Here is a 922,746-nt window from a genome sequence, read left to right on the forward strand (position 1 = left end):
TTTTAAAATATATTTATTGCTAAAACATAAATAATACTTTTTTTATGATGGCGTTGCATTATCCCAAAACCATTGGTTCTGTGTAATATCAAACTCTTTATTATTGAAATCCATCCTAGTTTTTACAAATTGCAGCCATTCTTCAGTCGCATGAGAAATATACCTCTCTTTTTTCCATGCCATGGCCAACTGCAAATATACTTGAGGATTGGCCATAGGAATAGAAATTAACGCCTTACAATCCAGGTGCTGGCAAACTGTACTCGGTAAAAGAGCTATGCCAAAATGATCTGCTACAAGTTGTGTCATAAGTTCAAGCTGCAACGTTTCGAAAATAACTTTAGGACGAAACCCTGCCTGCATGCACCGCTCAATAATTACATCATTTAGACTAAAATCACTGCTATAAAGCACAAAGGATTCATTAATAAGACTAGCATAATCAATAACTTCGCATTTAGCAAAAGGGTGTCCAGGATACACTACAAGTCGTAGTGGATCTTGGATACTGCAAATCATTTCATAAAGTTCCTTCTCTCTAGGGGGAATACATATTATACCTACATCGAGTGTCCCATCTAGAATACCAATTTCAATTTTTTTAGATCCAAACTCGAACAAATCCAAATGGATGTTTGGGTATGCCTTTCTAAAAGGTCCAAATAAACGAGCAAAGGTTGTAAGGCCAGTAATCGGTGGAATACCGATCCTTATTTTTCCTGACTTTAATTTTGATCCACCAATCAGATTAACGTTTATATTTTGAAAAGATGAAACGATTTTAACTGCTTGTTCTAAAATGATTCCACCTGCATCAGTCAATTCAACATACTTTGTGCTACGGTAAAAAAGAGTAACTCCAAACTGATTTTCAATATCTTTGATTACTTTACTGATAGATGGTTGAGAAATATGCATTTCTTCAGCCGCCTTACTAAAACTCTTTTGTCGTGCTACTTCTATGAAATATTCCAAATGCCGTATCTCCATGTCGACCTCCTTTCAGATAAAGGTAAATACTTTTATCTGCCACTTTCTCACTATATCAACATAGATCCCTCTATTTTAAAATAACTCTGCAAGGCAATTATAATGAAAATTCAATTTAATTACAACTATAGAAATTTTTAACTTATAGGTTGAAATTTTGCACAAAAAAGCTTAACTAAGTAACTAACTGCAAGGCAACTCTAAACAGACTTCCCATTTATAAATTCAAAAGGAAAAACAATCTTTTTGTAGAAGATACAAGAAAATGAGCAAAACGATAAGGAGTACTAAATCTATGAGAAAATCGATTCTGTTAATTATACTATTTTGCTTATTCACTTTAGTAACATCTTTAGCTAGCGCTGGGCCTGCACCAAATTTATCAAACGTCCAGATTACACATGTTGGTGCTGACAATACTGGTTGGATAGACGTTAAACAAATTCCGATGACGACTTTGTATGGACAAAATTTTTATGTAGCTGTTCGTTTTACTGGATATCCTAATCCAAATCGTATTTTCTTATATCAAAATGGAGCACAAATTCCAGTTGAGCAAGTAACGGAACCTTTTGGTAGAGAAGGTATTGGTAATCCTTTTACTGGCTGGGTTTACCAATTTAAAGTTCCTATTTCCTATGGAACAGGAATTATTGCGGTACAAGCTGACGGTATACGCACGGGTACATATTATAGTACTGTATATGGAGTTAAAGCAAAACCTCAGCCTTAACTGAAAAAAGATAAAAAGAAGTAGGAGTGTATATCTCCTACTTTTTTTATCTCTACGCTTATCTCTTTTTCTTACTGTAATTCGAATACATTAACATGATATCGTTTATTTCTTATTTAGCATGATTTGCAAAATCTGGCCATCCGTCTGAACCATTCCTTGGCAAGCCAATTCTCCCAAATTGGCAATTGATTGATCCACATCCTCAGCAACGATACCTTCATTTTCAGTAACACGAATCCCTTCTAGGGCCATTAGTACTGCCTTATATCCAGACATAACTGAGGTAGAAACCTTCATTGCACAGCTATTCGATGCCCCATCACAGATAAGCCCTGCCACATCACCAATCATATTAGAAATAGCCATGCTGACCGCCTTAAAGTCTCCTTTCAGCAGCCAAGCCATTCCTGCTGCTGATCCCATAGAAGCAGTCGTAACGGCACAGAGGGCTGATAACTTAGGAAGCTTATCATGGATATAGATCGCCATCATGTGCGATAGTATCAAAGCCCTTGTTAGGGTCTCTTCATTGGCTTTTACATGCTCGGCTACCACAAGGACAGGCATTGTTGCCGATATACCTTGATTACCAGAACCAGAATTGGTCATAGCAGGCAGAGCGGCCCCGCCCATGCGCGCATCTGAAGCCGCAGTAGTACGCATCAAGATCTGAGTCAAGAGACCTTCCGGCAAAAGTCCTTGGTTCATCTGAAAATCCATTGTTGCGCCAATACGCAATCCATAGCGTCCGCTCATTCCTTCTTGAGATAGTGAGTTATTCAATATAGCAGCTTCACGGATAAAACCAATCAAATCTAATGGTGCATTGATGGCAAAATCATATACTTCCTGAGCTTTTAGACCAACCAAAGAAATTTCTTCTTCCTTCGTATCCTTTGCAGGATTCTCTGACTCCACTTGGAATACTATCTTGCCATTTTCCTCAATTTGTATCACATTTGTATGGCTATCAGCAATAGAGACTGTCACCCACTTGTCTTGACATATAACCTTTGCTTCTGAATATAAAATATGGGGTACATCCGCAATCGTTATTTGGACCCGCCCCTCTGCAATCATGCGCTTGCCTGTATCAACCTGTTCTGGCGTCAGGTTTTTAAGCACCTCTAGTTTTCCTTCGGGATCGCCGCCGATAGCACCTACAGCAGCTGCAATAAAGAGCCCTGTTGTACCAGTCCCCGGTACAGTAACCCCCATGCCATTTTTCATTAAATTTGCCGAGACCTTGGCTTCAATTTTTTCAACTGGTTTTCCTAACCTCTGAGCAGCGATAGCGGCAGCCAATGCTAAAGAAATTGGCTCCGTGCATCCTAAAGCAGGCACTACCTCCTTTTTTAAAACTTTGATGAATTTTAACCATAAGGGATTGATCTCTTTAGAAGCTATATTTTCCATGCTATTTAACATCCTTTCAAACTCTATTTAATTTTCAAATACGTAGTAAACAAAAATACACAGGGAGTGAGTAACATCTATATTGTTGGGATTCCTACAATATCTAAAAGCTCTCTTGGATGACTTAACTTTATCTTCGCATTGAGATTCGGATCTTTCGCTCCCCATAATGCAAGAGCAAAATCAACACTTGCATTATGGGCACTTTGCATGTCATAGCTAGTATCACCGATGTAAATCGCTTCAGCTGGAGATAATTTAGCCATTTTTAAACACTTTAATATCGGTTCTGGATCAGGCTTATGTTTCGTAGTGTCATCAGCACAAACTATATAATCAAAATAGTCATGTAAGCCAAAAGGGTAAAAATCGTCAATTAGCTCTTGCTTTGTTTTTGATGTTACAATACCTGTTTTAATCTTTAGATGATGCAAGTGTTTTATGATTTCTTCTAAATCGGGAAAAACCCGTATAGAGTTATAAAATTCCTTTAAATACTCATTCCACTTATCACATGCTTTTTCAGTATCTGCAATGTTTAACTGTTTTAATGCATCAAGTCCTGGAATGCCTAATACGAAAGACAATTCATTCGATGGGTAATCAATACCGGTCTCTACTTTTAATAATCTTTGTAATGAACCGATAACCGCTTTTTCTGTATCAATAATTGTTCCATCGATATCAAATATCAGATATTTGTACATGATTCATCCTCCATCCAAATTCTTAGTCTGACCAGTTTCAGACTAACTCTCGTGAACATGCCTAATACTATATTTACCAATAAAAAACAAACTCCTGCAAGCTTCTTTATGTTTACAGGAATTTGTTTTTTCCTTCTAGTTATAGAGCTGTCAATTTTAGTTTTGTTACCTAAAAGAACGCAATCCACACTCTTTAATACAATCTTGATATGCATCATATGCAGCTTGCTTTTGTGCAGGAGTATTGGCAGTTTGCAGAGCTCGATCGTATAGCATTTTACATCTGTCTAGACATATATTTACCTGTACATATATAGCTTGACTATACGGGAATGACAATAATCGTTTTAATGTATCGTAGTGGTAATAAAATTCATCCATAGTTAATGCAAATTGATGGTCATACAATCGATTTATACTGTCTGTCTTATCATAATTCCGCATTAAAAAACACTCCTTTTATCACTTTGTAACATCTTATGAAAAATAGCAGTATGATGTTCTAGGTTACTATAACGGTATTTGCCAAAAGCGCCATAGGAGGTGTATTTAGCTGATGACAATATTACAAGAAAAAGAAGCATTTGCCTTAAACAAATACTTCTTTTTACTATATTAGTCTGCCCTAGTATTTGATTTTTTTGTGCCTTACTAAAAACTATTCCAATTCAACAGTTACTTGAACGGTAGCTCCGATGGTTACTTTACCGGCTTGAATATTCGGTGCAGCCCCATCCATACTTGCTGCTTTTAGCATTCTGCTTTCCATCATAACTGGGTGATAAAACACACCAGACTCATTCACAAGGGTTACTCTAGCAACTCTTTTATTCAGCGTATTGGCAATTATTTCGGCTTTTTTCATCGCATCTGCAACAGCATCTTTTAATGCTTCGTTTTTGCTGTCTGTTTCATTTGCTGTTTCAAAACGAATCGAATTTATCTCATTGGCACCTGCGTTAGTAACTTCATTAACTAAAATTCCTACTTTATCAATAGAAGTACGGATTTCTAGGCCATTAGTTACACGGTACCCTTCCAGCTTAGGTAACTTATCTTTTTCATAGTTGTAAATTGGATCCACCTGGTATGTATTTGTTTTGATTTGTTCGTTTGTTACTCCCTGATCATTTAGACTAGCAAATACACGATTTACGATTTGAGTATTTTCATTCTTTGCTTTGTCTAGACTGGCATTAACCGAGTTCACGGAAAGCGTAATTTTGGCTACATCAGGAATAACTTCCTTTTGACTATTTCCAGTTACCTGTACCACTGTTTTGGAAGCCTCACTCGCAAAGGCTGGAACAGCTAACAGCAAGCTCATGGCCACCAATAGAATTGTTTTCTTAAACATTTTATATACCTCCAAATAATTTGATTTTGAACTAACAACATTGTTTGTTGTACCCTTCTACTCCTTTAAACGTTTGCTTTTGAAAAAGGTAACGGCAATATTAACCTTTTTTATCTAGCAAATTTTTAGGGAAGGACAGGAAGTAACCTGCCCTTCTACTCTTCTATTCTAAATCAAGTAGTAATTACCCCTTAATTGTTAGCTTATTTTTACTTAACACCTTACCCTTTTGATCAACAAAAGTAATATTCATAGTGCCACGTTCCCGCAGGATACTGGAATCAATCGTAACATAGTCATCAGGATAAATGATATTCATTGTAATGATTTCATCCGGGCGTGGACTTTTGGTATGAACATATACTGTCATATCATTTCCATGTAAAGTTACTTTTTCAATACCAATATCAGATTGAGCAGAAGAAGCTCCCATATTTGCAAACAGAACTATTTTATTATTAAACTCTGGTCTTTTGAACTTATTTATTATATTTTCTGAAACACGATTGTCATAGGCTAATTGTCCATCAGAATTGACGATAGTAGCAAAAAACATATCTTGAGGATACTCAGATTTATAGAATTTCCAATCTTCATACTTACTTGTCTCAAACAATATTTTCGTTTTCGATGGTTGTTCAGGTACATTATCGATTAATTGTGCTTTATAGGTTGTCCAAATTGCATCTGGACCGCCAAAAGGTTTAACTAAGATCATTGAATATTTTTTTCCCTGATGAATTACCTCAAAATCGATTTCCCCATGACGAGAAATTGCGCTACTACTTTGCTTTTTGACGATCGTAAAAGTATCTAGCTCGGTAAAGCCATAATTTTTCCCTTCGATTTTCGCAACTTGCATAGGGTCAAGACGCCAAAGTTCTCTGCCTTCATCTACGTTTTGTTGCCACCTGATTACTTTATCATAGTTAAGGCCTTCCACTCCTAGTCCTACGTCTGGCTTATGATGGTTATGAGTAGCCGTTGCCTTAACTTCCTTAATGGATATGATTTGCCAAATTTTGTTGCCAGATGATCCTGCTGGTTGCATTAATTCTACTACATAATATTTTGTACCGTGGCTTACAAGTACCTTTTTTCTGCCTTCAGTTTGTTCTAAAGGTGATACTAGGGTAATGGAATCATTCTGCCCATCAAAGCCGTATTTTTCTGCATCATTGCGTACTACTTCTACTGGATCCAATAACCAAGTTTGCTCCCCAGCATCCACAGCTTGCTGCCTTTTTGCCGCTAATTCTTTATCAACGGCAACAGCTACTGCCTTTTCATTTCCGTTCTCTTCTATAATGATTCTTTTGGCTTCTCCATCTTTGTTAAGAACTACGACTCCACCAACTACTTCCTCCTCTATAGGAGTAGCTATCTCTACATCATTAGAACTATCGTTTGTTTCTACCTTTGTTTCTGTAGAAACGGATGGCCTTAAATTAACCCATTTTGCTGCTGCAGCAACGCGCTCTGGCATGAATACTGGCATTGTAGCTGCAGTCAATATCGCTGCACCTGCTGCGAAGGATGCGATTTTTTTCATCTTACTGTTCATCTTATCTTTCTTCCTTTCACTGACTGATTAGTCATTCATAGTGATAAACGTAATACAATCCAAAAAGTAACGGATTGTATTACTATTTTTTTTACTTACTGTTCCATCTCTTTTTCAACCAGCGATTCTGTTATATTTTTCAGATCTTCCGATGTTTTTGCACCTTCGATTGTAATATCATACTTGTCAACCTTCGTAGTTAACCTGTTCATTGTCTCTTTTGTCTTTTCTGTCTCTTTTGCATTTTTAGCGAGAGGTTCTATTACTGTGCTTTTAACTCCCCTCTGCTCTTTCTCTTGTTTAGAAACTTGCCTACTCTTCACGTTACTCTCATCTTGTAGTTTTTGAGTAATAATTATTTCATCGTGATTACCCAAACTGTAAACCTGCTTGATTATCCCGGTAGTATTATCAATGGTTGTCGACGTTGCTGTTTGGTTAGGCATTGCCATGATCTTAGTAGATTTTCTTTCGGGTTGAATTGTTCTTTCTTCTTGCTCGGAATTAGTGAATGCTTTCGCCATAGAAACATTCTTTCGCATGGTTATATCCTTAGGCGTTTCTTCTTGAAGTAAAGCTACTGATTTTTGCTCTATTTCTGGCGATTGAGCCACATTTACGATTTCAGCAAGTGCCTTGGAAGCAGATGTAGTAGCTTTTTCTTCAACTGGTACAACCACAGGTGGTGCTTCTGTTTTCTCCTTAGATGGAGCCTGCCGAGTAACTACAGTGTCCATTGGTTTTGTACTCTTTGTTTCTTCGGATTGTTTTGCATTAGCTACCACTTTGGGTGCTTCTATACTACCATCCATTTGCTGGGCAATATTTTGATCAACTGACTGGGGCAATACAAACTGGACAAATGCCGCAATTACTACAGCGGCTGCTGTTCCTAGGAAGCCGCTATACAACCAATGTGTACGACGTTTCTGTTTTTTTGCCTGCAATTCAGCTGCGATATTATCAACAACTTCATCAATCAAAACACGTGGTAGTTCCTCCTGGTTATAAGACTGATTGATGAAAACAGCTAGGTCAGTTAATTGTTTTAGTTCTTCATCCTCCACACTAGGATGCCTACCTGCATTTATGCTATCCAAATATTGATTCAGTTCTTCTGCCTCGTTACATTCTTTTTGGCTCATCTCCCCACCTCCTTATCTCAATATGCCTACATCAAGACACATTTTACGTAAATTTTTTAATGCTCGCTGCTGAAGCATCTTGATTGCAGACTCCGTTTTATTCATCTGCAGGGCAACATCGCGAATCGATAAGCCTAAAATAACTCTTAATTTTACCGTTTCACGCTGCTCCTCAGGTAAACTTTCTACTAAATTAGCTATTTGTTCTTGCCCTTCAAGGCGAAGAGTATGTTCTTCTGGGTTTTCCCTTTTATCAAGAATTGATTCCTGATATTCGGTAATATTGACACTCTGTGGTGTACGGCCTTTCTTCCGCCAAAAATCTGTCACTGAATTTATGGCGATCCGTCCTAAATAACTTTTAAATGATACATCTTGAATTTTATATTGTGGTAGTGAACGAAATGCCTTCATAAAAGTGTCCTGAGTAATTTCCTTCGCATCATCTTCATTACCAAGTTTGCTATAAATAAACCGATAAATTGGTTGCCAATAGCTGGAAACCAAGGTATCCAGTGCTTCCCTATCTCCCTCTTGCGCTTTTGTAATAAGTATTTTTTCATCAGTCACCGCCCTGGTCACCCACCTTCTATCAGAAAACATCTGACATCTATTATAAACGCTACACATTGAAAAAAGTAACGCAATCTTCTACTTTATTTATCAATATTACTTTTTTAATAAAAAAACTCGTTTTCCCCGCAATAGGCAGGTGTAATATACCTTTAGCTAATGTAATCAAGATACATTTAAATAACATTTACGGTTCTTTCCAATTTGACAAAAGTATTAATAAAATAGTACAATCATTTTTATGGTAATATTTTGGTTAAAAAAAATCAGAATATCCTAATGAAGAAGCAAAATATGTACTAGAAGTTACACTATTAAGGAGGGTCTATATTGAGTATTTTAAAAGATTGGAAAATTCATGTTGCTGCTTTCATCATTGTTGTTATCTGCGAGTTAATTGGAGCACATAAAGTGCAAATGGGTCCTGGTGTATTGTTGTTTTTACCTATGTTATACGCCATGGTATTAGGGGGCATCGTAAGCTGGCCACGGCTTAAGATTATTAATCTGCAAGAAATGAATGCTGCTTCCACTGTCTTGAGTTTGACTACCTTTATTTTAGTTGCCAAATTAGGATTAATTATCGGTCCATCCCTAGTTAAAGTGGTTCAATCTGGCCTAGCCCTATCACTGCAAGAGTTAGGACATTTCTTGGGTACCGTAATTTTAGGCTTACCTTTAGCAATCTTCTTAGGACTGGGTCGTGAGGCGATCGGAGCAACTTTCTCCATTGACCGTGAACCGAACATTGCTATTATTGCTGAAAAGTACGGAATGGATTCACCAGAAGGACGAGGTGTTATGTCCGTATATATTTGTGGCACCTTGTTTGGTGCCGTGTGGCTTGGATTATTAGCAGGATATTTAGCAGCTCTCAATCTGTTTCATCCTTACGCATTAGCCATGGGGGCAGGGGTTGGCTCGGGCAGTATGATGGCAGCTGCATCAGGTGCTATTATAGCAGTATTCCCTGAGAATAAAAATGAAATCTTAATGTATGCTGGGGCAAGTAATTTGTTAACAACAATTATCGGAATTTATTTCTGCTTATTTGTTTCATTACCTTTAACCGAACGGTTATATAAAATTCTTACACCAATCATCGGTAAAAATCAAGCCAACCCGAAAACTCATGGAGGTGTGGCAAAATGAAAACAGGTGAAACAGTTTTAGTATTACTACTTATGGGAGTTATGATTGTTGTGGGCAATACGATTGGCTATCATTACCCGATCACAGATGCTATGATCGGGTATTTAATGATTATGGCCGTTACACTTATAGGAATGGGCCTTGCTAAAATTATGCCAATTAAATTACCAATGGTATTTTGGATTTCCCTTATTGCTTTGTTAGCAACATCACCTATATCGCCCTATGCTGGATTGATTACCGCTTATACCAATAAGGTCGATTTTCTGGCATTGATTACACCTATTTTGGCTTATGCCGGTCTATCAGTTGGTAAAGATTTAGTTATGTTTAAGAAAATGTCATGGCGTATTGTCATCGTAGCATTGACCGTATATACAGGAACATTTGTATGCGCAACTGCCGTCGCTCAACTTATGCTAAAATTAGAAGGTATCATATAACACTACCTACATAATATAAGAAAAGACTTGGTTTGTGCCAAGTCCTCGGACGCAGGCAGAAGCCTTAGTCGTTCTTACTTGGAATCAAGAAAGTGTTATACTTTCTGATTCCGCTAAAAAGCAAGCAAGGAGTTTTAATACTCTTTGCTTGCTTTAATTCTATATATATATCACAGTCATTTTTCTATCAATTAATTTTTTTCATCTCTTTCTCTAATTATTGCTATAGTTTCAGGTTAAACTAACAGTAAATATCGGAGGTGTTTTACTTGGAAAATTCCACTACTAATGACATTCTCAATGCCTATAATAAAGAGCAGTCGGAAAATGAGCCTCAATATATGACAGCGCAAAATGGAGTTCAGGAAAATCCCGATGCGCCACCTCAGCAGAAAGAAATGCATACTATAGAACCGCCTAAAGTTACTACGCAACATTACTAGAATGCTAGACCTAAGTAATATTTTCATAGAATGTCTCTTAATTGGAAATTGCATAAGAAAAGACTTGGCTTGTGCCAAGTCCTCGGACGCAGGCAGAAGCCTTAGTCGTTCTTACTTGGAATCAAGAAAGTGTTATACTTTCTGATTCCGTAAAAAAGTATTTGCATCAGGCAAATACTTTTTTATTTTCTGTAAAAAAAATAAAGCACATTGATAAAGCTGTTGGATCATTAAAAAGACCTAAATTTTAAGATAACGAAGTGGGTATTATTACCATTTATCATAATTCTAAGACAGTTCTACTAACACTTTTTCAAACATAAAAATCCCTATAAGAGGTGCTTATCTTTAAAATCTAGTACAAAAGTTATTTTTCATTTCATTAACCAGCTATCTTTTTACGCAAATCATCTAAGCACATTTACTGAAAACTGGATACATAATTACTTCATCAATAAGGAGCTCACCATGAAATTATACAAGGGACTGTTATGCGCATTTGTTTTTTCTTTAATAATTTCCATGAAGATTGAAGACCATTTAGTCGATATATCACCAGTTATCTCGCAAGTTCCTACCTCTCAGAAAGTAGTCGCCTTAACTTTTGATGATGGGCCCCTAGGCGAAAGTACAGCTGAAATTCTAGGCATTTTAAGAGAAAAAAATGCGAAGGCCACCTTTTTTGTAGTCGGCGAGCAAGTTGAAAGGTATCCAAAGCTTGTAGAGCAAGAAATTGCAGAAGGGCATGAAGTTGGTAACCACAGCTATAGCCATCCAGAATTAACTAAACTACGCAAAGGTAAAATTAAAGAAGAACTGGCTAAAACAGAAAAAGCGATTTTGAAAGTAGCCCCCAAACCTACTCTTTTTCGTCCACCGGGCGGTTTCTATAATGACACAATCTTACAGCTGAATAGAGACAATGAATACATCACAATTTTATGGTCAATTGATCCCTTTGATTGGCGATCTCCTTCCGTCGGAGAAATCGTTGATACAATCTTAAAAGATATTAAACCAGGAAGTATTATTCTTTTGCATGATGGAAAATATCCCTCGGCGACACCTGAGGCAGTTGAGTTCATTATTGATAGTCTTCAATCTCGCGGTTATCAATTCGTTACAATTAGTGAACTACTACAATATTATGAAAAAAAACCTTGATTCCCAATCCGATCCCAGCATCTAGCTATAAAAAAACGCGCAACCCTTTTAAAGGGATAAGCGCGTAATTGCTTACTACAATATGTAATTGTATAAAGAGCCCGTAATGATCTACGCTACAGCCAATACCGATCATTACATACCTATACGCAATCTTTCGACTACCCACAAGCATTACACAACCGATACTGACCTTTGCTCGACTGCCACAGATACCTACCGAACCGGTCGCAATCTCCCGACAACGGCCGACCCCTATATCTTCAGCACCCATGACAGTCTTAGCTCGACCGTTATACATCCCTTTTGACCACACGACAACAGTTGGGCTGCCGTACAGCCTTACAAGACATATAACGATCTGCCCGCCGACTACTGCCGAACCTTTCGACCCGACAATAATCTTTGGCCGACCAATACCGAACCCTATTAAGATCCGGCACCAGTCTTGGCTCAACCATTACGAACCCTCTACAATAAATAGTATGGCTTTTAAACAGAACTCAATACCTGGTAAATTTTTTTTATTTGTTCCTATACAATGGAATAGGAACAACAAACTTGCTAGAGAAAGAACTGGAAAATTATATAAAGGATTTTTCTTTATTTCATGGAAGTTATATCCTAAATGATGAAAAATAGAAGAAGGTGTCGCAATATGCAAATAGGGCAACAAGCTGGACAACCTATACAAGCTATTTCCCCACTTGCTCGGAGTAGATGGGGCATCTGGTGGAAGCTACTTCGACCACACACTCTAACAGCATCCTTTATCCCAGTAGCAATCGGTACAGTTTTAGCATTCCCTTCTCAGCATTTTCGTCTAGATTTATTTATTATTATGCTTATAGCTAGTATTTTGATTCAAGTTGCTACGAATATATTCAATGAATATTATGACTACAAACGCGGTTTGGATCATGAACATTCCGTTGGGATTGGGGGTGCCATTGTTCGGTACGGGGTTTCCCCCAGGAAGATATTATCAGTTGCCCAATATACCACGGCTACCGCTATCCTGTTAGGTCTATACCTTTGCTATGAGAGTAGTTGGTATCTGTTACCGATTGGTCTTTGCTGCGCTGCTGTAGGCTATCTCTATTCTGGTGGTCCTTTTCCCATTTCTGCAACACCTTTTGGTGAGTTAGTTTCAGGAGTTTGTATGGGCCTCGTAATTATTGTTATTTCCTTCTTTCTTCAAACTGGTACTGTTACGAATATCGCCATTATGGGTTCTATATCTACCTCTGTTCTTATTGGTGCCATATTAATGTCTAACAATTTGCGTGATTTAGAAGACGATAAAAACCATGGTCGACAAACGCTAGCGATTCTCTTAAAACGCTCTAAAGCAACATACTGCTTAATGGGAATGTTTATTTTTTCCTACCTATGGATTATCTTCTTGGCAGCAATCGAAATATTACCTTATTGGTCTCTTTTAACTTTTATTAGTATACCTAAAGCAATCCAAGCATCTCGAGGGTTTCAAAAGAATATAACTCCAGAATCCCTAGCGCCTGCCATGGTGGCTACAGCGCAAACCAACACTCTTTTTGGCTTCTCCTTGATTCTCGGTTTACTTTTTCATTATTGGTGAATACAATACAAAATATCAAAATAGGCCTATATCAAGAAATAGTAGGCTTCATTGCTATTTTTTTGCTATGTTACTCCCTTAATCACTAATGTGTGCATATTATGTATTAATATTGGAAAAAGGGGGTAAGCCAATATGATCAAAAAATCCGATTGGGACGAATCTTTCATCTGTGAAGATGACTGTGACGATTTGATGGATTCTTATCAAGAGTGCTTTACTAAAGCGGAGGTTGATTTAAGAGATTGTATGCGTCTGCTTTGGCAACAACATGTGTATTGGACAAGAATGACAATCATAAGCATTGTGAATGAATTACCTGACGAAGAAGCAACAACCAAGCGGCTCCTACGTAATGCCAAGGATTTTGAAATGGTTTTTAAGCACTTTTATGGCCATAGAGCAGCCCATGAATTTGGTTGTTTAATTACGGACCATCTAGTTATCGCGGCTGAACTCGTCAAAGCTGCTAAAGCTGGTCAAAGCCAAGCAGCAGCAGATGCCGAGAAACGATGGTATGCCAATGCTGATGATATTGTTTGCTTTCTAGCTCACATCAATCCCTATTGGACTAAGAAATGTATGAGACAAATGTGGTATAAACATTTGTCATTAACGAAAGCAGAAGCCGTTGCAATCATTGCCAAAGATTATACAAAGAGTATCGCAATCTTTGAGCAAATTGAAGAAGAGGCTTTAATTATGGCAGACATCTTCGCCAATGGCATTGTAAAACAATTCCCGGAAAGATTTGTATAAAGAAAACTAAGATTTAGGTGGAGCTAAATTCTACCCAAATCTTAGTTTTTATTTTACGGAATCAGAAAGTATAACACTTTCTTGATTCCAAGTAAGAACGACTAAGGCTTCTGCCTGCGTCCGAGGACTTGGCACAAGCCAAGTCTTTTCTTATCTTTTTTTAAAAGAGCCGAAGGCTCTCACAATTTTTTTATTTATTACGTACAAAATGTAGTATGGAGCATTTTGTAGTACTTATCTTTTCGGATGGATCATTAGAACCAACTACTACAAGACCACATTTAGAGCATCGGGTAAAACATCTTTTTTCCATCATGCCAACTGGCGTAATATCTACCGTCTCAAAAAGAGTACTGCCGCAACGGCACTTTCTTTTACTCATAGTAATACCTTCCTTATATTTAAGCGCTAGCCCACAAAGAAACTAGCGTAAATCCATTATTTTTACATCTTTAATCTGGGAGCCAAGATCCAGCGACGTTTCGATAATCAATTGTAAATTACCATTTTGTGTGTTAATCGTTAGCTCAGGATATGCCGCCAGTAATGCCTTATGCACTGATTCTTTGCTTGGTTTACCTTCAACTGTAATCGTCATTGTATCGCCAAGCCCTTCTTTAGCTACTGTCAATTTTATCCGACCAGTAGCATTAGAGACCTTACTTATCGCATCAGCAATTACACGACCATAAAGGTTCATGTCGCCTGCAACGATCATGTCATCAGTACGTCCTTTAATCTTAATAGCCCTAAGTGGCAGCCAGCATTTACATTCCGCCCAGCTTGCCTTATCTCCAGATCGATAACGAAGTAATGGCATACCTTCCCTACGGATGGTGGTAAATACTAATTCCCCTTCCTCCGCTGGTTGACCAGTGATCGGATCAATAATTTCTGTGATAAGATGCAGATCATTCAGGTGAAAAGCACTGCATTCTGGCAGAGCAATCGTTTGAGCACTGCCAATTTCCGTTGAACCGTAACTATCAAAAACAGCTGCACCCCAATATCCAGTAAATAATTCTTTATGCGCTGAAGTCAATAATTCACCAACGAGTATAATTTTATCAAGGTGGTATTGATAACCTATTTCTTGTGCCTCACGGGTCAAGGCTGTCATATAGGACGGAGAAGAAAAAATAAAGTTAGGTGAAAAGCGCTGCATCCATTTAATGGTTTCCTTCGGGTTGTCAGCACCAACATTTAACGGTAACCCGCCTGCACGTTCCACCGCACGCTGTACACTGGCGCCGCCAATCCACAGACCATGCCCGATGGGCAGGGCAACCAAAGCAACAAGTCTTCCTGTATGCACAACACGAATTGCCGCGCCATAAAGATTGGACAGTGTCTGCATTTCACGATAGGTATAATACATTCTTTTGGGTTCACCGGTTGTACCTGAAGTAGTGAACACAGCAGACATTTTTTCTTCTGGCACACAAAGAAAATCCTGCCATTTTCTTATATCATTTGCAGTAGTAAAGGCAAGCTTATGTAAATCACCAGCCTTCCTTATATCTTCAGGACGTACTTTACATTGTTCAAACATACGCTGATAAAAAGGTGAATGTGCATACACATACTCTATAACATTGCGCAGTCGCCGTTCTTGAATGGCAACAATTAACTCCGGCTTTAGTCCGTGTTCCATCATGTTACGCAAAAAATTACCGGCCTTTTTGACTACTGCCGGCTGATAGTTACGTTCTTCAAAACGCCGCAGTGTTTTGTCAATAACTTCTGCAATCATAAATCTTCTCCTATATAATCTGGTTATAATCTCATTTTTATCGTCTTTTTCTAATTATGTCCGAACCGTTAGCCCTTATGCATTCTAAAAGTATATCTGCAAGGCTTTTTGCCGACACTGTTAGTAGATTATTTTATAGGAGAAGGCATATGAATTCTGTTCTTCTTATTAAATGTATCATTAGTGGTTTTCTTCTCGCCGCTCCGATTGGACCGGTCAATTTAATCTGCATCCGCTACACCTTAAGTGAAGGGCGTATATCTGGACTTGCTATCGGCATGGGAGCTGCATTAGCCGATGTAGTATATGGTTCTTCAGCGGCAGCAGGACTCAGTGTTCTAACTGCCTTTATTCATCAGTACGATGTAGCCTTTCGCTGGGGAGGCGGACTATTCATTATGTACCTTGGATTTCTAACATTTCGCGCTACCCCCACACCCAACGACAAGAATAAGAAATGCAACCGTAACCTTTATAACCAATTTGCAGGGATTTTTCTCCTTACACTAACCAATCCTGTTACTATGTTTACTTTTATCGCTGTTTTTTCATCCTTTGGCATTGCAGTTCTTGTGACAGATCTATTTACAACATTTCTAGCTGCTTTAGGGGTTTTTATTGGCTCAGCCCTTTGGTGGATTGCTCTCACTAGTATTGTATGTCATTTTCGCAGCAGAGTGACCCCATCCATCATAGTCCTCATTAACAAATCAGCAGGTATTATTATAGCCTTACTAGGCATCGCTTCTATTATAGGATTATAATTTTATAATAGAAGCAGTGCCTACTCTTTAAGTGGCAAACATTGAATCTTTTCTTTGTAGATGGAATGGTACACCCAGAAAGCATTGATCAATAATAATGCTCCTGTAAAGAAAAATACATACCGAATACCAAAAGCAGCAGCTATTTGACCACCGAGAATGGAACCTAAAAACATACCTAAAAACTGGGCAGACTGGTTATAGCCAAAAGCGCGGCCAGCAATTGCATCCGATGTACTTTGTTTAATAAGACTATTAATGGAAGGCAACAGCCCTGCTGTAGCGATTCCTAGCAAAAACCGCAGTATCCCCAGCTGCCAAGAGTACTGTACAAACGCTTGCGGGATAAAAAGTATTCCTGCCATAATTAATGCTGCTAGTAGCACCTTTTGCGGTCCAATTTTATCTGAAAGTTTTCCCAACCTGGAAGCCGCTAGTATACTCGCAAGTCCTGAAGCAGCAAAGACTGCGCCTGAAATAAGAGCAATATGAGACATATCTGAAGTTAACTGGGTAATATAAACGGTTATAATCGGCTGTATTGACATAAGGCCTAACTGCAACACAAGGGTGGTTATGAATAAACATATCATTACTTTCGGATTAGGAAGGCAGTTCCAAACTTGATGGAAATTGAGGACTTCTTGCTTTTCAATAGATTTTTGTTCTTTAACCAAGAAGAAAGATGCAATAAATGCAATAAAGCACATTACCCCTATGAATATAAATTCTTCTCGAAACCCAATTACCTCTGCTAAGTATCCTCCGAATAATGGTCCTAGCAAAGTACCACCCACTTGTCCACTGAAAATAACTCCCAAAGCCCATCCAACTCGTTCTTTTGGCGTTTGCGTAGCAACTAGAGTAACAACTGCCGATTGAAAGCCTGAAAGGGCTCCTTGCAGCATACGCAATCCTGTCAGTTGATATACATTTTCCGCAAATCCCATACATGTCATGATAATTGATAACCAAAGGCTGGCTCGTAGAATCATAGATTTTCGTCCATACTTATCTGCGAATTTCCCCCAAATAGGAGAAAATATAGCTAAACTAATAAAATTACTGCCATAAACAATTCCGGACCACTTGGCAATTGACGCTGCATCATGGATACCAAGGTGATCGATATAAAGAGGCAATATGGGGGCCATCTGGCTCATTCCCGATGACACAATAAAGACGGCAAACCAACAAGCCCATAAATTTTTTCTCCAGATTTCCATGTAACACCTGCATATCTTTAATTTTCTTCTATCCTAACTCACAACAAAATTAATTACCTTATGCCCATTTCATTATAGTACCACCATTCGGAGAGTGTGACAAATAGAAAACATGTTTCTAATAGAGTGTTCTTAAAAATAAAAAACGCTCAACCATGTAAGGTGTGAGCGTGACGAGTACATTTTTTAATATATAAAGAGCCCGTAATGATCTACGCTACAGCCAATACCGATCATTACATACCTATACGCAATCTTTCGACTACCCACAAGCATTACACAACCGATACTGACCTTTGCTCGACTGCCACAGATACCTACCGAACCGGTCGCAATCTCCCGACAACGGCCGACCCCTATAGCTTCAGCACCCATGACAGTCTTAGCTCGACCGTTATACATCCCTTTTGACCATACGACAACAGTTGGGCTGCCGCACAGCCTTACAAGACATATAACGATCTGCCCGCCGACTACTGCCGAACCTTTCGACCCGACAATAATCTTTGGCCGACCAATACCGAACCCTTTTAAGATCCGGCACCAGTCTTGGCTCAACCATTACGAACCCTCTACAATAAATAGTATGGCCTAAATGCAAAATGCAATGCGTGGTAAATTTTAGATAGTTCTAATCTATCATTTCCTTAACTTTTGCCTTTAATCCTGCCTCACCTTGAGTGACAAGCACTTGATAAGACCGCATAGCCGAAAATTGAGAAAACACATAATTACGAAAGTAATTAAATTTTTTACCGTTTAACTCCTGGTCGCTCATTTTATATTCCTGTTTCGCAATATTTTTTAAAGCTGGCAATGTCCATTTTACGGCTGGTCCACTTAAAACCCAGTCATGGTCACCTAGATGAGTAACGAAATTCTCTTGGCGGCGAGGAATCGGTAAAGTACTACCATCTGCTGACAAAAGACCTTCCCGTATAGGATCTTTATCGGCGATTATGCTAGCCGCTTTAATCCACTCAACTACTTCTGCCTCATCTTTATCTGAACCAGGATGATTGTGAGCGCAAGCTTGGGCCACAACGACTTCTGGCGAAAAACCGCGATAAATCGACTCAGCAATACCTAATACGTGGTGAGCCCCCTGCCCAGCAAGGGTAATCTCTTTTAGACTAGTTCCATCCTCCTGCCATTGAAAGACCCAGGGCTTATGCAAATCATGCAGAGCTTGGGCCGCAATAACAATATCTCGGTCGAGTTTATAGTCAAAAGTTTCAAAATATGCTTGATACACATTAAGGGACGATCGTATGTTGAATGCAGTGTGTGTTGCCAAACCACCTGGATAGGCATGATGACTCATATATCCACTCCCAGGAGCAGCGAAAAAAGGTTGCGAAGCCTTTTGGATATTTTCATTGGGTGGTAAAAAATCCATTACCCCAATCGCATCACTTACATAATTAGCAGCAACTAATTTTTGCCATAACATCCTTTTTGCATCACTAGTAGTGTATCTTTCCATAAATGTAGGGGCAGGATTATGAATGACTTGTAATACTTGATCGCGTAATGCCTGATTTTTTATTTCACCACAAATTCCAGTAATATAACTATAAGCAGATTGAACCAAATTCGATCTTTTAGCCATGTCTAACGGAGTTAGATTCAAACATTGATCAAGACCAACTTTTTCCGTTTTTAAAACTTGGGCCCAGGAAAGATTAGGTAGTGTAGCAACCATCATCGCGGTTGCTGTGCCCGCAGAAACTTGCAAAAATCTGCGCCTTGAAAGACCATCCTTGTCATTAAACTCTAGTCCCATAACATGCACCTCCCATTATTTTCTATCCTGATTGTAATATTTTCCTTTCCTCCTATTGTTACTTATAGGTAAATATTTTGTTAACTCTCAACTTGTAATAAGAAAAACGCTACGCGTCCTTTTTGAACCACAAAGACACAAAGGTCACAAAGAAAACATTGGATACGGAGGGCGTAAAGGATTTGAACCACAGAGGCGCAGAGGACACAGAGAATGGGAGGTGTTCGTATGGCAAACCATATTATAAATGCTACTCTGCGCCCTCTGTGGTGCTCTGTGTTCTCTGTGGTTCAACGTTTACCAAAGCAGCAAACGCTACGCGTCCCTTGTTGAACCACAAAGATACAAAGGAGTTCTATCCATTTCATTCCCATCTTCTTTGTGTGCCGCGATAGCGGCATTGTGCCTTTGTGGTTCAATCCTTTTAACTAGAAACTTATAAATTCTGATACCATAAAAAAAGTCCTACAAGATAACACCCTGCAGGACTTTATCCTTTTTTTACTTTAAAACTGAATTCTTGGCCCTAATCTTACCTACCAGCAATACTAAAGCTGTAATTGCAAGAGGAATCATGAAGTCTGTTAACTCAGAAAGATGTCGTAAATAAGTCCCGACAATCTGATCATTCATGATCATCCCTCCAGCTGTCCAAGCTAGAATAGCGGCTCCAGCGTAGACAAGTATAGGGTAGGTCACCATCCAGGCCGAAATCCATTTACTACCCCAAATTACAATGGGAACACTAATTAATAATCCGAGTATGACCAAGAGCATGTTGCCATGAGATGCACCGGCAACAGCAATCACATTATCAATCCCCATAATTGCATCTGCTACAATAATTGTCTGAATCGCCCCTGCAAGGCTGGAAGAAGCACTGATATTTTCATGGGAATCATCTTGCTTAACTAGTTTAATTGCTACAGGAATCAATAAAATACCACCAAGAACTTGTAAATAAGGAATACGAAGCAACCATAAGGCAATTATCGTCATCAGTGCACGAATGATAATGGCACCGAAAGTCCCCCAGTAAATTGCTTTGGTACGTTGCTCCTCTGGCAATTTCCGCGATGCTAGGGCAATTACGACTGCATTATCACCGGCTAAAACAATATCGATAGCTATAATTGATAAAAGAGCAGTTAAAAACTCCGCCTCAAACATACTAGTAAACATGATAAAGACCTCCTCTATTTTTATATACAAAATAGACCTTGCCTCCTAAGAGACAAGGTCTTGCATCAATAGTAATATTGACAGTACAGCCGGAGAAAATACTCGTAATGACGACATGTACCATAAAGCTACTCCCCTTGCAGGAAATAAGAAATATTTTGTTATAGTTCATTATAGCACAAAAGATTAACTTGGCAATTATTATTCCTCTATACCTCCAAAGAAAGAATTTCTTATTCTTTAAATTTTCCAATACTAATCTTATCTGCTACGCTATACTATTCGCAAATCTAAAGGAAGTCTACTCTTTTCTGAAAAAATTTTATAGACCTATAACTAACAATCTACAAGAATGCATCAAGTTTTACAAAATGTTTACGCAAAATTTCCTCTGCCTAGGTCCATCAAACTCACAGAAATAGATGCCTTGCCAAGTTCCCAAGTACAAAGTTCCATTCACAATGGGGACACTGACTGATGATCCAACTAGAGAAGCTTTCACATGGGCTGGTGAATTTCCTTCACCATGCTGATAGGCTAAATCTGGTACCATATGATTTAGAGCAAGCAACATATCCTTTACTACGTCCGGATCCGCATTTTCATTTATCGTTACCCCGGCTGTCGTATGAGGCACAAACACATGACATAGACGTTTCTCTCCATGACACTGCTCTACAATCTGGGCCACCTGCTTAGTAATAGTAACAAAACCTTCAGAAGGAGTTTGGATGGTAAACTCTTTCAACATAATTAGCCTCCTATAAATAAGAATTCCCTACTAGCCTGCTCAGTTCTTTATTATTACAACTCAATCGTAGTTTGAAAAAGAATGACTGCTCTGCCACCAATTTTAACCTCTACTGGTTCGCCTTCTTCCATCTTTACCTGGACTTCTACGATTCCACTACGACCAATTGCCTTGCCTTGTTCTCCTTTAAACGAAAAAGAATGATTATTATGCTTTACCAAATCATGCTTTATTAGGTATGCCCCAAGAGGTCCGTTAGCATTACCCGTCACAGGATCTTCAACAATACCAATTGCTGGAGCAAACATTCTTCCATGAGTTAAAACACCTGGCATTTCAGCATCTAAGGTAAAAACAAAATATCCATTGCAGCCAATTAATGCACTTAGCTTGCCTAATGAAACCATATCTGGTACTAAGGAATCTAATTTTTTTCTTGAGTTAATCCCAATCATAACTTTAGAGTGCCCCGTTGATACAATTTGGATGGGGCAGCGCTGGTCAAGATCTTCTTGCGTTAATCCTAATGCTGCCACTATGTCCTTCTTCTCTTGTCCTACTATAGGCTCGGCAAATTCAATCTTGCCTTGCGTCATTACGATTAAATAACCCTGTTCTTCCTTAATAATTTCAACTGGCAATATACCGATACCAATTTTGTGTGATATCGTTGAAGAAGCCATCTGATTTACAGTAGCCCGAACAAAATGAGCAGCTATCGTAGCATGCCCACAAACTGGCACCTCCGTCGTGGGGGTAAAGTATCGAATTTTAAGATCATGGTCTGAAGCGTCTGGCGAGAAAACAAATGCAGTCTCTGAATTGTTCAGCTCCCGGGCAATTGCTAACATTTGTTTTTCAGAAAGCCCATCTGCATTTAATACAACTCCAGCAGGATTTCCTGTAAATTTTTCCCTAGTGAATGAGTCAACCTGATATACTTGATATGTTTTCATACTATATCCCTTCCCTCCATGAACACATAATAGTTATGTATTCTATTCATGCACCAATTCTTCTTAATCAAACAAGTATTTTATTATTATTTATTTACCATTACATTACAAACTCCTGCAAATCTCTTTATTGTATATATACGAACTCCAGCAAGTAATTCTTGCTGGAGTTTGTGCGTTCTCTTTGTAGTAATAGTAAAATAATTTTTACCAATAAAGGTATTGACATTTTCTCAACAAGTTAGTATTATAAATAAGGAGTTAGGAATAATAATTATTAACAAGGAGAGATTATTAATGAAAAGATTTATCTGTGCAATCTGTGGTTATGCTCACGAAGGAGAGAATGCTCCAGCATCCTGTCCTCAGTGTAAGGCTCCTGCTGAAAAATTTATTGAAAAATCAACTGCTGGTTTAAACTGGGCAGATGAACATAGAATTGGCGTTGCTGTTGGGATTGATCCTGAAATCGTTGAAGGTCTGAGAATGAACTTCGTAGGTGAATGTACAGAAATTGGTATGTATTTAGCAATGAGCCGTCAAGCTGACAGAGAAGGCTTTCCTGAAGTAGCGGAAGCTTATAAAAGAATTGCCTTTGAAGAAGCCGAACATGCTGCAAAATTTGCTGAACTGCTAGGTGAAGTCGTACATCCTTCCACTAAGAAAAATCTTGAACTTCGCGTTGAAGCTGAATATGGTGCTTGCGAAGGAAAATTAGGCTTAGCAAAAAAAGCGAAACAATTGAACCTAGATGCAATCCATGACACTGTACATGAAATGTGTAAGGATGAAGCTCGTCATGGTGCTGCTTTTAAAGGTCTTTTAGACAGATACTTCAGTAAATAAGAAAAGACTTGGCTTGTGCCAATTCCTCGGATGCAGACAGAAGCCTTAGTCGTTCTTACTTGGAATCAAGAAAGTGTTATACTTTCTGATTCCGTAAAATAAACAAGCAAAAGCATTGGATTTTTTCCAGTGCTTTTTTTTATTGAAAACTAGTGTCCCCAAAATAAATAGTGTACTATTATCAGATATATATTCTTACATTTATTGGTACTTGCATATACTATATCATCACACTCCCCAGTCACTAGTAATAGGAGGTAAGCAAAAATGTTCGATTTAAGAAACGTATTTTCCTTAGGCATGAATCATACCGTACAAAAATTGGTTAATGAATCAGACACCGCTACGCATTATGGCAGAGGTTCATTGGGAACATTAATTGCGACTCCCGCATTTGTATCCTTAATGATCGACGCATCAATCGCGACAGTGGAAAATCGTCTACCAGAAGGTTATGTGACAGTAGGAACCTCCTTTGAATTTACTCATGATGCTCCTACGTGCATGGGTATGACATTACGATTAAAATCGACTCTCGTTGAAGTCAATGGTGAAAATCTCATTTTTGACATTGTCGCCTCTGATGATTATGGTGATGTTGGTCGCGGACGGCACCAACGTGCCGTTGTCAATCGTCGGCGTCTATTTGAAAAAGCAGATCAGCGGATTAGCAACTCTTAACCGCGCTATTGACACAGCTCGCAAAAAAATCCGTCTCTGAGCAATAAGCTTGGAGGCGGATTTTCTCTTGCGTTATTATGGCGGCCTTGCTTCATATTATTTAATAGAGAGTATTGGTTGTCCGGTTTGAACTGATTCATTTACTTTAACAAATAATTTACTGATCACACCATCAGAGGCTGCAAGAATCGGATTATGCATTTTCATAGCTTCCATAATAAGTAGTTCCTGTCCTTTCTTAACGCTGTCACCCTCTCGCACCCTAATTTCAATAATTTTGCCGGGCATCGGCGCTGCCACGTTCTCACCCCCGCCCCCTGCTTTCGAAACGGATTTAATTATAGGCATAGGTGCAGGTGCAGATACTGGAGCTGCATTGATAATGTTTGCTGTATTTACCTTCTTTTTTTCTACAAGAACATCGTAAGATTTCCCATTTACAATAACAGTATAGTTTGTCATAGTAGACCTCCTTATCTATGTGCTTCTTCTATCTGAGTAAATTTTGTCGCCCAATGAGTGTCCAATTTTGGGCATACTGTTTAATTTGAACTACTTCAAAATCTCCACTTCCCGTAAACTCCTGAATAGCGGCAGTAATCACCGCAATTAGATATTCTTCTTCGGAACCATCTATTAGTTGCGGTGCCAACGGAGCGCATTCGGATTCATCACTTTCTTCTATACTTAGTTCCTCACTGGATCTTTTTTTTATCACTACAAGTAAGCAGATGATACCAAGGAGCAAAAATAGCCACATCATACCTATCGCCTCTTCCCCTATTTATCATTTTTAGCTTTCCACTTACGGGTGGAAAAGAAATAGTATCCTAGAGTTACTACCAATGCACAAACGAATGCTGTCGTATTCATTGTTTTCACCTACCTTCATCAATCAACCTATAACAAATTCCACTTTATTTAACTCCGATAAGCGCTAACATGATACCACCTGATATGGCAGTACCAAAAACACCTGCAAGATTAGGTCCCATCGCATGCATAATCAAAAAATTATACGGATTTTCTTTCAGACCTACCACGTGAGAAACGCGTGCTGCAATCGGCACAGATGCAATCCCAGCTGAGCCAATTAATGGATTAATTTTGCCACCGCTAATCCAGTTCATCACCTTAGCACCAATCACGCCTGAAGCTGTCCCGCCAATAAAGGCGATTAATCCAAGGAGGATGATTTGTAATGTTTTTATGTTGAGAAATTGATCGGCTCCCATGGTTGAGCCAACGGCTACCGTCAATGTTATGGTAATTACGTTCATCAAGTCATTCGCTGCCGTACTTGCCAAACGGTCAACCATTAACACTTCTCTTAGCATATTGCCAAGCATCAGCATAGTAATCAAAGGAGCAACTGGGGGCAGCAAAAGATTTACAATGATGGCAATTACGAAAGGAAAACAAATTTTTTCTAGACGGCTAACTGTTCGACCTTGTTTCATAACTATTTTTCGTTCTGCAGGAGAGGTTAAAAGCCTCATGATTGGCGGCTGGATCAGGGGCATCAAAGCCATGTAAGAGTACGCCGCCACCGCAATCTGCGGCAATAAATGAGGGGCAAGTTTCATCGTAACAAAGATAGCCATTGGACCATCAGCGCCGCCAATAATACCAATTGCACCAGCCTCAGCCAATGTAAACCCCAATGCTTTTGCCCCAATAAGTGCAATAAATATACCCAAATGAGCTGCCGCACCAAGGATCATCAAACTAGGATTGGCTATCATCGGACCAAAATCTGTCATAGCACCTACTCCCAAGAAGATGAGAGGTGGAATAATAACCATCTCAACTCCTTTATAGGCGTAGTAGAAGAGTCCACCTGGCTGGGTAAGATCAGATCCAGGTACATTGGCAACAATACAAGAAAATCCAATACCAAGCAGCAAAAAGGGCTCATATCTGCGGGATAGTGCAAGATAAACAAGTACTGCCCCTACGAGTATCATAAAAATATTGCCCCACCATATTTGAGCCAGTCCAGTTTGTTCTGCAAGGCTTATCATAAGAGATGATATTTGCTCGAACATTTGCTTTCCTCCTAAAGTTACAATTATAAAGAAGACTTGATTTAGATGAGTGTTAACTCCATCTGAATCTTAGTTGCACTTATCCAGGGACTTAGCCGCTCTTAACTCCCACTTATATAAGTGAGCCTTGGATTCGAAAATCCTTAGAGCGAACTTACTTCGAGTTTACAGACTGTTATCCGGACCAGAGGGCAGGATATTACAGGCTGTTAACGAGATAAGTGAGCCTTGGATTCGAAAATCCTTAGAGCGAACTTACTTCGAGTTTACAGACTGTTATCCGGACCAGAGGGCAGGATATTACAGGCTGTTAACGAGATGAAGATGGGAGTCTTAGAGCGGTTTAGTCATCGGATAATTTCCTTTTAGTGTCCACCTCTTAACTGACTGTCGTCAAGATGTCCAAGTTTGTTCAAGTAAGGAAAGATGTATAACACAAGACTAATACCCCAGATAATAACAAAACTCAAGAAAAAATCAATTACACTAAGAACATAAGCACCTTCCATAGTATCTGGTATTGTCATGAACATTCACTCCTTTCTATAAGTAATAATTGCTGACATACAACGGTATTTGTTCACTTAATAATACTACTGCCAAATACAGGAAAATATGATTAGTAAATTACTATTTTTAAACCTAATTTATTTCTTTCTGTAAACAAAAAAACTATCCACGATAAACGTGAATAGTTTTTATTTGTGCTGTCTTTAACCGACTCTTTTAATTTATTGTACCAATCTAAACTTATGAGATTGTGGATGCCATCCACTATCACTAATATAGATTTCTCTACGAGGGATAGGACGACCATCTATAAACAGATCAAAATCAATAAAACTAGCATTTTCAACGCGGAAGTTTATCCCATCTGATCCACCAGTAGTAGCAAATCTAAATTGAATCTTATCATTCTCGGAATTTATTTCACGTCCGCCAAAAGAAAAATGTCTTCTGTTATCCTCTGAGGATCTAAGCCAAGGTTTTCCGTCCTCATCTGATACTCTAAAAGCGTCTCCTCTTTCTAAGCTCTGCGGCCTAATGTGATGAAAATTTCCATTTGTTCGAATGACTCCAGTAAAAGTATGCTCTTCACTGCGAGTTGTTGTCCAAATATGAAAACCATATTCGTCTTGCCAAATATAGTATCCTTTTGCTCCACTCATTTGAAATTGATCTGGTTTACCTTCTATGTTTGCAGATCCTGACCATGCAAAAACACTTCCTGTAAAGGACATCATAAGCACCAATGTCATTACCAACCATTTCTTCATATCAATCTACCTCCTTTATGAACGGTGAAACCAGGAAAAGTAAAAGGAATCATGATTTTCATAGCTTTCATGATTTTCCCGGAAACTAATAAATACACCATCAGCCATATAACCAACACTCACTATTTCATCATTTGTATTAAAGAAGAATACTGCATCTTTTACGTAATGCCCATGATGCCAGAATCCTTCATGACCTGACCATCTATAGGCACGTAATCCAGGGAATCTATCGTCCATGTCTCGATCATAAACCCGTTCAAGATGATAATTTCCTCTCATAGAATCGTAACGTTCATGCCATGCAAAAGGTAGACCTCTCTCAGCTTCCACGTCATTATGGTGGGTACGATGCCATCCATTATCATGATTTCCCCGATCCTTATGCCCATGAGCAGCACTTGCCGTAACAGACATCATCATAAGAACGGATATGGTTAAAATAAGCATTACTATTCTTTTCATTTTAATAGCCCCCTCTTGTTTTGTATAATCTCATAGAAAACAATCTTTTAGCTTAACAATGTTCCTATCACACCCTTTCTAGACTAATCAGTCATAAGTGATTAAAAAAAACTACAACGAGCTCAACCTCTACTGCTATAAGCAACGTACCCACTAGACAATATTTTCATCTAATCTCTCATATTGGAGTTATTTCTATTATGAGGAAAATGTATGACAAACTTGTGACAACTTCACCTCTTCAAACATGGAAATTGTAACCAATTTCTCTCACGATTCCCCCATCTTTTCGCGGGGACGGTTCTTTCGAGTGGTTTCCATTTCTTCATCCGATATTCTATTGTTTCAAAACAAGGATCCTGCAATGTTTGCTTACATGCAGGATCTTATTGCTATAGCTTATTAACGACTCTCATCGATTATTATTAAAAAATACAATCTTTAAATAACTCTAACCTTACTACAGTATTATTCGGGACTACGATCTGCTAACAGCAATGGCAGTTCTCCTCGCATTGCCAGTATAAGTCGGTTTTCAACCTCGCACCAATTAATTAAATGTAACCATTTTTTAACATATTGCTCACGATCGTATTGATAATCAAGATAGTAGGCATGTTCCCAAACATCGATTACCAATATGGGAATTGTTCCCCACTGGGTAAGGTTTTGGTGTTTCTCTGCCGTAAGAATCTCCAAATGCATAAAAGCTGGATTCCAGACGAGTATCCCCCAGCCAGATGCTTCTACTTTTATAGTTGCCGACACAAGCTGGTCAAGAAATGCATCAAAACTTCCAAAGTATTTATTAATTTCTCTCATTGTACATCGACCAGGCTCACTGTCAAATTCTACAGGTGCCATAATTGTCCAATAAATGCTATGCAGAATATGCCCTGACCCATTAAACGCCAATTCATTTTCCCAATATTTTATGAAGGTAAGATTATTTTGCCGCCTAGCTTCTACTAGCGCTAACTCAGCCTTATTTAGCCCATCTACATAAGACTTGTGGTGATGATCGTGATGAAACCTAAGGGTGTCAGAGCTAATAATTGGCTCAAGTGCATCATAAGGATAAGGCAATGGCGGTAATTTATGTCTACCTGGTGGAATATAATCATTGATTACGTTGTTAGCCAATATTATTAACCTCCTTTCTTAATTTAAACGCTTCTATTTTTTATTATATTTCGCTAACATATGAGTGGTTACAAAATAAGAAAAGACTTGGCTTAGGCCAAGTCCTCAGACGCAGGCAGAAGCCTTAGTCGTTCTTACTTGGAATCAAGAAAGTGTTATACTTTCTGATTCCGTAAAAAAACGTTACGCGTCCTTTCTGAACCACAAAGACACAAAGGTCACAAAAGGGTTCTATCCATTTCATTCCCATCTTCTTTGTGTGCCGCGATAGCGGCATTGTGTCTTTGTGGTTCAATCTTTTAATTAGAAACTTATAAATTCTGATACCATAAGAAAAGACATAAATGAAGGCCTCTACTTAACGGAATTTCATTTGTACCACTTCATAATACTGGAAGCCCAGGTTAATCCTCCTCCAAAACCGACTAATGCAATAATATCACCTGGCTTAATTACCCCCGATTTTACAGCTTCATCAAGAGCAATGGGAACAGAAGCCGCCGATGTATTTCCATATTTATCAACGTTTACCACAACTTTTTCCATTGGTAAACCCAGCCTTTTCGCTGCTGATTTAATAATCCGAATATTAGCTTGATGTGGCACAAGATAGGTTACGTCAACAGGAGTAAGATTTGCATTCTGCAAAGCTTTGCTTGTAGTTTCTCCCATTATCTTAACTGCAAATTTAAATACCTCGTTGCCATCCATCTGAATATAATGTTGTCTTTGTAATACAGTTTCAGCCGTCGCAGGGTTACGCGAACCGCCAGCCGGCACCTTCAGAAGCTCTGCACCACTGCCATTTGAACCCAAATCCACTCCTAAAATCCCATAACCCTCCGGCGTTTCACCTAAAACAGCAGCCCCAGCGCCATCACCAAATAACATTCCAGTCTTACGATCACTCCAATCTGTAATTCTGGAAAGGGTCTCTGCTCCGATTACTAATACTTTACGATAAACACCTGCTTTGATAAATTGACTACCGGTTACCAGGGCGTAGATAAATCCAGAGCAAGCTGCAGAAACATCAAAAGCAGCTGCATTTATTGCTTTTAAATTATCTTGCACCAAACATGCTGTTGCAGGGAACGCCATATCGGCGGTACCTGTTGCAACAATAATCAAATCTATTTCTGCAGCAGTAATATTAGCATCTTCTAATGCCTTTTGAGCCGCTTTCGTGGCTAAGTCTGACGTAGCTTCATTCTCTGCTGCGACATGCCGTTTGCGAATACCCGTACGCTCAACGATCCATTCATCAGAGGTATCCATTACTTGTTCTAGGTCCTTATTCGTCATAATCTTCTCAGGCACATAAGACCCTAACCCAATAATACCAACGTATTTATTATTCACGCGATAGCCCTCCCTTGTTTATGTCCGTTAGTTATTTCAACATTACTAGTATTTTTATTATATCACCTGGTACTAATACCAGGCAATAAAACTTTAGTACAATCCAAACATTTCCGCAAACTAGTGTAACTCTTCTAAAAAAAAATGGAAGAAATCGTTTTACGACTTCTCCGCTTTTTTTATTTCAGATTCTTTCTTTTTCTTGTCATTCAGAAGCGCTATGTCAACGATCATCTAAAGACCTAATAATTCGAGATTCTTTTGATCCACTATACCAGTTATCTTGATCCCCTTATCATATTGGAATCGCTTCACGGCCTCTTCTGTATCTCTGTTAAAAAAACCATCCGCTCTGCCTTCCAAGTAACCTAATTTTTTCAATTTAGCTTGTAGTAGAACTACATCTGCACCAATCGTCTCACTCTTAAGCACACGTTGTATAGGAAATTTCTTGCCCTCAATACGTACAGGTGTACCTACTGGTACCCATTCAAAAAGTTCTTCAATGTCTTGGTTGCGTAGGCGAATACAACCCTGACTGATAAAATGGCCGACACTCCACGGCCGGTTAGTGCCATGAATGCCATAGCCCCCCCATGGGACGTCAATGCCTAGAAAACGTGTCCCTAAGATATCAGCTGACCGATAGGCTTTCCAAATTACTATCCACTCACCAATCGGGGTTGGTGTACTACTTTTACCAACCGCTATACGGTATTTTTTATGTAATTGTCCATCGCTATATAGTTCTAGAATGCGTTCTGAAATTTTTACAACAATAGTTACTTTTCCTGTAGGTGCTGTCGATGTTTGATTAGAAATAGATGCTAATTCCTGTTCATCCCAGTATTCAATTCCTACTATACCCACAAACAAACTAAATAGCAGCAACGAAGCAATTGCGAAATAGGTGCGGCGCCAATTTACTTTTATAGAATATAAATTAACCATATCATTCCTCCTGACAGCTATCATTACAATGTATATGCAGAAGGCAGGAATATAATCATTTAAATTAATGAGATAAATCTCTACCATAATTTACATGCCTGTAAAATCTTTCTATTAAGATAACTCTATCAGCATTATTTCCTATAATTTTTCTAACAACCATCCCTTTTCAAGAACATATGTTCTGTATTATAATAAAGATAAATAAGGAGCTGATTTTACGTGGATGTTTTTGAGAAGCTGAAGATTTTGACCGATGCAGCTAAATATGATGTGGCCTGCACTTCCAGCGGCGTGAATAAAAAAACTGCACCCGGAGGAATTGGCAGTGCAGCCGCAGCCGGCATCTGTCACAGCTTTGCAGGGGACGGACGGTGTATTTCACTACTAAAAGTGTTGATGACGAATGTTTGCGCCTATGACTGTAAGTACTGCGTTAATCGTAAGTCAAATGATACGCCCCGGGCTTCCTTCACGCCACGTGAACTAGCAGAGTTGACGATTAATTTTTATCGACGCAATTACATTGAGGGCCTTTTCTTGAGCTCCGGCGTACTGAAAAACCCGGACTATACAACAGAGCAAATGATTGAGGCTCTGCGTATCTTACGAGAAGAATATCGCTTCTCCGGATACATCCATGCCAAAGCCATTCCTGGAACAGACAGTACTCTCATTTCCCACCTTGGCATGCTGGCAGACCGTATGAGTGTAAATATTGAGCTGCCCTCTCAGAGCAGTTTGCAAATATTAGCACCAGATAAGTCAAAACATTCTATTTTGGCACCTATGGGATACATTAAAAACCGGATACAAGAAAACTCTACAGATATCATTAAGTATCGGCATGCCCCTAAGTTTGTACCTGCGGGACAAAGCACGCAGATGATTATCGGTGCTACGCCAGATACTGATTTTCAAATTTTAAATTTAACGGAAGGCCTTTATAAAAAATATAAGCTAAAACGCGTCTTTTTTTCTGCCTATATGCCTGTAGCCGAAAATACCATGCTTCCTACTATAGATACAAAACCGCCACTCTGGCGTGAGCATAGGCTTTACCAAGCGGATTGGTTACTTAGGTTTTACGGCTTCGCAGCAAACGAGCTACTCGATCAAAATCACCAAAGTTTTAATCCTTATGTAGACCCAAAATGCAATTGGGCTCTCAATCACATGGAGTTTTTTCCGATGAATGTAAACCGTGCGCCCTATAGCGATTTACTACGGGTGCCAGGCATCGGTGTAAATAGCGCAATGCGAATTGTAAAGGCTCGGCGCACGGCTACACTCAATTTTGATGGTCTTAAGAAACTGGGAGTTGTACTTAAAAGGGCTCAATATTTCATCACTTGCGGCGGCAAAGCCCTCGAAGGTTTAAAAATCACACAAGATGCGGTATTACGCTCTTTAATGTCGGAAAAAACGTATCTTGAAAATTTTCCTCACCAGCCTAAGTCAGAGCAGTTATCTCTTTTTGAACAGCTACCGATGATCCAGTCTTCATTAACACAGGAGGACATACTAAAATGTTTGACCAGTCCAACTTAATATATCGCTATGATGGAAGCTTTGACGGGCTGCTATGCTGCGTGTTTGAAAGCTATGATCAAAATGAAATCCCTGTAGATATTGTTCTGCCCGTCTCGCCCGAAACGATGCTCTTTTCTATGAAAGAAATAAGGACTGATTCCCCAAAAGCAAATCGCGTGCTAGCTTCCATTCCGAAGAAAATGGGCGTCGATGCCCTTGATTTCGTACGGCGGGCCTTTTTAACCTGCCTTCCTAAAAAGGAGCTATACATCCTTTTATTCCTGCGTTTGGGCTATCGACATGGCCCATCCGTGATGAATATGCTAACTGACGACGTAGTAGATAAGCTGGTTAAAGCCGTTAAACATTTAGATAAAGAAAGTCACCTATTAAAAGGCTTCCTCCGCTTTTCTATTTTTAGCAATATCCTCGTGGGTGAAATCGAACCAAAAAATTACGTACTCCCTCTAATGTCACAGCATTTTTGCGAACGATATCCTGAAGAGCGCTTTTTAATCTACGATAAAACCCATGGTATGGCACTGGTATATCAACCTTACCAATCTGCTGTTATTCCCATTGAAGATCTTGAGCTGCCGGAGCCAGATGAGACGGAGCAATCTTATCGCGAACTGTGGCGCCTTTTCTATGATACTATCGAAGTAGAGGGTCGCCATAATCCGAAATGCCGAATGAGTCAAATGCCAAAGCGTTATTGGAAATATATGACAGAGTTCGGCAGTTCGCAAAAAACTTCTCCATTAAAACTAGAAAATACCACCAAACTCCTTATACCATGACTTTGGCCTTCCAGGCACCGCTTTTCCAACGCCATAGCATACATAACCCGCGAAGCCACTCATCTACCAGCATAAGAGCCCAAATAGCTGGCAGACCAAATCCTAAAACTACCCCTAGATAATATCCTAGCCCAATGGTAACAGACCACATGGAAAGTATAGCAACGATAACAGGAAAATTGACATCTCCTGCTCCCCTTAAACCATAAATAAAGACAATGTTAAAGGTTCTCCCTGGTTCTAACAAAGCATCAATTGCAAAAATCATCGTGCCAAGGGTAATAATCGCAGTATCTTTCGTAAAGATCCCGATAAATTGATACCTAAATAAAAACAACAGTAAACCAATTACCCAGGCAGAGCCAAAAGCAATCAAGAAATTATGCATCCCAGCTTTTTCGGCCTCTGCAAACTTTTTGGCACCTACTAATTGTCCGATCATGATAACATTAGCCTGTCCTATAGCTAAGGAAAATAAAAAAGCCATTTTAATAATAGACCATGCATAAGTCCGCGTTATATAAGCATCTGCACCCAAATGAACAATAATAATTGTCATTAGCACCGTTTGACTCATATTGTAAGACATGTTCTCCATGGCAGAAGGGAAACCGATCTTTAACAGTTGTTTCAATTGTGCCTTAGGAAATTGAAGTAAATGACGCAGAATATCAAATTTGAGGAGCTTGGTAAACAAGTATACCAATGCAGAACATACTGCAATCCCCTTACTTATTACAGCTGCAATAGCAACGCCTTGAACTCCCATCGCCGGAAGCCCTGCCACTCCGAGGCCCAATACCACAGATACAATCAAGTTTAAAACATTCATAAACGACGTAACGGCAAGGCATTGCCTCGTTTTGCCAAAACCCTTGAGAATTGCATCAACCGACGATAACAATGCATCAAAAAAAATAAAACCACCTGCCAAGCGCAGATAGGTATGAGCGTAAGATAATAAATTATCAGCAATCCCCATAAACATCAAGATCTTTTTCCCACCAAATAATAGGGTCATACTGGCCACCATACCCAAGATAGCAGTAAAAAATAGGGATACAGCTGCTACCTTATCAATTTCTTCTGGCCTTTTAGCGCCTACATTCTGTGCCACTAACACCGAGGTTCCTATAGAAATAATTGCAAATACCAAAAGAAAATTCCATAAAATTTGAATGGTCGCTTCCACAGCGGCCGCCGCAACGCTGTCATACTTGCTTAATATAAATACATTGACAAACCCCACCAATGTAATCAGAAACAATTCTAAAAATATTGGCCAGGCTAGTTTAAATAACGATAATTGGTTCAAAGTCATCTCCCCCAAATTCCCATAAACACGATGTAAAGTATAATTTATTTATCCTATCAAGAAACGGTGATATTGTCAAAGTTAATTAAATTGTTTAATCAAGCCCATCCAACGTTTGTAGTTCTGTTATTAGTACTTTTCATTGAAAATTTCATGTGATTATGTGATATTGTTTTATGCGATCGGTAACTATAATCGTTAAAGACCCAGTAAGAATATAAGGGGTGCTACAATGATTACCGAAAATGATAAAATTGCAGACGTGTTAACTAAGTATCCTCACTTGAAAGAAAAGCTGATACAACGATCACCTAAATTCTCCAACCTAAGCAATCCCATTGTCTTTAAAGTAGTAGGTAAATTTGCTCAGATTAAAGATGTAGCCAAAAATACAGGCGAAGATTTAGAGGAACTATTATCTTTCTTGAATCAGCATCGAAGTGAATAATGGTCAAGTAGCAAATTACAAAGTCCTGCAAGGCCTCTTGCAGGACTTTTCCTATTGAGCCCACCATAATCATTGTATGTTAACCAATTTGTTTTATATAGTTGACTACACGATCAGATTAATTTATACTTTTTCTTAGATATTGTGAATTTTAACACGAAAAATATGATTTACTGTAGTATGGAGGAAAAGAATGACTAAAAGAAATCAAGTAACTGACTATGTTTATGCAGCACTTTTCGCAGCATTAATCGCTGTGCTTGGACTGGTTGCCATCCCACTACCAATCAGCCCTGTTCCCATAACAGGCCAATCTTTGGCAATTATGCTGACAGGCAGCATCTTAAACGCTAGACAAGCCGCCTTTAGTGTCCTGACCTTTCTACTAATAGGTGCCGTAGGAGTGCCTGTTTTTGCAGGTATGACAGGAGGCATTGGAATCCTTGTTGGCCCTAGAGGTGGTTATTTGCTTGGATATTTGGTAGGTGCGGTTGTCATTGCCCTACTAAAAAAAGAAAATAGCAAATGGCGGCTGGCTTTAGCTAATGTAGTCGGCGGCATTCTTGTTGTTTATGCTTTCGGTGTCCCCTGGCTACATTTTGTTACAGGCATGGGATTAGAAAAAGCATTTATGGTCGGTGCCCTTCCTTTTATACCAGGAGATTTATTCAAAGCATTTGCAGCTACCCTCATCGCGGTTGCCGTAAATAGACAATTACAGAAAACCAGGCTACGCTAATGAGGCAAGTATATATGATCGGCGGTCTGAGAACACCAATCGGAAAAACTGGTGGATTTTTGAAGGATTTGCTGCCTGAGCAACTAGCTGCGTCAGTATTAAATGAAGTACTCGACAAATACAAATTATTACCTAATCATATCGACCAAGTCATACTGGGAAATGCGGTAGGCCCGGGTGGCAATATTGCCCGAGTTTCTGTACTGGAGGCCGGTTGGCCTTACAGCACCCCGGCATTAACCGTAGATACACAATGTGGCTCAGGATTAAGTGCTGTCAACTTAGCCTACGGCCAAATTTTGTCAGGTCAGGCAGAATTGATTCTTGCAGGAGGCGTGGAAAGTACCAGCATGTCTCCTAGGCGCCAGTTCAATCCTGCGGACCCTCGCTTTCAAGGGGAAAATGTATATTACGAAAGGGCCCCTTTTTCTACCCCTGCAGTGGGAGACCCTGATATCGGTGAAACAGCAGAGTATCTCGCTAAAAATATGGCTATCACTAGAGAAGCAATGGATTTATTAGCCCTTGAAAGTCATAGGCGAGCAACCCTCACCCAAGAACAAGGGCTTTTTAACGATATCATTATCCCTGTCAAAGCAGCAGGGATAATAATCAGCTCCGATGAATGTATTAGAAGCCGTATAACCCTTAAACTACTAGAAAGAATGAAACCAGTTTTTGTAGATGGAGGCAAAATCACAGCAGGAAATACCTGTTTGAAACATGATGGGGCTGCAGTCGTTTTACTTGCCTCTCCTACTGCTGTAAAAAAATATAATTTGCAACCACAAGCCATGATTACAGGAGCATCCACCTGCGGTTGTGACCCCAATGTCTTTCCTTTAGGGCCTGTTCCTTCCATTCAAAAATTATTGTTAAAAGGCAATCTGCAAGTGGATGATGTGGATGCTCTTGAAATAAACGAGGCCTTTGCCGTTAAGATATTGGCTTGTTGTCAACAGCTAGAATTTAGCCTGCAGAAGACAAATATTCTAGGAGGCGCATTAGCCTATGGACATCCTTATGGCGCCTCGGGAGCCATCATCTTATTGCATTTATTGAAAGCATTGCAACAAGTGAATGGCCGGCGAGGCATCGCTGCCATCGGAGCAGTAGGAGGCCAGGGAATTGCAACGCTAATCGAAAGGTGTTGAACAATGTGCTGATTCAAAATTGTATCAATGAAAGCTTAGGAAATAAAATTTGCCTTATACAAGGCAATGTACAGCTTACCTACCACGAATTCACACAACAAATAAATGACCTAGCTTATCGTCTGGCAACTGAGTTAAAAAAAGGTGACAAGGTATTACTCAAGCTTTCAAACCCTCTCGACCAGCTGCTCTATTTCTTTGGAATCTTAAAAGCAGGAGCTTCCTGCGTCTTCGTAGATTTAGCGACTCCAGAGGAAATATGTAAGAATCTAATGGCTACCCATAACATCAACATATATATGGATAAGAACTTTCCACTTCCCAGTAACAAAGTGTCTTCTCTGCCAGAGAGCAACGAACAGGACCTCTTTTTAGGAGCGTTAAGTTCAGGAAGCACTGGCACTCCTAAGTTAATATGGCGCAATCACGAAAGCTGGTTTCGGGCCTTTCCTAGCCAAAGTATTATTTTTCATCTATCAAATGCAGATACTCTGTATTTAGTAAGTTCCCTTTCTTACACAGCGAATCTAAATGCTTGCCTGCATATTCTTTATGAGGGCGGTACCGTGATCTTCTCGGGAAATAGCATGCCCCGCACCTGGGTACAAGAGATCATCGACCACCAGGTAACTGCGATCTTTATGGTTCCCGCTAACTACAAGATTTTGCTTAAGAATATAAAAACACCTCTTCCCCAGGTAACATCACTTGTAACTTGCGGCGCAAAAATGGATTTACCTACCGTTAAGGCTCTAGCAGAGTACTTTCCTGTTGCAGAAATCTGTGAGTATTATGGAGCCAGTGAACTTGGACACGTGAGTTACTCCACGAAGGAAGACCTTTTAGAGCGGCCTAATTCTGTAGGCAGAGCCTTCCCCCATGTAACCATCTCGATTGAGGATGAAACAATATGGGTAGAGAGCCCCTATGTAGCTCCAAGTTATAGACCCAAAGCAACAGTCGGAGATTTGGGGAAATTAGATACTAAGGGTTATTTATATTTATTGGGACGAAAACATGGTATGATTAACACAAGCGGTGTGAAAGTGATCCCTGAACAGGTAGAGACAGTCCTACTTCAGTGTCCTGGAATCAGCGAAGCCGTTGTGGGCGGCATTGATGACCCCATCAGGGGACAAAAAGTATGTGCATGGATTGTGAAGAGCAGAGCTGCTTTAACTGCAGCAGACATCTACGATTTTTGCAAAGCAAAAATGCGTTCTCACCATTGTCCCCAAAGAATCATTTTTCTTGACGAAATTCCAATGAATCAAAATGGAAAGATTGATAGAATCCGATTAAAAGATTCCATAATCAAGAAGACTTGATTTAAGAAAAGACTTGGCTTGTGCCAAGTCTTCAGACGCAGGCAGAAGCCTTAGTCGTTCTTACTTGGGATCAAGAAAGTGTTATACTTTCTGATTCCGCAAAAAAAAGGCCAGACTCTCTAGTGCTTGAGAATCTGGCCTTTTGCTCCTTTGGAGCCCATTCGCGTTACAATCCATTATGATGATCGGAGGTTTCTTAAGTGACAGATATTGAAACACTACTTCCCCAACGATACCCCTTTTTATTTGTTGATAAAATTATTTCAGCTGACCTGGACGAAATAATCGGGACAAAAACGTATGAAACATCCTTTTTATATTTCCAAGAGCATGCAGAGCATCAAAAAATCGTCCCCAGTACAATACTGATTGAATCCATCGTACAATGCGGCGGTGCAGGAATCAACAAAATAGGTCTCTGCAGAAAGTCTTTATGGGGATTAGCTTCTATCGAAAATGTACGTATTTTGGGTTTTGTCCAGCCTAACACAATGGTTAAAATGATTGTGAAAAACTGTAAAGTATCCGACAAAATACTAAAGCAAACGGGAACAGCTTACTGTAAAGGCAAGGCCGTTCTAGAAGCAACTTGGATGTGTCTAAGGCTATAAGTTTAATGGGCCATTTTCCAGCAGCCTATATATCATATGTGCCACGCCCATTTCATCATTCGAAAGGGACACATATTTAGATACTTTCTTTACTTCTTCTTCCGCATTCCCTACTGCTACACTCACGCCGACCTTCTTAAGCATAGAAATGTCATTATAGTTATCACCAAATGCCATTACCTCTTGCATGGCAACGTCCAAATGTGCCACCAATTGTTCCAATGCGTTGCCTTTTGAAACGGAGGGATGAATCATTTCAAAAATATTATTACCTGCTATAGTCATGGACATCCCCTCATAACTACTGAAATACTCCCGCCCCAAACTTAATTTATCGTGATCAAGAGTAATCGCTGAAATATTGCCAAAAGTGAGGTCTTGCTCCAGAATTTCATTAAAGTCGTTGATAAACACTGCACTATCTAATTTCAGAAATATGTCAATGCCTTCTTTAAGCTCCTCTGGCGTCATTTTCCTAACATGGTTTGTCGCATTATCATAATCACTGGTAAGGATTTCATTTGCATTATCCGGCATGTAAACAACATGATCCGTGCACAAGGTGTAGAAATAGTTACGATGTGCCAGCCAATCAAGGGCACCCTTTATATAGCTTTTTTCTAAACCAATCCCTTTGATCAGATTACCATCTTTATTATAAACAAAGGCACCATTGTTTGATATTACATGAGGTTTTAATCCTGCACGCAAACACAAGGCCAAAACGTTACCATAATTTCGCCCTGTCGCAATTGCAATTTCCATTCCTTTATCCTGAGCTGCTTTAAGAGCTCTTACATTTTCTTCAATGACTTCGTGCTTCGAATTCAAAAAGGTACCATCCAAATCAGATATGATAAGTTTCATAATACTTTACCTCACAAAAATAAATCATTAACTAGCTGATATCCCCTTCTGAAGCTTCTTCCATTACTGTACTTTCTAAACTATCAATTTGCCGACGCCAGAAATGCAATGAAGCTTGCATAATAGGGCCCACTAAAAATACAGCGACGAATGTTCCCATAGAAATGGGCCCGCCAGCAATCCAACCACAAAATAATGCAGTAACTTCCAGAAACGTACGTACTAAACGCACAGATTTCCCCGACATAGTAGCTAACACTAAAGTCAAGCCATCCCTTGGTCCGGCACCAAGTTCAGTAGCCACATACATACCTGATCCCCAGCCCATCAAAGAGACACCGCCTATCAACAGTAAAATGCTCTTCCATAACGCATTTGCCGCAGGCAGTATATGACTGCCTAATATCCAATTGAGAGAAAAACCGATCAAAAGAATATTGACCGCACTACCAACTTGAGGTTGCTTACGTTCTAAAAGTGCTGTTAATAAAACCATGCCTATACCAATGATTTGCACCCAGGTCCCAATCGATAGCACACCCTGTTTTGCTAAACCAATATGCAGAACGTCCCAAGATGCCACGCCTAAATTCGCCGTAATTAACGAGGCCGCTCCCAATGTCAGAAAAAATATACCTAAAATAAATATAACTACCTTTGCAGTCAATACGATAATATTTGACCGTAGGGAGGTTTTTTCAGTGTTATCCTCTTGTTTCATTTTCTTCCTTCTTTACCTTTACTATTCATTTATTCTTGAAGATTGTCCTTCATGTGCTGTAACACCCGAGTAAACACTTCTAAATCTGCCTTATCGATAGAAGTAAGAGCTTTTATTTCCAATTGATCTGAGATTTGATCCCAATGGGAAAACTGCTCATAAGCACGAGGTGACAAACGTACTTTGCGTTCTCGCCGATCGCTGCCTTCCTCCTTGATAACCCAACCAGCCTCTTCCATACGGGCTAAGGTTCTTGTGACAGTCGGCGGCTCAATGCTTAGATATTCACTTAATTCCTTCTGTGTACTGGAACCTTTTTCATACAAATATAAAATAAAGCCCCATTGGGAACTAAAAAGCCCAGTGTTCACCAAATCCTCATTAAATCGCTTCATGAACAACCGGGCTAACTGATTGACTCTATGACCATATAAAAACATAGATTACCTTCCACCCTCAGCAATTAATTACCTAGGTAATTATACGGTAGGAATAGCATTACGTCAACCTTCCCCAAAAACACCAATGACGTAATCACGTGGACGGTTCCATTGAGTCAAGGCAAACGCCTGCAAAATCTCATTTGATTTTTGCAGGCGTTTCCTTTTTGAATCGTGTTATTTTTTTATATTGTTAAGCACTTATAAACATTTCTTCTGTACTTACTTCAATCCCATTTTCCTTGAGAAGCTTCGAAAAAACGCCTTCTCCTTGCACTAATTTCCCGGAAAATGTTCCATCATAAATTCGGCCGCAGCCACAGGTAGGTGAATTTGATTTCAAGATAGCCTTCTTGCAGTGACTTAATAATGCTATCTCTAGTCCTATTTTTGCTCCTGTTATATAATCTTCCGTCTGATCCTGGCCAGTTGCCGAAACAATTTTCCCTTTGACTTGTTCCACTGGTGGACGTGGTGTTGGTAAGCCAGCAAGTATTTCTGGACAAATTGGGATAGCTTCTCCCTTTATCACCAGATCTACCACTTTAGGAATGGTCGCGGAAGATCCATTATATCTGCACTCTACTCCAGCTAAACAAGCACTTACTATGATCATAACATTCAGCCCTTCCCTTTCATTATTACTGCTTTCTCTCTTATTCATCTACTTAGCAAATAGAAATCTCATTACAACACTATTTACTCATAAAAATCCCAAACTCCTGCAAAAGCTTGTGTAGGAACTTAGTTATTCGGTTCTTACTTCCAGGTATTTGTCTTTTCATTTTTCTTTTTTTAAATGAGATTAAATTCACGTATTCATAATACATGGTTTTCTAACCCCAAAACCTATTGCCTAAGACTAACATATTCTCATATAATGAAAAAAACTGGAAGGAGCGATACATAGAATGGATTTTAAAAGTATGAATGATACAACCTTGCAAGAATACTATTCCTCATTGTCCAATCAATACGAGGACTTCCGAGCTCAAAAATTAAATTTAGATATGTCACGAGGCAAACCCTGTACAGAGCAACTAGACCTTTCTAGTGATCTTTTGGAGAGTCTTAGCAAAACTGACTACAAAACTGTAGCAGGCGTTGACTGTAGAAACTATGGCGGCGTGGATGGCATTCCTGAAGCAAAAGAACTTTTTTCCTGGATGTTAGATGCTAACCCCCAAGAAATTATGATTGGGGGAAATTCGAGTTTAACCATGATGCATGATCTTCTTTCTCGTGCTATGCTGCACGGTTTTTTAGAAAGCGAAACACCTTGGGCCAAATTACCAACCGTTAAGTTTCTCTGCCCAAGTCCAGGATATGATCGGCACTTTGCCATTTGCGAGCACCTAGGAATTGAAATGATACCTGTTGATTATCAAGAAGATGGACCAGATATGGAACAAGTGGAGAAACTAGTTGCTGCGGATCTAGCTATTAAAGGAATTTGGTGCGTGCCCAAATATAGTAATCCTACTGGCATTACCTACTCTGATTCAGTCGTAAAGCGATTGGCAGCAATGCCGACGAAAGCGCCTGATTTTCGGATTTTCTGGGATAATGCCTATTCGGTGCATCATCTTACAAATACCCCCGATCAATTACTAGATATTTTAAAGACTTGTACACAAGCGGGTCACCCAGATCGGGTTTTCGAATTTGCCTCCACCTCCAAAATTAGCTTTCCTGGTGCCGGTATTGCGATGCTCGTTAGCAGTGCCAATAATATCAATTGGCTTAAAAAGCATCTCAATATTCAAACCATTGGACCAGATAAACTAAATCAGCTGCGCCATGTCCGCTTCTTTAAAGATCAAGCAGGCATAGAAACACATATGCACAAGCATGCAGCAATTATTAAACCTAAATTTGATATCGTACTGGAGATTTTAGAATCTGAGCTAGGCGATAAAAATCTTGCTTCTTGGAGTAAACCACAAGGTGGATACTTTATCAGTTTAGACACATTGCCAGGCTGCGCTCAGAAGATAGTTGCAACGGCCGCTGCTGCCGGAGTCCTGCTCACACCTGCGGGAGCTACCTTTCCCTATGGCAATGACCCTGAAGATAAAAACATTCGCCTCTCTCCTACCTTTCCCCCAATATCAGAGCTAAAACAAGCGATGGAGCTAGTCGTTCTTTGTGTTCAATTAGTAAGTGCAGAGCAAGAATTGGTAAAAAGAAAATTACTCTCCTAGAAATCATTTATTATACTTAAAATTATTAAAAAATAACTATTATTTACTAGGGAAAGTGGTATAATATAGGTAATAAATTAAAACTATGGATGAGGTGTTGATAATGTCCAAGGATTTTTACACAGCTTTACAAGGAAGACGTTCGGTATATGGTCTTAGCAAAGAATCAGTGATCTCCGATGAAAAAATACAGGAAGTAATTGAAGCTGCTGTTAAACATACCCCCTCTGCCTTTAACTCACAAAGTGGGAGAGTGCTTCTTTTATTAGGAGGACAGCATGATAAATTGTGGGATATTACGAAAGAAGCCCTCCGAAAGATCGTCCCCGCAGATGCTTTTGCCCCTACTGAAGAAAAAATAAATTCCTTTAAGAGCGGTTATGGAACAGTATTATTCTTTGAGGATGAAACTGTTATAAAAGAACTACAGAGCAAATTCGCTCTCTATAAAGATAATTTCCCCATTTGGTCACATCACGCTTCTGGAATGTTACAGTTTGTCGTTTGGACAGGATTAGAAGCAGAAGGATTGGGTGCCTCCTTACAACATTATGGGGCTCTTATCGAGGATCAAGTCAGTCAGCAGTGGAATGTTCCATCTACATGGAAATTGATTGCTCAAATGCCTTTTGGCAAAACTACCGCTCAGCCTGGCGATAAAGAATTTAAGCCACTAGAAGAACGAATTAAAGTTTTTAAATAAGTAACGTAAAAAGCAGCTCTAAACCAAGTTGGTTTGGAACTGCTTTTCGCTATTTGAATACACTAAGGATGTAATCCCCCATTGAACATCTATTCAATTAAATGCAAAAACATGGCATTGGAGTAAAACCAGTTAGAGAAGTTATTCTCGATAAAGAACTATAGTTAGCTTAGATCAACTGATAAATGCCCAAAAGGCCGCAAAATCTTGCGTCCTTTTGGGCATTTATTATTACTTCATTTTTAAATTTTAAAAATAATTTCTTAGAAGCTATGAGTAAATGTTGCTTCCAGTTTCGTATTATGCTGTCCACTACTGATTTGTTTTTGGTCTTTGTAGACAAGCTCTAGTTCTTGGTTTTCACTTAACTTATGGATTACACCATAGTAAAAACCTCGGTTGTCATTATCAAAATCACTCTGTCCGCCCATATCACCATTGGTTTCTACCCTAAAGTTAGTGATATAAGCTGCCGTTTTATCATTGAAGCCATAGTTGAAGCTTGCTGCGTAGGCTTTGTTATCTACATTACTGCTTGATTTTGCAAACTCTGCCGTTACACTGTTTTTCCCAAATTTATAGGTTCCATCAGTGGCCCAATGATTGGTGCTTTCGCCACCATTATATTGGTATCGTCCTAATGTAACTCCCCAGCTTAGATCTTCATTTGCCTTAAAGCCAGTCCGAATTGCATATATTTTATTGTCCTCTGACCCTATGTTATCTTCCTTGGCAAAAAGGGCTGATACATCAACAACACCCACTGTACCAGAAGCACTCAAGCCATCAACAAAAACATTTTTTCCAATATTAGAATCCGCTCTACTATATAAAAGCGCGGTTGCTCCTACTGTTGCATCTTGGCGTCCAAGCTTGTAGACAACTTGGTCTTTCTTGTAATTCACTCCAAATTGATCTAAGGCAATCACTGCCTTCTTTCCTGCTCCATATGTATCTCCATTAAAATCTCCAAGGGAAGGATTCGATGCATATTGGCCGCCAAGACGTCCATACAATGACCAACCAGCCCCTAGATCTGTTTCTCCTTTCAGCTTGAAGGTATAGATACCACCAGAAACATTAGGATTGCCTTCCGCTGTCTCCCTTGCTAGCTTGACTGATACATCACCAGATAAATCAACTGGCGCAGCAAAAGCCACTGAAGTTAAAGATACACTTAAACTAGCTAACGTCATTGCTATAACTTTTTTCATTTCATCCACCCTTTTTGATATTTTATTATAATAGCGATATTGATAATCATTATCATTTTATATAATAAAACAATCCTCTTAGATTGTCAACCTAAGAGGATGAATTCTAGTACTGTAAAGTTTTTCTACTACAATAAGGACTCTTTTTGAAAACGATCTAGCATGCTAATCGTATTAATTAGGTGATTATTAAAAATTTGACGTGCTATCTTTAATAATTCCTCTATCATTGGATCTTGCAGGGAATAAAGTACTCTTGTTCCTTCTTTCCGAGTTGTAACAATATTTTTATTGCGTAGAATCGCCAATTGCTGGGAAACTGCTGCCCCCTCGACTCCGCATAATGACTGTAGTTCATTGACATTCTTATCTCCATCACACAAAAACTCTAAGATTCTAACGCGCAAAGGATGGGATAAGGCTTTAAAAAAGTCAGCTTTAAACTGTTGAACTTCTCTGTTCATATACTTCTCCTTTGTTATCAATGCATAGCGATATATATTCAAATATAGGGATATAACATTATTTGAATATATATTACTATGTATTAATGAAAATATCAATATATTATTATTGCACATTTTTTTTATATGGGTGTATAATAATGATCTATCAGTTGTTGTTTAAAGAGAAAGGGGACTTTTCCATGACACGCGCTATTAGAGTACCACTAAAGCGTTATTTTACTAGTTTTTTCAAAAAAGATCTACTAGCAGGTCTTACAGTTGGCGTCATTTCACTACCACTTGCCATGGCCTTTGCCATTGCCTCTGGCGCAAATCCCGAAAACGGAATCTACACTACCATTATTGCAGCTTGCATTGTCGCTCTTTTTGGTGGCAGCAAATATCAAGTAGCTGGCCCTACTGGTGCCTTTATTCCTATCCTACTATCTATCGTATTGACATACGGGTATGAAAACCTGCTCATCGCTGGATTTTTGTCTGGAATACTCCTTATTATTATGGGACTCTTCGATATGGGTTCACTGATTAAATTTATCCCTCGTTCGGTAACGATAGGCTTTACAGCGGGGATTGCTGTCAACATCTTTACAGGGCAAATCGCTAATTTTCTTGGTCTTACAGGGCTAGAACGTCATGAGAGCTTTCTTGCTACTATGGAGGATATTATTAACCACCTTACTACAATAAATCCTTATAGCACGCTAACGGCTGTAATCTGTTTGGCAATCATTTTAATTACACCCCGATTTTTACCTAAGGTCCCCGGTTCTCTTCTTGGACTTATCACTTCAACAGTCATCTCTTCCGTATTTTTCCCCAATGATGTCACTACCATAGCTTCTGCGTTCGGTGGAATTCCTGGGAATTTGCCCCACATGAAATTTCCTGATTTTACTCTAGATAAATTACAGTTACTTCTGCAACCAGCCCTTACCATTGCACTATTAGGAGCCATTGAATCCTTACTGTCCGCTGTTGTTGCAGATGGTATGACAGGCACCAGGCATAATAGTAATAAAGAATTAATGGGACAAGGTCTGGCGAATATGATTATTCCATTGTTCGGAGGCATTCCTGCTACTGGTGCCATCGCCCGCACTGCGACCAATATCAAATCAGGAGCCGCCACACGTTATTCCATCGTCATTTCCGCCCTATTTGTCTTAGTGGCCATGTTAGTTCTTGCGCCCTATGCCGGTCTGATCCCCCTTGCGAGTATGGCTCCAGTACTTATGATTGTTGCTTACAACATGAGTCAACACCAAGCTTTTGTTGGTATCTTAAAAGTCCGAACTTTTAGTGCTGGTGTATTACTGATTACATTTTTTCTCACCGTCCTGACTAATTTAACAATTGCTGTTGAAATCGGCTTGCTACTAGCCATGGTGCTTTTTGTTAAACGAATGAGTCAGGCTATGGTAGTAACCCAAGTCATCCCTGACCAGGAACACAACCTAGTCGAAGTCTTGGATCAAGACATGCCCAACTCCCAGGATTGTTCACAAATTAGTATTTACAGTATTGAAGGTCCATTATTTTTCGGAGCTGCGCAAATGTTTTCGGAAAGCATTATGAATACGATTCACTATGATCCTAAAATTGTTATCTTACGTATGAGCAAAGTTCCTTTGATTGATATTACAGGTGAAAACCATTTACGCACCATTGTTGAAACTCTGCAAAAAAAAGGAACTATGGTATTAGTGTGCGGCTTAAATCAACAACCAGAGAAAAAGTTGAAAAGCACAGGACTTTATAAAAAAATCGGCGCGCACCATTTCTTCCCTCATACAAATCATGCATTAACTTACGCACTAGAAAATGTCAATCAAAGTTACTGCCGAAACTGCCAAGGGGATGTTTTCAAACAATGTGCACTGATTCGAGAACAGACTTCCTAATAAAACTCTGGCAAAGTTCTGGAACAGAACCATCTTTGCAGGATTTTGCCGTTGTTTTATGACAGTGTTAATCAAAGAACGACTAAGGCTTGTGCCAAGTCCTCGGACGCAGGCAGAAGCCTTAGTCGTTCTTACTTGGAATCAAGAAAGTGTTAACCTTTCTGATTCCGCAAAAAAGAGACTTGATACAATTGTATCAAGTCTCTTTTGCCTTTTTATCGATTAGACAAGGTAATAACGCCTGCCTGCACGTTAAGTTTTACAGTGCTGCCTTCCATAACTTCTCCCCGGACAATTTTTTTACTCAATTCCGTTTCAATTGCCCTGCTAATTTGCCTACGAAGTGGTCTAGCACCAAATGCTGGATCATAACCATCTTTCGCCAAGAGTGCCAATACGGACTGGTCCCAATCTAAGGTAATATTCATCTGTTTTTGTAAACGTTTGTTTAGCCCCTTCAATAAGATGTCAGCTATGCTGCCTACTTGTTCTTTTGTCAGAGCACTAAAGACAATGACATCATCGATACGGTTTAAAAATTCCGGTCTAAAGTGTGTTTTCAGCATACTAAGTACTCTTTCTTTTGCCACTTCAAACTCATGCTGCAAGATTTCACTTGATCCAAGATTAGATGTCATGATAACAACCGTATTTTTAAAGTTTACGGTCCGCCCCTTCCCATCTGTCAGACGGCCATCATCTAACACCTGTAACAAAATATTAAATACATCACTATGGGCCTTTTCAATTTCATCTAACAAGATCACACTGTAAGGACGACGGCGTACTGCTTCCGTCAACTGCCCACCTTCATCATGACCAATATACCCAGGAGGTGCACCAACCAAACGCGCTACAGTATGTTTTTCCATATATTCGCTCATGTCCAAGCGAATCATGCTGCGTTCATCATCAAACAATACTTCCGCCAATGTTTTCGCTAATTCTGTTTTACCAACCCCTGTCGGACCTAGAAAAATGAAGGAACCAATCGGACGATTTGGATCTTTAATCCCTGCTCTTGCCCTAATGATAGCCTCACTTACGGCCTGCACAGCATCATCTTGTCCAATTACCCGCTCATGAAGAATGGTTTCCAAATTCGCCAATTTTTCTCGTTCGCCAGCTAACATACGACTGACAGGTATCCCCGTCCAACGGCTAACAATCTTGGCAATATCATCTTCGCCTACTTCTTCTTTTAACATAACCTTATGATCATGTTTTTGATTCAAAAGCTCGTCTTCCTTCTTCAGACGCCCTTCCAATGCTGGTAACTTACCGTACTTTAGCTCCGCTAAATGATTGAGATCATAAGCTCGTTCTGCCATCTCCATTTCTTTCTTGACGGCTTCAATTTCCTTCTTAAGACTACGCAAACGTAAAATCGCTTGTTTTTCCCCTTCCCACTGGGCTTTTAAGACATCAGTTTCCTGACGATGTTTTTTCAATTCTTCCTCAATACCAGCCAGTTTTTCAACGGAAGAAACATCACTTTCCTTTTTAAGGGCTTGTTCTTCAATTTCCAGCTGCATTACTCGACGCAAAATTTCATCCAATTCGCTAGGCATAGAATCAATTTCAGTACGCAGCTTAGCGGCTGCTTCATCCATCAAGTCGATTGCCTTATCAGGCAAAAATCGGTCAGAGATATAACGATCAGACAATACAGCTGCCGCAACAAGTGCCGAATCTTTAATGCGAACGCCATGATGAATCTCATAACGTTCTTTCAAACCGCGTAAAATAGAAATCGTATCTTCAACTGTCGGCTGATCAACAAGTACTGGCTGAAAGCGCCGTTCTAAGGCAGCATCTTTTTCAATGTATTTGCGATATTCATTCAAGGTCGTAGCACCGATGCAGCGCAGTTCCCCTCTAGCCAGCATAGGTTTTAGAATATTGCCAGCATCCATCGAACCCTCAGAAGCTCCAGCACCTACTACTGTATGAAGTTCATCAATAAACAGCAGGATTTTCCCTTCGGATTTAACAATTTCATTTAAGACATTTTTTAGACGTTCTTCAAATTCCCCTCTGTATTTGGCGCCAGCTACCAAGGAACTAAGATCCAAGGAATATAAGCTTTTATTCTTCAGAGTTTCTGGTACATCTCCAGCTACAATACGACGAGCTAATCCTTCGGCAATCGCTGTTTTTCCCACACCAGGCTCACCAATAAGCACTGGATTGTTCTTTGTACGGCGAGACAAAATTTCTACCGTCCTTCGAATTTCCTCATCCCGCCCAATGACCGGATCTAGTTTTCCCTGTTTAGCCATCTCTGTCAAATCCCGTCCATATTTGGACAAGGCTTGGTAACCCTCTTCTGGATTGTCACTCGTTATCCGTTGCCCCTTACGATAATTTGCTACAATCTGCTGAATGCGGCTGCGGTGCAGCCCAAATTCCCGGCAAACCTCCACTACATCACTATCACCATCATCCACAACAGCCAGTAATAAATGTTCAGTGCTGACATATTCGTCCTTCATGCTAGCAGCTATTTTTTCAGCTAACCCTAATACCCGAATCATGGCTGTATTCATCCGCAGACCACCTTCTTGTCCACGGACAGAAGGCTGATTGCTGATGATTTTTTCTAATTTAGCTTTGAGAAGTTTCTCATCAATTTTGCACTCGGCGAGAATCTGCCCAATCATTCCGTCCTCTTCTTTTACTAATGCCAGCAATAAATGACGTGTAGTCATCTCTTGGTGATAATGTAAAGCAGTTAACTGCTGTGCCTCTGAAACAGCAGCCATTGCCCTTTGTGTATATTTTTCTTGCCCCATAATAAATCCCCTCCAATAATCTTTCTATCTAAGTTACAAATATGTTTAAGGCCAATCGTCAGAAATGGATGCCCTATATCTCATTTCTGGCAGACCAACAATATAAAGTGAATTCATTCTATATAAGCCCTACTTGATCTTATTTATGCCTTAATGCAGAGATCTTTTTATAAAGTTCAATTTCCTCAGGAGTTTGATTACCCGGTATATCGATATAAACCTTTATATACAAATCACCCAAGGTACCATCCTGCCCTTTAAACCCTCTGCCTTTAAGGCGCAGTTTTTGACCGGAACGAATTCCTGGTTGTATCTTTATTTCTAGGGTGCCATCAGGTGTAGGTATAGATGCAGTGTCCCCTAAAACAGCTTGTTCAGGATAGATAAGCAACTCGCCTTCCATATTGATCTGATCTACGATTTGCCATTTTGGATGAGACTTAGCCTGCACATGAAGATACAAGTCACCTGCCAGTCCTCCTCTGAGTCCCTTACCCCCTAGGCCTTTTAAGCGTAATACAGTACCGGGATAGGTCTTGTTCGGAATCTTGACCTTTAATTTTTTAGTTTCTTCCATCACTCCCATGCCGCCGCAAGCAGGGCATATGCCATTTCCAGCAAAACGACGGCCTTCGCAGGTACTACAGACAGTTGGTAAACTAACCTGAATCTCTTTCTCAATTCCCGCAATCAACTCTTCTATCGTTAGGCTGATTTCGACTTCCACATCTTCCCCTTGCTGTGTTCCTGGCTGCCTTGTCTGGTATCTGCCAGCATTTCCTGCCCGCTGCTGGGAAAACCCTTGCCCAAAAATAGAAGAGAAGAAGTCGCTAAAGCCAAAATCATCCATTCCATCCATATGATACGTCTGATAGCTAGTTCCGCCAGGTGGTGGTTGAAACTCCTGACCACCCCGCCAATTCTGCCCTAACATATCATATTTTTTTCGGTTTTCACTATCGCCTAATACCTCATAAGCTTCGTTTATCTTTTTAAACTTCTCTTCCGCCTCTTTCCGATCGCCTCCTTGATGCAAATCAGGATGATGCTGCCGAGCTAATTTACGATATGCATTTTTTATTTCTTTATCTGTGGCACTCTTGGTTACACCTAGCACCTCATAATAATCAATAAACTTCATGTCCTTCACCCACTTTCAGAGTAGTCATAATGAAAGAAAGTATCTTTGATCTCATTTCAATGAACCCCTACATCTAGTTTACCAAAATTTCGCATTAATAGTCAATGTTTTTAATTCGACTATTTGACCTTTGTTTTTAAGAAAAAAGAACCATCTGGTTCTTTGAAGCTTCTATTTTCCCCAAACATGATAGTACCTAGCAATAAAAGTACACAACTCTCAGAATTGACTTATTAGATTTCCTCCAGTATTAATATATTATCGAGTATTAAAATGGTCACACCCCCAGCGAAAAAAGGCAATAAAAGTCCTAGATAATAAAAATGTAATATTAAGGGTGTAAAAGGTAGTGAGCCAAGTCCAATCTATATATCGAATTAGATCGGTATATAATTCAAGAGGATATTCGATGGCCGTAATACCCGCACTAAATAGCAGGGAGTAACCAATGATTGGCCAAAAACCCCGTTCCCTAGTCACCTGGTTATATAATACACACAACGTAGGAAATACCCATAGTTCAAATAATATGCTGGTTTCGTAGTAATGAGGTAATAATCTAATCGGATATTCTATTAACTTCAGGTTTTGAACAGGACTTCCCCAAAGAAAGTCAAGACAAGATTTAAATAAAAACACAACAATCCAATCGCGAAAATACCGCCAATCCACCGCAAAGATCAATAATAATAACGTAATCACAATGGATACTATCGTAATAATAGTTTCTAGACTCAAATTCATTTTCTCCTCCTGCGAGGTTTCATTTCATAGCTATTATTTTGTACTAAAATGGCTGATTTATTCTTTGTTTTGTAGGCTAGCAAGAGTTTGTTCAGCTAGCTATATAATCTAAAAAACAAAAAAATTACCTCCGATTGTAGAGTCTATCGACAATCGGAGGTAATTTTTATTCAAGGAATTTCGTTAATATTTCCGAGGTAATGTCTGCGGAAAACCAAGGCAAGAGAACTATATTTCCTTGGGCTATATCATACACCTTATTGATCCAAACCTTTTCAGATTTAGCTTTTGCTTGTAACAACTTATTTTCTGTATTCACAATGCTGAAACTAGAGTTAATAATCCACCAGTTTGTGTAGATACCAGCTCTTGTAAGATCTTCTTCTAACCTTTTGGCTTCAAAGACCGGAGTAGCTTCCGGTAATGTGATGATTACTACTTCAGTTTCTTCTGCATTTCTAAGCCTAGGCAGCAGTTTTATGACTGATTCTGGCATAATACCTTGTACTCTTTCAATTTCTTTATGATAATTTTCCGTAGCATCTAACAGTAAAAGTGTATGACCTGTTGGCGCTGTATCAATGACTACTACCTCTTCGTCACACTTATCTACGATGCTCGCAAACACATGAAAAATAGCAATCTCTTGGGTGCAAGGAGACCGCAAATCTTCTTCAATATAAGCCAAATCTTCTTCACTCATTGTTTTTTTTGCTTTACTTAGGATTTCTTCTTTGTATTTTTCTAAAGCTTCTTCCGGGTTAATACTACTCAAGGTATATCCGTCCATGGAATTTGCTAACAAACTTAAGTGATTAGCTGGATCCGTTGTTGTAAGATGCACCTTTTTCCCTTTCTTCACTAAACCTAATGCAATGCTGGCAGCTAATGTCGTTTTTCCTACGCCCCCCTTTCCCATGGTGAATATAACCCTTTTATTGTTATCTGCTAGGTATGCTACTAATTCACTCAGCTTATGATACCCTTTAATCTGGGCAGCTTCTTCGCTAGGAAGGGCAGCTTTTGAAGTAAGCATTCGCCTGATACTTTCTATACCCGTAACGTTATAATCACGCAGAGGAATCTTATAGATTGGCAGCTTGCCAATTCCCTTTGGGATATTTTCAAGAGCCTTTGTTTGCTTTGCTAGGAGACTGCTCGATATATCACAGGAATTAACATCGCCTTCAAAGATGCCATTGACAACCAGTAGCTGGTTATCAATTCCCAGCTCTCTTAGTTCAAGGGAGGTTTTATCGGCTTCGATAAGCGGAGAGTACTCTGGTCTAGCAACGAGCACTAAGGTCGTTAGCTGGGCATCTGCCAGGGTGCTCACCGCATTTTTGTACATATCCTTCTTATCTTCAAGTCCTGCCAGTTGTCCTAAACAGCTAGCACCATGCTCATTTTTGTTAATAAAATTTGACCAAGCCGATGGCAGCTGCAACATTCTTAGTGTATGCCCTGTAGGTGCCGTATCAAAGATAATATAGTCGAACTTTCCTTCCAATTCTTTATTCGTAAGGAAATTAGAAAACTCATTAAATGCAGCAATCTCTACAGTACAGGCCCCTGATAATTGTTCTTCCATATTTTTAATGACTGATTCAGGTAATTTCCCTTTGTAAGGGCCTACTACCGATTCTTTGTATTCCTGGGCAGCCTCTATGGGATCTAAGTTTAAAACCATCAAATTAGGGACATCTTTAATGAGTACCCCTTTATTATCGAGCTTCGTTTCAAAAACATCCTGCAAATTAGATGCTGGATCCGTACTAATCAGAAGCACTTTACTGCCAAGATCCGCAAGTGTTACCGCAGTGGCACAGGCGGCAGAAGTCTTGCCAACTCCGCCTTTACCGGTAAAGAACAGGTATTTTTTCAAGTCCAGTGCGGTAGGGTCATATAGTGGTAACATGATTCCTTCACCTCTTATCATTCTTTGGAGCAGCACTCATCTTCATCAGAGCAGTTCCCGTCTATCGGGCAGCTCTGATCAATGGGGCAACATTCTGAGGAATCACAGCAACAACAACTACTACCTGCTGCTGTTTCATAAGCTAAATCAATTCCACTCCACTCTGCTAATTCACTAGTAGAAGGATAGCTTTTTGTCTTGACAACTTCTCCATCTACTAATGTAATCGGAAGAATACTTTCCCCTTCTTTCATTAGTAGTTCATTAATAACTCTATTTTTAATATACATCTCAGGATCACTGCTCAAATTATATCGTACAGCCTTTCCTCCATCGGCATTTATTTTATTAACCACAGCCGTTATTCTGAGTAAATCCTCATTGACAACTGGACCACAAACACCAGTAGAGCAGCATAGTGCTACCTCAAACACTTCAATTTTTTTCATTATAAAAAATCCTCTCCCTTTCTTTGATTATATAACTATATACTCATGTAATCATATTCCACATTACAATATATTATCCATACTTCTTATTTGTGATGATTTGGGCATTTTTTTAGAGCCCTTCCCTCGTGGATGAAGTTATCAAGAATATAAATTCAAGATAAATGCATACTAATAAAATCAGCATACCCAAGAGAAGTTGGCAAAACGATGTCAGGTTACCCGCAACCCCTGAAACAATGGTTATTTAACCATCTGGCAATTCGGGATTGGCAGAAAGGCATAGGTACGTGTACGATGCAGAATTATCCAACCAATGAGCAACTTGCAGAAATGGGGAGGATATTAACCCAAGCGCGAATTGAAAACTGGTTTGAGAATACTTTTGGATCCTGGCGCTGGTGGGTTCTTGTCGTACTGCTCATCTTCCCGTGGTTTATCTGGGCTAAAATAGTTGACAAGAAGAAACTCCATGAGTTGGCTTTATTTGGGTTACTTATAATGGTATCTTCAATTACTTTGGATGAGGTGGGCTTTGTATTATCCCTGTGGAATTATCCAATAAATGTAATCCCCATATTTCCCCGGTTAACCTCAGCAGACTATACAGCGATACCGATTATTTATATGCTAATTTATCAATACTTTGCGATATGGAAGAGTTTTTTATGGGCGTTAATTGTGATATCCGTCTTTTTTTCCTTCGTAATTGAACCAAGTATCATGAAGCTAGGGTTTTACGTACTTATAAACTGGTCATTCCTCTACTCATTTATCCTCTATCTTGTTGTAGGACTAAGCGCGAGATGGCTGACGAAATTGCTTGTGAATACAACACATAAATACAACACAGAGTAAACTCTACTATAACTCTACCAATTCATGGACGTTGGATGTCTATTTGAAAATAAATAACATCCTCAAGGTCATATTTCCTATAAGCAATCGTAACTCTTTGCGCGGGCGTTTCTTTACGCCTGTTTTTTTACTTTTATGTTAGACTTTTCTCACTAAGCTTAGTATTATATAAAAATAGGTTTCTCTAAGGACTGCGTTCTTTATGTTCTGATCAAATTAGTTAGGATGTGACATTATGAATTGGGATAATCTTCCCTTATTAGTCATTTTAGCTTTATCGGTTATTGGCAATAACCATTCCGTATCCATAGCCGCCCTAGTACTTCTGCTGATAAAAATGTTAGGTTTCGAAACTTGGTTTCCTTACATAGAAAATCATGGCATAACTGTGGGTATTACCATTCTAACCTTAGCTGTGCTAACCCCCATAGCCCAAGGTCGTATATCTATGGGAGGAATCTTTGAATCCTTCAAGACACCGATTGGCCTAGTCGCCGTTTTTATCGGTATCTTCGTCGCTTGGGTTGCGGCCCAAGGTGTGTTCTTTATGAAAGGATCACCGGAAGCAGTAACGTCTTTGGTCGTTGGTACGATAATTGGCGTTTGTTTCTTCCACGGGTTAGCTGTCGGCCCCCTCATTGCGGGTGGTATGGTATCTTTGATCGTAAGCGCAATGGGAATATTTAAAAGTTAACACGAAGAGGATTTTTAACCACAGAGAACACAGAGGACGCAGAGAGGATCATTTCCCCCCTCTGCGTCCTCTGTGTTCTTTTTTGTATTCTCTGCGTACTCTGTGTCTCTGTGGTTAAGGTCACTAAATCCCCACAACCTGAACCTACATTTCCTTTGCGGGAACTGGCCCACGAGAAACGGCAATTCGTCCTGTACGAACAATCTCAATAATCCCAAAGTCTACTAATACCTCGCATAGAGCATCAATCTTAGCTTCTTCACCCGTAAGTTCAATGACTAGTGTTTCTCGATTTACATCAACAATCTTGGCGCGAAAAATCTCTACAATATCAACAAGATCGGATCGATTTGCTTTATTGGCTCGAACCTTAATCAATGCCAACTCTCGTTGAATTGAATCTACGTAAGTAAGGTTAATAATTTTTATCACGTTAATTAGTTTTGACAGCTGATTTACCACCTGATCTAATTCGAATTCATCCTCAACCTCTACACCAATCGTAATTCTTGTTGTATCCGCTTCCTCGGTAGACCCAGCTGCAATACTTTCAATATTAAAAGCCCGACGGCTAATCAATCCCGATATATGCGTGAGTACACCTGGTCGATTCTCTACTAAAACAGCTAATGTATATTTCATTAGAAGACCCCTCCCAATACCATTTGATCTAGACGGCCACCTGGAGGAACCATAGGCAATACATCCTCTGTTGCCGGCAAGAGTACCTCAACGAGAACCGGCCCTTCCATTTTCAATGCTTTTTCTAATATGGCATCCAACTCTTCTGGCTCTGTCACACATAGACCTGTAACTCCCATAGCCTCAGCAAGTTTTACAAAATCCGTACAGCCCTTAGTACTGGAATGAGAGTAACGCTTACCATAGAACATTCTTTGCCACTGATTGACCATACCTAGAACCTGATTATTCATAACAATAATCTTTACTGGCAGCCCATTATCAGCCATGGTCGCAAGCTCTTGACAGTTCATCATAATACTACCGTCACCAGTAAATAATACGACGGGTTTTTCTGGCAAGGTGATCTGTGCGCCAATTGCCGCTGGCAAACCATAACCCATCGTTCCTAAACCACCAGAAGTTAAGAAAGATCGTTGCTTTTTAAAAGTGTAAGATTGTGCCGTCCACATTTGATGCTGTCCAACATCTGTTACAATAATGGCATCACCCTTGGTAAGTTCACTAACCTTTTCAATAACGGCTTGTGGTTTAATTCCTGCGGTTTCTAATTCAGAGACTGGAGGTTTTTCCTTTTTCCATTCCTGCACCAATTTGTTCCATTCCCCAGTTTCCTGCTGCCATTTCTGAAGTCCTTGCAACGCAACTTTCTCAGCTAGAAGAGGCAATGACCATCTTAAATCTCCAATCACTCTAAAATCGGAGCGGACATTTTTATTGACCTCTGCTGGATCAATGTCAAAGTGGACTATTTTTGCTTTTGGGGCAAAGTTTTTCACTAAACTGGTTACACGATCATCAAATCGGACTCCTACTCCTAGTAAAAGATCACATTCCATAGTTGCCATATTCGCAGCGTAGGTGCCGTGCATACCAACCATTCCTAAATGCTGGGGTGCATCACAGGGGATACAGCCTAGCCCCATTAAACTAGTAATGATTGGGATTCCTGTACTCTCTACGAACTTTCTTAGCTCCTGTGATGTTCCTGAAATATTAACCCCGCCACCGATAAATAGTAATGGTTTTTTAGCCTTTTCTAACTCAGTAACAACCAAATCGATCTTGGATGCGTCACCAGAAAATATCGGTTTATAGCCCCGAAGTTCCACAGCATCAGGATACTCAAAATCCAATGTATCATTAAAAACATCTTTTGAAATATCAATAACTACAGGTCCTGGTCTTCCCGTACGTGCAATATAAAAAGCTTCTTTTATTACTCGGGGCAAATCTTGCACTTTTTTTACTAAATAATTGTGTTTGGTAATGGGGGTCGTAATACCACAGATGTCTGCTTCTTGAAAAGAATCCTTGCCGATCAAGGAGACTCCTACCTGACCTGTAATGGCTACCAAGGGGATTGAATCCATATAAGCAGTAGCAATTCCCGTAACTAGATTTGTTCCTCCTGGACCTGATGTAGCAAAACAAACACCTGTTTTTCCTGTTGCCCGTGCATAGCCGTCGGCGGCATGAACGGCACCTTGTTCATGTCGAGTTAACACATGAGGGAAATTTGTTTTAAACAAGGCATCATAAAGGGTTAACACCGCACCTCCTGGATAGCCAAAAACAATTTCAACCTCTTCCGCCTTTAAACATTCAATTACCGCCTCAGCTCCCAGCATTCTCAAGTAAATCGCCTCCTCTTCCTTTTCCCAACATTCTAACAAACAGTTGTGTGACGTAAAAATAACCATCATTAATAAGAAAAACGCCACGCGTCCTTTTTGAACCACAAAGACACAAAGGTCACAAAGGGGTTCTATCCATCTCATTCCCATCTTCTTTGTGTGCCGCGATAGCGGCATTGTGTCTTTGTGGTTCAAACTTTTTAACTAGTAACTTATAAATTCTGATACCAAAATAAAGACCTCCGTCCCTTGTATTAAGGGACGGAGGTTAATCCGCGATACCACCCAACTTACTATGGTTACAGGCCATAGCATCTCATAGGTACGAAGCAAAATGCTCTATACCTCACCGCAATAACGGGCGGCATTTCCTCAAAGAGGCCCGGCGCAGCTTACTAAAACTTCAGCCCGCAACTCGTGGATGATTTTCATTATGCTCCCTATTACTGGCTTACACCATACCCAGCTCGCTGTGAATAGTAGGAAAATAATTACTCTTCCATTCATCGTCTTTATAGTATTCCTTTTGCTTATAATACTGAAAATTCCACCCTCTGTCAACAACATTCTTTATGAAATAGACAGACATTACAACATAAGCAAGGTATTTCACCTTGCTTATGTTGTTTCTTATGAAATTGGAAACAAATTTTATCCGATGACTAAACCGCTCTAAGACTCCCAACTTCATCTCGTTAACAGCCTGTAATATCCTGCCCTCTGGTCCGGATAACAGTCTGTAAACTCGAAGTAAGTTCGCTCTAAGGATTTTCGAATCCAAGGCTCACTTATCTCGTTAACAGCCTGTAATATCCTGCCCTCTGGTCCGGATAACAGTCTGTAAACTCGAAGTAAGTTCGCTCTAAGGATTTTCGAATCCAAGGCTCACTTATATAAGTGGGAGTTAAGAGCGGCTAAGTCCCTGGATAGAAGGGCTAAGATTCAGATGGAGTTAAAACTCCATCTGAATCAAGTCTTCTTTATAACATTTTTTCGTGCTCATATACCTTACGCAAGAAAGTGAGAGGCATATTTCCGGATTTTAGATACAGTTCGTGAAATACTTTATCTAAGGCCAGCCCCTCTAGTTTGCCTTTTTGAGCCTTCATCATATCTTCTTTTAATTCCCAGACCAACTTATTGCCTGTTAAATAGCAGAGAGGATAGGATCGTTCCTGGGAATACCAATTAAGCTCTGCTTGCACCCTGCCAGATACAAAACCTGTGACCTTTTGTAGTAATTTACCTGCATTGACAAAAGGATCTTCCGATGTTAACTCAACATCAATACCTACATCTAAGTATTTGATATCTCCCGTCATAAAATATAAATCGATGGCTACCCGGGCACCAATTCTTGAAATATCTCGTTTGGCACAAAACCGTGCTTCCTCAGCTAAATCTCCCATATAACCAATATCTAGCATATAATCTTCTAACATGGTCGTCCAACCTTCTGCATGTTCCATAGCGTCAAAATGCCGTCGGACAACAGAAGGATGAGTACAAGCAGTAGCCAATTGCAAATGATGCCCTGGAATCCCCTCATGAATCATCATAGAAGGAATGGAAAGTTCTGTATGTTCATCCAATAATTCTTCACTTAACGTAAGATAAACCATACTTGTTTTTACTCCTGCCCTAAAGGGTGGTGGTGAGACCATAGCGCCAGCAGGGATGGAAGGAGCCATAAAAGCAGGAGTTTGGATAATCTGCATATCTTGTTCTTTGAAGATAGGAAATAGGTCATTTTCGAGTAAATATTGGGTAATTTTATCTCTTTCCTTTTTATAGCGAACAATAACACTAGGCAGCGAATTAGCGGGATCAAGTTTGACTTTATATTTTTGATTTAAGAAGTCGTGTAATTCTTCCAATGTCATAGCAGATGATAGCTTATACTTATCTACTAACTTAACCCGTAACGTTTCAAGTTCTTCTGCTGTTTCCTGCAAAAAGTCAGTAGCCATCTTATGTAGTTCTTCTATAGATTTATCAATCCCACGTAATTTTATGAACTCACTAGCCTGCTCCTTACCGATAAAAAAATGTTCCGTAGTAGGCATGACTTTGATTTGTTCTATATATTTATCTAGAGCTGCTTCTGCTTCTTTTTTCGCCTTTTCTAATCTTTCTAACTGGGGATATTTCTCATCCCTTGCCCAACTATAGAGATTGGCAAAAAAGTCAGGTAAACCTTCTACCTTTTCTATATCCATACTCACCCACCGTTTAACAGGTGTGTCCAAGCGTTTAATCAATTGTTCTAAATACTGAGGTACTTTTTCCAGTCGCGCCGTAATATTATCCAATCGCTCTTTCGCTGGACGAGGATCATTAACAAACATCAAAAATAACCCATTACTGATATCATCACCAGCAGTCGGTTTTTGTTCTAACTCTGTCTTATCATTAAAGGTATAGCTATGTTTAAATACTGCAAATTCTACAGCCAAAGCAGCTAAGTCCAAATCTAGAATATGTTCAAAATCTAAAACTCCCCGAGGAAAACTAGCAATATCTGCCAATAATTTTTGTCCTGCATCCACTACTGACTTACTACTCTCCAAACTAGGGTCAGGTAAATTATCTAAGTTTTTATCGACCCCCAAACTTACACAAGCATTCCCATCTTGCGTAAAATAGTCATGAAATTTTTCGATTAAGATATCATATTCTTTCATTATAAATCGCTCCCTACTTATCAAATCTAACTTTCTCCCTAACTTACAACCTGAGTATCTTTACCTTATGCAAAAATTAGGAACAATATCCACCTAATATTAAAAACTATTACTATATCACTTTCCCCAGTAAAGAAAAGAATCCTTCATACGGTCTTAAAAAGAAAAACACGTACCTCACTAGTAAGTGACGTACGTGTTTTGAGATTAATACCTCGTTAGCAGCAATTATTTTCTAGTTGCTACTGTTTCCAAATATTCATCATATGTCATGCGTTTATCAATAATACCGTCTTCTGTAATCTCGATAATACGATTCGCAATGGTTTGTACGAATTCATGATCGTGAGCAACAAATAACATAGTACCTTCAAAGCTAATCAACCCATTATTCAATGAAGTGATTGACTCCAAATCCAAATGATTGGTAGGCTCATCAAAAATGAGTACATTGGCGCCGCTGAGCATCATCTTGGATAGCATACAACGTACTTTTTCACCACCGGATAGTACATTGGCTTCCTTCTGACTTTCCTCACCGGAGAACAGCATGCGACCTAAGAATCCGCGAACAAAAGTTTCATCAGGATCTTTTGAGAACTGTCTAAGCCAATCGACAAGATTAAGATTCGTGTCAAAATACTCTGCATTGTCTCTAGGGAAATAGGCTTGTGAAGTGGTTACACCCCATTTGAATTCCCCACTATCCGCTTCCATTTCACCCATTAAAATTTTAAAGAGTGTAGTTTTAGCCAAGCTGCTCGCACCAACAAAAGCAATTTTGTCTGCTTTTGTCACTACAAAACTAACATTGTTTAATACCACTTCACCATCAATTGTTTTACAAAGGTTTTCAACAGTCAACAGTTGATCCCCAGCTTCTCTATCTGGTTTAAAAGCAATGTAAGGATATTTACGGGAAGATGGTTTAATATCTTCTAATGTTAACTTATCCAACTGTTTTCTACGAGATGTTGCTTGCTTCGATTTGGAAGCATTGGCACTAAATCGTTGAATAAAAGTTTGTAAGTCTTTCATTTTTTCTTCTGTCTTCTTATTGGCTTCTTTAGCCATTTTCAATGCCAATTCACTAGACTGCTGCCAAAAATCATAGTTGCCGACAAACAGTTTAATTTGACTAAAGTCAATGTCTGCTATATGAGTACAAACTTTATTCAAGAAGTGACGGTCATGGGATACAACAATAACTGTGTTATCAAAATTATATAAGAACTCTTCCAACCAACGAATGGATTCAACATCAAGATGATTTGTTGGTTCATCCAAAAGCAAGATATCAGGGGTACCAAACAAAGCTTGTGCTAAGAGTACTCTGACCTTCTCATTACCGCTTAAATCTTTCATTAATTTGTAATGAAATTCTTCACCAATCCCTAAACCAGTTAACATTCTAGCGGCTTCAGTTTCCGCATCCCAACCATTTAATTCAGCAAACTCGCCTTCTAGTTCACCGACTTTAATACCATCTTCATCGGTAAAATCAGCTTTTGCATACAATTCTTCTTTTGCTTCCATAATCTCAAACAATCTTGCATGTCCCATGATAACTGTCTTTAAAACATCAAATTCATCAAATTCATAATGATTTTGCTTTAATACAGCTAAGCGTTCACCTGCTGAAATAATAACTTCACCAGAATTTGGCTCAATTTCACCGGATAAGATTTTTAAGAAAGTCGATTTCCCTGTACCATTCGCACCAATTAGGCCATAACAATTACCTGGTGTGAATTTTATATTGACATCCTCAAATAATGCCCTTTTTCCATACCGCAACGTTAAACCACTTGTACTAATCATGTTTTTATCAGCCTTCCTTTTTTAAAATGGCACATAGAATTTGCTTGATCCTTAAATTAACAGAAATAAAGAGCCCAAAAGGCTCTTTATTTACTTACTATATGCAAGTGAAAAGTTATGTGCTAACTTTTCATAGTCTTCTAAGACATTAACTAGCTTAAGCTTGTCAGCATTGTTTGCTGCGTCTATATTACTGCTTCCAATGGCGAATTGTATAATACTTTTCACCTGGAAAGGATAATAGCCTAAGTTCAGCAACTTCTTGCAAAGTTGTTGAATACGTTGTTCCATTTTCATCTTTAAACCCTCCTGTAACCTATAATTGATAGCGGTAATTAATATACAACACACCTTGTAAATTTCACACACTATGTACTTAATCAACATTACCACCAACTCTATAGGATATGCAGAGACAGGATTTATGATTACTCTTTTTTCTCAAGAACAACTCTAACCTACCAGTCATTCACTTACAATTGACTCTTTGTATTGTTCAGCCACCAACATGCTGAGTAACTATTGTAATTCTACCATATAAATATAGGCCGTCAAATATGACGGCCTTTAGCTTTCGATATTGATCTCTGTCATTATAGCACTATATTAGGGATGTGTCAACGCTTTGTTAAGAAATTATTTTCTAACTACTTAATATTATACTTTTGCAACTTTTGATAAAAACCAGATCGATGAATACCTAAGATTTTAGCTGCCTTACTCTTATTGCCGCCAGCTTCCTCTAATGCCTTTAGAATGGCTTGTTTTTCTGTATCACCTAGCATGTCTGCTAAATTATCAGCACTCTCCATTTGTTCTTTCACTTTACCAATCTTCTTGACAATAGGCGGCAAATGTTCTGGATTAATCAAAGTCTCATCTTCATCTATTAAATTTACTGCTCGCTCTAGAATGTTTTCCAATTCCCGAACATTACCCGGCCATCTATAATCCATTAACAATCCTAAAGCTGCCTCAGATACACCTTCAACGCAATGCGGCACTTGCTTATTGATTTTTTTGAGCAGCAAATCACATAACGCCGGTATATCTCCCACTCTTTCCCTTAGAGGAGGAATGGCTAAGGATATAATATCTAAGCGATAGTACAAATCTTGACGGAAATCACCTTGCTCAATCATCTTCGTCAAATCCCGATTGGTGGCGGCGATCACTCGTAGGTCTAATGAGATTGTTTTCGTCCCCCCGACCCGTTCGAATTCTCTTTCTTGCAATACCCTAAGCAGCTTAACCTGCATAGAAATCGGCATATCACCAATCTCATCAAGAAAAATAGTGCCTCCATTTGCTAACTCGAATTTCCCAGGTTTCCCGCCCTTCTTAGCTCCCGTAAAGGCACCTTCATCATACCCAAACAATTCTGTTTCTAGAAGGTTTTCTGGTAAAGCAGCACAATTCACCTTAATAAAAGCACCTTTATTTCTTCTGCTTTCATTGTGAATGGCCTGAGCAAATACTTCTTTACCAGTGCCGCTCTCCCCTAAAATGAGTACTGTGGAATTCCCTTTTGCAGCTTTTACTGCGATGGATTTAAGCCACTGCATCTTTTCGTTTTCACCAATGATACTTTCAAAAGTATATTTCCCACCGTATACTTTTCGTAATTCTTCCTTATAATACTCTACCTCAAGTTCTAACTTATTTAGTTTATTCGATAATATTTTAAGATCCTTAACATCTTTAAAAACAACTTTCCCTACAGCCCCAACTGTTTCACCATCTTTTACAATAGGAATACGAGTAACAACACAATTATGCTGGTTGATTCGTTGAATGTCCGTAATTTCAGCCTTACCATCTTGGGCAACAACGTGCATACGAGTATTAGGGATAATATCGACAACTGGTTTTCCAATTACTTTTGCCCGGTCAACGCCTAAAAAGTCGCAATAGGCTTGATTAATCATTGTGATTTTACCAGTTCGATTGACGATTACAATTCCCTCAAAAATACTTTCAATGGCAGATTCTAATGTACTTTTTAAACTTTTTACATTTTCTAGTTCCGCAGCTACGTTTTGCAGCTCCGTTATATCTTGAAACACGGCTACAGATCCAATCACCTTGTTATGACTGAGAATCGGAGACCGGTTGGTAATTATTTTACAGTTACCGATATTTTGCTGTTGATTGATTTCCGCTAATCGAGTCTCTAAAACCCGGCTAAGACCTGTATTGGGTAATACATCGTCAACATGATGTCCAATGACAACTTCCGCATTTAACCCTGTAATCGTTTCCGCAGCAGAATTAAATAAGGTGACAATTCCTTCCGAATTAACAGCCGTTACGCCATTATAAAGAGAGTCGACAATGGCATGCAGCTCTTCTGCTAAAAATTGTGACTGCTCAGATAAATAGGCAACTACATCCGTCCGCCATAAGATTCCTAATGGACGATTCTCTACATCAACGACAGGAAAAGAGTTGCACTGATGCACTGAAAACTGTTCTTCCAAATCATTATTTATACGCCTAGCAGGGGACAAAGAAACAACATTACTCGTTATAATATCTTGTACAGACTTCTTCATTGTATCCCTATTCGCTAACGCCTTGATAAATCCCATCTGGTTAATTAAACCGACGAATTGCCCTTCATTATTCACAACAAAAGCCTGGTCTGCACCAGCAGCACTAAGAACAACTGCAGCTTGGTGTAATGTCATCGTAGGTAACACCGTTACTATATGTTTTTTCATTAATTCTTTTACGCGCATACCCACCTCCAGAAATCCTCTTTAATAAGCTCATTAGACATTTGTTCTATTATTCCTGCTATTTTATGTACGCATTCATAGACATAATTAATAAAACAGCTCTATTTTACGATACAATCTATACTAGAGTATCAGCCATACTGCAAATTTCAACGGTTTCAAAGAATAATTCATTTTTTAAAGTTTGTCTATTCCAAATGTATGTCTCTTTTCTTATACATATTGTCTATCTTTATGTACATTTATATATTTTCGACTCTTCTTATTATTAGCAATTCAGAGTAATTTTCGCCATAATTTGAATTGGCATAAAATTTGCATATATCTAATGATAACGAAAGGAGGCTTTCCAATATAGCTAACTTTTAAAAATTAGAGCAAAATAAGTGAGGAGGTCATTGTTGTGGAAGTAGTAGGTATTATCTTAAGTTTATTTCTATTAATGTTTTTTGCGTATAGAGGTTTTTCCGTTATCCTTTTTGCTCCTGTATTTGCTTTATTAGCAGCGTCGCTATCTGGACTACCACTAATGCCAGCTTATACAGAACTATTTATGGCGAAAGCAGTCACGTATATTAAATCCTTTTTCCCTGTTTTCTTATTAGGTGCCGTTTTCGGTAAAATTATGGAAGACACGGGCCTTGCAAAAGGGATTGCTCACTCAATTATGAAAACCTTAGGTAAAGAACGCGCTATCTTAGCCGTTGTTCTTGCTGGAGCAGCACTTACTTACGGTGGTGTAAGCTTATTCGTAGTCGTATTCGCAGTGTATCCTTTTGCTTCTGCATTATTCAAAGAAGCTGATATTCCAAAAAGATTATTACCAGCTACCATTGCCCTAGGAGCATTTACGGCAACTATGGACTGCATACCTGGTACCCCACAAATTCAAAATCTGATCCCAACTAACTTCTTTGGTACTAACATTTATGCAGCACCAATCTTAGGTCTTATCGGCGGTTCCTTGATCTTTGCTTTGGGCGTTACTTGGCTAGAGCGTCGTCGCAAACAAGCTGCAGACCGTGGTGAAGGATATGGCGCCCATACTTTAAACGAGCCTGAAGTATCAGCTTCGTCTAAATTACCATCCTTACAAATTGCGATTCTTCCTTTGTTAACAGTACTCGTTGTCAACTATGTTATGACACAAATCTTCACATGGGATCCTAATATGCTTGCTCCGTTCCAAGCAATGAAGCTTCCTTTAACTGCACCAGCGATTAAAAATGTAATTAGTATCTGGTCACTCATTATTGCCCTAGTATCTGGTATCTTGTTAGCAATTGCTCTTGGGTGGAACAACCTCGGTAAAGGCATTTTAGCAAAATCCTTAAATGCTGGAGCAATCGGTTCCTTATTAGCAATTATGAACACTGCATCTGAAGTTGGTTATGGCAACGTAATTTCTTCCCTTTCCGGTTTCAAAAACATTTCCAGCGCTTTAATGAGTATTAAAGTAGGCGGCTCACCTCTAGTATCAGAAGCAGTAACGGTAAATATTTTGGCAGGTGTTACTGGTTCCGCCTCAGGTGGTATGTCCATCGCTTTAGACTTAATGGCTAAAGACTGGTTAGCTTGGGCAAACTCCATTGGTATGTCTCCTGAAATTCTGCACAGAGTGGCTTCCATGGCATCTGGTGGTATGGACACATTACCTCATAATGGTGCCGTAATCACATTGCTGGCTGTTTGCGGAATGACTCATAAAGACTCCTATGGCGATATTTTTGTACTGACTATGTTAAAAACTCTTATGGTATTTGTGATCATCTTACTTCACACTACCACGGGAATTCTATAAAAAAAATAAGAGAGGGTGTTTTCCATGATACAAGATGTAAAGTTTGTAGATATTCAAGTTGGCGACAAAGCCAGTATGTCTAAAACCGTATCGGAGTATGATGTATATACTTTCGCTGGTCTTACTGGAGATTTCAATCCTGTGCACGTGAATGCAGAATTTGCTAAAACTAGCATGTTTAAAGAGCGTATTGCCCATGGTATGTTATCTGCAGGCTTTATATCCGCTGTACTTGGCACTACCCTACCTGGCGCAAATACAATTTACATGGGACAAGAACTCGCTTTCAAAGCTCCTGTAAAAATCGGTGATACAGTCACTGCTACCGTTGAAGTCATTGAAAAAATCGAAGCAAAAAATCGTTTGATTCTTAGAACCTTCGTTACAAATCAAGATGGAACCATCGTGATTGACGGTAAAGCCACTGTCATGAAGAAATAAAGACTATAAAACTCAAAAGGACCTCTTACTATCCTAGGATGGTAAGAGGTCTTTTATTACGGAATCAGAAAGTATAACACTTTCTTGATTCCAAGTAAGAATGACTAAGGCTTCTGCCTGCGTCCGAGGACTTGGCACAAGCCAAGTCTTTTCTTATTCTATCTAGATTTTAAACTTATATGCTGCCGCTTGGAGTTCTTCAGCCATAGTAGTAAGACTACAGCTAGTCGCCGCAATCTCTTCCATAGAAGCCGTCTGCTCTTCAGTGGCTGCAGAAACTGTTTGAGTTTGAGCCCCAGTATCCTGTGTTACTTCATGGATACCCCGGACGGCTCCAACAATATTCTGACTATCCGCTAACACTTGTTCCCCAGCCTGTGATATTTCCGTCACCTGTACCGAAACATCTTTTACCAGTTTAATAATATTTTGAAAGGCAACTCCCGCATCACCTACTACTCTAGCACCTAATTTTACTTCCTCTGTACCGTTCTGCATCGATATCACTGCTTGCTTTGTTTCTGACTGAATTTCACCAATTAGTAATGCAATTTGTTTTGCTGCCTCTTCCGATTGCTCAGCCAACTTTCGTACCTCTTCGGCAACTACCGCAAACCCTCTCCCTTGGTCTCCGGCACGAGCCGCTTCAATCGCCGCATTCAAGGCAAGAAGATTTGTCTGACCAGCGATTCCTGTTATCGTATCGACAATCTGACCGATATACTTAGAGCGTTCACCTAACTTACTTACGACGTTCGCCGAACTACCTACCGTGTTTTCAATACTACGCATTTGCTGCTGAGCAGAGTTAATCAGTTTTTCCCCTTCAACTGCTGCTAGTGTGGCGCTATTCGATGTATCCAAAGCATGTTTAGCATTCCTGGCTACAAATCGAACATCATTCGATGTTTTCTCAACTACAGATAAGGTTATCTCCACTGATTTTGCCTGTTTCTCTGTACCTGAAACCACATTCATAATCGAATCAGCAACCTGTACCGACGCTTGCGCTGATTGTTCGGCACTAGTATGTAGTTCCTCCGAATAATTTGAAAGTGACCGAGTTTTCTCTTGTACATTAAAAATAAGGCCTTTCAAATTTCCTTTCATTGTGGAAATCGCCTTTGCAACATGTCCAAATTCATCCGTCTTTCCATTGAAAACTGGATCTTCTTTCCCTGTAAAATCACCTTCTGCCATTTTATCTATCTCTAAGGTAATCTTACGAACGGGTGTAGTCACTTGCCGAGTTAAGTAAATACTAAGAATTACGCCAAAAACAAGGGCAACTATACTCAATAGTATTGCTGTCGATACAGTACTAGCGACTTTATTATTAACCTTGTTCACTTCCATAATGGCTATCTCTGAATTCTCATCTACACTTGTATGCAGCGTTTTTTGTATTGACTGGGCAAAAGGAGTGAGTTCACGAGTAATCGCACCACTTGTTTGGGCATATTGATTGGCTTTTTCTTGATTACCCGTTGTCTTTTCCTTATATTGTTCACGCAGTACAGGGATTAGCCTAGAAACTACACCATTTTTATATTTTTCCGTATCATCCAGAAGCTTTTCCACGTCTTTTCGTTTATCCTGTGGGGTTATGGCAATCAGTTGTTTTTCCAGTTCAATGACTGAATCTAGTTTGTCAGCGAAATTTTTACTATATTTTTCATCCCCATCGGCTATATAACGCCTAATCTCTAGCACAGCACCTGTGTATTCATTTTCGGCCTTAGCGGAAAGAATCGCTTTGGCATTACTGGACTGAATCTCATCCACACCATTTTGAATCGTATGAGCAGACCAAAAAGAATAGACACCCATAATGAGTATGAAAGTCAACATTACGGACAATGATAAAGAAATCTTTTTCCCTATTTTCATAGTTACCCTCCTACCCTTAATACAAATACCTCTCTAAGTAAAACTACATGAAATTTCCCATGTAACGAACTTAAAGAGGTCTTTTTTGCTTTTTTTAAAAAAGGACTAAGGCTTATACTGCACTTTTAAAAGCGTAGTATAAGCCTACTTTCATTTTATTTTAAGCTAAGCTGTAGTCATAAAAACCTTTACCAGATTTACGTCCCAAATAACCTGCTTGCACCATTTTTTTCAGTAAAGGACATGGACGATATTTAGGATCACCATACCCCTCATGCAAGACTTCCATGATATAAAGTACCGTATCATTGCCGATTAAGTCGGAAAGCGCTAATGGTCCCATCGGATGATTAAAGCCCATTTTCGCTACATTATCAATATCCTCGGCACTCGCTACCCCTTCCATTAAAGCAAATACAGCTTCATTAATCATTGGAATCATGATACGGTTGCCAATGAAACCAGGGAAATCGGAAACTTTTACTGGGGTTTTTCCTAATTGTTCGGCAAGAGCCTTAACAGCAGCAAATGTTGCTTCACTCGTCGCCAAACCATTAATCACTTCTACTAATTTCATGACAGGCGCTGGATTAAAGAAATGCATACCAATTACTTTATCCGCTCGTTTCGTGGTGGCACCGACAGCGGTAACAGGTAATGAGGAAGTATTCGTTCCTAAAATAGTGTGAGCTGGACACAAACGATCTAATGTCTGAAATATATCCCGCTTAATATCCATATTTTCTACTGCCGCTTCAATGACAAGATCTACATTACAAGACGCTTCGTCTAGATCTACAACTGGACAAATACGCTTTAAGATTGCATCTTTATCTTCAACCGTCAGTTTGTTTTTCTCAACGGCTCTAGTTAGGTTTTTTTCGATGCCCTTAATGCCTTTTTGTACAAATTCTTCTTTAATGTCCCGTAATATAACGTCCAAACCACCTTGCGCCATAACTTGCGCAATGCCGCTTCCCATTTGCCCGGCGCCAATGACTAATACACGTTTAATCTCCATCAGAAAAACCTCCTTTGATTAAATACAATAAATACTACTCTTATAATAAAAATACCCTACCTGCTCCTTGGGATATACAATTTTGAACCGCAGAGACGCAGAGGACGCTAAGAGGCAATTAAAATCCCCTCTGTACTCTCTGCGCCTCTGCGGTTCAATCACTTTTTAAACCAAGTTTCGTTGATAATCTAACCAGCCGCTTTGATTTTTTTGATTTCATCAATTAAGGCAGGAATGACTTCCATTACGTCACCAACAATACCGTAATTCGCTATTTTGAAAATCGGTGCTTCTGGATCTTTATTAATCGCAATGACAATATCAGAAGATGACATACCAGCTACATGCTGGATGGCACCAGAAATACCACAGGCAAAATACACTTTAGGACCTACTGTTTTCCCAGTTTGCCCAACCTGGTGCAGTGCAGGCTTCCAACCAGCGTCAACGACTGCCCGCGAAGCACCAACCGCGCCGCCTAATACATGAGCTAATTCTTCAATCAAAGCAAAGCTTTCAGGTTTCGTCATGCCTCGGCCACCTGAAACGATAATTTCAGCTTCTTCCAGATTGGCTGACTCTGTTCCCACACGGATGATATCAAGTAACTTCGTACGGATATCTGTATCTTTTACCTTACTGGCTACCTTGATGATCTCACCGGAACGAGAGTAATCTGGCTCTGCCCGTTTAAAGACGTTAGGACGTATCGTACCCATCTGTGGACGATGATCAGGACATAAAATCGTTGCCATAATATTACCGCCAAAAGCAGGACGAGTCCAAGCTACCAAACCGCTGGCTTCGTCAATCCCAAGATTTGTACAGTCAGCAGTCAAACCAGTACCTACCCTGCAAGCTACTCTTGGACCTAAATCTCTCCCATCATTGGTTGCCCCCATGAGGATAACAGCAGGCTTATAGGTGTGAATGAGATCCGTAAGGGTAATCGTATAAGCATCTGTACTATAATGGGCAAATTCTTTGCCTTCTACCAAATAAACCTTGTCAGCGCCGCGGGCAAATACTTCTTTCGTAAGTCCCTCTACATTGCCGCCAATAAGAACTGCCGCTACTTCTTGCCCCATAGCATCCGCAAGCTTACGCCCCTCATTTAATAACTCATAGCCTACATTACGCGCCTGTCCGTCAACTTGCTCAATATAAACCCAAACACCCTTAAATTCATCCTTATTCATCACAACATTTTTCTCTTCTACTTCACGATGAATGGCCCCAACTGGACAAACATCAAGACAAGCTCCGCAGGCAGTACAAGCATCCGTAATCAAGGCTTTACCGTCTTCCATTACAATGGCCCCGAATGGGCAGGTACTTACACAAACACTACAACCAATACATTCTTCTTGCGTTACTTTTACAGCCATTTCTTCACCCCCTGCCTATATAATTTTTATCCCGACGAGTCGTTTAACAAGAGTAGCAGCTGCTTCTCTCGCTGTATCTGCCTGAATGATCTCACCCTGTACACGACGCTCAGGAGTAAAAATACGACGTACTTGTGTCGGCGAACCCTTAAGCCCAAGAGCATTGTGATCCACTTCTACATCCTGTACCGTCCATATAGGTATCTCTTTACGATTGGCTTTCATCGTACCTTTTACCGTAGGATAGCGTGGTTCATTAATCGACTTAACAACGGTTAGTAATACTGGCATTTGTGCCTCGATGACTTCATAACCCTCTTCATGTTCCCGCTCTACGTTTATCTTTTGGTCATCTAGGTCATTGATCTTTGATACGTAGGTCACTTGGTTGATACCTAAGTGTTCCGCAATTTCGGGCCCTACCTGAGCAGTATCGCCATCAATGGCTTGTTTACCACAGAGAATAATATCCACCTTACCCATTTTTCGAATGCCAGATGCCAAAGCATGGCTGGTAGCTAAGGTATCAGAACCGCCAAAGGCGCGATCACTCATGAGAATAGCTTCATCAGCTCCCATGGCCAAACACTCTTTTAGCGCTTCCTTTGCCTGTGGAGGGCCCATGGAAAGAACAGTAACCTTACCCCCATGTTTTTCTTTCAGCTGCAACGCTGCTTCTAATGCATTTTTATCAAATGGATTTACAATACTTGGTACACCTTGGCGAATCAGTGTATTTGTCTCTGGGTCAATCCTTACTTCCGTAGTATCAGGCACTTGCTTGACACAAACTACTATTTCCATAATGTAAGTCCCCCTGTTTTATCCACTTATTAGCGTAAAATAGCTCCAGAAATAACCATGCGCTGTACTTGGTTTGTACCTTCATAGATTTGTGTAATCTTTGCATTACGCATTAAACGCTCTACTGGATATTCCCGGCTGTAACCATACCCACCAAAAACCTGTACTGCATCAGTAGTCACTTCCATAGCGATATCCGATGCATATAATTTTGCCATGGCAGCTTCCTTGGAATAAGGTAACCCTTGGTCTTTTAGATAAGCTGCGCGATAGACCAATAAACGAGCCGCATCAATTTTAGTAGCCATATCAGCCATCATAAATGCCAATGCTTGATTTTGAGCAATGGGTTTGCCAAACTGCACTCTTTCTTTGGAATATTTAATAGCGTGATCAAGAGCGCCTTGGGCAATGCCTAAAGCCTGAGCAGCAACGCCGATACGACCGCCATCTAGAGTACTCATTGCAATCTTAAAACCTTCCCCTATTTTGCCTAGCATATTTTCTTTTGGTAAACGTACATTTTGAAATACCAATTCATTCGTTAAAGAAGTATGAATCCCCATTTTGTGTTCTTTTTTACCGAAACTAAAACCTGGCATTCCCTTCTCTACGATAAATGCAGTAATTCCTTTTGTACCTTTGGATTTATCCGTCATGGCGAATACTACATAGGTTTCTGCTTCGCCGCCATTGGTTATAAATATTTTGCTACCATTTAAGATATAGTCATCCCCATCAGCCACTGCCACTGTCTGCTGAGCAGCGGCGTCAGTTCCAGCATTGGGCTCCGTTAAGCCAAAGGCTCCTAGCTTTTCACCCTCTACTAATGGCACCAAATATTTTTGTTTTTGCTCTTCCGTACCATAGGCATAGATAGGCCATGCGCACAAGGATACTGTAGCAGACAGGGTAATACCGACACCATCATCAACCTTTGATAACTCTTCCACTGCTAATATATAACTTAAAACATCGCCTTCGGCTCCGCCGTAGCTTTCTGGAAAACAAATGCTAGTTAAGCCCATTGCTCCCATTTCATCAAACAATTCACGAGAAAATTCTTCCTTAGCATCACGTTCTGCTACACTTGGTGCTAGTTTTTTTTCGGCAAAATCCCGGGCCAATTTTTGTACCATTTTCTGATCTTCTGTAAGTTGAAATTGCATAATAATAAGCCTCCCTTATTTTTGTGAAAAACATCACTTATATCATCAAATATAGGTCAGTAGCTTATCTACTGACTCTATATTGGGACACAATTTTAAAGGGTATTAAATACGTTCAACAATCGTTGCTACACCTTGTCCGCCGCCGATACACAAGGTAGCTAGGCCAACCTTAGCATCTCTTGCTTCCATCGCATGCAGCAAGGTAACTAGAATTCTTGCTCCGCTTGCACCGATTGGGTGACCGATGGCAATGGCGCCACCATTCACATTCACTTTTTCTTGATCAAAACCAAGTTCTTTGCCTACTGCCAAAAATTGTGATGCAAATGCTTCATTGGCTTCAATGAGATCAAGGTCAGCAACTGTCAATCCAGCTTTAGCCAATGCCTTTTGCGCCGCCGCTACTGGACCAATACCCATGATACTTGGATCAACACCTGCTGCAGCATAACTGCGAATACGAGCCATCGGTTTGAGCCCTAATTCTTTTGCTTTGTCAGCAGACATTAATACGAGAGCAGCTGCCCCGTCATTAATACCAGAAGCATTACCTGCAGTAACCGTACCATCCTTTTTGAAGGCAGTGCGAAGCCCTTGTAATTTTTCAAGCATAGCATCGCTCTTTGGATATTCATCTGTCGCGAAAACAGTATCCCCTTTTCTGCCTTTGATGGTAACTGGTAATATTTCTTTCTTAAATGCGCCGCTTTCAATGGCTGCGATTGCTTTTTGCTGAGAAGAGAAAGCAAGTCTATCTTGTTCATCACGAGTAATTCCGAATTGATCTGCAACATTTTCTGCTGTAATACCCATATGGTAATCATTAAATGCACACCACAAGCCATCTTGGATCATAACGTCTTTTACTTCAGAATGTCCCATGCGTAACCCTTGGCGTACTTTGCTGTCAAGGACGTAAGGAGCATTTGTCATGCTTTCCATACCACCAGCAACTACGATCTCAGCATCCCCAGCCATAATTGCTTGGGCTGCTAAGTTCACTGTCTTTAAGCCTGAACCACATACTTTATTAACCGTATAAGAAGGTACTTCCTGAGGAACCCCCGCTTTCACTGCCGCTTGGCGAGCTGGATTTTGTCCTAAGCCTGCTTGCAGTACGTTACCAAAAATAACTTCATCAATATTTTCTTTTTCTACGCCCGCTCTAGCGATCGCTTCTTTAATTACCATGCTGCCTAATTCTACTGCAGAAAAAGGGGATAAAGATCCATTAAAGCTACCTACTGCGGTTCTTACTGCACTTACTATTACTACTTCTTTCATTAAAAAACACCATCCTCATTTTTAAATAAACTATTTTAGACCCATCAATTCTTTATGAAAAATACGCTCATCCATCATTCTAAGATTTGGCGAAATAATTGGCGCGAAATCCATTAAAGCCAAAATATCTTTTTCTAAATCAACGCCTGGTGCGATTTCGGTCAACATCATACCTTCATTCGTCAATTCGAATACAGCGCGTTCCGTAATATACATAACGGGTTGATTTACCTCTTGGGCATACTTGCCGCTAAACGTGATTTGCTCTACGTGATCAATGAATTTTTTAGCTCTTCCTTCATTGACAATCGTCAATTTTCCATCGGCAACCGCTACTTTTAAACCGCCAGCTGTAAATGCACCGCAAAAAATTACTTGCTTCGCATTTTGTGTAATGTTAATAAAACCACCACAGCCAGCTACCCGACCTTTGAATTTACTGACATTAATATTACCGTGTTTATCTGTTTCTGCCAGACCAAGGTACGCTAAATCCAAGCCACCACCGTCGTAAAAATCAAACTGATAAGGTTGATCTAAAATAGCCTCGGCATTTGTCGCGGCACCAAAACTTAAACCGCCAGCAGGTACACCACCAATTGGGCCCGCCTCAACGGTTAAGGTCATTTTATCGCCAATTCCCTCTTCGTTCGCTACAAGAGCTACTCCCTCAGGAACGCCAATACCAAGATTCACCTTAGAATCCGCTGTCAATTCCATAACTGCCCGGCGAGCAATAATTTTGCGTTCATCAAGGGGCATCGGTGCAAGGGCTGACAAGGATACGCGAATTTCACCGGAATAAGCAGGATTATATTGTTCACCAAAGGTCTGTTTATGTTGTTTCATATCTTCAGCTACGACAATGTAATCCACAACAATGCCTGGAATTTTCACACTCATCGGAGGCATGCTGCCATTGGCTACTAGTCTTTCCACCTGTACGATAACAATACCGCCAGACGCCTTCGCAGCCTGAGCTAAGGATAATATTTCTAAAGAAACTGCCTCATGCTCAATTGTGATATTGCCTCTCTCATCAGCGCTAGTACCACGTAATAGAGCTACAGTAATAGGAAAAGGCTTATACCATAACCACTCTTCACCACCAAGTTGAATGACTTCCACTAATTCTTCCTTAGTAACATCATTAATTTTGCCACCTTCAACCCGTGGATCTACAAAGGTGTGCAAGCCAACTTTTGTAATTACACCAGGTTTTCTGCCAGCTATATTACGAGCTAACTGGGCTAACGTACCTTGAGGGAAATTATAGGCTTCTATTTTATTTTCTACAGCTAACTTACCTAGCTTAGGTGCTAAATTCCAATGACCGCCAACAGCTCGTTTCACCATGCCTTCATTACCAAAGTGATTAAGACCAAGATCTTTACCATCTCCCTGGCCAGCACAGTAAAACAAGGTTAAATCCCGGGGAGCACTCTCTGCTAAAAAACGTTCTTCCATCGCAGCACTTAAGGCTTCGGGATGCCCGTTACCAACAAATCCACTAACGCCAATCGTATCACCATTTTTTATTAGCTTTGCAGCTTCTAATGCACTTATTACCTTGGCCATAAAATCCCACTCTCCTCAGCAAGCTATCTTTACTTACTAATAATGCAATTACTATGCCAAGAGATAAGAAGACAGCATTCTTTTCAAAAGAGTCCCGTAAACACTGCATTTTCAATTTTCAGATAGACAGTTTATTAAGAAAAATCCGTCTATGTACCTATACATAGTTGTCTAAAAACATATACACATTTTCATAGACCCGAATTTTCTAGGAAAAACATTGTAAAATCCTCACTTAGACATAGAAAAAGCAGCCTTCCCTACTGGGAAGGCTGCTTACGTGGAACGGCCTTTTTAACTTTTCACTTCTATCTCGATAATAGCACCGTTTAGATCGTCCAACTTTTTCTCTAAACTCTTTACTTTCTGATCCATATTCGTAATGACAACAGGTGTAATCAGGTCTTTGCCTTGCTTACTAATATACTCTCGATCAAAAGTAATTAGTTTGTCTCCCTTAGTTACCGAATCCCCTACTGCAACATGAGCAGTAAATCCTTCTCCCCCTAAGGTTACCGTGTCCATACCAATATGAATTAGGATTTCTACCCCTTGGGCCTCAATCGCTACAGCATGTAAGGTCTTGGCTACCAAGATCACTTTGCCATCACATGGTGCGGTGATCACATTGTCTGCCGGTTCAATCCCGACGCCATCGCCCATCATCTTACCTGCAAAAACACTATCAGGAACGGCAGTAATGTCAATTACTTTTCCCTTTACTGGTGCATAAATAGTGAGCTTTTCTTTTTTACGACCCCAAAAATTAAACATGTTCTTACCACCCTACATTATATTCCACGTTTTTTGTCACTCTTGCAGTTTCGGTTTTAACAGCTTCGCTGCGCTTTCTTCCACAATCACCGTAACATCCTGATGAAGCTGCAGGATAGAAGCTGGTATCTCTGGTGTAATGCCGTTAAAGAGAGCCTGATGAATGACTTCTGCTTTGTTCTCACCACTTGCCAGTAATAAGATTTTTTTCGCATGCATAATGGTCTTGATCCCCATGCTAATGGCAAATCTCGGTACTTCCTCCATGGTGGGGAAAAAGCGGGAATTCGCCTGAATGGTCTCTTCATCTAGCTTTACCTTATGAGTTGTAGCTTCAAATTTAATATCCGGTTCATTAAAGCCAATATGTCCATTGTTGCCAATTCCTAAGACCTGCAGGTCAATGCCACCCTTTTTCTGAATCTCTCGGTCATAGGATTTGCATTCTAATTCAATATCCTTGGTCATGCCATCTGGGATATAGATATTTTCTTTTTTAATATTAATCTGATTAAAAAAATGATGAAACATATAGTAGTTATAGCTTTGTTCATCTTCTTTTGGTAATCCTAAATACTCATCTAAATTAAAGGTCGTTATTTCCGTAAAGTCCAAACCGACTTCCTGATGTACCCTGATTAGCTCTTTATACAGCATGAGCGGAGTACTGCCTGTCGCCATTCCTAGTACACTATTCGGTTTCAAATAGATTTGACCAGCTACAATTCTAGCTGCCCTTGCACTCATATCTTCATAATCTTTTGCAATTACGATACGCACATCATTACCCCCTGTATAATAGGCTACCTCCCACAAAGGTAGCAAAAATATTTAATTCCTCATCAAATACCACTAAATCAGCGTCTTTTCCGACTTCAATACTGCCCTTACGATCTAGGACACCCAACTCTCTGGCAGGATTAAGGGTGACCAATGAAATAGCACTCACCAAATCAATGCCTTTATTTTCCATAAAATTTCGAACCCCGCGATTGAGCGTTAATACACTTCCCGCTATCACACCATCCGCTAACCGGGCTTCCCCTTGTTTCACAATCACATTCTGACCGCCCAAATCGTATTGCCCTTCACCTAAAAGACTCGCCCGCATGGCATCAGTAATTAAGATGATGTTCTCCAGGCCTTTCACTTTTAATAAGATGCGCTGCATGGCTGGATGTACATGGAGATTATCAACAATCAATTCACATACAATATCACTATCCATTGCCGCTCCTATAGCACCGGGAAAACGATGATGCAGCGGTGGTAATGCATTGAAGATATGAGTCATGTGTGATACTCCTGCATCAATGGCTTTCATAGTTTGTTCATAAGTAGCACTACTATGCCCGATTGACACAACCAGCCCCCGCTTCGTACAAGCTTCGATAAAATCATGACTCTCTCCGATTTCTGGAGCAATCGTAATAATCTTAATACAATCCAAATAGGGTTCGATTTTCTCAATGTCAGGTGCCATGATAAACCGTTTATCTTGGGCTCCCTTATAATTCTCATTAATGAAAGGACCTTCCATATGGCAGCCTAGCACCTCGGCGCCCGAGCTTTCTTTCATCGCCTGCCGGATACGCTCCATCGACTGCTCGATTCTTGCAAAGGGCATCGTCATCGTTGTTGGCATAAAGGAGGTAACTCCGGTTTGCAAAACTCCCTTACTAATGGCAGCTAGGGCTTTCTCCTCCTCATCCATAGTATCAAAACCATTACAGCCATGTACATGAACATCGATAAACCCAGGGGATACGTACCTGCCATCTGCATCTAACAGTTCATCAATTGTATATTGACTTAACTGCTCTTCGGGAACAATGCCAAGTATTTTCTCTTCAAAGATGACTGCCTGATTATGCAAAATTCCTTGCAGCGTGATGATTTTCCCATTTCTAATTGCTTTCAAAATGAATCATCCTTTACTGCTTTTTTTAAATATCCATTATGCTTTTTGAGTAATGCATAGGCGACTGTCGCATTTAGATTCATCACCAACATAAGAATCGCAACTTTCACATTGCCTTTTGCCTTCTCGAGTGCCTGGGTGGCAAACTTCTCACCTTTGCCCGTTGCAAGGGTAATGATATCGATTACCCGTTTTTTTAGTTTCGCATTAATTGGCCTTACATCTACCATCAAATTATTATAGGTCTTGCCCATCTTAATCATGGAACATGATGATAGCATATTGAGAACCATTTTTTGGGCAGTGCCTGCTTTAAGACGGGTAGAGCCCATGATGACCTCTGGTCCAACATCAATCACAATACATAAATCGGTGATACTTTCCAGGTTTCCTGACAAAGAACAACAGAGCCCGATTGTCTTACTGCTTAGAGTTTTGGCGTAACGTACGGCTGATAAGACATACGGAGTGTTGCCGCTGGCACTAATGGCGACTAGCACATCACGAGAGCCAAATTCTCTCTTCTTTAAATCCTGTAACGCCAATGCCTCATCATCTTCTGTATCTTCCCGCCAGCCTGATATAGCTTCATCGCCTCCAGATATCAGGCCAATCACGGTATTATCATCCGTACCAAAAGTAGGTGGACATTCTGTAGCATCCAGTACCCCTAGCTTGCCACCTGTACCGCTGCCGATATAAAAAAGCCGCCCCCCGGCTTGTAAACCTTCCACAATCATCTCAATGGCTGCGCTGATTTCTCCCTGACATCTTCCCACAGCAACCGCTACTTTTTGATCTTCTCGGTTAAACATTTGTACCATTTCAAGGGTAGATACCTCATCAATCAGAATGGTATCTTTATTCCATTGCTCCATCAGAAACCTCCTAAAAAAGGAATTGAAAACCGGAGACAGGGAACCCTCCACCATCTCCAACTTTCAATTCCACCTTCAAATTAATTTTTTAAACGTGAGGCGCCGACGTATTATTGTTATCTGTTCTAGCTGTTGTTCCCTGTAATAGGATTTTCTTCATTTCATCGGCAATTATTTCAGCCTTTGTACCAACAATGACTTGCACACTATTCCCCTTCTGGATAACACCAGCTGCGCCCAATGCCTTGATTTCATTTTCTTTAACCAGGGCAGTATTACGAATTGTTAAACGCAAGCGAGTAATACAAGAGTCTACTGCTTCAATATTTTGGTTTCCGCCAAGTTTTTCTACCATACTGAGAGAAAATACACTAATATCGGCAGTATCTAACCTTGCATTATCCCCTTCATCATCAAAACGGCCAGGAGTAGGAATGTCGAATTTTTTGATAGCCCAGACAAATACTACATAATACAAAGCAGCAAATCCTAAGCCTAGTGGAATCAACATACCTGGTTTCGTTGCTAATCCCCAGTTTAATAAGTAATCGATTAGACCAGCGGAGAAACCAAAACCGTGTAAAATTCCCATCGAACTTGCAAGGGCCAATGCGAGCCCAGTCATAATTGCATGTAAGAAATATAACATAGGAGCTAAGAACATAAACATGAACTCAAGTGGCTCTGTAATACCTGTTAAGAAAGCTGTAAATGCTACTGATAACAAGGCACCGCCAATTTTCTTACGATTTTCTGGTTTGGCACAAGTGTAAATCGCCAGTGCCGCACCTGGTAAAGCAAACATAAAGATCAAGTAGAATCCAGCCATGAACCCACCTGCGGTAGGATCTCCAGCAAAGAAGCGGTTCAAATCACCAGTTACCACTTTACCCGTTGCATCAGTATAATTCCCAAAGACAAACCAAACAAAGCTATTCAAAATATGATGAAGACCAAAAGGAATTAAGAGTCGATTGAATATCCCAAAGATAAATAAACCAAATGCGCCTGCCCCAATAATCCACTCACCAATCATATGAATAACGCCTTGGATTGGCCCCCAAATTACTCCAAAGACCCCTGCCATCACAATAGCGGATGCTGCCGTTGCAATAGGGACAAAACGTCTCCCGGCAAAGAATCCTAAAAAGTCGGGAAGTTTAACATTATAAAATTTATTATACATATACCCAGCGACTAGTCCACTTAAGATACCGCCTAATACACTCATGTTCAAATCTGGATTAATAGTTTTGAGACCATTCGTTAACACTAAGTACCCAACAGCTCCTGATAATCCAGATGCACCGCCATTATCGTGAGATATACCAATGGCGATACCCATCGCAAATAATAATGCCAAGTTGTCAAAAATCGCCGCACCAGCCTTCATAACAAAAGGAATGTTAAGAACATCTGGAGCACCAAACCGCAGCAACAAAGCCGCCGCTGGTAATACTGCCACTGGCAGCATGAGTGCCTTGCCTATCTTTTGTAATTTTCCAAACCAATTTCCCATAGTTAGAACCTCCTATTCGTTTTTTTATATCTTACAAACTAGAAAATGACCTGATATAACGTCCCGCCTCGCTGCAATAAATAAAAGAATGCTTTCTAATAGAAATAAATCAAATCTGTCATTTTAAAATTTGTACCATATACATATGCTGATTCGTAACAATTATCGATTCAAAGTAATTTCAAATTTATATCGATCGCTCCGATAAATGGACTTGGTCACTTCAATAGGAATGTTCTTTTTGGCATAGGTCAACCGTGAAAACATTAATGCCAAGGTTTTCTGTTTCACCTGTAACATTTGGCTCTCATAATCATTCACCAATACAGGCTCAATGGTTTGATTGGCATATTCCACTTGTAAACCAAATTCCTTCTCCAAGATCGTATACAAAGAGTTATTTTCCAGTAATTCAGCCGTCAAGCCTTCGCAAAGCATGGTTGGCAAATGAGCAGTTTCAATGGCATAGGGTTCCTCATTGACAGATCTTAACCTCGTGATTTCAAACACTTCCTGCTGTTCACCGATTTGCAAATCGTGCTGCAGCTTTTTTGTCGCTGGCTTACGTTGAAAGGAAATGATCTTAGTACTGATGCTCATACCACGCCGCTGCATATCTTCCGTAAAGCCTAACAAATTGTGCAAAGGATGTTTCTCCTTGTTCTTGACAACAAAGGTCCCTTTACCTCGTTCTCGATACAACAGTCCTTCATTGACCAAACTTGCGATTGCCTTATTGGCCGTCATGCGACTAATGCCGTGGGTTTAACATAATTCCCTTTCCGTTGGCACCACTTCATCTGCTTTTAATTCTTCATTTTCTATCATCTCAGAAATTATATTTTTCAATTGATAATATAATGGTATTGGTGAATCTTTATCAACTTTCTTCATAGTTTCCCACCTTTTACTGCTGCTATTTGAAACGTCACCTAGTTGACATGTTGTATATACATCTATACCTGTATTATACCATCCTCTTGAAATGTTGCAAGACATTTTGTATTTTCCCTGTGATTAACTTGTGATAATGTCACTATGTAAATAAGAAAAACGCTACGCGTCCTTTTAAAAGATAGACGTTTTGAAACACAAAGACACAAAGCCGCTTACGCGGACACGGAGAACACAGAGGGGTAGAATAAAAATGTCTTTGTGTTCTTTGTGCATCTTTGTGTTCTCTGTGTTTAACGTACTCTTTTGTGTGCTGCACCGCAGCATTGCGTCTTTGTGGTTCAATGGTTTTACCCCAAAAAACTTATACTTTCTGATTCCGAGAAAAAGACGAACCTTTGTCAGGTTCGTCCAAAAACTCTATGCAAATAATACAACGGAGCCTTGCCGTAAGCTGGCTGGCACATCGATAACACGCTGATTGGCTGATCCCTTGAACACCAAATCATAACTCTTCAATGCCAAATCAAACTTTCCATCAATCAATACATCAATGTACTGCAAAAATTGTAAACAGTCTGGTTTCTTGATGAGTTCCTCAAAGGTAAAGCCAGTGTAACACCAGATATTCACACCTCTTGCTTTTAACTGCTCTGCCACTGCGGCGCAGCTAACTGGCTGCATCATAGGCTCGCCACCAGAAAAGGTGACCCCTGACTGCAACTGTACCTTAACAATAGACTCAACCAATTCATCAACCTCTTGTTCAAAACCAGCAATAAAATTCTGGGTATCAGGATTATGGCAGCCTTCGCAGTTATGAGGACACCCCTGACACCAAATGACCGTTCTCAAACCCTTGCCATCCACAACCGAATCTATGGTTATGGGCGACGCCAAACGAATTTTCATTGTTATTACCTCGATTCAACCCTATAAATTACGAATGATATAAGTATAAAACCTTCTTCTTACTATTCATTTTACAATAGTTCTTTCAACTTCGCCATTTCTTCTTTGGACAAGGTAATACCCTTCCCCATTTTCTCATGATCTGGTGACCATTCCCGAATATCATACTTGGGTGGTTTCTCATTCCAACTTACGAGATTCAGTTCCTTCGTCCAGCCCTTGGCTGATTCCGATAACACTCCGATGTGTTCCGTGATTTCAAACTTAATTTCCGCCATGTAAATTCCTCCTACCGATTACAATTTCTCAATTAGATCTCCATTCTCTTTTTGATCTGTTCTTTCAACTCATTAAATTCACACACATATTCTGTGATAATTTTACTACATATTTCGATTGCCGCTTGTTCATTATATATATGGGCAGTGGTGTTTCTATCATTTAACATAACCAGCCATACTTCATCTTTTTCTATCAGCCCTGCAGAAAACGCTTCACGAAGTACTGTTTTGGGAGAATTAAGACCTGTAAGTCCTTCCTCATCAAAGATAGTTTTCAGTGTTTTCCAAGCAAGCTCAAAAATAAATTCAAAACGTTGAATTAAGCCATCCCGCACCAAATCATTTGTCTGGTCAAATTTCATAATACCATCATTTAATCTGTTGAGTGCATTCTTATAGTTCTCAAATTTTTGCTTATAATCGCTCATAGATAACCACACCTTCTTTTTCTATATTCTCTACTAATTTAATGTCGGTATGATCGTTTATAAAAACTACATCTATTTTAAAAAGCGTTGCAAGATCATCAATGTCACTGGAAAAATATCCTTTGCTCATAAATTCCGGCAAAGGGTACACTGCAAGATCAATATCACTAGTTGATTTGTTATCACCTCTTGCCCGTGAGCCAAAAAGAACAATTCGACTAATTGCATATTTTTCACCAATAGCCTGTATTGAATGAATAAGTGTCTCATTCAATGCACAAATCATTTAGATCATTCTTCCTTTCGGCAAAGCCCTATTCTTACTTTTTTATAGTTCACTGTTATTATTGAAATATCCCCTTTAACTAGGAGCTTATTTATCAGTATATCCGTAAATAGGTCTATTGTACCCCTATTTACGTTTCTTCCTATACTCGCATGACCCTATCGTAATTCCAATTGAAATGATCCAAAATAATATGCTCCACGGCGAATTCATTAACTCCGTAGTTTCTCTTGGCATCCACATGTTAGGACCTCCAAAAAGCTTCCTTTTATTTTATTTAGTTCCCTTACAACGCAAAAAGTCCTGCTACATTCATACAGAATGTAACAGGACTTTTACTAGTATTACCTGAGTTTGCGCATCAAGCGCATGCCGTTTAAGGTTACCAGTATGGAAGAACCCATATCGGCAAATACGGCAAGCCATAGGTTGACATACCCGGCAAAAGTGAGGATGACGAAGACAATTTTGATTAAGATGGCAAAGCCAATGTTTTGCTTAATAATCGCTACTGTCTTGCGGCTCAGTTTGATAAGATAAGCAAGTTTTCCAAGATCATCGGACATGAGGGCAATATCTGCTGTCTCAAGAGCAGTATCCGAACCTGCTACCCCCATGGCAATCCCAATATTGGCTACTGCTAAGGCGGGAGCGTCGTTTACACCATCACCGACCATGGCTACACTGCCATATTCCTTAATGATCTTTTTGACTGCGTTTACTTTATCTTCTGGCAGCAACTCACTGTAGAAGGAGTCAAGCTTTAACTTCTCAGCGATAGAACCAGCTACGTTCTGGTTATCGCCTGTCAGCATGGCCACGTGTTTAATTCCGGCTTTGCGCAATGCCTCAATGGCATTGGCACTGTTATGACGAAGGGTATCCGCAACAGCGATCATACCTAGAATCCTTTCTTTGGTTCCCATCAGCATTACTGTTTTACCTTCTTGCTGGAGCGCCATGACAGCTTGTTCATACTGAGATTGTTCTAAACCTAATTCTTCAAACAAACGCTGGTTCCCAATATATACTGTTTTTCCATCAACATCCGCTTGTGCGCCAAGACCAACTAATGCCGTGAAATTCGCGATTGGCTTTAAGGTAAGACCCTTTGCCTTTTCTACGATAGCGGCTGCCAAAGGATGTTCCGACAATTTTTCAATCGAAGCAGCGGTAGCTAAGAAGTCTTCCTCGGTAATACCATCTGCTGGCATAATGTCAGTGACAACCGGACGTCCATAGGTTAACGTACCCGTCTTATCAAAAGCGATAGACTGAATCGCACCCATCTCCTCAAGATAGGCCCCCCCTTTGATCAATACACCGTTTCTGGATGAATTCCCAATAGCGGATACGATAGAAACAGGGGTTGAAATGACCAGAGCGCAAGGGCAAGAGATGACGAGAAGTACAAGCCCTTTATAAAACCAGGGAGCAAACGCCTGACTAAAGAACAGCCAAGGAATCACCATAATACCGACAGCAGCAATCAAAACGATAGGCGTGTAATATTTGGAGAAAACATCAATGAATTGCTGGGATGGAGCCTTCTGGGCCTGTGCCTCCTCCACCAAGTGCATGATTTTGGCAAGGGTAGAATCGGAGGCTATTTTCGTAACTTCAATTTCTAGCGCTCCATGCTCATTCACAGTACCTGCATATACGGTGTCGCCAGCCGTTTTCTCAACAGGTATGGATTCCCCTGTAATGGTAGCTTGGTTTACTGCCGAAATCCCTTCTCTTACAACACCATCCATCGGGATTCTTTCACCAGGTTTTACAATAACAAGATCACCGACCACAATCTCCTCAATGGGTAACCTTAGCTCTTCATTGTCCCTAAGAACGATCGCTTCCGGTGGAGCCAGTTCCATCAAAGCCCGTATGGATTGCCGAGTTTTATCCATTGTATAGGTTTGCAGAGTATTACCAAAGGAGAACAGAAAGGCTACTGTAGCACCTTCGGCCCATTCACCAATCACGGATGCACCGATGATCGCTACCGTCATAAGAAAATTCATATCAAAAGTCAACGAGCGCAGGCCATAAAAACCACTTTTCGCTGTATGATAACCACCAATGATCGCTGTCACAATATACAAAGGAATGATTACACTATCACTGACACCAAACCATTCCATTATTGTCGCTGCTACAAGGAGTATACCAGATACAACTGTTGTTTGGGTTCGTCGATTGGTCCACCAGGTAGCCTTATTGTCTAGGGATTGATTCCCCTTACCTTCCCGCTTTGCATTATACCCAGCTTGCTCAACTGTCTTAATAATCTCTGCTTCACTTATCGTATGTTCTATGATAAGTTTGCTTGTGGCGAAATTAACCTGTGCAGAATGAACCCCTGACAGGGAAAGAAGTCTTTTTTCTAACGTTGCGGCACAGTCGGCGCAATCAAGACCCGATACGATAAAGACTGTCTTACGAAGACCTGATCCTACTGTCGCAAGTGTTGCCGAATAGCCAAAGCCACTAACGGCTTTCGTGATATGATCTGTATCCACCATACTACCATCATAGGTAACTTTCATTTTGGCGGATGCAAAAATCACTTGGGCAGTAACTACACCCTTGATTTTCTTAATGCCCTTTTCCAGTTTGGCAGCGCAATCTCCGCAATCTAGCCCCTCAATGGCATAATTGTTTGTTACCATATTCCCGCCCTCTACAGAGGCGCAACAATTACAGCCTTCGTCAGACTGGGGTTTTGCTTGCGGTAAGCTCTCACTATCAGTACAGCAGCCACAACTAGCTGCCGCAACCTGTTCAACCGTTTCCGCCTGTTCAGTACAGCAACCGCAACTGGAAGCTGCAACGGATTCTATCACTTCGCCAGAGCAACAGCCACTCTGACAACTACTCTCTTTCTTCGTCATCCCACGGCCTCCTATCTATGTTGAATATGTTCAATACATTGGGAGAGTAATAGGCCAATATGCCCATCATCTAGGGAATACCAAGCCATCTTGCCCTCCTTACGGTACTTGACTAGACGGGCACTTCTTAATAAGCGCAGTTGATGAGAAACAGCAGACTGGCCCATTTCAACAACTGCTGCTAAATCACAAACACAAAGTTCTCTTTTGGATAATGCATGCAGCATCTTCACTCTCGTTGTATCCCCCAATAATTTAAAGGATTCAGCGACCTGTTGGGCTTCTATATCTGGAATGGCTTCCTTCTTCGCTACACATATTACTTGCGGATGTTCACACAATTGCTCACACGTATCAATTGTACAATTAGCATCAGACATTACGTTATACCTCCAACATATGAATACCTGTTCATATGTTATTATATGTCATGTTTCTTAAAAAGTACATAGTAATATTTAGATTTTTAGAGATAAAAGAAAAAATCACCACAGAGCTACTACTCCATAGTGATTTAGAACTTCCATTCACCTAGTTTTCCCTTATCTATTGTTCAAAATATCCTGGACAAAATCATACAAGTTACCACCTGAAAACAGATATCCGGGGATCCCAGCTCCCTTGGCTGCGTCAAGATCCCGCTGCATATCACCAATTAGAAAAGAAGCACTTAGATCAACGGGCCATTCCTGGCAAGCTTGCCCAATGAGTCCTGGTAAAGGCTTACGGCAATTGCAAACTGTAGAATACGGTTCTATGATCCCTTCTGGATGATGAGGGCAGAAGTAAAAAGAATGAATGACAGCTTCCTGCTTTTCCACCTCGTCTGCCATATAGCTATGGAATTCATACACATCTTCTTCTTGAAAATAGCCTCTGGCAATACCGCTTTGGTTGGTAACAACAAAGACAAAATAGCCCTTATCATTCAACAGCTTGATAGCATCTATCGCCCCAGGCATCCATACCATTTCTTCCCGCTTGGAAATATAGCCTTTGTCTACATTCAGTACCCCATCACGATCAAAAAATACAGCTGGCTGTTTCTTCACACCCTCACCCTCCCACTCTTAAAGCTCATAGTTTTAGCAACATATCAATTCTAATTTAGCAGCTTGCTAGTTAAACCCTGCAAATTGAAACATTGCACATAGCGATCAATGGAGTTTTTGATCTTATCTAAAACATAACGATTGCCATCAATTCCTAAAACTCCCATGTTCGCATATAGTATTGTTATTTCTCTTTTGACATCTTTATGCCCATAAGTGTAATGACCACAGATTTCACATACTTTATTTCTCAGCCCAGCGTCCTCTAGAATGTCTTCTACCGATAGGTGTACCTTCTCGCCAACCAGCCATTTTTTCCACCGACCACTATTAGCCGCTTCTCGGGACATAACGGCCTTCAGGTTAGACTTGTCCTTCAATCTGCCATTGTCATATTCCTTTTCTTCTAAGCGAACCAGTTCTAAATAGGCTTTTGTCTCAATATAGCCAAACTCTGGTGCCACGTTCATGGCGGTAATGCTTAAGGATGGATGATCAAGGATAATATAGTCCTCTAAATAATCCCCGTTATGCTCTTTCAAACCAACGCCATATTTCTTGGCAGTATCCGCTAGCATCTTTGAACTATGATAGCTAAACTCTCCTACATTTTCCGTTAATCTGGTTAAAGTTCCTGTCTGCCCCACGATGAATACGGGTATAGGAAGTCCTTTTACTAGCAGTTCCTTGGTCAATTGCCGAATGAAGATTTCATAACTCTCTTGGCTGGTTAGCCCTCCATTGGTTTCTTCCGTACCCACTTCATAACCAATCTCCGGTAAGTTGCGCCACTTTCTTTCCATTTCCACATATTCAATCAGCTGGATGGTTCTCTGAATGACGACCTCCATGTCAATGGATTTTCCCATGACATAAGGATCTTTGGTGGGATCAATGTGCAGTAGGTCAAAGTGATTGAGCAAATCTTCAATATACGACCGTTTCGCCAATTCCATGGCAACGGCTTCGGGTAAATGACTACTCCGCTCGTTATCTCGCTGCCAAGGTCCGCCATGATCCCGGCAGAGATAATATAGACCTGTAAAATCGACCTCTTTGGCAATCTGAGCAATATCCTCTTGAAAACCTCGTTGATCCCAGTTGCATACATAACCGCCACCCAATTCTTTGGCATCCACTTGGTTTCGGCTGGCGATAAACAGGATGGGAAAATCTTTTTCCTTCGCCAATTCTAAGGAAGCGATAATCAGATTTTTAGACATAGGCCCGATACCAAGCAAGGTTGTCTGGAAACCAGTCTTTTCTAAGATAAACATTTTATCAATGACTTCCCGCAGATTCATTTTTTGCATGGTGATACTCTCCTCCTATTTTTCGAACCACAAAGGCACAATGTCGCTAGCGCAGCACACAAAGAAGATTCGTTCTATAGTGTCCTTTGTGTCTTTGTGGTTCAAAACTATTTAGTGTACAAATTCATACCTAGCAATGTTGTCTGGAAACCAGACTCTTCCAAGATAAACATCTTATCAATGACTTTCCGCAGATTCATTTTTTGCATCGTGTACTCTCCTCTTATTTTCCGAACCACAAAGGCACAATGCCGCTAGCGCAGCACACAAAGAAGATTCGTTCTATAGTGTCCGTTGTATCTTTGTGGTTCAAAACTATTTAGTGTATAACTACATAATATGTTTCTAAGGGAAAAGAAGTTCTCTTCCCGCTACTGGGCAATCTCTATCCGTTTCTCTGATTCCTTAACAATATCTGCCTTTAATAAATTGACTAGGAGTGCTGTGACGACAGTACCAACAACAATCCCCAATATATAAGAGACAGGATTATCAACCACTGGCAATACAATCGGGCCACCATGAGGGGCATGATCTCCTACTCGACCTAGAGCACCGACAACCGCACCAACAGCAGATCCCGTCATGATGGAAGGTAATACCCGCAAGGGATCGGCAGCGGCAAAAGGAATCGCGCCTTCCGTAATGCCAATCATCCCCATGGCTAAGGCAGCTTTCCCTGCTTCAATTTCTTCCTCACTGTATTTTCGCCTTGCCAGCAAAGTCGCCAACCCCATTCCCAAGGGAGGCGTACATATGGCTATGCCGATAGGTCCCATGACCGTATATACCCCTTCCGCCATGAGACCAAAGGCAAACATGCAGGCGGTTTTGTTGACAGGGCCCCCCATATCAAAAGCAATCATCAGACCAGTAATAATGGCGATGACGACAGCCCCTTGCTGACTGATGCTTTTCAAACCATCGGCAATCCCGCCCATGACAGAGGCAATGGGTTGTCCCAGTAAATAAATATAAGTAAGACCAACAACTAAGGAACTTAATATAGGAATAACAAAGATAGGCATTACAGGACGTAAGTAACTAGGAACCTTCCAGCCTTTGATCCATTTCACAATATAACCAGCAAAAAGCCCCATAACCAACGCACCTAGAAAACCTGCTTTATAGGGACTGTCGGCAATGGGCTGATTTGCCAGATAACCACCAATCATGCCAGGAACAACCCCTGGCTTACCTGCAAGACTATAGGCAATATAACCAGCCAAGATAGGAATCATTAACGTAAAACCTGCAACACCAATGTTCAAGATATGATTGGCTAAGGCACTATGTATCTCCATTCCTTTGGCTCCCGGTGTCCCCGTTGCCAAAGCGCCCGCAATGCAAATACCACCCACGACTACGGAGGGAATCATATAGGAAACCCCTGTCATCAGATGATTTTTCACCTTTTTAAATTCTTCCATCAACATTTCACTCATAATACCGCCCCCTTACTTTCTGCCTTTTCAATGACACCAAAGGGATTCTCAATGGCTTTGCCCACTTCCACCGTGATACATGGTTTCCCAATAAACCGTTCTTCCCCCTCCACATTCACGCCCACGGCAAAGATGACAACAACAGCATCTTCAATCTCCTTAGCAGATAGCTCATTCTCAATTCCCATAGCTCCTTGGGTTTCAATCTTGATCTCATGTCCCATAGCTTTTGCAGCTTTCTCCAAAGCAGCCTGGGCCATATACGTATGAGCGATCCCCGTCGGACATGCACATACAGCAATGATTTTCAAAATACTCCCTCCTTCTTATTGCAAAACATTACGATCTTTTGAACCACAAAGGCGCAATTGCGTTACCACGCAACACAAAGGAAACACGAGGAAAATATACTCATTAATTACTTTGTGTTCTTTGTGTATTTGTGGTTCGTTAAAATCCCTTTATTCACAACCCCATTTCGCTGAATATTGCGACTATTTTAACTACACTTGTAGCTTGTAACAACCTTTCCCGATAAGAGTCATTCATCAACCCTCTACTAATATTGGCTAAGATCTTTAGATGTAGATCGTTGGCTTGCTCCTCTGGTACGCCAATGAGAAAGATCAGTCTAACCCTATGCTCCGATCTACTATCCCAGAGAAATTCTTCTTGGCTTCTAGCGAAAGCAATAAAGGGAACCTCCACAAAACTACTTTTACCATGAGGAATGGCGATACCATAGCCGATGGCAGTCGAAAATAACTCTTCTCGGGCAAACACGGCCTGCATATACCCTTTCACATTACGAATCCGACCAAGCTTTCTCGCTTTTCGTGCTAAGGTTTCAATGATTTCAACTTTGTTTTTTGACTGCAAGTTTAATGCGATAAGTGACTCATGAATGATCATGTTTTTCCTATCCCCAGTCATCTTATTTTTACTAATACAATGATATAAGAAGATCTTTAAAGATTGTCTACAAAAATGGATTTCGTGTTTTCTTTTCGATATACTATAGGTAGACGAGATAAATTAACTATTTTCTTATACCTCCTTCCGTTACCAAATAAAAACCATACCTTAATTTTCTCACAGCCTCATGTATTGAGTTGAAAGATTGTCTATTGGAGAACAATTAATCACCTCCTTAGTTAGCTTTAAGTTTTGGGAAATTGAAGTCTCCATCTAACAAATCTGCTAGAGTTACTCCTAAAACTCTAGCAAGTATTAATCCCTCCATAACATCGGGAAGATATTTATCATTTTCCCAATCACTAATTGTCGTTTGGGGAAATCCTGTTTTCTTGCTCAGCTCTGTCTGCGATATTTTTTTAGCAGCTCTTATCTTTTTTAGAATCTGTCCAAATTTTATTTTTTGCCTCTCGCCCATTTAATTTCCACCTCCCATATAAAATATAACGTAAATACGTTTATTTGTCAACGTATTTACGTTATAAGTTTTAAATAATTTCATGTTATACTTTTAACGAAATATCGTTAAAAAGAAGGGTGTGCTTTTGTTGAAAATTGCTGATAGAATTGTGCAATTATGTGATCAAAAAGGTATAAGTATAAACAAATTAGCTGCTTTATCTGATATGACACAATCAACTTTAGCAGATATTATTAAAGGCAAGAACGTAAGTCCTAAAGTCTCAACTATCGAAAAGATATGTAAAGGTTTGGACATTTCTCTTCCCGATTTTTTCACTTACGAATCTGATTTAAGAACAGCTACTCACGATGATAATGGAATGGACAATTTACCAGAACATATCAGAAAAGAAATAGATATGGCAAAAGAATTTATTCTTTACAAACATGGCATTAAAAAACCTGCTACTGATAAGTAGCAGGTTTCTCGTATATCTTGGTTTTAGAATGAATATTGATGATATTGGATTTTTAATATCTCCATTTTGTACGCAACCAAAGAAGTGGAAATAGAATACTTTACTCCAGACCTCTTCGATGTCAACTGCCCTTGAGCTCGATAGAGAATATTTAAGCAACTACAAACCAATGCAAATGTTGATTTTATAATACTTCTCTGCATTTATTAAAAAGTCATTTTGATGTCAAATTTCAACTCCGTGGCATCAAAATAATTGGCTGAAAATGTGTAATAAGCTGTATAGAAGTAGCCTATTCGTCAAGACAATTAAATAGAGTAATTGTCTTTGACCTCTACCACCCCAATCATCCGAAATGGTGTCACTGAATTTACACATATCATAATTAATAATGTTTCACATTACGCACCAGCCCCTCAAGCTGGTGCGTCTGCCGTTCCGCCACTACCGCAAATAAATTATAGAGTTAGCCCTTGTAAAACGGGCTTTTATAGCCATGTTCTTTTTACCTGTAAATAAATTCCTTAAAAAAAAGCTGGTACTGCAACTCTGATTATAACTATACATGACATAATATTTTATAAGTTTTTGTATTTTTATCTATACCAAACAGAGTACGTAAAAACTATAAGCCACTCAATATCATAATGAGCAATCACGACAACTAATTAGCCTTTTTCTTAACTACTTTCTTCGTGCCTTCACTTTCTGGATTCAAGGCACAGTATTGCAAAAACTCATATCCTAATTTTGAAGTATGTATCTTCTCCCAAAAAACTCTTTGAGGAACCTTTGCTTTCTCTACTAACCCAAATTTCATCAAGTGAGGAGCAACTTGGGAAAACAAAAAAAATGAAATCTTTGAAGTGCCAGATTGATTATCAACACCAATGGCAAACTGATCGTGAAATACTGCAAAAATATGTTCTACACTCACTTTTTCTTTTTTTTCCGACAATTCTTCCGGTAGTTGTACCAAGATCTTTCCTAATGCTTCTTTTATTTTAGAAAATTGCTCTTCATCTTGTTTTTTATTTGTATTATTCATATGTTTCTTTAACTGGGTTTGTAAAGCTTTATTTTCTTTTAACAGCTCTCTATTTTCTTTCTCTAAGTTATCGTAATTTTCTACTTCACGTCCAGATACCCAACCCGCAAATTTGTATTGCCTTTGAAACTCTACTAAGGTTTTATGAATAGCAAGCTTAATATCTTTAGTATCATCAAAAAACTCACATATTTTACTTAAAACTAGTTCTTTAAACTCTTTATATTTAGTTTGATTGTTCATTTCGATTACAGAAGGGCCATCCCTCTTCACTTTCGCTTCCAATGCACCATCCTTTATTACCACTGCAAAAACAGGAATACCTTTCTCTATTGCATATTCATATTCTAGTTGGGTGTAACTTTTTTGCGTATTTGACTCAATTGCTCCGTAACGTCCTCCCAGTATTAATAAATAAACATCCGAGCTTTCTATCCATCTCTTAATAGTTTCAATTTGAGAGCTATTTCCAGCAGAGAACAATTCCATGCCAGCAGGAATATGTCCTGCTTCTAATATGGCCTCGACTGCCGCCTGCCGTTCTTCTAGCATGTCCGTATACGTAGAAGATATAAATATCTGCAATTTTTTCAAATTCGTCCACCCCTCATTTTAGAAAATCAATTCATATCTGTAAGGTTCAACAATAACCAATAAATTCCTACTTAAAATATCAGCAATATTGTCATATTAAAAATTACAAAAAGAGCCGTTTATTACTATACCGCCCTTGCCAATAAAACAGTTCCCTTTTGGAATAATGAAAATTGCCTGCCCCATAAAATAAAACGGGAGCTATTTGCTCCCTGTTAGGTTACTTTTTTAGCAAAAATTGCCCCACCTTAACAAAAAGAGCAATTATGCGCGGCTTTCTAATTTCATTTTCTCAAGCAATTTCGTAGAGTTGGAACATAAAGATACAAGTATTCCATTATTTCCCGATGGCTCCATTATATATAAGGCATACTTGGGTATTGAAAGCCAAGATGGAATGTCCTCTACACCATGCAAACTTCTTGTTTCGTAAGTGCATTTTCCATCTGCAACTTTAACCAATGCTATACCGTGCGCTTTAGCATATTCTAATGCCCCTTTTTGAAAGTTGCTAGAAGAAAATATAATTCCTTTATGAGCCCCTATTGAACGTATTTTATCATGTAGAGCCTGTACAATTTCACGTTTAATTGAGTTTTTTTGATGCTTACATTCAACAAGAACAAGTAATTCTGCCCCTCCAAAAAGTTCTAACCTAGCTGTAACATCAATTTGATAATTACCATCGAATACTCTTATTTTTTCATTGTGGCGCACAACACAATTAGTAATCTTCATTCCATTCTCTTGTAAACATCGTGCAGTTTCTTTTTCAAACTCCTCCGGAGTAATATCTATACTTCTAAACGGGCCAAATTGATTAAGCATTACTCCACCTCTATATGCCATTATAGTATTATATAAACGACTTTCATCCAGACTACACGTTCTCGTTGCATTTAACAAACTGGCTTTGGAACAATAAAAAAATTGGCCCGCCAGTATGAGAATATCTTAAGTTAAACTTTCCTTTGATGCTGGTAGATGTAATGTATCACTCTCCCAGTACATCCTTGTCCACCCCCTAATTAAAGCAACGCGGTTCCTCCATATTTCGTAAAGTTCAGCCTTTATTTCCTTATCAAAAAAATGTTCCCATCCCTTAAATTGGTCAAATATTGGGGTCGGAACTTCGGCAAGAACTAATTCGTCGGCAATCTTTCCAATTGTTTGAGATAGGCAAATTGCATTCTCATGAAGGTCTTGCAGGTAGCCAAGAGATAGCAATGGCGGCTCTATTTCTGCAGGTTTTCGATTACTCATATCAGAAGCGTGGGCAATATACTTATTTGAATAATACTTAAGACGTTGGAGTAAATCACTAATTTCCTTTTCACATAACTGAATTATACTTGTATTAAGTTCATCTTCACGATTTCGTTCACCTGAAAAAGGCTGACATAGAGTATCAAATACTCTATGACGATGTGAACATTGACTTTCTATTCGCCAATCATGTTTACAGTTTTCAACTTCATAAGGTGTTCCATCGTAGCAGACGTAGGTTTCCCTTACAATTAAATTACTGTGCTTCTTCATTTCTTCCAGGACAGTACAAAGAGAATATACTTCATCCTTTGGCTTTGTAGCTTTCCTCTCAAATAGCCTCCTAAACAAAAGAACTTGGCTTTGAAAATAGCGGTCATGTATCAATTCTACTAGCGAAGCAGGCAAAGGAAGAGGCTTCGTCCGTCTTTCATTAATCCCTAATCCTTCATTAAGCGACCAGTAGATTGCATCATCCCATGCAATTTGTGTTAGCTGCTCTCGTACTGAATGAGGGTCGTTTCCTGCCAATATGGTTTTCCAACGGGATAATATAAGCCGAAATTCTCTAAGTCTGGCTATATTTTTAACATCGCATTCTTCGGGGTTAATCCACTGTGATTGTATCAACATAGTTCGCCTCCGGCTTAACATTTGCAAGAAATTACGGGGACGGTTTTGAGTTATTTCCCATTTTCTCATCTCTACGTCTTCAATATATAATCACCTCAAGACAGGGGACGGTGGTTCTATCTTGCAACTTCTTTCAATAATTCCCTTATTGCCAGATGCCATCTACTTCCCCTTGTCTTTTTATGTTATCTATACAAGAGCATTATAGTAACTACTTACGTAAAACTCACAGGGACGGTTCTTTCGATTCATCCCTATCTTATATCCCATATTTCTATCCTATTTACCATTAAAATACAAAACTCCTGCAAAGCTAGGCTGTTTTTGCAGGAGTTTTTCGTATATCTTGTTTTTTGATTAGCTCTAACTATTGTCACTACTCATTACATGGACGGGGGTTCGGCATGGCGAGCCGAGCCAGCCCAAATCCACTACTTCTCATACACATTAGTCTTTCAACAGATAGCGCCCTTTAAGTGTTCCCAACAAGCCAAGTTTTAATTATGATTCGTCATAGTATCAAAAAATCTATAATTTCACTCTATAATCTTTCAGCTATTTCAACACCTATTTCTCTAGTTTCCAGGTTAACATACTGAACAAGTAACCGATATCGGTTATTTCTAAAGTTAAAATCAACGGCATACCCGTTTTTAACCTTTTCTTCAACAGGCTCTCCATCGGGTAAAGTGTAATTAATTGTAGCTTTTCCAAAAATATCGATGTCGTTGAGTCCTATAATCATATCCGTGACTGGATCTCTCTCACTATAATACTTTTTTAGTGAAAATCTATTTTGGTAGCGATTACTTTTACCAACAGGATTAATAATATCACTTGCTAGTATAGAGGTACGTTCCTCTCTTACTTTGCTGGATTGATCGCTATTTCCATATGGCTCCACGTTAGTAATGGGTAGACATTCAATCTCCTTAGGCAAAAATTCGAAGGAATGGGGATTGCTAAATACAGCATGACATAGGGACAATGCCGCATCTGCCGCCAGCGGTTGATATTCTTTAGTTTTGGTTCCGTCACCCCAATCACAGATTCCTTTTACTAAAATCCACTCCGATACTTTAGCTCTTGTAGCGGCAGCATATATACCAGCACCTTCCATTTCACCACCTATTGCATTTGGAAACAAGGTCAGTAATTGATTTTTAAAATCCAGATTATCAACAAGTTTTTCACCAGAAAGTATCTCTCCAATTCGCTTTTCTGAAAGCTTTGCAGAAGATATCGGGTATTCCCAATCTATCATATTTCTGAAATGATTAAGTAGAATTGATCCAGCTAATGAGCTAGGTCCTCTAGGTATTATAGTTTCTCCTACTCTTGCTGGTTCATAAGGGGATATCATTTCCGAAACAAGGACGTCCCCCAATTGCATTTTATGGGGATTGCCTCCAAAAGCTATTCCTACCATAAGAACAATTGTCGGTTCCCAAAATTTAATTGCAATATAAGTTGACAGTAATGAAGAGTCACGTCCTACCGTGCCCATAGCACATTGGAAATGTACAGCGTTATACTCTCCAAACTTACCAAGCCGATAGGTTATATCATCTATTGTTCCTTCCAGTATTGCATCATGCCCTTGCAGAGGATTTAGGTATGTCCGCAAAGTTTTAGTTTCGATTTCCGTAGCAGTTACTAGTAATAATTTTATTTTTCCCACAAAAGAACTAACGTTTTCACTAGAAATATATGTAGTTTTCACATGGTAATCTTTACCTAAGCTTGGTTCGATCACTTTTTTTGATTTGGTTACTTCTTTTGATTCTATTACTTCTGTAGCTTCATATGCTAAAATACTATTAATTAAGGACTTAAGGGCTTCTTTTGAAGTCGGGGGAGAAAGTAACCAAGCAATCTTATCATTGACTTTTAATTCGCAACCTAAGCAGTATCCTTCAGGTGTAGATACGAAACACGTCTCATCTACATTAGGCGATTCCCAGCTAACTTTCCAGCCCGACTCACTTAGCACTTTATAATAGTTGGTAAAAATATTTACCTTACGAACTTCATACTGTGTGCCTTGCTTTTGGTAAATCCAACTGTGATCAAGTATATTCTTAACCTCTCCATTTAAATAGGCTCTATAAAGAGAGCGTTGTCCATAAAATGACTGTTTTTTATCGTTTACCGCCAACCATAAAACTCGTGGGGACGGTTCTTTTGAGTCACTCTAACATTTGCTTGATTACTCAATATAGTTTATTTCATTATCTTTCTTATAACCGAACTGTGTCAAGGGGACGGGGTTATCGACACCCTTTTCATGCTTTTAAAACAATACCTCTATTAATGCCGATGAGTCTTTCGATTTGCCGAATCGATAAGTTATATTTCTGCTTAAGCATTCTTAAGGGAGCAATCACAAGGGACGGCAGACCGTGTGAAAAATAACCTCATTTTTCACACGGCCTGACGGTTCTTTATCTCATGAAAGAAGACAGGGATGGGATGGTTTTATAACTGGTGAATGCCTTTAAGTTTATTTGCATACTCAATTGCATAAGGAAAAAAACTTTTAAAATCAAGTTCTAAACTTTCATAATTCCTAATCAACTCATCTACTGGGTTCAATAGAGGATGCTTTGATTTAGAAAATCTCCATGAAATTCGCTCTAATGATTTTTTTATACCATTTATCTCCCTATACGAAACAAGCCAGTTTTCCTCTATCATTAAAGGCATCCTTGTTGTTAACTTATCTGGTAAACAATAAGAAAATCTTTTAAGTATACTATAAAAATTATCAGCATATTCTTCTAAGGATATTGAAGAATACTCAGACCAGTTCTTAGCTAAGAAGTGATCATAGAACATATCAATTAATACCCCTGCAAATCTCCTATTCAAGCTTGAAATTCTTTTTTTGCTCTCTAGAAAAACCGGATTTGAGTCAGTAAAACTATCAAGTTTTCTATGCATAAAAATACCACTTTTTATAGAATACTCAAAGTTATTTTCCAAAGATTTATTTACAAAATCACCAAGAAAATTACCAAGCATACTTTCATTATTGTTGTCTGAGAGATATATATGCGCTAAATAATTCATTTTTTCTCCTCACTAGAAAACTCAAGGGGACGGTTCTTTTGAGTCATTCCCTCTTTTTATCTCATGTCATAAATTTACGATCATAAAATTTTCTTTGAAAAACATATCCCATATTTCTATCCTATTTCCCATTGAAATACAAAACTCCTGCAAGGCTAGGCTGCTTTGCAGAAGTTTGTCGTATAAGGTGTCAAGTAGAAGCTTCTTTGACACTTGCACCCTTCTTACCATTTCACGGTTTAGTTCTAATGTCTTACCATCTTATTATTTTAGTGCCAATGTACCTGTCCCCTTGACATTATAGGTATCGCAGCTTGATATTTTGGTGAAATGTTGCAATCTTTAGCTTTCTGAAATTTTGACACCAGAACCGCCGGGCGGGCAGCGGGTGCAGCCTGACTGACTATAGGACTAAAGATTAGAACTGTTTTAGTCCTTATGGGACACAGGGACAGGGACTATGTTTCTTTCATTATTGAAAACAGCATCCCAGTCCCCGTGTTTCTGTATGCTTTTGAATAGCTTCAATGACTTTTTGAAATAAACCTATTAACGCGGTAGTTATATGGTTTTTATGCTTTTAGTAAATAATTAGCTTCATAATCCATAGCCACGCCATATTCGTTCAATACCTTGCCTTGGTGATGCTTTCCATTAGTTAAAAGGTCAACAATGATCTTGCCACCTTGCGGAAGAGTCTTCATGAATGGTCCTGTCGTATTTCCGTTCAAGTCAGTAGTAATCCCGCCCGGCATCACACCAAATATTTCAACTGAGATATTATTTTTTGTATAGTACGCGCCAAAAGCCGCAATCATTGAGTTTAATGACGCTTTACTAGTCATATAAGCGAAAGGTGCAAAGAAATCATTGGCAACTGTTGGGATGCTCAAATTCAAGATACGCCCATTATTAGCCGCTAATATGGGTGTAAAGGCTTTAATCATTTCAAAGTTTCCAAAGAAATTCACATCAAAAACTTCCCGTAATTCAACGGAAGTGAAATCTAAAGCACCCTTATGCATGTCACCGGGGATACCGGCATTGTTAATCAAAACATTCAAGTCAGCATGATTGGCTTTAATATATTTCGCAGCAGCATGAATAGTTGACACATCATTCAAATCTACTTTGATCCATTCCGCATTGACACCACCTGCTTTGAGCTCCTCCACGGCTGCTAAGCCACGTTCTTCACTACGTGCTCCCAATAAGATTGACCAACCTTGTTGACCTAATTGGCGGGCAGTTTCAAAACCAATCCCTTTATTCGCACCGGAAATTAATACTTTATTTGTCATAATAACTCTCCTTTAAGCATTTATTAATCACTTGAATATAACTATATTGTTATTTATACTGATGATAACACTTCGAGTTATCTCTAAGTCAAGCTAATTTTTAATAACATGTAAAGGAGAGTTCAAATTTGAGTTATACCATTAATCAAATAGCAACTATGTTCGATATTTCAGCGTATACCATTCGCTTTTATGACAAAGAGGGCCTTTTACCATTTGTCTCACGGAATAAATCCGGAAACAGAGAATTCACTGAATCAGACTTAAATTTGTTTAAGATCATTTATTGTCTGAAGAATACAGGAATGCAAATTAAAGATATTAAAAAATATATAGATTTATGTATGGAAGGTACTGATACAATAGATGTCCGACAGAAATTACTTACAGAACATCGCAGCGAGATTATAAAACAAATGGATGGGCTCAAGGAAAACCTTAGCTTAATTGATGCAAAAATTGAAATCTATAAATCTCCTGATGCAGTGAAAATTGTAAATGAGCAATTAAAAAAAGCATATGATGAAAAACGTAAAAATAACTTACAACAAGCCTTATAAGCGGGATTTTTAAAAAGTAAATTGATAAGCCTTCACTAGAACTTTTTTCATCAAGTTATTTTATTTTTTATTCTCTACTTCAATCTCATATAAAGACCGCAGGGTCAGGTTTGAGTTATGCATTGACTTATTTAGGTGCTTTTTTTATTACTTTGTTACGTAAGTAATGACATTAGAAAAACTCAAGGGGACGGTTCTTTCGAGTACTTGTTTTCTTCTCTTATTTACATGGTTAGAATTTCCTTAAAATTCCATATTTTTATCCTATTTACCATTAAAATACAAAACTCCTGCAAGGCTAGGCTGCTTTGCAGGAGTTTGTCGTTATATTTATTTTGTGAATTGAATGTTATATGTTGTTAGATTCTGCGCCAAAGGAAAGAATGTCATGGGGACAGGGGACAGGTTTCTAACCTGTCCCTTGTTCCATGAAGAGCAATATCGGCTTAGGTTTCCGCGGAGCTTAACATTTTGCAAATATAATACTTTTCATCCTCAGTCAATGATATGTTGACTGATTTCTTAAAAATTTCACATGTGCTATCTACCGAACGAGCAAGTTCTGTACTGATAGGTTCTTTATCCGCCTCACACTTTAACCCATCATTAGCTACTATTCTCTCAAGTGCATAACCTACATGAAGAATGATTCTAATTTTCATTGAATTATCAAAGGCTATATGTAGTTCTTTTTCTAATTCATCTACAAAGTTTAATAATATCCCAATGATTTTGTGAGGATTTAGATAGGTAAGGAATTGTTTTAAATTATCTTCACATAAATCTTTAATGACAACACTTTCTTTTTCTGGTAACACCATAAACTGATTGCCCACAATGATTTCTCTTAGTATCTTTTCACCATTACCATCAATGAGCTTTTCTAGGGGGATAAAAGGAATATTGTCTTTTGGTTTTTTCACACCAACCACTGCTAAAATATCATATTTTTTTTGCAACGTTTTAATTTTTTTATCCAATTCTCTGACTTCTACAGGTATAACATCAATATTTTCTTGTGTTAAATTAAATAATACATTTTCCACAATTTCTTTTAGCTTAACAGCTGTCCCTTTTCCAGAAGTACATACCGTGATAATCACTTTGTCGCTAAAACTTTTTTCTCCATTTAACTCATTATTGTAGCCTCTAAATTCCCTAAGTGAATTAAATATATCCTCAAGTTCCATACCAAGAATACTTGATTTTCTTACTGCCTCAAGCAGTAACGGCGTAGAAACCATATCAATGGTCTTGACTTTAACTCCTGTCTTTTCTACAATAGTTGCTTCAAAATTAAACAAAGATCCCATATCAACAAGTAGTAGCACACCTTTTCCTTTATTTATGCTTTTTACCTTTTCAATCATAACTTCTAATATTTCTTTAGGACTTACATCTAATGGCATATCAACTGCACCTACGGAGGAAACATCACCCAATAAACCTCGCACAGCACTAAGCATACTACTAGCTGTGTTACTCCCATGGGCTGCAACAATAATACCAACCTGCTCTTGTGATTCTTCTTCGACTGATTTTAATAAAATCGCGATATAGGTAATTTCCACCTCTGGCACTTCAACTTGGAAGGTTTGGCTCATGATAGCCGTTATTTTCAAGGCAACCTTATATTCTTCATCATTATCCTGGATCGAATGATAGGTATATTTATTCGTATCATATTTTTTTTCTTTCATTCGTTTGAAAAAGGCACTTAAATGAAAGCTTAACGCATAAACAAATCGATCACTATATTTTCTTGTTAAATCAGTTTCAGCTAAATCCTTCATTTGTTCTGCGAATTCCAAAATTTCTTTATCTATTATCTTTGAAATTCGCTCTTTATGTTCCTTATTTTTATTAAATTTATTATAAAATATTTTGAATTTGATATTTAAATCAGTAATGATAAATTTATTAATATCATTATCATCCATTCCTTCTTCTTTTAATAAGCTTATTTTGTCTTCTATAAGCTTATATAAATTAAAAGGTAGTTCCTCTGCATCTTCTATCATTACTTTATAGCCATCAGGACTTATTAACAATGGAGCTTCTAAAATATTACTAACTTCTTTAAAATCCTTATAATCTCTGCCAAATTCAAACAATCCACTTTTTATATTCGAAGAAAGCATTTTAAAATCTAACTCTATGCATTCTTTGCCATTATTTATATTATTTAAAAAACCTTTGGCACACGTAAGCTGAATATTGGATTTTAGTTGACCAATATTTCCGTAAGAAACACTGCCAATCAACGCCTTCACTACTTCAGTCGATATTTTTATACTTTTATTTACTCGATGTGCTTCATTAACAAATAAGTACTTAATGATATCTATTTTTTCCTCAACTGTTCGCTCTTGCAATGGTGGAATACTGATGATAATCGGTATCCGTCGCATAAAAGTTTTAAGCATATGTGAACTAGGATCCTCAGTAGTGGCTCCTATAATTAATATACTAGCTTTGCGTTTTCGTTCTGTTTCCCCCAGTTTATTATATGTGCCTGTATCCATGAAATAAAATATCATCTCTTGCCCTTCTGGAGGCAACCTATGTATTTCATCTAAAAATAATATTCCTCCATGAGCCTTCTCAACCAGCCCTTCTTTTTCATGATCAGCACCTGTAAAAGCACCTTTTATATAGCCAAAGATATGGGCTAATAATAATTGAGGGTTATTATAATAGTCCGCACAGTTAAAAATTATAAATGGCGATTTGTCGGTAAATTTTTTTATATATTTACCATAGTTATACATCATTTTTGCAAATAGAGTTTTTCCTACCCCTGTCTGTCCAAAAATTAATGTATGTAATCCTACGGGTGGATATATAATAGCAGCTTTTGCCTGTTCGACTTGATTCTTTAAACTCTTTTCTGCCCCTATCAAATTTTGGAAAGGATCTTCGCTTTCCCTTTTAACAAGAAGCTCTTTGATACTTCCTACTTCTATCGATTTCTCTTTGATTTCAATATTTAATATTTTTTCAACACAAGTCTTATGTAGAAATTTTACGGGTCTGCCCTTTATTTTTATAATTTTATCCAATCTTAATAATTCATGAAGTTCTTTGCTGACATTATTTCTTAAGATATTGAGTTGTTCAGATATCTCACCTGTTTCAAATCCATTATCTTGTAACAGTTCTTCCATTGAAAATTTTTGTGTGTTTTCATCTAAATAGCAATAAATTTTTTCAATTCTCTTCATTTTAAACTCAACTTTCATAAATTTTCAAGGCAAGACCTTATTCTTTAAAGGGCAAGTCAAGAGTCATTAAATCAATCTTACTATCACTTGCTACCTTTCTAATTTCTAATTCTATACCTCTGTCATGTAGCTTTCTGAAAGATTCTACGTCTTGTTTATCAACAGATATAGCACCTGTAATGAGAACTTTCCCATGTTTGTAACACATTCCACCAACATTTACAGATTTGATATCTACGCCCTCTTCTACCATTCTTAAAACATCTGTTGGATTGGTCAATAAAAATAATGTTTTAAAATCACTATTTTTTGGATTCTTATATACCTCTATGGCTTTTTCAACAGGCAAAACATAGGATTTTATCCCTGGAGGTGTCACCTGCAATAATAAGGCTTTCCTTAATGGATCAGCAGCCGCTTCATCGCTACAAGCAATAATTCTATTACATCCTACAGCCTTTACCCAAACAGTGGCCACTTGACCATGGATTAATCGATCATCAATCCTAACTAAGCAAATCTTCATGGCATACCTCTTCTCTCAATATTATAAACAACTTATCCTAACATGTATTTATAAATTGCACATGCCACACCTTCTTCGTCATTAGATGTGGTAATACTATCAGCACAAGATTTCACTGCATCTGGAGCATTTCCCATTGCAATTCCAAGTCCTGCGTATTCAATCATATTAATATCATTATAATTGTCACCTATCGCTATCAGCTCAGTCTTATTTACGTTATATTTTTCTAATAAAACTGCAATTGCTGCTATTTTAGACGAATTTTTCGGCATTATTTCTAGATAGGTAGGTTTCGAGAGGTAAATAGTTAAATCCTCTTGGAACATAGCCAGTAGTTCTTTTTTTAAAGAGAGGATTTCTTCTTCATCACCCATACACAGAATCTTATTACATCCTTCATTTCCCCAATCAGTGAGCAACGCCCGATAATCACGAATAGTAGAAGTAAGATTCGTAATACCTTCTTCTTGTTCAACCCACTCATCTTTCTCCTCATTATACCATCCATCGTCTTTATATAAACTTATACATATACTATACTTTTTCACAATGGAATACACTTTTTTTATATAAGGTACTTCAATATAGTTATTAAGTACAATATTGTTGTTATAGTCTATTATCAAAGCACCGTTATAACAAATAATAGGTGCACAGATTTCTAATTCTTTTGCCAGAAAATAAATTCCCTGAGGCATTCTTGCGGAAACCAATATGACTGGTATCTTCTGTTCTTTTGCCACTTTACGAATAGCTATCTTTGTTCGTTCGGTAATTTGATGTTTGGAATTTAAAAGCGTTCCATCTATATCTAAACATAGCATTTTATACCTATTGATATAAATCCTCCTCCTCTTAATTCCGTCCTAATCCACATCAACGACGCCTTCCATTTGTCTAATCCTTCATTACATAAAACATGCTAAAGAATTCATTATATGCCTAATTATTAATAAAGCGCATCGTTATCATTTAACCTCAGCTCTTAAAAATAACCTAACATAAAATTCTTTAGCATGTTACGTAATACAGATAATACCACTACTAGGAGCATAAGGAGAAAATCATCTATACCTCTTTAATTATTTAAGTAGACCACATGCATAACCTATAATTCCTAATGCAAAGAGTCCAAAGATTATCCCTATTGCATTGACCTTCTTTTTCAATAGGTACATACATAAGAACGTTAAGCCTAATGGCAGCATCCCTGGCATTAACTGATCTAAGATAGTTTGCACGGTGGTAACTACTACTTTTCCATCTGCCCCAGTAACCGTAGAAACTACTAATGGTACATTCATACTGGTCCACCTTGAAACTAAGCAACCCATTACGAACAATCCTAATATGGATGCTCCCTCAGTTAACTTCTGTAATCTATTTCCTGACATGTCAGAGACAATACCAGTTCCTGTTGTATATCCATACTGTAAACCATAGTATTTTGTCGCTAATCGTATTACATTAAATGATAAGAAAAACAAGATTGGTCCTAATATACTGCCACTCAATGCCAATGATGCACCCAAAGCTGCAGTAACAGGTCTGATCGTTCCCCAAAATATAGGGTCTCCCACACCAGCAAGTGGTCCCATAAGGCCTACTTTTACACCACTAATTGATGCATCATCAATAGGAGCTCCATTGGCGCGTTGTTCTTCCATAGCTGCTGTGATTCCCATAATAGGGGCAGAAATAAATGGTTGTGTATTGAAAAACTCCAAATGCCGTTTTAATGCTTTTTTAAGTTCTTCCCCTTGATACAATCTTTTTAATGCAGGAATCATTGTGACACAAAAACCCATTGATTGCATTCTTTCAAAGTTAAAGGATGCTAAGAGAAAGTTAGAGCGAATAAACATACTAAAGAGATCACCTTGGGTTAATTTCTTTTCATTCATTTTTACATCCCCCTTTATAGATCTAGTTCATCAACGATTGCCGTTGACTCATTATATTTGGGATTGAGTTGGATATAAAGAATAGCTAATACGGTGCCAACCACACCAAATGCAACAAGATTTAAGCTAGTGAACGCAGCAACTACGAAACCTAAGAAGAAAAATGGCATTAAATATTTGGCTTCCATCATGTTAATAACCATTGCATAACCAACAACTACGATAAATCCACCAGCGATCTGCAAGCCTCTTGTGATTACATCTGGAATGGATGCAAGTAAAACAGTAACGGTATCTGTTCCAGCGATGGCAGCAACTAATGCAGTTGGAACGGCAACACGCAATGCTTGTAATGTCCAAGCAAGAAAATGGCACATTTCAATTCCTCTGCAGCTACCTTCTTCTGCATACTTATCAGCAAGATGTTGGAAAAACGTTGTCGCTGATCGAACAAAAATAGTAAGTACTTGACCCGCCGCTGCAATTGGTATTGCTACAGCGATACCCGCCCCTATTGATTGTTTACCGACAATTATCAATATGGCAGCGATTACACTAGCCAGAGCCGAATCTGGAGCCATAGATGCCCCAACGTTCATCCAACCTAAGGCCATGAGTTCTAACGTACCACCTAGAATAATACCTGTTGTAACATCTCCTAGAACAAGCCCTACTAGGGTACATGCAATTAGTGGTCTATGACCTTGTCCCTCATCAACTACACTTTCCATACCTGCAATAGCCGCAACAATTATTAGTAAAACCATTTGCAATTCACTCATTGTTATCCCCCATTTTTTTTAATAACCTATTTTTAAATACATTTCTGTATTTAAAACGGTAAGTTGAGACTCATTAAGTCAACTTTACTATCACGGGCTACTTTTCTTATTTCTAATTCAATTCCTTTTTCATTTAGCTTTCTGAAAGCATCTACATCTGTTTTGTCAACTGCAACTGCTCCCGTAATTAAAACTTTTCCCTCTTTATAACACATTCCACCAACGTTTACAGATTTAATATCTACGCCACCTTCTACCAATCGCACAACATCTGTTGGATTGGTACATAGAAACAGTGTTTTAAAATCACTATATTTGGGGTTCTTGTATGCTTCAATAACCCTATCAATTGGTAACACATAGGCTTTTATCCCTGGTGGTGTTACTTGTAATAATAAAGTTTTTCTTAATTGGTCAGCGGCGACTTCATCACTACAGGCAATGATTTTATCGCATCCGGATTCCTTTACCCAAACCGTTGCCACCTGCCCATGGATTAAGCGATCATCAATTCTAGTTAAACAAATTTTCATATCATAATTCCTCCTCAACCACAGTCGCAAAATTATCTCTAAAGGATTTTACAGCATCACGTCCTGCATGTATTGCAACATCAACTAATTCAGGTAAACTTGAATTAGTTCTTTGCATATAAATTTCTAACAGCATTGGTAAATTTACCCCTGCTATAATATCCATGTTTTCATGATCTGCAACAATTCTGCTGGCAGCATTGTATGGACTTCCACCAAATAGGTCAACAATGAAAAGAATTTCATCTTTTTCACCCAACTGTTCTATGGCTCTCTCATATTTTCCGACTAGTTCATCTGCACTTTCACCTGGTTCAAATGTTATAGTTCTTACATCCTCTTGTTTTCCAAATATCATTTCTGATGCTTTTACTAATTCATCTGAAAACTTTCCATGTGTGCATATTACTAAACCTACCACATTTATCACCTTCTTCTCTAACTTTATTGCTTATTTATAGTGCAAATTTCATGCCAAGCTATGTATCAACAAAATTTTTTTTAGCTTTTTTCTTTCAAAATGTTCTACGGTTAACTTGGCTAATGTGTAAGCAACTATTAGAACAACTATTTTCCAAATTATCATTTCCCCTCCCTCAACATTGTGCTCTAATTAGGATTTTGATACTTATCATACTTTTTTTGATACACTAGTTAAGTAATTACTACTATATTGATACATCAAAGCTAGAATTTTGCAAATTCGATGCTTTTCATCTGTAGTCAGTGATATGTTTGAGGATGTATACTTTACAACATGAAAAAAGAACGTTAAAACATACTCCAGTGTTTTAACGTTCTTTGCTTTGTTTTATAATCTTTGGGCATATACGACTTCTCCATGGGAATAATAATTGAATAAATTCCTTGTATTTTGAACATCTCGCCTATGCAAGCACCATAAATAAACTGGGGGCTATAAGCATGACAGACTCTACGTTGATTGGATTTTGGGCAAGTACAATCTTAACATGCCTTGTAGGTGTTGTACTGTTAATTGGGAAGCATGTGCAAGCTGGTAGTAGCTTTATTTTTTTAGGATTTGCCGTTGGTTCTTTCTCAAGTTTAGTTTTATGGAAGGTGAAAGGAATAGATATAGTTAGCCCTGTAACATCAATAATAGCATTATTATCGTCAATGCTACTCCTAGCCTATTTTATTATGAACCCGCTCAGCTAAAGCTGAACATCCCCCTCCACATTCACGCCTACGACAAAGATCATAACAGCAGCACCTCCAATCTCCTGGACAGTAGCTCATTCTCAATTCCCATGGCTCCTTGGGTTTCAATCTTGATATCATTCCCCTTGTTTTTGCAGCTTTCTCCAAAGCAACCTGGGGCAAACAACTCAGAGGGACGGTTCTTCCGAGTCAGGAATTGATTAATTTCAAATTATAAAATGTAATATAAGTAAATTTATTGATAAGTCGCTAAAATCCCTATCCAAGAGATTGCATTAGTTTATAAAAGTACTGAGGATCTTGTACTTTATGAAGCTGATACCAACAATCTAAGGTCTCATCTGAGAATACATCAAGTCGCTTAAAAACTTGATAAGCTAGCTCTATCGGTGCTATACCACTGGCAGTAATGAGATCACCATCGGTAACTGCACTTTGAAATTGAAAGTTTTCTTCCCCATGATAATTGGGGCATTCCTTCTTGAGATATGCAAAATCATTACTAGTGTGCCGATATGCATCTAAAATTCCGACTGACGCAAGTGCCATAGTAGCACCACAAATGGCGGCAACAGGAATACCACTATCTAAACAATCTTTTGCCTTTTTCAATATCAAAGCATGCTGTGAATCCATCCACGTTTCACCGCCAGGCAATAGCAGAAGAGCACAATCCTGATTATTAATTTCATCTATACTCAAATCAGGTATGATTCGCAGCCCACCCATGGTTGTAATCGGCTCCTTATTTAAACTAACTGTTTTAATCGTAAATGCTGGTATTCCTTTTTTAAAAAAACGTCCGGTTTTCAATTCAGCGGTTATATAGCCCCATTCCCAATCCGCCATTGTATTGAGAACATACATAAATATAGTATTTTTACTCATTGTATTACCTCCCATAACTACCACCCCACTCTAAAAATTCAAAAGGACGATATTTCTATCCTATTTACCATTAAAATACAAAACTCCTGCAAGGCTAGGCCGCTTTGCAGGAGTTTATCGTTATATTTATTTTGTGAATTGATTGTTATGTTGCTAAATTCTGCGCCAAAGGAAGATATTTCATAAAACTATCAATGATTCTACCATTTCTACTTATTGCTAAAACAAGCGAACTATCCCAAGGCACGATTTCAATATCTGCTAAAGGATGCTGAATACTTATTGTAGATTTCCAAAATCCACCGTACCCATCTGCATATGGGAAATTATACTTTAGAACGTCTTCCAATGTACAAGACGCGGGGACGGTGGTTCTGTCTTAAAGTTTCTTTCAACAATTCCCCTTTTCGTCAGACACTACCTCCGTCCCCTTATCCTTTATGAGTTTGCTGGCCCAGAATCAATTGCAGCTATTATCTCAACTGGTCAGATCATTGTATTCCAAATATATCTTGCAGATAGGTATCAAGAATACGAAGGGTATCGTGTAAAGCCTGGTTGAGAAATTTGGAGTTACCTTATAGCATATCCTTGGAGGTACCGGTGCCGATAATTTCTGAAGAACAAAATCGCCAATCCGCATCATATGTGCGCCAATAGAGGCGGGAACTATAGTCCATTGTCTTGCGTCCTTCAAAAAAGTAGTGATGAGTCCCGCCGTGTCCAGATGAACACGGGAAGGACAAAGAGGATCCCACCACTGGTCATGTCTGAATTGAAACTCTCTGTTCCAATTTATGAAGACTTCGTGCTCTGCCGCCAATTCTCCCATTTCAACAGTATCTCCAGCTTGCCGCCCCGGCACAGCCAGGCGCAACAACACCATTTTTTCAGAAAAAAACGGTTTAATCGTGACACTAGGCGACATTATTTCTCGCACCACAAATGCCACATCCATCTCGCGCCTTTCTATACTATCAAATGCTTCCTGAGTATGTTGAGTACGAATTTGCAGTCGGATCGGCGGGGTATGCTGATTTAGCATTCTATATACAGAAAACTCAAAGGGACGGTTCTTTTGAGTCACTCCCATCTTCTTGTCTCATATATGTTATACGTAAATAGAAGCTTTTCTTTGAAAAGCAGCATCCCCTATTTCTACTCTATTTACCATTAAAATACAAAACTCCTGCAAGGCTAAGCTGCTTTGCAGGAGTTTGTCATATATATTGTTTTTTGATCAGCTCTAATTATTGTCTATTCCTCTATTCTCATTGCATGACAGGGGTTCGGCACAGCGAGCCCTACCAGTCCAAATCCTGATTTTTAATCAATATAATAAGGCAACAGAATCGTCTACGCGTTTTCTAGAAATGAGGGATCAACATAAATTCGAGTAATTCTACGAAATCCGTAAATAATAGAACATTATCGATGATATGGAGAGGTAATTTGTATGGGAAAAGAACAACTAGAAGAACTAAACCGACTTAATGAACTACAAAAAGAATTAACAACTGGGTGGATAAAATATTGGAATCAATATTCATCATATAATGACTGGCATTTCTGGCTATTGGTTATATTGTCCGTGTTGCCATTAGTTTCATTGTATTTTTTTATCGATAGGAGAAGAATGTTTCATCTTGGTTTTTTTGGATTTAGCGTCCATATTTGGCATTCATATGTAGATGTTGCGGCAGTACAATTTGGAAAGTGGACTTATCCATACAAGTTAATCCCTATTTTTCCGATTAGTTTTGCATTTGACGCTTCTTTTATTCCGGTAACTTTCATGCTTGTTTACCAGTGGACATTAAACCATAAGAAAAATTTTTACTTGTATGCAACAATACCTGCCTTTTTCTTTGGCTTTATTGCAAAACCTCTTTTGGTTGCTATTAACATTACCAAGCCAGGAGCAGGTGGAGGAGGTTTGAAAGCCTATTTTATCTTATTTATTAGTCATTTAGCTATATCCTATGTATCAAAATGGCTAACAGATTTTTTCAGAAGCCTACTGGTAAAGGAAAATCCTCCAAATATGCCATCAACATCTTTGAACTGGTTTAGGGTTAGGAAGAAATAACTAAGTTCAATACTCTAACTCATTCTTTTTATCGTTCGGAAGAATCAAAGGGACGGTTCTTTTGAGTACCTATCTTCTCCTCTCATATACGCGATCATAATGAGAGGCCTATCTTTGAAAAACATATCCCATATTTCTATCCTATTTACCATTAAAATACAAAACTCTGAATGGTGTCAAGGGGACGGGGTTATCGACACTCTTTTCATGCTTTTAATGACAGAAGGGACGTCAGGCTGTGCGAAAACGCCTAGCTTTCAGCTTCAATATTGTCCCCAATACCGATTTGACATAAAAATAACGGCTATAATCAAATAGTAGTTCTTGAACCTACTTGATTGCCGCTATCAATTGCTTGGTTCCCATAATATTAAGCACACGTTTTAGGTTATACATTAAACAATGCATAACCGCTTCACCTTTCACTTTTTCAATACCACGCAACAATGGAAGCATCGGGGACGGTTCTCTTGCTTCCAAAATTGAATTATACCTTCTTACAAATAAAAGAAGCAGCGGAACCGTCCCACTGCTTCCATTTGCCCATTTCCTGCTCTGGCAAAACGTTTGTCAATGTTAGCGTATTAGCCAAGCAACGCAAGCACAAACTAACTATAGTCAAACATACAGGAGGGCTTGCAATGAGCAATCAGACAATATTATGGGGTACGTTAATTATACCTTGGTTAACACTATTCTTTATGCCAAGAGAAGATATTAGACGTTTTATGCCTGCTGGATTATTAGCTATATTCATGACTTTTATCGCAAGCGAATTAGGAGTTGCAAATGGGTGGTGGTACTTCCGGGAAACGATCTATCCACTAGCTATTTTACCTGCCTTCTACTACGGGCTTTACCCAACAGTGCCGATGTGGATTTTAAAATATACATATGGACGTTTTTGGCTGTTTTTATTAGTCGAAACCTTAAATAATGCGCTGTTTGTTTTCATTATTTTGCCATGGGTTGCTAGTAGAGGAATTATGGATTTCCCTTCTAGATTATTGGGATTTATTTTTACGATGATCATGGCTTTCTCAATTTACGGTTTTCAAATGTGGCAGGAAGGCGTATTTTCCCATTCTGAAAAAACTAACACCTCTATGAGCTTACAACCAGCAGCAGCAAAGCCACTAACAAAAAATCAAGAAAACAAAGAAGATTAATGAATAGATTAAACAATATTTCTAACCCCGGTCATCGTGCCGGTTTTCTTTTTGCCCATTTACAAGTCTACTGCCAACAATGAATATTAAATTCCTTTAAATAATTACCTTGAATTGATATGGGAAACTCACAGGGACGGTTCTTTTGAGTCACTCCTATTTTCTCATCTCACGTCAACAATATATATTCATAAGCTTTTCTTTGAAAAGCAGTATCCCATATTTCTATCCTATTTACCATTAAAATACAAAACTCCTGCAAGGCTAGGCTGCTTTTGCAGGAGTTTATCTTTATATTTATCGAGAAGCAAAGGGACGGTTTGGAGTGGACCCCAAGACTCGTACACTGTCCCTACCCAGAACTCCGGCTAACTTTATCCAAAGTTCTATGGGGTCTCACCAGCAAAACGCGCATTTCGTACGTTAAAAGACTGTCCGATAATAAAGACTTATGTAAATAATTCGATTAATTCAAGAAGCTTGATATAAAATCACTAAAAGAATTATAAGGGGTTACCTTATAATTCTTTATTACTAAGAGCATACTAACTTCGTCAAATGGATTTTTAAACGTTCTCAATAAAGCCAAAATTCTAGAATATAACTTTCTGGGAATTCCTAGCAATTACTGACCACCTACTTATAAAAGGAAGTGCATATATTGATTACTATTGAAATGATTAATCAGGCAAATTACACGCTTCATAATCTTATGGTGACGAAATGGAGCACACAAGACTTATTCTCTATTAAATGGTGGGGAGAAATAGGATTCGTAATTATCTCTTATATTCTTTGTTTTTCGCTATTGGATAAGACGAGACTAACCAAAACAATTTTATACGGGTCCCTCATATCTGTATTTTCCGTTGTAATTGAGATAGTCGGTTGTAACTCCAATCTATGGGCATATCCTTTGCCTATTCTCCCCATGGTTCCCAATATTTTCCTTTTAGACATTACCGTAATACCCCTTTATTATATGCTTATATATCAACGGGCTTACTCATGGAAAAGTTATGCAGTGTGGAATATAGGGGCATCTGCATTTTTAGGATTTGTTTTTTCACCATTAGTGGTATCACTGGGGCTTGTTCAGCTAATTCAGTGGAATTATGTAAATACCTTTTTGATTATTGCCTTTGTTGGTTTTTTGGCTAAAGCTGTAATATCCCTCATCATATCATTTGAAGAACAATATCAAGCAAAACAACAAGTTTGGCAAACTTCAGTTCTATTTCAACCAGCCGTTAAACCGCTTGATGAGGAATCCGATAAAAAAAATGAAAATTAGTTTACCTCAAAACAAGCAACTACGTCCGATAATTTTCCATTCCGGAACTCAAGGGGACGGTTCTTTTGAGTCATGCATTACAGGAGTTCGACACGGCGAGGCGTGGCCCTACAAATCCCCCTTTTTGAGTTACTATTGATGCTTATCCGTATCATGTATCATGACTAGTTTGCCTCCGGCATGATATAGGTTTCGGATTAGAATGGGGTCTCCATATCAGATCAAAATAGTGCAGAAAAAAATCAAACAATGATTAACGTCCTCATTGCCCTCAAAACTATAAATATCCAAATTTGTTGTTCTTACGCACCATACTTAAAGAGAGTAACGCTTCTGTGTATCAAATATAATGGCAAAATATTTATTTCGACAATTATTGCTGCCTAATATAACTGAAAAAGGTGCGGCCACTCAATTGGCCCGCACCTGGTACCCCTATTTATCGCTGTATTAAAAAACCCAAAATGGCCTAATCAACCTAAAGAGCTAAATGATTAGTAGGGCCTAGCTCCTATTTCCAAACCCACTTTTTATAATTCACTAAGTTTTGAAAGATGGATGTTTTCTCTTCCACACTGGCCAATGGATTCATGACTGAAATATACGCACCAACAGCTAGGGGAGATAGTACCAATGGCTTTAATTCGAGGGAATTCTGGAAGACTTGATCTGGAGCCAGGGTTTCATTACTTAACAGATACGTCCAGTAATTATTTCGGGCAAACCCCAATTTACAGTACAAATCAATACAGTCGCGATCATTGGTTGTTGTATTGGCTACATTCATAAATGCAGCGGGTTGAGCGGAGGATTTTGCGTGAACGATAAGGGAACGGGCTAGGTGAGCTACAGCCAACGAAAGATGATTCCAGGGATCCTCTGGATTAACGGCTAGTAAGTCACCGGGGCTTTTCTGAACCTGCCTATGCTCTAAATAACAAGCAGCCACCTTGCTAAATCCTTTTTTGATCTGCTCCAATTTTGGGTGGCAAATTTCAAAAGCCACCAGGTCTAGGTTCAGAACGTTGACCAGGTCAATAATCAGATGCTTTACGTCACCTTCCGGGTGTTTTTGTACTCTTTGGATCACCTGGTGATAGGGTAATCCGTAAATGGGGCCGCTTAGAATGTAGGTCAAGGCGTAACGAACGGATGGAGATTGATATTGGCCCAGTTCATAAATGGCCTCTATGAAATTAAAATAACAGGTGTCCATCACTAGTAAATCGATGAAGTAGCCCCCTTCTTGGCAGGCCAGGTGGATGGCCTGGCTCATTTCTGGCAGCCCCATCAGATAAGGTACCTCCTGGCTATAATCGGTCATAGAGCCCGCAAACTGACAGCCATGCCCGCCAAGTGCCAGCATGGTTTTCTGGGCAGGGTAATGTTGCCTGGCCCATTTGATAAAATCATAGAGGTTCAGGGGATCCGCCATATTTTGATTACCCAAATCCGCGAGTAATATCGATTGACCATTCGTTAAAAAGTAACGTCTTACACCAACCCAATTCTCATCAGTGCCAGGTAATGGAATAAAGGGTCTTATGATTTTGACAAGGCTTCTTTCTGCTCTTCCAATCTGAATCACAACATTGATATCATCATTGGAGCCGATACTTTGGGCCTCTAAAAAGGTTTGCCACATTTCGGGTTCCAGGTCATTGTTACCATTGGCGTAAATTAGAATCGTCCACTTTTTATGTACGTTCCCTTGCATCTCTTTCACCTGCCACGAACCATTAAATTTGTTACTAGATATTTTTCATACAAAGCGTTGAACTTCGCAGGAAGCTTTAGTCTAAGTGACTTTCGTCCCTACAACAACTATCCTACCATAGGGGGATCCCGCGCTGGGGTATGGGTGGAAACGGTGACACAGGAATGGTAAACGTAAATTGATTGGTGCCGCTCAATTCTCCGATACCGGCATCCACATTTGTGATCACATCACCTAGCACTGGAGCGGCCAAGATCGTAAAAGTCACAGTCAACACTCTTGTTGAAAGAGCGGGTATGGTCAATCCGGTCCAGGTAATCAGTATGTTGGCATTAGAGTATGGTCCCGTAGGCGGGCTGATTGTTGCCGACGGACTAGTTGTTAAACTGCCGATCTGCACATCCGCAGGTATGTGAATCAGATCCACTACCGTAACGCCGGTGGCATTGGTAGAGTCGCTGTTGGTAACAATAAGAGTAATGGTTACCGTGTCTCCGACAGTAAAGTGGGTGCTTGGAGGAGGGGGAATGGGGCCTACCGTGGTAAGGCTCAGGAAAACCCCAGTTGACACTGGAATGGTACACGTAAATAGATTGGTGCCGCTCAATCCTCCGATGCCAGCGTCCACATTTGTGATCACGTCACCTAGCGATGGGGCTGCCAAGATCGTAAAGGTCACAGTCAACACTTGTGATGAAAGAGCGGGTATGGTCAATCCGGTCCAGGTAATCAGTATGTTGGTATTAGAGTATGGCCCCGTAGGCGGGCTGATTAGGGTTGCCGATGGACTAGTTGTTAAACTGCTGATCTGCACATCCGCAGGTATGTGAATCTGATCCACTACCGTAACGCCGGTGGCATTGGTAGTGTCGCTGTTGGTAACCGTAAGAGTAATGGTTACTGTGTCTCCGACAGTAAAGTGGGTATTCGGAGGAACGGGAGTGGGGCATACCTTGGTAAGGCTCAGGAAAACTGCAGTTGACACAGGAATGGTGCACGTAAATTGATTGGTGCCGCTTAATACTCCGATACCGGCGTCCACATTTGTGATCACGTCACCTAGCGGTGGGGCGACCAAGATAGTAAAGGTCACAGTTAACACTTGTGATGAAAGAGCGGGTACGGTCAATCCGGTCCAGGTAGTAAGTATGTTGGTATTAGAGTATGGTCCCGTAGGCGGACTGATTGAGGTTGCCGACGGAGTAGTTGTTAAACTGCTGATCTGTACATCCGCTGGTATGTGAATCTGATCTACTACCGTAACACCGGTGGCATTGGTAGTGCCGCTGTTGGTAACCGTAAGAGTAATGGTTACCGTGTCTCCGACAGTAAAGTGGGTGCTCGGAGGAGTGGGAGTGGGGCATACTTTGGTAAGGCTCAGGGAAACCGCACATGTCGCTATTGTAATGGTGTTAGTGTCTAATGTAACCGCGCCATTTCTAGCCAGCAATCGGCCATTCACCTTTGCGCCGGTCTTCGCTGTGATTGATGTCAAAGCCAGGATGTTTCCCGTGAAGGTAGAGTTCGTTCCGAGGGTCGCAGAACTGCCGACTTGCCAAAATACGTTGCAAGCCTGAGCCCCATTGATGAGATTTACGTTGCTACCCGATCCCGTAACGAGTGTGGACCCTATCTGGAAGATGAAGACAGCATTGGGGTCGCCCTGGGCATTGAGGGTGAGAGTGCCTGTTAACCCAAGTGAAGACGTGGATTTGTAGACTCCAGGGACGAGGGTTAGCCCTACAAGGTCCCCAGCCACGGCGGTAGCAGGTAATCGTCCGGCAGCATCGTTATATGCGGTGATCAAGTCGGTTTTTGCCTGTTGAGTGACAGCATCGCCTCCATGGTTCGTCCCGATCAATGTGACAGAACCAAAGCCAGTTTCTGATGTAGTTGGAAACGTCCCAACATCCCCGGTAATCGTGGTCGGACCGGTGTTGGTAATCCCGGCGCCGGCCAGAACTGCGAAACTGTTGGCCGTTCCAAGGTTTACTGATGGTTGAGCCATAAGAGAGAAAAACACCTCCTTTCATTTGCTACATTATTATATGCAAGCGGCATATGATTGCTACTGAGATATAATGGTAGGAAGAATTGAGGGGTCGTTTCGAAAATGATAACCTTTTACCATTTTGTTGGACGGCTAATTTATAAATTACCCATAACGCACTAAAGGGACAGGTTCTCTGTCCCACTAGATCCTATTAATCACACTTTTAGATATTCCTGTTATCCTTGCTAATTGCCTTCACTTGGGATAATTATCCTGTCCCCTGTAAGATGTAGTACAGAAGGATTATCCATTATGGGCTAGAAAAACTCCGAACAATTCGCTTTGAAGTGACAGAGGGGACGTTCCTTTTTGTCAACAAAAAATCAAAGGAACGGTTTTACTAAGCAAATTTTGTGTCCCAAAAACTCAAGGGGACGGCTCTTTCGAGTCACTCCCCTCTTTTTGTCGTATGTCATAAATATATGATCAAAACTTTTTTTTGAAAATCAGTATCCCATATTTCTATCCTATTTGCCATTTTTTTGATCAGCTCTTCTTATTTGGAGTCTACAACGGCTCTTTATCAAGACAAAGGAACCGTCAGATCCTTTATTATCGAGCTTTATATTAACAATTGCGCTTATCCATTCTCTAAACAAATATTTAGTTCCATGACATGCCAATCTCATAAATAGAATCAGATTAAGTTACTTTATTTTTCTAGCAATTATGCTATGCACCGCGTGCTTATGGGGTATACCTGCCGAATTGCAGTCTACAATTCGCTCTTCACATTGAAGTATCTCCCAGTCATGATAATGCCTAGCCAAGTCCCCTGATAGATAGAAAAACTCATTTTTTTCCCAGTCAGTAAAACTCAAGGGGACGGTTCTTTTGAGTCACTCCCATCCTCTTGCCTCATGTCATCAAAATATAAACATAAGCTTTTCTTCAAAAACATTCTCCCATATTTCTATCCTATTTACCATTAAAATACAAAACTCCTGCAAGACTAAGCTGCTTTGCAGGAGTTTGTCGTATATATTGCTTTTTTAAAGAAGCAAAGGGACGGTTCTTTTGCTTCTTGCAAAGATGTTATCCTTAGAAATATGAGAGCCACCAGAACCGTCCCACTGCTTTTTCCGACGGATAGTACTGATTTACATCTGAAGTAACAACATTTGTATTTACAAGGTTAATTTATACATCTGCAGATAATGCTTTCTATAAAATCTTCCCTAAAGACCAAATAAGTAATCCAAGGGTAGTGATGATGATAAGTACTCCACCAATTACTATTACATAAGGGGACATCCATACGACCCCAGCCCTCCAGATGGAAAGATTAGTTGTTTCTCTAATACCGGCTATTGTAACTACTGACCCCCATATAACCCCTACGTTATTCGCAAGAAATACTACCATATTTTCCTTTCCTAATAGTAGTGTAAAGATTGCATCTATTGAGCCAAAAAAAACACAGGGAATAATAGTAGTCCATGCAAAAACAATTCTCATTTGGGATTTTTCACATTGCCCTCCGAGCCACAAGCTAGTCTTCCAGAAGAAATAACTCCCAAAATAAAACATTAATAAATTAATAATGACGAGAGCTGCTGTTCCGAACAACCATTCCTTAAGTTTGAGATTCGGTTCTCCCCATATGGCAGCTTGTAAGTACCCGATCATCGGAGCTACGACAGCTAACAGAATCGTAAAAGATACCCATAAATTCCAAACACTTTTATCTGTTTCCCTCTCTAATAATTCACGTATCGTTAGACGTGGACGAAACAAAAAAGATATCCATGGGTTTGTTTTCTCGGAAGTCTCCTTGGATATTGGGGCTTGATCATTGTTATCTAAAAGAATATCTTAACCCTCCTTCGAATGCAGTTATTATTTCAAAAGAATCAAGGGGACGGTTCTTTTGAGTCACTCTCCTCTTTTTGTCTCATGTCATAAATATATTATCATAAACTTCTCTTCGACCGTTTTGTGGCGCTCATAGCTCAAAACTACAGTATCTAATTAACTCAAAGCCTGCAGAATCACAGGGACGGTTCTTTTGAGTCACTTCAATCTATTAAAATATTTATTTGTGATGTTTATTTGAAAAGTATTCTGCTACTTTATATGGCGTGAAGATAACCACAACACTGCCTCTAAAATATTCTCCGCTATATAATTAGGTTCTACATCTGCCCATTTATCCCTATATATTTCTAACGCTTCTTTTCCTGCACCGGTCATGACTAGTATTTTTTTTGTTCCAGCATTATTACCTGCTAACATATCACTCCACCTATCTCCAATCACAGCGCATTTTGTGAGGTCAAGGTTGTATTCATTTGAGGCTTTAACTAATAGTTCATGACTAGGTTTTCTACAGGAACATTTTTCTTCGTGGCTATGTGGACATATGTATGCTTTTTCAAAACCAAATCCTACTAACTCTTTTTCAAACTCATAAACGGTACTCTTCCCTTTTGAAATACCAGGTTGATTAGTAAACGCAAAAATCATTATATTTAGGCTTTTCAAAAGTTTTATTGCCTCTTCTGCAAATTCAAAAAGTTTAAATTCACCTGGGTAAGTTATTGAACAATCTCCTCCAATAGTTCCATCCCTATCAATAAATACCGCATTTATAATGTCTTGCATCTTGTTTCTCCTTCTCTATGTGAGGGACAAGGAGACAGGTTCTCTGTCCCACTATATGATTGAAAACAACTCCAAACCACGAATAGCAACGACACATTTCCCCTGTCATTTCGGCTAACGTGTCCGGAATTCGCATGCACGTTTCCTCCTCATCATAAGATCTTCCGCAACTTCTGTCCGCAATTGTGGCAATACGTATGCATCAGACTGCTGGTGATCGAATGACAGTATCTGCAACTCTTGGTTAGCAGCCGATTCCCTACATAGGCCATCCCGCCCATAAATACCGCAATCATAGCGTTGCCAAAAAACTGAAAAAAGCCGCTGGTCCCGACTATCCATGCCGTAAAACCCAGCTCCAGCCCCCACCAATGCACCCATCCAGAGTGTCAAGGGGACAGGTCCTTTGACACTCGCACCTTTAGACGCGGGGACGATGGTTCTGTCTTGCAACTTCTTTCGAAAGGGACACGGGGAAACTGCAGATTAACAAGAGACCTAAACAGAGACTTACTGGTAAATAATAATTATAATGTAAAATTATTTCAGGGTTTAGTGTTTGTGAAAGAGAAGCTACCCATAATTCGAATTTCACAAATAATTTCATTAGTAGTCTATTTCCATTTTATAAATTATCAGTTATCGTGGCCTAATCATCACCATCACATTAATTTCATTTGTACTTAATTGATTTAAATCATTTTCAATGCCCGCCGGATTTCCAATTCTCCCTTCTGGATCATACACAAAACAGATGTCAAGGGGACAGGTCCTTTGACACTTGCACCTTTCTTACCATTTCACGCTTTAGTTCCACTGTCTCCGCAATCCCTCTTAAAGACAAGTTGGAAATCACGGAGACGGTTCTTTTGAGTCACTCCCCTCTTTTTGATTTGGGACAAAGGGACGGTGGTCCTGTCTTGCAACTTCTTTCAATAATTCCCTTATTGACAACTGCCACTACTTCCCCTTGCCTTTTTATGTTATCTACTCAAGAGCATCGTAGTAACTACTTACGGAAACTCAAGGGGACGGTTCTTTTGAGTCACTCCCCTCTTTTGTCTCATGTCATAAGTATATGATCATAAACTTTTCTTTGAAAACGACATCCCATATTTCTATCCTATTTACCATTAAAATACAAAACTCCTGCAAGACTAAGATACTTACAGGAGTTTGATTTGTTATAGAACGTTTAAGCTTATACGTACATATTTACCATTTAAAATTTAGCCTATTAACATTTTAATTCCATGTGCAAGATAGGATAAGGTTTCCCTGCCCCATCAAATTCAGAACGATTTACGACATGAAATCCCAGATGAGACGCGGGGACGGTGGTTCTGTCCTGCAATTTCTTTCAACAATTCCCCTTATTAGCAGACACTACCTCCGTCCCCTTGTCCTTTTCTTTGCCCCTCTTTTGTTCGTTCCTCTATGCAACTAATCAGGTAGTAAGTTTAGCCAAACAAAGAAAACCGCACTTTTTTAAGTGCGGTTGCGCTGACTACGCGCCATCTCTTTCGTCATTGTCGGGACGGTACTGACTCTTATCTTCGTCGGTGAGTTTTGCAGCGGGATGAGCTAAGAGTTCTAGGGGGCTACGATGCTGCATGATTGCTTGGTCCAGAACTTTGAAGCTATATCCCATGACGACACCGAATATCGATGACGTAATGTAATTCGAAAGCGCCGTGTTAAATGGAGCTGGCACCGTTCCTGGGGTTTGAAATAGTGCAGTTAGTAAATAGATTACAAAGTAAGGCGTGGTTCCCAGCATCCAACCCTTGAAAAGAATCTTACGGCTAGTGACCCATACAAGGAAATAAGCGAACACGGAGCCAACAGCACCGCAAAAGCCAATGTGAATGAAGACAGCAAATATGTGTTCTCCTAAGCTGAACGGAGGCACATGCCCAAAGATAAGGATTGCAGCCCAATCTGATAACCGTAGCGTAGTGATTCCCAAAAAGTATGAAAGATGGCTTAATGCACTTGACACAACCCCACCAACAACTCCAGCCACAAAGCCTCGATACAACCTGTCCTCCATCATTTGCCGCCCCCGTAATTGTAGTAGTCTTAGTATGTTCGTGGAACGACCGCGCTATACAGCATATCAATATTGGCGGCGCAAGCTGAGGTGCTGGTGCATAGCAGGAATAGCATATCTATTTTATACATTAGATATTAAGTATTATGCCCTACCTTCAATCTCTTTAACACGTGCATAGAAGGTCACTTTCTTTAGTCCTGAAAGTTCCATTGCCTTTACTGCTGTTATCTTGCCATTTCTCCAGTTAGTGAGTATGTCAGGGGGACGTGTCAGGGGGACGGGGTTGTCGACACCCTTTTCATGCTTTTAAAACAATAAGTGACAGAGGGGACGTTCCTTTTTGTCAACAAAAAATCAAAGGAACGGTTTTACAATGTCAAGGGGACAGGTCCTTTGACACTTGCACCTTTGGTAGACGCGGGGACGATGGTTCTGTCTTGCAACTTCTTTCGAAAGGGACACGGGACAGGTTCCTTGTCCCAAATAAAAACACTAGCTTTAAATTGTCTTTATTTTATTGCTATGTCAAATTTGAGAGAAGCTACCCATATGAGTCAGGGGACGGTTCTATGACTCACTTAGTTCTTTAACCATATTTTATCTATTTTTTAGAAGCATCGGGGACGGTTCTCTTGCTTCCAAAATTGAATTATACCTTCTTAAAAATAAAAGAAGCAGCGGAACCGTCCCACTGCTTCCATTTGCCCATTTCCTGCTCTGGCAAAACGTTTGCCAATGTTAGCGTATTAGCCAAGCAACGCAAGCACAAACTAACTATAGTCAAACATACAGGAGGGCTTGCAATGAGCAATCAGACAATATTATGGGGTACGTTAATTATACCTTGGTTAACACTATTCTTTATGCCAAGAGAAGATATTAGACGTTTTATGCCTGCTGGATTATTAGCTATATTCATGACTTTTATCGCAAGCGAATTAGGAGTTGCAAATGGGTGGTGGTACTTCCGGGAAACGATCTATCCACTAGCTATTTTACCTGCCTTCTACTACGGGCTTTACCCAACAGTGCCGATGTGGATTTTAAAATATACATATGGACGTTTTTGGCTGTTTTTATTAGTCGAAACCTTAAATAATGCGCTGTTTGTTTTCATTATTTTGCCATGGGTTGCTAGTAGAGGAATTATGGATTTCCCTTCTAGATTATTGGGATTTATTTTTACGATGATCATGGCTTTCTCAATTTACGGTTTTCAAATGTGGCAGGAAGGCGTATTTTCCCATTCTGAAAAAACTAACACCTCTATGAGCTTACAACCAGCAGCAGCAAAGCCACTAACAAAAAATCAAGAAAACAAAGAAGATTAATGAATAGATTAAACAATATTTCTAACCCCGGTCATCGTGCCGGTTTTCTTTTTGCCCATTTACAAGTCTACTGCCAACAATGAATATTAAAATCGCGGGGACGGTTCTTTTGAGTCACTCCCCTCTTTTTGTCTCATGTCATAAATTTACGATCATAAAATTTTCTTTTAACGGTATCCCATATTTCTATCCTATTTATAATTTCATGGGGACGGGGTTATTGACACCAACCTTGGGTGAATTGTCGACAACCCCGTCCCTGCGCCCCCCCCCTAACCATTGCGGCTATTACCAGTGTTATTACCATGTGGACTGTGCTTGTCATCGCCTAGCTGATCTGACATTTCTGCTTCGAGAATTTGTTGCATGGAATCTTTAAAAAAATCTTTTAACTTATTGTGGATGTCCTCAACTGTTCGGCACTCTTTTGCCAATTTCTTTGCAAGTTGCATTTGTATGCTTTGCATAAATGGCCATCTCCTTTATGGATATAATTACCATTTACACAAAACTTGAGACACTCTCGTATAGCATGAACTAAAAGTTATTTTAACGAAGGTAATCTATCAAATATTTCATCGTATAATTCTTTATCCTCTTTATAATCTTCCATTATAGCGTCTCTCAATTCATTTGAATAAAAAGAAATTTTTGATTTATTATTAGTACTTTCAACTACTTCAAATAATTTAAGTGAGTCTAACAACATAACAACAGATGCAAAATAGCCTTGATATAGTGATTTAGCGTCCTTATTTTTAGGACAAGACGCGGGGACGGTGGTTCTGTCTTAAAGATTCTTTCAACAATTCCCCTTTTCGCCAGACACTACCTCCGTCCCCTTGTCCTTTATGAGTTTGCAGGCCCAGAATCAATTGCAGCTATTATCTCGACTGGTCAGATCATTGTATTCCAAATATATCTTGCAGATAGTTATCAAGAATACGAAGGGTATCGTGTAAAGCCTGGTTGGGAAACTTGTGAGTTACCTTATAGCATATCCTTGGAGGCACCGATGCCGATAATTTCTGAAGAACAAAATCTCCAATCCGCATCATATGCGCGCCAATAGAGGCGGGAACTATAGTCCATTGTCTTGCGTCCTTCAAAAAAGTAGCGATGAGTCCCGCCGTGTCCAGATGAACACGGGAAGGGCAAAGAGGATCCCACCACTGGTCATGCCTGAATTGAAACTCTCTGTTCCAATTTATGAAGACTTCGTGCTCTGCCGCCAATTCTCCCATTTCAACAGTATCTCCAGCTTGCCGCCCCGGCACAGCCAGACGCAACAGCACCATTTCTTCAGCAAAAAACGGTTTAACCGTGACACTAGGCGACACTATCTCTCGCACCACAAACGCCACATCCATCTCGCGCCTTTCTATACTATCAAATGCTTCCTGAGTATGTTGAGTACGAATTTGCAGTCGGATCGGCGGGGTATGCTGATTTAGCATGCCATATACAGGAGGCAAAACAAATTGACTTATACTTTCGGCAGCACTAATTGCCAGACTCAGCTGCGAACCGCTGGCTTGTAAGATTTGTGTTTCCCTCCAGAGAGCATCCCATCTTTCTGCAATGCTAAAAAAGTTCTCCCCTTTTGGTGTCAGACGGATTTTGGATGCCCCTTTTCTTCTCTCAACCAAAAGGCCACCCATTTCCTGCTCTAAGGTCTTTAACCGATAGCTTACAGTAGCTTGTGACAAGTGCAACGATTCGGCCGCCTTACTTATACTCTCGGTCCGTACGATAGCTAAAAACGCCTCAATCCCAGGAAAATACATAGAACACCTCTCGATATATAGAAATATTTAATATAGTTAACAAAATATTTGAGTTTTACAACATTATTCTTTATGTTTAAAATTATCATTATTAGAGATGATGGTCAAACGTTTTTTCACTGGATGGATCATCTGATCGGATTGTCTAAATAAAATCCAATACGTAAAATATGGAGGTACATAACATGTTTGAAAGTATGATCGAAAACTTAAAAACCAAACAGCAAAAGTTAGTATTTACCGAAGGCTCCGATCCAAGAATTCTGGAGGCGGCAAGCCGTTTAAAAAAAGAGAAGATCCTTGAACCGATACTGCTAGGTAATCCAGAAGAAATACATAGGGTATCGCAAAAGTATGGTTTTCTTACAAATGAAATTGAAATTATAGATCCTAGAACATATCCAGCTATCGAATCCATGGCTCAGCTGATGGTTGAACTTAGAAAAGGAAAAATGGATGAGGCCACCTGCCGCGAGTCTTTGCTGAAAACGAATTATTTCGGTACGATGCTTGTAAAAATGGGATATGCAGACGGCCTTTTAGGTGGCGCAACTTATTCTACTGCCGATACCGTTCGTCCGGCACTTCAACTTATTAAAACATCACCTGGAAATAGAATTGTTTCAAGCAGCTTTATTCTCTATCGCAAAATAGAGAATGTTGAGGAAAAATACGCGATGGCTGATTGTGCTATCAACTTGAATCCCAGTGAGGATGAACTTGTCGAGATTGCTATTGAAACGGCAAGAACAGCAAAAGTCTTTTCCATTGATCCAAAAGTTGCATTATTATCTTATAGTACGTTAGGCTCAGGCACAGGAGAATCAGTTGATAAAATGCGAAATACAGCCACAAAATTAAAGAGTATGAATCTTGATTTTCCAATTGACGGTGAACTACAGTTTGATGCCGCATTTTCCAAAGATGTTGCAAAAATAAAAGCGTCACACTCTCCAGTCGCCGGGGACGCAAACACATTCATATTCCCAGATATTAATGCCGGTAATATTGGTTATAAGATAGCTCAGCGTTTGGGAAACTTTGAGGCATATGGTCCGATCCTCCAGGGGCTAAATGCACCGATCAATGACCTTTCAAGAGGTTGTAATGCCGATGAAGTTTATCATATGGCAATTATTACTGCTTCTTTAAAAAGATAAAAGGGCAAACATCAACCAGGTTTTCTTCGAAGCATAGTATAAAGCACGAAAGGTGGTTTAACAATGAAAATTCTCATCGTTGGCTATTTTAACGAGACCGCAAAATCAAATATTACAAGGCATTTTCCAGAAGAGTGGGACATTGTAATTGTCCCGCCCGGAAAAGAAATGCTGCATCATATGGAAGATTGCCAGGTAATCATACCTGAACATATTAAAGTGGACCGCAGACTGCTTGCTACCGCCCAAAAATTAAAATTGGTCCAGACGGGTGCAGGATTTGATAATGTAGATATCGATGCTTGTACGCAACGCGGCATTTGGGTGGCCAATGCGGCAGGCGTCAATGCACAGGCAGTGGCCGAGCACGTAATGGCACTGATATTGTCTTATTATAAAAACATACCGTTTCTTGATGCTTTCATGAAAAACAAGCTTGATGAAAATCAATTGGACTATACAGGGAGTGAATTAACGGGCAAAACGATTGGGATTATTGGCCTAGGCGCCATCGGTAAAAAAGTAGCTGCTTTTTGCAGGGTTTTTGATATGAATGTGCTGGCTTATGCCAGGAATGCCGTCGTACAATCTGACGGTTTTGTGAAAATAACGGATTTTGATACTCTTGTAAGCACCTCGGACATCGTAAGTATACATTTACCGCTGAATCAGCAAACCAAACAGCTGATCAACAAAGCGGTATTCAAGAAAATGAAGAAGACCACCCTTTTTATCAATACAGCCCGCGGCGGGATTGTCAATCAAAGCGATTTGATCGATGCCTTAAAAAATAGGGACATATTAGGCGCATGCCTGGATGTATTTGAATCTGAACCGCTGCCAATTGACAGTGAGCTCCGGGATCTGGATAATGTGATCCTTACTCCCCATACAGCAGGCATGCCGGACGGTCGCAAATTCCATAAAAAAAGATATGATTTCTTTGTGAATAATATAAAACGTGTAGCGAATGGCGAAGAGCCTGAGAGCAAGCTCAATCAGTTATTATAGTTTTGCTACAAGTCAAATGACGATTAGCTTTGGAGGGATTATATGACAGAATCGGCTATTGTTCTTATCTTGATTGCCGCCTTCGGTCATGCTACCTGGAATTATTTAGCCAAAAAAGCATGCGGTGGTACAGCCTTTATTTGGCTATTCGCCACGCTTTCTACATTGCTTTATTTCCCGTTAGCGTTATGGATCATCGTCGTCCAAAAGCCGCTGATTGGCTGGCATCAATTAGGGTTTATGCTAGGCAGCGCCATATTGCACTCTTTATATTATATCCTGTTGGACAAAGGCTATCGGATTGGTGATCTTTCGGTCATCTATCCTCTGGCGCGCGGTACGGGTCCTATGCTTTCGACGATTGCAGCCATTGTCGTTTTAGGCGAACATCCTTCCGCAGTAGCGCTTGTCGGAACAGTATTGATTGGCTTAGGGATTGTTATAATCACAGGGAATCCCTTTAAGTTGGCGGAACCTACCGCCCGTAAACCAATGATATTTGCGATTCTCTGCGGCACGATGATTGCTGGATATACGCTCTCAGACAAATTGGCTGTCAGCACTTTCCTGATACCGCCTTTACTTCTTGATTGGTCGGCAAACTTAGGACGAGTATTTCTCTTAACTCCATATGCGTTTAAAAATTGGGACAAAGTAAAAGACCAATGGACCAGTCACAAAATCGAAGCTATTAGTGTGGCTGTTTTATGCCCATTGGCGTACATTTTGGTTTTAACGGCTATGGTATTCAATCCTGTAAGTTATATCGCACCAGCGAGAGAAATCAGCATTCTAATCGGCACTGCAATGGGAGCCCGACTGCTATCAGAAGGAAATATAAAGATTCGTGTCATCGGCGCAAGCGCGATGGTCATTGGATTGGGAGCGTTGTCCATCGGATAGCTATGCAATAATAACAACTTCAGAAAACTCAAGGGGACGGTTCTTTTGAGTCACTCCCTTCTTTTTGTCTCATGTCATAAATATATGATCATAAACGTCTCTCGAAAAACGGTATTCCATATTTCTATCCTATTTACCATTAAAATACAAAATTCCTGCAAGGCTAAGCTGCTTTGCAGGAGTTTGTCGTTATATATTGATTGTTGGTCATTCTTCTATTCTATCGCATAGACAGGAGTTCGACACGGCGAGGCGTGACCTTGCAAGTCCACCCTTTTCCGTTGATATTTATGAGTCGACGAACCGTCACCTGACTCATCACTAAAATCATCTAAATAAAGGTAACCATAAATATCCGATAAAGGTAACAAGCAGCGTAAGAGGAAAACCTATGCGAAAATAATCCCGTGCAGTAACATAGACATGATTTCGTTTGGCAATCTCTACTACAATCAAGTTAGCAATAGATCCAGCAATTGTCAGATTTCCGGCAAGAGTTGAAAATAAAGCTAAAGCCTTCCACCATATTTCTATCTCGGTATCTGGAATAAGAAAACGAATTAACAACACTGCAGGGACATTGCTTACCAAATTAGACAAACCAACGGTTATTATAGCAAAAACCTCTAAGTCGTTCACTTTTGAAAAAGAGAATTGGTCAAAAATATAAGAAACTAATCCACTTTCTTCGACTCCAGCAACAATAATAAAAAGGCCAATAAAGATAACCAGCAGGTTGAAATCCACACTTGCATACACTTTATTCGGTTCTACTCGTCGAGTCATTAAGGATACTGCCGCACCCAAGCTGGCTACCAATGCCAAATCATAACCAGATAAATACATAATTAAGATAACTGCCAATATCAATAAACTTTTGATAATCAAATACATATGGGCATTTTCGGGAATTTGCTGACTCTTTTCCCAACCACCATGAAGATCCTTACGATAATAAAATGAAATCACGATAAAAGTACAAAACAGCCCTAAGATTGCTACAGGAGCTGCAGTCATAAAATAAGACAAAAATGACATCCCTGACAAACTGCCCACCAGTATATTTTGTGGATTCCCTAGTAAAGTCGCAGCACTGCCTATATTGGAGGCCATGGCAACCCCCAAGAGATGTGGTACTGGATTGCAATCAATTTTCTGGCAAAGAAGTAGTACAATGGGCGTAAACAACAGGCAGACAATATCATTAATCACAAAAGCAGAGAGAACTCCACTTACCAAAATAATAGCAAACAACAAGCTGTTCTTACTGGATACCATCCGTAGCAGATTGTTTCCCACAAACTCAAAAAATCCAGCTAATTTCAAATTCGCTACTAGAATCATCATTGAAAATAAAATGATGATTGTCTTATAATCTACCGCTGCAGTGGCTTTATCGGATGATAAAACACCCGTTCCTACCATCGCTACCGCTCCAATGATAGCAGCTCCCGCACGATCCACTCTAAAAAATGGGCTTTTTCCCAATGTAAAAACCACTAATACAACTCCTAGAATTAGCCCCGCCAATATCATATGTAAGGAATGTTCCATAACTACCTCGCTTTGTACTATATAAGTTCTTATCCCACATTTTCTTGCCAAATCAATTACCTGACAAAGGTAACATTGTATATTCTTACTTACATTGTTCTGCCAAGTAGCCTCTAAAATAATTATTATTTTGCGCTTCGGTTGCGCATTTTTCTACATCTTTATAATTGTAATCATAACTGTCTACTTTAGACGCTGCTACTTTTTGCATATAAGCCCCTCGAATAAATTATAGCAACTAGATACACACGTAATATTTAACACACTCCCAATATTATATCATAGAAACGAACCACACACTGTCCCCAAGTCTACCATAAAGAAGATGACAGAAGGGACGTTCCTTTCTGTCATCTTACAAGATACTCTTTGGCGCAAATGGGCATCTTTTAATAGCAATTGCTATAAAGAGTCCTATTAATACAAGAAATCCCCCAATTATATGGTGCATGGCAAATGATTCATTTAAAATTATCACGGCAAATATTGCTGTAAGTATTGGTTGAACCAGTGTGAATATCGAAACTTTTGACGAGTCGATATAGCCAAGAGAAAAATTAATTAAAAAGTATCCTCCAACTTGGGTAATTAAACCTAGACATAATAGGTAAACCCAGGATATAGACGAAAATCCATACAATTCACTTTCTGTAATAATACAGCAAATGAATAATGTTACGACAGAACCTAAAAAAGTAAAAAATACAACCTGCAGAGTACTATTTTTAAGTCGTACTTGTTTCACTGATAAAACATATAAAGCTAAAAATATACTTGCAATAATGGAAAATATAAAACCTCTGTCGACTTTCATTTCAACAATATTACTAATTCCAATTAACACGGCTATTCCAAACATAGCTATACCATTGCCGATCCAGTGGAAATGATTTAGTTTTTCCTTGAATAAGATCATAGCCCCTATACTTACCCATATAGAGGAAAGATTTACAATCAATGTAGGAAATGTAGCATTAGAAATTATAACTGCTATGTTCCAAAAGACCAGTTCAAAAGCAAAAAACATTCCGCCTAATAAACAAATACAAATTCCTTTATAACTCATATTCTTATTCTTTGATCTAATATAAAAAGGCAGTATAAATAGTATGGCAAAAAATATTCTATAAAAAGCTGAAGAGATTCCATTGATATGAGCTTCTTTTACGAAAATTGCAGATACTGATATACATACTATTCCCAAGAATAATATTATCCAAGGGGCTTTCCTAACCGGTTCAACGTTCATATTCACCCAACCATTTTCTATAAATTTCCTGTACAGAATAATAGCGAGTCAGGGGACGGTTCTTCGACTCATTAAAGACGATATCCCATATTTCTATCCTATTTACCATTAAAATCCAAAACTCCAGCAAGGCTAGGCTGCTTTTCAGGAGTTTATCGTATATATTGTTTTTTGATCAGCTCTAACTATTGTCTATTCCTCTATTTTCATTGCATGGCAGTGACAGAGGGGACGTTCCTTTTTGTCAACAAAAAATCAAAGGAACGGTTTTACTAAGCAAATTTTGTTTCCCATATAATTAAAAGCTTCTCTTCGAAAAACAGTATCCCATATTAGATAAATGTTCATTAAAGTTTAAAGCATCTTTCATCCTTTGTCTTTATGAATTCGTTTCCCTCCAAAAGCATGAATTGTTCTCGTTCCCGCAATACACTTTCCCCCTTGTACTGTTCCTTTCGGAATAAAGAGTTCATCACCTGCATTTAGAACAAATTCTTGTCCGTTCATAGTAACAGTATATTGTCCACAAACACAAACCATATACTCATCAAATTCATGTTTATGTTCTTTAGAGATTTTATCAGAATAGCATGTCCAGAAAGCCATTTGACTACCATCTTCACCTTCAAAAAAATACCCGTCAATATCCTTTGTATTTTGTTGATTACTACTAATATGATTTTTCTCATTTTTCATAAACTCTGGGAAATCTTTCATTGCTACTACCTCCTATCTCTTTCTATGAAAATTTATCTACGGATCTCTCCGTTAATCACAGGAGCGGTGTCAAGGGGACAGGGTTGTTGACACCCTTTTTATGCTTTTAAAACAACACCTCTATTAATGCCGGTGAGTCTTTCGATTTGCCGAATTGATAAGTTATGTTTCTGCTTAAGCATTCTTAAGTACGTATTTCTTGTTTGACAATCAAGTTGCTGTAAATCTATCGCATTTTTTAAGTTACATACCTTCTTGATTATAACTCTTGCTTCTTCGTCTCTAGTGCGCTGCTTGGCTTGATCATCAATATCTAAGCATTCATGCTCACTCATATCATTGGTATATTTGATAAACTTTTGTATTGCCTTTTCTGTTTCGTCGCTCATCATTTCAAGTAGAAAATCTACATCTATTAAATCTGCTTGGTTTATATATTCTTGAAAACTGCTCCATTTATATTCTTCAACGCATTTTACAAGTCCCGCTTTGACTGGATTCTGATGAATATATCTTTGCACTATTTGAAAATATTGATCGTCTTCTACTGGTTCACTTTTAAATCGGTCTTGAAACAGATTACCTACTCTCTGATATTTAGTATTATACCAGTACACATAGCTTCCACATAGCCGGCGCATTACTTGTTCTAAGGTCTCTATACCTATCTTCATCAACAGGTGCGTGAGTCAAGTGACGGTTCTTTGGCTCACCTTTACAAATTTTTATTATTACTTATTTCCCATAAACATACAAAACTCCTGCCAAATTCATACAGAAGTTGGCAGGAGTTTTCCGCCGTTTGACCTGATACGATTCTGCATATCAGGTCAAACGGTAAATATTTTAAGAATATACTACACTGAACAGGGGTTTGGCACGGCGATCCGTGACCTTGCAAATCCACCCTATTTTTCGTGGGATATTTATTCAAATATTGGGTTTGACATGATATTTCTCAACTTACTGACCGCTTCTTTCAACCTTTGCTATACACTTAAAATTATTACCAATTAAGACTGTTGACTTCTTCTTTTTAAAAGTCCTGACAACAGTCACAATTCAAAACTAAACTTGCTGATACACCAGCGTGATCGGAAGGCCACAGTCCTGTACTAGTCCGACTATCCTGCTTATCTCCTACCAAATCTGCCTCTATCGGCTCCCAACCATTTTTAAACAAAATAAAGTCTATTCTGCTGTTTAAACCTGACATTGCATTTAACAGATCAGGAGCCTGACAACAGGTAAATCCCGGTCCTATTCCGACCTCTTTCCATACATCATGAAAACCTGCATTGATAAATATCCCGTATGTTGGTGTTCCGCTACCGTCGGCGTTTGAGTTTAAATCACCCGTAATAATAACGGGCAGCTCTGTATTGGCAGGTCCCGCCAATAGTTCCTCCGCTTGTTCAACCTGAATGTTGGGAGCGTTGGGTTCCAGATGAGTGTTTATCATCCTGAAAATATTTTCGTCCAACTCAACGTCAACGGAGGACCATCCTCGAAGTATTACAAATGGCTGTCCCGCGATCTGGACCGTCAGATTGGCTTTGTAATTGGCTTCTTGCTTATCGACAATCTTATGCTCATATCTCTTGCGGACCAATATTGCGTCCCGGTCCAAGAACCGAACCAAATTTCCGTTGCTGTCTGGAAGCTCCGCCGAAAAGTTCCGGTTTTCGACAGCGATCATGTACTCTAAACCTATTTCTTCCAGCTCAGTCAGCAATAACTGTACAAAGTCATAGGTAACTATTCGAAAATTCGGGATTACCAGTTGCCACAACTCCGCTTCTTGCAGTCCAATAAAATCAGGTTTCTTCGCAGCGATTTCACAAGCAATTTTCTTCACTCGGACAGGAAAATTGGTCGCAAGAAATTGCCGAAACACTTCGGTTACTCTTTCGGGGAGTTGAGCTGGCGTAGCGGTTACTATCGGCGTAAAATCCGCACCATCATACAGATTCCACGTGAGAAACGAACGACAAAAGTCATCTTTATGTCTTATCTATCTGTCAGCTCCTATTATGTCAATCTACTAATATTCTATGAAGTATGAAAATGAATTGTGACATCGTTGTTAATCCTCCTTGGTGCTCATGCCACCCGCCGCCCCGCCAGCTTCCTCCGGGACGCCGTCACGGTCAGGCGCACCCGGTGGCGGAGACGGTGGTTGTGTCTTATTAACTTTAAACATTCTTTTACTTACCCCAGCCGACATGGATTCTATAGATAAGTATTGATCTTTTAGAATTATAGATTTATCTTGCTCTACTCCAATATCCATTTTTATAGCAAAACGTTTTTGGAGTCATTACGCCTAGCAAAAGGTATAGATTTCAAAATAGGTATGTCATGGCGACGGGGTTATTGACACCAACCTTGGTTGAATTTGTCGACAATCCCGTCCCTGCGACACCCTCCGCATAAAATAACATCGGGCCAAGTTGGCCCGATGTGTTTGGTATATAAAACGGTTTGCCAGAGTAGATTTATTAATCAAATTTTATTATAATACAATTGAATAATTTTTACAGATAGTCAATTCTGATTATTTATAATCTGTGCAGTAATTAAAGGCATTCGTAAACTCCTGCTGCAGTCAAATTACGGAGGCTATCGGCAAGCACCTTATCTCATATGTGCAACTCAAATCAAGTAATTTACTGTAGCGACTGATATACTGGAGAAAGGAGTGAAGCAAATGTCTGTACAAACAATAGAAGCAATGGCAAAGTGGGTAGAAAATAACATAACGGAAAACCCAAGCCTGCAAGATATGTCATCATATGTTGGTTATTCACCGTATTACTGCTCTACAAAGTTTCGAGAGCACATGGGTATGACATATAAACAATTTCTTGCCCAATGTAAATTAAAAGCTGCCGCTTATGATCTTTGCATAACCAATGACAGAATAACCGATATTGCTTTTCGATATGGGTACTCGTCATCTGAAGCGTTTGCAAGAGCCTTTTCACAAGCGTTTCAATGTTCGCCAAGGCAATATCGGAAAGCTTGCGGTATTTCTCTTGGCTCAATTAGTCAATAGGGCATATTGCTCCCTCCGAATTTGTAAATGCGAGGAGATAAAATGTCTGACCAGTTTGGAAGAAATGATCTCTGCTGGTGTGGCAGCGGTCGAAAATATAAGAAATGTCATGCCCCTATTAAGGAACGAATTGAAAACTACCGCTTAAAGGGATATGAAGTACCTCATCGAAAATTGCTTAAAACAAAACAACAGATTGAAGGTATTCGGGAAAGCAGCAAACGAAATATTGCCTTACTGGATTTCATCGAGGATTACGTAGTTGAGGGAGTAACCACGGAAGAACTTGACCGACTCATCTTTGAAAAAACAAAAGAACTCGGAGGCACTCCGGCAACGCTTAATTACAACGGATACCCTAAAAGTGTGTGTATCTCAATCAATGATGTTGCATGTCATGGTATCCCCTCTGATCGTGTATTCCTGCGAAACGGCGATATTGCAAATATTGATGTGTCTACAATTTACAACGGCTTTTTTTCAGATTCTTCACGCATGTTTTGCGTCGGTGCTGTTTCCACTGAGAAACAAAAACTGGTTGATGTTGCGAAAGAGTGTATGGAGCTGGGCATTGAACAAGTAAAGCCGTGGGGATTTCTTGGAGATGTTGGGCAAGCTGTTCATGACCATGCAAGGAAAAATGGATATTCTGTTGTTCGAGAAATCGGTGGCCACGGTATTGGTCTGCAATTTCACGAAGATCCCTGGGTCAGTTATGTGTCAAACCAAGGGACGGGAATGCTCTTAGTTCCAGGACTTGTTTTTACTGTAGAGCCTATGATAAATATGGGAAAATCCAAAATAGTAACAGATAAATGCGATAATTGGACTGTTCGCACTGCTGATGGGAAGCCTTCTGCACAATGGGAAAAAACAGTGTTCGTAACCGAAACGGGTTATGAGGTATTGACATATTAATGAACAGTTAGAAATTACGGGGAGCGGCGGCATTGTGCCAACTCTCCCCGCTCTCCTTATAGCTAGGGGTTGCATTAATCTGATAAAGTCAGCCTATTCATGCATAGGCATTTTGTTAAATCTCCGCCAAAAACAATTTATGTTATCCACAAATTCCATCTGTCAAGGGAACAGGTCCTTTGACACTTGCACCTTACTTACCATTTCACGGTTTAGTTCCAATGTCTTACCATCTTATTATTTTAGTGCCAATGTACCTGTCCCCTTGACATTACTGCGGTTTTAACAAAAAAATGTCATATAGCCTCCCTATATGACAAAATACCATATTATATATTTTTAATAATGCTTACCATTCTCGTAATACTTACTTTCCTCTAGAACTAGAAAAAACACATCAATTTGTGGATATCCTACCCGGCGAATGCATTCATCAATAGCCATTGCCGCCTTATCCTGCACCTCCTGCCCCCTGTCAAACCAATTCACCTGCACAAAAGGCGTACCCGCTACTTCTTCCCCATCCAAAATAAAAGCGGACTCAACAGCCTCAATGGTAAAATAATCCCGCGGACAGCCAATAATTTGCTGCAACTCATCAACCAAACCTTTACTTATCGTTTTAATATCTTGCTTCTTCATCCCTTTAATTATAATCTGCGGCATAATAACCCTCCATCATATTCAATATTTCCCTCTGAAAATCTTCACAACTCAACCACCAATCAAGAAACTCAAGGGGACGGTTCTTTTGAGTCACTCCCGTCCTCTTGCCTCATGTCATCAAAATATAAACATAAGCTTTTCTTCAAAAACAGTCTCCCATATTTCTATCCTATTTACCATTAAAATACAAAACTCCTGCAAGGATTGGCTGCTTTGCAGGAGTTTGTCGTATATATTGTTTTTTGATCAGCTCGATGAGACGCGGGGACGGTGGTTGTGTCTTATTAACTAAATCCCTTTATTTGCTCCAGTTACCCTAATTATCGTATAGACTAACCTTCTTATCATACGGCAAGACACTACCACCGTCCCCATGTCTTACCCCAAGATTGGAACCCAATATTCAATATCACTATTCTTTTCACTTATTTATCGCTCTTTTTGTATAGACAGTAGCGTTTGGCTCAATTATTTTTTTCGCAGGGCGAAAGCGATAAAGTTCAGATATTTCCCGCCGCCTGCGCCCATTGTTTTGCGGTCATTGACTGCAACCTCGTTTTTTTGTTTCAGCCAATCCGTCCAAACTTGGCGATTAAGGTTAGATTACTTTAGCAATCAACTGAATGAGATTATAATACTTTCCGTTTTCAGCTTCCATCATCTTTGTACTTTCCGCGACAACGGTTGCAAACGGTAAGCCGGGATGATACCCGGTAAGCCATTCATCCCACGCCTGTTTACAGCAGAGCATTTCACGAATGTCAATCATTTCAATGCCCTTTTCCCTGCTCCATAGCTCCTTCCACCAGTCAAGAGAGTGTATAGTCCTTGCCACCTCATCATTCCAAAACGGCTTCATTTCATCAGGGACATTTTCCCCAAATTCATATTTTATGCCGGGAACAGCCACGGCGATATAGCCGCCCTTTTTCACAAAAGGAATAAGCGACGGGAGCATTTCCGCCGTATCACCGAAATAATGGTAAGCGTCCACGGTAAACAACAAGTCAAAATATCCATTTGCGAAAGGCAGCCCTTTGGTCGCGTCTACGGAAATCGGAACAGCTTTATCATCAATCCCGATAGATTGAAAACGCTCATAGTTTTCAGTTGGCGAAATCCAAAGGTCGGCGGCGAATACGGACACACCATATTTTTGCGTTAATAAAATCGTGGAAAGACCGCAACCGCAACCGAGATCAAGTACCCTCATATTCTCTTTGATGTTAAGGTGTGAAGCCAATTCCTCTGCTACCCGCATGGCGTTTGGCCCCATCATAGTGGCTTCCGCGAACTCAAGATTTTTATCGTTAGAAATAAACTGGTTCGTAAATGTATACATGATATTGCTCCTCTCTGATTTTCGTCTTAGTCCCCATCATTTTTGCCTGTAATTCGGGGGTATTGTACTTTTGGCTTATTGGATACTCCATTGTAATTGCTCATTATCGTATCTTTTATTTGCTTTATTGCTTTTGCGTAGTTAAATTATACCCCGTTTCTTTTATAAAAGCTCCCTACTAAACGATACAGAAGCAAAAAGGCGACATGACAAATCTGCCATGCCGCCTTTAAGGTATATTTATCATTTCTTCATTTCGGATAATATCTTATATACAGTCTTGGGCGACAAATAGAACTTATTTGCCAGTTGCGGGACAGGTGTACCACGTTGGTATTCTGCAAAAATGGTTGCATTGCGTTCATCGAGCAAACGTCTGCTATTACTTAATTCGCCCCAGCCTTTTTTATTTTCTTCTTTACGAGGAATATAAAGATATTCACCGTCTATATGTTGTTGTATTGCCATAATCAAATCGTCTGGCAATATACAAATTACATTTTTATAGCCCATTGTGCGCCTCCTAAATAATCGAAAGATAGGATTACGCAAGGACTATCCTCATATTTGAATTATGCGACAGCCCTTGCTACGCACAATACCGACTCCAATGCACCTGTAGTGATAAGACAATCCTCCTTTCTAATATGAATCAAGGGACGGTTCTTTTGATTCACTCCCCTCTTTTTGTCTCATGTCATAAATAAATGATCATAAACTTCTCTTCGAAAAATGGTGTCCCATATTTCTATCCTATTTTACCATTAAAATACAAAACTCCTGCAAGGCTAGGCTGCTTTGCAGGAGTTTGTCGTATATATTGCTTTTTTGATCAGCTCTAACTATTGCTTATTCTCTATGCTCATTACATGGACAGGAGTTCGGCACGGTGAACCGCGACCTTGCAAATCCACCCTATTCTATTGCCAATCATATCATGTAGGATTAAATGGTGATCTACGCATCAAGTATAACGGTGATTTTCTTATTATGTTCCCACAGACATACTGTGCTGTGATAGACAAACGATACTGATACACGAAAGAGGAATTTCATGTAAAGGTTCGACCCCTTAAAAGCAAGGGGTTGTCGTATTTATTATGGGATTAAACCTTTACGCAATAATCATTATGCACTCGATGTGCACCAGAAAGATGTATTATATAGAAAGAAAACATAGCATCAGGAACTTCTAGCGTGTTTCTAGAATTTCTGGCGGAAAGTTACTCATTAACGTCAGCTCCTATTGTATATGTACTGAAACGGTTAATTTCATCAGGAGGCAATGATATCAAAACATAAATGCCTTCATCCCGATATTCAGTAGAATGTACAGTAGATACATCATATAATTGGGCGATAATACTACTATCACTGTAAGGTATTAATAAAGAGATCTCTATTGTCTGTTCTTTCAGGAAGGTGGAAATTAATCCCAGCAATTTCTCAGTACCTACCCCTGACAATGCCGATATTGCAATACTGTTATCCTGCTGTAATAATTGATCTAACAAACCTTGGTTGCCTATTCTATCAACTTTATTAAATACAGTAATTAGATTTCTTGTATCTACATTCAGTTCACCAAGTACCTGATACACTGTTTTACTTTGTTCTTGGTATTGTGGATGGCTCACATCAATGATGTGTAGGAGCAAATCTGCTTGTATGACTTCTTCCAGGGTGGCGCGAAAAGCTGCAATTAGATGATGAGGAAGCTTTTGGATGAAACCTACTGTGTCAGTTAAGAGTGTGGTTTGTCCATCTGGTAAAGTCATGTGCCGTGTTGTAGGGTCAAGTGTAGCAAATAATTTGTCTTCTGCGAATACATCTGAGTCAGTGAGAGTATTTAGCAGAGTTGATTTCCCCGCATTTGTATAGCCCACTAAAGCAACTGTTGGAATTCGTGTACTTTGGCGGCGTTTACGATGTAAATTCCGTTGTTTTTCTATGTTTTCAATTTGCCTTGCGATATCGCCAATACGGTCTCGTATTCGTCGTCTATCGACTTCGATTTTGCTTTCGCCAGGACCTCTTGTGCCAATACCTCCGCCGAGTCTTGACAAAACCAGCCCTTGCCCCCCCAGTCTTGGCAAAGTATAACGTAATTGGGCTAATTCGACTTGCAATTTTGCTTCATGAGAATGAGCACGTTGGGCACAAATATCTAAAATAAGGGCTGCACGGTCGAGCACCTTAGTATTGAGTTGCTTTTCGAGATTACGTTGTTGTGCTGGAGACAACTCATCATCAAAAATAATAAGGTTAGCACCTTTTTCTTGCTTTAATAAATTAAGTTCTTGTACCTTACCCTTACCAATAAATAATGCAGGGTCAGGTCGTTCTCTTTTCTGCCAGGTCATACCCAGCACTTCAGCACCAGCTGTTTCCGCTAGTTGTTCTAATTCCTTTAAAGAGTCCTGTATCTCCCACTTGCCTTGTCGTTCAAGGCCCACTAATATCGATTTTTCTGGTTCGGAGATAGCACTGGTTCTAGTATTCAGTTCCAATTGACGTTCAATTTGTGATGCTAAGTACGTCAAATCTAATTCAATAAATTCCTCTAGAGATAATGGTCCAATTGTTTGTGTATGAAAAGTATCATTCTTGACATCTGTAATAATACCAAAACTAACTTGAATCATACCATCAAGTTGTCCAATCGCAGCCATTAAATCAAAACGCACTTGTTTCAAGGACGCAATATCCACACCGCTAAGCTCAGTATCCCCGCTCGGATGAGTATGAATACACCGTGTACCGCTTAAACGATTTGCAGAGCGGCGACCGTCGATTTCAGGCAAGACGACTGCAATGCTATTCCCTACTGCAACAGCTGTAATCTGCCCCCGTCTATTTATATATACAGCGATTTCACGTTTAAGGTCTTCTGTAATTTCAATCATTTTTTTTGCCAGTTCAGAGGTTATAACTTGTCCAAAAGGCACTGTAAACTCATAGAGTTGTTCTAGTCTTGTCAGAAAACTTTTACGTATACCATCAAATTCCCCATGTATTGTTGACATTAGATCACGCTCCTTTATGTTATTTTCTGAAAAAATAGAACAGTTTTCATGCAGAATAATAACTGGAATAACCCTTTTACTTTAGTATATTCCAGTTTCGGGGACGGTTCTCTTGCTTCCAAAATTGAATTATACCTTCTTAAAAATAAAAGAAGCAGCGGAACCGTCCCACTGCTTCCAAAAGGGCATTATAGAACGCCCTTCAGACATCTCCGAAGTAATCCATCCATAAATTCTGACATATCATAACTACCTTCATTAGCACTCCAATCGAAAAAAACACCTTTTGTAATTACACATAAATCCATTGATACTTCATATGGAGTTCTTCCATTAGAAATGACAAGGCCATTTTTAATAGCATTTTCTAAATATAAATTGGTGGTTTCTATTACCTTATTATGAAATGTAGCGTTCACTTCTTTGTTTTTTGGATTGAAAAAATTCCTACAAAAATCTAACCCTAAATCAGTAGTAAATTTACATAGACTTATATAAAAAGTAATCAACTGTTCTTCGATATCCATACCTTCTAAATTTTCTTTTACGATATCGCCAATTGATTCTTGAGTTTTTACATAATAAAAATCTAATAAATCTTCTTTTGATTTAAAATGACTATAAAACTTACCTGTTGAAATGTCAGCAACTTCACAAATTTTACGAATAGTTAAATTTTCATACCCAATCTCTTTCATTATGGTCAGTGCAACTTCAAATATATGATTTTTGATTTTTAAGTCTCTAGAATGCTTTGTTTCATATTGTGGATGATTCATTAGAAAAACCTCCTTGGCAATGAAAATGCTTTACCTTATAAGCTTATACATCTATGGAATATAAGTATTATATTCCATAGATGTATATAAATAAACAAGCAAATCAGTTTTCTAAATAGATTACAGTTTGTTGAAGGTGTTTTACTTGGTGATAGCCCTTTTTATAGGAATTGGAATTTACAAAAAATTTGGAACACATCCATTAATTATTCTATAATGTTTTTGTCCTATTCCTATGGTGTTCATGCTTGGTTTCATCAAAATTATCAATTGCATACTGTAGTTTATCTAACATTTTTTGTTTATTTTCTGGAAACTTTCCTTCAATATACACTGTAGATGTATGATGAGAAAGTATAAATGTATCTGTATTTAAATGCTCTATGAAGGTCTTTAATTCAATTAATCTTTCTAATTCAGTTGAGTCATTAAATTCACCTCTTTGAGCTGCTTTATATAAATCAGTATCAGGAAATAGTGTTAATCCACCACTACCTGTAAATGTAGGCTTAAGCTGATTATATGTTTTTGCACTTTCTATTGCATGCTCTTTACTACGTTTAGAACCAGCAAGTCCATTAAGAAATGAAACAACATATTTAATTCCTGCTGCTTCTAATTTCTTACATTGTTCTACTATATCTGCGGATGTCTGATTTTTATTTACCATTAATAATGTTTCATCATCACCACTTTCTGGTCCAGTATATAAGTCAGTAACACCTAAACTACGTAATTCTCTTAATTGATCAATTGTTTTATTCTTTATGTTAGAAATACGGGCAAACATTGAAATTGATTCACATTTAGGCAAATATTCTTTTATTTTCAAAATGATAGGTTTTAATTTTTCAAAATTCAATACAAATGGATCTGCATTTAACAAATAAATTCTTTCTATATTTGGATTGGCTTCTCTTAGTTCAGCTAAATCTTCTTCAATTTCTTCCATAGGTGATACTTTGAATTGAACTTCTTTATACATACTACAAAATTTGCATTTATTATGTGAACATCCAACCGTTACTTGTAATAATGGCGTATTTGCCTCGAAGGGTGGTCTGAATATTGGTCCTGTATAATGCATGATTTTCTCTCCTAACTATATTTTATATCTGCTTTATAATGATGATAAAAATTTAAATCTTAATATTAGACATTCCTAATCCAGCATTAAGCTTTAATATTACGTTTATACTAATTGTTAATATCTACTAAATACTCTTTCCGATAGCATATCCATCACGAACTGCATACTGAATATTAGTTGGAATTTTTGAATCACCAATATTCCAAATTTTTACTGGCAATTCTTCATTTATAGCGTTATACAAAGTATCATTAGAACTAAATCCTGCTGAAATAATAACTGTATCAGCTTCAATGGTCTCAATTCCATCCGCAGTTATAAGTTTCACAGCTTTATCTTCAATGCTTTCAACTCTTGAATTTAGCTTAACCTGAACATTATTATATGCTACCATATCTATCATCATCAGCCTATTTGGAATTGGTATTTGTTCAACTCCACCAGCCATAAGTTCACCTAACATTTCAACCACTGTAACATTTTTATCTTTTTCTTTTAGCCAAACAGCAACTTCACAACCAACTTGTCCGCCACCTATAATAACACAATTTTTACCTACTTCTTTTTTGCCAAGAAGTACGTCGATTGCAGTTACTGCCTTTTCTCTATCTAATCCTTTAATTGGTGGTATTCTTGGAGTAGCACCTGCTGCAACCACTATTTCGTCAGCTTGTAATAAATTAATCTTTTCAAGATCCATATTACTATTTAGATGAACATTAACACCTAATTTTTCAAGACTTCTTTTATACCATTCTAATAAACGTCTATCTGCATCTTTAAAATCAGGAACCGCAGCTGCAACAATTGCTCCGCCTAATTTATCAGTTTTCTCATATAAAGCTACATTATGGCCTCTCATTTTTGCCACTCTAGCTGCTTCCATTCCTGCTACCCCACCACCAATAATAGCCACAGATTTTTTTATTAAAGCAGGTGTAATAGGCTCTGATTTTTCATGAAATAGGCCAGGATTTACTGCACAGGTAAGCGGTTGCCCTACAAATATACGGCCGATACATCCTGTTTCACATCCGATACATGGACGAATTTCATCATCATTTCCTTCTTTTGCTTTATTAGCCCATTCTGCATCAGAAAGCATTGCTCTTCCTAGGGCAACTGCATCAATCATACCGGATTTAATTGCATTGTTTGCCAAATCTGGAGTTACTATTTTTCCTGGACAAATAACTGGAATATCGACAGCATCATGAATTTTCTTTGCATCTTCAAGCCATAATCCATCCTTTTGATACATTGGTGGATATAGCCAATAGAATGAATCATAAGATCCATTTCCTATTAATATTGCATCTGCTCCAGACTCTGCAATTCGCTTGGTTAATTCAATGGTTTCGTTAATATCACGTCCCACTTCCTCAAAATCTTCACCAGGTAATGCACCTTGACCAATTGCCTTCATATAGTGTTTTGGTGTAACACGAACAGAAATCGGAAAGTTTTCTCCACAAACAGCTTTTATACCTTTTATTGTATCTATTAGCATTTTAATTTGCCCATTTTGCTCAAAGCCATATTCGTCTTTTCTTAAGTTAAATACTTTTGTTGCATACTGATCTGTAAAATATCCACCATAAATTCCCGCAAGATCAATACCATCTGCACCTGATTGTTTAATTAATGCTGCTGCTTTAATTAATGCTTCAACTGCACGTTGATGTTCCTCTACTGTAGTTTCACGACACACTAAGGAAGGATTCCATCGGTTTGGAATGGCAGAAGGCGCAACTGGAGTATTATTCATGCTTTTATCCATAGCCTCAGGGAACATGACACGTCCAGATCCCATACCAATTTGAACAAATAGCTTAGTATCATAAGCATGTACTTTATCAGCTAATTTTTTTGTTTGACTTAAAAATGCGTCTGGATGTTTAAATGCAGTATGGATAAGTGGACTTAACTCTATGTCACAATCAGGTACATTTCCACCTGTAATAATAAGTCCAGCTCCACCTTTTGCTCTCTCTTCGTAATAGTCAATAGCCTCATCACTTAATGTGCCATTGTCATTCATTCTTCCTGCAAGATGCATAGGAGACATAACAATACGATTTTTAATTTTACATTTACCAATATTAAATGGTTTAAATAATTCAGGATACTTTAATGACATGATAAACCCTCCAATTTTTAAATATGCATAATTAGAACACGTTCTGAACTTGTTTTGATTATACATATTTGTTATTACAGTGTCAATATTTATTATTATTTTTGTGTGTCTCTAACCACTAGGCAAGTATTAATCATTCAATCGGGCTTATTGTTAAAATAAAACCATTTTTATAGGAAAAAACCGGTCAAGGTGATTTATCTCACCCCAACCGGCTTATTTTCTACCTCTATTTCATTTCACACTCAATCTCGGTGCCATCAAGCAAACTTACAATCAATCTACCGCCATCAAAGACCGTCATCTTCTCAACCAGTACAAAATATAACTCGACTGTCAAGGGGACAGGTCCTTTGACACGTGAGATAAGATGAAGGGAGCGACTCAAAAGAAACGTTCCCTTGATTTCTTGGGAAACAAAGCTCCACACTTGTGGGCTTGAGTTATTTGTGGATGTTTGGGATGATTTAATATCCACTCCCATTATTATCTCCTATTATCGTGATAAATGGTAACTCCAAAGAATTGGTAGTCTCGTTCATATTCTTTAGAAGGGACACTGAAAGCCGGAGCATGAATTGATCGGCTGCAATTCCTGGCTGACCGTGAAAGAAACAAAACCGTTTGCAATATCGTTTGGACTTAAATCATATGGGCGCAAACCGACGATCCAGAGATTTTCATGTTTCCACAGTTTTTCGATTACTTTACCGGCGATAGTAATGAAGGTACTTGTTGGGTCTACGGTTGCGTTAAGCTGAACTACAGTGCAGGAGCCGTCAATATTTTCAATTTCATCGATAAATTGCGATTGGTTCAGCGGGCCTGCTGTACAATCCGGGAAGGGAACAAAAACATTAAACGGGAAATCGACCGTAATAGTTGTAACAAAGGGAATTGTAAGGCCGGGAGTGGTTGTTTGGGCGATAATTAACAAACCGATCTGGACGGTAATATGGGTACAATTATTGGTGAGTGTTTCATCAGCGCAAATAATGAATACGTCCGGATGCGTGTTTGCTGCAAGTGTCGGTAAAGTTACGCCACTCAACCGGCATGGGGAGATAGGCGGAAAAGCAATGCAGGCTGTTGGTGGAGTGAGCGGAACGCCAATCAAACGCACTTCTTTAACGCGAATATCATGACAGACGCTATCAGGGATGGGATTGTTAGGACCGTTAGGCACGTCAAGCCCGAAACTCAGCCGGCTGGCCGGATTGCTAACTATCAAGTCGCATGTTGCTTCAGGGGGCGGACAGGATACAATCTGAAGCGGTCTCATCATTTCGTTGTCTTCATGTTCTATAATATGACAATGCCATACATATCCCGGACCAAAGGAAGGGTCATACGGAAATAAGTTAATTCCTGGCTTAGCCAATTGGGGGTCCGCGTTCTGTGGGGCAAATCGAAGTAAAAATCTCGTAATTTGACCAGGGGGTACTAATACAGTATCTTTCCATCCACGCTCATTTAAAGCAGGAGGAATGGGATTACCTTTCAGGTAAGGTTCTGTAGGCAGTGGTATCGTTGGATGCTGAAGGGGAAGAGTACCGTTAAGGTTAAGCCAGTCTTGATTATAGGTTACATTGTCAAAAGCCTGGCGATTGGCAATTTGAAACTGTATTGAGTGTACATGGATGGGATGTGCGCCGTTTGTAAGGTTGACAATTTCCCATTCTACCGTTGAGCCGACGATCGGCAATTCCGAAGTTGGCGCTTCCCACATCTGCCCATCCAACAGTAATTCAGTAGGCATAGTAGCGTCACCTACTACATTAAGGGTTAAGATTTTTTTTGGCACATTTGGAGTTAGTACAGGTATTTTATTCAATTCTGCCGGAAGCTGAGCTGATGGTACTACGGGTGTATCAAGTACAGTAAACTGCATAATTTGCCCAACCGTCTTGGGGTCTGGTGCGGGGCCATTTGGGAAAGGAGATTTAGCATCATTGGTGACAATAACTTTTATCCCAGGGCTTAACTTGGAAAAATCAATCAATATCTCGGCCCGCTCTGCCGGTGAAAGCAGCAATTGCGTTAACGTTACCGGGAAAGGAAGAAAGCCTCCGTCAGAACCAATCTGAATAAATTCCTGGCCATTTGAAAGTTTCAGGTTATAGGTTCGGGTATTTGACCCGTTAAGAATTCTAAAGCGGTACTGTCTTCGTTCAACATCCAAATTGGGCCATACCCTTCCATTGACCATAATCGTATTGCCGGAAAACATCGACGTCCAATAAGGATGAACATTAGGAACGACGCCATTGCTAGGATAAAATAATGAACCATCGTCATTGAATGATCGGTCTTGAATAGCTAGTGGAATATCAAAGGGACCGCTTGGCAGAAGGGGAGCTATTTTATTATTGGGGTCTTCTATTAAATAGAATCCGGCAAGACCTGCATAAACATCAAGACGTGTGGTCCCTAAGGCGTGATCGTGATACCAAAGGGTGGTTGCTTCCTGTCCATTGGGGTAGGTATAAAGAGACGTTATAAAAGCAGGCCCCTTTTTCACCTCTCCAGCTGTAAACCAAGCATCCGGATTGCCATCGGAATCAGATCGAACCTCGCCGCCATGCAAGTGGACAACAAGAGGAACCGGGCTTTGGGCTAAAGAATATCCTGGCGGAAAAGGATTAAACGGCGGTGTTGGCGCCGGTATATTGTTAGGATTCGCCCAATGCAAGGTAGGGTCTACTGCAAACAGATTTGGTCCAGTAATATTGTTTACATACTGAACAATACTTGGGATTCCGCGAACAGCTTTAAAGGTAGCACCTGGAGTGCTGCGGAAATTAGGAATTTCACCTGTACTTGGGTCTTCAACAGTACTTTCAAATCCCCAGACAGATGTCATAGGAAAGGGAGGAGGAAGAATCTGTTGCATAAATTGGGTCATGCTGACAGTATAATTATGACTTATCTCTTCGCCTGTAACCGGATCTTTTTCAATGATAGGTTTATATACAGGTGGAATAAACAATTGATTTACATATTTAGGGATGATATTGGGATTTAATGGGTTTGCCATCTCTAAAGTCCCCTTTTTGATTGCAGAATATCTTTACAATATTCTATTTACTTTCCTTATGAAAGGTTACGTAAGAACATAAGGAAAGAAACCGGCAACTCATCTTTAAAAGTAGCTGCTGGCTTCTTTCCTTACTGTAACAACACATTGGAACTGAGGGGACAGATATTGTTTCTATTGCAGCGCGGAAGACTCAAGGGGACGGTTCTACTGAGTCACTCCCCTCTTTTTCTCTCATGTCATAAATATATGATCATAATCTTCTCTTCGAAAAGCAGTATCCCATATTTCTATCCTATTTACCATTAAAATACAAAACTCCTGCAAGGCTAGGCTGCTTTGCAGGAGTTTGCCGTTGTATATTGATTGTTTACTACCTACCCGAAATGTCAAGGGGACAGGTCCTTTGACACTTGCAACTTTCTTACCATTTCACGGTTTAGTTCCAATGTCTCCGCAATCCCTCTTAGGGACAAGTTGGATTTTTCCATCACAGGGACAAGGGGACAGGTTCTTTTCATATTTCAGAACGGGACAATCAACCTGTCCCCTCGTCCTTGTAGGGGTGGAACAAGCCTCCCGCTAAGGGGGCGGTCTTGACTACTGAAAAAGGACCGCCACACTAATTTCTTAGTGCAACAGCCCCTTTTTATTAGCCCTATGAAACTAAATGACAAGCCACATGACGAGAGCCTATCTGACGAAACTCAGGCTCTTCTCTTTTGCATCGGTCAATACATTCTGGACAACGGGTATGAAACCGACAGCCAGAGGGAGGATTTGCTGGGCTGGGCACATCCCCTTGTAAAATAATACGATTTTTCTTAACTCCAGGATGGGGTTGAGGAATAGCCGAGATAAGTGTCTTCGTATAAGGGTGAAGAGGATTAAGAATAAGTTCATCCCCTTCGGCAAGCTCTACCATTTTCCCTAAATACATAACCCCTATCCGATCAGAAATATGTTTAACCGCGTTCAAACCATGAGCGATAAACAAATAGGTCAATCCCATTTCCTGCTGTAATTCAACTAATAAATTCAATATCTGAGATTGAATCGATACATCCAGGGCCGACACAGGCTCATCGCATACTATTAATTTAGGTTGAACCGCCAACGCTCTGGCAATACCAATTCTCTGCCGTTGTCCACCAGAAAACTCATGAGGATATCGTCTCGCATGATGAGGACCAAGCCCTACTACTTTCAGCAATTCTTCTACTCTCTTAGTACGTTCTACCCCACTTGCGATGCCATGTAACATCATGGGTTCAGCAATGGTATCCCCTACCGACATGCGTGGATTCAATGAAGCATATGGGTCTTGGAAAATAATTTGAGCATGACGACGAAAATCTCTTAGTTCCTGTTTATTCATCTTACCTACATCCTGCCCTTCGAACAATACCTGTCCAGCAGTCGTTTCCAGTAGGCGTAATACTAACATACCTGTCGTTGATTTACCACAACCCGATTCCCCTACAAGTCCCAGTGTTTCTCCCCGTTTAATATCAAAAGAAATCCCATCTACTGCCTGGACGGCACCAAATGGCCGCCCAAATAGCCCACCGCGGATAGGAAAATGTTTTTTAAGTTCACGCACTGTAAGCAAAGATTCTTCCATACTCACACTCCCCCTCCCAATGGATAATGGCAGGCCACCTGGCGCCCATCAGCTAGTGTCTGTACTGCTGGGGACTCTAAATGACACTTTTCTTGATCATGTTCACAACGATCTGCAAAAGCGCATCCCAAGGGGAGCGCCGACAAATCAGGAACAACTCCTTCAATGGTATGCAAGCGTTGCTTCTTACTACCATCAAGCCGTGGAATCGAGTCCATCAAACCCACCGTATACGGATGATGAGGGTTAGCAAATACATCAGCTACCAATCCCTGCTCCACAACACGACCCGCGTACATAACTGCCATGTTTTGAGCGATCTCAGCCACAACACCTAAATCGTGAGTTATCATAATTAAAGCCGTATTAAATTCTTTGGCTAGTTTACTAATTAAATCCAAAATTTGAGCTTGAATCGTTACATCCAAAGCAGTCGTTGGTTCATCGGCTAAGAGTAGACGAGGATTACATACCAAAGAAATAGCAATCATTACCCTTTGCCGCATGCCACCACTCATCTGATGAGGATATTCCTTAGCCCGCTGGGCAGCTGCTGGAATCCCTACAAGTTCTAACATTTCCACAGCCCTTGCCCAAGCGGTTTTTTTATCCACATTTCCATGGACCATTACTGCCTCAGAAATTTGCTCCCCTATGGTATAAGCAGGATTTAAAGACGTCATCGGTTCCTGAAAAATCATAGAAATTTGTTTGCCGCGAATATCTCTAATCTCTTCCATTGACATTTTTAACATATCGCGGCCTTCAAACAAGATTTCCCCCTGCATTTTGGTAATATTATCAGGCAATAAGCGCATAATAGACATCGCTGTAACACTCTTGCCACATCCTGATTCACCAACCAATGCCATGGTTTCTCCTGGTTGAACGCTGATCGTTACCCCATTCACTGCCTTAACGACACGTTTACCCATATGAAAATGTGTTTGTAAATTATTAATTTGTAATAAAGGTTTCTGCATAGTAATACTGTTCCTCCTATTTCAGCCGTGGGTCCAGCACATCACGTAATCCGTCCCCCAACAAATTGAAGGCCATAACGGTAAGAGTAATGGCAAGTCCCGGAAAAGTTACGATATGAGGGGCATTGAAAATAGTTTGTCGCCCTGCTCCTAGCATAGTACCCCACTCAGCAGTAGGAGGCATAACCCCTAGCCCTAGGAATCCCAGCGCAGCAGCCTCTAATATAGCTTCCGAAATACCAATTGTTGACCGAACAATAATCGGTGCTAATACATTAGGCAATATGTGTACAAAAATAAGTCGTCTATCATTATTGCCAATCGCCCGTGCGGCGGTAACATAAACGTTTTCTCGTACAGATAATACACTCCCCCGCACAATACGTGCATACTGAGGAATGGATACAATACCGATAGCAATAATAGCCTTATCAATTCCCCGCCCCAGTACAGTCATAAAGGCAATCGCCAGCAAAATACTAGGGAAAGACAGCATAACATCCATAACTCCCATGATGGCAGTGTCCACTTTGCCACCGTAAAATCCAGCCGATGCCCCTAGAACAATGCCAAATAACAAAGCCAAGGTTACAGCTTCAACACCCACAACTAAAGAAACGCGCGCTCCGTATATAATTCGAGAAAAAATATCCCGTCCCAGTTCATCCACACCCAAAATATGTTCTCCACTAGGCGCTTGCAAGGCAATCGGCATATTACTTTCATAAGGATTATAAGGCGCCAATGCAGGAGCGAAAACAGCACAGAAAATCAATACAATTAATATACCCAATCCAATCATTGCCGATCTAGACTGCATGAAGCGAGCTACAAATTCAGCTAATGGTCCTTTTACCTTATTTACATTTCCATCTGTTTCTAGATTGTTTTTTACTTCTACTTGTACTTCCATCGCTTTAAATCACCACCTACATATGTTGAATCCGCGGATCAAGATAACTATACAAAACATCTACAATTAAATTGACTAATACAAAAATAGTGCCTACCAACAATACGGCTCCCTGTACCCGAGGATAATCAGAAACCATAATACCTTCCACTAAGTATGAGCCAATCCCCGGCCAAGAAAACACCGTCTCTGTCAATACCGCTCCACCCAGTAAAGCTCCCATTTGCAAACCAATAACCGTTACTACAGGAATAAGCGCATTACGTAGAGCATGCTTAATAATAACTACTCTTTCTGATAAACCTTTGGCTCTAGCAGTTCTAATATAATCCTGACGAATGGTTTCCAGCATAGTAGCCCTAGTCATTCTAGCGATAATCGCTGTCGAATACGACCCTAAAGCTATCGCTGGCATAATTAAATGCTGAAAAGCATCCATGAAAGATCCCATCTCACCTGTTAGCAATGCATCCAAAAGATATAAACCGGTAATATTATCCGGCTGCATACCAATTGCGATACGCCCAGAAGCTGGTAACCATCCTAAAATAACGGAAAATAGAATAATCATCATTAGCCCCAACCAAAATATGGGCATACTAACTCCCATTAACGCCGCTACCATCGTACCGTAATCATAGATAGAGTTTTGTTTAACAGCTGAAACAACACCAAATAAGACTCCCATGACAGTGGCAACGAAAATAGCCGATAGTGCCAGTTCCACCGTTGCCGGGAATCGCTTCATCAGCTCTTCCGTAATCGAAGTTTTCGTAATCACAGACCTTCCTAAATCACCATGCAACGTGCTAGTCAGATAATCTCCAAATTGTACATAAATCGGCTTATTGAGTCCCAACTCCTGCCTCAATGCCTCTACCCTTTGGGTTGTAGCATGCTGCCCTAGAATTATTTCCGTCGGATCGGTAGTAAACAAATGCATAACCACAAAAGTCGCCAGAGATACTCCAAACAATACAGGAACTAATAATAACAATCTACGAAATATATATTTAATCATTACTTACACCTCCTGGGGGTAAAAAAACTATAACTTCTAATTCCGCAAAAAAGGTGATTTCACCGGGAAACCACCTTTTTGCCTGTTTCTTATTTGCTTACAATATTCAACCAGTGAACACCTGTAGGATGCATAGCGAAACCTTTCACATTAGGACGCTGTGCCGCCATATCTATACTGTGACTGATTAATACCCAAGGAGCATCTTCAGCAGCAATTTTCTGTGCTTCTACATAAATAGCAGTACGTTTTGCCGGATCAAGAGTAGCACGCCCCTGAGCTAGCAACTCATCCATCTTAGGATTGGAGTATTTTGATGCATTTAGACTTCCCTTGATATTCGCTGTTTCTAGTAGCATCAAGAAGTTGTCAGGGTCACCATTATCACCAATCCAACCATAGAAGTAAGCATCTCCTTCACCATCTTTAAGAACTTGCTTATATTCCTTCCATGGATAAGACTTAATGTTCATTTTTACACCAATCTTAGCTAAATCCGCTTGTATAGCCGCAGCTAGCTTCTCGCCATTTACTGGATTGTAGGGACGAGGATTAGAATAAGTAATCGCAGTGAATTCAAAACCATTTGGATAGCCAGCCTCTGCTAAGACTTTTTTAGCTTCCTCAATATTATAGTCATATGGTTTTACATCCTTAGAATAGCCAGGAACAAAATCTGGCAACATAGTATTTGGCAATTGGGCATTTCCTTGATATAAATAATCGACTAGGTTCTGACGATTAATCGCCATACTGATAGCTTTTCTGAGTTTTAGATTATCAAACGGTTTTTTAAATGTATAGAAACCCATGTAGTTAATATTCATGCCTGGAGTCTTAATTACTGTCATACCTTTGGCTTCCAACGCTTTAATATCATTGATATCCACGCCGTCCATAATATCAGTGGAACCTGTCATCAAATCAGCAGCACGAACGGAGTTTTCCTTCGTAAATTTGTAAACGGCTTTTGCTACTTTAGGTTTTTCACCCCAGTAGCCATCAAACTGTGTTAGTTCAATTTGTTGACCTTTATCCCATTTCACAAATTTATAAGGACCAGTACCAACTGGGTTCTCAATAAATTTATCCCCGAACTTTTTCACAGCATCTGGACTGACAATCTGTGATGCTATTGGCATAGCCAAATTAGCTAAGAAAGTAGCTGATGGTTTTTCCAATGTGATTTTAACTGTATAATCATCCACTACTTCCACTTTTTGTACACCATCAAATGTAAATTCCGCATAAGGCATATCTTCTGTACGGTTAGGAGGCAATTGACGCTCAAAACTGAACTTTACAGCTTGCGCATTAAAGGGCGTACCATCATGGAATTTTACATCCTTACGCAATTTAAACGTCCACTCTTTGCCATCAGCACTTGTTGACCATTCTGTAGCCAACAATGGCTGAATTTCCGTATTACCTGGTTTGTAACGCACTAAACCTTCAAAAATCTGAGTCATAATTTTCGCAGATTCACCATCATCTACGAAAGCAGGATCAAGTCCCCGAGGATCTGACCCCTGAGCAAACACTAACACATTGTTAGGACCACTTGTACTTTTAGTACCACCACAACCAGCAAGAACCATGCTAGCCGTAAATACTAATATCATGAATAATGCCAAAGTCTTTTTACTCAAAATAAGTCTCCTCCCAAAATACCATATTTTACTTTACTCTATATTATCCATAAAGAACAATATTCCTGCCACAGTACTCATGTATACATTAGCAAAGCACAATTTTTATTATCGTGTGCATCTCAAGCGTACTTTGTTGTGAAATTCAATGAATGATTACATTTTTATAGTACACATAGATATATTCATACTATATTTTTACCATCCAATTATAGCAAGTTACCTCCTTTTAAATAATAGAAAACGCCCTCGCAACATTTGCGAAGGCGTCATTGCCTCTTCGATATAAATTTATATTCAGCATTATAGCAATAACTCACAACACTGTCAATAGGAACTCTTAAAACTCACAGGGACGGTTCTTTTGAGTACCTATCTTCTGTCTCATATATGGAAAAACTCAATGTAGGAAAAGGGGACAGGTCCTTTGACACTTGCACCTTTCTTACCATTTCACGGTTTAGTTCCAATGTCTCCGCAATCCCCCTTAGGGACAAGTTGGATTTTTCCATCAGAAGCTTTATCAGTTCCTCTCTTAGCGATTTATTGCCTATGAAGAAGCGAGGGGACGGTTCCATGACTCACTTAGTTCTTTAACCATATTTTATCTATTTTTTATAAAGTAGCAATTTACGGATGTAGAGTCAAAGAACCGTCCCCTGACTCTTACACTGTCTGGAATTCAGCGCAGAATATCGGAAATAATGGGTATTAACGCCACTTTGCTGCAAACGTTTAATTAATATATTTACCATGATCGCCATACAGGGAATCAGAACAGCTTGGGCTACGACTCTACCAGGCATAGTCACTATCACAGGGATACCAAAATGTAACTGTAATAAGAATGGGGTTAGTATTAAACTGGTAATTATATTGTTAATCCCAATCACTATGACTAATTTTTTCAAAGATATCATCCCATTGCAAAACCATCCTATCATAAAGGGAGCGATCATTCCGTTCAAACCCGCTACTAGGGTAAATGTAGGGAGGTAAAATCCACTTGGATTAAGTTGAAATCCAATAAGATCTCCTATAACCCCTGTAATAAATCCTTGCTTACCCCCAAGTAACACTCCAGCCAAAATTACAGGAAGAGTACCAAAGCCAATTCTGATTCCTTCAATTCCCTCAAAAGAGATTCTTATACTAAATATCCTAGTTAAAATAATGTTAAGAGCAACTAACATGGCAATACAACATATATTCTGTACAGTTAATTTCATTATCCTATAATCCGCCTCCCTTCATTGACGTAATTCAGCCTTCCATCTAACAATTACACTATTGTTACTATATATTATAATATATCTGAAGAGATGAACTTAAATATAATGTAGGTCCATCTCTTCAGATTGTCAATTTTTTCAATTACAGCCTCTTTTGAGTGTCAAGGGGACAGGTCCCTTGACACTTGCACCTTTCTTACCATTTCACGGTTTAGTTCCAATATCTCCGCTTATCTCCTGTGGGCAACCTAAGGTATTACCAATACCAATAAAGCTGGAATCACATTTAGAACGGTTCCTTGCAGTGGCGCCACACATTCTTTTGAAAGCTACTTACTGATACGGAATGTAAAAGAACTTCAAGTTACTGAAAGTTCCTTTTTTACAGCATCCAACATATTGGATTTGATCAAAACTTTATCATTGGGCTTAATGAATTGAGATATTCCTCCTAATTCATCAAGTAATTCTTGCATAGCTAATTTTACCACCTGCTCATCATAGGTATCTGCTTTGGTAACTACTACTTTAACCATCTGAATGTCCCCTCACTTAATTATAATGAACCCCTAAATATACACTCTTATCTATGAGGTTATAATTTATTTTTTATTTTTTAGTCTAATTATTTTTTCCCCAATTCTAGGAATTCTAAGAATATCTTTTTCATGTAATCCTCTAAATAAAATCAAACATAAAAAATATATGATACAACCAGATAAAATTGAAATTATAGTAGATAATGTATTACTTAAAGATTCAATCATTACAAGTCTGTACGCTATTGTGACTATGACTCCCATCACTATAGTAGAAATAACAGTTTTCATAATGTCTTTATAAGAGATATCTAACCCAACAAAACGATATACAAAATAGATATTTAAAGAAACAGCTACTCCAAGGTCAACATTAGTTGCCCAAGCTGCTCCGTTGACACCAAATTCAGGCATAGCAGTAAGTACCCAACTTAGACCGATCTTAATTAGAGCTGCTATCAGCATATTTAACATGGGTATACTAGTACGACCTAAACCATGTAAGATTGCTGTCGTCACTTGATGAAGTCCAAGTAAAAGAATCGCGATCGATAAAATAGCAATTACATTCCCTGCATTGGGCGTATTATATAATAATTGCGAAATTGGAGTAGCTAATAAAAGTAATCCTGCAAAACTAGGTAATAAAATAATGACAGAAAGACGTATTACTTCGCTAATACGATAGTGAATGCTATTTAGATTACCTAAAGCCAGTGCATTTGAGATTGCTGGAACTAGACTCACTGCTAATGAAGCGGTTAAAACAGTAGGAAAATTAATCAGTGCACTTGACATTCCAGTCAAATATCCAAATAATTCAGTCGCTTCCTGTACAGAATATCCAGCAACTTCTAGCCGTGCTGGGACAATCAATATATCGATATTAGCTATAATTGGTGCCATAACATTTGCTAATAATACTGGTAGAGAGAGTCGCATTATACGGGAATTAATAGAAATCCATGGTTCTTTGGTTTCTATTAAACAATTCGCTTTTGCCACATAAAAATAAGACCTATATTTCCAATAATAATAAATTAGCACGCTCAGTGCAGCCACTGCTCCAGCAAAGGCTCCAAAACTTGCGCCTGCCGCTGCATATTGTAAGCCATATGGAAGCAGTATATATGCCAAACATAACATAGTTATAACTCTAAACAATTGTTCTACAATCTGAGAAACTGCCGTAGGCTTCATGATTTGAAATCCTTGAAAATAGCCACGAAAACTAGCAATAATGGTAACAAAAATAACCGATGGTGTTAAGGCAATAATAGAATAATAGGCCCGAGAATCACGAATTATATTATTTTCGATCAACCAACCTGCTCCATAGTATAAAATAACTGTCGCCAATACCCCAATTATAATCATTTGAGACAATGCAACTTTAAAGATTCTCTTTGCACCATAAAAATCTGAAATCGCTGCTTTTTCAGCAACTAATATAGAAAGAGCCACAGGAATACCAGCAGATGAAACACTAATTGCTAATAAGTACATAGGAAAAGCGATATTATATAGTCCTAACCCTTCGCCTCCTAATAATCTTGATAAAAAAATAAGCTGCGCTGCTCCAATAAATTTAACAACAAAATTAGCGAGAGTTAGCATTAAAGTTCCTTTTATAAAAGAATTACTCGGCAAAAGTTCATCCCCCTATTTAAAAATAATCAGTAACGTTATTTTCAAAAAGGTATAATATGGTATATTGTACCTTTTTATGCTACATTTTACTATTGCAAACAATATCTTTCAACATAATATAAATAATGAGGAGCGAAATCACTCCTCATAGTAGTTTTAGTATTTAATATCTTTTCTAATCTCGATAAAGATTATCAGAAGCCCTCATTCTAATAAGAGCATCATCACTTAACATACCATCAAAAGCTTCCACAACAAGACTTTCATCATTTAAAAGATCTGAGACTACTTCCCCGCCATTACCAATTGATCGTAAATCTCCACCTTTTAACTTTTCAAGAATCTCATTCCTATTCATAAATTCCTCCTAAATTGGAGCTACCCCCCATTAAGAAATCATAGGGACGGTTCTTCTGAGTCACTCCCATCTTTTTGTCTCATGCCATAAATATATGATCATAAGATTTTCTTTGAAAAACAATATCCCATATTTCTATCCTAGCTTACCATTAAAATACAAAACTCCTGCAAGACTAGGCTGTTTTGCAGGAGTTTGTCGTATATATTGCTTTTTTGATCAGCTCTAACTATTGTCTATTGTCTCTGCTCATTGCATGGACAGGGGTTTGGCATGGTGACTTGCATTCACCTACTTCTATCACTAGTAAATGACAGAGAGGACGTCAGGCTTTGGCGGAACAGCTTCTTAGTTTGTTGTAAGACCTCCGTCAACAGGAAAAATCCCTCCCGTAACCCATTTTGCCTGATCTGATGCTAGAAAAACAGCCATATTGGCTATATCTTTCGGTTCCCCGATTGTTTGCAACGGATAAATTGATTTAATCATTGAGTTGAAACGGTCTTTTTCTTTCCTATCAAGGCGCTCCATGTTGCTCTCAACTTGAGGTGTAGCGACAGTACCGGGTGCAATAGCATTAACCCGAACGCCATGTGGCCCTAATTCAAATGCAAGGGCTTTGGTGAAAGATTCTATAGCCCCTTTTGTCATAGAATATGCTGTCGAGGGTCTATCCGGCAGCATTCTTCTGGAAAAATAAGACGAAATATTAATCACATTTCCCCGGGATTGAATTAGATCATCCAGGAAAGCTTGCGTCAACAAATAAGGAGCTTTCACATTTAAATTCAGATGATAATCCAATGTCGGGATATCCGTATTCAAAAAAGGTATAAAGCGTGCGATGCCTGCATTATTTACTATAATGTCGATTTTTATGTTTTTTGTACGAACCTGTTCGACTATTTCAGAGAGTGAATCTTTGTTACTAATATCGGCTGGAATAGAGAGAACAGTTATATCATATTGTTTTAATAATTTTTCCCTATAACCCAATTTTTCCCTGTCTCTTCCAATAAGAATTAGATTTGCTCCTTGCTCGGCAAAAGCTGTGGCAATTGCAAAACCAATTCCATCACTTCCTCCTGTAATAAGAGCTGTTTTATTAATTAACAAATTCATTTACTATCTACCTCCTAAAATCATCAAAAAAATTTCTTCTTTAGTAGGTAGTATAATATACGGATGAAAAACGCTCATTAACATAGGTTAAAATTAATAGATTTTTTTATTCTTGATAGGGTAACATTGGTAATACCAAGATACGAAGCCAGATGGTAATCAGGTATTCTTCTGACAAGATCAGGATATTCAGTGCAGAAATGTCTAAACCTCTCTGTTGCCGAATTTATAAGAAATTCATATTCTCTACGGAACTTATCCTCTACAAATAATTCAGCATAGGACAAAGCAAACTTTTCCCAATAACCATGACGAGTTAACCAGGAATGAAAAGATGAAAAATCGCAAACGGAGACTGTAACATTTTCTAAAGCAGATATGTTGAAGAGACTGTCATTTTTACGGGCCGAAGGAGCAATCGGCCATAGTAATTGGTTTTCCCAAAAAAATCCCTTATTATACTCCTGCCCTTCTAAATTCATATAAAAAAGTCGAATAATGCCTTTATGGATAAAGAAAACCTTATCCCATTTTTCTCCGGCTTTGACAAGCATTTCGTTGTGAATATATTTCCTTGTAATAAATAAATCCGAAAGTTCAATTAAATCTTTTTCATCTATATTGATAATATTATAAAAAATGTTTTCTTTTAATAATTCTCCCAAAGTTTTTTTCCCATGCTCTATCAAAATATTTTCTCCATTCTTAAAAAATAATAACATGTCAAGGGGACAGGTCCTTTGACACTTCACCTTTGGGAGACGCGGGGACGATGGTTCTGTCTTGCAACTTCTTTCGAAAGGGACACGGGACAGGTTCCTTGTCCCAAATAAAAACACTAGCTTTAAAGATTCGAGGGGACGGTTCTCTTGAGTCACTCCTATCTTCTTGCCTCATGTCATCAATGTATAAACATAAGCTTTTCTTCGAAAACAGTCTCCCATATTTCTATCCTATTTACCATTAAAATACAAAACTCCTGCAAGGCTAGCTACTTTGCAGGAGTTTATCGCTATATATTGTTTTTTGATCATCTCTTCTTATGCGGAGTCTACAATGGTTCTTTTTAAAAGACAAGACTTATGATACTGGAGAATTTATTATGTAATTAAAGATATACCGTTCTGTCACATTATTGTCATATATTTAGATGTATAATTTAGATAAAAGGAAGGTGTAAATTATGATATCTACCATTGCAACTATAGCTATTTTTGTATTTGTTCTAGGATTGTTGGACTTTAGATATTAAACCGACAGTCAAGGTACCTCACAATCATCATTATAGTAACACTTATATAGATTCAAGAGGACGGGTCTTTTGAGTCACTCTAGCATTTGCTTGTCTGCTTGTCGCATGGCTACCCGTCCGCCACAAAGTTTTTTTATATTCTTAGATTTATGATAGCCAATTCGTTTCTTGTTACTGGAATGAACAATCATACAGGAGTGGTATCCTGCAAATTGTTCATATCCTATGTGCTACATCCCGATGTATTTCACATAATCAAGTATCGGCATGAGCTGCATTTCAAGTTCTGATTTTGTTTCTTCCGATACGTAATTTTGCGTTGCCATTTCATATCCTGCCTGCTCGACAACTTGCAAATAATCATTTACGGTTGCTTTGATTTTCTCGTCCTTGCTTTTTAAGAGTTTACCGCAGTTGCGATAAATCTCAAGGACAGGATTGCAGGAAGCAAACACCACTTTCATGGTTTCAAAATTGTTATTGCCCGGAAAGCCGCAGTTGGAAATCACCACAAATTGCTGCGTTTTAGGTTTGGAATCCGTAAGGTCAAAATTTTCGTCCGAATTTACAATCAGAGGACTTTTCAGCGGCGCGAGCCTGTCGACAAAGTTCTTGAGAGCTGCTGTCATGTTCCATGTATAAACAGGCGAAGCGAAGCAAACCACATCAGCAGCATTATATTTGTCCAAAAGCTCTGTCATATCATCCTGCATCACGCATTTTCCTGGTGTTTTAAACCAGCAGGTAAAGCATCCTTTGCAGTGTCCAATGTTCTTATCAATTAAAAACACATTTTCGGTGTCGGCATCGGCTCTTTTTGCACCGCTCAAAAACGCTTCTGCAATCACATTTGTGCTGCTGTTTGCCCCGGCAGGGCTGCCGTTAAATACTATAAATTTCATTTTGTTTTATTCTCCTCTTTTCATCGCAAGTGTCGCTTACCTCTTTTAAATAACAGAGCGTCGCAACTCTGAATTTTCGCCATTTCGTTTTTCAATCCAAAGTTCTAACAAAGTATTTACATCATCTGAAAACTCACGTGTTGTTTGCGTTTCTTTCTTTTCTATTTTTTCCAGTATTTCAAAAGAAAATGTGGTTGCTCCGAACTGTTTCCATGACTCACTCATACACATTTCAGGGCAAGAATTAGTCGATACTGAAAATGCAAAACGATTTTTCGAACCTTGTATATCTGTTGTTGCTCGAAGCCAAAGATTATCAGCGCCACTGCATCTCACGCAGTATACCCCGCCAATTATCACTCTATTTTTATACTGCTCTTTCAAATCTTTTTTTGATGGTTTGTCCATTGATTGATCACCATCCTTTTTAGAATTTATTTGTCGTTTTTCATAACCCGCTAACAGCTCTTGACATCAAGGCCAAGAACGCTTGAAAGTTCTAAAATTAAAGAAACGTCAGGACCCTGATGATAATATTTCCAACTCTGTTATTCTGCATCATTTACCCCCATAGAATAACTATAGCGAACCTTCAGCTATGGTTCAATAAACGCTCCGTAGAGTTACAAATCTAGACGAAGCGAGGGGACGGCTCGTTATTGCCTCCCCTAAAGGCATAGACTTCGACATCTTTCACTTAAAACAAAAATGACTACGCTTTTATCAGTCGGACAAAAGCGTAGTCATTTACAAGAAGCAAGCGGACATTTCCCCCTAAATTGTGCTATGCCTTAAAAATTGATTGATACCAGTAACCCTTGCTATTTACCGTTGTGTTGCCTCTTTTTATGATAATTCTATATAAAAAAAAGAGAAGCATAGGAACCGTCCCCTCGCTTCCCTTATATGAAGATAAACATGTTATTTGTGCGATGGATTCTGATAATGTCACGGATATATTGCAAATAGTTTGGCGACTAGAATAATACCGAGGGTGTCTATTTTTTTTTTATTGGGACATAGTTCCTGTCCCTTGTCCCATTATATTTTGGGATGCGAAGCAAGAAAAGAACGTATATTTTTAGATGATTAAGAAGGCTTTGACCTCTTCGATGTCAACGCTATTATCAGACCAACTGAGTTATATCTACGTATTCTCTAAACCCTAGGCGTCCATCTTTTTCAACAATAAGGCCATATTCTCCCCTAAAGTTCGCATACTCTGCAGGCCTTCGATATCTTTCTCAACATCGCCGATTTTGTTGGCGATAACGTTGTTAGATCCTCCGACAATAAACATTTGCATATTCAAGAAAAAATGAAACATGGTGTCTAGTGCATGTACCGCGCCATTGCGTCGCACAGCCACAACAGCTGCTCCGACCTTGTGTTTGTACATGCGATCATTTGCTCGGGCCACATATCCGGCCCTGTCAATCAATGATTTCATTTCGCTCGTCACATCGTTAAAATAAACTGGTGAGCCAAAAATAATGCCATCGGCAGCCATAATTTTTTCTATCCAATCGTTAAGTGGATCTCCAGTAACCGCACAAGTCTTTGTTTTGTTTTTGTAGCATAAATTACATGCGGTGCATCCCTGCTTTAAAACACCGCCAACTTGAACCAGTTTAGTCTCAATACCATTCTTTTCCAACTCAGCAAACACAACTTTGATAATGGCGGCAGTATTCCCACTCCTCCTTGGACTCCCGTTAAACGCTACTACTTTCATTATAATTCCTCCTCAGCCATTATACCTTTTCATTACTCTAGTGTCACAGTAGCTCATGTGCTGTAAATCCTTAAGTTTTAATAAGTTTATAAGTTCTGCAATCTGAAAGACATTCGTGACCCCATAACTCGCGCATGCATTATATAATCCCCCAGCTCCTTTATCCAGCACTTTCACGTGCGCATCCGTGCAGTCTGCTTTTTTTACTATATCTAGAATCAAAGCCTCTAAATAATCGCCATATTGTCGTTGTACGGTTGAAATCAGTTCTACAGTAATACCCATCCAGCCTGGGGACTGACAGTAACTAAGGCGTCATTTGTTTCTTCAAATTCGACTATTTTATTGATATCCAAATTATACTATAGGGAAAAGTATAAAACTAATATTATAATAAGTATAATAGTTATACTTATTTACATATAATCCAAGGAGGAATTCTCTATGAATTGCGCCAGTAAGAGGTGCTTACATATTGCCGATCATACTACCACCTTTGAATAAAACTCGCGGGGACGGTTCTTTTGAGTCATTCTTTTCGATTGTTTCCCATACACAATGTAAAAATCCTTTGCCATCTGAAGTCAAGCGCGAAAATGGTCAGTCAGGAAATATTGACAAGAATATCAAAATAAATTATAATCATTTTGACGATTATCGAAGTATAATATTTTGAAATAGAGACTATCTGCAACGTAAATAATCTGCAGATAGTCTCTATTCGCCAAAACAATTCGATGATTATAAAAATGTAGAATTATCGAAACAGCTATTTTGCCCACAAAATTAACATATAGGAGTGAAGATTAGATGAAAACATTATTTGACAAGACCAGTATTGGAAACATACCCTTAAAGAACAGGTTAATCCGGTCGGCGACGGGGGAAACCCTGGCCAAGGAAGGGCACCTGTCAGCAGACCTATTGAAGGTTTATGAGGATTTGGCCAAGGGCGGCGTAGGAACAATTATTACCAGTTTTGCCTATGTTGTTGAAGCGGAGCAACCTTTTCCAGGAATGTTAGGGATTTATGACGATTCTTTCATTGAAGAGTACAAACAACTGACTGAGCTGGTCCATAGTTATGACGCCAATATTATTCTTCAGCTGGTATATTGCGGGTCGTACCGAATGGCAGAGCTGGGCGGACAGGAAATCTGGGGGCCAAGCGCCGTAGAGAATCTGCAGACTCATATTCAGCCTAAGGAGATGACAGCAGAGGATATAGTTAACTTGCAGAAGGCGTTTGCCAATGCGACAGCCAGGGCAAAGCAGGCAGGCTTTGACGGCGTTCAGCTTCATGCTGCTCATGGATTTCTGTTGAGCCAATTTCTGTCACCTTATTATAACCGCAGAGCGGATGAATATGGTGGCCCGATTGAAAATAGGGCCAGAATGGTGCTGGAAACATATTCAGCTGTTCGCGAGAAAGTAGGCACTGAGTACCCTGTTCTTATTAAGATCAACAACTCGGATGGCATGGAGCAAGGGATGACCTTTGAGGATTGTAAGTATGTATGCAAGAAACTGACCGAAGTAGGAATTGACTCCATTGAAATCAGCGGCGCGTGGCATCATTTTACCGGTCGCCAGAATTCCTATTTTAAAGATGACGCCGCAGAAATCGCCGCGGAAAATAACGTTCCGGTTATCTTAGTAGGAGGCAATCGCGATTATCATTCGCTGACAGAAATCCTTAATCAGACAGCTATTAAATATTTATCGTTTTCCCGTCCTTTTATCGCTGAACCAGATCTGGCAAATCGCTGGAAAAACGGCGACGTCAGCAAAGCAAAATGTACCTCCTGCAATGGTTGCGCCACTTTGCATGGCCTAAAATGCGTCCTCCACCGGTAAGGTGATCAGGCTATGAAAAGAAGAGTTTAGGGGGTTATGCCATGAAAGCAATTATTTTCGGTGCTACAGGAATGATCGGCAGAGGCGTCTTGCGGGAGTGTCTGCTCGATTCTGAAATTGAAGCGGTTCTTACGGTCGGGCGCAGTGCCACCGGGCTTCAGCATAAAAAGTTGAATGAGATTATCCACAAAAATTTACTTGACTTGTCTGCCATCGAAAGTGCACTTTCGGGCTATGACGTGTGCTTTTTCTGTCTCGGGGTAAGTTCAGCAGGCATGAAAGAAGAGGAGTATCGGCGAGTAACCTATGACATTACGCTGGCGGTGGCGCAGACCCTTGTCAAACTTAACCCCAAGATGACATTCATCTATGTATCGGGCTCAGGCACCGACAGCAGCGAGCAAGGACGTGTCATGTGGGCCAGAGTCAAGGGCAAAACGGAAAACGCGCTGCTGCGCCTGCCGTTCAAAGCTACGTATATGTTCCGCCCGGCCTACATTCAACCCCGTCATGGAATCGTGTCAAAGACCAAGCTATACCGGGCAGTGTATGCAGGGCTGAGCCTTCTCGAACCTGTTTTGAAGATACTGTTTACGAAGTATTTTACAACGACGGAAATATTGGGACGCGCCATGATCAGAGTTGCTAAACAAGGTGCTCCTACATCTATTCTTGAGAGCGGCAGCTTCCAGGTATAAGGTTCGCATTTTACAGGCATTCAATAGTTATCAAGATAAATCCATCATAAAAAGCAGCGGGACAGGTTTGCCGTTTTAAAAATGGCGAACCTGTCCCCTGCTTTTTATAGGCTAGAGTAAACTAGTATTTATCTCCACCAAGTAGAATTAGGATACACTTCAGAACCTATTACAACAGACTCTCCAATCTTAGGCGTCGAAATAAGGATTTGCCGTTCCTGGCCCGCGCTTATTACCCGCTCAATCGGTTCTGTCCAATCATGCAAGGCTAACGTAAATGCAGCCCAATGTATAGGTACCATGATCCTGCCATTAACATCAATATGAGCTTGTACGGTTTCTTCCGGCATCATATGAATAGCAGACCAACGTTCATCATACTGACCGCATTCCATTAGTGTCAAATCAAAGGGGCCATACGTTTTACCTATTTGCGCAAAGTGAGGTCCATAGCCGCTATCGCCGCTAAAATAGATTCTTGCGCTCTTGCCGATGATCACCCATGAGCTCCACAGCGTTGCATCACGATCAAACAGGCTTCTTCCTGAAAAATGCCTGGCTGGCGTCGAAACTAGTTGTAATCCTTCAAACTCTGCTTCAGTCCACCAGTCTTGTTCTTTTATCCTGGTTTTCTCAATGCCCCATCTTTCTAAGTGACTCCCTATGCCTAACGGCACATAGAACTGACGTACTTTATCTTTAAGTTTCATAATAGATTCATAATCCAAGTGATCATAATGATCGTGAGACAAAATAACAACATCTATGCTCGGCAATTCCTCAATCTCGATAGGTAAGGTTTCACTATAGCGCTTAGGTCCAAGGAATGGAAAAGGAGAGGGGCTTTGCGAAAATACAGGATCTAACAATATTCTTTTCCCGTCTATTTGCAGTAATATGGTAGAATGACCAAGCCAGGTGACTTTCGTTTCTTTTGTATCTTGCAAGCTGGCAGGATCTACAGCAACGATAGGAAGAGATTTATCTGGATTTCGCTGCGGACTGTCTTTCAAGTAATCCCGCAGCGTGGTATATAAGCTGTTTGCATCTGTATTGATTGACGTAGGAATTTGATTGACAAACTTATTTTCTTTAAAATTGGGAGATTGGTTAAAGGAACGTATTTTATCTTCCGAAATCTTACCTCCCAAATTTGGGTAAAAAGATAAAAGGAAAAAGCCCATTAGGCTAATTCCTACCAGGCCAATAATAACAAAATTCATATGCTATTACCTCAATTACAGATGGACTTTAAAGAATTTTGTGAATTTTTCTATTGCCTGGCTAAAATGACGTTCTTGATCGTACAAGCTAAAATGGGTTCCACCATCGATAATCACTAATTCTTTAGGCTCTTTTGCGTGTTCATAAGCTAGTTTGGACTGTTCAAGAGTTGCTGCCTGTGAGCCTGCAATAATCAGCATCGGAGTTGGCGAAACCATATGGATGACATCCAATGCAGAGTACTGTACCATTTTATCGTAAGACCATAAGAGAGTTTTGTTCTGCCAGTTTGGGTGTTCTCCACGAGAGGTACAGTAGTAATCTAAACCTTCTCGCGCCCCTGGAAAGGTTGGATCTTCAGGAAGCATAGGAATATATTGTGGTTCTCCACCAGAGGCATACGCTATTCTTGCCTTTCCTGCTTCTTTTAGTAAAGAAACCCAATCTCCAGCGAAACCACTCGTTACCATCCCGCGTAGATCAAAGTAAGCACTGACCGTGCCGACAGCTTTTATTCTTTTATCTGTTGCTGCCGTATATGCAACATAGCCACCACCTGCGCAGATACCGATCGCCCCAATTCTTTGTGGATCAACTTCATCCAGTCCTGACAAGAAAGTTACCGCACTCTTAATGTCTTCTGATTTGGCAAACGGATTTTCATCAAACCGAGGTTGGCCTTCACTTTCACCATATGAGGTATTGTCAAAAGCCAGGGCAACATACCCCTTCTCACTCATCTTTTGGGCATAAAGTCCGGAAGTCTGTTCTTTAATACCGCTCACGGGTGTCACCGTCACAATAGCAGGATATTTTTCTCCTTTCTTCATATCCTCGGGTAAGTAAAGATGACCTGCAATATTTAGTCCATTGCTTTTAAAACTTACATTTTTTCTCATACTATTTCTCCTTTTTATATGATTAAGTTTTGATTAAAACTTAAATAAAAATAATCGAATGATCGTTTATTTTTATTTAAAAATTTTTATATCTTTATAGCATCCCAACTCATTTCAATAATCCTTTCTACAGCAGCTTCATTTAGTTCGGTATTACCATTGAGATGTTCCTTACCATATTGCATCATAGGGCTATAAGAATGGATAGCTAACAAATTGGTATCTACTTGTTTTAAAATCTTTTGTTGTTTTCCTCGTTCAAACAAATTAAACATCGGTTTAAACAAACCAAATCCTTCATCTCGGGATATTTTATGAATCAAAGGTGAGTTTTCAAATTGTTCGATAAATAGAAAATAATCCCTATTCTCTTGCGTAAAAGTCACAAGATTTCTTAATATTGATTCAAGGCCGCTTTTTACAGGAGTGGACTCATCAATATTACGCAATATTCTCTCACTCATCTCCTTTTTAACTGTCACGTACAGTTTATTAAGCATATCCTCCTTATTCTCAAAATACACATAAATCGTTGATGGCGATATATTCGCTCTTTTGGCAATCTTTGACATAGAGGTTTGGGCAAAGCCGCTTTCATTTATAAGCTGTATCGCTGCATGAAAGATATTTTCACTTTTATTATCATCTTTATATCTCATATTTTAATAATAAACGATCATTCGATTAATGTCAAGTTTGCATTTTACAAACACCTTCAACTTTTACTTAAAAACCTTCAAAGCCTTTGATATTTTCCTATTCACTGGAATTATTTCTTTTTATACTCACTTATTGTCATACCAGTCCATATATGAAATGCTCTTACAAAAGAATTTAAATCTTGATACCCTAAGAGGTAAGCTATATCATCACTTGTCATATCCGAATTTTTTAAATAATGCCTTGCAAGTAATTCTCTAGTATGGTTTAGCTGCTTTTGGAATGTAGTATCTTCTTCCTTTAATTTTCTTTGAAGAGTTCTTTTACTACATCCTAACTTTGATGACACATCATCTATACTTCCTTCTCCTGCTGGTAAAAGTTCTATAAGTGCGCTTCTAACTCTAGCTGCATAAGTGTCTTCTATATCTAATTCACTGAGTCGTCTTTTTAGTTCTGGTTCAAAATACTCCCACATAGCATCATTTTGACTTATAAAAGGACGTAGTGCATCTTCCTTTGATATAGTCAATATGTTTCTTGGCCCTATTTTAGGTCTTACTCCAAAAAACTTTTCATAATTATTATTATCTATCCTATGCTTTGTCATCACTTCTTTAGGTACAATATGAGTTTTAGTAGCATTTCTCATAAGTTGTACTAAAAATACCATTTCTGCTGCAACTAAAAATTCTGGTAATTCATTTTCTTCATTTTCAAAAGTCATCTCTAATGTTATGTTGTCTTTATTTTCATTAACTAGGAATACTAGTGGTCCTATAAGTTTTTTATATGTTGATATTCTTTTCATACAAGTTAATACATTCCTACTGCAATAAGCTGCAAATACAGGTGGATAAAATGTTTCTAAACTTTCTATTGTACCAATCTTTATTGGAGTGCACTCATCAATTGATAATTCTTTTAGTGTTTCCATAAATCTAATACATTGAATAGTTGTCAAAGAAGGACTTTTATGGCTAAATAAGTCTTCAGGTAAATCAGATTTTTTTAGTGCTTCTGTAGTTGATATTCCAAGACTTCCGATTAAATCAGCAAATTTTCTCTCTAGTATAAACCTCTTATTAGACATTTAAGCTCCTTCCTTTTGTATTTATCATTTTTATTTTTCTTGCTGCATTTGATATATTTGTTTTAGCATTACTTTTTTAGGTATAAAGCTTAACATAGAAAGCATAACACTTTGGGAAGCTGTAACCCCTGCGATAACATCCAATTTACCTTTTAACATGGCATCATATCCTTCTCTTGCTACAACATATGGACTTACTGTCTTAGCAAACAAAGGTGTATTACTCAAATCAGCTGTTTTGGCAAATTCTGTTTCTGTTCCACCAGGTAATAGTGCTGTAACTGTTATGTTTGTATCATGTAATTCTTGTGCTATTGCATTGCTAAAAGATGTAACATAAGCTTTTGATGCATAGTAAACAGCTTGCAATGGACCGGCCATAAGTGATGCTGTTGACGATACATTTAGTATTTTCCCACTATTTCTTTTTACAAAGTCAGGCAAAAACAATCTTGTTAAAGCAGTTAGCGTTACTATATTAACTTGAATCATTTGTAAATCTAATTCCATTGGACGCTCATGGAAATAACCACGTCCTCCAAATCCAGCATTGTTTATAAGGTAATCTACTTGGATTCCTGCTTCTTTTACTTCATTATAAATCTCAATAGGTGCCTTTGGTAGTGTTAAGTCCTTTGCAATAACTTTTACCTTAATATTATGTTTCTTTTCTAATTCTTGTTTTAGTTCATTTAATTTATCTTTTCTTCTTGCAATTATAACAAGGTCTCCACCTTTTGCTGCGTGAATACGAGCAAATTCTCTTCCTATTCCACTAGATGCTCCTGTAACTAGTGCTACTTTTTTACTCATGTATATCCCTCCCATATTTCATAGATGTAATAGCCATCTGTTGCATCAACAAATTTAACTTCATTTTATGTTAAGATTATATCCTTTATCTCATCACATTTTAATATCATTACACGCCATCATTTTATCAATTCACGCCACAGGATTTCTTATTAATATTTCATCTGTAAAATTCCACCCCTTCTCTCCATCTCAAACTGTATTGCTTCCCACATTTCTTTATCTGTAATTGCTGGATGGCTTTCTTCAACATAGTATTAAAGCATACAGAATCTAAAAGAAAAATAAAAAAATACAAATTCTCAAAATAGAATTTGCCTTTTGTAAAACTTTATTTTAATTTTATCAAAACTCGCTTTCATACTTTTGAAAAATTCATAACATGTTGTCGCCGCTGGGCTGCTAAAGCAGGCGTGTACATTCCTATAAAGAACAGAATATGGATTGATTCGGAACCCAGTCCATATCCCAATATTCTTTTAGGCTTCGGTGAAATAGCACTTGAGGATATACCTCCGGCTATTCGGCTTTTGCGGAAAGTATGGCTTGATCATGTATAGTAATTACCTTCTATAACACAAAAAGCAGCTACACATTTACAATTATTATGTGTAGCTGCTTTTATATTATTTATTATTTTCTCTAAAATACTGCATACTAATTTTTTTCCATTCCCGGGTACTAAATAACATCGTATATTCTTCTAATCCAGACTTCTCAGCCAAAGTCTGAGCAATCACCCTACATTGTTCACGAGTATGGGCATGTAACATTGTATAAAAATTATAAGGCCAGTCAGGGTGGGAGCTTCTTGAATAGCAATGGCTTACAAGAGCATCCTTGGACAATAGTTGACCAACCTCTTGAATACGTCCTTCTGGTACAATCCAGGCACATAAGGCATTAGCGGCATAACCAACTTTTCGGTGCCTAAGAACAGCTCCCATTTTACGTATTTTCCCAAGTTGCCGATATTGCTGCAGCTTATCAAGAAGTTCGTCCTCACTAATCCCAAGCTTATCGGCGAATTCGCGGTAAGGTTCAGCTACCAACGGAAACTCATCCTGCATAATAGCAATAATTTTCTGGTCTAAATCATCCAGCATAGGTTACCTCCTATCATCTTATTTAAACAGCCTCTTACTTAATAAGAGCTACATATACAGAGCACGTTCAACCAGCTTCTTAAGATAATGAAAATTGCACATTGACTTTAAATTTTTGAGCAGACGGCAAATTGATGAACCGCACTACACCATCAAGTTTTCGGATGATATCTAGGATCTCATCCTGAGCAGCCAAATTGGGACTTAACAACGTGAACCATAGATTCAATTCTCCTTCACGCTCGTAATTATGAGTTACACCGTAATAAGAATTAATCTTTTTAGCTACTTGAGAAACCTGTTTTTCCGTTACTTCCAGTGCAACTAATGTACCAACATAGCCTAACTTAGCCGAATCAAAGAAAGGACCCATACGACGAATAAAACCTTGCTCTTTCAAAAATCTGAGCCTTTCGATTACAATCGCCTCTTCTGCATCCAGCTTTTCCGCTAGTATGGCAAAAGGACGCTTGACTAAAGGCAAATCTATCTGAACAATGTTTAACAATCTCTTATCAAAGGCTGTAATCATGTAAAACCCCTTTATTATATGACTTTATCCAAAAGCCAGAATGCGATACAAACTTTAAGAGCATTCTATTATTTACAAAAAAGGTATAGACACCTATTCCTGCCTATACCTTCCGTCCATTAGAACGCTGATTCAATTGCTCCTACCGGGCAAAGACCGGCACAGGGACCTATGCCTACACAGGTTTCAGAATTAATCTTATATTGAGTTTCGTCTTCCAAAACTGCATTGTAAGGACAAACTTTAGCGCATTTACCGCATTTAATACATTTATTATTAATTTTACGGGCAACAGGCAGCCCAGCCAATCTTCTTTGTACGCTTTTCCAGCCATCTCCATATTCCATGATTTCGCAAGCCTTAAAAAAGGCATCTTTTCCTGATATCTTATAGACAATGTATAGCGCAGCATCAATCCCAGCTGATACTCCCGCAGCTGTAATTATACTACCGTTGTCAATAAACCGTTCAGTCTTATTCAGAATGATAGTAGGATCGATTTCAAGCAATTTGTCAAAACACATATGATGAGTAGTCGCAGACATTCCTGCCAGTAACCCAGCTTTCGCAGCGAGTAAGGCGCCACTACATACGGAAAAAGTTATTTCTGCGTTCTTATTCTGTGTCTGTATCCAGCTGATTATCGTAGAGTTGCCCAAAAGTTCCGGTGTCAGATTGCCGCCGGGGATGACTATAATATCTGCCTGAGGACAATCTGTGAAATCATAATCTGCTTTGACAATTAAGCCCGAAGAAGATTTCACATCACCTTTATTTTCACTAACTGTAAACACATCATACCTAGCATACGATTCACCAAAATTCACAGCAGAAAATACCTCATATGGTCCGACGAAATCCAATGGTTCCACAGCATGATATAACAAGATTCCTACTTTTTTGGGTAATTCCGTTTTATTCATTTATCAAAGCCTCCATCACTACTATTCATCCGTGCACGTGATGGTTATATTACACCACACAAACTGCTATAAAAAAAGTGCCAGATTCCATTGAATGAAAGAGGCCAGTTTCGGAAAGAATCACAATAACCGTCCCACTGCTTTTATCTAATTGCCCACCACTACTGCCAATGTAATAAATTCCCTTTACTCCAGAACGCATCAGCACCAAAATTCTACATAGCCATCATATATGTCATAAATGGCTCCGATGATTTTAAGACAATCAGTTAACATGGCTGTCCGGATAAGACGGGATGCTTTGAGCCTACATATATTCAAATCAACGTTCTCTTTGATGGCATTATCCAGTAAATCGCCTTGTTGCGTTTTCGCTTTTTCCACGGCAGGTTTTATTGCCTCGATAATCAATGCGATGTGACCGGGCTCATCGGAATCTTCCACTGCTGCTTTAACCGCTCCGCAGTCCTCATGTCCCAACACCACGATCAAATTTACGCCAAGATGTTCAATAGCATACTCTACACTCCCGAGAGCAATATCGTCAACCACTTCGCCTGCCGTCCTCACAACAAACAAATCACCAAGTCCTTGGTCAAACACAATCTCTGGAGGTACGCGTGAGTCAGAGCAGCAAACGACCACGGCAAAGGGGTACTGCCCTTCTTCCGCCAGTTCCTCTCTTCTCTCTACTCCCACATCAATTACCGCGAAATTCTCTGTTACATACCGTTCGTTCCCGCCAATCAGTCTTCTCAGGGCGTATTCTGCATTCATCACTCACATACCCATGGAGCTGCAAAGCAGCTGTCTTAGCAAAAAAGACACACCGGACATTACATGACTCCTCCTCTCCACATTAGACGACGAATACCAGCACCCGACAGTGTTTACATATATCGTTTACTACATAATATGACACTGTTTTAAGACGGGTTACCTCGAAGTCTAAAAAAATCCCTACTATTAAGCTGAATAGTAAGGCATTCTCATTTCAATGGAATCGAAATTAAGTAGATAAAGGAAGAAACAAGCATTCCGCGAAGAAATTAGTAAAATTTCAAAAAACTTTAATCATTAATTGATAATGAGGACTAATATGAGAGTTACGTGACAACAAATAAAGAGCTTCTCATGCCATACGGCTATGAGAAGCTCCTTAAAATGTCAAGGGGACAGGTCCTTTGACACTTGCACCTTTCTTACCATTTCACGGTTTAGTTCCAATGTCTCCGCAATCCCTCTTAGGGACAAGTTGGATTTTTCCATCAGAAGCTTTATCAGTATGGTAATTTTTATAGTATATCATAAAATATTATTTGAAATTTCCTCAAATCTTTCATCAGTTATACCAAGTTTTTTCTTAAATCTTTCATCTTCCATTCTTGCCATAATTATCTTGCTGGGAGATATTTCCTTGATAATATTTTTTATCTTCTGAATTGATTCGTCATCATCGTTATAGCCCTTAATGATAGTAACTTCAAATATAAACTTCCCTTTATATTGTTTATTAAAGGAAACCATATTTGAAATGTATTCTACTAACGTATACCCTTTAATCGGTCTTTGGAATTTTTGAAAATCTTCTTCTGTTATTACTTTTATCTCTCCAACAACCTCATCACATTTATTAGCAATTTTTATATATTCATCTCTTCCTAGTAAATATCCATTAGAAAGCAGCCTTACAGGTAAGCCTTTGCCTTTGATAAAGTCAACAATATCACCAATTTTATCATTTATTAAGGCTTCTCCTTTTGAGTTAATAAAGATTAATTCTGCTTTTGTATTTTCTATCATGCGTTCTAGTTCAATCAATGAACTATCCATTTTACCAAATGACTTTTGGGTATCTACCTTATTTTGCGACCTTCCAATAGGACAAAATATGCAGTCAAAGTTACAATACTTTTCTAGAAGTATATTAACTTCCAGTACCCTTCTTCCATCTTCAATATAAATATCTTTATAACTGAAACCACCCATCACCTTATCCTCCTCAAGAATAAAATAAAAAAAAGCCCAAAAGATATTATTAAATATCTCCCAGGCTTTTATCCTTCCGTGTACACAGTTAACTGTGTGTTTTCTCTCGGACCTGCCAGTTACAAACTGCGGAACCCTAGAAAACTTAAATATATAATTAAATTACGATTTACAAATCTAAAATCGCAACTCAATTCTAGCATAACGTTAAGATTAAATCAACCAGAATCAAGGGGGCGGTTCCTTTGAGTCATGCATGACAGGAGTTCGACAATCATGAGCAAGGCGGTATTTTTTTTGTGGATAAAATTGTGAATAACTTGTGGATTGGTGTGGATAAGTCCATTTTATAATAGTTGAGAAGCATATAAAACGAAAAAACTCCCTAAGCAATTAAGCTAGGGAGTTTTTATTTACCAGCATTTACACGCCATAACTTTCTTCCTTCGCGGCAAGCTAGAATAAACGCGAAGGAGAATAAAAATGTCTGATTTAACTAGCTTGCAGGAAATGATTGAGAAGCTACGCACTGAACTATACAAGATATCGCAAGAGAAACTATTAACCGATCCGGAGGTTGTCAGGGCAAGTCAGATGCTTGATGTGTTGTTAGTGGAATATCAGAAGTTGTTGAGAGATAAAAGTGATAAATAAAAAGTCCTCCCCTTTCAGTAAAGGACTTTAACTATTCCTTTAATAATTCGTTTATTTTGTATAAATATAATAGTAACCCTATAGCCAGTATTATATGAAACATGTTAGATAGCCAATGTCCAAAAAACATAGTATCATCTCCTTGCTAAATACGATAACGTACGGGAATCTATATAAAATATCGACATAGTCGTGAAGCTGTGTATAGGCGGAATTATTAACCGCTATATCGATCTGTTATTTCATATTATAGACAAAACATATGACAAGGATATGACAAAATAAAAAACCGCCTCACCCGAAGGCAAGACGGCTAAACATAAATTTATTGTGGCAACCGATTAAACATGCTTACCAAAAAAATCATGTCAAGGGGACAGGTCCTTTGACACTTGGACGGAGACGCAGGGACGGTGGTTGTGTCTTATTAACTAAATCCTTTTATTTGCTCCAGTTACCCTAATTATCGTATAAACTAACCTTCTTAGCATACGGCAAGACACTACCACCGTCCCCGTGTCTTATCATTTGGGTAGTTACACAAAAGCGCTTCGTTAACGCCTTTTTCTACGTCTTCATAATTATAGTCATAACTATCTACTTTGACTGCTGCTACTTTTTCCATATTTAGTACCTCGCAATTATTACTTATAAGTTATTTGGATATTAGAAATAAGTTGCTGTCATTTTAAAGAGAACCACTATTAGCATTCACGATATACAAAATAACCATTACACTTCAATATGGTTCGTTACTTGTTTATTTATTAACTCATTAATCTCGCTAAGATGTAATTTTAAATGTCTTAGATAGTCTATAATCATTACTTTTAACGACACACGTTCGTTGAGTGCAGTAATCCACTCATTGTCTAATTTATCCATATTAACATTATTAATCACATGAACAATATGGAGATTAAAATATTTCCATAATTGAACTAAATCATACCAATTTTCTGTTTGATAATTCTGAATCTCAACCCATCTATCATTATTGCCAAGATTTGCGTAATCCGGATAAATCAAAGGACTAGGTTGATATTGTAAATGAATTATCCGATGTATATTGTTAGAAGCTGAGTCAACCATATGTCCAACAGTCTCCTTGATTGTCCAGCATTCATTATTTAGTCTAAACATTATTACATCTGCGGAAAGAGCCAAAAATTTTGGTTCCCATTCTTCAATCAAACTTAAGATTTCTTGGTTATTATTCGTAAATTCACTCATGCTCTAATCTCCTTTATCAGCTTTTCTAAAGATCGTCCCACCGTTCAAGATTTACTTTTTATTTAATAGTCACACCATTACACGTAGTGTTTAATATACGAAATTCAATCGTTTTGCGATAATTAATGTCTATCAATTATATTGCATTCCCAGATACACATTATTGGCTTCCCTATTATAAGTTATTTTGACAATACAGCGAATAGAACCTCTATGATGTCATGATGTCAAGGGGGCAGGTCCCTTGATACTTGCACCTTTCTTACCATTTCACGGTTTAGTTCCAATGTCTCCGCAATCCCTCTTAAGGACAAGTTGTAAAATTCGCGGGGACGGTTCTTTTGATTCACTCCCCTCTTTTTGTCTCATGTCATAAGTAAATGATCATAAACTTCTCTTCGAAAAATGGTGTCCCATATTTCTATCCTATTTTCCATTAAAATACAAAACTCCTGCAAGGCTAAGCCGTTTTGCAGGAGTTCGTCGTATATATTGTTTTTTGATCAGCTCTAATTATTGTCTATTCCTCGATTCTCATTGCATGACAGGGGTTCGGCACCCCCACGACACCCTGCGACACCCCTATTTTTAAGAGTCAGCAAGAGCGGTATTAGAAGTTGTCAAAAAAGCAACATCCCCATGAGTTCCCCTAGTCCGATCCCGAATGCCATAGTAATGAAAATCTATAAAGTTAAATATCTGTTTTAATGGCTTCTTCAAACACTTTACGTACAATATCTTTAGTAGTGCCACCTTCAAAAATTTTACGCTTTTCTACATAATAAGTTGGAACATAATAATAATCGTATTGCTTTGCAATTGCAGGAGTCTTCTCTTCATCAATGATTTCCACTTTAATATCTTTATATTTCGGATTCTCTTGCTTTACTTCATCAATCCAATCAATTGCTCTTTTACAATGTGGGCACCAATCTGTTATAAGCACAATAATATTTTTCATAAGTCTACCACCTTTCTTCTAATTGCATTATTAATATGTCAAGGGGACAGGTCCTTTGACACTTGGACGGAGACGCAGGGACGGTGGTTGTGTCTTATTAACTAAATCCCTTTATTTGCTCCAGTTACCCTAATTATCGTATAGACTAACCTTCTTAGCATACGGCAAGACACTACCACCGTCCCCATGTCTTATCATTGGCAATGGATTCGAACTGGTAGATACTTATATTATAGCCTAAAACCGGACCGATCATGAAAAGATGTGGGCCGATTTACATCTTGTTTTTTATATTTTTCGTGAACAACCAACGGAGGGTGTTTACACATTTACCCTTTTCCACCCCCTCCGAGCATATTCTACATACATCTTTGACTTTTCTCTAAATATAAAATTACAAAGTTTATTATATACTTCTATTAGGATATATTTCTAATTGTGTTTCTTCGATAATATATTCCCCATCATTATTATCAAATGATCTTAAGAATATGTAATGCTTTAAAAGTTGCACCTGATTACTTATATCAGGATGAGTTATCTTTTAACCCATTAATATTAAGGATCTTGTTCATTTACTCGAGAAAGCTGGAAGTATGATATAATTTACCATTATGGTTATAATACGAAATACAGACTACGCGCTGGTAATGAGTATTATTTATAAATTATGCAGGAGGAGCAGAATGATTGATAAATTTGGAAAAGTAATGATTTACGTTAAAGACCCCAGAGCTGCCGCAGATTTTTGGATAGATAAGATAGGTTTTACCAAGATTAAGGTTAATACGCATGAAACAGGTATTCTTTCAGTTGAGCTTACCCCAAACAGCACGTCCGACGCAAGCATTGTTTTGTTTGATAGAAGTATTGTTGAAAAAATGTCGCCAGAGCTTAATTTGGGTACGCCATCTATTTTATTTTCTAGTTATGATATAAGGGATATGCGAAACAGGCTTATTAATAATGGTGTAAATGTGGGTGAAGTTATGGATATGGGGGATTCATTAACTTTCAATTTTTCAGACATTGAAGGTAACTACTTTGCAGTACAAGAAATAAGAAGAAGTTAGGTAGCTTGATTGCATATGGCACAGGAAATCGCGGGGACGGTTCTTTTGAGTCACTCACGTTTTCTCATCTCACATCATCAATATATAATCATAAACTTTTCTTTGAAACGCAGTATCCCACACTTCTATTCTATTTACCATTAAAATACAAAACCCCTGCAAGGCTAAGCTGCTTTACAGGAGTTTGTCGTATCTATTGATTTTTTGATTAGCTCTTTTTCTTCGAAGTCTACAATGGCTAAATTATGCAGTTTGAGATTAATCGGGGACCTCTGTAACAGGTATAACTGCGAAACTTTTGATAGGTCATGAGTCAATGAACCGTCACCTGACTCACTATCGTTTCTTCTCATCTCTTTAAACACAATTGGTCATTTCCTCCTCCTTTAGCATGGGAAAAGCAACTCCAACAAATGGATGCCCTGTTTTCCTCCCATCGTAATTGCTTCTCTACAGAATTTACAATAACATGCAACTTTTTCTGTCTGGAATTGTGTACAGTGCTTTTGAAAATATGTTATCTGCTCCTCTGGGGGGCAGGGGGTAAACATATGCGCCCCTTCCTCTACATAGCGTTTGGGGGCCAGTTTGGCATTGCTCGGTGTACAGGAAGCTAATAGATTCACACCACAGAATTTGGTCTTTTCAAAGTTTTCATCCAGTTCTACATACTTAATATTCATTTTTTTTAAAAGAGAACGTACAGTATCTTGAAGCTGTCGTTTCTCAAAAGCAACCCAGCAATCCTGAATCGTTATTATCTCGCTATGATAATCGGGAAATGGAAAATCAGCATCATTGTCGATCAAATCCCAGACAAACTCAATATTTCCAGCCTGTGAGCTTTCTTCCATTATAGCGGCACAATTATTACAGACAACAATCGCGCTATCCTGAACAGTTAGCTTTTGATACTCCGTACGACAACACCCGATTGAATCAATATTATATCTATCCCTCATGTAAATACGCAATTTTTCACTTGCGTGTGTATAAGTAGCTTTTGCCTTACAGCTTGGAAAAAAGAATTTTGTCATTTAAATCACCTCTTATATTCTACAATATTATTACAACATTCTTAACAACTCAATTTGTTCTCCAGATGGCCCTATAAAAAATCAAATTTCACAGCCGCAAAAATAAATGGGACAAGGGGACAGGTTCTCTGTCCCACTAAATCCTATCAATCACACTTTTAGATATCTTGTTATCCTTGCCAGTTGCCTTATTGTAACACCTTGCATGTCTTTTATTTTTTATCACATCAATAACCTGTCGTAAGTAATTCTTGGTATATAAAAAGCAAAGGAACCGTCCCAACGCTTCTCTAAAAAATCATCTCTCCTGGTTTATAGCCGTCAGGCAATTCTTCTTCACTTAAAAATTTGAAATTATCATCACGCAGTATTGGTAAAAATACTTCGTATGGAATCCTGGAAAACTCACCGGCATAATTACTGGCTCCGAACCATTTTCCCTCTTTGCTGCTCAAATTTAAATCTCTAGCAAATTTTGTATAGTTTGAGCAATCATGTACTACTAAATCCCACTTATCTTCATCGGCTATTTTCATGAATTTCAGAGTTAATTCCCTACTCCAACTTGGAGATATATAGCCATGTCTGGAAATATACATGTTTTCCCCATAATAATTGTCTATGTTATTTTCATTTAAATGTAATTCTGCACAATTGATAAAATCGAGTTTTGTCTCTAAGATTGCTTGCTTTTTCTTAAAAAAAGCTTCGAAAAACTCAGGAGTCATTGGAGTTTCAATACCTACATTTTTAATATATTTTTTCGCTATTCCAATATTTTCAATAACTTTGTCTGAACACTTAGAAGCACCCAGGTTGAAACGTATCTCGTTAAGACCGGCTTCACCTAATGCTTTCAATGTCTCTTCCGTAGCTAAAGTACCATTTGTATATAGATGTTGATAAATTTGAGCATCACTAAATTTCTTTATTACCGAATAGTATTTTTCAATTTCCATGAATGGCTCCAAATAAACGTAGGAAATGCCAGTGGGTTTCTGGTGGATGGAAAGAAGTAAATCAATATCCTTCTCATAAAATTTTGTTCCTCCAATTTCCCACATGCCTTCGCCAACTGGAGGAATATCTTCTAGTTCTCCATAATTATAACAGAACTTACACTCTATGTTACATTTGTTCGTTTTCCTAACTGCACTCAAACCAGTGCCTAACAAACAAGAACGACAGCCTTTTGGGTATTTACTTTCATTTCCCACAAAAAAAGTTCTATTCTCCAAAGTTTTTAAACTTCTAATTTCCGACATTAACGTATCATTTCTATGATCGATCGCTGCCTCAATTTGCGCAAAGGTAGCGTAAATGATTTCTTGTTGTTTTATCATAAGTTCCTCTTCCTCAGGCAATAGCGAAAAAAATTCAAACCATATCAACGCATCTTTCTTTGAAATTTTCATAATGTATCCTCCTCTAATTAACCGTTAGTATAAAATTTTTTACACTTTTTTTAGATTTTCTCTTTATATATCAAAGGGTGTAGAGTTTTTTATACAAAAAAAAATAATGATCCCCTTTTTTGGTATAATTGAGTTCACTTACAACACAAAACTATCTAAAAGGAGAGTGTCATTGTTGAACGCAATTATATCATTTTTATTCTTATATAATCAATATTTATTAAAACAGATAGATCAGCTACTTTTAGAACTCTTCAATGAAACCAATATATATAGGAAGCAAGGGGACGGTTCTCTTGCTCCAAAATTGAATTATACCTCTTAAAAATAAAAGCAGCAGCGGAACCGTCCCACTGCTTCTTCTGTATTATCGGCGTAGTATTTCTAATCATTGATCAGTTTTATAGCGGACTTAGCTTGGATTGCGAACGCTGGCTGCGCTTAAAAGTAAGAAAGGCAACAAGCCACGGCATCTTTCCTAATGATTGAATTTGTTCAGATCCCGCAAACAACATCCCTGTCTCCGTGTTATCTTAAAGCTTTATTGACTCTTAAAATACAAACTTCCTGCAAGTTCTCTGTCGAGCTCTTGCAGGAAGCTATTATTCTTCGGTAACCACTATGCAGCGATTCACTATATTTGTTTTTGGGTCAATGCTCTTTTTTCGTATTTACTTTTCAAAATTCATGGAGCATAGAGCATTTGTTTAATAAGCAGTCCAGCCTGCATCTGCTATAACGACTGTACCGTTAACAAAACTAGAATCATCTGAAGCAAGGAATAAAGCAACTCTAGCAATTTCTTCTGATTCACCCATTCTTGGACTTAAACTTATCCCCGCCATTGCTCTTCCCCTACCAAATTCATGTGGTTTACTTATTGTAGTACTAATATTTGTATTTACACTACCAGGAGCAATTGCATTACAACGGACCCCTAATGTTGCATATTGGAATCCTACGTTCTTAGTTAATCCAATAACTGCATGTTTTGCGGCTGTATATGCTGCACCTGCTCTTGAACCCATTAAACCTCCTGCCGAAGCAATATTGACTATAACTCCACTTCCTTGTCCTGTAAATATAGGAAGTGCCTTTCTTATGGCACGCATTGGTCCAGTTGTATTGATTGCAAAAACTCGTTCCCATAACTCATCAGTTACATCTGCAGCTGGAACAAAATTATCCATAATACCGGCATTGTTAACTAAAATATCTAATGTTCCATAAGTATTAACAGCTGTATCAATTAAATTCTGAATATCTTCTTCTTTTGTAACGTTTACTAGTACAGCAGTAGCAATCCCTCCGTTTGATTCAATTTCAGCTACAGTTGCTTTTGCTGCATCTAAATTTATATCAGACACAACCACTTTAGCTCCTTCTTTAGCATATAGAATTGCTATTGCCTTACCCATTCCAGAGGAAGCCCCTGTTACTACTGCATTTTTACCTTTAAGTCTCATTATAATACCCTCCGTTTTAAAGGTTCATCAATTGGTTGGAATCGTTTTACATCTGGTACTCCAGCTACCCAACCATGTATAAATAAAACAGTCTTTTTACTTTTTTGGCTAAAGCTGAGATAACCTCTAATTTCATACTACTATCTTTCCTATTACTCTTTGTGACTATTCTTATTAACGTAACTTAAAACACAAGCTTCCTGCAAGTTCTCTGTCGAGATCTTGCAGGAAGCTTGTGTTGTCCGGTGACTGCTATGCAGCGAATACCTTATCTAATGGATTGCCAGTCTACTTCTTTAAACCCAAATGTCAAGGGGACAGGTCCTTTGACACTTGCACCTTTCTTACCACAGAAGCTTTATCAGTTCCTCTCTTAGCGATTTATTGCCTACACTTCTCATTATTTAGTGAAATAAATTATGTTACCTCTTCTGTACCATAGGAGACAGTCATAAAAAGTGACCTAGATTTCCGCCTTCAGAAATCTAGGTCACTTCAAGTCTCCATATATAAACACGATCGGTAAAGCAAGAAAAAACTACTTACGTTATTTTTTTAAAAAATGGGTAGTTTTTTCTCATTTAAAATTACGGACCGTCTAGAATCTTCGGGGTAATGAATATCATTAACTCTGTCTCCCGTTTCTCAATACTCGTTGATTTGAACAAATTTCCAATAATCGGTATATCACCTAACAAAGGAACCTTTGTTACATTTTTCCGATCTTCCCTCTGGATTAATCCACCGATCACAATTGTTTCGCCATTTTTGACGCGTAGCGTAGTTTCAGCTTGCCTAGTGCGGATACTCGGGTTATTGCCAGCAGTAGCAATATTAGTACTAACCTCTGGTAGTAGCTTCGTTGTGATGATTCCGTCTTCATTCACCCACGGTGTTACTTCCAATTTGATACCTACATCAATATAGTTGACAGCTATCTGCTGTACTCCATTTTCTAGATATTTTGTCTCGACAGGCAGGCGATCTCCAATCAGAATGCGGGCTGTTTGTCCATCCAAAGTCGCCACCCGAGGATTCGCTAAGATTTTTGCATTTTCGGTATTCACCATTGCATCAATGCTGGCCCGGTAGTTGGTGCTGGAGCCTTGTGGTCCTACAGGAATAACACCCACCATTTCATTGCCCAAAGAGGTCGGAAAATTGCCCCATTCCCACCGAACCCCTAAATGCTTCAAGTCGCTCTTGCTTATTTCAACGACTTCCGCTTCAAACATTACTTGCTTCTGCGGTATGTCAAGCTCGCTAAGTACGTCTTTAACCATGCTATACTCATCTTCATTACCCATTAGTACCAAAGAATTGTGAGCTGAATCAATCCGTATCCTGTTTTCCGGTAGAATCGTGCCAAGTGTGGATTTCATTTGGTCTGCTTTTAAATATTTCAATTTAATAATGAGAGGCTTGAAGGATCCGGAACTGTCTTGGCTTACAGACTCTAAAGTCGGTAATGCGTCTTGAGTGCCTGTGCTTTGGAGGCTGGATGCAGCAGTATAACCGATCGATCCGCTGCTAAGGTAGAATAAGACTAGCGATACGGCAACACAAAATCTGATTTTTTTATAATGCATGATTAACCCCTTTACTTCCCGATTAAGTACTAACTAGATATAGCGAGTCGAGACCTAAAATCTAATTATGATTTTTTCATTTTATTTTATTTTATTTTATGTTAACTTAAACTCGCTTTTATTTTAGCATAATTGTTATGATTTTGCGCTAAAATTTCATTAAATAATCTTTGTTGTTTTTTACCAACGAAGTATTATGTGCAGAGAATAACCCCTTATATTTACAACATTTCATCATATTTCCATGTATCTAAACACATAAAATCAAAGCATTAATAGTGGTATCATTTTCCTATATAAAAATCACATTTCACTGCTCAGCCACCCTATAGTTATGTTAAGTTATTGAGAAAATTTCAATAAAACCTAATGTAAAAATCCCTGTACCAGTTCAAAATTGGTACAGGGATCTTCATAACTTGCAAGATGAAAGACATATTTACTTATTGATTTTGATTAACCCCTTCAGACCACTTTATAGTAAATCTTCTGAGGTTTGGCAGAAGCCACGAGGACGGTGGTTCTGTCTTGAATACTGTTTTTATCTATTTGTTTTTTATTGCGAATTGGTTCTACAATTTCCATATAGCACCTCTACCGTTAAATGTAATATATTGTAATACATTCGACGTAAATGGTCTGTATGGAAATAAGTTGAATTTTTATACAAAGCCTTATACAGTCTATATCGTGGACATCTCCCCAAAGTAACACAAGTACATTCTGTTACTTTGGGAAAGTTCTAAAATATTGATTTTATAAGCTCCTGTTCTTCATTTTACTTTTTATGGTATTATAGGATTGTTATTGAAAAGGGGGATTGCGCGCTATGCAAAATGTATTACATGCTGTTGGTTATAAACAAAAAAAAGAAACTTTAAGCCTAGCAATGTATATTATTGCGTTCTTCACAGTTTGGTCATTATATGTCCTTGTTGCCCAAAATTTCTTGGGACAAAATTATCCATTGTTATTTAAAATTTTGAGCTTAGGTCCTGCAAAATTAATAATTTGGACGTTACCTGTTTTATTGTATTTAAAACATTATGATAATGTTAACCCTCTAATTTTTCTAAGATTAACAGATAATATGAAAATGGGTGTAAAGTACATAATAATCGTAAGCTGTTTCTATTTACTCATAGGATTAGTTCAACAATATCTTCTTTCAAAGCACCTAGGCTTCCATCCAAATTTAAATATAAATGATTGGGTTAATGGAATAATACTGGCTGGTTTTACCGAGGAAATACTATTTAGAGGGTTTATTCTACAAAAATTAGGCGCATTATTATCATTCTGGAAAGCAAACTTTATTACTGCTTTGCTGTTCTTATTCATACACTTCCCTGGGTGGATTCATCACGGAAAGTTTACTTTTCTAAATATCGATATTGTCGGCATTTTTGTTTTGGGACTAATAGTAGGCTACGTTTTTAGAAAATCTAATTCATTAGGAGCTTGTATACTCATTCATTCAATTAATAATTTTTTGTCGTTTTCTTTATAGATGAAACATTCTTGATTGATAAGTTAGTTTTTTTGCCTGAAGAGTTGTTAAAACTAAGCAGGAAAAATCCTTTTACCATAGTATTTAAATATCACTAATAAGTTACTACAGTAAGGAGGAATTATAATGCCACAAATGATAATATACGACTTACATGAGAAGTCCGAAGCAAACCATAGTAAAATAACTCACGAGATTGAAATACTCCCTAAAGCTTGTAAATTAGCAGACTCATGTTGGATAGTCTCATCATTAGACACTTGCGAAACTCTATGTGATAACCTACTGAAATCGTTACAACCTAATGATAGAATAGTTGTTAGTGATATAGGTTCAACCTATTGGTATAACGTAGTTTGTGGTGATGAAAAACTTATAGATGTTTTATGACCTGGTTATAGTTACTACTTATGTTGGGACAAGGGGACAGGTTCTCTGTCCCAATAAATCTATCAATCACAATACTCACGGGGACGGTTCTATTGAGTACCTATTTTCTGTATCATGTACGCGATACATAATGAAAGGCCTATCTTTGAAAAGCAAATCCCATATTTCTATCCTATTTACCATTAAAATACAAAACTCCTGCAAGGCTAGGCTGCTTTGCAGGAGTTTTCGTATATATTGTTTTTTCTTATTCGGAGTCTATAATGGCCATATTTAGTGAGACAAAGGAACCGCGTCAGATCCTTTATTATCGAGCTTTATCAAAATATTAGTAATTACACTTATCTATTTTCTAAGTAAATATTAGTTCTATGACATGCCATCAGTGGCATGTAAATCAAAGTAACATCCTTACATTATTTTAAGCATAGCTAGGAATAGCCTATGGACAAAAAGACAGGTCGATTCTCACATTGTGCTTTCTGAAAAGCTTCTGCTCCCCATGGATACCAGTCTACTGGATTATTGGCATGCTGGAGTAACTATGGACTCTTCTCATGGATCAAACGATTAGGTTTATTGGTATTACGACTAGTAACATAATTTCCCTCCCCCCTTTACTACACACTCTATGTGTATCGAGGGGTGTTAAAGAGTGAAAAGAAAACATATGAAATCCCCCTGATTTGTTTCTGAATTGTACAAATTACAACTCCCCTTGCCAAATCACATTTTTGTCTAGATTTACATATTATGATATTGAATATGCCAATTTGAATAGGAGAGAGGTTTTATATATATGGCTATCTCAGGCATAGAGAATATTTTTAATAGTAAAGATGCGATATTGCTTGCAGCTATGAGCTATCAGACATATCCATTCTTTCTAGTGGGAGAGCTTGTCTTACCAAAAGGTTTTGAACTTCGATATACTATTCGTGCTTTTGCCAATGTAGAGAATCCTAAGGAAGAAGTATTTGGTTTCATTGCAGAGTCAAAACATAATATCTTTATAGCGTTTAGGGGATACGCCTCATATCCTGCAGACCTTATTGCAGCGTATGACATACTTCAAGTACCATATCCTTTCGTTAGAAATGGGGGAAAAACCTCACGTGGATTTACATGTATTTATCAATCAACAAGAAACAAATTAATCAGAGAATTAAATAAACTATCTACAACAAAAAGACTATTTATTACTGGTCATAACTACGGAGGAGCTTTGGCAATTTTGGCTGCCTTAGATATTGCATTGAACACCGGGTTTGAGAATCCTATCTTGTATACCTATGGTAGTGCGCGTGTTGGAGACCCTGACTTTGCTTTCCGGTTCAACCAAGTGGTAAAAAACAGCATACGAATTGTTAATATTCATGACTCTTATCCTACTTTCCCAGCTCAAGAGTATCCGCCTCCTTTTACAGCGGAAGGATTATATTATCGCCATGTCAAAACAAAGTATCCGATCTCTTTTCAACTGAACGATACGCCACGTAATGATGGGATTGGCTGCTATTTTAAAAACCTCAGCAAAATGAATCCTGATTTTGCTAAAGCCTTATGCCATGAAAATCCGGGTTTTTGTCCCGATACAGGAACGTGTTTTCCGTTTCAAGGAACATGCAAATGTCCGATGCCTTGTAAATAAGAGAGGAGCTGCATTTATGGATATCTCATGCGTAGAGGATATTTTTAATAGTGAAGATGCGATATTACTTGCGGCAATGTGCCATCAGGCAAATCTACTTTTTGAAGAAGAAGAGCTTATCTTACCAAAGGGCTTTAAACTTCGATATATCATTCGTGCCCTTGCTGGCGTTGAGGATCCGGTAGTAGAAGTATTTGGTTTTATTGCAGAGTCACGCGATGAAATAGTTATAGCTTTTAGAGGAACCGATTCATTTAGGGACAATGAGTCAGATCAGGACCTATATCAAGTACCATATCCTTTTGTCAGAAATATGGGAAAAACGCATCGTGGATTTACATGCATTTATCAATCAACAAGAGATGAATTAATCAGAAAATTAATCAAACTATCTATAACAAAAAGACTATTAATTGCCGGTTACAGTTTAGGAGGACCTTTGGCAGTGTTAGCGGCTCTAGATATTGCAGTGAACACCGGGTTTAAAAATCCTATCGTGTATACTTATGGATCCCCGCGTACCGGAGACCCCGACTTTGCTTCCCAGTTCAACCAAGTAGTAAAAAATAGTATTCGCATTTTCAATGTCCATGACGTTATTCCTACTTTGCCGGCTCAAGCGTATCCACCTCCGTTTACAGAGGAAGGATTATGCTATCGACATGTAAACATTAAGTATCCACTCTCTTTTCAACTCAATAGTTTAGCCCGTAATCATTATATTAGCTGCTATTTTAATACTCTTAGCCAAAAGAATCCTGATTTTTCCAGAGTATTATGCTGTGAAAACCCAAGGTTTTGTCCCGATACGGGGTTATGTATTCCGTTTAAAGGAATATGCAGTGAGAATAGCTCAATTTAAAATGAGGGGACATGCTTGTATACATCATGACAAAGAACTTGATTGGTTACCATTTATAACGATAATAGGATATGACAATGGGGATGGATAAATCGAGAATACCATCACACACATCCACAAATAATGCAAGCCCACAAGTGTGGAGCTTCGTTTCTGCCCCCGCCTTGCATCCTATGAAGGTTACAGTAAATGTGAATAAACCAGGAACAGCTTCCGGCTTACTATTCGTTGCACCATATACTTCGTATGAGTCAACTATGATTGGGCAAACAGGCGCACTGATCATGGATCAGGCTGGTAACCCAGTCTGGTTTAGACCGCTCGATAGTATATATAAACAAAATACGGACTTTAGAGTACAATCCTACAAAGGAAAACCAGTTCTTACCATGTGGCAAGGAACGATATCAGGAACTCAGTCTGCAAATCCTAATCTTCCAGCAGGGGATCCTGAGCCTGGTTCTTATTTCCAAATCATAAATCAGAATTATAAAGTTATTAAGAAACTTACTGCCCAAAAGGGGTTCACTGCTGATGTTCACGAGTTTACTATTACAAAACAAAATACTGCTTTATTTACTGCTGTGAAACAAGTGCCGGCAGATCTAACACCGTATGGGGGTCCAGAAGATGGATATTTTGATAATTACTCCATTCAAGAAGTCGATCTCAAAACAGGCCAGCTTCTTTTCTTTTGGAATGTACTTGCTCATGTTGATCCGGCCGACTCGATGTTACCCGCGTCATCTGCAACAAGTTCGAATAATATTTGGGACTGTTTCCACGTGAATTCAGTTGAAGAGGGGCCAAACAATACACTCCTAATTAGCATGCGTAACATGTGGGCCATTTATAATATTGACAAAGAAACGGGAAATATAAATTGGCAACTTGGTGGAAAGCAAAGTGATTTTACTTTTGGTCCAAAAGCTACATTTTCTTGGCAACATAATGCGCGTTATAGACCTGGAACTAGGATAAGTATGTTTGATGATGCTTGTTGTGCTTCTTCAAGCTCTCCGCCTGAGGGCCAAGCACATGGTTTAATCCTTCAGCTCAATTTCCAAAACATGACTGCAAATGTAGATCGAACATATTATCATGATCCAACGCTATATGTTGCAAGTCAAGGAAATGTTCAAAAACTATCTAATGGAAATCAATTCGTTGGATGGGGACAGGAACCATATCTTTCTGAATTTGCAAATGCCGGTAATACCGCAGAAGATCCTTCATTGAATTTTTTATATGATATGCAGTTTCCTAATCAAAATATTTCTTATAGGGCGTTTAAGAATAAATGGGTAGGTTTGCCGTGTTATCCACCCAGTATTGCTGTAGATCTATCATGTGAAGATACGGCGATTGTTTATGCGTCATGGAACGGTTCAACTGAAACTGTCGCTTGGCAGGTACTAGCTGGTCCAACACCTAATAGATTGTCAGTGGTGGTAAATAGCACCCCTCGCATCGGATTTGAGACAGATATTTGTGTTAATTCAGATGGGCCATATTTTCAGGTCAATGCATTGAATTATTGTGGTGAAGTTATTGGTACGTCAGGGATTGCTTACTTGTGTGAACGGCAGTGTTAAAATCCTCAATAACGGCACTAAAAAATTCCCCACTTTCGGCATAAAATCTCTCCTTGAAGGAAAGATTTTCTCAGTAGTTTGGCTATCTCCTGCACCTTGCCAATTGTTCCCGCCGCACAATTTCTGCCTGCTTAACAATCGACCGCAATAAAAACAAAACCGAAGCCATTTATTTAAGCTTCGGATATTTTGATTATTAGCATTTTGATGGGCTGCTTCCTTAGCTTTTATTTCTTCTTCTATTGCTTGTTCTCCACTCCTAATAGCTCCCCCTTACCATAGAACCAACTTCACCCATAATCACGTCACTCCAATGTCCTATTTAAGAACTATTTACAAAATTGATTTACATGAACATGGCACGACATGTTCATTACAGAGTGTCAAAATCAAGGTTTTCATTGAAGAACCGCCTCTCGGGCAACGAGTTTTTCTGCTAGTGAAGCAGCTACCTCGGCACCGCCATATTTTTCCCCTAGGGACTTTAGTTTTTGGGCTTGTTCTCGATAGCTAGGATCAGTTACTATGGCATGGACTGCATCAGCCAACATTTGCGGGGTTAGCGTCTTCTTGTCCAGAACAATTCCCGCACCGCTTTGTGCCAGCACGGCTGCGTTATCCTCCTGCTCACCTATGGAAGGTATTACCACCGCTGGTGTACCACAAGCCAAGCAAGTCATCAGTGTAGACGATCCACCGTGAAAAACAGTTACATCACTGGCCTTAATCATCTCAGTCCCCGGCACGAATCCTCGAATGGCAACATTGTTAGGTGGGTTGAATGATTTTATCTTGTCCGGCGATATAGCTATGCCCGTAGCGACAACTCCCGTCAACCATGGCAACATCTTTAGACTCTCTAGGACAAGCTGCAGGAACTGTTCACCAATAAGCGACGAACCACCTCCTATGGTCACATACACCATTGTTTTATTGCCAGCGCCGATATGTTTTTCCTTAAGTGTCTCCCGTGACGGCATCTCGTTAGGGCTTTCGTTTAACAGTGGTCCTGTAAAATATATCTTATCTTGCAAGGCCTCATAATTCTCCCATTGATCCCCGAAGCTAACTCCGCCGCTTATTTCTGGCATCCCCTCAAGAATGATAAGATCCGCTGCCTCCTGCGAACTGTAAAGCTCGTCCTTTATGCCTTTCAGTCGCTGTGCAAACATAGCCAACGTCTTGGGACCGTGCGCTTGTAAAGCTACCAATAGGGAAGGAATGCCCAAACACTTTCCTATCTTTGAGCCGCTGATTGTGCCGCAAAGCAGAAGATCGGGCTGTTCGCGGGTAGCAGCCTTCGTTTCAATCTCACCAATTCTTGCTATCAACTGCTCCATCTTGTTGAACTGTTCTTCCTTGTGTCGCGAGTCGTTTGCTTGGTTGCCAAACGTATCGAATTGGGGCATATCGACGATTTCAATAACGTCAATACCAAAATCCTTAATAATGGGGATTAGTTGGTCACTAGCTAGAAATTTCACCTCATGCCCACGGCGTTGGAGAGCCTTAGCTATCGCTACCACGCGCATGGTCTGCCCCATGACCGTGCCCGTGCCCATCTGTGCTGTACAGAGAACTTTCATATATATGATCCTCCTTTATTTCGTGGACGACTAAATGCTCTTGGGTGAGAAACTCGTCAAGCATCGTATGGAGATAATCGCGATAGTGCTGGTTAACCACACCACGCACTTCAGTCTTTGATGGAAATTCGTTAATGCCGGAAAGTGACGCCTTTATTGAGCCGAAAGTATTGCCTAGTACTACGGCTAATAACGGATTATGCAGCTTTGCATAAGAATATATGAATCCTGCTGAAGCTGAGTCACCACACCCTACGGTATCTACTATCTTTCCAATATCCATCACCGGGACGTTTGCCCAAAATATCCGATCCTTTCGTCGCCAAGCAATTAAGGAGGATTGATCACCGAAAGTGATCCAACATGCGGATAATCCCATACTTACCATGGCAGCTGAGTAATGTGCATAATCTTCATGTTTTTCCAACAAACGTCCCGCAGCCCACTGCGCCTCCTTGTCATTCATCTTCAAAAAGTCAATGTTTTCCAGCCACTCTTCAGCGTGTTCCCAGTCTTTCTTGTAGCGGTTACCGTTTTTATCAAGACCAGTTATCAGCCCGTGAACATCCAGAAAGATCTTTGCCCGAGAAGTTTCGCGAAATTTTCTTATACAATCAAGGGGTATATCAGTTTCGTTCAGCGGCATCAATATAAGATAATCACAATCCGCCAGCAAATTCAGTTCTGCTGGCGAAACTGGTGTCATCGTGCGCATCTGATGGCTAATTCGTTCATGATCGTTAATAAGGCTTAGTTCGATTTTCGTCCCCTTTTTACTTAATGCATCAAAAATAGGCATTCTGATATTTGGATGCTCAAGCAACTCGCGGGCTTCATCTATATCCTCCGGGGATAAATGGGATAGACATACGACACAGTCGGTCGTTCCCTCCAATAACTTTGCAAGTGCTGATACAGTATAAGCAACAGCCCCTAATTTACTTACCACCTTACCATCTGGTGATACCATCCGGTCTCTCGATATCGGCCCTACAATGCCAACCTTCATCTTATTCCCTGCCTAAATAGATATAATCGTATTATTTCCCAAAAATCAATAATCAAACATTAATTATCGTGTCCTTCCTGAGGTTGAGTTCTTTAATAAAATTATGGGAATCTCAGCTTAATATTCTAGTAAAGATAGGGGTATCTTTGACTGTGTACGATTTTCGCACCAGAACGTTTTTTTTTAATATAGACTTTTTCAGTGGTTTCGAACCATCCCACTGTGTCTTCTTTTATTAAAATGAAAACTATTCAGCATACTATTGACCCATCTTACCCATAATATTCTTAATGATAACGGAAGCCAGCATAAGTTCGATCTTTTCTTCATTAGTAAAGGAATCAATACTTTTAGTTAGCTGTTGCTTAGAAGCCACTAGTTCGGCCGAAAGTTGCATTATACCGATATATATCCAACTTTTACCATTAAAAGGGATGGACTCTTATGAAATTATTTTTACGCTATATAAAACCTTATAGAATTTCAGTAATCATTCTATTGATATTTCTGGGGGGGCAGTCCGCCTGTGAAATCATGATTCCAACCTTGCTGGCCACCATGATCAATGATGGTGTTTCCTCTGGCAATCAATACCTTATTATGACGATAGGACTGCAAATGGTATTGGCGGCCGTTGTAGCTATATTATGTGCTATTGCGGCTAGCTATTTGGCTGCCAGAACATCTACAAAACTCAGCGCAGGCCTGAGGGAACAGGTCTTTTTTAAGGTGGAAGACTTTTCCCTGCATGAGGTAGACCAAATTGGAACTTCCTCACTGATTACAAGAACCACCAATGATATTATGCAAATACAAACCTTTATGACCTTTTTAATGAGAATTGGCGTATTTGCTCCGCTCATGACAATCAGCGGAATTGTAATGGCGGTTATTACCGGACGCAACCTTGCGCTTACTTTGCTAGTAGTCGTTCCTGTCATGAGTATAGCTATTGTTTTAATTATTGCAAAGTCATCGAAATATTTTAAAAGTATGCAGAAAAAAATTGATGCCATTAATCGAGTATTACGCGAAAACCTGATTGGCATAAAGGTTATCCGTGCTTTTAAACGCAGTGGGTACGAAATCAAACGTTTTGACGCGGTGAATGAAGATTACACGCAGACCTCCATCACTGCACTGCAGCTGATGAGCACCCTGGTCCCTACGGTTACAATCATCATGAATCTAACCACCATTGCAATCATTTATCTTGGTGGGAAAATGGTGTATGGAGGAACCATGAATGTTGGAAATCTTGTCGCATATGTGCAGTATATTACCCAGATTCTGATGTCCATTATGATGATTTCCATGATTTTTATCATGTATCCCAGGGCTGCCACCTCCTCTGAAAGAATAGCGGAGGTGCTGGACATGAAACTTGCAGTCACAAATCCGGGTAAACTTGTCAAAGAATCCAGAGTTACAGGCACGGTCGAATTTAGAAATGTTTCCTTCAATTATCCAAATGCGGATGATCCTGTGCTAAAAAACATTTCCTTTCAGGCGAATCCCAATGAAACCGTTGCGATTATCGGCAGCACCGGTAGCGGAAAATCCACCATCGCCAATTTGATTCTCCGTTTTTACGATGTAACAGAAGGCGAAATATTGGTGGATGGTATTAATATTAAGGAATTTGATTTGCATACGCTTCGGAATAAAATCGGTTATGTTCCACAAAAGGGTGTTTTGTTTACCGGAACCATTGCGGAAAATCTTCGGTTCGGCAGACAGGATGCCAGTATAGAGGAAGTACGACACGCGGCTGAGGTAGCACAGGCCATGGAATTTGTGCAGGACAAGGAAAATCAATTCGATTCCATGATCTCCCAGGGTGGCGCAAATGTGTCAGGTGGGCAGAAGCAGCGTCTGGCCATTGCGCGGGCGTTAATTAAAAAGCCCGAAATCTATGTTTTTGATGACAGTTTTTCTGCACTGGATTATAAAACAGATGTTACGCTTCGCAAAGCGTTGAAAAAAGAAACGGTGGATGCCACGGTGATTATTGTGGCACAGCGTGTCAGTACCATCATGGATGCGAATAAGATTATTGTTCTGGATAACGGGATGATTTCGGATATTGGTACTCATAAAGAACTATTAAATAGGTGCCGCGTATATCAGGAGATTGTTGAATCACAATTTAAAAAGGGAGAGCTTGGAGCATGAGTAAGCATAATGACAGCAATTCAACACATTGCGGCCCTTCCTTTGGTTCGGAAAAGGCTAAAAATTTCAGTTCTTCCGCCAAGCGCTTAATTGGCTATTTATCCAAATTCAAAAGGCAATTTATTATGGTTTTGATTATGGTGATTTTAAGTACTGCATTCACAGTGACAGCACCGGAAATTCTTGGTAAAGTAACGACAGCACTTTATCATGGAGTATCCACAGGGGTGTTTGACTGGTCTTACATCCTCCGTATTTTAAAACTGCTTGCTCTGATTTATGTCTTATCACAGGTGTTCCAGTTTGTGCAGAACTTCTTTATGGCAGAGATTACAGCGCGCACAATATATAATCTTAGAAATGATATTGACCAAAAGATCAATAAGCTACCTCTGAAATATCTGGACAGTAAAAGCCACGGTGAGATTTTAAGCCGCGTCACAAACGACATCGAAACCATCAACTCAACCATGCAGCATAGTTTAAACCAAATTCTTACCTCCCTTGCAACTGTATTGGGCATTTTGATGATGATGTTCAGTATTAACATATGGATGTCGCTCATTGCGATTGTTGTGATTCCTTTATCTCTTTTGACATCAGCAGGTGTCATCAAAGGTTCACAGAAGTATTTCGGCAGACAGCAAGCCGCCATCGGTGAAATCAACGGCCATATCGAAGAGATGTACACAGGTCACAACATTATCAAAACCTTTAACTATGAGGAAAAATCAAAGGAGCGGTTTTCAGACATTAACAATAAAATCTATGAAAACGCGTGGCGCGCGGAGTTCTTCTCTGGAACAATGATGCCAATGGTTTCGTTTTTCGGGAATGTTGGCTATGCCCTAATTGCCGTCGTCGGCTGTATTCTTGTAATACAGGGAAAAATACAGGTCGGGCAAATTCAGTCGTTCACCCAGTACACGAAGCAGTTTATGCAGCCTTTAAGCACCATATCCAATCTAGCCGGCACACTGCAGTCCACTATTGCTGCTGCCGAAAGGGTTTTTGCAATTTTGGATGAGGAAGAAGAGCTTCCGGACAACCTGAATGCTACGCTGAATAATAACATTCAAGGCAATGTTTCTATAGAAAATATCAGCTTTGGTTACTCAAAAGACCAGACTCTGATCAGAAATCTTACTATCGACGTAAAGAGCGGACAGACGGTTGCCGTGGTCGGTCCCACAGGCGCTGGCAAAACAACGCTGATTAATTTGCTAATGAGGTTCTACGATGTGGACAGCGGTAGTATCAAGGTGGACGGAGTTGATATAAGGGATATGAGGCGGGATGATTTGTATACGATTTTTGGAATGGTCCTACAGGATACTTGGCTGTTTCACGGTACAGTTGAAGAAAATCTGGTCTACGGCAAAGAGGGTGCGACTCATGAAGAAGTGGTCGATGCTGTCAAAACTGCTTATGCCCACCACTTTATTAAAACCCTTCCCGGCGGTTACAACATGATGCTAAACGAAGAGGCAAATAATATATCACAAGGTCAAAAGCAGCTATTAACCATTGCACGGGCTATTATTGCCGATCCCCAAATTTTGATTTTAGATGAAGCTACAAGCTCTGTCGATACCCGGACGGAGGTACTCATTCAAAAAGCTATGAACAAGCTTATGAAGGGAAGAACCAGCTTTGTAATTGCGCACCGCCTATCTACCATTCGCGATGCGGACATCATTTTGGTTATGAACCACGGCGATGTAATCGAGCAGGGAAGTCACGAAGAATTAATGGCAAAAGGAGGATTTTACCAAAACCTTTACAACAGCCAATTTGAAAATGATGAGGTCGTTGCATAAAGAGAAATGTCCTTGCAGAGTGCCAAATCATAAATATGAAAAACACGAGATCAGCTAACTAAACACTGAATATTTCTACAAAAGACAAGATGTTCGATTCCAATCATGTTTTAGGCAGCCTTTTTCCTGATAAGCTCAACCTACTCATCAGATGTAATCAAGATTTTACCATTAAAATACAAAACTCCTGCAAGGCTAGTTGCTTTGCAGGAGTTTGTCATTATATATTGGTTATTGGTCAGCTATTCTTATTCGGAGTCTACAATGTTTTTTTGTCTTTTATTTAACGGCGAGCCGAACCAGTCCAAATCCACCCATTTTATCTTTATATCTGCATATCACCACTTACGCAAATTACAAATCAATCCAATGACGTTTAAGATTTACTCTACGAATTATTATTTCGCTAATAATTGAGCAACTAATGCTTTATTGCTTTCTACACAATTACCGCAACCAGTGCCAACTTTCGTAACAACTTGTACCTCTTCGAATGACTTTGCACCATTTTTGATAGCATTCACTAAATCTTGTGCAGTAACTTTAAAACATCCACATACTACTTGATTTTCATCGATTTTTTTTCTTAATAATAGTTCATCAACTAATGTTTTATTGTTTTCTACACAATTACCACAACCAGTACCAACTTTAGTAGCAGCTTGCACATCTTCAAATGACTTAGCACCATTTTTGATAGCATTATTTAAATCTTGTACAGTAACATTAAAACATCCACATACTACTTTGTTATTATCCATTCTATTTTCTCCCTTAAGTTTTTTTATTTTTGAAATTATTGTTTTTATCATCTTTTCTATTTCCTTCATTATGTGTAATTTATTTAGAATTTTGTATGCTAATTAAACTTCAACTTTATTAAATATTATTTAAACTTTGCAGCAAATTCTCTACATTAATTCCATGAACTCTAGCAGCTTCTTCTATACTCTCTTTTTGAGATGCAGGACATCCAATACAGCCCATACCAAAACTCATTAATATTTCTATTGCTTTAGGCCCCATATCTACGATATCCTTTATCATTGTTTTTCCATCAACTTTCATACGTACACTCCTTTATTAATTATAATCCCTGTTTAGCTCAAACCAATTTTCCCAAGGTCCAATTAATTTTTCATGGGGTTCAATACACCCCCTCCTGTATGGAAAACTATCCTTTTTATAAAGACCTCTTTCCTTTAATCCTGCTAGTATGCTATTCATTCTCATATTTCTTTCTTCAATGGATTGACTATAAATTAGTATAACCCTGTCACAATCTATTTCGCCTCTTAAATATCGGTCTGGTTTTGCATCTTCTGGTATCGTATGACTAATTCCAGTACCTAATCTTTCGCCTCTTTCAGAATAATACAAGGATTTATTTCTCATCATCTTTCCACTTAGAGTATGATCTTTATCTGCTTCTTCCAATAAGAATATTAGAGTTTCATCTAAGTCTGTCAAGTTATCTTCCCATATTTCGAATTTCCAACAATTTATGCATTCATTGTTTGGTGTCTCTTCTGTTTTAAGCTTGTGATAACATCTAGAGCACTTATTACCCCAATCTTCTCCATATCCAAAGTAAACCCAATGGTTATCTTTTGAGAAAGGTACTCTTTTTTTAAGCTTATTAAACTTATCCATTGTATCTTTTCCCATTATTATCTCCTTCAAGTAATTCAACTACTAATTTATATTTCTCTTGATAGTTGAGTTGATTTTTTTCGTTAATCTCTCCCAAAATTGGGACACGATGTTCTTTTTCATATTGTTTCTAAAACAATATTACTAATTAGTGATATTTGTGTTAATAAAAAGGCTGCTTGCCAACCTTTCCATTAAGTTCTATTCATTTTTTTGAAAAGGTAACTTAAATGTTCCTTTTCCTGCGTATCTAAATTATCTAGCAATCCATCCAAATCATTTAAATGCTCAGGAAAAATCGTTTCAATTAATTCTTCTCCTCTTTTAGTTAATTGCACCAAATAAGCTCTTTTATCGGCAGGATCGGTATGGCGGGTAATCCACCCCTCTTGCTCTAAATTTTTAATAACTACAGTCATATTTCCACTTGTGGACAGCGTTCTATCAATTATTTCTCCAATATTCATATCACCTAAATGATATAATGCTTCCATAACACCAAATTGCGGCATGGTAATATTATAACTGGCTATTAATTTTTGTGTACTCCTGTGTATTCTAAAGTAAGAACGATAGAGTCCAATGACGACATTTAAGTTCAATCGATTCTTCATTCCATAATCTTTACTATTGTTGTTCATGGCTATAATTTATCACTAATTAGTAATATTGTCAAGTATTAAAATTGTATTGTCTGTTGCATAATCAAATCTCATTGTCGTCACTCCCAATTTTTCATCCTCAATCCCCAAAATGTCAAGGGGACAGGTCCTTTGACACTTGCACCTTTCTTACCATTTCACGGTTTAGTTCCAATGTCTCCGCAATCCCTCTAAAAGACAAGTTGGATTTTTCCATCAGAAGCTTTATCAGTTCTCAAATCATTGATTCCTATTCCTTTTTCAGCCAAATACCTATTTATATATTCAGTCACATTTAACTGATCTATTTCCTTCTCTTCACGGACATCCAGAAAAGTTCCCTCACTAAACTCACTATTGAACCTTACAAACTCTATTAAGGCTTTTTCATTAAAGTTCGAAACCCAATACTTCCCTTGTATCCGTCAAATTTCTTCCCATGCCTATACAGAATCAAGGGGACGGTTCTTTTGAGTCATGCATGACAGGAGTTCGACACGGCGAGGCGTGACCTTGCAAATCCACCATACTATTTAATACACTCATTCATTAATTCATTTAGCACCATCTGAAAGAACTATCTACAAATAAGTCAAATCTGGCCCCATTGCTTCTTCTGGAACCATTAACAATTATGAACGCCACCATTTCTCTGACTGAATGATATATATGGCCATCCAAACTATAAACAAGCATTACAACCATTACACTTTTTGGTAATAAAATAACGAGATGTCTCGCTCACTCTTTCGTCCTCCTAATCACAAGTTGTCGGCACCAATATATTGCGCCAAACCGTCAGTGGATATTCGTAAGGGTGCATTGTTTAGCTTGAAGTTAGGCATGCGAAGCGCTTCACCATGTTCGCACATGTTTACTTCAAGCGGGTGTAATATACCTCGTTGAACAATGGAGACCTTACCGGTTTCCTCAGAAACAACAATAGCGAGGGCGTCGGTGCGTTCACTAATACCAAGAGCTGCCCGATGACGAGTTCCAATTTTTCTGCCTTCTTTGGTGTGTCTTTTAGCAGATAGTGGAAGCACACAGCCAGCTGAAACTATTTGCCCATCTTTTATGATTACCGCACCATCGTGCAAAGGATTGCCAGGATAGAAGATTGTTTCAAGGAGCGGTGCTGACACGCGCGCCCCAATAAGGGAGCCTGTGGTAATGCAGGCATCAACATATTCGCTTAAACTATCACTTTGCTCTATGATAATCAGTGCTCCATGACCGCTAATAGACAAGGCTGTGAGCGCCGTTGATATATCTTCTATTCCTTCCACTGTAGGGAAGAGCGAGGACTGAAAGTGATAGAGGGAGGCCATAGCATCTAACTCTAAAGCAAGATCTTTGATGCTTGTTATCTCACAAAGCAGACATTTTTCTCCGTCATCAAGCGATTTTACTATCTGTTCGCTTTTATGCCAGACTTCTTCCAGTTTGCCACGAATGACCCGCTTCATCTGGTTGTCTAGCTGGCAAAGTGTCATATGAACCACCTCATGATTATTCTCCCAAGATAAATTCAAACTATACTTGCTAAAATCTTTCTAGGGAATTTGCTAGAACCGAATAAAAATCATAAGAATCGAGGGGACGTTTCTTTTGAGTCATACCCTTTTCTCATTTCATATCATCAATATATTGGGACAGGGGACAGGTTCTCTGTCCCACTAGATCCGATCATTAGACAATAACCATATAGCCTGTAGTTAATTATCCGTTTATAAATTCCCAACATTTAATCTTGCAAATAGAAAAGCCAGCATGTAACTGCTGGCATATCACCGAAATTTATCAGTCTCATCTTACCATTTACATTTTACAACGCCAAATCTTTTAACCTCGTAAACTGATTTAATAGATGCTTCTTCCCATTTAACCTTCACCTGACTCGTTGTTTTATCTTTCCACTGTCTCAATTTTTTCTCTTATCTCATTTGGAATAATGAGTTTGGCATTATTATTGAAATCAAAAAAAACTATAATGTCTTGAGCCTCTGCGGAAATTTCATTTTGTTCATTATAAATTATATGCTTAATTCCAAAACTTGTATTTTTAATAAACTCAACTTTTGAATAGATCGATACTTGTCCAGGATAAAATAGCGGTTTACGAAATTGACAAGTTGTAGAAACTAATATTGGACCCTTTTTAGTTTCTGACTGTAATTGCATTAAGCCAATAGTCTCCAGATAATTAACTCTTGCAGATTGGATATATTTTGAGATCGCTACATTGTTTACATGTTCAAAAAGATCGATTTCACTCCAGTCAATACGAAGTTCTAGTTTTGTTGAAAAATCATTCATTTAATTACTCCTATCTTTCTTGTTTTAAATCTCTTTGATTTGTGGAAATCTTGTGACTGATCTATAGAATTAAATTGTGCCAATTGACCGAGGGATATACTTTTTCTGCGAATTTTATCAAAATATAAGATTCTATATCGAAATATTTAAATCCTTCTGAAGTATTTAAATAACCGGAATGTCAAAAATGTCAAGGGGACAGGTCCTTTGACACTTGCACCTTTCTTACCATTTCACGGTTTAGTTCCAATGTCTCCGCAATCCCTCTTAGGGACGAGTTGGATTTTTCCATCAGAAGCTTTATCAGTTCCTCTCTTAGCGATTTATTGGATTGAACCTTACAAACTCTATTAAGGCTTTTTCATTAAAGTTCGAAAGAATACCCAATACTTCCCTTGTATCCGTCAGGTTTCTTCCCATGCCTATATAATCCCTATAGCTACTCCACTTATATCCATCAACTGTTCCAATACCAGGTTTTACAGGATTCTGATGTACGCATCATTTTCACCTTTAGTATGTAAAAAAAAGTATCAGCATTACGCTAATACTTATCATATTTTATCTTTTGGAATTACTTAATTTTAAATTATAAAATGTAAAATAAGTAAATTTATTGATAAGTCGCTAAAATCCCTATCCAAGAGATTGCATTAGTTTATAAAAGTACTGAGGATCTTGTATTTTATGAAGCTGATACCAACAATCTAAGGTCTCATCTGAAAATACATCAAGTCGCTTAAAAACTTGATACGCTAGCTCTATCGGTGCTATACCACTGGCAGTAATGAGATCACCATCGGTAACTGCACTTTGAAATTGAAAGTTCTCTTCCCCATGATAATTGGGGCATTCCTTCTTGAGATATGCAAAATCATTACTAGTGTGCCGATATGTATCTAAAATTCCGACTGACGCAAGTGCCATAGTAGCACCACAGATGGCGGCAACAGGAATACCTTTATCTAAACAATCTTTTGCCTTTTCCAATATCGAAGCATGCCGTGAATCCATCCACGTTTCACCGCCAGGTAGTAGTAGAAGAGCACAATCCTGAGTATTAATTTCTTCTATACTTAAATCAGGTATGATTCGCAGCCCTCCCATGGTTGTAATCGGTTCCTTACTTAAACTAACGGTTTTAATCGTAAATGCTGGTATCCCTTTTTTAAAAAACCGTCCGGTTTTCAATTCAGCGGTTATATAGCCCCATTCCCAATCCGCCATTGTATTTAGAACATACATAAATATAGTATTTTTACTCATTGTATTACCTCCCATAACTACCACCCCACTCTTATTGTATTTTTTCGTAAATTCATTAGGTACATATTATCAATTATCATACTGCTCCCCATGATAATATTCTCTGACTGCTCTACGCTCAGCTACATATATATAATCCCGACACGGCTTGGAGTCAACATATTTCCACATAGTAATCTTTACTGGTTGCACCTTCATAAACACTTGTTCCTCTAACCCCTGCCAGCGTTCATATGATTTTTTGTGATGTACACAATAAATTTTACGAATTTTTTCATTTTCCCGGCTTGCCACTTGTCCTTTTGATTCAGCTTTACCCTCAATTTGTACGTTATGGTAACACATCGCTATATTGGGATTTATAAGGATCTGTTTATACTTATCCAACAACGTTTCCGTCTGAAAATAAATGTTTAATCCATCATTCACTATACTCATAGAACGCGCTGTTACCCGGTTATCTGCTGAGGTTGCCAATACCCAGTACTTATTGCTCCCTAATACATCCAATATTTCCTGTTCCAACTGCTCATAATTAAGATCCATAAGCTTCCTCCTTCTAGCATGGCTTTACATACATATAAGAACATTTGTTCTGAATACTGTATCAAAAATATAAATTATAGTCAACACTTACAAAAAAGTGTTACTTTTACGGACGTGCCACCAGGGTCACTTAAAAAATACAAAACTCCTGCAAGACTAAAATAATTACAACCTACCGCTCACATTGTCCTAAATGGATAATTATGCTAAAATAGAGAAAAAGTTATTTGGAGGGTTATACATTATGGGCCACATAATTAAATTTTGTTTAGCCTCATTCGTATTCGTCTTCTTCTCAATAACCGCGTTGACCTCAGTTCAAGCTGCATCTCAGGCTACACTGCAAGTAAAAACTGAAATTAGCAACTCTAATTTTTGGGATTGCACTTTTATCAAAGAAACTATCCCTAGCAAGCCATCAACTGTTAATGTTGAATGGAGTCTTGGTAATAATGGTAGTAATCCAAAAGATGCGACCATTATCTCAGCAGGAAAGACTTCAGGTCAAGTAGCTATCGTATCTGCAAAAGGAGAATTAGTAAACCTTAGTATTTGTGTAAGAAACGCTAAGAATCAGATTTTAGGTAAATGGGGTATGCAAGTTACTAATAAGGGACAAACTGAAAGCGTTACGATTTCACTTCCTGAAACGATAGAACCATTGTTTAACAACAACTAATATTTAATAAATCTTAGGGATGCGCCACTGTTTTATCATCTTTTATATCATTTAAATCTACCGTAATAATGGGAAACTCCATTAAAAATTCTTATTAGAATTCTTAACGGAGTTTTTTCACACCCTGCAGAAAGTGGCCCCTTCGCGGGTCAGCAGCGCTATTTGTCGTCGCGGTAAACCACGCCGTCCTTCATAACGAAGTTAACTTTCTCGGTAACGGAAATGTCTTCAAACGGGTTTCCAGGCATAGCGACCAAATCAGCCCGCTTGCCGACAATGATACTGCCGGTATTCAGCTCAAGCATCTCCGCCGCCACCGACGTCCCCGCTTTCAGCACCCGTAGTGGCGTAATCCCGTTACGAACCATTTCGGAAAACTCCGTCGCCCCGTTTACGAAGTATGTCATGGGGACGGGGTTATTGACACCAACCTTCAAACTGGTTGAATTGTCGACACCCCCTATTGTCCATTAATTCTTTTACTCTTCCACTTTTGGGGGAGATTATCCAATTACTATATCGCTATTCATTCCAGTATTTTTTCTTATCATCCTCAGTTATTTTACGAATCACCTTACAAGGATTTCCCGCTGCGATTACTCCAGAAGGAATATCTTTATTTACTACACTGCCAGCTCCAATTACAACATTATCACCAATAGTAACTCCTGGCAAAACTGCTACATGTGCACCAATCCATACATTACTTCCTATGATGATTGGATATGCATATTCTAATCCTTGATTTCTCTGTTCACTATCAAGTGGATGCCCTGCTGTATAAAAACCACAATTAGGAGCTATAAATACGTTATCTCCAAAAGTTACTTTTGCTCCATCTAAGATTATACAGTTATGATTAGCATAAAAATTTTCACCAATTTCAACATTATATCCGTAATCACACCAGAAAGGTTGTTCAATTAAGAACCTTCCTTTTGTCTTTCTTATTATTTTTTTTATTAGTGCTATACGTGTTTCTATCATAGAAGGGTGTAACCCATTATATTGAAAACACAAGTCTTGGCATAATGTTCTTTCTTCAATCAAAGATGTATCATTGTTTGCATCATACAAGTAACCTTTTTGTGCCTTTTCTTTCTCTGTCATAACTATCTCCTTTAACTATTAAATACGGGGACAAGGGGACAGGTTCTCTGTCCCACTAGATCCTATCAATCACACTTTTAGATATTCCTGTTATCCTGGCTTTATTTATTGTAGAATTCATGAAATGGAGTTTCAGGACGATTACCGCAAAATGGGCAGCCTGCATCTCCACAACTATGACCTGCCCATTCATTACAGTTGGGACAGAAATTATAGTCGTATTTATCAAAAAATACTAGAGAATAATTGCCTGAGTCACTCTCCTCTTTTCGTCTCATAAACCCTCCCATGTTTTATACTATTTACCATTAAAATACAAAACTCCTGTAAGGCTAGGTTGGCAGGGAATGTCACAGACCAGCTAATCAAAGTCAAGTCCTAAATGCGAATAAAGAACGAAATAAAAAAGTGTATAGCAAATAAGCCTTTCTCACAAGCAAACATTATCTGACGAGGAACGCTATGTTAGCAGGCATCAGGCACCTTCTTTTCCAAAAAGCGTAAGTGAGGGTATACGCAAATAAGCGCGATAATTGTAATTAACCCCACTATCATCATAAATAGACCAATTCCCCTTCCTTGCCCAATTCCGATAACCGTTCCCACATTATTTGCTAGAAGTCCTCCTGGAAGAAGTAATGGCTTAAAAACATAATCAGCCAACGGTCCAGAAATAAAATATGCAACCCCTGATGCGGCCCAATTAAACATACGACGAACAGCGAAGATTCTTCCCTGAAAACTCGGTAAAGTCTTTTTCTGAAAAATCGTTCGACTTCCACTGATTATAAATGGCAAGGAAAAGAAGGCCAAGAAAGCCATCATTGTTATCGTTGGCACTGACGTGCTTGAGCCCCCAATCAAGATAGACACTCCAAAAATCATACTAGCAATAAATGCGTTACGAAAGTCTTGCTTTAAACCACCCCAAGTGCTAATTAACAAGCTACTAATCAGCATCCCACTACCGCCAATGGACATCACCATACCAAGCGTTTCCACCGGTGCCATTGACAATATTAATGGAGTAATCAAGACACTGAGAGATGCTATCGCAAAATAAATAATTGCGACGAAAAAGATGAGCCAGAGTAACCCTGGTCGTTCAGTGAGATAGTTCCATCCATTAGCTACATCGTTGAGCAACGAAGACTGGTCCGACCCTGGAGGACGTTCCGTCAGTTTAGGAATTCGCACAAAGAGCAACATAGCAAGTGCGAAAATGTATGTACAAAAGTCAATTAAAATTACTGGTTCTATCCCTACGCTTCCAACTAAAACACCAGCTACGACTGGTGGCAAAATTTGTGATATAGCTACTGAAATCTGATCCATTCCGTTGGCTCGGCCCAATTGTTCTTTTGGTATCAGCATAGTAAAAGAAGCCTGATATGCCGACAATCGGAAGGTACTGAAAATCGATATAATCATCATAATGATGTAAATATGCCATATTTTTAGCACGTTGTTATGTAACAACAGGATAATAGCCAGTGTACCCAGACAAGCGCCAAAATCACTCACAATTATTAATAAGCGCCTATCCCAACGATCACTTAATGCGCCTACAATAGGAGAAAAAACAATCCCCGGTAACGCCGCAGACAATGCAATTAAAGAAAACTCTGTTACAGACCCGGTATTTTGATATACCCACACCCCTAATGCAAAGCCAGTTAAGCCCGATCCCATAAATGAAATCATTTCTCCAAACCACAGGAGAGTAAAATGCAAGAAACCGCCTTTTGGTAAAACTTGTTCCATTCTAACAACCACTCCTTTCACTATGCACCTCAAACAGACAAATCTCAATTCTAAAATGCATCAAAATATTTTAACAAACATAAATACGCCTTAGAGCTGTTCCTTTTCGATAAGATATTGGGGTATTTAAACTCAACAGAATTCCCTTTTTTTCTATTCCACAGCTTTCCAAAATTCTTATGGCAAATTTATCTTGCCACAAAAAAATTCACGGGGACGGTTCTTTTGAGTACCTATCTTCTGTCTCATGTATGTTTATACGTAATGAGAAGCTTTTCTTTGAAAAACAATATCCCATATCCTATCCCATTTACCATTAAAATACAAAACTCCTGCAAGGCTGATTTGCAGGAGTTGTCGTATATATTGTTTTTTCTTATTCGGAGTCTATAATGGCCATATTTAGTGAGACAAAGGAACCGCGTCAGATCCTTTATTATCGAGCTTTATCAAAATATTAGTAATTACACTTATCTATTCTCTAAGTAAATATTAGTTCTATGACATGCCATCAATGAGATGTTCGCATATAACCTTTTCCAACGCGTCTCCTTCATATCGCAGCTCAAAAGAAATATGCCTTCTTTTTTAGCTTATTTTATATACTCAGTACTAACCAGAATATCTGATATGATATCGGTTGGTATAACGAATTGTACAATTCCCATATATCCTGGGGAAACCTCGTATTTGTCAAATGAAATTACCAGCTTACCTTCTGAGTTAATATAGAAGCTTTGCTCCTTTGAAATTTTTTCAAATAACTTCATATTCCCTTTCTGCTCGATCCCTGCAACCCAATAAAACTTATTGTTATCCGCTTTATTCTGTTCTATCATTTGCTTTTTAATATTTTCACTTATAACTTCAACATACCTATCGTCTTTAAATAAGCTTGGTAAAGTAATCAGGATTCCGTTTTTCTTATCTACGGTATCATACTTCATTTTTGTTGATGAAGATCCCACAGTATTCACTACATAACGCCCTATAGAAAGAATTCTGTCAGTATCGGTCTTCACCTCATAACCGCTATTTACGCCTAAATGACCGCCACCGTTTTTCTTCAAATTTTCCATATCAACCGTAAACTGTTCATATAACTTTTTGTTTTCAGCAAGATATTTTTCATTCAAGCTGTTTTCCAGGTTTTTGTTTTCTAAACCCTGTACGGCAGGTACTTTTATATTCGTATTATAGGTATCTTCGTTTACAGTAAATTCTCTAAAAGTTATAACTTTTACAATGCTACCTACAACTGGTACTTTTGTTATTGCTGCTGCAAAAGCCGGGCTAGTATTAACCCCTACAGTAAGTACGACAAATGCTGCGGCTATTGAAGCGACTGCTCTTTTTATTCTTTTAAAGTTATTATTTCTCATACTGCTATTAATTTCGTTATTTTTTAAGGCTTTTCTTACAACAAAGTCCAATTCCGAAGGAATAGGTGCGTTCATGTATTCCTTTTTCAGCATTTCCAATTTTTTATCCATCACAAATGGCTCCTCCTTACTCTAATCATTCATTTCAATACGTAACATTTTTAGTGATTTGTATAAGCGTGTTTTTATTGTATTAACATTTTCATCTAAAACAACCGCAATTTCTTCTATTTTTAAATCCTCAAAAAACCTAAGTACTACTACACTACGGTATTGAACGGGTAAATTATCTAATGCTTTTTGAAGATCTATGTCCTCACAATTATCAAATGTACCTGAATCAAAACCTAATAAAACTTCATCGTCTACTACAACTAGCTTCTTCCGTTTTCGAAGTAAATCCAATGAAGTGTTTACTAAAATTTTATAAAACCAAGTTTTAAAATAGCCAGGATTTTTGAGAGTATCAACAGTTGAAATGGCTTTATAAATAGATTCCTGGACAACATCCAAAGCATCGTCAACATTTTTAACGTAACTTAAAGCAAGCCGATAGTGGTTCTCCTTATTTTCCATAACGTAATCTACGAATTGTTTTTCTATATTGCATTTCCCCATTAGCACGAATAGCTCCTTTCTTTGCTTTACACTATATAGACGCTGACGATACACAAAAAGTTTGCACCATATATGGATTTTGTAATAAAATCTTTCCAACCTATTCTGAGAACATTGCTGTTCTTTTAAAGGGCATCTAGGCGAATCTGCAAGTAATCTGATGTGTAATTATAATCGACTACTTTTGACACGGTCTGCCGTCACCATGCTTTAGGACAAACACCAGTTTATATTATAGCTATATCGTTTATACTATAGCCATAAAAATCTTGGGAGGTTCCAGCTATGTATTACTCAAATGGTAATTATGAAGCATTTGCCCGCCCGGAAAAGCCTAAGGGAGTTGATAACAAATCAGCTTATCTTGTGGGCAGCGGTCTTGCTTCACTAGCAGCAGCATGTTTTCTCGTTCGAGACGGACAAATGAAAGGCGAGCACATCCATATTCTTGAGGAAACGGGCATTGTCGGAGGCGCCTGTGACGGTATTAAAGATATACAAAAAGGCTTTATCATCCGTGGTGGCCGTGAAATGGAAAACCATTTTGAATGCCTCTGGGATTTATTCCGCTCCATCCCTTCAATTGAAACCGAGGGCATCTCAGTGCTTGATGAATTTTACTGGCTTAACAAGCGTGACCCTAATTATTCCCTAATGCGAGCCTCTATAAATCGAGGAGAGGATGCACATACCGACGGAAAATTTGCACTATCCGAAAAAGCATCAATGGACATTCTCAAACTGTTTATAACAAGAGATGAACTTCTATACGACAAGACCATTGATGATTTTTTTGACGATGAGTTTTATTCTTCAAACTTCTGGCTCTACTGGCAGACTATGTTTGCCTTTCAAAAATGGCACAGCGCGCTCGAAATGAAACTCTACCTCCAACGCTTTATCCATCACATTGGTGGTCTTCCTGATTTCTCCGCACTAAAATTCACCAAATACAATCAGTATGAATCACTGATTCTGCCATTGGTAAAATATCTGGAAGCTCATAATGTGAACTTTCAGTATGATACACAGGTTACTAACGTTATCTTTGACATAACGGGTAGAGAAAAGGTTGCAAGACAACTTGTCTACCGGCATGCAGGTAAGGAAGAAATCATTGACCTAACGGAAGATGATCTAGTATTTGTTACAAATGGCAGTTGTACGGAAAATTCTACGCTCAGCGATGACGATCATGCACCCATACTGGATACCAATCCTGGCGAGGGCGGCTGCTGGCATCTCTGGAAGAACATCGCCAACCAGGATCCGTCCTTTGGTCGCCCAGAAAAATTCTGTACCAATATAAAAGCGACCAACTGGGAATCAGCTACCGTCACTACTCTTGATGAAAGGATTCCACAGTATATTAAAAAAATGTCTAAGCGTGATCCCTTCTCAGGAAGAGTTGTTACCGGCGGCATTATTACTGTCAAGGATTCTAAGTGGCTCATGAGTTATACGGTTAATCGCCAGCCTCATTTCAAGGAACAGCCAAAAGACCAACTGGTGGTATGGATTTATGGGCTTTATACAAATGCTCCCGGCAACTTTGTTAAAAAGCCCATGAAGGAATGCACGGGTAGGGAAATTGTAGAGGAATGGCTCTACCACATGGGCGTACCAGAAACAGAAATTCACGAAATGGCAGGAACTGGCGCGCACTGCATTCCTTGTATGATGCCATATATCACCGCATTCTTTATGCCAAGAACGGAAGGTGATCGTCCCAAAGTCGTTCCCGATGGCTGCGTTAACTTTGCATTTATCGGCCAGTTTGCCGATACTGTCCGGGACACGGTCTTCACAACAGAGTATTCGGTCAGAACGGCAATGGAGGCAGTTTATACCCTGCTTGATGTTGACCGCGGAGTTCCAGAAGTGTTCGCCTCCTGCTACGATATTAGAGTATTGCTTGATTCTACAGCAAAAATGCTAGATGGGAAAAAACTTACCGATATCAAACTGCCTTTTATTGCAAGTTTAGTGGAAAAGAAAGCGCTCAAAATGATTTCTGGAACGGTTATGGAGGAATTACTGGAAAAATATAAGCTTATTTAAGATAAAGTGAGAGCAACGAGTAGCTCACTCGTTGCTCTCACTTTTCTTCTTTTTTACGTCTAAACATATACGTACATGTTTACCATTTAAAATTTAGCCTGTTAACATTTTAATTCCATGTGCAAAATTGGATAAGGTTTCCCTGTCCCATCAAATTCAGACCGATTTACGATATGAAAGCCCATGTGCTTATAAAAGCCAACCGCCTGAGCATTCTGCTCATTAACATCTACCCGTTTCACTTTTTGCTGCTCTATCCCATACATAAGCAACTCTTTGCCTATACCCTTGCCCCGCGATTCAGGATTAATAAACAGCATTTCAAGGTTATTATCCGCTATGCCCATAAATCCAGTAATTTCAAGGTTACTATCTTTGTGACAAAATAAATTCACCTGATGAAAATATTCGGTCAAGATTAATGGTTTATAAAATTGAATATCTTCTTCCTTGAGGAAATCATGTGTTGCCCGAACCGAATATTACAGATTACCTGACCGAATAATAGCATAAAGCAACCAAAAAAATATTACCATTGCAATTCCAAAGCCAATTTCTAGAATCGGAATTGGCCACAGCAACGAAGATTGTCCGGCAATACTTAAACTGACAATGATACTAGCCATAAAAATACTAAGTGCCAGCAAAATAATACTGAAAGACACTCGATTACTAATACGATCTTGTGTTTTCAAAATATGTTCCATCTCTGGAATAGCAATATCTAAACGCAATCGCCCATGCCTGACAACAGCACTGAATTCTTTAAACTGCTGAGGAAAACTAACGAAAAGTTCACTGAAGTCGTTAATATTTCGCCAGAATTTTTTGGTCATAGTTTTGGGATGTAGGCGTTCCATTACTATTTTTTTCCCGAATGGCTCGGCAATATCGAAAATACTCAAATGGGGATCTAGTTTTTCAACGATACCCTCCATCGTAAGTAATGCCTTTCCTACTAATACCATATCGGCAGGAATTTTTATTTTGTGTTTCAGAGCCACTGCAAAAATATTATTCACGGCTTCACCAATACTAACTTGACTTAACGGGACTCCGTAGTATTTTTCGACTAGTAGTTCTATATCGTCCCTGAGCTTAAGTTTGTTGGCATACTCGGAGACAATTCCCATGCGATAAATCGTTTTGGCTATCTCGTCTGAGTCTTGGTGCATTAAGCCGATTACTAATGAAGATAGATTATATTTCATTTCAGAGTTGAGATGCCCAACCATTCCAAAATCCAGAAAAGCAATGGTTTCTCCTGGCAACACCAGCACATTCCCAGGATGAGGATCACCATGAAAGAATCCTTCCATAAAAATTTGCTGAAAAATCTCTTTGGCAAAGCGCTCCGCTAACAGAGAAATGTTATATCCCTGCTGTTCTAACTTTTCTTTATTACTTATTTTTATCCCCTCGATATATTCTGCCGTTAACACCTTTGAACTCGAATAATCGCGATAGACTTTGGGAACGCAAATCACAGGATTATTTATACACTGTTTTGAGATTTTCTCGGCATTACGGGATTCATTCGTATAGTCAAGTTCACTACTGAGAGCTTTCGAAAACTCATCGATCATATCTACTAGTTGATACGTTTTTGCCCAATGAAAGCGACGTTCGGCCAAGTTAGCCAGTTCGTAAAGAATTTCCAAATCGGTTTTGATAACAGTAGCGATATCAGGACGCTGAATTTTCACCGCAACTTTTTCTCCTGTTTTTAAAACTGCCTGGTGAACTTGTCCAATAGAAGCTGCCGCCAGCGGCCCTGGCTCAAAATGCTGAAAGATTTCTTCCAGCGTTCTCCCTAACTCTTCTTGAATCACAGAATGTACTTCGATAAAAGAGAAGCTGGGCACTTTATCCTGCAATTTTTCTAATTCGCCAATAATCCCTGGCGGAAGAAGATCTGGGCGCGTACTGGCAATCTGGCCTAGTTTCACATAGGTTGGCCCTAATTGTTGAAGAACCAACCTGATTCGTTCACCTATGCCACCTGATTTTTTTACCGTTCTTACACGCTGGTAATAGGGAACCTTCTGGATTAAACCCATCTCTTCCACAATATAGTCAAATCCTTGACTTAGTAGCGCAACAGCAATTTCACGATACCGATTAATATGGCGCACTCTTCTTGCAAACATGAATACCCTCCTCAACAGTGTCCCCTGTTGCACACCACTCTAAATTCAAAATTCTTATTTTGTAGAATATTCCCTCTTATAACCATGGATATGCTTTTTTTCGCATATCCATGGTTATTTCAGTATAAAGATCTACTTCCAGGCAGGCATATTAAAACAGTAAAAAATATCTTTTTTACAATTGCAAAAATAGCAATACCAATCCATTTTAGCTCTGGCTGATAAAGTACAGAATGGATTTTCCCGTTAGTAACATAGAATCGATGATACGGTTTGGAGTGGACCCCAAACCGTATCATGATTCTACAAAGGAATTTTTCAGAATAGTTATTAATGAAGTAGAACCCGAGAATCTTGGAATTTCTGGTGATACATTATTAATGTTATACCACCGCTGCTTCTGATTGAGACACTTGGGGACGTTCCTATTTTGTCACTCGCTGATTTCTTCCATGTTTCCCTTGATTATTTAGTTGGACGGTCTAATGATACTAATAAAACATGAACCTGAAAGATTGAGACAAAATCTCGTTCTTTCAGGTTCATCTTTTATTAAATGTTAAATTTTCTGTTTCTATGTATTATGAGAAACAGGATCTCAGCTGGTCATTTGTATCAAGCTAAATCGTTTAGAACCGTTCCAATGTTTTTGCCAGATATAATCGTAATACTTTCACTACTAACTCATGATCGTCTTTTTGCGGCAAGCCTGATACCGATATTGTGCCGACTGCGCCTACACCTTTAATGATAAGCGGAAAAGCGCCTCCGTGGGACGCAAATTCCCTCGCCGATATGAAATATTTTTCTTCAATTGTTTGTCCCAAACTGCGCAGATAACTCCCCATATAATAGGAACTATGGCCAAACCGATTAACAACATTGTTTTTGCGGCGAAGCCACTCGGCATTATCAATTGAAGTCCTCGTCATTGCGTGATGAAAGAGGCATTGCTGATTGCGGGTAATATCAATAGTTACAGCCCACCCTGACTGTTTTGCAGCCTCAACCAGCATTTGGCCGATTTCCAATGCTGTATCATTAGAAAAAGCAGAAAATTGCAGTTCTTCTTCTTCCCGCAGCAAGCGGGCTAGTTGTTCGGTGCTCTCCATTTATTTCATCATCCTCTATTTCTCAAGGTATAGTTATGGTACGTTGTTCCTGGTGGCTTTGCATTGCATATTCAATCATGCGGATGGTATCTCTGGCTTGTTCAGGCAAAACCGGCACAGGTTTTGCAGATTGAATGGCGGCTACCAATTCTTCATAAAAAACCTCATACCCTCCGGGCAAAGTTTCAATCGTCCCTGTCAACGCTAATCCGCCAAGTGCCGTTCTCAATTGTCCAAAGTTTTCCCGCTGATCAAGACCCCATGTTGGATCACCGGGCCTTACGCCCCGGCAAAGCTGCTCTTCCTGCGGATCCAAACCGTCTTTAACAAAACTTCCTTTATCGCCATGCAAAGTAAAGCGAGCTCCAGCTTTACATGCCAGCGAACCGGAATGAAGGATAACTCTTAACTCCGGATACCCCAGTACTAAGTGAAAGTAATCGGTAGCCTGAGCGCCTTCCCGCTCATTTCGTAAATCGGCATATACGGTTTTAGGTTTACCAAACAAAGCCAGCACCTGATCAATAAGATGTGCACCAAGATCATACAGAATTCCAGAGCCGGGCAGGTCTTTTTCCCGCCAGCGCTGCCGGACTTCGGGCCGGAACCGGTCAAAATGAGCTTCATAGGTGGACACTTTACCCAGCACATTAGTTGCCAGCAATTTTTTTACAGTAAGAAAATCGCCATCCCAGCGGCGGTTTTGGTAAACCGTCAATAACACCTTTTTTTCATGGGCTAGCGCAATAAGCTCGTCTGCCTCCCAGGCGGCAACCGTAAATGGTTTTTCCACCACAACATGCTTGCCAGCCGTTAAAGCCTGTTTCGTAAAATCATAGTGAGTTGTATTAGGAGTGCTGATTACGACAAGATCAATTTCTTTGCACGCCAAAAGGCTGCCAATATCCGGCAAGACCTTCACACAAGGGTAATCCCGCTTCACCTTGCCCTCATCGGATGAAACGACAGCCGTTAACTGTAATCCATCTATTTTGATAATGATAGGCGCGTGAAATACCGAACCAGACATACCATAACCTACTAAGCCAACATTAATTGTCATGATTATCTCCTCCTTATATGTTATACCTTACTGCCGTAAACAAAGTCGATGGGGCACAGGCTATTTAATTCAGATGCTCATACATTGTCCGTGTTTTTGCTTAGTATGCGCAGCTCATTCGGTACAACTCAATATAATTCTCTCAGCGAAGAATAGACTAGTTCACAACGTAAGCAGCCGTAAACCAGCCTATTCAAAAAAGATCGAAGTATTTGTAAGTTACAGCCACCTTTGTTCCCGTGCAGACTTCACGATTTTCTCACACAGCATAAGTTCTCGTTGACCGGACTCAAAAGTAGCAAACTCCGGTTTTATTGCATGCCCCTGGATTTTTGCCTGAATACACTCATATACCTTTTTAAACATTTGTTTGGAGGTATCAGGATATCCTTCATTATGACCGCCCGGAAAACTTACAACATCTCTTGCGTATTGATGCAGCAGCGAAGGGTCTTTCAGCAAAATTTCATTATTACCGTCACGTCGGCCCTGCCAAAGTTCATTTGGCCGTTCTGAATCCCAGGCAACAGCTTTCTTTGCACCATAAATCTCAAAGAACAGGCGATTTTTTCGCCCTGCGGCAACCTGATTGATTGTTACAGAACCGTGTGCGCCATTATTAAAGTGCAGCAAAACGCTCGCATAATCTTCTGTATCAATGGGAACATCCTCATAATCAGAAGACGCTAGCACCTTGCTGCCATAAGTCTCCACAGCCTTTAGCGGCTTCTTGCGGATGGGGTGAAAAATGGCAAAGTCGGCACAAACTTGTTCTACTTGAATACCTGTAACAAACTCCACCAAATCCAGCCAATGCGAGCCAATATCGGCAACTGCGCGCGAATCGCCGCTGAATTTCGGGTCTAACCTCCAGTTATAATCGGTATCATAAAACAGCCAGTCCTGCTGATAAGACCCGTTTACCGCCAAAATCTCTCCCAGTTCTCCGTTTTCTATCATTTGTTTTACTTGATGCATGAGCGGGTAAAAACGCAAATTATAGTGTACCGCATGCACCAAATTGCTCTTTTGGGCAAGCTCAGTCAGCTCCTCCGCCTCAGCGCTGTTTAGCGCCAGCGGTTTTTCACAAATGACGTGTTTTCCTGCCAGCAGCGCCTCTTTAGCAATGGGAAAATGCAGATGATTTGGCGTACAAATATGGACGACCTCTATATCCTTATCTGCTAATAACTCTTTGTAATCTCCATAATATCTTGGCACATAGAGTTCTTCGGCTTTTTTTTGGGCTACTTCCGCGCAGTAATCAGCAATTGCCAAAACGTCAACACACCCCAGCCTTCTTAGTGCCTCAATGTGCGCTGGCCCAATAAACCCTGTTCCAATAATGCCAGAACGTATTTTTTCCATTTTTTATGCCTCCTGTAGAGTGTCTCCTAAACAATAAATGGACTAATATGTCTTTTACTAAGAATAATGGCTTGTTCTTTCAAGGCAAAAGTCTCTTCAAAGGCTTTATCTTCCACCTCAATGCAAGCCGCCCCCTGATAGCCGATATCTGTTAAGGCCGAGATAAATTCACTCCAATTGATTTGTCCAAGTCCAGGGATTTTGGGCGATATATATTCCAGCGGTCTTGCCATACTGCCCACTTCATTTAGCTTGTCTTTATACACTTTCATGTCTTTGATATGAACATGATAAATTCTATCTTTAAATTCATAAATAGGTTTAATATAGTCCATATTCTGCCACAGGAAATGGGAGGGATCATAATTCAATCCAAAGTTTTTGCTGGGAATAATCTCAAATAACTTGCGCCAGATAACCGGAGTTGTCGCTAAATTCTTACCGCCTGGCCATTCATCATTGGTAAAATACATGGGGCAGTTTTCTATTATGACATTTACGTTTTGCTGCTCAGCATATTCGATGAGCGGTGTCCATACCGCTTTAAATAATTTAAGATTTTCTTCAACATTTTTAAACTGGTCACGGCCGATAAACGTACTGTAATTTTTTATTTGCAGCTTACCTGCAGCCTTTATTCCGGCTTTGATATGCTGAATATAAAACGCACGTTTTTCCAAATCAGGATCAAGGGGATTGGGATAATACCCCAGAGCAGATATTTCTATACCCTGGCTCTTGCAATAGTCCAATATATATTCTGCCCTTTTGTCATCAACAGCTGCCACATCAACATGCGTAACCCCAGCATATCTTCTCTCAGCCTGGCCAGGCGGCCAGCATGCCAATTCGATACAGGAAAACCCCTTTTGCGCAGCAAAAGCGATTACTTCTTCAAAATTTAAATCACTTAGTATCGCACTCACTAAGCCAAGCTTCATATTAACAGCTCCTTCTTTCGGAAATTTTGATTTAGTCCTTCTTTTGCATTAAAACGGCAACTAGAATTATAAGCCCCTTGCACATCCCCTGCAGATACGGCGAAACATTCATGAGATTGAGCATATTGTTAATAATGCCTAATATTAATACTCCCAAAAAGGTTCCCACAATAGTTCCTTTTCCGCCAGACATCCGCGTACCGCCGATAATTACCGCGGCAATAGCATCCATCTCATAACCATATCCGGAAGCAGCTGAGGAAATCGAATTTAACCGGGATGACTCAACAATCGACGCAAGACCCACCGTCAAACCGCATATTATATACGTAAAACATTTTACAACATTTACATTAATTGCCGATAACCTAGCCGCATTTTCATTACTGCCGATTGCGTAGATATATCTGCCATAACGTGTTTTCTGCGTAAATAGATACATTAAAATGGTAATTGCCAGAAAAAAATACGCCGGATAAGAAATACCCATGAGTTCATCATTCGCAATGCTTATATACCCGACTACTTTTCCGCTAATATTGCCGCCGTTATTTATATACAACGCCAAAGACCGTGCAGAAGCATACACACCCAAAGTGGCAATAAACGGTGGTACTTTGCCTTTGGTAATTAAAACTCCGTTAATGAGTCCGCTAAAAGCGGCAAAGGCTAAGCCAACAAGAACCGCCACTATAACACTGCCTGTTGAGTTTAATACTTTAATTGTCACAATCCCGGTTAAGGCCAAAACGGAACCGACAGAAAGATCGATCCCGCTTGATAATATAACCAGTGTCATGCCCATGGAGATTATGCCAATTACCGAAACCTGCCTGGCAATATTCATTAAATTGGTCGATGTAAAAAACAAATCATTAGCAAAAATAGCCATAATGGTAATAACAAGAAAAGCAAAAAAAACACTAAAGTCTGTCCAAATAGTCGTTATCTTTTGATGAATGGTGTTTTCACTTATCGTTTTCTCCAGCATATGCCCCACCCTTATCTATAAAATAACTAAATTGTACCATTTGCTCATTTTACTCCGGTTGAAAGCATCATGATTTGTTCCTCACCCATCTCGTTTCTGTCTAATTCACCTCTTATTTCACCATGATACATAACAAAGACCCTGTCACATACTTTCATAATCTCAGGCAGCTCGGCAGAAAGAACGATAATGCCTTTTCCAGCTCTTGCAAGTTTAACAATCATTTGATATATTTCGCTTTTTGCGCCAATATCGACACCTTGGGTTGGGTTATCCAAAATAATAATATCAGCGCCGACTTCTATCCACTTGCCGAGAATTACCTTCTGCTGATTGCCTCCGCTCAAACTGGTTATTGGCGCATTAATATCACTGACTTTAATATTGAGCTGCTTTACATATTCCTTACACTTTTCTTTCTCCCGCTTTTCATTAATAAGGCCGTGTTCTATCACTTTACCAAGACTAGAAATGGTCAGATTTTGCATAACACTTAAATCTTTAATAATTGCATTTTCTTTGCGATTTCTTGGTACTAACCCTATCCCGGCTGCCAGCGCCTCTCCCGGTGACTTGATATGCTTTTCCTGTCCCTTGACAAATACCTGCCCTGAATCAGGCACGCTGCAGCCAAAAATACATTCAAAAAGCTCACTTCGCCCATCGCCCAGCAGTCCAGTAAAGCCGATAATTTCGCCTTTTTGTAGCATAAAATTGATATTTCTAAAAGACCGCTCCCGAGTTAGATTTTTTACCGCCAAAAGCGGCTCGCCAAGCTCGGCGGGAATATAATACTCCAAGTGCAAAACATCTTTGCCAACCATCAATCTGGCGAGGTCTTCTTCACCGGCCATACATATAGCGCCATTGCCGGTAACAACCCCATCCCGCAGCACAGTGTAGGTATCACAAATCGTTAATACTTCCTTGAGCTTGTGGGAAATAAAAATGATGCCAACGCCCGCTTTCTTCAGGGAACGCATAACGGAAAACAGTCTGTCAATTTCCTGTTCACTTAAAGAGGTAGTAGGCTCATCCATAATAATGATTTTCGCGTCGGCTAGCAAAGCTCTGGCAATTTCAACGGTTTGTTTGCGTGAATTATCCATGTCCTGAATATATTCATGCGCCGAAATACTAGGATCTATTTTTTGTAAAACAGCTTTGGTTGCTTTAACCATGAACTTTTTATCCAATAAACCAAAACTAGTTTGTTTTTCCGTACCTAGAAACAGATTTTCATATACTTTTAAATCATTGATTAGATTAAGTTCTTGATGAATAAAGCTAATTCCTAAACGTTTTGCATCGGATGGCGATGTAATTTCGGCTTTTTCTCCACCAATCGAAATATGCCCTTCATCTTTCTTTATAACGCCGCCTAATATGTTCATGAGCGTAGATTTCCCCGCACCATTTTCGCCTAGCAGCGCATGTATTTCCCCTTTTTTTAATTCAAGTGTAACCCCTTTTAGTACAGTTACCGTATTAAAAGCCTTTTTGATATTTCCCATTTGCAAAACTAAGCTATCATCCATATACAATCCTCCTGCAATTGCTAAACTAAGAGCAGCCGCCGCTGGCCGCTCTTAGTGCAGAGACAATAACTAGTAATTGGCATTCTCATTATAGAATTTAGCAACATTATCCTTGGTAACCGTATCGGCAGGTATGATTATATCTTTTTGTTTTGGCATATTGCCTTTTAATATTTCAGCAGCTGCCTTTACACAATCTTTCACCATCAACGGCGAATATAAGAACGTGGCCACCTCAATACCTTTTTGTCCCTTAATAACCTCATAGTATTCCTTATTTCCACCTGTGCCTGTCAAGACTTTAATGTCGGTCCGTTTGGCTTCTTGTATTGCTTTCAGCACGCCCAAAGCCATTTCATCGTCCTGCGTATAAATTGCGTCAATCTTGGGCTGAGCCTGCAAAATATTTTGCGCTACAGAATACGCTTTTTCTTTCTGAAAATCTCCCGGCTGGCTGGCTACAATATTAATTCCGCTATAGGAGGCTTTTATGGTTTCCTCAAAACCCTCTGTTCTAAGGGTAGTAACAGAACAGGGAACGCCTTGGATATCTACGACATTGCCCTTGCCGCCTAATTTTTCCGCGATATATTTAGCTGCATTTATCCCAACGCCTTTATTGTCGCCTTTAATCAATAAAGTGTAATCGCCGCTTTCAATTTCTCTATCAAAAATAATCAGCGGAATGTTAGCTTCTTTAACCTTTTTGGCTATCGGCGTTAATGCTGCCGAGTCGACAGGATTCATAATAATGACAGAAACCTTTTGTGCAATAAGACTTTCAATGTCACTAACTTGCTTATTGGGATTATCCGCGGCCAAAATCTTGTATTTGACCCCTAATGCCTTGGCCTCATCTTCCGCGTTTTTTGCAATCGCGCCTGTCCAGCCATGGTCAGCCGCCGGCAGCGACATGCCGATTACTTGTTCCCTTTTCTCAGATGATGCCTGTTTTTGATTACCCTGACCACTGTTACCGCATCCGACAGTCAGAAGCACAGCTAAGCATATTGCCAATACCATCATAATCTGATTGCCTTTTTTCATTTTTACCCTCCTAATTCTAATAAATTGCTATATACTATTGAATTTCTCAATATTATAGCCACTATTTTGGTCTACCTGCACACTTCTGTAATCGATTACATTTTGTAGAATAAAATTAACTCTCAGTTAGAACCCGGCCTATTTCATAGTAGATTCTCGTATAATTAATTCATGCTCAAGATAGATAGCCGTTGTGTCTACCGTTTGTCCTTGCATTTGTTTGATGAGTAAATTCATTGCCACACAGCCAATATCATACTGCGGCTGAAAAATAGTGGTCAGAGAAGGATTGGACATCGCGGCAAAGCTAATATCATCAAATCCCACAACTGCGATATCTTCGGGAATACTGAGTCCGCTTTCCTTTATCCTGCGCATGGCGCCTATGGCAACAACATCTGACAAGGCAAATATCGCAGTGGGACGATCTTTCCTTTCTAAAAAAGGCTGCATAATCCGATAACCACTTTTAAAGTCATAATCATCCACATATTGAATTAAACTAGCATCAAAAGTTATGTCTGCTGCTTTGAGAGCCTCTTTATATCCTTCAATTCGCTGCGTCGTAGAAATAAATCGATTCTTACAGCTAATTAGGCCAATTCTTTTATGACCCATTCGAATTAGATGATTGACCGCCTTCACCGCCGCAACAAAGTTATCAATAGAAACATGTACGCCTTTGACTCCTTCAATATATTCACAGCACTGAATAACAGGGAATTTTTCCACTAAATCGGTGAGTTCTTCTACACTAAGCTCAGGCCCCATCATGATGACGCCATCCGATAAGCGGTTTTTTAATATCTCCAGATAATCCTTTTCCCTGTTCACGTCAGAATCAGTATTGCACAACATAACATTAAATCCATTTTTCCTGGCTATGTCCTCAATCCCGCGAACGATATTTGTGTAAAACGGATTTGATATTGTCGGCAATAACACTAAAATCCGCCTGGCCTCCAACCGCCGCAAATTTCGTCCCAATAAGTTGGGCTGATAATTTAGTGTATTGATAACCTGTAATACCTTTTCCCGTGTTTTTGGCGCCACCGCTGAACTATTATTTATTACTCGTGAAACGCTAGCTACCGAGACCCCTGCCGTCTTCGCCACATCCTGAATTGTAATCACAATAATCCTCCCAAAACCTGTATAAAAATTGCTGCTTTTATTATTATAGCAAGTAAACGGCAAAGTAATAGTATCATTTGTTGTATTACTTGACTTATTGATGTAACGTATTAATAAAATTAAGATGTATTTCAGCAATAACCCTTTATGTAACCGATTACATTTTTGATTATATCACTTTTTTCAGAAAATTCAATAGATTTTCTATATACTTTTAAAAAAAACATGGCAATTCACCACTATTTACATATTTTATTCATCTCTTTTGCACAGGTTGACGTCCCCAATGTTTCTAAGGCAACTAATTCCATCGTGTCTCGGTCTGCATAGCGAGCAAAAGAGTCAATCTACGTGGAAGAATCACAGGGACGGTTCTTTTGAGTCATTCCCATCTTCTTATCTCATGTATGGTTATACGTAATGAGAAGCTTTTCTTTGAAAACATATCCTATATTTCTATCCTATTTACCATTAAAATACAAAACTCCTGCAAGGCTAAGCTGCTTTGCAGGAGTTTGTCGTATATATTGTTTTTTGAGCAGCTCTAACTATTGTCTATTAAGACACTTGGGGACGTTCCTTTTTTGTCAGCTTTTTGCTATCACACCACGAGATATTCTGGTGCTAACAGATGTAATAAATAGGTTAACAAATAGGTCAATACGCTGGCCTAATAAACCCTTAAGTAAACCAAATTAACAAATTCTACTAATTTATTTTTAATTAAAAGGCTATTTGAAAAATATAAACATAAAATTTTTTGTATAGAACATCAGATAATAAGGGGTTTGTTTATTAAAAATATAAAACAAATCAACCCATCAGATCAATCGGCATAGAATTTGCATATATTACCAATTAGAGATTGTATTTACATTTTAAGCAAAATATAGGATTATCGGGGAGGAATAAAAATGAGTACAAAAAAAATAAGTTTTCCTACAGCTTTTACTGTTCTATTTATCGTTTTACTGTTTGCCGCTCTACTTACTTATGTGATACCAGCAGGTTCCTATTCAAAGCTAAAATACAATAGTAGTCAAAGTGTTTTTGTTGTGACGAAGCCTGATGCTTCAAAAATAGAATTACCAGGAACTCAAGATACCTTGAATCAGCTTACGATTAAAGTTAATTTAGAAAAATTCAAAGAAGGAAGCATTAGTAAAGCCGTCGCAATTCCAGGAACCTATGAAAGGGTGGAGCAAAATCCCCAAGGCATCGTTGATATTATCCAAGCACCGATAAAAGGCGTATATGGGACCATTGAAATTATTATGTTTTTATTTATAATTGGTGGCTGTATTGGTGTGCTAAATAGTAGTGGTGCTTTTGATGCAGGTATTGCCAGTCTGTCACGTATTACTAAGGGAAAAGAGTTTTTGTTAATTATTATCGTTACCGTATTGATATCCATAGGCGGAACTACTTTTGGCTTGGCAGAAGAAACAATTGCCTTATACCCGATACTGGTTCCTGTTTTTGTGGCAGCAGGTTATGATGCTATCGTATGCATTGCTACACTTTATATGGGATCTTGTATTGGCACCATGTTTTCCACGGTAAATCCTTTTTCATCTGTTATTGGTTCAAATGCAGCAGGAATAGCTTTCACCCAAGGTTTGCCAATGAGAACGGCAGGTTTAGTAATTGCTACAATCATTACGATTATGTATATTCTAAGTTATGGTAAAAAGATAAAAGAAGATCCAACCAAATCCTTAATCTATAGTCAAAAGGAAGAAATTGAAGAGCGCTTTTTAAAGAATTATAAAAATAAAGTAATTCCTGAATTTACTGTTAGACGTAAATTAATGTTAATTATCTTCACTTCTGCTTTTGTGATCATGACCTGGGGAGTTTCCACTCAGGAATGGTGGTTTACTGAAATGAGCACATTGTTTTTAGTGATTGGCATATTGCTGGGCGTAGTTTCGGGATCAGGAGAAAAAGAATTTGTTGGTAAATTTATTGCCGGTGCTGCTGATTTAGTCAGTGTTGCATTAGTTGTTGGCGTGGCCAGGTCAATCAATTTGATTATGGAAAGTGGCATGATCTCTGATTCAATTCTTAATTATGCATCCAATGCCGTTCAAGGTATGAGTGCAGGTGTATTTATCATTGTAATGTATTTATTATTTATAATTCTTGGCTTTTTTATTCCATCCTCTTCCGGACTTGCAGTCTTATCCATACCTATTATAGCCCCACTTGCTGATACTGTAGGCTTAGAAAGAGACACAATCATCAGTGCCTATCAATATGGGCAGGGATTAATATCATTTATCACTCCGACGGGACTTGTTTTAGCAACCTTAGCAATGGTGAATGTAACCTATGATAAATGGTTAAAATTTATTATGCCGTTAATGTGTTATATTACAATTTTTGCAGGAATTATGTTACTAATTCAAGCAGCATTTTAGCAAGAATAATCCTATATAAGTAACAAAAGACCACGTTCATCTGATTTGATGATGTGGTCTTTTGTTAATCGAATATTGAATTCAACAATTAATTTTTAAAGTTTTTCCCTAAGAGGTATAGTTAGTGGAATAGTAAAAAGCACTACTATCGCAACCATTATTACGACAGTTTTTATACCGATTATGTCGCTTGCCATCCCATAAATTGAAGGAGATAATGCCCCTGCACCAATTGTTGCTGTATAGAATATTGCAAAAGCCTGTTTCCTACGTTCCTCAGAAACCAATTCAGGAACGCTCCCATACAGTACCGATGAGGTGCCATTTAAAGCCACCCCGAGAATCGGGGAAAGTAATATTGCATTATTTATGGAAAGACTAATCATTCCCCATATACAAACAGCTGTAATGATTTCCGTAGTGATTACCGATCGTAGTATTCCGAATTTTGTAGCCAGCATACCACATACAAATTTCCCAACAGCCCCCCCTGCAAATACAAGAGAAAGTGCTATACCAATCGTCGAAACTTCTGCTCCTTTTTCCTGCAGTAAAAACGGAAAGAAGGTTAAAAAACCCATCCGTGTTGCACTATCAATAACTCCTATCATTGACAATGACCAAAAGGCTTTATATTCCTTCCATATTAAAGAACTCATTGTGGGTTTTACGTGTTTACTTTCGGTCTTAATTTGCTCTTGCTGAAGGTTTTTGCTATTTAGAAAAATAATAATCACTATTCCCATACCGACAATACCGAGTACACGACTTGCAACCGGCCAACTATATTGGCTAATTAAGAAAGCAGCTGCACTTGGCAAAACTAGTTTGCCCATGTCACCTGCGACATTAAAAGTACTCAGCGCTATTCTTCGTGCATTGGTATCTGTGTAGGCTTTGGAAATTAAGGAAGACGATAAAGGGTGCTGTACGCTAGAACCTAGTCCCCCAACTACAAGTAAACCGCCTAACAAAATTGGGGTTGCCGACCACCCAAACAACCAAACGGAAATACTTGTAAGAACAGTTCCAAGTAACAACAATCTAATTTCGCCGATTCGGTAAGCAAGATTACTTGATGGCACTTGAAAACCTGCCATAGTCCCGGAAAAAATTGTTTTTAAAAAGCCAATTTCAGCAAAAGTTAACGAAAACTGAGCTTGCCAAATTGGAAAAAGAATGTACAACATATCAGTAAATCCATCATGTATAAAATGTGCTAAACTTCCAGTGAATAAGGCTTTTTTCTGTACTTTAAGCTGTTCGCTATCATATAATTTATCCATTTACTCTCCCCTACAAAGATAGTACCTACATGGATTGCAAGTATCCTGATAATTCACTATATATATTTGCATGTTCTGCAATCATGGCTAGTAAAGAACGCATTGCAATAGTAAATGTTTTTTCTCTATGGAATATCACAGAAAATACAATTTCCAATTTAGGTACATTATTAAACTCGATAAGTGTTCCATCATCCAAACTGTTCCTAACCAATACTTCTGGCAATACACCTACTCCCAATCCATTTAGCACAGCCTGCCGAATTGCTTCAGAGTCACTGTACTCTAACACAGGATTTATTCCATTTTCCCGTAACACCCTATCATATTTTGCCCGATAAATACTCCCTTGTTTTAGTGCGATAAAAGGCTGCTGCCAAATGTTATTGCCATACTTCTTGATAAGGAGAGGGTGTGCGATCCATACTAGTCTTTCTACCGCAACATTAAATTGCAAAATTTGATTATCTGAAATTTTGTCGTGAACAAGTGCAAAATCAAAACTGTTATCTAATATCCCCCTAACTGTAATCGGTAGATTGAAACAATGTTCAATATGTACCGCTACATTAGGAACCTGCACTTGGAATTCCTGTAAAATAGGCGAAAGAGTATGCGCTGCAACTGCAGTGCCAAGACCTATTTTAATCGTTTTATCATATGAGAATTCTTGTAACACAGCCTGTGCTTCCCCATGTATTAACAATAGTTTCTCAGCATAGCCAATCAAACGTTTGCCCGCTTCTGTTATATATAATTTTTTTCCTACCCTCTCAAACAGCAAGACCCCAAAGTGTTCTTCCAGTGTTCTGATTTGGACCGTGACTGTAGGTTGACTAAAATTTAGTTTTTCCGCAGCTTGAGTTACATTGCCTAGCTTTGCAACTGAAAGAAACGTTTGTAGTAATCGTAAATCCATTTAATTAACACATCCCACAATTTTACTCTTTTTATATTGTAGGACATTATTATATGACTGACAATTAAATAAACTCCCACTTTTCGATTTTTCCTCCTCTTTAACAATAACTGTTCCATGGGAAAAAGGGAAATTGAATATATTGATTGAATCAATAGGATTTTCTAATTTACGTTTTAATTATCCCAGACTCACCAAAAATACGGATTGTAAATGCGTATAATAACAACTCTAAAAATAAATCGAGGGGACGGTTCTTTTGAGTCATTCCCTTTTTCTCATCTCACGTCATCAATATATATAATTAGAAGTTTCCTTTTTGAAAAGAATCCCTATTTCTACTCTGTTTACATTAAAATATAAAAGTCCTGCAAAACTACGCTGTTTTGCAGGACTTTCCGTTATTGTATTTACCACTAAAATACAATACACCTGTAAGGTATTTCTACTCTTCATGGTTACTTACGAATACTATTTATATTCAACTATATCTTTTAGGAATATTTCATATTAATATTATTCATTTTACACATGAAAAGCGAAAGGTATATACTAACCCTATGGCACGGAGGCGAAATAAGATGTATATTTCAAAAATTGTTTTTCAAGTATTTATATTATTAGGTAGTTCCATATTGGGTAATAAGATAACCCAATTATTTCAATTACATGTACCCGGTAGCATGGTGGGGATTCTCCTTATCTTTCTTTTATTGGAGACTAAGATTATCCGTCTGGAATGGCTAGAAGCAGGCGCTAATATTTTAATCACAGAATTAATCTTATTTTTTATACCATCAGCTGTTGGTGTGATCCAGTATCGGCAAATCATGCTGGACAATGGGATACGCTTTGGGTTTGTTATTTTTCTTAGCACTGTAACGGTGATGATATGTACAGGATTCTTAGTTGAATTTGTAAATAAAATAGGAAGGGGACGATAAGAATGTTAGCGATTATTAGTTTCATGATTACTATTTTTAGTTACTTAGGAGCAAAGTTCTTATATAAAAAAAATAAGTCAGTATTTTTATCACCATTAGTCACATGCCCCTTAGTTTTAATTATTTTAATACTGTCCTTTCATGTTTCCTATGATGCCTATTATGCGGGTACTCAATGGATTACTCAAATGTTACAGCCAGCTATGGTTGCTTTTGCAGTCCCATTATATAAATATCGAGGATTGTTAAAAAAATATGGCTTAGAAATTAGTATTGGAGTTTTGGGTGGTTCTGTTACTGCCGTTTTATCTTCTATTATATATGGTAAGTGGTTTCATTTGACCCCTCAGCTTCTTGATAGTTTGGCACCGCGTTCCGTTACCACCCCAATTGCCATGGATATATCGCAAACGATTGGTGGTTTGCCGACTATGACAGCTAGTTTCGTAATCATAACAGGTATTGTCGGACTTGTTGCTGGACCTTTTATTTTAAAATGGTGCCCGATACACCACCAGGTCAGTAAGGGTATGTTATTAGGTATGGGCGCACATGGCGCCGGCACGGCACAAGCATATGAAATTGGTTCTATCGAAGGGGCAATAGCCAGTTTGACGATGATTTTTGCCGGACTTATTACAATTATGCTAGCACCTATGTTAGTACCTATGATAATATAAGATGCAATTTTCAGTGGAGACAAGGGACAAGTTCTCTGTCCCCACTAGATCCTATCAATCACACGTCTAGAATCACAAGGGGACGGTTCTTTTGAGTCACTCCCATCTTCTTCTCTCATGTACGCTATACGTAATTAGAAGCTTTCCTTTGAAAAACAATATCCCATATCCTATTTACCGTTAGAATACAAACTCCTGCAAGTCTAAGCTGCCTTGCAGGAGTTTGTCGTTATATATTGTTTTTTCTGGGACAAGGGGGCAATTTCTCTATCTCACTAGATCCTATCAATCACACTTTTAGATACTCCTATTTTCCTTGCTTATTGTCATGATATGAATGTATCTTGTGCATCTATATTCTACAAAACAGGCTTAAAACCCTTGATCTTATTACCTTTTTCAGTTGTTCAGTAACCCCTACTTAATTACTTTTTCTGTGATTTAATTTTATCTAAGACACCAGTTTCTTGTACTGTCTTAGTTAATTTTTCGCCATCATCCAACCATCTTTCTGCTGATTCCTTGGGATCTAAATATTTAACTTCAAGTCCTAAACTTTCAATATTTTTTTTGAAATCAGGGTCATTAATCATAGCTTTAAATCCATTGCTCAATTTGTTTTTTACCTCAATAGGTAGATCTTTAGGTGCAGCAATTCCAAACCAACCTCTATCAACAATATTCACTCCTTGCTCTTTAAAGGTAGGAACATTTGCAAAAACTGGATCAGTTGACCGCTGTCCACTTCCTATGGCTATTAATCTTACTATTCCACTTTTCATCTGTTCTTTTCCTAATGCTGCAGTAGTAACAGCAATTTGAGTATGACCACCAAGCAAACTAGCCATTACTTCTGCTGCACTCTGGTAAGGAACTTGTTCAATCTGAATATTAGCATTTTCAGCAAAAGATTCTCCTACCACATGATTCATACTGCCAATGCCAGCGTGACCAAATTTAAGCTGCCCGGGATGCTGCTTGGCATATGCAATTAAGTCATTGAGGTTTTGCCAAGGTTGACTAGACAGAACTGCTATCATCTGTGGTGATTCAGTAATTTGTGCAATAGGCTCTAGCGCAGTCGGATAATGGTATTTCGTCTGTCCGTATAATGGTTGTAATAATATTTCTGCTCCCGTAATACCAAGGGTATAGCCATCTGGAGCAGCACCAGCCAATTCATTCCAACCAAGAGCGCCCGCTGCACCGGGTTTATTAACAATAACCAAAGGTTGCCCTAAATATATCGGTGCTGACTTTTCCAGTAAGCGGGCTACTAGATCCGTGCCGCCTCCGACGCCAAAGGGGACAATGAGAGTGATAGGTTTGTCGGGGTATTTTTTAGTTGTAGTTACCGTCTTCTCTTGCATATTGTTACAACCTCCTAATATCAACATAGATAGTAAACATATGATAAGGAAAACCAAAGATTTTTTTTGCATTCTATTCTCCTACCTTTCCTACTCAGGTTAAACGAATAACTTTTATGCTCATCCATTGTTAGGGAAGTAATTTATCGTTAGGCAATTAATAAAGCTAATAAGTTGAGATCACTTCTTTTGACCCTTAATTTTGTCTAGAATTCCAGTTTCTTGAACTACCTTAGTTAATTGTTCGCTATCGTCTAACCATTTTTCTTTTAATTCCTTAGGACCTAAATAACTAATCTGAAGTCCTAATTGTTCTATACTTTTTTTGAATTCAGGATTATTTATCATAACTTGCAACCCGTCGACTAATTTGCCTTTTACCTCAGGTGGTAAGCCCTTAGGTGCAGCAATTGTATACCAATTATCGTATACAACATCGAAACCCTGCTCTTTAAACGTTGGTACAGTTGTATAAACAGGGTCGGTTAGTCGCTGTTTGCCCGATACTGCCAATGCCTTTAGCATGCCGCTTTTTGTATGTTCTTTAATGGATGCTGGATTAAGGAAAACGACTTGAACATGTCCGCCCAGTAGACTTGCTGTTGCTTCTGCGCCACTTTGGAAAGGAACTTGTTCAAGATGAATATTGGCAATTTTAGCGAATGCTTCTCCAGCAACATGGCCTAAACCCCCTACACCTGTATGGCCAAACTTAATTTCTCCTGGATGCTCTCTAGCATACGCAATCAAATCATCAACATTTTGCCATGGCTGTTCCTTCTTCACAGCCATTACCATTGATAGACTGACAATTTGCGCAAGAGGTTCTAAGGCGGTTGGATAATGATATTTTGATGGGCCATACAGGGGTTGTAATAGTAGTTCAGTTCCCGCAATACCAATAGTATAGCCATCAGGTTTAGCACCAGACAATTCGTTCCATCCAAGGGTTCCTGATGCTCCAGGTTTATTGACAATAACCAAGGATTGTCCTAAATAGGTAGGAGCTGATTTTTCCAGTAAACGTGCCACTAAATCTGTGCCACCCCCGATACCAAAGGGGACAATAAAAGTAATGGGTTTATTGGGGTATTTGTTGGCTGTAGTACCTGCTGATTTATCTTGCATAGTAGAACAACCTCCTAGCATGATCGATAGGATGAATAAACAGGCCGTCAGTGAAATCAATGTTTTTTTTTGCATTTGATTTGCCTCCCTTTATTCAATAAATCCTGCTAACAATTTACCTTCTCTTCAGCACAATTGATCTTAGTAAACCACCTAACAATGTTATAAAATAGAGCAATCACCCCCAATGACAGTATAGTGGCTGAAATAGGGCGGGTAATCATTGCCCAGATGCTGCCGTTGCAAATAATCAATCCTTGCGTTAAACCCCGCTCCAGTCCCGAGCCTAGTACTAAACCGATAAGCAGAGGACTTGGTTCAAATCCTGTCCGACGCAGTAAGAAGCCTAGGATACCGAAGATAACAACCCAGATCAAATCAAATATGCTATTATTGATGGAATAGGCGCCAGTCAGGGTGAGTGCGGCTACCATTGGCATGAGGATATGGAGTGGGGTTTTGAGTAATTGTACGAAAACACCAATCAAAGGCAAATTAATAATCAACAGCAGCACATTACCAATGTACATACTGGCAATAAGACCCCAAAATAACGCAGGCTGCTCCGTTATGAGTCCTGGACCAGGGGTGATACCATGGATCATAAAACCACTGAGTAAAATAGCTGTTGCCCCGCAAAAGGGAAGTCCCAAGGATAATAGCGGAATCATTGTAGCTGAAATGGCCGAGTTATTGGCTGATTCAGGCCCAGCTACGCCTTCAATAGCGCCGCAGCCAAATTCATCAGGGTTTTTGCTGCATTTTTTTTCCAGGGCATAGGAAAGATAGCTGGATATGGTTGCAGCAGGACCGGGGAGTAAACCGACTAAAAATCCTACGCCCCCGCCGCGGAACATGGGAACAATAGAACGCCGCCATTCTTCTCTGGTAGGATATAAGTCTTTAAATTTTACTAATGGTATATCAGTGGCAGTATTTATTTGCGTCATCGTAGTTAAAATTTCTCCGATACCGAACATTCCCATTGCCAAAATAGATAACTCAAACCCTCTGTCTAGTTCATCGATACCAAAGCTAAAGCGGCTGATGCCTGACAGGCTGTCTAGTCCGACGGTACTCAGCATCACACCAACAGCTGCCATTAAGGCGGATTTTAGTGTGGATGTACCAGTTAGCTTAGACAGAAAGATCAATCCTACTAAGGAGATTGCAAAGTACTCTGGTGGTCCAAAAGCCAGCGCGGCTTGCGCTAAAGGAGGAGCTAGGAGAGTTAGCCCGACGATGCCGATAGTACCTGCAACAAAAGAACCAATAGCCGAAACCGATAAGGCCGCTCCTGCCCGGCCTTTTTGTGCCATTGGGTAACCGTCCAGGCAGGTAACCACGGAGGCCGCTTCTCCTGGGACATTTATTAAGATTGAAGTGGTGGAGCCGCCATACTTCGAGCCATAATAGATTCCTGCAAACATAATCAGCGCTGCAGTGCTGTCCATACCATAACTGAAAGGCAGCAGCAGGGCAATGGCACTGACAGTATCAATCCCTGGAAGGACTCCTACCAGCGTACCGATAATAACGCCAATTGTGCACGCCAATAAATTACCTGGAATGACACTGACCAAAAAGCCTTGCAGCAGCAGATTCAAGATGTCCAATGTTTCACCCCCTTTAATTTTATGGCAATGGAATACTTAAATAGTTGGCAAATATAAGATAAAAAATGGCAGAGCTGCTAAAGGAAACCAAAAGAGGCATAAGCCACCCCTCTGTATCGGCTACCTTAAATAAATAAAATAAGAATATAAAAGTAGCTGCAAAGTACCCGATAATATTTAAAAATGAGACATAAAATAGCAGACCAATAATGATAAAAATAAACTTTGTCCAATTAACCTTATCTAGTACTACCTTTTTGTTTGACCTCAATTGGTTGTAAAGCAGGATTAATGACAATAGCAAGGCTAAGATTCCAGATAAAGTTGGTAAAAAGCCAGATTTAGGCGAGTTTAAGGTACCAAAGGCAAATTGCTGTGCGAAAAATAAATAGCTACTGCTGCCAAGTAAAAAGAAGAAAGTTATTATTTTTTCAGCCATATCAATCACCTCAATTATAAAATTGTTTTTTGAATATCTTCGGAAGAAGGCACTGTTGTTAAGATCGTTGCATGAAAGCCTATAGTAAAGGTAGTACCTTTCCCCAATTCACTTTCTACTATAATGGTTGCTGCATGACGCTGCACAATTCGATAACACACAGCTAATCCTAAGCCAGTGCCATTATCTTTCGTGGTAAAAAAGGGCGTACCAAGCTTTTCCTTATCTTCTAAAGGAATCCCAATTCCATGATCTTTTATGGCTAACAGTACTCTTTGTTCATCTTTTTCTGTGGTAATATGGATGAGACCACCTGTAGGCATAGCATCTATAGCATTTCGTATCATGTTTAAAATAAGTTGACGGATGCTATTCTGATCCATGAATATAGTAGGAATATCACCTAAGGACATTTCAATGTCACAATTATTGCGTAACGCATCGGCTTGCAGTAAGGGATGAATGTCCCGAATAAGATCATTTAAATTACCGTCGGTAAAGTTCATCACCTTGTTTTTAGCTAATGATAAGAATTCTGTAATAATGCTGTTGGCACGGTCTAATTCATCGATCATAAGAGAAATTTTTTCTTTGTGGCTAGTGAATTCTTGTTTAGCATTCATAAGTTGTAGCAACCCTCTTACCGTTGTCATGGGATTTCGTACCTCATGAGCAATGCCAGCTGCCATTTCACCAATGATATTCAATCTGTCCAGGCGGGTCATCTTTTCCGTTTGTTCACTAATATATTTAAGAATAGGGGTAAATTCAGTGATCTCACTATTAAAATCATAGGTTTGTCCGTCAAGTATTCTTTCAGCAAATAATTGAAGGTCTTTTTTTAATTGCACAAATAACTCGCGAAATACAATGATGCATATCAATAACATAGAAAAGACAGCTAAAAGGGTATTTACCATGCGCTTCCTAATGCCTGCATAAACGGCATCCTGGTTTATAGAGGCGAAAGCATGACCGATAATAAGGCCATTCTCTATAATGGGTCTAACGTAGATGACCTCATTTGCGCCATGCCACAAAATGGAGTTTTTCCTTTCAATTAACTGTTCTGTATTGACTTCACAATTTGGTTTAAACCTGCTGGGATCAACGCCAACCAGTAATGAGATATCAGCATTTGCACCAAGCGCGACAATACTTTCCTGCTGACTGGAATAATAACCAAATTTAATGATATCTGTCGGCACGAGTATGTCATTTACAATGGGTTGGAGTTCTTGATTGATAGACAGAATTTGCCCCCGAAGACATTTATTGGCTGCGCCATGTCGATCAGCAATGTCAAGAAAAGAGCCAGGCGGCTTTTTTTTTACAAGAAAATCGGTAATAGACATGAGCCAATGGATATTCTTAGCATTTTCTTCTTGTAATAACAGCCACTGGTTATGGGCAGTAACAGTAATCAGTAGTAATAGAACAACACCAATGATCTTAAAATTTAATTTTGTTGTTAAATTAAAATTTTTCACTGTTTCTACCTCCTCGTAGTAGTTTTACAACTATAATTTATTGTAAAATCATGTTATAATCATTTCCACGTTTTTCTAAAAATGTACAATATTTCTTATCCCTTATTTTTACTTCGCCAATAAATGGCAAAAATCCTTTCCGGCATCAGGTATATTAACATTGACAATAAATAAGAAGAAAAAGCCTCAACTTTTACATCAAGGCATATCTCTATTTCAAAAACTCAAGGGGATGGTTCTCTTACGATATTCTTTCTCCTATCCATTTCAAATACCTCATAAAATAAAAATACTATTTGTTAAAATCAACAAATAGTATTTATGAGATATAGCCCGATTCTAGCATTTTGAATATTTTCAGTTTTTACAACGAAGTCATAGCAACATCTTTTTCACTTTTTTTAGGAGTTGCCTTCCCTGCCGGTTTGAATTCTAATGCATTGTCTCGCACATCTTGAGGAATCTCTATAGGATCTACTTGATTATATTTTGAATACGTTATCTGCATATTCAATGTCGATTTTGTTAAAAAATCTTCGATTTTAGTCCTGTCCTTTGGATTACCTATGTCCAAAAACAATCCTGCCCCTTTTCGAATCGGTTCTGTCAAATCAATCTCTATTTCTTTTACCATCTTAGTCGCTTTATCAACTTTAACATTATATTTTATATCGCCAGCAGCTAACAACCCAAGTCGTCCTACCGCAGCCGCACTCAACATGTCCTTATCCTGCACATTATTTAGTTTGACAGCTGAACCTATAGCATCACTTATTTGCATACTATCCAAAGTTATTTCCATATATTTATAGGATGGTGTTTCCTTTTTCAGCTTCACCGATTTCATTAACTGCAACATATTCATTCGAGCAGAGACCTTTTCATCCGCTGAAAGTTCTTTGTTCAAAGAAAGACCGATCGGCACAATCTGTTTGATCCATTTTTCGTTACTTAACGAATAAAGCACTAGATTGCCTTGGTTTTGTTCTATATACTGCTTTAGCATCACTGTATTTTCTGTATTCTTTACATCACGATAGCAAATGTTTATATCTTGTTTGTAGCTCAGCGGTTTTTCCTGAACTTCCCCATCGATTGCAACTTTCACTTCTCCCATCGGGGTTTCAGCATTGATCGCCATGTCATAATGCAAGTTGTTTACATCCATCATATTTTTATATACATCGTTCAAATACGCCTTTTCCGGTGGCAGCTTTTCATCGGCAAAAGCAAACGAACTACTCATCGCCACAAACAACAATCCCCATACTAAAGTAACTCCCCAATTGATCTTTCGCAAAAATCCCATCATCTAAATCAATCTCCCTTTTATAAATTCCGTGCATCCATGCATTTCCAGTATATATCTATCATTTAAACATCATTTTTTCACCCTCATCAACTTTAAAAAGCCCAAGTCGCTCCACCTTGCAGATCCTCGTTGCAAAACTTTCATACCACAAGTCCAGACCAAGTTTTTGAGCTATTTTGTGCCGAGCATCATTCTTCCAGTTTTCAATAGCTTCTAATGATTCCCAATATGATACAGTTATACCTACGTCAGCAGCATCTCTGACACTTTCCGCCCCTAAAAAACCAGGCTGACTAAATCCCCGTTCAACCATTTCATTAGCCATTTTATCGTACCCATTATCACCTTCAGTTCTTACCGAAGTAAATATTACCGCATAATAAGGCGGCTGAGGGGTTTTAGCTATTGCACTCATAGAATCGCTCCTGTCATTGTAATATTTTCAGTCTGTCTAGAAACTCAAGAGGACGGTTCTTTCGAGTCACTCCCCTCTTTTTGTTTCATGTCATAATATACGTTCATAGACTTATCTTTGAAAAACCACTATTCCATATTTCTACTCTATTTACCATTAAAATACAAAACTCCTGCAAGGCTGGGCTGCTTTGCAGGAGTTCGTCGTATATATTTTTTTGGCAAAATAATTGTTGCCAATCCCAAGCAAGAAAGCGCATATTATCTTAAAGCAAAAGCATTAATGGACCTTAAACGCACCCAAGAAGCCATTGCTGCTTTTCGCCAATACATCCAAATCGGAACAGACATAGAACGGATTAATGATGCTAAAGCCCAGCTCCTCAAACTTGGCGTCGAGCCTTGATTATCAAAGCGGAACACACGGACAGGAACTCGTTTTCAAGAAATACATACATCTCCAATAAAAAGATATATACCCAATTCTAAAAATAAAAATCTCCGTAGGCATTATGTCTACGGAGTCTTATTTAGGGACAAGAGGACAGGTTCTCTGTCCCACTAGATCCTATCAATCACACTTTTAGATATTCCTGTTATCCTTGTTAATTGCCTTATTGTAACACCTTACATGTCTTTCATTTTTCTTATCACACCATCTCGTTGTTCTCTTTGAAGTCTTTGCAATCCACTAATTGTAGCAATTCCCAATTCTTTCAAAGAATCCAAACCTGCATCACTTATTACAAGTAATACAGGATTTTACGCTATTTTCCTCAGATTATCGCAAGCAAAAATGTTGTTTTATGGACATACCACGATACTTAACAAAACTCAAACATGAAAACTGTGCGCCAAATGAAACAAGAGTAAGACTAATTAAATTAAGTAATTATTCCTCCCACGGATTAAAGACTAGTCAGATCCACATTGCTGACTACTTAACTCATGTGTTGTTCTCCCCATTGAAACATGAGTTCCAATATTGGGATTAGTGTTTTTCCTTCCTCAGTCAGCCAATATTCAACTTTGGGAGGAATTTGATTGTATTGTTCTCTATGAATTATTTTGTTGTTTTCCAATTCTTTTAGTTGGTGGCTTAATGTTTTATGTGCAATCGGTTGTAATGTATCTTTCAATTTATTATATCGTATTACCTTAGCTTCATATATTTCCCATAATATAATCCATTTCCATTTCCCTTCAAGAATAGACATTGTATGGTACATTGGGCACTTTTCGTATTTCTGGTTAAATTTTTCCACGACATACTCCTTTTACTCACCTTTGGGTTAGTATATAACAAATTTGTGCATACTTACCCTATTTCCCATAATGATATATAATGCAGTACATAAAGTCAATTTCAAATATATTAACGGAGGGGTATGTATGAAAATTTTAGCAATTAACGGCAGTCCACGAGAAAACTGGAATACTGCAACCTTACTGAATAAAGCACTGGAGGGAGCAGCCTCACAAGGCGCTGAAACCGAACTTATTCATCTTTATGATCTTAACTATAAAGGGTGTATTAGTTGTTTTGCCTGTAAACTAAAAGACGGAAAAAGTTACGGAAAATGCGCTTTTAAAGACGGCCTTACTCCTGTTCTGGAAAAAATTGAAAACGCTGATGCTATTATCCTGGGATCGCCTATTTACTTTGGTAATGTTACTGGTGCGATGAGATCGTTCATAGAACGGATGGCATTTCCATACGTAGTCTATGATGCAAACTATTCATCTCTTTTTAAGAAAAAGATACCGCTAGGTTTTATTTATACCATGAATTTGGACGAGAAAACGATGAAAGAGTGGGGCTACGTTCCCGTACTCAAGGGAACTGAAAATCAGCTGGGAAGGATTTTCGGAGCTTCTGAAGCGCTATATGTTACAGATACTTATCAGTTTAACGATTATTCCAAGTATATTGTAACGGCGTTTGATGAAGCTCATAAAGCCAAAAGACGGGAAGACGAGTTCCCCAATGACTGTAAAAAGGCTTTCGAAATGGGCGTAAGATTCACAAATTAAAATACAAGCTCCTGCAAGGCTAGGCTGCTTTGCAGGAGTTTGTCGATTTGAAGAATCAAGGCGACGGTTCTTTTTAGTCACTCCCCTCTTTTTTCCATAGATAAACCTCCAAAAAACCATGTAAACACTATTAAAATTCATCTGCAAAAATCTCAAAAACTGCTAGAAAATGATAAACTCATAATCTTATTAAATAACCGTTGCATAAACTATCCTTTCAATTTCTGACACGTTTAACTGCCGCCCGAGCGGTTTTAAATATTCTTTCTGAAAGTACGCAGCCCCAACATCTTCGATTAGCTTAAGGTTAAATTTCTTGAGAAAACCGAATACATCAGACGGGTCAAGTCCAAAATGCCAAGTAATGCCGTATTTTTCGAGATATTTCACCAGATCGTCCGCGCCTTCAATGTCGGAGTTTTTTTCTATCACGCTTTTTAGAATATACGTAAATACCACGATACTCCCTGGCGAACTTTTTGAAATAAAACGCAGAGTATTGCCTACGGCTTCTTCAGTAATATACGGTGTAACCCCTTCCCAGATAAAAACTACAGGCTTAGAAAAGTCCAACCCTTTTCCGGCAATAACCTCATCCAGAGTTTGAATATTGAAGTCAATAGGAATGAAAACGACATTTCCCGGCAATGAACCGAGGTAGCTATTAACTTTTTTCTTTTTATAGTCCTGGATCGAAGGCATGTCTATTTCGAAAAACTTAATATGGTCGCGACCTGGTATCCTATACGGACGTGTATCCAGACCGGCACCCAATATTACAACTTGTTCGATCCCATTTTCGATAGCTGATTGAAGCGAATCGTCAATATATTTAGTTCGACAAATTTGTGAACCATGAATACCCTTGGTTTTATTGTCACTTAATCTTATTATCCAATCTCTAATTATTTTGAACTGTATCAGGAACTGGATAGGCCAATTAAAAAGATTTTTAATTACAGGATCGGTGAAAAGTCTGATTTCTTTGGGTTGATACTGTTCAATCAACCGTCCTGCCGCTACGTTAAAGGCGGTTTGCCCACTTTTTTTATTCGCCATAGTATAATATATCCTTTCTATTCGTTATTCAGGTTGCTCTAATTGCAATTCCGCTTTTAATTATTGTCATGCCGTTGTTAATCCTTTTTAAAAATAGATCCTTGTCGAGCCCAACTAGGGAAAACTGCTTCCAAATGAGTCCGCATTCTTCTTGGTATGCCGTACATATTCTTTTGCTCTGACGTTCACTTGTCTTTTTATAACGCACGAGCCTCGTTTACGCCTTTTTCTACGTCTTCATATGCATATATCATAACTATCAACTTTAATCGCTGCTACTTTTTGCATATAGAGCACCTAGCAATTATTACTACGTCTAATTTTGCCCAATTTTCGATAAAAACCTTTATATATTAAATTTTGTCCCCTACTATTAATTTGGGGCTCGGGCAATTTAATAATCACCCGAACCCCAAAGCAAAGAATTTTCCCGTTAAAAATTGAATTTACTTATTTTCAGTAACTACTTCTTGCAACCTTCTTAAATCTGCACTACGAATAGCTTGCAGATTTTCACGTATCTTGTCTATATCCCAATCCCACCATTTCACCTCTTGTAATATATCAATTACTGAATCGTCAAATCGCTTTCGTATCTTCTTTGCAGGCACTCCACCAACAATTGCATATGGCGGAACATCTTTTGTTACAACGGCTTGAGTTCCAATGATAACACCATCGCCAATATGCACTCCAGCCATGATTACTGCCTCATACCCTATCCAAACATCGTTCCCGATCACTATATCCCCTTTATTATCCCAAGCTTCAGCTACCAGCACATTTTCATCCCACTCTGGGAATATTGGAAACGGATAGGTAGATAGGGAACTCATCGTGTGATTTGAAGCATTAAAAAGAAATTTGGCACCGCAAGCAATTGAGCAAAACTTGCCGATTATAAGACGATCATGATTAACAGGATAATGATATAAAACATTTCTTTTTTCAAACCCCTTAGGATCTACAAAATCATGATAAAAGGTAAAATCACCTATGATGATATTTGGATTTTTAATTATATTTTTAAGATAACAAATGGTGTTATCATTCATTCTTGGATAAATCTTACTGACATCTGGTTTCATTATTTAAGTCCTTCTTTCTATTCAAATTTATGTTACACCATCATAATCTTTTTTGGCACAAATTATCATGGTCATTATATCACCCCATCACTACATACTTAATTTACATTATATTCCACCTTAGCCAAAGTTGCAAATTCTAACAAAAATTTAATTGGACTAGTAAAGAAGCATCAGGACGGTTCTCTTGCTTCCAAAATTGAATTATGCCTTCTTAAAAATAAAAGAAGCAGCGGAGCCGCCCCACTGCTTCTTCAACATCTAATAAAAAACTATTTTCTTCATATTAAGTTCGCTTTATATCATTGAAAATACACTAATATCCTATTTATTACGCCATAATTGATCCGCAAAACCAGACAAAGAAGCTTTTGTATCTAAAGTTAGCGCAGTCAATGGTGCTTTGCAGTTTTCCTGCATACCTGTGCCTAACTCCGCCATAGCCCACTTCATCACAGGATTAAATGGTGTATAGACTTCGTAAAAACGCATTCTTTCATCAATCAATCGTTGTGCTTTTACAATTTGACTCAAATCTTCCTTGCGAAGAGATTCTATAGCCTCAGCACATAGAGACGGATATACATTAGATAACGCACCAATACAACCGTCGCCACCGGAGATAACCGTTGGAATGCAGTTATTGTCATATCCAGTATAAACAATAAAATTCGGATACTTAGATTTTACGAGTTGAATATACTTTTGAGTATGTCGAAGCACAGCATGCGTATCTTTCATGCCCTCTAGATGATCATGCTTAGCTAGTAAGCGCAAAAAGGTGTCCACTGTTACATCATAACCAGTACGGTCTTCGTAATTATAAATATAAAGTGGTCCTTTTACATCTGTTAAAAGATTATCATAATAGTTAAATACATCTTCCTGGTTGCAAGCACTATAATATGGACCTACTACAAGTACTGACGTTGCACCTGCTTTTAAAGCCAAATTTGACAAATCCACAGTTTCCTTGTATACCATCCGTCCTGTACCTGCCATCACAATGGCTCGATTACCAATATATGATATTGCATCCAAGATAAATTCCTTAATCTCTTCATACGTAAAAGCATAGAATTCTCCCGAACTACCTCCAACCAATATTCCATCAATTCCTGCATCAATCAATGTGTCATACAGCTTATGCATCGTTTCATAATCTACCGTACCATCGTCATTGATCGATGTCAAAATCGGACTAATATATTTACAATTCATTTCAATTCCTCCTATATCCTACAATTAAAAATCTACTTTCTTGGTTACCCTTAAAATATCTATTCGGATCATCACTATTTAATTATTGCATCTAACGCCAAAATAAATATCAGCCCTACAACAGAAGTAATTGTCGATAACAATGTCCAGGTAGCAAAGGTTTCTTTTAAAGTTAAGCCGAAATATTCCTTAACCATCCAAAATCCAGCATCATTAACATGCGATGCAATGGCACTGCCGCAACCTGTTGCGAGGGTGACCAATGCCAAATTAGCATCATATTGAGCTAACATCGGAATAACTAAACCAGCCGTAGATATCGCCGCAACAGTTGCTGAACCTAAAGAAATACGCAATATCGCTGCAACAATCCATGCTAAAAGAATTGGAGACATCGATGTCCCAGCAAATATAACTGCTATATACTTACCGACTCCACCATTAATAAGCACTTGCTTAAAAGCTCCACCACCACCAATAATCAATAACATCATACCGATAGAGGCTGCTGCAGACGAACAGGATCTGGTAATTTCTTTTATAGAAATATTTCTATTAATTCCCATAGTATACACTGCAATCACTAAAGAAATTAGCATTGCTACGGATGGATCGCCAACAAATGCAATCACTTTAAACACAACATTTGTGCCAGTGTTGCCAATTACCATTTTTACACCAGTAGCAATCAGCATTAGAATCACCGGAAACATGGCTGTTAATAAACTAATATTAAAACTTGGCGTATCATCGAGATTAAATTCTTTTTGCTCGCCCAAAGAATCAATACTTCCTCTCTTCTCAAATGCCGAAGGAACTATCTTTTTTGCGAGTCGAGTAAAGATTGGACCGGCGATAAAAACGGAGGGGATAGCCACAATAATACCATATAGCAAGACTTTCCCAATATCAGCTCCATACTCCCCAGCGATTACCGTAGGGCCTGGATGTGGCGGAAGAAAACTATGTGTAGCCAATAATGCTGCCAGCATTGGGATACCCAAAGATAATAGTGACACCTTCATTTCTCTTGCAATCGAAAAAACAATTGGGATCAACAATACTAACCCGACTTCAAAAAACATTGCGATTCCAACAATAAATGAGGAAACTACAACGGCCCACTCTATTTTAGTCTCTCCAAATTTATTAATTAAGGTCATTGCAATTCGTTGCGCACCACCAGCATCAGCCACTAGTCGGCCTAACATTGCACCCAAACCAAATATGAGCGCAATATGCCCTAACGTTCCGCCAATCCCAGCTTCTATCGTGGAAACAACTTTTTCCATAGGAATACCCAGTGTAAGTGCTACACAAAATGATACTATCAGGAGTGCAACAAATGTATTTAATTTAAATTTAGAAATTAAAGCAATTAATAGAATTACGCCTATTGCTACAATTAATAATGGCATAGATCAACCTCCTAAATTATACCATAGTTGCTATTTACTCGGAATCAGAAAATATAATATTTTCTTGATTCCAAGTAATAACAATTAAGGTTTCTGTCGGCGTCTGAGTACTTATCAGAAACCAAGTTTTTTCTTATCTGCTAGAACTTCTTTTCCAGCTTCAATAACCTCGATGATTTTATCCACATCATAGACACAGCCTTTCCATATTCCACCACTAATGGACTGAAGTTCTGCCCACAATTTAGTATCATCAGGCAAATCTAGATCTGGCTGCACTCCTGGATGTATCTCTCGTTTTTTCAATACTTCAGCGGCCTCATTATAAGAAAGCCGATTTTCTTCTGTTCCGATGAAATTAAGTGAGCCTTCAAACTGATTTCCATCAACAATAATCTCTATTAAATCCCCATCTTGCAATTTACCCAGTGGCCCGCCAACCAATGCTTCAGGTCCTACATGTCCAAAGCAAGCTCCTGTAGAAACACCAGAAAATCTAGCATCCGTAATCAGAGAAACATGTTTCCCAAAAGGTAATTTTTTCAATGCGGAAGTCAACTGGTAAGTTTCCTCCATACCGGTTCCTTTCGGACCTCCACCCATAACAATCATAATATCGCCAGCTTGTATTTTTTTATCTTTTATTGCTTTAATTGCTGACTTTTCGGATGTAAATACTTTCGCCTTGCCAGTGTGTCTGAATACGCCATCTTCATCAATCACCGTTGGATCAATGGCTGCAGATTTAACAACGGATCCCTCGGTTGCAATGTTTCCAACTGGAAACGTTACGGTAGATCTTAATCCTCTCTCCCTAGCTTTGCCAGGATTCATAATTACATCGTCAGGATTTACCCCATCTAATGCTTCTAAACGCTCTCTACATTTTTTACGTCTGTCCGATTTTTCCCACCAATCCAAGTTAGCTCCTAACGTATCACCTGTAACTGTCATAACATCTTCATGCAGCAAACCAAGTTCTCTTAAGCGAAGCATAACCTCTGGAACTCCACCAGCTAAAAAGACGCTTACCGTTGGGTAGTTAACCGGACCAATTGGCATAACACTTACTAAACGAGGAACCTTTTTATTAACGGCTGCCCAATCATTTACTGTAGGCACTTTACAATTTGCTGCAAAAGCAATCGCTGGCAAATGAAGAAGTAAATTTGTCGATCCACCAAATGCCGCATGTAGAACCATTGCATTTTCAATTGCCTTATCAGTAATAATATCGCTTGTTTTAATCCCTTTTTCCTTTAATTCCATCACAGCTCTAGCAGACTGTCTTGCAACTTCTTCCCAAATAGGCTGCCCGGAAGGCGCTAAAGCAGAATGTGTAATTGCGAGTCCCAGTGATTCCGCTATTACTTGAGAAGTCCCTGCCGTTCCAAAAAATTGACACCCACCACCGGCTGATGCACAGGCTCTGCAACCCACTTGTGCCGCTTCATCAAAAGAAATTTCATCACTAGCGAATCGAACACCTATTGTCTGAACCGTCCCGGCATCTTCACCTTTTACGGGTTGAAGCGTTGCACCTCCTGGAACAAGAACAGTCGGCAAATCGTGCATCGATGCCAACGCCATCATCATCGCCGGCAACCCCTTATCACAAGTAGCAATACCCATTACCGCTTTTCTTGTTGGAAGAGACCGCGCCAATCGTCTAAACACGATTGCAGCATCATTACGATAAGGCAATGAGTCAAACATACCGGTAGTTCCTTGGCTTCTCCCGTCACACGGATCCGTAACATATGCCGCATACGGTATGGCACCATGGTGTGCCAATTCATCTGCGGCCGCACGCATCTGCAAGCCTAATTCGTAGTGGCCTGTATGTAACCCTACAGCTACAGTGCTGCCGTCTTCACCACGAATTCCCCCTTGCGTACTTAAAATAAGTACATCATCATCATTAAGTCTTTCTGGATTCCAACCCATGCCAGCATTTAGAGTCATTCCAAAAATATGTCCACTTGGCGATTCTCTTAAGAACTCTTCACTAAAAGGCAACTTTCCCTTTGGCCCCTCAGCATGAGTGTAAATGTTATATAAAGATACATCTTTTACATCATAAATTGATTTCATTGACATAAACAGTTCCCTCCTTACAATTTCATTACATTCAAAGACTATGACCTACATGATGAGATTTTTTTCTCTGTTAACCACTCCTTTATACATAAATTTCAAATTGAATCACAGTAATCATGCGTATGCTATTAATTCTTATATACGAACTAAATTTGTTTATAAGAACTATTAACTAGATAATAGCACATTTATGCAATTATTCGCAATAGTATTTTAACTTTTCATTCCACCTGATTATGCTTAGCGAGTAATTACAATTCATATTTAAGTAGACATTTTTTTTAAAAATCAATAAAATGGTAGTGATACAAATTTTATTGATCTAAGGAGTATTTATGTCTCATAAGCCTACAGAACGAGTATTAAATATATTAAATCTTTTATCTGTTAATGCAGATGGATTAACTCTTACAGAAATATCTAAAGCTATCTCGGTTCCCAAGAGCACGCTTTACCCTATTTTGCAAACTATGACTGATATGAATTACATCCAACTCGGTAAGGATTCGTTTCGTTATAAACTAGGTATCTCCACTTTTTGTATTGGATCTTCTTATTCTCAAGATGAATACATGCTTGAATTCGCCAAGTCTATAATGAAAAATGTCGTTACTGAAATTAAAGAAATCTGCCAAATGGGAGTTTTAGAAGGAAACAATGTTTTATACGTCTTAAAAGAGGAACCCGAAGTAGGCTTGGATATTCGCATTATCTCTCGTGTCGGAAAACGACTTCCCGCATATTGCACCGCATTAGGAAAAGCTTTATTAAGCAACTATGACATTGAAGAAGTAAAAAAATTATATCCAAAGGGCTTAATTCCCTATACAGAGAATACAATTACAGATTTCGATATTTTAAATAATCAATTATTAACAATTAGAAAAGAGCATATTGCTAAAGAATACGAAGAAATTACCAAGGGGCTATGTTGTTATGCTGTGCCTTTGGAGTCCAACGGTAATGTAATTGCCGCCCTAAGCGTTAGCGTTCCTAATTTTCGAGCGACTAAAGAAAAATTAAATTTAATAACCGAATTGTTACTAAATGCCCGCAGACAGTTCGGTAATGTTAATTTCAAGTAAAAAAAGAATCTATAAAACGAATTTTCGTATTATTATATGGTTCACCGCAGATAGATTGGTGGACCTTATTTCGGAAGTGGTGCTGGCCTAGAAGTAGGAACTTGAGTATGGTGTATGAGTGTAGTAATATAATAAGAAAATCCCCTTTTTACAGGTTACTGCGGTAGGCAGTTAACATGTAAAAAGGGGATTTTGTGCTATTTATTATTTTGAAAACTCAGCGAACGCACAACATTAATATAGGAAAAATTAAAAGTCTACCGGAAAATTTGCTGAATCAATTTTTCTGTCCCGGCTTTCTTTACAGCATCAATTGATGTCGGTATATTTCTTTCAGCAATGGATTTATTTAACCCATTCATGATATCCTGATTCAACTGTTCTGGATAAAAAGTTCCTAATGCAGTCTTTATCGCCAGATTGCTTATTTCAGTTTCCGCAGAACCATGTTTTAAGAAACTGCCGGTCAAGGTCTGGAATGAGAGACCATACGCCTTACCATTATTAATGCTAAAACTCCCCTGAGTCAGTGCTGAGCCCGAATCGCCGACAGTCCTTCCAACGAAGGAAAGGGGTCCTGAAACATCTTTTGTGGTCATCTGTGAGCTCTGTAGTCCACTGCCTGAAATCGATAAATTATATTTTTCCGAATCGGGATAAATAACGCCATTGGCCGAAACAGAACCACCGTTGGTTGTACCAGCAGACGTCAGCAACTCCATCACCTTATTCACATAATTAAAAGAACCGCTGATACCACTTACAACCATGTCACCGAATTCAAGACTATCCAACGTGAAACTGCCGGCAACGACCGGCGAAAGCACAGGTCCTGTAATAGCCGCATTGGCCGCCAAGTTACCTGAAGCTTTCAGATTCGGCATTATTGCCGCAGGGCTGGCCGAAGGCATCTTAACAGCAAAGTCCAACGTCTGGTTTCCATCAGCATTACTTATCACACGCCCAGTACCTGTAATCGACTGTCCCTTATACAAAGCACTTACATCAGTAAAGCCAATACTGTTGTCCTGCTTCGTGAAACTGCCTCCAGCTTGAGTAACCTCTAATGCGCCTACAGTATGTAAACCGGAAAATCGCCCATCCACCGACTGTAATGCTATACTACCATTCGCTCCTTCACCTGCTTTTACAGTCAATTCATCAAGAATTCCAGCCGTAACCTGAATAGGATCATTTGCCGTCGTCAAACCTAATTTTGCAAGATCAACGCCTTTTACTATTAGGGAAACTGCAGAACTGCCACCAGAACCCCACTGTCCGTCAATGTTTATACTGCTTTCTTCCACTTTACCGCTGATAGCTGTTTTACATGAATTTTCCTGGGAAAAATCTATGGTTCCATTTACTTCTTCCATCTTATTCTTAAATGGTGACAATTCAAAATTAATTGTCCCATTCTGAACCTTTACCAACCCAAAGAAATTTGCCTTCTCATCTTTTTTAGTTTTAAGCAAATCATCTACGTTAAATTTTCCATCCCGGTATACCAGCCAAACTTCCGGCTTTTCTATTGTAATACCGGTGACCAGCTGCAGCCCAAGCTGTCCTTTAAACAAGTCGCTCCAATTATAGCTTATCTTTATTCGGTCAAATGCTGCTACCTCCTGACCTGATTTATCAAATGCCTGGACTTTATTGGCCACAACCGCGCCCAACATTGATAGATCAATACTTTCAACCACGACTTTGCCATTAATCTTCTCATTAGCCATTGCCAAAAGATTCTGCTCAGCAGCCTGCCGAACTTTGCCTGCGACAAATTGAAATAACCCTGCACCAATCACTAGCAGTATAACTAAGCTAATTGCCAACAATTTCTTCTTGTCTATTTTTCCAAATTTCGTTTCAGCTAATGTTTTTTCTTCCTGCATGACTTCACCCCTGATTTAATTATAAATTTACTTGAATCATCTAAAGAGATTTCGCCAATATCGAATTTTTCTATTCCCCTCAAGGGGATATTTGAAGAAACTCAAGGGGACGGTTCTTTTGAGTCCTCCATTTTCTCATCTCACGTCATCAATATATAATCATAAGCTTTTCTTTGAAAAACATATTCCGTATTTCTATCCTATTTACCATTAAAATACAAAACTCCTGCAAGGCTAAGTTGATTTGCAGGAGTTTGTCGTTAGAAGAACACATTGACACAAATTATCTTTTATAATACAATTTGAACTTTAATTATTGACATGATATACTTCTTTTAGAAACGAAGTCCTGTTAATCTTTTATGAGACTATACGAGGTGGAATGAATATGCAACATTATTACATTAACAACAACTCCCATCCGCAAGCTATTAACGCTGGTTTAACCTGGCTGACAAATCAAAGTATTTATCATATCCCGCATCATGGCATCTTAGCCGGCGTCCAAAAAAGTACACTGGAAGCCGCCTTGCAAGATACGGAACTAAATCAATTTCAGATTCGGGAATCCATCCTTGCCGCTCAATTTAAAATCGGCACCGTCACATTTAAAATTATGACCACCAAGAATAACTTCCCGGTAGATCATACCGGCAGCTTGCTGGCCATTCATCCCAACCCGGTTCTTCTCAATCAAATCGACCGAATGCCTAACCTCACCAATATCCTAATCATTCCCGCTGCACCCGCCGAATGCCAAAGCTGGATCACCGCGCACCAGGCTCAGGAAATTTCCGTATAAAAATATAGGGACAGGTACATTTTACACTGCACCTGTCCCCCTGTTTTAGGACGGTCTTAGTATTATTCATGGTTCTTTCGATAGACTCACAGGGACGGTTCTTTTGAGTCACTACCATCTTCTTATCTCATGTACGCCATGCCCCTCTCTAATATAGCAAGCTTTCGCCTAAAAGAAGTAACCCTTCCGCCTGTCTAATTTCTTGCGGAGGGGTTATTTCTTACTGTAAAAGGACACTATTTAAGAACATTACATAAGACATTAGCATATTATGCTATATATAAAATAAAAGGAGTGAATTAAATGCGTTTTGATAAAGATTTCTTTATTAACTCTATTGGAGCTGTAACTATATTAACGGATGATCGCGTTATATTTCAGGGACAAATTCTAAAGGATGAAAAAGAACCTCGCAAACACCATGACGACGATAAATGTTGCCCACCACTTAAGGTTGAAGTAGAGGCAAAATTAGACGACGATCCTGACTTTATAGTTTTGAGACTAACCTGCGATCCTGCGATAATTAGAGACAACGCCAATATAGAGGAGATTGATCCCGATCTTTTTGAAGAAGGCGATATTATTAGGATCAATGTAAATCAAATTGTTGCCGTAGGTCCTAGCCGTTGTTGTCTTGGCGAAGAAGAAGAAGAAGAGACCGCCTTATAACCAGTATAAATAAAATAGAGCCTTAGTTGGCTCTATTTTATTTTCCTAGCTTCGTTGTTTTATCCACGGCTAAAGCTAGTATTCCCAATGTAACTTCTCCGCTCTCCGCCCGAAGAAGCAAAGGGACAGTTCTTTTGAGTACTCCTCTCTTTTTCTGCATGTAGCTGTTCTTTATATTCTAAACATTCATCAGTGTTTTTTCCTTTGGTAAAAATCTCTAAACAATTCTACCATAAGCATTGATGCAGCCTATTGCTATACTGGGAGTATTAACGAAAGAGGTAGTCTAACTTAGCGATATGAAATAGGACAATTACAAAAAGTACTCCTATTAGTGGAACTAAGGTAAGGTACTGTGAAGACATTTCAATGGGAGACACAAATATATTATAATACCCTAGCGCCCAACTGACTAAAGCCAATAGGCCAATGCCGAAAAGACGATACCGAAAGCGCAATCTGAGACCGATGCAAAGCGTAACAACAACCCCTGTAAAAATAAGATAGACATTGTTAAAGACAGGATGATTCTTCTCTAGGACTGATAACAAATAAATTTCGAATTTAAATACATTAAGTAGTCTGGCTAATACAAAGTTGATTATGATTGGAATGGGAATATACGTTAGGTAGATAGCTAGGAGGCGAAATAATAACGATGGCTTCTTTTCCTGAAGACAATGCCAAAACCATCTGCTTATAGCGTACAGAATGATTAACCCGCTACCAGTGTATATGGCTTTCCACCAGTAATGTTCATAAACACCGATCTTAACGTAAAGGCAATCAATGCCCGTAAAAGCGGCAGCAATTCCCAGGATAAAGGGCCAAGAAAGCGAAAACGCATTTATCACTACTGCTAAAGCTGGGACAATAAATAGATCTGAGATAAAAGCACCAATAGTGCTGTCGGCCTGTGGATCAAGCACGATGCCCGGTATATATCGATAACCATCTGTCAGCATGACCACTGCTTCGAACGGGTGAATCATGCCTGTAATCATCAAGTGCAGGACCAATATTTTCCAGTTTTTCTTGTAGCTTAGTGATATACTTAATAAAATGAGGCTTATAACGATAAGTACGTAATACCAATAGGCAGAAGTCAGGCCCCATCACCTCCCGCGCTTTAAAATTTACAGATTTAAATAAATTGTACCCATTTTTAACTGAACAATACCACAGGCCGAGCTTGTTGCCTTTCTATACATAGCCTCAGTATCAGGTAATAGAGCAGAACAGAAATCCATAAGATAATCCCCATGGGACAAGGGGACAGGTTCTATGTCCACTAGATCCTATCAATTATAAAAGAGGACGCGGGGACGGTAGTCCTGTCTTGCAAGATAAGGTACTCTTAAAGCCCAACATGCTCGAAGGGGTAAAAAAAACGATATACTTTATCTAATTTTCTCTATAAGGCTGATAATGTTTTGATTTTGACTGAAACTCTTTTAAAGAAACAATTTTTTCGTCGGAGCTAAACAAAATAATGGAAACGCCATTAAATTCATCGTGCACCCCATCAAACTCACACTCGAAATACCATTCTGCCACGGCGCAGTTCCCCTCATGAATGAAATGCTTTATTCTCCATTGCAAAACGGTTCCTCTTTTATTCCAATCGTTAAACCATTTTAGAATTTGGTCAATCCCGTGATATTCAGGTCCATAACATTCACTATAAAAAACTTCATTTGAAAATATATCTTTTAATTGGGCTGATTCTTTAGTAATCCATAAATTAAAGTACTCTTGAATTTTCTCTTCTCTTCTTTTCAAGAATTCCCCACTCCTTAATCAATCTATTCTTCTAAACAACAAATCCCCATATTCCCATTCTATTTACCACTAAAATACAAAGCTCCTGCAAGGCTAGGCTGCTTTGCAGGAGTTTGTCTCGTATATATTGTTTTTTTTGATCAGCTCTAACTATCGTCTATTCTCTATGCTCATTGCATGGGCAGGGGCTCGGCACGGCGAGCCACAACCGTGTAATTCCACCGTATTAAATGAGTCAAGGAACCGTCCCTTGGCTCACTCCTGTTAATCGTCTCAGCGGAAGCGGACTACATTAGACCAATATTAAGACGTCGAAGTTACAATACGGGTAAGTTCATCTCCAGAAATGACTTCCTTCTCTTTTAAAAACTGTGCGACCTCATGTAAAGCAGCAATGTGTTCGGTTAGGATCTGCTTAGCTGTATTTTGTGCTTCATCCAGCAACCGATGAATTTCTTGATCGATATGTAAAATGGTAGCAGGACTTAAATCCTCTCGTCCTGAAACCCCACTTCTTAGGTAGGTCCCTGTAGTATTCGCATAGCGAACCGGCCCTAGCTTTAGGGACATCCCGAACTCAGTAATCATACGCCGTGCCATTTCTGTAGCACGTTCAAGGTCATTGGAAGCACCAGTGGAGGCTTCCTGAAAAATAATGAGTTCGGCCGCCCTTCCGCCAAGCATTACGGCGATGCGTGCCTTAAGTTCATTCTCTCCGATAAGATAGCGATCTTCTTCCGGCATCTGCATGGTATAGCCCAGCGCACCCTTTGCAGTTGGGATAATACTGATTTTGTGAACCGGATCGGTTCCAGGAAGATAATAAGCAATAAGTGCGTGACCGACCTCATGATAAGAAACCTTAGACCGAATCGCATCGGAAAGGGGTGTTTTTCGCTGCAGTCCTGCTACAACCCGCTCGATAGCTAAATCAAAATCAGCCATGGAAATTGTCTTAGTCCCTTGCCGGATGGCTAACAAGGCAGCTTCATTGGCAAGATTGGCTAATTCCGCTCCTGAAAAACCAGCTGTTATCTTAGCAAGACGTTCGAGATTTACATCACTGCCAAGAGGCATGCTGCGAGTGTGAATGCTTAGAATTTCAAGACGACCTGGCTCAGTAGGTAAATTTACTTGAATCTGTCGGTCAAAACGACCTGGTCGTATCAATGCAGCATCCAGGATTTCCGGTCGATTGGTAGCTGCCATTATGACCACACCAGAATTAGCCGCAAATCCGTCCATTTCCGCCAACAACTGATTCAGAGTATTTTCCTGTTCGCTGTTTCCGCCTATCCCTGCAACACTCGTCCGTGCTTGTCCAATGGCATCAATTTCGTCAATAAAGATAATACAGGGAGCCTTCTTTTGTGCTTGTTCGAAAAGATCTCGTACTCTTGCAGCTCCTACCCCGACAAACATTTCAACAAAACTTGAACCGGTAAGAAAGAAAAATGGAACTTCCGCTTCTCCTGCTGTCGCTTTAGCGAGAAGGGTTTTTCCTGTTCCAGGTGAACCAGCAAGAAGCACCCCTTTAGGCAACTTCGCTCCCATTTTGCTAAACTTCTCTGGATTTTTCAGATATTCAATGATTTCCCGCAATTCAACTTCAGCTTCGCCGACCCCGCCGACATCACTGAATTTAATACCAATCATTTCTCCGCTAATCTCATGAGCTTTACTTTTTCCCAGAGACATGGCGTTAGGTCCCCCGCCTCCCATCCTCTTAAAAATAAAGTACCAGATTAAGAATAAAGGTAGTAGGGGTAGAATCCATCCCAATAGGGTTGAAAGCAAACTTTTCGTTGGAGCTTGAGCCGAAAAAGCTACCCCTGATGCAATCAGGCGATCCACCAAGTCTGGATCAGTGACTGCCACAACATTAGCGACAGTTTCTTTTTTATTTTCCGTGGCTTTCAACGTAAAAACAATACGGTCGCCATTCAAAATGACCTCATTAATCTTGTTCTCCTTTAAATCCTGGAGGAAAACATTGTAGCTGACCTCTGTTTCGCGAATAATGAATGGTTTATAAACAAGATCGTTAAAGAGCCAAGTTGCCAGCATGGCGATAATAAGATACCCTGCGGAAAAGCTTCGCTGTTTGTTATCCATATGATTCTCCTTTTGGGCTTGATGTTAATTTACTATTGAAGTCTGACCATTTAGCCATAGTTATATTTATCAAAACTCTGCTAAACGGTGTTATATAAAGCATCAATCTCTTTAGGGCTCTCACTGGCCAGGAGGTTCGTAATTGAAGTCATTACTGGTTCAACGTTGGGGATATTCTTCATGAGATTTCTGGTTTTTATAACAGTTCCATTGTCATCTTAATTGTTCTCCTTTCAAAGTTATTAACGTTAGCTTATCTAATATATCGGTAATTATTCAATGATTGCGGTCTCGCCAAGGACAAGAACGCCTTGAAAAGCGAAGAGTCTTATTACGAATTACATTTAGTCACGTAAATCCCTCGAGCTAGTAGACTCACGGGGACGCTTCTTCCGACTCACTCCCATCTCCTTGTCTCATGTCATAAATATATGAACATGAACTTTTCTTTGAAGGCGGTATCCCATATTTCTATCCTATTTCCATTAAAATACAAAGCTCCTGCAAGGCTAGGCTGCTGTGCAGGAGCTTGATTTCGTATATATTGTTTTTTGATCAGCTCTAACTATTGCCTATTCTCTATTCTCTATGCTCATTGCATGGACAGGGGCTCGGCATGGCAAGCCGTGACCTTGCAATGCCTTATTCAATCTTTATGCAAATGATTCTCCAGAGTCATCATAAGGAATCCGCAAAATGCAGCATTATCAACTTGCAGTGAAGCATGGACTTCTTGTTTCATCTGCATGATTTGTTCTCGAAAAGCCTTATAAAATTCAAAGGTTGGATTAGAATTGTATTTGAGTCCTGCTAATTCAAAGTACTCTATTATCCCTTTCACTGTAGTCGGTTTTACGAAAACTTCCACACTTGGCCGGTAATATATAGGATAGACTGTTAGCAGCGGCCATTTCGCCAACTTATACTCATAAAGCAGTCCTGTCATTAACCCAAAGCCATACGCCTGATCTCCATGTAAAAACTCCTTTAGGCCATGAGCTAAATGCTCTTTTTCACTATCGCTCAAAACTTTCACTAACTCTCTAAACTTTGGCTTTTCAAAAAGAGAAATCAAAGAGGACTGGCTGACAATCTTCCCCATGGAGTCTACGATATTGGCAGCACTTTCAAATTGCCCAATTGCAAAGCTGTCTTGCGCTATTTTTTTCATTTTTTCTACTTTATGCTTTTTCGCCAATTCGAGCATCTGAGGATTAGAAAATCCACCGGGAAATCGTATGATAAAATTGTTTTCGGCTTCTTTGAGCTTCACTTTATTCACAAAATCATCTCCTCTTTATAAAACCTCTGAGAACATAAATGGTACGGGCTGTCTGTCCCACCAAAATACCATCATACTCTTCGTTCGAAGTATTTACTATCAAATAGCAGAAATCCTGCCAAGCTAAAAAATTGGCAGGATTTCTTTCTTCTCTATTAGCAACAATATGAGCATCGATATACCATTAAAGTTAATCCAATTTACTAATTATGATTGCCATTTTTCCGACTCCAGCAAGCGTTTGCCAATATTCCAGTATTAAACAAGCAAAGCAGGGAAAACTAACTCATATGACTACAGGAGGTTTGCTATGAGTAATCAAGTGCTACTATGGTTAATGCTATTTTTTCCGTGGTTAACTCTATTCTTTATGCCAAAAGAAGATATTAAACGTTATATATCTGTCGGCTTCTTATCTACGATTTTGTGCATAATAGTTTATGAGACAGGTATCAGAAATATGTGGTGGGCTACTCGGGAAAATATTTACCCATTTGTTGAAATACTCGCTTTCTTCTTTAGCTTTTTTCTAATAATACCAATGTGGCTTTTAAAATATACATATGGCCGTTTGGGGTTATATTTAACTGTAGACACCATTCTTAATGCTGTATTTGCTTTTACTATTTTGCCTTGGTTGGGAACCAGGGGGATTCTCGACTATAATGCTAGCCTAATAGCATTTATTTTCGAATCTATTATTGCCATAATCCTATACAAATTCCAAATATGGCAAGAAGGTATTTATGTCCTCTCTGAAATAAAAAGCTTTTCACATAACTTACAACCAGCAGTCACTAATCCATTACCAAATGACCACGAAACTAAACCGGAAAATAAGTAAGCCACGCCAAAGAATCACAGGGACGGTTCTTTTGAGTCATGCCTATTTTCTCATCTCACGTCATTAATATATAATAGCTTTTCTTTGAAAAGCAATATCCCATATTTCTACTCTATTTACATTAAAACAAAACTCCTGCAAAGCTAGGCTGCTTTGCAGGAGTTTATCGTTATATCCAAAATCACTGAAAAAGTCAAAGTATATCAGAAATACCCCATTTTTAGTACAATGCCTATTCTGTGTCCATGTCCGATAATTTGGGATAAACAAGCCATCTACCAGACAAGTAGATGGCTTTCGAAGTCCTATAAGTATTTTCATCGGCGTTATACGCTTCCCGTCAGAGAGCAGACAGAAAGCCTGTCACTTCAATGTGATAGCAGTAGGCTAATTTTAGGAAAAACCAATTTGTTTTTTTCATCTCTTAGCAGGGATTGTACTATATATAGTGTAATTATATAATTCAATAACTATATATAGTGTAATCTCATGTAAAATTCCGTTCAATGTATTTCATTGAGATAAAAAACATTATATAGGGAGGTGAGGATACATTACTTCAAAAGAAAAATGCAACATTACTAAGGAAATGAAAATAAAAAGTCTATCCAACAATTAAAAGACGTAAAAGAAACATTTAAAGGAGCTAGTTATGGGAAAATACGACAACTATAGAAATTTCTTAAAGTCAAATTTTACAGAATTTAAGACAATAAAAACTGATGCAAAGAAGGGAATCTCTCAACCGCCAAAGGTGAAGCCTTATGAAATTAATTCGAAATTAGTTGATCTCCCAATGGTAAATGAAAGCACACTGACAAATGGAAATATCTATACTTGTATAAAGGAAAGAAGAAGTACAAGATTTTACAGTGATAAACCTATAAGTCTTGAAGAATTATCTTATCTCCTGTGGGCAACCCAAGGTATTACCAGTACGAATAAAGCTGGACTAACGTTTAGAACTGTTCCTTGCAGTGGCGCAACCCATTCTTTTGAAAGCTACTTGCTGATCAGAAATGTAGAGAAAATTCAAAAGGGAGTATATCGATACCTTCCTTTTGAACACAAGCTTTTATTCATGTTTGAATTGGATGAACTAGAAAATAAAATAGACGCAATTACATTGGATCAACCATTTGCGCCTAATTTTGCCAATAAGGCAGCGGTATTATTTATTTGGAGTACTACTCCTTATCGATCGGAGTGGAAATTTGATGTTACTGCCCATAAAAAAATTCTAATAGATATTGGACATGTATGCCAAAACTTGTATTTAGCAAGCGAATCAATAGACGCTGGAGCTTGTGCAATAGGTATCTATGATCAAAAGCTTATAGACCATCTATTGGGTCTAAATGAAGAAGAAGAATTTGTAATATATCTTGCTGCAGTAGGGAAAAAATAGTTTTTCTGGATAATCAGTTCTCGCCTATAAGTAACTCAAAGATGTGATGCGGGAGCCGAAAATCTAGTTTTATTATTTTATTCCTTGGTGATGTGGGCAGAGCTTTCGGCATAAATTACAATTATATACAAAGCCTCCACCATCAGTAGTTTTTCCACAAATGCTGCGGCATTTGCGTTGTTCCATAGTATTACCATCCAAGGCACTAGCAGGACAAGCATCTAAGCAAATCCGACAACCGGGTATACAAGCCTGATATGTTACTAGCAAGTCGGGTTCAATTTCTTCATTGAGAAGAACCGCACCTAACAAAAGCATATTCCCAAATTGATCGTTAACCAAAAGGGTGTTTTTCCCCATCTGCCCCAATCCAGCCCGTACGGCTGCATGTTTTAACGATAGTATGCCTTGTCCGTGTCTCCTGTTATCATCCCAATACTCATAAGGCTCCGATGCTGGCACAGGAACGGCACAGATTCCCCATTTTTCTAACTCTATTGCGAAAGCAAACGTAATCGAATTTATCTTGTCAAACACTCTAAAATGGGTAAAGGTATATATGGCTTGTGAGGAAGCAATAAGAGTATTGATCGGAATGCGTGTAGCGATTACGATTACACTTTTGCACTCTTTAAGAATATCCGTCGGATGAAATCCGGAAGGTGCATCTGCAAAACGCTCTACGGAAGCTATCCCACATAAATCCGCTCCCAGCTCTTTTAACCGGCACTTTATTTCGTCAGCACTGATGTTTTTCATTCTCCAAACCCTCCATAAAATTTCTGATTTTTGCTAGATCTTTTTTACAAATTATACTATCATAGAGTCATTAATAGGTAAAATTGATAGTATTGATGTAGTCTTTCAAAAAAACTGATGGGTGGTGAGAAAATGGAATTTCGTCAGCTAAAAACTTTTGTTACAGTAGTCAAAATGTTGAGCTTTACTAAAGCCGCCAATGAATTAGGTTATGCCCAATCTACCATTACCAATCAAATTCAAGCACTGGAAGAGGAGTTTGCCACAATGCTCTTTGAACGGTTGGGTAAACAAATCAAACTAACTAAAGATGGGGAACATCTTTATGCCTACGCTAAGCAAATCCTTAAACTATCGGATGAAGCTAAAGATCTAATTTCCAGTTCTCTCATTCCCAAAGGATCTCTTACCATTTGTACAGCAGAATCGCTATGTACACATCGCTTACCTGAAGTTTTCAAGACCTTTCGAGCTCGTTATCCCAAGGTAGAAATCAATATTCGCTTCGATACCTGTAACGACTATCGAAATCATCTAAGAAAAAACACTATTGATATCGTCTTATTCCTTGATGTTCCGTTTAATGAAACAGATCTTGTTACTCACATTCTTTTCGAAGAACCTATGGCAGTTATAGCAGCACCGAACCACCCCTTAGCTAAAAAAACTCATGTTATGCCGCAAGATATAAATGAACAAGCACTTGTCTTGACTGACCTGGGATGTAGTTATCGTCGAATCTTTGAAAGTATTCTAGCACAAGCTGGTGCAAAACCAGCATCCATACTGACGTTCAGTAGTAATGAAGTTATTAAGAAATTTGTTGGTGACGGCTGGGGAATCGGTTTTTTACCGCAGGTCACAGTGAAGCAAGAACTTACAACCCAGCAATTAATCTCATTACCTTGGGCTGGTCCACCGTTTAATATTAAAACGCAGCTAATATATCACAAAGAAAAATGGATTTCTCCCGCTCTGCGAGCTTTTATCGATATAACCCTTGAGACATTCAATAAAACAAATTAAAAACCGAAGCCTTAATCAAAGGTTTCGGTTTTTTTATCTTAAGGCTGATCCAAGGTATCAAATATTCGCAATAAGGGAATCACTCACAATTAACTGTTAAAAGTCAAAATTTCACAATCTTGCTTTTCCGGTCATTTTGCTAACTTCTATTTTAAGCACTTTTATTTTTTCAAAAGCTTTGTCAATATATTGTAATCCTGCCTCATAGAAATCAGGACTATACTTTTTAACTATGTCTATAAGCCCTTTTCGTTTTTCTTCAATATCTTCAACAACAATAATTTTTCCAAATATGACGGCTGACTTGTATTTAGTGGCAAATGCTGCCGGCATTAATTCTACTGCATCAACTACAGTAAAACAAATACTATCGTTGTTAACTATATTATCTAATCTCTGTCCTTCGAGAGCACAGTGTAAATAAATTACCTCATTTGTATAAACAAAATTCATTGGAACCCCGTATGGAGTATTGTCTGTACTTACAGTTGATAATATTCCAACCTGTGCAGTCTCTAAAAGCATTTTTGTCTCTTCTTCCACCATCGCTCTGTCTTTTCTTCTCATTTCTCTAAACATTTTGTACCTCCAAGTTTTATCTTGATTTATTATTTATATAAAGGTACAATACAATCGGCTTTTACATAAGTTCCAATATCGATATTTTTATAGGAGCCAATTTAGGTTCAGTATTAAAAGGAGATTTGTCCATGTTATATATTGCTAAAGACATACAGATACCTATTTATGAGCAAATTTATACTTCTTTGATGCAAGAAATTCTTTCTGGCTCTTTAAAATTTGGTGATAAGCTTCCTGCCACCAGAAAACTCGCTGCCGAATTATCTGTTGGCCGTAATACGGTTGATAAGGCCTATCAACAACTTGTCGCAGAAGGATATGTAACGGCCATAGTCGGAAGTGGATTTACTATTAATAAAATTGCTTCTGAATTTTATGTTCCCAATCAAGCAGATTTCAGCACTCATACCTACGAACCTAAGACACCTTCTTTTTCTACGCGATATGATTTTGCATATGGTGCAATAGATAATTCAATTTTTCCTCACAAACAGTGGCGAAAAAGTATCAATAATGCTCTTACCCTAATGGAATCCTATTCTTGCATAAATTATCCGAACAGACAAGGCGAGACTTCCTTACGACAAAGTATCTCACACTATTTAAAGCGGTCAAGAGGTGTTTGTTGTAATGCTTCACAAGTTATTATCACCTGTGGTCATCAACATTCAATGGAAATAGTAGCAAATATGTTTGAACATTCCAGTAAACGCTTTGCGATGGAAGATCCAGGATACGATGGAATCCGTATTGTATTTCAGAATCATAACTATCAAGTAATACCGATTCCAGTAGAAAAAGATGGTGTTTCTATTCAATCAATAGAAGATTTAGATACAGACCTTTTGTATTTAACTCCATCACATCAATTTCCTACTGGTGTAGTTCTCTCCATTGCTAAGCGCCGCAAACTACTTCAATGGGCATTTAACACAAATAGCTATTTAATTGAAGATGATTATGACAGTGAACTTCGTTACGATACAAACCCAATCCCCTCCTTACAATCATTAGATAATCATGATAGAACCATTTATACCGGAACCTTTTCAAAATCACTTTCACCTTCAATGCGCGTAGCTTATTTAGTGTTGCCACACTCCTTAATAGATACATACAAACACTATTATCATCGCTATAATTCACAGGTCTCTGTTTTGCATCAGACTGCTCTTTCAGATTTCATTTCGAGCGGGAACTATGAAAAGCACATGAATCGTCTGCGTACCTTCTATCGCAAAAGGCAACATGCTTTGCTAACTGCTTTAGATGAAGTTTTTGGTAATACTGCCATCATATCCGGTGAAGGAGCTGGTATGCATATTCTTTTAACTATAAAAAACTCGCTTTCTCAGAATGAACTGATAAAGCGAGCTGAAAATATTGGTATTAGGATATATTCTCCATCAGCAAATTACATGAATCCAACAGATTGTCCACGCTCTCAAATTTTACTTGGATTTGCTACAATTCCAACGTGTAAATTTAAAGCTATTCTAGAGGAATTGTATCATGCTTGGAATAATGAATGCCAAACTAATTAAAGCCACGGATAAAATAAAATTTTGCAAAGATTTTTCATACAGAACTCCTGCAAGGCTAGGCTGCTTTGCAGGAGTTTGTTGATTAGCTCTAAATATTATCATTTTTCTATTCTCATTGCGTGGACAGGAGTTCGACACAGCGAGCCGAACCTGTCCAAACCCATCTCTTTGTAAAAGTCCGTCCTTGCATTCTCTTACTTTAAAACGGCTATACGACTCCATTTCGCAACAAATCCGTCAGATGGATCATGCCAATGGCGCGCCGTTCTTCATCTACCACTGGCAATACTGTAATCGGGTGCGGGCTGTTTTTTTCCATGACATGTAAAGCATAGGCAGCTATTTTATCTTTTGTAATGGTTTTAGGCGTTTTGGTCATTAACAAATCCACCGATTCATCAAGAAAATCATAGCCTTTTTCCAAGCCACGACGGATATCGCCATCCGTCACTAGACCAATTAGCTTACCGTCTTCATCAATAACAGAAATAGCTCCAACCCCTTTGACAGTAATAGCAAACAGCGCATCCTTCAAAGAAGTACCACTGTGGACAACCGGATTATCCTCACCAGCGTGCATAAGCTCTGCAACCAGCAGCAGTTTACGTCCTAAAGCCCCGCCGGGGTGAAACACCGCAAAATCCTCTCGGGTAAAATTATGAGCCGTTAAGAGTGCTACCGCCAAGGCGTCCCCCATTGCCAGAGTAGCAATTGCACTGGCTGTTGGCGCCAACCCCAATGGACAAGCCTCTCGCTCCACTGCCACATCTAAAAAGGCCTCGGCATTTTTCCCTAATGTCGACTGTTTGGAACCACACATAGCAATCATCGATACGCCAATACGCTTAAAGGTCGGCAACAGAGATACCACTTCTGCCGTTTCACCGCTGTTGGAAATCGCCAATACAACGTCTTGCCTCGTCACCATACCAAAATCACCATGAATAGCCTCCGCCGGATGGAGAAACAGGGCGGGTGTACCTGTACTGGCCAGAGTAGCGGCTATTTTGCGTCCAATTAACCCAGACTTCCCCATGCCAGTCACAACCACTCTGCCAGAGCACTGCAAAATCAGTTCCACTGCATCAGAAAAGTCTTGCCCAATCCGAGCAGAAAGCAATCGAATGGCTTCCGCTTCAATAACTAAACAAGTCCGAGCTTGTTCTAAAAACATAATCCTATCTCCTTAAACCTCACCTAATACTGCTCCTTTGCCATAAGCACTTTCCCAATCCTCAATAAACTTATTGACACTCCAATCAGTCAAAGGATGGTGATACAAATTGGTAAAGACATCTTCACTAACTGTTACAGCATGAGTACCAGCCAAACAAACTTTCTGCACTTGTTCTACATTTTTGAAACTGGCTGCTATCACTTGCGCTTTCATATTATGAGTATTGAAAATTTTTATAATATCAGCTACTACTTTTACACCATCACCAGAAATATTATCAATTCTGTTTACATATGGCGCTACAAAGCTAGCGCCAGCTTTCGCAGCCATAAGTGCCTGTTGAGGAGTAGACACGGCAGTTGCAGTAACTTTTATATTCTTTTTCTGCAGAGCCATCATGGCCTTAAACCCTTCAGGAACAACCGGAATTTTAATATAAATATTTCCACTAAGAACCTTGTTCACATATTCTGCTTCCTTAACTATTTCCTTGGCATTTGTACTTAATACCTGCACATGCAGCATTTTTTCACTGCCAATTATAGATACTATTTCTTGTAGGATTTCAATATATGGCCTCTTTCCTTTGGCTAGAATCGTCGGATTTGTCGTAATGCCATCTATTGGATAATATTCATTGGCACTTTTTATAAAATCAACTTCCGCAGTATCAAGTAATATATTCATTCGCAAAGCCTCCTTGGCGATCTATTCTCTGTATATAGAAATAACATCTCCAATTTTTATAGCAGGCAGTTCCTTGTCCTCAAGATATAAACTTCCGCCTAGCCCTTCCGTATTGCCATCAAACCGTAGGGTTATATGTCCCAAATTCTCCAAATTAGTCTGCACTTCATCGCCCACATATACAACCTTATATTCTAGACCCGCAACGATTAAAACATCCCCTTGTTTTACAGTATCTGAAACCTCATTGCCAGAATGTAATACGCAATAATCAGCCAATTCCTCCGGAGCATTATCTTTGAAAATAATGATCAACTTTTCTTCATAAAAAGCTGACACAAATCCGCCAATAGTAGTAACCGTAGTATTATATATAATCTTCATAAAATACACCTCCATAATAGCGTCTATATCATTTTTAAAAAAGCAATGAAATTATAGCACCATAATTCCATTGCTTTTCACTTCTATTTTGCGTAGAGACCGAAACTAGCCAACCAAGCAACCAATACTGTTGTAGGACCGGTGATAAAGCGTGAATACAATACAGAAGGCACACCCACTTCTACTGTTTCGGCCTCCGCTTCAGCCAATCCTAAGCCTACTGGTATAAAATCACAAGCGGCCTGGGAATTGATCGCAAAAAGTGCCGGTAGCGCCAACTGAGGAGGAATCGTGCCTTTACCGATTTCAACGCCAACTAACACACCAATTACTTGAGCAATTACGGCACCTGGCCCTAAAAAAGGAGATAAGAATGGAAACGAACATATGGCTGACAGTAAAACTAAGCCTTGAACTGTTCCGGCCAACGGTGTCAGTACTTTAGCAAAAACATCACCGATACCAGTACTTAATACAACACCAATTAACATGCATACAAATGCCATAAAGGGCAATATGGTTTTTAAGACAGTATTGATAGCATCGCGACCAGATTGATAAAATGTAGCGGTTATACCACCCATAGCCTTCCCAACTTTGGCCATAAAACCAGCACTAGTCTGTTCGCTGATTTTCTTCTGGGTATCATACTTGGGCTTTTTAGCACTAGTATCTTCAGAGACCGCATTTCGAATCGTTCCATCGCTAAAATTTATATTTACGTCTTTGACATCAGACACATAAATATCCGCCTTGATATGTTCTGCTAAAGGTCCACTGGGACCAGATGGCATCAAGTTAATTGTTGGAATCCTTTTCTGAGGATATATTCCGCATCTTAACGTTCCTCCACAATCAATGACAACACAAGCAATTTCAGTATCAGGCACTTTAGTCTTAAAGCCATCTACCACTTCGCAACCTGTCATTTCAGCTATCTTCTCTGCAACAGATGAAATGACACCTCCAGTAATATTGACAATCTTATTTTTGTTCTCATTCGGCTGAATCACTAACGGTCCACCAAATCCACCTCTACCTGCCGTTATAATAACTGATTTATAATTCGCCATTTTTCATCCACCCCTTTCTAAGAATTAAAGCCAGCTGACTGTACAGTAGTAACTTCTGTTCTCAACTTGATGCCTTGTTGCTTTTCTACATATGCAGTAGTAAAATCCGTAATCCATCCTCTGAAAAAGTTGGTCACCATCCCAACAAGAAAATATCTTACTGCTAGGTCAACAGTTGGTAAACCCAATTGAGTTATTCCAGCCGCAATTCCAAGAAAAACAAATAATTCTCCAGGATTTATATGTGGGAACAAACCATTCATACTATGGCAGGAAAAAGAGGATGCAGCATAATAGCTAGGTTTATACTTTTCAGGCAAAAATTTTCCTAATGATAAGGTCATCGGATTGCAAAAGAAAAACGTTCCCACTACTGGTAAAATAAGGTATCTAGATATAGGATTGCCACCACACATATGAGCGAGTTTTTCGACTTTCTCTTGACCCACAAATCTAATTAAAGCATTCATAGCTACAAGCAGAATTACTAACGTGGGTACAATTCCAGTTATCATACTTACGAAAACTTTACCACCTTCATTAAACATGCCGATAAAACCTTTGGCTAACACAATGAACATGTCCATACAATACCCTCTCTCTCAATAATTTTTTATAATAGCGTTAAACTGTTATTCTTTCATTTTCTACCCCTATCACCTCCATATCATTTTTCGTCTTATTAATAAACGCTCTATAATTTTCAATAGCGTTCATTATCGCCTTACTAGTTGGTCTGCCTAATCCACTCAATTTATCTTCTTCAAGCTCTAATAAATTTAGATTATTCAAGGAATTGAAAGGCTTCATTCTGGAGAAAATAGAAATACCTTCCATTTTCTCCCCTTTAATGATATTGCAATCTTTGTCAAGACAAAACATTAATACAGCGCCAGCCATTATTCGACCTTTAGACTTGCCAACAACAACCCGGCCCTCTTTTCTTAATAGATTAAATCGCTGATTAAAATGTCTCAATTGCCAAAAGCCAAGTAACCCTTGAAGGATCCACATCCCTGCAGCAACAAGAACAAACCACAACATACAGTTTCCCCCTTTGGTATCAGGTGTTACTTTACATTTTACAGATTATTATAATATTTATCTAGTAACTTTTACATTTTTTACCATAATTATGCAAATCATTACAGCGACACCCTTTTAGTGCATTACTTGACCACCCGTTATATTTACAGATTGCCCTGTTAAATAACTTGCTTTATCTGATGCATAAAAGGTAATTACGTTTGCCACATCCTCAAAAGTGCATCCTCTCTTTAACGGCACTTTATCTATATATGCTTGTTTTACTTCCGATTCGGGTATTCCTAACTTCACTGCATATTGGGGAAGCAAACTTTCAAACATATCTGAATCTAAGAGATTACCAAGCATCATTGCATTTACTCTTATATTATCTTCCGCTAGATCTAAAGCTAAACTCTGCGTTAAACCAACAGCTGCAAATTTTGCAGCTGAGTAGCCGCTGTTAAATTTACTTCCAACCTTACCCGATTTAGAATTAATTCCAATAATGGACCCCTTAATATTTTTCTCAATCATAACCTTTGCTACTTCTCTAGCACAGAGGAAATATCCATTTAAATTAACATCTACAATCCGATTAAATGCTTGTAATTCAAATTCAGTAATTTTACTGCTTTTGGCTATTCCTGCATTGTATATTAATAAATCTACTCTTCCTAATTCATTTACAACCTTTTGTACCATCGCTTTTACTTCATCTTCACTACAAGCATTAACTCCTACTGCAATTCCTTTACCACCGCTTGCATTAATTTCATCTGAAACCTTTTTTGCATTTTCATATACTAAGTCCGCTACAGCTATCTCATATCCTTCTCTTGCCATATGCTTACTTAAATATTCTCCCAAACTTCTTCCTCCACCAACTATAAGTGCTACTTTTGACATAACTATACCTCCTGAGATTATTTCATTTATATTTTTAAATCTAAAAAAGAGACATAGGAGAAGCGATCAATGCTTAGCCCATGGCTCTTACATGCTGGCAACAAATATTTCTTTTATCTTCTTTTTTTTCTTTTTCTATTTTTTCTATTCGTATAATAAAGCTTTCCTTACTCCCTTTAATCACCACTTGATTATATTCAAATAACGTATATATCTTATCGCCTGGTTGTGGAGTTGATTTCATCTCTTTAGCCATATAAATTCCTCCTAAACCATGATTTTGAAATCTTCACCTTGTAAAACGGTAGAAAAAAAACCATGAGTAGCACATTATGCTTAGCCCATGGCCCTTACATAATCTTTAAGCTAACCACACTTTCGTCTTAGTCAGCAAAATCAATTAGTAATTTAGCAGTTTCTTCATCAGAGATTAACACATTTATAAATTTACCCTTAATAGCCCCATATATAGCAGGCACCTTTTCCGGTGAGGACGCAATACCTATTGAATATCTTACATCTCGCAATTTTTCCAAATCAACAGCTATTGTTCTATCCTTTAATACTGTGTCTACCACATTGCCATCAACATCGTAAAACCTTGAGCAAATGTCGCCTACAACCCCTGCGTCTCGCAGGGCATCGCTGTATTCTTTCCCAAAGGAACCCGTCCATACTAAGTTGGATGACTTGATTGGTGCACCAATTCCTAATATTGTAATACTCACTTCATCCCACAACTTCACAATTTTATTACAATTAGCATCTTGCATAATAGCTACTTTGGTTTCTGTCGTTGCCGTAATAGCAGGTGCATACAAATAATGGCTCTTGGCTTTAAATGCATTTGCAACTTTATATACAATGGTATTTACATGATATTCGCTATCCACATTCTCTGGACCGCCCACTAGAGGAATCATATCAGCATTTACTACATCGCATTTCTCCACAGAAGCAATATTAGATAATGCACCAATGGTAGTTCCCCAAGCAAACCCTACAACATCACCATCATTTATGATTCTTTTTAAGACGCGTATTCCCGCTTTTCCAAGATTATTTTTTACTTCATCCGAATCTGAGCTAGAAGGTACAATATAGACTTCTTTTAAGCCAAACTTTTTTTCCAATGCTGTTTCCAGGCTTTCATACAAATCATTTACAACGGAAATTTGTACAATCCCTGCTAACATTGCTTTTTTCAAATACTTGCTTACAGTAGTCCTATTGATACCAAACTTACTAGCTATTTCATTTTGATTCATATTTTCTAAGTAGTACATTTGGGAAACTTTCACAAGTAACCGTCTATCTACATTAAGCATACTTTTCCTTTCCAAACTAATTTATTTTGTTACTTTCCGCCACACTGTCACATTTGTGACAGCGTGTAACTTTCGTTCCGTATCTTTATATTAATATACTTTTCGGAAAATTGCAATACTTAAAATTTGATAATTCCAACATTTTCGCACAGCGTCCTAAATGGGATTCACCATTGCCTACATCAATTGTCTTCTAGTTTTCAAAAAATTATCCCCCCCTTTATTTAGAAGTCAAACTCTTAACAAACTATTCTAGCCAGCATATGAGACAAGGGGACCGGTTCTCTGTCCCACTAAATCCTATCAATCACACTTTTAGATATTCCTGTTATCCCTGCCTAAGTTCGTCGATAAATACCTTTGCCGAATCAGTCTCATCTGTAGGAAAGAAGTAAATAGCGAAATAGTCAATTCCATACGCTTCTCCCGGCTTAATCGAGGGACAAATAACCTGTCCCCATATCCCTTCTAAGAGAATATTTCCAAACACATTCTCCCATACTAAGGATAGTTTATAAAAGGAGATGAATCTTTTGAAAGACAAATTTACCAGAGGCTTTTTCTCAGGAGTTGCGGGTGGATTAGCCGCGAATATTATGAGTTCATTTTTTGGTTTTATAAATTTCACCACTCTTCGTTTTGCGGACTGGACTGGAATTATCCTCTTCGGGCATACTCCACCTTTTAGTACGGGAGAAATCTTGTTTGCACTAACAGCAAACATTGGTTTTACCGGTTTTCTAGGAATTGTATTCACCTATATAATTCCTTTAATCAAAAACACAAATCTTCTTTTTAAAGGATGGGTTTTCTCAACATTTATATGGTTTTTTATTTACTCCGTTACCACTCTGTTTAAAGTTGAGGGAACTATGCCTTTGCCCCTTAATACAGCAATAGCAAATGTTGCTACTACATCTATATACGGTTTAGTTTTGGCTGCAACCTTGGGAAAGGAAGTTGTAAAAAACGCTACTGAAAATGCAAGAAATAATTTCAGGATGGTTCCAGCAATGAAACCAATTAAAAATAACGACGACGACAATGAATAGAGAACCAGCATAGAACAAAAGGACTGTCTAAGCATTTAGCCTAGCAGTCCTTTCTATTACCTAAAATATGAAACTCGATGAATCGTATGGTCTAAACGGTAATTGTCTATAATCAACTCTAAATATGTCTATTATTTACAGCTAAGTTATCTTCATGCCTGGCTCTCTGTTGTTTTTCATGTAGCTTTATCTTTTTAAGTATATTGTATATGCCAACTTATTCCCAGTAAAACCGACTTCAGCAAAACCTATCGATTTAACTAAATCTAATATAGTTTGCTTTCTTTGATAATGGGGGTCAAACATAGTTTCCGAAATTGCAAGTATTCCACCTGGCTTTAATGAGTTATATATTTCCTTAAGAGCAATAATTCTGTTTGGTATCTCACCAAGAACTGCAGCCAAGACTGCCCTATCTGCTTTATAGTCTTTAAGCCTTCCTTCTCCCATTGGAATATTCACAACAATAATATTATGCATATTCTCCTTTAGGGCTTTTCTTTTAACTATATCTAGCATCTCTTGTTGAATATCAACTAAAATAATCTTCCCTTGTTCACCAACTGCCTTTGCCAAGGGTATACTTATTCGGCCTGGGCCACATCCGATATCGAGTATCGTCATTCCTTCTTCAACATCAAGCCCGGAAATAATACTTTTCGATTGACTGCTTCTAGCAAAAGGGTTTTCTAGTTCAACTGCCCGATAAAGCCATGACGGACACGGAACATTTTTCTTCCTGGAGGTAAATTTCCAAGCAAACCAAATGATAAGAAACAAAATAATTATTACGATTGAATATAATAGATACATTCTTTCACCTTCCATAATAGTCATTATGTAAAAACGCCATAGCTTACTGAAAAGTAAGCTATGTCTGTTTTCTCTAACTTTAAAAATATATCCTGCTATATATTTGTGCGATGGATTCTGCTAAGCTCTTATTTGCTCTATGTATTTTATCATTATATACTTTGAAGTAGCTATTTAAACTTACATAAAACTTAAAGTTAGAGGGGAACTATAATGGACGAACAATATTATGAAAAACTATTGAATATAAAAACCTCAGGGGAACAAAAAATATTCAATGAATCATTGCACTATAATAGATATGAGCCAACCTCCTACTCTGTATTAGAAATATTATCTAAGCAATATAATTTCACCGCAGAAGATAATATAGTTGACTTTGGATGTGGTAAAGGAAGACTTAACTTTTACATAAATCACTTTTTTGACTCCACTGTTACAGGTATAGAAATGAGTAGCTTCTTCTATAAACAAGCTATTGATAATAAAAGAGATTATTTAAAGAAACATAAAAAGAAAATAAATGAAATAAATTTCTTAAATTGCTTTGCAGAAGAATATAATATAAATCCCTCAGATAATAAATTCTACTTCTTTAACCCTTTTTCTATACAAATATTTATAAAGGTTATAGGAAATATTTTGATTTCTGTAGAAGACTATGAAAGAACAGTAGATATTATATTGTATTATCCATCATATGATTATATATTTTTTCTAGAAAACAATACCCCCTTTGTACTTTTGAATAAAATAAAATTACCTGATAATGATCCTCGTCATAGTTTTTTAGTGTATAGACTAGACTAAAAAAAACACCCGCATAGTGGTGTTTTTTTTGTAAAATAGTCCTATTTTTCGAATCAACTTATATTTTCACTTAATCTGCATTAGCAACAATTAATGATATAGCTTCTTTAGAAACTGATTTTTCCATATAAAATGCCATAAGAAGATATAAAGGTATACTGATTGCTATATGAATCAATGTGAAGTTTACTCCTAATGAAGCTGCTTCAAATACTACTATAGGAAGTTTTGTGCTTGACCATACGCCTAGAAAAAATATTACATTGGATAACTTCGCTCCTTTTTTTAGGAGAAGAACCCCCATTGGAAATGCTACATATAATGGCCCTGCCGCTACAGTTCCAAGTACAAAAGCTATGAGAAGCCCAATTATCCCTGACCCATGGCCCATGTATCTTATCAAGGTTTCCTTTGGAACCCAAATGTCCATCAGGCCCATAATAATAAAAATCGGAGGAATCAATAAAAGCATTTCCTTTAAATTTGATAGTGTAATATCAAATGCATTTTTACCAATCGTATTATTTATAAAAAAGATTGCTATTTGTACTAAAAGAAATATTAGTGCCCATTTATACGTCTTTAATAGTTTCATTTTACATCACCATCCCTATTACAGCAGTAAATGCTATACAAATGATAAATGATAAAACAATTCGTTTTACAGCGATATTCTTATTAAAATATTTTATCTCTGCTGGAAGAGAAACAATACCAACGGCCATAATTGTTGAAACCAATGCAGCAACTTGCATATAACCTGCCCCGGCTTTAAGCAAAGTCCCTCCAAGAGGAAATGCCACGAAACTTGGAAGTGATACAATAGATCCAATTATTAATGCTATAATTGCACCTAATACACCAGATTCGGAACCTATCAGAGTTGTGATTACTCTTTGGTTAAGAACAGCTAAGGTGATTCCTATAAAAAACATCATTGCAAGCACAACTGGAATCAATTTCTCAAATGACTTCCACGCAACTTTGATGCTTTTTTTAGTTTTGCTCTTATCTTTAATAAATGAAACTAATAATAAAATTCCGGCAACTGAATATAAAACACTTGATACCATTTCGCACCACCTAATCCTAAAAATCTAATCTATCAAATTCGGATAGAAAGTATTCAAGATTTCTTTTTCTTTCTTCGATATCATCTTTATATTCTTTTAGCAACCTACATCCTTGTTCTGTTATGGTATAACACTTTCTTGCTGCTCCTGGATTTGCTGTATCCCAGCAAGCTTCAACAGCATCTAATTTTTCCAATTCAGAAAGTGCGCGGTAAATAGCAGGTCCATCTGCTTTAATATATGGCATGGACTCATTCATCTTATTAAGCAACATAGAACCATGTATACTCTCTTTGGCTAAAAATAATAATATAAATGCCGGCAAATGACGGCCATAATTTAATCTACTCATAAAAATCACCCCTATTTCGTATTAACACCTATGTGTTAATAACAGTATAGTATTAAAAACATTATAATGTCAATTGAGTTTTCATGTGATTTGTTTGGAGGAATCAAAATACATAACTCCTGCAAAGCTAGGCTGCTTTGCAGGAGTTTATCATTATATATTGGTTGCTTTTTATTGGGGGTCTACAATGGTTCTTTTTTTGTCTTTTATTTAACAGCCATATTCCCATCTTCTCTGCTTGCCTTTTCAAATTGAGTTGGACACAACGAGGATTGGGACTATCAGAATAAAAGACCACTCTCCCTTTCAGACAAAAGTGGTCCCCGAGTGCTACCATCATGAATGTAGTCCGTACTTTAATTTTATTAACAATATGTATAATTAAAGGTTTTTTCCATAAAATGGCGTATTAAGACATATTATGTAATATTTCTTAGGGAGATGATGCTTGTATGTTATTTTGGTCCAAAAAAGTTCCTACACCCTCGTCCCTCCCAGCCTCTACTAACCCCATATCATCCTGCAACATAAATATAGACACGCATACCGCGTTGCTTAAGCATAATCAGGAATGTGCAGTAAGCAAAATCCGCAACAAAATTGAGGAAACAGAAATTGCGGCAGATAGTCTGATAGAAATTACAAATAGCATCAATCAATCGGTTGAAGTCCAAATGATTTCCATTGAAAAGGTTGTAGACGAAATCAGTAATTATTCTGCCCTAGCTCAGGAAGTCTGCGCAAGTACGGAGAGCTCTAAGCAAATATCCGGACAAACCTTAAACGTGGCTAACCAAGGACATGATGCTGTTCGCAGTTCTATCCAGGCGATGAGCGCTATCGGACAATCGGTTGTTGACGCCAAAGGTGTCGTTAGCACGCTTGAATACAAAGCTGCTCAGATCAATACACTTCTCGATGTTATTAAAGACATTGCGGGAAACACCAATTTACTTTCTTTAAATGCCTCTATCGAGGCCGCCCGGGCCGGCGAAGCAGGCAGAGGATTCGCCGTAGTAGCCCAAGAAATCAAACATCTCGCGGAACGAAGCGTTGAATCGGTTGATTATATCAGTAAAACCATTGCCGAAATCAACCAGAGCATTAACAAGACCCTGCAGGCTATGGATGCCATTGCCACTAAAGTGCAGTTGGGTACCCAAATTGCAAGCGATACCGCTCAGGTTTTTAATACCATCATTGAGGCTGTCAATAATAGCGGTGCTGTTTATGAAGAAATAAGTGCTGCTATGGGCAAGCAAACGACAAGTCTTGAAAACGTGATGGGATCGACAGGCAATATGACTACTACTTCTCATCAGCTCATCTCCACCGTGGAAGTAGCTTCCCTCTACACTCAATTTGTAAAAACCACTCTATCCTCACTGACCGAGGCTTCAACAGGGCTCCAAACAATATCAACGCACATGCTTGAAAAGGTGTCCTGCGCTCCATTCGCCGGAGCGGCTTTACGGACAAGCCTGCCGAATGAGATTACCACTTTTAATCCACTCATGTCGACAGAATACTTAGGCGGCCACATTCTCTCGAATGCCCATTCAGGACTGCTTTCTATCAACGCATCCGGTCATTTGGCTCCTGGTATTGCTAAGAGTTGGCATTTGGAAGGCGACCGAACATGGGTATTTAACCTTCGTAAGGGGGCCAAGTTTCATAACGGACAGGAAATTACCGCCCAAGATATAAAACAATGCTATGAACGTCTCCTACATCCATCGACCGGATCTCCCAATGCTTGGTGCCTGGAATATGTGGTAGGAGCTGAAGAATACAGTAAGGGTATAGCGAGTACTGTCAGCGGGATCACCGTCCTAAATCGCTACCAACTGAGTATAAGACTGTCCTTTCCTTATAGCGGCTTTCTATTGAACCTAGGACAATTTTACTGTTCCATTACCACTACCGACGATAAGAATAATATCATTGGCTGTGGTCCGTATGTGCTTAACACCGAAGAAGACCTCTGTACACTCAATGCTTTTTCAGAGCATTTTAACGGAGAAGCATATATTAAAACGATTCAGGTACAACTCACGAAAGAAAATGTAGCAGAGGACTTCATTGATGGAAAATATGATTTTATATTCATTGATAATAAGTCATTACTTGATAAACTCAAACCAGTGCCGGACATAAAGATATCTACTAACACTATCATGGGTACTTACTACGCTGGCTTTAATCTCACCTCTACATCCCCGTACGTACAAAACTGCGAGGCCAGACAAGCCTTTAACTACGCCATCAACAAACAGCGAATTATCGATGAAATTTTGGGAGGCCTAGGCAGCGAGAGTAAAGGCCCATTCCCTCCCAGCATCGTAAATGACTCCTCCCTCTCAGGATATAGCTACAACCCTTCTCTAGCAAAAAATTTATTAGTAAAAAGTTGCCTAACAACTGTTCGCCAGAAATTTAGAATTATGTACCGGCAAGATGCGGGACCTACGGTGTTTAACAAGATTACGGAATACATCTTGGAAGACCTGACAAGTATCGGAGTAGTATGCGAGCTTATCAATGTGCCAGCTGCCAAATACCTTGACGTAAACCTGATTAAAAGCAGTGCCGATTTGTATATCGCCCGTTGGGTCGCAGACACGGGTGATCCCGATAATTTTCTGCATCCTCTATTTTCCCCCGGCCTGCGTACAAACCGATCCAGCTATAATAGTGAAATAGTAAATAAAAAATTAGCCATGGCTAATCAGATGATACATCCCGCGAAACGACTTGATATGTACAAAGATATTCAAAAGATGCTCGTACAGGACTGCCCATGGATCTTCCTCTACCATCCCAATATGGCTTACGCTAATAGAAATAATATTTCTGGTATAAAAATGAACCCTTTAGGACTCTTTAAGTATGAAGATATCCTCATGGAGAAAACCTAGTCTTCTAAGAAAATTTTACGCAAAATCACGGTCACGTGCGAAGCATCAACTTCGAACGTGACCGTGATTTTCATTAATTTAAGTTCAATCCTTAAGTTCAACTCGCTTAATTTCTCCAACAACGAACAAATAACAGAAAATAGCAACAAGGCAATGTACAGCAATATAAACTAGCGCACCATTAAATGATCCTGTTATTTTTATAATATAACCAATTGCAATGGGGGTAATGATGCTGGTAAGATTACCAAAAATGTTTAAGACAGCGCCACTCACACCAACCATTGCTTTTGGCGCAGTATCGGAATTGACCGTCCAGCCAAGTTGACCCAGACCTTTACCGAAGAAGGCTACAGACATGACAGCGATGACTATCCATTCCGTGTCCACATAATTACAGGCGATTATCGTGGTTCCTAATAACATCCCTACTATAATCGGTATTTTCCTGGCAATAGTAAGGGAATAACCCCTTTTGAGTAAGAAATCGGATAACATTCCACCCAAAATTCCGCCCACAAAACCAAATATGGCGGGTACAGAAGCAGCAAAACCGGCTTTGAGAATCGTCATTCCACGAGCCTGCACTAGATAAACTGGAAACCAAGTAATAAAGAAATATATTGTAGCGTTAATGCAGTATTGAGCAATATAGATTCCTAGCATCATACGATTTTTGAGTAGTTGTTTAACATATTTCATGTTAGGTCCATCTTGCTTAGCTCCATCTTTCTTTGCTTGATCCATATCGACCAAGCCGCCGCCTTCTGTAATATACTCAATCTCAGCTTCATTCGCCATCGGATGATCTTTAGGATTATGAATAAACTTATTCCATACCAATGTGAAGAGCATTCCTAGCGCCCCCATAACCACAAAGACATAGTGCCAACCATAAGTGAATACAAGCCATCCCATCAACGGCCCAAACAATACGGTGGCAGCAGCTTGACCTGAACTAAAAATGGCTGCTGCAGTACCGCGCTCTGCGGCAGGGAACCAAGCCGCAACAATTCGACTATTTGCTGGAAACGAGGGTGCTTCTGAAGCGCCAACCATAAACCTTAACGCAAACAAAGTAGCAATTGCAGTAAATCCAGCTAGAAAACCAACGAAACCTTGAAATAATGTAAATAAAGACCAAAAGAAAATACTACCTGCATACACTTTTCTTGAACCAAATCGATCTAATAAATATCCTCCTGGTAACTGGCAAAGAACATATGCCCAACCAAAGGCAGAAAAGATATAACCCATGGCTACAGAATCCATATGCAAATCTTTTGCAATCTCTGGGCCGGCCAATGCAATCGTAGCGCGATCGGCGTAATTAATTATAGTAACAATAAATAATATAGCTACAACTATCCAGCGAACATTCGTCTTCTTTGCTGTGGAAGGAGTTATATTTTGTGTAACATCATTGGTCATATTCATAAATCCACCTAGTAGATTTGCTAACACACAAATCTACACTACCCTTTCTTCATTATTTAAAAACGAGTTTGCAGGTTTTTCTCCCAAAAATTCCTCTGACTTACACCTAAGAGTTAAGTACATCCATGCTTATTTTTAATAAAATTTTCTTTATTTTATTAGGTTGTTCACTAGCATTACAATTAGCACGATGAACGTCCCATGGAAAAAATACTGCAAACATTCCTTGTGTGAGAATAACCTGAGTTTCTGCAGCAACATTCTTATAAAATAATATATCTCGCTCACGCAAACAATCTTCATCGATTTCACCAATTCCTGCTATCGGAGCTGAGGTTATCATTTCTTCTCCTGAACAAATATATTGGATATCTATATACTTCTCATGACTTTCTGGTCTACGTTGCTCTTTAGGCTCAGTTTCATATTCTGTAATTTTCGCATAAATTTGCTTGCCTTGGATTTCGTGTTCCCCTAATGACAAGGAGAAAAGATCTGTTTCTAAGAGAAATTTAAGACCAGCCTGTATTCCAGAGGGATATAAACCTATCTCCTCTTTTATGTTTAGCAAATTTCCTATAATCATTGTTTTATATCTACTCTTTCAATATGGTTTCTAATAAAGGAAGTTTGCAGGAACCTTTCCCGCAAACTCCTTCTATTTTTACTACTTTAACTATTTAATAAACTTAACTTGACTACAAATATCTTTAACAATTGGTACTTTCTTCTCGTTGAATATTGCCTTATTCGTTTCAAAGAGATTGTTTCCTTTGGTATCAATGGAAATAATAAGCGGACCAAATTCTTTCACTCTACATACCCAAAGCGCCTCAGGCATTCCAAGTTCCAACCATTCAACTCTCTCAATTTCCTCAACTTCGGTAGCAGCCAGTACCGCACAGCCACCAGGGAACACTGCGTGAACTGCTTTGTGAGTTTGGCACCCTTCCACTGTATTCGGACCCATGCCACCTTTACCGACGATTAGTTTTACCCCAGTCTCTGCGATAAATTCCTTTTCAAACTTCTCCATCCGCATGCTGGTGGTAGGCCCAATGGAAATCATTTTCCAACCATCACCGTCTTTGACAACAATCGGTCCAGCATGGAAAATTGCTAATCCTGCCAAATCAACTGGCAGTTTCTGTCCTAACTCGATAAGGCGGCGATGAGGCACATCACGGCAAGTAACTAAATATCCATTTAGGTATACAACGTCTCCCGCTGTCAATTGCTCAAGGTCTTCATTCTGAATTGGTGTTGTTAAAACTTTTTTCACAGTGTTACCCCCCTGTGTGAAGTAATTTCATAAGTCATATCTTCATTGATTTGAATATTCCCTTTTCTATGAGCCCAGCATCCTATGGATACAGCTACGCTGATGGTCGATGGATGGCGAGCAGCCGATTCAACATGAACGCCCATGACGGAATTTTTGCCAGATAGCCCTTGTGGCCCAAGCCCTAAATCATTGAGACCTTTCTCCAGCAATCGCTCCATCTCTGCGCCCCGCGAATTAGAATGACGTACTCCTAGTGGACGAAACAGTGCCTTTTTCGAAAGTTCTGCCGCCACATCAATGGAACCGCCAATCCCTATCCCTACCAACAATGGTGGGCATGCGTTGATTCCATAGGAAGTCATTACATCAAAAACAAACTCTACAACTCCCTCATACCCTGCTGCAGGCATCAGAGTTTTCCCCTGTCCTGGCAGACTGCAACCGCCGCCAGCCATATATACTTCGATGTTGATCCCTTTTTCATTCGGAATGATTTCCCAATTTATCCAAGGAATACGCTCACCCGTATTAGTGCCAGTATTTTTCTCTTCGAAAATCTGTACGGCGTTATGACGCAACGGCGCTTCCTTCGTGGCTTGTAGAGCTGCTGTGCGCAGAATATCTTGCACCTCGGCTAAGAGCGGGAATTCTGAACCAACCTTGACAAAATACTGAACAACTCCGGTGTCTTGGCAACACGGACGATTCAACTTAGTAGCCAATTCCTGATTTTCAGTCATTGAATCATACACTACCTTTGCCAGATAGGTATCTTCCTGCTCGCGTAACTCTTTTAGCTTAGCTGTGACGTCATCAGGTAGATGTTTGCCCATATAACCCGTAAATTTGGTCATAATATCTGTCATCGCCTGTATTTTTTCTTCTTTGTTCATGTAATAACCCCCTCGTATCATTTTTACTACAAATCAAGTACTTTCTACTGTATTAACCCAATGCCAAGCCACACGAATAAAATAAAACCTAAGCACCTCACCGATTGCTTACCAGCAATACAAATCCATGAGTCCAACATTTTAAGAAAATAGGAGCATCCTTTTTTTTAGAAATCAGCATTTTCAATATATTCAGTCATTGTTTGCTTTTAATAGTATTCTATTATACAATGTTAAATAGGTCTAATATCAAATTATCTATATATCATATAGTTTAAAAACTATATCATTGTAAGTAAAAGGAGTACAATATGGAATATCGTCAAATGAGATATGTACTAAAAGTAGCGGAGGAACGAAGTTTTTCTCAAGCTGCTAAGAAGTTATATATTGCCCAACCCTCTTTAAGCCAATGTATTCAACGGCTAGAAAAACAATTAGGTGTCTTATTGTTTGATAGGGCGGTTACGCCCTTGCGTCTTACTTTTGCTGGTGAACGATATATTGATACTGCTAAACAAATTTTAGCTTTAAACGATCAGCTTATTCAGCAAATGGATGATATTGCGGATTTGAAAACAGGTCGTATTACCATAGGAAGCTCCCCTTTTAGAAGTACTTATCTCCTGCCGCAAGTGCTGCCTATTTTTCAAAAACAATTTCCAGGTATTGAAATTGTTTTAGCGGAGGGCACTACTGCAGAGTTGGAAGAATTCGCCTTGAATGGCACCACTGACTTTTCAATCGTACTTCTACCACTAGCAGAAGATATTTTTGCATATGAACCAATTTTGACAGAGGAACTTTTAGTTGCTTTATCACCCGAGCATCCTTTAAGCAAACAAAATAAGGGAAGTAATTCTAATCAGCCTCCCTGGCCAACAATAAAAATTTCTCAACTAAAGGAAGTACCATTTATTCTGATGAAACATGGACAAAGGCTGCATCACACTTTACTGGATCTTTGCGCACAAGCTGGATTTAAACCGAAAATCATTCTTGAAAGTCAAAGCATGGAAGCAGCACAAGCTTTAGTTGTCGCTGGACTCGGGGCGACTCTACTCCCTGATACATTAGTTAGACTTAGGCATATGTCCGAACATCCTTGTTATTTTTCAATAGAAGAACCAATAAATCCGAGAACAGTTGTCATAGCTTATCGGAAAGAAAGATATTTATCTAAAGCTGCCCGTCTATTTATATCTTTGATGAAAGAAATACATAAATAAAAATACTCAACATTATTAGCTATGGTTCTACAAAACACTTCGTCAGAAGTTATTTTTTTATGATTTAATAGTAAGCGTCAAAGCTAAAGAAAAAAGAAGCTTTTACCTTGACGAAAGTCAATCAGTAACAGCTTCTTTTACTCTGCGAGAATCGGAAGAAAAAAAGGGCAGCAGCCTTTGCAGCACCTCCGTATCTCTATGATTATTCTATTTCGGTGCACTTTTAAAGACTTACGTTTTTTTCTCTACATTAAGGAAAACGTAAATACCAATTATATCACAATCGTCGTTAAACTTTGGTTCGGTAGTAGCTTCTACTATTGTGTATTCTTTATTAGCAATTGAAATCGTAGAACCCTTAAGTGCTTGAATTTCATCATGGTCAGGTAAAGATAGCGACATATCCTCGTCATTAAGTAGTGTTACTCCAGTATCGTTATCACTAACAATGGTAGACGTAGGTATAAAATCCATATAAGAGCATCTCCTTGTAAATTTTTCGAAGGCTACTACTCTGTTATTGTGCGGCAATAACAATCTCTGTATGCAATCAAAGATTTCCAGTTAAACAGGACTCAAGGGGACGGTTCTTTTGAGTTACTCCCACCTTTTTGTCTCATATCATCAATATAGAAACACAATCTTTTCTGTCACTAAATCTTAAACGAGTCAAAGAACCGCCACCTGACTCTTGCTGGCAGTTACCTTGAAAATTTCTTTTGAGCCCAAGAATCCAGCTTTTGAATGTGCTTTTTACCGATGGTCAATCCGTAGACAATCAGCAACACAATAACGAGGGTAAACAAATCAATTTCTTCTGTTACAACAAAATTTACTACACCCAAGAGCACTTGCGGAATAACACCCGTAAGTACTAGTATTGCTGATGCTACTTTTAACCAAAACTGCGATTGCATTTTGTATCTTGCATAGAAGATGAAGATTGTTGCAGACCAAGCAAAAAACTCCAAGATGATTAAAATAGCCCATTTGTTTTCCATGATTAAGTTATACATGTAATTCACTCCCCAATTTCCACAAATATGAGCATTCATAGACTTCCTAAAAGCTTTCGTACATCTTCCCCTATCTATGAATACAAAAAAAAGCCTTGAGAAGTGCATAAAGTACTCCCAGGCTTTTATCCTTCCGTGTACACAGCTTACTGTGCGCTTTCTCTCGGACCAGACTGGCATTGTTGCCACGGAACCCTAGAAAGCTTTTCTCATATTCACTTCGCAACAGAAACCACAACTATATTATATCACATTATCCATCATTGTAGCCCTGAAGAAACAAAGGGCCGGTTCATAAGCTTTTCTTTGAAAAACAATATCCCATATTTCTATTCTCCCCATTTTAAATACCTCAAAAATAAAAATACTATTTGTTAAAATCAACAAATAGTATTTTATGAATATAGCTCAATTTTCAATTTGTTATATATATCATTCTAATGAATCGAATTTGCCAAGTGAGTCTCTACTTCCTTATGGAAGAGACTGCTATTTAAATAAGATTCTACAGCTGTATATAATTCTTCTGATATGCTAACTTCCCCATTAACAAGAGTATTGACTTTACTAGCTAACTCCAGTTCCCCATGTTTAACGAATTCTTGGCCAATTTTCTTTAGTTCTTCTGTATTGCCATTTTTTAAATTACGCACACTATTCATAATAAAATTTTCACAATGTGGTAAATATAAGTACTTATTTAAGTACTCCATTACTTCATCCTGTTCTCTTTTTTCCTGCCAGCAGCAATATGTTGATGTTAAAATGTTCACAATATTGGTTAAATGATCCATGGTATATTTCCTCCATTTTATTATTTATTATTGATTATTGGCCAAGTAAAATTGCTTAATCTAAAACATGTAACAAACAAAGATGTTACATTCTATAAAAGTAACCATGAGCGGATAAGACTTAGTATAAGGTCTATCTTGAATAACTTGCAATTAATTTCCGTGTATGACTTAACTATTTTTACTTTTATACTACCCCTCCTTATTCCAAAATAGAATGATCCTCATTCCTTATTATTATTGTTATTTCTACATTTTTCGAAATATTCCTGCTTTTAAACATATAAATGTTTGATTTTCTTAAGCGTTAAATTAAACCATTTATTTGGCAGAGCTGCCTGTTTTAAAAAATTACAGCAAAAAACCCGCGAAATTCGCGGGTTCAATTCATTTCCGGATTTAATTGGTGGAGGCGATCCGCGAATCAAAGGGACGGTTCTTTTGGGTCATTCCCATCTTCTTGTCTCATGTATGGTTATATCCTTCCCCATTGTTTTCTAACTTCATCCATTGTATTCATTACATCAATCGATAAATCCAATGTATTTTCATTATTCTTATGTAAAATATAGTGATTCATCGCTTCAACTTCATAGAGTAATGCTTTTGAAGTTTCACCAGCTTCTACCTCTTCCACTCTTCCATCCAAGTAGTTTATAGTAGCTGTCGAGGCTCTTGGGAAATTATCTACCGTAATAAATCCTAATTCCCCGGAAATAACACCTCTCTTGGGCATTTTTGCTCTCATGGTTAAAGAAATTACAGCCATTTCATCCATAGAATTTTTGAGCACTATTCCAGATTGTTCATCTACACCGGTTTCGAACTTTTTCATCGTAGTTAGAATTTCATTAGGCTGGTTAGAGAAAAAATATCTAGAAAAAGAAATAGCATATGTCCCAATATCAAGAAGAGCTCCTCCTGCTAATTCTTTGCTAAAAAAACGATTGGTAACATCATATTCTTTACAGCTTCCAAAAGATACCTGAATCATTTTAAGTTTTCCAATTTTCCCCGAATGAATCATATGACGTAACTTTTTATATAATGGCATATGATAAATAGTCATGGCCTCTGCCATTATTAGATTCTTCTGCTTTGCTAAATTAGCTACTTCTTTTAATTGCGTACCATTTATAGTGATTGCTTTTTCGCATAATACATGTTTATTATTGTTAAGACTCTCCATTATATATTCATAATGATTACTATGAGGAGTAGATATATAAACTACATCAATTTCATCATCTTTTAACATTTCTTCATAGCTACCATAAGCTCTTTCAATATGATAGTGGCTTGCAAATTCTTGTGATTTTTTTAAAGATCTTGATCCGACAGCATATATACTTCCATTAACTTCAATAATAGCTTTTGCAAAGTCTGATGCAATGGCTCCCGGCCCTAATATCGCCCATTTTATCTTCTTCATATGTTTCTCCCTCCGAGTCACGTCCCGCCAATTTTGAAAATCCAATAGATTTATATGTTCTTTTATATTATTCCTATTTACCATTAAAATACAAAACTCCTGCAAGACTACGATACTTGCAGGAGTTTGATCGTTATAGATTTTTTAGACAAAATATTACTAAATGGTAAACTGTCGAAAATTAGTTCTAACTATTTTAAGTTTTTTTTACATTAAGGAAAACGTAACTACCAATCATATCACAATCGTCATTAAAAAATCCCTCTCAACTGTCGTGGCAAAAAGGCCTTTTTCAGATCTTAATTGTATAGACTTTCACCAACAAGGAAAAATCGAGGGGACGGTTCTTTTTGATTCAGAGTCTACTATGGCTCATTAGCAAGACAAAAGAGTAACATTGTCTCTTTTCTTTCTCCTTGTGTTATAAATATATATCTTTCAGTAGAGGTAATTAACTACAAAATAATTTATTCTAAACTATAGATCCAAATAGCCTTGTAAGCTTATAGAAATTAATGACCACACAATCGGAGGCATTATGCGTAACTTTATAGTGTACAGTGTCCCTATGACTCCTCTAGTTGGGTGAAGTCGAGATAAGACCATGTAGATGAATGACAAAAAATGTCGTAATTGATATAATATAGAAAATCAAGTAGAGGAACATGAAAGGAATTAATTCATTCAATGATAAATATTACAGCCATAATTAAAACCGTTCCCTTTGGTCTATTAGCACTAACCAGCCTTCTTTTTTCCGAGTTGACGATAGATACTATGCTTAGTACAAACCTCTATAATGTTTCGTATGCTTTATTTTTGGTCGGTATGTTGTTTAGCTGGTGGTTTAATCGCAGTCGTGTGTTTTTTTTGTTGGTTACATTTGCTCTATCTGACTGGGCCTTAAGTAACACTGCGGCGGAAATCGTTGGACTTCCTTTTTATAAAGCCTCAATTTTTTCGATTGTCTGTATGGTTATCCCAGTTAATATTTTAATCTTCTCTTCGATAAAGGAGCGCGGTATTTTCAATACCTGGGGCTTGCTACGGTTCGGTCTTATTTTTCTCGAACTATTTTTTATTGCTGCGGCAGTTATAACAAAGGATAGTGATTTGCTCAAGCTATTCACTCAACGGTTGGTTTCGCTGGACTTGGCAAGAGTTACGATTCCGCAACCTGCATTGTTGGCCGCTGGTATTACACTACTGTGGCTAGTTAAAAAACAGTTAACACAGCCCTCTAATCTAAATAATGCTTTCATCGCAGTACTTTTTGCTGCTTTGATAGGACTGCAACTCAAGACCAATGTAATGGCAGTACCAATTTTCTTTTGTGCTGCCGGCCTCATGCTGCTTACAGCAGTTATTCAGGATTCCTATTCCATGGCCTATCTGGATGAACTAACAGGTTTGCCTGCGCGTCGTGCGCTTAAAGAAGAACTTATGAAGCTGCACGGTGATTACACTGTTGCTATGCTAGATATTGATTTTTTCAAAAAGTTTAATGATACTTATGGGCATGACACGGGAGATGAAGTCTTGCGCTTAGTGGCATCCGTACTCAAAGGAGTGACTGGTGGCGGAAAGGCCTTCCGCTATGGCGGAGAAGAGTTTACCATTATTTTCCCACGCACTAAAATTGCAGATGCATTGCCGCATCTAGAAGAGCTGCGTGCCGCCGTAGAGAAAACTCCTTTTACTTATCAAAAAGAGAAAAAAGGGAAGAAATCTTCTGCTAAAAAGCTTTTTGTAACAATTAGCATCGGAGCCGCTGAACGCAGCGAAAAAAATAAAATAACTGAGAACGTCATGAAAGCCGCCGATACCGCCCTATATCGTGCCAAGAAAAAGGGACGTAATTGTGTAAGTAAATAATCTTTACTTACATCTTTTATTTTCCCACCCTTTATGAGACAAGGGGACAGTTTCCTGTCCCACTAGATCCTATCAATCACACTTTTTAGATGATCCTGTTATCCTAGCTAATTCCATAGAGCACCTATCAAAAAACAAATCATTCGTCATCCCTGCCAAATACTTCTGATCTTTGACATAATTGCATAATATCGCTGCTGTTTTCTTAAGAACGAAGGGCTACTCCTAAAAATCACTAGCGCTTTTTGAAACATTTCTCTAGCTTCTTTTACGTATCCCTCTTTATGAAAAACAACTCCCACTTCATAGTAGATTTTAGGATTTCCATATTCAAATATTTTTTCCATATATGCACCAATTTGCTCTCGATGTTCTTCTTTTTTCAAGCTATACTCTATTAGATATACATAAGGAAATCCGTATTGAATCTTCGGATTAATTTTCAGAGCACTCTCCAGCGCTTCCTTTCCAAGTTCTAATTCCCCCATCCTAATACGTGCTACGCCTAAATAATATTCGATGTCAGGATGTTCTTGTATTAAATCATGCGCTTTTTCCAAGTGTTGCCGTCCTTCTTGCATATTTCCGCTTTCCACTTGCAGTGCACCTATTTGATAAAGGATATGGCCTGGAGAAGGACTAAACTCAAGTTCCCTTTTTAGTTTTGCTATTTTTCGCCAGCGACTTAGTGGTTTAATGAAATCCGGTAAAGCACCAATATACCGCCTGTCGATAATGGCATAAACAATTACCATTAAGACAAGCGCTGTAAACGGATTTTCAGAAAATTGCCTAAGAATGACATATAAAAAGAAAAACTTAATGATAACACCCCCAATAACTATTAGATCATTATATTTACAAAAGACTCAAAGGGACGGTTCTTTTGAAATACTCTATTCTTGCCAATCCATTAGATATTCTGTAAATCCAGAATCCTTATTAGCTTGTTCAACTTGTATTTTAAAACCACATCTCTTATAAAAATTGACTGCGTCAATATTTTCAACATAAACAGCTAATTCTAATTTTGAATATAAAGCCTTGCAATGATCGATTAGTTTTAGGCCAATTTCCTGTCCCTGATACTCTTTCGCAACAAATAATGCTCCAATAAAAAAACCTTCAATGATACTAATAAATCCTTTAATAATACTATCTTCTTCATAAATGAATGTTCTCGCCATGGGCATGTATTGCTCTTTTACAACATCATAGTTATCAACCCAATAATTTTCTCGAATAAAATGATGAGCATTAATATTAGTATCTAACCATATTTTCATAACTGCATCTATTTTATTCTTTTCAAAATCTTTAATCATACATTCTCCTATTAAAATAAACCATGTGGATGATAGGTACTTTTATCGCATGACATCAGTATCCCATATTTCTATCTTATTTACCATTAAAATAAAACGAAACTAGGCCCAATCTCATCAAAAGGATTGGGCCTAGTTTACTATTTTACATGATACACAGGGGATGATCCTCAATTATCGCTTTATAAAAGAATGGTTCTTACTTCACTTACTAATTGTCTGTCAATACTGGATTCATGTGTATACCGCCCTAGCTGTTGCTTAAAAATGGAACTATGCTTTTGGAGATTCATAACATACGGCTGCTCCAGCTTCTAACTCGCCCTCAATATATTTGGATACTTCGATATGCACTGGATGAATCAAATACGCATCAAACTCTTCCATAGAAGCAAATTCCGTAATCAATATAATGTCATAGGATGACTTCCCGTGGCGTATATCCACTTCTACTTTCAAATCACGGAGAAATTCAATTTTCCCTCGCATACTCAGCAATATGTCCCTCATCTTTACAATATTGTCGTTGTTCCTATCCTTCAGCTTTAAAAGCAGATTATTTATGATCATTCTAAAGCCTCCTATTTAGTATTAGTTACTGGTAATTATTAAGTTTAACAATCAATCGCCAGTCAGTCGGATGCTCAACATACTAATCCTGCCTTCATTGATGATGAAGTGGAAATCAAGAGAGGCTGGACTCCCATCGAAGTTTCCAGAAACTTGAGCGGTGAGGACTGTTTCTTTGTCTCGCTCGACGAGGGCAGTTGCCTCTAGGGTGAATTGATATTTTTCAATGCTAGCGTCAGTCCATTTTTTGATGGCATTCGTACCACGAATTTCCTGTCCTTCATCATGAACAATGGCATCATTTGCAAAGCAGGCAATTACTGCATCGCTGTTATGATCATTCTTTGCCTGAACAAAATCCGCAATAAGCTGTGGTAATTTTATCGACATACTTATCCTCTCCTACTTGTTTTGTAATTAATGCTACTATTTCCTGTACGTTCCTCTGCCCCCCATCAGATTGTACGAATAGTTCCTCCATCGATGATATATTCGCAACCAGTAATATACGAAGCCCGGTCAGATATCAGAAAGGCCACGAGTTCAGCTACTTCATCGGGACGACCTGGACGTCCAAGTGGAATACCTCCTAGGGAATTCATCATTTCCAGCCGGGCACTGTCATAATCGCTGCCCGAATCCTTAGCTAACCGCTCGATTAGTCTCTCTGCAGCCATCGTTTCTATGAAACCAGGTGCAACGGAATTGACCCGCACTCCGTGAGGCGCGACCTGGTTGGCTAGTCCTTTGCTGTAATTTGTCAAAGCCGCCTTCGCTGCAGAATAGGCCAAAGTCTCAGTTGCTGGGAAGAGTCGCCTGATTGATGTAATGTGAATGATAACACCGGCGCCCTGTTCCAACATCGAAGGCAGCAGTGCTCGATCTAGACGAACAGCTGAGAATAAATTTGTGTTAAAAATCTGTTGCCAGTTATCATCACTCATTGCCAGAGCTCCCTCAATCGAAACAGAAGATCCCCCTACAGTATTGACCAAAATATCTATACCACCAAAACGTTCAAGCACCTCCTTGGAAATCTTCCCTACTCCTTCAGGGGTGCTGACGTCAGCTTGGATGAACAAGTCTGCCACTGGGGCATCATTAGGAATGGATCGAGCTGTAGTTATAACCGTTGCCCCAGCATTCTTAAGACGCTTAACAATCGCTTCGCCAATACCTTTCGTTCCACCTGTGACCAAAATTCGCTTGCCTTTAAATTCATTTACATTAAATGAGTTACCCATTATCATGTTCCTTCTTTCCCTTTTTTCATTGTAGGATTCTACCTCTTTTTCAATTATACACACGATAATAAGACAGCTGTATGTCATATTAAGATGGACTACTCATACATTTTTAAAGCTTGTTTCATCTCATTTGCAATGATTTTCCTAATATGCTCTGGCTTTAATACCTCAACAGAGGAGCCAAATGACATTATGTAGCCATAAACCCATTCATCCTCAGGAAAAGCAATGTCTACGTCAAAACTTCCGTCGTCATTTTCTGTAATAAACGAATCATCAAAATCATCATAAAGTCGATTCAAAACCTTTGCCTGAAATCGCAGTTTTAACTGAACCGGTGGCTTTGAGAATTCTTTCATTTCTTCTGTTTGCTGCCCTGATAATATCTTTGGCACAAATTCTTCTGACCTTACTTCAAGATTTTTCAACCTAGAAATGCGAAAAGTCCTATGACCTTGACGTTGTCTACAATAGGCAACTAAATACCATGAATTTCCCTTGAATATAAGTTTTTCAGGTTCTGCTAAACGACTGCTTCTATGACCGTTTGAGTTTACATATTCAAAATGAATGACCTTTCTTTCCAGCATAGCTCTCTTGATATCATTAAACTTATTTTTCTCATTAGGTATGCTTCCCCAATGTGAAAAGTCAATTTCTACCCAGTCATTATTAAGAGTGTTTTTGAACATGGCACCAAATTTTTCAAGTACTATGTCAAGTTCAGGATATTTAGTTGCTTGCAGTGTTTTAACGGCCAATAGCAAACTTTCCCTTTCCTTATCGGAAATAAACGTTCTATTCATAACATAGTTTTCTAAGAGTGATATTCCTCCCCTATTTCCCTTATTCATGTATACAGGTATCCCAGTTGAAGAAAGTACATCAATATCCCTATAAATGGTCCTAGTCGAAACTCCAAAACGATCAGCAAGTTCTTTTGCTGTAACCGTCCCTTTATTGAGTAAGATTATTGTTATTTCAAATAAACGATTTATTTTCATATTCATCACCCAAAATAATTATATCATTTAATAAGACATTCTTATGTCATATTCGAATAATAAGGGGACAGGTTCTCTGCCCCACTAGATCCTGTCAATCATACTTTTAGATGGTACTGTTATCCTTGTTAATTACCTTAGAATTAAATGATCTATTCCATCTAAAACACTTGTTTTAGATTGTAAGTATACTTATAATATAAATACATAGAATAACTAAAGGAGTGGATTTAAATGGCTGAATTTACGTTTCAGACGGAGATTTATGCAACATCACAGGCCATCTGGGAAATGTATACCAACTTAAATAAACGACGTCAATGGGAAACAGACTTGGAATACATATTACTAAATGGAGATTTCGCTACCGGTACTTCTGGTACTATGAAGCTACAAAATCAACCAGAAATGCCTTACACACTGACTTCCGTTATCCCTCAAAGAGAGTATTGGGATAGAACTGAAATTCCTGATGCAGGAATCGCGATATGTTTCGGTCATGAATTTACAGACATGGGTGATGGCACGTTGGTAAAAATAAGTGCAAATCTAGAAAAATCGACTGCAATTACGGAGGAAGAGATTCTATTTTTAGCCCAAGTGTTTTCAGATACACCACAGGCAGTACTAACAATAAAAAAAATGGTTGAGAATAAGAATGATTAATTCCAAGTTTAAAAACGATTCCTCGAAAAGTCCGGGTTTTCTGTTCATTAGAGCCTATAATAATTGGTATACCCAAATACAGAAAGCGTTACGCCCTATCAATCTAACCCATCCTCAATTTATCATTCTTACAGTTACAGCTTATTTGCAAAATCGCGGTGAAAATCCCACTCAAAAAATGATTGCCGATCACTCAGCAATCGATGTCATGACAACCTCTCAAATACTGAAACTGCTCGAAAAGAAACAATATATTCAACGAAAACAACATCCTACTGACACAAGGGCAAAAATTATCCTGTTACTGGATGCAGGTCAAAAAAAAGCCAATCAGGCGTTACCATTAATTGAAAACATTGATGACATATACTTTGGCGTTCTCCAATCGGATGCGACTTGCTTTATGGATTCGTTACAAAAGCTATGTTCATTTCGGTTCGGTGATAATGATTCCTAAGAATCACAGGGACGGATTTTTTGAGCACTCCCCTCTTTTTCTCTCATATTTTCAACTTCTTACGGCAGTGGTTGACTATACTTCAATAAATGGATCTATTACATATCTGTACCTATGGAAAAAGAAAAGCTTTCGTGCAATTATGTTGTAACATTCCATAATATGCTATAATTGGTTACAGTATAATTTGTTGCAGTATATATAAGGAGTGATTATTTTGTTTTTCCTCTTCGGATGGGGCAAGATTACAAAAAAGGTAGTAGGACCAATGTTTGAAAAAACCTGCGGTTACTGTAATCGTACACAAACATGGCAATTGTGTAAAAATAGAACATGGTTTACATTATTTTTTATTCCAGTAATTCCGTATAATACCCGCTATTCAATATCTTGTCCTAATTGCGGCAGTTACATAGAAATATCTGATGAACAATTCAATAGTATGAAAGCTGATTTAGATCCTACTGGCAAGACTAGCAATGCTGATGTTGTCGATAGTATTAAATATGCTGGAAAAAATGCTGTTCAAATAAATTATTTGAAACAGATGGAAGAATTTAATAACAAAAAGTAAAGTATCCGAGTGATAAGGAATCTCCTTATTACTTATAATTCAATTGTTTGTTAATGAACAGACTACACTTACCAAATAATACAAAGCTCCTTCCGAAATTACTACAAATTTTGGTAGGAGCTTTTTGCTAAAAGAATATATATCTGTAGTATTCGTAAGAGTAATTTTATTAACCATTCATTTCGTATCGTTAAAGTAAACTAACAAAATCTAAAATAGATAAATAACATAATAGGAGGAATTAGAATGAAAGCAATGGTAATTCGTGCTTATGGTGGACCGGAAGTTTTCGAAGTAGCTGACGTCAAGCAGCCAGAAGTAAAAGCAGGGTATGTTTTGGTGAAAGTAGCTGCCAGTAGTATCAACCCCATAGAGACAAAAATCCGTTCAGGATTGGTGCCAGCAATTACCCCAGCTTTTCCTGCCATATTAAATGCCGATTTTTCTGGCGAAATAGTAGCCCTAGGTGAGAATGTTCTGCATTGGAATGTTGGAGATGAGGTTTTTGGCTGTGCTGGCGGTGTTGGTCAGCTTCAAGGTGCATTAGCTGACTATATGCTAGTCGCTGCTAACTTAATTGCAAAAAAGCCATCAAACATAGACTATGCTACGGCTGCCTTATTTCCCCTCGTCAGTATAACGGCTTGGGAGGCCCTCAGGGAAAAGGTACAGGTTCGTGCAGGGGATAAAGTATTAATTCAGGGTGCTGCAGGCGGTGTAGGACATATTGCGCTGCAATTGGCCAAACAACAGGGTGCGGTCGTCTATGGAACTGTACGAAGTCAAAAACAAGCGAATATTATAAAAGAATTAGGTGCTGACGCTGCTGTTTTTACCGAAACGGAGTCCGTAGATGAATATGTAAATAAATATACCGATGGTAAAGGCTTCGATGTTGTCCTCGACCCAGTAGGTGGTAATAATTTGATCAATAGTTTTAAGGCAGTAAAATACAATGGTTCTGTTTGTACTACAAATGCAAGAATGACTCTCGACCTTGGTATTATGCATGCTAAAGCGATTAGTCTCCACGCGGTATTCATGCTAATACCAATGGTTTATAATATTGAAAGAGATCGTCATCATACGATCTTAAATAATATAAGTCAGATGATTGAAAAGAATCAATTACGTATTAATCGAGATGAAAAACAGTTTACATTCTATCAAATCGGTGAGGCCCATCAATATATCGAGTCTGGAAAATCACAAGGCAAAGTATCTCTCATTCATTCATTTTCCGATAATGCTTAAATAGGCATAAGGGACGGTTCTTGTGAGTCCCTCCTATCGTTATTTTTTGAACCGATCTTCCTACCTCTAACAAAAAAAGGTACTACTAATGTTATTTCTTATGATAACATTAGTAGTACTTGGATATCTTACTTTATCATTACGCTGTGCCATAATACTCTACTTAGGTCTAAAATTAAAAAAACTATTGTACCGTGGTAACAGTAACTACATTGCTTTTTTTCATAACGTCAGCAAGGGTTTCATTTGTGACTTGTAAATCAGTATCACTTTCAACAGCTACTTGAAATTTTGTTCCAGTAGGGATGTCCTGATTTGAGCCGTGTAAAAAGCCAGAGAATATTCCAAAAGCCAATACTCCAAGCACCATATTAGCACCGCCACCACTCTTTTTTGCGTCTAATGTAAGAGGAACCTCCACACCATTAAGAGTTTTTATGCTTTTTGCGGCTAACTCGACTTTTCCACCTTTTCCCCAAGAACCAGCCGGGCTAGCTTTTGTAACTACTGCTTCGCCTGTAGTTCCTTTAGGAATAACTTCTACTCCATTAATAACTATAGTTTCTGTAGTCTTAAATAGAACAATGTCATTTACTTTGTTTTTCCCTGAATTAATAGGAGTAATGATCTCAGTTTTCAAAAGTGTCCCTTTGGGAATATAAACATTACCTGGAACTAGATTAGAAACTTGTGGCGAACTTGCAAAACCTACTAAATTACATAGAAAAACCATTATGATAGTAAATACCAGAACTTTAGAAATTTTCATGTTCACAGAAACCTCCAAGTATTTATTACGCAAATTTAACAATTCAATTAATAAATACAAATACCTTTAAAATGGAAAATAAATATCTATATCCTATCAATACATTGATGCATCAAACCTGCAAATATAAAGATAATGACAACGAAGATTGAAAAATCGAATAGTATCTTATCATCAGTATCGTTTGAGCGTTTCTTCCGCTGTATGACTCGGAGTATTCTATTAAACATGCAAATGAGATAAATGGATAAAATCCAGCTTGCCTTCAGACTGTTTTTTGAGAATGCATTCTGGATGCCGTGCAGGAAAGTATTGTGGGTGCAAACCTAATGCTAATGCAGTAACATTCATTTCAGTTACAAAATAATCCTTCAAATAAGAAAAGGTGGCTTTCGCCACCTCTTTTTTACGCCTAAGTCTAGGCATATATAACTAAATATCTCTAAATCTCAGAAAACTGCTAAAATAAATTCTGACAGTTGCTTAGGCCATGAACATTTTGATATCATCTTCAGGATTGCTGATGCCGCCGATGCCAAATTGCTCTACAAGCACCTTGGCTACATTTTGTGAAAGGAAGGCTGGCAGCGTCGGTCCAAGATGAATATTTTTCACACCAAGGTATAACAACGCCAGGAGCACGATAACGGCTTTTTGCTCATACCAGGCGATATTGTACGATATCGGCAATTTATTAATATCATCCAAACCAAAAACCTCTTTAAGTTTCAAGGCTATAAGTGCTAGCGAGTAGGAGTCGTTGCATTGACCAGCATCCAATACCCGGGGAATACCGCCAATGTCACCCAACGGAATCTTGTTATAGCGGTATTTGGCGCAGCCCGCTGTCAGTATAACAGTGTCTTGAGGCAATGCTTTCGCAAAATCAGCATAGTAATCTCTGCTCTTCATGCGGCCATCGCAGCCAGCCATAACAAAGAAACGTTTGATAGCGCCACTTTTCACTGCATCCACAACCTTATCAGCCAGAGCTAATACCTGGTTGTGAGCGAAACCACCGATTATTTCCCCTTGTTCCAACCCCTTAGGAGGTGGGCATTTTTTAGCGTGAGCGATAAGAGCCGTAAAGTCTTTCGGTTTGCCATTTTTCCGCTCAGCGATTTCTTTCAAGCCTTCAAAACCGACTACCCCCGTCACATACACGCGGTCTTTATAACTAGCTTTCGGCGGCACCAAGCAGTTCGTAGTCATCAGAATGGGTCCGTTGAAGGTGTCAAATTCTTTGTCCTGCAACCACCAGGCATTGCCGTAGTTACCAGCAAAATTGGAATATTTCTTAAAGGCTGGATAGTAATGCGCCGGCAACATCTCGCCGTGGGTGTATACATCAACGCCCGTCCCTTGGGTTTGTTCCAATAATTCTTCCAAATCTTTTAAATCATGACCGCTGATAAGGATACCAGGGTTGTTTCTCACACCAATATTGACTTTGGTAATCTCCGGATTGCCATAGGTACTGGTATTGGCTTTATCCAATAAGGCCATAACATCAACACCGTATTTGCCGCATTCCATCACCAAAGCAACCAATTCATCAGCACTCAGCTTATCGTTAATAGTGGCAACTAACGCTTTTTGCATAAAGGCAAAAATAGCATCCTCCATATAGCCTAATGTATAGGCGTGCTCAGCATAAGCAGCCATTCCTTTTACGCCATAGGTAAGCAGTTCACGCAATGAACGGACATCTTCATTTTCAGTTGCCAAAATTCCGACTGTGGCAGCCTTTTTTTCAAATTCTGGTGCATTGTCAGCAAACCACAGAGTGCTGTCATGAGAAGCTTCTGCTGCTCCATCCGCTGTGAACCAGCCAGTTAATTTCTGCCAGATGGATTTCGTACTGTCATTTGCAGCTTCTACCTTTACACCGGCTTTTATTAAAGCAGCTTTCACGTTATCTCTTACGATCAGCGCTTGTTTTACGAGCACAACAAAGTGCTCCTTATCGAAGTTAGCATTGGTAATGGTTGCAAATAAGCCTTCCATTATAAACTTATCAGCCTCGGGTGTAGCAATTTTAGCCTGACGAGCCTCAAGTGTATAGACCGAAATCCCTTTTAGTGTGTACATGAGCAGGTCTTGGAGATTAGACACATCAGCCGTTTTTCCACAGACACCACGCATGGTGCAGCCAGTACCTTTGGCTGTTTCTTGACATTGATAACAAAACATTGACATATATTTTATCCCCCTTATATTGTGAAGCGCTATTTAAATCTTCTGATGTTATTCTAGCGAAAACTCTATCGATTGACTGTGAGCAAAATCACATAAAGGAAAACAAATTTATCTACCATTAAATACAAAGTTCCTGCAAGGCCAAGCTACTGCAGGAGTTTGTTATATAGACAAAAATGCTAATCTCCTGTAACATTAAGCGGTAAATACAACACACTTTTCAAGGAGTTATTATGCGTAAAAAGACAACTATCCTAGTACTCGTTATAGTCATCATTGCCTTTTATTGTAGCTATACGGTTTATTCTTACGACAATCGTACTGTCAGCAACTTATCAGCCTACTGTAATATTGATTTTCGTGGCGTAATTGATCCTCAAACAAATACTGTTGCAGGAGCAACCTTATCTATAGTCGATTTCCGATATGATTCTGGACCACTGGAAAAGTTTTTCATCATTGATACTGATGGTAAAACATACCAAATAGATAGTATCGAGATATCCGCCCAGCCGCCGACCTATTCGCAAAAAGATTTTCCCACAGGAAAATCCTTTAAATATACCAATACTTTATTTGTCACCTTCCCCCCACAGGTCCTGATGGAGATATCCCAGGCTGATACTGTAAAAGTTTTCTTTAAATACACCGACAGCGATTCGGCAATTGAACTGCCATTAAGCGCCGTAGATCTACAATACTGGAAAAATCAATTGCCGTCTTTGTAAGATTACGCTTTGTTGCCTTCCCCTAAAAACAAGCCTTGCAGTTACCTGCGAGGCTTGTTTTTTTCGATCTTTGCTGGCCACTTAATTTGGACTAGGGGACAGATTCTCAGTCCCACTAGATCCTATCAATTGTGCTTTTCGATATTCCGTTATTCTAAGTCATCTTCATTCTTCCTCGATCTTCACTGTTTTCCTCTGCCTCCCGAGTCTCAATGCCTCTTCCTTGTCTGCAACGTATACATCGACCCTATCGCCTACAATATGACCACCTCGATCCTCATTGACATACCAATGACCATCTATGCATATCCTAGTTCCCAAGGCATACCTAGAACTCATTGCTACTGTGCGCCCCTCGGCTACCCTAGTTCCACTCGCGGTAATTCCATGACCATTCATACCTTCATCGTTTGCGGTGTAGTACGAGATTTCCATGACAACTTCGCGGTATCGAGGCTCTGGCTTCGCAACTACGGTTTCCTCTATGGGAGCTACGTACTCCACGGGTGCTTCGTAGTTATCTTCGTACAAACAATGTGGTGCAGTGAAAAATAGCACCAGAATAAGCAGTGTAATTCGCAGTAATCATCGACCTCCTTATAAATCACAGAAATACTTTATAAAATATACATTCGTAAAACCTATGCAACATTCACATGGAGCATTAGTGAGTGCCTCTCCTACTATCTTATGAAGTCTTAGTTCATTCTGTAACCTTATTTTGTCTTCTTGGTTTCTTCGCTTGCATTGGTGTTACATACTTTTCTTTGCAAAGTCAATGAATAACTTTTTGTTATCACTGTTGATAAGGTCCACGCACTTAACCATAAATGCAAAGATTCTATAAACATTAAAACCGCTGTAATAAAGCGATGTACCTCCCTCGCATATATAAAAAGTACCACCAGCTATCATTGGATAACACTGGTGATACTTTTATTGTTCTTATATTACTGCTTTCCAAAGCCCATTTGTGTTACTATTCCATTTACCATTAAAATACAGAACTCCTGCAAGGCTAGGTTGCTTTGCAGGAGTTGTCGTTATATATTGGTAGTTGGTCTCAGCCATCTACATTTATACCTTATTTTTACTACGTATAGGAAACAAATCCCTAAACACATAAACGAATAGTAATAAGCTGCCTCCAATGGCACCCCACTTAAACCAAGGGTTCTCTACCATCATATGCAATTGCATGCCTAGCGCAGCCCCAACATACAGAAAGATGGTTAGCCACAGAACCGCGTGCACCATGTCGTAGATAAGAAATTTAATAATAGAAATACCGCTAATGCCTGCTACATAGGGAGTAACATTACCTATTGTTGGTAGAAAGCGAGCACCGATAACATAAGCCGGGGCAGACTTCTGTAGAAGTTCCTGTGCCTTTCTAAGACGTTCCGGGGTTAGTCTAATATATCTCCCCCATCTCATTATGAATGGTTCTCCAATACGACGTCCTAGCATAAAGGCAGAAATTGAACCTAGCATGTATCCTAGTAAAGATACCAGCCAGGCTATTATCATATTAAATTCTCCTTGCTTTGACAAAAAACCTGCCAAAGCAACTAACACGCTGCCTGGAAATGGTAGTCCTATCGCTTCCAAAAAGACTCCAGCAAACACCCCTGTCAATCCAATGCTGCTTAAAATATCAAGAATTCTGTCAAACAATATATCCCCTCCCAGCCTATTATGGCTGAAAATCGTATTAAATATTTGTCCGACTGACCTGAATTATAAGCTCTGCGGCCATCTTCTCTCTTCGAGAAAGTTTGTCTGCGATCCCTATAGTGTCTTTTTTTCGCTTAGACAGCTTCGCAACCATAATCAGCCCGCTCGCCCCTAAACCCACGATAATTCCTGCACAACTGCCACCACAAGAACCACACACGCCTGTGCAGGCCGCATATGCAACTGGCAATAAATGACATAAGCCTGTTCGGGGGTCTTCATAATACTGCTTGCAGATTTAGTTAAAGATGCTACTAATTCACGCTTCTGTTCTTTACTTAACTTAGCTGCTTCAATTGTGATTACTGGCATTTGTTTCACTCCTTACCATGTTGTTGATTAATAATGGTAGCCCCGCTTTGCTAAAAAGCTCCCTCAATAAATAATACATACTTCTTTCCTCTCGCATAATACTAATCCTTATTTAGTGGTGTTTGCTAAAAAAATCAAAGTATGTTTTTCCCCAATGCTTCAGCTCTCTTTAGTCCGTCAGTTTTCAGAATATCATCTTTATCATGAAGACCCGGTACAATGATTACGCCGCTATCCTTCCAACCCAGGAATCTAGCAATTAGTTTATAGGACGTAACAATACCCTCGTAATTAGATTCATCTTTATCGCCTCCGGTGACTAGAAGTGCGCAGTCCTTTATCTTTAATGTCCTCTTTGAAATTAAAAATGAATAGAACTTGTCAATAGCAGCTTTCAGCTGTGCCGGAAACGAGAACCAGTACATTGGTGTTGCGAACACAATCATATCGGCTTGCTCCAAAAGCGGCGCAAGCTCACTAAAATCGTCCGGAATCGAACAAGCTGTACCCTTTTTGAAACAAGTCTGACAGTCTATACATCCCTTAATTCTTTTATCGGCGGTTGCATATTTTACAGTCGTGTGTCCCGCCTGCTGGGCGCCGGCAATAAATGCATCTGCCAGCTTATCGCTATTGCCACCTTTTCTAGGGCTACCTGTTAAGACGAGTATATTTTTTAACATATATAGATTCCTCCTTTAATTAACTCCCAATTTCTTCATTTGCATAGCCTGGAATGCTCCACAACTGTTGGGCTCCTTCGATTACAGGCATTGTCATTCCTCCTATAAGTTGTTGGTTGTTTTATCTAATTATATGTGTTACTCTTTCAATATAAAAGTATGCACTTTTGCGGTAGATACTATATACCAAGGAAGATACTATACTAAAGGAGAGTGTCGATATGGAAAAATGTGAGGAAATTAACTTCGATTGCCCTGTAATATATACTTTGTCTGTGCTCGGTGGCAAATGGAAGTGGTTAATCATTTATATATTATCCGCGCACGGGATCTTAAGATACGGGGAGTTGAAGAGAAAACTCCCAGGTATTACTCACAAAATGCTGAGCCAACAACTTAAAGAATTAGAAACTGATCAATTGATTGATCGCAAAGAATATCACCAAATTCCGCCTAAAGTTGAATACTCTTTAACCCAAAAAGGAGAGACACTCGTTCCTATTTTGGACCTCATGTGTGACTGGGGCGAATTGAATTGGCCAAAGGCCAACCTTAGCTTTCCGAAGGAATAGTGCATTTTAAATATGGCAAAAACACTAAAGAGAAACTCTGCATCTTTTTGTGCTGAGTTTCTCTTTAGTGTTTTTGACTATAATAGTTTTAGATACTTTTACAACATTCTTCCTGAAAACATATTAAGTTCTAAAGATTATAACAGCTATACTATCGGCTACCAGAAAGCGAATGTGTTATATTCATCTAAAGCCCATTGCATGTTTTACAATCTCCATTTTTTCTATAGAGGTCAGCTTCTCTAAAAGTTTAAAAGCTACGCCTGAAGCAGTTTCAGGACAATAGGAGGTAATGATATTTTTATCCTCGACGATAGGCTCATTTACTACATCAACACCAAATTCTTTCAACTGCTTTTGACGATATGCATCCCGCAAATGATAGGTAGTGGCTTTTCGTCCCATTAACACTCCACTTTTCCCCACGGGCAGCGCCGCTACGCAAACTGTAGCAATTATTTTTCCTTGTTTATCAAACTCACGAATAAGATTCAAAAATCGTTCATCATAGGCTTCTTCGTAGAATCCGAATTCCTCAAACCCGCCCGGAATTGCCAAAGCGTCATAATCATTAACATTTATTTCATCAATTATTTTATCAACTAAAATTGGAATGTTAAAGGTGCTGGTTACCTCTTTTTGAAAGCCACATGTGACAACTGGCACATCAAACCCATAGTCATTTCTCGCCCATCCCATGACATCAACAAAAACGCTGAATTCCATGGTTTCAAATCCTTTCAGCACAAACAATAATGTTTTCATTGAATCTCCCCCATAAATGATAAATTGCCATCTTTAAAATATACGATTCCCTCCCTGGGGTTTTCTATAAGCTCTCTTTTATAGCTCCAATTTCACTTAAGAAATTTACAACATGTGAATACCAGTTATCACGAGCATGCACAAACGAACTATGACCATCTATTCCAGATGTTGGTAATGAAATGAACCTTGCTTGCCCGCCATTACCTACATAGACGTTTACCATTGCTTGAGCAAGAGACGGTCCAAAGTAATGATCATTCACTGAATATAGCCATATCGTAGGCACCCTTGAAGTTTTCCCATAATGAGCCATCGAATTAATTAAGTTTTTCTCATCGCGTACTAAGTCTGGGGCATAAGACCCCCTCCCACCAGCGAAGTTTACAATCCCAATAACACCATCAATATGTAGCGCCCCTGCAGCAATCACAGAATGCCCTCCTGTAGATTGCCCTAATAAAACGATTCTCTTGCTGTCGACATACTGCTTAGTTTTCATATATTCAACAGTAGCGCTAATATCTTTTGCCGCTTCTAACCCTGATTTAGTATAATTACGCGTCCCATCTGCATAAACCTTGTTTTCAACATATTCCCCTTCCGAACTACCGAAACCTCGACGTACAACAAATACTACTGTAAATCCTAAGTTAGCAAATGTCTCACACTGATTTTTATATCCAACCGAAGCGTTTGTTTTTGCCCTGTCTTCAGCAAGACGGGGTGTTCCATGGTTAATCACCAGTAGAGGAAACGGTCCCTCTCCGACTGGTTTGTAAATCTTTGCATCTAACTGAAACGTTTTATTTTCTACTGTAAGTGGAATCTTAACCAACTCCGTTTCAAGAGCAGCAGCAAAGACTATTCCTTGAATACAAATCAGTACAATCAAAACTAGCAATACAATTCTTTTTTTCAAAAAAACACTCTCCCTATAAATAGCGTTTCCTTTTTTATCATCTTTGTCCACATATTACAATAATCCTTCTTTATCAGTCATACTTATTTTATATCTTATCGTCTACGTGTGTTATTAATCGGATCCATTAATATATATCTTTGGATAGATGAAAAAATTTTCAAAGTACAGTATTATACAAGAAGGTTAATTTAAAATGTTATGTAATATCTAAAGTTAATTGAAATATAGAGGGGGCACTTCTTTGGGGATTTACAATGAACTACTTGAATCGAGTCCAGAATTATCAATCATAGAAATCCTCCACCTAAGTTGGAAAATATTCAAAAAAAATATAGGCCCTATTATAGCAATTTCTTTTGCAATGTCACTACCATATTCAATTTCTCATGGAACTGTCAAAGACTACCATAGTTTTAATTTCCTTGATGTTTTTTTGTTTGTAGTTGGATTTATCTCCCACATTATAGGATCATGTGCACTGATTCAATTTATTGCAGATATTGTATATAATAAAGCCATCAATTGGACAATAATAATGAGCTTCGCGCGTGCAAAATCTTCTACCGCCGCGATAACTTACGCAATATTTATGTTGAGAATCTTGCTTCTTGGTTTGCTTTTTGTCATCCCCGGAATCATCTATACTATATTATATATATTTACATTAGAAGCTGTTGTCTTGCGAGGCCTTCGAGGAATGAAAGCCCTAAAATATAGTAAAGAGTTGGTGAAAGGATATTGGTGGCGTGTATTTAGCTCATTATTATTAATAAAGGGCATAGAGATATTGTTTGCCTACATATTTAAAACTTATTTTACATATCTATCTTTTTATTTTCTTTTGGGACCAGTTTTTAAAGGGTTTGAAGTAGTTTTCACCCTCTTGCTATTTGTGCGGCTGGAACAACTCAATAATCTCGCCCCCGGCACCATTGAGACCAAATCCTTTACAAACGATTCTCCTTTGAGCAGAGAAGAATAGGCCAACATCCCTAAAAAACCATTAAGCAATAGCCATAACTCACTTAAAAAGTAAGTTATGGCTATTTTCTCTTAAGTTAAAGTTTATTATTGCCCAATTTTTGCCGAAGGACTTATTAATATCGAAAAAGGATCTAATATAATATTACCGTTCTCCTGCAAGGCTAGGCTGCTTTGCAGGAGTTTTATACTTTTTCCAGAATATGTTACGCTATATTGAAGTGCCTGGGAAACTTAATCGTTCTCGTGATTTAAGTGAAATATGTGGCAATTCACCTTTAAAGGAGTGGTTACTGTGACAATCATAATAAAAAGTGCTATACCGAATTCATTGACTCTTGCCAATTTAGGGTGTGGCATAATGTCTATCATGATGCTATTTCAAGTAAATTACATATGGTCTTGCTTTTTTATATTATTAGCATGTCTCGCGGACCGGTATGATGGACTCGTTGCTAGACGTCTAAATGTATCAAGTGAATTAGGAAAAGAGCTTGATTCTCTAGCCGATTTAATTTCTTTTGGCGTTGCCCCTTCTATTCTTGCTTTTAATCTTTATGGATTTTCCCAATTGGGGATTTGGGGATATATATTGGTATTATTATTCCCAATGGCTGGTGCTTATAGATTAGCTAGATTCAACGTGACTGAATTTGACGGAGAATTTTATGGTATTCCTATAACTTTTGCTGGTATGTTTATGGCCCTATACTGCCTAGCTACAATAAACTTCTTATTACCTTTAGGAATTACTGTAATATTAATAATTACTTTATCTTATCTTATGGTCTGCAAACGCAAATTTAAAAAATTCTAAAAAGTAAATTCACTGTAAAAGGTGGCCAAGAGTGTGAGTACTGTTTTCGGTTATATGCAATGTGATGTAAAATCACCTGTTAATGCAGTCAAATTAGGTATTAACGGGATACATCTGTCCTTTTCTAAACAACTTCATACCGAAAAACAGCTACCAGAAACTCTTGGCAACCTATAAAGTACGGCAACTAGTGTATCTTCTTGCCATATACAGAAAAGTTATTACTCTTTTCTGTCTTTAAATACTTACTACAAAGACGCCGGTTGTTCGGCGTCTTTTTACTTTCACAGGAGGAAATAATATGAAATAAATAATCAGTTACAAAAAAATTGGTGGGCTAGCTTCCCGATTATTATTTCAGACACTCGATTTATCCTTTATGAAGGATTGGTATCTGCTTATCTCGTATTTCTACCATTGGCATATCTGTTGGCTGTAAAATTAGGCTACGGGGTGTACGGAGGTTATTTTGCCTTTTTATTATGGTGCATTACGGATTGCACAGCGCTTACCATTAGGTTTTATCTACAAAAAGGCTGGCGACAAAATCCACCACATACTAAAAGGAAAAATGCAACTTAATAGAAGTTCTAGCCACTATAACCAAAGCTTTTTTAGAACTACTCCATGTATCTGATAACATGGAGTATGTTATAATAATGATTGAATATGCAGTTTGCGTGGAACAATAGTCTTTCGATTGTAGACTGCATATGATTGACGAAAGGAGTTGTTATTATGTTTAACAATAATATAGCGGGGATTGTAACAAGATGGGAGGTGCGTACAAAATAATTTAGTGTATAGACCTCCCAAAAGCTTATGTTACAAAACTTTTGGAGGATATAAAAATGAGTAAAATAGATATGAGTAATTTAGGATTCAGCCAAAGATTTATTACCGAGTCAACATTATATGACAATCTCTATGTGGGTCGTATAATTTCCCAATACAAAGACTTATACAAGGTTGTAACAGGAAGTGGTGAGGTAACTGCTTCTATTTCCGGGAAGTTTCGTTTTGCTGTCAAAACCTCATCGGATTACCCTGCAGTTGGTGACTTCGCTATGCTCGACCGAAATGACGACATCGGCGGAAATGCAATTATTCACCACATTCTGACAAGAAAAAGCGCTTTTATTAGAAAGGCTGCGGGGACATCAAATGAGGAACAGGTGGTAGCATCAAATATTGATACGGTTTTTATCTGTATGTCGCTTAATAATGATTTTAATCTCCGTAGGTTAGAACGCTATCTTGGTGTTGCCTGGGACAGTCGAGCAATTCCGGTTATCGTCCTTACTAAGGCTGACTTATGTGATAATCTCCCTGAAAAGTTGGTAAAACTTGATGCTGTTGCCTGTGGTGTTGATGTGCTTGTTACTTCTAGTATGAATCAAGATGGATTCTTATCTGTCAATAATTATATTGGAAGCGGCAAAACTATTGCATTTATCGGCTCATCTGGTGTTGGGAAATCAACCTTGATCAATAAGCTCATGGGCAAAAACGCCCTTGAAACTCAAGAAATAAGAAATGATGATAAAGGCAGGCATACTACTACCAGACGGGAACTCATTATTCTTCCAAGCGGCGGCGTCGTTATTGATACCCCGGGGATGAGAGAACTTGGGGTTGAAAGTGCTGACCTATCAAAAACTTTTTCCGATATAGATGACCTTTCAACAGAGTGTAAATTTCATGATTGCACTCATACGAATGAGCCCAATTGTGCGGTACAAAAGGCCATAAACGATGGCTTATTATCTAATGAGCGGCTCGCAAATTATGTAAAGCTAAAAAAAGAGGCTAAGTATGAGGGCTTAAATTCTAAGCAGATTGAAGCTGAAAAGATTTCCACCATGTTCGCTGAAACAGGCGGAATGAAAAATGCACGAAAGTTTATCAAAGAGAAAAACAACAAAAGACGGGGTTTTTAAAATCACATACTTCCTTTGAAACAAACTCCTGCAAGGCTAGGCCGCTTTGCAGGAGTTTGTCATATATATTATTTTTACATTCCCTAGAATATTAGAATTTGTAACTAAGATTAGTTATAAAATACTGCCGAGCATCTCTACTATTTCCAGCATAATTTTTCATATCACCATAACTCACATGAAGTAGTGCGCCTTTTAATGGAACATAATCTACAGCATACTCAATGCCTTGAATATCATTCATAGCATTGACCTCCATAGCGAAAGTAGCATCTGCTGTACTCCAGTACTCAGGATCAAATCCATTTCCAGCTTTTTTGTAAGTTACGCTAGTATCCCAAGAACCTACTTTTTTGCGGTCAGCCTGTCTAAATGTCACACCGGTCATCCATGCTTTCGTCTTGCTAACATCATTTTTACCATATTCACCAACGACTGCGAGATTTTTTAAACCATTGTAGCCAAAGCCAACTGTCCAAGCTTTGTACTCGGCAGCCTCATACTTCGGCTTAGCAACGATTTCACCATAATGAGGTTTATTAGGATTGTTTTGAATTACCTGGTCAACCCCTGTATTATTATAGTTGGAATCCTTTAAGTATGATGCTGTGATATCTAGATCCTTCGTTACATTGGTGGTAATATCAGTAAAGAAGTATTTTTTCTTGTCCCCTGCACGAGCATAACCTACTTGGCCTTTTACCTTACTGCCAAAATCAAGCTTTGCACCATCCCAGTTGGAATCAGTATCTACCAGCAACCCCTTCCCCAATGCTAGAGGCATTCTGCCAAACATTACACCAACATCACCCATTTTGCCTGTCACATACGACAAATTGATCTTCGTAATAGAACTTCCACTATCATCATTTCCATCATAGGAAGTAATATTATTACTATTGACAAAACGGGTATTAAACTTCCACGTATCACCTAAATCAACACCAACAACAAATCTTGTTCTAAAGTTTACGTCATCAGAACTGCCTTTCGTATGCTCATAGCGAAAACGAGTGTCACCAGTTATTGTAACCTTTTCAGGCGCAGCGGCAACAGCAGGTGTTACGGTCTTAGGAGCGGTCGCAGCAGCATATACTCCCAGATTAGTAAGTTCCCCCTTGAATTCTACGGCTAATTTATCAATGGTTGCTTTTTGTTCAGCGCTTGCTTTCTCCTCATTGGCTAGTGCTTTACCAACAAACGTAGCCAATTCATAACGAGTATAGGTTTGACTTTTGCTAAAATTAATGTCTCTATAGCCTTCAAAAACGCCAGCTTTGACTAGGTTTCCAATTGCATCATAAGTCCAGTTCGTTGTAGGAACAAGCTCGAAAGGATTCGCGGCAAAAGCTGTTGCGGACATACTCAACAACGCTCCTAAGACTACTGTTTTTAATATTTTGTTTCTCATATTCCACTCTCCATCTTTTTTGTTAAACGCTTTATGAATACCTTATAAGTTCGTGAGCTACACTCCTTGGTAAACATCACCCCCTCTACGTTCTCATATGCAAGATCATTTTTTTAAATGACATGCTACAAAATGCCCATCTCTATCAATCAACTTTGGTTCTTCTTCAGCACAGACTGACATGACATGGGGGCAGCGGGTACGAAAGCGACAACCTGAAGGCGGATGAATTGGATTGGGTACATCTCCCTCTAAAGGTACGCGCTTTCTAGCGGCTTCTACTGTTGGATCAGGAATAGGAATAGCAGCGAGTAATGCCTGTGTATAAGGATGCTGTGGTGAACCGTATAACTGCGGGGTCTCAGCAAGTTCCACAATTTTCCCTAAATACATCACGGCTACCCGTGTACTAATATGCTTGACCATCGCCAAGTCATGAGCAATGAATAAATAGGTAAGCCCTAGCTCCCTCTGCAACTTTTCTAGTAAATTGACTACTTGAGCCTGAATGGAAACATCCAAGGCAGAAATAGGTTCATCGCAAATAATGAGGCTCGGATTGACGGCTAATGCTCTGGCAACGCCGATTCTCTGCCGTTGTCCACCACTGAACTCATGGGGAAAACGGTTGGCGTGTTCTTTATTGAGCCCTACTAGACTTAATAACTCCATAATACGAGTACTTCGTTCTGTGCCGACAGCAAGCTTATGAATATCCAGTGGCTCGCCGACAATATCTCCTACCGTCATCCGCGGATTCAGAGAAGCGTAGGGATCTTGAAATATCATTTGTATATCACGGTATAGGGGCTGATTTTTACCACCAGCAGCAACAGATTTGCCTTTATATAAGACATCTCCTTCTGTTGGCTGATACAGACCAATAATCGTGCGACCTGTAGTAGACTTACCGCAGCCACTTTCCCCGACTAGACCTAAGGTTTCCCCTGCTCTAATACTAAAATTTACATCATCAACTGCTTTTAAACAGCTTGTAGGTTTTCCCCAAAAATCAGTTGCTACCGTGAAATATTTTTTTAAATTGCGAACCTCCAATAATGGTTCTGCTGGCATTATACCGTCACCTCCCGCCTATTTTTAGGTGCGCTCTCATGTTGTAACCAGCAACGAGTCATATGATGTTCATTGATCATACTATCCTCTGGATACATTTCCATACACACCTGCATAACGTGAGGGCAACGGGGAGAAAATGGACACCCCTTTGGTAGGTTCAATAAGTCAGGTGGCTGTCCATCAATAACCGCCAAAGGTTCCTTGGTGCTTACATCCGTCCGCGGTAGAGATTTTAGCAAACCCCATGTATAGGGATGCTGAGGGTTGTGAAACACATCATATACAGAACCACTCTCCGCAATTCTACCGGCATACATGACAATCACCCGACTGCATAGACTGGCGATAACTCCTAAATCGTGGGAAATCATAATAACAGACGTATTAAATTTCTGATTGAGACTTTTTATCAAATCCAGGATTTGTGCTTGAATGGTAACATCTAAGGCAGTCGTTGGCTCATCGGCAATCAATAGCTTCGGGTTACATGCCAATGCCATGGCAATCATCGCCCTCTGCCTCATGCCACCACTGAACTGATGAGGATAATTTTTAACTCGTTCTTCTGGACAAGGAATGCCTACCACTCTTAGCATCTCTACAGCCTTCACCAAAGCTTCCTTCTTTGACATTTTTTGATGAAGCTCTAGGGATTCAGCAATCTGTCTTCCAATGGTTAAAACGGGATTTAAAGAACTCATAGGATCTTGAAAGATCATACCGATTTCATTACCGCGGATTTTTTCCATTTCCTTATTTGATTTTCCCAATAAATCCACACCATCAAATAGGATGCTACCTTCCACAATTCTTCCCGGGGGACTAGGGATTAGCCCCATGATCGCATGAGCCGTCACACTCTTGCCGCAACCTGACTCTCCAACAATACCAATCGCTTCCCCAGCCTTAACTGAAAAACTAACCTTCTGAACTGCCTTCACTTCACCAGCATAAGTATCAAAGGATACTGCTAAATTTTGTACTTTTAATAATGTTTTCATAATTGACCTCCTAACGCCGCATACGAGGATCTAAGGCATCGCGCAGACCATCCCCGAGAAAGTTAAATGCAAGCATCGTAACGCTGATCGCCATCGCCGGGAAAAACAGTTGAAAAGGGTAGGAACGCAAACTGGTAATTCCCTCAGAAGCCAGTACGCCCCAGCTAGCCATTGGCGCAGAAACGCCAAGTCCAATAAAGCTTAAAAATGCTTCCGTAAAAATAGCCGTTGGTATTGCCAAGGTCATAGTAATAATAATGGGTCCCATAGTATTGGGGATCAAATGCCGAAGCAGTATACGCCAATTACTCGCACCAATTGTCCTGGCCGCCAACACATATTCCTGTTCTTTGAGACCTAGTATTTGACCACGTACAATACGAGCCATCTGTAGCCAGTAGGAAATCCCTAAGGCAATAAAAATATTGGTTAGTCCTGGCTTCAACACTACCATCAGCAATATTACATATAGTAAAACAGGAATGCTATATAGAACGTCCACGATGTTCATCATATATCTGTCAACTTTGCCGCCTGAAAAACCCGCTATGCCGCCATACAACACACCAACAGTAAAGTTAAGTAAACTGGCAACAATTCCAATAGACATGGAAATGCGGGCGCCATACAATACGCGAATAAAGAGATCTCGTCCCAAGTTATCCGTACCAAACCAGTGTTCAATACTCGGAGATTGATTTGCCTGTGATAAATCCTGGTCTGAATAAGAAGCATGAGACAATACAGGTCCGATTGCTGCTATTAGAATGACAAAAACAACAATGTATAGCCCTGCCATAGCCATTTTATTTTTTTGTAAACGCATCCAGGCATCCTGCCAATACGTAATACTTGGTCTAGTAATGTCAGCAGCCTGATTATAAATAGCTGGCTTAAATAATTCTAGATTCACCTGCCTGCTACTCCTCCCGCTTTGTGCTCAATTTTATTCGTGGATCTAACAAGGGATAGATAAGATCTACCAGCATATTTAATCCAACAACCAAAATGCTGTAAAAGACAGTTACGCCTAAAATAACCGTGTAATCACGATTATAGATACTTGTCACAAAATGACGCCCGAGACCTGGAATGGCAAAGATGGTTTCTATTATGAAACTACCTGTCAATATTCCGGCCGCCATAGGCCCAATATAAGTAACAACGGGAATCAAAGCATTTTTTAGCGCATGACGATAGAGAATGATATGCTGAGGCAAGCCTTTGGCTTTCGCAGTCTTAATATAATCCTGCCCCAGCACTTCCAGCATAGAGGAGCGGGTCAGGCGAGCGATAAAAGCCATAGGCATACCAGCCAAAGCAATAGCTGGTAAAATCATATACTCCACTCCACCCCACATAGCCGCCGGTAATAATTGCAATTTTATTGCAAATACATAAACAAGAGCAGTAGCAATAACAAAACTAGGTACGGATATACCAATTGTAGTAAAAAACATGGTCAGATAATCCTGCCATTTATTTTGCCGCAAAGCAGATATGACCCCTGCAGGTATACCGATAAAGATAGCGATGGCAATACTTGCCGCACCCAACTGTAGGGATACAGGAAAGCTTTCACCAATAATATCATTCACCGTACGACCAGGATATTTAAAAGAAGGGCCTAAATCAAAGTGAGCAAGGTTCACTAAATAGTCCGTATACTGTTTCCATAAAGGATCATTTAATTTATACCGTGCCTCAATATTTTTCATAATAGCATCGGGAATTTTCTTTTCATTGGTAAAAGGCCCCCCAGGAATGGAATGCATTAGGGCAAAGGTAACGGTAATGATCACTAGCACTACGATTATTGAATTAAAAGTACGTTTAAGTGTGTAACTGAACATTCTTTCACTCCTTCTTTATAAGGAAGATGCATACACAATGCGTATACATCTTCCGCTACATACACTTAAATCCCATTACTTCTCGAAATAGGCTTCCTTCCAATTGACCAAAGAAGTAGCAGATTTGATGAAACCTTTCAAATTTGCCTTAATACAATATGGATGACCATAGAAATAAATTGGAATAGACCCCATATCTTCTATAAAAATCTTCTCCGCATCACGCATGGCTTGCATACGCACTTTAGAGTCATTACTCGTTTGCGCTGTTTCAATCAATTTATCATAGGCTATATTGCTATATTTCCCATGGTTATTGCCGCCATTAGTCATGAAATAATCAGCAAAGGTCATTGGATCAGCATAATCTCCAATCCAACCGGCTCGGGCCATATGGAAATTACCACTTTTCCGGTTCTGTATGTAAACTTTCCACTCTTGATTTTGAATTTCAATCGTAACGCCAAGATTTTTCTTCCACATTTCTTGAATTGTCTCAGCAATGGCTTTGTGGTTATCACTGGTATTATAAATCAAAGTAATAGGAGGTAATCCTTGACCTTCAGGATATCCAGCTTCGGCCAACAGTTTTTTTGCTTCCGCTATATCTGTTTTAAAATAACCGCCTGCTTCTTCTCTGAAATCTTTGCCGGTTACAGAATCCGTAAACCCAAACGGAATCCAGGCATCCGCCGGTTTGTGTATACCTTTTAGCACTGTTTTAGCTAGACTTTCGCGATCAATAGCCAAGGCAAGGGCTTTTCGAACCTTTGGATTATCAAAAGGAGCTTTCTTATTGTTAAGTTCATAATAATAAGTGCCCAGATATTTACCTACAGATAGCTTGTTTTCCTTTTTCAAACGCTCAGCTTCTGCCATCGGAGGTTCATACACATAATCCAATTGGTTATTTTCAAACATAGATAAAGCTGTAGTATTCGCTTCCAGCAATGCCCATTCCAATTTACTAACTTTCACTTTATCTTTATCCCAATATTGGTCATTTTTTACCATTTCTAACTTACTGCTATGCACCCAATTTGATACCTTGAAAGGCCCATTGCCAATTAGTGTCTTTATATCACTAGCCCATTTATCCCCATTGGCTTCCACAATCTTTTTATTAACAGGATAGAAGGAGTGATGAGTAGCAAGAGCTAAAAAATAGGCAGTCGGTTTATCTAATGCTACTTCCAATGTTTTATCATCAATAGCCTTTATCCCAACTTCCTCAACTGGACCTTTTTTGCTGTTGTAATTTTCTGCCCCTTTAATAGGAAACAGCATATAGGCATATTCTGCCGCCAACTCCGGACTCAATATCCGCTTCCAAGCATATTCAAAATCATGTGCTGTTAGTGGTTCACCATTAGACCATTTTGCATTGGCTCTGAGATGAAAGGTATATTTTAACCCATCTGGTGACACCTCCCATTTCTCGGCTGCGGCCGGCGCAGGCATGTCCTTAGCATCTAATACCACTAACCCCTCAAATAATGCCAACTCATAATTTGCTTCAGGTACACCTGTAGATTTTCCAGGATCAAGAATTTCCGGCTCAGACCCCTGCCATATCTTAACTACCTGTTCCTTGCCTCCCGTTGTAGAACTACAACCAGACAATAGTGCTCCTACTGCAAACACAATAACCAAAAAAGCAATCCATTTTTTTGACATCATAACATCTCCTCCTTTTATAATCTTCTAACTTATACTTATTGCAATATTATGCTACGTTTTCCATATTATACATAATATGTATTCTACAAGAAGCAAAAAAAGCTTAAAAACACTGAGTGTCTTTAAGCTTCGTTATTTGATTGCCGTTAATTGGATGTTACCATATAATTTTCCATTCTGTGACGTTCTCTGCACCTTGATTTGCAATCGCGTGAGAGGTGTTTTGACCTCAATGTAAGTTAAACATTTGGGTACGTTCCTAAATTGTTAACATTTTGCTACTATGCCACGTGATATTCCTATTACTCGATCAATGGGGTGGGAAGGGTATAAACAGTAAACAAACAAAAAGGAGCTCCGAACCGGCGACCCTAGCGGATGCGGCGGAGCTCTTGATGTTAACGAAATCAAAATTTCAAATTATATATTTTCGAATGACAACTAAGTAAAAAGGTTATACTCCTAATATTAGTAGGTTAAGGAGGATTATATGGATATTGGCAGTACTATTCATCAGCTTAAAATAGATTTGTGGGATTTAAACTATACTCAATGGAAAACACAAATTCTTTTTTCACCTATATGGTGGAGTTATATTACCATTATCGTAATTTCTTATGCAATTTGGTGGAAGCTAGTAGATAAAAGACGTTTAACCCAACTGCTTTTATTCGGTTCACTGGTATCTGTTGGAAGAATATTAATAGATATAATAGGAAGCAATATGAATCTTTGGAGCTATAATATTCGTGAGTCGCCCTTCATTCCCAGCCCGTTTCTTCATAACTTTACTATTTCCCCATTAGCATTTATGTTGCTCTTACAATATACTTCATCATGGAAATCTTTTATTATATGGAATGCTGTAATTACGGGAGTCTATTCGTTTGTATTGAATCCAATAATGATTTCATTACATATTCTGACGCTATATAAATGGAATTATTTTTATGCTTTTGCTGTGGTATTTACAATGGTATCAGTTTGTCGTGCTGTATTAGTTGGAACATTATACCTGGAGAAGAAATATCAAGGCGTCTCTTCGGATAACTCTGTCAAAAATCTGAGTTGTCAACCTGCCATGAAACCATTAAACACCGATAAAGATAAAGACAAATGATTAAAATACAAAACTCCTGCAAGTTACGCTTAATTTCCTGACCATTTTTATCAACTCTTTTTTTCCTACCTTAAGCAGCCTCGCCCTTGTTCTAAAAGGGGCGAGGCTATTGTACTCTACGGTTCGTTTATTGATAGTATATTAAATATACTCTAAACTAGAGTTCGGAGGTGATACTAGTGAATTGCGATAAAATTGGCAAGTTAATATATAACCTGCGAAAAGAAAAGGATATGACGCAAAAGCAATTAGCTGATTTAATGAACATCAGCGACAAAACAATAAGTAAATGGGAACGTGGCCTTGGATGTCCGGATGTATCATTACTTCCAGAACTATCACAAATACTTGGCGTTAATATTGAAGAAATCCTATCAGGTAAAATTGAATTAAACGAAACGATTGGAGGAAATATGAGAAAGCTTAAATTTTATGTCTGCCCGCAGTGTAATAATCTCATGACAGCGACAGGAGATGCCAATATTTCATGTTGCGGCAAAAGAATGGAAGCTTTAGTTGCAGAAAAAGCATCCGAAAACCATTTGCTAAATATAGAGCCTGTAGAAGATGAACTGTATGTTACATCAGCCCATGAGATGAAAAAGGAACATTCTATTACTTTTGTTGCTTATGTCACGGGTGATAGAGTGATTATTGTGAAGCAATATCCTGAATGGAATATGCAATTTCGCTTTCATAAGCAAGGGCACGGCAAACTGTATTTCCATTGCTCAAACCACGGGCTATTTTATCAATTAATTTAGTGACGCAGAAAAATGAAGAAAACCAGGGAGAGGGACTTGTTTTATGAAACACGCCCTTGTTCCCCTGGCTTTTTGACTGCTATTTTAAAGAATTAAGGGACTAAAACATACCTTTTAATTTATTTTTTAACGTATCTAACATATCGCGCCGTGTAGCATCATCCACAGCAGGTACGGCACCAAAGAAAACATGCCCTAATGATTCGATGCCACAAAAACTCAATATACCAGTGTCGGATGTCTTTTTCAAAGCGTCGGTCATACCCGTAGAATCATAATATTCCCCGGGAGTACCTTGGGTATTAATAACAAAGCCTTTCTTTCCTGCGAGTAATCCGACAGGAGTGCCTTCATCACCATACTTGTAAGCAAAACCATATGAGAATACACGATCTATATATCCTTTTATCATAGCTGGAAGTCCAGCCCACCAAATGGGATAAATCATCGTAATTACGTCAGCTGTGCTAATATAATTTTGTTCCTGCTTAATATCTGCCGGGACTGTGCCAGCATGGAATGCTTCAAAATCGCTGCCACTTAAAATCGGATTAAAGTGTAATGAGTACAAATCTCTTACAACAACTTGATGACCTTTGTTTTCAAGCTCCTTCACTGTGGTTTCCAAGATTGCATGGTTGAAACTTTTAGGATTTGGATGAGCATAGACAATAAGATGTTTCATTTGTAATCCTCCTTCTTTTTATTAGATATCTAACTTATTAGGTAAAAAATTAGCAACCTTCATAGGTTTACTAATCTAGATTCTGATTTATTTTTCGCAATGTCGCTTCGAAATATTCAGCCTCCTCATCTGCTAAATCTTTATAAACAACAGCGTTCAATTTTTCAGAAATCGCATTAAAACTAGTTCTTAATCCTAATCCTTTCTCTGTTAATTTAATAAATGTAACCCGACTATCCTCGTTACTTTTTTCTTTTGTGACATAACCCAAATTAACGAGTTTATCAACTAATACTGTAACTGTTGGCTTAGTCCTATGAATTTTTTCGGCTAAATCCTTCATTGTATATTTCTCACCTGTAAGAAGATGAACTAAAATACTTCCATGTGAAGGAACGATGCCATCAATTCCATGGGCTTCAAGTTCTTGGATGATTAGCCTGTGAGCTTTTTCTGTTATTCTGCTTAAAAGAGCAATTGCATTTCCTTGTCTCATGACTTTATTATAGTTAGACATCTAACCTTTGTCAAGTAGTCAGTTGGTTTAAGAAAAACTACTTATTATGAAGCTGCTGCAAATAGGGTCAAAGTACCTATTTGCAGCAGCTCCTTATTCTTAATAAGTGTCAACTTCTGTACTGCCAATCCTCGGAATTTGTTTCTGGCCTTTGATTACTGAAGATACCAGATTTACCAGACCGCTGTTCACGAGGCAAATGTCTGCCAAATTTTCTTGTACCAGAAGATACCGCATATTTACTGTCTGCGGTTGTGTCAAAAAATTCGTTTGATTGCTTTTGTGTTCCTCTTGAGAGACGCTCAGTTCTTCCAGTACGTTCTGGATTATACCAGCCGCGTTGCTGCATAGCAGTAAAAATAGTGCGAGCGTTATCGTGACTACTAGCCTGTAATCGTTCAAAAGTATTAGATATCATAGGTGAGGTAGATTCCAACACACCTTGATCATACAGTCTTGATAAATGTTTTTCCGTAATCATCAAATCCAGCAACATATCGCGGTCTGAAAGCCGGTTTCTGCTTATTGGTGAAGATTTCTTTGGGTTGTCCATTATCTAGCCTCCCTACTATTGATACAGGAACTCGGAATTACCAAGTTCTTGCTTAATCATATTGGCATTATGACGTTTATTTTTAGTAATACTAAACATCATATTTTTTAATTCATGGTCCGCACATTGGTCAGCATAAACACTATATTTCGCGATACAAAGGTTTTCCAATTCAAGCGCATCTTTTAAGTAAGCGCGTTCTTTCTGAGTAAGACTATTTTGTTGCAACTTAAAGCACCTCCCTGTTTTTTTATCAAATGTAGTTTGAGATAATTAGGAAATAAATATACATTAAAAGAGACTAGGTAAAATCACAGGAACGATTCTAAATACAAAAGTCCTGCAAGGCTAGGCTGCTTGCAGGACTTTTTCGTTATATATTGTTTTCATTTGGATATCTGTAATCTTCGAAGATGCTTATTGATTTCAGGGTTATCATCATATAAATTGCATTTAATTCTAACATTCTAGGCTACTTTACTAGATAACCGCCATCAACAGGAATAATCGCTCCACTTACATAGTCACTTGCCGCTGAAGCCAAATAAATTACTGCCCCTTTCATATCATCGCCAGTCCCCCATCGACCTGCAGGAATCCGCTCCGAAATTTGTTGGTATCTTGTCTCATTATTTATGATTGCTTCATTCATGTCTGTTGCCATGTAGCCAGGGGCGATGGCATTGACATTAACACCTCTACCTACCCAATCATTTGACATTTCCTTGGTAAGCTGTGCCACGCCTCCCTTAGCTGCTGAGTAAGCTGGAACTGTTTGTCCGCCAAAGAAGGAGGCCATGGAGGCAACATTAATAATCTTCCCATAGCCCTTCTTAAGCATAATGCGTCCTGCTAATTGGCACATAATAAATACCGAATGAAGATTGATACTCATAACCTCATCCCATTCCTCAATGGGAAAATCCTCTGCACTATGTCTTCGTTGGATGCCTGCCGCGGTCACAAGAATATCCAAATCACCGCCCAGTGCTGCTAGACAATCAGCAAAAGCTCGATGATTGTCTTCCCTATCTCTTAAATCTGCTTTTACGCCATAACATTTATAGCCTTTTTCAGCAAATGCCACTGCTGCTGCAAAGGTTTTATCAGAGGAACCAATAATTGCCACTTCACAACCAGCTTCTAACAGTCCTTCCGCCATTCCATAGCCCAGGCCTCTACTCCCTCCTGTTACAATAGCTTTTTTACCTTTGATATCAAACAATTTCATAATAGCACCTCTTTTTTATCGTTTTCTCCCCTCAATTTCCCGAGAGACTACATAATAACTATGGCTTCGTCAATCAAACTAAGTGCAAAGAAGGATAACAGAATAAACAACTAGTTTATCCGGAAACAATCTCTGACGCTGACGATGCCTTACTTGTTGAGAACTTCGTCATTGCTGTTAATATTACAGCTATCACCAATGAACCTGCCATAAACATATAGGATGCACTTGGGCTACCAGTAGCACCATTTAAATATCCTACGATATATGCCCCGACAAAGGAACCCAATGCTCCAAAACTAACAATCAAAGCTGTTGCTCCAGCAGCCACATTTCTCGGTATAATTTCCGGAATAGCGGCAAAAAATGGGCCGTAGGGAGTATACATACAAGCACCAGCAATAACAAGCAGGAAGTAGGACAGCCAGAAATTAGACGTACCAATGGCGTAAGACCCGAAAAAGCAAATTGCACCGGTTAATAAGAATGTCACAACCACCCCTTTACGATTTTGACTGCGGTCAGAATAATAAGACACCGTAAGCATAAACAGCACCGCTAACGCATAAGGCCCTGCCGAAAGCCAGCCGGTTGCAACAATTCCCATGTTAGAGGCAGTTTTAAGAATGGATGGAAGCCACATAATAAAACCATACATACCAATATTCCAGAAGAAATGTACGAAGGAAAATGCGATCACTTTACCAGATCTGAAAGCTTCGCCATAATTCTTAATAGGCTTCAACCCTTTTTGTTCTTCCATTAAAGCTTGTTCCAGATCTTCTTTCTCCTCTGCTGTTAGCCACTTTGCATCTTTGGGACGATCTACAAATACCATCCACCAAATGAAAGCCCAAATAATCGCTGGAAACCCTTCAATAATGAACATGTGCCGCCAGCCAAAAGAATCAACTAAATAGCCAGATAAAACAGACATCCATAATACTGTAATAGGATTACCTAGAAAAAGAAAGGTATTGGCTTTTGAACGCTCTTGCTTCGTAAACCAGTGACTTAAAAAAACAAGCATCGCCGGCATTACAACGCTTTCTGCCACACCCAGCATAAATCGAATCACATATAAAGTAGAAATATCATTCACCATACCGGTTGCAACAGCAAAAATACCCCAGAAAATCAAGCTCCAAAATACTAGTTTTTTGGAGCTGCGTTTTTCCGCATAAATGCCGCCAGGTATTTGAAAAAAGAAGTATCCCAGGAAAAATAATGCACCCAATAACGAAGATGTGGCAGGAGTAATGTGTAAATCATTTGCCAGACCGGCAGCTGCTCCGAAGCCGTAATTTGCCCGGTCAAGGTACGCCAAACTATAAGTGATGAACGCTAATGGAATCAGTCTTGCCCAGCGTGCGGGAGCCAATTGTTTCATTTCCATAATAAACTCTCCTTCTTTTTAATTGAAGTACTCTTTCGAAAATCTGAATTGTTTTATAAATTAAGGCTTTCTCTTTATACTTTTTGCATTTCCCTTCACCCATAGCTGTAGTGTTAGAAAACAACTTGACAGATTAGAATCGCCCTAATAATCGCGATGAAGACATTTTTAGCCTGTCTTAGCAATGATGGTAATTTTTCAAAGAATTTTTCTGATTGATTTTATTTTCCTTTTTTCTCTTTTTTTGCTTCAAAAGTCCTTTTCTACTGATTTTTGCTCTCAATTTTTCGAAAGACTATATATGAATCTCTCGAAGGTTTCCGTTCTCACGGAGTGTTCAGTGTTCCATCGATCCTCCTTGTCTGCGTCCAGGTTGTCACTGTATTTTCACAGGGGTATTTTGCTGCTTCGGCTTCATTAATATCAACCCCTAAACCTGGTTTATCATTTGCATATACATAACCATTCTTATATTCTGGCAGACCAGGAAATACATCGAGCAAGGCTTCCCTTGGTCCTTTTAGCTCTTGTATGACAAAATTAGGAGGCTCTGTTCCTGACCACTCCTGCACCCCAAAATTAGGAGCAGCTAAATCAATATGAATATTAGCCGCATGCCCTAATGGTGACATATCACCTGGACCATGCCACGCAGTTCTTACACCAAATTGCTCGGCAAAAATCTGTAATTTTCGGCCTGCTGTAATACCACCAATTTGACTGATATGAACGCGAATATAATCAATTAATCGGTCAGTAATCAACGTCTTCCATTCATATGGATTGTTAAATAATTCGCCCTGAGCTAGCGGAATTGTAGTCTTAGCACGAAGCTGACGTATCCATTCACCCTCTTCTAGCGAAATAGCATCTTCTAAGAAAAACAGGTCATATTGCTCTAGCTCACACGCAAATTTAATGGCCTCAATCGGTTTTAACCGCTCATGTACATCATGGCACAAAGCAATATCAAATCCGATTTTACTACGAATGCCATCAAACAATTTTAGTGTATCCCGCATATATTTTTTGCTGTCAAGGTAAATTCCATCCAATGCGCCATTAGGTGAATTAGCAGGCGCCTTGCCATAGCCACTACCACCATAGCCACCATTTTGACAGCGAATATGAGTTATGCCTTGCTCTTTATATTTTTGGATATTCTCGCATAACTCGTTTAAATCTTTTCCATCAGCGTGGCGATAAATAGGCACTCCTTCGCGACACTTGCCACCAAACAGTTGATACAATGGCATATTTGCCATTTTTCCCTTGATATCCCAAAGTGCCATATCCACACCAGAGATAGCGTTGTTTTCAATCGGTCCATTACGCCAATAGGCATTTTGATGCATCAACTGCCACAATTCTTCGATTTTCTCTGCGCTTTTGCCAACTAGAAGCGGCTTTAAATATTCTTCAATCACGCACTTAACTGCTACATGTCGATAGGCAAAAGTTGCGCAGCCTAAACCGTATAATCCATCTTGGTTTGTTTCTACTTTTACGACAATTAGATTGATCCCCTCAGGTGCTGTAAGAATAACTTTAATATCAGTAATTTTAGTATCCATTTTTTCCTCCTTTTAATAGTAACAAAATTCGATTTTAGATGTAAGTCATTAGTCGTCTGACAAGTAAGAATAAAAAAATATATAAAATATTTCTTTATTCTTACTTTAAACGCTCTATGGCTTGCTGCAAATGCTCTTTCATCAAATTCTTTGCTTTTCTAGCATCTTTATTTTTAATCGCCTTCAACAGTAAAGTATGATAGTAGATTCCATCATTATAGCCAAACGCTTCATTCATCTGTTTGTGATTTTTCGCCGTCTGCTGGAAAACTTCTTTTAAACAATTTTCCAACAAACGATTACCAGTAGCATGGCAAATTTCTTCATGAAAAAGCATATCTTGTTTAACAAATTCTTCGGATTGATCAATACTGTTTTTCATATTTCCTAGATATTTCTTTAGGTTGTTTATCGTCTCATCTGTTGCCTGTTGAGCGGCAATATACGCACATTCGGTCTCAATAATTCTTCTAAACTCTAAAACTTGGATTATATCATCATAGTTAGCTTCATCAATTGCATTTAAGTTACTACTAACTCCCGTAATATTATTCGTCTTTACAAATGTACCTTTCCCTTGAATACTCTGCAAAGCATCTAAGGCAATAAACTGCTGAATAGCTACCCTTACACTTGCTCGGCTCACACCTAGAATTTCCGTTAGATTATTTTCGGAAGGAATTTTTTCTCCAACTGCCCAGGTACCATTCTCAATATTTTTCTTTAAATATTCAATAACTTGTTGTGTAATATTTGCTTTAAGAATTTGCAATAATAATACCCTCTATTCTCTTCCAACTTGTCAGTTGTTACTCTTCATACAAGTTTTTCTTTATTATAAACTAAGATTCTAATTTAATCAATAGAAAACACAGAAAATTGTGACATACTTTTACAACTCCTTCTATTCTTTTAATCATTAAAATGACAAACTCCTGCAAAGCTAGTTTGCTTTGCAGGAGTTTGTCATGTATATTCGTTTATATTTTCTTTCGTATTTATGGAGTCTTCACTTACTTTGACTTAATCCCCTCAAAAGCATAGTTTACTAAAATTTCTATAACAGATTCATCTAACTTTTCACCTGTAACTAATAACCGATAAAAAAGAGGTCCGTAAATTAGGTCAATGCACAATTCAATATCCAAGTCTTTCTTCAATTCGCCTCGCTGCACGCCTCGCTCTAAAATGCGCCGTGAATCAAGTCGTCGAGGATTGAAATATCGTAATCGATATTCCTCAGCCAACTTTAAATCAGCTTGCCCTTCTGCAATTAATTCATTGATTACTTTTCCTTCACGGCTAGTTAAAAATCGAGCTAAATTAGTAGCTTGTATAACTATATCAGTAATAGCTGATCCTGTATCCGGTACTGGAAGCCTTGCCATAGCAGCAGATAAAAAGCCGTCCATTACAACAGCAGCTTTATTAGGCCACCATTTATAAATTGTGGCTTTACTTACCTTGGCTCTTTCTGCAATTTTATCCACAGTTACAGTTCCAAAACCATTCTCGATTAATAAGTCATAAGAAGCAGCAAGAATCGCTTTTTCTGTTTCGACGTTACGGGGACGCCCCTTTTTCTTCTCCAAAAAAACACCTTCTTTATATATTATGCCAGAATATATCAATAAAACTATACGTACAGTATACTAAATATTTTCTCTCAAGAAAAGAAAGTTTATCTTTACAAATACTAAACGTTCAGTTTATAATACTATTATAGAAACTGAACGTTTAGTATCTATGATAAGAATATAAACTAAGGAAGGGATCACCATATGAATCACGTACAAATGAAAACGAATACAGTCCCAAACTGGGTTACACTCCTACTAGCAATTGCATGCGGGGTTATTGTTGCCAATCTTTATTATGCACAACCTTTAATTGGGCTCATCAGTGTAGATACAAATCTTTCTGCAGCGTCAGCAGGATTAATTGTAACATTAACCCAAGTTGGCTATGTTGTTGGCTTATTATTTATTGTTCCACTTAGCGATCTCATTGAAAATCGACGGTTAGTTGTATCAGCATTAGCAGTCGTGATTTGTGCATTAGTCGCAGCACCTTTAGCACATAATGCGCTGTTCTTTCTTGTGGCAGCAATGTTTATCGGACTCGGCTCAGTCGCAGCTCAAATATTAGTACCATATGCCGCCCATTTGGCAACGGAAGATCGGCGAGGCCAAGTGGTAGGAAATATTATGAGTGGACTGTTGCTTGGAATTATGCTTGCCCGACCTATAGCCAGCTTTATTACTGATCTTTGGGGATGGCAGGCAGTCTTTGCTCTCTCTGCTATCATTACAACTGTATTGACTGTGTTGTTAGCCCTTGTTCTTCCTGAGCGCAAACCTTCGCCTACCATGAATTATGGTGAACTAATTGGTTCTTTGTGGCTACTTTTTAAAACCAAAAGTATTTTGCGTCGTCGCGCCTTTTATCAAGCTTGTTTATTCGGTGCTTTTAGTCTGTTTTGGACAGTAGTTCCTTTATGGTTAACTAATCATTTTCATTTGTCACAGCAGGGGATTGCATTCTTTGCATTGGCTGGTGTGTCTGGTGCTATAGCAGCTCCTATTGCAGGAAGGTTGGCTGATAAAGGTTGGACGCGAGTATTGACTGGTTCAGCAATCGTAATTGCGGCTCTATCCTTCTTACTTCCCCTTATCGTTCAAGATGACTCAGCAATTGCTTTAGCTATACTAGTCGTTGCAGCTATTATGTTGGATATGGCAGTATCGGGTAATCTCGTTCTCGGTCAGCGGGCAATTTATTCTCTAGGAAACGAAATACGCGGACGCTTAAATGGCGTATTCATGGCAGTTTTCTTTATTGGTGGAGCAATCGGTTCTTCGTTAGGCGGCTGGGCATATGCCTCAGGCGGCTGGATGCTTGCTTCTATGTTAGGACTTAGTATGCCAATTGCAGCATTACTTTACTATTTCACTGAAAAAAATGTGGATACTTTATGATGCCACGATAAAATTTTAAAGCTCACATTTGCCAAATGGCAAGCGTGAGCTTTATTTTATAACTTTTAAATTTCAGATTGGGAATAGTGAAGGTAAGACGTTACTTAGCCAGTCATTTATTTTGCTAGTAATATTTCCACGACTTCTTTAAGCGTATTTTCCTCGCCAACATTACCAGGGACTTTGGCGTAACGCTGGTTTTTTGGGTTGTACATGAGACAACATTTCCTATCAACGAGATGATGCCTTATTTCTACGGTACTATGCCAGTTATGACAAGCTGGGTGCTCAAATTTACCTTCGGTAATTTTTCTCATCTCGTGACATCAATTATATAATCATAAGCTTTTCCTCGAAAAATAGTATCCAATATTTCTATTCTATTTACATAGAGAAATACACAGACAGGATTTTTTCCTGGCCGGTTGCATATTTTACAATCCATGGGTATAATATAAGAAAAGGACTGACGTGCTCGACACACGCCAGCCCAGCAGGTTGCCTAACCGAAGGGTTAGCCCTAAATTACGGAGTTAAAGAATAACCGCCGCTATTGAGCCAGGGGCGGTTATTTCTTTTTTACGACTAAAACCATGAGCGTGGCAAATGCAATAGCAAATGTCAGGGCTTCATAAATAGTCATAAAACCACCCCCTTTCTAAAAGGGTATGGCTAACCGCTCCCAAGACAACCTGTTACGCTCATTATAACATAATTTACCATATAAGAAGATAGAAAATATGTTTTCTATCTTCCTATATAATTCAAAACTCCTGCAAGGCTAGGCTGCTTTGCAGGAGTTTGTTTGTCGTATATCTTGACTTGAATCCATATCTTATTGTGTATAGTGCTTTTTTTTGATCAGCTCTTCTTCGGAGTCTACAATGTTCTTTTATCGTTCATTTCTGTACCGGGATTATTATTCCCTCCTGCTGGTAACGCTTATAAATTCTCTTGATGAATTCGTGGCGAACAAGGTGTTGGTCCGTTACGGTCTTTACCCGCATGATAACATTGAAGTTAATACTGGAACCGGCGAAACTGCCATACCGAACAAAGGGTTCAAAATTTTCGACGCCTCCCTCAGTTTCTTGGAGAATTTCTTTTGCAACCGCAGCAGTAACTTCTTCCACATGATCTAAATCACTTTCATAACTGACTCCTATGGGGATGGAGATAGAACATTCAGCAAAGGGCTGGGCATAATTGGTGATTATAGCTGAGGCAATTGTTTTGTTGGGTACGACCGCCATGTTCTCAGTAGGAGTTTTTATTGTGGTATTGCGCCAGTTCATGTCCACTACATGCCCCTCTTCGCCGGTGGACAGTTTAACGAAGTCACCCATCTTGATTTGTTTGGATACCAGAATGTTGATGCCGGAAAATAAATTCGCCAACGTGTCCTGCAGTGCCAAAGCTGTAGCCAAACCACCAACACCCAAAGCAGTGATCAACGGAGATATCGAAACTCCAAAAGATTCAAGCAAAATCAATATGCCGATGGCATAAACAGTCAAATCGATTGCCGTGACTATGATCGAAGTGGAAGCGAAGTTTTTGGATGTTTTCCCGAGCTTATGTTTAAGATAGCCGGAACCCAAATGGGCAACCATGAGGGTCAGGGACAAAATGACAATAGAATGGAACAAATTTTGGACAAAAAGTAGCGGTCTCGGCGGAATTGTTAGGATTTCCATGACAGCATAAAGGCCAATGAGAATGCCCAGCAAGGTAGGTATTCCCCGAAATGTTTGCTGCAGCAAGGGATAAGAAATTTTTGTTTTATTTGCGATTATTTTGAGCAATTTAGAAAATACCAACCGTAGTATGATGATGCCTAACGCTAAACTAATGAAGAAAATTACCAAATGCATTTTGAAGCCACCATTTATAATTCTATTTCCTATTTCAGTAAAAAATTCGAACATTGTTTCCTCCCATAATATAGAAAGTTTATTTTACATAATATATATTATTCGTTAAGCACCCCTTTTTCCCCTGCCATTGTATGTTCTCATTATCTGGGAATATAAACATATTATGTTTACTAAGTACAGACACAACTATATATTACAGAGACTCACAGAATTTATTTCACAAGAATTATACATGAAAATTATGTCAAATTCATGACAATTAAAAACCTTGATACCCGAAGGAGCGGTTCATAGTAATCGGTATGACCATTGAATCTAGCGAAGGGTTTATTACTATTACATAATTAATCCAATTCCAACAAGACAAGCCTGCCCTCCCCAAAAGCATCCCCATAAAATACGAAATCCTGCAAAGCTAAGTTGCTTTGCAGGAGTAGAACAGATAAGCGTGGAGAGGCCGATTCATGAAAGTTCAAAAATCTTTGTTGCGACATTTTGGCAAAATTCAGTGTCATGTTCCACAAATAGAATCGTTGGTGAGTATTCAAGCAGTAATTCTTCTATTTGCATGCGAGAGATAACATCTATAAAATTAAGTGGCTCATCCCAGATATACAAATGAGCTTTCTCACAAAGGCTTTTTGCAATCAGCACTTTTTTCTTTTGCCCACCGCTAAAATCACACATATCTTTTTCAAATTGAATTCTTGAAAAATCAAGTTTTCTTAAAATAGCCTTAAAAAGACTTTCATCAATATCATTCTCTGTGGCATAGTCGGTTAAGTTGCCCCTAAGATAAGAGGTATCCTGTGAAACATAGGATATTTTCAGCTGACTTGCTTTTCTGAAAGTGCCTGTATAGGTGATGTTTTCTCCACAAATCAGCTTAATAAGGCTTGACTTTCCTGAGCCGTTTTTACCGTAAAGCGCTACCCTATCCCCCTGTTCAATGGTGAAACTTACGCTCTCACAAGCTGTCTTCTTGCCATAGAATATAGATACATTTTCAAGTTCTACAAGGCGGTCTGCATGAAAGTTAATTTGGGAAATTTTCAACCTCTCAGAGCTTTCCATATTTTTGAGAAGCTTAGACTTGTCATCAATCGCTGCTTGTTGTCTTGATTCGATTGCCTTAGAACGTTTCATCATCTTTGCGGACTTGTGACCTATATAACCTGTATCTGGTCTTAAACCTGAATCCCTTGTACCCAACTTTGTTTTTTCCACTTTATCCGACCAATCAGATGTACGTTTTGCAGCGGATGACAAACGTATAATATCTTTTCGGAGTTTTTCATTTTCTGCAAACTCAAAGTTGTCCTGCATTTTTTTGTTTTCCCACCAAGATGAAAAGTTCCCTTTTTGAATTTCAATATTTGTTTTGTTAATTGAAAGGATGTGGTCAACACAATTATCAAGAAATGCTCTGTCGTGGGATACCAAAATAAAGCCACGCTTAGAGCTGAGATAGTCACTGACAATTTTTCTTGCATTCATATCAAGATGGTTCGTCGGCTCATCAATCAGCAAGAAGCTATTTTCTTTAAGGAACAAAGTAGCAAGCAATACCTTTGTTTGCTCCCCATTTGAAAGTGTATCAAAAGGGCGATATAAAACGTCCTCAGAAACTTGTAGCAGTGAAAGCTCACGCATAACCTTCCAAAGAAGGTAGTCTGGATAGATGTTGTCAATTACATCAATGGTGTTGTTTTCTGTGTTAGTTACCTCAAAAGGAAAATATTCGAAGTTTACTTTTGTCGAAATCGTACCGCTGTATTCATATTTACCAAGCAACAAGTTGAGAAATGAAGTTTTGCCTCTACCATTTCTTCCTGTGAAGCCTAATTTCCAATCTGTATCGATTTGAAAACTCACGTTTTCAAATATGTTATCATAACTGCCGTCATAACCAAAGGTCAGATTTGTAACGCTTATTAAAGACATAATTATCCTCCTGTATAAAAATTACAAAGCTGCAAGAAAGTCAATTCTTGCAGCTCATAAATACAGCAAAGCCAAGCCCAATAATTGGGCATGACGAGAATATATTCTTGAGTGAAAAGAATTATAACTTTCTTGCATAAGCACAACAAATCAAGCAGCATTTTCCGCTCCCATCATTTTATTATGCTTTATAATAGCAAGAAAAATTACATCTCTTCCACTCCAATCACTTTATTTGCGATCATTATATCATACTGCTTTTCAAAATTCAACAAACGTAAACGCTCCATCTCCGTGTATCACTCTATTAGTACTAACTGCATAACATATTATGTAAAAATTTTACAAAATAGAGGAGGGTTGTATGTGGGATTCTATATTAAAGTAGAACCAGGCGTAAGAATTTATGTAGAAGACCTTAACCCTGAGGGCGAGAAAACAATTGTTTTTATACACGGTTGGCCGGCAAATCATAAGATGTTTGAATATCAGTTCGATCAATTACCTAAGATGGGATATCGCTGTATAGGAATTGATTCTCGAGGGTTCGGTAATTCCGATAAGCCTTGGAGAGGATATGACTACGATACGTCGGCGGACGATATTCGCTGTGTGGTTCAAGCACTCGATTTGCAAGATTTCACCCTAGGAGGTCATTCCACGGGAGGAGCGATTGCTGTTCGTTACATGGCTCGCCACAAGGGATATGGGGTATCCAAGCTTGCCCTTTTTGCAGCTGCAGCTCCCAGTCTTATTCAGCGTCCATATTTTCCTCATGGTCTAAAAAAAGATGATGTGATTAAAATCATTCAAGGAACAAATAATGACCGTCCAGAAATGTTACGGGGATTTGGAGACATGTTTTTCTTCCAGCATGTAACTCAGGCCTTCTCAGATTGGTTCTTCCAAATGGGCCTTCAGGCGGCAGGTTGGTCCACCGCAGCAGTTGCAGCCTCTTGGATAAAGGAAGAACTATTTTCCGATCTTGGAGAAATACAAGTTCCCACTTTAATTCTTCATGGCATTCATGATAAAGTTTGTTTGTTCCCATTGGCTATTGCACAGAATGAAGGAATTAGAAACTCCAAGCTTGTTCCCTTTAAATACAGCGGTCACGGATTATTCTATGACGAGCGCGATAAATTCAATAAAGAATTAGTGCAATTTATTGAGGAATAACGTTCTCATCAGCTAATATTTGACTCAAGCTTACATCATAAAACAACATACTAATACCCTCGCTGACTAGCGAGGGTATTAGTATGTGTAATCATAAAAACAATCATAGGGACGTCAGAGCGTGTGAAAAGTGACCTCACCTTTCACAATATTGTACTACAACGTCTTTCAAAGCAACCAATATAATCAAATCTCCTCAATAGTTGCTACCGTAATTACTTTCGTAGCTTTTTGGCGAGTTTGAATAATCAATTCTGCATTAGGTGCATCCGTAGAGTTAATTTTACTTAATGCTTCTTCAACAGAACGACCCGTAAGTACATGCCGACTAATAAGACGCTCTTTTGTCGTAGTGAGCGGCGTCTCAATAAACCAGCTTTCATTAAACAAGTCCCCAAGTTCACTCCAAGGGTAAGTATCTAATAGTAAGTAATTACCTTCAACAATGATAATTTTATGTTTATTCTCAATTACTATTGAACGTTCAACTGGATTATGAAGACGTCTATCATAAGATGGACAATATATTTTCTCTTGTTTTTCGGATGCTATTTCCTTTATCAACATTACGAATCTCTGAGAATCAAATGTTTGAGGTATTCCTTTTAGTGGTAGTAAGTCTTTTTCCAATAATATGTCATTGTGATAATGATACCCATCCATTGGGATCACGATTGCGATCTCTTCTTGTAAGACTTCATTCGTATTTTTCATTAACAAATTTGCCAACGTGCTTTTCCCTGCGCCTGGAACCCCTGTAATAGCTAGCAAAAATCGTTTATTTTGACTGTTAGCATACGTTTTTATTAGTAGATTTGTTAGCATCGTCAAATCCGCATTATTAATAAATTCCACTCTATGGGCCCCTCCTCTTACATTCACGGGCACGCTTCTTTTGAGTCGCTCCCATCATGTAATCAATTATAAGCTTTTTGAAAACAGTATCATATGTTTTTATTCTATTTACTATTATAATGCAAAACTCCTGCAAAGCTAGGTTACCTTGCAGTGAGAATCACAGGGACGGTTCTTTCAATTGGACTTCAATCTCTTGGTTCATGTCATAAATGTATGCGATTATGTCTATTAATTTTGGGGGAATATTTTACTTAGCGCAATATTTTTTTCGCCACCTATTATTACAGAATATAATTCTGTAAACTTTATTTTTTTCAGAACAATATTCTCTATATCGACCATTATGTAGAATTATATTGTTTACATTAGACTATTGATAGAATTATAATTATCTTGAGGTGAAGATATTGGACAATATAGATAAAAAAATTCTTTGTTTACTACAAAATAATGCACGAATCTCGAATGCAGATATAGCTCGCGAAGTGAAGCTTGCTCCTTCAGTTACTTTAACTCGTATCCGCAAACTAGAGGAAAAGGGAGTTATCGCAGGTTATGAAGCTAAGCTAAACCCCCACGAAATCGGCTTGGATATGCTTGCATTTGTCTTAATTAAAGTATCAGGAGACAAAGATATTGAAGGTTTATTAGTTGATATTCCAGGTGTCCAGGAAGTTCATAATGTTGCTGGTGACGATTGTTACCTTATCAAGATCAGGACTCGTAACACAGAATCCCTGAGCTTATTACTAAAAGAAAAAGTTCGCGGAGAGTCAATATCAACAAAGACAATCATTGTTCTAAATACACTCAAAGAAACTACACAACTACTATTTTAATTTAAACTATTATTGAAAATGGAGGTTTTGAAAATGAATATGTCAAATCGTATCTCATATCCTATTGTGTTGGCCTTACTAGCAGTTTATTTTCCCTGGGGCGGAACTTATTTAGCGATGAAATTTGCAGTCGAAACCTTACCTCCGTTTTTATTGGCAGGTATTCGTTTTTTAATTGCTGGCGCTTTAATGTACCTGTGGGAAGCTTCGAGAGGAACGAAAAATCCCGAAAAAATTCATTGGCGCAATGCCACGATAATTGGAGGGCTAATGCTTTTAGGTGGTAACTCCTTAGTAGTTTACGCTGAACAAATGGTTTCATCAGGAATTGCAGCGATAATCATTGCTACCGTACCTTTATGGATGACCTTATTCGCTTGGTTATGGCAAGGGGGCACAAAACCTAATAGTTATGTGGTATTCGGTTTATTATTGGGTTTCTTAGGCCAAATATTACTTGTTAGCAATTCTTTTCAGTCTATTAGCTACAATCCCTCACAAACTTCTGGATATCTAATCTTAACATTTGCATCATTATTCTGGGCAGTAGGTTCTTTATATTCACGTAAAGCACAATTGCCAAACTCTGCGATAATGTCGATAGCCATTCAAAATTTAATGGGTGGATTGCTTTGCCTAATCGTTGGAATCTCATTGGGTGAATTAAGTCAATTACATATTGAACACGTATCAACTCGTTCGATACTGTCATTAGCGTACTTAATTTTTTTCGGGTCTATTATTGGGTTTAGTGCTTATATCTGGGTTCTTAAGAAAGCGGAGCCAACTATTGTTTCAACTTACGCTTATGTCAACCCTGTAGTTGCCGTCTTTCTGGGTTGGATATTTGCAAATGAGCAATTAAACTCTACAGATGCTATCGCAGCGTTTATTATATTAGTATCTGTGCTATTAATTACCAGAAATTCTACTCCCAAAAAGATAGATACTCCTCTTAAAAAGGGATCAAATACTTGCTCACTTTCAGGACTAGATGGGGAAGGAATATAGAAACAGCGAAGGTGCATAATACTAACCTTTCTTTTGTGCCATCCAATACAAGAACTCCTGAAAAGCTAGGCTGCTTTCCAGGAGTTTGTCGCTATTATATTACTTTGAAAATACGATCTATATATCCAACTCATATAATGATACTGTTCTTCCTTCAATACTGGATGGGGATTCACCTAAATAACAGGCCCCTAATTTGTCGTAAAAACCTTTGGCATTTGGATCGGAAAAAATCTTAACTTTATTAATATTTATTTCACTACATTTTAGTTTGAGAACAGCTACTAATTTTGTCCCAATACTTTTTCCTATGTGCTCTGGCAAAATAAAAATATGCTCCAGCCAAAATCCCTTACTAACGAATACCTTACCTGCCCAAAAGTCGTTCTTTATTTCTACTAGAGAGAAATAACCTACAATTCGCTCATTCGCCTCCGCTACGTAAACTCTGTTATTTTTTATATAGGCAGGTGTTATGGTTAATTCCTCTTTCCAGCTATCAAAATATTGATCAGGATAATTCCAATGCCGCTTTGCTGCAAAAGATATCTGTGTCAAAATCTCGCTATCACTTACCATTGCTTCCCGAATGAAGATTTTCATTAACTCTCCTCCATATAATGAATCCAAGCAATCTATTCGTTGATGATCAAGCCAAATAGTTTTGAGAAGCCAACTGCTTGTTGTGGAGAAACGATACACCCTTGCACATCCTCTATGGTAACACCAATCTGTCTAAACTCACAGCTGCTTAAATCAATGCCTGCTAATTTAGTACCCGACAATTGAATCTGTTCCAAGCTTGAATTAGAAAAATACACCTTGAGTAGTGTGGATCTATAAAAATCGGCATTGGCTAATGAACTGTTATGAAACTTCACTTGTTTGCAATTTACATTACGAAAGTTAGCATAATCCCCATAGCAGTTGTCAAATAACACATTGCGCAATGTTGCTCCCATTAAATTTATTCCTACAATTTTACAATTTCGCATTTCGACTTGATGCATAATGGCTTCACTAAAGTCTACATTTGATAAATCACACTTTTCAAAAATAACATCAGTACATTCTAATCCGCTAAAATCAACTTTTTTTAAAATTACATTCTTAAATATGACCTTATCAAAAAACACATGCGCTGCCATTTCATTTTCAATTATACAATTACTGATTATTCCCATTTCGAAATAGTCTTCATTACAAATCTTTCTATCTGGAAATATAACTTCGGCTAATTCTTTCGGGATATCGGGTGATAAAATCTTAGAGTTTGTTTGTAGCTTCTTAATCCGACTAACCTCCTTAGTTTAGGTTATTAAATTCCATCTTTTATTATGATCTTTCTAAATAGCACTATAAAGGACGAAGGCTGATACAATGCATCACAGTGACGGTTCTAGCGAGTCATAAACTTTTTGTATTTGCCTTCCAAAATCATGTCAATATGTGGAATATCATCATCTAAATAGACCTCCGATACGGCTTTGAAACCAAAAGAAGCATAAAAAGTCTGCAGATAAGCTTGTGCCTGGATTTTAATAACTTTTTCGTGCAATTGGGTTTGCATAAAATAAAGCGCTCTTTTAATTAATTCCTGGGCAATACCTTGATTTCTATATTCTTTTTGAACAAATACTCGCCCAAAAGAAGCTTGGGGATACACCAACCCACAGGAAAAAATCCTTAAATACGCAACAATTTCTTCGTCTTCTTCTTTAAACAGATGATATGCCACCTTATCTTTTCCATCAAGTTCAGAATAAAAACATTTTTGTTCTATAACGAAAACACTCATTCTTGCTTGTAAAATTTTGTATAACTCATCAATCGAAAGATCTTCAAATCTTTTTAAATTCCAGCTCATATAGCTACTCCTATTTCCTCACATTGAAAAAGCTTGTCTCATATTTCATTTCTTTTTATTTACCATTAGAATACAAAACTCCTGCAAAGCTAAGCTTGCAGGAGGCTATCGTTACATATTGTTTTAGACACTTCTTATTTAGAGTCTACAAGCGCTTATAGGTTTTCTTTTAGAAATGTTTCGATATTTTTCAATACTTTTTCGCTGAGGCGGTCAAAAGCCTGACTAGTAAGGCCGGATGACTTGTTCATGCAATTTACGTGGGGGCTGGCAAGAAGTCTGCCGGTATTATCCCCAAGAGCGGCTGCAGTATCACAGAAAAATTCGTTATCACCGTGTTCAAGCCATTTGGTAAGGGCAGGGATATCGTGGGACGGGCCGATAGAGGTGTTGAACATTATTTTGTGATTGCCAAGCCATTCAAATTGTTCATCATGGAATAAGATGACGTTCTTATTCAGGCAACTGCAAACAACATCAACTGTATTCAGCAGTTCTTTTAACGGTCGGTATTTGATATTTTTTGCTTCCTGATCTGGCCTGCGGGTACGGCTGAAATAATATAAATCAGCTCCTAATGATTGAAGGCCGGTGGCAATCAGCTGACCAGAAGTTCCTAGGCCAACTATACCGACTTTTAAATCAGTAAGCTCTACCGGCATCTCCTGCCACTGTTTATCGCCGAAACCGTGAAGATAGCGGATAAGCTCGCTGGCTATGTATTCGACAACGCCCTGGTCACCGTAATCGCGAACGCCGTACACTGTGATATCTCTGGTACGGGCAGTGAGAATATCAACATTGGCACTTGCTTCGGAATATAGGCTGCAACACATTCCGATATAACGGATATTGGGGCAGGCATCAAATACGCTCTTTTCTATACGGCTGGTATAACTGACCAGTACGGCATCAGCATCGCCAATTCGATGGATTATTTCCGCATCGTCCTTTGGAACATCATCAAACAACACTACTTCTTTTGCATAATTATGGAGTTTCTGCTTCGCTGATGGAATCAGATTTACCGGTTCTATGGCAACTAATTTTTTAAACATAATACCTCCTAAAATACAATCAGCGCTACGGCATTTTGTAAAACTTCTATTACACTCCAGGGGGTGATAGCGCTGGTACGAGAATAGATGTTGAGATCAGCACATACTTGTTCGCTTCTATCTCAATTTTGAATTCATCGCCTTTGAATCCTGCCACAGCTGACGAGGACGGTTCTGCTAGTCTAATCATTTTTTTGTGTTTCGTGCGAACAATATATCATAAGCTTTTTCTTTCAAAGAACAGTCCATATTTCTATTCTATTTACCATTAAAATAGAAAACTCCTGCAAGGAAGGACTTTCTTTGCAAGAGTTTGTCTTTATCATTGGATATTTGACGCAGCGGTAACAACTCTATCAAGATAGGGTGCTGTCAATTGATGAAACACGCTTGTTTCTATTAGTATTTTAATTGCCAATTAATCGCCAATAATCGCCAACTAATCGCCAACTTCATTTAATTTATAGTGGCTGCTACGCCCTTTTCCATAGTTCTTTAAAACACCTTTTTCCATTAAATCTTTAAACGTAACACGAGCAGATTCATCTGATTGTCCAGTTATCTGGCGATAATCTTTATTGGTGATTTTACCGTTTTCCTTAACAAAAACAATTACTTTTTTTTGCTGCTCCGTTAATTCTACTTCAAGTATCCGTTTTTCTTGAAAGAGACCTTTATGTAAAGTAATTGCAAATCGCGTGGATGAAGCTTCAAATTCAGGTTCAAGCAATCCCTGATCACGAAAAGCCGTTCGGAGCCGCGTTATGCCAGTACCCCACTTTTCGATAAGATTGGCGTAATAAACCACTTGAGCAAGCAAAGGATTTCGTGGTACAGATGGATGTTCATCTTTCTTTAAATCTTCAATCGTCAGCCCTTCTGGTAAGCCACCAGGATTAGTAATAACTACGCGGTCATCAAATACACGAATATGAATGTTTTCCATACTCATATAATCTCTATGTACCAAGGCATTCATCACCGCTTCACGCAAACCATCAATCGGATAATCCCAGATTTCTCGTCGTTGAACCGTTGCTAAACCAGCAGTCTTTTGGATTTCTTTTGGTATCTCATAGCGCACCTGAATATATTGCATTAATTGTTTCATAACACTGTCAACTTGCTGCCACAAATTACCGTCTACTATTTTATCATCAACCATCGTTACAGCATCTTTAAATCTCCCGATACGTACCTGCGTATTCGGAAAATATAACTGCGGATTTATGGTGAATAAGAAAACTGCTGCCCGGGTTAGCTTACCGTCCACAATTAACCTTAATTTCTCCAACATATTTCTTGTTTCTTCTGTAGTTGAAATCGAAGGCAGACGATTTCGAGCCAACTTCACAAACGTTTCTATCGCATTATCATCAATATCTGTTTTATATTCACCAATTAAAGAATCCCAAGATGTTCCCAGACGTTCTAGTAAAAAATTCCCCAGATCACTTGGTAAAATTTCACGAGAGCTATTACCAACGCGACGATAGTAACGTCCTAGAAATGGCATGGGAATCGGAGCTACTGGCATCTTAATCAAGAGGATTTCGCTCTCTTCAGATGCCGTGATACGTTGGATCTCCTGCGGGTGAATCCTAAGTACATCATGAATTTTACCAACAATTTGCTCTAACTCTCTATCCGATACTTTCCATCTTCCTAGCTGATGATCATCTGTCACTCCAACAAGAAGTAATCCACCTCTGGTATTTGCAAATGCGGACAACGCTTTTAAACCACTGTTATCTTCCCACTTCTCTTTGAACTCAACGGTTTCGCTTTCACGCATCTGCAAAAAATCCTGGATATTCTGCGCCTCAACCATATGATAGCTTTCTTGCGGCATAATACTCTCCTTTCTCGCTATTAGTATAAGTCCAAATTATGCTATCATTCATCACATAGAAAATCTTATCAATATTTTTTGTCAATTCAAGCATCTTTATTATGTACTAGTAAGCTAACTTACATCATATAGCAACCTCATTATTTTAGAAGTAAGCGTCAAATCCTTTTGGTAAACCTTGATTACACTATCTCCCCCATAGAGACGGCGCGAGTTTATTTACAAAAAAGATAACTCCTATCAGTTAAATAAACTGATAGGAGCTCATCGTGTATTTTTTTCTTTTTTATTTGAGTTCCGGCCAGTAGTCTTTGTTGGCTTTAATGAGATCATCAAGAATAAGCTTTGCGACCTTGGCACTTGGTACTGTCTTGGACATTGTCAGTGCCTGCCAGAGTTTTAGGTATGAGCCTTCTGCCCACGCTTCAACAACAAGTTTTTCTACTGATACCTGCTGCTGCATAAGACCTTTCTGAAACTGCGGAATTTTGCCAACTGTCAAAGGTTCCGGCCCTTTGCAGCCTACGATACAAGGGATTTCCACCATAGCTGTCGGGTCAAAGTTAGAAATAGCACCGTTGTTTTCAACAATCAGTAGCATTCTTTCCTTTGTGTTATAGGCAATAGCTCTTGCAAGGTCTACGATGTAAGAAGCATGTTCATCCACTTCAAAGTCGCATTCCTTGGCTGTGCCTGCTGCTGCAATGCGGCGACATTCGCCGAATACGGTCTTTTCACGGCCATCCATGACTTCGTTGGCTCTTGTATATTCGCGGTTGGAATGTTCCACAACTTCGTCCTGGCAGAGATAATATTTGAGGTATGTGTTAGGCAATGTACTAGGATCAAGTTGATAAAATTCTTTGACCGTGTCGTAAGTAACCGTCCAGCTTGTATCTGCCTTGAATTCCGGTATATCAAGATTGTAGCCTTTTTTGCCAACATATTCACGAATTTTCGGCATAAGGTCGTTGCCATGATGATCCATAATACTCGTCCACCAGCCGAAATGATTCAGCCCATAATATCTGATTTCCATTTCCTTACGGGATTTGAGTCCAGAAATGGCTGCCATGCGACGTTCAATGCCAATCGGCATATCACAGATATTCAGAATCTTAGCATTTGGTCTGAGTTTACGTGTTGCTTCAGCTACAATCGCTGCTGGATTGGAATAGTTGAGCATCCATGCATCCGGCGAATATTTTTCCATATAATCAATAATTTCAATGATCCCGCCGATAGAACGCATGCCATAAGAAATTCCTCCAGGACCGCAGGTTTCCTGACCAAGTACATTGTACTTAAGCGGAATCTTTTCATCGAGTTCACGCATTGCATATTTTCCGACGCGGATATGTGCCATGATGAAATCGATATCTGTGAACGCTTCCTTCGGATCTGTGGTTGCTTCAAATTCAATATCCGGTGCTTTTTCGCGCAGAATTATTTCACAAGCCTTTGCTACGACTTCCTGACGCTTTGCATCATTATCATAGAATTTCAATTTGCGAATTGGAAATCTATCCAAATTAGCCAAAAGCATCATTACAATCCCCGGCGTAAATGTACTGCCGCCGCCTGCTACTACTACTGAAAATTTCTTACTCATAATAGATTCCTCCCCCAAATCTTTTTCAATCTATATTCTCATTTATTTATCATCATTCTTGCCTTGCACTTTTCTAAATTTATCGTTATCTTGCCATTTTGCACGGAAGCCGTATAGCTGTCGTCTAAAGCATCTGTAAATACCGTGCCATCGGCGTATTGCGGTACATCAAGTGTTATTTCTGTCGCATTGCCTCTATTCATGGCAACTACAGCATTTTCACCAGCGCAAGAACGACCGTATACATACAGATCCCCCTCAGCTTTCAGCGTAGATATATCACCGTAAGCAAAAAGCTTTTTGTTATCATTTCTTACCTTGATCACCTTCTTATAATACTTGAGCAAATCTTGGTCTTCATGTCCCCACGGATATGCTCTGCGGCAGTCAGGGTCCGCACTACCATACAGGCCGGCTTCGTCGCCATAATAGATTGTTGGCATTCCAGGATACCCCATCAAGAAGGTCGCTGCCAGCTTGAGTTTTGCCTTGCCTTCATCATAGTTGAAATCTTTCAAAGAAGCCTGGGTCACACTATCTTTTCCACCGCCAAATTTGAAAATGGCACGGACTACATCATGTGAATCCACGATATTCATCAAATCGTACAGAGCTTCTTTCGGATAGTTCTGCTGCAAGGTCTTGAGTTCAACATCAGCTGCCGCAGCATCCCCCTTATTCAAGAAAAGATCACCTACAGCAAAGCTGAGCTTATAATTCATGACCGAATCAAACTGGTCGCCGGTAAGGAACTGCGAGCCATCCTGCCAGATTTCACCAAGCAATAATGGTTCATCGCCTTGCCTGGTCTTTAGTGTCTTCACCTTATCCCTCACTGCTGCCCAAAATTCTGCCGGAACTTCTTTTGCCACATCAATCCGCCAGCCGGATAAACCTTTTTTGAACCAGCTTGTGATTACGGCATTATCATCATAGATAAGATAGTTATCAAGATCGATATTATTTAGCTGACTTGGCGCATCTTTAACCGGTGAAGTAGCCGTTGGCGGGAAATCCTTGAACGGTACGAGGTTCGAATAGCCCTGCCAAGAATGGTAGTTATATTTGGTTCCCATTTCATCAGCCGCTTTTTCATTATAGATATCAAACCAATTCTGCCAATTATATGGACTGAACACTTGACCTTCTGCTAGCAAAGACTTTTTAGCAGCCTCTTCGGCTTTATCTTGCTTCATATGTTTGGTATTCATCAAATCGTAAACTCGTGACCAGTATTCATAAGCACCCACAGTTTTGTATTTGCTATAACGGTCGAAATAGATTGAATCATCACCGACATGGTTGAACACGCCATCCATGATCAAATGCATACCACGTTTATCCATTTCCTTCACCAACGTATCAAAATCTTTTTGTGTGCCGAGGAATGGATCAATATTTTCATAGTTTACAGCATCATAACGATGGTTGGATGCTGCTTCCATGATTGGGTTCACATAGATAGCTGTTATGCCTAGATCCTGCAAATAGTCTAGTTTTTTCGTAATGCCAGCGAGATCGCCGCCGAAGAAATCATTGCTTTCATATTGATCGCTGTCAAGCTCTGGTGTCCTCGCATGATTGGTCGGCAGCTGAATCCAGCTCTTATGCTGGATTGGCTGCAAACCACGAGCTGTCGATTTCGCATTGTCATTGCTTGTATCACCATTATAAAAACGATCTGGAAAGATTTGATAGGTAACGGCTTCTTTCGCCCAATTTGGCGTCTTATAATCAGCCCGATAAACGGTAAGCTGAAATGGTTTAGCATCCCGCAAGGTTACCATACCCGTTTGCCCTGGTTTCGCATCATCACCGTATTCTTTTATTCCATTGATGATAAATTTATAGCCATAAATACCGTTTTCATTGATCTGAATTTTTTTTGACCAAACATCTTTGTCATTTTTATTGCCAGTAAAATCAAGATCATATACCGTTGTTGTACCAGCACTGTAGTCGATATTGTATTCATCGCCGCCTTTTGCTACAATTTTTGATTTGAGCAAAACGAGCTGTGCATTTTTGATATCGCCTTTTTGACCGCTGATCGAAAGATTCACGCTGTCGCCGGCTTTGATGGCTTCAAACGGCTGGCGGCTCGAAAGCTCCCAGGTATTATGATAAAGCTTATCTTCATGGATACTGCCATCATCGACGATCAACTTATCAGCCTTACTGTCAAAATAGATCGCTACCTTGCCATCTTTGTTTAAGGTAATTGACTGAGCCGCAATCTGCTTACCTTTCTGCATGATTGCTACATTATAAGTACCGGCTTTAGCGTCAATACTTGTTGCATAAAATCCATCAAGTATTGTATCACGCATGATGAAGTCACCTTTAGCAGTTTTCGCAAAATCACCACTAACCGTTGGCAATTCCTTATCTGACAGCAATTTATAGCTGCTGCTGTCTTTGATTTTATGGGTTGTGTCATTATAATAGAATGTCACCGCTTGCGGTTTCACCAATGTTAACTGCAAATTAGCCCCGTCGGCATTGCCACCTAAACCATAGTTTTCATTCCAACTTCCATTGACAGCAATTTTGTAACTATAAGACCCCGCTGGCAGATTGGCTGTATAGCTATAAAATCCATGGCCTAGATCTGTCATCTGCGTTTTCATATCCGATGGATCCCAATCTTTCATTGCGCCGAGTTGACGCTGCAGATTACCAGCAATCATTATTTTGCGCTCTTGCACAGCTGCCGCTACAGTTTCTTTTATCGCTGCTTCCTGCTCTGCTGCCATCCCCTCATAAGTATACGTAGCAAGATGGGTAGCCGCATCATAATCAAACGTCACTTCATGCGCGGCTTTGAGGTGCATGGCGATATTTGCTCCATTCAGCTGACCTTTGTCGCCGTAATTTTCATTCCAACTGCCGCCAACTGCAATCTTAAACTCATAATTTCCTGCGGGGAGCTTGCCTTTGAGCTGATATTTCCCGTTGCCAAGATCTTTCATCATCGTTTTGTGGTCACTCGGATCCCATTCCTTACTACCACCTAACTCGTCTTGCAAACTGCCGGTAAGGATAACCACTTGCCCAACTGCCTGCGCTGCTTCTGCTCTTGCTATAAAGGTCGTTGCCGTTGCAGCCGGTGCCAGCAGCGGAGCCGCAAACATGCCAAATGAACCTGCTAATACAACAGCACGCACTAGATTTTTTTTATGTATCATGGATCTTTCCTCCTCTACATGTTGATAAAAACATCTACGTTATTAGAAATGATAATCGAGTTGCGTACGAATGATTTTTCTGTCTGATTCGCCATCGGCTGCTGCTACACTTGTACCTTCTTTTACTTTAGCATACATCGTTGACCATTCTACATTCTGCCAAGGAACATAATTTATGCCTACATACCAGCCTTTATTACCATTCGAGTATGAAGGTCCGCGTGTTGTCCATTCATCATCATGACCAAAGTCACCAGTTGCACCCATATCGACATATTTTGCATACATACCGAAGGAACCCACATTACTAGTATTCGTCCCCTTATAATCCAAGCGATAAGCAAAGTCACGGTCAAGATCGCTTTTATCTTTCCAGTAACCGCCGCCTTGATCCGCATTGGTCTTTACATAGGAAGCTGTTGCTGTCAAAGTTGGCGTCAAATGTGCTCGGAGGTCTATCGAATACGCCATATCCGCCCCTGTCCAGTAATCTTCTTTATTATTTACGATTTTAGCATAAGCCACATTGGCATCCACTGTCTTCGTCAGTTTGCCGAATATGTTTCCAGCAGCCATGGTGTACTTGGCGCCATCCCAAGTTGGTGACCAAACGAGTCCACTGATCATCCAATCTTTGCTTACTGGGTGATAGAACGCTGCACCATCGGCTGGATTACCCCATAACAGATTCTGATAACCAATTCCATTCCACTTTCTACCAGCATTGACATACCAGTTGCCTGCAATCGTACCTTCTACCCACACATTGGAAACGGAACCGTTGTGATCCTGGTCATTAGCTGAGTTATCCTTCCCGGCATGTGTATGCGCAACTTTTGACCATTTTCCACCAGTTGCAGTTCCATCTGACACCCATTTATTTTCATAAACAGGCTCACTGGATTTATACTGCGCATTTTTTTCAATAGTAAATCTGGCCCGCCACATATCAGATACTTTCATTTCACCTTCCAAATCCATGTAAAAACGGTTATTATAGTTCATGTTTTTTCCGTCATCACTGCCTGCTTGCACCCTTGTTAAACCAGATATTTTAAATTTATCGACAAGCGCATTTGTAGCATTGACTTTTTTATCTAAAGCATCAACTTTCTTATTGAGTGCTTCAAGTTCATTGCCATATTCTTTTTCTAGCTTTTCCACTAGTGCTTGATCGCCGAGCGAGCCGGATTTTACTTTGTCCATCGCCTTGGCAACAATGGTCGCCATTTCATAACGACTCATCATACGGTTTCCTTCGAACTTACTATCTCCATAACCTTCAATAATACCGTCTTTAGCTAATTCGTCAAGTGCTGCATAACTCCAGTGATTCTTCGGTACATCGGAAAAACTGTCTGCAGATGCCGCAAACGCTGTTGTCGATGCTCCCAATGCCAAAGTAATTGCCAATGTAGTTAAACTTTTTTTCATTTTATGTCAACTTCCTTTACTTTTTTTTAGAGATATAATTCCAATGTTCTAAATGTTCTATAAATTATTTTGTAGCATACTGCCAACCGAAGAAAAACTCTGTTTCGCATCTCTTCTTATAACTTCTCTTGCTGATTCTACAGCATAGCCATCAAACCTATGTATCATTGGTAAATCATTGATTTCGTCACCAATAACATACACCTCTGCATCCTGCCATGCTTTTAGTTCTAATAATTTTTCAATTCCCTTACTTTTGTCGATGCCAATTGGAGTAATATCTACGCTACCACGGTTCTGGCAAGCATACACTGTATCACCAAACAGTAGGTTGATTTGCCGGGCAGCTTCCGCTGCCCCATCCAGACTAGCAAACCCCAATGCAATTTGATGTACCCGACTAAGTTCATTGATTTCAGCAACTTCTATTATCTTTAATAAAAATTGCCATTGTTTTGCCTCACGGACCATCCAAGACCCTTCCCTTTCGCGATAAATACAACTGCTCTCTGCCTGAGAAAATGCAACATGCAGGCTATCTGCCACGCAGGGATGTGTCGCTACTACATAGAGTGCTTGCTCTGGAATCTCAGCTTGATAAAGCACTTTACCATTTTCACCGAAAATGATCGCACCATTATTGCATATTGCAAAATCATAATCTATGCCAAAATATTCTAGCTGTGGAACTAACATGCCGTAATCGCGTCCTGTGACTACGCCAAACTTATTACCAGCTGCCCGCCATAGACGAACCCCCTCTACATTTTCTGGACAAATTCCATTATCGATAAACAGCGTTCCATCAAAATCACTGGCTGCAACCTTCAAAGGGATTCCTCCCTTCGCAGAGATATACCCTAGCTTCATAGGCACGCAGAACCAGATTTGGCGCATCTCTATAATTGCTGATCAGCAGTTTTCCATTGTCTTCAATTTCAGTCAAGTTGCACGCTTTTTCTCGTCCAGAAAAATTACAAAGAATGATCATTTTGTTTTTATCCAACACACGCCTATAAGCAAAAATCTGTTCATCCGCTTCCAACAGTTCTTCATAACTGCCAATGAGCAAGATATCATATTCTTGACGTAGCTTTGCCAGACGGTGATAATACCGCAATACAGAACCTTCATCCTGTAACTCTTGCTTGGCATTTAACTCATCATAATTTTCATTGACCGGCAGCCATGGCTCACCGCTCGTAAAACCAGCGTGTTTTTCACTAGTCCACTGCATAGGCGTTCGCGCATTATCTCTGCTGTAATTCCAGACAAATTCTAGTGCTTGTTGCCTGGAGAATCCCTCCTGCAAAGCAATTTCATATTGTCCTTTAGAAGCGATATCGTCATAACATTCAATGGAAGACAACTTGATATTTGTCATGCCCAGTTCTTCGCCTTCATAGATAAACGGTGTTCCTTTCAAGGTAAATAACACAGTGGCCAATACTTTTGCCACTAGCTTTTGATCTGCATGATATGGAAAAAATTTATTCACTGAGCGCGGCTGGTCATGATTTTCAAAAAATGCTGGATACCAACCGTTTTCTGACGTTGCCCGCTGGCTATTGCTGAGCGCCTTTTTGAGCTTTGTTAACTTCCAGTCAACTGGACGACACCAAAGACTGGATGCTTCCATATCTAGGTCCATATGACTAAACTCAAGTAGCATATCAAAGGCACCATTCCTGCCTACCCATTGTGGCAACTCTTCAGTTGATACGCCATTTGCTTCTGCCACCGTAAATATATCTTTTCCTGCAAAAACCTCCCGCTTAAACTCATGTAAAAATTCCAATATACCGGGCTGATTCGCTGTTGCAACATGCACATTGCTCATACCATCTGGACCATCGGCTGGTAGATCCTTAAATTCTTCCGGCTTCTTGATATAGGTAATCGCATCAATACGGAACCCGCCTACACCCTTATCCAGCCAGAAATTTGCTATCTCATACAACACGTTACGCACTTCAGGATTTTCCCAGTTTAAATCTGGCTGTTCCTTCGCAAAGGTATGTAAATAATACTGTTTAGTAGCTTCATCGAAAGTCCAAGCTGAGCCGCCGAAGATACCTCGCCAGTTTGTCGGTGGCGCCCCGTCTGGTCTGGCATCACGCCATATATACCAGTCACGTTTACAGTTTCCGTGATCTACTCGCGATTCCTTGAACCAGCTGTGCTGATCTGATGTGTGATTGAACACCAAGTCCATGACAATGCGAATACCACGCTTCTTTGCTTCGCCAATGAGCTTCTCCATATCTGTCATTGTGCCATACTCTGGTGCAATGTTTCGATAGTCGGCAATATCATAGCCATTATCAACCATTGGCGATACATACACTGGTGTTAACCAGATTGCGCCTACTCCTAAATCACGAATATAATCCAGTTTTTCCGTTATACCGTTTAAATCCCCGCTACCATCGCCGCTACTATCACAAAAGCTCTTTGGATAAATCTGATATACCAGCGTCTTTTGCCACCATTTTAAATTGTCCATTTTGACTTTCCCCTTCTTAGAATGTTGCAATTACTGTTTCATCGGCTTTTGCTGTCATGCCAGAATATAGCTTCATCAGCGGGTATTCTGAAGAATTTGTAACAGCTAATATAACAATTGAAGAATAGCCTTCCTTCTCAATCAATTTCTTATCAAACTTCACAAGCGTTTCGCCTGCTTTTACTTTCTGTCCTTGTTTTACAAATACATTGAAACCGCGACCTTCCATTTTTACCGTATCAATACCGATATGGATAAGGATTTCGACGCCGCTTGACAAACGCATACCGACTGCGTGACCAGATCCGTCCATTACCATAGTGATTTCACCATCTGCTGGTGCTGTCACTATTTCAGTTTCCGGATATACAGCGATACCGTCACCCATCATTTTTTGTGAAAACATTTCATCTTTAACTTTCGTAATTGGAATGACTTTACCACTGATAAACGCCTTCAATGTTGTAGATTTATCTGTGCCAGATGCAGTTTCTGCGTCTGATGTATCTTGCAATAATGCTTCAAAACGCTCTCTTACCTGTGGTACGGATAAGCCAACAATCACCTGTACCGCATGCCCATTTTTTACAAGTCCATGCGCGCCGGCTTTTGTAAATGTGCTTACTCCTTTGATCAGCGAATCATCTACGACTGTTACGCGAAGACGCGTAGCACAATTTGTTACATCCTTAATATTTTCCTTGCCACCAAGAGCTCCAAGAAATACCGCTGCCTTAATATCGCGTTCATCGACATTAATCATTCCTTCCATCGCTATCTTGGCTTTATACTCAGCTTTGGAATAAAGTTTATCTTCTGCATCATCTTCGGTACGGCCTGGAGTTTTATAATCATTCTTCACAATAAGGTAACGGAACACGAAGAAGTAAATCGCTGTAAAACAAAGACCAACTACGATTTGCATAATATAAGTTGTGGAATGATATTTAAATAATGGAATCCAGTTCTGTACGATGGCATCAATAAGTCCGCCACCGAAAGAACCAACTACACCGAATAAGAAAAATGTTGCAGCAAGTGTTGCAGCAAGTACTGCATGCACTGCAAACAGTACAGGAGCGATGAATAGGAATGTAAATTCAAGCGGTTCTGTAATCCCGCAGATCACTGCCGTAATCGTTGCTGGAATCAACAGCCCGGCAACAGCTTTCTTTTTCGCTGGTTTCGCCGTAGCATAAATAGCAAGTGCAATTCCTGGAACACCAAATATTTTGGAAGAACCATGTAAAGAGAAACCAGCCCCCGGGAACATTTCTTTCAACGATTGGGCTGAAGTCGCAAAATCTTGCAAATGTTGCAACCAATACTGTTGAATTCCACCATCAACAATCGCTGGTCCAAAAATAAATGGCGTGTAAATGAAGTGATGTAGCCCCGTCGGAATTAAAATTCTTTCGCAGAAAGTATACATCCATACGCCAAGCGCATCACTCGCTTTTAAAAATTCCTGAAAAGTTCCAATTGTGTGCTGCACCGATGGCCATACCAAACAGAAAAAATACGCAACTGGCAACATGAAGAAGAATCCGGCTGCAACTACGAGAGACGACCCTTTGAATATGCCAAGATAATCGGGAAGATCTACATCAAAGAGACGATTATGCAGCCATACCGTAATTGCTGAAATCAAGATGGCTCCAAGCATACCAATGTCAAGCGTCTTGATATTCGCAATCATTGCAAGACCTGTGCCGCCACCTGCTTTGAGACTATAATCTACACCGAATGAAGGACCTGCTAGTGTGAGAATCCCTGAAACAAAATAATTGAACACAACATAGATTACAAATGATTCCATACAGGCCCTTGCTTGATTTTTCTTTGCCAGACCAATTGGCAGAGAAATTGCAAATAAAAGTGGCATTTGCGCAAAGACTGTCCAAGATCCCTGTTCAATAACATACCAAACGTTGTACCAGAATGTACCCTTTGTCGCTATACTGCCGACAATATCCGGGTTCTTGAAAATAATGGATAATGACACCATGATACCAAAGAAGGAAAACAGTATAACTGGCGTAAACATTGCTCCGCCGAACCGCTGTACATTTTGCATGACAATGTCCTTGTTGATCGACATAACCCCACCTCCATCAAATAGTGTTCCTTCACTCGCAAGCATTTCTTTAATTTTGAATTTTGCAAATTTTCTTTGCAGATACATAAAATTAATTCTCCTTATTGCAGGAATCTGTAGTACATGGTCTTTTGTCATGACAAACATTTTTTAGCTCAATTTGAAATCTTCTATTTCAAATTGCTTTATAAGATATCTTGGTTTTATCATAGCCCCTTATCACCACACATTCAATAGATTCAAAGCATTACGGCCCTATGACACAAATGTGTACCAAAGTACATTTTGCGTACTTTAGTACATGTATATAAAAATATAAAACTGCCCTAAACTTTCGTCGAAGACAGTCTCATTTTTCTACTTTATTTTATTCTTGCGGTACAACTTATACTTTACATACCATATCTCTATCAGCAGGAAATACGGCAGCATTGACTGATACGGCATCTTGTCCTCATCTGCCTCATAGAGCTGAAACGTCGCCGGTGTAACATATAGATTCTCTGTACTCAGACCCGCCAGTGTATTATCATGTAACCGAGTAATCGATATAAGCGGTACATCCTTGAGCTGCAGCTTCTGCGCAAACTCCACCGCCATCGGCGTCTCACCGCTCAATGAAACAATAATAACCAGATCATCCGGCGTCATCATCTTGGCCAACGAATGAAACTCCTCCTGCCCTCGCACCTCGTAGATCAATACATCATCAAAAAAGAAAAGCCTCTTTATCTCCTGTACAACATTGCTCTGTACGTACCCCGAGGCATAAGCAAATACCCGCTTGGCACCGTACATGAGCCTGCTGGCACCATCAAAATTGCGTTTAACGATTTCCTTCCAGCTATGCTGATAAAAGCTTGTTATAGCCTCAAGCACATCCTTCTCATCACCAATGTTTCGTTCCTCTTCCATCTTCAATACAGCCTTCAGGTCGCCGAATCCGTCAAACGAAAGTTTCTTGGCAAACCGTACCACGGTCGTACTCGATACGCAGCATTCCTTGGCTAAATCATGGATCGACATATGCCGGCATCTTTGCTTATGATTAAAAATATACTTCCATATCCCCATATCAGTCTGGTTCAAAGACGCTTTACGCTTATTAATCATTTCTTCTAATTTCATCTTCAAGCTCCTATTTTGCAAACAATTGCATTAGTCAAAATCCATTTTCGCTTCTATCCTTTTATTTCTCCGACAGGAATGACTTTCCACATACACTACATATTCCCGGAAAATTGCAGATAAGTAACCTTTTCTTGAATCGATTTTTGCAATTGTTCAAGGCTCGAAAAAATTGAATTGCTCCAGTCATGTATATATTCCCTTTTTATTACATGATTCCTCCCAGAAGATTTAAGCCAGTTTACAAATTTATCTCCCGATACCTAACATCATTTGTTATCGTTTTGATTAATACGCCTAATTCTGTTGATTAAAATACAAAGCTCCTGCAAGGCTAGGCTGCCTTGCAGGAGTTTGTCTTTACTTCTTGTTTACTATAGGAATTTGCTTTTTTGCTACTACTTTCCTAATACTATAAATTAGACTTAGCATACTCACCCCCTTGTATTGTCTCTCAAAGCTAACTATTAGACATATAATGAATAATACACTATTGACTCTTATATACCATATTATATATTGACTAATAGAAAGGAGGAAGACTTGTGCTCAAGAACACTTATTATTCATCTAAAAACAATTATGCATGTCCGTCCTCATGCACGCCTGATATGGATGAGTGTCCAAATCATCCTGACTTATATTTGCTTAGAGATGCTGCAGCGGATGAACGGGGAGCAATTGCAGATTATTTGACCTGTGCAGTAGACACTTGTTTAGAAATTTTCCTGGACGTAGCCAAAGATGAAATGCAACATTTTGTAGAAACCATGAGACTTATATCCTTATTCGATCCTATACAGGCTCAAAGGCTTCAAGAAGAAGACCTTGGAGTATTAACGATGGAGAGAACTATCCGTAAACCAAAATGGGTCCCCTCAAAAATTACCCAATATGACCAAGACGTGCAGGTAACTCCCCCTAATAAAAAAGACCTACCCGCAATACGTTGCCTTACCAAAGCAATACAAGATGAACTTCATGCAATAAATAAGTATCAGAAATATATGAACCAAGCTGATGACCCTCGCGTAATGGAACATTTTTGTAAACTCATGAATGAAGAAAAGGAACACGTCGCAGAATTTACTGCTGCATTATTTAAAATAACTCATGAACCGCTGCAAGAGGAAAATGATTGAATTTGAAAAGAAGTGAAGTATCTTAAAGAATAAGACACTTCACTTCTTTTAGGAAAGGATATTCGTATTGAGAGACTCCCAGCCACGACCTTGAAAATCCGATCATTTAAATACTATGAAGTTAAATTTAACTATTTATTTCCATCATTTCTATAAGCAGTACTTTCATACTCCATAATATCAATCGTATGTAAAACGACTTTTTCACCAAATATCCTTAACACAATGTGTAACGCTGCATCGATACCAGCAGAGATTCCCGCAGAAGTGACGATCTTCCCAGTATCAACATAGCGACTCTTCTGAACGACATTAATAGATAAATCGATTTCAGATAGTTTGTCATAAAAGTAATGATGGGTAGTAGCCGCCAAGCCTTTAAGCAAACCTGCCTTGGCAAGCAACATCGCCCCATTGCATACAGAAAAAGTGATTTCTGTATGCCGATTTTGGCTTTCAATCCATTTCGAGATTGCATCATTGGAAATAAGCTCCGGTCGAATATCACCTCCAGGTATCACTAGTACATCTGTCTGTGGGCAATCAGAAAAATCGTAATCGGCTTTTACGATCAGTCCATTGCTAGTGCGAATCTCTCCCTTTTGTGCACTCACTGTAAAAACATCAAAATACTGTTGTGGTGCCATAAGATTTGCAGCTGTAAATACTTCATATGGCCCAGCAAAATCCATTAATTCTACACCATTAAATAAGAAAATACCTACCCTTTTAATTAGTCCCATTGTAACCTCCCGAATCTCGTTTTTAATCTCGTGCACGTGATACTTCTATTACAACATGCAAACTGGTCTTAGAAAAGGTCCAGATTTCATTCTCTTAACATAGCCAGTTTTAGAATGTTTACAATGTCCTTACTACAGAATCGCGGGGACGATCCTTTGACTAGCAAAAAAATAAAGCCATGATAATCATGGCACAAATTCAAAATCGTCTATTCTCTTATGGGGTGAATCCCTAAACTATTCAGATAGTAAAATAGCTGGTTTGCCGTATTAGATTGTACCACCAAGTTCTCTTATTTGTTGTTTCGCTTTTTCAATATTAGGGTCAGCAGAAGGTGCATAGCGTATAAATAAGTTATAAGCCTCTAACGCCTCGGAGTTATGTCCTGATTTTTTACAAATCGTTGCCTTATTAAAATAAGAATCCGCATCTTGTGGATTTAATTCAATGGCTTTCGTATAGTCCACTAGCGCTAAGTCGGATTTACCTTTATTATCATAAATAACTCCACGATTCGCATAAGCATCAGCACCCTGTGGATTTAATTCAATGGCCTTGGTATAATCTAGAATCGCTAGGTCATATTCGCCTTTGTTATCGTAAATAACGCCTCGATTAGTATAACTATCGGCATCTAGCGGATCTAACTCAATTGCTTTTGTATAATCCATAATCGCTAGATCATATTCGCCTTTAATATCATAAATAACCCCACGATTAATGAAAGCATCCGGATCTTGTGGGTTTAACTCAATCGCCTTAGTATACGCGAAAAGGGCATTATCATAATCCTCTTTAATGTCATAATCATACCCTTTATTAAACCATTGAATAGCAGTTAAAGAATGCTCATCTTCATTCGCAATCATATCAATATACTCCTTTTCCTATATAAAATATTTACTTAAAGTATATCATCTACACATTAATAGAGCCAGCTTATACCAATACGAAATAAGATCCCCATAGCTACCATGTAGCAACATTAACACATACATTATTATTGACCAGTAATAAATTTTCACTCGGTAGCAATTTGCTTAATTTTAATATTGGTCGATACTTAGCAAAAAACAAATTCCTGCAAGGCTGGGCTGCTTTGCAGGAGTTTGTCGTTATATTATTATTTATTCATAAGACGACTATTCAATACCTATGTTCTCTACTGCTTTGTAGCCTCTTATCATGGCTTCTTTATTTAGCTCCACAATCTGAGGTTTAGAGGCGAACTTTTTAGCAAAAGCAGTAACAGCCGCTTCCATTTCGACGGCATGCGTAGCGGCTAGCAGGGCTCCTAAAGCAACCACATTGATCACCTTAGGGCTGCCTAGTTCTGTCGCAATGTCATTTATCGGTACATTATAAACATGAATATCAGAACGCTGAACAGGTTTATCAATGAGTGAACTATTGATAATGAGAACTCCCTTGCTCTGTACTGTTTGCTCAAATCGATCAAGAGAGGGTAAATTTAAAACCACTGCGGCCGTCGGCTCAGTAACCATCGGCGCACCTATGGATCTTTCATCAATAATGACGGAGCAATTTGCGGTCCCCCCCCTCATTTCAGGACCATAAGAAGGCATCCAAGACACGTGCTTGCCTTCCAGCATCCCTGCATAAGTTAACAACTGGCCCATAACCATAACCCCTTGACCGCCAAATCCTGAAATAATAATCTCGTGTCGCATCTTCTCACCCCTGAATATTTTTATAAACATTGAGCGGAAATTGTGGAATCATATTTTCTTTCAGCCATTTTTTTGCTTCTATCGGGGATTTACCCCAGTTAGTTGGGCAAGTAGCCAAAACCTCTACCATGGCAAACCCTTCTCCGCGAATTTGTACTTGGAAGGCCGTTTTAATTGCAGTCTTAGCCTTCGCCATATTGGCAGGATCATTGACACAAACACGGGCAATAAACTTTGCCCCATCAAGAGTTGCCAGCATTTCTGACAAACGTATGGGCCAACCAGCCGAGGAGCTTTGGCGTCCATAAGGGCTGGTAGCCGTTACTTGATCTACTAATGTAGTCGGTGCCAATTGACCACCGGTCATGCCATAAATAGCATTATTCACAAATATTGCTGTTATTCTCTCGCCCCGGGCAGCCGCATGGACCATTTCTGCTGTGCCAATGGCTGCAGCATCACCGTCTCCTTGGTAAGTAAACACGACTTTATCTGGATGTACCCGTTTTATCCCAGTGGCCACTGCTGGCGCGCGGCCATGAGCCGCTTGCTGGGTGTCCACATTAAAATAGTTATATGCCAAAACCGAACATCCTACTGGTACCACACCGATTGCTGTCTTCTGTATTTCTAGTTCATCAATCACCTCAGCTACCAAGCGGTGAATGATTCCGTGCTGGCAACCTGGGCAATAATGAGTTGCTACATCAACTAGGGAATCAGGTCTTGCAAACAACTTTTCCACCATGTTATTTGCCCCCTTTGGTCTCAAATATTTTGATTATCTGCTCATAAATTTCTTTGGGGCTCATTATCATACCACCGGTGCGGCCATAAAAATGAACCGGTTTAGCACATTGAATCGCAAGACTTACATCTTCCACCATTTGTCCGGCGCTAAGTTCAACCGTTAGAACAGCAATTGCTTTTCTTACAGCATTCGCTAACGCAGCCTTAGGAAAGGGCCACAAGGTGATAGGTCGGAATAAACCTACTTTTAGACCCTCCGATCTAGCCATTTCTACAGCTGTAAACGCAATGCGAGAGGCGATTCCGTAAGCAACAAGTATTAGCTCAGCATCTTCAGTATGAATTTCTTCCCAACGAGTTTCTTTTTCTTGGAGTAAGGCATACTTCTTTTGCAGTCTATTGTTGGCCTGCTCCAGCATTTCTGGCTTTAATTGTAGGGTATTGATGATGTTAGGTTCACTCCGTTCACCCATGCCAGTTGTCGCCCACGGTTTTTCCACTGCTATTACAGGCATGTCATGAAAGCTGGCCGGTTCCATCATTTGCCCTAGAGCACCATCGCCTAAGATCATTACTGGATTTAAATATTGGTCTGCCAAATTAAAAGCGTGTATTGTTAGCTCAGCCATTTCCTGCACACTGTTAGGAGCTACTACAATTACATGGTAGTCTCCATGGCCACCACCTTTGGTAGCTTGGAAATAATCCGCCTGCCCAGGTTGTATGCCACCTAATCCTGGACCGCCTCTCATAATATTAACAATTACACAAGGTAACTCCGCAGCCGCAATATAGGAAATCCCTTCCTGCTTAAGGCTCATTCCAGGACTGGATGAAGAAGTCATTACTCTGCCACCGGCACCAGCGGCACCATATACCATATTAATTGCTGCAATTTCACTTTCTGCCTGTAAAAAAGTACCGCCAACTTCAGGCAAACGCTTGGCCATATATTCAATCAACTCCGACTGGGGGGTAATCGGGTATCCAAAGTAATATTTGCAACCCGCAACTACCGCAGCCTCACCAATCGCTTCGTTGCCTTTCATTAATATTTTTTCGGCCATCTTTTCTCACTCCAATCTACTTGTAAATTTCAATGACTACGTCTGGACAAGCTTTTGCGCACAAAGCACATCCAATACATTTGAGATTATCGGGACAGGTGGCCGGCTGGTAGCCCTTGCTGTTAAATGTATCAGACATAACAATAATCTTTTGCGGACAAGCATCACGACAAAGTTCACAGCCCTTACAGCGTTCTTCTCGAAACACCGGTTTTGGCACAATACATTCCCCCTAATCACTTTTTAAAATTATTTATAAATGCAGTTTATTGGTTCTGCGCCATATCCCTAGTCTCTCAGCACCACGTATCAGTTCTTCACGAAACCCTGGATGAGCAATGTTAATCAACCTTTCTGCTCTCTCCCAGGTAGATCGCCCTGCTAAATCAGCAATACCCCACTCTGTTACAAAATAGTGGGCCTGGGTACGAGGATTTGTCACAATCGAACTCTCTGGTAAACTTGGCAAGACACGCGACCTCGTTAGTCCCGTTTTTTTATCTTTAAAGGTGGACGTAAAGCAAATGAAGCTTTTTCCTCCTGATGATAAATAACCCCCAGTTAAAAAATCCAATTGCCCTCCGGTACCGCTAATCTGACGGCTACCAGACGTTTCCGAGGTAACTTGACCAAATATATCAATTTCAACACAATTATTGATTGTTACCAAATTATCAATTTGCGCCATAACATGGGGATCATTGGTGTAATCAATCGGGTAAGAGGAGAGCTTAGGGTTGCCCTTAACCCAGTCATACAGCTCTTTACTACCAGCGCAAAACGAGAACACACCTTGACCCTTGTTACTATTTTTTAGTTGATTTGTTATTTTACCAGCCCGACTCATCATCATATAAGCATCGACCAACATCTCTGTATGTAAGCCCAAATTCTTTAAATCGGATCCCGCAATCATTGTCCCCACTGCATTAGGCAGCGCGCCAACCCCCAGTTGAATTGTCGCGCCATCACCTATTTCCCCCATGATATATTGAGCAATCTTCTCATCAGTCTCCGAGGCCTTTACAGGGTTAATAACTGGCAATTCCGGATTATCACCTTCAACGATGTAATCCACTTCACTGATATGGATCGAATTTTCCCGCCCACCTGCAACAATCGGAAGTTTTTCATTGATTTCAAGAATTATGGTTTTGGCTTGATCCGTTAGTGCTTTGGTTGCGGAATTTGTCAGAGAAAAATTAAAGTAACCATCTGCGTCCATTGGTGGAACAGTAAACATCGCCACGTCTACTTCCAAACTTTTGCGATAAAACAGTGGCAAGTTACGGTATATCATCGGGATATAATTGCAAAGCCCTTGTGCATTTAACTGCCGCTCATAACCACTAAAGTGCCAGCTGTTATAGCAAAAATGTTCTCTGGTAGGATCTAGTTCAACAATTCTTAAAGGACTTAGTATTAATCCGCCCCTAACCTTAACATCCCAAAGTTCATCCTTACGCGCCGCCAAGGCCTTATCCAATAAGATAGGCTGGGCCAATGCAAAATTGTAATCAACCCAATCGCCAGATTTGACGATCTTTACTGCTTGTTCCGCCGAAACAAGCTTGGTTTTATATTCTTGTGTGGGAACCATGAATGACCCTCCCATAGGAAACTTCATCTATTACTTTGCCTTCAGATATGTCTTTTTCACTTGGCGCATAACCCTTATTCGCTCTTCGGCTAGAGTATTAGCAGCTTTATAAGTCGGAACATTATCTCTTTGGGATATGGCAATGACTTTTTTTACATTTTCATAAATGGTTTCCACTTTACGAATCGCCCGTTCCCGATTATACCCACCTTCCAGCAGTTCATCACATACGTTTATTACCCCACCGGCATTGATGATAAAGTCAGGAGCATAAAGAATTCCCATTCTTTGTAGAACATCTCCATGACGCTCTTCTTTTAGCTGATTATTCGCAGCCCCAGCGATAATACGACAATTCAGTCTTGGGATTGTATTATCATTGATAATAGCCCCTAAGGCACATGGTGAAAAAATATCACAGTTAACATCATAGATTGCTTCTGGCTTAACAGCGGTGGCACTAAAATCTTTTACTACCCGCATTACATTGTCTTCGCTAATATCAGTGACATAAAGAATAGCTCCCTCATCATGTAACAGTTTGCAAAGAGCATATCCGACGTGACCTAACCCTTGTACTGCAATCACTTTTCTCGAAAGAGAATCACTTCCCCATACAGCATTAGCACATGCCTTGATACCTTTCCATGTGCCATAAGCCGTCATCGGTGAAGGATCACCGCTCGAGCCGGCAACTGAGCCCAAGCCTGCCACGTTATGGGTTTCCATACGAATATAATCCATATCTTCAACACAGGTACCAACATCTTCTGCTGTAATATAACGCCCGCCTAACCCCTCTACATATCGTCCAAAGGCTCGGAACAAGGCTTCACTTTTGTCCTTTTTAGAGTCACCGATAATGACTGCTTTGGCACCACCAATATTGAGTCCCGCCGCTGCATTTTTATATGTCATTCCCCGCGCTAGACGCAAAGCGTCCATAATAGCCTCTTCTTCGCTGGCATAATTCCACATTCTCGTGCCACCTAATGCCGGGCCAAGAGTCGTATCATGAACACAAATAATAGCTTTTAGTCCGGAAGCAGGATCATGACACAATAGCAATTGTTCATACTCGTTTTTCTCAAGATATTCAAAGATCTCCATTAATATCCCCCTCTTTATTAAACCAGTTTTTTCCTCTACTACTATTGATTGCAATAAATATGCCAGTCCTTACGCTCAATGTAAATAACATTGAATACAAAAAACACCTGCAAAAGTTTGCAGGTGTTGAAGAAATTTGCATTCTATTTGTGCAATATTTTTCAAAATTAATTATCCAGAAGCAATGTTATATTTCTTAATTTTATAGTAAAGATTACGCAGAGATATGCCTAATTGTTTAGCAGTATTCTCCCTGCAGCCTCTATTTGCCGCTAGTGCCGCGACTACTGCCTCATGCTCAGCCCTTTCCAGCGCCTCAGCTAGGGTACTGGTATTCACTGTTGATATTTTAGCCATGTCACAACTCCCAGCCAAAGGTAATAAGGGTGGCAAATGGGAAAATAACATGGTACTTTCACTAAACCGCATGTTAATCATGCCACGGGCTAAAACATTTTCTAGTTCACGAATATTCCCCGGCCAAAGATAGCTGCTTAGAATCCGTAAAGCTTCGTTTGATACCGATTGTACATTACGTCCATATTCTTGATTTAGTTTTTTAAGTAAAAAATCTACTAAGTGGGGCATCTCATCCAACCTTTGACGCAATGGCGGAATAGCGATAGGAAAAATATTAAGACGGTAGTATAAATCTTCCCGGAATAAACCCCTTTTTACATCAAGGAACAAATCACGATTCGTAGCAGCAATAACACGTATTTGGACAGGTATGGGCTTGACTCCGCCAACCCGCACAATTTCCTTTTCTTGCAATACTCTGAGTAGCTTAACTTGCACCGCCAATGAAATTTCTCCGATTTCATCTAAAAGAATGCTGCCACCGTCGGCTTCTTCAAATAGACCCTTTTTACCACCTTTACGACCACCAGTAAAGGCACCTTCTTCATAGCCAAACAATTCACTTTCCAGTAGTGATTCGGTAAGAGCAGCACAATTGACTCGTACGAAAAGGTTATTTTTACGTTGACTAGCATGGTGAATGGCATGGGCAAAAAGTTCCTTGCCTGTCCCAGTTTCACCAGTTAACAAGACGGTCACCGGCGTATTAGCAGCCCTCCGGGCTAATTCGACCGTATTTAACATGGCTGAGCCTTGAGCTACAATGTCATCAAAGGTATAACGACTTTGAATTTTGCGGATAAGACATTTCATCCGTCCTAATTCTTCGTTTAGTTGCCGTATTTCCGAAACATCATGCACAACGGCTACACTGCCTTGTAATTCGCCATTTATAATGAGGGGAGCAGCATTAACAATGACCTCTTTACTTTGAGGTCCTACTTGCAAGGGAACACCACGCACAGGTACTAAGGTCTTCATTACCTTAATATGCATACTTTCGCCTTCACAAATATCAATCGTTGGAGATTTCCCCAACACCTCGTCCTTACTCAGACCAATAAGACTTGTATAGGCCGGATTGACTAGAATGATTTTCCCATTTCGATCCACAACCGAAATAGCATCTTGCGAGGATTCAATAATTGATTCTAATAGTATTTTCATTTCTTTTATACTAGTAATTTCTCCCGATAAATTGATTATATCGGTAATATCCCGGAAGACAGCTACAGCCCCGATAATCTTATTGTCACTATCACGTACTGGCATACGATTGGTTACAATTCGCAAATGACCAATCGTTTGTTGTTGGTTAAGTTCAGAAATACCCGAACTGAGCACTAAAGGTAAACGAGTACCAGGAACCACCTCACTTACCGGCCTTCCTAGCATGTCCTCAGCTTTAACCATCAAAAGCCGTTCGGCAGCACAATTAAACAAGCTAATAATTCCATGTTCATCCACCGCAATCATGGCATCATAGGTAGAATTTAAGAATACTTCCAGCTTCCGGTCATGGGGATCCCATGCAACATAATCCTGTTTTTTTTGAGGTGTATACACAGATCTCTTTTCCTGGCTCATCGCTGCGCCTCCCATATCAAGTCCACGCATAATTTCCTTACTATTTTTTATAAAATAGCTCCTAAAATAATCATATTCTAGGAGCTACATAACTAGAACAAAATCGGTTTTAGCAGTGGAACTCTCAAAGCCCTTTAAACTATACAAAGCAAAAAAACATGAAATTTTGGGCTTCAGAATTAGTCTTAAACCAAATACGAAATTTATCTTAAATAGAAAACCCAGCATTAAAATGCTGGGTTACTTAATTTATTGTTTTGCTGTTTCACAGGTAATCTTTGCGACTATTTTTATTGGTAGTTTGACTTCTTCTGATTTTGCCGGGTTCGATACTTCTATTTCCCCAATTATGTTCTCGACCATAGTTCCATTTTGAATAAGACCGTTACTCTTATTAATATTAAAACTTCCCACACAGTCACCACTTAAATTTATATTAGACTTTACGCCCATAAACTCTACCCCCTGACTATCTGGCGTAGTAGTTATCCTTGCCTGCAGGTCAGCAGATAGGAGCCCATTTTTTTCCCCTAATAGCTTCCATGTACTCGTCATTGTCATAGGATAAACCGCTTTTATTTCGTAAGTACTCTCCCATGAATCACCAATCTGGATGCTTTTCTCAGGATAGTAACCCATTGAGCTTTTGAGCATTGTTTTGATAGCATCATCGCCAAAGCTCTGAACTACTATTTTTCTAAACGCTTTCTTTTGTTCTTCATTTCCTGGCATGCTATCTGCCATTCCATTTAGGATGTCATTAGCCCCATTGATTTCTAATAAATGTCCTTTTTTATCTAATTTAACAGTAAAACCCTTCCCAATCATACTGCTATATATGGCACTCAACGGAGTTTGGGGGTTACTCTGACTTGAATCGTACTCCATTTTCTGTCCCGCAGCTTCTGAAGAAACTTTGATAGAATCATACTTATAATATATGGTTGCATTTTTATCTTTATCGACATCTTGCACATTCAAAGTATAATTCATATCTACGATCTGCTTTAATTGTACTTCCCTATTGTTTACACTCATATTTGTTTCAATGTTATTTACTATATGAACATTGTACTTGTCGCCTGTATGTACATTAAGATTTAATTCAAAAGCATCTGCAAATCCACAGGCTAGAAACGTCAATAATACCGTACAGAATATTGTTAGCCAATTTTTCAACTTCATTTTTCCCTCCAAAATATACATTTATTATCCGCAGTCTACTATCCTTTAACTACCTACACGAGCACAAGAACTACCCCTTAAATCGTTGAATTACGTCTCTACATCAGGCTGTTTCTTATTTTTCACGCCACTTGGTACGTGCCCTGTAGGAACAACCTTCGAAGCATTAAGGCAATATGTATGCTGATCATCAAAAAAGATATGAGGGTTAAAACTTTCTAAAATAGCAGCCTTATCCAATCCACCTAAGAAAAATGCTTCATCAACACCAATCCCCCATGCTCGCAATGTTTTTATTGCTCTTTTATGTGCTGGTGCACTACGAGCCGTCACCAATGCTGTTCTTATTGGTTTCTGGCTTTCATTTTTATAAGTTTTTTGTAAATTGTGTAATGCCGCTAAAAACATTTTAAAAGGACCAGGAGCTAAAGGTACTTCACACTTTTCACTCTCATTCCTTTGAAACTCAATTAATCCCATGTCTTGATATATTTTCTCAGCTTCATCACTAAAAATAACAGCATCACCATCAAAAGCTATTCTAATTTCTTCCAAATCATCATTACCCTCGGAATAAATTCCCTCATAAATCGTAGCACTGGCGTATCCGTTTTCCAGCGCGAGCATTACATCCTCTGGATTAGCAGATAAAAACAAATCTGTCTTAAATGCTTGTAGATATTTATAAGGTGATCTCCCTCTAGAAAATGCTGCTCGAGTAATTTTTAGACCATGTTTTTCAATCGAATTAAATACCCTTAGCCCGGTATTAGGGTCATTCTTAGAAATCAAAATTATTTCTACCATAGTATCTTGGGTTATAGGATTACGAAGCTCTAATAATTTTTTTATCAATGGAAATGCTACGCCACACTGTAGTAATTCATTTTCGTGTTCTATCTGATATTTGGTATACTCTTCCTCTCCCTTTTCTTCAAAAATCTTATTGCTTGCAGCTAAATCAAAAAGAGCACGGGAAGATATAGCAATTACCAGTTTTCCCTCTAATGTAATAGACACAGCAATCCTCCTTGAATCTAAATTTTTTGTTAACTACAGAATCAAAGGGACTGTTCTACTAAGTCAAATCCCTTTTCTTGTCATATACCATCAATATTTGTATCCTATTTACCATTAAAATACAAAACTCCTGCAAGGCTAGACTACTTTACAGGAGTTTGTCGTATATATTTTTCTTTGATCAGCACTTCTTATTCGAAATCTACAATGGCTCATTTAGCAAAACAAAGAGCTTTTCCGTTGTCTTATGTTGGCATGTCTTAAGATCGCATTTACTTATAGATCTTTCTAGTTGTTTATAAATCAAGATTAACTATAGTTCTACCCTGGAGTTTCCCTTGTAGAATTAAGTCAATTTTTTTATTTAAATTATCTAAAGATACTTCTTCTACATTTTGTTCTAAGTTATGAGGCTTCCATTCATTAGCTAACAAAGACCAAATCTCTAACCTTAAATCCATAGGACACATTACTGAATCTACTCCATATAGAGTGATCCCCCTTAAAATAAAAGGATAGACAGAGGTTAATAGTTCAGGAGAGGCTACATTTCCGCAACATGTTACACTTCCTCCATAGTTAGTAGCTTTTAGCGCAGTTGCTAACATATTTCCACCTACTGTATCGATTACACCAGCCCAATTTCCCTTTAAGAGTATTTTACCAGATTTGTCATCTAGTTCTTCTCTGAGAATAATATCTTTGGCTCCTATTTGTAATAACATATCCTTTGCGTCAGGCTTTCCTGTAGCTGCAATGACACTATAACCAAGCTTATGAAGAATACCCACAGCAATACTACCTACGCCACCTGTTGCTCCTGTTACTAAGATATTACCAGCCGATGGTGTAACACCCCCATGTATCAATTTATAAACAGAGAGAGCAGCAGTGAAACCAGCGGTACCATATATCATAGTTTCTTGTAGCGAAAGATTCGTGGGTAATTTAACAACCCAGTCAGCAGGGACCTGAATATACTGACCATACCCCCCAGATGTATTCATCCCTAGATCATATCCTGTAACGAGTACTTTATCTCCAGCATGAAACTTTTCATTTTTGCTTTCGGCAATAATACCTGCAGCATCTATTCCTGGAGTATGAGGATACTTCCTCGTTACTCCTTTATTGCCAGAAGAAGAAAGAGCATCTTTATAATTTAAAGAAGAATACTTTACATTGATTAAAACATCACCATCAGGAAGAGTGCTGACCTCTCTATTGACAATTTTTCTTGAGAATTGATTGTCATCCCCCTCTGTGACTACTAGCGCTTTAAATTGAGTTATAGACATACATCCACATTCCTTTCGGCAAATAGTTTGATACAAAACTATTATACCACGCAATAGTTTTGCGTCAAACTATATTGATTATTTAAAGATTATTGTATTGACATGAAGTTTTACGTAAAACTATAATTAACTAGTTATAAAATATAGGCTTACGAGTCATGATGAGGTTGCTAAGATGAAGGATAAATACATAGTCTACTTTATAAGTAGAACGAAGAACAAAATGTTACATTTTATTGAGGAACAATTACAGGAAAATCAATTGGATGATTTAATTCCTTCTCATGGAAATATTCTTACAGCACTTTATGAGAATCATGGCAAACTAACCATGAAACAAATTGCCAAAATAATCGGCAAGGATAAATCAACGATAACACCACTAGTCAACAAACTATTAGATTTGGGTTATATCACAAAAGAGAAAAATGAAATAGATAAAAGAGTCACTTATATTATACTTACTGAAAGAGGAAAGCAAATAGAAGCAAAGTTTAATGCTATTTCAAGAGAGGTATCTGTGACGGCTTATAAAGGTTTTTCGGCAGAGGAAAAGGAAGTCTTTCTACGATTACTCAAGAAATTAAATAACAATTTTGATTACAATTAGAGGATGTTAACTTATGGTAATCGTTGTAAAAAAAATAAAATGACGGTAAACAGTATCCTATATTTATATTTTGTTTACTAAAATATAAAACTCCTAGAAGGCTAAGCTGCCTTGGAGGAGCTTATAATTATTCTTTTGGGTTCTCATTGTCTTCATTTGAGAGCTTCATAACTGGTTGTAACTTTGGCAATAAAGAGGCACGACTTGATTCTTTCACATGCTTCTGTTCTATATTTGCTAACCAAATAACCACAGCCCTCACAAAGGAGGTAATGATCACTCCAAGAATAAACGAGTAAACATAGTTCCATTTTCCAAGCCATAAAACTTGAGACCATACATAAAATGGATGAGCAATAAAGGCAAAAAAAACTGTCCCTAAGGTATTCCATATTGCGAAACTTCGCCAGGAGTCAGTGTACTGATATATAAGTAAATGGACTATGGGATGGACTGTATAAGTAAAGGGAAAAAGACTAGGTACAAATGGTAAAAAATGTGTCTTGTATTCCCATAAACCAACATTAGTTCCAATTACATCAATATAGCCGAAGGCTACCGAAAGAAGTGCTCCATAAAGGATAATTTCTCTCAGCCTGCTTTTATCAATCAATAAGAACAACGCAATGTAGATAAGAAACATACTTCCCAGAATTACAAACCAGCTGAACGAGAAAAGTTCCTCTGATAACCAGCGTGTAAATAAAAGATTCCATAGATCAGCTGCTACATTGGTAATCTCTTCAAAACTTGACACGAATTCCCCTCCAAAACACGAATTATCTATAGTAGTTTCTCGTATTGATCGGTATTTATTCATAGAGAGGTTTCCAGATACCATTAAAATACAAAACTCCTGCAATGCTAAGTGCGTCGCAGGAGTTTGTCGTATATTTTGTTTTTGATCAGCTCTTTTTATTCAGTAGATGATTGGGATTAAGGAATACTAGCCAGTATTCTTTGCATGATGGGTCGCCAATACTGGGTGTCACTATCCGCGCACATATAGCCGAACATCTTAAGTCCATCGGCTCCCGGGATTATTGTCATATCCATATTCGCTACAATGCCAGCACCAGGTATGCCTAACTTCACTGTGGTTGTGGCACACTCTCTTCCACCGATCATCACTCGCCTGGCCTTTTCTGTCGACAAAACATCATTGCTTTTGCTGATCTTTTCCTCAATAACTCGATTTAAAAGCACGTCCGTTTTTATTATATCCCCAAACTCATTAGAGGACATATTACTGATCGGCATTAGTATAGCCCCTCGCCAAACTGCACCGTCCTTAGCCCTGAAGCTATAGTTTATTTGTCCCTTCTTATCATGACCTTCCGTCATAACAATGTCTTGTCCAAGTTCCACCTGACCGATACCTAAAATTACTACCGGATTGGCTGCAACTGGCCCACAGATCAGTAACATCAGACAGATTACTAATATTATCTTTCGCATAGTATCACATCCCTCATAGTTATGGAGTATCCCAGTAAAAAATATTCAATGGTTAATTTCACCATCAGAGGACACCAATCAGCAACAAAAAATCACCTATTACTATATCGACAAAAGGGACGCGCCTCTAAAGCGAACTAGTAATAATTTTTCGGCTAATTATTTTTTGATAGGCAACAACATCAAGTAGTTGCCCGAATTTTTGTCCTACTTCTTTGTAGTGGGCGCATTTGATATAGCCATTTTTTTCAAAAAATCTGATGCTTTTTTCATTTTCCCCGCATATTGTGGCTACCAGCACATGCATTTTATATTTTCTAGCGTAATCTTCAACATGTTTTATCGCCATACTGCCAATACCTTTCCCTATAAAATTTGGTTTTAAATAAATTGTAACTTCGGCAGTATCGTCATAGGCTTCTCTTTTTTTGTGCTGGGTGATAAGAACATAACCACAAACCTCATTTTTTTCACACATTACAAATGTCTTATATTTCTCGTTATTAAAGAAAACTATTTCCCGCATTTCTTCCCGCGTCAACAGCCGCGAATGAAACGTCGCGGTAGTATTGAGGATATAGTGGGTATAAATTTGTAGCACCTCATCAAGATATTCTTCTTTCATTTCATAAAGATATTTCCCCATCTCAAACTTCCTCCTTTGAGCTACTCCCATCTTTTTATCTCAAAAGATATCTCTATTCTATTTACCATTAAAATACAAAACTCCTGCAAGGCTAAGCTGCTTTGCAGGAGTTTGTAATATATAAGGTTCTTTAAATTTTCTAAGAAGAGACCCCTTCATAGTTTTTCTTTATACTGACTTGATGATCTTAGTCGAAATTAGTATTGTATTAAATGCGGTTCTAACGATTTTATAATCATTTCCTTAATTGTATCTAACATAGCAAATCTCTTTCTATAGAGATTTCGTTTATGACGTTTAACTTCCTCTAATCTTTTTCGCGGCTCAGTTATCGGGATTTCATAAAAACGCGGATCACCGCATTTCCCCCCACCTATTTCTTCCCAAAAATTATCTAGCGATGTTTTCAGTTTTCGATCAATGCGAATATGATTATTGGCATAAAATCCATAATTAGATACTGCATAAATTCGATCAATTCCTATCTGACCAACAACTACACGCAATGCCTGAATTATAAAATTTTTAGGCCGAAGCCCGTAAAAATGTTTTGTCAGATCTCGCGCAATATCTAATCCACCCGTCGAACCCTGTATAGCGCCGATCCTCAGTCCCCTTTCGCCACTCTCGTCTAAGGCAACCCAAAAGATTATCTGATAAATCATTCTTTCTCCAATTTTAAGTGTAATTCCCATTAACCCTTCTTTTTTATGCCAATCATTAAATTGCAACTTCAATGATAAAGTTTCATCCCTATAATTGTCACGCCATAGCGTAATGCCTTCTCCAAGATATAGATGTCGCAACGCCGCGTACGTAAATTTATCCTCAAGGAAGAAAAAGTGTTCTTTTATTAAGGCCCTTCTTTCGGAAAAGGTAGAGTGGCGATAAAAAATACAGCGCGTTACTTGCTCAAAAATAAATGGGTTGATTGTAATGATATCCCGCCGCATGGAATTTAGCTGGAAAAAACTCCTTATGTCCTGCATTTGCTTATGATTCAATAGAGATCTGACAATAAATACCACCGTGCGCCGATAATCACTAAACGTATTGTTATTATAAATCTTTGCACCTAACTGAGCATAGACTTGCATGAATTGCCTCCTCTTTTTTATTTAAATAATCATTACTTTATAAACAGCCTCTTCTAACTATAGTGGTTACTTTACTATTTACCCTTCCTTACTCTATATAACTGCTTTCACTCAAATAATCTCTTATTAAAAGATCATTTTTCCTAACTCAGTATAGCAACTCAAACTGAAAATTTGATGAAAGCATACTGTAGACACTCACAGGGACGATTCTTTTGAGGTATTTCATATTTTTTCACGTACATCATACATAATTAGTCTTTTCTTTCAAACAGTATCCTATATTTCTATTCCATTTACTAAAATATAAAACTCCTACGAAACTTGAACTGAATCAGCTTTACCGGATAATGACAAATGACTTTGATGGGTTTGCTGCTTGATTACATGCAGGATTTATAATATTGATTTCGAAAGTAATAAGTAAATCTATCCTACAATAAGGAGAATAACAATTATGAATTTAAATCTAAATTGTATACTCTGCAATCTTAAACAAGTTTTAGCAGTAACAGATTTGGTTAACTTAGACTCTGATAGCAAAGAAGTAATTATGCGTGACGTTCTTGGGTATTTACAAAATACTAATTATAAAAGATCTAACCCTGAGGTTATCAAGGGTACTTGGGATATTATTACTAAACACATTGCTAATACAAATCCTTATAGAGAAATCAAAAATCACTACAATAGTGAAGTCATGAAAATTGCCGATAAAATACGAAACTTAATCAATCAATCGGAAGATAAGTTTAATACTGCGTTAAAAATTGCCATCACTGCGAACCTGATCGACTTTGCTGCTAGCCATACTTTTGATGAAAAAATGCTACTTAAAAAAATAAATATCATCAATGAGCAATTTATGCCCATTGATGATAGTAAAAAACTATATGAAAAATTACAAACAGCAGAAACACTTCTCTACTTAGGGGATAACTGTGGCGAAATAGTAATTGATAAGATTTTTATTGAATACATAACTGCAATCTTTCCAAACATAAAAGTTTATTACGGCGTTAGAGGAGAGGCGATTGTCAATGACGTTACAGTAGAGGATGCAGATATGGTACAAATGCAAGAGGTGGCCGAAGTAATTAGTAATGGTGATGGATCACTCGGTACCGTAATTGAAAAAACAAGTACGGTTTTCAGAGACGTTTTTTATAAAGCGGATGTGGTAATTGCTAAAGGTCAAGGAAATTATGAAAGCTTGAGTGATATCGATCGCAATCATATATTCTTTCTTTTTATGGCCAAATGTGATGCTGTAGCAAGTTCATTACACGTAGCGAATCTATCAATTCTTTGCTCTGAATATCAGTACAAAAGATAAGTCAAGGCTGGGATTTCAAATCCCCGTCATATTTATTAATTGGTCAGTAGCTAGGCACGATCTGCCTTCAAAAATAATCCTTGCAGAATTGTATAGTTCGGGATCTCTATCAGTTAGGATTTGATCCAGTAGTAACAACAAATGATATGGCAGGTTGGTATGCCGGCAAGGTCTCTTCAGATGTAGCTACAGAGCAGGAATATCTTCTATGGACATTAATTTGTAATTACCATTGAAATACAAAAACTCCTGCAAAGCTGCTCTTTGCAGGAGTTTTTCGTTATAACAGGATATTAGGGATTAAAGCGATAGCCCGTTCCCCAGAGTGTTTCAATAAATTCTGGGTTGGATGGGTCTTTCTCAATTTTCTTGCGGATTTTTTGAATATGAACAGCAACAGTTGCGTTATCGCCATAACACTCATCGCCCCATATTGTATCAAAAATATGTGCTTTGCTAAAAACGATATTCGGATTGGTAGCCAAGAATAATAACAGTTCATATTCCTTGGTTGTCAGTTGAATTGGCATGCCATTCACCGCAACTTTATGGGAAGCGATGTTGATTTCCAACCCCTTATGTTGAATCATTTCAGAAGGAGTATGGCCTTTTAGACGTTGATAGCGTTTCATATGAGATTTAATTCTAGCAATTAGCTCTGCGGGGCTAAAGGGTTTTGTTAAATAGTCATCTGCTCCAAAGTCGAGTCCTCTAATTTTATCAATGTCGTCATTGCGAGCTGAGACGACAATAATAGGAATCTCTAGTTTTTTTCGAATCTCTCTTATAATTTCAAATCCATCTTTTTGGGGCAGCATCAAATCAACGACAATAACATCATACATACCCGTCATTGCCTTTTTCAAACCTAATACTCCATCTTGGGCAATCTCAGCTTTATAGCCATTAAATTGAAGATAGTCCCGTTCCAGCTCAGCAATGTCCATGTCGTCTTCAATAATTAATACACGTTTCATGTTGTACTCTCATCCCTATACTCTTGTAGAATTGGAAGCTTTATCGTAAAACAAGTGCCTTCTTTTTCTTTACTCGAAACAGTAATTTCCCCACAGTGAGCCTCGATAAGTTCCCGCGCGATTGCTAGACCAAGTCCAGTACACATATATTCTTTCTTGCGTTCTATATCAATACGATAAAAACGTTCAAAAATATATGGCAACTTATCTTCAGCAATTCCATATCCATTGTCTTCAATAGCAAGACAAATATAATCTTTTTGTAGATACATCCTAATTCTGATGGATAAATCATTTTCCGGCCCATGCTGGACAGCATTACTAATAATATTGTTGAAAGCCTGGTGAAATCTTTTGCCATCAAGGTTTACGCGATATTCTTGTTTTAGATCTGAGATATATTGGAATTGGATATTTTTTTCTTCCAAGTCAAATTTGTATTCTTCCATAAAATCATCCATAAAAGCACCGATATCTATACTTTCATAAGCGAAATCTAATTTTTGCATATCCAATTTTGAAAAAAGGAATAGATCATCAATCAATTTATTGATATAAACCGTATTATGATGGATGGTTTTTAGATACTTGTCCTTGTCACCCTGAAATTTAATATTCTCATCCAGCAAGGCTTCAATATAGCCCTGAATAGCTGTTATTGGTGTTTTTAAATCATGAGAAATATTAGCGACAAGTGTTTTTCGATTTTCTTCATACTCGTTTTGTATTTTTTCACTTTCATATAATTTTTGTGCCATTTCGTTAAACGAATAAATCAATAAACCTAGATCATTTGGGACATCACACTCAACTTTTACATTATAGTTTCCCTTAGAAATTTCATCTACACCCAGCTTAAGTTTTTCAATTGGTGTAAATATTCGTTTTTCTAAACGCAGCATAAAAATAAAATGGACTATTTCTTTTATACTAATGACGACTGCGAAAAAAATACCAATCCCTTTAAAGCCTACCCAATTAAATAATAGGTACAAAATCAGGATATTAAGCAGTACAAAAGCTGGTCTGAAGTAGCGAAAGTATTGATGATATTTATGGAATTCCCGATGATGGTGTAAATGAATTCTTTGGAAGGTTGAGAAACATTTATCGTCACATTGATTGTGCCTTTTAGAATTAAAATGACGTCTACTAGGCCTAAACATCAGAATCACCTGCTCTTTACGTATTGCCTTATTATATTATAAATAATGAAAAGGGCGCAAACCATTCTTTCAGCTTGCACCCAGGAATATAGTAACCTAGAGACATTATTATTTATTAAGTTGCAATTCAGCGACTATGTCCAGTAAATGTTGCTCATTTTCTTCATTGCGTTGTGCGCCGTCAAAAGCGATCACGATTTTCTCAACTTCATAATTTTTATCGACGGTCATAGCAAATGAAAATTTGCCTTTTTCAATGGAGCAGAACTCTCTCATAAAGCAGCAATGTCCCCGACTGTGGTCACTCTCAGCATGACTCATTCTTTCCTGGAGTAGTGTTTTGATATCTTCAGGTAGTTCCGCTACCTCCAATGTAACAAGAATTGTTTTATCTTCCTGTTCTTCTGCTTTGACGTTATTTAAGAGGCCTAAAACAAAGGAGAGTTTTGTAAGTTTGTCCTTTATGCTCCCACATCTGCCACCAGCATGATTCATATGTCTAAATAGTCCGTGACGCATACCATGCATTCCATTTCCTGGGCAATGTTTCGTAAATTCGGTAGTGCTCTGATGTTTGACTTGCTTTCCTTCATAATTTACTTCGGAAGTTATACTTGCCTTAGTCTGCATTGTCACAAGATTTTTTTGAAATTCATTCTTTACATAAAAAACCTTTGTTTGATCTTTTTTCACTTCCACTGTTGCCACACCATTGATAACCTCTTTATCCCGTAACGTTTGAACCACATCATACAAAAATTTAAGCTTGTTCATCTTATTAATAAGCCTCCTTAATTTGTTATGAGCTTATTATAAGAAACGATTTTAAACTGCCTTTAAAGCAATTATAAAATTTTTATAAAGTTTTATAAAGTATTCGTAAAAATTTCCTAACAGTATATATTTATAAAATCACAGAAAAGCCGCTAATTACCTTTTAATCTAGATAATTAGCGGCTTCTTTGTTAAAAAATTCAGTTTTAGATGGTGGATGCGAGTCGTGAAAATCTTAATCTACTTAATGGCATACCCCACCCTGTAATTTTACAGTTTAAATTTTGCAACAGTATTTTGTAATGTTTCAGCCATCTTAACCAAGGATTGGCTGGATTCTGCAATTTCTTCCATAGATGCTGCATGCTCTTCAGTCGTAGCCGATACCGTCTGAGTATGCCCAGCTGCCTCCCTGCTTATTTTATCAATATCGTATACTGCCCCTACAATCTGTTGGCTTTCACCAGACATCTGCTGCATGGCTGATAAAATAGATTTGAATTGTCCTGAAACTCCTTCAACCAGTTCCACAATTTCTTGAAAGGCTCGTCCTGCAGTGTTAACCACTTCGCCACCTATTTTGACTTCCCGCGTACCATCGTTCATAGCTACCACGGCTTTATTCGTCTCTGTCTGAACTTCGATAATCAATTCGGCAATTTGCTTGGTTGCTTCCTGGGATTGTTCGGCCAACTTCCGTACTTCCTCTGCTACCACGGCAAATCCCCGCCCCTGTTCGCCAGCTCTAGCTGCTTCAATCGCTGCATTAAGCGCTAACAGATTCGTCTGCCCGGCAATACCGGAAATTGTTTCGACAATCTGGCCAATTTTTAGCGACCGCTCTCCTAACTTGGTTACCGCCTCTGCCGAATTTGCAACCGTTCGCTCTATTATATCCATCTGCAGCATAACACCTTTAATCGATTTTCCGCCACGCTGCGCCGCAGTAGCTGCTTGCTCGGATATGACATTCACAGAACTAGCATTTGTTGATACTTCCTGAATACCCGCTGACATTTTTTGCACCACTGAAGAGGTAGTATTAATGGTGTCAACTTGCTGATCAGCCCCTTGTGCTAATTGACAAATGGTATTTGCCACTAACTGGGTAGCCTGCGCTGACTGATCAGCACTCGCTGTAAGCTGCTCAGAAGCGGCTGAAACTTGTTCAGCAGAAGACATAATATCAAGGATAATATTGTGTAAATCTTCTCGCATTTTATCCAGCGATACTGCCAATCTGTTAACTTCTGCCACGCCCCGCACTTGCACCTTTTTACTTAAATTACCACTGGCAATTTCATCTGCTACCTGTACCAGTTCATTAAGAGGCTTAGCCATTCCTTTGGCTACATAAATCGCAGTTCCTGCCGCAATAAGCACAGCCAGTAAAATCAAAACTGACATCACTAGAAGACTATGCCTAATTTGATCAACGATTTCTTTCTTAGGCAAGTAGGTGATTATACCCCAGTTGTAACTTTTAACAGGCGCAAATACAATCAAGGACTCTACTCCGGCTGACGATACAGCTTCCATATTACCAACCTGGCCAGCGATAACATCTTGAACATATTTTGCTTGCCCAATATTCTCTTGTTTTGTTACCTTTTCTGAATTTATACTGGCCAACAATGTACCCTTATTATCTACTACATCCACATAACCTGAATTACCAACCGAAGTACGAGAAGCAATTTCTCCAATTGTTTTTAAACTTACATCTCCAGCAAGTACTCCAACAATAGTGCCCCTGGAATCTTTTATCGGTGTTGAAATAGTAATGGTTGGCGCATTGGTCAACTGTGAGATATAGGACTCCGTAAGAAAAGTATTTCCTTGTATGGCATTTTTAAAGTAGTCTTTATCCGCTTTATTGTTTAGTGCTGAGTTGGTGGTTTTCGCAATCTGCATACCAACTCCATTCATAACATAGATTGTTTCAAATTCTGGATTCTTTTTTTGGGCAGTAATAATCATTTCCCGAAACTTGGCCGCATCCATAGAATATGCAGTAGGCGATAAAGCCAGTACCTCTAATAAAATTGTGTCATCATTCATAAATTGTTCAATTTCATGGGCAGTTTGATTTGCTATTGTTTGGTTATTCCTCGTTATTTCTCCCCTGGCGCTATTAACATTCATGTAAGAACTGACACCACCAATTACCGCTGCCGATAAAAAAGAAAATAGTACCAATAATATAATCAACCGCATCTGCAATGTATTTTTTTTCATATTCAGTCCCCCTCTATTTAATACGCTTCGAGCATTCCAAAAGCAAGGTTATGCTGTACAAAATTTGATTGTTGAAAACTATGCAGGAAAATATGTAATCACTGGTGTCGCAAGAAAATGCACCAGTGATTACAGTCTAAGAACCATGAGCAATGACTTAAAGCTTTAATGCACTACCTGCAAACTGCAATTACTTCAATCTCAACTAAAGCGTCTTTCGGCAACCGTGCGACTTCAATACAAGCACGAGCAGAATAGTCTTTATTAAAGTACTCCGCATACACATTATTTACGACAACAAAGTCATTCATATCTTTGATAAATACGGTGGTTTTAACTACATCATCCAACGTCGATCCCGCTTGAAACAAAATAGCTTTTACATTTTCTAAAGATTGTTTTGTTTGTGCTGCAGCACCGCCTTCGGCAAATTCTCCGGTAGTAGGAACTACAGGTAATTGTCCAGATACAAATATAAATCCATTGGCTTTAATTGCTTGAGAATAGGGGCCAATTGCCTTTGGGGCTTTATCCGTATTTATAACCTGTTTCATATGTAAACTCCTTCTATAATTTATTTATTGCTGCTTCCATTCTTTCCAGCGCCTCTACCAACCGGGAACGGGGACAAGCAATATTCATTCTCATAAAACCGGCACCGCCAGGTCCAAAGGTAGCTCCTTCATTCATAGCAACTTTTGCTTCTTCTAAGAAAAATTTATGTAACGCCTTGGGTGCCATATTCAGTTCCTTGCAGTTTAGCCAAATTAGATAAGTCGCTTGCGTTTTGGCAACTTTAATTTTAGGAATTCTTGTTGAAACGAAATTTTCAAGGTATTCAAGATTCCCCTCCAAATACTCTAGTAATTGATCTGCATAGTAATCGCATTCGTTGTAGGAAACTTCAATCGGCAATGTACCAAATACAGTTCTGCCATATGCTTTGTTATTTTCAAGTGGAGCATAAAAAAGATCGTGATTATGCCGATTCGGAATAATTACAGCCCCGGTCCTTACACCTGCGATATTAAAGGTTTTGCTAGGATTAACGCAAACCATACAGTTGTCTGCTGCTTCTTGGGAAAGACTGCCAAATGGAATATGTTTGCTCCCTCTATAAACAATATCACTGTGAATTTCATCGGAAACAACAAACACATTATGTTTTAAACAAAGTTCAGAAATTCTTGTTAATTCTTCTCTCGTAAAACACTTCCCAACAGGGTTATGGGGACTGCATAGCAGAAACATGGTTGTTCTCTTTTTACTAAGCAATTCCTCCAAATTTTCATAATCCACTTCATAGCTGCCATCTTCTTTTAAAATTAGGTTATTTCCAAGAATGTGTCTACCGTTATTTGGAATGATATCATGGAACGGGTGGTACGCTGGCATCTGAATTACAACATTATCACCTGGATTCGTGAAGGCCCGCATTGCATATACGATAGCAGGCACTACTGCCGGTGTATACTCCACCCAGTCAATGTCAACATCCCAGCCGAATCTTTTTTTCTGCCAGTTAATAATTGATTGCTCAAAAGTTTTACAATTTACAGGATAACCGTAGATACCGTGCTCTGCTCTTTTAACCATCGCATCAATCACAGGCTGGGGACATTTGAAATCGGTATCAGCGATCCACATAGGAATAACATCTTCTGCATAAGTATCCCATTTTTTACATTCAGTTCCCTTACGGTTAACAATTTCGTCAAAATCATGTTTCAACACTGCAATCCCACCTTCACAATTTATACTTACACTTGATCACTAGGATTAATACCTAACTTTCTGCGCCAGTAGCGAGAATACACAGCACCTAATGGATTATGGGCGAGTACTCTGTCTTTGGCAACCAGACAAGATGTAGGCACAGTACTAGCACTTGTAAACAATGCGTCATGGCCTACACATAAGCCGATGGTAACACAAAACTCAATCTCTTTATCCTTAAGTACTTTCGCTTGCATAATAGGATTGCACATGGTTTCACGTACACCCTCTTTAATTTGTTCCAAAGCAAGATTCTCCTTGGCAACACCGCAGACCTTACAGCAAACCGAATAGACTTCAAAAAATTTAGAAAAATACTCTTCAATTAATTTTGCTTCTTGGTTAAGACCGATACAAAACGCCATGCCAATTTTTTTATACCCCATGAGTTTACAAAATTCAACAGTTTCCTCTAAACGAGTAAGGTTGTTATAAAAACGTCCTTCTGTACAAGCAGCAGCCTTCATAATATCCAGTTGCTCCTCCACATAGGCTTCTTTAACATCTGCAAGACCAATTTTAGTGCAATTTTGACCTTCTAAATAACATTTTCTATGAGTGCATTTTGCACATTTCAAAATAGAACAGCTCCTTTATTATTTCATTATTATAAATGCCACATTTACAAGTACAGCCGCTGCCATAGGAATTGCAGTTCTTTTTACCACTTGAACAGGTGATACACCTGCAACACCGGCTATAGCAACAATTGCTGCCGTAATTGGTGACACAACACGCCCAAAACTTGTCATAATTTGCATTGGCAGCAAAAGAGTAACAACATCAATTTTTAATGAGGCAGCAATCTTAGGAGCAAGGGCAGCAAAGGAAAAAAAGGCAGCGTTGCCTGACCCCATTAAGAACGCGCAGCAAGCAATTACTATACAGAAAAGAATGATCAAGGCATGAACGCCCAAACCAAGATTTTGAGCACTGGAAGTCATAGTATCTACAGCACCAATCTTCATTAATCCACAAGCAAATACTTCACCTGCAACTATTAAACTTACAACAGTTGCAAAACTATTTCCCATTCCTTCATATAAATATTTTAAACTCTGCAAAGTAGTTCGAAAGTCTTTAGTTCTTGCATACTCAAAAATCATACTGATGAAAGTGCTTAAAAACATTGCCGTAACAACATCCATCTGAATTTTACTTTTAAAAATAGGACTGAAACCCAGAATGAATATCATCGGAATAATTGGAAGAATCGCATAGATCAAAGGGGGACGTCCTTCATCTTCTTTCATCAGATCAGCAGAATCATTGTAACCAACAAAACCCTCTTTTTTGTCCCACCATTTTTGCGAGTAGTAATGTACAACGCCAAGAATCAAAGTTGTTGTAATAAATATTGATAATTGATAATCAACAAAATAAACTGCCGGGTCTACCTTACAGATATTAGCTGCAAGAATCGCATTTCCCGAACCAGGACCAACATCCATGTATTGCGCGCACCCAATTACGCCGAGGGCAGATAATTTGCTAACACCTGTTCTTATGAGAATCGGATACAGCATGACCATGAGTAACAAAGCCAGTCCAGCATGACTTGGAATAAACAACACCAAAAACTGACTCATATAAAAACTAAGAACTAGAAGAATATAAGGCGATTTAATATGTTTAAGAGGAGAAGCAACCACAGCAAATAAAGATTTACTTGCCCCAATATACTCCATATATTTTGCGAAGCCTGCTATTGACATGATCGTAAGACCAAGACCGGCAACGCGGGAACTAAGCAATGCCTTAATTGTATGGAAAATATCTAGCAAAGCGGAGCCGGAAGATTCTTTAGCTGCAAGTATAGGATTGCTGCCGATAAAATAGGTAGCAAGAAGCAGCATAATACCTGCAATCAAAAGAACAGCTTGTGGATAGTATTTTTTTATAATCATATAAATGACCCAAGCAACCACTAGAATCGTAATGATAATACCCATGTACATCCCTCCATTTATTAAAATTAATATGACGTTTGAAGGCTTCTCCTTTCAATTTTATTAATACCGCTTAACTCATCTATTTTAATTGGCGATGTAAAAATTCGCCAAATATTTTACTGGTATCCTGGTATACCAGTAAATGCAATCCAAAAATCCATCTAGCCTGTACGCAAAAAAATTTTACTCAGACTGAATCATTTTTTGTACTGCAATCTTAGCATCGTCTAAATGTTCTTGCATAACACAAACTGCCGCTTGTGCATTTTTTTCAATAATATGCTGTAAAATTAGTTGATGATACTGTAGAGAAACCGTATGCCTGCTAACATCGCTTAAAGACTTTTGTCGTGAATAAGTCAACAGATCGGATAAAAATTCATTGATCTCGCTAATAATTTCATTGTGAGCAGCCTCAATGACAGCCGTATGAAATTTCGTTGACACATCATGGACTGGCTTCCCAGCGAAGATTAGAAATTCCATTTCCAGCAAGACCCTTCGTATCGCTTCAATGTCAGCCTCTGTCCTTCGTTCTGCAGCTAATCGGACAGCTTGAATTTCAAAAGCTTCACGCGCTTCAAACAAATTTATCAACTGATCAGCTGGATCAGTCATAAAAAAATCAAGAGCATGCAAAATACGTTTCATTTTAATTTTTTTTACAAACACACCTTCTCCGCGTCTGTGCTGAATAGCCCCCAAAAACTCCAGCACTTTTAAAGCTTCTCTTACCGGCACACGACTGACATCAAACATTTCAGCCAATTCCCTCTCAGAAGGCAATTTATCACCTTGCTTCAAATGACCTTCGCGCATAAGCTGTTGAATACGGCTTACAATTTGCATATATAGAGCGTCAGACGAATCCTCAGCAAATTTTTTTAATGGTGTTTCTACAAAAAATTTTTTCATTTTATATCACCTATATATTTTCCCTTTTATTTTAAAATCGTATCTTCTACGATACCTACTTCAAAGCAAATATTAACGATATGGAATACTGGTATACCTATTCTATAAAAAACACTATTATAGTCACATGAAGGCGCTTTTGAATTCTATATCATTTAAAATGATTATATTTTCTTTAGAAAAACTTGTCAAATAATATTTAGAATATTTATGCACTTTTGATTAAGTTAAACGATACAACTTCTCTCATCATTTTAAATCTATTTGTAAGTAGATAAAAAGATAATGTCCTCTCTAAATGTACACATATAAGCAATTTTTTAAAAATACTATTTGATTAGACTTATTCCTTTTCTGTAAAACACTATTTTTATACCTTGCTTATAAGGTGAACGAATATTCTAAAAATAATAAATTGTCTATGCTAGAAAAACATGGAAATGTTTGTTAGAATAGTCTTGTAGTCTATAAAAAGTATAGGAGGACGGCAAAGATGTTAGGATTAATTATTGCATCCGTTATTGTAGTCATTGTTGCTCGATATGTACTGAAAAAGTACCCGCCCCAGCCAGTTCTGTTCGTTGGAGGGCTTGCTATGATGTTCATTGCTGTTGCCCTTAATATGGGGAATATTTTACCGGCAAAGCAAAGCACTGGATTAATATGGTTAGATACTTTTGAATTTATAAAACAAACCTTTAGCACTCGGGCAGCCAACCTTGGACTGGTTATTATGGTAGTAGGAGGTTTTTCCAAGTACATGGACACAATTGGTGCCAGTACAGCCCTGGTAAAAGTAGCTGTTAAGCCCCTACATAAAATTGGACTCCCCTATTTAGTATTGGCTTTAACATCTGTTTTAGAAAATTTTCTAGCTATGTTTATTGGTAGTGCCTCCGGTTTTGGACTTTTACTTATGGTCACTATGTTTCCCGTATTGGTAAATCTTGGAGTTAGCCGTTTGGCAGCAGCTGCGGTAATCGCTACAGCATCGGCTCCAGGTTGGGGACCAGCAGCATCAGATAATATCTTTGCGGCAGAGTTAGCAGGTATGGATATTATCCCTTATTTTTTTGATTACCAAGTACCAGTAGGTTTATGTACGGTAGCGGCAATCGCTATTGGTCATTTCTTCGTACAGCAATGGTTTGATAAACGGGAAAATCATAGTGTAGAGAATGCCAAAGTGAATATTGATCCAATTAAGCTAAAAGAGGAAATACCTGTTCCAGGCTTTTACGCATTACTGCCAACAATTCCTTTATGCTTAATTCTGTTTTTTGGATTAGTTATTAAATCCGTAAACATGGACATTACATTGGCAACCTTTCTTGGAGTCGCATTTACAATGCTTGTTGAATACATTCGTAACAGAGATGGATTGAAAATATTTAATGATTTAAAAAGCTTTTGGGATGGAATGGGACTTCAGATGGCAGCGGTAGTCACATTGGTGGTGGCTGGTGAGACTTTTGCTAAAGGCTTAATGTCTCTTGGTGCTATTGATACTATGATTACTGCCGCACAAGGTGCTGGTTTTGGTGGTATCGGTATGATGTTTGTGGTTGTGGGAATTATTATTGCTTCTACCTTAGTTATGGGATCAGGAAATGCTCCCTTCTTTGCTTTTGCCCCTTTAGCTCCAAAAATAGCAGCACTTTCTGATATTCATCCTGTATTGTTGTTATTGCCTATGAACTTTGTATCTAATTTAGCTCGTTCATTGTCGCCGATTGCAGCGGTTATGATGGTAGTCAGCGGTGCCGCCGGTGTATCGCCAGTAGAATTAGCAAAGCGTACTTGCATACCCGTAACCTTAGGCATCGTAGTTAATATTGCTATAACATTGATACTTTTTTATAAGTAAACACGACAACTATATATTAGTGTCTATTATGAAAAGAATACTATAGTGAAGGAGAACAATTACATGGAAATAAATAGAGAGAAACTAGTCGAACGATTTATACGTTATACTACCTTTGATACGCAATCAGATAGTGGAAATAGTCAGTGTCCTAGTACTCCAGGGCAGATGGTTTTAGCTAAGCACATTGCAGAGGAACTAAGACAGATCGGTTTGGATGAAGTACAAGTAGATAAACACGGCTATGTAACTGCTACGTTACCATCTAACGGCTGCCAGCAAGTTCCTGTTATCGGATTTATATCTCATTTAGATACAAGCCCGGATATGGCTGGCACTCCAGTTAACCCTCGTTTAGTAAAGGATTATGATGGCCAGGATATCATACTGAATGCTGAGGCTAACATTGTACTATCCCCTGATGATTTTCCAGAACTAAAAACATATATTGGGCAAGAGTTATTGGTTACTGATGGTCTAACTTTGTTAGGATCTGATGATAAAGCAGGCGTATGTGCAATTGTCAGTGCTATGGAATATTTATTAGCACATTCTGAAATTCCTCATGGTAAGGTGCGTATTGGTTTTACTCCTGATGAAGAGATTGGTCGTAGTGCTCAACTTTTTGATGTAGAAGCTTTTGGCGCTGAGTTCGCTTATACTGTAGACGGGGGAGAGATTGGGGCTATTGAGTATGAAAATTTCAATGCCGCTAATGTCAATGTGAAAATTCAAGGGAGAATTGTTCACCCTGGAACAGCGAAAGGTAAGATGGTGAATGCACTTAGCATTGCTGCTGAATGGCAAAACATGTTGCCTGCTGGTCAACGCCCAGAATATACTGAAGGCTATGAAGGTTTTTTTCATGTAAATAAATTGAGTGGTAATGTAAATTCCGCAGTAATGAGCCTCTTGGTTCGGGATCATGATCGTCAATCTTTCGAAAAGCGTAAAGCTTTACTGGATTCTATGGCACAAACTTTTAATATGAAATATGGTTCAGGAACCATTGAACTAGAAATTAAAGATTTGTATTACAATATGCAAGAAAAAATCCAGCCAGTAATGCATATTATTGACCTAGCCTGCGAAGCTATGGAAGCTGTTGGGATAACTCCTAAGACGAAACCGATTCGAGGCGGTACAGATGGTGCTCGTCTATCATTTATGGGTTTACCTTGTCCAAATTTGTTTACTGGTGGACATAATTTTCATGGTAAGTACGAATTTTTGCCAGTGCCCTCTCTAATAAAGTCAGCTCAAACTGTAGGTGAAATTATTCGTCGCGTAAAAACTAAATAAAAACACATCTAATTCCAAGAAAATGGAGAAATTAGGCATAATAAAGCCTCCTATGGTAGTTACACTTTTCCTACCATAGGAGGCCCTTTTTATCATTCATTTTCCACAATAAATCAATGAGACTGCTCTACTGAGTCAATTACATAGACAGTGACTTGACCTATTTAAGTTAATTACTCATCGTCGTCGCCAAGGAAACTGCCCAGGCCACCAAGTAGAGTGCCGCCTAGAACCCCTTTGCCAAGTACACTGCCTTCTTCTCTATTTCCGCCCCTCTGTGGCGCTGCTGCCAACATCCGTCCTGCCAATCGAGAAAAGGGGAGTGATTGCAGCCAAATTTTCCCTGGCCCTTGTAAAACTGCAAAAAACAATCCTTCCCCTCCAAATAAAGCGCTCTTGATGTTTCCTGCTTGCTGAATATCGAACTGGACACTCGGCTCAAAAGCTACAACACATCCGGTATCAACGTGTAATACTTCACCTGACTTGAGTTGGCGTTCGACGATGGTACCACCGGCATGCATAAACGCAAGACCATCACCTTCAAGTTTCTGCATGATAAATCCTTCACCGCCGAACAATCCTGTCATGATTTTACGTTGAAAATAAATTCCTACTGAAACACCTTTTGCTGCACATAAGAAACTGTCTTTCTGGCAGATTATAGTACCACCATATTGGGCTAGATGCATTGGTATGATGTTGCCGGGATAGGGTGCACCAAAAGCAACTTTTGCTTTGCCAAAACCATGGTGACTAAAAACAGTCATAAATAGACTCTCACCTGTCAACAATCGTTTTCCGGCCCCCACTAGCTTATCAAACAAACCTCCTTGGCTGCTTTTAGTCGATCCATCACCAAAAATAGTATTCATTTCCACAGTGCTATCTTTGTACATCATGGCTCCAGCTTCCGCAATTACACTTTCACCAGGATCAAGTTCTACTTCAACAAACTGCATCTCAGCACCAAATATCTTGTAATCCACTTCGTCCATTTTTATTCCTCCTACTCACCTATTATTATTTAATACAAATTAGCTATATAATCTCTATATCAGTATATCAAATAAGGTCGGCCTCTTTACCATCCTTATAATGTCCCAAATAACAAAATAATCTTCCTAAAAACAAACCAGTACACACTCCAGATAACACTAACATGCTGACTTTGAATTTCAATTGTGCCACTAACACTGGATTTGTAGCTTGTTCATATCCAACGTAATATTTTGCAATAAAAACAATAAGCATAACCAGCAATGTATCCCATGAGCCAGGTATCTGAATAAGTGAACGTTTTTTATCGATTTTTATATCTAAACGTTTTACTTGCCACCAACCCAATAAACTTCCAACTAGCATACCAACTATCCAACTAGCTATACTTACGTATTCTATTTTAATGGTCATTAAAGTTTGTATCGAGATGAATAAGAAAATAGTCGGAAGAACGAAAACTTTCCAGAATGGAATAATACGCACTTTTGATGATTTTATACCTACGGCAATAAGATAAATTAGCAATAAATAAACCCACCAAGGAGTATGTATTGCGGTTTGCCAAATTGCTCCCATATCTTATCCTCCCTTGATTATCAATTGCAATTCATTATCCTACACAATACCAATTTATCATAATCAGAAATGATCATCACTCTGGAAATAAGATTTAGAGTGATAGGGCGGTTCTGCTGAGTCAAATCTATTTTTGTCTCATGTTTTCACTATAGACCATAAAGCTATCCTTTGAAAACAGTATCTCATATTTGTATTCTATTTACTATAAAATACAAAACTCCTGCAAGGCTAAGCTGTCTTGCAGGAGTTTTGTCTATTTTGAATTTGAATCTACTGATCAATTACTGCTGAATTGAGCGTCCTTACCACAAACGCTGAGGGGCGCCTGGTCCAACTGGCCATCCAGTCAGATACCAGAAGATAAACAATAGATACCACATGATTAAGAAAGAAATTGCGTATGGCACCATTAGCGATAAGTACGTCCCTATCCCGGCATCCGATTTATACTTACCCAATCCTTCCAAAAATAGAGGCAGAAAGGGATTTACGATTCCAATTGTATTTAGTGAGCCATCGCCTGCTCGGAATGCCATCTGAATAAAGGCTGGGTGATACCCCAATAGCATAAACATTGGGACAAACACTGGAGATAAAAGTGCCCACACAGCAGAGCCACTGGCAGTGAACAAACCTAAGAACTGACCAAATAGCATAAAGCATAACAATGCAGGTAGACCAGTCATATTTATGCTTTGCAAAAATTCTGCCCCACTCGTCGCCACTAAGGTAGCAATATTGGTCCAACCGAAAGCAGCAATAAACTGCGCGATGGCGAATGCCATGACCAGAAATCCAGACAACCCCTTAAATGATTCACTCATCATGCTAATTACGTTATCAGCATTACGAATCGAACCAGATTTAAGTCCATAGGTAAGACCAAGGGTGAGTAAAAACAGGAAGAGCAAAGGTACAATCCCTTTCATAAATGGCGAACCGGCAATCGCTCCCGTTTCAGGATTTCTTAGTATAGCTCCTTCAGGAACCAGCATCACCAGCAGTATTGCGATAAAGATCAAGGCTGCAATGCCAGTGGCGCGCAGCGCATTCATTTGCTGAAGGCTAGGCTTTTCAAGCGTAACTTCTTTAATTCCTTTATAGGCACCAAGACGAGGTTCAACAAATTTCTCAGTAATGATAGTTGTCAGTACGGAAAGATAGAAAACCGAGAAACTCATAAAATACCAGTTATCAATGGGTGTTACCACCGCATTAGGATCCACAATTTTGGCAGCCTGGGTCGTAATTCCGGAAAGCAGTACATCTGTTGTAACAATTAAAAGATTTGCTGTGAAACCAGAATAAATAGCAGCAAGGGAAGCAGCAAACCCAGCAAATGGATGTCTGCCCAAAGAATAGAACAACATAGCCGCAATCGGTGGAACAACGACAATCGCAGCATCTGATGCTAAATGACTCATAAAACTGATAAACACAATGGCAAAGGTGACATATTTTTTCGGTATGGAATGAATAGAAGCTTTAATCGCAACATCCATCATGCCAACTTTTTCTGCAAGGCCAATTCCCAAAGTCAAAACCATAATCATACCCAGCGGAGGAAAGTTAATATAATTCCTAATCATTTCTGTTAGTATCCAATGCAAACCTTCTTGGCTTAGTAGACTTTTTATTAATATCGGCTTATGGGTCATCGGATGAACAGCTGTTACATGAAGTGATGACAAAATGGCTGAAATAACTGCAAGAATTGCGATTAGTATAAGAAACAGTATTGCTGGATTGGGTAGCTTATTTCCCATGATTTCAAGCTTTTTCAAAAAGCCACCATTCGATATTTTCTCTTCTGGGCTAGTTACCATTCCGTTCATAGATACAGTCCTCCCTTAATATTGGTATTTTCTTTTGAACTAAATTACCAACCTCTACATACTCCCTCCCATTTACTTGACATAATGAATAAAATAGGTCTATTAAAAGACATTTCCCTAATTTGATATTATTCATACGCTAATTTGAATTAAGCGCAACACTCATTAGTTAGCTACCGTGTGAATGACAACTTCATCGTCTTCCAGCTTTTCTTTTTTATTATATTTCGTCAACGCAATACTGCCTATCTGATACATAATTTGCGTCCCAACCAGTAAGGCATCTTCATTGATATCAAAATTAGGACTATGTAAGCTATGATGTACCTCGCCATCCTTCGCACAACCTAACCAAAAATATGCACCTGGTATGTTAGTAAGGTATCTCCCGAAATCCTCCGAAGCCAGTACAGGCTTTACATTGCCGTGTATCGTCCCAGCTCCTGCAATTTGCTTTGCAGCATCAATGACCATTTCAGTTGGTTCTGCCCAATTATTTAAAACAGGATACCCATATTGGTAGTCTAACGTATATTCCCCTCCCTGGGAGGCACACATTCCATCCAATAATCTTTTCATCTTGGATGGGATTTCTTTTCGCACATTTTCACCGAGAGTACGAACGGTCCCATCAATTACAACTTTCCTGGCGATAACATTGTAACGTTCTCCTCCTTGAATGGTTCCGATTGACATGGTAGCTGTTTCTAAAGGATCAATCTGACGACTCATGATATGCCCAAGCCCTTGAATTACGTCGGACGCAATTGTAATTGAATCTACCCCATTTTGTGGCTGTCCGGCATGAGCTCCCTGCCCCAATATCTTGATCGTAAACCGATCGGACGCAGCCATTAAAGGACCTGGCCGAACTCCGATGTGCCCGCAGGGTAAATCGGGCCATAGATGCAGTCCAAAAATCACGTCGGCATCATCTAACACACCTTCTTTTATCATTACTGCAGCACCACCAGAAGGAGCAGCCTCTTCGGCCGGTTGAAATACAATTTTTATTGTTCCTGCGAGTTTTTTACGGTAGGAAGAAAATAACTTTGCTACCCCTAGTGCAATTGCCATATGTCCATCATGACCGCAAGCATGCATCACACCTTCATTGCTTGAACGATAAGGTACATCATTCGCCTCGGTGATAGGCAACGCATCCATATCCGTTCTAAATACAACAACTGGTCCGGGATTTTTTCCACGAATAATACCACAAATTCCGAAATGATTAGGGAATGTCTGCACTTCCACTCCCATATCGCGCAGAGCATCGACAATAATCTCTGATGTTCGTTTTTCTTCCCAACTCACTTCTGGATTTCTATGAAAGTTTCGACGCCAGGATACCAACTGTTGTGCAAGATCTGAGTTATTCCTTTGATCCCACATTCTAAAACCACCTTCTACAATTTAGTAACTTCATATTTCTATCATATCACATCCTTTAGGTTCTTTTATAGACATTTCCTTAAATAATTTTAATCCTTCTTCTTTTTAAGATAAAAAGCAATGCCACCTTTCCAATAAGACAAAAAGCTCCCGCACTTATTGCGGGAGCTTCGTTGCTCATATCTGCTATGATTTTTTAATCATAACAAATAGTCTTAAACCTGTCAAGATGATCATTTCGTATTTTTTTGCGATGTTTACTCAAATTCCACTTGACAGACACAAAACGAAGAGTATAATAATATTTAATTAACAAATATCAACGAAATATTGTTATATTTTAATATTTTTGTAAATGTAATGAGGGAGAACGTTGTAATCCTAAGATCGTTTCAGAGAACCGGTGGTTGGTGCGAACCGGCAACGAAGGGAATGCAAAAATCACTCCTGAACAGCAAAGCTGAAATGCATAAGTAAGCTGCGCCGGCTTCAGCTCCTAAATGGAGTGCAACCGTTATCTTGCTAGGGTTGTTAGACCCGATGAGATGTAGACCAATTGGTCTATAAAAAGGGTGGTATCGCGAGAAATTTCTCTTGCCCCTTTGAGTCAATTATGACTCGAAGGGCAAGAGTTTTTTTATTGTAAGGATTGCTACATATGTTTAGCAGTATTGCATTATTTATGCTTGTTATTTTAAACAAAATTTTAGGAGGTTATTACATGATTACGTATTTAGAGAAGTTAGCAGCACTGATTTGCAGGTATATGACACTCTGGGTGATAGTTGCCTCAGCCATCGCTTTTGTTAACCCTGCGCCCTTTAAACTCGTTGGTCCTTATATTTCCTATCTATTAGGTGTTATTATGCTGGGGATGGGGCTCACCATGTCCTTGAAAGACTTTCGTCTAGTTTTGACTAGGCCCAAGGACGTTTTTTATGGGGTGACTTTCCGCTATTTGATTATGCCGTTAGCGGGTTTTGGGGTAGCAAAATTATTAGGATTACCGCCAGCCTTAGCAGCGGGAATGGTGCTACTAGGAGCTGCTCCCAGCGGCACAGGTTCAAATGTTATGACCTACATTGCCAAAGGTGATACAGCCCTTTCTATCACCGTCTCCAGTGTGAATACAATTTTGGCACCAGTTTTGACGCCTTATATTTTTCTTCTATTGGCTGGATCAATGATTCCCATTGATGTTACTGTACTCCTAATTGACATTGTCAAGATTGTATTGATCCCTGTCACTGTTGGTGTTGCTCTGCATATGGCTGCTCCTAACCTAGTGGAAAAGATTATCAAGATTGTCCCCGCCGTGTCAGTAGTATTCATAATTACGATTTTGTCTTCCGTTGTGGCGTTGAATGCGGCAAAAATGGCAACGGTAGCCCTGGTTTTATGCCTTGCCGTTATACTGCAAAATATCTTAGGTTTAACCCTTGGCTATTATTCTTCGAAGTCGGTAGGAATGTCTCCCAAAAAATCACGAGCGATTACATTTGAAATTGGGATGGAAAATTCAGGACTTGCCGTTGCTCTTGCCTTAGCTCATCTTGATCCAATGGCAGCTTTACCTGCCGCTGTTGGTGCTGTTTGGCAATATATCAGTGGCAGTATACTAGCCAGTTATTGGTCAAATCGTTCACCAGAGGAAGAAGAAGGTACAAACAAAGAAGTCTTACTGGCAGAATAAAGAAAAACATACTGATTCTAAGGAAAGAAGGAATGCTCTGTGGAAAAGAAGATCGCATTAAAGTATGGTAACGAAGAATTGATTTTGAATATTGCCGAGAAAAATGTTTTGCAAATAATTGAGAGCAATCCGGTTATTTTTGATAAAACGGAAACTGAAATCATCCAAGCGGCACTAGAAGCCCCGATTGGCAGTGAGCGGCTTGCCGATTTAGTACAGCAAGGAGAACGGGTTTGTGTAGTCATCCCGGATATTACCCGTGCTTGGCAGAGAACAGACTTATATCTCCCCTTCGTGGTTGAGGAACTGAATCGGGGTGGAATAAGGGATGAAGATATTCTTTTTATCTGTGCGCTGGGGACTCATCGCCCACAAACTGCGGATGAACATAAACTATTGCTCGGACCAAAATTGGCTGATCGGTTTCAGGTCATCGATCATGACTGTCAAGATCAGGAGAATCTGATCTATTGTGGTACGACTTCTTTTGGTACCCCGGTATGGCTCAATAAGAAAGCCATGGAATGTGACCACCTTGTTCTAACTGGTGGCATTGTTTATCATTTTCTGGCTGGATGGTCAGGTGGTAAAAAATATGTATTACCTGGTATTTCCTCCTATGAAACAGTTATGAAAAATCATGCTTTATCACTTAATCCAACTAGGGGACTAGGTCCCCACCCGGATGTACGTTCTGGTAATGATAATACCAACCTGATTCATCTGGATATGCTGGAAGCAGCTAGCTTTGCGAAGCCGACATTTCTCTTTAATGTGGTAACTGCTGAAGGGAGAATTGCAGGTGCTGTAGCAGGACATTATCAAGCTGCACACGACAAAGGACGGGAATTGATCGACGCGATTGATGGTGTGACCATCCAGGAAAAGGCAGACCTAGTTATTGCTTCAGCAGGTGGTAGCCCAAAAGACGTAAATCTCTATCAATCCATAAAAACACTGATTAATGCTCGTGAGGCAACAAAACTAGGTGGAACTATGATTATTCTGACCGAAAGTCCTGAGGGACTTGGTGGTAATGCAGAAGTGCAGGACATGATTTTGGGCTATGACACCGTTTTGGAGCGAGAAGATGCGCTGAGAGCTGATTATAGCATTTCAAAATATGTTGGCTACTATTTCTGCGAGTCGGCAGACAAGTTTGACCTTCTATTAGTTTCATCTTTAGATCCTGATCTGTTAAAGAAAGCAAACATTAAAATCGTCAAAACGCTGGATGAAGCGCTAAAACTGGTTTATGCAAAACGTGGAACAGACTTAAAAACTCATATCATGCCACATGGGGCAAACACTTTGCCTAGACTTGTATAAACAAAATCATGCCTTATGGTCTACTTATCTAAATGTTGTATTGAAAAACTACATTGCTGAATAAAAAAAGCTGGCCGTAAGGCCAGCTTTTTTTCGTATTACTTGTTATTCCCCTTGCCTTTGCCATTATTAGGCTTATCGTCATGTTTGCTTTCTTTCTTATGGTTGTTCTTATCTTCTCGATCATTATCTCGGCCCCGCTGATCATCACCATGACGGTCGTAATCTTTATCATCGTCACCAATTTCTATGTAAGTAACATCAACACCGCGTAATCGGGCGGCATTAACAACAGCCTCATTACTTTTTTTGAGATCTTTTACCTTGACACCGTACAATTTGGCAATCTCGCCCCAGCCCATGTTTTCATGACGATAGCGGCTAATCTCATCTACAGGTCTACCGGAATAAACGGCTGCTGCATAGATAAGCGATATCTCACCAAGACCGAAATCAAAATCGGTTCTTAACCTAATTACTTCCACCGGGGAAACGGTGCGGTTATAATTGGATGATAAAACTTGCGCGAATCTGATATTACCACCAGACGCTTCAGTTTTTGAGGACGATATACTAACGTCGCCAATTGAAGCAGTAAAAGTTGAAGTAGTAACTGAGGCAGCGTCCACGCCCGCCGGAGTAGTAAATGCTAGCGCTGCTGATAGAACTACGCCCGCAGTATAATGTTTTAATGTCATAGCAAAATCCCCTCTTACGTTTAATCATTTTCATTATAGCACCATGACTAATTGATCAACTAGAGACAAAAGTCCTATATTAGGACTAAAAAGGCACGCCATATTTTACCACTAAGGTATAAAATTCCCGCAAAGAGTTTTTTGCTATATATTCATTTTGCTTAGTTCTTCTTATTAGTAGTCTACAGTGGCTCATTAAGTATGCTTTTAAGCCTATACAAGTGCCCCTTTCTAGTAAAGATCTTTAGCTTTCTTTGCTCTTGGTAACAGGGATAGAAACTATGAATTTTGTCCCCTTCCCTAATTTGCTTTCAACTTTTATTTGTCCCCTGTGCTTTTCTATGATCCACTTAGCAATTGCCAAACCTAGTCCTATGCCTCCGCTTTCACGAGAGCGTGCTTTATCTTCACGGAAAAATCGATCAAAGATATGTGACAAATTCTCAGGTGATATACCACAGCCTGTATCTTGTACTGTAATTACCACGTTCTTCTCAGACTGAGAGCTGCAGATATGAACTTGTCCCCCTGCATGGGTGTATTTAAAAGCATTATCAATTAAGATAACCATCAATTGATGCAGACGTTCTTTGTCAGCTATCAGCTCTAAGTTAGGTTGAATATTCCATGTCAGGTTAACCCTATATACTTCTTCCATTACCTCAAACCCTTGAACTACACTATGAATAACCTCGCTTATGTTTACTGGCGCCAGTTGAAGCTCTGCTTTGTTAGCATCAGACCTGGCTAAAGTAAGAAGACTGGATATTAGTTTGGTCATTCGCTTTGACTCTTTCATTATAGTATTAATCCTGTGACCTTCTTCCTCAATGGTATGTTTAGGATGTCTTAACATCAATTCTGCATTATTATATATTCCCGTGATGGGTGAACGAAGTTCATGGGATGCCTCGGAAACAAACTGTTGCTGCTTTTCCCACGCTGCCCGAATCGGAACCATAGCGCGTCCTGCGAGAAAATATCCAGCTAGAATTATACTGATCACACTTATTATTCCGCCTCCAACAGTAATCCACAGCAGGTTATTAAGTAATTCAATTTCAGAATCCACAATACTTACAGCAATTACTTCCTGAACAAGAAACCCACCATCTCCATTATACAAATTGTTTTCATATTGATACGGTACGCTGATCATCCGATAAACATGGTTTTGATATTCTTTAGTCTGAATCTCTCCAGTCGTTGCCAAGGCGGCGATTTTTGCGATGTCTTCAGTCTCATCAATCCTAAAAGGGGTTGGATTGATGATCCGTCCATCAGAGCTCCGTAACAACATAAATATTCGCGGATCAAAAGGGGGAGGGGGAGCGGCTAGCGCGAAGCGCCCTTGGGGCAAGTTAAATAAATTGGCCTGTGACTGCATAGCATTGTCAACTTTGTCAAATAAACGGAGAGCTAAATATCCATAAAGTATTGAGGTAAATGCTACAAAAATTAAAAGAAACACTAGCGAGTTCAAAATTGTCAATCTGCGAGATGTAATTTTAAACATTACTATTTCTCCCTTAGTATAAAACCAGTCCCGCGCACTGTTTGTATAAGCATATCGAAGCCGTAGGGAGCAAGCTTTTTCCTTAAATAATGGATATATAAATCAACAACGCTAATAGCAGCTTCGGAATCGTATCCCCAAATCCGATCAAAGATTTGGTCCCTAGTAAGGATTTGCTCTTTATTTAAAATGAGAAATTCCAAAATATCATATTCTTTGCTACCTAGTCCGAAAGGTTGCTTTCCAGCAAAGCCATCACGAACTTTGCTGTTTAATGAAATGCCCCCATAACTTAAATCACCTTCTGTCACTAGGTTCCCCTTACGCCGCATAAGTGCTTTTATTCTCGCCAATAGCTCCCTTATTGCAAAAGGCTTCACCAAATAATCATCCGCTCCTGCATCTAAGCCAATGACACGATCATCTACACTATCTCGTGCCGTGAGAAGCAATATTGGCACAGGACAGCCCTTTGCCCTTAAGGCGCTAACTATTTCAAGCCCATTTACTTCAGGCAACATGATATCTAGTACTAATAGATCATGTATACACTGTTCAGCCGCGTACAACCCAAGGTCACCCGTAGATGCCTCATCAACAATATAGTTTTCTTCTAATAGTAGAGCGACAACGGCTTCCCTTAAAACATTGTCGTCTTCAATGACAAGAATCTTCATTCCAATTCTCCTTATCTAGCAAGAAAATGACTCCATTCTTATATTGCTTATTTTTTTACATAATATCCTGCATAATTTCACCTTCAATTTTACCCATTCAGGCGATTCCAACAATTGCATAACAAAGACAAAAAAAACTCAAAAATTTGTAGTGTATTATAAATACTATACCAATTATGTAAACACTATTAATTTGCTTTTTTAAAAATTAAGGAGGAAATACAAAATGAAGAAATCGATTCATAGCGCTCTACTAGGAGTACTAGGTACATCCATGGGAATGTACATGATGGTTGTGCCACTTACAACCGTTTATGCAAGTGAGCAACAAGTACCTTTTACGTATAACAGTATTGGAAAAAATGATCTTCAAAGCCTGTTAAACAAAATCAACCCTAATACAAAAATTAAAAATGAAATTCAAGATCCAGTAGCAGTAGTTAAGACATCAGCTGATAAACTAGGATTCAATGCAAAGGTCGATAGTTTTAACTTAGCAAGTAAAACGGAAGCATCAGCTATTGTTAAAGTCATCCATAATAGCACTAATTACAATGTTACCCTTAAAAACTCTCTTCAAGATCATAGTCAATGGATTATTACTTCAGTTAATAAACTGAATGATACAAGCAAAACTACTCCAACCAAAGATTCCGGCACTGCAAGTAATGGAAGTTCCTCTGCAGGATCTACTACAGGATCTACTACAGGATCTACTACAGGATCTACTACAGGATCTACCACAGGATCTACTACAGGATCTACCACAGGATCTACCACAGGATCTACTACAGGATCTACCACAGGATCTACTACAGGATCTACCACAGGATCTACTACAGGATCTACTACAGGATCTACCACAGGATCTACTACAGGATCTACCACAGGATCTGCTACAGGATCTACCACAGGATCTACTACAGGATCTACTACAAACGCTGGTTCAAGTAATACGGCAAGTGCCGAACAACAAGCTGTTGATTTGCTAAATGCGGACCGTCGTGCTAACGGTCTATCTAATTTACAGGTAGATGCGCGTTTGACCGCTGTTGCCTTAAACCACGCACAAGATATGATTAATCGTAATTTTTTCTCTCATAACAATCCAGATGGAGAAACCCCTTTCGACCGAATGAAGAAGGCTGGTATATCTTATAGCACCGCCGGTGAGAACATTGCAAAAAACCAAAGTGTTCAAGCTGCTGAAGTAGCCTTTATGAACAGTTCTGGGCATCGCGCTAATATTTTAAATTCAAGTTATACTACTGTAGGAATTGGTGTCGCATACGACAAAACTGGTAATGTTTATGTAGTACAAGATTTTATTAAACCGTAGCCCCTTTACCGACCTCAGAACCAACGTATGCACACGTATCACAAATAAGCAGAGTCGAGAGAAATTTCTCGACTCTGCTTGTTTGTCATACAAACCGTTCTTCGCTATATAAGAAGAGCTGTCTCATCTTTTGAGATAGCTCTAACGCTTCTTACTTGTAGGCTGATAAACTTTAACTTGCTAATTAATTTATATTAAGATGTGAAAAAATTGAAACGCCTGCAAGGCTAAGCTGCTTTGCAAGAGTTGTCGTTATGCTGTAACATTTAGTTTTGCCATCTTAAAAGGTCATCTCTGAATATTACTACAAGCTTAGTATCAAATTTCATTTTATATCTTTTCCTTAATTTAAATGTGATTTATATTCAAACGCTGTTATTCCATAAACTCTTTTAAAGTGCTTATTTAAATGGGATAAATCAACAAAACCACATTCTGCTATAGCCGAGTAAATATCTTTATTTTTTTCTAGTAACTGTTTTGCACGATTTACCTTGCAAAACAGAAAATATTGATAGGGTGAAATTCCAGTATTCGCTTTAAATAACCTAATAAATTGAAACTTTGACATAGCAAGCTCTTTGCATATTTCATCAAGCTTTAGTACATTTTCTAATTTATAATAAATCATTTCCTTTGCTTTTTTTATTAGCGTATTATCTTTTTTGTAATACGTTGTACAAATATTAGTGAGAGTAAAGTTATCTACGAGGGATAGGAGCAACTCACTGCACAAGGCTTCATCTTGTTCACTTAGAATTGCGCTTGAAAGATGTAAAATACTTTTCTCAAGTGCTTGATTATATACAATTGGGGAAGAAAATCGAACTATATCCTTTTTTTGAAGTATCTGCAAAAATAACATAGGATCAATATATAACATAACATAGTCAATACCCGTCTTATCATGTGCCCTACCATCATGTGTCTGTTCAGGATAAAAAAGCATAACCCCATTTTTATATGATGAATGTAAACTGCCATCTAGATTGTACTGTTGAATGCCGCGCAGAGTTACACCAAACGCGTATTCCTTATGACAATGCTTTTTATATGTGAAGTCAGTAAAACTAGCTGATAACACAGTAATATCTGATGTTTTTTTATAAATGAATTTCTCCACATCCATCACCTCCTAAGCATCTCCACTAGTCCCGAAACCATTACAGCAGAATAGACTAGAAAAAGTGACATACTTATATTAACTGGCTTTTGATATTTCTGCAGGTATTTCTTGAAAATCGCCCCGAAAAGCACCCAAGTGACAAAGGCTAAAAAGCCAATACCGCTAATAATTGCCACATACAATGCTAACATATCTGGTGCTGTATAATATGGCATAACAAAGCTTGGAATTACCGTCATAGTAAACAACACGACCTTGGGATTTACAAACTGCATAAAAAAACCTGACTTAAAGGTAGCAACCTGTTTTGCAGTTGACTTCGATGTATCCATTATATATATCTGATAAGCCAAATACAAAATATAGAGGCTTCCGATTATCTGCATTATAATCAAAATTTTTGGTATTACCGTCACAAGCACGCTATTTAATATAGCGGATATAGCAAGTAATGAACCAAAAGCAATTGTTGCACCATATGCGTATTCCATCGCTTTTTTTATTCCTAAATTATGCACCGTAGATAATATAACAATATTTGTAGGTCCAGGTGTAAATGTTATTATAACGCAGTATATTAACAAAGATGTAATATTCATGATGTAAGCTCCTTCGAAGTTTTCTCATGAATTATACTTCTAAAAAAGTAAGTGAGTATAGTACATTATTGCAAATTTCCATCCAATTTACTGTTAAAATACAAACGCCTGCAAAGCTAGCTGCTTTTCAGGCGTTTGTGCTAAGACCTCTTATACTTAATAATAATTAGCCTTAATTCCCCGCGGTTTGATTTCTAGCCCGGCTTCATACAAGTGGGAAGTATCAGCTAGTCCAATACAACGCGGTAGTGCCCATTCATCTGACCGCTGGTCAAACAAAATAGTGGTAACCGAACTAGGCGGCAGCCAAAATCCAGCCCACATTACACTTAAAGGGATACGTAGCAAATGGGCCAACCAGGTTAGGGCAAACCCATTATGACAGAAGACAGCAACTTTCTCTTCACTGGACTTAAGGCATCGGTATTTAAAGCCCTGTCGCTCATACCCTTGTTCTTTCAGAAACGTATCAGATTCACTAACTAATTGCGCAAATGTTTCTTCCAACTTCAGTTTTTGATAATCAGGCAAGGTATGCCAGTCGGAATAGGTTGGTCCGGGCTCTTTGTCAAATATTACTTCGCCAGGCACATCCCAAGCTGCCATCCCTTCCCATGGTGCCTCGGTACAACGCCATTCTTCCAACTCCTGCGTCCAAGGCAAAACAGTTGCTTCCTTTTGTAATAAATCAGCAGTATATTGCATTGTATGTAACGCACGTCCCATCGGTGAAGTGTATAGCTTATCTAGCTTGTAGGACGCCAGTCGTTTGCCTAGTGCCTTGGCTTCCAAATGCCCGTCTGCTGTAATTGTACCGTTTGGATAATCTGGATCAGCATGTCGAATAATATATAGCCTCATTTTTTTCCTCCCACCATGTAAAAAATATTTTAAATTTCACTATGAATTACTAGTATCCATCCTAGCTTTTTTAACTTCTAAATGATGCTGAGGTTCCCTTATAAACATCGTAAGAATAAAACCGATTATCGGCAGTAAAACCAGTATATCGAAAACTAAGGTAATTCCCCAATGATCTGCAGCCCATCCCAACCCCAAAACCCCCATAGTACCTAGTCCAACGCTAAATCCAAGAGTAAAACCGGATGCTAGCCCTACATTTTGAGGCATCATTCTTTGCGTCAGTACTAAACTACTGGTCGCAGTTGCCGACAACAAAATACCTATAAGAGCTAAAATAACAAAAATCAATATGCCGTTAGCCGATAAAAACCAGTACATTAATAAAGCAATGGGCAGGATGGAATACATCATAACTAACTTACTGCCATATCTGTCACTCAATATACCTCCGAACATAGTCCCTACCGCACCTGCCGCTAAATATACAGTAAGCAGAGAACTTGCATAGATCTCACTTCCTCCTAAATGGGAAACATAGTATAAAGGTACAAATGTACTAATCCCTGATGTAACAGTGGCACGGGTCAGAATCATCCCCAGCAAAGCAAATAGTGGCCAGTTAACACAATCTTTAAGTGTTCCCAAACTTCCTTTCCCTTTGACTTCGGGACATGGTATTTTATTAATTTCATAAAATAAGGCAACACCAATTAAAATGCTCGGCAGCGTATAAATAAGAATTAGAGGACTTTGCCCTCCTAATAGCAACACCGCCAGAAGCATAGATCCCAATGCCACACCAGCATAACCGCCTAAGGAAAAAATGCTAACTGCTTTACCTTTTTCGCGCCCACCAATAAAATTTACGGTTTTCGCAGCTTCAGGATGAAAGGCTGAATTCCCTAAACCACTGATCGCCGTACACACCATAACTAAAAGATAATTAGGAACTAGTAAAGAAGCAGCCATAAATATCCCCGTAATCATACAGCCTACAGGCATTAGCCAAAGACGGTGCTTTTGATCGCTTATATATCCAAACAAGGGTTGACTGACCGAGGATGCTAAATTTTGTGTCAATACAATAGCACTTACTTCGGCATAAGACAAAGCAAATTTGGCTTTCAAGAAGGGTAGCGCTACATAAAGTGCTCCCGGCGATAAATCGGCAACCAAATGACCAAGTGCGATAAGCCAAATTGTTTTGGGAACATTCTTAAATAGATTCAACAATTATATCACCCACTAATACCTAAAAATAATTTGATAATCCATTTTCTTATCATTTTAATCAATATATATAATATAAACTACTTGGAAAATAGTATCCTTATTCCTTTTATTTACCATCAAAATATAAAAATCCTGCAAGGCAAAGTGTTTTGCAGGAGCTTGTTGTTTGTACAAGATTCATTCACTCACCTAGAATGTGAACTGTTACTCAGCAATATGGTACTGAAATGCGGCCCCCAAAAAACAAAATCCAACATACGTTTATCAGTTTTTAAATATGACACTCGTATAGCCGCATGGGCATCCTTTGCAGTGAATTTTGCCCCCCATACTGTGCAATATTTTCATGCTCCGGCTTTGTCTGCCATTCTACATCTGGTACAAGTATGCCATGAACAGTTACCCACTCTTCAATTTCTGGTTGCTGACCATTGGTTGAACCGATTAAAATATAACGAACCTGTCCACTAGCAACCAACTCTTCAAGTTTTTCCGCATTCAATATCTTTTCTGAGCCCATAAATCCACCATAAGTGATTACGGGTTGCCCCATGTCAAGTATGATTGGTGATGCAATATTCGCATTCGGCACAGCCACAACATATTTTTCCCCACTTCTATGTGAAGCAAGGAAATTCTCTAACTTACCCGTGTCAACGTTAAACCTGCCTGATAAATTCAGCATGCTTCCCGGTACATTCGATTGTCTCAACTGAGTATTCAGATCAGGGCCTGCATAAGGGAAAGCTGCATTTCCCGAACCATATAAAACTGGTGTAATCGACCAGGCAAATGGCGCAATTAATAGGCTAACAATCCCTGCAACAACAATCGTATGATGATACTTGTTTTGCCCGTATATTCTGTTTTGCCAGCCCCATAGTAAAACCACTAAAAATCCTGCCCCTATGACCAATGGCAGCATCCAGGAACGCCATTCATTATATCCTACAATAATTGATGCTTGAACTCCGATAGTCACAAACATTGCAACGGGTAAAAGATAACGTCTTTTTCCTTCACTTGTAGACCAATTCACCAGCGTTATATAGCTAATACCGACTAAAGCAGCAATCGCAGGTGCCATCATAACCAAATAATATCGATGTGCTCCTTGGGCAATACTGAAGAAGACCATTTCAGGCAGAAGCCAACAACCCCAAAAGAGCAGTTTTATTCTACTTTTTTCAGATAATGCTTGTCGTCGAAATTGGTAGAGTGCAATGACTATCCCCATTAGCGCGAATGGTAATAACCAGCTGATCTGGCCACCCAATTGATGATTAAAGAGCCTGAACGGGCCGGGTAATCCGGTTTCACCACCTAGCTGCCTCGTATTACCTGCAGAAAATCCAGAACCAGTAGCAGTTGTTATGTTGGGCACATTAACTCCTGAAGGCGAACTATCCTGTGGCCGCGGGCTGACTGGATTTCGTGTCTGCCCTTGTCTTCCTGGTATCTTAATTCCATATCCTAGAAAATGTCCAAGACCATTATACCCAGTGGCAAGTTCGAGCTCCGAGTTAGTTTCGCTACTACCAACATAAGGCCGGTCTTCCGGGGGAATACGATCCACTGCCACAAACCATAGCAAGGAGCTAGCTATCAAAATTAATGTAGCAGTCAGAAGGTGGAGCACTTTTGTTTTAAATCTCCTATTTTGGGCAAGTAAATAGGTAATATAGAAAGTTGGCAAAATCATGAAAGCCTCCAGACTTTTTATATTAAAGCCAACCCCAATTAGAAAAAAAGCGAGTAATAATTTTTTTAAGCTCAATTCTTCAGCCGCTTGTAAAAACACGAGTACTGCGAATAAGAGTGTCATAACCAACAGTACATCAATCGTATTGTTGCGACTTGCAGCAACAAAAATTGGAGTAAGAGCTAATACAATTGCTGCTATTAGGCCCGCTCCTTCTCCATGGTATCGCTTGACAAGAACATATATTAAATATACAGATATTACGCCACCCAATGCTTGTGGAAGGATTATACTCCATCCATGAAACCCAAAAATCTTCGCACTTAGCGTCTGTAACCAAAATCCAAGAGGTGGTTTATCGATAGTAATAAATCCACCCGGGTCAAAAGAAACAAAGAAAAAGTTATGCCAGCTCATCAGCATGCTTTTAACCCCTGCAGCATAATAAAGATTGGCCATCCCTTCCTGTCGCAAATTAACAAAATGTAGAAGAAGCGATACTACTAATACGAGTACTATTCCTATTCGTTGCAAGACTTTAACCTCCATAAATTAGGTATTAAGACTATATCCTTCTCGATATTGCTCCTGCTCTTTAATTTCTATTGTAATTATGTTGACCCAAAATAAATTTTATTATTAAACAAACTCCTGCAGCTTTTTGCAGGAGTTTGTTTAATAGGTTTATTGTCACTTTTCTTTAAATACCAAATTGATCGGTGTCAATCCACTCCATGCTTAGAAGAGACCAAAAATCAGTTGCAAGCTTATTCAAAACATAATCATATGGAAGCCAACCGTAACCTTGTTCACCCCAATTAATTCCCCAGGAATTACGTATGAGTAAAGCTCCAGTCGTTTCTTGATTATATTTTGTATTTTTGATTTTTATAGTATCATCATAACCTACTGCAACAATTGCGTGTCCCCACTGTGCCTGTTCACCTAAACCTGGATAAGGAATTCCACCAGGAATATCCGACTGTGTAAATGAGGAAAATCCATAAAAACCAAACATTGATGGAATACCAGCTACAAGATATTTTTTCACGCTATTTAATACTTCAGCAGATGGCTGATTCATACCTAACGAATCATGGCAAAAATATTGTAATGCCTCATAATTGTCTGCTACTGCATATATAAACGAGGACGGTTCCCTATCAAAATCGGGATCCTTATCAGTATATTCCCAGTAACTTTCCGATGGTACACCACAGGTTACTAGAGCAGCCATAGTATCCCGTAAATAGGCACCTTGATCACCTGTTACCTTTCTTAAATTACGAGCATTCTTATAAATAAAAAGCCGAGAAGCACCGATTTCTTTTGAAAAAGATCTACGCTCAAAATATTCAATGATACCCGCAGCCGCATGGGCAGTACATGAACCTAATTTTCCTTGGTCTTGTATTTTGGAGCACCACTGTCTTAAGTCTACCTTAGTTGGCAGCACAGAACTATCAGATTGTTTTAACTTTTGTATTACTGTCTCAATCTTAGGATGAATCTCTGTATAATCCCGCAAATCAGGTAATGGCGGTAGCCATCCCGTACCCACCAACCGATTGTCAGAAAGCATTACTTGACGGTTCATATTGAAACCTCCTAATTATAATTATTAAATAACCTATAATTATTTTCTCTTTGCATTCTGGTAATCCCTTCTATTTTTTACCATTTTTGTTACAATATTAATAAATAAACATTAACATCCCTTCTCCTTGGTTAACGGTTGATATTATTTTATAACGTCAACAACTAGAAAAGACCATGTTATTTTTGATAACATGGTCTTTCTTATAGTACTCAATATTACTCGGTAATTTCTACCCGATTTCCATCAGGATCTAATATACAACTTTCATAACAACCATCACCTGTTGTCCGTGGTTCACTAACAACTTGGAAGCCTTTATTCCGCAACTGTTCTGTCATTGCATCCACTTTCTCTTTGCTTCCCAATGAAAAAGCAATATGGGCATAGCCAGGATTTTGTCCATCACTATCACTTTTCTCCATTAAAAGTGATGGTTTTTTCATTATTTCAAGTTTCGCCCCAGACTCAAATGCTATAAAATAGGATTCAAAATTTGTCTTAGGATTTACATACTTACTGCTTACTTTTCCACCAAAAAGCTCTTCATAAAACCTTTTCATATTTTCTAACTTACCTGTCCACAAAGCTACATGTTCTATTCTCACAGTACAGTACCTCCATTTATGTTACTCAGCCGTTTTTCTTTCAAAACAGTACCCATATTTCTATCCTATTTACCATTGAAATACAAAACTCCTGCAGGTCTGAGTGCTTTACAGGAGTTCATCTCATTCGCTGATCACTTTCTTTTTGCTATCTACTAGCAAGCATGTAGGATCTCCTAGTATGGCATCCTTAATTTGTTTCTTTTTATCCATGTGGTGGCCACTCGATATATCAATCGAGGTGCTTCCATTTTCCCTAAAATGAAAATCTACATAAAAGTGGGAACCGTCAGCTTCTATTTCTACCCTATGTCGGTATCCCCCTTTATGAATCATATTTGATACGGTGAATTCTTGATAATTTACCGTACAGAATTTTTTAATAGTAGAAACAATTATTTCTCGGTTTAACATTTTTTCTCTACTCACGGTATTACTCCTATCATTCATATGTTCACTATTTTAAACTATTTGTCACACGGCATTTATAATATACTGATCAATTCGCAACGTCAATACCTAGATTCTTCTTTTCATCAGCTCAATTTTTAAAATAAGATCCTACTAGGGCCTGTTTTATTACCATAAGAATGTAAAATTCCTGCAAGGCTAAGCTGCTTTGCAGGAATTTGTGATTATATGTTTTTCGTCAGCTCTTCTTATTCTTACTATCTTTCTTAAATTAATGAACCAATAGTACTTTGAATTTCTTTCACGCATTTTTCAAAAGCGCCGCGTTTGGCTCGCAATTCACTTGTATCTGAGTCATCTTCCTTAGTTACATCCGCCGCTTTTATTATTGATGAATCATTGACTAAAAACGTTTTCACGCTAATAGAGGCTCTTGTCCGTTCCGTCTGAACCCATCCCCCCCAACCACCGCGTCCTTGCTTTGTCTTTTCCACAACAGGACTATTTACAATCAAAAACAAAACTTTGTTATAGCCACTATATTTTACGAAATCGTTTAAATCTTGTTTAGTTAGTTTCTGCTCCTCTAAATAGCCTTTGTCAAGCCAATATGTTTGGTACATACTCTGTATTTCTGTACCGGAAATCACTTTTTTACTTTTCCCTTCGGTATTGAATGTCTCGTCTACATATTTAAAAAAGTCCGGAGTCTTAACGGCTGCATCTCCTACAATGACAACACAAGTATCTTTTGGTGTTGGATTCAAAAGATTTATTTCGGCGAACGCAGGTGTCATGGATAATAGTAAAAAAGCAATTGTCATTAAAGAGCAAATAAATTTCCTCATATTTTGATTCCTCCATTTTTTTCTTTTTAAGTTATATATTGCATATTCGAGTATTAATAATTAATCCCTTCTACTGATTTTGGTCTTTATGGAATAAACTACGAATCGCCAAGAAGCTCTACCCAATCCCAAACTAGTTCATTTCAATAAATTTGCAGTCGTAACCGCCATCAGTGTTAATTATGTAACTATGAAAAACCAGCCGCAGATTATCTTCTACCATCGTCCCTTTGTAATCGATATTACCTTTAGGAAAAGTTAACGAGAATGTGACTTCTCCATTTTTCACTGAATATTTTCCTTTGCCTGACGGTGCTAATGCCAGCGATTTATACACATCTGGCAAACGATCATCTAGCGGACTAAAGTAACTACTTACTGTCCCATCAGGAAAAAACCTATAATAATAGTAGTAATAATGACCCTGACCATGATATGAAACAGCTTGGTATAGTCCATTAAATTTTATTTTCCCTGCATCGACAGCTGGCAGTGCAGGCTGGGAGCCACGCGCCGCAACGGTAGTGTTCTTTTGAGCACCAAGATTCTTTATAAATGTATCTAATAGTTCGGTATCTACAAGCGCCTTAATTTTAACTTTTATCTCCATACCATTGCCTATCTGTGTCCTTTTGGTCTCTAAAACGTTTACTTTAATGGCTCCGGCAGATAAGGCAACTAATTTGTCATCTGTTACTTGAAAATTTTCAACACTGGTAAAGCTTGCAATATACGTTCCAGCCTGTTCTATAGCATTTCTTTTGGCCTTTAGTAAAGCTCTATCCTCAGCTATTGATGGTGTGTCATTATCGCCCATTTGATAAACACCTTCTGCAAAGATTTCTACTGATTGAGCAAACGCGGTTGGTGTTAATGCCAAAACTACTACTACTACTAATGTCATTATCCATGTCCGCTTACAATGAATATTTCCCATAAAACACCGCCTTAAATAAATTCAATGATGATCTTTCCCCTAATCCGCAGGAAAGGCTTTCTTGATTCAATCCTATCTTCTTGTTTGGTAAGACCGCTATCATAATTAGAAGCCATTTCTTGAACAATATTCCATGTTTCTATTCTATTTACCATTAAAATACAAAAATCCTGCAAAACTAGGCTGCTTTGCAGGAGTAATATTTTAGTTTTCATTATCATCTTTATTTTCTTCTAAATCAGGCAGCCGTTTAGCTGCTGGCTGGGGAATAGGGGTAAAATTTTTAGAGGATGAAAAATTAGTCGAGTTTTCTTGGACGGTTTTTTCTACTAATTGAATGGCTAATCTAGATGTAACAGACACAATCATCATAAGAAAGAAAAAATAACTAAAGCTCCAGTTATAGTAAGCTTTTATATCAAAAAACTGAAATGCTGGTGATATACCAAAACTAAATAAGATGGATCCTAATGCCGACCATATAAGATATTTTGACCAGGAAGAGCCATATTGCTGGGCAAACATGAGCAGAATAGGAACAACTGTAAAGTCTATGGGAAAAACTCCTGGAACAATTGGAAATAGCCTTATGTTGTGTTGCCAAAGTCCAATAGAATAACCTGCGATATCTATAAAAACTGCCTGCACAGCTACGAAGGAACCAAAAAGAACAATTTCAAATGTTCTGGCTTTATCTAGTAATTTTAGCCATATTACATATAAGACAAATAAAAAGATAAGCGACCCCCACCATTGATATGAAAAAAGCTCCTCCGTAATATAGCGATTCCATGTTATATTCCAAATTTGAAGTTGAAGCTGATGAAACAGTTCATTAGGATTCATAATACACCTCCAGAAATAGTCTGTGTAAATAATGCCTTAAGCATGCGCTGAGCGTATGAATATAAAATCATCCAGCTCCTAAAAAAATACAAAAAAACCCGCATCTTAGGCGGGTTTAGACTAATGAATGTTGTACTCTCTTTCTATAAAAGCATTATATTCTTCGATTTGTGACCAGACACATCCTTATATAACTCTTACCATCCTTTTCAAAAACTTTCCCTTCTTCATTCATACCAAATTTCTTATAGAAAGATATCTTTTCTGTTCTGGCATGACACCATATACGCTCAATACCTAGATTTACAACCTCCGTTATCACATATTGCAATAACTTCGTTCCATATCCCCCTTTCTGCCTTTTGGTGTCCGTAGCAAACTTTCGAATTTGAGCCTCTTTATCGTTTAAAAATAATGAAATCACGGAAACAAGTTCCTCTTCTATATACAATCCATAGTGAATTCCTTCATGATCATCTTTTAATTTTATATAGTCAATATCCTTATCCGGCCACATGACCTTTTGTCTTAAGTCCCATGTTTGCTGCGCATCTATCCTTTTAATCTCCATCAATTCACCCATCCCAATATTGTGTTTTTCATTAAAACCATCTTTAAGCACCTCAATAAGTGCTCATTTTGATTCGGCGTTTGCCTTATGAAGCTTTTTTATCTCATTTATAAAATTTAAAAGTGCGTTTCCATATTCATCATAGTTGACGTCGCATACTTCTTCCACTAATGCTTAGAAGAGTCACTTAAAACAGCGTTATGAACGAAAATCTTCTCAGTTGCTTAGTTTAGTCTTATATGATTTTAATAAAATGATTATCTTCAATTTTATAGCTAGCATCTGAGAATGCAAAAGTATTAACCTTATCACCAGTAACATACCAATTTGTAATAGTTAAGGTGCCACTATTAGCAATACCATTTCTTTGATAATCAATTACCAGATCATTGCTATTATGCTTAATATTGAATGCGAAATCATCAAGTATAGTATTGAAACATACTTTATCTTGGCTTTCACTACCAATAATAGTGTCCTTGCCAAAGCTTCCATTAAATACAAAGCTATCAGCGCCTGCTCCACCAAAGAGTAAATCGTTACCAGTACCAGATACTAATGTATCATTGCCCGCCGAGCCTACCAAAATGTTACCTTTAAATTTATATTTAGGGTCATCAATAGCAGTCACAATACCTGCCCCTGCACGCACATGATATGTTTCATCATCCAAATACAAACGTCCATTGGTAAATTGAAAGTCAATCTGATCGTTTGTTCTACCGAAACTATCAAAAGCATTTTTGAAGGTTACCGATGCGGTTTTATCCCCTAGATCATCTGTCATGATGATACTATTACCATTTTGCGACCATTTCATATCTGCAAAGCGTATTTCATCAGCAAAGTTAAGCACTACACTGCTATCCTTATCCAGAGCACCATCAAAGTTCACAATATCATTACCGAAGTTTGTGAAATTTCGTTCCCATTTAATTTGGGCATTGCCTTTGACACTATTATTAATAATGAAAGTATCATTTCCTTCATTCCCCATTAGTATGTCATTACCAGCAGACCATATTAAGGTATCGTCCCCTGAACCGCCGCATAATACATCTGAACCCACACCGCCGTCTAAATAATCATTACCGGCACCACCAAATAGTATATCATTGCCTTCGTCACCATAAATTGTATCATTTCCAGCATCACCAGCTAAATAATCATCACCAGCACCGCCATAGATAGTATCGTTGCCTGCACCACCTGATAACATATCCCCGCCCTTGCCGCCAGCAATCGTATCATTACCGTTACCACTAAGCACAAAGGTATCTTTGTCGCCAGTTTTAATAATATCATCACCATCAGTGCCAATTTTTTTTTCTTCAGAGAGGGTTAACTGGGAACCATCCCATACTTTTTTGGGTGCATCATAATCGCGGAAAACCGCTGACCCAAGACCAATCGCACCATCTAGTTTCTTCAAGCCTACAGCAGTACCTGACCATAATGCATCTGATTGATCAGGTTCATGACGATCGAAACGAGTCACATGAATATCACCAATATTAGGAAACAGCCCCAATGGATCCTTTGGCAAATTAGAAGGGGTAGTAATATTTGCAGAATTAATAGGCTTAAATGCAATATATTCTAAATCTTGTAAATCCTCCCGCGCGGTTAGTAAATAAGGAACCTTCATATTAACACCTACATGTCCATCCTTATCTGGATCGCTATTGTAGTTCACAGCACCAACAGGATCGAGTTCGGTAATTAAATTAACAATATTGCTGAAATCTTGCGCTTTGAAAGTGCCAACAATCATTTTCGCTTCGTCAGCCCTTTGTAATGCTGTGCCAAAGTGTAATTTTACTGTTCCACCAGTAGGCAGATGAATTGATTCCCCAGCCAAAAGTTGTTCTTCGGCATAAAGTTTAAGTTGGCGCAACATACCAGGGCCTGCCTGCGCCATAGTTGGCAACGCTTTACCTGTATCGATAAAATACATACCTGACATCATTTGTGCTAAACCACCACCTAATGAATGTCCAGCAACTGAAATCCCATACCCCTTGGAAACGTAATTACTTTCTACATCATCAACTATCTTTTTAAATTCTTTATATCCTTCACGCATTTGTGGTGGAATTATCCCAAGGCCGATCTCTAAGTCAGCAAGACCATCCTTACTGAGCCACAATGGGCTTAATTTGCTATTTGGCTGCGTACCTTCTAAGGTAATAACAACTTCCTTATTAGCTCCATCCACATAGGTACGGCTATTAAAGCCATGAGATGTTTCAATATCCAAATGAGAAACTAATTTCCACTTATCAGTGATATTAGTATTTGTGTCGGTCTTTGCTTTGTAAATCAACCAAGACATATCTCCAAGTGATGCTCCACTATGGTAATGTGTTTCTGTGATTATTTTATCTGGTTGAGCATTAATATTACCTGGTAATTGATCAAATTGGGGAGCTGTTGTACTACTTGGAATTCCATTAAATACATTCAATATATTATCCGCAGTAATTGTTGCAATACCTTGTACAATATTTACAGCGTCACTCACAACATGTGGACCGTTTTGCCCAAAAATAGCATGGCTTGTGTCTTTAATAGCCTCTTTAATTAATTTGGTGGGTCCTTGGTTAATCAAATGTGATACTTGCCCACTGATTGTAGCTTCTAAATCTTTGACAAGAACATCTAAGTCGTTATATACACCATCATTTAATAGTTTATTATCAATATTACTTGAAACTACCATGTTATATTTCCACCTCCTTTTCTTATTGAGTGTACTTCTTGATTTTTCTCCATCTTCACAAGTAAGATCCCCTTTCATCGCTTTATTTTTAAATTAGCCATACTACTCAATTAAAACAAATTATTTAAAGAGTACAGTGCAACAAATGCTTTCAGCTACCCTCTTAACTTTTTAAAACAAAGGCGACCATTCCTAAATTGGAATGGCCGGTTATAATACTAGCTCCAAACAGCCCAAGTATCCAAATAAATGCCATTCTTCATTACTTTGAATATTACATTTACAATCCACTTGAATTACTTCAACTGCTATTACATATAAAATAACTATATGAATTTGTTTTTATGTATTTTTTTGGATATTACGTGCTTATTATATCGTGACTTTCAGTAGCTGACAATATTGTTGTTGCATAATTCAGATTATTTTTTTCTGTTAACTATGTAGCCTATCGCAAGCCCCATTGTGTTGCCAGCAATTCATCATGAGCCCCTTGTTCAATAAATTACTCATAGATCTTATACTCTAATATGATTAGAACATCATACTGTAGAACCGGTGGACAAGCATAATAGTAGCAAACGGAGCTAAATATTAAGAGAGTAAGCCTCTATCCTTATTGACAATGCTATTTGAGACTGCTAAAATAAACCTCATGTTAATAGTCTCGTATAATTTTGGGGATATGGCCCAGAAGTTTCTACCGGCAGCCGTAAATTGCCTGTCTACGAGTGAAAGTGTATCTAGGCTCTACACCATTAGAATTTACTTTAAACTTGTTTATTGGTAAATTTTAGCGGAGTCGTGACCAAGGTGGTACAAGTAGTAATACACTACACCTGCAGGGATAAAAGCCTTGACGGGGAATTTTCGCTCATTTTCTAGAAAGCGAGGTTCCCTGTCAGGGCTTTTTTTATTTTTTCCTATAAGCGAAAAAACGAAGGAGGCTTTATGGATTTATTAAAAAAAAGAATTCAGTCAGACGGCCAAGTTTTAAATGACTCATTACTCAAAGTTGACTCCTTTTTAAACCAGCAGATGGACCCCCAACTTATGCTAAAAATGGGAGAGGAATTCGCTAAACGTTTTCAAGGGGAATCAATTACGAAAATATTGACTATTGAATCCTCCGGCATCGCAGTATCCATAATGACAGGCTTGTTCCTTAATGTACCAGTCGTATTTGCCAGAAAGAAAAAGTCGGTGGTTTCCAATGAGGCCTTATATTGTACCAAAGTCTATTCTTTTACCAAACGCGAAAGCAATGACATTATTGTCTCTAAGAACTTTCTTCAAGAGGACGATAAAGTGCTTATTATCGATGATTTTTTAGCCAACGGGGAAGCTGCCACTGGCTTAGCAACGATTGTTGAGCAGGCAAAGGCAAAGGTAATCGGCATCGGCATTGTGATAGAAAAAGCTTTCCAGCCCGGTGCTCAAAAATTAATGCAAGCTGGATATCGTGTAGAATCTTTAGCTCGAATAGGTTCGTTCTCAAATGGACAAGTTAATTTTTTATAATCATTATTAATAGGAGGTCTATTTATGAAAAACTCCATGGGCAAAACATGTCTGCTCGGCACTCAGCATGTGCTTGCAATGTACGCTGGTGCGATTATCGTTCCCCTTATTGTTGGTGGCGCGCTTAAATTAAACTTTGAACAAATGGGTTATATTATTGCAGCTGATTTACTAACCTCTGGACTGGCTACTCTATTGCAAGCATGGAAAAATCCTTTCTGCGGGATTGGCTTGCCGGTTGTACTCGGATGTACTTTCACAGCAGTCTTTCCAATGATTAGTATTGGAAGCCAGTATGGTATGACAGCAATGTATGGATCTATTATATGCTCTGGTCTTTTCGTAGTACTCATCGCAAATTATTTTTCAAAACTGATTCGTTTCTTCCCACCTGTTGTGACAGGTTCAGTCGTTACGATTATTGGTATCACATTGGTCCCAGTAGCCATTAATAATATGGCTGGCGGTATGGGCAGTCCAGACTTTGGTTCCTTAGCCAATTTTGCTTTAGCCTTTGGCGTGCTATTATTTATTATATTATTAAATCGTTTTACTACAGGATTTATCCGCTCTATCTCCGTTTTGCTAGGATTAGTGGCTGGAACGATTGCATCCGCCTTAATGGGTAACGTTTCTTTCAGCAGTGTTTCCCAGGCATCTTGGTTTAATATGGTAACTCCTTTTTACTTTGGAATGCCAACTTTTGAGGCAAGTGCAGTTCTTACTATGATTGTAGTTGCTATTGTCAGTATGATTGAATCAACGGGAGTTTTCATGGCACTGGGTGAAATTTGTGAAAAAAATATAAGGGAAACCGATTTGACTCGTGGTTATCGAGCCGAGGGCATTGCCGTAATCCTGGGTGGTATTTTTAACTCTTTCCCTTATACAACCTTTTCCCAAAATGTCGGTCTTGTACAACTTTCTCATTCCAAGACTAGCAATATAACAATTGTTGCTGGTTTCATGCTAATCTTCTTAGGACTCATTCCTAAATTTGCAGCGCTAGCTATGATTATTCCAACTTCTGTATTAGGTGGAGCAATGATCGCTATGTTTGGAATCGTTGTCGCCTCGGGAATTAAAATGCTCAGCAAGGTTGATTTCTCCAGCAATGAGAATTTATTAATTATCGCTTGCTCTGTTGCTCTAGGTTTAGGAGTCACTGTCGTCCCTAATCTCTTTGTTAAATTTCCACCATTACTGAAAATGTTTTTTGAAAATGGAATTGTAACAGGTGCACTAACAGCTGTACTTTTAAATATTATCCTGAACATGGGACAAAAAAAAGAGCAGCCTACTTCTTAATTTAAATTTTTATCCGATGACTAAACCGCTCTAAGACTCCCATCTTCATCTCGTTAACAGCCCGTAATATCCTGCCCTCTGGTTAGGATAACAGTCTGTAAAACTCGAAGTAAGTTCGCTCTAAGGATTTTCGAATCCAAGGCTCACTTATATAAGGGGGAGTTAAGAGCGGCTAAGTCCCTGGATAAGTGTGACTAAGATTCAGATGGAGTTAAAACTCCATCTGAATCAAGTCTTCTTTATCAAAATAATTATTTTTGAAGATGCCCGGAAGTTTTCTTTCTGAGAAAACTTCCGGGCTATTTTACTATATATAAGCTCATCTTTTCTATACGATCCATAATGAATCTCTTTACAATTCTGTGAATAACTTGCTAACGTTCTAAAAATCAGCTTTTACTAATTATTATAAGAATTTAGTTATCAACAAATGGTTATAACTTGTTGATAACTATGTGGATAACTATCATAAACTGCAAAATAGTGCTAGATTTTTGCAATCCCCTTCTCCTACGAGAATCTGCATTGTCTATATAAGAAAAGACTTGGCTTAGGCCAAGTCCTCAGACGCAGGCGGAAGCCTTAGTCGTTCTTACTTGGAATCAAGGAAGTGTTATACTTTCTGATTCCGCAAAAAAAACCGCTACATTAGCGGTTCATAAATGAAACTTCTCTTTTAAAACAGTTTTTATCATGCTCTGTGAGTTTAGCCTAAAGGCATTAATTGGTTGCTCTAACCTACTTTGCTCATCTCGGAACTTTTTTTCATATTCAGTTAAAATCTGAGATTCATTATATCCCTGTTCAGATAAATGGAGAATAAAATTTTGGGTTTCCTCTATAGCAAAGATACAATTTTCCCAATAGTTAATTGTATCACTTTCATTCACCAAACCAAAATGAGGTGAGATGATAAATCGCGGTTTTATTTTCTGACATATATGAATTGAATTCATTGCTTGAGAACAACTCGTAATGAAGGCAGGATAAATTTTTCTAGATTTACTCATGTATCCTGTTGATTCACTTGGAAATAGGGTTTCATTATTAACCAAAAATGACAATGAACATTTTGTATGGCCTAATGTTTCTATGACCTTAATGTGTAAGTTACCCAAATCCAGTATATCGCCGTCATAAATGGTATCATCTACCTTCAACATTTTATCATCATACTCTTTTATTGCATCTGAGTCGTAAAATGCTGCAGCTTGTATACTAAGGCCTCTAATTGTTTGCAAAGCATTTGATCTATTTAAAATTCGCTTAGCATACTCTGCTCCAAGTACCCTACTATTAGGCCATTCCTCTTTTAAATAAGGAATAGCACCTATGTGGTCATAATGGGAATGGCTGATAAATATATAATTTAGCGTCATTTTATTTAGTACTTGCTTAATGTTACTAATAAGATTAGGCGCACAGTATGCCATGCCACAATCAATTAGTGCTGTTTTTTCTTCCCCCAGAATTAAAAAAGCATTACCGCCCTTTCCGCCTGTGACATCTACAATTTTATTCATTAATTTATCACCCTTTATTAGTACTAGCCTCATCGAAGGATTGATTTCTAATTCCTGCAATAATCTCTAAAATTACTTCTTTATGATTTTCCGGCGCATAGACGGATCCCCATCCTTTCGTCTTCTGGAATAAACCATCATAAGCTATATCATAGTACGACTTTAAATAATATGCTATACCTTGTTCATCCAAAATGGATTGAAGTAATTGCGCCTCAAATTCATTTTCTACTACTGCAATTTTCAAATACCCACTCATAAGCCACACCTCTTAAGTAGTAGTTTTTATATCCCGTTTATCTAATGATAGAATTAGACATTTTTTATTTTTTCCCACAACTTACTAAACTTGACTTTGTTAAGTATTTCGTGAGTCAAAAATTTACCATTATAAAAGGCACTATAGGTTGTAAAGACAGCCGGGGATTTCTGAGCCTGTTCCCTACTTTCCAGCTTAATGCGGTGTATAGGAATTTGAAATTCCTCACCGATCATATCGAGTTCTCTTTGAACATAGTAATCAACGAAAGGACATTGGTCGGTGTACTGTACGGTTAACCCTGGGTTATGATTAAAGGCTGAACTATTTACGGTATCTTTAAACTTAGGCATTACAGGGTCATCTTGTAGCCGCTTGACTAATAACTCAAAGTAAGGAGCAGCCGCATCGACGACTTCAAAACCCTTTTTCAATAGATAAGCCTTGTCGGAAAGGTATGGCCTCTTTTTTGCACTCGAAATGATAACAATCCCTTTTTTTCCTGCCGAATCAAGTAAACACGAATCCAATAGTTCAGCGCCATATCCTTGGTGCTGATAACGTCCAGCTACCCAAAAACAATTGATGAACATATACCCATCCGCATCAATGGGGCACCAGGCATTTTCAGCAGGTAAATATTCAATGAATACCTTTCCCCGAACGTCAGCTTTCCGGAAAACCAATCCATCCTGAAATCGATTGGTAAGCCACTCTTTTTTTCTTGCTACACCTGCAGCGTTTTTTTTATCTGCAATAGCACAGCAAATATGTTCTTGTTCTAAATTTTCCTTAGTTAAAGTTAAGAAATTCATTGAGTAACCTCCAATTCTTGATAGAGATAAAGGTTCATTTTTTCAAAGGAATATATTAAGATGTAGCATTTGACATATTCCCTATACTAAGACAGGCATCCTGCCAAATTATAAAATTTGCAGGTTGTTGATAAATATTATTTTGACAGCACCATAAGAAAAAGTTAATATAATTATAAAACTACACTTGTAATCCTGAGAGGTGAAATCAATGAAAAATTTGCCACAGATCTCCGATATGGAATGGCAAGTCATGAAGATCTTATGGACCTCTGCACCACTTACTGCTAATGAAGTCATTAACAAATTTGATGGTATTAAGTCCTGGAAGCCTAAGACAATTAAAACACTACTTGGGAGATTGGTAAAGAAAAAAGCAATTGCTTTTAATAAGGATGGCCGTGCATACCTTTATTATCCTCTGGTCGCAGAAGATGAATGTGTAAAAGCGGAAAGTAAATCTTTTTTAGAAAAGGTATTTTCCGGCGCCTTCAATGTTATGTTTGCAAATTTTTTAGAAGAACAAGAATTATCAAAAGAAGATATAGCCGAACTAAAACGTATACTAGATCAAAAGACAAAGTAAAGGAGGACTCTTCATGGGGCTACATTCCTTTATTACTTGGCTACTAGATTCTTCACTTATGGGAAGCATTTTGATAGGATTCATCATCATGCTTCGATTCGTCTTTAAAAATAAGTTAGGCGCTAGTTGGCAGTACCTAATATGGTTTTTTCTGATCTTGAAGTTATTAATTCCTTATGCACCTGAAAGCTCCTTAAGCGTTTTCAACATCTTTAATCAGGCCTTAGTAGGGAATTACTTTGAGACCCAAGGTAATAAGCAGATAGACCGTAATACCGATAACAATTCGCCGCTAATGGGAACCATCACTGAGGATTATTCCCTATCGGTAAACAGGACTTTTCTCAACTCTAGGGATACAATTTTATTTTTGGTCTGGTTGCTTGGAGCACTAAGCCTAACCGCTTATACCATTAGCATTACCACCAAGCTGAAACGTATGATAAAGCACAGCCTCAAAGTAAATGATAGCTGTGTTTTAAAATTGCTTGAGGAATGTAAGCAGACAATAAATATCAAGGTCAATCCAGTGTTAGTTGAATCACCAGTAATCCGAAGCCCGATGGTCGTAGGAGCAACCCAGCCCTATATTATACTGCCGACTGGCACCATAGATAATGTAAGAAAAACTGAGTTACGATTCATTCTGTTACATGAATTGGCCCACCTGCAACGCAGAGATCTTTACATAAATTGGGTTACTTCTTTTCTGCAAATTATCCATTGGTTTAACCCACTAATCTGGTATGCCTTTTATCAAATGCGGCAGGATCGAGAATTAGCCTGTGATGCTTATGTACTTTCCACTCTAAAACCAGGTGAATATAAAAGTTATGGCGCTGCGATTATATCTTTTCTCGAAAGATACTCCTATTCTGCTTACGACTACACGATAGCCGGGTTAGCAAGCGGTAAAAACCATATTAAAAAAAGAGTAGCAATGATCGCCTCGTATAAAAAAGGAACTGTAACCGGGGTTATCTGGAGAATGCTTCTGTTTTTACTGATTGGATGTTTTGTCTTAACTAATGCAAAGGAAACATCTGGTGCATATTCTGCAGGAAAATTGGAGCTAAATCAAAGTATTTCATCTGAAGATTTGAGCAATTATTTTCAAGGTTATGACGGATCCTTCGTATTACTTGACATGGAAAAGAACCACTATCAAATTTTTAATTATGACAATAGCAAAAAGCGCATATCTCCAGATTCAACGTATAAGATTATCAGTTCTTTAATCGGACTTGAGACTGGAGTTCTGACGAATGAAAATACTCCCTTGGAGTGGGATGGGACCATTTATCCCTTCGAACGTTGGAACAAGGATCAGACACTGGCTTCGGCAATTTCCTTTTCTGTGAGCTGGTACTTTCAGAAGGTTGACTCAATGGTGGGTAAAACTAGAATTGAGGACTATTTAAAACAAATTAAATACGGCAACTATGATCTTTCTGGTGACATTAGTGATTTCTGGATTGAATCTTCATTGAAAATCTCCCCTCTAGAACAGGTGGAGATGCTTAAAAAGCTATGTACCTATGACATGCCTTTTTCTCGAAAAAACATAGATATCGTCAAAAAAATCATCAAAGTCTCGGAGCAGGACAAAGTAATTTTATATGGAAAAACTGGCACCGGAATAATAAACGGCAATAGCAGCAACGGATGGTTCGTGGGGTATGTAGAAAGTAACGGTAAAACTTATATCTTTGCAACGAATATTCAAGGAAAAGAGCGAGCTGAAGGTACTCATGCCAAAAATATAACGTTATCTATTCTTAAAGACAAAAACATTCTATAAAGATTTAAAAAAGCGTGCGGGTAATTTACCCCACGCTTTTTTTCCTGCAATCCAGTCTACTCCCCTCCTCCTTTTATAGTTTTGAAAGGCTTGACTATCCCGATTCACTTTTTATAAAAATATCTAGCTAGTATATTGACACCCTATGATTACAAGTGTAATATTTAAACATCGACTACAATTGTAATCCATTAAATTTTAAAATAGTTGTTGCAAACTAAGTTACCTATTCAATTAAAAATAACAAATAGGAAGGATGTTTAAAGTGAAAAAATGGTTTTTAGTATTACTTACCGTTGTTCTTGTTAATTCATGCTTAATGGCTAGCGCACATGCAGCGACTGTAACAGTAAGAGAAGACATTGGAAAATACTTTGAGGGGTTTACCGCTGGAACGTTTGTTATGTATGATGAGGCTAACGATCAGTACATAGTCTTCAACGAACCGCAAAGTGTAAAAGAATTGTCACCTTGTTCCACCTTTAAAATTTATAATTCACTCGCCGGATTGGAAACCGGTGTCTTGGATCAAGAGGATGTATACACTTTATTTAAATGGAATGGAACCCAATATACGTTTCCGAGTTGGAACCATGATCAAACATTGGCGTCTGCTACGAGGGATTCAGTCGTCTGGTACTTCCAAGAACTTGCCACACAGATTGGAACTGAAAGAATGCAGACATTTATTGATAAGATAGAATACGGGAACCGCGACATATCTGGCGGTTTGACCACATTTTGGTTAAGATCTTCATTGCAGATTTCAGCGCGCGAGCAAGTAGATTTATTGCACAGGCTATATTCGAATCAATTACCGGTTTCCCCCCAAAATGTAGCTATCGTGAAAAAGAACATAACTTTGTTAGAGAATGACGATGTGCGGTTCATGGGTAAAACTGGTTCGGGATTACAAGATGATAAATGGATATTAGGGTGGTTTGTCGGTTGTGTTGAAAAACAAGGAAATCGATATTTCTTCGCTACTAATATTCAGGCTCCAGATGGTGCAATCGGCGGAAAGGCCAGAGAGATCACGAAATTAATTTTAAAAGACCTTCGAGTTTTACAGTAGATACTTTCGAGTTACTGTATTTTTTAGAAAGTTGTTTAACCTTTCAAGTAAACTGCTAAATAACTATTGACTTTAACGTAGCGTAAAGCACTATACTAAAACAAGAGATAGCTATCAATAATAAAAATTAAGAGGTGTAAAGTGCTTTCTATCGGAGAATTCTCTAGAATCTGTGGTGTTACAACAAGAACATTGCGACACTATGACACAATTGGTTTGATCAAACCAACCCATATAAATCCAGACACTGGTTATCGTTTTTATGAGGTATCCCAAATTCGCCAACTGTTACTAATTAACCGACTAAAAGGGTATCATTTTTCTCTTGAAGAAATAGCTGCAATGGTTTCCATACACGATAATCATTATATTCTCAACCAAATAACACGCAAAAAAAATGAAATCCAATTAAAAATTGAACACTACAAACTACTGGAAAATCAATTAAAGTTTGATATTTTAAATTTAGAAAGAGGTGTTGATATTATGTCATTTATTGATGATATTGAAGTAACATTAGTTGAAAACAAGCCTCAGCATATTCTGTACAGTAGACAACTTATGAGCGTTCATGATTATTGTAAATACATTGGTAAACTATTTGAACTGGCCCATTCAAATGGAATGCAGTTTGCCGGAGCACCAATGTCAATTTATCATGATAAAGAGTTCGATCCAGCTAATAATGACACAGAAGTCGCTCTTCCTGTTCAGGTACAGAATCAACATACGAGACTACTAGCCGGAGGGCTTTGTGCAACGGCTACATGCAAAGGTGCTTACTCTACTCTTCCAAATAGTTACGCTAAACTTACTGAGTGGATAAATGAGAATGGTTATGACGTTACCTCAGCTCCTTATGAGCAATATGTAAAAGGACCAATGGAATCACAATCTGCAGATGATTTTATTACTCAAATTTATTTTCCTGTAAAGAAACGCTAACTTCTCTTCATAGGAAAAGATCAGATCAATAATGTCTGTTCTTTTTCTATGAAGACATATAGGAATAGCAAAAAACGGTTATGGGCATCTCGAACCCCAGGAAATCAAGGATGGTATTCGAATATTATACGAACATATGAGAAACTAGAAAAGAGTCTTATTTGAAAAATTGTATCACTTATGATACAATAACCACAATTAAATACGCTGGGGAGCTTGTATGGCAGGCTGAGAAAAAGTAACCAAACTTTGACCCAATACCTGATTTGGATAATGCCAACGTAGGAAATTAATCTATAGTGATTTAATGCTATAAATACAAATGGGGTATGCCGTTATTGGTATGTCCCCTTTTTGTTTGAATTCGGAATTTGTTTCCGAAAGGTGGAGGAGGAGCGTCCTGCGCCTTATAAGAAAAGACTTGGCTTTTGCAAGTCCTCGGACGAGGCAGAAGCCTTAGTCGTTCTTACTTGGAATCAAGAAAGTGTTATACTTTCTGATTCCGTAAAAAAACAACTACATAGCGAGGGAGCTCGTGTTTCGAGATGAGAGGAAGCTTTTAAGCTTCGACCGACCTGATATGATGTATGGTTATACAGGGGATGCTATTTAGTTTATACGAGAAATATACCTCAATGACAATATTGCTCCACCTGTATGACGTATTCTGTCACTAAACAGGATTTAAGCATATTCTGCTTAAAAATAAATATTGTTAGCGAGGTATTTTTTATGAACAGAAAATCCGATCTTTTAAAACTGGTCATTCTATCAATGATGGTCGCACTTGGTGTAGTCATTTCACCGATTCTTCGTATTGAAGGAATGTGTCCCATGGCTCATTTTATTAACATTGTATGTGCCGTTTTGCTTGGCCCCTGGTATGCCCTGCTCTGTGCAACACTGATTGGTGTAATCCGTATGATGGTTATGGGAATTCCGGCTTTGGCACTGACTGGTGCAGTTTTTGGGGCCATGTTGTCAGGAGTTTTTTACAGAATTTCTAAGGGAAAATTGATTTATGCGGTGCTAGGAGAAGTTATCGGAACAGGCATAATTGGAGCCATTGTTTCTTACCCGGTTATGACTTTTATCTACGGTAAAACAGGGCTTACATGGCTCTTTTATGTGCCGCTATTTGTTTGCGGAACGCTGATCGGCGGAACGATTGCATACTTTTTTCTTACGTCGCTAAAAAAATCAGGTATGCTTGCAAATTTTCAAAAAAGCTTGGGAGGGAAATTTTATGACCAACCAAATGCTTAATATTACAGATCTCTTAGAAATAAGGCATCAAGTTAAGGCGGAAAAACCGCTGATTCACTGTATAACAAATCACATTTCAATCAATGACTGTGCTAATGCTGTACTTGCCGTTGGCGCAAAACCGATTATGGCAGAACATCCCGGTGAGGTTAGCCAAATCACAGCTGCTTCCAAAGCACTAGCCGTAAATCTCGGAAATATAAATGACACTCGCATGGAATCAATCATGATTTCCGGCAAAATCGCCTTTGAAAAAAGCATTCCTTCTATTATTGATATTGTTGGCGTCGCCTGCAGTGACCTTCGCCTTGATTTTACAAAGAAATTTATTTCAGAATGTCACCCAAATGTCATTAAAGGAAATATGTCAGAATTAAAAGCTCTATGTGATGCAAAAAGCGATGCCAAAGGGATTGATGTGGGCGAAAAAGATGCTATTACAGATGATACGATTGCTAATAGCATTGCCATGCTAAAAACTCTTTCTTCAAAGACTGGTTCTATTGTAATCGCAACAGGAGCTGTTGATATTATAACAGACGCTACTGAAACCTATCTTATTAGAAACGGCTGTGAAATGCTTTCAATGATAACAGGAACAGGTTGTATGCTAAATGTCTTAACTGCAACCTTTATCTCAAATAAAAACATCCTTGGAGGAACGGTTTTGGCGACTGCTTTGATGGGAATATGTGGCGAATTATCCCATAATGTACAAGGGACTGGAAAGTTTAGAACAAAACTGTTAGACTCTATATTCAGCATATCAGATTATATATTGGAACAAAAAATAAGATACACACCAATTAAATGTGGATAATCTAATAGGTATAGATGCAAAAACGGCTATTTGCCCACTAGGAGGCGAATAGCCGTTTTTTTTCACTACATAATTTGCTGTAACTTATGTTAAAAACATCCTGCTTTTTTAGGGTTAATTCTAAAGGATTTATTGTCTATTGCTCTTTGTACTGCTAAGATCCCATCTAAATGATCGTATTCATGCTGAATTAATTCTGACAAATCACCCTCAAGTTCTAAAAAACAATCATTCCATTGCAGATCCTTATAGGATAATTTGCATTTTTTATATCTATTTATCTTTACTTCTAATCCAGGAAAACTCATACAGTCATCCCACACCTCAAACTCTTCTTCCCCAAATTCCAATCTTGGGTTAATTAGAGCATATGATTTATTATCAATATTCATATAAATAATTCTTAGAAATTCTCCAATTTGAGGCGCAGCAATAGCCCTACCAAAACCATGTCTTTCTCTGAAATTTAACATTGTATCTTGTAAATCGTTAACTACCTGCCTTGTATCCATATCCTCGGTAACTTCTCGTGAAACATGATAAAGAGATTCATTTCCTAAGAGTAATATTTCTCGTACAGCCATTTTTAGCAAACTCCATTTTCATTTTAAAATATATTTACAATAAAAGCTCCCGCTATGCCTCCAACTACCACGAATATAAGATTCATTTCCCACCAGGCCATCAGTATTGCTATAATACATCCTACAATTGCTGATTGCAAATTGCCAGCACCAGTTGAACTGAGAGCTCCTGGAAAAATAAGCGCTCCCAATGCAGCATAGGGGATAAATCCCATAAACCCCTTTATGTATCTTGGTAAACAGGCATTTTGTAATAAAACCAGAGGTAACATCCGCGGTATATAAGTAACGATAGCCATCGCCAAAACCAAGTAAACTAGATTCATACTTGCTCATTCCCTTCTGAATAAAAGCTTGCACCTATGGCAGCACTAGCTATCGTTGCAATAATTATCCCCCAACCGTTTGAAAATCCCCAAATCATAGATGCCCAATACATCAAACAGTTTATAACCACAGCCAATAAGGAAACAACTACTACAGGCTTTGATTTTTTAATATGGGGAACTAATAAACCTATAAACATAGCATATAAAGCTATCCCCATACTGGCTTTAACTACCTCAGGCAAACTCGCTGCAAAAAATAGTCCCAGCCAAGTTCCAACATTCCATGAAATAAAAGCTATCGTGTTAATACCTAAAATGAAATACTTAGATAATCCACCTGTGTTTTGCAGCACGCTAATTGTAAAAGTTTCATCTGTAACACCAAAGGATAATATTGCCCTCCATTTTTTTGACACTTCCCCATCAAGCCGTTGTGACAAGGTAGCTGTCATAAGAAAGTGGCGCAGATTTAATAGAAAAGTAGTTATCACAATTTCTCCAAAGGAAGCTCCTAAAACTAATAAATTAACCCCGATAAATTGACTCGCACCCGCATAAATCACTAATGACATTAAAACACTGATATAGGCTGGAATGTCTAGCGACTTTGCTAATAAGCCAAAGGCAACTGCAATCGGTATGTATCCTAGGGCAACAGGCAATCCTGCTTTTACTCCTTCAATGAATCTCATTTTTCTCGTAAGCATATTCCTCTTCTCCCTCCCATTCTACCTCTACTCTTATAGGGGTTAGATCAATAACTACTCTTAAAACATTTAATTTAAAGCGATCCTTTTATTCGGATCGCTTTCCCTCAACAACATATCGTAAATCAGGATTATTCCGCCAAAGTTTATCTAACTGGTCTGGCCCAAAATGGCGAGTAATTGTCTCTATCATAATATCATGTCGAATAAATTCAGTAGCGACTAATACTAATGCAGGATCATGGGTTTTTACAGCCCAAGAATTTGATTTATCTAAGCAATTTGCAATTATGACTTCCTCTTTATCACGCGCTGCTATGGTTAATTTGCCTCCTATACGTTGCTTTACAACTTCAGGAGGCATATAGTCATGATGAAACGTAACCCCTAACTGACAATCCTCATTGTCAAACATAATAGATAATACTTTTACATCCCGTTTCTCAGCTTCTTGCACCTTTTCCGCCAATGATAATCCTTCAGGATTCCATACAGAAAGCCACAATTCTTGTTTTGCTCCATCAATAATGCTTCGCAATTCATCCAATACAGGCTCATAACCGTTAATATGGGAAACTACATTTACCTCTCCAACTTGTTCTAATGAGCCTAATGATTGTTCCAAGAAATCAAACGTAGCATCTATATTTCTGCGTACTCGTTTAAGAAATTCACGTGCTGGCACTGGAGAGTATTTAAAAGGATCAGATGGTATTGTATAAACCGCCCCCCGATCAATTAACTTGTTAATGACCTCGTAAATCATAGAACGTGGAACTCCTGAACGTTTACTAAGTTCATACCCAGTAACAGCAGAATTTTGTAATAGTGCGATATAAGCTTTTGATTCATATTGAGAAAAACCAAGCTTTTGTATTTCCGCCAGTATTTTTTCCATCTTACCCTCTTTTTTAGACGTTATTTATATAACTACTATATTTTATAACTATAAGGTTGTCAAGTTGTTCTAAGTGATTCTCACGCAATTACAATATATAAAAGTCCTGTAAATGCATATTTCATATGATTTACAGGACTTTTAGTATATTTTCTTCACTTATTTGTATCACAGTACCAAATTATATGCCCTCAAAGATTAAATCCTATTACTCGAATAGCTGTTTAACGTTCTTTAATTCTTTATGGATTTCAATACCTTGGGGACAGTGACTTTCACATTTGAGGCATTCAACACACTTGGAAGCGGGAGCTGCGAGTTTCGAATAAATCGCATATCTTTGTTTCGCCGCAGGAGTACCATCAAAAACCGAATGATCATTATATGTTGAGAAGCATCCAGGAATATTTATGCCTGCTGGACATGGCATACAGTACCCACAAGCTGTACAGTTTACTTTTATTCTTTGTTGAAAAATGCTCTTCACTGCATCAATCATTGCCACTTCTTTTGCTGTAAATGAATTTGCTTGTGCTTCCTCAGCTACTTTTATATTTTCGACAACCTGATCCATGGCACTCATACCACTTAATACGACAGATACTTCCGGGTGATTCCATACCCATCGTAGACCCCATTCCGCTGGTGTTCTTTTTACATCCGCCTGATCAATAATCTCTTTTGCTTCCTTAGGAAGATTAACAATGTTACCGCCTCTAAGAGGTTCCATAATAGCAATGCCCAAACCTTTTGTCGCAGCATACTCCAAGCCTTTTTTACCAGCCTGATACTCTTCATCTAAATAATTATACTGAATTTGACAGAATGACCAATCATAATAATCTACGATTTCCTTGAATAGTTCAGCTTGATCATGGAATGAAAATCCAGCATATTTTATTCTTCCGTCTTTGATTGCTTGATCCAAGAATTCGCTAATTCCAGCTTCTTTTAACACAGGCCAAACATCGGCATTCAACGAATGCACTAAATAGAAATCAATGAAATCTGTCTCTAAGCGTTCCAATTGCTCATTTAAGTATTTATCCATATCAGCCCTTGTTTTGATCAACCAACTAGGAAGCTTCGTCGCTAGTTTGACTTTCCCTCTATATCCATCCTTTAAGGCTTTAGCGACAAAGGGTTCACTTTCTCCGCCTTTGGTAAAACCTGTACCATGATAAGGATATGCAGTATCAACATAGTTCACGCCTGAATCAATAGCATACCGAATCATGTTTATTGCTTTTTCCTCATCGATATTCGTGGGATCGCTACCAATAAGGGGCAGTCTCATGCAACCAAATCCTAACACTGAAACCATTTCATTTGTTTTCCCAAGCTTTCTATACAGCAAAATAATCACACCTTTTTTTTATTTTACAACTAATTTATTTTAGCCTTGACCGTATCTATGATATTTATCCTCCTGATAATTACACTTAATACATTTCGATAACTTTCGAATTAATAATAACTCATCTTACTTTTCTTTGTCAAGGTAACCTTACCGTATTATTTCCCAAACAATCTTCTAATATTTTTTCTCCCAAAGTACATTATATCCACCTGGATGATATGTCTTATCAAGTTTAATCCGAATAGTTTCATCTTCACCAGGTATTTTTACACTTATGCTTTTACCAGGTTGAAAAGTCACACCTGGTGTAATCGATATTTCTTTTTTCTTATTTTTGATAGAGTAAGACTGCTCTTCCAGATTGTCTGATTCCCCATGAGTAACAGGTTGTAATGAAGGAGGGCGTTCCATCTTCTCTCCCTGAGAAGATGGCGGAGGAATTAATGTTTGTTTTTCTATCTTTGTGGATTCCTCACTCCTTTCCGTACTTGGCATTGCACTCTCGGCTGCAGGGGGTGATTCTATGGTATTACCTGGTGCTACTTTCTCAGAACCACGATTGCCAATAAAATAAAAACCCAGCAATAGCAATACTACTATCACAAAGTAAATTGCTTTTCTCTTTTTTACCATAATAACCCCCTCCATAACCAACAATGCTTTTATCTAGTTTGCCCGTATTTTCCTGGGGAATCAAAAAGACATTTCTATCTTAAATCAATTCCATCTTTTTTTCTTATATCCACCATACAAAATCATAATGTTTTCTTTGAAAAAACAGCTCCTAATTTTACTCTATTTACCATTAAAATATAAACTCCTTGTTTTATTTTTTAAAATAGATATACTGTATTTTGAGTCCCTAACATATAGAAAACAGTTCTACTGATTCAATCACAGTAATGAAATTTCCACCCTAGCTAAAATAAGCTTTAGCTTTGCTATCGCGTGAAATTAAGGAGGATTCTATGATTGAGGGTATCAGTCACTTAACCTTTATTGTTAAAGACCTTGAGCGTGCAACAGACTTCTTTACATCTATCTTTGGTGCCAAAACTATCTATACAAGCGGGGATAAGATTTTCTCTTTAACCAGAGAAAAGTTTTTTCTGATTAATGATTTATGGATTTGCATAATGGAAGGCGACTCATTATCAGACCGTACATATAACCATGTTGCATTCAAGATAAGCGATGATGAATTCGATGCATATGAATCACGAATACGGGCATTAGGTGTTGATATTAAACCTCCTCGCTCAAGAATCAGCGGTGAAGGACGTTCAATATATTTTTATGATTTTGACAATCACCTCTTTGAACTGCATACCGGCTCACTTTCAGAGAGACTAACAAGATATTCTCTATAAAATCAGTATAAATTCTAATAAAAACAGCTTAAACTTTTAAAGGTTTAAGCTGTTTTTACTGTTACCGTTAGCTTGGATACTATTCCGGGCAAACTCTCAACCTTACAGTTATTTTTCAATCTGAAAAACACCTTGTTTTAAATCTGTCCCTATGACTTTGACCCCTACCTCTACCGTATAATCTACGTCAGGGAATATCCCACTCCACTCATCTTTGATCCCATGCCATTGCTCGGGATATTCTCTATTTAAGGTATTTCCAAAGCCAAAGACATCGGAATGTAGTTCCTTTTGTGCTTTATTTACTGCAAGTCTAATTTCTCCCTCTATTTCATTCTCAGCTTCTTTTCTAACTTCTTCTAAATAATCCAGCATTACTTTAGGATAGGTAATTTTTACTTTAGCCTGCTCTTCAACTAAAATTACATCTACATTTACCTTGATCGCAAAGGAAATTTTTCCGTCCTTAATCTCTGGAGTAATCTTAGCCTTTGAATTTTTAATTTCAAGAGAAATGAGTTTTGCCTGTTCAAGTAAGGATGGAAGAGTAATAACTCCGCTTTGTACTTTCCCGATAATCCAATTCAAGCCTTGTGTCTCTTTTTCATTAAAATATCCAACTAATGCATCTTTTTTGAATACAGCAGTACCTGAAAATCTTATTACCTTTGAAGTTTTTTCTTCTTTTTTTTCTATGGGTTGGTTGGGGACTTCGACAATTTCCAGCACTCCCGCGATTGGATTATTCCCTTCTTGTAAGGCTTTTCTATAATAATCAATAACACTGGAAGCAGTTGATTTATATTGATATTTTTTGTTTTCGATAATATCTTTCAGATAGTTTGCTTGTATCCTATCGATTCCATCTTTAACGCCGATTACTTCGCGAGCAGGAGAATTTTTTGCAATACATAACCAGGTATATCCCCTTAATTGCCTGCCTCTCACCAAGAAATCAAGAATAGGTGTAATATCTTCTTTAGCCAATTCCTCACCAATTACGATTACTTTTGTGTGAGCATAAAAATTTATTCGATCAAACTCCTGAGTTGTATTCCGAATTGCCTCAAAGATTGTTTCTCCTTTAGTAGAAACCAATGCAGCAGGGGCGTCTTTGCCTGGACTTTTCTTGTCTAAGGAACCAGGTCTAATTACTTGAGACGTTAGAATAATCCCACCAGTTTCAGGGTCTTTGTCTATGGCAACGGCTACAACGATCCCGATATGACTAAGCTCTGGTTGACCTTTGCAGCCTGTTAGTAACAATAAACAAAGAAAGATTGAGCAAATTTTTAGCCTCAACGTTTTCTACCTCCGGTTGGTTCTTGACGGACCTGGCTTGGACTGTAGACCTTGTCTTTGTGATTTTTTCCAAGTGATTGATTGAGGTCTTGATTTCATTAGCCACAAAAAAGATCTAACAACTGAATCTTTTAGTTCACTCCAAATTGTTGGCGCAAAGGGAGCCAAAAAAGGAGAACCAAATGAGCGCAATGAACACATATGAGCTAGTATGAAGAAAAAGCCAATCAAAATCCCATATAACCCTAATCCTGTAGCCAAAATTAAAAGAAAGGTCCGCAAATAAAAGGTGACACTAATCAACGAGGGATTAACAAAATCAGTTATTCCCGTAATAGCTACGATAATAATCATTGGGCTACTTACAATTCCAGCATTTACAGCCGCCTCACCAAGTACAAGGGCACCAACAATACTAGTTGCCTGTCCCACAGGTTTTGGCATTCTTACGCCTGCTTCTCTTAAGACCTCAAATACGATTCCCATTAGGAAAACTTCTAAAACAGCAGGAAAAGGTATTCCTTCTCTTGAAGCAGCCGTAGTTATAAGTAAAACTGTTGGAATCATCTCATAGTGAAATACCGTTACAGCAACATATAAAGCCGGAGCAGCTATAGTAATAAAAAGGGATATAATTCTTATTAGTCTCAACAATGTTGCTATAAAAGGACGGGAATAGTAATCTTCAGAAGTTCGTAGACTTTCGATAAATAAATAAGGGACCGTCAGCACAAATGGCGTACCATCACAAAAAATTGCTACTCTTCCTTCTAATAGCTTTGCTGCAACAATATCCGGTTTTTCACTGTTGCCAATAGTAGGAAAGAGACTTGTAGGGTTGTCTTCAATAAGCTGCTCAATAGAGCCTGATTCTAATATGGAATCTATTTGAATTCGCTTTAACCTTTCTTTAACTTCTTGAACTATTTTGGGATCTACGATCCTATCCAAATATGCTATGAAGATAGTTGTATTTGTTTTTCTGCCCACAATCATTTTTTCTAAAACTAGATTTGGATGTTTAATCTTTCTACGAACCAAGGCAATATTAACAGCGATGTTTTCCGTAAATCCTTCGCGAGGCCCTCTTACTACTGTTTCAGTATTAGGATCTTGAACATTCCTCGCTTCAAAGGCTAGTGCGTTAATGAGAAGTACTTTAACATACGTATCAATAAATAAAGCAGTTTTGCCTGCTAAAATTTCATTGATGACGTTCTTCATTGATTGGGATTCATTCAAGTCCGTTATACTTAAAATATTTGTTTTAATACTTTCAAAAGTATTTGCTGACAGACTTCTTATATCACAAACTTCGGCGCTTACATTCTGTGTTAGTGATTTAATAATATGCTGACTAATCATTTCAGTATTAGCTAAACCACTTACATAACAAAGTAATGCTCGTGTTTGCTGTTGATTAGAAATTACAATATTTCTAAAAACTATATCATCACTTTTGCCTAAAATTTCTTTTAGCTTTGCTATATTCGCTTCGATATTCGGGCTAATTTTATATTGATTTCCTTTAACCGCCATTGTTTGTCTTCCGGTACAGTAAAAGCCTTATTGCATATAAACCAAGATTATATAGACAGATGAGGGCAAGAATACATGCACATAACCATCCTCCAACAATAAGAATGCTCGGTACAAAGCCAATTTCTTTCAAGGTATCAAAGGTAATCGTAGCATCTATATTCTCCATTTGAACCTCCATCAAGCTTAGGATAAAATTAGTTTCAAATACATTGCTGCTGTATACTTTGCTTGTGCAACTTGTTCTTCAGAATGATTATTATCAGTAATAAAGACGGACAAACAATTTCCAAAACAGTAAAACCACTATAAAAATAAGAAATGGATATTTTTAGCCCAACCCAGCGGTGAAAGAGAAGGTTTGGGTAATAAACAATGGAAAACCAAGTCCAAAAGACACCAAATAGAGCAATCAGCCACTTCTCATTAATAATTTTAAAAAGTGATTTAACAGCTAATACTCCTCCGTAAAAATGAATCGTCATCTTAAAAAATCCGCCAATAAACTGGACTACAGTCGCAAGAGAATCTAAGTTCGTTAGAATATCTCCTATATTAATCAGTTTAATTACTTCGTAGATAGGAATCGTGGAATTTGTAACAAATGGCACATCTAAAACGGCAACCATAAGGGCCAATACACTTGATAACAATAGCCCAATGGTAATCGTAACAAAAAAAGATGTTTTCCGAATACACTGTTTCTCATTTACATAATGCCAATACATTAAAAACACAACCATTTCCCCAAATGGGAAGTTAACAAGTGCAGGAATGGCTGCTTTTAAAACTGGCGTAATTCCATTACCTAAAACGGGCTGTAATCTAGTTAAATCCACTTGCTCTGAAAAACCAATTAGGACAAATATACTAAGAATAAAAAATATAATCAGTGGAAACATTAGTTCTCCTAGACGAGCTAACACCTCAAAACCGAGAAAAAGAGTGTACATGGCTGTAATCATAAAAACAACAAGAATTACTGACAGTGGGACAGATGGTAGTAATATCATTGAAATTAGTTCGCCAAATTCTCGAAAATTCAAAGTTGAAATCCAAAAAAATTCTAACGCATAAAGTAAAATTATAGGTATAGCAAGCCATTTTCCTAATACAGATATCAGAATCTCTGCTAGATTTTTTTCTGGATAATATTTTTGAATTTCAGTATAAATCCAAATTAATACAAAACCAAAAAACATCGCTAATAAAACAGCAATCCAGGCATCTTGCTTAGCATCAATACCTAATCCAAAAACAGTTGTGCTTCCTATTTCAAATAACATCATAAGACAATACAGTTGCCAATTATTAATTCGCATCTTCATATATCAGCCCTCTATGCTATCATAAATCCTATTATTAATTAGTATTGTTTTACAAAAATACTTTATCTTGTTATTATTTCCTCAATAAGGAAAAATATGCAAAATCTCTCTTGCAGTAAATAGTTATTAACCTAGGGTGAACTATAAAGAGTAAGATGCGCTTATAGCTGGTAAATAAACAAGGTAATTTAGGAATTCTTTTGAAAACGCTCTTAATAAACAGGTGCATCTTCAAGTATTGGAAAGATACTGCAAAATAATTACACATCATAAAAAATAATAAGGGTGTATGTCTCTCAAAATAATTTTGAGACATACACCCTACGAAATTCTACAAGGCTTATTCGGCCTTCCAAGCAGGAAGCTTATCCATCATTGACTTTGCAGCAATATTTGCCGCTTTTACTTCTAATCCCTGGGTTTTGACGATAAAGCTAGTTAAAGAATCTAATTTTTCCTCATAAGATTGCATTATCCCGTCTGGACGAGAACAGTACCGACAGTATTCTTTTTCTGAATCTCCCATAGCAAAATCTTCTGGATTTTTCATAGGCATCCCACATGCAATACATCGTTTCATTCTATTTAGCCTCCTTATATTTGGGGTGGTATTGTTATTAAGCTGATATAATGCTGAAATAATTCCTGCCAGTGTTGCTTTAAGACAGAGCCACTGGAGCAGAATAAGTCACCATTTGTTATGTAATAATGAATTAATCCTATCCAAGTATTATAAATTAGGTGTAAGGGAATTTGACGAATAATACCTTGTTCCATCTCTTTCTCAGCAGCTATACCGATATGAAATGAAATAGTAGATTGGATCATAATATACGTATTGCGAACACTCTCAGGGAGTAGACGTCTTTCGATAACCAGTCTTGTATAAAACGGTTCAAATTCAGTTAAACCTATTATGTGAGCCTCTAAAACTTCAATTAAACTACTATTCGTATCGATCAATTCATGAAGTCTTTGTGCAATTCTAATTCCGAATTCCTCAACTACGGCTAATAATAAGTCTTCCTGTGCTCTAAAGTGTACGAATATAGTTCCGTGTGAAACTTTCGCAATTTTAGCAATATCTGCAGAGCGAGTCGTTGTTATTCCATTTTCACCAAACTGTTGAATTGCTATTTCTATCAAATGTCTTCTAGTTAATTCCTTCTGTTTCTGTCTTTTATTTTCTACCATTCCATCAACTCCATTTCAATGAGTTTAAACTCATTGAGTACAAACTCATTATATTAAAAATGGTGTTTTCTGTCAATCATTAATATATATATCCTAAATAAAAAAGAAAGTTCACCAGATTTTATGTCCGTTGAACTTTCTTTTTTATTTAACTATCATACCAAAAATTATTTAGCCTTCTTATTTCCATGGGGACAAACAGCAACACAAATTCCGCAGACATGTCCATGGAATTGAGAATAGTTGTCTATTTTCCATAAGTCGCACTTTTTAACATCAATTAATTTTTCCCTTGATAACTCTTCACTCCAAACATTCCCTACAATTGCCCCTGCTGGGCATACATCAACACATTTTTTACATTTACCACAATAGTTTTTCGCAGGAAAACTATCTGTCTGAAATGGTATGTCAGTGAGCACGGTTGAAATTCTAACTCGGGGCCCATATTGCCTCGTTATTAAAAGGGAACTCTTCCCTATCCATCCTAATCCGCCTCTTACAGCAGCTGCTTTATGAGGAAAGTCACCTTTAATATTAACAAAATCAGTTCTTTTTGAAGAGGCTATGGCATAAGCGAGATGTCCTTTCTTCACTATTGCATTTTTTAGTTGCTCAGTTATCAAGTCAAGCCTATCGTTTACGCTAAGATATTCATTATAATAAGCTTGGTTAGGTCCAGATACTATATCATCAACAATAGTTGGTGATATAGGTAGTCCAATTGTTATTGCATATGGACTATTTTTATATTTACAGGCTGCAATATCACCTACATAGGCAAATCCATATAATATCTTATCAAATTTTTCTAATAGGTTTATTATATCTTTTTGTATTTCCAAATCTGTTGTTTGCAAATTATCCCCTCCCAGCTTTCTTACCCATATTATACTGGAGAGTGACTTTTCTATGAAATTGAAAAGGACTATGAATGATATAAACATCTCCTATATAGTGCCTTTATTTTTCTTGCAGTATTTCGAGTATGCTTTGTGCCGTAACTGATAGATACTTATCCTTACGAGTAATAGCAAACAGTGGAATTTCTAAATTACTCAATTCATTAAATATATAAAGTTTGGCATTTTCTTTAGCAAGGTTCTCTACAACGCTTCGAGGAAGCAATGCAATACCTAACCCTCCAGTCATAGCATTTTTTACAGCATCAAAGTCACTATATTCAAAAGTAGAATTTAGTCCACGTTTTTGCAATAATGTATCGCACAACATTCGGAAAGTACACCCCTGCCGAAAATTAATGATTGGATAATCATCGATTCGTGGGCAAACCTTGTCCTTAATAATATTTTGATGTCCGACCCAAACAAGTTCTTCCGTATTAATAATAACTGTATCTAGGTATTTCCCAGAAAGAAAGTCATGTACAATACCAATATCATATTTATTACTGTTAACTCCATCAAGCACACAGCTTGAATTCAAGCAGATTTCTACGTTAATTTTCCCTGCAGATCCCTTTGCTTGCAATTGTAATAGTGCGGATGAAAGAAAATTATTAATATAGCTACTTGATATACCAATTCTTGTATATTGTTTTTCCGAAAAATAATTAATCCCGGTAACCGCTTCACCATATATTTTGAGAATTTCTTCAAAAGGGTCAATTAAATACTTACCAGCATCAGTTATATAAAGCTTTTTTCCAATACGTTCAAATAATTGTACCCCAAACTGTTCTTCTAAAGTACGAATTTGAGCTGAAACAGTCGGTTGTGTAAAATTAAGTAGTTCTGCAGCTTGTGTAATGTTCTCCAGTTTTGCCACCACACAAAATGTTTTCAATAAGCGAATATCCACCCTACACCTCGAGTAATAATTTCCGAATTTCGTTGTGCTTAATTTCTTCTCATTTTCTTAAAAATACTTCTAGAAATAGTCTATCCAAGATCGCGAATAGGAAATCTTTCATAGCTAATTAAACATAGCTAAGTAATTTCGACACGAATGAGGTGCATTCCCCCCGTATAAATAATTATCTGAGCCGAAATCTTATTCTTACAAACCAAGGTTATTGATCCAATAGGAACCCCATATACGTTTTTAGTTATAACAAGGAATTCTGTGTTGTTCCAAAAAGGATTTTTTGCATTTTTAGCAGAATAAACAATTATGTGTAATAATTTGTAAATTTGGATATTAGGAGTAACAATGGACTATATTGTAATTGGTTCAGCAATTGGAACAATTTCTATAATTCTAATCTACGTATATCTATATGTACTATATCGCGAACGCTATATGGGCATATGGGCTGCCGGTTGGCTCATCCTACTCTCACGTTATATGATTTTTGATTCAGGGCTGTTTCCTTGGAAACAGTCTATCTTAGGTTTGACTATCTATCAATTGCTGATTATAACTAGTGTTATGTTTTTTACATGGGCTACTCATAGCTTTATAAAAAAGCCTCTTAATAAACTTTGGATACATGGAACACTCATCATCTCTGTCTTAAGTTTTTCACTGAACTTCCTAAGTTCAGCGTTAATTTTTAAATTATTACTTCCTATCTATTTCGGCTGCTTTGTATGTATATGGATTGGTATAACTTTTATACGCAATGTACAGATGCGAGGGATCGGCCACTTAATCACTGGTTACTCATATATCTTATGGAGTCTTCTCAATCTAGCTGCCCCTATTGTACTTACTGGCTCTTGGCTTCTTCCTGTGGCTCACTTTATGGGCGGGGTATTACGCCTATTCATAGCGATTGGTACTTTAATGGTATACTTTGAGAGTACTAGAATGGATTTAGTAAAGAAGGAAACCCAATATCGTTTACTCGCCGAAAACGCTGCTGACATAATATATTCCTATCAATTTTCACCTAAACCCAAAATCGATTATATCAGTCCATCTGTTCTACAGCTCACGGGTTATTCCCCTGAAGAATATTACGCTGATAATAAATTAATTTTCAATTTGATACACTCTGATGATTATAGTTTTTTTACAGAATTCATCCATAATTTCCCTAACTCTATTGAATTGCCACTGACATTGCGTCTAGATCGAAAAGATAATACGATCTTATGGATCGAACAGAAATGTACCCCTATTTATGATAAAAATGGTGATCTTATCACATTGCAAGGTATTATTCGCGATGTTACAACAAGGAAAAACTTAGAAAAGATGACCTCAATGCTAGACCGCATGAATATGGTGGGTAGTATGGCAGCAACAGTTGCTCATGAAATTAGAAATCCCTTAACTACAGTACGCGGTTACTTACAAGTTATGGGAAGAAAAGAAAAATACCAAACTGATAAAGAGAAATTCAAACTAATGATTGAGGAAATGGATCGAGCTAACTCTATTATCCGCGAATATCTTTCCTTATCTCGTGAAAAGCTAGCCAATTTGGAAAAGTGCTCGTTAAATCTTATTATTGAAGCATTATTCCCATTAATCCAGGCAGATGCTAATTCTTCAAAAGTATATGTATCTCTTGACCTTACTGCGATTTCTGAATTATTACTTGATGAAAATGAAATTCGTCAATTACTATTAAATCTAATACGCAATAGTATTGAAGCAATGCCAGAAGGAGGAAACCTAATTATTCACACCTCTCAAGAGGGTGACAAAACTATCTTGTCGATCAGTGACCAGGGCTCAGGAATCCCCTCCCATATACTTGATAACTTAGGTACACCCTTTATGACTACAAAAGATACAGGAACTGGTTTAGGTCTTCCCATCTGTTATCAAATAGCCCACAGGCACAACGCCAGCATTAAAATTAATACCAGCCACGAAGGAACTACATTTTTTATTAATTTTAGGTCTCCAATATTATAAAACTTGAAAATAACTATGCCCTTTTTCAGTGATGCATAAACAATGCTCCTGAAAAGGGGCTTTTTTTCATCTGCATTACTAGATAATTCTACCTTTTTCACCATAGTTTTACATCTTTCGTAGGAATTCTATTAATTTTTTCGTATTATCTCTGCAAGGAGGTGATAGTTATGAAGGCATAATTTTTTTCGCAATTTATTATTCCAAACTTATAATATGAGGAGAGATAATTATGACAACTAACTATCAAAAATCATTACTCAACACAACAAATGAAATAACCGAAGAATCAATCATCCTAGGTATAGCCATCACCTCAGCCGAAAAGAGGGAAATATACCATTTTCGTTATCAAGTTTATGTAGAAGAGATGTCCAAGCATCTCGATAAGGTAGATACTGTGAATAAATTATTATATGATGAATTTGATGAATGGGGCATTCTATTATTTGTAAAATTAGGTTCAGAGCTGATAGCTACTGCACGGATCAATATTGGCACTGTTGACGACTTTCCACGAGAAGAAGCAGCCTTTTTATCTCTAGACGCATTTCAAGATTGTCATACAGAACGTGGAAATCATCAATTCGCCTTTGTTACAAAAATAATGGTAGCTCCCGCGCACCGAAGCTCACAAGCGTTTTACCTACTGATAGCAAAATGTTATGAGCTTTGTTGCGGCAACCAGGTACAATTTATGTTTGGTATCTGCAATTTCCATTTAATACGCCTCTATGAGAAAATGGGCACTCACCGGTATGGCAAAAACTTTTTCCTTACAGGTTATGGCTTACAGACTCCTCTTGTCTTGCTCATTAATGATGTTCAACATCTACGTATGGTACGTTCTCCCCTTTTCCGCATAGCGCGTAAAAGAGAAGCAGTAAATACGGAGGCGGTAGAATGGTTCCATAATAAATTCAGCAAGCACTCCCCCATCATCAATAGTCAAAACGTTACCGAAGAAAAGTTATGGGCTGTTTTAAGTGAACGTTTGTCTTCTCTGCCAACGAAATCCATAACTATATTGAGTAATTTATCAATAACAGAGGCAAAAAAATTCCTACACTGCTGCGCCAGTTATGTACTATGTGATCCAGGCAATCTAATTACTACCCAAGGTGATGTCAGCTACACCTATAATATATTACTTTCTGGCAAGCTAAAGTCATTAACCTTCCTTCATCCAATTAAAGAATATTCTTTGCCTGGACAAAACTTCGGTGCAAACGGATTAACCGAGCACAATAAGCACACAGAAGACATCGTCGCCACTGACTCAGCAGAAATATTGATACTCTCAGGTACTTCATTTCAAAAGTTTTCCCATTCTAACCCTGAGATTGCCCACAAGGTCGTACAAAACATTATAAAACTACGTAGTAGTAAATAAAATCAATATTTTCATGAATTTAAGTACTTTAACTGTCCATAAATTATCGTAAGCAAAAGAATTAAGCAAAACAACTCCTTAGGCAACTAAGCCTAAGGAGCTGTTTTATTTCTATTCTCACATACATTTCTTTTTCTCTTTTTGTCTAGCTGGTAACACCCGCATGTTATTTTATGTATGGCAGCCTTAAAAGGTTACATAGTATCTATATTTACTTGCCCAAGTGCTTAACGTTTACCATGTTCAAAGGGCTCACCTGAAGCCCGTGGAGGCTGAGAAGATTTAGAAAAGAGTACCAGGACCAGCAGTGTAATAACATACGGGAAAATTTTTAAAGCAACTCCTGGGATCTGAGCAAGCACCGGGCTCACTTGGGCGACATTAGCTATTGTGCTGGCAAAACCAAAAAAGAGTGTAGCACCAAGAATCCCTAAAGGCTTCCATTGTCCAAAAATTAGTGCCGCCAAAGCTAAAAATCCTAAACCGAAGACTGTTCCATTAAACTCACCAGAGTAAGTCGTCAGGATGATTGCACCACCAAGCCCAGATAAAGCACCGGAAATGGCAACTGCTATATAGCGCATCTGATATACGTTAATACCAGCTGCATCGGCAGCATGGGGATGCTCGCCGCAAGCACGCAAACGTAAACCAAATACTGTCTTATAGAGTACATAATAGGAAATAGCCAGGATGCCAAGCACCAGCCATGTTGTGGCATAGGTATTGGTAAATAAAATTTTCCCAATAATGGGTAGTTCACTAAGCCCTGGTACATTGAAACGGGTAAAGCTTGCAACCTGTATATTGCCGCTACCAGTCAGATTACGAGCAATAAATACAGTCAATGAGCCAGCAATCATATTAATCGCCGTGCCACTAATAACCTGATTGGCATTCAGACTAACGCTGGCAAACGCATGGAGCAGGGAAAAAATTGCACCAGCCGCTGCGGCAACCAGAAGCCCTAACCAAAGCGCATCACTGTGCATGGTGGCTTGTAGTGAAAAAATAGTCAGTGCACCTGCAAAGGAACCAACAACCATCAAACCTTCCAAACCGATATTTACAATACCACTACGCTCGGAATATAAGCCTCCTAAGGCAGTAATCAGCAGAGGAATCATATAGGCTACAGCGTAAGGTGATATCTGCTCAAAGATGATCCACATACCTAATTACCTCCTTTGTTTCTATTTTTACTTTTTATTTTATCAAGAACCTTACAAATCAGTATATTAGTTGCGGCAAAGTAAATGATCGTTGCGATAATTGTATCGGCGATTTCAGGCGGAATACTGGTCATTGCATTCATAAATCCCTTACCGGAATACAATGTTCCAAAAAACAAGGCTGCTGCCAATACTCCCCAAGGTGAATTAGCACCGAGCAAAGAAACTGCAATGCCATCAATTCCTTGGGAAGGCAGCACGCCAATCTGAATATTCGTTGCGTAACCGGAGTAGAGGGTCATGCCGCCTAATCCTGCCAATGCTCCAGCAATCATCATGGAAAGTACAATGCTACGGCTAGCATTGATACCCGCGTATTCCGCCGCATAACGATTAAACCCCACTGCCTTGAGCTCAAAACCAAGTGTTGTGCGCTGCAAGATGAATGCACTTACTAGTACCGCCACCACCGCTAAGAATAATCCGATATTAATATATGAGCCATTAAATAATTGAGACAACCCTTCACTACGTAAAGATGCCTCAATTGGAATATTCCGTGACTCAGTTTCAAAGGCTCCTTTGAAATACGAGGGTACAAAATAATAGACAATCCAATACGCTATCCAATTAAACATAATCGTCGATACCACTTCATGGACATTAAACCTTGCTTTAAACCAGCCTGGCAGTGCTGCCCATAAGGCACCAGACACCATGGCAGTTATAGCCATAACTGTTAAAAGCACGGGCTTAGGAAGTTCCAGTGTTAAACCAACAGCCGTAGCACAAAAACCGCCAAATAACATCTGCCCTGCGGCACCAATATTAAAAAGACCTGTTTTAAAAGCAAAGGCAACTGATAAACCAGTGAAAATTAGCGGTGTTGCGGTAGCCAGCGTATTGCCAATTCGCTCTAAGCTCATTAGACCGCCCCGGAACAAAAATTCATAGCCAAGCAAAGGATCATGACCAGTCACTAACATAAACAAAGCACCAGCTAATAAACCTAAAAGGATGGTTAAAAGCAGGATCAGTGCATCTTTATTAATTTTAATATTAAAATTTGTCATCCTCCTGCTCCTCCCTTCGAATTCCTGCCATCATCAACCCTATTTTACACTCATTTGTCTCAGCAGCACTGACAAAACCAATTTGTTCACCATTGCTGACAACCACGATGCGATCCGAAAGATTCAATATTTCATCGAGTTCCAGTGACACCAAGAGAACTGCATAACCTGCATCCCTTTGGGCGACCAAGCGTTTATGAATATACTCAATCGACCCTACATCCAACCCCCTGGTAGGCTGTACTGCAATGAGCACCTTCGGATTCAAACTTATTTCACGGCCGATGATCGCCTTCTGTTGATTACCGCCTGATAGAGATCGAGCACTAGTTATTGCTCCCTGTGCCGAACGTACATCAAAATGCTCCATAATCTCCTCTGCATACTGCCGAATCGCCTTACGGTTGAGGAGGCTATTTTTTGAGAAGGGTTCTCGTCCATAAATTTCTAACACCATGTTATCTTCCAGGCTATAATCTAAAACCAGACCATGCTTCTGCCGATCCTCGGGCACATGAGCAAGGCCCGCATCAATACGCTGTTTGATTGTCATTTTGGTTATCTCATTACCATTTAGCCAAATTGATCCGGATTCAGCTTTTCTAAGACCTGTAATTGCTTCTACCAACTCCGTTTGTCCATTGCCATCAACCCCTGCCACACCTACAATCTCGCCAGCGTGCACCCCAAGGGTAAAATTTTTCAAAGTTGCTGCTTTAGCATTATTCATGACCGTAAGATTCTCTATCTGTAATAATACAGCTCCAGGTTCTCGCTTTTCCTTTGCCACAGTAAAGGATATTTGGCGGCCTACCATCATTTCAGCCATCTCTTTTTCACTAGTAGAAGCTACGTCAACGGTTCCAACATATCGGCCACGCCTTATTACTGTGCAGCGATCAGCCACTGCCTTAATTTCTTTCAGCTTATGTGTTATGAGAATAATTGATTTCCCTTCCGCTACTAAATTTCTCATAATTTTCATCAAATCAAGTATTTCCTGAGGTGTAAGTACTGCCGTTGGCTCATCAAAAATAAGTACCTCAGCATTGCGATATAACATCTTCAAAATTTCAACGCGTTGTTGCATACCTACCGAAACATCCTCAATTTTAGCATCGGGATCCACATTTAATCCATAACGAATCGACAAGTCTTTTATACGCTTAGCAGCTGAAATGGTATTCAGTACGCCAAATTTGTTAGGTTCTTGCCCCAAAATAATATTTTCGGTAATTGTAAAATTATGAACTAGCTTAAAATGCTGATGTACCATCCCAATACCAAGTTCATAAGCCACATTAGGATTATTGATATGTACTTCCTGCCCGCGTACGAAAATATTACCGCGATCAGGCTGATATAGTCCAAATAAAATACTCATCAGTGTAGATTTCCCAGCACCGTTTTCCCCCAATAGAGCATGTATTTCACCCTGTTTAACAGCTAACGTAACTTCATCATTGGCGATAATTCCTTCAAATTCTTTGCGTATGCCTCGCATTTCTACGACATACTCCATCTCTTTGCCTCCCCTATTAAGAGCCTTACAAAAACAGGTCCGGACAGAAGAACCGCCCATAAACAAGCTGAGCTCTCTCACTTCCGGACCTCTTCTAAGGACCTCTCACATTCTAATTAACGGAATAGACCATCGCCTTTTGCTGCTACCGTAATTTTACCCGTTTTCAGATTTTCAAAAACTTCCTTTACCTTACTCACAACATCTTCTCTCAAATTCGGATTTGTGGCAGGAATACCTACGCCATCATTTTTTGCATTAAAAGTAAGGGTTTGACCACCAGGGAATGTACCATCTTTTACGCCTTTGATCATATCATAGGCAGCTTGGTTGATGCATTTCACAGCGGAAGTCAAAATGACAGATTTGGTTTTCCCCTCATCGTAGAAGCCCTGTGAATATTGATCTACGTCAACCCCAACCACCCAGACTGGATGATTTGCTTTGGTACGAGCTACAGCTTCATTAATGACACCTACACCTACGCCGCCTGCAGCAGCGAAAACAACATTTACGCCCTTGTCATACATTTGCGCAGCCAGCTGTTGTCCAGCTGCCACGTCATTGAAAGTCCCCTGATAGATAACATTTTCGGCTTTAAGACCAATTTTCGTCCCTAGGTTGGCATTCGCATACGTAACACCTTGCTGGAATCCCCAGTTAAAGCGCTGTACCGCTGGAATTTCCATACCGCCAATAAACCCAAACTCACCGTTTTTAATTTGTAGTGCTGCCGCAACTCCCGCCATAAAACCGGCCTCATGCTCAGCAAAATTGATGGAAACAGTGTTGTTGCCTACCTTTGCTTTAGAATAGTCGCTGCCTGGGTGAGGAACGCCATCGAGCAATACGAATTTCGTATCTGCATATTTTTCTTGGGCTGTAAAAATTGAATTCTCAAATTTAAAGCCAGGTGTTATGATAAGTTTGTAGCCTGCGTCATGTAAATTAGCAATTTCTTTATCATAGTCTGCCTCTGTTGTACCGTTGGGACGAAGATACTTAGGTTTAAAAGAAAAATCAGTACCAGCTTTCATAATTCCTTCCCATGTCCCTTGATTAAAGGATTTGTCATCAATCGTGCCAGCATCAGTAACCATGCCAACCATTAAGTTACCAGCAGCAGGGACTTTCGTCTCTTGCTTGCTAGAACACCCTAGAAAAAAGACGGACATAACGATCAAAAGTAATAATAAGGGTAAACTTTTCTTATTCATTTCTTTGTCCTCCTAATTATTCAAAATTTCAGAATTTACTTAAATTTTATTATGAAGCATGCTGTAAAAAAAGGACACATGTCTACTTTATGAAAAGATTTATCCGATGACTAAACCGCTCTAAGACTCCCATCTTCATCTCGTTAACAGCCTGTAATATCCTGCCCTCTGGTTAGGATAACAGTCTGTAAAACTCGAAGTAAGTTCGCTCTAAGGATTTTCGAATCCAAGGCTCACTTATATAAGTGGGAGTTAAGAGTGGCTAAGTCCCTGGATAAGAAGGGCTAAGATTTAGCTGGAGTTAAAACTCCATCTAAATCAAGTCTTCTTTATCTTAGCGCCCTTCCTTCATTTTCTGATCTTGGATAATCAACAAACGTACAGCCTCTACTGCGACGGCGATCGCCGCCGTTGTATCGTGAACAGTTTGATTAGATAATCCCGCTTTCTCACGCTCCTGATTCCAAACTACCGATAATACGCAGCCTGCCCGCGCTCGTAGCACACTGGCTACTGTATACAGCGCCGCTGACTCCATTTCAGAAGCTAGACAGCCCGATTTAATCCAAGCATTCCACTTGTAGAGTAACTCTTCACCGATCGGCATTCGACTAGGACTGTGCTGTCCATAAAATGAGTCTTTGCACTGGACTACGCCTGTATGAAAGCGATTTCCTAACTGCTTTGCTGCATTCACTAGCGTACAGGCAGTATCGAAATCAGCAACCGCTGGGTACTCAATTGGTGCATATTCTTTTGAAGTCCCCTCCATGCGAACCGCTGCAGTTGCAATTACGATATCCCCGCTCATAACGTCTTGCTGCATACCGCCACATGTACCAATTCGGATAAAAGTCCTAACTCCTGCCATATATAATTCCTCTACGGCAATAGCAGTGGAAGGACCACCGATTCCAGTCGAAGTCACCAGCACGCGCTCCCCCTGCAAAGTCCCAGCATAGGTTTTATATTCTCGGTTGGATTTTACAAATACGGGATTCTCCAGTAACTGGGCAATTTTTTCTACACGGCCCGGATCACCGGGAAGTATGGCATATTGAGCCCCTTGTTCTGGAGTTAAACCAATATGATATAGTTCACTCATATATAAAGCCTCCTTAATTATTTCAGCAACTACCAATTAAACTGTTTGGTCCTATGCAAAGGATACCTCTTTTGCATACACCTCCAATACATTTATTTCCAACTAAGTTATATTTTATTAAGATTTTATTATTAATTGAACTGAAAAGATAGGACACCTGTCTATTTTTGTTGAAAAGAAATAAGTATCTTGCTTATCCTAAAGGAGGTATACAAATGCTTGGAATATACGATGTTACTTCATTCAATGAATTAACCCTCTCCGCCCCAGTCAGACAGATGCTACAGCATATGCCTGAGGCAATACGCAATGCCGCGTCTCGGGTGACACTACGAAAAGATTCTATTCTTGTGAAAGCGAATGATCCTAGTGACTATGTCTATCTAGTACTGAGCGGACGTATGGAAGCTCTAGCTGAATATTCTTCTGGCATCAACTATTCCTTTACAGAGTTTACTGCCTTCGATATTATCGGTGAGATGGAGGCCATCACGGGTGATTCTCACTACGCCGTTACGATAAAAGCCCAAACTACTTGCAAGACCATTCGTATGTCTAAGGAAACATTTCTAGACTGGATGCGGCAAAGTCCTGATGCCTCATTTACGCTTTGTCAATTGGTTACAAAAAAACTTTTCTCTCAAATTAAAACTGACCGCAACTTTTTATTTTTGGATGCCATTGACCGCTTTGTTTTGCATTTGATTGCTTGTTACCAAAAGCGCAGCGTTGATTCCACACTTTTTTTGAAATCAACCCGTCAGCAAATTGCTGATGAAATCGGTTTTTGTACCAAAACCGTCAATCGATGCGTCAAGCGGCTATCACAAAAAGGGTACCTCACTTTGGAACGCAACAAAATTGTCGTAAATAAAGAACAATATGAAAAACTAACTGCTCTGAATATAAGACAAAGTAACTAAGAAATTTATAAATTTTCTTTGAAAGATCCATATTTCTATTATAGTTTTATATAAATAATAAACTCCTGCGAAGTTACTTTGCAGGAGTTGTTGATATATTAAATTTTATAATGGTTGCAGTTGTTCGGTATTGGAATTGTCCCGGCGAGTTACCTTCGCATAAGAGTTTAATAATCACATGTAACGATTGGCTGCTCTTTCATATCTTGAAGATCTTCTCTAATTAGGTCAAGAATTTCTAAAAAGTATTCCGCTTCCCTGAGAACATGATCTGCTAGTAACGGTGGAATCAAGGAGACTACTTTACAACATGAAATTAAATCACGCGCTGCCTTTTTAAAATCACGAATTTGTACCGTTGCGTTCGTTGCATCCATCTCAAACCGAACAAGATCATTATTAGGGCGGAAGTGCCATAACATACTATCAAGGTCACGCGCTTGCAGCTGTAGCTGCTCAAACTTGACCGCAAAATCATTCGCTTGCTCAACAAAACCTCGCTCAGACGGATCGAGTAGCCCAGCAATAAATCTAGCATGATCCGCCATATGTCTGAGCCAAAAAACATTATCACTCACGATTGAGTCAACAGGGCATTTCATATCTCCATCCTTAATCTTTTCAAGAAGCTTTAGAAAATACATAGCCTCACGGGAAATATGATCGATTAAGAGGGGATAATTAGATCCGCCAATTTCACATTCGATAATTAAATGTAAAACATGACGTTTAAAAGCGAAAATATTCTTAACTGCAACCGTAATCCGACAGACGAAATCCATGAATTCTTCGTCACACTTTATCATACATGACTTTTTTTCCAGGTCTTCGAAAACATTATAAAACTCTTCAGCTTGGCGGATAAGCTCAACGTTGGAACATGCAAATCCAAGCTTCATGAATAATGCATGCTCTTTCATAATTCTAAGCCAAAACTGAACCCGTCTTAAATTTAGACACTCATAGGGTTTTACGTCCCGACAAAATATGTCCATACTATATGCTCCTTTTATTACATATTTATTGTACAATATGCAATAAAGGGCTATATTGAACCAAAATTATGACTTCTAGTATTTGCTTTAATAAACCTTCGACACCCATTTTTTATTACATCTAGTTCATTAGGCAAAACTAGTATCCCACATTTTCTCCAATAACTACTACAGTTATATCTGTCACCATTGGTTTTTTTCTTAATACGGAATATGCCCTGCATATTCTGCTTTTAGATTGACAATTCATACAGGTACCTGTTTTCGTGCATGGATTTGGAATGCCCAATCTTTTATTATTCATCGGTGCTGCGATGCCTTCTAATCTTTCAAAGGCAGCTTTTTCATCTTTGCATATTTTATTAATGCCAGCTACTACGATTACCTTTTTAGGGCCAAAAGTCATTGCTGCTACCCTATTTCCCATGCCATCTATATTAACAAGCATGCCATCTAACGTAATTGCATTGCTACTACATAAATATAAGTCACTTAACATTTCTTTTCTTGCAATCGATATTTTTTCTTCCAAGGTAAGGCCCGGCGCTCCATGATCCAAAACCGTACCACCAGCAGCCTCGACCTTATCTTGAATCCCCATATTATTTATTGTCATAGACCCACCAAAACCCACTTTAGTTTCAGGTTTTACGTGCTCCATAATAAAAGCAGCTGCCTCCTCAGCAGTTGGAAAGTATACTGCGTTGAAATCATTTTTTTTGAAAGCCTCTACTACCTTCTCACCAAGTGTTTCCTTATGCCAATTGTGTATTTCCATATTCATATTTACTCCTCCTTAGATTTTTTAATCTGCAATTATTATACACTTGCCAAGAAAGACATGGAAGTACGTACAATTTCTATACATAATACCCTAAACGTGTCTTAGTATACTTTATAATACCTATGTGAAATTTTGCGGCTTGGCATTTTCCTATGAACTAGCACGCAATAGAAAAACAATAAAACTACTTACGTTTCAACATTGTAAGTAGTTTTTCATCTTATTTTAGTTGCATTATGTTGCACTCACAGGAGCCGCCCTGTGCTTCCCCCTCACCTATAGTCCAATTCTAGCCCTACACCAACATCTTCAATATTCATCGCCTGGGCTAAACATATTTTTGAACGTAAATCGGTGCAATGGCAGGCATGGATAGTAGCAGTTTGACATTTTTTAAGATATTCAACGGTATTCTCTAATTTATGTTGGGAGGGATTCAGCAGGTGAAATCCGCCAATAACATCATATACTCTTTCCTCATTACACACCTTTTTAGCATATTCAATAATATTACAAACTCCAGCATGGGAGCATCCCGTTATGATTACCAAACCCTTTTCCGATGTATACACCAGAGCAGAATCATCAAGCACATAATCATCTTCCAATGTATTATTCCTTAGGGTTTTGCCAATGGGAACTTTAGCTTCAAAAGAATTATTTCTTTCGATTTCCCCTAAAAACATAAGTTTATTGGTGAGCCACACAGGCTCTTTACTTAGTTTTAATGAAAATGATTTTTTAAGTTGGTTTACAGACATCATTGACCCTATATCAAGCCCATCAATATTTTTATCTAAAAAAGCATCTGGATGAGCGATTATCATAGTTTTTTTGCACTCATGCCCTTCACATGCAGCCTCCGTGTATAGTTTAACTAACTCACCAAGTCCCCAAGTATGGTCATTGTGACCGTGTGAAATAACTACAGCATCCAACCCTAATAAGTTAATACCCATTTTAATGGCATTCCTCAAAAATATGTCGGAATATCCAGTATCAAACAAGTATTTTCTGCCATCGCACTCGATGAAATAAGATACTCCTGGTTCACCATGAAAATATCTATCAATTATAGTATTATTATCGACTAAAACTGTTAGTTTCATCTTTCCTCCTATTGTTATCCCTTACTGCCAGCAATTATAATTATATATTTCAATATATACTATTTTACCTGATTATTCCATATTTATCTCTATTATATAGAGTACTAGTTATGCCGATAAACGACCTTTTGCATATTAATATTGTCTAAGCACCTTCTTAGAAATTCTATTTGACTGCCCTGACAAGTTTGAATTTTTGCGCAGCTGGTTGAAAATCATTAGTATTAAAATATTTTTTTGCTAATTTAACCGAATCTAATTCTTCCATTACTTCAAAACTATATTTTTCTAAAAAATCCCTTATCTCTCCCGCAAGTACAAACCCAGGCTTTTCACCTGCTTTGACAAGAGTTTGGTAATGTTTTTTCGTATTGGCGGAATTACTCTCTTGATTAAGCGTTGAAGTAAAGGCATAATCAAAAATTAGTTGGCTTCCTTTTGCAGCATAGCTGCTTATGAAATTAAACATACTAACAATCGTATCTTGAGGAAGATAGTATGTCAGCCCTTCTAATAAAAAAAGACATTTGCGATTTTTTTCAAATCCCGCTTCCTCTAATTTTTCCAATAACATTTCCTGGGTAAGATCTAGTGAAACAAACTTCAGATTTGTTGGAAATTCCATGTTTCTTTCCGCAAATGTAGTTCTTTTTGCCTGCTGGGTGGGCGACGCATCAATTTCAAATACTTTACTATTTTTCAATTCTTTTTCAAATCGTATAGCCCGCGAATCAAATCCGGCTCCAAATATTAATACTTGTTCTACGCCGCTTAACTCATTTTTAAATATCGCATCAATAAAGTGGGTCCTTGAAATGACATACTCATAAATACCAGGAACTTTAAAAAATACTTTCTTTAAAATAGCTCGTGAAAAATTGCATTTGGCCGTTGTCGTAAGAAATGATGGTAGAATGGCTGAAGCGATGAAATCTTCACTTTTGTAACATGGATCTTTTTCATAGTAAGAAATAGCCCGCATCAGGCAAGTTCCCTGTGCAGTTATGGATACTTTTGTTTTAATTGGTTTACTCATGATTTTCTCCTTTGCATTTCAGTAGATATTCGATTTAACGACCGTTCGTTAGCTAAATATTACTTGATACAAAATTAAAAGTCAAGTCCACTGAGTTTTTTTACCAACTCCATAATTTCCCCTATGTAGTGCTCCCTAAGCGCAATAAAAGGACTCCGATAATTACCGAAATCCTTTTACAACTTGCCTTACAATTCCCTACTATCTTACTTTTATTCCGTGCCAATAATTATTCCAAACCGTTTCAATTTGCTCAAGCTTTTGCTTTTGCGGCATATCCGTCATATACACACTCATAAGAGCATACAGCCCTTGCCTTAGACTATAGTAAGAGAGCAAGATTTCTTCCACCGGGGCTTTCCGAAATACTCCTTGACGAATACCCTCTCTGATTATTTCTTGATACTTCTCACCAAGTTCCCTCTCATGTTGTAACGCTGTACTGAGCAACCTCTCTTTGATCACTGCTGGAGGAAAAAACATAATACGAATCCAAAAAGTTCTCTCCGCTATATCCTCTTCTCTAGAAACATTCTGATTACCAAGTAAATAATGTTTAAAGAGATAATACAGCCTTTTATCGGGTGCCATACTTGCTGAATCTACCAGCAACTGCGCCATATAGTTATGATAGGACGCCTCAACATCTTGATAAATTTCCCAAAAGAGTGCTTCTTTACTAGCTATAAATGTATATATAGATGATTTCTTAATCCCTACTCCGGTCGCAATTTTCTCCATACTGGTTGCATCATATCCATCATTAGCAAATAGGGTCAGTGCAACTTTTATTATTTTATCTCTAGTTTTACTACTCACAATTTATCCTCCATAACGACCAGCTGTTAGGTAAATTGTATTTCACAGCATGGAGAAAGTCAATCTTAGTAAGATATTACTTCCCAACTGAGATTTCCCAAAGGTAGAGTGCTGCAACGGTTCCATAAGGTGAATAACGCCTTCTATATTTCTCAAACATTACCTTATCAAGCTTCCTGTGGTGGTAAAGCATCATCATGCCACGCCGAATCGCAAGGTCATCCCAACTTACAATATTCGGACGTTGCAAACAAAACGTCATCAGCATTTGTGCTGTCCACACTCCGATACCGTTGAGAGCGGACAGCCGTTTGCATACTTCATCATCCGGCAATTCGTAAAGTTCCGTGATTTTAAACTCACCGCTGAGTACGGCATCGGCAATATTTTTGATATAAATCGCCTTTTTCATGGTCATACCACATTGCTGTACTTCTTCCGTTGTTTTTAAGGCAATACTTTCCGGTGTAATTTCAGAGAAACGCTCCTGCATACGCGCCCACACAGTATCGGCAGCTTTCATAGATATCTGCTGGCCAACAATACTGTTGACAAGTGCAGCAAATAAATCCGGAATCACTTCGCGTGTGATAAATCCAATACGATCAATTGCTTCTGCTAGTTTTTTATCTTTCTTTTTTAAGTACTCAATTTCCCTTTGCCCATACTGAAAAATCTCCATTTTCTTCTCCTTATTCTTGATAAGCTTCTCTTAGTAGCTTTATTTCTGCGGCATAACCAGGAAGCTCATTAGGCGTTTCTAAGAAGAAGGGCAAATTGCACAGTTGAGGATGATTAATGATACGAACAATTGGTTCTAAACCAATGTTACCTGTCCCAATACAGGCATGGCGGTCTTTGTGGCTTTCCAGTTGGTTTAGACTGTCATTGAGATGAATGGCATAAAGCTTATCAAGACCAATTACTTGGTCAAACTGTTCAAGCACACCATCAAGGTTGTTCACGATGTCATATCCTGCGTCAAACACATGGCAGGTATCAAGGCATACACCCATTTTCTCACTCAACTCTACCTTATCAAGAATAGCACGGAGCTCTTCAAAGCTGCGGCCAACTTCGCTGCCCTTACCTGCCATTGTTTCAAGCAACACTCTTGTATTTTGCTCTGGGCGCAGAATTTCATTGAGCATATCGGCTATGAAATTGATGCCAACTTCCACCCCTTGTCCCACATGACTTCCCGGATGAAAATTGTAGAAATTTCCCGGTAAATATTCCAAATTAGCGAGATCCTCTGCAAAAACCTTTCCGGCGAATTCCCGCAAACCCGGATCAGCAGAGCAGGCGTTCAGTGTATACGGCGCATGTGCCAAAAGCGTTGCAAACTTATTTTCTTTTAACAACTGTAGCAGTGATGCCACGTCTTGTTCATCTATTTTCTTTGCCTTACTGCCCCGTGGATTACGAGTAAAAAATTGAAACGTATTCGCCCCAATCGAAAGAGCCTCTTTCCCCATATGCCTATAACCCTTCGATACGGATAAATGGCAGCCAATATTTAACATATACTTCCTCCTAACCTCTATAATCTAAACTATATTTGTTGCGTAATACGTACGGCTTGCATCCAACCCAATTTTAAAACGGGATTTATAACGCTGATAAATCGTAACTATCTTTTACGTTGTGGGACAAATCTATTACAAGCTATTTTACATTAGCAGTATCTGTTTGTCTTTTGGAATATCACTTTTCAATTCTGTAAATTTGATACCCTTATGGATAGTATCGCACCAAAAAGTGCATACTACATTTCCTTATATATTTATATTATTATATATACATATCAATAGACTGAAAGTCAAATTAAAACGAAAGGAGATTTCTATGACTACATTTAGTGAAATTAAGCCCGAAGAATTTGATCATAGCCCATTTAAATTGATAGGTAAGGACTGGATGCTCATTACTGCTGAGAAGGAAGGCAAATTGAACACCATGACTGCATCTTGGGGGGGATTTGGTGTAATGTGGGCAAAAAATGTCGCCTATATTGTGATCCGTCCCCAACGCTACACGAAAGAATTCATAGATACATCAGACACATTTTCACTCACTTTTTTTGATGAAAGTTTTAGAAAAACATTAAGTTATCTTGGAACAAAATCTGGTAGAGATGAAGACAAAATTGAAAAATCCAATCTAACCGTTCTTCACACCGATACTATTCCATATTTTGAAGAAGCAAATATAGCCATTCTTTGCAAAAAACTGTATGCGCAAGAGTATAAACCTGAGTGCTTCGTGGCCCAAGAACTTAACGAACAATGGTATCCTGATGTTGATCATCATACCTTATATATTGCAGAAGTTACCAAAATTCTTGTTAGAAGGTAACCACGGAGGAAAACAACAAAATTACCTAGGGATAATTTTAAGACTCAAGTTGCAGTAATTCGCTGCTTCTTGAGTCTTTTGTTGTTCTTTTATCTCGATGAAGCATTGCAATTTATTCCTTTAGACTTAAAATACTCAGCATCGTCTACACACGACTGCTATGAAAACGTATCTTATGTATCTTAATCGCGAATGTATATCCTACATTCATTGACACTGTATCCTTACTCCCTTATTACGCCAAGTATATCTAGGAGCTTACTATCATTACCATCATCATTAAAACATCCTTTTTCTCTTCAATCTCGCAAAATCCTATCAGATCTGGCAAACATTGCAGGCTCTTCCACTAGTTTCGGCGATGTAGATTTCTCTCTTTCGGATCGTGTATCGATTCTTAATGAAATGTGTATTGGTGCAGTTTTTTATGCAAATAGCGAAATTATCAGCGCAAACTAGCTTTTGGGGTGGGTAACTGGCTTGTAAGTTAATGGCATGGCAATTGCATTCTAGAGAAGAAAACAATTTTGGCGAAAATTTGCGGTAGCAGAAACTTCTGCTACCGGAGGTGGTGAACAATAATGTTGATGTTGCTATGGAGCGGTTAGGAATACTACAGTTTGCAAAAGGTTTTTGCGAATGAAATGCAGCATGGGGGAAAAGATGGATGAAAAATTTTTTTTATAAAATGTTAGGCTTTGCTACCTTTACTCTTTTTGTGTTACTCACAGCATGTCCTGTATTTGCTGATACTAGTAACGCTACAGATGGTAAAATTCATGTAGACCAAGTAGGCTATTTGCCAGATTACCCTAAAGTTGCCATTGTTATAGCAACTAAGAGCAGCAATGAGTTTCAAATCATTAATGCAGATACGAATGAGATTGTTTATAAAGGTGTTTTATCCGCCCCACGAAAGGACATCTCCTCTGGGGATGTGGTAAGGAAAGCCGATTTTTCAGCAGTAACCACGCCTGGCACCTATGTAGTGAAAGTGACTGGAATAGGCAGTTCTTATAAGTTTGAAATTAATGATAATATCTATTACATACCACTGGTTCATACACTGCGTACTTATACGTTAGCACGGAGTAATATTGCAATGAATGATCCTATCACCGGTCTAAAGCATGCCATGGATCACGAGAAAGCAACAGTTGCTAAAGTATTCTTCTCTGATGGTATTAGCACCAAAGGTGACGTTGTGGATGTTACTGGAGGTTGGTATGATGCCGGTGATTATGGCAAATATGTACCAACAGGCGGAATTACTGTTGCCAATATTTTATTGGCTTATGAAGCCCAACCAGAAAAATTTAAAAAAGGACAGATGTTCTTCCCCGAGGGGATTGCCGTAGATGAAGCAGCTCCTGATATGCCTGACGTATTAGTAGAAATGAAGTGTGAACTGGATTGGCTGCTTAAAATGCAGCGTCATGATGGCGCTGTTTACCTTAAAACGTCTGGATCTTATTGGTCGGATTTAAACACTAGACCGGAAGATGAAAAATATCCTCAGTATGTCTATGGGCTTGCAACATATAATACAGCTCTGTTTGGCGCGACTAATGCTATGGCATCCCGAATCTATCAAAAATATGATCCTCAATATGCCGCCAAGCTCTTAGATGCTTCCAAAAAAGCATTTGCTTTTTTAAGCAATCATCCTGAGCCTATGTTCCGTTCTGATCCTGGTCAGAATAGTGGTTCGGGACCATACGAAAAAACAGTTGAAAATGAACATCATTTATGGCTTGCAGCCGTAAAAGCAGGGTATCCTAACCTTACTCTAACAGGCGATATAGAAGAGCGTATTTGGCTCGCCGCTGAATTATTTAAGACTACGGGCGATAAGCAATACGAAGAATATTTAAAGAATAACTTTTCCAAGGTAATTGTTATTAAACCGAAAGCCTTTAGCTGGACAAATTCATTAGCCTTAGGACAATGGGCATATGTGACCAATCCTGATGCAGACGAAAGTCTAAAAATACAAGTTAAACAAGCGTTTCTTAGCTATGCCGATAGTACATTAAAACAAATTGAAGCCGATGGTTACAGTTGTTCACTCGGCAAAAATGAATATACTTGGGCATCTAATAAAGTAGCCATGAGCAAAGCTAATATGCTGGTCTTAGCTTATCAACTTGATCCAAAAAAATCCTATTTAAATGCTGCCCTAGACCAAGTACATTATGCCTTAGGCAGAAATACTAACGGAGTTTGTTATTTGACTGGTTCTGGCACCAATCCTACACAAAACGTACACAATCGAATACGGGTAAGTACTGGAATTTACATTCCAGGTTGGCTAACTGGCGGACCCAATAGCTGGCCAGGTGGTGATCCAGTGCAAGCTCAATTGCTTGCAAAGGGCAACGTCCCTCCCGCAAAAACTTATATTGATGTGAGTGAATCCTATTCTACGAATGAAAATGCCATTGATTTTACAGCAGCTATCGTGTATCTGCTAGCCTATTTTTCCACGCCAAATGACAATTTGACGCCAGAAGATATTAAAGTTCCAGCTGCGCGCACGCGCTAAAATTAAAAACATAAATTTTAGGGGGATTAAAATGAAAAAATCTTTGGTAATAACGTTAGTGTTCTTGTTTGTGGTTGGTCTTTTCACTACTGCCCTTGCTGCTGAAAAATTTGAGGTAAAAGGCCAAGGCAGTGCGGACAACAACTATATTAATTATTTCGCTAAGCAAAAACCATTTAACGACGGTGCATCTACAATAACACAAACAGTTGGTGCCGATGGTGCATTAACAATAAAGTATTTGTTGCAGCCAAAAGGCTGGCTTGGTGCGACCTGTGATCAGTTCCAAGAAGATTGGTCTGCTTTCACCGGTTTACAGTTTAAGGTAGCAGGCGGAACAAAAGCTAAAATTAGATTGGAACTATATGATGCTAATGGGGTGTCTTATGAAGCCATATTTATCGATGACTCAACTAAAGGAAAGCTCGTTGCCATCCCGTTTAGCAGCTTCAAAACTAGAACAGACTATCAACCCGCGGGTGTAGATCCCGACCAACCGTTTTCCTTGGTTCCTGTAAAAACTTTAAATATCTCACCCCTTGAAGGAAAAGGAACCATCATCTTTTCAGAAATGAGACTTTATAAATAAGGCAATTGAATTAATTGACTGAAAGATGGTATTACCGTTACAAGGTAATACCATCTTTCAAGTATGGGACTTTAATAATTACCAGCTGATTTCAGACATTTACACCAGAGCAGAAATTATCAAATTCCTTCTTTTAGGCTCCTCTTGTGGCGGTTATAATTTGTCTGCCGTCAATATCATGCATTTTTACCTGAGAAAATCCTGCTGCTTTCAGCCAGTTGGTATATTGATCCAAAGTCCAAGTACCGCCTGTCTTGGTGTTCGCCAGCATATTTACGCCAAAGAGTTCCGCTCTTGGACTGATTCCCCTAACAAAATCTAAAATGGCTATACGTCCCCCCTTCTGCAAGGAATCATGCACTCTCTTAAACAGGAGAATGTTTTCTTCTTCTCCGTAGATATGGCAAATGTTACCCAGAAAAACCAGATCAAACTGTCCTGGAAAAACTTCCTCAGTAAAATCACCTGGCACAAAATTAATCTTTTCCCCAGGTAGTAAAGTTGGTTCCATTATGGCGCAAACTTCTGGTATATCTTGAACTGTAACTTCAGCTCCAGCATCAGCGAATGGCCTAGCATAATTCAGAGGACCTCCGCCTAAATCAAGAACCCTCGCTTTTTCTGGCAAGCCATCCAGAGAAATAGTTACTAATTGCTGAGCGATTTCCTTAGCTGTTTTCTTCATTGCACTCATAAAACCCTTAATATCTTGCTGGTCACGTTCATATTTGTATGGTTGACCCGACTTTAAGATCTCAGGTAGATGGGTCCAGGCCTTAATAACATTAAAAGTGTGAATCAAAGAGTTACCCAGATAGTTTTCACTGTCTTCATTAAAAAATAAATCATTCGTTTCTGGTGTCACTTTTAAAGTTTCACCATTGCGATTAACGTAGCCTAGCGAAATAAGTGCTTCCATCACTGTCCAAAGAGCTCGGCGATCCATGGATAGGTTACTAGCCAAGTCCTCCAGACTAGTAGGCTTATCCCGTAAGGCATCGAAGATCCCCACTTTTAAGGCTGCCCCTGCCACCAGTAATTCTTGAGGGGCCATAGGATTTTTTAGATTTGGCATACAACTTCCTCCTTACATTTATAGTATATTTTTTACTCTTTTTTCTTATCTTATATTTCCGCTTTTGCAATTTTTGTCATTTTAAGGCTAGCCTTTTATATGGAAGATATTATTGGTGAAATCTTCTAGGGCGAAAGCAGAAGAAGGGATTGTGTTGAAACTTTAGTTTCGTCACAATCCCTTTTTCTCATTCAAAAATTATCGTTCTATTTACTTTGATTTTGTACCTAGGGCAAGTTGGTATATCCCATGAGATATTCATCACAGTCCTTAGCTGCTCTGCGCCCTTCATCAATCGCCCATACAACGAGACTTTGCCCCCGTCTGGCATCACCAGCGCAGAACACTCCCTTAATATTTGTGGCAAAGCTACCATTATGAGTTTTTACATTGCTGCGTATGTCTTGTTCCACACCAAGCTTTTTGAGAATGTCCTCTTCCGGTCCTAAAAATCCCATGGCAATCAGCAGCAACTGAGCAGGCCACTCTTTCTCCGAACCTTGCACCTCTAGAGGCACAAACTTTCCTAAATCATCTTTTCTCCATTCCACCTGTATCGTCTTCAAGGATTTTACGTGTCCAGTTTCATCGCCGATGATTTTCTTTGTCATAATAGAAAATTCCCGCGGATCGGATCCAAATAACGCCTGTGCTTCTTCTTGCCCATAATCTGTCTTAAAGACCTTTGGCCACTCTGGCCAAGGATTGTTAGGCTCTCTTGAAAGCGGAGGTTTTGGAAGTATTTCAAACTGTACCACACTTGTGCAGCCTTGGCGTATGGCGGTAGCAACACAATCAGTACCTGTGTCACCGCCCCCGATAATGATAACGTCCTTACCCTTGGCTGACGGGATTCCAATCACCTTCATACTTGAGTCCAGCAGACTTTTTGTATTGGCGCGAAGAAAATCCACGGCAAAATAAACCCCGCTATTTTCACGCCCACTTGCCATAAGGTCTCTTGGCTTAGTTGCTCCTATGCACAACACAACAGCATCAAAATCAGTCAATAACTCTTCGGCAGGAATTGATTTTCCTACTTCTATGTTTGTTCTAAAAAGGATTCCTTCTTCCGCCATAAGATCAATACGGCGTTGCACATTTTTTTTGTCCAGTTTCATATTTGGTATCCCGTACATCAATAGTCCGCCAATTCGGTCAGAACGTTCCAGTACAGTTACCCAGTGTCCCACCTGATTGAGCTGATCCGCACAAGCAAGCCCTGAAGGACCAGAACCAACCACTGCCACCTTTTTCCCTGTTCTAGTAGTAGGAGGATGAGGTTTCATCCATCCTTGCACATATGCATAGTCAATAATAGAACATTCATTGGCCTTGATGGTAACCATAGGTTCGTTAATACCTAATGTGCAGGAACCCTCGCAAGGCGCTGGGCAAACTCTCCCCGTAAACTCTGGAAAGTTATTGGTCTTTAAAAGACGTTGCAAGGCTTTTTCCCATAAACCCTTATAGATTAATTCGTTCCACTCAGGAATCAGATTATTGATCGGACATCCTGACGCCGCCCCGCTAATCATCACACCAGAATGACAAAAGGGGGTTCCGCAGTCCATACAGCGAGCAGCTTGTATACGCTGTTTCTCTTCATTTAAACTATTATGCAGCTCATTCCAATCTAGAACCCTTTCTCGGGGGGACCGCTCCTTGGCAACTTCTCTGGTGTATTCCATAAAACCTGTCGGCTTTGCCATTTTCCATCCTCCCGTCAATTTCCGCCGATGCGGGCAAAGTCGCGGTGATTTTTTTGAAAGGCAGCCATTAGCGCTTCATCGCCTGCTAATCCTTCGGTATGAGCCTCCTCAATGGCTTCTAACATACGTTTGTAGTCTTTCGGGATTACCTTGACAAATTTATGCCATACAAATTCCCACTCTTCCAGTACTTTTTTAGCCCGGTTACTATCAGTGTAGATAAAATGGTTTTGAATCATTCCCTTGACTTCTGCTCTTTCCCCACTATCTTCTATCAGTGCAAGCTCCACCATTTCTTTATTACACATATGACTAAATCGACCATACTCGTCGAATACATATGCAATACCTCCAGACATACCTGCTGCAAAATTTCGACCTGTTGAGCCAAGGATCACAACGCGTCCTTCGGTCATGTATTCGCACCCATGATCTCCAACTGCTTCTACGACAGCTTGGATCCCGCTGTTACGAACACAGAAGCGTTCTCCAGCCACACCGTTTATATAAGCCTCTCCACTAGTAGCACCGTAGAAAGCTACATTACCAATGATGATGTTTTCTTCCGGGATAAAATTTATGTTCTTAGGCGGATATACGATCATTTTTCCTCCGGAAAGACCTTTACCAATATAATCGTTGGCATCCCCCTCTAATATCATGGTCATGCCTTGGGGTATAAAAGCACCAAAGCTTTGCCCAGCAGAACCGATAAAATTCAATTTAATCGTATCACCAGGTAACCCCACCGAACCATATCTCCTAGTTATTTCACTACCTAAGATAGTTCCTACAACACGGTCGGTATTACATATTGGTACGGTTGCTTGAATTTTTTCTCCATCCTTGAGAGCTGGTTCACACAGCTTTAATAAAAGTCGATTATCAAGAGATTGAGTAAGACCATGATCTTGTGGTATCTGGTAATAACGGCCTACTGTTTTGGGTACTGGAGGTTGGTAAAGAATGGCTGAATAATCCAAGCACTTGGCTTTCCAGTGCTCTATAGCCGATGACATTTCTAGCTGATCAGAACGTCCAACCATTTCATTCAACGTTCTAAATCCAAGCATTGCCATGATTTCACGTAACTCCTGGGCAACGAAAAACATGAAATTCACTACATGCTGCGAGTCACCAGTAAACTTTTCTCTTAGCTTTGGATTTTGCGTAGCAACACCTACAGGACAGGTATCCAAGTGACAAACCCTCATCATAACACACCCAAGGGCGACTAAGGGAGCTGTTGCAAAGCCAAATTCTTCAGCCCCGAGTAGCGCAGCAATCGCTACATCCCGCCCCGTCATTAACTTACCATCTGTCTCCAAAGTAACGCGGCTGCGCAGATTATTGATCAGTAAGGTCTGATGTGTTTCTGCTAGGCCAAGCTCCCAAGGGAGTCCAGCATGGCGGATACTTGTCCGGGGTGATGCCCCTGTTCCTCCGTCGTAACCACTGATCAGAATGACATCAGCCAATCCTTTGGCAACACCGGCGGCAATCGTACCAACACCTGCTTCAGAAACTAGCTTTACGCTAATACGTGCCCTAGGATTAACATTTTTCAAATCATGGATCAATTCCTTAAGGTCTTCAATGGAGTAAATATCATGGTGTGGTGGCGGAGATATTAAGCCAACACCTGGAGTCGAATATCGTACCTTGGCGATCCATGGGTACACTTTCCCGCCAGGTAGTTGCCCGCCCTCACCTGGTTTTGCTCCTTGCGCCATCTTGATCTGAATTTCCTCGGCATTAACTAAATACTCACTGGTTACACCAAACCTGCCTGAGGCAACCTGCTTGATCGCGCTACATTTCAAATCTCCGTTGGGCTCTCGGTGAAACCGGGCTGGGTCTTCGCCTCCTTCACCAGTATTACTTTTGCCACCAATACGGTTCATAGCGATAGCCACCGTCTCATGAGCTTCCTTACTAATGGAACCAAAGGACATAGCACCAGTCTTAAATTTCTTGCAGATTGAATCAATCCCTTCCACTTCATTAAGAGGCACAGGTGATGCTCCTTGCTTAAATACCATCAAGCCCCTTAACGTACATTTCCTTTGGCTATTATCATTAATTAACTTAGAATACTCTTTAAAACTCTCATAGTTTCCCGTCCGGCAAGCATGCTGAAGCTTGTGTATCGTTTCAGGATTATACAGATGATATTCCTCATGACTCCGGTACTGATACTTGCCACCACTAACAAGCCCTTCTTCCTGGAGCGGACTGCTGGCAAAGGCAGCTTCATGACGCATTTTGATTCCTTGGGCAATTTCTTTGATGCCAACACCGCCAATTCTTGAGATTGTCCGTGTAAAATACTTATCGATAAAAACTTGCCCAAGACCGACGGCTTCAAAAATCTGAGCCCCTTGATAACTTTGTACTGTTGATATGCCCATTTTTGATAAAATCTTAATGATTCCTTTTGTGCTTGCTTTACTATATTGGGATATCGCTTTTTCTACCTCTATGTCCGCCATAAAACCTTCTTTTATCAATTGGGTTATAGATTCAAAGACCATATACGGATTAATTGCCGATACACCATAACCAAGTAGGCAGGCAAAATGATGGACCTCACGAGGTTCGCCAGATTCCAATATAATACTTGCCTGCGTTCGCAGTCCTTCACGAATCAGATGATGATGAAGACCTGCTACTGCAAGCAATGATGGCATAGCCGCATATTCTTTATTGATTCCACGATCGGATAAAATAAGAAGGTTAACACCTTCCTCCACTGCCTTTACTGCTGCTGCGAACAGCGCTTTTAGAGCTAATTTGAGGCCCATATCCTCTTGAGACACTTGATATAAAGTGGATAAAGTAATTGCTTTGAAGCCTGAAATATTGATGTTTTTCAGTTTTTCTAATTCATGGTTGTCAAGTATCGGTGAAGTGAGTTTTACTCGACGGCAGCTTAACGGCTTTTGTGCTAAAAGATTCTGTTCAGAACCGAGCAGCACTTCAGTAGACGTCACAATGGCCTCCCGTAATGCATCAATGGGGGGATTCGTAACTTGAGCAAACAATTGCTTAAAATATTCATATAGGAGTTGTGGTCTTTCCGACAGCACAGAGAGAGGAATATCGTTGCCCATAGCACCAATTGGATCCACCCCGTCCTTGGCCATGGGCACTAGAATCATACGTAAGTCTTCATAGGAATAGCCAAATGCTTTTTGCTTTTGCACAAGCTTTATTTTGTCTTCCATCGTTTCCGATCTGATATCAGGCAAATCATCCAAATGAACTATGTATCGATTAAGCCATTCACGATAAGGATGTGCAGATACTATATTATGTTTTAGCTCTTCGTCATTAACAATCCGGCCTTCCTTTGTATCGATAAGCAACATTCTCCCTGGATACAACCTATCTTTTTTTATAATTTTTTCATCGGGAATATCAAAAACGCCAACTTCAGAAGCTAGTACCACCATACCATCACTAGTAACATAATACCTTGATGGGCGTAGTCCATTTCTATCGAGAACTGCGCCTATTCTCACACCATCAGTAAATCCCATGGCAGCTGGACCGTCCCACGCCTCCATTAAACAGCTGTGAAATTCATAGAATGCTTTTTTTTCATCCCCCATGCTTTCGTGGTTAGACCAAGGTTCTGGAATCATCATCATCATGACATGAGGCAAAGACATACCTGACAGCATCAAGAACTCCACACAGTTGTCAAACATAGCCGAATCACTTCCATCAGGATTGATGACTGGCAGCACTTTACTAAGATCTTCACCGAAAACTTCCGTTTGAAATAGGGCTTCGCGGGCATGCATCTGATTGATATTGCCACGTAGTGTATTGATTTCACCATTATGGATGATATAGCGGTTAGGATGGGCTCTTTCCCAACTGGGGAAGGTATTGGTGCTGTAACGTGAATGAATGAGTGCCAGTGCCGTCTCGCAAGATGGATCATTTAAATCTAGGTAAAAAAGAGCAAGCTGTTCGGCCTTCAGCATCCCTTTATATACAATCGTTCTGCTAGAGAGGCTGGAAATATAGAAACTTTCAGCCATAATCGAACTTGACTCCTGGGCAACCTTTTCTCCTCTTTTACGAATAACGAACAATTTTCTTTCAAAATCAAGTTCTCTCTTCAATTCATTGCCTCGGCCAATAAACACTTGCCGGATACATGGCATACAATCCTTTGCCGTTTTGCCAAGGCTAGAAGAATCTGTGGGAACATCCCGCCAGCCTAAAAGCTCTTGTCCTTCACTTTTAACGATATCTTCCAGACAAGCTTCATAGTAACTTCGCTGCTCAGTATCTACGGGAAGAAACACCATGCCAATTCCATATTCGCCCCATTCAGGTAAATCAATTTCATCTTTACAAACCTTCTTCATAAAGGCATGGGGAATTTGTATGAGGATCCCCGCTCCATCTCCTGTGTCTGGTTCACTGCCAACCCCACCTCTGTGGCTTAAATTAGTAAGACCGATTAAAGAACGCCGGAGTATTTCATTTGATTTTTCACCTTTTATATTGACTACAAATCCCATACCGCAGGAATCATGTTCAAGTTGCGGATCATAAAGCCCTTGTTTAGGTGGCACTTTATAATTTTTCATGTCTCTTACATCCTTCCACGTAATTCTTATATGAAAAACTTTGCCTATAAAAGGCTTAGGAATGTCTTAAGCATTACAATATGGATTTTTATGCTAGAAAGTAAATATATTATTAGCCACCACATAGTCAAATTAGATAGTACTCCCACTAGGCATGATTAATTTTTATCGTCCAAAACTTTAATTCGTTAGATTCTATGAAAATTCTGCTAAATTATTACTATTCGTATAAGAAAAGACTTGGCTTAGGCCAAGTCCTCAGACGTAGGCAGAAGCCTTAGTCGTTCTTACTTGGAATCAAGAAAGTGTTATACTTTCTGATTCCGTAAAAAATGCGTTATCGCTTATCGATAACGCATTTTAAGTCAGATTAGAAGAACACTTGTCTTATCATATCCTAGTGATGCAAGAAATTGTTCTTACTATACTATTTTATTGCCATCATATCACTAATTTGCCCGTAGGGAATGGTAAACTTGGGAAAGCCGTAGAAATAGGGGGTATATTCATAAAGCTGATAATAAACAACGAGTCCATCTTGTGAAAGATAAAAATCCTGGTTATCACTTATACCTTTAAAAGGCTTAAGCAATGGTATTTTTTGTTCGGCAATTTGCTGCTCAATCACTAAATTTATCTTTTCCTTATACCCTGTACCTTGTTTAAAAATATCTTTTAACTGATAAAATTCGCCTGTCTTGGTGTTTATCGTGAAAGCTTTCAAATAGGTCATGGGATGTGCTGCATGTTTTACATAGAGCATTTCGCTGAGCGTCACACTAAGCAAGTGGTGGTCATTATATTCTACTTTATAACTAACCTTGCCACTGTGATCAGGTGTATTCAGCTTAGCAGCAAACCCCTCAACCTCTTCCTGAATCGCTTTGTTAAACTTAATCTGTACTTCTCCCTTAGATAAGCCTTCTATTTGCGGATAGGCAATCTCTAATTTATCACGGGTTTCTTCCTTGTCCATAACTTTTACAGTGTTAGGATAAGCCACTGTCATGAATAAATAAAAACCTATGGCGATAACCACAGCACTCACAGCAACTAAGCCAAACCGTTTTGTCATCTATAAGCCCTTCTCTCATTTTATTACATAAATCATAACAACCAAGGACCTACGTGTCAATTAAGAATAGTCCCGGCCTGTCAGTGACAGAAGGAACGATAATTCTGGAAATACAATCTTTTTTCCAGTAATACCCACGTATTTGCTTCTCTTTTTAAGCCATACTATATAGTGTAAAGGGTTCGTAATGGTTGAGCCAAGACTGGTGCCGGATCTTATAAGGGTTCGGTATTGGTCGGCCAAAGATTATTGTCGGGTCGAAAGGTTCGGCAGTAGTCGGCGGGCAGATCGTTATATGTCTTGTAAGGCTGTGCGGCAGCCCAACTGTTGTTGTATGGTCAAAAGGGATGTATAACGGTCGAGCTAAGACTGCTATGGGTGCCGAAGTTATAGGGGTCGGCCGTTGTCGGGAGATTGCGACCGGTTCGGTAGGTATCTGTGGCAGTCGAGCAAAGGTCAGTATCGGTTGTGTAATGCTTGTGGGTAGTCGAAAGATTGCGTATAGGTATGTAATGATCGGTATTGGCTGTAGCGTAGATCATTACGGGCTCTTTTTTAGGCTAACGGTTTATTCCGTTAGCTTTTATTTTTATCTTGCTAGATCTCCTCATTATTTTTTATAACTTACGTCCTTTTTTCTTTTTTCTTTACTTTTTCTTGATCAATAGCAACTTCCTTTGCGATTTCAAATTGCATTTCCTGTTGCTGTAATAAACCTCTGGTAGAAACGTTTTCCCTCATAGGTTTATCTTGGCTGTAATATCTTTTCTGGTAAAGCTTTTTACCAATATAAATGGCTGAAAATAGAGCTACTACTACCAATCCTGCAGCTAATCCGGCTCCCTGTCCAGGAACTAAAGGCATACTGGCAATAATCAAAAGAATGCCTACCAAGGCCACCCAAGATGTGGTGGGGTATCCTGGGAGTTGGCATTTTCCATTAACGCAGCCATTTCTTTTTCTTAGTTTATAATGGGTTGCTAGAATAACCACATAAGAAAAAAGTAGGGCGAAGCCACCAGAACTCACTAAAAAAAGATAAACCTGCTGTGGCAATAAAAATCCAAGGGCAAGAGCTACTAGCATAGCAATACCAGAGAAAACAATCCCACGGTAAGGCATTTCTCCTTTATCTTTTAACCATAAAGGCGCGTGCCCCTCTTCAGCTAATGACTTAATCATACGACCTAACCCAAACATAGCTGCCAGCATTGTAGACAGAATGGCTGTAACTAAAACAATGGTCATTACATTTCCCGCCCAGCCTAAATTCCATCTTGTCAAAGCTAGAGCTAATGGACTTTCCTCAGCAGTTAAAGCAGTTGTTGGTATTAAGGGTAATAAAACAAGAATTGATAATACATACAAACCAACTAGACTTATAACTGTATAGCGAATAGCTCTTGGCACAGTCTCATAAGGATTTTCAGCTTCCGTTGCCGCTAAGCCGATAATTTCAAAACCAGCATATGTAAACATTACAATTAGCATGCTACCAGCAATTCCCCCTATTCCCGCCGGAAGCAGAGGCTCGGCCAAAAGCTCTCCTACGCCAACCGTTGCAGCACCTGGCATAAAACCGCCGATCAAAGCAGCACCCAGCAAAATAAATCCTATAATCGCAAATAGTTTTATTGCCGCCAGTCCACTTTCCAGCTTACTTAGCTGATCGGCTCCTAACAGATTTAGAAAAGATACTCCAATGATGACAACCGACCCCAGTAACAGAAGAGACGTCCCTGGAAGCCATGTTTGTAAAATAATAGATACAGCAGTAGCTTCACTAGACATAGCTAAAACAAGTCCACTCCAATATACCCAACCTACAACAAAACCTACTCCAGTGCCATATGCTTGTTCTGCAAATGTACGAAAAGAACCTGGCGCAGGATCTGCCACCGTCATTTCCGATAAAGCAACAAGTATAACGTAAACCAAAGCACCTCCTAATAAATAGGAAATAATAACTCCTGGCCCAGCTGTATGAATGGCAACAGCTGATCCTAAGAAAAAAGATCCACCAATCACAGTTCCTAGTGCCATCATAGTTAATTGCCACGCCGATAATCCTTTATCTTGTTTTTTCAAATTTTAACCTCTCAATTCATAAGGAAACATCTATTTATAAGTATTTCCTCGTTGGAGTCAACTTATGAATCGTTTGGTCCTCTCTAGCATTAATATAATAAAGGACCTCAATCCTATATTTATAAGGATTGAGGCCTCTTAGCAATTAGCACTAATACCATATTATTCAAATTCTAAGCTTATCGCAAAATCTACCTTAGAAGCCCTAGATTACCAGTAAAACTGTTAACTTTTTTTACTGGTCCACATAGACAAAGCCCCATATAATGTATCCCGCTATTCTTCATGCTTGATAGACGTTGTGTATATTCTCCATAATCTAAGCACCTTTGGGCAATTTCGCTAAAATCTACAACAATTACATCAGAGTATGCCTCATCAAACAATTTGTCACGCATTGTTTTCACTTGTTCTCGCGTGGCTCCTAAAATAGGAATTGTTTTCGTAGTTATTCCCAAATGTAGTTTACCATTATCATCTGCGATGCTTTCGCCAACAACCTCTGGAAATAACTTACCCAAACTGATACCCAATACTGCTGATGCATTGGCAATCAGCCCGAGAGGCAGTTCCTTATTAATAACGATTGCTACTTTCATTACTATATTCCCTCCTGTCCTAACTTCTTCTTATATAATAGACAGCCGGTCATACAGCGTATAGTAAAAAATTGATAAAAATCATATTTTGCATGTAGCCAATTCACCAAACTTTTGAGTCAAATCAACTGATTTCGCAAATCCTTAAATAGTTACATAAGTGATTTTATTGCCATTCTGCTGGATTACTTTTTTTATGTCATCAAAAGAAACCCAGACAGTTGCCGTATTCTCATTTGGATGAAACCCAAGGCTATTTTTACCTACCAAATCTTGATCAAAGACTACCTCAACAACACAATCTGTATCGTTGATGATCCCAAAAGGAGTTACTGCGCCTTTACTTAGTTGCAGGTATTTTTCCAGCCTTTCTTCAGACGCAAAGCTTAACGCGGTAGTTCCCATTTGTTCGCGCATTTTTTTCAAATCTACGTGCTTATCCTTATCCAATACTACAATAAAATGTCGCTTCCCTTTGTAATCTCGCAAAAATAGATTTTTACATACATCATCCAAATTGGTAATTCCCAGATCATCCATTTGCTCTATTGTATAAGCAGCTGGATGATGGATTACTTTATAATTAAGTTTTAATTCATCTAGTTTCTCAAAAACCTTTTTCTGTTTCTCCATCCTATTCACTTCTTTCTCTCAAAAAAATTAATTACCATATTAAATTTGATTTTACCATAAAAATACAAATTCCTGCAAAGCTATGCTGCTTTGCAGGAATTCACATTATCTATTTTATTTTTGATCAGCAAGTTTAATTCTTGCTGCAGCCTTAGCCCTTACTTCTTCAGGATCTACTATAATTCTAGCAACACCTGTTTTAATTGCAGCGCGAGCTACCGCTGCCGCTACAGCTGGAGCAACTCGTTTGTCAAAAACTCCAGGTACAACATAATCTTCTCTTAGTTCTTCTTCTGTTATTAGCTCTGAAATGGCATATACGGCTGCCAATTTCATTTCTTCATTAATTTGGCGAGCTCTCACATCTATAGCTCCACGGAAAATTCCAGGAAAAACGCAAACGTTATTTACTTGGTTAGGAGAATCTGAGCGGCCCGTACCAGCTACTTTTACTCCCGCAGCCTTGGCATCAGCATAACTAATTTCCGGTTCAGGATTGCACAAAGAAAATACGATGGAATCTCGATTCATACTCTGAACAATTTCTTTCGTGAAGGATCCAGGTTGCGAAACACCGATAAGCACATCTGCACCTTTTGCAATGTCTTGCAGGCTACCTTGTTCTTTTTTCAAATTAGTTCTAGGCAATAAAGCTGCTTGAACCCGATTTACGCGAGATGTCTCCATTCCATCATACATGGCACCTTTGGAATTCATCATAACTACATGCCCTACACCAGCATTGAGTAATAATTGTACGATGGCGGTACCAGCTGCACCAGCACCATTTACTACAACCTTGACCTCATGCAACTGTTTTTTTACTAATCGCAGTGCACCAATCGTAGCAGCTACAGCAGCAATGGCCGTCCCATGTTGATCATCATGAAACACAGGTATATCCATTTGCGCCTTGAGAGCATCTTCAATATCATAGCATTTAGGAGAAGAAATATCCTCTAAATTGATTCCTGCAAAATTAGGTTGTAACAGTCGAACGGTTTTGATAAATTCATCTGCGTCCTTCGTGTCAATTGACAAGGGAATGGCATCTACGTCACCAAATACTTTATATAGTACAGCCTTACCTTCCATTACGGGTATAGCTGCCTCTGGACCAATATCTCCAAGACCGAGCACTCTAGTTCCATCAGTAATAACTGCCACCATATTACCACGGCAAGTATATTCAAAAGATAAATCTTTCTCGCGATGAATTTCCATGCAAGGTTCTGCTACCCCTGGGGTATACGCTAGACTAAGATCATGACCATCTCGTAGTGGAGTCTTAGCAATCACACCTAATTTACCATTCTTTTCTCGATGATAGGCTAATGCTTCATCACGTAAACTCATATTTTATCTCCTTCTAACTATTATTTTCTATATCAACTAAGCTATATTAATTTGCTCACTTAGAACCGCTTTAATGTCGACTTTTAGCGCTTTCAATTACATTATATGATTATTTTAAATATAAAGATAATATCGAATATTTATTGTATGATAACTTTTAGTTATACTGTCTATACCCTTTAGTTTTATCTATTTTGTACTAAAACTTTGTCAAATTACTCCTTTGTAATCTAGGATCGCTCTTCTTTACTTCTTCTACGTTTATAGCTAATTCAAAAAGCCTTCTTGATTACTCAAGAAGGCTTTTTTTACTGGTTGAGAACTATTGACATACGTTCTCTAAATATAATTTTCAACTTACAGAGTGCAAGCACCATCTACACTTAATACTGTTCCGTTAATATATTTAGCATCATCTGATGCAAGGAATGCAAAAGCTGCTGCTATTTCTTCAGGCTCACCTAATCGTCCTGCAGGGACTTTAACAAGAATTCTATCTTGCAATACTTGCTCAGGAATTTTCTTCACCATGTCTGTACCGATAAAACCAGGAGCCACGCAATTGAAACGTAGTCCAGATTTCGCCATTTCTTTTGCCCATGATTTAGTCATACCGATTACGCCCCATTTTGTCGCTGCATAATTGGTTTGCCCCATGTTTCCGTAGATACCTACAACAGAAGAGGATGTTAAAACAACACCTGACTTTTGTTCTAACATATATGGTAATACTGCGGAAGTACAATTAAACACGCCAGTAAGATTTACAGAAATGACAGCATCCCAAGCATCTTTTGTCATTTTTTTCATCATCGCATCTTTTGTAATTCCTGCGTTGTTAATCAACACATCTACTTTACCAAAAACTTCAATCGTTTTGTCCATCATATTTTTAACACTCTCTGGGTTGGCTACATCAACTTGAACATAAAATGCGGCAGTTCCCTTTGCTTCTAGTTCAGCTACAGTACCTGATCCATCAGCAAAATCAGCAACAACTATTTTCGCACCTTCCTCAGCAAATCTAAGGGCAGTACACTTGCCAATCCCATTAGCAGAACCAGTAATGATTACTACTTTATCCTTCAAACCTCTCATTTTTAAAAAACTCCCTTCAATACTCTTTTTATATTATAAACCTTTGCCTATAACATCGCTTTTAAATTGCCTCGATTACAGTAGCAATAGCCGGTCCCCCACCAACACATAATGAAGCAACACCATAACGCTCGCCAGAACGTTTTAATTCATATAAAAGTGACACAATTATTCTTGCAGCAGTACACCCAACTGGGTGGCCGAGCCCAATTCCAGAACCATTACGATTAACATTTTTAAGATCAAGATTTAATTCTTTATTTACTGCTATAAATTGGGCTGCAAATGCCTCATTAATTTCATAATAACTAATTTGATCCTTAGTCAAGTTTGCATCCTTCAGTACTTTAGGAATAGCAAAAGCTGGTCCTATACCCATAACCTCTGGGTGTACTCCCATATTCGCAGTAGCAACTACACGGGCGAGTGGCTTGATCGAAAGTTCACGGGCTTTCTCGGCAGACATTAATACTAATGCGGCTGCACCATCATTAACACTTGATGAATTGCCTGATGTTACGGTTCCATTTTTCTTAAAGGCAGGTTTCATGCCAGCTAGCTTTTCAACTGTAAAATCATCTCTCGGATGCTCATCTGAATCTACTACTACTGCTCCTCGTCTCGTTTCAATAGTTACAGGAACAATTTCCTCTTGAAATACTCCACGACGTTGAGCAGCAATCGCTCGCTGATGACTCAGCAATGCTAATTCGTCTTGTTCCGAACGGGATATATTGTACTGCTCAGCCAAGTTTTCCGCTGTAACGCCCATATGATAACCCTGTATTGCACAAATTAAACCGTCGTATAGCATAGAATCATGGATCTCACCATGACCCATACGATAACCTTCACGAGCACCTTTTAGAATATAAGGAGCCTGAGACATACTTTCTGCACCAACAGCTACCACAATTTGTGCTTTTCCAAGCATAATCGACTGTGCTGCGGCTTCGAATGCTTTCATACCGGAACCACACTGTTGATCAACCGTATATGCGTACCCTTCAGTAGGCATTTTGCATTTTAACTGTATCTGGCGACCAGGGTTCCCTTTTGCTCCACCTTTGTAAATCATGCCACAAACAAGTTCTTCAACCTGTTCAGGTTTTAAATTGGCTCTAGCTAATGCTCCGTTTACAGCTATTACTCCAAGATCAATAGGACTTACGTCTTTTAGCGCTCCAAGGAAATTACCAATTGGAGTTCTTGCAGCACCAACGATTACTACCTCGTGTATCATTACTTTGACCTCCTTGATCTCCCTTAACTATATAACCGTTGAGCTTACTTATAGAGTAATGCAAGTTATGTGCCAATAATTAGATCTTTTAAAAATCCTCTTAAACTCAATTATTGCGCTATATCTATTATTTGTTTCTAACTTTTTTGTCCTATAGCGTACTATAAATAGACAACAATGTCTATTATATTAGACATGCTTACCTCGCTATATTATGCTCCAAATACAAAAGGCCACCTTAATCAATTAATGATCAAAGTGGCATTTAATAATAGGTGCAGTTGTTCAGATTATTCTAGAACCATTTAAGACTCTGTAATCGTTCCGCCCATTAACATGAAGTACCTGTACTGAAACATAGTAGGAGTCTTGTGAAGCGAGATATACTATGCTATTCATAACCTTATGTCACTCTCCCATCAATCTTTTTAACGAAAAGGTAATTGGTTTAAGAAGCAAATACACTTTGTAATCGTTTTTTTAACCAAACTTCCAATATCGCAGCTCGACTAACTAGAAATATACCCCAAAGTACCAAACTAACCCCGATGAATGAGTAAACTGATAAATATTCTGACAGAACATAGTAACCAACAAATTGAGCAATCACTGGTGAAATATAGGTCCATGTTGAAGGTAATAATGGGCCTGCACGATTTACTAACCAGTAATACGATCCATGACCAACAAGTGAACCAAATACAACAAGATAAGCCCATGAAAGGAATATATTATAGTTGATAATTAGTTCAGTTCGTTCTGTGGCTAAGGATAGCATGATAAGCAGACTTCCACCAGCTAGCATTTGCCAGCCATTGAGCAGGGCGGGACTTAAACCCGCAGCTAAGATTTTTTTTGATTTCATTGTACCAAAGACGCAGCCAACTTCAGCGGCAAGTATCCCTGCTACAGCTAATAAAGCTTCTTTCGTCACATCGATCCCTAAGGCAGGAAATACTGCAACACCTACTCCAATAAAGGAAATAAATAAACCACAGCCCTTAATCCAAACACTTTCTCGAGAACCTTGAAACCATTCTACAATACCTATCATAATCGGCGTAGTTGCAGCCAATAGTGCTGCAATACTTGACGAGATATACTGCTCACCCCAGTATAAACAGCCAAACATGATCCCAGTCATAAAGATACCAACTAGTAAAACATCTCGTCGCTCTTCGACTCGTAAGCTAATTTTGCCATGCAATAATTTAACGGCAACCAATACGATAACTCCCGCGATAAAAAACCTGGTACCGGCGAAGAGAAAAGGTGACACTCCAGCTTCTATACCAACCTTAATCGCGAGAAACGTGGTACCAAAAATTAAACACATCAAACCATATACTATATACATAAGCTCTCCCTCTTTTCTGTTATATAACATTCGTGTATATTATTCTTATAAAACCATTTATTTACTATAACAGTCAAGGAACAGGTATAACAGTTGGAGGACCTATGAAAATTTCTATTAACCGCCAAAGTAACGTTTCGATTCGCCAACAAATTTATTTAGAAATATCTCAGCGTATTCGTTCCGGTCTGATTGAACCAGATTTTAAACTTCCTTCGGTGCGAGAATTAGCCAAAGATCTAAACGTTAGCTTAGTAACTGCACACCAAGTTTACAAAATGCTTGATCATAGCAACTTAACGGAAAGCATTCGGGGTAAAGGTACCTTTGTGCGCAGTACGAAAGATGATACTTTAGATACGAATAACCCTTCCGCTACTTTTGATTGGCAGCTTTCTGTCCCTGACTATCTGCCGCGCGCTAGTTTTTGGAGTCAAAGTACAGTACGCTTACCACCCAATATATTAGATTTAGCATCTGCTTCAGTACATCATTCCCTGCTCCCTATGCATTTAGTTCAAACCTCTATCCGTCAAACACTCGACAACTCTCCCAGCTCCCTAGGGAAATACGCTAATTTCCAAGGAGATAGTGACTTCATACTTGCCTTAATAGATTATCTAAAAGTATTATCAATTGATTTAACTCCCCACCAATTAATCGTTACAAGTGGTACACAGCAAGGTATTGACCTATTTGCACGTACCTTTCTTGGACCTGGTGACATTATTGGAGTTGAAACTCCTTGCTTTTCAGGAGCCATTGATGCCTTTCGCTTGTCTCATGTCAATCTGCACCCCATCCCTGTTGATAGCAATGGAATACGAGTTGATATACTAGAAGATTTGGTGCCTTATACTCGTTTTAAAGCTATTTACACTGTTCCCACTGGGCAAAACCCTACTGGTGCGATTATGTCTCTATCACGGCGGCAAGATTTATTGAATTTTGCAAGGCAGCATAATGTCCTTATCTTAGAAGACGAACCACATCGTGAACTAGAAATGGATAAAATAAAATGCTCTATTTTACCGCCACCGTTAAAGATGTTAGATACAGACGGTCGGGTAGTTTATCTTAAAGGTTTTAGCAAATTTCTCTTTCCTGGCATGCGGCTTGGCTTACTTGCCGCAGATGGCAGTATCTATAATCGACTGCTTGCAGCCAAATCTATTGCCGACCTAGGATCCCCCCTTTGGCTGCAAAAGTCTCTTGTACCGTTTTTTCGTAATCCCCAGCTTTTCTCTTCCATTCGTAAAATGAATACAGTTCTTGACAGCCGTCGCAAAGCTGTTCTCCAAACACTAGACCTTCTTCTTGACCCTCGCATTATTCGCCCTAAACAAACTGCTGGCCTCCACTTATGGTTGTCAATGCCAAGCGGAATTCACACGGATTTCTTAATTCCTGAAGCCCACCGTCGCGGCGTACATTTCCTTCCTGGTTCAATTTTCTATCCCGGAGAACCTGAGACCAATCATCTTCGAATTTGTTGGACTAACCTTACAGACGTAGATTTACCAAAAGCGCTCAAATTACTTTGCGAGTTACTCAACGATGCTGTTTTACATCCAGACCTTTTCTCTTAATTGAAATAAATCCCCTTTCCTATTCGCAAATAAGAAAACCAGCAGGTGCTAAAGCCTGCTGGTCTTCTTATCGTAAGGATGTGAACTTAATTTCTCCTTCATGAACGTATAGAGAGACATATTTGAGAGGATCATTGAGAGGTTTTGTTAATGGTCCCATAAATAATTTGACACCGGGGTAAATGACACCGTTCACATGTATCTTGCCTGGTTTAAGAGATTTGAGAAGGTCTTCAATATGAGTTATGCGTTGCCGCATCTCTTCTAAACTAACCCTCATTGTATTGCATTCAGCCTCTTTTTTTGCATATCGATCTCTTTTTTCAGACGAAAGATTTTCAACACCTTGGTTTAAAATGTAGGATAGAGATTTCTTTAATTCTTCATATAAAGCTGTTGCTTTTTTACTTTCAAGACGAATCTTAAATAATTCATCCTTAAGATATGGATTGACGGAGACTTCAATATCAGTAGCAACATTGGCCTGGTTGCCAATGGTGAGAGCGCGAATTTCTTCACCGGCTGATATCCGTCCGCCACGAACAAGACCGCGCTGCCCTTCTACAATTACTTTGACACCCGCAAAAACTGAACTATTTAAAATTACATCGCTAACATTAACTTCCTGATCAGCATAAACAGTAGCATTTTCTATAAAATTCGTCCTTAGGCGCTCCCGTGCTTTAATTACGCTACGATTCATTCCCTGAATGCCTCTGTGGATAATAATGTTATTAGCTTCTACAATACCACCACAAATGCTGCCGCATATTTCAACATTACCGCCTGCTTTTACTGAAAACTCAGGTTGAACTGAACCGCGGACAATGACACTCCCCCTAAATTCGATATTTCCGCTGGAATAATCAACATCCCCTTCAATTACAATGACTTCTATGACATTGATGCGCTTATCGAGAAATATATGCAAATGACCATCAATTGCGGCATAAAGACGCCAATCATCAACATTAATCACATTTTTTCCTACAGGCATTAGTATGTCTTTCCCCGGTTTCGCTAAAATTGGCAGTCCAAAGACGTCTATCCCCGAGGTACCAGGTGTAGCGGGAATTTTCTCTACTAAAAGCTGTCCTTCTTCTACACAGAGAAAACTATTGTTTTCCTTAAAATCAACGCGCCCATCATCCATCTCTACTGGACGTCCTTGACTATCACTGTCAACGTGATAATGCAGAAACGCGTTATCTCCGTCACAGGGAGGATTGCCACGTGCAACAACAATATCACTCCCTACACGTAATTGAGTGAGAGACTCAAGAGCGGGTACGTCAATACCGTAAACAACACCAGCCGATTTTAATTTGTCTATTAGTTGCGACATTGTAACATTAGGAACATCTTCTGGTATGGTAAGATCAATCCTAGCTTCCAGACGATCCCGTCGCACCCTTACGCGAATACTAGGCTCCATTCGAAGCGACACCTGTGCATTGACAATTAGTATTGGCTGACCAATAGCCTCCTTGATCACCGTGGAGATGAAATCACTATCAAATTCAGTAAATTTTTGATTCATCAATTCTTGAATAATCTCGCTTTTTTTTGCTGGAGACCCAGCGTTGACCGGTGGCCACACACTGAGATGAACGCCTGCATCTGTTGCTGTAATTTGATACCGGCCATCTTGGGAGGGTTGTGAATTCATAATTAGTATTGGTCTGCCAATGGCTTCTCTGATTACCGTAGAGATAAAATCACTGTCAAAATCGGTAAATTTTTGGTTGATCAAATTTTGAATAATCTCAGTCTTTTTAACTGGCAATCCCGTATTGACTGGTGACCATACACTGAGATAAACGCCAGTATCTGTAGCCGTGATCTGATACCGGCCGTCTTGAGATGGCAATGAGCTAAAAATTTGTATTGGCTTACCAATGGCCTCCTTGATTACTATGGAGATAAAATTACTGTCATAGTTAATAAATTTTCGATTGGTCAAATCTTGTATAATTGTTGCCTTTTTTACTGGCAGCCCATCGTTACTTGGTGGCCAGACACTAAGGCATACGCCAGTATCAGTCGCGGTAATTTGATATCGGCCGTCTTGTTTCAGGGGGGAAACTTTTTCATTCATTGGGTATCTCCTTTTGACAGTTTTACTATTGGTACTTTCTTTGAACTTTTATTGATGCAGGTACACTCATTTTCCAATTTTATTTTTACCATCTAGATGGATTAATTTAAACCTATACTTTATAATAATAAATCATTTTGTAATTTTTTTCCTATACTAAAAGGTATAGATTACCAATAAAATTCAAAGAAAATAAATGACTTTTTTAACATTTAGATAACTCCTTGTTTAGACAAAAATAAAGCCATGTTTAGGATTATTCATCCCAAACATGGCTTTTAAATTTATTACTTCAGAATTCTATTTTACCAGTAAAAGCCGTATTTCGAGCTTCCTGCTTCCTGCATAATTTCGCCTTCTCTTACTACTCTCTCTACAATAAATGAACCAATTTTCTTTAGTATTGTCACGTTTTTCACTCCCTAATCTTAGGTAATTATTAACTTCAATATCAATACATTCTAATTGATAACAATTGTCAATTAGAATGTCTATTCCGTTAAAAGGCACTATTATGCAAATTACAACTATTCAATAAATAGTATTATATTTAATGAATAGTAGCCCTTTTACCACGAATAAAAAATCCTGCAAAGTAAGTTACTTTGCAGGATTCTTTCAGTTAATAATTGTCAAGTTCTCATTATTAGCGAGAAATTGCAGCCACTTCTTCATACAATTTGATTTCTGGTTTTTCAAGAAGCAAGCCGGAAATTGTGCTAAATAATTCTTTTAAATAAGGTGTAGAACCATGATGATCTAGTGCTTGCTGATCTTGATATTTTTCATAAAAGAAAAATTTCCCAGCATTGGTTTTGGAACGATGAAGCGCATATGCTACAGTGCCTTCTTCCTGTTGCACCTTAGGAAATACAGTCTGTAACGCAGCCTCTAGTTCTTTTTCCTTACCTGGTTTTGCCTGCATATTAGCTACTAACGTAATCATATGTTAAAGTCTCCTCTACTAAATACTATGTGATTAGTTATAACACATTTTTAGTAATTTAATTACTACTAGTTCCGTTTCTCACACCATGCTTAACTCGATCTTTTTCTTCTGCCCGTTTGCCATCATTCCATTTATCCATAGTACCTACTAAGTATCCAGTAATACGACGAATACGTTCAAAACCCATGCCGTTTTCCCCTTCTACTCGTCCACATTTTGGACATTGATCGCCAATCACACCTGTAAAACCACATTTCGGATCACGATCTACTGGATGATTAATAGAGCCATAGCCAATGCCGCATTCCTTCATCTTGCGAACAACCATTTCAAAAGCATCTAGATTTTTGACCAGATCTCCATCCAATTCAATGTAGGTAATATGGCCTGCATTGGTCATTGCATGATAAGGAGCTTCTATCTCAATTTTTCTAGCAGCTGGAATTGAATAATATACAGGAACATGGAATCCATTTGTATAGTAATCCCGATCCGTTACCCCAGGAATAACTCCATAATTCTTAGCATCAATTTTTACAAAACGTCCTGATAAGCCTTCTGCTGGTGTCGCAATCAAGGAAAAATTCTGTTGGTACCTTATTGCTGCTTCATCCATACGTTTTCTCATATGTCCAATGATTGCAAGTCCTGCTTCTTGAGCTGCCTCCGATTCTCCATGATGTTTTCCATAAAGAGCGGTAAGAGTCTCCGCTAAGCCAATAAATCCAATTGTTAGAGTGCCATGTTTAATTACATCTTCTAGCGTATCTTCCCATTCCAATTTATCCGAATCAAACCAAATCTTCTGTCCCATTAAGAAAGGAAAATTCTTAACTTTTTTATTCTTTTGGATTTCATAACGATCTAATATTTGCTGAATTACCAGTTGAATTAAAGAATCTAATTCTTGATAAAAACCATCTATATTAGGCGCCGTTCTTTCACCTAAACAAATACCATGATTAATTCCTATTCTCGGAAGATTGATGCTAGTGAAGGAGTTATTCCCCCTCCCAAAAATAATACCATCGGATTCAGGGAATACAGATCCAATAACCCTTGTTCTACATCCCATTGTCGCAATTTCTGTTTCAGGACGACCTGGTTTATAGTATTGCAAATTGAATGGTGCATCAATAAAGACGAAATTAGGAAATAATCGTTTCGCTGAAACACGACAAGACAATTTAAATAAGTCATAGTTAGGATCTTCCGTGTTATAATTAATGCCTTCTTTTACCTTGAAAATACTAATTGGGAAAATGGCTGTTTCTCCATTACCTAAGCCAGCTTCTACAGACAATAAGAACTGTTCTACGACCAATCGGCCTTCTGGCGTAGTGTCTGTCCCAAAATTGATGCTGCTAAATGGTACTTGTGCCCCTGCCCTAGAATGCATGGTATTTAGGTTATGCAAAAATCCTTCCATTGCTTGATAAGTTTTCTTTACTGTTTCCCTTTTAGCAAAACGATAAGTAAAATCCTGAATTTTATCGATCTCAGGTTCCGTTATAGTAATGCCATATCCTATTAACGCTTCCTTCAAACGGGATGCTTCTTGTCCATGATAAACTTGATATTCCGTCTCACCAATTCGAGGATAATCTCCTTCCTCACCACTATATTGATGGACTGTTTTTAAGAGGATTTGATCAATGGTGTCTTCCTCTAGATTTGGATAATCAATGATCAATACTTTTTTCATATTTTCTGCATATAACTTAATAAAAGTTTTTGCAACACCTGCAGCTAAGCCATAATCAAAATTAGGAATGGATTGTCCTCCATGCTGATCATTTTGGTCACTTTGAATAGCAATAGCTGCCAACGCAGCATAGCTCATAATATCTTGAGGCTCTCTTAAATGGCCATGCCCTGTAGAAAAACCATCGCGAAATAGCTTCTTAATATCAATCTGACAGCAAGTCAAGGTGCCGATAGCCTCAAAATCCATATCATGGATGTGAATATAACCAGCCTGATGAAATTTAGCATGTTCTGGCTTTAAGATATGATGAATCGCAAATTGCTTAGACCCTGTTGCCCCATACTGAAGCATCGTTCCCATAGCGGTATTTCCATCTACATTAGCATTTTCTCTTTTGCCATCAACTTGTTCTGCATCTTTAAAGGTAATGTCCTTATAATCCATCATCAAACGCATATTTGCTTCCCGCACTTGAGTACGCTTGGCCCGATAAGCAATATACTTTTTAGCAACAGCTACCTCTTCTGACTGCAATAATACATCCTCAACAAGGTCTTGTATTTCTTCCACTGATAAGCTATGTATTTTACGTGTCTCAATGTTAGTAAGTACTTTGTCTGTTAATAGCTGGAGTTTTTCCTTTTTTACTACACCATCAAAGTTTTCCTTGTAAGCCTTTTGAATTGCCGCATAAATTTTTCCTGGATTAAATTCCACTTCACGACCATCACGTTTAACAACTTGAAAATTGCTCATATTTCCCCACCCTAAATATTTATATTTTTAAAACTAAACTACTCAAATCTTTGCATTTTTAAATTAAAGCAACTTCCATACACAAAAATACTTATTTTTGGTGGATTATTCACGCCCACCAAACGAGTAAAAAAACGTTACATTTGAATAAAATAATTATTCTCTATACGTAATTATATCACTATATTTTTTTAAACCAAGACTTGACTTTTACTAATTTACGGTTATCTATAAAATTTCAAAATACACAACATATAGTATTGTCTTTTCTTTTTAAAAGCACATATTGTATTTTCATTATCTAGAAATCCTAGGGTAAAAGTCCTAAATTTTTGCTTAAAATTAAAAAGATTAGGCAAAAATCCAACTGTTTTTGCCTAATCTTTGCTTTATTAATTTACCAATATTTCAAACCAAATCAATATATCCAGTCTTATATTTAAATCGCTACTGTTTTGATGATACATCTTACAGCTAGGATATTATACCTAATGAAATTAGTTCTTAAATAGTCCAAACTTACGCAATATAGGCACTACACGAGAACCAATCAACGGTACCTGTTTCATATCGCTCTCGCTAATGCCGCCAATAACGAGCAATACTCCACCATATACAATAATACCAAAGGTCATCGCTATAAGAGTGGCAAGGGCTATATGAGACGTAGCCGAGACAATGGCATCATAACTTATGTAAATAACACTTCCCATAACAGCGGCTGCAATGCTTGGTTTTACTAAGCTTTTAATCTCGATGGCATAACCAACATAACGATGCACATAATAAATATTCAAACATGCGGCAACTCCAATATCTGCTACCGTCGCCCAAGAAGCCCCTTTAATACCAAGAGTCGGAATAGCCGTCAGTGCCCAATTCAAAACAATCTTAAAAATAGCTGCAATCCCCATATTAATGACGGGAATGGCAGTATGCCCCATACCTTGCAATACTCCTGTTGTCACCTGGTGTATGCCTAAAAGAAAAATTCCAATAGATATAATACTGATTGAATGGCTAGCCTGGGGCGCATTATAAACCATCTGAGAAATAGGCTCGGCCAACAACCACAAAGCTGCAAAAGCGGGAATGGTCACCAAATTAGCAATTCTCATAGCAGATGCTGTTTGCTGATAAATTCGCTTGGTATTACCTAGGGAAAAAGACTCCGATATAGCTGGCACTAAACTAGTAGCCAATGAAGCTGTTAAAATCGTGGATAAATTCAGCAGTGGTACTGCCATACCTGTTAAATAACCAAATAATTCCGTTGCCTGTTCCACAGTATACCCCGCCACCTCTAACCGGGCAGGAACAATAAATAAATCAAAATTTGCTACAATAGGCAGCATAATACTTGATAAAGATACTGGTAAAGCAAGCTTGATTAGACGTCTTATGATGCTCATACTCGGTTCTTGTACCCGGTCTATAACTTGTCCCTCTGTATCTTTTTTACTTTGTTTTTGTAGACGTACATAATAATAAATCAAAACCAGCAGGCCTGCCACAGCTCCTGGAGCAGCCCCCAAACTGGCCCCCCCTGCTGCATAGTCTAAGCCTTTAGGTAGTAATAAACTTGCAAAGATTAACATCGTACCAACTCTAACTAATTGTTCGGCAATTTGTGATACAGCAGTTGGCGTCATGATTTGGCAGCCTTGTAAGTACCCACGATAGCTGGATAAAATCGTGACAAAGAACACTGCAGGTGCTAACGCCAACAGAGAATAGTAGGCCCGGGGATCTCGAATAAAACGGTATTCAATTAACAAACCCGCACCAAAATATAACAATAAGCTAAAGAATAGTCCTGTGATAACTAATACCGTTAAGGAAATTCGAAAAACACGATTTGCCCCAACGTAATCAAATAAGGCCCTTTTTTCAGCAGTAATAATGGAAATAGCTACAGGAATGCCTGCTGATGATACGCTCAACGCCAATAAATAGATAGGAAATGCCATTTGGTAAAGACCAATGCCCTCACCACCTAATACTCTTGATAAAATAATCCAATTTAAGAATCCAATAACTTTAACAACAATGCCACCTACGGTTAAAATCAAAGTGCCTTTTAAAAAGGAATTAGAACTTCCTTTATTCTTATTGATTTGTTCATTTTCTTCCGTCATCTTATATCCTTCGCTCCATAATATGATGCTTACCGTTCCTCACTCTTTATACTACCCTATATCAATCTGCTTTACCCTTACGCATTTTTACTCTTTTTATTTAGATAATACAATAAAAAAATAAAAATTCCGCCAGCAACAAGTAAGCTAGCCTCATGACCAATTGTACGTATTGTCTCCCAATTCGCCCCGAGCATCATTCCTGCATAAACTATGGCAATGGTCCAAGGTACAGACCCTATAATAGTATACAGGATAAATTTAATAAAATTAACTTTTGCAAACCCTGCTGGCAATGAAATAAAAGTGCGTACAACGGGCAATAGCCGCGCTAATAGGACGGTAATTAACCCATAGCGATCAAACCATTTCTGCGCCATGGCTACCTTCTGCTCAGACAAAAAAATATATCGTCCATATCGTGTGACAAAAGGCGGACCCCCATAATAGCCAGCTAAGTAAGAGCCTATCGACCCTAATAAACCGCCTGCTACACCTGCCATCACAGCCAAATTAAAATCCATTCTTCCTAAAAAAACAAGATAACCAGCAAAACCAAAGATCAATTCGCTGGGTATCGGTATATTCGCACTTTCCAACGCCATACCTATTAAAATAGCAGGATAGCCCCATATATCAATCAAATGAATTACATATTGGAAAATTTGCTCCATAATACCCCCAAGGAATAAATTATATCACAATTACGCTATTAATATAGTGTGAATCTGAAATATACTTACTATACATCACATAGAAATTTTATTCCTTTTATAATGTTTTTGCAAACATTATTATAAAAATTGACCATATTAAGCATAGCTGTACTTATGAATTAAACGGCTAAATTTTTCATAAAACAGTAAAGGAACAGTCCGCCTCTCTCTAGAAGCAAACTATTCCTTTTGCACTCGCATGAATTATGATAAAACTATTTTTTCACCATCTATAGGAATGAGCACTTTCTCTTGTAAGCCTTCTCTCTTTACATAATCATAAAGTGCTTCCCGTGATAAATGACAATGGTTTATAGCCTCCATGTGGACAGCTACTACTTTCGTCTCACTTTCATACCTACAAAGGTTCCCTACATCTTCTTTTGTCATGGTAATTGGATCACCATTTAAAAATTGAGCCGCTCCAGCATTCACTATCGTTACCTGTGGATGGTATGTGCCCAAGGCACTCTCTACCTCTGAGCAATAAATAGTATCTCCAGCTATATAAAGCATCGGTTCACCTTTCGCTTCCAGAATATAACCAGAGACTGGCGACATAGCGATACCTATTTCCCCTGTTCCATGTTGACCTGCGGTGCGGGTAATATTTAACCCTTCCCAGCAATTTTGTTTAAAAATCGGAATAACTTGATAGAATCCTAATTCCTTCAGTTTGCCCTCATCCTCTGGCTGACAGAAAATCAGTTTATTTTTAGGCAGCTGCTCTGCTGCAGCATCATCAAAATGATCTCGATGCATGTGGGTTAATAATACAGCATCAATATGTTGCAAGAAATCCTGTGGGCAATTCAATTCAACAAGAGGATTGGGGCGTTGATTTGTTGAATTGACGATAGGTGGCATGGCCCCTACCGGACTTAACATTGGGTCAATTAGCAATGTTTTACTATTCATACTTACCAATAAGGTAGCATGCCGTAACAGTTGAATCTCCATATAATTCCCTACCTTTACCATGTATCATTCCCTACTACTATTATGACAATAAATTGAGTTCACTACAATTTTACGATGAAAGACTATAGGACCTTCCACTTACAGGATGAAAGGAATGAGATAACATGCTTGATAAAACAGATTGGGAGATATTACAATGCCTACAAAATAATTCTCGTATGCAATGGCAGGAAATTGGCAAACTGGTTCATTTAACCGGCCAAGCAGTAGCTGCACGTATTAGACGAATGCAAGATTTAGAAATCATTGAAAGTTTCACTATTACTCTCAACCAAGAGAAGCTAGGTAAACCCCTAATAGCATTTATAACTGTATTTATGAAAACTACAAATCACTCACTCTTTCAGGACTTTGTGATAAATCGAGAAGAAGTGCTGGAAGCCCATAAAATAAGTGGTGAAGGATGTTATTTGCTTAAGGCTGTCTTGGCCAATCAACAACACCTAAGTGCACTTCTTGACGAAATACTATTGCATGGGAATTATCGTATTAACCTATCAATTTCTGATATCAAGAAGAAATAGATTTATTAATCTCCAACATATACAAACCGTTTTACTGCCTGCCCCTCCACTTGAACCATTTCTTCAAACATAGCTAAGGGGCGTATCCACATCCCTTTCTCCCCATATAAAGCTTGATAGACAACAAAATCCTCTAATGTTTCACTATGCTTAGCTATCATTACTACTTTATATGTATTACCTTTAAAATGACGATAAGTTCCTAATTTAATCATATCCATCCTCCAAATATTGTAATTAGCTTTTCCCTAATTAAGATACTATAAGAATTTTTATATGGTAGCTCAATTTTATCATATCCTCAAAATATTGAGACTTGTTTGGTTAATAAAAATAAAGATTTCAAAAAGTAAAAAAGTCAGCAACCTTGCAAAGGTACTGACTTTTCAAAATAAGGTGCGCCTTCTTACTTATTTATCAGAAGTTAAAGATCCCCTCTGATGAATATTCTTTGTATATTCTTCCAAAAGTTTCTCTAATCTATTTAGAACTTCTATTTCATGACTCTTACTTTTCGGTTTGTTTAAAAGACTTATAAGATACTCTATTTCTTCGTGATACTCCACGATTTACTCTCCTCCTAATAAAAAGAAATTTACCAACTCAGAATTAAAGTGAGTTCCTCTTCCATCATGCAGGACTTGAATCGCTTCCTTTCGTGTCATTGCTTTACGATAGGCCCGATCTGAAGTAATCGCTTCATAAACATCTACAATACTTAATATTTGTGAAATTAAAGGTATTTCTTGACCTACTTTCCCAAATGGATAGCCCTTACCATTAAATTTTTCATGGTGACAGAGAACTGCTTCTGCTAGTGAATCCAATTTCTTTATATTTTTCAAAATTTCAAAACCATATTGGGAATGCTTTTTTATAATTTTAAATTCATTTCGAGTCAACTTCTCAGGCTTATTTAATATATGGGGGGGGATTTTTATTTTACCTATATCATGAAGTAGGGCAGCCGACGTTATATCATCAATAGTGGAAACTGACAGGTTAAGTCTTATTGCAAAATTGGCTGCCATACCGGCTACCTTATAAGAATGCCGCGCTGTCCCTGCATCATGTTGATTTAATAGGTTAAGCAAATGATTTATTATTTCTAGCTTCGTTTTAGAAGCATAATGAAATGTAATTTTATTATTTTTTAGCAAATTTTGTAGTATACTAAATCCTCCTTTTAAAAAAGCAACAAAAAGTAATGTAACACAATATACTTGTGTTACATTACTTTTTGCTGCTAACCCATTTAAAACAAGAATCTGCATGGTAATCCATTTTTTGCTATTTTTTCTTTAGTTTTAAAGTAACATATTATATACTATATAACAAATAAGAACCATTAAATGGGAAGTGATTAAAATAGAGTATGTAGAACCAATACGATGTAAAGGTCAGATAAGTAAAATCAAAACTTATTTAAAAAATAAAAATTTGCGCGATTACTTACTTTTTGTTCTAGGCATCAATAGTGGTTTAAGAATATCTGACTTATTATTACTGACTGTAAATGACGTAAAGGAAAAAGATAGAATCCAGCTTAGAGAAAAAAAAACAGGTAAAAATAAAGATTTTCCCCTTTCAGACACATGTAAAAAAGCTATAAAAGAATATCTAGATACAATTCAGCTTAGTAACGGTTGCCTATTTAAAAGTAAAAAAGGGGATAAACCCATATCTCGAATACAGGCTTATCGAATTATTAATCAAGCTGCACGAACAACTGGTATTACTGACGCAATTGGCACCCATACACTGCGTAAAACCTTTGGATATTGGGCCTATAAAAAAGGTGTAGATATAACTAAAATTCAAAAGCTCCTTAACCATTCAGCCCCTAGTGTAACATTAGCTTATATTGGAATTACTAAAGATGAACTTGACGATATTTATATTAATTTAAATCTATAAAAAAAATGCAGTAAAAAAAAGGATAATTTGAAAAAATGACGTAATATGTTTTATTATGGGAAATTTGTAAAGAGGTAACACAAGTATATTGTGTTACCTCTTTTGACAAATTATTCAAAGTAAAAATAGGTAATTGACCTACATTTACCTACTTATTTTTTTTACTGCCCAATTGCCCGCCCCATTTAGTTCTATTTTCATCTGATGGTATTTCATAAGCGTGCTACGGTGTCCTACGCTAACAATAGCTGTATTTGTCATTTTATCGACAATCATTTGATAAATTGCTTGTTCTGTTTCTTCATCTAATGCAGAAGTGGCTTCATCAAGAAATAGCCAGCTCGGCCTTTGTAATAACACTCGTGCAAAAGCAACCCTCTGTTGTTCCCCCAAAGATAAGGTCTGCCCCCAATCAGCTACTTTATGCAGTTTATCAACTAAATGAGGCAATTTGCACATCACCAAAATCTCTTGTATCTTTTTGTCATTATCCCCTTTTACAATCTCGGGATAAAATAAAATTTCCCGCAGAGAACTAAAAGATAGGTAAGACTTTTGAGGCACAAACATCACTTTTTGTCCCTCAGGAACGATTATTGTTCCTGAGGCATAAGGCCAAATACCGGCAAAAGTACGTAGCAGTGTACTTTTACCACAACCCGATGCCCCCATAATAAGTAATTTTTCAGAAGGCTTGATGGACAAAGAAAAGTCCTTTATTAAATTTGACCCATCAGGTAAAAGAACCTGCAAATTTTTTGCCGAATAAGTAGAAAAAATTTTCCGGGAAATATCTAACTTAGATGCTTTTGGTGATTGGCTTCGCACCATTTCCATGCTAATTAAAAAGTTATTTAACCGATTCACTACTGCCCGCCACTGAGCAAGACGAGTAAAACTATCAACAACAAAGGAGAATCCTGTCTGAACATGGTTATAGGCGTCGACAATCTGAAACATTTGTCCTAAGTGAATTTGACTACTAAAATAACGAGGCGCTGCAGCGATAGATGCAAAGATTGCAGATATTTGCGTATAAGCAGATGTCAACCATGTTATGTGTTTACGTACTACCATAATATTTTGGTAAGTCGCAACTACTTTACTAAAACCTTGCCCAAAACTCCATGTTTCTTGTTTTTCTCCTCCGTACAGGGCAATACTCTCTGCATTTTCCCTGAGTCGCATTAAACTAAAACGAAAATCGGCTTCATACCGTTGTAAATCAAAATCCAGTTTAACTAAGGGGCGTCCAGTCTTTACCGTCCAATAGGTACCAAAACCTGCATATAAGATTGCTACCCACACTAAATAGCCATAAATAGAAATTAGGTACCCACCAACAGAAAAGGTAACAATACCTGAGAGGTTCCATAAAATCATAATAAATGATAAAACCGTAACAAGATCCTGTAGTAAATCTAAGGAAAGTCTAAGTGTCAGCCATACAAATAATTCAATATCCTCACTAATCCTTTGATCAGGGTTATCCGTATCATGATCGGGAGATAGCTGTAATAAATAATAGGTTTTATTATATAACCAATCGGATAAATACCTCTCTGTCATCCAACGACGCCATCGAATGTGAAGCAGCATACGGGAATAGATTTGGTAGCCTCTTACCACAACCAAGCAGCCGGCTAATATACTGTACTTCCCAATGGCCTCCATAAAGCCCCCATAGTCGTGACTTTGGATCACTTCATAAAAATTAACTTGCCAGGTATTAATCAACACTAAAATATATACAATTCCCAGATTCAAAGAAATTACCGTAAGTAATAATCTCCAAGCGGACCACTTTTCCTCCGAGAACCAATAAGCCCTAGCAATTTTCCAACTAGTTAATAGTAGGGCAGCTTTCCCTTTCCTCATATTACTCTATCACCTCCCTACGTTATATTCAATTACTACAAATTGCATAACAAAAAACAAAAAAACAAGACACAGCCTGTCAATTTAGGCTTAATCTTGTTTCTTTTGCTATTAAATATATTCGATACATTTAAGAAATTATCTTATTATTAGTTATCAGGAATTCTTAATAAGCGTCATTTATAAAAACCTCCAAAGAAGGCACACCCATAATTTTTTTTGCCCTAGCAAAAAAATAACAAAATTGATTGGCGGTACTTTGATTGGCTAGGGGTAATAATATCTCAGTTGCCTTTTGATATTGATCATTTCTAGCATCTGCATTTACATAACTATATAATTCTAGGGCATTTTCAGCATTCTTTAATAATAATCCCACAGGATTCACCATAGGAATATTAGCATTTTGCGTAAATGATAGTTCATGTAAGTGCTTCTCGACCCATATTTCATATTTTTTATGCCCATCAAATAACTGGCATTTCGCATGATGAGGAACGCACATATCTTGCACTAAGTGAGCGGCAGCACCTAAATAAAAAATTGCTTCCTTCATACAGCCCTGTCTTACAAATTTTATAGACGTATTAAAAAATTCTAAATAATCACCAGCTGCATTTGAAAAATGCCAAAACCCACGACGAGTTTTTGGATGCAAAAAATGATGGATGTTCTTCCAATTTAAATCCGCCCAGATGACACCATCTTGAAGCTGCTTGTAATAGTTTTTTAATAATACAGTCTCTTGGATAAAACCATTGTGTTGTAAAATGTTCAATGCCTGCTCATTGCAATATTGATGAGTAGTGCAACAAGATGAGTCAATGCTTTGTAATAGTGGATTTTCAAGCAAAGCAACTGTTTTCAAGCTAGTTCCAACAACCCCTTTTAGCATGATTGCCCACCTACTCCTTGCCAATATCCTGAAGCGAAGAAGGCTTCTTTCCTATCCACATCAGCAAGCGAACTAATTTTTTCAACAATATGAGAAGTAGCAAATTCTGGGCTAATTTCAGCACACTTTGCTTGCATCTCCTGCAGCCACTTTTGATTTCCAAACAAAAGTGCAGCGGTTTTTCCTACAATTTCACGGTCATCTTGAATCCAAATAGCAGAGCCTTGTTCGTTAAGATAATATGCATTTTCTTCTTCTTGACCAGGTAAAGGATTCAATAAAATCATAGGTAAATTTACAGCTAACGCTTCACTACAAGTAATGCCTCCAGGTTTAGTGATTAACAAATCTGCCTGTTTCATCATCGTTGCAATGTGGGGAGAAAAAGGCAATACGGTAACTTTGTTGTGTAATGTTCTTGCTAAAATCCTAGCTCGTTCTTCGAATTCTTGATTTTTCCCAGCTACAACTGTCACTGCTATGGGACTCGGTAATTTCTCTAATTCTTGAAGCGTTGTCTCCATTCGGCCAAATCCTAACCCCCCACCCATTACCAAAACATGGGGAACCTGCTTTCTGACTTTCTCACCAACTGGTGTAAAGCTTTTCCCTACGGGAATACCTGCGCAAGTAATCTGACTAGCAGAAATAGCATGTTCTTGTAATTCGCGAGCCATAACTTCATTGGCAACAAAATAATGGTCTACTCTATCTCCGAGCCACCAGGAATGTACTGCAAAATCAGTAATCACACCCACAAGGGTAAAATCTCTTTTTTTCTTACACCGCAACTGGGAAGCAGCTCCTAGAGGAAAAGGATGTGTACAAATCACAAGATGGGGACGATAACTAGCAATAAGATTCGCCATCGTTTTTTGATTCGCTGCATTAATAAAATCAATCACTTTGCGTGTGTGCTGCTTTTCCGTTATTTTGTAAATTTCCTTATATACATAAGGCGCAACCTTCAGCATTCCATAATAAGATGATTTCATCAATTTCATAAATTCTATTTGCAGTCGGTTTAATTTTGGATAACGAAATTGTCCAACTTGTAAAAAATCAACTATTTCTACATTACAACTAGTACTTTCCTTTAGCTCCTCACATATAGCGGAAGCTGCCTGCATATGCCCATTTCCAATTGATGCTGAGACAATGAGAATCCTCTTTGATTTCATAGCCGCACCTCTTATCATTTAATATCTGTACCTTGACAATACCACAACAGCTAAAAGAATTAATTAGGATTACATTAACATTTCGTTAATTATACGTCCTGTTCCATAAGAAAAACTGCCCAATATAGGCAGTTCTTAGTGCTATCCTTTCTTCTATTTCATCACAAGTATCCCAAGTGCCTTTTCTTTGGGCATTTGCACTAATTTTTCATAATCAGTAAGGCGTCCTACATCCCACCAAGGGAAGTCTTGAACGAAACCATAAATGGGAACGCCTTGTTCTAATAAAAGAGGAAAGACTTCCCCTGGTAAATCCACTTCATTGTTTTCAGGGCCAAATTTCTCGATATAAGGAAAAATACTTTTATCTAAAACATAAGACCCCATGCTTACTGGTTCATTGAGATTGGTTTTTTCAAGAAACTTTACAATTCTTTGCTTTGTATCTACTTCTGCTAATCCTACTTCTAAACGATATTGGGTAGAAAACACTACCGAAGTCCCTCCATCATGTTTCCGGTGAAAGGCAAATACATCTTGATATTTCAGATGGCAAATGGTGTCACCTGGCACAACTAAAAAGCTTTCTTTATCATCTTTTAGCAAGCCGCGAGCCCGCCATATTTCTCCTGCCTTGCCTGCAGGCAAAGCTCCATAACTGTAATTAATTTTTACGCCCCACTTTTCTCCCTTGCCAAAATAATTTTCTATCTGCTCAGCTAAGTAACTTACGGCGATAACAAATTCTTCTACCCCACAGGAGATTAGATGAAGTAATACCCATTCCATTAACGGTTTTCCCTGTAAAGGAATCATAGGTTTCGGTATATAATCTGTAATCGGTCGTAGCCTAGTTCCCTTGCCTGCAGCTAAAATTAAGGCCTTCACGATTTCACCACCTCTCTCTTAGGAATTAAATCTTCAATCATGGATGCTGCTGCCCCTGCTCCTCCATAAACCCTGCATAAATCTCTAAGATTTTCAGCCTTCGCTTGATAAGTAGGGCTGGATAAGATTTTTTCTATGGCTTGTGCCAAGATAACAGGAGTTAAAGTAGCCTTCTCTAAAACAATTCCAGCTCCATGCTTAGATAACACAGCACCATTATCTTCTTGCTCTCCCATGGAAGGAATGACGACGGCTGGTTTACCACAGGCAAGACAATTCATAAGGGTAGAAGATCCACCGTGAAAAACCGTCACATCACTAGCTCGTATCATTTCAGTTCCTGGTACAAAATTAAAAATAGAAACGTGAGCGGGTGGATTATACGATGAAAACTCCTCCGATGAAAGCCCTAAACCGGTAGAAATCACAGCTTTTACAGTTGGCATCAATTGAAAGGTTTCTAACACTAGCTTTAAAAATTCCTCACCAATGAGTTTCGAGCCACCACCAATGGTCACATATACCATTTTAGAATGACTTTCACCAATATGCTTCCTCTTCAGTTCCTCTTGCCCTGGTAACTGTTCAGGATCTTCTAGTAATAGCGGTCCTGTATAACGAACCTTCTCTTTTATAATGGATGTCCACTCTGTACCTTTTGCCAACTCTGCTTCTACACCTAATTCTGGTATGCCCTCAAGTAAAATGAGATCAGCTGCCTCTAATACTTCACGAAAAACTACCGTTATACTAGAATTATCGCTTACACCTTTTGAAAACATAGCAAGAGTTTTTTCTCCATGGGGCTGCAAGCAGGTTAATACAGAAGGAATACCAAGTATTTGCGCTGCTTGCACTCCTGTGATGGTCCCGCAGAGCATGATATCTGGGCTTTCCGTCTTACCGACTTCAACCTCCTTTGTTTTTATCTTATCTATTACTTCCTTAATTTTTTTCATTTTTTCTTCTTGATTGGTTTTGCCCTCTCTGAATTCATCCGTAAAAGCTTCTATCTGAGGCATATCTTTAAACTCAATGACCTCTAAACCATAACCACGAATCACCGAAATTAACTTATCACCTGCCAAGAATTTAATGTCGTGACCCCGGTGTTGAAGTTCCTTGGCGATTGCTACCACTCGCATGGTTTGTCCCATTATCGTACCAGTGCCCATCTGGGTGGAACACAAAACTTTCATCTTCAGTACCCTCCTTACTCTCGTGAATCATAACTTGACTTTTGGAAAGAAAATCATCTAGTAAATTATGAAGATAGTCTCGATAGTGCTGATGGACAATGCCTCTTACCTCAGGTTGAGAGGGAAATCCATTCAAACCTTGAAACGAAGCCTTTAGTGAACCAAAGGTATTCCCCAGTATGACCCCTAATAGGGGATTTTTAATTTTTGCATAGGAATATACAAAACCTGCAGATGCGGAGTCACCGCAGCCAGTTGTATCGACTACTGGACCAAAATCTCTAACCACAGGTACATTTGCCCATAAGATACGCTCATCCCTTTTCCAAGCAACAAGAGAAGATTGATCCCCAAAGGTGATCCAACAGGCAGTTAGTCCCTCTTTCACTACGCTAGTAGCATACTCCACATATTCCTTGTAATGACCCATTTCATGGCCGGCAACCCATTGGGCTTCTTTGGCATTCATCTTCAGAATATCGATACACCCTAACCATTCCTTTGGGTTTTCCCAATATTTATTAAATCGTTTCCCTTCTTTAGTAACGCCTGTTACTAAACCATGAACATCAAGAAAAATGGTACCATGGGAAACACGCCGCCATTCTTTAGCACAAGCTAAGGGTATATCTGTTTCATTTAAAGGCATGAGCAAAATACACTGACAATCAGCAAGTAGCTTTACTTCCTTGAGAGCAATCGGGGACATTGATCGAATCTGCTGACTTACCCGCTCCTGTGAATTTATATAAGTTAATTGAATTTCGGTGCCTTCTTTTCTTCCGACATGCATGTGTGACAATATGATATTAGGATCATTTAGTAATGCATAAATACTAGGTGCATCAGCCAAAGAGATATGAGATAAACAGACAACCTCATCCTTTGTACCTTCGAAAAGTTTAGCTAAGGCTAATACACTATAAGCCACAGCACCATATTTCTCAACCTTATCTCCTGTTGGTAAGGTCACATGGTCTTTTGAAATGGGTCCAACAATACCAACCTTCATCGCTTTACCTCCCTCCTAGGCATATCGTTCCTCTATTTTTTATTTCAATGAAAACTTAACAATCTACACTCTATATGTAGTGTGACCCATAATAGTATCTACTATGACCATAAAAAAAGAGTTAGCACTAATGAAGGCTAGCAAAATCATCCAGCAATAATAACAAAAGAGGCAGCTCCCATCAAGAGAGCTGCCTTTTTTGTTATTCATATCGTAATGCTTCAATTGGATCTAACAATGCAGCTTTGCGGGCCGGATATATCCCGAAAAACAAGCCGATCATAACCGAGAATCCAAAGGCTGCTACAATTGCAATGGATGAAATGATTGTTTTCCAACCAGCTACTGATGATACGGCATAAGAGGAGGCTATGCCTAGCCCAATCCCTAGTACACCACCAGCCACACTAATTACCACTGCTTCTATCAGAAATTGCAATAAAATATTGTGATATCTAGCCCCTAAGGCCTTTCGGATACCAATTTCTCTAGTTCGCTCAGTAACCGATACTAGCATAATATTCATGATACCAATACCACCGACCAAAAGAGATAACCCAGCAACAACCCCTAATAATAAGGTAATCATACTTGTTGTTGCATCCGCTGTGGCCATTACAGCAACCATATTACGCACCGTAAAATCATCTGGTGTAGTAGGTGCTAATTTATGGCGTGCCCGCAGGAGAGTCGCAACATCTTCTTGGGCCTGATTAATCACATCCGTACCCGAAGCTTGTATATTAATGCTTTGGACATATGTTATCCCCATCAAACGTTCCTGAGCTGTCTTTAAAGGAATGATAATCGTATCATCTTGATTTCCACCAACAGACTCGCCTTTGGCTTCTAATACACCAATTACTTGAAATGGTGCATTGTTAATCCGAATGGTTTGTCCTATGGGAGTTCCACCGTTAAATAGATTCTCCGCCACTGTTTTTCCCAGCACGGCTACCCGTGCCCTAGTTTCAACATCCTGATTGGTAAAAAAGGTACCTTCTTCCATAGTATAACTACGTACTCCAAGGATATCGGGTGTTGTTCCCTGAACGCTTGTCGTCCAGTTTTGGTTACCGAATACCACTTGATAAGAGCGACTTACTGCAGGTGCAACTAGATTGACACCTCCAATTTCCTGGGCAATGGCTACAGCATCCTTCTCATTTAGGGTAATGCCTGACCCAGCGGCTTGGCGAGAACCTCCAGAAGAAGCGGCTCCAGGGGTCACGACAAGTAGATTACTGCCTAATCCAGCAATAGAACTTTCTACTTTATCCCGGACGCCCATACCAATAGACACCATAGCAATTACTGCACCAACGCCAATAATAATTCCTAGCATGGTAAGCATTGCCCTTAATTTATTCGCTTTAAGCCCTGCGAAGGCAATTAGAATACTTTCGCTGAACATAGACTCACCTCACTTTCCATTCGTCTCGCTCAATAAGTCCGTCCCGGACATGTACAACTCGTCCGGCATAATCAGCGATTTCAGGTTCATGAGTAACCAAAATAATGGTCCGGCCATGGGAATTGAGTTCGGAGAAAATCGCCATAACTTCGTCGCCTGATTTCGTATCAAGATTACCTGTCGGTTCATCGGCCATGATAATGGTTGGATCATTTACTAGTGCCCGCGCAATGGCAACCCGTTGCCGCTGCCCACCAGAAAGTTCATTTGGTTGATGATTCATCCGTTCTTCTAGCCCAACCATTGTTAATACTTCTCTTGCTCGCGCTAGACGAACTTTTTTTTCTACCCCAGCATACACCATAGGTAGTGCCACATTTTCTAACGTAGACATTCTTGGTAACAAATTAAAGCTTTGAAAAACAAATCCTATTTTTTTATTCCTTGTAATCGCCAGTTGGTCATCGTTCAGGGTAGCTACCTCTTGACCATCTAGCATATAAGAGCCGCTGTTTGGCCGATCAAGGCAGCCTAATATATTCATCAACGTAGATTTACCCGAACCGGAAGGTCCCATAATAGCGGTAAATTCACCTGGGCTGATACTCAGTGTTAGTCCCGCAAGGGCATGCACGGTTTCGCCACCTAGCTTGTACACTTTTGTGACTTCAGATAGTAAAATTGACAACCTAACCCTCTCCTTTACATCCCTCGTGGGCCACCAGGAATTATACCACCGCCGCCCTTGGTATTATTTGTTGATTGCGTTTTAGCAGAACTGGCTAACACTTGATCACCTTCTGCTAGTCCGCTCAATATTTCGACTTTAGAATCACTAGCGATTCCAGTTGTAACTGGTGTATTTTGTGTTTTGCCATTTTTTACAACCACCACGTACTGTTCACCGTTATTTGATTTAACAGCAGCCAACGGTACGACTAATGCATTATTACTGTCTGCCACATGAATCGAAACTCTAGCCGTCATGGTAGGTTTCAATAAATTTTCTGCAGCATCCACATCAACTAACACTTTATAATAAACTACATTGGATACGACCGTAGCTTTTTGGGAAACGTTTGCCACAACGCCACTGAAAGTTTTCGTTGGATATGCATCTACTGTAAACGTCACTTTTTGACCGACTTGCATTTTTCCAATGTCCGACTCATCAACTTGTGCTTCAATTTGCATTTTGGACATGTCAGCGATTGTCAGCAGGACCATTGGTGTGGATACACCTGGCGCTACTGCTTGACCAGCTGGCGTTGGCTTACCAATAACCCGCCCATTGATAGGAGAACGAATCACCGTGTCATTTAATTGAGAGATTGCATCATCATAGGAAGCTTGGGCTACGCTATAATCACTACGGCTCGTATCAAGCTGCTGCGCTGTTACTGCTCCAGCTGCTTCTAAACGCTGAGTACGCTCATAAATACTGGCAGCATTGGCTAACCTAGCCTTTGCTTGGTTTACAAGTGCCTGCAGATGGGTATCGTCTAGTACTAACAGTACTTGTCCCACTGTAACTTGGTCGTTTTCCTTCACCTTTACTTCTTCAATCAAACCAGAAATTTTAGAACTTACATCAACCAGGTTAACAGGCGAAATCGTACCTGTAGCAGAAACCATGGAAACAACATTACCGCGCTCAACTTGTACTGTCGGCCCTACTGTAGCCGGCACCGTTTTCCCTTTATATAAATACATTGCAACTCCAGCTACTATCAATAGAATCACTAGAGTAATGATCCATATTTTATAACGTACTATTTTTCCCCATACTAAGGACATACCTTTACCTCCTGCTGCTCTATTATTCCACACCGATACCTACAGCTTTTTCTAGCTTGGCTTTATTCACATTGTAGTCATATAATGCTTGAATTGAATTGGTATCAGCTTGCGTTAGAGACATCTGAGCATCAATAACATCCAAGTTTGTTCCTACACCCGCATAGTATTTTGCTTGAGAAGCTTTTAGATCTTCTGTTGCTTTACCTACTGCCACTTTTGAAGTTTCTATACGAGCTTCTGCTTCCTTCATGCTAGAATAGGCTTGACGAACCTCCAACTCCACTCCCGTACGAGTTTGGCGATCCCCTTCGTTAACCTTATCCATTGCGGCTTTAGCCTGTTTGATTTTAGAATTGGTAACTCCAGCATCAAATACATTCCAGCTTGCCGAAACCCCAACAGACCAATTGCTTTTGTCTCCTGGGAAATCAGAGCCACTCCAGCCTTGCGTCCCGTTAACAGCTACTGTTGGCATTTTTCCACTATCAGCAACTTTCATGCCTGCTTTGGCAGCATTTATTGTATCTTGGGATTGTATAATTTCAGGTCTCTTTTGCAATGCCATCTGAATACTATCTTCTAGAGACGTTTCGTATTGAACATAAGCGAGATCATCTTTCATCGTGTTTTGGCTATCGAGTGGCATACCGATTATATTGTTAAAACTTGCTACAGATACATCATAGGCATTCTGTGCTTTGGTTAAGTTCTGTTGCGCATTCGCCAGCTCTACTTCGGAACGCAGCACATCGGATTTCGCAATGGTTCCAACCTCATATTGGGCTTTCACATTTTTTAAATGCTCTGTCAGGCTGTTAACTGTTTCTTGATTTACTTTTATTAAATTATTATTTTGCAACACACTAAAATAAGCTGTTGTTGTATCTAACCTTACCTGTTCCTTTACCTTCTCTACACCAACACTGGCTATGTTGGCATTGGATTTTGCTTGATCAACTAATCCTTCCACTCTTCCTCCCGTATATAAAGGCCAGTTTACCTTGAGTGACGTATTAAAACTATCATTGGATGCTGCTCCCTCTGCACCAGAACGGTTGCCGCTACTGCCTAAAGATACGGTTGGCATATTCCCACCTTCTGTCTCTTTTATGCCCCAGAAGGCTTTATCCTTATCAGCAAGGGCCATCTTAATTGAAGGGTTATTTTGTAATGCCAACGTAATGCTTTCATCTAATGATAATTCTGACGTAGCAGCGAAGGATATTGCTGTATTTAACACCAGCAATCCAGTTGCTAGTAAGGAAACAACAGGCTTTACTCGGATTTTCTTTTGTAACATGTAATGAATCCTCCTTAATTTTTTGCCTATACAATAGTCCTAACTATTGATTTCATTCTACGTTCTTTTTTTTTGATTTTCTTTAGATTCCAAATGGTAAGTACTGTATGATATCAGTATTCATCCCAAAATAAGTGCTTGTATATAACGAAAGAAAGGCACCTTTTGAAGGTGCCTTTCCATTCTTATAACTTTTCTATTGGTAATGAAACATAAACTTCTGTACCTATTCCACTTTCACTTTTTATCCAAATTTTCCCGTTGTGTTTTTCCACAATCCATTGGGCGATAGCTAATCCTAATCCAACCCCTCCTTTTTCTCGAGTACGAACTTTATCAGCACGAAAAAAGCGATTAAAAACATAGGGTAAATCTTTTGGCTCAATTCCAATCCCTGTATCGATCACTTTGATCAAAACCTGACTCGATTGCTTGCGGCAACTAATACTGATACAACCAAACTCGGAGGTGTATTTAATCGCATTATCCATTAGAATAACAAAAAGTTGCTGCAGACGTTCTTTATCAGCTACTAAAGATATCACTTCACTACATTCAACCTTTAACTCAATGCCTTGCATTTGTACTAATGGCTCAAACTGCTCCACAACATTTTGTATTACTTCATTTAAAATAACAGGTCCGGCTTGAATCTCTATTTCATCAGCATCAGCCCTAGCTAAGGTAAGCAGGGTGGAAACCAGCTTACTCATGCGTATCGTTTCGCGAATGACATTTCTGATACGAATTGTTTCTAGTTCAATTGTGTGCTTCGGGTAACGTAACAATAGCTCTGCATTGCTTTTGATTACGGTGAGAGGAGTACGTAGTTCATGAGATGCATCTGCCACAAATTGATATTGCTTTTCCCAAGCAGCCTGAATTGGTATTAAAGCCCGGCGGGCTAAAAAATATCCTGCTAATATAATTGCAGTCATGCCAATAATCTGCCCCGTTACAATGACTAATAAAAAACGGTGTAACATAGTTACCTCAAAGTCAACAATACTAACACCTAGCAATTCTTTAATTCGATATTCCTTTGCCTCTTTTACCAAAATATTATCCTGATAAGAATAGGGAAAGGTTCGCAGTCGATAGGCGTGATCTTGTATTTTCTTTGTTTGCCATTCACCTCCTCCATCTGCTAGAGAAGTAAGAATCTCCGGGGAAATTCCTTCAATCGGAAAGGGATATGGATTTATAACATTCCCTTCTATATCCAGTAAAAAAATTAGAATACGGGAGTCAAACAATGGAGTTTGCGCTGCCCCTAGCCTTGGACGTCCATTTACAAGACGAAAAGCCTCCACCTTTTCTTCCATTGACTCATCAATATCATCAAATAACTGTCGTGCTATATATCCATAGAGCATTCCACCAAAAACAATGAATATTAATAAAAATACTATGGAATTTAAAACAGTCAATTTTCGCAGAGTTTTTTGAAACATACTTATTTCTCCCTCATCATAAAACCCGCTCCCCGAATTGTCTGAATTAAATTTTCCCCTCCATGAGATGCCATTTTTTTGCGAAGATAGTGAATATATAAGTCAACAATCCCAATGGTAGTTTCCGACTCAAATCCCCATATACGATCAAAGATTTGCTCCCTTGTTAAAATATGTCCTTGGTTCAATATAAGATATTCCAATAGTTCATACTCTTTACTGGTTAATTGCAAAGCCTGCTTTCCTAGAAAGCCGTCTTTTAGTTTAGGATTTATCGAAACATCGCCATAACCTATCTCCCCTTCCTTGCTTCCCATCCCTGTCCGTCTTAATAGAGCATGAATTCTTGCTAATAATTCTGGAATGGCAAAGGGTTTTATCAAATAATCATCGGCACCGCTATTTAAACCAACTACTCGATCTTGCACACTATCTTTGGCTGTAAATAATAAAATAGGTACAGCATTGCCTTGTGAACGTAAATTTTTCACAATTTCTAATCCATTTATCTCAGGCAGCATAATATCAAGTAGTAGCAGATCATAGACACCTTGTAACGCTAAATACAATCCTTCTTCACCGCTGCCTGTTTCATCGACCAGATACTTCTCTTCTTTAAGAACGTCAACAACTACCTCTCTGAGCATCTGATCATCTTCCACAACTAAAATTCTCACCATGACCTCCCCAATACAACATTCATTACCATTTACAGATAGTTTATCCAAGTAGAGCATCGCCTATAAAAAAAATTTTGCTATAAAGAATGCCGCTAGCACGTCTTATTTGACGTACTAGCGGCATCAATGTGTATATTATTTAAAAGAGGGGTGGTTTTTTAGAAATTCTTGAATGGAGCGAGCCATGATTTTCTTACCCGAAATATCTGGATGCAGTCCATCTTGTCCATATTTTACAGGTAGATTTCCCGCTTCATTTGCTAACAATGCATAGGTTTCAATGGCATAAGGTTGATTCCTAACAAAATTATTGACCTTTTCTATTTCTACTTGCCAGTTATCAGCTGTAGGTTGGCCAAATACTCGTTGTATTCTGTCTGGATTAATCGGAGGAAGTGTTAAAAAGATAGGGGTGATTCCGTTCTCTTCACATTTCTCTCGAATTGTTTCTAAGTTTGCAATAACTGACTCCCCTGATGTACCACCACGAATGCTGTTTGAACCACCTAAAATAAACATATATTGAGGCTGAAAAGGAAGTACGTCCTCTTCAAAACGCTCTACCATCATCTCACTGGTATCGCCACTTCTGCCTAAATTCTTCACTGGGAAAGGCAAATAAGATACATATTCAAAACGTTCATCTGATGGAGGATTGGAGATCGCTCCACCACCGTGAGTAATACTATCACCAAACACCGCCCATTTGGTTCTGCCTGTTTTCACAGTAAAGGAAGTGACATCCGAATATTTTCCGATTGCCCTTCCTTTCTCATCGCGAGCGAGGACACGATAATAATATATCCCAGGTTCCACATAAGAATGAGTATCATAACAATCAAATCCAAATCCGCCATCTATTGTATAAGAACGTATTCTATACTGGGATGCTTCGGTTCCATTTGGGTTTTCTGGGCGATTGTTGAGAATTTCCACTTCATAAGAAGCAGCCCCTAGCACAGGAATCCAGGAATACACCGGGTACAGCGGGACAGGATGATTCTTCTTTAATACGGAAGTAATCGTAGGTTTGTCTACATTAAGAGCGCCCTTATTTATAGGAACTGGAGCAGAAAAAGCCGCAATGGGGTTTTTATCTAAATCTAAGGGGCGAACCCGATAATATAGCTTATTTAACTTTTCTCCATTAAAAGAAGATAACTTCAGCTCCACACCAGGAGTTGAAATGTTGGTTTTAGTAAAAACAGTTTGCTTACTTGATGCCTTTTGATTATTCTTGATCGGTGCATTGGCAACTTCCAATTCATACATAACGGCATCTTCTGCATTCCGCCAAACTAATTGTACTTTGCCTTCTTGGGCATACCCAATTCCAGTTATGAGTAAAATTATTAAAACAATCGTCATGATTTTAATTTTTTTCAACAATCCAATCCCCCTATTTACAAAAATAAATGTTGCCACAAGCCATAGCCCGTGACAACTGTCAGCCTATTTATTCTCTATTGAGAGTTACTTTTCTTCATAGGAACAGCAATAATCGACTACTGTTGTTACCTTGAGCTTAAACTTAGAATTAGCATCTACGCTAAAGCTGTCTCCACCTTTATAACTATGCCATTTTTCGTCGCCAGAAAATTGAACCTCCATATCACCTGCTACAATTTCCATTATTTCAGCAGCAGCCGTGCCAAATTCATATTCACCTGGTAGCATAATTCCCAAGGTCTTTTTACTTCCATCAGCAAAAATAACAGTCCGGCTTGTTACTTTTCCCTCAAAATATACATTTGCCTGCTTAACAACCGTCACATTTTGAAATTGTTCCATATTTATTTCCTCCTGCACTTCGTGATTCAAACTTATAACTACACAAAATCTGATAGTACCTATTACTTTTTAATTTTATCACACCAATAGACAAAATGCCAAAAGATAAATCCAACTTTACTATCTAACCCTGTGAGCTAATGCAAACTTGCGTACCATTTTTTACCGTCAGTTGTTGCTAAGCTACCACACCTTCACCTTTTATTACTACTAACTATCCTGATCCATTTCAAACTTAACAAAAAACTGCGTCCCAGTAACTCCCGTACTCACGCTGATTTTAGCGTTGTGTCTAGCTGCAATGCTATAACAAACCGCCAAACCTAGCCCCGTACCACTATCTTTTGTTGTTTGAAATGGGATACCGATATTTTTTAACATTTCTGCTTTAATTCCGGGACCTTGATCTGCAATTTCCATGACTACCTGATTCGCCTCGCAGTATGTTCTGACCTTTATTTCACCTTTCTCTTGCATTGCTTCTAGTCCATTTCGCACCATGTTAAGAATAATCTGCCGAATCTCTTTTTCATCAATAAGTAAGTCGGGAATCTCGCTTAATTCCAGAGTTATAACCTTATTACTTACCGTCGCATCAGCCTGAATTAGGGGTACAATCGCATTTATAATGTGATTCAAATTTAAGTACCTGAGATTGACCGCTTTATTTTTTGCCAAAGACAAAAATTCAGTTATGATCTCATTGGCACGATCTAATTCCTCAATCATAAGGCTGTAATAATGGGAATGTGGAGAATGGTACTCTTTTTTAGAAAGCATTTGCAAAAATCCTCGAACAGTCGTCATAGGATTTCGGACCTCATGGGCGATTCCAGCAGCCATTTCTCCAATAATATTTAATTGATCTAGCCTGGCAATCTGCTTTTCAATTTCCTTTTGTTTGCTGATATTCCATAAAATCATTTGATTTTGTTGCCTAATTTCTTTAAAATTTGCTTTTAGTTTACTTGCCATATCGTTAAAGGCTGCAGCTAAGATACCAAATTCATTATTTTTCCCAATTGCTACTCTATACTCTAAGTCGCCGTTAGCAAGTGCCATAACTCCCTCTGTTAATCCACTAACTGGCTCTATCACGTATTTTTTTGTTAGAAGAAAAATAGAAGCCAAAATTAAGGTCAGCATGATAAAACATGTAATAAAGATTGGCGTCATAATTTCCTCTATTCTCCCAGTTAATTCCATCTCATCAATTATGGCAATTGCCTTCCAACCTGATATATCGGATACATTGACAAAGACTAACTGTTTTTTACCATCAATAGTCATCTGCTTAAATTTCCCATTGTCCGCTAAGTCCAATAATTCAGGAAGACCAATCTCTTGAGGGGTTTTCATTAACCATTCACTGTGTTTGGGGAAATAATCATTTTATTATTTTGACTCAGCATAATTACATAGCCGCTTGTCCCAACTCCAAATTGCTCTATTTCTTTTTTCAGATCTTCCACATTCCATCCTGCTACTACAACACCTATTATTCGATTATCCCGTTCCACCGTGCGTGCAACTGATACAACCATTTCGCCTGTTGTTTGCATGAAATAGGGTTCTGTCAAATATGCTTTACCTCTGTGCTTTACTGCCTCCTGATACCACATTCGTGATCTAGGGTCATATCCCGATTCCGAAAAAAAACTGGGATATTCAAAATATCCTCCTTGCTGTGATCCTAACCCCAAACCCAGCATATGTGGGAATATACTGCTATAGTTAGTAAAGAAGTGATACATCTTAGAATCAATCATCTCAGGTCCTACTATTTGGCGTTCTCCTACGATAGTAGCCAAATCTGAAGTTCGGTCATCCATTGCTAATAGAGATATTGCTTCATAGGCTAGTTTAATTGTTCCATCATTAATCTTGTTATGTATTTTACTTAATATCTCATAGGTTTGATATTCAAAGTTCTCATGCACCTGTTTCGTAATTACTTGCTCTAGATAAAGCCCACCACCAATGAACGGCAATACACATACTAATAAGGTCCATAAGATAAATTCATTTCCGATAGACTGCTTTTTCACTATATTATCAACCCCAACAAAAATTTGGTCTTTTCTTTCTAGTCTTAACAAAGCCTACTATAGGAGTATCTATTTTACATATAACTTTCTCTGTTTTTTTACATTTTCCTTGTATATTATACAATAAACAACAAAAAGCCAGTACCTTTAAGGTTACTGACTCTTCTTTGTTTATTCTAAATGGTTCTATTTTAACTTGAGTTTTGCAAGCGCTTCCGCCATAGCAGAGTTAAACGGTCCATCATCTGCCTGTTTCTGTTCCCTCAAAAATTTAGCAACTTCTCCCTTGGAACTTTTGGTACTTTCTTTCTTTTTTCGTTCATTAAAGGCAGAAAGCTTTTCTCGATAACCACAGCTGCAGACAAAGAGTTGGCCTTCCCCTTCACCCCGTAGTTCTAATTTTTTATGACAAGTAGAACATCTGGCATTGGTCAATATAGAAAGGTTTTTGCGATGACCACATTCTCGATCTTGGCAAACCAACATTTTACCTTTCTTTCCGTTGACCTCCAGCATGAATTTTCCGCATTCAGGACATTTTGTTCTAGTAAGATTATCATGTCTAAACTTATCTTGGCTATTTTTAATATCACTCACAACTGCTTGGGCATACTTCTTCATATCATTAATAAAAAGGTTTTTATTAAGAGAGCCTTTAGAGATATAGCCTAACTTTTGCTCCCACTGGGCAGTAAGAGCAGGGGATTTTAACTCCTCAGGAACTAAGGACAACAGTTGTTTCCCCTTAGCTGTAATAAAAATATTTTTACCATTCTTTTCGATTAAGAAACTATTAAACAATTTCTCAATTACGTCGGCCCTGGTAGCGACTGTGCCAAGTCCCCCTGTTTCGCCAATTGTTTTTTTCAAAGCTTCGCTTTCATTGCTCATATATTTTACTGGATTTTCCATCGCCGATAATAATGTTCCTTCATTAAATGGTGCTGGCGGCTTTGTTTCTCCCTTAGTCAGAATGACACTAGAAACAGACAACACATCACCCTTCTGGATGCTAGGTAATAGTTGTTCTACCATATCTTCTTTCGCATCTTCCTCTTCTACAACATGCTCATACACTTCTTTCCAACCTTGCGCCAGGATAGTTTTGCCTGTAGCAACAAAGACTTCACTCCCAATTTGCGCTTTTAAGGTAATTTGCTCATATTCAAAGGGTGGATATAAGGCTGCTAAAAAACGTTTCACCACTAAATCATATATTTTTCTTTCCATATCATTCATGGAACTCAGCATTGGCATCTGTTCGGTAGGAATGATGGCGTGGTGATCTGACACCTTACTATTATCAACGAAAGATGAATTCCCTTTAATCGGTTTTCGCAGAATAGCAGCAGCCATTTTGGAATAAGGCCCAACAGCACAAGCCTTGACTCTATCTTTTAACGTATCGACGATATCGGTAGAAATGTACCTTGAATCGGTTCTCGGATAAGTTAATACCTTATAGTTCTCATAGAGCCTTTGCATGATGGAGGTGGTTTCTTTTGGTGAATAACCGAATAAGCGGTTACCATCTCTTTGCAGCTCTGTTAAATCATATAAGGAGGGCGAAAATTTCTTTTTATAAGCTTTATCAACTTCGATGACCTCTGCATTTTTATTTTTGACTGTGGTGAGAAGTTTTTCACAACTCTCTTTATCGAAGGTTCGCGTATTTTTTGTTTTTTTATCTTGCCACATTAGCTTTAAATTGTTAGCCCCATTGGCTGTTATTCCATAAAACTCTCTTGGTTTAAAGGTCTTAATTTCTTCTTCTCTGGCTGCAATGATCGCCAAGGTTGGTGTCTGGACCCTGCCACAAGAAAGTTGGGCATTGTATTTGCAAGTCAGAGCACGAGTGGCATTAATACCAACAAGCCAATCCACTTCGGCCCTAGCAACGGCGGAAGCATAAAGGTTTTCATAATCTTTACCTGGTCTTAGTTTACTAAACCCTTCCTTAATTGCTTTATCGGTAACGGAAGAAATCCACAAACGTTTGATTGGCTTATTTACATTCGCCTTCTCAATGATCCACCTGGCAACAAGCTCCCCTTCTCGCCCCGCATCCGTAGCAATTACAATCTCACTTACATCTTTTCGCGTCAGTTGTGCTTTTACTGTATGAAATTGCTTCCCAGTTTGCTTAATAACAACAAGTTTTAATTGGGGAGGCAGCATGGGCAAATCTTCTAATTTCCACGATTTATATTTCTCATCATATATTTCGGGATCTGCCAAGGTTACTAAATGACCTAAAGCCCAAGTAACAATATGCCTATCCCCTTCAAAATAACCGTTTTCTTTGCGATTACAATGTAAAACCCTCGCTAAATCTCTACCAACGGAAGGTTTTTCTGCTAACACTACTACTTTACTCATAATACAATCCCTTTCAACATAAATCTTTTCTTGCAGGAGTTTCTTCCTGCTTTATAAAACATATCTTATATGCTATTACCTTAAGTCAAAATGTACCCCAATTATACCTTTATCATTCAAAACAAGTCAACAAATGGAAACTTTGTAAAGTGAGGTGATATGATGAGTGACAATGTAAGTCAAGAAATTTTGGATAAATTGACTAAAGTATGCCTGTGCAAAGCCATCAGTAAAGCTTCCATTAAAAAAATCATTGCCAGCGGTGCTAACACTCTTGAAAAAGTACAGCAAGAATGTGGTGCGGGATCAGGTCCTTGTGGTGGCAAGCGGTGTACACCAAAAATAATAGAACTATTAGAGAACCAAGGATAATAAAGAAGACTTGATTCAGATGGAGTTTTAACTCCATCTGAATCTTAGTCGCACTTATCCAGGGACTTAGCCGCTCTTAACTCCCACTTATATAAGTGAGCCTTGGATTCGAAAATCCTTAGAGCGAACTTATTTCGAGTTTTACAGACTGTTATCCTAACCAGAGGACAGGATATTACAGGCTGTTAACGAGATGAAGATGGGAGTCTTAGAGCGGTTTAGTCATCGGATAAAAAGTAAGACTCCTACTTGTAAAGGTGGGAGTCTTATCCTATTAATTTCTCGGGTAGATATCTGCTAAGGCTTCTGAAAGTTGACTATATTGAAAAGGATAACCTTGTTGTAATAAACGTTTAGGGTACACCTTTTGCCCTTTTAATAGAACTTCTTCCGCCATTTCACCAAACAATATTCGTGCTAATAATGCAGGGATACGAGTTCGACATTTACTACCTAACGTTGTCCCTAGCACCTCCATAAATTCTTTCATTGTCACAGCATAAGGCGTGCAGGCATTATAGACTCCCTGCCAAGCCCCGTTGTCCAGTGCCTGAATAATTATATTGACAAGGTCTTTACGATGAATCCAAGACATCCATTGCTGGCCATCACCAAGATAACCACCCATGCCGAAGGAAAAAGGCGTGGCGACTCTAGGCAGCATACCTCCATCCCGTTCTAGGACATGCCCTAGTCGCAGACGAACAACACGCATTCCTAAACTTTCCCCTTTTATAGCTTCTAATTCCCAAGCTCGGCATACATCCGCTAAAAAACCATAGCCACTTCCACTACTTTCTGTGAATCTCTGCTGCGGATGAGTACCATAATAACCGATAGCAGAAGCATTCACCAATACTTTAGGGAAGGGTAAACCTCGTTCCTGATTCCGGCGAATACTGTCTACAATACAGGAAGTGGCTGCAACCCGGCTATTTAGAATTCTTTGGCGTATGGTAGCATCCCAGCGACTGCCGGCAATACTTTCACCAGCTAAATTAATAATGCCATCTAAACTAGCAATCACCTTTTCTGAGAACAATGCACCTGCAGCAGGCATTTGAACCAAGCTCGCCTCTTGCTTTTTCTTAGTGTTACGAGAAACGATCTGTATACAATCACCTCGCTGAAGAAGCTGCTCAACCACTGCACTGCCAACAAAACCTGTCCCTCCTGTGATTAGTAGATTCACAAAACGCCCTCCCTTACCAGTCCCCTTTTCTCCTTGTGTCTCTAATATTAAGCCTGTTACATTAGCTTCCATCCTTCTATATGTAAGCTCTTTAGTCCAAAAAAGCTTCCTACGTGAATCATTAGGGGTATTCTAGGATAAAAATTTTTAGGTACATATACAGCAACTTGGTTAATTTCTTTTACACAATATTCTGTAGCATCTGGCGGTTTGCCTAGATAAACAGAGGGGCCCAAATCAAAATTACCGCAACATGACCCTGCTCTCCCATTATCAATTACATGTACGGTTCCTTTCTTGCTTAGAATATAATCTCTGGCCTCATCACTCACTGTTAACACAATATCCCTCCCAATCTACGGAAAACATCCGATATCGCCCGCTAAAATTTTCTTTTTCTTCGACGAGAAAAGAGGAAAAACCTTTATCCGATGACTAAACCGCTCTAAGACTCCCATCTTCATCTCGTTAACAGCCTGTAATATCCTGCCCTCTGGTTAGGATAACAGTCTGTAAAACTCGAAGTAAGTTCGCTCTAAGGATTTTCGAATCCAAGGCTCACTTATATAAGTGGGAGTTAAGAGCGGCTAAGTCCCTGGATAAGTGCGACTAAGATTCAGATGGAGTTAAAACTCCATCTGAATCAAGTCTTCTTTATCTATTTTAAATCCCCGCCCATGCTTCCTAAGCAACGGTACGGGGATTTAGTCATGCAATCACTCCTCTAAAAAATTCACAACCATGGACAAATAAACCAAAGAGCAACACTAATAATTACAATCCATACTATATTCCCAAAGTTAAAGAACAATAAAAGTAATACTAACAAAATAATCGTGATTATATAGTGCTCCAGGGCTAAGTTTATCCAACCCATACCATCCCTCCTCTACACTAGTCTTACTGTATTATATGCTTAGTAACCTTATTATGTTATTTTAGGACAAATAACGCGTTAGCTGACTCTAAGGAGGCAACTAACGCGTTTAATAAGATCTTTTTCTATTCTACTAAAGTTTACTTGGAGCCAACACTCCATGCAGATAGGTCTCAACAGCCTGATTAATATAGTATTCTGCCTGATTCTCCCTGGGTGGCAAGATTTCCTTCGATAAATTTTGTGTAAAAAAATAGAAATTTACAATACCCGATAAAGATAACGCTGCATATTCTGGATCTAAATCCGCGCGAAATTGCCCTACCTTAATTGCCTCTCGAATACAGTCACTAAGAAAATTATTTAATTGGGAGAGCTCCTTTTTCACAATGGTATCAAAGGATGCTGTCGGATTAATAAATTCACCATAGACCAAATGACTTGTATAGGGACATTTAATATGAGACTTAGCTACTAATTGTCCAAAGAGGCGTATTTTTTCCGCAGGATTCAAGTGATCTTTCTTACGAATCACATCAATCGTTTCTGCAATAACTACAAATTGAGTTTGCAAGACGGCGGCATATAGATTTTCCTTGCCACCAAAATAATAAGAAATTAAAGCAATGTTTACACCAGCAGCTTCCGCTAATTCTTTGACGGATACGGCTGCATAACCTTTCATAGCAAACAATGGGATGGCCGCATCCAAGATTTTGTCCATCGTGGATTTTTCTGTTACGTTTTCTTTTTTCATTTGCGTACCCCTTATTATCTTAGCTGTGACTCCTGATTTGCAGCTAAATAAAAATACCTATTTAACTATAGCATATGGCAACTTTGCCTATTTGTCCACAGAAAATAGCTCAATCTATCCTCTTACAGTCTTTGTTATTTGTCTAGATTTATCATCCCTCTTTGTGCTATCCTATATTTGGAAGTAACTTTATTGGAGGTGTTGTTATGATTCTCTTTAAAAAAATTTGTATCTTATTTGCCTTGTTACAATTCTCAGCCGTTCTAATTCCCCTGCCTGCTTTTGCCTTTAAAACTTACCATGTTGCTGTTCTGCCATTGATCAATAGTGCACACTGTTCAGATCAAGAAGTACTACAGTTAGTGCAGACTAAAATTAACGATAAGTTTAAGTATCCTTTTTACGAAATCATACCGCTAGCACCGTTATCGACAGACATGCAGAAAAACATATCTGAAAAGACAAGGGATAAGGCAAATATGACACAACTTGCAGATGCCCTTTCTGCTGACATTGTGATTGCTGTAGAACTTGTTCGTGCCGAATCGGTAATAGTACATCCTTCTATATGGAATTTCTCTTCTAATAATGATGATACTTATGTAGACACAAATGTGTTACTTACATGTTATACTTATTCTGCAGCGGATGACCGCTATCTATCTTTTAAAGCCTCTACATATGGTGTAGAACCTATGACAGCTGATACAGACCTATATCACTCTGTAGAAAAGACCATGGATCAACTTACTAGCAAATTACCTTATAAAAGAGTTCCTCAAGGCGCTGTAACAAGTAGTAATAACAATCTTTCAGAAAAACAGTAACAAACATTAAGAAAAACGCTACGCGTCCTTTTTGAACCACAAAGACACAAAGGTCACAAAAGGGGTTCTATCCATTTCATTCCCATCTTTTTTGTGTGCCGCGATAGCGGCATTGTGTCTTTGTGGTTCAATCTTTTTAACTAGAAACTTATAAATTCTGATACCATAAGAAAAGACTTGGCTTAGGCCAAGTCCTCAGACGCAGGCAGAAGCCTTAGTCGTTCTTACTTGGAATCAAGGAAGTGTTATACTTTCTGATTCCGTAAAAAAACAATAATCGAGGTGCTATATGAATACTATTATGAAACAATGTTTATCCTTACTTATCCTAGTAATTACTTTATTTACCCCAACTGTATTGGCTGCTGAAAGCCCTTCTAACGCCAAAGTATCGAATACCTTTCACCTCACAGGACAGGTCGTATTCTCTAATTTGGAGGGGGGGTTCTACGGTATTATTGGTGATGATGGAAAAAAATATCAACCCACCAACTTGCCGCGAAAGCTCAAAAAAGACGGAGCAACCATAAAGTTTGATGCAAAAATTAAAGACAACGGTATGAGTACCTTTCAATGGGGCACTATTGTTGAACTTTCTAATGTTGCACCAATTACAACTACCATTTCAGCAGAAGAACGCCGGGCTATCTATGTGTTACTCAAGCGAATGGATGCCTTTAATACGAAGGATCTAAATAAACTACAACAAATAGATACTGTCGCACGAAAGTTGACGAAGGAGCAATTCGGCAGCTGGGTCAACAAATATGATAATTTTACCCTTCAGTATGTAGACATCTCTTATAGCGATTCCATTTCCATTACTGGTTCCTGCTACTATACCCGAGAACTTGTAAATGGTATGACCCTGCATGGTAATACGGATTTAACGGGTATGACTTTCACCCTCTCACAAACGCAAAATGGCTGGAAACTCACCGAATCCGGAGCTCTTACCAATCCTATCAATCCCTATAATCCAGATGTTCTCGCCGAACTCAAACAAAAAGCACTAGAAAAGTATAAGACAGATACTTTGGCATCACTTTGGCAATAAAACAAAATTTATACATGCCCTAAAAAAAGTAATTACCATGAAATAGTTGACCACGCAACTATCTCATGGTAATTTATACTTATATAAAAATGGATCGATTTTTGTTGATCAAATTAGAAAGGGCATAGACTTATGAAAGATAACATTATTATTTTCCTTTTAGCCTGTATGGGAGGCTTTCTCTTTTTTACAATACATTCTCCTCTACCTTGGACTTTAGGACCACTAGTCATCACTCTACTTTGGAAAACACTTAGAAAAAAATCAGTTTATTGGCCAAGGCCCATCCGAAACACAGGGCTTATTTTCCTTGGCTACGCCATGGGCAGTCCCTTTACTATTCAGGTAGGCCATCAAATCCTCGGACAGCTTCCTGGAATGCTTATGGCTACCTTTGCTACTATGACCATAAGTCTTTTAGTTGGATGGTTTACCAGTCGTCGTACTGGAGTCGGAATCATTAATGGACTGATTGGCAGCGTACCAGGAGGACTTTCCCAAATGGCAGTGATCTGCGAAGAAATTGATGGCGCCGATGTAGCAGTCGTTACTCTTATGCAAATTACTAGGGTACTAACGGTTGTTTTCATTGTACCGATGCTGGCAATCTATGGCCTTTCAAATAATTCTACACCCATTCCCCTCTTCGCTGCCAATGCTCCCCTCAATTACGCAGCATTTTTACCGTTTGTAGTCGTTTGCATTCTTTCCCCTCAGTTGGCAAAATTATTAAAAGTCCCCACCCCCTACCTTATGGGTCCTACCCTTGGAACTATTTCACTGATTATTGGAGGATATGATGCGCCTCACCTTCCTCAATATCTCACCGCATTAGCCCAAATCGCCATTGGGATACGGATGGGAGCTGACATTACTTTTGATGGGTTAAAAAATTGGAAGTCTATTGTTTTATATACCTTTGGAGGCGTTCTCCTTGTGATTACTATGTCTTTAGGTGTTGACTATGCGTTAACCAAATTCTATTCCATTTCTTTTCTAACGGCTTTTATCAGTACAGCTCCAGGAGGAATCACAGAAATGGGACTTACAGCAATGACAGTTCACGCTGATGTCTCCCTCGTTGTTGCCTACCAGCTTTTCAGGCTTTTATCTATGCTTATCCTTGGAATACCTGTGATAAGATGGTGGCTAATGAGAAGAGCAGTTAGAAATGTAGTGGAAACGAATATCTAATTTAAACTGGAGGTACCGAACCCTGTGGAAATGGTTTTAAAGAAAAGTAACTCAAAATCCATACTCTCAGCCAAATTCTTAGCCAATTTGGCTATGCTTGTCACCGTAACCTTATGGGGTATGTCCTTTGTTAGTATAAAACTAGCAGTCAGTGAAATACCACCTGTTACATTGGCACTTTTACGGTTTTTAATTGCCAGTACAATCCTTTTTCTTATCTTGAAAAAAGTTGAACCTACTGCCAAATTGCAGCGATGTGATGTAAAGAAAATGATGCTAGCTGGCTTTTTAGGAATCACATTGTATTTCTTCTTTGAAAATACAGGAGTTAGGTTAACTACAGCTTCTAGCGCCTCTCTCATCACGTCTATCATTCCGATTATTGCAATTACAATGGATATTATCGTTTTTAAAACAAAAGTCCCCCTTATCCAAATCATTGGAATCCTAGTAGCCATGTGCGGCGCTTACTTATCCATCACAGCCAATGGACAAATTAATTTCTCATCGGAAACTTTTATTGGCAACCTTTACGTCGTTGGTGCCATGCTTTCCTGGACAGGCTATACCTTACTTAATAAATCCTTTAAGGGCAAGTATTCTGGTCTTTTTTTGACAACTTATCAGACTTTATTTGGAACACTCTTTCTACTCCCTCTTTCCTTCTTTGAACATAATCAGTGGCATGTATTTTCACTACACGCCTTGGGGCATATACTATACCTGGCGATTTGTTGTTCGGCACTCGGATATTTTTTATACATTTATGCATTAAGCAACTTAGATGTTACCATAACTACCTTATATTTAAATCTTATGTCTATTGTCGGGGTTATTGGTGGGTGTTTTATTCTTTCAGAAACGGTGTTTCCTGCTCAACTTTTAGGCGGCATTATGATTATTATCAGTATAGTTATGATCAATTTTGCAGCGTCTAAAAAAAAAATGTTCGTGCTTCCTCTAGAACAGTAAAAAAATATTATGAAACGCCGCAAAATAGGAGAGAAGCGTAACCGTTTAAGCACGGAGAATTCATTTATTGCGTTGTGCTATCTATATAAAAAAGGCCCACAAGATTGTGGGCCTTTTTTATATAGATAGGGGAATTTTGAACTTTTAATTCATATATGTTCCACCATTAATGTTAATTGTCTCACCGGTTATAAAGTCAGACATACTTGAAGCCAAAAATAAAACTGCATCAGCTACATTCTGAGATTGTCCCAGCTTACCTAAGGGTATTCTCGACAACACTTGCTGGCGATATTCATCAGTCCACTGCGTACTCATATCCGTTTCGATCGGACCAGGACAAACCCCATTCACATAAATATTATGTTTTGCCATTTCTAAAGCTAGATGCTGTGTAAGGTAATTCACACCTGCTTTTGATGCGCCATAAGAAGGAGATGCATTTCTATGAGGAGTTTTGGCAGTAGAAGAAGATACATTTACAATTTTACCGTATTTCTGTTGTATCATAAATGGTAAAACAGCCATGCAACAATACAGTGTCCCGTTTAAATTAACATTGATCACTTTTTGCCAATCATCTAATTTCATCTCTAATGTTGGAGTACGCATATTAATCCCCGCATTATTTACAAGAATATCAATATTACCAAAATGATCGATGGCTGTTTTTACAATTTTAGTGGCAATAACAGGATCTGAAATATCTCCCACCTCCACTAAACACCTTTTTCCAAGTTTCTCAATCTCTGAAGCCAATTCATTTAATAAATCTTCATTATTTCCATTGATTACTAAAGAAGCGCCTTGTTTAGCTAAAGTTAAAGCAATTGATTTTCCAATACCTCTGGTTGCACCAGTTACAATTGCTACTTTCTTTTCCAAAAGCATTTTTTTATCTCCTTATGATTTCAGAATCATAAAACATCAATTCTTATTTTCACTACTACTTTTCGGACCTTACATGGTTTTTCCCCCACACTGCAATTCGGTCTGTGAGCATCCCACGGAAAATACACTGCGAACATTCCTTGAGACAGGATAATTTCTGTCTCTGCTGCAATACCTTTGTAAAATATAACATCCCGTGCTTTAAGACAATCTTCATCGATTTCAGAAACTGCCGCTAATGGACCAGAGCCTATCATCTCTTGTCCTGAACAAATATATTGTATGTCCAAATACTTTTCATGGGCTTCAGGTCTACGTTGTTCTTTCGGCTGGGTCTCATATTCTGCAACCATGGCGTAAATTTTATTATCTTGAATCTCATGCCGCCCCAATGCTAAGATTGAAAGATCTGTTTCCAAGAGAAATTTCAACCCTTGTTGTAATGCTACTGGATACAAACTCATCTCATTTTCTATGTTTAATAAATGTCCGACAATCATTTTAATCAACCATCCTTTTAATAAAATAATAGATTTTATATAGTGAGTTTTTCAGAAAATGCCTTTGCTGATAGCAAAGGCATTTTCTTTCAATTAATTGATAATGACAAATCCTTAACCCTTAACCCACTCTTCTGTAACTTGAACATACTTTATTGTCTGTCTGAAATACGTAAAAGTAATATGGATTTTTCCTTCAGAGGTTTGTTTTATCGAGGGATAAGAATATTCTCTGTTTAATTTTTCCTTAGAGTTATTCGTCATGCAATAGCCATCGCCGACTTCAATATCTCTCATATAAGGCCATGTTTTTCCGTTATCTTCTGAAATGGCAATGGTCATGGGAGCTCTCGGCGTTCCCCAAAATGCTGTCTTTTTATTCGGATCTATTTCTTCAACAACAGCTGGTTTTTCTTCTTCCGTCGTTATTTCACTATCATCCTCGTCCTCGATTTCATCGTACAAGGAAAGTCTGCGCTCTTTGGAACTTGCAGCACTTATATTATTGAAAACAATTGCCAAATGTCCATTACTCAGTTTTGTGAATTGAATGGACGAATTATTGTTAGGAAGTTCTGTCGGAACAGGTTCTGTCCACGTCCTACCATTATCTATCGAACGACTCAGATAAATATTGTCCGCCCAGCGACTTCTGTACAGAGCCAACAGTGTTCCATCCTCAAGCTTATCGATATTCATGTGGACGCATCCAGTACTGTTGGGCACTTGATACTCTGTCCATGTCTTTCCACTATCGGCTGAAATTTTCACTGCACTAGTATCATCATCACCAACCCACTTCCTACCTGGTGTGACACGACAATAGAAGATAGGAATAATCCAGTCTCCGTTATCTAAAACGACAATTGGTTGGCGAATAAAAGTACCAGGAGTATCAAATAAAGTTTGGATTTCTCCCCAGGTATAGCCATTATCTGCAGATATACGGTATCTGACAATGGCTGTATCTTGATTTCCTGATTTTTGGGCCGTATATAATAACCATAGCTTTCCATCCGGGGCAGGAAATAGTATGGGGTTTTGTTCTGATCTTGTAGAATCATCAGAGATCTTTACTGGTTCTGTCCACTCAGATTCCCCTTTGTTCAGTCTAGATATATAAATGGAGATATCTGCAATTCCTTCCTGACTTCCTGCAAACCAAACACATAAAAAATCTCCATTTTCTAGTGGCATAATATTTGATGCGTGACTCTGCACGCAATGATTTGGCAATAATGCCTCAATTCTTTCAGAATCATTTGCTACTTGATATAGTTTACCTTGGGTGGTCACAACACTTGTTTTTCCTATATTACTCACCATCATCGCCTCCGTTTTTTAATTTACATTAACTTTTCTTAGTTAATCCTTACTAGACTATTTACGATCTGCTGTATGAACGTTATTATTCCAATGGAACATTTTTTCAATATACATGACGATTGCTGGAGAAATTAAAGCAATATAAATATTGTCTATACCGTATGGATCGCCCATTAGATACCATGCACTAGTGGTTACGGCTGCACCTAACAGTCCTAGATTCGCACCGCGGGTACTATTAAAGAAAGGTAAATAAAAGGCAATCATTGCCACTACTGAAATTGATAAACGGATGGCACGAGTAAAGAAGGACAACTTCAGAATTTCAGGCACGAAGAAAACGAAAATTAAAGGTATAACCCCAATAATTACAGAGAAGATACGAGTCATTTTAAATTCTTTTTCTGGAGTAGGTTTATACAAAGGCACATAGAAATCCTTGACTGCTAATGAGGCAATAGCCAAAGCAACGGTACTTACGCTGACAAATACGGAAGCCACAAGAGAGGTCGCCACCATTCCAGCTAAATATGGATTCATACTTTGCATAAAGATTGGCAATGCGTAGAGAGCGTTCATCTCTGGATATAGATATTTAGCGGCTACACCGATAAGGGCCAACGCAAAACCCAAAGGCAAGCAGAACAGCGCTGCATATAGGGTTGATTTCTTTGCCTCTTCAGCACTTTTATTTGAAGAAATAGCTTGCACTACAAACTGGGTGGAGAAAATAGCACCTACTGTACCGATGACCCAAGCAAGAATGGTCGTTATACCAATTTTACCATCCCAAGTAAAGTAGAATGCTGGCATTTTCTCTACCATGGGACTAATTCCACCAGTCAAAGATAAGGCAGTTACTAAAACAGCTGCTATTCCCACGTACTTAAAGAAACTGTGTAAGACAGTCACATAGGCAACACCCTTAAGGCCCCCATACACAAAATAGAAGGTACTGACTACTGCGATAATACACATGGAGATTGGTAAACTCATTTTTAGCACAGTCGACAAGGCTGCCGCACCACTGATGTAGTTACCAACATTTACGAGAAGTAAAGCATACATCATAACAATGGATACTGCATACTTAGTTGATTTACCATATTTTTGAGCGATAGCCCCAGAAATAGTAAACTCCCCTGATCCATATAATCGTTTAACCATGAAAAGGCTATACAACCAATAACCAATAGATGCTCCAAGAACAGACCACGCTGCCCCCATACCATATTTAAAAGCGGACTCAGCCGTTCCCACTGTTGACTTGGCACCAATAAATTCTGACATTAGCAAAACACCAACAACAAGAGCTGGCATAGCCCGTGATGCAACCATAAACTGCTCGGAATTCTTACTACGCAACTTCATTGTCAACCAAGAGGTACCAATAATATACAAAACCATCATGGCTACAATAATAAAGGTATCTGCTGAACTAAATTCTTTCATGATAGCACTCCTCTTATTTATAATTTATTTAAATATGGAAACAAGATAATTCCAAATGATTCTAACACTCTGATAATTACATTTAGTATAAATGCTTCTAAAATCTTAATTCCAGAAGAATCTATACTATTTTGCAACTCTTATAATAGTTTCTTATCCTTAATTTTTTCTTTAGAGACATCTAAATTAAACTTCATTACATCAGGTAACAAAATGGTTTGGATAAACCATGGAATATGATATTTTCCACCTAACGGATACGACAAGGTACATATAGCAGTAGTACTGGAGGTTGCGATAGAAATACCGCCAAATATTACATATGTAAAGAAAAACATCATCATATTTTATCTCAATATTTAATAGATTTTGAATATTATTTATAGAATTCAAAAATTTTAAGTATGTTGCCTCAATTTCAGGCTTATTGCAATTTAAAGATTCCCGACCTGGACCAACTGGGTGACCAAGTAAGATGACTGCACGCTTGTTAACTATATTTATATTTTCATCAATTGAATATTCGGTAAATTCCACGTCACACTGATCTGGGCTTGAGTTACTTCACACTGTCAGCAACCACCAACGCTCCTCCTGTGCCCATGAGCATTCTATTTTCTCGTTTAACTGATCATTACTAAACATCAGCTAACTGCCTTGCTATATTATGTTTAGTAATTGTACTGCTGTATCATTCGCATCTGTTATGCCTTCTGCAATAACCCCTGGTTCATTATTTATATATCGCCTCCTTTCCATTGCACCTTGCTAATACCTTATTGCAATTTCCGTGCCAGCGTGGTTTTGCTTGAAAACACTGCACGCATTTATATTTAACAAAAAATACGTTGCACATTGCAACGCATTCAATGCAATATGCAACGTATTTTTATTGTTTTGGCATTTAATTTTCGCCATATCGCAGTTCAATGAACGCTAGGTCTTGCTACCGTCCGGCTATAATTATAATATTTCATAGCCAGTCACACTAAAGCACAAATAAATCAAAAAACCAGTCAATTCAATACTTACCTTATTAAAAACCTTTCATCATTATTTACTGCTAAATCCGGAATTTGCTAACCGCATCTTGTAAATTCTGAGCCATTTGAGCAAGCGCTTGACTCGAAGATGCGATTTCTTCCATAGAAGCAGCCTGTTCTTCTGTAGCTGCCGAAACATTCTGTACCTCTCCTGTTGCGCTCTTCGTTAATTGATCAACCTGCTGTACTGAAAACACAACTTGCTGACTGTCACTTGCCAAATGCCGAATAACTGCTGATATGTCCCCGACCTGAGCTGCTAAGTTTGTTATCATCTCAATAATTTTTTGAAAGCTCACGCCTACCTCATTTATAACTCCGGTACCAGTCTTAACCTCTCTCGTACCTTCTTGCATGGCTAATACAGCTTTGTCTGTTTCACTCTGAATTTCCCCAATCAGATGGGCAATTTTTTTTGCCGCTTCCTGAGATTGTTCCGCTAATTTGCGAACCTCTTCAGCAACGACTGCAAAACCGCGCCCCTGTTCACCCGCCCTAGCCGCCTCAATAGCAGCATTCAGAGCCAAAAGATTAGTTTGACTTGCAATGCCGGAAATAGTATCAACAATTTGTCCTATTTCTTTTGACCGTTCACCCAGTTGCGCAACAACGATGGCTGAAGTACTAACCGTATGTTCAATATCCAACATTTGCTTAACAGCCCCTTGTACCGACCGACCGCCTTCCTGGGCTGTATTAACGGCCTTAATAGACTGCTCTGATACCCCATTAGCATTCTCTGCAGCCTGCTGGATACTTTTCGACATTTGTTCTATTACAGCGGTTACCTCAGTAAGTACATGATATTGTTGATCCGTTCCTTCTGCCACCTCAGTTATTGATGAAGCAACTTGATTAGCAGCCAATGCGGATTGTTCAGCACTGGACGTCAGTTCTTCTGATGCTGCTGCCAACTGATGCGCATTTCCCTGTACCTGACCGACTAGTCTTTTCAAATTAGTCACCATTGTAGAAAACGCAGTAGCCAACAGACCAATTTCATCTTTTGAAGATATTTCGATTTTCTGAGTAAGATCACCCTGCGCAATCTGGCTCGCCAGTTTCTGCATCTTTAAGATTGGTTGCGAAAAACTTTTGGCAACAAAAAAAGCCATTATCCCCACTATTAACAATACCACTAAAGTTGCCAGCCCAATCATAACTAACAACGAATGAGTTTTCGCTGTTATAACAGTATAAGGCACCTCCAAACATATTAACCAGCCTGTTCTATCATCATAAACATAAGTTACTACTTTTTTCCCTGCCTCTTTATCCTCTAAAATAGCAAATCCGTCTTTTTTTTCAGATAAACCTTCTTTTATAAAACCTACGTTATTCATGTCAACACGTTCTTTAACCAGATTTTGATCTGGATGAGCCAATATTTTACCTTCACTATCAATTACATATGCGATAGTACCGTTATTAGACAAATTTGTTACAAATTCACTAATCTTCGTAAGAGTAATTGATCCTTGCATAATTCCGACTACCCCACCTGTGTCGGCATCACGAACAGGCGTTACAAGGTTAATAACAAAACGATTCGAGTTTTTGCTAAAGACAACTCCTGATATTACTTCATCTTGCCCTTTGAGTGCCAACTGATAAAAAGGACGCTCCCAAATGTTAGCAACCGGAATATCGTCACCACGCACAACCTGATTTCCTTTTACATCATCAAGAGCAAACGAATTCTCAGGATACACCTTCTGAACCTGAACCAGAAATGTTTTGATCTTGGGTAAATCAAAGGACTTTACCGTAGGATTGGAAGCAATTGTTTTAAGTGCAATAAAAGATTTATCAAGGTATCCATTAATTTGCAAATTAACCTCAATTGCGAGTTCCTTGCATTGATTAATTGTTTCTTTCTCTAGTTCCGCACTTAAATATCGTACTGAAATAACCGACAATAGTATGAGTGGTATAAAACTGATTAATATCATAATGAGCAATAATTTCTTTTTAACACTCATTTTGGTTCCTCCTATCAAATTTGATAGCAAATCTCCTCAAGACTATTTAACTATTCTTTTATCCAGCAGTATTGTTCGATCACTTCAATATTTTTGGAATGCTACATACCCTATGATAAATAAAATGCATCAGGTGGAAATCAGCCACCTGATGCACAGGCTACGTCTACAAGATACGCCAAAGCATTTGCTATCTTACTCTAAATGCAATTGTCCCTACTTGTTTATCTATTTAACCTCAATATGCTCTACCTTTCCTAGCAAGAATAAATAATTCAAAATACCAACAACCAAAAGTCCTGAAGAAAGCAGCAAAGCCATTGTAAATGACCCCGTAGCCTGCAAAATCGCACCGGTAACAATAGGACCTACTACTCCGCCCATGTTAGAAACCGAATTTTGGAGTCCGGCAACCACTGAGGTCATATTTTTAGGTGCAACATCGCCAGGAAGTGCCCACACCTGGGAAGCAGCCACCGTCGTGCCCGATTTTGCAATACATAAAAGCACTATAGCTGTTACTGCCGACTCAGCGTAAGCCGCTAGACCTATGCAAGATGCCATAAAAAGACCGCCAACTAAGAAAACCTTTCGCGTAGCAGTTAAAGACAGCCATCCTTTTGACTGTACCTTGTCCGATGCCCAGCCAGCGGCGACTTCAACAAACATTGAGATTAAGAGAGGTAACATGGCTGCAAACCCCATAGCCAACATTCCCATGCCTTTCTCCTTGATCAGATACGTCGGAAGCCATGTAATAAAGAAATAAGAAGTGTAATTAATCATAAAAAAACCGATGCACATCGCCCAAATATTTCTGTATTTTAAAAGTTCGTACCATTTCATTGGCTGCTCTTTATCAAGACCTTCTTTTTTCGACTGCCCATCACGAATGTGCTTTAACTCAGCAGCATTTACGCCTTTGTGCTCTTCGGGAATTTCCTTAAAGTACATGATCCAGATGATAGACCAGATAATTCCTGCCCCACCGATAATGACAAAAGTCATTTTCCAGCCAAACAAGGCAATAAGCCAAACAATAAGTGGCATGGCAACCGCCCCGCCAAATTTGGAACCGCTGTCGAAAAGTCCGCCAACAGTTGCCCGCTCTTTATCAGGGAACCATTTGGAAGAAATCCCCGCATTACTTGGATACGCAGCAGCCTCGCCAATCCCAAGAGCCACACGAAATCCCAATATTGATTTAAATCCTGTTCCGAGTCCAGTTAAAGCTGTGGCCACCGACCACCAGGCTACAGCAAAACCAAGTGTCTTTTTCTGTCCAATTTTATCAGCAAACCAGCCTGCAGGTACCTGAAGCAAGGCATAGGACCAAAAAAATCCTGACATGATAATACCCATCTGACTTGGTGTTATACTAAATTCCTTAGTAATATACGGAGCTGCAGCTGCAAGCACTGTACGGTCAATATAATTAATGGCAATTGCTGACCACATTAATGCTGCAACAACCCAGCGAACATTTGATTTTTTCTCTGTCAACAAGATAATCCCTCCACTTTATGTATTGCTATTAAGCTTATTTTACTTTCAGATGTTTATAACTTCCCATTTGCCACAGGGAGGAATCAGACTGAATCATAATAATTTTTTGTAAATTGCCCGCATATCTTCTTTTGTTACCACTTTGGGATTGTTATCCAAAAGACGCGTTACCTTAGCTGCTGCCTCGATCAGATCGTCTAGGGCAGTTTCATTAATGCCCTTGGCCCGTAAATCGCAGGTGACATTCAAGTCTTTGATCAGGGAATATAGGTTATCAATCATTTTCTCTGCAGCTTGTCTAGTAGTACTGCCGGCAATTTCAAGCTCCATCGCAACAGCTATATCTTTAAATTTCTCTTCGCAAACGTCCAAGTTAAACCTCATCACATCTGGTAACAGAATTGCATTGGATAAGCCATGTGGAATATGATATTTTCCACCCAATGGGTAGGACAAAGCATGTACGGCAGTGGTACTAGAGGTTGCAATCGAAATGCCACCAAACATCGCTCCTAAAAGCATATCTTCACGGGCTGCTAAATTATGTCCATCATTATATGCTGTGCGAATACTACGAGATATCAAAGTAATTGCTTTTAATGCAAAAGTGTCACTGAAGGGATTCGCTTTTTTAGAAATGTAACACTCGATTGCATGGCATAATGCATCCATACCTGTATTGGCAGTAATATGCTTCGGTAAATTAATTGTCATGGTTGGATCTAAAATAACACAATCTGGTACCATCTTTTCACTAACAATACCGACTTTTAATTCTTCTTCCGGTATTAAAACAATGGCATTTGGCGTTGCTTCAGAACCAGTACCTGCTGTAGTTGGAATCATAAGTGTTGGTACACCACGACGTTTTATTTGTGCTTTTCCTTTTACCAATTCACGTAAGTTTACATTGTTAGTAAGCAGCAAAGAAACTATTTTTGCTGTATCCATCGAACTACCGCCACCAATGCCAATGATCATTTGGCATTCAAACTCTTTTGCAGCTTTAAATATTTCATTTACTTGATCAACTGTGGGTTCAGGCGGTGTGTTATTAATGATATGAACATGAATGCCTGCTTCTTCAAGTAGTTTTTTGGGGTTGTCTACTAAACCAGAATTCCAAACACCTTGATCAGTAATAATGACCACATTTTTAGCTTCATAATCAACAACAATATCTTTTATTTGTTCAATACAACCAGCTCCGGCTACGATTTTACCAATATTTAATAACGAATATACTTTACTCATAATAATTCTCCCACCATTTCATTTAGGTACTTATTTATACAATTATCCCTTGCGCTACTTATTTTTACCGCAGTTTCTCCTACTTGAGTTTCTATTTAGCATAAAATCGGTTTTCCCATTATTGCATCGAATATTTCAAAATAACTAAACTATTGCAAGTTTCAGTTATTTTTGAATAACTCTATTCCGATAAAAATTATTTATTCCAACGCGGGTGCTCATAAGCTTTAGGATTGCAAACATTTTTCCACCGTTCACCATTCATAACTGCAATCACACCTTCGGCGGCCATGGTTGCAACACCTGAAGCAGCTTCTTTCGTTTGCCCTGCCATATGTGGAGATACAATAATATTGTCATACTTAAACAATGGTTCATCAGCAGTCACTGGTTCATTACTAAATACATCTGTAGCTGCAGAATGTAGTTGATTGTTTTCCAATGCTTTTGCCAAGGCAACTTCATCAATAATATGACCGCGCGAACAATTAATTAGAATGGCACTTTTCTTCATCAACCTCAATTCAGTTTCACCGATCAGGTTTTTAGTTTTAGGTGTTAATGGTACATGCAAAGAGACCACATCAGCTATTGCCAAAACAGCAGTAAGTTCGGTTTCATATTGATATCCTTGCTCTGTAATGACTTCCGGTTTAACAAAAGGATCATATACAACAACTTTCATTCCAACACCAACTGCCATCTGGGCAAGAATACTGCCAATATGACCATAACCAACTAAACCTAATGTTTTTCCATATATTTCGAAGGCTTTATAACTGCTTCTTATATTAAAATTGCCTTTACGAAGTTCCTTATCACTATGCACCATATCTTTTGCCGCAGCAAACATAAAAGCAAAGGCATGTTCTGCTACTGATCGAGTATTAGCGCCAGGAGCAACAACCACAGGAATACCAAGTTCAGTTGCGGCGTCCACATCCACATCATCAACACCAACACCAGGTCGTCCAATAACTTTCAATTTTTTTGCAGCAAGCATTGTTTTTCTGTCAATGGAACCAATGCGAATAATAAGACCTTCAGCATCAAGTAATTCAGGCAGCATTGCTTCTGGATCACCATTATTGGTGATCGCAACCTTTACATTTGCTTTTTCTAGCACAGCCATTCCATCATCATGTAATCGATGTGAGATAACAACTTTTTTCATTTTTAACGCCCCTTATTAGAAACTCGTTAATTTAGAGCTATAACATAGAGTCAATACTGCTTTCCAACATCTGGACAGCCATTAACTCTATGTTTACTCTTCTATTTTAAAACTCTGGGTAGTATTAATTTTAAATATTACTTATACAATTCAAAAACTTTAAGTAATGCTGCATCAATTTCAGGCTTATTGCAATTTGAAGGTTCGCGACCTGGACCAACTGGGTAACCAAGTAAATTGGCTGCACGTTTAACAACTGAATTTGGATTGCCCATTTGCATCACATTACGAAATGGTCTGATTTTCTTTTGGGCTTCATTTGCCTCTTCAAATTTACCTTGTGACCATAATTCATAGATACTTACCATTAATTCAGGAAATACATTGGAACAACCAGAAATTGCCCCAGTACCGCCTGCCATTAATGTCCATAAGATCAACGAATCACTGCCAGCTAATACGCTTAAACGTGGATCGGTATTTTCGATGTATTTTAATGTATTGTCAAAATTACCACTGCTGTCTTTAATACCAATGATATTTTCGTATTTTGCCAATTTTTTCACTGTTGTATAGTCAATGTTATTGCCTGTTCTTGCTGGGATGTTATACAGCAAGATGGGTAAATCAACGGCTTCTGCTACACTGCTAAAATGACGATATAGGTCATCTTGTGAAATACCAGAAAAATATGGTGATATGACTGATAATACATCTACACCTAAATTCTTAGCAATTTTCGATAGCTCAATTGTTTCTTGTGTTGTTATACAACCAGTACCAGCATATACAGGCACTCGGCCTTTTACTTCACCAACAGTAACCTTAATGATTTCAATCTTTTCTTCTTGTGAAAATGCGTAAAATTCACCATTTGTCCCTAAAGCAAAAATACCACTAATTCCTGCGTTGATTAAACGATTAATCTGACTGCGCATTTCCTTTTCATTGAATTTCTCCTCTGCTGTTAATGGAGTAAGAATTGGAGCAATAATACCTTGTGGTTTAAACATACTAATCATCCTTTCAATTATCCATTTATAGAAATAATGTATTTTTAAAGATTGGCAAATTTCACTTTTGCCATCTTAGCACCAAGTAATAATGATTCTGTCATACTTTTGCTGTCTGCAATACCCTTTCCAGCAATATTAAATGCTGTACCATGATCAACGGAAGTTCGAATGCAAGGCAAGCCCACTGTGACATTAACGCCTGTTTCAAATCCTAATACTTTGATTGGAATATGCCCTTGATCATGATACATAACCACTACAATATCAAATTCTTTTTTAACGGCTGCTTGATAAAATACGGTATCTGGTGGAACTGGTCCGGTAACGTTCATTCCCATTGCTTTTGCTTCATTAATCGCTGGTGTAATTTCTAATTCATCTTCAGTACCAAACAAACCATGTTCACCTGAATGTGGATTAAGTCCAGCTACAGCAATTCGTGGCTCTTCAATTCCCATCATTTTTAGCGTATCATCCGCTAAGCGAATTACACGAAGTACCCGATCTTTTTTGACAAGATCACAAGCTTGTCTCAGTGGCACATGAGTTGTTACATGTATGACTTTAAGGGCGCCACTAACTAGCATCATGGAATAATCTTTTTGTCCAGATAAAGCACCAAGTATCTCCGTATGTCCTGGATAATGATTACCCCCAAGATTTAAAGCTTCTTTATTCAAAGGAGCAGTAACAATTGCATGGATTTCCTTCTTTAACGCATAGTCAACCGCTTTTTCAATATACTCGTACGCTGCTTTACCAGCTCTCCCATCTACTTGTGCAAAAGGCAAATCTAGAGGTAAATTATCTAAATCAATAATATCAATCGTTCCATAGTTTTTACCCGCTTGACTTGGATCTTGGACAGCCTGACATTTTAAATCAGCACCAATAATCCCGATGGCACGTTCCATTATTTTTTTATCGCCAAAAACTACAGGCCTTGCAACGTCATATATGTTTTTCTCTGCTAATGCTTTGACAATAATCTCTGGACCAATTCCCGCTGCATCGCCCATTGTAATTCCCAATATCGGTTTCATTCGTAATTCCTCCTTATCTTGTTTATTGAATTAAAGACACAACTCTCTTGCATCATTTAAATCTAAGTTTATTTTTTTACTGAATCAGAAAATATAACACTTTCTTGATTCCAAGTAAGAACGACTAAGGCTTCTGCCTGCGTCTGAGGACTTGGCACAAGTCAAGTCTTTTCTTATCTATTTCCGTATTGCCTGTATCGACAGAACAAACGCATCATCTTGACCAAAAGCGCCGGCTTTGGTTACCACTTGTAATCCATTGCAGCGTCCACCAACCAATCGTCCTAGGGGAATTCCAACTGCAACTTCTTCCAATACTTCAATGGCTTCCGCACCTAAGGATCGGCAAACATGAATTGCTGTATCACCGCCAGTAAGCACCATACCAGCCAATTGATAGTCTGTTAACTGAGCGACAATATCACCTAAAGCAACTGCCGTTTTCTCGCTAACTTCAGTACTACTAAGTCCACAATTTTCTCCCGCTGCCACCGCAGCTAAAACGTCACGATCATCAACTGCACTAGCAACTAATATATCTTTTCCCTGCTCCAATAAAGTTCTCGCTTGTTCAACGCATCGCGTTATTTCGTCTTCTTTCTTCTGGATGAGTCTGGCCACGTTCATTTTCACCAGTTGAACATTCGGTAATTTTAATGTGGCACTGATCTGTGCTTGGGTGACTTTACTCACACTGCCTGCAACCACTAACACAGCTCCTTTTGCTGAGATCACTATGTTTTCTTGTTTAGCTGACCATTGATAAAAATTAGGTAACTGCTCTGCTAATCCCGCAGATCCTACCCACAGAATTTTTTGATAGTCTTGCATAGCTTTGACAATAAGCTCCAAATGCTCATCCAATACCGCATCAAAGACAATCCATGTTTCACTACGTTCTACACAACGTTTGACTGCTTGCTTCACCGCTTCTAATCCTGACATAATAACACTGAGTGAAATTAAACCAATTTTAACCTCGGTTTGTTTATGTAATAATTCCACTATACGTGATTCATTTACCGGACTCTTTGGTGCACGAGCAATTTCCGTTAATTCGATTGGCATATGATTTAATAAATGATACCCTCCAACCGTAATACGATTATTACTGGGAAAAGCGGGCGCTATCACAACTACCTCTGGTTTGAAGACCGCTGCTGTCGCTTCAATTTCAGCACCAAGATTTCCCCTAAGGGTTGAATCAACTTTTTTATAGATATTTTTCACACCACTATTTTGTAACGTTTCGCAAACTACTTTCACCCTAGCATAAGCTGCCTCTGGTGCAATATCCCTACTATCCGTATCTATAACCACAACATCAGCAGTTTCTTTTAATAATTTTTTTTGATCAAAATCAATCCTAACACAGCTACTTATGTTATGTTTAGAAAATTGTACTGCTGTATCATTTGCACCCGTTATGTCATCTGCAATAACCGCTAGTTTTATCATCTATATCACCTTCTCTCAATTGCACCTCGCTAATCTATATTGCAAATTCCGTGCCAACCTCATTTTCCTTGTTAACACTACATTCCTCTGTTACTAAAAAATAATACGTTGCATAATGCAACGTATTCAGTGCATGATGCAACGTATTATTTTTTAGCTACCTTGCTATTCAATTTTCGCCATAGGGTAGTTCGATGAATACCAAGCCTTGCTGCTGCGCGACTATAATTATATTCTTCTTCGCCCAATACACGTAATAATGTATCATATTCCACCGTAGCCAAACTATCTTTCGTCTTACTTTTTCCTCTATCACTTTCTCCTATTGATTCACCTTTTTCATCATAGGCCTCGATAATATCTTGTTTAGTAATGGTTGGTCCGTTAGCTAAAAGCATCGCTCGTTCCATCGTATTTGCCAATTGTCTAATATTTCCCGGCCAGTCGCGTTGTTTTAAATATTCCCTGGCCTCTACATGAATCCCCGTAATTTTCCCATTGATATGATTCATTTTCTTGATCATTTCTTTTGCTAACAGCGGGATATCTTCGATCCTTTCACCCAATGTCGGCATATGGATACGCAATATATTAAGTCGATAATAAAGATCTTGTCGAAAATTCTTTTCATCTATTAGTTGGGCTAAATTTTGATTCGTTGCAGCAATAATGCGCACATCTACTGGAATAACACTCTCACCACCCAAATGCATTATGGCTTTCTCCTGTAATACACGTAGTAATCTTGACTGCAAGGATAAAGGCATTTCACCAATTTCATCTAAAAAAAGCGTTCCACCGTGGGCCAATTCAAATAATCCTTGTCGCCCACCTTTTTTTGCTCCAGTAAATGCACCTTCTGCGTAACCAAACAATTCGCTTTCCAGTAAACTTTCTGGGAATGCTGCACAGTTTACGGCAACAAAGGGACCATTGGCACGTGCACTCACATTATGAATACTTTGTACCAACATTTCCTTGCCTGTACCAGATTCGCCGGTAATTAAAATAGTCGATTGAGTTAGCGCATACTTAGTGGCCTTGCGCTTCAGTACACTACACGCTGATGATGAACCAACAATATCAGTCATTTTTGTCTTTGCTACCAAGCCTTTAGCGTGCAGTTTTTTACGAACATTTTGTTCTAATTGTTGCAATTGTGATACATGTTGAAAATTATAAATACTGCCAATAACTTCATCTTTAACTTTGATTTGACTATGTTTAATCGTGAGTGTCTTATCACTAATGCGTTGTACATCTGCCATTTTTTCGGTAAAATCATCATTTCCTTGCAGTGAGAATTGTGGAATAACCGCTTGCAACTGATTGCCGATAGCTTCTAAGTGAGATACTTGGAAAAACTTTTCTGCCATGGGATTAAAAATAGTAATTCTATCATTAATATCCGTTGCGATAATGCCTTCCACCGATGTGTCAATCACAGTACATAACAACTCAGATTTTTCCTGTTCTTCACGTCGAATACGCGCAATTAATTCTGCCTCATTGATTGCTTTATAAATAGCTTCTTTACCAGATTGAATCAAAGCTCCCTGCACACCAACACGTGCCGCTAATTTTGTCGAGATTGCATCACCAATGATAAGTTCTACACCATTTTGGACTGCAGCAGTAATTTTTTCTAGGGCCTCACCTTCATTTTTTAAAGCAATTTCTACAAAAGTAATACCTAGTAGTGTTGCTAAGTCCTCACAACCATAAATCACATTTTCAAATCCTGCTATACCAATTTTCTCAGGATATTCACCACAATTTCGTAATGCACGTAAAACATCCATTACAGTAACTTGAATATGTACAGTGGGTATATTCACACTATTTTTAATCAACGTGGCTGTACCACCACGGCTGATGATAACCTCAACACCATCCTCCACTGCTTGCTTAACAATAGCGATACACTCTTGCAAGTCTCCTTTGACTACCTTAATAAGATTTGCAGAATTAGTAAACCTTTCTAATACCACTTCCTCTGCCAATTTCGCTAAGCTTGCAAATGGTGCTACAAATAAAATTCTTGCTTCCACGATCGGTCACCTCGTCTCTAAGTTCAGTAGATGTAACATAAATTAATTTTGTTAAATAAACTAATAACTATAGTGATAAGCGATACTTATAAATATCCTAATTTAGCCTTTATCACTTATAGAAATATTATATATTTTTTTATAAAAGCATTATACCATTACGAAACTACAAAATACGTTTTTTCTGCAAATTATATAAATTTAAACTGTATCTGATAACTAAAATGAGCCCTTGCAAAAAGCAAGGGCTCATTCTAGCACTAATCTAAAACCGTACACAAAACTAGGATTCCAAGAATTCATATATATTCAATTTTTAACTATTCTAGCTAAACTTTAGGAGGAACGAACAATTTATTTTTCACTGAGCGTCTTTAGTCTTGGTCCCATCAACCGTTTATAAGCTTCCACACCAGGCTGATCAAAGGCATCTACATTGGCTAATTCCCCTTCATAGGCTACAGATAACGCTAACAAATACAGCAGCTCACCCAAGTGATAGGCATTAAGCTTTGGCAAGACAAAGTTTGCATTAAAACGATCATCGCTAAGTAGAGCGTCAGCATTCGCAGCTCGGGCCACCTCTAATGCTTGACTCAAATGCAAGGTGGATATTTCCGAAAGTTTAGGAGCACTAGGAAATACATCAGGAATAACAGCATCCTTATCCCACTGAGCAACCTGTAAAAACTGCACTACTTTATTTCTTTTACCATCTTGATGCTGCTGGGTCTGGGCATGCATATCAGTTGTCCCTACTGCCACAATAGGTGTCCTACCATAAAACACTTCTTTGCCTTCCCTGTCTGTCCGTTTACCAAGAGATTCTGCGAGTAACTGAACATACCACTCCGCCACTGATTTCAAATAATCAGCATAGGGCATAAACACTTCAATATCACGACCATATTTTTCTGCCGCAATAAACTTTAGCACTGCATTTAGCATTGCTGGATTTTCATATATATCTGGATTCTGGCAAACTACATCCATGTCTCGTGCGCCTGATAAGAATTCATCAATATCTAACCCTACACAAGCAGCCGTTACTAGACCCACCTCGGAAAAAATACTGAATCGGCCGCCCACACCATCAGGTACACTAAAGGTAGGCCAACCCTTTTCATCAGCCAGTTTTTTTAGTAATGTACTTTTTTCGCCCTCTGCTGGGTCAGTGACAGCCACTACTTCCACTTCAAGTATAGGTGCATGTTGGCGCAATGCCTCATAAATTACCATAAACGTAGACATGGTATCAAGAGTTCCGCCTGATTTTGAAATAACCACTAATGCCACTTTATACGGATTATTCTGCCCATCAATCGCTTTCAGCTGGGCTTCTGCTAACAAATGCTCAATCAGTTCAGCAGTGCGACGGGGATCAATATTATTACCGCTAAAATATAATTTAGGATAACCTTCCCGCTCAATTTTCGTCTTCGAATTCCAAAACTCACCACAATGGACATCAAACAATACCTTGTTACCAAGATAAGAGCCACCAATTCCAAAGGATACTACGGTATCTACTCGATTTTGCAAAGACTGACCAAAATCCTTAAGCTTAGCGATAGACTTGGGAGAATTCAGATTAGCTTCCTCCACATAAGGCAGTTGAGTAAACAGTACCCTCTCTGGCGTTGCATCTTTTGATAAATGGCCTCGTACCTCACCAGTGGCACGCATATGTTCTACCGCCTGATGAGCAAGTGTAATCTGTCCAGCCAAATCACTAACATCTCTCTCAGTTACTCGGCTCTCACCATACAGATTGGCATACTCAAAACTAAATCCAGATTTTAGTGTAATGGACGATTGATTGTTCTTAATATGACTCATCCCTTTCTTCTCCTATGCAACTTAACATCTAAACTACATAAAGAGTCCAAGCAGTGGGTTAGCGCCACCGCCGACTCTTACCAACTTACTATTTCTTCTTTTTATAGACGATTGCTACAATTCAACACATTTTTTATTTTATGTTGCACCATATTTTTAATGGCTTCACGGGCTGGTGTCAAGTATTGACGCGGGTCAAAATCCCCAGGATTTTTTACAAAATGTTCACGGATTGAAGCTGTCATCGCCAATCGTAAGTCAGTATCAATGTTAATTTTACATACTCCAAATTTACTAGCTTTGAGTAACATTTCTTCAGGTACACCTTGGGCGCCTGGAATGTGTCCACCATATTCATTGCATTTTGCCACAAATTCAGGTAAAACGGTCGATGCACCGTGGAGTACTAGTGGGTAACCAGGTAATAAATTGGAAATCTTTTCTAATCTTTCATAATCCAGGCTAGGATCGCCTTTGAACTTGTAAGCACCGTGGCTAGTTCCAATCGCAATAGCCAGAGAGTCACATCCTGTGCGCTCCACAAACTCTACTGCTTCATCAGGATCCGTATATGTAGCATCTTTAGCACTTACTTTTACAGCATCTTCAACACCGGCTAATTTGCCTAACTCGGCTTCGACGACTACACCGTGAGCGTGAGCATATTCTACAACTTTTTTGGTTAAAGCAATGTTTTCTTCAAAAGAATACTTTGATCCATCAATCATGACAGAGCTGAAACCACCATCAATACAAGACTTACAAATTTCAAAATCATCACCATGATCAAGGTGTAAGACTATAGGTAGACCAGAATCTTCGATTGCTGCCTCTACTAATTTAGTAAGATAGATATGTTTTGCATATTTACGAGCACCCGCAGATACCTGCAGAATAAGTGGAGCTTGTTCTAATTTGGCAGCATCAACAATCCCTTGAATAATTTCCATGTTGTTAACATTAAAAGCACCAACTGCATATTGTCCTTCATAGGCTTTTTTAAACATTTCTTTCGAACTGACTAGTGACATGATAATTCCTCCTCAATAATTTTAATAATATGGTAAGTTTTACGATTGGATCAACGGAAGTAACATTTTTTTCCCTAGTGAATTTATAATGCAAATTTCATGCCAATACACATCAAAAACATGTTCTTCATTTCGCAGTGAATAGATACTAGGATGCAGCGGGCATGCAAGGAGTATCTTTCAGTATTTTTCCACTTGTTTAAAACTAAAATAAAACAACTCATCGGTCAATCTGATGAGTTGTTTTATTTTTCCCTAAACCACTACTGTCTTGTATAGCTCTCCGAAGCCTACTAGTAAAATCTTATCGATGAGTATTTATTTATTCTTCAATAGTACTCATTCTGCTTTCCTAAGTAAAAGAAAGCAAAGCTTTCCCTCTATTCTAGTGTGGATGAAATGAATAAATAGCTAGGACCCATGTGCTTTCAAGAAAAGTCCAATTGCCAATCCAAAGCCAAGGATAATGATACAAATACGCAATCGCTTTTCATTCACCCGTTTTAGCGCATAAGCTCCTACTTGCCCACCTGCAATAGAAGCAATGGAAGCCACCATAACTTGCGTCCAGGCAACATCACTCGAAAAAAGAAAAATCAAAACAGCAGAAGCATTCATCACTCCACCCAACACATTTTTGGTCGCTCCTGCCTTGCGTACATCTAACCCTGCAATGGTCAAGGCCGCTAACATTAAGATGCCAATGCCACCACCAAAGTAACCTCCATAGATAGAGATAGCAAACTGTGCCATTATAGCCTTTAAAGGCCCTAATGGCTTAGAGTTTTCATGGATTTTACGAAAAAAACTCCCCCACAAGAATACAAGTGTAGCAAATAAAACTAACCAGGGTACTAGAAATTCAAAGACGGAAACAGGCGTTATTAATAGAAGAACAGCCCCCAAAACTCCACCAATCAGGCTAATAATAAACAAAGCCTTAAAGGATAATTGGGGTAAATCTGAAATATTTTTTCGTCCAGCAAAACCTGTTGTAATCTGCCCGGGGAAAAGTGCGACAGTGGATGTAATATTTGCGGCCCGTGCATCTAATCCTGTAAGCATCAATGCAGGAAAAGTAAGAAACGATCCTCCACCTGCTAAGGCATTTTGTACACCTGCACAAAATGCTGCAATAAAAAGAAGAACGAATGTTATCATATTTTAAAGTACCACCTTACCTATTTGTTTTAACAATTCTCCACCTCGTAACGTTCATAAAGCCAGTATTATCTTGAACTAGTCAACTTTTTTTACTTTCGTTAGACCATTATACATAAACTGCTAGTGAAATTACATTATTACTATAATTTACCTCCTTAAAATTGTCAAAATAGGATATTAGTACTATTAGTTCTTATGTTAATTAGCACGATAAGATTATGATAGAACTTTGCCTCTCAATTTTTTATTTTCACTAGAAAGGAGTTATATGGTAACTTATTAAAACAGCTAGTTCATGGTTTCTAAATAAAGCACTAATTTTTTTAGCAAAGGAAGCATCATTCATGCAAAATAAAATTCTGATTACAGTCCTTTTACTATTCGCTATTACTATGTTTCAGCCTACTTCCGCTCACGCAGGATTCTTCTTATTCAACATTGTTCGTGACATCTTCGGCGGTGGTCAGCACCATAATTCACCTCCCGCTAAACCCAATTCTTCAAATAGCAGCAACAGTTCTCTTATTAAGTTCGGCATGCAAAATAGCCAAGTCGCTGAAGTACAGCAATATCTAACCAAAGCCAAATATCTCAGTGGTAAATCAGATGGAATATTTGGCTATCAAACACTCCAAGCGGTTAAAATGTTTCAAAGAGATTCTGGGCTATCCGATGATGGTGTTGTTGGATCCAGAACAATGAATGCCTTAAAAAATTTTAAAGGTACTAAACCTAAACGTATCTCACCACCGTCTCAGAAACCATCCTATCATCCTCCACATGATAACGGCGTCCCCCACTACTTGTATGCCACACCCATGCTTGCAACTGCCTATACCCGTTACGACGAAGGTTCCACTGACTATACCTACCGAGGCACATACCTTCGCAGAGGATTGGTTGCCGTTGATCCAGACGTAATCCCCCTTGGCACAAAACTTTACATACCTGGATATGGCGAGGCAATTGCAGACGATATTGGGGGAGCGATTGTTGGAAACCGTGTTGATTTAGCAATGGACACGGTAGATGAAGCCTTTTCTTGGGGGAGACGTGATGTCACCGTATATGTTTTACCTAAAGGCTAATACTTCTTTTTGTCATCTAAAAGTCTAACAATAAATGAATAATCTAGAATTGGATGAGGTGAATAAAAACAGCTTTGATCTTACGAGCAAAGCTGTTTTTGTAAATTTCTATTACGGTCAATAGACCTTAGGCTTATTGACCTATTATCTTGCGAAGCCTTGGCCCTAGAATCAGGGCAACGATAAGACCGGCGCTTGACGTCATCAAGGAGCTAGGTATATTGGCAATCGCAGTAGCCAAGCTACCAGTCACATACCACCAAGCTAAAATATAACCTGCTAATGTCCATAATGCTGCTAAAACACAGGCAAAAAAAGCACGGATCATTAATTGAGCACCTGTCATTTTACTATTTCTACTTGCTTCAGGCCAAAGTCCTTTAGCAACGAAGCCAACGATCAATCCAGCAATTCCCTTAATAACAAAGGACCATAACGTATAAGGAGAAAAACCCATGACTATGTCATAAAAGGCCGAACCAATGGCTCCCGCTAATCCTGCATATACCCCGCCAAAGATGATTCCTGTTGTATATAAGAAGGCAGAACCGAGATGCACCATAGCGCCCACACCAAAGGGAACTTTAATGGTTGTGGCAATAGTACACATGGCAGCCAACATACCGACAAATACAATATCTCTCACATTTAATTTCCGTATTACATTCATTCTAAAACCTCCATATTTTATAATAGCTATCTTATTTTTCCCAAACCTCTCGGCAAAGCCAAGGCAATACTCTTTCCACTACTACCCCCTCACGAGTAGGAGTATCGGCTTGAAAGGTGGTTTTAATTGCAAGCCCAACGAAATTCACGGCTCGCTCCATAGCTACTGGCAAAGAATCTTTATGTAATAATGAACCAATCAGGACGCTAGAAAAAATATCTCCCGTTCCAGGATATTTCGCGGGTATGTGATCAGTTACAATATCAAAAAATATATCCTCTTTCTGATCATATCCGATGGTAAGAATCTTCCCATGTTCAAAGGGAATTCCAGTCATGACTACAGTAGTGGGGCCAAACTCAGCTAATCGTAGCAGCCATTTTTTCATTTGTGCTACATCACAAACTTGCCCTTGATAGGTTTCTCCTAATAAAAAACAGGCTTCTGTGTAATTAGGTGTCAGAATATCTGCCCTTTTTACTAATCTTTTCATTTGTTCCTGCATTTGTGGTGTATAAATAGAATATAATTTCCCATCATCTCCCATTACTGGATCTACCACCACAAGAGGATGATTTGAGGAAAACTCATCAATAAATTGCTGTACCACATCGATCTGTTCCTCAGAAGCAAGAAAACCACTATAAATACAATCAAAAGCTATGCCTTCTCTCTTCCAGTGATGAAAAAAATCGGGCATATGACTCGTAAAGTCATAAAACGCTAAGTCTGTAAAACCACCTAAATGAGTGCTTAATACAGCCGTTGGTAGAGGGCACACTTGAACCCCCATAGCAGATAATATAGGCATAATCACCGTTAAGGAGCAACGTCCAAAACAGGAAATATCATGAATAGCCGCTACCCTCGGCACAAAATTTTTCATATTGCTACTCCTCTCAAAAGCTACTATACTTTATTACTTATACTTTATAACGCATGCTTATCTTATAAACTTTACACTAAAAAACAGTATATCTTATTGAAAAAGGCTAGTCAACGAATGCTGCTTTATTGAGACGTACGAATATAACGTATATTGACTATCCTATTCTATACGTTATACTAACGACAGCTGCCGTTAGGTAATAAAATACACCAACTTTTATTACAATAGAATACGTAGAAGAGTATCATTTGGTCACGTGAATATTACGTTTATCAAGAAACACCCTTAATCTAAGAAAACTGTAATTATAAGCAGATAAGAAAAGACTTGGTTGCAGTATTGCAACCAAGTCTTTTATATGATAATGAGTTACCTATACATTTTGATGGTGAAGCACTATTATCGCTGGAACTGGATACAATACCCTAACTTCTCCATAATTAGATAGGCATCAAGCATGGTTACTTCTATCATAGATAATCCAGTTACCGCTATAATTGGTTGTTTTATAGGAAAGAACTTTCCATTAATAGCGACCATATACATATTTCTAGGTCGTTTTTGCGGTTCAATATTCCTCATGTTTTCTTCAATATCATTCATTGTAATATCAAATTCTTGGCTTTGTATTATAAATTTTGGCATAATCTACCTCATCACTTTACTAGAGTTTGTTGCAATTTTTCATCCTGTAAAATAGAATTGGGTTCCACCTTATACCAAGCTGCATACATAGTCGGTAATACTAATAATGTCAAAATCGTAGCACCAAATAAACCAGCAGCAATAGCTACTGCCATAGGTCCCCAAAACACACTTGACACCAAGGGAATCATCGCCAATATCGCGGCTGCCGCGGTTAATAAAATTGGCCGAAAGCGAATAATGGTTGCATTAATAATGGCATTCCACATAGATTCTCCACTCAGAAGCAGTTGTTCAATTTGGTCTATCAAGATAACAGAATTACGCATAATAATCCCTGATAAAGCTAATATGCCCATCTGTACAACAAAGCCCATGGGACTTCCCGTAAGTAATAGACCAGCCACTACCCCAATGATGCCAAGAGGTGCGGTTAATAAAGTTAATACCATCTTGGGTACATTTTGTAATTGAATCATCAAGAGAATCATAATAGCTCCTATCATCATAGGTACAGGTTCCGTCATGAATTTAGCAGCTTTTATACTATCTTCTAGTGATCCATCTAATTCAATGGTATAACCAAAAGGCAAATCACCACGTAACTCTTTCAGATTCTCATAAACCTCTTGTGCAACATTATTTCCCATATAGCCTGGATTTACTTCACCTTGCACAATAACCATGGACTTTAGACCTCGTCTCCAGAGAAGTCCATCTTCCGCATCATAACTTATCTTTGCAATCTGATCTACAGGAAGGTATTTTCCATTGCCGATATGTACATTTAAATCTTTAATGTGAGTAATGTCATTTCTATCTTGTGGCGCAACCCGAAATAACATACTGATGGTTCTATCTTGTACACGAAAATCTGCAATGGTCGCACCCGATAATTGAGTTTGTAGGGAGGTTGCTAATGAGTTAGTATCTATTCCCAACGTTCTTGCCTTGTCTTGATCAATCTCAAAATGCATGACTTTGCTCTTCTCATCCCAATTCAGGTTTACATTCTTTGCCCCTGGATGGGCAGCCATGGTGTCTCGCATCTTTTGCGCAATTTCTCTTACTTTTTCAGGATCATAACCTCGAACTCTTAACATAATAGGATAATCCGCAGAAGGACCATTGGCAATGACCTTGGTATGGCCCCTTACGCTGCTAAATTCTTCATTTATTATCTTATTAACTTTTTGTGCTAAAGCCTCGCGAGCCTTTGCATCTTTCGCAACTATAATAAACTCTGTAAAATTAGATTTATTAAAAGTTGGCTCAAAACTTAAGACAAAGCGTGGGGCCCCTTCCCCTACATGATACGTGTAATACTCAATATCAGAATCACCTTCGATGCTTTTGGAAAATTGGTCTGCAATGTCTTGTGTAGCTTGTAATGAAGCCCCCTCAGGCAACTTCATTTGAACAATTAACTCTGGCCGTGTTGAAGAAGGAAAAAATTCTTGCTTCACTAGGCCCAATAATGATACAGCACCAACAAAACATGCCACCGTCCCTATTAACACCTGTTTCCTATGGATTAAGCACCAAATTAAGATGTTTTTAAATACTCGATAAAACTTAGTGTCGTGTACATTGTGTTCTTCACCTTCAGCGCCTTTTGATTCCACCTTAATGAATAGATACCCTAATAAAGGGGTAACCGTACCCGCAGTGATCCAAGATAATAACAAGGACATAGCCACTACTGTGAAAATACTACCACAATACTCAGCGGCACTCCCTTTTGCAAAACCAACGGGAATAAACCCAGCGCAAGTTACTAAGGCACCAGTCAAGCGAGGATAGGCCGTTGCTGTATAGGCATAACAGGCAGCATTAAAACGTGTCCAGCCTTGTTCCATTTTGACGACCATCATTTCAATAGTGATAATGGCATCATCAACCAAGAGCCCTAAGGCAATAATAAGTGCACCTAAAGAGATTTTATGTAAATCAATTCCCATAAAATTCATAAAAGTAAAGACAGCGGCAATGACTAACGGAATACATAGAGCCACAATGACTCCTGAACGCATTCCTAAACTAAGGAAGCTTACCAATAATACAATGGCAACTGCCTCTCCTAAGGATTCTACAAATTCGTCGATGGATGTTTCTACTACTTTGGGCTGGTTAACAGTCTGATTCACTTCTAGACCTAGTGGCAATTCTTTTTTAACTTGTTCTATCGTACTCTTTAGATTTTCACCGAGAGTCAGTATATTGCCGCCAGGTTCCATTGCTAAGGCAATACCTATCGCTGGCTTTCCATTGAAAAACATTTTAGGATCAGCAGGTTCAGCATATCCTCTGCTTACTTTCGCAATGTCCCCTAACCGAAAGGTACGTCCATTCGCCTGAATCGGTACATTACGAACTGCCTCTATATCTTCAAACATCCCTGTAACCCTTACATAAACATTATCAGAAGTTGTTTCAAGCATCCCTCCAGAGGCCATAGCATTTTGCCCTTGTAACGTGGTGGCGATGATACTAGGATCAATTCCGAGTTGAGATAGTTTGCTATTTTCCACTTCAATATAAATTTTCTCTGTTTGCACCCCAAGGAGGGTAACCTTTTTAACACTAGGAGTATCCAAAAGCAGACGGCGAATTTTTTCTGCTTTTTCCCGCATTTCCTCATAAGAAAATCCATCACCAGTAAGGGTATATACCACACCATATACCTCATCAAATCGATCATTAAAGTTGGGATCCAAGGCACCTTGCGGAAGAGTGCCTTTCATATCATTAATCATATTGCGGGCTTCTAACCAGGTGGACCTAACATCCTTTTTAAGAACGGTGTCTTTTAAAATCACGTAGGTAATGGTTTGTCCTGGAGTTGAATAACTTTTTACATAATCAAGCCCAGGCAAATCCTGAAGCTTTTTTTCAATCTTATCTGTGACCTGTTCTTCCATTTGACGGGCTGTAGCTCCTGGCCAGGAAACCTGAACAATCATTTGCTTTATTGTAAAATCAGGATCCTCCATACGACCCAACTTATGGTATGATACAATCCCCATAATAAAAAACAATACGATAAAAAAATAAATAAATTGCTTATGGTTTAAAGACCATTCGGTAAGATTAAACTGTTTCATAAGGCACCACTAGCAATTCGAACTTTTTGTCCTTCTTTTAGCTTGTGCACTCCTGCTGTGACAATCTGATCTCCATTTTGAAGACCTTCAAGGACTTGTATTTTCCCATCACCAAACGCTCCTACTTTAACAGCACGTAACGTTACGGTATCATTATCAATCACCCACACTCCTGGAGTATTACCATTTTGATAAATCGCCGCTAACGGAATGTAAGTAGCCATTTGTTGATTGCTGCCTTTATTGATTACTGTTACCGTAGAAGTCATCCCAAGCTTTACTTCTTGAGGAGGATTCATCAAACTTACTCGTACTTTATAAGTGCGAGAGACTTTATCAGCCATAGGGGCAATTTCTCGAATCGTAGCATCTAAAGAAATCGCGGGTAATGCCCAGAAAGTAACCTTAAGCTGCTGGGCCTTCCGCAGTTCTTCAATACGATTTTCTGGAACATTGATTTCAACTTCTCGTTCCCCATCTTGCACGACCGTAATAACTGCTGCTCCAGAACTAATCACTTGCCCCACTTCTGCTGTAATGCTAGAAACAACACCTGGTTTATCTGCATATAACATACTATAATCCAGTTGATTCGAACCTTGTGAATATTGGGCTGAAGCCTGATGAGTAGCAGCCACTGCCACATCATAAGCATTTTCGTATTGATCTAACGTAGCACGGCTAACCGCATTTTGTTCATATAACTGACGATAGCGATTCAGATTACTTTCTGCCAGGCGTAATTGAGATCCGGCAGAATAAACTTGGGCTGAATTGCTGTTAACCGTTTGTTGAATATCCTTTGCATCAATTTGCATCAATACATCACCTGGTTTGACAATGCTTCCTAACTCAACGTTCCTTTTAATAATTTTTCCATTGACTTGAAAGGCTAATTGACTTTCATATCTTCCACGGACTTCCCCAGAATATAGAAATGTTTGTTCTGCTCCAGTGGTTCCTACAACTGCCGTCCGAACAAAAGGAATCTCCTCTGTAACAACTTTCGTCTGAGCATAGCCTTTCCAGATGAATCCTACCATAACACTTACTAATACGGCACCTGCAGCCAAACTCAAATATAACTTTTTCTTACCAAACTGCTTCATTCTCCCACTCCTATAAATTTAATACTGCTTTAAACAGGGGATCTCTTTAAAAATATAATTAAATGTTCATTTAAAATAAACATTTAATTATAGTATATTGGCAATAACCAATTTTGTCCATAGGTGGTTTTTAAATTTATCGATTTTTTATCCGATGACTAAACCGCTCTAAGACCCCCATCTTCATCTCGTTAACAGCCTGTAATATCCTGCCCTCTGGTCCGGATAACAGTCTGTAAACTCGAAGTAAGTTCGCTCTAAGGATTTTCGAATCCAAGGCTCACTTATCTCGTTAACAGCCTGTAATATCCTGCCCTCTGGTTAGGATAACAGTCTGTAAAACTCGAAGTAAGTTCGCTCTAAGGATTTTCGAATCCAAGGCTCACTTATATAAGTGGGAGTTAAGAGCGGCTAAGTCCCTGGATAAGTGCGACTAAGATGCAGATGGAGTTAAAACTCCATCTGAATCAAGTCTTCTTTATATGGCCTCTGGTGATAACAAATACCCCCTGTACGATAAAGTACAGGGGGTATTTGTTGCCTTATTTTCTATATTCCTTTTGCTAAATGGTAATAAAGGTCATTCCATTTTAGTTCCTTTTTGAAATCAGATATTTTCGTTTCATTGTCAATTATTAAATACTCAATTCCTGCTATTTCAGCGAAGTCTTCCAAATGCTCTTTTGTAACAGCCTGACTAAAACCAGTATGATGACCACCACCAGCTAATATCCAGGCTTCTGCTCCTACTTTGAGATTGGGTTGTGGTGCCCAAAGAACTCTAGCTACAGGGAGTTTGGGCAAATCAAATTCAGGCGTTACCACGTCCACTTCATTAATTAACATACGGAAGCGGTTTCCCATATCTAAGATAGTGGCATTTAAGCCTCTGCCCGCTGGTACATTAAAGACTAAACGAACAGGATCTTCTTTACCGCCAATGGATAATGGATGAATTTCCAAGGACGGCTTCTGAGCCGCGAGAGATTCACAAACCTCTAACATATGAGCTCCTAAAACCCTCATCTTGCCTTCTTCTAAATGATACGTATAGTCCTCCATGAAAGCTGTACCGCCTTCTAGGCCATAAGCCATAACTTTCATAGCCCTGAGTAGAGCAGCCGTCTTCCAGTCTCCTTCAGCACCAAATCCATATCCATCTGCCATGAGACGTTGCACCGCCAGGCCTGGTAACTGATTAATACCATCAAGATTTTCAAAATTAGTCGTAAATCCTTTAAAGCCACCTTCTACAAGGAACTTTCTAATACCCAATTCAATCTTGGCAGCTTCTTCTAAAGAAGCCCGTTTCGCCCCACCTGCAAGAAGTTCTTGTTGTACTACATAACTGTTTTCATATTCAGCAACCAGTTTCTGAATTTCAGCAGGACTTACTTTATTAATATAGGATACTAGGTCACCAAGGGCATAACCATTCACAGAATACCCTAACTGGATCTGGGCTTCCACTTTATCCCCATCCGTTACTGCTACTTCCCTCATATTATCGCCAAAACGAGCAAATTTGGCGCCCTGTAAATCATTCCACGCTAAAGCTGCTCTAACCCAAACGGCTAAGCGTTCAATTACCTCTTGGTCTTGCCAAAAGCCTACAATCACTTTGCGAGCTTTTTTCATTCTAGCTACAATCGAACCGAATTCCCGATCCCCATGGGCTGACTGATTTAAATTCATAAAATCCATATCAATTTCTGACCAAGGAATGTCTCGATTGTATTGGGTGTGTAAGTGGACAAAGGGTTTGTTTAAGATATTGAGTCCTGCAATCCACATTTTTGCTGGGGAAAAGGTATGCATCCAGGCAACAAGCCCAATACAATTTTTTGCACTATTAGCTTCTACACAAAAATTATGAATGGCATTTGGTGTGGTTAATACAGATTTAAAAACAACCTTAACAGGTATTTTACTTTGTTCTCCAAGAAAGTTGGCAATAATTTGAGAATGCTCACCAACTGTCTTTAACGTCTCTTCTCCATACAAATGTTGACTGCCAGTAATAAACCATACTTCTTTTTCTTTTAAATCAATCATTATTTACTCTCCTTTTATAACCAATCTCTGCTTATAGCTGCTTTTGAAACATGGTTTTTAACAGGTTTTCGCTTTTCTTTTTATTTCCTTGAGTCGCTTCATAACATCATTTGCACCACGGCCGAAATAATCGTGGAGAATTTTATACTCAGCATATAATTTTTTATATTGTGCCAAATTTTTCTCAATAGGCTTATACACCTTTTTCACTGAAGTCATATGAGCTGCTGCATCCAAAATGGTATCATAACCACCACTTTCCTTACCTGCAGCCACCGCACCAAACATGGCAGCGCCTAGTGCAGGTGTTTGTAGAGAGGTTGCAATATGAATTTCTCGCCCTGTTACATCGGAGTAAATTTGCATGAGAAGATTATTTTTCTGAGATAAACCACCACAAGCATATAATTCATCAATTTTTACTCCCGCTTCCGTAAACGTTTCCACAATCATATTTGTCCCATAGGCAGTAGCCTCAATCAATGCGCGGTAAATCTCCTCAGGTTTGGTAAGAAGGGTCGCTCCCAATAACACGCCTGTCAAATGAGTATCAACCAATACAGAACGATTTCCATTCCACCAATCAAGCGCTACTAAACCACTTTCTCCCGGAACTAATGCCTCTGCTTTTTCTTCAAGTAATTGATGAATACTCATACTGCGAGAGGCTGCCTCTTCCGTATAAGTACCTGGAACACAGTTTTCAACAAACCATTCAAAAATATCACCGACAGCAGATTGTCCGGCCTCGAAGCCAAAATAGCCACCAATGACACCATCCTCTACCACGCCGCACATACCATCCACTGTTTTCTCTTCTTCACCTAAGACAATATGACAAATAGAAGTTCCCATACTCATAACCAGTTTCCCTGGTGTAACCACTCCTGCAGCAGGGACTGCCGCATGGGCATCTACATTGCCTACAGCGATAGCCATTCCTGGTTTTAAGCCCATCTTCTTTGCCATTTCTGCCGTTAATTCCCCAGCCTTGCTGCCAATAGCAACAATAGGGCTATTTAACTTTTCTTCCACTAGATTTTCTAATCTAGGATCCAATGCTTTAAAAAAGTCTTTGCTAGGATATCCCTCTTGTTTATGCCATATCGCCTTATAACCTGCAGTACAACTATTACGAATATCTACACCCGTCATTTGCATGATAACCCAATCTGTAGCCTCCATAAACCGATCAGCTACTTGATATATTTCGGGAGCCTCATTGACTATTTGCCATATTTTAGGAATTAGCCATTCTGAAGATATTTTTCCACCATAACGGGCAAGAAAGTTTTCTCCCCTCGCAGCTGCTATTTCATTTAAGCAATTGGCCTCATCTTGGGCTGCATGATGCTTCCAAAGTTTTACCCATGCATGAGGCTGATCTCGATATTCAGTGAGCTGGCACAAGGCCCTTCCATCTTTTGTCACAGGCAGCATAGTGCAAGCAGTAAAATCAATCCCTAATCCTACTACGTCTTCAGGATCTACCTGGGAGTCTTGTAACACTTTAGGAATTGCCTCATACAGCACCGTTAAATAATTCTCTGGATTTTGCAGTGCCCAATCATATTCTAACTTTATATTTGTACCTGGCAACTTCTCATCAATCACAGCATCAGGATAAGCTACCACAGCAGTTGCGACCTCTTTACCCGTCTCAACTTCAACAAGCAATGCCCTACCAGATTGGGTACCATAATCAATCCCCAAACTATACTTTTTACTTCCCATACTATCTAACCTCCATTCTTATTTATGATACAAAAACAAACTTTCTATCTACCAGCAGGATGGTCTGCCTCTTGGTTGCCATACTCTAATGTATGACAGAACCCCATTGAATACCATTTAATCCCAATTGAAATTCTGCTATTATTTTTCGCTAATTAATTTATAAATTAATTTAATATTAAATAATATACGACGTGATTTGCTTACTTCCTTCTTGCAATAGTAACTATTTTTTTGAAAATTCTATTTTTGTAAAATAAAAGACTGCCTACATTCCAGCACTTTTCTAAGCTTAAAATGTAAACAGTCTTTTATATAATTATTTAAGTGAGAAAAAGATTCCTTCCATAACTAAATCAACAATTCCCTTCAAGGCTGCTCTTCTCCCTTCCGTGGAAAACTCAATACGAGTAGAAGAATAACAATTCCCCAAAGCACGTTCTTTAATAACTTCCTTCATGGTCTCTTCCATAAATTGTTGCCCTTTAACAATCCCACCACCAATGAGCACTAATTGGGGATTAAAAATATTAATAATATTAGCCGCCCCCATACCAAGATACCTGCCCACATGCTGGAGTGCTTTTATCGCAAGCAAGTCACCATCTCCAGCTGCAGTATAAATGTGCTCAGGCCTTATAGCATTTATATTGCTCTCTACCATCTCATAAAGTAGCGAGCTTTCTCCTTGCTCTATTGCCTCAGTTACCATTGCTATCAATGCTGTCTCTGATGCCATAGCCTCAAGGCAGCCAGAGTTACCGCAACTACATGCCGGCCCATTCACATCTACAACTGTATGACCAATTTCACCCGCACTGTCACCTAACCCTCTATATAGTTCACCATTTAAAATAATTCCAGAACCAATCCCGCCACCGACTCCTAAAAATACTGCATTTTTAATGTCACGATATGGGCCGTAGTGATATGCCCCTAAAGCCATAGCCCGCATATCATTCTCTACAAAAACAGGAAGTCGAAACTTTTCTTCCATAATGTATTTTAATGGTACATTATGCCAACCAGTACTCGGAGAAAATAAAGAAAGTCCTTCCCTCGACATGACAGGTCCTCGCACAATAATGCCAATGGCCATTGCTAATTTTCCATTATCAGAAGCATAACACTTTGCGATGGTGTCTTCGACTAAGGACAATATTTTGTCTTTATCTAAATTCCGAATATCATGACAGATCTCTTCGGCAACTTCTAATTCTCCATTGATCAAATACCCTTTAATTTCTTTTGAACGAATGTCAACAATAATCATGTTAACCATTTCAGAGTTAGCCTTAAGAAGTACAGGGCGCCGACCTCCACTATATTCACCAACCATGTATTCTTGAATCAAACCGGCTTCAATGAGTTTGCCCGAAACGTTCGTTACGGTGGGTGCCGTTAGACCTGTCAATTTGGCAATATCTACACGAGATATAGGTCCACGTCTTCGAATCATATTAACAACAAGGGACTCATTAAGACCGCCCATTACTTTTACATTTGTAGTTACACCTTCCATATTACACCTACATATCACTTTCATTTATTTTTTGTCACCAGAATGTAACGCACATTCACTATGTTCATAATTATATAAATATAAACTTAAATTGTCTATACCATTTAATTTAATTCTTAATTAATAAGACAAGTATGGGCTAACTCTTCATTATTAAGGGGAGCATGAATATGTCATGCATTCTGATTCTAAACATATAAAAAGCACCTAATTTTCCTAATGAAATCAGGTGCTCACTAAATCTATTATTCTTTTGGCGTTTCTACAACATACACTTTCACTGGCTTAATACCAAAATCAGTAGCTTTATCCCGATTCATGATAGCAATATCAATGCGATTGCCTTTGATCGCGCCACCGGTATCTTCTGCTATCTTATACTCACCATGACCATCAGGATACTCAACGTATAAACGAGAACCTAAGGGAATGACCTTAGGATCTACAGCAATAACACCTGGGCGAATCGTCGTACCCATATAGGTTTTATCACCCCACTGGTCATTATCTAAAGGACCTGGTGCATAAGCAGTGGCTGTAATATCGAGTACTTTTTCATACTTGGTTGGTGCGCCGCTAGGTTGTTTCTCCTCGGTGTCTGGTTTAGGGGCAGGATTAACTGGTGTCTTCTCAGGCTCAGGATTGGTTTGTTTGGGTTTTTCTTCTTTTTGTTCGTTAGGTGGTGGTGGAGCGGGGGGCGGCGGACTATATTCTTTTTCGGGATTTTGCACTGGAGGAGTATCAACCTTACTTTCACCAGCAGGTGAAGGGGCTACTGGCGGAGTGTACTTTGTATCCTTGCTGGGCGTAACCAAGCTATCAGTTTTCCCTTCATTGACCGGCGAAGTTGATACATTAGGTGGGCTATACTTTTTATCACTGATCGACGTCACTAGATGATCTGCCTTATTGTCTGTGGCAGGTAATTGAGAAGCTACACGCAGCGTTTTGTTTGCATTGAAAATTTGTCTTATTCGATTAATTGCCTCACTCCTACTCACATTGGACTGTGCTATATTGCGAGGAGTTTGGTTGATTTTAACAGCTTGCCCTGCAATTCTTTCTTCTTGATTTCTATTCTGAATTTTTTTCGCACTGGTATCACGAGTATTACCTACATTAGGATTTGCTGAGGCATGAACATGAGCAACTGGAAGTCCTGGCAATAATGCCGATGACATAAGAATGGCCCCAGCAAAAGCAGCCGCAATATGCTTGTATCTTTTCTTAAAATGCGCCATACGTCTACCATGATTTATATGTTTCATATGGATTTCCTCCTTTACGAGGTTATTATCCATAGTATCTACTAATTTATTTTTGGCATTCTAGGAAATTTTTAGAGAAAAACTATTTTAAAACATAAACCTTTTTTAAAACCGCAGAGAACGCAGAGAAAATCAAAATATTGAACCACAAAAACACAAAGGCCACTATGGAACGTCTCTTTGTGTGACGCGATAGCGGCATTGTGTCTTAGTGGTTCAAAACTGATTATATTCTATTTACACTTTGTATAAATTTTTTAAAACCTGCCATACCTTGTTCATTTCTTTTGAAAACACCAGCATCTTCTAAAACTCGGAGGAATTTAGCTGCTGTTTCTTTTTTTATAATTTCTTCTACATTCCCCTGATTTGCGATTTCTTTGTATTTTTCAGAAAGTTCTTCAGCCCATACTTGATGATATTCTGCTACATTACACTCTTCACCTAGTATCTGCTTTTTCACTTCTTCTAATTCTTGAATCAGTCTTGCTGGCAGTACGGCTAATCCCATGACTTCAATGAGACCAATATTTTCTTTTTTGATATGCTGTACGTCTTTGTGAGGATGGAAAATTCCCAGCGAATGTTCCTCATTTGTGCGATTATTTCGGAGTACGAGATCAATCTCAAATAATTCATTCCGTTTACGTGCAATGGGAGTAATTGTATTGTGTGGTGTTTCCCCTGTATAAGCCAAAATATCTAGAGATGGATCACTATACTGCCTCCAAGAATGTAAAATCCAATCCCCTGCATCAACCAATTCCTTCACATCTTTACCTCGCAGGCGAAGGACAGACATAGGCCATTTCACAATGGCGCAGGTAACACCTGGAAACTGGTTTAATTGAAACGGATACTCATCCCCTGCCCGCTCCATGGCAAATTCATAGCGCCCCCCTTGGTAATGATCATGGGATAAAATCGAACCTCCAACAATTGGTAAATCTGCATTGGAACCAACAAAATAATGAGGAAACTTTTCAACAAAAGACACTAAGCGTACCAGTCCTTGACGGTCAATTTTCATATCCCGATGCTCATTCGAAAGGACAATGCAATGCTCATTATAATAGACATAAGGGGAATATTGAAGAAACCAAGGTTCACCAGCAAGCTCGGTTCGTACTAAGCGATGATTCGAGCGAGCAGGATGCCCAATTCGCCCAGCATAGCCTTCATTTTCCACACATAGTAAACATTTGGGGTAATTCGTGCTTTTTACCCCTTTTTCTTTCATAATATCTTTAGGATTTTTTTCTGGTTTAGATAAATTAATTGTAATATCCAAGGTGCCGTATTCGGTTTTCGACTGATAACTTATATTTTTTGCTATCCGTTTGGTTTGTATATAGTTACTATTTTTACTCAACTTATAAAAATAATTAGTTGCCTCAATACCATTCTCTTTATATTTCTCATAAAAAATTTTATTGACCTCAGAAGGTTTTGGCATAAAGCAATTGACAATATTACTTGCAAGTATTTCTTTTTCATCAAAGAGATCTTCAATCACTTCATTCCTAACTGCATACTCTACTATCTCTTCTAAAAGGTCAGCTATCGCAGCTTCGCCCAGTAGCCTCTCTGTTACCACAAAATCATTCATTCCAAGGAGATATAGAATTTGATTTCTTACATAGATCTCATCTTCTAATTCTATAAATTCTAAAGTAATTGCACATTCAATTAATTGTTGAATGATTTGATATATATTCATTCTCGAATCTCCTTATTCGCCTTCATATCCAGCTGGATGACTTTGATGCCATTTCCAAGCATCTGCTATAATTTGATGAATCAAAGTGCGCTTTGGTTGCCAACCTAATATTTTCTTCGCTTTATCAGAGGAAGCGATTAAGGTACTCGGATCACCAGCTCTTCTTTCTCCTATTTTTGCTGGAATTGGATGCCCCGTAACTTCCCTTGCTGCCTCGATAATCTGTCTAACAGAAAAACCTTGGCTACTACCAAGATTAAATATATTGCTGTCTCCCTGGTTTTGTAAATAATGCATCGCTAATATATGAGCTTCAATTAAATCTTCCACATGGATATAATCTCGAATACAAGTCCCATCTTCTGTATCATAATCCTCGCCGAAAACTGTAATATACTCCCGTTTGCCTAGTGGGACCTGCAATACTAACGGAATCAAGTGAGTTTCCGTAGCATGATCTTCACCAATTTCCCCCTGCTCCCGGGCCCCTGCTACATTAAAATAACGCAGTGATACATATTTGATCCCATAGGCAGTGTCACACCATTTCATTAGCTTTTCCATTGTTAGCTTCGTTTCCCCGTAAGCATTCGTGGGGTTTGTGGGCATATCTTCTGTTATCGGTACTTCCTTAGGTTCGCCATAAGTTGCTGCCGTAGAAGAAAATACAATTTTGTTTACGCCAAATTCATTCATAACTTCTAAAAGTACTTGCGTTCCATACACATTATTACCAAAGTACTTTATCGGATTTGTCATGGATTCTCCCACAATTGAATTGGCAGCAAAATGAATTACTACTTCGATCTTTTCCTTTTGGAAGACACTTCGTAAAAACTCTTTTTCCCGAATATCACCTTTATAAAAAACAGCCTTAGAAGGAACAGCTTGTTCATGACCTGTCTCTAAATTATCTACTACGACTACCTTATAGTCTTTTTCTAGCAATTGGTGCACTGCATGAGATCCTATATAACCTGCCCCGCCTAATACTAAAATACTCATGATATGGCCTCCTTATAATTTTCCGGCTTCACGTTCCTTTACGGATAATAACCTAGCCAGTTTGTTCACGTACTCTATTTAGGATAATTTTTTCAATCTAGTTTATTCTTATACAATAAATCTTTCAACGAAAAATCAAGAACTCCTTTTTCTGAAAAGTTAAAAAAGTAATCTGAATACTATATACCTATGACTAATCTAGGTATTCTTACTGTCAAATAAATAGGCGCAACATATAGTATAGTAAGGTATTTTTAATAGAAAATGCCCAAGAGGGGGAAATAGGATGAGTGGTCAGAATACAAAAACTTCCCTTGGTCTGAGTGAAAACATAGAAGCATTATTATCTTATGTTTTTGGTTGGTTAACTGGAGCCATATTCCTTGTACTGGAAAAGGAAAATAAGTTTGTTCGATTCCATGCCCTACAGTCCTTAGTAACCTTTCTTGCCTTATTTATTCTATCAACCGTGATACGACTTATACCCATTCTAGGATTGTTACTTTCACCACTGATTGCCATAGCATCTATGGTTTTATGGTTAGTTTTACTCTATAAAGCCTATATGGGGGAAAAATACAAATTACCAGTTATCGGTACTTGGGTGGAAAAGCAAATTGACAAGGAATGAAGGAAAACTTTAAAAAGGGTATTGTGCCAAGTATCGATTTGATACTTGGCACAATACCCTTTTCCTGAATAACCTTTATTCCCCTAGTACTTCTGAAAAATAGATTACGCTTACAATATCATTCGGTGATATTGATTTAGCATAAAGCGTTTCAAAAAATTTAATTAGTTCTTCGGTTGTCGTAATCGTAGGATTTTGATGAACTAAATCCTCTGCTGTTAATTGAGAAAACTTTTTAATATGTATCTTATCAATTATCGCCTGGTACATTTTTTTTCTAGGACTTAGTTTTTTTCCGAAAGTAATCCACACTAGAGAATTTTCTGCATATACTTCTCTTAAATCCCCTAAGCGAACCGTACAGTTCTTGATACGACTCTGTAATAACTCTTCATGATGTGACGACTGGAAATTTAATGCAAACATAATGTTTCCTCCTCAAAATAAATATTTAGTAGATCCACATTTTATTTTCCATGCAGCAGAAGTTCCCCCCCTTACTATCCTAAATACATTAAACATATAGCATAGGGTGGGTATGGAAAACACCAGGTTACATGGTAATGGCAGAGCGTGATAATTATATATAGACAAAATGACACTAAGAACTTATGTCTTTAGCGCCATTGCTTTTGGTAATGAAGTTATAACTGCTACCGAACAATCTATTTGGTTTAAGTATATCATCCCTCTTGCTTGCCGTCTATATTATATATCTCGTAATTAACTACACATTTGAATTTAAGAAAATCTTACTGGCACATATAGTGGTACTTAAATAAATCTTAGACAATTATACCGATCTGTCATATCTACGTCACATATTTAGGATATTATTACTGTAGTACTTTAAATTTTACTTCACTCAATTTCCAAAGAACGATCTCTTCCAAGTAAGATGAATTCTTCCTTTGTCCGCTGAATACTTTACTTCTTAAAAAACATTTGATACAATCGTATTACCTCTTTGGGTAACTTAACTTTAGAGAAGGAGACCCTATTATGAAAATAATGAATGCCATTTTTGACTGGTCCTACAGTATTATAATAGCCTTTACCTGCGCCCTACTGATTAACGCTTTTTTGTTCCAGCCAACTCGCGTACAAGGCAGTTCTATGGAGCCTACCTTACAAAATGATAATTATTTATTTGTTTCTAAGGTATCCCACACCTTAAGGCAACTACCAAATTACAGCGATATTGTGATCATTGATAGTCGCGTACTGCGAGAGCGAACTTGGAAAGATGATTTAGTTGATCCTATGAATACCTATTTAGGTATGCTGAAACTCGTTGACCAATCTGATCACCATATTTGGGTCAAAAGAATTATTGGTAAACCAGGAGATGTACTCGAGTTTAAAGACAATAAAGTATTCAGAAATGGTATCGCTTTAGAAGAACCTTATACGAAAGAACTTATGCGTTATAGCTCTGAGAAAAAAATCACTGTTCCAGAAGACCACGTATTCGTCATGGGTGATAATCGTAACAATAGCAGTGATAGCCGCTTTATTGGCCCCGTGCCAATCAACCAAGTCTTAGGAAAAGTGGTTTTAAAACTATAATGGTTTAGATAAAAATACCTATAAAAAAGCTCAGGCAACCGTTGGTTGCCTGAGCTTTTTCTATAATATTCCTTTTGTTGTTTTCTAATAAAAGAACTTCCCTACCACCTTAAATTGCACTAGAAAAATAACACAAGTTCTTCATAGGTTCTTCATAGGTCTTTCATTAGATATTCATATTATTTAGGTATTATATGGGTAATAAGAATTAAGGGGGAAATTAAAATGAAAAAAACTTTTATAACTGCATCCTTATTAGTAATGAATGTACTGGGAGCCAGTATGGTTTCCGCTAATGAAATTCTTCCGGAAATAAACCCAATTAAATCGATTGAAACAAAAAAGATTACCAGCGGAGCTCTCGTTCGCTATGTCGCGATCGACCGCAATCCCACCCTCTATAATAAACAAGTAGCTGGCAATCATACGGTGGAAGGCTGGGTCAAAAATGGTGTAGTAAATACCAGAGTAGATGGAGTCGTAACTACGTCGTATCCTATCAATGGAGATCTTAAAACCATCACTAGTGGTAGTAAGAACAGCCAGCAGTATACTGTGATTGACCACAATCCTACCCACTACAACAAGAAGGCAGCTGGTAAGCATACGGTGGAATCCTTGGCGAAAAACGATATAGTCACTACCAAAGTTGATGGTGTTGTCACCAATGCTTATCGCATCAATGCGGACCTCGAAACGATCGTTAGTGGTAGCAAAAACAGTGGGCAATATACCGTAATTGACTACAATCCTAGCCACTACAGCAAAAAAACAATTGGCGGTCACACAGTGGAAGGCTGGATGGAAAATAGCGTAGTTAACACTAGAATTGACGGTGTTCCCTCCAAGTACTAAACTTCAATACATATTTCAAAACCACTCTATCATTAACTAGGATAGAGTGGTTCCTTTTTCTATACTTCATTGTGTATATGAGATAACTATTATTCTGAGATGATCTGAATAATAGTTGGCTGCATTTTATCGTCCATACGGGCGCTATTATCATAATATTTGATATACCATATCGATAATAAGGTCATTCCTGATCCGCCAATTAACCTTGAAATTAATTCTTCAAATCCTAAAAATCGTCCTATAAAATCACCAATAATAGCACCGGCAAGAGCGGCTAGCAGCGGCAGTATGTATACAGTAAAGGCTGCCTTTAGCATATTTATTTCTTTAATTTCCACTAGAACTCGTTGACCAGGCTTGGCTCCCACAGAGTTGCGAGCGTCTAAGACCATTGCACTATTACCGGGACAAGCTCCACAATTCTCACAATCATTATGACGACTGGTTTTCACTTTGGCCATACGACCACTCACTTCCAATACCATTCCTTCTTGCTGTTTTTGCATATCGATTCACTCCTAAATTGAACTCAGAATAGAACCATCCTACCAAATAGTTAAGAATACACGATAAGGGTATATAAGTTCTGCTTTTTCGCCTGAGCTACCTATAAAGAAGATCAGGCACCCCAAAGGCGACCTGATCTTCTTTATCATAATACTCGTTTCGCACCATAATATCGCTGTATAAAATAACTATCATTCATATCCCCAATAGCGACTACGCCTTTGGAAAAAGAGGTATGAATAAATTTATCCCTGCCAATATAAATTCCCACATGAGATGCACCTGGCTCATAGGTAGTAAAATACACTAAATCTCCTGGCTGCAAGGAAGCTGGCGATACGGTTCTACCCACTAAAAACTGTAGATCCGCGGTACGAGGCAAATTGATACCTGCTTGCCGATATACATATTGCACCAACCCGGAGCAGTCAAAACCTTGCCCAGGTGAAGCTCCTCCCCACACTACTGGTTGACCGAGCATACTCCTGGCAATGGTCAATATTTGTGCCGACTGTCCAGGCTGGCCCGTAGGCAGAGTAACTGATCGAGCCGCTATTTGCTGCTCATCCGCTACCGGCATGGTCACTCCTGCTATGGAATCCAATGACTGCATAAATTGGCTATAACCAGAGGTCGGAGAAGCCTGAACCACTCCTATGCCGTTAAAAAGAATCCCGGCAAATAGTATTGCTATCCATTTTCTCATATTCCACTTCTCCTCCCCCGCTAGCTATTATTGATGTTGCATGGTTTGTAAGTGAGACGTGGTTGCCTGCATAGCATCTTGCATGGTCTTCACTTTGCTTTCCATAGCACTAGGATCCATTTTGCCAGCGTTAACCGTATTTTTAATATCACCTGCCGCCTTGCGCAAATTATCCTTTAAACTGGCATCCATCATATGTGGTAGAATTTTTTCGGTTGTACTAACTAACTGCCCTGCGCTCTTTTGTGCATCCATTGTTTGACCAGCTTTTACTTGTTTGACCACATCTTGCAATGATTTATCCAAATCCTTCATGATAGGCATAGGATCTTCTTTTGGCATCGTTGCACTATGCCCTTGATGACCAGATGCTTGTTCTTGACTAGCGGCTGGCGCCTGAGCAGGTGCTTTTTCACTAGATCCACACCCCGCTACCAGAGAAACAACTGCAATAATAGCTAATAAACCAAAGAGTACTTTACTTTTTTTCATATCCCAATAACCTCCAATAATTTTTAAATTCTTTTTTGTAGTGGGGCATTTTGCCCCACTACAGCTTTACTATTAGTTAACTGTCTTTACTCAGCAGTGTGAGATTTTTCAGATACTGCCGGATTCTTACGCTCCCGCCACTGATTCCACACCAGATAGATGCACGGCAGAACGACCAATGTCAAAATTGTAGAAGTCACTAGACCACCAACTACGACTGTGGCCATTGGGCGCTGTACCTCGGCACCCGTACCTGTGGCAAACAGTAATGGAAACAATCCTAAGCTAGCAACTAACGCGGTAATCATAACTGGCCGCAAGCGAGTAAAGGCGCCTTCTGTGATGGCTTCTTCTAAGGTTCGGTGATCTCTTAGGTGTTTAATATAGGTAACCATGATGACCCCATTCTGCACCGCTATTCCAAAGAGAGCGATAAAGCCAACAGCAGCCGCTACCGTCATGTAGGTGCCGGTAGCATACATGGCTACAATGCCACCCACCAAGGAAAAGGGAATGTTCATCAGGATGAGAAAAGCATCGCTAGCGGAACCAAAGGTCATATAGAGCAAGAAGAATGTGAGCACAATGACTGCTGGTACTACCAAAGACAATCGGTCTTTCGCTCTTTGCTGATTTTCATACTGTCCGGTCCATTTCATAGAATAGCCGGCTGGCAAATCAACTTTTTCTTTGATAACCTGATTGGCTTCATTCACAAAGCTGACCACGTCTCGGCCCCGAGTATTCATCTGGACTATCATTCGATAAACTCCATTTTCACTACTGATCATGGACGGACCATCTACAACCCGAAATTGAGCTACTTCACCTAGTGGCACATAAGCACCAGTAGCCGGGCCAGCCGCTGTGGTAGCTGCACCGCCACCCATGCCTGCGCCCATTGCACCACCGTTGTTTTTCGTCCCAGAGCCACTACCCGTTACTGGAATGAGAATATTTTGCATGGCGTTAATGGATTCCCGGTTTTCCCGGTTATAGCGCACTAAGACGTTAAAACGTTTGCGTCCTTCAATGGTAGTGGTAGCATTTTTGCCGCCTACCGCTAACTCAACAGCATCTTCCACATCGGCAATGCTAAGACCGTATCGGGCTGCTTTTTCCCGATTTACTTGAATTTCGAGATAGGAAGCGCCAAAGACTCGTTCAGCCAGCAGATCGCTAACTCCTGGTACAGCCCCTAGTGCTTTTTCAATTTCAAAGGCTTTTTGCTGCAGCACCTGCAGATCTTCCCCATAAAGTTTGATACCTAGTTCGGTACGAACTCCAGTGGTCAGCATGGATAACCGTCCCGCAATCGGTTGGGTAAAGGCTAAGTTAAGTCCAGGTACATTGGCAAGTCTGACCATCATTTCTTGCTCAACCTTTTCTTTGGTCATGCCAGGCCGCCACTGCTCTTTGGGTTTTAACGTGACAATGGTTTCGATCATACTAATCGGCGCTGGGTCCATAGCAGACTCGGCTCGACCTACTTTCCCCACGGACATATCGATTTCCGGAATATCCATGATGACCTTATCCATGGTTTTAGCCGCTTCTAATACTTCTGATAATGACACATTAGGCAGCATAGTTGGCATAACCAGAAAAGTTCCTTCATCCAAGGCCGGCATAAAAGTGGTACCAATTAGGGGCAATAATGAGAATCCAGCAATCATCACGACAATTGCTAAAATAATGGTGATTTTACTGTGCTTTAACACTGACTTCAAAGTGGGTACATACCATTGGTGCATTTTGGCAACAATCCAAGTATCTTTTTCCTGTATCTTACCTTTGAGCAATAAGGTACACAATACCGGTACCAAAGTGAAAGCCAACAGTAGTGATCCACTCATGGCAAAGGATTTAGCCCAGGCCATTGGAGTATACATTTTGCCTTCTGTTCCCGTCATAGTGAATACGGGTAAGAAGGTGACAATGATAATCGTGATAGAGAAGAAAATCGGTGCAGCTACTTCTTTCGCCGCTTCTAGCGTCACATCGATAATATTACGTCGACCGCCGTCTTCTGCCAGATGCCTGAAGATATTTTCAACCATAACAATGGCCGCGTCAGTCATAACACCAATACCGATGGCAATGCCGCCAAGAGACATCAGGTTAGCTGATAGATGAATCTGTTTCATAGCAATCAGCGCAATTAAGATACCGATAGGAATAGCGCAGGTCACAATTAAGCTGGACCGTACATTCCCTAAAAATAAGATGACAATAATTGATACTAAAATAAATTCTTCCATCAATGCTCGGGTCAACGTATTCACTGCTTTTTTAACCAAATCCGTCTGATCGTAAAAAGGTACAATTCGCATTCCTTCTGGTAGAGTCGGCCCAATTTCGGCGATTTTCGCTTTCACTTGGTCAATCACGTTCAGCGTGTTTTCCCCCATACGCTGAATGACAATTCCCCCAGCTGCTTCATAACCAGATTTGGTTAATACCCCTCGGCGAAAATCAGGGCCAGCAGTTACGTTAGCTACGTCTTTGATATAAATTGGCACATTGTTATTTTGCGAGATCACAATATTTTTAATGTCATCTGGTGATTGGATTAATCCCAATCCACGGATGATAAATTCCTGGCCGTTTTGTTCGACTACTTTTGCACCGATATTGGCATTGTTGGCGCCGAGAGCCCCAAATACCTGGTTGAAAGTAATTCGATAGTTTTGTAGTAAATGAGGATCAAGATTGATCTGGTATTGCATCACATAGCCACCAATGCTGGCAACTTCGGCCACTCCCGGCACTGCGCTCAATTGCTGCTTGATCGTGAAATCTTCAACTGTACGCAAGTCCGCTAGATTGTGCCGGTCACTTTCCACGGTATACATAAAAACTTGGCCCATGGGGGTGCTGACTGGACCCAAGGCAGGCTGTACGCCTCGTGGTAGTTGGGGAATCGCCTGCTGCACTTTTTCGTTCACAACTTGGCGAGCAAAGTAAGGGTCTACCCCTTCTTCAAAAATTACAGTGATAAGTGACATCCCGAAAGAGGAAGCGGAACGTACTTCTTTCACTTTTGGCAATCCACGCAAGGCAGTTTCCAGGGGATAAGTAACCTGATCCTGGATTTCCTGGGGACCCCGGCCCATCCAATCAGCCGAGACAAGAACCTGGTTTTCACTGAGGTCAGGAAAAGCGTCGATTGGGGTATCCTTTACGGTAAAGGCTCCCCAAACAATGACCAACGCATATAACACCAGGATAATCGCGCGATTTTTCAAGGAAAACTCGATTAATTTATTAAGCATGTTGCTCCTCCTTACTGACCACCATGGCCGCTATGTTCGCTCCCGGTAGCAGGTGCCGGAGCAACCCCGCCGCTATTTGTACCGCCCGAAGGTGCAGGTGCACTAGTCTCCTTAGCTGCTGAACCGCCACCATGGCCGGCATGACTGCCAAAGCTGCCTAATTTAGTCTGGGAATCAATAAGGAAGTTGGCTGCCGTGACCACTGTTTCTCCAGGCTGTAGTCCAGACAGAATCTGAACATAACCATCAGCGTATTGCCCTATAACTACATCACGTTTGACAAAGGTATCTTCACTTTGGGCAACAAAGACGGTTTTACGGCTACCGCTATCCAAGATACTGGATTCCGGTATGACTAAACTATCTCCCAGCGATATTTGCACATTCGCATTAACGAACATATTCGGTTTTAATTTACCACTCGGATTAGCCATTTCAACCCTTACTTTTACTGTTCGCGTGGCATCATCAAGCACCGGGTTAATAAAGGTTACTTGCCCGTTAAAGGTTTCTCCCGGATAAGCGCCGCTAGTTACCACAACTGGTTGACCTATTTGAATCCCTGCTATATCTTTTTCGTAAATATCGGCATACAGCCAAAGAGTGGATAGGTCGGAAAGACTATACAGTTTATCACCAGGCATAATGAATGCTCCCGGCAAAATTTGTTTCTCAAGAACAGTACCGCCAAACTGAGCGTAGATAGTCATATGATCATTAGGTTTTCTAGTATGCTCTAAATGAGCGATATCACCATCCGGCACGTTTAACAACTGTAATTTACGCCTTGCAGCTTCCCGCAGACGGTTGTTGATCTGGACTACATCTTTACCCGCGTTTTGCAGCTTTTGTACATTTTCTAATGTTAATAAGTATTCTTCCTGGGCCGCGATATAGGTTGGACTATATACAGAAGCGATAGCTTGCCCTGGAGCAATATAATCACCGTCAGCGGTTACGTATAGTTCATCAACTCGCCCTTCCACTCGGGAAGTAATGTAGGTCCGCCCACTTTCATTCATGGCAATCTTACCAGTAGTTTTGATTTCTTTTGCTAAAGCCTTGGCAATTGCTTGTGCTGTTTGCACCCCGGCCAATTGCCTAGCCTTGGCGTCCAGAGTAACCGTATCGCCCATGGCCATAATCGGTCCAGACATTTGATGTCCGCTATGATCTACAGCGACTGGTTTATTGTGCTGCATGGTATAGTAGTAACCGGCACCGCCAAAAACCAGGATACCAGCAGTCACCCCTATGATAATTTTCTTTTTGTCACGTAATTTTTCGATCATGCTGTCCTCTCCTTTTCCACCTTGCTTGTTATGGCTGTGCTCCACTGGTAAATAAAGGTTTACCTACCGCTTTTTCTAAATTTGCCGCTGCTTTTTCATAATCTATACGAGCTTTATAGTAATCCAATCTCACGTTACGGAGAGCATTGAGACTATCTAGGACAGCCATAAAATCCACTTTACCGTTGGTATAACTCACGACTCCAGCTTGATAGGTTTGTTCTGCTTGAGGAATCACTGTATTTTTATATAGGTCAATTCGACGCCAGGCCGATTGGGCTTCTGTCAGCGCCATCTGCAAGTCCAAACCGGTCATATTTTGCATATTGTTTAGTGAAGCCTGGGCTGCTTCTAAGTTAGCCGAAGCCGATTTAATTTCTGCTTTGTTTTTCCCCTGCCAAATTGGCAGCATAACCATAAATTCCATTTTCCAGGTATCCGGTGTAGTTTCCATTTCAGTTTGCTTTCTATCTTTATAACCAATGCTGAATTGATAATCTGGTAGTTGCTGCTTTTTAGCCAATTCTACACCATTCTTTGCCATTTCCACTTGTCGTTCCATGCTCACAACAGTTGGCTTACCGGTTTGTGCTTCTGTTTGCAATTTGTCCAAATCAAATGTAGGAGGCGGAGCGCTGAATTCTTCTTTCACCGCTAACGGTGTATCTGCTTTACGGCCAATGACAGTATTGACTTTCGCTTTTGCCACTGCCGCCATGGACGCCATGCTCAACAAATCGGTAGTCATTTTAGAAAACTCGGTCTGAGCCCTAAGTGTATCCTGCAACGGTACCATGCCAGTGGAATAGTTAACCTGAGCAATCTGAACTAACTGGCCCATAAGTTGCTGATTTTCCTTACCAATCTCCAGCGCTTTATCGGCATAGAGCAGGTCATAATAGGCTGTTTTGGCCGTAGTATAGACCTCCATCTGCTTATCTTGGTAATTAGCTTTGGCCATTTCGGCATCGCTACCAGCCATTTTGCCCATGGCTTTTAGTTTGGCTGGATTCATAAATTCCTGGGTTAAAGTATATTCGGTCATCATAGCATCAAAAGGATTTAAGCTACCGTTTGGTATGTCGTCTTTCATAATCCCAAACTGCGGATTCGGCAAGGCTTTAGCCAGCGGAATACGGGCTTGTTTTTCCTCCCAGCGTTTTTGACTTTCGATTACAGCCGGATTGCTTTTAACAGCCGTATCCACTACTTGCTTTAACGACAATGTTTCCTGGACCTCCGCCGCCATAGCTGGTGCCATAATTCCCAATACGAGCACAGCGGTCAATGGCAGTGTTTTGTGTTGAAACCATTTTATAACTTTCATATGTCCCCCTTTACGTCCCCACTTGAGGCGTTAATGACAAACTTATTTCTTTATACTAAATTTTAAGCGCAATAATCCTGTTTACTACTATACAGATAAGTTATGAAGAAGTTGTGAAGAAGTCATGAAGATCTCATGAAGATATACATAATTTTATAATTTAGTCTTTGATCCTCTATGTCCCTGATTTGAATGCTCGAAACCACAACACTCAAGAGTCATGGGGACATTATTTTGATTTCATCATTCTTCCTTGATAGATACCTCTTCAATTCGATTTAAAAGATAATACCATAAATACCCAACGACTACCGATTGGATTATAAGTAATCCCAACATTGCCCTTCACCTCGTTCTTCTTTGCTCTCAATATCTATATAATATCTAACTGGTGTGAAGATCTCATGAAGAAAGTTTGAAGAACTGATGTTATTTATAGTTACTTAATCATTCTTTTATATTTTGAGTAGACTTGAACGACATACCTAACTAACATCAATACCCATGACTTCAGAACCTTCCCTATAATACAGGCAGGTTCTTTCCTATTCGGACATAAAAACAGAGACGCAACCGAATGCGTCTCATGATAGATTTTCTATATCGTTTTGAACTACCTGTCTCATTCTCACATGTATTACGAGAGATTCCCCTTATCCTGACTGCTTTCTTCCAGACCAACTGGTAACAGTATTTGAAAAACACTTCCTTCTCCCAACTTACTTTTGACTGCTACCCGGCCGCCATGAATTTCCACAAGTTGCTTAACAATAGCCAGTCCTAAGCCCGATCCACCGCTTTTTCTATCTCGCGACTTGTCCCCCCGATAGAAATGGTCGAAGATATGAGGTATATCCTCTTGTGCAATACCAGGCCCGTTATCAACGACTGAAACCTTAAGCCATGATCGACCTTCTATTTCTTCCTGCACAGTAACAACCTTTACAATACTCTTAGTTGGAGAATAACGAATGGCATTCACTAGAATGTTATAAAACACCTGGTTGAGCCGATCTGCATCGGCTTCAAGCTCCGGCAATTTTTCGTCTAACATGCAATCCACGCGGATGTCCTTCTCATCCGCTAGCGGTTTAAGCATGTACACAGCTCGACTAACAATTTGATTGACATGTGTACTGTTTTTTTCCAACGCTAACTGACGAACTTCGGCTAACGACAAATCACGAAGGTCTGTAATGAGGCGATTGAGCCGGATAGCTTCTTCATGTAAGGAAGAAAGTTGTTCCTGACTCGGTTCAATCACACCATCTACCATCCCCTCTAAGTGTCCTTGAATTATGGCAAGCGGTGTCCGAAGCTCATGAGCGACATTGGCTAAGAATTGTCGACGCAAGTTGGTATTGAGCGCCAATGTTTCGGCCATCCGGTTAAAGATAGCAGCTAAGTGACCCACTTCATCTTTCGTTTCCACCGACACTTGCTGATCAAAATTTCCTTTTTCAATTTGCTCTGCAGCGCGGCTCAAATTGCGGAGCGGTACGGTAATGCTGCGAGCTACGAAATAACTAGCAGCAAGACCGGCTGCCAAAACGGCCATCCCTACCCAAATAAGCGATTTGTGGACAGAAGCCAAAAAAGTTTCTTCTGGTGGTCCCATGACAAAAGCCACCGTCGAATTGCCGACATCCGTATGCTTCATCATGCCATTTTGCCCCATTTCCATCTTCTGCACTACTAAATACTCTTTGAAATGCTCATTCATCTGTCCATTGGTCAAGTAAACCAGTAATAATACCGTAAACGCCACCGCCAAAAACATCACGCCTGTAATGCGGTAAGTAATACTATTCATCGACTTCACCAGCAAATTTGTAGCCAATCCCATATACCGTTTGAATATGCTGAGGTTCCTTCGGATTAATCTCGATTTTGCGACGCAAGTTCTTAATATGTGCGTCAATTGTCCGTTCATACCCTTCAAAGCTATACCCTTGGATTTGTTCGACAATCTGCAGGCGGCTATAAACCTTACCAGCATTGGCTGCTAATAGTTCCATAATTTTAAACTCGGTAGGCGTCACTTCCACAGTATGGCCACCGTTGGTAACTTGGTGACGTTCTAAGTCAATGATTAGATTTCCCACTTGAATTGGCTCGCTCCGCACCACCTCTTTATTTGCACGGCGCAAAATGGCTTTGGCCCGAGCGACTACTTCTTTGGGACTAAAAGGCTTTGTCACGTAGTCATCTGCACCAATTTCCAGACCGATTAATCTGTCGCTTTCTTCATCTCGGGCAGTAAGCATAATGATGGGAATATCATTATCCTTACGGATTTTTCGGCAGACATCCAATCCATCAAGACCAGGCAACATCAAATCTAACACCATAATATCTGGCTTCTTTTCCCGCACTACCTGCAATGCATCTAGGCCATCATTAACCGAATACGTTATACAGCCTTCTTTTTCGAAATATGTTCTCAAAAGATTAACTAGTTTCACATCATCGTCGACAATTAATACTGAATATTGGGCCATAAGAAGCCCCCCTCTCATACAACATTCACATTCTACTATTCATCCTTTGACCATTTTCTTCCTCTTTCGGCAACTTGTCTTACTGTTAAAACTTAACTTGCGGCACTTGTTTAGCTCCTTCATCGGCTTTAAAATATTCCATGGGATCAAATCCGTAATATCTAGCAAATATACTGGCCGGCAGCGAACGAATGGTTGTGTTATAAAGCTGTACACTTTCGTTATAATCCTTACGGGCCACTGCAATGCGATTTTCAGTTCCCGATAATTCATCCATCAATGCTCGGAAATTTTTATCCGCTTTCAAATTCGGATAGTTTTCAGCAATTACCAAGAGCCGACTCAGAGCAGTATTTAATTCCCCATTCGCCTCAGCCTTAGCACTCGGTCCTTGGGCACCGCCCAGTTTCGCCCTGGCATCAGCCACCGCCTGAATCGCTTGCTGCTCATGGGCAGCATATCCCTTCACCGTACTAACGAGATTAGGAATTAAGTCAGCTCTCCGCTGAAGCTGGTTTTCAATCTGACTCCATTTGCCACCAACGTTTTCACTCATATTTATCAAACTGTTATAGCTTGAAATTCCACCTATGACTAGCATGGCGACTATGGCTATAATGATCCATACAGTCCTATTCATCATATTTTCCTCCTTACCTTCTTTATCTCTAGTATACAGTTTTATTGTGAAGAAGTTTTGAAGATCATATGAAGAACTTATGGGAATTCACAAGGTTTTCCCATTTTCTATAGCAATCAAATAGCCCTTCCGTATGGAAGGGCTATTACTATTACATGTGATGACCAGAATGCTCGTTACCACCGTCTTTCGGAGCATCCTGGGGCGGTGCTGGCTGCTCTTGATTTGTCTCTTCGGCGGCAAATACCGTAGCCGTGGTCGGCAGCAAAACCGTACCCGATATAAATACTGCTGTTAACGCAGCAAAAATGATTCCTGTTACTTTTTTATTCATTGTCATTATTCTCCCCATTCCTCTTTTTGTTATTCTCTATGTACTCCTATAGCGTTATGTCCACTTTTTAAACCCCAAAGCTTATAATTCTTACTGGTTTATATAGTTTTTATTATACTAAACATATGTGAAGAACTTATGAAGAAAGTTTGAAGAACTTATGAAATTTCTTCTAATAGTATTAAAGGAGTCAGTTTATTAAGTATCTATACCTTAATACCCCTAAAAAAGGATGGTCAATATATCATCCTTTTTTCTCCTAGATACCATTTTTCGCTTTTACTACAACCAATGCCTATTTATTTGCTTATGCATTTCCATGTTGCACTTTGCTTCGCCTATACCACCATAAAGCCAGATATACTCCAACAACTAAAGCTGCTACTACTATGAGCCGAGTCATGTTTTCTCCAGCAAATACAATATCATGGCCAAGTAAGACTTTTATCACTACCGGTGGTAATTTACCAAGCACTGTTGCCAGAAAAAAATCCCGAAATGACATGCGGCTAATGGCTGCAACGGCCGTAATAATACCCGATGGAGCTAATGGAAGCAGACGAGCTATTAATAAAGCCTTAAAACCATTGGCTGCGCTGTAATCATCCACCTGCTTAAGATACTTACTTTTAGTAATCCATCCTTCCACTATTTGACGAAAGAAGTACCGGGCGAAAACAAACATGACTAGTGCCCCAATCACTTCTCCTGACCAAGAAATGACAATACCCCAAAATAGCCCATAGATGATGCCTGCTGCCCCTGATAAAATCATAAAGGGAAAAACAATCGTAAAAGTCATAACCACAAATAGGGCCAGTGTTATCACTACCGACCATTCACCAAAAGAACGTAAGTACTCAGCCAAGGCAGAAATATCACCATGCTTGATGATGCCATATGCTTCTTGAAAAAACTCCGGCTGCCACAGATAGGTCAGCCCAACCAATGTAATAATAACTAGCCAGCCCCACAATTTATTCATAAATAATCTTCCTTTTCTATAATAATGATTCATTATTTATCTTGTTATATACTCTCGTAACTAATCTATATATCTTAATTCTTATCATACTATAACAATATGAAAAACTGATGAAAATCCCTTGAAGAACTAATAAAACTTCATCGGCTTATTGAAATCAGAGCAATTTTATCTGCAAACGTTTGAGTATATGGACCATTAAAAAGAAGAATAGTATACATATATTACTATAAACCATATCAAAATTAAAAGTAGACTAAAAGGACTGAGTCCTGTACAATACAGGATTCAGTCCTCAAATAGCTGCTTAATAATTTTTGTCTACTTTTTGGGGTCAGTTCAAAAATGCTGGCAGCCTTTTTAATGCAATTTTAGCGTAATATTCGTTTCGCCCCAATATATCTTGGTGCCCAGTAGGAATTGTCCATGCGAGCAATTGATACACCGTGGCTTGATGACGAATTAATAAACAGGCCATTACCAATGTAGATACCATTGTGTGATGGTCCTGGTGCATATGTAGTAAAGAACACCATATCTCCCGGCTGCAGATTGTCATAACTAACAGGAACACCTAATTCGTACTGCTCATCGGCAGTGCGTGGCAGGTTTATGCCATTTAGCCTGAAAACATACTGGGTGAAGCCCGAACAATCGAATCCTTGGGGAGTATCTCCGCCCCACAAATATGGAATTCCTTGAAGCCTTTTACTTGTTTGAATGATGTTGTCGATAAGGTACCGGCTTCTCTGGCCCCGGCTGACTTGGCTGTTGCCGCTCCGCAAGGCATCCCATGTCTGATAACCAACGATACCGTCAGCATCTAGTCCGCTATTTGCTTGAAAGTTTTCAACAGCTGCCTCAGTCAAATTCCCATAAACGCCATCGGCACTCGGGATGTTATAGCCGAGACTTTGTAACCGTTCCTGAAGAAAAGTTACCTCAGATCCCCTATCTCCAGGCCGAAGAATATCTGCTGCGTGAGCTCCTACCGGAGTTAACAAAGCAAATGAGATCGCTACTGCAATGGATGCGATGACTTTTGGTATAAACGTATTCACTCTTGTTCCGCCTTTCTTCGCCTCCGGAGTTAGCTGTCGGGTTAGGGTCAGGCAATGCAACCCTGCGAAAAAACGCTTCACCCCAAAAACTTGGGTCCTCCGTACCTATACAGGATTCGGCGTATGTACTGTAAAAAAGCTCCTAAATTCACCTCCTTAAATATAAACACCACCAGTCTTCTTACCCCAGCAATAGTTTATTAAAACTGACTTCTAAAAGGAAATTACTCTACAAGAGGCCAAACTACAAGTGGGTGTATTCCAAGTGGGATATAACCACTATACCAAAAAAGTATGAATTTTTTATGAAGATCCCGTAAAATTTGTATGGGCTGGTGAATTATTTCAGTTAAAAAGTACTATAGCCCGGTATCTTACTATTTGTTAGTAACACTTTAGTTATTGAAAATGCGCAGAAGGTGGTGGCATTGTCATTGAACCTAGCCAAGACCACTAACGTGACGATAAAAAATTGAGACTCGGTTTTCAGCCAGAGCCTCTTTGTTTTTAGCACTCAACATTCAAAGTATCTTTTATTTGGTCGCCAGTCACATCTAGATTCTTATAGTGAAGTACAACATCTACGTTCTTCGCTAAATTTTTACGATAGGTAACTTGGATAGCTAAGTCTTTGACGACAATCTCCTGCAACCTAATAAAAAAATCGCGGTCACACGTCGGACTATGAATGTAAGGAAAGCATGTTCTTTTTATTTAGTATTTCCTTCACCCGCTGATACTCTTCATTGGTAATTTCACCATAGTATATCCCTGCTTTTAATAGTTCTATTGTATCAACTTTATCGTCTGGGCTATACCGAAAAATCGCTTTATACATCCAGGCCATCATTATCTTCGTTCACTTCCTCAAATTTATTTTCCATTACATCATATAATACCGAATTCATATGAATTTCTATTGAAAAACATATGAATTTATTGTGATCTTTTAAATATGGCCCTTATATTGCCAAAAGAAGGTGAATAATTTATGAATATCTTTTCTAAAACTCATTGAAGATTCCTATGAAGCTATTTTTTCATCTGACGAAAAATGCGAAAGAATAAATATAGCGTGCCTCCGAGTGCTACCAATAACAGATAATAGCCAGTGTGATGGATTTGTGCTTGAATTGGTCCCGCTCCTGAGTGCATCATAATAGCCGATGTTAGAAACATACTGGCAATGATCAAGCTATAGGAAATACGATTAATAGACTTGTCCAGCTTTTCTCCGATAAATTCAATACCACTAATGGTCAAGGGAATTTTCTTTTCGCCGCGGATCATCCCCGAAAGAAAAGATGGTAACTCGCTGAACACAATCCGTAACTTTTTCTTCGTGGCAAGGGCATTTGCCAAAACCACCGTCTCACTAGGTCGCACCAGAAGATTCTTATGTAAGAATTCTTCAATAATCGGCCGGGCAATCTCCAAAAAGTTGACGTTTGGGTCAATTTTTCGCGCATTCCCTTCAGCCAGAGCAAATGCTTTACCTAGCAGCAGTAACCGTTCCGGCATGCGGATACCATGCTTTTGCGAAACTTGCATCATGCCAAAAATCATTTTTCCTATCTCCAGTTTGCCCTGGGTCATCCCCTGAGACACGAAAAGCAGTTCAGCCATATCCTCATAATAATTTTGCCAGTTGGTATGTCCCGAAGATTGTCCCATCTCAAGCGCCACATTCATCAACGCTTCCACATCGCTATTCTGTATCGCAGTGAAGTTTTCCACTAATCGTTCGGTCATACGCGGATCAGTACGCCCAACGATACCGAAATCCAGATATACAATTTCACCTGCAGGGGTCAGACGAATATTCCCGGAATGAGGGTCGCCGTGGAAGACACCATACAATAACACCTGGCGCAGAAAACTTTCTAAAAATTTGCTGGCTAGTTTCCGTCGAGCCGCCAAATCTAGTTTCCCTGCCGCTTCCTCGATACTTATGCCATCAATAAATTCCATCGTCAAAATATTCTCATTGCTGAGCCTCCACTCCACCTGTGGCGTACGAGCCAAACCCGCCCCGGCCAGTAACCGACTAAACAACTGGATATTACCGGCTTCCACAGCAAAATCAAATTCCTTACGGAGGGAATGGGAAAAAACCATGAAGCTATTTTCAATATCCAACAGTTTATACACTTCGGGCTGTTCGGCTAAAAATCCAACGATTTTTTGCAACACCATTAAGTCCAGTTCGATCTGATTGATAACCTCTGGCTTACGGACTTTGATCGCAACTTTACGACCATCTTGTAAGGTGGCTAAATGGGTCTGAGCAATGGATGCTACCCCTAATGGCTCCGGATCAATCGATACAAACCATTCTTTATAATCCGGCAAGTTCTCCGCGATTATTTCTTGTATGTGCGCAAACGGTACTGGCGTCACTTGCTCCTGCAGCCGCTGTAAGGCATCGGTTACAAATACTGGCACAAAATCAGGCCGACTACTTAGAAATTGGCCGAGCTTAATAAACGTCGGCCCCAATTCTTCCAACATCAACGGTAATTTTTGTGCCAATCGCCGGAACTCTTCACTTTTAATTGTCTTGTCTAAAGCACCTGCCCGCCCCCAGGAACCGAAGGCAAAAAAACGTCGCAATCCCAAATCTCTTACCAAAAAACCAAAACCGTACCTGATAAATACACTCGCAATATGACGGGTTCTCGCCCGCACCGCATCTTCCCTATGCCATGTTGCCATTCCCACACCGCCTACAAAACATTATATAGTATCATTATAGCCTTATGGATTGAGTTTTCAAACACAGTGTCCCGTTGCAATGCTCCCTGCCGACTCACTAACCACCACTTTAGCAAGCCTGTCTAGATGAAAGGTAAGTATAATGTTTAAGCACGATAATCTACCATTTCCGGTCCGCTCCGCCGCCGCCCCCTGATCCACCACCATATCCTCCGCCCCCACTACCACGCAACCTGAGCAATGATAATAGGAGAAAGGTAATGCTGCCGCCGAGGAGTAGCCAATCTGCGATAAATAGAAGAAAAACCCCTACAACAGCCGCCCCTTGCACCCACCATGGCAAACCATCCCACCATGCCGGAACAAGGTCGCCGCTTACTTTTGCAGTTCCTCGGGCATCTTGCGGTGCTACGATACCATATTCGGCAGAGACCAACCGCATGATAGCTTTATAGCTGTTCCAGATTCCCTGATCATAGTCACCACGCCCAGCATAGAGTATAAGGTATTCATCTTGAAGCTGCCCGACCTTGGCGTCGTTTAAAGCCCCTTCCAAACCATACCCTACCTCGACACGAGACTTTCGATCACCAACGGCTACCAACAGCAATACTCCGTTATTCAGCGATTTATCGCCGATTTTCCACTGTCTGAGCATCGCTAGTGAATAATCTTGAATTGGTTCCTCATTCAACGAATTGACAGTAACTACTACTACTTGTGCCTTGGTCTGCCTAGAAATCTTTGCTCCTAGTGTATTGATCTTCGCCTTGGTTTCTCCGCTTAATACGCCGGCGTAATCCTGCACATATATACTGCCCGCAGGGGCAGGCGGTATGGCAGGCGCCGCCGAAGCTACCGTACCGATGACCATATATACCGCCATCAGCAACCACACCAGCCATTTTTTCATAACCACCCCTCCCTCACTTCCCTCTATTACCACTATTGTACAATGTCCGTATGAAGAACTCATGAATATCCTATGAATATCTCCTACTTTTTCTTAAATTGTCTACAAAGACGACATTCCTCGCCAACTATTGAAAGAGCTGCCGTTAAATCAAAAGACCAGGATTTTTCCTGGTCTTTTCTCTCATTATTTAGTGCTAGTGTTCTCTCCGTCCCATCACCATTTTGCTCATTTTTGGCATGATAGGAGCCTTTATAAAAGAATTTGTGTTTTATTCCAGCTCTTTTTTCATGCGCTGATATTCATCAGTAGTAATTTCCCCTTTGGCGTACCGCTGTTTTAATATCTCCACAGCGTCAGTCCGGACCCCATTTGTAGTGCCGCCACGGAATAGCGTTTTAAATAGCCAAACCACTGCCATTATAATAAGAGCGGTAAACGCCAAATGAACGAGCATTCCTAGGCCCATGCCCAACCAGCCGAAGGGGCCACCGAAACCGTAACCCATCATCATAGTTCATGCACCTCCTTTGTATTAATCCTAGTATAGCTTAACATTATGGAGTTTTTATGAAGAAACTGTGCGTTTTTGATGTAAATTGATAAAGGCCACCTCTACTAATACCGCTGGGCAGTCTGCTTCTCGGAGCACCTGAAAATTTGCTTCCTTCACGCCCCGGTCAGAGGTGTTCAATTCCGCCACCAACCTAGTGTGAATGCAGGCAGCCTTTGCCCTCGTATGCTCCCCGGCACTAAAGCTGAAATGACCAAAAAGCAAAGCAGCCCCTCCTACAGGAAGGGCTGCTTTGCTTTTAACGAATTATTTTAACTTTTATTGTCCCATATGTTGCATATGTTGCATATTTCCACCAACAGCATTGGGATTCCATCCCATAATAGTTGGATCAACCATCCCAAAAATCATGGCTACGTGAGCAACAACGAGAAACACGGTCAATAGAATGAAATGGAGCTTCATCTTTTCATCATCAGATTTGCTCTTGCCGATTACACCGAGTTCCAACAAAGCAATACCAAACAGCGGAATTACACCACTGAGATAAGCCCCTACCGCGAGTATATCAGCAATGCCGCGCCACTGAATAGTAGGAACAACAGTGGTTGTTAAGTTGAGAAAGACGCCTAGAAAGTAAAACCCTAGAAAAATACCAATCACCTTATTGGCTGTTCTCCATCCACCAGCATTGGACCCACGAAGGAAGACTGTGAAAAATTCAGTTGCAACAAGTGCTTCCGCCAGAGCCACAGGAATCACCATATACAAAATTAAATTCCAAGGCTGATTGACAGCCAGCAATTCCATATAGTGTGTCATAACCATAACAATAAACACCATCCTTAATAAACTTATATTGATATTATACAAATAAAATGTGAAGATCTTGTGAAGAAACGATGAAGAACTTATGAAGTTGTGCAGATTTCATCCTGCTAACATAGATTCAGCCCCCACCCAGAGGCTGCTCTCCTTGATGATGTGACAATCACTAAAATGCTTATCTAACTTACGTACGATTGATATCGCTGACGACCTCTTTTCGTGGTTGAGATATAAAACGGATGCCATCCCTGGCATCCGCCTAACTATTAAGCAACTACAACATAGCCAGCCTCTTCTACCGCTTGATGAAGATCGGCAATCGCGGCAAAACCTGTCACCACTGCTTCTTTTCTGTCCAAATCAACATAGGCGCTTGCAACGCCTGCAACTTCTTTAAGAGCATTCTCGACGGCCATCTTACAATGACCACAAGACATTCCTTCGATTTTTATTACTGTTTCACCAGTTTGACCCATTTCATTCACCTCCCCTCTTACCTGTAGTGCTTTATCCGAAGACCAAGTCACTCTAAAGGTCTCTGGACATGATTTGTGAAATTGTTTTAAAACATTCATCATTTTCCTTGTCTACTAGCACATACTCATCCCTCTTTATACTATACCCCCGTATAGTATAATTTAAGTATATGATAATGTTTTCATCTAGTCAATACCCTATAGTGACCCAAAAGATGGCGTTGCCGTGCGGCCAATATACCAGCACTCACTACCACCTGCCGCAAAAAAAGCTGCCTTTACCGGCAGCTTTACTGGAAGAACTTTGACTGCAAGACACTACTTATTTAATGGTGTTTAAGCTTGTCTAGTCTTGCATAGGTAATTTTTTTAAACTCTTCAAATAAAACGTCCTGAACTATTTCGCTAATGGATCAGGTACATGGTTTTCGTGCCCGAGACAATAGCGGAATGGTGATCGTTCTTTTATGAGTATGAAAACATCACTATCTTTCGCTCTTCGCCATTATGTGATAGTCGCCAGCGTGATTTATGAGATGATTTTTACTTCTCCGCCCCAGGAAATCGTAATCCCCTAAGACAGCCATACGTAATGTCTGCCCAGACAATACATTAGGTCAGGGTTAAAGTGGGCAGCAAGTCGCTCTGGCCTATTAAGAAAATGATGCCAACTGCAATACTATATAACGCCGTAGTGCTTGCTAATATTACATAGACTTTTGGATTTTTTGCAGCTTGTGCATAACCATTTAAGAGAAGAAGGATTAACACAGTTTGCGCTATAAATAAACCAATAATAAATGCTAACACGGCTGTAAGTCCTAAAGCTACCGTACCAGCTCCTGCGGCCGCAGTAAATAATAAGATTTGTGTTCCAGTTTCTCCTCCAATTCCGTGAAGTATTCCTATACAGCAAGCACTACGAGCACCCAGGTCAACTGAAAAATCTTGCTGCACTGGAGTACTTACTGGTTTAAATTTTGATTTTAACCAATATGATATTTTCCTTATCCCCATAAAAAGCAATGTCCATCTACTAAGTAATACTTGCTCATCCTTCCGATTAAAAAGAGCCACAATTAACCAAATGCCCAAACCAATTAAGATAATCCCAACAATGCGTTCTATAACTCCATCTACCCATTCTGGTAATACATTTCCGAGTAAAATTGCAGCACTACCGAACACTAAATTAACCAACGCATGACCCATTACATAGTAAAGTGATAAGAAGAAACTTTTTTTCTTCGTATCTTCTGCTCCAATAAAATCGGTGATAGCGGCGATATGATCCCAATCGATTGCATGCCTAAGCCCGAGTACAAAACCTAACCCAATTATAGCGCCAATTTCGGCATTCATCTTTTTAATCTCCTTTAATTCAGCCCACAGGCATCTATCTCATGAAATTACATAATAGTATGACCGGTTTAAAACTAGTGTTTTTTAGCTTTATGCACGATCAGTTGATCAATAGCATCTTTTAGATGCTGTACATAAATATCCTGGATAGCTAGATTTTCGCCCAAGCCGTGGAAATATATATCAACATTAAACCCAGCTTTAAGTAATTGGGATTTAGCAGAATCTTCTTCATCACCAGCCATGTCTTTAGTGGCATGGTCGCCAGCTACCAGCATAAATGGCAACAAAGTCAAGTTCTTCACCTTTTTACTTTTCAATTTTTCAATAACGCTATCCAGTGCTGGGAAACCTTCGACAGTATATACAAAAATATTATTCAACCCGGCTTCTTCTAATTTTATTTGTAAAGCGGCATAAGCAGTATTAGCAGGATGTACTCCCCCATGACCCATAAGCACTATCGCTTCCTGGTCTCTTAACTTAGGTAGTTGCGTTTCAACAGCCTTAATGGCAATCAGGTAATCGTCTGGGTTGCCTTTCTGTCCCATATAATAAAGAAGTGGACGGCCAAGAGTAATCTTATCAAACACTTTAGTATGAGCAAAATGTACAGAAACCGCTCTTAACTTTTCATATTCTTCAGCAGCGGCCACATATAGTGGCTGGATGAATACTTCTTTATATCCCTCAGCTTGCAATCTTTCAAGCGCTTGCTTTTCCGTATCAATTAGAATACCATCTCGCTCAGCCAATTTCTTAATGACAATACGGGAAGTAAACGCCCGACGTACCTCGTAATTAGGGAAGGTAACTCTGATTTTGCTTTCTGTACTTTCAATGGCCATTTTCAACGTATCAAGATAAGTAGTTCCAAAGCTAACAACTAAAATAGCCCTTTTATCCGCCAAACAGTTGACGGTACTAGCTGTTTTTTCCATTATAAATTCCTCCAATTATTATAGCTAAATACCAAATGATGAATATTGGGGTAGATTTTCATGCAACATACTAACTTCCGCTCCCCAAGATGGAATCGTCAATACACTACGTAAAAAAAATAATCTCCCATCCAAGAACGGGAGACGTAATATAAGCCAGGCAAAGTTATATCGATAAAAATCCCTGCGAAAAAACGCAACGATGAAATATTGTACAACAGCATGTACTTAAATCCCCTCCCCATCGCTCGTGGGTAAACGGTGACTATTAAATAGGCAGTTCTTCTGACTTAGGATCGTAACATTCCTGCGCCTTCCCAAAACTATTATTTCAGTGACATCATGCAGGTTTGCTCCCCTTTACAGCGGCGGGACCGTGTTGGATTTACACCAACTTCCCTATTAAGCCCGTAGGCACCTATCTTACTATATTTAGTTAAGAAAATCCTATTTAAAGTTACTATCAATATCTAACGTTGTCAAGCTTTTGTTCAATACAAACCGTGTATCAAAACTTTTTACTTATCCTGCTTACTCCCAATTAGGCCCCTTCGACCTAATCTGGGGAAAAAACGTGGAGTCACTGCCGCATAGGCGGCATAGTCTTCACCAAATTGTTCCATTGCTTCCCGTTCTTCTTGCCTAGCCAACCAAATATACATCCGCACAAGAATAGGGAACATAGCCAATGTTAACAGCGTTGGCCACTGCAGCAAGAAACCCAACAGGATCACGATAAAAGCAATATATTGAGGATGACGCACATAGGCATAAGGACCATTCACTGCGATCACACCCCTACGCTGGGCACTGTGCAAAAATCTCCATGTAAAACCAAGAAAGATAAGCCCCCCAAAAATAAACCAGTTACTTAATTCGTGAATAGGATTGTGGTGGGGATCACCTGTTAGTCCCAGCAATGTATACCAAAGGTGTCCGGCATCATGAGAAAAGAGATTGATTTGTGGATAGTGGCTCCCCAGCCACCCGGAAAGTAAATAAATACTCAAAGGAAAACCATACATCTCTGCAAATAGCGCTACAATAAAAGCGGAAAAGGTACCAAAGGAACGCCAATCCCGACCAGAACGCGGACGAGTAAAACTAAAGGCAAAAATAATAAAGATAAGCGAATTGATGACCACAATTGGCCATAGTCCATAATCTGACATGTTATTCAGTCTCTCCTTTCCGATACCACAACCATAAGCTACTAGCAAGCATTGCCGTTAACAGCGCCGTCATTTGCGCCACTTTAAGACCGCCAAATAGTAAGCTATCCGTACGTAAAAATTCCAAACCAAATCGGGCCAGGGAATAGAGAATGAAATAGGTTATTGCCACCTGTCCATCAAACTGTTTCCGACGGAATATATACAGTAGGACGGCTAGAATCATGAGATCAAACCCAGCCTCAAATAGTTCGGCTGGCACCAATGGCATTGCTCCCCATGCTTGATATGCCGATGTTCCCGGCTGATAGACAACGCCATACCAGGCAGTTGTCGGCTTTCCATAGGCATCACCGTTTAATAAACAGCCAATACGCCCAATAGCCTGCCCTAGGATAAGACCTGGTGTACTAATATCGGCAAAACGCCGGAAGGATAATCCTTTACTTCGGAAATACCATCCCGCCAGCAATAAATTGGCTATCACCGCTCCCTGAATGGAGAGCCCCCCCTGCCAAAACATCAACGCCTGCAAAGGATTGCTGCTATAGTCTTGCCAAGAGAAGACAACTTCCCAAACGCGTGCTCCTAAAAATCCTGCTATTACACCATATAAAACATATTCTTGCAATAGCTCTGCCGAAAACTCACTGTTTCTTGCTAGGCGTGTCGCTAGCCACAAGCCGGCAAATACTCCTAAAGCTACCATAAGTCCCCAGGCGCGAAATTCCAAACCACCAATACTAAATAAGATGGGATACATGATCCTTCCCCCCCGTTCTATATCCTTCGCCTATTCTAGGCTACGTTAATTTCATCTACCATCAAGTGGAGTTATGCCCGCTTCCAGCAGGAATACGGGCAGCTCCATGTATATAAAAGACCTCCTGGCAAACCAAGATGATCTGTCATGTCATTACTATCAATCCACCGATTTCATGATCCAAGCTGGCGCTTTATAGCGCCAGCTTAGATGGACAAATAAACTAGGATGGGTGATGAGCATTATGATCGACGGTATCGGGTGCATTAGATGGTGTACTGAACTGCGAAACCGAATTATCATTTTGGTCATTGATGTCTATCGAATTAACCAAGTCACGCATGATCTGCCGCATTTCCGGATCACTTGCCAGCATTTGCTTCATCGTGGCCTGCATTTCTGGCTGCTTCATCATCCCTTTCATTGTCTCTTGCATATCACTGCTTTTCATCATATCCACGCATTGTTTTTGCATTTCAGGCGAATTCATCATTTCCATATTATCCTTTTGTCCATTTTGCATCATCTTGCCTTGCATAACTGGCGGTTTGTCAGCAATTTTCTCCGCCGCACTTCCCACATTAGTACCCATTAGCAAACCAGCGGCAGAAATAGCAAAAACCCCACCCATAATCCAACTTGTCATTCTTTTTTTCATAATTATTTATCCTCCTTCAAAATCTTATTATCAATATAACTAAGCCTATAGTTATAGGCAAAGGGTGAGTAACTCAGATCAAAATTAGATTTCCACCAAAGCATATTGAAACCAAAGGCCTCTGCGCTCTAAAATCCGCCGTACCTGTCCAGTGGTAATCAAGGTACGCGGGTCGTACAGCGAATAGCGTTTTTTTAACAAGCGCTCTAGCTTCGTTGTAATAGCAAAAAAATGTTTTGAATCTGCTTTTTCATATGCTTCAACAATCAATGCTTCCATAGTACTTTCCTCCTTACGTCTTATATTTAAAATGTCAGTGTACCAATCACTAACTAGATTGCTTTTCATCCTCCGCTTTTTTACCCATGCTCCTCATCATGAAAAAATGCATCAGCGGACACATGAGAAGCACCAAGTAATTGGCTGATCCTTCATAACCACTTTGTTTGAGCAGCAGAACCAGACCGAGGGGAGCCAAGCAGCATACCATCATCATCACCATATGCTTCCAACCACCACCGCAGCCCTGATGTTGCGCGTGGCTGGTTTCTTGTCCTTTGATTTGAGACACTTGTTTATATTGATCCATCCTATTTTCCTCCCTTGATTAAGAATGCATAATCATCGCTATTGCTATAAAGACTGTGCCCCAAGCACCCCATTGCAATAATGTCAGCACTCCCTTTTGCCATGGAGTATATTCTACGCTGCCTTCGATTATTTCCGGCGATTTATTGTTTTCTTCCATTCTATATTCCTCCATCTAGCTGATGAACTTTGTATTGTCCTTATCTTACCATGCTGTTATGAAGAACCTGTGAAGAACTCTTGAAGAACTTCTGTTTTTTAAGATACTAAGAAATGCACGTATATTCTCTCATAAGAAAAGACTTGGCTTGTGCCAAGTCCTCAGACGCAGGCAGAAGCCTTAGTCGTTCTTACTTGGAATCAAGAAAGTGTTATACTTTCTGATTCCGTAAAAAAAGCCTCGGCAATGCCTAGGCAGTGTTATTGCACTATATATAAAGGAAACAGAAGATTTAGATTCACTCGGCTCAGTACAATTTTCTCGTATGCTGATATTGGCAATTTTAGTGGTATATGATAAAAAGGCAAAGTTCAATTGAACTCTGCCTCGCCCAAACGAGCATTTTATGAAGTACTGGATGCCATCCAAAAGATCTTTGGTTTGAAATGTTTACAAAAATTTTGATCTGACGTTTTCCAGGTCAGTCGTAGCAAGATTATCAACCACTTCGATAACACCAATAATTTTGCGGTCCTTATAAATCCCAAAAGTACCAACCTCATCTTGCCGAAAGTCTATCTCTTTGATTTCTTGTTTTCCTGCAAACGAAGAAACAACTTTCTTTTGTTTGTAATCAACAATATTCCAGTTCCCAACAGCATTATCAAATTCGGCGAGGTCGATTTTGATTTTTGCAAGGGTCTGTTTTTGGATAACGACCACCAGTGGTTCAAATTCATACCCGATACCTTTTATCGACACGGTTTGTAGCTTATTACTGATTGTGGCTTTACGAATAAGCCTTTCTGTTGAAACCTTAGCAATATCATCGCCATAGATACTTTCAACTTGCGTACCACCGGTACTGCAGCATCCGCCTACTGATGAGGCAACAGATGTTTTATCTTTAGTAACATCAATGGCGCTGACATCATCCACCACCTTAATGACGCCTCGAATCATTCCCATCCAACAACTAAAGCTTATGTCTTGATCTTGTGGCGTAAATTCAATGATGTTTTCCCCATAAGATAATTTTTTCTTACTATTTAGAGTAGGGATGATGATCTGGTTATTACAGGAGGTTATTTGTTCACCGTCAACAATCCATTTTACCGGGACACCTTTTTGCACATATAACACGTTTGGTGTGTAGCCTCTATTATTTGCCGACATGCGGATGGTTTGCACGCCATTATCAATTTGCGCCTTTGTTACCATAGAAGTTCCGTTAGTGCCTTTTGCTGTTAAATCCGAAAAGGGAAGATTCAGCCCCGCAATTGCTAAACCACGATTCGTCATGATGACGCCTAATACAATCACAAGGACACCACTTAATTTCATAATCCGTTTTGTTGAATCTTTACTAAAAAGACTTGTCAATGTTCCAAAAGAAAGCATTAACGGCAATGTACCGAGAGCAAAAACCAGCATGGACGAAGCCCCCTGTAACACACTGCCTGTGCCCAAAGCATAAAGCTGCATCGTTTGGAGGGGACCGCAGGGCATCAATCCATTTAGGAGTCCAACCAAAAAAGGAGCCTTTACTTTTTTGCTTAACGAATGTGTAGGTAACGAGATTTTTAGATACTTCCTAAATATGCTAAATCCAGCCATATTGAGCCCCATAACTATCATAAAGATACCGGCAAAGATTGCAACACCAGACATAAAGCCAATTGACACGCTAAGAACAGATCCAATCGCTCCGACGATGCCGCCAAGTACCGTATAACCTAATACCCGGCCCATATTATAGTGTAACGATGGTAGAAATGATTTAAATTTCCCTTTGGCTTCATTACCTATACTTTGTGACAACATGATGCCGCCACACATACCAACACAGTGTAAGGAAGTAAAAATCCCAATCATAAACAAAACCAAATAGGTAACTTCTCCCTTGAGTTTTGAACCCATATCGAAGTTACCTGTATAGTTACCCAACAGGAGTACAGCTAGAAAGACGATTAAAATACCTGCAACGCTCTTAAATTTGCCCGCTGACTGAGTCCTATAACCAATGGTATAACCAATATTACGAATCGTCTTACTGATTTCTTCGGGGTTACATGTAACGGAATCATATTCTATATATACCATATTCTCAGCATAGCTGGCCCTAACTTTCTTAACCCCTTGTACATTTCGTATTACTTTTTCAATTCGCCCTTCGCAGGATGAGCAATGCATATCCTGTATTGGAATTTTTTTAGCAATTGTACTCATTTCTTCACCTCGCTGGTTTTATAGCAAATCACTACTCCCAATCATAAGTATTATATTCTCCCTCTAAGTTATATAGAATGAGAACACTTAATTAGAAACAATAGCTCTATTTTTCCCATAATTACAATAATTAAACGGATTAGGTTAAGTAAGAAAAGCTGTCAAATAATCGGCAGCTTTTCTTTGATCACTCGCTTATTTTACGACCTTAGCCTTCATATCCTTAAAATAGAAGTATCGAAGAAAAAGGTTGTTTCACCTAAGCTATCCGTTTTATAAAATTGAAAAACCAGAGAAGGAACCGGCTTATCCGAACTCATTCTCTGGTTAATCATGTTTTTTTTATTTTAAGCTTTGCACCAATTTTTTCAATGATTGAGCCAAATCATCGTTTAACTTGGTCAAAGTTTCCTTGTCAATCGGACTTTTTTGTGACCCAGCTACCTCAGGGTTCAGACTTTTTTCGATTTCCTCATAAAGGTCTGCATTACGTGGTTTCACACCATCCTCGAAGGTGCTCCAAATTTCCTCTAATTTTGGACCCATTTCTTTGATTTTAGCTTGGTCTCCCGCATCAATCGCTTTTTTCAATTCACTAGTGAGGCCAATTAACTGTGTCGCACCATTTTTAACTTGATCAGCTGGAATTAGCTTTTGTGCCAGGTCATACAAATCTTGTATCAATTGGTCATTAAGTTTTGAAATAGCATCTTTATCAAAAGATGAAGCCTTTGTACCTGCCACAATTGGATTCAAACTCTTTTCAATTTTCTCGTAAATTTCAGGATATTTCGGTTTAATTCCATCCTCTATCTTAGACCAGTTCTCTTCTAATTTCGGCCCGTATTCCTTTACTTTGGCCTCATCACCAGCTATAGCAGCTTTACGTAGCTGCCTAGCCGTCTTTAACAATTTGGTTAATCCATCTTTTACTGCGGCGTCAGAAGGAACTTTATCCGCGGTAGATTGAGTCGATTTCGTAGCAGCTGCTTCCTGTTTATCAGCGGATACACCTTTTGATCCACAACCAGTCAGCGCAAGGGTAGTAAGAAGCATAAGTATTACAAACAATGTAGCATTTTTCGAAGTATTAGTTTTCAATGAATTGGCCTCCATTTTTTTTATATTCGTTCGTATTTAGTTCGTAGCAATTATTTTACTCTTTTTCTTACGAGTCTCGTTGACAATCAAGAAAGTGATTGCAAACAATGCAATTGCCAGTTGGGGCACAGCACTCTGCCAAGAAGGGAAAAATCCGAGAAAATCAATCGTTGGCAGAATCGGTGCATTCGAAACAGGTATGATACCTGCTAACTGTAAGCCATGTACTCCAAGTCCCATGAATTTAACACATAGGTAGAATACAACTACGCTGGAAACTAGGAAGAACGGGCGAATGGGTAATTTTACGCCTACAAATAGCATCAAATAAGCAATGACCGTAAGAATACCGCAACCAACAAAAATCCCAAAGAGCAACTCTTGTGTGCTGATTTGATTGATCATTCCAATGATGAAGAGAACCGTCTCAGTACCTTCCCGGAAAACTGCCAAAAATGAAAGCACCCCTAAGGATATTACCCGGCCTGTACTCAAGGCGGTTTCGGTTTTCCCCTTAATATACCGGTTCCATTCCTCCATATTGGAATTGCTATGAAGCCAGTAACTCATATAAAGCAACATTACCGAGGCAAAAATCCCCGTCCACCCTGCTATTAGGAAATTGTTTTTCCCAAACGCACCAGAGGTAAAGACCAATTTGATGACGATTGCCAAGATCGCACTAACAATTACCCCAGCAAAAACACCGGCCCAGACCCAACGCTTACCTTTGCCATCCTTTGATTTATTGACAAAAGCAAGCAGTGCGCCAACAACCAGTAATGCTTCCATCCCCTCTCTGAGCGGTATCATGGCTGCGTCCCAAAAGGTATAGGATGATTTTTGTGCCAAGGGGGTAAGATAGGCGATCATAGTCTCTACAAGGGCTGCCGCATTATCATACTTTTGATCGGCAATCATGGCATTAACGACAACCATGTCCCTTTCCGAATCGTTATAGATGGAAGAGGATTGGGCTACAACACTTCCCTCAACACTCAACCATGTTTCTCGTACTTTAGTTATCGATTCAAGCGACTTTGCCTGATCCTGCTTTTGAATATTCTCTTTCGTTTGCTGTAAAAGCTCGACGAACTCAGCAAGAGTAGCGTCTTCTTCTTTCGAATCGACACCTTTCTCATACTGACCACGAATATACTTTTCGAAAACTTGCTGTAAGTTCTGAAGTGCTGTCAATGCATCTTGCTGCTTATTGATCATAAATGCATATTCAACCTGGCCCATTTGGGTTTCGATATCACGGTAAGCAAGTTTTGAATCCGCTTTTACTGTATCCTCTATGTCAAGCCATTGATCGTGAAATTGATCATATGATTTTTTTGAGGACACCAGATCTGTTTTTGCTTTGATAAGAGCTTGATCGATATAAGGTTTTGCCTTGGTCATATTCTGAACACCATCACTTGCAGCATTCGTAACATTTGCCCCAAGAGGCACGATGAAAATAAGTAGAAACATTACTAAAAGAAAAAAACGGTTTCGCATAAACTCCCCTTTCTTTGTTGTATGTAATAACCGATACTAATAATCATTATTAATACATTGGCGTGCTTTTGCTAATAAAAATCATTCAATTGAAATGTTGAATTTATCTTTTATTCAACCTATACCTATATCCACTTGAACTTTCTCTATTTAGACAAAATATCTACAGCCTCGAACTATATTAATAACAAGAGTGACACCCATCAATACATACTCTTTAGTCGATAATGATTTTCATTGTCACATTTGCAATTATAATGTCGAAATTCCCTATCGTCAAGATAAAAAATTAAAAAAACTTAGCAATTCATAAATTTATTTTTAAAGGGTTACTGCAATCCAAACAACCGTTTCTATCTATCTTTCCTTAATGAAAGATAGATAGCACGATGTACAAAGGAAAGGCAACCAGCGAGGTTTATCTCTTGTTGGTTGCCTTCATTTGTTTTTACTTTTTCTTCATTGCTTGACCGCAGCAGTGGATTTCTGGATTGCCACCAGCTTTAGTCACCGTTACTTCATTTCCGCAGAGTTCACAAACTAATACTTCACCTAATTGAGCCATTAATAGAACCTCCTATTTTAAAAATTAATATCATCAAGCAGTTTTCTTTGCAGAGGAACTTGCTTTGGATGAACTGAATAGATTTCCTAAGGAATAGGTGTTACTTCCTGATAGAATCAACGCCACTGCAATAGCTAGTAACGATATATCAAACTCATACCCACCAATAAATCCCTTACTCATTTTGACGGAAAAAATTGCTCCTAGCATAACAAACATAATTCCAGCTGCTGCAGTGCGTGTAAACAATCCGAGAATCAGGAACGCACCACCTACAGTCTCAATTGTAGTCACTACATAGGCAAGTGCAGCTGGCAATCCTATTGAGCCGAACCATTTAACAATGCCCTCAAATCCAGCTATTTTTTGTAATCCATGAGCTAGAAAAATGATTCCTAAAGCGACACGGAGCACAAGCATACTCCATTCATAATAACGTTTTGACATTTTACTTCCCCCTATTTTCTATTTCATTTAGTTAGTCAACCTTTCTCCTAAAAAGGATACGGCTACTTTTTATTTTTTTCTACATTATTTTATTGGAATCTTCTGCCGAGAAAACGCCTACCCCTTCCATTCCTTTGACTACAAAACCTTTGCTTATAATATTACGCAAAGCTGCTCTACCGCGATGAATTCTTGACTTTGCTGCATTCGTATTAATATTTAAAATACTGGCAACCTCGGGAACGGGAATTCCCTCAAGATCATGCAAAATAAGAAGTGCTCGCTGGGTCTCGGGCAATTTTAAGATAGCTTGCTGAACCAAAAATTGATTATACTTAGACTCACACATCTTATCTGGATCTTCATTTGGACGTTCAATCGGCAGCATGACTGCTTGGAGACTTTCCTCCCACTCTATTTGATTGCTAGTTCGGCTTCTTTTTTTACGAAAATTAAAACATACGTTAGAGCTCAATCGATAAACCCAAGTGTATAAACTGGACTGCCCCTTAAAATTTCGCAAAGATCGATGTACTTGGAGCAGGATTTCTTGTAGCGCATCCATAGCATCGTCATGGTTCCCAAGCATCCGGTACGCCAAGGAATAGAGTTTCGTCTGATATTGATTTGTAAAAAGTTTTAATGCTCTCTCCTGATCTCCGACCTTATAAAAACGAATTATCTCCTGATCAACCGTCTTTTCGTTCTCGCTCATATTCTATCCTTCCTTTTATCTTCAATGAATCATACCACTAGGCTGACAATACTTCAAAAAATCCTCGTCCTTCTCATTATAACCTGAATCTAAAAATTCAACGATCCCCATGCCTACACCAGGCAACTTTTCATAAGCCCGAATATGCCCAGGAGTCTCTGACCCCATTACTCCTAGCAACATAAACAAGTCACGGAAATTCCCTTCAGGTTTTGCTATCTCCATTAGTTCCTGATCAATCTTCAAAACGTCCATCCCTTTGCCTTCAGAAAGTAGCTTAAGCACCCGACGATCAAAAGTTTCATGCTCTAATCGCATTTTGCCATTCATAAAACAGGTAAGGTCGTGGGAAAGGGAACCCGAAATAAGAAATAGCACTTTCCCCCCCCAATTTCTTAGTGTATGTCCCAAGGTTCTTCCCCACCGGAAAGCACAGAGCAATGAACCTGAAACAGAGAGGGGAATTACAGGAATGTTTTTCTCTGGAAACATGAAGTGTAATGGAATAGCAATGGCATGATCAGCACCATGTTTGCTACTGTTAGGAAAGATCAGATTTTTTTCACCGGCTTGTAAAAGTAAGTTAGCCAATTTAGGATGTCCCAAAACGTCATATTCAATTTTTGGGCGAAACCCGTAATAGTCCATCACTGTTTCATGCAGCGATGAGTTATCTATGAAAAATTTATCGTTAGTCTGCCAATGGGTAGTGACGGCAACTACAGCCTCCACGCCCCAGTCTTGCATCCTTTTGCCACTCTCTTGCAGTGCTTTTATGACGGGAGAGGATGGGTGGTCCATTTCATCTTCAAGCAAGGTTGGGGCATGAGGTACAATAATTCCATGAATATTAGAATCTATTTTCATTTTATACTTATCCTTTCTATCCCACTTTAATCTAGTCATTCATCACAATTCTAATTCTATTTGCATTCTTAACTTCTCTTAGAGTCAGTTACTATTTAATTAGATATTGAATTCTTTCTATAATCTTAGTCACGATAAAGCCTAAAAGAGATACGGGGTAAATACTAAAAAATTTATTAAAAATAGAAATAGCTTAAACTCTCTTAGGATTAGGTTACCTTTCTCCATTACTATAAACGAGTTTCAAAGTATAATCTAAAAAATAATAAACGTAACTCAACATTAGGACTTTTAAGCAAATTAATGTACCACAAGAAAAAAGCTGTCAGACACCGACAGCTTTTTTCTTGTGGTACATTGTTCTATATCCTATTAACTTTAAATTTGCCCTACAACTATTTCAATGTTAATACTTCAAAAAGGTTAAACTCTGTATCAAAATATAAAAGCCGATTTTGCAATACTTCACCGATGCCAGTTAACAATTTGACTACTTCTTGGCACTGAATTGCCGCAGCCAAAGCAGGAGTAGTTGCTGGATTTCCAAGTTGGGTCTCAATGCCTTTTTCCCCGCTACTATCTTTTTTATAGATTCTTTCCAAACCTACATCTCCAGGCAACAGGGTAGTCACTTGCCCTGTAAATCCAGCAATTGCACCATGTACAAAAGGTAAACCAAGTTCCCTTGTTATTTGGCTGAGTAGCAAGCGATCACGAATATTATCTAAAGCATCCACTACCACATCCACATCCGCCAGTAGCTCCTTGGCATTTTCCTTAGTGAGCATTTGAGGTATAGCTTCTGTAATTATATCAGAATTAATAGCAGCAACCCGTTCTACTGCGGCACTGGCTTTATTTACCCCGATATTCTGTTCTGTCGCTAATAGTTGGCGATTCAAATTATGAACCGCAAAGCTATCTCCATCAATCACTCTTATAAAACCTACACCCTGACGAGCCAATAATTCTATAATATTACCACCTAAACCGCCCGCCCCAACAATGACTACTTTCCCACGTAACAACTTTTGCTGCCCAGCCACTCCAATTGTGCCAATATTTCTTTGGTACCTTTCTGGGGTTTCCCCCTTCTCTAGCTTATCTAGACTACTATTACTCCCTATCATTTAACCACCACCTACAGCTGGGAAAAGTCCTACTCGATCTCCCACTTGCAGAGCGGAGTCTAATGTACTACTAACACCATTTATCATAATAATATGAACCTCTGCCATATCAATCTTCATAGTGTTAAGTAAATCACTAACCCTACTGTCTGCCTGCACTTCAACCGATGACACCCCTGCAATCCAAGAAGGGTAATATCGCCTTAATGTAGCATATAACCGTACCTCTATATACAATACTATCCCTCCCTATTTTACTCCTTTTTAATAAAACCTAATAGGACACGGTATGGCCCTGGCGTACCTGGGGGCACTAAAGCCACACGATCGCCAGGACAAATAATCGCATCAAAGGGGAGAAAAGCTTTTCCATTTATAAATATGATCTCAACGTCCTTCTTTGGAATATCCAATATTCCTAGTAGTTCGGGGCCTGTTACTTCTTTCTCTAAACTAAAAAAATAAGGATTTGACCAATTTCTCTTTTTAAATAAAGTAAATAGTCCCATAAACCCTCGGAGTTCAATCATATCAGGCATCAAATCTCGCCCCCAGAATTCAAATAAAAAGACTTATTCTCATCCTTGAATATATAAAAAACATTTTGAAACGCGAAGACGCGAAGACGGGGAAGAATAAGAAATAAAACAATATCCCTTCGTAATCTTCGTACATCTTTGCGAGCTTCGTGTTTCAGCGTTTTTCCTAATACTGTATCATCAGATTGTTAAAAATTAAATACAGTATCTAATTCTGCTTTTGGCACGTCAAATGCCACATTATGAGGCGGTAATAGTTCTTTTCTAAAGAAGTCAGGTAGATCATCAGCTCCATCGCCAATACCTGCTGAAGAATTAAAAGCTCGTTCCTCTCTGAGTACTTGTTTACCCATTTCTAGATAATCCCCAATTGTCTTATTCCAACCATAACGAGCATTGCACATCTCAACAATCCCCTCTAGACCTTCTGGAATATCCAAAATGGCAAAGGCAACAAATAAACAAAGGCCTGTGCTATCAATGAAAGCGGTAGCAATCTGAAGATTACGAGATAGTTCCACCTGTCCTTCTGGTTTTAGGGGATCCACTTTTCCACCTACACCAAGAATATTAGCTGTTACTGAATAGCCAGCCGTATGATCTGCTCCCATAGTAGTCGTAGCATAGGTAACGCCAACACCTTTAACAGCCCGTGGGTCGTAAGCGGGAATGGCCTGCCCTTTTACGGTTGGAACCCTACGCACACCAAATACTTTACCCGTAGTTTCCGCCCCAGCACCGAGAATTCGTCCCATTGGGGTTGCTTTGCCTAATTCATGGATTAAGTTAATTGCTGCCTGACTATCACCAAATTTAATATAACCGGCCTCCATTGCTACTCCTATGGCCACCCCTGTATCAATGCTATCTACACCGTAATCATCACACAATCGATTCATTAAAGCAATATCATCAAGGTTATCAACACCTAAATGAGCGCCAAAGGACCAGCAGCTTTCATATTCAAAACCACCTGTCAAGACTTCTCCCTTTTTATCTTTATAGATTTGAGAACAGCGAATGATACATCCTGGCGAACAGCCATGTCCTGTTTTTCCGCCCCGTTCATGAATGGTTGCCGCCAGTGTTTCACCGCCAATGTTATTTGCCCCCTCAAATCTTCCTGAGCTAAAATTCCTGGTAGGCAATCCACCCGCCTCACTTAGTATATTCACTAATACATCAGTACCATAAGCAGGTAGTGCTTGACTTGTAACAGGATGGGTCAATAGGGCATTGGCTAATTTTTTTGCTCCCGCTCTAAAGGCCGGTTCATCCACAAATGGCACCATCTTTGTACCGCTATCATCAGCTATAATTGCTTTAATCCCCTTACTCCCCATTACTGCACCCATACCACCGCGGCCAGCTTGACGAGTAGGATCGCCTTCCATATCAGTAAACCCAACACAAGCTGTTGCCATCTTGCGTTCCCCTGCCGTACCAATACAGCCAATGGCTATTTTGGCACCAAATTTCTCTTGCAGTTTGGCTACCGTATCATAAATATCTAGCCCTTTTAATTCAGGCATTTCCTCTAAAAACAATCCTTCACTACAGACTCGTATAATATAGGAGATTTCTTTTTTGGGTAATCCTTCTACGATGATCCCTCTGATTCCAAGCCTGCCTAGTTTATGGCCCATTGCTCCGCCTACATTACTTTCTTTAATCCCTCCGGTTAATGGGCTCTTCGCGCCTAATGACATGCGTCCTGCATTAGGTGCTCCTGTGCCTGATAGTAAACCAGTAACAAAAACAAGCTTGTTCCCCTCGCCTAGGGCATGGTCTGTAGGAGATACTTCAGTATCTATAATCCGTGAACTAAGGGCACGACCTCCTAGTCCTTGGTATGGCGTACCCTCATCTTTTTTTACCGATAGATCAGCCATATTTATACGATAAAACATCTATTTTCCCCCTCCATACTTAGTAAGAGTCTTTTTTCACCGTAACCTGTTTCCCTTATCAGATAAGCCCCCTCTCCGTAAAATACCAACCATAAACTATCTAACTGTTTTCAGTTCTCCCCCTGGATAATTACCACTCTAACTTATTCGAATTTTTCCAATTTACTATATGTAATCAGTAATTATGCATATACCATGCCATTCATGCACATAGAAAATAAGCCATTCCCTATAATTTAGGAAGTGGCTTATTGATGATTTTGTAACAATAGTGTCACCTTTTTGTCACCTATAAGTAACACAAAAGTGACACTATTGTTTTATTTAATTTTCTACACCATATAAATGCATCTTGCGATAAAGGGTATTACGAGAAATTTTCAGTTCTCGAGCTACTTCACTCACATTACCACCATGCTTTGTTAAAAACAATATAATTTGCTGTTTCTCGGCATTTTCCAATATTTTTTTTCGCTCTATACGGCCAAAATTCCCTTTTAGAGCCTGAGAAAATATAGTTTCTAACGCCACTGGAGGGTTTATTCCTGCACAAATCTCAATTGGCAAATGCACTGCTGTAATCATCTCAGTTCCAGACAAACTTACAGCTCGTTCTACTACATTTTGTAATTCACGCACATTACCCGGCCAATCAAACTGCTGTAAGCATTCTATTACCTGAGGATCGACACAAAACTTACAATTCCTTTCCCTACCAATTCGCTCTAAAAAATTAGTAAAAAGTAAGGGAATATCTACCTTACGCTCACGAAGAGGTGGAATATTGACAGTAATTACATTTAGTCGATAATAAAGATCTTGGCGAAACGTTCCTTTTTTTACCTCTTCCATCAAGTTTTTGTTTGTTGCACAAATAATCCGTGTATTAATCGGAATCATCTTATCGCTACCAATGCGTGTTATATTCTTCTCTTGCAATACCCTTAGTAATGCGATTTGTTGCTCTAGAGGCATATCACCTATTTCATCAAGAAAAAGAGTACCACCAGAAGCAAATTCGAATTTCCCTGGTTTACCACCTCGTTTGGCACCCGTAAAGGCACCTTCGGCATAACCAAATAATTCACTGCCAATTAAATCTTTAGGTATAACACCGCAGTTCATGGCTACAAAGGGGCCATTCCTTTGTTTACTCCGGTTATGAATAGCCTGAGCAAAAATCTCTTTTCCTGTACCACTCTCACCTTGCAAAAGAATGGTAGAGGCGGTAGGTGCTGCCAACGAAGCCACTCGTATGGCTTCTACTATCGCTGCGCTTTCACCAATAACATCACCAAATTGCAACGTAACTTGATAACCACTAAATCGATTCTCTAGATTTTGCGTTGGTTTCGGACGCAAAAGAATAACTCCACCAATTACTCGGCCTTGCTCATCTAGTAAAGGCTCACCAGATGCCAGGCAGTGAAACATACTATTCTTCGTATCAACTATGCATTCGATCTCTTCATAAGACTCTTTACTATGCAGCATCAACTGGGCTATTACATTTTTGTTGCCAAATAGACGATCCATAGGCATTCCTACTATTTCATGCTCTATTGTGCTTAAAATATCTTTAGCAGCTGGGTTAATTTGTTTTATAATACCACATTCATCAACCATCAATACCCCATCAGACATGGTATTAAAAAGGTTTGTTAAACGCTTATTCGCCTCTGCCAATTCTCGATTTTTTCGTTGTATGGCAAGTTGCGCAGTAATGGCTTCTGCAGCAGCAGCAACCATACCCAACGTATGCAGATGGGAAGTATAGGAGGCACCCGACATATCCAAAATTCCAATTACTTGTCCTGTAGGATTAAAAATGGGTGCTGCAGAACAAGTTAGGCAGTGATGTTTTTGGCAATAGTGTTCTGCCCCTGAAACCTGAACGGCTTCTTTTATCATTAAAGCGGTTCCAATGGCATTGGTACCTTCTCTTTCACTCCACAAAGCTCCTTGAAAAAAATTGCTCGTCATAGGATTGTTCAATGTATCTTCATCACCGAACATTTCCATTATATAGCCCCGCTCATCAGTTAAAGCAACTACAAATCCAGAGCCCTCAACAAAGGAATATAGATTCATCATAAAAGGTTTGGCTATCTCTATAAGCTCTCGCTTCTCTAAGAGCATAGAAAACATGGCTGCTTCCTCTAATTTGCTATGGATTATATTTCCATAGGGGTTAACACTAGCCTTATAACAACGCGTCCAGGATTCAATGATTAGCGAACGAGTGGAATACTGGCCCTTTTCTCCCATGATAAACTTTTTCCAATCGGGAAGAGTATAATCTTGATAACTATTGTTAATCGTCATAATACCCACCTTATCACAATGATAAGAGTAAATTTCGCCATTATCCTGCTGACACCTGCAACAAGATAAGAAAAACACTACGCGTCCTTTTTGAACCACAAAGACACAAAGGTCACAAAGGGGTTCTATCCTTTCATTCCCATCTTCTTTGTGTGCCGCAATAGCGGCATTGTGTCTTTGTGGTTCAATCTTTTAACTAGAAACTTATAAATTCTGATACCATAAGAAAAGACTTGGCTTGTGCCAAGTCCTTGGACGCAGGCAGAAGTCTTAGTCGTTCTTACTTGGAATCAAGAAAGTGTTATGCTTTCTAATTCCGTAAAAAGAGATCACTCTTCCTTTCAGCTTTTCAGCTAAATTAAAGAGTGATCTTTTTTTCTTCTTATCCCACATAGCCTAAAATACGAGAAATACGCAATGTACTATCTAACAATTTATCGACTACTTCTTTTTCAATAAAATCAAGAGAGAAGCGAGTGGCAATTCCTGAGATGCTAATCGCAGCAATAACCTTTCCTGCCTTATCATAAATAGGGGCGCCAATACATCTTCCTTCCATTTCGCTTTCTTGCTTATCTAAGGCATAACCTAACTTTCGAACATCTTCCATCTCTTTAAGATAATCAAGAGGTTTCGTCAGGGTATTTTCCGTCCTCTTTTCCATACCTTCTTCTTCAAGAATAGCAAGTATCTCTGCATCTGTATGATGCAGTAGCAGAACTTTGCCAAGAGCAGTACAATGTACAGAATTAGTCGTTCCTAGTTTAGCAACTAAACGTGAGGGGTGAGGACTTTCTACCGTATCTACATATAAAACTCGCTTTTTCTGTAAGATAGCTAAGTGGACTGTTTCCTTCGTAAACTCATTCAGTGACTCTAAAAACTCTTTTGCCAAGTGTTTAATCTCAAACTCTTTTTCTGCCCACTGACTCATCATCAATAGTTGGTACCCAAGTCGGTAATTCCCGTTGTGATCACAGAAAGCATAGTTCCTATTCTCAAGATTATTTAACAAGCGGTAAACGGTAGATTTCGGTAGTCCCGTATCTTCAGTAATTTTTTTTATACTAATGGGATTTCGGCTATTACCAATTACCTCTAATATATCAAATGCCCTGTGCAATGATTGCACTTCTATTTTTCCCGCCATATCTATGCCCCTTCCTTGTACCTTAAAAAGCAACCCTTATCATTATTGTATTATATCATTTTTACTAGAGCAAGCTTATCGTTACAATTCAGTCAGCAAGAATAGCAATAGACATACATGATTACTTTTCGTAACCAGCTTATCCTACTTCTTCTTTTGCTTTCTGGACAGCTGCTACAAAGCGGCGTGCTGTTTCTGTAACCAAGGCATAATCACCAGTAGCGGCACCTCGTGTTAAATTACCGCCAACCCCTACTGCTACACAACCAGCTTTAAGCCATTCTCCAACATTATCTATGTCCACACCACCTGTTGGCATTAGACGTGCATGAGGTAATGGCCCTTTTAATGCTTTCACAAATTTAGGCCCCATCATTTCTCCTGGGAATGCTTTTAAAATATCTGCTCCTGCTTCCATAGCTAACACTGCTTCACGCACTGTCATGATTCCCGGCATTACCGGTACACGATATTTGTTACAAAGTTTTACTGTTTCCACGTCAAGGCAAGGAGATACAACAAACTCAGCACCACTTAAAATAGCTAATCTTGCAGTTGTAGGATCTAACACTGTTCCTGCACCTATCATTACGTCTGTACCCTTATATTCCTCTGCCAGTTCAGCCATAAGCTGGTGTGCTCCTGGAATGGTAAAAGTAACTTCAATTAACTTGATGCCACCTGCAACGCAAGCTGTTACTGTTTTACGTGCTTCTTCATGGTTTGCACCACGTACAACAACTACTAAACTTTCTTCGCAAAGTCTCTTTATTACAATCTCTTTATCCATTTTTACCTCACTACCTTTTTATTTTTGTGCCATAAAAGCTGATAGACCTTTTCTAGTAGGCAGTCCATCATTATCACCAGGAGACATAACTGCCAATGCACCAATTGCAGCTGCACGTCTTACAGCCTCTTGCAAGGACAAGCCTTCTAATAGAGCGCTCACCAAGCCAACAGCAAAACCATCACCTGCGCCTACTGTATCTACCACTTTTTCCACTCTAAATCCCGGTGTGTAAAAATGTTGCCCCTCTGAACTTGTATAAGCGCCCTCGGCACCTAATTTTATTACAACAGTCTTCACACCAGCAGCATGATAAGCATCGGCGATTTCTTGTACAGTTTCTTTACCAGTAAGCAATTTTCCTTCTTCAATACCTGGAATCACAATATCAGCAAGGCATGCTAAATCGTTAACTACACTTGCCATTTCTGCTTTATCTGGCCAAAGACCAGGACGTAAGTTGGGATCATAGGAGATTTGTACTCCTTTTTCCCTGGCTTGTTTAATCAATTCATATACAACCTGCCGGCATCCAGCTGAAAGTGCCGGAGGAATACCTGTCAAATGGATATGGTCAAATCCATCCCAATTAAGTTCAGCGATTGTACTTAAATCCATGTGAGAAGCTGCTGAATTTCTGCGTAAAGAAAAAACTTGAGGGTCACCAGTCGTAACTTTCTGCTTCCACTGCATACCAGTAAAATAATTTGCATCGTAGGTAGCATAAGAAGTATCAATACCATTTTGTTGTAAAAATTCTTCTATCTGTTTACCGAAAGGATCATCACCTAGTTTTGTAATATAAGTAACTTGATGTTCTAAACGTACCATACCGATAGAAAAGTTAACTTCAGCACCCGCAACAAACCGCGAAAAATGTTCTACATCTTTCAATGCACCTTCCTGCTGTGCTACAAAAAGTGCCATAGGTTCGCCAATTGTAAGTATTTTGCTCATATTTTACCTCCTACATTCAAATTATAACATTATGATTTGCTTACCTGTTGTATCTTTTCAATTGTTTTTAGTAATAATTCCTCTGGTTCTTCCCCACAAGGAAACTCGATGCCTACAGGTACATCCTTAGGCAATAGGCTAAGAGCTGCCCGCCAGTTAATATGACCACCATCTAAGCTGCGTACTTGAGGTCCTTGAAGCGTCATTTCCACGTCTTTTAAATGAATATAACGAACAAAAGGATAAAGTTTTACTGCATTATAAAGTGGCTCTTGACCAACAAAAACAAAGTTACCTACATCATAGGTAGCATATACAGGAATATTATTTTTGCGGCATGCTTCCATTAATCCTAAAATGGTCTCAACTCTGCCATTGGCAGGAGATTGATCACCCTCTACAGTGACAAGCACAGTATGCCCACTAAGTACATTCTTAAGATCAAACAATTCTTTTTGAGCGGTATCATCAAACTCACCTACAGCGAATTTAACGCGTGTAGCATTAAGTACTCTTGCTTCGTGGAGCACCTCGAGCAAACCACCACGATCTAATTTACCTTTTTTAAACAGCACCGCTGGAATCGAATAATATACTTCCAGACCAAGTTCCGCTGCTTTACTGCGCATTTGCGGTAGTTCCACGGCAAAGTCCTTAATCCATTCGCGCCGCACTTCTACTTTTTTCACGCCTAAAGACGCTACTTTAGAGAAAAGCTCAACCTGTCTCGTTCCCTTACTAACAGCATCAGCAAAAACTAATAGGTTAATCACAATATCTTTCGACATATTGATCCTCCTCTCCTTTATTTGTCAAAATTCCAATGCTTAATGAAAAGAGGCATACAGGGGCATGCCTCTTTTCATTAAGCCATATCGATTTATGCTTGTTTTACAGCTTGCTCTTTTTCTTTCATATAGTTGCTCCACCAAGCTGTCAATATTGGAACCATAACGGATGTCACAATGACTGACGTAGCAACTAACGCAGTTGCAGCTTGTGCAGCAGGTTTAAATTCTGGTAGCATTTCACCAATAATGAGAGGATTGGTAACAGCTGCTCCTGCAGTACTGGATGCTGCAAGCCCTGCAGTCCCATTTCCGCCACCGATAAATTTATCAGCTAACATCAATGGAATACCTGTAACTATAATAACGGAAATCCCTAATGCAACTCCTAATAATCCAGTTTTACCAATTACATTCAAATCAATTGTATTACCTAACGCAAACGCAAAGAAAGGAATCATAACATTAGATGCCTTACCAAAGTATTCTCTTAGTTCGCTATCTAAATTACCTAATGCAAAACCAACTAAGAAAGGAAGAACAGCACCAACAAATAAACGTGGTTCAAAGGTTGCTAAACCAGAAGTACCCATAATAAGCATGGTCACTAAAGGACCTGATTCAATTGACATGAGGACAAACGCTCCTGCCTCTTCCTTTGATCCATATTGTTGCATAATGGAAGCATACAAACCGCCATTGGTCATATCCATCGCTGCAATTAATGCAAGAGTAGACAATCCAGCGAAAAATCCTGTTTGTACCCCATTTCCCGGAAGAATCTTGGCTGCGATAACTGCTACAACCCAAGCAACGGCAATTTTAGTCAATACTAATGTACCTGATTTTCTTAGTACTGTACCTGTAGCTCTAATATCAATACCAGCACCCATGCAGAAAAACCAAACGGCAAGGATGGGTACGGTACCAGTAATTAAACCATTCGTAAAGGATCCGAAATATTTACCAGAGTCAGGAAAAAATGTGTGACAAATCGCTCCCAAAAATAAAGGAACCAGCATGAGGCCACCAGGAATTCTATCAATCGTTTGTTTGATTTTCATAGTTTACCTTCTTTCTTTTATTCAATATTTTTAAATATATATAATTGCGCACTTAAACTAAATCTTTCATCATCTGTGAAGATTCGGAATTTATTAGCGATAAGATAAGGCAGCCTTTGAAACCGGCTACCTTATCTAAATCTATTACTACTAACGAGCTAACCATCCTCCGTCAACAGCTACAGTGTAGCCATTCACATAGTCAGAAGCAGGTGCTGCCAAGAACACAACAGGTCCTTCTAAATCTTGCGGCAAGCCCCAACGTCCAGCTGGAATACGATTGACAATTTCAGCATTACGTTGTTCGTCAGCGCGAATCGGAGCTGTATTGGCAGTAGCCATATAACCAGGTGCGATTGCATTGGCATTAATATTATATTTAGCCCATTCATTCGCCATTAGACGAGTAATTCCCATTACGCCGCTTTTGCTACCAGTATAGGAAGGTACGCGAATACCACCTTGGAAGGATAACATGGAAGCGATATTAATAATCTTACCGCCTTGGCCTTGCTTAATAAATTGTTTTGCTGCCGCTTGGCTGAAAAAGAATACGGTTTTGAGGTTAAGATCCATAACATCATCCCAGTCTTTTTCCGTGAAGTCAATTGCATCGGCACGACGAATGGTACCAGCACAGTTAACTAAGATATCAAGTCTGCCAAAAGTAGCAACGACTTGATCAATTACAGCAGGAATCACTTCAATGCTCATCAAGTTCGCATCTACAGCCAAAAATTTTCTACCTGTAGCTTCGATTAATGCTTTTGTTTCAGTATTATCACCTAAACCTACACTAACAATATCTGCTCCAGCTTTTGCTAAAGCAGCAGCCATCCCTTGACCTAGTCCCATAGCTGCACCAGTGACAATGGCCACTTTTCCCGTTAAATCAAACATGCTCATTTTAAACCTCCACTTATCCTACATTTGTCTATAAAAGATTGCCATTTATCAACTACATTTATTTCAGTGTTTTCATAGCAACATGATCCATATCATCGAAAGTTTGATTTTCTCCTGCCATACCCCAAATGAAAGTATAACTTTGTGTACCTACGCCAGAATGAATTGACCAGCTAGGTGAAATAATTGCTTGTTCATTTCGCATTACTACATGTCTGGTTTCTGTTGGTTCACCCATATAATGGAATACAACAGCATCTTCTGGAAGATTAAAGTACAAATACACTTCCATACGGCGATCATGCGTGTGACAAGGCATAGAATTCCACATATTTCCTGGTTCAAGAACTGTCATTCCCATCACCAATTGACAGCTTTTCACCCCTTGTGGATGAATATACTTATATATATTACGATCATTTGACTGTGTTATGGAGCCAAGATGATTCGGAGTGATTTCCGTTTTTTCAATTTTCACTGTTGGATAAGTTTTATGGGCTGGTGAACTATTAAAATAAAATTTAGCTGGTTTGCTGGCATCTGCACTTGAAAAACTAATTTCTTTTGCACCCATACCAATGTATAAGCCATCCGTTGTACTAAGGTCATGTTTCACACCATCAATGGTAACAGTACCTGGATTACCAATATTAATTATTCCCATCTCCCGTCTTTCTAGGAAATAATCAACGCCCATTCCAGCTCCTGCTTCAAGCACTACAGGTTGAACAGGACATACACCACCAGTTATCATCCGGTCAACGTGACTGTATACCATTTTCACTTCATTTGGCACAAATAGCTCTTGGATTAAAAATCGATTTCTTAATTCCTCAGTTGTATAATGCTTTGCATCCTCTGGATGAACGTTATGTCTGACATCCATTTAAAAAGCCTCCCTTTTCTCACTATGTGGATTTATTTTTCATTTATACCGCATATATTCGCGTAATATATTCTAAATCCTCTTTTTATTCTCATAAATAAATAAATTATTCCACTATGCGGAATAATTTATTTATTTTTATTAATATATACAGTAAAATACAAAAAACACCTTACAACCAATTCTTGGTTGCAAGGTGCCTTAGTAACAAGAACTAAGAAAGAAGATTATTCGATCTCTTCCTCATCTTCTTCGCCTGCTATAATATATTCAAAGGTATCAAGAATATTAGAATGATGTTCTTCTAACGCGTCACTCATCAATCTTAAAACTGCCCCAGTCTGTTCTTCAGGCAAGCCCATGGCAATAATAACATCCGATAAACGATCTTCGAGAAGCTCAATATCATCTGTAAACAACACTGGAATTTCATCCGTCATTTCAGGATCTTTTTCTTCACAACCGCACATAATACACACTCCTTTTTCCTATCAATTTAATCAACTAAGCACCAATCACACTTTTATCATTTGGTGATTTTACTTGTCCAATACCATAGTACCACGTATTTCCAGTGATGTCTTGTAAACAATTTGTAAATCTTGTAGAAAAATAATAGTATTTTTCTTTATTTGCGGAATTTCGCGGCCTGTAGCCTATTCTTCTACCGACGCTAGAGAACGATGCGCCAATCCTACGGCTACTTCGTTAAGATTCAAAACACCCACACCAAAGTAAACTGCTACGCAAATATGTTCACCATGGCGGGCGATCCCGATCTTTCCGCCCACATTAAGCCCAACTGCTTTCGGCGTAATTTGTTCTAAGGCCGCATGTGTCGCACCAGCAACAGCCCCTTCACCGACATGATTGGCACTAACCAATCCTTGACGTTCGGCAGCTACCACTGCCCGTTCAATAATTTTTTTGACGGATACTAAATATTCACCGCCAAAATCAACAGCAACAGAACGGATATCACGAGCGTTCAAGCGCTTCTGGATCTCTTTCTCATCCTGTCGATCCTCACTAATCGCCATATTCATTGCTGCCCTACCGACAACAATACTCGTAATTTCCACTTAGGCTGCCTCCCTCTTTTGTATGACTGTAATTTTTTCGTTATCTACGATGGCAACGATAAAGAAAGTAACAAGGCAAACCAACCACTCCATGTAGATGGGATGGGCAAAAATCTGAATTGAGGGGAACATTTGCCAAGCAAACAATGTTATCATACCTGCCAGCGTCGTATAAAAGGCAGAATTTCGACGACAGAAGTTTGGTGCAAACATAGTAAATAAAAATACCAAGGTAAAAGCTGTTGTGAGACTAAGACCAATTAGCATCGTCTTCACAATACCTACAGCATTAAAGGCAAACCACAAGGTAGCGATTCCTAATCCTAAAATAGAAGATCGATTGATGATTGTGTATTTTTCATCACTTACACTAGGATTAATGAAACGTTTGTAAATATCTTGAGAAAACAAGGTCCCTGCAGCTAGTAAAATATGGCAAGCAGTGGCAACATCCGCTGCCCATAATGCCGCCAATGTCAGTCCAGAAATGATAGGGTCTAATCCCATAATCATTTGAGGAAGCGCTAATGTTGCATTCATACCTGGATGTGCAACCCTAGCTGCCATTCCCATAATGGCACACAAAAAACCTACGGGGAAAATTAAAAGTGCCCCCCACAAAAATCCCTTTTTCGCAGCCTTTCCATCTACTGCCGAACAAGCAACCTGTACAGGCCCCTGGGCCGTAATCGTTTGCGTCATCATAACAGCAAACCAACCAACAATCGTCGCTAATCCCAATCCACCAAGAGGACTAAACCAGTCTACATTAGAGGGTAAAGAGGCCGCCAGATTGGATAAACCACCTTGATTAGAAACAGTCGTCACCGTGCTAATCAGCACACCAATGTAAATTAAAGTCACACTTAAAATATTGGACAAACCTGATGACCATAAGCCACCAATCAATGTCGTGCCAATAAATACTATGGCACTGGTTATCATGCCCCCCTGGAAGGAAAATATACCAGGTAAAAGCGAAGACAAGATAGCTCCGCCCGCAAGATATTGAAGTGAGGTAATCACCAACTGAATGGTGATCATTCCTAAAACACTAATTGCTCGCCCTTTTTTATCATAATAACGTTCAAATAATTCCGGTATCGTCGTACAATCCATCTCCCGGTACTTTTCTGCTGCCACCATTGCCATTAATACAGCTCCTGCAGCCCAGGCTACATTGTACCATCCAGCAGCAATACCATATTGATAGGCATTTTCTGCAACACCAATCGTCGATGCTGCGCCAATCGCCGTACCCGCAATGTTCGTTGCCACTAGCAGTGTGGTAAGCTTGCGTCCAGCAAAGAGAAAACCGGTACTACTTTCCGTCCTGCGTTTAACATAAATACTAATCCCAAACAAAACACAAATATAAAGAATAATGATTACGAGTTGAATATTCATTTTTACCATCCTACTTTCCTACAAGTAATGTACAGAAATTGGCTAAAAACAAAAAAACACTCCACAAAAGGAGTGCACAATGCCCTTCTAACCATCCTGCCATCCTACAAATGATACAACCATCTTACTATACTACTATTCTACGTAATAATTATATAAGCAATGGTGAGACTATGTCAAATGGTAAACACAGTATAGTGTTGCACTTGTGTAGCCCTACGGCAAATCTCACTTGCCGCGAACCATTGTATTTACATAATAAATATTGTATTATTGCACTAAATCATTCCAAATTCTCATTATAGAAAGAAGGACCTACAAATGAAATCTTTTATTACCTATAAAGTATCCAAGGAGCATGCAGGTTTTACTCTTGAGGAATACCTAAAGCAAATCTTACAATATTCTGGAAGAAAAATTCAAAAGTTGACAAGACAAAAGGGTATTTTTTTAAATGGTAAAAAAGTTTTTCTGCAAAAAAAAATTAAGGCAGAAGATACATTACGAGTCCTACAATCTGAGGATTTGTCTTATGGGGTAGAACCTGAACAAGGTCATATCGAAATACTCTACGAAGACGATACCATGTTAGTCTTACATAAACCAGCCTATCAGCTCGTTCATCCTACAGGGCAAACCACTAGCGGTACATTAGCAAATTATCTTGCTTACTTGCTTAAAGAGCGAGGCACTATAAGCACAGTTCGCCCTGTACACCGACTAGATAGGGAAACTTCAGGTTGTATCATCTTCGCAAAGGATTCCCGTAGTCAATTCATCCTAGAACAGCAACTAAAGGCCGGAACCTTAAAACGTACCTATTGGGCTTTGGTAAAAGGAATCGTCAATCCAGCTGCTGCAACCATTAATGCCCCAATCGGTTTTCACCCCACCTTGGCCAACCGACGGGCGATAAACGAAAAAGGTGAGCATGCTGTCACTCACTACCAGACCATCCAAACATTATCCTCAGTTTCACTACTTGAATTACATTTAGAAACGGGTCGAACCCACCAAATTCGAATTCATTTAGCACATATTGGCTACCCGATTATAGGAGACGCCATGTACGGAATTCGCACGTCTTGGATGCCAAGGCAAGCTTTACATGCGGCTTCTATAACTTTTAGACAAGTAGAAAGCAATGAGGAAATTACAGTAAAAGCACCCCTACCGCAGGACTTTCTAGAGGCCGTCAACTTTTGTACAAAAGAAAATCCCTTTTAACTTATACATTTTGATATTATAAGAAAAGACTTGGCTTGTGCCAAGACATCGGACGCGGGCAGAAGCCTTAGTCGTTCTTACTTGGAATCAAGAAAGTGTTATACTTTCTGATTCCGTAAACAACCGGGTGATAATTCTTTTTTGAATTATCACCCGGTTGTTTCAAGACGACCTCATCACCAAATCTATGTAAACTTTTAATTAAGAAAAGACTTGGCTTAGGCCAAGTCTCAGACGCAGGCAGAAGCCTTAGTCGCTCTTACTTGGAATCAAGGAAGTGTTATACTTTCTGATTCCGCAAAAAAGCATCGCAATAGCTGCGATGCTTTGGTTTTTACTTGGTGCCGAGGACCGGAATCGAACCGGTACGGAGATCACTCTCCGAGGGATTTTAAGTCCCTTGCGTCTGCCAGTTCCGCCACCCCGGCATATTTTAATATGCCAAACTGTTAAAGGCAGTATATAAAAATCGAATTGGAGGCGACACCTAGATTTGAACTAGGGAATAAAGGTTTTGCAAACCTCTGCCTTACCACTTGGCTATGTCGCCATAATTTGGAGCGGGAAACGAGATTCGAACTCGCGACCCTCGCCTTGGCAAGGCGATGCTCTACCGCTGAGCTATTCCCGCATTAATAACCATGTCTTAAAGCAAAATGGTCGGAGCGGCAGGATTCGAACCTGCGACCCCCTGGTCCCAAGCCAGGTGCTCTACCAAGCTGAGCCACGCCCCGAAATTTTTATCACCATTTATTGAAAAAACAACCGTAATTGCTGTTCAATAATTTACTGGGGTGACGATTTCTAATTATAGCAGACATTTAAATATACGTCAACAGGTTATCTTCTTGTTTTTTTATTTTTGTACAACTTTTTTCTAATAAACCAAATCAGTCATTTCAGAATTTTTTTTTAGCCAACTCATAAGAAAAACGCTACGCGTCCTTTTCGAACCACTAAGACACAAAGGTCACAAAGGGGTCCTATCCATTTCATTCCATCTTCTTTGTGTGCCGCGATAGCGGCATTGTGTCTTTGTGGTTCAATCTTTTTAACTAAAAACTTATGAATTCTGATACCACTAGAAAAACCCTACAGTTTATTCTTAAACTATAGGGCCCTTATATTCTTTTAACACATTATCATCAAATAATTGCTGCTGCGAGTTTTGCTCCTAGGTTTCGGCAAAGATCAAGTCCTGACTCATCAGGAGTATTGTGAATCATCAACCCTTCTGCTACCAATTTAGCTCCCTGCTCTTCCATTCTTTCTGCCCAGTCTTTCAGCCACTGTCCATCGCCCCAATCATAAGAACCAAACAGAACTAAAGGTATGGAAGATAAGTTTTCACCCTCCAAATCTTGAATAAAAGGTTCCATTTCCATCTCTTCTAACACTTCATTTCCCATTGCCGAGCAGCCCAATGCCACAGCATCCGACGTAAGTACATCAGCTTTGCTTGCTTTATCTACAGATAGCAAATTTACAGAAATTCCTTCTAAGGCAGCACCTGCTGCAATGGCCTCAGCCATCTGCTTCGTATTCCCTGTTCCGCTCCAATAAATAACTGTAATTTTCTTCATATCTTATCCCCCATTTTCTTGAATTCCAATTGAGATTAATTATCAATATTTTTCTAAAAAAAATATCACTATTACTAAATTCAACATCTATAAAGCAAGGAATTTACCGATAAAATGCGAATAACAGGCATGAAGATGCTACTTTCCGCCACTCGCTCGTTGATAATTTCTCTCAATTACACAAGCTAATATTAACAACAATATTACTTTCTGTCAACAAAAAAATGCTTACATTCTTAGGCAAAAAACAGGGATAAATTAGAGTCCTAAAAAAACAGGCCTGCAATTATTATAAATTGCAGGCTGTTTAATTAATCGCTTATTGATCAATCATTATTTCTTTCATTCTATAATAAGAGGGTTTTCGCTGATAATCAGCATCAAATAGCAATCCATTACCTAACTGAAAGTATTCAAACATAGGTGCTAGAGAAGAATACCGGTCAGTGACACCCCATTGCCCAAAACTTTTCAGCTTATCTTGCCTGATACTCATTGCCAGCATCTCACCAAAACCACGGGCTTGTTCATTTAATCGATGAGGCGTTGGCTTTGCGTTTAGATTTACATCCATCTCAGAAACTCGAACCTCTAGCCCCAAATCCACTATCTTTTGCATATTTACCGCTACGAGCTCAGGCTGGGAACCGACATATTTACCAGCTTCCATGTCCTCATGCATTTGGAAGCCAATGCCATGTATTGGCACGCCACGAGCTAAAAGACGTTTTACCAATGCATATAAAGCATCAAATTTCTCGCCTGGCTCCTCAATACCATATTCATTTAAATACAGTCGAGCATTTTCATCCGTTGCATTTGCCTCACGAAAGGCAAAGTCAATATACTCTTCTCCCATAGCCTGGAACCAAGGATTGGCGGAACGAAGCCCCTTATTCGTGTTGTATCCCATATCTTTCAACGGTTCATTTACAACATCCCACTCGGCAACTTTTCCCTTATAATGACCTACCACAGTTCGAATGTGCTCAGAAAGAATTTGTTTTACTTCATCTGACGAACGTCGCCCCTCCGTTACCCACCTAGGCAAGGCCTCATGCCACACTAAAGCATGTCCATGGACGCGGATATTATTGTTTTGAGCAAATTCAACTAAAGCATCTGCTTCATTAAATGCATAAAGATTAGGACCTGGATGGATAAACTGAAACTTCATATCGTTTTCAGGAGTAACCATACTAAATTCCTGTCCTACCAAAGACTGATACTTTTCATCTGTAACCAACGGAATCGCCGCAACGGCTGCACCAATATAAATTGGTTTATCCCGAGAAGAGGCAATCGCCCGCAAAGAATCAGGGCTGACATTGTAGTTTTTTAGTGGTTCACGGTCTATAACCTGTACTTTAGATACTGTAGAAAGAGGCTGGGTTGAAATTTGACGAATTGTAAAACCGCCGCCTTGTTCTGCATCAGCTCCAAATACAATTTCTCCATTACTAAATACTCCTGGATCAGCTAATCGCCCAACTTGCTTTCCGTTTATTTCAAATAAGAAATTTCCACCTATTCTAGACACACTCATTGTTACAATCCCTACCGCCCCATCACCAAATTTCTTAATGATTGGTTCAGGTAAACTACCATCCCAAGCAAATACCATAAGCACTCCATTCTTTACTCCCAAACGAAGCCTCTTACCTTCTTGCCGCCATTCATCGTAAATAATTGGCAATGTTCCGTAAAGATCTAAATAGGCTCCTTTATCAGACCTTACATCCATAAGGATTGAAATAGTAAAATCACCTTCTACCTGTAGTATCGGGCCACGTAAGTTGATTGGTGGATTCGGCGTTGGTGTCATTTTAGCCATCTCTGCCACATCTGGATCTCTTGTTTCCTTGGGAACAGAAATCTTAGGAACAATCATACGGCCGACTGGCATAACTTCTATGCCACTATCAGTAAGGGTAGCGCCAGTAAAGTGTCGCCAATCATGATTCGTAATTAAATCTGCCGCAGAGCAAGAGGGTGAATTAAAAAGGATCACTGAAAGCATTAGCCCTAAGAATATTCTTATCAATAACTTGTTTAACCGCTCCATAATACCACCTCTCATTCCATTGCGTCATTTAGTATCACTACCTTATTATCCAGGAACCAAGTCGCTATAAACCTCTTTTCCTTAAGTAAAAGATCCAAAGCGACTTGATCCTAAGGATAATTGGCACCTTAGTTAGAATTAAAATTCATCTGAAACTTTTTTATCTAATCTATTTTGCCGTAGGAGCGTTTGTGGAAAAACATTTTCCTTGATAGCTGCAAAGCACTAGTCCCTCTTCCTTGACTTCAATCGTAGCCGACTTAAACGTCTGTGCCAAAGCAACAGGCTCACTTTCAATAGCATACAATGTGCCTGTCTCTTCTAATGAGGGTGGTGGCACGGCACGACGACGATTTAAGCTGCCAAATCGAACCAAATTATATTTGGACCAAAGTAGCATGATGATAAATACAGCACTTCCTACTAAAGTAAGACGGATAAGCATATTTATCGTTGCTTCAACATCCTGGGGAGTAAAGAGATAGTTGTAAAAATACGTTCCTGCAGCACCCCATAAAGCAAGGGTTAACATGATTAGGAAAAAACTAAACACAGCAAGACCAATTGTGATGATCGTATTATCCGCTGCCTTCTGTTTACTTGATTGAAGTTTAGGCTCATTAATGATTGCCATTAGAATTACCTCCTCTTGCACCATCAATCACTCGTATTCCTCTATCTGGACTGGTCCACGTTGCTGAAGTGCCTTTTTTCTTTAGAAAGGCTTTGGGGATCGCCCGTATTACAGCAAGTGAATTAAACATCCAATAAATTACTGGATACCAGATAACAACGAAGTACACGGCAAGTAAATTCGAATCGTATTTCCTATCGAGAAATAAACTAAGGGAAAATTGAATGAGGCAAGTCAGGGCAATTATGCCACCAGTCCATTGAGGTATTGCATTTCCATAAGGTGCAAAGGCCGACTGGATTCCAAATAACACTCCCAATGCCCCCAAAATAGATACGGTTATAAAGGTTAATGCCCAAGTAACACTTAGCACATAGTCAAGGTATAGAGGCCATAAGCGGCATTCCTTCCAACTTGTAAGAACATCGGAGTGACGTCTTAGTACTTCAATACCACCTTGGGCCCAGCGCACTCTTTGCCTCCAAAGGCCACCCAAGGTTTCTGGAACTAATATCCAACCAAGAGCATTGGTCTCGTAACGAACATCCCACTTCTTTTTCTCAATCTTCCACGTCATATCAATATCGTCCGTAATCATATCTGTACTCCATAGCCCTACGTCAATCAAAGCAGATCGACGAAATGCAGCTATAACACCTGATACTGTCAAAATCTTACCCAACAGCCTTTGGGTTCGCTTAATGAGACCTATTACACTAGAATATTCGGCTGTCTGAATTTTAGCCAATAAACTGGTCCGATTACGCACCCTCGGGTTTCCAGTAACAGCTCCTACTCTAGGAAACTTTGTAAAGTGCCATACTAACCAATGTAATGCTTTTTTATCTAAAAGACAATCCGCATCTATGGTTACAACGATTTCACCTTTACTCATTAAAAACCCATAATTTAAAGCTGCTGCTTTGCCCATATTCTGCTTGAGAATTAAGGAACGAACCTTCGGTGATTCCGCTACAATGTCATCAATCATTAAACAAGTTTTATCGGTACTGCCATCATCAACAACAATAACTTCAAAATTTGGATAATCTGATTCTAAAATAGCATGCACTGTTTCCTTTATCGAATCTTCCTCATTGTGAGCTGGAACCATGATTGTCATTAGAGGAAATTCTTGCAAATCCGGATACTCAGGCACGTTACGCTCATAGCGGAAATAAAAGTAGGAAGCTCCTATCATCCAAACAATACTCATAATGATTGGATATAAGAAAATAAACTGTCCTAAAAATTCCATGTCCTCGCCCCCTTGATATTACTATGGTATCCGTACCGTTTTATCTTCAAACACGATATCAGGGATGAAAATAAAGTCAATGGCTCCCTTGCTACGTAACATATCCATTTGCGCTTTTAGATCCTTTTCTTTAATCCACAAATTTCTATTACTATCAAAGGTTTCTAATTCAAAAGCGAACTTTGTTCCAGTATTAGCTAGAGTCGTCTCTGCTATTTTTCCTAACCACTGTAAGTAGTCACCATTTTGTTTTTGGTGAAAAGGATAAGTCCTTATCACAGTGTAGTTAAAAGAATCTAAGTAACTCCCGAAATCCCGATCTTGCTCTTTAGTAAGCAGGTCCTCTGCAGATATGCTTTGCGCAAACAATGCATATGGTCGATAGGTATGAACGGATTTCATCATTTGAATCGTTAGATTTTGCACAGTCTCTTTTTGCATTCTCTTCCATTGATTGCGAATCGACTCATCTTTTAAAACTTCGGCTGTAAGTTCTTTGTTAAATTTACTTTGAAAGCTTGCTTTCGCCGCTGACGAAAAATCTTCAGTCGTTACTGGATACAAATCATCTTGAAAAAGCACTCCATCCACATACGTATAGGCAGCTAAATCAGCATAAAGTTCAACAAGTTTTTTTTGCACTATTGGACTAAAAGGTGTCGCCCTAGTATATCGACTATTATTCTGAACATCTGATACTATAAATCCATCCTCTGGATGTTCTTTAGTAAGCCACTGGGAGGACAAATCTGGCATCACAGCATATACTAAAAAACCTCCCTCGCGAAGTTTGCTGGCTATATGACTAAAAATATCGGCTTTTACAGGCATTACCGTTGTATGAAAGTAGGCACTTTCTATATCCTTATTTTCATTAGTAAATGCTCTTAAAAAGACGGTGTTAATACCTGTTTTATTAAACCTAGCAATTGCAAGATTTAAGTTACTATCCGTTGTACGTAAACTATTAGAATCGTAGATAGTATCAATATCTAAACGAGCTGCCCTCATAGGATTATTTTCTAGCCCTCCACTCTTGACGAAAGAAGCATAAAATGAAGTATTAGGATTTTTCATGATAATTCCTCGACGCGCTTCGACTAAACCCTTTTGACCAACTTCATTCATTCCGCCACCCAGTGTAAACATAGACTCAAATCCCTTATTTTTTGCAATCTCTATGGCAGTTAGATTATACTCACCGTAAGGCCAAACTAGCGCCTGGACTTTATGTCCTAGCTCTCTTTCAAACACTTTTTGAGATTGATCCAAATCATCGGAAACCCTTTTCGTATACTCTTCCATGGTTTCATAATGATCATTGGTATAAGTACGAGTCGCCAATAATTCCCCCCGATCACCTTGTGAGTTCATTACCGTAAAACGATGGGACCTGAAAGAATGAGAAGCAATTGTGACTAAACCTGAGGCATCCATCTCTCTTATTTGCTGCCAACTTACTAGCTTCCCTACATCAGAAGGAGCATAATCTAGCCAAGAACCAACAATAGCGAGCATAGCAGGGTAGTTATACTGTTTGAGCAAAGGATATACTTCATTGTAAAAGGAGATATATCCATCATCAAACGTGAGCATGACTGGTTTCTCAGGCAATGGTGCCCCATCTTTCGTAAAAGCAATATACTGTTCTAAAGAAATAGGGTGATAACCATTGGCCTTTAAGTAGGACAAGTGACTAATTAATGTCTCTTTAGTAACTGTATATTCATTATTAACAGTTCCCCCTACGTCATGGTAACAGATAATGGGTACACCTCTATCTGCTGCCATGACATTAGAAGAAAAAATAAATTGAAAGACAGCTACCAAAGTGATAATCCATCTCTTTGGCATAGGATCCTCTCCTTCTTACTTTTTACCAGATAACTTGATACTGAATATCATATTGACGAGAACCAAAATGTAAACCACTTGAATTGAGGAGACGATTCGTCCTTGCACCATATTCTGCTCCCACAATCAACACTTGATTGGGAGAAAAATTATGTCCATACTCCAATCGGAAACTTGGTTCAAAGTCATTTGGATCTGGCCTATCCCTACCCCAAGCTAAGGTTGTAGTAGCTTCCCAGTAACCTTTCGGAATGACCCACCGTTGGGTAAAACCAGTTCCATAAGCCTGCCTAACGGTAGGACTTTCATACACTGTATCAAGTCCATTAATTTGTTGAAGTTTATAGTTACTACGATTGACAAAAACAAACCAATCTACACTTTTCCTTTCATTGTCAAACAAGGTACGATCCCATCTAAGATCATAGCTATTCACTTGATTGCCATCGCTATAAAGGCCGCGAGTAAAGTTAAAGGAGTAAGTATCTTTTAAACCTACTTGCCGTGTAAATCCTATCCGATAATTTGATGACATAATACGCCCCAGAAGTTCTGCATTTGTAGGATTTAACGCCTGTGCATCCAAAATAGGAGTTCTTTCAAAATCTAAGTTTAATACTGCATGATCATTAAAATAGTAATTATTATAAACTCGATATCCTGAAAAGGTTCCACTGCTTTGGTAGCTATCTACCCATAGCCTTGTATCAAACTTCATTCCAAGATATTGTAGACCCAATGATTTGCTTTTCAGAGTGGTACTTTCATTAACATCTTTATCAGTAATACGATTTGTACCAATGCTAGCTAATATTGAGTAACTACCACCAATGCTCTGATCCGAAGTGACCACAAACTGCCTAGATTCAATCCCCTTATAGTCGGAAGAATAGATATAGGAAAAATCCGCTCCTCCTTTACGCCTACTGTCATAGCTCGCAATTGCTGATTGGCTTATGGCATTTCGAGCATATTTCTCTCTGAGAATACCAACAGCTTGACCTGCTGCATGATAGTCACCCACAGTTACAGCAGCCTCTACCATTCCCCCATTGCCCACTAACTGTCCACCAGGCAGTTTTGCTAAAGCTGCAAATTGTTCATAAGCCTGACGAGGCATTTGGTTATCAGCTAAGGAACTGGCCATTTCCTGACGAAAAGCTGGAATATCGGGAAATTGTTCAACTACTAATCCATAAATGGATTTACCTGCCGCATACCGATTTTTAGCAACAAAATCATAGGCATCATCTAAAATAACCTCGGCGCGTTTGGGATCTTCCTTCAATACTTGCCGGTAAAGTTCTGTCCCCTTCGCCACATTCCCCTCAGCCATATAAGAATAGGCTAGACCTAATTTTACGTTAACTGAATCAGGGTCACGCTTTAATATATGTTCGTATACTTTCTCTGCCTTCTGCAATTGTCCACTGCGAAGATAAGAATCTCCTAACGCTTGAAGACCAAAATTAGGGATCTTGCCGTAATCAGGCCATAAACGTTCACCTTCAGAGATAGCTGTTTTATAATCTGCATTCAATCTTAAAGCAGTAATATAATCACCCTGCATCCACACATCAGCCGTTCCATCTTGAATATATGGCTTCAACAAAAGAATCGCCCTGGCTTCATCCCCAACTCTTATGTATGAAATTGCCATATCATAGTTTATCTGACGTCGTTTATTTATTCCTTCATCACCTGCTGGAACTAAACTAAGTGCTTTTTCAAAGTCAGCTACAGCAGCTGTATGTTGGTTCATCAAGACTAATACTGACGCTCTACTAAGATATACATCTATATCATCAGGATTTTTATCTAAAAGTAACTTATATATCTTATTACCAGCCTCTACTTCACCCATACGCAGCAAAGACTGCGCTTCCCATAGTAAAGCTTTGTGATCACCAGTCACTGCAACTTCATGAAATAGTTTTTGGGCTGCTTTATAGTCGCCTGTTTGATAATAAGCTCCTGCTACACTTACCTTTACGTACGTGGGCACTGTTTTACCATCTAACTTTTCATACATCTCAATCGCTGCTAAATTATTACCTGCCCAATTAAGAACAACGACATAATCAAATTGAATTTCTTTATTATCAGGATATTTCTGATACAACTGCTTGAAGATTTCTAAAGATTCAGAGAATTGTTGAGACCTAGCTAATGCAATTGCATATTCCTTAGCAGCTACTAAATTTTCTTTATTTTGATTATAAGCTATTTGTTTTTCGGATAGATTCGGATCATCAGCAGCAATAACTACCCCAAGATTCGACAACATTAACGTAAAGCATAGTCCTGATATCCAATTTCCTACTTTCATATCTGCTCACCGTCCCCAAAATAGTTTAGTCTATTTGTCTAAAGCCTTAAAAAGAATATCCATTAAGGGATAATAATTCCATTTGGTATTTTAATAATAGTATATATTGATAATTATTATCGGTCAATATATATTTTCTCTTTATTGTTGTTATTTATTATATTTTTTCTCTATACACTTGTTACCATCTTTTTTATACTTAGTTACCAACATATTCACGCAATAAAAAAGGTGAATAGAACTCTACCCCCTTGTAGAACTCCATTCACCTTATTATTTTAGAAAGATAAACTATAAATAAGTCAATTCTAAATGTAGCATTGTTTCCCCAGCCTCAAATTCCATCCTTAGTTGTGATACGTTCTTCTTATACAAAATAAAATGATTGTCACCCACAATTGTGAGGGGAGGTGTTATGCGATAATAATAACCCGTTCCCGCCAACAAGGCTTTCGCCCTTCCCGCTATCATATTCACCAGCTCAGCAACCCCATCGTATAGCTCTTCATCTGCCAATTCTATTATCCTAATACCAGTCATAAAAGAAACAATTGTGGCTGCATGTTGTTTACTCATTGCCATAGACAGTATTGCATTTCGTTCACTTAGAATCATCATGACCCCAGTGATTTCAACCTTACTATTCTTTGAATTTTCAGCTTGCTGTTTAATCTCACAACATTCCAGGCCAACCATAGTACTAAATACATCCGACACAGCTTGGGCTAAGCATTTTTGCAACAATACAGGATCTTCAATTTCCATATCATTACATCCCCTCTCCCATACATTCTAATACTTTCTTCATTAATTCTTCAATAGTAAATGGTTTTACTAGATAATTAATGGCTCCAGCCTGGATCGCTCTTATAATATTTTCTTTTTCACTCTCCGTGGTAACCATCATAATAGGTATATGCTTTAAAGCAGCGGTATTTTTAACCTTTTCTAAGAAAACTAAGCCATCCATCCCTGGCATATTCCAATCTAATAAAATTAGAAGGATCTCTTCGCCAGACTGTTCTAGTATGGTTAAAGCCTCCATTCCATCTGCAGCTTCCACTAGTTCATAATCAAGCAATTCGACTCCGCTACGAATAATTTTTCGGATGATGGCCGAGTCATCTACTGATAATATTTTCACAACTCCCACTCCTTACGCGATATAAATTGGCGTTTTTATAATTCTCGGCTTCATAGCATTCTTTGTAATCCAAAAAGACTTCCGAGTTTCCTAAAATTAATACCCCCTTAGGTAACAGGGATTTATTAATTTTTCTGAAGACTTCTTCTTTGAATTGCTCTGAAAAATAGATCGCTACATACCGGAAAAAGATTACATCAAATAAACCTAAACTTGTAAAACTATTTTGCAGGTTAAACTGTCTAAATTGAACACTGTTCTTAATTTTTTCGTCCAGTAACCAAATACGGCCATCTTGGCGAAAATATTTATCTCGATAGTTCTCTTGCATTCCACGTACCATAGAAATATTGTCATACTTACCCATTTTGGCCATACGCAGCACCGTGTGAGAAATGTCGGTAGCGATTATTTCGAAATGATCTAAGGTAATATCTTTAATGTTCTGCTCTGCCAGGTAATTGTCAATGCACATAGCTATCGAATAAGGTTCCTGTCCAGTGGCACAGGCGGCACTCCAAATTCGAATTTTTCCACATACACCCTGCCTAATTTTCTCAACGTAGTCTGGCAATAACTTTTCCTCTAATGCTTGCCAAGGAGTTTTATCTCTAAACCACAAGGTCTCGTTCGTTGTGATTGCATCAATAATTTGTTCCGCCAGGGTTGTTTGTTTCTGCTGGCTAAGCATGCAATATAGTTCATCAAAACTAGATAAGCCAAACGTAATTAAAAATTTGGAAAGCCGACTCTCAATCAAATAGGCTTTCTCATCGCGAATCACAATTCCACATTGTTCTTCAATGTATTTTTGAAATAAATGAAATGCTTGGGACGATAAGTTCATACTCATTGATCATCCCCCCTATATTAATAATGAATTTATTTATACAGTAAAGCGTTTTGCCAATTCTTGCAATTTATTAGACACAATTACAAGTTTATCTGCAGCCTCAGTTGTTTGAACTCCCTTTGCTGCCGTATTATTAGAAGCCTTATCCATCTCATTAATACTTCTGAATATTTCCTCTACATTTACAGCAATTTTTTGAGAAGCATTCGCTACATCTTTCATTCCCACAGAAGCACTTTCTGTATTTTTGGCCAAATCCCCCGCCGTAAGGGATAGATCGCCAACTGAGCGAGCAATCTCTTTTACCCCTAGGGTGCTTTCAGCCGCACCTCTTGCTACATCACGAGATTTTTCTGCAATATCACCAATTTCATTTGATATAACATTCACTTTTTCGGCAGCGATAATTACGGCGGCTGAAATATCCCCAACGACAGCCGACTGTTCTGTGACCGCCACCGCAATATTATTACTATTGTCATTAATAGCGCTAATTACTTGGGTGATGCCACTTACCGCCTGAACAGCTTCTGCCATTTCTTCCTGCATTGTTTCTATCTGATTAGCAATCTCATCTGTTGCCCCTGAAGTTTGTTTTGCCAATTCCTTAACTTCATTGGCTACAACGGCGAACCCCTTCCCTGCATCACCTGCACCTGCAGCTTCTATGGCTGCATTCAAGGCTAGCATATTGGTTTGATCTGCAATATCATTAATTAAATTTACTACCTTACCAATCTGTCTAGATACACTGCTTAATTTTTGTATAATAACGGTAGTTTCCTGAGCCCTCATTTCTGCATCTTTTGCTACAGAAATTGAACGTTCGCAGTTCTTACTTACTTCACTTAACGATAAATTTATCTCTTTAACAGCAGTCACCACATCTGTTACAGAACCTGAAACATCTTTTGCCGAACCTGCAACCAAATTGATCCCGCCGGATATTTTATCTACCAGAACACTAACCTGATCCAAGTTAACGGAAGCCTGTTCAGAAGCTGATGCCAAGCTATGGATTGTTGCAGATATTTCTTCCGTGGCAGCAGAAATAGAATTAATATTACCACTGAGCTCTAGAGATGTGACTGCTCCATTATTCACACTCACAGTAATTGCTTCAGTAGCTTCGCTTGCTCCGCTAATAACAGCGCTCATCTCCTCACTATTGGATGCTACCACTTCGGCAACAGACAGCATATTACTAGAAGATTCATTTAAGATAATGGCTGTATCGTATATTTCCTTATTCATGTGATGCATCGTTTCCACCAGTTTATTAAAAGACAAAATTAACTTACCCATCTCATCTTCAGAATTCACCTTGCCTTGCACAGTAAGATCTCCCCCCTCAACTTGGGCCATGAGAGATTGTAATTCTTTTACTGAATTTGTGCTAAGACGTGTAATCAAAACAACGAGAGTAAGAGCCACTAAAAAACTGACTATAAGTAAAATGAACATATTCTTAGTGGCTGCCTTTGTTATTTCGGAATTACTTGCTGCTTTTTGACCTGCTTGCGCCATTTGCAACTCCATTAAGCGGTCAATAATTTGGCTGATTTCTACTGAATATTGATTCCCTTGCGTCGAATAAAGAGCATAAGCTGCTTGATTCTGACCTGTCAACGTCAGTCGCAGAACATCGTCCAAAATAACAGCCCATTTTCCTTGAATGGTTTTTAGCTTATTGAATTCCTGACGCACTTCCGGTGATTGGATATTTTTTTCAAAATTATTCAATTCCGTGTCCATTGTTTTATGCAATTCAGCTACGGTATTTACATACTGTTTCTTCTTCTCTATATCATCTTCTGAGATCAATTGTCCAATACTCACGCGAATACGCTGATAGGCCATTCCAGCTTGTGCAATATCTCCAATCGATAGTGTATTTATCTCATATAACTCGGCATCAATTACCTCAATGTCTTGAATATTACGTATACCTACTACCCCCACCAGGACGGTAATAAGGACGATTATCATAAAGCTTACCATAAGTTTTTTACCAATATTTAAGTTTTTAAACCACTGCACGCGACCCTCTCCCATCACATTTTCTTTATACAACATCAATTATTTTTTCTATATCTAACAGTAGCATAACCTGGCTATCTAGTTTTACTACTTCTGAAATAAATTGCCCTTCTACATTCCTTATATTCGCTGGCGGCAGTTCACACATCGCAGATGTCACATCAACTACTTCTCCCAATTTATCAATAAGAAATCCTATCTGCTCTCCACGAGATATCTTTTTAAGGATGATACACCGAGAACTTATCCTATCTTTTTTCTCTACAAAGCGTAATACTTCAGTGAAATCAAATAGGGTAACTACTTGTCCCCTTACATTTAATAATCCTACTATATGAGCTGCTCCACCGGGGACAGATGTATATTTGATATTGCGATTAATTTCCTTTGCCAAGGTAATATCAATACCGCACAGGCTGCTTCCAAGATAAAAGGTCAAAACTTTTCCTGTCATGTTAAGCATCCTCCAATTGCACTGCTGCGACTTTTTCCAGCAAATCCCTACGATCAAACTTACATCCGTAGGAGTTAAAACCAGCCTTTAACATGGCTTTTTTTTGTATTTCATTTTGGGATTCATCAGATACCACAATCACTGGTATCTCCGCCAGATTTTCATCGACGCGGATACGTTGTAACATTTCCATACTGTCCACTAATGGCATATCCAAAGCAGTGATAACAACATCAATGCTTTGCTGACGAAGAAATCGCAATGCCTCTCTTCCATTCTGAACGACAAAGACTTGATAACCAGCATATCCTAAGTACTTTTTCACAAGTCTTATAAAAAACGGTGTATCTTCTACTAGCAGCACATTTTTTGTTACCTTTTGTAGCTGATTGTTTTCCCAGGGGATTTCTTGCTGTGGTACTGCCATTTCCAATAGTTCATATAAATCCATTAATAATACAATTTTGCCATTTACAACCGTAGATCCTAATAAGCCTTTGGCCTGTATGTCATCCTCTGTCATCAGCAAGTCACTTTCCACTGTATCTTGAATCTTTCTTACAAGAATACCAACAGACTCTGTGACAAATTTAGGATGAATGACATACATTTTTTCTCCTACGTTATCTTGATAAGCAACAGGCAGATGTTTTTCTGGTCTGATTAATTCTACAATATTTCCCTGGAAATGATAAAATTCTTTGTCGCCAATTCGTTCAATTTGGTGACAACGAATTTCATTAACCCTAGCTACCATAGACAAATGCAAGGCAAATGTCTCCGGTCCAAAACAATGAAATAGCAATAATTTTTGTAAATGTTCTCTTTTCGATTCTACGGCTGCCAATTCGATTTGCGAATTAGTAGCTTCCTCTTCGGTAAACATTAGAGCAGTTTCAGCAATGCCAGTGGCATCCAGAACCATAGCAATACTGCCATCACCTAAGATTGTGACTCCAGAATAAACCTTTCTATCTCTTAAGTGAGTTGGCATTGGTTTAACCAAAATTTCTTCTCGTCCATGAATTGTATCTACAATAAGGCCAAAAATATTTTCCTTCACTTTTATGATTAAAATCCGTGTTATGCGTTTATTGTGTTTTTCTGACAAATTCAATCCAATTACTTCCGCTAAGTGAATAATCGGGACTAATTTCCCTCGCAGCCACAAAACTTGCTGTCCTTGAATGGATTGTATTTTACCTATATCTTTGTCTTCTACAACTCTTACAATCTCCTGCAAATGAGTTTGCGGCAGAGCAAAAAAATGATTTTCTACGCCTACAATTAGTGAAGGTATTATGGCCAGTGTTAAAGGTAACAGTAAGCGAAATGTCGTGCCTTGCCCCTTAATCGTATACACCTCTACCGTACCGCCGAATTTTTCAATATTCGATCGTACTACATCGAGCCCAACACCCCGTCCAGAAATATCACTTACCTTAGAAACAGTGGATAATCCTGGTGAAAAAATATAATCGAGCACCTTACTCTCACTCATAAATTTACCTTGTTCCTGATGAATTAATCCCTGCTTTAACGCCTGCTGTCTAATCTTCTCTACATTAATACCTGCCCCATCATCTCTAATGTCGATAATGACACGCCCACCTTCATGACGAGCTTGTATTTCTAGAGTCGCAGTAGGATCTTTGCCCAATGATTTTCTTAAAGCAGCATCTTCGATGCCGTGATCTAAGGCATTGCGTATTAAATGAGTAAATGGATCAACCAATCCTTCCAAAATTGATTTATCCATTTCTACTTCCTTACCTTCCATACGTAGAGTTAAATTTTTTCCCAGCTTTTTCGATAACTCCCTTACCAAGCGAGGTATCGGTTGAAATAATATGGATACTGGTTGCATACGTGTACGCATAATTTTCTCTTGTATTTCTGTAGTGGTATGGTCAATTTTTTGCAAGATAGGCCGAATTCCTGGAATACTATCTATCTCTTTTTCTAATGCCCGCAGTAATTGATTGCGTGCCAAAACCATCTCACTCGCTAAATTAACTAAATTATTAAGTAACGTTACATCTACTTTAATACGTTCCGTATCAAGATCTTGACTGCTTCTTTTTTCTTCCCCTGAATCAAATTCACTTCGCTCCGCTTCTAGAAGATTATATCCGCTAGAACCAGTTTTATTTGGGGCGTCTATAACTTGAAAAATCTCATTTTTCTGACTGGAAACGTCAAATTCCACAATATCTTCCTGGCTTGCACCAAGGGCCATAACCGCAAGTTCTTTTTCCAGTACTGTACTAAATAAAAAGATTGCTTCTTGCTGAGAAGCAGATCTAGTACCTTCTTGAGCCTGAGTAATATAATGGGCTAACAAAACACCTATTGATTGGATACTTTTAGCTGTATTCCCGCACAGCCGTCCCGCCTCATTAGGCTCTATGGAATGGATGTCATACTGATACTTATATACTCTATGACCTTTTCTGCTTAAATCTTCTAGCACCACTTTGACATCATTATAAGGTTTATTCGTCTGCGAGATTGTCTCTTGCATTTCGCTAGTCAAAGAACTCGTCGTACCCTTTCCATTCATTCCAAAACTTTCGCTGGGAAAGGCTTGTTTTAATTCTTTTACATAGATAGTGATATCTTGTTGTTCGCTAGTTGTAATATGATCCAACAATACCTTAAGTTCATCATTCGCTGCTAACAATGCATCAATGATAGGTAAAGTAATGGCTATCTCTCTACTGCGCACTTTTCCTAGCAAACTTTCAATAGCATGAGACAATTCAACAATTTTGTGGAAACCAAAAAATCCAGCTGTCCCTTTAATATTATGAGCAGAACGAAAAATGGAATGAATGATCTGCTCATCCAGTTGCCCCTTTTCAATAGCAAGCAATCCCGATTCTATCTTCTCCACATGGCTTATGGCCTCAATGACAAATTCTTGAATAAGCTTTTCATCCTTTAACACTACATGCACCTCTCCCTACATCAATCGCAAACCATCTGTTTCTACCTTCACGTTTTGCTTGATACAAGGCATCATCGGCTTCTTTTTTTAAAGTCTCATAGGATAAATTGATATCCGGTATTATTGTTGCAATACCCAGGCTTATGGTAACATAAGGGCTGACTTTAGATGCTTTATTGGGTATTACAAGTGATTCTACAGCAAGTCGAAGTTTTTCCGCTACCTTTTGTCCCCCTGCTGAGTCAGTATCATGCAGAACAATGGCGAACTCCTCACCGCCATAACGGGTAGTTATGTCACTGCTGCGTTTCACATTTTCAGCTAAGATAGCAGCAACTTTTTTCAAGCATTCATCTCCCGCAGGATGTCCATAGGTATCATTGTAAAACTTAAAAAAATCCACATCTACCATAATGAAGGTCAACGCTTCTTTTTCCCGCAATGCATGCCACCATTCTCTAGCTAAATAATTCTCCAAACTTCTCCTGTTAGGAATTCCTGTAAGTTCATCCTCTAAGGAAAGTTCTTTTAGCTTACCATTTACAACTTGCAGCTCTCGCATTACATTTTCCATCACCCGAGTCGTTTCTTGTAAAGTAGCATTACGTTGTTCTAAATCATGCTGATATGTTAAAATACGCCGGCCAACGGACAGGCGACAACTTAATTCTCTTGGATCAATCGGCTTCGTCACGAAATCATCAGACCCAGCATCAAAGCCAATTACCACATCTTCGACATCACTTTTCTTGGCAGTTAATATGATAACGTAAGTATGTGCTGTCTTCTCACTCTGTTTTAACCGTCTACATAATTCAACTCCATCTATCCCTGGCATAACCCAATCGAGCAGCACAATAATTGGTTCATTAATAACCTGAAAAATTTTCCAAGCACTTTCACCATCAGCTGCAAGAACAACCTCGTAACCCCAATGTTGTACCATTTCTGAGAGTATAGTGCGAATACTTTTTTCATCATCAATGATTAATACTTTCATTTGATCTCACCTTATTTCTATTAAAAATTATGTTCAATTGAACTGTTATGAGTTTTAATGAGAAAAATTTACTTTCACTTTGACAATTTAACCATTTTTTCTTACTTCGCTACTTTTCATGAAATAACCTTCCCTTTTAGGTATGGATTCATTGACAGATTCAGGAACCTATGCATCTGCTATAGTAATGAGACCTAAAAGCTAGTGCAGCGCAAACTTAACACTAAAGGCCCTCCTTAACGGAGGGCCTTTAGTATTACTCTTCTATATCCTAAACCTTCTTACAACGCCTTGAAGTTCTTCTGCCATCTTAGCTAATGCCTGGCTAGATGCAGCAATCTCTTCCATGGATGCTGATTGCTCCTCAGTAGCTGCAGATACAGTTTGAGTTCTACTGGCCGTATCTTTACTAATTTGGTCAATATCATGTACAGATGCTACGATCTTCTGGCTACCCGAAGCCATTTGCCCAATAGAAGCAGAAGTTTCTTTGATTTGACCTGTCAATTGATCAATAAAAGTAGAAATTTCTTTGAAAGCTTTCCCAGCAGTGTTTACTACCTCAGCTCCCACATTGACCTCACGACTTCCTTCTTTCATAGCGTTAACAGCTTGATCTGTATCCATACCAGCTTCTGCAATTAAATTTGCAATTTCCTTTGCTGACTCTTGAGATTGTTCTGCTAACTTTCGTACCTCTTCCGCAACTACAGCAAATCCTCTACCATGCTCTCCTGCACGGGCAGCCTCAATAGCTGCATTCAAAGCAAGTAGATTCGTTTGTGCCGCAATTCCAGAAATCGTCTCAACAATTTGTCCCATTTCTTTCGATCTTTCCCCTAGTTTTGCAACAACATTCGCTGATTTGGTCACTGTCTGTTCCACAATATCCATCTGATTCATTGCAGCTTTTACTGCTTTACCACCATCTTGGGCTGCTTGGAACGTTTTATCGGATACCTCACTCATTTTTGTTGCATTTAGGGAAACTTGCTCAATACCCGTAGATAACTGTTCAACTACGGAAGTAGTTGTCGTTACTGCACTAGCCTGGTTTTCAGCCCCCTGGGCTACTTCACTAATGGTAGCTGCTACCTGATTGGTAGCCTGCGCTGATTGTTCTGCACTTGCTGTCAGTTCTTCTGAAGACGCCGCCACCTGTTCAGCTGATTCAATTACCTGGCGGACAACTCCTTTTAGACTATCAGCCATCTTGTTTAAACCCTGGCCTATTTCACCGATTTCATCCCTCTCGGCGATTTTTACGTTTTCTAGACCTAAATTCCCATTTGCTATTTCAGCTAAAAAGGCACCTACAGTTCCTAATCTGCTGACAATCATAGTAGATAGTTTCCACCCAAGAAACATACTTAGTAAAGCAAAAAGCCCCGTTAATGAGAAAATCACTTTACCGGCAAAACTAGCATGTTCTTCTCCTTCTCGATTGGCCTTATCACTTTTTTCCGCCATATAATTTGCTAGTTCTTGGAGAGTTATATTTACCGCTTCAAGTTTACCTGCAGCCTGCTGGGTAAAATATGTATAAGCTTCTTGCTTTTTCCCTTGTTTTGCTAAATCAATTGCCTTTTGTCGCTCTGTCCGATACTGACCAATTGCTTCTTTTAGCTTAAGTAATTTTTCTTGCTCATATGGTGTTAGTTTTTGACTCTCATAGGCTTTTAAGGTTTTATCCGTTTCCAATGCCAATGATTTTATTTCATTTGTTAACTTATCTTCGGTTGCCTTATCTACATTACCAAAAATAAGTTCCAGAATCATTCCGTGAACTGCCCTAAAATTATGCCGAGTCTCATTTAATCGTTTAATGGATAAAAGATTTTCATTGTACATAATTTTCATTTCATTGCTCATTGCATTTGTATAATAATACCCTATCGAACCTACTGTGAGCATGGCCAATGAAACTACTAAAATAATGGTAAGAATTTTCCCCTTAATTCTAAGCTGCAAAATAATCCTCCTAAAATAAAAAAATTAGCACCAGTTCACTATGTCCTGCTGCTAATTACAAATCTAAATTGAATCGGCAGCTTGGCGGTCATAGAATAAAAATTCCTTAGACCCATAGCTTTGCGTCCTTACCTTTCGATAAGTTTGCCCAATATTTGGTTTCGTATTTTTACTTTATTCTACATTATATTACATATAATGTCAACAAAATGAACTATTAAGACTTCATAATATATTACTGCTTATTGATTCGGCTCAAGAGGAGGGCTGTAATGGCAGCTGTTAGCGGTATGGAGCAGATTAATCCAATGCTTCCAGTAAGAGCTCTCGTTATTTCTGTCGCCACAATATTTAAATTCATAATGCGTACTAAGGACACATTTTCTTGTGATGTAATCAGAAAAATCAAAGGTAAGGAACTCCCCGTATAAGCTAAAATTAAGGTATTTGCCATAGTTCCCATAACATCTCGTCCAACGTTTATGCCAGATTTAAATACTTCTGTAAATCCATAATGAGGACAAGATTTTTTAATTTCAAATTGGGTAGAGGCAATCGATATCGTTACATCCATCACAGCGCCTAGTGATCCTAAAATAATTCCTGCAAATAGAACTTCTTGAAAGTTCATGAAGGATAACGTAGTAACTTTGAGCATCATAGCTTCTTCACTATCTAAGCCTGTTAAATGCATCCACGAAATGGATATTGCTGCTAAAATCCCTGCTATAACAACACCACCTACAGTACCAATAATTGCTCCCCAGGTCTTTGCATTCCAACCACTAATTGTAATTTGCGTTACGGTAGCAATCACTGCACAAACAAGCATGGTAGCCAAAATAAAGTTCCAATGATAACTCAAAATAAGGGGAATCATACCCTTAAGAATCAAAATTACAGAAAAACAAATAACAAACAAGGTCTTAACACCAATCTTTTTCCCAAGCAACAACAAGGATAAAATAAAGACACCTACTAGTATATACATAGGAAAAAGGCGATTATAATCCGCGACATGGTATTGTTTTACACTTTGTGTCTCGTTTACAGCCAAAATGATCTTATCCCCAGGACTAGGGCTGATGTCAAATAATGGCTGGTTGGTAGTATAGTTAATACTCTGCACCTCTTTACCAGCTTCTGCCCCTGATGTAAGCTGAATCGTTATTAAATTTTTCCCAGTAACCCCCATATTCTTATTCGATGAAATTTCAAGGGATTGTACCGACAACACTACGCCATTTATATAATCAATTGGTTGCGGATTGTTAGCTGCCGCAAAGGCGGGCGCTACATCCAAATGTAAGAAAGCAATAACATTCATTAAAATATAGAGTAAAAAAATTCGTTGTATTTTCATGATAAAACTCCTTGCTATAAAAAAATAAAATGTACTAGACCTATCTGTACAGAGAAATAAAACTTGATTCAGAAGTTATTGTACTTTCAAATCTCGTAAATAAAAGCATAGCTTGCCCCGGAAGACAAATTATGCTTCTATTATGCCATTTTGTGAGGCTACAGTCTATTGTACTCCGTAAAATCCTAGTTATGAATTAACCAATTCTTGCTGTTCTTCCAAAAAGCGGGCAAAGGTGTATAATACATCAGACAAGCGATTTACATATTTCATTAAAGACGAACTCACTGGTTCTATCTCTTCTAGTGACGTCATAAGCCTTTCAGCACGTCGGCAAACAGTACGGGCTACATGTAGAATCCCAGAAGCCTGGCTGCTGCCTGGCACTATAAATTTAGGAGCGGGATTCATAAGCTTGACATATTCATCAATCCAAGTTTCAAAACGCAAAATTTCAGCCTCGCCAATTTTTGCAGGGTACATTTCCCCTTTAGGATCTGCCAACTCAGCAGCGACGGCAAAAAGCTCTAACTGCACAATATGGATTTTTTCTACGATAGCTGGATTCATAATAAAATGCTTCCCAAAGCCTAATAATGAATTTAACTCGTCAATGGTTCCGTAACTATCTACGCGTATACTGTTCTTCCGCACACGACTACCATCTAACAGACTAGTCATCCCCTTATCACCTGTACGTGTATAAATCATATGTAAGCCTCCTATCTTTTTCACATTACACCCATAGTTCTGTTTCTTAATCACTTCGACTCCTAGCTATATATTCCCTGCAAATACAGAAAGACTAAGATGTAAGTGGAGTGAAAAACGCCACCTACATCTTAGTCTTTGAATTTTACTTGATTACCAAAAAACGTAACAATATTTCTTTATACTCTAAATTTACGGACAGCATCCTGTAATTCTTCTGCCATATGAGAAAGGCTGCGGCTAGTTGCCGCAATTTCCTGCATAGATGCAGTTTGCTGCTCAGTTGCAGCGGAAACAGTTTGAGTCTGGAGAGCATTCCCTTTGGTAACTTCGTCAATCCCACGGACTGCGCCAACAATATCTTGGCTCCCAATTGAAATTTGATCAGCGGCATTGGAGATTTCCTTAACTTGCGTGGTAACCTCGCCTACAAGTTGGATAATCTGATTAAATGCATTCCCCGCCTCCAAAACTACTCTCGTACCATCCTTTACTTCTTCCGTACCAGTGTTCATTACCAAAACAGCTTGTTCCGTTTCCTGTTGAATTTCACTAATTAACGTTGCAATTTGTTTTGCTGCTTCTTCCGATTGCTCTGCAAGCTTACGTACTTCTTCAGCGACGACAGCAAAGCCTCTACCCTGCTCTCCTGCACGGGCAGCTTCAATTGCTGCATTAAGAGCCAATAGATTGGTTTGCCCAGCGATCCCAGAGATGGTATCTACGATTTGCCCTATATGCTGAGAACGTTCTCCTAACTTGCCTACTACTTGCGCAGAATGACCTACAGTAGCTTCAATATTAGCCATTTGTTCTTCCGCCGAATTAATAAGTTTTCCACCATTTTGAGCTGCAGAAGTTGTTCTTTGAGATGTTTCCGTGGCATGCTGCGCATTTTGAGCTACTATTTTCGCATCAAAGGCAGATTTTTCGGCCACAGTTAAGGTAGTATTAACTGCGTTTGTTTGTTTTTCTGTTCCTGCCGCTACATCCATGATGGAATCAGCAACTAAGGTGGCAGCCTGCGCAGATTGTTCTGCTCCAGCAGTTAGCTGTTCCGATGCAGCTGAAAGCTGTTCTACTTTCTCTTGCACTTGTGAGAAAAGTCGTTTTAAATTACCTTTCATCTCTGTCAGTGACTTGGCAAGAATACCAAATTCATCGGAACGCATGCTAAGTCCTTGATGAATGGATCCTGAAAAATCGCCCGCTGCCATGGTAGTCAGCTCTGCTGTAATGTATTTTATCGGGGATGTGACTTGTTTTGTTAGGTAAACACTCAGTATCACACCAAAAATCAAAGCTATAACACTTAATGTAATTGCCATAGTCACATTATAAGATACATTATGGTTCGCTTCATCCACTTCTGCAAGGGCAAGCTTAGCATTTTCTTCCACGGTAGTATGTAGTGTTTTTTGTATAGACTGAGCGAATGGTGTTAACTCACGAGTTATCGCGCCACTTGTCAGAGACTTTTCATTCGCTTTTTCGATATTGCCAGCTATTCTATCCTTATGTTGTTCCCGCAGTACTGGGATAAGGCGAGTTACTACACCGGTCTTATATTTAGTCGTATCATCAATTAGTTTTTCAATATCTTTTAACTTATCAGGTGGCGTCAAAGCAAGGAGTTGTTTTTCTAATTCCTCAACAGCAGTCAACTTCTCTTCAAAGTTTTTACTATACTTTTCATCTCCATCAGCTATGTAACGTCTGATTTCTAATACTGCACTCGTATATTCATTTTCAGCTTTAGCTGCAATAATTGCTGCTGCATTACTAGTCTGAATATTGTTGATGCCTTTCTTTATTTGATTAGAAGACCATAATGAATATACACTCATTCCCACCATTAAACTTAAAATTACTGCTAAAGATACAATGATTTTCTGTCGAATCTGCATGACTTATCCTCCTATTTTGCTTTACATAGTAAGACTACTTTTGTGCTAATGACTACATGGAGTTTCAAAATATTCCCTCGTCTTTATCCCCTGGTATTTCTCAGTTTTTTCAGAAGGACTTGAACAAAAAGTGTTATAATTCTGATTCGAAAAAAAGATATCCCTCTAACATAATTCATATAACTTGTCAGTTATTGTCACTTTTTTTCCCAGGAAATATTATAAACTATATCATTTGCTTAATAAATATACAAGTTATTTTTTAAAAAGGACGCCCTTATTTAGCCATATTCTATGAAAATCCCTAACATAGCGACTATATCTCCAAATTTAACAAAGTAATAAATATACGAAAAATTGTTTATTGCTTAATCCTCTATTTTTGTAGCTATATTTAAAAACATTACCAGACTATCACCTTGTTACTTGGGAAAACTATTGTTAGCTCTATTAATTTAGGAGGCGATCAGTTGGATAATAAAAAGGTTTATCAGCAATGGAACGGCAAAAACATTAATGGCGAAGTTGAATTCAATAATAATATTCTTTCAACGGAAGCAAAAAAGAGTACTACTGCAGACATGAAATGTACAGTAGGTGTTGATACTTTTTCAGGTAATGAACTGTTAGAGGACACAGACTATTAAAAATTTCCCTTAATGCAGTATTATGATCAGATGCCTTTCGGCAACAAGAACCCTACAGGACAGTAATCTGTAGGGTTCTTGTTGCTGTCATAGCGTACTAGTTGACTGTGCTAGACCTTATATCCTATTTCCCATAAAACTTATGCTCTGGCTAAACGTATGGCCTCAACGAATTCTTTAGCCTTTGTTGTAATAGAAGTATAATCACCAGTTTTGGCTCCTCCAGTAAGGTTACTACCTACACCCACTGCCACGCAGCCAGCCTTGATCCACTCTCCCACATTATCAACGCCAACACCGCCTGTAGGCATCAGTCTTGCTTGAGGTAGAGGGCCCTTAATGGCTTTAATAAAACCAGGTCCAAAAAGTTCGCCTGGAAACACTTTAATAATGTCTGCACCAGCTTCCATTCCTTCCACTACATCTCTAATAGTCATTGCACCTGGCATGATTGGTACCCGATACCGATTGCATAATTTGACAGTGTCTACATTCAGGCAAGGAGATACAACATACTGCGCACCACTTAAAATAGCAATTCTTGCTGTTTCTGGGTCAAGAACCGTTCCAGCTCCAAGTAAAATTTCCTCTGGTGAATAAATCTTTGCCAATTCACTTATGATTTCATTCGCGCCTGGAACGGTAAAAGTGATCTCAATGGCTACAACACCACCTGCAATGCAGGCTTCTGTAACCTTCTTTGCCTCTTCTTTGGTTTGCGCTCGTACAACAGCAACGAGGCCTCCTTCAATAATCTTAGTGATTACCTTTTCTTTTTCCAATTCTCTATCCTCCCGATCCTTTTTCATTTATGTTTTAACGGCGAACTGCACCTTTAGCAGAAGAAGTCGTATTCGCTCCATATAATGTAAGAAATTCACTTTTTATGTCCTTGATAACTGGTTGATAATTTTCTTTCCTGTTTTGATATTCTTCGTCTGTTATCTCCCAGTGAATACTTCGCTCATAAATATTGATACTTACTCTGTCACCATTTTGCACAAAAGCAATGGGTCCTCTTTCTGCAGCTTCTGGAGAAAGATATCCGATGGATAATCCACCTGAAGCCCCTGAGAAACGCCCATCTGTAACGATTGCAGCATCACCAACTGCAGCAATAATCTCAGTGGCTCTATGCATCTCCCTCATTCCTGGGCCACCAATAGGACCCTCATTACGAATTATAAGTACATCCCCAGAAGATAATTCGCCTTTTTGCGCTGCATTAATGCAAGCTTCTTCTGAATCAAATACTTTCGCAGGACCTGAATATATCCATTTTTCTTTAGGAACAGCGGAACACTTAACGACAGCCCCTTCTGGTGCCAAATTACCATATAATACAGCAATACCACCTTCCCTAGAAAAAGCATCTGTAAAGGAGTGAATAATAACTCCATCTGCATCTGCAGCGCTTTCTAAGTTTTCAGCCAAACTTTTCCCATTCACACCTACTGTATTTGTAGCTAAAACAGGGATTAGTTCCTTCATAATAGTAGGAATTCCACCAACAGGATAAAGATCAGCTACTGTATATTCCCCACCATTTGGCGTCACCTGTGTCAATAGTGGTGTTTTACGACTAATACGGTCAAAATCACGATAAGTCCATTCAATACCACATTCTTTGGCAATGGCAGGTAAATGCAATACACTATTTAAAGAAGCCCCCATAGCTAAAATAACAGCTGTTGTATTATGAAATGCCTCTTTTGTCATGATATCACGGGGTTGTATATTTTGATTTACCAAGTTTACAACAGTGTAACCTGTATCATAGGCATTTTGTTCTTTCTCTCTACTAATGGCTGGTATTAGAGAAGATCCAGTTAAGGAAAGGCCTAGTGTCTCTACTGCAATACTCATCGTATTGGCTGTTCCCAAAAAGGGACAAATACCAGCCGTAGGATAATACTTTACCGTAGCTTCAACAAGTTTTTCCTCATCAATTTCACCACGAATAAATTGTTGACGAGCACTCTTAGATTCACTGGGTTTAATCTGATTGATCATAGGCCCCCCAGTAACCATGGCAGTTGGAATATTTAACTTTGCTGCCGCCATTAGCATAGCTGGCACAATCTTATCACAAGAACCTAGTAATACCATTCCATCAAAAATACCATGCGCTTTTATCATGACTTCAATTGAGTCACTGATCAATTCACGACTCGGTAACACATATCTCATTCCATCATGCCCTTGAGCAATACCATCACAAATCGCTATGGTATTAAATTCTAAGGGATGCCCACCATTATCAATAATACCCCGTTTTACATGAGCTGCTAAATCTCTAAGGTGTGCATGCCCTGGTACGATTTCATTCCATGAGTTGACAACTGCAATGATTGGCCGATCTAAATTTCTATAGTTAGCTCCACAGGAACCTAGGTGCCCTTTTGCTATCGCCCTTTGGTATGCAGGCATTTTTGATAATACATTATCCATAAGAATCCCCCTACTTGTTTCAAGAATTAACACCACTGCATCCCAAACTTAGGCTACAGATAAAATCCATTACATTGATTTTTCTTATCAAAACCTCGTAGGATAAGAGTAAAATAATTAGTTCGCAATATGGGTTGTCGATACATCGGAAGAAGAGGTTTTTGTAACCAATGTCAATATGACTGCCAATACTAATGAGCTTGCCATAAATATATAGGATGCACTTGGCCCACCTGTAGCACCATTGAGATACCCTACAATATAAGCTCCGACAAATGAACCTAACGCTCCAAAGCTATTAATGAGAGCCATGGCTCCCCCTGCCACATTTCTCGGTAAAATTTCTGGGATGATGGCAAAAAATGGTCCATATGGAGCATACATCGCACCACCGGCAATAACCAGCAGAAAATAAGATAGCCAAAAGTTAGAAGCCCCTAGTAAATAAGATCCGAAAAAGGCAATGGCACCAATGAGTAAGGATACCCATACAAAACCTTTGCGATTCTGGGTTTTGTCAGAATAGTATGAAATAATTACCATCAAGGCTGCCGCCAAGGCATAAGGTACCGAAGAGAGCCAACCTGCAGCAACGATTCCCATATTAGATGCAGACTTAATAATAGATGGTAGCCACATCACAAATCCATAAACACCAATACTCCAAAAGAAATATTGAAAAGCAAGAGTAATTACCTTTGGTGATTTGAAGGCTTCTGCGTAATTTTTAACTGGTTTTAAGCCTTTCTGCTCTTCTAGTAAGGCTTCTTCAATATCCTTTTTCTCAGAAGATGTAAGCCAATTGGCTTCTTTGGGATGATCTGTAACCATCATCCACCAAATAACGGCCCAAATAATAGAAGGAATACCTTCTATTATAAACATCCAGCGCCAACCAAAAGAATTTACAAGATATCCTGATACGATAGACATCCATAATACAGTAATTGGATTCCCCAAAATCAAGAAAGTATTGGCTCTAGAACGCTCCGATTTAGTAAACCAATGGCTCAAAAATACCAGCATCGCTGGCATAACTACGCTTTCCACGACCCCCAACATAAATCGAATGACATATAGGGCAGAGATATCGTTAACCATACCTGTTGCAGTAGCCAAGCCACCCCATAAGATCAATGTCCAAAATACGAGTTTTTTTGCACTGCGTTTTTCAGCATAAAGTGCACCTGGAATTTGAAAAAAGAAATATCCTAAGAAAAATAATGCACCAAGTAATGAGGATGCGGATGCCGTAATGTTCAAATCCCGAGCAAGGCCAGAAGCTGCCCCAAAACTGTAATTCGCCCGATCAAGATAAGCTAAACTATAAGTGATAAATGCCAGCGGAATCAATTTCATCCAACGACTAGGAGCCAACGCTTTTACTTCCATTTTATTTTCTCCTTCTTCTCTTAATATTTTTCATACCTTACTCAACATGTTGCTATATTACCTCACAGGATAGTGAGGTGGATTGCCACCTAGAACTGCTACCACATCAGTAGCAACCATTATACTCATTCTGGCCACCGTTTCACGAGTATTTGAACCGGCATGTGGTGTTAATACAACATTCTTCAAACTAAAAAATCTTTGATCACGCAGAGGTTCCACTGCGAAAGTATCTAAACCTGCACCAGCAATTACCCCTTCCTGCAAGGCCTTAATTAGATCTTCCTCAACAATCAGATCGCCACGGGCTGTATTGATAAGTACAGCTGTATTTTTCATGCTTTGCAAGCTTTTCGCATGAATCATACCAACGGTTTCAGGGGTAGAAGGTGCGTGCAATGAGATAAAGTCTGCTTTTTTAAAGAGTTCTTCCAACGATACATACTTGGTTGCGTACTGAGCAGCAAAGTCAAGACTAGGCCAAACATCGAAAGCTATTATATTCATATCAAAGGCCGCGGCCCTTTTAGCAACTTCCCTACCGATATTTCCTGTTCCCACAATGCCAATCGTTTTACCAGATAACTCTGTTCCCGTAATTCTCTCCCATTTTTCTTGCCGTACCAATTGATCCATAGCGGCAATATTACGAGTCACTGCCATTAATAGCCCCATGGCTAATTCAGCTACTGATTTCGTCAGAACTCCTGGAGTATAGGTCACTTGTATCCCATGTTCTTTCGCAGCAGCAACATTAATATTGTCGTACCCTACGCCATATTTACCGATAACTTTAAGGGTAGGCAATCCTGCTGCAATTACCTTTTCAGTTACCTCATCTGTCCCTGTAATCAAAGCATCCATTCCTGGTATTAACTCTAGGAGCTCTTCTTCTTTTAAAGGCCTTCCAACTGGATTCCATGTAATTAAATATCCTTGGGACTCCAAGAGAGCTTTTGCCTCATCACATAACGCAAAGGATCTTGCCGTCACTAGTACCTTAACCAAATACTCATCTCCCTTACACCTACATTTTTTACATAAATATTTTTCTTACACCTGTTGTCCAAGCTGAGTCTGCAAATACGATTCAAGTTGTCGTGAATTTGGTAATCCATCATTATCACCTGGGAACATGACTACTAAAGCCCCAATCGCATTCGCCCTCACTACCGCATCTTTAAGGGATAACCCAGCCCTTAAGCCACTAACTACACCTACGGCAAATCCATCTCCTGCACCTACCGTATCTACAACTTTTTCCACTTTAAACCCCTGTACTTCAAAAGAAGTATCTTGTGTTTTAACAAAAGCTCCTTTCTCACCTAACTTAATAACGACGGTAGACACTCCTTCTTTCAAGTAGAAGTCAGCAATCTGGTTGGGATCATCACTACCCGTTAAGATTTTGCCTTCATTAACCCCAGGTAATACAAGATCGCTGCGAAAGGCTAAGTCATTAATAACACTTACCATCTCCTCCTTACTTTTCCATAACTGTGGCCGTAAATTGGTATCAAATGAAATAGAAATACCTTTTTCTCTAGCAGCTGCCATTAGCTTGTAGCTCACTTCTCGACAAGTGGAAGATAGAGCAGGAGGTATTCCTGTTAAATGAAGATGTTTGACTTTGTCCCAGAGAATATCACTAACATCTTCTGTGTGTAAGTGAGAAGCTGCTGAATGCCTGCGGAAATAAAAAACTTCTGGATCGCCAACTTCCACTTTTGATTTTAATTGAAAGCCTGTAAAATGCCCTGCATCATAGTTCACATACCGAGTATCAATGTTATTTTCTAAAAGAAACCGATTAATATATTTTCCGAAAGGATCTTCTCCTAACTTCGTAATATAAGCTACTTCATGACCTAGTCGCGCCATGCCGATTGCAAAGTTTACTTCTGCACCTGCAACAAGCTTGGTAAATTCTTCGATTTTATCAAGCTCTCCCTTTTGATTGGCTAAAAAGAGTGCCATAGGCTCTCCAAGAGTAAGAATTTCACACATATATTTTCCTCCTGTCATTTAAAACAAAATAATATCGAAAATCTTCAACTACATATCGAATACTCTAGTAAATATGATGGTTCTAGGATGACTTAATTAGGATCAACTATTCTTTCAATCGTGCCCTTTAATACTTCAACTGGCTTAGGGCCGCAAGGATATTCAATCCCTAAAGGAACATTTTGCGGCAACATCTTTAGTATTAACCGCCAATCCACTTGCCCTTGATCCAAAGCACAAGCAGCTGGTTCGTCGTTTTCATAAATTACATCCTTCAAATGGATATATTTGACATATTGTTTAAGTTGGGAAGTATTACTCACTGGATTTTCATTAACCCAACACCAGTTGCCGATATCATAAGTACAGTAAATAGGAATTTCATATTCTTTACAGCAATCTAAAAACTCTTTTAGCACTGTTACTTTCCCACTTAACAGAGTTTGATCATTTTCTACAGTGACAACCATGTTCCTTTTTTGTAAGTTAGCTTTTAACGCTTCAATTTCTTCTACATTACTAGCATCAAAATCACCAATCGTAAACTTTACCATCTTCATCTGCATACGTTCAGCCTCATCTAGGCAAGAAAGAACGTTACTACGATCAAAACGTTTCTTACTGAAAAGGTCGACTGGAACTGAATATAGCAATTGCATTTTTTGTTTCTCTGCCTCTAGCACCATTTGCTTTATTTCCCCTGGGAAATCGACAATCCACTCTCGGCGAATCTCAATTTTTGATACTCCCAAAGATTTAACTAGTTCAAATGTTTGCCACTGTCTGCTTCCTGCATCAATCAAATCCTTAAAAACAATCGTGTTGATAACAATATTTTCTCTCATCCTCTTCAAAATCTTCCTCCTCCGTTTTATATACTACTTGTTGTTTACCAATTTCGTTTATCGGTTTCTAAATCAAAAAAATATCAACTTTTAAGTAATAGTTTACCGTTTTAGTTTATCGGTTACTAAGCTAAAAAAATTTATTTTTTTAGCTTAGTAGATCCTCTAATAATGAATTGACTTTCCAGTTCAATGACCTCAGGACTACTTTTCGAATTTTCTTCTAGTCTAAACATCATACGTTTGACACACTCAACACCAACATCATAAAACGGCTGTGACACTACCGTGATTCCTGGTCCAATCAACTCCATCCAAGGCCAGTTATCAAAACCGCATATGGCAACATCTTGCGGGATAGTTAGACCCAATCGATGCATTGCCCCTAATACACTTATCATAGTGACACCATTAGCAGTAAATATTGCATTTGTCTGTCCATGATTATGAGTCAAAAATTGCTGCACTTGATTTTGAATACCACTTTCATCTTTACTATCAATCACAAATTCTTGTGGCTCTAATTGTAGTATTTGACAAGCTTCCTTATAGGCCTGCTGCCTAATCATTCGAGTTCCAATGTTATTAATCGGTTCTGTAAAATAGCCTATTTTTGTAAATCCTTCTTCTGCAAGATAGGTAATCGCATCGATAGTAGCTTGATAGTCATTTGTTTTAACAGTATCAAACATAGTAGGAAAAATAGGTCTATCAGCTAATACAATAGGAACGTGATTCTCTGCGATATCACGTAAAAATTCGTTATTATCGCCTGACACATTGATAATTAAGCCTTCTACTCTTTGATCGATCATCGATAAAATATATTCCCGTTCTTTTTCACTATCATTATCTGTGTTGGCAACCACAACATTATATCCACATTGTTTACAGTAATCTGTAATACCCTTTACCAATATAGAAGAAAATGGATTGCTGATATCAGCAATTAGTACGCCAATTAGATGGCTCTTACTTGATTTTAAACTTCTCGCCAAATTATTAGGACGAAAATTTAATTCCTCAATAATACCTTTAATCCTCTGTTGGGATTCTGCCGACATAAATTCAAACTTCCCATTCAGATATCTTGATATTGTTGTCTTAGAAACTCCTGCCCTTTTAGCAACATCCGCGATTGTGATATTCGTTTTACTTTTTTCCATCTTACAATCTCCCTACTAGATGATGTTAATCGGTTTCTGAAACCAATAAACATGAATCTTTTTTCATAATATCTGATAATTCCAACATTGTCAATCTACATTTTTTATTTAAATATAAAAATATAGGCACTGTTCCTTTTGGGAAAAGTGCCTATATAGGATATTCTATTTCGCCTATCTATAATCGGAATTGGGACACGATTACCTGCAGTTCAGCCGCCATGTTAGCTAATGCTTGGCTGGAAGACGCAATCTCTTCCATGGAAGCAGATTGTTCTTCTGTTGCTGCAGAAATGGTTTGGGTATCTCCTGCCGTTTCAGCAGCTACGGTTTTCACGCTGTCTACAGAATGAACAACCTGACCACTAGAAGCGGATAAGACTTCTGCAGCCGAGCCAATCTCTTGGATTTGACGATTAAGCTGCTCTACCAAGCCTGTAATAAAATTGAACCGTTCACCGGTTGCAGTAATAACCTCCGTTCCCTTGGCTACCTCATTTGTTCCCTGATTCATGGTTGTTACGGCTGCACTTGTATTGGATTGAATTTCACGAATAATAATAGCAATTTTCTGCGCCGCTTCATGGGACTGTTCAGCTAATTTTCTTACTTCATCAGCCACCACAGCAAACCCTCGCCCTTGCTCACCAGCCCTTGCTGCCTCAATGGCAGCATTAAGTGCTAATAAATTTGTTTGTCCCGCAATACCGCTAATTACATCTACAATTTCTCCGATTTGTTGAGAGCTTGCCCCCAGTTGCTGAACCACTTGGGCAGCTTGGGCAACAGATTCTTTAATTAATTGCATTTGAGATACAGCTTGTCCGACTGCCTCACCGCCAGCATTCGCAGCAGTAGCAGTTTCGCCGGATTTAGTAGACACATTTTTTGCATTACTAGCAATATTGTCAATCGCTGTCGCCATATCCTGTACAACGGAAATTGTCTCCTCAACAGCGAAAAGTTGACCCGATGCACCAGTAGCTACATTCGTAACTGTTTCCGCAACTTGTCCTGCGGCTTGTGCTGACTGCTCTGAACTTGCAGTTAATTCCTCACTAGCTGCTGCCACTTGTTCCGCCGACTTTGCCACTTGGCTTATTACCTTACGCAGATTATCTGTCATTGCAGTAAAGGATTGTACCATATCGCCAATTTCATCCTTACCGGCATATGTAATCTTCACTACGCTTAAATCACCATTGGCAATGTTTTGGGCCGATGCAGCTACCTGACTTAGAGGCCTCGATATACGTCTTGCTAAAATCAATGCAGCAGCGCAGGCTAAAATAAAAATAATAACATCCAGTATCCCAACTATTGCCTGCATATGATCCACAGATTCCCCATTTTCTTTTACACGTAAATCCATACGCTCCGCTAAAAATTTCACTGTATCATTCATGTTTTTTTCAGCAGTTTCTATTTTCCCGCCCGCTGCTGCTACGGATTTCAAAGCTTCCTCCTGCCCAATCGTTTTCCGAGCAAGAATTCCTTGATCTGAAACCTTATGATACTCAGCCAATGATGCCCTAAGGCCAGCTACCCTCTCTTTCCCCTCTGGTGTAATCAATTTCTTTTCCAAGCTGGACAGGGTGTCTTCCATTTTTTTTCTTGATGTTTCATAACCTTGAACATATTTAGGATCTGCTGTTAATATAAAACCACGAACTTGAGATGCCTGATTGTTTAGCTCAATGTTAAGATCCTTAATCTCAACTACTAGAGGGACGCTTCTTTTTAGTACGCCATCATAGCCGTCTTGTACATTGTCAATTTTGTAGTAGGTAAACACACTTAGCCCTGTAAAGGCTAGCACAATTGTCATGCACACCAATAGAATTTGTTTTCCAATCGTTAGTCGCATAAATTACCCCACCTTATATTATAATATTTACAAAAAACGTTTCCTTTTATTACTACTTCTGGTTATTTTACATTTTTCTCCACATCAAGACAAAAGTCCTTTTTATATTGTTATATTTATGATTTTTTGACATTTTATTTACTTTAAATGATATAAGGCATAGGAATAATTTACTAGTTAATCCAATTATAAAAACGACTCTGTAATTAAAATAACTAAATTTACTAAAGTAATTAAAGTAATTAAAGTTACTAGTCGTTTTTTTAACTTCACTTAACAAAAATTACTCTGAAATTAGCATTTCAGAGCAATTTTTAACTAACTATTTAATATCTAGTTGTCTTGAAATGGCTTCTACATACTTCTTTCTTAACCATTCTCCAATTTCTTTACCCTGTAAGGTTTTAGGAACCACTTCTCCTTTAGACAAGACCATTGCAGCTCTCAGTGGTCCTAATTCTAGATTTTTTAATCCTGCAGCGTTAGCAATGAGGTCGTATTCCTCTATTGTAAGAGAACCACGCCTTAATTTAATAATGGTATCTACAATCTGACCTGGAGTGGGATTATCTAAAATGCCTATAATTTCGCTGACAGTAATCGCCGCATCCAGCCAATCACCAGGTAATGTCATCTTATTATTCCATAAAACTAAGCTCTCTTTGTCCAGCACTAAGCCTAATGATGCAAATCTTAGTTTCGGATTATGTGTTACGCCTGCTACTAAATCTAGCATGTTCATTGCTTTTTCAAACTCTGTAATAGATAACTCTGCTATTTCTTTAAATGTAACCTGTAGTAAAAAAGCCTCTGCTAGAACCTTGAAAAATTTCCCCGGTCCCTCGGCTTCCGTTAAAACCTTTGTAAATTCACTAAGTACCCGCTCTACAGGTTCTTGTGCAAGTTCTTCAGCTGTCTTAGTGGCAAGCTGTAAGGTATCTTTATCGATACTAAAACCAAAACGGGCAGATTGTCCAGCTAGTCTCAGAGCTCGCATAGGATCATCGGAAAAGTGTTGACTTGTCGCTCGTAAGACCCTATCTTTAATATCCTGTATTCCGTGGAAAGGATCAATAATCTCTCCCGTCAAACTATCCTGAGCGATGGAATTGACTGTAGTGTCACGCCGGAAAAGATCTTCTTCAATGGTTATTTTAGGCTTAGCTGATACTTTAAAACCTTTGTATCCGCTACCATCTTTTCGTTCTGTTCTCGCAAAAGCAACTTCCCGCTTTACGCCATCAATTCCCATGTGAAATACGGGAAAAGACTTTCCACATTCCTTAGCTTCAGGGAATAATTCCTTAAAATTTTTCTTAACCATTCCCACTACGCAAAAATCAATATCCTTAGGGATCACTCCCATAAAACTATCCCGAACACAACCACCAACCCTAAAAACACGTCCACCATTCTCTGCAATAATTTCAGCAAAACGTTTCTCTGTTAATCCGTTATCACTCATTTTTGTATCCTTTTCCTCTCACCTTTTGGCTCTTACCTACTTTATATGGGTTATATACTAGAAAAACCTACTTCTTTTATTTTATGTATCTTGCCTTTTATCTTGGTTTCTTGGAGCCCGTCCATGACGAGATCTCCTTTATCTCCAAGGATCTCAACATAGGAACAGGTATCTTGGACATCAATAATGCCAATATCGCCTCCGCCAATTCCCGGAATCGTAGTAATCGCCCCAAGTATATCTCCTGGACGCATTTTCGTCTTTTTTCCTGCATTTATCCTAAGTCTAGTAATTTGTCGATTTAATGCTGCGCTTTTATCAATTTTTAACGTAGGCCCAATTTCAGCATGTTGATTAAACATCAATTTTCCTGCTGCCACGTCTTCCCTATTCGGAATTTCTTGTTCTGGTATCTTATAATCAACATATTCCTCTATCTCATGCAAAGTCCTATATTCATTCTTAGTTACAAAAGAAATAGCCCTACCTAAGTTCCCAGCCCGCCCTGTTCTGCCAATTCTATGAACATAACTTTCATTATCCAGTGGCATATCATAGTTAACCACAAGAGCTATATCGTCTATATGAATCCCTCTTGCTGCCACATCCGTCGCAATCAGAAATTGGTACTCTCCTCTTTTAAAATCTTGAATGGAGTGCAAGCGATCTCTTTGTTCCATTCCTCCATGCAAGCTTCCACAAGAGTAACCTTTCTGTTTCATCTTTGCGAAAAGAGTCTCTACCTTATCCCTTGTATTGCAAAAGAGAATACCACTATCTGGTCTTTCAATATAGATTAAGCTCGTAAGCAAATCAAATTTTTCATCTTCTGCTACTTCATAATAAGCTTGCTCAATGTTTTTTACACTCGGATTTTCTGCATCAACTTCTATCTTTATCGGATTCTTCATGTATTTTTTGCATATTTCTTGAATCTTATCTGGCATGGTAGCGGAAAATAACATGGTGACCCTGCTGATAGGCAATACTGTTAGGATGGCTTCCACCTGTTCGATAAAGCCCATATCCAACATTTTGTCTGCTTCATCAATAATCAGATACTGCACTTCTGCTAAATTCATATTTTTTCTTTCAATGTGATCTAAGGTTCTTCCTGGAGTACCAACAACAATATGAACCCTTTGTCTTAATTCTCTTTTTTGTACTTCCATTGGTTGTCTACCAAAAACAACGGCACACCTAATTCTTTTAAACCTTCCTATATTGGAAATCTCCTGTTTTAATTGTACTGCTAATTCCCTAGTTGGCGTAAGAACCAATACCTGAGGATTTTTTTGCTCGATTATTATTTTTTCACAAACGGGGATGGCAAAAGCAGCTGTTTTACCACTACCAGTCTGAGATCTCACTACAATATCCTTCTGGGCAAGAGCCAAGGGGATTACCTTTTCCTGAACCTTAGTGAGTGTCTCGTACCCTAACTCCTCTAACGCTTTAGCTATTTCCTTACTAAAAGTATACTTCTCAACATTCTGACCATCCATATTATGTAAAACCTCATTTTCCTCAAATTATCTTATCTTTAGCCTACTGCAGTTTGTCTATCGTTATACATATAATAGCATAGCTGAGAGTGATATAAAAATGATCCCTATAATAGGGATCATTAAGAATCATTTATGTTATAACCTTTTTATTTAATAACCTCAAATCCATATTTATTCATCACTGCCATCCTATCGGCACTTCTTAAATATTGTAAAAACGCCTCTGCTTCCTTAGGATACTTCTACAAACCTTTTACTACATGTTGAAGCTCTACTGGCAGAAAAATCATTTCATCGTCCCGGATTTTTGGTGGATTCATGGGAATAAATCCAGCTCTATTCATAAACTCTTGCCCATCCGTCAAAAGGAACTCTAAAAATTCTAATGCTTCTTTTGAATGGGGTGCATTATTTACTAAGGTTAAGCCATAAATAATCGGTTGTCCTTTTACCTCTACAAAAGATCCCTCTGCCTTACCTGTAAGTTTTAAAACAGCCTGTTGATAGTAGTCCGCATACTCTAAGGATGAGAAGTCTAGTTGCTCTGGTAACTTCACGTAGCGATACCCGCCTTGTTTCGCTGAGGATTCATACATAAAGAAATAATCTAATTGACCTGCACGAAGTTTTTCCTGAATTACTTTTCCATCATTCACAATATTAGTAGGATGAAAGTTATTTTCGAGCCGTTGGTATAAACCAGGTAATTGATAATATTTTTCCGCCAGTTGCAGCGATAAGACGGCTCGATAACCACCAGGATCTAAATTGGGATCTGTATGACCATATTCTACATCCGGTCTAGCTAAAACCTCATACCAATTGTCTTCATTGATTTCATCTGCATACTTGCTTTTATCCGTATAAACTAAAACGGCCTTATTTCTAGCAAAAAATACATTAAACTTGGCAAATTCCGGTTTCATTAATGTATCAATGGTTTCATAATCCGCTGAAGCGACAATATCACAAGGTCTGTTCAACTCTGTTACTTTGCGGGCAGCCTCTCGGCTACCGCTACCTTCTAATACTACCTTGATTTCTGGATGAATGGCTTCATAAGCATTAGCAATCTTTTGAAAAGGACCATTTAAACTGCCTGCATGGAATACAATAACCTCTGTTCTCTGAGAGTTTTCGGCAGCTTGTCCAACTGAAAAAAATGATAAAAGCAAAAATAAACATACTAAAACACTATACTTACTTTTCATAATCATAACCCCTTTCCACTTTTGATTTGTTCTATCTTACAAGTAAAACCTAATGGCGCAGCATATTCTACTGATAAATCGTAACCTCCCTCGACCTTCAATTCCCAATAACTCAGTTGTAATATCCCCATAGGGACAATCCTCCTGTAAACCAAGTTCTAATGGATGAATTTGCATGATTTCTTCCTCCTCAATAAAATTTTAATAACTACTACAAAATAGTTTCGAGAAATCTCCTTTTTTAAAAATGTCATGTATTTAGAGATTGTCCCGTTGTTAAATCCAGAAAAATACGTTATGCTGTACACAGAATAATCAAGTAACCATGAGGTGATAGTAATGTCAAACACTATAGCTTACACCCCAGAAGAAGTGGCTAAAATTCTTAAAATTTCACGTTTCACCGTCTATGAATTCATCAAGCGCGGCGATTTGACAGCTTACCATATCGGACGCAAACTACGTATAGAAGCATCCGATCTAGAGAAGTATATGAAAAATGCAAAAGGTATAAATGTAATAGAATCACCAGTCGTCACTCAAACTGCTAACGTCTCTTCTACTGCTCAAGATGGTTTAATTATTTATGGACAAGATGCTGTTTTAGATGTGTTAACTCGTCACCTCGAAAAAAAGATGCCTCAAGTTCGCTCTTTACGCTGCTTTAATGGTAGTATGGATGGCTTGATTGCTTTATACCGTGGTACGGCCAATTTGATTACGACTCACCTTTGGGATGGAGATACGGGAGAGTACAACACTCCTTATGTACGTCACCTGCTACCAGGCCAAAGGGCACTCATTATTAATTTAGTCTATCGCCAAGAAGGATTTTATGTAGCTCCCGGCAACCCCAAAAATATAAAGGACTGGCCAGATTTGCTACGATCCGACATTCGATTCATTAACAGAGAACGTGGCTCGGGTGCCAGAGTACTGCTTGATGAAAAGTTTCAACAGCTTAATCTTGATCCAAGAGCCATTCCAAACTATAGCCAGGAAGAAACCAGCCATCTGGCTATCGCCAGTTCGGTCGCTCGTGGTGAGGCTGACGTAGGATTAGGTATTGAAAAGGCAGCGATGCAAGTACAAAATGTGGAATTTATTCCTCTACAAAAAGAACGTTATGATTTAGTCATGTTGCGACATGATTTAGACAAACCTCACTTCCAAGCATTGATATCCATATTGCGTTCTCCTGCATTTCGCAATGAAATCGCAGGCATGGGAGGCTATGATGTATCACGAATGGGTGATATCATAGCAGAACTCTAACTATAAATATCCTTCCCCCCAAAAAGAAATACCGGCTGAGAACGTCATAAACGATCCAGCCGGTACTTCTTTGTACACACAATTGGTTATCCATAACCAACACTATTAAACTAAACTTAACCGCATTATACATCTATACAACGTATAATTCAATGCATTTATTTTATAAAATGAAGACTTTTTTATTGACTCTAGTATCCTTTTGTAGTATTTTAGTTATAAGTTAACACTTGTTCTGTCTATTTAATTCAGCGCAGCAATTGACTTTATTAAAAATTGAGATACAAAGCTGTATCAACTAATCTAGTTCTGTTGAGCTATGTTAGTTGTTTTTTTTATCCGATGACTAAACCGCTCTAAGAATCCCATCTTCATCTCGTTAACAGCCTGTAATATCCTGCCCTCTGGTTAGGATAACAGTCTGTAAACCTCGAAGTAAGTTCGCTCTAAGGATTTTCGAATCCAAGGCTCACTTATATAAGTGGGAGTTAAGAGCGGCTAAGTCCCTGGATAAGTGCGACTAAGATTCAGATGGAGTTAAAACTCCATCTGAATCAAGTCTTCTTTATAAAGTATACTAATTAATAAAAAACAGAGGAGGCAATTCAAATGAAAAATCGTTTACTAGTATTTTTAATGGCAGCCTTACTAATAGTAGCTGCCATAACTACAGGGTGCAGTGGCGAAAAACCAGCAGCTCCAGCCACACCGCCAGAGAAAGTTGAGTTAAACGTATCTGCAGCTGTCAGTTTAAAAGATGCCCTTGCTGAAATCCAAAAAAATTATGAGGCGAAAAATTCCAATATAAAACTAGTTTATAACCTTGGAGCATCAGGCGCTCTCCAAAAGCAAATTGAGCAAGGCGCTCCCGCTGATATTTTCATCTCTGCAGCTCCAAAACAAATGAATGATTTAGAAGAAAAAAATCTAGTGAATAAAGCTACTCGTAAGAATTTGGTAGAAAATAAACTGGTTATTATTGTACCTACAGCTTCGACCCTCAACATCACAAAATATGAAGATTTAGCAAAAGATGAAGTTCAAAAACTAAGTATCGGGGAAACAGCATCCGTACCAGCAGGACAATACGCACAAGAAGTTCTAAAGAAATTAGGAATTTGGGACAAAATACAAAATAAAGCCGTTCTCGCAAAAGATGTCCGTACTGTTTTGACTTATGTGGAAACAGGCAACGTAGAAGCTGGTATCGTTTATAAAACGGATGCCGCATCCAGTGACAAAGTAAAAATTGCTGCTACTGCTCCAGAAGGTTCTCACCAACCAATCCTATATCCCATTGCTATTTTGTCAGGAACCAAACAACAAAAAGCCGCTGAAGATTTCCTTGCCTATCTAAGCACTCCTGAATGTAAAACTATATTTGAAAAATACGGATTTACCATGAGTAAATAATTATAGTAACGCACTAACTATTTGAGTTGTCAGGATCTTATAAAAGCGGTACAGTATAGGAATGCAGTGTTCTTGCGATCTTGATTTATCAAATCTTTAGTGCGTTTGTAATCTATATTATACAAATATAATAAGATGGCGCAGGTGAAAAATATGGTTGAATGGCAACCCGTTATTCTCTCAATCAAGGTTGCTTCTATTTCAGTACTATTTGTATTTTTTCTTGGAGTATTATCGGCTTATGTGATGAGAAGTATAGATATTCCAGGTAAAGCAGCTCTAGAATCATTTTTTACTCTGCCCTTAGTTTTACCTCCTGTAGTCATTGGTTTTTTACTATTAGTCTTAGTTGGTAAACAAGGACCAGTGGGTATCCTACTAACAAAATATTTCAATATGCAGATTATTTTTACTCAATCTGCCGCCGTTCTCGCTGGTACTGTTGTCTCCTTTCCACTGATGTATCAAAGTACTAAAGCAGCTTTTGAGGGTATTGATAAAACCCTGGAAGATGCCGCTCGTACTCTAGGTGCTAGCGAGTGGCGGGTATTTTGGACAGTAACGATCCCATTATCTTGGCCAGGTCTTGTATCCGGTTTGGTATTATCCTTTGCAAGAACCTTAGGAGAATTTGGTGCTACGATTATGATTGCCGGTAATATTCCTGGTAAAACCCAAACTATCCCCTTGGCGATTTACTTCGCAACAGAATCAAATGATCTGGTAACTGCAGGGATGTATGTAATCATCATTAGTGTACTCACCTTTTCTATTATTTTCGGTCTGAATCATTGGAAAGGAAAAACACATTAGCTGAAACAGCAATAGGAAGGAGTATTTTATGCTAACAGTAGATATAACGAAAAAATTATCTGACTTCACTTTAGACATCTCATTTACTGCTCCGAATAAAACCCTTGTTTTATTCGGTCCTTCCGGCTGTGGTAAAACAACCATCTTACGTTGTATAGCAGGCTTAATGAAACCAGATGAAGGTAGCATTGTATCTAATAAAACTGTTTTTTATTCTTCGAAAGCAGCGACTCATTTACCACCTAGAAGTAGGAATGTCAGCTATATGTTTCAGGACTTTGCACTATTTCCTCATATGAATGTAAAACATAATATTTGGTATGGAGTGAAAACACATAGCCAGCAAGCAAATGATTTGTATGAAAAACTCATTACCCTATTAAAAATTGAGCATTTACCCCATCGAACGATAATCCAATTATCTGGCGGAGAAAAACAACGAGTGGCTATGGCTCGTGCATTAATGGCTGAACCACAGATTCTTTTGTTAGATGAACCTTTATCGGCACTCGATGCCCAAAGTCGCTATGAATTACAAGATGAGTTAAAAAAGTTGCAAGAAATCTGGAATATTCCATTTATACTTGTTACCCATTCACCAGAAGAAGCCCAAGCCCTCGGCAGCGAGGTAATCTTTCTCCATCAAGGCCGGCAGGTATCTGAACCACCACCCTCTTGGAACATGAATGCCAACGGTAAAACGACAAGAAGCTCTTTTCAATACTTTTATTAGTCCATAATAAGAGAAAAACGTTAACACATATTTTAAAAACCACAGAGGCGCAGAGGACACAGAGAAAAGGAAAAGATAGATAGAGTTATAAAATCCCCCTCAGCGTTCTCTGTGCCTCTGTGGTTCATCATCTTTTTTCGTCTTCTTTGACAAAATCATATACTTTCTTATGTAGAATTATTATTTTATGATCATAACTTCTGTGGACTTGATTAGTGCAGTGACTTCATCTCCTACTTTCAGTCCCAAATCATCAATTGAATCCACAGTGATAGTAGCGACAATTTCATCTCCTTTATAGTCAACTACAACTTTGGCCATTACAGTGCCTTTTACTACCTCTTTGACAACGCCTTGTAATTTGTTTCTACCGCTGATTTTCATAGTAATATCCCCTCTCTTATTATATTTTTGCACAAAAGAGCTAAGCTCTTGGATACAAACTTTATCATCATTTTATCCGATGACTAAACCGCTCTAAGACTCTCATCTTCATCTCGTTAACAGTCTGTAACACCCTTCCCTCTGGTCAGGATAACAGTCTGTAAACTCGAAGTAAGTTCGCTCTAAGGATTTTCGAATCCAAGGCTCACTTATCTCGTTAACAGTCTGTAATTCCCTGCCCTTGACGGTCAGGGAAACAGGCTGTAAACTCGAAATAAGTTCGTTCTAAGGGTCTCCGGACCCAAGGCTCACTTATATAAGTGGGAGTTAAGAGCGGCTAAGTCCCTGGATAAGAAGGGCTAAGATTCAGATGGAGTTAAAACTCCATCTGAATCAAGTCTTCTTTATATTTTCACATAGCTAGCTATATAAAATACATCCTATGTTATCTGTATGTCCAATAAAATGTTGTCAATTTGTCCACCACTGCGTAACACTTCCCGAATCGCCAGCATTTTTTGATCTATTTTAGTCAATGTCACTAGATTTTTTCGTTCCTGCTCAGAGGTTTCAATGACCCTACTGATACCGCCATTTTTAATCACAATTCGTTTATCCCCCATTAATGCCAATATGGGATCATGGGTAGCCATGAGTACAATCTTTTGTTTATCAATCAATAAGCGTAGGGCATTCTGACGATCAATGCCTGCGTTCTCAATTTCATCTATCAAGACAATCGGTGATGAACTGAGATAGGCCGTATCAGCGATCATTAACGCTCGAGACTGCCCTCCACTCAGCGATGTAACAGGTGTGTCTGGTGTAAATTGCTCCCCCGCCAATTCATTGGCTTTGGCGATAATATGACTTTTTATTTCTTCTATATTCTCCAGCATCCTACTTTCCGCATGCATACTGACAAATTCGTCTACTGTCAGATCCATAATAAAATTCATATTTTGGGAAAGCTGGGCTACTAACTTATGTTCAACAGAATAACGGCATTTCATGTCAGGCAGCTGTCCATTTATCAGTATTTTACGATTCGTGGGTGTATCTTTTTGTGCCACCCATTCAATATCGGCAAGTAATCTGCTCTTTCCGGAACCAGTAGGTCCCACAATACAGACAATTTCCCCTGCTTGTATCGTCAGTTCTATCTCTTCTGGTTTTCCATTCTTGTCATTGCCGCCTAAGATAGTAATCGACTGGATTTTGATTTTATCTTCTTTTAATTTCTCCATTTGTATCATAAACAAAAGAAATTGATCTAGTAGTTCTTGGCGTCCTATCCCTAAATCTTGTAGCGTATCTTCCTCTATAACATCAAAATACTGGGCAACAGAGCATTCCCCACTTTGCTGAAGATTCGGTAGTGAGGAAAAAAAGTCCATCGCATAGGGATACGTACTAAATAATTGCTTCAATGTCATTAGGCCTAGACTATCCCACATGGCACTCCCACCTTCCTAGTAACATAAGTTCATTATTATCTATCTCTTAACTCAGATCCATTTTACGCACATTGCCCATCTGAAAGTTTTGACCGATGCGGGTTTGCCCCAAACAATAGGAACAGGTAGCTGCTGGCATAGAAAATTTTAAATGATAATCCGTAAGACTTTCCACACTTTCAGATGTTTTAAACATCTGCCCAACTTCTCGAGCTCCTTGACCTGTAATACCATTTACATGAACAATCATAGCACTTGGATTTGCCTGTTTTACTCGAAAGGCAAATACTTCCCGCTCGGCCTGGGAAACAATATCCCCTTTTGTGATAATAACAATATCAGCCAGTCTAAGCATAGGTCCAACTTTCCTCGGAGTATTCACTCCGCTCAAATTATCAATCACACATACTGCCATGACATTACGAATATGAGGAGAACACCGATTACATAAACCAGCACTTTCAGTAATTAACAAATCAAATTTATTTTTTTGCGCCCATGCTAGGCAATCCTGGATATTACTCACAAAAAAATGATCTGGACAAATATTTCCCGATAGACCAATCTTTGCTTCAATGCCCTTTTTTTGATATAGAATCTGATCTTGGGTAGATAGGCAATCAAATTTCACCACCCCCACTTTCAGCTTTTCATCTTGAAGAGCTTCAATAATTTTTATTATTACTGAGGTTTTCCCTGCTGACGGTGGTCCTGCAACGGTTATTAACTGCATATTTTCTTTCCTCCACGACGATAGACACTCATAAACTTATCATTCATTGTTTCCACGAGAACTTTCATATCATGGTTCTTTATAAAGTCCCAGCCTAGCCACTTTAACTTTGCCTTTTCAGGGAGGGTATTTTTTATATCAGCGTGCACAGCAGGAAAATGTGCATCAGAACAAATCCTCCCAATTTCAGGCCCCATCAAATAATTCGTCAACTCTTGCAACTCTTCCATTTTATCCTTTTTTATCAACACAGAAACGGGATAGCTCAGCGCCCCTTCTTCTGGCCATATTACCTTTATATTTGTACATTCCTTCATTGTTTTGTAAAAAAAGTAAGGCATAATATGAATAGGCGGTACATCACTACGATTACTAGTTAACTCTTTTATCATTTGCGCCGGATGTAAGCCATATTTAACCGAACGTCCTAATTGCTCAACACCAGTTTCCCCATAATCTTTATAATAATTCATTTGTACAACGTCGCAGAAAATATCGCCATGCCCCCGCATCACCACTTTATTTTCATAAGCAGGCTTTAACAAGTCCCCCCATGATTGGGGCATGGGAACCCCTCCTAGACGATTTTCATCCACTACCATAACTAGAATATTAATCGCAATCACACTAAAATGACCATCAGGATCGATAATACCACTTTCGGCTAGGCGTGAATGTATAGGGCGGTTTATTACATCGGCGAAGACTCCTTTCGCAACAAACCGCTCCATGAAATTTTTATAAAAGAAACTATAGCCAGCAGTCATGATGATATCAGGTATTTCATCAGCCTCTTCAAAATACTCTAGATAATCTTCGTAATCGAGATGATCATTAAAGAAAGATTCAATACAATAATTTAGTGGCAGATTTTTTTCTTCCCTCAAATAGTCCAAAAAAAGTTTTAATTCGCTCTGCATAGGAACCTTTAAGGGACAAGGCAGTAAGGACAACATATTTAAATGTTTTGAACTATTTTCAAGCACAGTAGTCTCTAGCTTTTTGTATCCTTGTCTTTCGGCAATTTTTTCTTCTAATAACAAGATAAATGGTGCAGGATTTATGCCCTTACTTTTTAAAGCCGTTTTTAATTTTAAAACTACTCCTAACTGCTTTATGACTGTATCATCGGCGAAAATGGAGAATCCATTATTAATAAATACCTCTCGCGTTTCAGGATAGATCTTAATAATTTCACCAATTGTCATAGTAAGCTGTATCCGTTCCACACCTTTCCCTCCTAGCATTTTTACAACATATTATTTGTAACTATATCCATTTTGCTTTTAAGTCGCTGCCATTTAAAACTAATTGCTACAAGTTTAAAATAAAAACCGACTCGAGGCGCATAAATACACCTCAGTCGGTACGTCATTGTACATAAACCATTATACTTTGATATAGCTTTATTATACATATATGTTACATCGCATTCAATCTATTTATTTTATTTAGAGAAGCTAACATTCTACTAGATCGTAAATCGTTAGCTTCTCTATACACAATAACATGACATGCCACAAAACATGTTTTTACTTTATTCATAATTTCCAGACGCTGGACGAATGCCAACAAGGAATATAGAATAAAAAGACGCTTTGGGATAGTATTCTCAAAGCACCTTTACTTTATACTCCTGTTCTATTGTTATTATGCTTCTTGCTTGAACAAATCGCCAGCTTCCACCGCGTTTTCTTTGGCCGTCATTTCCTGTGGCGTTAACCGATACACCAAAACCCCATTCCCGTCCATGCCAGAGCGATACTTCTCAATCAAAGTACTGGTTAAAGGATGACTGTAATACTTGGGCATAAATTTCTCAAGCAGTTCCTGAAGAACCTCAGCGGCCTCTTCATAATCCGTTACCTTTTCAGCTTTTCCAAAAAGCATCACGCTCATATATGATGTATCAGCATGGCAGGGCACCGGATCTGTCACAGTCCCACGTTCTTTATAGATTGTGAAACTAACAGGCGGATTTTCAGAAAGAATCTTTACCTTTTTACCCGAGCCCATGCCGTGAAAGTAAATAGAACCCTTGTGCCATACATAGTTCACCGGAGCGGCATATGGCAAACTATCGCTTACCATTCCAAGTACGCCAGTTCTTTCTTTTAGAAGAAATGTTTCAATTTTATTCTGATCTGTGCAATTTCTCTTTGTATAACTAACTTGCTGCATTAAAGCTCACCCTTTCTGTACATTTTTTCTAGTTGTGTAAGAAACAGATTCATCCACTTATTATTTTGTTCAATATATTCAGGGTGAGCTAAGAGCTCTTCCGGTGTCTGCACATAAAGATCCGGAACCATTTCGTCCCTGCAATTTTCTACGAGGCCTTCAATGATGGGCAGGGTGTTTTCCATATGATATTGAAATCCAAATACTCTTTTCTTATAAATAAAGGCTTGATGCTTACAAGCTTGGCTTTGTGCTATACATTTCGCCTCTTCTGGCAGAACACTGAAAGTATCTCCATGCCACTGGAATACAACTGGTTGCTCAGGGAAAAAAGAAAATAAAGGTGATAACTTTGCTTCCTCGCTTAAATGAACAGCAAACCAGCCAATTTCCTTATACGGATTTTGAGTAACCTTGCCGCCTATTACATCGGCAATCAATTGGCCTCCGAGACATAGACCAATAATTACTTTACCAGATGCAATGGCTTCCCTAATGAAAGCCTTTTCAGCGGCAAGCCATGGATATTGATCCTCTTCATAGATATTCATCGGCCCCCCCATGATCACAAGCCAATCAAAATCCTGTTGCTTTGGCAAATGGTCATTTTGATACAATTGCGTATTTGTTATAACATGACCATTTTCTTTCGCCCACGTTAGGATACTTCCAGGATTCTCAAATGGAACATGCTGCAAATAGTGAAGTCTCATCCTTTTTCTGTCCTTTCCTAACTGATTTTAAATAGAATACTCATTGCCCACAATCACCACAAGTTGCAGCCATATAACTGAATCTAGACTTTCGCAGGATCGGCACAGCATAGGTAGCAGGCTTTGTAATTTTACTCTGCAAAAGTGATATATAGTCTTCGGGTAAACCTTGTTCTTTTGCTCCTTGTATAATGAAATTGAGATATTCCGTACTAGGAGATGCCTCTTCCCCGCATTTATCTTTTTTATAAATCCTAGTATCTATCGTTTTTTGCTCTACATCGATTACATCCAATGGATAGTGAAAATACGGTCCTGTACCATCAAAACGAGCATCTACATAAAAGTCTAGTTGCTCACAATCAGAAAATTGTAATTCGTATAATACGCCCCAAACTTCCGATTTTGGATCAGTAATTACCGTTTCTTGCGCTCCATCCCAGATGGCAGAATATCCATAAAACTCGACTCTGTATCCAGGCAAACGAGCAATTCCAAGCACCTTTGGGCTAGAACACCTTTGCTGCATTTGTGCCAAATTCATATCAGAACCATAGGCAAAATAATGGTGAACAATTTTCTGCATTATTTTTCTCCTCTTTTTGATACTACCCTCTCATGCTCACTGCTACATAGTCATTCGACAAATTGATCCTACCACTGGCCGATAGGGAAATAGGGGTCTACTGCTAGCCTTAGCAACTAGCTCAGCCAATGGACCTAACTGACTTGTTTTAACGCCGCAATGATATCCATAAAATTTTTCTAAGGAAGCCGTAACCTCCTCCAAAGATGCATTTCCCGCTCTTTCCCCAATACCCGCTAACGTAACACTTGCGAACGCTGCCCCAGCTTGAAAGGCTGCTAGAGTATTTGCAGTGGCCAAGCCAAAATCATTATGACCATGAAACTCAATGGGCAGGGAACAGCGTTTGACTAAATCTTGCAAACGATCGAAGGTCATAAATGGATCAAGACAGCCTACCGTATCAGCAAATCGAACCCTCGTAGCCCCATATTGAGCAGCAACGTCAGCAAATTGCAGGAAAAAATCAGAATCGGCCCTTGAAGTATCTTCCGCACCTACGGTAATGGTACAGCCATAACTTTGCACTAACTGCAATGCCATCTTCAGTTGTTTCATCACCCATTCTCGATCTTTTTTTAGCTTCTGGAAAATATGCAAATCAGATACAGGTAATGAAACATGAATGCACGAAAAACCACAGTCCAAGGATGCTCGGATATCTGCTAACTCTGCCCGATTCCAGGCAATTAGAGTTGCCCGCAAAGGTAGACTCAAAAGAGAACGCAGGGTTTCCTGCTCTTCTTTTCCCATTGCTGGTGTACCAGCCTCAATCCAAGCAACACCAGCCTGGTCGAGAGCAATTGCCATATTTATTTTTTCTTCGGTAGAAAAAACAACCCCTGCCGATTGCTCACCATCACGAAAGGTCGTATCAACAAGTTGGAATCCCATCTTACCTCCCATGATAAATCCCTCCCTAATTCCTGGCGGCTAGCCAAGCTGACTTTGATCGATTTGATTTCTCCGCCAATATAGTTGATGCAGCTGTAAATCAGATAATGGTCTTTTTTGTACCGATGCAAGTCTCCTGACTTTTTCAAGCATCTCTAACGCTTCTGCCTGATCTAATTCTAGGTTCCATTGCTGGAATTTCACTTTAAGAGAAGCAGTACCAGAATGCTTACCAATAATTAATTGCCTTATTTGCCCTACTTCTTCTGGTTGAATAACTTCATAGAGTAACGGATTTTTTGTAATACCATCCACATGTATTCCCGACTCATGGGCGAATACATCGCGGCCAATCAATGCCTTATCAACAGGTAACTCAATTCCCATATACGACAAAATTTCCATACAATCTTTCGTCAAGGAACTTCCCGATGATATTTGATCTTGCTTCCATAAATGTTTCACCGCCATTAAAACTTCTTCCATGGCAGCATGATTTGGCGCTCCCACACCACCCACTGCTGTTGCTACATATTCAACCCCCGATCTAAGTGCAGCAAGACTATTGGCTGTAGCTAAGCCATAGGCATTATGTCCATGAAATTCTATCGGGCAAGGTATTGTCTGCTGTAATAGCTCTAGATTTTGGCATACACCAAAAGGCTCTAAAGTACTTCCCACGTCTTGATAAATAAATCGTTTAACTTTATAACACAGCAAAAGTGACCAATATAAAGCTAATTCAGAGGTAGAAAGATCCGCAGCATTTTCAATACATAGATAAATTTCTTGCGCAAATTCTCGGACTGTAGCTAATGCATTTGTGAGCTGATCCAAAGATGAATGCTGAGGCTGATGGCGCCAGGTAATGATCACTTTTGAGAAGCCCATTTGTCTGACCTTTGCTATTTCCTCAAAGGAAGAGTAAATTTTGCAGCGCATCAAGGGTAGTAACGAAGCCTGCACTAGTTCGATACCATTTGCTGGAAAATAACAAAATGACACATCTACACTTTCTACTCCATATTTCTTCAAAATAGGTATCATCAACTCAATTGTAGTCATTGGTATCCCTAAACGTAATGCTTCATTTACTGTCTGATCAGCGACCATCACCATCTGTCTCATTTGAGCACTCTCCCTTCCAATTTTGAAAAGTTACATTCTACATTAGCTGTTGCTGCGTAAACAGTAATCCTTATTTTCCGTAGCATGACCGAAATACAAATTAACCAATTTTCCTTGCTGCGAAGTTACAGCGATTTTAGTTTTTTTCTCTTGTTCAATACTTGGTAAAGACATAAGCGTTGACTCATTATCCCGGAATTCTTGGGATCGATCCGCACCAAGCAGCCCAATAGCATCTGCACGACATTGTTTACAGTGACGCATCTGCATGACATCTAATTCACAAGAATTTCTCATCTCATTGACATCTTTCATTGTAGTTTGCGGAAAACTTTCAAAAACACTACCTTTAGCTGGAATCAGTGGCATAATATTAGTAACATAAACGCCAAGTTCTTTCATCTTTTTTACAACCTCTGGAATATGTTGGTCATTAATACCTTTCAGCATCACAATATTAATTTTCACAATGATTCCCTGGCTTGTAAGTTTTAGAATACCAGCCAATTGGTTTTCAATCAGAATTTTTACGCCTGCTTCCCCTTCATAATGCTGTCCCTTATAATTAACATGTTTATAGATCTTAGCTCCAATCCCAAGATCTAAACAATTCACCGTTACTGTTACATGGGTTACGCCGAGTTCCACAATTTCCTGGGCATATTCAGGCAACAGCAATCCATTCGTTGAAAGGCAAAAAACAATCTGTGGGTTTTTCTCGCGAATTAAGCGTATCGTCTCTCGCGTATTTCCCCAATCAGCTAAGGCATCCCCAGGCCCTGCAATTCCTACCACACTAAGCTCTTCAACCTTTTCGCTTACCCTATCAAATTTTTTTTTGGCCCCTTGTGGCGTAAGTATTTCACTGGTTACACCTGGACGACTCTCATTTACACAATCAAATTTACGATTACAATAATTACAACTAATATTACAATAGGGCGCAACAGGGAGATGCATTCTAGCAAATTTTTGATGAGCGTCAAAGGAGTAACAAGGATGCTTCTTGGTCTTTTCCAACATAGTAGTAGCCGTTTGCATTTTGGTATCCGGTGTTGAACCTGAGCAATCCATATTTTTCACCTCAATCTTCTATGATAATTCTTTCTTTTATATCCTTTTCTTAATGATTCTGCCAGAACCTGATCACAATCAGGAACTGGCAGAATCTAACCAACGTCCAATTAACTCTTATAATAAATTGATGCTCAGAAACTTAATGCATTCACAGGCCTTACCAAACATTGAGAATCCATTCCTTGTTCTTCTTGTACTCCATGTCGGCAAACAGGGTGTTTGCCATTTCTTCAGCCAACCACATCGCGCCTGCGTAGCCAACGACTGGATGACGGTGCAGTCCCGCACGGTCGTAAGTAGGGAAACCCACCCGTACCATAGGAATATTGTTATCGATAGAAATAAATCGTCCCTTAGAATGACCTAAGATAAGATCAAGTTCAAGTCCCTCGTTCTTAATCCGGTTTTCTAGTTCCCATAAATCTGCATTCATAATAATCTGCATGTCAAAAGAAACATTTTCTTGCAGCGCCTTGATGCGAGGATCGTTCGGATAGGAGGTATTGTCATCGCCGAGTAGGAGCAGCACAGGTTTCATCTCAAGGTCGAGACAAAACTCTGCAAGACCAATAACAAGATCGGCATTTCCATAGATAGCGACTTTCTTATCCGCAAAAAACATATGGGTAAGGTCGGTCAACGCATCAAGGGCGATACCTCGCTCATGAACGAGAGATTTAGGAATTGACTTACCAGTTAATTTTTTCAGATTCTGAAGAAAGATATCTGTATTGCGGATGCCAATAGGGGTTGGTCCAACGATGGTCGGAATGCCAAATTCGCTTTCAAGATATTTCGCAGCTAGACCACATTCATATCTATTTAGCGCGATGGTTCCCAACGCATCTGCCGTTCCCGTCAGATCCTCAATCGTCGTGCTGCCATAGGAAACCGAGTTCCCGTCTGGCATCACAGGAGAATCAAAGCTTTCAATTTCGAAAAGAACAGTCGCATCCACCTGCATTTCGGCTAGAAGATGTTTAAGTGCTGTTACATCTCCTGGATTAACCCATCCAGTGATTAGGTTGAGTTTTCCGTTTGGTTTATCTGGTTTTGCAAAATGACTTACAATATCCTTCACCGCAACATCGTAACCACTTACCATACTTCCCTTAAAGCTGGGTGAATGAATAGGAATCAGATGAACTTCCCGGTCAGCATATTTTTCTTTTAAAAGTCCGTTATTAAGCTTCAAAACGACACCATCAATATCATCGCCAATGACTTCCGTCGAGCAGGTTGATATGATAGGTATGACTTTCACATGAGGATACCGCATTAAAAGTACATCGACGGCTTCTTCAACGCGATGAGTAGCACCAAACACCGCACCATCTTCATGGAGAGAGGAAGAAGCAATTTCAAAGCTTTCCTTAAAATGCTGGGAGAATAGCAGGCGGACGAACATAACGCAACCCTGTCCTCCATGAACGATCCCAATACATTCTTTTATTCCTATACTGGCATACTGCGCGCCACAAGGCTGGCATGTTAATATTGGGTTGATAACGCCGGCACGCTCTTTTTCTTTCACTTCACAATGCATAGAAATACTCCTTTTCCCATTTATTTTATTTTGCGTCCGCCGTGACGGCACAGTTTTGATTGTCAGACTTAATAATGCGGGTCAGTAAGTTCTGCATTAAGGGATCCTTTAATAGTTAGGTAGTCTATGCGATCTTTGAGCCCCTGCATAAGTAACTTAATCTCTCCTTTGTCCAGCGTAGCCATCCACGCATAACGAGATTTGAAAGCATCAGCTAAACATACAGCATCTACCCAATAACATTTATCAGTCGGAGTTTCCTTTTCAACAGGTTCTTCGCATAATATCTGCATGGTTTTCGTCAAGATTCCCTCATTTTGTTTTTCTCTGTCCCAGGCACGAGAGTGAAACTGCCACAAACAGTTTTTCATAATATAATCTACTAGTTGTTCAACTCTGTCTTTCATCATATCCTCCATCACTATCCTCCCTTATACCGCTGAGAGTCTTTTTTCTGCTGGGAAATCAGGATACGTCTTGTTGCGCAATGCTGTAATGGTATCATAATTACCCGTATACTCCCTTAGTTCTTTTGAAGCAGTTACCTCTTCGCTCAAATTCACATCGGAGATCATCTTTTGTGTTAAGAAACTTGTATCTGTAGGTATTTCATCCTTGCTGATATCTACAAAGGAAAGTTGATGAATCGGCGAATAAATCGCATTGTAAATGTCCCGTGCGAACCTGACCCAGCCTTCATATCCCTTATAAGGGCCATTGTGATAGGCATGGGCATTGAGGTAAGGAACTCGAATCTTCTTGGCAACTTCGCCAGGACGCTTCCCAGTGAATATAATATCAGGCTTTAACATTTCCATGGCTTCGAGTGCTTCTAATTCATTAGGATCATCAATAGCAAGAGCTCCTTCTTCACACCGGGCTATACCCTTTTCCATGTCACCTTGATGACCAAATTTTGTATACACCGAGACAACATTGACACCCATATCTTCACGAATGGCATGAGCCCAGTGCCAAAGCTTGGAACCGCCCGGCCACAAACATACTTTTTTACCTTGCAGACGTTCTTTATACCAATCCATTTCCGGTTTCCATCTGGCGGTTTCTTCATCAATAATCGCTTGTGCTCTGTCCTCGATTCCGAAGAATAAGCCAACCTTTCTGAGTGAGTTCGATAATGCTTCAAAGCCAAATCCGTCAATATCAAGCCGTGGTGTGCCATATCTTACTTTAAGCTCATTGCAGATATACTCAGCGGAACGGGCACATTCCAGTACGTTAAGATGTGCTCGATGCATCGACCTAAGATCATCGTAAGAGCCATTACCAGTAAAGGTGGAAAGAACCTGAATGCCCATTCTCTTGAAATAGTCCACCATGACTTCCTGATCACCTTGAATGTTATACTCACCAACATAATTAATAACATAGTCACTAGTGATCTTGGGTTCAACGTTGCCCACCTTCTGATTAATCCAGGCGATATTGATCTTATGATGCCCCCCTGACTGGCTCGGTCCACCGAAACCAGGAGAATTGCAAACGAAGATATCCACATCGGGCATTTCTTCCATCACTTCTGAAGCAATCGCATTGATATCATCTCCGATCAGTGCTGAAGCGCAAGTTTGGTAGAGAGTCATCCTTTTGATCTTTGGAAATGCTTTAAACGCCTCAATAATGTTTTGCTTAAGCAATTTTTCGGCACCAAATATAATATGCTTTTCCTTCATATCCGTTGCATAGGTATATTTGAGTTGAAAGTTATCGTTATCGCTGATATAACGCTTGGTCTGCCAAGTGTCGTAGGTACATCCGACTGGCCCATGGCTCATATGGATAACATCTTTCATCGGTGTACCAATAACATGTTTTGCTCCGCAGTACGCGCAGCCACGTTCTGAGATCGACCCCGGAATGGTGTTAAGATATCCAAGAGGAAGAGCCGAAGTTATATCCTCACCAGGACCTTTTATAACAGCATGCTTTTCCCTTTCAGGAATACACTCGCTACATTTAAATTTATGATATGGCATGATTGGTTCCTCCTTCATTTTAATGGCGTTAGCTATATTGCTGCATTCCCAGACTCCTTAGTTCTAACCCTAACTGCGTCAAGCACTGGCAGCACAAAGATTTTTCCATCACCAACATTGTACTCCGTTTTATTGACGTCAATAATAGCTGCGACAATCTTCGGCACATCTTCGTCATGAGCTAGAACGGTAAACATCCTGCGGGGAAATAGACGGGTTCCGTCTAAAAATTCGGTTATCAGTTTTTCCGTATTCTGATCATCTTTTTGAGCCAATGCTAATAAGGTTGCCCTACGTTCAGCAATGATAGCTTTATCCTCGACCAATCTGCCCCGCCCCATGACCTTCAAGGCTGTAAAACCAGCAGCCCCCACTTGTACTAGTGCCTTTTTTGTAGCACTGACCTTATTCATCCTTACTACGGCTATAATTTCTTTCATAACGCCATCTCCTTATAGCCCAGCAACGCCGCTGGAAACGGTATAAACTTCATCCGTAGAACTGATAAATATTTTCCCATCGCCAAAGGCTCCTTCTTCACCAGTCTTAGCATGGCGGAGAATAACATCCAATACATCATCTTTATCTTCATCATTAATCACTAGCATGATTAGACTTTTAGGAATTTCATCATATACAACATCGCCAAACTTAATACCCTTTTGTTTACCGCGGCCTACAACATCCACTACAGTAGCAGCATGAAACCCAGCGCTAGAAAGCTCATCAAGAACCACTTCTTTTTTATCGGGTCTAACAATTGCTCTAACCATAATCATATATGTGTTCTCCCCTTAGTTTTTTTGTTTTCAATTAATCAGCAATTCCGTATTTAACAACCATGGCCTCTAATTCATCCATGCTGAGAGGTTTAGGAATAACAAAATTCTTATTCTCGATTATCTTGCGTGCTAGCTCTCCGTATTCTATCGCTTGGTTGCACTCAGCGTCATATTCCACAACTGTTTTTTTGTTAAATTCAGCTTTTTGCACGATATTATCGCGCGGTACAAAATGAATCATTTGTGTGCCGATTGCAGCAGTGAATTCTTCCAAGAATTCTCTTTCCTTATCTACTTTACGGCTATTACAAATGACCCCACCAAGACGCACACCGCTTTGTTTCGCATATTTAACAAGACCTTTGCAAATATTGTTTGCTGCATAGATCGCCATCATCTCTCCGGAAGCAACGATATACACTTCCTGCGCTTTACCATCACGAATCGGCATTGCAAATCCACCGCATACAACGTCACCAAGTACATCAAAGAACACAAAATCTAAATCCGATGTATATGCTCCATTCTTTTCCATAAGGTCAATGGCTGTGATTACACCACGACCTGCACACCCTACCCCAGGCTCAGGACCACCTGACTCCACACAACGAATTCCCAAGTACCCATCTTTTACAACTTTCTCAACAGTAATTTTTTCCTCACCTTCATCACGAAGCATATCCATTAATGTTTTTTGGTTCATCCCACCAAGAATAAGACGAGTTGAATCAGCCTTTGGATCACAGCCATGGATAAATACTTTCTGATCGTAGAAATGTGCCATTGCTCCTGCCGTATTTTGTTGCGTGGTCGATTTTCCAATTCCGCCTTTACCATAAATCGCTATTTTTCTTGTCATTTTCAAAAACCACCCTTACTTTATTTTTTAGCTCTAAAAGATTGGTGCTACTTTCACCTTCACTTTGATTGCCCAGCAAATTCATTTTTACCATGTTGAAAAAAGAGAACCAACGTGTTATAATCTATAACGGGTAAATTGAATGAGCCTAGTGCCACTGGGATTATAAAGTTTGCCTAGCTTCATGGGTACCACGAATACTCATGAAGCTTTTTATCGTCTAAACCTATAAAATCACCACCCTTACTGAATAATTAGACCTATTTATATGAAAAATGGGTAAACCAAATAGACCTAGCGCCACTGGGATTAAAGTTCCAGTCCCTTCATAAATACCACGAATACTTATAAAAGGTTTTTATTTGCTTCATGAGTACCACGAATACTCATGAGGCTTTTTATTATTTGTTTCGGATTTTGTGGTCTTAATTACATTCGGCTTGCAACGTCATCCTATCATTTTCTAAATCATCTCTATGCCCTAATAGATTACGCCTTTGATGGAAAGGACAGGCTGCATTATATTTTATCATCCATCGATCAAAAGCAGGTTGGATCATTCCTAATGATACGTCAAACGCTTCTGCCTCACTGAAAAAGTCATCCAAGAAATCTCGTTGAAAACGTTGTATAATGCCAAATTCATGCTTAGGCTCTAACCACTTGATGCCCATCGCTAGAATACTGCCCTCAATCTTCCCTTCTTCCGCTTCCCAGTGATCTCGAGTCGATTTGAGAGAATGCAAAATAGTATGAATCTCATAACCTCTTCTGCGATAAAAAGGAGCAATTTTTTCTTGCAACAACTTTAGCCCTATTTCACCAGAACAACGACGACTGACTTTGCCAAAAGCATATCCATTATATAAATCAAATAGTAAGTGAAGATAAAACATTTTATTTAACCTTCGGAAGAAGATACATTCATATACTAGTAAATCCCCCGGTCTAACTGCTGGAAAATCTCGGTCACGAAACGCCGGATTCAATCGTTCAATGAACTGTACCTGCTTTTTGTCTAACTCTATTTCCTTATTAAAATAGAGTCGCATTAACTCCAGGCATACATCTTCTCTACTTTCAATACCACACTCTGTACGCAGATTTCGCAATTCTTCCATTGCCATAGAAATACCACGCTTATTTAAAAAATCCAATATACGAAAATCATTCCAGAAGGGATACTCTAAACAGATTGTCATTAATAAATCACTAAGTTTTTCGCTAGAAGATTTGCTACTTGTTACAGGAGGGATTGCTTCAGAAATAATGGTAACTCGATTGTTTTCATTCCAGTATAAATGCCCAGTAAATCCAATCGATCCATCTGTCCATGGCGCATCTACTTCAACATCGCCCAGCATCATTATCTGAAGTCCTGTTACACCGTGCTTCTTCGATGCTAATATGCTGTTACCCGACACAATACGCACCCCCTTATAAAAAGTAATAGCCGACCGGAACGCACACAGGCATTCGGTCGGCACTTCGTTGTACTCTAAACCAAAGACAACTTAAACATCATTAACTTAACTTGTTTAGATTATACATCATGGTTTTATCCATTGCAATACATTTTAGTTAGTTTTGTTATTGTTGTTATATTCTGATTTCATATTCTTTTTCTATCGTACATTAACTTGTATTAATAAATTTTATATTATATTACTTACTATAATCACCAAACAAAAACATCCACTGTACGACCAAAAGATTGCATAGTGGATGCCTCAATCCATATGTTACGATATTACTGAATCACCTTAACCATTGCTTTATTCTAGAAACCACTTCCACCAATCTCTCTTCAGGTTGTACCAAAGATATTCTGATAAAGCCTTCCCCACATTCGCCAAAGGCCCTCCCAGGAATGACAGCGACTCCCGTGTTTTTCAGCAAATCAACAGTAAAGTCAAAAGAACTTTGCTGCGTTGGCACTTTAGCCCATATGTACATAGATGCCTTCGGACGTTCTACATGCCACCCTATACTACAAAAGCCATCCACAATAATATCGCGTCGCCTTTGGTAAGTAGCAGCCGTTTCTTTAACACAATCTTGAGGTCCTGTCAAAGCAGCGATCGCTGCAAGTTGTATAGGAGCAAATATACCATAATCAAAGTTTGATTTCAAACGTCCTAATAAGGCTATAACCTCTGCATTGCCCACAATATAACCAATGCGGCAACCACACATATTGTAACTTTTCGATATTGAATTAAACTCTACACCAATTTCTCTGGCCCCGGGAATACTCAAAAAACTATCTGGTCGATAATCATCAAAGACCAGTTCACTATAAGCAAAATCATTACAAACCACAAAATCATAGCGATGTGCTAAGTCTACTACTTTTGCAAAAAATTCACGTGTGGCAGTGGCTGCTAAGGGATTATTGGGATAATTCAAGATCATTAATTTAGTACGCTTTAACACGTCTTCGTCAATGGCGTCCAAATCTGGTAAATAATTATTTTCTGCTGTTAAACACATCCGCTGCAGCTCTGCGCCAGCAATGTGTGGGCCTACACTAAATATGGGATAGCCCGGATCTGGAATTAGCACTACATCCCCTGGATTGACGAGACAAAGTCCAATGTGGGCTAAACCTTCTTGGGAACCAATCAAAGAATGAACCTCACTACTTGGGTCCAGTGTGACTCCAAATTTAGTCTGATACCAATCCGCAATCGCCTGCAATAATTCTGTTTTTCCCTTCGACAGGGTATAACCATAGTTATTGCCACAAGCAGCACCATTCCTCAACGCTTCCATAATATGTGGCGCTGGAGCCATATCCGGATTACCAATTGACAATTGGATGATATCCTTACCTGAGGCCGCTACTTCCTTCTGCAAGTCCTCGATCTGTGAAAAAATCGCCGAAGTTAGCCCTTTCATACGTTCAGCCTGTTGAATCATAGTATCCCCATCCTATCAAACCGTTTTAGTTTTTGCCATTATAGTTAACTTTTTACAGACTTCTACGCATTTCTCTTGAACCCTGCCGAAAAATTCTTTTTTATATGCAGCTTTTTATAAATGATATCCCAATAAAAAAGCTACCCAAGAAGACGTTTACCTCCTTAGATAGCTTTCTATTATAAGTTTTCCTGGATCAGATTGATCCTTTTTAGATATTCTACTTCGCTAAGTAATACTTTCTTTTCGGGCATCATTTCAAAGGTTCCGCCCCAAGAAGGTCCATCTTGGTACTTAGGTACTAAATGAAAATGCAAATGGGAAAGCTTATCGGAATAAGCTCCGTAATTTAGTTTATCAGGATTAAAAGCCTTCATGATAGCCTTTGCTACTTTTGCTAAATCCTTCATATAAAGATCATACTCTTTCTCATCTAACTCAGTTAGATGATTTTGATGCCCTTTATAAGCCAATACACATCTACCCTCGTAAGTTTGTTCCTTAAATAGATACAACGTTGAAACTTCCATTTCTTTTATTTCGATCATTAAATCATCTAACCGTTGATCCTTTAAGCAATAAAAACAATCATTTTTAGCACTCATGTCCAAATCTCCCTTACTGATGATTTCTCATGCATCAATATAGCAATCTCTAACGATCTATTTAGCTAAGTTATTGATTCTTATATTTCAACATCTAGATAGCTTTCTATATTGTTGAAACATATTCCTTTTATCATTTGACCTAAGAAATCAAATTTTGATGATAACTGCTTTTTACTCAGCTCATATAGACTACACCATACGATTAAAGTGCTTTTGCCTGCTTTCTGGTCAGTAAATATGCCCTAATTTCTTATTCGAAACTAGGGCATATTTACTAACACTTATTATCTTTTTTATTACTCGCACACAAAATTTACATTGTCCTTAAGCGACATTTGTTCTTTCAATATTTTGTTTAATTGGTCGAACAAAAAATGCAACCGCTAAGGAGCCAATCAGAGCCAAAGAACCGGCTAACACAAACGCACTGGTGAAAACACCTGTTGATTGTACGATGTATCCTGTAACAGCGGGTCCTATAACACCAGACAAATTAGCAAGGAAGTGAACAAAGCCACTAACACCACCAACATTTTCACCACTAACAGTATCCTGAATTAGCGCCCAATAGGTTGATCCAGTTAAATAAAGCGTAAAAATTGCAATTGACATCAGACCAACAGCCCATTCAACCGATTCCGCAAAACCAGTCAAGGCAACACACACAGCAGTGGCTCCTAAACCAACTACTAATATAATTTTACGGGAGAACATTAATTTTCCGGTCTTCTTGAATACATAATCAGAGATAAAACCACCAGAAGCAAGGCCAATAAATCCCATAAACCAAGGTAGTGTTGTTACAATACTCATTTTGGCAATGCTAAGCCCTTTTGCCATCGTTAGATAACTTGGGAACCAAGTTAAGAAGAAGAACAAATTATAATTGTATGCAAAAAATGCGAGTGCCGTTAATAACACAGTCGGTTGCCTCAAAAAATAACTTAATGGTAATTTACCACCACCGACAGCCTGAGATACCTGTTGACCTTGTATAATCTCAAACAACTCTTCTTGGGAAACACTAGTATCTTCAGAAGGTAAATCCTTGGCCGTACGCCACCAAACTATGGCCCAGACTATTCCTATAAGAGCCATTACGACAAAGGCAACTTGCCAACTAAAGTACATGGCGATGACGCCCACGATAGGTCCAGCAATCGCAGCACCTAATGGAGTACCTGCGCTGGCAATACCCATTGCACTAGATCGTTCTTTTGAGGGAAACCAATTACTTACCGTCTTGCTAGTAGTGGCAGAAATAGGCCCCTCGCCTATACCAAAACAAACACGAATGATTAATAGCGAGATAAAACTAAAGGCTGCTGCGGTCATTCCGCAAAAAATAGACCAAACCGTCATAGCCCCCGCAAAAACTTTCCTCGGGCCATAGATATCTGAAAGATAACCACCAACAAAGTTAAATATTGCATATCCTGCGAAAAAACTACTAAATAATATACCTAATTGCGAAGGAGTAAGTCCATATTCCTTGGTAATATACGGTGCTGCAACAGAAAAAGCTGTGCGGTCCAAATAGTTAATCATACTAGCTAAAAATATCATCAAAATAATTTGCCATCTGCGTTTACGAAGCATGTATAACCCTCCCTACTTATGTTATATTCCTTTTACCCCATAGAACCATTCACTTTTTATTAAAATATATTTTTCCGTAGATTATGCCCTTAGTTAAATGAATTCCACCATCCACAGACAATTTGAACTAAATATTGCAGCTATTCATTTTAGTTCAAATTATCTGTCTTTATTGGACGCATTTGATTCTATAAATATCTTTGTAAGGTAGCTCTTACAGCACCTGCTCCAGAAATCATTTCTTTAAAATAACCCTCCGTCTTTTCACCTAAGCCAGCTTGATAAAGATTTACACCGAATATATCTTCATTTGAAAGTATTGGCTGCAAAGAATCTCCTACGGATTCTACATCCCCAAGCTTTACTCCTGAGATATAATTTTTTAAGGTAGATAGCAATGGATCGGAACTTAAGCTCATTTCATTACCTTGGTCATCAAGCCCCATCAAATACCTGCACCATCCGGCAATTACCAGAGGAATAAAAGTAAGACTTGTTGGATCCAAGTCGGCTCTTTCAGAATAAGCCTTGATTGTCTCTCCGAAGCGTATTCCTACTTTTTGCGATGTATCAGAAGCAATTCGTTGTGGAGTATCAGGGATATAAGGATTAGGGAACCTTACTTCAATCACTTCTTTGATAAAAGCTTTGGGATCTACAATTTGCGGATTTACAACTACTGGCATGCCTTCTTCGTAGCCGATTTTTTCTACCAATTTTTTTAGGTTTGGATCTTTCATTTCATCGGCAATCAACGTATACCCTAACAAACAGCCAAAAACTGCAAGAGAAGTATGCAGAGGATTCAAGCAGGTACACACTTTCATCTTCTCAACTCTATCTACGGTCTGCTTATCAGTAAAGATTACGCCTACTTTTTCTAGAGGCATACGACCATTAGGAAACTTATCTTCTATTACTAAATATTGAGGCTTTTCGGCATTCACAAAAGGAGCGATGAATGTGTTTTTTGTCGTACAAAGAATATCTGTACTGCCAAAACCACTTTGATTCAATGTACTTTTAACACTTTCGGCAGGTCTAGGTGTAATCTTATCTATCATACTCCAGGGAAAGGACACTTTTTCTGGAGTATTTATATAGTTCAAGAATCCCTCTTCAACCAAACCTAGCTCAGCCCATTTTCTACAAATTGTTTCTACGGCACTAAAAAGTTTGTCTCCATTATGGGAACAGTTATCCATACTAACAAAAGCAATTGGTAGTTCTCCGTGTTGATAGCGGGTGTAAGCCAATGATGCAACTTTAGCCATCACACTTTTAGGTTTTTCTGGTCCCTTATTCATATCTTCCTGTACATCGGCAGAATAATTTCCTGCCGCATTCTTTAAACTATAACCTTTTTCTGTAATTGTAAAACTTGCTAGTTGTAGTGAAGGCTTAGAAAAGATAGTTTGTATTCTCTGCCAGTCATTTTCTCTGGCAGGATCTCCAATTAGACTTTCACCGATACTGCCGATAATTTTTTTATCTAAGCTACCATCTGTATTCATAGTGGCTAATAAACCTAAATTATCATAAGGAGTATATATTTTTTCGATAATTTCCTCATCATACGTTTCCACTACAACAATACCTGTATCTACTGTTCCCGTATTGAGGAGTGATTGTTGCAACATAGCAATGAAGCCTCTAAAGATATTTCCAGCCCCAAAGTGTACCCATGTAGGATTTTCTTTGGTTAAAGCAGACATTTTCTCGTGATTAAATTTGAGGTTTTCTATGTCTGCTTGTTTCCATCGATTCTCATCTTTAATGCTTTCCTGGCTTAGAATTAGCATTGGAAAACACCTTCCTTTCTATTTATCCATTTATATACGACTCCAAGTCTTTATGCTAGTAGAGTAAGATCGCAGCGAAAACTACAATTTTACTCTACTTAATAATTCTCTGAAAGTTTAATTCCTTCTTACAATCTGGCTAAAAAGTAAGCACGATTTTACATACACTCTCTGGATTTTCATCATTAAGCTCAAAAGCCTTTTGAGTTTCTTCAAAATTAAAAGTATGTGTAAGTATCTTTTGTGGCTGAACTAATTCTTTCGCAAACCAATCAATAACCTGTGGGAATTTATTATTGTTTAGCCTAGTGCCGATAATTTCAAGTTCCTTACTCATAATATCTACCTGTGGTATTTTAACCAAATCTGTACTAAAGCCTAAAACAACTACTCTTCCAGCTGGTGATGCAATATTATGAATACAAGATTCTAATACATTAACATTACCAGTAGCCTCTAAAATTAAGCTTGCACCTTCATTATTGGTAAACTCCATTACCTCTTTTATCATATCGCTTGTTTTGGCGTTAATAACGAGGTCAGCGCCCATTTCTTTAGCCCATTTCAATCTTGATTCTATAACATCCATGATTGCAACACGAGCTCCAATCATTTTAACTGCTTGTAAAATTACCAAACCAATTGGTCCAGCACCACAAATTAAAACGGTATCGGTAGCAGTAAGTCGACCACGATCAAGAACTTGCGCCGCAATTGTATAAGGTTCGACCATTGCTGCAATCTCCCAAGAAATGTTATCAGGAAGTTTATGCGCACTTGTAGCAGCTACAGCAATATATTCCTGATAACCACCATCCCGATGTACACCTAACACATTCAGGTTTTTGCAAACATTACGCCGTCCAATACGACAAGAATAACAGTGTCCACATGAAACAACTGGATCGATAGCCACCCGGTCACCGACCTTTACATTTTGGACTTGTAAACCTACTTTTTCGACTTCACCCACAAATTCATGTCCAACAACTCTAGGATATGTGGCAAAAGCATTTTTCCCATGATAAATATGAACATCTGAGCCACAAATTCCAGCAGCTTTTACCTTAACTAGTATTTCATTTTCATCTATCTTGGGAACTAATCTATCTTTAATTACTACTTTTCCAGGTTTAGTAATCTCTATAGCCTTCATCTTCTACCTCCCCCTCTTCTATGCCTATTTATTACTTACTTTCGCCTCTCACAATAGCATCCCAGAGACCACATAAATAATTGGCGCCTAAGGCTCTATCATATAAGCCATAGCCTGGTCTGCCTTTCTCATCCCAAATCATCCGACCGTGGTCAGGACGAATTGGTCCAGTAAAGCCAATATCATAAAATGCTTTCATAATTTCATACATATCAAGAGAACCTTCATCTGCTTTGTGAGCTGTTTCATTAAAGATTCCAGGTTCATGAACCTGCACGTTACGCACATGTCCAAAAGCAACTCGATCACCGAAATAACGGATAATTTCAGGGATATTATTTTCTAAATTAGCCCCTAGTGATCCACTACATATTGTTAAACCATTGCTTGTGCTATCCACCATATCTACAATTCGTTTTAAATTTTTCTTGGAGGTTACAATTCTAGGAAGACCAAATACGGAATAAGGGGGATCATCAGGATGGATTGCCATTTTGATGCCGTATTCCTCTGCTGCAGGTATTACAGCTTTCAAGAAATATTCTAAATGGCTAAATAGTTTTTCTTCATCGATATCTTTATATAAATCAAAAAGATGCTTCAATTCTTTTAAGCGCCACGCTTCCCAGCCAGGAAGTTCAAATCCATTAGAATTGGCCTGCATTTCTTCTACCATCTTTTGTGGATCCTTGCCCTGAATCAATCGAACATCAAACTCTAAGGCAGTGGAGCCATCTGCTAGTACTTTCGCCAAATCCGTTCTCGTCCAATCAAATACAGGCATAAAATTGTAGCATACAACTTTTACTCCTGCTTGCCCAAGATGCTTCAAGGATGTGATGTAGTTCTCAATATATTGATCTCTAGATGGCAGCCCTAGCTTAATATCTTCATGAATATTAACACTTTCAATCGTCTCAAGTAGTAATCCCTGCTCTTCGACTTCCTTTTTCAATGCCAGAATCTTGTCCATTGGCCAAACTTCACCAACAGGCACATCGAATAAAGCCCCTACAATTCCTTTCATGCCGGGAATTTGGCGTATATTTTGCAAGGATATGGAATCATTCTCTTTACCGTACCAACGAAATGACATAATCATTTATATTCGACCTCCCTTAAAATTAAAATAGCCAAACTGATTTCATTAACTGTAAGTGCAGTGACTGAATTTATTTATAACGACTTTGTTAATGCAATCTGCTTGTTTAATCCGATTCTACCACACTACCATACTAGTGTAAATACCATTTATCAGTATTATCTAATAAAATCTGATTTTTTTAATTTTTTACTAAACAATACTGATAAATCGGAGATTAAGTTATTCATAGAGAAAGATATATTTTATGGTGCAGTTAGTTTCTGCATATTTCTTCTGGATACACATCCTGCTTGAAAAATAAATATAGCTACCTAAAGTCTTTTAGGTAGCTATATTGCGCAATCTATACAATTATAAAATATGAGCTATTGCGCCAGACTTTTATCGCAACGTCGCCTGAGTTTGTTTAAAATAACCAACATAATCCCTATATAAATCTTGAATATCAAATTTCACTTTGTTCAAGTGACGATGGATGGTCTTCACTCCCAAATCTACATCTTTTTCTTTAATCGCTTGGACCAGTTCTTGGTGCTGCTTTAAGACGGGTGGTACATCATACCCACCAGCTATATTCAAGATTCTCACTCGATTATAATGTGTGTTCATTTGTTGAATCATAGACCAAATACGCGTTTTCTTACAGCCTACAAAAATCGTTCTATGCATTGCTTCATCAAGTTCATAAAACTTAAGATAATTTTTTTCTTTAATACACAATTCTTGGAGGGCAATGTTGGATTGAAGTTCAAAGAGTTTGTCACTTGGGAATTGTACACAAGCTATCTCAATTACTGCTTTTTCAACTGTTTCACGTAAAAACTTGGATTCCTCGACATTCTCAATATCAATCAGAGATACATAAGTTCCCTTTTGTGGTAAGATATCCAGTAAATATTCCTGAGATAATTGAATAAATGCTTCACGAACAGGAGTGCGACTCACCCCTAATAGTAGGGCTATATCTTTTTCTGATAAAGCACTACCTGGTATCAGCTTTAATTCCATTATGTTAAATTTTAAAAATCGATATACATATTCGCGCGTTGATTCTTGCGGATTTCTATCAATTACACTTACGTCCATATTCCCTATCATTTCCCCTTCATGTCATACTAATATGTTAGTATATCACTTTTTTCTTCGTATTTCTAGCAGAAAACATAAGAAAAGACTTGGCTTGGGCCAAGTTCTCAGACGCAGGCAGAAGCCTTAGTCGTTCTTACTTGGAATCAAAATCCAACATGATAGGGATTCACACCAAATATTTCTTCATTAGAAAGTATTGGTTTTAGAGACTCGTTGTATCCAAATCAGACCGCTCACAAATCGTATGCCTACCTTTTGAGATGTGTCTATTGCAATTCTTTGCGGAGTATCAGGTATATACGGATTTGGGAACCTTACTTCAATCACTGCTCTGATAAAAACTTCCGGATCGACAATTCCAGGATTCACAACAACTGGCATTCCTTCCTCATATCCTACTTTAAATACTGTGGCTTTTCTGCATTGACAAAAGGAGCAATAAATGTATTTTGAACATCTTAGTCACACTTATCCAGGACTTAGCCACTCTTAACTCCTACTTGTATAAGTGATCCGACCCTTAGAGCGAACTTAATTCGAGTTCTACAGCATGTTTATTAGGGTCTTACAGGCTGTTAACGAGATAGAAGTCTTAGAGGGCAAACAACCCGTCACCAGCAGTAATGAAACCATCCTTTTTTTCACTTAACACCATCCTTTTCAACTAGGCGCCATTATGAAATAAAAACCATAACCCCCAATGTAGATTATGGCTTTTTCGTTATATTTACGGGAGCGTCCTATCCAACTGATAGTAAAAGGTATCCACTGTGTGATTCATCGCCTGAACACTGGAATCATTTATTTTATCGCACTTAATTTAATTTTTAAAACAACTTTGCGGACTTCTGCATTCGATCCGGTAGAACATCCAGGTCGATGAATGTCATCAGGAAAAACTATAGCGTAACTACCTGCAGTTAATTTAACATCAATTTCGTCAAAAGTCGTTTTATAAAAGATGACATCATTTTCAGCTAACAAATTCTCCAACACTTCATTCTTATCGGACAAGAAGCTGCAACCAATTATTTCCTCACCAGAATGAACGTATTGAATATCAATGTATTTTTCATGAGTTTCCGCCCGCCGTGCCGCTCTAGGCTCTGGCGCATAGTCAGATACCACGGCAAACATGGTATCGCCATCAATAATATGTTTACCACTATCCATTTCAGCAATATCAGTATTTTTTAGATATTCCAGTCCTCTTTTAATTAACGCTGAAAATGCACCTGCTTCTTGTGCTAAATTCTTTATTTGACCATAAATCAAAATAATCACCATCCCTAAACTATTTTAATATTTCCATTCTAAAAGGCTTTTTTACACTTCAAGGTTCATTAAAACAATCAATCCGTTAATACGTATTTTTATAACGTTTCACTGACTGATTTTGCGCTCTGAGCATTGACTTTATATCCAACATTATTATTTCCCCATGTTTCCTCGTATTTCCATCCAGTTAACTCTTCTACTGTTTTACGAGTACTATCGCCAGCGTGTTCCATGCTACCGCCGGCTTTTAACCGATTGATTTCATCTAAAATAATGTCATGCCGTTGTTTTGACAGTTTAAAACGGAACGCATACACTAAAGTCATCAATTGTAAGCCTATGACACCGACTATCATTAACCCCAAAACTGTATTAACAGTAGTTAGAGATTGCTCCTTTGCGCCAGCAACAAAGCCACCCATTTGTAGAATATTACCAACAATAAATATTGCCACTGCCACTGTAGTTTTACGGGAAAAAGTCATTACACCAGCAAATATACCTTCCCGTCTTCTTGTTGTTACCATTTCATCTACGTCAGGAATAAAACTATAAACATTCCAGGGAATGAAGGTTGCCGCACCTCTTGATAATCCCATTACTATGCAAATTGCCATTAGATACGGAAATATATTTTCCGGAGCCAGACCATATACTGACACATAACCGATAATTGAAACAATTGACAACAATGAAGCAATTTTAACACATGATGCTGGTCCAATCTTAACAACCAGCCAAATGGTGCCTGCTACAGCCGCTACCTGAGAAACGGACATAATAGTTAAAAGATTTGACGAAAGTACCGATGTTTGATGTAACGCAAAAACAATATAATAAGTAAACACTGCAATAAAAATATCCATGGAAGTAAAAGAAAAGATGTAGATAGCTAAGTGATGACGGAACGTTTTTATTCTAAAGGTTGACGACAGCTCGGCCAAAACTTTTTTAACATTTTCAAGCAACGACAATTTCTCTACTTTAAACGAAACATCAACCTTCTCTTCCTCAGTTTCCCAAGTGCTAAAATAAACGGTAATTAAAGCGATGACAAAGATGACCGAGAAAACCGCTGCAGTATAAAAAAATGAGATGGCGGTATTTTCACCAAAGATTTGCATTAGCCTTCCTGGCAAGATACTAGCAATAAAAACCGCTGATTGAGAAAATAGCATCCGTGACCCGGCTAACTTTGAACGGGTGCTAAAATCTTTGGTCATCTCTGCCGCGAGAGTCTCATAGGGTACCATAACTAATGCAAGAGTTATCTCCAGGATGATGTAACTAAATAAGTAGTACCAAAAACTCATTCCTGCTACGAATAATAATGAATAACAAGCCACAAATGGAATACCCAGCAAAATAAAAAATCTTCTTCTCCCAAATTTTTTACCCAACCTGGTACTGCCAAAGTTATCTGTAATATACCCCATTAAGGGACTAATAAGCGCATCTATTATACGCGCAACAGCAAATATTGCACCCGCCTCAACTGGTGACAAGCCACAAAACGTAGTATAAAAATAAAGCATCCATGCGCCAACCACAGCCAAACTACCCATGCCAAATAAATCAGTAATGCCATAACCGATTATATTTTTAAATTTAATTACTCTTTCAGCGTTCTTCAATTACTTAACTCCCTTTCATTTTTTTAGACTTAACATCGACCTTTTAGCACCCTATTTTCCCCTGGTATACGATTATACTTTTAGCTAATTTTTCTAAAATTCAATAAATGATAAAGACAAAATATTCTGAACATGTGCGGTAAAAAAGCATGTAAACAATACGATTAATCCTTACGTTATTTTACTAGTCTGGAAGTGAGATAACATTTCAAACTCACCTCCAGATTTCTATTAAATTTTGCGAATCTTGATCATACCATCAACGACCAGCTTTACAAACTCAATATTTCATTCCACACATTATCATCTGCTGGTATACCTTTTTCCATATTTTCTTTTCTGGTCTTGGCAGATAGTTCTCCAGGATAGTAGATTTCTCCACCTGCTATTGCAGGCTCTGACGTTTTTATATAGGCAACGGTTTCATTAAGAGTACGTTCTACAAAATCTTTTCCACCTGCTACATACGGGTCAATAACGATGAAAATCTGACTGCAACCACCGCAGCTTCCCTCTTGCACCTTATCAATACCAGAAGTAGCAAGTCCGTTAGATAATATAGCTGCAACTGTATCTAATAAAATTGCGAATCCCGAACCTTTCCAGTAGCCTGTTGGTAATATTCTCATTGATTCTTCAATAAGCCCCGGAGTACTTGTTAAATTTCCGTCTTTATCATATCCGCCTGGAACAGGTAAGAGTTCATTCTTTAGCCTTGTTACCTGTAATTTCCCGTAAGAAAATTGTGACATGGCCATATCTAATACAATATTGCCTTCTTCTCTTGGAAGGGCTATGACAAATGGATTATTTCCTAACCGGGTATTTTTCGCCCCCCAAGCCGGCATACACGATTCAGTATTTGTCCAACAAATAGCTGCATATCCCTTGTCGGCTGCGTCCCAGCCATACGTCCCGCCACGCATCCAGTGAGTTGTATTCCTTAAAGTAACAAGCCCTATGCCATGTTCTTTGGATATCGCGATTGCACGATTCATGGCAAATTTAGCATTCAAGATTCCTGGACCACGATTACCATCATAATTTTCCATTGCACCAGATTTCAGTATTAATGTAGGCTCGGCGTTGACATCAACCCAGCCTTTTTTTACATAGTCTACAAATCTGGCGACACGATTTAGACCATGGGAATATACGCCATCCCTGCTTGATTCAGTATGAACACTGGCGCAAATTTCTGCTTTTTCTTCAGTCATGCCAACTTTCAATAACACTCTCTTTACTTCTGCTTTCATTGTTGTAAAAGGTATTCTCATTTTTCTTCTCTCCCATTCAATTAATATCATTTGTAACATTCAGTAATTTTGTCGGATTTCGATTTATTGTTTCATCGCATTTTAGAGCCTCTATTGCATCCTGCATTCCAGAATTGCACGATGACAATACTTTTCATACCGGGTATTTGGCAAAACAAATTTGTTTAATATAACTGTTCTAATTTGCCAGAAGAATCTAATAATTCAAGATCTCTATATAGAATACCAAGATCTTATCTAAGATTATTTTACAATGTATAGAATATTTTGAACATATATTATATAATTAGATTTGTAATATATCATTATCTAAGGAGTTAATTATGACAAACTATTCTCCTGAATACATATTAGAAAATATGTTTTTACAAATTACATATGCGGCCGAAAGAAAATGCACTCCTGATTGGAAACTTAAGGGGAAAACCATCTATGACAGACATAATCTCATTCTGGTCTATGACGGTGAAGCCGCATTGGTTTGTAATGATCAGAGTTATAGAGTTTCAAAAAGTAATTTGATCTATTACCGGCCAGGCGATTATCGGATAGGTAAAACATCACCAGACAATCTAATGAAGTGCTTTACCGTCGACTTCTTTTATACCTATCCAGTTTTTCATGATAATAAATGGACATTAACCGATGCGGTTCTTCCATTTTCTACTGTGGAGACAATCAATGACCACTTTCTATATTCAAGAATATCAGACTTGTTTTCCAATTTTATTAAGACTTGGTTTTTTAGTGATTATAATAGAATTATTCGGGTAAAAGCTATATTTATGGAAATTTTATCTCTCCTTTTATATTGGAAAATAACAGATAATTTCAACTATGATCATATAAGAAAGATAGAAACCTTGATAAATTTTATGTCAGAGCATTATTGCTCCAAAATTACTTTACAAGACCTTGCTGATATAATAAATATAAGTCCAACCTATCTGGAAAGTATTTTTAAAAAATTAACCGGAAAAGCCCCTATCAACTATCTCATCAATATACGAATACAAAAGGCAAAAGAACTCTTACGTGATGGGCATAAAATTTCTGAAGTAGCATCAACAGTCGGTTTTAGTGATGTCTTTTATTTCAGTAAATGCTTCAAAAAGTGTGAGGGAATTGCCCCCTCGCATTTTTTGAAATATTAAACTACATAGTGCCTAAGCCCTAATTAAGCATCATTTTAATGAACCTTCTCTTCATTACTGTGAGGCAGCAAAAAACGACCTCACCTCTGTATTCTGAACATGGGGTAAGGTCGTTTCATTTTGTTCTCATCATCGCCTACACGTATAGAAAACTATTTTAATTGCAATAGCAAAAATACATAAAAATTGCAATTAAAAAGTGCACAATTATTATATAAACATAAATTTCAAGCGATTTATGTATGTCTGACTAGAAAGAAATAAGATAAGACAGCTGCTGTTTCTGCTACGGCTATAGTAACGCCCATGGGGATCGCTGTATGGCTTCCGCAAATTCCTACAAGGGGCGCCATAAACCCGCCAAAAATAAAGGACAATAGACCAATCAAAGCGGATGCACTGCCTGCCGATTTTGCTTGATCCTGCATCGCTAAGGAAAAAGTACTTGTGCCCACTATCCCCACACTAGAAACAGCAAAAAATAAAGGGATCAAGAGAGTATAAAGCCCCCCGCCTAGTAAAACCCCTGCTAGTAGAGAAATTCCTCCCACAAAGGCAATTGCAAGGCCAGCAACGAGAAGCTTTGTCTCATTAATTTTTCCGGCTAACCTGCCTGTAATTTGACCTGCAATTATAATTCCTAGACCATTTATACCAAAAAGTAAGCTAAACATTTGAGGAGAAACATTAAAAACATTTTGCAGTACAAAAGGTGACCCAGAAATATAGGCGAACATAGCAGCCATAACAAATCCTTGAGTAAGTGCATATCCCATAAAAGTCCGATTTTTAGATAACTTCATAAAGGTGCCTAAGGTATTTTGGACACCACCCTTAGAGCGAAGAGCAATTGGCAATGTTTCCTTAAAGCCCCAAACAACGCCCAAAAGCATAAGGCTCCCTACTCCCGACAATACAGCAAAAATGCCTCGCCATGTGGTAAGCTCTAGAATCTGCCCACCAACAATAGGGGCCAGAATGGGAGCAACGCCATTAACTAGCATTAATAAAGAAAAAAATCGTGTCATTTCAGAACCTGAATAAAGATCCCTTACAATAGCTCGTGAAATAACGATACCTGCTGATCCCGCTAATCCTTGAATAAAACGTAGGATTACAAACGTTACTATATTCGGAGAAAACACACATAATAAAGAAGAAATAGCATAGGCGACAAGTCCAATTAGCAATGGCCTTCTTCGTCCACAAACATCGCTAATTGGCCCGGCAAATAGCTGTCCCGATGCAATCCCCAGCAAACAAGCTGTTAAACTGAGCTGGGTCAAAGATGTACTTGCTTTAAGATCACTTGCTAAGTTCGGCAGAGCGGGCAAATACATATCAATGGATAAGGGACCAAAAGAAGCGAGGGCGCCAAGCAGAAAGGCCATCCACAGTACGGAATGCCGGGGCACCTCTTCCGAGGTAATTGCCCTTTTTTCTAGACAATCATTCATAAATTAAATCAATCCTTTTATCATTATTGGATTATTCTAGCAAAATATAAATAACAAAAGCACTATTCTTCCTTATGAAAAATAGTGCTTTACTATAATAGCTAGTAAATCCAACTTTATCAATTATTATATTCTATATTGTAAGCTATTGATTCGTCAAGGCAGCTCAATCCTAAGATTGCTTTGATTTTGTGTAAATATCAAAAGCTACTGCCAATAACAATACTAAACCTTTGATTGTTTGCTGCATATCAATGGTAACCCCAATTAGAGACATGCCATTGTTCATAACCCCCATGACAAGACCACCAATGATGGCTCCCATGACAACGCCAATTCCTCCCGCGGTGGAAGCACCCCCAATAAAACAAGCGGCAATTGCATCTAGTTCAAAACCTGTGCCTGCTTTTGGCGTTGCCGCATTAAGGCGAGCCGCAAATACTAAACCAGAAAGGGCAGCCATGACTCCCATATTAACAAAAACCCAAAACACGATTCGTTCTGTTTTTACACCTGATAGCTTTGCTGCTTTTTCGTTACCACCAAGCGCATAAATATGACGACCTACTACCGTCTTCGTAGTGATAAAGGTATAAAAGACAATTAATATAAATAACAAGATGAGTACATTCGGAATGCCTTTATAGGCAGCAAGTAAATACATAAACCAATTAATGGCAACCCCAACAAACACGATTTTCGCAACAAGAAAATTTATGGGAATGACATCAAAGTTATACTCTTGCTTGGCCTTTCTATGACTTATTTCAAAGTATATATAAATCAATGTTAAAATAATGCCAACCACAAGTGTTGTAATATGAATTGTTGTTCCACCAAAAAGATCTGGCACAAATCCATTGCTCATTTTTTGGAAAACTTCCGGGTAAGGTCCTTTAGATTGGCCCTCTAACGCTGTCATTGTCAGTCCTCGAAAAATTAGCATCCCTGCTAATGTGACAATAAAGGCCGGAATTTTAAAATAGGATATCCAATACCCCTGCCATGCCCCGGCAAGAGCTCCAATTAGCAAAGAAACAAGAATTCCAGGCACAACTCCAATTTTATTATCCACCATTAGGATTGCAGACATGGCGCCAACGAACGCTGCTATAGATCCTACTGATAAATCAATTTGAAAGGCTACGATAACCAGCAGCATTCCAATGGCAAGTACAAGTATATAACTATTCTGCTGAATAAGATTCGTTACGTTTAACGGTTTCAACAAGACTCCATTACTCGCTATTTCGAAAAATATCATAATGGATACGAGTGCAATAACCATACCATATTCTCTAATATTATTTTTAAACATCTGTTTCAATGTTTCCATGACAATCCCTCCTCTATTTATCAATTACGTATTTCATAATTTTCTCTTGGGATGCTTCACTCCGGGAAAGTTCTCCAGTAATACTCCCCTCACTCATAACATAGATTCGATCGCACATTCCTAAAACCTCAGGAAGTTCAGAAGAAATCAGCAAGATTCCCTTTCCCTCTTTAACTAACTGATTAATAATGTTGTAGATTTCAAATTTAGCTCCTACGTCAATCCCCCTTGTTGGTTCATCCAAAATTAAAATATCCGGATTAGTAAAAATCCACTTACTCAAAACAACCTTTTGCTGATTTCCACCACTTAGATTTACAGTTTTCTGCAAAATACTAGAACACTTAATGTTCATCTTCTGACGGCTTTTTTCTGCCACGACGATTTCTTGATTCTCGTCCAGTACATGGTTCTTCGCGAGCTTCTCTAGATTTGCTAATGAAATGTTGGTCTTTATATCGTCATTTAAAATTAAGCCATACTGTTTTCGATCTTCTGTGACATAAGCGACGCCTTGTTCAATGGCGCTGCTTACATTCGGTAACTGTATTTCTTTTCCGTTTTTATATAAATGTCCACTTATCTTTTGGCCATAGGATTTACCAAATATGCTCATGGCTAACTCTGTTCTTCCCGCTCCCATGAGCCCGGCAATCCCTACTACCTCGCCTTGTCTAATCGAAATATTTACATTATCAATCATTTTTCGTTCACCATGTAGAGGATGGTATACGTTCCAATTCTTTACCTCGAAAATAACGTCACCAATCACTGTCTCTCTTTTGGGAAAACGGTCTGTTAATTCCCTGCCTACCATACCTTTGATGATCCGATCTTCCGTAATGTGATCTTCTTGAACCTGTAAGGTCTCTATGGTGGCTCCATCTCGCAAAATAGTAATCGAATCTGCAATCTTTGAAATTTCATTCAGCTTGTGTGAAATAATAATAGAGGAGATTCCTTGCTTCTTAAAATCTAACAGGAGGTTTAATAAATTCTCACTATCATCTTCATTTAAAGAAGCCGTTGGTTCATCTAAAATTAACAGCTGTACTTCTTTTGATAGTGCTTTTGCAATCTCAACTAATTGTTGTTTGCCAACACCTATATTAGTTATCAGTGTATTAGGTAATTCTTTGAGTCCCACTTTTACAAGTAATTCTTTTGTATTAACAGTCGTAGCGTGCCAGTCAATTAGACCGTTTTTTCCTTGTTCATTACCAAGAAAAATATTTTCTTCTATGGATAAGTAAGGAATCAAGGCAAGTTCCTGATGAATAATAACAATTCCTAACTTTTCACTTTCTTTGATATTCTTAAATTCACATAACTGCCCATTATAATGAATTTCTCCTGTATAGGACCCATGAGGATATACTCCACTTAAAACCTTCATTAAAGTGGATTTCCCTGCTCCATTCTCACCAACGAGTGCATGAATTTCGCCCTTTTTCACCTCTAGATTTACATCATTAAGCGCTTTAACCCCTGGAAAGGTCTTCGTAATATTCTTCATCGCTAAAATAATATCTTCCATATATCCTCAACTCCTTCCCTCTCTCCCTCTTTCTAATATCCTATATACTAATGTAGTGATGACCTCTCAGCCATCACTACATTATCTTGACCTTACGATCCATTATATGATAAAAAATTGAGCCCTATTATTTAAGTTTATCTTCTGTATAATATCCGCTCTCAACTAGTATTTTCGCGTAGTTCGATTTATCTACAGAAACAGGAACTAAGAGATAAGAAGGTACTACTTTTACACCATTATTGTAGGTCTTATCATCATTGGTTTCTGCTTTTTTGCCATTTAATAATGCATCTACCATATCAACAGTTACTTTAGCAAGGTCTCTAGTATCTTTGAACACTGTCTGTGCTTGTTCACCCTTGATAATTGATTTAATAGAAGGTATTTCAGCATCCTGTCCTGTAACAATAGGCATTGGTTGACTTGGTGTACCATAACCAACCGCTTTTAAAGAAGAAAGGATACCAATACTAATACCATCATAAGGAGATAATACTGCATCTACTTTAGCACCAGAATAATTCTTACTTAATAAATTATCCATTCTTGCCTGAGCAGTAGCACCATCCCATCTTAATGTAGCGCATACGCCCATGTCCATTTGTCCACTTTTTACAATTAACTTCTTAGAATCGATATAAGGTTTCAGAACTGACATAGCGCCATCAAAAAACATGAACGCATTATTGTCATCAGGTGATCCACCAAAAAGCTCAATATTAAAAGGTCCTTTACCTTCTTTTAAGCCTAGGCTTTTTTCAATGTAGGTAGCTTGTAAAACCCCTACTTTAAAATTATCAAAGGTTGCATAGTAATCTACATTTGGAGTCTTCTTAATTAAGCGGTCATAGGCTATGACCGGAATGTTTTTATCTTTTGCTTTTTGCAGTACATTCGTTAAAGATTCACCGTCAATGGATGCAACAACTAAAACATTAGCACCCTTTGTAATCATGTTTTCTATTTGGGCAAGTTGATTTTCTACATTGTCTTCCCCATATTGCAAATCAGTTTCATACCCCTTGGCTTGCAGTTGTTTTACAATATTCTCACCATCTGCAATCCATCTTGCTGAAGACTTTGTTGGCATTGCGATACCTACTTTTTTCTTACCACTAGCAGCCGAATTCGTTGATGAATTCGTACTTGATCCGCATGCTGCCAGCAAAAGTACCATAGCACACATGAGTAATAGAGCGATCACCTTTTTCATTGAAAAATCCCCCTCCTCTTTTATCTCTGTAATCATGATCCTACAACTTTTCCTTTACCCCTATCACCTACTTTTGGCATATAGCCATTTATAAAATTCTTTCTTATATCGGTAATTATCTGCCTTTTCCAAAAATACAGATAATTTAAGTCATAGGATACTATCTTCAATGATCCCTTAAATCGCCTTATTTCTTAGAGTTGCTAACGATGTGGTCGGTTTTATATCTCTAAGTCCTAATTGCATTGATTTTTACTTTTTATAGATTCTACAGTATAACCCTAAAATCCTGCTACAATATTTAAAAATTAATTAATTTTTAAATTAACTAATTCTTACTTTTAAATTCAGCTTTATTTTCCACGGATTGCAACGACGATAACATGGCAGACTAAAAATAAAAAACTTGTAAGGAGGATGATTATATGGAAAAAAAGTTATCAAAACGTAAAATGCTGCGCCGTAAATATAAACATTATGCTGCAGCGTTAGCAGGAGCCGCTATTCTGACAGGCGTTGCGCTCCCTGGTATCCCCGTTGCCAAAACTTTTGCTGCTGAAAATCCTACAACGCCTCCTACTGCAACAGAGCAAACAACACTTGTTACGAATAATGATCAAAGAGTGGTTACAGCAGATAGAGATTACCCCTTACGACTCAGAGATAACTACGGTTGGCATAAACACGATCGCAGCTGGCCTGGTTCAGATGATAACCAAGCTTTATATAAAGATGGACAAATCTATTATCGAAATGACAACAATCGTTATAACGACTGGGACAATGATTATGCTTACTACAACAATAGCCCTGTATCTTTTATAAAATCCCTCGCTTCCAATTATGGATTTGATCAGTACCAAGATTCCTTTAGGCTTCTTTTTCAATCAAATAACCAAGCCACCGTTCAAGTAATAAAAAATGAAACTGGACAACGATTCAAAGTAGATCTAGAAAGGGATGGCGATGGAGATTGGACAATTGTCGCTATACGAGGAATTGGTGATGCTTACCACCCAGCAACTTACCATTCTGTGGGAAGAAGCTAAATCAGCATAAGAAAAACGCTACGCGTCCTTTTAAAAGATAGACGTTTTGAAACACAAAGACACAAAGCCGCTTACGCGGACACGGAGAGCACAGAGGGGTAGAATAAAAATGTCTCTGTGTTCTTTGTGCATCTTTGTGTTCTCTGTGTTTAACGTACTCTTTTGTGTGCTGCACCGCAGCATTGCGTCTTTGTGGTTCAATGGTTTTACCCCAAAAAACTTATACTTTCTGATTCCGTAAAAAAAATCTCCTATAGAAATTATTTCTACAGGAGATTTTTTATGCTATAGACCCCATATTATTTATTCATATCGTAGTGCATCAATAGGATCCAGTAATGCAGCCTTACGAGCAGGATAAATTCCGAAAAATAATCCAATCATTACAGAAATAGTAAATGCCCCAAAGATAGCAATGTAGGAAATTACTGTATTCCAACCTGCTACCAGAGAAACGATACGAGCTCCTACTACACCGAGAAAAATACCCAGTAATCCTCCGGTGACACCAATCACTACGGCTTCTATGATAAATTGAAGTAAGATATTTTTATAAGTTGCGCCCAGGGCTTTTCGTATTCCTATTTCGCGAGTCCTTTCTGTTACAGAGACTAACATGATATTCATAATACCAATACCACCGACTAATAATGAAATCGCTGCAACACTTCCCAAAAATAAGGTAAGGGTCCCAGTCGTCTCTTTCATGGTGGTCATAAGTGATGTAAGATTCCGAACTGTAAAATCATCTGTAGTATTTTGCGCTAAGTGATGACGCGATCTGAGTAATGTAGCAACGTCTTCTTGCACTTTATCCATGATTTCATCATTCTCTACCTGTATATTAATATTGTGTACATAAGATATACCCATCAGACGTTCTTGCGCTGTGGTTAAAGGTACAATGACCACATCATCCTGATCAGACCCCATAGATGACTGCCCCTTACTGCCCAGTACCCCTATTACGCGAAAAGGAGCCTGACCAATGCGTATCGTCTGCCCTACAGGACTAACCCCTCCAAATAAATTAGTGGCTACTGTTTCACCAATCACAGCAACTCGTGCTCGTGTATCTTCGTCACTTGTACTAAAAAACGTTCCGGATGCAACCTCAAAATTGCGTATTGTTAAAAATTCGGGGGTAGTGCCCTGGACACTGGTTTTCCAGTTTTGATTCCCATAAATAATCTGGAATTGTTGACTGACAGCAGGTGCTACAGCATTTACTCCACTTACTTGTTGACTAATGGCTTTCCCATCTTGCTTTGTTAACGTGATATTCGATCCAGCTGCCAAACGCACGCCCCCTGAAGGTGAATTCGATCCTGGCGTAACGATAAGAAGATTGCTCCCTAAACCTGCAATGGAATTTTGCACCTTTTGCTGCACTCCAAGCCCAAGGGATACCATGGCAACAACAGCACCTACACCAATAATAATTCCCAGCATTGTAAGGATGGCTCTGAGCTTATTGGCTTTCAGCCCTTCAAAAGCAATTAAAACGCTTTCCCAGAACATAGTCTCGCCTCCTTACCCTTTTCATCACGAACAATTTTACCATCTCGAACATGAAGGATCCGACGTGTGAATGCAGCAATTTCAGGTTCATGGGTGACTAAGATAATCGTTCGCCCTTGGCTGTTTAGATTACAAAAGATCTCCATAATTTCATTGCCCGATTTCGTGTCTAGATTACCTGTAGGTTCATCAGCCATAATAATTGCTGGATTATTAACTAACGATCGAGCAATTGCCACCCGTTGCCTTTGACCGCCTGATAATTCATTAGGACGATGATCTTTACGTTCTTCTAGACCAACCATAGCGAGTGCTTGAGCCGCCGTTTCCATTCGTGCCTTCTTATCCACACCCGCATAGACCATAGGTAGCGCAACATTTTGTAAAGCCGACATCCTGGGCAGCAGATTGAAATTTTGAAATACAAAACCAATCTTTTTGTTGCGAGTAGCTGCCAGTTCGTCCCCATTAAGTTTTGCAACTTCTTGCCCGTCGATTCGATAAGATCCACTACTAGGAATATCAAGACAACCTAATATGTTCATTAATGTTGATTTTCCTGATCCTGACGGGCCCATAATAGCCGTCAATTCTCCAGGAGCAATCGATAAATTAACTCCTGCTAATGCACGTACTATGGTATCTCCCATAGAATATTCTTTTGTGACATTTTCTAAATGAATTGTCATACTATTCTCCTCACTTTATATTGGAGGCGGTGGCCCTTGATTTTGAGTAGTGGCCGTTGTACGTGCTTTAGCTACTGGTAATACAATGACATCACCTTCATTTAACCCACTACGTATCTCCACCTTTTCATCATCACTCAATCCAATGTTTACTGGCGCCCTCTGCTGTACACCATTTACTATTAATTGTACGTATTTTTGTCCCTTTTCCTCTTTAACAGCCGCTAGGGGGGCAACCAATACATTCTTGCTCTCTCCAGCTTTTATTGTTACTCTCGCAGTCATCGTTGGGTATAACAGGTTTTCTGCAGAGTCCACGTCGACATAGACAGGGTAATATACAACATTAGACGAGGTTGTTGCACTTCGCGAAATACGTGTCACTTTCCCCGTAAAGGTTTGAGTAGTATAAGAATCCACAGTGAAAGAAACCTCTTGCCCCATCTTCACCCGACCAATATCTGATTCATCCACTAAAACCTTAATTTGCATTTTTGACATATCCGCAATAGTCATAATAACTTGGGGGGTAGAAATCCCTTGGGCTACAGTCTGCCCAGCAGGTGTAGGCGTGCCAATTACCATACCATCAATCGGCGCTGTAATCACATAATATCCTAACTGGGATGCGTTGCTATTATATGTAGATTGGGCTACAAGGAAATTGGTACGATCCGTGTCTAGTTGCTGCAATGCCTCTGCACCAATCGCTGCTAATTTCTTACTACGTTCATAAGTAGCAGCATAATTTTCCATTTGGGCTTGATATTGAGCAATTTGTGCTTTGATCGTTGTGTCATCCAGTACAACCAAAACCTGCCCCTTTTTCACCATATCATTTTCTTTTACTCTGAGTTCACTAATCAGCCCTGTTACCCGGGAACTAATATCGACTGAATTCACTGCAGAAATGGTTCCCGTTGCAGAAATAGCTTCTATTACATCACCCCGCCCGATGGTCACCCTTGTTCCTGCAACAACAGGGATGCTACTTTTTTTGAAGTATAATGCACCGCCACCTCCTAGGCATGCTAGAACGACTAAAAATATAATTGATTTTTTATATTGCTTAATTTTTTGCCAAATCATAGTATCACTGCTTTCATACTTTTTTGCCTACCAATTACCTATTTTTAATTATGAAGGATAATTGTTACAGTTTTGTTACAAAACTTTATAAATGTAGCAATTCATTGACATCTTCCTTGATACTCTTTATTCTAAAATAGAAATATTAAATTTCTAAGGGAGGTTGACTTCTTGAAAAAAACAATTTTAATCGTTGATGATGAACTACGTATTAGAAAATTGATAACTGATTTTTTAGTGAGGGAAGGCTACAGCACCCTAGAAGCTGGTGATGGACTTCTCGCACTAGAACTTTTGGCAAAAGAACATATTGATTTAGTTATTTTAGATGTTATGATGCCAGAACATGATGGCTGGACAGTGTGTAGGGAAATTAGGAAAAAAAGTAATATTCCTGTCATTATGCTTACAGCAAAAGGGGAAGAAGTGGATCAACTTTTTGCCTTTGAGATTGGTGCCGATGAATATGTCACAAAGCCTTTTAGCCCGAAGGTTCTAACAGCACGAGTCAACGCTTTGTTTCGCCGCATAGAAGGAGAGAAAGCCACTGTGTATAACGGATTGCAAATCAATACAACCGCCCGCCAAGTATCCATTGATGAACAGTCCTTAGATTTAAGTCCGAAAGAATATGACCTACTAGCCTATTTAACAGAAAACAGCGGCAAAGCCTTAAGTCGCCAGCAAATTTTAAACCAAGTATGGAGCTATGATTATTTCGGTGACCTACGCACTGTAGATACTCATATTAACAGACTTAGAACAAAACTAGGAGAGAAAAGCACCCTTGTGCAAACCATAAGAGGCTACGGATACCGATTTGAGGTTGAAAAATGACCTTATCCATTCGAAAAAAGCTTTTCATCATCTTAAGTGGGCTTATACTGTTTTTTGTACTAATGTCGTTAGGCCTGACCCGTATTGGTTTAGAAAAATTTTATCTTTGGCAAAAGAAAGATGTCCTGATAGCAAATAGTACCGCTTTAGATAACCTATATCAGGGAGATCCCAAAGAAATATCCTTAGAACTCGAAAGGGTCAGCAATGCACTTGGTGCAGGAATTATTATCTTTACAAAGGAAGGCTATATAAAGTATAGCTCCTTTGGCCCTATCATCAATCAAGAGTTTCAACGCTTTCCTAATCCCATTGGTCCTCCTACGACCGATAAATCCCGCCCTCGTTTTCCTCACGGGCCTCCACCTCTCATTAAAGATCGAGAAGTGATTGATGACCATACCATCCTAGAAATAGAGCAAGATCCAGACCTAAAAATCGATTTTCTGGTAATCAGACGTCAAATGCTTAAGGATGATCTATTAATCATTAATCAGCCTCTTTCCTTGGTATCAGAAAGCGTTACTGTAGCCGCCCAGTTTATTATATTTACGGGCATATTATCAATACTAGCAGGCTGTATATGGGCTTTTTTCTTTGCCAAACGATTTACCCTCCCAATATTAGAACTTAATCGCATCGCACAAAGTATGTCCCAGCTTGACTTCTCACAGAAATGTACCATCAATCGCGCTGACGAAATTGGTGAACTTGGTAAAAATATTAATCACTTATCCAATCAACTAGATACCGCCATCTCAGAACTCAGCCAGAAAAACCAACAACTGCTAGCAGATGTAGAAAAAGAACGAAAGCTGGATGCGATGCGTAAAAACTTTGTTTCCAATGTATCTCATGAGCTAAAAACACCCCTCTCCCTCATTCTCGGATACGCCGAAGGATTGAAGGAAAATATTGCACAAGATGAAGCTAGTAAAAACTACTACTGCTCTGTTATTATGGATGAGGCCGAAAGAATGGATGCCTTAGTAAAAGATTTGCTGAACCTATCCCAAATTGAATCTGGGTTTTTTAAGCTTAGTAAAACTGATTTCAACCTTTCTCTATTACTACAGGACATGGTCCAAAAATACCTTACTATTTTAACGGAAAAAGAAATTACACTAGAGATGAATCTAGAGGATAACTACTTGGTAAACGGTGATGAATTACGTATTGAACAAGTTTTCTTAAACCTGTTTACTAACGCCATTGACCATACAACATACCAGAAAGTTATCAAAATAGTTGTAAAAGACACTGAAAACGGTTATAGGGTCTTTATTTATAATTCGGGGCAACCAATACCAGAGGAAAGCTTAGAAAAAATCTGGACAAGCTTCTATAAAGTAGACAAAGCTCGAACTAGAGAACACGGTAGATATGGCTTAGGTCTTTCCATCGTGCGGGCCATTCAAGAACAACACGGCAACGACTATGGCGTGGAAAATCTCCCAGACGGTGTCCGGTTTTGGTTCGATCTTACTAAAGCGAAAAATTTATAGAAAAATTACAATTTTATGTAATAAAATTGTAACATTTCTCCCTCATAATAAGAGTCAAAGAAGATTACTAAAAGGGGAGAATGAAATGAAACAACAAGTAGCAAAAAAAGTGGTTAGCGGATTGATTATGGGGTGCCTTACACTATCTTTTGGAGCATTGGCCCTAGCCCATGGCGGAGAACAGGGTCCTATGCCAGGCCCAGGCATGATGCAAGAAGATCGCCCCCATCCCGAAGATAGACAACAACACATGAACAAGGCTTTAGAAAAACTAGCCACTGATGGTACGATTACGCAAGACCAAGTAAGCAAGCTCAAAAGCTTCTTCAAGGAAAAAGACACTGAGCGAAGGACTGACATGGGAAAAATGAAAGATATGAGCCCCGAAGACCGAGATGCCTACCTTAAAGAAAAGTTCAAAAATCACCCCGATTTTATCAACGATATAAAGACGGCTGCTGAACTTTCAGAGGAACAAGCCAAAGCAGTTGCTGAAGCACTGCGTCCTCCCCATGGCCCACATCCAGATGGTCCACGTTGCCCTATGATGCCAAATCCTTAAATTCAGCAAGTAATGTATAATTATTACCATAACAACAATAAAACTCCTGCAAAATTCTTGCAGGAGTTTTTAATTTGAAAAGTATATGTTCTCCCTTTAGGGCAATAATGATAAGCTATTTTGTCAGTTCAAAACTGTCACACTCTGTTTGCGTGTGATATTCAGCATGATCACCTTTGACCTTTATATTATCTAAAGTGCACAAATGATTACTATTAAAACTACAAGTCTCAACAGTGCATTTTAAACAATCACAAGAACCTGAGCTCAATGTATTATTCGTCAATTCTGCATAATGAAGTTTGTTTAAAAAGGAACCACAACAGGTGTCATAGTCTTTCAAAGCAGAACTGCCAACGATATCAACACAGTTGGCGTAACAGACGCCCGTCTTATTATGAGAACAATTTGTTACATCACAGCTAATCTTTGCCATATCAATATCTCCTTTATTTAAAGTATCTATCGAGTAAGCCTTTAAAAGCACACCCATGTCTAGCTTCATCTTTACACATCTCATGCACTGTATCATGGATCGCATCAAGATTCTTTTCTTTTGCTAATACGGCTAGCTTCTTTTTGCCTTCACAAGCCCCATATTCAGCTTCCACTCTTGCACTCAAATTTGCTTTGGTATCTGCAACAACTACCTCACCTAAAATTTCAGCAAACTTAGCAGCATGTTCGGCCTCCTCATAGGCAATTCGTTTATATGCTTCTGCCACTTCAGGATATCCTTGACGGTCTGCTTGACGGGACATAGCCAAATACATGCCGACTTCCGTGCATTCCCCAAGAAAATTAGCCCGCAGGCCATCCATCAGTTCAGGAGGGATATCTCGTGCAATCCCGATTCTGTGTTCATCTGCCCAGGCTAAATTTCCGGTCATTTCCTTGAACTGATCTTTGTTCGCTTTACAAACTGGACATTTGTCAGGTGGTTCTTCTCCTTCATGAACATACCCACAAATGATACAAACATATTTTTTCATTCCTGTTCCTCCCGACTAGTATAGAATGTAGATTACATGTTACCGCTTTAGTATTAGTTTTTACTATTTATACCATACTAAATTTGTCTATTTTTTTTATCAAAAAAAACTTTATTACCTTAAGGGTATAAGAAGTTGATTATAAAAATAGAATTAGAATAGGGGCAAGTTTTATAGGTAGCCCTAGAAACATAACAATCTATTAAGGATGGAATCTAAATGTGGTATATTTTATTTTTTAGGATTTTTCTTGTTCTTGGGTTTCTCTTAGCCGTATGGAAGTGGGGTGATTGGAAAAACCGAGAAAATTATTATTCAACAGTTTTATTTATTATGGTTATCAACCTAGGTGCTAGTTTTTTAACATACCATCATATACTTTGGAATTATCAGCCCGACGCTCTTGTAAAAACACAAACAACAGTCGAATTGATCAATAGCTATGTTATATTACCATCAGCAACATTTATCTATCTATCAAATTTTCCTTTTAACCGTAAAGGTAGATCCTATGGCTATATTGCCCTGTGGATTTTGCTCTTTAGTTGCCTAGAATTGATCGACAATGTAATCGGTGGTATGTCTTATAAAAATAACTGGTCATGGCTATCTTCCTCTATTCTTGATTGTGCTATGTTTCCAATTATGAGGCTGCATTATGAAAGTCCATTACGAGCATGGATTGTTTGCTTATTAATCACAATTATTGTTTTAATACTTTTTGACTTTTCCTCGGCAGAAATGAAATAGGGCAATACTTTTTACTAATTTTAGCCCCTATCATAAGACAGGGGCTAAAATTTATTTATTAAATTAACTGACACATTATTTCTTTTTCTTATCTTTCACATATGCTTCAACTGGGAAAGGCGGGGCAAATTTAAATTACTCTGCTTTAAATAAGATTTTAAGGGTTCTAGTTCCAATTAGAAAAGCTGGAGCATAGTAGATAATAGTAATCACAGTGGCACTGGTTTTTTATCATAAGCTGATCACATTATCTAAAAGGATGTGTTAATTTGGCTTTGAAAGTGGATTTCCAGAATACCTTAGAAACTTTTGTTTTTTCAAATCTTCCCGTCTTAATGAATATAACCAATGCCATGCATGTTGTTGTTTCTGATACAATAACGCCAACAACTCCTACTAACCCAACCATTCCTGTTTCCACTCCAATTGATACTACGATAACCCCTATACCTACCATCGTAATTACACCTGATGTTTTAAAAGCCATTCAAGCTTATACATTAAATAACTTTCCCGATATAGGACTCCCCCAGGATATTCAAGAAATTGCAAAAGAATTTTTAGCCAATCTCCCACCCATCGTACCTGTTACTCAAAATACTGCTACAACTCTTAATACTGCCACATCTACGAATCCTATTATTTCTGGCCAAGTCTAAAACTGACTAGTCACTACATCTAAATAAATAGCTAAAAAACACAGGCAAAAAGTGCCTGTGTTTTATCAATTGCCAACTGTTTATTTTACGTAATTTGTTAGTTTTCCAATCTTTTCAACCTCTACTGTTACTATATCGCCTGAATTCATTGGGCAGCTTCCAGAAGGTGAACCGAGAGCCAATACATCACCTGGTTCTAAGGTCATAACCTTTGAAATCCAGCTAATTAAAAAAGGTATACTTAAGGACATTTGATTTGTATTTCCGTCTTGCACTACTTTTCCATTCAATGTCGTAACAATCCTCAAATTGGTAGGGTCGACACCTGTTACGACGCATGGGCCAATCGGACCAAAGGTATCGAAACCTTTGCCTCTTGTAAACTGTGGATCCGTCTTTGTAAGATCTCGAGCAGTAACGTCATTAAATACGGTATAACCAAAAACGTAGCTTAGTGCATCTTCTTCTTTAATATTTTTACCACTTTTACCGATGACTACTGCTAATTCACCTTCAAGTTCTACTCTATTCGTCATATCAAGTGGTGGCAAACAGATAGTTTCTTGATCAGCAATGAGTGCCGATTGGGGCTTCAAGAACAGGAAAGGCTCTTTTAAATTGGCTGTACCACCAGTTTCTTTTGCATGTCCAGCATAGGTCCAACCAAAATTTACAACCTTTGATGGTTCTACTGGAATTAAAATAGTAACATCAGAAAGTAAAACCTCTGTACCATCATAGGTAACTGTACCAGACGCAATTTCGGCAAAATTGCTGGCAAGCTGAAAGATTGTATCCCCTTCCACTACACCATAAAATATATTTTTCTCTTTATCCTGATAACGTACTATCTTTTGGGAACCACTCAATAAAACACCTACATCTTCAGAAGTGGTATTTAAGGAATAACGCCCTTCTAATACTGTTGACTCAATATCATTACAAACTGCTTCTTTTCCCATAATAATTTCTCCTTACCCATGATTATTTTATAACTTCGATGAGCTTTTCCGTACCTTTAGTATAGATCTATCTTCTGTATAAGGAAAATATCGATTAATCATGGTATGATAACTATAAGTTATTGGGTAAAGTAATGGGGCTAAAGGTATATTTTAAGAAATTATGATAAGTTCATAAAATAAATCCCATATTTCTAATGCTTTAATAGTTTATTTTTGTATAGCCATGCTATAATAACTATAAGCTATCATATGGAGTGGATAAAGACATGGATATAAGAGAATTAGAATATTTTGTTACTGTATCTGAATTACAAAATTTCACAGTTGCTGCCAATAGACTACACGTATCCCAACCCGCCATTTCCAAATCTATCCATAGATTAGAGGAAGAGTTAGGTTTTCAACTACTCAATCGAACCCAAAAAAAAGTTCTTCTTACAGAAGAAGGTGCCGTGTTTCTTGACTTAGCGAAAGACATTCTTGCCAGAATAATTGCTGCTCAAAACACGATGACAGAATATAAAAACTTAACTAGAGGGACCTTCCGAATTGCTGTCCCGCCTTTGTTAGGGGCTTATGTTTTTCCTGAGTTATTTGCGGCTTTCAAAAAAAATTATCCTTCCCTTGACATGGCTGTTATTGAGGATGGTTCCTCCACAGCTGTTGATCTAGTTAAGCGTGAAGAAGTGCATGTTGGCCTTGTCATTTTACCGCCAACTTTAACAGACCTGGATTCCCACCTAATTACCTCCCAGGAAATTGTCGTTTGTCTCCCCACAGAGCACCCTCTTAGCCAGGAGCCATTTCTAACCTTTGAACAACTAAAGAATGAGCCTATCATCCTTTATAATGAAGGGTTTGTATTGCGGCGCATCATTTTGGAGGAATATGCGAAGCACAATATTACACCGCAAGTAGCCTTATCCACCAACCAGTTCCAAACTATAAAAGCCTTAGTTGCCAAAGGAGTAGGGATTTCCTTTTTACCAAAAAATTCAATTAAAGTAGTGAATCATGTAACCAAAATCCCCCTTCACCCCCACCTCTTTTTAGATATGGGGCTCATTTGGAAACCTGATAAAGTCTTACCACTAGCCTGTAAGGCCTTTATTGATTTTGTTAATCAATTTGATCCAAATGAAAACTCTAACTAATAAAGCACAAACAAAAATTAACATCATTTTTTGCCATAAAAGGAAAAGCAGGCTATGACCTGCTTTTCCTTTTATTATAACAATCTATGAAGTTTTCCTATAATACTCATTAACTATGCCCCAGTCATGATTAAATCCATTCTACCAATACCAGTATCGATCGCTACTGCATAATTGGATTTCCCCTTAAAAGCAGCACCTTTTGTAACAGTTTGTGGCTGTAGATCAAGATCCAATCCCACATTAGAAAGATTAATACAAAAAAGGCCATTAGCAACATTCAAAAACTCCCCTATACTATCAAAAGCAAGCTCATTCATTTCACAAATTTCTTCACCACTATAGCTACGTGCTAATGTAAGCAATACACTATCTTCAGCAGTAAAACTACTATGTAGCGTAACATCTCCCATCATACTTTGTGAAACAAACCATCGATTCTGATCCTGTTCATGGGCTATTGATATAAGTAAGGGACTGGCGTCCAAAAAACGAACCATAGCTCGAAGAAAAAGTGAGATATAATCATAATACAATTCTACATTTTCATCTTCTGGTGAGAAGTTTATTTGAGTACGAATTCGCTCTTTAAGAACTGATACATCAGACTGTCCGCCTAAATTACTTTGTTTTTTGTAATCTTCTAAAACATGCTCCAGTTGTGCTAAAGTCATAAAACCTTTATCAACTAATGTCTGACCAAATTTGAGATGACTATTTTCCTGTGTGTCTAAGAGAATCATAAGTTGCTCTTCTGATAAATAACCTCCGTCTAAAGCTATCTCCCCAAATCGTTTATCAATAGTATGTTGTAGCCTGTAAATTTCCTCTACTTGTTTAGCATTCAAAAATCCTTGATTAATGGCCAATACACCTAACTTTACTTGCACTGCACGTCTACTTTCAAGAACTTCCTGTACTTGAGTTGGTGTAAGTAGCCCTTGGTTTAATATATATTGAGCAAAAAATTGACTAAACATTTAGGGCTCCTTTCGAATGATGTCATTTACTGCTTTCACGATTTGATTACTATTGTATGGTTTTTGAATAAAATCGATTGCCCCTAGCTTAAGAGCCTCTAGCAATTTAGTAGCAGTACCTGTCGAAGAAAGCATAATCACCCTTGCCTTATTATCTATTTCTTTAATTTTTTTCAAAGCATCTAAACCGCTTACTTTTGGCATAACAATATCCATAAATACTCCGTCAGGACAAAACTGCACATACGCTTCAATCACTTCTTGTCCATCTTTCGCTTCAAAAACTTCACAACTTAGCTTTTCTAATTCTGCTCTTAATTTTTTTCGCAATAATAATGAATCATCGCTAATCAAAATTTTCAGTGGTTTATGCAAAAAAATCCTCCCCTTACAAGTAAATTGACTACCTATATGCCGCACTTTTTTACATTGCTAAATTATGTAGAACGGACCTTTTACCTCCTACATCAAATTTTTTAACATGCTCTATTAAACAAGCCAAAACATGAGTATCTAATTGCCCGGACATCTGAAACATCATTATTTCTATTGCTTCTTGTGGTGAAACGCTCCTTTTGTAGTAACGATTACTAATAAGAGCGTCATATACGTCAGCTACAGCAATAATTCTAGCTAACATAGTAACCTCTGTGTCGCTACACCCATAAGGGTATCCTGAACCATCAATTCTTTCATGATGTTGAAGAACTGCATTTAAAACTGCATTAGGTACAATATCTGTTTGCGCCAGCAATTGATAACTATAGCTTGCATGTATTTTAGCAATATTGAACTCTTCCAAATTTAGCTTATCAGGTTTACTTAACACTTCAGATTTAAATCGAGTTTTACCAATATCATGCATTAATCCGGCCAAAGTAAGGTTCAAAATATCACTGTCACCATAGCCGAGCCACCGTCCAAGATAACCAGAAAGTAGAGCAACATCTAATGCGTGCCTATACAGATAATCTCCAGATGAGGAATCTGTGTGTAATTGTATAAAAGAATCCTTTTGAGATAACCTTGGGTAGATTCTAGTATTAACCAAATTAAGAATCGTATCTAAAGGTATAACCCCATGATACCCAGTACGCAAAAAAATCCGTTTCAATTCTGTTTCTATTTTAGAATGCGCCTCTGTAGTAACTTGTCCATGTTTTTCTATGGTTGTACTATTTTCCAAGGTTATAACAATATCCGAAACCATTTTCTCAATTTCAGCTATGTTAAAATCAGCGGTTGCGACCTCTAGCACATCGGCACCTTCTACTGCCCATCCTTTTAAGCAAGATAGTAAATACTCATTTACCACCGTTCCTTGCCCAAAAATCATTTTTGCATTTGGACTGACAAATACCTGATTAAGAGTCATACCTATCTTGATATCTGATAAAGGTAAATAACTCAAAAAAGCCCCTCCTTCTAATAAAGATGCCTACTATGTATGATAACTGACAGAATTTTTTCTTTACGAATTCTCTAGGGAAAAAATTATATTTGCAATCCTAAGATAACACAAATAGCGAAGCTAACTATTATTTTCATGTTAACATTTGGTTATTTCTTTCAGCCAGCATTTCTAATTTTTTAAAGCATATTATCGTTCAAGTAGAAAAGAATGTCCTAGAAGAGTAGCATCTCTTCTAGGACATTCTTTCAATATGAAGGAATAATATTTCCTTGATATGTTGTTGTTCTTACTTTATATAGGTAATAACCTCAGGAGTCACACTTAATTTCTTTGGTCCTTCCTCTGTCATAACATAGCTATTCTCCGTTCCAATGGCTCCTTCAGGAAACACTAATTTGGGTTCAAGCGCAAAGGTCATACCAGGCAAGATCGGATTCTTAAGTCCTTTAGCAAATATAGGCCATTCATCAAGTTCCAGACCAATACCATGACCAACAAACTTGACCTGATCTTCCTTGTAGCCCATGAAGTAGTCTTTATAGCCCATTTCCTCTGCTATTTTTACAGCTAATAGATAAGGCTCTTCAGCAGGTGTTCCCGGTTTGATTCCCTTAAGTATTTCAGCCTGAATCAGTAACATATCTTCAAATGCCTTTGTCATATGAGGAGTAAGCTCTCCAACACAGAAAATTCGTGCTTGGTCACCTGTATAACCTTGTACCACACAAGTATAATCGATATAAACAACCTCATCCCTTTTTATTTTCTTCCATCCAGCCCCTTGGGGGGAGGATAAAGATACACCTTTACCCCCTACAGGTCCATCAAAGAAACTAGGATAAGCGCCATTGCTGCCACTACACAGGTTTCCGTAAAAGAAATCTTGATTAAAGGCTCTCATTTTGCAGGAGCCCGAATACCCACCTTTACGTAGCTCCGCTTCAAACAGAGCAGCTAACTCAATTTCTGGAATCCCTTCCCGTAAAAATGTAGGTATTGCAGAAAAAGCCCGATCGGCGACTTGTAGGGCATTGCGCAAAAGTTCTACTTCATAGGGTGACTTGATCATACGAATTTCTTTTATCGCAGGGGAAATATCGCTAAATTCAGCACCAGGAAATACTTTTCTATACATTTGGTAATTATTAAATGGTAAAACATCCAATTCCAGCCCTATTTTTTTCAAATTTGCATACTGAAAACTTGCTAGAATTGCAGGGATTTCCATAGGGTGCTTCATGGGAACAATATTTTTGAGTGAAGATTCCTCTTGAGCACGTCGTAAGCTTTTTTTCACCATTAACACAGGATCACCAGTAGAAGGGATATATAAATAGGAATTTTGTACTGTACCAGCAAAATAGAACATATCGCTATTTAATACAATGATTCCTCCGTCAAGTTCCTGTTCTCTTAACTTCTCCTGAAAACTAGAAATTCTTTTTTCGATTTCTGATTTTGGTGTAACATCCATAAATAATCTTCCTTTCTCATCTTAAAATCAACTATTACTACTCTAATTACAAGTTTTATTATTTCTTCGCGTATACCTTTATGGATTCCTTCGCCATATAAAAAACAATCTCTGCTATAGAAATTTTACAAATTTCCACAGCAACGATTATTTTTGTCTAAATGTGATTGCAATATCAAATAAAATCATTTCGACTATTTTATTTTTTTAACGAATTACTGCTAATAATTTAATCTTAACTAAAGAAAAGAATGAGATGATAGTAATAAAAGAAGTTTTATTTATATATGAGGAGGAAATGATTATGCTAGTATTAGGAAGAAAACCTGGCGAATACGTTATGATCGGAAAAGACATTATGGTCAAAGTCGTCAGAAGTGACGATGGCGATTTAAGACTGGCTATCGATGCCCCTAAATATATAAATATTATCCGCGGCGAAATCTATGAAGATAACTCCAAGTATATTCAAGAAGATAAGCTTGTGAATATTTGACTTACACCAAACCTAAAACAATTAAGAGTTTTATCATTATTCTACCGAGGTGGTGCTATTTTGAACGCAAAAATCATCCCTTTTCCTGAACAAGTCGAAACTCCTTTGGAGGAAATTGATCGGCAAATACGAACGTGTCTAGCCGAGATAAAAGCAGATCGGGATTTTATAGATTATGTTGCTACTCGAATGAAATATTTTATCGAAAACTATGCCAGTACATACTTCCAAATGAATTTCAATCTGATAGTTCCGCCCAATCTTTCCCCGGAACAAGCCGAGGCTCTCGTATTCTCTATAGAAAAAGGCGTTCAAGACAACGCGAAAGAGTTGCAGGACATGATAAGGAAAATTATTATGGAGAGGCTTCACCTTGAAATTGAATTATATATGAACCAAAAAGATATAAAATATCGACTATGTTAAAAGCAGAAAAGGTTACCTATTATACCAGGTAACCTTTTCTGCTTTTTAAAACTCTTAATTCGCAACTTTCGAGATATTGCTTTTCGGTAAATAATAGCCAACGCCCCTTACCGTCTTCAAATTGGATATATTAATCTTTTTGCGTAAGTAATGAATATATATATTGATTGTACTTTCTTCCGCATCGGAATTGTAACCCCATACCTTTTCGATGATCCGCTGTTTGGTAACAACTTGACCCTGGTTACGTATTAGTAGTTCTAATAGCTGTGATTCTTTTAATGTTAACTGAATTACCGTATCTTTTTTAGTCACTTGGGCACGCTGAGGATCAAATCTAATATCGTCAAGAGTTAAAATGGTATCCACTATTTCTGTGTTTTTTCGACGAGTTAGCGCTTGCAATCTTGCTACTAATTCTACAGTAAAAAATGGCTTAACTAAATAATCGTCTGCACCAGCATTTAAACCTTCTGCCCGATCGTCTGGGGTATCCTTGGCTGTCAAAAAGAGAACGGGAGTATTATGTCCGAGTCTGCGAAATTCTTTCAGCAAGGACACACCATCTAAATAAGGCAACATGCGATCCAAAATAATAATATCATAGATTCCAGTACAGGCCATTTCAATGCCTGTTTCACCATCCATAGCAACATCGACTACGAAGCCATTCTTCTTTAACAAATATGATAGTGCTTCAACTAATTTACTCTCGTCATCTACTAGTAATAGTTTCATTCAAAACACCCTTTTGAGACCACAACCTTGTGAAAAATTATCCATCCTTGGACATTTCTGTATTTATATAATGACATATTATTATTTATATTTTATTTAGTTTTAGTAATAATTTCTTAATAATTTAACTAATTTTAAACTTTGTAGAATGTCAAATTACAAGAAGAAACAAATTGCTTTCCTTATAATACCTTTTCTTGCCCATTCTTTCCTATTATAAATTATCAAAATTGGAATTCTCTTTCTAAATAAATATCTTTTTTTTAGAAAATCGACAATAATTTATTATTTTTACCTATTTACTAAATACAATCTTAATATTTCCCTTCGAAAACAATAATAGATAAACGCGAAAGGAGGCGCTTACCCATAGCAGGTAATGGGGGACAAGTCATTTCGGTAAATGACTTGCAGTTAGAAAGAAGCTCATTGTAGCAAAATTCTAATGCAAAATGGTGCACGGAAGCTAAATTTTGTTCAAAATCAGGGAGGAATAAATTATGTCAATGGTAATTAGTACAAACATGTCCGCTTTAAACACTACGAATCAGTTAAACAAAAACACTACGCTTATGAATTCATCATTAGAAAAATTGTCATCTGGGTACTCTATCAACAGTGCCTCTGACAACGCAGCTGGATTAGCCATTTCTGAAAAAATGCGTAGCCAAATCCAAGGTCTCGACCAGGCAAGTAGCAACTCTCAAGATGCTATATCCTTGGCTCAGACAGCAGATGGTGCCCTCGATGAAACTACATCCATCCTAGAACGCATGCGCGAGCTAGCTGTACAGGCTTCCTCTGATACATTAACCGATGATGACAGAACATCCATCCAAGATGAGGTCGATGAACTCTCTCAGGAAATTGACCGCATTTCTAATGACACTGAATACAACACCAAGAAATTGTTAAATGGAGATAGTGGTGCAACTACATCTGTATCTGGTACAAATTCAGCTGCAATTAATACTGCTGCAACTGTTGCCGGAAATAATACAGATTCAGGCACTTATGTAGTAAATTACACTGCAGTAGCAACGCAAGCAACTACAGGTCTTGCTACATCCTCTACTACAATTGCTGCTGCAACTGATTCTGCATCTGCTTTTGCAGGAGACATTGAAATCAATGGAACAACAATAACCGTTGATTCCAACGATACTATAGAAGGTGTTCTTGAGAAAATAAATGATGAAACAGCTACTACTGGCGTTACTGCCTCATTGAATACAGATACAACTGGTGCGTACTATATTTCATTAAATAATGCTACCTACGGCAGCGATTCTGAAGTTACTGTAGCTGCTGATAATGCTACCTTAACTGGCCTATTTAATGCAACAGCAAGCACGACCGCCACAAGTGTTACCGTCAATGGTACCGACGCTGCAGGAACCATTAATGGAGCAGCAGCCACCGCTGATGGTAATACCTTAACGGCTTTTGGTCTGACTGTTACTGGTAACGATGCAGAACTAGCAGCACTTAATACTGCTTATGCCACTACTAATGCAACTGCGGTTGCTCTTGTTGCTAGCACTAGTACTACTGCTGCTACTGACTTAACTGCCTTAGTTTCAGCACTATCAGCCTCTACTGCATCAACATCAGCAGCTGACAACGCAGCAGCAGCTGCTTATACCAGCGCTGTCTCTGGCGGTAATGCTACTACTATAGCTACTGCTAAAGCAGCTCTATATACTACAGCAGCAGCATCTACTGACGCAACTGTAGTAACTGCAGGAACAACGTCCGCTGCATCTGATACAGCTGCTACTAACGCTAAAAATGCGTTATCACTTATTCCTGTTGCTACTTCTGATGTTACCGTTGATTCTTCATCTGCTCTAACCTTCCAGGTCGGCGCAAACTCAAATCAAACAATGACGCTTTCCATCAGCGATATGGATGCCAGCTCACTAGGAGTTGCTGGTGAAGATGCTGATACAGGTCTTGATATGAGCACAGTAGATAGTGCGAGTAATGCTCTCACTGCTATAGATGCAGCAATTAAAAAAGTTTCTGCAGAACGTTCTAATCTAGGCGCTGTCCAGAACAGTCTAGAGAGCAATATTAACAATTTGGATACTGAAAGTGAAAACTTAACTTCTGCTGAATCCAATATCCGCGACACAGATATGGCCTCAGAAATGGCAGAATACACCAAGCTAAGCGTCATAACTCAAGCCGCTACTGCTATGTTGTCAAAAGCCAATCAACAACCACAGCAAGTATTGACTCTGTTACAATAAATATAAAAAATAAAGGGTTGCCTCATTTTCTGAGGCAACCCTTTATTTTTTTATAGATAGCATTTAAAAGAATAAAATCTAAGTGTCCAGTAAGTCTAATCTGGGTTAATCTAGCCATCTTAAATCAGGGCGATCCAAGTTAACGCTTATAGGGACAAAAAATAAACTTATGAAAGCAATTAAATTAAATATAATCTTGGTATCACTTATAAATCATACTAGAGTGACACCCAGCAGGCTATTAACAACTTAAACGAGCCTTTCCTCCAGCAAATACCATGACTCTATAGCAGATTGCTTTTTATCTCTTTTTTGACATAGAAAATCCCCTCCGACTGACAAGTTGTAGTCACATTCCATCAAATGTGCTTTTGAACTTTATCGACCAAAAGGGGATACTGAGCAACTTAACCTATATGTCTTTTTCGTACTAGTAATGTTTAGTAGTTAATGCATCTATACATGCCAAAACCAGCAGACTATGCCTTTTTGTCTAAAAAAACACCTATACAATCCTTTATTTTAGCCACCATATCTAAAAGCTCATGGGAAGGAAATTCTTTGATTACTTCGTGAGTTTTGTTATCTACAGCCTGTATCATTAATGTTTTTGTTTCAGTATGCAGTTCAAATTGGATATTGGTGTTCAGTGATTGCATAAAACTGTTTATTTTTTCAGTAATATCATTAAGCTCATTTTCACTGAGCTGATTTTCATCAGCAGTAGTCCCAGTATTTTTTTTATTATCTACATCTTTTACACCACTTGTAGTTGAATCATTCTTTACTGTTATATCCGATTGGGTATTCACTGGCTTAACTACCGATACCGCTGTTGAAGCTACACTACTATTACTTTTAACACTTGTAATGCTCAAATCACTACACCTACCCTCCATATTTTTGCATGCATATGTATCTCTCCGGTTCCCCATGTCAGTAAATCCTAAATAAGAAAAATTTTAGTGCTAACTTAAAATTATTAACATGCAGAATTGGAGTCTAAGTTACTTCCCTACGGCTTTATCCATACGCACCTGCTTCATCGCTTGGAACCATGCATCGCGAAATTCTACCAACAATCTTTTCGCTTCTTCCAGTTGAACCTTATCTTTTTTCATATTGCCCTGAATTAAGCAATGTAATATATATTCGTCAATCTGTCGCCAAGGCTGGGAAATTGGCTGTTTCATATCCATTGTCACCATAAATTCACGAACTATATTTTGCGCCTTTATATTTGCAGTATGTGCCTTTTCTATATCCTTCTTCTCAATCGCCAGAATGCTTTCTGTAACAAAGCGAATGGCGCCATTGTACAGCATCAGCGTCAACTCTTCTGGCGGTGCGCTCATGATTTGTTGCCTCTTATATGCATTGGCAGTATTCTTAGCATTCATGACCATTCCCCCCTATACCTTCAGATTTATATACAACAAACAAACCCCCACCAAAAACCATGCGGATTTGCCTTTTAGGCTCTTCTCACTCCCAAAATCTAGCGATCAATAGTCACCAAAATTTTTCTCAACATTTTTCATTAATACGTCTTCCTTGTGCAATGATAGCCCAAGGATTACTATACCGATTTTTGACTTGCCGCCGAGCCTTGCTAGCTCTTAATTCGGCGGCAATACCAATTCGTTCAGTGACAGCTTCCTGCATGATTTGGCTACTGCGGTCTATTATTTCCTGTTGCTTATTGGCAATATCTTGAATCATCGGTGTTAACCCCTGTATACCTTTCCAAGTTTGGTCACTGAACAACGCTTCATTTATAGCAATGAGTTTCCTGATTAGCACTTCTCGTTCTCCAAGGGTGCGCTTTAAACCTTTCATCTCTCGTCGGTGAATAAAACGGCATAATGCTTCGGTATTGACGAGAATTTTCTCAAGAATTATGTTTTTTTTATTTAAATAAGATCTTGCATTTTCCCGCTGCCCCATATTATTGACTCCTTGAAAATATTTCTATTGTCCGACTTAACTACTAGTAAGTGATGACAAGGCTGAGAGTTGCGAATTCATGGTACTAATATAGGTTTCTAACGTAGTGTATTTGTCATAAAGGGTGTCTTCCAAATCATCTAGACGATCTTCCTCGTCATCAATTTCCTCTTGATACTTATCAATCAGTGTAGTCAGAGTGTTATCCGTATCAGTAGCATCGTCCTCAGTACCAGCTTTTTCTAATAATGTTCCTTTATTTCCAGAACTATCACGGGTGGTTGAAATATACTTTTGCATGGTATCGTAAAAACGGTAGGAAATACCTTCCTCCTCGTACCTAGTACTCAATGCACTTGATGACAAACTCCGCACCGTTGAATTATTCGGATAGGTAGATGACTTCTGGGTAAAAAGATTCATAACTGCTTCTGGATCACTTGCGATGGCTGCCGTCAGTGTATCTTCATCGATATATAGTGCACCATCCTCGTCATAGGTACCACTGCTTATACCGATGCTAGAAAGACTGATTGTCGAACCAGAAACTGAATCAATCAAAGATGTTCGTAAATCACTTAATAAAGCTTCCAAAGTGGAATCACTTTCCAATAGGCCTACTTTTGCTTTGGTTTCCCAGGCGGTAATCTCGTCATCCGTCATTTCTTCTTTTTCATCGTCCGTGAGTGGTGGGTAATCTGAATCCGCATTTTCATCGATCGCAGTATTAATGGTATCAATTAGCGTATTATAATCGTCCACGAAAGCGCTAATCAAATCATACACACCATCAGTATCTTGCGTTACAGTTACCGTAGCCTCCTCAGTCGTTTCTGCATTCAGAGTATAAGTTACTCCATCAAGAGTAATGGTGTTAGAGCTACGGGTCAAAGCCTGATCATCTATCGTTACCTTGGCATCGACACCGGCAGTAGCAGTAGTCAGCAGCAATGTTGCAAAGTTGCTCGTACTCGAGTCGGTGTCGGTCACTGTCAACGTATTGCCAGCACCTGTATCATCGGCCGTCATCACGAGCTTACCGGTAATTGTATCATAGGTCATTGTAACCCCAAGGTCAGCCGAGTTGATTTCGGACATCATCGTAGCGAGAGTCACAGTACTTGCAAAGCTTTTTGTAGTGCCGTTGATCGTCAATGAGACTCCGGAAGTGCCAAATGTCGACGCTGTAGACGAACTTAACTGCTCGGCAATTGTCGCTAACGTATCGGAGGTGTCTAAGCGGTTAGAGAGTATTGCACCCGTGCCAAAACCCAGTTCGCTTAAGCCCGCATTATCTGCTGTACCATCACTATTGGCATCGGTGGCGCTAACAGTAATCGCCTGTACACCACTATTTGTGGCTGAGGTGATCTCTAGATATCCAGAGGAGTTTGTACTGACAGTAACTTTACCCGAACCAACTGCAGTATCGATCGCCGTTTGCAGCGCAGTGATCGCAGCGGTACCGGTGGTACCATTCACATTATCAAGATCGACTGTATAATCTGTACCATCCAGGGTCATGACAAAGCTTTCATCGGTGAGGCTCGTATAATCCGCTACCGCTGAACCTTGCACCTCTTTGGAAACGCTAGCGCTACTTGTGAGCGTGGCTGCCGTGGCTAGTTGAGTTACTGTTACGGTATGACTCCTTGCACTGGCTGTACTGGCAGCAGTCACCGAAACTGCACTATCGCTACTAGTGGAAGCGTATTGTAAAAAATTACTTGCTTTCATGATGCTACTGGACGAGGTTGTACTGAAATACTCACTGGAAAAATCTTGAACATCAGTGATAATGTCACGGTATGCTGTCTGTTTCCATTCAGCCGTTTGTAACTTTTGTTGCAATTTATTTAGCTTCTTTGCTTTCTCGGCAGTTACCAGTTGTTCAACGATGCCATCTACATCAATCCCGGAAGACAAGCCCGTAATCCGAGTTGTTCCATTGACTGTGCTGGTTGTTATACTACTACTACTAGACATTTACTCCACCTCCCTATCAGAATTATGCAATATAATCGATCAGCGACTTGGAGATTACTTTAGCCCCAACTGCCAGAGCCGCTTCATAAGTATACTCGGCACTCGTTAATTCCGTAGCTGCTGAGGCCGTATCTATATCCTCATTGTCACTCATAAAAGTACTATATGCTGTATAGGCATCACCTAGGCTACTAGTTACAGTTGTCACAGTGTCCATACTAGCTCCCAAGGCAGCTTGTGCAACCGTCACCTTGCTAAGATCCGTACTGAACTCGTCAATTAAATCGGTTAAATCTAAAGAATTGGTAGTAACTGTCACGTTACCTGACGAGTCTAGACTAGCCGTTTTATAACTGGTATCCCCATCTAGTGCCAGAAGTAGTTTAGCAATGGTATTAAATAGATTGCTGGTACCTTCTCCTGTAACATCCTGCCCCTCAATATTGACAGTCACTTCGCTATTAAAGCCAATATTGTAGTTAATGTCCTGGTCTGTATTGGCAGCAGCAGCAGCTAACGCATCCGAAGTAGTTTTAGCAGCGGTAGCCGCATCAGCTAACGTAGTATTCGTGGGATCCGCATCTGCAGCAGTCTTCGCAGTGGTATAAGCAGTCAGAGCAGCCGCAACGGCATCCGTTAAATTAGTAGAACCCCCATAAGTGGTAACAGCCGCAGCTAATGTATCAGAAGTACTCTGCGCAGCGGCAGCTTTAGCAGCTAACGTAACATTCGTGGGATCAGCAGCAGCTGCTGAAGCAGCAGTATTAGAAGCAGCTAGAGCAGTCGCCGCAGCGGAAGTTAAAGAATTATAGGCATCGCTAGCGTTGGCAGTATAGTAGGAAATGATATCCGCATCATCGATATCCGCTGACACCACGCCACCAAGGCTTAAGTAATCACCTTTAAACGTCACGGTATCGCCAATATCTGTGGACACTACCTCATAGGGTGCTTCGTTCGTGCTATACCCGCCAAAAATATAACTTCCATTATACGTAGTATTCATAAGTGAAATAGCCGATTCCAGTCCTTCCTCGACTGACGCCTTGATACTTGTTAGATCAGCATCACTAATCGTGTCACTAGACGCCTGCGTGGTTAATGTCTTAAGCGTTGTGACGAGGTCGCTCAAATCGCTTAACGCATCATCCGTCGCCGTCTGCCAGGCATCGGCGGATTCCGCATTATCTTGGTATTGTTTTATCTGGGAAACATAGCTGCGGTATGTTACCGCTCGTGCCGCCACTACTGGATCATCAGAAGCTATCTGAATTTTTTGATTGGACGATACAGCTGCATTCGCATCAGCCAGTCGATTTGCAGCCTTATTAATATTCCGCAGCGTATTTGCTGCTACCATCCCATTGGTTATGCGCACAAAGAAAACCTCCTTCTTAATCGTCTACCATGTTGAGGGTAGTTTCATAGATTTCATTCCAAGTACTAGTCACCGAAGCCGATGCAGCATACGCCGATTCGTAAATAGTCAAATTTACCGTTTCCTCGTCACTTGAAACTCCGGACACAGAAGACCGGCTAGTATCGATATAGGTTGCGATAGCGTCCTTACGGTTATATGAAACTTGTGCATAGGAACTATCTGTAGCAACAGTGGCAATGATCGTACTATATAAATCATCAACGGTAGCGTTACCGGAAATAGCGACACTGCTGCATATGCTAATAATGTCATCCAGATTTTCAGTATTGCTTTCCTCACCATCGCTTGAGGCAGTTGCAATCTTATTCGTATCTTCTTGAATATCTTTTGATACTGATATATTCGCTGCAGTAATATTCTGATATACCGCCTCTGTATCAGTACCACTAGCCATTAGTTCTTCCGACGATAGGTCATCATAAGAAAAGAAACGAATTCCAGTCGTCTCAGCTTCGTCGATACCTACCCCGTCAGCGTGACCACTATAGGTGGTAGTACCAGACGTAACCCCTTCATTGAAGGCCTCGGCATAGGTCCGGGCAAAATCATCTAACTGACTGAGGTAGTAGGGTATCCCTTTACTATCTGAGCTATTACCGTCCCGAACCTCAAGGTAACCGTTCAATGCACCAGAATCACCGGAATCGAAATCTTCACCAGAATCTGCCCAGCGTATGCCATACATGCCATACTGGTCACTAGTCGTATCGGTGACGGTATAACATTCCAGTTCTTTCGCATTATTCCCCTTTACTAAGGTAGTCCCCTCAACAGAAATTGTGAGGCTGCCATCATCAGCTTTGGTGACATCGCACCCAACCAACCCGGACAGTTCATCTACCAGCAATCCTCGCTGATCTTCTAGCTCATTGGTAGAAGCACCTGAGGCCGTAGCCAGGGTAATCTGCTTGTTCAAAGCGGCAATCTGGGTTGCGTAAGAGTTGATTTGATCTACTGTTGTCTTTACATCGCTGTTGATATCACTACGTAGTTGAGTCAATTGAGAAGAGGCATCATTTAAGGTTGAACAAACGCTCTCCGCTGCTTCCAGCACCACAGCCCTAGCTGATGTACTGGTCGGGTCGGTAGCCAGGCTGTCTAAGGCTGTGTTGAAAGTATCTAGCGCTGTACTGATATAACTAGTATCCGTACTACCTAAAATAGTCTCTGCTTGTTCCAAGTAAGTAGATTTGGCCTCCCATAAGCTTGCTGCACTATTTTCCTGCCAATACTTTTGGTCAAGGCGAAAACTTCGCACGCTATCTACAGAAGTAACCTCTACCCCATTTCCAACTAAACTGCTACTATAGACTGCAGCCGGTCCAATGGATGTCTGGTTCACCACTTGCCGTGAATAACCCGTTGTATCTATATTGCTCATATTATTCGTGGTCACTGTCATTCCAACCTGAGCGGCATTTAACCCGCTACTCGCAATACTAAGTCCCACAAAAGTTGAAGCCATTTTACTCCCCCCTTATTTTAGCCCGAATCCTTAATCAAGCTCGTCAATCAAATCACCAATCAAGCCATCAATCGTACTCATAACTTTAGCACTGGCAGCGTAGGCAGTTTGAAACTTGATCATGTTTGACATTTCCTCATCGATCGAAATGCTCGAAACCGACTGCCTCTGGTTGTCTAGCTGCGTGACCACAGCTGCTTGGTTTTCATAATTGGTTGCCGCGGTATCACCAGCAGTCCCGATCCAAGAAGTTACCGCTTTATAAAAGTCTGTAATATCAAGAGACAAATCGTCACTCTTGTAAAAAGTCGTATCGCTATCAAGATCGCAAATCTTATCAGCAATCGTATTGTCACCGTCTGCATCACTGGAAGAGGTAACCACCTTATCCGAATCATCTATTAGTTCCGGATTAACCTGTATATTGGTAATACTCAACGGCTGGCTGTCATCTATGGCCGTAAAAAAGTCAAGACCAGCGTCCCCATTGAGATCGACGCCGGAAGTGCTCAACGAATTAATCTCAATTGCAAGTGTTGTAATCAAGACATTTAAAGCTTGCCTCATGGTACTGATGGAACTAGTTGCATCTGTGGTAAAGTCATATGGAATATCGCTGGCGTCAAGGGTTTCATAACCGGTTTGATCCGCATCTTCCATATAAGCCGCAATGCTCCCACTACTAATCTGAGCTGTACTACCCGAATCAACCCACTTCACACTCAAGGGATCATCCGTTGTCCCAGTACCTTCGACAACCAGCGCATGCGTAGTATCACCATTCACCAATGTCGAGCCACAAATAGTAACTTTTAGCGTCCCATTGGATTCGGTAACACTAATGTTGGCCAAAGCGGACATCTCGTCCAGCAAAACGTCACGCTGATCCCGCAGGTAGCTGGCCTCGCCGCCACCTGCCTCTGCCTGAGTAATTTGCTTATTCAAGTCGGCAACTTGCTCAGCCAGGTCATTGAGACTGTCCACGCCATCTTCAACCCCAGTCACAGCATCTGCCTGCAGCTGCTGCAATTGGTCATCGATATCGGTCAGCATTTCGACCAAGTCAGCACCGGCTGCGGTAACCGCTTCACGGGTACTTTCGGTACTCGCATCCGTCGACAATGTTTCCCATGAATCGAAAAAGTCGGTTATCGCCTCCTGAACACCAGAAGTCGTAGTCGAAGTAGTATCTGTAGTCGTGCTAGTATCGAATTCGCTTAATATCTCGTCCATATATTCCAAATTTCCGCTTTTTACTGAGTAATAAGTGGAATCCGCATTCTGTGTCCGATAACTTCTGTCAAGGAATATATCACGAGATCGCGTGATGGATGCCACGCTAACACCATTATTTGTAGATGTCCCACTCGACTGAACGGTACTTTCTGCAACACTAGTCACTTGCACTTTTGAAGCTCCCGTGGTATCCACATTCGCAATATTCGTGCTTGTTGCTGTAAGGGCGGCCTGATTCACATACATTCCTGAATAAGCGACGCTGTAGGTGCCGAAAGTCGACGCCATACGCTCACCTCCATTTATAAGATGCAACTCGTTCGATAGTAACATTAAGTTGCGTTATTAATTTTTCATGGCCATGAGAGCCTGCAGCATATCATCAGCAGTAGAAACGACTTTAGAGTTAGCCTGATAAGCCCGTTGAGCGATCATCATCGCACTGAATTGCGCCGACAAATCCACGTTAGACAACTCCAACGCGTAAGATGTCATCGTACCTGTGCCGTTTGTACCGGCTACAACAGTTTTATAATCACCAGAACTGGAACTCGTGGTATAGAGATTGTCACCAGTTTTTGTCAACCCACTCGCATTGTCAAAAACCGCCAATGCAATTTGTGCTATTGCTTGTGTTTGATTATTACTGTATGTACCTGTAATGATTCCATCAGAAGAAATACTATAACTCGACAGTGTTCCCGACGCATATCCATCGGCATCAGCGGTCAGAGTAGCGGAAGTGTTGCTCGTAGTCGTAATATTGGAAAAGTCCATCTCCACTGAAACTGCATCGGTGTTGGCAGCCGTAGATTTAACGGTAATTGCCGGAGTAGAATCAAAGGTTAAAGTGGTACCAGCGGCAACCGTGAATGTTGAGGTACCAGTTGTAACTGTCGTCGGTGCAGCTAGAGTAACTGTTCCCGACGAGGTTGTAAAAGTAGCTGAGCCATCTTTGGAAGTTGTGGTAGTGGTATTGCCGTCTGCATCTACCAACGTAATATCGTATTGGCCACTAGTAGTCGTGGAATCCGCCACAGTGACAGTATAACTACCTGCCGTCAGCCCCGTACTAACACTAATATTACTGTCACTATAGCCAGCAGTATTGGTAGCGGTATCGACTGTCGCTGTAAGCGGGGTGACTGAAGTCACCATCTTACCATCTGCGTCAAAGGCAACATAGCCGCTAGAAGGACTTATCGTTGCATCTGTACCACTGGCTTCCCAGTACCAGCTAGTGGTTGAACCATCTGTCGCACACTTTTTCCAATTGAGCGTAACCTCGGTGGTATTGCCCTGTGCGTCCACAACATCGACTGATGTTGTGGCGTCCCAATCTGTAATCGCTGTGCTACCGATGTCTTGTAGTGTAGCACCTGTCACCACATCAGATGTAGAGTCAAGGCTACTACCAGTACTAAAGGTGACAGAAGTTGTAGCCTCAGCAGCCATAAGCTTATTATTGCCGCTGTAAAGATTAATCGGTTCGACAGTGCTATTTGTATTGAAAACTTTGTTGCCATCTTCATCAAGAGTATACGATGTCTCCCACCCACAAACTTCATAACCATTTATATTCAGATTCCCTGAGTCATCAACAGTCATATTACCAGCTCTAGAAAACTCATATTCACCGTCCGTACCTGTCGATACAATAAAGTAACCATCACCAGTAAGAGCCACATCAGTTGCATTACTAGTCGCTGAAGTACTGCCTACGGTCATATCCGTATCCGTGCTGGCAATTTGGACACCCAGTCCAACTTGCTGGGCATTGGTGCCGCCAGTCGTTGCGGTAGAAGCAGTAGCAGAACTGATCGTCTGGCTCAACACATCACTGAAACTAACCGTCTGTGATTTATATGCTGTGGTGTTAACGTTGGCAATATTATTAGCAATTACATCGAGGGCAGTTTGCTCACTTTTAAGTCCCGATACCGCGGAACCTAATGCAACCATCATAGCCATAAGAAAAAAACCTCCAAATTATTATTTTATCTCTCATACCATTTCATCTCTCATTCAGAAATAGTGATTAACCTCCCTGATTGGGTCCGGTTAAAAGCAACAATTTATTTATTATTTTTATGCTACGTCGAAGACGTAGTAGTGGACGTAGTACTAGAATCTGCCACCTTGGTAATGGCAGAAAGATCTACCGTTGTACCCCCAACGTTGACATAGGTATTGCTGCCAGAAATGGTTACTGACTGCACAGTACCTGTGCCCGTCACTGCATTGCCAGATGTGTCGGTAGTAGAATAGGTCGCTGTCTTGCCAATCATACTAAATGCTGTAGAATTATTTAGAGAACTGTTCATCGTTGACAATGCCGACAATGAGCTGATTTGGGCCAGCTGGGTTACGTACTCAGTACCGCTAACTGGATCGTCTGGATCCTGGTATTTCAGTTCTGTGGCCAATAGTTGCACGAATTCGTCGAAATCCAAACTAACGGTTTCTGCTATGCTAGAGCTAGTTGTAGCCGTCGATGTACTAGATGTGCTAGATGTGACGGATGATGTTGTACTCATTTATTTTTCCTCCATTTTTGTCGAATAATATTTTCTATTACCAGTATCGCAGGCATATATTTAGTTTTTATTTAGAAAAGTCAAATCTCAAAAAAATGTTTATTGGTAAAAAAGGATAGCTACTAAACCCTATTTTCCCTATAGATAAGGGGCTGTGGTAACTCGTTTATGAGTTACCACAGCCCCTGCTGTTTGTTACTTATATACTATTTAGCTTACTTCAATGCCCTAAATGATGATATTTAGTTATCGCAAATCAGAAATTCAAATTAATAAAGGTTTTATAGGTCGCATGAACTGCGGCAATAGTTGCTCCAATCAGATCGCCAATCATATCTAGATCCGTATCTAGCAAACTAGGTTGGCTAGGTAAGGGTGGATGGGAAATAGTATCCGTCAGAAATTCTAATATTTCATAAAAGGCTCCAATACTAAGCCCCAAACTTACTACCAAGATAAATTTAAAAGATCGAGTCAAAGGGTATTTTAGTAATTGTACAACTAAAATATAAGCAAATAAGGAAAACGAATAGGATCCAAAAACATGCAAAATTTTATCAAAAACTACAGATGTAGCATACAGGTTCAAATAATATCCCCCAAAACCGTCGCATAAAAGTGAAATCACTACTACTACTCTAACATAATGATTCATATATAATCCATATCGAGCTTCTAAAAATGTATATAAGAGCCAAAGACTAGCCGTCACCAGTATGCTTCGTATATAGTCAAAATGTCCTTGGCCAGCTAAACCAATAATAAGTAGGATTTGACTCGCGATAAAAAATATGGTTATTTTAAGAATTGTCGAATTGTGATTCGTCATGAGACCTCCTGGCTATCATATATGTTCTATAAGAATTGGTGTCCGCCCCCTCTCGCTCCCACCCCAGCAAAATGTTGCCATTCCATAGGAACCACAAAGATGCAATAACAAACCTTATCATTCTTTCACCCTTCTGTGTCTTCTATTTATTATTTTGCACCACAATCACAAATATATAAGTAAAAAAAACCTTGCCAACATACACCTTGCAGATTCTATTTGATGTTTATCCCATGACAATCTGCTTAAAACTCTAATTCAAATCTTCTTTACGCTAGATCATCATTAGCTTCAAAAAAAGTTTTTACTCATTTGAAGTATTCAATACATACTACAAACGCTCTTTACTGCATATATGTAACTCTAAGGAGGTGTGAATAATATGAGGGTTCAATACATCGCTAAACGTCACTTTTTTTTATTTGTATTATCTACCCTATTATTAATAAGCACCTTATATGCCCATGATAATATAAGCCACAAACTATCGGGAAAAATCATTGTAGTGGATGCTGGTCATGGCGGTATTGACCCTGGTGCAAATCGTCAAGGCGTTCTCGAAAAAGATATTAATTTAGCCATAGCGTTACAACTTAAAAATATTCTTAATGAATATGGTGCAAAGGTGGTACTATCTCGTCAATCGGATATTGACCTAAGCCCCGAGTGCGACAATGAAAAAGTTAGAGGGCGCTATCGTCGTGATTTGACTGCTCGCGTAGAAATGGCCGAAGAATCAGATGCCGATTTATTCATTAGTCTTCATGCTAACGCGGTCTCAAACGCAAGTAGGCAAGGTGCAGAGGTTTTTTATTATGCTAAATCCGAAACTGGCAAGGAATTATCCAATGCGATTCAAGCTGAGCTCGGCAAAGTGGTAAAAACTCCGCGAGCAGCCAACCCTGCCCACTACTTTGTATTACGTCGCAATAAGATTCCTGCTGCACTTATCGAAGTTGGGTATATTACCAATACAGTAGAACGTTCCCTATTGCAGACACCAGAACATCAGAAGAAACTGGCAGACGCAATTGCGAAAGGCATTAATTCTTATTATCACCCTTCTTTTTCACTACCTAGAACCACAGGTTAGCTTAACTAATGCTGCTGGTTAAGCCATTGAACTTCTACAAAAAACATTAGAATTTGCTGAGAAAAGCCGGTTGCCACACTGTGTGGTTAAACATGATACCAAATTGATTTTTCGTCTCAACTCGGATAAAAAGAAAATTCTTCAATTGGGTTGGGGATGAAGAAATCTTAATGATAACATCATCTGGGTAACGCACAATATCATCTGGAGATAAGTTGGTATCGGCCTTACTAAAATAAACTGTTTGCTTCTCTCTACTCATTTGATGATCCGATAGACTAAAGGTCACAATTGACACATCATATTGATTTCGTTTTTTCGAAAATCCTGGTATATGAAAACGTATCCAAATCGTGTTGCCTTGCATATAGCTATAAATGCTTGTTATTTTCCCTTTAGGTTCCAAAGCACCAACTGGATTTACGCCCCGAGGATTCACTAAAATTGGCTCCTGATTGGACCAAGTATCAAGATTTCGTAAATCTACATCCAGCGGTATCTGTGTTATTAAAGGAAAATGCACCTCCTCAAACAATTCATTCTTGCGAATGAAGCTATATAATAAGCTCGACATAATCGGGACGCGAATTTGACTAACATATTCTTTAATGGATTGCTCTTTCAAAGCTTCCATATCCGAGTTTATTGGATATTGCAGCCAGCTACTAGGCTGTGTCTGGTATAATGGTTTTGGCGGTGACAACAAAGCATCTGTTTTATAACCATGGGGGATTGGAAAATCCCCACGATGGATTAAATATGTATATAAATTAACTCCTGGTACGAATTCACCCTTGCTAAGTTTCATAAAAGCAGCAGCAACAAAGGCCCAAGTCGACGCATGATCAGGGTGCTCATCTGCTGGATGTGGTGCTAAAATAAGGTTAGGTTGAAACGCAAGCATTATTTGTTCTAGATTATTTAAAACAGTTTCTCCAGTATAAGGAGCATTTTGCTGATAACTAGTCGTATAGGGTGAATGATCACTTCCAGTATAACGAGATTGATAAGGCTGGCTATTATTCCAATAATCCGACCATATTGCTCTAAGGCCGCGATCAGGAAACCCGAGAAAAATAATTTGTTTTTCTGGCACGCCCAGCAAATGCAGCGCATGTAATGTTTCACTCTGACGGGCATACCCCGAATTCACGTAGTCTTCATTAGTAAGGAACAAACGATGGAACTGTTCTTCTGTAGCAACAGTAAAGCCATCACCATTCGTCATGAAAACAACCATAACTTGTCCGCCTGCTGCAATGACATCATGGATGACACCAGCGCAGCCGAGTGTTTCATCATCACAATGAGGAGCGATCACTAGTAAGCGGGTCTGTTTTTGTACTACAGGCAAAGATTGAAGTAGCACATTGGCCTCAGGTTTTTCCTGATAGTAAAAATAGAGAGAACTTATAAAATATAAAATAATACTTACTCCTACTATTACATATAGTATCTTGTAAATATGCCTCAAACGATAACAACCCTTTCCAGTAAAGTTTATATTAGTCTTCCGCCAATGTCATATCTAATACAAGGAACAAGCGTGATGATTTTTATTATGCTACAAATTTTATTTTTTTATCGACTACTCACAACTGGTAGTTGTTTTTTTTAGCCGTGGTTAGAACAAAAATAAGCCTTGTTGAGATAAATCTACACTTTATCTCAACAAGGCTTATTTTGAGGGCTACTACTATTTTTACATTAGGGTATCATTCATGGCGCAATAAACGTGCGGAATTCAATACAACTAAAATTGCTCCTACATTATGCACAATGGCAGCGGCAACAGGTCCTAATAATCCTAAAGCGGCCAATATAATTGCAGCAAGATTAATTACATTAGCAACTACAATATTTTGCCAAATGGTGCGAATGGCTTTTCGACTTTTCTGTATTGTCTCCGGTATCTTTTTCAAGTCATCAGACAATAATACAATATCTGCCGCCTCAATCGCTATATCTGTTCCAGAATACCCCATAGCAATGCCGATATCCGCCTTAGCCAAAGCAGGTGCATCATTGATTCCATCGCCGAGCATTGCCACCTTGAAACCTTCTCGTTGATAGGTTTCAACATATTTTACTTTATCATCAGGTAGTAAGTCCCCATGTATGACGGGAATATTCACTTCTGCTCCTACTGCATTTCCCACTGCTGTCGCATCACCAGTCAATAGCACTACTTTCTTAATTTGCTCACGCTGTAATGCCTCGATTGCTTCTTTAGCTCCTTCACGTATAGGATCTTGAATGGTAATGATCCCCACAATATCACCATTCGCTGCAATAAAAACGACTGTCGCTCCCGCCCCTTGATTTTCAATGCAGTATTCTTCTTGATCCGTTGTCAGCATAATATCTCGGTTTTTTATTAGCCATCGATTACCTAACAAGAAAATTTCATCATCTTTTTTCGCTACTATACCTTGCCCAATGACAGGTTCCCAAACCGTCGGTTCAATAAACGAAACGCCTTCTTTTTCTGCCTCTTGTATAATTGCTTTTGCCAAATGATGCTCAGAACGTTTTTCAATGCCAGCTGCGATTGCTAGTAACTGGTTTCGTTGCCACCCATTGTAACAACGAATGTCTTTCAAAAAAGGTTTCCCTAATGTGATCGTTCCTGTTTTATCAAATACAACTGTATCTAAAGAGCCTACCCTTTCTAATATTTCGCCTCCCTTGATCAAAATACCACGGCGAGCAGCAGCTCCAATAGCGGCTGCTACAGCTGTAGGAGTACTTAATAGCATAGCACAAGGGCAAAAAACAATTAAAATAGTTACTCCTCTTACAATATCGCCTGTCACTAGATAAACTAACACTGCAATCGCAAGACTTAATGGTACAAACCAATTTGCCCAGGTATCAATAATTCGGGCACTAGGCGCCTTACTTGCTTGCGCCTCTTTAACCATTTTAATGATATGACCTAACGCTGTGTCTTGACCAACCTTCGTTGCGACAATTTCAATACTCCCCATGGCTACTATCGTTCCACCAAAAACATTCACTCCCGTATGACATTCAACTGGGATTGATTCCCCGGTTATCGTCGCTTGATCAACGGTTGCATGACCAGCTGTTACCATGCCGTCCACTGGAATTTTCTCTCCTGGTTTTACTAATAAGATGTCTCCCGGTTTTACTAATTCGGCAGCAATTTCTCGTTCGCTGCCCCCTTCTAAAATGCGGGCTTTTAAGGGAGTTAAATCTGCAAGTTTTTTTAATGCGGTATTTGATTTTTCTAGGGTAATATGCTCCAACATTTCGCCTATCGTCATGATTAGTGCAACTTCAGCAGCGGCAAAATATTCCCCAATGGCAATGGAAGCAACAATCGCAATACTTACCAACAAACCCACCTTGGTATCACCACGACGATAAATGGCGCTAACTGCTTCTTTAATAATCGGCAATCCCCCAATGATTGCCGCAAGCAAAGCTGTATTGATTCCTAGAATATTTGGCAGCCACTCCAGCCAATAGCCAAGTAACAAAATCGATGTAGCAGCGATTACTATAAAGTCCTGTGTATGACTTCCTTCTCCATGTTCCATGCAGTTGGATTCATTTTCTATTTTTTCTGCGCTAATTGCTTCTTTTTTCATTAGCAACTTTTCCTCGCTCCTCATGTCTAGAACGCCTCCTCATTAATTTTCTTAAGGATTTTGATCAATTGCTCATTTTCTTCACTGGAAAGGACGGCGAGAATTTGCTCTGTTAGATTAGAATGATATTGATGATGTTCAGAAAAAGCATGCAGACCTTTTTCTGTTAGCGTTATAAGATGGACACGCCGATCTTCCTTGACAGACTCCCGTTTGGCGTATTCTTTTTTTTCTAATCGATCAACGGTAACGGTTGTCGTCCCTGTCGTTACTCCTAAGTGCTGAGCAAGAGTTTTCATCTTCATTTGACCGTATGTACCTAATATCTCAATTGCATGGGCCTCGGACACGGTCAAATCGCTAGTTTTTATCACCGAGTTCTCCCACGAAGAAAAACCATTATAAAAAGTAAACAATTCATGTGTTAATTCATCCAATGTATTCATATTCCTTAACTCCTTCGACATTCAAATTGTTAGACATAAATAATGTTTGATATTCAAACTAATAATAAAATATACAGTAACATTTGTCAATTAAATTTTCCATTTTGCTAGTCAAAATAAGAAAAACGCTACGCGTCCTTTTAAAAGATAGACGTTTTGAAACACAAAGACACAAAGCCGCTTACGCGGACACGGAGAACACAGAGGGGTAGAATAAAAATGTCTCTGTGTTCTTTGTGCATCTTTGTGTTCTCTGTGTTTAACGTACTCTTTTGTGTGCTGCACCGCAGCATTGCGTCTTTGTGGTTCAATGGTTTTACCCCAAAAAACTTATACTTTCTGATTCCGTAAAAAGAGACTGGCTATTTTGCCTGTCTCTTCCTGCCCTTACGTTATTCTACAATCTAAAAGCTCCGCTTTTATGCGGAGCTCTTTTTGACTCTTGTTTATATGTATTATTTAGTCTGTACTATCGTTACCTGAATAGCTTACTAAATGGGAAAATCCCTTTGCTTCGAATTTGAAAATAGCTAATCCTTCTTCAAATTTTTCTGGACAATCGTGAACTTTTGAAACCAAAAACTCTAAGCCATATTGGGAAAAGATATTCCATAAAGAGCATGGGAGTTCGTCTAATTCCTTATATGTTATTAAGAATTGCTCATTATATTGCCCCTGGAACAGCCTCTCCCTCCACAGACAGTCTTGACTGATATCTCTCACAACATCTTCTAGGTATTTTTCGTGGGATTTCTCTGCAATAGCAAATTTCATGATTATTATTTCCTACTTTCATTCAATTTAAGGAGTACAGATTAGGGGGACTATGCTACATCATCGAAATCATACCACTTCTAGCATGCAATTGCCAGGAAGAATCATCCTCAAGCTTTTTCGTATCGAACTTATCGCCACGTCCCTTCACCAGGGTATTATAACTTTAACTTCATACAACTACTTGATGTGGGGCAGCAACTATCCAATGCCGAACTTTGCATGAGATCAGCAGATATTTCCGAACGTTCTATCTTATAAAATCCCCAGCGTGCCGCAAACTTTTCTGCTGTTTGCGTTAAAAGGTATATTTCTTGAATACCTGCCTGACGTGCTATAGATAATGAGTGCTCAACTAAAGCAGTTGCAATTTTACGTTTGCGAAATTCTTGAAGAACCGCCATGGATCTTAACATGACTTGAGTTCCAGCAAATTCAAGACCGATTACACCGATAACCCTTTCTTGAACAGCTACCAGAAAATTGGCCAGGTTTTCTTCTACCCCAGAGCTTGTTAGCCCATTTTCAAGTAGAAGTTTATGAATGGCAGACAAATCTGTATCTTTAGCAATGCGGATTGAATAATCACTGCCTTCATTAAAAACTTTTACAGGTTTTTTAGCGCGAATAAAGGCGCTGACTAAAGCTCCCTTTAACTCTTCTCTTTCTACTTGAGAGAATTCAGGTAAAAAAGATGCTCCATGCTCATCACTAAAGTCATAAGTTCTTGTCCTTACAATTTCTATATTTGTAAATCCTGCTGCAGTTAGTTTCTCTTGGTATTCTTGTTCAAGTAATGCCCCTGCAATACATCCAGCCCAAGCAGTTATGCTTTTCTGCACACTTACTGGTAGTTGGCGGGTTACTACAATATCAGATATAGCAAATCTGCCGCCAGGTTTTAGCACACGATATCCTTCCTGTAATACCCGATCTTTATCAGCAGAAAGATTAATTACACAATTGGAGATAATTACATCTATCGTATTATCCCCCAATGGAATGCCTTCAATGTGACCTTTTAAGAACTCGGCATTTAAAATATTAGAAGAAGCTTGGTTTTTTTTTGCGACAGCTAACATTTCATCTGTCATATCCAGGCCATATGCTTTTCCATAAGGTCCAACCCGCCTTGCTGAAAGGAGTACGTCAAGGCCAGCCCCGCTGCCTAGATCAAGAACAACTTCCCCGGGGTACAGCTCGGCAAGAGCCGTTGGATTGCCACAGCCAAAAGATGCCTTTACAATATCTTCTGACAATCCTTCCACGTCATTTTTTTCATATAGTCTTCCAGTTACCGGATTTTCAGAGGTAGAAGCTCCACAGCAATTAAGCTTATTTGTAATAGCCTGCGCATATTTTTTTCTTACATTTTCCCTAATATCCTGTGTCATAAACAAACCTCCTACTATTTTTTATAAAAAAGTCATGCTACTAAAGTGTCAACATCAATTTAATATTAGCCCAATCATGCTTTCAGCTTTTTTAGCAACATTTCGTATTTTTTAGTGCATCTGCAAAAATTTGCAAGCTCTCAATTACCTGCTCACGCTTTCCTTCAGGGACAGCATTTAATATTTCGGAAAAGTATACTTCCATCCGTTGCTCAATGCTTTTAAATAATTCTTCTCCCTTATCAGTAAGCTTTAACTTGACGAAACGCCGATCTTCTGGATCCGCTTCCCGCAGCATGGTGCCATTATTGACCAGCTGATCTACGGTTCTACTTACAGTACTTTTATCAAGATTAAGTAATTCAGCCAGTTCATTGACAGATATTTGCTGCTTTCGACCGGTTTCAATGATTGCATGGCATTGTGTTAATGTAATACCACAACATATTGCCCCACCACGCTCTAAAAGTCCAAGTTTTCGGATTAGTAACCGAGTCATTTCTCTAAGACGTTGACTTGGATCAACAAAATTCATAGAACCACCTCCTAGTACAATTTTACTAATATTAATTGCAAATTGCAACTGTTTCTTTAAGAAACCATATAAAAGAAAGAAGGGCAGTTAGATCTACGCCTAACTGCCCTTCCCCTTTAACAAGTCTCTTATACTGTTGAGAAAGATTTGATTATCGGATAAACTTATTTTCCTCTAAATCTTTAAAAGCTTGATTCAATTCTTCTTTTGTATTCATAACGATGGGTCCTCCCCATGCAATTGGTTCCTTAAGGGGTTTCCCAGCTAAGAATAAAAATCTTATACCAGTATTTGAAGCTTTTACCCAAAAGGTATCTCCTTCATTAAATAGTATCGCATGTTTCTCCGAAATAAACTCCTCATTACCTGGACTAAAACAACCTCCTCCTTGAAGAATATATACAAATAATGTGGAATCTGCTTCCGTCTGGAAAGACCATTCACAATTTTCCTTTACTTCTACATCAAAATATAAGGGTTTGACGTAATCGCCTTGGATAGCACCAGATACTTCTTTATAATTTCCAGAAATTATATGTATTTTATAATCATCCTCCTCAATAACAGGGATGTTCTTCTTTAGAATATCTCGATACTTAGGTGCAACCATTTTATCCTTAGAAGACAGATTGAGCCATATCTGAGCTCCCAGCATTCGATCACTAGATTTTGGCATTTCTTGATGAATAATCCCAGATCCTGCAGTCATCCATTGACAGTCTCCATCCAAAATACTACCTTTATTCCCTAGGCTATCTCCGTGTTCTATATCTCCATTTATAAGATAGGTGATGGTTTCTATACCACGGTGAGGGTGCCAAGGGAATCCTTTGATATAATCATCAGGATTCACAGAATCAAAAGCATCTAACATTAAAAATGGATCAAAATCTTTAACATCATCATGGCCAAAAACTCTTACTAGCTTGACACCAGCACCATCTATTGCCTGTTCTCCTGTTACAATTCTGCGAATTGTCCGGATATTACTCATAAGTAATTTACCTCCCAAGCTCTATTTTTATAGGCTCCCACGGAATGATGGAATCTATTAGTAAAATGATATGGTTCCTATACTTTATTCTAACTTACACTCAATGAAAATATAAAATGCCAGCCAACAATTTAATACTAACCGTCAGCTGACACTTTACCTAATTATTAAAGATTATTATGTGTTCCATCACAGAATGGAGGTGTTTTAGTATGCTTACAGGCACAGAGATAAACCGTTTCATCTTTTTCAGCAGTAAACGCTAATGGCTCAAATGAAGTTCCTTTATGTGCCCCATCACAAAATGGTTGATTAGAGCTTTTGCCACATTTACACCAATAGTAGGTTTCACCCTTCTTAACATCAACAGCAATAGGTGATTTTTGAGAAATTACTGGTTTTTCCATTCTTATCTCTCCTCTTTTAAATTCTTCTATTAATTAAGTTTATTAATAGACATCATTAATTTATCTACGCTTCAATTTATACTATTTGTATAACCTTTTCATGCATTAAATAAGAAGAGTATTTAGATTCATCATCATTGTACCACTTTATGGTAAAACCTTAAATATAAATAATAAAATACGATAGATAAGTACTACATTTTGGCCATATCTTTTTGCTGAAATATCATTTTACAACTTATTTTTCTCCTCCAAATCAAAAGGACTCAACTAGTAAGAATACTATCTGCTGGCTGAGCCTTTTGATTTTTTAGCACATTATAATGTAAAATTTCTTCACACTTTTGGAGTTGGTTATGTTAGAACTTAAACCTTGCAACAACTTCTTGCAACTCTACGGCCATATGTGCCAGTGCTTGACTGGAAGAAGCAATTTCTTGCATAGAGGCAGATTGTTCCTCCGTAGCTGCAGAAACAGTTTGGGTTTGACCACTTATATCATTACTAATTTGATCAACTTTTTGGATATAAACACCGACTTCTTGGCTATCATTGACCATCTGCTGAATGGAACTAGAAATATCTTTACTTTGATCCGATACTTGGCTAATTAGCTTAGAAATCTCCGCAAATGATGTCCCAGCAACATTTACTACATTGATACCCGTACTTACCTCACGAGTTCCTTCCTCCATTGCGTTAACTGCTTTGTCAGTTTCTCCTTGAATTTCACTAATCAAAGTGGCAATCTGTTTTGCTGCTTCTTGAGACTGTTCCGCTAGTTTTCTGACTTCATCCGCTACCACAGCAAAACCCTTACCTTGTTCTCCTGCCCGAGCAGCTTCAATTGCAGCATTTAGAGCCAACAAGTTGGTTTGACCTGCGATACTGGAAATAGCATCAACAATTTGCCCGATCTCTTTTGAACGCTCACCAAGGTTAGTGATCACTTCTGAAGACTCGCCCACTTTTCTATCAATTGTACCCATTTGTTTAACAGCTGCCTCAATAGCACGCCTCCCCTTTTCTGCGGCATCGGCAGCTTGATCACTTATGTTCATAGAATTAACTGCATTACCTGCAACCTGTTGAATACCAGTTGCCATCTTATCCGTAGTCGTTACAGTCTCACTGATATTCTGGCGTTGTTTCTCTGTATCTTCTGCCACTTCAATAATTGTCATCGCTACTTGTGTAGCGGCTTGCGCTGATTGCTCTGCACTCGCAGTTAATTCCTCAGAAGATGCCGCAACCTGTTCTGCGGAAACCGATACTTGACGAATAATCGTCCTAAGGTTAGAAAGCATTTGGTTAAAGGCCACAGCGAGTTGTCCAATTTCATCACTCGACTGATAGCTAATATTCTCAATCGATAAGTCGCCATTGGCTATTTTGCTAGCAGCTTTGGCAACTTCACCCACTGGGCGTGAAATACTGCGGGAAACTAAAAAAGCGATGATCATAGACATAATAATTACAATAATATTAACCACAACGAGGATAGTACGGGAACTTTTCGCATCCTCTGCATATTTTCCTTGCTCTTGCTTTACGTAATCTTTAGTAGAACTAACTAGCTCTTCGGTAGCGCTCATTGTAGCTTTATAAGGCTTTCCAGCTTGAGACATATAGATAGCCACTTCATCTAGTTTATTTCCTTGTTTAGCAGCCATAGATTTTTCTGCTATTTCTTCATAAGCTGCTTTTTCTTTTTTAATCGTTATCAAGAACTGATTGGATTTTTCGGTATGAAGACTTTTTTCCAGCCAAGTTATCCGTTCATTAGCTTTTGTTTTATATTCATTATAAACTTTAATATCATTGGGGTCCCCGGTAAAATTAAATCGGCGCATGACAACGGCTTCATTTGCAATATCTGAAGCAGCCCCCTGCACCATTTCCATTTTTTCAATATTTACTTTGCTAAACTCTTGATAAGATGACGTTATCTCACCAATTTTCCAGTATGTAAACCCACTCATCAGAATAACGAGAGTCAAAACAACGAGAAAACCTCCTGTTATTTTCTTTCCTACGGTCAAGTTCATAAATAATCCTCCTTTTTTTATAAAGACATTATTGCTAAAGATAAAAAGTAGCTTACTATAAAGGCTCCCACCCCTAAATATAAGCTTACATCCACCAGCCGATATGTTATTATTACTTAGATGCGACGAGACTTTCATCCCAGCATTTTAAAAGGATATCAATACAATCACTAAACTATACAGCTAAATTTCGACAAAATAATATAAACTCCTTTTCAATATGTCATTATTTTACCAAATTTTAAATTGTTTCTCTGTTTATCCCATATGCCAATAGTCCTAATTAAAGCTTACGCTAGGTACTAATTAAGTAAACGGATAGGATTTATAATAATCATGAAGATGGACGCAACGAAACCCAGTTCTCATATTGAGAGCTGGGTTTCTTAAATAGCATTCACATGCCCTGTTAGACCTTTTGAAACCATTAAACTTCCTCATTATTTATGAAGCTAGGATTTTTTATTCCACGGTTTAAAGCTTTTAATCTTATCTAATAAACCTTCTGTTTTACCGTCAAAGGTAATGGCTCGATCATCAACAATAACAACTGCTGGGGGTTTTTCATCGGTTACGTCATCCACTGTTATATCATATTTTTTTAACCATGCATTGATTCCTTCAATTCCTCCAGGCTGATAACACCTTGAAGAAACAACAACTACACGATAATGCTTACGTATTTCAGCAATGGCTTCCTTAATACCCTCCACTGGAGGATCAGGAATTACACCAGCACCTTGCCAACGACTAGTATAGCTGTTAATAACTCCATCAAAATCAAATATTACCGTTTGTTTTTTCATCATCATACCTCCTTATAACATCAGTATTCCCCATATAGTTTAAAAAACATTTTTGCTTATAAAACATATCTCTCATAGAAGTTTTTTGGGAACATTCTTTCATAATCAATTACGCTTTCTTAATTTTTTGTGTAAAGTTATCTTATTTAGAGTATTTAGCAGGTAATAGTAGATCTCCTGTAGAAAGCATCAGGCTAAGAGAGGTGATTACGTATTATGTGCTTAATTTTATTCGCTTACCAACACCATCCTAACTATCCTTTGATTGTGGCTGCCAATCGTGATGAATATTATGCTCGTCCCAGTGCACCAGCCCAATATTGGTCTGATCATCCTCATATTTTAGCTGGAAGAGATCTAAAGGAACTGGGAACTTGGATGGGTATAACTGTTCATGGACGTTTTGCTACCTTAACTAATTATCGCGACCCTCAACGTCATTCTGACGAGGCTTTATCTCGAGGCCATTTAGTTGCTGACTTTCTTCACAATCAACAACCACCACATGAATACCTAGAAAAAATCGAAAAACAAGCTAAGCAGTATAATGGTTTTAATTTACTTGTTGGTGATCTGCAATCTTTATGGTATTACAGCAACCAACAGGAACAAATACAACGGGTTACGCCTGGAGTTCACGGTCTTTGCAATCAGCTTCTGAATACGCCCTGGCCCAAACTTTTAAACGGCCGCAAGCAATTGGCGCAATGCCTTACTGGAGAAACAGTTTCTGAAGCGGATTTATGGGACATTTTAACTAATGTTGAAAAAGCACCGGATGCTACTTTACCCAATACAGGTGTTAGTTTAGAATGGGAGCGTACCTTATCTTCTATCTTTATTGAAAGTCCGGAATATGGGACACGCTCTTCTACCATATTACTAGTAGGACATGATGGATCGGTTAAATTTGTTGAAAGAACATATCACTCATCTCTATCTTCTTGGCAGGAAGTCTCCTATCAACTTAAGCTCAAACTTTAAGACATATTGCATAGTACCCATGTTTGGATGTCGATAGGGTTGATACTAAGAAGCTATATTAGAAAAAATGTATACCTACCTAAAGTAAAGAAAGCGAATGCCAAAAAGGCATCCGCTTTCTTTATTTTAGTATCTCACTTGCTTTTCTACCACTCTTTTTTAATAATTGACATCACAGGATTTTTTGGCAAAATACTCAATAATCTCACTACGACGAATGATTCCGATAAAGATCCCACTATCATCCACCACAGGGACAAAGTTTTGTGCGATAGCCAAACAAAGTAATCCTTCCATCTCTGCATTTACTCGCACTGGATTGTTTATCATCCGCAAGGGAATTTCTTTTATCATAACCCGCTCAGTATCAGCAAAGGTTAATCCTGGTGTATTTTTCATTTTCCATAATAGATCACCTTCTGTAATTGTCCCAGCATATTTACCATGCTCATCAATGAGAGGAACAGCTGTATAACGGTGATATTCCATTTTCTCAAGGGTTTGCCGCATAGTACTATTATCCGGCAAATAAACTACTTCGCTTTTTGGAATCAAAAAAAATGCTATATTCATAGAAAATAATCCTCCAACTTTACTATTCTACTTACTGTTATATTAGATAGCCCACAGAATAGTACCTAATTTCGGATAATCTTAAATTAGATGACTATAGCTAATAATATTACCATGCATGGCGAAGCTTTGGCAAGTTTGACTGGGGGTTTGCTCTACCAGATAGCATAGAAAAAAGTTCCATTTACCTCATTATGCAAATGGAACTTTTATTATACCTACACTCAGATACTTAGTTAATTTCAGGCCACTTCCCAGTTAATTCAAGAATAAAACAAACCAATGCCACGGTGCGAGGAACTGCAGTTTTTAGATCAACAGATTCATGATCCGTATGTTCATCATAGTTTTCTACCCCCAAGGCATCAATTGTAGGAACGTATTTGGCAGCACGATTCCCATCAGTAAGCCCGCCGGCTATCCATTCAACAACATCAGCATTATACTCACGTTTTACTATCTTTTTAAACATATCAACTAATATTTGTGCCTGTGGTGTTTTCTCCATTGGACCTGTCTTGATGCCGCCAGTCACAGTGACTTTAGTTCCAGGAACAACGGTTTTATGGGGAAGATCCTTTATTTCTCGATCAAGACGTTGCTGCTCTGCAACACTGAAACAACGAACATTAATTTTAGCAAAGGCATCTTTAGGAATCGAGTTAATTTTTTGATTACTTGAACCAATTACACCCACATTGATCGTGTTATCTGGGATAAATTGGCCATGGTCTTGAATACCTTTTTCTTTTAGTTTCTCCATTGTAAGGCTGCTAGGGTCATCCGATAAGGGACTAGCCATCTTATATAATAAACTAATTTGATTTCCAAGCTCCATAATAGCATTTGCTGAGATCTGAGAAGCGTTTCCATGGTGTCCTGCAATGCCCTCAACTTGAATTTCATAATTAGCACTACCTTTGCGTTGCGTCACAATCCCCCAATTAGGGCGAGCAGTGTCCATTATAATACACATATCAACTTGTTGAGCAAGTTCTGCAACGATCTCTTCAGCAGTCGATGACCCGCCTTCTTCCTCACCATTATAATAGAGGATTATTTCTTTAAAATTATCATAATTTAAATCCTTAAGAGTTTGCATTGAATAAATCGTTTGGACAACGGTTGCTTTATCATCCCCTACGCCAGGTCCGTAAGCAAACATATTTTCGTCCACTCTGAATGGACGTTTCTGAGCTTCTCCCTTTTCAAATACAGTATCTACATGAGCAATTAATAATAGTCGTAACGATCCCTTGCCTGTAAAGCGTACAATTGTGTGAGTAGCTCTTGGATTTTTTCGATACTCTACACTTGCTCCAAGCGCTTCCAATCTTGCTCCTACAATTTTTGCAACAGCATCAGTACCCTCTGCATCACCATTACCAGAATCAATATTAGTCAGTTTTTCTAACTCGTTAATAAAATCAGGTAAATAATTAGCAACAATCTCTTTTACTTTTTTACTATCTATCATCATGAATCCCCCTATAGTTACTATGTATTCTGTAAAATCACTGCTCTATAGTTACCTCATTATTCTATCATGATTCGTAGTAATATTTAAGTAATATTCTGAATGAATGATTATCTACTAATCAGTAACTAGGCAATGTCCTCTGAAAACTATATACTACAAATGTTGAATTTGCAATATTTTTAAAAGAGGGATTTTTCAGAATATGTCTAATATAATATTGTGTAAGTGTCTCTTGTAGGAGAACAGTCCTGCAAGCTTGCATCCCGCTATCACTATTTTGCTTATCTTGCTACAAGAAATTATATTAATTTTTTTGGGGTAATAAAAAAACAGCAGAAAAGTCAAGAGGAGGCATGGAGCGGTCAGACCTTATTCTTCATCAATAAAGGAGGTACATAGTTGAATATTGTTCTTTCGTTAATCGTCACTTTTTGGGTAGGTTTCCTTATTGTTAAAAAGTATAAACCACAACCTGTTCTGTTTATCGCTGGATTAATTCTTATGTTTGCAGCAGTAGCCCTTGGTCTCGGGCGAATCCTACCAGTTAAAGAGAGTACGGGATTAGTTCTGTTTGATGCATTTGAATTTATCAAGCAAACTTTTAGTTCTCGTGCAGCTGGTCTAGGTCTTAATATCATGGCTGTGGGCGGCTTTGCTCGCTACATGGATCATATCGGTGCCAGTAAGGCTTTAGTTAAACTGACAATCAAACCATTATTGGCCCTCCGCTCTCCATATATTGTTATGTCCGCCGCGTGGATAGTAGGAATGCTTTTAGGGTTATGCATCAACAGTGCCTCTGGCCTAGCAATGCTGCTCATGGTTACTATGTTCCCCGTCCTCATCAGTCTTGGCGTTAGTCGCTTATCTGCTACTGCGGTTATTGCTACTACCCTTTGCTTGGACTGGAGCCCCAGTGATACAGGTACGATTCTCTCTGCTGTCACTGCCGGTATTGATCCAGTAATCTATTGGACCAATTACCAAATTCCCATAGCAGCCGTAGTGATACCAGTGGTTGCAGTACTCCATTTCTTTGTACAAAAATGGTTTGACAAGCGTGAAGGTCATGTCGTCCAAGCGACTACCTTTACCGAAGCTGAAACGGATGAAAAATTGCCGCCGATGATTTACGCAATACTGCCAGCCCTGCCTTTGGCTTTAATCTTGATCTTCAGTAGCCTTTGGATTAGTTGGATTAAAATGGATATCATTAAAGCCATGTTTATTGGTGTGGCTATCGGTATGATTTTTGAATATTTCCGTTACCGGGATGGGAAAAAAGTTCTTGCAGATATTCAATCCTTTTTTGATGGCCTAGGTATGCAGATGGCCAACGTTATCACGCTAATTGTAGCTGGTGAAACCTTCGCTAAAGGTCTTACCACCATTGGCACTATTGATGCAATCATAGCTTCCGCCCAAAGCTCAGGTTTTGGTGCTATCGGCATGATTCTCGTTATGATCGGTATTATCGCTATTTCATCAGTAGTCATGGGCTCGGGCAATGCACCATTTTTTGCCTTTGCAGCGTTAACCCCTACTGTTGCCGCCAAAATGTCGATTGCACCCGTGGTTATGCTATTACCCATGCACTTTGCCGCAAGTGCTGCCCGCACAATGTCACCAATTACTGCGGTTATCGTAGTTGCTTCCAGTATGGGTAACGTATCGCCCTTTGATGTAGTCAAACGGACCGCAATTCCTATGGCTGGAGCCTTAATTACCCTTGTTGCCGCAAACTTCCTTTTCTTTTATAGATAAGAAAAGACTTGGTTTAGGCCAAGTCCTCAGACGCAGGCAGAATCCTTAGTCGTTCTTACTTGGAATCAAGGAAGTGTTATACTTTCTGATTCCGTAAAAAATGTATTACTAAAAGTTTAGGTTATCTAAATAACAGCCATTTTCTCAAGCAGGGCCGCTATTTACATAAGAAAAGACTTGGCTTGTGCCAAGTCCTCGGACGCAGACAGAAGCCTTAGTCGCTCTTACTTGGAATCAAGAAAATGTTATACTTCCTGATTCCGCAAAAAAAGCAAGCTACTCTTCCAATAGGAAGGTCGCTTGCTTTTTTTATTATTTACTTTCCGAGAAAGTTTCAATGGAATTTAGTACATCACCATCAAAACTAAGTTTTTTACTACCATAAATCCAAACTGAATCATCTTCTTCTATGCCAACTGGCTTGCCCCAACTCAAAAGAATTTCTCCTTTGGTCATGCCTTCTTCTACAATTCCCTTTTCAATTTTACTCCACAAATCACCAGACCAGCCGAGGCTAATCCTTGGATCTTCTGTAAATAATGCATCCTGCCAAGGAGGCGTCTGAGTCCAAGATTGAACTGGTATATTAGTCCAACTATAAGCAATCGGTAATATCGCCTTTTCACCATTCACTGAAACAATCAACCAAATAGGTTCTTGCGACTGATTACCTGCATATACATCAACCACAGTAACTGGAGCACCAATAATAGTAGCTACAGTCACCGGCGTTTCGTATGGGTCGTATAGCCCAGATAGCTCTCTAAACTTTGGATAAATGGTTTTTCCTAGAAATTGCTGACGTGCATTATCTAGATCGGAAGTTAACACCAGTCCTTCTAATTGCCCACGCATAGTGCGCCCAACCAACTTCTCTCCCGTATCTTTTACCGTCATATAAACCATATACTCCTGCTGATGATAGCCAGCTGCAAAAGGTACTACTTCAGTTACTTTAACTTGTTTTCCTACATGCTGCGCATAAGGAATACGAACAGAGTTATCTCCCTTCAATCCCTGAGTAGCTTGGTCCACTTTAAAAATCTCGTACCCAGCAGCTTGCTTCTCAGCAGGTAAAGTTAGAAATGTGAAACTGTTCCCTACCCATTGATCAACCTTTATATTAACTGAAGATGCTTCATTAGATGCCGCAGCCCAAACTGAACCAGTCGTCCCAAATCCTATTAGTAAACTCAATACCAACAAAATACGTAAACCAAAATGTTTCATTTCTTATCCCCCCGTTTTATTTTTCCTATGACAAATGTGAATGATCCGTACCTCTACCTAATTTTTCGTATGAGGTTCACCAAGCAACTAATCAAAACATGCTGATTAAGAATAATAAAAACCCCTACGTGTACGATTCCATGTCTGTCATCTAGCAGATCTACTGTCTCAATCTCGTGGCGGTCAAATATCTTACTTCTATTAATTTTTATAAATGACAATAAATTTAAAAATATCATACTACGGATAATTATTATTGTCAAATATCAGTTTAATTTTACCATTTTTCTCACAATATATGCCATCCAATTTAGCACACCAACGATCCTATAAAAGGAGGCAGCCAGCACTAGTTTTACAGTGCTGGCTGCCTCCTAATAGATGACTGATGCAATCGACTTGATGTTGAGAAATGCTTACCATGGACTTTGAATTACATTCGTGTTGCATAGGTATCGCAGGTATTTTATAATAGGCAAAAGAGCACCTACTTCTTATATAAGTAGGTGCTCTTTACTATGAAACAAACAAAGCTGCTTTAATTTCTTTTTTTACAGCCGCAGAAGTTTCCTTGCTAAGATTTTCTTTCAGAATTTGAATAGCCTGCTTGCCACCTATTTTACCTAAAGCCCATGCAGCATAACTTCGTACTAACTCTTCTTTATTTTCCATAGCAACTGCAAGATCTGGGACAAATGCTGGGTCACCTAAGTTGCCAAGTGCAATCGCTGCATTACGCTGTAAATATTTTCTCTCTTTTACATAGTTGAACATTAAGGGCTGAATTCTTGTGGCATGAAACTCATCTGTCATATTGAGCATGTTAGCAAGGCTAAAGTCTTCTACCACTTTCGATAAAAATCGATCCTCTGGTAATTTGGCTTTTATCCTTGCTTGATTGCGAGGGCATACCTCTTGGCAAATATCGCAGCCATACACCTTTGTCCCCATTTTTTCCCGTATTTCAGGCTGAATATAACTACCAGCCATACCATCTTGTGTGAAAAAAGTATTGAATGGGATGCAGCGGCTCGGATTCAATTTATTTGGCTCATATATGGCTTGCGTAGGGCAAGCTTTCATGCAAGCCGAACATCCTTTGGGGCATCCTACTTCAACCGTAGGACTATCATATTCAAGTTCTTGATCTACCAGAAAGGACGTTAAATAGATAAAAGAGCCGATCCCTTCAGCGTAAGCAAAATTATTTCTACCAAAATCTACTATACCAGCCTTTGCCGCAACCAATCTTTCTGGCAAAATAATATTCTCGCCTACCTCACAGCCAAGTTTGCGCAAAAAATCTCGCATTAATTGTGTTCGAGCACCATTAACATGCTCAGGCGGCGCGTTATAAGCTCTAGCTTGATAAACCCTCCCCATTATATCTGTCAATTCCTTTGGGAATTCCTTTTGTGAGTAGTCATAGACTGTTGTAATGATTGACTTTGCAGTTGGCATTACAGAACGGGGTTTAGCAGAATTCAATGGGCGGTAAGGCGATTGGATATAAAATGCATACATTTCACTTCGATTCGTTAATTCATCGATGTACTCCTGAAAATCGTCAGCAGGAATAATTCCCACCTTACTATACCCAAGGTCTAAAGCAAATTCTTTAATTTGCGATGTAAGTGACATATTATATTCCTCCTAATTATTATTAGATAGACCTACAGGACATGATTTCATACAGTTGAAACACATATACTGATTTCCTAGATACGCAGCCTGGCGTAACCTGCCATATTCCTCACTCATGAGCATTTCCTTTTGCTTTTCTGGTGAAGCAGCAACAAGCTGAGCCCAAAAAGTTATATCTGTTCCAATGCCGTAAGGCAGCGAATGCTTAACACATCTCATCACGTTCGTTTTCCCTGCTTCCTCTAAAGCATTGCCGGGACAATTCTTTACACAAAGATTGCAATGGATACAGAAATCCTTATTACTCTTTATTGACGGCTCAATTGCAAGGTTCGTAACAATACTGACAAAATTAACCCTGGTACCGAACTGAGGGTGAATGACTAGATTGTGGCGTCCAAAAGATCCCAGCCCCGCGGCAACAGCGGCATGTCGATGCGAAAAATCAGCAATTGCCTTTCTGTCTTGATGAATTTCATAAGGAGATGATAGGGGTATAGTCGCCACCTTTGCTCCCATTCGGCTCTCTAAAAATCGCGCAACACGATAACTGGCTGTCCTGGCAAAGGCTCCTAAGTCCAAATAGCCATTTAAAGCAGCGCTCAGACTTGGACTCTCACAGTTTGACAGTACTTGGAAAGCTAACACAATAATTGATTTTGCATCAGGACGAAATTTGGTAATTTCATAGGATTTGGGGCTATTATAATCATCTGCACTTGCAAACCCAACGTCATCAACACCCAAATTTAGAATAAACTCTTGAATTTTTTCCTTCATCAAATATCACTCCTATATTATTTTTAAATACCTGTATCTCGAAAAATCGACTCTTATCTTAAAGAAAGGGCAAAACCACAAATAATCTTAAAATGAGCATTTTACGTGTATATACACCCAAGTTGATAAGAAAAATGCTGGTAGACCTTTTTTTATCTCCAGCCTTACAGCAAAGGCTTCTAGTACTATGCAAAATTTCATTGTCCCAAGGCTTCTAATCTAGCCATTAGCTTAACCAAGGTAATTAGATCTTCTTCACCAAGATATTCCTTCAATGCAGATTGTGCCTCTTCCCACAGTCGCCAAGCTTTTATTGTAATCTCTTTTCCTGTTTCAGATAATATTACTTCTTTTACGCGGGGGTCTTTTCCAGGATGAATGACCAGTAGCCCAGCATCCACTAATGGTTTCAAATTGCGGTTCAATGTAGTACGATCAATCCGCATCGCTTTAGCTAGTTCGCTAATTGCAATGGGTTCAAGCTGCTCCACATGTCGTAATAAGGACAATTGGGTAATTTTAAGACCGCTTGGTTCTAAAATCTTGTCATAAAATTGGGTTACTGCCCGGGATCCCCGCCGAATATTTAGGCAGTTACACAAGCTAGAAGTTTTGGGAGCGTGTTCTGTAACATGTTTCATAGTAATCCACAACCTTTATAAAGATAAAACAATATATGTGCATATACACTAATTTATTTTTTATAATAACAATATCTTTTAATTTTGTCAAGATTTACTGACGGGTGATAATACGCACGATTCTCTCGTAAACCAAATAGTCCCAGATCCATTTTACAAAAACCACAGCGCGATTGCGGAAGTCAATTAAACGTAAAATATGCACGAATGACCATATAGCCCAAGCTAGGAAACCATGTATTTTAAATTTTCCCATATGAACAACTGCAGCATTGCGTCCAATTGTTGCCATATTTCCCACATCGTTGTAAACGAATTTTTTAAGTTCCTTACCACGAATCAGACCACAAATATTCTTAGCAGCAATTTCAGCCTGCTGCATTGCAACAGGTGCAACCATTGGTAAGGGTTTTTGATCCTGCATGCATTGTGCCGAATCGCCTATAATAAACACATCAGGACGGTTAGGTAATTGTAAATAGTCATTTACAATAGCCCGCCCCATACTAGCCTGCTCCACATTTAATTTTCCCACCAGTTCATTCGCTTTTACCCCTGCTGCCCAAATTAAGGTGTATGTAGGAATGATTTCTCCGCCTTTTAATGTCATACGTTCACCATCATACCCAGTAACTTGCACACACATTCGTACCTCTACATGCTTACCAATTAAAGTCTCTACTGTAATATCACTCAGTTCTTCTGGCATAGCTGCTAATAGTCTATCGGAAGCTTCAACCAACATAATACGCACTTCTTTGAAATTAAGAGTATGATATTCTTTAATCATTACATGATAAATAAGTTCAGATAAAGCACCTGCTGACTCTACGCCTGTAGGACCTCCGCCGACAATGACAAAGGTTAACAACGCCCGACGTTTGTCACCGTCTTGTTCATGAGCAGCCAATTCAAACATCCGTAAGACATGATTACGAATAGTAACAGCCTCATCTATGGTTTTCATACCAAAACTATACTTTTCTAAAGATGCCATTCCAAAATAATTAGTCATTCCACCTACTGCTACGACCAAAAAATCATAACAAATAGTACCTGTATTCATGGTAACAACTTTATTCTCAAAATCCACACCTATCACTTCAGCTAAACGAAAATCTACATTCTTTTGCTCTCTAAAGATAGCCCTCACTGGATAGGCAATATCATCAATCGATAACCCAGCAGTGGCAACTTGGTAAAGTAACGGCTGAAATAGGTGATAATTATACTTATCGATAAGCGTGATCTTGACGCCACTCTTTGCTAATGCCCGTGCTGTACGTATTCCACCAAAACCAGCACCAACAATTATAACGTGTGGTTTTACCGCTGTTTTATTCTCCAATACTATGCACCTCTGTTTTTTTCCATTATTATTTAAATTTACTCGATTTGAAACAGTTTTAGACATATACTTACTAATTACAAAAGACGAAGATTGCTCTCTTCGCCTTTTGTATTACCATGATCTAAAATCTTTATTTCTCATGCCTCTCTGCAATCTCTTCTAATTTTCTCTTGCTATCGGCTAGGGTATTATCACTCTTCTCCAAACTTCTCATCAACTATTTTTTGTAAGGCAGTTCCAGCTTCAGCAGCATCTGACCCATCAATTTTCACAAGTAAGATATCACCTTTTTTTACACCTAATCCCATGACACTAATAATACTTTTGGCATTTGCACTTTTACCATCTTTATATATCATAATATTTGATTTAAATGCATTCGATTTCTGTGAGAACATCGCCGCAGGTCTTGCATGTAGACCTGCCCGATTTTGAATTTCTAAATTTAACTCCATATTACTATACCTCTTTTCCTATTGACTTTTATATTGACAATGTTTGAGATAAACTATACATTTCTTGATCGAATACTTTTCTTTTCGTAAGTGCTTCCATAATATCTATGTCAATCAAATGATTATCCTTAATGCCGATTGCACGATTGGACTTTCCATCCATTAGCAAGCTAACTGCCTTCGCCCCCATCTTACTTGCCAAAATTCGGTCAACAGCCGTTGGAATCCCACCTCGTTGAAGATATCCTAGAACCGTAACTCTGGATTCGATACCTGTATGGTTAAGTATTTCTTTTTGTAACTCTGCAGCAGATTCTCGACCTTCTGCCAACATAATAATATTGTGAGCTTTTCCACGCTTCTTGCCTTGCAGTATTTTCTCACAAACTTTAGGCACTTCATACTTTTCTTCTGGGACTAAGATACTTTCCGCTCCTCCGGCAAGACCTGCATAAAGGGCTATATCTCCACAGCGTCTGCCCATAACTTCGATAATAGTTACCTTCTCATGTGACATAGAAGTATCCCTTATTTTACTGATGGCATCTAACACGGTATTAACTGCCGTATCAAAACCAATTGTGTAATCTGTGTATGCTAAATCATTATCAATCGTACCTGGAACTCCCATGACTTTTATATGGCTACGCCCCAGTTTATTTGCCCCCTGAAAAGAACCATCCCCGCCGATTACAATAAGTCCATCGATTTCATTTTTTTCTAATATATGAATTGCCTCATTAATACCAACATCCGTTTTCAGTCTTTCACATCGTGAGGTTTTAAGAATGGTTCCACCCCGATGAATAATATCTCCAACTGATGCTATTTGCAGTTCTTTTATCTCACCATTAAGAAGGCCAGTATAGCCCCTTTCAATTCCTACGACTTTTAGGTTATGAGCTATGGCTGTTCTGACGATGGCCCGAATGGCTGCATTCATACCTGGAGCGTCTCCTCCGCTGGTTAACACTCCTATCTTTTTCATATTTCAGGCCTCCCTTCCTAACATAACAGGTACTATTTATTTTTATTACCTATCATTTTTTGCGCTGTATGATAAATGTTATCAACAGTTAATCCATACTTTGTTAATAATTCTTCAGGTTTTCCTGACTCACCAAAGGTATCATTAATACCAATCTTCACTACCTGTACAGGGCAATAAGCCGACACTACATCACAAACAGCACTACCTAAGCCACCAATAATCGAATGTTCTTCCACTGTTATAATGCGATTTGTTTCCTTTGCTGCTTGAATAATGATGTCCTCATCAATTGGCTTAATGGTGGAAAGATTGATAACTCTAGCACGAATTCCCTCTTTTTCTAACAGCTCTGCAGCCTCTAGACATTTGCTCGTCATTAAACCCGTACCGATAATTGTGATATCCTGCCCTTCCTTAAGCAAATTTCCTTTGCCAAAAGTAAAGATATGATTCTCACCAAAAATAGTAGGAACTCCAAGCCGCCCTAATCTTATATATACAGGTCCCTCCATATTTGCTGCGGCTCTAACAGCCTGTTTCGTTTCAATGTCATCAGCTGGTACTATAATTCTCATATTCGGTAATGATCTCATAATGGCTATATCTTCAATCGATTGATGAGACCCACCATCCTCTCCCACAGTAATTCCCGCATGAGTTGCTGCAACCTTAACATTTAAATTGGGATAGCAGATGGAATTTCGAATGACTTCAAAAGCTCTACCGGTAGCGAAAACGGCAAATGTACTTGCAAAAGCGATTTTCCCAGTTGTAGCCAACCCTGCTGCCATTCCCATTAGGTTTTGTTCAGCAATCCCCGCATTAATAAATCGTTCTGGGAACTTTTTAGCAAATCCCGCCGTTTTTGTTGATTTTGATAAATCTGCATCCAAAACAACAATGTTTTTATTTTCTTCCCCTAATTCTATTAATATATTTCCATAAGATTCTCTTGTGGCAATACTCATTATTTCTCCTCCTCGTAATCCCATTCTATCGCAATCAACATAAGCTCTTATATAAGCAGGTTTAAATTATCTGTTGCTCTTTTCCAATTCCTCGATAGCTCTGGCTCTCTCTGCTTGCGATGGTGTCACCCCATGCCAACCAACTTGGTTTTCCATAAAAGAAATGCCTTTTCCCTTACTTGTTTTTGCAATAATTACTGTTGGCTGACCCTTACACTGTTTTGCTGCAGCAAATGCTTTTTCCATATCGCTGAAACAGTGACCATTGATTTCAATTACATTCCAGCCAAAGCTTTCCCACTTTTCTTTTAAAGGATTTACTTTCATAACTTCGTCGTTGGTTCCATCGATCTGTAAACCATTATTATCAATAATAGCTACTAGATTATCTAATTTATAGTGGCTTGCAGCCATGGCAGCTTCCCACACAATACCCTCTTGGAGCTCCCCATCTCCTAGTAGTGTGTACACTCGATTTACACTCTTATCTATTTTAAAGCCTAGTCCAACACCAACTGCTGCAGAAAAACCTTGTCCGAGAGACCCTGTTGACATTTCGACGCCAGGTACTTTTTTCATATCAGGATGCCCTTGGAGAAAACTTCCCATTTTCCGCAAATTTTTCAATTCATTAATGCTAAAAAAGCCCTTCATAGCAAGGGTGCCATACAGTACGGGAGCCGCATGTCCTTTACTTAAAATAAACCGATCACGATTCGGATTATCTTTGTCTTCACTATCAATATTCATTTCTTTAAAATACAAATAGATTAAAAGATCTGCTGCTGATAGTGAGCCTCCTGGATGACCTGATCCCGATTCCGTTAGCATATTTATAATATGTATTCGTAGTTGATTCGCGTATATTTTCATTGTTTCCATAAAAAATGCCTCCATATTTTATAAGATGATTATCTTATTTCTGATTCATAATCCCTAATGAACTGTATTCGTTCCGCATGCTTACCTGCATCAAACTTAGTCATAATCCATTTTTTTGTAATCTCTAACGCTAAGCCGCTGCCAATGACTCTTTCCCCCATACATAATATATTAGAGTCATTATGTGCCCTTGTAGCTTCTGCGGAAAAAGTATCGTGCACTACCGCTGCTCGGATCCCTTTTACTTTATTCGCCATAATGGACATTCCTATTCCCGTACCACAAATTAAAATACCTTTTATATTTTCGTTAACTACCCTTTCTGCTACCAATTGGGCAATAGGTCCATAATTTGTACGTTCTGTAGAATATGCCCCTACATCTTCCACTTCTATTTCTAAGTCTTTTAATAGGGAAACAATTTTCTCTTTCAGCGTAAAACCTGCATGATCACTACCTATAATCATCTTCATTTTTTTCTTTTCGTCCATTACATTGTCTCCTTTCTTGAAGGGTTGTTTTCCCTCTCAATAAGATTGCTCGAAAGAGCCTTGACATTATTGCCTGTAATGATTTTAATCCCATTACTTGTCCCTATTCGATTTGCTCCTGCCTTCACGATATTAACAGCGTCTTCATAGGTTTTAATGCCACCAGCAGCCTTTACACCAAAATTTTTGCCAACAGTTGCTCTTAACAAAGCAACATCATCCACTGTGGCACCACCACCATTAAATCCTGTAGCTGTTTTAACAAAATCAGCTTCTGCCTCCATAACTAGATTACAAGCAATCATCTTTTCTTCTCTTGTTAGTAACGCTGTCTCTATAATGACTTTAGTTATTAACCCTTGAGAAGCTTTTACAACTTCTTGTATATCATATTTGACGATACTATATTCCTGCGACTTTAAAGCTCCTAAATTGATCAGCATATCAATTTCTCTAGCACCATTTTTTATTGCATCTACTGTTTCTGCTACTTTTATTTTTGTCGTAGCGCCGCCCAAAGAAAAACCAATCGGCACACCAACCTTAACATCATTTTCTTTTAACAACTCATTCGCGTAAGAGACATAGTATGGATTTACAAATACAGTTTTAAATCCGTACTTTATAGTTTCTTTACAAAAATTCGCAATGTTTTCTCTAGTTGCAGTAGGACTTAGTAATGTATAGTCGATCAAATCAATAAGATGATCCTTCTTCATAAAAATCCTCACTTTCCATTCTTCTACTCTGAACTCAAGACCCCATCTGTTGTAGCTGATAAAACTTACTACATTGGAAATGTTGCCATTAATTATGAATAGTAGATAGAAGTAATCATTTCAGCTACTTCATCCAAGATTCCAATGTCTTCTAGCACTTGAAACAGTCCAAATCTTTGGCGAATGTCTTTTGCTGTAAGTAAGCTTAAACGAAATGACTCTCTATCTAAATTAAGATCCCGAGGAGTAAGATGGCAGCCTGCAGTTTCCATCATTTCGTGATAGGAATCCGTTGAAGGTAATATTGGAAGTACACTTTCTTTGATCGTATCCCATTTTTGTACAATATTTTGTGCTGCCTTCTCCCGAGGGATTTCATCAAAATTCATATCTGGTGCCTTTAGCTCAATAATCTGAGGGGCAATATCACCAAATAATTGTTTTATATTATTCTCCCATTTTTCCCGGGTAAGAGACCGGAACTTCCCATCCGCATATACTTTATTAATATCCACTGTTGCTAAATATTCGTACACATGAATGATAATTTCAGTGGCTATCCCTACTTGGTTGCCATGTAAAAATGTTTCTTGTCCACGCATAAGAGCTAGCATCTCCCACGTGTGAGACAATCGATGCTCTTCTCCAGAAGCTGGCCGGGAATTTCCTATCATTCCAATACACATGCCAGATAAAATTAGACCTTCGATGATACTACGGATGGCTTCTGGCGTCCTTACCATAATCCCAGCAGCACTAGAAACACATTGCCTAACAGCTTTTTCTACTAGCGCTGCTGTAATTTCGCAATAATATTCATCATTGATAATATTGGCTAATTTCCACTCGGCTAGCGCACTATATTTTCCCACAATGTCTCCAAATCCAGCATGAAGCATATGAAAGGGAGCCTCTTTCATGATAGCGATATCCGCAATTATGCAGTATGGATAAACGGCAGAATAGGTAACTTTAACGCCCTTAGTAATCAGTGGTGAAACCATCGAAGCGTATCCATCCATAGAAGGCGCAGTACATACCACGATATAGGGAATCTTTGTTTCACAGCTTAGATAACGAGCAAGATCATTTAATGTCCCAGAACCAACTACTACAATCGCTGTAATGTTCGGATTGATAGCGGCTCTTAATTGTTCCATTGCAGCTTCATCAGGGTGAAGATGAGTGTTAGAAAAAATCACCTTTTCTAAAGCAAAGTCTTTAGAAAGTATGGATTCAACTTTTCGCCCCCCCACCTCATAGGTCGTACTATCTGCAATAAATAACACTGTACCACTTGGCAAGGACTGTAACGATTTCACAATATCAGATAGGATACCGCTACCAATGCGGACACCATTGATATCAATGCTATGAGTTCTGCCACAGGAACAAGGAAATGTTAAGCCTGCCATCTCTTCTGGATTTTTCATTAATAATTCATTCATTTTTTTATTCACCTCGTATGCTTATTTCTCTAGTCCTTACTATTTGGCTAATCTACACCTGCAATTTTTTATAAAAAAACCATCACAATATATAAAATACCAAGATAATTATTCATAATATTCTGTTATTTTATATATTTAGTTGGCTCACTTTTTTCTAAATTAAATGTACTTTTATCACTTTAGAAGAATAGATACTGAGCTCAGAACAGACTTCCTAATAATCGAACAGCTAGGCCTAACTGTATCAGCTTACTTTAATAACAGTCAACTTGCATTAAATCCTACTTATACTTTTGTATCATCAAACTCTTTTCAGGGATTATTCTACTTTTAAAACTACCTTAATGGCATCCCCACTTTTTATCGTTGCATATGCTTTATCCCACTCAGTAATGTTAAATTGATGAGATATCAACGCCTTTGCATTTACACTATTATCATTCATAAGCTGTAACGATGGTTCCCAATCACTCGGCTTTTGACTTCTGCAACCAGTTATTGAAAGTTCTTTTTGTATAATTTTTTCAAAATCTGTAAGAATTTCTGCTGTTGGAAAAATCCCAACCTGAACATACTGTCCTTTTTTAGTTAAAAGATCTAAACCAAAGTTTACAGAAGGAGGGGCACCTGTACATTCAAAAACAACGTCCGCACCATATCCTTGTGTTAATTCATTTACAGTCTGTTTTAAATCTTGGTTTTGAATGTCAACTGTAACATCAATCCCTAGCTCTTTTCCTTTTTCTAATCTACCTTTATCTTTCTCTAGTCCAGTAATGATTACTTTCGCATCGTAGGTTTTTGCAATCTGTGCCACAAACAGTCCAATAGGACCAGGCCCCAGGACAACTACAACGTCACCCTTTTTTATCTTACTTTTGGCCACTGCATGGTGCGCACAAGCCAATGCCTCGGTAAGAGCACCTGATTGATAATCTACATTTTCAGGTAGTTTGTGTATACTTTCTTTGCGGGCGACTACGTATTTGGTAAAGGCTCCATCTTGCTGGTTCCCTAATCCTTTACGTTCTTTACATAGGTTATAATCTTTTGATTTACAGTATTTGCACTGTCCGCAGATATAAAAGGTAGTTTCAGAGGTAACCCGCTCACCTACTTTCACTTCTGTTACATTTTCACCAACTTCTACAACTTCACCAGCGAACTCATGACCTAGAGTAACAGGAGCATTTACCTTATATCTCCCTTCATACATATGCAAATCAGAGCCGCAGATACCCGCGTACTTTACTAAAATTTTAACTTCGTCTTTACCCACTTTAGGTTCTTCTCTTTCCATAACATGTAAATTACCATAACCTAGTTCTGTTTTTACTAATGCTAACATTATATCTGGCCCCCCACCTTTAATTTCCTAATCGGTATCTTGAGCTAGCATTTTTCGGCTACATTTTCATGCTAGCCCAAGATGGTGATTTCCATATTCAAACAACCATTTTAATGAAATAGTGTAAATACTTTGTAAATTACATAGTGAATGACATTACCACCTTGGTCGATACTGGATATAGTCGTTGCCCCTGCTGGCATTTTAAAATGTGCATCCACTGCCATTTGCGTGTGGAAGTTTGCAACATCAGTTGCCATATATAAGCTCATTGCTATAACAACAGCACCAACAAGTACGGAATGAACAATATTTCCTCTTGCTGCTCCGACGATAAAACAAACGATAAATGGAATGGTTGCTAAGTCACCGAAAGGTAATACATTATTTCCAGGTAACACTACAGCTAAAGCAATGGTTATCGGCACTAAGATCAAAGCAGTTGCGATTACGGAAGGATGCCCAATAGCAACGGCAGCATCTAAACCAATATAAATATCTCTATCGCCAAATCGTTTGCTCAGGAAAGTGCGCGCAGACTCAGCAAGCGGGATAAGACCTTCCATCAAAATTTTCACCATTCTAGGCATTAGTACCATAACGCCACCCATTGCCATACCAACTTTTATAATCTGCCCTGCCGGGTATCCTGCTAACGCACCTAGCACAACTCCTAAGAATACCCCCATAAAAAGTGGTTCACCAAATACACCAAATCTTTTTTGAATTGTTTCTGGATCTGCATGCAAATCTTTGATTACTGGAATTCTTTGAACTAGCCTTACTAATGGAATCCCAATTGCATAGGATACAGTACTACCTGTTGGTACAGAAATCCCAGGTAACTCAAAGTAATTTGCTAGCATCGGTGCCGTCCAATCTGCGATTTTTAAAACGACAATTTCAAAAATAACTGCTGCTACTAAACCTTGAACAAGGCTTCCAGTTGCAGAATATACAAACGCCCCCATAAAAGTGAAGTGCCAATAATTCCAAAGATCGATATCCATTGTTTTTGTTGTTTTTGTAACCAGCATAATCACATTAACTAATAAACCTAAGGGAAGAATAAATGCCGCGATAGGAGAAGCCCATGCTATACTTGCAGCCCCTGGCCAGCCAATATCAATAATATTTAACTGTACACCAAACCGTGATACCATACCGTGCGCTGCAGGTGCAAGATTGGAAACAAGCAAATCAACAACTAAGAAGATACCCGTAAAACCTACGCCGATAATTAAACCTGAACGAAAGGCCTTACTTGCTGGTTGCCCAAATGCCATCCCTAGTAAAAAAACTGCAACTGGCAAAATAACCGTTGGTCCCAGCCCTAAGAATGCTTGAAATACCTGAACGATATCCACAATAATACCTCCTCTTTTTTTATTTTTTAAGCTCTTCTAAAATTTGCTCTTTTAATTTATCTAAGCCAATACCTGTCAAGAAAGCTCTTGCATTAATGATTGGGAAAGGATACTGCTTGGAAACAATGGTAGTCGTTACAAGCAAATTTGCCCTTAATTCGTATGCAGGAACTTCGGTAACCTTACATTGAATAATTTCTACCTGAATCTTGTTTTCTTTTGCCATTTTTTCTATTGCATCTGAAACAACTGTAGATGTTGCGATACCAGTACCACAAGCGACTAAAACTACTTTTTTCGTACTCATTTTTTTTCACCCCCTTTCAAAATAGATAAATTTAACTTACTAACAACTTCATCTTTAATTTTAGCTTCACTTTCTTCCGTTGCTAAATAAGTCAAAACTTCCTCATCCTGAAAAATACCCATTAGACTTTGTAGCATACTTAGTTGGGAATGGCTATCATGCATAGCTAACATAAACACCAATTTTACGGGAGTTTTTTCAGTTTCTTCCCCCATGATCCCAAAATCTACAGGCCTCTTTAAAATCCCGACACTTATAGCCGATTGATTTACATGCTCAATATCCGTATGAGGAATGGCAACTCCACAACCTCCCGTAGGTAACCCTGTAGCAAACTTCTTTTCTCTTGCGACAACGGCTTCCGCATAGCTTGCTTTTACAAAACCTTGGTTATATAAATTTGCCGCCATATACTTTAAAATATCTGAACTATTTTCGCCTTCTATATTTTTTAAAACGAGTGTTTCATCAAAATTAATATAACTCATTTAGTAGTGCCTCCCTAATATCTTCTTCTGTTTGCATTTGGCCAATTTGAGTTGTAAATTTTTCATTATTAAACTTATTAAATAAAAATCTTACACCATCTTTTCCATCTATATCTAACGCTAATAAACAAATCAAGGATACTTTATTATCGTCATCCCAAAAAATTGGTTTCGCTGTTTTTGCAACAACAATTACAGGATGATTTACGTAGCTGCTATCGGCATGGGGCAATGCAACTTTTTGGTTTATGATATAACTGCCCATATTCTCTCGCTCCATAACTGCTTCGTAATAGCCAGCTCTTACGTACCCTTCTTGTAGTAACGTATTGCAAATGTTTTTAAGTACTTGTTTTTTATCATGCTCTTCAGTCAGCATGATACACTTAGCATCCTTTACTACTTTGGGAATCAAGCCCCTATGGGTTATCATTCCGCCTTGTTTATTGTGATGTTCGATTAGGCTAATCATTTGATTTTTACCACTTTGGTTAAATAACGCTTCCAATGATATAAAGGGAATTCCATGGTATTTGGGATCTATACTTCCAATTATCGCAATAATTTCATAGGTACTTATCGTTTCTTGTATTTGTTTATGTAGATCTCTTTTCCCAATAACGCCCATGTGAATCAGTTCGATATTATTTAATTTTTCACCAAATATCTTTTTCAAATGACTGCCGCATTGCAGTGCAACCCCTTCACCGGTTAAACAAACGGTGATAATTGCTTTTTTCCGTTTTAAGACTCTGCTATCAACTCTGGCCTTCTTAAAGGTATAATTCAAATTTTCTACTGCATAGACGACATCTTTGCTAGTGGCACCAGGTAAAATGCTCCGCCGAATCGCTTCTATGACCATCACTGTATCTACGCGATCAATTGTCTCTATATGGATGCCTGTTTTCTCCGAAATCATTTCTCCTAATGTTAATAAAGAGCCCATATCCACTAGCATTACAATGCCTTTGCCTTCATCTGCCTCTTCTACAACCGTTGTAAGCCGTTCTAACACATCACTAGGATTCTCTTCTAATGTCATCACGACTGCTTTTCCATGGTTCATATTTAGCAGCTTGTTAGCAATTTCCAACATACCTATGCTCACATATCCATGGGTAACAATAACAATACCAACTTTAGCTTCCTCTTCCTGTTTATTACCCCTTAGATATAAAGCAATAAATCCAACCTCATCTTCTGGCAGAATTGTTCCATAGTATTTTTTTATATGCTGTACCATTTCCAAAGCAACTGCATATTCAATGCTATACTTTCTTTTTATTTCGTCTAGATTAGGGTTAATAATTTCTCGACCTTGCTTAACGCGATTAAAAGTAGCATTCAGATGAATTGCTAAACAATAGAATATGGACGGGTCCATTTCCCCTAACGAATTTTCTGCAAGTTTCAAAAGCTCTTCTACTAGGGAAATAATCTCAACGCCTACTACTTTCGCAATCTCATCTGTAGATAATGGATGTAAGTTGTCCTTTACATGTTTGATGACATTTTGTAACTTTCTTTCTATTTCAATCCCAATAATTTGATTAATTTCTTCTGTATTTAAGCCTTGCTTCGCATATTCTGTATAGGTTTTTTCAATGTCACTATAAAATTCTTTTGGAAAACTATAGAGATCATTTTCAATTTCAACCATTTTATTATATTGCTTTGGACTAAACTTAAAATCTTGCCACACGAGACTTTCAATATCAGTCCTCATGCTATTTATTTTCATTAGACCTTTTTTAACATGCAGATTCAAATCTCGTACATCGATTTTTACGCATTCTTCTTTTTCCATTACGTAAGTTAAAAAGCTTTTTGCACAAGCAACCTGTATGTCACTTTTCAACTGTCCTATATTACCAAAGCATTCATATAATAAATAGGATTTCATGACATCTAAGGAGACGTGGATTGGCGCATTCATTCTTGTTGATTCATAACCAAAGAAGTTTTTAATTAATTTTAACCTTTCATTCAAGGGTCTTTTATTTAAAGAAGGCACTTCGATAATCATAGGAATTCTTCTTTTAAATGTGGCTAGCAGGGATGTTTCAATATTTTCAGTTGTGGCGGCGATTAATTGAACTTGCGCCTGCCTAGTACAATCAGACTCTCCGAGTCTTCGAAAACATCCTTTGTCTATCAACTGGAATAGCATTTCCTGCCCCTCAGATGTGAGACGGTGTACTTCATCTAAAAATAAGATTCCTCCGTCTGCTTGTTCAATTAAGCCTTTTCGATCACTCAATGCGCCTGTATAAGCTCCCTTTAGACTCCCAAATAAGTGGGAGATAAGGAGTTGTGGATTCTCTGCGTAGTCTGCGCAGTTAAATACAATAAAAGGTGAATCCTTTGTCAATCTGCCGCTTTCAACCGAAAATTTATACATGGCTTCAGCAAGTTCACTTTTTCCGACACCTGTTTCTCCTAGAATTAAGCAATGAAGACCATTGGGCGGATACAACACTGCTGCTTTCGCTTGTTGTATTTGAATTTCTAAACTTCCACTTTCGCCAACTAGATTTTTGAAGGATATATATTTTAGATTTTCAGGATGATTATCTTTCGTCTCCTTTGGAATTACATCTCGTTGGATTTCGCATTGATTGTTGTTCACTTCTTTGATTTCTTCTAAATATTTGACCACAAGATAACGAGATAATTTATATCCTCTAGCTTTTATTGTGCTTGTAATTTCGCGATAAGATAAAGTTTTATTCGATTGGAGAAGTTGGACAATCTCTTCACATATGTATCTTTTTTTACGATCTCGAGAATCTAAAATATCTAATTCTTTACGTAATGATGTTATATATTCTCTACTTACCAATAATTTTTCGCCTAACTGCATATCCGTAAGTGGTTCTTTTTTATCTTCTTTTAAAATAATACTTCGAAGCTTTCTCTTCACCATCTAACCCTCCTGTCTATTATTATTGCAATATCCATGCCATATAGTGGTTAATTTGGGTACTAGCACCTGTTGGACCACATAATTACTAGATTGAATTTATTAATTTTTTCAGAATTTTGTTACTATATTTGATTCCATTTACACTTTTACTCACCCACTTACCTTTTTTACACACCTTTTTTTACCATGATAGTCTTTCTCTCAGAGAAGTTTCCCTTGCCAGTTAATAGTACATTACCAGTCCACGTCAGGTAAACAAAAATGTAAACATACTACGTTTATTTCGGCCCTCACCGAACGCTTACGCGCGAAAAGGTTCAACTGCAATGAATAATTGCAAGTTGAACCTTAAAATTAAATACGACTTTTGACTACGCTAGGGGGTGCCATAGAACTCCACCTGTATTTATTGTTTTTACTTATGACCATCGTAAACCACTTTCAATAATCAGGTTTACATTTCAGTCCAAGATATTATAAACTATATATAAAGATTCAAAATGATAGGAGGATTTTTTTATGAAACTGACACTTAGGGAAATGATCTTAATTTCAATTTTTGCCGCATTAACTGCAGTAGGAGCATTTATAAAAATTCCTACGCCCCTTGTACCTTTTACACTGCAATTCTTATTTTGTGCCTATTCAGGGATTTTTTTAGGTGGAAGTAAGGGTCTTTATTCACAATTACTATATGTAAGTATCGGGTTAATGGGCATTCCGATCTTTGCTAGTGGTGGTGGTCCAACCTATATATTACAACCAACCTTTGGTTATCTTTTAGGTTTCATGGCCTGCTCCTATACAGTAGGTCGATTGGTTCAAAATTTTACTACAATAAGTTTCATGAAAATATTTATCTCCGTACTCCTCGGATTACTCCTTGTTTATTTATGTGGTGTAGGTTATTTATATCTCATCGTGAATTTCTACTTACATAAACAGATGACACTGCAGGCAGCCATCGGAGCTGGCTTTCTCCCCTACATAACTTCTGATTTAATTTTAAGTGTGATAATATCCCTTACCGCTGTTCGTATTATACCTATATTGAAAAAAAGTGGTTACTATATATCGACTCACTAATAGAAATTCGGAAAAAATAAACTCCTAATACCACAGATATTGTAATATAAGAAAAGACTTGGCTTAAGCCAAGTCCTCAGACGCAGGCAAAAGCCTTAGTCGTTCTTACTTGGAATCAAGAAAGTGTTATTCTTTCTGATTCCGTAAAAATAACCCAAGAGTCCTTTTTTATGTGACTCTTGGGTTGTTTTATAATTATTTACAGGTTACGTGTTTAAAGGATCTTCGACGGGTTCGGTTATTGTCGAAATAATCAATAGGCTCATAAAAGAACTAGCGGCTAAAAACATGAATACCGCATCCCAACTGTACGCATCGAGAATCATCCCTGTAATTAGCGGAGCACAAGCGCCGCCAAGTTGCCCGCCTGTATTAATTACAGAACCAGCAATCGGAAATGTTTTTTTAGTCGTCAGCCCCATAGGATATACCATATAGGCTGAAAAGCCGAAATTCATTAGGATACCCGTCATGAACAAAAGCGTGCCGAGAAAAAATGGATCGTTAGGCGCACTTATTAATGCATACATCATAAAAGCTGTGGACAATGAGCTCATCATCATGAGGGGCTTGCGACGTTTATTTATCACCTTGTCTGAAAACCAACCACCCAACATATTCCCTACTACCGCTCCTACCCAGGGAGCCGAGGCAACAAAACCCATTTTCATAATCGTGAAGTGTTTAACAGTTACTAAATAAGTGGGGATCCAGGCCAATAAGACATTAGTAATACCCATCATAAAGAAGTAACCAAGGGTACTTCCCCATATATCCCAAGAGCGGAATATCCTGGAGTTAGTGTCTAAAGGATCCGCTTTTCTTGCCCGGATGAATTGATCTAACCATTTAAGCGTGTATGGTCTCTTTTGTACCACAGTTTTTTGATCACTCTGTTCAGACTCAATATACTTCAATTCTGCAGGAGAACAGTATGGACTTTCCGATGGATGATTTTTCACTAGAATGTACCAAATGATAGAGAGGAATATACCTGGCAAAGCAAATAAGTAAAAAATATAATGCCAACTGGACATTTGGATGATTAGAGCACATAGCGGTGGAACTAATACTGGGCCAAACTTAGCTGCGGAAAGGAAAAGACCTGTTGTAAATCCTTTTTCTCTTGGCGGAAACCAATTATTAATCGTAGATGTAATCCCAATCGGTAGCGGTCCTTCTGCCAATCCCAGTCCGAAACGATATATTTTCATCATGAGAGGTGAACTCGAAGTTCCTATGAGCCCTGTGAAAATAGACGTCATAATCATTGCTAATGAAAATATTTTTTGTACCCCAAACTTACTAAACGCAAACCCAGAAGGTATCTGGGCAATCGCATACGCCAACAAAAACAGACTGACAAGAGCTCCTGCCTCTGTATTGCTCATCTGGAATTCACTCCTGATAAACGGCAAGGCCATTCCCATATTCGCACGATCAGCGGCAGCCACTGTATATACCAAAAAAATAAGTCCTGCAACAACCCATCGAAACTTAGTAGGTTTCCCTGCTATGGCTTTTGTTTCTATACCTGCTGTGTTTTGAGACATTTTTTCTCCTCCTTACTATTAAATCGACTTATTCTTACTAGTCGAAATTACAAAGTCTTCATTCTTATTTGCGCTATTGGGTTACGTTTTCGACTCAGTCAATATACTCGCATCCCTTATCGTGTAGTATTTTATCTACCCATGTCCTATCCCATGTTTTGCTTTTAATGGATTCCATCATCCCCATTTCTTTCAGTACCGTTGCTTTAGACCTTATCAGAATTTCCGGTGCATCTTTAGGATCAATAACAACTACACCATCTTCATCACCGACAATTATATCCCCCGGATTTATCACAACACCACCACATGATATTGAAACATTAATTTCACCAGGTCCATCCTTATATGGTCCTTTCGGGGTTACACCTGCTGCGTAAACGGGAAAAGTCATTTTTCTTATGACTCCAGCATCACGAACCGCTCCATCAATAATAAAACCAGCGATTCCCCTTTGTTGTGCCCAGGTAATCATCATCTCACCAGTAATTGCATTTCCTGTTTCACCAGCAGTGTCTACGATTATCACATCGCCGGAAGCAGCCATATCAATTGCTTTATTTAACATCAGGTTATCTCCAGGTCTGGATTTTACTGTGAATGCAGTTCCCAAAAGTGGAGTTCCGTTCATATTTCTAATTCTAGCGTCCATGCATGATGTCCGATTCATGTTATCTGCGATATTTGCAACTGGTATTCCCCTAAATCCTTCTACCAGCCCTCTTGGTGGTCTAACTACTTTGCTGTAAATTCGAAATCCTACATTTTTCATACATCTTACTTCCTCTCACCAAAATCAAAAGCGATTGATTTTATGCCAAAACTAATTCAAAACAGCACTATAATATAACTTATTATATCGTTACCAGTGCTCACTTTTTTCTATTGACAAAATCTTTTAACTATTATAATTTTAATTTATAGATGAATAATAGTAAAACGAATTAATTACCTATTAAATATCTATATAATCGATATTAATTAAGAGGTGGGGTAGTGTATACTCTTGGAATTGAAGCATTCTTAGCCATCGTACGTACTCAAAGTTTAAGTCGGGCAGCAGAAAAGTTGCATCTTGCGCAGTCTAGCGTTAGTCACAGGCTCAAAATATTAGAAGAAATGATGGGAGCGACCCTGATAGATCGTGGTAAAGGAATTAAAGAAATTAGCTTAACGCCTATGGGAGCAGAATTTCTACAGTTAGCAGAAAGATGGAATTCCCTTTGGCTAGAAACTCAGATTTTAAAGTCACAAGGCCCTAAACTTTCCTTATCCTTTGGTGCCGTAAACAGTCTTAATACCTTTGTTTTCCCACCACTATTTAGTGCAATGACCCAGCACCAACCACCAGTGATATTGGATATTCATACATTACATTCTATCCCCCTTTACGAAGAACTAGAAAAAGGACAAATACACGTTGGATTTGCCCTTAGGGAACAAACCCTTCCCGGAGTAAATGTTGAACGTTTCTTGACAGTACCAATGGTAGTCCTTCGCCTGGGAGAACCTTCTGATTCTAACTCAAAGTTAATAAATCCTAATGAACTAGATCCAAACTATGAACTCTATATACCCTGGGGACCACTCTTCCAAATTTGGCATGATCGCTGGTGGAATCCGCTCTGTCTGTCAAGAATCAAACTAGAAAGTGCTCAACTATTATTTACCTTGTTGCAACATCCCCTCCAGTGGGCTATAGTGCCCATGTGGATAGCAAAGTCAGCTTTAAAAGAAGGGAAATTTTCTTATTACAAATTATCTGATCCCCCACCAGACATTGTTTGTTACAAACTTACCCATAAATACCCCAAACCAAGTACCCTGCAAAGTTTAACCATCCTAGATCATTATCTTGATTTATTAATAACGAAAGATTTTTATTAAATTTATTTTATTTACCTAAATACCTAAAATCGTAAAAGCCGCTAATTACACCTTAAATGGTAATAATTAGCGGCTTATAACATAATGATCCGTGTCATTAAAAAAGTTGGATAACCTAATAAGTATTTCGTACGCACCTTATATATTTTCCACATACTAGGATTCTAACCATATTTTATGTTGATTTTTGTAAAAGAATAAAGGAATTTAAGTATTTTAATTGAAATAAGAATCTACAAAACATAAACGGGGTGTGTGCAGATGAGTAATATAGAATCTCCTAAAGTACAAAAAATAGTCGAACAAAAAATTGAATTTTTAGTACCAGGAATGGAATTAGCTCGTGATGTCTATACAAGCGATGGAAAAATTTTGGCAAATGAAAATACGATCATCAATAAATCAATTGTAAAGAATTTGCAAAATTGGGATATCGACAAGGTTTCTATACTTGCTGAAATAACAGTTAATCCTATAACAGATCCCAAAATCCAACAATTTATCAACAGCTATAATCAATCTGTAACCATAGTTCAAAAAACCTTTGAAGATATTCGTCAAACACAAGAAGTCCCCATTGAAACCTTTACCCAAACTGCCGATGATATCGTTGATAATATATCTGCCACTGGCAATGTTATCGACCAATTATATAATTTACCCCAATGTGATGACTATACATTTCGTCATAGCGTTAATGTCAGTGCCATAGCAGCTCTCATAGCTACGTGGCTAAAATTCCCCCCCGAAAGTGTTAGCGCCATTGCTTTAGCTGGGTTACTACATGATGTAGGTAAATCTCAACTGCCACAGGAAATATTAAATAAATCCCATCTTCTTGCTCCTAAGGACTATGAATTATACAAAACACATACTACTCTTGGTTATAATTTAGTCAGCAAAATACCAAATATAGCCCAAAGTGTACTTTCGGGAATATTAGACCATCATGAAAGAGAAGATGGAAATGGTTATCCTAATAATTTGACCTCAGAAGATATTCATCCTTATGCCAAGATTATAGCGGTTGCGGATTTATTTGATGAATCTTTAACTATAAACTGCGATACTCCTGGTGCATTGAGCCCTTATTTAAGTTTAGATAAATTACGCCAAGACATTTACTCGATTGATGCTAAAACTTGTCTTACTTTTACTGAAAATATGATGAACTTTCTCTCTGGCAACCTGGTCGCTCTCACAAATGGTCAACAGGGACGAGTTGTTTTTGTAAATAAAGATAAACCATCTAACTCCATTGTGCAGCAACATAATGGTAAAGTTATTGATCTATCAGAGACAGATAATCTTTGTATCCATTATATTGTTAGGTAGTAGCAATGTCATTAATGGTAGCTTTTTTATACCCAAGTGTATTTTAAAATATCGTTTAAGGCTCAACATGCAGTAGAACGCTGCCGATTGAGCCTTTTTTGTCGCATAAACTTAGTATTGTACTAGCATTTTGCGAATAGTTATTATTTATTGTATTATTATATGGGTTAACTACATTAATAATTATTAAATTTGGTATCTATAATACATGTATTTATTAGTCAGATTAAAGAACCATACGGGGGGAAATATCATGGAGATTGTTATAATAAGCCTATTGGCTGGTTGTTTACTGGGAGCCAGTAATTTGATTACCGAAAGATGGATTGGGCATTTAGATAAAATTGTAATGATGATTGTATTCATTTTATTAGTTTCGGTCGGTATTGGAATTGGCAGTAATCAAGAACTCATCACCAATTTGACCATATTAGGCTGGAAAGCACTGGTGATTGCAGCATTAAGTACTGCTGGTAGTATATTCGCCTTATGGTTTCTAGTCTCTAAAGCAAATTTTCTACAAAATCACGCCACAGAGGAAAAACAATTATGAAAATGATTGGCTGTATTGTAGCAGCAGTTTTAGCGGGTATTTCTCTTGGATGGCTGATGCCTTCTGTTATGAATTCCCAAGTATTAGATAATGTAATCACCTACGTATTGGCGGCCATGTTATTTGGCGTAGGTATTAGTATTGGACATAACCGCCGAGAATTAGTAAAAATAAAAGCAGTCGGCTGGCGCATTCTACTAGTTCCCTTAGCCATTGCTGCTGGCAGTCTTTTAGGTGCTTCCATAGCTAGCTTATTTTTCAACATGTCTTTGAAAGAAGTATTAGTTGTTGGAGCAGGGTTTGGCTGGTACAGTTTATCAAGTGTGTTAATTACCCAGCTTTATAACGCTGAATTAGGAGCTATTGCATTTTTGGCAAACGTTTTTCGTGAATTAATGGCTTTTGTGTTAATTCCGTTTTTAGCTATTCAAATTGATAAAATTGTGGCGATTGCTCCTGGGGGTGCGACGACGATGGACTCCACTTTACCGCTTATCGCTAAAATGACGGATACGCCCACGGCAATGATTGCTTTCGTAAGCGGCCTTATCTTAACAACCTTAGTACCATTTCTTATCCCCTTATTGTTGACAATTCACTATGGATAGAATCGGCTCAACGTGCAGAATTATACTGCACGTTGAGCCTTACACGTTCTATTCGTGATGATTTAAAATTCATAAGCACTAAAGTCTGGACCTATAAAACTTCCCCAAAACTGGCCCTTTCAAAATTGTGATCTGCATTGTCTAATAAAAACATAGTTTTTTGCATACAAGGAGGAATTCTCTAGTGAAGTATCAATCTAAACATGTACAAAAGAAAAAATTTGAATTCTTATCGGTGAGGCACTATGTTCGTATTAAATGAAAAACTAAAAACTCCTTTATACACCCAGCTCTACGAGCAAATCAGGACTCAAATTTTAAGTGGGCACCTTTCTCCCGGTACAAAGATTCCATCCAGCCGTAAACTCTCAAATGATTTACATATTAGTCGTACTACTGTTGAAATGGCTTATCAACAACTCTATTCTGAAGGATACATTTACGCCAAATCGCGGATTGGGTATTATATTGAAGCACTGGACTTAAACAGTGTCTCTACTCCTCTAGAATCAGCAGTTATTCCAACGGAAGTTATGCAGCCAACAAATATACAAGGGAAATACGACCTTCGGTATGGCAAACTTGATCCAGGGCTCATTCCCTTCTCACATTGGCAACGGCTTATCAATAAATGTATTCGGGAAGAAAAAGATAATCTCACCGATTACGGGGCGCCCAATGGTAATATTGGCCTCCGTAAAGAAATAGCGAGATATTTGCATGACTATCGAGGTGTGAAATGTAGTGTTGAGCAGATCATTCTTACTTCCGGAACACAACATAGTCTTACCTTGGCTTGTCAGCTGCTAAAAGAAAAAACAGATAGTATCGCAGTAGAAGATCCTGGTTTTTTCGGTGCCCATTCCGTCTTTGCTAATGCCGGATTTACGATTCTACCTATTCCATTGAATCATCATGGTTTAGCTGTTAAAGTACTTGCTGCAACCAAAGCTGGAGCAGTCTACGTTACCCCTTCCCATCAATTCCCGACTGGCCGCATCATGCCAATTACTCGGCGACTGCGTCTCGTTGCTTGGGCACGTACCAACAATACCTTCATTATAGAAGACGATTACAGTTCTCATCTTCGTTATAACGTTAAACCGATACAATCCCTTCAAAGTCTAGCATCAGACAAAGTCATTTATATGGGTAGTTTTTCGAAAGCTTTGCTACCTTCTCTGCGAACTGCTTACGTAGTTCTGCCTGAGCAGCTTATTAAATCATCTCGCACTCTGCTATCTGGTATTCCCTCATCTGTTCCCCATATAATACAGAGGTCACTGGAATTTTTTATGCAAGAAGGTCATTGGGAACGTCACCTACGAAAAATGACACGGCAGTTGAAGAAGAGGCATGACATGCTGATGGGGATACTTAAAGCTGAATTTAAAGATCATATTTGCATATCCGGAATGAATGCTGGGGTCCATCTTCTAGTAGAGTTAGATTGCCTTGCTTCGGAACAGGAACTAATTGCAGCTGCTGGGCGTAAAGGCGTGCAGATACGTTCCAGCGGCAATCTATGGATGAACCAATCAGACGAAGGAAAAGTACATGTTTTGCTAGGTTTTAGCGCGATATCTCCCGAGCTCATTTCAAAGGCAGTGCAAGCTTTACATAATGCTTGGCTACCTTATCTTTGCGATAAGCCTTTGTAATATGACTAAAACATGCCCACTTTTCCGGAAATATACTAGGTTACCTAAAAGTATTCTCCTTCACACCTGGCAGCAAATCGTAAATAGACCTGCCAATCCTTTGTTCAAATCTTGCCTTATTTTCAAACAGTAGCTTCCACTTGGCCGTAGTATACTCAGTCGTGCCATATCGCAGGGCAACATCGACTAATCTTTTTTCCAGTAGGCAAAATCCGGTAGGAAGTGCTAGGCAATCACATAACTGAATAAGCCGATCATATTCATTATAATCAATCGATGTTATGTAGGATTTTAAAAAATGTATTTCCTCTGCTGAGCAATCCCACTTCCCAGGATAATCCTCTAGGCCATTGAACCAAAATGTATGGGTAATACAAATCCTCGCAGCATCCTCATATCCTTGTTGTTGTAAAAAATGATAACCATCAAGAGAATGACGCAGATACGTTATCCCTGCCCGTCTGCCGATATCATGCAAATATCCCATCACATAAGCCACTTCACTATCAAGCTCTGGATGCACTTTCGCAATCGCCTCAGCAGCCTGGGCAGTAAACAAAGAGTGTGGTACCCAATTCCCTGGATTGAATTTTTCTGCTTCTAGTAAGAACTGTTTAGCCGTATCCCTGTCGGGGATTTTCATAAATTTCCACCTCAAATTCAATCTGTATGAAGACCGATCCCATTATCTTCCCCAAACTTGATTTTATGATAACTATTCAATAGGATAATTCAAGAATACATTCTGCTACACTTATCCTACAATAAATCAACGTAACGATTTAAATGAGTCAGGGAACCATCCCTGACTCATTCCATTTTAACACGCTTTTTTTGTTAGCTCATCTAGAATTTAAGTTTTAAAATGTCTCTCCTAATTCTTCAAATACCTTCCTCAGGATCGATAACAGTATTTTTATTAACAGTTTCAAATCTTACAGTTGTCCTTTTACTTGAAGAAACCATCGAATCAGCCAGTTCTCTAACTGAAATCTTATCTTTTTGGAACACGCCTTCTAATATAGAACCTATATTACATCCTGCAACAACTTCCATATGATCACTATTGTTAGCAATTTCTACTGAAACTTTAAAAGGAGTCCCACCTAGGATGTCACAAATAAATAACACGCTGGAACCTTTATTTTTTTTCACCACATTTGTCATTTGTTCTTTTAGCATTTGGTCTGTATCGTTTACCATCAAATCGAGATAATATAAATCTCCATTTTGTCCAGCGAGGAGTTCTATTGAGCTTTTAAGGCCTGTCGCATAATTCCCATGACCCGTTATTACTATTACTGTTTTCATCCTATAATATCCCTACCCCTGAAAGTAATATTGCTATCGCAAATGTTCCAAATATTAATAATGGGGGACTCATCTTTTTCCTTAATAAAAACAACATAAATAGCGTATATCCCATAGGTAAAATATTGGGGAAAATTCGATCGATAAAATCTTTTTGTATGGATAAGATATGACCATCACTTATGGAAACCTGAGTTGCAATATCAATATGTACATAGGAAGCTATCAATCCACCTATAACTGTAACACCCAATATGGTAGCAGCTTTTGTTATCGTCTGCGAGCTTGTTTTTATCTTTTCGATTGCCTTTATCCCTAGGTTGTAACCTAAATGTGTCCATACAATACGCAATACAAATATCCCCAAATACACAAGGAAAAATATGATGGGTCCTAACACACTTCCCTGCGCCGCGAAGGATGCGCATACACCTGCCACTATTGGTAATACAGTAAACCAGAATATGGCATCACCAATACCTGCCAAAGGACCAAACAATGCTATTTTTAATCCCTTTATTAAACTTCGATCCTCATTATTTTCTTCCAGTGACAGTAATAATCCCATTAATAATCCAGCAAAATTAGTATTTGTGTTGATAAAATCTAGGTTATTCTTCATCGCTTCTGATAGCCCTTGTTTGTCACCTTTATATATCTTACTTAAAAAGGGTAACATTGCTAATGTGAATCCCCCAGCTTGCATTCTTTCATAATTAAAACTAGCCTGAAGGAAGGATGATGTTAATCCTAATTTTGTAATATCGCTTTTAGATAAAACCTTTCTAGATTCCTTCACTATAATCCTCTCCTTTCCTAGAATTATTGTGTACTATAGAAGCCTTATCTTTTGAATTATAGTATTCATACATTGCTAAAGCAGTACCGAACAGTGCCACAGGTAGTAAATTGGCGAATTTTACAAAGGACGCAACTACAAATCCGATGATTAAATAGGGAACATATTGACCTTTAAGCATAACTTTTAGTAACATGCCGAATCCGACTGCTGGCAATATACCCCCGGCAATTTCAAACCCATGGGTGAGCCATTCAGGCATTGAGCTTACCAAAACTTGCATGGAATCTTGAGCAACATAAGTGCTTAAAAATACTACAATTCCATAAGTTGCTGCCACAATAGCAGTCGTTAAGATATTCAATCTCCAGAAAGCTTTTACATTTGCTTCCTCTGCATACTGATCTGCTTTAACCATGAAAAACGAAAAACAAGAATAATAAAATAAAATTATATACTGCATTAAAAAACTAAATGGCAGCGCCAGACCAATTGCAGTCTTTGGATCCACTCCTGTTGTATATGCAATTACCGTTGTCATTACACCTGCAAGAACGGGGTTTGGTGGTTGTGTCCCACCAGCTGGTGTTAAACCTGCAAAAGCTAACTCCGTTAAGCTACCTGCAATCAAGCCTGTTTGTAAATCTCCAATGATCCATCCTGTTACGCTGCAAACAATGATCGGTCTAAATATATATAAACTCTCAAGCCAGAAGTCAATACCTATAATAATCGACATGACTGCTAACCAAATTCCTTGGTCAAAAGTAATACTGTGCACAACACTTCCTCCTTACTCTATATTATATTTAATATCGCCCGGAGTATCTTGAATAAACACATTGACACCTTTTGCTTGCACATACTTTAACTCTGCTAAGTCCTTATCATCCACATAAACCTTTTTGGCAATTGCCTTTTTGCCTGGCAAGAAGTGCATATTTCCAACATTTACATCCTTAATTGGCACACCTCCATCCACAAGTTGTTTGACTACATTGGGATTTCTACATACGATAAATATTTTTTGTGATGGTGCTGCTTTGTTAATAACTTCGATCGTGTGCTCTACTGTAAAAAATCGAATTCCTACACTAGAAGCCTCAGCCGTCATAGCCATTAATTGTTGTTGCAATGGATCTCCAGCGGCTGCATCATCAACGACGACTAGTAAATTTGCCCCTAAAGACGGAGTCCAGATACTTCCCACTTGTCCGTGAACTAGCCTATTGTCAATCCGAGTTAATAAAATGTTGGGTCCCACATCGTTTGCCTCCTTTATTAAATCCCACCATATACAATAGCAAGAAGCATGCCATTTAGTGTACTTCTTTGCTAACGCCTGTAACCATCAATTTTCATCTCATTTGGCTACTATTTTAGATTCAAATTGGTTTCTGTTCTATTACACTATCAATTCTTTCACAACTTTTTCCCAGTGTATATGCCACTAGTTTCTCTCTTCATTTTAATAACTCTCTAGTCAGCTAGCGGTAATACTTATACAAAAAACATGACAAACGTGCTGTTTGCCATGTTTCACATACAAAACTCTTTTACTCTCGCCTTTATACTATCATAAATAACCTTTATTTCAGAATTTGGTATCTCAATTTTGTAAAATTGTTCTATCGTACTAAATGCTTTTCGTATTAGTTTTTGAAATTGTACATTACACTGTTCAGGCTCTTGTGTTTCCTTGTATTTCACAATTGGTTCTTTGATTACTAATCTTTCTATCATACAACAGATATGTATATATAAGCTTATTTTTAAGTTGTTTTGAAGTTTAAACCCTAACCCTATTTCTAAAGTATACAGTGCCTGCTCCACTTGATCTAGAATTTTATCAGGGTTCAAGATTGTCAAATAATTTACTACGTTATATAAAGTAAAGGATTTAACAACTTCCCTATTAATGTGTTCTATTATTTCCTTATCTACTAGTTCACTTAAGGCATTAGCTAGGACAACATCTCCCCTTTTCATAATTAAATCTTCTAAGGATATGTACGGGATTTCTTCAATTCGAGGATTATCTGTTCCAATGATCAGCTTTATATTATATTGCCTAAATATATAATTCTCTTTTCCGCTCTCTTTTAATTTATCATAATCATAAGCAATCACCATAACTTCCTCATTTACAAAACATCGATTTAGTAAATCCTTTATCTTCATTGCAATTCCGATACCTGTAAAACATGTGGTGATGATAGCATCTTTCTTTTTCTTCTTTGCGGGGACATAACTATATCTACATACATTTTTATCAACCACTTCCTTGGCGACTTGCTCTACTGGCTGAGAATTGAGTATTCTATTTCCAACGTCCAATGCTAATTGGGTAGAGATATTATTAATGATAACGATATCACCATAAAATTCTTCATCTATTTCTTTATAGACATTCTCCAGTGAACCCATATCTACTAAAATGACTAGTCCTTTCGAGGTATCAATTGTTTTAATATAAGAATTCAGTTTCTTACCTATTTCAGCAGCGGAAAGCTCAAAAGGCATATCAAAAGCTTCAAATATATATTTTCCCAGCATCCTATTTGCCAAGCTAGCAATACTGCTTGCAGTACTATATCCGTGAGCAATAATTACGGCATAAATATGATCAAGGCTTAGATCTCGATTTATAGACCTTACATATAACACTATGTATAGAATTACGGTCTTACTTAATATTAGATTTAAATTATGTTCGATTGCTTCTATTAGATGATAAGCAATTTTGTATTCCTTGGAGTACAATTTACTTAAATAATCAATACACCTATCAGTGTTATCCTCATCTTCCTCATAGTTGTATTCTATAAAATAGGTCAGCAAATAGGTTAGAATCTGAACACTATTGCCATAATGCTTTATTCCATAATTGGATTGTATATACATCAAAGTATTTTCCACTATCTTCTCTATTGAGTTAAAAATAACGGTATTTGTATTTCTATCTATCTCATTAAATATGATGTCGTCAATTAATTCATTAAATATAACTAAGCTTTTATTAAAGAACTGATCATAATTCACTTCGCATCTTTGATAGGAATTTATGAGATTTATCATATTCGTTGTTAATGTTGCTGCCTTTTTTAGATCTTTCGTCACATAACTAAACTCATTTTTATCTGAACAGGATAATAACATGTCATTACAATTCATTTGATTTAAAATGATGCCCTCATAATTATTTATAAGTTCTTTTGGTAAGTTATTGATGTTTATCCGAATGGACTTGGAACGTTTCTCGTTATAAAGATTGAATGCATTGGCGCAACTAAGTTTTATCGCATTACTTAACTTGCCGATGTTACCATTTACTTTGCTCTTTAGCAAGATGTCAATTGCTTGATTGCTAACTGATATATCTTTTTTTATCGCTACCGATTCTTTCTTATAAAAATTATAGATTAGCTCTAATTTTTCTTTCATCGGACGCTCTTGGAATGTTGGAATTCTCACTACAAGGGGGATTCTCCGTAAAAAAGTTTGGAGAAAACTATTTTCCGGATCTTCCGTAGTCGCAAACATCATTCTTACTTTTGCATTTCGTCCCTTTCCTGATTCTCCTACTCTGCGAAAAATACCTTGATCTAAAAATAAGAATAATTTTTCTTGTCCTGCGGGAGGTAATCTATGTATCTCATCTAAAAACAAAAATCCACCGTCAGCTTCTTCGATTAATCCCATTCTATCATTATCGGCCCCTGTATAAGCTCCCTTGCAGTGTCCAAATAAAGTAGCTGAAAGAAGTTCCGGATTATTCGCATATTCGGCACAGTTAAATAAGATAAAGGGTGCGGTTTCCTTTATGACCGTCATGGCTTTCGCATACTGAAATACTAATTGAGCTAAAAAGCTTTTGCCTACACCTGAACTTCCAACAAGTAACAAGGGAAGTCCATTCGGTGGATATGACACAGCAGACTTACACTGCTCTATAACATGTCTAAGGCTACCATCAAAGCCAATCAATACTTTAAATACTTCTCTATCCTCTGGAGCTTTTATATTGTCTAAATTTTCCGAAAAATATTTCGCCACTAATTTTAATTCTTTCTTTCTTTTCTCATATATTTCTTTATCTATAAAATATACGGGTCTCGTATTAATCTTTGTAACAAATCCTTCTTTGTTTAATTGATTTAACAGATGACTGACTATATTTCTTTGGAGTTTAAGGCTATCTGCAACGTCCGTTGCCGTTATCCCATATTCCTTGGTACCATCCATTGCAAGAGAACGTTCCCTTAATGCTAGAAAAACCTTCTCTTTATTTGTCATGTAGAATCACCTCCGAGCTTCTTTTTTGCTCCCTAAAAATAACACTGCCATTAATTACTACAATATACTCCAATTACAAGTAAATCCCTGCATCTCCAAGGAGCGGCTATACTATTTAATATGATAGAAAAAGACTTACAAGCCATTAACCGAGTGCTTGTAAGTCCTTTTTTACTATAAATGCAATTTATTTTTTTAAGTTATTTTTAGCAATTCAATATTTCCTTTTATGTTAAACTCACCTAGACATGCTGGAATCAATACAGTTTCTCCAGCATGTAAGGATTCAATAGTGTCCTTATATACGATCTCGCCCGTACCTGCTGTTACACAGTATATGATAAATTGATTATTTGTCTTCTCGGTTTTTTCACCCTGAATCATCATTTTTTCCATGGTGAAATACTGACAATGAATATAATTATTCCTAAAACTACAACTAGGCTGTTCTTTAAAGTTAATGACTTCAATGGCTTTTTCTATATGCAGCTCTCGTTTTTTTCCATCATCACCAACTCGATCATAATCATATACACGATAGGTGGTATCCGAATTCTGCTGTACTTCATAGACCATAACTCCTTCAAGCAAAGCATGAACCGTACCTGCAGGAACAAAAATCATATCGCCAGCTACTACCGGCTCTATTTTCAGCGTATCACCAATCGTATTTGATTCCACTGCTTTAATAAAATCTTCTTTAGTAATATCTTTTCTAAGACCATAAACAATTTTTGCATCTTCTTTGGCATTTATCACATACCATGCCTCTGTTTTGCCAGCTTCTCCTTCGACTTGATGCGCGTATTTATCCTCAGGGTGTACCTGAATGGATAATTTGTCATTCGCATCAATAATCTTAATTAATAATGGAAAGCAAATTTGATTTTTAAACGTTTTACCCATTAATCTTTCTTTGAACTCTGCCATAAGCTCATTAATGTTTTTACCCGCCAAATTCCCATTTGTTACAACACTAGTGCCACTATCATGGCCCGATATCTCCCAGCTTTCCCCTATACAATCGCCAGGCAACTGCCTGCCAAAAACTTTCCTTAAGTTATTTCCGCCCCAGATTCGCTCTTTATAAATTGGTATAAACTTTAATGGATACATAAATTATCCCTCCCATTAGATTATAAATGAACCATTAACTTTCTCCAATAAGGCTTCCATTTATCTAAAATCTATTTTTGATCAAAATCCTGTTCAGTAATATAAAAAAACAAACGCTACCTATATTTCATTAAATCAATTGCTACATATATCCTTCTTCCAGATTATAACACATTTTAAAGATAAGTTCTTTACGTGTATTGAATTTTTACTTCTAAGACTCTCCTCGTCTTCACCCATCACAACGATTGTAGTAATAAAAAGTAAGTTAAGAAAAGACTTGGCTTAGGCCAAGTCCTCAGACGCAGGCAGAAGCCTTAGTCGTTCTTACTTGGAATCAAGGAAGTGTTATACTTTCTGATTCCGCAAAAAAATCTGAACCATACTTTAAATGGTCCAGACATTTTGACTAACTCTCTGTCCTCCCGACAGCAGATGATTTCTCTTTTTCAAGTATTTATTTGATCCACAATTTCGCTAGAATTATCTCGATAACTCTTTACCCCAACAGCAGAAGGTTCATTTCCTAATATTAGTCAAGTTAGTAACTTATATACCTCTAGTAATTTACATTAATTGCACTCCTTATTCAAAGCCCATTACACTTGCTATTTGGTTAAATGATATGGTATCGTCGATACTACAACCTTTTCTTGTAGAATCAAACGCGTCCGTAGGATTAATCCCGTCTGATTATGGAGAAGGCGATGCCACCACTTTTTTGTTTGAAATTCAGAAATAAGAACTGAGATAATGTCTTCTCTATTAGTCTCTTTACGTAGGCTTTCAATAAAGCGAATCAGAGGGGTAATCGTCAGTCTATAGGGGGAATAGATCATTGTTAAAGGTATATCGGGCTGCCATTGCTTCCACTGTTCCTCCACCTTTTGTCCAGACTCTTCATTGAGTGCCACATGAACTGCAATAACGTCTTTACTAATCATCTGTGCATAATGCAAGGTTTCCACAACAATGCGCGTAGGGGTGGCGACAGGAATGACTACGATATTTTTTCCACGTCTAGGCTCACCAAAATTCGCGGTGAGCTCTTCCTTGGGAAGGCGAAGTTGTTCACTTACGTCACTATAATGAATACGTATTAGCTTAAAAATATAAATCATAGTCGGTATAAAAATTAGTACAATCCATGCCCCATCAGAAAATTTACTAACAGCAATAATGAGAACAACGAGTCCTGTTATACTCGCCCCGAAAGCATTAATCGCTACACGCGTTGCCCACTGCTGACCCCTTTTTCGGTACCAATGAACGACTAAACCCATTTGCGCAATGGTAAAGGAAAGAAACACGCCTACGGCATATAAGGAGATCAGATGCTCTACATTTCCACGAAAAACGTATATTAGTATCCCGGCCATCCCACTTAGTAGGATGATACCATTGGAAAAACTAAGACGTTCTCCCCGATTACCAAGATATCGTGGCATGTACCCATCCCTTGCCATCAAAGAAAGAAGAGGAGGTAATCCATTATACGAAGTATTGGCCGCAAGATAGAGTATAAGCATTGTGCTTATTTGTATATAGTAATAAAACCAATTACGAGCAAAAACACTTTCAGTTAATTGAGATAACATGGTTACATTTTCTATAGGTAGTAGATGCTGATGCAAAATTAGAAAGGATATACCAGCGGTCATCACCCCGAGAATACTTGACATCCAGTACGTAGTAGTTATGGCATTGAGTACCTCCGGCTGCCTAAATGTCGGTACTCCGTTCGATATCGCTTCAATCCCAGTCATAGAACTACAACCATTCGCAAAGGCACGTAGAACCAGGAACCAAACAGTCCAATCCAGTGGCGCCCGTACCACTGACTCCGCAGGTAATAACGGGGCTGAACTAGTAAATGCTTGATATAGCCCGAAAATAATTAACACCAAGATCCCGACAATAAATAGATAGGTAGGAATAACAAATACATTAGCCGACTCCTGGACACCTCGCATATTGATAAGCATCAATATGCCAAATAGTACTGCAAGATTTATCAATATTTCGTATTCAATAAGACTTGGAAAAGCGGAGATTAAGGCGGCAGTTCCAGAAGAGACACTTACAGCTACTGTCAGAACATAATCTGCAAATAAAGACGCCGCTGCAATCAATGCCGGATATTCGCCCAAATTGTGAAGTGCAACCGAATAGGACCCGCCACCTCCCGGGTTTGCTCTTGCAACCTGAGCGTATGAAATGGTGACCACCGTAAGGAGTATTAGTACTGCAATTAAGACATAAGAAAAATAACCATAAACTAGCAAACCAGAAAGTGCGAAGGTTAACGCAATCTGCTCAGGCCCATACCCTACAGAAGACAAGGCATCTGAGGAGAAAATAGAAAGCGCTTTCCATCTTGGCAGTTTTTGGTGAGTTAACTCTTTGTTATGTAAAGGCCGCCCAAAAAGCATTCGGCGAATTTTTTTTATCATAATAAAACCTCTTTCTAAAAATTTGATCTTTTTATTATGCGCAAAAATGCTACTCTCTATTTGCAATCAGTTACATATAAATAAGAAAAAAGAAAGTACTGGCAATCCAATACTTTCTTTTCGTCTTATTTATTAAGAGTAATTAAATCAAATTCAACCTTAGCTTTCCCTTACACATTCACCGTGAATTGGTATTAGGGCAAACCAAGTATTAGGTCTCTTTCTACGCATAGTTAGGCGGTCGTATCTTTGCCTGGCCTGACGAAGACTTCCACAGGTTTTTGTTAAACAGGTCCTACCGAAACGAACGTAAATACCCCAAGATATATTCATAGTATGTACCTCCTTGTCGAAACTAGTTACTTATAGAAAAGTTAACAACAGGAATCTGATTCTATTATATCATTTTTTCAATCATCTTGTCATAACATATTTACATAATCTTATCGCTACTACTAGCTCAGGCAATTATCTTAGCTTTGCTATATCGATAATAGTTACACAAATAAACATAGTAATGTTCTGGCATTCTTCTATTTTTAAATAAAGTTAAGTTCCTTATATTTAAGGTACCTTATCATTTAATAAGACCATGTGTATATGGTCTTCCCATTTACCATTTATTTTTAAATATTTATATGCCAACCCCTCGTTATAAAATCCTAACTTTTCTACTACTCTTAAAGAATGTTTATTTCTAGGCATAATATTGGCTTCAATTCGATGTAGCCCAAATTCGTTAAATATAATTTCAATTCCTTTTTGAACTGCTTCCGTCATATAGCCCTTATTAATTTCATCTTTATCCGATTTATAACCAAGATGGCAGGATAGAAACGCACCTCTTACAATGTTGTTAAAAGCAACAGTACCTATTACTTTGCTATTATCATCCTTCTTGAAAATCCATAATCTAATTAGGTTTTTATTTTCAATATTAACTAGATCCTTAGCTAATTGTTCTACTTGATATTTTCTTGTATAAAATTCTTCACTTCTTATTGGCTCCCACTCTGCTAAAAAGGCTCTATTCCTTGAGTAATAGTCTAAAACTAATTCTCCGTCGGTTTTGTCTAGTACTTTTAAAACAAGCCTTTTTGACTCATAAAGTCTTTGCATGAAAATTCCTCCTGATGTTTATCCATATACCTATGCAAGTTTTCACCTAAGAGAATAGCGGGCTTGTTTTATTATTTGTTAAATGTTTTCGGCCAAGTAAAGGTAACACTAACGCCCTGCCCCACCTGAGAATCTAGAGCAATGATACCGCCATGATACTGAATAATTTTCTTTACAATCGTCAACCCCACTCCTGTACTCTCACTTTTATCTCTGGGTGCTAATGTTTGAAACATCCCAAATACCTTCTCATGAAATTGAGGATCAATTCCTACACCGTTATCTTTTACATTAAACTGGTAATATTGGTCAAGATCCTTTACTGTGATGGAAATATGTCCTTCTCTTTCAATATCCCTGTACCTTATTCCATTGCCAATTAAATTAGCAAAAACTTGCCGCATCATCGTTGGATTGCTCTGTAATCTGGGCATACCATCCCCTATTGTAATGATCACATCATCAGGAGGCATCAACTCTTCAATGACCTGCTTAATGAGATAGCCAACATCAACATCAGCAATTTCCAGATTAACCCGTCCAATCCGTGAATATTGTAAAATACCATTAATTAATTGTTCCATCCGTTCTGTTCTACTCCGTATTAAGCCTAAATATTCTTTGGTTGTTTCACTAAGTTCTTTATCACTTAGATCTTCCTCAACCCATTGGGATAGGTGAGTAATGGCACGTAATGGCGCTTTTAAATCATGAGATGTTACATAGGCAAACTGCTCCAATTCTAAATTACTCGCTTGGAGGCAAGCAACGGCGTGATTCAACTCATCGCTTTTTTCTCTTAATTCTCCTGTACGTATCATCACCTTATGCTTTAGTTGTTCCTGCCAAATCAGCGCAGTATACAATAAACCTAGTAATAATACTAAAATAGAATAACCCAGTACCCTTACGACTGTCATTTGATGTTTTACAGACTCAGTCCATGAAATCCGTGGTCCTGCAGCGAACTCCCATTGACTATCAGGCAATAATACGGGTAAAATCAGAGGTTCCTCTTGAAAAAGCTGCTCATCTCCATAGAATACCTTCCCACCCAACTGACGAAGAGAGAATCGAGTGTATTCGCCTTGCTGATCAAGACCAGCTTCTGCTAAAACTGCATTCATATCGATGACCATTGTTGCAAGGCCCCAGAATTGTTGTTCTCTATATATGGACTGCCGCGCTACCAAGCCAAAACCACCTTGCAAAAGCTGATAAGGTCCATTAAGCACCATCTGCTGTGATGAAAGGGTCCGCAGTAAAGCTTCCCTTTGTTCAGGGCGAGCCGTCGAGAAAATATTTGTACCAATTATTTTTTCGTTCCCTTCGTGTGGATAAACAAGACTTGCAGTTCCATTCGGTGCAATAATCAACGTCCGAATTCCACTTGTGGTCTTTATCAAGCCTTCCGCAAATTCATCAAAATGCATAGTCATATCGCCATGATTCCTAACAGCATCGGTAAATGCTATTAACCCTTGTAAAATTGCAAAACGTCGATTAACAGCAGCACTTAAAGCAGATGTCTTCCCAGCCAATTCAGATGCAACTGTTACTTGAACATCCCTAATTAAGCTCTCCTCATAATGCTTTAATAAGACTAGCTCTAGCATCATACCTAGGCCAATTGTCAAAGCAAAAACAATCGTAATCTGTCGCTTGCGCCATAAAATTTGCGTATTGTTTTTTACCATGCCACACCTTCCTCACCGACTCTCTTATCAAATAATCCCTATCCCTCTTCTATTATTTTAAAAGGAGTATTCCAATTTCATCGAATTAATAAATGCGTGCAGGATTCTCATTGTAAGTCGAGAATTATTAATTATTGACTCAATTCGTCAAAATATTATAATTTTTTTACATAACAATACAGGTTTCTAGTCTTGATTTTTCTTCTACTGCTATCATACACGTTAATAGTGCTGTTGTTAACTATTTTATCGCAATTCGCATTACCATAGGTTAGCCTGTTATGAAGGAGCGTAAAGGGAATGACCAGTAAAGAACTACATCTTTTACTTGTAGAAGATGATGCTGTAGACATCCTTAATGTACAGCGATCTTTCCGAAAAATGAATCTATTGAACCCGATGCATGTTGCCTACGATGGTTTAGAAGCTCTAGCCCTACTCCGCGGTACGGAAACCGCCCCTCCGATTCCTTTTCCAACACTCATTCTCCTCGACATCAATATGCCTCGTATGAACGGTCTCGAATTTTTGCGTGAACTTCGTTCTGATCAACGACTACAGCATTTAAGTGTTGTTGTATTTACGACCTCGGATGAGGAAAAGGATATCATAGAAGCTTATAATTTCCATGTGGCAGGTTATATTTTAAAACCTGTTGTTCCCGAAAAATTCTTTGAAGTTATGATTGCTATCGAAAAATATTGGAGTTTATGTGAAAATATAACCTCCTGAGGTGATAAAAATGATCAAAGATACGCTCTGCATTTTAATTATTGATGATGATAGCATTGACCGCCAAATTATTATTCGCGCCTTACGATCTAGTCAAATTATATGCACTATTTTAGAGGCAGCTGATGAAGCAAGTGGCTTAATCCTGTTAAAAGAACATACTGTTGATCTGATCTTTATTGATTATCAATTGCCAGGCAATGACGGATTGACAGTATTGCGTCGGATGAACAGCGAAGGACTTGCTATTCCCATTATCATGCTTACGGGGCATGGCGACGAAACCATCGCCGTTGAAGTAATGAAAGCTGGGGCCTATGACTATTGTTCCAAAAGCAAAATTACTCCAGATTTTCTACAAAAGCTAATCCAATACAGTCTTGAATCCTATGCCTCTCGTCAAAAAATTCTGCAAGCTAAGGAGCGAATTCATAAACTAGCTTACTACGATAGCTTGACAACACTACCCAACCGCACCCTCTTTCATGAGCATGTTGCCCAACAACTAAATAACGCCTTGATCAATCAAGAAAGTTTGGCCCTCATCTTTCTTGACATTGATAATTTCAAATTTATTAACAATACTTGGGGTCACTCAGTGGGAGACAGTTTACTACAAGGCATTAGTGCCCGTCTCCAAAGAGCCCTCCCAGAGCAGTTTATTGCCCGCATGGGTGGCGATGAATTTATGGTATTGTTAACAAATGCGTCCATCCAAAAGACTGAAGAAGTGGTAAAAACAATCCAAACTATATTAGAACCAGTTTTCATTTATAACGACTACCATTTCTATATTACTAGTAGCATTGGTATTGCTCTTTATCCTGACCATGGTAATCAGATGGATTTTCTACTACGTAATGCTGATACTGCTATGTATACAGCAAAAAATTTAGGGAGAAATAACTATCAATTTTATACTGCCGACATCGGAATTGCACTCGCTGAATCTATGTCCTTAACCAATGAACTACGCCCAGCCCTGGCTAATGATGAATTTCTGCTGTATTACCAACCAAAAGTAAGTATAAAAACTGGTCGGATTATCGGTGCTGAGGCTTTGGTACGTTGGATCAGCCCAAAATATGGGATGGTTGGGCCTGATAAATTTATTAAACTTGCCGAGGAAACAGGCTTTATTATCACATTAGGGGAGTGGGTTTTCTATACGGCTTGTAGCCAACTTCATCAATGGCAAAAAAGAGAGCTCCCCATTGTTCCAATCGCTGTGAATTTTTCTCCGAAACAATTATTCCATCAACAAGTTCTATCAATGATTAAATCTACCCTCAATGCAACGGGTGTTGCTGCTCATTACCTAGAGATTGAAATTACTGAAAGCGCCGCTATCGAAAATGAACTATTCCTCCAATCTTTACTCCAAGAGTTGCGTAATATGGGTATCAAAATTGCTATTGATGATTTTGGGACTGGTTACTCTTCTCTCCACAATATTGTTCAATATGCGGTAGATACTTTGAAAATTGATAGAAGTTTCATCCAAAAAGCCACTAAAGAAAATAGTAAGACAATATTATTAGTAAGTACTATTATTACCATGGCACAAAATCTAGGGCTCAGTGTAATCGCCGAAGGAGTCGAGACTGAAGAGCAACTGGCTTTATTACAGAAACAAGGCTGCGATGAATATCAAGGTTACTTATATAGTAAACCACTCCCCGCTGAGGAATTTATTCAATTACTCCTGAAACAGCAATAAAACTAAAGACTTCTCATCAAGCTATTATCACTTATTCTATTTAAAAATAATGAAAAAGGCCTGCAAAGTCAAAGAACTTTGCAGGCCTTTTTTTGTCATTATTTTATTTATCAAGTGGAAGATTTACTGATTGTTCTTGCTCTGCAAGAGTGCTATGATGGCGACTGTAGGAGAAATATACCACCATGCCAATTACATACCATATACCGAAGAAAATGAAGGTATTCGATGGCAAATTACTAATCAAATAACCGCAGAATAGTACAGCAAGAGGTACTGTCAAAGCAACGGCAGGACAACGGAAAGGTCTGAGGGCATCTGGTTGTGTTTTTCGAAGCACCCAAACACCCGCGGAAACAATACAAAATGCAAATAACGTTCCCAAATTGCATAATTCAGCGATAATGTTGATAGGTAATAAGCCGCTTAATATACATACCACTGCACCTGTAATCATTGTAATTACATGAGGTGTACCATGAATGGGATGGATTTTTACCAAGCTTTGCGGAATCATCCCATCACGGCTCATGGCTAAGAATACACGTGTTTGCCCAAATATCATGACTAGTAATACCGTGGTAATACCACAGATTGCGCCAAGGGCTACCACTGCGCTACCAAAATTCATGCCAATTGCGCGAAGGGCGAAAGCTACTGGCTCGCTATTGTTTAACGAGGAATAAGGGACGACGCCTGTAAGAACGGCTGCGACCGCGATATATAATACGGTACAGACCAGCAGTGAACCAACAATTCCGATGGGAATGTCTCGATTAGGATTTTTACATTCTTCTGCAGCGGTGGATACTGCATCAAAACCGATGTAGGCAAAGAATACAATTGCTGCGCCACTGGCAACACCACCTAAACCGAAGGGAAGGAAAGGTTCCCAGTTCGATGGGTTTACATGAGGTGTTGCTAACAATAGGAAGAGGGCAACACACCCAAGTTTGATAAAGACCAAGACTCTATTTAATTTCGCACTTTCTTTTGTACCTAGTACAAGTAAGTAGGTCAAAAAGGAGACAATTAACACAGCGGGAACGTTAAGAATACCACCATCTGCGGGAACGGCAGTCCAAGCCTTAGGGAGGATAATTCCTGCGGTCTTCAATAAACCAACTGTATAACCAGACCAACCAGCGGCAACCGCTGCCGCTCCTACAGTGTATTCACATATAAGTGCCCACCCCACAATGAAAGCAATAATTTCCCCTAATGACGCATAGGCAAAGGTATAGGCACTACCTGCCACCGGTATCATAGCGGCCAATTCTGCATAGGCTAATGCAGCGAACCCGCAGGCCAGACCTGATAAAACGAAGGAGAGCATGATCCCTGGTCCGGCATATTTCGCTGCTGCGACTCCAGTAAGTACAAAAATACCGGTACCGATAATACAGCCAATTCCCAGTAACACCAAATCCACTGAACCAAGAGACTTTTTCAAGGCATGTTGTTCTGTGCCTTTTACCATATCTGCTATGCTCTTTGTACGAAACAGATTCATTTGGTTTCCTCCCTCTTTTTAATTGCGCTAATTTTCCGTTAATTTAAACGAAAATGATTGGATGCCAAAGTGGCGACTACTGATGCAAGGATACAGCACTCCCACCTTTAGTAATAACAATCAATCGGTTCTCTTATGGTTTATTAGCCTACTAGCTCGCTAGGCAATTCGGAGGCAGTTACAATTGCCTCTGTCCAAGGAATATATTTCATGCCAAGAGAATCAGCGACTGCTTTATAAGTCACCATGCCACCTACCACATTAAGTCCTTTAGCGAGAGATTCATTTTCCTTCACAGCCTTCTTCCATCCCTTATTCGCAATCTGCAGAGCATAATCCAAGGTTGCATTGGCTAGAGCAAAGGTGGATGTGCGGGCTACAGCGCCAGGCATATTTGCAACAGCATAATGGACCACGCCATGTTTTACGTAGGTCGGTTCGCTATGGGTAGTAATTCGATCAATGGTTTCTACGGAACCACCTTGGTCAATGGCAACATCTACAATTACAGATCCGTCACTCATGGACTTAACCATATCTTCGCTAACAAGTTTGGGCGCTTTCGCTCCTGGCACTAACACTGCTCCTACAAGGAGGTCAGCCTTCTTCACCCAGGAGCCGATATTATAGCTATTGGACATAACAGTGGTAACTCTCCCTTGAAAGATATCATCGAGATACTGTAATCTTTCCGTTGACTTATCCAAAATTGTCACTCGAGCCCCCAGGCCTAGTGCCATTTTTGCAGCATTGGTTCCCACTATGCCGCCGCCAACGATAACGACTTGTGCTGATTCCACTCCAGGTACTCCTCCGAGAAGAATCCCCTTTCCTCCGCATGGTTTTTCTAAAAATTGTGCACCAATTTGCACTGACATACGCCCCGCTACTTCGCTCATTGGCAATAATAGAGGCAACGTACGGCCTACTTCAATTGTTTCGTAGGCTATACCTGTAACTTTATTAGCCAAAAGGGCTTTGGTTAACTCAGGTTCAGGAGCAAGATGCAAATACGTAAATAAGATTTGACCAGGTTTGAACAAATCATACTCAGAAGGCAGTGGTTCTTTGACTTTCATAATCATGTCCGCTTTAGAAAAAACTTCTTTTGCAGTGAGTAGAATTCTGGCACCAGCCGATTGATAAGCTTCATTGCTAATACCACTGCCTAATCCAGCATTATGCTCAATGACAACAGTATGACCAGCCTTGTTCATTGCCTCTACACCAGCAGGTGTAATGGCGACGCGGTTCTCGTTGTTTTTGATTTCCCTTGGCACTCCAACAATCATAAAAATGACCTCCTTTTAGTATAACTATTATTGCAATTGTTGTGCCAAATACTGGTAGTACAAAAACATAGGCCCTAAATTCAGCATCTATTCGTTTTTCTATACATGGTTAATTTTTAAAACAAATAGTATTGCAACGTCCACAAATCAATTGGAACAAAATCGCTCCAACAATCGGAACAATTTTGTTCCAATTGGATTAAAATCGTTCCAATAGTTCCTTGCAAAGACTTTTGTATACGGACATTACTTGCTTACGTGATTAATTTTTATACCATTGTAGATATTTACAATGGTATAATATAGTTGTCATGCTATATTTTTCCAATATGTAGTAACAGTTTCAGATAAATCTTCATATAACCATGTGACCAATTTGCTATTTGGATGGAGAGTGAATCACCATGGCTACTATTTGTCTGAGAATTACCAATCAGGATCGGGTGGGACTTGTTCTTGATATCTCGCAAGTCCTGGCAAGGGATAATATTAATATCTTATCAATGGAAGTCTCACCAAATATTATGTATCTAGAAATAGAATCACTATCACCTAATAAATATGCTTTTATCCATAAACAATTGTGTTTAATTCCACAAATTATTACTGTCGACCTAATCTCTAATATGCCTCACCAAGAGAGAGAACAACAGCTCAAAGCTGTCATGGATACGATTGGTGATGGCATTTTAGCAATTGACAAAGAAGAAGTTATAACCCATTTCAATCCCGCCGCTGAAAAAATTCTAAGTTACCAAAGTAATGAGGTACTAGGTAAAAAAATTAAAGATATTTTCGTATCTGAGATACCTTTATTGGAAGCACTACATGAGGGGACGCCTTATAGCAATTGCGAATTCGTAGTCTCAACGACGAGAGGTAAGAGTCATTATATTACTAGTGGGTGTCCAATAAGGGACGCCAACGGTATTACTATTGGTGCAGTAGCAGTATTAAAAGCCATGCATGATGTTAAAGAGCTGGTATATTCCGTAACAAAACCTCACATTAATCGATTTGCTGACATCTTGCATGTGAGCGAAAAGATGAAACATGTCATTAATCTGGCGAAGCTTGTTGCAAAAAATGACTCTACAGTACTGATTCGTGGAGAAAGTGGTACTGGTAAGGAACTTTTTGCCCGCTCTATCCATATGGAAAGCCTTCGTCGAGAAAAAATATTTGCTCCCATTAATTGTGCAGCTCTGCCAGATGCTTTGCTCGAAAGTGAATTATTTGGTTATGAAGACGGATCTTTTTCAGGGGCAAAAAAAGGTGGTAAAAGTGGCCTTTTTGAATATGCTAACGCTGGGACGATCTTTTTGGATGAGATTGGTGAACTCTCCGCTAGTCTTCAGGCTAAACTATTACGGGTACTGCAAGACGGCAAGATCCGGCGCATTGGCAGCAATCAAGAAATTTCTGTTGATGTTCGAATTATTGCTGCCACTCACCGGAATCTAGAAGAAATGATTCGAAAAAAAGAGTTTCGCGATGACTTATACTATCGCCTTAATGTCATTCCTATCTACATCCCCCCACTGCGTGATCGCAAAGAAGATTTGCCTCTATTAATTGAAAGTTTATTATTAAAAATAAACCATCGCTTAAAAAAGCAAGTAACCCATCTCTCACAGCCTGCAATGAGTAAACTGATGCAACACGATTGGCTGGGAAATGTTCGCGAATTAAGAAATGTTATTGAACGAGCAGTTAGTCTGGTTTCCCAAGGGGAAATTACCCCAGAACATATTATGTTGGATCAAATGAACTTACAAACAGCTTCTAGTGTGTTACCCATTACAAATCGAAAATTGAAGGAAGTTCTAGCAGAAATGGAGTGCCATATTCTTCGCGAAGCGATTAAGACTCATGGGACATCACGTCAGGTTGGTAATGTCCTTGGTTTATCCCATACAGGTGTATTAAATCGAATGCGAAAATATGATCTTTCAGAAAAAAAGGTCTAGCTACATACTTATTTTCTCCTATGATGGTCAATTGAATAACAAAAAAAGTCCCGATGAATGCTCCCCCAAAAAGGAGTCTATCATCGGGATTATTTTATAAACTATAACTATTATTGTCAGTTATATATTGCTCGAGTTCCTTTAAAATTTGGGGAAGATTCTTAAGTAACTCCTCTAGTTCTTCTTTTCCCATCTCCAATCCTACCACCATTTCTTCTTTCATTAAACACACTCCTATAGTAATTTCAGATTTTTTTACCTGTATAAGTATGATCAACTAAAAGTAAATTATTGCATTAAATTGTAAACTTTCTAACGGCTTTCTGCATTTCCTCTGCCAGATTCGCTAACGCATGGCTTGAAGAAGCAATTTCTTGCATCGAAGCTGATTGTTCCTCTGTGGCTGCAGAGATACTTTGGGTTTCTCCAGAATTGTTTTTTGTTATTGCATTAATATCCTGTATCGCGGTAACAATTTTATTACTGCCAACGTCTACTTTTTGAATAGAACTAGTAATCTCACGAACCTGACTTAGAACTGTCTCAACCAATATTTCTATCTGCTTAAAGGATTCTCCAGCCTTATTAACCACTTCGCTTCCAATGTGTACTTCCCTTGTACCATTATTCATAGCTACTACAGCCGTATCTGTATCTACTTGAATTTCGTTAATCATTTCGGCAATTTGCTTTGCTGCATGCTGAGATTGTTCCGCTAATTTACGTACTTCCTCTGCTACAACGGCAAATCCACGCCCTTGCTCACCAGCACGAGCTGCTTCAATCGCTGCATTTAATGCCAATAAGTTTGTTTGTCCAGCAATTCCAGAAATAGTATCTACAATTTGTCCAATCTCTTTCGATCGATTCCCTAACTTAGCTACTACTTCCGCCGATCCCGAAACAGTCTTTTCGATGATATTCATTTGACTCACAGCACTACCAATCGCCACATTACCATCACTCGCAGCACTAGCCGCCTGTTCCGATGTTGCCGCTACTGTCCTTGCATTTCCTACAACACGCTGAATACTTGCTGACATTTCCTCAACTACAAGAGAAGCTTCTTCCACTGCATTCGATTGTTTTTCTGTTCCTTGTGCTACCTCAGTTATCGATGTAGCTACTTGGACTGATGCATGAGCTGACTGCTCGGCACTAGCGGTCAATTCTTCCGAAGATGCCGCCAATTGTTCTGCTGTTTGCGCCACATTTTTCATTAGATTTCGTAAGTTTTCTGCCATTTTTGAAAAGGCTAATGCTAGCTGTCCTATTTCATCATTAGACTTAATTATCAGATTCTGCTCTGTTAGATCTCCGCTAGCTAGTCGCTCAGCCTGCTCAGTTAATTTTGTAACGTTTCCTGTTATTTTACTAGCCAATACCCAGCTTGCAGCAATTGAAATTATAATGCCGATTAAAGCAATCAGTCCAAACTCATAACCTAACTGTTTGACTTGGCTATAAACATCTTCTTTGTCAACTGTAATACCCAATATCCATCCCGTAGATGGTATTTTGGTATAAATCATTAATTTTGATACGTTATTCTCTTCATAACTTTGAACACCGTTATCTTGAGATAACATTTCTTTTGCCATCTGTTTTAATTGTGGATTTTCATTAATATTGGTCGAAATTTTCGTTGAATCTGGATGGGCCAACGTAATTCCTTGTTGATCTACAATAAAACCGTTTCCTTTCCCATGTAAATTAATCTCTTTAATTCTCTCACTTAAGATATCTAGTGTAATATCAATCCCAACAATACCTTTTGTATTTCCTGCTGTATTTTTCAATGGAACAACTGCTGATACAATATACTTTTTAGTTAATGCATCAACATAGGCATCAGTAAATGTTAATTTATTTGTTTCTTTTCCTTGCTTGTACCACCCACGTTTACGAGGGTCATACCCCTCTGGAAGGGCTGATCCTGAGCCATCAATCATCCTGCCATCTTCTAACCCTACATACAAATCAAGTACGCCAGGATCAGACTTATAATTTTGCACAAAAGAAACTGGTATATCATTATCACCTAATACTACCTGAATGTTTTGACTAGTCACTACTGCCGTTTGAGCCTTTGTTAATAACCAACCATCTAGTTGTTTTGAGTGACTGTTAACAATAGAAAACATTTCATTTTTGATATTTTCTGTTACTTGCTTTTTAGCATCAAGATATCCCATGATTGTAACTGCCAATAAAACAGAACTCGTAATAAACACCAATGCTAAAAACTTCATTTTCAATTTCATATGTACACCACTTTCTATTTAATTTCCAACCATATTGAAACATTATCTTAAATCTTGAACCATTTATTCAGCTAGTGTTTTGCATTTTTTTAGTTTCGTGCATATTAGCACATCAACAATTCCATTCACTCTTTTGTTAACTTTTGGGACAAGCGATACCTCCTCTTTTAATAACAAAAACTGCCAGGTAACATAATGTAAATTTACAAAATGCAACCTGGCAGTCATGAATTAATATTGTTAGACCCATGGCTTTGCGTCCCTACCTTTCGATAGGTTTGCCTATATAGTTATAAATTGTCATTTTCGACACAAAAATATAAACTCCTCTAAAATATGCCATTTTTTTCAAAAATATAGTGGCTTCAGATTATTATGTTTTTGCTATAAAAAAATAAAGCATAACTTTGCCATTACGGCAAAACTTACGCTTTATATTACATTGCTAAACCATCGTGGGTTTAAATTACATTATAAATTTAAAACGCTGTATCATGACCGATATAGCAGGCTATATTATTGTGAAGAAATAGATCCTGTATTTCTTCCATCTGGGCATCGCTTACACTACCACTAGTCGCATAATCATAATTTTTCCCTAGTTGGCGCCATTTCGATTCGCCTAGTGTATGAAAAGGTAGAATGTTTATTTCAAATAGATTATTTTCCTGCATAAAGTATATCAACTTTGACATATTCTCAACATCATCATTAAAGCCACCGATAACTGGCACTCTGATGATAATCCTTCCCTGCCACTGTGAATTCGCAACAGAAGATATATTGGAAAGAATAATATCGTTATATACCCCAGTTTTTTCTTTATGCTTTTGTCTGTCCATGTGTTTTATGTCAACGAATACAAAATCTACATATTTCATTACATTCAAATATACTTCTTCATCAGTATATGCTGTTGTTTCGATTGCTGTATGGAAACCATTTTTTACACACTCTTTTAGGATTTCAACTAGAAACTTATTCTGCATCAAAGGTTCGCCACCACTAAAGGTTACACCACCTTTTCCGCCCCAATTATTAGAATCCCTTTTTAATATTTTCATTAACTGATCAACAGTATACTCTTTTGCACATTGCTTTAAGCCACTATAACAACAAGCCTCAGCACATTCAAAGGTTGTACAAGCATCACATGTTTCCCAATTCAACACTGGTTTTCCATTAGCAAAGCTTAGCCCGCCTCTATTACAGGTATCCTTACACAATGAACAGCCTTTATTATACCTGCAACTTCTTTCGCTAAACATGATATGAGGTGTTCTGCTCCAACTTTCAGGGTTCGCACACCATCGACAACTTAGAGGACATCCACTCATAAATACAGTCGTTCTACAACCTGGTCCATCATGAACTGAAAAACTCTGTATATCAAATATTACTCCTGTTGTATCCACTCTTTACCTCTTATCTTTAAATTCATGGGCAGCACAAGTTCCTGCATTAAGGCTGCCATATACCCAATCTTCCTTAGATAACCCTTTGCATATTCCGATACCTTGTTCATCCTCATCATGAAACTGTTTACAATTGTTACATTTTGGTGCTACTGCTAGTCTGTCACATACGTCAGTATCTATATTGATGAACTGCTTTGTTAATCTGCATATTCCTTTACTTGCATCAATACTGCAAAAATGTAAACAATCAATATGTTTTAATGCCATCTTCCTATACTCCTTCATGTTCAGTTCTAGATATTACTTCATCCTGTATTGGTTTGCCTAATTCACACCAATATTGTGTAAAACCAGCTACACGAACCAGTAAATCACGATGCTCCCCTGGGGCTTTTTGTGCTTGTTTTAATATAGTAGAATCTATTATATTATATTGGACATGGGTGCCGCCTCTGCGCATATAGGCCTTAGTCAAATCCAATAATTTTCTTGTTCCTTGAATACCTTGTAATGCACCTGGATGAATTTTAAGATTCATCTGAGAGTTTTGGGATGTGGTGTGATCCCAAATGTTAGCTGATTCAAATAAAGCATATAAACCGCTTGTATCTGTTCCTGGATATGCAGATACGGAGCCATCAGAGTAAGTAGTTCCACCTAATCGTCCGTCTGGAGTCGCCAACGTAGCCGCACCTTGTGGACCATGAGTTGATACTGATATTTGACAAGGATACATTTTCTTACCATATAAAGATTCGGCACGAGAACAAGCAATAACTAACCATTCCTCATACTCTTTTAAAATAGTATCAACATAAGCATTGTTATTGCCAAATTTAGGAGTTGTTAAGCAATCAGCATATATTCTGTCATACTGATTATTTTCGGCAATCTTTACCTGCTCTGCTAATGAATAATTATTAATTTCAGCGGCTTGTTTATAGCCAAAGTTGTTTAAAATACCATCTGTCATTTCTTCAAGAGTATATTTCTTGCTGTCATATACTAAACTTTTTAAGGACGCTAGAGAGTTGACCATTGTGATGGTTCCACAAGTTTCCACATTAAATGTTCCATTATACCGGTAACCCATATTCCCTATATGTTGCCCTTTATCTAAAGAGTCTGGTTTAAGAAAAGAGTTGATAACCGACATATTTTGTTTCCGCCAAATATCATGTTCGATATTATTCGTTTTAGCAAGAATCCCTATCGTATCTTCATAATATTGATTAAATGTTGCAAGTAATTCTTCAAAGCTGGCAAGTTTTTTATTATGCGGTGGATAAACCTGCATTCCAGTACGATGATCTTTTCCGTTAGTCAAAACAAGTTCCAAAATTTTCGGATTTGCGATAAAGTGAACACCAACACTAGTAGGTTGGCCAGCGCCACCTGGAATTTCATACACCTTGCCATTGAGTGTTAATGTTTTCCAACAACAAGGAGATATTTCTAAACATCCTCCGATTGCGACGGATCGCGCCTCTTCAATTGTCATTCCTTCAGAGCCATATTGGTTTATCAAGAAATCCATAGCATTTCTATTATTAATCCAAGCAGGATATCCCGTTCCAGTTTTACAACACTCAGTACCTTTTATTAAAAACGTTTCTGGAAGTTTTTCTTCATACATAATTGTTAGCGTTGGCTGCGGAGTCCTACAACTGATCCCTGCGTCCAATATGATTTCCTCTAATTCATTCGCTGCCGATTGATTCTGTCTTGTTAACCCGCCCAGAGATAGATTATTAAAGGTATTACCTGATAATACCCCACCATTAACCCCTGCAGAAGCAAAAACATCGATACAAGTTATTTTAATTCTATATAGCTCCATTAACTCAAGGGCTTCTTCTTTGGTTAACTTACCACTATCGATATCCTGCTCATACCATGGATATAATATTTGTCCAAGTTTCCCGATGGATAGACCTGATATTACATCTTCATTTAATACTGCAATATGCAGGGTATAGGACAGCTGTAATGCCTCTCTAAAATTACGAGGTTGATTATGGGCAATGGATTCTAGGCACTCAGCTATCTCTCTATATTCTTCTTTCTCTTGATTACCTACTGCCGTTGTTTCTAGAAATCTTGCATGTTTGGCATAATTAATAATCCACTGTTGTAATCCTTCTATTCCATGTATAACAGCTTCATAAAAATAAAGACGATCCATACCGATTAAGCCATCACCATCTGCATTTCCAGCAACTTGATTTCTACATTCCTCTGCCATTTCCTTAAGCTTATCAAAACCATATTGTAGAGGATAATAATAATTTATGACCTCGCGCCCCTGTGGTATTGTATAACCAGAGTCAAACATACAGATTAAACTTCTCATTATCTTTTCTTTGGTATCATATTCTGGTACCATTTTTTCATACCTAAGGCTTACATCCTCAACAGATTTTCCAACCCATTCCTTCGCAACTTTTAACAATACAGGTATCTCTTCTTTTCTCATTCCAAACTTACCAGCGATGGAAACTACTTCCCCAAAACTTTTCGTTACATTTCCACCGCCTTGCCCTATATGGCTGAGTTCATCTGCAGCACTTCCGATGGACCTGGCAGCCTCCTTTTCTATCTCATCTCCTTGAGCGATGAAAAAACTTTCGCTTAGCCAAGGCATTGGGAATGATCCTCTATAATGGCGGGTCTTTTGCATGACCAGTTTTTCACCTGGCACAATATTAGGTGTAGCGCGAGAAAATGCTTCTTTTAACGCTTTCGCTCTTCTGACTACTGTAACCTCGCCATCTAATTCTTTCCATTTCCGATTATACCAATATGGAAACTCCATATCTGCTGTCCCCAAAGTATTATAAAAAATATCCCTTAAAGCATTCGCCCTAGGTGTTGGTTCTTTTAATGCTTGTGTACTCTGATTAGAGAGCTTATCAGAGTTTATCCCTTTCGCTGCTAGAATACTTTTAATTTTAGCTTCTTTTAACTCGTCCATGTATTTACCTTCCTTTCTCCCATCTATACACCATTTTAGTATTATTTTTAATCACAAGATAGTGTAAATTGCACGAATAATAAAAATCCACCTAAAATTCCTGTGTTTAAACAAATACCCCCACCTAAAATTCATTAATTACAAAAGAAAGACTTGTCCCATGCCAGATATCAATAACCGGCAAAAGGTCAAGTCTTCCTAATTTTATAACGCAATTCATTATATTACACACTATTCTATGTGTAGGCTTGGAAATTCTGAGTGAAGAAGTTTACTATTGCCACATCCTTAACAATATAGCGGCAAGAACTACCACACTCGCTCCACCAAGACGGGTTGCCACCTGAGCAAAAGGCATCATTTCCATTCGATTCGATGCTGAAAGAATCGCAACATCACCAGTACCGCCTAATCCACTGTGACAGGCAGTTACAATTGCTGATTCCACTGGATACATGTTCATTACTTTACCAATATAGAACCCAGAGGAAATCATAGCGATAACTGTTGCCGCTACTGTTAACACATAGGCGGGAGTTAGCGCTGCAACAACATCACCCCAAGGTGTGTATAACACACCAAGTCCTACCATTAAACCCCAAGTCAAGCTAGCAGCGACAAACTTGTACATATGATAAGCACCTTGTTCCATTTTCGCTGGCATAATATTTAATGCTTTGACAATAGCTGCTGAGAAAATCATGATAATAGCTGCTGGGATACTAATAAACACATTAGCAATTTGCCCAAATATAAAGAATGAACACGCCAAAAGGAGACCGGCCCCCATAAGAGGAAACTCCACTGGTTTATTATTACCTTCTTGAGCAGCCTTTAATAATGCATCATCGCCTGCTTTAACTAACATACCATTTCCAGTTAGATGAGGTTTACGTTCACCTAATTTTTTCAAATAACCAGCTAACATAATTGCTACCACATTTCCGAGCATGGCTGCTGGAACCAACTGAGGGATAAACTTTTCATAGGGTTGATTCAAAATCTCGGAATAAGCCATGGAAAGAGGTAGAATCCCCTCACCGATACCGCCAGAAATAATTGGAATTACAATATAAAAGAAAGTGTGATGCGCTCCAAGTCCTGCAAGCACTCCTACGGATACACCCACAATGACACTCCCTAAAGTTCCCACTACTAATGGTACAAACAACCGCAAAAAGCCTTGAATCAATACTTGACGTTGCATACCTAGAATACTTCCTGTAACTAAGCAAGCAATATAGAAGTATAAGAAATTAGAAGTTTTCATTATAGCAGTAATTGCTTTCATCGATGCTGGATTCAATAAATTATAAAATACCATTATAGATGGAACAAACATACACAAAATAGCCGGACCGCCAATGTCTTTAAGAATAGGCAACTTAATTCCTACATCCCCTAGAAAAATCCCCATAATCATCATAATAGCAAATCCACCAATCATATCAGCGGGTAATTTTCCGTAAACAGAAGCGGCATAAATGACAGCTGCAATAATCAAATATAAGGGAAGAGGAATCACACCTATTTTGAATGTGCGCACTTTGTCCCACGGACTAGATCCCATTTGATCCATAACCAACGTTTCTTCCGTTTTCATACTATCCCTCTTTTCAAATTAATAATTTTACAATGTGCAATTCTAGCGGTCGCTCTTGTTTTTACAAATTTAGGATCCACGTTAACTCTGGCAACATCCGTTCTAATGGCTTCACCTGCTCCTGCAGGTGAAGAAGATATAAGACCCAAAACACGAGTACCATCACTCACCACTAGTCTACAACCATAACCGCCCATATAAATTTTGTATTTTTTTGTAGAACTTTGCAAAGTAATAACCGTATTGTAATGCATTTTCAGAAATAAGTGTATATTATAAATTTTTAATAAATAATAAGCAATTAAAATAACTTAGTTAAATATTTATCTAACTAGTGCATGTCCTATATAATGTGATTTTTTTGCATAATAAAAGCCCCCCCGAAGGATGCTTTTTATAAGCGAGAATGACTACTCAAATAATGGATAGCCTCTTACTCGATTAATTATTACTACTCCGACTTCCCTTAGCCTATTAACCATTAGAGATGATTTGAGCTTTTAATTGATCAATTTCCTTATGAATTTCGTTTAATTCATTTCTAAGTTTTATCTCATTTTCCAGATATTCTTTGTCATCCTTTCTATCTTCGTCTTCACCTAGGAATCCAGCAATCAGTCCAATAAGACTTGAAGCAAAGGATAATACCAATGCCAGTCTAATTAATGTTTTTAAACTGTCACGGCTCATATTATCAACTCCATAAGTAAGTTACAACCCACTATTCTTTCTACTATAGGTTCCTACTTATAGTATGTAATATCTTATTTTTGTGTCCCTGTCTTTCATTTTGGCCATAAGCACTCACAGCTGTCCGTAGCAGACGATGCGGTCCCCAGGCCTGTCGACCCTCTAAAAATGGGCAAGATCTGGCTAAATAATAGCGGCTTATTCTTTATGACAAACTCCTCTGAAAAAGATTCTGTTGTGAAAATACATCGGCACAACGAATAATACATATGTTGTAGAGATACAGAGTTCTATTTGATGAGGTGAAAGACCTTGGAAGAATTTAAATTACTCCCGGACCAATCCATATTTTTTGACTTAACTCCAGAAGAAGTCACTTTGGTTTTCTATTTATTAGGTATCACTTTCTCACAAGCGTTAACTATTGATGAACTTAATCTTGTGGCAAATGGGTTCTTTGAAATAGCACAAATAATGTTTGTCATTGCCTCGAGTCGAGAGTTAATTAATGACGCTATAGAAGCACAACAAAAAAAGGAAGATACAGAAAAAGAGAAAATTGAAAGAAAATCCATTGGAGAGTTAGAGGCAGAGATAAAAAAACTACAAGACCATATTGAAAACATGCAAAAACAAATTAACGAATTAAAGAGATAAGAAAAAGGAAGAAAGTTTAATTGAAATATATCATAGCAAGAATTTGATGCTTTTTGCCTTGAAAAGCAAGTTAAACCCAAAACAAAAATCTGGATGACCTTAAAAAGATCAACCAGATTAATTGAAAAAATGTTATGAGGAACGCATTGAGGTGTTCTTATTTTATTATACATCGAATGGTGAAGGCGATCCGTGCCTTACTAATCCACTCTTACATGACTTTACTCATTGTTACTAATACTTATCATGGTACTTCATCTTCTTATTTTTCAAGTGTTTTTTCTTTTCCGCCATTTAAAGTTTTTTGTAGCATTTCAGCGGCAGACTGCACAGCCTTCTTCGTCTTTCCGCCAACTATAATATGGTATTCGGGTTTCCACCAAGATCCGCCGATCTTATCAAAAATAATGTTAGCCTGGGGGTGCGCCTCTACTGTCTTTCTAACGCTACGAGAAATATGGGATTTAAGCAGGAAAAATATAGATAACGATAGTTCGCTACGGACAGGGTTCTGTGTACGATATATTTTATGGTCACCTTTAATTAATGGCTTGTTGTTGATTTGCATTTGTTTTTCTTGTCTATATTGGTGTTGCACGTTTGTCCCCCCTTATTTATTATATTCTATATTTTATCAGGTATTATCATGAAAACATATACCCAATATTTCTCAGTGAATTTTCTACAGATATATATTCATTAATCAGTGGGTAATTATCCAAACAATACAACAGCTATACCAAAAAATCATTTAATGCTCTTAATAAAAACCACACAAAGCAAAAAAGCCACGAATTCGTGGCTTAATAAGTAATCGGGATTTGCTTGGTGGAGGCGATCCGCGACCTTGCAAATCCACCTATCTAATGGTTTATGGAACCGTCACCTGACTCATATAGGCAGGTCCTTCAGTAAATATCAAAACCCCGCAAATTAAGCGGAGCTTTGATCGATAAATAGGCTAATCGCCAATTGGGTCTAGAATTAGGGTAGCGAATTGGAATTCGTGAAAATGCCCATCAGCCACAGTGGTTACGCCAGTTGCAAAATGCACATGTCTGCCATTACCTACATCAATTGGGAGACCTGTCCTGATTCCAACTTCGTGATGATGATCTTCGTAAAAATCTGTGCTAGTTAATATTTCATGTACATGACTGTTTCCCTGCGGTATAACTTCACTTGAAACCCCGGCAAACCGATGGTTATGCGGGTCCGTGTCCGCTTCAGCAATCTTGACGCTTCCTTGAAATTCATGTACATGTGTTTGGGTTGGAGAGCACTCACACTCACACTCACAGTCATCCTCATGTTTCTTTCTAATGTCTTCCGTCATTATATATACCTCCTTCAGTTTTATACGGCATTGAATAATATGCTCGTGGAGAGCCAAATATACGCTCAAGTTGGTTCTGGTGCAAAAAAAAAATCCATGATATAAGCTCACCCCCGAGGTGCAGAGAATGCCACAGAATTTGTTTAAATGGAAACATTTCGAGTCTGAAATTATAATGTTGTGCGTTCGCTGGTATCTTAAGTATCCAATCAGTCCACCGTTTGAACTAATAAATTGGTTAATCCCTTATATATATAGTAACGGTTAGCTATGCTTTGATACAGAATGAGTTAAGGTATTCTCTTAGCTGATTTAGTTCAAGGAGAGCAATCACAGACTACAATTGATAGAGTCTTTTTTTGTCCAAAATCAGCAATTAAAATTAACAGAGCCTAAAAAAAAGTAAAACCCGCTAATCACTCTCCTTGAAAGGTAGATAATTAGCGGGTTTACTACTTTTCAAATTTCCGGATTTGTATGGTGGAGGCAAACCGTGACCTTGCAAATCCACCCACGTCATGAGCCAAAGAACCGTCACCTGACTCATTCAGGAAAAAGAATTTCTAAGGGTAATAAATAAGTTTGCTTTCCCAGTAAAGCTACCTATTTCTTGTTATGAAGAATTTCTAATTACACAAAATTAATTACACTCCCGTAAAAATGTACATTTATAGCTAATACCTTCTGCGTAATCACTATAATTTAATCTTCTCAACAAGTTCTTTCATAAATCCATCTTCAAAAGGACTTTTGAGCCCAACATTATGAAGCATATTAGGGAAATAATCTTTTGCTGATTCCAAACAGAATGCAATATATCTTTGCCAAGCATCCTTGTAATCTTCATCCATTCTTATTTTAAATTGAAGTGCACATGTTTGTGCAAGACAATAATCAATATAATAGAATGGCCAGTTATACACATGCTTCTGTAACTGCCAAGTACGTCCATCACTATAGAATTCATCTTCTTCAAAAGCAAGATGTGGCTTATATTCTTTTTCTAACTGTTTCCAAACTTCTCTTCGTGCGCTAGGAGTAAGTTCTGGTTTGGCATAAATTATTTCCTGAAATTCATCTATCATACATCCATATGGTATAAATGCAATGGCCTCTTCAAGGTGCATTCTTCTATAATCATCGCCTCTGTTACCAAAGAATACATCCATCCATTTGCCTGTAAAAAATTCCATTGACATTGAGTGGACTTCAGCGGTTTCATTAGTTATGTTGTTATGTTCTACTATTTCATCATTTCTTGTCAGGTATCCTTGAAAGGCATGACCACATTCATGTGTCATCACATCCACATCACCACTTGTACCATTAAAATTAGCAAAAATAATTGGTGCCTTATAAAGCATAAGCATCTCCATATAGCCACCTGTAGCTTTATTAGGCCTTCCTAGTACATCAAATAATTCATGTTTTAACATAAAGTTAAAAAATTCCTTTGTCTCAGAAGATAATTCGCTATACATATTTTTGCCTGCTGCAAAAATATCATCAGCAGTTCCAAGAGGAATAGGATTTCCTTCAAGGAAATAAACTCCTTCATCAACAAAGTCAAGTTTTTCTAAACCAAGGCGTTTTCTTCTCTCTTCATGAATCTTAGATGCAACTGGAACAAGAAATTTCTTAACTTGATTTCTAAATTTAGCCACATCATTTTTATCATATGAATTACGTTTCATATTGTAATAACCAAGTTCAACATAATTACCATATTTCATTGCCTTTGCCTGTTTATTACGGTTAGCTACAAGCTTATCAAAAATCTCATCTAATTCATCTGCAATAGTAAGTAGCTTTTCACTTCTCACTTTTGATGCTTCCATTCTTGTTGCCCTATCGTTTGACTTTAAATATTTTCCTAATAAAGAAAGATTAAGTGTTTCTCCTTTAAATTCAACCTTAGTTTGTGCTATTAATTTATTATATCTTGATGTAAGAATATTTTCTTCCTGTTTAAGTGGAATAAGTACATCATCAAAAGCTTTTAACTGAATTTCAATATCTTTAAAGGGAACTTGTCCTATCTTATTTTCAAAGTAAGTTCTATAGTTAGAATTAAAAAGTAGTTTTTGATATTTTACTTTGAAACTGTCAATTTTAGGAGATACTTCATCATAATAGTCCTGTTCCCCTTCATAAAATTTATCTGTCACATTACCATCATGTCTCATTCCCGCTAAAATCATTGCAGTACTGACTTTTCCCATTACAGTGTAATATTCTTTATGAACTAAAAATTGTTCTTCTCCATTTTTTGCAGCATTAAAGTCTTTTATTATTTTCGAAGTTTCTTTTTCAAAAGATTCAATTGTTATTCTTTCATAAGGAAGCTCTGATAATTTGAAATTTTCGTCTTTCATTCTTGTCCCTCCTACTATGTAGCATATTTAAATAGTCTTACATCTTCTATTATATCGTTTTTCCTAATATTACCATACATAATTTTTATTATCTTTTTCTTAATTTCTTCTTGTGCCCAATAATAATCAGCTGATACATGCTCTAGCCTTCTTAACGTATTCTCATTATGCATGCTCCGTACTTCTTGGGTCGCCGTTTCAAAAACACTCATATTCGCAACCCCCGCCACATACTGGGCGTACTGCTGAGGTAACCTGCTTTGCAGGCGTTTTCACGTCTCTTTTGAGTCTGTCTTAGTGGTTTTATTTATCAGTCCCTATTCCTGGCAGACTAGCAATCTAAATGCAATTTCTTTAACGTATTCTATCTATTAATCTCGCCCCTCTTTTGCTGGCGTCGTACTTCCTTTTCTTCTTTTTCAAACTCAATTCCACATTGGCGACAAGTTACTTTCATAAAACAAAACCTCCACCTAGTATAGAATAGATTCTATTGTGACTGGAACCATAATGTGGCCATAAACAGAACCATAACTTGACCTAAAATCTCAAACATGATGATTTTAAGTTATTTTTATATTATATACGGAATCATAAAGTAGCCTAAAGTTCAAAATGCAAGCATAAAATGGCCAACAGTACTAAAATCACCGAGCTTTTCGCGCATTGACACCTGCATAGTGACACTACCTACAAAAGCAAATTACAGACCTAATCTTAGACTAACTTTATTAAATACAAAAAGGAGGCTTTACTCTTGGCAGACGAAAATTTAAAAAGTCCAAATAAGACTATTACCGAGCAATCCTCTTCCTGCTGTAAATTTTCAAACACTCAAGAATCAAATCATTATAAGGAAATACTGAGAGCATGCTTAAAACAAAATCCGGACTTAATTTCGAAAATACCCGAAAAATATTGACAATAATATCAAAAGCAGTTAAAAGAGCGTCTTATTGCACCCTTTTAACTGCTTTTGTACTTTCAATGAAAATAGAGGATTTTTCATTAAAATCGCCTAACAATAATAAATTACACTTTATTATTGTCGGGATATTCGCAATGCTTTTTTATTTTTGGATTACATTGTTTTATCTCATTACCAAGCCCCTCGTTGGCTACTTAACTAACTACTATTTGATTGGAGTGAAACAAATGGAGAGATTTCCCTCTATGCTTTTAGAGGTCCAGCCCGAAATAAACGTAATTTGGAATTCCTTTGATAAAAAGACAAAAAAATACTGGGATGAAATACAAGCTACACTCAATAATACTCTTATTGTTCCCGGCTATCAGAGTGCTGAGATAAACAAAAATAATTACGCAACTAACCAGTTGGTTACCACACATCCTATTATTCAACAGGAAACCGGTTATTCTTATTTTATTTTGTTATATCTTAATAGAAAAGAAGCTCAAATGTATGATGTTGCCCATGAACTAGCTCATATAGAAGTAGTTACCATGCATGGATATAGTTATCTGATGCTAAAAAGTCAGGTAGATTCTGATCATATTGGGAATTTAACACCCCATATTTCATTAGTTTGCGACGTGGCAATTCACCCAGTCATTGACGGTATCTTGAAGGAACGCCGTCTTTTTTCAGATAAATTCTATCAAAGGAAGTATACAGGAATTCTTAATGGTTTGGAAAGAGCAGCAAAGGCATTTGCAATTTCCTCAAAAATTAATTTTCTAGATGCTTTCATTATAATTGAAGCAAAGCATCGATTACGAAAACATATTTATAAACAGATAGTGAATCGAGCGGAAAGCATGGGACTGAATCCGTTGATTTCATTTGCACAAAAACTCCCCCTCTTCGAATTCAATCATAAGGATCCCCGAGAACTTGATGCAGCTATTCTTGCAACATGCAAGGAAATTGAAATTGATCTAGATAGTCTTGGATTATTTCAACTAGTTAATAGGAATAGCGTGCCATTTGGGTAAATTAAAAAATCCTTTTGAATTTACCCAAATTTTGAGAATAATATTCTAAAAGTAAGCCATCTCAACTGATCTGAGCCTTTGCCATTGGATACAAGCTTTGGGTTTAGGTCATTAATCAAATAGAGCTATATCAATGAAGAGAAACCCACTCAAGGACGGTCCAGAAAGCTTTGTGGCATTTTAAATTACATTATTTTCTTCAATCCTATAAGTAATTTTAAAATAAACCCTCCACTCTTCGACTAGTTCTCCAGAATCTCCTCATTTATATGAACTTATTTACTCCATCAATATAGGCTTCAAAATCCGCTTCTTTTATTGATCTACCCGAACTAATTTGAATTATTTGAACACCTGTAGCCTTGTAAAAAAGTTTGAACAGAAGCTACATAAATTCTATTCTAATTATTTTAAATACGCCATCATTTTGTTTTAAAAATTTTGAACAAAATGATGGCGTATTTAAAATAATTTGTAGTTGTTTATAATAGTTTGAACATAGTAACTTTCTAACTGGTTTTTGATAAAATCTAAGGAACTTAATACCATTTTTCTGAGAATATTATGTTATATTATCCAAAAGTATCCTCAAGATATTTTAAAATCGATATCATCAAAAATGACTGGGATACGCTCCTTAAATTCCCTCAAAATTATGTTAGCTACTTCACGCATCTGAGGATGTGCTTTTATATCTGTTCTTAATTTCAAAAAATGTCTCCATTCTCTCAAATTCATTGTCATTACTATCTCTGTTTTCAAAGAGTTGGGTAAAACTGTTCGTGCTTCTTGTGGTGTGGCACCTAAACTAATCAATGAAAGATAATTAGTTTCAACTTCTTTTAAACTTGCTTCCCATATGCGATACATTTCGGCATCTTCTGCGCTATTACCAGTCCAAAAGCACGGCTTAATAAATACTAATTCGTTACCGAATTTTTCGTTGGAATAATTACAATATCTAGTACTTTCTTGACTGTAACTCGCAATTCTATGCCTAACTATTTCATGTGATACTCCACGGTCACAAATCACACGAACGGTAACACTACAGTGCTCAATAACCGATTCGTGTCCCATCTTCATTATACTTTTTGCAAAATTTTGAGCAGATATATCTGTAATCTTATCCTCGCTTTTATAACAAACACGCCCATAGCGTTCAATCGACTTTAAAAGTTGTTCTCCTATAACATCACTTTCAATATAAGCCTGAGCATTAATTATTTTCATGATAATTACTCCTTTGTATAAAATTCGTGAATTTGTTCAAGTTTGTGCTTTACAATTGGGCATTCTTCTGGTTCTTTACCACAATGTCCAAACTTTATTTCATTACATATCGCATAAATTCTTAGATTCTCGAATTTTTCATATAATTCTTTGAGCCGTTTTTCATCTCCAGTAAAAAACAAGGTAATAACCCTTAATTCTTCAGCTTCAGATAAAAACCTATAATCGGTGTTGCTAATTATATTAGTAATGGTACTTGCTGTCGATATAACATCTGCTAATAACAATATTCTTTTCGAATTTACTTTTGCATACAATTCATATTCATTGTATGCTTTTCGATAAGGGACTGGAATATAGGTATAAGGTTTATTGGTTGCAGCAGCTACTAGCGCACCTAATATATTACCTTCCATCCCTAATCCTACGATCCCGTCGAATTGAACTTCTTTCGTTTTAATAACAGAAAATATAGCTTTACCGATTATTTCAATGTCCCTATCTTCTATTAATAATGAACCCGTATCTATCCACCCGTGAGACCTTGAAGTATCAGACCAATGAAAGTGTCCAGATAAGACAGCATTTTTCTCACGAACCATTGATAAAATTTCGTCAGAGTAAATTCTTTGTTCATTACGTTCTTCAACTAAAAACGCTTGCTCAACTCCAGTTGTTTCCGGCAATATATCAGTTGGCCTACGCGCACTAATAATAGGCACACATTGTTTGACTTTTACACCATGTTTACCAATCTTTATATCCTTATTGTATTTAGTTGTATCAATATCCCATGCACCTTTTCCATAAAGACCATTGCCATCACAAATATATCGTAATCTTTCAAGTTTGAAAAATAATACTCCGCTTTCTTCTTTTTCATATACTAGAAGCGCAGATGTATTTGAAATTTCAGGATCTTCTTTTGCAAAGCTTCCTACTGAACAAAAACAATTAGTTTCAGTTGTTTTTACTTCTAAGTTTTCACTAGTATGAACATGTCCACAAAGAAATGAAAATATACCCATTGAATTTAAGGAGCCTTTTACTTCATCCCAGTTTTTAATGCTTTTTTCGGCAGAATCGAGGTTAGGGTTATGATGAACAACCGCTACCTTATAATAATCCTTAAACTCGCCCAATAAAGCACTCTCAATTTTTAAAATATCTTCTAAATTTAAATAACCGTAATGATCTTTAGACATACAACTTTCTTTATAATTTGAATTCAAACAGACAAAAGCTATTTTTTTATCGTCAAACTCAAAAGGAATTATTGAAGGTTTACATGGCTCAAAATCATTGCCAAAAAAATCATTATAAAACTTTATAAAATATTGAAATTTAGCATCATGAAATTGATTAGGTTCTGGTTTAGGAACAGCATCACTATCCTGATGTACCGAACTATTTTTACCACGGTGTATATCGTGATTACCTGGAACTATAATAAAATCCTGAGATTCTAAGTTAAATCCTTCTTTCAATTTTGTTAATTCCTTGAAAACGATTTCATAGTCATCTCTTGAACCTTCATTAGCTAAGTCACCTGTGACAACGACTTTTTTTAGTTCTGCATCCCAATCATGAAGTTTCTCTTTAGTGTCATGAATAAACTGTTCTATATAATATTGTTTACTAATTGTTCGGGAGGGAATACGTCCGTTGCCAGGATTAAACTCAGTTAAGTGTAAATCAGAAATGTGAAGGATTGCAGTTTTCATTTACTTTGAGTCCCTCCCTGAACATTTATCACAAAAGTCTGTGCGTATAATGTAGTCAATTGGATTGTACTGTTTATTAATTGTTATTAACCCCAGTTTATGTTCTGAATTACCTACATCGGTTAATTGACAGTCTACAATACATACACTACCAATACACTCTCCCCCGCTAACTTGAATAATACTTTCAACTCTTTTCACTTCCGTGCCTAAGCAAATAACATCAGCAACAATAAGATACTTATTATTCTTACGGATTTCCTTCGAAAAACTTGTTTTGTAAATATTGGCTATTGGTCCTAAATGATCTAAATACATAAAATTTACACACAATAGCCTAGATAATATCAAAGCAATGTATGATCCGTTTAGTGATTGACAAAACAATGATATTTCATCGTGCTTTGTCATATCTTTAGGTATCATTTCTTTTTTTATAATTTTAAGTGCCAGTTGAAAAATACAGTAATTAAAAAAGTTAGTTTTTTGCATCAAACCTTTAATATTAATATATTTAGACGAATATACCGTACTTGAAAATTGTGGTTTATCTGTAGTTATACTATGTTCATCTATTGCTTTCTCAAGTATTGATTTAAAACCTTGCTGTTTTTCTAATGCCCAGTTCTTGCTACCAACCTGATATAAATGTTGCAAATTAGTATAGGTAAAATAATGCTCAAACATATTGCTGTTAAAAGAATTTTTCTCAATTACTTCATTGTTCTTCATAATTTTTAAAACAATTTTATCTACATCACTAACCAAACACATCCCTATATTTGCAAATACAACCGATCTTTTTTGGGACAATATCAGTAATACTATCTTACTAAATATCTCTTCAGTATTTGATTGAATGGCTCTTATGTAACTAAAATCAAAAACTATGTATTGCGATGTAGAATACTCTATACCAGATAAGCAATTAAACAAATTACTTAACACCGACTGTGTAAGAGTATATGAATTCATTCCTCTCTCAAGCTTTGTTTGACCCCCTTCATATGTTGAGCAGTGGTTTTCTATTGAGCCAAAGACTTGTTCTGCATATAAATCAATTATTATATTTTCACCTTGTGAAATTAGATAATTTAACATCCGTATCCCTCTTGTCGTGTAAATTCAACTTCAACATGAACACCTGGAAATTTAGTTTTAAAAAATCTGGCAGACGAATATTGCGGATCTCTGTCAGCAGTTTCTAATAAACAATCTAAACATTTTTTTATATCTTCTTCACAATTTTTACATTTATTATGTGTAAAAATTACTTGAGCTGATTGATAATGAATTCTTAAGATGCCATTATTCTTTGTTATAATATTTTTTAACTCCCATAGATTTTCTCTTTCTTTTGATTTTGAGTAGCTTAGAACATCCATTATCACTAAAAAATCTTCTAAATCTATGCCGGTTTTTTGGGAATAAATCTTATAATTAGCTTCTAAAACCTTGAGTTTTATATTTTTTCTCTCTAAAGACTTTCGAAAGCCAATCCCGTAATCGCTTAAAGATATCTTAGAACCGTACTTATTAGTTTGCATAAATGCAAAACATTCTGTACCACTATAGAGAATTGAATTACAAATTAGTTCTGTTAATACATCTAAAGTTTTCTTCACTTCTTGACTATCAAGAGATCCTTGATCTTCAATAACATCCTTATAATCGTTTAATACCTTTCCAAACCTCATTTTTTCAAATAATTCATTTCGATAAAACTCTTGATCTTCAAGTTTCTTATTATAATAATCAGCAAGTGGTAAATAATACTGCAACTTATGTTTATCGCGATATTGTTTATCAACAGGAAAGCCGCCTAGAAAACGCTCATCAATCTCATAAACACTAAACTTAGATTGAACGATTTTAAAGAAACCTATCTCGTTTAAGAAAAAAAGAATTCGTGGATTCCACGAAATTTGTAAGGGAATTTGACTATGATGAAATTTACTTAGATATAAACCTAACGATAAGATATTCGGAATTACCAGTGTATCCATCCATTCCACTTTCTCTAAGGATAAATTAGGTGCAATCCTTCCACCGTTCGTCTTATAAAAAGAAGAAAGTTCTTGCAGAAATTTGTTATAGAAGTTATATGATGTAATCTTACTCTCAAAAAAAATTGTTTGCACTTGCAAAATCCACCTTTAAATAAATTTTATCTCATCCATCGTAGGTTTGCTAAACGCAATTAACTATTTATTTAACCAATCTGAATTAATTATTGACGTAATTTAAACAGATATTATATGTTATGTCCCGCTATACGCATGGCTCATTTGAAACCATAGCACTAATCCTATTAACTTTCAAAATATCCCATTAAATATTTACATTCGCTATATCATCCTAAATTCCTTGCAATATAATGCATATTTCCATTTTAAGAGCAATATCTTTTCAATGGAAATATGCAATTTCCCTAGATCTTTCTTCTGTTACCCAAATTCTTTTCACCACAGAAGTCTTCAATTATACTTTCATAGTTTTTTACGATATATCCACGGTAAGCGTAAAATAGCTAAGTGGATAGTTTTCAACCTAACTCCATGAGATAATATCTCTAAATTAGAGTTTTTCAAGTTTTCGAGTTGCTTGAAAAACTCCAAGGAGGAATTATCTTGGACACTCGAAAAGTCCAATAGGCTTACCGATTAAATCAATGGACTGAAATTATCCAGCAATGTCGCAGTAGCGGACAGACCGTTGCGGCCGTATAATTTCGTCCTCTAGTTTTTCAGATAATTCCCAAACGAGATTAAACCAACCATCTTTACAGTCAAAATGAAATAAAATTTCTTCGTTAAGAAATAGTGGATAATATTTAGGGTATAAATTTGGAAACGCATTTGCTATGGTAAATCCCTAAACCACGTCATTAAATTTTTTGCGTCTTCCTCCTTGCTAGTTCCTAAAACATACATAGCCCTAATGAATTGAGCGTGGGTAAACATTACTATAAACCTTTCTTCAAGTCGGTTTAGACGGTCAATTGCAGTCTTTGCACGGGATAGCAGCATATTAAAACTCTCCACTCCTTCTCCACCTACATAGTCAGGATCAAACCGTTCCCAGTATTCATTTACCCTTTCCTTGCGTTCAGCAGCTTTTCTTCATTTGTAATATGTACTCTTCTATAGTAAGCATTCTGTATTCTCCTTTCTTCATTCCATAACACTACTTAATTTAATCAATGGTTTTTATAACATAGCGATATATAAAACGTTTCACCTCCCAGTGACAGATCAATTTATCACTTAAAAAAAGAGACCTTTTTAATATTCCATTAATTTACACTATAGCATAATTATCACTATATATAGGTATTAAAAAAGTCAGTTAAGATGATTTCTAACCACCCCAACCGACTCATTTTTCTCATTTGCTAAACCAAGAATAATGGCTCTTTTTCACACTTTTTGTTAATGATATTGACTCCTGAGGAATGAATACTAATCGAGTATGAATACATCTCCTTAATAAACAAATTGTACGTTTAACTCACACTTCATATCTACTGAAGGAGTAGTATTCCAATCACGGAAGTCTGCTTTCAACATACTCATAAAATAGCATTAGTTCTTCTTGTTCCATCGTTTTACCTGCCTTAATCATCTCGACCACTTCGCCAAATAGTGGGACCAGATCATGATTATCCAGTTTAGAGTGATTCGATCCACAAAACTTTCCGGCAGATAGAGCAATTTCATTTGCGGACATCAACACTACTTTTACAGTCGATCCACAGCCTTCAACAAAGTCCGCAATGTCTTTTGTCAATAGTAATCCATCTGCATCAAGATCACTCCAAACATATACAGGTATCTTCCTTGTAGCTAGGATTTTTCCAACTAATCTTTTTTTCGCAGACGACAGATAACCCTCTCCCCATAAAAGTAGCGTGTTCGACTCAGCCAAATATTTTCGATACAGAATTTCTCTAAAAACGGCCATATTTTCCACAATAAAAATCCTATCAGCGGTGATCCCTATAACATCCATATCCTTGATGGTATCATCGCTTAATGCTACAGGAATCCCTGCCGTTGCGATTGCTAATGCCCCATTTGATTTATAGGTCATATTGCCATATAGGAGCGTTATTTCAAAAGATGCTGTCAAATTAAGTTTGGTTAACGATTCCCCTGTGGCTAGAACTATTTCTCGCTTATACTGGTCAAGCACTTTACTTTTACCCCATACCCAAGAAGAGACAATTCGGAGAGGCTCTCTCCTTCCTTCCCGTTGAAGTTTCGCCACATATGCAAGACACATGACTAAAGAACGAAACTTTATCCACGCCTGCGGGGTCGCAATAATTTCTCCGCTTGGTGCAACTATTTGCCGCTCAGACAACGCTTTACTTACAAATTCCATTACCCCTTCGCTGCATCCGCAACTAATACCATCAACCTCTTCCGTAAGTCTTTTAAGTTGGTCTTCTAAAGATTCTTTTGGATCATTACCTTGCATGTCAGCGTGGGCACGGGAATCTAACTTTATAACTGTGCGAATCCAAACCTTACCCTTCTTAGGGCGCAGATTCTTACTTTCGATTTGTATAACACCTTCAATGAGTAGTACTTCCAGTGCATCATCAAAAGCCTTACTAGAATATTTTGCAATAAAACGTGATGCCATTGGACTATATTGCTTAGGGCCTTTTGAAATTTGCTTCAGTAAATCCTGCATCAGTTCCTGAAGACCACTAGGCATTGTGAGGGTAGAATCGATCCCACCATATGTCTTGCCGCTCTCAATCTTTTTTATTGGAAATCTAGTTCCTTCTTTTGATATATATTCAACGGAAACCCTTTCAGAAATTGACATAGAATCCTCCGACTAACTTTCTCTCATTTTCTTATAGATCATTGGCGGCGCGAATTTTTTATCTGTTTCACGAAGAATGCATGTAAATCCATGGTTTATCCAATCTACGGATTTAAGTGATTCCCCCTGCTGGTGAGTAATGAAATACTGGACATCGGTTACTTGAAGTAATTGCCCAATTTCATTACCACGAGCATCATCAAGACGGGATCGTGGTTCATCTAAAAACATTACTGGGATATGTCTGCCTTCCTTCATATTGCTAACAGCAGCCAGGAGCAGCATTAAACTGCAACAAGCTCTTTCACCTGAGGATAGTTTCGGACCATTGACTGGTGATAACTCCTTACCTGGAAACCCAATTTCCATATGTAATTCCCAAAAGTCTGGGTCCTCTGCAATTTCTTCCAGTTTTCCCTTTGTTTTTGCCCTAAGAAGGTCTGCTAGAGTTTCAAATTCAGAAATATATTCCTTTATTGCTGTTCTTACATGGTTTTTCAGTTCGAACAGACAGTCATTACACTCCTGTTCGCACTCCACTCTTGTCTCTTTTACAATTTGCAGGCGATTAATCAGAATCTCAATTTGCCCCTCCTGTGTCTTAACTAATAAGGTGATCTTATCGTCAATGTCTTTATAAGCCGCTTCAAAAATCTCAATTTCCTTATTTAATCCATCCCTCTTGAGTTTGAGTTCTGCAGAAGTATATAACTCCCCATCATCTTTTATATAATCTTTCCCCTGAACATCTTTAAAGATAAAATCAATGTCGTCTTGGCTAAGACCTCGATCTTTAATCAATTTTTCCGTCACCATATCAAGACGACTTTGACTACTCACCAATTCTCTAGAAAATCTCTTTATATAATTCATGAGTTCTTCAATTTTATCATTACTACTTTGCAGTGATTTATTGTTTGAACCTTGAGAAAATTTTATTTCGGAGTGCTTCTTATATAATTCCTTCCTTTCCGTCTCTGCATTATTCCTATCAACCAAAATAACTCCTCGCTGTTCAGTAAATGCAAGTAGTTCTCGTTCACACGCTTCCTGTTTAGCTATGTATTCCGGCAATTGTGCTAGCATTTCCTGTGCCTGAATATCTTCTGCTAAATTTTCCACTTGTGATCGGCATTCATTTACTGTTGCCTGTAATTGACAAGTCTTTATTTTCTCATTTTCCATAAGACTAGAAACTCTCTGTTTTTCCGTTTCCAAAGCAAGCCGACCACAACACAAGGTATGAGGATCTCGAAACACAGAACCATCATTATCTTGCAAAAGTCCCTTTTTAGTTATACTAATAAGCCCCTTCTTCTGAAGCTCATGCCCCTCTTCCACGGAATTAACAAGGTAAATTTTATCCAGACCAATAAGATATCCCCCAACCTTTTCTGGATGAGTAATGTCCAGTACTGATAATATCGAAGGAGCATCGATAGACGAAATCTGCGAGCTTAATTTTGCGTTCTTAGGTTGACTCAGTCGAGCAGTATACCGATGGTGTTCCTGCAATTTTTTAGCTTGTAGATATCCATTAGAAACAATAATACGATATCTTTCATTCCCCAAGTATGCTTCAATAGCCCGCTGCCATTCTTTATATTTCGGCTTTACGCTAATAGAATCTGCCATCATAAGATAATCAATACCAGCATCGTTCAAAGCAGATCGAAATGTGGGCACGAAATGGGGGTATATGTGTTTATTATCACTTAGCCTTGTATACTCAGATAGATGCATTTTGAATCTTTGTTCGCTTTGGCGATGCTCAAATTCAGCATCATGGAGTTCCTCCATGGCAACTGTATGAATCTGTCGCAACTCATCGATATCCGCCAGTTTAATTAATGCCAGTTTTTCAACATCCGTATTTAGACTACGCAACAGCTCCTCTTGTTGTTGACATGTAGTACTTTTCTCTATATATCGATCATTGATTTCATTGAAAATACTGGTCATTGTTTCAATTGCAGCTTCGATATCTAATAGAGACTTATCAGCTTGGGCGATTTCAGCCTCGAGTTTAAGTAACACATCCTGCTCTTTCTTCACTTTGGCTTCCGCCACTTCCGTCTCTTTCTTAATTTCATCGATGGCCTTAACCGTCTCATAATAAGCAAGTTTATCAATTCTAATATCAAAGGCATCTCGATGTTTTATATTAGTGGAATAAACAGCATAAAGTTCCGCCTTGGCTTTTAATTCTTCATATCTGGTTGTTGCTGATATAACTTCCTTTTCCGTCGAGTCGCAAGCCAATCGCTGTTCATCTAGGAGTTTTTTTGCATCTTTATAGCGGTCCTGGATTTCCTTAATCCCTTTTAGTTCGTATATTTTCTGAAATAATTGATTTGGAGAAAGGCTGATCATTTCACGAACAGTTTCGGGATTCATCGCCATTAGACGCCGAAAAGCCTTAGTGATCCCTAAACATTGCTCTAGTATATCTCGAAAGTCCTCCTGTATTTTTAGCCTTTGTTTGTAGGCCTTTGAATTTTCCGCCAGCGAAGATAGATCTATAAACTCGCCGTCAAAAATATAGTATTCTTTACCCCATCTGCCATCAGCGTTTTTTAAGCACCTACAACAGACGACAACTTGATCTTCTTTATAACCAAATCGCTCAAATGGTCGATTTCCGTTTACAGGAAGATTATGAAATGCCACTCTTATAATCGCCCATGTTGAGTTAGGGTGAACATAATCGATTATATTCCTATGGTTCTCAAAAGTAGTATCCCCTAATACAAGGCGTAAACCATCCCAAATCGTTGTCTTGCCATGGCCTGAAGGTCCAATAAATGCATTAACTTTAGGACTAGCAGGATATGGTCTAGAAGTTGGAGGCAGATACCCCCAATTCATTGTCATAAAGTCTTTTACCATATTTTAGACCTCCATTTCCCCAATCGAAATATCTTCTGCATTTGTTTCTTCTGCCTCGATTGCTCGTGTAATATCGTCAATTTTACCTCGCAAAATAACTTCATAGGTTTTATCCAAAAGGTCCTCTCTAAGCATGTACAATGATGGTCCAGCCTGATAAACAGGCGCGCCCACCATTGGTTGAACAATAAAACTATACCGTTTAAGAACTTTTAGTAGCCCACCAATCATTGTTTTAGAATCATATCGCTTATGTCTGAACTTTTCTCCATAATTAAGAAAAATTTCATCAAATGAGATACTTAAAATCTCCTTTTCATCTGCTGTTCCCATTTTTTTAGGTAGGATAAGTTTAACAAAGAGGATGTTAATCATTGCCAAGTGATTGCGGTTAAAATCTCGATTACGCCGATGGAAAACATCAAAAGCATCAATATCATATTCTTTTTTTAAACGCAGCACATACCATTCAGGTGTAATGACCATTTCATAGCCAATAACACTAAAAACTTCCTGTACTTGGCAGAAGGTAGAGTAGTTTTCTAACTGTGGCACGTCCTTTTTAGGAATCCAACCAAAGTGAAACATTGTACATATTTGCCTAATCTCAGAAGTCACTGTAATTGTTGTTGCCTCCATTTTATTCGCCTCGCTTATCTTTGAATATGGAAACATCATTCATTTCCTCAACGGGACCAATGGATTGTCTAAACACATCTCTCACATCCATATTGAATTTCCACTCACGACCTAATCCATCTATAGTAGAGAGTTCATGTGTAAGCTGTACGGCTTGACCTGTTCGATATAGGGCTATGCCAAATTTATCTCCATGATCAAATAACAATTCATCCAGCGCAGTGCAATCCACATCTCTCATTTTGGCTGCTATTTCGTGATACAGTAATTCCAGAGGATTTTTCACTTTTTCAATAATAAATTCCTCTTCAATAAAATCTACAATTTCTGGTGGCGGAGTAATTTCAATTATTTCTTCAGGTTGATCATTCAATAGCGATAGTGTTTTTGTCTCAATCGTCTCTTCTCGAAGCTGACTCACTTGTTTCAACGAAGCAAAAGTATCCCTTGTAAGTCCTGACAAAAGCTCAACCGAAGCATTGCGAAGATAATCATCTAGCATGTCTGGTGTAATAAACTCTCCAATAGATTTTGAGTTTTCACTAACTAGTTCTTGACCCATTCTTACAATTTGAGAGACAAGATCTATCATTTGACTAAGAAGAGTATGAATTTCAAACTCCTTCTCGCTATTAGAGAATATATTGAGATGACTTTTTTTTAGATTTTTACGTAGACGACTAACTTCAGCGATAATTTCCTGTCCCTCGTGGAATATTTTCCATATCCGACGCCGATCTTTTTTTTGTAAAATCCGCTGCATATCATCACATTTATTTCTTAATCCAGATAAAAGGCGAAGAAAATAGAGATTTTCCTTCTCATCTTCATCAAGGTTATAGAAACTTCCACTACCCGCCTCATGCTCATCCAACCTTAATGACTGTGAAAAAGACATATCTCCACGTGGCAATGATGTGAACATAAAATGCACCAGCGATCTCGCTCGGTCTGGCATCTCGAAATCAACACCATTATATTGTAGCCATCCTGCATCTCGCAGGTGTTTTATAACCTGTACACGAGTCTGTTTTTTCATGTAGCTCAGGGCGCTGTCGATTTCGGAGTTTGTCATTGTCCCAAATTTGCCCGCCAATGTCCGAGCAGCGGCTAAAATCAAAGTCACTAGTTGAGTATCACGAATTTTAAAAATATCGAATAAGGCATAGTGTTCTTCAAGTTTTTTCGCAGCGGTGATATCAGGTTGATTAAGTTCGTAATCAAATCCTCTTACATCAGGCACTTGCACATAAACACCCTCTTAATCTAATTTCATTCATCGATCAGTTATATTTAAAATTTGAAATATATGCGGGTGCTACTATATCCCACACCCTCTCTTACAGGAATTCTTTAAGACTATAAGTGAGCGCATAAATATCACTAAACAATTCTTTCCAGTCCCTTGATGCTATCGAAAAATTCAATCTTTGCGCCGTACATGCATATATAGAGATATGGCACTATGGGAAAAGCAATGCAGAAAAGTCCTCAGCAACTGCTTCTATTGGCAGAAATAAAAGATCTTATATCAGCTATAAACCTTTGCCATTTGTACCGTCTGCTCCATCAAATAAAGCCGAAGATCCTCCGGCTCCAGCACCTCAACTTCCGGTCCATATCCTAATATCCAGCGGCTGATCTCACGTCTTCCGTTTACTGTTGCCTCAAAAATGATGGCTCCGTCATCAAGTTCAGTAATACGCTGCGAAGGATGAAATGTCTCTGACCTAACCCAGCGGGCTGCCTCGGGCAAAAATCGCAGTTTGACATGGACCAGTTCGCCACGTTCAATAAGCCAGCTGTCGCTAAAATACGCTTGGATAGAAAAATCTTTAGGCATATGAAATGATTCAGTAGTTTCTTCCGCCTGTTTTATCCGGTCCATGCGGAACATCAGCACAGCCTGCCGCAAATGACAATACGCAATTAAATACCAGGCCGAACCACGAAAGGTGATGACATATGGATCTATCTTCCTCTCCGTCTCAGACTCCCTTTGCTTAGTATAATAGCGTATTTTTATCCTACGCTCCTGTTCAATAGCTTTTTCCACGCAAATAAAAAGCTTCTGGCAAACATCCGCCGGCTTTGATGTAACCCGAATATCTACCCCTTTACGGGCTTTATCAACTTGACATTGACGTTCATGTGGGAGGCTAGCTAAAACTTTCTCCTGAGCTACACGTAATGAATTACCCAATGGATTATTTTCTTTTGAAAAATCCTGTAGACATGCTAAAACTGCTGTAGCCTCATCAACAGTAAACGTCAACGGCCGAAGAAATACTTTTTCCATAAAGCGATATCTTTTTGTATCCTCATCCAAATAAACTGGAAGACCGCTTTGATTCAATGCGTCCAAATCGCGATAAATAGTGCGCTCACATACATCGCACTCTTCTACTAAATTATTCAACGAAACCCCGCGCCTGTGTTCTATTAGAGATATAATTTTTAGTAAGCGAAGGAGTTTTTCTGAATTCGACACATTTATCACCTCAAATGGTAAATTCATGAAAATGCCCTCCTTTCCTGCAAAATTTACATATTTTGCACAAAATTATTTTTATACCAAGAAAATGCTTTGTCAATTTTCATATACCAGCATGAAAAGTAAAGTTATTCGTGCAAGCACTGGTCAACTTCATCTTCCGTATAATGGGGGATAACACTCTCTAAAAGCCGTTCAATCCGGTTGACTTTATGTCGATAAATACTTGCATCGTGCTGTTTGATATATTGAAGCAAATCCAGAGTGGTATTAAATTTTTTCTGTGAATGTACAGCACAGCCTTTTCCTCTTTTATTAAGATGTTTAAGGTGAAATATTTTATCTGTGTAGTCAAAATACCATTCGTCAGCTATAGATATTATTTTTGCTATAGTCCCCATAAAATTGCACTGAAATTTATTTCTATGACTGAAAAATACTATATCCTCCATACGTTCTCTTATTTGCTGACTAGCCCAGGAATATTCGGGTTTCTTTTGTAGCCATTTCTTTTCATTTTTAGATATTAGCTTTTTCCGTGGATTTTCCTTAAATTTATTTTCTATTTGATCATTTGAAGAACACTCTATGCTGCCTGCCGCTTCAATTAAAATGTAAAACTTATCTCCTATTTGATCACTCGGCTCATATACTGAACATATATAACAGATAGGTTCCTTATCAAAAAGAATAAAATTAGCTGCATCAGATGATTTATACTCACATTTACTGCATTTCATAAAATCCTACTCCCTTAAAATAAAGTGCTCCTTCTATTTTGCAACAAATTCTCGTACTGATCGTATTTGTTCCAATCTAACTTCCCACATGGTCGCTTGAATAGATTTATCATTTTGGGTACTAGTAATTTCCTGTTCATCATCTACCCAATCTAAATCAAATATTTTTTCCCAGCTACGTACTATTTTCATATGGAAATCTTTATTAGGCAGCGGTTTTTGCCTGTAAAAAGATAGATTGATTTTTCTTAACGCCTCTTCAAACTGGTTCATATCCTGTAAAGAAGATGGCAGATACCAATAGTTCAGAACAAAATGCCACAATTCAAAATCCGAAAGCAATACGCTATCCTGTTCAATTTCAAACTCAATCAGCACACCTTTTTCCCCTCGCCTTAAAAGGGCTGAAGATCGTAAGTCTGGCTTCTTTTTCTTGTCATTTTTCCACTGATACCAAGCCCAAACAGGATGAGAATAGGCATTATCATGTGACGGCTCCTTAATTCTGAGGCGCATTTGTTCAATCATCCATTGATAGCAAGAAATCCAATCCTCTTCCACATGTGCTACATTTCCTCTAAGATATCCAACTTCTTGCATCTTCTGCCAAACTTCATAAGTTTGAACTGTCCATAATATCAAGATAATCCACCTCTGCATAAATACTTTATGAGATTTCCATATTCTTTAGTGATTAGTTATCAGAAATACCTAAAGCAGCTTTAATTTGCAACATTATCTTCACCCCGTATCTTTGTTTTATCTTAATAATAGCAAATGGCACTGACAGCATGTTGTCAGTGCCAAATTTGTTTTTTAAATTTATATACTTTCAATAAAAATATCTAAAGCAGTTATAATGTAAGGCACTATGAAATCCCATTGGAATAGCAGTTTGTGTCCTCCAATAAAAGCCAATTCTCTTTATATATAGTTTTTATCAAATATTGTCAGTGTTACTCTTTTGCAATAAATTTGTTCTCCTCATTGCTACACCTAGCCTCTTTCATTGATGAAAGTATTTCGTGTGGCTTTCTTGTGTCGGTAATTGGTTTAATTTTTGACATTTGATTAATAGGATCATCGAGTCCTTTTAGTATCTTTTCTATCAAAGTAGTATTATTAATATCAATACATCCTACCTCGCCAGTTTCAGAATTATATGCGACAATTTCTTCTATTCCATTTGGCATAGTTACCCTTTTAATTAGTCTATTTTGTCCATAATATAATTCTATTTTAGTTGCATTAGGAAAGTTTTGTTTGATAAACTCATTCACATATCTTGCATTTTCCCATTCAATTTGATTCCACAACTCCCCTGCCATAGGGTATGTAATATGCCTCCCAATTGCGTCCCATTTATCAATAATCTGCCCGACTTCTTCATAAGTTGGAGGTTCTTTGTCGGGGTCTATTGCGATATATTTAGAAATATACTTATCAATCTTCCAGTCTCTACTTTCAGGATCTTTCGCCATTATTACCACGCTCTCTCTTCAATATTTACATTAACTTTTTAAAAGTATCACAATTTTTAGGGATAACCCATGCTTCAAATCTAGAGCCTTGAAAAGGGATTTCCATTTGCCGATTTAGCGCATCTTGTTCAATAATTGCAGACGAAAAACTAATATTATGAATTCCTAATGGTATACCAGAACCGCTATATGTAGCGTGTAACCCATCCTCTTCATACTGTCCATATACTTTACCACAAGTACAACTTTTTTTAGAGAAGGCAAGGTTAAAAACATCCCCACATTCACGGCAATATAATAATTTCATTATTACCACTCTCCCTCTCCTCAACCATTCCTATTAAGATATTCCTTTGCTGTATCTGTTGGACTAATCATTATAAATAAACCCCCGTCATAACCATTAATTGTAGAGGTTTTGTATGGCTATTCCGCATTAACTCGTATAATCTCGCAATTTTCAAGGACTATATCAATAAATTTCAATTTTGGTGACTTTATTTTTTATTGTCCATTCTTCAGTCCTCCCACTTAATAATTTCACAATTATTAAAACGTGGCAATTCTCTGAAATGGCTCATAAGACACTTTGCGTCCTCACTATTACTAGTGTCTAAAACGTGCATAGCCCGCATGAATTGAGCGTGGGTAAACATTACTATAAACCTTTCTTCGAGTCGGCTTAGACGGTCAATTGCGGTCTTTGCACGGGATAGCAGCATATTAAAACTCTCCGCTCCTTCTCCATCTACATAGTCAGGATCAAGCCGTTCCCAGTATTCATTTACCCTTTTCTTGCGTTCGTCAGCGGTTGTCCCTATACAAGTCTCAGGGGATAGGTATGTAAACTCTTCCACACTCCACACCTCGCGCCTAACATTCGGAAAACGCTTAATTGTTGGTTCTGCTGTCTGTTGTGTTCGGGTAAAAGGTGAGGTAATGATTAAGGTAGGTGGTTCTTGGAATGATTGGCTTATCTGTTCCGCTTGTGCTTGTCCATCAGGAGATAAAGGAATGGTTTTGTGATTATTTGTAACGGCTCCGGCATTAGCTGTACTCTCACCATGTCTTATAATCCAAATCTTTTTATCAACTAAAAACTGGTTTCGCTCGTTTATAGTTAATTTTTCTACATCTTTGCCGTTTTCTTTTGCCCACTTGTACATATCACGAAGTCTATATGATGGTGTCTCAAAGGTGGTATCTAAGTAGCCCCCTGCTTCCATGGCAGCGTCATCAAATTCAATTGCTTTTTTTATGTCTTCTTTTGTAAGCAAGATAATCGAACTCCTACTCATAAAATTCTCTATAAGAAGGCAACTCTATTGCCGCCAATCTTCCCCCAAATACACCGCCACAGTCGATTCCGATTTTGTCATTCCAATCTTTGTCATACCATATTTTCGCATTTTTCTTTTTGAATTTTTTATCGTATGAGTACAGTAGCCAAGTGGGTACGTGCCCAAAGACCATTATTTTATTCTTATATGCCGGACAATAGGGGAACCTATCCTCCATCCAAACTAAATCATCTTCGCTGTTTTTTTCAATAGGTATTCTTGTATTGGCTCCGGCGTGGCTGAAGATATATTTGCCACTTGTGAAATAGGTAGGTAGGCTTCGAACGTAGTTTAGAATATTAATTAGCTTTTTTTGAGATAGATTCTTTATCTCGTCATAGGTACTCGCTCCACCATTATGACCTACCCAAAGATTGATATTTTCAGAAGAAGTGGTGTCATTGATTATCATTTCTTTTAAACACGCTTCTAAAAATTGCTCGTGATTGCCTTTTAAAATGATTGCTCCCTTTTTCCGTAAATCAATACAGGTAGTAAGAGTAGCTAGGTTTTCTTCTCCCCTGTCTACTAAATCACCGCAGACTACTAATAAGTCTTTATCTGGTTCATATGCCGTCTTTTCTAGTAACTTAAGAAGTTTTTTATTCTCTCCATGCACGTCTGAAGTCGCCAAAATCCTATCAACAGTACGCATAATATCACCCCTCTTAACGATACCAATCAATCAATCGTGAATAACGCAGACTTATGGTCTTTTTAGATCAACAACTTTCTAAAAAACTAATCAGGACATTTCCTCTATCCTGATTAGTTTTTCACATTTCCTTAAGTCCTCTAAAGTACCCTTGGGAGAAATAAAAGTTTGCCCCTTCAACATATTTTTATATTTTAGATAAAAAAACAATAAGTAACGTTTACAGCTTGCATAATTCGGGCAACTTTCCCTAGAACAAGCTTCATAAGAAGGTGTGATAAAAGCTGTTGTTTCTGTCACAACATCACAACAGCTTTCAAATGAAAGTTCTATGTTCTTTTCATGAGCAACTTTTTTAAATTGTATTATATCTTTCAAGGTTTGAGCTTCAATCCCTTCATCCTTGACCATATCCAGTATCTTAAGTGCATCTGTACTAAGCTCAAAACCTTCCATTTTATTCATTTCCATTATAGATTCTACAGTTTTTGTCAGAATGGTCTTTAAATCAACATCACGCCTAGCAGAATCCGCTACCGCTAAGAGTAAGTAACTATATTTATCTCCTGGATGAGTTGAAGCCTTGCAAACATCAAACCAGCAATGTTCATCCCCAGTATCGAAAACTACAAGATAGTCATTAGGAACTTTGCGTAAGACTTCTTTTAATTCCAGTACATTAATGCATTCATCATCTCGCCAACCGATATCATAAATCATAGACGCATCAAATATAACATTTTTAGTAGTTTTTACTTTTTCTTTTCTTGAAAATTCTAAGACCCTTCCCATAAAATTACCTCCAAGGCAGTTTCATCTCTTTACAAGAGATGACTTTATCCCTTGCCTCCATTATAAAAATATGTGAACATTTCTTGTTTACAGTTCAATTACATACTTTATTTCATTCTCCAATTTACTGCCAAAAACCTGTTTAATGGGGGTACTTTCTAACGTCCAACGATATCTCTCACTGGACTGCGAAGACCAACATCCCGCTTATTAGTTTTTCGTTTATTTTCTTCAAGATTGGCACCGTTAGTATTGTTCAATCCAAGCATCATTAATAATCGATCACGATTTTCCTCTAGTTCTATTAATTTAGTTTCCCCCTCCAATATATCGGAGATCATTTTGTCACACTGGGCTACTGACAAACATCTATCTTCTAGATGCTTTAGTGTGACCGTTGTTGCACCTTCTTTTAATGCCATTTGCAAAGCCTTATTTAACCATAACTTCAATGTACCTACGCAACCTACAGAACGTTCGTACAGGTATTGCCAATGACCAACCAAGTTTGGTTCTTCCAGAAGCGGCATTTTTTTCTGAAACGTATATACCACCTGGAAAAAGTCTTTTGCCTCACTAGAAACATCTGCTCGATATCGTGGGAAATGTACATCAATATTACGACGACTAAGCTGTCCACTTAAGTTTCGGAATGGGAGCAATTCATATGTACCAAATAATACATGTACAACTTTAGTAGTGCTGGCTAAGGATTTTATGTAGTTAATCTGATCACCCAATTTCCTTCCACTAGCTATCATTGACAAATGCTGCGCTTCATCAATTAGAAATGCTTTGGGATCTCGATATATACAGCTATTTTCAAGTGTCCTTCGAAGTTCAGCTTCGCTGCGACGCTCTTTGGGTATAGTAGGGTAATCGAATAAATTTATATTTCTTCTTTCGCATACTGGATCTTTCAGCATCTGGAGACATCTAATATAATAATCTCGCCAATCAAATTTTCCAAAGCTTGGAACAACAATCTCAGTATTCACTACAGGAACATGTCCCGGATCTTCAACTATTTTTTCTTTTGATGACTCAATGATCTTCTGGATACTCTTTTGACAGAGAGTTGATTTACCCACACCACTTGGCCCATACACTAATATTATTGACGACCCACAAGGTTCCATAATACTTGTCATAAGTTTTTGATGAGCCTCTTGTAATTTAGGATGAGCAATTGTAATTCCTTCAAAGTATGCGAGGCGATCACTAATAGATTGCTCAAGAAGCGATTGTGGAAAATTATCTTCCTTTACCATACTAATACTCCTCGTACACATCAAAATTTTTTAAATCATTCAAAAATGGGATAAATTCAGATTTATCATCTTTGATATCATCATTAGGCAAAGTTTTTTTACCCAATCCGCCATTAATAACTTCTAGTACTTGTTTAGTCTCCAAGTCCTTTTTACTCTGTAAAAGCTGGCTTTCTTGCTCTTCAACTGGAGCTAAAAACTTAGCAATATTTCCTGCTGTAATAGTAAAGTTTCTTCCATGAACATTCTTTTGCTTACGAATCTCTTCCGTTGCAATTCTGATTTCTTTTTCCGTCCGATCCTTGAATACTATATAGTATTCTGATGTACAGACAACCCACTGTCCTTTTACATACGCATATGCGGTACCAGCATCAAAAGGATCGTATCGAATATTAACTTGTTTTTTTTCAATTTCTGGATCACGGAATGCATCTGCCCAATAATAGATATATTTAATTTTTACACCACGACCTGGATCAACTTTTGCAGAGCCCTTACTGGTAGTTGGCAACGTGTAGATTCTAAATTCTTCATCATAAGGAATCATGGTATTAAGTCTCTTTCCACTAGTAAGTAACGCAGTTTCAAAAGCTTCACGAGGGGATTGTCCTAATGCTGGATGTTCTACAGTATCATAAAAGTCATATGCCCATTTACAGATCCTATCGTAAAATGTAGCTATGGTCCAAATCGCTTGACCTTTTGGATTGACGGATTTAGTGACTTGACGAACATTTTTTGTTATTTGTGTATTTCCCGTTAAATTATGTACAAATTCTGTATTCGCTGTTCCAAATAAACGTTCACAAACTGAGCCAAACCTTGCTTTGGCTGGCGGTCTAGTCTTTTTAGTAACTTCAAAACGAGCCAAAAGAGTTTCGAAATATGTACTATGAAATTCTTTTCCGCCATCAACAACAATCGTCTGCGGCATTCTTAAATGCAACCTAACACATTCTCTAATTACCATCATACATGACCTATAACTTGGTGCATCATAAGTCAAATATATAGCGAGGATACGTCTTGAGTACGCGTCCATAAGAAATGTTGCCCAAGGGCGTCCATAATTTTTACCGGTGCGAGAACTTACCAGTTCAATATCCAATTCGGTATGATCAATATGACAAATTTCAAAAGGACGATCCCCATGACGCGGTGTTTTTACTTCTAGTTCCATATAAAATGCCTCATGTTTATATGCGGCTCGCCTCCCTTGTCTTTTCAGGGTCTGTTCATAAATGGGTCTACTCTTTATCGCTTTTAAAAATGTTTTATAACTAGGAGCCACTATTCCGCCTTCTAAACACTTATTAACAAGGCCACAGTAGGAAATATATTTTGTTTTTTGCTTTTTAGTTTCATAGTCTTGCTCAACTGTTTCTTTTATCAATTCTATAGTATTGTCCGGTAATTTACTGTTTCTGTTGCCTCTATTTTTAGTTTTTGGTAAGAGACCAGCATATCCACAGTTCCAGACTTCCATGCCTTTACGATAATTTGCCACCCACCTACGAACAGTACGACCCGGTATCCCTAAACTATTTTTACACCCTGCTAAATACTTTTCCACGATTTCGCATCGTTGGTTAGCAACTTCCATGTCATGACTACTTGCACCTTGTAATAGCATACGTACTGCCGAGCATAGTGAAGCTTTTTCTGTTTGTTCATGACGTTTTATTTGACCTGACTGGATTAAGGATTTCAAATTATCGCCTGAAAGAATTATTATTTTGCCTTCATCAGATTGGAGTGTCGAGGAAGAAATACCTGCATTTAAGATAGTCCACAGTATTCCATCCCATTCAAATACTTCCCCTCCCACAACTTTTATAATATTTATATCTATTGGCTTATATGACACTACGCTTTGTTTATTTGCCTGTATATGAAATTTAGCAGCATCAATATTGGCATAAACAGAGATTTTATCTACCTCAGCTAAAACTTCAGCATATAGATCAACATATATGTCACCTGCAACAATCAAAGCAAAGATATCATCCGCAGTATAATTGTTGCTATATTTAATAAGATTGGATAAGGAGATTCCTCCTTCGGAATGCACTGCGGAATAAATAGCAAGCCGAGCAATTTCATCAACTTCATGAATTTCACGAAAATAGTCTTCAAGAAATAGTAAGTTCCGCTGATAGACCCAATTTATTTTTTGCGAAGATCTTACTTTGAAATATAAACCATACTGCATAGCAAAGGATTCTGCCGGCAGACAGTGCCAGTTTCCATCTTGACCTTTCGAGTATCGATTAGGCTGTTCAATAGATAATTTCACTAATTCTTCTTCTGTCTTACACTCTTCAAATCCAGCTGAATCAGATCGAATTACAAAAAAATCCGGTGTATATAAGATGCCAACATTTTTACCTTTGAGAGATTTATAATTTAGTTTAATTGTAGTCGGCTGATCATAATATTCCAGAACACTTTTATTCTGCTCCAGCTCAAGTACAATCGGTAACTCAACACGATGGCTTTCGAATTGAATCGTTACTCCCATTTTCCGGCTGCAATACCTTCCACTTACGTTGGAAGCATTTGATGTAACCCTCCTCACTGGATTTGAGTTTCGAATATTCTCAATAAGGGCTTTTGTTCGTTCTGGTATCCTTAAATCATGGCACCATAAATCAAATCCTATCTTATCGAACACGCTTCCACTTCCTATTAATTAGTAGATACCAAGGCTTTCCACACACTTTGAATATTTTTTCTTCTTAAAGCAGCCCTATATGGCATCGCATTTTCAACAGCTCTTCTGCTTGGATAAATTCCAATGGAATATAAGCGTAATACGGTTTGAGTAATTTTCTTTTTCGCAAGGTCTAATCTTTCCTCAGCCTGTTGTCTTTGATAGTCTCTATTCTTTTGAATTATCACTTCACATAATTCAGGAAAATATGATTTAAGAATTTTAGTATCTACGTTTAGCCTACGCGCAGTTTCCTTCAGTGGTAAAGGTGTATTTTCTATATCTGATAAAATCTCATTTAATTGCTGCTGAAGAAACTCTTTATCTAGTTTTCTTCTTTCTTGTTTTTGATTTTCGTCTGAAGAAGGACGGCTTACGAAAACTTCTTTAAATACAAGAGGCTCTCCTGAGAATATATCCATTACTGATACTCCTGAAATCTTGCAAATATGTGCTAATGATTCAATCGGCGGCAGATTCTTTCCTTTTACCCATCCCCACACGGTTGATTTGGGCTTGCATAGAATTCTGGAATATTCCGCTATATTACCTCCAGTAGTATGATTAATACATGTTTCAATAAAGTTTCTGATGGTATTTGGCTTTATATCTATTGATATGGTCGGAAATTCTGCAATTGTTTTAGCAATTTCTTGTGCAATTATATAAGATAACTCATCACTGTTTATTATTAAAACGTCTGATACAGTTGTCCCCAACCAGCATCTACATTTTGAACAATGCCCTGGTTTTGAACGGCGCTCTAATATAGGAATCGTTTGGTTGCAACTTGGACAATATTCCTGCAATAATACACCATGATCTATGCAAACGGAAACAGGTTGAAGCGCCCACAAAAGAGGTTCATATATGGTTTGATTATTATCTTTCCATTCCTTAAGGCAAAATGGGCACCAAGCCTTTTTATTCCGACACAAGTTCCTGTCAGGTATTACATTGGACAGCAGCATCATTGTAAGGTGATGCAGATCTGAACATAACGTAAGCTCTTCCAATGCCTCTACAAAATCCCGTGCGGCATTTCCAATTCCATTCAACATTGAGGCATTTTCGTAAAAGCGTGTTCCACCATCCGCGGCAATGTTGGTTAAGTATGGTTTTTTCAGTATTGGTGTCATTTCTTTAGCAATTAATTCACCAGTAGTCATACAATGAGCTTCTGCTAAACGAGCAATGTAACTGGTCAAGCTCTCTGAAAGATATGTCCCAACATTAATGGGTTTCAAATGGAACAATCGACTTCGGCTAGAAAGCAATCCAATAAAGTTGTCCATAGATACCTCCACGAAAATATTCCTATATTAAAAGATTTTGCTAATCTAAAAATTTTTATACGGCAATGGTTTGTATAGTTTTTATCCAACTCATACTCACAAATAATTATTTAAAACTTGATATAATGTATCGTTGGCTTTTTCCCCGTTTTACATGTTAAATCTATAACATATTTTTTCTAGTATTTACTATACATGTAATGACTTGTATAAATTTTATCCAACGCCTAAATATATAATTCTGCCAGTTAGTAAGAATTTGTACGACCAATACACTAACTACAATGATTCCTCTACCTGGAAAAATATTATTGTTTATCTCGGTAGTGTATATACATACTGCTTTCCGAAACTATCAATTACTTCTCGTCTATAGATAACCCTAAACTCATATAGTTTTCTAAGCCTTGTACTTGCAGTACTTAATACTAAATTCTTAGTTTCAGATAACTGTCTCGCAGTTACCTCTTTGTTTATCAGGCATACGTCAAAAGCCTCAAGTAAATTGGCTTCCATTTTGCCAACTATTTCGTATTTATCATTATGAAAACATAAAACAGGAATGCGTAGTCCATCAACTTCCCAAGACTTAATCAGTCTGGTCAAGTTTTCGAAAACCCATATATCCACATTTGATACAAATATCATAGAATCAGGATAGCTATCTAAAATTAAACGCTGAAACCCCAATACAAACTCATCTAAAAATGATGTATCAGTAGCCTGTATTCCAGCAAGGCTTAATTCAATCACATCACCAGCATTAATTTTATCTAACTTCTTCAGTGCTAAAAGATAAAATTGCTCCCCAACTGGACGAGTAGCTAATGTTTTTCCTGACAAACCTAATTCACATGCTATTTCGTTTAACTCAAGCTTTCTAATCATAGCTACCTACCCTTTGGATATATTTAATACAAGTCCTATTTATAGATTATATTATGTTTCCATTTTTGTCAATCAGTTGCAGGACTTATTATTTTTATGAAGTAGTACTTATTATAACGGTTTTGGGAGTGAATACTTTGCATAATAAAATAACAAACTATAGCCCCGAAAACAATACAATAATAGTAACCAACTTAAGTGATTGGCGTGAAATTGATATATTATGGCATGCTTCTGATCGAATTGAAATCGGCAATATCTGCACATTAGATATGTATAATATAAGTTCACTAAATCCTCAAGCCATTGTAATGCTATTTATGCTGTGCAAAAAAATAAAAATGCAATCTGGTTCTGAGGTTTTCCTTGATAATTTGACACCTCAAATAGATGGCTATCTGCGCCGAGTTAATTTTTTCGACTATGAAGTTGCCACTTCCAAAGGCGAATCTATTGAATTTAGCAAAAATCCACTTTCTAAGAACTTACTTGAGCTCACGAAGGTGGATTCTTTAATGCAAATTAATAAACTGGGCGATTGGTTTTATGATAATTTTGAACATTGGTTTCCCGATAAATCCCAATCAATGTACCGACAGCTCTCTTTCGAAGCAATTAACGAGTTGTGTAGTAACAGCGTAGAACATAGTGCCTTTGAAAATAACGGTGAAGGTTATTTTATCTTACAAAAGTACTTCGATTTTGCTGGTAAAACAAACGTTATTATGTCCGTCGGAGATTGTGGGATTGGTGTTCGCAACCACTTGATCAGAAAATATCCTGAGTTATCTTCCAGTGATGAGGCTCATGTGCTATTCGAGGCCCTTTCTGGAAAAAGTGGTAGATTAAGAACCGGCGGTGGCCGTGGTCTAAAATCTATTTGCAATCTTACTAGAGATTATGGCGGATATTTTGTTATTCGTTCGGGATATGGGCTAGTCCTTATACAGAATGGTACTGTTTTTTCTGAGATATATTCATATCCTCTTCCTGGCACTCAGTGTGCATTTTGCCTGCGAATCAATAATCCAATGCCCTAATAAAGAACTGGGTCTGCAGAGGAGTGTAAATCCTCTGTAGACCCAGTTTTAACAAAAATATTATACCTCCAGCGAATCCAAAATGCGGATTATTTCTTCTTACTAAATGATTAAATATCGTTTTTATTCTAAATACTTTTTTAATATGATTTCTTTTTCTTCATTGATACCAAATAATCTTACTTCTATCTGCTCTATTTCAGCTTCAAGCATTTTTATTTGAGAAACGATTTTCTGCTGTTCAGAAATAGGTGGCATTGGAACTTTGATTGACATAAAATCACTTACCCTTAATCTTGGTAAACTTGTTCCTTGCATTAAAGCAGATGATTGGTTTACAAAATTTTTACTCAATATAATTTGTTTTAACAATATTGGTTGTTGGGTTTTGAGGACTAAAATATCAGTAGAGCATACCCCATCAAATTCAGCAACCCAAACTTTATTTAGGTATGGGCGTAATTTCCCATATAAAATATCTCCTTTTCTAAAAACAAATTTTGTGCTTTGTATATTGAGAGCAATAGTAGGATTAAAATCAATACATTTTCCCGTATTGCTCTCAATATTTTCCAATCCAATGTAGTTTAAAGTTTCACTTGGATTGTTTTGCGGGTCTATTTTATCATTTGAAATTGAGCAGATCTCCATGATTACTTTTTCCTCAATAAAAGATCCTAAAATATTTTCAATTTTCTTTTTTAAAGCATCAATTTTTTCTTTATCTTCTTTGTCTTTCTTTTCAATTGCTTCAATTTCTCCTATGATTTTTTCTTGTATATCCTTAGGCGGCAATGGGATTATAAAATTTTTAATTATATCCTGAGATATATTTAAACGAGCTACCCCACTTCGCAAACTTAGAAAATTGTCTAATTGAGTTCTTAAATAATTGTAGAGATACAGCGGCAAAACATGCTCACTTGGTAATATCCCACATATTGCCTGATTTGTGGTAGCCTCAATTCCCAAAACACCAACTTGTCCAGCAGTTGCTCCATACATTGCCACTAAAACCGTATCTTTAGGAAATAATTTAGCAGACGAATTATCTACCCCTAATGGTGTTATTTTTTTTTCCGTTTCATAAATAATGCCCTGACGTACTTCACCACTGTTTACCCAAGGAATAGTACCATTTGTGTAATATTTAGATATAGATTTTAATGGAGTACCACCTGAACTTGTTTCACAAATCTGACTAATTTTAGTCAGATTCCACTTACTTTTAACATCTATTTTTTTTATGTTCAACGAAATATTTTTTTCAAACAACATTTTACTAAAATCCAGCAATTGGACCGTATCAATAGAAAAAATATTTTCATTTAGTGATTTATGTATATCCAATTTCTCCCCTAGGAACGCCCTATAAACATAACTATTTGCTTTCTCTGGATTTAGAGGATTCGTCTCATCATATAGCCTTGTTGTAGCCTTCCCGTTTTCATCACGATACATTTTTATGCCTTCATGTCCTCTGCGGTTGCTAAACTCATAACCAATAAAATCCTTTTCAGACTGCTTTTCGCCCACTTTTATTAGCACTGTTTGCTGAGAATATGCAAGGAAGAAGTATAACATTTTGTCTTGTTCTCGTTCAAACACTTTTTGATAAAAGAGCTTATCAAGTTCATTTTGTTGGTTGATTTTATTCATGTCTTTAAACACATTTTTAGCTTTAAGCTGCTTAACTTCAGTTAGCCCTGCAAACCAGTTTTTATAATCTTTATACAGTTCTTGGTTTTGAATTGTATCGTTTGGCTTTTGGTCTATCAAAGAAATATAATCACCAAAACTAATATCCTCAAAAACTTCACTAACATATTTACTAAATGCTTTTTCTATACCGTTTACTGTAGCATCTTTAGGATTGTCAAAAAAGCTGTTAATTGCTACCTGTATTTTTTTATGATCAATATTTGCTCTACGTTCTAAAAATAAAGTAACAGTATTTGTACCTGTTGCCATAAAGGTATTTGAACCAAATTCAGCAATAGCCTTAATATTGAAATACTTAAGAATAAGTTCACGTGCAGCGGTATAAATTCCAGAATTGCTTAGTATAGAACTTGGTAGTATTATTCCTGCCCAACCACCAACTTTTAACAGTTGTTTTGTACGTTCAATAAACAAACATTCAATTTCCGAACTATCTTCTGTAAGCCTATCAAATAATTCAAATGATTCTCTGCCATGCTTAACAGTGTTTTTGAACGCAGAAACACTGTATGGGGGATTTGCCACCAAAACATCAAACTGTCCGTTGTCTTTTGGGTCATCTTTTGTAGTCTCTTTAAGTTTTCCTTTATAATCATTTGATTTTTTGAAATGATCTAACCCATCAGCACGTATAATTATAGCTTCACCATCGCCATTAAGAAATGAGCTTACTTTCGTAGTCTTAACTAATCGGTAATCTGCTTCAATTCCATATACATATTCCTTTGCCCATTCAAATTGATCTTGTTTCCACCCTCTGATTTTTTTTGTTGCATTAGGTCTTAATCCAGCTGTGTCAAAATTATCAATAATCGTTTGAACTTCGTCCATCCATTCAGTGAGAAAATGTCCGCTACCTGTTGCATAGTCAATAGCGGCTGGTAATATATCTACTTCGTTTTTTTGTATTTGATTTGCAATAAACTCTTTAATCGGAAGAGATGAGATAATAAACTTTGTAATAGGAACAGGGGTGAAGAATTGTCCTGACTCTTGTTTAATACTTGTGTTTAAAAGCAATTCAAAAAAGTCGCCTAAGAATTGTTGTTTATGTCCATATCTAAATTGATATGGCTGTAATAACTCAACTATTTCTTTTACAACTGTTCCATTATCTATAAAAGACTGATTGTTATATACTTCTTTAAAAGCAAATTCAGGATTCTTTTGCAATCTAATTTGTAAAAACATGTCTTTAATTTGCTTTTTTATCTCTATCTCATTTATATTGTACAGCTTATCGTCAAGATCTGTATTAGAGTAATCGGTAACCTCAATATCAAGAAACCGTTTCATTCCCTCACGATATAAATCATTTAATCTTATTTGCAGACTTTCATTAGTATCATTTTCTAACCATTGAAAATCTACTTCTTCAGTTTCATTTTTGTCTTCATCTATTATTTTACAAATAAAAAGATTGAGTATTTTATTGAACGCATTTGGCTTATCAGAAACTACATTATGACGTAGTATTTCTGCAAATTGATTATAAATTCGACCACTGTCATCAGAACTCAATTCTTTTAATCTAGCACGTATAAGAGCCTTGATTTCAACATGATATGCATTTGCCCATTCGTCAAAAATACCGTTGTCTTTAAAATTCTTACTCCAGTAGTCAAATATCTCTTTTTGATCGTTAAGTGCTCGCCATTGCTCATCCACTATTATTATGTCGTTTACAAACTCAATACAACTGTTTTTAAGGCGAGATGCATATAAACAAAGATATTGTGTGGCTTTGCTTTGAACATAGTAAGAAAATAATTGCCCACCATCACGCAACATTTTCTTTTTTTCTTTTTCGTATTCTTCTCCCCATGTTTTACACTCTATCATCAAAAAGGCTTTTTTATCGCTGTCAAAAACCAAAATATCAAGCTTGCCTTTTTCGTTTCTTCCCATAGGCCATTTATGTTCAAGTGATAAACATTCAGGTGGGTATCCTTTTAGCAACAGCCTGTCAACGCATTCAAGGACAACAAAATTTTCTGAATGATCAAAATTACTTGTTGTAAGGTCACCTAAATTTATCTCTGTGCCATATTCAATTTTTTCGGTTTCAAAATTCACTTTAATAAAATAGTTTTTATGATGTGGATAATTTTTGTAAAAGACATCCTTGTCACCCTCCTGCGAAAGAAATCCAAGAGCCTTAATAAATGACTTTATTTCAATATTTTTTAATTTCATAATGATTCTCCTCGTATACATTTCTCATTTAACTCGTATTTTATTAAATTTCTCAATGAATTCACCGTCCACCTTAGATTTGCGGCTTACATGAGAGCATCATTTTTAAATCTATCAAGAGTAAATTTGCTTGTATTATAAAATTTAAATCCTGTCTCCTGTTCGAAAAATGAACTTAATTATTATATTGAATTATTCACTAAGGGGTATTTATGTCAACTCCGTCTTCTAATAATTTTTTGTATTTTTCATACGAGATAACCACTACCTTGGGTTTGCCATTTTTAAGTACAAATGCCGTAGTGTTATTATCAGATATGCCTGTCAAAATTTTAGACGCTTGTCCTTTTAAAAATTCACTCATGTTATAATGTTCTATTGGCTTTTTAAAGTTGTTTTTTTTATTTGGCACATAGCATCCTCCTTTTAACTTTATGCTATAATTATAGCAATTATGATTATAATTGTACATAATTTAAACTAATATATTATAATTAAAAAAGTAATTACTTTTTTAAAAAAATTACAATAAAAAAAGCGGTGATTAAAACTTTTCAGTTCTAACCACTGCTTTTTCTTTGACTAACATCGACATTTATATGTTTAAATTTGCAAATCTCTAATTCTTTACTTGAAATGCCCAATTGTGAACCCAATTTCCGATTAGCCTCTCCATTATCTTATAACATGTTAAATTCCAATATTGCGAAGTATTAGGTACAACATCCGGCACATCACTTATTATTTTAAAGGAAGGATAAAATGACCGAACTAAAAAGGAAGCATATCTTGGCCAATTGGCCATTTTATCCTTCCAGTCACATCTATACTAGGTGGAGGGGATATTCAATTGGTGGAGGCGAGGAGAATCGAACTCCTGTCCAAAGGCATCACTACATAGGCTTCTCCGAGCGCATTCTGTATTTTAGATTTCGCCCCATTGACGCTTACAGACAAGCTTCGCTGGCGCTATCTCTTTAAAATTTCCCAGTTGGTCCGCGGAGAATTAGACCTCAGGTATCCTGCATTGTGACGTCCTAGCCTTCCCCACAGGAAGAGGGACGGTAGAACGTTAGCATTAAGCTGCTAAAGCGTATTCGTTGTTTGCATTTATAACTTTCCACCGTATTGACGGGCTGATGGAATCCCGGCTCGCTACCTATGCCACAACCACCCCTGTCGAAACCATTACGCCCCCGATTTCAACAATATGATCTTAGGCAAGAAATTATCTACGTACGCTTCAACGTATATAATCTCCCTATTTATCATTGTTTATTTATTATATCATATAACTTCTAATTCCACCAACTATAAGTATTACCATTTTTAATTCCATTTTATTTCTTTTCGCAGGAGATTACTTTTAGGAACAGGAATATACTATTTAAAAGGAGATGGTTCTACTGAGTCAACAAAATTTCGGTGCATTGTTAGTATTATTTTCAGCTGCTGGCTTCAGCACATTAGCAATTTTTATTAAACTAGCCTTTGCAGCAGGAGCGAACACCCTTACGATACTTACTATGCGCTTTGCCCTCGCATCACTCTGTTTGTGGATGCTACTAAAATTACTTCATATTTCCCCAAAAGTGAAGATAAAAACAGCGCTCAAGCTAGGTTTGATGGGAGCTGTTGGCTATGGGTCAATGTCCTTGTTGTTTGCCGCATCTCTACAATATTTACCTGCTTCCTTGTCAGAGATGTTGCTCTTTACCTATCCTACCCTAGTCAGCATCCTCTCCTTCCTCATTGGTGATGAACAATTTAGTTGGCAAAAAGGTCTTGCCCTTGCCATTTGTTTCCTTGGACTCTTTTTTATTCTGGGCGTCTCGCTAACTGGCATTAGTCACTTGGGTATTATACTAGGTTTAGGCAGCGCAATCATTTACTCTTGCTATATTATTATTGGCAAACGAGTATTACAAAATGTACATCCATTAGTAGCCACCACCTATGTTTCTACTGCCGCAGCTTTTGCTTTTACTATCTATAGCAGCACTACCAATCAACTTATTCTTACCCTCCCCTTCCAGGGTTGGTTAGCCTTACTTGGCACAGCCTCTTTTGGCACGATTGTAGGCATTCTAGGATTCTTTGCCGGTCTTAATAAAATTGGGGCAGCAAATGCTTCCATCATTAGTACTGCAGAACCTGTTCTTACTGTTTTATTATCGGTTTTGGTACTAGGGGAACAACTTACCTTCCTCCAAGGTCTTGGCGGACTATTGGTCGTTGCTAGCATATTGCTTTTACAATTATGTACGGAAGATAAGAAAATGGATAATAGAACCTTAAATGTAGCTTCCTGTCAGACATCCGATCAATAAACCTTTTTCACCTACAAATAAAAATCAGGCTCCATTAACGGAGCCTGATTTTTATTCTCTTTGTCGATCACGAAAAGCACGATCAATTTCTCGTTTCGCATCCCGTTCCGCTGCATCCTGACGTTTGTCATAATTCTTTTTACCCGTGGCTAAGCCTAATTGCAGTTTTGCCATACCGTGAGTAAAATATATTTTTAGGGGCACTAAAGTATAACCCTTCTCTTGGGTTTTACCAATCAATTTGTCAATCTCACTGCGATGCATCAAAAGCTTACGTGTGCGTAATGGTTCATGATTAAAGCGGTTTCCTTGGTCATAAGGGCTAATGTGCACATTATGCAGCATAAGCTCTGCTTTTTCAATTCTTGCATAAGCATCTTTAAGATTCGCTTTACCCGCCCGCAAAGACTTTACTTCTGTGCCAGTTAATACCAACCCTGTTTCATAGCTTTCATGAATATGATAATCATGCCTAGCCTTTCTATTTTCCGCAACAATTTTAATGCCTGCTGTCGCTTCTTTCAAAACAATCACCTCGATACTACGTTTTCTCTTTATTTTTTCTTTGATTTATTACGTTTCGGTTTTGCTCTAGCTACCCCGCCTTTTGGCTTATTACCTTTACTCTTGGTTGTCGATACCGTTTTTTTGCTAGGGCTAAAAGAATCTTTCTTTGGTCCCCGTGAACCTTGCCCTTGTGGTCTAGCTCCGCTAGGCCTCCGATTCGCTGCTCGCTCAATCCAAGCACTATTGGCTTCCAGAACAAAATCAATATTACGTTCTTCTGGACTTACCCTAACGAGAATCACTTTAACAGCATCACCTAAACGATATATCTTATGACTGCGTTCGCCAATTAAGGAGTACTGTTCTTCAATATATTGATAATAATCATCTTCCATACTGGATACACGTACTAGGCCCTCTACTCCATTATCGAGTTCCACAAAAATACCGAAAGCCGTAACACCGTTAATAATACCATCAAAATGTTCTCCCACAAACTGAGCCATATACTCTACTGTCTTGAGAGACACTGTTTCACGTTCTGCTTCTGCCGCTGCCCTCTCTCTTTCTGAGGAATGTAAGGCAATTTGTGGCAGCATTGCTGTCAGTTTTTCTTTCCGTTTTGCTGATATATCTCCCGTACTAAAAGTCTCGCGAATTACGCGATGAACAATTAAGTCCGGATAGCGGCGGATCGGTGAAGTAAAATGGGTATAATAAGTTGCTGCCAAACCAAAATGGCCTAAATTTTGCGATTCATATCTCGCTTGCTTCAAAGAACGTAACATAACGGTGCTAATAATGCGTTCTTCTGGTCGTCCCGAAATGCGGCTTAAAATTTTCTGTAGGGCGCTAGGTTGTACTTCATCTACCTTTGCTAAACTTTGTCCAAAATTATGTAATAAGTTATTTAACTTAACCATTTTTTCCGAGTCTGGTTCTTCGTGTACGCGAAACACAAAAGGAACTTTTAATTTGTGCATATGTTCTGCTACTGTTTCATTGGCAACCAGCATAAACTCTTCAATGATGGATTCTGCCAAACTACGGACGCGTTTGACAATTTCAATTGGTTTACCCGTTTCATCTAGTTTTACTTTTAGTTCAGGAAAATCAAAATCAATTGCCCCTCGGCGCATACGGCGATCTCGTAGGATACGGCACAAACGTTCCATATTTTCTAATTGGCTTAGCAATTCTTGATTTTCACTGATTAACTCTTCGTCATGCTCCACTAAGATCTTTCGCACTACCGTATAAGAAAACCGTTTCTTTACCCGAATAACACTGGGGAAGAGTTCATACTTCACCACTTGTCCTTGATGATTGACTTCCATATGGGCAGACATTGCCAGCCTATCTTCTCCCGCATTAAGACTGCAGATGCCATTTGATAGGCGACGTGGCAGCATAGGGAGTACCCGGTCTACTAAGTATACACTGGTTCCTCGCTCACGGGCTTCTTTATCGAGTACTGTATTTTCTCGTACGTAGTGACTTACATCCGCAATATACACTCCGAGAAGATAATTTCCGTTTTTTAATCGTTCAACATATACCCCATCATCCAAATCTTTCGCATCTTCTCCGTCGATGGTCATAATTGGCAAGTGGCGTAAATCTCTGCGACCTGCAATTTCATCCTCACTAATGGTGTCAGGGGCCTTCTCCGCTGCCTGTTCTACCTCAGGCGGAAAATCAATAGGCAGATTATGTCGCTTGATAATTGATAAAATCTCAATACCCGTATCCCCGGTATTACCCAGCACCTCAATAATTTTACCTTCTGCACTTCGTTTTTTTTCTGGCCATTTGGTAATTTCCACTACAACTTTCGTGCCACTTTTTACGATGGTCTTTCCATCTTTCGGAACAAAAATATCCTGCCCCAAACGAAGATCATCTGGAGTTACGAAGCCAAAATTACGACTAGCCTCATAAGTCCCAACAATACGAGGGTTGGCCCGTTGTACAATACGAATTATTTCTCCGTCCCGAGACTTGCCGTGCCCACTTTGGCAATGTACGCGAGCGACAACTCGATCATGATGCATCGCACTCATCATTCCATCTGGGGGAATAAAAACATCCGTTTCGTCGGGCGATTTTACTTTTTCAGGAATGACAAAGCCATACCCTTTATTACTTGCACTTAATTTACCCACTACTAAGTTCATACGTTCAGGTACACCGTATTTGTCATAGCGAGTTTTTATAATATCTGCATTGTTTTCTAGCTCTTCAATAACTTTCCAGAGTTCCCCCAGCTCCGTACCTTTTAATTCCATGTGTTCTGCTAATTCTTCCGCCGTTAACGGTTTGTAAGCCTCTGTCTTCATAAATTCTAGGATTCTATTTTTCAGTATCATCATGATGTGTATCCTCCACAACTGCAACGGTGGCTTTACCTTCTGCGGTAACAGTCCCGTCAGGCAGTGTCATTTTTCCCCTTACCTCATATAGCTTGCCACGTTGGGATTGGATTGTTGCTCTTATGGTAAGTTTCTCTCCGATTGGTGTTGGTTGACGAAACCGTACTTCCAAACGGGCTGTCACAGCGGTGAAGCCTTTCGCATAAAGATAACGGACCATAACTTCATCCAGTATGGTGCTGATAAGTCCGCCGTGCATAATACCATCATAGCTCTGGTGCTCTGGGCCTGCTGTAAAGGTTGTACTATAGCTATCCTCATCTTCGATAAATTCCAGTTTTAAGCCGATAGGATTGTCCTTACCACATGCAAAGCACCACTGATTGCTTTCATCCATTCCAATCACTCCGATCCTTATTTTAGCACTCTGTTATTCTGGAGGGCAGAATCCAATCTGCAACTTCTTCAAATACCTGTTCCCGTTCAACATCCAATGTTATAATGTGTCCAGACTTCTCCAGCCAAATTATCTTTTTATCTTTACTACCTACTTTATCATAGATATGACTTGCACTCTTAGGCTCTACAGTATGTTCAAAGCGAGCCTGCATAATAAGCAATGGAATTGTTATTTTCGGTAAAAGCGAATCAACATGCTGAATCAAATCAAGTAAACTGCTTAAACTACTCAGAGGAGTTGCACTATACCCCGCCGAATATTTCGGTTTAATACCAGCATACACCCTGCGTTTTTTTGGTACAAATTCACGAAATACACGATACACAGGCAGCATGTCCAAACGTTTATCTACAATGTAAATCGGCGTGCTTAACGACACGAGGCAATCAACTGGATACTCTGACCCTAACTTTAGCGCCAGTAGCCCTCCCATTGATAATCCTACCACTGCTATATATTTACATAATGACTTTAGTATATGATAACCATCTTCAACACCAGCATACCAATGGGACCATCTTGTTTTAGACATTTCCTCTACCGTTGCCCCATGCCCACAAAGCCGTGGAGCTAAGACAGTATAGCCTTTTTGATGTAAATACTCACCGAGGAGGCGAATTTCTCCAGGTGAACCAGTAAATCCATGTATTAACAAAACGCCCTGCTCACCGCCGGGTAAAAAAAACGGTTCTGCTCCTTCCATTATGGCCAAAAAGCAAACCCCCTAATAAATGCTATTATTACAATTATACCATTTTAAAGAATAAAAATTCTATATACCACAAATAAAACTTGATTTCTGGTAATCTACCTTATCAATAGCAATTAGAAGCAGGAGAAAAAGATATTTTCGTCGAAGTATTTATTGTAATTTTATTTCATAATTATATAATTTTCTGGCAATATTTTTCATACTCTATAATAATTCAACTCACTATATTACGTTTTTCAAATAGAGGAGGACAGCTTATGCAAATTTTAGATCAAGTATTAGCAGCCAACAAGGACTTTGTTGGGAACTTATCCGATGAATTTATTTACCATTATGCGGTAACTGATAAATTGCCAAAACGTCAGCTGGCCATTTTTACCTGCATGGATACTAGATTGGTAGATTTCTTGGAACCGGCAATGGGAATCAATCATGGTGAAGCAAAAGTAATAAAAAATGCAGGTAATTCTGTAACAGGTCCCTTTGAAGCAACAATCCGCAGTCTGATTGTTGGTATTTTTGAGTTAGGTGTTAAAGAGGTAATTGTCATCGGTCACTTAGATTGTGGTGTATCCCACACTACATCAAAAAAGCTTACTGAAAAAATGCTTAAGCGGGGAATTTCGCCAGATGCAATCAAGATGATAGAAAAAGAATTAGAAGACTGGTTAGATGATTTTCACCAACCTATAGATAATGTTGAAAAGGTGGTCATCAAAATTCGCAGCAATCCACTTATTCCTAAGGATGTACCTATACATGGGTTGATGTTCAACCCTCATACAGGGGAACTTAAAGTGGTGGTAGACGGCTATAAGTTTGCAGTTTCAAAATAATGAAGCTGTACTTCTTTGAACTAAGAAATTATTACTATAAGAAAAGACTTGGCTTAGGCCAAGTCCTCAGACGCAGGCAGAAGCCTTAGTCGTTCTTACTTGGAATCAAGGAAGTGTTAACCTTTCCGATTCCGTAAAAAAGGTCATTCATCCTTAAGATGAATGACCTTTTCTCTTATGAAAATAACAAGGGGGCAATGATTAAAGATATGGTTCCAGCTACTTTGATGAGTGGATTCATCGCTGGACCAGAGGTATCCTTAAAGGGATCGCCTACCGTATCACCGATAACAGCTGCAGCATGGGCAGGTGTACCTTTGCCTCCATGCTTTCCTGTTTCAATGTACTTTTTCGCATTATCCCAAGCACCACCCGCATTAGCCATAAATAATGCTAGCAGTACACCAGTAGCTGTTGCTCCAGCAAGAAATCCAGCCAGAGCCTTCGCACCCATAGTAAAGCCAACCAAGAGAGGCATGCCTACTGCAAAGATGCCCGGCATCAACATTTCTTTAATGGCGGCTTTGGTACTGATATCTACACAGGCCGCATAATCAGGGCGACCAGTGCCTTCCATGATACCAGGAATTTCACGAAACTGGCGGCGAACCTCTGCAATCATTTCAAAAGCAGCTTTTCCTACTGCTTCCATCGTCATAGCACATACTAAAAATGGCAAAGTAGCGCCAAGGAATATACCAATAATAACGGTAGGTTCTGTTAAATTAATGACTAAATGTCCGTTAACCAATAATTCTGATAACTTTGGATTTTTAGCAACTTCTTCGCCAAAGGCAGTAAAGAGAGCTAAGGCTGTTAAAGCAGCAGAGCCAATGGCAAACCCTTTGGCAATGGCCGCTGTCGTATTGCCTACCGCATCTAACTTATCTGTAGTCTTACGAACTTCTGGGCCTAGTTCTGCCATTTCGGCAATCCCCCCTGCATTATCTGCAACGGGTCCAAAAGAATCTACTGCTACTACCATGCCAGCAGTACATAACATCCCCATGGCTGCCATAGCAATCCCATAAATGCCCGCCTGACTAAAAGCTACCCAAATGGCTACAGAAAACACAACCATGGGAATCGCTGTACTCTTAAGACCAGTAGCAACACCGGCAATAATATTCGTTGCTGCACCAGTTTGACAAGCTTCTGCAATGCGCTGAGTTGGCGGCTTATCACTTGAAGTATAATATTCCGTAATCATACCAACCAATACATTAACCACCAAGCCTGCGACAATGGCAACAAAGATACCAAAACCTTTGTTTCCAAAAACCATGGTCGACAAACCATAAGCCATAATCGCTGTCAAAAGATTTGTGCCCCATAGGCCTCGATTCAATGCAGCCTGTGGATCTCCATCTTCCCCTGTTCTTACTAAGAAAATACTGACAATCGCAGCAAATATTCCGGCGGCACCGATCAGCAAAGGAAACAATACGCCATTCACACCATACAAGGTATTACCGATTAACATGGCAGCGATGGCAGTTGCCCCGTAAGATTCAAATAAGTCGGCCCCCATGCCTGCTGTATCGCCTACATTATCCCCAACATTATCGGCAATAACAGCTGGATTACGCGGATCGTCTTCGGGAATTCCAGCCTCTATTTTACCAACTAAATCAGCTCCCACATCCGCGGCTTTGGTAAAGATACCACCGCCAATACGGGCAAAAAATGCAATAGCGCTAGCACCAAAAGCAAAACTATTGATAACAACAGGATCACGAAATAATATGTATAGTACGGACACGCCTAATAAACCAAGACCGACAACTGACATACCCATAACTGCTCCAGCTCTAAAAGAGACACTTAATGCCTTATTGAGACTATGACGAGCAGCTTCTGTTGTACGAGCGTTGGCCTTGGTTGTTGAAGTCATTCCCACATAACCAGCGATTGCTGAAGATACAGCACCTACTAAAAAGGATATTGCTAGTTTATAGCCATCAACAAAAAACAAAACGGCAAAAATAATGACAGTAAAAGGAATTAGCGTCTTATACTGTCGATTTAGATAAGCCATTGCCCCTTCAAATATTGCTTGGGACAATTCCTGCATTTTTTCATTACCAGAACTTTCACTAAGCACACTTTTCATAAAATATGCTGCGAATAGTAGTGCTACTATTCCAGCAATCGGTGCAATATACAATAAGTCCATTATAACGTCTCCTCCTATGTTGAACATTATGTTCCTCATTTAATAAAGGCCTTTGCTACATGGTTTGCATAATATACATACTACATTGTACTGCTTTAATTTCTTCTACAAAATTTTGTGCATGTCCCGGTATAAGCTTACTTTAATGCATTATTTTTACTAACGTCAAAGTGACAATAGCAAATAAAGCTCCTAAAAACATGGTTATTTTGGATAAGGCAGCATCTAGACCTTTTTTCTGACCACCTAATACACTATCAGACCCACCACCGATAGATCCAGCTAGTCCTCCTCCTTTACCTGATTGCAAAACAACAACGGCAATCAAGGCAACAGAGATAATGGCTTCTACAATCATTAAAAATGTAACCAATTTTATTAAAGCCCCCTTATACTCTTAGTTGTTTTATTGTATCATAATCAAAATGAAATTGACAATATTTTAGCCACTTTTTATTTAAATTTCCAGTATTTTGAATACAAAATTCCTTTTGCTCTTCATTTCTCTTTATCTAAGCACAAAGAAACACGAGATAACAGCAAATAATCTACTATCATCCCGTGTTTTCTTGGTTATACTAGTGGCCCTTTTTATCAATGGCTAACTCTAACTGCTAGAGCCTTTTTTCCTTACCGAAACTACTTTGCGTTAATTTCACCTTGATATACCAATCCACGAGCTGCGTCCACAGTAATAATAGTACCATCTGTTAAGCGTTCGGTTGCTCCATCTACACCAACAATAACGGGAATGCCAGCACTAATACCAACAATAGCAGCGTGGGAAGTCAATCCGCCTTCTTCCGCAATGATAGCAGATGCCTTAGCAGCAAATCTTGCTGTTTCTTCGTCTACATTGGATACTACTAAAATCTCGCCTGGTTTGAATTTGCTTTCTACATCTTTCATAGAATGGGCTATACAAACTTTACCAGTTACTGCTGATTGACCAATCCCTACGCCACGTAACAAAACATTACCTACAACATGTACACGAATCATATTCGTAGTTCCTGTGCCAGTTGCATGAACGCCAGCAGTAATGACAACTAAGTCGCCTTCATTTACAATACCGGACGCCAATGCACTTTGAATGGCATTTCCAACCATTTCATCACTATTTTTTGCAGTAGCACGTAGAACAGGTTGTACGCCCCACATAACTTGCATTTTACGAACTGTTCTTTCATTAGGAGTAACAGCCACGATATGGGATAATGGACGATATTTTGATACCATACGAGCAGTATATCCAGTTTGCGTGTCAGTAATAATTGATGCAGCACTTAATTCATGAGCTACTTGTACCGTCGCATGACTGATTGCTTCTGTCGTAGTACGTTGGGTTAAAACACCTTTATTGTGTAACATTTCGCTATATTGTAAAGCTTGTTCGGTGCGAATTGCGATTTTTGCCATCATTTGAACTGCTTCTACTGGATAGTCTCCGCTAGCCGTTTCACCACTCAGCATGATCGCATCAGTACCGTCCATAATAGCATTAGCGACATCACTTGCTTCTGCCCGAGTTGGACGAGGATTGTTAATCATAGATTCTAACATTTGTGTTGCTGTAATAACAGGTTTGCCTAGTTTATTACACTTTTCGATAATCATTTTTTGTACTATAGGCACTTCTTCGGTAGGAATTTCTACGCCAAGGTCACCACGAGCTACCATAATTCCGTCGGATACTTTGATGATTTCATCAATGTTTTTTACGCCTTCTGCATTTTCAATTTTAGAAATGATATGGATGTCAGAATTGGCTTCTTCCAATAATTTTCTAATTGTCAATACATCGGCAGCTCTTTGGATAAAAGATGCAGCAATAAAATCCATACCTTCTTTAGCAGCAAACAATACATCCTTCACATCTTGTTCAGACAAAGGTGGTAAGTTCACAGACACGCCAGGTGCTGCCACACGTTTTCTGTTGCCAATTACGCCTGTATTTAAAACAGTTGTATAAATGTCATCGCCTTCTACTTTATCAACGGCAAGACAGATTAATCCATCAGACAGAAGAATTTGATTGCCTGGTGCTACTTCTTGAGGCAAGAATCTATGGTTGACGGAACAAATTTCTTTGGTCCCTTCCACGTCTCTAGAAGTTAAAATGAATTTTTGTCCTTGTTCAATGGTAACTTTACCTTCGACAAAATTACCAAGACGCATTTCTGGGCCTTTGGTATCTAATAAGACCGCTACAGGAGTATTCTTTTTTGCAGCGGCAGCCCGCAACATATTAATACGTACACTATGTTCTTCATGGTTGCCATGAGAAAAGTTAAACCGAGCTACATTCATGCCAGCTTCAATTATTTTCTCCATAATTTCTTGTTTTCCAGTGCTTGGCCCCATAGTACAAACTAATTTTGTTTTCTTTATCATGAATTACTCTTCCTTTCTATCTAGATAACGCACAAAGTTTTTTTAACCCCTCATATTTCCATACCTACTTTGATGACCTGACAAAGTCGTTTTGTTCCCATTTCAATAAATTCGGCTCCCTGTTCGATACATTCTTCTAATGTCATCGGACAGGGAACTGTACTCATCAATCCATCTATCCCCTGTTTTAGTACATCCTCGTATCCTTGCCCTAAACCACCAGAAAGACAGATAGTAGAAACATTGTATTTCTTAGCCACTTTAGCTACCCCTACTGGCGCTTTGCCGAAAGCAGTTTGAAAATCCGTTCGCCCCTCTCCGGTGATAACCAGCTGAGCAGATTTAACTAACGATTCAAATCCAGTAGTCTCCAAAACAATTTCTACACCGGGCCTAAGAGCTGCATTGGTAAAAAACAAAAGACCTGCACCAAGTCCACCGGCAGCACCTGCGCCAGGATGCTCTGCAATATTTTTACCAGTTGCTTCTCCCACTTTACTGGCGAAATTCTTCAACGCCGCATCAAGTTCAACCACCATTTCAGGACTTGCCCCTTTTTGGGGACCGTATACAGCCGTTGCTCCCCTTGGTCCACACAAGGGATTATCCACATCACAGGCAACGATAATTACTGTACTAGCAAGTCTTGCATCCATACCATTGAGATCAACTCTATTCAATTTTGCTAGAGCGGCTCCCCCATAGGATAACTCTTGTCCATCAGCATCTAAAAATTTCCCGCCTAAAGCTTGCGCCATACCACAACCACCATCATTCGTTGCACTGCCACCAATACCGATTATGATTTTTTTCAGCCCTCTGTCAAGGGCCGCCTTTATCAATTGACCTGTTCCGTAGGTAGTCGTAACCCGTGGATCCCTCTTTTCATTTGGAACAAGGGGTAAGCCAGAAGCTGCTGCCATTTCAATCACCGCCGTTTTGCCATCCCCCAAAATACCCCAATAGGATGATACCGTACGCCCGAGCGGACCAATTACATCTTGATATATCATTTGTCCATTCGTAGCCGTAACAAGAGCTTCTACTGTCCCCTCGCCACCATCTGCAATTGGTACCTTAATGACTTCTGCCTCAGGAAATACTGCTTTAATTCCTTTCTCCATGGCGTTAGCAGTACCCACTGCTGATACACTGCCTTTATAAGAATCAGGAGCAACTACAATACGCATATCCATCAACCTTTCTATTCTTAGATTTTTTAAACCCCAAATCTCTAGGTTAAGCAGGACTACGATTCAACGAGGACACTATACGTAAATCGTAGTCTTATCTATCGACTACTACTACTATTATTCTATGTAAAATCCATTTCCATTACAATTATAAAAACACATAACATTTGCTTCTCGATTGGGGCAAATAATGTACAAATTATCTAATGAATAAAAAATCATAATTTGATATAATCGATACAAGATACTAATACTAATCATGCTTCACAAAAAAGACTACACCTTTACCTACCACATCATTGATTCAAATAATCATACACATTGTACATTTTTACTAATTGAGGTGAATACATTGCTTCTGACAAGTAGTCTAGCGCAACCAATCGTTGATAACATCATGCCCATTGCTAGGCAGAACATTAATATTATGGACAGCCAAGGCATGATTATTGCGTCCGGACAAAAACACCGAATTAACACCTTCCATAAAGGTGCAAAAGAGGTAATTAACAATGCGCAAATAGTAGAAATATTTCCTGACAACCTGGATCAGTACACAGGATCACTTCCTGGCCTTAATATGCCCATTGTATCAAATGGCCAAGTGATCGGAGTTGTCGGGATATCTGGTCACCCTGACAAAGTTAGAGATCTAGCTAGAATGGTAAAAATGGTAACTGAATTAATCATAGAACAAGAAGCACTGCAAGAAGAAGTCCGATCTCAATACCAATTACGAGAAAATTTTGCAGCCTTACTCTTATCAGATCATGCAAATACCAATTACGATAAATTATTGAAAACGGCTAAACTGTTAAAATATGAGCTAGATTTACCTCGTCTAGTACTTGTAATAGATATTCAGCCCATTCTCGACCTTGCTCATAAAAACTATGGTTGTAATGATCTAGTATCATCTAGAGCTAGAGAAAATATTGTAAATTTAATATCAGCTCCTCCTTATGTTACGGCTCAGGATTTAGTTGTTTTTATCGAGGATCGATTAATAGTTCTTAAACATTTTGAGCACAAAACTTGGGAAATCGATTATCAAAGCTGGGGATCTGATTTATTACAATTGCTGCGGGAGAATAATATAGCTTTACGCCTAGGTCTCGGAAGCCTAGTTATGAGTTATGCAGCATTAGGACAATCATACCAAGAAGCCCTGTTTGCCCTTAATAGTCTTAACTCCAACAATACTCTTGCTACCATTCATGATTTTGACATCCTGTCTGCTTATCTGATAAAAAAAATAAACATAACCGAGACATGCCAATCACTGCAAGTCATTAAAGCAAAGCTAACAAGTAACCTAGTGCGTAGGTATGACATGAAAAATACCATTGTTAGCCTGCTAAACAATAATATGAATATTAGCACCACCGCGAAAAACCTTTACATTCACCGCAACACTTTATTATTCCGGTTAAAAAAATTCAAAGAAACGACAGGACTTGATCCCTGCAGTTCCTTTAATCACGCCATGTTATGCAAAATACTCTTTGAAGAATAAGAGAATCGTCGGCGTATCTTTTTAACCGCAGAGACGCAGAGAAAAGATAGATAGGGCTAAAAAATCCCTCTCAGCGCACTCTGCGCCTCTGTGGTTAAAAACGTTCTTTCCTCACTCTCTTCTAGAAAAACATATCTCTTGCGTAAATAAAAAACACCGAACTAACAACAGTGCAGGCTGCTGTCAGTTCGGTGTTTTACTTTTAAATCGCTTATTTTAAGTTATAGAATACTTTACGACCTTTGTATTGAGAAATTACGCTCAATTCTTCTTCAATACGAAGCAATTGGTTGTATTTCGCTACACGGTCGGAACGAGTAGGTGCACCAGTCTTGATTTGACCAGCATTTACAGCTACCGCGATATCAGCAATTGTAGAATCTTCTGTTTCACCAGAACGATGAGAAATTACGCAAGTATAACCAGCGCGTTTCGCCATTTCAATGGTATCAAAAGTTTCAGTCAAGGAACCAATTTGATTTACTTTAATCAAAATGGAGTTAGCAGTACCAGTTTCAATACCACGAACTAAACGTTCTGTGTTCGTAACAAACAAATCATCACCAACGATTTGAATTTTGCTGCCTAATTTTTCAGTCATAAGTTTCCAACCAGCCCAGTCATCTTCGGACATACCATCTTCAATGGAGATGATTGGATATTTAGCTACTAATTGGCTGTAGAACTCAACCATTTCTTCGGAAGTTTTGATAACGCCTTCACCAGCAAGATTGTATTTGCCATCTTTGTAGATTTCAGATGCAGCAACATCAAGCGCCAAGCAGAAATCTTCACCTGGTTTGTAACCAGCTTTTGTGATAGCTTCTACAATGACTTCTAGAGCTTGCTCGTTAGAACTTAGGTTAGGAGCAAAACCGCCTTCATCACCAATTGCAGTGTTTAAGCCAAGTCCTTTTAATACACTTTTTAATGTGTGGTATACTTCAGCACACATACGAAGTGCTTCTGCAAAGCTAGGTGCTCCAACAGGCATAACCATAAATTCTTGAATATCTACATTATTGTCAGCATGAGCGCCACCATTTAAGATGTTCATCATTGGTACTGGCAATTCTTTGGCATTGAAGCCGCCAAGATATTGGTACAATGGTAATCCTAATGCAGTTGCAGCAGCTTTTGCTACTGCCATGGACACGCCAAGAATAGCGTTTGCACCTAATTCGGATTTGTTAGCAGTTCCGTCAAGTTCGATCATCGCTTCATCGATTCCTACTTGATCAAATACGTTCATACCTACTACTTCAGCTGCAATGCGATTGTTTACATTGTCTACTGCTTTTAATACACCTTTACCCATGTAACGTGCTTTGTCACCATCACGAAGCTCAACTGCTTCATGAACACCAGTGGAAGCACCAGATGGAACCGCTGCACGGCCCATGATACCATCTTCTAAAACTACATCTACCTCTACTGTAGGGTTACCACGGGAATCCATAATTTCTCTTGCAATAACGTCTGTAATAATCATTTATTGAAACCTCCATTTATTTTATTAAGCTTTTACCAGTCATCTCAGCAGGAATGTCAATTCCCGCTAAATCTAAAATTGTTGGGGCAAGATCTGCCAAAATTCCTTTTTTCATGGTAGACCCGCGATGTTTTTCTGATACGAGAATCAAAGGAACATCATTTGTCGTATGAGCCGTAAATGGTTCACCCGTAACATGATCAAGCATCATCTCTGCATTACCGTGATCAGCAGTAATAAGAGTGATTCCTCCTTGGTTACGCATGGCATCGACTACACGACCTACACAATTGTCAACCGTAGTTACAGCCTTCATAGCGGCATCTAGTTTACCAGTATGACCAACCATATCACTGTTGGCAAAGTTCAAGATAATAACATCAAATTTACCAGTTTTGATTGCTTCAACTAGTTTATCTGTTACTTCAATAGCGCTCATTTCTGGTTGCAAATCATAAGTAGCTACTTTGGGGGAAGCAACTAAAATACGTTCTTCACCTTGATAAGGCTTTTCGTCTCCTCCATTGAAGAAGAAAGTAACGTGAGCATATTTTTCCGTTTCTGCAATCCTAAGCTGAGTTAGTCCATTATTTTCTAATACTTGACCCAATGTATTCTTTAAGGCTTCAGGTTTGTAAGCCACAGGCACAACCACAGTTTCATCGTACTGGGTCATACTTGCGAAGTGTATTGGTAACAATCCTCCGCAACGAGCAAAACCATCAAACTTCTCATCAACAAAGACACGAGTCAATTCCCGCGCCCGGTCAGGACGGAAATTAAAGAAAATAACACTATCATTGGCCTTAACACCACAATCACCACATCCTGCAATCACCGTTGGAGCTACAAATTCATCGGTTTTACCAAGTTTATAGGAGGCTTCCACAGCTTCGCTAGCAGAAGTTGCTTCTTCTCCCTCACGGCAAACCATAGCATTGTATGCTTTTTCAACGCGTTCCCAACGTTTATCACGATCCATGGCATAATATCGGCCTGCGACTGTCGCAATACTGCCGATACCAATTTCTTTGATTTTTTCTTCCAAGGCTTTGATATATTCAATACCGCTAGACGGTGGCACATCCCGACCGTCCAGGAAGGCATGGACATATACCTTTTTCAAATCATGGCGTTTTGCAAGTTCTAATAAAGCGTATAAGTGGTTGATGTGACTATGTACGCCTCCATCAGACACAAGACCCATTAAATGAAGAGCACTATCCTTGGTTTTTGCTTGTTCAACGGCATTAACCAAAACTGGATTTGTGAAAAAATCACCTTCCCGTATTTCTTTGGTAATACGCGTCAATTCCTGATATACAACACGCCCAGCACCAATATTTAAATGTCCTACTTCCGAATTACCCATTTGACCTTCTGGTAATCCAACAGCTTCACCGGAACAAGTTAATGTTGTACTCGGATATAATTCAGATAGTAGTTTCATGTGAGGTGTTTCAGATTGACAAATTGCATTGTACAAATCTTTTTCGTCTCCCATGCCCCATCCATCTAAAATTACAAGTGCAATCGGTGCCTTTAATTTACCCACCAAATCGCCTCCTAAAATTTAACGATTTTGCTAAAACCAACAGCGTCAAGACTTGCGCCACCTACTAATGCGCCATCAATGTCGCTTTTACCCATTAATTCAGCAATATTATCTGCTTTTACACTACCGCCGTATTGTACACGAGTTTTATCAGCCGTTTCTTGGCCAAAAACTTCAGCCACAGTACGACGAACAAAAGCGCAAACATCATTGGCTTGATCAGCAGTAGCAGTACGGCCTGTACCAATTGCCCAAATTGGCTCATAAGCAATTACTAAAGAAGCAACTTGGTCTTTTGTCAAACCTTCAAGACCTGCACGTACTTGTTTACCAACAAGCACTTCTGTAGTACCTGCTTCTCTTTCTTCTAAGGATTCGCCTACACACATAATAGGAACAAGGTTTGCTTCTAGAGCAGCCTTAACTTTTTTGTTTACTGTTTCATCTGTTTCAGCGAAATATTGACGGCGCTCGGAATGTCCAACCAATACATACTCGCAACATACATCGCGAAGCATTTCAGCAGTGACTTCACCAGTAAAAGCACCTTTCTTTTCCCAATGTAAGTTTTGTGCGCCAAGATGAATGTTAGTACCAGCTAATGCATTTGCTACAGCTGTTAAAGCTGTAAAAGTAGGACATACTACGATGTCTACATTTTTTGCATCAGCAGTTAATTTTGCTAATTCTTGTACTAAAGCCACACCTTGGCTTCCTGTATTATGTAACTTCCAGTTACCTGCAATAATTGGTTTACGCATTGTAAATTCCTCCATTTATACTACTTTTGAGTTGAAAACATAGAACCGTTGAACCACAGAGACGCAGAGGACACTGAGAAGATTTTTTAAATCTCCTAACCTCATCACATTCTCCCCTCTGCGCTCTCTGTGTCCTCTGTGGTTCAAACATTTTTTAGGCTACAGCTTACTTATCAGCTAACGCTGCAATACCTGGCAGTACTTTGCCTTCTAAGAATTCTAAAGATGCACCGCCACCAGTGGAAATGTGAGTGATTTTATTCGATAAACCCACTTTTTCTAAGGCTGCAATGGAATCCCCGCCACCAACAATACTAATGGCGCTGGATGCAGCTACGGCCTTAGCTACAGTTTCTGTACCATTTGCAAAAGCATCCATTTCAAACACACCCATAGGTCCATTCCAAACTACCGTTTTTGCTGTTTCTAAAGCCTTGGCATAACCTTCAGCAGTGTTAGGTCCAATATCAAGAGCCATCCATTCACTGTCAATTTGATCTACGGCTACTGCTTTTTTCTCTGCATCAGCAGCAAATTTATCAGCAATCACAACATCCGTAGGTAATAGTAAGTTTACACCACGTTCTTTAGCTGTAGTAATTAGACTTTTTGCTAAATCTACTTTATCAGCTTCCAGCAAAGATTTCCCAATATTATAACCTTGGGCTGCAAGGAAGGTATTCGCCATACCGCCACCAATAATTAGTGTATCTACTTTGCTAAGTAGATTTTCAATTACGCCAATTTTATCAGAAACTTTTGCACCACCAATGATTGCTACAAATGGATGGGTTGGATTGGCTACTGTCTGACCAACAAACTGAATTTCTTTCTCCATTAAGAGGCCAGCTACAGCTGGTAAGTACTGAGTAATTCCTTCTACGGAAGCATGTGCTCGGTGAGATACACCAAATGCATCATTCACTGCTACATCTGCTAAACTTGCTAATTGGCGAGAAAATTCTGGATCGTTCTTTTCTTCTGCTTTATGATAGCGAAGATTTTCTAGCAATAAAATTTGTCCTGGTTTCAGATCTTTGGCAAGAGCTTCTACTTCAGAACCAACACAATCAGGAGCAACGATTACTTCTTTTCCAATTAAGGTAGAAAGTCTTTCTGCTACCGGTGCTAAAGAGAACTCAGGCACAACTGCCCCTTTAGGACGTCCTAAATGGCTGGCAATGATGATAGCAGCATTCTTTTCTAGCAAATAGTTAAGCGTTGGCAATGTAGCGCGAATACGAGTATCCTCGGTAATATTACCTGCTTTATCCATAGGAACATTATAGTCAACGCGAATAAAAACTTTCTTGCCGGCAACATCGATGTCTCTAATAGACTTTTTATTCAACATTTTTCTTTCTCCTTAAAAATATTGCCCGGCCCAAAGAGGCCGGGCCGTAAAATCCTTAAAAACTATGCAAGTTCTGAAAAATACTTAATTGTACGAACCATTTGGCTTGTGTAGCTATTTTCATTGTCGTACCAAGAAACAACTTGGACTTGTGTCATTCCATTATCCATAGGAGCTACCATTGTTTGTGTAGCATCGAATAAGGAACCATATCTGATACCAACGATGTCGCTGGATACCAATTCTTCTTCAGTGTAGCCGAAAGATTCATCAGCTGCTGCTTTCATAGCTGCATTAACTTGATCTTTTGTAACAGAACCTTCAACAACTGCGATTAAAATCGTGCTAGAACCAGTTGGTGTAGGAACGCGTTGTGCGGAACCGATCAATTTACCGTTTAATTCAGGGATAACTAAACCGATTGCTTTAGCAGCACCAGTAGAGTTAGGAACGATATTAACTGCTGCAGCACGGGATCTTCTCAAATCACCATTTCTTTGAGGGCCGTCAAGAGTCATTTGATCGCCAGTATAAGCGTGAATTGTTGTCATAATACCGCTTTTAATAGCAGCCAATTTGTGAAGCGCTTGAGCCATAGGAGCTAAGCAGTTTGTTGTGCAAGAAGCTGCTGAAATAACTGTATCACTAGCTTTTAATATATCGTGATTTACATTATAAACAACTGTAGGAAGATCCGTTCCAGCTGGAGCAGAGATAACAACTTTTTTAGCGCCTGCTTTGATATGTGCAGAAGCTTTTTCTTTGGAAGTATAGAAACCTGTACATTCAAGAACAACATCTACACCAATTTCGCCCCAAGGTAGTTCTTCTGCTTTTGCTGATTTGTAGATTTTAATTTCTTTGCCGTCAACAGTGATAGAATCTTCACCAAAAGATACTTTACTAGCTAAAGCGTAAGTACCTTGAGCTGAATCATACTTCAATAAGTGTGCAAGCATTTTAGGGCTAGTTAAGTCATTGATTGCAACAACATCATATCCTTCTGCCCCGAACATTTGCCGAAATGCAAGACGTCCAATACGTCCAAAACCATTGATCGCTACTTTTACTGCCATTTTAAAAAACCTCCCCATTATAATATGTTTGTTTTTGCCTAATAACATTCATGGATATGCTATTAAAGCTTATATTATACTCTGAATGGCTTTGGCAGCCGATTCGTCTGTAATCAGTACGTCCTCTCCACCTGCGCTAGTAACAGCTACAATAGCCTCGGCCTTTTTTTGGCCTCCGGCTACAGCTACTACTACACCGATATCTGCCAAATCATCCAAATGTAAACCCACACTACTGGTAATATAAATATTCTTGCCTTCTAGGGTACAATAATGACCTAAAGCTTCACCAACTGCACCACTACTAATTAATTTAGATACAAATTCCTCATCAAAGCCTCGTCTTACAGCCATTTCTCTGGCTTGACCGATACCATGTATCAGAACATCAGCACGCTTAATCATATCTGCCACAGTAAGAATATTACTATTATTCGCCAGCATCGCACCTACCATTTCTTCACTGACACCTTCTGGAACGTGGATCATGCGATACTTACCACCTAGTTTGTTCGCCATCGCAGCAGCGATGGTATTGGCCTGGTTTTCCACCTTTTCACCAAGTCCGCCCCGGGCTGGAACAACAGTAACTGTCGGTTGTGTAAAATGAATTGATTCTGCCACATTGGCCATAATGGTTCCACCACTGACGGCAACAATCATATCATCTTTAATTAAGTACTGGGCCAAAACACTAGCAGCAGCTCGACCTAGCTCCCTGCGAACCGTTGTATCAGTCTCACTATCACCAGGAATGATAATAACCTGCTTAAGTCCTAATTTCTCCGAAAGTTCATCTTCTAATACGGTAAGTCCATGAAGAACTTTTATATATTCCGACAAATCCTTCAACATGAGCTGTCCTTCCCGGGTGATTGTCATCCCCATAGAAGAAACATCTACTAAACCAGCATTTTTCAAAAAATCTACTTGGGCTCTTACAACTCGCTCGCCTTTATCTAAGATAGCAGCTAACGCCCTACGCCCTACAGGCTCGACATGTTGAATCGACCGCAAAATATCATATCTTTCTTCAATGGTAGCAATAAACTCAGGAGCAATTTTTCGATGAAGTTGGACAGTTTTTTTCCACATTAACTCTTCCTCTGGGACTTTTTTCGTCCCCATGGCGCAAATTTTGTCCCATCTTGCTAAAAAAATATAACACAGCGTAAGCTATACTATCTTAATTAGTATTCTTCGCCATACAACAGGTAACTCCTGCTTCTATTTCCAAAATTCATAAGAAATAATTGTAAGTAATATTCAAACTACTATCTTGCGTTGATTTCACCGCTATATACAAGTCCACGAGCTGCATCCACAGTAATAACAGTGCCATCTGTTAAACGTTCGGTTGCTCCATCTACACCAACAATAACAGGAATTCCTGCACTAATACCAACAATAGCAGCGTGAGAAGTCAATCCGCCTTCTTCCGCAATGATAGCAGATGCCTTAGCAGCAAATCTCGCTGTTTCTTCGTCTACATTGGATACTACTAAAATTTCGCCTGGTTTGAATTTACTTTCTACATCCTTCATAGAATGCGCTATACAAACTTTACCAGTTACTGCTGATTGACCAATCCCTACGCCACGTAACAAAACATTACCTACAACATGTACACGAATCATATTCGTAGTTCCTGTGCCAGTTGCATGAACGCCAGCTGTAATGACAACTAAATCGCCTTCACTTACAATACCTGAAGTTACTGCACTATTAATTGCATTTTCAACCATTTCATCACTATTTTTTGCAGCAGCACGTAGAACAGGTTGTACGCCCCACATAACTTGCATTTTACGAACTGTTCTTTCATTAGGAGTAACAGCCACGATGTGGGATAATGGACGATATTTTGATACCATACGAGCAGTATATCCAGTTTGCGTGTCAGTAATAATTGATGCAGCACTTAATTCATGAGCTACTTGTACCGTCGCATGACTGATTGCTTCTGTCGTAGTACGTTGAGTTAAAACACCTTTATTGTGTAACATTTCGCTATATTGTAAAGCTTGTTCGGTGCGAATTGCGATTTTTGCCATCATTTGAACTGCTTCTACTGGATAGTCTCCACTAGCCGTTTCACCACTCAGCATGATCGCATCAGTACCGTCCATAATAGCATTAGCAACATCACTTGCTTCTGCCCGAGTTGGACGAGGATTGTTAATCATAGATTCTAACATTTGTGTTGCTGTAATAACAGGTTTTCCTAGTTTATTACACTTCTCGATAATCATTTTTTGTACTAAAGGCACTTCTTCGGTAGGAATTTCTACGCCAAGGTCACCACGAGCTACCATAATTCCGTCGGAAACTTTGATAATTTCATCAATGTTTTTTACGCCTTCTGCATTTTCAATTTTAGAAATGATATGGATATCAGAATTCACTTCTTCCAATAATTTTCTAATTGTCAATACATCAGCAGCTCTTTGGATAAAAGATGCAGCAATAAAATCCATACCTTCTTTAGCAGCAAACAATACATCCTTCACATCTTGTTCAGACAAAGGAGGTAAGTTTACAGACACGCCAGGTGCTGCCACACGTTTTCTGTTGCCAATTACACCTGTATTAAGTACAGTTGTATAAATGTCATCGCCTTCTACTTTGTCAACGGCAAGACAGATTAATCCATCAGACAAAAGAATTTGATTGCCTGGTGCTACTTCTTGAGGCAAGAATCTATGGTTGACGGAACAAATTTCTTTGGTCCCTTCCACGTCTCTAGAAGTTAAAATGAATTTTTGTCCTTGTTCAATGGTAACTTTACCTTCGACAAAATTACCAAGACGCATTTCTGGGCCCTTAGTGTCTAGAAGCAATGCAACTGGTTTATTTAATTTTGCACTCGCAGTACGCATCATGTTAATACGAACACCGTGTTCTGCATGATCACCATGAGAAAAATTAAAACGTGCTACATTCATACCTGATTCAATTAATTTTTCCATGATTTCTGGTTTACCAGTGCTTGGTCCCATTGTACAAACAATTTTCGTCTTTTTGATCATATTACTACGTTCACTCTCACTTTACTTTTTTCTTACTTTAATACTTTGGCTGCTTTTCTAATGACATCATACACTTGGTCCTGGGCTTCAATAAAACCATTTAATCCAGTATTTTTCATTAATGAAGCGTGTTTTGATGTCTTATCCGTGTTTTCTATAAAAACCTGTTTTAAACTTGCCAACAATTGTTGATCAAGCCCAGGTCGCCCAGCAATAACATCTTTGGGTATAGATTCCGTTTGTTTTAATATTACCAAATTATGAACTGCAAGTCCATTTGCTTTGGCACTATCCATTGCCTCTGAGTAAGTAGCACCTGCATCGACACTGCCTTCTAAGACTGCATCAATTACCCGATTGTGACTGCCTAAGAAGACTGTTTCAGCAAAAAACTTGTCGGGATTTTTCCCTTGTTCTAATAACATAGCCTTAGGATACACATAGCCAGAAGCAGACTGTTTATCAACAAAGGCAAAACGCTTACCCTGTAAACTATCTATTGATTGAAACGCTTTATCTTTACGAGCAATGATATAACCATGATAGGACGGATTTTGATTCACTACCGTGGTTACCAGTGGATTAATGTCACCTTTATCTTTTGCAGAAACATAAGCAAAAGGCGAAAACCACCCTATATCAATTGTACCATTCAGTAAGGACCGTCCTAAAGAATCATAATCAGAAACGATAATAACTCTTGACTGAAATCCTAATTTCTTGGCAATCTCCTCTAATATCGGCGTATAGTTTTCCTTAATCACTTGTGGAGATGTAAAAGGATTAAATCCAAATACTAATTCTTTCCCTGTTTTAAATAAGCTAGCAACTTCTTGTATTTTATCGACAGCGGCTGTCATTTTTTTTGTTAAAACATAAACTTCTTCAATATCTTTTTCCTGTTGACCAATACTTTGTAACGCTTCTTGTGTGCCCGCTGCAATTTCAACAGTAGCTGTTCCAATACTCTCTACTGCCATGGCCATTTGTTCTGTAGTCATCTGTTGATCTCTTGACAAATTGCATAACTTTGCTACAGTATCTTCGATTTGGTTAACGTTATCGACAACTTCCTGCATACTGTCTGCAGATTGTCTTGCTATTTGTTCAATCCCATGAATTTGCTCTTTGCTCCCCTGCATATGAGAAGTAACATAATTTGTGCGATTTGTAACATCTTTTACCGTTTCCTCTACTTCACGGGTAATGGCTTCACTCTCACTAGCCAATTTACGTACTTCTTCTGCCACTACGGCAAAACCTCGTCCTTGCTCGCCAGCACGAGCCGCTTCAATCGCTGCATTGAGTGCGAGTAAGTTAGTTTGGCTGGCAATTCCTTGAATTTTACCAACAAAAGCGCCAATTTTTTTGGACGCGATAGTAAGCTCTTCCATATCATTAACAGAGGTTTGCACTACCTGAGCTACTTCTAGCATGGTATTGCTAGCCTGGGTAATCTGTTGCTGATTTTTCAGTACCAGTTGAGAAGAATGTTGGCATTGCTCTAGAGCTTGCTGCGAGGCATTCGCTACAACAGCTGCATTCGAAGCAATTTCTTCTACACCAGCTGAAGCCTCTTGGGCACTGCTAGCAGTTGTTTCACTTTCGCCTGCAATACTATTTGATTGTTGCGTGAGTTTTTTGAGAGCTGTGTTACTATGTCCTGTTACCCAAGCTAATTGTTGGGATATAAAAGATAAGTCTTCAGCAATACCATACATATCTACCTTAGTTATGGAATCGTCCCTTATTACAGAAGATTGAGCCTGACTTTTCTCTATGTCTCCAGCCTTAGGCCAAGTTCTGAACAAGGCAATCGTGGAAATAATTGCCATAACTATAACGAATAGTAACGTTCCTAGGCTCCCAATATATTCTACTAACCATGATGTTAATATACCAATGAGCAACACTGTTGTCAAATGAAATAGAACCACTTTTTTTTGCAACATAAGGTTTTCCCCCATTCCAAAATGCTATAAGTTTGTCTTTATTTTTTATTACATAACAATCTTAACGTAGAACCTAACTTCATTTTTCCCAACAGCTATTTGCTATTGCATGGCAATTAGTACCACTCGTTAGCATATACGAGGAATCTATGAACCACTCTTCAAGCTACTTTTGTTTTGCCTCATAAGCTCTACGTACTAACGTCATTGGATGCAATGTTTTCACATTAGCGCCGTGTCCAATTTGTAGACGGCATGTTCCGCATTCAGAAACAACCGTATCAAGACGGCTCTCTTTAATCTTATCAAATAAAGTCGAACCAATACTCATGGCAATATCATATTTTTCAGCTTTAAAGCCATAGTTACCGGAAATACCACAGCAACCACCATCCACATCTTGCACATCAAGTCCTGGAATTAAAGCCAATAAATCTAAACCTGGCAATCCCATGCCTTGCGCCCGCAAATGGCAAGGAGAGTGATACATGTATTTTTCATTTAGAGTACCAAAATCCGTATTTAAACGTCCTTGATCATGAAGATCTAGCAAGAACTCACCTGCATCATACAAATGTTTTGCATATTCTTGAACACCTTCAATATGGAATAATTCTTGATACTCCTGCTTAAGCATTAAGCCACAGCTTGTGCAGCAAGTAATAACAGGGTAGCCTTTATCCGTCCATTTTTTAAGGATTTGTATATTAGTTTTAGCATTTTCTTCTGCCTCATCTAAAAAACCATTTACGACTAAAGGTGAACCACAGCATACAAGACCATCTTCTACAATCACTTCAAATTTATTGGCTTGCATAACAGCGACAAAATCCATCCCTACTTGAGGGTCGTTATAATTAATAAAACAGCCAGGATAAAAAACAACTTTATCAGGATAACTTTTTTGTTTTAACGCCTTAAACAACTTACTAAAGGATTTAGGGGCATAAGGTGGCAACGGAGCTTTCTCAGAAATACCAATCTGTTTCAAAATGCCACGACTCATTTTCATGCCGAAGTTAGCCATACCAGGTGTGGCCGCACTCAACTTTGCCATTTTTTCGCCATGAGATAAAATCCAATCCCGTAAGCTATGTTTACGAGTTTTATAGTATTTAGCTCTCGCTAACATATTAAGAGTAGAAATAGGAACGCCAGAAGGACATGACATATCACAATTCTTACAATTAGAGCAATATTCTAAAGAAGGTTCAACATCCTCGTGAGATAATCTCATTCTCTCTAAGGTTGGGCCAACCATTTTAGGGCCACGAAATTTACGTGTCGCAGCTGTCACTGGGCAATTAGCAATACATACTGTACAAGCTGTACAACTATCTGGATTATTATGATGTTTCTTCATTATTTTTTCTCCCCTTACACTGACATAGCCGCTTGATAACCCGACGCAATTGCTACACCATTACCTGATTTCTCAAAAGAGTAATCGTAACCGCGCAGATTTCGTCCAGCAACAAAGACGTTATTTAAAATGACTTTGCCATCGGCATCAAGAGGACGCATTTTTTCGTCAACTTCTAAACCAAGTTTTGCAAAAGGCTGTGCTTCATTGGAGAATAAAGAATAATTCGCCCACATTTCATGGTCTTCAGGAGCCTCTACAGGCAAATTGAAAATAGGTTCGATAACTTTTCCTGGTTCTGCAAGCAAGCCACCACCGTAGAAACCACCATTTGCTAAAATAAATGATTTTGCATAATAGGTACGTTCTCTATCAATACCTTCCGTTACTACAGCCACACATTTATCAGCTTCCACAATGGACTTAGCGACTGTCGCTTGTTCCACGATACGAACGCCGATTTTTTTCAAATAGCTAACCATCATCGTACGAAGACGTAAACCAGTAATGGAAGGAGGCACAGATGCCGTTTCAATAAAATGACATTGCAGAGCTTGTTCCAATCGATCAGCGATGCGGTAATTAGGACGTGTCCCAAGTACTGGTGGAATGATAACTACGCTGCCTGGCTGAATTACTTTACGCATTTTAGTGATACATTCGGAAATTCCTTCTTCTGTATCAAGCCAACGAGCTACATCCAAAGCAGTAACATCACGGCCCTCTGCCAAATTCGGATCAATCATAACTGTTTCATACTCTTTATCTTTAAATCGAGAAATCTTCTTAAAGTTTTTAGTGATTAATTGTGGGTAAAAATCTTTAAGTGATTCAAATCCCAATACAATTACCTTGTTTGCTTTTTGAAGTTCTTCTGTATTCATGGTTTTTGGAATCAAACAGGTAGGTTTGATTGTACCAGCTGCCGTTGGTACCCATTGCATGGTATCAAGGTTCCCCATATAAGGATATCCCTCTTCTTCGCAGATTTCTTTAAAGAATTTGATTGCATCTTCAATGGCAGGACGGCCAATTTTTTTGTATGGATGTTCCGCTGGTAATTGCAGTAAGCCTGCACTTGGCGTAGCTACTGGTTTATTACCTTCCAAATATCCAATTACATCAACAATACCGCCGCCAATTGTCAAAGTACCTGCCCCTAAGGACAATACCATTACCTTTTTACCGCGTTTCGCCGCTACAGCTGCCGCTGTCAGACCTGCTAACCCGCCGCCTATTACTATGATATCATTTTCCCTCATCATCAATCGCTCCATTTATGTTTAAAGTTCCTTCATAGATTCCTCGGGTCAGTTCCATTTCACGCATAACATTTCCCCATAAAATAGGACGAATCCCCTTCCAGCGACCTTGTAGAAATTCTTTAAATAATACATTGGTATCTTTGCCCCATGATAATCCATTGGCATCTACTGCACCAACACTACGGAAAGTACAAAAAGCACCTTGGCAAGTTCCCATACCCATACGGGTCTTACGGCGAACATCACTAATCATAAAGCTGGTACTATCGGCTGCTGCCTCTTCCACCTCAGCCATAGTTACATTTTCACATTCACATAATAACTGACGTTTTTCAGGTTTTGCCTGCATACGATCAATTACTTTTTCCAAACCTTCTGAACCTAAACGAGAAGCTGCAAGCTCCGCTCCATAAGCAGGGAAATATAAGCGTGCTTTTGCCATAAGTGCTGGAGATGCGTCATCAACAAGATCCTCTAGCGCCGTACGACAAGGCGTTTTTACATTCAGATAATTACATACTAAATCTGTTACTTTTTCCGCCATTAAGCGATAGGTAGTAAACTTACCGCCAACTACGCTGACAAAACCCTTAAGTCCATCATGAGCATGATCTAGAGTGACAAAACCACGGGATGCACCACGGCCTTTTGCATTAGGATCCGCGCTATAAAGTGGTCTCGTGCCTGCAAATGCTCTAAGCATACGGTAACTTCTTAAATCTTCGAATAAAGCTTCCCCGATATTTAACAATTCTACTACTTCTTTTGCATTAGGAATCGTATCATCTGGTTTATTTACAGATGCAGAAGTAGTACCTAAAATAGTAATGGAACCATGGGGAACAAAAATATCTCCATCCGATGCGGGACGCAAACGATTGATAATACGACTTGCAATACGATGATTAAATGCAATCAACGTACCTCTATCTGGTTGTACATTGACTGTAATCCCTGCCAAAGCAGCAATTTCTCCAGCCCAAGAACCAGCAGCACTAACGATAAAATCACAAGCAATATTACTGATTTCGCCTGTTAACGTATTCCTGACTTTCATACCTACTACTTGATTGTTGCTATGTTCAATACCAACAACAGTAGTATAGGTCATGACCCTTCCGCCGTACTTACGAGCAGATGCCACGTTTTGCCAAACCATACGAAAACCATCAATGGCAGCATCAGGTACACGATATACAGATTTTATTTTAGCACTCAAATTTGGTTCTAGACGACGTGCTTCTTCTACAGAAATAGGAATCGTCGGAATACCAACCTTAGCACAAGCTTCTACCCATTTCCCTTCGAAATCCTCATCATCCAAGTGAGTTCGAGCAAAAAAACCTTCTGTTTGCTCTACACAATGTCTACCGATTTTACGTAAAATTGTATTTTCTTCAATACATTCTTTACCTGCCTCAGCATCTTTTACTGCATAACGTCCGCCGCTATGCAAGAGTCCATGATAACGAGAGCTAGTACCATACGCTAGATCTTGCTGCTCAATAAGAATCGCATCGACTCCCCGCATGCACAAATCGCGCAGAATTCCAACTCCTGTGGCACCGCCACCAATTACAACAACTGTCGCCTTTTGCATCTCAATACCCCTTCGTAAAATAAATAAATGAAACAGGGCGTTTCCCTGCATCTTTGGCTTTCTCCGCCTTGTAAACCAATTCCTTCTTGCCATAAATAATCGATTTTTTTCGAATTTATAGTCAAATTGAACATTTATTTCTAATAAGTAACATAAGTTGTTACCTTATTAGTCGATACAAGCAAAGGGGATCCCTTTGTATCCGTTTGACGAACACAAAGGGATCTCATATCTCAGCCCTTTACATTATTAAATTAATACTAGAATTAGTCTTCCCAGTTCATAGCGCGTTTAACCGCTTTTTGCCAACCTTTGTATAATTTTTCGCTTTCTGCAGCATCCATAGAAGGCTCAAAGCGATTATCTAGCTGCCAAGTGCTAACAAGTTCTTCTTTTGTTTTCCATACGCCAACAGCCAAACCTGCAAGGTAAGCTGCACCAAGAGCAGTTGTTTCAGTAACTTTAGGACGATCAACTGGAACGCCTAAAATATCTGCTTGGAATTGCATTAACAAGTTGTTAGCAACAGCACCGCCATCTACTTTCAAAGCTTGTAATTTAATGCTTGAATCCGCTTCCATTGCACTTAAAACATCTTTTGTTTGGTATGCCATGGAATCTAAAGTTGCGCGAACAACATGAGACTTACTAGTTCCACGAGTCAATCCGAGGATCGCACCGCGAGCTTTCATATCCCAGTATGGAGCACCAAGACCAACAAAAGCAGGTACTACATATACACCATCAGCGTCTTTTACTTTTTTAGCAATGTATTCAGAATCAGGAGCAGCTTCTAATAAGCGTAAACCATCACGCAACCATTGAACAGCTGAACCTGCAACGAAGATACTGCCTTCTAAAGCATAATCCACTTTGCCATTAAGGCCCCAAGCAATTGTAGTTAACAAGCCATTTTTAGACTCATACACTTTACTGCCTGTGTTCATTAACATGAAGCAGCCAGTTCCGTAAGTGTTTTTCGCCATACCAGGTTGGAAGCAAGTTTGACCAAATAAAGCAGCTTGTTGGTCACCAGCAGCACCAGAAATAGGCACAGCAGCACCAAATATAGCAACATCTGTTTGACCATATACTTCACTTGAAGATTTAACTTCAGGAAGAACGCAAGCAGGTACAGTTAAATACTCAAGAAGTTTTTCATCCCATTTCAATTCGCGAATGTTGTACATTAATGTACGGGAAGCATTGGAGTAATCAGTAACATGAACTTTTCCACCAGTCAACTTCCAAATTAGCCATGTATCGATAGTACCAAACAACAATTCGCATTTTTCTGCTTTAGCACGAGCGCCTTCTACATTGTCTAAAATCCATTTTACTTTAGTACCTGAGAAGTAAGCATCAACAACTAAACCAGTTTTTTGTTGGAATTCGCCTTCTAAACCTTTTGCTTTTAAGTCATTGCAAATATCCATTGTTTGACGAGATTGCCAAACGATTGCGTTGTAGACAGGTCTACCAGTAGTTTTATCCCAAACAACTGCAGTTTCTCTTTGGTTCGTGATACCAATTGCAGAAATATCAGTTGCACTTAATCCCGCTTTTTGTAAAACTTGTTGCATTACATCATGTTGCGTGCTCCAAATTTCGTCCGCATCATGCTCAACCCAACCAGCTTTAGGAAATATTTGTGTAAATTCTTTTTGTGCTACCGCGATAATATTAGAATCTTGATCAAAAATAATCGCTCTGTTACTAGTTGTACCTGCATCAAGGGCCATTACATATTTTTTAGTCATTTCAAAAGTCACTCCTTCTAATTTTAGGTTTATTTTAATTCTCTTTTCTCTGAGACCTAAAACAACGATTTTAAAGAATGTCTATTTACTTATTAAACAATACCAGCAGCTTTACATACTACGAAAGCAAGACCAGCACCAACCATTGGACCAACTACAGGAATCCAAGAATAACCCCAATCGGAATCGCCTTTGCCTGCGATAGGAAGAATTGCATGAGCAATACGAGGACCAAGGTCACGAGCCGGGTTCAAAGCATAGCCAGTAGGACCGCCTAAGCATAAACCAAGAGCCCAAATCAACATTGCAACCATGTAAGGACCAACGCCTACGCCAAAACCAGCAGTACCAGTTACACCTTTACTAAAGATAGTAAAGATACCAATTAACAAGAAGGCAGTTGCAATAATTTCGCAAAGCAAGTTAGCAAAAGTATTACGAATGGCAGGACCTGTAGCAAAAACAGCAAGTTTCAAACCTTTATCTTCAGTAACTTCCCAGTGAGGTAAGTATAATAACCAGCAAAGAGCACCACCTGCAATACCACCAGCCATTTCAGCACACATAGTAGCAATAGCTTGTGGAAGAGTATATACACCCAACAACATTTTAAAGAAAGTAACAGCTGGATTTAAATCAGCTTGAGGAGCACCTGTAGCAACAGCACCGAAAACACCAAGTAATACAGCAAATGCCCAACCTGCGGTGATAACGATCCAACCGCCACCGTTACCCTTAGAATCTTTTAAAAGAACGTTAGCAACAACACCACAACCAAAAGTTAAAAGAATCATAGTACCAAAAAATTCACCAAATAAATTTGTCATAAGTCCAATTCCTCCTTAAATGTACGTTAGAGTTTTTTCTACGTCTCACTAAACTCCCCGATCCTTACATTTCAAGTTTTTCCTTTTATTTCAAAAACCACCACCCTTTTCCATTAAATATTTAGACAAAAAAGAGAACTCCATTCACGCCCCCATATATACATATCAAGAGGAATAAACGGACTTCTCTTTATCTCTAGCCCAAAGTTATTCATTTTAGGTTTCCCAACAAAAGCAATTTGTACTCTGTATATTTATTACTTCTACATCATATTTGAAAATCCTGCAAATATACTGAAAATTTAAATTATTTTTTTATATTCTTTAAATCTTCATTCTAACTAACTATCTATAGGATTCCTTCTGTCTATATTGCTATATTTCTACATCGTAATAAGATCTCCTGCCACAATATACTGAATTTATAATATTTTTTTAGTAGATTACAAAAATAGCTAATACAATCAATAATATTATCCTAAATTCCGAAAAGTTGCAACTATATTTTACTAATCATAATATCGTCCCATAAGTCAGAACGACTGGTACTGACTGCTGAGATCCCACTCTTGATGGCATGGTCCACATCTTCTTTTGTACGAATTAAGCCACCTGCTAAAATGGGTAAACCTGTTTGCTCTACTAGTTCTTGCACTACGCTTTCAGGTACGGAACCAGGCAATATTTCTATCGCATCCGGCTTAAAATTATGCACTAAATGGAGTCCCGTACATAGCGAGGCGGAGTCCATTAGAAATAATCTCTGTACAACAATCATACCTTCTTCTCGGGCGAACCTGCACAAGTGAGGTTTCGTTGTAATAATAGCATGAATGCCTGAGCGTGCCAAATATTTAATACCTGCTTTATCCTTAGCAATACCATTAAATAAATCCAAATGCAGCACAATATGTTTTTTATGCTTCTTTGCCTGGGTTATTAAGGATGGGAGAATATTAATATCACCAAATAGTAACACTATGCTCGGAGAAACCGTATGACTTAGCGCAACTTTAAAATCTTCCATGGACCGAGCAGCCGGAATGACAGGACCATTTGCCAGATATTCAAGAACGTCTAAATTCACTACTTACTCACCTCAATTCCTTATTCCTTTAGCAAATATTTCATACTAAATCATAAATAAGAAGAGACTCCCATTTACACCTCTTGCATATATTCCGAGGAATAAACGGACTTCTCTTAATCTCTAGTCCAAAGCTATTTATTTAAATATCACCAAAATGACATTTCAGCATTGCTTTCCCTGCTTAGTATTTTCTTTTTTTACAAGCTTCTAATACCAAATGCAATTTTTCTATACATAGGATTCTTTTTTTCTATAATAAATTACTTCTCTATATAAACTAATATTCCTTCTAAATAAACTGAAAATTTTATTTTTTAAGTTTGAAGAATTCGCGCTCTCTATTTCTTGGCTTTCTAATATAGGAGCTAATTTATATTATTTTTTATTAAATTATTTTACCGAATAATAAAATCCTCCTGATATAAGAGAAATATGCTGAATCATACTTCTTTTTTTATAGCAAGAGGATTTTATTAAAGCTTCCAGTTTCAATTTGTAAAAGCTAGAGCAATTTAGATTGCTTTTTGCACTATGAGACTTTTATCTTCTTTGGTCCCTAGATTCTTAATTATTGGTTATCATAATATCATCCCACAGATCACGACGGCTGGTACTAACTGCCGAGATACCCCGTTCAATGGCATGATCCACATCTTCTTTTGTACGTATTAGCCCCCCTGCCAAAATTGGCAAACCTGTTTCTCTCACTAGTTCTTCTACCACGCTTGCAGGTACGGATCCTGGTAATATCTCAATCGCATCAGGCTTAAAATTACGCACTAAATTAAGACCCGTACGTAAAGAATCTGAATCCATTAAAAATAATCGTTGTACGACAATCATACCTTCCTCTCGAGCAAATCGGCACAGATGGGATTTTGTTGTAATTATGGCATGAATACCCAACCTTGCCAAAAATTTAATACCTGCTTTATCCTTGCCAACACCATCGAATAAATCTAAATGCAGCACAATACGTTTTTTATGCTCATTAGCCTGGGCTATTAAGACTGGGAGAGTATTAATATCACCAAAAAGTAACACTACGCTAGGAGAAACCGTATGGGTTAAAGCTACTTTAAAATCTTCCAGGGATCGGGCTGACGGAATTACAGGTCCGTTAGCTAAAAATTTAAGCACGTCTAAAGATGCCATTTATTCCACCTCAATTTTATTTTTACTTAGTAAAAACTACGCCAATTCTCAGATTCTTATAACAATTCTGCGAAGTCTAAGGGTTCCCCTGCCACTATCGTGTATATAATATTCTTTAAGCAATGTCCACCGCAATCCGATTTGTTAACTAGGACAGTAGCTAAGTGCGTAGTTTCGTGGTGTCACTTGATTAGGGTAGGGTTTTCAGCCTCATGGTTATAATATCCTATTCTATTACTCTTAATTAAGTGTATATTAAGAATTAAAGTTTACACAAGTAATACCAGGAATATCAAGGATAGCAAGGGTTACGTCATTACCTTGTACCTGTCTAGGTACATAGACCATAAAAACCATTTCGAGTCGGTCTTGTTCTTGTTCTTGTTCCTTTATTTTTACATCTCTTATTTGAATTCCATATAGGCCAAGTATAGAACCAATCTTCCCAACTTGTCCCGGTTTATCCGCTGTCGTAAGGGACAACTCTACTAAACATTTATGATCCTTATTCTCTATCCTGGCCAAAATGGTCAAGGTCAGAAATACAAAACCTGTCGTCATAAACGCACCCATGTAATAACCACTTCCGACAGCTAAGCCTACACCAGATACTACCCATAAACTTGCTGCAGTTGTCAGACCTTTAACTGTTGATCCCTCTTTCATAATACTGCCTGCCCCAAGAAAACCAATACCGCTGACTACTTGAGCCGCTAAACGAGCTGGATCAGCGTTAGTGAAACCTTGCACTGACGAATAAATCTTAATCGATAATATCATGATAAGACAAGAACCAATAGATACTAAAATATGAGTTCTAAGACCTGCCGCCTTATGATGTGCTTCCCGTTCATAACCAATAAACCCCCCTAGAATACTTGATAACAATAAGCGAATGGCCATCTCCCATTCAACTAACATACTTTATACCCTCCCTGCAGCAAAGGTACCAAACCAGATTTTCTCTCTTTTCTCTATTATAAAGTATAGCATACATTCTTTTTTTCATACACAAAATCATTGACAATATCATAGTAAATCTTACATGTGCTGACAAGTAACGAAGTGAGCATAAGGATATAGCTCATTCCAACCACAGTCAGTCCGCCATTTTTTATCAGCTGAAGCTTCCTATGGTAAGCTGTATTTTGCTGATACAGTTACTGCCCTTATCGTAATCTTTAATGAAACGCAGCTCATGCGAAAAAAGACGTAACTTTTACAGTTACGTCTTTTTTTTAATATCGTTTGCGTTTTGCGGAAGAAGCGATACCTTGCTCCTCCCGATATTTTGCCACAGTGCGTCTAGATATTTTCATACCATGTTGGCAGAGAATTTCCGACAAGGTCTGATCACTATAGGGATCAGATGAATCTTCAGCAACAATTAACTCTTTAATTTTTTGTTTTACCTTAGTTGCTGAAACATCTTGACCACCCTCACTATTATGCACTGCTGTTGAAAAAAAGCTACGTAAACTTACAAGGCCATGAGGCGTGTCAACATATTTATTGGCAATGGCCCGACTTACCGTAGATTCATGAACTTCTATCTTCTCAGCCACTTTCTTCATTACTAAAGGCCGCAAAAACTTCGGCCCCTTATCGAAAAAGTCCTGTTGCAACTCAATAATCGCTTCCATAACATTGTATAAAGTACGACGACGCTGTTCAATACTCTTAATAAGCCAAACGGCAGAATTTAGGCGGCCTTCAATGAATTTTTTTGACTCACTATCAGCTCCCATAGCTACACGTCGATAATAAGGATTGATGGTTAATTGAGGAATACTGGTATCATTTACCGTAATAACATATTTTCCATTAACACGTTCTACGGACATATCAGCAATAATATAGCTGCACTGCTCACCACCAAATGCCCTTCCCGGTTTTGGATCTAAGGTACGAATCACATCCACAGCTTGTTGCACGTCTTGAGGTTTACATGCTAATTTTTCCGCAATTGCTTTATAACGTCCCGCGGCCACATCGGGTAAATGGTTGGAAATAATATCAGCTACTAAGTGGTCATAGATTCCTTTTTGTTGATACTGGATTAGTAAACACTCTTGTAAATCACGAGCTCCTACACCTAGGGGATCAAAGGTCTGAATGAGCTCTAGTACTTCAAGAACCATCTCTTCCTTGACACCTAAATTACTAGCAGCCTCTGATAAAGTACCACATAAATAACCATTTTCATCAATACAACCAATTAAATAGTTCCCTACTATTTTGGTTGCCTCATCTCTCACTGCTAAATGCAATTGAAATTCCAAATGTTCATGCAAGGAAACATTACTATTGACAAATTTTTCTACGGTAGTTTTTTCATCTGCTACCATATATTCGGACTTCTTGTCCATTCCTTGGTTAAAATAATCGTCCCAATTTAGATAATCATCCAATTGTTCCTTTTCCCTTTGGGGCTCATCCATCTCTGCTTCCGGTTCATCGCTTTGCTTTTCTGCTATTTCTAATACAGGGTTTTCCAACACTTCTTGTTCTATCATCTCAGAAAGTTCTAAAGCAGAAAGTTGCAAAATTGCGATTGCTTGACGTAACTCAGGTGTCATCATCAGTTTTTGGTTTAACTCTAATTTAAGACCATAACTCAGGTTGATAGGAATCACCTCCTATAACGTATTTAACATATGCGGGGCAATTGATCGCCTACCAGCATATCTAATAACCTTACTCCACCAATATTGGTACGAAGCCCCACCTGTCCGTTAGGCTCTTTGACAACTTTACCGATTACTCGAGCCTCACGTCCATAAACATGTTGTTGCATGATATCTAGTACTTGCCTTGTGCATTCATGTTCCACAAAGACTATCATTTTTCCTTCATTCGCTAGATATAAGGGATCAAAGCCTAAAATATCACAGGCAGCTTGTACCGCTGGCGATATTGGGATACTACTTTCCTCTAGCATAATACCTACTTGGGATTGAAGAGCAATCTCATTAAGAGTAGTCGCTAGTCCACCTCGCGTCGGATCCCGCAATACAGCAATAGTAGGAACTGCAGTTAGTATGCTTTTTACCAAGCCATTCAAAGGCGCACAATCACTCACTACACTTTGCGGAAATTGTAAGCCATGACGTTCACTCATTACTGCCAAGGCATGATCTCCTAAATAACCACTTAAAATAATGTCCTGACCAACTTTTGCATTGCTGCCCGAAACATTAGTCCCATCGATGATACTTCCAATACCCGCAGTATTTATATAAATACCATCGACTGCGCCTTTTTCCACAACCTTTGTATCCCCTGTTACAATCTTTACTCCTGCCTCAGCTGCCGCTCTTTGCATCGAGGCAACAATCCGCTGTAAACTTTCCATAGGGAAACCTTCTTCTAGTATAAATCCAGCACTTAAATATAAAGGAATTGCACCGCTCATAGCCACATCATTCACTGTACCGCATACCGCCAACTTGCCAATATCGCCACCAGAAAAGAATAATGGTTTCACAACATAGGAGTCTGTAGAAAATGCTAAACGGCAGCCATTCATATCCAATTGAGCGCCATCATCCATCTGTCCTAATATTTCATTGGCAAAAGCAGGCCACATAACATTTTTCACCAGATCATGACTCAGTTTACCACCACTGCCATGGGCTAGCTGAACATAGTCTTTTTTCATACCTGCCACCTCCCGGCTCCATACTTATACCATGCTGCGCAAGTACCTTCTATAGATACCATACAGGATCCAACAGGATGTTCAGGTTTGCAGGTTTTACCAAACAAAGGACAAGATGTTGGCAGCATCAGTCCCCTCAATACACTTCCACACTGGCATCCCTTAGCCTCTTTGGTCTCCTCCACTGTAACTGGAATATTTAACAAGGCATCAAACTTTTGATACTTTTCTCGCATGACCAGTCCAGAATTTTTTAGATGGCCTATGCCGCGCCACTGAGCATCTGCTGCTTGATATACTGTTGATAGAACCTCACAAGCTGCTGGATTGCCTTCCTTTGGCACAATACGACGATACTGATTTTCCACTTTAGCTACGCCACAGTCTAGTTGCCGCAGTAACATGTATACCGACTGTAAAATATCCAAAGGTTCAAAGCCAGCAACAACAGCTGGCGTATTATACTCCTTGCTTAAAAATTCGTAAGGCGTCAAGCCAATCATAGCACTAACATGACCTGGCAATAAAAACCCATGTACTTTACTATCTCCCGACGACAATAAAGCCCTAAGTGCAGGTGGCACCAATTTATGAGAAGATAACACGTAAAAATTAGCAACCTTTTCTGCCTCTGCCATCAAAATTGCTGCCGCTGCAGTAGGAGCAGTAGTTTCAAAACCTACCGCTAAAAAAATCACTTTTTTATCTGGATACCTTTTAGCAAGCTCCAATCCCTCTAATGAGGAATATACAATACGAATATCTGCTCCTTGCGCTTTTTCAGCCGCTAACGTAGAAGAAGATCCAGGTACTTTTAGCATATCCCCAAAAGTAGCAATCATAACATCTGATTTTCGGCTGAAGGCAATGGCTGTATCTAAATATTCATTTGGTGTTACACATACAGGACATCCAGGGCCGCTGACTAGCTGAACATTTTCGGGTAAAAGTTGGCGAATACCAGCCTTAAAAATAGCGACAGTATGAGTACCGCATACTTCCATTAAACGAAATGATTTATCACCCGCCAATTTTGCAATTTCGTGAGTAAAAAAATCTGCTGCCTTCCTTATTTCCTCATTATTCATTTGCAGCATATTGTTCCAACTCCTTGAATAATGCAAGTGTCTTTTCTGCCTCTTCTTCATCAATCCTCTGCACAGCAAATCCGGCATGAATCAAAACAAAATCTCCAACCTGGGTCTCAGGCAAAAGCATCAGACTTACTTTTCTCGTCACACCACCAACTTCAATTGTTGCCAACATATCTTGCCGTTCTAATACTTTCCCTGGTACTGCTAAACACATAAAATCACCTCTCCCTTATACGGGCCCCAGCGACAACAGCTTGCCCCAAGGCAAGTCCTCCATCATTCGGCGGAACCTGTTGGTTACTATATACATAAAAACCATCTTGTTGTAACATTCCGAATACTTTTTGTAGAATCGTTATATTTTGCCATACACCACCGCTTAAAGCTACTTTTTTTATCCCCGTATCTTGTCCAATTCGCTTAACCATTTTCACGATGGCGTCGGCAATCGTGACATGGAAACAAGCTGCTAAAAATGGTACTTTACCACCTTTCCTAAGAGCCTCTGTTAGAGCGGCAAAAGTCGGCATGAAATCCAAAACATAAGGATTCCCCCCTGAAATACAATATGGTAATATTTCCCCAAACTCTCCTTGCCCTGCATACTCTAGTATAATCGCGGCTTGTCCTTCATAATGAATTTCACTACAAAGCCCTAATATTCCAGATGCAATATCAAATAACCTGCCAGCACTCGATGTAATTGGAGCATTAATTCCTTTATAAGTCGCATCCATCAGCAACTGCCATCCTGCAGGCAAACTACGATTCACATCCAATGGAAAGTTAACAAATTCATTTCCATATAGATTATATAACACCCAAGCTGCCATGCGCCATGGTTGTTTTATGGCTTTTGCACCTCCAGGCAAAGGCAAATACTTACAGTGGCCCACCCGGACAAAATCTCGACAATCCGCTAGGAAGAATTCCCCCCCCCATAAGTTCCCATCCGTTCCATAACCAGTCCCATCAAAAGAAACACCAATTACCTTCTCTTCGAGCCCATATTCAGCCAGTACAGAAGCAATATGAGCGTGATGATGCTGCACCCCGACCTTAGGGATATCAAGAGATAATGCATATTTCGTGGCAATATATTCAGGATGTAAATCATAAGCCACCACTGTAGGATGAATAGCAAATAACTTTTGATAATGCTCCATTGAGGCAAGATAAGCCTGATATGTCGCCAAATTTTCCAAATCCCCCATATGACAACTCATAAAGACAAAAGGCCCTCGAGTTAGACAAAAGGTATTTTTCACTTCGCCACCAACTGCCAAAATGGACGACATTTCCTGGGAAATTTTTAGCGGTTTCGGGGCAAAGCCTCGACTGCGTCGCAAGATTTGTCGCTTATCATCTACAATCCGGGCTACAGAGTCATCACTAGGCTGAAATATTTCCCGATTATGCACCAAAAAATAATCTGCAATATTTCCCAGTTTTTTTAATGCATCCTGATCCTCATAAGTTATAGGCTCATCACTTACGTTACCGCTCGTCATTACCCAGACATCGTCTTCTGCAAGTAGTAGATAATGAAGAGGAGTATAGGGCAGCATTACGCCTAGAAAACGAGTGCCTACCCCAATACTTTCTGCTAAATTATAATCCGTTTTTTTCGTCAGTAACACAATCGGCCTTGAAGAGTCAACTAATAAGGCTTCTTCTTCATCTGATACTTCACACAATTTTTTCACGGTTTCGATACTACCGCACATTACAGCAAAGGGTTTGGCCTCGCGAAGTTTACGCTGACGTAAACTATTTACGGCCTTCTCTTGACGAGCATCACAAGCTAAGTGATAACCGCCAATCCCTTTTACTGCTATGACATGACCTAATGCAATCAATCTTTTGGTTTCCGCAAATACATTAGAGGATAAACTTTCCCCTGACTTTGTAAGAAGTTGATAATGTGGGCCGCATTCTGAACAAACATTGGGCTGGGCATGAAATCGGCGATTGGCAGGATCCTCATACTCAGCTTGGCAAATAGGGCACATAGAGAAATCCTTCATCGTGGTAGTGTCTCTGTCATAAGGAACATCTTGAATAATACTGTAACGGGGACCGCAATTAGTACAATTAGTAAAAGCATAACCATATCGTCTATCTTTAGGATCCTTAATTTCCCTTTGACAATCAGCACAAGTTCCTATATCGGCAGATACCCAAGCTGTTCTTGTGTCCTGCCCAAGACTATACCGAATGGTAAAACCAGCTCCTCCCTTAAGACTACAGGGAGTAACAAGAATTTCATCCATTACTGCTAAAGGAGGAGCCGAATTTTTTAGTTCTTGTAAAAAAAGAGAGACCTCCATGGAGGTCCCTTCTATTTCAATCTCCACACCTTCAGAGTTATTCAGCACCCAACCAACCAAATGGTAGCGCTGCGCCAGATTATAAACAAAGGGGCGGAAACCCACCCCTTGTACAATACCGTGTATGTGAATGGTAAGACGCTGCATAGTATTGTCTCCTCTACTATTTTCCGCTCTCCAATGTTAGTAAGGACTGAATCATCAGAGCACACTCTAACCGCTTTTTCTGTAGTTCACAACCAATTTTATAAGGAATATTAATGTCCTTATTAAATAAATCTGCATTAGCATGACAGCCACCGCTACAGTAAAAACGTGCCCAACAATCACGGCACTCTGCCTTATTTAATACATGACTCTGACGGAATTTTTCTGGTAATTGGGTATTCTTCACACCCTCAAAAACATCACCTAATAAGAATTCTTCCCGCCCAACGAATTGATGACAAGGGTACAAGTCTCCTTCTGGAGTAACAGCATAATACTCATGACCAGCACCGCAGCCACTTAAACGCTTGGCCACACAGGGTCCATTATTAAGATCTAAATTAAAGTGAAAGAATTCAAACCCTTGTCCCTTACGTTTGCGCTCTAAATAAGCTTTTGCCAACGTTTCATATTCTTTAAATAATTGGGGAAGGTGTTCTTCCTTTAACGCATAATCACAATCCTCTGCAACAACTGGTTCCACAGACAATTGGGTAAATCCTTTATCGGCAATATCTAGAACATCCGCAGCAAAGTCTAAGTTATGTGCCGTAAAAGTACCGCGCAAATAATAGTTTTGTCCATTACGAGATTCAATGGTTTTTGTTACATTTTTCAAAATCATATCGTAACTACCGGCACCATTGACACAAGGACGCATTTTGTCGTGCACTTCACGTCTGCCATCTAAACTAAGCACCAAACTAATATTATTTTCATTCAGATATTGATTAATTTCATCATTTAAAAGTACGCCATTGGTCGTCAAAGTTAGTTTAAACTTTTTACCAGTTTCCAATTCACGACGGCGAATATAGGTTACAGCATGACGTACAGTATCCATATTCATCAAAGGTTCGCCACCAAAAAAGTCAATTTCGCTATTAATTCTTGGCCCACTATTTTCAATAATAAATTCCACGGCACGTTCTGCTACTTCTTTACTCATCAAACCCCGGGTATGTCCAAAATCTCCTGTTCCTGCGAAACAATAATTACAGCGTAAATTACAATCATGAGCCACATGCAAACATACAGATTTAACCAAAGGTTTTTGACTAAAGTGCAAAGGCACTTCTGGCATTTTTGAAAATAACTTATTATCATTCATTAGTTCATGAAGTTCTACTAATACATCTGCCAGATCATCGGCAGCATATTGACCAGAAAATGCGGACATTACAGCCTCATCATTACTACCATCAAACACGTCCATCATATCAAAAACCATTTTATCTACAACGTGGACAGCCCCACTATTAATATCCAATATAATATATAAACCATTTAAATAAAACTTATGTATATTCATTTTTTCACCTTTAAACTAATTTATTTGTACTAAACTACTAAAAAATTTAAACCACAAAGACACAGAGGACACAAAGAAACTTTCATTTTTCCCTTTGTGTGTCGCACTAGCGACATTGTGCCTTTGTGGTTCATTCATTCTTAAAATCAAGCCCTCTGCCAACTGGACAGAGGGCTGTCTTTACGGTCTACTTCTGGCAGACCTGATTGCCAACGGTGCATGATGTCTTGCAGGCCGATTGGCAGGAAGTTTGGCACTCTCCACAGCCACCAGTATGTACAGTTTCTTGTAGAGAAGCTTTATTAACAGTAATAATATGCTTTGCCATGATAATCCCTCCTTGCCCTTATTTTTATTCTTGCTTAACCTATTTTATACGTTTTTCTAATACTAAGCAATAGGTATTAGAAATTGTGTTCAATCGTAAAATAGTATCTTATTCGAAAATGAGAAAAGGAAACCATCGTTTATTACGATAGTTTCCTTTCCTGAGTCAGGAGCTAACCAAACTAGTTAGTTCATTTTAGCATTCCCATCATGCCAGGCAATATTTGGACAATCCAAGGACAAGCTGTGACTACGGACAAAACGATTAAGTTAGCCAATGCGAATGGCCATACCGCTTTGGTAACAGCCTCTAGACTAATATTAGTAATTGCTGTTGACACAAATAAGCAAATTCCAATTGGCGGTAAAATCATACCTAAAGCCGAATTGATCGCTACAATAATACCAAAATGAATCGGATCAACCCCTGCAGCTAACATTGCTGGTAAGAGGATAGGGACGACCACTAAAATGCACGTTCCTGTTTCTAGTACCGTATGAATTAAAATCAGGAAGATATTAACGATTACTAAAATCCAGAAAGGATCATTGGTGATACTAAACAGCATGCCAGCTATTTCTTGAGGTATTTGCTGAGATGCTAAATACCAAGCTAATAGCATTCCAGCTGAGGCGATAGACATAACTCGTGCCGTATTAACAGCGCCAGTCGTCACGACTTCTGGGATTTTACTAAGTGGCAATTCCTTATAAAAAACAGTACTCACAAGTAACGCATATACTACCGTCACAGCACCCGCTTCTGTGGCAGTAAATAAGCCCCCTAATATGCCACCTAAAATTAAAATAGGCGTAAATAAGGCCCATATTGAATGAATAAACGCTTTACCTAGATTTTTAAATCCTACCCACTTCTCAGCAGGATAGTTATGTCTACGGGCTATGATTAGACCAGTAATGATAAATGACAGAGCTACTAAAAAGCCAGGTATAAAAGAAGCCATAAATAAATGAGTAATAGAAACATTGGCTACAAAGGCATATAACAACATACCCGAACTTGGTGGAAATTGAACACCTAATGATCCAGCAGCAGCCTGCAATGCGGTAACAAAGTTTTTCTCGTAACCCCGTTTAATCATACCTGGCATCATGACATTACCAATAGCGGCAGTATCAGATGCCGCCGAGCCAGACATATCGGCAAAGATAACACTGGCAAGTACGTTAGCTGGAATCAAACCGCCGCGAATCCACCCCACCAAAGAACTGGCAAAGTTTATTAACCGGAGGGCAATACCGCCTTCATGCATAATTGCACCAGCTAACATAAAAAAAGGAACTGCCATTAATGTAAAGGAGTCTAAGCCAACAAACATACGCTGAGGGACAATTGTCAGAGGAATGTCCCCTGTAGTAGTAAAGGCTACTACAGTTACCATCGCTAGAGAAACAAAGATCGGCACACTCATCCCAAAGAACAGTAAAAGTAAGACAATCAATAGCAAATTAATTTGTTCAAATGGCTGACTAGTTATCAAAGAAAATCCTGCAGCGACTGCCAACATAACACCTATACCTAGTACCGAATTTCCGAGTTTTTCCTGGGACTCTTCAGCTACTAAGTACAATGTGTGAATCAGCATAAATAGACCACCGACTGGCAATGCAGCATAAGCCCAAGATATGGTAAAATCCAGAGCTGGCGTTTTATCAGGAATCACTGCTATAGCAAGCCGAGTACCCTCAACAAGGAAATGATAACAAAAAAGTGCAGCTATACCACGTGTTACTAAAAATAGATAGGGCCTCATTTTTATCGGCAACAGCTTTACACCCATAGTAATATTCGGAAGCGAATTGTACCGTAATGCAACAGATGCTCCGAGAAAAGTCGTCCACATAAAAGCATAACGTGCTAATTCCTCGGACCAAGATAAAGGCATTTTTAACACATAGCGAAAGATGATTTGTAAAAACACTGCCGTTACCATGGTACAGGCTGCTGCAAGTAATAAACCCTTCGCAAAGCCATTGACTCGATCACTGATGAAACGTAAAAAATTAATCATAGTTTTTTCCTCCATGACTGTTATTATAGTGGCTGGATAAATCCAACCACTATAATAACCTTACCGATTATTTGCTACGCAATTTCTCTATCTCATCAAATGTATCTTTACCTACTACTTCCTCTAATGACTTCCAAAGAGGTTTAGCTCTTTCAAAGAAAGGCGTCGTATTCACATCATTAAACTTCATCCCAGCGGCTTTTAGTTTTTCAACAACGTCTTTCTCTGTCTTCTGGAATATTTCACTCTCGTCTTTTTGCGATTCAGCGGAAACTTCCATCAATACCTTTTGTGCTTCCGGCGAAAGTTTTGCCCAGCTCTTCTGACTTATTAATAATATATTAGGAGCGGCAAAATGATTTGTATAGGAAAAATAAGGACATACTTCATTCATTTTAAAGGATAGTACCGTGGCAGGATTATTTTCCCAACCATCAAGTATTCCAGATTGTAAAGCATTGTATACAGCACCTTGATCCATCGGCGTAGCAATACCGCCCATAGCATTAATGCCATCAACCATTGTCTTAGCAGGCATAGTACGAATCTTTAGCCCTTTTAAGTCTTCCGGAACATTTACTGGTCCCTTTTTAGTTGTTATGCTGCGAAAACCACTCCACTGGTAAGCTAAGCCTTTCAGACCACTTGGTTCAATTTCTTTGAAAAGCTGTTGTCCGATGGGGCCATTCACAACCTTATACATATGTTCTTCGGATTGGAAAAGATAAGGTAAGCTAAACACCTGCCATCGAGGGGCAAAACTTGTCATAAGAGCACTATTGACATTTGCCATATCAACTGTCCCTATTTTCATTCCTTCGACTAAATCACGTTCTTGGCCTAGTGTTCCGTTATTAAATACAGTAATTTCAATTTCGCCATTACTCTTTTCCTTAACCTTTTTAGCGTACAAAATGGCAGCTGCCGCAATAGGGTGACTTTCTGGCAACTGAGTCGCTAATTTTAATTTGTACTTAGGTCCAGCTGCTGGCTGCTGAGTAGATGTTTTTTGACCACCGCATCCCGCTAGAATCGTTCCTATTAAAAAAACGGCAGCCATGGTAAGCATTAGCATCTTTGACTTTTTCATCATTACTCCCCCTATATTTGAGTACGCAAAAGCTCTTTTACTATCGGTCCTTCTTTTGTTAATGACAAGATATACTTTAATCCTTACCTTTACTTACTATTTCCACCTAACCTACGTCAACTGATTACCCGTTTAGAAAAGCCCCCCTTTCAACCCACCATGTGGACTTTAATTCTATCATATGATATGTACATACGCCCTTTAGGATTAAAAACCCTGCTAAGTTTTCTGAATTTAATGATTTTTTCCACAATGCGGAATACTTTTTCACATCCAAGGCTGAGTACGCGCAAAGAAGATGAGTCAAGGACCCCGTCCTTGACTCATCTTTTTGGCCTATCCCTTATGAATGCTCTGCTTGCGCTTGCACCGCTGTCATCGCAATTACGCCAATAATATCTTCCGCCTTGCAACCTCTTGATAAATCATTAATAGGCTTTGCTAACCCCTGAGTAATCGGCCCGTAGGCTTGCGCTTTTGCTAGCCGTTCCGTAAGCTTATAGCCAATATTTCCTGCATTTAAATCTGGAAATATCAGTACATTTGCTTGCCCTGCTACAGCACTATTAGGAGCTTTCAGTTTAGCAGTACTTGCCACCAAAGCCGCATCTACTTGCATTTCTCCATCAATCAACAAATCCGGTGCCTTTTGTTTTGCCAAAGCAGTTGCTTGTACTACTTTTTGTGTGAGCTCACTATTCGCACTTCCGTAAGTGGAATAAGAAAGCATGGCAACAATTGGTGTAATACCCAGTAAACCTTTCATCGTGTGAGCCGACGAAATGGCAATCTCTGAAAGTTGATCTGCATTTGGATTTTCGTTTAAGCCACAATCAGAGAATAAAAATACGCCGTCTTGTCCATATTCGCAATCAGGAATCACCATAATGAAAAAGGATGATACCAAACTAGTACCCGGTGCTGTTTTAATAATTTGCAGCGCTGGTCTTAAGGTATCTGCTGTTGAATGAATCGCTCCAGAAACCAGCCCATCAGCATCATTCTGTTTTATCATCATGTTGCCAAAATACACTGGATCTTTCATTAGCTCACGTGCTTGGTCTTTTGTAACCCCTTTTGCTTTTCTCAATTCATAAAATCTTTCAATATATTCTTCCTTCTTTTCTGCTGTAACAACATCTACAATTAGCACTTGGGATAAGTCAATTTCCCCAGCAGTTTTTAAAATGTCTACTTTATTACCAACTAATATAATCTCGGCAAGTCCTTCTTTCGCTGCCGCACTAGCTGCTGTCAAAACTCGCAGGTCAGTCCCTTCAGGTAGAACTATTCTCTTTTTACTAGCTCTTGCTTTTTTCTTCATGTCATCAAGAAAACTCATCCTCTAACCTCTCCTCGCTTTTTCATTCCATAAGCTAGGGTCAACTGCTATTTTACCTTGGCATAATTACCCATGTTTTCCCTTTTTCTTCTAGAATATCTTAAACGAAAAGAAGAGTCAAGGAACCGCCCTTGACTCTAGTCTTCTTTATTTTGCTGGAGCAATAATTAATTTTATCGGTAGATTGGAAGCGCCTGGTGGGCTAAAGGTCAACCATACTGCTTTTCCCGTTTCGTAGGTGCCAAGAAAAGCACTCTCACTGATTTTTTTAGAACCGAAAGACATAACATCAGCAGGTGTCGGTATGGAGTGTTCATCTTGATGGCGATACTCTAAACCTAACCACCCTGCATATTCTCCACCCCGTGGATTTAAGTAATAAGATGCTTTTCCACCTGACATGGAGGGCAAGAATACCTTATAGACAATACCGTAATTGCCATAATTTAAAGTAGACGTGCCATCTGTAGCATCAATCCCTGTGACATAAGGGTCAATGTGATTATCTGCTAAGGTAAGAGCAACTGCTCCGCTTTGTTTGCTATCGTAGACTTCTTTTCCTACAACTAAACGATCTTTGCCTTCAAATGTTCCACGTAATCGGTACTGATCTGCTGGCAACACTTTTGCTGTTTCAGCAAACTTCTGAATATCCGCCTCCACAGGCATCATCATTACTTTTACAGTAATGGGTCGATCTGTCTTGAAATCGTACATGCCGTTTACAAGCATATTAGGTTCTACAATACTTGTATCAAGAAAGGAAATTAAACTTCTGGAGCCCTTTTCAGGAACTTCCAACAGATATAAGTTCTCATCCTGCAAATAATCTTTTTGTACCTTTTTACCAACCTCTAGATAATCCAAACTTGGCCCACCTAATCCAAACTTTGTTACAGTAACATGGGCCGGTTGCACCTCATCAGCATTTTCTAACAAAACAATAATTTTTTTGTTTACTTGTGTGCCATTTACGTGGTGAAAAAATAAGCGAATATCACCATCTACAGTATCCTGATACATAATTCCATCATCAGGCACTGTCTCTGGGCTATCTGATAATAATAGTTTACCGCCATAAGGCGATACAGTTGTTGACCATTCTGGTAATTTTAAACCATCCAATTTCACCGTAGAATATACAGTAGATGCCAGTGCTGTACTATGTAACATTACGGGCATGATAAGCGCTAATACGCCAGTTTTAAACCAATTCATTATGCTACCCCCTTTTTGGACATAGCATCATTATACCAACACCTGTATAGTATGTAAAATGACAAAATAAGACCCATTTGGCAGTTATTTGTAAACAACTATACCAAAAGGGTCTTATCTGTATTTTACAGTTGATTACCAACTGCTCGATTTGCCGCATCAATGGCTTGATGAGATAGATCAATAGACTGGCCTAAGGTGTGTAATTCCTGCACTGAATTATGAAAGCCCATACTATTTGCAGCTGCGACATAATCCCAGTACCACTGCGCCTTACGTAATAATTCCCGAGCATTACCAAGTTCTGCTTGATTGGCATTCGGGTTATTCCCAGCTTTTGCTATGGTTTCATGAGCCTTTGCTACGTTCATGCCCGCTGTATGTTGCAATTGCCAAACATTATCCTGCTCTGCCTTCACTTGATTGTAGAGTTGATCCATTCCCTCTTTATGACAAGGCATACAGGAAGCATCCAAGTTTTTCAAAGGACTTGTCATCCAATGGGAACTATACTTTTTTCCTTGCGCGCGAATATAGGGCATATGACAGTCGGCGCAAGATACTCCAAATTTACCATGAACACCATTCTGCCATTCCTCAAAGTCAGGGTGCTGTGCTTTTAACACAGGAGTTTTAGAATCAGGGTGAATGAAGTCTTGGGCAAATCCATTGGGTTTTGTTTCATAATACTGATACATTTCTTGTGGTGTTACACCTTTGTCCCAAGGAAACACAACCCTTGTTGTTCCAGGTTCAAAATAGTATTCTGCATGACACTGTCCGCAAACATAGCTACGCATTTCTTCCCGGCTGGCTTTTGTTACATCGACTCCTTTTCGCCCCATCGCTTCAATAAAGGCAGGATTTATAACCCTAAGGTTCATTGTCTCTGGATCGTGGCAATTAGCGCAGCTTACAGGATGTTTGGATTTTTCAATGAGCTCCGACAGTGGCTGGTTAGCAAAACCCCAACCCGATTGTTTGTAGAACTCTTCTATATAGGGTGTTTTACAAGTAATACAGGCACCTTTACTAGTCGGACCGATTCGTTTCGATTCTCTAAGGTCATCTAAAGCATATAAATGTCCTCGTTCTTCTGTATAATCTTTACTAAAAGGATTGCCCTTAAAATTAACATATATTTCAGGTTGCATCTCAGCTTTCTGCAGTTTTACGCTACCCCCATACCCTGTTGGTGATGGTGCTTGTTCTAGATTTTTTTGATAACTTGCATATTCAAGGGGATATGCTTTGCCCCACACTGCTGGATCATACTCCCCAGCTGCTATTGGAGATAATTTAATTGTAGAAGACGGTTTTAGGGCCCAAACGCGCACTACTACAAAACCAAAAAAAAGCACCATCATACCTAAAAACACTGCCAAAAATTTCTGCGCTCTACTCAACCTTAACCCCTCCTGGAACCATTTTTTGCCCGTGAGCGACACCTCTATGACACGTTATGCAATTTAGTTTCCCCTTTGCTAAATGGGTGTTTTCCACTACGGAGGCATGACAACGTAAGCAGTTCCCATTAGCAATTTCTTTACCCCTTGATGTGAAATATAGGGTATCAGGATAATCTCGTAAAAATTCATGGTAAACATCCCGCATACCGTTTTCTCCCTTAACGTACATGGTTTCAACAATATTATCATGAGGAACATGGCAATCACTACAGGTAAATTGTTTATGATTGGATACCTGCCAGGTGTAATATACATGCTCCATAGAGTGGCAGCTACCACAAAAATCGGGACCGCTGGAATATACAAAACTGGCCCCGGATAATAACATCCCCACTACAGCGACAATAACGCCTAACAAAATTAATTTAAGTGAACTACGGGATAACAACTCTCCTAAATCCAATCATCCCACCCCTTTCAATACCTCCAGTAAAGATTTGCAGCACGATGTTGTCCGTATTCTAAAGCAACGCATAACTATGTAAACCTGGCAATAACACATTTACACCGATAAAGGTAAATAGAACAGTGATAAAGCCAACAACTGCCCAATTCATAGCTTTTTTCCCTCGCCAACCCAAAGAAACACGCCCATGAAGATAAATTGCATAGATTAACCAGGTAATTAAAGACCAGGTTTCTTTAGGATCCCATCGCCAATACGATCCCCAGGCATATTCTGCCCAAACGGCACCTGTTATTATGAGCAGCGTCAAAAAAGGTACCGCCAAATCAATACATTGATTCACCAAAGCACTTAATGTTACCAAGGGCGGTAACTTGCTCATAATGGGTCCCTCCTCCCCCGTTTCCTCAATACGCTGTTTCCATAAATACATGAGAGCCAAGGCAAAGGAAATCGCCAATGCTCCATAGGCAATAACAGCCGTTATGACATGAATTAACAGCCAATTGCTTTTTAGAGCAGGCATTAGAGGATGGGCTTCTTGATAAAAATTAGAAAATATGCCCGTAAGCACAAAAGCCACTGGTAATACAAAGGCTCCCAGGGAATAATTCTTATGATGATACTCTATATAAATATAGAGTAAGATAAGGCCCCAAACAAAGGCCATGCCAAACTCATACATATTAGCAAAAGGAATGTGCCCAGCATTCATGGTGCGAGCTGCCATGGCTAACGTATTAACAAGAAACCCAAGAATAGTGAAAACTCTTGCCCAGCTCCCTAATTTTTCTTTCAACCAAATTAAATGTCCAATATACAAACAACTCGCTACAAAATAACTAATAAAAGCCACACTAAAAAACTCTTTTTCCCAATTTCCCATGTTAGTTTCACCTATCCTTACTATTAGTTAGTACCACCAAAAGAAAATACTGACATATTTTTTAACCACAGAGGCACAGAGGACACAGAGAAAAGGGTTATAAATCCCCTCAGCGCACTCTGCGCCTCTGCGGTTAAATTATTTTTTCTTTTTCCCCTTTGTGTACCACGTTAGTGGTATTGCGCCTTTGTGGTTCAAAAAACACTTTTTGCTACGGAATAACTAATTAAAACAACACTAAGAAACTTCCCAATTATTTTATCTATCCTTACTATTATTTCTTACTACTATAAGAAGAACGCTGATATATTTTTGAACCACAGAGGCACAGAGGACACAGAGAAAAAATAAGGTTATAAAATCCTCTCAGCGCACTCTGCGCCTCTGCGGTTAAATTATTTTTTCTTTTTCCCCTTTGTGTACCACGTTAGTGGTATTGTGCCTTTGTGGTTCAAAAACCGTATTATCTTTTTTATATAAGCTTACAAAAAAGCCAAAAGCCAATAAAACAAATCCTGTCCACACAAGAGGAATCCCAGGATCTCGTTTTATGAGTAAACCAGAAAAGGGCTGGGCTTCTTTGAAACTTACCATACCCATAGCATTGCCAATGGACTTGCTGCTGCCTAGAGGCAATGACCCCCAATCATATTCCCGCCCCTCTTTATATACGATGTATAAAACTTGAGGAGTAGGGCTAGGTATATATCGTATAAATCGAATCATCATGCCAGGCTGTTCCTCAATCACCATTGCGTTACCTTCTTCTAAACTAGCCTCCTGCAGCACAGCTCCCCCATTACTCAAATATTGGGTTCTCATTGCCATGCCAAAAGATGATTGATAAATGCTAACTCCATGATACGTATAGGGATGATTGACTTTTATCTCCTGAGCCGCTGCTTCTTCCCCCTCGCCTAGAATAATAATATAGCTCACCCAGTCAGACACAGAGCGATCCGGATTATATCTCGTTTCAAAGTTTTGGAGCTGCAAGGTAAAGGAATCATTAATTCCGTACTTAGCATTATTAATCTCATAAGTCCTACCTACAGGCAGGTTAATTTCTTCATTAAAGCCATATTGATTACCATATAATGCCCCCATTACAATGAGTAAAATTGCTACATGTACAAGCAAACTTCCCCAAGAAGAAAGCCTTGTCCTAGCCTTTGAAGAGTAAAGGATAGAAAACTGCCACACACTGCGGAGAAAAATGGCACTACATACTAAGAGTAGTAATATCCTAAAACCTAGACTATGATACACATCGTAGCCTTTTACCGAAATGATTGTACCAGCCATGGATGCCCCAATTAATAGTAATAACAGCACCATGCCTACCTTTATAGAACTACAAACTTTCATTGCTTTTAAAAATAACTTACTTTGCTTATGAGCTTCCCCTTGTAGGGCAACATCTTTTTCAGCCATAATACGCCTCACCCCTTTTTTGCTTGTGGTTGACTCGAATGAAAATAGTATTCCACAATACGTAAAAAAAATAAGCCTAAACCATAAGTCGATATGGTTTAAGCTTATTTTTTTGTTATAGTCCTAGCTTACTATAGAGATGAGCCCTGAATAGACGCAAACGAAATTCCCATAAGCCATACTTTGGATGAGGCACATTAACCCGTTTCAAGGCAAAGACATCTGTACTGCTTCGATTCAGTCCAGCAACCCCTGAACAAGCTCCTTGGTATCCTGCTTCCCGTAGAATTTGCTCCGTAGTTCCCGTAAATTGTCCGTAAGGATAGGCAAAAAAGACAACAGGTTTACCAATATGCTGCTGCAGAACTGTTTTTGAGTCTTCTATTTCATGGCGTTGCTCCTCTGGACTAATCTCATTTAATGCAATATGAGACATTGTGTGGGACCCGATCTCTGTATGTCTCTCCTCTAATGCACTTACTTGCTGCCATGACAAATACTCTGTTGTTCCCACTAAGCTAGGTACAACAAAAACAGTAGCCCTCATACTGTACTTTTCCATAATAGGCAAGGCCGTGAGATAATTATCTTCATAACCATCATCAAAGGTAATCACCACTGGTTTTTCCGGCAACTTACCTTGCCCCTGATAAGATTTAAATAAGTCCTCTAAGGAAATGGCATGATAGCCATTTTCCTGCAAATATTTCATTTGATCCTCAAACTGACTCGCTGTTACGCTATAGATATCATCCTCTTCACTTACCTGATGATAAGCCAATATAGGCACCCCAGCCGTTGGCCAAACAATCCAACTAAAGACAAATACAATGAAAAGGGCACCTAGTGCCAGATATTTATTCATGTTCCAACTCCATCGCAATCTGCTCTATTTTGCGCAATCGGTGATTCATGCCTGATCTTCCGACTCGACCATCCATAGCATCTACCAACTCCTGCAAAGTGGCTTCTGGATGAGCTAACCTTAAATCTGCAACCTCTCTTAAAGAATGGGGGAGCTTATTTAGGCCAATCCGTAGAGCAATTAATTGAATGCACTTGACCTGCCTAACCGCCGCATTCACTGTCTTTTGCAAATTGGCGGTTTCACAGTTCACTAGGCGATTCACCTGATTGCGCATTTCTTTTACCACACGCACATTTTCAAAGGTCATAAGTGCATTATGTGCGCCAATAATCCGCAAAAAGCTCGTTATGGCATCACCATCTTTTAAATAAACAATATAATCATTCTTTCGCTCTGTCATACGAACAGGCAGAGAAAAATATTTCATTAGCCTTACCAAAGTTTTAGCAAAATCTAAATTTCCCGTAACCAACTCTAGATGATAATCCCCTTCCGGTTTATTCACTGAACCGCCACCCAAAAAGGAACCACGTAAATAGGCCCGTCGACAGCAGGCCTTGCGTAAAATACCACTATCACTTTTTACATTCAAATTATCGCCACGCATAATCCCAAGTACGGACAGCAATTCTGTTACTACTGGGGATGGTACTACTTTAATTAAATAAGAATTATTTTTTTTCAAGCGGCGGCCACGGGTGACAACCACTTCTGTTTTTAAATGAAAGCCACTCTTAATCAAAGTTAGGGCTTTACGCGCTACAGCCGCATTTTCGGTAGTAAAATTAATGCCCAAGCTACTATTCCCACCAATTAACATGGTGCCACCCATACGAATAAGGGAAGCTAGTTCTGCTACATTGCAACATTCCTGCTCTCCCACAATACGAGCCAATTCATTTCTCACTTCAGCAGAATAAGAAGACATATTTCATTCACTCCAGTCAAGCCGCCTTGCTATTCGCCGCAAAATTCAGCGCTCCGATTTCTTTAAGTCTTTTATGCTTTCGGCTATTAAATAATAATCCAATAATCGCATACGTTCCGAATTGGCTTTTAGTTTATAAATCATTGATACAATCGTCCGGGATAACTTAAGAGGATCATGGCGTACCCAATTTGTTTCGCTAATGACGTCTGCCATGACAGCTTTAATCCCCATCGCCTCAATTGCCTTTAAATCAGGTTCTACAGGATAGGCCCCTTGATCTGCATACTTTTCCTGTAACTCAACGGCTACATTTTGTCCATTGATCACAACATAATCAATCACTCCGGGGCCTACATGATCCAATATTGCTTTCACATGTTCTGAAGCACTATATCCATCTGTCTCCCCTGGCTGGGTCATAACGTTACATATATATATTTTTACAGCTTGGCTTTTACGTAGGGTATCGGCAATGCCTCTTACTAAAAGATTAGGAAGTATGCTGGTATATAAACTGCCAGGCCCTAAAATAATAGCGTCTGCATCACGAATGGCCTCTAGGGAACTTTCTACAGGCATAGTTTCTTCTGGCTGTAGATACACACTCTCAATCCTTTTATTAGCAAGAGGAATTTGAGACTCCCCTTCTACAACGCTACCATCTACCATTTTGGCCCAGAGCCTTACCTTCTGGGTGGATGCTGGTAATACCTTACCTCGAACTGCCAAAACTTTACTAGACTCTTTTAGAGCCTGCTCCACATCTCCCAGCACTTCTGTCATGGCCGCAATAAATAAATTGCCAAAATTATGGCCTGCCAATCCTCCAGCACCACCAAATCGATGCTGAAATAGCTTTTCCATTAAGGGCTCTGTATCCGCTAAGGCTACTAAACAGTTACGTAAATCTCCTGGGGGAATCATATCTAGATCTTGACGAATCCTTCCAGATGACCCACCATCATCAGCTACTGTTACAATGGCTGTAATATTGCTGGTCACACCTTTAATCCCGCGTAATAATACGGATAATCCAGTCCCGCCACCAATAACAGTCACAGCAGGTCCGCGATTGAGTTTGCGTTTTTGAAAAATCAATTCGATAAGTCGATCAGAACCTTCCGGGATTAATACACTAATAACTGAAGCAATAATCTGCCTAGTAGCCAATGTCATAACGATTAGGCCACCAGCGATAATAAAGATCCCCACCACAGTGGTTACTGTATAATAATATTTTCCAGTTGTCAGATACACCATTCTAAAAATGGTTTCTTCCAAATTACCTGCATATTTATAATTCAACACAATAGCAAGCCCCATGCTGGCAACTAAAACACCCAAAGAAAATAATAACAGCCAGCGTTTTACCTTAATGCCTGGGTACATCCATTTTAAAAAGTGCATACATTACACCTCTACTTTTTATCAAACCGTATGATTTCCTGTACCTTACCCTTATTTTAAAAGTATTAGCACTCAGGAGGAGCTTCTATAGCAGCAGGAATAGTATTATTCTTAACAATATCCCTATGATCTAGGTTTACCTTGTAACCTTTATTTCGTAATCCCTCATAAATTTTTCTTGCTACAAATACGGAGCGATGCAAGCCACCAGTACAACCAATCGCAATAATTAACTGACTCTTGCCTTCTTTAATATAATTTGGTACGAGAAAATCAACAAAACCAGTTATTTTTTCCATAAACTGCTGGGTAATCGGCCATTTCCAAATGTAATCCCCAACCTCAGCTACTTCGCCACTTTTACGCCTTAAGGACTCTACATAAAAGGGATTCGGTAGAAAGCGAACATCAAAAACCATGTCTACATCCAAAGGAATACCATATTTAAAGCCAAAAGAAACCACCGTAATATTCATACGCTGCTGTTCGTGATCACTGGTAAATAACGCAGTAACTTTTTCTCGTAAATTAGCGGTTGTTAATTCAGAGGTATCAATAATTTGAGTAGCTCTTCCTCTAACATGTTCAATCCGCTCCCTTTCTCTAGTAATACCTTCACTGATACGGCCATGGGGTGCCAGAGGATGCCGCCTTCTCGTCTCCTTATACCTTCTAATTAAGGTTTCGTCAGAGGCCTCTAAAAAGAGCATTTCATAGCGATGCCCTTGTTTCTCTAACTCCTCTAAGGCTTGTATCAAGGTATCAAAAAATTCACGTCCACGAATATCAACTACTAAACCAACCTTATTGACCCGCCCTGCGGACTGGGAACAAAGTTCAGCAAATTTCGATATCAACATAGGAGGTAAATTATCAACACAAAAATATCCTATATCCTCCATAGTGCGCACAACCTGAGTCTTGCCAGCACCTGACATGCCTGTGATAATCACCAAGCGCACATCTTCCATTCTTTACACCTCCACTATCTATCGAACACTTTGTTTCCGGTTAGAACGACGATTTAGATGACGCAGCACACCCTCAATCGATGTATTAATTACTGCATCGGGAGAAATCTCATACTTTTCCAGCAGTTCATTTGCTTTACTAAAATCTCCAATGGCTAAAGAAAAATGACTATCTGTCCCAACGATTATCTTTGCCCCATGTTCTTTTGCCAAACAAGCAATATTTTCACAGTGGGGTTTGCTGCCTACCCTAGATATTTTAAGGGAGCTATTATTAATTTCTATGGCTACGTCATATTCTACGGCTGCCTTTACAATTGTTTCCTCGTCTACCAAAAACTCTGGGTTCCCTGGATGAACAATCGCATCTACCCAAGGATTTTTCATAGCATTCACCATCATCTGTGTATTTTCTAAAACAGAACCATAAGGTGAGCATACAGAATGTAATCCAGCTAATACAATGTCTAGTCCAGCTAATCGTTCTTCAGCCAAGTCCAATGTTCCATCTCGATCAATTACATTGGCCTCTACTCCCTTTAAAATTCGTACCCCAAACAATTCCTCTGGCACTGCCTTTAAATTGCCGAAGTGGTAAGCATGTGGTCCACCGGGCATATCTGGACCATGATCTGTAATAGCTATCATGGCAAGCCCAATATCGGCCGCTGCCCGAGCATTCTCCAATATAGTACTATAAGCATGCCCACTTGCTACCGTATGAATATGTAAATCAGCGACAAACTTCATCTCATCGCCCCCCTTATTTCTTATGCTATCCCTCAATTATATGGCAAATTCTATAAAAAAGCAAAAAACCAATCGCAGCTACATTACGATGGTTTTTTGCTTTTCATTGCATTGTTAGGCTACCTTAAGGTTTCACGGACTTATATCATAATAGCAGTTACGTTTTTAGCGGCGTATTGGGGCTTTTCCTCTTCGGTGACTTCTTTTATCGACAAGTAAATCAGTGAAAGCATATGTTCAATTTCTCCTACCGTACTGGCAAGGGGTGGCATAAAAACAACTACGCTGCCAATGGGACGAATGATTAAACCATGGTTCCTGGCCTGTTTGCAGACTTTAGCCCCCACTGCTAACTCCCATGGAAAGGGGGTCTTATCTCTAGGGTTCTCAACTAATTCAATGCCAATCATCAAGCCCCACTGGCGGATATCTCCTACGTGCTTTAAAGCGGTAAGTTTGACAAGCTGCTCACGGGCCGCTGCTATTTTTTCAGGAAGACCTGCTAACACCTTTTCTTCGCGGAATATCTTTAAATTTGCCAAACCAGCGGCACAACATAAAGGATTGCCAGTATAAGAATGCCCATGAAAAAAAGTTCGTTGCTGGGCATCTCCTAAAAAGGCGTTATATATTTCATCAGTCATAAAAGTAGCGGCTAAAGGTAAGTAACCTCCTGTGATCCCTTTTGCCACCATCATCATATCAGGCGATATCTCCTCATGATCACAGGCAAACATTTTACCAGTACGGCCAAAACCTGTAGCTACTTCATCAACCAAGAGCAGCACATTATATTTTTGGGTTACTTCTCGTAATCTTTTTAAATATCCTGGTGGCTGCGCCAACATACCTGCTGCTGCCTGAACTAGTGGTTCAATAATCATCGCGGCAATCTCTTCATGCCTTTGCGCCAAAATTTTCTCCACCTCATCAATACAGGCCATACCACAATTTTGAGGATCAGAAACCAGCCTGCAGTGATAGCAACATGGCGAGGGTGCCTGTATGGATTCAAATAGCAGGGAAGAAAAAATACGATGAAACAAATCAATTCCACCAACACTCACCGTACCTATGGTATCGCCATGATAAGCGTTTGCTAACGTAACAAACTTTTGTTTTTTCTTTTTACCTTGCAGCTGCCAATACTGGTAAGCCATCTTAATGGCAATTTCTACAGCTGTTGAGCCATCATCCGAGTAAAATAACTTTGTTAACCCTTTAGGCACAACTGCCATTAATTCTTCCGCCAACTGAGCCGCTGGTACATTAATCAAACCTAACATCGTAGTATGAGCGACCTTACCTAATTGATCAGTGATCGCCTGATCTATCGTTGGATGACGGTGTCCATGAAGATTGACCCACAAGGAAGAAACCCCATCATAATAAGCATTACCTTGATCATCGATCAGTTTTATCCCCTCTGCAGCCTCAATCACCATTTGGGGCTGATCCAGCCAATCTTGCATCTGTGTAAAGGGATGCCAAATATATTCCTTATCTTTACTTTCTATTTCATTCAAAACCTTGTCCCCCTTTTGATGATAGGAATAAGCTCATCTATCTGTAAATATTCCTCTGCAATCTTAGCTAACTCGATTGGCGGTATATCGCCTTCTTTTATGGCAGACACATGAGGAAATTTCCCGACTATTGGTACGTGGGTTAAACGCCTAATATATTCTTCATTGGATTTTTCCAGAATACCTACCTCAGCCTCATTCCAGGCATTTATAATAATGCCTGCTACATGTAATCCACGATTACGAGCATACTCGACGGTTAGCACTGTATGATTAATCGTTCCTAATTTAGGCCCGGTAACAACAATAACTGGCAAATCAAGCTGCACCATAAGATCAACCAATAGATATTCTTGCCATAAAGGAGCTGTAATTCCACCTACACCCTCTACGACTACTGGTTCATAGCTTTCCGTTAACTTGTGATAGGCCCTAAGAATGAGAGATATATCTATTTCTACCCCACTCATTACTGCAGCCACAGCTGGCGTCAGGGCAGGAGCCAAACATAAAGGGTTCACTGCATCGCGCTTTTCTTCTCCAATACCAGCTGCCTTCATCAAAAAGGTAGCATCTTCTGCCACTAACTTACCAGCCTGATTAACCACTCCACCTGATGCTAGGGGTTTCATCACCCCTACCTGTAACCCCCGAACTTTGAGTGCTGCGGCAATTCCTCCAGTAATCACAGTCTTACCAATATCTGTATCCGTCCCTGTAATAAATAATCCAGACATCCAATCACCTCTTATATTAAATTTAGCTTTCTACTGACTGCAATGATACTATCAGCGGCTTTAGCTAGCTCTTCCTTTTCATGAGCAGCAGATACTGTTATACGCAAACGACTGGCACCCGGCGAAACAGTAGGAGGTCTGATTGCAGAAACAAGTAAACCATGCTCTTTTAATTCTTGATTCATTGCTACTGCCAATGCTGCCTCCCCTACCAGAATTGGTATTATCGGGGTTAGGCCACCATCAACCTTTAGACCTGCAGCCACTAAAGCTTTTCTCATTCCAGCCGCATTTTCCAGCAATTTATCCACTAATTGGGGAGTTGCTTTTAATACCTTTAACGCGCTAGCTGCCGCTGCCACAGTCGCCGGAGACAAGGCAGTAGAAAAGATGAAACTGCGTGCTTTATTGACTAAATATTGAATAAGCATCTGGCTGCCAGCCACATAACCACCCTCAGAGGCCAAAGACTTACTAAGAGTCCCCACTTGAACATCCACCCTGCCTTTAAGGCCAAAATAGTCCACTGTACCACGCCCACCTCGACCTAGTACCCCAACGGCATGGGCATCATCTACCATAACTATAGCTTGATACTCTTCTGCTAATGGAACGATTTTATCTAGAGGAGCAATATCTCCATCCATACTAAAAACTCCGTCAGTGACAATCAGCCTTTTCCCAGGGCAGATGGAATTCCTTAACTTTTCAGCTAAATCTTTCATATCTGCATGACGATAGACGACAGTCTGCCCCTTTGACAGGCGGCAGCCATCAATAATGCTGGCATGATTTAGTTCATCACTAAAAATTAAATCCCCCTTGCCAACTAAGGCGCTGATCGTTCCCACATTTGCCATATATCCTGTATTAAAAACTAACGCCGCCTCAGTACCTTTAAATTGGGCTAACTCTCGTTCCAAGCTTTTATGCAAAGGATGACTGCCAGTAGTCAGTCTAGCTCCTCCTGAACCAGTACCATGCTGCAAGACTGCATCCAAAGCAGCCTTCTGTACCTTAGGGTTATGGGTTAAACCTAAATAATTATTGGACGACAAGGATAAATAATTTTTCCCCTCTACCTGTATATGTACAGCGTCCAAATGCTTTATGCTTACCGGTTCCCGGTACAAAGCTTGTGCTCTTACTTCTTTAAGGTACTCTTCATAAAACTCCATTTTGGCTCCCTCCCTCAAATTTTCACAAGCACAGGCTGGTGCTGCAAATATTCTTCTAGTGCTAATAAATCTGTATTGGGATTGATAAAAAAAATCCTTCCGCCAATCCCATTACCAAGGGGCTTACAGTGGGGAATCCGTAGGTACCCTTGAGGGCAAGCCACATAGCCAGTAGTATATTCAGGATCATCCGACCAACAAAGTTCTGCCACAATGCCAGGGCCTGCTGCTACCTTGCTGGCTAACACCAATGCCTCACGCACATGCATATTATCAATCCCTTGTTCTACCAATTTTCCCATAAATACCTCTTCATTCTCGATATCCATGCGGGATACTCGAATGCCCTTTTCCCCTGTATTATCTAGCCTTCTGCCAGTTACAGCACATAGTAACATAGCGCCTCGCATACTGTCCGGAAGAGATTGCAACAAATGTATTCCCTCCTTAGCCCCAGTAAGAGATACTCCTGCTGCCACTAGAGCTTTTTCTGCTACACAAAGGCCTTCTGCTACCCCATAGGCCTTTGCCGTGGAAATGGTCAATAAAGGTACTTGTTTTATTGCAGAGTTCTCTATCTTTTCTACAATAATATTCACAAAATCAGCTTCTCCCCTAGTATGAGAAAAAGCCCTTTCTAACATAGCACTTGTTGTTTCTTCTACTCTTTCCTCTGGAACAACCCGCTCTGCTCCAGAAATATGACGGCCACCTTCTTCATGCCGCCCTCCCTGAGCTGCCCGCATTCTAACGCTGTACACTTTGCATCACCCTTTCCGTTTGTACCTTTACCCGTTTTAGCAATAAAGCGAGGGGCCAAGCTGCCAGAGCGGTATAGACCATACCAGGCAGGGCTGCTAATAAAAGAGGCACTGCCGCCTTGCCGATTATATTACCAAGGGCTATCCTGGCTGCACTAGATCCAATCGGCCCCGCTATCACCAATACTGGCCATGTTGCACCAAAAACACCTACACAGATCCCTACTACTACACGAAATATCATCGCGACCCCGACATTTAGTAAAGTTTGCGTTCCTAGTATTAATCCAATGAGACTAGACAATATCCCAGCCATTATATAGGTAGAAAAACCAAACACCCCACAGACAGCTACCGCTAAAGGAGCGGATAGCTGAAATTCCGTCCCTGGGATCAAACCAGGAAGCTTAATCGCACCAGAAATAGTAAGTAAAGCAGTCAATAAAGCTGTTTCCGTCAGTCTTCTCGTCTTGGGCATTGCAACATTTCTCATAAATACCCCCTTTCGGTTAACCATCATATTTTCCTCGGTTAACGTTAATAACAAAAAAATAAGCGTTCATTCCGATTATTTCTTATCAATTCATATAAAGCCTATGACTAACCTATCTAATTCAAAGTAAATAGGCTAAATGACAATCGTCAGGAATGGGATATAGGGATGAGAGGCGTTACGTAGGAAGCAAACGAAGCCCTATATCCAGTTGCTGGCAGACCAGCAATATAGATACAACCTTCTTTAAGGCACTCTATAGTAAAGAATTGCTTCCTCATCGTTAACGAAAATTTATTATATGGTTAACATTATTAATCATACACTCCTTGTTGTAAAATGTAAATTATTTTATAAGAAAAATGCTACGCGTCCTTTTTGAACCACAAAGATACAAAGGTCACAAAGGGGTTAAGGGGTTCTATCCATTTCATTCCCCTCTTCTTTGTGTGCCGCGATAGCGGCATTGCGTCTTTGTGGTTCAATCTTTTTAACTAGAAACTTATAAATTATGATACCATAATAAAAAACCGGAGCTATCTTTTTTAAGATAACTCCGGTTTCTATACTATTTTACCATTTTCCTCGTAAATACTGTACTGGCCACTCTACTTCCTGCTGTAGAACATGCGCAGCCTGCAAGGGCCAATATGGATTGCGTAACAATTCTCTACCCGTGTACACCAGGTCAATACCAGCCTTAACTAATTGCATGGCCTGGGCAGGTTCCGTTATGAGCCCGCCTGCTAATACGGGCAATTGGGTTTTTTCCTTAATCGTTAAAGCCATAGCTACCTGATATCCTGGATATGCCCTTGGCATAACCGGAATTACAGCTCCGGAGCTTACATTGATTATATCAATACCATACTGTTTTACTAAATTCAGCATCTCGGCTACAATCTCCGGTGTATTGCCATCTTCATGATAGTCATCTGCCGATACACGGACGATAACTGGCATTTCTTTAGGAATGACCTGCTTCACCGCAATCAAAACTTCTTGTAAAAAACGTACCCTATTAACAAGATTGCCACCATACTCATCCTCACGAAGATTCGTTAATGGTGATAAAAATTCATTAATTAAATAGCCATGAGCAGCGTGAAGCTCTATCGTGTCAAAGCCCGCTGCTACCGCACGTTTTGCTCCTTGGACGAATTTTTGTATGATTTCTTGAATTTCTCCTGCTGTTAAAGCTGTAGGTAAACGATATTCCTCATTAAACGCAATGGCGGAAGGTGCTACAGGATTACTTCCAACCGCTTCACTCTTTCTCCCCGCATGAGCTAACTGAATGCCAATTTTACCTCCTTGGGCATGGATATGGTCAACAATACTTTTCAAACCAGCAATATGTTTATCATCCCAAATGCCCAAATCTTTGTTGGAGATACGCCCTCGAGGTTCTACCCCTGTGGCCTCCACAATAATTAGACCAACCTGCCCTACCGCCCGTGTTGTATAATGGGTTACATGCCAGTCTGTAACCATACCGTCATCTGCTGCACTATACATGCACATAGGTGGCATAACAACTCGATTTTTTAAGGTTAACTGTTTAAACGAGATCGGTGTAAATAACATTCAGATCATCCTTTCTTTTCATTACTAGATAAATTGAATCCAAATTAGCTTTACAATTCTAACACCTTCAAGGATATTCAAGTTTCTACCAATTTATGATATCATTCTAATAGATATAGGAAGACAATACAAGTACATACTTTTTCGTAGTATAGTAACAAAAAACATACTATTGATAACCATAAGATTTTTGAACCGCAGAGGCGCAGAGAACGCAGAGGTATGTTTATCAGGGGTATTAATAGTACCTCTCAGCGTCCTCTGCGCCTCTGCGGTTCATTGCTTTTATCTAATTCTATTATAAGAAAAACGCTACGCGTCCTTTTTGAACCACAAAGACACAAAGGTCACAAAGGGATTCTATCCATTTCATTCCCATCTTTTTTGTGTGCCGCGATAGCGGCATTGTGTCTTTGTGGTTGAATCTTTTTAACTAGAAACTTATAAATTCTGATACCATAAAGAAAAACTTCGCTCTTATTTTCTAAGAACGAAGTCCCTGCTATCTCAATACATATTTTTCAATTGCTTCTGCCACACCATGTTCGTTATTGTGAGTTGTTACAGCTTGGGCAACGGCTTTTACGCGGTCGGATGCATTTCCCATAGCTACACCAAATCCAGCATATTCAATCATAGGATAGTCATTATTAGAATCACCAATCGCCATGACTTCTTCTTGTTTAATACCTAGCGTCTTTGCAAGAAGTTCTAAGGCGTGTCCCTTATTAACACTAGGATGGGTCAGTTCCAGATAGTTTGACTTAGAAGTAGCCGTAAATACCTCTCCTGCAAATTCTCGATTAATAACCTTTTGAATTTCTTGAATTTCATGAGGTTCCGCCATGGCAAGCATCTTTGTTGGCTCATGCTGCATGGTATAAAATTTCTCACCAAGAGGAATTGCCTGAATACCAGATAATCTTTCATAAGACTTTGCCTTCTCACAACGCTCCACCACAAATAATTCATCATTCATATAGGATTGTAGATACCAGCCCCGTTCACGGAATAAGGCTACCACTTTATTAGCCACACTGGATGCAATCGTCTTATGAAATACCATCTCTTTCGTAAAGGCTGAGCGAACCATACCACCATTATAAGTAATAATTGGTGTTTTCATATTCAATTTCTTGGCAAATGGCACCGCCGAACTAAACATTCTACCTGTAGCGATGGTTACCAAAACCCCTTGCTCTTGAGCTTTGGTAATGGCTTCACAGGTCCGTGGCGATACTTGTAATGTTTTATCTAATAGCGTATCATCCATATCTACTGCTACTAATCGGATTGTCATTAAAAAACCTCCACTGCTCTCCTTATCGATCCTTTATCACTCTTGACAAAGTACAACTGCAAACCGTCATCAAGCATACGCTGGTTACAGGGGCAATCATACTATAAATTTGAAATCCCGGCAAAGCTTTAATCACCATAAATGGCGTCAATATATTCATAAAAAAGGTCAATCCACCTAGGGTAACCCAGTTTAAAGGCTTATCCTTCAAGGCTAATAATGGCCTTACGGCTCCATTTGCTATGCCAATAATTGCGGCTCCAAGTAAAGCACCACCTAACGTATCAACAAAAACTCCTGGTAGTTCTACAATAAGTAAAAACAATAAGACGCCATTAAGAATCATACGCAGCAGAAAACCGCACACGTTTTGGCCCTCCTTCAAATCCTAACTAAAAGTAATACTAATCCTTATTATATCCTGTTGGACAAATCGTTGACAATATATTTTTTGCCTTTATCCCTCACTACTTTCTAATAACAACAAGGCTTGCTTTAGTTCAATACCACCCCCAAACCCTGTCAAAGTACCTTTTGCTCCTATCACACGGTGGCAAGGTACAACGATCGGTACCCGGTTGCGGTGCAAGGCTCCCCCTACTGCTCGTGCGGCTTTGGGGCTATTAATTTCTCGCGCCAGTGTACCATAGCTTGTAGTCTGTCCATAAGAGATCGTTGCCGTAAATTTAAGTACGGTAGCCTGAAAAGAAGTATATCCACGCCAATCAATTGGCACGCCAAATGCAACAGCGAACCCACGCCAATACATATTTAATTCCTGCCTTAGTTGCTCTGACCAAAATTTCACGGATTCCGTTACTTCACCCTTTGGCTCCTCAGGCTTATTTTTTACCGGAAAATCGAGCTCCCATAACCCTAAATCTGTCCAAATAGCAGTCATATAACCCCAATCTGTTTCTAATATTGTATGCATTTGTTGCATCATCATCCACATCCTTTAATAAAAAAAATACCTAGTGCCATATTCTATAGCAACTAGGTATTTTCCTATTTTAAAAAATATATGTTTTGCTTGTAATTTATACTAGTTTCATATCTACTAATACTGCGTTCATTTTACGAACTGCATCAGCGCTCTTATTGAATTTTTCTTGTTCTACTGCATTTAATTTATAATCAACAACTTTTTCCCAACCATTTTTGCCGATTACAACAGGAACGCCTAGGCAGATGTCTTTTTGACCATATTCACCATCCAATGCCACGCAGCAAGGATATACTTTTTTCTCATCACGAACAATTGCTTCTACCAATAAGGCACCAGCAGCACCAGGAGCATACCAAGCGGAAGTTCCTAATAAACCAGTTAAGGTAGCACCACCAACCATAGTATCAGCCGCTACTTTTTCCAAAGTTGCTTCATCTAACAATTCAGAAGCAGGAATACCCATGTATGTAGCAAAGCGAGTTAATGGAATCATTGTAGTATCACCATGACCACCAATAACCACACCATGAATATCAGTAGCAGGAACAGCAAGAGCTTGGCTCAAATAACATTTGAAGCGAGAGCTATCCAAAATACCGCCCATACCAATAATACGATTTTTAGGCAGGCCACTAGCTTTTAATGCAAGATAAGTCATAGTATCCATAGGATTACTGATGATAACAAAAATAGCATCTGGGGAATATTTCAAAATGCTATCAACTACACCTTTAACAATACCTGCATTGGTACCTATCAAGTCTTCACGAGTCATACCAGGTTTACGAGGAATACCGGAAGTGATGACAACTACATCAGAACCAGCAGTTTTGCTATAATCATTTGTACTACCAGTAACCCGAGTATCAAATCCCAACAAAGTAGCAGTTTGCATCATATCTAGAGCTTTACCTTCTGATACGCCTTCTTTGATATCGAGCAATACCAATTCACTTGCTAATTCTCTTTGTGCAATTACATTTGCGCAAGTTGCGCCTACATTACCAGCACCAACGACAGTAATTTTCATCCTGACATCATCCTCCTAAAGTTTGTACAATATTGTATTCTTAGTATATGTTAACCCTATTAGTAATTATAACTCCCAGCTCATAGGTTTGTATAGATCTTAAGTGAAAAAAAATACATACTATCGAAAAAATAATAACAATAATGTGAAAATAAAGAAAGAAATAAGTAACTAAGTAAAATATAGACCTTTTTTCGAACCACAGAGGACGCAGAGGTGTATATCTACTACGTTAACCACACTCTCTTGCTCTGTGTTCTCTGCGCCTCTGTGGTTAATATCTTTATCAAAAAAACTCCTTCTACAATAGTAGAAGGAGTTCATCGTTAATATGTATTAACGACCGCTATTTTTGCTGAAGCAATCGCGGCAATATACAGGACGATCGCTGCTTGGACGGAAAGGCACTTGTGTTTCTACACCGCAAGCTGCACAAGTTACATCATGCATTTCGCGTTGTGGACGAGCGCCACCACGGTTGAAGCTGCCACCGCCATTATTTCTTTGTTTGCGAGCTGCACGGCATTGTGGGCAACGGCCAGGCTCATTAGTGAAACCTTTTTCGTTGTAAAATTCTTGTTCTGAAGCTGAGAACACGAATTCTGCGTTACATTCGCGGCATGTTAAATTTTTGTCTTGAACCATTGTGATAGTCCCCCTCAAATTTTATGGCCCAAAATGGTTTAGGGTTCACTACTGTCCTTACCAAAAACCTACTTGAGAAGGATATATAATGGAATCTCACTAGACCTATTTAGATGGGCTCAATCATTAGTATACATTTTTTTACTGTGAAAGTAAAGGATTATTGCAATTTTTTGAATTCCAATATTTATTAAAAATCCCCTTTAAAAAATGTATGAACAACTTCATTCATGCACATACTATTTATGATTACATCAGCTTAACATTTTGTAGTAGGGAGGTTATACGATATGACAATTCTTGAAAAAGTAAGCTCAGAAACTCGTGGCATATTCAACATGTTTTTTGACAAAGAGCCCCTTAACTATTTAGAGGCAGCTAGTTTATATGGAGTCATTGCCCAAGGTCGTTATAACATTGCTGCGCTAGAAATCCTTTACAACCATGCCGAGGATACAGAATTAAAAAGCCTAATCAAAGAAGCACTTGAAAGACACAACAAAACCCTGATTGAGCATTCTGAAGAAATGTTACAAAATAGTGGTGGCAACATTCCTGCCTTAAGCTTTAACCGTCGTACACTGCACAAAACATCTTTAAACATTCCTCCAGATGCCCATCTAACTGATGGTGAAGTTGCCATTGCAGTTGGCACCATGGGAAAGGCAGCACAAATGGCATTGCTAGCAGCATTGCATCAATCCTACCAAGTAGACGTAGCTTTAATGTATCGAGAAATGCTAGATGCCGGCTTAGACTGGGATTATCGTTTACTGCAACTTATGTTAGACCGCGGTTGGCTCCCACGCCTTGCAAAAATTCAGCATTAAGAAAAGACTTGGCTTAGGCCAAGTCCTCAGACGCAGGCAGAAGCCTTAGTCGCTCTTACTTGGAATCAAGGAAGTGTTATACTTTCTGATTCCGTAAAAATAAAAACCTTCCAGTGTACTGGAAGGTTTTTTTATTATGCTTGTTTTTCGAATTGGTCTTTGCCAACTCCACATAATGGACAGACCCAATCTTCAGGAATATCTTCAAATTTAGTACCAGGAGCAATACCGCTATCTGGATCTCCCTCTTCTGGATTATAAACATAACCACATACTACACATACCCATTTTTCCATTTCTAAAAATCCCTCCATTATTTTCTACTAATTTTGCCTCTTACCATTTTACCATATTTATATAAATTAGCAAATGATATCCACTATCAACTAAAAACTTTACCATTTTCGACTGGAACCGCCACCGCCGCCTGAGCCGCCGCCAAATCCGCCACCACCACCATTGCCACCACCACGTCGAAGCACGATGGATAACAGTAAGTAAGTTATTGTTCCACCAAAAAATATCCAATCTATCATAAATAAAAGGAGAACACCAGCAGCAATCACGACTTTCAGCCACCAGGGAAGGGTATCCCAACCTGAACCTTGATTAGCAGCTTGCGTGCGTTGCACTGGTTTTGCCTCAGTCTTTAGCTCTAGTTTGTATTCTTTAGCTACTTCCGTCGCAACAGTAAGGTAACCATTTAAAATTCCTTTATCATAATCCCCATTTTGAAAGTACGGAATCATATAATCATCTTGAATACGCCCCGTCTTCGCATCAGGCAGTGCACCTTCTAGACCATAACCTACCTCAATACGAGATCGTTTGTCATCCACAACGACTAAGATAAGTACTCCATTATTTAATGTTTTGTCACCAATCCCCCATTGCCTGAGAAGCTCTAAGGAATAATCCTCCAAAGCTGCACCGTCTAGGGTTTTGGTCGTGACTACAACAATCTGGGCTTTTGTTTTAGCCGCTAGTTGACTTCCTAAGTTATTGATACGAGCTTTCGTATCAGCACTTACTACACCAGCGTAATCCTGAATATAAATACTAGATGTTGGCACTGGTGGTATTTGCGGCTGGGCCCAGGCCACTGCAGCCATCAGTAGATATGCCACACATATAATCCAGGCTAGCCTCTTTTTCATAGTCTTCCCTCGCTTATGAAATAACATTACAGCATTTTATGAAACCTTAAAACCCTTTGAACCACAAAGACACAATGCCGCTTTCGCGTCACACAAAGAAGACGTTCCATAGTTTCCTTTGTGTCTTTGTGGTTAATCATGTTCCCTCTTAGAACTTAACTTGTGGTACTTGCTGAGCTCCTTCAGCCGCTTTGAAATATTCTTTTGGGCCAAAGCCTAGCATACCTGCATAAATACTAGAAGGGAAGGTCCGAATTTTGGTATTATACATCTGAACTGAATCGTTATAGTCTTTACGGGCTACTGCTATACGATTCTCCGTTCCAGCCAGTTCATCTGAAAGTTGTCTAAAGTTCTGATCTGCCTTTAAGTTAGGATAGTTTTCCGCAATGACCAGTAATCTAGATAACGCGCCACCTAATTCATTATTAGCTTCTGCTTTGGCGGCAGGTCCTTGCCCCCCTGCCAGCTTAGCCCTTGCATCCGCAACTGCTTGAATCGCAGCTTGTTCATGCTTGGCATAACCAGATACGGTGGCTGTTAAATTTGGTATTAAATCAGCACGACGCTGCAATTGATTTTCTACCTGACTCCATTTACCATTCACAGCTTCATTCATACCTACAAGACTGTTATAACCTGAAAATGCTCCTACCACTAGTACAGCAACTAGGGCAAGTACAATCCATACTGTTTTATTCATATTACTTAATCCTCCTTAGAATCGATACTACTTATTATTTTATCCAAATTTAGCGAAAATAGAAAGCAATTATTTTTCCAGTTATCACCGTTGCTGCCTAAAAAAATCATATACGGCTTGCGCCGCGGGGAAAGTCATCGATGGCGCGGCAGCTAATTCTTCTACTGTAGCCCCCTTTATTTTAGGCAGGCTGCCAAAATGATCCCATAGAGCTTTACGACGTTTGGCGCCAATTCCTGGTACATGATCAAGAACTGACACCATATTCCGCTTGGAACGCAATGTACGATGATAAGTTACAGCAAATCGATGGGCCTCATCCCGTATGCGCTGCATCAGATAGAGCGCCTGGGAGTGACGGGGTAAAATCAAAGGCTCACTCTGACCTTCACAAAAAATATATTCAAATTCTTTCGCTAGACCAATTACAGGAACTTCTAGCAAACCAGCTCCGCGAATAATGGTAAGAGCCGCACTCAACTGTCCTTTGCCGCCATCAATAATGATTAAATCAGGTATTGGTTGATTTGTTCCGCCATAACGCCTACTAACTACCTCCTGCATGGATTTAAAATCATCTGGCTTACCTTCTACCGTGCGTAGTTTATAACGACGATAAGCTTCTTTCTTAGGCATGCCATTTTCAAAAACCACCATAGAGGCAACCGTTTCTGACCCTTGAATATGAGAAATATCAAAACATTCCATACGTATAGGAGGAGCCTGTAGTCCTAAATATCGTCCAAGATCCACCATAGCTCCTTCTGTTTGTTCTGAATGGGCTTTGATTTTTCCTTCTTGTTCACTAAGGACAATCGCTGCATTTCCATCAGCCATAGTGACAATATCTTTTTTCGTGCCTCTTTTTGGGGTTTCTACAGCTACACGACTGCCTTTTAATTGGCTTAACCAATCCGATAGCAACGCCTGCTCGGGAACATCCATAGGCAGCAATAATTCCTTGGGGATAAAGGTAGACTGGCTATAATATTGCTTTATAAAAGCAGCTAATACTACATCATCCTCTTCTTGCTCACTACCTGCTAGCAAGAAATGATCCCGCCCCACCATTTTTCCACTGCGGATAAAATAAACTTGCACACAAGTTCCTAAGGCTGAACAAGCCAAACCAATAGCATCTTGATCCCCCGCTCCAGTAACAATGTTTTGTTTTTCTCTGACTTTTTCTACAGCTGCGAGTTGATCCCTGAGTTTTGCAGCTTGTTCAAATTGCAGTTCTTCTGCTGCTAATTCCATCCGTTTTTTTAGACTCTGCACTACAGCATCACTACGACCTTCGAGCAGTAAGCAAACTTCTTTGATCATGCCGTTATAAGTTTCGCTATCTACAAACCCAGCGCAAGGAGCGAGACATCGTTTTATATGATATTCCAAACAAGGGCGTCTGGCATCTAAATTACGACAACTACGCAGAGGAAATAACTTTCTCATTAGTTTAATGCTTTCATGGACAGCCCCTGCACTAGTAAAAGGACCAAAATAACGAGCACCATCTTTTTGTACCCTACGGGTAGCATACAAACGAGGAAACTCTTCATTTGTCGTTACCTTAATATAGGGATAGGTTTTGTCATCTCGCAAACTAATATTGTATTTCGGCCGATGTTTTTTTATTAAATTACATTCAAGAATTAAGGCTTCAATTTCCGAGGCTGTAACAATATATTCTAAATCGACAATCCGTGAAACCATGGCCTGCACTTTTGGAGAGTGATTACGACTGGATTGAAAATAGGAACGAACACGATTTTTTAGTACTACCGCTTTGCCAACATAAATAATGTGATCTTGGGCATCCTTCATTAAATAAACACCTGGTTTATCTGGCAAGTGGTTTACTTTTTCTAATAATTCATCATTCATTTTTTACAAAACTCCTTTTGAGAAAAAAATCACATTGCCAAAAACATAAAACTATGAGATAATTGTAACATACTTTTAGCACCTGCTCACAATAAAAATCTAAACTGACCCACTTCCAATATATTCCTGAACTTTAATGAGACGTTCAATGTATACATGCATGAAACTCATTGTAGACTTAATTCTTATATACTATAATTAATTTCATTGGTGTTAAGAGCACATTAAACTTTGCGATTTTAAATGGGAGGTCAATGCTGATGTTCAAGAGACTACTTATCGCCAATCGTGGTGAAATTGCAGTTAGAATTATTCGAGCCTGCCAGGAACTAGATATTGAAACGGTCGCCGTATATTCAGATGTTGATGCCGATGCTCTCCATGTACAATTGGCTGACCACGCATACAATATCGGGCCTGCAGATGCAATGAAAAGCTATCTAAACATGGATGCGATTATTATGGCTGCCAAAGCATCAAAAGCAGAAGCCATTCACCCGGGATATGGATTTTTATCGGAAAATGCTGATTTTGCTGAAAAGGTTACCAATGCTGGTTTGGTGTTTGTCGGCCCTAGTGCTGAAATCATCCGCCAAGTAGGAAACAAAGATGCAGCCCGAGAAGCCATGAAGGCTGCTGGTCTGCCAATGACAATAGGCAGTGAACCGATTACTAGCAATGAACATGCTTATAAACTTGCCAAGGAAATAGGCTATCCTGTTATTTTGAAACCTGTGTCAGGTGGCGGCGGTAAATCTATGTTTGTCGCCAATAACCAGGATGAGTTAGTTAGTGCTTTAAATAAAGTAGATGTGACATATAGTTCTTTTTATTTGGAAACCTATATCTCCGAAGCACGACATATTGAAGTGCAAATTATGGCAGATACCTATGGAAACATTCTTCATGTTGGTGAGCGGGAATGTTCCCTGCAGCGCCGCAACCAAAAGGTGCTTGAAGAATCTCCTTCTAGTGCTTTAACCCCAGAAATGCGTACAAAAGTGGGAGCCATGGCGATTCGTGCCGCAAAAAGCATTTTTTACACCAATTTAGGTACTGTTGAATTTTTATTGGATGTAAAAACAGGTAAGTTCTACTTTATGGAAATTAACCCTCGGATTCAAGTAGAACATGCCGTTACGGAAATGGTCACCGGTATTGATTTAGTACGTCGACAAATTCGTATCGCTGCTGGTGAACCTCTTAACAAAAAGCAAGAGGATATTATTTTTAGCGGTCACGCTATCGAATGTCGTATTAATGCAGAAGATCCCGATATGTGTTTTGCCCCTTCCCCTGGTTATATTGATTTTTACCACGAAGCAGGCGGTCCAAGAGTTCGTGTAGATAGTGGCGTATGCGCTAGTATGACGGTACAACCTCATTATGATTCTATGATTGCCAAAGTCATTGCCCATGGTCGTACCAGAGGGGATGCCATTAAAATTATGCGCAGAGCCTTAGCTGAATTCCGTATTTCTGGCATAAAAACGAATATTAGCTTTCAGCAAGAGGTCTTGAATAACCCTCATTTCTGTAGTGGTAATATCGATACTCAATTTATTTATAAACGCATGACTCCTCGTAAAGAAGAAGAATGTGAAATAGAAAACGAAAATAGAAAATTTTATTCCCAAGAGTAGGCGCTACGCCTACTCTTTTTTTATTCTTTTGTTGTGGAAAACAACTGGGGGAACGGTTTAACCGCAGAGAACACAGAGAGCGCAGAAAGAAACTAACCTAAATGAGGGTTTGCCTATCTTCTCTGTGATCTCTGCGCCTCTGCGGTTAAATTATATTATTCTCGAATTCCTCTTTCTAATACAGGAGCCAAATATTGTCCGGTATAGGACTCCGCAGTTTTTGCGATTTCTTCAGGAGTACCTTTAGCAATAATCGTACCACCTCGACTGCCACCTTCTGGTCCTAGATCTATGACATAATCCGCAGTTTTTATTACATCAAGATTATGTTCAATCACTACAACTGTATCCCCACCATCTGCTAAACGCTGAAGTACAGTAAGTAAACGATGAATATCGGCTGTATGAAGACCAGTGGTTGGCTCATCTAAAATATATAACGTCTTACCTGTACTGCGCCTTGCTAGTTCCGTGCCCAATTTTATCCGCTGGGCCTCTCCTCCGGATAAGGTGGTGGCAGGCTGGCCCAGCTTAATATAGCCAAGACCAACATCCTGTAAAATTTGTAACTTCCGTTGAATCTTGGGGATGTTTTGAAAAAACTCTACCCCCTCATCAACTACCATATCCAGCACTTGAGAGATACTTTTTCCTTTATACCGTACTTCTAACGTTTCTCTGTTATAACGATCGCCCTTACATACTTCACAAGGAACATAGACATCAGGCAAAAAATGCATTTCAATTTTGATAATACCATCGCCACGGCAAGCTTCACACCGTCCGCCCTTAACATTAAAACTAAAACGCCCAGGCTTATAGCCCCGCATTTTTGCTTCTTGGGTTTGGCTAAAAACTTCCCGAATGACATCAAACAATCCTGTATAGGTAGCAGGATTAGAGCGTGGCGTACGACCAATTGGTGACTGATCAATATCAATTATTTTATCAATATTCTCCACGCCACGAATGTCATCATGAGCTCCCGAGCGATGCTTTGAACCACGATATACCCTAGATGCCAAGCCTTTGTATAAAATTTCGTTGACTAAGGTACTCTTACCAGAGCCTGATACCCCTGTCACAGCGGTAAATACGCCTAAAGGAAACTTCACTGTAACTTTCTTTAAATTATTTTCTTTGGCACCTACAACCTCTAGCCACTTGCCGTTGGGTTTACGCCTTACTTTTGGTATGGGAATGTATTTACTTCCATTTAAATATTGTCCTGTAATCGATTCTGGGCAAGCCTTAATCTCGTCGACTGTACCTTGAACTACTACTTGTCCACCATGTGCACCTGCTGCTGGACCAATATCAATAATATGATCTGCTGCATACATCGTGTCTTCATCATGTTCAACGACCAACAAGCTGTTACCCACATCTCGTAAATGTCGCAACGTGGCCAATAAACGATTGTTATCCCGTTGATGCAGCCCAATGCTGGGCTCATCTAGGATATACAATACCCCAACTAAACCAGAACCAATTTGGGTAGCCAAACGAATTCGCTGTGCTTCACCACCAGATAAAGTGCCCGCTGCCCGATCTAACGTCAAATAGTCTAACCCAACATTTAGTAAGAAACCAAGTCGAGCATTAATTTCTTTGAGAATCTGTTGGGCAATGGTCTTTTCCCGTTGTGTCAGATCTAAATTACGGAAAAACTCCTGACTTTCCCCAATCGTTGCCGTGGTTACTTCATAAATATTTTTACCACCGACCTTAACGGATAAGGATTCCGGTTTTAACCTAGCTCCCTTACACTTAGGACAAGGCTTGGTGCTCATATATTCTTCAATGTCTTCCCGAGACCAATCAGAAACAGTTTCTCGATATCTACGGTTCAATAAAGGAATTACTCCTTCAAAAACAGCATAATAGGTTTTGCTTTCTCCATACATGTTGTCATATTCAAAATGGAATTTTTCCAATCCTGAACCTGTCATAATAATTTCTTGTACCTCAGGAGATAAGCTTTCCCAAGTATTCGTTAAAGAATAATTGTATTTTTCCAAAACAGCTTCCAATTGACACATGAAATAGGAATTGGTATTTTTGCTTAATGGCGCGATGGCTCCATCAATGAGTGTTTTTCCAGGATCTGGAATAACAAGAGATGGATCAACCTCCATATTGTTCCCCAGACCGGTACAATCAGGACAAGCACCAAACGGATTATTAAACGAAAAGATCCGTGGGGCAATTTCCGGCAGACTAATCCCACATTCAATGCAAGCAAAATTTTGACTAAATATTTTTTCTTGGTCACCAACGATATCAACATTGACGACACCTTCCCCTAAGGTAAGAGCTGTCTCCAAGGAATCGGCTAAACGCTGGGTAATTCCTTCTCGCACAGCGATACGATCCACTACCACCTCAATGGTATGCTTTTTATTTTTCTCTAATTTAATTTCCTCTGAAATATCACGAATTTCCCCATCAATTCGCACCCTAACATAGCCATTTTTACGGATATCCTCAAGCACTTTCTGGTGCTCCCCTTTTTTGCCACGTATTACACCGGCAATTAACATGAGGCGAGTTCCCTCGGGCAATGCAACCAATTGATCCACCATTTGCTGAATTGTCTGTTGACTAATGGGTTTACCACATTTAGGGCAATGAGGCCGTCCTGCTCTTGCAAATAAGAGACGCAAATAATCATAGATTTCCGTTACTGTTCCGACGGTAGAACGAGGATTACGACTAGTAGTTTTTTGGTCAATAGAAATTGCCGGTGATAAGCCTTCAATATAATCCACATCCGGCTTGTCCATTTGTCCCAAAAACTGACGAGCATAGGCAGACAGTGACTCTACATACCGTCTTTGCCCCTCAGCATAAATCGTATCAAAAGCCAGGGAAGACTTGCCAGACCCACTTAGACCAGTAATAACCACTAATTCATTACGCGGAATCTCTATATCAATATTTTTCAAATTGTGCTGTCTAGCACCTTTAATAACAATTTTTTCTTTCACTAGAATGTTCCTTTCTGTCACATAATATTTAATTGAACACAAAGACACAAAGGACACAAAGGCTTACACAAAAAGGCAACCAATACCCTTACTATTATCCTTTGTGTGCCGCAACAGCGGCATTGTGCCTTTGTGGTTCATAAAGAAGACTTGATTCAGATGGAATTTTAACTCCATCTGAATCTTAGTCGCACTTATCCAGGGACTTAGCCGCTCTTAACTCCCACTTATAGAAGATGGGAGTCTTAGAGCGGTTTAGTCATCGGATAAATCTTATTCACTATTTCTTCTTTTTACTCCTAGGTGGCGATTCCTTTGGCGCTTTACCTACGCGGCCTTTTAATTCTACAATCATATCTCGAAGCTCTGCAGCCCGTTCAAATTGGAGTTGTTTAGAGGCGAGGCGCATTTCTTTTTCTAGATTACCAATTAAGTCTAACATTTCTCCTTGGCTCATATTTCCTAGACGGTCTGTTTTATATATTTCAGGTGTTTCTGCTACCTTCGTTGTTTCAATCAATTCCTTGACTTTCTTTCGGATAGTCATAGGAGTAATACCGTGCTCCTCGTTATAAGCCTCTTGAATTGCACGACGACGATTGGTTTCTTCCATCGCTCGCGCCATAGATTTAGTAATCACGTCGGCATACATAATAACCTTTCCGTTTACGTTACGTGCTGCTCTGCCAATGGTCTGAATTAGAGACGTATCGGAACGCAAAAAGCCTTCTTTATCTGCATCTAGAATCGCCACCAAAGTGACTTCTGGCAAATCTAAGCCTTCCCGTAAAAGGTTGATGCCAATCAATACATCAAAAACACCTGCCCGCAAATCACGAATAATTTCTCCCCGCTCAATGGTAACAATATCAGAATGTAAATACCGTACACGGATTCCCATCTCTTTCAAAAACTCCGTGAGATTTTCTGCCATCTTTTTTGTCAAGGTAGTTACTAAGACCCGTTCATTGGCAGCAGCTCGTATTTTGATTTCACCTAGCAAATCGTCCATCTGCCCCTTAATGGGGCGTACTTCTACTTCAGGATCGATAAGACCCGTTGGCCGAATGACTTGCTGGGCAACTTGACTAGCCTCCCCTAATTCATAAGCACTTGGTGTCGCCGATACATAGACAATTTGGTTAATGCGCTCCGCAAACTCTAAAAAGGTAAGAGGCCGATTATCGAAAGCAGAAGGCAAGCGAAAACCATTTTCCACCAAAGAGGCTTTGCGGGCTTTATCTCCTGCATACATAGCCCGAAGCTGGGGAAGCATGACATGAGACTCGTCCACAACAATCATAAAATCCTCAGGAAAATAATCAATTAGTGTATAAGGAGAATCTCCTGGATTACGCCCCGTTAGATGGCGGGAATAATTTTCGATCCCTGAACAATACCCCATTTCTTGCATCATTTCCAAATCATATTTCGTCCGCTGCTCAAGGCGTTGGGCTTCTACCAATTTACCGTTCGCCTTAAAATAGGCCAATTGAGCTTCTAGTTCTGCCTCAATATCTCTTACTGCTCGCAGCATATTTTCCCTGGAGGTAACGTAGTGAGAGGCAGGATAGATGGCAATGTGCTTGCGTTCTGCCATAATTTCGCCAGTTAAGGTATCAATCTCTAAAATTCTTTCAATTTCATCACCAAATAATTCAACTCGTATGGCTCTCTCTCCATAGGCTGCAGGGAAGATTTCTACCACATCGCCCCGTACCCTAAACTTACCGCGAATAAAATTAATATCATTTCGTTCATACTGAATAGCGACTAACTTACGTAATATTTCATCTCGATCTTTTGTTTGTCCTTGGCGTAAAGACAGTACTAGGCCATGATATTCATCTGGCGAACCTAAACCATAGATGCAAGATACACTGGCAACTATAATCACATCACGTCGCTCAAATAAGGAACTGGTAGCCGAGTGACGCAATTTATCAATCTCATCATTAATCGAAGCATCTTTTTCAATATAGGTGTCTGTATGAGCAATATACGCTTCTGGTTGGTAATAATCATAATAACTAACAAAATACTCCACTGCATTGTTGGGAAAAAACTCTTTGAATTCACTGGCTAATTGAGCAGCCAGTGTTTTATTATGAGCAATGACTAAGGTTGGTTTTTGGACCTGTTCAATTAATTTAGCAACAGTAAAGGTCTTACCTGTGCCTGTTGCCCCAAGAAGTACCTGGGCCTTTTGACCTTCTAAAATACCCGTTTCCAGGGTGCGGATGGCAGAAGGCTGATCTCCTGTTGGCACGAAAGGAGCTTCTACTTTAAAAGGTATGCCTCCCTCATGGTAGGCCGTATTCAACTTAGGTACAGTAGCCATAATATCACCAGTCTTTACAAAATATTAATCCACATTTATATATGTTTTTATCTTATCACAGTACATACGTTCGGTCAAAGTGAAAATTAATGATAGTCATGTTTCTATTATATAATAATTCTCTTATAATATATATTGTTTTTAAATTACTATATTTACTATTTATTCCTCCATTTTTTTTTCACTTTCTCCCACAACCAAAACTTATCTTCTGTTAACTCTACATAATATAATTCGTTGCCTTCTGGTACTAAAATCACACCTAACATTCGCTGACCTTTGGAGAACTTCACCTTCTTCTCCATTTTTTGACCATCTCTTACCATTTGTATCACAAATTCATTAGGGGCAAGGGAAATAGCTTCTGCCAATTGATCCCTCCTATTGATCGTCATGCCATGTAAGGTCAGCAAAATATCACCGGATTTTATCCCGGCCTTTGGTCCTGGAGTATCAATTACCGTATCTAATACCATAAGCCCCTCTGTTGGCGGCACATAACGAGGAATGCCTTCCAATTCTCGTCGACTGTCTAGTTGAATTAGCATTTCATGGCCTAAGAAAGAGACCATCGCCGCCACAACTTGCAGCCATTTATAATGAATGGATAATAAGGCTAATGCCAAGAGTATAATACTATAAATAGCTAAATGAAAGGCTGAGTTACGTCGGCGCATTTTAGGTGAACTAGCTACCGCAATATCGGTGTAGCCTAAAGCAGCAACTACGGGAATCATCGCGTACATCCATGTATGTCCTTCGGGCAGACTCATATTGATTGGCAACAAAGGCCACCAGTCAGGCATAGGCAATACTCCTGCCGGAACCTTACTTTCAGGCAATGCAACCGCCGACATCAAAAGCAAGGGCAGTGGCCAAAAGTTTTGTAAATTAAAAGCCCCTACTAATTGTCCATTGCCTCGCCTTAAAATAACAGGCATACTGCCATAATATCCACTGATGGCAATTAATATACTTTCGGTTATATGAAGAACTGCCACTAACACTAATACCTGAGATACATCTACCGCTGGCCAGCCAATTAATGCTTTGGACAAAGCCACTAATCCTCCCGCATAGGCAAAACATAAAAAGCGCATATTAACTGCCATTAGTAAAATAGCCACCGGCCAAATGTAGGCAAGACCTAATTGATCTACATTAATTCCGACGACAGTTAATAGAAAACTCCCCAACATACCCCCGATGCTCCCTAGCATTACAGCTAAGGTCACCTGCTGGGTCAGTGAAAAACCGCATACTCCAAACATCCGTTTTTGACTTTTCTGCAATTGCCAATATTGATAAGTAACCAGGGCGATAATCATCCAAAATATGGGTTCAAAATAAGCTGCTACCACACCACCAATCGCCAGTCGAATCAATTCCTGCCATGGAAACATCATCTCACCTCAAAATTTAAAATATTAGTGGGTAAAACATAGAACCTTTTAACCACAGAGGCGCAGAGAGCACTGAGGGGGCTAATATCTTAAATCCAATCTTTTCTCTGTGTCCTCTGTGCCTCTGCTGTTCAATCCCTTCGTTCCTAACTACATTCAAAAAACTATAAATTTACCATTAGAAAAAAGCGGCTAAGCAAAAGCCCGCCGCTACTTTTCTTTATTTGCCTAACTTTTCTTTTACGAATTGTGTGGCTTTGTCTAGTTGTATATCCTTAGTTGCATCCTTTTCCATTTCTACCTTTATATCTGGCTCAATACCAATTCCATTGATGGAACGATCATTAGGTGTTAAGTATTTTGCAATCGTCAATTTTATCGCACTGCCATCTAATCTAAGTACGGTTTGCACAGAGCCCTTACCATACGTTTTAGTGCCGATCAAGGTACCAGAAGCAGTATCTTGAATGGCTCCTGACACAATCTCGGAAGCACTCGCACTTCCGCCGTTTACTAGCACTGCCACAGGATATTTTACCGCTTCCAAGTTAGAAGAGTGAGTTTCTCTATGCCCATCTCGGGTGACTACAGAAACAACCGGCCCTTTTGGTACAAATTTACTAGCAACTTTCACACTTTCTTCTAATAATCCTCCAGGATTATCCCGAAGATCTAGAATAATGCCCTGCATACCTTCGGCTTCTAATTCTTGATATTTTTGATTAAAGTCACTTCCTGTGTTTTCATTAAACATAGAAATACGAATGTAACCAATTTTATTAGGCAGCATTTTGCCTGATACGGTTTTAATTTGAATGTTGGATCGTTGTAAAACAACATCCTTCATCGGCTCAGTTTCATGCCGAATCGTGAGTGTGACTTGTGAACCTTCTGGACCACGGATTTTGCCCACGGCTTCATCCAATGCCATATCCTTTGTATCTTTTCCATCAATCTTAATGATTTGATCCCCGCTTTTGATTCCTGCCTTATCACTAGGTGTACCTTCAATCGGCGAAACGACAGTCAAAGTCTTGTCCTTTACCCCAAGAACCATGCCGACGCCACCAAAGGAACCTTCCGTTTCCACCATGAATTCCTTATACATCTTGGGATCCATATAAACGGAATGAGGATCACCCAAAGAGCTAACCATACCTTTCACAGCACCTGCTACCAAGGTATCCGTGTCTACAGGCTCCACATAGCGAGCCTTCACAATCTGCAAGGCCCGGAAGAACTTTAACGTGCTGACAATATCCGCGGAATTTCCTCTTAAAAGATATAAGAATCCAGCGGTTGTTACAGTGAAGGTAAATACAACCAATAAAATGGCTGCTACTATAATTTTACGACGACTCAATACATACACCCCAATTCGAGAGTTGAATCTACGTTCACCTCTTCGCTAATATACCCTATAAACACACACATATTAACTATATGCAGAACACGCATTAAATATTCCATAAGGGCACCCACTTTGGGTACCCTTATGGCAAATTATCAACCTTTTATGGCAAGTAGTCCATTGGATTTGTTGGTGATCCGTTCTGCCGCACTTCAAAATGCAAATGAGGTCCTGTAGAGTAACCTGTCGAACCTACTCGGGAAATAACTTCTCCCTTACGTACTCTTTGCCCTTCACTGACTAGCAACTCCGAATTATGCCCATATAAAGTAGAAATGCCATTACCGTGCTCGATAATTACCGCTTTACCATAGCCACCCATCCAATCTGCATACATAACGACACCACTATCCGCTGCTCTGACCGAATCTCCATAATCAGCGCCAATATCAATACCACTATGGTAACGTGATGTACCAAAAATCGGATGGGTGCGCCAACCATAGGGTGACGTAATTTCAGTAACGTCTGTCGGCCACATCATAGAGCCTGTACCACTGCTAGGCCCTTGCTTCTTATTTTGGTTTCGGCGAATCATATCTTCAATCTTACGTGAGGTTTCTAGGAGTTCCTGGTAGGATTGCTCTGCAGTATCCCGCTCATTAACTGCAGAAGCCAAAACAGCTTCTCGTTCTTTCTTACTGGACTCAATAATCTTTTTCTTTTCTATTGCTACTTGCTTCAATGTTAAAATTGAGGCCCGATCACTTTCTAATTCTGACTTTTTCTGTAATACTAATTCTCGTTCAGCCTTTATTTTGACGATTAGCTCAATGTCTTTGTTCATAATGCGTTTCAAAATTTCCATACGAGTCGTAAAATCGCCAAAATCATTTGCACCAAATAGCACATCCAAATAATTTAGCTGACCATTTTGATAAATATCTCGAATACGCTTATTTAAAATCACACCGCGTTCTGACAAACTTTTTTCCGCTTTAGCCAGAACAACAGAATTTACCTCAATTTTTTCTTCTGTCTCACTTAGCTTCTTTTGGACAGAAAGATAATCACCTTGTGCATTATCTAGTTCCATCTGCACTTTTTGCAACTGGTCAGAAACACTCTCTACCTTCCGTTTAGCCTGGGCTGATTTCTCCTGTTGCACCTGCATTTGCTGCTGCACCTGCTGTTGCTGCTCTGCCAATTCATTGGCTAAGGCAGGACCAACAGCTATAATCATCATAACAAGTGCTAAACCTAAGGCCAAATACCGTTTGCTACTAAACATCAAACCCCTCCTGCTTACCCACTATACTTTCATAAATCGACGTAGTGATATGGTGCTGCCAAGAGCCCCTATCACCGTGCCTGTTACCAATAGCACTACACTTATGTTTGTAATAAATGGGTATTGGGGGATTAGCGGTAAAAATGCCAGGGATTCATACACTTGATGTATCAAAACTCCATAGGTTTCATTTAAACACAATACGGCAACCAACGCTCCACCAAACCCTAACATCATACCTTCCAATAAGAAAGGCCAACGAATAAACCAATTTGTGGCACCCACATATTTCATAATACCGATCTCTTTACGCCGGGCAAATACGGTAATACGGATCGTATTGGAAATAATAAATAGCGCAGCTAAGGCTAAAAATAGAATGATAACCAAACCAAAGATTCGCACCATTCTCGTTAACGCAAAAAGCTGTTCCACTACTTCTTGACCAAATTTTGCATTTTCTACCCCTTTTAATTGAGTAATGGCTTGGGCTACTGGTTTTACACGATCTGTCCTGTCCACCTTGACCTCAAAGGCATTTGGCAGTGGGTTTGCTTCACCAAGGGCATTCAGCAAGCTCTGCTGTTCTCCTAAACGCTGTTTGAAGCGTTTCATGGCTTCTTCTTTATCAATGAAGTTCACTTGCACAACACCAGGCAGCTTTGTAATACGAGTTCCCACTTCACGCATCTCGTGCTCACTTAAACCATCCTGCAGATATACAGAAATCTGTACCTGTGATTCTAACGTAGAAGCCATATTATTTAAATTTAAAACCATTACCAAAAACATACCCAAAATGAGCAGAGACAAGGCCACAGTACTAACTGACGCAAAGCTCATTAGGCCATTTCGCCTAAGAGAAGAGACTGCTTCTCTGATAAAATACTCCATCGTTCTAATCTTCATAACCGTATACCCCTTTCACCTGATCCCGAGCAATACGGCTTTTTTCAATTGCAATAACTCGTTTTTTCATAGCATCTACCACAGTCTTATCATGAGTAGCCATAACAATGGTTGTCCCATCTTTATTAATTCGTTCAAAGATTTTCATAATTTCCCAAGACGTTTCTGGATCTAAGTTTCCTGTAGGCTCATCAGCAATCACTACTACAGGATTATTGACAATGGCTCTTGCAATTGCAATGCGCTGTTGCTCACCACCGGATAGTTCACCAGGGAAGTTCTTGGCTTTGTGCCGCAAACCAACTAAGTCCAATACATGAGATACGCGTTTTTGAATTTCTCGACGAGAGGACTCAATTACCTGCATAGCAAATGCTACATTTTCATACACCGTTTTATTCGGCAACAAGCGATAATCTTGAAATACAATACCTAAATTGCGCCTCAAGTAAGGTACTTCTGAAGGCTCTAACTCGCCCACATTACGGCCATTGACAATTAATTTACCTTTTGTCGGCAGCTCCTCCCGAAAAATCATCTTTATAAAGGTGGATTTACCTGCCCCACTGGGGCCCACCACAAATACAAAATCACCTTTAGGAATGTCAACCGTAATATCAGAGAGGGCGACACAACCATTATCATAAATTTTAGAAACACCATCTAAATGAATCAACTATAGTCACTCTCCCTACTACCAGAAAAATTTCAGCTCTACTTGTAATTCTTTGACGTTTATACCAAAATCCCTTTTTTTTGCTGTTAATTTTCACAATCCAACTTTTTCAAAGTTATATTTTGTAAAAATACCCGCGAGGATACTATTCTTAGTAGTAATAAGAAAGATATGCTCAATAAATTGTCTCCAAGCAATTGCTGTATTTATTTTAATTACATCCTAAATCATGGTTTCCTCAATTTAAAACCAGCTTATAATGTTTTCAGAAATAACCCTTCTTTTTGACCTTATATTATTTTTGTTTGGATAGCCTACAGATATAACAGCCATTAATTCTAACTCCTTTGAAGCTCCCAACATTTCTTTCACCAGATCTTCATTTTTTAGTATCTCACCAATCCAACAAGTACCTAAACCAAGCTCATGGGCAGCTAGTAACATATTCTGTATTGCGGCTCCGATTGCTTGCACATGTTTTAGATAAATACCCTCTACTTTATTATCTACCACTTTAGTATCAAGAAAGACTGCTATCAAGCAGGGTGAAGTCTGTAGCCAACTTTGATAAATCGTTAGCGATGAAAGCCTTTTAATTAGCTCTTCATTATTCATTACAACAGAAAATTTCCATGGTTGTAGATTATTACCTGAAGGAGCCCAACTCGCAGCAGTTAGTATTTTAGTAATATCGTTTTTGCTTATTTTTTCTGATGTATAGGATCTAATACTTCTGCGGTTTACTATTGTTGACATGATTGAATCCATTTTGAATCCCTCTACTCTTTGCTATTATTTTATTAGGATTACCTGTGATACTATATATTACTTTATATCTGAAGTAGGATATTCCTGCTACGTTTCGCCTTAAGATTACATATCTTAGCAATATATGAATTTATCTGCAAAATAGCAGGAGTTTTATGCTATATCGCTAATTTATTATGATTATGTTTTACTGCTTATTTTTACATAATTAAAAAGATCATGTCTTTAAGACCTTCTTTTTCCAAAGTAGAAAATCTTAGATGAAACAAAATTGGAGGTAAGTATGCAATATCGAATCCAAGGAAATAGTGAAAATGTTAATTGGCAAGAAGTTTGCAATGTACTCCGCGAAGCAGGCTTGGCAACTCATTCTGCAGAATTGACGAGGAAAGCATTTGAAAATAGCTACCGTGTAGTATTTGTATTTAATAATGAATCGTTAATTGGGGTAGGTCGGGCTATTTCAGATGGTGCGTACCAGGCAGCGATTTACGATATTGCTGTTCTCCCTTCCTATCAAGGAAAAAACATTGGCAGACTGGTTGTTGAAGAGATTCTTAAGGGTTTAGAGGATATGAATATCATCTTGTATGCAAGTCCAGGAAAAGAACCATTTTATCGCAAAATTGGCTTTCACAAAATGCTTACAGGGATGGCAAGATTTACGAAGGAAAGAGTAATGCGTGAAAGAGGCTTTATTGAATAAGTTACGAACACAGCTGTCCGCGAATCGGAGCAGCTGTGTCTTTTTTGTAGTACCAAAAAGTATAAGTTTTGTTGTTGTTTGTAGGTCGCTTCGAGTCCATATTATTAACGCTTCACCGTGTTACTTGACTTACGCTTATAATAACATGAACCCGTCGCTTGATCAGTGGACTAAAAGGACGCAAAGTGTTTTTCTTATGGTATCAGAATTTATAAGTTTCTAGTTAAAAAGATTGAACCACAAAGACACAATGCCGCTATCGCGGCACACAAAGAAGATGGGAATGAGATGGATAGAACCCCTTTGTGACCTTTGTGTCTTTGTGGTTCAAAAAGGACGCGTATTGTTATTCTTACGTTCTTTACACTGGTACAATCTTTACCTGCCGTTAAAGATTGCGCCAATGTATAATGTCGTCGCCCCTAACACAATTACCAAGCCAAAATACCACCAAGCGACTGCTAATCGCTGACTTAGCGTAAGGTGATAATAATTGTAATCATCCTTCAGGTCGACATTTTTCCAAATCCGATATAAAGAAAACAAAAAAAATAAAAGCAGGAAAAAATTATAAGTATATAAATATAACCCCCCAATCACAAGACTTCCTAACCACCAAAGACGATGGGTAATGGCAACGGCAATACGACCTCCATCCAGGGGGTCGCAGGGAATTAGATTAAATAAATTTAGTAAACAGGCAGTATAGGAAAGAACTAATAACAAAAGACTATCCGTCCATAAGTAGAAGGCTAAACAAATCAATGCACTTAAAGTTCCCATCGCCGGTCCACCGATTGCTACGTTGGCTTCCATTTTTGCATTACGAGGCAATTCCTTGATTCTTATAATTGCCCCAATAAAGGGAAGAAATACAGGGCGAGAAACATTTAGACCAACTACCTTTGCTGCCATTAAATGTCCCCATTCATGAAGCAGAAGTAAGAGCACAAAACCAATCGCAAAAGACATACCAAAGGCCATTGCATAAACAAATATAGAAAGCACCATAGATACAGCCATGGTTACCCCAGATCCCATCTTTAACATGGCAATCAAGCCTACTAAAAAAAGGGCTAACTTACCCAGCATCTTTCTACCCAAACTGACTACTTGCCATGCCTTCATCCTTTACCCTCCATACGATATAAAAAATACGTAGCTTATTTTGAACCACAGAGACACAGAGAAAAGATAGGGAAAGTTAGAGCCCCTCTGCGTACTCTGCGCCTCTGTGGTTAAATCGTTTTATCATAACAAAAAACGCCCCTCTACATGTGTATGCATGTGAGGAGCGTTTTATCTTTATTGGAACTTATTTCTTCCGACTAACTGCTTTCTTGGCAGCAGCTACAATATCTTCTGCTGTTAAATGATATTTTACTAATAGAGAACTAGGAGTTCCGGACTCACCAAAGGTATCCATTACACCTACACGTTCCATTGGTACTGGGTTATTTTCTACTACTACTTCGGCAACAGCACTGCCAAGGCCACCAATAATGCTATGTTCTTCACAAGTGACAATTGCACCTGTGTCAGAAGCTGCCTTAATAATTGCTTCCCGATCAATTGGCTTAATGGTATGTATGTTAAGAACTCTTGCTGAGATTCCAGCAGCAGCAAGTTCTTCGGCGGCTTGTTTTGCAGTTGCCACCATAATTCCTGTGGCAATAATGGTAACATCTTTACCATCTACAAGCTGTACTGCCTTACCAAGTTCAAAAGTATAATCAGCGGCAAATAAATCTGGCACTGACATACGGCCCAAGCGAATATAAACAGGACCATCATAGGTAGCCGCAAAAGCCACAGCTTTACGGGTCTCTTCTGCATCTGCAGGCACAATGACTGTCATATTTGGAATGCTGCGCATTAAAGAAATATCTTCAATGGATTGGTGAGAAGCTCCATCTTCACCAACTGTCAAACCAGCATGGGTTGCGGCAATCTTTACATTAAGTTTTGGATAACAAATTGAATTACGAATTTGTTCAAAAGCACGACCTGCAGCAAACATTGCAAAGGTAGATACGAAAGGAATCTTACCACTCGCTGCTAGACCTGCCCCAATCCCCATTAAATTTTGTTCTGCAATTCCTACGTTAAAAAAACGCTCAGGAAAGGCTTTCTTAAATACTGCTGTCTTGGTCGATTTTGATAAATCCGCATCCAATACCACAATATCCTTATGTTTTTCGCCAAGTTCTTTTAGTATGTCTCCATATGCTTCACGAGTTGCTAACCCCATTTTTTAACACCTCTCATCGGCTGATGATAACCGCTTTTAGCGTTCATCCAACCTATTTATATTTATTTTGATTCGAGATCATTTAATTGTGCCATAAACAATTCACACTGCTCGCGACTAGGCGCTTTGCCATGCCAATCTGCTTTATTTTCCATTTCACATACGCCTTTCCCTTTTATGGTTGTGGCAACGATCATGGTAGGTTTGCCTTTTATTGTTTTTGCAGTTTGAATCGCAGCATAAATAGCTTGGATATCATGTCCATCAATCTCAATAACATGCCAATTAAAAGCTTGCCATTTTTCTGGTATAGGCAGTGGTGAAAGTACTTCTGAAACAGGACCATCGATTTGTAATCCGTTAAAATCAACAAAAGCTGTTAGATTATCCAATTTGTAATGAGCAGCAAACATGGCTGCTTCCCATACCATTCCTTCTTCTAGTTCCCCATCTCCAAGAACTGCGTATACGCGATTGGTACGTCCATCAAGACGAGCAGCTAAGGCCATACCCGATGCAGCACTTAAGCCCTGTCCTAGGGAACCTGTGGACATATCAATCCCAGGTAAACTCTTCATGCTAGGATGTCCTTGGATACGACTGTCAATCTTACGCAATGTCAATAGTTCTTCCTTGGGGAAAAAGCCCTTTTCTGCCAACGTTGCATACAAGACAGGAGCTGCATGTCCTTTTGACAAAACAAAACGATCACGGTCAACCTGATGAGGATCACTCGGATTTACATTCATTTCAGCAAAATATAATGTTGTTAAAATATCAGCTGCGGATAGGGAACCCCCTGGGTGACCCGATTGAGCCTCCGTAACCATTGCTACAATATTAGAGCGAATGGATTTTGCATAACTCTCTAATTGAGATACTTTTTCTTGCGTTAGTTTTTCAGCCATAGATACAACCTCCTTTAGTTTTAAGAAAAATGCTTATGTCTTTAACCCTTGTTTACTTCTGTAAATCCTTCGCCTAATACTTCATGCGCTGTTGTCACAATTACAAAAGCCTTAGGATCAATTTGGTAAATCACCTCTTTGAGTTGAGTTACCTCACTGGTGCTTACCACACACAATAATGTTTCCCTAGACTCCCCAGTGTAGCCACCCTTTGCTTGCAGTACAGTCACACCCCGATCCATTTCATTGATAATGGCAGCAGCCACCTGTTTCGGTTGGTTGCTCATAACAAAAAAGGCCTTGGATGTACTAGGTCCTTCTTGCACTAGATCAACAATTTGACCTGTAACAAACATGGAGATTAAAGCATATAAGGAAAGTTCAGCACTTTTAAAGGCTAAACCTGCAAACACAATTACAAAAAAATCGGCTGCCATCATAGCTTGCCCAATTCGGATTCCTAGTATTTTATTGAGAATAACAGCAGCTAAGGCCGTTCCAGCCGTATTGCCCTTGGACCGAAATACCAATCCCATACCAATACCGCCCACCACTCCACCGTACAACGAATTTAACAATAAATCCGATGTTAGCACAGGGGTAAAAGGAGCCGTAAGATCAATCATTATGGACAACATAGCAGCACCAAATAAAGTATTAATCCCATAACGGGCCCCTAATACTTTAAGACCAATAATAAACAAAGGAACATTAAAGACCAGCATAATTACACCGACCGGCCAGTTTAACAAATAATAAAGTACTGTTGCTAGACCACTTACGCCGCCCGCTGCTATTTTATTTGGAATTAAAAACATATTCAAACTAATCGCAGTAATCAAGGCGCCTAGGGTAATTCCCAAATAATCACGCCATGCTATTTTCCTCATCATTATGCCTTCCCGCACTTTCTTTGAGAAATAAGTTCCAACGCTAACTCTGCATTCTGAAACGCTTTATCCCGTAACTGGGCACTCTGTTTCGCCTTCGAAGGGTTCATCCCTGTACTCGTAGGCCATAGCTGCCGCACCTTCTCAACCAACATCTGACTATCTATATTTTGCAGTGTTCCTACATGACACTCTCCCAAAGACTCAAGAAAACGATCAATCTTCGGATCGTAAGAAATGCCAACCATAGGGACATGCATAACGGCAGCAAAAATCAAAGCATGAAGCCGTATACCTATTAATACATTAAAATTCCCTACTAAGGATAACAACTCACTCGTCGTGTACTCTTCATCTAATACAATAGATTGTTTTTTTGTGCGAATGGCCATTTTTTTTGATACGGAACAATCCTCTGGCCACTGCATGGGTAAAAACACAATTTTAGCCCCAAATTCCACTGCTAATTGGTCAGCGACTTCCACGAGGGCCTGTTTATAATGTTTCCAATCCTTCCATTCTCGAACGGAAATACCAATTAGTGGTGCTGTACCTTCAACACCAGCCTTTTGCAAAATTCTTCTACCAATCTGCTTATCCACTTGGTGCATTGCTAGCACAGGATCCGCAGTAACGTGAATGGGTGGCTTCACTACTCTAAGTCTTTTTAATTCAGCAAGAGAGCCTTCGTCTCGTACAGTAATTAAATCTACCATATTGCCAATATAACGCATAGCACTTCTCGCCAAGGTTCCCCGTACAGGCCCTATACCTTGGGCATAGAGCATCACAGGCGTACCTAATTTTTTAGCCAGCATCATAATGCTTAGATAATAATATAAACTCCGCTCACTCGTCACATCCTGGAGCAAGCTGCCACCACCGCTAATCAGTAACTGGCTTCGTGATAAAGTTCGGGCAATCTCCGGGTAATTTAATCGATAGATAGCCGCTACTCCATGGCGCCTGCGAGTATCCTCTGGATTACCCGAAAGTACCGTAATCTTTATATCTGATGCAAGTTCAGTTAATACTTCAATCATGGCTGCCAACATTGCTTCATCACCGGCATTACCAAAACCGTAGTACCCTGAAATAACAATCTCACTCATTCTCAGTAGGTCTCCTTCCTAGGACAACAGACAAATAGCAGAGCAACTGTACACCAATTACCGCCAATATACCCATACCAATCCCTGCTACCATACCATCTATACCACGGACAAAAGACATAAAGACAGGAGTGCGTATGTGGGCAAAGGTTTCTACTAGAGAACCTTGAGCGATAGTAGCAACTACAACTAAGGTATAGTGTACTACTCTTGGCCATTGGCGATACAAGGCCATCACTGCGAGGAAAAAGGCAGGATGCCCTATCATAAACTCTTTTTCCCGAGGTCTAGCAAACATTACTCTCTCCAAAAAAGCCCGCATTTTAAGTTCAATATCAGGTACAGGCACACCTGCAGTGTGACCCGATCTACCCACAAATACCCATCCGGCTAGAGCTACTAAAGCAAATATCACTAAGGTTTTAATTTGTACAGGATAATTCAGCAATTTTACTACTTGCTGCCAAACATCTTTACGATTTTCTTGCTCCGTTGCCAATAAATTATACCGAGTTAAATACACGACGGTAATTAAGAGAAGAGGAGCAACAAAGGTTAATTTTACGCCACGGAATATTTCCATTTCGAGAAAAAAACGCACATCACCAAGTACAGCAGCGACATACATACCACCAATCATTGACAGTATAACGGTAATTATTAAACCACCGATCCCATCTCTAATAATACCAATTAGAGGTTTACGACCTTGAATAGTCATACCTCTCCAACGATCAATTTGCCAGGTCATGGCCAGAACAGGAAAAATAATCGCACTAAATAAGGCGACAGCCTGGCGAACCACATCCCCACTCCCTTTTACTAAAGGAAATGTAAAGATAAGACCTAGAAGCAGCAACAATCCATATTGGTATTTAGGGGAGAAAGGACGCACTAACGTCAAAAACAATACTCCTGCAGCTACTGCACCAAGTGCAATGATCGCTAATAAAAATTTATTAGGGAAATAAGGTTGGTATGTACCGGCACGCCCTATGGTAAAACCGCTATTGATCAAACCATCACGCACATCGGCCACATATTCCAAATTAGTTTCTATAAGGGTCTTGCCTGGTTCCGCTTTGTCATACTTTCGCAAAAGATTAACACGTATATTACGCTCTTGATCCGTTACGATCCAGCGCTGTACAGCTTCTGCCTGCTTTAACTTAGGCTGTTCATCTTTGGGAATCACATAAACTCGCGCTGCCTTATAATCATTGGCAACCGCCATAGGCACAAGACCTTCTTGTTTGAAGAACTGCAGCTGTAATGGATGTTCAATTAAGTCTAAGGTTAGCTGTTTTTCTTTGACCTTTTTCAAGGTTACGGGTAAAAGATCTGGATACCCTAATGCTTCATCTCCAGTAAACATTAACGAAGAAACCTTATCTATACCTGCTAATCGGTCAAACACACCTAACACATCTGATTCTTGTACTTTTGAATAGTTACTAGGCCGAGCTACGACCCAAAATCCTTGGCTTGCCACATAACGCATCTCATCCGTAGGCAACCCAAGATTCCATTTAATTACTTTTTCATAATTAGCTTTAACAGATAAAATCTGTTTTTGACTGTCAAGAAGGGTTACCCTTTCAGGACTTAAGCGCTTGCTTAAATCTTCCTTAACCTCGGCAAAAACTTGTGGGTCACGACCAATTACATATACATCTTCCGCTTTAATACGCCCTGTCTCTACCAAGTTCCGCCAAACAATATCACTCAGCATACCGGTATGGTATTGCTGTAACAATTGGGCACCAGAAAGAGACGTCACCTTACCGCTTTTATTTAATTTTTCTAAGGTAGTCTCGTAGACTGCGAGGGAAGTAATACCTGCATCCTTAATTCGTTGCATCAAAGCATCTATAGGAGCACCCTCAAGCTGTGCCAATTCAAGAACATCTTCATATTCCATAACCATTTCAACGGTTGTATTGTTTTCTTCTACCTTATGACGCTGCCATACAATAGATAAGGCTGCGACTAAGCCAATTGCAATCAATGCTACTAATATCCGATTATATGTAAACTGTTTCAACAATCAATCCCACCTCATACATAAATAAGTTCATGTAACTATATTCTAACCGCTTTCTGCAATACTTTATGCAACTTCATCATATTCTGTCAGAACTGCCCAATATCCTGCTTATCGGTAAAATTTTTATTATTAAATAGAGAAAAAACAAGGTTACTAAAAAAAAATTGCCCTTGGGTGAAGGGCTAGTGGGGGCGGTTATCCAAATATAAATTCACTTTCCCACTTTCCATTACAATGTCACGAACATTTACGTGGAATGGTAACTTATTTAAATCCACTAGAGGAATCTCTGTTAAAAGAGTACCACCAATATTGCCTGTCATTCTATTATTAATTAAAAATCGTTCCGTAACAAACTTGATTTTTTGGCCATCGCCTACTACTTTGCCTTCCATGCTCACAGCCACATTGGCAAAACCGCCAAGGGCAAACGTACTTGTCGCCTTTATCTTATCCGAGGTAATATCCACGACTGCGTTTTTTACCCCTTTTACAGATTGGTTCAAGTATTTGGCTAACTCTTCTTGCGTAACTATAGCCTTAATATCTACATCACCAACAGATTGAAGGGCGACTACCTTGCGCGTTAAGAGTGCCCCCATATCTAACTGGGCATTTTTCAATGTTATATCCATCTGGGCAAACTGAATTTTATCCCCTTTTACCTGTTGGGCGCTAAGAGCAATTTCATCAAACTTACCACCTAACATGTATAAAGCAGGCCTTTTAGTTAGGGTGACTGCTACTTGCTCACTCCCTACAAGCCCCATCATACCCTTAGCCACAATATCAGATAGTATCGTTGGCAGCAGTAGCTCTGCTGCTACTACCAAAATAAGTACTGCCACTACAAGACGCAAGCCCTTTGTCACAGGATACGCCCCCTTAATTCACTACTTCCCGCTTTTTAAAAAAGCTTCGATGAAGATGTTTAATTCTCCGTCCATAACGGCGTGAACATTGCCCACTTCCGCGCTAGTACGGTGATCTTTTACCATATTGTAAGGATGAAATACGTAGGAACGAATTTGGCTGCCCCACTCAATTGCTTGGTAATCGCCGCCAAGCTCATTTTTTATATTCTCCTGTTTCTGCCGTTCTAATTCATACAACTTAGCCCGCAGCATTTTCATACACTGTTCCCGATTTTTAATTTGAGAACGTTGGGTTTGACATTGCACGATACTGCCTGTTGGAATGTGAGTCATGCGTACAGCAGAGTCCGTCTTATTAATATGCTGCCCACCAGCACCACTGGCGCGATAAGTATCAACTCGAACATCTGCCATATTGATGTCAATTTCCACATTGTCATCAATTTCTGGCATAACATCAACTGCCGCAAAAGAGGTATGACGACGACCACTGGCATCAAAAGGAGAAATACGCACTAGGCGGTGTACCCCTTTCTCGGATTTTAAATATCCATAGGCATTTGGCCCGGATACCAAAATGGTAGCACTCTTCACGCCGGCTTCATCACCAGCCAAAAAGTCCATGGTCTCAACCTTGTAGCCATTCTTCTCTGCATAACGCACATACATCCGAAGTAACATTTGAGCCCAGTCCTGTGCTTCCGTACCACCAGCCCCGGCATGCAACGTAAGTATGGCATTACTACCATCATGTTCTCCCGAGAGCATTAAGGCAACTTCCAAACGTTCAATATCTTGAGTCATTTTATCAATGGCTGCCACTACTTCTGGGTATACACTTTCATCCTTTTCTTCCATACCCATTTGCCACAGCAAACCTAAGTCTTCATATTCAGTGGATAGCTGTTCAAATTGAGCAACACTATCTTTAAGTACATTTAGTTCCTGAGCCACTTTTTGGGCAGTATTCGTGTCATCCCAGAATCCTGGCCCGCCCATCTGATCTTCTAATAGAGAAATACGCTCTTCTTTGCCAGCAACGTCAAAGAGAAGCCCTCACTTCAACTAATTTTTGTTCAAAAGCAGCAATCTGCACTCGCAAATCTTCTAACAACAACTGTATCAACTCCAATAAATTTTAAAATAGGATATAAAACATTTTAACGCGAAGATACGAAGGATACAAAGAGGACGTTGAACCACAGAGGCGCAGAGGACGCAGAGGTATATATTATTTTACCCTATCCATTGCTCTGTGTTCTCTGTGCCCTCTGTGGTTCGTACTCTATTTTATATCTCTTCGTTTTTCACAAGTTCCTTACTTCGCGGCACCGCAGCATTTCTTGTACTTCTGGCCAGAACCGCAAGGACACAAATCATTACGACCAGTATGATCTTTATTGACGACTGGCTGCTGCTGTTTTTCCACTGGTTCTTCTGCCTCATCCCCATGTACAGCATGGGCTTGTTGCAAACGATCCTCTGGCGGAGCCACAATATTTACGCGGAATATATATTTTACAATATCTTCCTGAATTAAGTCGATGAGTTGCTGGAACATATCATATGCTTCAATTTTATATTCAATTAAAGGATCACGTTGACCATACGAACGCAGACTAATCCCTTCACGTAACGTATCCATTGCGTCTAAATGTTCCATCCATTTTGAGTCAACTACTTTTAGCATAACGACTTTTTCCATTTCACGCATATTGTCGCTGCCAAATAAAGTTTCCCGCGCGTCATAGGAAACGGTTGCTACCCGCAGTAACTCTGCTTGTAGTTCTTCACGGCTCAGTTTTCTCAGTTCTTCTTCTTGCAACTGGCCCTCTGGTGCAAATATTTCCTCACAATACTCGATTAAACCTTGGTAACCCCATTCTTCTGGATACAGTTTTTCATCAGCAAATAGCTCCATACCCCGGGCAACCAACTTTTCGATCATATGGAAAATATTTTCCTTCATGTTTTCCCCCACCAAAATTTGGCGGCGTTGTCCATAAATCACTTCCCGCTGCTGGTTCATTACATCATCATATTCTAACACGTGCTTACGCATGTCAAAATTGCGACCTTCTACTTTCTTTTGGGCCTGTTCAATAGAACGAGTAATTAAGCTATGCTCAATGGGCTCATCCTCTTCCATACCCAATTTATCCATGATAGCAGCAATATTGTCGGAACCAAATAAACGCATCAAATCATCTTCTAACGATAGGTAGAAATGGGACGAACCTGGATCCCCTTGACGACCTGCACGGCCACGTAACTGATTATCAATCCGGCGGCTTTCATGGCGTTCCGTACCAATGATGTGAAGTCCACCTAACTCCGCTACGCCTTCACCTAATACAATATCCGTACCACGCCCTGCCATATTGGTAGCGATTGTGACAGCCCCTAATTGACCAGCTTGCGCTACAATCTGCGCTTCCATCTCATGGAATTTAGCATTCAAAACATTATGGGGTACATCTTTCTTCTTCAGCATATCACTTAAATGTTCTGATTGTACAATGGAGGTGGTTCCTACCAATACAGGCTGACCTTTCGCATGGCGTTCCACAATGGAATCCACTACGGCCTTGTACTTAGCCCGAGTAGTTTTGTAAATTACATCAGGTAAATCCTCACGGCTAACTTCTTTATTGGTTGGGATAGTAATAACATCCAACTTGTAAATTTTCCGGAATTCTGCCTCTTCCGTTTTTGCCGTACCTGTCATACCTGACAGTTTTTTATACATACGGAAATAGTTCTGGAAAGTAATCGAAGCTAATGTCTGGCTTTCTCTTTCTACTTTTACGCCTTCTTTTGCTTCAATGGATTGGTGAAGACCATCGGAATAACGACGACCAAACATTAAACGGCCTGTAAATTCATCGACAATAACGACTTCTCCGTCTTTTACCACGTAGTCCCGATCCCGTTTCATCAAACCCTTGGCTTTTAGCGCTTGGGTAAAATGATGGGACATTTCAATATTTTCATGGTCATATAAATTTTTGATACCAAGTAGTTTTTCCGCTTTCGCGATACCACTTTCCGTAGGTGCTACGGTACGAGTTTTTTCATCTACCGTGTAGTCTTCTCCTTCTTTGAGCTTAGGAGTAATTCTTGCCATTACATGGTATAACTCTGTTGATTTCTCCCCTGGTCCGGAAATGATAAGAGGTGTGCGGGCCTCATCAATCAAGATACTATCTACTTCATCCACAATGGCATAATTTAATGGACGTTGTACCATTTGATCCGCGTAGATAACCATATTATCACGCAGATAATCAAAACCAAATTCATTATTGGTACCGTATGTAATATCTGCATGATACGCTTGTTTACGATCAACAAAATCCAGTCCATGAACAATCAAACCAACGGATAAGCCTAAAAAGCGATATACCTTTCCCATCCACTCGCTATCCCGTTTCGCTAAGTAATCATTCACTGTAACGACATGTACCCCTTCACCTGTAAGTGCGTTCAAGTAAGTGGCAAGGGTACCTACAAGGGTTTTTCCTTCCCCTGTACGCATCTCCGCAATATTACCTTCATGTAGGGTAACACCACCTAAGATCTGCACATCAAAATGCCGCATTCCAAGTACACGACGTGACGCTTCCCGCACAACTGCAAATGCTTCAGGCAAAATATCATCCAAGGTTTCGCCCTTTTCCAAACGTCGTCTAAACTCAACTGTTTTAGCCGACAGTGAACTATCACTCAACTTATGCATAGTTGGCTCAACTGTATTCACTTGCTCTACATATTTCATCATACGTTTTATTTCTTTTTCGTTATCATCACCGAATAAATTTCTTAAAAATTTAAGCAACAGGTATCAACTCCTTAATAGTTGGCATATATCATATTCTTCTATTAGTTTACAGTATATGCCTAATTTAAAATTTTATCAAAAGATAGTAGATAAGTCAAAATAAATAAACTTAGTGAGCTTCCTTAAAAAGCATAACTTCTCGAATCAAGCTGCATATTTCATTGTTTAAATGGAAATACTTAGTAGTATAATACCATCTAATGCAAGGGGGAATATCGATGCAAGCCAATAACATTAATATCATCGGACAAATCGCTGACTTGAAAGATACAGATTACAAAAACACACTGGCAATTAGCACATTATTAGAGTTACTAATTGAAAAAAACTTCTTCAACAGAGAAGAATTTGCTCATAAGGCCCTAGAATTAGAAAATGCTACGATCCGTGAGATTTCAACACTGCGACGTGTCAAAAAGTTGACAGTGTAAAACATAGGGCTTCGCGAACCACAGAGGCGCAGAGAATACAGAGTGGCTGCGTTCTCTGTACCTCTGTGGTTTATTCACTTTTCCCATAATATTTCAATATTTTACATAAGAAAAGACTTGGCTTAGGCCAAGTCCTCAGACGCAGGCAGAAGCCTTAGTCGTTCTTACTTGGAATCAAGGAAGTGTTATACTTTCTGATTCCGTAAAAAGCCGGAGCAAAATGCTCCGGCTTTTCTTGTAATTTTTAGCTTAGTTAGAATTTGGTTCAATTAAACCATATCTTCCATCCTTACGACGATACACTACATTAACTTCTTCTGATGTAGCATCCCTAAAGACGTAGAAATCATGATTGATCAAATTCATCTGTAAAATAGCTTCTTCTGTATCCATCGGTTTAACAGCGAACCGTTTGGTTCTTACGACCTGTAGTTCATCTGTTTCTGACGGTGCAGTCGCCGCAACTAATTCCCCTTTGAAAACTCCAGCTTTCAGTCTACGGGAAATTTTGGTTTTATATTTTTCAATCTGTTTTTCAATCTTGTCAACAACAAGATCAATAGAAGTATACATATCAGCAGTAGCTTCTTCGCCTCTGAGAATCATACCATTAATAGGTACGGTTAGTTCTATAATGTGACGACCCTTTTCTACAGCTAAGACAGCTGTAATCTCGCCTAGAGTATGGAAGTATTTTGTAATTTTACTGGTGCGCTTTACTACGTAATCCTTTAGTGCTGGTGTAATTTCGATATTTTTGCCTCGTACAGTGATTGCCATAATCGCCCATCTCCTTCCAGTGTCTATATAAGTATTATTCTCCATATTAACAATAAAATCCTTTATGAATTTTAATTATTTTAAAAATTAAATCATATTACAATAACCTACTTATTCATTCCTAATTAAGAGAAATCTGTAAGGTGGGATACGTTACCACAGAGGCGCAGAGACCACAGAGAAAACCTTAATTATCCACTCTGCGTTCTCTGCGCCTCTGTGGTTAAAAAATAAATCAAAAAACCCGGCTATAAATAGCCGGGTATATTTGTCAAAATCTATTAAGCTTTAGCAACGTTAGCTGCTTGCGGTCCACGTGCGCCATCAACAATATCAAACTCAACTTGTTGACCTTCAGTTAAAGTTTTGAAGCCTTGATCTTGAATTGCTGAGAAATGTACGAACACGTCGCCGCCATCTTCTCTTTCAAGGAAACCATAGCCTTTTTCAGAACTGAACCATTTAACTTTACCAATCATTATGAAACTCCTCCTAAAAATAAACGATAAACTGGGGCCAACCACGTGACCACAATATAAAGTATAACATTACTGGATAATGGTGTCAATGTGACACCAACTGGAATTGGCATAATTACCATCCAATTTTTTACAATATTTTGGATAAAAATGCCTTTGTGCGTTCTTCTTTTGCGCTATTAAAAATTTGTTCAGGAGTCCCCTCTTCCACAAGACGTCCTTCATCCATAAAGATAACACGGTCACCAACTTCACGGGCAAAACCCATTTCATGGGTAACAATCGCCATAGTCATACCTTCATGAGCCAAGGATTTCATAACATCGAGTACTTCATTTACCATTTCTGGATCAAGAGCAGAAGTCGGTTCATCGAACAACATGACTTTCGGTCTCATCGCCAAGGCTCTCGCAATCGCGACCCGTTGCTGCTGTCCACCAGATAATTGTTCTGGATAAGCAGAAGCCTTATCACCTAAACCCACTTTCTCTAGTAAATCTAGTGCTACTTTTTCCGCTTCTGCTTTTGGCATTTTGCGTACTGTCATAGGTGCTAAGATTACATTTTCCAGGACAGATTTATGAGGGAACAAGTTAAAACGCTGAAATACCATTCCCACTTCTTCTCTTACCTTATTAATGTTCGCTTCGCTAGTCAGAGGAATACCATCTACCACGATTTCCCCTTCTGTTGGCTCTTCCAAATAATTAATGCAGCGAAGCAGCGTACTTTTACCTGAACCACTAGGTCCAATGATAACCACTACTTCTTTCTCTGCAATATGAGCATTAATGCCTTTCAATACATGAAGTGCACCAAATTTTTTGTGAATATTTTTAATGCTTATCATCGATCTTGTACCTCCGCTCCAAATAATCTACCAGGCGAGAAATAGTGAAGGTCATAATCAAATAAATAAATGCAACAGATAACCATATCTCAAAGGATCCATAAGTACGAGCAATAATCAACTGTCCTCTTCTCGTAAGCTCTTCAAAGCCAATTACAGATACCAAGGAAGAATCTTTCATCATCGCGATAAATTCATTACCAAGGGGCGGAATGATCCGTTTGAAAGCCTGGGGCAAAATAATATGATACATAGTCTGCCGCCAAGTCATCCCCAGGGAACGTCCTGCTTCCATTTGTCCTTTGTCAATAGACTGAATACCGCCACGGAAGATTTCAGCAACATAAGCACCACTGTTGATACTGCAAGCAGTAATCGCAGCGATAAATGGATCAATTCGTTGTCCTACCAAAATAGGCAGAGCAAAATAAATAAGGAAGATCTGCACCAGTAAAGGTGTCCCACGAATAAAGTCAACATACACGGCAGCTAAGGCCTTAATAATCCATGTATTGGATAAACGGGCGATCCCAACAAACATCCCGATTAACATACCAAGACTTACACTAAATGCTGTAATTTGTACTGTAACCCCTGCACCGACTAATAAAAGCGGAAAGGATCGTACAACCAAATCAAAATCAAAGTTCATCGTTTTCACCCTTAATTCAAAAAATATACATACATGCATATTAATGCAATACTATGATTATAACATACAGCATAACACTGTCAATCCTATTTCTAAAAACCCTTGATGCCCTTTAAACATAGACCTTTCAACCACAAAGGTACAAAGGATATAAGGGGGATAATTTAACGCGTTTTTTAACCGCAGAGGCACAGAGAAGGGATTGATAGAGTTAAAAAAATCTCCCTCTGCGTACTCTGCGCCTCTGCGGTTAGTTATTTCCCCTATGTTTTGTATTGAAAAAGTAATACAAGCTTAAATTGCATAGAGGAACAATCGAACCACAAAGACACGAAGGATTTCTTTTCGAGCTACGCTAATGACATTGTATCTTAGTGTTCGAAAAACTTATTATTTCTAGATAATAATAAGACGCAACATTATATTGCGTCTTATAGAGGCATTTTATTATTGAGGTTTTTTCCCAAACCATTTCATGTAAATCTTTTCGTACTCGCCATTTTTTTTCAGTTCATCTAAAGCTTTATTCACTTTTTCAGCTAATTCTGTGTTTTTCTTGGTTACTGCCATACCATATTCTTCTGCATTCATAATATCGCCAACTAGCTTGGCATTTTTTTCGCCGCTTTTTGTTAAATAATATTCATTTACTGGTAAGTCATTCACTACTGCGTCTACCCCACCAGCTTTAAGTTCCATGTAAGCTTCTGAGTTACTATTGTACTCTCTTACATTAGCATCTTTTATTTTTCTAGCTTCTTCAGCGCCTGTAGTACCAATCTGTACAGCAATTTTTTTGCCTTCTAAGTCTTTGAAACTCTTGATCGTAGTATTATCGCTCTTAACTACAATAGACAAGCCTGATTTATAGTAAGGTTTAGAAAAAGCAATCTTTTTGCTACGTTCTTCTGTAATACTCATACCAGAAACAATCATATCAATATTGCCTGCTTCTAGAGCAGGAATCAAACCATCAAAACCGATATTCTGAATTTCTGTTTCATAACCCATTTGTTTTGCAACTGCCCGTGCTAAATCCATGTCAAAGCCAACATATTCTTTATTGCCTTCCTCTTGAAATTCAAAAGGCGGAAATGTCATTTCAGCACCAATCTTAAGTACCTTCGCTTTTCCCGTATCAGCAGCCTTTTGACCACAGCCAACTAACCCCAAAGATAGTAGGAAAATTCCTACAACAAGTAAGCTCATCATTTTCTTAGACAACCAAAAAACCTCCCCATAACTCTCTATTTATTTTCCCTATATCATTTTACATCTTTTTGCCAAATCATCAAGTGTTTTGTATTGAAAAAGTAGTACAAAGTTAAAATTCGTAGAGGAAAAGCTTGAACCGCAAAGACACGAAGGACACAAAGGGGGTTATTTATACTTTTTTTAACCGCAGAGGTGCAGAGAGCACAGAGAAGGGATTGATAGAGTTAAAAAATTCTCCTCTGCGTACTCTGTGCCTCTGCGGTTAGTTATTTTCCCCTCGCCTTTTTCTAAAAAACACAAAAAGCACAGGCGAGCTTCATATTCTGAAACCCGCCTGTGCTTATTCTCTCATTTAACACAATTCTATTACTAAGGTTTTTTGCCAAACCATTTTACATAGATTTTTTCGTATTCGCCATTCTTCTTAAGTTCATCGATGGCTTTGTCTATCTGAGTGGCTAATTCTTTGTTCTTGCCAGAAGCAGCGATACCATAATCTTCAGCAGTCAGCGGCTCGCCGACCATTTTAGCATCTTTGCCGCCTGCTTTTGCAATGTAGTATTCATTAACTGGTTTATCATTGACAACAGCATCCACACCGCCAGCCTTAAGTTCTAAAAAAGCTTCAGGAGCACTGTTAAACTCGCGAATTTGCGCATTTTTCACTTTTTTCGCTTCATCAGCACCAGTAGTACCGATTTGAACAGCGATTTTTTTGCCTTCTAAATCATTAAAGGTTTTAATGGAATTGTTATCAGTTTTGACCACCATAGTTAAGCCAGATTTATAGTAAGGTTTTGAAAAGCTAACCTTTTTTGCTCTTTCTTCTGTGATTGTCATAGCGGAAATCGCTACATCAATATTATTTGCTTCCAGAGCAGGAATAAGTCCATCGAAACCCATATTTTGAATTTGAACTTCAGCTCCCATCTGTTTACCTATAGCTTTAATTAAATCAATATCAAAGCCAACATATTCTTTTGTACCTTCATCTTGGAACTCAAAAGGAGCAAAAGCTGCTTCTGAACCAACTTTAAGAACTTTTGCAGGCTTAGCAGCCTCTTGTTTGCCACAACCTACCAAACCCAAGGATAAAATAAATACTCCCACAATGAACAAACTCATTATTTTTTTAGACATTATTCCTTCCCCCTCAACTCTTTCTTGTAATCTTGTAATGTTAATAATTATACATACTACCCGCATAATTAGTCAACGTTTTTTTGAAAATTTATAAGAAAAAGAACTCGGTTTTCACCAAGTTCTTCAATGTATACAGAATACTTTATATTATTAATTCCCTGGTTTTTTACCAAACCATTTTACGTATATTTTCTCATATTCGCCATTCTTTTTAATCTCTTCCAGTGCCTTATCTAGTTTGCCTGCTAACTCTGTATTCTTCTTAGCAACAGCAATACCATATTCTTCTGCTTGCTGAGGCTCGCCAACAGCTTTGGCATCTTTACTACCTGATTTTGCAATATAGTATTCATTTACAGGTTTGTCATTCACTACGGCATCCACGCCACCTGCTTTTAATTCCATGAAAGCTTCTGGTGCATTATTAAATTCACGAACCTGAGCATCCTTAATTTTCTTAGCTTCTGTTGCACCTGTTGTACCGATCTGTACAGCAATTTTCTTACCCTCTAGATCTTTGAAACTTTTGATCGCGGTATTATCGTTTTTCACTACAATTGTTAAGCCAGATTGATAATAAGGTTTGGTAAAATTAACTTTTTGGCTTCTAGCATCAGTAATCGTCATACCAGCAATAGCTACATCAATACTGTTAACTTCTAGACCTGGGATCAATCCATCAAAATTCATATTTTGAATTTGTACTTCATACCCCATCTGTTTACCAAGTGCTTTTATCAAATCTACATCAAAGCCAACATACTCTTTTGATTTTTCATCTTGAAACTCAAAAGGCGCAAACCCTGCATCCGTACCCACCTTTAACACCTTAGCAGTAGTTGCTGCATCTTTGCCACACCCAACTAAACCAAATGATGCGATAAGCACCATTAACATTATCAACGACATAATCTTCTTCGACATCCCATATACCTCCTGTTGAACTTCTTCGTTTTATATTTATAATTATACACTTTTATTGTATATTTAGTCAATACTTTGTTGTAACTTTTTTATAGTACATGAGAGGAATTGTGCGAACCACGAAGACACAAAGGATAATAACGGATTAGGATACTAACCACAGAGGCGCAGAGGACACAGAGAAGAGATAGATAGGATGAAAGACTCCCTCATCGCACTCTGCGCCTCTGCGGTTAAATCACTTTTCCTCAATCTCTTCCACAAAACGCATATATTCTAACATAATAAAAAAGCTCGGATGATTTCTCATCCGAGCAGCATTACATATTTATTATCTTTGAGCGGCAAAACATTCGCGACAGTAAACCGGTCTATCATTACGAGGTTTAAATGGTACTTGTGTGGTTATTCCACATCCGGCACAAATTACCTCATGCATTTCACGTTGCGTTGTTTGACGATCCCCACCATCGCGACTACGTTTTTTAGCATCACGGCACTCGCGACAACGTGCAGGCTCATTTTCAAATCCCTTTTCCTCATAAAACTCTTGTTCCCCTACCGTAAACACGAAATCTACGCCACAGTCTTTACACTTTAGAGTTTTGTCCTGAAAAGCCATTAAAGAAATCCCCTCACCTTTGTGAATTTTAAGGACCACACTGCTTAGCTGACCTGGTCTTTGCCCCCACACCCGCCTGCTGGAAGGTTCGCTAATAAGAATTCAATCTCCTCACTACTGCCACTCTCGAATCTAGCTGACGTAGCTAATAACTCGGCAGGACTTACCCCTAAACCGCACCATGCTCAGAGCCACTTTGGACTCCTTATGTGGATCGTTTCGCCTGCGACTGGCCTCGACTTTCAACCACAGACCTAAGCAATAGGTTCTTATGTTATAGTATAGGTTTTTTTATAGGTAAATGCAAGCCCATAATCGATCTTTTTTTGAAGATAAATTAATTCATAACCTACTCATGTAAGCACTCTTCCATCAAGGCAGATTGAACCCGTTCTATAACCTCTTGCCAGTCACCAATCTTTTGTTGGCGGAAAAGACGCATGGTCGGGTACCAAAGACTATCTTCCCTTTCCAATAGCCAGCGAAAATCAGGAGCAAAAGGCAACAGAACCCAGACCTTTTTCCCCATCGCACCTGCTAAATGAGCCACAGCTGAATCCACTGTGATCACTAAATCCAGATTTTCTATTACTCCTGCAGTTTCAGAAAAATCAACAAATTCTTGAGAGAAATCAATCAACTTATAAGGCACGTCTACAAATGCGTCTATGGCGCTCCCTACTTGTAGGCTAACCCAACTTACCTCATTACAATCAAACAACTTGCTGAATAATTCAATTGGAATGGAACGTTTTCGACCTTCTACATTATTAAGATTCCCAGCCCAGGCAACACCAACCCTATAAGTCTTACCACCATCTATTTCATCAAGAGCTTCACGCCATTTTAATGAAGTTGCAGAGGGCGGCTGTATATATGGAATACTCTGAGGAATCGTTTCTACCAATGTATGAAATACACAGGGCAAACTCATTAAAGGACAGGCAAAGTCGAAGTTATATTGTTCCAGCGGTATACTGTCGCCGGTACGAATTATAAAAGTACTTTTTGGGGCAGACAATAATCGCTCTAGTGGTTTTTGAACCCATACTATAGTCTCAGCACCTAACTCTGCTACCATTTGTGCATACCTAACAAACTGCATAGTATCGCCAAGCCCTTGCTCATGAAACAATAGAATTTTACATCCTGTTAAATCTTCTCCGTGCCAACGACGAATCTCCGGTTGAGAATTCCCAGGCAACTTACACCGGAAC

Annotated in this window: 848 protein-coding genes, 4 tRNA genes, 1 other RNA gene, 8 pseudogenes, 8 riboswitches and 2 other annotated features (1 of these 871 only partly in view); of the genes and pseudogenes, 158 read left to right on the forward strand and 703 right to left on the reverse strand. The window is 38.8% G+C overall.

Annotation, left to right across the window (positions count from 1 at the left end):
- Positions 1-42: 42 nt before the first annotated feature.
- Positions 43-990 (reverse strand): LysR family transcriptional regulator, encoded by a 948-nt coding sequence (locus UFO1_RS16170; protein ID WP_038672483.1) that lies wholly within the window; start codon positions 988-990, stop codon positions 43-45.
- A 295-nt stretch (positions 991-1,285) separates the two neighbouring features.
- On the opposite strand from UFO1_RS16170, the gene UFO1_RS16175 reads away from it, so the two are divergent.
- Positions 1,286-1,723 carry a DUF4879 domain-containing protein gene (locus tag UFO1_RS16175; protein WP_038672485.1) on the forward strand — a complete coding sequence of 146 codons (438 nt, stop codon included), beginning with the start codon at positions 1,286-1,288 and terminating at the stop codon, positions 1,721-1,723.
- Positions 1,724-1,828: 105 nt separating this feature from the next.
- On the opposite strand, the gene UFO1_RS16180 is transcribed toward UFO1_RS16175, so the two are convergent.
- The 7 genes from UFO1_RS16180 to UFO1_RS16210 all read right to left on the reverse strand — a co-directional run bounded on the left by UFO1_RS16180 (position 1,829) and on the right by UFO1_RS16210 (position 8,485).
- Entirely contained in the window at positions 1,829-3,142 is a 1,314-nt protein-coding gene (locus UFO1_RS16180) for a serine dehydratase subunit alpha family protein (RefSeq protein WP_038672487.1), read from the reverse strand.
- A 77-nt stretch (positions 3,143-3,219) separates the two neighbouring features.
- Complete coding sequence (locus UFO1_RS16185) at positions 3,220-3,849, reverse strand: HAD family hydrolase (RefSeq protein ID WP_038672489.1); 630 nt, start codon at positions 3,847-3,849, stop codon at positions 3,220-3,222.
- A 165-nt stretch (positions 3,850-4,014) separates the two neighbouring features.
- On the reverse strand, positions 4,015-4,293 hold the full coding sequence (locus UFO1_RS16190) for a hypothetical protein (protein WP_038672491.1): 279 nt from the start codon (positions 4,291-4,293) through the stop codon (positions 4,015-4,017).
- A 214-nt stretch (positions 4,294-4,507) separates the two neighbouring features.
- Positions 4,508-5,206, reverse strand: a complete 699-nt coding sequence (locus UFO1_RS16195) for an SIMPL domain-containing protein (RefSeq protein WP_038672493.1) — start codon at positions 5,204-5,206, stop codon at positions 4,508-4,510.
- 184 nt (positions 5,207-5,390) lie between these two features.
- The gene (locus tag UFO1_RS24125) at positions 5,391-6,770 is read right to left on the reverse strand and encodes a protease complex subunit PrcB family protein (RefSeq protein WP_051788970.1); all 1,380 of its coding nucleotides are present in this window, start codon (positions 6,768-6,770) and stop codon (positions 5,391-5,393) included.
- 95 nt (positions 6,771-6,865) lie between these two features.
- The gene (locus tag UFO1_RS16205) at positions 6,866-7,915 is read right to left on the reverse strand and encodes a hypothetical protein (protein WP_038672495.1); all 1,050 of its coding nucleotides are present in this window, start codon (positions 7,913-7,915) and stop codon (positions 6,866-6,868) included.
- Positions 7,916-7,927: 12 nt separating this feature from the next.
- Positions 7,928-8,485, reverse strand: a complete 558-nt coding sequence (locus UFO1_RS16210) for an RNA polymerase sigma factor (protein WP_038672497.1) — start codon at positions 8,483-8,485, stop codon at positions 7,928-7,930.
- Positions 8,486-8,818: 333 nt separating this feature from the next.
- Here UFO1_RS16210 and UFO1_RS16215 point away from each other — a divergent pair, with 333 nt between their 5' ends.
- From UFO1_RS16215 to UFO1_RS16230, 4 genes are all read left to right on the forward strand, one after another.
- Positions 8,819-9,640 (forward strand): DUF3100 domain-containing protein, encoded by an 822-nt coding sequence (locus UFO1_RS16215; RefSeq protein ID WP_038672500.1) that lies wholly within the window; start codon positions 8,819-8,821, stop codon positions 9,638-9,640.
- Entirely contained in the window at positions 9,637-10,083 is a 447-nt protein-coding gene (locus UFO1_RS16220; protein ID WP_038672502.1) for a hypothetical protein, read from the forward strand. The genes UFO1_RS16215 and UFO1_RS16220 overlap by 4 nt, the downstream gene beginning before the upstream one ends.
- Positions 10,084-10,352: 269 nt before the next feature.
- Positions 10,353-10,526 carry a hypothetical protein gene (locus UFO1_RS25290; RefSeq protein ID WP_158442839.1) on the forward strand — a complete coding sequence of 58 codons (174 nt, stop codon included), beginning with the start codon at positions 10,353-10,355 and terminating at the stop codon, positions 10,524-10,526.
- Between the two features lie 468 nt (positions 10,527-10,994).
- Positions 10,995-11,690: a polysaccharide deacetylase family protein gene (locus UFO1_RS16230; RefSeq protein WP_038672504.1), complete on the forward strand. Its 696-nt coding sequence runs from the start codon at positions 10,995-10,997 to the stop codon at positions 11,688-11,690.
- Positions 11,691-11,715: 25 nt separating this feature from the next.
- On the opposite strand, the gene UFO1_RS16235 is transcribed toward UFO1_RS16230, so the two are convergent.
- Positions 11,716-12,147 carry a hypothetical protein gene (locus UFO1_RS16235; RefSeq protein WP_236639222.1) on the reverse strand — a complete coding sequence of 144 codons (432 nt, stop codon included), beginning with the start codon at positions 12,145-12,147 and terminating at the stop codon, positions 11,716-11,718.
- Between the two features lie 201 nt (positions 12,148-12,348).
- Between UFO1_RS16235 and UFO1_RS16240 the strand changes: the two genes are divergently transcribed.
- A complete protein-coding gene (locus UFO1_RS16240) occupies positions 12,349-13,290 on the forward strand; it encodes a 1,4-dihydroxy-2-naphthoate polyprenyltransferase (protein WP_038672506.1) in 942 nt (313 codons plus the stop codon).
- A gap of 135 nt (positions 13,291-13,425) precedes the next feature.
- Positions 13,426-14,049, forward strand: coding sequence for a hypothetical protein (locus UFO1_RS16245; RefSeq protein WP_236639223.1), 624 nt, complete (start codon positions 13,426-13,428; stop codon positions 14,047-14,049).
- 190 nt (positions 14,050-14,239) lie between these two features.
- Here the strand turns inward: UFO1_RS16245 and UFO1_RS16250 are convergent, their stop codons facing one another.
- Both UFO1_RS16250 and UFO1_RS16255 read right to left on the reverse strand, forming a co-directional pair.
- Complete coding sequence (locus tag UFO1_RS16250; protein ID WP_038672508.1) at positions 14,240-14,431, reverse strand: hypothetical protein; 192 nt, start codon at positions 14,429-14,431, stop codon at positions 14,240-14,242.
- 42 nt (positions 14,432-14,473) lie between these two features.
- Positions 14,474-15,802, reverse strand: a complete 1,329-nt coding sequence (locus UFO1_RS16255; protein ID WP_038672509.1) for a phenylacetate--CoA ligase family protein — start codon at positions 15,800-15,802, stop codon at positions 14,474-14,476.
- A gap of 149 nt (positions 15,803-15,951) precedes the next feature.
- Here UFO1_RS16255 and UFO1_RS16260 point away from each other — a divergent pair, with 149 nt between their 5' ends.
- A complete protein-coding gene (locus UFO1_RS16260; RefSeq protein ID WP_038672511.1) occupies positions 15,952-16,566 on the forward strand; it encodes a LysE family translocator in 615 nt (204 codons plus the stop codon).
- 20 nt (positions 16,567-16,586) lie between these two features.
- Here the strand turns inward: UFO1_RS16260 and UFO1_RS16265 are convergent, their stop codons facing one another.
- The 6 genes from UFO1_RS16265 to UFO1_RS16290 form a co-directional block, all read right to left on the reverse strand.
- The gene (locus UFO1_RS16265) at positions 16,587-17,792 is read right to left on the reverse strand and encodes a multidrug efflux MFS transporter (RefSeq protein WP_038672513.1); all 1,206 of its coding nucleotides are present in this window, start codon (positions 17,790-17,792) and stop codon (positions 16,587-16,589) included.
- A 186-nt stretch (positions 17,793-17,978) separates the two neighbouring features.
- Complete coding sequence (locus tag UFO1_RS16270; protein WP_236639224.1) at positions 17,979-18,350, reverse strand: hypothetical protein; 372 nt, start codon at positions 18,348-18,350, stop codon at positions 17,979-17,981.
- 73 nt (positions 18,351-18,423) lie between these two features.
- Complete coding sequence (locus UFO1_RS16275; RefSeq protein WP_038672515.1) at positions 18,424-19,578, reverse strand: twin-arginine translocation signal domain-containing protein; 1,155 nt, start codon at positions 19,576-19,578, stop codon at positions 18,424-18,426.
- A 501-nt stretch (positions 19,579-20,079) separates the two neighbouring features.
- Positions 20,080-20,760: a TerC family protein gene (locus tag UFO1_RS16280; RefSeq protein WP_038672516.1), complete on the reverse strand. Its 681-nt coding sequence runs from the start codon at positions 20,758-20,760 to the stop codon at positions 20,080-20,082.
- Positions 20,761-21,124: 364 nt separating this feature from the next.
- A complete protein-coding gene (locus UFO1_RS16285) occupies positions 21,125-21,511 on the reverse strand; it encodes a secondary thiamine-phosphate synthase enzyme YjbQ (protein WP_038672518.1) in 387 nt (128 codons plus the stop codon).
- A gap of 53 nt (positions 21,512-21,564) precedes the next feature.
- Positions 21,565-22,467: a PhzF family isomerase gene (locus UFO1_RS16290; protein WP_038672520.1), complete on the reverse strand. Its 903-nt coding sequence runs from the start codon at positions 22,465-22,467 to the stop codon at positions 21,565-21,567.
- Positions 22,468-22,764: 297 nt separating this feature from the next.
- On the opposite strand from UFO1_RS16290, the gene UFO1_RS16295 reads away from it, so the two are divergent.
- Both UFO1_RS16295 and UFO1_RS16300 read left to right on the forward strand, forming a co-directional pair.
- On the forward strand, positions 22,765-23,313 hold the full coding sequence (locus tag UFO1_RS16295; RefSeq protein WP_038672522.1) for an NADH peroxidase: 549 nt from the start codon (positions 22,765-22,767) through the stop codon (positions 23,311-23,313).
- Positions 23,314-23,580: 267 nt separating this feature from the next.
- Positions 23,581-23,994, forward strand: coding sequence for a thioesterase family protein (locus UFO1_RS16300; RefSeq protein ID WP_038672524.1), 414 nt, complete (start codon positions 23,581-23,583; stop codon positions 23,992-23,994).
- Between the two features lie 96 nt (positions 23,995-24,090).
- Here UFO1_RS16300 and UFO1_RS16305 read toward each other — a convergent pair whose 3' ends face one another.
- From UFO1_RS16305 to UFO1_RS16340, 9 genes are all read right to left on the reverse strand, one after another.
- A complete protein-coding gene (locus UFO1_RS16305) occupies positions 24,091-24,456 on the reverse strand; it encodes a biotin/lipoyl-containing protein (RefSeq protein ID WP_038672526.1) in 366 nt (121 codons plus the stop codon).
- A 28-nt stretch (positions 24,457-24,484) separates the two neighbouring features.
- On the reverse strand, positions 24,485-24,757 hold the full coding sequence (locus UFO1_RS16310) for a hypothetical protein (protein ID WP_038672528.1): 273 nt from the start codon (positions 24,755-24,757) through the stop codon (positions 24,485-24,487).
- 154 nt (positions 24,758-24,911) lie between these two features.
- Positions 24,912-26,042 carry a sodium ion-translocating decarboxylase subunit beta gene (locus tag UFO1_RS16315; protein WP_038672530.1) on the reverse strand — a complete coding sequence of 377 codons (1,131 nt, stop codon included), beginning with the start codon at positions 26,040-26,042 and terminating at the stop codon, positions 24,912-24,914.
- Between the two features lie 365 nt (positions 26,043-26,407).
- Entirely contained in the window at positions 26,408-26,569 is a 162-nt protein-coding gene (locus UFO1_RS25480) for a hypothetical protein (protein ID WP_173406226.1), read from the reverse strand.
- Positions 26,570-26,773: 204 nt separating this feature from the next.
- Positions 26,774-27,319 (reverse strand): hypothetical protein, encoded by a 546-nt coding sequence (locus tag UFO1_RS16320; RefSeq protein WP_038672531.1) that lies wholly within the window; start codon positions 27,317-27,319, stop codon positions 26,774-26,776.
- A gap of 15 nt (positions 27,320-27,334) precedes the next feature.
- On the reverse strand, positions 27,335-27,784 hold the full coding sequence (locus UFO1_RS16325; RefSeq protein ID WP_038672532.1) for a hypothetical protein: 450 nt from the start codon (positions 27,782-27,784) through the stop codon (positions 27,335-27,337).
- A gap of 468 nt (positions 27,785-28,252) precedes the next feature.
- Positions 28,253-28,927, reverse strand: a complete 675-nt coding sequence (locus UFO1_RS16330) for a superoxide dismutase (RefSeq protein WP_038672535.1) — start codon at positions 28,925-28,927, stop codon at positions 28,253-28,255.
- 369 nt (positions 28,928-29,296) lie between these two features.
- Complete coding sequence (locus UFO1_RS16335) at positions 29,297-30,289, reverse strand: beta-ketoacyl-ACP synthase III (RefSeq protein WP_038672537.1); 993 nt, start codon at positions 30,287-30,289, stop codon at positions 29,297-29,299.
- Positions 30,290-30,523: 234 nt separating this feature from the next.
- Positions 30,524-31,240 (reverse strand): L,D-transpeptidase family protein, encoded by a 717-nt coding sequence (locus UFO1_RS16340; RefSeq protein ID WP_038672539.1) that lies wholly within the window; start codon positions 31,238-31,240, stop codon positions 30,524-30,526.
- Between the two features lie 222 nt (positions 31,241-31,462).
- Between UFO1_RS16340 and UFO1_RS16345 the strand changes: the two genes are divergently transcribed.
- Both UFO1_RS16345 and UFO1_RS16350 read left to right on the forward strand, forming a co-directional pair.
- Entirely contained in the window at positions 31,463-32,791 is a 1,329-nt protein-coding gene (locus UFO1_RS16345; protein ID WP_038672542.1) for a putative DNA modification/repair radical SAM protein, read from the forward strand.
- Complete coding sequence (locus UFO1_RS16350) at positions 32,770-33,573, forward strand: TIGR03915 family putative DNA repair protein (protein WP_038672544.1); 804 nt, start codon at positions 32,770-32,772, stop codon at positions 33,571-33,573. Before UFO1_RS16345 ends, UFO1_RS16350 begins: the two co-directional genes overlap by 22 nt.
- Here the strand turns inward: UFO1_RS16350 and UFO1_RS16355 are convergent.
- A complete protein-coding gene (locus UFO1_RS16355) occupies positions 33,563-34,888 on the reverse strand; it encodes an MATE family efflux transporter (RefSeq protein ID WP_051788971.1) in 1,326 nt (441 codons plus the stop codon). The genes UFO1_RS16350 and UFO1_RS16355 overlap by 11 nt on opposite strands.
- A 232-nt stretch (positions 34,889-35,120) precedes the next feature.
- Here UFO1_RS16355 and UFO1_RS16360 point away from each other — a divergent pair, with 232 nt between their 5' ends.
- The 5 genes from UFO1_RS16360 (at position 35,121) to UFO1_RS16380 (ending at position 39,168) form a co-directional block, all read left to right on the forward strand.
- Positions 35,121-35,336: a DUF1858 domain-containing protein gene (locus UFO1_RS16360; protein ID WP_038672548.1), complete on the forward strand. Its 216-nt coding sequence runs from the start codon at positions 35,121-35,123 to the stop codon at positions 35,334-35,336.
- A gap of 193 nt (positions 35,337-35,529) precedes the next feature.
- Complete coding sequence (locus UFO1_RS16365; RefSeq protein WP_038672549.1) at positions 35,530-36,075, forward strand: biotin transporter BioY; 546 nt, start codon at positions 35,530-35,532, stop codon at positions 36,073-36,075.
- Between the two features lie 14 nt (positions 36,076-36,089).
- Positions 36,090-37,229, forward strand: a complete 1,140-nt coding sequence (locus tag UFO1_RS16370) for a thiolase family protein (RefSeq protein ID WP_236639225.1) — start codon at positions 36,090-36,092, stop codon at positions 37,227-37,229.
- Positions 37,230-37,234: 5 nt separating this feature from the next.
- Entirely contained in the window at positions 37,235-38,557 is a 1,323-nt protein-coding gene (locus UFO1_RS16375) for a class I adenylate-forming enzyme family protein (protein ID WP_038675299.1), read from the forward strand.
- Positions 38,558-38,757: 200 nt separating this feature from the next.
- Positions 38,758-39,168: a 3-hydroxyacyl-ACP dehydratase FabZ family protein gene (locus UFO1_RS16380; RefSeq protein ID WP_038672554.1), complete on the forward strand. Its 411-nt coding sequence runs from the start codon at positions 38,758-38,760 to the stop codon at positions 39,166-39,168.
- On the opposite strand, the gene UFO1_RS16385 is transcribed toward UFO1_RS16380, so the two are convergent.
- From UFO1_RS16385 to UFO1_RS16400, 4 genes are all read right to left on the reverse strand, one after another.
- Entirely contained in the window at positions 39,163-40,035 is an 873-nt protein-coding gene (locus UFO1_RS16385; RefSeq protein WP_038672556.1) for a Cof-type HAD-IIB family hydrolase, read from the reverse strand. The genes UFO1_RS16380 and UFO1_RS16385 overlap by 6 nt on opposite strands.
- 31 nt (positions 40,036-40,066) lie before the next feature.
- The gene (locus UFO1_RS16390; RefSeq protein WP_051788972.1) at positions 40,067-40,756 is read right to left on the reverse strand and encodes a YitT family protein; all 690 of its coding nucleotides are present in this window, start codon (positions 40,754-40,756) and stop codon (positions 40,067-40,069) included.
- Between the two features lie 29 nt (positions 40,757-40,785).
- Positions 40,786-41,196 (reverse strand): MarR family winged helix-turn-helix transcriptional regulator, encoded by a 411-nt coding sequence (locus UFO1_RS16395; protein WP_038672557.1) that lies wholly within the window; start codon positions 41,194-41,196, stop codon positions 40,786-40,788.
- A 193-nt stretch (positions 41,197-41,389) separates the two neighbouring features.
- Positions 41,390-41,812, reverse strand: coding sequence for a DUF523 domain-containing protein (locus tag UFO1_RS16400; protein ID WP_038672559.1), 423 nt, complete (start codon positions 41,810-41,812; stop codon positions 41,390-41,392).
- 295 nt (positions 41,813-42,107) lie between these two features.
- Between UFO1_RS16400 and UFO1_RS16405 the strand changes: the two genes are divergently transcribed.
- Both UFO1_RS16405 and UFO1_RS16410 read left to right on the forward strand, forming a co-directional pair.
- Positions 42,108-43,400: an aminotransferase class I/II-fold pyridoxal phosphate-dependent enzyme gene (locus UFO1_RS16405; RefSeq protein ID WP_038672561.1), complete on the forward strand. Its 1,293-nt coding sequence runs from the start codon at positions 42,108-42,110 to the stop codon at positions 43,398-43,400.
- A gap of 103 nt (positions 43,401-43,503) precedes the next feature.
- Positions 43,504-44,103: a nitroreductase family protein gene (locus UFO1_RS16410; protein WP_038672563.1), complete on the forward strand. Its 600-nt coding sequence runs from the start codon at positions 43,504-43,506 to the stop codon at positions 44,101-44,103.
- Positions 44,104-44,366: 263 nt separating this feature from the next.
- Here UFO1_RS16410 and UFO1_RS16415 read toward each other — a convergent pair whose 3' ends face one another.
- Entirely contained in the window at positions 44,367-45,317 is a 951-nt protein-coding gene (locus UFO1_RS16415) for a hypothetical protein (protein WP_038672565.1), read from the reverse strand.
- Between the two features lie 128 nt (positions 45,318-45,445).
- Positions 45,446-45,781 (reverse strand): helix-turn-helix transcriptional regulator, encoded by a 336-nt coding sequence (locus UFO1_RS16420; protein WP_038672568.1) that lies wholly within the window; start codon positions 45,779-45,781, stop codon positions 45,446-45,448.
- Positions 45,782-45,963: 182 nt separating this feature from the next.
- Here UFO1_RS16420 and UFO1_RS16425 point away from each other — a divergent pair, with 182 nt between their 5' ends.
- Positions 45,964-47,685, forward strand: a complete 1,722-nt coding sequence (locus tag UFO1_RS16425) for a SulP family inorganic anion transporter (RefSeq protein WP_038672570.1) — start codon at positions 45,964-45,966, stop codon at positions 47,683-47,685.
- A gap of 215 nt (positions 47,686-47,900) precedes the next feature.
- Here UFO1_RS16425 and clpB read toward each other — a convergent pair whose 3' ends face one another.
- The 5 genes from clpB to arsD all read right to left on the reverse strand — a co-directional run bounded on the left by clpB (position 47,901) and on the right by arsD (position 54,732).
- Positions 47,901-50,480, reverse strand: coding sequence for an ATP-dependent chaperone ClpB (gene clpB, locus UFO1_RS16430; RefSeq protein WP_038672572.1), 2,580 nt, complete (start codon positions 50,478-50,480; stop codon positions 47,901-47,903).
- A 139-nt stretch (positions 50,481-50,619) separates the two neighbouring features.
- Positions 50,620-51,621: a DnaJ C-terminal domain-containing protein gene (locus UFO1_RS16435; protein WP_038672574.1), complete on the reverse strand. Its 1,002-nt coding sequence runs from the start codon at positions 51,619-51,621 to the stop codon at positions 50,620-50,622.
- 258 nt (positions 51,622-51,879) lie between these two features.
- Complete coding sequence (locus tag UFO1_RS16440) at positions 51,880-52,365, reverse strand: CBO0543 family protein (RefSeq protein ID WP_038672576.1); 486 nt, start codon at positions 52,363-52,365, stop codon at positions 51,880-51,882.
- 166 nt (positions 52,366-52,531) lie between these two features.
- Entirely contained in the window at positions 52,532-54,283 is a 1,752-nt protein-coding gene (gene arsA / locus UFO1_RS16445) for an arsenical pump-driving ATPase (RefSeq protein ID WP_038672578.1), read from the reverse strand.
- A 17-nt stretch (positions 54,284-54,300) separates the two neighbouring features.
- Positions 54,301-54,732 carry an arsenite efflux transporter metallochaperone ArsD gene (gene arsD, locus UFO1_RS16450; RefSeq protein WP_071842026.1) on the reverse strand — a complete coding sequence of 144 codons (432 nt, stop codon included), beginning with the start codon at positions 54,730-54,732 and terminating at the stop codon, positions 54,301-54,303.
- Positions 54,733-54,942: 210 nt separating this feature from the next.
- Between arsD and UFO1_RS16455 the strand changes: the two genes are divergently transcribed.
- A complete protein-coding gene (locus UFO1_RS16455) occupies positions 54,943-55,590 on the forward strand; it encodes a CBO0543 family protein (protein WP_236639226.1) in 648 nt (215 codons plus the stop codon).
- 235 nt (positions 55,591-55,825) lie between these two features.
- A complete protein-coding gene (locus UFO1_RS16460; RefSeq protein WP_038672580.1) occupies positions 55,826-56,284 on the forward strand; it encodes a DUF441 domain-containing protein in 459 nt (152 codons plus the stop codon).
- A 144-nt stretch (positions 56,285-56,428) separates the two neighbouring features.
- Here UFO1_RS16460 and ilvN read toward each other — a convergent pair whose 3' ends face one another.
- The 6 genes from ilvN to UFO1_RS16495 form a co-directional block, all read right to left on the reverse strand.
- Positions 56,429-56,926 carry an acetolactate synthase small subunit gene (gene ilvN / locus UFO1_RS16465; protein WP_038672582.1) on the reverse strand — a complete coding sequence of 166 codons (498 nt, stop codon included), beginning with the start codon at positions 56,924-56,926 and terminating at the stop codon, positions 56,429-56,431.
- Positions 56,926-58,623 carry a biosynthetic-type acetolactate synthase large subunit gene (gene ilvB / locus UFO1_RS16470; RefSeq protein ID WP_038672583.1) on the reverse strand — a complete coding sequence of 566 codons (1,698 nt, stop codon included), beginning with the start codon at positions 58,621-58,623 and terminating at the stop codon, positions 56,926-56,928. Before ilvB ends, ilvN begins: the two co-directional genes overlap by 1 nt.
- Before the next feature lie 254 nt (positions 58,624-58,877).
- Positions 58,878-59,139 (reverse strand) — a binding site (T-box leader).
- A gap of 464 nt (positions 59,140-59,603) precedes the next feature.
- Complete coding sequence (locus UFO1_RS16480; protein WP_038672588.1) at positions 59,604-61,307, reverse strand: DUF885 family protein; 1,704 nt, start codon at positions 61,305-61,307, stop codon at positions 59,604-59,606.
- A 228-nt stretch (positions 61,308-61,535) separates the two neighbouring features.
- Positions 61,536-63,128 carry an ABC-F family ATP-binding cassette domain-containing protein gene (locus UFO1_RS16485; protein WP_038672590.1) on the reverse strand — a complete coding sequence of 531 codons (1,593 nt, stop codon included), beginning with the start codon at positions 63,126-63,128 and terminating at the stop codon, positions 61,536-61,538.
- Positions 63,129-63,218: 90 nt separating this feature from the next.
- On the reverse strand, positions 63,219-63,425 hold the full coding sequence (locus UFO1_RS16490; protein WP_038672592.1) for a hypothetical protein: 207 nt from the start codon (positions 63,423-63,425) through the stop codon (positions 63,219-63,221).
- A 350-nt stretch (positions 63,426-63,775) separates the two neighbouring features.
- Positions 63,776-65,869, reverse strand: coding sequence for a sigma-54-dependent Fis family transcriptional regulator (locus UFO1_RS16495; protein ID WP_038672596.1), 2,094 nt, complete (start codon positions 65,867-65,869; stop codon positions 63,776-63,778).
- 403 nt (positions 65,870-66,272) lie between these two features.
- Between UFO1_RS16495 and UFO1_RS16500 the strand changes: the two genes are divergently transcribed.
- Complete coding sequence (locus UFO1_RS16500; protein WP_038672598.1) at positions 66,273-67,670, forward strand: GntP family permease; 1,398 nt, start codon at positions 66,273-66,275, stop codon at positions 67,668-67,670.
- 24 nt (positions 67,671-67,694) lie between these two features.
- Positions 67,695-68,111, forward strand: coding sequence for a MaoC family dehydratase (locus tag UFO1_RS16505; RefSeq protein WP_038672600.1), 417 nt, complete (start codon positions 67,695-67,697; stop codon positions 68,109-68,111).
- 162 nt (positions 68,112-68,273) lie between these two features.
- Here the strand turns inward: UFO1_RS16505 and UFO1_RS16510 are convergent, their stop codons facing one another.
- The 27 genes and pseudogenes from UFO1_RS16510 to UFO1_RS16630 form a co-directional block, all read right to left on the reverse strand.
- Positions 68,274-70,001, reverse strand: coding sequence for a methyl-accepting chemotaxis protein (locus UFO1_RS16510; RefSeq protein WP_038672601.1), 1,728 nt, complete (start codon positions 69,999-70,001; stop codon positions 68,274-68,276).
- Positions 70,002-70,161: 160 nt separating this feature from the next.
- Positions 70,162-71,022 carry a 3-hydroxybutyryl-CoA dehydrogenase gene (locus UFO1_RS16515; RefSeq protein ID WP_038672603.1) on the reverse strand — a complete coding sequence of 287 codons (861 nt, stop codon included), beginning with the start codon at positions 71,020-71,022 and terminating at the stop codon, positions 70,162-70,164.
- Between the two features lie 188 nt (positions 71,023-71,210).
- The gene (locus UFO1_RS16520) at positions 71,211-72,410 is read right to left on the reverse strand and encodes an electron transfer flavoprotein subunit alpha (protein ID WP_038672605.1); all 1,200 of its coding nucleotides are present in this window, start codon (positions 72,408-72,410) and stop codon (positions 71,211-71,213) included.
- 15 nt (positions 72,411-72,425) lie between these two features.
- Positions 72,426-73,214, reverse strand: coding sequence for an electron transfer flavoprotein subunit beta/FixA family protein (locus UFO1_RS16525; RefSeq protein WP_038672607.1), 789 nt, complete (start codon positions 73,212-73,214; stop codon positions 72,426-72,428).
- A gap of 29 nt (positions 73,215-73,243) precedes the next feature.
- Positions 73,244-74,383, reverse strand: a complete 1,140-nt coding sequence (locus tag UFO1_RS16530) for an acyl-CoA dehydrogenase (protein ID WP_038672609.1) — start codon at positions 74,381-74,383, stop codon at positions 73,244-73,246.
- 105 nt (positions 74,384-74,488) lie between these two features.
- On the reverse strand, positions 74,489-75,670 hold the full coding sequence (locus UFO1_RS16535) for an acetyl-CoA C-acetyltransferase (RefSeq protein WP_038672611.1): 1,182 nt from the start codon (positions 75,668-75,670) through the stop codon (positions 74,489-74,491).
- A gap of 30 nt (positions 75,671-75,700) precedes the next feature.
- Positions 75,701-77,248 (reverse strand): acyl CoA:acetate/3-ketoacid CoA transferase, encoded by a 1,548-nt coding sequence (locus tag UFO1_RS16540; RefSeq protein WP_038672613.1) that lies wholly within the window; start codon positions 77,246-77,248, stop codon positions 75,701-75,703.
- Positions 77,249-77,542: 294 nt separating this feature from the next.
- Positions 77,543-78,022: a PTS glucose transporter subunit IIA gene (locus UFO1_RS16545; RefSeq protein WP_038672615.1), complete on the reverse strand. Its 480-nt coding sequence runs from the start codon at positions 78,020-78,022 to the stop codon at positions 77,543-77,545.
- A 36-nt stretch (positions 78,023-78,058) separates the two neighbouring features.
- Positions 78,059-78,802, reverse strand: a complete 744-nt coding sequence (gene nagB / locus UFO1_RS16550; protein ID WP_038672617.1) for a glucosamine-6-phosphate deaminase — start codon at positions 78,800-78,802, stop codon at positions 78,059-78,061.
- A gap of 4 nt (positions 78,803-78,806) precedes the next feature.
- Positions 78,807-79,946 (reverse strand): N-acetylglucosamine-6-phosphate deacetylase, encoded by a 1,140-nt coding sequence (gene nagA, locus UFO1_RS16555; protein ID WP_038672619.1) that lies wholly within the window; start codon positions 79,944-79,946, stop codon positions 78,807-78,809.
- The gene (gene murQ / locus UFO1_RS16560; protein ID WP_038672621.1) at positions 79,940-80,821 is read right to left on the reverse strand and encodes an N-acetylmuramic acid 6-phosphate etherase; all 882 of its coding nucleotides are present in this window, start codon (positions 80,819-80,821) and stop codon (positions 79,940-79,942) included. The genes nagA and murQ overlap by 7 nt, the downstream gene beginning before the upstream one ends.
- 88 nt (positions 80,822-80,909) lie before the next feature.
- Positions 80,910-82,340 (reverse strand): N-acetylglucosamine-specific PTS transporter subunit IIBC, encoded by a 1,431-nt coding sequence (nagE, locus tag UFO1_RS16565; RefSeq protein ID WP_038672623.1) that lies wholly within the window; start codon positions 82,338-82,340, stop codon positions 80,910-80,912.
- 162 nt (positions 82,341-82,502) lie between these two features.
- On the reverse strand, positions 82,503-82,985 hold the full coding sequence (locus UFO1_RS16570) for a GntR family transcriptional regulator (RefSeq protein WP_236639438.1): 483 nt from the start codon (positions 82,983-82,985) through the stop codon (positions 82,503-82,505).
- Positions 82,986-83,021: 36 nt separating this feature from the next.
- Positions 83,022-83,087, reverse strand: a pseudogene (locus UFO1_RS26035) (hypothetical protein); the annotation flags it as partial.
- 18 nt (positions 83,088-83,105) lie between these two features.
- The gene (locus UFO1_RS26040) at positions 83,106-83,234 is read right to left on the reverse strand and encodes a hypothetical protein (protein WP_256380521.1); all 129 of its coding nucleotides are present in this window, start codon (positions 83,232-83,234) and stop codon (positions 83,106-83,108) included.
- A 420-nt stretch (positions 83,235-83,654) separates the two neighbouring features.
- Entirely contained in the window at positions 83,655-84,146 is a 492-nt protein-coding gene (nrdG, locus tag UFO1_RS16575) for an anaerobic ribonucleoside-triphosphate reductase activating protein (RefSeq protein WP_038672625.1), read from the reverse strand.
- A gap of 71 nt (positions 84,147-84,217) precedes the next feature.
- On the reverse strand, positions 84,218-84,424 hold the full coding sequence (locus UFO1_RS16580; protein ID WP_038672627.1) for a YdbC family protein: 207 nt from the start codon (positions 84,422-84,424) through the stop codon (positions 84,218-84,220).
- 32 nt (positions 84,425-84,456) lie between these two features.
- Positions 84,457-84,855, reverse strand: a complete 399-nt coding sequence (locus UFO1_RS16585) for a nucleotidyltransferase substrate binding protein (RefSeq protein WP_038672630.1) — start codon at positions 84,853-84,855, stop codon at positions 84,457-84,459.
- The gene (locus UFO1_RS16590; protein ID WP_038672631.1) at positions 84,842-85,141 is read right to left on the reverse strand and encodes a nucleotidyltransferase family protein; all 300 of its coding nucleotides are present in this window, start codon (positions 85,139-85,141) and stop codon (positions 84,842-84,844) included. Before UFO1_RS16590 ends, UFO1_RS16585 begins: the two co-directional genes overlap by 14 nt.
- A gap of 344 nt (positions 85,142-85,485) precedes the next feature.
- A complete protein-coding gene (locus tag UFO1_RS16595; protein WP_051788973.1) occupies positions 85,486-88,032 on the reverse strand; it encodes a heavy metal translocating P-type ATPase in 2,547 nt (848 codons plus the stop codon).
- Positions 88,033-88,043: 11 nt separating this feature from the next.
- Complete coding sequence (locus UFO1_RS16600; protein ID WP_038672633.1) at positions 88,044-88,412, reverse strand: helix-turn-helix transcriptional regulator; 369 nt, start codon at positions 88,410-88,412, stop codon at positions 88,044-88,046.
- 162 nt (positions 88,413-88,574) lie between these two features.
- Positions 88,575-89,084, reverse strand: coding sequence for a D-glycero-beta-D-manno-heptose 1,7-bisphosphate 7-phosphatase (locus UFO1_RS16605; RefSeq protein WP_038672634.1), 510 nt, complete (start codon positions 89,082-89,084; stop codon positions 88,575-88,577).
- A 50-nt stretch (positions 89,085-89,134) separates the two neighbouring features.
- On the reverse strand, positions 89,135-90,397 hold the full coding sequence (locus tag UFO1_RS16610) for a class II D-tagatose-bisphosphate aldolase non-catalytic subunit (RefSeq protein WP_038672636.1): 1,263 nt from the start codon (positions 90,395-90,397) through the stop codon (positions 89,135-89,137).
- Between the two features lie 371 nt (positions 90,398-90,768).
- On the reverse strand, positions 90,769-91,842 hold the full coding sequence (locus UFO1_RS16615; RefSeq protein WP_038672638.1) for a PTS fructose transporter subunit IIC: 1,074 nt from the start codon (positions 91,840-91,842) through the stop codon (positions 90,769-90,771).
- Positions 91,839-92,153, reverse strand: a complete 315-nt coding sequence (locus UFO1_RS16620) for a PTS fructose transporter subunit IIB (protein WP_038672639.1) — start codon at positions 92,151-92,153, stop codon at positions 91,839-91,841. The genes UFO1_RS16615 and UFO1_RS16620 overlap by 4 nt, the downstream gene beginning before the upstream one ends.
- A 154-nt stretch (positions 92,154-92,307) precedes the next feature.
- On the reverse strand, positions 92,308-92,754 hold the full coding sequence (locus UFO1_RS16625) for a PTS sugar transporter subunit IIA (protein ID WP_038672641.1): 447 nt from the start codon (positions 92,752-92,754) through the stop codon (positions 92,308-92,310).
- 238 nt (positions 92,755-92,992) lie between these two features.
- Positions 92,993-93,235 carry a helix-turn-helix transcriptional regulator gene (locus UFO1_RS16630; protein ID WP_038672643.1) on the reverse strand — a complete coding sequence of 81 codons (243 nt, stop codon included), beginning with the start codon at positions 93,233-93,235 and terminating at the stop codon, positions 92,993-92,995.
- A 121-nt stretch (positions 93,236-93,356) separates the two neighbouring features.
- Between UFO1_RS16630 and UFO1_RS16635 the strand changes: the two genes are divergently transcribed.
- On the forward strand, positions 93,357-93,698 hold the full coding sequence (locus UFO1_RS16635) for a helix-turn-helix domain-containing protein (protein WP_038672646.1): 342 nt from the start codon (positions 93,357-93,359) through the stop codon (positions 93,696-93,698).
- A 664-nt stretch (positions 93,699-94,362) separates the two neighbouring features.
- Here UFO1_RS16635 and UFO1_RS16640 read toward each other — a convergent pair.
- The 6 genes from UFO1_RS16640 to UFO1_RS16665 all read right to left on the reverse strand — a co-directional run bounded on the left by UFO1_RS16640 (position 94,363) and on the right by UFO1_RS16665 (position 101,612).
- Positions 94,363-95,340 carry a DUF4062 domain-containing protein gene (locus tag UFO1_RS16640; protein WP_038672648.1) on the reverse strand — a complete coding sequence of 326 codons (978 nt, stop codon included), beginning with the start codon at positions 95,338-95,340 and terminating at the stop codon, positions 94,363-94,365.
- 264 nt (positions 95,341-95,604) lie between these two features.
- Positions 95,605-96,168 (reverse strand): restriction endonuclease, encoded by a 564-nt coding sequence (locus tag UFO1_RS16645; protein WP_038672649.1) that lies wholly within the window; start codon positions 96,166-96,168, stop codon positions 95,605-95,607.
- A 126-nt stretch (positions 96,169-96,294) separates the two neighbouring features.
- A complete protein-coding gene (locus UFO1_RS16650) occupies positions 96,295-97,239 on the reverse strand; it encodes a hypothetical protein (protein WP_038672652.1) in 945 nt (314 codons plus the stop codon).
- 541 nt (positions 97,240-97,780) lie between these two features.
- Positions 97,781-99,397 carry a hypothetical protein gene (locus UFO1_RS24130; RefSeq protein ID WP_051788974.1) on the reverse strand — a complete coding sequence of 539 codons (1,617 nt, stop codon included), beginning with the start codon at positions 99,395-99,397 and terminating at the stop codon, positions 97,781-97,783.
- 320 nt (positions 99,398-99,717) lie between these two features.
- Entirely contained in the window at positions 99,718-100,311 is a 594-nt protein-coding gene (locus tag UFO1_RS16660) for an ACP phosphodiesterase (RefSeq protein ID WP_038672654.1), read from the reverse strand.
- 572 nt (positions 100,312-100,883) lie between these two features.
- A complete protein-coding gene (locus UFO1_RS16665) occupies positions 100,884-101,612 on the reverse strand; it encodes an SDR family NAD(P)-dependent oxidoreductase (RefSeq protein WP_038672655.1) in 729 nt (242 codons plus the stop codon).
- A 128-nt stretch (positions 101,613-101,740) separates the two neighbouring features.
- Here UFO1_RS16665 and UFO1_RS16670 point away from each other — a divergent pair, with 128 nt between their 5' ends.
- Entirely contained in the window at positions 101,741-102,172 is a 432-nt protein-coding gene (locus UFO1_RS16670; protein WP_038672657.1) for a MerR family transcriptional regulator, read from the forward strand.
- A 446-nt stretch (positions 102,173-102,618) separates the two neighbouring features.
- Here UFO1_RS16670 and UFO1_RS16675 read toward each other — a convergent pair whose 3' ends face one another.
- The 7 genes from UFO1_RS16675 to UFO1_RS16705 form a co-directional block, all read right to left on the reverse strand.
- Positions 102,619-105,396, reverse strand: coding sequence for a sigma 54-interacting transcriptional regulator (locus UFO1_RS16675; protein WP_038672659.1), 2,778 nt, complete (start codon positions 105,394-105,396; stop codon positions 102,619-102,621).
- 37 nt (positions 105,397-105,433) lie between these two features.
- Positions 105,434-105,922 (reverse strand): mannose/fructose/sorbose PTS transporter subunit IIB, encoded by a 489-nt coding sequence (locus UFO1_RS16680; RefSeq protein ID WP_038672661.1) that lies wholly within the window; start codon positions 105,920-105,922, stop codon positions 105,434-105,436.
- 32 nt (positions 105,923-105,954) lie between these two features.
- Positions 105,955-106,749: a Cof-type HAD-IIB family hydrolase gene (locus tag UFO1_RS16685; RefSeq protein ID WP_038672663.1), complete on the reverse strand. Its 795-nt coding sequence runs from the start codon at positions 106,747-106,749 to the stop codon at positions 105,955-105,957.
- Between the two features lie 258 nt (positions 106,750-107,007).
- Positions 107,008-107,829, reverse strand: coding sequence for a PTS mannose transporter subunit IID (gene manZ / locus UFO1_RS16690; RefSeq protein ID WP_038672665.1), 822 nt, complete (start codon positions 107,827-107,829; stop codon positions 107,008-107,010).
- A 14-nt stretch (positions 107,830-107,843) separates the two neighbouring features.
- Positions 107,844-108,611 carry a PTS mannose/fructose/sorbose transporter subunit IIC gene (locus tag UFO1_RS16695; RefSeq protein ID WP_038672667.1) on the reverse strand — a complete coding sequence of 256 codons (768 nt, stop codon included), beginning with the start codon at positions 108,609-108,611 and terminating at the stop codon, positions 107,844-107,846.
- Between the two features lie 50 nt (positions 108,612-108,661).
- Positions 108,662-109,144 (reverse strand): mannose/fructose/sorbose PTS transporter subunit IIB, encoded by a 483-nt coding sequence (locus UFO1_RS16700; RefSeq protein WP_038672669.1) that lies wholly within the window; start codon positions 109,142-109,144, stop codon positions 108,662-108,664.
- Position 109,145: 1 nt separating this feature from the next.
- Complete coding sequence (locus tag UFO1_RS16705; protein WP_038672671.1) at positions 109,146-109,565, reverse strand: PTS sugar transporter subunit IIA; 420 nt, start codon at positions 109,563-109,565, stop codon at positions 109,146-109,148.
- A 503-nt stretch (positions 109,566-110,068) separates the two neighbouring features.
- On the opposite strand from UFO1_RS16705, the gene UFO1_RS16710 reads away from it, so the two are divergent.
- Positions 110,069-110,323 carry a hypothetical protein gene (locus tag UFO1_RS16710; RefSeq protein ID WP_038672673.1) on the forward strand — a complete coding sequence of 85 codons (255 nt, stop codon included), beginning with the start codon at positions 110,069-110,071 and terminating at the stop codon, positions 110,321-110,323.
- A 261-nt stretch (positions 110,324-110,584) separates the two neighbouring features.
- Here UFO1_RS16710 and UFO1_RS16715 read toward each other — a convergent pair whose 3' ends face one another.
- Together UFO1_RS16715 and UFO1_RS16720 are read right to left on the reverse strand one after the other, a co-directional pair.
- Positions 110,585-111,214 carry a type 1 glutamine amidotransferase family protein gene (locus UFO1_RS16715; RefSeq protein ID WP_038672675.1) on the reverse strand — a complete coding sequence of 210 codons (630 nt, stop codon included), beginning with the start codon at positions 111,212-111,214 and terminating at the stop codon, positions 110,585-110,587.
- Positions 111,215-111,692: 478 nt separating this feature from the next.
- Complete coding sequence (locus tag UFO1_RS16720) at positions 111,693-112,307, reverse strand: LysR substrate-binding domain-containing protein (protein WP_236639227.1); 615 nt, start codon at positions 112,305-112,307, stop codon at positions 111,693-111,695.
- A gap of 363 nt (positions 112,308-112,670) precedes the next feature.
- Between UFO1_RS16720 and UFO1_RS16725 the strand changes: the two genes are divergently transcribed.
- Positions 112,671-113,303: a CBO0543 family protein gene (locus tag UFO1_RS16725; RefSeq protein ID WP_051788975.1), complete on the forward strand. Its 633-nt coding sequence runs from the start codon at positions 112,671-112,673 to the stop codon at positions 113,301-113,303.
- A 330-nt stretch (positions 113,304-113,633) separates the two neighbouring features.
- Here UFO1_RS16725 and UFO1_RS26045 read toward each other — a convergent pair whose 3' ends face one another.
- Entirely contained in the window at positions 113,634-113,759 is a 126-nt protein-coding gene (locus tag UFO1_RS26045; RefSeq protein WP_256380522.1) for a hypothetical protein, read from the reverse strand.
- A gap of 185 nt (positions 113,760-113,944) precedes the next feature.
- On the opposite strand from UFO1_RS26045, the gene UFO1_RS16735 reads away from it, so the two are divergent.
- Positions 113,945-114,472: a hypothetical protein gene (locus UFO1_RS16735; RefSeq protein WP_038672678.1), complete on the forward strand. Its 528-nt coding sequence runs from the start codon at positions 113,945-113,947 to the stop codon at positions 114,470-114,472.
- Positions 114,473-115,133: 661 nt separating this feature from the next.
- On the forward strand, positions 115,134-115,766 hold the full coding sequence (locus tag UFO1_RS16740) for a hypothetical protein (protein WP_038672680.1): 633 nt from the start codon (positions 115,134-115,136) through the stop codon (positions 115,764-115,766).
- A gap of 511 nt (positions 115,767-116,277) precedes the next feature.
- Here UFO1_RS16740 and UFO1_RS16745 read toward each other — a convergent pair.
- The 8 genes and pseudogenes from UFO1_RS16745 to UFO1_RS16770 form a co-directional block, all read right to left on the reverse strand.
- Positions 116,278-117,483, reverse strand: a complete 1,206-nt coding sequence (locus tag UFO1_RS16745) for a clostripain-related cysteine peptidase (RefSeq protein WP_038672682.1) — start codon at positions 117,481-117,483, stop codon at positions 116,278-116,280.
- Positions 117,484-117,595: 112 nt separating this feature from the next.
- A complete protein-coding gene (locus UFO1_RS25810) occupies positions 117,596-117,751 on the reverse strand; it encodes a hypothetical protein (RefSeq protein ID WP_236639228.1) in 156 nt (51 codons plus the stop codon).
- A gap of 33 nt (positions 117,752-117,784) precedes the next feature.
- Positions 117,785-119,491: pseudogene (locus UFO1_RS26235) on the reverse strand (ice-binding family protein); the annotation flags it as partial.
- A 1,209-nt stretch (positions 119,492-120,700) separates the two neighbouring features.
- Positions 120,701-121,273, reverse strand: coding sequence for a Yip1 family protein (locus UFO1_RS16755; protein WP_038672684.1), 573 nt, complete (start codon positions 121,271-121,273; stop codon positions 120,701-120,703).
- A gap of 330 nt (positions 121,274-121,603) precedes the next feature.
- Positions 121,604-122,140: an HAD-IIIA family hydrolase gene (locus UFO1_RS16760; protein WP_038672686.1), complete on the reverse strand. Its 537-nt coding sequence runs from the start codon at positions 122,138-122,140 to the stop codon at positions 121,604-121,606.
- A gap of 114 nt (positions 122,141-122,254) precedes the next feature.
- On the reverse strand, positions 122,255-122,533 hold the full coding sequence (locus UFO1_RS16765; protein WP_144390894.1) for a hypothetical protein: 279 nt from the start codon (positions 122,531-122,533) through the stop codon (positions 122,255-122,257).
- Positions 122,534-122,779: 246 nt separating this feature from the next.
- A complete protein-coding gene (locus UFO1_RS26240; protein ID WP_158442860.1) occupies positions 122,780-122,896 on the reverse strand; it encodes a hypothetical protein in 117 nt (38 codons plus the stop codon).
- A 751-nt stretch (positions 122,897-123,647) separates the two neighbouring features.
- Positions 123,648-124,196, reverse strand: a complete 549-nt coding sequence (locus tag UFO1_RS16770) for a hypothetical protein (protein WP_051788977.1) — start codon at positions 124,194-124,196, stop codon at positions 123,648-123,650.
- Between the two features lie 803 nt (positions 124,197-124,999).
- Between UFO1_RS16770 and UFO1_RS16775 the strand changes: the two genes are divergently transcribed.
- A complete protein-coding gene (locus UFO1_RS16775; protein WP_038672678.1) occupies positions 125,000-125,527 on the forward strand; it encodes a hypothetical protein in 528 nt (175 codons plus the stop codon).
- Between the two features lie 275 nt (positions 125,528-125,802).
- Here UFO1_RS16775 and UFO1_RS16780 read toward each other — a convergent pair.
- Both UFO1_RS16780 and UFO1_RS16785 read right to left on the reverse strand, forming a co-directional pair.
- Positions 125,803-125,994 (reverse strand): annotated as a pseudogene (locus UFO1_RS16780) (transposase); the annotation flags it as partial.
- A 435-nt stretch (positions 125,995-126,429) separates the two neighbouring features.
- Complete coding sequence (locus UFO1_RS16785; protein WP_038672695.1) at positions 126,430-127,314, reverse strand: LysR family transcriptional regulator; 885 nt, start codon at positions 127,312-127,314, stop codon at positions 126,430-126,432.
- A 185-nt stretch (positions 127,315-127,499) separates the two neighbouring features.
- Between UFO1_RS16785 and pta (UFO1_RS16790) the strand changes: the two genes are divergently transcribed.
- From pta (UFO1_RS16790) to UFO1_RS16800, 3 genes are all read left to right on the forward strand, one after another.
- A complete protein-coding gene (gene pta, locus UFO1_RS16790) occupies positions 127,500-128,474 on the forward strand; it encodes a phosphate acetyltransferase (protein ID WP_038672697.1) in 975 nt (324 codons plus the stop codon).
- 63 nt (positions 128,475-128,537) lie between these two features.
- The gene (locus UFO1_RS16795; protein WP_038672698.1) at positions 128,538-129,485 is read left to right on the forward strand and encodes a D-isomer specific 2-hydroxyacid dehydrogenase family protein; all 948 of its coding nucleotides are present in this window, start codon (positions 128,538-128,540) and stop codon (positions 129,483-129,485) included.
- A gap of 42 nt (positions 129,486-129,527) precedes the next feature.
- The gene (locus tag UFO1_RS16800; protein ID WP_038672701.1) at positions 129,528-130,388 is read left to right on the forward strand and encodes an EamA family transporter; all 861 of its coding nucleotides are present in this window, start codon (positions 129,528-129,530) and stop codon (positions 130,386-130,388) included.
- Positions 130,389-130,715: 327 nt separating this feature from the next.
- Here the strand turns inward: UFO1_RS16800 and UFO1_RS16805 are convergent, their stop codons facing one another.
- The 6 genes from UFO1_RS16805 to UFO1_RS16825 form a co-directional block, all read right to left on the reverse strand.
- Positions 130,716-131,942 (reverse strand): SLC13 family permease, encoded by a 1,227-nt coding sequence (locus tag UFO1_RS16805; RefSeq protein ID WP_084159856.1) that lies wholly within the window; start codon positions 131,940-131,942, stop codon positions 130,716-130,718.
- An 85-nt stretch (positions 131,943-132,027) separates the two neighbouring features.
- Positions 132,028-132,153: a hypothetical protein gene (locus UFO1_RS26050; RefSeq protein WP_256380523.1), complete on the reverse strand. Its 126-nt coding sequence runs from the start codon at positions 132,151-132,153 to the stop codon at positions 132,028-132,030.
- Positions 132,154-132,297: 144 nt separating this feature from the next.
- Entirely contained in the window at positions 132,298-133,191 is an 894-nt protein-coding gene (locus UFO1_RS16810) for a DMT family transporter (protein ID WP_038672705.1), read from the reverse strand.
- Positions 133,192-133,557: 366 nt separating this feature from the next.
- A complete protein-coding gene (locus UFO1_RS16815) occupies positions 133,558-133,908 on the reverse strand; it encodes a cupin domain-containing protein (protein ID WP_038672707.1) in 351 nt (116 codons plus the stop codon).
- Between the two features lie 98 nt (positions 133,909-134,006).
- Entirely contained in the window at positions 134,007-134,525 is a 519-nt protein-coding gene (locus UFO1_RS16820; protein ID WP_236639231.1) for a hypothetical protein, read from the reverse strand.
- A gap of 419 nt (positions 134,526-134,944) precedes the next feature.
- Positions 134,945-135,922 carry an endonuclease/exonuclease/phosphatase family protein gene (locus UFO1_RS16825; RefSeq protein ID WP_038672709.1) on the reverse strand — a complete coding sequence of 326 codons (978 nt, stop codon included), beginning with the start codon at positions 135,920-135,922 and terminating at the stop codon, positions 134,945-134,947.
- Positions 135,923-136,618: 696 nt separating this feature from the next.
- Here UFO1_RS16825 and UFO1_RS16835 point away from each other — a divergent pair.
- Both UFO1_RS16835 and UFO1_RS16840 read left to right on the forward strand, forming a co-directional pair.
- Positions 136,619-136,966: a helix-turn-helix transcriptional regulator gene (locus UFO1_RS16835; protein WP_038672713.1), complete on the forward strand. Its 348-nt coding sequence runs from the start codon at positions 136,619-136,621 to the stop codon at positions 136,964-136,966.
- A 42-nt stretch (positions 136,967-137,008) separates the two neighbouring features.
- The gene (locus UFO1_RS16840; RefSeq protein ID WP_038672714.1) at positions 137,009-137,884 is read left to right on the forward strand and encodes a methionyl aminopeptidase; all 876 of its coding nucleotides are present in this window, start codon (positions 137,009-137,011) and stop codon (positions 137,882-137,884) included.
- Positions 137,885-138,223: 339 nt separating this feature from the next.
- On the opposite strand, the gene UFO1_RS16845 is transcribed toward UFO1_RS16840, so the two are convergent.
- From UFO1_RS16845 to UFO1_RS26245, 24 genes are all read right to left on the reverse strand, one after another.
- Positions 138,224-138,550: a DUF1904 family protein gene (locus tag UFO1_RS16845; RefSeq protein ID WP_038672716.1), complete on the reverse strand. Its 327-nt coding sequence runs from the start codon at positions 138,548-138,550 to the stop codon at positions 138,224-138,226.
- A 598-nt stretch (positions 138,551-139,148) separates the two neighbouring features.
- Entirely contained in the window at positions 139,149-139,892 is a 744-nt protein-coding gene (locus UFO1_RS16850) for a cyclopropane-fatty-acyl-phospholipid synthase family protein (RefSeq protein ID WP_038672718.1), read from the reverse strand.
- A 243-nt stretch (positions 139,893-140,135) separates the two neighbouring features.
- Positions 140,136-140,405, reverse strand: coding sequence for a CD3324 family protein (locus UFO1_RS16855; protein ID WP_038672720.1), 270 nt, complete (start codon positions 140,403-140,405; stop codon positions 140,136-140,138).
- Between the two features lie 710 nt (positions 140,406-141,115).
- The gene (hflX, locus tag UFO1_RS16860; RefSeq protein ID WP_038672723.1) at positions 141,116-142,918 is read right to left on the reverse strand and encodes a GTPase HflX; all 1,803 of its coding nucleotides are present in this window, start codon (positions 142,916-142,918) and stop codon (positions 141,116-141,118) included.
- A gap of 188 nt (positions 142,919-143,106) precedes the next feature.
- Entirely contained in the window at positions 143,107-143,697 is a 591-nt protein-coding gene (locus tag UFO1_RS16865) for a TetR/AcrR family transcriptional regulator (RefSeq protein ID WP_038672725.1), read from the reverse strand.
- A gap of 211 nt (positions 143,698-143,908) precedes the next feature.
- On the reverse strand, positions 143,909-144,784 hold the full coding sequence (locus tag UFO1_RS16870; RefSeq protein WP_038672727.1) for a radical SAM protein: 876 nt from the start codon (positions 144,782-144,784) through the stop codon (positions 143,909-143,911).
- 127 nt (positions 144,785-144,911) lie between these two features.
- Entirely contained in the window at positions 144,912-146,927 is a 2,016-nt protein-coding gene (locus UFO1_RS16875) for an FAD-dependent oxidoreductase (RefSeq protein ID WP_038672729.1), read from the reverse strand.
- A 229-nt stretch (positions 146,928-147,156) separates the two neighbouring features.
- Entirely contained in the window at positions 147,157-147,411 is a 255-nt protein-coding gene (locus UFO1_RS16880) for a hypothetical protein (RefSeq protein WP_038672731.1), read from the reverse strand.
- 63 nt (positions 147,412-147,474) lie between these two features.
- On the reverse strand, positions 147,475-149,964 hold the full coding sequence (locus UFO1_RS16885; RefSeq protein ID WP_071842028.1) for a multicopper oxidase family protein: 2,490 nt from the start codon (positions 149,962-149,964) through the stop codon (positions 147,475-147,477).
- A 658-nt stretch (positions 149,965-150,622) separates the two neighbouring features.
- Entirely contained in the window at positions 150,623-151,588 is a 966-nt protein-coding gene (locus UFO1_RS16890; RefSeq protein ID WP_051788978.1) for an ABC transporter ATP-binding protein, read from the reverse strand.
- A 2-nt stretch (positions 151,589-151,590) separates the two neighbouring features.
- Positions 151,591-152,571 carry an ABC transporter ATP-binding protein gene (locus UFO1_RS16895; protein ID WP_038672735.1) on the reverse strand — a complete coding sequence of 327 codons (981 nt, stop codon included), beginning with the start codon at positions 152,569-152,571 and terminating at the stop codon, positions 151,591-151,593.
- A 16-nt stretch (positions 152,572-152,587) separates the two neighbouring features.
- Complete coding sequence (locus UFO1_RS16900) at positions 152,588-153,484, reverse strand: ABC transporter permease (RefSeq protein WP_038672736.1); 897 nt, start codon at positions 153,482-153,484, stop codon at positions 152,588-152,590.
- Positions 153,485-153,500: 16 nt separating this feature from the next.
- Positions 153,501-154,505, reverse strand: coding sequence for an ABC transporter permease (locus UFO1_RS16905; protein ID WP_038672738.1), 1,005 nt, complete (start codon positions 154,503-154,505; stop codon positions 153,501-153,503).
- A gap of 89 nt (positions 154,506-154,594) precedes the next feature.
- A complete protein-coding gene (locus UFO1_RS16910) occupies positions 154,595-156,154 on the reverse strand; it encodes an ABC transporter substrate-binding protein (RefSeq protein ID WP_038672740.1) in 1,560 nt (519 codons plus the stop codon).
- Between the two features lie 644 nt (positions 156,155-156,798).
- A complete protein-coding gene (locus UFO1_RS16915; RefSeq protein WP_051788979.1) occupies positions 156,799-157,383 on the reverse strand; it encodes a folate family ECF transporter S component in 585 nt (194 codons plus the stop codon).
- Between the two features lie 362 nt (positions 157,384-157,745).
- Positions 157,746-157,922 (reverse strand): hypothetical protein, encoded by a 177-nt coding sequence (locus tag UFO1_RS25485; RefSeq protein ID WP_173406227.1) that lies wholly within the window; start codon positions 157,920-157,922, stop codon positions 157,746-157,748.
- A gap of 66 nt (positions 157,923-157,988) precedes the next feature.
- Positions 157,989-159,575 carry a polysaccharide biosynthesis protein gene (locus UFO1_RS16920; protein WP_051788980.1) on the reverse strand — a complete coding sequence of 529 codons (1,587 nt, stop codon included), beginning with the start codon at positions 159,573-159,575 and terminating at the stop codon, positions 157,989-157,991.
- 175 nt (positions 159,576-159,750) lie between these two features.
- Positions 159,751-159,933 (reverse strand): hypothetical protein, encoded by a 183-nt coding sequence (locus tag UFO1_RS16925; protein ID WP_038672742.1) that lies wholly within the window; start codon positions 159,931-159,933, stop codon positions 159,751-159,753.
- A 348-nt stretch (positions 159,934-160,281) separates the two neighbouring features.
- On the reverse strand, positions 160,282-161,055 hold the full coding sequence (locus tag UFO1_RS16930) for an SDR family NAD(P)-dependent oxidoreductase (RefSeq protein ID WP_038672746.1): 774 nt from the start codon (positions 161,053-161,055) through the stop codon (positions 160,282-160,284).
- A gap of 77 nt (positions 161,056-161,132) precedes the next feature.
- Positions 161,133-161,777, reverse strand: coding sequence for a Crp/Fnr family transcriptional regulator (locus UFO1_RS16935; protein ID WP_038672748.1), 645 nt, complete (start codon positions 161,775-161,777; stop codon positions 161,133-161,135).
- A gap of 760 nt (positions 161,778-162,537) precedes the next feature.
- Positions 162,538-163,209 (reverse strand): flavodoxin family protein, encoded by a 672-nt coding sequence (locus UFO1_RS16940; RefSeq protein WP_038672750.1) that lies wholly within the window; start codon positions 163,207-163,209, stop codon positions 162,538-162,540.
- A 45-nt stretch (positions 163,210-163,254) separates the two neighbouring features.
- The gene (locus tag UFO1_RS16945; RefSeq protein WP_038672752.1) at positions 163,255-163,617 is read right to left on the reverse strand and encodes a GIY-YIG nuclease family protein; all 363 of its coding nucleotides are present in this window, start codon (positions 163,615-163,617) and stop codon (positions 163,255-163,257) included.
- A 757-nt stretch (positions 163,618-164,374) separates the two neighbouring features.
- Positions 164,375-164,944, reverse strand: coding sequence for a flavodoxin family protein (locus tag UFO1_RS16950; RefSeq protein ID WP_038672754.1), 570 nt, complete (start codon positions 164,942-164,944; stop codon positions 164,375-164,377).
- Between the two features lie 12 nt (positions 164,945-164,956).
- Positions 164,957-165,229 (reverse strand): hypothetical protein, encoded by a 273-nt coding sequence (locus UFO1_RS26245; protein ID WP_038672755.1) that lies wholly within the window; start codon positions 165,227-165,229, stop codon positions 164,957-164,959.
- 525 nt (positions 165,230-165,754) lie between these two features.
- Here UFO1_RS26245 and UFO1_RS16960 point away from each other — a divergent pair.
- Together UFO1_RS16960 and UFO1_RS16965 are read left to right on the forward strand one after the other, a co-directional pair.
- Complete coding sequence (locus UFO1_RS16960; protein WP_038672757.1) at positions 165,755-166,801, forward strand: NADH:flavin oxidoreductase; 1,047 nt, start codon at positions 165,755-165,757, stop codon at positions 166,799-166,801.
- 41 nt (positions 166,802-166,842) lie between these two features.
- Positions 166,843-167,499 (forward strand): NAD(P)H-binding protein, encoded by a 657-nt coding sequence (locus UFO1_RS16965; RefSeq protein ID WP_038672758.1) that lies wholly within the window; start codon positions 166,843-166,845, stop codon positions 167,497-167,499.
- 128 nt (positions 167,500-167,627) lie between these two features.
- Here the strand turns inward: UFO1_RS16965 and UFO1_RS16970 are convergent, their stop codons facing one another.
- From UFO1_RS16970 to UFO1_RS17015, 11 genes and pseudogenes are all read right to left on the reverse strand, one after another.
- On the reverse strand, positions 167,628-168,722 hold the full coding sequence (locus UFO1_RS16970; protein ID WP_038672760.1) for an MBL fold metallo-hydrolase: 1,095 nt from the start codon (positions 168,720-168,722) through the stop codon (positions 167,628-167,630).
- Between the two features lie 15 nt (positions 168,723-168,737).
- On the reverse strand, positions 168,738-169,622 hold the full coding sequence (locus UFO1_RS16975; RefSeq protein WP_038672762.1) for an alpha/beta hydrolase: 885 nt from the start codon (positions 169,620-169,622) through the stop codon (positions 168,738-168,740).
- 86 nt (positions 169,623-169,708) lie between these two features.
- The gene (locus UFO1_RS16980) at positions 169,709-170,122 is read right to left on the reverse strand and encodes a hypothetical protein (RefSeq protein WP_236639232.1); all 414 of its coding nucleotides are present in this window, start codon (positions 170,120-170,122) and stop codon (positions 169,709-169,711) included.
- A 3-nt stretch (positions 170,123-170,125) separates the two neighbouring features.
- Positions 170,126-170,281, reverse strand: a pseudogene (locus UFO1_RS26250) (TetR/AcrR family transcriptional regulator); the annotation flags it as partial.
- A 110-nt stretch (positions 170,282-170,391) separates the two neighbouring features.
- On the reverse strand, positions 170,392-171,375 hold the full coding sequence (locus UFO1_RS16985; protein WP_038672766.1) for an AraC family transcriptional regulator: 984 nt from the start codon (positions 171,373-171,375) through the stop codon (positions 170,392-170,394).
- A gap of 30 nt (positions 171,376-171,405) precedes the next feature.
- Positions 171,406-172,188, reverse strand: a complete 783-nt coding sequence (locus UFO1_RS16990; RefSeq protein WP_038672768.1) for an SDR family oxidoreductase — start codon at positions 172,186-172,188, stop codon at positions 171,406-171,408.
- 626 nt (positions 172,189-172,814) lie between these two features.
- Positions 172,815-173,294 (reverse strand): Lrp/AsnC family transcriptional regulator, encoded by a 480-nt coding sequence (locus UFO1_RS16995; protein ID WP_038672771.1) that lies wholly within the window; start codon positions 173,292-173,294, stop codon positions 172,815-172,817.
- A gap of 79 nt (positions 173,295-173,373) precedes the next feature.
- Positions 173,374-173,826 (reverse strand): Lrp/AsnC family transcriptional regulator, encoded by a 453-nt coding sequence (locus UFO1_RS17000; protein ID WP_038672773.1) that lies wholly within the window; start codon positions 173,824-173,826, stop codon positions 173,374-173,376.
- Positions 173,827-173,945: 119 nt separating this feature from the next.
- Entirely contained in the window at positions 173,946-174,749 is an 804-nt protein-coding gene (locus UFO1_RS17005; protein WP_051788981.1) for a DJ-1/PfpI family protein, read from the reverse strand.
- 201 nt (positions 174,750-174,950) lie between these two features.
- Positions 174,951-175,526, reverse strand: coding sequence for a carbonic anhydrase (locus tag UFO1_RS17010; protein ID WP_051788982.1), 576 nt, complete (start codon positions 175,524-175,526; stop codon positions 174,951-174,953).
- 528 nt (positions 175,527-176,054) lie between these two features.
- Positions 176,055-176,738: a radical SAM protein gene (locus UFO1_RS17015; RefSeq protein ID WP_038672775.1), complete on the reverse strand. Its 684-nt coding sequence runs from the start codon at positions 176,736-176,738 to the stop codon at positions 176,055-176,057.
- 55 nt (positions 176,739-176,793) lie between these two features.
- Positions 176,794-176,889, reverse strand: a riboswitch (guanidine-I (ykkC/yxkD leader).
- Between the two features lie 332 nt (positions 176,890-177,221).
- On the opposite strand from UFO1_RS17015, the gene UFO1_RS17020 reads away from it, so the two are divergent.
- Positions 177,222-177,392, forward strand: coding sequence for an aspartyl-phosphate phosphatase Spo0E family protein (locus UFO1_RS17020; protein ID WP_038672777.1), 171 nt, complete (start codon positions 177,222-177,224; stop codon positions 177,390-177,392).
- A 502-nt stretch (positions 177,393-177,894) separates the two neighbouring features.
- Here the strand turns inward: UFO1_RS17020 and UFO1_RS26055 are convergent.
- The 3 genes from UFO1_RS26055 to UFO1_RS17030 form a co-directional block, all read right to left on the reverse strand.
- Positions 177,895-178,017 carry a hypothetical protein gene (locus tag UFO1_RS26055; protein ID WP_256380524.1) on the reverse strand — a complete coding sequence of 41 codons (123 nt, stop codon included), beginning with the start codon at positions 178,015-178,017 and terminating at the stop codon, positions 177,895-177,897.
- Between the two features lie 107 nt (positions 178,018-178,124).
- Positions 178,125-178,625, reverse strand: a complete 501-nt coding sequence (locus tag UFO1_RS17025) for a hypothetical protein (protein WP_038672778.1) — start codon at positions 178,623-178,625, stop codon at positions 178,125-178,127.
- Positions 178,626-179,316: 691 nt separating this feature from the next.
- On the reverse strand, positions 179,317-179,586 hold the full coding sequence (locus UFO1_RS17030) for a thioredoxin domain-containing protein (protein WP_038672780.1): 270 nt from the start codon (positions 179,584-179,586) through the stop codon (positions 179,317-179,319).
- A gap of 686 nt (positions 179,587-180,272) precedes the next feature.
- Between UFO1_RS17030 and UFO1_RS17035 the strand changes: the two genes are divergently transcribed.
- Positions 180,273-180,659: a VOC family protein gene (locus tag UFO1_RS17035; protein ID WP_038672781.1), complete on the forward strand. Its 387-nt coding sequence runs from the start codon at positions 180,273-180,275 to the stop codon at positions 180,657-180,659.
- A gap of 386 nt (positions 180,660-181,045) precedes the next feature.
- Here the strand turns inward: UFO1_RS17035 and UFO1_RS17045 are convergent, their stop codons facing one another.
- The 4 genes from UFO1_RS17045 to UFO1_RS17060 all read right to left on the reverse strand — a co-directional run bounded on the left by UFO1_RS17045 (position 181,046) and on the right by UFO1_RS17060 (position 186,166).
- Entirely contained in the window at positions 181,046-181,696 is a 651-nt protein-coding gene (locus tag UFO1_RS17045) for a hypothetical protein (RefSeq protein ID WP_038672785.1), read from the reverse strand.
- A 290-nt stretch (positions 181,697-181,986) separates the two neighbouring features.
- Positions 181,987-183,111 carry a radical SAM protein gene (locus UFO1_RS17050; protein ID WP_038672787.1) on the reverse strand — a complete coding sequence of 375 codons (1,125 nt, stop codon included), beginning with the start codon at positions 183,109-183,111 and terminating at the stop codon, positions 181,987-181,989.
- Between the two features lie 707 nt (positions 183,112-183,818).
- Complete coding sequence (locus tag UFO1_RS17055) at positions 183,819-184,577, reverse strand: SDR family oxidoreductase (protein ID WP_038672789.1); 759 nt, start codon at positions 184,575-184,577, stop codon at positions 183,819-183,821.
- Between the two features lie 587 nt (positions 184,578-185,164).
- Positions 185,165-186,166 (reverse strand): type II secretion system protein GspD, encoded by a 1,002-nt coding sequence (locus UFO1_RS17060; protein WP_051788983.1) that lies wholly within the window; start codon positions 186,164-186,166, stop codon positions 185,165-185,167.
- Positions 186,167-186,995: 829 nt separating this feature from the next.
- Between UFO1_RS17060 and UFO1_RS17065 the strand changes: the two genes are divergently transcribed.
- Both UFO1_RS17065 and UFO1_RS17070 read left to right on the forward strand, forming a co-directional pair.
- Positions 186,996-187,676 carry a CPBP family intramembrane glutamic endopeptidase gene (locus UFO1_RS17065; protein WP_051788984.1) on the forward strand — a complete coding sequence of 227 codons (681 nt, stop codon included), beginning with the start codon at positions 186,996-186,998 and terminating at the stop codon, positions 187,674-187,676.
- 126 nt (positions 187,677-187,802) lie between these two features.
- Positions 187,803-188,066 carry a hypothetical protein gene (locus tag UFO1_RS17070; RefSeq protein ID WP_038672791.1) on the forward strand — a complete coding sequence of 88 codons (264 nt, stop codon included), beginning with the start codon at positions 187,803-187,805 and terminating at the stop codon, positions 188,064-188,066.
- Positions 188,067-188,497: 431 nt separating this feature from the next.
- Here UFO1_RS17070 and UFO1_RS26060 read toward each other — a convergent pair.
- Positions 188,498-188,596 (reverse strand): annotated as a pseudogene (locus UFO1_RS26060) (DUF255 domain-containing protein); the annotation flags it as partial.
- Positions 188,597-188,865: 269 nt separating this feature from the next.
- Between UFO1_RS26060 and UFO1_RS17075 the strand changes: the two are divergent.
- From UFO1_RS17075 to UFO1_RS17085, 3 genes are all read left to right on the forward strand, one after another.
- A complete protein-coding gene (locus UFO1_RS17075) occupies positions 188,866-189,717 on the forward strand; it encodes a lipase family protein (protein ID WP_038672793.1) in 852 nt (283 codons plus the stop codon).
- A gap of 16 nt (positions 189,718-189,733) precedes the next feature.
- On the forward strand, positions 189,734-190,579 hold the full coding sequence (locus tag UFO1_RS17080; protein ID WP_038672796.1) for a lipase family protein: 846 nt from the start codon (positions 189,734-189,736) through the stop codon (positions 190,577-190,579).
- A gap of 83 nt (positions 190,580-190,662) precedes the next feature.
- Positions 190,663-192,174 carry an arylsulfotransferase family protein gene (locus tag UFO1_RS17085; protein WP_038675338.1) on the forward strand — a complete coding sequence of 504 codons (1,512 nt, stop codon included), beginning with the start codon at positions 190,663-190,665 and terminating at the stop codon, positions 192,172-192,174.
- A gap of 398 nt (positions 192,175-192,572) precedes the next feature.
- On the opposite strand, the gene UFO1_RS17090 is transcribed toward UFO1_RS17085, so the two are convergent.
- From UFO1_RS17090 to UFO1_RS25300, 3 genes are all read right to left on the reverse strand, one after another.
- Positions 192,573-193,514 carry a glycosyltransferase gene (locus UFO1_RS17090; protein WP_158442841.1) on the reverse strand — a complete coding sequence of 314 codons (942 nt, stop codon included), beginning with the start codon at positions 193,512-193,514 and terminating at the stop codon, positions 192,573-192,575.
- 169 nt (positions 193,515-193,683) lie between these two features.
- Complete coding sequence (locus tag UFO1_RS17095) at positions 193,684-194,769, reverse strand: carbohydrate kinase family protein (protein WP_038672800.1); 1,086 nt, start codon at positions 194,767-194,769, stop codon at positions 193,684-193,686.
- Between the two features lie 259 nt (positions 194,770-195,028).
- Positions 195,029-195,166, reverse strand: a complete 138-nt coding sequence (locus UFO1_RS25300; protein WP_158442842.1) for a hypothetical protein — start codon at positions 195,164-195,166, stop codon at positions 195,029-195,031.
- Positions 195,167-195,213: 47 nt separating this feature from the next.
- On the opposite strand from UFO1_RS25300, the gene UFO1_RS17100 reads away from it, so the two are divergent.
- The gene (locus tag UFO1_RS17100) at positions 195,214-196,944 is read left to right on the forward strand and encodes an ABC transporter ATP-binding protein (protein ID WP_038672802.1); all 1,731 of its coding nucleotides are present in this window, start codon (positions 195,214-195,216) and stop codon (positions 196,942-196,944) included.
- Complete coding sequence (locus UFO1_RS17105) at positions 196,941-198,764, forward strand: ABC transporter ATP-binding protein (protein WP_038672803.1); 1,824 nt, start codon at positions 196,941-196,943, stop codon at positions 198,762-198,764. Before UFO1_RS17100 ends, UFO1_RS17105 begins: the two co-directional genes overlap by 4 nt.
- A gap of 398 nt (positions 198,765-199,162) precedes the next feature.
- Here the strand turns inward: UFO1_RS17105 and UFO1_RS17110 are convergent, their stop codons facing one another.
- From UFO1_RS17110 to UFO1_RS25825, 8 genes are all read right to left on the reverse strand, one after another.
- On the reverse strand, positions 199,163-199,576 hold the full coding sequence (locus tag UFO1_RS17110) for a (2Fe-2S)-binding protein (protein WP_038672805.1): 414 nt from the start codon (positions 199,574-199,576) through the stop codon (positions 199,163-199,165).
- 67 nt (positions 199,577-199,643) lie between these two features.
- A complete protein-coding gene (locus tag UFO1_RS17115; protein ID WP_038672807.1) occupies positions 199,644-199,832 on the reverse strand; it encodes a DUF1858 domain-containing protein in 189 nt (62 codons plus the stop codon).
- 15 nt (positions 199,833-199,847) lie between these two features.
- The gene (locus tag UFO1_RS17120; protein WP_038672809.1) at positions 199,848-200,432 is read right to left on the reverse strand and encodes a hypothetical protein; all 585 of its coding nucleotides are present in this window, start codon (positions 200,430-200,432) and stop codon (positions 199,848-199,850) included.
- A 179-nt stretch (positions 200,433-200,611) separates the two neighbouring features.
- The gene (locus tag UFO1_RS17125; RefSeq protein WP_071842030.1) at positions 200,612-201,058 is read right to left on the reverse strand and encodes a MarR family winged helix-turn-helix transcriptional regulator; all 447 of its coding nucleotides are present in this window, start codon (positions 201,056-201,058) and stop codon (positions 200,612-200,614) included.
- A 761-nt stretch (positions 201,059-201,819) separates the two neighbouring features.
- Entirely contained in the window at positions 201,820-202,554 is a 735-nt protein-coding gene (locus tag UFO1_RS17130) for a diadenylate cyclase (RefSeq protein WP_051788986.1), read from the reverse strand.
- Positions 202,555-202,966: 412 nt separating this feature from the next.
- A complete protein-coding gene (locus tag UFO1_RS17135) occupies positions 202,967-203,377 on the reverse strand; it encodes a thioesterase family protein (RefSeq protein ID WP_038672810.1) in 411 nt (136 codons plus the stop codon).
- A gap of 636 nt (positions 203,378-204,013) precedes the next feature.
- Complete coding sequence (locus UFO1_RS17140; protein ID WP_038672811.1) at positions 204,014-204,643, reverse strand: type 1 glutamine amidotransferase family protein; 630 nt, start codon at positions 204,641-204,643, stop codon at positions 204,014-204,016.
- 69 nt (positions 204,644-204,712) lie between these two features.
- Positions 204,713-205,189, reverse strand: a complete 477-nt coding sequence (locus tag UFO1_RS25825) for a pyridoxamine 5'-phosphate oxidase family protein (protein ID WP_236639233.1) — start codon at positions 205,187-205,189, stop codon at positions 204,713-204,715.
- A gap of 244 nt (positions 205,190-205,433) precedes the next feature.
- On the opposite strand from UFO1_RS25825, the gene UFO1_RS17150 reads away from it, so the two are divergent.
- Entirely contained in the window at positions 205,434-205,868 is a 435-nt protein-coding gene (locus tag UFO1_RS17150) for a hypothetical protein (protein ID WP_038672814.1), read from the forward strand.
- Between the two features lie 158 nt (positions 205,869-206,026).
- Here the strand turns inward: UFO1_RS17150 and UFO1_RS17155 are convergent, their stop codons facing one another.
- The 6 genes from UFO1_RS17155 to UFO1_RS17175 all read right to left on the reverse strand — a co-directional run bounded on the left by UFO1_RS17155 (position 206,027) and on the right by UFO1_RS17175 (position 210,742).
- The gene (locus tag UFO1_RS17155) at positions 206,027-206,236 is read right to left on the reverse strand and encodes an amidohydrolase family protein (protein WP_201771033.1); all 210 of its coding nucleotides are present in this window, start codon (positions 206,234-206,236) and stop codon (positions 206,027-206,029) included.
- A gap of 154 nt (positions 206,237-206,390) precedes the next feature.
- Entirely contained in the window at positions 206,391-206,978 is a 588-nt protein-coding gene (locus UFO1_RS17160; protein ID WP_038672817.1) for a sugar O-acetyltransferase, read from the reverse strand.
- Between the two features lie 101 nt (positions 206,979-207,079).
- On the reverse strand, positions 207,080-207,256 hold the full coding sequence (locus UFO1_RS25305) for a hypothetical protein (RefSeq protein WP_158442843.1): 177 nt from the start codon (positions 207,254-207,256) through the stop codon (positions 207,080-207,082).
- Positions 207,257-207,443: 187 nt separating this feature from the next.
- A complete protein-coding gene (locus tag UFO1_RS17165; RefSeq protein WP_051788987.1) occupies positions 207,444-208,742 on the reverse strand; it encodes an MFS transporter in 1,299 nt (432 codons plus the stop codon).
- 593 nt (positions 208,743-209,335) lie between these two features.
- Entirely contained in the window at positions 209,336-210,235 is a 900-nt protein-coding gene (locus UFO1_RS17170) for an anti-sigma-V factor rsiV (RefSeq protein ID WP_236639440.1), read from the reverse strand.
- Between the two features lie 21 nt (positions 210,236-210,256).
- Positions 210,257-210,742 (reverse strand): sigma-70 family RNA polymerase sigma factor, encoded by a 486-nt coding sequence (locus tag UFO1_RS17175; RefSeq protein WP_038672820.1) that lies wholly within the window; start codon positions 210,740-210,742, stop codon positions 210,257-210,259.
- 285 nt (positions 210,743-211,027) lie between these two features.
- Here UFO1_RS17175 and UFO1_RS17180 point away from each other — a divergent pair, with 285 nt between their 5' ends.
- On the forward strand, positions 211,028-212,803 hold the full coding sequence (locus UFO1_RS17180; protein ID WP_038672824.1) for an oleate hydratase: 1,776 nt from the start codon (positions 211,028-211,030) through the stop codon (positions 212,801-212,803).
- Positions 212,804-212,904: 101 nt separating this feature from the next.
- On the opposite strand, the gene UFO1_RS17185 is transcribed toward UFO1_RS17180, so the two are convergent.
- The 10 genes from UFO1_RS17185 to UFO1_RS17230 form a co-directional block, all read right to left on the reverse strand.
- The gene (locus UFO1_RS17185) at positions 212,905-213,219 is read right to left on the reverse strand and encodes a GNAT family N-acetyltransferase (RefSeq protein ID WP_256380525.1); all 315 of its coding nucleotides are present in this window, start codon (positions 213,217-213,219) and stop codon (positions 212,905-212,907) included.
- Positions 213,220-213,285: 66 nt separating this feature from the next.
- Positions 213,286-214,953: an AarF/ABC1/UbiB kinase family protein gene (locus tag UFO1_RS17190; protein WP_038672826.1), complete on the reverse strand. Its 1,668-nt coding sequence runs from the start codon at positions 214,951-214,953 to the stop codon at positions 213,286-213,288.
- 629 nt (positions 214,954-215,582) lie between these two features.
- The gene (locus UFO1_RS17195) at positions 215,583-216,065 is read right to left on the reverse strand and encodes a heme-degrading domain-containing protein (RefSeq protein ID WP_038672829.1); all 483 of its coding nucleotides are present in this window, start codon (positions 216,063-216,065) and stop codon (positions 215,583-215,585) included.
- A 22-nt stretch (positions 216,066-216,087) separates the two neighbouring features.
- Entirely contained in the window at positions 216,088-217,128 is a 1,041-nt protein-coding gene (locus UFO1_RS17200) for an oxidoreductase (protein WP_038672831.1), read from the reverse strand.
- Between the two features lie 219 nt (positions 217,129-217,347).
- The gene (locus tag UFO1_RS17205; RefSeq protein WP_038672834.1) at positions 217,348-218,496 is read right to left on the reverse strand and encodes a Gfo/Idh/MocA family protein; all 1,149 of its coding nucleotides are present in this window, start codon (positions 218,494-218,496) and stop codon (positions 217,348-217,350) included.
- A gap of 26 nt (positions 218,497-218,522) precedes the next feature.
- The gene (locus UFO1_RS17210) at positions 218,523-219,437 is read right to left on the reverse strand and encodes a sugar phosphate isomerase/epimerase (protein ID WP_038672836.1); all 915 of its coding nucleotides are present in this window, start codon (positions 219,435-219,437) and stop codon (positions 218,523-218,525) included.
- 31 nt (positions 219,438-219,468) lie between these two features.
- Positions 219,469-220,428, reverse strand: coding sequence for an ABC transporter permease (locus UFO1_RS17215; protein ID WP_038672838.1), 960 nt, complete (start codon positions 220,426-220,428; stop codon positions 219,469-219,471).
- Positions 220,429-220,472: 44 nt separating this feature from the next.
- Positions 220,473-221,966 (reverse strand): sugar ABC transporter ATP-binding protein, encoded by a 1,494-nt coding sequence (locus UFO1_RS17220; protein ID WP_038672840.1) that lies wholly within the window; start codon positions 221,964-221,966, stop codon positions 220,473-220,475.
- A 69-nt stretch (positions 221,967-222,035) separates the two neighbouring features.
- On the reverse strand, positions 222,036-223,013 hold the full coding sequence (locus tag UFO1_RS17225; RefSeq protein WP_038672842.1) for a substrate-binding domain-containing protein: 978 nt from the start codon (positions 223,011-223,013) through the stop codon (positions 222,036-222,038).
- 138 nt (positions 223,014-223,151) lie between these two features.
- The gene (locus UFO1_RS17230) at positions 223,152-224,147 is read right to left on the reverse strand and encodes a LacI family DNA-binding transcriptional regulator (RefSeq protein WP_038672844.1); all 996 of its coding nucleotides are present in this window, start codon (positions 224,145-224,147) and stop codon (positions 223,152-223,154) included.
- Between the two features lie 914 nt (positions 224,148-225,061).
- On the opposite strand from UFO1_RS17230, the gene UFO1_RS17235 reads away from it, so the two are divergent.
- Positions 225,062-226,570 (forward strand): YfcC family protein, encoded by a 1,509-nt coding sequence (locus tag UFO1_RS17235; protein ID WP_038672846.1) that lies wholly within the window; start codon positions 225,062-225,064, stop codon positions 226,568-226,570.
- 95 nt (positions 226,571-226,665) lie between these two features.
- On the opposite strand, the gene UFO1_RS17240 is transcribed toward UFO1_RS17235, so the two are convergent.
- Entirely contained in the window at positions 226,666-227,856 is a 1,191-nt protein-coding gene (locus UFO1_RS17240; protein WP_038672848.1) for an MFS transporter, read from the reverse strand.
- A gap of 25 nt (positions 227,857-227,881) precedes the next feature.
- Positions 227,882-228,775 (reverse strand): LysR family transcriptional regulator, encoded by an 894-nt coding sequence (locus UFO1_RS17245; RefSeq protein WP_038672849.1) that lies wholly within the window; start codon positions 228,773-228,775, stop codon positions 227,882-227,884.
- Between the two features lie 581 nt (positions 228,776-229,356).
- Between UFO1_RS17245 and UFO1_RS17250 the strand changes: the two genes are divergently transcribed.
- The gene (locus UFO1_RS17250; RefSeq protein ID WP_038672851.1) at positions 229,357-229,719 is read left to right on the forward strand and encodes a CidA/LrgA family protein; all 363 of its coding nucleotides are present in this window, start codon (positions 229,357-229,359) and stop codon (positions 229,717-229,719) included.
- Between the two features lie 2 nt (positions 229,720-229,721).
- The gene (locus tag UFO1_RS17255) at positions 229,722-230,399 is read left to right on the forward strand and encodes an LrgB family protein (RefSeq protein WP_038672853.1); all 678 of its coding nucleotides are present in this window, start codon (positions 229,722-229,724) and stop codon (positions 230,397-230,399) included.
- 425 nt (positions 230,400-230,824) lie between these two features.
- On the opposite strand, the gene UFO1_RS17260 is transcribed toward UFO1_RS17255, so the two are convergent.
- The 7 genes from UFO1_RS17260 to UFO1_RS17290 form a co-directional block, all read right to left on the reverse strand.
- On the reverse strand, positions 230,825-231,769 hold the full coding sequence (locus UFO1_RS17260) for a tripartite tricarboxylate transporter substrate binding protein (protein ID WP_038672855.1): 945 nt from the start codon (positions 231,767-231,769) through the stop codon (positions 230,825-230,827).
- A gap of 180 nt (positions 231,770-231,949) precedes the next feature.
- A complete protein-coding gene (locus UFO1_RS17265; protein WP_038675347.1) occupies positions 231,950-232,897 on the reverse strand; it encodes a tripartite tricarboxylate transporter substrate binding protein in 948 nt (315 codons plus the stop codon).
- A 107-nt stretch (positions 232,898-233,004) separates the two neighbouring features.
- Positions 233,005-234,513 carry a tripartite tricarboxylate transporter permease gene (locus tag UFO1_RS17270; RefSeq protein WP_038672857.1) on the reverse strand — a complete coding sequence of 503 codons (1,509 nt, stop codon included), beginning with the start codon at positions 234,511-234,513 and terminating at the stop codon, positions 233,005-233,007.
- 19 nt (positions 234,514-234,532) lie between these two features.
- Positions 234,533-234,952, reverse strand: coding sequence for a tripartite tricarboxylate transporter TctB family protein (locus UFO1_RS17275; RefSeq protein WP_038672860.1), 420 nt, complete (start codon positions 234,950-234,952; stop codon positions 234,533-234,535).
- A gap of 14 nt (positions 234,953-234,966) precedes the next feature.
- Positions 234,967-236,442, reverse strand: coding sequence for an ATP-binding protein (locus UFO1_RS17280; RefSeq protein ID WP_051788988.1), 1,476 nt, complete (start codon positions 236,440-236,442; stop codon positions 234,967-234,969).
- A 364-nt stretch (positions 236,443-236,806) separates the two neighbouring features.
- Positions 236,807-237,754, reverse strand: coding sequence for a DUF6612 family protein (locus UFO1_RS17285; protein WP_038672862.1), 948 nt, complete (start codon positions 237,752-237,754; stop codon positions 236,807-236,809).
- Between the two features lie 58 nt (positions 237,755-237,812).
- The gene (locus tag UFO1_RS17290; RefSeq protein WP_038672864.1) at positions 237,813-238,169 is read right to left on the reverse strand and encodes an antibiotic biosynthesis monooxygenase; all 357 of its coding nucleotides are present in this window, start codon (positions 238,167-238,169) and stop codon (positions 237,813-237,815) included.
- Between the two features lie 117 nt (positions 238,170-238,286).
- On the opposite strand from UFO1_RS17290, the gene UFO1_RS17295 reads away from it, so the two are divergent.
- Positions 238,287-238,574 carry a hypothetical protein gene (locus UFO1_RS17295; protein ID WP_038672866.1) on the forward strand — a complete coding sequence of 96 codons (288 nt, stop codon included), beginning with the start codon at positions 238,287-238,289 and terminating at the stop codon, positions 238,572-238,574.
- 535 nt (positions 238,575-239,109) lie between these two features.
- On the opposite strand, the gene UFO1_RS17300 is transcribed toward UFO1_RS17295, so the two are convergent.
- A complete protein-coding gene (locus UFO1_RS17300) occupies positions 239,110-239,433 on the reverse strand; it encodes a helix-turn-helix domain-containing protein (RefSeq protein ID WP_038672868.1) in 324 nt (107 codons plus the stop codon).
- Between the two features lie 127 nt (positions 239,434-239,560).
- Between UFO1_RS17300 and UFO1_RS17305 the strand changes: the two genes are divergently transcribed.
- Complete coding sequence (locus UFO1_RS17305; RefSeq protein WP_038672870.1) at positions 239,561-240,202, forward strand: flavodoxin family protein; 642 nt, start codon at positions 239,561-239,563, stop codon at positions 240,200-240,202.
- A 189-nt stretch (positions 240,203-240,391) separates the two neighbouring features.
- Here the strand turns inward: UFO1_RS17305 and UFO1_RS17310 are convergent, their stop codons facing one another.
- From UFO1_RS17310 to UFO1_RS17330, 5 genes are all read right to left on the reverse strand, one after another.
- Positions 240,392-241,261: a class I SAM-dependent methyltransferase gene (locus tag UFO1_RS17310; protein ID WP_038672872.1), complete on the reverse strand. Its 870-nt coding sequence runs from the start codon at positions 241,259-241,261 to the stop codon at positions 240,392-240,394.
- A 446-nt stretch (positions 241,262-241,707) separates the two neighbouring features.
- Positions 241,708-242,349, reverse strand: a complete 642-nt coding sequence (locus tag UFO1_RS17315) for a CatB-related O-acetyltransferase (protein ID WP_038672873.1) — start codon at positions 242,347-242,349, stop codon at positions 241,708-241,710.
- 324 nt (positions 242,350-242,673) lie between these two features.
- On the reverse strand, positions 242,674-243,570 hold the full coding sequence (locus tag UFO1_RS17320) for a dihydrodipicolinate synthase family protein (protein WP_038672876.1): 897 nt from the start codon (positions 243,568-243,570) through the stop codon (positions 242,674-242,676).
- 74 nt (positions 243,571-243,644) lie between these two features.
- On the reverse strand, positions 243,645-244,988 hold the full coding sequence (locus tag UFO1_RS17325) for a GntP family permease (RefSeq protein WP_038672879.1): 1,344 nt from the start codon (positions 244,986-244,988) through the stop codon (positions 243,645-243,647).
- A 114-nt stretch (positions 244,989-245,102) separates the two neighbouring features.
- Positions 245,103-247,088 (reverse strand): YjhG/YagF family D-xylonate dehydratase, encoded by a 1,986-nt coding sequence (locus tag UFO1_RS17330; protein WP_038672881.1) that lies wholly within the window; start codon positions 247,086-247,088, stop codon positions 245,103-245,105.
- Positions 247,089-247,423: 335 nt separating this feature from the next.
- On the opposite strand from UFO1_RS17330, the gene UFO1_RS17335 reads away from it, so the two are divergent.
- Positions 247,424-248,173 (forward strand): IclR family transcriptional regulator, encoded by a 750-nt coding sequence (locus UFO1_RS17335; RefSeq protein ID WP_038672884.1) that lies wholly within the window; start codon positions 247,424-247,426, stop codon positions 248,171-248,173.
- A gap of 257 nt (positions 248,174-248,430) precedes the next feature.
- Here UFO1_RS17335 and UFO1_RS17340 read toward each other — a convergent pair whose 3' ends face one another.
- Complete coding sequence (locus UFO1_RS17340; protein ID WP_038672886.1) at positions 248,431-250,065, reverse strand: hypothetical protein; 1,635 nt, start codon at positions 250,063-250,065, stop codon at positions 248,431-248,433.
- Positions 250,066-250,453: 388 nt separating this feature from the next.
- On the opposite strand from UFO1_RS17340, the gene UFO1_RS17345 reads away from it, so the two are divergent.
- The gene (locus tag UFO1_RS17345; protein ID WP_038672887.1) at positions 250,454-250,867 is read left to right on the forward strand and encodes a hypothetical protein; all 414 of its coding nucleotides are present in this window, start codon (positions 250,454-250,456) and stop codon (positions 250,865-250,867) included.
- A 303-nt stretch (positions 250,868-251,170) separates the two neighbouring features.
- Positions 251,171-251,539: a hypothetical protein gene (locus tag UFO1_RS17350; RefSeq protein WP_038672890.1), complete on the forward strand. Its 369-nt coding sequence runs from the start codon at positions 251,171-251,173 to the stop codon at positions 251,537-251,539.
- Between the two features lie 269 nt (positions 251,540-251,808).
- Here UFO1_RS17350 and UFO1_RS17355 read toward each other — a convergent pair whose 3' ends face one another.
- From UFO1_RS17355 to UFO1_RS17370, 4 genes are all read right to left on the reverse strand, one after another.
- Positions 251,809-252,531 carry a hypothetical protein gene (locus tag UFO1_RS17355; protein ID WP_236639235.1) on the reverse strand — a complete coding sequence of 241 codons (723 nt, stop codon included), beginning with the start codon at positions 252,529-252,531 and terminating at the stop codon, positions 251,809-251,811.
- A 412-nt stretch (positions 252,532-252,943) separates the two neighbouring features.
- Positions 252,944-253,321 (reverse strand): nuclear transport factor 2 family protein, encoded by a 378-nt coding sequence (locus UFO1_RS17360; RefSeq protein WP_038672894.1) that lies wholly within the window; start codon positions 253,319-253,321, stop codon positions 252,944-252,946.
- A gap of 303 nt (positions 253,322-253,624) precedes the next feature.
- Positions 253,625-255,436 carry an ATP-dependent zinc metalloprotease FtsH gene (ftsH, locus tag UFO1_RS17365; RefSeq protein WP_038672896.1) on the reverse strand — a complete coding sequence of 604 codons (1,812 nt, stop codon included), beginning with the start codon at positions 255,434-255,436 and terminating at the stop codon, positions 253,625-253,627.
- 646 nt (positions 255,437-256,082) lie between these two features.
- Positions 256,083-256,718 (reverse strand): hypothetical protein, encoded by a 636-nt coding sequence (locus UFO1_RS17370; protein ID WP_038672898.1) that lies wholly within the window; start codon positions 256,716-256,718, stop codon positions 256,083-256,085.
- A 310-nt stretch (positions 256,719-257,028) separates the two neighbouring features.
- Here UFO1_RS17370 and UFO1_RS17375 point away from each other — a divergent pair, with 310 nt between their 5' ends.
- Entirely contained in the window at positions 257,029-257,562 is a 534-nt protein-coding gene (locus UFO1_RS17375; RefSeq protein ID WP_038672901.1) for a hypothetical protein, read from the forward strand.
- Positions 257,563-258,214: 652 nt separating this feature from the next.
- A complete protein-coding gene (locus UFO1_RS17385) occupies positions 258,215-258,970 on the forward strand; it encodes a SagB/ThcOx family dehydrogenase (protein WP_038672905.1) in 756 nt (251 codons plus the stop codon).
- Positions 258,971-259,042: 72 nt separating this feature from the next.
- On the opposite strand, the gene UFO1_RS17390 is transcribed toward UFO1_RS17385, so the two are convergent.
- Positions 259,043-259,729, reverse strand: a complete 687-nt coding sequence (locus UFO1_RS17390) for an epoxyqueuosine reductase (protein WP_038672907.1) — start codon at positions 259,727-259,729, stop codon at positions 259,043-259,045.
- A 132-nt stretch (positions 259,730-259,861) separates the two neighbouring features.
- Between UFO1_RS17390 and UFO1_RS17395 the strand changes: the two genes are divergently transcribed.
- Positions 259,862-260,755: a LysR family transcriptional regulator gene (locus UFO1_RS17395; protein WP_038672908.1), complete on the forward strand. Its 894-nt coding sequence runs from the start codon at positions 259,862-259,864 to the stop codon at positions 260,753-260,755.
- 111 nt (positions 260,756-260,866) lie between these two features.
- Here the strand turns inward: UFO1_RS17395 and UFO1_RS17400 are convergent, their stop codons facing one another.
- Positions 260,867-261,334: a pyridoxamine 5'-phosphate oxidase family protein gene (locus UFO1_RS17400; protein ID WP_038672909.1), complete on the reverse strand. Its 468-nt coding sequence runs from the start codon at positions 261,332-261,334 to the stop codon at positions 260,867-260,869.
- Positions 261,335-261,465: 131 nt separating this feature from the next.
- On the opposite strand from UFO1_RS17400, the gene UFO1_RS17405 reads away from it, so the two are divergent.
- Positions 261,466-262,881, forward strand: a complete 1,416-nt coding sequence (locus UFO1_RS17405; protein WP_051788989.1) for a PLP-dependent aminotransferase family protein — start codon at positions 261,466-261,468, stop codon at positions 262,879-262,881.
- Between the two features lie 208 nt (positions 262,882-263,089).
- Here the strand turns inward: UFO1_RS17405 and UFO1_RS17410 are convergent, their stop codons facing one another.
- The 10 genes from UFO1_RS17410 to UFO1_RS25310 form a co-directional block, all read right to left on the reverse strand.
- Positions 263,090-264,055: an SIS domain-containing protein gene (locus tag UFO1_RS17410; RefSeq protein ID WP_038672911.1), complete on the reverse strand. Its 966-nt coding sequence runs from the start codon at positions 264,053-264,055 to the stop codon at positions 263,090-263,092.
- Positions 264,056-264,067: 12 nt separating this feature from the next.
- Positions 264,068-264,745 (reverse strand): transaldolase family protein, encoded by a 678-nt coding sequence (locus tag UFO1_RS17415; RefSeq protein WP_038672913.1) that lies wholly within the window; start codon positions 264,743-264,745, stop codon positions 264,068-264,070.
- Between the two features lie 21 nt (positions 264,746-264,766).
- Entirely contained in the window at positions 264,767-265,129 is a 363-nt protein-coding gene (locus tag UFO1_RS17420; protein WP_038672915.1) for a PTS glucitol/sorbitol transporter subunit IIA, read from the reverse strand.
- Between the two features lie 83 nt (positions 265,130-265,212).
- A complete protein-coding gene (locus UFO1_RS17425; protein ID WP_038672916.1) occupies positions 265,213-266,202 on the reverse strand; it encodes a PTS glucitol/sorbitol transporter subunit IIB in 990 nt (329 codons plus the stop codon).
- A gap of 17 nt (positions 266,203-266,219) precedes the next feature.
- Complete coding sequence (locus UFO1_RS17430) at positions 266,220-266,789, reverse strand: PTS glucitol/sorbitol transporter subunit IIC (RefSeq protein ID WP_038672918.1); 570 nt, start codon at positions 266,787-266,789, stop codon at positions 266,220-266,222.
- A gap of 37 nt (positions 266,790-266,826) precedes the next feature.
- On the reverse strand, positions 266,827-267,246 hold the full coding sequence (locus tag UFO1_RS17435) for a transcriptional regulator GutM (RefSeq protein ID WP_038672920.1): 420 nt from the start codon (positions 267,244-267,246) through the stop codon (positions 266,827-266,829).
- A gap of 117 nt (positions 267,247-267,363) precedes the next feature.
- The gene (srlD, locus tag UFO1_RS17440; protein WP_038672923.1) at positions 267,364-268,137 is read right to left on the reverse strand and encodes a sorbitol-6-phosphate dehydrogenase; all 774 of its coding nucleotides are present in this window, start codon (positions 268,135-268,137) and stop codon (positions 267,364-267,366) included.
- Positions 268,138-268,210: 73 nt separating this feature from the next.
- Positions 268,211-268,393 carry a hypothetical protein gene (locus UFO1_RS17445; protein ID WP_038672925.1) on the reverse strand — a complete coding sequence of 61 codons (183 nt, stop codon included), beginning with the start codon at positions 268,391-268,393 and terminating at the stop codon, positions 268,211-268,213.
- 127 nt (positions 268,394-268,520) lie between these two features.
- Positions 268,521-269,465, reverse strand: coding sequence for a sugar-binding transcriptional regulator (locus tag UFO1_RS17450; RefSeq protein ID WP_038672927.1), 945 nt, complete (start codon positions 269,463-269,465; stop codon positions 268,521-268,523).
- Positions 269,466-269,793: 328 nt separating this feature from the next.
- Complete coding sequence (locus UFO1_RS25310; protein WP_158442844.1) at positions 269,794-269,955, reverse strand: hypothetical protein; 162 nt, start codon at positions 269,953-269,955, stop codon at positions 269,794-269,796.
- Positions 269,956-269,989: 34 nt separating this feature from the next.
- Here UFO1_RS25310 and UFO1_RS17455 point away from each other — a divergent pair, with 34 nt between their 5' ends.
- Positions 269,990-270,517: a hypothetical protein gene (locus tag UFO1_RS17455; protein ID WP_236639236.1), complete on the forward strand. Its 528-nt coding sequence runs from the start codon at positions 269,990-269,992 to the stop codon at positions 270,515-270,517.
- Between the two features lie 186 nt (positions 270,518-270,703).
- On the opposite strand, the gene UFO1_RS17460 is transcribed toward UFO1_RS17455, so the two are convergent.
- Positions 270,704-271,354 (reverse strand): class I SAM-dependent methyltransferase, encoded by a 651-nt coding sequence (locus UFO1_RS17460; protein WP_051788990.1) that lies wholly within the window; start codon positions 271,352-271,354, stop codon positions 270,704-270,706.
- Positions 271,355-271,543: 189 nt separating this feature from the next.
- Here UFO1_RS17460 and UFO1_RS17465 point away from each other — a divergent pair, with 189 nt between their 5' ends.
- Positions 271,544-272,140: a methyltransferase gene (locus tag UFO1_RS17465; protein ID WP_038672931.1), complete on the forward strand. Its 597-nt coding sequence runs from the start codon at positions 271,544-271,546 to the stop codon at positions 272,138-272,140.
- Between the two features lie 70 nt (positions 272,141-272,210).
- Here UFO1_RS17465 and UFO1_RS17470 read toward each other — a convergent pair whose 3' ends face one another.
- Genes UFO1_RS17470 through UFO1_RS17480 form a run of 3 tightly spaced genes read right to left on the reverse strand, consistent with a single transcriptional unit; the run spans position 272,211 to position 273,565 of the window.
- Positions 272,211-272,735, reverse strand: a complete 525-nt coding sequence (locus tag UFO1_RS17470) for a permease (RefSeq protein ID WP_038672933.1) — start codon at positions 272,733-272,735, stop codon at positions 272,211-272,213.
- A 1-nt stretch (position 272,736) separates the two neighbouring features.
- Entirely contained in the window at positions 272,737-273,213 is a 477-nt protein-coding gene (locus tag UFO1_RS17475; RefSeq protein ID WP_038672935.1) for a permease, read from the reverse strand.
- Positions 273,214-273,229: 16 nt separating this feature from the next.
- A complete protein-coding gene (locus tag UFO1_RS17480) occupies positions 273,230-273,565 on the reverse strand; it encodes a PadR family transcriptional regulator (protein ID WP_038672937.1) in 336 nt (111 codons plus the stop codon).
- Positions 273,566-274,017: 452 nt separating this feature from the next.
- On the opposite strand from UFO1_RS17480, the gene UFO1_RS17485 reads away from it, so the two are divergent.
- On the forward strand, positions 274,018-276,483 hold the full coding sequence (locus tag UFO1_RS17485; RefSeq protein ID WP_038672939.1) for an ABC transporter substrate-binding protein: 2,466 nt from the start codon (positions 274,018-274,020) through the stop codon (positions 276,481-276,483).
- A gap of 84 nt (positions 276,484-276,567) precedes the next feature.
- Here the strand turns inward: UFO1_RS17485 and UFO1_RS17490 are convergent, their stop codons facing one another.
- The 4 genes from UFO1_RS17490 to ttdA form a co-directional block, all read right to left on the reverse strand.
- Entirely contained in the window at positions 276,568-277,920 is a 1,353-nt protein-coding gene (locus UFO1_RS17490; RefSeq protein ID WP_038672941.1) for an MFS transporter, read from the reverse strand.
- Positions 277,921-278,026: 106 nt separating this feature from the next.
- On the reverse strand, positions 278,027-278,506 hold the full coding sequence (locus UFO1_RS17495) for a YhcH/YjgK/YiaL family protein (protein ID WP_038672943.1): 480 nt from the start codon (positions 278,504-278,506) through the stop codon (positions 278,027-278,029).
- A gap of 90 nt (positions 278,507-278,596) precedes the next feature.
- Positions 278,597-279,202, reverse strand: a complete 606-nt coding sequence (gene ttdB / locus UFO1_RS17500; protein ID WP_038672944.1) for a L(+)-tartrate dehydratase subunit beta — start codon at positions 279,200-279,202, stop codon at positions 278,597-278,599.
- Positions 279,199-280,098, reverse strand: a complete 900-nt coding sequence (gene ttdA / locus UFO1_RS17505; protein ID WP_038672946.1) for a L(+)-tartrate dehydratase subunit alpha — start codon at positions 280,096-280,098, stop codon at positions 279,199-279,201. The genes ttdB and ttdA overlap by 4 nt, the downstream gene beginning before the upstream one ends.
- Positions 280,099-280,409: 311 nt before the next feature.
- Here ttdA and UFO1_RS17510 point away from each other — a divergent pair, with 311 nt between their 5' ends.
- The gene (locus UFO1_RS17510) at positions 280,410-281,327 is read left to right on the forward strand and encodes a LysR family transcriptional regulator (RefSeq protein ID WP_038672948.1); all 918 of its coding nucleotides are present in this window, start codon (positions 280,410-280,412) and stop codon (positions 281,325-281,327) included.
- A 231-nt stretch (positions 281,328-281,558) separates the two neighbouring features.
- On the opposite strand, the gene UFO1_RS17515 is transcribed toward UFO1_RS17510, so the two are convergent.
- From UFO1_RS17515 to UFO1_RS17530, 4 genes are all read right to left on the reverse strand, one after another.
- A complete protein-coding gene (locus UFO1_RS17515) occupies positions 281,559-281,801 on the reverse strand; it encodes a hypothetical protein (RefSeq protein WP_038672950.1) in 243 nt (80 codons plus the stop codon).
- Between the two features lie 227 nt (positions 281,802-282,028).
- On the reverse strand, positions 282,029-282,343 hold the full coding sequence (locus UFO1_RS17520) for a hypothetical protein (RefSeq protein WP_144390895.1): 315 nt from the start codon (positions 282,341-282,343) through the stop codon (positions 282,029-282,031).
- A gap of 112 nt (positions 282,344-282,455) precedes the next feature.
- Positions 282,456-282,553, reverse strand: a riboswitch (guanidine-I (ykkC/yxkD leader).
- Between the two features lie 227 nt (positions 282,554-282,780).
- A complete protein-coding gene (locus tag UFO1_RS17525; RefSeq protein ID WP_038672954.1) occupies positions 282,781-283,137 on the reverse strand; it encodes a hypothetical protein in 357 nt (118 codons plus the stop codon).
- A gap of 475 nt (positions 283,138-283,612) precedes the next feature.
- Complete coding sequence (locus UFO1_RS17530; RefSeq protein WP_038672955.1) at positions 283,613-284,569, reverse strand: Gfo/Idh/MocA family protein; 957 nt, start codon at positions 284,567-284,569, stop codon at positions 283,613-283,615.
- Positions 284,570-285,256: 687 nt separating this feature from the next.
- On the opposite strand from UFO1_RS17530, the gene UFO1_RS17535 reads away from it, so the two are divergent.
- Positions 285,257-286,444 carry a GGDEF domain-containing protein gene (locus UFO1_RS17535; RefSeq protein WP_051788991.1) on the forward strand — a complete coding sequence of 396 codons (1,188 nt, stop codon included), beginning with the start codon at positions 285,257-285,259 and terminating at the stop codon, positions 286,442-286,444.
- A 146-nt stretch (positions 286,445-286,590) separates the two neighbouring features.
- Here the strand turns inward: UFO1_RS17535 and UFO1_RS17540 are convergent, their stop codons facing one another.
- The 6 genes from UFO1_RS17540 to UFO1_RS17565 form a co-directional block, all read right to left on the reverse strand.
- On the reverse strand, positions 286,591-287,199 hold the full coding sequence (locus UFO1_RS17540) for a hypothetical protein (protein WP_038672957.1): 609 nt from the start codon (positions 287,197-287,199) through the stop codon (positions 286,591-286,593).
- 141 nt (positions 287,200-287,340) lie between these two features.
- Positions 287,341-287,769, reverse strand: coding sequence for an N-acetyltransferase (locus UFO1_RS17545; RefSeq protein WP_038672959.1), 429 nt, complete (start codon positions 287,767-287,769; stop codon positions 287,341-287,343).
- Between the two features lie 273 nt (positions 287,770-288,042).
- Entirely contained in the window at positions 288,043-288,339 is a 297-nt protein-coding gene (locus UFO1_RS17550; protein WP_038672961.1) for a Dabb family protein, read from the reverse strand.
- A 51-nt stretch (positions 288,340-288,390) separates the two neighbouring features.
- Positions 288,391-288,729, reverse strand: coding sequence for a nuclear transport factor 2 family protein (locus tag UFO1_RS17555; protein ID WP_038672963.1), 339 nt, complete (start codon positions 288,727-288,729; stop codon positions 288,391-288,393).
- Between the two features lie 65 nt (positions 288,730-288,794).
- Entirely contained in the window at positions 288,795-289,583 is a 789-nt protein-coding gene (locus UFO1_RS17560) for an SDR family oxidoreductase (protein WP_038672966.1), read from the reverse strand.
- Between the two features lie 98 nt (positions 289,584-289,681).
- A complete protein-coding gene (locus UFO1_RS17565; protein WP_038672968.1) occupies positions 289,682-290,590 on the reverse strand; it encodes a YafY family protein in 909 nt (302 codons plus the stop codon).
- Positions 290,591-290,824: 234 nt separating this feature from the next.
- Between UFO1_RS17565 and UFO1_RS17570 the strand changes: the two genes are divergently transcribed.
- From UFO1_RS17570 to UFO1_RS17585, 4 genes are all read left to right on the forward strand, one after another.
- A complete protein-coding gene (locus UFO1_RS17570; protein ID WP_038672969.1) occupies positions 290,825-291,256 on the forward strand; it encodes a hypothetical protein in 432 nt (143 codons plus the stop codon).
- The gene (locus UFO1_RS17575; protein WP_038672971.1) at positions 291,249-291,713 is read left to right on the forward strand and encodes a MarR family winged helix-turn-helix transcriptional regulator; all 465 of its coding nucleotides are present in this window, start codon (positions 291,249-291,251) and stop codon (positions 291,711-291,713) included. The genes UFO1_RS17570 and UFO1_RS17575 overlap by 8 nt, the downstream gene beginning before the upstream one ends.
- A gap of 217 nt (positions 291,714-291,930) precedes the next feature.
- Complete coding sequence (locus tag UFO1_RS17580) at positions 291,931-292,287, forward strand: zinc-ribbon domain-containing protein (RefSeq protein WP_038672973.1); 357 nt, start codon at positions 291,931-291,933, stop codon at positions 292,285-292,287.
- 246 nt (positions 292,288-292,533) lie between these two features.
- Positions 292,534-293,541: a zinc-dependent alcohol dehydrogenase family protein gene (locus UFO1_RS17585; protein WP_038672975.1), complete on the forward strand. Its 1,008-nt coding sequence runs from the start codon at positions 292,534-292,536 to the stop codon at positions 293,539-293,541.
- Between the two features lie 184 nt (positions 293,542-293,725).
- Here UFO1_RS17585 and UFO1_RS17590 read toward each other — a convergent pair whose 3' ends face one another.
- Positions 293,726-294,316, reverse strand: a complete 591-nt coding sequence (locus UFO1_RS17590) for a hypothetical protein (RefSeq protein ID WP_144390896.1) — start codon at positions 294,314-294,316, stop codon at positions 293,726-293,728.
- A 477-nt stretch (positions 294,317-294,793) separates the two neighbouring features.
- A complete protein-coding gene (gene hcp / locus UFO1_RS17600; protein ID WP_038672980.1) occupies positions 294,794-296,509 on the reverse strand; it encodes a hydroxylamine reductase in 1,716 nt (571 codons plus the stop codon).
- 233 nt (positions 296,510-296,742) lie between these two features.
- Between hcp and UFO1_RS17605 the strand changes: the two genes are divergently transcribed.
- Entirely contained in the window at positions 296,743-297,237 is a 495-nt protein-coding gene (locus UFO1_RS17605) for a hypothetical protein (RefSeq protein WP_038672982.1), read from the forward strand.
- A gap of 165 nt (positions 297,238-297,402) precedes the next feature.
- On the opposite strand, the gene UFO1_RS17610 is transcribed toward UFO1_RS17605, so the two are convergent.
- The 4 genes from UFO1_RS17610 to UFO1_RS17625 form a co-directional block, all read right to left on the reverse strand.
- Positions 297,403-297,636 carry a 3D domain-containing protein gene (locus UFO1_RS17610; protein WP_201771034.1) on the reverse strand — a complete coding sequence of 78 codons (234 nt, stop codon included), beginning with the start codon at positions 297,634-297,636 and terminating at the stop codon, positions 297,403-297,405.
- A gap of 678 nt (positions 297,637-298,314) precedes the next feature.
- Entirely contained in the window at positions 298,315-298,914 is a 600-nt protein-coding gene (locus UFO1_RS17615) for a DedA family protein (protein WP_038672984.1), read from the reverse strand.
- Positions 298,915-299,085: 171 nt separating this feature from the next.
- On the reverse strand, positions 299,086-299,286 hold the full coding sequence (locus UFO1_RS17620) for a tautomerase family protein (RefSeq protein WP_038672986.1): 201 nt from the start codon (positions 299,284-299,286) through the stop codon (positions 299,086-299,088).
- Between the two features lie 134 nt (positions 299,287-299,420).
- Entirely contained in the window at positions 299,421-299,969 is a 549-nt protein-coding gene (locus UFO1_RS17625) for a flavodoxin family protein (RefSeq protein WP_038672988.1), read from the reverse strand.
- A gap of 221 nt (positions 299,970-300,190) precedes the next feature.
- Here UFO1_RS17625 and UFO1_RS17630 point away from each other — a divergent pair, with 221 nt between their 5' ends.
- Complete coding sequence (locus UFO1_RS17630; protein WP_038672992.1) at positions 300,191-300,541, forward strand: helix-turn-helix domain-containing protein; 351 nt, start codon at positions 300,191-300,193, stop codon at positions 300,539-300,541.
- A 183-nt stretch (positions 300,542-300,724) separates the two neighbouring features.
- Here the strand turns inward: UFO1_RS17630 and UFO1_RS17635 are convergent, their stop codons facing one another.
- Both UFO1_RS17635 and UFO1_RS17640 read right to left on the reverse strand, forming a co-directional pair.
- Positions 300,725-301,306: a DJ-1/PfpI family protein gene (locus tag UFO1_RS17635; protein WP_038672994.1), complete on the reverse strand. Its 582-nt coding sequence runs from the start codon at positions 301,304-301,306 to the stop codon at positions 300,725-300,727.
- Positions 301,307-301,370: 64 nt separating this feature from the next.
- A complete protein-coding gene (locus tag UFO1_RS17640; RefSeq protein WP_158442845.1) occupies positions 301,371-302,228 on the reverse strand; it encodes a S9 family peptidase in 858 nt (285 codons plus the stop codon).
- A 244-nt stretch (positions 302,229-302,472) separates the two neighbouring features.
- Here UFO1_RS17640 and UFO1_RS17645 point away from each other — a divergent pair, with 244 nt between their 5' ends.
- From UFO1_RS17645 to rsgA, 4 genes are all read left to right on the forward strand, one after another.
- On the forward strand, positions 302,473-303,213 hold the full coding sequence (locus UFO1_RS17645; RefSeq protein ID WP_038672995.1) for a hypothetical protein: 741 nt from the start codon (positions 302,473-302,475) through the stop codon (positions 303,211-303,213).
- Between the two features lie 294 nt (positions 303,214-303,507).
- Entirely contained in the window at positions 303,508-304,029 is a 522-nt protein-coding gene (gene pssA, locus UFO1_RS17650; protein WP_144390897.1) for a CDP-diacylglycerol--serine O-phosphatidyltransferase, read from the forward strand.
- Between the two features lie 33 nt (positions 304,030-304,062).
- Complete coding sequence (locus tag UFO1_RS25315) at positions 304,063-304,206, forward strand: hypothetical protein (RefSeq protein ID WP_158442846.1); 144 nt, start codon at positions 304,063-304,065, stop codon at positions 304,204-304,206.
- A 674-nt stretch (positions 304,207-304,880) separates the two neighbouring features.
- A complete protein-coding gene (gene rsgA, locus UFO1_RS17655; protein ID WP_038672997.1) occupies positions 304,881-305,969 on the forward strand; it encodes a ribosome small subunit-dependent GTPase A in 1,089 nt (362 codons plus the stop codon).
- Positions 305,970-306,060: 91 nt separating this feature from the next.
- Here rsgA and UFO1_RS17660 read toward each other — a convergent pair whose 3' ends face one another.
- The 6 genes from UFO1_RS17660 to UFO1_RS17685 all read right to left on the reverse strand — a co-directional run bounded on the left by UFO1_RS17660 (position 306,061) and on the right by UFO1_RS17685 (position 312,991).
- The gene (locus tag UFO1_RS17660) at positions 306,061-307,380 is read right to left on the reverse strand and encodes a hypothetical protein (protein ID WP_038672999.1); all 1,320 of its coding nucleotides are present in this window, start codon (positions 307,378-307,380) and stop codon (positions 306,061-306,063) included.
- Between the two features lie 105 nt (positions 307,381-307,485).
- Positions 307,486-308,454, reverse strand: coding sequence for an ABC transporter ATP-binding protein (locus UFO1_RS17665; RefSeq protein ID WP_038673001.1), 969 nt, complete (start codon positions 308,452-308,454; stop codon positions 307,486-307,488).
- A complete protein-coding gene (locus UFO1_RS17670; RefSeq protein WP_038673003.1) occupies positions 308,454-309,458 on the reverse strand; it encodes an ABC transporter ATP-binding protein in 1,005 nt (334 codons plus the stop codon). The genes UFO1_RS17665 and UFO1_RS17670 overlap by 1 nt, the downstream gene beginning before the upstream one ends.
- 10 nt (positions 309,459-309,468) lie before the next feature.
- Positions 309,469-310,371 carry an ABC transporter permease gene (locus tag UFO1_RS17675; protein WP_038673005.1) on the reverse strand — a complete coding sequence of 301 codons (903 nt, stop codon included), beginning with the start codon at positions 310,369-310,371 and terminating at the stop codon, positions 309,469-309,471.
- A gap of 7 nt (positions 310,372-310,378) precedes the next feature.
- Positions 310,379-311,311: an ABC transporter permease gene (locus UFO1_RS17680; RefSeq protein ID WP_038673007.1), complete on the reverse strand. Its 933-nt coding sequence runs from the start codon at positions 311,309-311,311 to the stop codon at positions 310,379-310,381.
- 75 nt (positions 311,312-311,386) lie between these two features.
- The gene (locus UFO1_RS17685; RefSeq protein ID WP_236639237.1) at positions 311,387-312,991 is read right to left on the reverse strand and encodes a peptide ABC transporter substrate-binding protein; all 1,605 of its coding nucleotides are present in this window, start codon (positions 312,989-312,991) and stop codon (positions 311,387-311,389) included.
- A 490-nt stretch (positions 312,992-313,481) separates the two neighbouring features.
- Between UFO1_RS17685 and UFO1_RS17690 the strand changes: the two genes are divergently transcribed.
- Positions 313,482-314,111 (forward strand): CBO0543 family protein, encoded by a 630-nt coding sequence (locus UFO1_RS17690; protein WP_038673009.1) that lies wholly within the window; start codon positions 313,482-313,484, stop codon positions 314,109-314,111.
- Between the two features lie 179 nt (positions 314,112-314,290).
- Positions 314,291-314,875, forward strand: a complete 585-nt coding sequence (locus UFO1_RS17695) for a helix-turn-helix transcriptional regulator (RefSeq protein ID WP_038673011.1) — start codon at positions 314,291-314,293, stop codon at positions 314,873-314,875.
- A 100-nt stretch (positions 314,876-314,975) separates the two neighbouring features.
- On the opposite strand, the gene UFO1_RS17700 is transcribed toward UFO1_RS17695, so the two are convergent.
- From UFO1_RS17700 to UFO1_RS17740, 9 genes are all read right to left on the reverse strand, one after another.
- Positions 314,976-315,560: an NAD(P)H-dependent oxidoreductase gene (locus UFO1_RS17700; RefSeq protein WP_038673013.1), complete on the reverse strand. Its 585-nt coding sequence runs from the start codon at positions 315,558-315,560 to the stop codon at positions 314,976-314,978.
- A 70-nt stretch (positions 315,561-315,630) separates the two neighbouring features.
- Positions 315,631-316,077 (reverse strand): MarR family winged helix-turn-helix transcriptional regulator, encoded by a 447-nt coding sequence (locus UFO1_RS17705; RefSeq protein WP_236639238.1) that lies wholly within the window; start codon positions 316,075-316,077, stop codon positions 315,631-315,633.
- A 109-nt stretch (positions 316,078-316,186) separates the two neighbouring features.
- Positions 316,187-316,630 (reverse strand): spore coat protein, encoded by a 444-nt coding sequence (locus UFO1_RS17710; RefSeq protein ID WP_038673016.1) that lies wholly within the window; start codon positions 316,628-316,630, stop codon positions 316,187-316,189.
- Positions 316,631-316,645: 15 nt separating this feature from the next.
- The gene (locus UFO1_RS17715; RefSeq protein ID WP_038673018.1) at positions 316,646-316,858 is read right to left on the reverse strand and encodes a hypothetical protein; all 213 of its coding nucleotides are present in this window, start codon (positions 316,856-316,858) and stop codon (positions 316,646-316,648) included.
- A gap of 244 nt (positions 316,859-317,102) precedes the next feature.
- A complete protein-coding gene (locus UFO1_RS17720) occupies positions 317,103-317,861 on the reverse strand; it encodes an SDR family oxidoreductase (RefSeq protein ID WP_038673020.1) in 759 nt (252 codons plus the stop codon).
- 115 nt (positions 317,862-317,976) lie between these two features.
- On the reverse strand, positions 317,977-319,257 hold the full coding sequence (locus UFO1_RS17725) for an MFS transporter (protein WP_201771035.1): 1,281 nt from the start codon (positions 319,255-319,257) through the stop codon (positions 317,977-317,979).
- Between the two features lie 326 nt (positions 319,258-319,583).
- Positions 319,584-320,831, reverse strand: a complete 1,248-nt coding sequence (locus UFO1_RS17730; RefSeq protein WP_038673022.1) for an enolase C-terminal domain-like protein — start codon at positions 320,829-320,831, stop codon at positions 319,584-319,586.
- 100 nt (positions 320,832-320,931) lie between these two features.
- Positions 320,932-321,603 carry a FadR/GntR family transcriptional regulator gene (locus tag UFO1_RS17735; RefSeq protein WP_038673023.1) on the reverse strand — a complete coding sequence of 224 codons (672 nt, stop codon included), beginning with the start codon at positions 321,601-321,603 and terminating at the stop codon, positions 320,932-320,934.
- Positions 321,604-321,844: 241 nt separating this feature from the next.
- Positions 321,845-322,423 (reverse strand): TetR/AcrR family transcriptional regulator, encoded by a 579-nt coding sequence (locus UFO1_RS17740; RefSeq protein ID WP_038673025.1) that lies wholly within the window; start codon positions 322,421-322,423, stop codon positions 321,845-321,847.
- A 189-nt stretch (positions 322,424-322,612) separates the two neighbouring features.
- Here UFO1_RS17740 and UFO1_RS17745 point away from each other — a divergent pair, with 189 nt between their 5' ends.
- Positions 322,613-323,809: an MFS transporter gene (locus UFO1_RS17745; protein WP_038673027.1), complete on the forward strand. Its 1,197-nt coding sequence runs from the start codon at positions 322,613-322,615 to the stop codon at positions 323,807-323,809.
- A 116-nt stretch (positions 323,810-323,925) separates the two neighbouring features.
- On the opposite strand, the gene UFO1_RS24990 is transcribed toward UFO1_RS17745, so the two are convergent.
- The 3 genes from UFO1_RS24990 to UFO1_RS17755 all read right to left on the reverse strand — a co-directional run bounded on the left by UFO1_RS24990 (position 323,926) and on the right by UFO1_RS17755 (position 327,630).
- Positions 323,926-324,126, reverse strand: coding sequence for a hypothetical protein (locus tag UFO1_RS24990; RefSeq protein ID WP_144390898.1), 201 nt, complete (start codon positions 324,124-324,126; stop codon positions 323,926-323,928).
- 582 nt (positions 324,127-324,708) lie between these two features.
- Positions 324,709-325,737, reverse strand: coding sequence for a mechanosensitive ion channel family protein (locus tag UFO1_RS17750; RefSeq protein WP_236639239.1), 1,029 nt, complete (start codon positions 325,735-325,737; stop codon positions 324,709-324,711).
- 411 nt (positions 325,738-326,148) lie between these two features.
- Entirely contained in the window at positions 326,149-327,630 is a 1,482-nt protein-coding gene (locus UFO1_RS17755) for an Lsa family ABC-F type ribosomal protection protein (protein ID WP_038673029.1), read from the reverse strand.
- Between the two features lie 366 nt (positions 327,631-327,996).
- Here UFO1_RS17755 and UFO1_RS17760 point away from each other — a divergent pair, with 366 nt between their 5' ends.
- Positions 327,997-328,809 (forward strand): alpha/beta fold hydrolase, encoded by an 813-nt coding sequence (locus tag UFO1_RS17760; RefSeq protein WP_038673031.1) that lies wholly within the window; start codon positions 327,997-327,999, stop codon positions 328,807-328,809.
- A gap of 186 nt (positions 328,810-328,995) precedes the next feature.
- Here UFO1_RS17760 and UFO1_RS17765 read toward each other — a convergent pair whose 3' ends face one another.
- Complete coding sequence (locus tag UFO1_RS17765) at positions 328,996-329,664, reverse strand: AAA family ATPase (RefSeq protein WP_051788993.1); 669 nt, start codon at positions 329,662-329,664, stop codon at positions 328,996-328,998.
- 410 nt (positions 329,665-330,074) lie between these two features.
- On the opposite strand from UFO1_RS17765, the gene UFO1_RS17770 reads away from it, so the two are divergent.
- Both UFO1_RS17770 and UFO1_RS17775 read left to right on the forward strand, forming a co-directional pair.
- Positions 330,075-330,506 (forward strand): Lrp/AsnC family transcriptional regulator, encoded by a 432-nt coding sequence (locus UFO1_RS17770; RefSeq protein WP_201771036.1) that lies wholly within the window; start codon positions 330,075-330,077, stop codon positions 330,504-330,506.
- A gap of 33 nt (positions 330,507-330,539) precedes the next feature.
- The gene (locus tag UFO1_RS17775; RefSeq protein ID WP_051788994.1) at positions 330,540-331,517 is read left to right on the forward strand and encodes an EamA family transporter; all 978 of its coding nucleotides are present in this window, start codon (positions 330,540-330,542) and stop codon (positions 331,515-331,517) included.
- A gap of 117 nt (positions 331,518-331,634) precedes the next feature.
- Here UFO1_RS17775 and UFO1_RS17780 read toward each other — a convergent pair whose 3' ends face one another.
- The 12 genes from UFO1_RS17780 to UFO1_RS17835 all read right to left on the reverse strand — a co-directional run bounded on the left by UFO1_RS17780 (position 331,635) and on the right by UFO1_RS17835 (position 348,260).
- Positions 331,635-332,120, reverse strand: a complete 486-nt coding sequence (locus tag UFO1_RS17780) for a GNAT family N-acetyltransferase (RefSeq protein ID WP_038673033.1) — start codon at positions 332,118-332,120, stop codon at positions 331,635-331,637.
- 32 nt (positions 332,121-332,152) lie between these two features.
- Positions 332,153-332,701 (reverse strand): pentapeptide repeat-containing protein, encoded by a 549-nt coding sequence (locus tag UFO1_RS17785; RefSeq protein WP_173406228.1) that lies wholly within the window; start codon positions 332,699-332,701, stop codon positions 332,153-332,155.
- Between the two features lie 215 nt (positions 332,702-332,916).
- The gene (locus UFO1_RS17790) at positions 332,917-333,384 is read right to left on the reverse strand and encodes a GNAT family N-acetyltransferase (protein ID WP_038673038.1); all 468 of its coding nucleotides are present in this window, start codon (positions 333,382-333,384) and stop codon (positions 332,917-332,919) included.
- Between the two features lie 155 nt (positions 333,385-333,539).
- Complete coding sequence (locus tag UFO1_RS17795) at positions 333,540-334,442, reverse strand: D-isomer specific 2-hydroxyacid dehydrogenase family protein (protein WP_038673040.1); 903 nt, start codon at positions 334,440-334,442, stop codon at positions 333,540-333,542.
- A gap of 439 nt (positions 334,443-334,881) precedes the next feature.
- Entirely contained in the window at positions 334,882-336,294 is a 1,413-nt protein-coding gene (locus UFO1_RS17800; protein ID WP_051788995.1) for an ATP-binding protein, read from the reverse strand.
- A 286-nt stretch (positions 336,295-336,580) separates the two neighbouring features.
- Complete coding sequence (locus tag UFO1_RS17805) at positions 336,581-337,909, reverse strand: 6-phospho-alpha-glucosidase (protein WP_236639441.1); 1,329 nt, start codon at positions 337,907-337,909, stop codon at positions 336,581-336,583.
- Between the two features lie 35 nt (positions 337,910-337,944).
- On the reverse strand, positions 337,945-341,094 hold the full coding sequence (locus tag UFO1_RS17810) for an alpha-amylase family glycosyl hydrolase (RefSeq protein WP_038673044.1): 3,150 nt from the start codon (positions 341,092-341,094) through the stop codon (positions 337,945-337,947).
- A gap of 42 nt (positions 341,095-341,136) precedes the next feature.
- Positions 341,137-342,489: an S-layer homology domain-containing protein gene (locus UFO1_RS17815; protein ID WP_236639240.1), complete on the reverse strand. Its 1,353-nt coding sequence runs from the start codon at positions 342,487-342,489 to the stop codon at positions 341,137-341,139.
- A 96-nt stretch (positions 342,490-342,585) separates the two neighbouring features.
- On the reverse strand, positions 342,586-343,359 hold the full coding sequence (locus tag UFO1_RS17820; protein ID WP_038673048.1) for an HAD-IIB family hydrolase: 774 nt from the start codon (positions 343,357-343,359) through the stop codon (positions 342,586-342,588).
- Entirely contained in the window at positions 343,340-345,034 is a 1,695-nt protein-coding gene (locus tag UFO1_RS17825; RefSeq protein WP_038673051.1) for an alpha-glucosidase, read from the reverse strand. The genes UFO1_RS17820 and UFO1_RS17825 overlap by 20 nt, the downstream gene beginning before the upstream one ends.
- A gap of 16 nt (positions 345,035-345,050) precedes the next feature.
- The gene (locus tag UFO1_RS17830) at positions 345,051-347,135 is read right to left on the reverse strand and encodes an alpha-glucoside-specific PTS transporter subunit IIBC (RefSeq protein WP_038675377.1); all 2,085 of its coding nucleotides are present in this window, start codon (positions 347,133-347,135) and stop codon (positions 345,051-345,053) included.
- Between the two features lie 354 nt (positions 347,136-347,489).
- Positions 347,490-348,260, reverse strand: coding sequence for a MurR/RpiR family transcriptional regulator (locus UFO1_RS17835; RefSeq protein WP_038673053.1), 771 nt, complete (start codon positions 348,258-348,260; stop codon positions 347,490-347,492).
- Positions 348,261-348,805: 545 nt separating this feature from the next.
- Between UFO1_RS17835 and UFO1_RS17840 the strand changes: the two genes are divergently transcribed.
- Positions 348,806-349,402 carry a ferritin-like domain-containing protein gene (locus UFO1_RS17840; protein ID WP_038673056.1) on the forward strand — a complete coding sequence of 199 codons (597 nt, stop codon included), beginning with the start codon at positions 348,806-348,808 and terminating at the stop codon, positions 349,400-349,402.
- A 131-nt stretch (positions 349,403-349,533) separates the two neighbouring features.
- On the opposite strand, the gene UFO1_RS17845 is transcribed toward UFO1_RS17840, so the two are convergent.
- The 12 genes from UFO1_RS17845 to UFO1_RS17900 all read right to left on the reverse strand — a co-directional run bounded on the left by UFO1_RS17845 (position 349,534) and on the right by UFO1_RS17900 (position 361,814).
- Positions 349,534-350,145 carry a DJ-1/PfpI family protein gene (locus UFO1_RS17845; RefSeq protein ID WP_038673058.1) on the reverse strand — a complete coding sequence of 204 codons (612 nt, stop codon included), beginning with the start codon at positions 350,143-350,145 and terminating at the stop codon, positions 349,534-349,536.
- 270 nt (positions 350,146-350,415) lie between these two features.
- Entirely contained in the window at positions 350,416-351,015 is a 600-nt protein-coding gene (locus UFO1_RS17850; protein WP_038673061.1) for a tetratricopeptide repeat protein, read from the reverse strand.
- 273 nt (positions 351,016-351,288) lie between these two features.
- Positions 351,289-351,837, reverse strand: a complete 549-nt coding sequence (locus UFO1_RS17855; protein ID WP_038673063.1) for a 2-oxoacid:acceptor oxidoreductase family protein — start codon at positions 351,835-351,837, stop codon at positions 351,289-351,291.
- 4 nt (positions 351,838-351,841) lie between these two features.
- Entirely contained in the window at positions 351,842-352,585 is a 744-nt protein-coding gene (locus UFO1_RS17860) for a thiamine pyrophosphate-dependent enzyme (protein ID WP_038673065.1), read from the reverse strand.
- A 1-nt stretch (position 352,586) separates the two neighbouring features.
- Entirely contained in the window at positions 352,587-353,654 is a 1,068-nt protein-coding gene (locus UFO1_RS17865) for a 3-methyl-2-oxobutanoate dehydrogenase subunit VorB (RefSeq protein ID WP_038673066.1), read from the reverse strand.
- Between the two features lie 16 nt (positions 353,655-353,670).
- Positions 353,671-353,874 (reverse strand): 4Fe-4S binding protein, encoded by a 204-nt coding sequence (locus UFO1_RS17870; RefSeq protein WP_038673068.1) that lies wholly within the window; start codon positions 353,872-353,874, stop codon positions 353,671-353,673.
- Between the two features lie 33 nt (positions 353,875-353,907).
- The gene (locus tag UFO1_RS17875) at positions 353,908-355,254 is read right to left on the reverse strand and encodes an acetyl-CoA hydrolase/transferase family protein (protein ID WP_038673071.1); all 1,347 of its coding nucleotides are present in this window, start codon (positions 355,252-355,254) and stop codon (positions 353,908-353,910) included.
- A 30-nt stretch (positions 355,255-355,284) separates the two neighbouring features.
- Positions 355,285-356,364 carry a Glu/Leu/Phe/Val dehydrogenase gene (locus tag UFO1_RS17880; RefSeq protein WP_038673073.1) on the reverse strand — a complete coding sequence of 360 codons (1,080 nt, stop codon included), beginning with the start codon at positions 356,362-356,364 and terminating at the stop codon, positions 355,285-355,287.
- A 171-nt stretch (positions 356,365-356,535) separates the two neighbouring features.
- The gene (locus UFO1_RS17885) at positions 356,536-358,311 is read right to left on the reverse strand and encodes a sigma-54-dependent Fis family transcriptional regulator (protein WP_051788996.1); all 1,776 of its coding nucleotides are present in this window, start codon (positions 358,309-358,311) and stop codon (positions 356,536-356,538) included.
- Positions 358,312-358,560: 249 nt separating this feature from the next.
- The gene (locus UFO1_RS17890) at positions 358,561-359,496 is read right to left on the reverse strand and encodes a DUF6263 family protein (protein WP_038673075.1); all 936 of its coding nucleotides are present in this window, start codon (positions 359,494-359,496) and stop codon (positions 358,561-358,563) included.
- 90 nt (positions 359,497-359,586) lie between these two features.
- Positions 359,587-360,516, reverse strand: coding sequence for a 5'-nucleotidase (locus UFO1_RS17895; RefSeq protein WP_038673077.1), 930 nt, complete (start codon positions 360,514-360,516; stop codon positions 359,587-359,589).
- A 296-nt stretch (positions 360,517-360,812) separates the two neighbouring features.
- Positions 360,813-361,814 carry a YhdH/YhfP family quinone oxidoreductase gene (locus UFO1_RS17900; RefSeq protein WP_038673079.1) on the reverse strand — a complete coding sequence of 334 codons (1,002 nt, stop codon included), beginning with the start codon at positions 361,812-361,814 and terminating at the stop codon, positions 360,813-360,815.
- A 175-nt stretch (positions 361,815-361,989) separates the two neighbouring features.
- Here UFO1_RS17900 and UFO1_RS17905 point away from each other — a divergent pair, with 175 nt between their 5' ends.
- Complete coding sequence (locus UFO1_RS17905) at positions 361,990-362,424, forward strand: MarR family winged helix-turn-helix transcriptional regulator (protein WP_038673081.1); 435 nt, start codon at positions 361,990-361,992, stop codon at positions 362,422-362,424.
- Positions 362,425-362,551: 127 nt separating this feature from the next.
- Here the strand turns inward: UFO1_RS17905 and UFO1_RS17910 are convergent, their stop codons facing one another.
- The 4 genes from UFO1_RS17910 to UFO1_RS17925 form a co-directional block, all read right to left on the reverse strand.
- A complete protein-coding gene (locus UFO1_RS17910) occupies positions 362,552-363,181 on the reverse strand; it encodes a CBO0543 family protein (protein ID WP_038673083.1) in 630 nt (209 codons plus the stop codon).
- A 179-nt stretch (positions 363,182-363,360) separates the two neighbouring features.
- A complete protein-coding gene (locus UFO1_RS17915; protein WP_038673085.1) occupies positions 363,361-363,882 on the reverse strand; it encodes a hypothetical protein in 522 nt (173 codons plus the stop codon).
- Between the two features lie 127 nt (positions 363,883-364,009).
- Positions 364,010-364,528, reverse strand: coding sequence for a GNAT family N-acetyltransferase (locus tag UFO1_RS17920; RefSeq protein WP_038673087.1), 519 nt, complete (start codon positions 364,526-364,528; stop codon positions 364,010-364,012).
- 197 nt (positions 364,529-364,725) lie between these two features.
- Complete coding sequence (locus UFO1_RS17925) at positions 364,726-365,625, reverse strand: DUF535 family protein (RefSeq protein WP_038673090.1); 900 nt, start codon at positions 365,623-365,625, stop codon at positions 364,726-364,728.
- Positions 365,626-366,082: 457 nt separating this feature from the next.
- Between UFO1_RS17925 and UFO1_RS17930 the strand changes: the two genes are divergently transcribed.
- Positions 366,083-366,961 (forward strand): DUF89 domain-containing protein, encoded by an 879-nt coding sequence (locus tag UFO1_RS17930; protein WP_038673092.1) that lies wholly within the window; start codon positions 366,083-366,085, stop codon positions 366,959-366,961.
- Positions 366,962-367,254: 293 nt separating this feature from the next.
- On the opposite strand, the gene UFO1_RS17935 is transcribed toward UFO1_RS17930, so the two are convergent.
- The 9 genes from UFO1_RS17935 to UFO1_RS17975 all read right to left on the reverse strand — a co-directional run bounded on the left by UFO1_RS17935 (position 367,255) and on the right by UFO1_RS17975 (position 376,759).
- On the reverse strand, positions 367,255-367,938 hold the full coding sequence (locus UFO1_RS17935; protein ID WP_038673094.1) for a response regulator transcription factor: 684 nt from the start codon (positions 367,936-367,938) through the stop codon (positions 367,255-367,257).
- Positions 367,935-369,104, reverse strand: coding sequence for a HAMP domain-containing sensor histidine kinase (locus UFO1_RS17940; protein WP_038673096.1), 1,170 nt, complete (start codon positions 369,102-369,104; stop codon positions 367,935-367,937). The genes UFO1_RS17935 and UFO1_RS17940 overlap by 4 nt, the downstream gene beginning before the upstream one ends.
- Positions 369,105-369,212: 108 nt before the next feature.
- Positions 369,213-369,878 (reverse strand): hypothetical protein, encoded by a 666-nt coding sequence (locus UFO1_RS17945; protein WP_038673098.1) that lies wholly within the window; start codon positions 369,876-369,878, stop codon positions 369,213-369,215.
- Between the two features lie 270 nt (positions 369,879-370,148).
- Complete coding sequence (locus tag UFO1_RS17950) at positions 370,149-372,116, reverse strand: methyl-accepting chemotaxis protein (protein ID WP_038673100.1); 1,968 nt, start codon at positions 372,114-372,116, stop codon at positions 370,149-370,151.
- Positions 372,117-372,289: 173 nt separating this feature from the next.
- Entirely contained in the window at positions 372,290-372,670 is a 381-nt protein-coding gene (locus tag UFO1_RS17955; RefSeq protein ID WP_038673102.1) for a RidA family protein, read from the reverse strand.
- Positions 372,671-372,683: 13 nt separating this feature from the next.
- A complete protein-coding gene (locus UFO1_RS17960; RefSeq protein WP_038673104.1) occupies positions 372,684-373,850 on the reverse strand; it encodes a MalY/PatB family protein in 1,167 nt (388 codons plus the stop codon).
- A 26-nt stretch (positions 373,851-373,876) separates the two neighbouring features.
- Entirely contained in the window at positions 373,877-374,470 is a 594-nt protein-coding gene (locus UFO1_RS17965; protein ID WP_038673106.1) for a DUF1847 domain-containing protein, read from the reverse strand.
- 18 nt (positions 374,471-374,488) lie between these two features.
- Complete coding sequence (dcuC, locus tag UFO1_RS17970; protein WP_038673108.1) at positions 374,489-375,844, reverse strand: C4-dicarboxylate transporter DcuC; 1,356 nt, start codon at positions 375,842-375,844, stop codon at positions 374,489-374,491.
- A gap of 183 nt (positions 375,845-376,027) precedes the next feature.
- Positions 376,028-376,759 carry a FadR/GntR family transcriptional regulator gene (locus UFO1_RS17975; RefSeq protein ID WP_038673110.1) on the reverse strand — a complete coding sequence of 244 codons (732 nt, stop codon included), beginning with the start codon at positions 376,757-376,759 and terminating at the stop codon, positions 376,028-376,030.
- A gap of 493 nt (positions 376,760-377,252) precedes the next feature.
- Here UFO1_RS17975 and dcuC (UFO1_RS17980) point away from each other — a divergent pair, with 493 nt between their 5' ends.
- Both dcuC (UFO1_RS17980) and pepT read left to right on the forward strand, forming a co-directional pair.
- Positions 377,253-378,626, forward strand: a complete 1,374-nt coding sequence (gene dcuC / locus UFO1_RS17980; RefSeq protein ID WP_038673112.1) for a C4-dicarboxylate transporter DcuC — start codon at positions 377,253-377,255, stop codon at positions 378,624-378,626.
- Between the two features lie 63 nt (positions 378,627-378,689).
- Complete coding sequence (pepT, locus tag UFO1_RS17985) at positions 378,690-379,928, forward strand: peptidase T (RefSeq protein WP_038673114.1); 1,239 nt, start codon at positions 378,690-378,692, stop codon at positions 379,926-379,928.
- Between the two features lie 173 nt (positions 379,929-380,101).
- On the opposite strand, the gene UFO1_RS17990 is transcribed toward pepT, so the two are convergent.
- The 4 genes from UFO1_RS17990 to UFO1_RS18005 all read right to left on the reverse strand — a co-directional run bounded on the left by UFO1_RS17990 (position 380,102) and on the right by UFO1_RS18005 (position 384,739).
- Positions 380,102-380,926: a TIGR00266 family protein gene (locus UFO1_RS17990; RefSeq protein ID WP_236639241.1), complete on the reverse strand. Its 825-nt coding sequence runs from the start codon at positions 380,924-380,926 to the stop codon at positions 380,102-380,104.
- Between the two features lie 67 nt (positions 380,927-380,993).
- On the reverse strand, positions 380,994-381,506 hold the full coding sequence (locus tag UFO1_RS17995) for a DUF6622 family protein (protein ID WP_038673117.1): 513 nt from the start codon (positions 381,504-381,506) through the stop codon (positions 380,994-380,996).
- A 305-nt stretch (positions 381,507-381,811) separates the two neighbouring features.
- Complete coding sequence (locus UFO1_RS18000) at positions 381,812-383,344, reverse strand: AbgT family transporter (protein WP_051788997.1); 1,533 nt, start codon at positions 383,342-383,344, stop codon at positions 381,812-381,814.
- 165 nt (positions 383,345-383,509) lie between these two features.
- Positions 383,510-384,739, reverse strand: a complete 1,230-nt coding sequence (locus tag UFO1_RS18005; RefSeq protein ID WP_051788998.1) for a M20 family metallopeptidase — start codon at positions 384,737-384,739, stop codon at positions 383,510-383,512.
- A gap of 351 nt (positions 384,740-385,090) precedes the next feature.
- Positions 385,091-385,344 (forward strand) — a binding site (T-box leader).
- Between the two features lie 116 nt (positions 385,345-385,460).
- On the opposite strand from UFO1_RS18005, the gene UFO1_RS18010 reads away from it, so the two are divergent.
- Both UFO1_RS18010 and larA read left to right on the forward strand, forming a co-directional pair.
- The gene (locus tag UFO1_RS18010; RefSeq protein ID WP_038673119.1) at positions 385,461-386,432 is read left to right on the forward strand and encodes a bile acid:sodium symporter family protein; all 972 of its coding nucleotides are present in this window, start codon (positions 385,461-385,463) and stop codon (positions 386,430-386,432) included.
- Between the two features lie 39 nt (positions 386,433-386,471).
- The gene (larA, locus tag UFO1_RS18015) at positions 386,472-387,761 is read left to right on the forward strand and encodes a nickel-dependent lactate racemase (RefSeq protein ID WP_038673120.1); all 1,290 of its coding nucleotides are present in this window, start codon (positions 386,472-386,474) and stop codon (positions 387,759-387,761) included.
- 98 nt (positions 387,762-387,859) lie between these two features.
- Here the strand turns inward: larA and UFO1_RS18020 are convergent, their stop codons facing one another.
- From UFO1_RS18020 to UFO1_RS18030, 3 genes are all read right to left on the reverse strand, one after another.
- A complete protein-coding gene (locus UFO1_RS18020) occupies positions 387,860-388,459 on the reverse strand; it encodes a hypothetical protein (protein WP_038673122.1) in 600 nt (199 codons plus the stop codon).
- A gap of 244 nt (positions 388,460-388,703) precedes the next feature.
- Positions 388,704-389,975, reverse strand: a complete 1,272-nt coding sequence (locus UFO1_RS18025; protein ID WP_038673125.1) for a cell wall metabolism sensor histidine kinase WalK — start codon at positions 389,973-389,975, stop codon at positions 388,704-388,706.
- A 2-nt stretch (positions 389,976-389,977) separates the two neighbouring features.
- Entirely contained in the window at positions 389,978-390,652 is a 675-nt protein-coding gene (locus tag UFO1_RS18030) for a response regulator transcription factor (protein WP_038673127.1), read from the reverse strand.
- Between the two features lie 226 nt (positions 390,653-390,878).
- Here UFO1_RS18030 and UFO1_RS24820 point away from each other — a divergent pair, with 226 nt between their 5' ends.
- Positions 390,879-391,991, forward strand: a complete 1,113-nt coding sequence (locus tag UFO1_RS24820) for a CAP domain-containing protein (protein WP_051788999.1) — start codon at positions 390,879-390,881, stop codon at positions 391,989-391,991.
- Positions 391,992-392,334: 343 nt separating this feature from the next.
- Here the strand turns inward: UFO1_RS24820 and UFO1_RS18040 are convergent, their stop codons facing one another.
- The 14 genes from UFO1_RS18040 to UFO1_RS26135 all read right to left on the reverse strand — a co-directional run bounded on the left by UFO1_RS18040 (position 392,335) and on the right by UFO1_RS26135 (position 406,055).
- Entirely contained in the window at positions 392,335-393,114 is a 780-nt protein-coding gene (locus tag UFO1_RS18040) for an AraC family transcriptional regulator (RefSeq protein ID WP_038675390.1), read from the reverse strand.
- A gap of 5 nt (positions 393,115-393,119) precedes the next feature.
- The gene (locus UFO1_RS18045) at positions 393,120-393,716 is read right to left on the reverse strand and encodes a LysE family translocator (RefSeq protein WP_038673130.1); all 597 of its coding nucleotides are present in this window, start codon (positions 393,714-393,716) and stop codon (positions 393,120-393,122) included.
- Positions 393,717-393,872: 156 nt separating this feature from the next.
- Positions 393,873-394,577: a histidine phosphatase family protein gene (locus tag UFO1_RS18050; RefSeq protein ID WP_038673131.1), complete on the reverse strand. Its 705-nt coding sequence runs from the start codon at positions 394,575-394,577 to the stop codon at positions 393,873-393,875.
- Positions 394,578-394,616: 39 nt separating this feature from the next.
- Positions 394,617-395,810, reverse strand: coding sequence for an MFS transporter (locus UFO1_RS18055; protein ID WP_236639242.1), 1,194 nt, complete (start codon positions 395,808-395,810; stop codon positions 394,617-394,619).
- Positions 395,811-396,084: 274 nt separating this feature from the next.
- Positions 396,085-398,049: a glycosyltransferase family 39 protein gene (locus tag UFO1_RS18060; protein WP_051789001.1), complete on the reverse strand. Its 1,965-nt coding sequence runs from the start codon at positions 398,047-398,049 to the stop codon at positions 396,085-396,087.
- A 166-nt stretch (positions 398,050-398,215) separates the two neighbouring features.
- Entirely contained in the window at positions 398,216-399,112 is an 897-nt protein-coding gene (locus UFO1_RS18065; protein WP_038673135.1) for a C1 family peptidase, read from the reverse strand.
- Between the two features lie 218 nt (positions 399,113-399,330).
- Positions 399,331-399,720: a VOC family protein gene (locus UFO1_RS18070; RefSeq protein WP_038673137.1), complete on the reverse strand. Its 390-nt coding sequence runs from the start codon at positions 399,718-399,720 to the stop codon at positions 399,331-399,333.
- A gap of 123 nt (positions 399,721-399,843) precedes the next feature.
- Positions 399,844-400,149: a hypothetical protein gene (locus UFO1_RS18075; protein ID WP_038673139.1), complete on the reverse strand. Its 306-nt coding sequence runs from the start codon at positions 400,147-400,149 to the stop codon at positions 399,844-399,846.
- Positions 400,150-400,397: 248 nt separating this feature from the next.
- Positions 400,398-400,979 (reverse strand): hypothetical protein, encoded by a 582-nt coding sequence (locus UFO1_RS18080; RefSeq protein WP_038673141.1) that lies wholly within the window; start codon positions 400,977-400,979, stop codon positions 400,398-400,400.
- 133 nt (positions 400,980-401,112) lie between these two features.
- Positions 401,113-401,916 carry a hypothetical protein gene (locus UFO1_RS18085; RefSeq protein WP_038673143.1) on the reverse strand — a complete coding sequence of 268 codons (804 nt, stop codon included), beginning with the start codon at positions 401,914-401,916 and terminating at the stop codon, positions 401,113-401,115.
- 11 nt (positions 401,917-401,927) lie between these two features.
- Positions 401,928-402,137: a hypothetical protein gene (locus UFO1_RS18090; RefSeq protein ID WP_038673145.1), complete on the reverse strand. Its 210-nt coding sequence runs from the start codon at positions 402,135-402,137 to the stop codon at positions 401,928-401,930.
- Complete coding sequence (locus UFO1_RS18095) at positions 402,121-402,762, reverse strand: CBO0543 family protein (protein WP_038673148.1); 642 nt, start codon at positions 402,760-402,762, stop codon at positions 402,121-402,123. Before UFO1_RS18095 ends, UFO1_RS18090 begins: the two co-directional genes overlap by 17 nt.
- Positions 402,763-402,916: 154 nt before the next feature.
- On the reverse strand, positions 402,917-403,333 hold the full coding sequence (locus tag UFO1_RS18100) for a GNAT family N-acetyltransferase (protein WP_038675393.1): 417 nt from the start codon (positions 403,331-403,333) through the stop codon (positions 402,917-402,919).
- A gap of 235 nt (positions 403,334-403,568) precedes the next feature.
- Positions 403,569-406,055: a hypothetical protein gene (locus UFO1_RS26135; RefSeq protein ID WP_038673150.1), complete on the reverse strand. Its 2,487-nt coding sequence runs from the start codon at positions 406,053-406,055 to the stop codon at positions 403,569-403,571.
- Between the two features lie 647 nt (positions 406,056-406,702).
- A riboswitch (purine riboswitch) is annotated at positions 406,703-406,803 on the forward strand.
- Positions 406,804-407,006: 203 nt separating this feature from the next.
- Here UFO1_RS26135 and UFO1_RS18110 point away from each other — a divergent pair.
- Together UFO1_RS18110 and UFO1_RS18115 are read left to right on the forward strand one after the other, a co-directional pair.
- Positions 407,007-407,576 (forward strand): xanthine phosphoribosyltransferase, encoded by a 570-nt coding sequence (locus UFO1_RS18110; RefSeq protein WP_038673152.1) that lies wholly within the window; start codon positions 407,007-407,009, stop codon positions 407,574-407,576.
- Positions 407,577-407,600: 24 nt separating this feature from the next.
- On the forward strand, positions 407,601-408,884 hold the full coding sequence (locus tag UFO1_RS18115) for a nucleobase:cation symporter-2 family protein (protein ID WP_038673156.1): 1,284 nt from the start codon (positions 407,601-407,603) through the stop codon (positions 408,882-408,884).
- 656 nt (positions 408,885-409,540) lie between these two features.
- Here the strand turns inward: UFO1_RS18115 and UFO1_RS18120 are convergent.
- Genes UFO1_RS18120 through UFO1_RS18130 form a run of 3 tightly spaced genes read right to left on the reverse strand, consistent with a single transcriptional unit; the run spans position 409,541 to position 411,481 of the window.
- Positions 409,541-410,407: an MBL fold metallo-hydrolase gene (locus UFO1_RS18120; protein ID WP_038673158.1), complete on the reverse strand. Its 867-nt coding sequence runs from the start codon at positions 410,405-410,407 to the stop codon at positions 409,541-409,543.
- Between the two features lie 7 nt (positions 410,408-410,414).
- A complete protein-coding gene (locus UFO1_RS18125; RefSeq protein WP_038673160.1) occupies positions 410,415-410,666 on the reverse strand; it encodes a hypothetical protein in 252 nt (83 codons plus the stop codon).
- A gap of 53 nt (positions 410,667-410,719) precedes the next feature.
- Entirely contained in the window at positions 410,720-411,481 is a 762-nt protein-coding gene (locus tag UFO1_RS18130; RefSeq protein ID WP_038673162.1) for a YoaP domain-containing protein, read from the reverse strand.
- A gap of 211 nt (positions 411,482-411,692) precedes the next feature.
- Between UFO1_RS18130 and UFO1_RS18135 the strand changes: the two genes are divergently transcribed.
- The 6 genes from UFO1_RS18135 (at position 411,693) to thiM (ending at position 417,974) form a co-directional block, all read left to right on the forward strand.
- The gene (locus tag UFO1_RS18135; protein ID WP_038673164.1) at positions 411,693-412,067 is read left to right on the forward strand and encodes a BlaI/MecI/CopY family transcriptional regulator; all 375 of its coding nucleotides are present in this window, start codon (positions 411,693-411,695) and stop codon (positions 412,065-412,067) included.
- A 13-nt stretch (positions 412,068-412,080) separates the two neighbouring features.
- Entirely contained in the window at positions 412,081-413,868 is a 1,788-nt protein-coding gene (locus UFO1_RS18140; RefSeq protein ID WP_038673165.1) for a BlaR1 family beta-lactam sensor/signal transducer, read from the forward strand.
- Positions 413,869-414,124: 256 nt separating this feature from the next.
- On the forward strand, positions 414,125-414,943 hold the full coding sequence (locus UFO1_RS18145; RefSeq protein WP_084159863.1) for a penicillin-binding transpeptidase domain-containing protein: 819 nt from the start codon (positions 414,125-414,127) through the stop codon (positions 414,941-414,943).
- A 141-nt stretch (positions 414,944-415,084) separates the two neighbouring features.
- The gene (locus UFO1_RS18150; RefSeq protein WP_038673170.1) at positions 415,085-415,888 is read left to right on the forward strand and encodes a MerR family transcriptional regulator; all 804 of its coding nucleotides are present in this window, start codon (positions 415,085-415,087) and stop codon (positions 415,886-415,888) included.
- A 198-nt stretch (positions 415,889-416,086) separates the two neighbouring features.
- Positions 416,087-416,193: riboswitch (TPP riboswitch) on the forward strand.
- A 427-nt stretch (positions 416,194-416,620) separates the two neighbouring features.
- Positions 416,621-417,154 carry an energy coupling factor transporter S component ThiW gene (thiW, locus tag UFO1_RS18155; protein ID WP_038673172.1) on the forward strand — a complete coding sequence of 178 codons (534 nt, stop codon included), beginning with the start codon at positions 416,621-416,623 and terminating at the stop codon, positions 417,152-417,154.
- A complete protein-coding gene (thiM, locus tag UFO1_RS18160; protein WP_038673174.1) occupies positions 417,135-417,974 on the forward strand; it encodes a hydroxyethylthiazole kinase in 840 nt (279 codons plus the stop codon). Before thiW ends, thiM begins: the two co-directional genes overlap by 20 nt.
- An 89-nt stretch (positions 417,975-418,063) precedes the next feature.
- On the opposite strand, the gene UFO1_RS18165 is transcribed toward thiM, so the two are convergent.
- The 6 genes from UFO1_RS18165 to UFO1_RS18190 all read right to left on the reverse strand — a co-directional run bounded on the left by UFO1_RS18165 (position 418,064) and on the right by UFO1_RS18190 (position 422,485).
- A complete protein-coding gene (locus UFO1_RS18165; RefSeq protein ID WP_038673176.1) occupies positions 418,064-418,558 on the reverse strand; it encodes a peptide deformylase in 495 nt (164 codons plus the stop codon).
- A gap of 23 nt (positions 418,559-418,581) precedes the next feature.
- On the reverse strand, positions 418,582-418,884 hold the full coding sequence (locus UFO1_RS18170) for an AzlD domain-containing protein (RefSeq protein WP_038673179.1): 303 nt from the start codon (positions 418,882-418,884) through the stop codon (positions 418,582-418,584).
- On the reverse strand, positions 418,881-419,594 hold the full coding sequence (locus UFO1_RS18175; RefSeq protein WP_038673181.1) for an AzlC family ABC transporter permease: 714 nt from the start codon (positions 419,592-419,594) through the stop codon (positions 418,881-418,883). The genes UFO1_RS18170 and UFO1_RS18175 overlap by 4 nt, the downstream gene beginning before the upstream one ends.
- 88 nt (positions 419,595-419,682) lie before the next feature.
- Positions 419,683-420,492, reverse strand: coding sequence for a TrmB family transcriptional regulator (locus UFO1_RS18180; protein ID WP_038673183.1), 810 nt, complete (start codon positions 420,490-420,492; stop codon positions 419,683-419,685).
- Positions 420,493-420,700: 208 nt separating this feature from the next.
- Positions 420,701-421,846: an aldo/keto reductase gene (locus tag UFO1_RS18185; RefSeq protein WP_201771097.1), complete on the reverse strand. Its 1,146-nt coding sequence runs from the start codon at positions 421,844-421,846 to the stop codon at positions 420,701-420,703.
- Positions 421,847-422,026: 180 nt separating this feature from the next.
- Positions 422,027-422,485, reverse strand: coding sequence for a hypothetical protein (locus UFO1_RS18190; protein WP_038673187.1), 459 nt, complete (start codon positions 422,483-422,485; stop codon positions 422,027-422,029).
- A 335-nt stretch (positions 422,486-422,820) separates the two neighbouring features.
- Here UFO1_RS18190 and fosX point away from each other — a divergent pair, with 335 nt between their 5' ends.
- Positions 422,821-423,222, forward strand: coding sequence for a FosX/FosE/FosI family fosfomycin resistance hydrolase (fosX, locus tag UFO1_RS18195; RefSeq protein WP_038673188.1), 402 nt, complete (start codon positions 422,821-422,823; stop codon positions 423,220-423,222).
- 108 nt (positions 423,223-423,330) lie between these two features.
- Here the strand turns inward: fosX and UFO1_RS18200 are convergent, their stop codons facing one another.
- From UFO1_RS18200 to UFO1_RS18235, 8 genes are all read right to left on the reverse strand, one after another.
- Positions 423,331-424,524 carry a Ger(x)C family spore germination protein gene (locus UFO1_RS18200; protein WP_038673190.1) on the reverse strand — a complete coding sequence of 398 codons (1,194 nt, stop codon included), beginning with the start codon at positions 424,522-424,524 and terminating at the stop codon, positions 423,331-423,333.
- Positions 424,525-424,530: 6 nt separating this feature from the next.
- Positions 424,531-426,063, reverse strand: coding sequence for a spore germination protein (locus UFO1_RS18205; RefSeq protein ID WP_051789002.1), 1,533 nt, complete (start codon positions 426,061-426,063; stop codon positions 424,531-424,533).
- Positions 426,053-426,232, reverse strand: a complete 180-nt coding sequence (locus UFO1_RS18210; RefSeq protein ID WP_038673192.1) for a hypothetical protein — start codon at positions 426,230-426,232, stop codon at positions 426,053-426,055. Before UFO1_RS18210 ends, UFO1_RS18205 begins: the two co-directional genes overlap by 11 nt.
- A gap of 34 nt (positions 426,233-426,266) precedes the next feature.
- Complete coding sequence (locus UFO1_RS18215; RefSeq protein WP_051789003.1) at positions 426,267-427,391, reverse strand: GerAB/ArcD/ProY family transporter; 1,125 nt, start codon at positions 427,389-427,391, stop codon at positions 426,267-426,269.
- Positions 427,392-427,731: 340 nt separating this feature from the next.
- Positions 427,732-427,971: a zinc ribbon domain-containing protein gene (locus UFO1_RS18220; protein WP_038673193.1), complete on the reverse strand. Its 240-nt coding sequence runs from the start codon at positions 427,969-427,971 to the stop codon at positions 427,732-427,734.
- 14 nt (positions 427,972-427,985) lie between these two features.
- The gene (locus UFO1_RS18225; protein ID WP_038673195.1) at positions 427,986-428,585 is read right to left on the reverse strand and encodes a TetR/AcrR family transcriptional regulator; all 600 of its coding nucleotides are present in this window, start codon (positions 428,583-428,585) and stop codon (positions 427,986-427,988) included.
- Between the two features lie 167 nt (positions 428,586-428,752).
- The gene (locus UFO1_RS18230; RefSeq protein ID WP_051789004.1) at positions 428,753-429,445 is read right to left on the reverse strand and encodes a 4Fe-4S double cluster binding domain-containing protein; all 693 of its coding nucleotides are present in this window, start codon (positions 429,443-429,445) and stop codon (positions 428,753-428,755) included.
- A gap of 103 nt (positions 429,446-429,548) precedes the next feature.
- Complete coding sequence (locus UFO1_RS18235; RefSeq protein WP_038673197.1) at positions 429,549-430,406, reverse strand: LysR family transcriptional regulator; 858 nt, start codon at positions 430,404-430,406, stop codon at positions 429,549-429,551.
- A 351-nt stretch (positions 430,407-430,757) separates the two neighbouring features.
- Here UFO1_RS18235 and UFO1_RS18240 point away from each other — a divergent pair, with 351 nt between their 5' ends.
- Positions 430,758-432,416 carry an ATP-binding protein gene (locus tag UFO1_RS18240; protein ID WP_038673198.1) on the forward strand — a complete coding sequence of 553 codons (1,659 nt, stop codon included), beginning with the start codon at positions 430,758-430,760 and terminating at the stop codon, positions 432,414-432,416.
- 232 nt (positions 432,417-432,648) lie between these two features.
- Positions 432,649-433,809 (forward strand): GNAT family N-acyltransferase, encoded by a 1,161-nt coding sequence (locus UFO1_RS18245; protein WP_038673200.1) that lies wholly within the window; start codon positions 432,649-432,651, stop codon positions 433,807-433,809.
- 227 nt (positions 433,810-434,036) lie between these two features.
- On the opposite strand, the gene UFO1_RS18250 is transcribed toward UFO1_RS18245, so the two are convergent.
- The 5 genes from UFO1_RS18250 to udp all read right to left on the reverse strand — a co-directional run bounded on the left by UFO1_RS18250 (position 434,037) and on the right by udp (position 439,898).
- Positions 434,037-434,981 (reverse strand): ABC transporter permease, encoded by a 945-nt coding sequence (locus UFO1_RS18250; protein ID WP_038673203.1) that lies wholly within the window; start codon positions 434,979-434,981, stop codon positions 434,037-434,039.
- Positions 434,982-434,983: 2 nt separating this feature from the next.
- Positions 434,984-436,054, reverse strand: coding sequence for an ABC transporter permease (locus tag UFO1_RS18255; RefSeq protein ID WP_038673205.1), 1,071 nt, complete (start codon positions 436,052-436,054; stop codon positions 434,984-434,986).
- Complete coding sequence (locus UFO1_RS18260) at positions 436,041-437,576, reverse strand: ABC transporter ATP-binding protein (RefSeq protein WP_038673207.1); 1,536 nt, start codon at positions 437,574-437,576, stop codon at positions 436,041-436,043. Before UFO1_RS18260 ends, UFO1_RS18255 begins: the two co-directional genes overlap by 14 nt.
- 116 nt (positions 437,577-437,692) lie before the next feature.
- Positions 437,693-438,793: a BMP family protein gene (locus tag UFO1_RS18265; protein ID WP_038673209.1), complete on the reverse strand. Its 1,101-nt coding sequence runs from the start codon at positions 438,791-438,793 to the stop codon at positions 437,693-437,695.
- A gap of 334 nt (positions 438,794-439,127) precedes the next feature.
- Positions 439,128-439,898, reverse strand: a complete 771-nt coding sequence (gene udp / locus UFO1_RS18270) for a uridine phosphorylase (RefSeq protein WP_038673212.1) — start codon at positions 439,896-439,898, stop codon at positions 439,128-439,130.
- 215 nt (positions 439,899-440,113) lie between these two features.
- On the opposite strand from udp, the gene UFO1_RS18275 reads away from it, so the two are divergent.
- Positions 440,114-440,821, forward strand: a complete 708-nt coding sequence (locus tag UFO1_RS18275; RefSeq protein ID WP_038673213.1) for a Crp/Fnr family transcriptional regulator — start codon at positions 440,114-440,116, stop codon at positions 440,819-440,821.
- Positions 440,822-440,988: 167 nt separating this feature from the next.
- Here UFO1_RS18275 and UFO1_RS18280 read toward each other — a convergent pair whose 3' ends face one another.
- The 7 genes from UFO1_RS18280 to UFO1_RS18310 form a co-directional block, all read right to left on the reverse strand.
- Positions 440,989-441,816, reverse strand: coding sequence for a DUF2935 domain-containing protein (locus UFO1_RS18280; RefSeq protein WP_038673215.1), 828 nt, complete (start codon positions 441,814-441,816; stop codon positions 440,989-440,991).
- A gap of 139 nt (positions 441,817-441,955) precedes the next feature.
- On the reverse strand, positions 441,956-442,600 hold the full coding sequence (locus UFO1_RS18285) for a lactate utilization protein (protein WP_236639244.1): 645 nt from the start codon (positions 442,598-442,600) through the stop codon (positions 441,956-441,958).
- A gap of 272 nt (positions 442,601-442,872) precedes the next feature.
- Positions 442,873-443,709: an MBL fold metallo-hydrolase gene (locus UFO1_RS18290; RefSeq protein WP_038673217.1), complete on the reverse strand. Its 837-nt coding sequence runs from the start codon at positions 443,707-443,709 to the stop codon at positions 442,873-442,875.
- 166 nt (positions 443,710-443,875) lie between these two features.
- Positions 443,876-444,745: an SAM-dependent methyltransferase gene (locus UFO1_RS18295; protein ID WP_038673219.1), complete on the reverse strand. Its 870-nt coding sequence runs from the start codon at positions 444,743-444,745 to the stop codon at positions 443,876-443,878.
- Positions 444,746-444,946: 201 nt separating this feature from the next.
- Positions 444,947-445,564 carry a TetR/AcrR family transcriptional regulator gene (locus UFO1_RS18300; RefSeq protein ID WP_038673221.1) on the reverse strand — a complete coding sequence of 206 codons (618 nt, stop codon included), beginning with the start codon at positions 445,562-445,564 and terminating at the stop codon, positions 444,947-444,949.
- 76 nt (positions 445,565-445,640) lie between these two features.
- Positions 445,641-446,246 (reverse strand): DNA-3-methyladenine glycosylase, encoded by a 606-nt coding sequence (locus UFO1_RS18305; RefSeq protein WP_038673223.1) that lies wholly within the window; start codon positions 446,244-446,246, stop codon positions 445,641-445,643.
- Between the two features lie 10 nt (positions 446,247-446,256).
- On the reverse strand, positions 446,257-447,090 hold the full coding sequence (locus tag UFO1_RS18310) for a deoxyribonuclease IV (RefSeq protein WP_038673225.1): 834 nt from the start codon (positions 447,088-447,090) through the stop codon (positions 446,257-446,259).
- A gap of 322 nt (positions 447,091-447,412) precedes the next feature.
- Here UFO1_RS18310 and UFO1_RS18315 point away from each other — a divergent pair, with 322 nt between their 5' ends.
- The 3 genes from UFO1_RS18315 to UFO1_RS18325 all read left to right on the forward strand — a co-directional run bounded on the left by UFO1_RS18315 (position 447,413) and on the right by UFO1_RS18325 (position 451,056).
- A complete protein-coding gene (locus tag UFO1_RS18315) occupies positions 447,413-447,922 on the forward strand; it encodes a flavin reductase family protein (protein WP_038673227.1) in 510 nt (169 codons plus the stop codon).
- A gap of 667 nt (positions 447,923-448,589) precedes the next feature.
- The gene (locus UFO1_RS18320) at positions 448,590-450,467 is read left to right on the forward strand and encodes a glycoside hydrolase family 9 protein (protein ID WP_051789005.1); all 1,878 of its coding nucleotides are present in this window, start codon (positions 448,590-448,592) and stop codon (positions 450,465-450,467) included.
- 31 nt (positions 450,468-450,498) lie between these two features.
- Positions 450,499-451,056 carry a carbohydrate binding domain-containing protein gene (locus UFO1_RS18325; protein WP_038673230.1) on the forward strand — a complete coding sequence of 186 codons (558 nt, stop codon included), beginning with the start codon at positions 450,499-450,501 and terminating at the stop codon, positions 451,054-451,056.
- 133 nt (positions 451,057-451,189) lie between these two features.
- Here UFO1_RS18325 and UFO1_RS18330 read toward each other — a convergent pair whose 3' ends face one another.
- From UFO1_RS18330 to UFO1_RS18345, 4 genes are all read right to left on the reverse strand, one after another.
- Positions 451,190-452,131 (reverse strand): methyltransferase, encoded by a 942-nt coding sequence (locus tag UFO1_RS18330; protein ID WP_038673232.1) that lies wholly within the window; start codon positions 452,129-452,131, stop codon positions 451,190-451,192.
- Between the two features lie 227 nt (positions 452,132-452,358).
- Positions 452,359-453,843, reverse strand: coding sequence for a glutamate synthase subunit beta (locus tag UFO1_RS18335; RefSeq protein WP_038673234.1), 1,485 nt, complete (start codon positions 453,841-453,843; stop codon positions 452,359-452,361).
- Between the two features lie 14 nt (positions 453,844-453,857).
- On the reverse strand, positions 453,858-458,453 hold the full coding sequence (gene gltB, locus UFO1_RS18340; protein ID WP_038673236.1) for a glutamate synthase large subunit: 4,596 nt from the start codon (positions 458,451-458,453) through the stop codon (positions 453,858-453,860).
- A gap of 427 nt (positions 458,454-458,880) precedes the next feature.
- On the reverse strand, positions 458,881-459,528 hold the full coding sequence (locus UFO1_RS18345; RefSeq protein ID WP_051789006.1) for a DUF3298 and DUF4163 domain-containing protein: 648 nt from the start codon (positions 459,526-459,528) through the stop codon (positions 458,881-458,883).
- 347 nt (positions 459,529-459,875) lie between these two features.
- Between UFO1_RS18345 and UFO1_RS25835 the strand changes: the two genes are divergently transcribed.
- Entirely contained in the window at positions 459,876-460,151 is a 276-nt protein-coding gene (locus UFO1_RS25835) for a hypothetical protein (RefSeq protein WP_236639245.1), read from the forward strand.
- Between the two features lies 1 nt (position 460,152).
- On the opposite strand, the gene UFO1_RS18350 is transcribed toward UFO1_RS25835, so the two are convergent.
- The 7 genes from UFO1_RS18350 to UFO1_RS18380 all read right to left on the reverse strand — a co-directional run bounded on the left by UFO1_RS18350 (position 460,153) and on the right by UFO1_RS18380 (position 467,902).
- On the reverse strand, positions 460,153-461,616 hold the full coding sequence (locus tag UFO1_RS18350; protein WP_038673238.1) for an amino acid permease: 1,464 nt from the start codon (positions 461,614-461,616) through the stop codon (positions 460,153-460,155).
- Between the two features lie 191 nt (positions 461,617-461,807).
- A complete protein-coding gene (locus UFO1_RS18355; RefSeq protein WP_038673240.1) occupies positions 461,808-462,215 on the reverse strand; it encodes a DUF2000 domain-containing protein in 408 nt (135 codons plus the stop codon).
- Positions 462,216-462,359: 144 nt separating this feature from the next.
- Positions 462,360-462,848: a prolyl-tRNA synthetase associated domain-containing protein gene (locus tag UFO1_RS18360; protein ID WP_038673242.1), complete on the reverse strand. Its 489-nt coding sequence runs from the start codon at positions 462,846-462,848 to the stop codon at positions 462,360-462,362.
- Between the two features lie 114 nt (positions 462,849-462,962).
- On the reverse strand, positions 462,963-464,204 hold the full coding sequence (locus tag UFO1_RS18365) for an NADP-dependent malic enzyme (RefSeq protein ID WP_038673245.1): 1,242 nt from the start codon (positions 464,202-464,204) through the stop codon (positions 462,963-462,965).
- Positions 464,205-464,561: 357 nt separating this feature from the next.
- Positions 464,562-465,302, reverse strand: a complete 741-nt coding sequence (locus tag UFO1_RS18370) for a beta-ketoacyl-ACP reductase (protein ID WP_038673247.1) — start codon at positions 465,300-465,302, stop codon at positions 464,562-464,564.
- 61 nt (positions 465,303-465,363) lie between these two features.
- Positions 465,364-466,542, reverse strand: coding sequence for a thiolase family protein (locus tag UFO1_RS18375; RefSeq protein ID WP_084159942.1), 1,179 nt, complete (start codon positions 466,540-466,542; stop codon positions 465,364-465,366).
- A 451-nt stretch (positions 466,543-466,993) separates the two neighbouring features.
- On the reverse strand, positions 466,994-467,902 hold the full coding sequence (locus UFO1_RS18380) for a DMT family transporter (RefSeq protein WP_038673251.1): 909 nt from the start codon (positions 467,900-467,902) through the stop codon (positions 466,994-466,996).
- A 104-nt stretch (positions 467,903-468,006) separates the two neighbouring features.
- Between UFO1_RS18380 and UFO1_RS18385 the strand changes: the two genes are divergently transcribed.
- Positions 468,007-469,491, forward strand: a complete 1,485-nt coding sequence (locus UFO1_RS18385) for a PLP-dependent aminotransferase family protein (RefSeq protein WP_038673253.1) — start codon at positions 468,007-468,009, stop codon at positions 469,489-469,491.
- A gap of 67 nt (positions 469,492-469,558) precedes the next feature.
- Here the strand turns inward: UFO1_RS18385 and UFO1_RS18390 are convergent, their stop codons facing one another.
- From UFO1_RS18390 to UFO1_RS18415, 6 genes are all read right to left on the reverse strand, one after another.
- Positions 469,559-471,589 carry a DUF342 domain-containing protein gene (locus UFO1_RS18390; protein WP_051789007.1) on the reverse strand — a complete coding sequence of 677 codons (2,031 nt, stop codon included), beginning with the start codon at positions 471,587-471,589 and terminating at the stop codon, positions 469,559-469,561.
- Positions 471,590-472,235: 646 nt separating this feature from the next.
- Positions 472,236-472,535, reverse strand: a complete 300-nt coding sequence (locus UFO1_RS18395) for a putative quinol monooxygenase (RefSeq protein ID WP_038673254.1) — start codon at positions 472,533-472,535, stop codon at positions 472,236-472,238.
- Positions 472,536-472,593: 58 nt separating this feature from the next.
- A complete protein-coding gene (locus UFO1_RS18400) occupies positions 472,594-475,002 on the reverse strand; it encodes an anaerobic ribonucleoside triphosphate reductase (RefSeq protein ID WP_038673256.1) in 2,409 nt (802 codons plus the stop codon).
- Between the two features lie 497 nt (positions 475,003-475,499).
- Positions 475,500-477,140, reverse strand: coding sequence for a polysaccharide biosynthesis protein (locus UFO1_RS18405; RefSeq protein ID WP_038673257.1), 1,641 nt, complete (start codon positions 477,138-477,140; stop codon positions 475,500-475,502).
- 77 nt (positions 477,141-477,217) lie between these two features.
- A complete protein-coding gene (locus UFO1_RS18410) occupies positions 477,218-477,814 on the reverse strand; it encodes a DedA family protein (protein ID WP_038673259.1) in 597 nt (198 codons plus the stop codon).
- A 246-nt stretch (positions 477,815-478,060) separates the two neighbouring features.
- The gene (locus tag UFO1_RS18415) at positions 478,061-478,816 is read right to left on the reverse strand and encodes an MBL fold metallo-hydrolase (protein ID WP_038675410.1); all 756 of its coding nucleotides are present in this window, start codon (positions 478,814-478,816) and stop codon (positions 478,061-478,063) included.
- A gap of 125 nt (positions 478,817-478,941) precedes the next feature.
- Between UFO1_RS18415 and UFO1_RS18420 the strand changes: the two genes are divergently transcribed.
- Positions 478,942-479,361 carry an Lrp/AsnC family transcriptional regulator gene (locus UFO1_RS18420; protein WP_038673261.1) on the forward strand — a complete coding sequence of 140 codons (420 nt, stop codon included), beginning with the start codon at positions 478,942-478,944 and terminating at the stop codon, positions 479,359-479,361.
- 5 nt (positions 479,362-479,366) lie between these two features.
- On the opposite strand, the gene UFO1_RS18425 is transcribed toward UFO1_RS18420, so the two are convergent.
- Both UFO1_RS18425 and UFO1_RS18430 read right to left on the reverse strand, forming a co-directional pair.
- Positions 479,367-479,576 carry a DUF1653 domain-containing protein gene (locus tag UFO1_RS18425; RefSeq protein ID WP_084159865.1) on the reverse strand — a complete coding sequence of 70 codons (210 nt, stop codon included), beginning with the start codon at positions 479,574-479,576 and terminating at the stop codon, positions 479,367-479,369.
- Between the two features lie 354 nt (positions 479,577-479,930).
- On the reverse strand, positions 479,931-480,635 hold the full coding sequence (locus UFO1_RS18430) for an HD-GYP domain-containing protein (RefSeq protein ID WP_236639246.1): 705 nt from the start codon (positions 480,633-480,635) through the stop codon (positions 479,931-479,933).
- An 85-nt stretch (positions 480,636-480,720) separates the two neighbouring features.
- On the opposite strand from UFO1_RS18430, the gene UFO1_RS18435 reads away from it, so the two are divergent.
- Positions 480,721-481,278: a site-specific integrase gene (locus UFO1_RS18435; protein WP_038673265.1), complete on the forward strand. Its 558-nt coding sequence runs from the start codon at positions 480,721-480,723 to the stop codon at positions 481,276-481,278.
- Between the two features lie 144 nt (positions 481,279-481,422).
- Here UFO1_RS18435 and UFO1_RS18440 read toward each other — a convergent pair whose 3' ends face one another.
- The 17 genes from UFO1_RS18440 to UFO1_RS18515 all read right to left on the reverse strand — a co-directional run bounded on the left by UFO1_RS18440 (position 481,423) and on the right by UFO1_RS18515 (position 501,197).
- The gene (locus UFO1_RS18440) at positions 481,423-483,156 is read right to left on the reverse strand and encodes an ABC transporter ATP-binding protein/permease (protein ID WP_038673267.1); all 1,734 of its coding nucleotides are present in this window, start codon (positions 483,154-483,156) and stop codon (positions 481,423-481,425) included.
- Positions 483,157-483,322: 166 nt separating this feature from the next.
- Complete coding sequence (locus UFO1_RS18445; protein ID WP_236639247.1) at positions 483,323-484,024, reverse strand: zinc dependent phospholipase C family protein; 702 nt, start codon at positions 484,022-484,024, stop codon at positions 483,323-483,325.
- A gap of 20 nt (positions 484,025-484,044) precedes the next feature.
- Complete coding sequence (locus UFO1_RS18450) at positions 484,045-485,232, reverse strand: glycosyltransferase (protein ID WP_051789008.1); 1,188 nt, start codon at positions 485,230-485,232, stop codon at positions 484,045-484,047.
- Positions 485,233-485,385: 153 nt separating this feature from the next.
- Complete coding sequence (locus tag UFO1_RS18455; protein WP_051789009.1) at positions 485,386-486,120, reverse strand: nucleotidyltransferase family protein; 735 nt, start codon at positions 486,118-486,120, stop codon at positions 485,386-485,388.
- Positions 486,117-487,319: a glycosyltransferase gene (locus tag UFO1_RS18460; protein WP_084159867.1), complete on the reverse strand. Its 1,203-nt coding sequence runs from the start codon at positions 487,317-487,319 to the stop codon at positions 486,117-486,119. The genes UFO1_RS18455 and UFO1_RS18460 overlap by 4 nt, the downstream gene beginning before the upstream one ends.
- Positions 487,213-488,331 carry a carbohydrate kinase family protein gene (locus tag UFO1_RS18465; RefSeq protein WP_038673272.1) on the reverse strand — a complete coding sequence of 373 codons (1,119 nt, stop codon included), beginning with the start codon at positions 488,329-488,331 and terminating at the stop codon, positions 487,213-487,215. Before UFO1_RS18465 ends, UFO1_RS18460 begins: the two co-directional genes overlap by 107 nt.
- A 202-nt stretch (positions 488,332-488,533) precedes the next feature.
- A complete protein-coding gene (locus tag UFO1_RS18470; protein ID WP_038673274.1) occupies positions 488,534-489,745 on the reverse strand; it encodes an ABC transporter permease in 1,212 nt (403 codons plus the stop codon).
- A gap of 4 nt (positions 489,746-489,749) precedes the next feature.
- Positions 489,750-490,433, reverse strand: coding sequence for an ABC transporter ATP-binding protein (locus UFO1_RS18475; protein WP_038673276.1), 684 nt, complete (start codon positions 490,431-490,433; stop codon positions 489,750-489,752).
- A 14-nt stretch (positions 490,434-490,447) separates the two neighbouring features.
- Entirely contained in the window at positions 490,448-491,542 is a 1,095-nt protein-coding gene (locus UFO1_RS18480) for an efflux RND transporter periplasmic adaptor subunit (RefSeq protein WP_038673277.1), read from the reverse strand.
- Between the two features lie 22 nt (positions 491,543-491,564).
- Positions 491,565-492,845, reverse strand: coding sequence for a TolC family protein (locus tag UFO1_RS18485; RefSeq protein WP_038673280.1), 1,281 nt, complete (start codon positions 492,843-492,845; stop codon positions 491,565-491,567).
- 185 nt (positions 492,846-493,030) lie between these two features.
- On the reverse strand, positions 493,031-494,299 hold the full coding sequence (locus UFO1_RS18490; protein WP_038673282.1) for a cell wall metabolism sensor histidine kinase WalK: 1,269 nt from the start codon (positions 494,297-494,299) through the stop codon (positions 493,031-493,033).
- A gap of 2 nt (positions 494,300-494,301) precedes the next feature.
- Complete coding sequence (locus UFO1_RS18495) at positions 494,302-494,976, reverse strand: response regulator transcription factor (protein WP_038673285.1); 675 nt, start codon at positions 494,974-494,976, stop codon at positions 494,302-494,304.
- A 138-nt stretch (positions 494,977-495,114) separates the two neighbouring features.
- Positions 495,115-496,365 carry a GDSL-type esterase/lipase family protein gene (locus UFO1_RS18500; RefSeq protein ID WP_038675418.1) on the reverse strand — a complete coding sequence of 417 codons (1,251 nt, stop codon included), beginning with the start codon at positions 496,363-496,365 and terminating at the stop codon, positions 495,115-495,117.
- Between the two features lie 87 nt (positions 496,366-496,452).
- Positions 496,453-496,770, reverse strand: a complete 318-nt coding sequence (locus tag UFO1_RS18505; RefSeq protein WP_038673287.1) for a pyrimidine/purine nucleoside phosphorylase — start codon at positions 496,768-496,770, stop codon at positions 496,453-496,455.
- 210 nt (positions 496,771-496,980) lie between these two features.
- Positions 496,981-498,129, reverse strand: a complete 1,149-nt coding sequence (locus UFO1_RS25840) for an ATP-binding protein (protein ID WP_236639248.1) — start codon at positions 498,127-498,129, stop codon at positions 496,981-496,983.
- Entirely contained in the window at positions 498,129-498,818 is a 690-nt protein-coding gene (locus UFO1_RS25845; protein WP_236639249.1) for a cache domain-containing protein, read from the reverse strand. The genes UFO1_RS25840 and UFO1_RS25845 overlap by 1 nt, the downstream gene beginning before the upstream one ends.
- Before the next feature lie 186 nt (positions 498,819-499,004).
- The gene (locus UFO1_RS18515; protein WP_038673289.1) at positions 499,005-501,197 is read right to left on the reverse strand and encodes a DNA topoisomerase III; all 2,193 of its coding nucleotides are present in this window, start codon (positions 501,195-501,197) and stop codon (positions 499,005-499,007) included.
- A gap of 159 nt (positions 501,198-501,356) precedes the next feature.
- Between UFO1_RS18515 and UFO1_RS18520 the strand changes: the two genes are divergently transcribed.
- Positions 501,357-501,569 (forward strand): (2Fe-2S)-binding protein, encoded by a 213-nt coding sequence (locus UFO1_RS18520; protein WP_236639250.1) that lies wholly within the window; start codon positions 501,357-501,359, stop codon positions 501,567-501,569.
- A gap of 274 nt (positions 501,570-501,843) precedes the next feature.
- On the opposite strand, the gene UFO1_RS18525 is transcribed toward UFO1_RS18520, so the two are convergent.
- The 3 genes from UFO1_RS18525 to UFO1_RS18535 form a co-directional block, all read right to left on the reverse strand.
- Positions 501,844-502,761: a TIGR01777 family oxidoreductase gene (locus UFO1_RS18525; RefSeq protein ID WP_038675420.1), complete on the reverse strand. Its 918-nt coding sequence runs from the start codon at positions 502,759-502,761 to the stop codon at positions 501,844-501,846.
- A 56-nt stretch (positions 502,762-502,817) separates the two neighbouring features.
- Positions 502,818-503,102: a CC/Se motif family (seleno)protein gene (locus UFO1_RS18530; RefSeq protein ID WP_038673293.1), complete on the reverse strand. Its 285-nt coding sequence runs from the start codon at positions 503,100-503,102 to the stop codon at positions 502,818-502,820.
- A 669-nt stretch (positions 503,103-503,771) separates the two neighbouring features.
- The gene (locus UFO1_RS18535) at positions 503,772-504,395 is read right to left on the reverse strand and encodes a TetR/AcrR family transcriptional regulator (RefSeq protein WP_038673294.1); all 624 of its coding nucleotides are present in this window, start codon (positions 504,393-504,395) and stop codon (positions 503,772-503,774) included.
- Between the two features lie 206 nt (positions 504,396-504,601).
- Between UFO1_RS18535 and UFO1_RS18540 the strand changes: the two genes are divergently transcribed.
- From UFO1_RS18540 to UFO1_RS18555, 4 genes are all read left to right on the forward strand, one after another.
- On the forward strand, positions 504,602-505,222 hold the full coding sequence (locus tag UFO1_RS18540; RefSeq protein ID WP_038673296.1) for a hypothetical protein: 621 nt from the start codon (positions 504,602-504,604) through the stop codon (positions 505,220-505,222).
- Between the two features lie 289 nt (positions 505,223-505,511).
- Positions 505,512-506,279, forward strand: a complete 768-nt coding sequence (locus tag UFO1_RS18545; RefSeq protein ID WP_038673298.1) for a hypothetical protein — start codon at positions 505,512-505,514, stop codon at positions 506,277-506,279.
- Positions 506,280-506,411: 132 nt separating this feature from the next.
- The gene (locus UFO1_RS18550) at positions 506,412-507,473 is read left to right on the forward strand and encodes an AbrB family transcriptional regulator (RefSeq protein WP_038673301.1); all 1,062 of its coding nucleotides are present in this window, start codon (positions 506,412-506,414) and stop codon (positions 507,471-507,473) included.
- A 30-nt stretch (positions 507,474-507,503) separates the two neighbouring features.
- On the forward strand, positions 507,504-508,445 hold the full coding sequence (locus UFO1_RS18555) for a DMT family transporter (RefSeq protein WP_236639442.1): 942 nt from the start codon (positions 507,504-507,506) through the stop codon (positions 508,443-508,445).
- A gap of 144 nt (positions 508,446-508,589) precedes the next feature.
- On the opposite strand, the gene UFO1_RS18560 is transcribed toward UFO1_RS18555, so the two are convergent.
- The 15 genes from UFO1_RS18560 to UFO1_RS18635 all read right to left on the reverse strand — a co-directional run bounded on the left by UFO1_RS18560 (position 508,590) and on the right by UFO1_RS18635 (position 529,172).
- A complete protein-coding gene (locus UFO1_RS18560; RefSeq protein ID WP_038673303.1) occupies positions 508,590-509,336 on the reverse strand; it encodes an SDR family NAD(P)-dependent oxidoreductase in 747 nt (248 codons plus the stop codon).
- Between the two features lie 26 nt (positions 509,337-509,362).
- A complete protein-coding gene (locus UFO1_RS18565) occupies positions 509,363-509,836 on the reverse strand; it encodes a YhcH/YjgK/YiaL family protein (RefSeq protein WP_038673305.1) in 474 nt (157 codons plus the stop codon).
- 114 nt (positions 509,837-509,950) lie between these two features.
- Positions 509,951-511,162 (reverse strand): exo-alpha-sialidase, encoded by a 1,212-nt coding sequence (locus tag UFO1_RS18570; protein ID WP_051789011.1) that lies wholly within the window; start codon positions 511,160-511,162, stop codon positions 509,951-509,953.
- A 54-nt stretch (positions 511,163-511,216) separates the two neighbouring features.
- On the reverse strand, positions 511,217-512,614 hold the full coding sequence (locus UFO1_RS18575; RefSeq protein WP_173406229.1) for a sodium:solute symporter family protein: 1,398 nt from the start codon (positions 512,612-512,614) through the stop codon (positions 511,217-511,219).
- Between the two features lie 1,063 nt (positions 512,615-513,677).
- Complete coding sequence (locus UFO1_RS18585; RefSeq protein WP_038673309.1) at positions 513,678-515,639, reverse strand: methyl-accepting chemotaxis protein; 1,962 nt, start codon at positions 515,637-515,639, stop codon at positions 513,678-513,680.
- A gap of 228 nt (positions 515,640-515,867) precedes the next feature.
- Positions 515,868-517,145, reverse strand: a complete 1,278-nt coding sequence (locus UFO1_RS18590) for an MFS transporter (RefSeq protein ID WP_038673310.1) — start codon at positions 517,143-517,145, stop codon at positions 515,868-515,870.
- Positions 517,146-517,238: 93 nt separating this feature from the next.
- On the reverse strand, positions 517,239-518,399 hold the full coding sequence (locus UFO1_RS18595) for an iron-containing alcohol dehydrogenase (protein WP_038673312.1): 1,161 nt from the start codon (positions 518,397-518,399) through the stop codon (positions 517,239-517,241).
- Positions 518,400-518,595: 196 nt separating this feature from the next.
- Entirely contained in the window at positions 518,596-519,573 is a 978-nt protein-coding gene (locus tag UFO1_RS18600; RefSeq protein WP_038673314.1) for a hydroxyacid dehydrogenase, read from the reverse strand.
- A 137-nt stretch (positions 519,574-519,710) separates the two neighbouring features.
- Positions 519,711-520,586, reverse strand: a complete 876-nt coding sequence (dapA, locus tag UFO1_RS18605) for a 4-hydroxy-tetrahydrodipicolinate synthase (RefSeq protein ID WP_038673315.1) — start codon at positions 520,584-520,586, stop codon at positions 519,711-519,713.
- Between the two features lie 44 nt (positions 520,587-520,630).
- On the reverse strand, positions 520,631-521,632 hold the full coding sequence (gene pdxA / locus UFO1_RS18610; protein ID WP_038673317.1) for a 4-hydroxythreonine-4-phosphate dehydrogenase PdxA: 1,002 nt from the start codon (positions 521,630-521,632) through the stop codon (positions 520,631-520,633).
- 177 nt (positions 521,633-521,809) lie between these two features.
- Positions 521,810-523,090: a four-carbon acid sugar kinase family protein gene (locus UFO1_RS18615; RefSeq protein ID WP_038673319.1), complete on the reverse strand. Its 1,281-nt coding sequence runs from the start codon at positions 523,088-523,090 to the stop codon at positions 521,810-521,812.
- A 146-nt stretch (positions 523,091-523,236) separates the two neighbouring features.
- Positions 523,237-525,141, reverse strand: a complete 1,905-nt coding sequence (locus UFO1_RS18620) for a sigma 54-interacting transcriptional regulator (RefSeq protein ID WP_038673321.1) — start codon at positions 525,139-525,141, stop codon at positions 523,237-523,239.
- Between the two features lie 354 nt (positions 525,142-525,495).
- Positions 525,496-526,980: a hypothetical protein gene (locus UFO1_RS18625; RefSeq protein ID WP_038673323.1), complete on the reverse strand. Its 1,485-nt coding sequence runs from the start codon at positions 526,978-526,980 to the stop codon at positions 525,496-525,498.
- Between the two features lie 101 nt (positions 526,981-527,081).
- Complete coding sequence (gene fba / locus UFO1_RS18630) at positions 527,082-528,011, reverse strand: class II fructose-1,6-bisphosphate aldolase (protein WP_038673325.1); 930 nt, start codon at positions 528,009-528,011, stop codon at positions 527,082-527,084.
- 411 nt (positions 528,012-528,422) lie between these two features.
- A complete protein-coding gene (locus tag UFO1_RS18635; protein WP_038673327.1) occupies positions 528,423-529,172 on the reverse strand; it encodes a sulfite exporter TauE/SafE family protein in 750 nt (249 codons plus the stop codon).
- Between the two features lie 347 nt (positions 529,173-529,519).
- On the opposite strand from UFO1_RS18635, the gene UFO1_RS18640 reads away from it, so the two are divergent.
- Positions 529,520-530,263, forward strand: a complete 744-nt coding sequence (locus UFO1_RS18640; RefSeq protein ID WP_201771037.1) for a 3D domain-containing protein — start codon at positions 529,520-529,522, stop codon at positions 530,261-530,263.
- A 133-nt stretch (positions 530,264-530,396) separates the two neighbouring features.
- Here UFO1_RS18640 and UFO1_RS18645 read toward each other — a convergent pair whose 3' ends face one another.
- From UFO1_RS18645 to galE, 11 genes are all read right to left on the reverse strand, one after another.
- Positions 530,397-530,933, reverse strand: a complete 537-nt coding sequence (locus UFO1_RS18645; RefSeq protein WP_038673329.1) for an ECF transporter S component — start codon at positions 530,931-530,933, stop codon at positions 530,397-530,399.
- 31 nt (positions 530,934-530,964) lie between these two features.
- Entirely contained in the window at positions 530,965-531,819 is an 855-nt protein-coding gene (locus UFO1_RS18650; protein WP_038673331.1) for a pyridoxamine kinase, read from the reverse strand.
- Positions 531,820-532,221: 402 nt separating this feature from the next.
- A complete protein-coding gene (locus UFO1_RS18655; protein ID WP_038673333.1) occupies positions 532,222-532,467 on the reverse strand; it encodes a hypothetical protein in 246 nt (81 codons plus the stop codon).
- Between the two features lie 11 nt (positions 532,468-532,478).
- Positions 532,479-535,571, reverse strand: a complete 3,093-nt coding sequence (locus UFO1_RS18660) for an efflux RND transporter permease subunit (RefSeq protein ID WP_038673335.1) — start codon at positions 535,569-535,571, stop codon at positions 532,479-532,481.
- Positions 535,568-536,680, reverse strand: a complete 1,113-nt coding sequence (locus tag UFO1_RS18665; RefSeq protein ID WP_038673337.1) for an efflux RND transporter periplasmic adaptor subunit — start codon at positions 536,678-536,680, stop codon at positions 535,568-535,570. The genes UFO1_RS18660 and UFO1_RS18665 overlap by 4 nt, the downstream gene beginning before the upstream one ends.
- Positions 536,681-537,229: 549 nt before the next feature.
- Positions 537,230-538,735, reverse strand: a complete 1,506-nt coding sequence (araA, locus tag UFO1_RS18670) for an L-arabinose isomerase (protein WP_038673338.1) — start codon at positions 538,733-538,735, stop codon at positions 537,230-537,232.
- 57 nt (positions 538,736-538,792) lie between these two features.
- On the reverse strand, positions 538,793-540,469 hold the full coding sequence (locus UFO1_RS18675; protein ID WP_038673340.1) for a ribulokinase: 1,677 nt from the start codon (positions 540,467-540,469) through the stop codon (positions 538,793-538,795).
- 319 nt (positions 540,470-540,788) lie between these two features.
- A complete protein-coding gene (locus tag UFO1_RS18680; RefSeq protein ID WP_038673343.1) occupies positions 540,789-541,991 on the reverse strand; it encodes an ROK family transcriptional regulator in 1,203 nt (400 codons plus the stop codon).
- A gap of 245 nt (positions 541,992-542,236) precedes the next feature.
- Positions 542,237-543,259, reverse strand: coding sequence for a 3D domain-containing protein (locus UFO1_RS18685; protein WP_038673345.1), 1,023 nt, complete (start codon positions 543,257-543,259; stop codon positions 542,237-542,239).
- Positions 543,260-543,485: 226 nt separating this feature from the next.
- Entirely contained in the window at positions 543,486-544,979 is a 1,494-nt protein-coding gene (gene galT, locus UFO1_RS18690) for a UDP-glucose--hexose-1-phosphate uridylyltransferase (protein ID WP_038673347.1), read from the reverse strand.
- 12 nt (positions 544,980-544,991) lie between these two features.
- A complete protein-coding gene (galE, locus tag UFO1_RS18695) occupies positions 544,992-545,984 on the reverse strand; it encodes a UDP-glucose 4-epimerase GalE (protein ID WP_038673349.1) in 993 nt (330 codons plus the stop codon).
- 286 nt (positions 545,985-546,270) lie between these two features.
- On the opposite strand from galE, the gene UFO1_RS18700 reads away from it, so the two are divergent.
- Entirely contained in the window at positions 546,271-546,615 is a 345-nt protein-coding gene (locus UFO1_RS18700) for a DUF4870 domain-containing protein (RefSeq protein WP_038673351.1), read from the forward strand.
- Between the two features lie 75 nt (positions 546,616-546,690).
- Here UFO1_RS18700 and UFO1_RS18705 read toward each other — a convergent pair whose 3' ends face one another.
- Entirely contained in the window at positions 546,691-547,041 is a 351-nt protein-coding gene (locus tag UFO1_RS18705) for an ASCH domain-containing protein (RefSeq protein ID WP_038673353.1), read from the reverse strand.
- 576 nt (positions 547,042-547,617) lie between these two features.
- Between UFO1_RS18705 and lepB the strand changes: the two genes are divergently transcribed.
- Positions 547,618-548,184, forward strand: coding sequence for a signal peptidase I (gene lepB / locus UFO1_RS18710; protein ID WP_038673355.1), 567 nt, complete (start codon positions 547,618-547,620; stop codon positions 548,182-548,184).
- A 225-nt stretch (positions 548,185-548,409) separates the two neighbouring features.
- Entirely contained in the window at positions 548,410-549,039 is a 630-nt protein-coding gene (locus UFO1_RS18715) for a hypothetical protein (RefSeq protein WP_038673357.1), read from the forward strand.
- Positions 549,040-549,128: 89 nt separating this feature from the next.
- On the opposite strand, the gene UFO1_RS18720 is transcribed toward UFO1_RS18715, so the two are convergent.
- The 11 genes from UFO1_RS18720 to UFO1_RS18770 form a co-directional block, all read right to left on the reverse strand.
- Entirely contained in the window at positions 549,129-549,548 is a 420-nt protein-coding gene (locus UFO1_RS18720; RefSeq protein ID WP_038673359.1) for a SoxR reducing system RseC family protein, read from the reverse strand.
- Positions 549,549-549,694: 146 nt separating this feature from the next.
- A complete protein-coding gene (locus UFO1_RS18725; RefSeq protein WP_038673361.1) occupies positions 549,695-550,255 on the reverse strand; it encodes a C40 family peptidase in 561 nt (186 codons plus the stop codon).
- 27 nt (positions 550,256-550,282) lie between these two features.
- Positions 550,283-550,747 (reverse strand): hypothetical protein, encoded by a 465-nt coding sequence (locus UFO1_RS18730; protein WP_038673364.1) that lies wholly within the window; start codon positions 550,745-550,747, stop codon positions 550,283-550,285.
- An 86-nt stretch (positions 550,748-550,833) separates the two neighbouring features.
- Positions 550,834-554,022, reverse strand: coding sequence for an efflux RND transporter permease subunit (locus UFO1_RS18735; protein WP_038673366.1), 3,189 nt, complete (start codon positions 554,020-554,022; stop codon positions 550,834-550,836).
- Between the two features lie 11 nt (positions 554,023-554,033).
- The gene (locus tag UFO1_RS18740) at positions 554,034-555,314 is read right to left on the reverse strand and encodes an efflux RND transporter periplasmic adaptor subunit (protein WP_038673368.1); all 1,281 of its coding nucleotides are present in this window, start codon (positions 555,312-555,314) and stop codon (positions 554,034-554,036) included.
- A gap of 28 nt (positions 555,315-555,342) precedes the next feature.
- Positions 555,343-556,641: a TolC family protein gene (locus UFO1_RS18745; protein ID WP_038673370.1), complete on the reverse strand. Its 1,299-nt coding sequence runs from the start codon at positions 556,639-556,641 to the stop codon at positions 555,343-555,345.
- Positions 556,642-557,278: 637 nt separating this feature from the next.
- Positions 557,279-558,454, reverse strand: a complete 1,176-nt coding sequence (locus UFO1_RS18750; protein WP_038673372.1) for a cell wall metabolism sensor histidine kinase WalK — start codon at positions 558,452-558,454, stop codon at positions 557,279-557,281.
- Positions 558,447-559,142 carry a response regulator transcription factor gene (locus UFO1_RS18755; RefSeq protein ID WP_038673373.1) on the reverse strand — a complete coding sequence of 232 codons (696 nt, stop codon included), beginning with the start codon at positions 559,140-559,142 and terminating at the stop codon, positions 558,447-558,449. Before UFO1_RS18755 ends, UFO1_RS18750 begins: the two co-directional genes overlap by 8 nt.
- A gap of 85 nt (positions 559,143-559,227) precedes the next feature.
- Entirely contained in the window at positions 559,228-559,782 is a 555-nt protein-coding gene (locus UFO1_RS18760; protein WP_071842034.1) for a LemA family protein, read from the reverse strand.
- A 151-nt stretch (positions 559,783-559,933) separates the two neighbouring features.
- Positions 559,934-560,134 (reverse strand): hypothetical protein, encoded by a 201-nt coding sequence (locus tag UFO1_RS18765; protein ID WP_236639251.1) that lies wholly within the window; start codon positions 560,132-560,134, stop codon positions 559,934-559,936.
- Between the two features lie 289 nt (positions 560,135-560,423).
- Positions 560,424-561,101: a TVP38/TMEM64 family protein gene (locus UFO1_RS18770; RefSeq protein WP_038673379.1), complete on the reverse strand. Its 678-nt coding sequence runs from the start codon at positions 561,099-561,101 to the stop codon at positions 560,424-560,426.
- Positions 561,102-561,237: 136 nt separating this feature from the next.
- On the opposite strand from UFO1_RS18770, the pseudogene UFO1_RS25850 reads away from it, so the two are divergent.
- A pseudogene (locus UFO1_RS25850) lies at positions 561,238-561,465 on the forward strand (IS3 family transposase); the annotation flags it as partial.
- A gap of 7 nt (positions 561,466-561,472) precedes the next feature.
- Here the strand turns inward: UFO1_RS25850 and UFO1_RS18775 are convergent.
- The 38 genes from UFO1_RS18775 to UFO1_RS18945 form a co-directional block, all read right to left on the reverse strand.
- Complete coding sequence (locus UFO1_RS18775) at positions 561,473-562,162, reverse strand: C40 family peptidase (protein WP_144390901.1); 690 nt, start codon at positions 562,160-562,162, stop codon at positions 561,473-561,475.
- Between the two features lie 3 nt (positions 562,163-562,165).
- Positions 562,166-562,294: riboswitch (cyclic di-AMP (ydaO/yuaA leader) on the reverse strand.
- A gap of 550 nt (positions 562,295-562,844) precedes the next feature.
- Positions 562,845-563,012, reverse strand: coding sequence for a hypothetical protein (locus UFO1_RS25320; RefSeq protein ID WP_158442847.1), 168 nt, complete (start codon positions 563,010-563,012; stop codon positions 562,845-562,847).
- Positions 563,013-563,194: 182 nt separating this feature from the next.
- On the reverse strand, positions 563,195-564,877 hold the full coding sequence (locus tag UFO1_RS18780) for an AarF/ABC1/UbiB kinase family protein (RefSeq protein ID WP_038673380.1): 1,683 nt from the start codon (positions 564,875-564,877) through the stop codon (positions 563,195-563,197).
- Between the two features lie 160 nt (positions 564,878-565,037).
- Complete coding sequence (locus UFO1_RS18785; RefSeq protein ID WP_038673382.1) at positions 565,038-565,790, reverse strand: YgcG family protein; 753 nt, start codon at positions 565,788-565,790, stop codon at positions 565,038-565,040.
- A gap of 271 nt (positions 565,791-566,061) precedes the next feature.
- Positions 566,062-566,304, reverse strand: a complete 243-nt coding sequence (locus tag UFO1_RS18790; protein ID WP_038673383.1) for an SHOCT domain-containing protein — start codon at positions 566,302-566,304, stop codon at positions 566,062-566,064.
- 54 nt (positions 566,305-566,358) lie between these two features.
- Positions 566,359-566,568: an N-acetylmuramoyl-L-alanine amidase gene (locus UFO1_RS18795; RefSeq protein ID WP_038673384.1), complete on the reverse strand. Its 210-nt coding sequence runs from the start codon at positions 566,566-566,568 to the stop codon at positions 566,359-566,361.
- A 54-nt stretch (positions 566,569-566,622) separates the two neighbouring features.
- On the reverse strand, positions 566,623-567,132 hold the full coding sequence (locus tag UFO1_RS18800; RefSeq protein ID WP_038673386.1) for a DUF6803 family protein: 510 nt from the start codon (positions 567,130-567,132) through the stop codon (positions 566,623-566,625).
- A gap of 266 nt (positions 567,133-567,398) precedes the next feature.
- On the reverse strand, positions 567,399-567,608 hold the full coding sequence (locus tag UFO1_RS18805; RefSeq protein WP_038673389.1) for a heavy-metal-associated domain-containing protein: 210 nt from the start codon (positions 567,606-567,608) through the stop codon (positions 567,399-567,401).
- A 612-nt stretch (positions 567,609-568,220) separates the two neighbouring features.
- Complete coding sequence (locus UFO1_RS18810) at positions 568,221-568,970, reverse strand: hypothetical protein (RefSeq protein WP_038673390.1); 750 nt, start codon at positions 568,968-568,970, stop codon at positions 568,221-568,223.
- Positions 568,971-569,044: 74 nt separating this feature from the next.
- On the reverse strand, positions 569,045-569,911 hold the full coding sequence (locus UFO1_RS18815) for a sirohydrochlorin cobaltochelatase (protein ID WP_051789013.1): 867 nt from the start codon (positions 569,909-569,911) through the stop codon (positions 569,045-569,047).
- 257 nt (positions 569,912-570,168) lie between these two features.
- Positions 570,169-570,348, reverse strand: a riboswitch (cobalamin riboswitch).
- An 81-nt stretch (positions 570,349-570,429) separates the two neighbouring features.
- Positions 570,430-571,083 carry an isoprenylcysteine carboxylmethyltransferase family protein gene (locus tag UFO1_RS18820; RefSeq protein WP_173406230.1) on the reverse strand — a complete coding sequence of 218 codons (654 nt, stop codon included), beginning with the start codon at positions 571,081-571,083 and terminating at the stop codon, positions 570,430-570,432.
- Position 571,084: 1 nt separating this feature from the next.
- On the reverse strand, positions 571,085-571,846 hold the full coding sequence (gene lgt / locus UFO1_RS18825) for a prolipoprotein diacylglyceryl transferase (RefSeq protein WP_038673392.1): 762 nt from the start codon (positions 571,844-571,846) through the stop codon (positions 571,085-571,087).
- A gap of 223 nt (positions 571,847-572,069) precedes the next feature.
- Complete coding sequence (locus UFO1_RS18830) at positions 572,070-572,504, reverse strand: hypothetical protein (protein ID WP_038673394.1); 435 nt, start codon at positions 572,502-572,504, stop codon at positions 572,070-572,072.
- Between the two features lie 84 nt (positions 572,505-572,588).
- Entirely contained in the window at positions 572,589-572,783 is a 195-nt protein-coding gene (locus UFO1_RS18835; protein WP_038673396.1) for a hypothetical protein, read from the reverse strand.
- Between the two features lie 49 nt (positions 572,784-572,832).
- Positions 572,833-573,093 (reverse strand): DUF2933 domain-containing protein, encoded by a 261-nt coding sequence (locus UFO1_RS18840; protein WP_038673399.1) that lies wholly within the window; start codon positions 573,091-573,093, stop codon positions 572,833-572,835.
- An 18-nt stretch (positions 573,094-573,111) separates the two neighbouring features.
- On the reverse strand, positions 573,112-573,252 hold the full coding sequence (locus UFO1_RS25490) for a hypothetical protein (RefSeq protein ID WP_173406231.1): 141 nt from the start codon (positions 573,250-573,252) through the stop codon (positions 573,112-573,114).
- Between the two features lie 450 nt (positions 573,253-573,702).
- Complete coding sequence (locus UFO1_RS18845; RefSeq protein WP_038673401.1) at positions 573,703-575,481, reverse strand: sulfite exporter TauE/SafE family protein; 1,779 nt, start codon at positions 575,479-575,481, stop codon at positions 573,703-573,705.
- 342 nt (positions 575,482-575,823) lie between these two features.
- On the reverse strand, positions 575,824-576,582 hold the full coding sequence (locus tag UFO1_RS24145) for a hypothetical protein (RefSeq protein ID WP_051789014.1): 759 nt from the start codon (positions 576,580-576,582) through the stop codon (positions 575,824-575,826).
- A gap of 36 nt (positions 576,583-576,618) precedes the next feature.
- Positions 576,619-578,088, reverse strand: coding sequence for an FTR1 family protein (locus UFO1_RS18855; RefSeq protein ID WP_038673402.1), 1,470 nt, complete (start codon positions 578,086-578,088; stop codon positions 576,619-576,621).
- 448 nt (positions 578,089-578,536) lie between these two features.
- Positions 578,537-578,653, reverse strand: coding sequence for a hypothetical protein (locus UFO1_RS24585; protein ID WP_071842035.1), 117 nt, complete (start codon positions 578,651-578,653; stop codon positions 578,537-578,539).
- Positions 578,654-578,686: 33 nt separating this feature from the next.
- Positions 578,687-579,100 carry a DoxX family protein gene (locus UFO1_RS18860; protein ID WP_038673404.1) on the reverse strand — a complete coding sequence of 138 codons (414 nt, stop codon included), beginning with the start codon at positions 579,098-579,100 and terminating at the stop codon, positions 578,687-578,689.
- A gap of 79 nt (positions 579,101-579,179) precedes the next feature.
- Positions 579,180-579,815, reverse strand: a complete 636-nt coding sequence (locus tag UFO1_RS18865) for an RNA polymerase sigma factor (RefSeq protein WP_038673406.1) — start codon at positions 579,813-579,815, stop codon at positions 579,180-579,182.
- A gap of 21 nt (positions 579,816-579,836) precedes the next feature.
- Positions 579,837-580,682, reverse strand: coding sequence for a hypothetical protein (locus UFO1_RS18870; protein ID WP_038673408.1), 846 nt, complete (start codon positions 580,680-580,682; stop codon positions 579,837-579,839).
- A gap of 395 nt (positions 580,683-581,077) precedes the next feature.
- A complete protein-coding gene (locus tag UFO1_RS18875) occupies positions 581,078-581,812 on the reverse strand; it encodes a HesA/MoeB/ThiF family protein (protein ID WP_051789015.1) in 735 nt (244 codons plus the stop codon).
- Entirely contained in the window at positions 581,813-582,049 is a 237-nt protein-coding gene (locus UFO1_RS18880) for a MoaD/ThiS family protein (protein WP_038673411.1), read from the reverse strand. It lies immediately after the preceding gene.
- Positions 582,050-582,066: 17 nt separating this feature from the next.
- The gene (locus UFO1_RS18885; RefSeq protein ID WP_038673413.1) at positions 582,067-582,351 is read right to left on the reverse strand and encodes a thiamine S protein; all 285 of its coding nucleotides are present in this window, start codon (positions 582,349-582,351) and stop codon (positions 582,067-582,069) included.
- Between the two features lie 188 nt (positions 582,352-582,539).
- A complete protein-coding gene (locus UFO1_RS18890) occupies positions 582,540-584,261 on the reverse strand; it encodes an aldehyde ferredoxin oxidoreductase family protein (protein ID WP_038673415.1) in 1,722 nt (573 codons plus the stop codon).
- Positions 584,262-584,585: 324 nt separating this feature from the next.
- Positions 584,586-586,586 (reverse strand): sigma-54-dependent Fis family transcriptional regulator, encoded by a 2,001-nt coding sequence (locus UFO1_RS18895; protein WP_038673417.1) that lies wholly within the window; start codon positions 586,584-586,586, stop codon positions 584,586-584,588.
- A gap of 382 nt (positions 586,587-586,968) precedes the next feature.
- Positions 586,969-587,736, reverse strand: coding sequence for an IclR family transcriptional regulator (locus UFO1_RS18900; RefSeq protein WP_038673419.1), 768 nt, complete (start codon positions 587,734-587,736; stop codon positions 586,969-586,971).
- Between the two features lie 139 nt (positions 587,737-587,875).
- Positions 587,876-588,526: a bifunctional 2-keto-4-hydroxyglutarate aldolase/2-keto-3-deoxy-6-phosphogluconate aldolase gene (locus tag UFO1_RS18905; RefSeq protein WP_038673421.1), complete on the reverse strand. Its 651-nt coding sequence runs from the start codon at positions 588,524-588,526 to the stop codon at positions 587,876-587,878.
- 18 nt (positions 588,527-588,544) lie between these two features.
- Positions 588,545-589,483 carry a sugar kinase gene (locus UFO1_RS18910; protein ID WP_038673423.1) on the reverse strand — a complete coding sequence of 313 codons (939 nt, stop codon included), beginning with the start codon at positions 589,481-589,483 and terminating at the stop codon, positions 588,545-588,547.
- A 29-nt stretch (positions 589,484-589,512) separates the two neighbouring features.
- Positions 589,513-590,271, reverse strand: a complete 759-nt coding sequence (locus UFO1_RS18915; RefSeq protein WP_038673425.1) for a sugar phosphate isomerase/epimerase — start codon at positions 590,269-590,271, stop codon at positions 589,513-589,515.
- Positions 590,272-590,363: 92 nt separating this feature from the next.
- Positions 590,364-591,335: a 2-keto-3-deoxygluconate transporter gene (gene kdgT / locus UFO1_RS18920; RefSeq protein WP_038673427.1), complete on the reverse strand. Its 972-nt coding sequence runs from the start codon at positions 591,333-591,335 to the stop codon at positions 590,364-590,366.
- Positions 591,336-591,485: 150 nt separating this feature from the next.
- Positions 591,486-592,241 carry a 2-dehydro-3-deoxy-D-gluconate 5-dehydrogenase KduD gene (gene kduD, locus UFO1_RS18925; protein WP_038673429.1) on the reverse strand — a complete coding sequence of 252 codons (756 nt, stop codon included), beginning with the start codon at positions 592,239-592,241 and terminating at the stop codon, positions 591,486-591,488.
- Between the two features lie 58 nt (positions 592,242-592,299).
- Positions 592,300-593,127 (reverse strand): 5-dehydro-4-deoxy-D-glucuronate isomerase, encoded by an 828-nt coding sequence (kduI, locus tag UFO1_RS18930; protein ID WP_038673431.1) that lies wholly within the window; start codon positions 593,125-593,127, stop codon positions 592,300-592,302.
- Between the two features lie 227 nt (positions 593,128-593,354).
- On the reverse strand, positions 593,355-593,597 hold the full coding sequence (locus tag UFO1_RS18935) for a hypothetical protein (RefSeq protein WP_038673433.1): 243 nt from the start codon (positions 593,595-593,597) through the stop codon (positions 593,355-593,357).
- Between the two features lie 186 nt (positions 593,598-593,783).
- On the reverse strand, positions 593,784-594,209 hold the full coding sequence (locus UFO1_RS18940; protein WP_038673434.1) for a HutP family protein: 426 nt from the start codon (positions 594,207-594,209) through the stop codon (positions 593,784-593,786).
- Positions 594,210-595,616: a sodium:solute symporter family protein gene (locus tag UFO1_RS18945; RefSeq protein ID WP_038673436.1), complete on the reverse strand. Its 1,407-nt coding sequence runs from the start codon at positions 595,614-595,616 to the stop codon at positions 594,210-594,212. It abuts the gene before it with no gap.
- Between the two features lie 321 nt (positions 595,617-595,937).
- On the opposite strand from UFO1_RS18945, the gene UFO1_RS18950 reads away from it, so the two are divergent.
- Positions 595,938-596,843 carry an RluA family pseudouridine synthase gene (locus tag UFO1_RS18950; RefSeq protein ID WP_038673438.1) on the forward strand — a complete coding sequence of 302 codons (906 nt, stop codon included), beginning with the start codon at positions 595,938-595,940 and terminating at the stop codon, positions 596,841-596,843.
- Positions 596,844-597,182: 339 nt separating this feature from the next.
- Here the strand turns inward: UFO1_RS18950 and UFO1_RS18955 are convergent.
- From UFO1_RS18955 to UFO1_RS19055, 21 genes are all read right to left on the reverse strand, one after another.
- Positions 597,183-597,271, reverse strand: a tRNA-Leu gene (locus tag UFO1_RS18955).
- A 47-nt stretch (positions 597,272-597,318) separates the two neighbouring features.
- Positions 597,319-597,393 (reverse strand) — tRNA-Cys (locus UFO1_RS18960).
- Positions 597,394-597,399: 6 nt separating this feature from the next.
- A tRNA-Gly gene (locus tag UFO1_RS18965) sits at positions 597,400-597,474 on the reverse strand.
- A gap of 26 nt (positions 597,475-597,500) precedes the next feature.
- Positions 597,501-597,577: transfer RNA gene (locus UFO1_RS18970), tRNA-Pro, on the reverse strand.
- A gap of 411 nt (positions 597,578-597,988) precedes the next feature.
- Positions 597,989-598,426 (reverse strand): flavodoxin, encoded by a 438-nt coding sequence (locus UFO1_RS18975; RefSeq protein WP_038673440.1) that lies wholly within the window; start codon positions 598,424-598,426, stop codon positions 597,989-597,991.
- Between the two features lie 319 nt (positions 598,427-598,745).
- Positions 598,746-600,491 carry an endo-1,4-beta-xylanase gene (locus tag UFO1_RS18980; protein WP_051789016.1) on the reverse strand — a complete coding sequence of 582 codons (1,746 nt, stop codon included), beginning with the start codon at positions 600,489-600,491 and terminating at the stop codon, positions 598,746-598,748.
- A gap of 169 nt (positions 600,492-600,660) precedes the next feature.
- Positions 600,661-601,125 (reverse strand): poly-beta-1,6-N-acetyl-D-glucosamine biosynthesis protein PgaD, encoded by a 465-nt coding sequence (pgaD, locus tag UFO1_RS18985; protein WP_038673441.1) that lies wholly within the window; start codon positions 601,123-601,125, stop codon positions 600,661-600,663.
- Positions 601,112-602,383, reverse strand: a complete 1,272-nt coding sequence (pgaC, locus tag UFO1_RS18990) for a poly-beta-1,6-N-acetyl-D-glucosamine synthase (protein ID WP_038673444.1) — start codon at positions 602,381-602,383, stop codon at positions 601,112-601,114. Before pgaC ends, pgaD begins: the two co-directional genes overlap by 14 nt.
- A gap of 21 nt (positions 602,384-602,404) precedes the next feature.
- Positions 602,405-604,237 (reverse strand): poly-beta-1,6-N-acetyl-D-glucosamine N-deacetylase PgaB, encoded by a 1,833-nt coding sequence (pgaB, locus tag UFO1_RS18995; protein ID WP_038673446.1) that lies wholly within the window; start codon positions 604,235-604,237, stop codon positions 602,405-602,407.
- A gap of 22 nt (positions 604,238-604,259) precedes the next feature.
- Positions 604,260-606,566, reverse strand: a complete 2,307-nt coding sequence (locus UFO1_RS19000; RefSeq protein WP_038673448.1) for a tetratricopeptide repeat protein — start codon at positions 606,564-606,566, stop codon at positions 604,260-604,262.
- 291 nt (positions 606,567-606,857) lie between these two features.
- Positions 606,858-607,331, reverse strand: coding sequence for a chemotaxis protein CheX (locus UFO1_RS19005; RefSeq protein WP_038673449.1), 474 nt, complete (start codon positions 607,329-607,331; stop codon positions 606,858-606,860).
- A gap of 4 nt (positions 607,332-607,335) precedes the next feature.
- Complete coding sequence (locus UFO1_RS19010; RefSeq protein WP_038673451.1) at positions 607,336-607,710, reverse strand: response regulator; 375 nt, start codon at positions 607,708-607,710, stop codon at positions 607,336-607,338.
- Positions 607,688-608,563, reverse strand: coding sequence for a protein-glutamate O-methyltransferase CheR (locus tag UFO1_RS19015; protein ID WP_038673453.1), 876 nt, complete (start codon positions 608,561-608,563; stop codon positions 607,688-607,690). Before UFO1_RS19015 ends, UFO1_RS19010 begins: the two co-directional genes overlap by 23 nt.
- A gap of 33 nt (positions 608,564-608,596) precedes the next feature.
- Positions 608,597-610,603 carry a methyl-accepting chemotaxis protein gene (locus tag UFO1_RS19020; protein WP_038675441.1) on the reverse strand — a complete coding sequence of 669 codons (2,007 nt, stop codon included), beginning with the start codon at positions 610,601-610,603 and terminating at the stop codon, positions 608,597-608,599.
- A gap of 25 nt (positions 610,604-610,628) precedes the next feature.
- On the reverse strand, positions 610,629-611,057 hold the full coding sequence (locus UFO1_RS19025; RefSeq protein ID WP_038673455.1) for a chemotaxis protein CheW: 429 nt from the start codon (positions 611,055-611,057) through the stop codon (positions 610,629-610,631).
- 1 nt (position 611,058) lies between these two features.
- Complete coding sequence (locus UFO1_RS19030) at positions 611,059-614,007, reverse strand: hybrid sensor histidine kinase/response regulator (protein WP_071842036.1); 2,949 nt, start codon at positions 614,005-614,007, stop codon at positions 611,059-611,061.
- Positions 613,994-615,007, reverse strand: coding sequence for a diguanylate cyclase (locus UFO1_RS19035; RefSeq protein WP_038673457.1), 1,014 nt, complete (start codon positions 615,005-615,007; stop codon positions 613,994-613,996). Before UFO1_RS19035 ends, UFO1_RS19030 begins: the two co-directional genes overlap by 14 nt.
- 264 nt (positions 615,008-615,271) lie before the next feature.
- Positions 615,272-616,978 (reverse strand): methyl-accepting chemotaxis protein, encoded by a 1,707-nt coding sequence (locus UFO1_RS19040; RefSeq protein WP_038673459.1) that lies wholly within the window; start codon positions 616,976-616,978, stop codon positions 615,272-615,274.
- A 72-nt stretch (positions 616,979-617,050) separates the two neighbouring features.
- Positions 617,051-617,137, reverse strand: a riboswitch (cyclic di-GMP riboswitch).
- Between the two features lie 76 nt (positions 617,138-617,213).
- A complete protein-coding gene (locus tag UFO1_RS19045; RefSeq protein ID WP_038673461.1) occupies positions 617,214-618,341 on the reverse strand; it encodes a YibE/F family protein in 1,128 nt (375 codons plus the stop codon).
- Positions 618,342-618,530: 189 nt separating this feature from the next.
- Positions 618,531-619,052: a cob(I)yrinic acid a,c-diamide adenosyltransferase gene (locus UFO1_RS19050; RefSeq protein ID WP_038673463.1), complete on the reverse strand. Its 522-nt coding sequence runs from the start codon at positions 619,050-619,052 to the stop codon at positions 618,531-618,533.
- A gap of 179 nt (positions 619,053-619,231) precedes the next feature.
- The gene (locus tag UFO1_RS19055; protein WP_038673465.1) at positions 619,232-620,959 is read right to left on the reverse strand and encodes a methyl-accepting chemotaxis protein; all 1,728 of its coding nucleotides are present in this window, start codon (positions 620,957-620,959) and stop codon (positions 619,232-619,234) included.
- 470 nt (positions 620,960-621,429) lie between these two features.
- Between UFO1_RS19055 and UFO1_RS25495 the strand changes: the two genes are divergently transcribed.
- Positions 621,430-621,606: a hypothetical protein gene (locus UFO1_RS25495; RefSeq protein ID WP_173406232.1), complete on the forward strand. Its 177-nt coding sequence runs from the start codon at positions 621,430-621,432 to the stop codon at positions 621,604-621,606.
- A 140-nt stretch (positions 621,607-621,746) separates the two neighbouring features.
- Here the strand turns inward: UFO1_RS25495 and UFO1_RS19060 are convergent, their stop codons facing one another.
- The 12 genes from UFO1_RS19060 to UFO1_RS26075 all read right to left on the reverse strand — a co-directional run bounded on the left by UFO1_RS19060 (position 621,747) and on the right by UFO1_RS26075 (position 635,649).
- Positions 621,747-622,388, reverse strand: coding sequence for a bifunctional 2-keto-4-hydroxyglutarate aldolase/2-keto-3-deoxy-6-phosphogluconate aldolase (locus UFO1_RS19060; protein ID WP_038673467.1), 642 nt, complete (start codon positions 622,386-622,388; stop codon positions 621,747-621,749).
- Between the two features lie 34 nt (positions 622,389-622,422).
- Entirely contained in the window at positions 622,423-624,057 is a 1,635-nt protein-coding gene (gene ilvD / locus UFO1_RS19065) for a dihydroxy-acid dehydratase (RefSeq protein ID WP_038673470.1), read from the reverse strand.
- Positions 624,058-624,174: 117 nt separating this feature from the next.
- Complete coding sequence (locus UFO1_RS19070; RefSeq protein WP_038673472.1) at positions 624,175-625,449, reverse strand: MFS transporter; 1,275 nt, start codon at positions 625,447-625,449, stop codon at positions 624,175-624,177.
- A gap of 57 nt (positions 625,450-625,506) precedes the next feature.
- Positions 625,507-626,457, reverse strand: a complete 951-nt coding sequence (locus UFO1_RS19075; RefSeq protein WP_038673474.1) for a phosphoglycerate dehydrogenase — start codon at positions 626,455-626,457, stop codon at positions 625,507-625,509.
- Between the two features lie 45 nt (positions 626,458-626,502).
- Complete coding sequence (locus UFO1_RS19080) at positions 626,503-627,456, reverse strand: sugar kinase (RefSeq protein ID WP_038673475.1); 954 nt, start codon at positions 627,454-627,456, stop codon at positions 626,503-626,505.
- Positions 627,457-627,548: 92 nt separating this feature from the next.
- Entirely contained in the window at positions 627,549-628,310 is a 762-nt protein-coding gene (locus tag UFO1_RS19085) for a sugar phosphate isomerase/epimerase (protein ID WP_144390903.1), read from the reverse strand.
- 131 nt (positions 628,311-628,441) lie between these two features.
- Complete coding sequence (locus UFO1_RS19090) at positions 628,442-629,467, reverse strand: LacI family DNA-binding transcriptional regulator (protein WP_038673477.1); 1,026 nt, start codon at positions 629,465-629,467, stop codon at positions 628,442-628,444.
- A 178-nt stretch (positions 629,468-629,645) separates the two neighbouring features.
- Positions 629,646-631,334 (reverse strand): methyl-accepting chemotaxis protein, encoded by a 1,689-nt coding sequence (locus UFO1_RS19095; protein ID WP_038673479.1) that lies wholly within the window; start codon positions 631,332-631,334, stop codon positions 629,646-629,648.
- Positions 631,335-631,656: 322 nt separating this feature from the next.
- Positions 631,657-632,799: a CCA tRNA nucleotidyltransferase gene (locus UFO1_RS19100; RefSeq protein ID WP_038673482.1), complete on the reverse strand. Its 1,143-nt coding sequence runs from the start codon at positions 632,797-632,799 to the stop codon at positions 631,657-631,659.
- Between the two features lie 50 nt (positions 632,800-632,849).
- Positions 632,850-634,304, reverse strand: a complete 1,455-nt coding sequence (locus tag UFO1_RS19105; RefSeq protein WP_038673484.1) for a DEAD/DEAH box helicase — start codon at positions 634,302-634,304, stop codon at positions 632,850-632,852.
- 245 nt (positions 634,305-634,549) lie between these two features.
- Positions 634,550-635,518: an extracellular solute-binding protein gene (locus UFO1_RS19110; RefSeq protein WP_038673485.1), complete on the reverse strand. Its 969-nt coding sequence runs from the start codon at positions 635,516-635,518 to the stop codon at positions 634,550-634,552.
- 2 nt (positions 635,519-635,520) lie between these two features.
- Positions 635,521-635,649, reverse strand: a complete 129-nt coding sequence (locus UFO1_RS26075; protein WP_256380526.1) for a hypothetical protein — start codon at positions 635,647-635,649, stop codon at positions 635,521-635,523.
- Positions 635,650-635,857: 208 nt separating this feature from the next.
- Between UFO1_RS26075 and UFO1_RS19115 the strand changes: the two genes are divergently transcribed.
- The 4 genes from UFO1_RS19115 to UFO1_RS19130 all read left to right on the forward strand — a co-directional run bounded on the left by UFO1_RS19115 (position 635,858) and on the right by UFO1_RS19130 (position 639,752).
- Positions 635,858-636,793 (forward strand): helix-turn-helix transcriptional regulator, encoded by a 936-nt coding sequence (locus UFO1_RS19115; RefSeq protein ID WP_038673488.1) that lies wholly within the window; start codon positions 635,858-635,860, stop codon positions 636,791-636,793.
- Between the two features lie 609 nt (positions 636,794-637,402).
- The gene (gene modA / locus UFO1_RS19120; RefSeq protein WP_038673490.1) at positions 637,403-638,206 is read left to right on the forward strand and encodes a molybdate ABC transporter substrate-binding protein; all 804 of its coding nucleotides are present in this window, start codon (positions 637,403-637,405) and stop codon (positions 638,204-638,206) included.
- A gap of 153 nt (positions 638,207-638,359) precedes the next feature.
- Positions 638,360-639,019 carry a molybdate ABC transporter permease subunit gene (modB, locus tag UFO1_RS19125; protein ID WP_038673492.1) on the forward strand — a complete coding sequence of 220 codons (660 nt, stop codon included), beginning with the start codon at positions 638,360-638,362 and terminating at the stop codon, positions 639,017-639,019.
- Between the two features lie 28 nt (positions 639,020-639,047).
- Positions 639,048-639,752 carry an ATP-binding cassette domain-containing protein gene (locus UFO1_RS19130; protein ID WP_038673494.1) on the forward strand — a complete coding sequence of 235 codons (705 nt, stop codon included), beginning with the start codon at positions 639,048-639,050 and terminating at the stop codon, positions 639,750-639,752.
- A gap of 180 nt (positions 639,753-639,932) precedes the next feature.
- Here UFO1_RS19130 and UFO1_RS19135 read toward each other — a convergent pair whose 3' ends face one another.
- From UFO1_RS19135 to yiaK, 28 genes are all read right to left on the reverse strand, one after another.
- Positions 639,933-640,136 carry a molybdopterin-binding protein gene (locus UFO1_RS19135; protein ID WP_038673496.1) on the reverse strand — a complete coding sequence of 68 codons (204 nt, stop codon included), beginning with the start codon at positions 640,134-640,136 and terminating at the stop codon, positions 639,933-639,935.
- A 440-nt stretch (positions 640,137-640,576) separates the two neighbouring features.
- Positions 640,577-641,593 carry an ATP-binding cassette domain-containing protein gene (locus UFO1_RS19140; protein ID WP_038673498.1) on the reverse strand — a complete coding sequence of 339 codons (1,017 nt, stop codon included), beginning with the start codon at positions 641,591-641,593 and terminating at the stop codon, positions 640,577-640,579.
- Between the two features lie 46 nt (positions 641,594-641,639).
- Positions 641,640-642,326 (reverse strand): GTP-binding protein, encoded by a 687-nt coding sequence (locus UFO1_RS19145; RefSeq protein WP_038673500.1) that lies wholly within the window; start codon positions 642,324-642,326, stop codon positions 641,640-641,642.
- Positions 642,317-643,555, reverse strand: a complete 1,239-nt coding sequence (locus UFO1_RS19150) for an ABC transporter substrate-binding protein (RefSeq protein ID WP_038673502.1) — start codon at positions 643,553-643,555, stop codon at positions 642,317-642,319. Before UFO1_RS19150 ends, UFO1_RS19145 begins: the two co-directional genes overlap by 10 nt.
- A gap of 421 nt (positions 643,556-643,976) precedes the next feature.
- The gene (locus tag UFO1_RS19155) at positions 643,977-644,507 is read right to left on the reverse strand and encodes a pyridoxamine 5'-phosphate oxidase family protein (protein ID WP_038673504.1); all 531 of its coding nucleotides are present in this window, start codon (positions 644,505-644,507) and stop codon (positions 643,977-643,979) included.
- Positions 644,507-645,220, reverse strand: a complete 714-nt coding sequence (locus UFO1_RS19160; RefSeq protein WP_038673506.1) for a type 1 glutamine amidotransferase — start codon at positions 645,218-645,220, stop codon at positions 644,507-644,509. Before UFO1_RS19160 ends, UFO1_RS19155 begins: the two co-directional genes overlap by 1 nt.
- Before the next feature lie 40 nt (positions 645,221-645,260).
- On the reverse strand, positions 645,261-645,806 hold the full coding sequence (locus tag UFO1_RS19165; RefSeq protein WP_038673508.1) for a gamma-glutamylcyclotransferase family protein: 546 nt from the start codon (positions 645,804-645,806) through the stop codon (positions 645,261-645,263).
- A 42-nt stretch (positions 645,807-645,848) separates the two neighbouring features.
- Positions 645,849-646,712 carry a homocitrate synthase gene (locus UFO1_RS19170; RefSeq protein ID WP_038673510.1) on the reverse strand — a complete coding sequence of 288 codons (864 nt, stop codon included), beginning with the start codon at positions 646,710-646,712 and terminating at the stop codon, positions 645,849-645,851.
- Between the two features lie 27 nt (positions 646,713-646,739).
- Positions 646,740-647,828, reverse strand: a complete 1,089-nt coding sequence (locus UFO1_RS19175; protein ID WP_038673512.1) for a pyruvate carboxyltransferase — start codon at positions 647,826-647,828, stop codon at positions 646,740-646,742.
- 42 nt (positions 647,829-647,870) lie between these two features.
- Complete coding sequence (nifB, locus tag UFO1_RS19180) at positions 647,871-648,902, reverse strand: nitrogenase cofactor biosynthesis protein NifB (RefSeq protein ID WP_236639252.1); 1,032 nt, start codon at positions 648,900-648,902, stop codon at positions 647,871-647,873.
- Between the two features lie 160 nt (positions 648,903-649,062).
- Entirely contained in the window at positions 649,063-650,451 is a 1,389-nt protein-coding gene (anfK, locus tag UFO1_RS19185) for a Fe-only nitrogenase subunit beta (protein WP_038673513.1), read from the reverse strand.
- 68 nt (positions 650,452-650,519) lie between these two features.
- Positions 650,520-650,870 carry a Fe-only nitrogenase subunit delta gene (gene anfG / locus UFO1_RS19190; protein WP_038673514.1) on the reverse strand — a complete coding sequence of 117 codons (351 nt, stop codon included), beginning with the start codon at positions 650,868-650,870 and terminating at the stop codon, positions 650,520-650,522.
- 12 nt (positions 650,871-650,882) lie between these two features.
- Complete coding sequence (anfD, locus tag UFO1_RS19195; RefSeq protein ID WP_038673515.1) at positions 650,883-652,448, reverse strand: nitrogenase iron-iron protein, alpha chain; 1,566 nt, start codon at positions 652,446-652,448, stop codon at positions 650,883-650,885.
- A 32-nt stretch (positions 652,449-652,480) separates the two neighbouring features.
- Positions 652,481-652,888: a P-II family nitrogen regulator gene (locus UFO1_RS19200; RefSeq protein WP_038673516.1), complete on the reverse strand. Its 408-nt coding sequence runs from the start codon at positions 652,886-652,888 to the stop codon at positions 652,481-652,483.
- A 12-nt stretch (positions 652,889-652,900) separates the two neighbouring features.
- On the reverse strand, positions 652,901-653,227 hold the full coding sequence (locus UFO1_RS19205; protein ID WP_038673517.1) for a P-II family nitrogen regulator: 327 nt from the start codon (positions 653,225-653,227) through the stop codon (positions 652,901-652,903).
- Between the two features lie 34 nt (positions 653,228-653,261).
- Complete coding sequence (gene nifH, locus UFO1_RS19210; protein ID WP_038673518.1) at positions 653,262-654,089, reverse strand: nitrogenase iron protein; 828 nt, start codon at positions 654,087-654,089, stop codon at positions 653,262-653,264.
- Positions 654,090-654,514: 425 nt separating this feature from the next.
- Entirely contained in the window at positions 654,515-655,513 is a 999-nt protein-coding gene (locus tag UFO1_RS19215; RefSeq protein ID WP_236639253.1) for a hypothetical protein, read from the reverse strand.
- Positions 655,514-655,847: 334 nt separating this feature from the next.
- Positions 655,848-657,011 (reverse strand): aminotransferase class I/II-fold pyridoxal phosphate-dependent enzyme, encoded by a 1,164-nt coding sequence (locus UFO1_RS19220; RefSeq protein WP_038673519.1) that lies wholly within the window; start codon positions 657,009-657,011, stop codon positions 655,848-655,850.
- Positions 657,012-657,190: 179 nt separating this feature from the next.
- Positions 657,191-657,616 carry an HIT family protein gene (locus UFO1_RS19225; protein ID WP_038673520.1) on the reverse strand — a complete coding sequence of 142 codons (426 nt, stop codon included), beginning with the start codon at positions 657,614-657,616 and terminating at the stop codon, positions 657,191-657,193.
- 327 nt (positions 657,617-657,943) lie between these two features.
- Positions 657,944-659,218 (reverse strand): MFS transporter, encoded by a 1,275-nt coding sequence (locus UFO1_RS19230; protein ID WP_038673521.1) that lies wholly within the window; start codon positions 659,216-659,218, stop codon positions 657,944-657,946.
- Positions 659,219-659,406: 188 nt separating this feature from the next.
- Positions 659,407-661,020, reverse strand: coding sequence for a mannitol dehydrogenase family protein (locus UFO1_RS19235; RefSeq protein ID WP_038673522.1), 1,614 nt, complete (start codon positions 661,018-661,020; stop codon positions 659,407-659,409).
- 139 nt (positions 661,021-661,159) lie between these two features.
- Positions 661,160-662,176, reverse strand: a complete 1,017-nt coding sequence (locus UFO1_RS19240; protein ID WP_038673523.1) for a Zn-dependent oxidoreductase — start codon at positions 662,174-662,176, stop codon at positions 661,160-661,162.
- Positions 662,177-662,207: 31 nt separating this feature from the next.
- Positions 662,208-663,278 (reverse strand): mannonate dehydratase, encoded by a 1,071-nt coding sequence (uxuA, locus tag UFO1_RS19245; protein ID WP_038673524.1) that lies wholly within the window; start codon positions 663,276-663,278, stop codon positions 662,208-662,210.
- Positions 663,279-663,662: 384 nt separating this feature from the next.
- Positions 663,663-664,367 carry a GntR family transcriptional regulator gene (locus UFO1_RS19250; RefSeq protein WP_038673525.1) on the reverse strand — a complete coding sequence of 235 codons (705 nt, stop codon included), beginning with the start codon at positions 664,365-664,367 and terminating at the stop codon, positions 663,663-663,665.
- A 189-nt stretch (positions 664,368-664,556) separates the two neighbouring features.
- On the reverse strand, positions 664,557-664,814 hold the full coding sequence (locus UFO1_RS25855; protein WP_371256733.1) for a hypothetical protein: 258 nt from the start codon (positions 664,812-664,814) through the stop codon (positions 664,557-664,559).
- Between the two features lie 357 nt (positions 664,815-665,171).
- A complete protein-coding gene (locus UFO1_RS19260) occupies positions 665,172-665,645 on the reverse strand; it encodes a YhcH/YjgK/YiaL family protein (protein WP_038673527.1) in 474 nt (157 codons plus the stop codon).
- A 98-nt stretch (positions 665,646-665,743) separates the two neighbouring features.
- On the reverse strand, positions 665,744-667,282 hold the full coding sequence (locus UFO1_RS19265; protein WP_038673528.1) for an MFS transporter: 1,539 nt from the start codon (positions 667,280-667,282) through the stop codon (positions 665,744-665,746).
- Positions 667,283-667,554: 272 nt separating this feature from the next.
- Positions 667,555-668,559, reverse strand: a complete 1,005-nt coding sequence (gene yiaK / locus UFO1_RS19270; protein WP_038673529.1) for a 3-dehydro-L-gulonate 2-dehydrogenase — start codon at positions 668,557-668,559, stop codon at positions 667,555-667,557.
- A gap of 323 nt (positions 668,560-668,882) precedes the next feature.
- On the opposite strand from yiaK, the gene UFO1_RS19275 reads away from it, so the two are divergent.
- A complete protein-coding gene (locus UFO1_RS19275) occupies positions 668,883-669,713 on the forward strand; it encodes an AraC family transcriptional regulator (protein ID WP_038673530.1) in 831 nt (276 codons plus the stop codon).
- Positions 669,714-669,949: 236 nt separating this feature from the next.
- On the opposite strand, the gene UFO1_RS19280 is transcribed toward UFO1_RS19275, so the two are convergent.
- From UFO1_RS19280 to chvE, 4 genes are all read right to left on the reverse strand, one after another.
- Positions 669,950-671,170 (reverse strand): multidrug effflux MFS transporter, encoded by a 1,221-nt coding sequence (locus tag UFO1_RS19280; protein ID WP_038673531.1) that lies wholly within the window; start codon positions 671,168-671,170, stop codon positions 669,950-669,952.
- Between the two features lie 172 nt (positions 671,171-671,342).
- Complete coding sequence (gene mmsB, locus UFO1_RS19285) at positions 671,343-672,506, reverse strand: multiple monosaccharide ABC transporter permease (RefSeq protein ID WP_038673532.1); 1,164 nt, start codon at positions 672,504-672,506, stop codon at positions 671,343-671,345.
- A gap of 13 nt (positions 672,507-672,519) precedes the next feature.
- Positions 672,520-674,043: a multiple monosaccharide ABC transporter ATP-binding protein gene (gene mmsA, locus UFO1_RS19290; protein ID WP_038673533.1), complete on the reverse strand. Its 1,524-nt coding sequence runs from the start codon at positions 674,041-674,043 to the stop codon at positions 672,520-672,522.
- A gap of 127 nt (positions 674,044-674,170) precedes the next feature.
- The gene (chvE, locus tag UFO1_RS19295; protein WP_084159872.1) at positions 674,171-675,259 is read right to left on the reverse strand and encodes a multiple monosaccharide ABC transporter substrate-binding protein; all 1,089 of its coding nucleotides are present in this window, start codon (positions 675,257-675,259) and stop codon (positions 674,171-674,173) included.
- A 425-nt stretch (positions 675,260-675,684) separates the two neighbouring features.
- Here chvE and UFO1_RS19300 point away from each other — a divergent pair, with 425 nt between their 5' ends.
- On the forward strand, positions 675,685-676,308 hold the full coding sequence (locus tag UFO1_RS19300; protein WP_038673534.1) for a hypothetical protein: 624 nt from the start codon (positions 675,685-675,687) through the stop codon (positions 676,306-676,308).
- Positions 676,309-676,611: 303 nt separating this feature from the next.
- On the opposite strand, the gene UFO1_RS19305 is transcribed toward UFO1_RS19300, so the two are convergent.
- From UFO1_RS19305 to UFO1_RS19315, 3 genes are read right to left on the reverse strand one after another with little or no spacing between them, the layout of a single operon-like run.
- The gene (locus UFO1_RS19305; protein ID WP_038673535.1) at positions 676,612-677,829 is read right to left on the reverse strand and encodes an ABC transporter permease; all 1,218 of its coding nucleotides are present in this window, start codon (positions 677,827-677,829) and stop codon (positions 676,612-676,614) included.
- The gene (locus UFO1_RS19310; RefSeq protein WP_038673536.1) at positions 677,808-678,518 is read right to left on the reverse strand and encodes an ABC transporter ATP-binding protein; all 711 of its coding nucleotides are present in this window, start codon (positions 678,516-678,518) and stop codon (positions 677,808-677,810) included. The genes UFO1_RS19305 and UFO1_RS19310 overlap by 22 nt, the downstream gene beginning before the upstream one ends.
- A 15-nt stretch (positions 678,519-678,533) precedes the next feature.
- Positions 678,534-679,607, reverse strand: coding sequence for an efflux RND transporter periplasmic adaptor subunit (locus UFO1_RS19315; RefSeq protein ID WP_038673537.1), 1,074 nt, complete (start codon positions 679,605-679,607; stop codon positions 678,534-678,536).
- Positions 679,608-679,778: 171 nt separating this feature from the next.
- On the opposite strand from UFO1_RS19315, the gene UFO1_RS19320 reads away from it, so the two are divergent.
- From UFO1_RS19320 to UFO1_RS19330, 3 genes are all read left to right on the forward strand, one after another.
- Complete coding sequence (locus UFO1_RS19320; RefSeq protein ID WP_038673538.1) at positions 679,779-680,444, forward strand: response regulator transcription factor; 666 nt, start codon at positions 679,779-679,781, stop codon at positions 680,442-680,444.
- Positions 680,441-681,949 (forward strand): HAMP domain-containing sensor histidine kinase, encoded by a 1,509-nt coding sequence (locus UFO1_RS19325; protein ID WP_038673539.1) that lies wholly within the window; start codon positions 680,441-680,443, stop codon positions 681,947-681,949. Before UFO1_RS19320 ends, UFO1_RS19325 begins: the two co-directional genes overlap by 4 nt.
- Positions 681,950-682,034: 85 nt before the next feature.
- Entirely contained in the window at positions 682,035-682,511 is a 477-nt protein-coding gene (locus UFO1_RS19330; RefSeq protein WP_038673540.1) for a hypothetical protein, read from the forward strand.
- A gap of 115 nt (positions 682,512-682,626) precedes the next feature.
- Here the strand turns inward: UFO1_RS19330 and UFO1_RS19335 are convergent, their stop codons facing one another.
- Both UFO1_RS19335 and UFO1_RS19340 read right to left on the reverse strand, forming a co-directional pair.
- On the reverse strand, positions 682,627-682,947 hold the full coding sequence (locus tag UFO1_RS19335) for a DUF1540 domain-containing protein (RefSeq protein ID WP_038673541.1): 321 nt from the start codon (positions 682,945-682,947) through the stop codon (positions 682,627-682,629).
- 13 nt (positions 682,948-682,960) lie between these two features.
- On the reverse strand, positions 682,961-683,503 hold the full coding sequence (locus UFO1_RS19340; RefSeq protein WP_038673542.1) for an NADH peroxidase: 543 nt from the start codon (positions 683,501-683,503) through the stop codon (positions 682,961-682,963).
- Positions 683,504-683,722: 219 nt separating this feature from the next.
- Here UFO1_RS19340 and UFO1_RS19345 point away from each other — a divergent pair, with 219 nt between their 5' ends.
- Both UFO1_RS19345 and UFO1_RS19350 read left to right on the forward strand, forming a co-directional pair.
- Complete coding sequence (locus UFO1_RS19345; RefSeq protein WP_038673543.1) at positions 683,723-684,253, forward strand: CBO0543 family protein; 531 nt, start codon at positions 683,723-683,725, stop codon at positions 684,251-684,253.
- Positions 684,254-684,522: 269 nt separating this feature from the next.
- Positions 684,523-684,912 (forward strand): hypothetical protein, encoded by a 390-nt coding sequence (locus UFO1_RS19350; protein WP_038673544.1) that lies wholly within the window; start codon positions 684,523-684,525, stop codon positions 684,910-684,912.
- A gap of 80 nt (positions 684,913-684,992) precedes the next feature.
- Here UFO1_RS19350 and UFO1_RS19355 read toward each other — a convergent pair whose 3' ends face one another.
- Positions 684,993-685,874, reverse strand: a complete 882-nt coding sequence (locus tag UFO1_RS19355; RefSeq protein ID WP_084159873.1) for a fumarylacetoacetate hydrolase family protein — start codon at positions 685,872-685,874, stop codon at positions 684,993-684,995.
- A gap of 269 nt (positions 685,875-686,143) precedes the next feature.
- Here UFO1_RS19355 and UFO1_RS19360 point away from each other — a divergent pair, with 269 nt between their 5' ends.
- Positions 686,144-687,031, forward strand: coding sequence for a LysR family transcriptional regulator (locus tag UFO1_RS19360; RefSeq protein ID WP_038673545.1), 888 nt, complete (start codon positions 686,144-686,146; stop codon positions 687,029-687,031).
- A gap of 113 nt (positions 687,032-687,144) precedes the next feature.
- Here the strand turns inward: UFO1_RS19360 and UFO1_RS19365 are convergent, their stop codons facing one another.
- The 4 genes from UFO1_RS19365 to UFO1_RS19380 all read right to left on the reverse strand — a co-directional run bounded on the left by UFO1_RS19365 (position 687,145) and on the right by UFO1_RS19380 (position 690,899).
- Complete coding sequence (locus UFO1_RS19365) at positions 687,145-688,011, reverse strand: hypothetical protein (RefSeq protein WP_038673546.1); 867 nt, start codon at positions 688,009-688,011, stop codon at positions 687,145-687,147.
- Entirely contained in the window at positions 688,012-688,386 is a 375-nt protein-coding gene (locus UFO1_RS19370) for a response regulator (RefSeq protein ID WP_038673547.1), read from the reverse strand.
- A 49-nt stretch (positions 688,387-688,435) separates the two neighbouring features.
- On the reverse strand, positions 688,436-689,422 hold the full coding sequence (locus tag UFO1_RS19375) for an HD-GYP domain-containing protein (RefSeq protein ID WP_038673548.1): 987 nt from the start codon (positions 689,420-689,422) through the stop codon (positions 688,436-688,438).
- Positions 689,423-689,711: 289 nt separating this feature from the next.
- On the reverse strand, positions 689,712-690,899 hold the full coding sequence (locus tag UFO1_RS19380) for a Xaa-Pro peptidase family protein (RefSeq protein WP_038673549.1): 1,188 nt from the start codon (positions 690,897-690,899) through the stop codon (positions 689,712-689,714).
- A gap of 304 nt (positions 690,900-691,203) precedes the next feature.
- Between UFO1_RS19380 and UFO1_RS19385 the strand changes: the two genes are divergently transcribed.
- Together UFO1_RS19385 and UFO1_RS19390 are read left to right on the forward strand one after the other, a co-directional pair.
- A complete protein-coding gene (locus tag UFO1_RS19385) occupies positions 691,204-691,395 on the forward strand; it encodes a carbon storage regulator (protein WP_038673550.1) in 192 nt (63 codons plus the stop codon).
- 60 nt (positions 691,396-691,455) lie between these two features.
- Complete coding sequence (locus tag UFO1_RS19390) at positions 691,456-691,821, forward strand: hypothetical protein (RefSeq protein ID WP_038673551.1); 366 nt, start codon at positions 691,456-691,458, stop codon at positions 691,819-691,821.
- 54 nt (positions 691,822-691,875) lie between these two features.
- Here UFO1_RS19390 and UFO1_RS19395 read toward each other — a convergent pair whose 3' ends face one another.
- Entirely contained in the window at positions 691,876-692,559 is a 684-nt protein-coding gene (locus tag UFO1_RS19395; protein WP_038673552.1) for a response regulator transcription factor, read from the reverse strand.
- Between the two features lie 500 nt (positions 692,560-693,059).
- Between UFO1_RS19395 and UFO1_RS26140 the strand changes: the two genes are divergently transcribed.
- Positions 693,060-694,814, forward strand: coding sequence for a flagellin (locus tag UFO1_RS26140; protein ID WP_051789018.1), 1,755 nt, complete (start codon positions 693,060-693,062; stop codon positions 694,812-694,814).
- Positions 694,815-695,293: 479 nt separating this feature from the next.
- On the opposite strand, the gene UFO1_RS24150 is transcribed toward UFO1_RS26140, so the two are convergent.
- The 11 genes and pseudogenes from UFO1_RS24150 to UFO1_RS19450 all read right to left on the reverse strand — a co-directional run bounded on the left by UFO1_RS24150 (position 695,294) and on the right by UFO1_RS19450 (position 706,255).
- A complete protein-coding gene (locus UFO1_RS24150; protein WP_158442848.1) occupies positions 695,294-695,692 on the reverse strand; it encodes a flagellar protein FlaG in 399 nt (132 codons plus the stop codon).
- 129 nt (positions 695,693-695,821) lie between these two features.
- Positions 695,822-696,214 (reverse strand): flagellar export chaperone FliS, encoded by a 393-nt coding sequence (gene fliS, locus UFO1_RS19410; protein ID WP_084159874.1) that lies wholly within the window; start codon positions 696,212-696,214, stop codon positions 695,822-695,824.
- 127 nt (positions 696,215-696,341) lie between these two features.
- Complete coding sequence (locus UFO1_RS19415; RefSeq protein WP_038673554.1) at positions 696,342-696,761, reverse strand: hypothetical protein; 420 nt, start codon at positions 696,759-696,761, stop codon at positions 696,342-696,344.
- Positions 696,762-696,797: 36 nt separating this feature from the next.
- Positions 696,798-698,285 (reverse strand): flagellar filament capping protein FliD, encoded by a 1,488-nt coding sequence (gene fliD / locus UFO1_RS19420; protein WP_236639254.1) that lies wholly within the window; start codon positions 698,283-698,285, stop codon positions 696,798-696,800.
- 99 nt (positions 698,286-698,384) lie between these two features.
- A pseudogene (locus UFO1_RS26255) lies at positions 698,385-698,747 on the reverse strand (flagellar cap protein FliD N-terminal domain-containing protein); the annotation flags it as partial.
- A 22-nt stretch (positions 698,748-698,769) separates the two neighbouring features.
- Positions 698,770-700,125 (reverse strand): flagellar hook-associated protein FlgL, encoded by a 1,356-nt coding sequence (gene flgL, locus UFO1_RS19425; protein ID WP_038673555.1) that lies wholly within the window; start codon positions 700,123-700,125, stop codon positions 698,770-698,772.
- Between the two features lie 16 nt (positions 700,126-700,141).
- A complete protein-coding gene (gene flgK, locus UFO1_RS19430; RefSeq protein WP_038673556.1) occupies positions 700,142-701,653 on the reverse strand; it encodes a flagellar hook-associated protein FlgK in 1,512 nt (503 codons plus the stop codon).
- Between the two features lie 30 nt (positions 701,654-701,683).
- Positions 701,684-703,177 (reverse strand): flagellar hook-associated protein FlgK, encoded by a 1,494-nt coding sequence (gene flgK / locus UFO1_RS19435; protein ID WP_038673557.1) that lies wholly within the window; start codon positions 703,175-703,177, stop codon positions 701,684-701,686.
- A gap of 57 nt (positions 703,178-703,234) precedes the next feature.
- Complete coding sequence (locus UFO1_RS19440; protein ID WP_051789021.1) at positions 703,235-704,860, reverse strand: flagellar hook protein FlgE; 1,626 nt, start codon at positions 704,858-704,860, stop codon at positions 703,235-703,237.
- Positions 704,861-704,982: 122 nt separating this feature from the next.
- Entirely contained in the window at positions 704,983-705,426 is a 444-nt protein-coding gene (locus UFO1_RS19445; protein ID WP_051789022.1) for a flagellar hook capping FlgD N-terminal domain-containing protein, read from the reverse strand.
- A 256-nt stretch (positions 705,427-705,682) separates the two neighbouring features.
- A complete protein-coding gene (locus tag UFO1_RS19450) occupies positions 705,683-706,255 on the reverse strand; it encodes a hypothetical protein (RefSeq protein WP_038673558.1) in 573 nt (190 codons plus the stop codon).
- 382 nt (positions 706,256-706,637) lie between these two features.
- Here UFO1_RS19450 and UFO1_RS19455 point away from each other — a divergent pair, with 382 nt between their 5' ends.
- Entirely contained in the window at positions 706,638-707,348 is a 711-nt protein-coding gene (locus tag UFO1_RS19455) for an N-acetylmuramoyl-L-alanine amidase (RefSeq protein ID WP_051789023.1), read from the forward strand.
- A gap of 46 nt (positions 707,349-707,394) precedes the next feature.
- On the opposite strand, the gene UFO1_RS24155 is transcribed toward UFO1_RS19455, so the two are convergent.
- From UFO1_RS24155 to UFO1_RS19505, 10 genes are all read right to left on the reverse strand, one after another.
- Positions 707,395-708,822 (reverse strand): PIG-L deacetylase family protein, encoded by a 1,428-nt coding sequence (locus UFO1_RS24155; protein WP_051789024.1) that lies wholly within the window; start codon positions 708,820-708,822, stop codon positions 707,395-707,397.
- Between the two features lie 241 nt (positions 708,823-709,063).
- Positions 709,064-710,989, reverse strand: a complete 1,926-nt coding sequence (locus UFO1_RS19465) for a cation-translocating P-type ATPase (protein WP_236639255.1) — start codon at positions 710,987-710,989, stop codon at positions 709,064-709,066.
- A 2-nt stretch (positions 710,990-710,991) separates the two neighbouring features.
- Positions 710,992-711,411, reverse strand: a complete 420-nt coding sequence (locus UFO1_RS19470) for a MarR family winged helix-turn-helix transcriptional regulator (protein ID WP_038673559.1) — start codon at positions 711,409-711,411, stop codon at positions 710,992-710,994.
- A gap of 459 nt (positions 711,412-711,870) precedes the next feature.
- Complete coding sequence (locus tag UFO1_RS19475; RefSeq protein WP_038673560.1) at positions 711,871-712,185, reverse strand: hypothetical protein; 315 nt, start codon at positions 712,183-712,185, stop codon at positions 711,871-711,873.
- 158 nt (positions 712,186-712,343) lie between these two features.
- A complete protein-coding gene (arsM, locus tag UFO1_RS19480) occupies positions 712,344-713,579 on the reverse strand; it encodes an arsenite methyltransferase (protein WP_038673561.1) in 1,236 nt (411 codons plus the stop codon).
- 91 nt (positions 713,580-713,670) lie between these two features.
- Positions 713,671-714,114 carry a MarR family winged helix-turn-helix transcriptional regulator gene (locus UFO1_RS19485; RefSeq protein ID WP_038673562.1) on the reverse strand — a complete coding sequence of 148 codons (444 nt, stop codon included), beginning with the start codon at positions 714,112-714,114 and terminating at the stop codon, positions 713,671-713,673.
- A gap of 151 nt (positions 714,115-714,265) precedes the next feature.
- Entirely contained in the window at positions 714,266-715,108 is an 843-nt protein-coding gene (locus tag UFO1_RS19490; protein ID WP_038673563.1) for a pirin family protein, read from the reverse strand.
- 167 nt (positions 715,109-715,275) lie between these two features.
- Complete coding sequence (locus UFO1_RS19495) at positions 715,276-715,515, reverse strand: CDGSH iron-sulfur domain-containing protein (protein ID WP_038673564.1); 240 nt, start codon at positions 715,513-715,515, stop codon at positions 715,276-715,278.
- A 359-nt stretch (positions 715,516-715,874) separates the two neighbouring features.
- Complete coding sequence (locus UFO1_RS19500) at positions 715,875-717,563, reverse strand: methyl-accepting chemotaxis protein (protein WP_038673565.1); 1,689 nt, start codon at positions 717,561-717,563, stop codon at positions 715,875-715,877.
- 452 nt (positions 717,564-718,015) lie between these two features.
- A complete protein-coding gene (locus tag UFO1_RS19505) occupies positions 718,016-718,369 on the reverse strand; it encodes a hypothetical protein (RefSeq protein ID WP_038673566.1) in 354 nt (117 codons plus the stop codon).
- A 216-nt stretch (positions 718,370-718,585) separates the two neighbouring features.
- Here UFO1_RS19505 and UFO1_RS19510 point away from each other — a divergent pair, with 216 nt between their 5' ends.
- Positions 718,586-719,353, forward strand: a complete 768-nt coding sequence (locus UFO1_RS19510; protein WP_038673567.1) for an NRDE family protein — start codon at positions 718,586-718,588, stop codon at positions 719,351-719,353.
- 159 nt (positions 719,354-719,512) lie between these two features.
- Here the strand turns inward: UFO1_RS19510 and UFO1_RS19515 are convergent, their stop codons facing one another.
- On the reverse strand, positions 719,513-719,926 hold the full coding sequence (locus UFO1_RS19515) for a CBS domain-containing protein (protein WP_038673568.1): 414 nt from the start codon (positions 719,924-719,926) through the stop codon (positions 719,513-719,515).
- Positions 719,927-720,158: 232 nt separating this feature from the next.
- Positions 720,159-721,406: a M20/M25/M40 family metallo-hydrolase gene (locus UFO1_RS19520; RefSeq protein WP_084159877.1), complete on the reverse strand. Its 1,248-nt coding sequence runs from the start codon at positions 721,404-721,406 to the stop codon at positions 720,159-720,161.
- 399 nt (positions 721,407-721,805) lie between these two features.
- On the opposite strand from UFO1_RS19520, the gene dcuC (UFO1_RS19525) reads away from it, so the two are divergent.
- Positions 721,806-723,170 carry a C4-dicarboxylate transporter DcuC gene (gene dcuC, locus UFO1_RS19525; protein ID WP_038673570.1) on the forward strand — a complete coding sequence of 455 codons (1,365 nt, stop codon included), beginning with the start codon at positions 721,806-721,808 and terminating at the stop codon, positions 723,168-723,170.
- 312 nt (positions 723,171-723,482) lie between these two features.
- Here dcuC (UFO1_RS19525) and UFO1_RS19530 read toward each other — a convergent pair whose 3' ends face one another.
- From UFO1_RS19530 to UFO1_RS19610, 17 genes are all read right to left on the reverse strand, one after another.
- Entirely contained in the window at positions 723,483-724,400 is a 918-nt protein-coding gene (locus tag UFO1_RS19530) for a hypothetical protein (RefSeq protein WP_038673571.1), read from the reverse strand.
- Between the two features lie 516 nt (positions 724,401-724,916).
- Positions 724,917-726,041 carry an epoxyqueuosine reductase gene (locus UFO1_RS19535; RefSeq protein ID WP_038673572.1) on the reverse strand — a complete coding sequence of 375 codons (1,125 nt, stop codon included), beginning with the start codon at positions 726,039-726,041 and terminating at the stop codon, positions 724,917-724,919.
- A 12-nt stretch (positions 726,042-726,053) separates the two neighbouring features.
- Entirely contained in the window at positions 726,054-726,824 is a 771-nt protein-coding gene (locus UFO1_RS19540) for a 4Fe-4S binding protein (RefSeq protein WP_038673573.1), read from the reverse strand.
- Between the two features lie 197 nt (positions 726,825-727,021).
- Positions 727,022-727,465 carry a MarR family winged helix-turn-helix transcriptional regulator gene (locus UFO1_RS19545; RefSeq protein WP_038673574.1) on the reverse strand — a complete coding sequence of 148 codons (444 nt, stop codon included), beginning with the start codon at positions 727,463-727,465 and terminating at the stop codon, positions 727,022-727,024.
- Between the two features lie 94 nt (positions 727,466-727,559).
- Positions 727,560-728,813 (reverse strand): NAD(P)/FAD-dependent oxidoreductase, encoded by a 1,254-nt coding sequence (locus UFO1_RS19550; protein ID WP_038673575.1) that lies wholly within the window; start codon positions 728,811-728,813, stop codon positions 727,560-727,562.
- A 194-nt stretch (positions 728,814-729,007) separates the two neighbouring features.
- Positions 729,008-729,271 (reverse strand): HPr family phosphocarrier protein, encoded by a 264-nt coding sequence (locus tag UFO1_RS19555; protein ID WP_038673576.1) that lies wholly within the window; start codon positions 729,269-729,271, stop codon positions 729,008-729,010.
- Positions 729,272-729,299: 28 nt separating this feature from the next.
- Positions 729,300-730,259 carry a 6-phosphofructokinase gene (pfkA, locus tag UFO1_RS19560; RefSeq protein WP_038673577.1) on the reverse strand — a complete coding sequence of 320 codons (960 nt, stop codon included), beginning with the start codon at positions 730,257-730,259 and terminating at the stop codon, positions 729,300-729,302.
- Between the two features lie 32 nt (positions 730,260-730,291).
- Entirely contained in the window at positions 730,292-731,230 is a 939-nt protein-coding gene (locus UFO1_RS19565; protein WP_038673578.1) for a transketolase family protein, read from the reverse strand.
- A 66-nt stretch (positions 731,231-731,296) separates the two neighbouring features.
- Complete coding sequence (locus tag UFO1_RS19570; RefSeq protein WP_084159878.1) at positions 731,297-732,112, reverse strand: transketolase; 816 nt, start codon at positions 732,110-732,112, stop codon at positions 731,297-731,299.
- 29 nt (positions 732,113-732,141) lie between these two features.
- Entirely contained in the window at positions 732,142-732,603 is a 462-nt protein-coding gene (rpiB, locus tag UFO1_RS19575; protein ID WP_256380527.1) for a ribose 5-phosphate isomerase B, read from the reverse strand.
- Entirely contained in the window at positions 732,603-733,322 is a 720-nt protein-coding gene (gene deoC, locus UFO1_RS19580; protein WP_084159879.1) for a deoxyribose-phosphate aldolase, read from the reverse strand. Before deoC ends, rpiB begins: the two co-directional genes overlap by 1 nt.
- Positions 733,323-733,414: 92 nt before the next feature.
- On the reverse strand, positions 733,415-734,770 hold the full coding sequence (locus tag UFO1_RS19585) for a sn-glycerol-1-phosphate dehydrogenase (RefSeq protein WP_038673580.1): 1,356 nt from the start codon (positions 734,768-734,770) through the stop codon (positions 733,415-733,417).
- A 322-nt stretch (positions 734,771-735,092) separates the two neighbouring features.
- Complete coding sequence (locus UFO1_RS19590) at positions 735,093-736,121, reverse strand: zinc-binding dehydrogenase (protein WP_038673581.1); 1,029 nt, start codon at positions 736,119-736,121, stop codon at positions 735,093-735,095.
- 110 nt (positions 736,122-736,231) lie between these two features.
- A complete protein-coding gene (locus tag UFO1_RS19595; RefSeq protein WP_084159880.1) occupies positions 736,232-737,488 on the reverse strand; it encodes a PTS galactitol transporter subunit IIC in 1,257 nt (418 codons plus the stop codon).
- A 19-nt stretch (positions 737,489-737,507) separates the two neighbouring features.
- Positions 737,508-737,795: a PTS sugar transporter subunit IIB gene (locus UFO1_RS19600; protein ID WP_038673585.1), complete on the reverse strand. Its 288-nt coding sequence runs from the start codon at positions 737,793-737,795 to the stop codon at positions 737,508-737,510.
- Positions 737,792-738,283 carry a PTS sugar transporter subunit IIA gene (locus tag UFO1_RS19605; RefSeq protein ID WP_038673586.1) on the reverse strand — a complete coding sequence of 164 codons (492 nt, stop codon included), beginning with the start codon at positions 738,281-738,283 and terminating at the stop codon, positions 737,792-737,794. The genes UFO1_RS19600 and UFO1_RS19605 overlap by 4 nt, the downstream gene beginning before the upstream one ends.
- On the reverse strand, positions 738,270-741,209 hold the full coding sequence (locus UFO1_RS19610; RefSeq protein WP_051789128.1) for a sigma 54-interacting transcriptional regulator: 2,940 nt from the start codon (positions 741,207-741,209) through the stop codon (positions 738,270-738,272). The genes UFO1_RS19605 and UFO1_RS19610 overlap by 14 nt, the downstream gene beginning before the upstream one ends.
- Before the next feature lie 522 nt (positions 741,210-741,731).
- On the opposite strand from UFO1_RS19610, the gene UFO1_RS19615 reads away from it, so the two are divergent.
- Complete coding sequence (locus tag UFO1_RS19615; RefSeq protein ID WP_038673589.1) at positions 741,732-742,298, forward strand: biotin transporter BioY; 567 nt, start codon at positions 741,732-741,734, stop codon at positions 742,296-742,298.
- Between the two features lie 206 nt (positions 742,299-742,504).
- Here the strand turns inward: UFO1_RS19615 and UFO1_RS19620 are convergent, their stop codons facing one another.
- Entirely contained in the window at positions 742,505-743,851 is a 1,347-nt protein-coding gene (locus UFO1_RS19620; RefSeq protein WP_038673591.1) for an MFS transporter, read from the reverse strand.
- Positions 743,852-743,945: 94 nt separating this feature from the next.
- Complete coding sequence (locus UFO1_RS19625) at positions 743,946-744,623, reverse strand: RraA family protein (RefSeq protein ID WP_038673592.1); 678 nt, start codon at positions 744,621-744,623, stop codon at positions 743,946-743,948.
- Between the two features lie 224 nt (positions 744,624-744,847).
- Here UFO1_RS19625 and UFO1_RS19630 point away from each other — a divergent pair, with 224 nt between their 5' ends.
- The 5 genes from UFO1_RS19630 to UFO1_RS19650 all read left to right on the forward strand — a co-directional run bounded on the left by UFO1_RS19630 (position 744,848) and on the right by UFO1_RS19650 (position 749,895).
- Positions 744,848-745,738 carry a LysR family transcriptional regulator gene (locus UFO1_RS19630; protein WP_038673594.1) on the forward strand — a complete coding sequence of 297 codons (891 nt, stop codon included), beginning with the start codon at positions 744,848-744,850 and terminating at the stop codon, positions 745,736-745,738.
- 261 nt (positions 745,739-745,999) lie between these two features.
- The gene (locus UFO1_RS19635; protein WP_038673595.1) at positions 746,000-747,073 is read left to right on the forward strand and encodes an HD-GYP domain-containing protein; all 1,074 of its coding nucleotides are present in this window, start codon (positions 746,000-746,002) and stop codon (positions 747,071-747,073) included.
- Positions 747,074-747,326: 253 nt separating this feature from the next.
- Positions 747,327-747,626 (forward strand): LysO family transporter, encoded by a 300-nt coding sequence (locus UFO1_RS19640; protein ID WP_038673597.1) that lies wholly within the window; start codon positions 747,327-747,329, stop codon positions 747,624-747,626.
- A complete protein-coding gene (locus tag UFO1_RS19645; protein WP_038673599.1) occupies positions 747,623-748,234 on the forward strand; it encodes a lysine exporter LysO family protein in 612 nt (203 codons plus the stop codon). Before UFO1_RS19640 ends, UFO1_RS19645 begins: the two co-directional genes overlap by 4 nt.
- Positions 748,235-748,479: 245 nt before the next feature.
- Positions 748,480-749,895 carry a PLP-dependent aminotransferase family protein gene (locus UFO1_RS19650; RefSeq protein ID WP_038673601.1) on the forward strand — a complete coding sequence of 472 codons (1,416 nt, stop codon included), beginning with the start codon at positions 748,480-748,482 and terminating at the stop codon, positions 749,893-749,895.
- Between the two features lie 40 nt (positions 749,896-749,935).
- Here UFO1_RS19650 and UFO1_RS19655 read toward each other — a convergent pair whose 3' ends face one another.
- From UFO1_RS19655 to UFO1_RS24160, 10 genes are all read right to left on the reverse strand, one after another.
- Positions 749,936-750,538, reverse strand: coding sequence for an HD domain-containing protein (locus UFO1_RS19655; protein ID WP_038673603.1), 603 nt, complete (start codon positions 750,536-750,538; stop codon positions 749,936-749,938).
- A gap of 239 nt (positions 750,539-750,777) precedes the next feature.
- Positions 750,778-751,206, reverse strand: coding sequence for a PTS sugar transporter subunit IIA (locus tag UFO1_RS19660; RefSeq protein WP_038673604.1), 429 nt, complete (start codon positions 751,204-751,206; stop codon positions 750,778-750,780).
- A gap of 1 nt (position 751,207) precedes the next feature.
- Positions 751,208-752,005 (reverse strand): PTS galactosamine transporter subunit IID, encoded by a 798-nt coding sequence (agaD, locus tag UFO1_RS19665; protein WP_201771038.1) that lies wholly within the window; start codon positions 752,003-752,005, stop codon positions 751,208-751,210.
- Positions 751,992-752,786: a PTS galactosamine transporter subunit IIC gene (gene agaC / locus UFO1_RS19670; protein WP_038673607.1), complete on the reverse strand. Its 795-nt coding sequence runs from the start codon at positions 752,784-752,786 to the stop codon at positions 751,992-751,994. Before agaC ends, agaD begins: the two co-directional genes overlap by 14 nt.
- A gap of 12 nt (positions 752,787-752,798) precedes the next feature.
- Positions 752,799-753,269 (reverse strand): PTS galactosamine transporter subunit IIB, encoded by a 471-nt coding sequence (agaB, locus tag UFO1_RS19675; protein ID WP_051789025.1) that lies wholly within the window; start codon positions 753,267-753,269, stop codon positions 752,799-752,801.
- 275 nt (positions 753,270-753,544) lie between these two features.
- The gene (locus UFO1_RS19680; protein WP_038673610.1) at positions 753,545-756,301 is read right to left on the reverse strand and encodes a sigma 54-interacting transcriptional regulator; all 2,757 of its coding nucleotides are present in this window, start codon (positions 756,299-756,301) and stop codon (positions 753,545-753,547) included.
- 195 nt (positions 756,302-756,496) lie between these two features.
- A complete protein-coding gene (locus tag UFO1_RS19685) occupies positions 756,497-757,417 on the reverse strand; it encodes a type I phosphomannose isomerase catalytic subunit (RefSeq protein WP_038673611.1) in 921 nt (306 codons plus the stop codon).
- Positions 757,418-758,025: 608 nt separating this feature from the next.
- The gene (locus UFO1_RS19690; protein ID WP_038673612.1) at positions 758,026-759,870 is read right to left on the reverse strand and encodes an APC family permease; all 1,845 of its coding nucleotides are present in this window, start codon (positions 759,868-759,870) and stop codon (positions 758,026-758,028) included.
- Between the two features lie 564 nt (positions 759,871-760,434).
- Positions 760,435-760,989, reverse strand: coding sequence for a GNAT family N-acetyltransferase (locus UFO1_RS19695; protein ID WP_038673614.1), 555 nt, complete (start codon positions 760,987-760,989; stop codon positions 760,435-760,437).
- 71 nt (positions 760,990-761,060) lie between these two features.
- Positions 761,061-762,686 carry an ATP-binding protein gene (locus UFO1_RS24160; RefSeq protein WP_051789026.1) on the reverse strand — a complete coding sequence of 542 codons (1,626 nt, stop codon included), beginning with the start codon at positions 762,684-762,686 and terminating at the stop codon, positions 761,061-761,063.
- Between the two features lie 300 nt (positions 762,687-762,986).
- Between UFO1_RS24160 and UFO1_RS19705 the strand changes: the two genes are divergently transcribed.
- Entirely contained in the window at positions 762,987-763,418 is a 432-nt protein-coding gene (locus tag UFO1_RS19705; RefSeq protein ID WP_038673615.1) for a response regulator, read from the forward strand.
- Between the two features lie 10 nt (positions 763,419-763,428).
- The gene (locus UFO1_RS19710) at positions 763,429-765,138 is read left to right on the forward strand and encodes a GGDEF domain-containing response regulator (RefSeq protein WP_051789027.1); all 1,710 of its coding nucleotides are present in this window, start codon (positions 763,429-763,431) and stop codon (positions 765,136-765,138) included.
- A gap of 103 nt (positions 765,139-765,241) precedes the next feature.
- On the opposite strand, the gene UFO1_RS19715 is transcribed toward UFO1_RS19710, so the two are convergent.
- Together UFO1_RS19715 and ald are read right to left on the reverse strand one after the other, a co-directional pair.
- Positions 765,242-766,651, reverse strand: a complete 1,410-nt coding sequence (locus tag UFO1_RS19715) for an amino acid permease (RefSeq protein ID WP_038673616.1) — start codon at positions 766,649-766,651, stop codon at positions 765,242-765,244.
- Positions 766,652-766,794: 143 nt separating this feature from the next.
- Positions 766,795-767,943, reverse strand: a complete 1,149-nt coding sequence (gene ald / locus UFO1_RS19720) for an alanine dehydrogenase (RefSeq protein WP_038673617.1) — start codon at positions 767,941-767,943, stop codon at positions 766,795-766,797.
- Positions 767,944-768,347: 404 nt separating this feature from the next.
- Here ald and UFO1_RS19725 point away from each other — a divergent pair, with 404 nt between their 5' ends.
- Positions 768,348-769,913 carry a sigma 54-interacting transcriptional regulator gene (locus UFO1_RS19725; protein WP_038673618.1) on the forward strand — a complete coding sequence of 522 codons (1,566 nt, stop codon included), beginning with the start codon at positions 768,348-768,350 and terminating at the stop codon, positions 769,911-769,913.
- Positions 769,914-770,007: 94 nt separating this feature from the next.
- Here UFO1_RS19725 and UFO1_RS26080 read toward each other — a convergent pair whose 3' ends face one another.
- The 8 genes from UFO1_RS26080 to UFO1_RS19755 all read right to left on the reverse strand — a co-directional run bounded on the left by UFO1_RS26080 (position 770,008) and on the right by UFO1_RS19755 (position 778,862).
- Positions 770,008-770,136, reverse strand: coding sequence for a hypothetical protein (locus UFO1_RS26080; RefSeq protein ID WP_256380528.1), 129 nt, complete (start codon positions 770,134-770,136; stop codon positions 770,008-770,010).
- A 73-nt stretch (positions 770,137-770,209) separates the two neighbouring features.
- Positions 770,210-772,177 (reverse strand): methyl-accepting chemotaxis protein, encoded by a 1,968-nt coding sequence (locus UFO1_RS19730; RefSeq protein ID WP_038673619.1) that lies wholly within the window; start codon positions 772,175-772,177, stop codon positions 770,210-770,212.
- Positions 772,178-772,385: 208 nt separating this feature from the next.
- A riboswitch (cyclic di-GMP riboswitch) is annotated at positions 772,386-772,470 on the reverse strand.
- Positions 772,471-772,656: 186 nt separating this feature from the next.
- On the reverse strand, positions 772,657-773,592 hold the full coding sequence (hpdA, locus tag UFO1_RS19735; RefSeq protein WP_038673620.1) for a 4-hydroxyphenylacetate decarboxylase activase: 936 nt from the start codon (positions 773,590-773,592) through the stop codon (positions 772,657-772,659).
- 3 nt (positions 773,593-773,595) lie between these two features.
- On the reverse strand, positions 773,596-773,862 hold the full coding sequence (hpdC, locus tag UFO1_RS19740; RefSeq protein WP_038673621.1) for a 4-hydroxyphenylacetate decarboxylase small subunit: 267 nt from the start codon (positions 773,860-773,862) through the stop codon (positions 773,596-773,598).
- Positions 773,863-773,866: 4 nt separating this feature from the next.
- A complete protein-coding gene (gene hpdB / locus UFO1_RS19745; protein ID WP_038673622.1) occupies positions 773,867-776,569 on the reverse strand; it encodes a 4-hydroxyphenylacetate decarboxylase large subunit in 2,703 nt (900 codons plus the stop codon).
- A gap of 274 nt (positions 776,570-776,843) precedes the next feature.
- Complete coding sequence (locus UFO1_RS19750; RefSeq protein WP_084159881.1) at positions 776,844-778,172, reverse strand: 2-hydroxycarboxylate transporter family protein; 1,329 nt, start codon at positions 778,170-778,172, stop codon at positions 776,844-776,846.
- A complete protein-coding gene (locus tag UFO1_RS25325; RefSeq protein ID WP_158442849.1) occupies positions 778,169-778,345 on the reverse strand; it encodes a hypothetical protein in 177 nt (58 codons plus the stop codon). Before UFO1_RS25325 ends, UFO1_RS19750 begins: the two co-directional genes overlap by 4 nt.
- Before the next feature lie 301 nt (positions 778,346-778,646).
- The gene (locus UFO1_RS19755; RefSeq protein ID WP_038673623.1) at positions 778,647-778,862 is read right to left on the reverse strand and encodes a DUF5320 domain-containing protein; all 216 of its coding nucleotides are present in this window, start codon (positions 778,860-778,862) and stop codon (positions 778,647-778,649) included.
- Positions 778,863-779,174: 312 nt separating this feature from the next.
- On the opposite strand from UFO1_RS19755, the gene UFO1_RS19760 reads away from it, so the two are divergent.
- Entirely contained in the window at positions 779,175-779,519 is a 345-nt protein-coding gene (locus UFO1_RS19760; protein WP_038673624.1) for a hypothetical protein, read from the forward strand.
- A 262-nt stretch (positions 779,520-779,781) separates the two neighbouring features.
- Here the strand turns inward: UFO1_RS19760 and UFO1_RS19765 are convergent, their stop codons facing one another.
- From UFO1_RS19765 to UFO1_RS19780, 4 genes are all read right to left on the reverse strand, one after another.
- Entirely contained in the window at positions 779,782-780,117 is a 336-nt protein-coding gene (locus tag UFO1_RS19765; protein WP_038673625.1) for a hypothetical protein, read from the reverse strand.
- A gap of 363 nt (positions 780,118-780,480) precedes the next feature.
- Complete coding sequence (locus UFO1_RS19770; RefSeq protein ID WP_084159882.1) at positions 780,481-780,855, reverse strand: YmaF family protein; 375 nt, start codon at positions 780,853-780,855, stop codon at positions 780,481-780,483.
- Between the two features lie 695 nt (positions 780,856-781,550).
- A complete protein-coding gene (locus tag UFO1_RS19775) occupies positions 781,551-783,230 on the reverse strand; it encodes a M3 family oligoendopeptidase (protein ID WP_038673626.1) in 1,680 nt (559 codons plus the stop codon).
- A 14-nt stretch (positions 783,231-783,244) separates the two neighbouring features.
- A complete protein-coding gene (locus UFO1_RS19780; protein WP_038673627.1) occupies positions 783,245-783,442 on the reverse strand; it encodes a hypothetical protein in 198 nt (65 codons plus the stop codon).
- Positions 783,443-784,385: 943 nt separating this feature from the next.
- Here UFO1_RS19780 and UFO1_RS19785 point away from each other — a divergent pair.
- Positions 784,386-785,186: a hypothetical protein gene (locus UFO1_RS19785; protein ID WP_144390904.1), complete on the forward strand. Its 801-nt coding sequence runs from the start codon at positions 784,386-784,388 to the stop codon at positions 785,184-785,186.
- 588 nt (positions 785,187-785,774) lie between these two features.
- On the opposite strand, the gene thyX is transcribed toward UFO1_RS19785, so the two are convergent.
- From thyX to UFO1_RS19890, 21 genes and pseudogenes are all read right to left on the reverse strand, one after another.
- Positions 785,775-786,419 carry an FAD-dependent thymidylate synthase gene (thyX, locus tag UFO1_RS19790; protein WP_038673630.1) on the reverse strand — a complete coding sequence of 215 codons (645 nt, stop codon included), beginning with the start codon at positions 786,417-786,419 and terminating at the stop codon, positions 785,775-785,777.
- Between the two features lie 5 nt (positions 786,420-786,424).
- The gene (locus UFO1_RS19795; protein WP_038673632.1) at positions 786,425-788,143 is read right to left on the reverse strand and encodes a metallophosphoesterase; all 1,719 of its coding nucleotides are present in this window, start codon (positions 788,141-788,143) and stop codon (positions 786,425-786,427) included.
- Positions 788,144-789,244, reverse strand: a complete 1,101-nt coding sequence (locus tag UFO1_RS19800; RefSeq protein WP_038673633.1) for a hypothetical protein — start codon at positions 789,242-789,244, stop codon at positions 788,144-788,146. It lies immediately after the preceding gene.
- Positions 789,238-790,284 (reverse strand): hypothetical protein, encoded by a 1,047-nt coding sequence (locus UFO1_RS19805; protein ID WP_038673635.1) that lies wholly within the window; start codon positions 790,282-790,284, stop codon positions 789,238-789,240. The genes UFO1_RS19800 and UFO1_RS19805 overlap by 7 nt, the downstream gene beginning before the upstream one ends.
- Before the next feature lie 720 nt (positions 790,285-791,004).
- Positions 791,005-791,241: pseudogene (locus UFO1_RS19810) on the reverse strand (histidine phosphatase family protein); the annotation flags it as partial.
- Positions 791,242-791,689: 448 nt separating this feature from the next.
- Positions 791,690-792,982, reverse strand: coding sequence for a Wadjet anti-phage system protein JetD domain-containing protein (locus UFO1_RS19815; RefSeq protein WP_038673637.1), 1,293 nt, complete (start codon positions 792,980-792,982; stop codon positions 791,690-791,692).
- Positions 792,983-792,994: 12 nt separating this feature from the next.
- A complete protein-coding gene (locus UFO1_RS19820) occupies positions 792,995-795,871 on the reverse strand; it encodes an AAA family ATPase (RefSeq protein ID WP_038673639.1) in 2,877 nt (958 codons plus the stop codon).
- 3 nt (positions 795,872-795,874) lie between these two features.
- Positions 795,875-796,510, reverse strand: coding sequence for a hypothetical protein (locus UFO1_RS19825; RefSeq protein ID WP_038673641.1), 636 nt, complete (start codon positions 796,508-796,510; stop codon positions 795,875-795,877).
- Between the two features lies 1 nt (position 796,511).
- Positions 796,512-797,759 carry a hypothetical protein gene (locus tag UFO1_RS19830; protein WP_038673643.1) on the reverse strand — a complete coding sequence of 416 codons (1,248 nt, stop codon included), beginning with the start codon at positions 797,757-797,759 and terminating at the stop codon, positions 796,512-796,514.
- A gap of 282 nt (positions 797,760-798,041) precedes the next feature.
- Entirely contained in the window at positions 798,042-799,028 is a 987-nt protein-coding gene (locus UFO1_RS19835) for a YafY family protein (RefSeq protein ID WP_038673645.1), read from the reverse strand.
- Positions 799,029-799,132: 104 nt separating this feature from the next.
- Positions 799,133-799,744, reverse strand: coding sequence for a hypothetical protein (locus UFO1_RS19840; protein WP_038673647.1), 612 nt, complete (start codon positions 799,742-799,744; stop codon positions 799,133-799,135).
- Positions 799,745-799,777: 33 nt separating this feature from the next.
- The gene (locus UFO1_RS19845; protein ID WP_038673649.1) at positions 799,778-800,386 is read right to left on the reverse strand and encodes a DUF3841 domain-containing protein; all 609 of its coding nucleotides are present in this window, start codon (positions 800,384-800,386) and stop codon (positions 799,778-799,780) included.
- 314 nt (positions 800,387-800,700) lie between these two features.
- Complete coding sequence (locus UFO1_RS19850) at positions 800,701-801,225, reverse strand: hypothetical protein (protein ID WP_038673650.1); 525 nt, start codon at positions 801,223-801,225, stop codon at positions 800,701-800,703.
- A 25-nt stretch (positions 801,226-801,250) separates the two neighbouring features.
- Positions 801,251-801,532, reverse strand: a complete 282-nt coding sequence (locus UFO1_RS19855) for a hypothetical protein (RefSeq protein ID WP_038673651.1) — start codon at positions 801,530-801,532, stop codon at positions 801,251-801,253.
- Between the two features lie 211 nt (positions 801,533-801,743).
- Positions 801,744-802,502: a histidine phosphatase family protein gene (locus tag UFO1_RS19860; protein ID WP_158442850.1), complete on the reverse strand. Its 759-nt coding sequence runs from the start codon at positions 802,500-802,502 to the stop codon at positions 801,744-801,746.
- Positions 802,503-802,515: 13 nt separating this feature from the next.
- Positions 802,516-803,220, reverse strand: a complete 705-nt coding sequence (locus UFO1_RS24590) for a metallophosphoesterase (protein ID WP_071842037.1) — start codon at positions 803,218-803,220, stop codon at positions 802,516-802,518.
- A 90-nt stretch (positions 803,221-803,310) separates the two neighbouring features.
- Complete coding sequence (locus UFO1_RS19870) at positions 803,311-804,012, reverse strand: hypothetical protein (protein ID WP_038673653.1); 702 nt, start codon at positions 804,010-804,012, stop codon at positions 803,311-803,313.
- Positions 804,013-804,170: 158 nt separating this feature from the next.
- Complete coding sequence (locus UFO1_RS19875) at positions 804,171-805,283, reverse strand: ATP-binding protein (RefSeq protein WP_038673654.1); 1,113 nt, start codon at positions 805,281-805,283, stop codon at positions 804,171-804,173.
- Between the two features lies 1 nt (position 805,284).
- Entirely contained in the window at positions 805,285-807,960 is a 2,676-nt protein-coding gene (locus UFO1_RS19880; protein WP_051789028.1) for a TnsA endonuclease N-terminal domain-containing protein, read from the reverse strand.
- Between the two features lie 14 nt (positions 807,961-807,974).
- Positions 807,975-809,294, reverse strand: coding sequence for a TniQ family protein (locus UFO1_RS19885; protein WP_038673656.1), 1,320 nt, complete (start codon positions 809,292-809,294; stop codon positions 807,975-807,977).
- 315 nt (positions 809,295-809,609) lie between these two features.
- The gene (locus UFO1_RS19890; protein ID WP_038673657.1) at positions 809,610-810,182 is read right to left on the reverse strand and encodes a hypothetical protein; all 573 of its coding nucleotides are present in this window, start codon (positions 810,180-810,182) and stop codon (positions 809,610-809,612) included.
- A gap of 137 nt (positions 810,183-810,319) precedes the next feature.
- Between UFO1_RS19890 and UFO1_RS19895 the strand changes: the two genes are divergently transcribed.
- Complete coding sequence (locus UFO1_RS19895) at positions 810,320-811,222, forward strand: hypothetical protein (protein ID WP_038673658.1); 903 nt, start codon at positions 810,320-810,322, stop codon at positions 811,220-811,222.
- A 123-nt stretch (positions 811,223-811,345) separates the two neighbouring features.
- On the opposite strand, the gene UFO1_RS19900 is transcribed toward UFO1_RS19895, so the two are convergent.
- The 3 genes from UFO1_RS19900 to ssrA all read right to left on the reverse strand — a co-directional run bounded on the left by UFO1_RS19900 (position 811,346) and on the right by ssrA (position 816,338).
- Complete coding sequence (locus UFO1_RS19900) at positions 811,346-815,140, reverse strand: restriction endonuclease subunit S (protein ID WP_051789029.1); 3,795 nt, start codon at positions 815,138-815,140, stop codon at positions 811,346-811,348.
- Positions 815,141-815,339: 199 nt separating this feature from the next.
- Entirely contained in the window at positions 815,340-815,552 is a 213-nt protein-coding gene (locus UFO1_RS24825) for a type II toxin-antitoxin system Phd/YefM family antitoxin (protein WP_038673660.1), read from the reverse strand.
- A 439-nt stretch (positions 815,553-815,991) separates the two neighbouring features.
- Positions 815,992-816,338: a transfer-messenger RNA gene (ssrA, locus tag UFO1_RS24595) on the reverse strand.
- Between the two features lie 199 nt (positions 816,339-816,537).
- Between ssrA and UFO1_RS19910 the strand changes: the two genes are divergently transcribed.
- Positions 816,538-817,470 carry a DMT family transporter gene (locus UFO1_RS19910; RefSeq protein ID WP_038673661.1) on the forward strand — a complete coding sequence of 311 codons (933 nt, stop codon included), beginning with the start codon at positions 816,538-816,540 and terminating at the stop codon, positions 817,468-817,470.
- 51 nt (positions 817,471-817,521) lie between these two features.
- Here UFO1_RS19910 and smpB read toward each other — a convergent pair whose 3' ends face one another.
- From smpB to UFO1_RS19930, 4 genes are read right to left on the reverse strand one after another with little or no spacing between them, the layout of a single operon-like run.
- Positions 817,522-817,995 carry an SsrA-binding protein SmpB gene (smpB, locus tag UFO1_RS19915; RefSeq protein ID WP_038673663.1) on the reverse strand — a complete coding sequence of 158 codons (474 nt, stop codon included), beginning with the start codon at positions 817,993-817,995 and terminating at the stop codon, positions 817,522-817,524.
- A 29-nt stretch (positions 817,996-818,024) separates the two neighbouring features.
- Positions 818,025-820,349 carry a ribonuclease R gene (rnr, locus tag UFO1_RS19920; protein ID WP_038673664.1) on the reverse strand — a complete coding sequence of 775 codons (2,325 nt, stop codon included), beginning with the start codon at positions 820,347-820,349 and terminating at the stop codon, positions 818,025-818,027.
- Positions 820,330-820,746: a PaaI family thioesterase gene (locus UFO1_RS19925; RefSeq protein ID WP_038673666.1), complete on the reverse strand. Its 417-nt coding sequence runs from the start codon at positions 820,744-820,746 to the stop codon at positions 820,330-820,332. The genes rnr and UFO1_RS19925 overlap by 20 nt, the downstream gene beginning before the upstream one ends.
- A 22-nt stretch (positions 820,747-820,768) precedes the next feature.
- Positions 820,769-821,512, reverse strand: coding sequence for a carboxylesterase (locus tag UFO1_RS19930; RefSeq protein WP_236639445.1), 744 nt, complete (start codon positions 821,510-821,512; stop codon positions 820,769-820,771).
- A gap of 266 nt (positions 821,513-821,778) precedes the next feature.
- On the opposite strand from UFO1_RS19930, the gene UFO1_RS19935 reads away from it, so the two are divergent.
- The gene (locus UFO1_RS19935) at positions 821,779-822,357 is read left to right on the forward strand and encodes a carbonic anhydrase (RefSeq protein ID WP_038673669.1); all 579 of its coding nucleotides are present in this window, start codon (positions 821,779-821,781) and stop codon (positions 822,355-822,357) included.
- A gap of 175 nt (positions 822,358-822,532) precedes the next feature.
- Here UFO1_RS19935 and UFO1_RS19940 read toward each other — a convergent pair whose 3' ends face one another.
- The 4 genes from UFO1_RS19940 to UFO1_RS19955 form a co-directional block, all read right to left on the reverse strand.
- Positions 822,533-824,533 (reverse strand): sodium-translocating pyrophosphatase, encoded by a 2,001-nt coding sequence (locus UFO1_RS19940; RefSeq protein ID WP_038673670.1) that lies wholly within the window; start codon positions 824,531-824,533, stop codon positions 822,533-822,535.
- Positions 824,534-824,675: 142 nt separating this feature from the next.
- Positions 824,676-824,906: a preprotein translocase subunit SecG gene (secG, locus tag UFO1_RS19945; protein WP_038673671.1), complete on the reverse strand. Its 231-nt coding sequence runs from the start codon at positions 824,904-824,906 to the stop codon at positions 824,676-824,678.
- 266 nt (positions 824,907-825,172) lie between these two features.
- On the reverse strand, positions 825,173-826,927 hold the full coding sequence (gene pyk, locus UFO1_RS19950) for a pyruvate kinase (protein ID WP_038673673.1): 1,755 nt from the start codon (positions 826,925-826,927) through the stop codon (positions 825,173-825,175).
- Positions 826,928-826,977: 50 nt separating this feature from the next.
- On the reverse strand, positions 826,978-828,117 hold the full coding sequence (locus UFO1_RS19955) for a glycerate kinase (RefSeq protein ID WP_038673674.1): 1,140 nt from the start codon (positions 828,115-828,117) through the stop codon (positions 826,978-826,980).
- Positions 828,118-828,463: 346 nt separating this feature from the next.
- Here UFO1_RS19955 and UFO1_RS19960 point away from each other — a divergent pair, with 346 nt between their 5' ends.
- Positions 828,464-829,636, forward strand: coding sequence for a sugar diacid recognition domain-containing protein (locus UFO1_RS19960; RefSeq protein WP_236639446.1), 1,173 nt, complete (start codon positions 828,464-828,466; stop codon positions 829,634-829,636).
- A 211-nt stretch (positions 829,637-829,847) separates the two neighbouring features.
- On the opposite strand, the gene eno is transcribed toward UFO1_RS19960, so the two are convergent.
- From eno to UFO1_RS20190, 47 genes are all read right to left on the reverse strand, one after another.
- Entirely contained in the window at positions 829,848-831,128 is a 1,281-nt protein-coding gene (eno, locus tag UFO1_RS19965; RefSeq protein WP_038673676.1) for a phosphopyruvate hydratase, read from the reverse strand.
- A gap of 16 nt (positions 831,129-831,144) precedes the next feature.
- A complete protein-coding gene (gene gpmI, locus UFO1_RS19970) occupies positions 831,145-832,683 on the reverse strand; it encodes a 2,3-bisphosphoglycerate-independent phosphoglycerate mutase (protein ID WP_038673678.1) in 1,539 nt (512 codons plus the stop codon).
- An 11-nt stretch (positions 832,684-832,694) separates the two neighbouring features.
- A complete protein-coding gene (gene tpiA / locus UFO1_RS19975) occupies positions 832,695-833,444 on the reverse strand; it encodes a triose-phosphate isomerase (protein WP_038673679.1) in 750 nt (249 codons plus the stop codon).
- Between the two features lie 166 nt (positions 833,445-833,610).
- The gene (gene pgk, locus UFO1_RS19980; RefSeq protein ID WP_038673680.1) at positions 833,611-834,798 is read right to left on the reverse strand and encodes a phosphoglycerate kinase; all 1,188 of its coding nucleotides are present in this window, start codon (positions 834,796-834,798) and stop codon (positions 833,611-833,613) included.
- A 62-nt stretch (positions 834,799-834,860) separates the two neighbouring features.
- On the reverse strand, positions 834,861-835,874 hold the full coding sequence (gap, locus tag UFO1_RS19985) for a type I glyceraldehyde-3-phosphate dehydrogenase (RefSeq protein ID WP_038673682.1): 1,014 nt from the start codon (positions 835,872-835,874) through the stop codon (positions 834,861-834,863).
- Between the two features lie 69 nt (positions 835,875-835,943).
- On the reverse strand, positions 835,944-837,002 hold the full coding sequence (locus UFO1_RS19990; RefSeq protein ID WP_038673683.1) for a sugar-binding domain-containing protein: 1,059 nt from the start codon (positions 837,000-837,002) through the stop codon (positions 835,944-835,946).
- 146 nt (positions 837,003-837,148) lie between these two features.
- The gene (gene pyk, locus UFO1_RS19995) at positions 837,149-838,903 is read right to left on the reverse strand and encodes a pyruvate kinase (RefSeq protein ID WP_038673685.1); all 1,755 of its coding nucleotides are present in this window, start codon (positions 838,901-838,903) and stop codon (positions 837,149-837,151) included.
- A gap of 32 nt (positions 838,904-838,935) precedes the next feature.
- Positions 838,936-840,855, reverse strand: coding sequence for a phosphate/phosphite/phosphonate ABC transporter substrate-binding protein (gene phnD, locus UFO1_RS20000; protein WP_038673687.1), 1,920 nt, complete (start codon positions 840,853-840,855; stop codon positions 838,936-838,938).
- A 166-nt stretch (positions 840,856-841,021) separates the two neighbouring features.
- Positions 841,022-842,218 carry an anaerobic glycerol-3-phosphate dehydrogenase subunit C gene (locus UFO1_RS20005; RefSeq protein ID WP_038673689.1) on the reverse strand — a complete coding sequence of 399 codons (1,197 nt, stop codon included), beginning with the start codon at positions 842,216-842,218 and terminating at the stop codon, positions 841,022-841,024.
- A 14-nt stretch (positions 842,219-842,232) separates the two neighbouring features.
- Positions 842,233-843,483, reverse strand: coding sequence for an anaerobic glycerol-3-phosphate dehydrogenase subunit GlpB (glpB, locus tag UFO1_RS20010; protein WP_236639257.1), 1,251 nt, complete (start codon positions 843,481-843,483; stop codon positions 842,233-842,235).
- Positions 843,467-845,083 carry an anaerobic glycerol-3-phosphate dehydrogenase subunit GlpA gene (gene glpA, locus UFO1_RS20015; RefSeq protein ID WP_038675489.1) on the reverse strand — a complete coding sequence of 539 codons (1,617 nt, stop codon included), beginning with the start codon at positions 845,081-845,083 and terminating at the stop codon, positions 843,467-843,469. The genes glpB and glpA overlap by 17 nt, the downstream gene beginning before the upstream one ends.
- Positions 845,084-845,349: 266 nt before the next feature.
- The gene (gene glpK, locus UFO1_RS20020) at positions 845,350-846,843 is read right to left on the reverse strand and encodes a glycerol kinase GlpK (protein WP_038673692.1); all 1,494 of its coding nucleotides are present in this window, start codon (positions 846,841-846,843) and stop codon (positions 845,350-845,352) included.
- A 92-nt stretch (positions 846,844-846,935) separates the two neighbouring features.
- Positions 846,936-847,670, reverse strand: coding sequence for an MIP/aquaporin family protein (locus tag UFO1_RS20025; RefSeq protein WP_038673693.1), 735 nt, complete (start codon positions 847,668-847,670; stop codon positions 846,936-846,938).
- A 499-nt stretch (positions 847,671-848,169) separates the two neighbouring features.
- Positions 848,170-848,757, reverse strand: a complete 588-nt coding sequence (locus UFO1_RS20030) for a glycerol-3-phosphate responsive antiterminator (protein ID WP_038673695.1) — start codon at positions 848,755-848,757, stop codon at positions 848,170-848,172.
- Between the two features lie 567 nt (positions 848,758-849,324).
- On the reverse strand, positions 849,325-849,915 hold the full coding sequence (locus tag UFO1_RS20035; protein ID WP_038673697.1) for a glycerol-3-phosphate responsive antiterminator: 591 nt from the start codon (positions 849,913-849,915) through the stop codon (positions 849,325-849,327).
- 255 nt (positions 849,916-850,170) lie between these two features.
- Positions 850,171-850,836 (reverse strand): MgtC/SapB family protein, encoded by a 666-nt coding sequence (locus UFO1_RS20040; protein ID WP_038673698.1) that lies wholly within the window; start codon positions 850,834-850,836, stop codon positions 850,171-850,173.
- A 317-nt stretch (positions 850,837-851,153) separates the two neighbouring features.
- Positions 851,154-852,551 (reverse strand): RNA polymerase factor sigma-54, encoded by a 1,398-nt coding sequence (rpoN, locus tag UFO1_RS20045; RefSeq protein WP_038673700.1) that lies wholly within the window; start codon positions 852,549-852,551, stop codon positions 851,154-851,156.
- A 14-nt stretch (positions 852,552-852,565) separates the two neighbouring features.
- Positions 852,566-853,576 carry a hydrogenase expression/formation protein HypE gene (gene hypE / locus UFO1_RS20050; protein WP_038673703.1) on the reverse strand — a complete coding sequence of 337 codons (1,011 nt, stop codon included), beginning with the start codon at positions 853,574-853,576 and terminating at the stop codon, positions 852,566-852,568.
- Complete coding sequence (hypD, locus tag UFO1_RS20055; protein WP_038673705.1) at positions 853,573-854,673, reverse strand: hydrogenase formation protein HypD; 1,101 nt, start codon at positions 854,671-854,673, stop codon at positions 853,573-853,575. Before hypD ends, hypE begins: the two co-directional genes overlap by 4 nt.
- Entirely contained in the window at positions 854,657-854,884 is a 228-nt protein-coding gene (locus tag UFO1_RS20060) for a HypC/HybG/HupF family hydrogenase formation chaperone (protein WP_038673708.1), read from the reverse strand. Before UFO1_RS20060 ends, hypD begins: the two co-directional genes overlap by 17 nt.
- A gap of 4 nt (positions 854,885-854,888) precedes the next feature.
- The gene (gene hypF / locus UFO1_RS20065; RefSeq protein WP_038673710.1) at positions 854,889-857,147 is read right to left on the reverse strand and encodes a carbamoyltransferase HypF; all 2,259 of its coding nucleotides are present in this window, start codon (positions 857,145-857,147) and stop codon (positions 854,889-854,891) included.
- A 16-nt stretch (positions 857,148-857,163) separates the two neighbouring features.
- Positions 857,164-858,519, reverse strand: coding sequence for a thioether cross-link-forming SCIFF peptide maturase (gene scfB / locus UFO1_RS20070; RefSeq protein ID WP_038673712.1), 1,356 nt, complete (start codon positions 858,517-858,519; stop codon positions 857,164-857,166).
- Positions 858,520-858,706: 187 nt separating this feature from the next.
- Positions 858,707-858,847, reverse strand: coding sequence for a six-cysteine ranthipeptide SCIFF (scfA, locus tag UFO1_RS24600; RefSeq protein WP_017531201.1), 141 nt, complete (start codon positions 858,845-858,847; stop codon positions 858,707-858,709).
- A gap of 190 nt (positions 858,848-859,037) precedes the next feature.
- Complete coding sequence (locus tag UFO1_RS20075) at positions 859,038-860,879, reverse strand: TRAP transporter large permease subunit (protein ID WP_051789030.1); 1,842 nt, start codon at positions 860,877-860,879, stop codon at positions 859,038-859,040.
- Positions 860,880-860,946: 67 nt separating this feature from the next.
- The gene (locus tag UFO1_RS20080; RefSeq protein WP_084159889.1) at positions 860,947-861,972 is read right to left on the reverse strand and encodes a TRAP transporter substrate-binding protein; all 1,026 of its coding nucleotides are present in this window, start codon (positions 861,970-861,972) and stop codon (positions 860,947-860,949) included.
- 340 nt (positions 861,973-862,312) lie between these two features.
- Positions 862,313-863,311, reverse strand: a complete 999-nt coding sequence (gene pta / locus UFO1_RS20085) for a phosphate acetyltransferase (protein ID WP_038673714.1) — start codon at positions 863,309-863,311, stop codon at positions 862,313-862,315.
- A gap of 147 nt (positions 863,312-863,458) precedes the next feature.
- On the reverse strand, positions 863,459-864,529 hold the full coding sequence (locus tag UFO1_RS20090; protein WP_038673716.1) for a hypothetical protein: 1,071 nt from the start codon (positions 864,527-864,529) through the stop codon (positions 863,459-863,461).
- A 125-nt stretch (positions 864,530-864,654) separates the two neighbouring features.
- On the reverse strand, positions 864,655-865,935 hold the full coding sequence (locus UFO1_RS20095) for an ammonia-forming cytochrome c nitrite reductase subunit c552 (RefSeq protein ID WP_038673718.1): 1,281 nt from the start codon (positions 865,933-865,935) through the stop codon (positions 864,655-864,657).
- Positions 865,928-866,401, reverse strand: coding sequence for a NapC/NirT family cytochrome c (locus tag UFO1_RS20100; protein WP_038673720.1), 474 nt, complete (start codon positions 866,399-866,401; stop codon positions 865,928-865,930). Before UFO1_RS20100 ends, UFO1_RS20095 begins: the two co-directional genes overlap by 8 nt.
- 58 nt (positions 866,402-866,459) lie before the next feature.
- Entirely contained in the window at positions 866,460-867,290 is an 831-nt protein-coding gene (ccsB, locus tag UFO1_RS20105) for a c-type cytochrome biogenesis protein CcsB (RefSeq protein WP_038673722.1), read from the reverse strand.
- A 390-nt stretch (positions 867,291-867,680) separates the two neighbouring features.
- Positions 867,681-868,724 carry a cytochrome c biogenesis protein ResB gene (locus UFO1_RS20110; protein ID WP_071842038.1) on the reverse strand — a complete coding sequence of 348 codons (1,044 nt, stop codon included), beginning with the start codon at positions 868,722-868,724 and terminating at the stop codon, positions 867,681-867,683.
- Positions 868,725-868,839: 115 nt separating this feature from the next.
- Positions 868,840-869,589: a polysaccharide deacetylase family protein gene (locus UFO1_RS20115; protein ID WP_038673724.1), complete on the reverse strand. Its 750-nt coding sequence runs from the start codon at positions 869,587-869,589 to the stop codon at positions 868,840-868,842.
- Positions 869,582-870,520, reverse strand: coding sequence for a DNA-binding protein WhiA (gene whiA / locus UFO1_RS20120; protein WP_038673726.1), 939 nt, complete (start codon positions 870,518-870,520; stop codon positions 869,582-869,584). The genes UFO1_RS20115 and whiA overlap by 8 nt, the downstream gene beginning before the upstream one ends.
- Before the next feature lie 45 nt (positions 870,521-870,565).
- Complete coding sequence (gene yvcK / locus UFO1_RS20125; RefSeq protein ID WP_038673728.1) at positions 870,566-871,930, reverse strand: YvcK family protein; 1,365 nt, start codon at positions 871,928-871,930, stop codon at positions 870,566-870,568.
- Positions 871,931-871,995: 65 nt separating this feature from the next.
- The gene (rapZ, locus tag UFO1_RS20130; protein ID WP_038673730.1) at positions 871,996-872,901 is read right to left on the reverse strand and encodes an RNase adapter RapZ; all 906 of its coding nucleotides are present in this window, start codon (positions 872,899-872,901) and stop codon (positions 871,996-871,998) included.
- Positions 872,902-872,919: 18 nt separating this feature from the next.
- On the reverse strand, positions 872,920-873,651 hold the full coding sequence (locus tag UFO1_RS20135; RefSeq protein WP_038673732.1) for a phosphatase: 732 nt from the start codon (positions 873,649-873,651) through the stop codon (positions 872,920-872,922).
- Positions 873,652-873,791: 140 nt separating this feature from the next.
- Positions 873,792-875,177, reverse strand: a complete 1,386-nt coding sequence (gene bioA, locus UFO1_RS20140) for an adenosylmethionine--8-amino-7-oxononanoate transaminase (RefSeq protein WP_038673734.1) — start codon at positions 875,175-875,177, stop codon at positions 873,792-873,794.
- Positions 875,174-875,914, reverse strand: coding sequence for a dethiobiotin synthase (gene bioD, locus UFO1_RS20145; RefSeq protein WP_038673736.1), 741 nt, complete (start codon positions 875,912-875,914; stop codon positions 875,174-875,176). Before bioD ends, bioA begins: the two co-directional genes overlap by 4 nt.
- Before the next feature lie 11 nt (positions 875,915-875,925).
- On the reverse strand, positions 875,926-877,092 hold the full coding sequence (gene bioF, locus UFO1_RS20150; RefSeq protein WP_038673738.1) for an 8-amino-7-oxononanoate synthase: 1,167 nt from the start codon (positions 877,090-877,092) through the stop codon (positions 875,926-875,928).
- 14 nt (positions 877,093-877,106) lie between these two features.
- Positions 877,107-877,838: a 6-carboxyhexanoate--CoA ligase gene (locus tag UFO1_RS20155; protein WP_038675495.1), complete on the reverse strand. Its 732-nt coding sequence runs from the start codon at positions 877,836-877,838 to the stop codon at positions 877,107-877,109.
- A 1-nt stretch (position 877,839) separates the two neighbouring features.
- Positions 877,840-878,331 carry a hypothetical protein gene (locus UFO1_RS20160; RefSeq protein ID WP_038675497.1) on the reverse strand — a complete coding sequence of 164 codons (492 nt, stop codon included), beginning with the start codon at positions 878,329-878,331 and terminating at the stop codon, positions 877,840-877,842.
- 588 nt (positions 878,332-878,919) lie between these two features.
- Complete coding sequence (gene namA / locus UFO1_RS20165; RefSeq protein ID WP_038673740.1) at positions 878,920-879,933, reverse strand: NADPH dehydrogenase NamA; 1,014 nt, start codon at positions 879,931-879,933, stop codon at positions 878,920-878,922.
- 502 nt (positions 879,934-880,435) lie between these two features.
- Entirely contained in the window at positions 880,436-881,233 is a 798-nt protein-coding gene (locus UFO1_RS20170; protein ID WP_038673742.1) for a Cof-type HAD-IIB family hydrolase, read from the reverse strand.
- A gap of 22 nt (positions 881,234-881,255) precedes the next feature.
- Positions 881,256-881,600, reverse strand: coding sequence for a phage holin family protein (locus tag UFO1_RS20175; protein WP_038673743.1), 345 nt, complete (start codon positions 881,598-881,600; stop codon positions 881,256-881,258).
- A gap of 90 nt (positions 881,601-881,690) precedes the next feature.
- On the reverse strand, positions 881,691-882,182 hold the full coding sequence (locus UFO1_RS20180; RefSeq protein ID WP_236639260.1) for a methylated-DNA--[protein]-cysteine S-methyltransferase: 492 nt from the start codon (positions 882,180-882,182) through the stop codon (positions 881,691-881,693).
- Positions 882,183-882,273: 91 nt separating this feature from the next.
- Positions 882,274-883,212, reverse strand: coding sequence for a malate dehydrogenase (gene mdh, locus UFO1_RS20185; protein WP_038673745.1), 939 nt, complete (start codon positions 883,210-883,212; stop codon positions 882,274-882,276).
- Positions 883,213-883,548: 336 nt separating this feature from the next.
- Positions 883,549-883,857 (reverse strand): zinc-ribbon domain containing protein, encoded by a 309-nt coding sequence (locus UFO1_RS20190; RefSeq protein ID WP_038673747.1) that lies wholly within the window; start codon positions 883,855-883,857, stop codon positions 883,549-883,551.
- A gap of 290 nt (positions 883,858-884,147) precedes the next feature.
- Between UFO1_RS20190 and UFO1_RS20195 the strand changes: the two genes are divergently transcribed.
- Complete coding sequence (locus tag UFO1_RS20195; protein ID WP_038673749.1) at positions 884,148-884,687, forward strand: DUF3231 family protein; 540 nt, start codon at positions 884,148-884,150, stop codon at positions 884,685-884,687.
- 134 nt (positions 884,688-884,821) lie between these two features.
- On the opposite strand, the gene rd is transcribed toward UFO1_RS20195, so the two are convergent.
- The 4 genes from rd to uvrC all read right to left on the reverse strand — a co-directional run bounded on the left by rd (position 884,822) and on the right by uvrC (position 888,431).
- On the reverse strand, positions 884,822-884,983 hold the full coding sequence (gene rd / locus UFO1_RS20200) for a rubredoxin (protein WP_038673751.1): 162 nt from the start codon (positions 884,981-884,983) through the stop codon (positions 884,822-884,824).
- A 99-nt stretch (positions 884,984-885,082) separates the two neighbouring features.
- Positions 885,083-885,844: a YgcG family protein gene (locus UFO1_RS20205; protein ID WP_038673752.1), complete on the reverse strand. Its 762-nt coding sequence runs from the start codon at positions 885,842-885,844 to the stop codon at positions 885,083-885,085.
- 148 nt (positions 885,845-885,992) lie between these two features.
- A complete protein-coding gene (locus UFO1_RS20210; RefSeq protein ID WP_038673754.1) occupies positions 885,993-886,547 on the reverse strand; it encodes a LemA family protein in 555 nt (184 codons plus the stop codon).
- Positions 886,548-886,631: 84 nt separating this feature from the next.
- Positions 886,632-888,431, reverse strand: coding sequence for an excinuclease ABC subunit UvrC (uvrC, locus tag UFO1_RS20215; RefSeq protein ID WP_038673756.1), 1,800 nt, complete (start codon positions 888,429-888,431; stop codon positions 886,632-886,634).
- Positions 888,432-888,691: 260 nt separating this feature from the next.
- On the opposite strand from uvrC, the gene UFO1_RS20220 reads away from it, so the two are divergent.
- Positions 888,692-890,074, forward strand: a complete 1,383-nt coding sequence (locus UFO1_RS20220) for an acetyl/propionyl/methylcrotonyl-CoA carboxylase subunit alpha (RefSeq protein WP_038673758.1) — start codon at positions 888,692-888,694, stop codon at positions 890,072-890,074.
- A gap of 155 nt (positions 890,075-890,229) precedes the next feature.
- On the opposite strand, the gene uvrA is transcribed toward UFO1_RS20220, so the two are convergent.
- The 8 genes from uvrA to UFO1_RS20260 form a co-directional block, all read right to left on the reverse strand.
- Positions 890,230-893,064: an excinuclease ABC subunit UvrA gene (gene uvrA / locus UFO1_RS20225; protein ID WP_038673760.1), complete on the reverse strand. Its 2,835-nt coding sequence runs from the start codon at positions 893,062-893,064 to the stop codon at positions 890,230-890,232.
- 280 nt (positions 893,065-893,344) lie between these two features.
- The gene (gene uvrB, locus UFO1_RS20230) at positions 893,345-895,405 is read right to left on the reverse strand and encodes an excinuclease ABC subunit UvrB (protein ID WP_038673762.1); all 2,061 of its coding nucleotides are present in this window, start codon (positions 895,403-895,405) and stop codon (positions 893,345-893,347) included.
- Positions 895,406-895,563: 158 nt separating this feature from the next.
- Complete coding sequence (locus tag UFO1_RS20235; RefSeq protein WP_236639261.1) at positions 895,564-896,811, reverse strand: PDZ domain-containing protein; 1,248 nt, start codon at positions 896,809-896,811, stop codon at positions 895,564-895,566.
- A 217-nt stretch (positions 896,812-897,028) separates the two neighbouring features.
- Entirely contained in the window at positions 897,029-898,171 is a 1,143-nt protein-coding gene (locus tag UFO1_RS20240; RefSeq protein WP_038673765.1) for a S41 family peptidase, read from the reverse strand.
- A 151-nt stretch (positions 898,172-898,322) separates the two neighbouring features.
- Positions 898,323-899,450 carry a murein hydrolase activator EnvC gene (locus UFO1_RS20245; RefSeq protein ID WP_038673767.1) on the reverse strand — a complete coding sequence of 376 codons (1,128 nt, stop codon included), beginning with the start codon at positions 899,448-899,450 and terminating at the stop codon, positions 898,323-898,325.
- 21 nt (positions 899,451-899,471) lie between these two features.
- The gene (gene ftsX, locus UFO1_RS20250) at positions 899,472-900,359 is read right to left on the reverse strand and encodes a permease-like cell division protein FtsX (RefSeq protein WP_038673769.1); all 888 of its coding nucleotides are present in this window, start codon (positions 900,357-900,359) and stop codon (positions 899,472-899,474) included.
- Complete coding sequence (ftsE, locus tag UFO1_RS20255) at positions 900,349-901,035, reverse strand: cell division ATP-binding protein FtsE (RefSeq protein WP_038673771.1); 687 nt, start codon at positions 901,033-901,035, stop codon at positions 900,349-900,351. The genes ftsX and ftsE overlap by 11 nt, the downstream gene beginning before the upstream one ends.
- A 243-nt stretch (positions 901,036-901,278) precedes the next feature.
- Complete coding sequence (locus UFO1_RS20260) at positions 901,279-901,803, reverse strand: nitroreductase (protein ID WP_038673772.1); 525 nt, start codon at positions 901,801-901,803, stop codon at positions 901,279-901,281.
- A 283-nt stretch (positions 901,804-902,086) separates the two neighbouring features.
- Between UFO1_RS20260 and UFO1_RS20265 the strand changes: the two genes are divergently transcribed.
- Positions 902,087-902,509 carry a GNAT family N-acetyltransferase gene (locus UFO1_RS20265; RefSeq protein ID WP_038673774.1) on the forward strand — a complete coding sequence of 141 codons (423 nt, stop codon included), beginning with the start codon at positions 902,087-902,089 and terminating at the stop codon, positions 902,507-902,509.
- A 378-nt stretch (positions 902,510-902,887) separates the two neighbouring features.
- On the opposite strand, the gene UFO1_RS20270 is transcribed toward UFO1_RS20265, so the two are convergent.
- The 9 genes from UFO1_RS20270 to secA all read right to left on the reverse strand — a co-directional run bounded on the left by UFO1_RS20270 (position 902,888) and on the right by secA (position 914,430).
- Positions 902,888-903,637 carry a site-2 protease family protein gene (locus UFO1_RS20270; RefSeq protein ID WP_038673776.1) on the reverse strand — a complete coding sequence of 250 codons (750 nt, stop codon included), beginning with the start codon at positions 903,635-903,637 and terminating at the stop codon, positions 902,888-902,890.
- 187 nt (positions 903,638-903,824) lie between these two features.
- A complete protein-coding gene (locus UFO1_RS20275) occupies positions 903,825-904,760 on the reverse strand; it encodes a transketolase family protein (protein WP_038673779.1) in 936 nt (311 codons plus the stop codon).
- A 62-nt stretch (positions 904,761-904,822) separates the two neighbouring features.
- Positions 904,823-905,668: a transketolase gene (locus UFO1_RS20280; RefSeq protein WP_038673780.1), complete on the reverse strand. Its 846-nt coding sequence runs from the start codon at positions 905,666-905,668 to the stop codon at positions 904,823-904,825.
- 41 nt (positions 905,669-905,709) lie between these two features.
- Positions 905,710-906,561, reverse strand: coding sequence for a YitT family protein (locus UFO1_RS20285; RefSeq protein WP_236639263.1), 852 nt, complete (start codon positions 906,559-906,561; stop codon positions 905,710-905,712).
- Positions 906,561-907,670 carry a polysaccharide pyruvyl transferase CsaB gene (gene csaB / locus UFO1_RS20290; RefSeq protein ID WP_038673785.1) on the reverse strand — a complete coding sequence of 370 codons (1,110 nt, stop codon included), beginning with the start codon at positions 907,668-907,670 and terminating at the stop codon, positions 906,561-906,563. The genes UFO1_RS20285 and csaB overlap by 1 nt, the downstream gene beginning before the upstream one ends.
- Entirely contained in the window at positions 907,663-909,714 is a 2,052-nt protein-coding gene (locus UFO1_RS20295) for a DUF5693 family protein (protein ID WP_038673786.1), read from the reverse strand. Before UFO1_RS20295 ends, csaB begins: the two co-directional genes overlap by 8 nt.
- Before the next feature lie 185 nt (positions 909,715-909,899).
- Positions 909,900-910,589 carry a DUF2993 domain-containing protein gene (locus UFO1_RS20300; protein ID WP_038673788.1) on the reverse strand — a complete coding sequence of 230 codons (690 nt, stop codon included), beginning with the start codon at positions 910,587-910,589 and terminating at the stop codon, positions 909,900-909,902.
- Between the two features lie 21 nt (positions 910,590-910,610).
- Positions 910,611-911,709 (reverse strand): peptide chain release factor 2 gene (gene prfB / locus UFO1_RS20305; protein WP_236639264.1). Its coding sequence is split into 2 segments (ribosomal slippage): positions 910,611-911,636 and positions 911,638-911,709, totalling 1,098 coding nucleotides; the frame shifts between segments, so codons are not numbered across the junction.
- Positions 911,710-911,910: 201 nt separating this feature from the next.
- Entirely contained in the window at positions 911,911-914,430 is a 2,520-nt protein-coding gene (secA, locus tag UFO1_RS20310; protein WP_038673792.1) for a preprotein translocase subunit SecA, read from the reverse strand.
- Positions 914,431-914,651: 221 nt separating this feature from the next.
- Here secA and UFO1_RS20315 point away from each other — a divergent pair, with 221 nt between their 5' ends.
- A complete protein-coding gene (locus tag UFO1_RS20315; protein ID WP_038673795.1) occupies positions 914,652-914,864 on the forward strand; it encodes a hypothetical protein in 213 nt (70 codons plus the stop codon).
- A gap of 249 nt (positions 914,865-915,113) precedes the next feature.
- Here UFO1_RS20315 and hpf read toward each other — a convergent pair whose 3' ends face one another.
- The 9 genes from hpf to UFO1_RS20360 form a co-directional block, all read right to left on the reverse strand.
- Positions 915,114-915,644, reverse strand: coding sequence for a ribosome hibernation-promoting factor, HPF/YfiA family (gene hpf / locus UFO1_RS20320; RefSeq protein WP_038673797.1), 531 nt, complete (start codon positions 915,642-915,644; stop codon positions 915,114-915,116).
- 281 nt (positions 915,645-915,925) lie between these two features.
- Positions 915,926-916,123, reverse strand: a complete 198-nt coding sequence (locus UFO1_RS20325; protein WP_007930253.1) for a cold shock domain-containing protein — start codon at positions 916,121-916,123, stop codon at positions 915,926-915,928.
- Between the two features lie 130 nt (positions 916,124-916,253).
- On the reverse strand, positions 916,254-916,973 hold the full coding sequence (locus tag UFO1_RS20330; protein WP_038673799.1) for an amino acid ABC transporter ATP-binding protein: 720 nt from the start codon (positions 916,971-916,973) through the stop codon (positions 916,254-916,256).
- Positions 916,960-917,625 carry an amino acid ABC transporter permease gene (locus UFO1_RS20335; protein ID WP_038673800.1) on the reverse strand — a complete coding sequence of 222 codons (666 nt, stop codon included), beginning with the start codon at positions 917,623-917,625 and terminating at the stop codon, positions 916,960-916,962. Before UFO1_RS20335 ends, UFO1_RS20330 begins: the two co-directional genes overlap by 14 nt.
- Positions 917,626-918,072: 447 nt before the next feature.
- Positions 918,073-918,849 carry a basic amino acid ABC transporter substrate-binding protein gene (locus UFO1_RS20340; protein ID WP_038673802.1) on the reverse strand — a complete coding sequence of 259 codons (777 nt, stop codon included), beginning with the start codon at positions 918,847-918,849 and terminating at the stop codon, positions 918,073-918,075.
- 360 nt (positions 918,850-919,209) lie between these two features.
- Positions 919,210-919,980, reverse strand: a complete 771-nt coding sequence (locus UFO1_RS20345; RefSeq protein WP_038673804.1) for a basic amino acid ABC transporter substrate-binding protein — start codon at positions 919,978-919,980, stop codon at positions 919,210-919,212.
- 153 nt (positions 919,981-920,133) lie between these two features.
- The gene (locus UFO1_RS20350) at positions 920,134-920,907 is read right to left on the reverse strand and encodes a basic amino acid ABC transporter substrate-binding protein (RefSeq protein ID WP_038673806.1); all 774 of its coding nucleotides are present in this window, start codon (positions 920,905-920,907) and stop codon (positions 920,134-920,136) included.
- Between the two features lie 331 nt (positions 920,908-921,238).
- On the reverse strand, positions 921,239-921,529 hold the full coding sequence (locus tag UFO1_RS20355; protein ID WP_038673810.1) for a zinc-ribbon domain containing protein: 291 nt from the start codon (positions 921,527-921,529) through the stop codon (positions 921,239-921,241).
- A gap of 349 nt (positions 921,530-921,878) precedes the next feature.
- Positions 921,879-922,746, reverse strand: the 3' portion of a protein-coding gene (locus UFO1_RS20360) for a tetratricopeptide repeat protein (RefSeq protein WP_158442851.1). 590 nt of this gene lie beyond the right edge of the window; only the last 868 of its 1,458 coding nucleotides appear in the window; its start codon lies off the right edge, out of view; the stop codon is at positions 921,879-921,881.

It is taken from the genome of Pelosinus sp. UFO1 (genome assembly GCF_000725345.1).
In the GTDB taxonomy this organism is placed as follows: Bacteria; Bacillota; Negativicutes; order DSM-13327; family DSM-13327; genus Pelosinus.

Coding starts and splice junctions, on each gene's coding strand:
- UFO1_RS16170 (WP_038672483.1), bottom strand. CDS start 990: ATGGAGATACGGCATTTGGAATATTTCATAGAAGTAGCACGACAAAAG.
- UFO1_RS16175 (WP_038672485.1), top strand. CDS start 1,286: ATGAGAAAATCGATTCTGTTAATTATACTATTTTGCTTATTCACTTTA.
- UFO1_RS16180 (WP_038672487.1), bottom strand. CDS start 3,142: ATGGAAAATATAGCTTCTAAAGAGATCAATCCCTTATGGTTAAAATTC.
- UFO1_RS16185 (WP_038672489.1), bottom strand. CDS start 3,849: ATGTACAAATATCTGATATTTGATATCGATGGAACAATTATTGATACA.
- UFO1_RS16190 (WP_038672491.1), bottom strand. CDS start 4,293: ATGCGGAATTATGATAAGACAGACAGTATAAATCGATTGTATGACCAT.
- UFO1_RS16195 (WP_038672493.1), bottom strand. CDS start 5,206: ATGTTTAAGAAAACAATTCTATTGGTGGCCATGAGCTTGCTGTTAGCT.
- UFO1_RS24125 (WP_051788970.1), bottom strand. CDS start 6,770: ATGAACAGTAAGATGAAAAAAATCGCATCCTTCGCAGCAGGTGCAGCG.
- UFO1_RS16205 (WP_038672495.1), bottom strand. CDS start 7,915: ATGAGCCAAAAAGAATGTAACGAGGCAGAAGAACTGAATCAATATTTG.
- UFO1_RS16220 (WP_038672502.1), top strand. CDS start 9,637: ATGAAAACAGGTGAAACAGTTTTAGTATTACTACTTATGGGAGTTATG.
- UFO1_RS16230 (WP_038672504.1), top strand. CDS start 10,995: ATGAAATTATACAAGGGACTGTTATGCGCATTTGTTTTTTCTTTAATA.
- UFO1_RS16240 (WP_038672506.1), top strand. CDS start 12,349: ATGCAAATAGGGCAACAAGCTGGACAACCTATACAAGCTATTTCCCCA.
- UFO1_RS16245 (WP_236639223.1), top strand. CDS start 13,426: ATGATCAAAAAATCCGATTGGGACGAATCTTTCATCTGTGAAGATGAC.
- UFO1_RS16250 (WP_038672508.1), bottom strand. CDS start 14,431: ATGAGTAAAAGAAAGTGCCGTTGCGGCAGTACTCTTTTTGAGACGGTA.
- UFO1_RS16255 (WP_038672509.1), bottom strand. CDS start 15,802: ATGATTGCAGAAGTTATTGACAAAACACTGCGGCGTTTTGAAGAACGT.
- UFO1_RS16260 (WP_038672511.1), top strand. CDS start 15,952: ATGAATTCTGTTCTTCTTATTAAATGTATCATTAGTGGTTTTCTTCTC.
- UFO1_RS16265 (WP_038672513.1), bottom strand. CDS start 17,792: ATGGAAATCTGGAGAAAAAATTTATGGGCTTGTTGGTTTGCCGTCTTT.
- UFO1_RS16275 (WP_038672515.1), bottom strand. CDS start 19,578: ATGGGACTAGAGTTTAATGACAAGGATGGTCTTTCAAGGCGCAGATTT.
- UFO1_RS16280 (WP_038672516.1), bottom strand. CDS start 20,760: ATGTTTACTAGTATGTTTGAGGCGGAGTTTTTAACTGCTCTTTTATCA.
- UFO1_RS16285 (WP_038672518.1), bottom strand. CDS start 21,511: ATGTTGAAAGAGTTTACCATCCAAACTCCTTCTGAAGGTTTTGTTACT.
- UFO1_RS16290 (WP_038672520.1), bottom strand. CDS start 22,467: ATGAAAACATATCAAGTATATCAGGTTGACTCATTCACTAGGGAAAAA.
- UFO1_RS16295 (WP_038672522.1), top strand. CDS start 22,765: ATGAAAAGATTTATCTGTGCAATCTGTGGTTATGCTCACGAAGGAGAG.
- UFO1_RS16300 (WP_038672524.1), top strand. CDS start 23,581: ATGTTCGATTTAAGAAACGTATTTTCCTTAGGCATGAATCATACCGTA.
- UFO1_RS16305 (WP_038672526.1), bottom strand. CDS start 24,456: ATGACAAACTATACTGTTATTGTAAATGGGAAATCTTACGATGTTCTT.
- UFO1_RS16310 (WP_038672528.1), bottom strand. CDS start 24,757: ATGATGTGGCTATTTTTGCTCCTTGGTATCATCTGCTTACTTGTAGTG.
- UFO1_RS16315 (WP_038672530.1), bottom strand. CDS start 26,042: ATGTTCGAGCAAATATCATCTCTTATGATAAGCCTTGCAGAACAAACT.
- UFO1_RS25480 (WP_173406226.1), bottom strand. CDS start 26,569: ATGACAATACCAGATACTATGGAAGGTGCTTATGTTCTTAGTGTAATT.
- UFO1_RS16320 (WP_038672531.1), bottom strand. CDS start 27,319: ATGAAGAAATGGTTGGTAATGACATTGGTGCTTATGATGTCCTTTACA.
- UFO1_RS16325 (WP_038672532.1), bottom strand. CDS start 27,784: ATGAAAAGAATAGTAATGCTTATTTTAACCATATCCGTTCTTATGATG.
- UFO1_RS16340 (WP_038672539.1), bottom strand. CDS start 31,240: ATGGTTAATTTATATTCTATAAAAGTAAATTGGCGCCGCACCTATTTC.
- UFO1_RS16350 (WP_038672544.1), top strand. CDS start 32,770: ATGTTTGACCAGTCCAACTTAATATATCGCTATGATGGAAGCTTTGAC.
- UFO1_RS16360 (WP_038672548.1), top strand. CDS start 35,121: ATGATTACCGAAAATGATAAAATTGCAGACGTGTTAACTAAGTATCCT.
- UFO1_RS16365 (WP_038672549.1), top strand. CDS start 35,530: ATGACTAAAAGAAATCAAGTAACTGACTATGTTTATGCAGCACTTTTC.
- UFO1_RS16370 (WP_236639225.1), top strand. CDS start 36,090: ATGATCGGCGGTCTGAGAACACCAATCGGAAAAACTGGTGGATTTTTG.
- UFO1_RS16385 (WP_038672556.1), bottom strand. CDS start 40,035: ATGAAACTTATCATATCTGATTTGGATGGTACCTTTTTGAATTCGAAG.
- UFO1_RS16390 (WP_051788972.1), bottom strand. CDS start 40,756: ATGAAACAAGAGGATAACACTGAAAAAACCTCCCTACGGTCAAATATT.
- UFO1_RS16395 (WP_038672557.1), bottom strand. CDS start 41,196: ATGTTTTTATATGGTCATAGAGTCAATCAGTTAGCCCGGTTGTTCATG.
- UFO1_RS16400 (WP_038672559.1), bottom strand. CDS start 41,812: ATGATCATAGTAAGTGCTTGTTTAGCTGGAGTAGAGTGCAGATATAAT.
- UFO1_RS16405 (WP_038672561.1), top strand. CDS start 42,108: ATGGATTTTAAAAGTATGAATGATACAACCTTGCAAGAATACTATTCC.
- UFO1_RS16410 (WP_038672563.1), top strand. CDS start 43,504: ATGTCCAAGGATTTTTACACAGCTTTACAAGGAAGACGTTCGGTATAT.
- UFO1_RS16415 (WP_038672565.1), bottom strand. CDS start 45,317: ATGAAAAAAGTTATAGCAATGACGTTAGCTAGTTTAAGTGTATCTTTA.
- UFO1_RS16420 (WP_038672568.1), bottom strand. CDS start 45,781: ATGAACAGAGAAGTTCAACAGTTTAAAGCTGACTTTTTTAAAGCCTTA.
- UFO1_RS16425 (WP_038672570.1), top strand. CDS start 45,964: ATGACACGCGCTATTAGAGTACCACTAAAGCGTTATTTTACTAGTTTT.
- clpB (WP_038672572.1), bottom strand. CDS start 50,480: ATGGGGCAAGAAAAATATACACAAAGGGCAATGGCTGCTGTTTCAGAG.
- UFO1_RS16435 (WP_038672574.1), bottom strand. CDS start 51,621: ATGAAGTTTATTGATTATTATGAGGTGCTAGGTGTAACCAAGAGTGCC.
- UFO1_RS16440 (WP_038672576.1), bottom strand. CDS start 52,365: ATGAATTTGAGTCTAGAAACTATTATTACGATAGTATCCATTGTGATT.
- arsA (WP_038672578.1), bottom strand. CDS start 54,283: ATGTTACCACTATATGACCCTACCGCACTGGACTTGAAAAAATACCTG.
- arsD (WP_071842026.1), bottom strand. CDS start 54,732: ATGAAAAAAATTGAAGTGTTTGAGGTAGCACTATGCTGCTCTACTGGT.
- UFO1_RS16455 (WP_236639226.1), top strand. CDS start 54,943: ATGTCAGGTTACCCGCAACCCCTGAAACAATGGTTATTTAACCATCTG.
- UFO1_RS16460 (WP_038672580.1), top strand. CDS start 55,826: ATGAATTGGGATAATCTTCCCTTATTAGTCATTTTAGCTTTATCGGTT.
- ilvN (WP_038672582.1), bottom strand. CDS start 56,926: ATGAAATATACATTAGCTGTTTTAGTAGAGAATCGACCAGGTGTACTC.
- UFO1_RS16480 (WP_038672588.1), bottom strand. CDS start 61,307: ATGAAAGAATATGATATCTTAATCGAAAAATTTCATGACTATTTTACG.
- UFO1_RS16485 (WP_038672590.1), bottom strand. CDS start 63,128: ATGATTAGTACAAGTGGTTTAACGTTGCGGTATGGAAAAAGGGCATTA.
- UFO1_RS16490 (WP_038672592.1), bottom strand. CDS start 63,425: ATGAAAATGGAACAACGTATTCAACAACTTTGCAAGAAGTTGCTGAAC.
- UFO1_RS16495 (WP_038672596.1), bottom strand. CDS start 65,869: ATGCGCGTAAAAGAATTAATGAAAAAACATATAGTAACGGTGTTACCT.
- UFO1_RS16505 (WP_038672600.1), top strand. CDS start 67,695: ATGATACAAGATGTAAAGTTTGTAGATATTCAAGTTGGCGACAAAGCC.
- UFO1_RS16510 (WP_038672601.1), bottom strand. CDS start 70,001: ATGAAAATAGGGAAAAAGATTTCTTTATCATTGTCCGTAATGTTGACT.
- UFO1_RS16515 (WP_038672603.1), bottom strand. CDS start 71,022: ATGGAGATTAAACGTGTATTAGTCATTGGCGCCGGGCAAATGGGAAGC.
- UFO1_RS16520 (WP_038672605.1), bottom strand. CDS start 72,410: ATGGCTGTAAAAGTAACGCAAGAAGAATGTATTGGTTGTAGTGTTTGT.
- UFO1_RS16525 (WP_038672607.1), bottom strand. CDS start 73,214: ATGGAAATAGTAGTTTGTGTCAAGCAAGTGCCTGATACTACGGAAGTA.
- UFO1_RS16530 (WP_038672609.1), bottom strand. CDS start 74,383: ATGCAATTTCAACTTACAGAAGATCAGAAAATGGTACAAAAATTGGCC.
- UFO1_RS16535 (WP_038672611.1), bottom strand. CDS start 75,670: ATGAAAGAAGTAGTAATAGTAAGTGCAGTAAGAACCGCAGTAGGTAGC.
- UFO1_RS16540 (WP_038672613.1), bottom strand. CDS start 77,248: ATGGCCAAGGTAATAAGTGCATTAGAAGCTGCAAAGCTAATAAAAAAT.
- UFO1_RS16545 (WP_038672615.1), bottom strand. CDS start 78,022: ATGTTTAATTTTTGGGGTCGTAAAAAAGAAAAGCTCACTATTTATGCA.
- murQ (WP_038672621.1), bottom strand. CDS start 80,821: ATGGAGCAATGGAATAAAGATACCATTCTGATTGATGAGGTATCTACC.
- nagE (WP_038672623.1), bottom strand. CDS start 82,340: ATGGGAAATTGGTTTGGAAAATTACAAAAGATAGGCAAGGCACTCATG.
- UFO1_RS26040 (WP_256380521.1), bottom strand. CDS start 83,234: ATGAAGAAAGTTGATAAAGATTCACCAATACCATTATATTATCAATTG.
- nrdG (WP_038672625.1), bottom strand. CDS start 84,146: ATGAAAATTCGTTTGGCGTCGCCCATAACCATAGATTCGGTTGTGGAT.
- UFO1_RS16580 (WP_038672627.1), bottom strand. CDS start 84,424: ATGGCGGAAATTAAGTTTGAAATCACGGAACACATCGGAGTGTTATCG.
- UFO1_RS16585 (WP_038672630.1), bottom strand. CDS start 84,855: ATGAGCGATTATAAGCAAAAATTTGAGAACTATAAGAATGCACTCAAC.
- UFO1_RS16590 (WP_038672631.1), bottom strand. CDS start 85,141: ATGATTTGTGCATTGAATGAGACACTTATTCATTCAATACAGGCTATT.
- UFO1_RS16595 (WP_051788973.1), bottom strand. CDS start 88,032: ATGACGAAGAAAGAGAGTAGTTGTCAGAGTGGCTGTTGCTCTGGCGAA.
- UFO1_RS16600 (WP_038672633.1), bottom strand. CDS start 88,412: ATGTCTGATGCTAATTGTACAATTGATACGTGTGAGCAATTGTGTGAA.
- UFO1_RS16610 (WP_038672636.1), bottom strand. CDS start 90,397: ATGCAAAAAATGAATCTGCGGGAAGTCATTGATAAAATGTTTATCTTA.
- UFO1_RS16615 (WP_038672638.1), bottom strand. CDS start 91,842: ATGAGTGAAATGTTGATGGAAGAATTTAAAAAGGTGAAAAATCATCTG.
- UFO1_RS16625 (WP_038672641.1), bottom strand. CDS start 92,754: ATGATCATTCATGAGTCACTTATCGCATTAAACTTGCAGTCAAAAAAC.
- UFO1_RS16630 (WP_038672643.1), bottom strand. CDS start 93,235: ATGGGCGAGAGGCAAAAAATAAAATTTGGACAGATTCTAAAAAAGATA.
- UFO1_RS16645 (WP_038672649.1), bottom strand. CDS start 96,168: ATGCTTAATCAATTTGGCCCGTTTAGAAGTATAGATATTACTCCGGAG.
- UFO1_RS16650 (WP_038672652.1), bottom strand. CDS start 97,239: ATGTTGATACAATCACAGTGGATTAACCCCGAAGAATGCGATGTTAAA.
- UFO1_RS16660 (WP_038672654.1), bottom strand. CDS start 100,311: ATGAATTATTTAGCGCATATATATCTCTCAGACAACAATAATGAAAGT.
- UFO1_RS16665 (WP_038672655.1), bottom strand. CDS start 101,612: ATGACAAATAAAGTATTAATTTCCGGTGCGAATAAAGGGATTGGTTTT.
- UFO1_RS16675 (WP_038672659.1), bottom strand. CDS start 105,396: ATGAAGAGAATTGAAAAAATTTATTGCTATTTAGATGAAAACACACAA.
- UFO1_RS16680 (WP_038672661.1), bottom strand. CDS start 105,922: ATGAAGATTTGCTTAGTTAGGATTGATGATCGATTAATCCATGGTCAA.
- UFO1_RS16685 (WP_038672663.1), bottom strand. CDS start 106,749: ATGCTATGTTTAGATATAGATGGAACGCTTTTAAATTCCAAACATCAA.
- manZ (WP_038672665.1), bottom strand. CDS start 107,829: ATGAATGAAAAGAAATTAACCCAAGGTGATCTCTTTAGTATGTTTATT.
- UFO1_RS16695 (WP_038672667.1), bottom strand. CDS start 108,611: ATGAGTGAATTGCAAATGGTTTTACTAATAATTGTTGCGGCTATTGCA.
- UFO1_RS16700 (WP_038672669.1), bottom strand. CDS start 109,144: ATGAAAATTTGTTTAACTAGAATTGATGATCGCTTAATCCATGGGCAG.
- UFO1_RS16710 (WP_038672673.1), top strand. CDS start 110,069: ATGACAGACTCTACGTTGATTGGATTTTGGGCAAGTACAATCTTAACA.
- UFO1_RS16715 (WP_038672675.1), bottom strand. CDS start 111,214: ATGAGTAAAAATACTATATTTATGTATGTTCTCAATACAATGGCGGAT.
- UFO1_RS16720 (WP_236639227.1), bottom strand. CDS start 112,307: ATGGGAGTGACTCAAAAGAACCGTCCCTTTGAGTTTTCTGTATATAGA.
- UFO1_RS16725 (WP_051788975.1), top strand. CDS start 112,671: ATGGGAAAAGAACAACTAGAAGAACTAAACCGACTTAATGAACTACAA.
- UFO1_RS26045 (WP_256380522.1), bottom strand. CDS start 113,759: ATGCTTCCATTGTTGCGTGGTATTGAAAAAGTGAAAGGTGAAGCGGTT.
- UFO1_RS16735 (WP_038672678.1), top strand. CDS start 113,945: ATGAGCAATCAGACAATATTATGGGGTACGTTAATTATACCTTGGTTA.
- UFO1_RS16745 (WP_038672682.1), bottom strand. CDS start 117,483: ATGCAAGGGAACGTACATAAAAAGTGGACGATTCTAATTTACGCCAAT.
- UFO1_RS16760 (WP_038672686.1), bottom strand. CDS start 122,140: ATGCAAGACATTATAAATGCGGTATTTATTGATAGGGATGGAACTATT.
- UFO1_RS16770 (WP_051788977.1), bottom strand. CDS start 124,196: ATGATGGAGGACAGGTTGTATCGAGGCTTTGTGGCTGGAGTTGTTGGT.
- UFO1_RS16775 (WP_038672678.1), top strand. CDS start 125,000: ATGAGCAATCAGACAATATTATGGGGTACGTTAATTATACCTTGGTTA.
- UFO1_RS16785 (WP_038672695.1), bottom strand. CDS start 127,314: ATGTATTTTCCTGGGATTGAGGCGTTTTTAGCTATCGTACGGACCGAG.
- pta (WP_038672697.1), top strand. CDS start 127,500: ATGTTTGAAAGTATGATCGAAAACTTAAAAACCAAACAGCAAAAGTTA.
- UFO1_RS16795 (WP_038672698.1), top strand. CDS start 128,538: ATGAAAATTCTCATCGTTGGCTATTTTAACGAGACCGCAAAATCAAAT.
- UFO1_RS16800 (WP_038672701.1), top strand. CDS start 129,528: ATGACAGAATCGGCTATTGTTCTTATCTTGATTGCCGCCTTCGGTCAT.
- UFO1_RS16805 (WP_084159856.1), bottom strand. CDS start 131,942: ATGGAACATTCCTTACATATGATATTGGCGGGGCTAATTCTAGGAGTT.
- UFO1_RS26050 (WP_256380523.1), bottom strand. CDS start 132,153: ATGCAAAAAGTAGCAGCGTCTAAAGTAGACAGTTATGATTACAATTAT.
- UFO1_RS16810 (WP_038672705.1), bottom strand. CDS start 133,191: ATGAACGTTGAACCGGTTAGGAAAGCCCCTTGGATAATATTATTCTTG.
- UFO1_RS16815 (WP_038672707.1), bottom strand. CDS start 133,908: ATGAAAGATTTCCCAGAGTTTATGAAAAATGAGAAAAATCATATTAGT.
- UFO1_RS16835 (WP_038672713.1), top strand. CDS start 136,619: ATGTCTGTACAAACAATAGAAGCAATGGCAAAGTGGGTAGAAAATAAC.
- UFO1_RS16840 (WP_038672714.1), top strand. CDS start 137,009: ATGTCTGACCAGTTTGGAAGAAATGATCTCTGCTGGTGTGGCAGCGGT.
- UFO1_RS16845 (WP_038672716.1), bottom strand. CDS start 138,550: ATGCCGCAGATTATAATTAAAGGGATGAAGAAGCAAGATATTAAAACG.
- UFO1_RS16850 (WP_038672718.1), bottom strand. CDS start 139,892: ATGTATACATTTACGAACCAGTTTATTTCTAACGATAAAAATCTTGAG.
- UFO1_RS16855 (WP_038672720.1), bottom strand. CDS start 140,405: ATGGGCTATAAAAATGTAATTTGTATATTGCCAGACGATTTGATTATG.
- hflX (WP_038672723.1), bottom strand. CDS start 142,918: ATGTCAACAATACATGGGGAATTTGATGGTATACGTAAAAGTTTTCTG.
- UFO1_RS16865 (WP_038672725.1), bottom strand. CDS start 143,697: ATGAATCATCCACAATATGAAACAAAGCATTCTAGAGACTTAAAAATC.
- UFO1_RS16870 (WP_038672727.1), bottom strand. CDS start 144,784: ATGCATTATACAGGACCAATATTCAGACCACCCTTCGAGGCAAATACG.
- UFO1_RS16875 (WP_038672729.1), bottom strand. CDS start 146,927: ATGTCATTAAAGTATCCTGAATTATTTAAACCATTTAATATTGGTAAA.
- UFO1_RS16880 (WP_038672731.1), bottom strand. CDS start 147,411: ATGGGAGTGGATATTAAATCATCCCAAACATCCACAAATAACTCAAGC.
- UFO1_RS16885 (WP_071842028.1), bottom strand. CDS start 149,964: ATGGCAAACCCATTAAATCCCAATATCATCCCTAAATATGTAAATCAA.
- UFO1_RS16890 (WP_051788978.1), bottom strand. CDS start 151,588: ATGGAAGAATCTTTGCTTACAGTGCGTGAACTTAAAAAACATTTTCCT.
- UFO1_RS16895 (WP_038672735.1), bottom strand. CDS start 152,571: ATGCAGAAACCTTTATTACAAATTAATAATTTACAAACACATTTTCAT.
- UFO1_RS16900 (WP_038672736.1), bottom strand. CDS start 153,484: ATGGAAGTACAAGTAGAAGTAAAAAACAATCTAGAAACAGATGGAAAT.
- UFO1_RS16905 (WP_038672738.1), bottom strand. CDS start 154,505: ATGATTAAATATATATTTCGTAGATTGTTATTATTAGTTCCTGTATTG.
- UFO1_RS16915 (WP_051788979.1), bottom strand. CDS start 157,383: ATGAAATTAACTGTACAGAATATATGTTGTATTGCCATGTTAGTTGCT.
- UFO1_RS25485 (WP_173406227.1), bottom strand. CDS start 157,922: ATGGTTAAAGTAGTAGTTACCAAAGCAGATACCTATGATGAGCAGGTG.
- UFO1_RS16925 (WP_038672742.1), bottom strand. CDS start 159,933: ATGAATAGGAATGAGATTCTTGAAAAGTTAAAAGGTGGAGATTTACGA.
- UFO1_RS16930 (WP_038672746.1), bottom strand. CDS start 161,055: ATGAATTTGTTAATTAATAAAACAGCTCTTATTACAGGAGGAAGTGAT.
- UFO1_RS16935 (WP_038672748.1), bottom strand. CDS start 161,777: ATGTTATTATTTTTTAAGAATGGAGAAAATATTTTGATAGAGCATGGG.
- UFO1_RS16940 (WP_038672750.1), bottom strand. CDS start 163,209: ATGAAATTTATAGTATTTAACGGCAGCCCTGCCGGGGCAAACAGCAGC.
- UFO1_RS16945 (WP_038672752.1), bottom strand. CDS start 163,617: ATGGACAAACCATCAAAAAAAGATTTGAAAGAGCAGTATAAAAATAGA.
- UFO1_RS16950 (WP_038672754.1), bottom strand. CDS start 164,944: ATGAAAGTAGTAGCGTTTAACGGGAGTCCAAGGAGGAGTGGGAATACT.
- UFO1_RS26245 (WP_038672755.1), bottom strand. CDS start 165,229: ATGGGTATTACTGTAGAACTGATTTCAACCGTACAACGACAATATGGC.
- UFO1_RS16960 (WP_038672757.1), top strand. CDS start 165,755: ATGAAAACATTATTTGACAAGACCAGTATTGGAAACATACCCTTAAAG.
- UFO1_RS16965 (WP_038672758.1), top strand. CDS start 166,843: ATGAAAGCAATTATTTTCGGTGCTACAGGAATGATCGGCAGAGGCGTC.
- UFO1_RS16970 (WP_038672760.1), bottom strand. CDS start 168,722: ATGAATTTTGTTATTATTGGCCTGGTAGGAATTAGCCTAATGGGCTTT.
- UFO1_RS16975 (WP_038672762.1), bottom strand. CDS start 169,622: ATGAGAAAAAATGTAAGTTTTAAAAGCAATGGACTAAATATTGCAGGT.
- UFO1_RS16980 (WP_236639232.1), bottom strand. CDS start 170,122: ATGCTTAATAAACTGTACGTGACAGTTAAAAAGGAGATGAGTGAGAGA.
- UFO1_RS16985 (WP_038672766.1), bottom strand. CDS start 171,375: ATGTCTAATAAGAGGTTTATACTAGAGAGAAAATTTGCTGATTTAATC.
- UFO1_RS16990 (WP_038672768.1), bottom strand. CDS start 172,188: ATGAGTAAAAAAGTAGCACTAGTTACAGGAGCATCTAGTGGAATAGGA.
- UFO1_RS16995 (WP_038672771.1), bottom strand. CDS start 173,294: ATGCTGGATGATTTAGACCAGAAAATTATTGCTATTATGCAGGATGAG.
- UFO1_RS17000 (WP_038672773.1), bottom strand. CDS start 173,826: ATGATTACAGCCTTTGATAAGAGATTGTTAAACATTGTTCAGATAGAT.
- UFO1_RS17005 (WP_051788981.1), bottom strand. CDS start 174,749: ATGAATAAAACGGAATTACCCAAAAAAGTAGGAATCTTGTTATATCAT.
- UFO1_RS17010 (WP_051788982.1), bottom strand. CDS start 175,526: ATGAATGCAGAATACGCCCTGAGAAGACTGATTGGCGGGAACGAACGG.
- UFO1_RS17015 (WP_038672775.1), bottom strand. CDS start 176,738: ATGGGTGGTTTCAGTTATAAAGATATTTATATTGAAGATGGAAGAAGG.
- UFO1_RS17020 (WP_038672777.1), top strand. CDS start 177,222: ATGTCTGATTTAACTAGCTTGCAGGAAATGATTGAGAAGCTACGCACT.
- UFO1_RS26055 (WP_256380524.1), bottom strand. CDS start 178,017: ATGGAAAAAGTAGCAGCAGTCAAAGTAGATAGTTATGACTATAATTAT.
- UFO1_RS17025 (WP_038672778.1), bottom strand. CDS start 178,625: ATGAGTGAATTTACGAATAATAACCAAGAAATCTTAAGTTTGATTGAA.
- UFO1_RS17030 (WP_038672780.1), bottom strand. CDS start 179,586: ATGAAAAATATTATTGTGCTTATAACAGATTGGTGCCCACATTGTAAA.
- UFO1_RS17035 (WP_038672781.1), top strand. CDS start 180,273: ATGATTGATAAATTTGGAAAAGTAATGATTTACGTTAAAGACCCCAGA.
- UFO1_RS17045 (WP_038672785.1), bottom strand. CDS start 181,696: ATGACAAAATTCTTTTTTCCAAGCTGTAAGGCAAAAGCTACTTATACA.
- UFO1_RS17050 (WP_038672787.1), bottom strand. CDS start 183,111: ATGAAAATTTCAAAGAAAGATGCGTTGATATGGTTTGAATTTTTTTCG.
- UFO1_RS17055 (WP_038672789.1), bottom strand. CDS start 184,577: ATGAGACTTAAAGGTAAAAATGCAGTAGTAACAGGGGCTTCCTCTGGA.
- UFO1_RS17060 (WP_051788983.1), bottom strand. CDS start 186,166: ATGCATTATAAAAAAATCAGATTTTGTGTTGCCGTATCGCTAGTCTTA.
- UFO1_RS17065 (WP_051788984.1), top strand. CDS start 186,996: ATGCAAAATGTATTACATGCTGTTGGTTATAAACAAAAAAAAGAAACT.
- UFO1_RS17070 (WP_038672791.1), top strand. CDS start 187,803: ATGCCACAAATGATAATATACGACTTACATGAGAAGTCCGAAGCAAAC.
- UFO1_RS17075 (WP_038672793.1), top strand. CDS start 188,866: ATGGCTATCTCAGGCATAGAGAATATTTTTAATAGTAAAGATGCGATA.
- UFO1_RS17080 (WP_038672796.1), top strand. CDS start 189,734: ATGGATATCTCATGCGTAGAGGATATTTTTAATAGTGAAGATGCGATA.
- UFO1_RS17085 (WP_038675338.1), top strand. CDS start 190,663: ATGGATAAATCGAGAATACCATCACACACATCCACAAATAATGCAAGC.
- UFO1_RS17090 (WP_158442841.1), bottom strand. CDS start 193,514: ATGGAGCAGTTGATAGCAAGAATTGGTGAGATTGAAACGAAGGCTGCT.
- UFO1_RS17095 (WP_038672800.1), bottom strand. CDS start 194,769: ATGAAGGTTGGCATTGTAGGGCCGATATCGAGAGACCGGATGGTATCA.
- UFO1_RS25300 (WP_158442842.1), bottom strand. CDS start 195,166: ATGCAACTTTCGGCCGAACTAGTGGCTTCTAAGCAACAGCTAACTAAA.
- UFO1_RS17100 (WP_038672802.1), top strand. CDS start 195,214: ATGAAATTATTTTTACGCTATATAAAACCTTATAGAATTTCAGTAATC.
- UFO1_RS17105 (WP_038672803.1), top strand. CDS start 196,941: ATGAGTAAGCATAATGACAGCAATTCAACACATTGCGGCCCTTCCTTT.
- UFO1_RS17110 (WP_038672805.1), bottom strand. CDS start 199,576: ATGATAAAAACAATAATTTCAAAAATAAAAAAACTTAAGGGAGAAAAT.
- UFO1_RS17115 (WP_038672807.1), bottom strand. CDS start 199,832: ATGAAAGTTGATGGAAAAACAATGATAAAGGATATCGTAGATATGGGG.
- UFO1_RS17120 (WP_038672809.1), bottom strand. CDS start 200,432: ATGGGAAAAGATACAATGGATAAGTTTAATAAGCTTAAAAAAAGAGTA.
- UFO1_RS17125 (WP_071842030.1), bottom strand. CDS start 201,058: ATGAACAACAATAGTAAAGATTATGGAATGAAGAATCGATTGAACTTA.
- UFO1_RS17130 (WP_051788986.1), bottom strand. CDS start 202,554: ATGACACTTTGCCAGCTAGACAACCAGATGAAGCGGGTCATTCGTGGC.
- UFO1_RS17135 (WP_038672810.1), bottom strand. CDS start 203,377: ATGAATGATTTTTCAACAAAACTAGAACTTCGTATTGACTGGAGTGAA.
- UFO1_RS17140 (WP_038672811.1), bottom strand. CDS start 204,643: ATGAGTAAAAATACTATATTTATGTATGTTCTAAATACAATGGCGGAT.
- UFO1_RS25825 (WP_236639233.1), bottom strand. CDS start 205,189: ATGGATCTTAATTATGAGCAGTTGGAACAGGAAATATTGGATGTATTA.
- UFO1_RS17150 (WP_038672814.1), top strand. CDS start 205,434: ATGGGCCACATAATTAAATTTTGTTTAGCCTCATTCGTATTCGTCTTC.
- UFO1_RS17155 (WP_201771033.1), bottom strand. CDS start 206,236: ATGGTTCGTAACGGGATTACGCCACTACGGGTGCTGAAAGCGGGGACG.
- UFO1_RS17160 (WP_038672817.1), bottom strand. CDS start 206,978: ATGACAGAGAAAGAAAAGGCACAAAAAGGTTACTTGTATGATGCAAAC.
- UFO1_RS25305 (WP_158442843.1), bottom strand. CDS start 207,256: ATGAGACGAAAAGAGGAGAGTGACTCAGGCAATTATTCTCTAGTATTT.
- UFO1_RS17165 (WP_051788987.1), bottom strand. CDS start 208,742: ATGGAACAAGTTTTACCAAAAGGCGGTTTCTTGCATTTTACTCTCCTG.
- UFO1_RS17170 (WP_236639440.1), bottom strand. CDS start 210,235: ATGGATAAAAAATTGGAAATGCTGAAAAAGGAATACATGAACGCACCT.
- UFO1_RS17175 (WP_038672820.1), bottom strand. CDS start 210,742: ATGGGGAAATGCAATATAGAAAAACAATTCGTAGATTACGTTATGGAA.
- UFO1_RS17180 (WP_038672824.1), top strand. CDS start 211,028: ATGTATTACTCAAATGGTAATTATGAAGCATTTGCCCGCCCGGAAAAG.
- UFO1_RS17190 (WP_038672826.1), bottom strand. CDS start 214,953: ATGTTTGCAAGAAGAGTGCGCCATATTAATCGGTATCGTGAAATTGCT.
- UFO1_RS17195 (WP_038672829.1), bottom strand. CDS start 216,065: ATGGAGAGCACCGAACAACTAGCCCGCTTGCTGCGGGAAGAAGAAGAA.
- UFO1_RS17200 (WP_038672831.1), bottom strand. CDS start 217,128: ATGACAATTAATGTTGGCTTAGTAGGTTATGGTATGTCTGGTTCGGTA.
- UFO1_RS17205 (WP_038672834.1), bottom strand. CDS start 218,496: ATGGAAAAAATACGTTCTGGCATTATTGGAACAGGGTTTATTGGGCCA.
- UFO1_RS17210 (WP_038672836.1), bottom strand. CDS start 219,437: ATGAAGCTTGGCTTAGTGAGTGCGATACTAAGTGATTTAAATTTTGAA.
- UFO1_RS17215 (WP_038672838.1), bottom strand. CDS start 220,428: ATGCTGGAGAAAACGATAAGTGAAAACACCATTCATCAAAAGATAACG.
- UFO1_RS17220 (WP_038672840.1), bottom strand. CDS start 221,966: ATGGATGATAGCTTAGTTTTGCAAATGGGAAATATCAAAAAGGCTTTT.
- UFO1_RS17225 (WP_038672842.1), bottom strand. CDS start 223,013: ATGAAAAAAGGCAATCAGATTATGATGGTATTGGCAATATGCTTAGCT.
- UFO1_RS17235 (WP_038672846.1), top strand. CDS start 225,062: ATGAGTACAAAAAAAATAAGTTTTCCTACAGCTTTTACTGTTCTATTT.
- UFO1_RS17240 (WP_038672848.1), bottom strand. CDS start 227,856: ATGGATAAATTATATGATAGCGAACAGCTTAAAGTACAGAAAAAAGCC.
- UFO1_RS17245 (WP_038672849.1), bottom strand. CDS start 228,775: ATGGATTTACGATTACTACAAACGTTTCTTTCAGTTGCAAAGCTAGGC.
- UFO1_RS17250 (WP_038672851.1), top strand. CDS start 229,357: ATGTATATTTCAAAAATTGTTTTTCAAGTATTTATATTATTAGGTAGT.
- UFO1_RS17255 (WP_038672853.1), top strand. CDS start 229,722: ATGTTAGCGATTATTAGTTTCATGATTACTATTTTTAGTTACTTAGGA.
- UFO1_RS17260 (WP_038672855.1), bottom strand. CDS start 231,769: ATGCAAGAGAAGACGGTAACTACAACTAAAAAATACCCCGACAAACCT.
- UFO1_RS17265 (WP_038675347.1), bottom strand. CDS start 232,897: ATGCAAGATAAATCAGCAGGTACTACAGCCAACAAATACCCCAATAAA.
- UFO1_RS17275 (WP_038672860.1), bottom strand. CDS start 234,952: ATGGCTGAAAAAATAATAACTTTCTTCTTTTTACTTGGCAGCAGTAGC.
- UFO1_RS17285 (WP_038672862.1), bottom strand. CDS start 237,754: ATGATGGGATTTTTGCGAAAGATCAATTGGGGAGTTACTTTAGTATGG.
- UFO1_RS17290 (WP_038672864.1), bottom strand. CDS start 238,169: ATGAGTGCAATAGCTAAAACCCCTCAGCCGCCTTATTATGCGGTAATA.
- UFO1_RS17305 (WP_038672870.1), top strand. CDS start 239,561: ATGAAAATTTTAGCAATTAACGGCAGTCCACGAGAAAACTGGAATACT.
- UFO1_RS17310 (WP_038672872.1), bottom strand. CDS start 241,261: ATGGCGAATAAAAAAAGTGGGCAAACCGCCTTTAACGTAGCGGCAGGA.
- UFO1_RS17315 (WP_038672873.1), bottom strand. CDS start 242,349: ATGAAACCAGATGTCAGTAAGATTTATCCAAGAATGAATGATAACACC.
- UFO1_RS17320 (WP_038672876.1), bottom strand. CDS start 243,570: ATGAATTGTAAATATATTAGTCCGATTTTGACATCGATCAATGACGAT.
- UFO1_RS17325 (WP_038672879.1), bottom strand. CDS start 244,988: ATGCCATTATTAATTGTAGCAATAGGCGTAATTCTATTAATTGCTTTA.
- UFO1_RS17330 (WP_038672881.1), bottom strand. CDS start 247,088: ATGTCAATGAAATCAATTTATGATGTAAAAGATGTATCTTTATATAAC.
- UFO1_RS17335 (WP_038672884.1), top strand. CDS start 247,424: ATGTCTCATAAGCCTACAGAACGAGTATTAAATATATTAAATCTTTTA.
- UFO1_RS17340 (WP_038672886.1), bottom strand. CDS start 250,065: ATGCAGGAAGAAAAAACATTAGCTGAAACGAAATTTGGAAAAATAGAC.
- UFO1_RS17345 (WP_038672887.1), top strand. CDS start 250,454: ATGCAACATTATTACATTAACAACAACTCCCATCCGCAAGCTATTAAC.
- UFO1_RS17350 (WP_038672890.1), top strand. CDS start 251,171: ATGCGTTTTGATAAAGATTTCTTTATTAACTCTATTGGAGCTGTAACT.
- UFO1_RS17355 (WP_236639235.1), bottom strand. CDS start 252,531: ATGATTCACCCGTTCGAAGCAGTGGTCATGCTGACAGATGGTTATCGA.
- ftsH (WP_038672896.1), bottom strand. CDS start 255,436: ATGGATAACAAACAGCGAAGCTTTTCCGCAGGGTATCTTATTATCGCC.
- UFO1_RS17375 (WP_038672901.1), top strand. CDS start 257,029: ATGAGTAATCAAGTGCTACTATGGTTAATGCTATTTTTTCCGTGGTTA.
- UFO1_RS17385 (WP_038672905.1), top strand. CDS start 258,215: ATGGGAAAATACGACAACTATAGAAATTTCTTAAAGTCAAATTTTACA.
- UFO1_RS17390 (WP_038672907.1), bottom strand. CDS start 259,729: ATGAAAAACATCAGTGCTGACGAAATAAAGTGCCGGTTAAAAGAGCTG.
- UFO1_RS17395 (WP_038672908.1), top strand. CDS start 259,862: ATGGAATTTCGTCAGCTAAAAACTTTTGTTACAGTAGTCAAAATGTTG.
- UFO1_RS17400 (WP_038672909.1), bottom strand. CDS start 261,334: ATGTTTAGAGAAATGAGAAGAAAAGACAGAGCGATGGTGGAAGAAGAG.
- UFO1_RS17405 (WP_051788989.1), top strand. CDS start 261,466: ATGTTATATATTGCTAAAGACATACAGATACCTATTTATGAGCAAATT.
- UFO1_RS17410 (WP_038672911.1), bottom strand. CDS start 264,055: ATGTTTTTAGAACAAGCTCGGACTTGTTTAGTTATTGAAGCGGAAGCC.
- UFO1_RS17415 (WP_038672913.1), bottom strand. CDS start 264,745: ATGAATATATTACTTGATACTGCGGAAGTTGATTTTATAAAAAGTGCC.
- UFO1_RS17420 (WP_038672915.1), bottom strand. CDS start 265,129: ATGAAGATTATATATAATACTACGGTTACTACTATTGGCGGATTTGTG.
- UFO1_RS17425 (WP_038672916.1), bottom strand. CDS start 266,202: ATGGCGAATTATAAATCAGTTATTATAACGGCAGGTAGAGGTGGATTT.
- UFO1_RS17430 (WP_038672918.1), bottom strand. CDS start 266,789: ATGGACATGTTCATTGTGTTAGCCAAAGGTTTTATCGGCATGTTTAAT.
- UFO1_RS17435 (WP_038672920.1), bottom strand. CDS start 267,246: ATGTTGTGGTTTGTTCTTGTTGCTGCAGGGATGTGGATCCTTCAAGGG.
- srlD (WP_038672923.1), bottom strand. CDS start 268,137: ATGTCAAAAGTAGCACTTATAGTTGGTGGAGGAAGAAGTTTGGGAGAA.
- UFO1_RS17445 (WP_038672925.1), bottom strand. CDS start 268,393: ATGGCTAAAGAGATGAAATCAACTCCACAACCAGGCGATAAGATATAT.
- UFO1_RS17450 (WP_038672927.1), bottom strand. CDS start 269,465: ATGCTTAATGTAGATAGACGGTTACTTGTGAAAGTTTCCCAAATGTAC.
- UFO1_RS17455 (WP_236639236.1), top strand. CDS start 269,990: ATGAATCTTTTGAAAGACAAATTTACCAGAGGCTTTTTCTCAGGAGTT.
- UFO1_RS17460 (WP_051788990.1), bottom strand. CDS start 271,354: ATGACTATTATGGAAGGTGAAAGAATGTATCTATTATATTCAATCGTA.
- UFO1_RS17465 (WP_038672931.1), top strand. CDS start 271,544: ATGGACGAACAATATTATGAAAAACTATTGAATATAAAAACCTCAGGG.
- UFO1_RS17470 (WP_038672933.1), bottom strand. CDS start 272,735: ATGAAACTATTAAAGACGTATAAATGGGCACTAATATTTCTTTTAGTA.
- UFO1_RS17475 (WP_038672935.1), bottom strand. CDS start 273,213: ATGGTATCAAGTGTTTTATATTCAGTTGCCGGAATTTTATTATTAGTT.
- UFO1_RS17480 (WP_038672937.1), bottom strand. CDS start 273,565: ATGAGTAGATTAAATTATGGCCGTCATTTGCCGGCATTTATATTATTA.
- UFO1_RS17485 (WP_038672939.1), top strand. CDS start 274,018: ATGTTATTTTGGTCCAAAAAAGTTCCTACACCCTCGTCCCTCCCAGCC.
- UFO1_RS17490 (WP_038672941.1), bottom strand. CDS start 277,920: ATGAATATGACCAATGATGTTACACAAAATATAACTCCTTCCACAGCA.
- UFO1_RS17495 (WP_038672943.1), bottom strand. CDS start 278,506: ATGATTATAGGAAATTTGCTAAACATAAAAGAGGAGATAGGTTTATAT.
- ttdA (WP_038672946.1), bottom strand. CDS start 280,098: ATGAACAAAGAAGAAAAAATACAGGCGATGACAGATATTATGACCAAA.
- UFO1_RS17510 (WP_038672948.1), top strand. CDS start 280,410: ATGGAATATCGTCAAATGAGATATGTACTAAAAGTAGCGGAGGAACGA.
- UFO1_RS17515 (WP_038672950.1), bottom strand. CDS start 281,801: ATGGATTTTATACCTACGTCTACCATTGTTAGTGATAACGATACTGGA.
- UFO1_RS17520 (WP_144390895.1), bottom strand. CDS start 282,343: ATGTATAACTTAATCATGGAAAACAAATGGGCTATTTTAATCATCTTG.
- UFO1_RS17525 (WP_038672954.1), bottom strand. CDS start 283,137: ATGGATCATTTAACCAATATTGTGAACATTTTAACATCAACATATTGC.
- UFO1_RS17530 (WP_038672955.1), bottom strand. CDS start 284,569: ATGAAGAAGATAAAATGGGCGATATTAGGGCCGGGAGCCATTGCATCA.
- UFO1_RS17535 (WP_051788991.1), top strand. CDS start 285,257: ATGATAAATATTACAGCCATAATTAAAACCGTTCCCTTTGGTCTATTA.
- UFO1_RS17540 (WP_038672957.1), bottom strand. CDS start 287,199: ATGGTAATTGTTTATGCCATTATCGACAGGCGGTATATTGGTGCTTTA.
- UFO1_RS17545 (WP_038672959.1), bottom strand. CDS start 287,769: ATGATTAAAGATTTTGAAAAGAATAAAATAGATGCAGTTATGAAAATA.
- UFO1_RS17550 (WP_038672961.1), bottom strand. CDS start 288,339: ATGATCATAAATAATCTGCTTTTAAAGCTGAAGGATAGGAACAACGAC.
- UFO1_RS17555 (WP_038672963.1), bottom strand. CDS start 288,729: ATGTCGATAAAATTACCACAGCTTATTGCGGATTTTGTTCAGGCAAAG.
- UFO1_RS17560 (WP_038672966.1), bottom strand. CDS start 289,583: ATGGGTAACTCATTTAATGTAAATGAATTTAAAGGCAAGCGAATTTTG.
- UFO1_RS17565 (WP_038672968.1), bottom strand. CDS start 290,590: ATGAAAATAAATCGTTTATTTGAAATAACAATAATCTTACTCAATAAA.
- UFO1_RS17570 (WP_038672969.1), top strand. CDS start 290,825: ATGGCTGAATTTACGTTTCAGACGGAGATTTATGCAACATCACAGGCC.
- UFO1_RS17575 (WP_038672971.1), top strand. CDS start 291,249: ATGATTAATTCCAAGTTTAAAAACGATTCCTCGAAAAGTCCGGGTTTT.
- UFO1_RS17585 (WP_038672975.1), top strand. CDS start 292,534: ATGAAAGCAATGGTAATTCGTGCTTATGGTGGACCGGAAGTTTTCGAA.
- hcp (WP_038672980.1), bottom strand. CDS start 296,509: ATGTCAATGTTTTGTTATCAATGTCAAGAAACAGCCAAAGGTACTGGC.
- UFO1_RS17605 (WP_038672982.1), top strand. CDS start 296,743: ATGCGTAAAAAGACAACTATCCTAGTACTCGTTATAGTCATCATTGCC.
- UFO1_RS17610 (WP_201771034.1), bottom strand. CDS start 297,636: ATGAATGGTCATGGAATTACCGCGAGTGGAACTAGGGTAGCCGAGGGG.
- UFO1_RS17620 (WP_038672986.1), bottom strand. CDS start 299,286: ATGCCAGTAATCACAATTGAAGCAGCTAAGTTAAGTAAAGAACAGAAG.
- UFO1_RS17625 (WP_038672988.1), bottom strand. CDS start 299,969: ATGTTAAAAAATATACTCGTCTTAACAGGTAGCCCTAGAAAAGGTGGC.
- UFO1_RS17630 (WP_038672992.1), top strand. CDS start 300,191: ATGGAAAAATGTGAGGAAATTAACTTCGATTGCCCTGTAATATATACT.
- UFO1_RS17635 (WP_038672994.1), bottom strand. CDS start 301,306: ATGAAAACATTATTGTTTGTGCTGAAAGGATTTGAAACCATGGAATTC.
- rsgA (WP_038672997.1), top strand. CDS start 304,881: ATGAGTAAAATAGATATGAGTAATTTAGGATTCAGCCAAAGATTTATT.
- UFO1_RS17660 (WP_038672999.1), bottom strand. CDS start 307,380: ATGAGAAACAAAATATTAAAAACAGTAGTCTTAGGAGCGTTGTTGAGT.
- UFO1_RS17665 (WP_038673001.1), bottom strand. CDS start 308,454: ATGCCAGCAGAACCATTATTGGAGGTTCGCAATTTAAAAAAATATTTC.
- UFO1_RS17670 (WP_038673003.1), bottom strand. CDS start 309,458: ATGAAAACATTATTAAAAGTACAAAATTTAGCAGTATCCTTTGATACT.
- UFO1_RS17680 (WP_038673007.1), bottom strand. CDS start 311,311: ATGTTCAGTTACACACTTAAACGTACTTTTAATTCAATAATCGTAGTG.
- UFO1_RS17685 (WP_236639237.1), bottom strand. CDS start 312,991: ATGATGTCAAAAAAATGGATTGCTTTTTTGGTTATTGTGTTTGCAGTA.
- UFO1_RS17690 (WP_038673009.1), top strand. CDS start 313,482: ATGGATATTGGCAGTACTATTCATCAGCTTAAAATAGATTTGTGGGAT.
- UFO1_RS17700 (WP_038673013.1), bottom strand. CDS start 315,560: ATGAAACATCTTATTGTCTATGCTCATCCAAATCCTAAAAGTTTCAAC.
- UFO1_RS17705 (WP_236639238.1), bottom strand. CDS start 316,077: ATGTCTAACTATAATAAAGTCATGAGACAAGGAAATGCAATTGCTCTT.
- UFO1_RS17710 (WP_038673016.1), bottom strand. CDS start 316,630: ATGGACAACCCAAAGAAATCTTCACCAATAAGCAGAAACCGGCTTTCA.
- UFO1_RS17720 (WP_038673020.1), bottom strand. CDS start 317,861: ATGAAATTGTTTGATATCAAAGGTAAAAAAGCTATTGTAACAGGAGGG.
- UFO1_RS17725 (WP_201771035.1), bottom strand. CDS start 319,257: ATGGAAATGAAACAATTGGCTCCCGCACGCTGGGCAAGACTGATTCCA.
- UFO1_RS17730 (WP_038673022.1), bottom strand. CDS start 320,831: ATGGATACTAAAATTACTGATATTAAAGTTATTCTTACAGCACCTGAG.
- UFO1_RS17745 (WP_038673027.1), top strand. CDS start 322,613: ATGAATCACGTACAAATGAAAACGAATACAGTCCCAAACTGGGTTACA.
- UFO1_RS24990 (WP_144390898.1), bottom strand. CDS start 324,126: ATGAGAAAAATTACCGAAGGTAAATTTGAGCACCCAGCTTGTCATAAC.
- UFO1_RS17750 (WP_236639239.1), bottom strand. CDS start 325,737: ATGTTCGAATTTTTTACTGAAATAGGAAATAGAATTATAAATGGTGGC.
- UFO1_RS17755 (WP_038673029.1), bottom strand. CDS start 327,630: ATGTCTTTAATAAGCGTTACAAATCTGACCTTTGGTTATGACGGCAGT.
- UFO1_RS17775 (WP_051788994.1), top strand. CDS start 330,540: ATGAATATGTCAAATCGTATCTCATATCCTATTGTGTTGGCCTTACTA.
- UFO1_RS17780 (WP_038673033.1), bottom strand. CDS start 332,120: ATGAAAATCTTCATTCGGGAAGCAATGGTAAGTGATAGCGAGATTTTG.
- UFO1_RS17785 (WP_173406228.1), bottom strand. CDS start 332,701: ATGGGAATAATCAGTAATTGTATAATTGAAAATGAAATGGCAGCGCAT.
- UFO1_RS17790 (WP_038673038.1), bottom strand. CDS start 333,384: ATGAGCTGGAATTTAAAAAGATTTGAAGATCTTTCGATTGATGAGTTA.
- UFO1_RS17795 (WP_038673040.1), bottom strand. CDS start 334,442: ATGTTTAAAAAATTAGTTGCCATAGAACCGGTAAATCTGATTCCATCA.
- UFO1_RS17800 (WP_051788995.1), bottom strand. CDS start 336,294: ATGCCGCAAGAAAGCTATCATATGGTTGAGGCGCAGAATATCCAGGAT.
- UFO1_RS17810 (WP_038673044.1), bottom strand. CDS start 341,094: ATGATACATAAAAAAAATCTAGTGCGTGCTGTTGTATTAGCAGGTTCA.
- UFO1_RS17825 (WP_038673051.1), bottom strand. CDS start 345,034: ATGGACAATTTAAAATGGTGGCAAAAGACGCTGGTATATCAGATTTAT.
- UFO1_RS17830 (WP_038675377.1), bottom strand. CDS start 347,135: ATGTCGATCAACAAGGACATTGTCATGCAAAATGTACAGCGGTTCGGC.
- UFO1_RS17835 (WP_038673053.1), bottom strand. CDS start 348,260: ATGAAATTAGAAGAAATGATTAATAAGCGTAAAGCGTCTTTGAACCAG.
- UFO1_RS17845 (WP_038673058.1), bottom strand. CDS start 350,145: ATGGGACTAATTAAAAGGGTAGGTATTTTCTTATTTAATGGTGTAGAA.
- UFO1_RS17850 (WP_038673061.1), bottom strand. CDS start 351,015: ATGATTGCGAATGAAGATGAGCATTCTTTAACTGCTATTCAATGGTTT.
- UFO1_RS17855 (WP_038673063.1), bottom strand. CDS start 351,837: ATGCGACACGAGATTATTATTTCAGGATTTGGCGGTCAAGGGGTTATG.
- UFO1_RS17860 (WP_038673065.1), bottom strand. CDS start 352,585: ATGGTGGAAAAGTTGTTTGCAAGACCTGATTCCCTAGTTGATGTAGCA.
- UFO1_RS17865 (WP_038673066.1), bottom strand. CDS start 353,654: ATGGCCGAAAAAATATTAATGAAAGGCAACGAAGCGATTGGTGAGGCT.
- UFO1_RS17875 (WP_038673071.1), bottom strand. CDS start 355,254: ATGGTTCCCACACAAGAATATAAAACCAAGCTTGTTTCGGCGGAACAA.
- UFO1_RS17880 (WP_038673073.1), bottom strand. CDS start 356,364: ATGGAGATCTTTGAATATCTTGAGAAAAACGAGTATGAACAATTGCTA.
- UFO1_RS17885 (WP_051788996.1), bottom strand. CDS start 358,311: ATGAGCCAGGAAAAGAGATCTGTGTATACACCTCAAAAAAAACAGGAT.
- UFO1_RS17890 (WP_038673075.1), bottom strand. CDS start 359,496: ATGAAGTTGAAAAATTGGCTAACAATATTCTGTACGGTATTATTGACG.
- UFO1_RS17900 (WP_038673079.1), bottom strand. CDS start 361,814: ATGTCTATAACTCAATTTAAAGCGCTAGTAGTCACAGAGGGGGATGAC.
- UFO1_RS17905 (WP_038673081.1), top strand. CDS start 361,990: ATGAAGGATAAATACATAGTCTACTTTATAAGTAGAACGAAGAACAAA.
- UFO1_RS17915 (WP_038673085.1), bottom strand. CDS start 363,882: ATGCGAAAGATAATATTAGTAATCTGTCTGATGTTACTGATCTGTGGG.
- UFO1_RS17920 (WP_038673087.1), bottom strand. CDS start 364,528: ATGGGGAAATATCTTTATGAAATGAAAGAAGAATATCTTGATGAGGTG.
- UFO1_RS17925 (WP_038673090.1), bottom strand. CDS start 365,625: ATGCAAGTCTATGCTCAGTTAGGTGCAAAGATTTATAATAACAATACG.
- UFO1_RS17930 (WP_038673092.1), top strand. CDS start 366,083: ATGAATTTAAATCTAAATTGTATACTCTGCAATCTTAAACAAGTTTTA.
- UFO1_RS17935 (WP_038673094.1), bottom strand. CDS start 367,938: ATGAAACGTGTATTAATTATTGAAGACGACATGGACATTGCTGAGCTG.
- UFO1_RS17940 (WP_038673096.1), bottom strand. CDS start 369,104: ATGTTTAGGCCTAGTAGACGTCATTTTAATTCTAAAAGGCACAATCAA.
- UFO1_RS17945 (WP_038673098.1), bottom strand. CDS start 369,878: ATGAACAAGCTTAAATTTTTGTATGATGTGGTTCAAACGTTACGGGAT.
- UFO1_RS17950 (WP_038673100.1), bottom strand. CDS start 372,116: ATGAAAAAAAATACATTGCAGATGCGGTTGATTATATTATTGGTACTA.
- UFO1_RS17955 (WP_038673102.1), bottom strand. CDS start 372,670: ATGAAACAGGTTATAAATACGGATAAAGCCCCAAAGGCAATTGGCCCC.
- dcuC (WP_038673108.1), bottom strand. CDS start 375,844: ATGGGTATTATCATTACGATTCTAGTGGTTGCTTGGGTCATTTATATG.
- UFO1_RS17975 (WP_038673110.1), bottom strand. CDS start 376,759: ATGAAAAAATTTTTTGTAGAAACACCATTAAAAAAATTTGCTGAGGAT.
- dcuC (WP_038673112.1), top strand. CDS start 377,253: ATGTTAGGATTAATTATTGCATCCGTTATTGTAGTCATTGTTGCTCGA.
- pepT (WP_038673114.1), top strand. CDS start 378,690: ATGGAAATAAATAGAGAGAAACTAGTCGAACGATTTATACGTTATACT.
- UFO1_RS17990 (WP_236639241.1), bottom strand. CDS start 380,926: ATGGACGAAGTGGATTACAAGATATTTGGTGCTGAGATGCAGTTTGTT.
- UFO1_RS17995 (WP_038673117.1), bottom strand. CDS start 381,506: ATGGGAGCAATTTGGCAAACCGCAATACATACTCCTTGGTGGGTTTAT.
- UFO1_RS18000 (WP_051788997.1), bottom strand. CDS start 383,344: ATGAACGGAATGGTAACTAGCCCAGAAGAGAAAATATCGAATGGTGGC.
- UFO1_RS18005 (WP_051788998.1), bottom strand. CDS start 384,739: ATGTGGGATCAAAGGAATAACTCAGATCTTGCACAACAGTTGGTATCC.
- UFO1_RS18010 (WP_038673119.1), top strand. CDS start 385,461: ATGATTACGTATTTAGAGAAGTTAGCAGCACTGATTTGCAGGTATATG.
- UFO1_RS18020 (WP_038673122.1), bottom strand. CDS start 388,459: ATGACATTAAAACATTATACTGCGGGCGTAGTTCTATCAGCAGCGCTA.
- UFO1_RS18025 (WP_038673125.1), bottom strand. CDS start 389,975: ATGTTTAAAATTACATCTCGCAGATTGACAATTTTGAACTCGCTAGTG.
- UFO1_RS18030 (WP_038673127.1), bottom strand. CDS start 390,652: ATGAAGATTCTTGTCATTGAAGACGACAATGTTTTAAGGGAAGCCGTT.
- UFO1_RS24820 (WP_051788999.1), top strand. CDS start 390,879: ATGAAGAAATCGATTCATAGCGCTCTACTAGGAGTACTAGGTACATCC.
- UFO1_RS18045 (WP_038673130.1), bottom strand. CDS start 393,716: ATGAATATTACATCTTTGTTAATATACTGCGTTATAATAACATTTACA.
- UFO1_RS18050 (WP_038673131.1), bottom strand. CDS start 394,577: ATGAGGCTATATATTATTCGACATGCTGATCCAGATTATCCAAACGGT.
- UFO1_RS18065 (WP_038673135.1), bottom strand. CDS start 399,112: ATGAACCGTCAAGTAATGCTTTCTGACAATCGGTTGGTGGGTACGGGA.
- UFO1_RS18080 (WP_038673141.1), bottom strand. CDS start 400,979: ATGAGGAAATTTATTTGCTCTTTAATGACAATTGCTTTTTTACTATTA.
- UFO1_RS18085 (WP_038673143.1), bottom strand. CDS start 401,916: ATGGGAAATATTCATTGTAAGCGGACATGGATAATGACATTAGTAGTA.
- UFO1_RS18090 (WP_038673145.1), bottom strand. CDS start 402,137: ATGATAATGAAAACTAAAATATTACTCCTGCAAAGCAGCCTAGTTTTG.
- UFO1_RS18095 (WP_038673148.1), bottom strand. CDS start 402,762: ATGAATCCTAATGAACTGTTTCATCAGCTTCAACTTCAAATTTGGAAT.
- UFO1_RS18100 (WP_038675393.1), bottom strand. CDS start 403,333: ATGGAGATTAAAAGGATAGATGCGCAGCAAACATGGGACTTAAGACAA.
- UFO1_RS26135 (WP_038673150.1), bottom strand. CDS start 406,055: ATGGTAGTTTCAAGTAATATTGATAATAAACTATTAAATGATGGTGTA.
- UFO1_RS18110 (WP_038673152.1), top strand. CDS start 407,007: ATGGATTTATTAAAAAAAAGAATTCAGTCAGACGGCCAAGTTTTAAAT.
- UFO1_RS18115 (WP_038673156.1), top strand. CDS start 407,601: ATGAAAAACTCCATGGGCAAAACATGTCTGCTCGGCACTCAGCATGTG.
- UFO1_RS18120 (WP_038673158.1), bottom strand. CDS start 410,407: ATGAATAAAATTGTAGATGTCACAGGCGGAAAGGGCGGTAATGCTTTT.
- UFO1_RS18125 (WP_038673160.1), bottom strand. CDS start 410,666: ATGAGTGGGTATTTGAAAATTGCAGTAGTAGAAAATGAATTTGAGGCG.
- UFO1_RS18130 (WP_038673162.1), bottom strand. CDS start 411,481: ATGAATTTCTTAACTTTAACTAAGGAAAATTTAGAACAAGAACATATT.
- UFO1_RS18135 (WP_038673164.1), top strand. CDS start 411,693: ATGAAAAATTTGCCACAGATCTCCGATATGGAATGGCAAGTCATGAAG.
- UFO1_RS18140 (WP_038673165.1), top strand. CDS start 412,081: ATGGGGCTACATTCCTTTATTACTTGGCTACTAGATTCTTCACTTATG.
- UFO1_RS18145 (WP_084159863.1), top strand. CDS start 414,125: ATGTTTAAAGTGAAAAAATGGTTTTTAGTATTACTTACCGTTGTTCTT.
- thiW (WP_038673172.1), top strand. CDS start 416,621: ATGAACAGAAAATCCGATCTTTTAAAACTGGTCATTCTATCAATGATG.
- thiM (WP_038673174.1), top strand. CDS start 417,135: ATGACCAACCAAATGCTTAATATTACAGATCTCTTAGAAATAAGGCAT.
- UFO1_RS18165 (WP_038673176.1), bottom strand. CDS start 418,558: ATGGCTGTACGAGAAATATTACTCTTAGGAAATGAATCTCTTTATCAT.
- UFO1_RS18170 (WP_038673179.1), bottom strand. CDS start 418,884: ATGAATCTAGTTTACTTGGTTTTGGCGATGGCTATCGTTACTTATATA.
- UFO1_RS18175 (WP_038673181.1), bottom strand. CDS start 419,594: ATGCTTACGAGAAAAATGAGATTCATTGAAGGAGTAAAAGCAGGATTG.
- UFO1_RS18180 (WP_038673183.1), bottom strand. CDS start 420,492: ATGGAAAAAATACTGGCGGAAATACAAAAGCTTGGTTTTTCTCAATAT.
- UFO1_RS18190 (WP_038673187.1), bottom strand. CDS start 422,485: ATGGTAAAAAAGAGAAAAGCAATTTACTTTGTGATAGTAGTATTGCTA.
- fosX (WP_038673188.1), top strand. CDS start 422,821: ATGATTGAGGGTATCAGTCACTTAACCTTTATTGTTAAAGACCTTGAG.
- UFO1_RS18205 (WP_051789002.1), bottom strand. CDS start 426,063: ATGGCGGTTAAAGGAAATCAATATAAAATTAGCCCGAATATCGAAGCG.
- UFO1_RS18210 (WP_038673192.1), bottom strand. CDS start 426,232: ATGGAGAATATAGATGCTACGATTACCTTTGATACCTTGAAAGAAATT.
- UFO1_RS18215 (WP_051789003.1), bottom strand. CDS start 427,391: ATGAAGATGCGAATTAATAATTGGCAACTGTATTGTCTTATGATGTTA.
- UFO1_RS18220 (WP_038673193.1), bottom strand. CDS start 427,971: ATGAAACGATGTATTGCATGTGGGATGCCTATGAAAAATCCAGAAGAT.
- UFO1_RS18225 (WP_038673195.1), bottom strand. CDS start 428,585: ATGGTAGAAAATAAAAGACAGAAACAGAAGGAATTAACTAGAAGACAT.
- UFO1_RS18240 (WP_038673198.1), top strand. CDS start 430,758: ATGGACTATATTGTAATTGGTTCAGCAATTGGAACAATTTCTATAATT.
- UFO1_RS18245 (WP_038673200.1), top strand. CDS start 432,649: ATGACAACTAACTATCAAAAATCATTACTCAACACAACAAATGAAATA.
- UFO1_RS18250 (WP_038673203.1), bottom strand. CDS start 434,981: ATGTGGATCATCTTTGAGCAGATATCACCTTACGCTGTAGCCTATATG.
- UFO1_RS18255 (WP_038673205.1), bottom strand. CDS start 436,054: ATGACAAATTTTAATATTAAAATTAATAAAGATGCACTGATCCTGCTT.
- UFO1_RS18260 (WP_038673207.1), bottom strand. CDS start 437,576: ATGGAGTATGTCGTAGAAATGCGAGGCATACGCAAAGAATTTGAAGGA.
- UFO1_RS18265 (WP_038673209.1), bottom strand. CDS start 438,793: ATGAATAAGAAAAGTTTACCCTTATTATTACTTTTGATCGTTATGTCC.
- udp (WP_038673212.1), bottom strand. CDS start 439,898: ATGAGTGAACTATATCATATTGGTTTAACTCCAGAACAAGGGGCTCAA.
- UFO1_RS18275 (WP_038673213.1), top strand. CDS start 440,114: ATGCTTGGAATATACGATGTTACTTCATTCAATGAATTAACCCTCTCC.
- UFO1_RS18280 (WP_038673215.1), bottom strand. CDS start 441,816: ATGGACATATTTTGTCGGGACGTAAAACCCTATGAGTGTCTAAATTTA.
- UFO1_RS18285 (WP_236639244.1), bottom strand. CDS start 442,600: ATGAATATGGAAATACACAATTGGCATAAGGAAACACTTGGTGAGAAG.
- UFO1_RS18290 (WP_038673217.1), bottom strand. CDS start 443,709: ATGAAACTAACAGTTTTAGTCGATAATAATACTATAATTGATAGATAT.
- UFO1_RS18295 (WP_038673219.1), bottom strand. CDS start 444,745: ATGAGTAAACCAATTAAAACAAAAGTATCCATAACTGCACAGGGAACT.
- UFO1_RS18305 (WP_038673223.1), bottom strand. CDS start 446,246: ATGGAGATTTTTCAGTATGGGCAAAGGGAAATTGAGTACTTAAAAAAG.
- UFO1_RS18310 (WP_038673225.1), bottom strand. CDS start 447,090: ATGTTAAATATTGGCTGCCATTTATCCGTATCGAAGGGTTATAGGCAT.
- UFO1_RS18315 (WP_038673227.1), top strand. CDS start 447,413: ATGACTACATTTAGTGAAATTAAGCCCGAAGAATTTGATCATAGCCCA.
- UFO1_RS18320 (WP_051789005.1), top strand. CDS start 448,590: ATGAAAAATTTTTTTTATAAAATGTTAGGCTTTGCTACCTTTACTCTT.
- UFO1_RS18325 (WP_038673230.1), top strand. CDS start 450,499: ATGAAAAAATCTTTGGTAATAACGTTAGTGTTCTTGTTTGTGGTTGGT.
- UFO1_RS18330 (WP_038673232.1), bottom strand. CDS start 452,131: ATGCCAAATCTAAAAAATCCTATGGCCCCTCAAGAATTACTGGTGGCA.
- UFO1_RS18335 (WP_038673234.1), bottom strand. CDS start 453,843: ATGGCAAAGCCGACAGGTTTTATGGAATACACCAGAGAAGTTGCCAAG.
- gltB (WP_038673236.1), bottom strand. CDS start 458,453: ATGAAAAATTATAAAGTGCCACCTAAACAAGGGCTTTATGATCCGCAA.
- UFO1_RS18345 (WP_051789006.1), bottom strand. CDS start 459,528: ATGACAAAACGGTTTGGCTTAGTTGCTGTGAGTGCTGTGGTTATCGCC.
- UFO1_RS25835 (WP_236639245.1), top strand. CDS start 459,876: ATGTATAACGGTCGAGCTAAGACTGCTATGGGTGCCGAAGTTATAGGG.
- UFO1_RS18355 (WP_038673240.1), bottom strand. CDS start 462,215: ATGAAAGTAGCAATCGTTATTAATAAGGAACTGCCTCTCGGGCTGATT.
- UFO1_RS18360 (WP_038673242.1), bottom strand. CDS start 462,848: ATGGAGAAACAGAAAAAGGTTTTTGAGAAACTAGATGAATTAAAACTT.
- UFO1_RS18365 (WP_038673245.1), bottom strand. CDS start 464,204: ATGAGTTTACGTGATGAAGCATTAGCCTATCATCGAGAAAAGAATGGT.
- UFO1_RS18370 (WP_038673247.1), bottom strand. CDS start 465,302: ATGAGAGGTTTGAAGGATAAAGTAGTAATCATTACTGGTTCTGCTAAT.
- UFO1_RS18380 (WP_038673251.1), bottom strand. CDS start 467,902: ATGTATATAGTATATGGTTTGATGTGTTTAATTTTTGGTACCACGTTT.
- UFO1_RS18385 (WP_038673253.1), top strand. CDS start 468,007: ATGAAAATTTCTATTAACCGCCAAAGTAACGTTTCGATTCGCCAACAA.
- UFO1_RS18390 (WP_051789007.1), bottom strand. CDS start 471,589: ATGAATGAAAAAGTTTCCCCCCTGAAACAAGACGGCCGATATCAAATT.
- UFO1_RS18395 (WP_038673254.1), bottom strand. CDS start 472,535: ATGATTACGTTAGTAGCTAATATGCAGGCAAAACCAGGTAAGGAAAAA.
- UFO1_RS18400 (WP_038673256.1), bottom strand. CDS start 475,002: ATGAGCAATTTTCAAGTTGTTAAACGTGATGGTCGTGAAGTGGAATTT.
- UFO1_RS18405 (WP_038673257.1), bottom strand. CDS start 477,140: ATGACGGAAGAAAATGAACAAATCAATAAGAATAAAGGAAGTTCTAAT.
- UFO1_RS18410 (WP_038673259.1), bottom strand. CDS start 477,814: ATGGAGCAAATTTTCCAATATGTAATTCATTTGATTGATATATGGGGC.
- UFO1_RS18415 (WP_038675410.1), bottom strand. CDS start 478,816: ATGGAGATTCAACTGTTACGGCATGCTACCTTATTGGTAAGTATGAAT.
- UFO1_RS18420 (WP_038673261.1), top strand. CDS start 478,942: ATGCTTGATAAAACAGATTGGGAGATATTACAATGCCTACAAAATAAT.
- UFO1_RS18425 (WP_084159865.1), bottom strand. CDS start 479,576: ATGATTAAATTAGGAACTTATCGTCATTTTAAAGGTAATACATATAAA.
- UFO1_RS18430 (WP_236639246.1), bottom strand. CDS start 480,635: ATGCAGATTCTTGTTTTAAATGGGTTAGCAGCAAAAAGTAATGTAACA.
- UFO1_RS18440 (WP_038673267.1), bottom strand. CDS start 483,156: ATGAGGAAAGGGAAAGCTGCCCTACTATTAACTAGTTGGAAAATTGCT.
- UFO1_RS18450 (WP_051789008.1), bottom strand. CDS start 485,232: ATGAAATCAAAGAGGATTCTCATTGTCTCAGCATCAATTGGAAATGGG.
- UFO1_RS18460 (WP_084159867.1), bottom strand. CDS start 487,319: ATGAAAGTTTTGTGTTCCACCCAGATGGGCACTGGTACGATAATGGGA.
- UFO1_RS18465 (WP_038673272.1), bottom strand. CDS start 488,331: ATGAAGGTTGGTATTGTTGGACCCATTTCAAAAGACCATGTGACCTTA.
- UFO1_RS18470 (WP_038673274.1), bottom strand. CDS start 489,745: ATGTTCAGCGAAAGTATTCTAATTGCCTTCGCAGGGCTTAAAGCGAAT.
- UFO1_RS18480 (WP_038673277.1), bottom strand. CDS start 491,542: ATGTCCTTAGTATGGGGAAAAATAGTACGTTATAAAATATGGATCATT.
- UFO1_RS18485 (WP_038673280.1), bottom strand. CDS start 492,845: ATGTTACAAAAGAAAATCCGAGTAAAGCCTGTTGTTTCCTTACTAGCA.
- UFO1_RS18490 (WP_038673282.1), bottom strand. CDS start 494,299: ATGTTTCAAAAAACTCTGCGAAAATTGACTGTTTTAAATTCCATAGTA.
- UFO1_RS18505 (WP_038673287.1), bottom strand. CDS start 496,770: ATGGAACAATTTCAAAATGTGACGGTTGTTAAGCAGGCAAATGTATAT.
- UFO1_RS25840 (WP_236639248.1), bottom strand. CDS start 498,129: ATGAAAACCCCTCAAGAGATTGGTCTTCCTGAATTATTGGACTTAGCG.
- UFO1_RS18515 (WP_038673289.1), bottom strand. CDS start 501,197: ATGAGTAAAGTAGTAGTGTTAGCAGAAAAACCTTCCGTTGGTAGAGAT.
- UFO1_RS18520 (WP_236639250.1), top strand. CDS start 501,357: ATGATGAGTGACAATGTAAGTCAAGAAATTTTGGATAAATTGACTAAA.
- UFO1_RS18535 (WP_038673294.1), bottom strand. CDS start 504,395: ATGAAAAAAGAAAACGTAACAGAAAAATCCACGATGGACAAAATCTTG.
- UFO1_RS18540 (WP_038673296.1), top strand. CDS start 504,602: ATGATTCTCTTTAAAAAAATTTGTATCTTATTTGCCTTGTTACAATTC.
- UFO1_RS18545 (WP_038673298.1), top strand. CDS start 505,512: ATGAATACTATTATGAAACAATGTTTATCCTTACTTATCCTAGTAATT.
- UFO1_RS18550 (WP_038673301.1), top strand. CDS start 506,412: ATGAAAGATAACATTATTATTTTCCTTTTAGCCTGTATGGGAGGCTTT.
- UFO1_RS18555 (WP_236639442.1), top strand. CDS start 507,504: ATGGTTTTAAAGAAAAGTAACTCAAAATCCATACTCTCAGCCAAATTC.
- UFO1_RS18560 (WP_038673303.1), bottom strand. CDS start 509,336: ATGCTTTTGGAAAAGAAAGTAGCAATTGTAACTGGTGCAACCAGAGGT.
- UFO1_RS18565 (WP_038673305.1), bottom strand. CDS start 509,836: ATGATTGTCGGACATTTATTAAACATAGAAAATGAGATGAGTTTGTAT.
- UFO1_RS18570 (WP_051789011.1), bottom strand. CDS start 511,162: ATGGTGAGTAATATAGGAAAAACAAGTGTTGTGACCACCCAAGGTAAA.
- UFO1_RS18575 (WP_173406229.1), bottom strand. CDS start 512,614: ATGAAAGAATTTAGTTCAGCAGATACCTTTATTATTGTAGCCATGATG.
- UFO1_RS18585 (WP_038673309.1), bottom strand. CDS start 515,639: ATGAGTGTTAAAAAGAAATTATTGCTCATTATGATATTAATCAGTTTT.
- UFO1_RS18595 (WP_038673312.1), bottom strand. CDS start 518,399: ATGAGTAAAGTATATTCGTTATTAAATATTGGTAAAATCGTAGCCGGA.
- UFO1_RS18600 (WP_038673314.1), bottom strand. CDS start 519,573: ATGAAAAAAGTTGTTATCTCACATCGATTACATGATGATGGAATGGCT.
- dapA (WP_038673315.1), bottom strand. CDS start 520,586: ATGTTTAAACCACAAGGTATTATTGCTCCAATTCTTACTCCATTAACA.
- pdxA (WP_038673317.1), bottom strand. CDS start 521,632: ATGAAACCGATATTGGGAATTACAATGGGCGATGCAGCGGGAATTGGT.
- UFO1_RS18615 (WP_038673319.1), bottom strand. CDS start 523,090: ATGATAAAACTAGCGGTTATTGCAGATGACATAACGGGTGCAAATGAT.
- UFO1_RS18625 (WP_038673323.1), bottom strand. CDS start 526,980: ATGAGTCATATTAAGAACAATCAATCGTCCATTACACTAAAATCTGGA.
- fba (WP_038673325.1), bottom strand. CDS start 528,011: ATGTCACTAGTCAGTTCGAAAGAAATGTTTAAAAAAGCCTATGAAGGA.
- UFO1_RS18635 (WP_038673327.1), bottom strand. CDS start 529,172: ATGATAACATTCGTTCTTCTTTTTATTGCAGCATTTTGTGCAGGTGTA.
- UFO1_RS18640 (WP_201771037.1), top strand. CDS start 529,520: ATGCAAAATAAAATTCTGATTACAGTCCTTTTACTATTCGCTATTACT.
- UFO1_RS18645 (WP_038673329.1), bottom strand. CDS start 530,933: ATGAATGTAATACGGAAATTAAATGTGAGAGATATTGTATTTGTCGGT.
- UFO1_RS18650 (WP_038673331.1), bottom strand. CDS start 531,819: ATGAAAAATTTTGTGCCGAGGGTAGCGGCTATTCATGATATTTCCTGT.
- UFO1_RS18655 (WP_038673333.1), bottom strand. CDS start 532,467: ATGCCAAAATTTATAATACAAAGCCAAGAATTTGATATTACAATGAAT.
- UFO1_RS18660 (WP_038673335.1), bottom strand. CDS start 535,571: ATGAAACAGTTTAATCTTACCGAATGGTCTTTAAACCATAAGCAATTT.
- UFO1_RS18665 (WP_038673337.1), bottom strand. CDS start 536,680: ATGAAGCAGTTTGGTAAGAAAAAGTTATATTTGAGTTTGGCTGCAGGT.
- araA (WP_038673338.1), bottom strand. CDS start 538,735: ATGATTGATTTAAAAGAAAAAGAAGTATGGTTTATTACTGGCAGTCAA.
- UFO1_RS18675 (WP_038673340.1), bottom strand. CDS start 540,469: ATGGGAAGTAAAAAGTATAGTTTGGGGATTGATTATGGTACCCAATCT.
- UFO1_RS18680 (WP_038673343.1), bottom strand. CDS start 541,991: ATGGAAGGTGTAACTACAAATGTAAAAGTAATGGGCGGTCTTAATGAG.
- UFO1_RS18685 (WP_038673345.1), bottom strand. CDS start 543,259: ATGAAACATATAAATCATGGTAGACGTATGGCGCATTTTAAGAAAAGA.
- galT (WP_038673347.1), bottom strand. CDS start 544,979: ATGAATATATATCAAATCATTCAACAATTAATTGAATGTGCAATTACT.
- galE (WP_038673349.1), bottom strand. CDS start 545,984: ATGAGTATTTTAGTATTAGGCGGGGCAGGTTATATAGGATCTCATGCA.
- UFO1_RS18700 (WP_038673351.1), top strand. CDS start 546,271: ATGAGTGGTCAGAATACAAAAACTTCCCTTGGTCTGAGTGAAAACATA.
- UFO1_RS18705 (WP_038673353.1), bottom strand. CDS start 547,041: ATGTTTGCATTAAATTTCCAGTCGTCACATCATGAAGAGTTATTACAG.
- lepB (WP_038673355.1), top strand. CDS start 547,618: ATGAAAATAATGAATGCCATTTTTGACTGGTCCTACAGTATTATAATA.
- UFO1_RS18715 (WP_038673357.1), top strand. CDS start 548,410: ATGAAAAAAACTTTTATAACTGCATCCTTATTAGTAATGAATGTACTG.
- UFO1_RS18720 (WP_038673359.1), bottom strand. CDS start 549,548: ATGCAAAAACAGCAAGAAGGAATGGTATTGGAAGTGAGTGGTCGTATG.
- UFO1_RS18725 (WP_038673361.1), bottom strand. CDS start 550,255: ATGAGAAAATGGATAGCAATACTATTTGCCGGGATTCTTTTTAACGGC.
- UFO1_RS18730 (WP_038673364.1), bottom strand. CDS start 550,747: ATGAAAAAAAGTAAAGTACTCTTTGGTTTATTAGCTATTATTGCAGTT.
- UFO1_RS18735 (WP_038673366.1), bottom strand. CDS start 554,022: ATGCTTAATAAATTAATCGAGTTTTCCTTGAAAAATCGCGCGATTATC.
- UFO1_RS18740 (WP_038673368.1), bottom strand. CDS start 555,314: ATGATCGAAAAATTACGTGACAAAAAGAAAATTATCATAGGGGTGACT.
- UFO1_RS18745 (WP_038673370.1), bottom strand. CDS start 556,641: ATGAAAGTTATAAAATGGTTTCAACACAAAACACTGCCATTGACCGCT.
- UFO1_RS18750 (WP_038673372.1), bottom strand. CDS start 558,454: ATGAATAGTATTACTTACCGCATTACAGGCGTGATGTTTTTGGCGGTG.
- UFO1_RS18755 (WP_038673373.1), bottom strand. CDS start 559,142: ATGGCCCAATATTCAGTATTAATTGTCGACGATGATGTGAAACTAGTT.
- UFO1_RS18760 (WP_071842034.1), bottom strand. CDS start 559,782: ATGAATAGGACTGTATGGATCATTATAGCCATAGTCGCCATGCTAGTC.
- UFO1_RS18765 (WP_236639251.1), bottom strand. CDS start 560,134: ATGGGGAGAATAATGACAATGAATAAAAAAGTAACAGGAATCATTTTT.
- UFO1_RS18770 (WP_038673379.1), bottom strand. CDS start 561,101: ATGAATAAATTGTGGGGCTGGCTAGTTATTATTACATTGGTTGGGCTG.
- UFO1_RS25320 (WP_158442847.1), bottom strand. CDS start 563,012: ATGATGGCCTGGATGTATAAAGCGATTTTTCGGTATAGCCCAGACGAT.
- UFO1_RS18780 (WP_038673380.1), bottom strand. CDS start 564,877: ATGGCAACATGGCATAGGGAAGATGCGGTGCGGGCGAGAACCCGTCAT.
- UFO1_RS18785 (WP_038673382.1), bottom strand. CDS start 565,790: ATGAAAAAATGGCTGGTGTGGTTGCTGATGGCGGTATATATGGTCATC.
- UFO1_RS18790 (WP_038673383.1), bottom strand. CDS start 566,304: ATGATGATGGGTTACGGTTTCGGTGGCCCCTTCGGCTGGTTGGGCATG.
- UFO1_RS18800 (WP_038673386.1), bottom strand. CDS start 567,132: ATGGTTATGACACACTATATGGAATTGCTGGCTGTCAATCAGCCTTGG.
- UFO1_RS18805 (WP_038673389.1), bottom strand. CDS start 567,608: ATGGGTCAAACTGGTGAAACAGTAATAAAAATCGAAGGAATGTCTTGT.
- UFO1_RS18810 (WP_038673390.1), bottom strand. CDS start 568,970: ATGAATGCCGAAATTGGCGCTATAATTGGGTTAGGTTTTGTACTCGGG.
- UFO1_RS18815 (WP_051789013.1), bottom strand. CDS start 569,911: ATGGAAAAAACAGCTAGTACCGTCAACTGTTTGGCGGATAAAAGGGCT.
- UFO1_RS18820 (WP_173406230.1), bottom strand. CDS start 571,083: ATGTCAGATTATGGACTATGGCCAATTGTGGTCATCAATTCGCTTATC.
- lgt (WP_038673392.1), bottom strand. CDS start 571,846: ATGTATCCCATCTTATTTAGTATTGGTGGTTTGGAATTTCGCGCCTGG.
- UFO1_RS18830 (WP_038673394.1), bottom strand. CDS start 572,504: ATGAAAAAAAGAATGACAAGTTGGATTATGGGTGGGGTTTTTGCTATT.
- UFO1_RS18835 (WP_038673396.1), bottom strand. CDS start 572,783: ATGGAAGCATTGATTGTTGAAGCATATGAAAAAGCAGATTCAAAACAT.
- UFO1_RS18840 (WP_038673399.1), bottom strand. CDS start 573,093: ATGGATCAATATAAACAAGTGTCTCAAATCAAAGGACAAGAAACCAGC.
- UFO1_RS25490 (WP_173406231.1), bottom strand. CDS start 573,252: ATGGAAGAAAACAATAAATCGCCGGAAATAATCGAAGGCAGCGTAGAA.
- UFO1_RS18845 (WP_038673401.1), bottom strand. CDS start 575,481: ATGAGTACAATTGCTAAAAAAATTCCAATACAGGATATGCATTGCTCA.
- UFO1_RS18855 (WP_038673402.1), bottom strand. CDS start 578,088: ATGCGAAACCGTTTTTTTCTTTTAGTAATGTTTCTACTTATTTTCATC.
- UFO1_RS24585 (WP_071842035.1), bottom strand. CDS start 578,653: ATGGCTCAATTAGGTGAAGTATTAGTTTGTGAACTCTGCGGAAATGAA.
- UFO1_RS18860 (WP_038673404.1), bottom strand. CDS start 579,100: ATGTCAAAACGTTATTATGAATGGAGTATGCTTGTGCTCCGTGTCGCT.
- UFO1_RS18865 (WP_038673406.1), bottom strand. CDS start 579,815: ATGAGCGAGAACGAAAAGACGGTTGATCAGGAGATAATTCGTTTTTAT.
- UFO1_RS18870 (WP_038673408.1), bottom strand. CDS start 580,682: ATGAAAATAGATTCTAATATTCATGGAATTATTGTACCTCATGCCCCA.
- UFO1_RS18875 (WP_051789015.1), bottom strand. CDS start 581,812: ATGATAGGGAGTAATAGTAGTCTAGATAAGCTAGAGAAGGGGGAAACC.
- UFO1_RS18885 (WP_038673413.1), bottom strand. CDS start 582,351: ATGCCTGATATGATTGAACTCCGAGGGTTTATGGGACTATTTACTTTA.
- UFO1_RS18890 (WP_038673415.1), bottom strand. CDS start 584,261: ATGTTTTATCGTATAAATATGGCTGATCTATCGGTAAAAAAAGATGAG.
- UFO1_RS18895 (WP_038673417.1), bottom strand. CDS start 586,586: ATGACGATTAACAATAGTTATCAAGATTATACTCTTCCCGATTGGAAA.
- UFO1_RS18900 (WP_038673419.1), bottom strand. CDS start 587,736: ATGGCGGGAAAAATAGAAGTGCAATCATTGCACAGGGCATTTGATATA.
- UFO1_RS18905 (WP_038673421.1), bottom strand. CDS start 588,526: ATGGATAAAGAGATTGTAATAAAGAGACTTTGCGAAGAAAGTTTAGTA.
- UFO1_RS18910 (WP_038673423.1), bottom strand. CDS start 589,483: ATGAGCAAAATACTTACAATTGGCGAACCTATGGCACTTTTTGTAGCA.
- UFO1_RS18915 (WP_038673425.1), bottom strand. CDS start 590,271: ATGTCGAAAGATATTGTGATTAACCTATTAGTTTTTGCTGATGCTGTT.
- kdgT (WP_038673427.1), bottom strand. CDS start 591,335: ATGAAAATCAAACAAACGATTGATAGAATTCCTGGTGGCCTCATGCTG.
- kduD (WP_038673429.1), bottom strand. CDS start 592,241: ATGAGCATGTTTGATTTAACGGGAAAAGTGGCCATTGTCACTGGTGCA.
- kduI (WP_038673431.1), bottom strand. CDS start 593,127: ATGGATGTCAGACATAACGTTCATCCAGAGGATGCAAAGCATTATACA.
- UFO1_RS18935 (WP_038673433.1), bottom strand. CDS start 593,597: ATGTGCGGTTGTGAAGAAAAAGATCCTGAAATGACGGATGAAATTCCA.
- UFO1_RS18945 (WP_038673436.1), bottom strand. CDS start 595,616: ATGAATATTCAACTCGTAATCATTATTCTTTATATTTGTGTTTTGTTT.
- UFO1_RS18950 (WP_038673438.1), top strand. CDS start 595,938: ATGAAATCTTTTATTACCTATAAAGTATCCAAGGAGCATGCAGGTTTT.
- UFO1_RS18975 (WP_038673440.1), bottom strand. CDS start 598,426: ATGAAGAAAATTACAGTTATTTATTGGAGCGGAACAGGGAATACGAAG.
- UFO1_RS18980 (WP_051789016.1), bottom strand. CDS start 600,491: ATGGAGCGGTTAAACAAGTTATTGATAAGAATATTCTTAGGGCTAATG.
- pgaD (WP_038673441.1), bottom strand. CDS start 601,125: ATGGCAATCATTAATGAGCCTAAACTTCAATCAAGTAAACAGAAGGCA.
- pgaC (WP_038673444.1), bottom strand. CDS start 602,383: ATGGAATTTTTAGGACAGTTTATTTTCTTATATCCAATCATTATGAGT.
- pgaB (WP_038673446.1), bottom strand. CDS start 604,237: ATGCCAAAGAGATGGATTATCACTTTGGTAGCTGTCTTTCAATTTATT.
- UFO1_RS19000 (WP_038673448.1), bottom strand. CDS start 606,566: ATGAAAGTAGGAAATTGGATATCAGGACTATGCTTTACGTTAATGTTG.
- UFO1_RS19005 (WP_038673449.1), bottom strand. CDS start 607,331: ATGGAAATTGAAGATCCTGTATTGTTGCAAAAATGCTTAGCCCAAGCT.
- UFO1_RS19015 (WP_038673453.1), bottom strand. CDS start 608,563: ATGAGTATGAACTTATCGTCCCAAGCATTTCATTTATTTCAAAAATAC.
- UFO1_RS19025 (WP_038673455.1), bottom strand. CDS start 611,057: ATGACAGGAAAAGTTTTGACCTTTTATCTTGGAAGCAGCCTGTGCGGT.
- UFO1_RS19035 (WP_038673457.1), bottom strand. CDS start 615,007: ATGAAAGTATTAATCATTGATGATGAAAAAAGTATTCGCACTATACTC.
- UFO1_RS19045 (WP_038673461.1), bottom strand. CDS start 618,341: ATGAAAATACAACGAATTTTTTTACTCTATATTTTAATGAATGTTATT.
- UFO1_RS19050 (WP_038673463.1), bottom strand. CDS start 619,052: ATGATTTATACACGTACAGGTGATAAGGGGATGACTAGTCTGTTAGAT.
- UFO1_RS19055 (WP_038673465.1), bottom strand. CDS start 620,959: ATGCAGATTCGACAGAAAATCATTGTATCTTTAGCAGTAATTTTAAGT.
- ilvD (WP_038673470.1), bottom strand. CDS start 624,057: ATGGATAATGTATTATCAAAAATGCCTGCATACCAAAGGGCGATAGCA.
- UFO1_RS19070 (WP_038673472.1), bottom strand. CDS start 625,449: ATGGAAGTAAAAGCGTTGGCTCCTAGTCGTTGGATGAAATTGATTCCG.
- UFO1_RS19080 (WP_038673475.1), bottom strand. CDS start 627,456: ATGTGTGAAATTCTTACTCTTGGAGAGCCTATGGCACTCTTTTTAGCC.
- UFO1_RS19090 (WP_038673477.1), bottom strand. CDS start 629,467: ATGGAAAAAAGTAAAACGAATATCACAATCGCGGATGTTGCTAAAAGG.
- UFO1_RS19095 (WP_038673479.1), bottom strand. CDS start 631,334: ATGCGACTAACGATTGGAAAACAAATTCTATTGGTGTGCATGACAATT.
- UFO1_RS19100 (WP_038673482.1), bottom strand. CDS start 632,799: ATGAGTGATAACGGATTAACAGAGAAACGTTTTGCTGAAATTATTGCA.
- UFO1_RS19105 (WP_038673484.1), bottom strand. CDS start 634,304: ATGGATGGTCAGAATGTTGAGAAGTATACTTTTAGTAAGGAAATAGCT.
- UFO1_RS19110 (WP_038673485.1), bottom strand. CDS start 635,518: ATGAAAAGTAAGTATAGTGTTTTAGTATGTTTATTTTTGCTTTTATCA.
- UFO1_RS26075 (WP_256380526.1), bottom strand. CDS start 635,649: ATGGGGATATTACAACTGAGTTATTGGGAATTGAAGGTCGAGGGAGGT.
- UFO1_RS19115 (WP_038673488.1), top strand. CDS start 635,858: ATGTCAAACACTATAGCTTACACCCCAGAAGAAGTGGCTAAAATTCTT.
- modA (WP_038673490.1), top strand. CDS start 637,403: ATGAAAAATCGTTTACTAGTATTTTTAATGGCAGCCTTACTAATAGTA.
- modB (WP_038673492.1), top strand. CDS start 638,360: ATGGTTGAATGGCAACCCGTTATTCTCTCAATCAAGGTTGCTTCTATT.
- UFO1_RS19130 (WP_038673494.1), top strand. CDS start 639,048: ATGCTAACAGTAGATATAACGAAAAAATTATCTGACTTCACTTTAGAC.
- UFO1_RS19135 (WP_038673496.1), bottom strand. CDS start 640,136: ATGAAAATCAGCGGTAGAAACAAATTACAAGGCGTTGTCAAAGAGGTA.
- UFO1_RS19140 (WP_038673498.1), bottom strand. CDS start 641,593: ATGTGGGATAGTCTAGGCCTAATGACATTGAAGCAATTATTTAGTACG.
- UFO1_RS19145 (WP_038673500.1), bottom strand. CDS start 642,326: ATGCAGTTAATAACCGTTGCAGGACCACCGTCAGCAGGGAAAACCTCA.
- UFO1_RS19155 (WP_038673504.1), bottom strand. CDS start 644,507: ATGCAGCAAGTTAGTTATACAAAGAGAAATTGCACAGATCAGAATAAA.
- UFO1_RS19160 (WP_038673506.1), bottom strand. CDS start 645,220: ATGAGACTTCACTATTTGCAGCATGTTCCATTTGAGAATCCTGGAAGT.
- UFO1_RS19165 (WP_038673508.1), bottom strand. CDS start 645,806: ATGCAGAAAATTGTTCACCATTATTTTGCCTATGGTTCTGATATGAAT.
- UFO1_RS19170 (WP_038673510.1), bottom strand. CDS start 646,712: ATGGGAGGTAAGATGGGATTCCAACTTGTTGATACGACCTTTCGTGAT.
- UFO1_RS19175 (WP_038673512.1), bottom strand. CDS start 647,828: ATGAGACAGATGGTGATGGTCGCTGATCAGACAGTAAATGAAGCATTA.
- nifB (WP_236639252.1), bottom strand. CDS start 648,902: ATGGATTGCTCAGGTTCAACACCGGATACCAAAATGCAAACGGCTACT.
- anfK (WP_038673513.1), bottom strand. CDS start 650,451: ATGCATTGTGAAGTGAAAGAAAAAGAGCGTGCCGGCGTTATCAACCCA.
- anfG (WP_038673514.1), bottom strand. CDS start 650,870: ATGGAGGATATGATGAAAGACAGAGTTGAACAACTAGTAGATTATATT.
- anfD (WP_038673515.1), bottom strand. CDS start 652,448: ATGCCATATCATAAATTTAAATGTAGCGAGTGTATTCCTGAAAGGGAA.
- UFO1_RS19200 (WP_038673516.1), bottom strand. CDS start 652,888: ATGAAAGAAATTATAGCCGTAGTAAGGATGAATAAGGTCAGTGCTACA.
- UFO1_RS19205 (WP_038673517.1), bottom strand. CDS start 653,227: ATGATTATGGTTAGAGCAATTGTTAGACCCGATAAAAAAGAAGTGGTT.
- nifH (WP_038673518.1), bottom strand. CDS start 654,089: ATGACAAGAAAAATAGCGATTTATGGTAAAGGCGGAATTGGAAAATCG.
- UFO1_RS19220 (WP_038673519.1), bottom strand. CDS start 657,011: ATGATTCAACAGGCTGAACGTATGAAAGGGCTAACTTCGGCGATTTTT.
- UFO1_RS19225 (WP_038673520.1), bottom strand. CDS start 657,616: ATGAGTGCTAAAAATGATTGTTTTTATTGCTTAAAGGATCAACGGTTA.
- UFO1_RS19230 (WP_038673521.1), bottom strand. CDS start 659,218: ATGCTTCGTAAACGCAGATGGCAAATTATTTTGATGATATTTTTAGCT.
- UFO1_RS19235 (WP_038673522.1), bottom strand. CDS start 661,020: ATGCTAATTCTAAGCCAGGAAAGCATTAAAGATGAGAATCGATGGAAA.
- UFO1_RS19240 (WP_038673523.1), bottom strand. CDS start 662,176: ATGAAGGCTATAGAGATTACTAAACCTGGAAAAGTAGTAATTAAAGAT.
- uxuA (WP_038673524.1), bottom strand. CDS start 663,278: ATGATTATGTCATTTCGTTGGTACGGTAAAGAGAATGATTCCATATCC.
- UFO1_RS19250 (WP_038673525.1), bottom strand. CDS start 664,367: ATGGACGTAAGTGTAATTGATAGAAATCCGCAAGAATCAACGCGCGAA.
- yiaK (WP_038673529.1), bottom strand. CDS start 668,559: ATGAGAATACCTTTTACAACAATGAAAGCAGAAGTAAAGAGAGTGTTA.
- UFO1_RS19275 (WP_038673530.1), top strand. CDS start 668,883: ATGACAAACTATTCTCCTGAATACATATTAGAAAATATGTTTTTACAA.
- UFO1_RS19280 (WP_038673531.1), bottom strand. CDS start 671,170: ATGAATGATTGTCTAGAAAAAAGGGCAATTACCTCGGAAGAGGTGCCC.
- mmsB (WP_038673532.1), bottom strand. CDS start 672,506: ATGGAAACATTGAAACAGATGTTTAAAAATAATATTAGAGAATATGGT.
- mmsA (WP_038673533.1), bottom strand. CDS start 674,043: ATGGAAGATATTATTTTAGCGATGAAGAATATTACGAAGACCTTTCCA.
- chvE (WP_084159872.1), bottom strand. CDS start 675,259: ATGAAAAAGGTGATCGCTCTATTACTCATGTGTGCTATGGTACTTTTG.
- UFO1_RS19300 (WP_038673534.1), top strand. CDS start 675,685: ATGGAAAAAAAGTTATCAAAACGTAAAATGCTGCGCCGTAAATATAAA.
- UFO1_RS19305 (WP_038673535.1), bottom strand. CDS start 677,829: ATGTTCTGGGAAAGCGTTTTAATTGCTTTTGAAGGGCTGAAAGCCAAT.
- UFO1_RS19310 (WP_038673536.1), bottom strand. CDS start 678,518: ATGACAATTCATTTAGAAAATGTCACAAAAGAATATTCTATGGGAGAT.
- UFO1_RS19315 (WP_038673537.1), bottom strand. CDS start 679,607: ATGATTTGGCAAAAAATTAAGCAATATAAAAAATCAATTATATTTTTA.
- UFO1_RS19325 (WP_038673539.1), top strand. CDS start 680,441: ATGACCTTATCCATTCGAAAAAAGCTTTTCATCATCTTAAGTGGGCTT.
- UFO1_RS19330 (WP_038673540.1), top strand. CDS start 682,035: ATGAAACAACAAGTAGCAAAAAAAGTGGTTAGCGGATTGATTATGGGG.
- UFO1_RS19335 (WP_038673541.1), bottom strand. CDS start 682,947: ATGGCAAAGATTAGCTGTGATGTAACAAATTGTTCTCATAATAAGACG.
- UFO1_RS19340 (WP_038673542.1), bottom strand. CDS start 683,503: ATGAAAAAATATGTTTGTATCATTTGTGGGTATGTTCATGAAGGAGAA.
- UFO1_RS19345 (WP_038673543.1), top strand. CDS start 683,723: ATGTGGTATATTTTATTTTTTAGGATTTTTCTTGTTCTTGGGTTTCTC.
- UFO1_RS19355 (WP_084159873.1), bottom strand. CDS start 685,874: ATGGGAAAAGAAGCAGTTTGTAATGATATTGAGTCAACAGTATTAGAA.
- UFO1_RS19360 (WP_038673545.1), top strand. CDS start 686,144: ATGGATATAAGAGAATTAGAATATTTTGTTACTGTATCTGAATTACAA.
- UFO1_RS19365 (WP_038673546.1), bottom strand. CDS start 688,011: ATGTTTAGTCAATTTTTTGCTCAATATATATTAAACCAAGGGCTACTT.
- UFO1_RS19380 (WP_038673549.1), bottom strand. CDS start 690,899: ATGGATGTTACACCAAAATCAGAAATCGAAAAAAGAATTTCTAGTTTT.
- UFO1_RS19385 (WP_038673550.1), top strand. CDS start 691,204: ATGCTAGTATTAGGAAGAAAACCTGGCGAATACGTTATGATCGGAAAA.
- UFO1_RS19395 (WP_038673552.1), bottom strand. CDS start 692,559: ATGAAACTATTACTAGTAGATGACGAGAGTAAATTAGTTGAAGCACTA.
- UFO1_RS26140 (WP_051789018.1), top strand. CDS start 693,060: ATGTCAATGGTAATTAGTACAAACATGTCCGCTTTAAACACTACGAAT.
- fliS (WP_084159874.1), bottom strand. CDS start 696,214: ATGAATGCTAAGAATACTGCCAATGCATATAAGAGGCAACAAATCATG.
- UFO1_RS19415 (WP_038673554.1), bottom strand. CDS start 696,761: ATGGGGCAGCGGGAAAATGCAAGATCTTATTTAAATAAAAAAAACATA.
- fliD (WP_236639254.1), bottom strand. CDS start 698,285: ATGACCCTGGATGGTACAGATTATACAGTCGATCTTGATAATGTGAAT.
- flgK (WP_038673556.1), bottom strand. CDS start 701,653: ATGGCTTCAACTTTTGTGGGACTTAGTATTGCGAGTAGCGGGTTAAAT.
- flgK (WP_038673557.1), bottom strand. CDS start 703,177: ATGGCGTCGACTTTCGGCACCTACAGCGTCGCTTATTCAGGAATGTAT.
- UFO1_RS19440 (WP_051789021.1), bottom strand. CDS start 704,860: ATGGCTATGATGGTTGCATTAGGTTCCGCGGTATCGGGACTTAAAAGT.
- UFO1_RS19445 (WP_051789022.1), bottom strand. CDS start 705,426: ATGAGTACAACATCATCCGTCACATCTAGCACATCTAGTACATCGACG.
- UFO1_RS19450 (WP_038673558.1), bottom strand. CDS start 706,255: ATGACGAATCACAATTCGACAATTCTTAAAATAACCATATTTTTTATC.
- UFO1_RS19455 (WP_051789023.1), top strand. CDS start 706,638: ATGAGGGTTCAATACATCGCTAAACGTCACTTTTTTTTATTTGTATTA.
- UFO1_RS19465 (WP_236639255.1), bottom strand. CDS start 710,989: ATGAGGAGCGAGGAAAAGTTGCTAATGAAAAAAGAAGCAATTAGCGCA.
- UFO1_RS19470 (WP_038673559.1), bottom strand. CDS start 711,411: ATGAATACATTGGATGAATTAACACATGAATTGTTTACTTTTTATAAT.
- UFO1_RS19475 (WP_038673560.1), bottom strand. CDS start 712,185: ATGAAATTTGCTATTGCAGAGAAATCCCACGAAAAATACCTAGAAGAT.
- arsM (WP_038673561.1), bottom strand. CDS start 713,579: ATGACACAGGATATTAGGGAAAATGTAAGAAAAAAATATGCGCAGGCT.
- UFO1_RS19485 (WP_038673562.1), bottom strand. CDS start 714,114: ATGAATTTTGTTGATCCAAGTCAACGTCTTAGAGAAATGACTCGGTTA.
- UFO1_RS19490 (WP_038673563.1), bottom strand. CDS start 715,108: ATGAGTAATATCCGGACAATTCGCAGAATTGTAACAGGAGAACAGGCA.
- UFO1_RS19495 (WP_038673564.1), bottom strand. CDS start 715,515: ATGGAAAAACCAGTAATTTCTCAAAAATCACCTATTGCTGTTGATGTT.
- UFO1_RS19500 (WP_038673565.1), bottom strand. CDS start 717,563: ATGAACTTGACCGTAGGAAAGAAAATAACAGGAGGTTTTCTCGTTGTT.
- UFO1_RS19505 (WP_038673566.1), bottom strand. CDS start 718,369: ATGAAAAAACAAACGGTAATATTTGATTTTGATGGAGTTATTAACAGC.
- UFO1_RS19510 (WP_038673567.1), top strand. CDS start 718,586: ATGTGCTTAATTTTATTCGCTTACCAACACCATCCTAACTATCCTTTG.
- UFO1_RS19515 (WP_038673568.1), bottom strand. CDS start 719,926: ATGAATATAGCATTTTTTTTGATTCCAAAAAGCGAAGTAGTTTATTTG.
- UFO1_RS19520 (WP_084159877.1), bottom strand. CDS start 721,406: ATGATGATAGATAGTAAAAAAGTAAAAGAGATTGTTGCTAATTATTTA.
- UFO1_RS19530 (WP_038673571.1), bottom strand. CDS start 724,400: ATGAAACATTTTGGTTTACGTATTTTGTTGGTATTGAGTTTACTAATA.
- UFO1_RS19535 (WP_038673572.1), bottom strand. CDS start 726,041: ATGTCACTTACATCGCAAATTAAAGAATTTGCTTTAGACCTTGGGTAT.
- UFO1_RS19540 (WP_038673573.1), bottom strand. CDS start 726,824: ATGAAGGAAAAAATTCAAGAGTTTATTCTAAATTTGGGTGTTGATGAC.
- UFO1_RS19545 (WP_038673574.1), bottom strand. CDS start 727,465: ATGAAACATGTTACAGAACACGCTCCCAAAACTTCTAGCTTGTGTAAC.
- UFO1_RS19555 (WP_038673576.1), bottom strand. CDS start 729,271: ATGGAGTTAAATTTAGAAATTCAAAATCGGGCAGGTCTACATGCAAGA.
- pfkA (WP_038673577.1), bottom strand. CDS start 730,259: ATGAAAAAGATAGGAGTGTTAACCAGCGGAGGAGACGCTCCAGGTATG.
- UFO1_RS19565 (WP_038673578.1), bottom strand. CDS start 731,230: ATGAGTATTGCCACAAGAGAATCTTATGGAAATATATTAATAGAATTA.
- UFO1_RS19570 (WP_084159878.1), bottom strand. CDS start 732,112: ATGGAAACAATGAAAATATACGCGAATCAACTACGAATACATATTATA.
- rpiB (WP_256380527.1), bottom strand. CDS start 732,603: ATGGACGAAAAGAAAAAAATGAAGATGATTATAGGTAGTGATCATGCA.
- deoC (WP_084159879.1), bottom strand. CDS start 733,322: ATGAAGAAGGATCATCTTATTGATTTGATCGACTATACATTACTAAGT.
- UFO1_RS19585 (WP_038673580.1), bottom strand. CDS start 734,770: ATGAATGAATTATTAATGAAAAATCCAGAAGAGATGGCAGGCTTAACA.
- UFO1_RS19590 (WP_038673581.1), bottom strand. CDS start 736,121: ATGTTAGCATTAGTAAAAACAGAACTAGGTTATGGTAATTTACATGTT.
- UFO1_RS19600 (WP_038673585.1), bottom strand. CDS start 737,795: ATGAGTACGAAAAAAGTAGTTTTAGTCGCTTGTGGTACTGGTATCGCA.
- UFO1_RS19605 (WP_038673586.1), bottom strand. CDS start 738,283: ATGAGTTATATTAATTTTGATGAAACACTCGTTTTAAAAAATATAGAA.
- UFO1_RS19615 (WP_038673589.1), top strand. CDS start 741,732: ATGAAACTGACACTTAGGGAAATGATCTTAATTTCAATTTTTGCCGCA.
- UFO1_RS19620 (WP_038673591.1), bottom strand. CDS start 743,851: ATGTCTCAAAACACAGCAGGTATAGAAACAAAAGCCATAGCAGGGAAA.
- UFO1_RS19625 (WP_038673592.1), bottom strand. CDS start 744,623: ATGAAAAATGTAGGATTTCGAATTTACAGCAAAGTAGTTAGACCACCA.
- UFO1_RS19635 (WP_038673595.1), top strand. CDS start 746,000: ATGAGTAATATAGAATCTCCTAAAGTACAAAAAATAGTCGAACAAAAA.
- UFO1_RS19640 (WP_038673597.1), top strand. CDS start 747,327: ATGGAGATTGTTATAATAAGCCTATTGGCTGGTTGTTTACTGGGAGCC.
- UFO1_RS19645 (WP_038673599.1), top strand. CDS start 747,623: ATGAAAATGATTGGCTGTATTGTAGCAGCAGTTTTAGCGGGTATTTCT.
- UFO1_RS19650 (WP_038673601.1), top strand. CDS start 748,480: ATGTTCGTATTAAATGAAAAACTAAAAACTCCTTTATACACCCAGCTC.
- UFO1_RS19655 (WP_038673603.1), bottom strand. CDS start 750,538: ATGAAAATCCCCGACAGGGATACGGCTAAACAGTTCTTACTAGAAGCA.
- UFO1_RS19660 (WP_038673604.1), bottom strand. CDS start 751,206: ATGAAAACAGTAATAGTAATAACGGGTCATGGGAATTATGCGACAGGC.
- UFO1_RS19680 (WP_038673610.1), bottom strand. CDS start 756,301: ATGACAAATAAAGAGAAGGTTTTTCTAGCATTAAGGGAACGTTCTCTT.
- UFO1_RS19685 (WP_038673611.1), bottom strand. CDS start 757,417: ATGTATCCATTAAAGTTTATACCAATTTATAAAGAGCGAATCTGGGGC.
- UFO1_RS19690 (WP_038673612.1), bottom strand. CDS start 759,870: ATGATAAAAAAAATTCGCCGAATGCTTTTTGGGCGGCCTTTACATAAC.
- UFO1_RS19695 (WP_038673614.1), bottom strand. CDS start 760,989: ATGCAAAGACTTTATGAGTCAAAAAGGCTTGTTTTAAAAGTACTAGAC.
- UFO1_RS24160 (WP_051789026.1), bottom strand. CDS start 762,686: ATGGTAAAAAACAATACGCAAATTTTATGGCGCAAGCGACAGATTACG.
- UFO1_RS19705 (WP_038673615.1), top strand. CDS start 762,987: ATGACCAGTAAAGAACTACATCTTTTACTTGTAGAAGATGATGCTGTA.
- UFO1_RS19710 (WP_051789027.1), top strand. CDS start 763,429: ATGATCAAAGATACGCTCTGCATTTTAATTATTGATGATGATAGCATT.
- UFO1_RS19715 (WP_038673616.1), bottom strand. CDS start 766,651: ATGAATCTGTTTCGTACAAAGAGCATAGCAGATATGGTAAAAGGCACA.
- ald (WP_038673617.1), bottom strand. CDS start 767,943: ATGATTGTTGGAGTGCCAAGGGAAATCAAAAACAACGAGAACCGCGTC.
- UFO1_RS19725 (WP_038673618.1), top strand. CDS start 768,348: ATGGCTACTATTTGTCTGAGAATTACCAATCAGGATCGGGTGGGACTT.
- UFO1_RS26080 (WP_256380528.1), bottom strand. CDS start 770,136: ATGAAAGAAGAAATGGTGGTAGGATTGGAGATGGGAAAAGAAGAACTA.
- UFO1_RS19730 (WP_038673619.1), bottom strand. CDS start 772,177: ATGAAATTGAAAATGAAGTTTTTAGCATTGGTGTTTATTACGAGTTCT.
- hpdC (WP_038673621.1), bottom strand. CDS start 773,862: ATGGCATTAAAACATATTGATTGTTTACATTTTTGCAGTATTGATGCA.
- hpdB (WP_038673622.1), bottom strand. CDS start 776,569: ATGGACGAGTTAAAAGAAGCTAAAATTAAAAGTATTCTAGCAGCGAAA.
- UFO1_RS19750 (WP_084159881.1), bottom strand. CDS start 778,172: ATGAAAACGGAAGAAACGTTGGTTATGGATCAAATGGGATCTAGTCCG.
- UFO1_RS19755 (WP_038673623.1), bottom strand. CDS start 778,862: ATGAGCCGTGACAGTTTAAAAACATTAATTAGACTGGCATTGGTATTA.
- UFO1_RS19770 (WP_084159882.1), bottom strand. CDS start 780,855: ATGACGGAAGACATTAGAAAGAAACATGAGGATGACTGTGAGTGTGAG.
- UFO1_RS19775 (WP_038673626.1), bottom strand. CDS start 783,230: ATGAAAGACGAAAATTTCAAATTATCAGAGCTTCCTTATGAAAGAATA.
- UFO1_RS19780 (WP_038673627.1), bottom strand. CDS start 783,442: ATGAGTGTTTTTGAAACGGCGACCCAAGAAGTACGGAGCATGCATAAT.
- UFO1_RS19785 (WP_144390904.1), top strand. CDS start 784,386: ATGGAGAGATTTCCCTCTATGCTTTTAGAGGTCCAGCCCGAAATAAAC.
- thyX (WP_038673630.1), bottom strand. CDS start 786,419: ATGAAAATAATTAATGCTCAGGCTTATATTGAAAGTGATGTTATAGGA.
- UFO1_RS19795 (WP_038673632.1), bottom strand. CDS start 788,143: ATGAAAACTGCAATCCTTCACATTTCTGATTTACACTTAACTGAGTTT.
- UFO1_RS19800 (WP_038673633.1), bottom strand. CDS start 789,244: ATGTTAAATTATCTAATTTCACAAGGTGAAAATATAATAATTGATTTA.
- UFO1_RS19815 (WP_038673637.1), bottom strand. CDS start 792,982: ATGTCAATTTCTGAAAGGGTTTCCGTTGAATATATATCAAAAGAAGGA.
- UFO1_RS19820 (WP_038673639.1), bottom strand. CDS start 795,871: ATGGTAAAAGACTTTATGACAATGAATTGGGGGTATCTGCCTCCAACT.
- UFO1_RS19825 (WP_038673641.1), bottom strand. CDS start 796,510: ATGGAGGCAACAACAATTACAGTGACTTCTGAGATTAGGCAAATATGT.
- UFO1_RS19835 (WP_038673645.1), bottom strand. CDS start 799,028: ATGAATTTACCATTTGAGGTGATAAATGTGTCGAATTCAGAAAAACTC.
- UFO1_RS19840 (WP_038673647.1), bottom strand. CDS start 799,744: ATGAAATGCAGTAAATGTGAGTATAAATCATCTGATGCAGCTAATTTT.
- UFO1_RS19850 (WP_038673650.1), bottom strand. CDS start 801,225: ATGGCGAAAGATCCTGAAAGTAGAGACTGGAAGATTGATAAGTATATT.
- UFO1_RS19855 (WP_038673651.1), bottom strand. CDS start 801,532: ATGAAATTATTATATTGCCGTGAATGTGGGGATGTTTTTAACCTTGCC.
- UFO1_RS24590 (WP_071842037.1), bottom strand. CDS start 803,220: ATGCGTACTGTTGATAGGATTTTGGCGACTTCAGACGTGCATGGAGAG.
- UFO1_RS19870 (WP_038673653.1), bottom strand. CDS start 804,012: ATGGGAAGGGTCTTAGAATTTTCAAGAAAAGAAAAAGTAAAAACTACT.
- UFO1_RS19875 (WP_038673654.1), bottom strand. CDS start 805,283: ATGGTAAAGGAAGATAATTTTCCACAATCGCTTCTTGAGCAATCTATT.
- UFO1_RS19885 (WP_038673656.1), bottom strand. CDS start 809,294: ATGGACAACTTTATTGGATTGCTTTCTAGCCGAAGTCGATTGTTCCAT.
- UFO1_RS19890 (WP_038673657.1), bottom strand. CDS start 810,182: ATGATTAGAAAGCTTGAGTTAAACGAAATAGCATGTGAATTAGGTTTG.
- UFO1_RS19900 (WP_051789029.1), bottom strand. CDS start 815,140: ATGAAATTAAAAAATATTGAAATAAAGTCATTTATTAAGGCTCTTGGA.
- UFO1_RS19910 (WP_038673661.1), top strand. CDS start 816,538: ATGGTTCTACTGAGTCAACAAAATTTCGGTGCATTGTTAGTATTATTT.
- rnr (WP_038673664.1), bottom strand. CDS start 820,349: ATGATGATACTGAAAAATAGAATCCTAGAATTTATGAAGACAGAGGCT.
- UFO1_RS19925 (WP_038673666.1), bottom strand. CDS start 820,746: ATGGATGAAAGCAATCAGTGGTGCTTTGCATGTGGTAAGGACAATCCT.
- UFO1_RS19930 (WP_236639445.1), bottom strand. CDS start 821,512: ATGGAAGGAGCAGAACCGTTTTTTTTACCCGGCGGTGAGCAGGGCGTT.
- UFO1_RS19935 (WP_038673669.1), top strand. CDS start 821,779: ATGCAAATTTTAGATCAAGTATTAGCAGCCAACAAGGACTTTGTTGGG.
- UFO1_RS19940 (WP_038673670.1), bottom strand. CDS start 824,533: ATGGACTTATTGTATATTGCACCGATTGCTGGAATAGTAGCACTACTA.
- pyk (WP_038673673.1), bottom strand. CDS start 826,927: ATGATAAAGAAAACAAAATTAGTTTGTACTATGGGGCCAAGCACTGGA.
- UFO1_RS19955 (WP_038673674.1), bottom strand. CDS start 828,117: ATGCGTATTGTAGTTGCTCCTGATTCTTATAAAGGCAGTGTATCAGCA.
- eno (WP_038673676.1), bottom strand. CDS start 831,128: ATGATTATTACAGACGTTATTGCAAGAGAAATTATGGATTCCCGTGGT.
- tpiA (WP_038673679.1), bottom strand. CDS start 833,444: ATGCGTAAACCAATTATTGCAGGTAACTGGAAGTTACATAATACAGGA.
- pgk (WP_038673680.1), bottom strand. CDS start 834,798: ATGTTGAATAAAAAGTCTATTAGAGACATCGATGTTGCCGGCAAGAAA.
- gap (WP_038673682.1), bottom strand. CDS start 835,874: ATGGCAGTAAAAGTAGCGATCAATGGTTTTGGACGTATTGGACGTCTT.
- UFO1_RS19990 (WP_038673683.1), bottom strand. CDS start 837,002: ATGGGGACGAAAAAAGTCCCAGAGGAAGAGTTAATGTGGAAAAAAACT.
- pyk (WP_038673685.1), bottom strand. CDS start 838,903: ATGATCAAAAAGACGAAAATTGTTTGTACAATGGGACCAAGCACTGGT.
- phnD (WP_038673687.1), bottom strand. CDS start 840,855: ATGTTGCAAAAAAAAGTGGTTCTATTTCATTTGACAACAGTGTTGCTC.
- UFO1_RS20005 (WP_038673689.1), bottom strand. CDS start 842,218: ATGAAGAAACATCATAATAATCCAGATAGTTGTACAGCTTGTACAGTA.
- glpB (WP_236639257.1), bottom strand. CDS start 843,483: ATGATGAGGGAAAATGATATCATAGTAATAGGCGGCGGGTTAGCAGGT.
- glpA (WP_038675489.1), bottom strand. CDS start 845,083: ATGCAAAAGGCGACAGTTGTTGTAATTGGTGGCGGTGCCACAGGAGTT.
- glpK (WP_038673692.1), bottom strand. CDS start 846,843: ATGACTAAAAAATATGTAATGGCCCTTGATGCAGGTACAACTAGTAAC.
- UFO1_RS20025 (WP_038673693.1), bottom strand. CDS start 847,670: ATGACAAATTTATTTGGTGAATTTTTTGGTACTATGATTCTTTTAACT.
- UFO1_RS20035 (WP_038673697.1), bottom strand. CDS start 849,915: ATGGCATCTTTAGACGTGCTTAAATTTTTAGCTAACGGACCTGTAATT.
- UFO1_RS20040 (WP_038673698.1), bottom strand. CDS start 850,836: ATGTTAGTTGAATGGGAGATGGCCATTCGCTTATTGTTATCAAGTATT.
- hypE (WP_038673703.1), bottom strand. CDS start 853,576: ATGAAAAAAGACTATGTTCAGCTAGCCCATGGCAGTGGTGGTAAACTG.
- hypD (WP_038673705.1), bottom strand. CDS start 854,673: ATGCTGCAAATGAATAATGAGGAAATAAGGAAGGCAGCAGATTTTTTT.
- UFO1_RS20060 (WP_038673708.1), bottom strand. CDS start 854,884: ATGTGTTTAGCAGTACCAGGGAAAGTATTAGAACGGCAAGATATGTTG.
- hypF (WP_038673710.1), bottom strand. CDS start 857,147: ATGCAGCGTCTTACCATTCACATACACGGTATTGTACAAGGGGTGGGT.
- scfB (WP_038673712.1), bottom strand. CDS start 858,519: ATGAATATACATAAGTTTTATTTAAATGGTTTATATATTATATTGGAT.
- scfA (WP_017531201.1), bottom strand. CDS start 858,847: ATGGCAAAGCATATTATTACTGTTAATAAAGCTTCTCTACAAGAAACT.
- UFO1_RS20075 (WP_051789030.1), bottom strand. CDS start 860,879: ATGATTAATTTTTTACGTTTCATCAGTGATCGAGTCAATGGCTTTGCG.
- UFO1_RS20080 (WP_084159889.1), bottom strand. CDS start 861,972: ATGATGAAAAAGTCAAAGATGCTAATGCTTACCATGGCTGCCGTTTTT.
- pta (WP_038673714.1), bottom strand. CDS start 863,311: ATGAGTTTTCTTGATGACATGAAGAAAAAAGCAAGAGCTAGTAAAAAG.
- UFO1_RS20090 (WP_038673716.1), bottom strand. CDS start 864,529: ATGAATTGGTTTAAAACTGGCGTATTAGCGCTTATCATGCCCGTAATG.
- ccsB (WP_038673722.1), bottom strand. CDS start 867,290: ATGGGAAATTGGGAAAAAGAGTTTTTTAGTGTGGCTTTTATTAGTTAT.
- UFO1_RS20110 (WP_071842038.1), bottom strand. CDS start 868,724: ATGGCTGAAAAAGATGTTGCCCTACAAGGGGAAGCTCATAAGCAAAGT.
- UFO1_RS20115 (WP_038673724.1), bottom strand. CDS start 869,589: ATGAATAAATATCTGGCACTAGGTGCCCTTTTCATTGTATTTGTCTTT.
- whiA (WP_038673726.1), bottom strand. CDS start 870,520: ATGTCTTCTTATTCTGCTGAAGTGAGAAATGAATTGGCTCGTATTGTG.
- yvcK (WP_038673728.1), bottom strand. CDS start 871,930: ATGCACTTTTTAAAATGGATGTACCCAGGCATTAAGGTAAAACGCTGG.
- rapZ (WP_038673730.1), bottom strand. CDS start 872,901: ATGGAAGATGTGCGCTTGGTGATTATCACAGGCATGTCAGGTGCTGGC.
- UFO1_RS20135 (WP_038673732.1), bottom strand. CDS start 873,651: ATGAAGTTTGTCGCTGATTTACATATTCATACGGTAGCAAGTGGGCAT.
- bioD (WP_038673736.1), bottom strand. CDS start 875,914: ATGTCTGGATTATTTATTACAGGGACGGATACAGATATTGGTAAGACT.
- bioF (WP_038673738.1), bottom strand. CDS start 877,092: ATGGAGTTTTATGAAGAGTACCTTAAAGAAGTAAGAGCACAAGCTTTG.
- UFO1_RS20155 (WP_038675495.1), bottom strand. CDS start 877,838: ATGCGGGCAGCTCAGGGAGGGCGGCATGAAGAAGGTGGCCGTCATATT.
- UFO1_RS20160 (WP_038675497.1), bottom strand. CDS start 878,331: ATGCCCAAGACGAGAAGACTGACGGAAACAGCTTTATTGACTGCTTTA.
- namA (WP_038673740.1), bottom strand. CDS start 879,933: ATGTTATTTACACCGATCTCGTTTAAACAGTTAACCTTAAAAAATCGA.
- UFO1_RS20170 (WP_038673742.1), bottom strand. CDS start 881,233: ATGACAATCCGATTAGTAGCAGTAGATATGGATGATACGCTATTAGAT.
- UFO1_RS20180 (WP_236639260.1), bottom strand. CDS start 882,182: ATGATGATGCAACAAATGCATACAATATTAGAAACAGATTGGGGTTAT.
- mdh (WP_038673745.1), bottom strand. CDS start 883,212: ATGAAAATTACTGTCGTTGGTGCTGGTAATGTAGGCGCAACTTGCGCA.
- UFO1_RS20190 (WP_038673747.1), bottom strand. CDS start 883,857: ATGGTTCAAGACAAAAATTTAACATGCCGCGAATGTAACGCAGAATTC.
- UFO1_RS20195 (WP_038673749.1), top strand. CDS start 884,148: ATGACAATTCTTGAAAAAGTAAGCTCAGAAACTCGTGGCATATTCAAC.
- rd (WP_038673751.1), bottom strand. CDS start 884,983: ATGGAAAAATGGGTATGTGTAGTATGTGGTTATGTTTATAATCCAGAA.
- UFO1_RS20205 (WP_038673752.1), bottom strand. CDS start 885,844: ATGAAAAAGAGGCTAGCCTGGATTATATGTGTGGCATATCTACTGATG.
- UFO1_RS20210 (WP_038673754.1), bottom strand. CDS start 886,547: ATGAATAAAACAGTATGGATTGTACTTGCCCTAGTTGCTGTACTAGTG.
- uvrC (WP_038673756.1), bottom strand. CDS start 888,431: ATGAATGATGAATTATTAGAAAAAGTAAACCACTTGCCAGATAAACCA.
- UFO1_RS20220 (WP_038673758.1), top strand. CDS start 888,692: ATGTTCAAGAGACTACTTATCGCCAATCGTGGTGAAATTGCAGTTAGA.
- uvrB (WP_038673762.1), bottom strand. CDS start 895,405: ATGGCTACTGTACCTAAGTTGAATACGGCCTACCATGAGGGAGGCATA.
- UFO1_RS20235 (WP_236639261.1), bottom strand. CDS start 896,811: ATGATGTTTCCATGGCAGGAATTGATTCGACTGGCGATTGGTGGTGTG.
- UFO1_RS20245 (WP_038673767.1), bottom strand. CDS start 899,450: ATGTTTAGTAGCAAACGGTATTTGGCCTTAGGTTTAGCACTTGTTATG.
- ftsX (WP_038673769.1), bottom strand. CDS start 900,359: ATGAAGATTAGAACGATGGAGTATTTTATCAGAGAAGCAGTCTCTTCT.
- UFO1_RS20260 (WP_038673772.1), bottom strand. CDS start 901,803: ATGGATTCAATCATGTCAACAATAGTAAACCGCAGAAGTATTAGATCC.
- UFO1_RS20265 (WP_038673774.1), top strand. CDS start 902,087: ATGCAATATCGAATCCAAGGAAATAGTGAAAATGTTAATTGGCAAGAA.
- UFO1_RS20270 (WP_038673776.1), bottom strand. CDS start 903,637: ATGAAGGCATGGCAAGTAGTCAGTTTGGGTAGAAAGATGCTGGGTAAG.
- UFO1_RS20275 (WP_038673779.1), bottom strand. CDS start 904,760: ATGGGGTTAGCAACTCGTGAAGCATATGGAGACATACTAAAAGAACTT.
- UFO1_RS20280 (WP_038673780.1), bottom strand. CDS start 905,668: ATGGCTGAAAAACTAACGCAAGAAAAAGTATCTCAATTAGAGAGTTAT.
- UFO1_RS20285 (WP_236639263.1), bottom strand. CDS start 906,561: ATGATGAGGAAAATAGCATGGCGTGATTATTTGGGAATTACCCTAGGC.
- csaB (WP_038673785.1), bottom strand. CDS start 907,670: ATGAGTGAGATTGTTATTTCAGGGTACTACGGTTTTGGTAATGCCGGT.
- UFO1_RS20315 (WP_038673795.1), top strand. CDS start 914,652: ATGCAAGCCAATAACATTAATATCATCGGACAAATCGCTGACTTGAAA.
- hpf (WP_038673797.1), bottom strand. CDS start 915,644: ATGGCAATCACTGTACGAGGCAAAAATATCGAAATTACACCAGCACTA.
- UFO1_RS20325 (WP_007930253.1), bottom strand. CDS start 916,123: ATGATTGGTAAAGTTAAATGGTTCAGTTCTGAAAAAGGCTATGGTTTC.
- UFO1_RS20330 (WP_038673799.1), bottom strand. CDS start 916,973: ATGATAAGCATTAAAAATATTCACAAAAAATTTGGTGCACTTCATGTA.
- UFO1_RS20335 (WP_038673800.1), bottom strand. CDS start 917,625: ATGAACTTTGATTTTGATTTGGTTGTACGATCCTTTCCGCTTTTATTA.
- UFO1_RS20345 (WP_038673804.1), bottom strand. CDS start 919,980: ATGTCTAAAAAAATAATGAGTTTGTTCATTGTGGGAGTATTTATTTTA.
- UFO1_RS20350 (WP_038673806.1), bottom strand. CDS start 920,907: ATGTCGAAGAAGATTATGTCGTTGATAATGTTAATGGTGCTTATCGCA.
- UFO1_RS20355 (WP_038673810.1), bottom strand. CDS start 921,529: ATGGCTTTTCAGGACAAAACTCTAAAGTGTAAAGACTGTGGCGTAGAT.